The sequence below is a fragment of the Citrobacter sp. CFNIH10 genome (assembly GCF_002934585.1).
Lineage (GTDB): Bacteria > Pseudomonadota > Gammaproteobacteria > Enterobacterales > Enterobacteriaceae > Citrobacter_A > Citrobacter_A amalonaticus.
In genome coordinates this window covers 287,665-1,210,410 of record NZ_CP026216.1, presented here as the reverse complement: position 1 = coordinate 1,210,410, position 922,746 = coordinate 287,665, and the positions used below count along the sequence as shown (strand labels likewise).

868 protein-coding genes, 8 tRNA genes, 4 rRNA genes, 2 other RNA genes, 21 pseudogenes, 1 riboswitch and 1 other annotated feature (2 of these 905 cut by a window edge) are annotated in these 922,746 nt (G+C 52.8%); of the genes and pseudogenes, 493 read left to right on the top strand and 410 right to left on the bottom strand.

What is annotated here, in order from left to right; translation table 11 throughout:
• Positions 1 to 125: the start of an MFS transporter gene (locus tag C2U53_RS09295; RefSeq protein WP_042998651.1), read on the bottom strand. The gene continues 1,051 nt to the left of window position 1, outside the view; only the first 125 of its 1,176 coding nucleotides appear in the window; its start codon is at positions 123 to 125; its stop codon lies off the left edge, out of view.
• Positions 126 to 222: 97 nt separating this feature from the next.
• Between C2U53_RS09295 and C2U53_RS09290 the strand changes: the two genes are divergently transcribed.
• Positions 223 to 981, top strand: coding sequence for a MurR/RpiR family transcriptional regulator (locus tag C2U53_RS09290; RefSeq protein ID WP_042998650.1), 759 nt, complete (start codon positions 223 to 225; stop codon positions 979 to 981).
• Here C2U53_RS09290 and C2U53_RS09285 read toward each other — a convergent pair.
• The 3 genes and pseudogenes from C2U53_RS09285 to C2U53_RS30280 all read right to left on the bottom strand — a co-directional run.
• Positions 965 to 2,344 (bottom strand): glycoside hydrolase, encoded by a 1,380-nt coding sequence (locus C2U53_RS09285; protein ID WP_058587382.1) that lies wholly within the window; start codon positions 2,342 to 2,344, stop codon positions 965 to 967. The genes C2U53_RS09290 and C2U53_RS09285 overlap by 17 nt on opposite strands.
• A 12-nt stretch (positions 2,345 to 2,356) precedes the next feature.
• Positions 2,357 to 3,919 carry a PTS transporter subunit EIIC gene (locus C2U53_RS09280; RefSeq protein WP_042998648.1) on the bottom strand — a complete coding sequence of 521 codons (1,563 nt, stop codon included), beginning with the start codon at positions 3,917 to 3,919 and terminating at the stop codon, positions 2,357 to 2,359.
• Between the two features lie 286 nt (positions 3,920 to 4,205).
• Positions 4,206 to 4,422, bottom strand: a pseudogene (locus C2U53_RS30280) (Tn3 family transposase); the annotation flags it as partial.
• Between the two features lie 542 nt (positions 4,423 to 4,964).
• Here C2U53_RS30280 and C2U53_RS09270 point away from each other — a divergent pair.
• Complete coding sequence (locus tag C2U53_RS09270) at positions 4,965 to 6,131, top strand: hypothetical protein (RefSeq protein ID WP_042998647.1); 1,167 nt, start codon at positions 4,965 to 4,967, stop codon at positions 6,129 to 6,131.
• An 83-nt stretch (positions 6,132 to 6,214) separates the two neighbouring features.
• Entirely contained in the window at positions 6,215 to 6,553 is a 339-nt protein-coding gene (locus C2U53_RS09265; RefSeq protein ID WP_051642279.1) for a hypothetical protein, read from the top strand.
• Between the two features lie 168 nt (positions 6,554 to 6,721).
• Here the strand turns inward: C2U53_RS09265 and C2U53_RS09260 are convergent, their stop codons facing one another.
• Entirely contained in the window at positions 6,722 to 8,455 is a 1,734-nt protein-coding gene (locus tag C2U53_RS09260) for an AsmA family protein (RefSeq protein ID WP_104445831.1), read from the bottom strand.
• Between the two features lie 121 nt (positions 8,456 to 8,576).
• A complete protein-coding gene (xanP, locus tag C2U53_RS09255; protein ID WP_042998645.1) occupies positions 8,577 to 9,968 on the bottom strand; it encodes a xanthine/proton symporter XanP in 1,392 nt (463 codons plus the stop codon).
• A gap of 230 nt (positions 9,969 to 10,198) precedes the next feature.
• Here xanP and gltS point away from each other — a divergent pair, with 230 nt between their 5' ends.
• Positions 10,199 to 11,404 (top strand): sodium/glutamate symporter, encoded by a 1,206-nt coding sequence (gene gltS / locus C2U53_RS09250; RefSeq protein WP_042998644.1) that lies wholly within the window; start codon positions 10,199 to 10,201, stop codon positions 11,402 to 11,404.
• 51 nt (positions 11,405 to 11,455) lie between these two features.
• Here gltS and recG read toward each other — a convergent pair whose 3' ends face one another.
• The 5 genes from recG to gmk are packed head-to-tail and all read right to left on the bottom strand — an operon-like array spanning position 11,456 to position 17,318.
• Positions 11,456 to 13,537, bottom strand: coding sequence for an ATP-dependent DNA helicase RecG (recG, locus tag C2U53_RS09245; RefSeq protein WP_042998643.1), 2,082 nt, complete (start codon positions 13,535 to 13,537; stop codon positions 11,456 to 11,458).
• A gap of 3 nt (positions 13,538 to 13,540) precedes the next feature.
• Positions 13,541 to 14,230, bottom strand: a complete 690-nt coding sequence (gene trmH / locus C2U53_RS09240) for a tRNA (guanosine(18)-2'-O)-methyltransferase TrmH (RefSeq protein ID WP_042998642.1) — start codon at positions 14,228 to 14,230, stop codon at positions 13,541 to 13,543.
• Between the two features lie 4 nt (positions 14,231 to 14,234).
• Positions 14,235 to 16,346 carry a bifunctional GTP diphosphokinase/guanosine-3',5'-bis pyrophosphate 3'-pyrophosphohydrolase gene (gene spoT / locus C2U53_RS09235; RefSeq protein ID WP_044254385.1) on the bottom strand — a complete coding sequence of 704 codons (2,112 nt, stop codon included), beginning with the start codon at positions 16,344 to 16,346 and terminating at the stop codon, positions 14,235 to 14,237.
• A gap of 18 nt (positions 16,347 to 16,364) precedes the next feature.
• On the bottom strand, positions 16,365 to 16,640 hold the full coding sequence (gene rpoZ, locus C2U53_RS09230) for a DNA-directed RNA polymerase subunit omega (RefSeq protein ID WP_000135058.1): 276 nt from the start codon (positions 16,638 to 16,640) through the stop codon (positions 16,365 to 16,367).
• Between the two features lie 54 nt (positions 16,641 to 16,694).
• Positions 16,695 to 17,318: a guanylate kinase gene (gene gmk, locus C2U53_RS09225; protein WP_042998640.1), complete on the bottom strand. Its 624-nt coding sequence runs from the start codon at positions 17,316 to 17,318 to the stop codon at positions 16,695 to 16,697.
• A gap of 257 nt (positions 17,319 to 17,575) precedes the next feature.
• On the opposite strand from gmk, the gene ligB reads away from it, so the two are divergent.
• Positions 17,576 to 19,261: an NAD-dependent DNA ligase LigB gene (gene ligB / locus C2U53_RS09220; RefSeq protein WP_058587386.1), complete on the top strand. Its 1,686-nt coding sequence runs from the start codon at positions 17,576 to 17,578 to the stop codon at positions 19,259 to 19,261.
• On the opposite strand, the gene C2U53_RS09215 is transcribed toward ligB, so the two are convergent.
• From C2U53_RS09215 to C2U53_RS30275, 5 genes and pseudogenes are all read right to left on the bottom strand, one after another.
• The gene (locus C2U53_RS09215; RefSeq protein WP_042998638.1) at positions 19,258 to 19,875 is read right to left on the bottom strand and encodes a trimeric intracellular cation channel family protein; all 618 of its coding nucleotides are present in this window, start codon (positions 19,873 to 19,875) and stop codon (positions 19,258 to 19,260) included. The genes ligB and C2U53_RS09215 overlap by 4 nt on opposite strands.
• 563 nt (positions 19,876 to 20,438) lie before the next feature.
• Positions 20,439 to 20,915: pseudogene (locus tag C2U53_RS09210) on the bottom strand (IS3 family transposase); the annotation flags it as partial.
• 80 nt (positions 20,916 to 20,995) lie between these two features.
• The gene (gene ltrA / locus C2U53_RS09205; RefSeq protein WP_001189111.1) at positions 20,996 to 22,504 is read right to left on the bottom strand and encodes a group II intron reverse transcriptase/maturase; all 1,509 of its coding nucleotides are present in this window, start codon (positions 22,502 to 22,504) and stop codon (positions 20,996 to 20,998) included.
• Between the two features lie 672 nt (positions 22,505 to 23,176).
• Positions 23,177 to 23,856: pseudogene (locus C2U53_RS09195) on the bottom strand (IS3 family transposase); the annotation flags it as partial.
• A gap of 81 nt (positions 23,857 to 23,937) precedes the next feature.
• Positions 23,938 to 24,123: a hypothetical protein gene (locus tag C2U53_RS30275; protein WP_104445830.1), complete on the bottom strand. Its 186-nt coding sequence runs from the start codon at positions 24,121 to 24,123 to the stop codon at positions 23,938 to 23,940.
• Between the two features lie 104 nt (positions 24,124 to 24,227).
• Between C2U53_RS30275 and C2U53_RS09185 the strand changes: the two genes are divergently transcribed.
• Entirely contained in the window at positions 24,228 to 24,677 is a 450-nt protein-coding gene (locus C2U53_RS09185) for a hypothetical protein (RefSeq protein WP_104445829.1), read from the top strand.
• Between the two features lie 67 nt (positions 24,678 to 24,744).
• On the opposite strand, the gene C2U53_RS09180 is transcribed toward C2U53_RS09185, so the two are convergent.
• The 12 genes from C2U53_RS09180 to C2U53_RS09125 form a co-directional block, all read right to left on the bottom strand.
• Complete coding sequence (locus tag C2U53_RS09180) at positions 24,745 to 26,538, bottom strand: lytic transglycosylase domain-containing protein (protein WP_104445828.1); 1,794 nt, start codon at positions 26,536 to 26,538, stop codon at positions 24,745 to 24,747.
• Positions 26,535 to 26,717: a hypothetical protein gene (locus tag C2U53_RS09175; RefSeq protein ID WP_079938906.1), complete on the bottom strand. Its 183-nt coding sequence runs from the start codon at positions 26,715 to 26,717 to the stop codon at positions 26,535 to 26,537. The genes C2U53_RS09180 and C2U53_RS09175 overlap by 4 nt, the downstream gene beginning before the upstream one ends.
• Before the next feature lie 317 nt (positions 26,718 to 27,034).
• The gene (locus C2U53_RS09170) at positions 27,035 to 27,310 is read right to left on the bottom strand and encodes an HGGxSTG domain-containing protein (protein WP_200008102.1); all 276 of its coding nucleotides are present in this window, start codon (positions 27,308 to 27,310) and stop codon (positions 27,035 to 27,037) included.
• A gap of 69 nt (positions 27,311 to 27,379) precedes the next feature.
• A complete protein-coding gene (locus tag C2U53_RS09165; protein ID WP_104445827.1) occupies positions 27,380 to 27,679 on the bottom strand; it encodes a PerC family transcriptional regulator in 300 nt (99 codons plus the stop codon).
• A gap of 339 nt (positions 27,680 to 28,018) precedes the next feature.
• Positions 28,019 to 30,832 carry a TOPRIM and DUF927 domain-containing protein gene (locus C2U53_RS09160; protein WP_104445826.1) on the bottom strand — a complete coding sequence of 938 codons (2,814 nt, stop codon included), beginning with the start codon at positions 30,830 to 30,832 and terminating at the stop codon, positions 28,019 to 28,021.
• Positions 30,825 to 31,169 carry a hypothetical protein gene (locus tag C2U53_RS09155; RefSeq protein ID WP_104445825.1) on the bottom strand — a complete coding sequence of 115 codons (345 nt, stop codon included), beginning with the start codon at positions 31,167 to 31,169 and terminating at the stop codon, positions 30,825 to 30,827. The genes C2U53_RS09160 and C2U53_RS09155 overlap by 8 nt, the downstream gene beginning before the upstream one ends.
• 11 nt (positions 31,170 to 31,180) lie before the next feature.
• On the bottom strand, positions 31,181 to 31,783 hold the full coding sequence (locus C2U53_RS09150; RefSeq protein WP_104445824.1) for a hypothetical protein: 603 nt from the start codon (positions 31,781 to 31,783) through the stop codon (positions 31,181 to 31,183).
• Positions 31,783 to 32,394 (bottom strand): hypothetical protein, encoded by a 612-nt coding sequence (locus C2U53_RS09145; protein WP_104445823.1) that lies wholly within the window; start codon positions 32,392 to 32,394, stop codon positions 31,783 to 31,785. The genes C2U53_RS09150 and C2U53_RS09145 overlap by 1 nt, the downstream gene beginning before the upstream one ends.
• Positions 32,391 to 32,591 carry a hypothetical protein gene (locus C2U53_RS09140; RefSeq protein WP_061066844.1) on the bottom strand — a complete coding sequence of 67 codons (201 nt, stop codon included), beginning with the start codon at positions 32,589 to 32,591 and terminating at the stop codon, positions 32,391 to 32,393. The genes C2U53_RS09145 and C2U53_RS09140 overlap by 4 nt, the downstream gene beginning before the upstream one ends.
• Positions 32,588 to 32,788, bottom strand: a complete 201-nt coding sequence (locus C2U53_RS09135) for a hypothetical protein (RefSeq protein WP_061066843.1) — start codon at positions 32,786 to 32,788, stop codon at positions 32,588 to 32,590. The genes C2U53_RS09140 and C2U53_RS09135 overlap by 4 nt, the downstream gene beginning before the upstream one ends.
• On the bottom strand, positions 32,785 to 33,051 hold the full coding sequence (locus C2U53_RS09130; RefSeq protein ID WP_061066842.1) for a hypothetical protein: 267 nt from the start codon (positions 33,049 to 33,051) through the stop codon (positions 32,785 to 32,787). The genes C2U53_RS09135 and C2U53_RS09130 overlap by 4 nt, the downstream gene beginning before the upstream one ends.
• Entirely contained in the window at positions 33,048 to 33,263 is a 216-nt protein-coding gene (locus C2U53_RS09125; RefSeq protein ID WP_061068781.1) for a host cell division inhibitor Icd-like protein, read from the bottom strand. The genes C2U53_RS09130 and C2U53_RS09125 overlap by 4 nt, the downstream gene beginning before the upstream one ends.
• A 151-nt stretch (positions 33,264 to 33,414) precedes the next feature.
• Between C2U53_RS09125 and C2U53_RS09120 the strand changes: the two genes are divergently transcribed.
• The gene (locus C2U53_RS09120) at positions 33,415 to 33,597 is read left to right on the top strand and encodes a YlcI/YnfO family protein (RefSeq protein ID WP_071887300.1); all 183 of its coding nucleotides are present in this window, start codon (positions 33,415 to 33,417) and stop codon (positions 33,595 to 33,597) included.
• A gap of 427 nt (positions 33,598 to 34,024) precedes the next feature.
• Here C2U53_RS09120 and C2U53_RS09110 read toward each other — a convergent pair whose 3' ends face one another.
• The 7 genes from C2U53_RS09110 to C2U53_RS09080 form a co-directional block, all read right to left on the bottom strand.
• Positions 34,025 to 34,204: a DUF4222 domain-containing protein gene (locus C2U53_RS09110; RefSeq protein ID WP_061066841.1), complete on the bottom strand. Its 180-nt coding sequence runs from the start codon at positions 34,202 to 34,204 to the stop codon at positions 34,025 to 34,027.
• On the bottom strand, positions 34,197 to 35,039 hold the full coding sequence (locus C2U53_RS09105; RefSeq protein WP_061066840.1) for an antA/AntB antirepressor family protein: 843 nt from the start codon (positions 35,037 to 35,039) through the stop codon (positions 34,197 to 34,199). Before C2U53_RS09105 ends, C2U53_RS09110 begins: the two co-directional genes overlap by 8 nt.
• A gap of 13 nt (positions 35,040 to 35,052) precedes the next feature.
• Entirely contained in the window at positions 35,053 to 35,487 is a 435-nt protein-coding gene (locus C2U53_RS09100) for a hypothetical protein (protein ID WP_061066839.1), read from the bottom strand.
• On the bottom strand, positions 35,487 to 35,693 hold the full coding sequence (locus tag C2U53_RS09095) for an AlpA family transcriptional regulator (RefSeq protein WP_061066838.1): 207 nt from the start codon (positions 35,691 to 35,693) through the stop codon (positions 35,487 to 35,489). Before C2U53_RS09095 ends, C2U53_RS09100 begins: the two co-directional genes overlap by 1 nt.
• A gap of 87 nt (positions 35,694 to 35,780) precedes the next feature.
• Complete coding sequence (locus C2U53_RS09090; protein WP_061066837.1) at positions 35,781 to 36,746, bottom strand: hypothetical protein; 966 nt, start codon at positions 36,744 to 36,746, stop codon at positions 35,781 to 35,783.
• Positions 36,747 to 36,840: 94 nt separating this feature from the next.
• Positions 36,841 to 38,160, bottom strand: coding sequence for a site-specific integrase (locus tag C2U53_RS09085; RefSeq protein ID WP_172740567.1), 1,320 nt, complete (start codon positions 38,158 to 38,160; stop codon positions 36,841 to 36,843).
• Between the two features lie 130 nt (positions 38,161 to 38,290).
• A complete protein-coding gene (locus C2U53_RS09080; RefSeq protein ID WP_104445822.1) occupies positions 38,291 to 39,154 on the bottom strand; it encodes a YicC/YloC family endoribonuclease in 864 nt (287 codons plus the stop codon).
• A 124-nt stretch (positions 39,155 to 39,278) separates the two neighbouring features.
• Here C2U53_RS09080 and rph point away from each other — a divergent pair, with 124 nt between their 5' ends.
• Together rph and pyrE are read left to right on the top strand one after the other, a co-directional pair.
• Positions 39,279 to 39,995 (top strand): ribonuclease PH, encoded by a 717-nt coding sequence (gene rph / locus C2U53_RS09075; RefSeq protein WP_042998636.1) that lies wholly within the window; start codon positions 39,279 to 39,281, stop codon positions 39,993 to 39,995.
• 78 nt (positions 39,996 to 40,073) lie between these two features.
• A complete protein-coding gene (gene pyrE / locus C2U53_RS09070; RefSeq protein WP_042998635.1) occupies positions 40,074 to 40,715 on the top strand; it encodes an orotate phosphoribosyltransferase in 642 nt (213 codons plus the stop codon).
• A gap of 39 nt (positions 40,716 to 40,754) precedes the next feature.
• Here the strand turns inward: pyrE and slmA are convergent, their stop codons facing one another.
• The 3 genes from slmA to coaBC all read right to left on the bottom strand — a co-directional run bounded on the left by slmA (position 40,755) and on the right by coaBC (position 43,116).
• Positions 40,755 to 41,351: a nucleoid occlusion factor SlmA gene (gene slmA, locus C2U53_RS09065; protein WP_042998634.1), complete on the bottom strand. Its 597-nt coding sequence runs from the start codon at positions 41,349 to 41,351 to the stop codon at positions 40,755 to 40,757.
• Positions 41,352 to 41,459: 108 nt separating this feature from the next.
• Positions 41,460 to 41,918, bottom strand: coding sequence for a dUTP diphosphatase (gene dut / locus C2U53_RS09060; protein ID WP_042998633.1), 459 nt, complete (start codon positions 41,916 to 41,918; stop codon positions 41,460 to 41,462).
• Positions 41,896 to 43,116, bottom strand: a complete 1,221-nt coding sequence (coaBC, locus tag C2U53_RS09055) for a bifunctional phosphopantothenoylcysteine decarboxylase/phosphopantothenate--cysteine ligase CoaBC (RefSeq protein WP_104446880.1) — start codon at positions 43,114 to 43,116, stop codon at positions 41,896 to 41,898. Before coaBC ends, dut begins: the two co-directional genes overlap by 23 nt.
• A 173-nt stretch (positions 43,117 to 43,289) precedes the next feature.
• Between coaBC and radC the strand changes: the two genes are divergently transcribed.
• The 4 genes from radC to mutM all read left to right on the top strand — a co-directional run bounded on the left by radC (position 43,290) and on the right by mutM (position 45,554).
• On the top strand, positions 43,290 to 43,955 hold the full coding sequence (gene radC, locus C2U53_RS09050) for a DNA repair protein RadC (protein ID WP_042998631.1): 666 nt from the start codon (positions 43,290 to 43,292) through the stop codon (positions 43,953 to 43,955).
• Positions 43,956 to 44,221: 266 nt separating this feature from the next.
• On the top strand, positions 44,222 to 44,458 hold the full coding sequence (gene rpmB / locus C2U53_RS09045; protein WP_002436699.1) for a 50S ribosomal protein L28: 237 nt from the start codon (positions 44,222 to 44,224) through the stop codon (positions 44,456 to 44,458).
• Positions 44,459 to 44,478: 20 nt separating this feature from the next.
• Entirely contained in the window at positions 44,479 to 44,646 is a 168-nt protein-coding gene (gene rpmG / locus C2U53_RS09040; protein WP_003024094.1) for a 50S ribosomal protein L33, read from the top strand.
• Between the two features lie 98 nt (positions 44,647 to 44,744).
• On the top strand, positions 44,745 to 45,554 hold the full coding sequence (gene mutM / locus C2U53_RS09035) for a bifunctional DNA-formamidopyrimidine glycosylase/DNA-(apurinic or apyrimidinic site) lyase (protein WP_044328861.1): 810 nt from the start codon (positions 44,745 to 44,747) through the stop codon (positions 45,552 to 45,554).
• Between the two features lie 25 nt (positions 45,555 to 45,579).
• Here mutM and coaD read toward each other — a convergent pair whose 3' ends face one another.
• Both coaD and waaA read right to left on the bottom strand, forming a co-directional pair.
• On the bottom strand, positions 45,580 to 46,059 hold the full coding sequence (gene coaD / locus C2U53_RS09030) for a pantetheine-phosphate adenylyltransferase (protein WP_042998629.1): 480 nt from the start codon (positions 46,057 to 46,059) through the stop codon (positions 45,580 to 45,582).
• Positions 46,060 to 46,067: 8 nt separating this feature from the next.
• Entirely contained in the window at positions 46,068 to 47,345 is a 1,278-nt protein-coding gene (waaA, locus tag C2U53_RS09025; RefSeq protein WP_042998628.1) for a lipid IV(A) 3-deoxy-D-manno-octulosonic acid transferase, read from the bottom strand.
• A gap of 411 nt (positions 47,346 to 47,756) precedes the next feature.
• On the opposite strand from waaA, the gene rfaQ reads away from it, so the two are divergent.
• The 10 genes from rfaQ to C2U53_RS08975 all read left to right on the top strand — a co-directional run bounded on the left by rfaQ (position 47,757) and on the right by C2U53_RS08975 (position 57,780).
• Positions 47,757 to 48,827 (top strand): lipopolysaccharide core heptosyltransferase RfaQ, encoded by a 1,071-nt coding sequence (gene rfaQ / locus C2U53_RS09020; RefSeq protein WP_104445821.1) that lies wholly within the window; start codon positions 47,757 to 47,759, stop codon positions 48,825 to 48,827.
• Positions 48,824 to 49,948: a glycosyltransferase family 4 protein gene (locus tag C2U53_RS09015; protein ID WP_104445820.1), complete on the top strand. Its 1,125-nt coding sequence runs from the start codon at positions 48,824 to 48,826 to the stop codon at positions 49,946 to 49,948. The genes rfaQ and C2U53_RS09015 overlap by 4 nt, the downstream gene beginning before the upstream one ends.
• A complete protein-coding gene (gene rfaP / locus C2U53_RS09010; protein WP_104445819.1) occupies positions 49,941 to 50,738 on the top strand; it encodes a lipopolysaccharide core heptose(I) kinase RfaP in 798 nt (265 codons plus the stop codon). Before C2U53_RS09015 ends, rfaP begins: the two co-directional genes overlap by 8 nt.
• Positions 50,739 to 50,783: 45 nt before the next feature.
• On the top strand, positions 50,784 to 51,764 hold the full coding sequence (locus C2U53_RS09005) for a glycosyltransferase family 8 protein (RefSeq protein WP_042998625.1): 981 nt from the start codon (positions 50,784 to 50,786) through the stop codon (positions 51,762 to 51,764).
• Positions 51,765 to 51,783: 19 nt separating this feature from the next.
• The gene (gene waaB / locus C2U53_RS09000) at positions 51,784 to 52,863 is read left to right on the top strand and encodes a lipopolysaccharide 1,6-galactosyltransferase (protein WP_042998624.1); all 1,080 of its coding nucleotides are present in this window, start codon (positions 51,784 to 51,786) and stop codon (positions 52,861 to 52,863) included.
• Positions 52,864 to 52,868: 5 nt separating this feature from the next.
• A complete protein-coding gene (gene waaO, locus C2U53_RS08995; protein WP_042998623.1) occupies positions 52,869 to 53,882 on the top strand; it encodes a lipopolysaccharide 3-alpha-galactosyltransferase in 1,014 nt (337 codons plus the stop codon).
• A 20-nt stretch (positions 53,883 to 53,902) separates the two neighbouring features.
• Positions 53,903 to 54,919: a glycosyltransferase gene (locus C2U53_RS08990; RefSeq protein ID WP_044254353.1), complete on the top strand. Its 1,017-nt coding sequence runs from the start codon at positions 53,903 to 53,905 to the stop codon at positions 54,917 to 54,919.
• Positions 54,920 to 54,932: 13 nt separating this feature from the next.
• Positions 54,933 to 55,631, top strand: a complete 699-nt coding sequence (rfaY, locus tag C2U53_RS08985) for a lipopolysaccharide core heptose(II) kinase RfaY (protein WP_042998621.1) — start codon at positions 54,933 to 54,935, stop codon at positions 55,629 to 55,631.
• A gap of 180 nt (positions 55,632 to 55,811) precedes the next feature.
• On the top strand, positions 55,812 to 56,666 hold the full coding sequence (gene waaZ / locus C2U53_RS08980; RefSeq protein ID WP_042998620.1) for a 3-deoxy-D-manno-oct-2-ulosonate III transferase WaaZ: 855 nt from the start codon (positions 55,812 to 55,814) through the stop codon (positions 56,664 to 56,666).
• A gap of 37 nt (positions 56,667 to 56,703) precedes the next feature.
• Positions 56,704 to 57,780, top strand: a complete 1,077-nt coding sequence (locus C2U53_RS08975; protein ID WP_042998619.1) for a glycosyltransferase family 9 protein — start codon at positions 56,704 to 56,706, stop codon at positions 57,778 to 57,780.
• A gap of 26 nt (positions 57,781 to 57,806) precedes the next feature.
• On the opposite strand, the gene C2U53_RS08970 is transcribed toward C2U53_RS08975, so the two are convergent.
• Genes C2U53_RS08970 through rfaD form a run of 4 tightly spaced genes read right to left on the bottom strand, consistent with a single transcriptional unit; the run spans position 57,807 to position 62,046 of the window.
• Positions 57,807 to 59,078, bottom strand: a complete 1,272-nt coding sequence (locus C2U53_RS08970) for an O-antigen ligase (RefSeq protein WP_104445818.1) — start codon at positions 59,076 to 59,078, stop codon at positions 57,807 to 57,809.
• Between the two features lie 10 nt (positions 59,079 to 59,088).
• A complete protein-coding gene (gene rfaC, locus C2U53_RS08965; RefSeq protein WP_054177211.1) occupies positions 59,089 to 60,051 on the bottom strand; it encodes a lipopolysaccharide heptosyltransferase RfaC in 963 nt (320 codons plus the stop codon).
• Between the two features lie 3 nt (positions 60,052 to 60,054).
• The gene (rfaF, locus tag C2U53_RS08960) at positions 60,055 to 61,101 is read right to left on the bottom strand and encodes an ADP-heptose--LPS heptosyltransferase RfaF (RefSeq protein WP_104445817.1); all 1,047 of its coding nucleotides are present in this window, start codon (positions 61,099 to 61,101) and stop codon (positions 60,055 to 60,057) included.
• Between the two features lie 12 nt (positions 61,102 to 61,113).
• Positions 61,114 to 62,046, bottom strand: a complete 933-nt coding sequence (gene rfaD / locus C2U53_RS08955; RefSeq protein ID WP_042998615.1) for an ADP-glyceromanno-heptose 6-epimerase — start codon at positions 62,044 to 62,046, stop codon at positions 61,114 to 61,116.
• Positions 62,047 to 62,261: 215 nt separating this feature from the next.
• Between rfaD and kbl the strand changes: the two genes are divergently transcribed.
• The 3 genes from kbl (at position 62,262) to C2U53_RS08940 (ending at position 65,764) form a co-directional block, all read left to right on the top strand.
• Positions 62,262 to 63,458 carry a glycine C-acetyltransferase gene (gene kbl, locus C2U53_RS08950; RefSeq protein ID WP_042998614.1) on the top strand — a complete coding sequence of 399 codons (1,197 nt, stop codon included), beginning with the start codon at positions 62,262 to 62,264 and terminating at the stop codon, positions 63,456 to 63,458.
• A gap of 9 nt (positions 63,459 to 63,467) precedes the next feature.
• On the top strand, positions 63,468 to 64,493 hold the full coding sequence (gene tdh / locus C2U53_RS08945) for an L-threonine 3-dehydrogenase (protein WP_042998613.1): 1,026 nt from the start codon (positions 63,468 to 63,470) through the stop codon (positions 64,491 to 64,493).
• A gap of 236 nt (positions 64,494 to 64,729) precedes the next feature.
• Positions 64,730 to 65,764, top strand: coding sequence for a glycosyltransferase (locus C2U53_RS08940; RefSeq protein WP_104445816.1), 1,035 nt, complete (start codon positions 64,730 to 64,732; stop codon positions 65,762 to 65,764).
• Here the strand turns inward: C2U53_RS08940 and C2U53_RS08935 are convergent.
• From C2U53_RS08935 to gpmM, 3 genes are read right to left on the bottom strand one after another with little or no spacing between them, the layout of a single operon-like run.
• Positions 65,751 to 66,710 (bottom strand): divergent polysaccharide deacetylase family protein, encoded by a 960-nt coding sequence (locus tag C2U53_RS08935; RefSeq protein WP_042998611.1) that lies wholly within the window; start codon positions 66,708 to 66,710, stop codon positions 65,751 to 65,753. The genes C2U53_RS08940 and C2U53_RS08935 overlap by 14 nt on opposite strands.
• A gap of 3 nt (positions 66,711 to 66,713) precedes the next feature.
• A complete protein-coding gene (gene envC, locus C2U53_RS08930; RefSeq protein WP_104445815.1) occupies positions 66,714 to 67,997 on the bottom strand; it encodes a murein hydrolase activator EnvC in 1,284 nt (427 codons plus the stop codon).
• 9 nt (positions 67,998 to 68,006) lie between these two features.
• The gene (gene gpmM / locus C2U53_RS08925; protein ID WP_042998609.1) at positions 68,007 to 69,551 is read right to left on the bottom strand and encodes a 2,3-bisphosphoglycerate-independent phosphoglycerate mutase; all 1,545 of its coding nucleotides are present in this window, start codon (positions 69,549 to 69,551) and stop codon (positions 68,007 to 68,009) included.
• 247 nt (positions 69,552 to 69,798) lie between these two features.
• Between gpmM and C2U53_RS08920 the strand changes: the two genes are divergently transcribed.
• The 5 genes from C2U53_RS08920 to cysE all read left to right on the top strand — a co-directional run bounded on the left by C2U53_RS08920 (position 69,799) and on the right by cysE (position 72,964).
• Positions 69,799 to 70,230, top strand: a complete 432-nt coding sequence (locus C2U53_RS08920) for a rhodanese-like domain-containing protein (RefSeq protein WP_042998608.1) — start codon at positions 69,799 to 69,801, stop codon at positions 70,228 to 70,230.
• Between the two features lie 32 nt (positions 70,231 to 70,262).
• Positions 70,263 to 70,514, top strand: a complete 252-nt coding sequence (gene grxC / locus C2U53_RS08915) for a glutaredoxin 3 (protein ID WP_012908148.1) — start codon at positions 70,263 to 70,265, stop codon at positions 70,512 to 70,514.
• Positions 70,515 to 70,576: 62 nt separating this feature from the next.
• A complete protein-coding gene (secB, locus tag C2U53_RS08910) occupies positions 70,577 to 71,044 on the top strand; it encodes a protein-export chaperone SecB (protein ID WP_003024155.1) in 468 nt (155 codons plus the stop codon).
• Entirely contained in the window at positions 71,044 to 72,063 is a 1,020-nt protein-coding gene (gene gpsA, locus C2U53_RS08905; RefSeq protein WP_104445814.1) for an NAD(P)H-dependent glycerol-3-phosphate dehydrogenase, read from the top strand. Before secB ends, gpsA begins: the two co-directional genes overlap by 1 nt.
• Positions 72,064 to 72,142: 79 nt before the next feature.
• Complete coding sequence (cysE, locus tag C2U53_RS08900; RefSeq protein ID WP_042998606.1) at positions 72,143 to 72,964, top strand: serine O-acetyltransferase; 822 nt, start codon at positions 72,143 to 72,145, stop codon at positions 72,962 to 72,964.
• A 78-nt stretch (positions 72,965 to 73,042) separates the two neighbouring features.
• Here cysE and trmL read toward each other — a convergent pair whose 3' ends face one another.
• From trmL to C2U53_RS08875, 5 genes are all read right to left on the bottom strand, one after another.
• Entirely contained in the window at positions 73,043 to 73,519 is a 477-nt protein-coding gene (gene trmL, locus C2U53_RS08895; RefSeq protein ID WP_061069360.1) for a tRNA (uridine(34)/cytosine(34)/5-carboxymethylaminomethyluridine(34)-2'-O)-methyltransferase TrmL, read from the bottom strand.
• 39 nt (positions 73,520 to 73,558) lie between these two features.
• Positions 73,559 to 74,746: an FMN-dependent L-lactate dehydrogenase LldD gene (gene lldD / locus C2U53_RS08890; protein WP_104445813.1), complete on the bottom strand. Its 1,188-nt coding sequence runs from the start codon at positions 74,744 to 74,746 to the stop codon at positions 73,559 to 73,561.
• Positions 74,743 to 75,519: a transcriptional regulator LldR gene (gene lldR, locus C2U53_RS08885; protein ID WP_042998603.1), complete on the bottom strand. Its 777-nt coding sequence runs from the start codon at positions 75,517 to 75,519 to the stop codon at positions 74,743 to 74,745. The genes lldD and lldR overlap by 4 nt, the downstream gene beginning before the upstream one ends.
• The gene (lldP, locus tag C2U53_RS08880) at positions 75,516 to 77,171 is read right to left on the bottom strand and encodes an L-lactate permease (RefSeq protein ID WP_042998602.1); all 1,656 of its coding nucleotides are present in this window, start codon (positions 77,169 to 77,171) and stop codon (positions 75,516 to 75,518) included. Before lldP ends, lldR begins: the two co-directional genes overlap by 4 nt.
• 256 nt (positions 77,172 to 77,427) lie before the next feature.
• Complete coding sequence (locus C2U53_RS08875; RefSeq protein WP_042998601.1) at positions 77,428 to 77,790, bottom strand: YibL family ribosome-associated protein; 363 nt, start codon at positions 77,788 to 77,790, stop codon at positions 77,428 to 77,430.
• 287 nt (positions 77,791 to 78,077) lie between these two features.
• Between C2U53_RS08875 and C2U53_RS08870 the strand changes: the two genes are divergently transcribed.
• Positions 78,078 to 78,284 (top strand): hypothetical protein, encoded by a 207-nt coding sequence (locus tag C2U53_RS08870; protein WP_042998600.1) that lies wholly within the window; start codon positions 78,078 to 78,080, stop codon positions 78,282 to 78,284.
• 15 nt (positions 78,285 to 78,299) lie between these two features.
• Here C2U53_RS08870 and mtlR read toward each other — a convergent pair whose 3' ends face one another.
• From mtlR to mtlA, 3 genes are all read right to left on the bottom strand, one after another.
• A complete protein-coding gene (mtlR, locus tag C2U53_RS08865; RefSeq protein ID WP_090050298.1) occupies positions 78,300 to 78,887 on the bottom strand; it encodes a mannitol operon repressor MtlR in 588 nt (195 codons plus the stop codon).
• 2 nt (positions 78,888 to 78,889) lie between these two features.
• The gene (gene mtlD / locus C2U53_RS08860) at positions 78,890 to 80,035 is read right to left on the bottom strand and encodes a mannitol-1-phosphate 5-dehydrogenase (protein WP_042998598.1); all 1,146 of its coding nucleotides are present in this window, start codon (positions 80,033 to 80,035) and stop codon (positions 78,890 to 78,892) included.
• 136 nt (positions 80,036 to 80,171) lie between these two features.
• Positions 80,172 to 82,085 carry a PTS mannitol transporter subunit IICBA gene (gene mtlA, locus C2U53_RS08850; protein WP_042998597.1) on the bottom strand — a complete coding sequence of 638 codons (1,914 nt, stop codon included), beginning with the start codon at positions 82,083 to 82,085 and terminating at the stop codon, positions 80,172 to 80,174.
• 530 nt (positions 82,086 to 82,615) lie between these two features.
• Between mtlA and C2U53_RS08845 the strand changes: the two genes are divergently transcribed.
• The 7 genes from C2U53_RS08845 (at position 82,616) to aldB (ending at position 91,093) form a co-directional block, all read left to right on the top strand.
• Entirely contained in the window at positions 82,616 to 82,978 is a 363-nt protein-coding gene (locus tag C2U53_RS08845; protein WP_044254559.1) for a DUF3302 domain-containing protein, read from the top strand.
• A gap of 2 nt (positions 82,979 to 82,980) precedes the next feature.
• Positions 82,981 to 84,117 carry an HlyD family secretion protein gene (locus tag C2U53_RS08840; protein WP_044254327.1) on the top strand — a complete coding sequence of 379 codons (1,137 nt, stop codon included), beginning with the start codon at positions 82,981 to 82,983 and terminating at the stop codon, positions 84,115 to 84,117.
• 72 nt (positions 84,118 to 84,189) lie between these two features.
• On the top strand, positions 84,190 to 84,798 hold the full coding sequence (locus tag C2U53_RS08835) for a glutathione S-transferase (protein WP_104445811.1): 609 nt from the start codon (positions 84,190 to 84,192) through the stop codon (positions 84,796 to 84,798).
• Positions 84,799 to 84,896: 98 nt separating this feature from the next.
• Positions 84,897 to 86,288, top strand: a complete 1,392-nt coding sequence (selA, locus tag C2U53_RS08830; protein ID WP_042998594.1) for an L-seryl-tRNA(Sec) selenium transferase — start codon at positions 84,897 to 84,899, stop codon at positions 86,286 to 86,288.
• On the top strand, positions 86,285 to 88,132 hold the full coding sequence (gene selB / locus C2U53_RS08825) for a selenocysteine-specific translation elongation factor (protein WP_042998593.1): 1,848 nt from the start codon (positions 86,285 to 86,287) through the stop codon (positions 88,130 to 88,132). Before selA ends, selB begins: the two co-directional genes overlap by 4 nt.
• Positions 88,133 to 88,316: 184 nt before the next feature.
• Entirely contained in the window at positions 88,317 to 89,468 is a 1,152-nt protein-coding gene (gene yiaY / locus C2U53_RS08820) for an L-threonine dehydrogenase (RefSeq protein ID WP_104445810.1), read from the top strand.
• A 92-nt stretch (positions 89,469 to 89,560) separates the two neighbouring features.
• Entirely contained in the window at positions 89,561 to 91,093 is a 1,533-nt protein-coding gene (gene aldB, locus C2U53_RS08815; protein ID WP_042998591.1) for an aldehyde dehydrogenase AldB, read from the top strand.
• Positions 91,094 to 91,139: 46 nt separating this feature from the next.
• Here aldB and C2U53_RS08810 read toward each other — a convergent pair whose 3' ends face one another.
• The gene (locus C2U53_RS08810) at positions 91,140 to 91,454 is read right to left on the bottom strand and encodes a hypothetical protein (protein WP_042998590.1); all 315 of its coding nucleotides are present in this window, start codon (positions 91,452 to 91,454) and stop codon (positions 91,140 to 91,142) included.
• Positions 91,455 to 91,640: 186 nt separating this feature from the next.
• Here C2U53_RS08810 and C2U53_RS08805 point away from each other — a divergent pair, with 186 nt between their 5' ends.
• Positions 91,641 to 91,967, top strand: a complete 327-nt coding sequence (locus C2U53_RS08805; protein ID WP_042998589.1) for a DUF3302 domain-containing protein — start codon at positions 91,641 to 91,643, stop codon at positions 91,965 to 91,967.
• 2 nt (positions 91,968 to 91,969) lie between these two features.
• Complete coding sequence (locus C2U53_RS08800; RefSeq protein WP_042998588.1) at positions 91,970 to 93,106, top strand: HlyD family secretion protein; 1,137 nt, start codon at positions 91,970 to 91,972, stop codon at positions 93,104 to 93,106.
• Here C2U53_RS08800 and C2U53_RS08795 read toward each other — a convergent pair.
• Positions 93,103 to 94,077: a LysR family transcriptional regulator gene (locus C2U53_RS08795; protein ID WP_042998587.1), complete on the bottom strand. Its 975-nt coding sequence runs from the start codon at positions 94,075 to 94,077 to the stop codon at positions 93,103 to 93,105. The genes C2U53_RS08800 and C2U53_RS08795 overlap by 4 nt on opposite strands.
• A 122-nt stretch (positions 94,078 to 94,199) precedes the next feature.
• Between C2U53_RS08795 and C2U53_RS08790 the strand changes: the two genes are divergently transcribed.
• The 3 genes from C2U53_RS08790 (at position 94,200) to C2U53_RS08780 (ending at position 96,540) form a co-directional block, all read left to right on the top strand.
• Positions 94,200 to 94,940, top strand: coding sequence for a MipA/OmpV family protein (locus tag C2U53_RS08790; protein WP_042998586.1), 741 nt, complete (start codon positions 94,200 to 94,202; stop codon positions 94,938 to 94,940).
• A gap of 479 nt (positions 94,941 to 95,419) precedes the next feature.
• Positions 95,420 to 95,827, top strand: coding sequence for a helix-turn-helix domain-containing protein (locus C2U53_RS08785; protein ID WP_224267565.1), 408 nt, complete (start codon positions 95,420 to 95,422; stop codon positions 95,825 to 95,827).
• A 239-nt stretch (positions 95,828 to 96,066) separates the two neighbouring features.
• Positions 96,067 to 96,540, top strand: a complete 474-nt coding sequence (locus tag C2U53_RS08780) for a 4Fe-4S dicluster domain-containing protein (protein WP_042998585.1) — start codon at positions 96,067 to 96,069, stop codon at positions 96,538 to 96,540.
• Between the two features lie 34 nt (positions 96,541 to 96,574).
• Here the strand turns inward: C2U53_RS08780 and avtA are convergent, their stop codons facing one another.
• A complete protein-coding gene (gene avtA, locus C2U53_RS08775; protein WP_042998584.1) occupies positions 96,575 to 97,828 on the bottom strand; it encodes a valine--pyruvate transaminase in 1,254 nt (417 codons plus the stop codon).
• Between the two features lie 172 nt (positions 97,829 to 98,000).
• Positions 98,001 to 100,031 carry an alpha-amylase gene (gene malS / locus C2U53_RS08770; RefSeq protein ID WP_104445809.1) on the bottom strand — a complete coding sequence of 677 codons (2,031 nt, stop codon included), beginning with the start codon at positions 100,029 to 100,031 and terminating at the stop codon, positions 98,001 to 98,003.
• Positions 100,032 to 100,347: 316 nt separating this feature from the next.
• Between malS and C2U53_RS08760 the strand changes: the two genes are divergently transcribed.
• On the top strand, positions 100,348 to 101,172 hold the full coding sequence (locus C2U53_RS08760; RefSeq protein WP_042998582.1) for a protein bax: 825 nt from the start codon (positions 100,348 to 100,350) through the stop codon (positions 101,170 to 101,172).
• Positions 101,173 to 101,222: 50 nt separating this feature from the next.
• Here the strand turns inward: C2U53_RS08760 and xylR are convergent, their stop codons facing one another.
• From xylR to xylF, 4 genes are all read right to left on the bottom strand, one after another.
• Positions 101,223 to 102,401, bottom strand: coding sequence for a D-xylose utilization transcriptional activator XylR (gene xylR / locus C2U53_RS08755; protein ID WP_042998581.1), 1,179 nt, complete (start codon positions 102,399 to 102,401; stop codon positions 101,223 to 101,225).
• A gap of 83 nt (positions 102,402 to 102,484) precedes the next feature.
• Complete coding sequence (gene xylH / locus C2U53_RS08750) at positions 102,485 to 103,666, bottom strand: xylose ABC transporter permease XylH (protein WP_044328306.1); 1,182 nt, start codon at positions 103,664 to 103,666, stop codon at positions 102,485 to 102,487.
• Complete coding sequence (locus C2U53_RS08745) at positions 103,644 to 105,185, bottom strand: xylose ABC transporter ATP-binding protein (protein ID WP_044253780.1); 1,542 nt, start codon at positions 105,183 to 105,185, stop codon at positions 103,644 to 103,646. Before C2U53_RS08745 ends, xylH begins: the two co-directional genes overlap by 23 nt.
• 78 nt (positions 105,186 to 105,263) lie before the next feature.
• Positions 105,264 to 106,256 carry a D-xylose ABC transporter substrate-binding protein gene (xylF, locus tag C2U53_RS08740; protein ID WP_042998578.1) on the bottom strand — a complete coding sequence of 331 codons (993 nt, stop codon included), beginning with the start codon at positions 106,254 to 106,256 and terminating at the stop codon, positions 105,264 to 105,266.
• Positions 106,257 to 106,619: 363 nt separating this feature from the next.
• Here xylF and xylA point away from each other — a divergent pair, with 363 nt between their 5' ends.
• From xylA to yiaB, 3 genes are all read left to right on the top strand, one after another.
• Positions 106,620 to 107,942: a xylose isomerase gene (xylA, locus tag C2U53_RS08735; protein ID WP_042998577.1), complete on the top strand. Its 1,323-nt coding sequence runs from the start codon at positions 106,620 to 106,622 to the stop codon at positions 107,940 to 107,942.
• A 97-nt stretch (positions 107,943 to 108,039) separates the two neighbouring features.
• A complete protein-coding gene (xylB, locus tag C2U53_RS08730) occupies positions 108,040 to 109,494 on the top strand; it encodes a xylulokinase (RefSeq protein ID WP_104445808.1) in 1,455 nt (484 codons plus the stop codon).
• Between the two features lie 167 nt (positions 109,495 to 109,661).
• Positions 109,662 to 110,009, top strand: coding sequence for an inner membrane protein YiaB (gene yiaB, locus C2U53_RS08725; protein ID WP_042998575.1), 348 nt, complete (start codon positions 109,662 to 109,664; stop codon positions 110,007 to 110,009).
• Between the two features lie 130 nt (positions 110,010 to 110,139).
• Here the strand turns inward: yiaB and C2U53_RS08720 are convergent, their stop codons facing one another.
• A complete protein-coding gene (locus C2U53_RS08720) occupies positions 110,140 to 111,135 on the bottom strand; it encodes an acyltransferase (protein WP_104446879.1) in 996 nt (331 codons plus the stop codon).
• Positions 111,136 to 111,312: 177 nt separating this feature from the next.
• Here C2U53_RS08720 and C2U53_RS08715 point away from each other — a divergent pair, with 177 nt between their 5' ends.
• From C2U53_RS08715 to glyS, 3 genes are all read left to right on the top strand, one after another.
• A complete protein-coding gene (locus C2U53_RS08715; RefSeq protein WP_054176517.1) occupies positions 111,313 to 111,618 on the top strand; it encodes a YsaB family lipoprotein in 306 nt (101 codons plus the stop codon).
• Positions 111,619 to 111,714: 96 nt separating this feature from the next.
• Complete coding sequence (glyQ, locus tag C2U53_RS08710; RefSeq protein ID WP_042323214.1) at positions 111,715 to 112,626, top strand: glycine--tRNA ligase subunit alpha; 912 nt, start codon at positions 111,715 to 111,717, stop codon at positions 112,624 to 112,626.
• A 9-nt stretch (positions 112,627 to 112,635) separates the two neighbouring features.
• Complete coding sequence (gene glyS / locus C2U53_RS08705) at positions 112,636 to 114,705, top strand: glycine--tRNA ligase subunit beta (RefSeq protein WP_044253773.1); 2,070 nt, start codon at positions 112,636 to 112,638, stop codon at positions 114,703 to 114,705.
• Positions 114,706 to 114,783: 78 nt separating this feature from the next.
• Here glyS and cueP read toward each other — a convergent pair whose 3' ends face one another.
• The 4 genes from cueP to C2U53_RS08685 form a co-directional block, all read right to left on the bottom strand.
• Positions 114,784 to 115,323, bottom strand: coding sequence for a copper-binding periplasmic metallochaperone CueP (gene cueP, locus C2U53_RS08700; protein ID WP_104445807.1), 540 nt, complete (start codon positions 115,321 to 115,323; stop codon positions 114,784 to 114,786).
• 179 nt (positions 115,324 to 115,502) lie between these two features.
• Positions 115,503 to 115,715 carry an RNA chaperone/antiterminator CspA gene (gene cspA, locus C2U53_RS08695; protein ID WP_000014594.1) on the bottom strand — a complete coding sequence of 71 codons (213 nt, stop codon included), beginning with the start codon at positions 115,713 to 115,715 and terminating at the stop codon, positions 115,503 to 115,505.
• A gap of 272 nt (positions 115,716 to 115,987) precedes the next feature.
• Complete coding sequence (locus C2U53_RS08690) at positions 115,988 to 116,278, bottom strand: HTH-type transcriptional regulator (RefSeq protein ID WP_042998571.1); 291 nt, start codon at positions 116,276 to 116,278, stop codon at positions 115,988 to 115,990.
• A gap of 256 nt (positions 116,279 to 116,534) precedes the next feature.
• Positions 116,535 to 117,905 carry an MFS transporter gene (locus tag C2U53_RS08685; RefSeq protein ID WP_104445806.1) on the bottom strand — a complete coding sequence of 457 codons (1,371 nt, stop codon included), beginning with the start codon at positions 117,903 to 117,905 and terminating at the stop codon, positions 116,535 to 116,537.
• 443 nt (positions 117,906 to 118,348) lie between these two features.
• Between C2U53_RS08685 and C2U53_RS08680 the strand changes: the two genes are divergently transcribed.
• Positions 118,349 to 119,059 carry a DUF3053 domain-containing protein gene (locus tag C2U53_RS08680; RefSeq protein WP_042998569.1) on the top strand — a complete coding sequence of 237 codons (711 nt, stop codon included), beginning with the start codon at positions 118,349 to 118,351 and terminating at the stop codon, positions 119,057 to 119,059.
• Positions 119,060 to 119,101: 42 nt separating this feature from the next.
• Here C2U53_RS08680 and ghrB read toward each other — a convergent pair whose 3' ends face one another.
• From ghrB to C2U53_RS08650, 6 genes are all read right to left on the bottom strand, one after another.
• Positions 119,102 to 120,076 carry a glyoxylate/hydroxypyruvate reductase GhrB gene (gene ghrB, locus C2U53_RS08675; protein WP_042998568.1) on the bottom strand — a complete coding sequence of 325 codons (975 nt, stop codon included), beginning with the start codon at positions 120,074 to 120,076 and terminating at the stop codon, positions 119,102 to 119,104.
• 22 nt (positions 120,077 to 120,098) lie between these two features.
• Positions 120,099 to 121,379 carry an MFS transporter gene (locus tag C2U53_RS08670; protein ID WP_104445805.1) on the bottom strand — a complete coding sequence of 427 codons (1,281 nt, stop codon included), beginning with the start codon at positions 121,377 to 121,379 and terminating at the stop codon, positions 120,099 to 120,101.
• A gap of 67 nt (positions 121,380 to 121,446) precedes the next feature.
• Positions 121,447 to 122,385 carry a sugar kinase gene (locus C2U53_RS08665; RefSeq protein WP_042998566.1) on the bottom strand — a complete coding sequence of 313 codons (939 nt, stop codon included), beginning with the start codon at positions 122,383 to 122,385 and terminating at the stop codon, positions 121,447 to 121,449.
• Positions 122,386 to 122,388: 3 nt separating this feature from the next.
• Positions 122,389 to 123,138 (bottom strand): sugar phosphate isomerase/epimerase, encoded by a 750-nt coding sequence (locus tag C2U53_RS08660; RefSeq protein ID WP_104445804.1) that lies wholly within the window; start codon positions 123,136 to 123,138, stop codon positions 122,389 to 122,391.
• A gap of 100 nt (positions 123,139 to 123,238) precedes the next feature.
• Positions 123,239 to 124,255, bottom strand: a complete 1,017-nt coding sequence (locus C2U53_RS08655; protein WP_042998564.1) for a LacI family DNA-binding transcriptional regulator — start codon at positions 124,253 to 124,255, stop codon at positions 123,239 to 123,241.
• Between the two features lie 122 nt (positions 124,256 to 124,377).
• Positions 124,378 to 125,040, bottom strand: coding sequence for an OmpA family lipoprotein (locus tag C2U53_RS08650; protein WP_042998563.1), 663 nt, complete (start codon positions 125,038 to 125,040; stop codon positions 124,378 to 124,380).
• 154 nt (positions 125,041 to 125,194) lie between these two features.
• Here C2U53_RS08650 and C2U53_RS08645 point away from each other — a divergent pair, with 154 nt between their 5' ends.
• Positions 125,195 to 127,519 (top strand): molybdopterin guanine dinucleotide-containing S/N-oxide reductase, encoded by a 2,325-nt coding sequence (locus C2U53_RS08645; protein WP_104445803.1) that lies wholly within the window; start codon positions 125,195 to 125,197, stop codon positions 127,517 to 127,519.
• Here C2U53_RS08645 and C2U53_RS08640 read toward each other — a convergent pair.
• Together C2U53_RS08640 and tag are read right to left on the bottom strand one after the other, a co-directional pair.
• Positions 127,497 to 127,928, bottom strand: a complete 432-nt coding sequence (locus C2U53_RS08640; protein WP_042998562.1) for an N-acetyltransferase — start codon at positions 127,926 to 127,928, stop codon at positions 127,497 to 127,499. The genes C2U53_RS08645 and C2U53_RS08640 overlap by 23 nt on opposite strands.
• Complete coding sequence (tag, locus tag C2U53_RS08635) at positions 127,909 to 128,487, bottom strand: DNA-3-methyladenine glycosylase I (protein WP_104445802.1); 579 nt, start codon at positions 128,485 to 128,487, stop codon at positions 127,909 to 127,911. The genes C2U53_RS08640 and tag overlap by 20 nt, the downstream gene beginning before the upstream one ends.
• A 156-nt stretch (positions 128,488 to 128,643) precedes the next feature.
• Between tag and C2U53_RS08630 the strand changes: the two genes are divergently transcribed.
• The 10 genes from C2U53_RS08630 (at position 128,644) to dppF (ending at position 139,479) form a co-directional block, all read left to right on the top strand.
• Positions 128,644 to 129,345, top strand: coding sequence for an autotransporter outer membrane beta-barrel domain-containing protein (locus tag C2U53_RS08630; RefSeq protein WP_061069349.1), 702 nt, complete (start codon positions 128,644 to 128,646; stop codon positions 129,343 to 129,345).
• Between the two features lie 231 nt (positions 129,346 to 129,576).
• The gene (locus C2U53_RS08625; RefSeq protein WP_044253750.1) at positions 129,577 to 130,779 is read left to right on the top strand and encodes an MFS transporter; all 1,203 of its coding nucleotides are present in this window, start codon (positions 129,577 to 129,579) and stop codon (positions 130,777 to 130,779) included.
• Positions 130,780 to 131,041: 262 nt separating this feature from the next.
• Complete coding sequence (gene eptB, locus C2U53_RS08620) at positions 131,042 to 132,733, top strand: kdo(2)-lipid A phosphoethanolamine 7''-transferase (protein ID WP_044253746.1); 1,692 nt, start codon at positions 131,042 to 131,044, stop codon at positions 132,731 to 132,733.
• 91 nt (positions 132,734 to 132,824) lie between these two features.
• A tRNA-Pro gene (locus C2U53_RS08615) sits at positions 132,825 to 132,901 on the top strand.
• A 32-nt stretch (positions 132,902 to 132,933) separates the two neighbouring features.
• A non-coding RNA gene (locus C2U53_RS08610) (RtT sRNA) lies at positions 132,934 to 133,067 on the top strand.
• Between the two features lie 708 nt (positions 133,068 to 133,775).
• The gene (dppA, locus tag C2U53_RS08595) at positions 133,776 to 135,383 is read left to right on the top strand and encodes a dipeptide ABC transporter periplasmic-binding protein DppA (RefSeq protein WP_104445801.1); all 1,608 of its coding nucleotides are present in this window, start codon (positions 133,776 to 133,778) and stop codon (positions 135,381 to 135,383) included.
• Positions 135,384 to 135,543: 160 nt separating this feature from the next.
• Positions 135,544 to 136,563, top strand: a complete 1,020-nt coding sequence (dppB, locus tag C2U53_RS08585) for a dipeptide ABC transporter permease DppB (RefSeq protein ID WP_042998556.1) — start codon at positions 135,544 to 135,546, stop codon at positions 136,561 to 136,563.
• A gap of 9 nt (positions 136,564 to 136,572) precedes the next feature.
• Positions 136,573 to 137,475 (top strand): dipeptide ABC transporter permease DppC, encoded by a 903-nt coding sequence (gene dppC, locus C2U53_RS08580; RefSeq protein WP_042998555.1) that lies wholly within the window; start codon positions 136,573 to 136,575, stop codon positions 137,473 to 137,475.
• Positions 137,476 to 137,485: 10 nt separating this feature from the next.
• Positions 137,486 to 138,469, top strand: coding sequence for a dipeptide ABC transporter ATP-binding protein (dppD, locus tag C2U53_RS08575; protein ID WP_042998554.1), 984 nt, complete (start codon positions 137,486 to 137,488; stop codon positions 138,467 to 138,469).
• A complete protein-coding gene (gene dppF / locus C2U53_RS08570) occupies positions 138,466 to 139,479 on the top strand; it encodes a dipeptide ABC transporter ATP-binding subunit DppF (RefSeq protein WP_042998553.1) in 1,014 nt (337 codons plus the stop codon). Before dppD ends, dppF begins: the two co-directional genes overlap by 4 nt.
• 65 nt (positions 139,480 to 139,544) lie before the next feature.
• Here dppF and C2U53_RS08565 read toward each other — a convergent pair whose 3' ends face one another.
• Positions 139,545 to 140,843 (bottom strand): amino acid permease, encoded by a 1,299-nt coding sequence (locus C2U53_RS08565; RefSeq protein ID WP_042998552.1) that lies wholly within the window; start codon positions 140,841 to 140,843, stop codon positions 139,545 to 139,547.
• 510 nt (positions 140,844 to 141,353) lie between these two features.
• Here C2U53_RS08565 and C2U53_RS29885 point away from each other — a divergent pair.
• A pseudogene (locus C2U53_RS29885) lies at positions 141,354 to 141,422 on the top strand (type I toxin-antitoxin system toxin Ldr family protein); the annotation flags it as partial.
• Between the two features lie 81 nt (positions 141,423 to 141,503).
• Here the strand turns inward: C2U53_RS29885 and bcsG are convergent.
• Genes bcsG through bcsE form a run of 3 tightly spaced genes read right to left on the bottom strand, consistent with a single transcriptional unit; the run spans position 141,504 to position 144,927 of the window.
• Positions 141,504 to 143,183 (bottom strand): cellulose biosynthesis protein BcsG, encoded by a 1,680-nt coding sequence (bcsG, locus tag C2U53_RS08555; RefSeq protein WP_042998551.1) that lies wholly within the window; start codon positions 143,181 to 143,183, stop codon positions 141,504 to 141,506.
• Entirely contained in the window at positions 143,180 to 143,371 is a 192-nt protein-coding gene (gene bcsF / locus C2U53_RS08550) for a cellulose biosynthesis protein BcsF (RefSeq protein WP_104445799.1), read from the bottom strand. The genes bcsG and bcsF overlap by 4 nt, the downstream gene beginning before the upstream one ends.
• On the bottom strand, positions 143,368 to 144,927 hold the full coding sequence (bcsE, locus tag C2U53_RS08545) for a cellulose biosynthesis c-di-GMP-binding protein BcsE (protein ID WP_042998549.1): 1,560 nt from the start codon (positions 144,925 to 144,927) through the stop codon (positions 143,368 to 143,370). Before bcsE ends, bcsF begins: the two co-directional genes overlap by 4 nt.
• 288 nt (positions 144,928 to 145,215) lie before the next feature.
• Between bcsE and bcsR the strand changes: the two genes are divergently transcribed.
• The 9 genes from bcsR (at position 145,216) to C2U53_RS08495 (ending at position 161,005) form a co-directional block, all read left to right on the top strand.
• The gene (gene bcsR / locus C2U53_RS08540) at positions 145,216 to 145,404 is read left to right on the top strand and encodes a cellulose biosynthesis protein BcsR (protein WP_042323607.1); all 189 of its coding nucleotides are present in this window, start codon (positions 145,216 to 145,218) and stop codon (positions 145,402 to 145,404) included.
• 11 nt (positions 145,405 to 145,415) lie between these two features.
• Entirely contained in the window at positions 145,416 to 146,168 is a 753-nt protein-coding gene (gene bcsQ, locus C2U53_RS08535) for a cellulose biosynthesis protein BcsQ (protein ID WP_042998548.1), read from the top strand.
• Positions 146,165 to 148,786, top strand: coding sequence for a UDP-forming cellulose synthase catalytic subunit (gene bcsA / locus C2U53_RS08530; protein ID WP_042998547.1), 2,622 nt, complete (start codon positions 146,165 to 146,167; stop codon positions 148,784 to 148,786). The genes bcsQ and bcsA overlap by 4 nt, the downstream gene beginning before the upstream one ends.
• A 10-nt stretch (positions 148,787 to 148,796) precedes the next feature.
• A complete protein-coding gene (bcsB, locus tag C2U53_RS08525; RefSeq protein ID WP_042998546.1) occupies positions 148,797 to 151,154 on the top strand; it encodes a cellulose biosynthesis cyclic di-GMP-binding regulatory protein BcsB in 2,358 nt (785 codons plus the stop codon).
• Positions 151,155 to 151,160: 6 nt separating this feature from the next.
• Positions 151,161 to 152,267, top strand: coding sequence for a cellulose synthase complex periplasmic endoglucanase BcsZ (gene bcsZ / locus C2U53_RS08520; RefSeq protein WP_044267251.1), 1,107 nt, complete (start codon positions 151,161 to 151,163; stop codon positions 152,265 to 152,267).
• Positions 152,249 to 155,746: a cellulose synthase complex outer membrane protein BcsC gene (bcsC, locus tag C2U53_RS08515; RefSeq protein WP_104445798.1), complete on the top strand. Its 3,498-nt coding sequence runs from the start codon at positions 152,249 to 152,251 to the stop codon at positions 155,744 to 155,746. Before bcsZ ends, bcsC begins: the two co-directional genes overlap by 19 nt.
• Before the next feature lie 92 nt (positions 155,747 to 155,838).
• Complete coding sequence (gene hmsP, locus C2U53_RS08510; RefSeq protein WP_104445797.1) at positions 155,839 to 157,827, top strand: biofilm formation regulator HmsP; 1,989 nt, start codon at positions 155,839 to 155,841, stop codon at positions 157,825 to 157,827.
• Positions 157,828 to 158,002: 175 nt separating this feature from the next.
• Complete coding sequence (gene dctA, locus C2U53_RS08500; RefSeq protein WP_042323143.1) at positions 158,003 to 159,289, top strand: C4-dicarboxylate transporter DctC; 1,287 nt, start codon at positions 158,003 to 158,005, stop codon at positions 159,287 to 159,289.
• A gap of 222 nt (positions 159,290 to 159,511) precedes the next feature.
• Entirely contained in the window at positions 159,512 to 161,005 is a 1,494-nt protein-coding gene (locus tag C2U53_RS08495; protein WP_042998542.1) for a pitrilysin family protein, read from the top strand.
• Positions 161,006 to 161,100: 95 nt separating this feature from the next.
• Here the strand turns inward: C2U53_RS08495 and C2U53_RS08490 are convergent, their stop codons facing one another.
• Positions 161,101 to 162,030 (bottom strand): sugar kinase, encoded by a 930-nt coding sequence (locus tag C2U53_RS08490; RefSeq protein ID WP_044253719.1) that lies wholly within the window; start codon positions 162,028 to 162,030, stop codon positions 161,101 to 161,103.
• A 232-nt stretch (positions 162,031 to 162,262) separates the two neighbouring features.
• Here C2U53_RS08490 and pdeH point away from each other — a divergent pair, with 232 nt between their 5' ends.
• Both pdeH and C2U53_RS08480 read left to right on the top strand, forming a co-directional pair.
• Positions 162,263 to 163,030 carry a cyclic-guanylate-specific phosphodiesterase gene (pdeH, locus tag C2U53_RS08485; protein ID WP_042998540.1) on the top strand — a complete coding sequence of 256 codons (768 nt, stop codon included), beginning with the start codon at positions 162,263 to 162,265 and terminating at the stop codon, positions 163,028 to 163,030.
• A gap of 77 nt (positions 163,031 to 163,107) precedes the next feature.
• Positions 163,108 to 165,168 carry an AsmA family protein gene (locus tag C2U53_RS08480; protein ID WP_042998539.1) on the top strand — a complete coding sequence of 687 codons (2,061 nt, stop codon included), beginning with the start codon at positions 163,108 to 163,110 and terminating at the stop codon, positions 165,166 to 165,168.
• A 45-nt stretch (positions 165,169 to 165,213) separates the two neighbouring features.
• Here the strand turns inward: C2U53_RS08480 and C2U53_RS08475 are convergent, their stop codons facing one another.
• From C2U53_RS08475 to C2U53_RS08465, 3 genes are all read right to left on the bottom strand, one after another.
• The gene (locus tag C2U53_RS08475) at positions 165,214 to 166,536 is read right to left on the bottom strand and encodes an MFS transporter (protein WP_042998538.1); all 1,323 of its coding nucleotides are present in this window, start codon (positions 166,534 to 166,536) and stop codon (positions 165,214 to 165,216) included.
• Positions 166,537 to 166,889: 353 nt separating this feature from the next.
• Positions 166,890 to 167,918, bottom strand: a complete 1,029-nt coding sequence (gene yhjD, locus C2U53_RS08470) for an inner membrane protein YhjD (RefSeq protein WP_042998537.1) — start codon at positions 167,916 to 167,918, stop codon at positions 166,890 to 166,892.
• Positions 167,919 to 167,965: 47 nt separating this feature from the next.
• The gene (locus tag C2U53_RS08465; protein ID WP_042998536.1) at positions 167,966 to 168,865 is read right to left on the bottom strand and encodes a LysR family transcriptional regulator; all 900 of its coding nucleotides are present in this window, start codon (positions 168,863 to 168,865) and stop codon (positions 167,966 to 167,968) included.
• Between the two features lie 119 nt (positions 168,866 to 168,984).
• Here C2U53_RS08465 and C2U53_RS08460 point away from each other — a divergent pair, with 119 nt between their 5' ends.
• Both C2U53_RS08460 and C2U53_RS08455 read left to right on the top strand, forming a co-directional pair.
• Positions 168,985 to 169,743, top strand: a complete 759-nt coding sequence (locus tag C2U53_RS08460) for an SDR family NAD(P)-dependent oxidoreductase (RefSeq protein ID WP_044253710.1) — start codon at positions 168,985 to 168,987, stop codon at positions 169,741 to 169,743.
• 359 nt (positions 169,744 to 170,102) lie between these two features.
• Positions 170,103 to 170,702 (top strand): response regulator transcription factor, encoded by a 600-nt coding sequence (locus C2U53_RS08455; protein WP_104445796.1) that lies wholly within the window; start codon positions 170,103 to 170,105, stop codon positions 170,700 to 170,702.
• 15 nt (positions 170,703 to 170,717) lie between these two features.
• On the opposite strand, the gene C2U53_RS08450 is transcribed toward C2U53_RS08455, so the two are convergent.
• Entirely contained in the window at positions 170,718 to 171,266 is a 549-nt protein-coding gene (locus C2U53_RS08450) for a GNAT family N-acetyltransferase (protein WP_042998533.1), read from the bottom strand.
• Between the two features lie 153 nt (positions 171,267 to 171,419).
• Here C2U53_RS08450 and C2U53_RS08445 point away from each other — a divergent pair, with 153 nt between their 5' ends.
• Entirely contained in the window at positions 171,420 to 173,000 is a 1,581-nt protein-coding gene (locus C2U53_RS08445) for an STY4199 family HEPN domain-containing protein (RefSeq protein WP_042998532.1), read from the top strand.
• Positions 173,001 to 173,003: 3 nt separating this feature from the next.
• On the opposite strand, the gene C2U53_RS08440 is transcribed toward C2U53_RS08445, so the two are convergent.
• The 4 genes from C2U53_RS08440 to C2U53_RS08425 all read right to left on the bottom strand — a co-directional run bounded on the left by C2U53_RS08440 (position 173,004) and on the right by C2U53_RS08425 (position 177,621).
• Positions 173,004 to 174,653 (bottom strand): alpha,alpha-trehalase, encoded by a 1,650-nt coding sequence (locus C2U53_RS08440; protein ID WP_042998531.1) that lies wholly within the window; start codon positions 174,651 to 174,653, stop codon positions 173,004 to 173,006.
• Between the two features lie 285 nt (positions 174,654 to 174,938).
• On the bottom strand, positions 174,939 to 175,190 hold the full coding sequence (locus C2U53_RS08435; protein WP_044253705.1) for a hypothetical protein: 252 nt from the start codon (positions 175,188 to 175,190) through the stop codon (positions 174,939 to 174,941).
• Between the two features lie 164 nt (positions 175,191 to 175,354).
• Positions 175,355 to 176,707, bottom strand: a complete 1,353-nt coding sequence (gene gorA, locus C2U53_RS08430) for a glutathione-disulfide reductase (protein WP_042998529.1) — start codon at positions 176,705 to 176,707, stop codon at positions 175,355 to 175,357.
• 71 nt (positions 176,708 to 176,778) lie between these two features.
• Positions 176,779 to 177,621 carry a 23S rRNA (adenine(2030)-N(6))-methyltransferase RlmJ gene (locus tag C2U53_RS08425; RefSeq protein WP_042998528.1) on the bottom strand — a complete coding sequence of 281 codons (843 nt, stop codon included), beginning with the start codon at positions 177,619 to 177,621 and terminating at the stop codon, positions 176,779 to 176,781.
• 215 nt (positions 177,622 to 177,836) lie between these two features.
• On the opposite strand from C2U53_RS08425, the gene prlC reads away from it, so the two are divergent.
• Both prlC and rsmJ read left to right on the top strand, forming a co-directional pair.
• On the top strand, positions 177,837 to 179,879 hold the full coding sequence (gene prlC, locus C2U53_RS08420) for an oligopeptidase A (protein WP_044253702.1): 2,043 nt from the start codon (positions 177,837 to 177,839) through the stop codon (positions 179,877 to 179,879).
• Positions 179,880 to 179,886: 7 nt separating this feature from the next.
• Entirely contained in the window at positions 179,887 to 180,657 is a 771-nt protein-coding gene (rsmJ, locus tag C2U53_RS08415; RefSeq protein ID WP_044267262.1) for a 16S rRNA (guanine(1516)-N(2))-methyltransferase RsmJ, read from the top strand.
• A 77-nt stretch (positions 180,658 to 180,734) separates the two neighbouring features.
• Here rsmJ and dtpB read toward each other — a convergent pair whose 3' ends face one another.
• Both dtpB and uspA read right to left on the bottom strand, forming a co-directional pair.
• On the bottom strand, positions 180,735 to 182,207 hold the full coding sequence (gene dtpB, locus C2U53_RS08410) for a dipeptide/tripeptide permease DtpB (RefSeq protein ID WP_044267264.1): 1,473 nt from the start codon (positions 182,205 to 182,207) through the stop codon (positions 180,735 to 180,737).
• A gap of 264 nt (positions 182,208 to 182,471) precedes the next feature.
• Positions 182,472 to 182,906: a universal stress protein UspA gene (gene uspA, locus C2U53_RS08405; RefSeq protein ID WP_000323571.1), complete on the bottom strand. Its 435-nt coding sequence runs from the start codon at positions 182,904 to 182,906 to the stop codon at positions 182,472 to 182,474.
• 402 nt (positions 182,907 to 183,308) lie between these two features.
• Here uspA and uspB point away from each other — a divergent pair, with 402 nt between their 5' ends.
• The gene (gene uspB, locus C2U53_RS08400; protein ID WP_042998524.1) at positions 183,309 to 183,644 is read left to right on the top strand and encodes a universal stress protein UspB; all 336 of its coding nucleotides are present in this window, start codon (positions 183,309 to 183,311) and stop codon (positions 183,642 to 183,644) included.
• Positions 183,645 to 183,706: 62 nt separating this feature from the next.
• Here the strand turns inward: uspB and pitA are convergent, their stop codons facing one another.
• Positions 183,707 to 185,206: an inorganic phosphate transporter PitA gene (pitA, locus tag C2U53_RS08395; RefSeq protein WP_042998523.1), complete on the bottom strand. Its 1,500-nt coding sequence runs from the start codon at positions 185,204 to 185,206 to the stop codon at positions 183,707 to 183,709.
• Positions 185,207 to 185,436: 230 nt separating this feature from the next.
• Here pitA and C2U53_RS08390 point away from each other — a divergent pair, with 230 nt between their 5' ends.
• The 8 genes from C2U53_RS08390 to C2U53_RS08355 all read left to right on the top strand — a co-directional run bounded on the left by C2U53_RS08390 (position 185,437) and on the right by C2U53_RS08355 (position 196,759).
• Positions 185,437 to 186,639, top strand: coding sequence for an NAD(P)/FAD-dependent oxidoreductase (locus C2U53_RS08390; protein ID WP_104445795.1), 1,203 nt, complete (start codon positions 185,437 to 185,439; stop codon positions 186,637 to 186,639).
• Between the two features lie 142 nt (positions 186,640 to 186,781).
• Positions 186,782 to 187,624, top strand: coding sequence for a TnsA endonuclease N-terminal domain-containing protein (locus tag C2U53_RS08385; RefSeq protein WP_104445794.1), 843 nt, complete (start codon positions 186,782 to 186,784; stop codon positions 187,622 to 187,624).
• Complete coding sequence (locus tag C2U53_RS08380) at positions 187,611 to 189,734, top strand: transposase (RefSeq protein WP_000351433.1); 2,124 nt, start codon at positions 187,611 to 187,613, stop codon at positions 189,732 to 189,734. The genes C2U53_RS08385 and C2U53_RS08380 overlap by 14 nt, the downstream gene beginning before the upstream one ends.
• Positions 189,734 to 191,182, top strand: a complete 1,449-nt coding sequence (locus tag C2U53_RS08375) for an ATP-binding protein (protein WP_001049180.1) — start codon at positions 189,734 to 189,736, stop codon at positions 191,180 to 191,182. Before C2U53_RS08380 ends, C2U53_RS08375 begins: the two co-directional genes overlap by 1 nt.
• 40 nt (positions 191,183 to 191,222) lie before the next feature.
• Positions 191,223 to 192,779 carry a TnsD family Tn7-like transposition protein gene (locus C2U53_RS08370; protein ID WP_104445793.1) on the top strand — a complete coding sequence of 519 codons (1,557 nt, stop codon included), beginning with the start codon at positions 191,223 to 191,225 and terminating at the stop codon, positions 192,777 to 192,779.
• 11 nt (positions 192,780 to 192,790) lie between these two features.
• Positions 192,791 to 193,717, top strand: coding sequence for a hypothetical protein (locus C2U53_RS08365; RefSeq protein WP_000262423.1), 927 nt, complete (start codon positions 192,791 to 192,793; stop codon positions 193,715 to 193,717).
• 352 nt (positions 193,718 to 194,069) lie between these two features.
• Positions 194,070 to 194,369, top strand: coding sequence for a helix-turn-helix transcriptional regulator (locus C2U53_RS08360; protein ID WP_001097216.1), 300 nt, complete (start codon positions 194,070 to 194,072; stop codon positions 194,367 to 194,369).
• Positions 194,370 to 194,932: 563 nt separating this feature from the next.
• Positions 194,933 to 196,759, top strand: coding sequence for an AAA family ATPase (locus tag C2U53_RS08355; RefSeq protein WP_001239419.1), 1,827 nt, complete (start codon positions 194,933 to 194,935; stop codon positions 196,757 to 196,759).
• Positions 196,760 to 196,927: 168 nt separating this feature from the next.
• On the opposite strand, the gene C2U53_RS08350 is transcribed toward C2U53_RS08355, so the two are convergent.
• From C2U53_RS08350 to silR, 4 genes are all read right to left on the bottom strand, one after another.
• Positions 196,928 to 197,278, bottom strand: a complete 351-nt coding sequence (locus C2U53_RS08350) for a DUF305 domain-containing protein (RefSeq protein WP_000647571.1) — start codon at positions 197,276 to 197,278, stop codon at positions 196,928 to 196,930.
• A 147-nt stretch (positions 197,279 to 197,425) separates the two neighbouring features.
• On the bottom strand, positions 197,426 to 197,857 hold the full coding sequence (silE, locus tag C2U53_RS08345; RefSeq protein WP_000790485.1) for a silver-binding protein SilE: 432 nt from the start codon (positions 197,855 to 197,857) through the stop codon (positions 197,426 to 197,428).
• Between the two features lie 244 nt (positions 197,858 to 198,101).
• On the bottom strand, positions 198,102 to 199,583 hold the full coding sequence (gene silS, locus C2U53_RS08340; RefSeq protein ID WP_000555733.1) for a copper/silver sensor histidine kinase SilS: 1,482 nt from the start codon (positions 199,581 to 199,583) through the stop codon (positions 198,102 to 198,104).
• Positions 199,576 to 200,256 carry a copper/silver response regulator transcription factor SilR gene (gene silR, locus C2U53_RS08335; RefSeq protein WP_000697966.1) on the bottom strand — a complete coding sequence of 227 codons (681 nt, stop codon included), beginning with the start codon at positions 200,254 to 200,256 and terminating at the stop codon, positions 199,576 to 199,578. Before silR ends, silS begins: the two co-directional genes overlap by 8 nt.
• 189 nt (positions 200,257 to 200,445) lie before the next feature.
• Here silR and silC point away from each other — a divergent pair, with 189 nt between their 5' ends.
• From silC to C2U53_RS08300, 7 genes are all read left to right on the top strand, one after another.
• Positions 200,446 to 201,831: a Cu(+)/Ag(+) efflux RND transporter outer membrane channel SilC gene (silC, locus tag C2U53_RS08330; protein WP_001507116.1), complete on the top strand. Its 1,386-nt coding sequence runs from the start codon at positions 200,446 to 200,448 to the stop codon at positions 201,829 to 201,831.
• A 27-nt stretch (positions 201,832 to 201,858) separates the two neighbouring features.
• On the top strand, positions 201,859 to 202,212 hold the full coding sequence (locus C2U53_RS08325) for a Cu(+)/Ag(+) efflux RND transporter periplasmic metallochaperone SilF (protein WP_001246152.1): 354 nt from the start codon (positions 201,859 to 201,861) through the stop codon (positions 202,210 to 202,212).
• A 113-nt stretch (positions 202,213 to 202,325) separates the two neighbouring features.
• Positions 202,326 to 203,618: a Cu(+)/Ag(+) efflux RND transporter periplasmic adaptor subunit SilB gene (gene silB / locus C2U53_RS08320; RefSeq protein ID WP_001446341.1), complete on the top strand. Its 1,293-nt coding sequence runs from the start codon at positions 202,326 to 202,328 to the stop codon at positions 203,616 to 203,618.
• 10 nt (positions 203,619 to 203,628) lie between these two features.
• On the top strand, positions 203,629 to 206,775 hold the full coding sequence (gene silA / locus C2U53_RS08315; RefSeq protein WP_001759379.1) for a Cu(+)/Ag(+) efflux RND transporter permease subunit SilA: 3,147 nt from the start codon (positions 203,629 to 203,631) through the stop codon (positions 206,773 to 206,775).
• 85 nt (positions 206,776 to 206,860) lie between these two features.
• The gene (locus C2U53_RS08310; RefSeq protein ID WP_000720618.1) at positions 206,861 to 207,301 is read left to right on the top strand and encodes a DUF411 domain-containing protein; all 441 of its coding nucleotides are present in this window, start codon (positions 206,861 to 206,863) and stop codon (positions 207,299 to 207,301) included.
• A gap of 127 nt (positions 207,302 to 207,428) precedes the next feature.
• Entirely contained in the window at positions 207,429 to 209,888 is a 2,460-nt protein-coding gene (gene silP, locus C2U53_RS08305; RefSeq protein WP_032104740.1) for an Ag(+)-translocating P-type ATPase SilP, read from the top strand.
• A 40-nt stretch (positions 209,889 to 209,928) separates the two neighbouring features.
• A complete protein-coding gene (locus tag C2U53_RS08300) occupies positions 209,929 to 210,126 on the top strand; it encodes a DUF2933 domain-containing protein (RefSeq protein WP_000843494.1) in 198 nt (65 codons plus the stop codon).
• 33 nt (positions 210,127 to 210,159) lie between these two features.
• On the opposite strand, the gene C2U53_RS08295 is transcribed toward C2U53_RS08300, so the two are convergent.
• On the bottom strand, positions 210,160 to 210,897 hold the full coding sequence (locus C2U53_RS08295) for a peptidoglycan DD-metalloendopeptidase family protein (RefSeq protein WP_000287499.1): 738 nt from the start codon (positions 210,895 to 210,897) through the stop codon (positions 210,160 to 210,162).
• 274 nt (positions 210,898 to 211,171) lie between these two features.
• Complete coding sequence (locus tag C2U53_RS08290; RefSeq protein ID WP_001023231.1) at positions 211,172 to 211,621, bottom strand: hypothetical protein; 450 nt, start codon at positions 211,619 to 211,621, stop codon at positions 211,172 to 211,174.
• A gap of 234 nt (positions 211,622 to 211,855) precedes the next feature.
• Between C2U53_RS08290 and pcoA the strand changes: the two genes are divergently transcribed.
• From pcoA to pcoE, 7 genes are all read left to right on the top strand, one after another.
• Positions 211,856 to 213,673, top strand: coding sequence for a multicopper oxidase PcoA (pcoA, locus tag C2U53_RS08285; protein WP_104445792.1), 1,818 nt, complete (start codon positions 211,856 to 211,858; stop codon positions 213,671 to 213,673).
• Between the two features lie 5 nt (positions 213,674 to 213,678).
• Positions 213,679 to 214,569 (top strand): copper resistance outer membrane transporter PcoB, encoded by an 891-nt coding sequence (pcoB, locus tag C2U53_RS08280; RefSeq protein ID WP_072252507.1) that lies wholly within the window; start codon positions 213,679 to 213,681, stop codon positions 214,567 to 214,569.
• Positions 214,570 to 214,608: 39 nt separating this feature from the next.
• Positions 214,609 to 214,989 (top strand): copper resistance system metallochaperone PcoC, encoded by a 381-nt coding sequence (pcoC, locus tag C2U53_RS08275; RefSeq protein WP_000025662.1) that lies wholly within the window; start codon positions 214,609 to 214,611, stop codon positions 214,987 to 214,989.
• A 55-nt stretch (positions 214,990 to 215,044) separates the two neighbouring features.
• On the top strand, positions 215,045 to 215,923 hold the full coding sequence (gene pcoD / locus C2U53_RS08270; protein ID WP_229692861.1) for a copper resistance inner membrane protein PcoD: 879 nt from the start codon (positions 215,045 to 215,047) through the stop codon (positions 215,921 to 215,923).
• Positions 215,924 to 215,977: 54 nt separating this feature from the next.
• Positions 215,978 to 216,658: a copper response regulator transcription factor PcoR gene (pcoR, locus tag C2U53_RS08265; protein WP_001188930.1), complete on the top strand. Its 681-nt coding sequence runs from the start codon at positions 215,978 to 215,980 to the stop codon at positions 216,656 to 216,658.
• Entirely contained in the window at positions 216,655 to 218,055 is a 1,401-nt protein-coding gene (gene pcoS, locus C2U53_RS08260; protein ID WP_001211180.1) for a copper resistance membrane spanning protein PcoS, read from the top strand. Before pcoR ends, pcoS begins: the two co-directional genes overlap by 4 nt.
• A gap of 217 nt (positions 218,056 to 218,272) precedes the next feature.
• Complete coding sequence (gene pcoE, locus C2U53_RS08255) at positions 218,273 to 218,707, top strand: copper resistance system metallochaperone PcoE (protein ID WP_000723069.1); 435 nt, start codon at positions 218,273 to 218,275, stop codon at positions 218,705 to 218,707.
• A 424-nt stretch (positions 218,708 to 219,131) separates the two neighbouring features.
• Here pcoE and C2U53_RS08250 read toward each other — a convergent pair whose 3' ends face one another.
• The 3 genes from C2U53_RS08250 to C2U53_RS08240 are packed head-to-tail and all read right to left on the bottom strand — an operon-like array spanning position 219,132 to position 221,509.
• Entirely contained in the window at positions 219,132 to 220,724 is a 1,593-nt protein-coding gene (locus tag C2U53_RS08250) for an IS66 family transposase (protein WP_039264109.1), read from the bottom strand.
• A 30-nt stretch (positions 220,725 to 220,754) separates the two neighbouring features.
• Complete coding sequence (gene tnpB, locus C2U53_RS08245; RefSeq protein WP_021567584.1) at positions 220,755 to 221,105, bottom strand: IS66 family insertion sequence element accessory protein TnpB; 351 nt, start codon at positions 221,103 to 221,105, stop codon at positions 220,755 to 220,757.
• Positions 221,102 to 221,509, bottom strand: coding sequence for a transposase (locus C2U53_RS08240; RefSeq protein ID WP_021567585.1), 408 nt, complete (start codon positions 221,507 to 221,509; stop codon positions 221,102 to 221,104). The genes tnpB and C2U53_RS08240 overlap by 4 nt, the downstream gene beginning before the upstream one ends.
• 358 nt (positions 221,510 to 221,867) lie before the next feature.
• Here C2U53_RS08240 and C2U53_RS08235 point away from each other — a divergent pair, with 358 nt between their 5' ends.
• Genes C2U53_RS08235 through C2U53_RS08225 form a run of 3 tightly spaced genes read left to right on the top strand, consistent with a single transcriptional unit; the run spans position 221,868 to position 226,794 of the window.
• Complete coding sequence (locus C2U53_RS08235; RefSeq protein ID WP_042998521.1) at positions 221,868 to 222,935, top strand: HlyD family secretion protein; 1,068 nt, start codon at positions 221,868 to 221,870, stop codon at positions 222,933 to 222,935.
• Positions 222,932 to 225,670, top strand: a complete 2,739-nt coding sequence (gene rbbA / locus C2U53_RS08230) for a ribosome-associated ATPase/putative transporter RbbA (RefSeq protein ID WP_104445791.1) — start codon at positions 222,932 to 222,934, stop codon at positions 225,668 to 225,670. Before C2U53_RS08235 ends, rbbA begins: the two co-directional genes overlap by 4 nt.
• Entirely contained in the window at positions 225,670 to 226,794 is a 1,125-nt protein-coding gene (locus C2U53_RS08225; protein WP_044267268.1) for an ABC transporter permease, read from the top strand. Before rbbA ends, C2U53_RS08225 begins: the two co-directional genes overlap by 1 nt.
• Positions 226,795 to 226,887: 93 nt before the next feature.
• Here the strand turns inward: C2U53_RS08225 and nikR are convergent, their stop codons facing one another.
• From nikR to tssI (C2U53_RS08175), 10 genes are all read right to left on the bottom strand, one after another.
• Complete coding sequence (gene nikR, locus C2U53_RS08220; RefSeq protein WP_042323093.1) at positions 226,888 to 227,289, bottom strand: nickel-responsive transcriptional regulator NikR; 402 nt, start codon at positions 227,287 to 227,289, stop codon at positions 226,888 to 226,890.
• A gap of 12 nt (positions 227,290 to 227,301) precedes the next feature.
• A complete protein-coding gene (gene nikE, locus C2U53_RS08215) occupies positions 227,302 to 228,102 on the bottom strand; it encodes a nickel import ATP-binding protein NikE (RefSeq protein WP_044327557.1) in 801 nt (266 codons plus the stop codon).
• Positions 228,099 to 228,863 carry a nickel import ATP-binding protein NikD gene (nikD, locus tag C2U53_RS08210; protein WP_044267273.1) on the bottom strand — a complete coding sequence of 255 codons (765 nt, stop codon included), beginning with the start codon at positions 228,861 to 228,863 and terminating at the stop codon, positions 228,099 to 228,101. The genes nikE and nikD overlap by 4 nt, the downstream gene beginning before the upstream one ends.
• Complete coding sequence (nikC, locus tag C2U53_RS08205) at positions 228,863 to 229,696, bottom strand: nickel ABC transporter permease subunit NikC (RefSeq protein ID WP_042998516.1); 834 nt, start codon at positions 229,694 to 229,696, stop codon at positions 228,863 to 228,865. Before nikC ends, nikD begins: the two co-directional genes overlap by 1 nt.
• On the bottom strand, positions 229,693 to 230,637 hold the full coding sequence (nikB, locus tag C2U53_RS08200) for a nickel ABC transporter permease subunit NikB (protein ID WP_044253638.1): 945 nt from the start codon (positions 230,635 to 230,637) through the stop codon (positions 229,693 to 229,695). The genes nikC and nikB overlap by 4 nt, the downstream gene beginning before the upstream one ends.
• Positions 230,637 to 232,211 (bottom strand): nickel ABC transporter substrate-binding protein, encoded by a 1,575-nt coding sequence (gene nikA / locus C2U53_RS08195; RefSeq protein ID WP_044253634.1) that lies wholly within the window; start codon positions 232,209 to 232,211, stop codon positions 230,637 to 230,639. The genes nikB and nikA overlap by 1 nt, the downstream gene beginning before the upstream one ends.
• A gap of 415 nt (positions 232,212 to 232,626) precedes the next feature.
• Complete coding sequence (locus tag C2U53_RS08190; protein ID WP_042998513.1) at positions 232,627 to 232,911, bottom strand: type VI secretion system PAAR protein; 285 nt, start codon at positions 232,909 to 232,911, stop codon at positions 232,627 to 232,629.
• Positions 232,912 to 233,086: 175 nt separating this feature from the next.
• On the bottom strand, positions 233,087 to 233,641 hold the full coding sequence (locus C2U53_RS08185; protein ID WP_155273640.1) for a hypothetical protein: 555 nt from the start codon (positions 233,639 to 233,641) through the stop codon (positions 233,087 to 233,089).
• Positions 233,631 to 234,515, bottom strand: a complete 885-nt coding sequence (locus C2U53_RS08180) for a membrane protein (protein ID WP_044267282.1) — start codon at positions 234,513 to 234,515, stop codon at positions 233,631 to 233,633. Before C2U53_RS08180 ends, C2U53_RS08185 begins: the two co-directional genes overlap by 11 nt.
• Complete coding sequence (gene tssI, locus C2U53_RS08175) at positions 234,516 to 236,753, bottom strand: type VI secretion system tip protein TssI/VgrG (RefSeq protein ID WP_104445790.1); 2,238 nt, start codon at positions 236,751 to 236,753, stop codon at positions 234,516 to 234,518.
• Positions 236,754 to 237,000: 247 nt separating this feature from the next.
• Here tssI (C2U53_RS08175) and C2U53_RS08170 point away from each other — a divergent pair, with 247 nt between their 5' ends.
• Positions 237,001 to 237,162, top strand: a complete 162-nt coding sequence (locus C2U53_RS08170; protein WP_082195301.1) for a phenolic acid decarboxylase — start codon at positions 237,001 to 237,003, stop codon at positions 237,160 to 237,162.
• Here C2U53_RS08170 and acpT read toward each other — a convergent pair.
• The 20 genes from acpT to C2U53_RS08070 form a co-directional block, all read right to left on the bottom strand.
• Positions 237,159 to 237,743, bottom strand: coding sequence for a 4'-phosphopantetheinyl transferase AcpT (gene acpT / locus C2U53_RS08165; protein ID WP_061069332.1), 585 nt, complete (start codon positions 237,741 to 237,743; stop codon positions 237,159 to 237,161). The two genes, C2U53_RS08170 and acpT, sit on opposite strands and share 4 nt — an antisense overlap.
• Before the next feature lies 1 nt (position 237,744).
• The gene (locus C2U53_RS08160; protein ID WP_104445789.1) at positions 237,745 to 238,974 is read right to left on the bottom strand and encodes a beta-ketoacyl-ACP synthase; all 1,230 of its coding nucleotides are present in this window, start codon (positions 238,972 to 238,974) and stop codon (positions 237,745 to 237,747) included.
• Positions 238,971 to 239,639 carry a 3-ketoacyl-ACP reductase FabG2 gene (locus C2U53_RS08155; protein WP_246876151.1) on the bottom strand — a complete coding sequence of 223 codons (669 nt, stop codon included), beginning with the start codon at positions 239,637 to 239,639 and terminating at the stop codon, positions 238,971 to 238,973. The genes C2U53_RS08160 and C2U53_RS08155 overlap by 4 nt, the downstream gene beginning before the upstream one ends.
• Before the next feature lie 59 nt (positions 239,640 to 239,698).
• The gene (locus C2U53_RS08150; RefSeq protein WP_044263913.1) at positions 239,699 to 240,175 is read right to left on the bottom strand and encodes a 3-hydroxy-fatty acyl-ACP dehydratase; all 477 of its coding nucleotides are present in this window, start codon (positions 240,173 to 240,175) and stop codon (positions 239,699 to 239,701) included.
• On the bottom strand, positions 240,172 to 241,341 hold the full coding sequence (locus tag C2U53_RS08145; RefSeq protein WP_104445788.1) for a beta-ketoacyl-[acyl-carrier-protein] synthase family protein: 1,170 nt from the start codon (positions 241,339 to 241,341) through the stop codon (positions 240,172 to 240,174). The genes C2U53_RS08150 and C2U53_RS08145 overlap by 4 nt, the downstream gene beginning before the upstream one ends.
• 1 nt (position 241,342) lies before the next feature.
• Positions 241,343 to 241,999: a DUF3261 domain-containing protein gene (locus C2U53_RS08140; protein ID WP_371415064.1), complete on the bottom strand. Its 657-nt coding sequence runs from the start codon at positions 241,997 to 241,999 to the stop codon at positions 241,343 to 241,345.
• On the bottom strand, positions 241,999 to 244,317 hold the full coding sequence (locus C2U53_RS08135; protein WP_104445786.1) for an MMPL family transporter: 2,319 nt from the start codon (positions 244,315 to 244,317) through the stop codon (positions 241,999 to 242,001). The genes C2U53_RS08140 and C2U53_RS08135 overlap by 1 nt, the downstream gene beginning before the upstream one ends.
• A complete protein-coding gene (locus tag C2U53_RS08130) occupies positions 244,286 to 244,891 on the bottom strand; it encodes an outer membrane lipoprotein carrier protein LolA (RefSeq protein WP_044263906.1) in 606 nt (201 codons plus the stop codon). Before C2U53_RS08130 ends, C2U53_RS08135 begins: the two co-directional genes overlap by 32 nt.
• Positions 244,888 to 245,310: a thioesterase family protein gene (locus C2U53_RS08125; protein WP_042998503.1), complete on the bottom strand. Its 423-nt coding sequence runs from the start codon at positions 245,308 to 245,310 to the stop codon at positions 244,888 to 244,890. The genes C2U53_RS08130 and C2U53_RS08125 overlap by 4 nt, the downstream gene beginning before the upstream one ends.
• 3 nt (positions 245,311 to 245,313) lie before the next feature.
• Positions 245,314 to 247,005: a glycosyltransferase gene (locus tag C2U53_RS08120; protein WP_104445785.1), complete on the bottom strand. Its 1,692-nt coding sequence runs from the start codon at positions 247,003 to 247,005 to the stop codon at positions 245,314 to 245,316.
• Positions 246,996 to 247,349, bottom strand: a complete 354-nt coding sequence (locus C2U53_RS08115; RefSeq protein WP_044263902.1) for a beta-hydroxyacyl-ACP dehydratase — start codon at positions 247,347 to 247,349, stop codon at positions 246,996 to 246,998. The genes C2U53_RS08120 and C2U53_RS08115 overlap by 10 nt, the downstream gene beginning before the upstream one ends.
• A complete protein-coding gene (locus tag C2U53_RS08110; protein ID WP_104445784.1) occupies positions 247,336 to 248,697 on the bottom strand; it encodes an AMP-binding protein in 1,362 nt (453 codons plus the stop codon). The genes C2U53_RS08115 and C2U53_RS08110 overlap by 14 nt, the downstream gene beginning before the upstream one ends.
• On the bottom strand, positions 248,694 to 249,266 hold the full coding sequence (locus tag C2U53_RS08105) for a hypothetical protein (RefSeq protein WP_044263899.1): 573 nt from the start codon (positions 249,264 to 249,266) through the stop codon (positions 248,694 to 248,696). Before C2U53_RS08105 ends, C2U53_RS08110 begins: the two co-directional genes overlap by 4 nt.
• 6 nt (positions 249,267 to 249,272) lie before the next feature.
• Complete coding sequence (locus C2U53_RS08100; protein ID WP_104445783.1) at positions 249,273 to 249,524, bottom strand: acyl carrier protein; 252 nt, start codon at positions 249,522 to 249,524, stop codon at positions 249,273 to 249,275.
• A 12-nt stretch (positions 249,525 to 249,536) separates the two neighbouring features.
• On the bottom strand, positions 249,537 to 249,794 hold the full coding sequence (locus tag C2U53_RS08095) for a phosphopantetheine-binding protein (protein ID WP_042998497.1): 258 nt from the start codon (positions 249,792 to 249,794) through the stop codon (positions 249,537 to 249,539).
• Positions 249,775 to 250,608, bottom strand: a complete 834-nt coding sequence (locus tag C2U53_RS08090) for a 1-acyl-sn-glycerol-3-phosphate acyltransferase (protein WP_369700151.1) — start codon at positions 250,606 to 250,608, stop codon at positions 249,775 to 249,777. Before C2U53_RS08090 ends, C2U53_RS08095 begins: the two co-directional genes overlap by 20 nt.
• Positions 250,587 to 251,309, bottom strand: a complete 723-nt coding sequence (locus C2U53_RS08085) for a beta-ketoacyl synthase chain length factor (RefSeq protein ID WP_044327246.1) — start codon at positions 251,307 to 251,309, stop codon at positions 250,587 to 250,589. Before C2U53_RS08085 ends, C2U53_RS08090 begins: the two co-directional genes overlap by 22 nt.
• Before the next feature lie 54 nt (positions 251,310 to 251,363).
• Positions 251,364 to 252,425 carry a methyltransferase gene (locus C2U53_RS08080; protein WP_044253599.1) on the bottom strand — a complete coding sequence of 354 codons (1,062 nt, stop codon included), beginning with the start codon at positions 252,423 to 252,425 and terminating at the stop codon, positions 251,364 to 251,366.
• A gap of 68 nt (positions 252,426 to 252,493) precedes the next feature.
• On the bottom strand, positions 252,494 to 252,871 hold the full coding sequence (locus C2U53_RS08075) for a hypothetical protein (RefSeq protein WP_155985544.1): 378 nt from the start codon (positions 252,869 to 252,871) through the stop codon (positions 252,494 to 252,496).
• 369 nt (positions 252,872 to 253,240) lie between these two features.
• On the bottom strand, positions 253,241 to 254,290 hold the full coding sequence (locus tag C2U53_RS08070) for an AI-2E family transporter (protein ID WP_042998492.1): 1,050 nt from the start codon (positions 254,288 to 254,290) through the stop codon (positions 253,241 to 253,243).
• A gap of 97 nt (positions 254,291 to 254,387) precedes the next feature.
• Between C2U53_RS08070 and C2U53_RS08065 the strand changes: the two genes are divergently transcribed.
• Positions 254,388 to 255,638, top strand: coding sequence for an MFS transporter (locus C2U53_RS08065; protein ID WP_071888335.1), 1,251 nt, complete (start codon positions 254,388 to 254,390; stop codon positions 255,636 to 255,638).
• A gap of 3 nt (positions 255,639 to 255,641) precedes the next feature.
• On the opposite strand, the gene C2U53_RS08060 is transcribed toward C2U53_RS08065, so the two are convergent.
• Both C2U53_RS08060 and C2U53_RS08055 read right to left on the bottom strand, forming a co-directional pair.
• Entirely contained in the window at positions 255,642 to 256,199 is a 558-nt protein-coding gene (locus C2U53_RS08060) for a DcrB family lipoprotein (protein WP_042998490.1), read from the bottom strand.
• Positions 256,200 to 256,276: 77 nt separating this feature from the next.
• Entirely contained in the window at positions 256,277 to 256,942 is a 666-nt protein-coding gene (locus tag C2U53_RS08055; RefSeq protein WP_042998489.1) for a 7-cyano-7-deazaguanine/7-aminomethyl-7-deazaguanine transporter, read from the bottom strand.
• Between the two features lie 306 nt (positions 256,943 to 257,248).
• Between C2U53_RS08055 and tusA the strand changes: the two genes are divergently transcribed.
• Positions 257,249 to 257,494, top strand: a complete 246-nt coding sequence (tusA, locus tag C2U53_RS08045) for a sulfurtransferase TusA (protein ID WP_042998488.1) — start codon at positions 257,249 to 257,251, stop codon at positions 257,492 to 257,494.
• A 45-nt stretch (positions 257,495 to 257,539) separates the two neighbouring features.
• Here the strand turns inward: tusA and zntA are convergent, their stop codons facing one another.
• Positions 257,540 to 259,738, bottom strand: a complete 2,199-nt coding sequence (gene zntA / locus C2U53_RS08040; RefSeq protein WP_042998487.1) for a Zn(II)/Cd(II)/Pb(II) translocating P-type ATPase ZntA — start codon at positions 259,736 to 259,738, stop codon at positions 257,540 to 257,542.
• 76 nt (positions 259,739 to 259,814) lie between these two features.
• The gene (locus C2U53_RS08035) at positions 259,815 to 260,441 is read right to left on the bottom strand and encodes a lysoplasmalogenase (protein WP_044253586.1); all 627 of its coding nucleotides are present in this window, start codon (positions 260,439 to 260,441) and stop codon (positions 259,815 to 259,817) included.
• A gap of 141 nt (positions 260,442 to 260,582) precedes the next feature.
• On the opposite strand from C2U53_RS08035, the gene C2U53_RS08030 reads away from it, so the two are divergent.
• On the top strand, positions 260,583 to 260,942 hold the full coding sequence (locus tag C2U53_RS08030; protein ID WP_044263887.1) for a DUF2500 domain-containing protein: 360 nt from the start codon (positions 260,583 to 260,585) through the stop codon (positions 260,940 to 260,942).
• Between the two features lie 65 nt (positions 260,943 to 261,007).
• On the opposite strand, the gene C2U53_RS08025 is transcribed toward C2U53_RS08030, so the two are convergent.
• Together C2U53_RS08025 and rsmD are read right to left on the bottom strand one after the other, a co-directional pair.
• Positions 261,008 to 261,277, bottom strand: coding sequence for a DUF1145 family protein (locus C2U53_RS08025; RefSeq protein WP_042998484.1), 270 nt, complete (start codon positions 261,275 to 261,277; stop codon positions 261,008 to 261,010).
• On the bottom strand, positions 261,267 to 261,863 hold the full coding sequence (gene rsmD / locus C2U53_RS08020; protein WP_042998483.1) for a 16S rRNA (guanine(966)-N(2))-methyltransferase: 597 nt from the start codon (positions 261,861 to 261,863) through the stop codon (positions 261,267 to 261,269). Before rsmD ends, C2U53_RS08025 begins: the two co-directional genes overlap by 11 nt.
• Before the next feature lie 159 nt (positions 261,864 to 262,022).
• Between rsmD and ftsY the strand changes: the two genes are divergently transcribed.
• From ftsY to livJ, 6 genes are all read left to right on the top strand, one after another.
• A complete protein-coding gene (gene ftsY, locus C2U53_RS08015) occupies positions 262,023 to 263,510 on the top strand; it encodes a signal recognition particle-docking protein FtsY (protein WP_061069319.1) in 1,488 nt (495 codons plus the stop codon).
• Between the two features lie 2 nt (positions 263,511 to 263,512).
• Positions 263,513 to 264,181 (top strand): cell division ATP-binding protein FtsE, encoded by a 669-nt coding sequence (ftsE, locus tag C2U53_RS08010; RefSeq protein WP_042998481.1) that lies wholly within the window; start codon positions 263,513 to 263,515, stop codon positions 264,179 to 264,181.
• Positions 264,174 to 265,232 (top strand): permease-like cell division protein FtsX, encoded by a 1,059-nt coding sequence (ftsX, locus tag C2U53_RS08005; RefSeq protein WP_042998480.1) that lies wholly within the window; start codon positions 264,174 to 264,176, stop codon positions 265,230 to 265,232. The genes ftsE and ftsX overlap by 8 nt, the downstream gene beginning before the upstream one ends.
• Positions 265,233 to 265,485: 253 nt before the next feature.
• Positions 265,486 to 266,340, top strand: a complete 855-nt coding sequence (rpoH, locus tag C2U53_RS08000; protein ID WP_042998479.1) for an RNA polymerase sigma factor RpoH — start codon at positions 265,486 to 265,488, stop codon at positions 266,338 to 266,340.
• Between the two features lie 130 nt (positions 266,341 to 266,470).
• Positions 266,471 to 267,736 (top strand): 4-aminobutyrate--2-oxoglutarate transaminase, encoded by a 1,266-nt coding sequence (locus C2U53_RS07995; protein WP_104445782.1) that lies wholly within the window; start codon positions 266,471 to 266,473, stop codon positions 267,734 to 267,736.
• Between the two features lie 208 nt (positions 267,737 to 267,944).
• Positions 267,945 to 269,045, top strand: coding sequence for a branched chain amino acid ABC transporter substrate-binding protein LivJ (gene livJ, locus C2U53_RS07990; RefSeq protein ID WP_142764811.1), 1,101 nt, complete (start codon positions 267,945 to 267,947; stop codon positions 269,043 to 269,045).
• A 179-nt stretch (positions 269,046 to 269,224) separates the two neighbouring features.
• Here livJ and panM read toward each other — a convergent pair whose 3' ends face one another.
• The gene (gene panM / locus C2U53_RS07985; RefSeq protein WP_044253808.1) at positions 269,225 to 269,608 is read right to left on the bottom strand and encodes an aspartate 1-decarboxylase autocleavage activator PanM; all 384 of its coding nucleotides are present in this window, start codon (positions 269,606 to 269,608) and stop codon (positions 269,225 to 269,227) included.
• Between the two features lie 420 nt (positions 269,609 to 270,028).
• Here panM and livK point away from each other — a divergent pair, with 420 nt between their 5' ends.
• The 10 genes from livK to ugpQ all read left to right on the top strand — a co-directional run bounded on the left by livK (position 270,029) and on the right by ugpQ (position 280,098).
• Positions 270,029 to 271,138: a high-affinity branched-chain amino acid ABC transporter substrate-binding protein LivK gene (livK, locus tag C2U53_RS07980; RefSeq protein WP_104445781.1), complete on the top strand. Its 1,110-nt coding sequence runs from the start codon at positions 270,029 to 270,031 to the stop codon at positions 271,136 to 271,138.
• Between the two features lie 46 nt (positions 271,139 to 271,184).
• Entirely contained in the window at positions 271,185 to 272,111 is a 927-nt protein-coding gene (gene livH / locus C2U53_RS07975; RefSeq protein WP_042998474.1) for a high-affinity branched-chain amino acid ABC transporter permease LivH, read from the top strand.
• Positions 272,108 to 273,385, top strand: coding sequence for a branched chain amino acid ABC transporter permease LivM (livM, locus tag C2U53_RS07970; RefSeq protein ID WP_042998473.1), 1,278 nt, complete (start codon positions 272,108 to 272,110; stop codon positions 273,383 to 273,385). Before livH ends, livM begins: the two co-directional genes overlap by 4 nt.
• Positions 273,382 to 274,149 carry a high-affinity branched-chain amino acid ABC transporter ATP-binding protein LivG gene (gene livG, locus C2U53_RS07965; protein ID WP_042998472.1) on the top strand — a complete coding sequence of 256 codons (768 nt, stop codon included), beginning with the start codon at positions 273,382 to 273,384 and terminating at the stop codon, positions 274,147 to 274,149. Before livM ends, livG begins: the two co-directional genes overlap by 4 nt.
• 1 nt (position 274,150) lies before the next feature.
• Complete coding sequence (gene livF, locus C2U53_RS07960) at positions 274,151 to 274,864, top strand: high-affinity branched-chain amino acid ABC transporter ATP-binding protein LivF (RefSeq protein ID WP_044253570.1); 714 nt, start codon at positions 274,151 to 274,153, stop codon at positions 274,862 to 274,864.
• A 266-nt stretch (positions 274,865 to 275,130) separates the two neighbouring features.
• Positions 275,131 to 276,447 (top strand): sn-glycerol-3-phosphate ABC transporter substrate-binding protein UgpB, encoded by a 1,317-nt coding sequence (ugpB, locus tag C2U53_RS07955; protein ID WP_090050253.1) that lies wholly within the window; start codon positions 275,131 to 275,133, stop codon positions 276,445 to 276,447.
• A gap of 106 nt (positions 276,448 to 276,553) precedes the next feature.
• Entirely contained in the window at positions 276,554 to 277,441 is an 888-nt protein-coding gene (gene ugpA / locus C2U53_RS07950) for a sn-glycerol-3-phosphate ABC transporter permease UgpA (protein WP_044263874.1), read from the top strand.
• Positions 277,438 to 278,283 carry a sn-glycerol-3-phosphate ABC transporter permease UgpE gene (ugpE, locus tag C2U53_RS07945; protein ID WP_042998468.1) on the top strand — a complete coding sequence of 282 codons (846 nt, stop codon included), beginning with the start codon at positions 277,438 to 277,440 and terminating at the stop codon, positions 278,281 to 278,283. Before ugpA ends, ugpE begins: the two co-directional genes overlap by 4 nt.
• 1 nt (position 278,284) lies before the next feature.
• A complete protein-coding gene (locus C2U53_RS07940; RefSeq protein ID WP_090050255.1) occupies positions 278,285 to 279,355 on the top strand; it encodes a sn-glycerol-3-phosphate import ATP-binding protein UgpC in 1,071 nt (356 codons plus the stop codon).
• Positions 279,352 to 280,098: a glycerophosphodiester phosphodiesterase gene (ugpQ, locus tag C2U53_RS07935; protein ID WP_104445780.1), complete on the top strand. Its 747-nt coding sequence runs from the start codon at positions 279,352 to 279,354 to the stop codon at positions 280,096 to 280,098. Before C2U53_RS07940 ends, ugpQ begins: the two co-directional genes overlap by 4 nt.
• On the opposite strand, the gene C2U53_RS07930 is transcribed toward ugpQ, so the two are convergent.
• Complete coding sequence (locus C2U53_RS07930) at positions 280,082 to 280,459, bottom strand: DUF2756 family protein (protein WP_042998465.1); 378 nt, start codon at positions 280,457 to 280,459, stop codon at positions 280,082 to 280,084. The genes ugpQ and C2U53_RS07930 overlap by 17 nt on opposite strands.
• 119 nt (positions 280,460 to 280,578) lie before the next feature.
• Between C2U53_RS07930 and ggt the strand changes: the two genes are divergently transcribed.
• Positions 280,579 to 282,324, top strand: a complete 1,746-nt coding sequence (ggt, locus tag C2U53_RS07925) for a gamma-glutamyltransferase (protein ID WP_044327555.1) — start codon at positions 280,579 to 280,581, stop codon at positions 282,322 to 282,324.
• Between the two features lie 87 nt (positions 282,325 to 282,411).
• Here the strand turns inward: ggt and yhhY are convergent, their stop codons facing one another.
• Entirely contained in the window at positions 282,412 to 282,900 is a 489-nt protein-coding gene (gene yhhY / locus C2U53_RS07920) for an N-acetyltransferase (protein WP_042998463.1), read from the bottom strand.
• 460 nt (positions 282,901 to 283,360) lie between these two features.
• Between yhhY and C2U53_RS07915 the strand changes: the two genes are divergently transcribed.
• The 5 genes from C2U53_RS07915 (at position 283,361) to gntU (ending at position 288,314) form a co-directional block, all read left to right on the top strand.
• Complete coding sequence (locus C2U53_RS07915; protein ID WP_104445779.1) at positions 283,361 to 284,398, top strand: oxidoreductase; 1,038 nt, start codon at positions 283,361 to 283,363, stop codon at positions 284,396 to 284,398.
• A gap of 123 nt (positions 284,399 to 284,521) precedes the next feature.
• Positions 284,522 to 285,217: a pirin family protein gene (locus C2U53_RS07910; protein ID WP_043001767.1), complete on the top strand. Its 696-nt coding sequence runs from the start codon at positions 284,522 to 284,524 to the stop codon at positions 285,215 to 285,217.
• 90 nt (positions 285,218 to 285,307) lie between these two features.
• Complete coding sequence (gene gntR / locus C2U53_RS07905; RefSeq protein ID WP_042998462.1) at positions 285,308 to 286,303, top strand: gluconate operon transcriptional repressor GntR; 996 nt, start codon at positions 285,308 to 285,310, stop codon at positions 286,301 to 286,303.
• A 139-nt stretch (positions 286,304 to 286,442) separates the two neighbouring features.
• A complete protein-coding gene (gene gntK / locus C2U53_RS07900; RefSeq protein WP_042998461.1) occupies positions 286,443 to 286,970 on the top strand; it encodes a gluconokinase in 528 nt (175 codons plus the stop codon).
• A gap of 3 nt (positions 286,971 to 286,973) precedes the next feature.
• Positions 286,974 to 288,314, top strand: coding sequence for a gluconate transporter (gene gntU, locus C2U53_RS07895; RefSeq protein ID WP_044263856.1), 1,341 nt, complete (start codon positions 286,974 to 286,976; stop codon positions 288,312 to 288,314).
• A gap of 37 nt (positions 288,315 to 288,351) precedes the next feature.
• Here gntU and yhgN read toward each other — a convergent pair whose 3' ends face one another.
• Positions 288,352 to 288,945 (bottom strand): NAAT family transporter YhgN, encoded by a 594-nt coding sequence (gene yhgN / locus C2U53_RS07890; protein WP_042998459.1) that lies wholly within the window; start codon positions 288,943 to 288,945, stop codon positions 288,352 to 288,354.
• A 190-nt stretch (positions 288,946 to 289,135) separates the two neighbouring features.
• On the opposite strand from yhgN, the gene asd reads away from it, so the two are divergent.
• The 7 genes from asd (at position 289,136) to C2U53_RS07855 (ending at position 300,763) form a co-directional block, all read left to right on the top strand.
• Complete coding sequence (gene asd / locus C2U53_RS07885; protein WP_042998458.1) at positions 289,136 to 290,242, top strand: aspartate-semialdehyde dehydrogenase; 1,107 nt, start codon at positions 289,136 to 289,138, stop codon at positions 290,240 to 290,242.
• Between the two features lie 267 nt (positions 290,243 to 290,509).
• Positions 290,510 to 292,696, top strand: a complete 2,187-nt coding sequence (gene glgB, locus C2U53_RS07880) for a 1,4-alpha-glucan branching enzyme (RefSeq protein ID WP_042998457.1) — start codon at positions 290,510 to 290,512, stop codon at positions 292,694 to 292,696.
• Positions 292,693 to 294,666 carry a glycogen debranching protein GlgX gene (gene glgX / locus C2U53_RS07875; RefSeq protein WP_090050260.1) on the top strand — a complete coding sequence of 658 codons (1,974 nt, stop codon included), beginning with the start codon at positions 292,693 to 292,695 and terminating at the stop codon, positions 294,664 to 294,666. Before glgB ends, glgX begins: the two co-directional genes overlap by 4 nt.
• A 17-nt stretch (positions 294,667 to 294,683) precedes the next feature.
• Positions 294,684 to 295,976 carry a glucose-1-phosphate adenylyltransferase gene (glgC, locus tag C2U53_RS07870; protein WP_042998455.1) on the top strand — a complete coding sequence of 431 codons (1,293 nt, stop codon included), beginning with the start codon at positions 294,684 to 294,686 and terminating at the stop codon, positions 295,974 to 295,976.
• A 2-nt stretch (positions 295,977 to 295,978) separates the two neighbouring features.
• Entirely contained in the window at positions 295,979 to 297,412 is a 1,434-nt protein-coding gene (gene glgA / locus C2U53_RS07865; protein WP_042322968.1) for a glycogen synthase GlgA, read from the top strand.
• A gap of 19 nt (positions 297,413 to 297,431) precedes the next feature.
• On the top strand, positions 297,432 to 299,879 hold the full coding sequence (gene glgP, locus C2U53_RS07860) for a glycogen phosphorylase (RefSeq protein WP_104445778.1): 2,448 nt from the start codon (positions 297,432 to 297,434) through the stop codon (positions 299,877 to 299,879).
• A 128-nt stretch (positions 299,880 to 300,007) separates the two neighbouring features.
• The gene (locus tag C2U53_RS07855) at positions 300,008 to 300,763 is read left to right on the top strand and encodes an IclR family transcriptional regulator (RefSeq protein WP_042998453.1); all 756 of its coding nucleotides are present in this window, start codon (positions 300,008 to 300,010) and stop codon (positions 300,761 to 300,763) included.
• Between the two features lie 49 nt (positions 300,764 to 300,812).
• Here the strand turns inward: C2U53_RS07855 and C2U53_RS07850 are convergent, their stop codons facing one another.
• The 4 genes from C2U53_RS07850 to glpD all read right to left on the bottom strand — a co-directional run bounded on the left by C2U53_RS07850 (position 300,813) and on the right by glpD (position 306,734).
• Complete coding sequence (locus C2U53_RS07850) at positions 300,813 to 301,718, bottom strand: dihydrodipicolinate synthase family protein (RefSeq protein WP_090050301.1); 906 nt, start codon at positions 301,716 to 301,718, stop codon at positions 300,813 to 300,815.
• A 53-nt stretch (positions 301,719 to 301,771) separates the two neighbouring features.
• Complete coding sequence (gene ilvD, locus C2U53_RS07845) at positions 301,772 to 303,487, bottom strand: dihydroxy-acid dehydratase (RefSeq protein ID WP_104445777.1); 1,716 nt, start codon at positions 303,485 to 303,487, stop codon at positions 301,772 to 301,774.
• Complete coding sequence (locus C2U53_RS07840; protein ID WP_044253536.1) at positions 303,484 to 304,815, bottom strand: MFS transporter; 1,332 nt, start codon at positions 304,813 to 304,815, stop codon at positions 303,484 to 303,486. The genes ilvD and C2U53_RS07840 overlap by 4 nt, the downstream gene beginning before the upstream one ends.
• A 410-nt stretch (positions 304,816 to 305,225) precedes the next feature.
• On the bottom strand, positions 305,226 to 306,734 hold the full coding sequence (glpD, locus tag C2U53_RS07835; RefSeq protein ID WP_104445776.1) for a glycerol-3-phosphate dehydrogenase: 1,509 nt from the start codon (positions 306,732 to 306,734) through the stop codon (positions 305,226 to 305,228).
• A gap of 197 nt (positions 306,735 to 306,931) precedes the next feature.
• On the opposite strand from glpD, the gene glpE reads away from it, so the two are divergent.
• From glpE to C2U53_RS07820, 3 genes are all read left to right on the top strand, one after another.
• Positions 306,932 to 307,264, top strand: coding sequence for a thiosulfate sulfurtransferase GlpE (glpE, locus tag C2U53_RS07830; RefSeq protein WP_042998449.1), 333 nt, complete (start codon positions 306,932 to 306,934; stop codon positions 307,262 to 307,264).
• A 74-nt stretch (positions 307,265 to 307,338) separates the two neighbouring features.
• Positions 307,339 to 308,169 (top strand): rhomboid family intramembrane serine protease GlpG, encoded by an 831-nt coding sequence (gene glpG, locus C2U53_RS07825; RefSeq protein ID WP_042998448.1) that lies wholly within the window; start codon positions 307,339 to 307,341, stop codon positions 308,167 to 308,169.
• A gap of 15 nt (positions 308,170 to 308,184) precedes the next feature.
• Positions 308,185 to 308,943, top strand: coding sequence for a DeoR/GlpR family transcriptional regulator (locus tag C2U53_RS07820; protein ID WP_042998447.1), 759 nt, complete (start codon positions 308,185 to 308,187; stop codon positions 308,941 to 308,943).
• A gap of 46 nt (positions 308,944 to 308,989) precedes the next feature.
• Here C2U53_RS07820 and C2U53_RS07815 read toward each other — a convergent pair whose 3' ends face one another.
• The 6 genes from C2U53_RS07815 to C2U53_RS07790 form a co-directional block, all read right to left on the bottom strand.
• Positions 308,990 to 310,168: an acetyl-CoA C-acetyltransferase gene (locus C2U53_RS07815; protein ID WP_061069312.1), complete on the bottom strand. Its 1,179-nt coding sequence runs from the start codon at positions 310,166 to 310,168 to the stop codon at positions 308,990 to 308,992.
• Positions 310,165 to 310,824, bottom strand: a complete 660-nt coding sequence (locus C2U53_RS07810; RefSeq protein WP_061069311.1) for a 3-oxoacid CoA-transferase subunit B — start codon at positions 310,822 to 310,824, stop codon at positions 310,165 to 310,167. The genes C2U53_RS07815 and C2U53_RS07810 overlap by 4 nt, the downstream gene beginning before the upstream one ends.
• A complete protein-coding gene (gene atoD, locus C2U53_RS07805) occupies positions 310,824 to 311,480 on the bottom strand; it encodes an acetate CoA-transferase subunit alpha (protein ID WP_104445775.1) in 657 nt (218 codons plus the stop codon). The genes C2U53_RS07810 and atoD overlap by 1 nt, the downstream gene beginning before the upstream one ends.
• A gap of 89 nt (positions 311,481 to 311,569) precedes the next feature.
• Complete coding sequence (locus C2U53_RS07800) at positions 311,570 to 311,869, bottom strand: hypothetical protein (RefSeq protein ID WP_044263840.1); 300 nt, start codon at positions 311,867 to 311,869, stop codon at positions 311,570 to 311,572.
• On the bottom strand, positions 311,866 to 313,209 hold the full coding sequence (locus C2U53_RS07795) for an acyclic terpene utilization AtuA family protein (protein ID WP_044263838.1): 1,344 nt from the start codon (positions 313,207 to 313,209) through the stop codon (positions 311,866 to 311,868). Before C2U53_RS07795 ends, C2U53_RS07800 begins: the two co-directional genes overlap by 4 nt.
• 34 nt (positions 313,210 to 313,243) lie before the next feature.
• Positions 313,244 to 314,548, bottom strand: a complete 1,305-nt coding sequence (locus C2U53_RS07790) for a CitMHS family transporter (protein ID WP_042998441.1) — start codon at positions 314,546 to 314,548, stop codon at positions 313,244 to 313,246.
• 416 nt (positions 314,549 to 314,964) lie between these two features.
• On the opposite strand from C2U53_RS07790, the gene C2U53_RS07785 reads away from it, so the two are divergent.
• Complete coding sequence (locus C2U53_RS07785; protein ID WP_044263828.1) at positions 314,965 to 315,873, top strand: LysR family transcriptional regulator; 909 nt, start codon at positions 314,965 to 314,967, stop codon at positions 315,871 to 315,873.
• 27 nt (positions 315,874 to 315,900) lie between these two features.
• Here C2U53_RS07785 and malT read toward each other — a convergent pair.
• Positions 315,901 to 317,853, bottom strand: a pseudogene (gene malT / locus C2U53_RS07780) (HTH-type transcriptional regulator MalT); the annotation flags it as partial.
• Between the two features lie 2 nt (positions 317,854 to 317,855).
• Here malT and C2U53_RS07775 point away from each other — a divergent pair.
• Positions 317,856 to 319,049 (top strand): annotated as a pseudogene (locus tag C2U53_RS07775) (IS1182-like element ISKpn6 family transposase); the annotation flags it as partial.
• A gap of 249 nt (positions 319,050 to 319,298) precedes the next feature.
• On the opposite strand, the gene C2U53_RS07770 reads toward C2U53_RS07775, so the two are convergent.
• From C2U53_RS07770 to C2U53_RS07755, 3 genes and pseudogenes are all read right to left on the bottom strand, one after another.
• Complete coding sequence (locus C2U53_RS07770) at positions 319,299 to 320,180, bottom strand: carbapenem-hydrolyzing class A beta-lactamase KPC-2 (protein WP_004199234.1); 882 nt, start codon at positions 320,178 to 320,180, stop codon at positions 319,299 to 319,301.
• 386 nt (positions 320,181 to 320,566) lie between these two features.
• A pseudogene (locus C2U53_RS07760) lies at positions 320,567 to 320,665 on the bottom strand (AAA family ATPase); the annotation flags it as partial.
• Between the two features lie 39 nt (positions 320,666 to 320,704).
• Positions 320,705 to 321,409 carry an IS6-like element IS26 family transposase gene (locus C2U53_RS07755; RefSeq protein WP_001067855.1) on the bottom strand — a complete coding sequence of 235 codons (705 nt, stop codon included), beginning with the start codon at positions 321,407 to 321,409 and terminating at the stop codon, positions 320,705 to 320,707.
• Between the two features lie 121 nt (positions 321,410 to 321,530).
• Here C2U53_RS07755 and C2U53_RS07750 point away from each other — a divergent pair.
• The 3 genes and pseudogenes from C2U53_RS07750 to C2U53_RS07740 all read left to right on the top strand — a co-directional run.
• A pseudogene (locus C2U53_RS07750) lies at positions 321,531 to 321,851 on the top strand (PAS domain-containing protein); the annotation flags it as partial.
• Positions 321,838 to 321,993, top strand: a pseudogene (locus tag C2U53_RS07745) (helix-turn-helix domain-containing protein); the annotation flags it as partial. The pseudogenes C2U53_RS07750 and C2U53_RS07745, both read left to right, overlap by 14 nt.
• A 93-nt stretch (positions 321,994 to 322,086) precedes the next feature.
• On the top strand, positions 322,087 to 322,731 hold the full coding sequence (locus C2U53_RS07740; protein WP_012954666.1) for a quinolone resistance pentapeptide repeat protein QnrB19: 645 nt from the start codon (positions 322,087 to 322,089) through the stop codon (positions 322,729 to 322,731).
• Between the two features lie 489 nt (positions 322,732 to 323,220).
• Here C2U53_RS07740 and C2U53_RS07730 read toward each other — a convergent pair whose 3' ends face one another.
• The 6 genes and pseudogenes from C2U53_RS07730 to C2U53_RS07705 all read right to left on the bottom strand — a co-directional run bounded on the left by C2U53_RS07730 (position 323,221) and on the right by C2U53_RS07705 (position 328,078).
• Complete coding sequence (locus C2U53_RS07730) at positions 323,221 to 324,483, bottom strand: IS1380-like element ISEcp1 family transposase (RefSeq protein WP_000608644.1); 1,263 nt, start codon at positions 324,481 to 324,483, stop codon at positions 323,221 to 323,223.
• Positions 324,484 to 324,669: 186 nt separating this feature from the next.
• Positions 324,670 to 325,425, bottom strand: a pseudogene (locus tag C2U53_RS07725) (transcriptional regulator MalT); the annotation flags it as partial.
• 378 nt (positions 325,426 to 325,803) lie between these two features.
• On the bottom strand, positions 325,804 to 326,235 hold the full coding sequence (locus tag C2U53_RS07720) for a DUF1240 domain-containing protein (RefSeq protein ID WP_061069310.1): 432 nt from the start codon (positions 326,233 to 326,235) through the stop codon (positions 325,804 to 325,806).
• Between the two features lie 27 nt (positions 326,236 to 326,262).
• A complete protein-coding gene (locus C2U53_RS07715) occupies positions 326,263 to 326,694 on the bottom strand; it encodes a hypothetical protein (protein ID WP_061069309.1) in 432 nt (143 codons plus the stop codon).
• A gap of 9 nt (positions 326,695 to 326,703) precedes the next feature.
• Entirely contained in the window at positions 326,704 to 327,570 is an 867-nt protein-coding gene (locus tag C2U53_RS07710) for a hypothetical protein (protein WP_044253519.1), read from the bottom strand.
• Positions 327,571 to 327,598: 28 nt separating this feature from the next.
• A complete protein-coding gene (locus C2U53_RS07705) occupies positions 327,599 to 328,078 on the bottom strand; it encodes an Hcp family type VI secretion system effector (RefSeq protein ID WP_042998436.1) in 480 nt (159 codons plus the stop codon).
• Between the two features lie 376 nt (positions 328,079 to 328,454).
• Between C2U53_RS07705 and malP the strand changes: the two genes are divergently transcribed.
• Together malP and malQ are read left to right on the top strand one after the other, a co-directional pair.
• On the top strand, positions 328,455 to 330,848 hold the full coding sequence (malP, locus tag C2U53_RS07700) for a maltodextrin phosphorylase (RefSeq protein WP_042998435.1): 2,394 nt from the start codon (positions 328,455 to 328,457) through the stop codon (positions 330,846 to 330,848).
• Between the two features lie 9 nt (positions 330,849 to 330,857).
• Complete coding sequence (malQ, locus tag C2U53_RS07695; protein ID WP_104445774.1) at positions 330,858 to 332,945, top strand: 4-alpha-glucanotransferase; 2,088 nt, start codon at positions 330,858 to 330,860, stop codon at positions 332,943 to 332,945.
• 37 nt (positions 332,946 to 332,982) lie between these two features.
• Here the strand turns inward: malQ and gntT are convergent, their stop codons facing one another.
• From gntT to gntX, 3 genes are all read right to left on the bottom strand, one after another.
• Complete coding sequence (gene gntT / locus C2U53_RS07690) at positions 332,983 to 334,299, bottom strand: gluconate transporter (RefSeq protein WP_042998433.1); 1,317 nt, start codon at positions 334,297 to 334,299, stop codon at positions 332,983 to 332,985.
• 321 nt (positions 334,300 to 334,620) lie between these two features.
• Positions 334,621 to 335,196: a Fe-S biogenesis protein NfuA gene (gene nfuA, locus C2U53_RS07685; RefSeq protein WP_042998432.1), complete on the bottom strand. Its 576-nt coding sequence runs from the start codon at positions 335,194 to 335,196 to the stop codon at positions 334,621 to 334,623.
• A gap of 58 nt (positions 335,197 to 335,254) precedes the next feature.
• Positions 335,255 to 335,938: a DNA utilization protein GntX gene (gene gntX, locus C2U53_RS07680; protein ID WP_058587472.1), complete on the bottom strand. Its 684-nt coding sequence runs from the start codon at positions 335,936 to 335,938 to the stop codon at positions 335,255 to 335,257.
• A 37-nt stretch (positions 335,939 to 335,975) separates the two neighbouring features.
• Here gntX and bioH point away from each other — a divergent pair, with 37 nt between their 5' ends.
• Complete coding sequence (gene bioH / locus C2U53_RS07675; RefSeq protein WP_044263808.1) at positions 335,976 to 336,746, top strand: pimeloyl-ACP methyl ester esterase BioH; 771 nt, start codon at positions 335,976 to 335,978, stop codon at positions 336,744 to 336,746.
• 158 nt (positions 336,747 to 336,904) lie between these two features.
• Here the strand turns inward: bioH and feoC are convergent, their stop codons facing one another.
• The 5 genes from feoC to greB form a co-directional block, all read right to left on the bottom strand.
• A complete protein-coding gene (gene feoC, locus C2U53_RS07670; protein WP_104445773.1) occupies positions 336,905 to 337,141 on the bottom strand; it encodes a [Fe-S]-dependent transcriptional repressor FeoC in 237 nt (78 codons plus the stop codon).
• Between the two features lie 9 nt (positions 337,142 to 337,150).
• Positions 337,151 to 339,472: a Fe(2+) transporter permease subunit FeoB gene (gene feoB, locus C2U53_RS07665; protein ID WP_104445772.1), complete on the bottom strand. Its 2,322-nt coding sequence runs from the start codon at positions 339,470 to 339,472 to the stop codon at positions 337,151 to 337,153.
• Between the two features lie 18 nt (positions 339,473 to 339,490).
• The gene (gene feoA, locus C2U53_RS07660; RefSeq protein WP_042998427.1) at positions 339,491 to 339,718 is read right to left on the bottom strand and encodes a ferrous iron transporter A; all 228 of its coding nucleotides are present in this window, start codon (positions 339,716 to 339,718) and stop codon (positions 339,491 to 339,493) included.
• 374 nt (positions 339,719 to 340,092) lie between these two features.
• Positions 340,093 to 342,408, bottom strand: coding sequence for a Tex family protein (locus C2U53_RS07650; protein ID WP_104445771.1), 2,316 nt, complete (start codon positions 342,406 to 342,408; stop codon positions 340,093 to 340,095).
• A 98-nt stretch (positions 342,409 to 342,506) separates the two neighbouring features.
• Positions 342,507 to 342,980: a transcription elongation factor GreB gene (greB, locus tag C2U53_RS07645; protein ID WP_042998425.1), complete on the bottom strand. Its 474-nt coding sequence runs from the start codon at positions 342,978 to 342,980 to the stop codon at positions 342,507 to 342,509.
• 226 nt (positions 342,981 to 343,206) lie between these two features.
• On the opposite strand from greB, the gene ompR reads away from it, so the two are divergent.
• Positions 343,207 to 343,926: a two-component system response regulator OmpR gene (gene ompR / locus C2U53_RS07640; RefSeq protein ID WP_001157751.1), complete on the top strand. Its 720-nt coding sequence runs from the start codon at positions 343,207 to 343,209 to the stop codon at positions 343,924 to 343,926.
• Positions 343,923 to 345,275, top strand: a complete 1,353-nt coding sequence (envZ, locus tag C2U53_RS07635; protein ID WP_042998424.1) for a two-component system sensor histidine kinase EnvZ — start codon at positions 343,923 to 343,925, stop codon at positions 345,273 to 345,275. The genes ompR and envZ overlap by 4 nt, the downstream gene beginning before the upstream one ends.
• Positions 345,276 to 345,327: 52 nt before the next feature.
• Here envZ and pckA read toward each other — a convergent pair whose 3' ends face one another.
• The 5 genes from pckA to igaA all read right to left on the bottom strand — a co-directional run bounded on the left by pckA (position 345,328) and on the right by igaA (position 351,502).
• Positions 345,328 to 346,947, bottom strand: a complete 1,620-nt coding sequence (gene pckA, locus C2U53_RS07630; RefSeq protein ID WP_042998423.1) for a phosphoenolpyruvate carboxykinase (ATP) — start codon at positions 346,945 to 346,947, stop codon at positions 345,328 to 345,330.
• Between the two features lie 373 nt (positions 346,948 to 347,320).
• A complete protein-coding gene (gene hslO / locus C2U53_RS07625) occupies positions 347,321 to 348,199 on the bottom strand; it encodes an Hsp33 family molecular chaperone HslO (RefSeq protein ID WP_043001765.1) in 879 nt (292 codons plus the stop codon).
• A gap of 24 nt (positions 348,200 to 348,223) precedes the next feature.
• Positions 348,224 to 348,625 (bottom strand): ribosome-associated heat shock protein Hsp15, encoded by a 402-nt coding sequence (gene hslR, locus C2U53_RS07620; RefSeq protein ID WP_044253504.1) that lies wholly within the window; start codon positions 348,623 to 348,625, stop codon positions 348,224 to 348,226.
• 10 nt (positions 348,626 to 348,635) lie between these two features.
• A complete protein-coding gene (yrfG, locus tag C2U53_RS07615; RefSeq protein ID WP_042998421.1) occupies positions 348,636 to 349,304 on the bottom strand; it encodes a GMP/IMP nucleotidase in 669 nt (222 codons plus the stop codon).
• Between the two features lie 65 nt (positions 349,305 to 349,369).
• Positions 349,370 to 351,502: an intracellular growth attenuator protein IgaA gene (gene igaA, locus C2U53_RS07610; protein WP_042998420.1), complete on the bottom strand. Its 2,133-nt coding sequence runs from the start codon at positions 351,500 to 351,502 to the stop codon at positions 349,370 to 349,372.
• Between the two features lie 324 nt (positions 351,503 to 351,826).
• Here igaA and nudE point away from each other — a divergent pair, with 324 nt between their 5' ends.
• A complete protein-coding gene (nudE, locus tag C2U53_RS07605; protein WP_042998419.1) occupies positions 351,827 to 352,387 on the top strand; it encodes an ADP compounds hydrolase NudE in 561 nt (186 codons plus the stop codon).
• A 48-nt stretch (positions 352,388 to 352,435) separates the two neighbouring features.
• Here the strand turns inward: nudE and mrcA are convergent, their stop codons facing one another.
• The gene (gene mrcA, locus C2U53_RS07600; protein ID WP_042998418.1) at positions 352,436 to 354,988 is read right to left on the bottom strand and encodes a peptidoglycan glycosyltransferase/peptidoglycan DD-transpeptidase MrcA; all 2,553 of its coding nucleotides are present in this window, start codon (positions 354,986 to 354,988) and stop codon (positions 352,436 to 352,438) included.
• Between the two features lie 120 nt (positions 354,989 to 355,108).
• Here mrcA and C2U53_RS07595 point away from each other — a divergent pair, with 120 nt between their 5' ends.
• From C2U53_RS07595 to trpS, 12 genes are all read left to right on the top strand, one after another.
• Complete coding sequence (locus C2U53_RS07595) at positions 355,109 to 355,888, top strand: type II secretion system protein GspL (RefSeq protein ID WP_104445770.1); 780 nt, start codon at positions 355,109 to 355,111, stop codon at positions 355,886 to 355,888.
• Positions 355,888 to 356,427, top strand: coding sequence for a PilN domain-containing protein (locus C2U53_RS07590; RefSeq protein WP_042998416.1), 540 nt, complete (start codon positions 355,888 to 355,890; stop codon positions 356,425 to 356,427). Before C2U53_RS07595 ends, C2U53_RS07590 begins: the two co-directional genes overlap by 1 nt.
• Positions 356,411 to 356,869, top strand: a complete 459-nt coding sequence (locus tag C2U53_RS07585) for a DNA utilization protein HofO (RefSeq protein ID WP_104445769.1) — start codon at positions 356,411 to 356,413, stop codon at positions 356,867 to 356,869. Before C2U53_RS07590 ends, C2U53_RS07585 begins: the two co-directional genes overlap by 17 nt.
• Entirely contained in the window at positions 356,859 to 357,263 is a 405-nt protein-coding gene (locus C2U53_RS07580) for a HofP DNA utilization family protein (protein WP_044253488.1), read from the top strand. Before C2U53_RS07585 ends, C2U53_RS07580 begins: the two co-directional genes overlap by 11 nt.
• Positions 357,175 to 358,413: a DNA uptake porin HofQ gene (gene hofQ, locus C2U53_RS07575; RefSeq protein WP_104445768.1), complete on the top strand. Its 1,239-nt coding sequence runs from the start codon at positions 357,175 to 357,177 to the stop codon at positions 358,411 to 358,413. Before C2U53_RS07580 ends, hofQ begins: the two co-directional genes overlap by 89 nt.
• A gap of 306 nt (positions 358,414 to 358,719) precedes the next feature.
• Positions 358,720 to 359,241, top strand: coding sequence for a shikimate kinase AroK (gene aroK / locus C2U53_RS07565; protein ID WP_042322869.1), 522 nt, complete (start codon positions 358,720 to 358,722; stop codon positions 359,239 to 359,241).
• Between the two features lie 58 nt (positions 359,242 to 359,299).
• Positions 359,300 to 360,388 (top strand): 3-dehydroquinate synthase, encoded by a 1,089-nt coding sequence (gene aroB, locus C2U53_RS07560; protein WP_044253482.1) that lies wholly within the window; start codon positions 359,300 to 359,302, stop codon positions 360,386 to 360,388.
• A gap of 96 nt (positions 360,389 to 360,484) precedes the next feature.
• Positions 360,485 to 361,765: a cell division protein DamX gene (damX, locus tag C2U53_RS07555; RefSeq protein ID WP_042998411.1), complete on the top strand. Its 1,281-nt coding sequence runs from the start codon at positions 360,485 to 360,487 to the stop codon at positions 361,763 to 361,765.
• A gap of 66 nt (positions 361,766 to 361,831) precedes the next feature.
• On the top strand, positions 361,832 to 362,668 hold the full coding sequence (gene dam, locus C2U53_RS07550; protein ID WP_042998410.1) for an adenine-specific DNA-methyltransferase: 837 nt from the start codon (positions 361,832 to 361,834) through the stop codon (positions 362,666 to 362,668).
• 17 nt (positions 362,669 to 362,685) lie between these two features.
• Positions 362,686 to 363,363 carry a ribulose-phosphate 3-epimerase gene (rpe, locus tag C2U53_RS07545; protein ID WP_042998409.1) on the top strand — a complete coding sequence of 226 codons (678 nt, stop codon included), beginning with the start codon at positions 362,686 to 362,688 and terminating at the stop codon, positions 363,361 to 363,363.
• Complete coding sequence (gph, locus tag C2U53_RS07540) at positions 363,356 to 364,114, top strand: phosphoglycolate phosphatase (protein ID WP_104445767.1); 759 nt, start codon at positions 363,356 to 363,358, stop codon at positions 364,112 to 364,114. Before rpe ends, gph begins: the two co-directional genes overlap by 8 nt.
• A complete protein-coding gene (trpS, locus tag C2U53_RS07535; RefSeq protein WP_042998407.1) occupies positions 364,107 to 365,111 on the top strand; it encodes a tryptophan--tRNA ligase in 1,005 nt (334 codons plus the stop codon). Before gph ends, trpS begins: the two co-directional genes overlap by 8 nt.
• A 67-nt stretch (positions 365,112 to 365,178) precedes the next feature.
• Here trpS and C2U53_RS07530 read toward each other — a convergent pair whose 3' ends face one another.
• The 6 genes from C2U53_RS07530 to tsgA form a co-directional block, all read right to left on the bottom strand.
• Positions 365,179 to 365,346 (bottom strand): DUF4223 family protein, encoded by a 168-nt coding sequence (locus C2U53_RS07530; RefSeq protein ID WP_042998406.1) that lies wholly within the window; start codon positions 365,344 to 365,346, stop codon positions 365,179 to 365,181.
• 247 nt (positions 365,347 to 365,593) lie between these two features.
• The gene (gene cysG, locus C2U53_RS07525) at positions 365,594 to 366,967 is read right to left on the bottom strand and encodes a siroheme synthase CysG (protein WP_042998405.1); all 1,374 of its coding nucleotides are present in this window, start codon (positions 366,965 to 366,967) and stop codon (positions 365,594 to 365,596) included.
• Positions 366,968 to 366,978: 11 nt separating this feature from the next.
• Entirely contained in the window at positions 366,979 to 367,788 is an 810-nt protein-coding gene (gene nirC / locus C2U53_RS07520; RefSeq protein WP_042998404.1) for a nitrite transporter NirC, read from the bottom strand.
• A gap of 137 nt (positions 367,789 to 367,925) precedes the next feature.
• Entirely contained in the window at positions 367,926 to 368,252 is a 327-nt protein-coding gene (gene nirD / locus C2U53_RS07515) for a nitrite reductase small subunit NirD (RefSeq protein WP_042998403.1), read from the bottom strand.
• The gene (gene nirB / locus C2U53_RS07510; RefSeq protein ID WP_104445766.1) at positions 368,249 to 370,792 is read right to left on the bottom strand and encodes an NADPH-nitrite reductase large subunit; all 2,544 of its coding nucleotides are present in this window, start codon (positions 370,790 to 370,792) and stop codon (positions 368,249 to 368,251) included. The genes nirD and nirB overlap by 4 nt, the downstream gene beginning before the upstream one ends.
• A gap of 321 nt (positions 370,793 to 371,113) precedes the next feature.
• Positions 371,114 to 372,295, bottom strand: a complete 1,182-nt coding sequence (tsgA, locus tag C2U53_RS07505) for an MFS transporter TsgA (protein WP_044253471.1) — start codon at positions 372,293 to 372,295, stop codon at positions 371,114 to 371,116.
• A 265-nt stretch (positions 372,296 to 372,560) separates the two neighbouring features.
• Here tsgA and ppiA point away from each other — a divergent pair, with 265 nt between their 5' ends.
• From ppiA to C2U53_RS07470, 7 genes are all read left to right on the top strand, one after another.
• Positions 372,561 to 373,133, top strand: a complete 573-nt coding sequence (ppiA, locus tag C2U53_RS07500) for a peptidylprolyl isomerase A (protein ID WP_042998400.1) — start codon at positions 372,561 to 372,563, stop codon at positions 373,131 to 373,133.
• Between the two features lie 108 nt (positions 373,134 to 373,241).
• Positions 373,242 to 373,409: a YhfG family protein gene (locus C2U53_RS07495; protein ID WP_044263790.1), complete on the top strand. Its 168-nt coding sequence runs from the start codon at positions 373,242 to 373,244 to the stop codon at positions 373,407 to 373,409.
• A complete protein-coding gene (locus C2U53_RS07490; RefSeq protein WP_042998398.1) occupies positions 373,399 to 374,001 on the top strand; it encodes a putative adenosine monophosphate-protein transferase Fic in 603 nt (200 codons plus the stop codon). Before C2U53_RS07495 ends, C2U53_RS07490 begins: the two co-directional genes overlap by 11 nt.
• Before the next feature lie 31 nt (positions 374,002 to 374,032).
• The gene (gene pabA, locus C2U53_RS07485; protein ID WP_104445765.1) at positions 374,033 to 374,596 is read left to right on the top strand and encodes an aminodeoxychorismate synthase component 2; all 564 of its coding nucleotides are present in this window, start codon (positions 374,033 to 374,035) and stop codon (positions 374,594 to 374,596) included.
• A gap of 85 nt (positions 374,597 to 374,681) precedes the next feature.
• Positions 374,682 to 375,902, top strand: a complete 1,221-nt coding sequence (locus tag C2U53_RS07480) for an aspartate aminotransferase family protein (protein ID WP_104445764.1) — start codon at positions 374,682 to 374,684, stop codon at positions 375,900 to 375,902.
• Positions 375,903 to 376,130: 228 nt separating this feature from the next.
• The gene (locus C2U53_RS07475) at positions 376,131 to 376,886 is read left to right on the top strand and encodes a hypothetical protein (protein ID WP_210437021.1); all 756 of its coding nucleotides are present in this window, start codon (positions 376,131 to 376,133) and stop codon (positions 376,884 to 376,886) included.
• Positions 376,883 to 377,374 carry a hypothetical protein gene (locus C2U53_RS07470; protein WP_104445763.1) on the top strand — a complete coding sequence of 164 codons (492 nt, stop codon included), beginning with the start codon at positions 376,883 to 376,885 and terminating at the stop codon, positions 377,372 to 377,374. Before C2U53_RS07475 ends, C2U53_RS07470 begins: the two co-directional genes overlap by 4 nt.
• A gap of 42 nt (positions 377,375 to 377,416) precedes the next feature.
• Here C2U53_RS07470 and C2U53_RS07465 read toward each other — a convergent pair whose 3' ends face one another.
• Positions 377,417 to 379,504 (bottom strand): YccS/YhfK family putative transporter, encoded by a 2,088-nt coding sequence (locus C2U53_RS07465; protein WP_104445762.1) that lies wholly within the window; start codon positions 379,502 to 379,504, stop codon positions 377,417 to 377,419.
• A 51-nt stretch (positions 379,505 to 379,555) separates the two neighbouring features.
• Positions 379,556 to 380,188 carry a cAMP-activated global transcriptional regulator CRP gene (crp, locus tag C2U53_RS07460; RefSeq protein ID WP_000242758.1) on the bottom strand — a complete coding sequence of 211 codons (633 nt, stop codon included), beginning with the start codon at positions 380,186 to 380,188 and terminating at the stop codon, positions 379,556 to 379,558.
• A 307-nt stretch (positions 380,189 to 380,495) separates the two neighbouring features.
• Here crp and C2U53_RS07445 point away from each other — a divergent pair, with 307 nt between their 5' ends.
• Positions 380,496 to 380,900, top strand: coding sequence for an OsmC family protein (locus C2U53_RS07445; protein ID WP_042998393.1), 405 nt, complete (start codon positions 380,496 to 380,498; stop codon positions 380,898 to 380,900).
• A gap of 99 nt (positions 380,901 to 380,999) precedes the next feature.
• Here C2U53_RS07445 and C2U53_RS07440 read toward each other — a convergent pair whose 3' ends face one another.
• From C2U53_RS07440 to C2U53_RS07425, 4 genes are read right to left on the bottom strand one after another with little or no spacing between them, the layout of a single operon-like run.
• Positions 381,000 to 381,869: a phosphoribulokinase gene (locus tag C2U53_RS07440; RefSeq protein ID WP_042998392.1), complete on the bottom strand. Its 870-nt coding sequence runs from the start codon at positions 381,867 to 381,869 to the stop codon at positions 381,000 to 381,002.
• 54 nt (positions 381,870 to 381,923) lie between these two features.
• Positions 381,924 to 382,142, bottom strand: a complete 219-nt coding sequence (locus tag C2U53_RS07435) for a YheU family protein (RefSeq protein ID WP_042998391.1) — start codon at positions 382,140 to 382,142, stop codon at positions 381,924 to 381,926.
• 2 nt (positions 382,143 to 382,144) lie between these two features.
• Positions 382,145 to 383,161, bottom strand: a complete 1,017-nt coding sequence (locus tag C2U53_RS07430; RefSeq protein WP_080721655.1) for a hydrolase — start codon at positions 383,159 to 383,161, stop codon at positions 382,145 to 382,147.
• A gap of 5 nt (positions 383,162 to 383,166) precedes the next feature.
• A complete protein-coding gene (locus tag C2U53_RS07425) occupies positions 383,167 to 385,068 on the bottom strand; it encodes an ABC transporter ATP-binding protein (RefSeq protein ID WP_090050284.1) in 1,902 nt (633 codons plus the stop codon).
• A gap of 136 nt (positions 385,069 to 385,204) precedes the next feature.
• Between C2U53_RS07425 and kefG the strand changes: the two genes are divergently transcribed.
• The 4 genes from kefG (at position 385,205) to slyD (ending at position 388,462) form a co-directional block, all read left to right on the top strand.
• Positions 385,205 to 385,756, top strand: a complete 552-nt coding sequence (gene kefG, locus C2U53_RS07415; protein WP_042322810.1) for a glutathione-regulated potassium-efflux system ancillary protein KefG — start codon at positions 385,205 to 385,207, stop codon at positions 385,754 to 385,756.
• Complete coding sequence (gene kefB, locus C2U53_RS07410; RefSeq protein WP_044263783.1) at positions 385,756 to 387,561, top strand: glutathione-regulated potassium-efflux system protein KefB; 1,806 nt, start codon at positions 385,756 to 385,758, stop codon at positions 387,559 to 387,561. The genes kefG and kefB overlap by 1 nt, the downstream gene beginning before the upstream one ends.
• 9 nt (positions 387,562 to 387,570) lie before the next feature.
• Complete coding sequence (locus tag C2U53_RS07405) at positions 387,571 to 387,771, top strand: YheV family putative zinc ribbon protein (RefSeq protein WP_042998388.1); 201 nt, start codon at positions 387,571 to 387,573, stop codon at positions 387,769 to 387,771.
• A 94-nt stretch (positions 387,772 to 387,865) separates the two neighbouring features.
• Entirely contained in the window at positions 387,866 to 388,462 is a 597-nt protein-coding gene (gene slyD, locus C2U53_RS07400) for a peptidylprolyl isomerase (RefSeq protein WP_042322804.1), read from the top strand.
• A gap of 197 nt (positions 388,463 to 388,659) precedes the next feature.
• Here the strand turns inward: slyD and C2U53_RS07395 are convergent, their stop codons facing one another.
• Positions 388,660 to 388,878, bottom strand: coding sequence for a protein SlyX (locus C2U53_RS07395; RefSeq protein ID WP_042998387.1), 219 nt, complete (start codon positions 388,876 to 388,878; stop codon positions 388,660 to 388,662).
• 223 nt (positions 388,879 to 389,101) lie between these two features.
• Here C2U53_RS07395 and fkpA point away from each other — a divergent pair, with 223 nt between their 5' ends.
• The 11 genes from fkpA to bfr all read left to right on the top strand — a co-directional run bounded on the left by fkpA (position 389,102) and on the right by bfr (position 397,316).
• Positions 389,102 to 389,929: an FKBP-type peptidyl-prolyl cis-trans isomerase gene (fkpA, locus tag C2U53_RS07390; protein ID WP_104445761.1), complete on the top strand. Its 828-nt coding sequence runs from the start codon at positions 389,102 to 389,104 to the stop codon at positions 389,927 to 389,929.
• A 166-nt stretch (positions 389,930 to 390,095) separates the two neighbouring features.
• The gene (locus tag C2U53_RS07385; RefSeq protein WP_042286247.1) at positions 390,096 to 390,818 is read left to right on the top strand and encodes a transcriptional regulator; all 723 of its coding nucleotides are present in this window, start codon (positions 390,096 to 390,098) and stop codon (positions 390,816 to 390,818) included.
• Entirely contained in the window at positions 390,818 to 391,204 is a 387-nt protein-coding gene (gene tusD, locus C2U53_RS07380) for a sulfurtransferase complex subunit TusD (RefSeq protein WP_042998385.1), read from the top strand. Before C2U53_RS07385 ends, tusD begins: the two co-directional genes overlap by 1 nt.
• Positions 391,204 to 391,563: a sulfurtransferase complex subunit TusC gene (gene tusC / locus C2U53_RS07375; RefSeq protein ID WP_042998384.1), complete on the top strand. Its 360-nt coding sequence runs from the start codon at positions 391,204 to 391,206 to the stop codon at positions 391,561 to 391,563. The genes tusD and tusC overlap by 1 nt, the downstream gene beginning before the upstream one ends.
• 7 nt (positions 391,564 to 391,570) lie before the next feature.
• Positions 391,571 to 391,858 (top strand): sulfurtransferase complex subunit TusB, encoded by a 288-nt coding sequence (gene tusB / locus C2U53_RS07370; RefSeq protein WP_042998383.1) that lies wholly within the window; start codon positions 391,571 to 391,573, stop codon positions 391,856 to 391,858.
• A 125-nt stretch (positions 391,859 to 391,983) separates the two neighbouring features.
• The gene (gene rpsL, locus C2U53_RS07365; protein ID WP_000246815.1) at positions 391,984 to 392,358 is read left to right on the top strand and encodes a 30S ribosomal protein S12; all 375 of its coding nucleotides are present in this window, start codon (positions 391,984 to 391,986) and stop codon (positions 392,356 to 392,358) included.
• Between the two features lie 96 nt (positions 392,359 to 392,454).
• Positions 392,455 to 392,925, top strand: coding sequence for a 30S ribosomal protein S7 (gene rpsG / locus C2U53_RS07360; RefSeq protein WP_042998382.1), 471 nt, complete (start codon positions 392,455 to 392,457; stop codon positions 392,923 to 392,925).
• A 96-nt stretch (positions 392,926 to 393,021) separates the two neighbouring features.
• Entirely contained in the window at positions 393,022 to 395,136 is a 2,115-nt protein-coding gene (gene fusA, locus C2U53_RS07355) for an elongation factor G (RefSeq protein WP_042322790.1), read from the top strand.
• Positions 395,137 to 395,206: 70 nt separating this feature from the next.
• Positions 395,207 to 396,391, top strand: a complete 1,185-nt coding sequence (gene tuf, locus C2U53_RS07350) for an elongation factor Tu (protein WP_042998381.1) — start codon at positions 395,207 to 395,209, stop codon at positions 396,389 to 396,391.
• Between the two features lie 181 nt (positions 396,392 to 396,572).
• Complete coding sequence (gene bfd, locus C2U53_RS07340) at positions 396,573 to 396,767, top strand: bacterioferritin-associated ferredoxin (protein WP_104445760.1); 195 nt, start codon at positions 396,573 to 396,575, stop codon at positions 396,765 to 396,767.
• Positions 396,768 to 396,839: 72 nt separating this feature from the next.
• Positions 396,840 to 397,316, top strand: a complete 477-nt coding sequence (bfr, locus tag C2U53_RS07335) for a bacterioferritin (protein ID WP_042998380.1) — start codon at positions 396,840 to 396,842, stop codon at positions 397,314 to 397,316.
• Here the strand turns inward: bfr and C2U53_RS07330 are convergent.
• Entirely contained in the window at positions 397,300 to 397,782 is a 483-nt protein-coding gene (locus tag C2U53_RS07330; RefSeq protein ID WP_042998379.1) for an A24 family peptidase, read from the bottom strand. The two genes, bfr and C2U53_RS07330, sit on opposite strands and share 17 nt — an antisense overlap.
• 378 nt (positions 397,783 to 398,160) lie before the next feature.
• Here C2U53_RS07330 and rpsJ point away from each other — a divergent pair, with 378 nt between their 5' ends.
• The 31 genes from rpsJ to arfA all read left to right on the top strand — a co-directional run bounded on the left by rpsJ (position 398,161) and on the right by arfA (position 413,000).
• Positions 398,161 to 398,472 (top strand): 30S ribosomal protein S10, encoded by a 312-nt coding sequence (rpsJ, locus tag C2U53_RS07325; protein ID WP_001181005.1) that lies wholly within the window; start codon positions 398,161 to 398,163, stop codon positions 398,470 to 398,472.
• Between the two features lie 32 nt (positions 398,473 to 398,504).
• On the top strand, positions 398,505 to 399,134 hold the full coding sequence (rplC, locus tag C2U53_RS07320; RefSeq protein WP_042998378.1) for a 50S ribosomal protein L3: 630 nt from the start codon (positions 398,505 to 398,507) through the stop codon (positions 399,132 to 399,134).
• A 10-nt stretch (positions 399,135 to 399,144) separates the two neighbouring features.
• Positions 399,145 to 399,750, top strand: coding sequence for a 50S ribosomal protein L4 (rplD, locus tag C2U53_RS07315; RefSeq protein WP_000424395.1), 606 nt, complete (start codon positions 399,145 to 399,147; stop codon positions 399,748 to 399,750).
• Complete coding sequence (gene rplW / locus C2U53_RS07310; protein ID WP_000617546.1) at positions 399,747 to 400,049, top strand: 50S ribosomal protein L23; 303 nt, start codon at positions 399,747 to 399,749, stop codon at positions 400,047 to 400,049. The genes rplD and rplW overlap by 4 nt, the downstream gene beginning before the upstream one ends.
• Positions 400,050 to 400,066: 17 nt before the next feature.
• On the top strand, positions 400,067 to 400,888 hold the full coding sequence (rplB, locus tag C2U53_RS07305) for a 50S ribosomal protein L2 (protein WP_000301864.1): 822 nt from the start codon (positions 400,067 to 400,069) through the stop codon (positions 400,886 to 400,888).
• Positions 400,889 to 400,904: 16 nt separating this feature from the next.
• Positions 400,905 to 401,183 (top strand): 30S ribosomal protein S19, encoded by a 279-nt coding sequence (rpsS, locus tag C2U53_RS07300; RefSeq protein WP_001138117.1) that lies wholly within the window; start codon positions 400,905 to 400,907, stop codon positions 401,181 to 401,183.
• Positions 401,184 to 401,197: 14 nt separating this feature from the next.
• A complete protein-coding gene (gene rplV, locus C2U53_RS07295; protein WP_000447529.1) occupies positions 401,198 to 401,530 on the top strand; it encodes a 50S ribosomal protein L22 in 333 nt (110 codons plus the stop codon).
• Positions 401,531 to 401,547: 17 nt separating this feature from the next.
• On the top strand, positions 401,548 to 402,249 hold the full coding sequence (gene rpsC, locus C2U53_RS07290; RefSeq protein WP_000529945.1) for a 30S ribosomal protein S3: 702 nt from the start codon (positions 401,548 to 401,550) through the stop codon (positions 402,247 to 402,249).
• Between the two features lie 12 nt (positions 402,250 to 402,261).
• A complete protein-coding gene (gene rplP, locus C2U53_RS07285; RefSeq protein ID WP_000941208.1) occupies positions 402,262 to 402,672 on the top strand; it encodes a 50S ribosomal protein L16 in 411 nt (136 codons plus the stop codon).
• Entirely contained in the window at positions 402,672 to 402,863 is a 192-nt protein-coding gene (gene rpmC, locus C2U53_RS07280) for a 50S ribosomal protein L29 (RefSeq protein ID WP_000644742.1), read from the top strand. Before rplP ends, rpmC begins: the two co-directional genes overlap by 1 nt.
• The gene (gene rpsQ / locus C2U53_RS07275) at positions 402,863 to 403,117 is read left to right on the top strand and encodes a 30S ribosomal protein S17 (RefSeq protein WP_002438707.1); all 255 of its coding nucleotides are present in this window, start codon (positions 402,863 to 402,865) and stop codon (positions 403,115 to 403,117) included. The genes rpmC and rpsQ overlap by 1 nt, the downstream gene beginning before the upstream one ends.
• Positions 403,118 to 403,279: 162 nt before the next feature.
• Complete coding sequence (gene rplN / locus C2U53_RS07270; protein WP_000613954.1) at positions 403,280 to 403,651, top strand: 50S ribosomal protein L14; 372 nt, start codon at positions 403,280 to 403,282, stop codon at positions 403,649 to 403,651.
• A gap of 10 nt (positions 403,652 to 403,661) precedes the next feature.
• Positions 403,662 to 403,976, top strand: a complete 315-nt coding sequence (gene rplX, locus C2U53_RS07265) for a 50S ribosomal protein L24 (RefSeq protein ID WP_015962742.1) — start codon at positions 403,662 to 403,664, stop codon at positions 403,974 to 403,976.
• A gap of 14 nt (positions 403,977 to 403,990) precedes the next feature.
• The gene (rplE, locus tag C2U53_RS07260) at positions 403,991 to 404,530 is read left to right on the top strand and encodes a 50S ribosomal protein L5 (RefSeq protein ID WP_001096206.1); all 540 of its coding nucleotides are present in this window, start codon (positions 403,991 to 403,993) and stop codon (positions 404,528 to 404,530) included.
• Between the two features lie 14 nt (positions 404,531 to 404,544).
• Positions 404,545 to 404,850, top strand: a complete 306-nt coding sequence (rpsN, locus tag C2U53_RS07255; protein WP_001118929.1) for a 30S ribosomal protein S14 — start codon at positions 404,545 to 404,547, stop codon at positions 404,848 to 404,850.
• 33 nt (positions 404,851 to 404,883) lie between these two features.
• Entirely contained in the window at positions 404,884 to 405,276 is a 393-nt protein-coding gene (rpsH, locus tag C2U53_RS07250; RefSeq protein ID WP_000062611.1) for a 30S ribosomal protein S8, read from the top strand.
• A gap of 12 nt (positions 405,277 to 405,288) precedes the next feature.
• Entirely contained in the window at positions 405,289 to 405,822 is a 534-nt protein-coding gene (gene rplF, locus C2U53_RS07245; RefSeq protein WP_012135817.1) for a 50S ribosomal protein L6, read from the top strand.
• Between the two features lie 9 nt (positions 405,823 to 405,831).
• Complete coding sequence (gene rplR, locus C2U53_RS07240; protein ID WP_000358956.1) at positions 405,832 to 406,185, top strand: 50S ribosomal protein L18; 354 nt, start codon at positions 405,832 to 405,834, stop codon at positions 406,183 to 406,185.
• A gap of 14 nt (positions 406,186 to 406,199) precedes the next feature.
• Positions 406,200 to 406,703 (top strand): 30S ribosomal protein S5, encoded by a 504-nt coding sequence (gene rpsE / locus C2U53_RS07235; RefSeq protein WP_000940121.1) that lies wholly within the window; start codon positions 406,200 to 406,202, stop codon positions 406,701 to 406,703.
• A gap of 3 nt (positions 406,704 to 406,706) precedes the next feature.
• Complete coding sequence (gene rpmD / locus C2U53_RS07230) at positions 406,707 to 406,886, top strand: 50S ribosomal protein L30 (protein ID WP_001140434.1); 180 nt, start codon at positions 406,707 to 406,709, stop codon at positions 406,884 to 406,886.
• 3 nt (positions 406,887 to 406,889) lie between these two features.
• A complete protein-coding gene (gene rplO, locus C2U53_RS07225; RefSeq protein WP_001238917.1) occupies positions 406,890 to 407,324 on the top strand; it encodes a 50S ribosomal protein L15 in 435 nt (144 codons plus the stop codon).
• Positions 407,325 to 407,331: 7 nt separating this feature from the next.
• On the top strand, positions 407,332 to 408,663 hold the full coding sequence (gene secY / locus C2U53_RS07220; RefSeq protein ID WP_001118864.1) for a preprotein translocase subunit SecY: 1,332 nt from the start codon (positions 407,332 to 407,334) through the stop codon (positions 408,661 to 408,663).
• 31 nt (positions 408,664 to 408,694) lie between these two features.
• Entirely contained in the window at positions 408,695 to 408,811 is a 117-nt protein-coding gene (gene rpmJ / locus C2U53_RS07215) for a 50S ribosomal protein L36 (protein WP_000868187.1), read from the top strand.
• 146 nt (positions 408,812 to 408,957) lie between these two features.
• Positions 408,958 to 409,314 (top strand): 30S ribosomal protein S13, encoded by a 357-nt coding sequence (rpsM, locus tag C2U53_RS07210; protein WP_012908431.1) that lies wholly within the window; start codon positions 408,958 to 408,960, stop codon positions 409,312 to 409,314.
• 16 nt (positions 409,315 to 409,330) lie between these two features.
• Positions 409,331 to 409,720, top strand: coding sequence for a 30S ribosomal protein S11 (gene rpsK / locus C2U53_RS07205; RefSeq protein ID WP_001029684.1), 390 nt, complete (start codon positions 409,331 to 409,333; stop codon positions 409,718 to 409,720).
• A gap of 33 nt (positions 409,721 to 409,753) precedes the next feature.
• A complete protein-coding gene (gene rpsD / locus C2U53_RS07200) occupies positions 409,754 to 410,374 on the top strand; it encodes a 30S ribosomal protein S4 (RefSeq protein WP_000135226.1) in 621 nt (206 codons plus the stop codon).
• Between the two features lie 25 nt (positions 410,375 to 410,399).
• A complete protein-coding gene (gene rpoA, locus C2U53_RS07195; protein WP_001162094.1) occupies positions 410,400 to 411,389 on the top strand; it encodes a DNA-directed RNA polymerase subunit alpha in 990 nt (329 codons plus the stop codon).
• 40 nt (positions 411,390 to 411,429) lie between these two features.
• Entirely contained in the window at positions 411,430 to 411,816 is a 387-nt protein-coding gene (gene rplQ / locus C2U53_RS07190) for a 50S ribosomal protein L17 (RefSeq protein WP_001216372.1), read from the top strand.
• A gap of 105 nt (positions 411,817 to 411,921) precedes the next feature.
• Positions 411,922 to 412,290 (top strand): DUF1992 domain-containing protein, encoded by a 369-nt coding sequence (locus C2U53_RS07185; protein WP_090050942.1) that lies wholly within the window; start codon positions 411,922 to 411,924, stop codon positions 412,288 to 412,290.
• Positions 412,291 to 412,300: 10 nt separating this feature from the next.
• On the top strand, positions 412,301 to 412,726 hold the full coding sequence (zntR, locus tag C2U53_RS07180; protein WP_044257546.1) for a Zn(2+)-responsive transcriptional regulator: 426 nt from the start codon (positions 412,301 to 412,303) through the stop codon (positions 412,724 to 412,726).
• 55 nt (positions 412,727 to 412,781) lie between these two features.
• Positions 412,782 to 413,000, top strand: coding sequence for an alternative ribosome-rescue factor ArfA (arfA, locus tag C2U53_RS07175; protein ID WP_042998373.1), 219 nt, complete (start codon positions 412,782 to 412,784; stop codon positions 412,998 to 413,000).
• Here arfA and mscL read toward each other — a convergent pair.
• The 5 genes from mscL to def form a co-directional block, all read right to left on the bottom strand.
• Positions 412,997 to 413,407, bottom strand: coding sequence for a large-conductance mechanosensitive channel protein MscL (mscL, locus tag C2U53_RS07170; protein WP_042326268.1), 411 nt, complete (start codon positions 413,405 to 413,407; stop codon positions 412,997 to 412,999). The genes arfA and mscL overlap by 4 nt on opposite strands.
• Positions 413,408 to 413,548: 141 nt before the next feature.
• On the bottom strand, positions 413,549 to 414,925 hold the full coding sequence (gene trkA / locus C2U53_RS07165) for a Trk system potassium transporter TrkA (protein ID WP_042998372.1): 1,377 nt from the start codon (positions 414,923 to 414,925) through the stop codon (positions 413,549 to 413,551).
• A gap of 21 nt (positions 414,926 to 414,946) precedes the next feature.
• Entirely contained in the window at positions 414,947 to 416,236 is a 1,290-nt protein-coding gene (gene rsmB / locus C2U53_RS07160) for a 16S rRNA (cytosine(967)-C(5))-methyltransferase RsmB (protein ID WP_104446876.1), read from the bottom strand.
• A gap of 52 nt (positions 416,237 to 416,288) precedes the next feature.
• Positions 416,289 to 417,236: a methionyl-tRNA formyltransferase gene (gene fmt, locus C2U53_RS07155; RefSeq protein WP_104445759.1), complete on the bottom strand. Its 948-nt coding sequence runs from the start codon at positions 417,234 to 417,236 to the stop codon at positions 416,289 to 416,291.
• Positions 417,237 to 417,250: 14 nt separating this feature from the next.
• Entirely contained in the window at positions 417,251 to 417,760 is a 510-nt protein-coding gene (gene def, locus C2U53_RS07150) for a peptide deformylase (protein ID WP_042326273.1), read from the bottom strand.
• Between the two features lie 129 nt (positions 417,761 to 417,889).
• Here def and dprA point away from each other — a divergent pair, with 129 nt between their 5' ends.
• The 6 genes from dprA to C2U53_RS07120 are packed head-to-tail and all read left to right on the top strand — an operon-like array spanning position 417,890 to position 421,682.
• Positions 417,890 to 419,014, top strand: a complete 1,125-nt coding sequence (dprA, locus tag C2U53_RS07145; RefSeq protein WP_042998370.1) for a DNA-protecting protein DprA — start codon at positions 417,890 to 417,892, stop codon at positions 419,012 to 419,014.
• A complete protein-coding gene (gene smg / locus C2U53_RS07140; RefSeq protein ID WP_104445758.1) occupies positions 418,986 to 419,459 on the top strand; it encodes a DUF494 family protein Smg in 474 nt (157 codons plus the stop codon). Before dprA ends, smg begins: the two co-directional genes overlap by 29 nt.
• Before the next feature lie 26 nt (positions 419,460 to 419,485).
• A complete protein-coding gene (locus C2U53_RS07135) occupies positions 419,486 to 420,040 on the top strand; it encodes a type I DNA topoisomerase (RefSeq protein ID WP_042998369.1) in 555 nt (184 codons plus the stop codon).
• Complete coding sequence (gene tsaC / locus C2U53_RS07130; protein WP_042998368.1) at positions 420,033 to 420,605, top strand: L-threonylcarbamoyladenylate synthase type 1 TsaC; 573 nt, start codon at positions 420,033 to 420,035, stop codon at positions 420,603 to 420,605. Before C2U53_RS07135 ends, tsaC begins: the two co-directional genes overlap by 8 nt.
• A gap of 4 nt (positions 420,606 to 420,609) precedes the next feature.
• Positions 420,610 to 421,428, top strand: a complete 819-nt coding sequence (gene aroE, locus C2U53_RS07125; RefSeq protein WP_080343322.1) for a shikimate dehydrogenase — start codon at positions 420,610 to 420,612, stop codon at positions 421,426 to 421,428.
• A complete protein-coding gene (locus C2U53_RS07120) occupies positions 421,425 to 421,682 on the top strand; it encodes a DUF1488 domain-containing protein (protein WP_042998366.1) in 258 nt (85 codons plus the stop codon). Before aroE ends, C2U53_RS07120 begins: the two co-directional genes overlap by 4 nt.
• Here the strand turns inward: C2U53_RS07120 and C2U53_RS07115 are convergent.
• Complete coding sequence (locus C2U53_RS07115; RefSeq protein ID WP_042998365.1) at positions 421,658 to 422,212, bottom strand: gamma carbonic anhydrase family protein; 555 nt, start codon at positions 422,210 to 422,212, stop codon at positions 421,658 to 421,660. The two genes, C2U53_RS07120 and C2U53_RS07115, sit on opposite strands and share 25 nt — an antisense overlap.
• Positions 422,213 to 422,683: 471 nt before the next feature.
• Between C2U53_RS07115 and C2U53_RS07110 the strand changes: the two genes are divergently transcribed.
• From C2U53_RS07110 to rrf (C2U53_RS07080), 7 genes are all read left to right on the top strand, one after another.
• Positions 422,684 to 424,225: ribosomal RNA gene (locus C2U53_RS07110) — 16S ribosomal RNA — on the top strand.
• Positions 424,226 to 424,294: 69 nt separating this feature from the next.
• Positions 424,295 to 424,371: transfer RNA gene (locus C2U53_RS07105), tRNA-Ile, on the top strand.
• Between the two features lie 110 nt (positions 424,372 to 424,481).
• Positions 424,482 to 424,557 (top strand) — tRNA-Ala (locus C2U53_RS07100).
• Between the two features lie 180 nt (positions 424,558 to 424,737).
• A 23S ribosomal RNA gene (locus tag C2U53_RS07095) occupies positions 424,738 to 427,644 on the top strand.
• Positions 427,645 to 427,739: 95 nt separating this feature from the next.
• Positions 427,740 to 427,855: ribosomal RNA gene (gene rrf / locus C2U53_RS07090) — 5S ribosomal RNA — on the top strand.
• A gap of 14 nt (positions 427,856 to 427,869) precedes the next feature.
• Positions 427,870 to 427,945: transfer RNA gene (locus tag C2U53_RS07085), tRNA-Thr, on the top strand.
• A gap of 40 nt (positions 427,946 to 427,985) precedes the next feature.
• Positions 427,986 to 428,101, top strand: a 5S ribosomal RNA gene (gene rrf, locus C2U53_RS07080).
• Together the 16S, 23S and 5S rRNA genes with 3 tRNA genes alongside form the textbook arrangement of a ribosomal RNA operon.
• 106 nt (positions 428,102 to 428,207) lie before the next feature.
• Here rrf (C2U53_RS07080) and C2U53_RS07075 read toward each other — a convergent pair.
• From C2U53_RS07075 to C2U53_RS07040, 7 genes are all read right to left on the bottom strand, one after another.
• Complete coding sequence (locus C2U53_RS07075) at positions 428,208 to 428,966, bottom strand: amino acid ABC transporter ATP-binding protein (protein WP_042324914.1); 759 nt, start codon at positions 428,964 to 428,966, stop codon at positions 428,208 to 428,210.
• A 7-nt stretch (positions 428,967 to 428,973) separates the two neighbouring features.
• A complete protein-coding gene (locus C2U53_RS07070) occupies positions 428,974 to 430,077 on the bottom strand; it encodes an amino acid ABC transporter permease (protein WP_044263691.1) in 1,104 nt (367 codons plus the stop codon).
• A gap of 9 nt (positions 430,078 to 430,086) precedes the next feature.
• Positions 430,087 to 431,268, bottom strand: a complete 1,182-nt coding sequence (locus C2U53_RS07065; RefSeq protein WP_042998363.1) for an amino acid ABC transporter permease — start codon at positions 431,266 to 431,268, stop codon at positions 430,087 to 430,089.
• Between the two features lie 69 nt (positions 431,269 to 431,337).
• Positions 431,338 to 432,363 (bottom strand): amino acid ABC transporter substrate-binding protein, encoded by a 1,026-nt coding sequence (locus C2U53_RS07060; protein WP_104445757.1) that lies wholly within the window; start codon positions 432,361 to 432,363, stop codon positions 431,338 to 431,340.
• A gap of 425 nt (positions 432,364 to 432,788) precedes the next feature.
• Complete coding sequence (locus C2U53_RS07050; protein ID WP_000825639.1) at positions 432,789 to 433,010, bottom strand: membrane protein; 222 nt, start codon at positions 433,008 to 433,010, stop codon at positions 432,789 to 432,791.
• Between the two features lie 244 nt (positions 433,011 to 433,254).
• The gene (locus C2U53_RS07045; RefSeq protein WP_044263685.1) at positions 433,255 to 436,368 is read right to left on the bottom strand and encodes an efflux RND transporter permease subunit; all 3,114 of its coding nucleotides are present in this window, start codon (positions 436,366 to 436,368) and stop codon (positions 433,255 to 433,257) included.
• 11 nt (positions 436,369 to 436,379) lie between these two features.
• Positions 436,380 to 437,543, bottom strand: coding sequence for an efflux RND transporter periplasmic adaptor subunit (locus C2U53_RS07040; RefSeq protein ID WP_044263683.1), 1,164 nt, complete (start codon positions 437,541 to 437,543; stop codon positions 436,380 to 436,382).
• 412 nt (positions 437,544 to 437,955) lie between these two features.
• Between C2U53_RS07040 and envR the strand changes: the two genes are divergently transcribed.
• Positions 437,956 to 438,603, top strand: coding sequence for an acrEF/envCD operon transcriptional regulator (gene envR / locus C2U53_RS07035; protein WP_042998359.1), 648 nt, complete (start codon positions 437,956 to 437,958; stop codon positions 438,601 to 438,603).
• A gap of 27 nt (positions 438,604 to 438,630) precedes the next feature.
• Here the strand turns inward: envR and C2U53_RS07030 are convergent, their stop codons facing one another.
• The 8 genes from C2U53_RS07030 to C2U53_RS06995 form a co-directional block, all read right to left on the bottom strand.
• Positions 438,631 to 438,795 (bottom strand): DUF2556 family protein, encoded by a 165-nt coding sequence (locus C2U53_RS07030; RefSeq protein WP_042998358.1) that lies wholly within the window; start codon positions 438,793 to 438,795, stop codon positions 438,631 to 438,633.
• Between the two features lie 82 nt (positions 438,796 to 438,877).
• Positions 438,878 to 439,762, bottom strand: coding sequence for an adenine-specific DNA-methyltransferase (gene yhdJ, locus C2U53_RS07025; protein WP_104445756.1), 885 nt, complete (start codon positions 439,760 to 439,762; stop codon positions 438,878 to 438,880).
• Positions 439,763 to 439,847: 85 nt separating this feature from the next.
• The gene (gene fis / locus C2U53_RS07020) at positions 439,848 to 440,144 is read right to left on the bottom strand and encodes a DNA-binding transcriptional regulator Fis (RefSeq protein WP_000462905.1); all 297 of its coding nucleotides are present in this window, start codon (positions 440,142 to 440,144) and stop codon (positions 439,848 to 439,850) included.
• Between the two features lie 25 nt (positions 440,145 to 440,169).
• Entirely contained in the window at positions 440,170 to 441,135 is a 966-nt protein-coding gene (gene dusB, locus C2U53_RS07015) for a tRNA dihydrouridine synthase DusB (RefSeq protein WP_044327070.1), read from the bottom strand.
• A 327-nt stretch (positions 441,136 to 441,462) separates the two neighbouring features.
• Positions 441,463 to 442,203, bottom strand: a complete 741-nt coding sequence (locus C2U53_RS07010; protein WP_042998348.1) for a carbonic anhydrase — start codon at positions 442,201 to 442,203, stop codon at positions 441,463 to 441,465.
• A gap of 146 nt (positions 442,204 to 442,349) precedes the next feature.
• The gene (gene prmA, locus C2U53_RS07005; RefSeq protein WP_104445755.1) at positions 442,350 to 443,231 is read right to left on the bottom strand and encodes a 50S ribosomal protein L11 methyltransferase; all 882 of its coding nucleotides are present in this window, start codon (positions 443,229 to 443,231) and stop codon (positions 442,350 to 442,352) included.
• An 11-nt stretch (positions 443,232 to 443,242) separates the two neighbouring features.
• Entirely contained in the window at positions 443,243 to 444,694 is a 1,452-nt protein-coding gene (gene panF, locus C2U53_RS07000) for a sodium/pantothenate symporter (RefSeq protein WP_042998346.1), read from the bottom strand.
• Positions 444,684 to 444,926, bottom strand: coding sequence for a YhdT family protein (locus C2U53_RS06995; RefSeq protein WP_042998345.1), 243 nt, complete (start codon positions 444,924 to 444,926; stop codon positions 444,684 to 444,686). The genes panF and C2U53_RS06995 overlap by 11 nt, the downstream gene beginning before the upstream one ends.
• 579 nt (positions 444,927 to 445,505) lie before the next feature.
• Between C2U53_RS06995 and C2U53_RS06990 the strand changes: the two genes are divergently transcribed.
• Complete coding sequence (locus C2U53_RS06990) at positions 445,506 to 446,198, top strand: oligogalacturonate-specific porin KdgM family protein (RefSeq protein WP_172740565.1); 693 nt, start codon at positions 445,506 to 445,508, stop codon at positions 446,196 to 446,198.
• A 28-nt stretch (positions 446,199 to 446,226) separates the two neighbouring features.
• Positions 446,227 to 446,664, top strand: a complete 438-nt coding sequence (locus C2U53_RS06985) for a DoxX family protein (protein WP_044255997.1) — start codon at positions 446,227 to 446,229, stop codon at positions 446,662 to 446,664.
• A 92-nt stretch (positions 446,665 to 446,756) separates the two neighbouring features.
• On the opposite strand, the gene accC is transcribed toward C2U53_RS06985, so the two are convergent.
• The 5 genes from accC to C2U53_RS06955 form a co-directional block, all read right to left on the bottom strand.
• Positions 446,757 to 448,106, bottom strand: coding sequence for an acetyl-CoA carboxylase biotin carboxylase subunit (gene accC, locus C2U53_RS06980; protein WP_042998343.1), 1,350 nt, complete (start codon positions 448,104 to 448,106; stop codon positions 446,757 to 446,759).
• Positions 448,107 to 448,116: 10 nt separating this feature from the next.
• Positions 448,117 to 448,584 (bottom strand): acetyl-CoA carboxylase biotin carboxyl carrier protein, encoded by a 468-nt coding sequence (gene accB, locus C2U53_RS06975; RefSeq protein WP_042998342.1) that lies wholly within the window; start codon positions 448,582 to 448,584, stop codon positions 448,117 to 448,119.
• A 382-nt stretch (positions 448,585 to 448,966) separates the two neighbouring features.
• A complete protein-coding gene (gene msrQ, locus C2U53_RS06965) occupies positions 448,967 to 449,566 on the bottom strand; it encodes a protein-methionine-sulfoxide reductase heme-binding subunit MsrQ (protein ID WP_104445753.1) in 600 nt (199 codons plus the stop codon).
• On the bottom strand, positions 449,567 to 450,571 hold the full coding sequence (gene msrP, locus C2U53_RS06960; protein ID WP_042998340.1) for a protein-methionine-sulfoxide reductase catalytic subunit MsrP: 1,005 nt from the start codon (positions 450,569 to 450,571) through the stop codon (positions 449,567 to 449,569).
• A gap of 105 nt (positions 450,572 to 450,676) precedes the next feature.
• On the bottom strand, positions 450,677 to 451,651 hold the full coding sequence (locus C2U53_RS06955) for an MDR family oxidoreductase (RefSeq protein ID WP_061069298.1): 975 nt from the start codon (positions 451,649 to 451,651) through the stop codon (positions 450,677 to 450,679).
• Between the two features lie 206 nt (positions 451,652 to 451,857).
• Here C2U53_RS06955 and csrD point away from each other — a divergent pair, with 206 nt between their 5' ends.
• The 8 genes from csrD to tldD all read left to right on the top strand — a co-directional run bounded on the left by csrD (position 451,858) and on the right by tldD (position 464,192).
• A complete protein-coding gene (csrD, locus tag C2U53_RS06950; protein ID WP_104445752.1) occupies positions 451,858 to 453,798 on the top strand; it encodes an RNase E specificity factor CsrD in 1,941 nt (646 codons plus the stop codon).
• Positions 453,799 to 454,106: 308 nt separating this feature from the next.
• Positions 454,107 to 455,150 (top strand): rod shape-determining protein MreB, encoded by a 1,044-nt coding sequence (gene mreB, locus C2U53_RS06935; protein ID WP_000913396.1) that lies wholly within the window; start codon positions 454,107 to 454,109, stop codon positions 455,148 to 455,150.
• Between the two features lie 63 nt (positions 455,151 to 455,213).
• Positions 455,214 to 456,263, top strand: a complete 1,050-nt coding sequence (gene mreC / locus C2U53_RS06930; protein WP_104445751.1) for a rod shape-determining protein MreC — start codon at positions 455,214 to 455,216, stop codon at positions 456,261 to 456,263.
• A complete protein-coding gene (gene mreD, locus C2U53_RS06925; RefSeq protein WP_042998336.1) occupies positions 456,263 to 456,751 on the top strand; it encodes a rod shape-determining protein MreD in 489 nt (162 codons plus the stop codon). The genes mreC and mreD overlap by 1 nt, the downstream gene beginning before the upstream one ends.
• An 8-nt stretch (positions 456,752 to 456,759) precedes the next feature.
• A complete protein-coding gene (locus C2U53_RS06920) occupies positions 456,760 to 457,353 on the top strand; it encodes a nucleoside triphosphate pyrophosphatase (protein ID WP_044327102.1) in 594 nt (197 codons plus the stop codon).
• Positions 457,343 to 458,812 (top strand): ribonuclease G, encoded by a 1,470-nt coding sequence (rng, locus tag C2U53_RS06915; RefSeq protein ID WP_042998334.1) that lies wholly within the window; start codon positions 457,343 to 457,345, stop codon positions 458,810 to 458,812. Before C2U53_RS06920 ends, rng begins: the two co-directional genes overlap by 11 nt.
• A 56-nt stretch (positions 458,813 to 458,868) precedes the next feature.
• Positions 458,869 to 462,669, top strand: a complete 3,801-nt coding sequence (gene yhdP / locus C2U53_RS06910) for an AsmA2 domain-containing protein YhdP (RefSeq protein ID WP_104445750.1) — start codon at positions 458,869 to 458,871, stop codon at positions 462,667 to 462,669.
• Between the two features lie 77 nt (positions 462,670 to 462,746).
• On the top strand, positions 462,747 to 464,192 hold the full coding sequence (tldD, locus tag C2U53_RS06905) for a metalloprotease TldD (RefSeq protein ID WP_061069296.1): 1,446 nt from the start codon (positions 462,747 to 462,749) through the stop codon (positions 464,190 to 464,192).
• Positions 464,193 to 464,283: 91 nt separating this feature from the next.
• Here the strand turns inward: tldD and aaeR are convergent, their stop codons facing one another.
• A complete protein-coding gene (aaeR, locus tag C2U53_RS06900) occupies positions 464,284 to 465,213 on the bottom strand; it encodes an HTH-type transcriptional activator AaeR (protein ID WP_042998331.1) in 930 nt (309 codons plus the stop codon).
• A gap of 182 nt (positions 465,214 to 465,395) precedes the next feature.
• Between aaeR and aaeX the strand changes: the two genes are divergently transcribed.
• The 5 genes from aaeX to C2U53_RS06875 all read left to right on the top strand — a co-directional run bounded on the left by aaeX (position 465,396) and on the right by C2U53_RS06875 (position 470,353).
• The gene (gene aaeX / locus C2U53_RS06895; RefSeq protein WP_000051841.1) at positions 465,396 to 465,599 is read left to right on the top strand and encodes a p-hydroxybenzoic acid efflux pump operon protein AaeX; all 204 of its coding nucleotides are present in this window, start codon (positions 465,396 to 465,398) and stop codon (positions 465,597 to 465,599) included.
• Between the two features lie 7 nt (positions 465,600 to 465,606).
• Positions 465,607 to 466,539, top strand: coding sequence for a p-hydroxybenzoic acid efflux pump subunit AaeA (gene aaeA / locus C2U53_RS06890; RefSeq protein WP_042998330.1), 933 nt, complete (start codon positions 465,607 to 465,609; stop codon positions 466,537 to 466,539).
• A 5-nt stretch (positions 466,540 to 466,544) separates the two neighbouring features.
• Positions 466,545 to 468,512: a p-hydroxybenzoic acid efflux pump subunit AaeB gene (gene aaeB / locus C2U53_RS06885; RefSeq protein WP_044255975.1), complete on the top strand. Its 1,968-nt coding sequence runs from the start codon at positions 466,545 to 466,547 to the stop codon at positions 468,510 to 468,512.
• 90 nt (positions 468,513 to 468,602) lie between these two features.
• Positions 468,603 to 470,051, top strand: a complete 1,449-nt coding sequence (locus tag C2U53_RS06880; RefSeq protein ID WP_104445749.1) for an NAD-dependent succinate-semialdehyde dehydrogenase — start codon at positions 468,603 to 468,605, stop codon at positions 470,049 to 470,051.
• Positions 470,052 to 470,080: 29 nt separating this feature from the next.
• Positions 470,081 to 470,353 (top strand): barstar family protein, encoded by a 273-nt coding sequence (locus tag C2U53_RS06875; RefSeq protein ID WP_042324989.1) that lies wholly within the window; start codon positions 470,081 to 470,083, stop codon positions 470,351 to 470,353.
• A 57-nt stretch (positions 470,354 to 470,410) separates the two neighbouring features.
• Here C2U53_RS06875 and yhcN read toward each other — a convergent pair whose 3' ends face one another.
• Both yhcN and argR read right to left on the bottom strand, forming a co-directional pair.
• Positions 470,411 to 470,674 (bottom strand): peroxide/acid stress response protein YhcN, encoded by a 264-nt coding sequence (gene yhcN, locus C2U53_RS06870; RefSeq protein WP_042998327.1) that lies wholly within the window; start codon positions 470,672 to 470,674, stop codon positions 470,411 to 470,413.
• A 367-nt stretch (positions 470,675 to 471,041) separates the two neighbouring features.
• A complete protein-coding gene (argR, locus tag C2U53_RS06865; protein WP_042324992.1) occupies positions 471,042 to 471,512 on the bottom strand; it encodes a transcriptional regulator ArgR in 471 nt (156 codons plus the stop codon).
• A 414-nt stretch (positions 471,513 to 471,926) separates the two neighbouring features.
• Between argR and mdh the strand changes: the two genes are divergently transcribed.
• The gene (gene mdh / locus C2U53_RS06860; protein WP_042998326.1) at positions 471,927 to 472,865 is read left to right on the top strand and encodes a malate dehydrogenase; all 939 of its coding nucleotides are present in this window, start codon (positions 471,927 to 471,929) and stop codon (positions 472,863 to 472,865) included.
• Positions 472,866 to 472,934: 69 nt separating this feature from the next.
• Here the strand turns inward: mdh and degS are convergent, their stop codons facing one another.
• The 3 genes from degS to zapG form a co-directional block, all read right to left on the bottom strand.
• Positions 472,935 to 474,002, bottom strand: a complete 1,068-nt coding sequence (gene degS / locus C2U53_RS06855) for an outer membrane-stress sensor serine endopeptidase DegS (RefSeq protein WP_042998325.1) — start codon at positions 474,000 to 474,002, stop codon at positions 472,935 to 472,937.
• Positions 474,003 to 474,092: 90 nt separating this feature from the next.
• Entirely contained in the window at positions 474,093 to 475,460 is a 1,368-nt protein-coding gene (gene degQ / locus C2U53_RS06850; RefSeq protein WP_042998324.1) for a serine endoprotease DegQ, read from the bottom strand.
• A gap of 168 nt (positions 475,461 to 475,628) precedes the next feature.
• Complete coding sequence (zapG, locus tag C2U53_RS06845) at positions 475,629 to 476,027, bottom strand: Z-ring associated protein ZapG (RefSeq protein ID WP_043001761.1); 399 nt, start codon at positions 476,025 to 476,027, stop codon at positions 475,629 to 475,631.
• Between the two features lie 192 nt (positions 476,028 to 476,219).
• Here zapG and zapE point away from each other — a divergent pair, with 192 nt between their 5' ends.
• The 3 genes from zapE (at position 476,220) to rpsI (ending at position 478,415) form a co-directional block, all read left to right on the top strand.
• Complete coding sequence (zapE, locus tag C2U53_RS06840; protein ID WP_061069292.1) at positions 476,220 to 477,347, top strand: cell division protein ZapE; 1,128 nt, start codon at positions 476,220 to 476,222, stop codon at positions 477,345 to 477,347.
• Positions 477,348 to 477,578: 231 nt separating this feature from the next.
• Complete coding sequence (gene rplM, locus C2U53_RS06830; protein WP_042998322.1) at positions 477,579 to 478,007, top strand: 50S ribosomal protein L13; 429 nt, start codon at positions 477,579 to 477,581, stop codon at positions 478,005 to 478,007.
• 15 nt (positions 478,008 to 478,022) lie between these two features.
• Complete coding sequence (rpsI, locus tag C2U53_RS06825; RefSeq protein ID WP_000829818.1) at positions 478,023 to 478,415, top strand: 30S ribosomal protein S9; 393 nt, start codon at positions 478,023 to 478,025, stop codon at positions 478,413 to 478,415.
• On the opposite strand, the gene C2U53_RS06820 is transcribed toward rpsI, so the two are convergent.
• Positions 478,412 to 478,606, bottom strand: a complete 195-nt coding sequence (locus tag C2U53_RS06820; protein WP_099433685.1) for a hypothetical protein — start codon at positions 478,604 to 478,606, stop codon at positions 478,412 to 478,414. The genes rpsI and C2U53_RS06820 overlap by 4 nt on opposite strands.
• 113 nt (positions 478,607 to 478,719) lie before the next feature.
• Here C2U53_RS06820 and sspA point away from each other — a divergent pair, with 113 nt between their 5' ends.
• The 8 genes from sspA (at position 478,720) to nanQ (ending at position 485,472) form a co-directional block, all read left to right on the top strand.
• Positions 478,720 to 479,358 carry a stringent starvation protein SspA gene (gene sspA, locus C2U53_RS06810; RefSeq protein WP_042998321.1) on the top strand — a complete coding sequence of 213 codons (639 nt, stop codon included), beginning with the start codon at positions 478,720 to 478,722 and terminating at the stop codon, positions 479,356 to 479,358.
• 5 nt (positions 479,359 to 479,363) lie between these two features.
• Positions 479,364 to 479,864 (top strand): ClpXP protease specificity-enhancing factor, encoded by a 501-nt coding sequence (gene sspB / locus C2U53_RS06805; RefSeq protein ID WP_042998320.1) that lies wholly within the window; start codon positions 479,364 to 479,366, stop codon positions 479,862 to 479,864.
• A 111-nt stretch (positions 479,865 to 479,975) separates the two neighbouring features.
• Entirely contained in the window at positions 479,976 to 480,767 is a 792-nt protein-coding gene (gene nanR / locus C2U53_RS06800) for a transcriptional regulator NanR (RefSeq protein WP_080343284.1), read from the top strand.
• A gap of 133 nt (positions 480,768 to 480,900) precedes the next feature.
• Positions 480,901 to 481,794 (top strand): N-acetylneuraminate lyase, encoded by an 894-nt coding sequence (nanA, locus tag C2U53_RS06795; protein ID WP_042998319.1) that lies wholly within the window; start codon positions 480,901 to 480,903, stop codon positions 481,792 to 481,794.
• A gap of 115 nt (positions 481,795 to 481,909) precedes the next feature.
• Positions 481,910 to 483,400, top strand: coding sequence for an MFS transporter (locus tag C2U53_RS06790; protein WP_104445748.1), 1,491 nt, complete (start codon positions 481,910 to 481,912; stop codon positions 483,398 to 483,400).
• A gap of 47 nt (positions 483,401 to 483,447) precedes the next feature.
• Positions 483,448 to 484,137, top strand: coding sequence for an N-acetylmannosamine-6-phosphate 2-epimerase (locus tag C2U53_RS06785; RefSeq protein WP_061069290.1), 690 nt, complete (start codon positions 483,448 to 483,450; stop codon positions 484,135 to 484,137).
• Positions 484,134 to 485,018 (top strand): N-acetylmannosamine kinase, encoded by an 885-nt coding sequence (locus C2U53_RS06780; RefSeq protein WP_104445747.1) that lies wholly within the window; start codon positions 484,134 to 484,136, stop codon positions 485,016 to 485,018. Before C2U53_RS06785 ends, C2U53_RS06780 begins: the two co-directional genes overlap by 4 nt.
• The gene (gene nanQ / locus C2U53_RS06775; protein WP_099433682.1) at positions 485,005 to 485,472 is read left to right on the top strand and encodes an N-acetylneuraminate anomerase; all 468 of its coding nucleotides are present in this window, start codon (positions 485,005 to 485,007) and stop codon (positions 485,470 to 485,472) included. The genes C2U53_RS06780 and nanQ overlap by 14 nt, the downstream gene beginning before the upstream one ends.
• A 56-nt stretch (positions 485,473 to 485,528) precedes the next feature.
• On the opposite strand, the pseudogene C2U53_RS06770 reads toward nanQ, so the two are convergent.
• From C2U53_RS06770 to gltB, 3 genes and pseudogenes are all read right to left on the bottom strand, one after another.
• Positions 485,529 to 486,626 (bottom strand): annotated as a pseudogene (locus tag C2U53_RS06770) (YhcG family protein).
• A 213-nt stretch (positions 486,627 to 486,839) separates the two neighbouring features.
• Positions 486,840 to 488,258: a glutamate synthase subunit GltD gene (gltD, locus tag C2U53_RS06765; RefSeq protein WP_042998313.1), complete on the bottom strand. Its 1,419-nt coding sequence runs from the start codon at positions 488,256 to 488,258 to the stop codon at positions 486,840 to 486,842.
• Positions 488,259 to 488,270: 12 nt separating this feature from the next.
• Entirely contained in the window at positions 488,271 to 492,731 is a 4,461-nt protein-coding gene (gltB, locus tag C2U53_RS06760) for a glutamate synthase large subunit (protein ID WP_104445746.1), read from the bottom strand.
• 686 nt (positions 492,732 to 493,417) lie between these two features.
• On the opposite strand from gltB, the gene C2U53_RS06750 reads away from it, so the two are divergent.
• The 4 genes from C2U53_RS06750 (at position 493,418) to mtgA (ending at position 498,375) form a co-directional block, all read left to right on the top strand.
• A complete protein-coding gene (locus C2U53_RS06750) occupies positions 493,418 to 494,347 on the top strand; it encodes a TIGR01212 family radical SAM protein (RefSeq protein ID WP_104446875.1) in 930 nt (309 codons plus the stop codon).
• A 93-nt stretch (positions 494,348 to 494,440) separates the two neighbouring features.
• Positions 494,441 to 496,777 (top strand): aerobic respiration two-component sensor histidine kinase ArcB, encoded by a 2,337-nt coding sequence (gene arcB / locus C2U53_RS06745; protein ID WP_042998311.1) that lies wholly within the window; start codon positions 494,441 to 494,443, stop codon positions 496,775 to 496,777.
• A gap of 228 nt (positions 496,778 to 497,005) precedes the next feature.
• Entirely contained in the window at positions 497,006 to 497,659 is a 654-nt protein-coding gene (gene elbB / locus C2U53_RS06740) for an isoprenoid biosynthesis glyoxalase ElbB (RefSeq protein WP_042998310.1), read from the top strand.
• Entirely contained in the window at positions 497,656 to 498,375 is a 720-nt protein-coding gene (gene mtgA / locus C2U53_RS06735; protein WP_090050704.1) for a monofunctional biosynthetic peptidoglycan transglycosylase, read from the top strand. The genes elbB and mtgA overlap by 4 nt, the downstream gene beginning before the upstream one ends.
• Before the next feature lie 7 nt (positions 498,376 to 498,382).
• Here mtgA and yrbL read toward each other — a convergent pair whose 3' ends face one another.
• From yrbL to C2U53_RS06675, 12 genes are all read right to left on the bottom strand, one after another.
• Entirely contained in the window at positions 498,383 to 499,015 is a 633-nt protein-coding gene (gene yrbL / locus C2U53_RS06730) for a PhoP regulatory network protein YrbL (protein ID WP_042998308.1), read from the bottom strand.
• Between the two features lie 199 nt (positions 499,016 to 499,214).
• Positions 499,215 to 499,487, bottom strand: a complete 273-nt coding sequence (gene npr, locus C2U53_RS06725) for a PTS phosphocarrier protein NPr (protein ID WP_042998307.1) — start codon at positions 499,485 to 499,487, stop codon at positions 499,215 to 499,217.
• A complete protein-coding gene (rapZ, locus tag C2U53_RS06720) occupies positions 499,484 to 500,338 on the bottom strand; it encodes an RNase adapter RapZ (protein ID WP_012908509.1) in 855 nt (284 codons plus the stop codon). Before rapZ ends, npr begins: the two co-directional genes overlap by 4 nt.
• Before the next feature lie 33 nt (positions 500,339 to 500,371).
• On the bottom strand, positions 500,372 to 500,863 hold the full coding sequence (ptsN, locus tag C2U53_RS06715; RefSeq protein ID WP_042325036.1) for a PTS IIA-like nitrogen regulatory protein PtsN: 492 nt from the start codon (positions 500,861 to 500,863) through the stop codon (positions 500,372 to 500,374).
• A gap of 115 nt (positions 500,864 to 500,978) precedes the next feature.
• Positions 500,979 to 501,266 (bottom strand): ribosome hibernation promoting factor, encoded by a 288-nt coding sequence (gene hpf / locus C2U53_RS06710; RefSeq protein WP_003025078.1) that lies wholly within the window; start codon positions 501,264 to 501,266, stop codon positions 500,979 to 500,981.
• Between the two features lie 22 nt (positions 501,267 to 501,288).
• Positions 501,289 to 502,722: an RNA polymerase factor sigma-54 gene (rpoN, locus tag C2U53_RS06705; protein WP_042998306.1), complete on the bottom strand. Its 1,434-nt coding sequence runs from the start codon at positions 502,720 to 502,722 to the stop codon at positions 501,289 to 501,291.
• A 47-nt stretch (positions 502,723 to 502,769) separates the two neighbouring features.
• Positions 502,770 to 503,495, bottom strand: coding sequence for an LPS export ABC transporter ATP-binding protein (gene lptB / locus C2U53_RS06700; protein WP_044263650.1), 726 nt, complete (start codon positions 503,493 to 503,495; stop codon positions 502,770 to 502,772).
• Positions 503,496 to 503,501: 6 nt separating this feature from the next.
• A complete protein-coding gene (gene lptA / locus C2U53_RS06695; protein ID WP_042325045.1) occupies positions 503,502 to 504,056 on the bottom strand; it encodes a lipopolysaccharide ABC transporter substrate-binding protein LptA in 555 nt (184 codons plus the stop codon).
• On the bottom strand, positions 504,025 to 504,600 hold the full coding sequence (lptC, locus tag C2U53_RS06690) for an LPS export ABC transporter periplasmic protein LptC (RefSeq protein WP_044255950.1): 576 nt from the start codon (positions 504,598 to 504,600) through the stop codon (positions 504,025 to 504,027). Before lptC ends, lptA begins: the two co-directional genes overlap by 32 nt.
• Positions 504,597 to 505,163, bottom strand: a complete 567-nt coding sequence (kdsC, locus tag C2U53_RS06685) for a 3-deoxy-manno-octulosonate-8-phosphatase KdsC (protein ID WP_042998303.1) — start codon at positions 505,161 to 505,163, stop codon at positions 504,597 to 504,599. Before kdsC ends, lptC begins: the two co-directional genes overlap by 4 nt.
• A 20-nt stretch (positions 505,164 to 505,183) precedes the next feature.
• Entirely contained in the window at positions 505,184 to 506,170 is a 987-nt protein-coding gene (kdsD, locus tag C2U53_RS06680; protein WP_042998302.1) for an arabinose-5-phosphate isomerase KdsD, read from the bottom strand.
• A 14-nt stretch (positions 506,171 to 506,184) separates the two neighbouring features.
• Positions 506,185 to 507,162, bottom strand: a complete 978-nt coding sequence (locus tag C2U53_RS06675; RefSeq protein ID WP_104445745.1) for a calcium/sodium antiporter — start codon at positions 507,160 to 507,162, stop codon at positions 506,185 to 506,187.
• A 208-nt stretch (positions 507,163 to 507,370) separates the two neighbouring features.
• On the opposite strand from C2U53_RS06675, the gene mlaF reads away from it, so the two are divergent.
• The 7 genes from mlaF to murA all read left to right on the top strand — a co-directional run bounded on the left by mlaF (position 507,371) and on the right by murA (position 512,175).
• Positions 507,371 to 508,183 (top strand): phospholipid ABC transporter ATP-binding protein MlaF, encoded by an 813-nt coding sequence (gene mlaF / locus C2U53_RS06670; protein ID WP_042998300.1) that lies wholly within the window; start codon positions 507,371 to 507,373, stop codon positions 508,181 to 508,183.
• 7 nt (positions 508,184 to 508,190) lie between these two features.
• Positions 508,191 to 508,973 carry a lipid asymmetry maintenance ABC transporter permease subunit MlaE gene (mlaE, locus tag C2U53_RS06665; protein WP_042998299.1) on the top strand — a complete coding sequence of 261 codons (783 nt, stop codon included), beginning with the start codon at positions 508,191 to 508,193 and terminating at the stop codon, positions 508,971 to 508,973.
• A gap of 4 nt (positions 508,974 to 508,977) precedes the next feature.
• A complete protein-coding gene (gene mlaD, locus C2U53_RS06660) occupies positions 508,978 to 509,535 on the top strand; it encodes an outer membrane lipid asymmetry maintenance protein MlaD (RefSeq protein WP_043001758.1) in 558 nt (185 codons plus the stop codon).
• Between the two features lie 18 nt (positions 509,536 to 509,553).
• Complete coding sequence (gene mlaC, locus C2U53_RS06655; RefSeq protein WP_042998298.1) at positions 509,554 to 510,189, top strand: phospholipid-binding protein MlaC; 636 nt, start codon at positions 509,554 to 509,556, stop codon at positions 510,187 to 510,189.
• Entirely contained in the window at positions 510,189 to 510,485 is a 297-nt protein-coding gene (gene mlaB, locus C2U53_RS06650; protein WP_042998297.1) for a lipid asymmetry maintenance protein MlaB, read from the top strand. The genes mlaC and mlaB overlap by 1 nt, the downstream gene beginning before the upstream one ends.
• A 123-nt stretch (positions 510,486 to 510,608) precedes the next feature.
• Positions 510,609 to 510,863 carry a BolA family iron metabolism protein IbaG gene (gene ibaG, locus C2U53_RS06645; RefSeq protein WP_042325065.1) on the top strand — a complete coding sequence of 85 codons (255 nt, stop codon included), beginning with the start codon at positions 510,609 to 510,611 and terminating at the stop codon, positions 510,861 to 510,863.
• Positions 510,864 to 510,915: 52 nt separating this feature from the next.
• Complete coding sequence (murA, locus tag C2U53_RS06640) at positions 510,916 to 512,175, top strand: UDP-N-acetylglucosamine 1-carboxyvinyltransferase (RefSeq protein WP_042998296.1); 1,260 nt, start codon at positions 510,916 to 510,918, stop codon at positions 512,173 to 512,175.
• Positions 512,176 to 512,230: 55 nt separating this feature from the next.
• On the opposite strand, the gene sfsB is transcribed toward murA, so the two are convergent.
• Together sfsB and ispB are read right to left on the bottom strand one after the other, a co-directional pair.
• Positions 512,231 to 512,518 (bottom strand): DNA-binding transcriptional regulator SfsB, encoded by a 288-nt coding sequence (sfsB, locus tag C2U53_RS06635; protein WP_044263641.1) that lies wholly within the window; start codon positions 512,516 to 512,518, stop codon positions 512,231 to 512,233.
• 227 nt (positions 512,519 to 512,745) lie between these two features.
• The gene (gene ispB, locus C2U53_RS06630; protein ID WP_104445744.1) at positions 512,746 to 513,717 is read right to left on the bottom strand and encodes an octaprenyl diphosphate synthase; all 972 of its coding nucleotides are present in this window, start codon (positions 513,715 to 513,717) and stop codon (positions 512,746 to 512,748) included.
• A 258-nt stretch (positions 513,718 to 513,975) separates the two neighbouring features.
• On the opposite strand from ispB, the gene rplU reads away from it, so the two are divergent.
• From rplU to cgtA, 4 genes are all read left to right on the top strand, one after another.
• The gene (gene rplU / locus C2U53_RS06625; RefSeq protein WP_003025032.1) at positions 513,976 to 514,287 is read left to right on the top strand and encodes a 50S ribosomal protein L21; all 312 of its coding nucleotides are present in this window, start codon (positions 513,976 to 513,978) and stop codon (positions 514,285 to 514,287) included.
• A 19-nt stretch (positions 514,288 to 514,306) separates the two neighbouring features.
• Positions 514,307 to 514,564, top strand: a complete 258-nt coding sequence (gene rpmA, locus C2U53_RS06620; protein ID WP_003861831.1) for a 50S ribosomal protein L27 — start codon at positions 514,307 to 514,309, stop codon at positions 514,562 to 514,564.
• Between the two features lie 128 nt (positions 514,565 to 514,692).
• Entirely contained in the window at positions 514,693 to 515,658 is a 966-nt protein-coding gene (locus C2U53_RS06615) for a DMT family transporter (RefSeq protein ID WP_042998293.1), read from the top strand.
• A 15-nt stretch (positions 515,659 to 515,673) separates the two neighbouring features.
• Entirely contained in the window at positions 515,674 to 516,846 is a 1,173-nt protein-coding gene (cgtA, locus tag C2U53_RS06610) for an Obg family GTPase CgtA (RefSeq protein WP_042325080.1), read from the top strand.
• Between the two features lie 48 nt (positions 516,847 to 516,894).
• On the opposite strand, the gene dacB is transcribed toward cgtA, so the two are convergent.
• On the bottom strand, positions 516,895 to 518,328 hold the full coding sequence (dacB, locus tag C2U53_RS06605) for a serine-type D-Ala-D-Ala carboxypeptidase (RefSeq protein ID WP_044263639.1): 1,434 nt from the start codon (positions 518,326 to 518,328) through the stop codon (positions 516,895 to 516,897).
• A gap of 246 nt (positions 518,329 to 518,574) precedes the next feature.
• On the opposite strand from dacB, the gene greA reads away from it, so the two are divergent.
• A complete protein-coding gene (gene greA, locus C2U53_RS06600) occupies positions 518,575 to 519,051 on the top strand; it encodes a transcription elongation factor GreA (protein WP_042998290.1) in 477 nt (158 codons plus the stop codon).
• Positions 519,052 to 519,196: 145 nt separating this feature from the next.
• On the opposite strand, the gene yhbY is transcribed toward greA, so the two are convergent.
• Entirely contained in the window at positions 519,197 to 519,490 is a 294-nt protein-coding gene (gene yhbY / locus C2U53_RS06595; protein ID WP_041686369.1) for a ribosome assembly RNA-binding protein YhbY, read from the bottom strand.
• Positions 519,491 to 519,616: 126 nt separating this feature from the next.
• Here yhbY and rlmE point away from each other — a divergent pair, with 126 nt between their 5' ends.
• The 6 genes from rlmE (at position 519,617) to C2U53_RS06565 (ending at position 525,201) form a co-directional block, all read left to right on the top strand.
• Positions 519,617 to 520,246 carry a 23S rRNA (uridine(2552)-2'-O)-methyltransferase RlmE gene (rlmE, locus tag C2U53_RS06590; protein ID WP_042291855.1) on the top strand — a complete coding sequence of 210 codons (630 nt, stop codon included), beginning with the start codon at positions 519,617 to 519,619 and terminating at the stop codon, positions 520,244 to 520,246.
• A 99-nt stretch (positions 520,247 to 520,345) separates the two neighbouring features.
• Positions 520,346 to 522,277 carry an ATP-dependent zinc metalloprotease FtsH gene (gene ftsH / locus C2U53_RS06585; protein WP_044255934.1) on the top strand — a complete coding sequence of 644 codons (1,932 nt, stop codon included), beginning with the start codon at positions 520,346 to 520,348 and terminating at the stop codon, positions 522,275 to 522,277.
• Positions 522,278 to 522,365: 88 nt separating this feature from the next.
• Entirely contained in the window at positions 522,366 to 523,214 is an 849-nt protein-coding gene (gene folP / locus C2U53_RS06580) for a dihydropteroate synthase (RefSeq protein WP_042998288.1), read from the top strand.
• Entirely contained in the window at positions 523,207 to 524,544 is a 1,338-nt protein-coding gene (glmM, locus tag C2U53_RS06575) for a phosphoglucosamine mutase (RefSeq protein WP_042998287.1), read from the top strand. The genes folP and glmM overlap by 8 nt, the downstream gene beginning before the upstream one ends.
• A gap of 228 nt (positions 524,545 to 524,772) precedes the next feature.
• A complete protein-coding gene (gene secG, locus C2U53_RS06570; protein ID WP_042998286.1) occupies positions 524,773 to 525,105 on the top strand; it encodes a preprotein translocase subunit SecG in 333 nt (110 codons plus the stop codon).
• A gap of 9 nt (positions 525,106 to 525,114) precedes the next feature.
• Positions 525,115 to 525,201 (top strand) — tRNA-Leu (locus C2U53_RS06565).
• A gap of 310 nt (positions 525,202 to 525,511) precedes the next feature.
• Here C2U53_RS06565 and C2U53_RS06560 read toward each other — a convergent pair.
• Both C2U53_RS06560 and argG read right to left on the bottom strand, forming a co-directional pair.
• The gene (locus C2U53_RS06560) at positions 525,512 to 528,679 is read right to left on the bottom strand and encodes an autotransporter outer membrane beta-barrel domain-containing protein (protein WP_172740564.1); all 3,168 of its coding nucleotides are present in this window, start codon (positions 528,677 to 528,679) and stop codon (positions 525,512 to 525,514) included.
• Between the two features lie 385 nt (positions 528,680 to 529,064).
• Complete coding sequence (argG, locus tag C2U53_RS06555) at positions 529,065 to 530,408, bottom strand: argininosuccinate synthase (protein ID WP_044255923.1); 1,344 nt, start codon at positions 530,406 to 530,408, stop codon at positions 529,065 to 529,067.
• Between the two features lie 298 nt (positions 530,409 to 530,706).
• Between argG and C2U53_RS06550 the strand changes: the two genes are divergently transcribed.
• The 12 genes from C2U53_RS06550 to mtr all read left to right on the top strand — a co-directional run bounded on the left by C2U53_RS06550 (position 530,707) and on the right by mtr (position 544,467).
• Positions 530,707 to 530,783, top strand: a tRNA-Met gene (locus tag C2U53_RS06550).
• Positions 530,784 to 530,990: 207 nt separating this feature from the next.
• The gene (gene rimP, locus C2U53_RS06545; protein WP_043001756.1) at positions 530,991 to 531,443 is read left to right on the top strand and encodes a ribosome maturation factor RimP; all 453 of its coding nucleotides are present in this window, start codon (positions 530,991 to 530,993) and stop codon (positions 531,441 to 531,443) included.
• 27 nt (positions 531,444 to 531,470) lie between these two features.
• A complete protein-coding gene (gene nusA / locus C2U53_RS06540) occupies positions 531,471 to 532,958 on the top strand; it encodes a transcription termination factor NusA (RefSeq protein WP_042325113.1) in 1,488 nt (495 codons plus the stop codon).
• A gap of 24 nt (positions 532,959 to 532,982) precedes the next feature.
• Positions 532,983 to 535,673 (top strand): translation initiation factor IF-2, encoded by a 2,691-nt coding sequence (gene infB, locus C2U53_RS06535; RefSeq protein ID WP_042998284.1) that lies wholly within the window; start codon positions 532,983 to 532,985, stop codon positions 535,671 to 535,673.
• Between the two features lie 210 nt (positions 535,674 to 535,883).
• Positions 535,884 to 536,285 carry a 30S ribosome-binding factor RbfA gene (gene rbfA / locus C2U53_RS06530; protein ID WP_042998283.1) on the top strand — a complete coding sequence of 134 codons (402 nt, stop codon included), beginning with the start codon at positions 535,884 to 535,886 and terminating at the stop codon, positions 536,283 to 536,285.
• Positions 536,285 to 537,229 (top strand): tRNA pseudouridine(55) synthase TruB, encoded by a 945-nt coding sequence (gene truB / locus C2U53_RS06525; RefSeq protein ID WP_090050699.1) that lies wholly within the window; start codon positions 536,285 to 536,287, stop codon positions 537,227 to 537,229. The genes rbfA and truB overlap by 1 nt, the downstream gene beginning before the upstream one ends.
• Positions 537,230 to 537,378: 149 nt before the next feature.
• Positions 537,379 to 537,648: a 30S ribosomal protein S15 gene (rpsO, locus tag C2U53_RS06520; RefSeq protein ID WP_000059465.1), complete on the top strand. Its 270-nt coding sequence runs from the start codon at positions 537,379 to 537,381 to the stop codon at positions 537,646 to 537,648.
• Positions 537,649 to 537,893: 245 nt separating this feature from the next.
• Positions 537,894 to 540,029: a polyribonucleotide nucleotidyltransferase gene (pnp, locus tag C2U53_RS06510; RefSeq protein ID WP_042998281.1), complete on the top strand. Its 2,136-nt coding sequence runs from the start codon at positions 537,894 to 537,896 to the stop codon at positions 540,027 to 540,029.
• 109 nt (positions 540,030 to 540,138) lie between these two features.
• The gene (gene nlpI, locus C2U53_RS06505; RefSeq protein ID WP_042998280.1) at positions 540,139 to 541,023 is read left to right on the top strand and encodes a lipoprotein NlpI; all 885 of its coding nucleotides are present in this window, start codon (positions 540,139 to 540,141) and stop codon (positions 541,021 to 541,023) included.
• 105 nt (positions 541,024 to 541,128) lie between these two features.
• Entirely contained in the window at positions 541,129 to 541,209 is an 81-nt protein-coding gene (gene yrbN / locus C2U53_RS29880) for a protein YrbN (protein ID WP_010723222.1), read from the top strand.
• Positions 541,202 to 543,079 carry an ATP-dependent RNA helicase DeaD gene (deaD, locus tag C2U53_RS06500; RefSeq protein ID WP_042998279.1) on the top strand — a complete coding sequence of 626 codons (1,878 nt, stop codon included), beginning with the start codon at positions 541,202 to 541,204 and terminating at the stop codon, positions 543,077 to 543,079. The genes yrbN and deaD overlap by 8 nt, the downstream gene beginning before the upstream one ends.
• A 143-nt stretch (positions 543,080 to 543,222) precedes the next feature.
• A complete protein-coding gene (mtr, locus tag C2U53_RS06495) occupies positions 543,223 to 544,467 on the top strand; it encodes a tryptophan permease (RefSeq protein WP_042998278.1) in 1,245 nt (414 codons plus the stop codon).
• A gap of 85 nt (positions 544,468 to 544,552) precedes the next feature.
• Here mtr and C2U53_RS06490 read toward each other — a convergent pair whose 3' ends face one another.
• The 3 genes from C2U53_RS06490 to C2U53_RS06480 form a co-directional block, all read right to left on the bottom strand.
• Positions 544,553 to 545,560, bottom strand: a complete 1,008-nt coding sequence (locus tag C2U53_RS06490; protein ID WP_104445742.1) for a luciferase-like monooxygenase — start codon at positions 545,558 to 545,560, stop codon at positions 544,553 to 544,555.
• An 80-nt stretch (positions 545,561 to 545,640) separates the two neighbouring features.
• Positions 545,641 to 546,537 (bottom strand): U32 family peptidase, encoded by an 897-nt coding sequence (locus tag C2U53_RS06485; protein ID WP_054176899.1) that lies wholly within the window; start codon positions 546,535 to 546,537, stop codon positions 545,641 to 545,643.
• Positions 546,528 to 547,523, bottom strand: coding sequence for a peptidase U32 family protein (locus tag C2U53_RS06480; protein WP_104445741.1), 996 nt, complete (start codon positions 547,521 to 547,523; stop codon positions 546,528 to 546,530). The genes C2U53_RS06485 and C2U53_RS06480 overlap by 10 nt, the downstream gene beginning before the upstream one ends.
• 220 nt (positions 547,524 to 547,743) lie before the next feature.
• Here C2U53_RS06480 and C2U53_RS06475 point away from each other — a divergent pair, with 220 nt between their 5' ends.
• Together C2U53_RS06475 and C2U53_RS06470 are read left to right on the top strand one after the other, a co-directional pair.
• Positions 547,744 to 548,268 carry an SCP2 domain-containing protein gene (locus C2U53_RS06475; RefSeq protein ID WP_042998274.1) on the top strand — a complete coding sequence of 175 codons (525 nt, stop codon included), beginning with the start codon at positions 547,744 to 547,746 and terminating at the stop codon, positions 548,266 to 548,268.
• Complete coding sequence (locus tag C2U53_RS06470) at positions 548,262 to 548,765, top strand: GNAT family N-acetyltransferase (RefSeq protein ID WP_042998273.1); 504 nt, start codon at positions 548,262 to 548,264, stop codon at positions 548,763 to 548,765. Before C2U53_RS06475 ends, C2U53_RS06470 begins: the two co-directional genes overlap by 7 nt.
• Here C2U53_RS06470 and C2U53_RS06465 read toward each other — a convergent pair.
• Positions 548,752 to 549,054 (bottom strand): GIY-YIG nuclease family protein, encoded by a 303-nt coding sequence (locus C2U53_RS06465; RefSeq protein ID WP_099433674.1) that lies wholly within the window; start codon positions 549,052 to 549,054, stop codon positions 548,752 to 548,754. The two genes, C2U53_RS06470 and C2U53_RS06465, sit on opposite strands and share 14 nt — an antisense overlap.
• A gap of 52 nt (positions 549,055 to 549,106) precedes the next feature.
• On the opposite strand from C2U53_RS06465, the gene C2U53_RS06460 reads away from it, so the two are divergent.
• On the top strand, positions 549,107 to 549,550 hold the full coding sequence (locus tag C2U53_RS06460; protein ID WP_042998271.1) for a YhbP family protein: 444 nt from the start codon (positions 549,107 to 549,109) through the stop codon (positions 549,548 to 549,550).
• Here C2U53_RS06460 and yhbO read toward each other — a convergent pair.
• Complete coding sequence (gene yhbO, locus C2U53_RS06455) at positions 549,530 to 550,048, bottom strand: protein/nucleic acid deglycase (protein WP_104445740.1); 519 nt, start codon at positions 550,046 to 550,048, stop codon at positions 549,530 to 549,532. The genes C2U53_RS06460 and yhbO overlap by 21 nt on opposite strands.
• 128 nt (positions 550,049 to 550,176) lie before the next feature.
• Here yhbO and C2U53_RS06450 point away from each other — a divergent pair, with 128 nt between their 5' ends.
• Together C2U53_RS06450 and C2U53_RS06445 are read left to right on the top strand one after the other, a co-directional pair.
• Positions 550,177 to 550,818 carry an NAD(P)H-binding protein gene (locus C2U53_RS06450; RefSeq protein WP_044255906.1) on the top strand — a complete coding sequence of 214 codons (642 nt, stop codon included), beginning with the start codon at positions 550,177 to 550,179 and terminating at the stop codon, positions 550,816 to 550,818.
• A 69-nt stretch (positions 550,819 to 550,887) separates the two neighbouring features.
• Complete coding sequence (locus C2U53_RS06445) at positions 550,888 to 551,925, top strand: permease (RefSeq protein ID WP_104445739.1); 1,038 nt, start codon at positions 550,888 to 550,890, stop codon at positions 551,923 to 551,925.
• Positions 551,926 to 552,021: 96 nt separating this feature from the next.
• Here C2U53_RS06445 and dolP read toward each other — a convergent pair whose 3' ends face one another.
• From dolP to C2U53_RS06425, 4 genes are all read right to left on the bottom strand, one after another.
• A complete protein-coding gene (gene dolP, locus C2U53_RS06440) occupies positions 552,022 to 552,597 on the bottom strand; it encodes a division/outer membrane stress-associated lipid-binding lipoprotein (RefSeq protein WP_042998268.1) in 576 nt (191 codons plus the stop codon).
• A 9-nt stretch (positions 552,598 to 552,606) separates the two neighbouring features.
• A complete protein-coding gene (diaA, locus tag C2U53_RS06435) occupies positions 552,607 to 553,197 on the bottom strand; it encodes a DnaA initiator-associating protein DiaA (protein ID WP_023246631.1) in 591 nt (196 codons plus the stop codon).
• A gap of 165 nt (positions 553,198 to 553,362) precedes the next feature.
• A complete protein-coding gene (locus C2U53_RS06430; protein ID WP_061070621.1) occupies positions 553,363 to 553,758 on the bottom strand; it encodes a YraN family protein in 396 nt (131 codons plus the stop codon).
• The gene (locus C2U53_RS06425) at positions 553,716 to 555,770 is read right to left on the bottom strand and encodes a penicillin-binding protein activator (RefSeq protein ID WP_042998266.1); all 2,055 of its coding nucleotides are present in this window, start codon (positions 555,768 to 555,770) and stop codon (positions 553,716 to 553,718) included. Before C2U53_RS06425 ends, C2U53_RS06430 begins: the two co-directional genes overlap by 43 nt.
• Before the next feature lie 64 nt (positions 555,771 to 555,834).
• Between C2U53_RS06425 and rsmI the strand changes: the two genes are divergently transcribed.
• Positions 555,835 to 556,698 carry a 16S rRNA (cytidine(1402)-2'-O)-methyltransferase gene (gene rsmI / locus C2U53_RS06420; RefSeq protein ID WP_044263613.1) on the top strand — a complete coding sequence of 288 codons (864 nt, stop codon included), beginning with the start codon at positions 555,835 to 555,837 and terminating at the stop codon, positions 556,696 to 556,698.
• A gap of 49 nt (positions 556,699 to 556,747) precedes the next feature.
• Here the strand turns inward: rsmI and C2U53_RS06415 are convergent, their stop codons facing one another.
• The 12 genes from C2U53_RS06415 to kbaZ form a co-directional block, all read right to left on the bottom strand.
• Complete coding sequence (locus C2U53_RS06415; protein WP_054176903.1) at positions 556,748 to 557,467, bottom strand: galactosamine-6-phosphate isomerase; 720 nt, start codon at positions 557,465 to 557,467, stop codon at positions 556,748 to 556,750.
• A gap of 53 nt (positions 557,468 to 557,520) precedes the next feature.
• Positions 557,521 to 558,312: a PTS galactosamine transporter subunit IID gene (gene agaD, locus C2U53_RS06410; RefSeq protein WP_042998263.1), complete on the bottom strand. Its 792-nt coding sequence runs from the start codon at positions 558,310 to 558,312 to the stop codon at positions 557,521 to 557,523.
• On the bottom strand, positions 558,302 to 559,108 hold the full coding sequence (agaC, locus tag C2U53_RS06405; protein WP_042998262.1) for a PTS galactosamine transporter subunit IIC: 807 nt from the start codon (positions 559,106 to 559,108) through the stop codon (positions 558,302 to 558,304). The genes agaD and agaC overlap by 11 nt, the downstream gene beginning before the upstream one ends.
• A 54-nt stretch (positions 559,109 to 559,162) precedes the next feature.
• Entirely contained in the window at positions 559,163 to 559,639 is a 477-nt protein-coding gene (gene agaB, locus C2U53_RS06400) for a PTS galactosamine transporter subunit IIB (protein ID WP_042998261.1), read from the bottom strand.
• A gap of 188 nt (positions 559,640 to 559,827) precedes the next feature.
• Positions 559,828 to 560,703 carry a tagatose-bisphosphate aldolase subunit KbaY gene (gene kbaY / locus C2U53_RS06395; protein WP_104445738.1) on the bottom strand — a complete coding sequence of 292 codons (876 nt, stop codon included), beginning with the start codon at positions 560,701 to 560,703 and terminating at the stop codon, positions 559,828 to 559,830.
• A 12-nt stretch (positions 560,704 to 560,715) separates the two neighbouring features.
• The gene (locus C2U53_RS06390; RefSeq protein WP_104445737.1) at positions 560,716 to 561,870 is read right to left on the bottom strand and encodes an AgaS family sugar isomerase; all 1,155 of its coding nucleotides are present in this window, start codon (positions 561,868 to 561,870) and stop codon (positions 560,716 to 560,718) included.
• Positions 561,871 to 562,165: 295 nt separating this feature from the next.
• Positions 562,166 to 563,299 (bottom strand): N-acetylglucosamine-6-phosphate deacetylase, encoded by a 1,134-nt coding sequence (nagA, locus tag C2U53_RS06385; RefSeq protein WP_044267501.1) that lies wholly within the window; start codon positions 563,297 to 563,299, stop codon positions 562,166 to 562,168.
• Positions 563,296 to 563,730, bottom strand: coding sequence for a PTS galactosamine/N-acetylgalactosamine transporter subunit IIA (gene agaF, locus C2U53_RS06380; protein ID WP_042325173.1), 435 nt, complete (start codon positions 563,728 to 563,730; stop codon positions 563,296 to 563,298). Before agaF ends, nagA begins: the two co-directional genes overlap by 4 nt.
• Positions 563,731 to 563,746: 16 nt before the next feature.
• A complete protein-coding gene (agaE, locus tag C2U53_RS06375) occupies positions 563,747 to 564,625 on the bottom strand; it encodes a PTS N-acetylgalactosamine transporter subunit IID (protein ID WP_042998257.1) in 879 nt (292 codons plus the stop codon).
• Complete coding sequence (gene agaW / locus C2U53_RS06370) at positions 564,615 to 565,394, bottom strand: PTS N-acetylgalactosamine transporter subunit IIC (protein WP_042998256.1); 780 nt, start codon at positions 565,392 to 565,394, stop codon at positions 564,615 to 564,617. The genes agaE and agaW overlap by 11 nt, the downstream gene beginning before the upstream one ends.
• A 10-nt stretch (positions 565,395 to 565,404) precedes the next feature.
• Positions 565,405 to 565,878 (bottom strand): PTS N-acetylgalactosamine transporter subunit IIB, encoded by a 474-nt coding sequence (gene agaV / locus C2U53_RS06365; protein ID WP_042998255.1) that lies wholly within the window; start codon positions 565,876 to 565,878, stop codon positions 565,405 to 565,407.
• A 19-nt stretch (positions 565,879 to 565,897) separates the two neighbouring features.
• Positions 565,898 to 567,223, bottom strand: coding sequence for a tagatose-bisphosphate aldolase subunit KbaZ (gene kbaZ / locus C2U53_RS06360; protein ID WP_044255870.1), 1,326 nt, complete (start codon positions 567,221 to 567,223; stop codon positions 565,898 to 565,900).
• Between the two features lie 221 nt (positions 567,224 to 567,444).
• Here kbaZ and C2U53_RS06355 point away from each other — a divergent pair, with 221 nt between their 5' ends.
• Positions 567,445 to 568,260 carry a DeoR family transcriptional regulator gene (locus C2U53_RS06355; RefSeq protein WP_042998254.1) on the top strand — a complete coding sequence of 272 codons (816 nt, stop codon included), beginning with the start codon at positions 567,445 to 567,447 and terminating at the stop codon, positions 568,258 to 568,260.
• Between the two features lie 310 nt (positions 568,261 to 568,570).
• Positions 568,571 to 569,341 (top strand): transcriptional repressor AgaR, encoded by a 771-nt coding sequence (gene agaR / locus C2U53_RS06350; RefSeq protein WP_042998253.1) that lies wholly within the window; start codon positions 568,571 to 568,573, stop codon positions 569,339 to 569,341.
• 39 nt (positions 569,342 to 569,380) lie between these two features.
• Here agaR and C2U53_RS06345 read toward each other — a convergent pair whose 3' ends face one another.
• The 7 genes from C2U53_RS06345 to garD form a co-directional block, all read right to left on the bottom strand.
• A complete protein-coding gene (locus tag C2U53_RS06345) occupies positions 569,381 to 570,301 on the bottom strand; it encodes an ROK family protein (RefSeq protein ID WP_042998252.1) in 921 nt (306 codons plus the stop codon).
• Between the two features lie 18 nt (positions 570,302 to 570,319).
• On the bottom strand, positions 570,320 to 571,576 hold the full coding sequence (locus C2U53_RS06340) for a Gfo/Idh/MocA family protein (protein ID WP_104445736.1): 1,257 nt from the start codon (positions 571,574 to 571,576) through the stop codon (positions 570,320 to 570,322).
• 104 nt (positions 571,577 to 571,680) lie between these two features.
• Positions 571,681 to 572,793, bottom strand: coding sequence for an ABC transporter ATP-binding protein (locus C2U53_RS06335; RefSeq protein ID WP_042998250.1), 1,113 nt, complete (start codon positions 572,791 to 572,793; stop codon positions 571,681 to 571,683).
• Between the two features lie 11 nt (positions 572,794 to 572,804).
• Entirely contained in the window at positions 572,805 to 573,629 is an 825-nt protein-coding gene (locus C2U53_RS06330) for a carbohydrate ABC transporter permease (protein ID WP_080343276.1), read from the bottom strand.
• 10 nt (positions 573,630 to 573,639) lie between these two features.
• Positions 573,640 to 574,584, bottom strand: coding sequence for a carbohydrate ABC transporter permease (locus C2U53_RS06325; RefSeq protein WP_042998249.1), 945 nt, complete (start codon positions 574,582 to 574,584; stop codon positions 573,640 to 573,642).
• Between the two features lie 80 nt (positions 574,585 to 574,664).
• The gene (locus tag C2U53_RS06320) at positions 574,665 to 575,924 is read right to left on the bottom strand and encodes a sugar ABC transporter substrate-binding protein (RefSeq protein ID WP_042998248.1); all 1,260 of its coding nucleotides are present in this window, start codon (positions 575,922 to 575,924) and stop codon (positions 574,665 to 574,667) included.
• A gap of 355 nt (positions 575,925 to 576,279) precedes the next feature.
• Positions 576,280 to 577,851 carry a galactarate dehydratase gene (gene garD / locus C2U53_RS06315; RefSeq protein ID WP_042998247.1) on the bottom strand — a complete coding sequence of 524 codons (1,572 nt, stop codon included), beginning with the start codon at positions 577,849 to 577,851 and terminating at the stop codon, positions 576,280 to 576,282.
• A 382-nt stretch (positions 577,852 to 578,233) separates the two neighbouring features.
• Here garD and garP point away from each other — a divergent pair, with 382 nt between their 5' ends.
• The 13 genes from garP to C2U53_RS06250 all read left to right on the top strand — a co-directional run bounded on the left by garP (position 578,234) and on the right by C2U53_RS06250 (position 595,255).
• Entirely contained in the window at positions 578,234 to 579,568 is a 1,335-nt protein-coding gene (garP, locus tag C2U53_RS06310; protein WP_042998246.1) for a galactarate/glucarate/glycerate transporter GarP, read from the top strand.
• Between the two features lie 28 nt (positions 579,569 to 579,596).
• Entirely contained in the window at positions 579,597 to 580,367 is a 771-nt protein-coding gene (gene garL, locus C2U53_RS06305; protein ID WP_042998245.1) for a 2-dehydro-3-deoxyglucarate aldolase, read from the top strand.
• Between the two features lie 29 nt (positions 580,368 to 580,396).
• Positions 580,397 to 581,287, top strand: coding sequence for a 2-hydroxy-3-oxopropionate reductase (garR, locus tag C2U53_RS06300; protein WP_042325204.1), 891 nt, complete (start codon positions 580,397 to 580,399; stop codon positions 581,285 to 581,287).
• Between the two features lie 97 nt (positions 581,288 to 581,384).
• Positions 581,385 to 582,530: a glycerate 2-kinase gene (garK, locus tag C2U53_RS06295; RefSeq protein WP_042998244.1), complete on the top strand. Its 1,146-nt coding sequence runs from the start codon at positions 581,385 to 581,387 to the stop codon at positions 582,528 to 582,530.
• 32 nt (positions 582,531 to 582,562) lie between these two features.
• An RNA gene (gene rnpB / locus C2U53_RS06290) (RNase P RNA component class A) lies at positions 582,563 to 582,939 on the top strand.
• Positions 582,940 to 583,856: 917 nt separating this feature from the next.
• A complete protein-coding gene (gene tdcA / locus C2U53_RS06285; RefSeq protein WP_042998243.1) occupies positions 583,857 to 584,795 on the top strand; it encodes a transcriptional regulator TdcA in 939 nt (312 codons plus the stop codon).
• A gap of 99 nt (positions 584,796 to 584,894) precedes the next feature.
• Positions 584,895 to 585,884, top strand: coding sequence for a bifunctional threonine ammonia-lyase/L-serine ammonia-lyase TdcB (gene tdcB, locus C2U53_RS06280; protein ID WP_042998242.1), 990 nt, complete (start codon positions 584,895 to 584,897; stop codon positions 585,882 to 585,884).
• Positions 585,885 to 585,918: 34 nt separating this feature from the next.
• On the top strand, positions 585,919 to 587,250 hold the full coding sequence (tdcC, locus tag C2U53_RS06275; protein ID WP_042998241.1) for a threonine/serine transporter TdcC: 1,332 nt from the start codon (positions 585,919 to 585,921) through the stop codon (positions 587,248 to 587,250).
• A 31-nt stretch (positions 587,251 to 587,281) separates the two neighbouring features.
• Positions 587,282 to 588,490, top strand: a complete 1,209-nt coding sequence (gene tdcD, locus C2U53_RS06270; protein ID WP_104445735.1) for a propionate kinase — start codon at positions 587,282 to 587,284, stop codon at positions 588,488 to 588,490.
• 33 nt (positions 588,491 to 588,523) lie between these two features.
• Positions 588,524 to 590,818 (top strand): 2-ketobutyrate formate-lyase/pyruvate formate-lyase, encoded by a 2,295-nt coding sequence (gene tdcE, locus C2U53_RS06265; protein ID WP_042998239.1) that lies wholly within the window; start codon positions 588,524 to 588,526, stop codon positions 590,816 to 590,818.
• Between the two features lie 85 nt (positions 590,819 to 590,903).
• Positions 590,904 to 592,268 (top strand): L-serine ammonia-lyase, encoded by a 1,365-nt coding sequence (gene tdcG, locus C2U53_RS06260; RefSeq protein ID WP_104445734.1) that lies wholly within the window; start codon positions 590,904 to 590,906, stop codon positions 592,266 to 592,268.
• 320 nt (positions 592,269 to 592,588) lie between these two features.
• Entirely contained in the window at positions 592,589 to 593,920 is a 1,332-nt protein-coding gene (locus C2U53_RS06255) for an amino acid permease (protein WP_042998237.1), read from the top strand.
• Positions 593,921 to 593,941: 21 nt separating this feature from the next.
• Positions 593,942 to 595,255, top strand: a complete 1,314-nt coding sequence (locus C2U53_RS06250; protein ID WP_044255832.1) for a serine dehydratase subunit alpha family protein — start codon at positions 593,942 to 593,944, stop codon at positions 595,253 to 595,255.
• 92 nt (positions 595,256 to 595,347) lie between these two features.
• Here the strand turns inward: C2U53_RS06250 and C2U53_RS29875 are convergent, their stop codons facing one another.
• Both C2U53_RS29875 and C2U53_RS06245 read right to left on the bottom strand, forming a co-directional pair.
• Positions 595,348 to 595,509 carry a hypothetical protein gene (locus tag C2U53_RS29875; protein WP_172740563.1) on the bottom strand — a complete coding sequence of 54 codons (162 nt, stop codon included), beginning with the start codon at positions 595,507 to 595,509 and terminating at the stop codon, positions 595,348 to 595,350.
• A 19-nt stretch (positions 595,510 to 595,528) separates the two neighbouring features.
• Positions 595,529 to 596,230, bottom strand: a complete 702-nt coding sequence (locus C2U53_RS06245; protein WP_042998235.1) for a pirin family protein — start codon at positions 596,228 to 596,230, stop codon at positions 595,529 to 595,531.
• Positions 596,231 to 596,334: 104 nt separating this feature from the next.
• Here C2U53_RS06245 and yhaJ point away from each other — a divergent pair, with 104 nt between their 5' ends.
• Positions 596,335 to 597,231 carry a DNA-binding transcriptional regulator YhaJ gene (gene yhaJ, locus C2U53_RS06240; protein WP_044255829.1) on the top strand — a complete coding sequence of 299 codons (897 nt, stop codon included), beginning with the start codon at positions 596,335 to 596,337 and terminating at the stop codon, positions 597,229 to 597,231.
• A 50-nt stretch (positions 597,232 to 597,281) separates the two neighbouring features.
• Here yhaJ and C2U53_RS06235 read toward each other — a convergent pair whose 3' ends face one another.
• The 12 genes from C2U53_RS06235 to exuT form a co-directional block, all read right to left on the bottom strand.
• On the bottom strand, positions 597,282 to 597,641 hold the full coding sequence (locus C2U53_RS06235) for a DUF805 domain-containing protein (protein ID WP_044255826.1): 360 nt from the start codon (positions 597,639 to 597,641) through the stop codon (positions 597,282 to 597,284).
• A 223-nt stretch (positions 597,642 to 597,864) separates the two neighbouring features.
• Positions 597,865 to 598,230 carry a DUF805 domain-containing protein gene (locus C2U53_RS06230; protein WP_044255823.1) on the bottom strand — a complete coding sequence of 122 codons (366 nt, stop codon included), beginning with the start codon at positions 598,228 to 598,230 and terminating at the stop codon, positions 597,865 to 597,867.
• A 123-nt stretch (positions 598,231 to 598,353) separates the two neighbouring features.
• Complete coding sequence (locus C2U53_RS06225) at positions 598,354 to 599,343, bottom strand: glutathione S-transferase family protein (RefSeq protein WP_104445733.1); 990 nt, start codon at positions 599,341 to 599,343, stop codon at positions 598,354 to 598,356.
• Between the two features lie 68 nt (positions 599,344 to 599,411).
• Positions 599,412 to 599,804 (bottom strand): DoxX family protein, encoded by a 393-nt coding sequence (locus C2U53_RS06220; RefSeq protein ID WP_042998230.1) that lies wholly within the window; start codon positions 599,802 to 599,804, stop codon positions 599,412 to 599,414.
• Positions 599,805 to 600,078: 274 nt separating this feature from the next.
• Complete coding sequence (locus C2U53_RS06215) at positions 600,079 to 600,372, bottom strand: YqjK-like family protein (RefSeq protein ID WP_042998229.1); 294 nt, start codon at positions 600,370 to 600,372, stop codon at positions 600,079 to 600,081.
• Positions 600,362 to 600,766 (bottom strand): phage holin family protein, encoded by a 405-nt coding sequence (locus C2U53_RS06210; protein ID WP_104446874.1) that lies wholly within the window; start codon positions 600,764 to 600,766, stop codon positions 600,362 to 600,364. The genes C2U53_RS06215 and C2U53_RS06210 overlap by 11 nt, the downstream gene beginning before the upstream one ends.
• 2 nt (positions 600,767 to 600,768) lie before the next feature.
• The gene (locus C2U53_RS06205; protein WP_042998228.1) at positions 600,769 to 601,074 is read right to left on the bottom strand and encodes a YqjD family protein; all 306 of its coding nucleotides are present in this window, start codon (positions 601,072 to 601,074) and stop codon (positions 600,769 to 600,771) included.
• Positions 601,075 to 601,107: 33 nt separating this feature from the next.
• The gene (locus C2U53_RS06200; protein WP_042998227.1) at positions 601,108 to 601,476 is read right to left on the bottom strand and encodes a DUF1090 domain-containing protein; all 369 of its coding nucleotides are present in this window, start codon (positions 601,474 to 601,476) and stop codon (positions 601,108 to 601,110) included.
• Between the two features lie 148 nt (positions 601,477 to 601,624).
• Positions 601,625 to 602,008: an EnvZ/OmpR regulon moderator MzrA gene (mzrA, locus tag C2U53_RS06195; RefSeq protein WP_042998226.1), complete on the bottom strand. Its 384-nt coding sequence runs from the start codon at positions 602,006 to 602,008 to the stop codon at positions 601,625 to 601,627.
• A 3-nt stretch (positions 602,009 to 602,011) separates the two neighbouring features.
• Positions 602,012 to 602,674, bottom strand: a complete 663-nt coding sequence (yqjA, locus tag C2U53_RS06190) for a DedA family general envelope maintenance protein YqjA (RefSeq protein WP_042998225.1) — start codon at positions 602,672 to 602,674, stop codon at positions 602,012 to 602,014.
• Between the two features lie 552 nt (positions 602,675 to 603,226).
• On the bottom strand, positions 603,227 to 604,003 hold the full coding sequence (gene exuR / locus C2U53_RS06185; RefSeq protein WP_042998224.1) for a transcriptional regulator ExuR: 777 nt from the start codon (positions 604,001 to 604,003) through the stop codon (positions 603,227 to 603,229).
• A 137-nt stretch (positions 604,004 to 604,140) separates the two neighbouring features.
• A complete protein-coding gene (gene exuT, locus C2U53_RS06180; RefSeq protein ID WP_044265632.1) occupies positions 604,141 to 605,442 on the bottom strand; it encodes a hexuronate transporter ExuT in 1,302 nt (433 codons plus the stop codon).
• A 470-nt stretch (positions 605,443 to 605,912) separates the two neighbouring features.
• On the opposite strand from exuT, the gene uxaC reads away from it, so the two are divergent.
• The 3 genes from uxaC to C2U53_RS06165 all read left to right on the top strand — a co-directional run bounded on the left by uxaC (position 605,913) and on the right by C2U53_RS06165 (position 609,480).
• On the top strand, positions 605,913 to 607,325 hold the full coding sequence (uxaC, locus tag C2U53_RS06175) for a glucuronate isomerase (RefSeq protein ID WP_104445732.1): 1,413 nt from the start codon (positions 605,913 to 605,915) through the stop codon (positions 607,323 to 607,325).
• Between the two features lie 14 nt (positions 607,326 to 607,339).
• Positions 607,340 to 608,827, top strand: coding sequence for a UxaA family hydrolase (locus C2U53_RS06170; protein ID WP_044265554.1), 1,488 nt, complete (start codon positions 607,340 to 607,342; stop codon positions 608,825 to 608,827).
• Positions 608,828 to 608,925: 98 nt separating this feature from the next.
• Positions 608,926 to 609,480, top strand: a complete 555-nt coding sequence (locus C2U53_RS06165; protein ID WP_046487516.1) for a YgjV family protein — start codon at positions 608,926 to 608,928, stop codon at positions 609,478 to 609,480.
• Between the two features lie 16 nt (positions 609,481 to 609,496).
• Here the strand turns inward: C2U53_RS06165 and sstT are convergent, their stop codons facing one another.
• The 4 genes from sstT to C2U53_RS06145 form a co-directional block, all read right to left on the bottom strand.
• Positions 609,497 to 610,741, bottom strand: a complete 1,245-nt coding sequence (sstT, locus tag C2U53_RS06160) for a serine/threonine transporter SstT (protein WP_042998220.1) — start codon at positions 610,739 to 610,741, stop codon at positions 609,497 to 609,499.
• A 252-nt stretch (positions 610,742 to 610,993) separates the two neighbouring features.
• Positions 610,994 to 611,959: a TerC family protein gene (locus C2U53_RS06155; protein WP_042998219.1), complete on the bottom strand. Its 966-nt coding sequence runs from the start codon at positions 611,957 to 611,959 to the stop codon at positions 610,994 to 610,996.
• 271 nt (positions 611,960 to 612,230) lie between these two features.
• Positions 612,231 to 613,229: a Gfo/Idh/MocA family protein gene (locus C2U53_RS06150; protein WP_061070603.1), complete on the bottom strand. Its 999-nt coding sequence runs from the start codon at positions 613,227 to 613,229 to the stop codon at positions 612,231 to 612,233.
• A gap of 69 nt (positions 613,230 to 613,298) precedes the next feature.
• The gene (locus C2U53_RS06145) at positions 613,299 to 613,802 is read right to left on the bottom strand and encodes a M48 family metallopeptidase (RefSeq protein WP_044255814.1); all 504 of its coding nucleotides are present in this window, start codon (positions 613,800 to 613,802) and stop codon (positions 613,299 to 613,301) included.
• A gap of 83 nt (positions 613,803 to 613,885) precedes the next feature.
• On the opposite strand from C2U53_RS06145, the gene rlmG reads away from it, so the two are divergent.
• Positions 613,886 to 615,022, top strand: a complete 1,137-nt coding sequence (gene rlmG / locus C2U53_RS06140) for a 23S rRNA (guanine(1835)-N(2))-methyltransferase RlmG (protein WP_044255811.1) — start codon at positions 613,886 to 613,888, stop codon at positions 615,020 to 615,022.
• A gap of 45 nt (positions 615,023 to 615,067) precedes the next feature.
• Here rlmG and C2U53_RS06135 read toward each other — a convergent pair whose 3' ends face one another.
• Together C2U53_RS06135 and ygjG are read right to left on the bottom strand one after the other, a co-directional pair.
• Complete coding sequence (locus C2U53_RS06135) at positions 615,068 to 617,086, bottom strand: FAD-dependent oxidoreductase (protein WP_104445731.1); 2,019 nt, start codon at positions 617,084 to 617,086, stop codon at positions 615,068 to 615,070.
• Positions 617,087 to 617,262: 176 nt separating this feature from the next.
• Entirely contained in the window at positions 617,263 to 618,642 is a 1,380-nt protein-coding gene (gene ygjG / locus C2U53_RS06130; RefSeq protein ID WP_172740562.1) for a putrescine aminotransferase, read from the bottom strand.
• Positions 618,643 to 619,072: 430 nt separating this feature from the next.
• Here ygjG and C2U53_RS06125 point away from each other — a divergent pair, with 430 nt between their 5' ends.
• On the top strand, positions 619,073 to 620,593 hold the full coding sequence (locus C2U53_RS06125; RefSeq protein WP_104445730.1) for a PAS domain-containing methyl-accepting chemotaxis protein: 1,521 nt from the start codon (positions 619,073 to 619,075) through the stop codon (positions 620,591 to 620,593).
• 311 nt (positions 620,594 to 620,904) lie between these two features.
• Positions 620,905 to 622,470 (top strand): methyl-accepting chemotaxis protein, encoded by a 1,566-nt coding sequence (locus C2U53_RS06120; RefSeq protein WP_104445729.1) that lies wholly within the window; start codon positions 620,905 to 620,907, stop codon positions 622,468 to 622,470.
• On the opposite strand, the gene C2U53_RS06115 is transcribed toward C2U53_RS06120, so the two are convergent.
• Entirely contained in the window at positions 622,467 to 623,024 is a 558-nt protein-coding gene (locus C2U53_RS06115; protein WP_104445728.1) for a PadR family transcriptional regulator, read from the bottom strand. The two genes, C2U53_RS06120 and C2U53_RS06115, sit on opposite strands and share 4 nt — an antisense overlap.
• A gap of 228 nt (positions 623,025 to 623,252) precedes the next feature.
• On the opposite strand from C2U53_RS06115, the gene C2U53_RS06110 reads away from it, so the two are divergent.
• The 4 genes from C2U53_RS06110 to C2U53_RS06100 all read left to right on the top strand — a co-directional run bounded on the left by C2U53_RS06110 (position 623,253) and on the right by C2U53_RS06100 (position 626,887).
• Positions 623,253 to 624,017 carry a siderophore-interacting protein gene (locus tag C2U53_RS06110; RefSeq protein WP_090049163.1) on the top strand — a complete coding sequence of 255 codons (765 nt, stop codon included), beginning with the start codon at positions 623,253 to 623,255 and terminating at the stop codon, positions 624,015 to 624,017.
• 85 nt (positions 624,018 to 624,102) lie between these two features.
• Entirely contained in the window at positions 624,103 to 624,441 is a 339-nt protein-coding gene (locus tag C2U53_RS06105) for a DUF1889 family protein (protein WP_071888470.1), read from the top strand.
• Positions 624,442 to 624,736: 295 nt separating this feature from the next.
• A complete protein-coding gene (locus C2U53_RS29870) occupies positions 624,737 to 626,161 on the top strand; it encodes a hypothetical protein (protein ID WP_172740561.1) in 1,425 nt (474 codons plus the stop codon).
• 28 nt (positions 626,162 to 626,189) lie between these two features.
• Positions 626,190 to 626,887, top strand: a protein-coding gene (locus tag C2U53_RS06100; protein ID WP_223195251.1) for an IS1-like element IS1A family transposase whose coding sequence is annotated in 2 segments (ribosomal slippage) — positions 626,190 to 626,439 and positions 626,439 to 626,887 — 699 coding nt in all. Because the reading frame shifts where the segments join, the coding sequence is not laid out codon by codon here.
• Positions 626,888 to 626,901: 14 nt separating this feature from the next.
• Here the strand turns inward: C2U53_RS06100 and C2U53_RS06095 are convergent.
• Positions 626,902 to 627,534: pseudogene (locus C2U53_RS06095) on the bottom strand (LysR family transcriptional regulator); the annotation flags it as partial.
• A gap of 212 nt (positions 627,535 to 627,746) precedes the next feature.
• On the opposite strand from C2U53_RS06095, the gene ttdA reads away from it, so the two are divergent.
• The 10 genes from ttdA to ureG all read left to right on the top strand — a co-directional run bounded on the left by ttdA (position 627,747) and on the right by ureG (position 635,827).
• Positions 627,747 to 628,658 carry a L(+)-tartrate dehydratase subunit alpha gene (ttdA, locus tag C2U53_RS06090; RefSeq protein ID WP_104445727.1) on the top strand — a complete coding sequence of 304 codons (912 nt, stop codon included), beginning with the start codon at positions 627,747 to 627,749 and terminating at the stop codon, positions 628,656 to 628,658.
• Positions 628,655 to 629,260, top strand: a complete 606-nt coding sequence (ttdB, locus tag C2U53_RS06085; protein ID WP_042324302.1) for a L(+)-tartrate dehydratase subunit beta — start codon at positions 628,655 to 628,657, stop codon at positions 629,258 to 629,260. Before ttdA ends, ttdB begins: the two co-directional genes overlap by 4 nt.
• 48 nt (positions 629,261 to 629,308) lie before the next feature.
• The gene (locus C2U53_RS06080; RefSeq protein WP_042998189.1) at positions 629,309 to 630,772 is read left to right on the top strand and encodes an anion permease; all 1,464 of its coding nucleotides are present in this window, start codon (positions 629,309 to 629,311) and stop codon (positions 630,770 to 630,772) included.
• A 123-nt stretch (positions 630,773 to 630,895) separates the two neighbouring features.
• Positions 630,896 to 631,720, top strand: coding sequence for an urease accessory protein UreD (locus tag C2U53_RS06075; RefSeq protein WP_192926940.1), 825 nt, complete (start codon positions 630,896 to 630,898; stop codon positions 631,718 to 631,720).
• 9 nt (positions 631,721 to 631,729) lie between these two features.
• Positions 631,730 to 632,032: an urease subunit gamma gene (locus C2U53_RS06070; RefSeq protein WP_042998190.1), complete on the top strand. Its 303-nt coding sequence runs from the start codon at positions 631,730 to 631,732 to the stop codon at positions 632,030 to 632,032.
• A gap of 9 nt (positions 632,033 to 632,041) precedes the next feature.
• On the top strand, positions 632,042 to 632,362 hold the full coding sequence (locus tag C2U53_RS06065) for an urease subunit beta (RefSeq protein WP_044328096.1): 321 nt from the start codon (positions 632,042 to 632,044) through the stop codon (positions 632,360 to 632,362).
• Positions 632,355 to 634,058 (top strand): urease subunit alpha, encoded by a 1,704-nt coding sequence (ureC, locus tag C2U53_RS06060; RefSeq protein WP_042998192.1) that lies wholly within the window; start codon positions 632,355 to 632,357, stop codon positions 634,056 to 634,058. Before C2U53_RS06065 ends, ureC begins: the two co-directional genes overlap by 8 nt.
• 9 nt (positions 634,059 to 634,067) lie before the next feature.
• Positions 634,068 to 634,526, top strand: coding sequence for an urease accessory protein UreE (ureE, locus tag C2U53_RS06055; protein WP_042998193.1), 459 nt, complete (start codon positions 634,068 to 634,070; stop codon positions 634,524 to 634,526).
• Complete coding sequence (locus C2U53_RS06050; protein ID WP_104445726.1) at positions 634,526 to 635,200, top strand: urease accessory protein UreF; 675 nt, start codon at positions 634,526 to 634,528, stop codon at positions 635,198 to 635,200. The genes ureE and C2U53_RS06050 overlap by 1 nt, the downstream gene beginning before the upstream one ends.
• A gap of 9 nt (positions 635,201 to 635,209) precedes the next feature.
• Entirely contained in the window at positions 635,210 to 635,827 is a 618-nt protein-coding gene (gene ureG / locus C2U53_RS06045; RefSeq protein WP_044255783.1) for an urease accessory protein UreG, read from the top strand.
• A gap of 123 nt (positions 635,828 to 635,950) precedes the next feature.
• Here the strand turns inward: ureG and tsaD are convergent, their stop codons facing one another.
• A complete protein-coding gene (gene tsaD, locus C2U53_RS06040) occupies positions 635,951 to 636,964 on the bottom strand; it encodes a tRNA (adenosine(37)-N6)-threonylcarbamoyltransferase complex transferase subunit TsaD (protein WP_042998195.1) in 1,014 nt (337 codons plus the stop codon).
• A gap of 227 nt (positions 636,965 to 637,191) precedes the next feature.
• On the opposite strand from tsaD, the gene rpsU reads away from it, so the two are divergent.
• The 3 genes from rpsU to rpoD all read left to right on the top strand — a co-directional run bounded on the left by rpsU (position 637,192) and on the right by rpoD (position 641,463).
• The gene (gene rpsU, locus C2U53_RS06035) at positions 637,192 to 637,407 is read left to right on the top strand and encodes a 30S ribosomal protein S21 (RefSeq protein WP_001144069.1); all 216 of its coding nucleotides are present in this window, start codon (positions 637,192 to 637,194) and stop codon (positions 637,405 to 637,407) included.
• 232 nt (positions 637,408 to 637,639) lie between these two features.
• Positions 637,640 to 639,385: a DNA primase gene (gene dnaG, locus C2U53_RS06030; protein WP_044265580.1), complete on the top strand. Its 1,746-nt coding sequence runs from the start codon at positions 637,640 to 637,642 to the stop codon at positions 639,383 to 639,385.
• Between the two features lie 233 nt (positions 639,386 to 639,618).
• Positions 639,619 to 641,463, top strand: coding sequence for an RNA polymerase sigma factor RpoD (gene rpoD, locus C2U53_RS06025; RefSeq protein ID WP_042998197.1), 1,845 nt, complete (start codon positions 639,619 to 639,621; stop codon positions 641,461 to 641,463).
• Between the two features lie 47 nt (positions 641,464 to 641,510).
• Here rpoD and mug read toward each other — a convergent pair whose 3' ends face one another.
• Positions 641,511 to 642,017: a G/U mismatch-specific DNA glycosylase gene (mug, locus tag C2U53_RS06020; RefSeq protein WP_044265577.1), complete on the bottom strand. Its 507-nt coding sequence runs from the start codon at positions 642,015 to 642,017 to the stop codon at positions 641,511 to 641,513.
• A 125-nt stretch (positions 642,018 to 642,142) separates the two neighbouring features.
• On the opposite strand from mug, the gene C2U53_RS06015 reads away from it, so the two are divergent.
• Positions 642,143 to 642,218 (top strand) — tRNA-Ile (locus tag C2U53_RS06015).
• 161 nt (positions 642,219 to 642,379) lie between these two features.
• Here the strand turns inward: C2U53_RS06015 and C2U53_RS06010 are convergent.
• From C2U53_RS06010 to C2U53_RS29865, 6 genes and pseudogenes are all read right to left on the bottom strand, one after another.
• Complete coding sequence (locus C2U53_RS06010) at positions 642,380 to 642,721, bottom strand: TA system toxin CbtA family protein (protein WP_045268641.1); 342 nt, start codon at positions 642,719 to 642,721, stop codon at positions 642,380 to 642,382.
• Between the two features lie 20 nt (positions 642,722 to 642,741).
• The gene (locus C2U53_RS06005; protein WP_045268640.1) at positions 642,742 to 643,059 is read right to left on the bottom strand and encodes a type IV toxin-antitoxin system YeeU family antitoxin; all 318 of its coding nucleotides are present in this window, start codon (positions 643,057 to 643,059) and stop codon (positions 642,742 to 642,744) included.
• A gap of 19 nt (positions 643,060 to 643,078) precedes the next feature.
• Entirely contained in the window at positions 643,079 to 643,300 is a 222-nt protein-coding gene (locus tag C2U53_RS06000) for a DUF987 domain-containing protein (RefSeq protein ID WP_007893437.1), read from the bottom strand.
• An 8-nt stretch (positions 643,301 to 643,308) separates the two neighbouring features.
• Complete coding sequence (locus C2U53_RS05995) at positions 643,309 to 643,785, bottom strand: RadC family protein (protein ID WP_045268639.1); 477 nt, start codon at positions 643,783 to 643,785, stop codon at positions 643,309 to 643,311.
• 15 nt (positions 643,786 to 643,800) lie between these two features.
• A complete protein-coding gene (locus C2U53_RS05990) occupies positions 643,801 to 644,259 on the bottom strand; it encodes an antirestriction protein (protein WP_045268638.1) in 459 nt (152 codons plus the stop codon).
• Positions 644,260 to 644,360: 101 nt separating this feature from the next.
• Positions 644,361 to 644,545 (bottom strand): annotated as a pseudogene (locus C2U53_RS29865) (DUF905 family protein).
• Between the two features lie 388 nt (positions 644,546 to 644,933).
• Between C2U53_RS29865 and C2U53_RS05985 the strand changes: the two are divergent.
• Both C2U53_RS05985 and C2U53_RS05980 read left to right on the top strand, forming a co-directional pair.
• Positions 644,934 to 646,592: an ATP-dependent endonuclease gene (locus C2U53_RS05985; protein WP_045268637.1), complete on the top strand. Its 1,659-nt coding sequence runs from the start codon at positions 644,934 to 644,936 to the stop codon at positions 646,590 to 646,592.
• Positions 646,585 to 647,739 carry a UvrD-helicase domain-containing protein gene (locus C2U53_RS05980; RefSeq protein ID WP_045268636.1) on the top strand — a complete coding sequence of 385 codons (1,155 nt, stop codon included), beginning with the start codon at positions 646,585 to 646,587 and terminating at the stop codon, positions 647,737 to 647,739. Before C2U53_RS05985 ends, C2U53_RS05980 begins: the two co-directional genes overlap by 8 nt.
• A 218-nt stretch (positions 647,740 to 647,957) precedes the next feature.
• Here the strand turns inward: C2U53_RS05980 and ykfB are convergent, their stop codons facing one another.
• The 12 genes and pseudogenes from ykfB to mrkA all read right to left on the bottom strand — a co-directional run bounded on the left by ykfB (position 647,958) and on the right by mrkA (position 658,359).
• Positions 647,958 to 648,425 carry a protein YkfB gene (ykfB, locus tag C2U53_RS05975; protein ID WP_058673476.1) on the bottom strand — a complete coding sequence of 156 codons (468 nt, stop codon included), beginning with the start codon at positions 648,423 to 648,425 and terminating at the stop codon, positions 647,958 to 647,960.
• 22 nt (positions 648,426 to 648,447) lie between these two features.
• Positions 648,448 to 648,891 (bottom strand): YfjS/YafY family lipoprotein, encoded by a 444-nt coding sequence (locus tag C2U53_RS05970; protein WP_058673475.1) that lies wholly within the window; start codon positions 648,889 to 648,891, stop codon positions 648,448 to 648,450.
• Positions 648,891 to 649,127 (bottom strand): protein YpjK, encoded by a 237-nt coding sequence (gene ypjK / locus C2U53_RS05965; RefSeq protein ID WP_001115854.1) that lies wholly within the window; start codon positions 649,125 to 649,127, stop codon positions 648,891 to 648,893. The genes C2U53_RS05970 and ypjK overlap by 1 nt, the downstream gene beginning before the upstream one ends.
• A gap of 36 nt (positions 649,128 to 649,163) precedes the next feature.
• Positions 649,164 to 649,865, bottom strand: a pseudogene (locus C2U53_RS05960) (WYL domain-containing protein).
• 216 nt (positions 649,866 to 650,081) lie between these two features.
• Entirely contained in the window at positions 650,082 to 650,903 is an 822-nt protein-coding gene (locus C2U53_RS05955; protein ID WP_021574424.1) for a DUF932 domain-containing protein, read from the bottom strand.
• Positions 650,904 to 650,994: 91 nt separating this feature from the next.
• The gene (locus tag C2U53_RS05950; protein ID WP_001548935.1) at positions 650,995 to 651,858 is read right to left on the bottom strand and encodes a GTPase family protein; all 864 of its coding nucleotides are present in this window, start codon (positions 651,856 to 651,858) and stop codon (positions 650,995 to 650,997) included.
• A gap of 195 nt (positions 651,859 to 652,053) precedes the next feature.
• A protein-coding gene (locus tag C2U53_RS05945; protein WP_223566646.1) for an IS1-like element IS1B family transposase occupies positions 652,054 to 652,751 on the bottom strand; the annotation gives its coding sequence in 2 pieces (ribosomal slippage) (positions 652,054 to 652,502 and positions 652,502 to 652,751; 699 coding nt in all).
• Between the two features lie 69 nt (positions 652,752 to 652,820).
• Entirely contained in the window at positions 652,821 to 653,456 is a 636-nt protein-coding gene (gene mrkF, locus C2U53_RS05935; RefSeq protein ID WP_045270034.1) for a type 3 fimbria minor subunit MrkF, read from the bottom strand.
• A gap of 13 nt (positions 653,457 to 653,469) precedes the next feature.
• The gene (gene mrkD / locus C2U53_RS05930; RefSeq protein ID WP_045270033.1) at positions 653,470 to 654,465 is read right to left on the bottom strand and encodes a type 3 fimbria adhesin subunit MrkD; all 996 of its coding nucleotides are present in this window, start codon (positions 654,463 to 654,465) and stop codon (positions 653,470 to 653,472) included.
• Complete coding sequence (gene mrkC / locus C2U53_RS05925; RefSeq protein WP_045270032.1) at positions 654,456 to 656,942, bottom strand: type 3 fimbria usher protein MrkC; 2,487 nt, start codon at positions 656,940 to 656,942, stop codon at positions 654,456 to 654,458. The genes mrkD and mrkC overlap by 10 nt, the downstream gene beginning before the upstream one ends.
• Positions 656,943 to 656,953: 11 nt before the next feature.
• Entirely contained in the window at positions 656,954 to 657,655 is a 702-nt protein-coding gene (gene mrkB / locus C2U53_RS05920; RefSeq protein WP_000820818.1) for a type 3 fimbria chaperone MrkB, read from the bottom strand.
• A 95-nt stretch (positions 657,656 to 657,750) separates the two neighbouring features.
• Positions 657,751 to 658,359: a type 3 fimbria major subunit MrkA gene (gene mrkA, locus C2U53_RS05915; protein WP_002916128.1), complete on the bottom strand. Its 609-nt coding sequence runs from the start codon at positions 658,357 to 658,359 to the stop codon at positions 657,751 to 657,753.
• Positions 658,360 to 658,680: 321 nt separating this feature from the next.
• Between mrkA and C2U53_RS05910 the strand changes: the two genes are divergently transcribed.
• Positions 658,681 to 659,661, top strand: a complete 981-nt coding sequence (locus C2U53_RS05910; RefSeq protein WP_086550188.1) for an IS5-like element ISKpn26 family transposase — start codon at positions 658,681 to 658,683, stop codon at positions 659,659 to 659,661.
• Positions 659,643 to 659,897: a hypothetical protein gene (locus C2U53_RS30705; RefSeq protein ID WP_305955147.1), complete on the top strand. Its 255-nt coding sequence runs from the start codon at positions 659,643 to 659,645 to the stop codon at positions 659,895 to 659,897. The genes C2U53_RS05910 and C2U53_RS30705 overlap by 19 nt, the downstream gene beginning before the upstream one ends.
• On the opposite strand, the pseudogene C2U53_RS05905 reads toward C2U53_RS30705, so the two are convergent.
• Positions 659,799 to 660,044 (bottom strand): annotated as a pseudogene (locus C2U53_RS05905) (dihydrodipicolinate synthase family protein); the annotation flags it as partial. The gene C2U53_RS30705 and the pseudogene C2U53_RS05905 sit on opposite strands and share 99 nt — an antisense overlap.
• 20 nt (positions 660,045 to 660,064) lie before the next feature.
• Positions 660,065 to 660,760: a B3/4 domain-containing protein gene (locus tag C2U53_RS05900; protein WP_001581469.1), complete on the bottom strand. Its 696-nt coding sequence runs from the start codon at positions 660,758 to 660,760 to the stop codon at positions 660,065 to 660,067.
• Between the two features lie 43 nt (positions 660,761 to 660,803).
• Here C2U53_RS05900 and C2U53_RS05895 point away from each other — a divergent pair, with 43 nt between their 5' ends.
• The 6 genes from C2U53_RS05895 to C2U53_RS05865 all read left to right on the top strand — a co-directional run bounded on the left by C2U53_RS05895 (position 660,804) and on the right by C2U53_RS05865 (position 668,971).
• The gene (locus C2U53_RS05895; RefSeq protein WP_001581470.1) at positions 660,804 to 661,406 is read left to right on the top strand and encodes a helix-turn-helix domain-containing protein; all 603 of its coding nucleotides are present in this window, start codon (positions 660,804 to 660,806) and stop codon (positions 661,404 to 661,406) included.
• Between the two features lie 62 nt (positions 661,407 to 661,468).
• Positions 661,469 to 661,930 carry a GNAT family N-acetyltransferase gene (locus C2U53_RS05890; protein ID WP_019077728.1) on the top strand — a complete coding sequence of 154 codons (462 nt, stop codon included), beginning with the start codon at positions 661,469 to 661,471 and terminating at the stop codon, positions 661,928 to 661,930.
• A gap of 268 nt (positions 661,931 to 662,198) precedes the next feature.
• A complete protein-coding gene (locus C2U53_RS05885; RefSeq protein ID WP_045269866.1) occupies positions 662,199 to 663,908 on the top strand; it encodes a class I SAM-dependent DNA methyltransferase in 1,710 nt (569 codons plus the stop codon).
• Positions 663,898 to 665,142: a restriction endonuclease subunit S gene (locus C2U53_RS05880; RefSeq protein ID WP_104445725.1), complete on the top strand. Its 1,245-nt coding sequence runs from the start codon at positions 663,898 to 663,900 to the stop codon at positions 665,140 to 665,142. Before C2U53_RS05885 ends, C2U53_RS05880 begins: the two co-directional genes overlap by 11 nt.
• Positions 665,143 to 665,310: 168 nt before the next feature.
• Positions 665,311 to 668,442: a type I restriction endonuclease subunit R gene (locus tag C2U53_RS05870; RefSeq protein WP_045269868.1), complete on the top strand. Its 3,132-nt coding sequence runs from the start codon at positions 665,311 to 665,313 to the stop codon at positions 668,440 to 668,442.
• A 34-nt stretch (positions 668,443 to 668,476) separates the two neighbouring features.
• On the top strand, positions 668,477 to 668,971 hold the full coding sequence (locus C2U53_RS05865; protein ID WP_006809979.1) for a hypothetical protein: 495 nt from the start codon (positions 668,477 to 668,479) through the stop codon (positions 668,969 to 668,971).
• 72 nt (positions 668,972 to 669,043) lie between these two features.
• Here the strand turns inward: C2U53_RS05865 and C2U53_RS05860 are convergent, their stop codons facing one another.
• The 4 genes from C2U53_RS05860 to C2U53_RS05845 form a co-directional block, all read right to left on the bottom strand.
• A complete protein-coding gene (locus C2U53_RS05860) occupies positions 669,044 to 669,670 on the bottom strand; it encodes an inovirus Gp2 family protein (RefSeq protein ID WP_023294607.1) in 627 nt (208 codons plus the stop codon).
• 125 nt (positions 669,671 to 669,795) lie between these two features.
• Positions 669,796 to 671,220: a YfjI family protein gene (locus C2U53_RS05855; protein WP_000481743.1), complete on the bottom strand. Its 1,425-nt coding sequence runs from the start codon at positions 671,218 to 671,220 to the stop codon at positions 669,796 to 669,798.
• Between the two features lie 115 nt (positions 671,221 to 671,335).
• The gene (locus C2U53_RS05850; RefSeq protein ID WP_000982619.1) at positions 671,336 to 671,566 is read right to left on the bottom strand and encodes an AlpA family transcriptional regulator; all 231 of its coding nucleotides are present in this window, start codon (positions 671,564 to 671,566) and stop codon (positions 671,336 to 671,338) included.
• Positions 671,567 to 671,907: 341 nt separating this feature from the next.
• Positions 671,908 to 672,348: a hypothetical protein gene (locus C2U53_RS05845; protein ID WP_000459847.1), complete on the bottom strand. Its 441-nt coding sequence runs from the start codon at positions 672,346 to 672,348 to the stop codon at positions 671,908 to 671,910.
• A gap of 128 nt (positions 672,349 to 672,476) precedes the next feature.
• Between C2U53_RS05845 and C2U53_RS05840 the strand changes: the two genes are divergently transcribed.
• A complete protein-coding gene (locus C2U53_RS05840; RefSeq protein WP_001225594.1) occupies positions 672,477 to 672,632 on the top strand; it encodes a hypothetical protein in 156 nt (51 codons plus the stop codon).
• Here the strand turns inward: C2U53_RS05840 and C2U53_RS05835 are convergent.
• Both C2U53_RS05835 and C2U53_RS05830 read right to left on the bottom strand, forming a co-directional pair.
• Positions 672,629 to 673,243, bottom strand: coding sequence for a Fic family protein (locus C2U53_RS05835; RefSeq protein ID WP_000049639.1), 615 nt, complete (start codon positions 673,241 to 673,243; stop codon positions 672,629 to 672,631). The genes C2U53_RS05840 and C2U53_RS05835 overlap by 4 nt on opposite strands.
• Before the next feature lie 4 nt (positions 673,244 to 673,247).
• Positions 673,248 to 674,564 (bottom strand): site-specific integrase, encoded by a 1,317-nt coding sequence (locus C2U53_RS05830; protein WP_045269869.1) that lies wholly within the window; start codon positions 674,562 to 674,564, stop codon positions 673,248 to 673,250.
• A gap of 262 nt (positions 674,565 to 674,826) precedes the next feature.
• On the opposite strand from C2U53_RS05830, the gene C2U53_RS29860 reads away from it, so the two are divergent.
• Positions 674,827 to 675,141 carry a hypothetical protein gene (locus tag C2U53_RS29860; protein WP_125339409.1) on the top strand — a complete coding sequence of 105 codons (315 nt, stop codon included), beginning with the start codon at positions 674,827 to 674,829 and terminating at the stop codon, positions 675,139 to 675,141.
• On the opposite strand, the gene C2U53_RS05825 is transcribed toward C2U53_RS29860, so the two are convergent.
• Together C2U53_RS05825 and C2U53_RS05820 are read right to left on the bottom strand one after the other, a co-directional pair.
• A complete protein-coding gene (locus C2U53_RS05825; protein ID WP_054177285.1) occupies positions 675,113 to 676,234 on the bottom strand; it encodes a hypothetical protein in 1,122 nt (373 codons plus the stop codon). The genes C2U53_RS29860 and C2U53_RS05825 overlap by 29 nt on opposite strands.
• A gap of 46 nt (positions 676,235 to 676,280) precedes the next feature.
• Positions 676,281 to 677,588: an MFS transporter gene (locus C2U53_RS05820; RefSeq protein WP_104445723.1), complete on the bottom strand. Its 1,308-nt coding sequence runs from the start codon at positions 677,586 to 677,588 to the stop codon at positions 676,281 to 676,283.
• Between the two features lie 350 nt (positions 677,589 to 677,938).
• Between C2U53_RS05820 and C2U53_RS05815 the strand changes: the two genes are divergently transcribed.
• Positions 677,939 to 679,744 (top strand): glycoside hydrolase family 2 protein, encoded by a 1,806-nt coding sequence (locus tag C2U53_RS05815; protein WP_099433660.1) that lies wholly within the window; start codon positions 677,939 to 677,941, stop codon positions 679,742 to 679,744.
• A gap of 203 nt (positions 679,745 to 679,947) precedes the next feature.
• On the opposite strand, the gene C2U53_RS05810 is transcribed toward C2U53_RS05815, so the two are convergent.
• Positions 679,948 to 680,645 (bottom strand): IS1-like element IS1A family transposase gene (locus tag C2U53_RS05810; protein WP_223195251.1). Its coding sequence is split into 2 segments (ribosomal slippage): positions 679,948 to 680,396 and positions 680,396 to 680,645, totalling 699 coding nucleotides; the frame shifts between segments, so codons are not numbered across the junction.
• A 55-nt stretch (positions 680,646 to 680,700) separates the two neighbouring features.
• Between C2U53_RS05810 and C2U53_RS05800 the strand changes: the two are divergent.
• Positions 680,701 to 681,009, top strand: a pseudogene (locus tag C2U53_RS05800) (LysR substrate-binding domain-containing protein); the annotation flags it as partial.
• A gap of 32 nt (positions 681,010 to 681,041) precedes the next feature.
• On the opposite strand, the gene plsY reads toward C2U53_RS05800, so the two are convergent.
• Positions 681,042 to 681,659 (bottom strand): glycerol-3-phosphate 1-O-acyltransferase PlsY, encoded by a 618-nt coding sequence (gene plsY, locus C2U53_RS05795; protein WP_042998187.1) that lies wholly within the window; start codon positions 681,657 to 681,659, stop codon positions 681,042 to 681,044.
• Between the two features lie 106 nt (positions 681,660 to 681,765).
• On the opposite strand from plsY, the gene folB reads away from it, so the two are divergent.
• On the top strand, positions 681,766 to 682,131 hold the full coding sequence (folB, locus tag C2U53_RS05790; RefSeq protein ID WP_042998186.1) for a bifunctional dihydroneopterin aldolase/7,8-dihydroneopterin epimerase: 366 nt from the start codon (positions 681,766 to 681,768) through the stop codon (positions 682,129 to 682,131).
• A 150-nt stretch (positions 682,132 to 682,281) separates the two neighbouring features.
• Positions 682,282 to 683,103 (top strand): undecaprenyl-diphosphate phosphatase, encoded by an 822-nt coding sequence (gene bacA, locus C2U53_RS05785; protein ID WP_042998185.1) that lies wholly within the window; start codon positions 682,282 to 682,284, stop codon positions 683,101 to 683,103.
• A 47-nt stretch (positions 683,104 to 683,150) separates the two neighbouring features.
• On the opposite strand, the gene C2U53_RS05780 is transcribed toward bacA, so the two are convergent.
• Complete coding sequence (locus C2U53_RS05780) at positions 683,151 to 684,392, bottom strand: multifunctional CCA addition/repair protein (protein WP_044265588.1); 1,242 nt, start codon at positions 684,390 to 684,392, stop codon at positions 683,151 to 683,153.
• A gap of 65 nt (positions 684,393 to 684,457) precedes the next feature.
• A complete protein-coding gene (locus C2U53_RS05775; protein ID WP_042998183.1) occupies positions 684,458 to 685,078 on the bottom strand; it encodes a TIGR04211 family SH3 domain-containing protein in 621 nt (206 codons plus the stop codon).
• 241 nt (positions 685,079 to 685,319) lie between these two features.
• Between C2U53_RS05775 and C2U53_RS05770 the strand changes: the two genes are divergently transcribed.
• The 4 genes from C2U53_RS05770 to glgS all read left to right on the top strand — a co-directional run bounded on the left by C2U53_RS05770 (position 685,320) and on the right by glgS (position 691,409).
• The gene (locus C2U53_RS05770) at positions 685,320 to 686,621 is read left to right on the top strand and encodes an inorganic triphosphatase (RefSeq protein WP_104445721.1); all 1,302 of its coding nucleotides are present in this window, start codon (positions 685,320 to 685,322) and stop codon (positions 686,619 to 686,621) included.
• Positions 686,622 to 686,728: 107 nt separating this feature from the next.
• Positions 686,729 to 689,557 carry a bifunctional [glutamate--ammonia ligase]-adenylyl-L-tyrosine phosphorylase/[glutamate--ammonia-ligase] adenylyltransferase gene (glnE, locus tag C2U53_RS05765; RefSeq protein ID WP_104445720.1) on the top strand — a complete coding sequence of 943 codons (2,829 nt, stop codon included), beginning with the start codon at positions 686,729 to 686,731 and terminating at the stop codon, positions 689,555 to 689,557.
• Between the two features lie 47 nt (positions 689,558 to 689,604).
• On the top strand, positions 689,605 to 691,038 hold the full coding sequence (gene hldE, locus C2U53_RS05760; RefSeq protein WP_042998180.1) for a bifunctional D-glycero-beta-D-manno-heptose-7-phosphate kinase/D-glycero-beta-D-manno-heptose 1-phosphate adenylyltransferase HldE: 1,434 nt from the start codon (positions 689,605 to 689,607) through the stop codon (positions 691,036 to 691,038).
• Between the two features lie 164 nt (positions 691,039 to 691,202).
• Positions 691,203 to 691,409, top strand: a complete 207-nt coding sequence (gene glgS / locus C2U53_RS05755; protein ID WP_080343280.1) for a cell surface composition regulator GlgS — start codon at positions 691,203 to 691,205, stop codon at positions 691,407 to 691,409.
• A 33-nt stretch (positions 691,410 to 691,442) separates the two neighbouring features.
• Here glgS and ubiK read toward each other — a convergent pair whose 3' ends face one another.
• Positions 691,443 to 691,739, bottom strand: a complete 297-nt coding sequence (gene ubiK, locus C2U53_RS05750) for a ubiquinone biosynthesis accessory factor UbiK (protein ID WP_042324283.1) — start codon at positions 691,737 to 691,739, stop codon at positions 691,443 to 691,445.
• Between the two features lie 132 nt (positions 691,740 to 691,871).
• Positions 691,872 to 692,021, top strand: a riboswitch (FMN riboswitch).
• Between the two features lie 105 nt (positions 692,022 to 692,126).
• On the opposite strand from ubiK, the gene ribB reads away from it, so the two are divergent.
• The gene (gene ribB / locus C2U53_RS05745; protein WP_061076268.1) at positions 692,127 to 692,780 is read left to right on the top strand and encodes a 3,4-dihydroxy-2-butanone-4-phosphate synthase; all 654 of its coding nucleotides are present in this window, start codon (positions 692,127 to 692,129) and stop codon (positions 692,778 to 692,780) included.
• Between the two features lie 212 nt (positions 692,781 to 692,992).
• Complete coding sequence (locus tag C2U53_RS05740) at positions 692,993 to 693,169, top strand: hypothetical protein (RefSeq protein WP_042998176.1); 177 nt, start codon at positions 692,993 to 692,995, stop codon at positions 693,167 to 693,169.
• 19 nt (positions 693,170 to 693,188) lie between these two features.
• Here the strand turns inward: C2U53_RS05740 and zupT are convergent, their stop codons facing one another.
• Complete coding sequence (zupT, locus tag C2U53_RS05735; RefSeq protein WP_042998175.1) at positions 693,189 to 693,962, bottom strand: zinc transporter ZupT; 774 nt, start codon at positions 693,960 to 693,962, stop codon at positions 693,189 to 693,191.
• Between the two features lie 132 nt (positions 693,963 to 694,094).
• Between zupT and ygiD the strand changes: the two genes are divergently transcribed.
• Positions 694,095 to 694,883, top strand: coding sequence for a 4,5-DOPA dioxygenase extradiol (ygiD, locus tag C2U53_RS05730; protein WP_042998174.1), 789 nt, complete (start codon positions 694,095 to 694,097; stop codon positions 694,881 to 694,883).
• Positions 694,884 to 694,924: 41 nt separating this feature from the next.
• Here the strand turns inward: ygiD and C2U53_RS05725 are convergent, their stop codons facing one another.
• From C2U53_RS05725 to tolC, 3 genes are all read right to left on the bottom strand, one after another.
• Positions 694,925 to 696,085, bottom strand: coding sequence for a glutathionylspermidine synthase family protein (locus C2U53_RS05725; protein WP_042998173.1), 1,161 nt, complete (start codon positions 696,083 to 696,085; stop codon positions 694,925 to 694,927).
• A gap of 5 nt (positions 696,086 to 696,090) precedes the next feature.
• Positions 696,091 to 696,756, bottom strand: a complete 666-nt coding sequence (locus tag C2U53_RS05720; protein WP_042998172.1) for a DUF1190 family protein — start codon at positions 696,754 to 696,756, stop codon at positions 696,091 to 696,093.
• A gap of 149 nt (positions 696,757 to 696,905) precedes the next feature.
• The gene (gene tolC / locus C2U53_RS05710; protein ID WP_042998171.1) at positions 696,906 to 698,390 is read right to left on the bottom strand and encodes an outer membrane channel protein TolC; all 1,485 of its coding nucleotides are present in this window, start codon (positions 698,388 to 698,390) and stop codon (positions 696,906 to 696,908) included.
• A 204-nt stretch (positions 698,391 to 698,594) separates the two neighbouring features.
• On the opposite strand from tolC, the gene nudF reads away from it, so the two are divergent.
• The 6 genes from nudF (at position 698,595) to C2U53_RS05680 (ending at position 704,360) form a co-directional block, all read left to right on the top strand.
• Positions 698,595 to 699,227: an ADP-ribose diphosphatase gene (gene nudF / locus C2U53_RS05705; protein ID WP_042998170.1), complete on the top strand. Its 633-nt coding sequence runs from the start codon at positions 698,595 to 698,597 to the stop codon at positions 699,225 to 699,227.
• A complete protein-coding gene (locus C2U53_RS05700) occupies positions 699,224 to 699,646 on the top strand; it encodes a DUF1249 family protein (protein ID WP_042998169.1) in 423 nt (140 codons plus the stop codon). The genes nudF and C2U53_RS05700 overlap by 4 nt, the downstream gene beginning before the upstream one ends.
• A gap of 24 nt (positions 699,647 to 699,670) precedes the next feature.
• On the top strand, positions 699,671 to 700,498 hold the full coding sequence (gene cpdA, locus C2U53_RS05695) for a 3',5'-cyclic-AMP phosphodiesterase (protein ID WP_061070590.1): 828 nt from the start codon (positions 699,671 to 699,673) through the stop codon (positions 700,496 to 700,498).
• On the top strand, positions 700,498 to 701,079 hold the full coding sequence (gene yqiA, locus C2U53_RS05690; RefSeq protein ID WP_042998167.1) for an esterase YqiA: 582 nt from the start codon (positions 700,498 to 700,500) through the stop codon (positions 701,077 to 701,079). The genes cpdA and yqiA overlap by 1 nt, the downstream gene beginning before the upstream one ends.
• Before the next feature lie 27 nt (positions 701,080 to 701,106).
• Complete coding sequence (parE, locus tag C2U53_RS05685) at positions 701,107 to 702,999, top strand: DNA topoisomerase IV subunit B (protein ID WP_042998166.1); 1,893 nt, start codon at positions 701,107 to 701,109, stop codon at positions 702,997 to 702,999.
• Positions 703,000 to 703,175: 176 nt separating this feature from the next.
• Positions 703,176 to 704,360: a PLP-dependent aminotransferase family protein gene (locus C2U53_RS05680; protein ID WP_042998165.1), complete on the top strand. Its 1,185-nt coding sequence runs from the start codon at positions 703,176 to 703,178 to the stop codon at positions 704,358 to 704,360.
• Between the two features lie 54 nt (positions 704,361 to 704,414).
• Here the strand turns inward: C2U53_RS05680 and C2U53_RS05675 are convergent, their stop codons facing one another.
• The 4 genes from C2U53_RS05675 to qseB form a co-directional block, all read right to left on the bottom strand.
• Positions 704,415 to 704,729: a putative quinol monooxygenase gene (locus C2U53_RS05675; RefSeq protein WP_042998164.1), complete on the bottom strand. Its 315-nt coding sequence runs from the start codon at positions 704,727 to 704,729 to the stop codon at positions 704,415 to 704,417.
• Positions 704,730 to 704,759: 30 nt separating this feature from the next.
• On the bottom strand, positions 704,760 to 705,341 hold the full coding sequence (locus C2U53_RS05670) for an NAD(P)H-dependent oxidoreductase (RefSeq protein WP_044329019.1): 582 nt from the start codon (positions 705,339 to 705,341) through the stop codon (positions 704,760 to 704,762).
• Positions 705,342 to 705,447: 106 nt separating this feature from the next.
• A complete protein-coding gene (qseC, locus tag C2U53_RS05665) occupies positions 705,448 to 706,797 on the bottom strand; it encodes a quorum sensing histidine kinase QseC (protein WP_104445719.1) in 1,350 nt (449 codons plus the stop codon).
• The gene (gene qseB / locus C2U53_RS05660; protein WP_044255734.1) at positions 706,788 to 707,453 is read right to left on the bottom strand and encodes a quorum sensing response regulator transcription factor QseB; all 666 of its coding nucleotides are present in this window, start codon (positions 707,451 to 707,453) and stop codon (positions 706,788 to 706,790) included. Before qseB ends, qseC begins: the two co-directional genes overlap by 10 nt.
• A 151-nt stretch (positions 707,454 to 707,604) precedes the next feature.
• Between qseB and C2U53_RS05655 the strand changes: the two genes are divergently transcribed.
• From C2U53_RS05655 to C2U53_RS05635, 5 genes are all read left to right on the top strand, one after another.
• Positions 707,605 to 707,997 carry a YgiW/YdeI family stress tolerance OB fold protein gene (locus tag C2U53_RS05655; protein WP_042324346.1) on the top strand — a complete coding sequence of 131 codons (393 nt, stop codon included), beginning with the start codon at positions 707,605 to 707,607 and terminating at the stop codon, positions 707,995 to 707,997.
• A gap of 130 nt (positions 707,998 to 708,127) precedes the next feature.
• Positions 708,128 to 710,386: a DNA topoisomerase IV subunit A gene (gene parC / locus C2U53_RS05650; protein WP_104445718.1), complete on the top strand. Its 2,259-nt coding sequence runs from the start codon at positions 708,128 to 708,130 to the stop codon at positions 710,384 to 710,386.
• Between the two features lie 278 nt (positions 710,387 to 710,664).
• Complete coding sequence (gene plsC, locus C2U53_RS05645; RefSeq protein ID WP_042998159.1) at positions 710,665 to 711,402, top strand: 1-acylglycerol-3-phosphate O-acyltransferase; 738 nt, start codon at positions 710,665 to 710,667, stop codon at positions 711,400 to 711,402.
• Between the two features lie 122 nt (positions 711,403 to 711,524).
• A complete protein-coding gene (gene ftsP / locus C2U53_RS05640) occupies positions 711,525 to 712,937 on the top strand; it encodes a cell division protein FtsP (protein ID WP_042998158.1) in 1,413 nt (470 codons plus the stop codon).
• 109 nt (positions 712,938 to 713,046) lie between these two features.
• Positions 713,047 to 715,218 carry a YgiQ family radical SAM protein gene (locus C2U53_RS05635; RefSeq protein ID WP_044265606.1) on the top strand — a complete coding sequence of 724 codons (2,172 nt, stop codon included), beginning with the start codon at positions 713,047 to 713,049 and terminating at the stop codon, positions 715,216 to 715,218.
• A gap of 47 nt (positions 715,219 to 715,265) precedes the next feature.
• Here C2U53_RS05635 and dkgA read toward each other — a convergent pair whose 3' ends face one another.
• Both dkgA and yqhD read right to left on the bottom strand, forming a co-directional pair.
• A complete protein-coding gene (gene dkgA / locus C2U53_RS05630; protein ID WP_042998156.1) occupies positions 715,266 to 716,093 on the bottom strand; it encodes a 2,5-didehydrogluconate reductase DkgA in 828 nt (275 codons plus the stop codon).
• Between the two features lie 104 nt (positions 716,094 to 716,197).
• Positions 716,198 to 717,361: an alcohol dehydrogenase gene (yqhD, locus tag C2U53_RS05625; protein WP_042998155.1), complete on the bottom strand. Its 1,164-nt coding sequence runs from the start codon at positions 717,359 to 717,361 to the stop codon at positions 716,198 to 716,200.
• A 49-nt stretch (positions 717,362 to 717,410) separates the two neighbouring features.
• Between yqhD and C2U53_RS30570 the strand changes: the two genes are divergently transcribed.
• Positions 717,411 to 717,539, top strand: a complete 129-nt coding sequence (locus tag C2U53_RS30570) for a hypothetical protein (RefSeq protein ID WP_099433653.1) — start codon at positions 717,411 to 717,413, stop codon at positions 717,537 to 717,539.
• Between the two features lie 14 nt (positions 717,540 to 717,553).
• The gene (locus tag C2U53_RS05620; protein ID WP_042998154.1) at positions 717,554 to 718,453 is read left to right on the top strand and encodes an AraC family transcriptional regulator; all 900 of its coding nucleotides are present in this window, start codon (positions 717,554 to 717,556) and stop codon (positions 718,451 to 718,453) included.
• Between the two features lie 51 nt (positions 718,454 to 718,504).
• Here the strand turns inward: C2U53_RS05620 and yghB are convergent, their stop codons facing one another.
• A complete protein-coding gene (gene yghB / locus C2U53_RS05615; protein WP_042998153.1) occupies positions 718,505 to 719,164 on the bottom strand; it encodes a DedA family general envelope maintenance protein YghB in 660 nt (219 codons plus the stop codon).
• Between the two features lie 139 nt (positions 719,165 to 719,303).
• Complete coding sequence (metC, locus tag C2U53_RS05610; RefSeq protein ID WP_104445717.1) at positions 719,304 to 720,491, bottom strand: cystathionine beta-lyase; 1,188 nt, start codon at positions 720,489 to 720,491, stop codon at positions 719,304 to 719,306.
• A 249-nt stretch (positions 720,492 to 720,740) separates the two neighbouring features.
• On the opposite strand from metC, the gene exbB reads away from it, so the two are divergent.
• Complete coding sequence (exbB, locus tag C2U53_RS05600; RefSeq protein WP_042998151.1) at positions 720,741 to 721,475, top strand: tol-pal system-associated acyl-CoA thioesterase; 735 nt, start codon at positions 720,741 to 720,743, stop codon at positions 721,473 to 721,475.
• Between the two features lie 6 nt (positions 721,476 to 721,481).
• Positions 721,482 to 721,907: a TonB system transport protein ExbD gene (exbD, locus tag C2U53_RS05595; RefSeq protein WP_042324207.1), complete on the top strand. Its 426-nt coding sequence runs from the start codon at positions 721,482 to 721,484 to the stop codon at positions 721,905 to 721,907.
• Between the two features lie 63 nt (positions 721,908 to 721,970).
• On the opposite strand, the gene C2U53_RS05590 is transcribed toward exbD, so the two are convergent.
• Both C2U53_RS05590 and C2U53_RS05585 read right to left on the bottom strand, forming a co-directional pair.
• Entirely contained in the window at positions 721,971 to 722,402 is a 432-nt protein-coding gene (locus C2U53_RS05590) for a hypothetical protein (RefSeq protein ID WP_043001747.1), read from the bottom strand.
• The gene (locus C2U53_RS05585) at positions 722,402 to 722,809 is read right to left on the bottom strand and encodes a hypothetical protein (RefSeq protein WP_042998150.1); all 408 of its coding nucleotides are present in this window, start codon (positions 722,807 to 722,809) and stop codon (positions 722,402 to 722,404) included. Before C2U53_RS05585 ends, C2U53_RS05590 begins: the two co-directional genes overlap by 1 nt.
• Before the next feature lie 104 nt (positions 722,810 to 722,913).
• Here C2U53_RS05585 and C2U53_RS05580 point away from each other — a divergent pair, with 104 nt between their 5' ends.
• A complete protein-coding gene (locus C2U53_RS05580; protein ID WP_042998149.1) occupies positions 722,914 to 723,417 on the top strand; it encodes an ESA_00282 family adhesion-associated protein in 504 nt (167 codons plus the stop codon).
• Between the two features lie 71 nt (positions 723,418 to 723,488).
• A complete protein-coding gene (locus tag C2U53_RS05575) occupies positions 723,489 to 723,983 on the top strand; it encodes a TIGR00645 family protein (protein ID WP_042998148.1) in 495 nt (164 codons plus the stop codon).
• A gap of 43 nt (positions 723,984 to 724,026) precedes the next feature.
• Here C2U53_RS05575 and C2U53_RS05570 read toward each other — a convergent pair whose 3' ends face one another.
• Positions 724,027 to 725,067 (bottom strand): aldo/keto reductase, encoded by a 1,041-nt coding sequence (locus tag C2U53_RS05570; protein ID WP_042998147.1) that lies wholly within the window; start codon positions 725,065 to 725,067, stop codon positions 724,027 to 724,029.
• Positions 725,068 to 725,148: 81 nt separating this feature from the next.
• Between C2U53_RS05570 and yghX the strand changes: the two genes are divergently transcribed.
• From yghX to hybG, 11 genes are all read left to right on the top strand, one after another.
• Positions 725,149 to 726,033, top strand: a complete 885-nt coding sequence (yghX, locus tag C2U53_RS05565) for a YghX family hydrolase (protein WP_054177125.1) — start codon at positions 725,149 to 725,151, stop codon at positions 726,031 to 726,033.
• A gap of 194 nt (positions 726,034 to 726,227) precedes the next feature.
• Positions 726,228 to 727,868 (top strand): methyl-accepting chemotaxis protein, encoded by a 1,641-nt coding sequence (locus C2U53_RS05560; RefSeq protein ID WP_042998145.1) that lies wholly within the window; start codon positions 726,228 to 726,230, stop codon positions 727,866 to 727,868.
• An 84-nt stretch (positions 727,869 to 727,952) separates the two neighbouring features.
• Positions 727,953 to 728,240, top strand: a complete 288-nt coding sequence (locus C2U53_RS05555) for a DUF2623 family protein (RefSeq protein WP_090048994.1) — start codon at positions 727,953 to 727,955, stop codon at positions 728,238 to 728,240.
• A 189-nt stretch (positions 728,241 to 728,429) separates the two neighbouring features.
• Entirely contained in the window at positions 728,430 to 729,548 is a 1,119-nt protein-coding gene (gene hybO, locus C2U53_RS05550) for a hydrogenase 2 small subunit (protein ID WP_042998143.1), read from the top strand.
• Between the two features lie 2 nt (positions 729,549 to 729,550).
• A complete protein-coding gene (gene hybA, locus C2U53_RS05545; RefSeq protein WP_042998142.1) occupies positions 729,551 to 730,537 on the top strand; it encodes a hydrogenase 2 operon protein HybA in 987 nt (328 codons plus the stop codon).
• Positions 730,527 to 731,705, top strand: a complete 1,179-nt coding sequence (hybB, locus tag C2U53_RS05540; protein WP_042998141.1) for a Ni/Fe-hydrogenase cytochrome b subunit — start codon at positions 730,527 to 730,529, stop codon at positions 731,703 to 731,705. Before hybA ends, hybB begins: the two co-directional genes overlap by 11 nt.
• A complete protein-coding gene (gene hybC, locus C2U53_RS05535) occupies positions 731,702 to 733,405 on the top strand; it encodes a hydrogenase 2 large subunit (RefSeq protein ID WP_042998140.1) in 1,704 nt (567 codons plus the stop codon). The genes hybB and hybC overlap by 4 nt, the downstream gene beginning before the upstream one ends.
• Positions 733,405 to 733,899, top strand: coding sequence for a HyaD/HybD family hydrogenase maturation endopeptidase (locus C2U53_RS05530; RefSeq protein ID WP_042998139.1), 495 nt, complete (start codon positions 733,405 to 733,407; stop codon positions 733,897 to 733,899). The genes hybC and C2U53_RS05530 overlap by 1 nt, the downstream gene beginning before the upstream one ends.
• The gene (gene hybE / locus C2U53_RS05525) at positions 733,892 to 734,380 is read left to right on the top strand and encodes a hydrogenase-2 assembly chaperone (RefSeq protein ID WP_061070586.1); all 489 of its coding nucleotides are present in this window, start codon (positions 733,892 to 733,894) and stop codon (positions 734,378 to 734,380) included. The genes C2U53_RS05530 and hybE overlap by 8 nt, the downstream gene beginning before the upstream one ends.
• Positions 734,373 to 734,714: a hydrogenase maturation nickel metallochaperone HypA gene (gene hypA, locus C2U53_RS05520; protein ID WP_042324177.1), complete on the top strand. Its 342-nt coding sequence runs from the start codon at positions 734,373 to 734,375 to the stop codon at positions 734,712 to 734,714. The genes hybE and hypA overlap by 8 nt, the downstream gene beginning before the upstream one ends.
• Positions 734,715 to 734,744: 30 nt before the next feature.
• A complete protein-coding gene (gene hybG, locus C2U53_RS05515) occupies positions 734,745 to 734,993 on the top strand; it encodes a hydrogenase maturation factor HybG (RefSeq protein ID WP_042998137.1) in 249 nt (82 codons plus the stop codon).
• 40 nt (positions 734,994 to 735,033) lie between these two features.
• On the opposite strand, the gene yghU is transcribed toward hybG, so the two are convergent.
• Positions 735,034 to 735,900 (bottom strand): glutathione-dependent disulfide-bond oxidoreductase, encoded by an 867-nt coding sequence (yghU, locus tag C2U53_RS05510; protein ID WP_042998136.1) that lies wholly within the window; start codon positions 735,898 to 735,900, stop codon positions 735,034 to 735,036.
• Positions 735,901 to 736,095: 195 nt separating this feature from the next.
• On the opposite strand from yghU, the gene gss reads away from it, so the two are divergent.
• Positions 736,096 to 737,955, top strand: coding sequence for a bifunctional glutathionylspermidine amidase/synthase (gene gss / locus C2U53_RS05505; RefSeq protein ID WP_044255709.1), 1,860 nt, complete (start codon positions 736,096 to 736,098; stop codon positions 737,953 to 737,955).
• A 339-nt stretch (positions 737,956 to 738,294) separates the two neighbouring features.
• Here gss and C2U53_RS05500 read toward each other — a convergent pair whose 3' ends face one another.
• The 11 genes and pseudogenes from C2U53_RS05500 to C2U53_RS05445 form a co-directional block, all read right to left on the bottom strand.
• Complete coding sequence (locus C2U53_RS05500; RefSeq protein ID WP_104445716.1) at positions 738,295 to 738,759, bottom strand: adhesin; 465 nt, start codon at positions 738,757 to 738,759, stop codon at positions 738,295 to 738,297.
• A gap of 20 nt (positions 738,760 to 738,779) precedes the next feature.
• On the bottom strand, positions 738,780 to 739,547 hold the full coding sequence (locus C2U53_RS05495) for a peptidoglycan DD-metalloendopeptidase family protein (RefSeq protein ID WP_172740560.1): 768 nt from the start codon (positions 739,545 to 739,547) through the stop codon (positions 738,780 to 738,782).
• 260 nt (positions 739,548 to 739,807) lie between these two features.
• A pseudogene (locus C2U53_RS30270) lies at positions 739,808 to 740,236 on the bottom strand (ISAs1 family transposase); the annotation flags it as partial.
• A 119-nt stretch (positions 740,237 to 740,355) separates the two neighbouring features.
• Positions 740,356 to 741,465: a hypothetical protein gene (locus tag C2U53_RS05485; protein WP_099433649.1), complete on the bottom strand. Its 1,110-nt coding sequence runs from the start codon at positions 741,463 to 741,465 to the stop codon at positions 740,356 to 740,358.
• A 486-nt stretch (positions 741,466 to 741,951) separates the two neighbouring features.
• Complete coding sequence (locus C2U53_RS30090) at positions 741,952 to 743,055, bottom strand: PAAR domain-containing protein (RefSeq protein ID WP_210437020.1); 1,104 nt, start codon at positions 743,053 to 743,055, stop codon at positions 741,952 to 741,954.
• 35 nt (positions 743,056 to 743,090) lie between these two features.
• Positions 743,091 to 745,064, bottom strand: coding sequence for a type VI secretion system tip protein VgrG (locus tag C2U53_RS05475; RefSeq protein ID WP_104445715.1), 1,974 nt, complete (start codon positions 745,062 to 745,064; stop codon positions 743,091 to 743,093).
• Positions 745,065 to 745,080: 16 nt separating this feature from the next.
• Positions 745,081 to 745,365, bottom strand: coding sequence for a type VI secretion system PAAR protein (locus C2U53_RS05470; RefSeq protein WP_042998130.1), 285 nt, complete (start codon positions 745,363 to 745,365; stop codon positions 745,081 to 745,083).
• Positions 745,366 to 745,415: 50 nt separating this feature from the next.
• Positions 745,416 to 746,252 carry a hypothetical protein gene (locus C2U53_RS05465; protein ID WP_155985510.1) on the bottom strand — a complete coding sequence of 279 codons (837 nt, stop codon included), beginning with the start codon at positions 746,250 to 746,252 and terminating at the stop codon, positions 745,416 to 745,418.
• A gap of 93 nt (positions 746,253 to 746,345) precedes the next feature.
• Entirely contained in the window at positions 746,346 to 747,116 is a 771-nt protein-coding gene (locus C2U53_RS05460; protein WP_104445714.1) for a hypothetical protein, read from the bottom strand.
• A gap of 185 nt (positions 747,117 to 747,301) precedes the next feature.
• Positions 747,302 to 749,665 (bottom strand): type VI secretion system tip protein TssI/VgrG, encoded by a 2,364-nt coding sequence (gene tssI / locus C2U53_RS05455; RefSeq protein ID WP_104445713.1) that lies wholly within the window; start codon positions 749,663 to 749,665, stop codon positions 747,302 to 747,304.
• Positions 749,666 to 749,878: 213 nt separating this feature from the next.
• Positions 749,879 to 750,397, bottom strand: a complete 519-nt coding sequence (locus C2U53_RS05445; RefSeq protein ID WP_042998127.1) for an Hcp family type VI secretion system effector — start codon at positions 750,395 to 750,397, stop codon at positions 749,879 to 749,881.
• Between the two features lie 668 nt (positions 750,398 to 751,065).
• Between C2U53_RS05445 and tssB the strand changes: the two genes are divergently transcribed.
• From tssB to C2U53_RS05355, 17 genes and pseudogenes are all read left to right on the top strand, one after another.
• On the top strand, positions 751,066 to 751,572 hold the full coding sequence (gene tssB, locus C2U53_RS05435; RefSeq protein ID WP_042998125.1) for a type VI secretion system contractile sheath small subunit: 507 nt from the start codon (positions 751,066 to 751,068) through the stop codon (positions 751,570 to 751,572).
• Positions 751,573 to 751,591: 19 nt separating this feature from the next.
• Positions 751,592 to 753,076, top strand: a complete 1,485-nt coding sequence (tssC, locus tag C2U53_RS05430) for a type VI secretion system contractile sheath large subunit (protein ID WP_090049034.1) — start codon at positions 751,592 to 751,594, stop codon at positions 753,074 to 753,076.
• Between the two features lie 2 nt (positions 753,077 to 753,078).
• Positions 753,079 to 753,501, top strand: a complete 423-nt coding sequence (gene tssE / locus C2U53_RS05425) for a type VI secretion system baseplate subunit TssE (RefSeq protein ID WP_044263940.1) — start codon at positions 753,079 to 753,081, stop codon at positions 753,499 to 753,501.
• 5 nt (positions 753,502 to 753,506) lie between these two features.
• On the top strand, positions 753,507 to 755,339 hold the full coding sequence (gene tssF / locus C2U53_RS05420; protein ID WP_104445711.1) for a type VI secretion system baseplate subunit TssF: 1,833 nt from the start codon (positions 753,507 to 753,509) through the stop codon (positions 755,337 to 755,339).
• Positions 755,306 to 756,349 carry a type VI secretion system baseplate subunit TssG gene (tssG, locus tag C2U53_RS05415; RefSeq protein ID WP_099433644.1) on the top strand — a complete coding sequence of 348 codons (1,044 nt, stop codon included), beginning with the start codon at positions 755,306 to 755,308 and terminating at the stop codon, positions 756,347 to 756,349. Before tssF ends, tssG begins: the two co-directional genes overlap by 34 nt.
• A 16-nt stretch (positions 756,350 to 756,365) precedes the next feature.
• Entirely contained in the window at positions 756,366 to 757,652 is a 1,287-nt protein-coding gene (gene tagH / locus C2U53_RS05410; RefSeq protein ID WP_210437019.1) for a type VI secretion system-associated FHA domain protein TagH, read from the top strand.
• 23 nt (positions 757,653 to 757,675) lie between these two features.
• Positions 757,676 to 758,182 (top strand): type VI secretion system lipoprotein TssJ, encoded by a 507-nt coding sequence (tssJ, locus tag C2U53_RS05405; protein WP_090049169.1) that lies wholly within the window; start codon positions 757,676 to 757,678, stop codon positions 758,180 to 758,182.
• Between the two features lie 2 nt (positions 758,183 to 758,184).
• On the top strand, positions 758,185 to 759,528 hold the full coding sequence (gene tssK, locus C2U53_RS05400; protein ID WP_044263946.1) for a type VI secretion system baseplate subunit TssK: 1,344 nt from the start codon (positions 758,185 to 758,187) through the stop codon (positions 759,526 to 759,528).
• Positions 759,529 to 759,532: 4 nt separating this feature from the next.
• Positions 759,533 to 760,351 (top strand): DotU family type IV/VI secretion system protein, encoded by an 819-nt coding sequence (icmH, locus tag C2U53_RS05395; protein WP_371192194.1) that lies wholly within the window; start codon positions 759,533 to 759,535, stop codon positions 760,349 to 760,351.
• 10 nt (positions 760,352 to 760,361) lie between these two features.
• On the top strand, positions 760,362 to 763,052 hold the full coding sequence (tssH, locus tag C2U53_RS05390; protein ID WP_104445709.1) for a type VI secretion system ATPase TssH: 2,691 nt from the start codon (positions 760,362 to 760,364) through the stop codon (positions 763,050 to 763,052).
• Positions 763,049 to 763,792, top strand: a complete 744-nt coding sequence (vasI, locus tag C2U53_RS05385) for a type VI secretion system-associated protein VasI (protein ID WP_104445708.1) — start codon at positions 763,049 to 763,051, stop codon at positions 763,790 to 763,792. Before tssH ends, vasI begins: the two co-directional genes overlap by 4 nt.
• A pseudogene (gene tssA / locus C2U53_RS05380) lies at positions 763,734 to 765,223 on the top strand (type VI secretion system protein TssA). Before vasI ends, tssA begins: the two are co-directional and overlap by 59 nt.
• 75 nt (positions 765,224 to 765,298) lie before the next feature.
• Positions 765,299 to 768,760, top strand: coding sequence for a type VI secretion system membrane subunit TssM (gene tssM / locus C2U53_RS05375; RefSeq protein ID WP_104445706.1), 3,462 nt, complete (start codon positions 765,299 to 765,301; stop codon positions 768,758 to 768,760).
• A 10-nt stretch (positions 768,761 to 768,770) separates the two neighbouring features.
• Positions 768,771 to 770,109 (top strand): annotated as a pseudogene (locus tag C2U53_RS05370) (VasL domain-containing protein).
• A gap of 23 nt (positions 770,110 to 770,132) precedes the next feature.
• The gene (locus tag C2U53_RS05365) at positions 770,133 to 770,612 is read left to right on the top strand and encodes an Hcp family type VI secretion system effector (RefSeq protein ID WP_042998123.1); all 480 of its coding nucleotides are present in this window, start codon (positions 770,133 to 770,135) and stop codon (positions 770,610 to 770,612) included.
• A 31-nt stretch (positions 770,613 to 770,643) separates the two neighbouring features.
• Entirely contained in the window at positions 770,644 to 771,507 is an 864-nt protein-coding gene (locus C2U53_RS05360) for a glycoside hydrolase family 73 protein (RefSeq protein WP_042998122.1), read from the top strand.
• A 2-nt stretch (positions 771,508 to 771,509) separates the two neighbouring features.
• The gene (locus tag C2U53_RS05355) at positions 771,510 to 771,845 is read left to right on the top strand and encodes a hypothetical protein (RefSeq protein WP_072031692.1); all 336 of its coding nucleotides are present in this window, start codon (positions 771,510 to 771,512) and stop codon (positions 771,843 to 771,845) included.
• A 302-nt stretch (positions 771,846 to 772,147) separates the two neighbouring features.
• Here the strand turns inward: C2U53_RS05355 and C2U53_RS29855 are convergent, their stop codons facing one another.
• The 6 genes from C2U53_RS29855 to C2U53_RS05325 all read right to left on the bottom strand — a co-directional run bounded on the left by C2U53_RS29855 (position 772,148) and on the right by C2U53_RS05325 (position 785,429).
• Entirely contained in the window at positions 772,148 to 772,483 is a 336-nt protein-coding gene (locus C2U53_RS29855; RefSeq protein ID WP_172740559.1) for a hypothetical protein, read from the bottom strand.
• Between the two features lie 193 nt (positions 772,484 to 772,676).
• Positions 772,677 to 774,908 carry a hypothetical protein gene (locus C2U53_RS29850; RefSeq protein WP_042998119.1) on the bottom strand — a complete coding sequence of 744 codons (2,232 nt, stop codon included), beginning with the start codon at positions 774,906 to 774,908 and terminating at the stop codon, positions 772,677 to 772,679.
• Positions 774,905 to 779,599 (bottom strand): hypothetical protein, encoded by a 4,695-nt coding sequence (locus C2U53_RS05340; protein WP_104445705.1) that lies wholly within the window; start codon positions 779,597 to 779,599, stop codon positions 774,905 to 774,907. The genes C2U53_RS29850 and C2U53_RS05340 overlap by 4 nt, the downstream gene beginning before the upstream one ends.
• Positions 779,600 to 779,610: 11 nt before the next feature.
• Positions 779,611 to 781,809 (bottom strand): DEAD/DEAH box helicase, encoded by a 2,199-nt coding sequence (locus tag C2U53_RS05335; protein ID WP_104445704.1) that lies wholly within the window; start codon positions 781,807 to 781,809, stop codon positions 779,611 to 779,613.
• Complete coding sequence (locus tag C2U53_RS05330) at positions 781,806 to 783,122, bottom strand: ATP-binding protein (RefSeq protein WP_104445703.1); 1,317 nt, start codon at positions 783,120 to 783,122, stop codon at positions 781,806 to 781,808. Before C2U53_RS05330 ends, C2U53_RS05335 begins: the two co-directional genes overlap by 4 nt.
• 3 nt (positions 783,123 to 783,125) lie before the next feature.
• Positions 783,126 to 785,429 carry a TerB N-terminal domain-containing protein gene (locus tag C2U53_RS05325; protein ID WP_246876160.1) on the bottom strand — a complete coding sequence of 768 codons (2,304 nt, stop codon included), beginning with the start codon at positions 785,427 to 785,429 and terminating at the stop codon, positions 783,126 to 783,128.
• Between C2U53_RS05325 and C2U53_RS30265 the strand changes: the two genes are divergently transcribed.
• Positions 785,340 to 785,546, top strand: coding sequence for a hypothetical protein (locus C2U53_RS30265; protein WP_246876172.1), 207 nt, complete (start codon positions 785,340 to 785,342; stop codon positions 785,544 to 785,546). The two genes, C2U53_RS05325 and C2U53_RS30265, sit on opposite strands and share 90 nt — an antisense overlap.
• A 90-nt stretch (positions 785,547 to 785,636) precedes the next feature.
• On the opposite strand, the gene C2U53_RS05320 is transcribed toward C2U53_RS30265, so the two are convergent.
• The 3 genes from C2U53_RS05320 to C2U53_RS05310 form a co-directional block, all read right to left on the bottom strand.
• Positions 785,637 to 786,704 (bottom strand): nucleotidyl transferase AbiEii/AbiGii toxin family protein, encoded by a 1,068-nt coding sequence (locus tag C2U53_RS05320; protein ID WP_104445701.1) that lies wholly within the window; start codon positions 786,702 to 786,704, stop codon positions 785,637 to 785,639.
• Positions 786,704 to 787,321 (bottom strand): DUF6088 family protein, encoded by a 618-nt coding sequence (locus C2U53_RS05315; RefSeq protein ID WP_034940173.1) that lies wholly within the window; start codon positions 787,319 to 787,321, stop codon positions 786,704 to 786,706. The genes C2U53_RS05320 and C2U53_RS05315 overlap by 1 nt, the downstream gene beginning before the upstream one ends.
• 154 nt (positions 787,322 to 787,475) lie before the next feature.
• Positions 787,476 to 789,449 (bottom strand): ATP-dependent endonuclease, encoded by a 1,974-nt coding sequence (locus tag C2U53_RS05310; RefSeq protein WP_246876150.1) that lies wholly within the window; start codon positions 789,447 to 789,449, stop codon positions 787,476 to 787,478.
• 438 nt (positions 789,450 to 789,887) lie between these two features.
• Here C2U53_RS05310 and C2U53_RS05305 point away from each other — a divergent pair, with 438 nt between their 5' ends.
• The 3 genes from C2U53_RS05305 (at position 789,888) to C2U53_RS05280 (ending at position 792,332) form a co-directional block, all read left to right on the top strand.
• Positions 789,888 to 790,349, top strand: coding sequence for a hypothetical protein (locus C2U53_RS05305; protein WP_104445699.1), 462 nt, complete (start codon positions 789,888 to 789,890; stop codon positions 790,347 to 790,349).
• On the top strand, positions 790,346 to 790,567 hold the full coding sequence (locus C2U53_RS05300) for a helix-turn-helix transcriptional regulator (protein ID WP_104445698.1): 222 nt from the start codon (positions 790,346 to 790,348) through the stop codon (positions 790,565 to 790,567). Before C2U53_RS05305 ends, C2U53_RS05300 begins: the two co-directional genes overlap by 4 nt.
• 859 nt (positions 790,568 to 791,426) lie before the next feature.
• Positions 791,427 to 792,332, top strand: coding sequence for an integrase domain-containing protein (locus tag C2U53_RS05280; RefSeq protein WP_104445695.1), 906 nt, complete (start codon positions 791,427 to 791,429; stop codon positions 792,330 to 792,332).
• Between the two features lie 173 nt (positions 792,333 to 792,505).
• Here the strand turns inward: C2U53_RS05280 and C2U53_RS05275 are convergent, their stop codons facing one another.
• Positions 792,506 to 793,765 carry an integrase arm-type DNA-binding domain-containing protein gene (locus C2U53_RS05275; RefSeq protein WP_104445694.1) on the bottom strand — a complete coding sequence of 420 codons (1,260 nt, stop codon included), beginning with the start codon at positions 793,763 to 793,765 and terminating at the stop codon, positions 792,506 to 792,508.
• 530 nt (positions 793,766 to 794,295) lie between these two features.
• Between C2U53_RS05275 and C2U53_RS05270 the strand changes: the two genes are divergently transcribed.
• The gene (locus C2U53_RS05270; protein ID WP_016240318.1) at positions 794,296 to 794,499 is read left to right on the top strand and encodes an AlpA family transcriptional regulator; all 204 of its coding nucleotides are present in this window, start codon (positions 794,296 to 794,298) and stop codon (positions 794,497 to 794,499) included.
• Between the two features lie 949 nt (positions 794,500 to 795,448).
• On the opposite strand, the gene C2U53_RS05260 is transcribed toward C2U53_RS05270, so the two are convergent.
• The gene (locus C2U53_RS05260; protein ID WP_172740558.1) at positions 795,449 to 796,156 is read right to left on the bottom strand and encodes a hypothetical protein; all 708 of its coding nucleotides are present in this window, start codon (positions 796,154 to 796,156) and stop codon (positions 795,449 to 795,451) included.
• A 542-nt stretch (positions 796,157 to 796,698) separates the two neighbouring features.
• On the opposite strand from C2U53_RS05260, the gene C2U53_RS05255 reads away from it, so the two are divergent.
• From C2U53_RS05255 to C2U53_RS05245, 3 genes are read left to right on the top strand one after another with little or no spacing between them, the layout of a single operon-like run.
• Positions 796,699 to 796,959: a hypothetical protein gene (locus C2U53_RS05255; RefSeq protein ID WP_104445692.1), complete on the top strand. Its 261-nt coding sequence runs from the start codon at positions 796,699 to 796,701 to the stop codon at positions 796,957 to 796,959.
• Positions 796,946 to 797,317: a plasmid mobilization relaxosome protein MobC gene (mobC, locus tag C2U53_RS05250; protein ID WP_064168947.1), complete on the top strand. Its 372-nt coding sequence runs from the start codon at positions 796,946 to 796,948 to the stop codon at positions 797,315 to 797,317. Before C2U53_RS05255 ends, mobC begins: the two co-directional genes overlap by 14 nt.
• On the top strand, positions 797,314 to 798,792 hold the full coding sequence (locus C2U53_RS05245; RefSeq protein ID WP_049109143.1) for a relaxase/mobilization nuclease domain-containing protein: 1,479 nt from the start codon (positions 797,314 to 797,316) through the stop codon (positions 798,790 to 798,792). The genes mobC and C2U53_RS05245 overlap by 4 nt, the downstream gene beginning before the upstream one ends.
• Positions 798,793 to 798,832: 40 nt before the next feature.
• Here the strand turns inward: C2U53_RS05245 and C2U53_RS05240 are convergent, their stop codons facing one another.
• The 4 genes from C2U53_RS05240 to C2U53_RS05225 form a co-directional block, all read right to left on the bottom strand.
• Positions 798,833 to 799,156 carry a hypothetical protein gene (locus tag C2U53_RS05240; RefSeq protein ID WP_016240325.1) on the bottom strand — a complete coding sequence of 108 codons (324 nt, stop codon included), beginning with the start codon at positions 799,154 to 799,156 and terminating at the stop codon, positions 798,833 to 798,835.
• Positions 799,157 to 799,164: 8 nt separating this feature from the next.
• Positions 799,165 to 800,436: an integrase arm-type DNA-binding domain-containing protein gene (locus tag C2U53_RS05235; protein WP_016240326.1), complete on the bottom strand. Its 1,272-nt coding sequence runs from the start codon at positions 800,434 to 800,436 to the stop codon at positions 799,165 to 799,167.
• 182 nt (positions 800,437 to 800,618) lie between these two features.
• Positions 800,619 to 800,694, bottom strand: a tRNA-Phe gene (locus C2U53_RS05230).
• A 105-nt stretch (positions 800,695 to 800,799) separates the two neighbouring features.
• On the bottom strand, positions 800,800 to 801,507 hold the full coding sequence (locus C2U53_RS05225) for a DUF554 domain-containing protein (RefSeq protein ID WP_042998075.1): 708 nt from the start codon (positions 801,505 to 801,507) through the stop codon (positions 800,800 to 800,802).
• Positions 801,508 to 801,934: 427 nt separating this feature from the next.
• Here C2U53_RS05225 and C2U53_RS05220 point away from each other — a divergent pair, with 427 nt between their 5' ends.
• The gene (locus C2U53_RS05220) at positions 801,935 to 804,070 is read left to right on the top strand and encodes an ornithine decarboxylase (RefSeq protein WP_044255681.1); all 2,136 of its coding nucleotides are present in this window, start codon (positions 801,935 to 801,937) and stop codon (positions 804,068 to 804,070) included.
• A 95-nt stretch (positions 804,071 to 804,165) separates the two neighbouring features.
• Here the strand turns inward: C2U53_RS05220 and C2U53_RS05215 are convergent, their stop codons facing one another.
• The 4 genes from C2U53_RS05215 to mutY all read right to left on the bottom strand — a co-directional run bounded on the left by C2U53_RS05215 (position 804,166) and on the right by mutY (position 808,146).
• Entirely contained in the window at positions 804,166 to 805,422 is a 1,257-nt protein-coding gene (locus tag C2U53_RS05215) for a nucleoside permease (protein WP_044255678.1), read from the bottom strand.
• Positions 805,423 to 805,634: 212 nt separating this feature from the next.
• Complete coding sequence (gene mltC, locus C2U53_RS05210) at positions 805,635 to 806,717, bottom strand: membrane-bound lytic murein transglycosylase MltC (protein ID WP_054176411.1); 1,083 nt, start codon at positions 806,715 to 806,717, stop codon at positions 805,635 to 805,637.
• 73 nt (positions 806,718 to 806,790) lie between these two features.
• Positions 806,791 to 807,066 (bottom strand): oxidative damage protection protein, encoded by a 276-nt coding sequence (locus tag C2U53_RS05205; RefSeq protein ID WP_042998071.1) that lies wholly within the window; start codon positions 807,064 to 807,066, stop codon positions 806,791 to 806,793.
• Between the two features lie 27 nt (positions 807,067 to 807,093).
• Positions 807,094 to 808,146, bottom strand: coding sequence for an A/G-specific adenine glycosylase (gene mutY, locus C2U53_RS05200; protein ID WP_044255672.1), 1,053 nt, complete (start codon positions 808,144 to 808,146; stop codon positions 807,094 to 807,096).
• Between the two features lie 162 nt (positions 808,147 to 808,308).
• Here mutY and trmB point away from each other — a divergent pair, with 162 nt between their 5' ends.
• The 5 genes from trmB (at position 808,309) to C2U53_RS05170 (ending at position 812,503) form a co-directional block, all read left to right on the top strand.
• Positions 808,309 to 809,028 (top strand): tRNA (guanosine(46)-N7)-methyltransferase TrmB, encoded by a 720-nt coding sequence (gene trmB / locus C2U53_RS05190; protein ID WP_042998069.1) that lies wholly within the window; start codon positions 808,309 to 808,311, stop codon positions 809,026 to 809,028.
• A complete protein-coding gene (locus C2U53_RS05185) occupies positions 809,028 to 809,354 on the top strand; it encodes a YggL family protein (RefSeq protein ID WP_044255669.1) in 327 nt (108 codons plus the stop codon). Before trmB ends, C2U53_RS05185 begins: the two co-directional genes overlap by 1 nt.
• A 52-nt stretch (positions 809,355 to 809,406) precedes the next feature.
• Entirely contained in the window at positions 809,407 to 810,126 is a 720-nt protein-coding gene (locus C2U53_RS05180) for a DUF2884 domain-containing protein (protein ID WP_042998067.1), read from the top strand.
• A gap of 189 nt (positions 810,127 to 810,315) precedes the next feature.
• Entirely contained in the window at positions 810,316 to 811,362 is a 1,047-nt protein-coding gene (gene ansB / locus C2U53_RS05175) for an L-asparaginase 2 (protein WP_042998066.1), read from the top strand.
• A 133-nt stretch (positions 811,363 to 811,495) separates the two neighbouring features.
• Complete coding sequence (locus C2U53_RS05170) at positions 811,496 to 812,503, top strand: DUF1202 family protein (protein WP_042998065.1); 1,008 nt, start codon at positions 811,496 to 811,498, stop codon at positions 812,501 to 812,503.
• Positions 812,504 to 812,534: 31 nt separating this feature from the next.
• Here the strand turns inward: C2U53_RS05170 and hemW are convergent, their stop codons facing one another.
• The 5 genes from hemW to C2U53_RS05145 are packed head-to-tail and all read right to left on the bottom strand — an operon-like array spanning position 812,535 to position 815,841.
• A complete protein-coding gene (hemW, locus tag C2U53_RS05165; RefSeq protein ID WP_104445691.1) occupies positions 812,535 to 813,671 on the bottom strand; it encodes a radical SAM family heme chaperone HemW in 1,137 nt (378 codons plus the stop codon).
• Complete coding sequence (locus C2U53_RS05160) at positions 813,664 to 814,257, bottom strand: XTP/dITP diphosphatase (RefSeq protein WP_042998063.1); 594 nt, start codon at positions 814,255 to 814,257, stop codon at positions 813,664 to 813,666. Before C2U53_RS05160 ends, hemW begins: the two co-directional genes overlap by 8 nt.
• A 7-nt stretch (positions 814,258 to 814,264) precedes the next feature.
• A complete protein-coding gene (gene yggU / locus C2U53_RS05155) occupies positions 814,265 to 814,555 on the bottom strand; it encodes a DUF167 family protein YggU (RefSeq protein ID WP_042324106.1) in 291 nt (96 codons plus the stop codon).
• Positions 814,552 to 815,118 (bottom strand): YggT family protein, encoded by a 567-nt coding sequence (locus tag C2U53_RS05150; protein WP_042998061.1) that lies wholly within the window; start codon positions 815,116 to 815,118, stop codon positions 814,552 to 814,554. The genes yggU and C2U53_RS05150 overlap by 4 nt, the downstream gene beginning before the upstream one ends.
• A gap of 18 nt (positions 815,119 to 815,136) precedes the next feature.
• Positions 815,137 to 815,841, bottom strand: coding sequence for a YggS family pyridoxal phosphate-dependent enzyme (locus C2U53_RS05145; RefSeq protein WP_042998060.1), 705 nt, complete (start codon positions 815,839 to 815,841; stop codon positions 815,137 to 815,139).
• A gap of 17 nt (positions 815,842 to 815,858) precedes the next feature.
• Between C2U53_RS05145 and C2U53_RS05140 the strand changes: the two genes are divergently transcribed.
• On the top strand, positions 815,859 to 816,839 hold the full coding sequence (locus tag C2U53_RS05140) for a type IV pilus twitching motility protein PilT (RefSeq protein ID WP_104445690.1): 981 nt from the start codon (positions 815,859 to 815,861) through the stop codon (positions 816,837 to 816,839).
• A 13-nt stretch (positions 816,840 to 816,852) separates the two neighbouring features.
• On the opposite strand, the gene ruvX is transcribed toward C2U53_RS05140, so the two are convergent.
• The 8 genes from ruvX to metK all read right to left on the bottom strand — a co-directional run bounded on the left by ruvX (position 816,853) and on the right by metK (position 824,072).
• Positions 816,853 to 817,269 (bottom strand): Holliday junction resolvase RuvX, encoded by a 417-nt coding sequence (gene ruvX, locus C2U53_RS05135; RefSeq protein ID WP_042998058.1) that lies wholly within the window; start codon positions 817,267 to 817,269, stop codon positions 816,853 to 816,855.
• Positions 817,269 to 817,832, bottom strand: coding sequence for a YqgE/AlgH family protein (locus C2U53_RS05130; protein WP_042998057.1), 564 nt, complete (start codon positions 817,830 to 817,832; stop codon positions 817,269 to 817,271). The genes ruvX and C2U53_RS05130 overlap by 1 nt, the downstream gene beginning before the upstream one ends.
• A gap of 174 nt (positions 817,833 to 818,006) precedes the next feature.
• Complete coding sequence (gene gshB / locus C2U53_RS05125) at positions 818,007 to 818,954, bottom strand: glutathione synthase (RefSeq protein ID WP_104445689.1); 948 nt, start codon at positions 818,952 to 818,954, stop codon at positions 818,007 to 818,009.
• Between the two features lie 12 nt (positions 818,955 to 818,966).
• Complete coding sequence (gene rsmE, locus C2U53_RS05120) at positions 818,967 to 819,698, bottom strand: 16S rRNA (uracil(1498)-N(3))-methyltransferase (protein WP_042998055.1); 732 nt, start codon at positions 819,696 to 819,698, stop codon at positions 818,967 to 818,969.
• A gap of 79 nt (positions 819,699 to 819,777) precedes the next feature.
• A complete protein-coding gene (gene endA, locus C2U53_RS05115; RefSeq protein WP_044263980.1) occupies positions 819,778 to 820,485 on the bottom strand; it encodes a deoxyribonuclease I in 708 nt (235 codons plus the stop codon).
• Positions 820,486 to 820,576: 91 nt separating this feature from the next.
• On the bottom strand, positions 820,577 to 821,077 hold the full coding sequence (locus C2U53_RS05110) for a SprT family zinc-dependent metalloprotease (protein ID WP_044255652.1): 501 nt from the start codon (positions 821,075 to 821,077) through the stop codon (positions 820,577 to 820,579).
• Between the two features lie 78 nt (positions 821,078 to 821,155).
• Positions 821,156 to 822,550, bottom strand: a complete 1,395-nt coding sequence (gene galP / locus C2U53_RS05105; RefSeq protein ID WP_042324088.1) for a galactose/proton symporter — start codon at positions 822,548 to 822,550, stop codon at positions 821,156 to 821,158.
• 367 nt (positions 822,551 to 822,917) lie between these two features.
• Entirely contained in the window at positions 822,918 to 824,072 is a 1,155-nt protein-coding gene (gene metK / locus C2U53_RS05100; protein WP_042998052.1) for a methionine adenosyltransferase, read from the bottom strand.
• A gap of 417 nt (positions 824,073 to 824,489) precedes the next feature.
• Here metK and C2U53_RS30605 point away from each other — a divergent pair, with 417 nt between their 5' ends.
• The 4 genes from C2U53_RS30605 to speB all read left to right on the top strand — a co-directional run bounded on the left by C2U53_RS30605 (position 824,490) and on the right by speB (position 827,907).
• The gene (locus C2U53_RS30605; protein WP_269460499.1) at positions 824,490 to 824,633 is read left to right on the top strand and encodes a hypothetical protein; all 144 of its coding nucleotides are present in this window, start codon (positions 824,490 to 824,492) and stop codon (positions 824,631 to 824,633) included.
• A gap of 93 nt (positions 824,634 to 824,726) precedes the next feature.
• Positions 824,727 to 824,858 (top strand): acid stress response protein YqgB, encoded by a 132-nt coding sequence (yqgB, locus tag C2U53_RS05085; RefSeq protein ID WP_043001726.1) that lies wholly within the window; start codon positions 824,727 to 824,729, stop codon positions 824,856 to 824,858.
• Between the two features lie 8 nt (positions 824,859 to 824,866).
• Positions 824,867 to 826,843 carry a biosynthetic arginine decarboxylase gene (gene speA / locus C2U53_RS05080; RefSeq protein ID WP_042998051.1) on the top strand — a complete coding sequence of 659 codons (1,977 nt, stop codon included), beginning with the start codon at positions 824,867 to 824,869 and terminating at the stop codon, positions 826,841 to 826,843.
• Between the two features lie 143 nt (positions 826,844 to 826,986).
• Positions 826,987 to 827,907 carry an agmatinase gene (speB, locus tag C2U53_RS05075; protein WP_104445688.1) on the top strand — a complete coding sequence of 307 codons (921 nt, stop codon included), beginning with the start codon at positions 826,987 to 826,989 and terminating at the stop codon, positions 827,905 to 827,907.
• Between the two features lie 204 nt (positions 827,908 to 828,111).
• Here the strand turns inward: speB and C2U53_RS05065 are convergent, their stop codons facing one another.
• Positions 828,112 to 828,870: a M48 family metallopeptidase gene (locus C2U53_RS05065; RefSeq protein ID WP_042998049.1), complete on the bottom strand. Its 759-nt coding sequence runs from the start codon at positions 828,868 to 828,870 to the stop codon at positions 828,112 to 828,114.
• Between the two features lie 278 nt (positions 828,871 to 829,148).
• Between C2U53_RS05065 and tkt the strand changes: the two genes are divergently transcribed.
• The 10 genes from tkt (at position 829,149) to fbaA (ending at position 840,502) form a co-directional block, all read left to right on the top strand.
• The gene (gene tkt / locus C2U53_RS05060) at positions 829,149 to 831,140 is read left to right on the top strand and encodes a transketolase (protein ID WP_042998048.1); all 1,992 of its coding nucleotides are present in this window, start codon (positions 829,149 to 829,151) and stop codon (positions 831,138 to 831,140) included.
• Between the two features lie 318 nt (positions 831,141 to 831,458).
• The gene (cmtB, locus tag C2U53_RS05055; protein ID WP_042998047.1) at positions 831,459 to 831,902 is read left to right on the top strand and encodes a PTS mannitol transporter subunit IIA; all 444 of its coding nucleotides are present in this window, start codon (positions 831,459 to 831,461) and stop codon (positions 831,900 to 831,902) included.
• Positions 831,903 to 831,929: 27 nt separating this feature from the next.
• Complete coding sequence (locus C2U53_RS05050) at positions 831,930 to 833,309, top strand: PTS mannitol transporter subunit IICB (RefSeq protein WP_042998046.1); 1,380 nt, start codon at positions 831,930 to 831,932, stop codon at positions 833,307 to 833,309.
• A 23-nt stretch (positions 833,310 to 833,332) separates the two neighbouring features.
• Positions 833,333 to 834,610: a zinc-binding dehydrogenase gene (locus tag C2U53_RS05045; protein ID WP_104445687.1), complete on the top strand. Its 1,278-nt coding sequence runs from the start codon at positions 833,333 to 833,335 to the stop codon at positions 834,608 to 834,610.
• Complete coding sequence (glpX, locus tag C2U53_RS05040) at positions 834,607 to 835,578, top strand: class II fructose-bisphosphatase (protein WP_042998044.1); 972 nt, start codon at positions 834,607 to 834,609, stop codon at positions 835,576 to 835,578. Before C2U53_RS05045 ends, glpX begins: the two co-directional genes overlap by 4 nt.
• A gap of 15 nt (positions 835,579 to 835,593) precedes the next feature.
• Positions 835,594 to 836,103 (top strand): MltR family transcriptional regulator, encoded by a 510-nt coding sequence (locus C2U53_RS05035; RefSeq protein ID WP_042998043.1) that lies wholly within the window; start codon positions 835,594 to 835,596, stop codon positions 836,101 to 836,103.
• A complete protein-coding gene (locus tag C2U53_RS05030; RefSeq protein ID WP_042998042.1) occupies positions 836,100 to 836,810 on the top strand; it encodes a nucleoside/nucleotide kinase family protein in 711 nt (236 codons plus the stop codon). Before C2U53_RS05035 ends, C2U53_RS05030 begins: the two co-directional genes overlap by 4 nt.
• Before the next feature lie 287 nt (positions 836,811 to 837,097).
• Positions 837,098 to 838,117 (top strand): erythrose-4-phosphate dehydrogenase, encoded by a 1,020-nt coding sequence (gene epd / locus C2U53_RS05025; protein ID WP_042998041.1) that lies wholly within the window; start codon positions 837,098 to 837,100, stop codon positions 838,115 to 838,117.
• Between the two features lie 51 nt (positions 838,118 to 838,168).
• Positions 838,169 to 839,332, top strand: a complete 1,164-nt coding sequence (gene pgk / locus C2U53_RS05020) for a phosphoglycerate kinase (protein ID WP_042324055.1) — start codon at positions 838,169 to 838,171, stop codon at positions 839,330 to 839,332.
• A gap of 90 nt (positions 839,333 to 839,422) precedes the next feature.
• Entirely contained in the window at positions 839,423 to 840,502 is a 1,080-nt protein-coding gene (fbaA, locus tag C2U53_RS05015; protein WP_042998040.1) for a class II fructose-bisphosphate aldolase, read from the top strand.
• 96 nt (positions 840,503 to 840,598) lie between these two features.
• Here the strand turns inward: fbaA and C2U53_RS05010 are convergent, their stop codons facing one another.
• Positions 840,599 to 841,504 carry a carbamate kinase gene (locus C2U53_RS05010; RefSeq protein WP_042998039.1) on the bottom strand — a complete coding sequence of 302 codons (906 nt, stop codon included), beginning with the start codon at positions 841,502 to 841,504 and terminating at the stop codon, positions 840,599 to 840,601.
• Positions 841,505 to 841,839: 335 nt separating this feature from the next.
• Between C2U53_RS05010 and C2U53_RS05005 the strand changes: the two genes are divergently transcribed.
• From C2U53_RS05005 to C2U53_RS04970, 8 genes are all read left to right on the top strand, one after another.
• A complete protein-coding gene (locus C2U53_RS05005) occupies positions 841,840 to 843,063 on the top strand; it encodes an MFS transporter (protein WP_042998038.1) in 1,224 nt (407 codons plus the stop codon).
• A gap of 12 nt (positions 843,064 to 843,075) precedes the next feature.
• Positions 843,076 to 844,737, top strand: coding sequence for an acyl-CoA synthetase FdrA (locus C2U53_RS05000; protein WP_104445686.1), 1,662 nt, complete (start codon positions 843,076 to 843,078; stop codon positions 844,735 to 844,737).
• A 15-nt stretch (positions 844,738 to 844,752) separates the two neighbouring features.
• A complete protein-coding gene (locus C2U53_RS04995) occupies positions 844,753 to 846,015 on the top strand; it encodes a DUF1116 domain-containing protein (RefSeq protein WP_042998036.1) in 1,263 nt (420 codons plus the stop codon).
• Between the two features lie 100 nt (positions 846,016 to 846,115).
• Complete coding sequence (locus C2U53_RS04990; protein ID WP_042998035.1) at positions 846,116 to 846,892, top strand: DUF2877 domain-containing protein; 777 nt, start codon at positions 846,116 to 846,118, stop codon at positions 846,890 to 846,892.
• A 42-nt stretch (positions 846,893 to 846,934) separates the two neighbouring features.
• A complete protein-coding gene (gene allS / locus C2U53_RS04985) occupies positions 846,935 to 847,870 on the top strand; it encodes an HTH-type transcriptional activator AllS (RefSeq protein ID WP_042998034.1) in 936 nt (311 codons plus the stop codon).
• A 125-nt stretch (positions 847,871 to 847,995) separates the two neighbouring features.
• Positions 847,996 to 848,856, top strand: coding sequence for a small-conductance mechanosensitive channel MscS (locus C2U53_RS04980; RefSeq protein WP_042998033.1), 861 nt, complete (start codon positions 847,996 to 847,998; stop codon positions 848,854 to 848,856).
• Positions 848,857 to 849,000: 144 nt separating this feature from the next.
• Entirely contained in the window at positions 849,001 to 849,636 is a 636-nt protein-coding gene (gene argO / locus C2U53_RS04975; protein WP_090049175.1) for an arginine exporter ArgO, read from the top strand.
• Between the two features lie 116 nt (positions 849,637 to 849,752).
• Positions 849,753 to 850,496 carry an oxidative stress defense protein gene (locus C2U53_RS04970; protein WP_042998032.1) on the top strand — a complete coding sequence of 248 codons (744 nt, stop codon included), beginning with the start codon at positions 849,753 to 849,755 and terminating at the stop codon, positions 850,494 to 850,496.
• A gap of 50 nt (positions 850,497 to 850,546) precedes the next feature.
• Here the strand turns inward: C2U53_RS04970 and ettA are convergent, their stop codons facing one another.
• Positions 850,547 to 852,214, bottom strand: a complete 1,668-nt coding sequence (ettA, locus tag C2U53_RS04965) for an energy-dependent translational throttle protein EttA (RefSeq protein ID WP_044255637.1) — start codon at positions 852,212 to 852,214, stop codon at positions 850,547 to 850,549.
• Between the two features lie 337 nt (positions 852,215 to 852,551).
• Here ettA and sltY point away from each other — a divergent pair, with 337 nt between their 5' ends.
• A complete protein-coding gene (gene sltY, locus C2U53_RS04960) occupies positions 852,552 to 854,489 on the top strand; it encodes a murein transglycosylase (protein WP_104445685.1) in 1,938 nt (645 codons plus the stop codon).
• A gap of 57 nt (positions 854,490 to 854,546) precedes the next feature.
• The gene (trpR, locus tag C2U53_RS04955; protein WP_042998029.1) at positions 854,547 to 854,873 is read left to right on the top strand and encodes a trp operon repressor; all 327 of its coding nucleotides are present in this window, start codon (positions 854,547 to 854,549) and stop codon (positions 854,871 to 854,873) included.
• A 93-nt stretch (positions 854,874 to 854,966) separates the two neighbouring features.
• Here trpR and yjjX read toward each other — a convergent pair whose 3' ends face one another.
• On the bottom strand, positions 854,967 to 855,482 hold the full coding sequence (gene yjjX, locus C2U53_RS04950; protein ID WP_042998028.1) for an inosine/xanthosine triphosphatase: 516 nt from the start codon (positions 855,480 to 855,482) through the stop codon (positions 854,967 to 854,969).
• A gap of 49 nt (positions 855,483 to 855,531) precedes the next feature.
• Here yjjX and gpmB point away from each other — a divergent pair, with 49 nt between their 5' ends.
• On the top strand, positions 855,532 to 856,179 hold the full coding sequence (gene gpmB / locus C2U53_RS04945) for a 2,3-diphosphoglycerate-dependent phosphoglycerate mutase GpmB (RefSeq protein ID WP_042998027.1): 648 nt from the start codon (positions 855,532 to 855,534) through the stop codon (positions 856,177 to 856,179).
• Here the strand turns inward: gpmB and robA are convergent.
• A complete protein-coding gene (robA, locus tag C2U53_RS04940) occupies positions 856,176 to 857,045 on the bottom strand; it encodes an MDR efflux pump AcrAB transcriptional activator RobA (protein ID WP_044255635.1) in 870 nt (289 codons plus the stop codon). The two genes, gpmB and robA, sit on opposite strands and share 4 nt — an antisense overlap.
• Positions 857,046 to 857,256: 211 nt before the next feature.
• Between robA and creA the strand changes: the two genes are divergently transcribed.
• The 4 genes from creA to creD are packed head-to-tail and all read left to right on the top strand — an operon-like array spanning position 857,257 to position 861,282.
• Complete coding sequence (gene creA, locus C2U53_RS04935; protein ID WP_042998025.1) at positions 857,257 to 857,730, top strand: protein CreA; 474 nt, start codon at positions 857,257 to 857,259, stop codon at positions 857,728 to 857,730.
• A gap of 12 nt (positions 857,731 to 857,742) precedes the next feature.
• On the top strand, positions 857,743 to 858,432 hold the full coding sequence (gene creB / locus C2U53_RS04930; RefSeq protein WP_042998024.1) for a two-component system response regulator CreB: 690 nt from the start codon (positions 857,743 to 857,745) through the stop codon (positions 858,430 to 858,432).
• Positions 858,432 to 859,856: a two-component system sensor histidine kinase CreC gene (creC, locus tag C2U53_RS04925; protein ID WP_042998023.1), complete on the top strand. Its 1,425-nt coding sequence runs from the start codon at positions 858,432 to 858,434 to the stop codon at positions 859,854 to 859,856. The genes creB and creC overlap by 1 nt, the downstream gene beginning before the upstream one ends.
• 58 nt (positions 859,857 to 859,914) lie before the next feature.
• Positions 859,915 to 861,282 carry a cell envelope integrity protein CreD gene (gene creD, locus C2U53_RS04920; protein ID WP_042998022.1) on the top strand — a complete coding sequence of 456 codons (1,368 nt, stop codon included), beginning with the start codon at positions 859,915 to 859,917 and terminating at the stop codon, positions 861,280 to 861,282.
• A 66-nt stretch (positions 861,283 to 861,348) separates the two neighbouring features.
• Here the strand turns inward: creD and arcA are convergent, their stop codons facing one another.
• Positions 861,349 to 862,065: a two-component system response regulator ArcA gene (gene arcA, locus C2U53_RS04915; RefSeq protein ID WP_001194359.1), complete on the bottom strand. Its 717-nt coding sequence runs from the start codon at positions 862,063 to 862,065 to the stop codon at positions 861,349 to 861,351.
• Positions 862,066 to 862,160: 95 nt separating this feature from the next.
• Between arcA and yjjY the strand changes: the two genes are divergently transcribed.
• The 6 genes from yjjY (at position 862,161) to thrC (ending at position 868,549) form a co-directional block, all read left to right on the top strand.
• Complete coding sequence (gene yjjY, locus C2U53_RS04910) at positions 862,161 to 862,301, top strand: protein YjjY (RefSeq protein ID WP_042998021.1); 141 nt, start codon at positions 862,161 to 862,163, stop codon at positions 862,299 to 862,301.
• A gap of 397 nt (positions 862,302 to 862,698) precedes the next feature.
• The gene (locus tag C2U53_RS04905; RefSeq protein WP_042998020.1) at positions 862,699 to 863,385 is read left to right on the top strand and encodes a tRNA/rRNA methyltransferase; all 687 of its coding nucleotides are present in this window, start codon (positions 862,699 to 862,701) and stop codon (positions 863,383 to 863,385) included.
• A 336-nt stretch (positions 863,386 to 863,721) separates the two neighbouring features.
• The gene (thrL, locus tag C2U53_RS04900) at positions 863,722 to 863,787 is read left to right on the top strand and encodes a thr operon leader peptide (protein WP_001386572.1); all 66 of its coding nucleotides are present in this window, start codon (positions 863,722 to 863,724) and stop codon (positions 863,785 to 863,787) included.
• Positions 863,723 to 863,843 (top strand) — a sequence feature (Thr leader region). Its footprint overlaps the gene before it by 65 nt.
• A 25-nt stretch (positions 863,844 to 863,868) precedes the next feature.
• Positions 863,869 to 866,331, top strand: a complete 2,463-nt coding sequence (gene thrA / locus C2U53_RS04895; protein WP_042998019.1) for a bifunctional aspartate kinase/homoserine dehydrogenase I — start codon at positions 863,869 to 863,871, stop codon at positions 866,329 to 866,331.
• Position 866,332: 1 nt separating this feature from the next.
• Complete coding sequence (gene thrB, locus C2U53_RS04890; protein ID WP_042998018.1) at positions 866,333 to 867,262, top strand: homoserine kinase; 930 nt, start codon at positions 866,333 to 866,335, stop codon at positions 867,260 to 867,262.
• 3 nt (positions 867,263 to 867,265) lie between these two features.
• Positions 867,266 to 868,549 carry a threonine synthase gene (thrC, locus tag C2U53_RS04885; protein WP_042998017.1) on the top strand — a complete coding sequence of 428 codons (1,284 nt, stop codon included), beginning with the start codon at positions 867,266 to 867,268 and terminating at the stop codon, positions 868,547 to 868,549.
• A gap of 96 nt (positions 868,550 to 868,645) precedes the next feature.
• Here the strand turns inward: thrC and yaaA are convergent, their stop codons facing one another.
• Positions 868,646 to 869,419, bottom strand: a complete 774-nt coding sequence (yaaA, locus tag C2U53_RS04880; RefSeq protein WP_042998016.1) for a peroxide stress protein YaaA — start codon at positions 869,417 to 869,419, stop codon at positions 868,646 to 868,648.
• 69 nt (positions 869,420 to 869,488) lie between these two features.
• Positions 869,489 to 870,919, bottom strand: a complete 1,431-nt coding sequence (locus C2U53_RS04875) for a sodium:alanine symporter family protein (RefSeq protein WP_042998015.1) — start codon at positions 870,917 to 870,919, stop codon at positions 869,489 to 869,491.
• A 283-nt stretch (positions 870,920 to 871,202) separates the two neighbouring features.
• On the opposite strand from C2U53_RS04875, the gene tal reads away from it, so the two are divergent.
• The 3 genes from tal (at position 871,203) to C2U53_RS04860 (ending at position 874,281) form a co-directional block, all read left to right on the top strand.
• On the top strand, positions 871,203 to 872,156 hold the full coding sequence (gene tal / locus C2U53_RS04870) for a transaldolase (RefSeq protein WP_042998014.1): 954 nt from the start codon (positions 871,203 to 871,205) through the stop codon (positions 872,154 to 872,156).
• A 110-nt stretch (positions 872,157 to 872,266) separates the two neighbouring features.
• Positions 872,267 to 872,854 carry a molybdopterin adenylyltransferase gene (gene mog / locus C2U53_RS04865; RefSeq protein WP_099433614.1) on the top strand — a complete coding sequence of 196 codons (588 nt, stop codon included), beginning with the start codon at positions 872,267 to 872,269 and terminating at the stop codon, positions 872,852 to 872,854.
• A 119-nt stretch (positions 872,855 to 872,973) separates the two neighbouring features.
• Positions 872,974 to 874,281: an MFS transporter gene (locus C2U53_RS04860; RefSeq protein ID WP_044255624.1), complete on the top strand. Its 1,308-nt coding sequence runs from the start codon at positions 872,974 to 872,976 to the stop codon at positions 874,279 to 874,281.
• Positions 874,282 to 874,316: 35 nt separating this feature from the next.
• Here C2U53_RS04860 and satP read toward each other — a convergent pair whose 3' ends face one another.
• Positions 874,317 to 874,883, bottom strand: coding sequence for an acetate uptake transporter (satP, locus tag C2U53_RS04855; RefSeq protein ID WP_042998011.1), 567 nt, complete (start codon positions 874,881 to 874,883; stop codon positions 874,317 to 874,319).
• Positions 874,884 to 875,238: 355 nt separating this feature from the next.
• On the opposite strand from satP, the gene dnaK reads away from it, so the two are divergent.
• The 8 genes from dnaK (at position 875,239) to nhaR (ending at position 885,851) form a co-directional block, all read left to right on the top strand.
• Positions 875,239 to 877,155 (top strand): molecular chaperone DnaK, encoded by a 1,917-nt coding sequence (dnaK, locus tag C2U53_RS04850; RefSeq protein ID WP_042998010.1) that lies wholly within the window; start codon positions 875,239 to 875,241, stop codon positions 877,153 to 877,155.
• An 85-nt stretch (positions 877,156 to 877,240) separates the two neighbouring features.
• Positions 877,241 to 878,374, top strand: a complete 1,134-nt coding sequence (gene dnaJ / locus C2U53_RS04845; protein WP_042998009.1) for a molecular chaperone DnaJ — start codon at positions 877,241 to 877,243, stop codon at positions 878,372 to 878,374.
• Between the two features lie 352 nt (positions 878,375 to 878,726).
• Positions 878,727 to 879,491, top strand: a complete 765-nt coding sequence (locus C2U53_RS04835) for an outer membrane protein OmpK (protein WP_044267360.1) — start codon at positions 878,727 to 878,729, stop codon at positions 879,489 to 879,491.
• Positions 879,492 to 879,511: 20 nt separating this feature from the next.
• Entirely contained in the window at positions 879,512 to 881,005 is a 1,494-nt protein-coding gene (locus C2U53_RS04830; protein WP_104445683.1) for a sulfatase, read from the top strand.
• 96 nt (positions 881,006 to 881,101) lie between these two features.
• Complete coding sequence (locus C2U53_RS04825) at positions 881,102 to 882,301, top strand: anaerobic sulfatase maturase (RefSeq protein WP_104446872.1); 1,200 nt, start codon at positions 881,102 to 881,104, stop codon at positions 882,299 to 882,301.
• A gap of 24 nt (positions 882,302 to 882,325) precedes the next feature.
• Positions 882,326 to 883,588 (top strand): hypothetical protein, encoded by a 1,263-nt coding sequence (locus C2U53_RS04820; protein WP_042998006.1) that lies wholly within the window; start codon positions 882,326 to 882,328, stop codon positions 883,586 to 883,588.
• A gap of 132 nt (positions 883,589 to 883,720) precedes the next feature.
• Positions 883,721 to 884,887, top strand: coding sequence for a Na+/H+ antiporter NhaA (gene nhaA / locus C2U53_RS04815; protein ID WP_042998005.1), 1,167 nt, complete (start codon positions 883,721 to 883,723; stop codon positions 884,885 to 884,887).
• A gap of 64 nt (positions 884,888 to 884,951) precedes the next feature.
• Positions 884,952 to 885,851 carry a transcriptional activator NhaR gene (gene nhaR / locus C2U53_RS04810; protein WP_042998004.1) on the top strand — a complete coding sequence of 300 codons (900 nt, stop codon included), beginning with the start codon at positions 884,952 to 884,954 and terminating at the stop codon, positions 885,849 to 885,851.
• Between the two features lie 60 nt (positions 885,852 to 885,911).
• Here nhaR and rpsT read toward each other — a convergent pair whose 3' ends face one another.
• The gene (gene rpsT, locus C2U53_RS04805) at positions 885,912 to 886,175 is read right to left on the bottom strand and encodes a 30S ribosomal protein S20 (protein WP_104445682.1); all 264 of its coding nucleotides are present in this window, start codon (positions 886,173 to 886,175) and stop codon (positions 885,912 to 885,914) included.
• A 108-nt stretch (positions 886,176 to 886,283) separates the two neighbouring features.
• Between rpsT and C2U53_RS30260 the strand changes: the two are divergent.
• From C2U53_RS30260 to C2U53_RS04760, 9 genes and pseudogenes are all read left to right on the top strand, one after another.
• Positions 886,284 to 886,496 (top strand): annotated as a pseudogene (locus tag C2U53_RS30260) (DUF2575 domain-containing protein); the annotation flags it as partial.
• Positions 886,497 to 886,503: 7 nt separating this feature from the next.
• Positions 886,504 to 887,442, top strand: coding sequence for a bifunctional riboflavin kinase/FAD synthetase (gene ribF, locus C2U53_RS04795; RefSeq protein ID WP_104445681.1), 939 nt, complete (start codon positions 886,504 to 886,506; stop codon positions 887,440 to 887,442).
• A gap of 34 nt (positions 887,443 to 887,476) precedes the next feature.
• Complete coding sequence (ileS, locus tag C2U53_RS04790; RefSeq protein ID WP_043001723.1) at positions 887,477 to 890,293, top strand: isoleucine--tRNA ligase; 2,817 nt, start codon at positions 887,477 to 887,479, stop codon at positions 890,291 to 890,293.
• Positions 890,293 to 890,781 (top strand): signal peptidase II, encoded by a 489-nt coding sequence (lspA, locus tag C2U53_RS04785; protein WP_042998002.1) that lies wholly within the window; start codon positions 890,293 to 890,295, stop codon positions 890,779 to 890,781. Before ileS ends, lspA begins: the two co-directional genes overlap by 1 nt.
• Before the next feature lie 122 nt (positions 890,782 to 890,903).
• On the top strand, positions 890,904 to 891,353 hold the full coding sequence (gene fkpB, locus C2U53_RS04780; RefSeq protein ID WP_042998001.1) for an FKBP-type peptidyl-prolyl cis-trans isomerase: 450 nt from the start codon (positions 890,904 to 890,906) through the stop codon (positions 891,351 to 891,353).
• A 1-nt stretch (position 891,354) separates the two neighbouring features.
• Entirely contained in the window at positions 891,355 to 892,305 is a 951-nt protein-coding gene (gene ispH, locus C2U53_RS04775; RefSeq protein ID WP_042998000.1) for a 4-hydroxy-3-methylbut-2-enyl diphosphate reductase, read from the top strand.
• Between the two features lie 66 nt (positions 892,306 to 892,371).
• Positions 892,372 to 893,286, top strand: a complete 915-nt coding sequence (gene rihC, locus C2U53_RS04770; RefSeq protein ID WP_104445680.1) for a ribonucleoside hydrolase RihC — start codon at positions 892,372 to 892,374, stop codon at positions 893,284 to 893,286.
• Between the two features lie 98 nt (positions 893,287 to 893,384).
• Positions 893,385 to 893,948 (top strand): glucose-6-phosphate isomerase family protein, encoded by a 564-nt coding sequence (locus C2U53_RS04765; protein WP_058587615.1) that lies wholly within the window; start codon positions 893,385 to 893,387, stop codon positions 893,946 to 893,948.
• The gene (locus tag C2U53_RS04760; RefSeq protein ID WP_042997997.1) at positions 893,941 to 894,723 is read left to right on the top strand and encodes a glucose-6-phosphate isomerase family protein; all 783 of its coding nucleotides are present in this window, start codon (positions 893,941 to 893,943) and stop codon (positions 894,721 to 894,723) included. Before C2U53_RS04765 ends, C2U53_RS04760 begins: the two co-directional genes overlap by 8 nt.
• A gap of 40 nt (positions 894,724 to 894,763) precedes the next feature.
• Here the strand turns inward: C2U53_RS04760 and C2U53_RS04755 are convergent, their stop codons facing one another.
• From C2U53_RS04755 to C2U53_RS04735, 5 genes are read right to left on the bottom strand one after another with little or no spacing between them, the layout of a single operon-like run.
• Positions 894,764 to 895,582, bottom strand: a complete 819-nt coding sequence (locus C2U53_RS04755) for a PTS system mannose/fructose/sorbose family transporter subunit IID (protein ID WP_042997996.1) — start codon at positions 895,580 to 895,582, stop codon at positions 894,764 to 894,766.
• A complete protein-coding gene (locus tag C2U53_RS04750; RefSeq protein WP_042997995.1) occupies positions 895,582 to 896,382 on the bottom strand; it encodes a PTS sugar transporter subunit IIC in 801 nt (266 codons plus the stop codon). Before C2U53_RS04750 ends, C2U53_RS04755 begins: the two co-directional genes overlap by 1 nt.
• A 10-nt stretch (positions 896,383 to 896,392) precedes the next feature.
• The gene (locus tag C2U53_RS04745) at positions 896,393 to 896,887 is read right to left on the bottom strand and encodes a PTS sugar transporter subunit IIB (protein WP_042997994.1); all 495 of its coding nucleotides are present in this window, start codon (positions 896,885 to 896,887) and stop codon (positions 896,393 to 896,395) included.
• Between the two features lie 11 nt (positions 896,888 to 896,898).
• Positions 896,899 to 897,327: a PTS sugar transporter subunit IIA gene (locus C2U53_RS04740; RefSeq protein ID WP_042997993.1), complete on the bottom strand. Its 429-nt coding sequence runs from the start codon at positions 897,325 to 897,327 to the stop codon at positions 896,899 to 896,901.
• A gap of 4 nt (positions 897,328 to 897,331) precedes the next feature.
• Complete coding sequence (locus tag C2U53_RS04735) at positions 897,332 to 899,077, bottom strand: class I mannose-6-phosphate isomerase (protein ID WP_042997992.1); 1,746 nt, start codon at positions 899,075 to 899,077, stop codon at positions 897,332 to 897,334.
• Positions 899,078 to 899,264: 187 nt separating this feature from the next.
• Here C2U53_RS04735 and C2U53_RS04730 point away from each other — a divergent pair, with 187 nt between their 5' ends.
• The 5 genes from C2U53_RS04730 to caiF all read left to right on the top strand — a co-directional run bounded on the left by C2U53_RS04730 (position 899,265) and on the right by caiF (position 906,716).
• Positions 899,265 to 900,272 carry a LacI family DNA-binding transcriptional regulator gene (locus tag C2U53_RS04730; protein WP_044267378.1) on the top strand — a complete coding sequence of 336 codons (1,008 nt, stop codon included), beginning with the start codon at positions 899,265 to 899,267 and terminating at the stop codon, positions 900,270 to 900,272.
• Between the two features lie 133 nt (positions 900,273 to 900,405).
• Positions 900,406 to 901,227, top strand: coding sequence for a 4-hydroxy-tetrahydrodipicolinate reductase (dapB, locus tag C2U53_RS04725; protein WP_042997990.1), 822 nt, complete (start codon positions 900,406 to 900,408; stop codon positions 901,225 to 901,227).
• A 457-nt stretch (positions 901,228 to 901,684) separates the two neighbouring features.
• Positions 901,685 to 902,833 carry a glutamine-hydrolyzing carbamoyl-phosphate synthase small subunit gene (gene carA / locus C2U53_RS04720; RefSeq protein WP_044255590.1) on the top strand — a complete coding sequence of 383 codons (1,149 nt, stop codon included), beginning with the start codon at positions 901,685 to 901,687 and terminating at the stop codon, positions 902,831 to 902,833.
• 18 nt (positions 902,834 to 902,851) lie between these two features.
• Positions 902,852 to 906,076, top strand: coding sequence for a carbamoyl-phosphate synthase large subunit (carB, locus tag C2U53_RS04715; protein WP_044255587.1), 3,225 nt, complete (start codon positions 902,852 to 902,854; stop codon positions 906,074 to 906,076).
• A 250-nt stretch (positions 906,077 to 906,326) separates the two neighbouring features.
• Positions 906,327 to 906,716, top strand: coding sequence for a carnitine metabolism transcriptional regulator CaiF (gene caiF / locus C2U53_RS04710; RefSeq protein ID WP_042997987.1), 390 nt, complete (start codon positions 906,327 to 906,329; stop codon positions 906,714 to 906,716).
• Between the two features lie 44 nt (positions 906,717 to 906,760).
• On the opposite strand, the gene caiE is transcribed toward caiF, so the two are convergent.
• The 6 genes from caiE to caiT all read right to left on the bottom strand — a co-directional run bounded on the left by caiE (position 906,761) and on the right by caiT (position 913,855).
• Positions 906,761 to 907,357, bottom strand: a complete 597-nt coding sequence (gene caiE, locus C2U53_RS04705) for a carnitine operon protein CaiE (protein WP_042997986.1) — start codon at positions 907,355 to 907,357, stop codon at positions 906,761 to 906,763.
• Between the two features lie 49 nt (positions 907,358 to 907,406).
• Positions 907,407 to 908,192, bottom strand: a complete 786-nt coding sequence (gene caiD, locus C2U53_RS04700) for a crotonobetainyl-CoA hydratase (protein ID WP_104445679.1) — start codon at positions 908,190 to 908,192, stop codon at positions 907,407 to 907,409.
• A 52-nt stretch (positions 908,193 to 908,244) separates the two neighbouring features.
• Positions 908,245 to 909,798 carry a crotonobetaine/carnitine-CoA ligase gene (gene caiC / locus C2U53_RS04695; protein ID WP_104445678.1) on the bottom strand — a complete coding sequence of 518 codons (1,554 nt, stop codon included), beginning with the start codon at positions 909,796 to 909,798 and terminating at the stop codon, positions 908,245 to 908,247.
• Between the two features lie 62 nt (positions 909,799 to 909,860).
• Positions 909,861 to 911,078, bottom strand: a complete 1,218-nt coding sequence (gene caiB, locus C2U53_RS04690; RefSeq protein WP_044255581.1) for an L-carnitine CoA-transferase — start codon at positions 911,076 to 911,078, stop codon at positions 909,861 to 909,863.
• Positions 911,079 to 911,162: 84 nt separating this feature from the next.
• A complete protein-coding gene (gene caiA / locus C2U53_RS04685; RefSeq protein ID WP_042997982.1) occupies positions 911,163 to 912,305 on the bottom strand; it encodes a crotonobetainyl-CoA dehydrogenase in 1,143 nt (380 codons plus the stop codon).
• Between the two features lie 32 nt (positions 912,306 to 912,337).
• On the bottom strand, positions 912,338 to 913,855 hold the full coding sequence (gene caiT / locus C2U53_RS04680) for an L-carnitine/gamma-butyrobetaine antiporter (protein ID WP_042997981.1): 1,518 nt from the start codon (positions 913,853 to 913,855) through the stop codon (positions 912,338 to 912,340).
• A 478-nt stretch (positions 913,856 to 914,333) separates the two neighbouring features.
• On the opposite strand from caiT, the gene C2U53_RS04675 reads away from it, so the two are divergent.
• The 4 genes from C2U53_RS04675 to fixX are packed head-to-tail and all read left to right on the top strand — an operon-like array spanning position 914,334 to position 917,654.
• Positions 914,334 to 915,107: an electron transfer flavoprotein FixA gene (locus C2U53_RS04675; protein ID WP_061070535.1), complete on the top strand. Its 774-nt coding sequence runs from the start codon at positions 914,334 to 914,336 to the stop codon at positions 915,105 to 915,107.
• A gap of 12 nt (positions 915,108 to 915,119) precedes the next feature.
• Positions 915,120 to 916,061: an electron transfer flavoprotein subunit alpha/FixB family protein gene (locus C2U53_RS04670; RefSeq protein ID WP_044267383.1), complete on the top strand. Its 942-nt coding sequence runs from the start codon at positions 915,120 to 915,122 to the stop codon at positions 916,059 to 916,061.
• A gap of 22 nt (positions 916,062 to 916,083) precedes the next feature.
• Positions 916,084 to 917,370, top strand: a complete 1,287-nt coding sequence (locus C2U53_RS04665) for an FAD-dependent oxidoreductase (protein ID WP_042997978.1) — start codon at positions 916,084 to 916,086, stop codon at positions 917,368 to 917,370.
• Positions 917,367 to 917,654, top strand: a complete 288-nt coding sequence (gene fixX / locus C2U53_RS04660; RefSeq protein WP_042997977.1) for a ferredoxin-like protein FixX — start codon at positions 917,367 to 917,369, stop codon at positions 917,652 to 917,654. The genes C2U53_RS04665 and fixX overlap by 4 nt, the downstream gene beginning before the upstream one ends.
• Here fixX and C2U53_RS30700 read toward each other — a convergent pair.
• Positions 917,651 to 917,752: pseudogene (locus C2U53_RS30700) on the bottom strand (hypothetical protein); the annotation flags it as partial. The gene fixX and the pseudogene C2U53_RS30700 sit on opposite strands and share 4 nt — an antisense overlap.
• A 40-nt stretch (positions 917,753 to 917,792) precedes the next feature.
• Here C2U53_RS30700 and C2U53_RS04655 point away from each other — a divergent pair.
• The 5 genes from C2U53_RS04655 to folA all read left to right on the top strand — a co-directional run bounded on the left by C2U53_RS04655 (position 917,793) and on the right by folA (position 922,626).
• Positions 917,793 to 919,124, top strand: a complete 1,332-nt coding sequence (locus tag C2U53_RS04655) for an MFS transporter (protein WP_104446871.1) — start codon at positions 917,793 to 917,795, stop codon at positions 919,122 to 919,124.
• Between the two features lie 102 nt (positions 919,125 to 919,226).
• Entirely contained in the window at positions 919,227 to 919,460 is a 234-nt protein-coding gene (locus C2U53_RS04650) for a YgdI/YgdR family lipoprotein (RefSeq protein ID WP_042997976.1), read from the top strand.
• A 103-nt stretch (positions 919,461 to 919,563) separates the two neighbouring features.
• Positions 919,564 to 920,094 carry a glutathione-regulated potassium-efflux system oxidoreductase KefF gene (gene kefF / locus C2U53_RS04645; RefSeq protein WP_044255558.1) on the top strand — a complete coding sequence of 177 codons (531 nt, stop codon included), beginning with the start codon at positions 919,564 to 919,566 and terminating at the stop codon, positions 920,092 to 920,094.
• The gene (gene kefC, locus C2U53_RS04640; RefSeq protein WP_044255555.1) at positions 920,087 to 921,949 is read left to right on the top strand and encodes a glutathione-regulated potassium-efflux system protein KefC; all 1,863 of its coding nucleotides are present in this window, start codon (positions 920,087 to 920,089) and stop codon (positions 921,947 to 921,949) included. Before kefF ends, kefC begins: the two co-directional genes overlap by 8 nt.
• Positions 921,950 to 922,146: 197 nt before the next feature.
• Complete coding sequence (gene folA / locus C2U53_RS04635) at positions 922,147 to 922,626, top strand: type 3 dihydrofolate reductase (protein ID WP_042997972.1); 480 nt, start codon at positions 922,147 to 922,149, stop codon at positions 922,624 to 922,626.
• Positions 922,627 to 922,718: 92 nt separating this feature from the next.
• On the opposite strand, the gene apaH is transcribed toward folA, so the two are convergent.
• Positions 922,719 to 922,746, bottom strand: partial view of a bis(5'-nucleosyl)-tetraphosphatase (symmetrical) ApaH gene (apaH, locus tag C2U53_RS04630; protein ID WP_042997971.1) — the end only. The gene runs 821 nt beyond the window's last position; the window shows 28 of its 849 coding nt (coding positions 822-849); its start codon lies off the right edge, out of view; the stop codon is at positions 922,719 to 922,721.

The window sequence follows — 922,746 nt, the reverse complement described above, 5'->3', positions numbered from 1 at the left end:
AAAATAGACTGCGACCACGACAGATGGAAATACTGATAGAAAAAGATGATCAGCACGCTGTTAATGGCGGTTATATTGCCCCATAAGAAAAATATCATGGCGAGTAATGTCAGATTTTTATTCATTTCTTTTTTTAATATGAAATTGTGATGAAGTGACCTGTTGCACAGACCGTTTACTTTAAAAAATGATAAATTTATTCTGCACTCACAGGAGCAGAAAATGGAACTGGAAAATGTATTTCGTGATGTAAAATTAAGTAAGACAGAAGTTACCGTACTGCGCTTTATTCAGAATAATCCAGAACAATGCATTCGTGAGGGTATCCGCACCGTCGCGGAACACTGTTACAGCAATCCGTCATCGCTGGTCCGTCTGGCGAAAAAGCTCAAATTTAGCGGCTGGCTGGAGCTGGTGTATTTCATTAAATTTAATATCACAATGCCAAAACTTGATGTGACCAATGATATTAACTTTATGAATGTCCAGCCAACCGAAAACCTCGCGTTGCTATTAAATCGTCTGCAGCACGACCGTATTCTTATTCATGGCAGCGGTTTCTCACAACTGATTGCGCAATATATTTATAATAAATTCCTGGTGATTGGCGTGAATGCCAGCCTGGCACTTTGGCCGGACTACGAAATACTGGAACAAAAAACGGCTGCAAAATTCGATTCTATCTGGCTGGTGTCTAAATCTGGTCGCAGCAGTTCGGCATTAAATTGGGTCAAGGCGCTGGAAGGTAAAAATACCGACCTTGTCTGCTTTACCGGTGACTATCAAAGCCCCCTGGCCCAGGCGGCAAACACCGCCGTCATCATTCACGATCCGCAAAAGTTTGATGATGATATCTACTGGAGCAACCCTTTCTTTGGTTACTGCATCCTGGGATTCGAACATTTGCTGAAGCTCTGGTTTATGCAAAATCCGGGCGGGGCGCCACTCGACGCCCCGGGAACGATCATTTCCAGTCGCTAAACTGTGCTTCGTCGAGATACTCGCCAACCAACTTTTCGGCCAACGACCAGGAGCCAATCAGCGGATGCGCCATTAATGCGCGGATTGCCAGAAATTTATCTTTGCGCATGATGGCTTCCACTGCCAGACGCTCGTACTCTTTCACGCAGGAGATCATGTTTTTCTGCGCGTCCGGTACGTGGATCGGCGTCACCGGTTTCAACCCCTCTTTGCTCAGATCACAGCTGATCTCAATGACATCATCCGGGCGTAAGAAATCCAGCGTGCCATTGTTTTGCAGTGAGACAACGATGCGTTTGCTGGTGGCGCTGTTCACGGCTTCGAGAATATCCAGCGCCACCCCTGCGTAACCGCCGCTATCCGGTTCTTCAATAAACTGTTGCAGCGTTAGCGGCGTGCGGGTGTTGAATTTTTCCTGATGCGACTCACTCTGCATATAGCTATTTTCGCGGCGCAGATAGTGTTTCATCCAGATATCGAATGCGGCTTCCGGGTTTGCCTGCGCATCCACATTCCGCAGTTCCTCGCGCATTTCCTTGTTGATCCGCGCGATAGCTTCACCGCGCGTTTCCGGTGCATCCTGAATCGCTTTCAGCGCCACTTCGCGATAGTAGTAGTAATAGAGATATTCATTCAGCAATTGCTTGTCGCAAAGCTGAACCAGCACCGGTGAGAAGTACTGCATCGCCGTTTTGCTGTACAGCGCCGGGTTGCTCACCAGTTTGTCGGTGACGTCCTCACCTTTCACGGTGAAATGGGTAAACCACGAGAAGTGGTTCAGACCATAGCACTCCACTTTCAAATCCGCTTCGTCGCAGTTGAGGATGGCAGGCAGTTCGCGAATCAACTCTGAAGGGGCATCGCAAATGCCATAAACCCGACGTTTGAACCCGGATTTAATGATCGCCTCGGTAACCAGTCCGGAAGGGTTAGTAAAGTTGAACAGAATGGCATCGGGTGCGGCATGTTCTTCAATCAGACGGCAGTAATTAAGAATGGCGGGAATCGACCGCATCGCCATCGCAAAACCACCCGCCCCGGTGGTTTCCTGACCTAATGTGTTATGGTTGAGCGCGATACGTTCATCGCGCACACGGCTTTCATCGCCGCCGACGCGTAGCGTAGTGATGACATAATTGCTGTTCTTTAACGCGGATACCGGATCCGTCGTCAGGCTGAAACGAATATCAGGTCGAATCGTGGCAAAAACATAACGGGCGATTTCGCCGAAAATTTTCAGGTTCTCTTCTGCGTTATCGAGGAACACCACTTCCTGTAAACCAATACGATGCGCATTATAGGCCAGAGATTTCGCCAGGAACGCGGAACGAACGCCGCCCCCGCCTAATACGGTTAATTTCATAACAACTCCTGATTAATTATTTGCCAGCCAGTTATCTACCCGGGCTCGAACCTGTCCAACCCTCACACCGTAAATAACCTGAACTTCATTTTGATTACGCACTACGCCATTGGCGCCGGTACTTTTTAATAAGGCTTCATCAATTTTGTCAGGATGATGGAGCGCGACGCGTAATCGGGTAAAACAGTTATCAACAGAAATAATGTTCTCTTTGCCGCCTAAGCCTTTAATGATCTCATCGGTGACGGCCTGACCTGCTTTGGCCTTTTTATTGCGGTAATCTTCTTTACTGTAGAGTTTCACTTCGCCGTCATCTTCGCGCCCTGGTGTTTTCAGGTTCAGCCTGATGACCAGCGTACGGAAAATGACGTAGTACGCGGCGAATTGCCCGATACCGATTATAACGTATAGCGGCCAGCGGGTGAGGGCTGCCGGCAACGGCAGGTTATATATCAGAAACTCAATGAGTCCGGACGCGCCCCACGGACGAACCGTCAGCAGATCGCAAATTGCCTGAGAGGCGGCGGTCAGCGTGGCGTGAATCAGCCATAACAGCGGCGAAATAAATAAGAATGTAAATTCAATCGGTTCGGTAATTCCGGTGAGAATAGAGGTAATAATAGCGGGCAACAGAATCGCCTTCGCCATCATTTTCTTCTCCGGCGTGGCGGTGTGGTAAAACGCCAGCGCTGCACCGGAGAGACCAAAGATTGTCGTCATGCCCTGCTGGGAAAAGCGCAGTGCTTCGTTCATTACCGGGGTGAGATCCGGATGGCGCATGTAGGCCAGGAAGATGGCTTGCGTCCCGGAGACCACCTGTCCGTCAACGTTCAGAGTGCCGCCAATCTGGGTCAACTGGAAGGGAGACCAGACAAAGTGGTGCAGTCCTGTTGGGATCAGGAATTTTTCAAAGAAGCCGTACACGAAGACGCCTGCCACCCCGGCGTTTTTCATGAAACTGGTTAATGCCGCGATGCCGTGCGTGATGAAGGGCCAGAACCAGGTAAAGGCAATGGCGTAAAAAAGGATCACCGGTGTCATGGCGATTAAGGTCAGTTTTGCGCCGCCGTACATCGAGAGTGCGCCCGGCAACTCTATTTCAGAGACTTTATTATGGACCCAGGCAATGGTGCAGCCGAGAATAATCCCTAAAAAGATCCCCATATCAACAACGACAAAACCTAAAATTTGCGTTTGTCCGGTGCCATAATATTCGCCATTGACCTTTTCAGCGATGCCGTGAGTATATTCCAGCCAGGAGTGATTGGCGCCCAAAAACATAATAAAGCACATGACGGCAACCAGCGCGACTTCGGTTTTTTTATCTTTCGCCAGACCATAGCTGATGCCGACACAGAAAAGCAGTCCCAGGTTGCCAAATAATGGCCAGAAGGTATCACCGAGGAGTTGACCTATTTGATGTAAAAAGCTGGTTTCGGAAATAAGTGTCGGGTTAGTTAATATTGAACTTAATGCCAGGATTAAGCCAATAACAGGTAAGAACAAGACCGCCCCGATCATTGCTCTGGAGAATCTTTGCATATCCGCCAGAATACGTTGACGTATTACAGACATGGCTATTCCTTTATTTTATGTAGGGTGTTTGTAATTATTAAATAAGACTTCCAACGTAATTGTTATAACAACTCCCGGTGGGGATGAAAACCTGTTGCGGAAAATAGGCACAAATAGCCGATAAATGAATACCTGTTTCGCTTTCATAGGGGCAGCTTGGAGAACGAAACTTACCGTAAGCAGTTATATGTTTGTTTTTTCAGTATAATCAGCTGTCAGATTAATATGCTACTAGCCTAATGGCGACAAATGTGACAGCAGTTTTTCTTTGTTATTCAGTCTTTTATGCATTACAGGTTTCACCTTTATCCCAACCCGCCAGTACCTGCCAACGTGGTAGAGGAGTACGGAACCAGTCGAGCATAAACAGGATTCGCTCAATGCGGCCAACTTTTGCAAGTCCAGTTTGTTTGGGATTGCCGACAAGCTTTTTTTAGTATCAGGGATGCCATTACGGTTCCCTGCTTTGCCGAGGACGCCAGGTCTACTACTTCACTCCAGTGAATTTTCATCTCTTCCAGGTTCACACTGCTCAGGAATATCGCAACTGAGGCATAGGGCATTGATACACTTTCCCTCCGAGTTGATTTAGGGAATCGACGGAAGATCTGTTCACCGACCGGGTAAAAGAGCTGCTAGAACAGCTCGTTCAGAATCGATTGATTTTGGTTAAGTCGTGATTGTTGTATAATATCGGTAGACATAACTGCTTATATATTGAGGGATTAATGATGGCAGCGGCACTCATTTGTTTGGGTGATAAAACGAGTTAAGGAGAAATCATTTCTGTCACCGCGTCCCGGTTTGAGGTAAATAAAGCAATAGCCAGGATCGGCGACAAGCTATCATGCAGTATTTGTGATGGCTACTTTGAACTGATGGCTCAGAACTGGACCGAAGAAGGGCTAACTTATGTTGCCACGGGTGAGAGTATTGTGCCATTACCCAGACCATTACGTTTTCTGCTCTGCCACACAATACACCTGCCCAATGCGGAATACATTGACTTTTCACAATGCCCGTCATATTTATTAATGGATTAATTATGGCAATTTACCAACTCAGTACCCGTATTAATTCTAATGTCCCGGCTGATTCACTTCTGTATGACCTGCAAATTTACCGCATGGACACTGAAAGGAATAAACACCTTCTTGTGGATGTGCAAAAACAGCAGTTTCTCGGTAATTATGAAACACAGAAGCATATGACCAGAAATATAAATGAATCACTCTCGACTATTTATATTATGGAAATGAAGGTTTATCGAAAAACGATGTTACATACGCACTGTGTAACGCCTGTTCCGTTCACTAAGATGTATACATTGGAAGAATTCGCGTCAGGCAAAGCCTTGTCTTCAGTCAAGCGGGAGAACCCTTGTTATTTTGAATCAAAAGGAACCATGAAGCCTGAAGGTCAAGGGGGTGAAATAAAGCAAATTAAAATCACTATCCCAGAACGCCCATTTATTGCTAGAGAATATCCTATCGGAACTCCTCTGGATCCGTTTGAAAAAAACAAAATTGAAGCAGATATTCAGGATAGATTCTGCAATCTCTCTTATCCTTCTCAATTAGGGGCTAGTCTGTGTGGTCCTGCTACTTTTTTTTACTGTCTGCAAAAAGATCGCCCTGATGTTTATGCACAGGCTGCTCGTGAACTTTGGCGATATGGTAAAACCAGAATCGGTGACCTTAAGATAGAACCTGGTGAGGGATGCCGCCATCCTGCGGGTCAGTTTTATGACAATATCTCAGGACTTGACTGGATGACGCTTGCAGGCCTAAGGGATTCAGAAAATGCGATATTTAGTTTTGATACCCTTGATTCCCCTGTCGCCGGTGTTACCTTGTGGCATACACTAACAGACTGGTTTGAAAAAGCAGGCTATGAAAAAGTATTTAGTAATGTCGGCGTTTCTCAGGTAGGAGTCCAGGGAATCAATGCGTTAAATAAATATGTTGCACAGGGATATAAAGTAGTCACGCTTATTAATGATAGTTTGTTAAGAGACAGTTCTGCCGAGCATACCACATATCCGACTCACTGGATTGTCTGGAATGGCCCTGTGACTCAGGGGAATGACGGCTTTGTTAATTTAAGTCTATTCTCATGGGGTGAAGTGTCAGAGCAAATAAAATCACAGAAAGATCTATCATTCTTTATTCGTCGGTTCTTTGGAGGGGTGGTTTTTAAACCATTGAAATAATCATGTTATATTTTCGTTTTTTCATAATCATATGCCTGGTGTCTCTTTCAGGGTGCAGTATATTAAGTCCAAAGGCTGAATATATGCCGAATAAAAAAATATTACCAGAAGCCGAAGTAGGCAAACCATATCTTTATAAAATTAAAATCTTGGGCGGACGTGTTTTTGGTGGAGTACAAAGAAAAGCAGGTGTTATAGAACCTGATGATACAGGGATTTTTTTACGTAATTGTCGATTACCTGACTCAGTGATTACAGCTGATACAAGGGATACTAAGGATCATAACTGTATTGAAGTCTATGGCGTACCCACAAAAACGGGCGCTATAAAAATAAATATTAGCGGTGGAATATATGGAAGCATGATCGCTCCAGCTAGCTATTTCAGTAAAGATTATACGTTAAATATAGTGAAGCCCTGAAGCAGAAAGGAGCTTCTTAAAAGAGTTTGGTATGAACACTGAACTGCCCCATCAAGATATGAGAGGGTAAAAAACAATCTTGATATGCAATAATTTTTAATATCCAAACCGCCCCCTCAGAGACAGAACGCTCCCGGATAATGAATATCCGGGAGCGCTAAGGAGAGATTATGGCGTAACGGGCGCGGGGGAAACGGGGGCCGGTTCGGTCGACGTCACTTCACCCGCGGAGACGACTCCGGCCTGCATGGTTTGCGTGACCTGCTGTTTATTCGCATTCACGGCGTGCAATTGCCCATTCACTGTGGGCTTGAGCGGCGCGTCTGCCTGCACCGTTCCGCTGGCTGTCAGCTGAATATTACCGTCACCGGCGATCGGCAGTGCCGGCCAGCCCCATTGCTGTAGAACGTTCACCGGGACACCGCGGCCATTCAGGCTGATCTGTGTCTGGCGCGGCGGTAACTGTGACACGCTGGCGGTCGCTTCCAGAATCCCTCTTTCCGTAAAAGCGCTCAGTTCGCTGATATTTACCGTGCTGGCATTGGCGGCTAAAGACAAGGAGGGGCGGCGCACGTCAACGCGGTTGACGGTGGCGGCGGCGGCATTCAGGGTCGCGTTTCCGCTCCAGACGCCCCATTTCTGGTTCTGGACCAGCCCCAGATTCGCGCCATAACCATCCAGCGCGGTCAACTGCCACGGGAATGTCGGGTCGATATCAATCACCAGGTTGCGGCTGGCAGTAAATTTCTTCAGCGTCAGGCTGTTCAGCCATGTCGGCAGCGGTTGCATCCAGCGCTGTTTCCAGTTTTCCGGCAGGGTGTACTCGATGCCCGCGATGGCTGCGTCATCGAGGATAAGGGCTTTACCTTCCCGCAGCCAGTTGCCGGAAGTCCTGACCATTCCGCCTTCCCAGCGGGTAGTGAACTGGCGCAGCGCGATACCTTGCGGCGAAAACTCGGCATTCAGAATAGGGTCGAACAGATGTAACGAGCCAAAAATGAACTCGCTGGCATTCATCGACAATTTGCCTTCCTGCGTCTGCCAGTCGTCCTTGCTGAAGGTCAGATTGCGCAAACTAAGGTCAAGGTCAGTGACTGCCCAGTCTGGTCCCTGTAGACGCGCGTCAGTGACCTCAAGGCGATTAATCTGTAGCGATGGAATGCCGTTCAGCGGCGCGAAAAAGTCGGCCAGCGATTTATCGCTTTGCAGTCGGATGTCGTTCAGCCGCAGATTCTCCACCATCCAACTGCCATCAGCATGGCGTTTTGCCACACCGGTTAACGCACCGCGTGCGATATCTGCGCCGATGGTGCTTAATGTCACCTGTTCGTTATCGATACTGCCTTCAATCAGGACGTTGGCAGCAGGAACGTCATTTAATGTCAGAGAACCCGCGCTGAGCTGAATCTGCGCTTTGCTGCCGAGCACTTTACCGGCTTCGGGCAGCCAGGGAATGATGCCACCATTAACCCGCTGAGCGCTCAGATCCCACTCGCTGCCCGGGCTATTAAGCGCCATATCCTGCAACTGCAGGCGGTCAGACTGAAAGGGGAGCGGTGCCGTCTGAGGCGAAATATTAAGGGTACCGTTTTGCAGCAGGATCGTATCGACATGCCGTGGATGTGTCAGTTGGCGAGTACTCAGCCCAATATCGACCGCTTTTGCCACGAGCGTGGCTGGTTGACCGTCACGCCCAAAGGTGACGTTTTTCAGCAGGATATGTGAAGGAGAAGAAAAACGATGGTCCATCGCCTCAAAGGATAACTGATAGTCGCTGTGCTCAGATATCCAGGCACTGATGTGTTCTGCGCCCCAGCGCGTTTGCAGCAGGAAATAGAGGCCGAGAATCACCACCAGAAGGGCGATCAGCACATAGAGAATCAGCTTTCCAATAAATTTCATGGTCTTCCATCCTGCGAAGGGCACATAGTTGAGTTATGCACGATTTACGCGCAATCCTCAAGGCAGGAATCGTGAAAGAGTATGATAGCGACGGTGAATTTGAATCACCGTCGCATAGCCTTTACTGCTTTTCAGGCGGGAAAATCAGGTTCAGTACGATAGCGGTGATACCACCCGCAGCAATACCGGAAGAGAGCAGGTTTTTCACCCAGTCAGGCGCGAACTGGAGGATCAGCGGCTGCTGAGAGACGCCAAGACCAACAGCCAGTGACAGCGCAATAATCAGGATCGCGCGGCGGTTCAGGGGTTCGCGGGAAACAATCCGCACCCCAGACGCCGCGATAGTCCCGAACATAACCAGCGTCGCCCCGCCGAGTACAGGCTCAGGGATATGCTGCACAAAGCCGCTCACCGCCGGGAACAAACCGAGCACGATCAGCATCAGCGCAACCACAAAGCCAACGTAGCGGCTGGCCACGCCGGTTAACTGAATGACCCCGTTGTTCTGTCCGAAACAGGAGTTTGGGAAAGTGTTAAAGACCGCAGAGACGAAGGAGTTCAGGCCGTTTGCCAGCACACCGCCCTTCAGACGCTTCATGTACAGCGGGCCAGAGACAGGCTGTTCGGAAACGTCGGACGTTGCGGTGATATCGCCGATGGTTTCCAGCGAGGTAATCATAAACACCAGCATCAACGGCAGCAGCAGATTCCAGTCAATGCCCAGCCCGTAGTACAACGGCGTCGGCACCATGATCAGATCCTGGGAGGCTGGCGCGTTGTTTTCCGGCAGCATGCCCATAAACCATGCCAGCGCATAGCCCGCCGCCATAGCGATAACCAGTGAAGCCACGCGCAGGTACGGGTTACGCTGGCGGTTGAGCAGAATAATCAGCAGCAGCACAACGCCTGCCAGCATCAGATTCTTGGGCGCTCCAAACGTGTTGTCGCTCATCGCGGCATAACCACCACCGATGGACGTCAGCCCCACCTGAATCAGCGACAGACCGATAATCATCACCACTACGCCCGAGACCAGCGGGGTGATGATACGACGCGCGAGATGCAGAATCCGGGAGAGCACCATCTCCGTGCAACTGGCCAGCATCAGGGTGCCAAACAGCGCCGCCATCATCGTGGGGACGTCTGCACCGCCGGTTTTCAGTGCGGTACCGCCCATAATCAGCGGTGCCACGAAGTTAAAACTGGTGCCCTGAATCGATAACAACCCTGAACCCACCGGACCCCAGGCTTTAATCTGAATAATGGAGGCCACGCCAGAGGCGAACAGCGACATACTGATAATGTGTTGCGTATCCTGAGCCGGTAACCCCAGCGCCTGACAGATGAGCAGCGCCGGCGTAATGACCGCAACGAACATCGCCAACAGATGCTGACAGGCGGCAAACAGGGTTTGCGGAAGCGGCGGGCGATCTTCAAGACGATAAATCAGTTCGCTGTTTTGAGTCTGCGCAACCGGTTGCGCATTTTCCGACTCGAGGGTGTTAACAGACATCAATGATAATCCCGTGATGACAAAGCGGGCATTTTATCTGACCAGATGGTAAAAGCAAACGTTTGCGAGTGGGTATTCTTAATATTTAAAATGGATGAAATCACATTTTTATATAACTTTTCCCTCTTTTCTGCTTAAAATCCATGCCGAATTACTACTAAAAGCTAAAAATATCCGCAGGAATAAGACATCAGTGCGTAACTGATTCAGACGTACTCAAGGAGCTTTGTATGTTTCAACTCGATACCTTATCAACCCTCGTTGCCGCAACGCTGACGTTGCTACTGGGGCGTAAATTGGTTCAGTCAGTCTCCTTCCTCAAGAAATATACGATTCCTGAACCCGTTGCTGGTGGGTTGCTGGTCGCATTGGCCCTGTTAGTACTGAAAAAGAGCATGGGCTGGGAAGTGAATTTCGATATGACGTTGCGCGATCCGCTGATGCTGGCGTTTTTCGCCACCATCGGTTTAAACGCCAACATCGCCAGCTTACGGGCGGGCGGTCGCGTGGTGGGAATTTTCCTGATCGTCGTCGTGGGGTTGCTGCTGATGCAAAATGCCATCGGCATTGGGATGGCCAGCCTGCTGGGACTTGATCCACTGATGGGGTTGATTGCTGGTTCGATCACGTTGTCTGGCGGCCACGGTACTGGTGCCGCCTGGAGCAAGCTGTTTATCGAACGCTACGGCTTTGCTAACGCGACGGAAGTGGCGATGGCGTGCGCCACCTTTGGTCTGGTTCTTGGTGGGCTGATCGGCGGGCCTGTGGCACGTTATCTGGTCAAACACTCCACCACGCCGGACGGTATTCCGGACGATCTGGAAGTGCCTACCGCCTTTGAAAAGCCGGACGTCGGGCGCATGATCACCTCGCTGGTACTGATTGAAACCATTGCGCTTATCGCCATCTGTCTCACCGTGGGTAAGATCGTTGCGCAATTGCTGGCGGGGACAGTGTTTGAGCTGCCCACGTTTGTCTGCGTGTTGTTTGTCGGCGTGATTGTCAGTAACGGTCTGGCGCTGGTAGGTTTTTATCGCGTTTTTGAACGTGCAGTCTCTGTTCTCGGGAACGTCAGCCTGTCGCTGTTTCTGGCCATGGCGCTGATGAGCCTGAAGCTGTGGGAACTGGCTTCACTGGCGCTGCCGATGCTGGCAATCCTGGTGGTGCAGTCCATCTTTATGGCGCTGTACGCGATATTTGTCACCTGGCGAATGATGGGCAAAAACTACGATGCAGCTGTGCTGGCGGCGGGACACTGCGGCTTTGGTCTGGGGGCGACGCCAACCGCGATTGCCAATATGCAGGCGATTACCGAACGTTTTGGTCCATCCCATATGGCGTTTCTGGTGGTGCCGATGGTCGGCGCGTTTTTCATTGATATCGTCAACGCGCTGGTGATTAAGCTGTATTTACTGTTGCCTATTTTTGCGCAATAACGAGAAGGTGCGGTGGTGATGAACCACCGCGCTTTTGCATCGCCATTAGGATCAGGCGTTAGAATAGCGTTCTGTTTCAGGCATCCAGCGTTCGATTAACGCTTTTGCCTCTTGTGGGTAACGTTCATGAATATGACGAGCAATACGCTGAACTTCCGGAATAATGGCCTGATCTCGCAGTAAATCCGCCACTTTGAATTCGGCATTCCCCGTCTGCCGCGTACCCAGCAATTCACCGGGTCCGCGAATTTCGAGATCTTTTTGCGCAATCACAAAGCCATCGCTGCTGTCGCGTAACACCTGCAGGCGTTTCTGGGCCGTTTTCGATAACGGCGACTTGTAGAGTAGTACGCAGTGTGAGGCCACCGCGCCACGGCCGACGCGTCCACGTAGCTGGTGTAACTGTGCTAAACCGAGACGTTCCGGGTTTTCGATGATCATCAGACTGGCATTGGGGACATCCACACCGACTTCAATCACCGTGGTGGCGACAAGCAGGTGCAGTTCGCCCTGTTTAAACGCCGCCATCACCGCCTGTTTTTCGGCAGGCTTCATGCGCCCGTGGACCAGCCCGACGTTTAGTTCTGGTAACGCGAGTTTTAACTCTTCCCATGTGGCTTCAGCGGCCTGCGCTTCTAACAAATCAGATTCTTCAATCAGCGTACAGACCCAGTAGGCCTGGCGACCTTCCTGCGTACAGGCGTTGCGCACGCGGTCAATAATATCGCTGCGACGCGTATCCGGAATGGCAACCGTTGTGACGGGAGTGCGTCCGGGGGGCAGTTCGTCAATGACGGAGGTATCGAGATCTGCGTAGGCGGTCATCGCCAGCGTCCGAGGAATAGGCGTAGCGGTCATGATCAACTGATGCGGATGGAAACCCTGTTGCTGGCCTTTTTCCCACAGTGCGAGGCGCTGATGCACGCCAAAACGATGCTGCTCGTCGATGATGACCAGCGCAAGACCGTTGAACTGCACCTGTTCCTGAAAGATCGCGTGCGTTCCTACCACCATTTGTACCTGTCCGCTGGCAATCGCATCTTGTTGCGCCAGACGCGCTTTGCCTTTCTGCTTGCCCGCCAGCCAGCCGACTTCGACACCCAGTGGAGCAAACCAGTTACGGAAGTTGTTGGCATGCTGCTCCGCCAGTAACTCGGTCGGGGCCATCAGCGCGACCTGTTTTCCATGCGCAATCGCTCGCAGAGCGGCGAGTGCGGCGACCAGCGTTTTACCGGAGCCGACATCACCCTGCACCAGACGCATCATGGGGATATCGAGCGCCATATCGTGCTCGATTTCCGCTACCACGCGGGCTTGCGCGCCAGTCGGCTTAAAGGGCAGTGAGGCTAACAGTTGATTTTTCAGCGTGTCGTTGGCGCTCAGTGGTTGAGCATGAAAACGCTGTGCGCCTGCACGGAGCGCCAGCATACTCAGGTTATGCGCCAGCAACTCTTCCAGAATCAGACGACGTTGCGCCGGGTGCTGCCCGGTTTCGAGATCGCTTAACTGGAGCGTCGGCGGTGGGCGATGCAGCGTGCGAAGCGCTTCAGGCAGACTGAGCATGCCCTGCAGCAATTCCGGCGGTAAGAGTTCGGCAATGGCGCAGGTATCCAGCAGATCCAGCGCCTGATCGGTGAGCTTGCGCAGTGTTGCCTGTTTCACCCCTTCGGTAGTGGGATAAACCGGGGTGAGGGTTTCCTGCAATGCTGGTGTACTGAGATCGCCCTGGACACGGTATTCCGGGTGGATCATCTCTGCACCGTACTTCCCGCGCTTCGCTTCGCCATAAGCCAGTACGCGTCGTCCGGTGGCGAGGCTGTTTTTCATCGCCGCGTTGAAGTTGAAAAAGCGCATTGTCAGGATGCCGGTACCGTCGCTGATCTGACAGGTCATCATCCGGCGCCCCCCGAAAGTGATGTTACAGTTCAGCACTTCCCCTTCGACAGTGGCGTATACGCCGGGCAGCAGTTCGCCAATGGGATAGAGTTGGGTGCGGTCTTCATAACGCAGAGGGAGGTGTAACAGCAGATCCTGCACGGTGTGCAGACCAATTTTTGCCAGTTTGCTGCTCTGCGCTGCGCCAACGCCCGTTAGTGAACTGAGCGGGACAGCATCTAACAGGCGCCCACTCATGATTTACTTCGCCGCCTGCATGGTGGACCACCAGGCATCATCGGCTTCAATCGCACCTTGCTGATTGATATGCGGATAGGGCAGCCCTTTGCGTTTGGCGACTTTCGCCAGTACCGGATAGCCGCCTTCAAACAACAGGCGCTGCTGTTCGCCTTCCGGCAACATGCTGTTTTCGCGCAGATACATCCCGGCATTCTGCCGCTGGCGCTGCGCTTCATACAGAATCAGCGCTGAGGCAACGGAAACGTTAAGCGATTGAACCATGCCGATCATCGGGATGATGATATCCTGATCCGCCAGGTCCAGCGCTTCTTGGGTAATACCCGTTTTCTCCTGCCCCATCAGGATACAGGTCGGACGTGTGTAATCGATTTCGCGGAAATCGACGGCATTATCAGAGAGATGAGTTGCCAGAACCTGCATGCCCCGGCCTTTTAAATGCGTGACGGCATCGCCAATTGTGCGGTGGGTTTTCACCTGCACCCAACTGTTGCTGCCTGCCGCTGCTGAGGCCATGGTGCGCATACGACTGCCTGGCCAGACGGCGTGGACTTCGTGGACGCCGACGGCATCTGCAGTACGAATAATCGCAGAAACGTTATGAGGTTTGTGGACCTGCTCCATGCAAACGGTCAGGTCCGGCTGGCGCCTGGCGAGCATCTCACAAATACGTGCATAGCGCTGTAGGTTCATAAAACTAGTTTCGGTTACGGGTGACTTTTATCACGTCAGGCATCACGCGAATTTTGCGCATGATATTCGCCAGGTGAACACGGTCGCGCGCAGTAAGGCGAATAAAGGCGCTGTAGACGCGACCATCCTTCTCTTCAGTATTCAGGCTCTGAATATTAGAGGTGGTGGTGTTGATCGCCGCCGTCAGATTTGCCAGCGCACCCTGGTGGTTAAACATATCCACTTTGATCTCGGTGATGAATTCCTGCTCCGTCTCTTTGTCCCATTCCACCGCCATAAATTTTTCTGGCTCTTTCTGGTAACCACGGATGTTACGGCAGGATTCATGGTGAATGACCAGGCCTTTACCCGGACTGACGTGGGCAATGATCGGATCGCCCGGAATCGGACGACAGCACTTGGCAAAGGTAATCAGCACGCCATCTGCGCCTTTAATAGGCAAATGACCGTGGCCGGGCACAGCAGGTTGGATTGCGGAGGCATCGCCCTGCTGCAGGTTTTTCGCTACCACCACGCTCATGGCATTGCCGAGGCCGATTTCTGCCAGCAGATCGTCAAGCGTCGCAAGCTTCATCCGCTCAAGTTCACGCTGGATACTTTCTTGCGGGATTTCGGCCAGCTTACGACTGCCACCTAACGCATGGTTGAGCAGGCGACGTCCCAGACTGACAGAATCATCGCGCTTGAGGTTCTTCAGCAACTGGCGGATCTTGGCGCGGGCTTTTGAACTGACGACGAAGTTAAGCCATGCCGCGTTCGGACGAGCCCCCGGCGCGGTAATGATTTCGACCGTCTGACCGCTGGTCAGCGGCTGTGACAGCGGATAGGGCTGTCTGTCGACGCGTGCGCCGACGCAGGCATGACCGATATCGGTATGCACCGCATAAGCAAAGTCGACAGGAGTGGCACCGGCAGGCAGTTCGACAATGCGCCCTTCCGGTGTGAAAACGTAAATCTCATCCGGGAACAGATCGGATTTCACGCTCTCGATAAATTCAAACGAGCTACCTGCGCTTTGTTGCAGTTCCAGCAGGCTTTGCATCCAGCGCTGGGCACGAATCTGCGCGGTAGTACTGGTTTCGCCGTGCTCTTTATAAGCCCAGTGCGCCGCGACCCCCATTTCGGCCATCTGGTCCATATCCTCTGTACGGATCTGGACTTCAACCGGAACGCCGTGTGGACCGATCATCGACGTGTGCAAAGACTGATAGCCGTTCGCTTTTGGAATGGCGATGTAGTCTTTTACCCGTCCAGGACGCGGTTTATAGAGGCTGTGCATCTGGCCGAGCACGCGATAGCAGGTGTCGGCGTCATGGACGATTACGCGGAACGCATAGATATCCATGATCGAATGGAAACGCTGCTCTTTAAGCACCATCTTGCAATAGATGGAATAGAGGTGCTTTTCACGACCACTCACACGGCATGGAATTCCCGCTTCCTGCAGTCGCCCTTCGATTTCAGAGAGGATTTTTTGGATCATCTCTTTGCGGTTGCCGCGAGCGGCTTTAACCACCTCTTTAATCACGCGATAGCGATTCGGGTACAGCGCCTCAAAACCCAGCTCTTCAAGCTCGGTTTTAATGTGATGAATACCTAAACGGTGCGCCAGCGGGCTATAGATCTCGAGGGTTTCACGGGCGATGCGGCGACGTTTGTCCGGGCGTAATGAGCCCAGCGTGCGCATGTTGTGGGTACGGTCGGCGAGTTTGATGAGAATGACGCGGATATCCTGCACCATCGCCATAATCATCTTGCGAAAGTTTTCGGCCTGCGCCTCTTTCTTATCGCGAAACTTGAGTTTATCAAGCTTCGACACCCCCTCTACCAGTTCAGCAACGCTTTTACCAAACAGCTGCTCCATGTCCTGGTAGGTGGCGGGAGTATCTTCGATCACGTCATGCAGCAGCGCAGCCATCAGTGTTTCATAGTCGAGTTTCATCTCGGCCAGAATACAGGCTACGGCAACAGGGTGCGTGATATAAGGTTCACCGCTTGAACGTGTCTGGCCCTCGTGAGCGTCACGTGCAACGAGATACGCCTGCCGAAGACGTTTGATTTGGTCTTCCGGCAGGTAGTGTTGAATCAGTTGATTCAGGCTTTCAAACAGATACAAGGGCGACCCGCTTTGTGATTAACGACGACCTTCAGCAATGGCGGTTACGGCTTGTAATTCAGCGGCTTCCTGCTCTTGCTGTTCCTGGCGCTCACGGACGTCGAGGATCTGGTTGTTGATCAGACCTTCTTCGATTTCGCGCAGCGCGATTACGGTAGTTTTATCGTTTTCTTCCGGTACGAGCGGATCCTTTCCGCCTACCTGCATCTGACGAGCGCGACGCGCGGCGACCAGTACCAGGTCAAAACGGTTACCAATTTTCTCTACAGCGTCCTGAACAGTTACGCGTGCCATACTTAAAATGCTCCACAGGTGAAGAAATGACTGGGCATGATACTGAAAGTGGGTTCAGTCTGCCAACAGTTTGCTGATTAAAGCGTCATGACGCTGCTTTTGGCGGCTCATGCGCAGACGTTCGGCGCGAATAATGGTTTTCAGATCGCCCAGGGCGGTGTCGAAGTCATCATTCACAATAAGATAATCATATTCGGCGTAATGGCTCATTTCTGCAACAGCTTGCGCCATACGTTTCGCAATCACCTCTTCGCTATCCTGTCCACGACCCCGCAAACGGCGGTCCAGTTCCAGTTTAGACGGCGGCAAAATAAAGATACTGCGCGCATGCGGCATCTTCTTACGAATTTGTTGCGCGCCCTGCCAGTCGATATCGAGAAAGACATCTACCCCGGAAGCCAGCACTTGCTCAATGGCTTCACGCGAGGTGCCATAGTAATTGCCAAAAACTTCTGCGTGTTCCAGAAACGCGTCGTTGCCAATCATGGTTCTGAATTCGTCATGATCCACAAAGAAATAATGTTCGCCGTGAACTTCACCCGGGCGCGGAGCGCGCGTCGTGTGCGAAACAGAAACCTGGGTGTCATACAACGGTTGGGTTTTTAACAAAGCCTGAATCAGGCTGGACTTACCCGCGCCACTGGGGGCAGAAACAATATAAAGCGTGCCTTGAGCCATGAGTATCTTACGTATGTGATTATCGAAAATGAACCTACATACGGGCTTATTATACACGTCACCGCTACGCGACGTAGTCTTTGTCACACTTTTTACGCCAGATTATTGCTTTTTGCGCGCCTGTTTCCTGATTTACGCAACATTCTCTGCAAATGAGCGGAATCACTGGAAGCCTGAACGCAATCTACACTTTTGTCGCTCGGCGCTGCCCACACAACGCGCTATATCTGCCTGGAAACGTACAGCGGAGAGTGGCGATGAAAGTTGGGACAGCGATATTGATGGGGTTGTGGTTATGGCAGGCGCAGTCCTGGGCGGTATGTCCGGTATGGTCGTCTGCGAGGGCTCACGAAGAGATCTCTCGTTTGCAACAGCAAATTGCGCAGTGGGATGACGCCTACTGGAAAGAGGGAGTGAGTGTGGTCGAAGACGGCGTCTACGATCAACTGCATGCACGACTGCTTCAGTGGCAGCACTGTTTTGCTGACGACTCTCCGCCCAGCCAGGCGTTGCCTTCACCGGGTGGTACGGTCCCTCATCCCGTCGCCCATACCGGGGTACAAAAGCTGCCTGACAAGCGAGCTGTGCAGCAATGGATGCGCGGGCACAACGATTTGTGGGTACAGCCGAAGGTTGATGGTGTGGCGGTTACGCTGAAATATCAACATGGCAAACTGACGCAGGCGATCAGCCGTGGCGATGGTCTGAAGGGCGAAGACTGGACGCAAAAAGTACAGCTGATGCCAGCCGTGCCGCAAACCGTGGCGGGGGCGCTGACAAACAGCGTGTTACAGGGTGAGATCTTTCTGCGACGGGAAGGGCATATCCAGCAAAAAATGGGCGGGATGAATGCCCGTTCGAAGGTGGCGGGTCTGCTGATGCGCAAGACCAGCGTAAGCGACTTATCATCACTGGGGATTTTTATCTGGGCCTGGCCTGATGGCCCGCAGACAATGTCCGAAAGAGTCAACCAGTTGAGTGCAGCGGGTTTTACACTAGCGAAGGCATTCACGCTGCCAGTTGACAACGTTGAGGCCGTGGAGCGGGCGCGTACGCACTGGTGGACGTCCGCTTTACCCTTCGTTACCGATGGGGTCGTTGTGCGAATGGACAAGGAACCTGCGTCCCACCAGTGGTTACCAGGGCAAGGGAGTTGGCTGGTTGCCTGGAAATACCCACCCGTTGCGCAGGTGGCGGAGGTCACCGCGATTCAATTTATGGTCGGCAAAAGCGGAAAAATCGCCGTTGTAGCAACACTTGCCCCCGTCATGCTGGATGATAAACGGGTACAACGGGTGAATATCGGTTCTGTAAATCGCTGGAAAGAGTGGGATATCGCCCCTGGCGATCAAATCCTGGTGAGCCTTGCCGGACAGGGGATCCCACGTATTGACGATGTCGTCTGGCGGAGTTCAGACCGGGTTAAACCGATACCTCCTGATAATCGCTTCAATTCATTGACTTGCTTTTTTGCTTCCGCATCGTGTCAGGAACAGTTTATCTCCCGCCTGGTCTGGTTGGGCTCTGGCGCTGTTTTAAAGCTGGACGGTGTGGGTGAGGCGGGCTGGCGGGCGCTTCATCAGCAGCATCACTTTGAACATATCTTTTCATGGCTGGCTTTAACTCAGGAGCAGATTCAGCACACGCCGGGATTTGCGAAAGCAAAAGGTGAGCAGGTATGGCATCAGTTTAATTTGGTTAGAAAACAGCCTTTTATTCGCTGGATACAAGCGTTAGGCATCCCGTTACCACTGGTGGCGCTCAATGCCAGTGGCGATCGTTCATGGCGGCAGTTGTCAGGGCGAACTGAATTGTACTGGCAACAACTTCCGGCAGTCGGCCCGCGTCGCGCACGTCAGGTGATGACATGGCTGGACAACGCGGAGGTCAAACAGCTGAGCCACTGGTTGGCAGCTCAGCAGATTGAGAGCTTCATTCCTTAGTGGCTTTCGTGGTGGTAGTAAAACACCGGCAAACCCAGTTTAAGGCGCAGCGCCAGAAGCCGGGCGACAAAGCCAAACATCAGGGTTGAGATAACCACGATATCCTGACTGGAAACATAGTGTTGCAGGACGATATACAGCACGGCAGAGGCGAATGAAACCCCGGCGTACAGCTCTTTCTGGAAAACGAGCGGAATACGTTTACAGAACATATCGCGCAGCACTCCACCGAAGACGCCGGTGGTGACCGCTGCAACGACGGCAATGATCGGTCCATGCCCCATATCCAGGGCCACCTGAGCACCAATAATGGAAAAAACCACCAGGCCTAAGGCATCCAGTACCAGGAACACCTTGCGCAGGTAGGGCATGACGGGAGCCACAATAGTCGTCAGGACTGCCGCTGTGGCGACAATAATCACGTATTCGGGATGTTTAACCCAGCCCAGAGGATAGTGGCCGAGCAGAATATCGCGGACAGAGCCACCGCCGATGGCTGTTGCGGTGGCAATAATAATAACGCCGAATGTATCCATCCGACGACGACCCGCCGCCAGCGCGCCGGTCATGGCTTCGGCAGTGATTCCTATCAGGTACAAAACGTGTAACAGCATGACTCCCCCCAGTATTTTGGGGACAAAGAGTAACGATTTGTGCTCGTCGTCACGATTGAGATTTTCTAAGGTGAGTGATTTTTAATAACTTCAGGTAATGTGAAATCGTTATTCTTCTGCGGTGGTGCGTGGTATGAGGGTTTTTTTATCAATAAAATGAATGAGAAAAACTAAACTGAAGATGTCCACAATTTAGCGTGAGTCATGAAAAACGTAGCACCGCCATTGGCTGACGGGCTACGCGGAAAGACACCTTACTCGATGTTGGATCTGTTTATTGAGTAGATGGCTCCATGCCTTATGGTTACTAAGTTTTACGCTATGCATTTTTCCATTGTGTACACCCATGTGTACACGGCTTCTTAAGGTGCTATCTTTTTTTGCTTGTTTTTTAAACTACGAATGTTTCGTAGTCCCGCAGCTTCCTTTCCGTCATCCCAAGCCGGGATCCTAATCGGCATTCCTTAATGAGGCTGGTTATCAAGTCAAAGCGGACAAGGCATGGGATAAAGATATCTACAGCGTGTGAAATCAGTTGGGCGTAATGAATCGCCACGGATAATCTAGACACTTCCGAGCCGTTGATAATACTGGTTTTCATATTCTGTCGGTGACATCTGTTCGCTAGAACCATGCCGACGCTTACTGTTATAAAACATTTCGATGTAATCAAAAATATCGCTGCGGGCTTCTTCCCGCGTTCCGTAGATTTTTTTCTTTATCCGTTCACGTTTCAACAACTGGAAAAAGCTTTCTGCAACCGCATTATCATGGCAGTTACCGCGACGGCTCATGCTGCCCTCCAGGCCGTGTGATTTCAGGAACGACTGCCACTCATGGCTTGTGTACTGACTGCCCTGATCCGAATGAACCAGCACCTGTTTTTGGGGATTACGCCGCCATACAGCCATCAGCAGTGCGTTCAGGACAATGTCCTTTGTCATCCGGGATTGTATGGACCAGCCGATAATTTTGCGTGAGAACAGATCAACAACCACGGCAAGATACAGCCAGCCTTCGTGGGTCCTGAGTAGAGTAAGAGGCAGGGCGTAGTCGGACTATTTCCCTGCCTCTCCTCCCCGAACCGGACGTGCACCTTTCAGCGCATCCGGCTCTCCATTTAAATGCTGGCGAACGCCATTGCCACTTCTGTAAAGCGCGATGTATACGTGTTTCTGGTCTCCGTCCTCAGATAGGGATTACCTTCGGGTAGCCGCCAGCGGAACAGCTTCTTGCCTTGCCCCACCAACCGGTACAGTATTTCGCCGCTGAGCTTGCCGTGATTGGTTTTACCAAATAAAACCCACGTTTTGCTCTGACCCGGTTTCGGTGATTTACACCACCACCTCATCAGGGAAGCGATACCTGTACGGTATTTGCGGGCCAGCCAGTGAGCCAGCTTCCAGAACACGACACGGTCGATATAACTGAAGACTTTGGCCTTAAAATCAACGAACTGATAGAACATGGCCCAGCCTTTCAGTTTTCGGTTGAGTTGTTCAGCCATATCGACTTTGCTTTCACTGTAGTTGCCTGATAACAGTGCTGTCAGCGATGCGGCGAAGTTTCTGGCTTTCTCCTGCGGGATCGTTGAGACCACTCGCATCTCGCCATAACGACTGCGTTTGCGAATGATCCTGTGCCCCAGAAAGATAAAGCCGTCATTAACATGGGTGATTTTAGTCTTATCCATGTTCAGCCTGAGTTTCAGACTGCCTTCGAGCACACCCCGACACTCCTCCCTGATGGCTTCCGCCTGTGCTTTGGTGCCTTTGACGATGAGGACAAAATCATCGGCATAGCGGCAGTACGCCACCGCGGGTTTCCACTGCCAGTTTTCTCTGACCGCCGTACTTCGGCCCCGTTGGATACTGTTATTCCAGTACCACCGATCTTTTCTGGCTTTCCCGCTCAGGTAGCGCTCATGCAGGTATTGATCGAACTCATTCAGCATGATGTTCGATAATAGCGGCGATATAACACCGCCCTGTGGCACACCTTCACTGGCCGCCCGAAAGAGACCGACATCGATATGTCCCGCCTTGATGGTTTTCCACAGCAGAGTCATGAAACGTGCGTCACTGATCCTGCGGCGTACAGCCTTCATCAGCAGTCGATGATGTACGGTGTCGAAGTAACTGGACAGGTCGCCTTCAATCACCCAGCGTCCCCGGGTTTCACCGCAGTCTGTGAGCTGTAATTTCACCGTGCGGATCGCGTGGTGGACACTGCGCTCAGGCCGGAAGCCATATGAGAGCGTATGAAAATCACTCTCCCATATCGGCTCCATCGCCATCAGCATGGCCCGCTGAACAATACGATCCCGCAACGCGGGGATACCCAGTGGTCGCAGTTTGCCGTTGCTTTTAGGGATGTAAACCCGTCTGGCGGGCAAGGGCTGGTAGTGGCCTGAGAGTAATTCATCCCTGAGGATTTGCAGCTCAACAGCCAGTCTGGCCTGTAGCATTGTTTTGTTCACGCCATCAACGCCGGGGGTATGCGCCCCCTTTGATGAAAGCGTGATCCGCGCCGCTTCAGCCAGCCATTCTGGTTGTGTTATCAGACGCAGCAGCCGTTGAATCCGTAGGGACGGATCGGTGGCTGCCCATGTGGCAAGCTTGCGTTGCATTTCGCTGATTATCAAAGGTCTTCACCTCGTTAGGTCAGTTAATTCACGTCGCAAACACATTCAAACTGCTTCCCTTCGCCATGTAATGGGCTTTCCCCATCGCGGACTACTACGGAAGCTCCGCCAGCCAGCGCGTCATCGGAGCCATGCCCCCTTAACATCCGTCGCTGACCTTCCCCGGTTTACCTGCCTGGACTCAGGCATACTGAGGAGGCTGCCCGTCGCACTCTTTATCCTTGCTTGCCGCAAGTTGGCAGAAGTCAGCAACGCAAGCGTGATAGACGCTGCTGCCCCGGTGTTTCGCATACATGTCAAAACACCTTCGACCGGCAGTGCTTACGTATCACTGCCAGTTCCTCCTGCACGGCCTGTCAGATCACGTAGGCCGTGGTGACGTTTTCAACCCACAGAGGCGGATTAACGGGTTCATGTTCTTCAGCCTTTCAGTACTTAACCTTGAGGATCATCTCGGCTTAGTGATCTCGCCTCAATCCCCGTTGTCAGCGGGTTACATCACCCTGCGGGCATGCCGCAGGTCACTGCCGCTCAGGTTCTCCACCGTCACACCCGGTGGGATTGTTGGGTTTCTCATCGTGAGTTACCGGTTCAATATTCCAGACAGACTCGCGGTTCATTTAAGCATCCATGCCCGCCCTGAACTCCGGGCACACTGTAGGTTATGTCCGTTACCCAACTCTCATCCGGAGCATCCGGATTGAACTGTCGCTGGAGCCTGTTGGGCGACACGATACTGGCCTCGCCTTTACGTGCCCGCGGGCTCCGGTATCCGACCTGAGCCTTTATCCCGACACGTTTCATCAGTCGCCAGACTCTGTTCACTCCGCACTGTTGCCCGCTGTCCCGCAGATCCAAATGGATTTTGCGATAACCATAGACGCATCCCGATTCCAGCCAGAACTGTTTAATCTGCCCTGTCAGCCTCAGGTCTGCCTGATGGCGTTGTGAATGCGGCTGCTGAAGCCAGGCGTAAAAACCACTGGGATGAACATCCAGCACCCGACAGAGCAGGCGAACAGGCCAGCAACAGGTGTTGTCACGGATAAAGGCGTACCTCAGTCGGACAGCTTTGCGAAGTACGCCGCGGCTTTTTTTAATATGTCCCGTTCGTCGGTAACCCGCTTCAGCTCTTTCTGGAGACGGCGGATCTCGGCCTGAGCATCTGACTCTTCTTTATTAGTGGAAGAATCTGGACCGTACTTCTTTATCCAGGCGTAAAGGCTGTGGGTGGTGATATCGAGACGTGTTGCAACGCTGGCAACAGAATAACCGCGATCAACAACCTGTTTGACTGCTTCAATTTTAAACTCTTCGGGATAACGCTTACCGCTCATGGGCACCTCTCTTTAAGCCATCTTAAATGACTCTGAGGTGTCTGTTAAACCCGTGGCGATTCAAAATGATAAATAGCCATGTCACCGCCGTGGCGCTGGCTTCTTCCACTGGTAGGCTGGCGCTCTCATCATCTCCCTAAACCTGTTTCGTCGTATTGTATCGGCGTTAACCGTTCGTTCTATCTCCCGCTGATCTGCTGGAGTAAGCCGGTGTCCGTCATGCTCGAGTTTTGCTATAGCCAGCAATCCAATCTCTCGTGGCGTCATTATTTGTCCCCATACTGGCAGTTACCAGAGTAGTGTTGTTATCCCTATCTATTTTCTCTGCGTCAATAACGTTATGCTTCTGGGAAACATATCAAGGATATGAAATGAACAGATTATCAATCTTTGCTGTTTCCGTAATCGCTGGATTCAGCTTCTGTAAAAGTGCGGCTTCTGCTCCTACTGCGGATACCATCATGATGGCCTGTGCGGCTATTACAGCAAGTGCCCATGATAAGCTTGACGCAAATGTGGAAAGGATCGCGGGAAGCACTTTCGACGATAAAGTGATGGATGATTGCGAATGGCTGATAGAAGGGGCAAATGGCGACCCCAAATTAGCTTCACAGGGATATAAAAAAATAGTTAATCATTACGAGGACTGGGTAAATAAGAACATCTCTAGCCCGCTAACAACGGATACGCAAAGATTCATTTTTATCAATCTCTTGCATGGATATAAGCAAGCTATGTCTGAAGTGGTCCGCGCTGCTGGAGACTATAAATACCTACAGCAGCAAGCAGATGTCACAAAGAGTGGTATGGGAGCTCACTGAATAGAAAGTAATCTACTCTCATTATCAAGATGCCAAGATGACCTTGTGTGCTGCCCACCCTGCCTGACTATCTGTTAACAGAGCTTGAGAATGCCGCATTTGTTGACGCCCTTTGACTTTGTCGCTTAATACTCTCGTTAAGCGCATCAACTGTTTGCGGGTTGCTGTTAACGTTCACGGTGTTAATGTGAGTGCTGTTGGTGATTTGTTGCTGCCCACCGCTTGAAGCAAGTTGGTATGGCCTGCTGGCAGCCAGCTTGGTTTGCGTCGCGTAGTAGTTACTGTAGCTATCTGTGCCAATAGAGTTATTTGCATCGCTCAGACCCATTGCTGAACGAATTTTACCCGTGTAATCCCTGGTTTCTTTTGGTAATTTTGCTGGGTCACTTCCGTTGGCGATCCACTTGTCAACATTCCCCATCCCCCAGTTATAAGCCATTAAAGCGTTATCAAGGTTGCCGTCATATTTTTTTAAAAGCTTGCTCATGTAGATTTGCGCTGCTGCTCGTGATTTTTCAGGATCAAGTCGGTCGTCAACTTGGTCATCAACACGCAAGCCCATCTCTCTGCCCGTATCAGCCATAAACTGATACTCACCGACAGCACCTTTATGGCTATATAGTTTCGCTCCATCACTAGATTCTACCTTCCTGATGGCATCAAGTAGTGTTTCAGTAGCCCCGGGAATATCCCACTGAATATTATCCCCTATCACAGTTCCTGGCTTACGACCAAAATCAGTATCAAATCCAATAGCTCTTGCAGCATCACCGATATTTCGTTTTGTATAGCTTAATGATGATTCAGCACTGTCCTTAATATTATTCTGGTCGTTGTACAGGTATGTACCGTATGCCACCAGCCCTGCCAGCCAGGGCGGTACCACCCCGCCTGTAACTTTGCTTCCTACATAAGCCGCAGCTAAAAGCTTGAGGGCATTTTCAGCACCACCAACAGCCTCTGTAAAACGTTTAGCGGTCTTACCTGCGTCATCAAAGAAACCGATAATGTTGCCGTGGTTCTTCTCTATCCATGAGCCGAACGCCTTCATTCCGTTAACTACATCAGGAGCAAAGGCAATCGCTAAATCAGTTTTCAGCCGAGTGAACTGTGAATCAAGCTGGCCCAGCGTTACCATCAACTTCTCCTGCTCCTTGACTTGCTGAGCGGTAATGTTTGATTTCTTGGTCTCTGAGTCGACCAGTGATTTTAACTCACCAGACTTGATTTTGGCTGCGTCTGTCGGGTCGAATCCGGCAGCCGCCATCACCTGCATCAGGTTTTCCTGAGAGTGCGTTTTACCGTAACGAGTAAACTCGGATAGCGCTTTGTTCGGGTCGCCAAGCTTATTGATATTCAGTCCTGTGCGAGCGCCCAACACCATCAGGTTTTGCGCCGCGCCGGTTAGCCCACCAAAGATTGTCGGGTCTTTGATATTAGCTAGGGCCATACGGGCATTACCAGAAGCTCCGATGAACGCATCACCGTTCAATCCAGCTTGTTTAAAACCACGCTGGACACCAAACAATTTATTAACGTCGGACCCAAAGAACTTGGCCTGAGTGCTGGCGCGGACAATCTCGTTAGCTGTCGATGTGAATAACTGCTTGATACCGTAAAGACCTGCACCGATACCAAGAAAGCCAGCCGCCGCAGTGTAAGCGTTACGAAAAGATGAAACGGCAGTTTTGCCAAATTTATCAATCTCATCCTGCTGTTTTTTTAGCTCTTTCTGACGCTCCTTTTCAGCACGGGCTAGCTCTTTATTTAGCTTGCTGACTTCATCCGTTACTTTGCGCTTCCCGTGCAGAAATTCGTCTGTTTTGACTGTGACCTTGTAGGCTAGTTCTTGAATGATCATGCGGATACCTTCATTTTTGCGTGCATCGCCAGTGCGCTATCCACCAGCCCGCGAGCGATTTCATGAATAGAGGGCGCAACCCCGAGTCCTGACTGTTTGCGTTGTTGCTCCTGAATATTTCGAATGGCCTGCAACTGCGCATCACTGAGCAATACAGGCTTGACGCTTTGTTTAGACATTTACCACCTCCTGATATTTATACAGTTATTTTAGTTGCAATAAATGAAACGATCACCATATTTATTGCAATTAATGAAAGAGTAAATTCGATCATTACCAGAAGGGGAATTGATTAACAGATAAGGAAACAGTCGTGCTTAATGGAGAGACTGAAATTTTTGACGACTCAAATCACATTTATGCGCCAGCGTTGCTTCTGGCGCGGCTTCTGCGTCGTTCTGGTTCTGAATCCGTCAAGAACAGTACAAATTTTGCAGGTGTTCAGGTGCGAACCTGTCTGCGAACCGACCCCGCGAACCTTAGTGTAACCTTAGGGTTATTCTGTTTTGCTGGTGGTCTGACGCCGCTTTTCCTGCCAGCGGCGATAGCCTTCTAACTGCCTCGCTTTACCTTCCGGCGTTTTTGCTCCAGTGCTCATGCCCCCGTGTAATTTACAACGCCCGGATCCGTAGAGAGATGTCAGCTTGCACGGCGTTCCTTTTCGGGTTTTCGCTCCACAGGTCATGCCTCGGCATTCCTCCGGAAATGGCATTGTTCCAAATGGCGATTTAGCCCATTCCCGATAGCGCTTACGACGATGTTCATCAGCCATTTTTATCTCCGAATGTGAAGTTTTATCACCCTCTCATGAGGTAGGGGACGTAATCCCCTCCATGTGACGCTACCCACGCCCTTGTGAGCGCCCTTTACTGGCTGGAAGTCTGAAAGCATCTCCGTTCGGTTGAGCTATCCCCATGCGATGCTGTGTCTCTTTTGCGGCTTTGTGGAGATCGCCAAAGTCATCAACTTTGACCGGGGGTCGCTTTACCTTTTCGAGACACGCTTCACGGTGTCGCATTATCCATTCCCGATCGTCGTCGTCAGTGCATAGCTGCATAACTTCCATCCACCTTGCAGCCGCTCGACGGTAGAGTCCTTTTTCCTCCAGAGCCTCGGCTTTGCTATCACGCACTTCCGCCATCAATATATTTCCCTCAACGTTCACACTTAACTTTTTCGCATAATAAGCAGAAATAGTGTTGGTTCAGTTGGTTCAGTTGGTTCACTGCCCACCAGCCCGCGCCAGCACTGGGTTTTGCTGAACCAACATCGGCGATTTTGTGTTGGTTCAGCGGGGCTATCTGTTGGTTCACTCCCAGCCAGGAAGAATGTCTCGACCTGCTAGTGTTGGTTCAATCAGGTCATTTGTTGGTTCAGTGTTGGTTCAAAGTGAAAATAAAAAACCTTATAAAACAACGATCATTACAAATTGAACCAACTGAACCAACTGAACCAACACCTAAACTACGTATGTGAAAGATTATTCTTCTTGCTGGCTGTATTCCTCTGGCTGGTAACTCAGGACATACACGTTAAATTGCCGTCCCTGAATGCGTGGTGATTTCCTTTGGTACCCGCGCCCGCTGGTGGGCGGGTTGAGCATTCCTGAGTTTTTCAGGACTTCAGCAAACTGTTTAGCATTAAATCCCTTCGCGATTTCCTGCTCAAAGGCCGAGGGGAAAGTGTAGAAAATCATCGGGCTTTCCTCGTGTTCCCCTCTCTGTCGATACCCGGCAAGGTCTTTTATAGGCAGATCTGCAGGACTGTATGGGAATGGGGCGAACCGGCTCAGGCCATGCGCATTTAAAAACGCTTCTGTCTGCTCAATTATTTGCTGATGCTCTTTGTTACCTGTGCCGAACTCTCTTACCCATGCGTTGTAGCTGTGCTGTATCGCATCACGGCAGGTCTGAGCGTCCCACCCCGTAACTACCTCTCCCAACAATAAAGCGGCCTCCAGAATGGCAAAGCGAGCGCCTACACGGTGTACCTGTTCGCCATAGTCGGCAGGTATCAGACTGCGCCAGCGCTCCTCGCACTCACGGACAGTATCAATAGCTTGCTGCTGGTGGTCTGCCAGCCACTTGATCCACTCTCTCCCGGCTGCGCCGTGGTGGTGTTGATATGCGTCTTTCAGGGCGTCAGCATGCTGCTTGCCGTTCTGATGCTCATGAAAGCGCACCGCCTTACTCAACGGAATATTGAGCAAGCGAACCAGTTGGCCTGCTTTGGTTTTGCGTCCGGCGGTGGCGATGAAGGTCTCTAAATCCATCTCGCCTGTACTGATGGCAACAGTGCGCCAGCGTTTTAGATCCCGGTTCCCGCCGTCCTTAGCTCCCTGCAATTTACCCACGCCGTTAAACAGCGCATAGGCAGACTGTGACACGCTTATAGGGTCTGAACCCTGTCCAACTTCATCCAGTGGCATCAACCCGTCATTGTGGGCAGCGGCTTCGTTTGCCAGCCCCAGCGCTGTGCCGTACCACGTCAGGCGGAGTAAGTCTGGATTGCCGTATAAGCTGCTTGCCACGTTCGCCGTAGTGGTCTTGCCCGCGCTCGATTGCTCATAAAAGTGGATCCCGAATCCATCCGCGCCCACCAGCCCGATTAACGGGGCTGCGAGAGCTGCGCCGATACCGGTCATCATGGAATAGTTGCCGAAGGCCAGATGTGCCACTCCATCCCGCCAACTACCAGTAGTACCTTGCACGGTATAACCGGCAACGGCAGAGCTTCGCCCATTGAACAAAACGGGGTGCGCTGGCGTACCAATGATTTCCCCGTCGGGCATAATGTACGCCCCACATTGCCAGCCGGTAGCGTGAGCCACGCGCCACAAATCACGGGAACCGCTGCGCTGTAGCCAGTCAGCCAGAATAGCCCGTAGGCTGCTTTTGGTCGTGACGTTCACCCCTCCTGCTTTCAGGGTGCGCCAGCCTTCACGCTCACCAATATCGGCCAGGGGGATTGCTGCGGTAGTCGGGATATCTGCGCCAAAGGCCAGCCAGCGAATAATCAGGTACTGATCTTTGTCGTCTCGCCCGGTGCCGATAACTTCCAGCGGTGAGCACAACCAGCTTTCATTGTTGATAATCTCCCCGCTGTCTTTATCCACCTTTGGAGACACGTAGAAAACGCCATCATCCCGGCTTTCAATGCGGGGTTTTAATGTGTCTTTATCACCCGGTTCACTTACCGTGTTCTTACCGTCATCAGGTAAATCCATTGCCGTAATCTTGCCGTTGTCGGGACAATTTCTTGTTGTGATCTTGTTGTCCTGAGTTTCCACCTGCGGCTGATATGCAGATTCGTTAAAAGCTAATACAGACGCTTCCAGCCCGTTTTGCTGGTGGTAGTCATTCCAGTCGGCTTTATTGCTTGTCGGAGGCAGCGATACCGATCCTGTTACTGATAAGGCCGCTTTTTCTGCAGCCTCCCTCCCTGTATTGGGCTGACCGTCTTCGTGGTGGTCGTTATCTGCAGCGATAATGATTTCTGCGTCCGGGAGTTTCCGGCGCATCACTTCCGCTACGGGGAGTAGGTTGCCAGCGTCGATTGCTGCCACTGTCAGCGCGTCAGGTCGCATCAGGTGAACAGACAATGCCGTTGCCAGCCCTTCGGCAATTAAAACGCTCTGCGGCGATTCTGGTGCGTTTACGGCGTGATATGCACCGCGCTTTGCAGAACCGGTCAGGAGTCGCTTTTCTCCCTTTGGCGTAATGGTCTGTGCGGCAGTTACAAAGCCGGATTCGTCCACCAGCGGCAATAAGATTGACCCATCGGTAAGAATGGGGAGGGTGAATCCACTCAGCCCCTTAGCAATAAGGTACTCAGATTCGCCCTGCGCAGCATTCTGACGCATCCCATCAAACAGGCGGGTAAATGTTGCCCGGCGCTGCGTTGCGTCATTTTCTGCCCGCTGCTGGCGCTCCTGCTCGCGTCGTTGGCTCTCAGCCTCCAGTTGCTTTCGCCTCTGGCTGGCTTTCGCTTCGTCCTGTTCCTCTGTCCGGGAATCAATACCCAGCACGCCAGCGGCAAGCTTCGCCGCTTCTGTGGTATCGCAGTTGTTCACCTTCTTAATCAGGTCTAAGCCGTCGCCAGCACCGCACTGGTTGCAGATGTGAGCGCCGCGCCCGTTGTCGTCGAACCGGAAGCGATCCGTCCCGCCACATGCGGGACATCCTGCGTGGCGGTGAGGCGAGTCGGGAACATCGATATTCAGTCCAGCCAGCACATGAGGCCAGTTGTTCGCTGCGGCGCTGGTCACTTCACGAATAAGGTCGATATTACGCATTATTTCCCCCTACCGTTGCGCCCATGTCGGCAGTCATGCTTGTCCATGCGCTGATCCCGTCATCCGTAATTCCCTCAGCATCAACGCACCGGGACAGATACGCGATCCCGATACTTTCCCATTGTGCTGCCGGATAATGCTCTTTGAGTGCTTCCAGTGCGTAACCATCAACAAGGTCACGTATCCCTTTGATACCGCCGATAACCTCCACGCGAACAGACTCACCATTTGCGTCAATCATGAAATAATCACCGCCGTTGGTCGCTGTAATATGGTCATACAGTGCCGCCGCATACTGGTTAGCCAGCGCATTCAGTCGAAAGTTTTTAGTAATCACGCTCTCTCTCCTCAGTGCGCCACTGGCGTTTCAGGCCAGCCGTTTACTTCCAGATCGCTAATAAAGTGATCATGTAGCTCTGCCAGTACTTCACGCCCGAACGGCGTTAGCTCGCCCAGCTCAACATCCAGCATGGAACGATAGAAAATAATGATATTCTCTGTCCCTTGCTCAACACCGTAACGCTCGAGCATGGCTCCCTCAATGTTATTCGCCATCGCCAGACGCTCAGAGAACGGATAAACCACAATCCCGGCTGATTCATTGGAGTAAATCGCTACCTGTGACGTGGTGCCGTCAGCCTCTGCGACTGTGGTCGTGCCATTCTCCCGCTTCATTTCAGCGATAAACACGGCGGCAATCAGCCAGCGCCACATGGTGACGTTGTGCTGTGACGTATAATCGAACCAGCCAGCGTTACCACCTTCAGCCACAGCAAGATGGATGGCAAAACCCTCATCCAGTTTATCGTCATACTCGCCAGCATCCAGACGCGTTATAGCCTCCTCAAAACTGAGGAGGGTAGTATGCTCACACACTCCAGCATCACTCTGGGTCATGATGTTCACGCCATCCGGAGTGGCTTCTGCGCAATAGTTCATAGCCCTCTCCATCAGTGAATAGCCTGGCTATCAGGGAACGCGCCGGTGACTGCCATAGTGATAAAGGCATCCAAAAACCCGGTGATTTGTCTCATCCCATCATCAGACAGAATCAAACCGCCATCCTCAGGGGAGTTAGTCACCATTGTCCGATAGGCTTCCACGCTGGCAACCTTGCCCTCGTCGCCACCTAAAACCTGCAAAAGCTGCGTTTCGACCAGGCACATAAGCGCATTGCGGACATTCATCATTCTCAGTGGGATGGGGATCCCGCCCCCGGCATAGGTGTAATATTTATCCTCACCCGGTGTGATGCCTTCAGCCTCGCAACCGTTTTTTTCAAGTTCACGGATAAACATGCTTGCTACCAGCCAGCGCCACATAGCGATCTGCTGGTTCAGGTCAGGCTCAACCCAGCCGCTTTGGTTGGCATCATGTATTACATGCAGCGCCTGATAGGCATCAGCAGAGAGAGAATCATAAGTGCCGTTCTCGAACAGGTTGATGATGTATGAGTAGGTTTGCAGCGTACCGTTAATCATCACTCCATCAGGCGTGGCTTTTAACTCATTGGTCGCGGCTGGAACACTAACGCCAGCGCTTTTAATATTTGATTTGCTCATGCCGCAACTCCCATGTCGTTAATCTGTTTACGTTCGTAGATACGAATAATTTCTATGTCAGACCAGCCGTTACGCTTTGCTTCAGTCTCCATCTTTTCCACTGCCTGCTTCGGGCTGATTGCCTCGCCATACCATGTGACAGGCAACGGCAGCCCGGCACGGTCTAAGCAGTTGGATAACACGCGATACATATTCATTTTTTCGCCTCCTCCCGCTCTGCCATTTCTTCGATGAGCCACGCGGTTACATCACCATTCAGTCGCTTCAGCAACGCGGCAATCGTCGATATATCTCCTCCTGTAAGATGCCGAGGGCATTCTTCAATCAGGCGGCAAATGATTTCAGACTGATGCGCGCTCGCTGCTGCCTGCTCAAGAGTTATTTCGTGGCTCATGCTGTCACCTCGGTTTTCATCTGGCATTCTTCTGCTGCTGCGATTGTGTGTATCTCGAAGATCCAGGCCACCAGCTCATCCCGTGCGTCGCAGTGAGGTATTGCAGGAATAACCTCAGTCAGAACATGACAAAGTCCCGTCTTCACACGCAAAAGGCGGTTGCGTGAAATATTCTCGGAGGTGTTCGGAGTAGGGGCTTCCTCATTGCCGATAACAGATCTGATGCGGTCGCCGATTACCTTTGCTTGCTCGATTTGATTCATGCTGAAATCTCCAGAACATGAAGGCGGGCAGACAAAGAGAGAATGAAATGCGGTGCCAAGATGCGACGTGCCTCACGCTCAGTTTCAGCCTCAACAGACAGACGGCAAGGTTTCGCCTTTTTGTCGTGGTGGTTGATGGCGAGGAAACGCCAAGTGAATTTTTTAAGGGTGTAAGAATCCCGCCCTTGCGGGTGTGTGGTACGATTGCTCATAGCTACCTCGATACTATTACTATCGGTGGTGGTTAGAAGCCCGATTGGTGTTAGCGCACCCTCGGGCTTTGCCGTTTTTACAGATCGGTATTGAATTACCGCAAGTTGGTAGTTACCATCTGTATTGCCATTATAATACTGGTAACTACCAATGCAAGATGATAAGCAGAAAAAAGCGTTCGATCGCAAGGGGAGCACCATGAAGCACATTCGCTTTGAGGATGAACTACTTGAGCAAATCAACGCTGTTGCTGGACAAGGCAATTTCAGTTCTTGGGTTAAAGACTCATGCCGCGATAGGCTGCGGAAAGAAGGAATCAAACCTAAGGCTTGATTTTTTTCAGCAACATTGCAAAGGGTGGCCTTATGGCTGCCCTTTTTTATGGACTCCGAATACTCACCTTCTCGCGTAACGACCCCTAAAAAATCTTCTGGTGCGTGCGTACTGCTCGCAAAAGCCGATGTAACACGACCCATAACGGTAGCACGCCAGTTCACGCTACCAGTTAGCAGGAGGATTTTATTCCCCACAGTCAGCTTTTTTGAGGTGATTTTTTCTTGGTTTAAAATGTCATCATTTGTCGTCATCCCCCGTGCGTGGATGTCAGGTTTTGTGAGGTTCAGGCTAAGTTTTGCTAAGCCCTTAGCCATAACAATTGATAACAGGTAATCGTTCACGACCTTAGGTTTTATAAGGTTCTGAGGGTTAACATTTGTTAACAGGCCAGCCAGGGGGAATCCCTTGCTCTGGACGGTAGCCATCATTGCGCCACCTCCCGGAATTCCTTAGTAAAGCGTTCTAGTGGTTGTACGCATGGTGAATGATATCCGTCACGGTAGAACGTCACGCGATTGGATGTAACGCTTTCAACCGTCACCATAGCGCCGTGCGCGTCCTTAAAGCGCTGCTGCGGTCGTGGGATGCTGGTGGTCTTAGTCATGAGCAACCTCCTGATGCTTTGCCATCCAGCGCTGTGACAGGCGGGTTAATTCTGCTTTGCGCTGATCAAACTCCATGCCCATATCGATCAGCGTGATGTTGGTATTCTCAAGGTAAGCAAAGTGCTCAAGTTGCTCAGCGTTCATGCTGTCGCGTGGCTCACCCTCCACACCATTTGCCTGCGCCCATTGCTTAGCAGTCAGACCACCAAGAACAATGCGAGACAGCATGTTGCTCTCATTGGTGTAGTGATGGCGCTGTGTGGTTTTACCTTGCTCCATTCGTGCCAATTCAAGCGCTTCACACATAGCGGTGAAACGACCAGCCGCATTGATGCGGGCTTTAAGATGCTGGCGATACCGGGCGGCAATCTCCGGTACGCTGCGCTGTAGTTCTTCCTCACACTGGATGAAGTAACGTCGAACGGCTCGGCCCTGCTCGTTGCGCTCAACCATAGCCATCTCTTTTGCCATACCAAGAGAAAGCCCGGTATCTTTGCTACGCCGATCCCCTCCGCGTTTCGTTACCCAGCCGCCGTCGAGCTGGTTATTTTCTGCGCTTTGGTTCCCCAAAATGGGGGAATCAAACACCACGTAATCAACGCCCTGCTCGAAGCCGTAATCCTTGATACGGTCAGAAAGCCACGTTGAGTAGTCACGCCCCACTCCCAGCACTTTATGCAACGCCTTAGCGCTCACAATATTGGCTTCACGCCCGCCAATCAGACCTGAATTAACCGGCACAATAGCGGCAAAGTCGTTATTGATAATTACGCTCTGGCCTACGTTAGATTGTGGGGCGGCCTCCGAAGTGAATCGGCTTTTTTCGAGTTTCATATTTCAGACTCCGTTATGCGGCGGTAAATGCGTCCGGGTATAGGTTGAGAATGTCGGTTATTTCAGACTGAGTAAGCCCCTGATAACCACCCGTAACAGCATTGCTGTTAACCAACTGGATGACTCGCATCACGTCACCACGGCTTACAAGGCGGTAGCGTAGGTGTGAGCCAATGCCATCCGGGTTTTTCTCGTCGATACGCTCAAGCTGAATATCGAGGCGGCGTTCTATTTCAGATGCATAGTTGCGGCCAGACGAAAGACGGCAGTAGCGAAGAATATCGTTCTCTGTCCATCCCTCTACGCCAGTGCGCAGCATATAGACGCGGGCACGATGCTTTTTCGGCGTACGCTTCATCTGTTGAATAGAGTGGGCTGGTGGCGTAACATCGGATCCGCGAATATCTGAGTTAGCCGCCTGCTGTACTGGGCGGTTTTTCTTTTCCATTACGCCACCTTCCCGCGGCGTTCTGCCAGCCAATTATGAATCTCTACCGCGTCAAATGCGGTTACGTTGTCGGTGAGTTTTACTGGTCGTGGCAGCGTACCATTCTTAACCCAGCGGTCGATAGTTGGCATAGATACACCCAACATTTCCGGCAATCTATACCGGCGGATGTATCCAGTAGTAGGAATGGTTGATTGCTTTGTCATTTCCCCGTAACTCCTGTTGATAGCGGTTGTTACGGGTATTAAATGGCAATATCAGTGAGCAATGTTGCAAATTTAAAACGGTCAGTTTCAAATTTTGAAGTATTTTTCAATGGTTGCTGAGGCTGGCATTTTCATATTGTTAAATTTACCCTCCTTCTGCTGCCTTTCAAGAAATGCGCTTAGTATGCTGTGGCGCTTGTTAGCAGTCGCCTTCATGACGTCATCCCCCAATTCTGGTACACACCTGATTAACATCTCCAAGAACTCGCCAACCTTATTAGTGTTCACTTCTGGAACGCTTTTTTCTATCATCAATTCATTTGGTTGTGACTGGCGAACTCCTCCATTGATGAAATTTGGTATATCTTGCCCAATGTAGCTGTATATTTTTTCAATTTGACATCTGGTAATAAAAATATCTTTTACTGTGATAGTCGCAATTGGCTTAACATCTGCTTCGTTTAGCAATCCAGATGCGTAGAGATGCTCTGTTAAAGGTTGGGCCATAATCACATAATCATCATAATTATCGAGATTTAACGGAACGTCTGCCTCTTTAAAGGAAAGGTTAAAAGAGGTGAATGAAATTTCTTCATTATTTTTTAATGCGTTGAAGAATGAGTGAGGTAGGTGACTTAATGATAGCGCCCATAATCCGGAAAGATTCAAGATTGGTTTCTTTAGTCCGGGAATGTCCTTATTTTGATAAAGCCGTCTAACTCGCGCAGTCGCTGTCGGATTCATATCAAATTCAGCTTTTGGCATAAACAGGCTTAAAGGTGATTTGTTTGTGTACTTTGTCATCAGTTTAGGAGGGAATTTCTCCTCCCATTCATTTGATTCTTCCCAAGCGCCAAGTGTAAATAATGCTGCTTCAAAATCATGCAGGGCTAAACAAATTTCAATGGCGCCAACTTGAATAAAATGAATTAAATCATTTAGATGGCAGTTAAGCAGTTCTGCTGCCCTTGGCAGAGAACAAAATTCTAATGCAGGAATGTTGTTACGTTTCCATACATTCATATCATTTTGTTTATCGTTTTTCTTTGTCATCGCGTCACCTTTCACGCTATGCCTTAATGAGCGATTGAGTCAGACGGCAAGGCTTCCGCTTTTCGCCCCGTCGGGCTAGGCTCAATCTGTCCGCTTACTTCACTATTCTTATTGGTGTTACGTTGTAATCTTCACCGCTCTCCAGCGCCACCAGCAGATCGGCCCATTGTGCCAGCGCTGCTTTGCGTTCATCAAAATACTGGTGCCGGTTATAGATACCCTCTACGCCTTTGATACGGTGATTTAGACATCTTTCTGCGACTACCGGGTCAACTCCCAATGCCGCTAAATGTGTACGAGCTGTACGGCGGAAGTCATGAATGGTGAAGTTCGGCACGTCCGGCATTTCTGCGCGTACCTTTGCCAGCGCCACGGGCAGAGTGCTTTCCTGAATGTGTGGAATCATCCTGTTTTGCATCTTTCTGGCTGGCAATACCCATGCGCTGTTGCATGAGAACGTGTAAAGCTCTCTTAGCCATTCAACTGCTGGTGGTGCCAGCGGAATATCTATTGCGTCACCATTTTTGCTGCGTTCTTCTGGTAAGTGCCAAATGCCTTTGTCCAGGTCGAACTCTTCCCAGCGGGCGGCGCATAACTCCATTTTACGAACGCATAGGGCTAACAATAGTTTGAAAGTGATCTCATTCTGTCGACTGAATCCCTTTGCGGTGCGCATGGCCCTAAATAGCTGGATTAACTCATCACGGGTTAACCAGCGGTCACGGCTAACCTCCTTCCCACCAGCGTCCGAAACCTCAAATGCGGAACATGGGTTAATCTCCAGTGCGTGCCGTTTGATTCCGTAGTCGAATATGCGGCGTGTCCAGCGTAGAACGTCTGTCGCTATGGTCGGTGCTCCACGGTCAACAATAGCTTTAAGCATGTCATCAATGTGCCGTGGCTTTACGTCCTCCACCTTCATGCGTCCAATATGGGGATTAATATCCTTGTCGATCCGGCGGCGTAGTATGTCTGGATGCTTCCAGCGAGGCAGTATTTGGCGTTCAAAGTATTCGGCGGCAAGATCTGAAACGCGCATGGCGTTTTTTTCTGCTTCCATCTTCGCCAGGGCCTTGGCTTTCCGTTCCTGTTTTTCTCCTGCCACGTCATAACCAAGCGCAACGCGGGCGGCTAGTTCTTTGGCGGTCTCTCTGGCTTTAGATAGTGATAGCTCGGCATAGGAGCCAATAACCATAGCCCGTTGCTTACCAGAGAACTTATAGCGGAATCGCCAGCTTGGGGATTGGTCTACCTGTCGGTATCGGAGGTATAGACCGCCACCATCTGCGCGTCCTTCGAAGCGTTCTCCGGCTTTTATCCACGCACGGATCTGCATGTCTGTCAGTTTTGGCATTTTGCGAATATCCAAACTTTGAATAGAGGGTGTACCCAAAGTGATGTACACAAAACTCATTGGGTACACCGTTGGGTACACCTTAACTATGCGCTTTGTTGCGTCTTTATGATAGCCCATGATAACAAAAAAGCCCGGCTAAATGCGGGCTTTGCTGGTTTTGTGCGTCTTTGTGATAGCTCTTAAGTATTTACTCGATATTCTGGATCTGCTCGCGCATTTGCTCGATTAAAACTTTCAGTTCGATGGCGGAATTGGTCACTTCCGCATTAATGGATTTTGACGCCAGCGTATTCGATTCGCGATTGAATTCTTGCATCATGAAGTCCAGACGGCGGCCTACTGCCTCTTTTTTCTTCAGGATGTTGTAGGTTTCTTTAACGTGGGCGTCCAGGCGATCCAGTTCTTCTGCCACATCAATGCGCTGTGCCATCAGGACCAGTTCTTGTTCCAGACGGTTATTTTCCAGTTGGACCTGAGCGTCTTCAAGCTTAGCGACCAGACGCTCGCGCTGCCATTGTAGAATTTCTGGCATATGGGCGCGGACCTTAACAACTTCAGCGCTGACGCCTTCCAGACGTTGTTCGATCAGCGTTTTCAGTGCCTGACCTTCCGTTTCGCGGGCAACGATGAAATCGTCGAGCGTGCCGTCGAGTGCGGTCAGGATTTCTGCAGCAATGGCGTCCAGATCCTGCTCCTGTGCTGCCATAACACCGGGCCAGCGCAGGATATCGACCGGATTGATTTCCCCTTCATCACTCTGCATTTTGACCCAGTTAGCTGCATTCACGAGTTGTTTTGCGAGCTTTTCATTCAGGATGAGCTCGCCCTGCGCGCTGGCATCGGGTTCAAAGCGCAGCATGCATTCGACTTTACCGCGCTTCAGGCGCGTACGAATGCGTTCACGAACAACAGGCTCAAGGCTACGGAACTGTTCCGGCAGACGAAAGTAAGTTTCCAGATAACGCTGGTTTACCGAGCGCATTTCCCAGGTGGCGCTACCCCATTCACCCTTGATTTCACGCCGGGCGTAGGCGGTCATACTGCGGATCATAGACGTTCCTGTTTTTAAAGGAGAGATGGGAGGATTATAGCCATCCCGGCCTTGTCAGGATAGGAATAACCGCCGGAAGTCCGTATAATGCGCAGCCACATTCGTTTAAGCCGGAGATCTCAATATGCGTCCAGCAGGCCGTAGCGCTAATCAGGTGCGTCCCGTAACCCTGACCCGTAACTATACAAAACACGCTGAAGGCTCGGTGCTGGTCGAATTTGGAGATACCAAAGTGCTGTGCACGGCCTCAATTGAAGAAGGCGTACCGCGTTTTCTGAAAGGTCAGGGCCAGGGTTGGATCACCGCTGAATATGGCATGTTGCCGCGTGCAACGCATACCCGTAACGCGCGCGAAGCCGCAAAAGGCAAGCAGGGCGGCCGTACTATGGAAATTCAGCGTCTGATCGCCCGTGCGCTGCGCGCTGCAGTCGATCTCAAAACGTTGGGTGAATTTACTATCACCCTGGACTGCGATGTGATCCAGGCCGATGGCGGCACGCGTACCGCTTCCATTACCGGTGCCTGTGTGGCGCTGGCAGATGCGCTGAACAAACTGGTGGCCAGCGGTAAGCTGAAAACTAATCCGATGAAAGGGATGGTTGCTGCGGTATCCGTGGGGATCGTTAACGGCGAAGCGCTCTGCGATCTGGAGTACGTTGAAGACTCAGCGGCGGAAACCGATATGAACGTGGTGATGACCGAAGATGGACGAATCATTGAGGTGCAGGGGACGGCAGAAGGTGAGCCGTTCAGCCATGAAGAACTTCTCACCTTGCTGGCACTGGCCCGAGGGGGAATCGAATCCATTGTTGCGACGCAGAAGGCGGCGCTAGAGAATTGATTTTAAGGCGACCAATGAGTCGCCTTTTTTTTGTCCGTAGATTTTGTCAATGATGAAAGTGAAATGAGGAGCGAATCCATGAAACCCTATCAACGCCAGTTTATTGAGTTTGCGCTTAACAAACAGGTACTCAAGTTTGGCGAGTTCACGCTGAAATCCGGGCGCAAGAGCCCCTATTTCTTCAACGCCGGCCTGTTTAATACCGGGCGCGATCTGGCACTGTTAGGCCGTTTTTACGCTGAGGCATTAGTGGATTCTGGCATTGAATTTGATCTGCTTTTTGGCCCGGCTTACAAAGGCATTCCCATTGCGACGACCACGGCGGTCGCGCTGGCGGAACATCATGACAAAGACCTGCCGTACTGCTTTAACCGCAAAGAAGCCAAAGATCACGGAGAAGGTGGCAATCTGGTTGGCAGCGCATTACAAGGCCGCGTGATGCTGGTAGATGATGTGATCACCGCTGGTACGGCCATCCGGGAATCGATGGAAATCATCCAGGCCAATGGTGCAACGCTGGCTGGTGTGCTGATCTCTTTGGATCGTCAGGAACGCGGACGTGGCGAGATTTCTGCCATTCAGGAAGTCGAGCGCGATTATGGCTGTAAGGTGATTTCCATCATCACCCTGAAAGACCTGATTGCCTATCTGGAAGAGAAGCCGGAAATGGCAGAGCATCTGGCAGCGGTGCGGGCGTATCGGGAAGCGTTCGGCGTTTAACGTGAGTGGCCGGATAACGCGTGCGCTATCCGGCAAACATTACTGCAGTTGCGCGGCGAGCAGTGGCCAGCGGGCATCAAAATCATCCGTAGGACGGTATTTGAATTCGCTACGCACAAAGCGCGACAGCATACCTTCGCAGAAGGCGAGCAGTTGACTTGCCAGTAACGTTTCATCCGTCACGTACCCTTCACCTTCACGCATCCGCTTTTCCCGCAATACCTGGCGCAGTTGTGCTTCAATGCGTTCGAACAGTTGGTTGATACGTCCTTGCAGGCGATCTTGTTCAAACATCAACGCATGTCCAGTCAGGATGCGCGTCAGGCCAGGATTGCGTTCGCCGAAACCCAGAATCAATAACACAATCAGGCGCACACGCGCGTGAGTATCTTTTTCATCTTTCAAAATCAAATTGATACGGGTGATCAGGCTGTCTTCGATAAACTCAATCAGGCTATCGAACATGCGGGTCTTGCTGGGAAAGTGGCGATACAATGCCGCTTCGGAAACGCCGACAGAAGCCGCCAGTTTTGCTGTTGTGATGCGCTGGCTTCCATCACTGGATTCCAGCATCAGCGCCAGAGACTGAAGTATTTCTTCGCGACGATTCCTTTTCGCAGTTTGTTTTTCTGCCATGTTACAAAATACCCCTGAAAATAAGCACTTGCAGGCGAGCATCCACACTATGACCGCAAACCCAGGGCTTGCGGTGATGTTATGACGTTATCGGGATGCGTAACTTTCTTACTTACGACCGGAATGGCCGAAACCGCCTTCACCACGGTGGGTGGCATCAAACTCTTCCACCAGATTAAATTCGGCCTGCACGACTGGCACAAAGACCATCTGTGCGATACGTTCGCCCGGCTCAATGGTAAAACTGTCCTGACCACGGTTCCAGACGGATACCATTAGCTGCCCCTGATAGTCAGAATCAATCAACCCCACCAGGTTGCCCAGCACGATACCATGCTTATGGCCCAGACCCGAACGCGGCAGGATGACGGCAGCCAGAGACGGATCGGCGATGTGAATAGCCAGCCCGGTTGGCAGCAGCGTGGTTGCGCCCGGCGCCAGTTCTACGGCGTCATCGAGACAAGCCCGCAGGTCAAGTCCGGCGGAGCCGGAGGTGGCATACGTCGGCAGCGGGAATTGCTTGCCGACACGCGGGTCCAGAATCTTAACGTCGATTTTTTTCATCATAACGGGTCACGATCTCGTCGAGTAATAATTGGCCCAGGAGTGCTTTGCGCTCAAGCGGTAAGACTTTATCTCCATCCTGCCAGAAAAGGTGTAAAGCGTTGCTGTCGCTATTAAACCCTTGAGTTGAAAGCGAAACATCGTTTGCACAGATCAAATCAAGGTTTTTACGGATACGTTTTTGCCGGGCATATTCTTCCACATTATTCGTTTCCGCGGCAAACCCAACGACATAGGGGCGATGGTCTTTACGTGCGGCAACCCCGGCGATGATGTCTGGGTTCTTGACCATTTTTATTGTTAATTCATCACCTTGTGTTGCCTGTTTCTTAATTTTTTCCGGGGCGACAATCGCGGCGCGATAGTCTGCTACGGCAGCGCAGCCGATAAAAATATGTTGCTGTTGGACGGCGGATTGCACCGCCGCTTCCATTTCCAGAGCGGTCATCACATCAACACGCTGTACAAAAGGCGGCGTGGGTAATGATACCGGGCCGGCGACCAGCGTAACGTTCGCCCCGCGACGGGCTGCGGCGGCGGCGATGGCAAACCCCATTTTGCCGGAGCTGTGGTTGGAAATGTAGCGCACCGGATCGAGCGGTTCGCGCGTCGGGCCCGCGGTAATCATGATGTTAAGATGTTGCAGATCGTTGACAGGGGCGAAATGTGCCGCGGCCATATCGACAATCGTTAAAGGATCCAGCATACGGCCCGGCCCTACATCACCGCATGCCTGGCTGCCGCTGTCTGGTCCCCAGATGAGCAACCCACGAGAAGCCAGAACGCCCAGATTATGCTGCGTTGCCGCAGCCCGGTACATCTGCTGGTTCATTGCCGGTAAAACAGCAACGGGCGCAGGAGTAGCCAGACAAATCGTAGACACCAGATCGTTTGCCATGCCGGCTGCGACACGCGCGATAAGGTCTGCGGTGGCCGGGGCGAGAATCACCAGGTCGGCCCATTTTCCTAACTCAATATGGCCCATTGCGGCCTCTGCCGCGGGATCCAGCAGGCTGTCGGAAACGGGATACCCGGAAACCGCCTGTAAGCTGAGTGGGGTAATAAAGGCTTTAGCCGCCTCGGTCATTGCCACTCGGACATCAGCGCCGCGTTCGCGCAGACGACGCACCAGTTCAGGGGTTTTGTAGGCAGCAATGCCGCCGCTGACGCCGAGAACGATTTTTTTACCGGCCAGGCTCATCATGATCATTCCTGTTGGATTACACCAGAAGGCGGATATTTTATCACAATCCGTAAACTGTCGTGCGTTCACCCATGAATCACTTTGCGAGGCGCTACGCAGGAGTGGAAATTGTACGTCGATTCCCCCTCCGGCCCATGCCACCATGCGTGCTGGCATGAGGAGGTGTGGGGATGGAAACTGCTGAATATGTGCTGCCGAGGGAAAAACTGTTGGCGCTTGGGGTCGATACGCTGACGGATGACGAACTACTGGCGCTCTTCTTACGGACCGGAACGCCCGGGAAAGATGTCTTTGCGCTGGCAAAAGAGATCCTGGAACATTTTGGCTCTCTTTATAGCTTGTTGACGGCGGACTACTCTCAATTCAGCGCGGTGACAGGGATTGGCGTAGCAAAGTATGCGCAGCTTAAAGGCATCGCGGAACTGGCCAGGCGCTTTTATGAAGTGCAAATAAAAGGTACGAACCCATTACTCAGCCCGGTGTTAACACGGGATTTTTTGCAGAGCCAATTAGCGGGGGAGGCGCGGGAAGTTTTCATGGTGGTTTTTCTCGATTCTCAACACCATGTCATTAAACATAGCCGCCTTTTCTCTGGCACACTCACCCATGTTGAGATCCATCCGCGTGAAATTATTCGTGAAGCGATAAAAATCAATGCATCTGCGGTGATCCTTGCCCATAATCATCCGTCGGGGTGTGCAGAGCCGAGCAAAGCGGATAAACTTATCACCGAGCGTGTCGTAAAATGCTGTCAGTTCATGGATATCCGTGTGCTTGATCACCTTGTCATTGGACGCGGAGAGTACGTTTCGTTTGCGGAACGAGGTTGGATTTGACGCACTTTGCGCGATCCATCGGGATCTTTGTCTGTTCGGGACTTGAGCACATCGCTGACTCAGCGTATACTACGCCACCTTTGAGAATCTCGGGTTTGGCATTTGGGCCTGGCAATCGAGTGTTCACTTAGACACCCAATCATTCACGTTGCGTTAAGGCAGCTTGAAGGGTGAGGTGTAGAACCGCGATGACCGGGCTGTAAAGCCTGACGAGGCGCCGATACCCCATACGAAGCTCGAGCTAATTTGATTTTTGGAGAATAGACATGTCCCGAGTCTGCCAAGTTACTGGCAAGCGTCCGGTGACCGGTAACAACCGTTCCCACGCACTGAACGCGACTAAACGCCGTTTCCTGCCTAACCTGCACTCTCACCGTTTCTGGGTTGAGAGCGAAAAGCGTTTTGTCACCCTGCGTGTATCTGCTAAAGGTATGCGTGTAATTGATAAGAAAGGCATCGATACAGTTCTGTCTGAACTGCGTGCCCGTGGCGAAAAGTACTAAGTACTAAGAGGAAATAAATCATGGCTAAAGGTATTCGTGAGAAGATCAAGCTGGTTTCTTCTGCTGGTACTGGTCACTTCTATACCACCACGAAGAACAAACGTACTAAGCCGGAAAAACTGGAACTGAAAAAATTCGATCCAGTTGTCCGTCAGCACGTTCTCTACAAAGAAGCGAAAATTAAGTAAGTCTCGCTTTGCTGTAATGAAAAACCTCGCTTCGGCGGGGTTTTTTGTTTTCTGGCCATCCCCATATTAGTGAGACCTGATACACAGCCGGAGACGTTATGCCTGAATTACCTGAAGTCGAAACCAGCCGCCGCGGTATTGAACCGCATCTGGTCGGGGCAACCATTCTGCATGCCAATGTGCGTAATGGACGTCTGCGTTGGCCGGTATCAGAAGAGATCTACCGTCTGAGCGACAAACCGGTGCTCAGCGTTCAGCGCCGTGCGAAATACCTTCTGCTGGAGCTACCCGATGGCTGGATCATCATTCACCTGGGGATGTCAGGCAGTCTACGTATCCTTCCTGAAGAACTGCCGGCAGAAAAACATGACCATGTCGATTTAGTGATGAGTAACGGTAAAGTCCTGCGCTACACCGATCCCCGTCGCTTTGGTGCCTGGCTGTGGACGAAAGAACTGGAAGGGCACAACGTACTGGCGCATCTCGGTCCTGAACCGCTAAGCGATACTTTCAACGGCGAATACCTGCAACAGAAATGTGCGAAGAAGAAAACGGCGATTAAACCCTGGTTGATGGATAATAAGCTGGTCGTGGGGGTCGGAAATATCTACGCCAGTGAATCTCTGTTTGCTGCGGGTATTCATCCTGACCGTCTGGCGTCGTCATTGTCGCCGGCTGAATATGAACTGCTGGTGCGCGTGATTAAGGCCGTCCTGCTGCGTTCAATAGAACAGGGGGGAACGACGCTGAAAGATTTTCTGCAAAGCGATGGTAAACCGGGCTATTTTGCTCAAGAGTTGCAGGTCTATGGCCGTAAAGGTGAGCCATGCAGAGTGTGCGGAACGCCGATCGTAGCATCGAAACACGCGCAGCGTGCGACGTTCTATTGCCGTCAGTGCCAGAAGTAAGACGGGGCGTCCCGGATGCGGGGCGCTATTTGAGCTTTGCCAACAGCGCCTGATGAATATTCTCGGGCAGGAAGTGGGTGACATCACCCTGATGGCGGGCCACTTCTTTCACCAGTGACGATGAGATGAAGGACCACTCTTTAGAAGGCATCAGAAAGACGCTTTCCAGCTCTGGCATCAAATGCCGATTCATGTGGGCCAACTGCATTTCGTATTCAAAATCCGCGACGGCGCGCAATCCACGAATCAGGATGTTGGCCTGTTGCTCACGCGCAAAGTTGGCCATCAGATCGCTAAAACCTAGCACTTCAACGCCAGACAGATGGGCAGTGGCCTGCTGAGCCAGCGCGACACGTTCTTCAAGGCTGAACATCGGTTTTTTACCGGGACTTGCCGCAATCGCCAGAATGACATGATCAAACATCTGCGTAGCACGCGTGATGATATCGATATGGCCGTTCGTCAACGGATCAAAAGTACCTGGATAAATCGCCCGTTTTTGCATAACAGCCCTCAATGCGTTTTCGGTGGCAGATAAGGTTCCAGCAGCTGTAGCAGGCGCTGTAACGCCCCCTGGTTTTGATAGAGAACTTCAACTGCGTGACGACCATAGAAATTACGATAATCGGCATCGGTCAGTAAAGAGGAAACCTCTTTGGCAAGACTTGTGGCGTCCGTGACCGTAATCAAACCGCTGGCCTGCTCCAGACGGGCGCAAATATCTTTGAAATTGAAGGTATGGGGTCCCATTAGCACCGGAATTGCGTGTGCCGCGGCTTCCAGCGGGTTATGTCCGCCACGTTCAACCAGTGATCCTCCGACAAATGCCAGATCCGCAATTCCGTAAAGCAGCATCAGTTCACCCATCGTGTCACCTACGACGACCTGGGTACTGGCCGAGGGGACTTCGCCGGAGGAACGGGTGGTATAGCTTAGCCCGGCTTCACGCACGAGGTTAATCGCATCCGGGAAGCGTTCCGGATGACGCGGGACCAGAATCAACAGCAGGTTGGGGAACTGGTGTAACAATGCCTGATGCGCGGCGATGATAATACTCTCTTCACCATCATGAGTACTGGTTGCGATCCACACCGGGCGATGCGGCGCCCACTGGCGACGCAGCGTAACAGCTTTTGCGGCAAGCTGTGGCGTCACGGAAATATCGAACTTCAGACTGCCGGTGACGGTCACCTGATTGTTCTTCGCGCCCAGCGTCACAAAGCGCTGACCATCCTCTTCATTTTGCGCTGCAATTAGCGTAATACGACGAAGGATTCGGCGGATAAATTTCCCCAACTTCGCGTAACCGTCAGCGGAGCGGGCAGAAAGACGCGCATTGGCGATGACCAGTGGAATATGCCGTTTATGAAGCGCGGCAATCAGGTTCGGCCATAGCTCCGTTTCCATAATCAGCACCAGCTTAGGATCAACCTTGTTCAGAAAGCGACTCAGCGCATCGGGTAAATCGTAAGGCAGGTAGACGTGCTGAACATCGCTACCGAAGGCTGACTGGACACGCTCGGAGCCGGTTGGCGTCATCGTGGTGACCGTGATCGGTAGATCGGGGTAGCGATGTCGCAGGGCGCGAACCAAAGGAATGGCTGCCAGTGTTTCGCCGACAGAGACGGAATGGAGCATAATCCCGCCCGGTTTCAGGGGGCGACGGTAAAAACCGTAGCGTTCACCCCAGCGTTTACGGTAGGCCGGGGCCTTACGTCCGCGCACCCAAAGCCGTATCCAGATCAAAGGCTGAATAAGGTAGAGAAGGGCGGTGTAAAGCAATTCGAGCATAGTAAATAGCTGACTTATGGATGTGCTGGGGATTCTATGTATTTAGCCAGGGCTTTACCATTACTTTTCCTGTTTTTGACTTAAATAGCTTTAAGTCCGACTTATTCCGCCAGCCCGGCTCATCTTTTTTGAATTTTTATGCCATTTATTGATTTTTACTGCTATTGCCGTTGTTAACCGAGCCAATCGGTGACGAAAAAAACGATGCTCAGGTTAATATCGATTTGATTTAAAAAAGAAAAACACCCACTTTGCGGTTAATTTATTCGAGTCGGATCGCAGCGAAAGAAGTGATACACTAGCGCGTAAAAGTCAGTGCAATATCAGTGATCGGGTAGCTGTTGAGCCTGGGGCGGTAGCGTGCTGTTTTCTGCTTAACTTTATCGGACAATCACAACAAAAGAGTCGCGTGTGGAAAAGCCTTTTCGAAAAATTCTGGTCATCAAGATGCGTTTCCACGGGGATATGCTATTAACCACTCCCGTTATCAGTACGCTGAAGCAGAACTATCCTGACGTCAAAATCGATATGCTTCTTTACCAGGATACGATGCCTATTTTGTCGGAAAACCCCGAGATTAATACCCTTTATGGCATCAGTAATAAGGGAACAGGGGCGGCAGAGAAAATTAAAAATACGCTTTCGCTGATTAAGACCTTACGCAACAACCAATATGATCTGGTCATCAACCTGACCGATCAGTGGATCGTGGCGCTGATTGTCCGTTTTTTACACGCAAGAGTAAAAATATCCCAGGATTTCGCCAACCGGCAGTCTGCATTCTGGAAACAGAGTTTTACCCATCTCGTTCCCTATTCCGGCGAACACGTTGTCGAACGTACGCTGTCAGCACTCAAACCGCTGGGGCTGGAGCATATTGTTACTGAAACGACGATGAGCTATCGACCTGAACACTGGGAGAATATGCGTCGACAGTTGCGCCAGCTTGGCGTGACGCATCAGTATGTGGTGATTCAACCTACGGCAAGGCAGTTATTTAAGTGCTGGGATAATGACAAATTTTCCCGCGTCATTGATGCTCTTGAACGTCGTGGTTATCAGGTCGTGCTGACGTCCGGCCCTTCTGCTGACGATTTAGCCTGTGTGGAAGAGATTGCGCTGGGGTGCGAAACCAAACCGGTAACCGGGCTGGCAGGTAAAACCCGATTCCCGGAATTAGGCGCGCTGATTGATCATGCCGCCCTTTTTATTGGCGTTGATTCAGCCCCAGGGCATATCGCCGCGGCGGTCAAAACGCCGGTGATATGTCTATTTGGCGCGACAGACCATGTCTTCTGGCGCCCCTGGACTGACAATATTATTCAGTTCTGGGCAGGGGACTATCAGCCGATGCCTAAACGATCTGAACTGGACCGTAACAAAAAATATATGTCCGTTATTCCCGTTGAGGATGTGATTGCGGCAACGGAAAAACTGTTGCCGCAGAACGCGCAAATTATCGAAATGGATGCGCCAGTATGATCGTGGCTTTTTGTTTGTATAAGTATTTTCCGTTCGGCGGACTACAACGTGACTTTATGCGCATTGCGCAAACCGTCGCAGCCCGAGGTCATCAGGTCCGTATTTATACCCAATCGTGGGACGGAGAATGCCCGGATGCTTTTGAGCTCATTCGTGTACCGGTTAAATCGCGGACCAACCATGGGCGTAATGCGGAATATTATGCCTGGGTACAGGCGCATTTGCGTGAGCATCCCGTTGACAGGGTCGTAGGGTTTAACAAGATGCCAGGCCTGGATGTCTATTTTGCCGCGGATGTCTGTTATGCCGAAAAAGTTGAGCAAGAAAAAGGCTTTCTCTATCGTCTGACCTCCCGTTATCGCCATTATGCGGCGTTTGAACGGGCAACGTTTGAACAGGGTAAACCGACGCAGTTATTAATGCTGACGGATACGCAGATTGCTGATTTCCAGAAGCATTATCAAACCGAAGCGGAGCGTTTTCATATTCTCCCTCCGGGGATTTACCCGGACAGAAAATACAGTGCGCAAATCCCGAATGCCCGTGAAATCGTTCGCCAGAAGAACGGTATTTCGGAGCAGCAAAACTTACTGTTGCAGGTTGGCTCTGATTTTACCCGCAAAGGGGTGGATCGTTCGATTGAAGCACTTGCGTCACTTCCGGCGGCGCTGCGGCATAACACACTTTTGTATATTGTCGGTCAGGATAAGCCACGCAAATTTGAAGCGCTGGCAGAAAAACGCGGCGTGCGCAGTAATGTACATTTTTTCTCCGGACGCAATGATGTCTCGGAGTTGATGGCTGCCGCCGATTTGTTACTGCACCCGGCCTATCAGGAAGCGGCAGGTATTGTTCTGCTGGAGGCGATTACTGCTGGCTTGCCAGTGTTGACCACGGCCGTTTGCGGTTATGCGCATTATATTACGCAGGCTAACTGTGGCGATGTCATTGAAGAACCCTGGCGGCAGGACGCGTTGAACGACATTTTGCGTAAAGCGCTGACCCAGCCGTCATTGCGTGCTGCGTGGGCAGAAAACGCGCGGCATTATGCGGATACGCAAGATTTGTACAGTCTGCCGGAAAAGGCGGCGGACATTATTACAGGTGGTCTGGATGGTTGAATTGAAAGAACCGTTAGCCACATTATGGCGCGGGAAAGACGCGTTTGAGGAAGTCAAAACGCTGCAGGGTGAAGTCTTCAGGGAGCTGGAAACTCGTCGTACGCTGCGATTTGAACTGGCGGGGAAAAGCTATTTCCTTAAATGGCATCGGGGTACTTCTCTCAAGGAAATTGTCAAAAACCTTCTCTCGCTGCGGATGCCGGTTTTGGGCGCTGACAGAGAATGGAACGCTATTCATCGCCTCCAGGATTTAGGCGTGGATACGATGTATGGCGTTGGTTTCGGTGAGAAAGGGCTCAACCCTCTGACCAAAACGTCGTTCATTATTACCGAAGATCTCACGCCGACCATCAGTCTGGAAGACTATTGTGCGGATTGGGCAACGAATCCACCGGACGTCAACGTCAAGTGGATGATTATTGACCGTGTGGCCACGATGGTGCGCAAGATGCACGCAGGTGGAATCAATCACCGTGATTGCTATATCTGCCACTTCCTGCTGCATCTGCCTTTTTCAGGCAATAAAGAAGACTTAAAGATTTCGGTTATTGATCTACACAGGGCACAGATTCGTACGAAAGTTCCTCGCCGCTGGCGTGATAAAGACCTGATTGGCCTCTATTTTTCGTCGCTAAACATCGGGTTGACACAGCGGGATATCTGGCGGTTTATGCGGGTTTATTTTGATGTTTCGCTGAAAACGATTCTGCATTCAGAAACTGAGCTTCTCGGCCAGGCTGCAGAAAGAGCGGAAAAAATAAAAGTAAGAACAATTCGGAAAAAATTATAATTGATTTATGTTATAGTTTATCTCAATTAAGCAAGGTTTTCTAAATTGACTAATGTCAGCAAATTTGTCACAAAAAAAGAAGAACTATTCCCAAATAGTGAGGTATTAGAGAATACGCTTCATATCTCACTTTGTTTTGATCGTGGTTTCGTAATGCCTGCTGGGGTGGCAATATTTTCTATCATTGAAAATAATAAAAATATCAACTTACATTTTCATCTGTTAGTTTCTGATGTACCAGAAAACGATTTGGCATTATTCTATGAGTTAAACAGGCCAAATGTGTTAATCACCATTTATCATATAAATGGTGATTTTAATATAAACCCTGAAACGCTTGTTCTGGGTATTCCATTATCAACTTGTTTACGCTTTTTAATTCCAGAGGTTATTGATCAATCCATTACTAATGTGATGTATTTGGACTGTGATATAATTTGCTACGGTAGTTTAATTGAACTGGTTGACTATGATTTGCAAAATAATATTGCTGGAGTGATATCAGACTCTATAGAAATGCAAGCCCGTGTTGATAGTTTAGATTATGGCGTAAAATTTATTAAATATTTTAATGCTGGTGTTATGCTAGTTAACATTCATGAATGGCGAGTGAATAACATTACATACAAAGCATTGAATATGATCAATAGCGGTAAAGTATACAGATACGCAGACCAGGATGTTTTAAATATTTTACTTAATGGACGTCTACACTATCTAAATGCGAAGTTCAACAATAAAACAACGTTAAGCGTATATCATAATGTAGAAGATGAAAACATAGAAAATACCGTTATCATGCATTATGTGACACCAAATAAACCATGGTATCTTATTTTTAATGCCAGTAACTTCGGGCGATACTTCTCCCAATCGCCATGGCGGAATACTAAAAGATATCTCTCCCCATCGGCAAGTGAAATTAGAATAAAATCAAAATCGCTATGGCAGGATAGGAAATATGGCGAGGCAATAACTTATTACCTGCGTTATTTATTGATGAAAATATTTAACATAAAATTTTAGCCGGGACTGGACTATCTATATGAAAATCGCATTTATTGGCGAAGCTGTGTCCGGGTTTGGTGGAATGGAAACGGTCATCCGGGATGTTATCAACAATTTTCAGGCTGAACATTCTGCAATCCAGTGTGAGATGTTTTTCTTTTGCCGACATGACAAAATGGATAAGGCATGGTTAAGCGGTATTAACTACTCATGCTCTTTCTCCACTATCCGTCTGGGCTTTTTACGTCGGGCAAAGCATATCCATACGTTTAGCCACTGGCTAAAGAAAACAGAACCCGATGTGGTGATCTGTATTGATGTGCTGTCTTGCCTGTTCGCCAGTAAAGCGCGGAAGAAAGCAGGGCAGAATTTTACGATATTCTCCTGGCCACATTTTTCGCTGGATCATAAAAAACACGCCGAATGTGTTAGCTGGGCAGATTATCATCTGGCAATCAGTAGTGGTATCAAACACCAGATGATCGAACGGGGTATTGATCAAAAAAAAATTACCGTTGTTTATAATCCCGTTTCCAGAAAGTCAGAAATTATTCCGCAACCAGAAAAAGGCCAACCCGCGGTCTTTCTGTATGTCGGAAGGATGAAGTTTGAAGGGCAAAAAAGGATTAAGGATCTGCTGGATGGATTATCCCATGCGGAAGGCGAATGGCGGTTGCATGTGGTTGGTGACGGTTCAGATTTTGAAAAATGTCAGTCCTATGGACGAGAACTGGGGATTGATAATCGTATTACCTGGCATGGTTGGCAGGTCTCTCCCTGGGATGTGGTGCAAAACAAGATAAAGAACGTCACGGCACTGTTGCTGACATCATCATTCGAGGGCTTTCCGATGACTCTGTTGGAAGCCATGTCGTATGGCATTCCGTGCATTAGCTCTGACTGTATGTCTGGTCCACGGGATATGATCAAACCGGGCATCAATGGCGAATTGTATCCTCCGAAGGATCTCCAACAGTTTACTCATTTGCTCAATCAAATTCTCTCTGGTCAGATAAAGTATGATAGTCATCTGATTCCTGAGACGATAGATAACTTCTATAATGAAGTCTATTTTCAGCATTTAAGAAGTGCGATATTTTCCAAAATCAATAAGTGATCACTATGACTCAAACGTATTTTGAAGAAAAAGTCATTCAGCAGACTTTAGATTATAACTATGCAGAACATAGTGATGTTGATAGCTTTAATATTGCCTATGGCATTGACAAGAACTTCCTTTTTGGTTGCGGTGTGTCCATTGCGTCAATACTGATTGCTAACCCCGATACACCGTTTTCCTTTCATGTTTTTACTGACTCATTTAGCAATGAGGAACAGGCGAGATTTAATGCGTTGGCAAAGCAATACGCCACCCAAATCGTGGTATATCTCGTTGACTGCGAGCAGTTGAAATCATTACCAAGTACTAAAAACTGGTCATATGCAACGTACTTCCGGTTTATTATCGCCGACCACTTCGCGGGAAAAATGGACAGGGTACTGTATCTGGATGCAGATATTGCCTGTCAGGGAAGTGTACAAGAACTGATTGACCTCCAGTTTGCTGAACATGAAATTGCGGCCGTGGTAGCGGAGGGAGAGTCAGAGTGGTGGACGAAGCGCTCAGTCAGTCTGGCAACGCCGGGACTGGTTTCTGGCTACTTTAATGCCGGCTTTTTGCTGATTAATCTTCCTGTCTGGACCACTGAGGATATTTCCCGCAAGGCCATCGAGATGTTACGCGATCCGGATGTGGTACAGCGTATCACTCACCTGGATCAGGATGTACTGAATATGTTACTGGTCGGCAAGGCGCGTTTTATTGGCAAGAAGTTTAATACCCAATTCAGCATCAATTACGAATTAAAGCGTGATGTGGTTAACCCTGTGGATGAAAATACGGTGTTCATTCATTATATTGGGCCGACTAAGCCCTGGCATCAATGGGGCAACTACCCTATCGCGCAAAGCTTTTTGAATGCGAAAAAGTTATCACCCTGGTGTAATGTTGAATTGCTGAAACCTAACAACAGTCATCAGTTGCGTTATGCGGCGAAGCATATGTTCAACCAGAAGCAATATTTCTCTGGTCTGGTAGATTATGCACTTTACTTTAAAAGCAAAATTATTAAATAAAAATAATTATAGGTGACGCAGTGGACTCATTTCCTGAAATAGAGATAGCAGAATATAAAGTTTTTGATGAGCGCTATGATAATAATGGTAATACATTAAATATCTCTTATGGAATTGATGAGAACTATCTTGATGGTGTCGGGGTGTCTATTACCTCGGTATTAATTCATAATGATATAAATGTTGCTTTTCATATTATCTGCGACAACTATACACAAAGCTTCGTTGATAAGATTGAAGCGTTGGTGCAAGAACATAAGATAAAAGTTTCATTATATCTTATCAATGTCAAATGCCTTGAGGTATTGCCGAAAACACAGGTCTGGTCAAGAGCCATGTATTTTCGACTTTTCGCTTTTGATTATTTGCACCGTAAACTAGAAAAATTGCTGTATCTTGATGCTGATGTCATTTGCAAAGGCCCGCTGGATTATCTTCTGGACCTTGATCTCAATGATAACGTCGCTGCTGTGGTAAAAGACGTTGACTCAATACAGTCCAGGGTAAATGAAAGGCTACCCTCTTTTAATCTTCAGGGTCGATATTTCAACTCCGGTGTTGTCTTGATAAATCTCAGGCGATGGGCTGAGAACCAATTAACTGCCAGGGCGTTGTCTCTTTTGACAGACAGTGATGGAAGTGCAACCTTTTTTAAATATCCGGATCAGGATGTCCTGAATATACTGCTGCGCGATAAAGTTTATTTTTTACCTCGTGAATACAATACAATTTATACCATTAAAAGTGAATTAAGCGATAAGACGCATGAAAAATATTTAAATATAATCCATGCTGATACAAAGCTGATTCACTATACAGGGGCGACAAAACCCTGGCATGCCTGGGCAAATTATCCCTCCGCGATTTATTATACTAATGCATTTATTAAATCACCGTGGAAAGGGGTTCCTGCCAAAGATGCGCGAACGATGGTTGAGTATAAAAAAAGATATAAACATCTTTTGGTTCAAAAACATTATCTGCGTGGAGTAATTGCGGGTGTAGCGTACCTCTATCGTAAAATTTTAGCGAAATAATACCTTTATAATTATGATCACTGAAACAAAAATTAAAAACTATACCGTATTTGTAAAACAAGATGGCGAGAAATACATTGATATTTTCAATGATTTTTTAACGCATAATCTTAAAGTGTTAAGAGTCTTTCGTAGTATTGAGGATACCAAGGTCGTATTAATTGATACTGACCATGGAAAATATATCCTGAAAGTATTTCACCCTAAAGTAAAAAATACTGAGCGATTTTTTAAGTCGTTGGTTAAAGGGGATTACTACGAAAAGCTTTTTTACCAGACCGAACGCGTGCGGCAGGAAGGTTTTGACGCCTTAAATGACTTTTATTTGCTTGCTGAAGTGAAGACTCTTCGTTATGTGCATACTTACATCATGATCATTGAGTATATCGAGGGGGTTGAACTGGTAGACCTGCCTGTCATCTCCGATGATGTGAAAGAGAAGATAAAGCAATCCATTCAAGGGTTGCATCAGCATGGTATGGTCTCAGGTGATCCGCATAAAGGTAACTTCATATTACAAAATGATGAAATAAGAATAATCGATCTGTCCGGAAAAAGACCTTCCCGACAGAGAATGGCGAAAGATCGTATTGATTTAGAACGCCACTATGGTATTGAAAATAATAGAAAAGACTTGGGGTTTTATCTGCTGGTTTATAAGAAAAAATGGCGGAATTTCCTGCGCCGTCTGAAAGGTAAAAGTGTGCGCTAAGCTTCAATGTGATTATTTAGAATATTGCTTTTAGTCGTTCTAAATGCAAAAATGAGTTTGTATATTTTGTGAGCAAATCAGGTCGGTCTGGTTTGCTCATCCTCGCTAAAGATAAACCATGAACACTTTCCTCAAAGATTCATCGTGATTTAAGTTGCATGACAAACCTACAGGTTTCATATGAGTAATGTTAAGTTTATAACTCGAGCAGGTGTTCAGCAACTTATTGCCAACAGAACATCTGATAACGTGATCATTTTCTTATCGGGACCCACCTCCCGAGGGACACCGCTTTCTCTTTTGCAGAACAATGATGTCATTACTGTTAACGGCGCTGCGGAATACTTGCTCAGTAATAGTATTACTCCCTTCATTTATGTCTTAACAGATGCGCGTTTTTTGCTACAAAGACGTCACGATTTTTATAAATTTAGCCGGGCGAGTAAGTTTACTGTCGTCAATATGGATGTTTATGAAGCCGCTACTGAAGAAGATAAGAAATATATGCGGACTCATTGTTTGATTTTACGCGCATTTTATAAACGTGAAAAAGGCGGCTTTTTCAAGAAACTGAAGCTAGAAATGCTTTCAAAATGGAATAAGAATCTCTTGATTCGGGTGCCCATTTCTAAACGTAAAAGACTGGTGGGATTTAGTAAAGATATCAGTTTAGGTTACTGCTCATGCCATACAGTGGCGTATACGGCGATGCAGATAGCGTATTCATTAGGTTATGACAACACGATCTGTTCCGGATTAGATATCACCGGGAGCTGTGCGCGTTTTTATGATGAGAGTCGCAATCCAATGCCTTCTGAACTGAGCAAGGATTTAATCAAAATTCTGCCATTTTTCCAGTTCATGTGTGAGAGCGTTGATGACTTTAATATCTATAATCTGTCTGACGATACCGCAATAAGCTATGATATTATTCCCTATATTAAGGCAGCGGATGTCGCAGCGTTACCCTCCAGACAGCACATCAGGAACAATGCGCACGATCTTCACGATCGTGCCGATTCTTATGTAAGTTAGTATTAACCTCTTTTATATTTGTAGTGTGGTAACTCGCATGGGTTTAGGTGCTTTTCATAAGAAAAAAAGATTCTGCATTAATAAAATCAAGATTAATTTTTTGTCATTTTTCTTCACCAGGAAAAAGAATGCAAAAATTAATGCAGACAAGATTCAGACTTGCTTGCTAATCCATGATAACAACAAGTTAGGCGATTTAATTGTATTGAGTTCGCTGTATCGCGAACTGACTAATCGTGGTGTACAACTGTCAATATTAACCACGGAAACGGGGAAAGCGTTTCTTTCTGGTAATCGTCGCATACATCAGTTTTATATTAAAAAATCAAATGCAATCAGTGATGTACTGGCATTACGTAAATGTCTTTCCCGCGAATCTTTCGATATCGTACTTGATCCTTTTGAAACCATGCCTTCCTTTGGTCACAGCCTGTTGCTGTCGGGTGTCAGACGCGCTCATATCCTGGGTTTTGATAAGTGGTATAAACGTTACTACACCGTTTACCATCCGCATGATGAGAAGTTAACGGCGCACATGTGTACACGGGCCAGTGAAATACTGCGTTATTTTTATGGCGATGAACGTCATGAATTTGATGTGAGTTATGATTTACCGTTGCCAGAGTCGGTTGAAAAAGATGTTCTGAATTTTGTTGGCGACTCAAAAATAATTATTATCAATGCATTAGGGGCAAAGAAAATCTGCCGCCTGTCTGATGAGCAGATCGGTACGATTTATTCGCATCTCTGTAAACAGTATCCGGATTACCGAATTATTTTTACCGGCTTAGCCGAAGATATTCGCTCTATTGCGATACCGGGCATTGAATCACTGCCCTTTAAAGAATTCATTTATACGGTTGCACTGACAAAATTCAGTCAGTATGTCATCTCCGTGGATACTGCACTGGTCCATATTGCATCGGCATATGAAATTCCAACGCTCGCGCTTTATCCAAATGCGCGACAAACGACCTACCCCTCACACCTCATCTGGGCACCGAATAACTGCAATGCGTTACAGGTGGTCTCTCCGACGTATACGGTGAAGGATATTAGCCTGAAGGTGCTGACTGAATCGGTAGAGGGGTTGCTGTCAAAACACCAGAAGTGAGTGATAGCTCACTTCTGATCGTCAGGTTATTGTGACGCAATATCGCCGTGCTGTCGGTTTTTCTTGAGGAAAAGCATTAAAACGATCGCGGTTATTAAGATGATTGGTACGCTCCGAGACCAGAGAATAACATCACTCAGCCCGATTCCAATGGCGGCTAACGTTAATGCAAACAGTCCCAACGAACGGTGATAATAGACCGTAAAGAACAACGCGATATAGAAGAAAAGCGTCGACAGAACCCCGGCAATCCCTTTCAGTGAGGCGGCTTCGATGAGCTCATTGTGCAAATGGACATTCGAAAATTCGAGTGCGCCTTGCAGGTACTTATGTTCTTTCGCTAATTCCGTCATTTGCTGTGCCCGCGTATCGGCCGAGCGTGCCGCGAACGGCGCGTCTTTAAAGATATCAAAGCCAATCTCATACATCGCCAGCCGTGCGCCCAGAGAACTATTACTGTTGCCCTGACTGTAGCGATTCAAATCTGAAACACCTTCATGATAACGGTTATAAATCGGCTTACTGAATATGGCGATCAGGACAACCAGCGCAATCAAAAAGCCAATGACTGAAAAGAAGAGTTTTTTTGGCGACTTGATATACCCGGCAACCAACGACAGCGCACAGATCACCGGGAAGATCAACAGCGTGGAACGCGTCTGGGTAAGTGCCAGGGCATAGAATATCGCGATGGCATTCAATAAAAATAATATCGGGTGATTCCGCTGGGTGTAGAGAATCGATATTCCGCTGACAATCCCGACAAACATAATGGAGTAGGCGGCGCCCGTAGCCGTACCAATGCCGAAATCAAGACGAGCCATGCCAGTAGTGGATTTTATGTAATATGCATATCCCGCGATAAAAAATGACAGCGAATACAGGATATAAAGCGGTAACTCTTTCTTAATGCGAATTCTTGACGTCAGCGCCAGCAAAGTAAGAAAAGCGCCAAAGAGAAAGATTTTCGCCGTGTTCAAATAACTGTGATAGGTCGCGCGAAAGGGAGAATGATCAACCTTAAAGGCGGAATACCAGACGACGTCCAGCGCGCCGATGCTAAAAATAGCGAGCGGTAGCAACCAATACTGTACCGAATAGCTTTCAGGTTTACCGCGTAATAGCAGCGCCAACAGACCCAATATCGCCGTAACATTATATAACTTCATGCTTAGCGTATTATCAAACATTGCGACAATCAGCGTGATGGCACAGAGCAAATAAGTTGTTACTTCCAGTGCTGAAGACGTCTTCGTGGCGTAGTGACGCCAGGGACTGATAAGACTCAAGGTTGGCATTCAATTACCTTTATAATAATGATGATAGTTCGTCGCGGACTGAATCAGCGTTTAGCATTGCTAATTGATTTCCTGGCGCACGACACGCCACCTGGTTCTTCCCGTAACCACCAATGAGCCCTGGATCCGTAGGACCGTACAACGTGACATTAGGTCGATCGAGTGCGGCAGTCAGATGGCTTAACCCCGTATCGACTGAAACGACAAATTTTGCTCCCGCCAGCACGCGTGCGACGCCTTCTAGCGTCATTCGCGGTAATACCTCAACGTGAGCGAATCCCTCAGATAACCTCTTCGCCCGTGCTTCTTCATGAGGCGCGCCCCAGGGCAATTTAATGCTTATCCCACTGTCAGCTAACAGACCGATTAACGCTCGCCAGTTTGCCTCCGGCCAGTGCTTATCATCGCGCGTTGTGGCATGCAAAAAGACGGCATAGGGCTGTTCACCCGTACTTCCGAAGGTAAGGAAATGCTGCGCAATGGCATAATCGCCCTGCGACGCCGGTTTTTGATAGCCTAAACTTTTTGCAAACAGTTCGCGCGTACGCTCTACGGCATGCTGTTGTCTGGCAATATGATGGCGGCGATTATAGAACAGGCTGGCCAGCGGTTCACGCGCGGTTTGCCAGTCCATGCCGTGTTTTACCCCGTGCGCCAGACGTGTGACCAGCGCCGCGCTTTTCACCAGTCCCTGGGCGTCGATGATAGCGTCATAGTGCTCAGCCTGTACGGCATCGCGAAAGGCTTTGCGTTCTGCTTTAATCGGCGCGGAAAACCAGGCTTTACGCCAACGGCGAATCGCCACGGGGATGACACGGTTCATCGCGGCATGCCAGGACGGTATCTGCGCAAACCCTTCTTCAACCACCCAGTCAAACTGAATATCGGGGATGGCCTGTTGTGCATCCGTGAGTGCCGGCAGGGTATGTAGCACATCACCCATTGAGGACGTTTTGACGATCAGAACCCGCATTCGTCAGGCTTCCTCTTGTAGTAACAGACTGTTGAGTTCTTCCAGTACGCGCGCCGGCGTAATGTCGATCAGACTCTGATGATAGCCTTCGGCGGCATCGCCTTTGCGTACTTTGTGATAGCCCGTTATCAGGCGAATTACACGTGCTTTATGTGACAGAGGCGGGGTGAAATCCGGGCTACTTGGGCCATAGAGAGCGACCAGCGGGCGATTCAGCGCCGCGGCGACGTGCATCAGGCCGGAGTCGTTGGTGACAACGGCTTTACACGCGCCAATCAATATGACCGCCTGTTCGAGCTGTGTTTCGCCCGCCAGGTTACGACACCACGCCTGTTGTTCATCACTCAATGTCGCCAGAATTTCGTTTCCAGCCTCATGATCTTTCGCCGAGCCAAACAGCACTAGCTGATAGCCTTCATCGATGAGCTGTTTCGCCAGTTCCGCATAATGGTAGTGCGGCCAGCGTTTTGCCGGACCGAACTCCGCGCCGGGGCAAAAGCCAATCATCGGACGTTCGTCAGAAAGCGAAAACGCGCTGCAGGTTAACGACTTTTCACCTTCGCTCACCTGGAGTTGCGGCCACAATAGCGGCTGCGGCAGATCTTTCGCCGTGCGCATCACGCCTTTATCGTAGGCCAGCGCCACGTAACGCTCGACCATTAAGGGCCAGGCGGCTTTATCCAGTACGCGCGCATCGTTAAGCAGGCCGTAGCGCATTTCACCGCGCCAGCCCGTACGGTGAGGGATACCGGCAAAGAAAGGAACCAGCGCTGATTTAAACGAGTTGGGCAACACGTAAGCGCGATCATAGCGTTTTTCACGCAGACTGTGACCCAGTTTGCGGCGTTCGCCAAGTTCGAGTGCGCCGTGGCCGAGCGGCATTGGAATTGCCTCGTTGACTTCCGGCATCCGCGATAACAACGGACGGCACCATGCCGGTGCCATCACATCGATTATCGCCTGGGGATAGCGCGCCTTGAGCGTGCGATAGAGACTTTGCGACATCATCATGTCGCCTACCCAGGACGGGCCAATCACCAGAATCCTCATAGATTGCCTGCCTTACGCGTCGCGGTTCAGCCAGGTCATATATTCCGTAACGCCTTCGGCAACGGTCTTGAAGGGCTTATCGTAGCCCGCAGCGCGCAGGTTGGTCAGATCGGCCTGAGTAAATGCCTGGTAGCGACCTTTCAGTTTTTCCGGGAACGGAATGTACTCAAGTTCACTTTTCTTATGGTATGCCAGCGCGGCATCTGCCACCGCCTGGAAGGATTCTGCACGACCGGTACCCAGGTTAAAGATGCCGGACACGCCGTTCTCCCAGAACCACAGATTTACATCCGCCACGTCGCCGACGTACACGAAGTCACGCTTGAAGTTTTCGCTACCTTCAAACAGCTTCGGCGTTTCGCCGTTGTTGAGTTGCGTATTGAGATGGAAAGCCACGCTTGCCATGCTACCTTTATGGCCTTCGCGGGGTCCGTAGACGTTGAAGTAACGGAAGCCGACGATCTGTGAATTGGCTTCTGGCAGGATCTGACGCACATACTCGTCAAACAGGAATTTAGAGTAACCGTAAACGTTCAGCGGTTTCTCATATTCGCGGGATTCGATGAAGTCAGACGTGCGACCGCCATAGGTGGCAGCGGAAGAGGCATACAGGAACGGAATTTCGCGCTCCAGGCAGTAATGCAGCAGCTCTTTGGAGTACTGATAGTTGTTATCCATCATGTACTTGCCGTCCCACTCGGTGGTGGAAGAGCAGGCCCCTTCGTGGAAAATGGCTTCGATCTCGCCGAACTCTTCGCCCGCCATAATCTGGATTAAGAAATCTTCTTTATCCATATAGTCGGCAATGTTCAGATCCACCAGGTTAACAAACTTGGTGCCGTCTTTCAGGTTGTCCACCACCAGGATATCGGTGATACCTTTATCATTCAGGGACTTAACGATGTTGCTGCCGATAAAGCCCGCGCCGCCGGTAACGATGATCATAACTGTAACCTATGAATTATGGAGTCAGAGACAATCTCAGACACGAATACCTCTTATCATATCACTACATAGCGTTGGCTTCAGCCATTCACCGAATGGTCGTGTGGGTACGCGTGATTTATCCTGCATTTTAAAGAAGTGATAATGCGTCATCTCGTATCAGCGTCCAGGGTTAGGTAAGATGTGCTGAAATTTGCCCAGTCTGGAGAATCGCAATGCGTGGGGATTTTTACAAACAGTTAACCAACGATCTGCAAACCGCCCGTGCGGAAGGATTGTTTAAAGAAGAGCGCATTATTACGTCTGCTCAGCAGGCCGATATCACGGTGGCGGATGGTAGCCACGTCATTAACTTCTGTGCCAACAACTATCTGGGGCTGGCGAACCATCCAGAGCTGATTGCTGCGGCAAAAGCCGGTATGGATTCTCACGGATTCGGGATGGCGTCGGTGCGCTTTATCTGCGGCACCCAGGACAGCCATAAACAGCTTGAGCAAAAGCTGGCTGAATTCCTCGGCATGGAAGATGCCATTCTTTACTCCTCCTGCTTTGATGCCAACGGCGGCCTGTTCGAAACGCTGCTCGGCGCTGAAGATGCGATTATTTCCGATGCCCTGAACCATGCCTCTATCATTGACGGCGTGCGTCTGTGTAAAGCAAAGCGCTTCCGCTATGCCAACAACGATATGCAGGAACTGGAAGCGCGTCTGCAAGAAGCGCGCGACGCCGGGGCTCGTCATGTGCTGATTGCCACTGACGGCGTGTTCTCAATGGACGGCGTCATCGCCAACCTGAAGGGCGTATGCGATCTGGCTGACAAATACAACGCGCTGGTGATGGTCGATGACTCTCACGCGGTGGGGTTTGTCGGAGAGAACGGTCGTGGTTCCCATGAGTACTGCGACGTGATGGGCCGCGTAGATATCATCACCGGCACGCTGGGTAAAGCGCTTGGCGGCGCGTCTGGTGGCTATACCGCCGCGCGCAAAGAGGTGGTTGAATGGCTGCGTCAGCGCTCTCGCCCGTATCTGTTCTCTAACTCGCTGGCGCCGGCGATTGTCGCTGCCTCCATCAAAGTGCTGGAGATGGTTGAGTCTGGCGGTGAACTGCGCGATCGCCTGTGGGCTAACGCGCGTCAGTTCCGTGAGCAAATGTCTGCCGCCGGGTTTACCCTGGCGGGTGCCGATCACGCGATTATCCCGGTGATGCTGGGTGACGCGGTGATTGCACAAGATTTTGCCCGCGAGCTGCAAAAAGAGGGCATTTACGTCACAGGATTCTTCTATCCGGTTGTTCCGAAAGGCCAGGCGCGCATTCGTACTCAGATGTCTGCGGCGCATACCCCGGAACAAATCACCCGCGCGGTGGAAGCCTTCACCCGCATTGGTAAACAACTGGGCGTTATTGCCTGAGGATGTGAGATGAAAGCGTTATCCAAACTGAAAGCGGAAGAGGGCATCTGGATGACCGACGTTCCGGAACCGGAAGTCGGCCACAACGATCTGCTGATTAAAATCCGTAAAACAGCCATCTGCGGCACTGACGTTCACATCTATAACTGGGATGAATGGTCGCAAAAAACCATCCCGGTTCCTATGGTTGTCGGCCATGAGTACGTTGGCGAAGTGGTCGGTATCGGTCAGGAAGTGAAAGGCTTCAAAATCGGCGACCGCGTGTCTGGGGAAGGGCACATTACCTGCGGACACTGCCGTAACTGTCGTGGCGGACGCACGCACCTGTGCCGTAATACCACAGGTGTGGGCGTGAACCGTCCGGGCTGTTTCGCAGAATACCTGGTGATCCCGGCGTTCAACGCGTTCAAAATTCCGGACAATATCTCGGATGACCTGGCCTCCATCTTTGACCCGTTTGGCAATGCGGTGCATACGGCGTTGTCGTTCGATCTGGTCGGCGAAGACGTGCTGGTGTCGGGGGCTGGCCCTATCGGTATCATGGCGGCGGCGGTAGCGAAGCACGTGGGCGCACGCAACGTGGTGATCACCGACGTGAACGAATACCGTCTTGAACTGGCGCGTAAGATGGGTATCACCCGCGCAGTCAACGTGTCGAAAGAGAGCCTGAATGAGGTGATGGACGAACTGGGCATGACTGAAGGGTTTGATGTTGGCCTGGAGATGTCCGGTGCGCCGCCAGCATTCCGCGCGATGCTTGACACCATGAATCACGGTGGTCGGATTGCGATGCTGGGCATTCCTCCCTCAGACATGTCTATCGACTGGACGAAAGTGATCTTTAAGGGGCTGTTCATTAAAGGCATTTACGGCCGCGAGATGTTCGAAACCTGGTACAAGATGGCCGCGCTGATTCAGTCTGGTCTGGATCTGTCACCGATCATCACCCACCGCTTCTCGATTGATGAGTTCCAGAAAGGCTTTGACGCCATGCGTTCAGGCCAGTCCGGGAAAGTCATTCTCAGCTGGAATTAATCAGATAAGGCCGGAAAATCCGGCCTTATTTCCTGAGGAATATCTGGAAAGCTGTAAAGAATTGTCATTGTCATAAATAATTCGTAATTGCGTCGTAGTCTTATATTGCTGTTTACCTGATGCCCCTAAGCTGAAGTCTCCTGGAGCCTTTACAAATATTATTATCAGCCTTAATCGTTTCTTAATACAAAGGCTGTAAAAAGGCGGATAACTTCAAAGGCATTCGGTAATTTATTATGATGAAAAGTACAAACAGACTCAGTGTTATTATCCCGTTATATAATGCGGGTAATGATTTTAAAGCCTGCATGGAATCTCTCATCGCGCAAACATGGACTGCCCTGGAAATTATTATTGTCAATGACGGGTCAACGGATAATTCTGTTGATATAGCAAAGTATTACGCCGAAAACTATCCTCATGTACGACTGCTCCACCAGGCGAATGCCGGAGCATCGGTCGCCCGTAACCGCGGGATGGAGGTGGCGAGTGGTAAGTACATCGCATTTGTTGATGCCGATGACCTCGTCTATCCGCATATGTACGAAACGCTAATGACAATGGCGCTGGAGGACGATCTGGACGTCGCGCAGTGCAATGCCGACTGGAGCGAGCGGGATACCGGCGTGACCTGGCAATCTATTCCGACCGACCGGATCCGTTCAACCGGCGTACTCACCGGTCCTGACTGGCTGCGTATGGCGCTTTCATCCCGCCGCTGGACCCACGTGGTGTGGATGGGGGTTTATCGTCGGGATGTGATTGAAAAGAATAACATCCGCTTTATTCCCGGATTACATCATCAGGATATTGTGTGGACCACGGAATTTATGTTTAACGCGCTGCGTGCGCGTTATACGGAAGAATCCTTGTATAAATATTTCTTACATAATAATTCTGTCAGCCGACTGAAACGTCGGGGTAATAAAAATCTGAACTATCAGCGACATTACATTAAGATCACCCGCTTATTAGAGAAGCTGAATCGGAATTACGCAGACAGGATTACTATCTATCCTGAATTTCATCAACAAATAACGTATGAAGCATTGCGTGTTTGTCATTCCGTGCGCAAAGAACCCGATATTTTGACGCGTCAGCGAATGATTGCCGAGATTTTTACCTCGGGGATGTATAAACGTATGATAATGAACGTGCGCAGCGCCAAGGTCGCCTATCAGGCGTTACTGTGGTCAGTGAGATTGTACCAATGGCGCGACAAAACGCGTTCGCACCATCGTACTGCACGTAAAGCGCTTAACCTGGGTTAACGCTGTTATCGCGGGGCGATTTTCCCCAGCCTTGCCACTGATTCTGGAACCAGTTCACCAGCGTGCTCTGACTGATGCTTTCGCTTAACACGCTGAAGAATCGACTGGTATAGACCGGTTCTACAGGTTTCTTCGCTTTACACAACGCCACGCCGCGGAATGGATTTCGCGGAGCGTCGTTGGTTTTCGGCGGTGTCAAATTCGGCGTGGAGGTATCTACCTGCGGCTCATTGAGCAGGCTGCTCGGACGGACAAGGGTGATGTCGGCTGGCAGGTTATATACCATTTGCTGTAACACACGTACCGTCGACGGATGAGGGTGGCCTATCGCGATGGCAGAACCGTTGCGGCGTGCCAGATCAATCGCGCGGGTAAACTGGCGGCGAATGTCCGCGTCGTTTTGCGTGTCGTCGAGAAACACTTTCCGCTTAATCACCTTTACGCCGGTTCCGGATGCGGCACGCATCGCCTGACTGTTACCGATGGTCATACTGTCGAGAAAATAGAGATCGTAGCGTTCCAGCGCCTGCATCACTTTTTGCATACCAAACAGGCTGGAAGTCATTGCGCTGCCCATGTGGTTGTTGAGCCCCACCGCGTAAGGCACTTTGCCAACCGCCTCGCGAATGATCCGTTCAATTTCGTCGCTGCTCATCTCCGGACGTAGGGTGTCTTTCTCCAGCGGCTGTTTACTCAGCGGTGCCATCGGCAGATGGATCAGCACTTCATGACCGCTGTTATGCGCTTTGGTCGCCATTTCGCGCGCATGAGGCGCATTGGGTAGCACGGCGACGGAGATTTGAGAGGGCATCGCCAGCACCTGATTTTCGTAATGCGGGCGGTAGCCAAAATCGTCAATGACGATGGCGAGTTTGCCAGCAAAAACAGGGGAGGCGAATGCCAGCAGGCTGGCGAATGAAAGAACAGTACGACGAAACTGAGGCAAAACTTATCTTCCCAACCACGGTTGTGGATTGACGGCCTGACCCTGGCGACGAATTTCGAAATAGAGCGACGGTCGACCCTGACCCCCGCTGCTACCTACCAGCGCAATCGGCTGGCCGGCGCGAACCTGCGTACCGACACTGACCAGCGCACTCTGGTTGTAGCCATAAAGACTCATGTCGCCCTTGCCGTGTTCAACGACGACGACCAGTCCGTATCCCTGCAGCCAGTCCGCCAGAATGACGCGACCATCGGCAATGGCTTTCACTTCAGTGCCTTCAGACGCACCGATAACCATCCCCTTCCAACGTAGCTCACCTTGCAGTTGTTCGCCATAGCGATGCAGCGTGGGGCCGCGAACGGGCCAGAATGCCTGGCCGCGTGGCGAACCCAGACCGCCGGTGCGCGACATCAGCGATTTCTCACTGTCTGTGGGCTTGTACGTGGTGCCTTTGCGGGTGGCCTCTTTCTGGCGATTACGTACCGCTTCCGCCTCGCGTGCTTCTCGTTCGGCACGGGCTTTGGAGGCCGCCTCGGCACGGGCAATGCTGTTACGTAAACGGGATTCGTTGGCGCGCAGTTCACTGAGCTGTTGCTGGCCTTGCTGAATGGAGGATTCCAGCCCGGCGAGGGTTTTCTTACGTTCGTTACGCGCCTGTTCAAGCTTCGCCTGCTGGGCGCGCTGTTCATACAGCAGCGTCTGTTGCTGACTCTGCTTCTCTTCCAGTTCGGCACGCTGGGCGGCGACCTCTTCGCGAGTCTGCTTCAACTCGTTGATCGTCTCCTGGCGCGCCTGGTTCAGATAACCAAAGTAGGCCTGCAAACGCTGGCCGCGCTGGCTCTCTTCACCGCTGAGGATAAGCTGAATACCGGTGTGTTCACCCTGGCGAAACGCGGCATCCAACTGCGCGGCGAGGCTGCGCTCCTGGTTGGCTTTCTGCCGTTCCAGCTTCGCAATAGAGGCATTCATCTCATCGATTTGTTTGTTCAGCTGCGCAAGCGTGTTTTGCGTTTCACGTAACTGGCGTGCGGCGGCGGAGATGGCCTCTTCCTGCGCCTTCAGTTGCGCAAGCAGGCCAGAACGTTGTTGCTGTTGCTGACGAACAGCACGTTCTTTGGCGGCGATATCTGCCTGAATGGATTTAAGCTGATCGCGGTCATCCGCGTGGGCGGAAAAGGCGCACAACAATACGCCAGCGCTCACCACGCTGGCGTAAATCAAGGGCCTGACTGAAAACCGTCTTGGTTTCATGGCCCCATTTTCGCTATTTATCGTCTTTCCCCTCATGGGGAAGGATTATTCCACGATGAACAGCGGCTTACCAGTCATCTCTTGCGGGATTTCCATGCCCATCAGCGTCAACATGGTGGGGGCGATATCGGAAAGTTTGCCGCCTTCCACCGCTTTCACATTTTTGTTGCCGACATAAATCAGCGGAACCGGCAGGTTAGTGTGCGCGGTGTGCGCCTGACCGGTTGCCGGATCGCGCATTTGCTCGGCGTTGCCGTGGTCAGCGGTGATCAGCAGTTGACCGCCAACGGACTCAACCGCTTTTGCCACCTGCTCAACACAGTGGTCCAGCGCTTCAACCGCTTTAACCGCCGCTTCCATCACACCGGTATGACCGACCATGTCGCCGTTCGGGTAGTTACAGATGATGGTGTCGTATTTCCCGCTTTCGATAGCGGCTACCAGTTTTTCGGTCAGCTCTGCGGAGCTCATTTCCGGCTGCAGATCGTAGGTCGCCACTTGCGGTGAGTTGATCAGGATGCGGTCTTCACCGGTGAACGGTTCTTCAACGCCGCCGTTGAAGAAGAAGGTGACGTGGGCGTATTTTTCGGTTTCAGAGATACGCAGCTGCGTTTTGTCATTCTTCGCCATCCACTCGCCAAACGTGTTCGCCAGCGAGGCGGGCGGATAGGCAACGGCCGTTTTGATGTCGGCAGCGTATTCGGTCAGCATTACGAAGTTCAGGTTAACCACTTTCTTGCGCGCGAAGCCGTCGAAGTCGGTGTTAACAAAAGCACGGGTGATTTCACGCGCGCGGTCAGCACGGAAGTTCATGAAAATGAGCGCATCGCCGTCTTCCATCGCGGCATCGGCCTGGCCTGCGGCGCGGATCACGGTGGCTTTCACGAATTCATCGTTTTCATCGCGGGCATAGGCGGCCTGCAGACCTTCAACGGCGGTATTGGCCTGGAATTCACCCTGCGCCAGCGTCATCAGGTCATACGCTTTCTCCACGCGATCCCAACGGTTGTCGCGGTCCATCGCGTAGTAACGGCCAATGATGGAGGCGACGCGACCTTTGCCCAGCGCGGCAAATTTCTCTTCGAATTTTTTCAGCGAAGACTCTGCGCTGCGTGGCGGCGTATCGCGGCCATCGAGGAAAGCATGCAGATAGATTTTCTCTGCGCCACGCTCAGCGGCCAGTTCAACCATCGCCATGATGTGATCTTCGTGGCTATGGACGCCACCGGCAGAGAGCAGACCCATGATGTGCACGGCTTTACCGGCATTTTTCGCCTGGTCAACCGCGGCGGTCAGCGTTGGGTTGGCAAAGAAAGTGCGTTCTTTAATTTCAACGTCCAGACGGGTCAGGTCCTGATATACGATGCGGCCCGCACCCAGGTTAACGTGACCGACTTCGGAGTTACCCATCTGACGATCGGGCAGGCCCACTTCCAGACCGGAAGCATCGATCAGGGTATGCGGGCGTTTTGCCCACAGCGCATCCATTACCGGGGTTTTGGCATTAAAAATGGCGTTATCCTGGCTGTCTTCACGGTAGCCATAGCCATCCAGAATCACCAGTACCATAGGTTTTTTAGAAACCGACATTGCGAAACCTCACACTCAAGAGACAAAAATAATTGCGTAATTTTACTACAGCTGAATCGATAAAATAGCCTCAGAAGATCAAAGAATGGGGCAGGCTGGTTCACGGATGGTACGGATTTGCACTTTTTTTTCCGTAGTGCCCCGCAAAAATGCAATCCATTGCACGCGCTGGCTGTATTTGCGCCAACGCGCAGGTATACTCCTGTCCTGGTTTTTTTAATCACTGAGTCGGGAGTTGTTACCCCCCATGCAAGAAATTATGCAATTTGTTAGCCGCCATCCCATACTGAGTATCGCCTGGATTGCGTTACTGGTGGCGGTTTTGTTCACCACGTTTAAAGGCCTGACGTCGAAAGTTAAGGTCATCACTCGCGGCGAAGCCACGCGTCGTATCAACAAAGAAGACGCCGTTATCGTGGATTTACGTCAGCGTGACGATTTCCGCAAAGGCCATATCGCGGGTTCCATTAACCTGCTGCCGAGCGAAATCAAAGCGAACAACGTGGGCGAGCTGGAAAAACACAAAGACAAACCGGTTATCGTGGTCGATGGTTCCGGCATGCAGTGCCAGGAAGCGGCAAACGCGCTGATCAAAGCAGGCTTTGAGAACGTGTCTGTGCTGAAAGAAGGCGTTGCGGGCTGGAGCGGTGAGAATCTGCCGCTGGTTCGTGGGAAATAATTTTCCCGACGTAAACGAATTTGGAGATAAGTATGGCCAATATCGAGATCTACACTAAAGCAACCTGCCCGTTTTGCCATCGTGCGAAAGCGCTGCTGAACAGTAAGGGTGTGAGCTTCCAGGAACTGCCGATCGACGGCGATGCCGTGAAGCGTGAAGAGATGATCAAGCGCAGCGGTCGTACGACGGTTCCACAGATTTTTATTGATGCACAGCACATTGGCGGCTGTGATGACTTGTATGCGTTGGATGCGCGTGGTGGACTTGATCCCCTGCTGAGCTAACGCTGGGCCATGTTATTGGCATCAAGCGCTATTTAAGGACAACACTAAAGGGTTTTCTACACATGTCAGAACAAAACAACACCGAAATGGCTTTCCAGATCCAGCGTATTTACACCAAAGATGTCTCTTTCGAAGCGCCAAATGCGCCGCATGTTTTTCAGAAAGATTGGCAGCCAGAGGTTAAACTTGATCTGGATACAGCATCTACTCAACTGGCAGATGACGTATACGAAGTGGTGCTGCGTGTTACCGTAACGGCTTCCCTCGGTGAAGAAACGGCGTTCCTGTGCGAAGTTCAGCAAGGCGGTATCTTCTCTATCAGCGGAATCGAAGGCACCCAGATGGCGCATTGCCTGGGCGCATACTGCCCGAACATTCTGTTCCCGTATGCCCGCGAATGCATCACCAGCCTGGTTTCACGCGGTACGTTCCCGCAACTGAACCTTGCGCCGGTTAACTTTGATGCGCTGTTCATGAACTATTTACAGCAGCAGGCTGGCGAAGGTACTGAAGAACATCAGGATGCCTGATGAACCAAAGTAATGCTTCAATGACTGTGATCGGTGCCGGCTCGTACGGCACCGCTCTTGCCATCACCCTGGCAAGAAATGGCCACCAGGTTGTCCTGTGGGGCCACGATCCTAAACATATCGCGACCCTTGAGCACGATCGCTGCAATGTCGCGTTCCTCCCGGATGTGCCTTTCCCCGATACGTTACGCCTCGAAAGCGACTTAGCTACTGCGCTGGCGGCCAGCCGCGATATTCTGGTGGTCGTGCCAAGCCATGTCTTTGGCGAAGTATTGCGACAGATTAAGCCTCTGCTGCGTCCTGACGCGCGTCTGGTCTGGGCAACCAAAGGGCTGGAAGCAGAGACGGGACGCCTGTTGCAGGATGTTGCCCGTGAAGCGCTGGGCGATAAAATCCCGCTGGCAGTGATTTCCGGACCGACGTTCGCGAAAGAGCTGGCGGCAGGCATGCCGACGGCCATCTCCCTGGCCTCCACTGACGACACCTTTGCTGATGACTTACAGCAACTGCTGCACTGCGGTAAGAGTTTCCGTGTCTACAGCAACCCGGATTTTATCGGCGTTCAGTTGGGCGGCGCGGTGAAGAACACGATTGCGATCGGCGCAGGAATGTCTGACGGCATTGGTTTTGGCGCTAACGCCCGTACTGCGCTAATTACGCGTGGCTTGACAGAGATGTCGCGTCTGGGCGCGGCGCTGGGCGCCGATCCCCAGACCTTTATGGGAATGGCCGGGTTAGGCGATCTGGTGCTGACCTGTACCGACAACCAGTCGCGCAACCGCCGTTTTGGCATGATGCTCGGTCAGGGCATGGATGTACAAGGCGCGCAGGACAAGATTGGACAGGTGGTTGAAGGCTACCGCAATACAAAAGAAGTTCGCGAGTTGGCGCACCGTTTTGGTGTCGAAATGCCAATAACCGAGGAAATTTATCAAGTATTATATTGCGGAAAAAACGCGCGCGAGGCAGCATTGACGTTATTAGGTCGTGCACGCAAGGATGAGCGAAGCAGCCACTAGTCTCAAGGATCCGTTTTTAAAAAATGACCCGGCCCGCGAAGAACGGGCCGGTCGTTAGCCTCATTACCTGGAGCCCGCAATGCCGTGTGAAGAACTGGATATCGTCTGGAACAATATAAAAACCGAAGCCCGCGCTCTGGCAGACTGTGAGCCTATGCTGGCCAGTTTTTACCACGCAACGCTACTCAAGCATGAGAATCTGGGCAGTGCGCTAAGCTACATGCTGGCGAACAAACTGGCATCGCCCATTATGCCCGCCATTGCGATCCGTGAAGTGGTCGAAGAAGCGTACGCAGCAGACCCGGAAATGATCGCCTCAGCAGCCTGTGATATTCAGGCCGTCCGCACGCGTGACCCGGCGGTCGATAAATACTCCACTCCGCTTTTGTACCTGAAAGGTTTTCATGCCTTGCAGGCCTACCGTATTGGTCACTGGTTATGGAATGAAGGCCGCCGCGCGCTGGCAATCTTCCTGCAAAACCAGGTCTCCGTGACGTTCCAGGTGGATATTCACCCCGCGGCGAAGATTGGTCGTGGGATTATGCTCGATCATGCCACCGGCATTGTCGTCGGTGAGACGGCAGTGATCGAAGATGACGTGTCGATCCTGCAATCGGTCACCCTCGGCGGGACCGGTAAAACCAGTGGCGATCGTCATCCCAAAATTCGTGAAGGCGTGATGATTGGCGCGGGGGCGAAAATCCTCGGCAATATCGAAGTCGGACGTGGGGCAAAAATTGGCGCCGGTTCCGTGGTGTTACAACCCGTTCCGCCGCACACCACCGCCGCTGGCGTTCCGGCGCGCATTGTCGGTAAGCCAGACAGCGATAAGCCGTCAATGGATATGGATCAGCATTTCAACGGGATACACCATACGTTTGAGTACGGCGACGGTATTTGATCTCTTGCCCGGTGGCGCTGTGCTTACCGGGCCTACAAAACCGCAGGTCGGATAAGGCGACAGCCGCCATCCGACGATTCAAAGTGTGCGCAAGACTGCGCCAGGATATCCCAACTGGCGCCACGCCTCATACACCACCACCGACACGGCATTTGACAGGTTCATACTGCGGCTGTCCGGCATCATCGGAATACGTATTTTTTGTTCAGCGGGCAGGGCATCGAGAATGCTGGCTGGCAGACCGCGCGTCTCCGGACCAAACATCAGATAGTCGCCATCCTGATAGCTCACCGCGCTGTGTGCAGGCGTGCCCTTGGTCGTCAGCGCGAACATGCGCTGCGGTTTTTCAGCTTCGAGAAATGCAGCGTATTCATGATGGCGAACCACCGCAGTAAATTCATGATAATCCAGTCCCGCGCGGCGCAGGCGTTTGTCGTCCCAGGTAAAGCCCATCGGCTCAATAATATGCAGACGAAAGCCTGTGTTTGCGCACAGACGAATGATGTTGCCCGTGTTCGGCGGGATTTCTGGTTCAAATAAGACGATGTTGAGCATGCTGCCCCCTTAATTACGGGGGGCAGAATAACACTTTCATTACGCCGCATCACCTTGCGATAGCGGTGCCAGTGCGGCAGGGAGCTTGTTGATTTCCTGTACCAGGGAATCCTTGCTGATGTCGGTGATGGATTTCGCACCGGTCAGCGTCATGGCAACTTTCATCTCTTTTTCAATCAGGTTCAGCAAGTTTGCCACTCCCGCCTGACCTGCCGTCGCCAGCGCGTACAGATACGCACGGCCCAGCAAAACGGTATCTGCGCCCAGCGCGATCATTCGCACCACGTCCAGCCCGTTACGGATACCGCTGTCCGCGAGAATGGCGATATCGCCTTTCACCGCATCGGCAATGGCGGGCAGTGCGCGCGCGGAAGAGAGCACGCCGTCCAACTGACGGCCTCCGTGGTTAGAGACCACAATCCCATCAGCACCAAAGCGAACGGCGTCGCGGGCGTCTTCCGGATCGAGGATCCCTTTGATCACCATCGGACCATCCCAGAACTCCCGGATCCACTCAAGGTCCTTCCATGAAATTGACGGATCAAAGTTGTTTGCCAGCCAGCCGATGTAATCTTCCAGTCCGGTTGGCTTGCCGAGGTAAGCGGAGATATTGCCGAGATCGTGAGGACGACCGTTCAGACCGACGTCCCACGCCCACTGTGGATGAGTGACCGCCTGCCAGTAGCGACGCAGCGCGGCATTCGGGCCGCTCATCCCGGAGTGAGCGTCACGATAGCGTGCCCCCGGCGTCGGCATATCGACCGTAAAGACCAGCGTTGAGCAGCCCGCCGCTTTTGCGCGTTCCAGCGCATTACGCATGAATCCACGGTCGCGCAGAACATACAACTGGAACCACATCGGACGGTTAATAGTGGGCGCGACTTCTTCTATCGGGCACACGGAGACGGTGGAAAGGGTAAACGGGATCCCTTTCGTATCGGCTGCCGCTGCAGCCTGCACTTCGCCACGGCGGGCATACATGCCGCACAGCCCGACCGGCGCCAGCGCCACGGGCATCGACAGTTTTTCGTTAAACAGCGTGGTTTCCAGGCTCAAGTCAGACATGTTTTTCAGCACGCGCTGGCGTAGCGCCACGTCCGATAAGTCTTCCACGTTACGCCGCAGGGTATGTTCCGCATACGCACCGCCGTCGATGTAGTGAAACAGGAACGGGGGCAGAATGCGCTGGGCTGCGGCGCGATAATCGCTGGCGGCTGAAATAATCATGCTTTGTTCTCCCTGGGATTTTCATTGTGGTCGCCGGGCAGACGGGTAATGCGCGCCTGGCGGGCCTGGTCTTCATCAAATTGTTTAATGGTGGTATGGACGAAACTGAGGTGCGCCATCATCGCCTTACGCGCGCCGTCGGCGTCGCCCGCGAGAATGGCATCCAGTACGGCCTGATGTTGCTCCGTCAGCCGGGAAAAGACGGGCGGAACGAGATACATGCGCTGTCGGCTTTGTTTCACCGACGAATGCAGAACGTCGAAGAACCCGCGCATCGTTTGTAACAGCACCACGTTATGCGAGGCTTCGGCGATAGCCAGATGAAAACGAACGTCGGCCTGTGAGGCAAGATCCGGGTCTTCGCTGAGCGTGGCGTCAAAGCAGAGTTTGATTTTCTCTTTGTCGGCCGTGGTGGCGCGTATCGCCGCATGCCAGGCCGTACTGGCTTCGATGGCGTGTCGGGCTTCGAGAATATCGAAACTGTAATCCGGGTCGTCGGCCATCAGGGTTTTCAGCGGCTGAACGATGTTCTGTTCAGACCACTCTTCATGTTGCCAGCGGACAAACGTGCCGCCGCCGCGACGGCTGAGTAGCACGCCTTCGCTGACGAGCTTTGCCAGCGCTTCGCGCAGCGAGTTACGCGAGACGCCAAGCTGTACCGCCAGTTGGCGCTCGGCGGGCAATTTCATGCCCGCTTCCAGCTGTTGTTCTTCAATCAGCGCCCGCACACGAGAGGCAACCTCGTCCGACAGGCGTCTGGGCATCACGATCATGGAATCATCCAGGTTAAGACGTAAGCCTGAAGCGTGGTGATCACGCCCACCATGCAGGTGAAAATCAGGCTGTGTTTGACGGTAAAACGGAACAGATCCGACTCTTTGCCGACCAGTCCGACCGCCGCACAGGCGATGGCGATGGACTGCGGCGAAATCATTTTTCCGGTGACGCCACCAGTGGTATTGGCCGCCACCATCAGCACATCGGACACGCCGATTTGCTGTGCGGCAGTTGCCTGCAGGGCGGCAAACAGCGCGTTAGATGAGGTATCTGAACCGGTCAGGAATACCCCCAGCCAGCCGAGGAACGGCGAGAAGAAGGTAAAGGCGCTGCCCGTGTGCGCCAGCGCTAACGCCAGCGTCGAAGAGAGCCCGGAATAGTTGGAGATAAACGCAAAGGCCAGCACCATCCCGATGGAGTAGATCGGCAGCGCCAGTTCCTTCAGCGTGCTGCCGAAGGTCTGAATGGCGGCGGAAGGCTTCATCTTCAGCCAGACGATTGACAGCAGTGCGGCGAACAGGATGGCGGTGCCGGTCGCGGAGAACCAGTCAAATTTATACACTGCCGCGTAGGCGGTGGCTTCGTGAACCACGGGCGGCATGCGGGCAACCAGTTTGTCGAGGAACGGGACCGGGATGTTAATCACCCAGTCGTACAGCGCGCCGCCGGGAGCGAACAGGGCTTTAAACGGCGGCACGCTCCAGAGGGTTACGGTGGCCGTCAGGAACAGAAACGGCGACCAGGCGCGAACAACCTGTCCGGCGGTATAGTTCGTGCGTGCCAGCGTCTGATCAACTTGTGATGCGCCCATATCGCCAAAGCGGAAGATGCGAACCGGCTGCCAGCGTTTCAGGAACAGCGTCAGACAGACCAGCGAGACCAGCGAGGAGATGATGTCCGGCAATTCCGGGCCGATAAAGTTGGAGCTGAGGTACTGAGCAATAGCGAATGAACCACCCGCCACCATGACCGCAGGCCAGGTCTCTTTCACGCCGCGCCAGCCATCCATGATCGCCATGATCCAGAACAGTACGATAATTGTCAGGAACGGTAACTGACGACCCACCATCTGGCCGATTTCAAAGCTGTCCAGCCCAGTCACCTGGCCGGCGACCAGAATCGGGATCCCCATGGCACCAAACGCCACGGGCGCGGTATTGACGATCAGGCACAGTCCAGCGGCATACAGCGGGTTAAACCCGAGACCTACCAGCAGCGCGGCAGTGATGGCAACGGGGGCACCAAATCCCGCCGCCCCTTCGAGGAAGGCGCCAAATGAGAAGCCGACGATCAGCATTTGCAAACGCTGGTCAGGGGTAATCGACAGAATGGACGAGCGGATGATGTCGAACTGCCCGGTTTTCACCGAGATTTTGTAAACAAACACTGCGGCGATAATGATCCAGGCAATCGGCCATAGACCGTAGAAGAAACCGTACACCACCGAGGCCAGTGCGTGATCGACCGGCATTTTGTAGAAGAGCAGCGCCACGGCCAGCGCGATCACCACCGTCCACGAAGCGGCAACATAGCCTTTCAGCTTGAGCTTAATCAGCGCGAAAAAGAAAAACAGAATCGGGAGCGATGCGATCAGACTGGAAAGCCAGATGTTACCGGCCGGATCGTAGTTTTGTTGCCAGAGATTCATTGCAGGTCTCCTGAGGGCCACACGCACAATGCAGTGAGTCTGTGCTCATCTTTTCGTCACATTATGTGTAAAAGTGGTCCTGCCAATATTGTTGTGTAGGGATAATGACAACGAATGGTTAATCAAATGTTATTTATTGGCAACGGCAGTGTAGGCTTAAATTAATGAATTGTGAACCAGTGGTCGTAACTGAAGGGGATTGGTAGGGCCAATTAAGGGAGGACCGGACAGCGGACGTGCTGCCCGGTATAAAAAATCAAAACTCGGTCTTTGCGAAGCCAGTCATCTCTTGCAGGCCCATTTCGCGGCCTAAGGCGGTCATTGGATGAACCACCACCAGACCGCGCACGCTTTTCTTCAGCTTGCCCATATCGGCCTGCTCTTTTTTGCTGATCGCACGACGGTACGGCAGGTTCATCAGTTTCTGCGCCTCTTTGCTCAGTTTTTGACTGTGAACGTCACGCAGACGGGCGATTTCTGCTTCCAGTGTGGCTTTCTCTTTTTCCAGCTCAGCGTATTTATCGGCGGCTTCAACCAGGGACAGATCGGCCTGCTGGTGGCGGATAGCGTCGAGGCGATCGCTCAGACGTTTGATTTCGTTTTTTTCGACTTCTTTCATGGGATGGCTTCTGATAGAAATAAGGTGAATGGCCTATAGTATGCGCGCAGAGCGGGTTTATTCACAACTAATGGGATAATAATAATCAAATAACGCGAGTATTCATTTGCTAACTATTTTTCTAATGGACTGATTAATTAAACATTTTAGACAATAACAGGATCATGTAAGAGATAATTTGCCGCCAATGGATTAAGCACGTTTTCCTTAATGTCATGACGCGGGCGATCCTACACTAAAATTGACCGTTGCGCTTAAGCACGGCGGGACCGCATGGAGGAGATAACATGGCAAAAATAGGCGAGAATGTTCCGCTTCTGATTGATAAAGCTGTGGATTTTATGGCCTCAAGTCAGGCGTTTAAAGAGTATCTGAATAAAATGCCTGCGCGTGATGACGTTCCGAGCGAAGTGCCTGCAGAAAATGCGCAGATGTACCTGCAACGACTGAATTATTACCGGCGCCTGTATCAACCCGTGCAGGAAAAGGAGTAGCAGGCAGAGCGAGGCCTACTTCTGGAAGGCTTTTTTTAAGCTGATTTTAGAAATCAGCTCAGTCAGGGAGAGAACCATCGTCGAGCGCACCGCTTGCTGGTAGCGCTGGATTTGCATGGCGTACAAACTGGGGTCGGCGGCGTCAAACTGCGGCGGGGGTGGCAGCGCCAGTACGCAGTGCAGTTCACCGAACGGCCCGAGAATCTCATCATCCGTAAAGGCATACTCATTGCCGTCATGATTCATCTCTTCGCGCATCGCCATCAGCAGCTCTGCGTCTTCATATTCAGAACGACTGAGGACGCCCAGACCGTAGATCAGTTTCAGGCGCACAGACAGATCGCCCAGCGGTCCGTCGCCGTCGAGTAACGGTTCTACAGCGTACTTCACTGCGTAGTCATCTTTGCGAAACACCTGAAGCACCAGAATGTTTACCGCCTCGGTGAGTAACTCCACGGCGGTGATCAGGAAGCTCCGTACGGTTTTGCCAGCATTCAGACGCTCAAGCACACGATTTTCAAAGGCCTGGGTTTGTTCCATTATTGCCTGCATATCTGACAATCTATTAATCAGGCGCAGGGGCTCCTGCGCCAGTTCCAGCATCATTACTTTGCGTTATATGCGCTAACGGCCTCGGCAACGACATCGCTGTTGATATCCAGCCCGGAAATCTGGGCCAGCGCAGTCTGTGGGCCTTTCTCGGCGATCAGCGCGGCCAGCTCCTGCGCCTGCGGATCGTCTTCGCTACGGAAGTGCATCGCGGCAGCAATCCCTTTGACCAGGTTAGCGTGCGGCAAATGGTATTCCAGCGTACCCAGCAACGGTTTGATTAAACGGTCACCCGCGCTCAGTTTACGCAGCGGCTGGCGACCAACGCGCTCAACGTCATCTTTCAGATACGGGTTTTCAAAACGACCGAGGATTTTCTGAATGTATGCCGCATGCTTGTCGGCATCAAAACCGTAGCGTTTGATCAGCACCGCGCCGCTCTCTTCCATTGCCCCTTTGACCACTGCGCGGATTTTCTCGTCGAGAATCGCGTCGCGGATGGTCTGATGACCGGTCAATTTTCCGAGGTACGCGGTTATAGCATGCCCGGTGTTCAGCGTGAAGAGTTTACGTTCGACAAATGCCATCAGGTTATCAGTTAATTCCATTCCCGGGATGTTCGGCAGCTCGCCTTTGAACTGGGTCTGGTCAACGATCCACTCGCTGAAGGTTTCGACAGTCACTTCCAGCGGGTCGTGGGTCGCAGAGGCTGACGGCGGCACGATGCGGTCAACGGCGGAATCCACGAAGCCGACATGGGTGTCAACCCAGGCTTTGTCGTCTTCAGCCAGCGCGTTCAGCACATGACCTTTCAGTTGAGTGGTGCCTCGTACCATATTTTCACAGGCGATGATGTTCAGCGGGGTGGTGATCCCTTGCGCTTTGCGTTTGACCAGGCCTTTGGCGATGGCCGGAGCGATGCGCTCCAGCACGACCGGGCCAACGGCCGTGGTGACCAGGTCAACCTGGGCGATCAGCTCAACAACATCATCGCCAATGCTGCTTACCGCATTGACGCCAGTCACGGTATCCACCTGCTCATTTTCACCCACAACGTGAACCTGGTAGCTATGACGGGCATTCAGGGCGTCGAGCACGACCTGATTTACATCAGCGAATGTCAGTTGTATCCCCGCGTCCGCCAGCAGTTTGCCGATAAAGCCACGACCGATATTACCTGCGCCAAAATGTAATGCTTTCATAGTAGTAACCTTCATTAATGTTTTTACCCGAGAGGGCTGGGGTGAGGGGTTATCTGTTGCTCCCTCACCCAAACCCTCTCCACAAAGGAGAGGATTGGGTCGGCCCGATAAGCGCAGTGTCACCGGGCCTCGGGGTTTACTTACGACCTGCCAGCAGCGCCAGCACTTCATCAACGCTGGTGGTGTTAGCCAGGCGTTCGATGACGGATTCGTCATCCAGCGCGTTGGTCAGGCTGGTAATCACCTGAATGTGCTCGTTGTTGCGAGCGGCGATACCGATCACCAGACGGGCGATGTCGTCGTCTTCTTCACCGAAACGAACGCCTTGCGGATACTGGCAGAACACGACGCCGGTTTTCAGTACGCGGTCTTTCGCTTCAACGGTACCGTGCGGAACGGCGATAGACTCACCCAGATAGGTTGGGGTCAGTTTCTCACGTTCCAGCATCGCATCGACATATTCTGGCTCAACGTAACCGCCTTTCACCAGCTGCTCACCGGCGAAGCGAATCGCTTCTTCTTTGGTCGTTGCCGTACGTCCGAGGAAGATATTCTCCGCACCCAGTTTGAACAGGTTGTTATCCCCTTCGTCAAAGCTGTCTTTCAGGCTGTCGCGGACTTTGACTTCATTGTCAGTGTGGCGCTGAGCGGCAACCAGACGCTCGGTCAGGCTGGAGTACAGGCCGCTGTCGAGGAAGTTGGTCAGCGAAATATGCTGCGCCTGCGGAACCTGACGCATCGCACGTTCGGTGAGATCGCGGTGAGTGATGACCAGGTCAACATCCGGCGGCAGGTTGTTAATCGCGCTGTTGGTGACCGAGATCTGGCTCAGACCGGCATCCTGCACTTTCTTACGCAGTACGCCGGCGCCCATTGCGCTGGAACCCATACCGGCATCACAGGCAACGATGATTTTACGCACGTGGCTCAGGTCGTTGGTGACATCGCCAGCAGACAGCGGAGTACCGCCTTTGGATTCTGCTTTCATGTCATGCATACGGCGGGTCGCCGCTTCAATGTCATCGTCTTCTTTCACTTTGCTGGTTTTCAGCAGAATGGCAGAGACAACGAAGGAGACCGCCATCGCCGCACAGATTGCCGCGATGTTAGCGAAGTAGGCGCCTTTTGGCGTCATCGCCAGCACTGCCAGGATTGAACCCGGAGAAGCCGGAGAAACCAGACCGCCATTCAGGAGAGTCAGCGTAAACACACCCGTCATACCGCCGAGGATAACGGCGAGGATCAGACGCGGGTTCATCAGCACATACGGGAAGTAAATTTCGTGGATACCGCCCAGGAAGTGGATGATTGCCGCACCGCCTGCAGACTGTTTAGCGCTACCGCGACCAAAGAACATGTACGCCAGCAGAACACCCATCCCCGGACCCGGGTTGGCTTCAATCAGGAAGAAGATGGATTTACCCAACTCATGGGACTGCTGAATACCCAGCGGTGAGAAGATACCGTGGTTGATGGCGTTGTTCAGGAACAGGATTTTCGCCGGTTCAACGAAGATAGATGCCAGCGGCAACATGTCATGGACAACCATGAAGTTAACGCCTGCAGCCAACACTTTCGACAGAACTTCAACTGCTGGACCAATGCCGAGGAATGCCAGAATGGCGAGGATCATACCGATGATGCCAGCGGAGAAGTTATTCACCAGCATCTCAAAACCGGATTTGATCTTACCGTCTACCCAACCATCGAAATGTTTGATTGCCCAGCCGCCCAGAGGACCGGCGATCATTGCACCGAGGAACATCGGCATGTCTGCGCCGACGATCACGCCCATGGTGGTGATTGCGCCCACCACGCCGCCGCGTTCGCCACCCACCAGTCTACCGCCGGTATAACCGATCAGCAGCGGCAGGAGATAGGTGATCATTGGGCCAACCAGCTTCGCCAGCGTTTCGTTTGGCAACCACCCTGTCGGAATAAATAGTGCAGTGATAATACCCCACGCGATAAACGCGCCGATATTTGGCATCACCATATTGCTGAGGAATCGACCAAAGCTTTGCACCTTGATCTTAATATCGGATGACATAAAAACACCCCTTCTTATGTTTGCTATCGCGCAGGCTGGAAGCCCGAGGTTTTGTTAATGTAGCGGCAGAGGTAGCCGGACCCTGTAGATACTGCGAAATCTGGCACTGAATCGTTAAGCTGTCCAGTCAGCGACCTTTAATGTGATTTGCGTCACATAAATATAGGGGGTAGGGAGGTAATTGATGTGACATTAATCACAAAACAGCTGTGTAAAAAAACAACAAATCGTCGTTCTGAACCATTAATGGCATTAATTTGTGATGTAATTCACGTTTTATCTTTGGCTGTTTGTTGAATGTTTGTGATATGAATCACAATAAATATTCATCCAGATTTGTCCCGATGTGATCCTGGGCAGATTCCTCTCGTTGCCACCTGGCCTGATGTCATTAAATAACCATCTGGCGTGAAAAATAGTCTTTGGCGTGATGGCGAAAATGCATAACTCCCATTATGTTCAAATCATCAGCCAAATTGCATTCGGCTGCCTGCAATAAAAACTCAAATGGGCGTGAAGTCGAGGCGGATATGTTTCTAAATTATTTCGCGTTAGGTGTGCTGATTTTCGTCTTTCTGGTGATTTTTTACGGCGTTATTGCCATCCATGATATCCCCTATTTAATTGCGAAGAAACGCAACCACCCGCATGCCGATGCTATTCATACCGCAGGCTGGGTGAGTCTGTTTACGCTCCATGTGATCTGGCCGTTTTTGTGGATTTGGGCAACCCTCTACCAACCGGAACGCGGCTGGGGGATGCATAATCACATCACGTCGCCGGGACAAGATCCTGATCCTGAAATTGCCGCGTTATCTGCGCGTATTACACAACTCGAGAAAAAACTGGCCGAAGTTAACACGGCTGACAATACGACGTTTCCGGAGAGTTAATCATGGATCTGTTGATTGTATTAACCTACGTCGCGCTGGCGTGGGCAGTCTTCAAAATATTCCGCATACCGGTGAATCAATGGACGCTGGCGACGGCGGCATTAGGCGGTGTATTTCTGGTCAGCGGCCTGATCCTGTTAATGAACTATAACCATCCGTATACCTTTACTGCGCAAAAAGCCGTTATTTCCATTCCTGTTACGCCGCAGGTTACCGGAATTGTCAGCGAGGTGACGGATAAAAATAACCAACTGATTAAAAAGGGTGAAGTGCTATTTAAACTCGACCCGGTTCGCTATCAGGCGCGCGTGGACAGGTTACAGGCCGATCTGGTCACCGCCACGCATAATATCCAGACGCTGAAAGCCCAGCTCTCAGAAGCGCAGGCTAATACGACGCGGGTCTCTGCGGAGCGCGATCGGCTGTATAAAGATTATCAGCGTTACCTGAAGGGCAGCCAGGCGCGGGTGAACCCCTTCTCAGAAAGCGATATTGATAACGCCCGGCAAAATTATCTGGCGCAGGATGCGCTGGTGAAGGGTTCAGTGGCTGAGCAGGTGCAAATTCAAAGCCAGTTAGACAGCATGGTTAACGGCGAACAGTCGCAGATTGCCAGCCTGAGGGCGCAATTGGCAGAGGCGAAATACAACCTCGAACAGACCATTATTCGCGCGCCCAGCAACGGCTACGTCACCCAGGTGCTGATACGACCCGGTACCTACGCTGCCGCGCTACCGCTGCGTCCGGTGATGGTCTTTATCCCCGAACAAAAGCGGCAGATTGTCGCTCAGTTCCGGCAGAACTCGCTGCTTCGTCTTGAACCCGGCGACGACGCGGAGGTGGTATTTAACGCGCTTCCTGGGCAAGTTTTTCACGGTAAGTTGACCAGCATATTGCCTGTGGTGCCGGGCGGCTCGTATCAGGCTCAGGGAGCATTACAGTCCCTGACGGTGGTGCCCGGGACCGATGGCGTCCTGGCGACGATTGAACTGGACCCGAATGCCGATGTGGATGCGTTACCCGACGGCATCTACGCGCAAGTGGCAGTCTATTCCGACCATTTCGCCCATGTTTCGGTCATGCGTAAGGTGTTACTGCGCATGACCAGTTGGATGCACTACCTTTATTTGGATCATTGAGAACGCCGTCACCTGCCTTTTCCCGCTGCGTGAGCCATACTCATTGTTTTGTGTTGGCGAAAAGGACTGATCATGAAACTCATTGGTAGCTACACCAGCCCGTTTGTACGAAAAATTTCGATCCTGCTGTTGGAAAAAGGCATCACATTCGAATTTGTTAATGAACTGCCCTACAACGCGGAAAATGGCGTCGCGCAGTACAATCCGTTAGGAAAAGTACCGGCGCTGGTGACTGACGATGGGGAGTACTGGTTCGATTCGCCAATTATCGCCGAATACATTGAACTGCTGGATATTGCGCCAGCGATGCTGCCGCGTGAACCGCTGGCCTCGCTGAAAGTCCGTCAACTTGAGGCACTGGCCGATGGGATTATGGACGCCGGTCTGGTGTCGGTGCGCGAGCAGGCACGTCCCGCCGCGCAGCAATCGGAAACCGAACTGTTGCGCCAGCGCGAGAAAATTAACCGCAGTCTGGATGCGCTGGAAGGGTACCTGGTCGACGGGACGATTAAACCTGACACGGTTGATCTGGCGACCATCGCCATTGCCTGCGCGGTGGGCTATCTCAACTTCCGCCGCGTCTCACCGGGCTGGTGCGTGAGCCGACCTCACCTGGTCAAGCTGGTGGAGACGCTGTTTCAGCGCGAGAGTTTTGCCCGCACTGAACCCCCAAAGGCTTGATTCATATTCTGTCCGTCCAGGCAATCTCACGTTACAATCCCCTCTATGTCGATATCCCTCCCCGTTGTGGGGAGGGTCACCCACAGCCAGGCCTTTTCATGACGACCGAAACCCGTTCGCTCTATAGTCAGCTTCCCGCCATTGATCGCTTATTGCGTGAAAGTGAATTTCTTACCCTGCGTGAGACTCACGGGCATACCCGTGTCGTTGATCTGCTTCGTCAATTGCTTGATGAAGCAAGAGAGGTGATACGCGACACGCAGGCGTTGCCAGCGTGGTGTGAAGACTGGGCGCAGGAGGTGAACCTTCGGCTGGAAAAAGAGGCCCAGAGTGCGCTGCGCCCGGTGATTAACCTGACGGGCACGGTGTTACATACCAATCTGGGTCGCGCTTTACAGGCTGAAGAGGCCGTCGCGGCTGTCACGCAGGCCATGCGCTCGCCGGTGACGCTGGAATATGATCTGGACGGCGCGGGACGCGGGCATCGTGACCGCGCACTGGCGGAATTGCTGTGCCGTATCACCGGCGCGGAAGATGCCTGCATTGTGAATAACAACGCGGCGGCGGTACTGCTGATGCTGGCCGCCACCGCCGCCGGTAAAGAGGTGGTGGTATCACGCGGTGAGCTGGTGGAGATCGGCGGCGCGTTTCGCATCCCGGATGTGATGCGTCAGGCTGGGTGTACGCTACATGAAGTGGGAACCACTAACCGGACGCATGCCGATGACTATCGCCAGGCGGTAAATGAAAACACCGGCCTGCTGATGAAGGTACATACCAGTAATTACAGCATCGAAGGGTTTACCCACTCTGTTGATGAAACGGAGCTGGTCCAGATCGGCCAGGCGCTGGATATTCCTGTTGTGGCCGATCTTGGTAGTGGTTCGCTGGTCGATTTGAGCCAGTACGGCCTGCCGAAAGAGCCAATGCCGCAGCAGTTGATTGCCGCGGGTGTTAGCCTGGTGAGCTTCTCGGGCGACAAGCTATTGGGCGGTCCGCAGGCTGGGATCATCGTCGGTAAGAAAGTGATGATTGCGCAATTGCAGCGTCATCCGCTTAAACGTGCGTTGCGGGCGGATAAAATGACTCTTGCTGCGCTGGAAGCGACGTTGCGTCTGTATCTCCACCCGGAAGCGCTGGCCGAGAAACTGCCGACGCTGCGCCTGTTGACCCGACGTAAAGACGCGATTCAGTCTCAGGCGGAGCGGCTTCTGGCGCCGCTGGCCGCGCACTATGGTGCGGAGTTTGCGGTGAGCGTACAGCCCTGTCTGTCGCAAATCGGCAGTGGCTCTTTGCCGGTTGATCGGCTCCCCAGCGCGGCATTAACCTTTACACCGCACGACGGCCGCGGAAGCCGTCTTGAAGCCCTGGCGACCCGCTGGCGTGAGCTACCGGTTCCGGTTATCGGCCGGATTTACGAGGGCCGACTGTGGCTGGATTTACGCTGTCTTGAAGATGAGACCCGGTTTATGGAGATGTTGTTGAAATGATTATTGCGACCGCCGGACATGTCGACCACGGGAAAACGACGCTGCTGCAGGCCATTACCGGCGTGAATGCCGATCGCCTGCCGGAAGAGAAAAAGCGTGGCATGACCATCGACCTGGGCTATGCCTACTGGCCGCAGCCAGACGGGCGTGTGCTGGGCTTTATCGATGTTCCCGGTCACGAGAAGTTTCTCTCAAACATGCTGGCGGGCGTGGGCGGAATCGATCATGCGTTGCTGGTGGTAGCCTGTGACGATGGCGTGATGGCGCAAACGCGCGAACACCTGGCGATCCTGCAATTGACCGGGAATCCGACGCTGACGGTGGCGCTGACCAAAGCCGACCGTGTGGATGATACGCGGGTGCAGGAGGTCCAACAGCAGGTGGAGAATGTCCTGCGCGAGTATGGCTTTGCGCAGGCGACGCTATTTGTGACGGCCGCGAATGAAGGCCGCGGGATTGAGGCGTTACGCGAACATTTGCAGCAACTGCCCGCCCGCGAACACGCCATGAATCAGACGTTCAGACTGGCTATCGATCGTGCCTTTACTGTAAAAGGCGCCGGGCTGGTGGTGACCGGTACTGCGCTGAGCGGTGAAGTAAACGTTGGGGATACGCTGTGGCTGACCGGCGTGAACGCATCTGTGCGCGTGCGCGGACTTCACGCGCAAAACCAGGCGAGTGAGCATGCTCATGCCGGGCAGCGCATCGCGCTGAATATCGTCGGCGATGCTGAAAAGGAGCAGCTTAACCGGGGTGACTGGCTGCTTTCAGACGCCCCGCCTGAGCCGTTCACGCGGGTGATTGTCGCGCTGGAAAGCCACGTCCCGCTTACGCAGTGGCAGCCGCTACATATTCACCATGCGGCGAGTCATGTGACCGGGCGGGTATCGCTGCTGGAAGCTAACCTGGCGGAACTGGTGTTTGATACGCCCCTGCTGCTGGCCGATAACGACCGGCTTGTGCTGCGCGATATCTCCGCGCGCGCGACGCTGGCCGGGGCGCGGGTGGTTGCACTTAATCCGCCACGTCGCGGCAAACGTAAACCCGAGTATCTGCAATGGCTGGCGTCACTGGCGGCGGCGAAAGATGACGGTGCCGCGCTGGCGGTGCACCTGCAACGCGGGGCGGTCAATCTGCCCGATTTTGCGTGGGCGCGCCAGCTAAATGGCGACGGTATGCGTTCGCTCATTCACCAGCATGGATTTATTCAGGCAGGTTACAGCCTGCTGAATGCGGAAGTTGCCGCGCGCTGGCAGCGCAAAATCCTCGACACGCTGGCGACTTACCATGAACAACATCGCGATGAGCCTGGTCCGGGGCGCGAACGCCTGCGTCGTATGGCGCTGCCGATGGAAGATGAAGCGCTGGTGCTGTTGTTGATTGAACAAATGCGCGACAGCGGCGATATTCACAGCCACCATGGCTGGTTGCATCTGCCGGATCACAAGGCAGGGTTTACTGACGAACAGCAGGCTACCTGGCTTAAAGCCGCGCCGTTATTTGGTGACGAGCCCTGGTGGGTCCGCGATCTCGCGCGTGAAACCGCGACCGAGGAGCAGACCATGCGTCTGGTGTTGCGGCAGGCGGCGCAGCAGGGGATGATTACGGCGATCGTAAAAGATCGTTACTACCGTAACGATCGCATTGTGGCTTTCGCCAGCATGATCCGCGAACTGGATCAGGAGAAAGGCTCAACCTGCGCGGCGGATTTTCGCGATCGGTTGGGCGTAGGGCGAAAGCTGGCGATTCAGATACTGGAATATTTCGACCGGATTGGCTTTACGCGTCGTCGTGGAAATGATCACCTGTTACGCGATGCGTTATTATTTCCGGCAAAGGAATAATACAATTTATTAAAAATAAGAAAGAATTGACCTAATAAATAGGTCGAGACGAAAAGAGCCCATTAATTTGTAGCCTAATGTGCTCTTTTATTTTTTCATTAAATAAACACCGCTGTGATCATATTTTCTCCTGAGATTCGTTCGTATGCTGCAATCCCTTCAAGAACTATTAAGGATTGAGCATATGGCTGCTTCTACATTTTATATTCCTTCTGTGAATATAATTGGGGCTGATTCATTAAAAGATGCAATGAATGCTATGGTGGAATATGGCTTTCATCGGACGTTAATTGTCACCGACAGTGTGCTGACGAAATTAGGCATGGCGGGTGATATTCAAAAAGCATTGCAGAAACATGGTATTTTCAGCGTCATATTTGATGGTACACACCCTAATCCGACGACAATTAATGTCGCCGATGGCCTGAAAATCCTGAAAGAAAATGATTGCGACAGCGTTATTTCGCTGGGTGGCGGTTCCCCACATGATTGCGCCAAAGGGATTGCGCTGGTGGCCGCCAATGGCGGCGATATTCGCGATTATGAAGGCGTTGATCGCTCGGCAAAACCACAGTTGCCGATGATTGCGATTAACACCACGGCAGGAACCGCCTCTGAAATGACGCGTTTCTGCATCATCACTGACGTCGATCGCCACATCAAAATGGCGATTGTGGATAAACACGTCACGCCACTGCTCTCGGTAAATGACTCTTCGCTGATGATCGGCATGCCAAAATCGCTGACGGCGGCGACCGGCATGGACGCGCTGACCCATGCGATTGAAGCCTATGTTTCTGTGGCCGTTACGCCGATCACGGATGCCTGCGCCCTGAAAGCGATGACCATGATTTCTGATAATCTGGTCGTTGCCGTGGAATCGGGCGGCAATGTGCATGCGCGTGAAGCGATGGCCTATGCGCAGTTCCTGGCGGGGATGGCCTTCAATAATGCGTCATTAGGTTACGTCCACGCGATGGCGCACCAGTTAGGCGGTTTCTATGACCTGCCGCACGGTGTGTGTAATGCCGTCCTGCTGCCACACGTTCAGGTATTCAACAGCCAGGTGGCCGCAGCGCGTCTGCGTGATTGCGCGGCAGCTATGGGGGTTCAAGTTGCAGGGATGACCGACGCCGAAGGCGCAGAAGCCTGTATCGAGGCGATCCGCGCGCTGGCGCAGCAGGTGAATATCCCGGCGGGTCTGCGAGCCCTGGGCGTGAAAGAAGAAGATATTCCGGTGCTGGCGGCTAATGCGTTGAAAGATGCCTGCGGTCTGACTAACCCAATTCAGGCCACGCACGACGAGATTATGGCGATCTATCGTGCGGCGATGTAATTCGTGACCGCTATCGTAAACCTATAAGCGGCTGGCGAGAAAATCGCCAGCCCCGTCTACCCTTGTTATACACCTGGAGCAAGGAGACGATCATGACCAATAACCCTCCCCGTATTCAGCCCGGCGAGTACGGTTTTCCCCTGAAGTTAAAGGCCCGTTACGACAACTTTATCGGTGGTGACTGGGTTGCCCCGAGTGACGGCGAGTATTACCAGAACCTGACGCCCGTCACCGGGCAACTGTTATGCGAAGTGGCTTCTTCCGGTAAAAGGGACATTGACCTGGCGCTCGACGCGGCCCACAAGGTGAAAGACCAGTGGGCGCATACTTCTGTTCAGGATCGGGCGGCGATTCTGTTCAAGATTGCCGACCGTATGGAGCAGAACCTCGAACTGCTGGCGACGGCGGAAACCTGGGATAACGGTAAGCCGATCCGTGAAACCAGCGCGGCGGATGTCCCGCTGGCAATCGACCATTTCCGCTATTTCGCCTCCTGTATTCGCGCCCAGGAGGGCGGGATCAGTGAAGTGGATAGCGACACTGTAGCTTATCACTTCCACGAACCGCTCGGCGTGGTCGGACAAATTATCCCGTGGAATTTCCCCTTATTGATGGCGAGCTGGAAAATGGCGCCCGCGCTGGCGGCAGGAAACTGCGTAGTGCTTAAACCTGCCCGCCTGACGCCGCTGTCCGTTTTACTGCTGATGGAAGTGATTGGCGATCTCCTCCCGCCTGGCGTGGTGAACGTAGTGAACGGCGCGGGTGGAGAGATTGGCGAGTATCTGGCAACCTCGAAGCGTATTGCTAAAGTGGCATTCACCGGCTCGACGGAAGTCGGGCAGCAGATCATGCAATATGCCACGCAGAATATCATCCCGGTCACTCTGGAGCTGGGCGGGAAATCACCGAACATTTTCTTCGCCGACGTGATGGACGAAGAGGATGCATTTTTCGATAAGGCGCTGGAAGGTTTTGCGCTCTTTGCCTTTAACCAGGGTGAAGTGTGCACTTGTCCGAGCCGCGCGCTGGTGCAGGAATCCATCTACGAACGCTTTATGGAGCGCGCCATTCGCCGCGTAGAAAGCATCCGCAGCGGTAACCCGTTGGACAGCGTGACGCAAATGGGGGCACAGGTCTCTCATGGGCAGATGGAAACTATCCTGAATTACATTGATATCGGTAAGAAAGAAGGGGCGGATGTCCTGACCGGTGGGCGGCGTAAGCAGCTTGAAGGTGAACTGAAAGACGGCTATTACCTCGAGCCGACCATCCTGTCTGGTAAGAATAATATGCGCGTGTTCCAGGAGGAGATCTTTGGCCCGGTACTGGCGGTGACCACGTTCAAAACAATGGACGAGGCGCTGGAGCTAGCCAACGATACCCAGTACGGTCTCGGAGCGGGCGTCTGGAGCCGTAACGGTAACCTGGCGTATAAAATGGGACGCGGTATTCAGGCAGGACGCGTATGGACCAACTGCTACCATGCTTACCCGGCTCATGCGGCCTTTGGTGGCTACAAGCAGTCGGGGATTGGACGCGAAACCCACAAGATGATGCTGGAGCACTATCAGCAGACAAAATGTTTACTGGTGAGCTACTCCGATAAACCGCTGGGACTCTTTTAACTGACCGCGTTATGCCCGATGGCGCTTTGCTTATCGGGCATAACGATTAATCCAACACCTTTACCTGTAACGGACGGAAACGGCTGTAGACCCACAGTCCCAGGCAGGCAATCGACCCGATGAAAACGGTGAACAGTACGGTGATAAACACACCGCTGAACAGCGCGGCAGGAATCGCCATTACACCATGCACGGGTTGATCGTTCCATTTTACCAGGTCAAAGCCGAAGAGACTCAAAACGCCACAAATAAAACTGAAAGATATCATTGGGATACCAAGGCCAATAAGTAATAAACGGTAAATAGTGACCGCTTTGATGCGCTTAAGGCTGACGGTGGATGAGGTTTCCGCGTTGTTCATTTTTGTTCCCTTGTATTGATGTTTAAACATAATAAACTGCGATGTGCATAAAAAACAACATACTAAAAAATGGACTGTATATAAAAAACCATATGTCGATATATAAATATGAGAATTGCAGGGCATCTGGTCATTCCACTATCATTCTCGAACTCTTTTTTTTTGATTCTATTCTCTGGGAGGAATATGTTTCTCGATTATTTTGCGCTTGGGGTGCTGATTTTTGTATTCCTCGTCATTTTCTACGGAATTATTATTTTACATGATATTCCCTATTTAATTGCGAAAAAACGCAATCATCCTCATGCCGATGCTATTCATGTCGCGGGGTGGGTGAGTTTGTTTACATTACATGTTATCTGGCCTTTCTTGTGGATTTGGGCCACGCTCTATCGTCCGGAACGCGGGTGGGGAATGCAAAATACTGAATCTGGTGTTGTGCAACTCCAGGAGCGTATTGCCGGGCTGGAAAAACAACTGGCTGACCTGAAATCCTCTTCTGGCGAGTATTAATTATGGATTTACTGATTATCCTGACCTATGTGGCTTTCGCATGGGCGATTTTTAAGATCTTCAACATTCCCGTTAATAAATGGACCATACCGACGGCGGCGCTGGGGGGAATATTTATTGTCAGCGGTTTAATCTTATTAATGAATTACAACCACCCCTATACATTTAAAGCGCAAAAAGCGGTGGTGTCTATTCCCGTTGTTCCGCAGGTCACTGGCGTAGTGATTGAAGTGACGGATAAGAAAAATACGCTGATTAAAAAAGGTGAAGTGCTGTTCAGGCTTGATCCCACGCGCTATCAGGCCAGGGTGGATCGTCTGCTGGCGGATATTGTGACGGCGCAACATAAGCAGCATGCGCTGGGTGCCGAACTGGATGAAATGACCGCCAATACCCAGCAGGCAAAAGCCACGCGAGACAAGTTTGCGAAGGAGTATCAGCGTTATGCGCAGGGGAGTCAGGCGAAGGTGAATCCATTCTCTGAGCGCGACATTGACGTCGCACGGCAGAACTACCTGGCGCAGGAGGCTTCGGTTAAATCGTCAGCGGCGGAACAACAGCAGATTCAAAGCCAGTTAGACAGCCAGGTAATGGGTGAGCACTCCCAGATAGCCAGTCTGAAAGCGCAGTTGGCCGAGGCGGAATATAACCTGGAACAAACCATCGTTCGCGCGCCGAGTGACGGTTATGTAACCCAGGTGCTGATTCGCCCGGGAACCTATGCAGCCTCACTGCCTCTGCGCCCGGTGATGGTATTTATTCCTGCTCAGAAGCGACAAATTGTCGCGCAATTCCGCCAGAACTCGTTGCTGCGACTGGAGCCCGGCGATGACGCGGAAGTGGTATTCAATGCCTTACCGGGCAAGGTATTCAGCGGTAAGCTGGCTGCCATCAGTCCGGCAGTGCCTGGTGGGACATACCAGTCGACCGGGACGTTACAGTCGTTGAATACGGTACCGGGGGCGGAAGGTGTCATTGCCACGATCGAGTTGAACGATCATGCTGATTTACGTGCATTACCGGATGGAATTTATGCACAGGTCGCGGTCTACTCCGACCATTTCAGCCATGTCTCGGTCATGCGTAAGGTATTGTTGCGCATGACCAGTTGGGTACATTACCTTTATCTCGATCATTAATTGTCGATGATTGAATCTTGCTCGGGACGCAACAGTTGCGTCTGAGCAAGCTGGTTGCGGATTTCCCGTAACATCTCATCCAGTACATACTGAACTCGCCAGGGCTGATACTCCCGCTTGCGGAAGATCGCGACCAGGTCCAGCCACCACTCATGCTGTTCTGAAAAGCAAGGGACGAGCGTCCCGGCCTTCAGATCGTTTTTCACGCTTTCATTGGGTGCAAACACAATACCCAGATGGTTGCGCGCCAGTTCCAGCGCCGACAGGGTATTGTCACAAACGTAGTTCCCCGTCACGCGATAGTCGCGCATCTCTTTACTGCCGGCACTGTTGAAGCGCCAGATGTTGGCATCATCAATCATCATAGAATCGATCAGGATGCAGGAGTGATGCTCAAGGTCTTCAGGTCGGCTTAGCGGGTGCTTTTCAAGGTAAGTCTGGCTGGCAAAGGCCGTCACTGCATATTTGGTAATAAAACTGGCAACCAGTGATTCATCTTTCGGGTGGGCATAGGTAATTAACACGTCACAGTCGTCAGGAAACTCGACGCCTTCATAAAAGGCTTTTGGCTCAAGGTTGCTGGTTTTCAGCGACAAAGAGATGTCGCCAATGTCTTTAATTCTGGCGATAACCTGTTTCGATAAGTAAGCGATGATGCCTGTCGGCGCGTACACCGTTACTCGCCCTCGCTTTTCGTGTTTATAATCAGCAATGAAATGATTTAGCTGCGCGTTTCTGTCGAGCATATCATTAATGTAGGGCAGAAGCGCCGCACCAAAAGGGGTCAGCGTCAGTTGCCGGGTCGTCCGGTCAAAAACCTTAAGGCCGACTTTTGATTCAAAATCAGCAAGATATTTGCTGACGTTGGCCTGGGCGATGCCGAGAACAGTTGCGGCATGACTGATGTTTTCACTGGCGGCAATGACCGAGATGATCTTTAATTCCCGATGCTTGAGTTGTAATTTATTCATCACAGCAGCCCAATATATATAAGTTTTTATATATTACTATATAAATATGTGCCTTGCACCGACGAATTTGTAAGCATTATTATTTCGACGCTTTGTGGCTTATTTTAAATGGAACGTCGGGCATGTTAATTAAACGCAATATAGTGGCACTATTTGCTTTCTCCTTTATCGCCAGTGCATCTGCTTCGGAATTATCCATTGGCGCGGGTGCGATATATAATGAATCTCCTTATCGCGGGTATAATGAAAATACCCATGCTATTCCCCTCATTAGTTATGAAGGCGAATCATTCTATGTTCGGCAAACCACGCTGGGCTACATTTTGTCTAAAAGTGAACAAAATGAATTTAGTCTGACCGCTTCCTGGATGCCGTTGGAATTTGATCCTGGCGATAACGACGACCACGCCATGAAAAAGCTCGACAAGCGTGACAGTACGATAATGGCGGGCGCGGCCTGGTATCATCATGAAAATTGGGGCAGCGTGAAAGTTTCTGCGGCCGCAGATGTTCTGGATAACAGCAATGGCTGGATGGGAGAATTATCACTGTTCCGTAAAATTCCTGTCGGACAGCTTGCTTTGATCCCGTCTGCTGGCGTGCTTTACTACGATGAAAATTTCAACGACTACTATTACGGTGTGTCAGGCAGTGAATCCCGTCGCAGTGGTCTGGATCGCTATTCCGCACAGGACAGTTGGGTTCCTTACGTCAGCCTGACCGCAAAATACCCCGTCACTGACAACATTATTCTGATGGCGAGCGCGGCTTACAGCGTGCTGCCAGATGAAATCAAAGACAGCCCGATGATCGACCGTGATGACAGCTTTACTTTCATGTCAGGCGTGAGCTGGCGCTTCTAAAAGAATAAGAAGAATTGCCGGACAGCGGCCATTGTCCCGGCCTGGGATTGGGTCAATTCACAGGTCTGCCGCTGTTCGGCATATTTCTACCGCTCTTCAGTTAAGAGAACTACACTGTAATAATAATTGTCCCGGAACGCACTGTTGCCGGGAGTCACTTTCCCTCTCCATGACGCATTATTGATCCATGCAGCATATTAAGCTGTAATTTGTGATAAATATGCCCGTTTAACTTGTATTGTCGAATATTCACACTGAAATAGAATAACGCTCTACTAATTTGTTTTTAGAGATTATTTAACAGCGCCTGGATTGATCTTTTAGGTATTCAGTCTGCACTTTGCTTGCGGCGAGATTAAAATGAACGCTTCAGGTATCTATTGAAATTAACTCTATTTTTTTTAAACTTGCGTAAGACAATATCTACAAGGACTTACACATGTTTAGCTATCGATAGTTCAGTAAAACGTGAGTATGTAATGATGGAATACCAGTTACATGGATTTATGATAGGTCGGGAAATATTTTTTGATATCAGTGAGTCGAGAATTTTCAGGCTGCCGGTAAATAAAATGGACAGTGTTATTGCATTTGGTGGCGTATTTTTTAACCGCACAATGCTACGCTTGTTTGTTTATCTTTTACTGAACGCCAGGACCCATTATGTTTCAAAAGATGAGTTACTCGTCAACGTCTGGGAAAAAAATGAATTAAGTGCTTCCACACAGCGTTTGTCTACGATGGTTAAAAATCTCAACAACAAATTATATTTGCTGGGATTACCTCAGCATTCCATCGTTAGCGTAAAAGGAAGCGGATACATACTGGCACTGGATAATATTCAACCGCTCTACAGTGCGGTTGATGAGGCAGATTATCAAATATAGGTATCACTCAATCGGGTGCCAGCTTATTCCGCAGCGTGATGTCGCCTGCGGATTATTCCCCTGGACGTCAACGCCCAGGGTTTTTTTTATGCGTCAGGCAGAAATCCGGTCGTAAGTATAAGGCGAATCCCCTGAACGTTTCTGGCATTTGACAAAATTCGACCATTTCCCCTGTTTGATCAAGGCAGCCGCGCTATTCTCTCTGGCACTCTGTGGTTTTATGGCGGGGGGAGGGTGCAATGAACCGGTTTATCATGGCGGATGCGACTAAGTGTATTGGCTGTCGTACCTGTGAAGTCGCTTGCGTGGTCTCGCATCAGGAGAATCAGGACTGTGCCGCGGTGTCAGCAGAACACTTTGTCTCGCGCATCCGGGTTATTAAGGAAAATACCTTTACCACCGCCGTTGCCTGTCATCAGTGTGAAGACGCACCGTGCGCCAATGTTTGCCCGACACAGGCCATTCGTCGCGATCGTGGACACATTTTTGTTGAGCAGGTGCGCTGTATTGGTTGTAAAAGCTGCATGTTGGCGTGCCCGTTCGGCGCAATGAACGTTGTTGCACAAACCTCGCGCGTACAGGCGGTGAAATGCGATCTCTGTTGGCATCGTGATACGGGGCCAGCCTGCGTGGAGGCTTGCCCGACAGGGGCATTGAAGTGTGTGGATGCGGCGAGCGTGCAGCGCCAGCGTCTGCACGCTCAGCCTTTATAAGCGCATTACCCGGCCCGATCAGGCCGGGATGGCGTTACTGATTTTCCTTCCAGGCGCGCTCCACCTCTTCAGCCAGAATTTTCACCCCAGCTTCAATTTTCTCCGGATCGGGAACATAGTTCATGCGCATACACTGGTGCGTGTGCGGCCAGGGTTTATCGAGCCCCGGGAAGAAGTAATGTCCCGGCACCATCAGTACGCCGCGTGCTTTCAGACGCTGGTAGAGTAACTCGGTGGTGATCGGCAAATCCTGGAACCACAGCCAGAGGAAAATTGCCCCTTCTGGTTTGTGAATTAAGCAGCGATTTTCAGGTAAATAGCGGCGAATGATCGCAATGGTTTGCTGAACACGCTGAAAATAGAACGGTTTGATGACCGTTTCTGACAGTCGCATCAGGTCGTTACGCTTAATCATTTCGCACATCATGGCCGGCCCAATCCCGCCTGGCGCAAGGCTAATGATGCCGTTCATATTGGCGATGGCCGTGATGATTTTTTCATTGGCGATGATGATACCGCAGCGTGAGCCGGGCAGTCCCAGTTTGGAGAGACTCATGCACAGCACAATGTTGGGATTCCACAGCGGGCGCGCTTCGCTGAAAATAATGCTCGGGAACGGCACGCCATAGGCATTATCAATGACCAGTGGAATGTCGTGCTGGTTGGCAAGCGTATCGAGTTTTATCAGCTCTTCATCTGTGATGACGTTACCCGTCGGGTTAGTTGGCCGGGAGACGCAGATCATCCCGGTCTCTTCACCAATATGCAGATGTTCGAAATCTACGTGATACTTGAACTGACCCTCTGGCAGCAGCTCAATATTGGGACGCGCCGAGACGAACAGATCCTCTTCCAGCCCGGAATCCGCATAGCCGATATATTCCGGTGCGAGAGGGAACAATACCTTTTTGGTGGTCCCATCAGCGCGGCGGCCTGCAAAGAGGTTAAACAAGTAGAAAAACGCACTCTGACTGCCATTTGTTAGCGCAATATTCTGCGGTTCGATATCCCAACCCAGATTTTCACGGAGCAGCGAAGCAAGCGTGGTCAGCAGCTCGGTTTTCCCCTGTGGGCCGTCGTAATTGCAAAGCGCATCAGTGAGTTTGCCGTTTTCCAGCATCTCAGTCAGGAGCGTCTGGAAGTAATCCTGCATCGCCGGGATTTGTGCCGGATTACCGCCGCCCAGCATGATTGCGCCTGGGGTGCGTAAACCGTCGTTGAGGTCCTCCATCAGGCGGGTAATGCCTGAATGGCGGGTGAATTTGTCGCCGAAAAGTGAAAATGTCATAACGGATGGTCTGTCAAACGCTGAGTCGAAGTGAGTTACCTTAACGCTAGCACTGGCAGGGTGCAAATCGAGCTGAAACGGGTGCTTTGACGTTTTATGCTTATAATTTTCTTCAGTGTAGTGTTTTGTTTTGCTGCGTCTGAGGGGTTCTGACCTCAGACGCCGGTTTACGTTAACGCTGGCCTGCCCAGATGACCATCACCGAATCGTCGCCGTGCTGGCGAACGAAGCCGTATCCCTGTTTGAGTGAGAGCGTGGTTTGCCTGCCTGCGCCGATGGCCGGATGCCGGGCTCTGAACTGACCGAGGCGCTGCCAGTGGGTAACGTTGTCGGCCAATTTTCCGCTGACATCCTGCCAGTTCATCTCAGAGCGTGTACCCTGTAACGGATCAGAGCCTGTGGGACCGAAAGGTCGCGCGGACTCATCGCCATAGAATATTTGTACAGCGCCGGGCGCTAACAGTAGCAACTCAGCGGCTTTATCTCCGCCTTCACGGAACAGACGAGTATCATGCGAGGAGAGATAACTCAATACATTGAAACTCTGTAACTTTTCCGCCATCTGCTGCCAGACGAGCTCCATACCTGACAGGCAATCGACGGCTTTTGCGGCCTGCTCCTGATAGTCAAAGTTGATCATCGCGTCAAAACCGTGGCGATAGTAGTCGCTCTGCATTACGCCGTGACCCCAGGCTTCACCCGTCATCCAGAACGGCTTATCATCGAGCGCTTTGTCCGGATTCGCTTTTTTCCATTCAACCAGTGCCGCGCTGGCCTGCGTTTTTAACTGTTGCCAGGCCGGAAGTTCGACGTGTTTTGCCGTGTCGACGCGAAATCCATCGACACCGTAATCGCGCACCCACTGACTCAGCCAGTGGGTCAGGTAATCCCGGGGCGTGTAGCCCTCAATGGCTTTCGCGCGCGTGTTGGCTTTATGTTGATAAAACACCGGCAGACCAGATGGGGTCGTCGATTCGGTTTTCAGATCCGGCAGGAAAGCCAGCGACATTGTGAGATCGTCAAAGCCAGGATTGTCGTAATCGCCAATGTCAGTGCGGATCCACGCTTTCCCCCACCATTTTTCCCAGGCGGCCTTATCGCTAAAGTTGATGTAATCATTGAAGCTGTGCCAGCTCTGCCCGGCGGCAGGTTTCCAGTCTGTCCAGCGCTCACCGAGCGTTTTTTTCAGCTCATCGCCAGAAAGGTAGAGCGCGCCGAACTGATATTCCTGCATGTCTGCCAGCGTGGCGTAGCCGGTGTGGTTCATTACGACATCAAACAGAATGCGGATCCCGCGCCGGTGTGCGCCGTCAATCAGCGCACGCAGGTCGGCTTCGTTGCCCATGTTGGCATCAAGCGTGGTCCAGTCCTGCGTGTAATAACCGTGGTAGGCATAGTGCGGGAAATCGCCTTTCGTGCCGCCACCCACCCAGCCGTGGATCTGTTCGAACGGAGCGCTTATCCATAATGCATTCACGCCCAGTTGTTGCAGATAATCCAGTTTGTGAGTCAGACCGCGTAAATCGCCGCCATGAAACGTGCCGATTTCCTCCATGCTGTCCTTATGGCGACCATAACTCTGGTCATTGGACGGATCGCCGTTCTCGAAGCGGTCGGTGAGCACAAAATAGACCGTGGCGTTGTGCCAGTCGAACGGCGCTGGTGCGTCGGTCTCTGCCCGTTCCAGCAGTAACAGGCCATTGCTGGCAGGTGCGGGTTGCAGGGTTATCTGACCGTTTTTCACCGTGGCGGTCTGTCCGCTGTAAAAATCGCGTACCACGCTCCCTTCCGGGAAAGTCTGAGCGACCGCTAACGTCAGTGGCTTTCCATCCCACTTCGGACACTGGCGTGCCACATTGGCGGTAGGTTCGGCTTCGCGCGGCAGCGTAATCATTAACGTTGGCGTACCAGAACGGGTATCGATTTCCATCGTATAACGGCCATCTTTGAACAAACGCCATTGCGGCGGGGTCCCTTCGCACGGGATCAGCGACAGCATCTGATTGAGTTTTATCGTATTAGCCGGCTGCCAGCACTGTTGGTCAAAATTGAGCGTTAAGGAACGAGTACCCTTCGTCAATTCAGCGTGACTGGCAAACTTACCGGTTCCCTCCGCGGTAAAAGAGGGGAAGCCCTGAGACGTCCATGTTGCGGCGCTCGTGATGCCTGGCAGTAGCGCGAGGGCGATGGCAGCAAGTTTCATTGTGCGGTCCTTTTTGCGGCGATTTTAACCAGTTTGCCTGAGAACCCGCTGACGAAACTCATCCTTCAACTGCATTCAACCAGGATGAGGGGCGCGGATGAGTGATTTTGGGCAAAAAATAGCCTTAATTTGCGATAACCACCACAAATCGTTCGAATTAGTTCCTTGTGGGATAGTTTATGCGTGACATGGTTTCGGAATTGGCCTATTCATTAGGGTGCTCTTGATCGCTATTTTTGATATGATTTGAGATTCAACTCTCAAAATTGTGAAAAATATAAGGTGTTGGAATGATTCAATCCGACCAGGAGACCTAATGATATTGACTCCCATACGACGATATGGGGCAATGATTCTTATGTTACTCACCATCGTATTTTCGGGTGAGGTGCTGGCAAAGACGCACACAACAACATCGAGTCAAAAGTCCCACGTAACCAAGACAAGTAATAAACAGGTAAGCAGTAAACAAGAGTATTCTCGCAATAGTGCAAAGAGCAGTTCACTTCCTGATTTGCGAAAATACCCTTCCGGAACACCAAGGAAAAAAGCGTTTCTCCGGACGGTTATGCCTTATATTACCAGTCAAAATGCGGCGATTACTGCCGATCGTAACTGGCTGATCTCAAAGCAGTATCAGAATCGCTGGTCACCGACTGAGCGTAAACGCATGAAAGATATTGCGAAGCGCTACAAGGTGAAATGGTCGGGCAACACCCGGAGTATTCCGTGGAATACGTTGCTGGAGCGCGTAGACATCATCCCGACCAGTATGGTGGCGACGATGGCTGCGGCAGAAAGCGGTTGGGGTACTTCTAAGCTTGCGCGTAGCAATAACAACCTGTTCGGCATGAAATGTGCGAAAGGGAGTTGTAACAATGCGCCAGGTAAAGTGAAAGGTTACTCTCAGTTCGATTCCGTTAAAGAGTCGGTCAGCGCCTATGTAATTAACCTGAACACGCATCCGGCTTACGCCTCTTTCCGTAAATCACGCGCACAGTTGCGTAAAGCGGATCAGGAAGTAACGGCGACAGCGATGATTCATAAGCTGAAGGGTTATTCAACGAAAGGGCAGAGTTACAACAACTATCTGTTCGCGATGTATCAGGATAACCAGCGATTAATCGCAGCCCATATGTAATCCCCGAACGCCTTCTGCAAAGAAGGCGTTTTTGTTTCGGTCCCACCGCATCACATCAACACTTCACTGTTCAGATCGCGATATTCTTTCGGCGTCGTATCGTACTCCTTCTTAAAAACGGAATAGAAATACTGCAGCGAAGGATAGCCGCACATCTGCGAGATTTCGTTGATCGACAGCGTCGTGGAAATCAACAGGCTACGCGCTTTCTCCAGCTTTTCAGCGTGGATCACCGCATGAATGGTCTCTCCCACTTCTTCTTTAAATCGCTTCTCCAGATTGGAACGTGAAATCCCAACCGCATCCAGTACCTGATCCACCTTGATGCCTTTGCAGGCGTGGTTACGGATATAGTGCATCGCCTGAATAACGGCGGGATCGGAGAGGGAACGGTAGTCTGTCGAACGACGTTCAACGACGCGCACCGGAGGCACCAGGATGCGCTGGAGCGGCAGTTCCTCATCGGCCAGCAGGCGATGTAGCAGCTTTGCCGCCTGATAGCCCATTTGCCTCGCGCCCTGAGCCACCGAAGACAGCGCAACCCGTGACAGATAGCGGGTCAGTTCCTCATTATCAATGCCAATGACGCACAGCTTTTCGGGTACCGGAATATGCAGGTGTTCGCAGACCTGAAGAACATGGCGGGCGCGGGCGTCAGTGACCGCGATAATACCCGTCTGCGGCGGCAGGGTTTGCAGCCAGTCCGCCAGTCGATTTTGCGCGTGTTGCCAGAGTTCAGGCGCGGTTTCCAGTCCCTGATACACCACCCCCCGATACTTCTCCTCCGCCACCAACTGGCGGAAGGCATGCTCGCGTTCCGCCGCCCAGCGCTTTCCGCTGGAGGCCGGCAGGCCGTAGAAGGCAAAGCGGTTGACGCCTTTTTCTTTCAGGTGCAAAAAGGCGCTCTCAACGAGAGCATGGTTATCGGTGGCAATATAATGGACAGGAGGATAATTTTCCGCCAGATGATAGGAGCCTCCGACACCGATGATGGGCACATGGACGTCAACTAACAATCGTGCGATTTCATCGTCGTCATAGTCAGCAATCACGCCGTCACCTAACCACTCTTTGATGTTATCAATGCGGGCGCGGAAGTCCTCCTCAATGAAGATGTCCCATTCGGATTGCGAGGCTTGTAGATATTCACCGACCCCTTCCACCACCTGACGGTCGTAGGCTTTATTGGCATTAAATAACAGGGTAATACGGTGACGTTTATCAAACATGGTTCTGTCTCTGCTCACTCTTTCATAAACGACAATGCCGGACAGGAGTGACCGGCATAAAAATAGCCCTATTTTTCAGCAGCTCAGGCGCGGCGTTTTGTCGCTGAATCCATCCATACTGCCAGCAACAGAATCGCTCCCTTCACGATATACTGCCAGAACGTTGGGACATCCATCATACTCATTCCGTTATCCAGAGAAGCCATAATAAATGCACCCATCACTGCGCCGGCAACGCTGCCGACGCCACCCGCCAGGCTGGTTCCGCCGATGACGCAGGCGGCAATGGCGTCCAGTTCGGCGATGTTTCCCGCCGATGGCGACCCGGCACCGAGACGCGAACTGAGAATGAGCCCGGCAATCGCCACCATCAGACCATTGATGGCGAACACCGCCAGTTTGGTCCGCGCAACGTTAATGCCGGAAAGACGGGCGGCCTCCAGATTGCCCCCTATGGCATAAATACGTCGGCCAAATGCGGTTCGTGTCGCCATGAACATCCCGGCGAGCAGCAAAAATACCAGCAGCAGAACGGGCGTCGGCACACCGCGATAATCATTCAACAGCCAGATGGCGCCTAACACAATCACGGCAGTTAATGCCTGGCGGCCCACTACGCTGGTTGACGCCGGGGCATCAAGACCCAGGGACTGCCGGCGCATGCGCCCGCGCCACTGCCAGCCGATAAACGCCATCAAACCCATCGCGCCGAGGGTGAAGCCCAATCCATTGGATAAGTAGCTTTGCCCAATCTGCGACATGGCGGAGCTGGTCGGCGATACGGTTGTACCATTGGTGATGCCGATGAGGATACCGCGAAACGCCAGCATCCCGGCCAGAGTCACAATAAATGAGGGAACTTTGCGGTAAGCGACCCACCAGCCATTCCAGGCGCCGAGCAGCAATCCCAGCGCCAGCGTGACGATAATGGTGAACGGCAGCGGCCAACCCAGCCAGACGTCGCAGATAGCCGCGACGCCGCCCAGCAGTCCCATCATGGAACCGACGGAGAGATCGATTTCCGCTGAGATGATGACGAATACCATGCCGACCGCCAGGATCCCCGTAATCGCGGTCTGGCGGAGCAGGTTGGAGACGTTACGTGCGCTGAGATACGCACCGTCCGTTGTCCAGGTAAAGAACAGCATGATCACAATGATGGCCGCGATCATCACGAACACCTGTAGATTCAGCGATTTAATCCCAGGAAAAACGCCCGTCAGTGGGGCGGTGAGTTTAACGTCAGACGGATTGTTTTTCGACATGATGTTCGCTCCTCAAAGCGGCTTCCATCACCTGCTCTTGCGTCAGGTTATGATTGACCAGGTTGGCTTTCAGTTTTCCTTCATGCATCACCAGAATGCGGTCGCTGAGCCCCAGCACTTCGGGCAATTCAGACGAAATGACAATTACGGCGATACCCTGCTGAACGAGCTGGTTAATGAGCTTGTAGATTTCATATTTCGCGCCGATATCGATGCCCCGGGTAGGCTCATCAAGGATGAGAATTTGCGGGTTAAGCAACAGGCAGCGCGCCAGAATGGCTTTTTGTTGATTCCCACCGCTCAGACGTCCGATCGCCAGCTCAGGAGAAGACGTTTTGACTTTGAGACGTTGCAGGGATTCGAGGATGCATTTATATTCGGCGGCATCATCTAACTGGCTTACCTTGCCAGTGAACTGATCAAGCGCGGCGAGGGTAATGTTTTTCCCCACCGCCATGACCGGCACAATACCATCGCGTTTGCGGTCCTCCGGAACCATGGCGATCCCGTGGGCGATGGCCTGCTGGCAGTTGCGGATGTTAACGTACTGACCGTCAATCACCACCTCTCCTTCCCAGCGCCCGGGCCAGACGCCAAACAGACACTGAACAAGCTCCGTGCGTCCCGCGCCGACCAGACCAGCAATCCCCAGGATTTCGCCGCGCTTTAGTGAGAAGGAAACGTCATTCACGCGCCGGATATGGCGATTGACGGGATGCCAGGCTGTGAGGTGATCAACGCGTAAAATCTCTTCACCCGTGGTGTGAGGTTCGCTGGGGTAGAGTGCAGTGAGTTCGCGGCCAACCATCATGGTGATGATATCGTCTTCGCTCATGCCAGCCGCGTCGCGGGTGCCAATATGCTTGCCATCACGGATCACGCAGATCGTGTCGGAAATGGCTTTCACTTCGTTCAGCTTGTGTGAAATGTAGATGCAGGCGATATCGTGCTGTTGCAGATCGCGGATGATCTCCAGCAGCACCGTTGTTTCCTGTTCGGTGAGTGACGCTGTCGGCTCGTCCAGAATCAGCAGGCGCACTTGTTTATTCAGCGCTTTCGCAATTTCAACCAGCTGTTGCTGACCAAGGCCCAGTTCGCCCACCCGGGTATCGGGCGAAATTGCCAGACTGACCTGCCTGAGCAATTTTTGGCAGCGCAGGGTCATCATGTCGTAATCCAGCACGCCATGACGGCTTATTTCGCTACCGAGGAAAATATTCTCCAGCACGGTTAAGTGTTTAACCAGCGCTAACTCCTGATGGATGATGGCAATCCCTTTGCGCTCGGTATCACGAATATGGTTGGCCTGTAGCGTTTCTCCAGCAAATACAATTTCACCTTCGTAACTGCCATGGGGATAAATACCGCACAGTACTTTCATCAGCGTCGATTTACCTGAGCCATTCTCGCCGCATAATGAAATAATTTCACCGGCATTCAGTCTGAGGCTGACGTTATCAATCGCCTTGACGACACCGAAGGTTTTGGTGATGTTCTTCATTTCAAGTAGACAGGACATAGCGACTCCGCAGTAGCCAATGAGAGAACCGGGCGTAGTGGGAAATGCGCGCCCGCAGCCATCGCTGGGGCGCTGCGCTTACAGTTCGCTCTGCTTATGGAATCCGTCTTTAATCACGGTCTCATTGATGTTGTTTTTGTTAACGTCAATCGGCGTCAATAAGCGGGAGGGGACATCTTTCAGACCGTTGTTTAACGTAGCGTCGGCTTTAGGCTGCTGTCCGTTACCCAGTTCTACGGCGATTTCGGCGGCGGTATTGGCCAGCAGCGTAATCGGTTTATACACGGTCATTGTTTGTGTTCCTGCGACAATGCGCTTGATACCCGCAAGGTCGGCGTCCTGACCTGAAATCGCCACTTTTCCTGAAAGCCCTTGCGCACTGAGCGCCTGAACCGCACCGCCTGCCGTCGCGTCATTGGAGGCGACAACGGCGTCAATGTTGTTATTGTTCGCGGTTAAGGCGTTTTCCATAATTTTCAGCGCATTTTCCGGCAGCCAGCCGTCAACCCACTGATCGCCAACCACCTTTATTTTTCCGGAATCGATATACGGTTTTAAAACTTTCATCTGCCCGGCGCGGAAGAGTTTGGCATTATTATCGACCGGCGAGCCGCCCATCAGAAAATAATTTCCCTGAGGGACACGTTCAACTAATGCCTGGGCCTGTAATTCACCGACTTTTTCGTTATCAAATGAAATATAGAAATCGATGTCTGCGTCATTGATCATGCGGTCATAAGCTAAAACTTTAATACCTTCCTGTTTCGCCTCTTTAACCACGTTACTTAATACTTGTCCGTTATAAGGAATAATAACGAGGACATCCACGCCTCGGTTAATCATATTTTCAATCTGCGACATCTGGGTTTCTTCATTCCCGTTCGCGGACTGGACAAAGACTTTTGCGCCAAGCGATTCGGCTTTGCTGACGAAAATATCGCGATCTTTCTGCCAGCGTTCGAGGCGCAGGTCATCAATCGCCATGCCGATTTTAATTTCTTTGGCATGTCCCGCCACGCTGGTGAGCAAAAGGGAGGTGCAGACAGTGAGTAAGAGATTCTTCATCTTCATAATCGTGATGCCTTTCGTTAGAGGGAGCAACAATAAAAGTAACAATCACAGCATAAGACGTTGCAGAATTTAGCAATTCATACGGGGAAGACAATTACAGATTTTTATCTTGCGGTTACGAAATTTGGTTTATTTCCTGAATTATGACCAGGATCGTACTTTTTACGGTGAAGACTGAATGTTGCATTTATGCCAGCAGAGTACCCATTTTTTGCAAATGCATATTTTTATTTTGCGAGGTGGCGCACACTTGTGAATTCTCTCAATAGCAGTGTGAAATAACATAATTGAGCAACGGGAGGGGAGTGCTCAATATTACGACATGACCTATTCTCGTCGTATTTCCTGATTATGGAGTTCATTATGCAGGCATATTTTGACCAACTCGATCGCGTTCGTTATGAAGGCCCCCGTTCCACTAATCCGTTAGCATTCCGTCATTACAATCCTGATGAGATCGTATTGGGCAAACGGATGGAAGATCATCTGCGTTTTGCAGCCTGCTACTGGCATACCTTCTGCTGGAACGGGGCTGATATGTTTGGTGTCGGGGCGTTTAATCGTCCGTGGCAGCAACCGGGGGATGCGCTGGCGCTGGCAAAACGTAAAGCGGACGTCGCGTTTGAATTTTTCCACAAGCTGCACGTTCCGTTCTACTGCTTCCATGATGTCGATGTTTCGCCGGAAGGCGCGTCGCTGAAAGAGTACAAAAATAACTTCGCCGAAATGGTGGATGTGCTGGCAGAGAAACAAGAGCAGAGCGGCGTGAAACTGCTGTGGGGTACGGCAAATTGCTTCACCAACCCCCGTTATGGTGCCGGGGCGGCGACGAACCCGGATCCAGAAGTGTTCAGTTGGGCGGCCACCCAGGTGGTAACGGCGATGGACGCCACGCACAAACTGGGTGGTGAAAACTACGTGCTGTGGGGCGGTCGTGAAGGGTACGAAACCTTGCTGAATACCGACCTGCGTCAGGAGCGTGAGCAAATTGGCCGCTTCATGCAAATGGTGGTTGAGCACAAGCACAAAACGGGCTTCCAGGGCACGCTGCTGATTGAGCCGAAGCCGCAGGAACCGACCAAGCATCAGTATGATTACGACGCCTCGACCGTTTACGGCTTCCTCAAGCAGTTTGGTCTGGAAAAAGAGATCAAACTGAATATTGAGGCTAACCACGCGACGCTGGCAGGTCACTCGTTCCACCACGAAATCGCCACGGCGATTGCGCTGGGTCTGTTTGGCTCTGTCGATGCCAACCGGGGTGACGCGCAGCTGGGCTGGGATACCGACCAGTTCCCGAACAGCGTAGAAGAGAACGCGTTGGTGATGTACGAAATCCTCAAAGCGGGCGGTTTCACCACCGGTGGCCTGAACTTTGACGCCAAAGTGCGCCGTCAGAGTACGGATAAATACGATCTGTTCTATGGCCATATTGGCGCGATGGACACGATGGCGCTGTCGCTGAAAATTGCCGCGCGCATGATTGAGGATGGCGAGCTGGATAAGCGCGTCGCGAAACGTTATGCCGGCTGGAGTAGCGAACTGGGCCAGCAGATCCTGAAAGGACAGATGTCGTTAAGCGAACTGGCGCATTATGCTGAACAGCACAACCTGGCGCCGGTGCATCAGAGCGGTCATCAGGAACAGCTGGAAAACCTGGTGAATCATTACCTGTTCGATAAATAATCGATATCGCCGGGTGACGCAGCGTTTCCTGGTCGGTGATTTGACAAGCCCGGTGAGCGTTGTGGCACCGGGCATTTCAGTTTAAGGAACCCACTCTATGTATATTGGGATCGATCTTGGCACCTCGGGCGTGAAAGCGATTTTGCTCAATGAGCAAGGCGAGGTGGTCGCATCGCAAACGGAAAAACTCACCGTCTCTCGTCCTCATCCGCTCTGGTCGGAGCAAGATCCCGAACAGTGGTGGCTGGCGACCGACCGCGCCCTGAAGGCGTTGGGCAAGCAGCATTCGTTAAGTCAAGTGAAAGCGCTGGGGATTGCCGGGCAGATGCATGGCGCGACGTTGCTCGACAGCCAGCAACAGGTGCTGCGACCGGCCATTCTGTGGAATGACGGACGTTGTGGCGAGGAGTGTGCGTTGCTGGAGTCAATGGTACCGCAGTCGCGCGCCATCACGGGTAACCTGATGATGCCTGGATTCACGGCTCCGAAGCTGCTGTGGGTACAGCGCCACGAGCCAGCGGTGTTCCGGCAGGTGGCAAAGGTGCTGCTACCGAAAGACTATCTGCGTTTACGCATGACCGGTGAATTTGCCAGCGATATGTCTGACGCTGCGGGAACGATGTGGCTGGATGTGGAAAAACGTGACTGGAGTAACGTGATGCTGAATGCCTGCGGCCTGACCCGTGACCATATGCCCGCGTTATTCGAAGGGAGTGAGATTACCGGCAAATTGCTGCCTGATGTCGCAATGGCGTGGGATATGCCTGCGGTTTCTGTCGTTGCAGGCGGTGGCGACAATGCGGCGGGCGCAGTCGGCGTAGGGATGGTCAATGCCGATCAGGCCATGCTGTCACTGGGAACGTCCGGCGTCTATTTTGCCGTCAGTGACGGTTTCCTGAGCAAGCCCGAAAGCGCAGTACACAGCTTTTGCCATGCGTTGCCTGAGCGCTGGCATCTGATGTCGGTGATGCTAAGTGCAGCCTCCTGTCTGGACTGGGCGGCAACATTAACCGGTCTGAAGACGGTGCCGGCGCTGATTGATGCGGCGCAGCTGGCTGATGAGGCAGCCGACCCTGTCTGGTTCTTGCCGTATCTTTCAGGTGAACGTACGCCGCACAATAATCCGCAGGCGAAAGGCGTGTTCTTTGGTCTGACCCATCAGCATGGACCGGCTGAGCTGGCGCGCGCGGTGCTGGAAGGCGTGGGCTATGCGCTGGCCGACGGGATGGATGTGGTACATGCCTGTGGGGTGAAGCCGCAAAGCATCACGCTGATCGGCGGCGGTGCGCGCAGCGCGTACTGGCGGCAAATGCTGGCGGATATCAGCGGCCTGCAACTGGATTATCGCACCGGTGGTGATGTGGGGCCGGCACTGGGTGCCGCTCGTCTGGCGCAAATTGCGATGAATCCGGAGAAGCCATTAGCCGAGTTATTACCGCAACTTCCGCTTGAACAAACACACATGCCTGACAGGCAACGCCATAGCGTTTATCAACAGCGCCGGGAAACCTTCCGTCGTCTTTATCAGCAGCTACTTCCACTCATGTCTTGAGCCTGAATCCCTCCTGTTTTGCAGGAGGGATTAACCCAAAGCATATAAATAATTGATCAATAAATTAAATATATGGATTTATTCTGAAATTCCATTTTCTGTTCATTTTTCAGTGTTGTCTTTCATAGGTTATCCCTAATCTGCATCCGTTGGATAAGGAGATCCCAGTGAAAAGCTCAACGTTAATTTCCTGGTTGTTGCTCATCTCAGGCACATCGACTTACGTTATCGGCTTAGGGATGGCATGTCCCTTACTGAGCGGAAAAGGTTATTTCCTCGGTGTCCTGGTGACCGCAATGTTTGTCACATACGTTTATCTACGTGAGGAAAAACGCGACCAACTGGACGATAGCGTCGTTACCGTGTGCCAACTGGTCGCGCTTATCACGCTGGGGTTGTTTCTGGTCGGCATCCTCAACGCGCCGCTATCACTGAGTGGGCGGGGTCTCTATCCGGTGGCGCTCTTTATGGGTCTACTGGGTTTTGTACGCCTGATTCGTGCATCGGATCATTAAATAAAAAGGGGATCACTTTGCTGTGGGGTTTCCTGGCTTGCTATTTGTTACGGCGTCTGAGACGGCGCTCTCCCTGATAACGGTTTTAGCCTCTCTGAAATGCCCGGCGCCACGACCGGGCATTTCAACATCAACTGACCAGCCTGCGCGTATCGATGCGTTGTAACAGCATTGAAAGCAGTAAACTGGCCACGAGGGTCGCGCTGAAAATCCACAACATATCCAGCGGCGGCCAGCGTTTGATTTCCAGACCGCTGGTGCGCAAGGCATGAATAATGAGCGCATGAAAGCCATAAATGCCGAGTGAATGGCGTGAAATCAGCCCCAGCCCAGGGACCGTTTGCGTATTCAGCGTGTTTTTCACCAGCGTCAGTAGCGCGACTGCACAGATAAAGACCATGGGGCCGCAATAGAGATACCAGGTATCGGCAAAATTGCCGCGCCACTGTAGTTCATGCAACGTCCCACGAGAGATGACCCACACCGCCACCACGAAAAGCCCCGCGCTTAACCAGGAAAGCGCGCGTTTTTGTGTTTCCATCATGCCGATAGCGCGTCCCAGCATCCCGTACAAAATGTAGTAAAAGGTATCGCCGTTGATATACAAATTAATGGGGAGCCACTCGAATCCGCCGACTTTTTGCGACACGGTATTCGGATTGGCGAGAATGCCAATGACCACCATCAGCACCAGCAGCATTTTGCCACTCACGTTTTTCACCTCAATCAGCGGCGAGACCAGATAGATCACGGCGATCGCGAAGAAAAACCACAGATGATAGAACACCGGTTTTTGCAGCAGATTTTTTAAGGAGAGTTCGGCGTTAATCGAAGTAAATAATGTGATGTAGAGCAGGGCAACGGCGCTGTAGAACAGCAGGCACAGCGCGATGCGTAAAAAATGGCGTGGTTGTGCGCTGCGCTCGCCAAAAAAGAGGTAGCCCGAAACCATAAAAAATAGCGGCACGCTGACGCGTGAAGCCGAATTCAGTACGTTGGCAAGATCCCAGTTAACGGGACTGACACTCTGTGCATTGGTGATGTACCAGGTTGTGGTGTGAATCATGACCACCATCAGACAGGCGATCCCTCGCAGGTTATCAATCCAGAAAATTTTGGGCTGCATCAGTTCCTCTGTTTTCGTTTCAAAAATGGTCTGACTCACATTTTGTCAGCCTGTCCCGCTGGATTAATCTGAGTTTTTACACTAAAGGTTGTGATGGTCCGATGAGATTCGCAAAATGCGTCTGCCACACCGAACGTAATAATAATAAGACTGATCAGTAAATTAGGCGGTAATAAAATGATGATGAAATCTTTTTTTCCAGCAATGGTGATTCTGTTGCTGGCAGGATGTACACCCTCCCAGCCATCGCCGACACAAAAGGCGCAGAAAGTGAAAGTCAGCCCCACGCGCACGCTGGATATGGAAGCGCTGTGCAAAGATCAGGCTGCGCGACGCTATAATACCGGTACGCAGAAAATTGTTGTTACGGGCTTTGAACAATTTCAGGGAAGTTATGAGATGCGCGGCGCTACCTTCCGTAAAGAGAGTTTTGTCTGCTCTTTTGACGCGGATGGGCAGTTTTTACATCTTTCCATGCGTTAAGCCCTGCCTTTTTCCCGTTTCGTACTGTATATCTTGCAGTCAGCGGGTATACTGAACCCTTCCTTTTAAAACCACACGTATCCAGCACGAAATACTATGCAAAAGTTTGATACCAAGACCTTCCAGGGCCTGATCCTGACATTACAGGATTACTGGGCTCGTCAGGGCTGTACCATTGTTCAACCTTTGGACATGGAAGTGGGTGCAGGTACCTCGCACCCGATGACCAGCCTGCGTGCGTTGGGGCCAGAACCGATGGCAACCGCGTATGTGCAACCTTCTCGTCGTCCAACTGATGGACGCTATGGCGAAAACCCGAACCGTTTACAGCACTACTATCAGTTTCAGGTGGTGATTAAGCCCTCTCCGGACAACATCCAGGAGCTGTATCTCGGGTCGCTGAAAGAGCTGGGTATGGATCCAACCATCCACGACATTCGCTTCGTGGAAGATAACTGGGAAAACCCGACGCTGGGTGCCTGGGGTCTGGGCTGGGAAGTGTGGCTGAACGGGATGGAAGTGACACAGTTCACTTACTTCCAGCAGGTCGGCGGACTGGAATGTAAGCCGATCACCGGTGAAATCACTTATGGTCTGGAACGTCTGGCCATGTACATTCAGGGCGTAGACAGCGTTTACGACCTGGTCTGGAGCGACGGCCCGTTGGGTAAAACCACGTATGGCGACGTGTTCCATCAGAACGAAGTGGAGCAATCCACCTACAACTTCGAATACGCGGACGTGGACTTCCTGTTCACCTGCTTTGAGCAGTACGAGAAAGAAGCGCAGCAACTGCTGGCGCTGGAAACGCCGCTGCCGCTGCCTGCCTACGAGCGTATTCTGAAGGCCGCCCATAGCTTCAACCTGCTGGATGCGCGTAAAGCCATCTCCGTCACCGAACGCCAGCGCTATATTCTGCGTATTCGTACCCTGACTAAAGCAGTGGCAGAAGCTTACTACGCTTCCCGTGAAGCCCTCGGCTTCCCGATGTGCAATAAAGACAAATAAGAGGCGGCCATGTCTGAGAAAACTTTCCTGGTGGAAATCGGCACTGAAGAGCTGCCACCAAAAGCCCTGCGCAGCCTGGCGGAATCCTTTGCTGCGAACGTGACGGCGGAGCTGGATAACGCCGGCATCGCGCACGGCCATGTTGAATGGTTTGCGGCACCGCGTCGTCTGGCGCTGAAAATCGCTAATCTGGCGGAATCCCAGCCCGATCGCGAAGTTGAAAAACGCGGTCCGGCGATTGCCCAGGCATTTGATGCCGAAGGCAAACCGAGCAAAGCGGCAGAAGGCTGGGCTCGGGGGTGTGGTATTACCGTTGATCAGGCTGAGCGTCTGACCACCGATAAAGGCGAATGGCTGCTGTATCGTGCACACGTGAAAGGCGAAAGCGCCGAAGCGCTGTTGCCGAACATGATCGCTACATCGCTGGCGAAACTGCCGATCCCGAAACTGATGCGCTGGGGAGCAAGCGACGTGCATTTCGTACGTCCGGTTCATACCGTGACCCTGCTGCTGGGCGACAAAGTCATTCCGGCGACCATTCTGGGTATTCAGTCCGATCGCATTATTCGCGGCCATCGCTTTATGGGCGAGCCGGAGTTCACCATTGACAATGCTGACCAGTATCCGCAAATCCTGCTGGAGCGCGGTAAGGTCATTGCCGACTACGAACAGCGTAAAGCCAAAATCAAAGCGGATGCCGAAGACGCGGCGCGTACTATTGGCGGTAATGCCGATCTGAGCGACAGCCTGCTGGAAGAAGTGACCTCGCTGGTGGAATGGCCGGTGGTACTGACGGCGAAATTCGAAGAGAAATTCCTCGCGGTACCCTCTGAAGCGCTGGTGTATACCATGAAAGGTGACCAGAAGTACTTCCCGGTCTACGCCAACGACGGCAAACTGCTGCCGAACTTCATCTTCGTTGCGAACATCGAATCGAAAGATCCTCAGCAAATCATCTCCGGTAACGAGAAGGTGGTGCGCCCGCGTCTGGCGGATGCCGAGTTCTTCTTCAATACTGACCGTAAAAAACGACTGGAAGATCACCTGCCGCGTCTGCAAACCGTGCTGTTCCAACAGCAGCTGGGTACATTGCGCGACAAGACCGATCGTATTCAGGCGCTGGCGGGCTGGATTGCCGGTCAGATTGGCGCAGACGTTAACCATGCCACCCGTGCGGGCCTGCTGTCGAAATGTGACCTGATGACCAACATGGTCTTCGAATTCACCGATACCCAGGGCGTAATGGGCATGCACTATGCTCGCCACGATGGTGAAGCGGAAGATGTTGCCGTCGCTCTGAACGAACAGTATCAACCGCGCTTTGCCGGTGATGACCTGCCGTCTAACCCGATTGCCTGCGCACTGGCGATTGCGGATAAGATGGACACCCTGGCGGGAATCTTCGGTATCGGTCAGCACCCGAAAGGGGACAAAGACCCGTTTGCGCTGCGTCGAGCTGCGCTGGGCGTGCTGCGCATTATCGTTGAGAAGAACCTGAACCTCGATCTGCAAACGCTGACCGAGGAAGCGGTGCGTCTGTACGGTGATAAGCTGACCAACGCGAACGTTGTGGATGACGTGATCGACTTTATGCTCGGTCGCTTCCGGGCCTGGTACCAGGATGAAGGTTACACCGTGGATACCATCCAGGCGGTGCTGGCACGTCGTCCGACCCGTCCGGCTGATTTTGACGCGCGAATGAAGGCGGTCTCGCACTTCCGTACGCTGGAAGCGGCATCTGCGCTGGCGGCAGCCAACAAGCGTGTCTCTAACATCCTGGCGAAGTCTGATGAGACGCTGAACGAGCGTGTTAATGCCTCAACGTTGAAAGAGCCAGAAGAGATCGCGCTGGCGATGCAGGTTGTGGTACTGCGTGACAAGCTCGAACCGTACTTTGCCGAAGGCCGTTACCAGGACGCGCTGGTGGAACTGGCTGAACTGCGCGAGCCGGTCGATTTATTCTTCGAAAAAGTGATGGTGAACGTCGAGGATAAAGAGTTGCGTATCAACCGCCTCTCGATGCTGGAAAAACTGCGTGAGCTGTTCCTGCGTGTGGCGGATATTTCGCTGCTGCAATAAACATCGCGCAAGTCACCACCGCAGACAAACGCTGAAACCTGCCCTCGGGCAGGTTTTTTATGGACAGGACAGGAAGAATTACTGCAACTGCAATTCCGTCAGACAGGTCTGGCTGTCATCCTTCGTGGCAATGGCGTGTGATGCCGTTTTGCCGTTGTAGCTCACTTCTATTGTCCCTTCAATATTGCGCGGCAACCAGACGCCGATAAACCCGTTCTGATAGCTTTTGAGCGGTTTCTGAATCAGCACATTGCCTTTGTTATCCGTCACTTTAACGTTGAACGTCGTGTCCGGCATTTCACCCTGGCAGCCGGACAAACTGTGGTTAAAGCACGGGTGCGTCTGCTGCTGGTAAGGTGCAAACGAGAGATAGAATTTTTCGCCCAACGGCAGGGCATACATCTGCCCATCAGAAGCGAGTTTTAACTCGGTACTGGTGATGGAAGCCGAATACGGCAGCGGGCGGGATTGTGGCGTTTGATCGATGGTATCCACGATCTGCTCGACTGACTTACCGGCAAGACCATGTTCGGCAAGGAATGTGGCTTCTGGCGATGCAGCAAACGCGGTGCCGCTGGTGAGTAAACCTAGCGTGAAGAATAAGGGGAGTCTGGACATAGCGTCAATTCCATGTGAAAAACAGGGTTTTCACTATAAAGCTTACCCTTAGGGAAAGGTCAAAGGCTGGCCAGGTAAAGTAATGCAAAGAAGGGAAACAGGGATATCGAAAGGCGGGCAAGAGATAAAAAAAATCCCCGCCGTCTGGCAGGGATCTTGAATTCTGAGCTTATCTAAGCTTACAGGCTGGTTACGTTGCCAGCTGCCGGGCCTTTAGCGCCGCTTTCGATGGTGAAGGAAACTTTCTGACCTTCGTCCAGAGATTTGTAGCCATCGTTCTGGATAGCAGAGAAGTGTACGAACACGTCTTTAGAGCCATCGTCAGGAGTGATGAAGCCGAAGCCTTTGTCAGCGTTGAACCATTTTACGATACCAGTCATTTTACCGGACATAGTGTATTACCTTTTAAAAAATAAGTGTGCCTTTCGGCGATATGGCGTGCTCTACAGATTTTTTAAGCGTTAAGGAAATGCGCACTACGAGGGGTATCAACGATAACTCTTGAAGGGGACTGCCTTACTAAACTGCTTTAATGGTCTGTACGTCAAACCGTGGAACGCATTAACTCATGTAACGCCTGGGGATGCAACTGTTATTTTTCGCCCGATAGGTTAAGTGGTCAGAAAACGGTCCTGTATCAGGACCGTTCATCAATGATTGTCGATTACTCCATCAACTGCTTACTCAATGCCGGGTTAGCCTGTATCAGGCGCATCAGCTTCAATTCGGTACTGGAGGGTTTAACGCGTTTTGATTCCCACTCCTGTACCAGTGCAACCGTTACGCCTAACGCTCTGGCGAAATCATCCGTTTCCAGCCCGCTCCCCCGGCGTAATTGTTCAAATTCGCTAAAGGGACTTGGCTTATGCGTCAGGGTGATTTTTGATGTTTCTTCTTTAAAAACAATTTGTTCCAGGCTGCTCAGCAGCTCAAACATTGGATCTTTAGATTCCATTGAGAACTCCTTTAAATCACACAGCGAGATCGTGAATTTCATCGAAGCCAGTTAAGAATAGTCGTAAATGAGAAAGCGCGTTGGGCGTCACAGTTTAAGAGGGGGACAAGACTCGTTTCAGCGGCGAGAAGGCGGCGGATTTGTAGCTTGCTAACGATTTGATAACGGGCACTATATCCCGCGTGGTAATGTGAAATGTAAAGATTACGAAAATATGACTATTTCCTGGCAGGCGATTACCTGCCAGGAGGAAAAATCAGGCTTTTTGCGCGGCGTGAGTCGGTGATTCTGTCGGCGTTGATGCGCCAGAGAGCTGGCGTTTACCTGCCCAGTATTTCACCATCAAGGCAAAGGCAGACACTAACGCCGGAATGGCCAGGAATGTAAAGATGGTTTCGAACGCGAGTTGCGCCTGCATCAGGAAGGCGCCGCTAAACGCACCGAGGATGCCGCCGAAACGGCCCAGACCTAACATCCATGCCACACCAGTCGCGCGGCCCTGTGTGGGGTAAAAACCCGCCGCCAGCGCGGGCATGGACGATTGTGCGCCGTTCATGATTGTCCCGGCGATAAAGACCATCACCCCCATGAGCACCAGGCTGCTGGTGGAGAACCCAACCAGGCAGACAAACACCCCGGTCAACAACCAGCCGACCGCCACCACTTTGTTCGGGTTGAATTTGTCCATCAGCGCGCCCAGCACCAGGACGCCAATTCCGCCGCCCAACGGGAACAAGGCGGTAATGACGGACGCCTGGCTCAGCGTGGCCCCTGTTTCACGGATCAGCAGCGGCAGCCAACTGGTCAGCAGATAGAAGATCAGCAACCCCATAAAGTAGGTCAGGCACAGCATCACCGTGCCCAGTGCGTAACGCGGCGAGAAGATGACGCCCAGCGCCGATTTCTCTTTAATCTGGCCGGTTTCACGCAGGACAAAGTGCGTCGCTTCCGGTAGCGGGGCGATACGGCGCAGAATGGTGCCAATCTGCTGCTGTGATTTGTTCTTAACCACCAGATAACGGGCAGATTCCGGCAGTAAAACGATCAACACCACTGCCAGCGCCAGCGGCATCACGCCGCCGAGGATCAGTACGCTTTGCCAGCCGTAATGCGGGATCAGCCAGGCGGAGACAAACCCGCCCATCGACGAGCCAATCGGGAATCCGACGAACATCAGATTCACCAGCAGCGCGCGACGGCGTTCTGGCGCGTATTCACTCATCAGGGTCGCGGCATTGGGCATTGCCGCCCCCAGACCCAGACCAGTTAAAAAGCGCAATGCCGACAGTTGGTTCAGCGTGCTGGCAAAGGCGGTGAGCAGGCTGAAGCCGCCAAACACCAGAATCGACATAATCAGGACTTTTTTGCGACCGATGCGGTCAGCCATTGGACCCGCGGTGAGGGCTCCGACGGCAAGCCCCACCAGCGCGGCGCTCATGACCGGGCCGAGCGCGGATTTTTCAACGCCCCACTCCTGAACGAGATCGGAGGCGATGAAGCCGATAATCGCGGTATCGAATCCGTCCATCGCGACGGTCACAAAACACAGCACGAGAATCATCCACTGGTATTTTGAAAAGGGATGCTCGTTAATAAACGCTTGAATATCAGTCGTTTTGTTTGTCATGCGGTCATTCCTGCGAAAGCAACGCGGGGGACAGAGGGTGTTTTTATTTTCTCCACCGCAAGCGTTAGGATTAATTGTGCGATTATCGAACGTTTATTCGTTAATCGTTCAATTAATCAAAACATTGAAGCCCGTGTTCGGCAATCACCCCACCGAGGTTAACGTGCGATAATCGTACGAATTGCCCCTTCACTGGCCGACTTAATGCTGAAAAGCTATTAAAATCATAGAAATACTTCTTGTTAATGCCCTCAGGACAGAGGTGGTAAATGTGATGTGTTTAACAATAAAATAACAATTTGGTCATCGCTATTTCGCCAGACGAATTTCCGCCACAAGATTACGCGGAAGGGGTATCCTGCGAGCCTGACCTGGACTATCCTTGTAAGCCGTAAGGCACGCGTATTGCGCAGTGCGCATTTTTGGGTGAAAGGAGTATTAAAATGGCGACAGGTAAGTCCTGCTCTCGCTGGTTTGCGCCTCTTGCGGCGTTGTTAATGGTAGTTAGCCTGAGTGGGTGTTTTGATAAAGAAGGCGATCAGCGTAAAGCGTTTGTCGATTTTCTACAGAATACGGTGATGCGTAGCGGCGAGCGTCTACCCACCCTGACCGCCGATCAGAAAAAACAGTTCGGTCCGTTTGTTTCTGATTACGCGATTTTGTATGGCTACTCACAGCAGGTGAACCAGGCGATGGATTCCGCGTTGCGTCCGGTTGTTGATAGCGTTAATGCCATCCGTGTGCCACAGGATTATGTGACGCAACGTGGGCCGCTGCGTGACCTGAACGGTTCTCTCGGCGTATTGGGTCAGCAGTTGCAGAATGCGAAACTGCAGGCCGATGCGGCGCATGGCGCACTGAAACAGGCCGATGACCTGAAGCCGGTGTTTGACCAGGTGTATAAGAAAGTGGTGACGACGCCCGCAGACGCGTTGCAGCCGCTGATCCCGGCCGCGCAGATCTTCACTCAGCAACTGGTCCAGGTGGGTGATTTTGTCGCGCAGCAGGATACGCAGGTGAGTTTTGTGGCGAATGGTATTCAGTTCCCGACTTCGCAGCAGGCAAGTCAGTACAACGCATTGATTGGGCCGCTGGCCTCGCAGCATCAGGCATTTAACCAGGCCTGGACTGCGGCGGTTAACGCTATTCAGTGATGAAGCTGCCGGGCAGGCGATAGCGCCTCCCGGCTGTTTTTGTTACCCCGCAACCTGCGGGTTCACGCAGTTCTTCTCGACCTTTCCTTGCAGCGCATCAATCAGATTATCTACCGCGCAGGCCGCCATGTTATAGCGCGTTTCGTGGGTGGCTGAACCAATGTGTGGTACCGCCACAACGTTACTCAGCGACAACAACGGTGAATCAACCGGTAGTGGCTCTTGCTCAAACACATCCAGACCGGCAGCGTGTATTTCGCCCTGTTGCAGTGCGGCAATCAGCGCGTTTTCATCGACCACCGGACCACGTCCGGCATTAATGAAGATGGCAGAGGATTTCATTTTAGCGAACTGCTCTGCGCCAAACAGATGATGCGTCTCGTCGGTCAGCGGCAGGATCAGGCAGACAAAGTCTGATTCCTGCAACAGCGTATTGAGGTCACAGTAGCGAGCGTTGAAGCGCTCTTCCGCTTCCTGATGGTGGCGGCGGGCGTTGTAGAGAATCGGCATGTTGAAGCCGAAGTGGGCGCGCTGTGCCAGCGCAAGACCAATGCGTCCCATCCCGACAATCCCCAGCGTTTTGTGGTGCACATCAATACCAAACCAGTCAGGACCAATGCTGGAGGTCCATTCGCCGACCTTCACGCGCTCGGCCACTTCCACAACGCGGCGAGCGGTCGATAGCACCAGTGCCATGATCGTATCGGCAACGGTTTCCGTCAGCACGGTGGGCGTATGCATCAGCAGTACCTTACGTGCGTTCAGCGCATCCACATCGAAATTGTCATACCCCACGGAGATCGTTGAGGTTGCGCGGAGCGTCGGCATTTTCTCCAGCAGCGCGGTATCGACGGTTTGGCTGGAGCCCAGCAGACCTTCAGCACTGGCAAAGGCTTGCGCGTGTTGTTCAACCGTCTGCGGGCTCAGGTCCGGCACCTGGGTGACGGTGAAATGTTCTTCCAGGCGATGCAGTAAATCGTCAGGTAACGCTTTGTAGAGAATAATGGACGGCTTCATATGACTCTCCATGAGTGAAAGTTTACGCGTGGCGTGCGCCAATCGGGACGTGCTGATTATTAGCAGGCTTAACAATTAAAGTTAGCCATACTGAGGCGAAAAGCGCCACCCCCATAAAAATGTACGAGGCGGACGGGCTGCCGGTGGCGCCGTTGAGGTAACCGACAAACCACGAGCCGAGGAACGAGCCCAGCGCGCCCATACTGTTGATTAGCGCCATTGCGCCACCGGCAACGTTGCGCGGCAACATCTCCGGAATGATGGCGAAAAACGGGCCATACGGGGCGTACATCGCCGCACCGGCAATCACCAGCAGGGTATAAGAGGCCCAGAAGTTATTCGCGCCGACGGCCCAGGAACCGATAAAAGCGCACGCGGCAATCAGCAGCAGAGGCCAGACGAACAGCTTACGGTTCTGTAATTTATCCGAGGCCCAGGAGGCGATAATCATCGCCACGGTGGCTGCCAGATACGGGACAGAAGAGAGCCAGCCCACTTCGACCATTCCCAGATTCGCGCCGCCTTCGCGGATGATTGATGGCAGCCACAGCACGAAGCCGTAGACGCCAATACTCCAGGTGAAATATTGCATGCATAACAGGATCACATTACGGGAGCGGAACGCTTCGCCGTAGTTGCGTACAGCCTTAATCCCCTGCTGCTCTTGTTCGAGTTGCGTTTGCAACGCCGTTTTTTCTGACTCGGTCAGCCAACCGACCTGCGCCGGTTTGTCTTTCACCAGCACCCACCAGCAGAAGGCCCACAGAATGGCGGGAACCCCTTCGATGATGAACATCTCACGCCAGCCGAGCGCCTGGATCAGGTAACCAGACACCACTGACATCCACAGGACCGTCACCGGGTTACCGAGGATCAGGAAGGTGTTTGCTCGCGAACGCTCCGACTTCGTAAACCAGTTACTGATGTAAATCAGCATCGCTGGCATAACAGCGGCTTCCACTACCCCAAGAATAAAGCGAATAGCGGCCAGCGCCGGGATATTGCTGACCATCCCGGTCAGCGACGCGCAACCGCCCCATAAAATCAGGCAGACAAAAATCAGTTTGCGCACGCTCCGGCGTTCGGCATACACCGCGCCGGGGATCTGAAAGAAGAAATAGCCGAGGAAGAACAGGGCGCCGAGCAGGGATGAGATCCCTTTGGTGATGCCAAGGTCTTCGTTAATGCCCGCGGCGGACGCGAAGCTGAAGTTTGCACGGTCAAGATACGCCAGACTATACGTGATGAACACGATAGGCATGATGTACAACCAGCGTTTTGCTGCATTTGTTGAGTTTGCCATAATCAACCTCTGTTGTTTCTGCCGCCGCTGTCTGTAGGGTACAGGGGGCTGTTATCATTACGTAAGGTTATTCGCCTAACGTTTCACGTGTGGGTAAGCCTTCGCTGTCGCCCTGTACCTGAATGGCCAGTGCGCCAATTTTGTTGCCGCGTGTGACGGCCTGCGACAGCGTACGGCCTTCCAGTAGGGCGCTGATGACGCCGACGGCAAAGCCATCGCCGGCACCGACCGTATCGACCACGTTGTCCACTTTGACCGGGGCAACGCTGCCTTTTTCGCCGTCGGCGGTTTTATACCAGGCGCCGTCTGCGCCTGTTTTCAGCACCACGGCTTTCACGCCGTGACGGAGATAGAAATCCGCAATCCCTTCTGGTGTCTGTTGTCCGGTTAAAATCATCCCTTCCTTCAGGCCCGGTAATACCCAGTCGGCCTGGAATGCGAGACGATTCAGTTTCTCAACCATCTCGGCTTCACTTTTCCACAGCACCGGACGCAGGTTGGGGTCAAATGAGAGTGTCTTGCCCTGGGCTTTCATCGTGCGCGCCGTGTGCGCCAGCAGTTCATAGGAACTGGGGGAAAGTGCCGCAGCGACGCCGCTCAGATGCAGATGACGGGCACTGGAGAAATACGCGTCGTGGTAGTCCGCAACGGACAGATGGCTGGCGGCGGACCCTTTACGGAAATACTCCACAATGGGATCGGTTCCATTTTCAACTTTAGATTTTAACTGAAAGCCGGTTGCGTAGCGCTCATCCAGCGTGACTCCCTGCGCATCAATCCCCTCTTTTTTCAGTGAGTTGAGAACAAAGCGACCAAAGCTGTCGTTACCTACGCGGCTCACCCAGCCGACTTTCAGTCCCAGTCGTGCCAGGCCGGTGGCAACGTTCAGTTCGGCACCGGCAACACGCTTGATAAACTGCTCAACCTCGGCCAGATCGCCGGTCTGCGTTGCTACAAACATCGCCATCGCTTCGCCGATTGTGATGACATCCAGTGAATGCTTCATGCCTTACTCCTTACGTAACAAATCGACGTAGTGGCGGGTAACCGCCGTCAGATCGGCCCCTTCCAGCGGGAATTCAATGCCGCGCGGAACGTCGGTGGGCAACAACTTGAGCAGGTCGAGCCAGCGGGGCTCTGCCTGGTCCGGGGGAACGGCGCGATAGCTGTCGTGGTGCGCGGTGGCGGCTTTAACGTGAACATAACCCACTGACTTTGACAGTTGACGAGCGGCCTCTTCCGGCGAATCGCCTACCCATAGCCAGTTGCCCATATCAAACGTCAGGTGTACAGGCAGCGCATGTTGCTGACAGGCGGCGTTAAAACGTTGCATGGGGGCCAGTTGTCCGCAGGCGGTCTGGTCGTTCTCGACTACCAGCGCCATACCGCTGCTTTCCAGCCAGTCGCGCAGGGTGTCAAATTGTTCTGCGCGGACAAAATGGCCCAGCGAAACCTTCAACCATAGCGCGCGCAGCGTTTTCGCTTCCTGAAGCAGTGACGGCAGTTGTGGATTGAGGCGGCCATCGTCCATGAACAGCGGTTGTGGCGCGGAATAGCAGGCCAGCAGATCGAAGCATTCGATGGCTGACGCCAGTGTGGTCAGGGCGCTGAGCTCAGCATCAGTAAACAGTTCGCGGCGAATTTCGACGCCGTCTGCACCTGCACCGGCAATGATAGGCAGCATCGCGGTTTGTCCACCGGCAGCGCGGACAGTGTCGTGGCCATAGGCAGCGGTGACCACTATCAGTTTTCTTTGCATAGGAACTCCAGAACTCACGCTAATGTGATTACGCTAGATGGAACCGGTTCCAAAGAAAAGCATGATGTGTCGAAATTATGATCACCATCACGAAGGAAAATTAACGGGCAGTGGAGCCGCGAACGATCAGCTCGCCGGAGAAAACCTGTTCATGAATGGCGTCGCTGCCGCCTTCAATTCGACGAACCACTTGTTCGACAGCGGCATAACCAATCTGCCACGTGGGTTGTTTCAGGGTCGTGATCCCGACCCCTGCCAGTTCGGCCCATTCCAGCTCATCGAACCCCAACAGACCAATATCGCTGCCCCAGTTGAGGCCAATGCGCTTCAGTGAACGGGCGACCTGAAGGGTGAGCGCACCGTTAGCGGAAATCACTGCCTTGCGCATCCCGCGATGCTGCTGGTGGAACTGGCGTAAGGTGTTATCGAGTTGCGTATTCTCGGAAAGCGGAACTTCGGCGTTTTCGGCGACAACGCCCGGATAACGTGCCAGTGTTGCCCGAAAGGCGCTCAGACGTTCACGACGGGTATTGACCATCCCCAGCGGTTCGCTGAGAAACAGCAGTGCTTCAAAGCCTTGTTCAATCAGGTGTTCGGTGGCGGTGGTGGCGGCCTGAGTGTTGTCCAGCCCGACGACGTCGCAGGCGAAGTCAGGGATTTTGCGATCGATCAGTACCATCGGCAACGCGGACTGTTGCAGGCGATTCAACCCCTCTTCACGCATCCCCACGGCGTTGACCACAATACCTTCGACCTGATAACTGCGCAGCAGATCGAGATAGTGCAATTCCTGGTTCACCTCGTTATTGGTGTTACAGACCAGCGGCGTAAAGCCTTTCTCGCGACAGGCGGCCTCGATACCGCTTAACACGTGGACGGAATAGGGGTTGGTGATATCGGCAATGATCAGGCCAATCAAACGGGTGCGACCTCGTTTCAGGCCACGAGCCATCAGGCTGGGGCGATAGTCGAGATCGGCAATGGCTTTTTCAATACGCGCCAGCAGGGCATCGGAAAGCAGGTGTTTTTCGCCGTTGAGATAACGTGAAATGCTGGTTTTACCGGTTTTTGCCGCTTTCGCGACATCGCTGATGGTGGGGCGTGTTGATTTGCTCATCGCTGAATTCCTTGCTTTGGGTGAGCATACCTTAGCGCGAAAAGACCCGGCGACGCTACGCTTACCGGGCCTGTTGGTGGGTTTAAAGCCGGGGAAGGCAATGCCGCCACCCGGCACAACCGTTACTGAATCGGACTTAACGTAATTTCGACACGACGGTTCTGGGCTTTCCCTTCCGCCGTGCTGTTGCTGGCGATCGGATTTGCCGGACCCATGCCGCTGGTGCGGATGCGGTTGGCGGCAACGCCCTGGGTGATCAGTGCGCTGGCCACGCTGTCCGCACGCTGCTGTGACAGACGCATGTTCAGATCCTGGCCGCCGGTGCTGTCGGTATACCCGATCACATTGACGGCGGTTTTTTCGTATTCCTTCAGTACCATCGCCACGCCGGTCAACGTGTTGGCACCTGCCGGTTTCAGGGTCGCGCTGCTGCTATCAAAGGTGACGTTATTCGGCATATTCAAAATGATGTTATCGCCACTTCGCGTCACGCTTACGCCGGTTCCCTGCATTTTGTCGCGCAGTTTTGCTTCCTGGACGTCCATGTAATAACCGACGCCGCCGCCGAGCGCTGCCCCTGCCGCGGCACCAATCAGTGCGCCTTTACCGCGATCCTTCTTCGACGAGGAGAGAGCGCCGATACCCGCGCCCACCAGCGATCCAATGCCTGCGCCAATGCCAGATTTACCCGCTTCGCGTTCGCCGGTGTAAGGGTTGGTTGTGCAGCCAGAAACCGCCAGGGCGCCGCTCACGATAGCGGCAATGACTAAAACACGTTTCTTCATCTTAATTCCTTAATGACATTCTTATTTTTTGCCACAGCGACCGTGGCGGTTGATTATGACGTGTGTAGATGAAGAAAATTCCAGGGATCTCTCTGAAATTTGTAAGTAACATTGAACGCCGTAATACATCATCTCATCTGCAGGAGCGCCTGGCTTGACGACGCATTATTCGGTGTTAACCGCCGCCCATTGGGGGCCAATACTTGTCGAAACGGACGGAGAAACAGTGCTCTCCTCCCGGGGGGCGCTGCCCACTTCGCATCCCAATTCGCTGCAAAGCGCGGTTCGCGATCAGGTGCACAGTCAAAGCCGGGTACGCTATCCGATGGTACGAAAAGGGTTTCTGGCTTCGCCGGAACAACCGCAGGGTGTGCGCGGGCAGGATGAGTTTGTGCGTGTGAGCTGGGACGAGGCGCTGGCGTTGATTCATGCGCAGCATAAACGCATTCGCGATACGTATGGCCCCGCCTCCATTTTTGCCGGTTCTTACGGCTGGCGTTCCAACGGTGTTCTGCACAAGTCGGCGACGTTATTACAACGTTATATGGCGCTGGCGGGCGGCTATACCGGACATCTGGGCGACTATTCTACCGGCGCGGCGCAGGCCATCATGCCGTACGTGGTGGGCGGTAGCGAGGTTTACCAGCAGCAAAGCAGCTGGCCGGTGATTCTCGAACACAGCGAGGTGGTGGTGTTATGGAGTGCCAACCCGCTGAATACCCTGAAAATTGCCTGGAATGCGTCGGATGAACAGGGGATCCCTTACTTTGACGCGCTGCGCGAAAGCGGGAAACGGCTGATCTGCATTGATCCCATGCGATCGGAAACCGTTGATTTCTTTGGCGACAAAATGGAATGGATTGCGCCGCACATGGGGACTGACGTGGCGCTGATGCTTGGCATCGCGCATACGCTGGTAGAACATGGCTGGCATGACGAGGCGTTTCTTGCCCGCTGTACCACGGGCTATGAGGTCTTTTCAGACTATCTGTTGGGCGTGAGCGACGGTATTGCCAAAACGGCAGAGTGGGCGGACCCGATTTGCGGCGTTCCGGCGGCGAAAATCCGTGAACTGGCAGAATTGTTCCATAAAAATACCACTATGCTGATGGCCGGTTGGGGCATGCAACGCCAGCAGTTTGGCGAACAAAAGCACTGGATGATTGTCACCCTGTCCGCCATGCTGGGCCAGCCTGGCATACCTGGCGGTGGTTTTGGTCTTTCCTATCACTTTGCTAACGGGGGGAATCCGACCCGCCGTTCTGCGGTGCTGGCGTCAATGCAGGGCAGCCTGCAAGGCGGGACCGACGCGGTGGAGAAAATCCCGGTGGCGCGCATTGTGGAAGCGCTGGAAAACCCCGGCGCGCCGTATCAGCATAACGGGATGAACCGCCACTTCCCGGATATCCGCTTCATCTGGTGGGCGGGTGGGGCGAATTTTACCCATCACCAGGACACCAACCGACTGATTCGCGCCTGGCAAAAACCGGAGCTGGTGGTCATCTCGGAATGCTTCTGGACCGCTGCCGCGAAGCACGCTGATATTGTGTTGCCGGCAACCACTTCCTTTGAGCGTAACGATCTCACCATGACCGGGGATTACAGTAACCAGCATCTGGTGCCCATGAAGCAGGTCGTGCCGCCGCAGTACGAAGCGCGCAATGATTTCGATGTTTTTGCCGCGCTGAGCGAACGCTGGGAAGCGGGCGGTTATCAACGCTTTACCGAAGGGAAGAGCGAACTGGAATGGCTGGAGACGTTTTATACGATTGCCGGGCAGCGCGGGGCCAGCCAGCAGGTGACGCTGCCGCCGTTTGCCGAATTCTGGGAAGCGAATCAACTGATTGAAATGCCGGAAAATCCGGTCAATGCGCAGTTTATCCGCTTTGCGGATTTTCGTCGTGACCCGGACGCGCATCCGCTGAAAACCGACAGCGGTAAGATCGAGATTTACTCACAGCGAATTGCCGGTTACGGCTATGCGGATTGCCCCGGACACCCAATGTGGCTGGAACCGGATGAGTGGCACGGCAACGCCGAACCGGAGCAACTACAGATTGTGTCGGCGCACCCGGCGCATCGTCTGCACAGCCAGCTTAACTACAGTCACCTGCGTGAACGGTATGCGGTGGCAGATCGTGAGCCGGTGACGATTCACCCGCAGGATGCTCAGGCGCGCGGCATCCGTGACGGTGAAGTGGTACGCATCTGGAATCACCGTGGTCAGATCCTTGCAGGCGCCGTGGTCACTGACGGTATCAAACCTGGTGTTATCTGCATTCATGAAGGGGCATGGCCGGACCTTGACCCTGCCGCGGGAGGCATCTGTAAAAACGGCGCGGTGAATGTGCTGACCAAAGACCTGCCCAGTTCGCGTCTGGGGAACGGCTGCGCGGGCAATACCGCGCTGGCGTGGCTGGAGAAATACAGCGGGCCAGCGCTTACGCTTACGGCGTTTACTCCGCCCGCCAGCCCATAATCCAGGTGGGATGCTGGGTATCTTCCTGCCATGCGCTGTCTTCGATACGAAAGCCCAGCGCGTGGTAGAAATTCACCGCGTTCTGGTTTTTTTGGTATACCTCGAGGCTCAGCACGTCAAAACACTGCTGAACATGCTGTACCAGCGCTTTCCCTATCCCGCTACGTAACGCATCCGGGGCGACAAACAACGCCCCTAAAAAACGCCCGTCCATGACGCTCACAAACCCTTTCAGCGCCTCGTCTTCCTCCCAGACCCAGGTTCTGGCGGCGGGCAGGTAAACATCGCGCACCACTGCCTCGCTCTCATGCCAGTAGCGTTCTGCGATAAAAGGATGCGCATAGATGGTGCTTTCCAACCACAACGCCAGCAATGGCGTCATGTCAGCACTATGAAACTCGCGAATCATGTTTATCTCCTGGATGACAGAAACAGCCGGTGATGTGGTCATTGACCAGTCCGCAGGCCTGCATGAAGGAGTAGCAAATAGTGGTGCCGACGAACTTGAATCCCCGTTTTTTTAACGCTTTCGACAGGGCGTCGGAGGCGGGCGTGGAGGTCGGGATTTCGCCCAACGCGGCGGCGCGGGTGATTTGTGGCTGGTTATCCACGAATGACCAGACGAAGTCGGCAAACGGTTCGCCGTTATGCTCCATCGCCAGGTATGCCCGGGCATTGCCGATGATGGCCTGAATTTTCCCCCGATGGCGGATGATCCCGGCATCAAGCAGCAGTCTTTCCACATCGTCTTCCTGCATGGCTGCCACGCGGATGGGATCGAACTGGTGGAAGTTAGTGCGATAATTCTCGCGTTTCTTGAGGACGGTGATCCACGAAAGGCCGGCCTGCTGACCTTCCAGGCAGATCATTTCGAACAGTTTTTTACCGTCGTGCTCGGGTACGCCCCATTCGTTATCATGATAGGCAATATAAAGGGGGTCCTGACTGACCCAACCGCAACGTTCCATACTTCCCTCGCTCTTTGACTTGCCATAAAAATATCGTTCCGGGTGCCTTGACGCTCCCGCGAAAAAGACAATATTTAATACAGGGCTTTCGCCTGTCATCCTTAATTACAATGACAATAATATCGCCGATTTCGGCTCTCTTCTGGAGTCGCATTGATGATGATAAAAAAATGCAGTGGTCGCCGGGAAATTATTCTCCTGGCGAGCGTCGTAGTTTGTTCGCTTTACATCAACACAGCCCGTGCCTGGCAGCAAGAATATATCGTTGATAATACGCCTGGATATACGACTGAACGCTATACATGGGACAGCGATCACCAACCGCGCTATGACGACATTCTGGCGGAACGTATCCGGACGACACAAACTGTGCCGGGTCTGGCGGTGAATCTTGAGCAAGCTTCACCCACGGAGGCCACCAGCGGCATGAGTATGGGCTGGAATTTTCCCGTCTCTGGCGACATCACGACCGGACCGGTGGCGGCATTACATTACGATGGCACCACGCCCGCTATTTATAACGAATTTGGCGATAGCGTGGTCAGCCAGTCGCCCGACCCGTTATGGCATGCCAGCGTCAGTACGCTGGGCTGGCGGGTGAATTCGCAGTTTGGCGATCTGCGACCGTGGGCGCAAATCAGCTATAACCAGCAGTTTGGCGAAAATATCTGGAAGGCGCAGTCGGGACTCAGTCGAATGACGGCGACCACTCAGGACAACAACTGGATGGACGTGACGGTAGGCGCAGATATGCTGCTCAATCAGCACATGGCGGCTTATGCTGCGCTCTCGCAGGCGGAAAATACCGCCAACAGTACCGACTACCTCTACACGATGGGGGTAAGTGCCAGGTTTTAACCTGCAATTTACAATTTAAACGCAGTGATAACAGTGTTTGTGGCGATAGTAGGCACTAACTGACCGGGAAAAAATTCATTCAATGAATTTTTGTCTCGTCATTCATTCCGCATTCCAGGCATTTCATTCCGTTCTGATGGCACTTCATGCCGTTTTTTCCCTGCATAAAATGCATTTCGTTATGGTTGTTGGCAGAGAATTTATCCCTTTTGCTTATGCAGGAAGACTGCCATGAAAACCGCATCGTATCAGCGCACCCGTTGGTTGACCCTTATCGGTACCATCATTACGCAATTCGCCTTAGGTTCTGTGTATACCTGGAGCCTGTTTAATGGCGTGCTTTCAGAAAAACTGGGTGAACCCGTCAGCCAGGTGGCTTTTTCCTTCGGCCTGTTGAGCTTAGGTCTGGCGATCTCCTCTTCTGTCGCCGGGAAGTTACAGGAACGTTTTGGCGTGAAGCGCGTCACCATGGCGTCCGGTATTCTGCTCGGGCTGGGTTTCTTCCTGACCGCGCACTCCAGTAACCTGATGATGCTGTGGCTGAGCGCAGGCGTGCTGGTAGGCCTGGCCGATGGCGCGGGCTATCTGTTAACACTGTCCAACTGCGTGAAGTGGTTCCCGGAGCGTAAAGGGCTAATTTCTGCCTTTGCCATTGGTTCTTATGGTCTGGGAAGCCTGGGTTTCAAATTTATCGACAGCCAACTTCTGGCAACCGTTGGTCTGGAAAACACCTTTGTGATTTGGGGCGCGATTGTGCTGGTGATGATTGTCTTCGGCTCTACGCTAATGAAAGATGCGCCGAATCAGGAGGTCAAAACGCAAAATGGTGTTGTAGAAAACGACTACACCCTGGCACAATCTATGCGTAAACCGCAGTACTGGATGCTGGCGGTGATGTTCCTGACGGCGTGCATGAGCGGACTGTATGTGATTGGCGTGGCGAAAGATATCGCTCAGGGGCTGGCGCATATGGACGTGGCGTCGGCGGCCAATGCGGTGACGGTGATTTCTATTGCTAACCTCTCCGGCCGTCTGGTGCTGGGGATCCTGTCCGATAAAATTGCCCGTATCCGTGTGATCACCATTGGTCAGGTGGTGTCGCTGGTGGGGATGGCCGCTCTGCTGTTTGCGCCGCTGAATGCGCTGACTTTCTTTGCTGCCATTGCCTGCATCGCCTTTAACTTTGGCGGGACGATCACCGTCTTCCCGTCACTGGTCAGCGAGTTCTTCGGTCTGAACAATCTGGCGAAAAATTATGGTGTGATCTATCTCGGCTTTGGGATTGGCAGCATCTGCGGTTCGATTATCGCGTCGCTGTTCGGTGGGTTCTACGTGACCTTCTGTGTCATCTTCGCATTATTGATTCTCTCACTGGCGCTCTCCACCACCATTCGTCAGCCAAAACGCGAGGTGCTGGAAATGGCACACGCCTGATATCCCGTAAGATTTTCTACAGGCCAGCCGATGAGCTGGCCTTTTTTTGTTATATCTGCTGTGAATAGTCTGCTTTCAAACTTGATTTTTTGTAAATATCTCTTTCGATCACATTCTCTGTTGCCACTTTCTTTGCTGCTTGTGGTCTACTTAGCCGCGCGTGTCGATTTTACTATTTGACTACCTTCGCAATTTCACCTGCCCGGCGGATGTCGCCGTTGCGCAGGCTGTGTTAACCCCTCGATTTCCAGGGCTTGCTTGCATGAGATACATTACGTCGATGTCGCAGCAAAAGCTGAGTTTTTTGCTCGCGATCTATATCGGTCTGTTTATGAATGGCGCGGTTTACCTCCGTCGGTTTGACGGTTACGCGCAAGACTTTACCCTCTGGAATGGAATCTCCGCGGTGGTTGAACTGGCTGGCACTGTGCTGGCAACGTTCTTCTTTTTACGACTCCTGTCACTGATGGGCAGGACGGTGTGGCGTGTTCTGGCTTCGTTGCTGGTGCTGATTTCAGCGGGCGCAAGTTATTACATGACCTTTATGAACGTGATGATCGGTTACGGCATCGTTGCCTCGGTCATGACCACGGATATCGATCTCTCCAAAGAGGTGGTCGGCTGGACGTTTGTCCTCTGGCTGGTGGCGGTGAGTTTTCTCCCGCTGATCTTCATCTGGTTTAACCGCTCGACGGATACCTTCTGGCGTCAGCTCTGCACGCCAAAAGTGCGCTGGCGCAGCGCGCTGATTGTGCTGATGGCGGGGCTGCTAGTCTGGGTGCCAATTCGTCTTCTGGAGATGCATCAGAAGCGTGCCGATCGTATTGCCGGTGTCGATATGCCGAGTTACGGCGGCGTACTGGCGAACTCTTATCTGCCGTCAAACTGGCTGTCTGCACTGGGCCTGTATGCCTGGGCGCAGGTGGATGAATCATCGGATAACAAATCGCTCATCAACCCGGCGAAGAAATTCACCTATACCCCGACACAGAACCTGGATGACACTTACGTGATTTTCATTATTGGTGAAACTACACGCTGGGATCATATGGGAATGTTAGGCTATGAACGCGACACCACGCCGAAGCTTGCCAAAGAGAAGAACGTCGTGATGTATCGTGGTTATTCCTGCGATACCGCGACGAAACTGTCGCTGCGCTGTATGTTCGTTCGTCAGGGTGGGGCCGAAGACAACCCACAGCGTACGCTGAAAGAGCAAAACGTCTTTGCGGTGCTCAAGCAGTTAGGCTTTAGTTCCGATCTCTACGCGATGCAGAGTGAGATGTGGTTTTACAGCAACACGATGGCCGACAACATTGCCTATCGCGAACAAATTGCTGCTGAGCCACGTAACCGGGGTAAAGCCGTGGATGACATGCTGCTGGTCAATGAGGTTGATCGTTCGCTGCAGGAAAACCCGCAGGGTAAGCATCTGATTGTGCTGCACACTAAGGGCTCTCACTACAACTACACTCAGCGTTATCCGCGCGAGTTCGCTCAGTGGAAGCCGGAATGTTACGCTATCGATCGTAAGTGCCCAAAAGACCTGATGATTAATTCATACGATAACTCGATTACCTACGTCGATCATTTTATCGACACGGTGATTGATCAGGTACGCGATAAGAAAGCGATTGTGTTCTACGCTGCCGACCACGGTGAGTCAATCAATGAGCGCGAGCACCTGCACGGTACGCCACGTAAGATGGCACCACCGGAGCAGTTCCGCGTGCCGATGATGGTCTGGATGTCTGATAAATACCTGGAGAACCCGGCCAACGCCCAGGCGTTCGCGCACCTGAAGAAGGAAGCGGAAATGAAGGTGCCGCGCCGTCATGTTGAGCTGTATGACACCATCATGGGTTGTCTCGGTTATACCTCGCCGAATGGCGGAATTAATGAGAACAACAACTGGTGTCATATCCCTGACGGACAGAAAAACGTCGCGCAGTAAGCGGGCTGACGACTTTCTCGCCGATCAAAGGGCATTTTGATACTAAGGGATTGACGGGGGCGCACCTGCGCAGTAAGATGCGCCCCGCATTCGGTGATTGGCGCAGCCTGGTAGCGCACTTCGTTCGGGACGAAGGGGTCGGAGGTTCGAATCCTCTATCACCGACCAAATTTAAAACCCTGCTCAACGAGCAGGGTTTTTTGCATTCGAAGCCTGGGAGGATGAGAACCTCCGGGGGCAAGAGGTTCGACTCGAGCGGAGCGAGAGAACGTTGCGACAGCAACGGCCCGCAGGGCGAGCCACGACGTGGCGAGTTATCCTCTATCACCGACCAAATTCAAAACCCTGCTCAACGAGCAGGGTTTTTTGCTTTTGTAGGCCTGATAAGCGAAGCGCCATCAGGCATTCGGTGCGCACTGCCGGATGGCGGCATTCGCCTTATCCCGCCTACGAAATCGCATCATCAGGTAAATATCCATTCTTGCGGAACATCAACAAAAAAGTGCGCATCACTTCTCACTATTTGTTAACGGTTTTGTGACATATTCCATTGTCTTTTTTTATCTATGCATGAATCTTTTTTTGCGTTACTTATGGCTGGCGCTAGCATTTTCCGCTGTGCGTTTTAACGTTCGTGGGATTTATCGCTCAGATATGCAGCATTTCGTCAGAAATTTTTCATATTCTGCACGATTGTTAATCACCAAATGTTGCGAAATATTAAGGTGTTTATTCTGGTGTTCTGGGCGTAGCATAAATTTCTCTGCTGAAAATACCCGCCTGAAGTTTTTTTAATCTTTGTTTGCGAATTCTCACCGTTGTTGTAAATCATGGATACCTGTATTGACGTTTTCACATTCTGTTGACAGATTGTAGGGCATGAGGGGCATTTCATGGAGAATCCGCGCTGCTACTCAGTCGTTTATGTGAACGGAATCCCCACCTCTTAACGCCGACCCAGCCGGTTAAAAAACAAAAAAGGCCAGGCGGTGCAAACCCACTGCAAAGGGTAAAACAACAACATCACATTTGGAGCAGAAGAATGAGTATTTCCTTGAAGAAGTCAGGGATGCTGAAGCTTGGTCTGAGCCTTGTGACTATGACTGTCGCAGCAAGTGTACAAGCTAAAACTCTGGTTTATTGTTCAGAAGGTTCACCTGAAGGGTTCAACCCGCAGCTGTTTACCTCTGGCACAACCTATGACGCCAGCTCAGTACCTATCTATAACCGTCTGGTTGAATTCAAAACCGGCACCACGGAAGTTATTCCGGGCCTCGCTGAGAAGTGGGAAATCAGTGAAGACGGTAAAACCTACACCTTCCACCTGCGTCAGGGCGTGAAGTGGCAGGACAATAAAGAGTTCAAACCGACGCGTGATTTCAACGCCGATGACGTGGTGTTCTCTTTCGATCGTCAGAAAAACGCACAGAACCCGTACCACAAAGTCTCTGGCGGCAGCTATGAATACTTTGAAGGCATGGGCCTGCAAGACCTGATCAGTGAAGTGAAGAAAGTGGACGATAACACCGTTCAGTTCGTGCTGACGCGTCCTGAAGCGCCGTTCCTCGCTGACCTGGCGATGGACTTTGCCTCTATTCTTTCTAAAGAATATGCCGACAATATGATGAAAGCTGGCTCGCCGGAAAAAGTAGACCTGAACCCAATCGGTACCGGTCCGTTCCAGCTGCAGCAGTACCAGAAAGACTCCCGTATTCTCTACAAAGCGTTCGAAGGTTACTGGGGCACTAAGCCGCAGATCGATCGTCTGGTCTTCTCCATCACGCCTGACGCGTCCGTGCGTTACGCCAAACTGCAGAAGAACGAATGCCAGGTGATGCCATACCCGAACCCGGCTGACATCGCCCGCATGAAGCAGGATAAAAACATCAACCTGCTGGAGCAGGCGGGTCTGAACGTCGGCTATCTCTCTTTCAATACCGAGAAGAAACCGTTTGATGACGTCAAAGTGCGTCAGGCGCTGACCTACGCAGTGAACAAAGACGCGATCATCAAAGCCGTTTATCAGGGTGCTGGCGTTGCGGCGAAGAACCTGATCCCGCCAACCATGTGGGGCTATAACGACGACGTTAAAGACTACACCTACGATCCAGAGAAAGCGAAAGCCCTGCTGAAAGAAGCCGGTCAGGATAAAGGCTTTACCGTTGAACTGTGGGCAATGCCAGTACAGCGTCCGTACAACCCGAACGCTCGCCGTATGGCTGAGATGGTTCAGGCCGACTGGGCGAAGATTGGTGTTCAGGCCAAGATTGTGACCTACGAGTGGGGCGAGTATCTGAAACGCGCCAAAGCGGGTGAGCATCAGGCGGTAATGATGGGCTGGACCGGCGACAATGGGGATCCGGATAACTTCTTCGCGACCCTGTTCAGCTGCGCGGCGGCGAAAGACGGTTCCAACTACTCTCGCTGGTGCTACAAGCCGTTTGAAGATCTGATTCAACCGGCGCGTGCGACCGACGACCACAACAAGCGTATTGAACTCTACAAACAGGCTCAGGTCGTGATGCACGATCAGGCTCCGGCGCTGATCGTGGCTCACTCCACCGTGTACGAGCCAGTGCGTAAAGAAGTCAAAGGCTACGTGGTTGATCCATTAGGTAAACACCACTTCGAAAACGTCTCTATCGAATAATAAAAGCAACGCCAGGTAAGCGCTACACACCGTTAAGTCGGTACGTGTAGCGCCACCCGGCAGTAATGCTTTATCCCCTTCTCATTGAGGAGGGGATAAGATTTGTGAGCAATACAGACTCACGGTTCCAGGCCGTGCGTCATTAGAGAGAATCCGGGTTATGTTGCAGTTCATTCTCCGACGTTTGGGACTCGTCATCCCCACGTTTATCGGTATCACTCTTCTCACCTTTGCTTTTGTCCATATGATCCCCGGCGATCCGGTAATGATCATGGCAGGTGAGCGTGGTATCTCCCCTGAGCGTCATGCTCAACTGCTGGCTGAACTCGGTCTCGATAAGCCGATGTGGCAGCAGTACCTCCATTACATCTGGGGGGTTATGCATGGTGATTTAGGCATCTCGCTGAAAAGCCGTTTACCGGTGTGGGACGAGTTCGTGCCTCGCTTTAAAGCGACGCTGGAACTGGGTGTCTGCGCCATGATTTTCGCTACCGCCGTGGGGATTCCCGTGGGCGTGCTGGCCGCCGTTAAGCGCGGTTCCATTTTCGATCATACTGCTGTTGGCCTGGCGCTGACCGGTTATTCCATGCCGATCTTCTGGTGGGGCATGATGCTGATCATGCTGGTCTCCGTGCAGCTCAACCTGACCCCCGTCTCCGGGCGCGTGAGCGACATGGTGTTCCTTGATGACTCGAACCCGTTGACCGGTTTTATGCTGATCGACACCGCAATCTGGGGTGAAGAGGGCAATTTTATTGATGCTGTGGTGCATATGATCCTGCCCGCGATGGTGCTTGGCACCATCCCTCTGGCAGTGATTGTGCGAATGACTCGTTCATCGATGCTGGAAGTGCTGGGCGAAGATTACATCCGTACCGCGCGTGCCAAAGGGTTGACGCGTATGCGCGTCATCATCATTCACGCGTTGCGTAACGCCATGCTGCCGGTGGTGACCGTGATTGGTCTACAGGTGGGAACGCTGCTGGCGGGCGCCATTCTGACCGAAACCATTTTCTCGTGGCCTGGCCTTGGGCGCTGGCTGATTGATGCGCTGCAACGTCGCGATTATCCGGTTGTGCAGGGTGGGGTGTTACTGGTGGCGACGATGATTATTCTCGTCAACCTGCTGGTCGACCTGCTGTACGGCGTGGTGAACCCGCGTATTCGTCATAAGAAGTAAGGGGCCATCATGTCACAGGTTACTGAAAATAAAGTTATTGCTGCGCCGGTGCCGATGACGCCGATGCAGGAGTTCTGGCACTATTTTAAACGCAACAAGGGCGCTGTGGTGGGGCTGGTGTACGTCGCGATCATGATCCTGATTGCGGTATTCGCCAACTTCCTGGCGCCGTATAACCCGGCTGACCAGTTCCGCGATACCCTGCTGGCACCGCCGGCCTGGCAGGAAGGCGGCACGCTGGCGCATCTGCTGGGAACTGACGACGTGGGCCGCGATATCCTGTCGCGCCTGATGTATGGCGCGCGTCTGTCGCTGCTGGTGGGCTGCCTGGTGGTGGTACTGTCGCTGGTGATGGGCGTCGTGCTGGGCCTTGTGGCCGGGTACTTCGGCGGCATCGTTGATAACATCATTATGCGTATCGTCGATATCATGTTGGCGCTGCCGAGCCTGCTGCTCGCGCTGGTGCTGGTGGCGGTCTTCGGTCCCTCGATTGGTAACGCCGCGCTGGCACTGACGTTCGTGGCGCTGCCTCACTATGTGCGACTGACGCGCGCCGCTGTGCTGGTGGAGGTCAACCGCGACTACGTGACCGCTTCCCGCGTGGCGGGGGCCGGCGCGATGCGCCAGATGTTCATCAACATCTTCCCGAACTGCCTTGCGCCGCTGATCGTTCAGGCGTCGCTCGGTTTCTCTAACGCCATTCTCGATATGGCCGCGCTTGGCTTCCTGGGCATGGGTGCGCAACCGCCAACACCGGAGTGGGGCACCATGCTCGCTGATGTGTTGCAGTTCGCACAAAGCGCCTGGTGGGTCGTGACCTTCCCGGGTCTGGCGATCCTGCTGACGGTGCTGGCATTTAACCTGATGGGTGACGGTCTGCGTGACGCGCTCGATCCCAAACTGAAGCAGTAAGAGGTTCGAGATGGCGTTATTAAATGTAGATAAATTATCGGTGCATTTCGGCGATGTTGGTTCCGAATTTCGCGCCGTAGACCGCATCAGCTACAGTGTGAATCAGGGCGAAGTGGTTGGTATTGTCGGTGAGTCAGGCTCAGGAAAATCGGTCAGTTCGCTGGCGATTATGGGGCTGATTGATTATCCAGGCCGCGTGATGGCGGAAAATCTGCTGTTCAACGGCCAGGACCTGAAGCGTATTTCTGAGAAAGAGCGCCGTAATCTGGTTGGCGCCGAAGTGGCGATGATTTTCCAGGACCCGATGACCAGCCTGAATCCGTGCTACACCGTCGGTTTCCAGATTATGGAAGCGATCAAGGTGCATCAGGGCGGTAACAAGCAAACCCGTCGTCAGCGGGCGATTGACCTGCTGAACCAGGTGGGGATCCCCGATCCGGCCTCGCGTCTGGACGTGTATCCGCACCAGCTTTCTGGTGGGATGAGCCAGCGCGTGATGATCGCGATGGCAATTGCCTGTCGACCGAAGCTGTTGATTGCCGATGAACCGACGACGGCGCTGGACGTGACCATCCAGGCGCAAATCATCGAGCTGCTGCTGGAACTGCAGCAGAAAGAGAACATGGCGTTGGTGCTCATCACTCATGACCTGGCGCTGGTGGCGGAAGCCGCGCACAAAATCATTGTCATGTACGCCGGCCAGGTGGTGGAAACGGGGGCGGCGCACGATATTTTCCGCGCGCCGCGTCATCCTTACACCCAGGCGTTGCTGCGCGCGTTGCCGGAGTTTGCTCAGGATAAAGCGCGACTGGCCTCACTGCCTGGCGTGGTGCCGGGGAAATATGACCGCCCGTTGGGCTGTCTGCTGAACCCGCGTTGCCCCTATGCAACGGACAAATGCCGCAGTGAAGAACCTGAACTGGCCCTGCTGGATGGCGGTCGTCAGTCGAAATGTCATTACCCACTCGATGATGCCGGGAGGCCCACACTATGAGTACGCATGAGGCCACCTCGCAACAACCGCTGTTGCAGGCGATCGACCTGAAAAAACACTACCCGGTGAAGAAGGGAATTTTCTCCCCTGAACGTCTGGTGAAAGCGCTCGATGGGGTCTCTTTTACCCTTGAACGCGGCAAAACGCTGGCGGTAGTGGGCGAATCCGGCTGCGGGAAATCCACGCTTGGCCGTCTGCTGACGATGATTGAAACGCCGACCGGCGGTGAACTGTATTACCAGGGACAGGATCTGCTTAAGCACGATCCGCATGCGCAGAAACTGCGTCGGCAGAAAATCCAGATTGTGTTCCAGAACCCGTATGGTTCACTGAATCCGCGTAAGAAAGTGGGTCAGATTCTGGAAGAGCCGCTGCTGATCAACACTTCGCTGAGCAAAGAGCAGCGCCGTGAAAAAGCGCTGGCGATGATGGCGAAAGTGGGGCTGAAAACCGAGCATTACGATCGCTATCCGCACATGTTCTCCGGCGGTCAGCGCCAGCGTATCGCCATTGCCCGTGGGCTGATGCTCGATCCGGATGTGGTGATTGCCGATGAACCGGTCTCTGCGCTCGATGTTTCTGTCCGTGCGCAGGTGCTGAACCTGATGATGGATTTGCAGCAGGAACTGGGGCTGTCCTACGTCTTTATCTCCCACGACCTGTCGGTCGTCGAACACATTGCGGATGAAGTGATGGTAATGTACTTAGGCCGTTGTGTGGAGAAGGGGACGAAGGATCAGATCTTCAATAATCCGCGTCACCCGTATACCCAGGCACTGCTCTCCGCCACGCCGCGTCTGAATCCAGACGAACGCCGCGAGCGCATCAAACTGACCGGCGAGCTGCCCAGCCCGCTGAATCCGCCGCCGGGTTGCGCCTTCAACGCCCGCTGCCGTCGTCGCTTCGGCCCCTGCACCCAGTTGCAGCCGCAGTTGAAAGACTACGACGGTCAACTGGTCGCCTGTTTTGCGGTTGACCAGGATGAGAACCCGCAGAAGACAGCGATCTGACAAAAGTGCCTGATGGCGGCTTCGCCTTACCTGGCCTACGGTGATTTGTAGGCCAGGTAAGGCATTTACTCGATCAGCTTCAGTAGCGGCGACAAACAGAGCAAAACGCCGTACAGCAAAATCAGCCAGCTTTTCAGGCCGCGCAGTTTTTCCAACTGGCTGACTTTATAAATCAGGAAGAACGGAATCAGGCAGGAGACGATCCCGTACAGCGGGCTGCCGAGCTGGAAGAACACCAGCACGGAGACGCGGAACGAAACCCAAATCACCAGCGTGGTGACAATAAACGCGCAAATGCCCAGCGTAATGATGCGCGGAGGAATATTTCCGACGTTAACGATGCGCCCCAGTACATTCAAAATGATGCCCTTCATCGCCTCGTGGAACCCCAGGTAGATCCCAAAGAACGCCGTCAGCACCGCAAAGATATTCAGCACCGTCGAGGTGATGTGGATAATCGGGCCTGGAATAACCTGTGCGGCTAACGCCAGCGCCGAAATGTTTTGCTCAAAGGCGGAGACCGCCTCCTCGTGGGTGATGGAGAAGGTAAACGAGAAGGAGAAAAACAGGATCACCGCAATGAGTGTGATATAGCTGATACGGTGCGTGCGAATCGCCATGCGGGTTGCCAGGAGTCTATCCCCTTCACGTTTGCGATAGGCAATATTCATCGGATTAAGAACCTGAATGAAGACTGCCGAAAAGAAGCAGAACGGAATGGTGAGCAACACGTCGCGAAAGAACACCGAAGCTTGCGGGAAAGCGGTGATATTGCTCAGGTTCCAGTGTGGGATCATCGCCAGTCCAAACACCACGATGATACCGACTTTCACCACCACCATTGGGCCGGAGATTTTAAAAAGCAACTTCTCGCCGCCGGAGGCGATCGCCACCAGCGCCGCAAAAATTGCCACCTTGTAGATCAATGACTGCGAAAGGTCGGCGTCAGTCAGACCGAAGGTGCGAATGTACGACGCGCTGTCGAACACCACGGAAAGCGAGTAAATAAATATGCCGTGGATAATCATCAGGAAGTAGATCACGCCAAGAAAGACGCCCCAGTTTTTCCCCAGGTAATGGCTGATGACATCGGTATAGTCGTTACAGGTTTCGCTCTCGGAGAGCGTTTTCAGGTAGATATCCTGCACGATCCAGGTGGCCGGATAGGCAATCAAAGAGGCAGTAATAAAGACCCAGATGCCTTTTAACCCAATCTGCACCGGCATTAATACCGTTCCTGCGCCAATCGCCATGCCGATGCACAGCAACACCCAGCCAAAATCGTAGCGGGTAAATGGTAAACTCTGCGACGCCGGTTTGCCGGATACGCGGTGATCGGAAAGTGGTGATGTGTCGTGCTGCATGGAGTCCCCTGCCAAAAAGTGCCGTCACGGCTTGATGACCGCGAGGGGACGCAATTCTACAGAAGAGTGTAGGTCTCTGCCAGTTGGCTGATTGCGAGGCGTCGCGCAAAGCGAAAGCATGTTGGATGTCGGGCCTGGCGGGTTATCGTAGAATCGGCGGTAAGCCGGGGTTTCCCGGTGAGGCGCAGCGTTGCGGGGGCTTGATCCCTGGCGGCGTGAGTTGCTGGAAAGAGAAAACCCCCGCACGTTGTCTGGCATAAACCTGGCAACTAAACGGGGGCTTACCTTGAACCTCAACGACTCAAGGATAGCCGCGAACGGTTGCCATTGCAACACAGGCGGCGATATGGCGTTGACTCAGCCAGGCATGGCTTTCTGGCATGATTTATACCCGTCATACTTCAAGTTGCAGGTGCGTTAGCTGCGCTCGCTCACCCCAGTCACTTACCAGAGAAAGCTCCTGGGGATTCACTCCCTTGCCGCCTTCCTGCAACTCGAATTATTTAGGGTATAGCGGCTCCAGCCATTGCCGGTATCATTGCAGGTATGGTTGTGAACTGGCTACGTAGCAGGAAGTAATGCGCTGATGGGCGTCTGCCTGCCGCAGTGGCAACATGCGCTCGAACCAGGCCGCAAGGGCGATCCTTGCGGCCTTTTTCGTTATTGCGGATATGGCACCCAGTCGCCGCCATTCAGACGGACGTACGGTTTGTCCTGATACTGGATAACCACCGCGTTGGCGTTTTCCGAGACCACAGCCGTTTGTGGCAGGTTGCTGGTGAGTTTTGCCCAGTCCACGCTGTCTTCGGAGAAGATCTTACCGTCAAGCACGCGTACCACCAGATCAGAAATGGCCAGATAGCTACTTGGCTGATTAATGACGATCGGCGCACCCTGATGCGGCGCTTTCATGCCGAAGAATTTCACGCCAGCCGGGACGTTGGTGATCGAGGGGCTCGGAATATCACGCAGGCCAGAGACCTGCATTCTGTCGCCTTTCAGCGCGCCGCCGTGTTCCGGTACGACAACCACCATGACCTTACGACCCGATTTCTCCAGCTCGGTGAAGAACGCATCCAGTTCATCAAAGAATTTCTGTGCGCGCGCTTTGTAATCCGCCGTTTTACTGACGCCGGGATAGTGGTTACCGTCGTGGAGCGGCAGGGTGTTGTAGAAAGTGGCGCTACGGGAGTCCTTATCTTTTTCCGTGGTTTCCATCCAGCGCTGTAGCACGGCGGTGTCGTCATACACCGGGGAACCATCAAAGCCCAGCAGCGGCGCAGGTAAGCCTTTCTGATCCATCAGTTCAGCCTGCATGCCGCCATTTTCACGAACCTCTTTCAGGAAGCCGCCGAATTCGCCGTTATGGCCCATCATCAGATGCTGCGTAAAGCCCAGTTTTGACAGGTTATCAAACAGATAGCATTCATTACCTGCCGGTTGATACAGGTTCGTGTGCGAGGGCTGTCCGCAGCTGGCGCGTAGCAGACGAATCGCCGCCGGGCCGCTGTACGACGTGGCGGAATTGAAGTGTTTAAACTGGATATCAAAGTGCGACCACAGCGGGTGCGACATCAGCCCTGCGGCTTCAATATCGGACCAGGAGAGTGAGCAGATATTGATGACTAACAGTTCAAACGGCTGCGCATCGGCAGGGAGCGCTGATGGGAAAGGCGTTTTTCGCTTCGCTTCCGCATTGTAGAACGTATTCAACCATGCGTTGAGATTCGCCGAGGTCGGCGGTGCGGTTTGTGCCGGGATATCACCAACGACCGGTGCTCCTCCAGCGGTCGCGACCGTTTCAGCTGCCGTACCGCCCGTGGTGGTCACCGTGGTCGTCGGTTGACCCGCCGGCCACAAAGAAAAACTCGGACCCGCCAGCGTCAGGACGTTCAGCCAGATCAGAATCGCCACCACGAAGGCGGTAACCCGAATCCATTGTGACAAAAACAGCCACGCGACCAGCAGGACAAACATGGCGCCAATCATCTGCCAGTTGATAAAGCGCGTGGCAAGATCGAGTAAATAGTCCGTGCTAAAGCCTGCCACCTGCGAGCCCTGGCTCATAATACTTTCCGGGCCTGGCAGCCAGGTGTCGTGCCAGAACAGAGCAAAACCGATCGGAATGGCGACCCAGTGACGCATGCGATGCAGGCTGTAACGCGGAATCGGCATCAGCAGGAAGGCCATAAAGACCAGATTCAGCAGCGGGTGAAAATTCAGATAGCCCGCCCAGAGCAGGCCGAACTTGACCAGAAAATAGAAGTTCCAGCCAGAAAGACCGCGCCAGTATTGCCAGAGTGGTGAAGGCAGTGATGCGTTTTGTGTTTGTTGAGTCATTTTTTCGTTGCCCTGGAAATCACCGCGCGGCGCAATGTTCCGGCCGGTTTAACATAACGAGGTTTTGCAAATAACAGCCGGGTCGTATTGCTGATCCGGCGTAGTGAATGGCGCGCCAGATACCACAGCGGGAAGAAAATCAGTGCACAAACAACGATGATTTGCAGGATATCGCTGATAGTCATCATGATGAGTGCTCCGTTTCATCGTCCAGTAAGCGTAGCGGTTGCGGAATACGCCGCCACGTCTTGCCGTCATGCTCGGCATTGATGACGGGTTTCACGTTCTGGGTCAGCGGCAGCGGTTGTCCCCACTGTTCTGGCGCCAGTAAGCGCATCTGCACCAGCTCAGCGCTGATGAGATTATCTTCAAACCAGACCATGCGGTTAGAAAAGAGATCGCCGGTCGGGAGTGGGAAGATATGATTGAGCGCGGTATCGAGATCGTTGACGCGGCAAAACGACAAGAACAGCACCAGGCGGTTGCCGCCAATAGTGACGATATCGCCGGTACGGTGCGGGCGACACATCGTTAAGGCTTGTTCAACGCGGATACCCGGAACGGGCCGCAGCGCCACCATCACCCCTTTCCCGTCGGCAGGCAGCAGGGTGTTGCTCATCATGTTATTTACCGCTTCACAGAACACGTCCCATTTCTGGAAACCGCGCAGTTTCATCGGCTGGGTCATCGACAACAGCGTCGTGATATCTTCCGGCACGTAGCGACTAAATTGCTGACCCTGAACGCTTTCAATCAGCGTCAGACAGCGCGAGAGTGGCGCGTTCCACGGAATCACCATATTGGCACCGCAGCCTAATAGCAGGCGTTCGTCGGTGGCGCGCAGGCTGGCGATGTTTTCCCGCACAAGGATTTTCAGCGCGCTTCCGCGTTGGCGACGCAGAGTATGGATGCTCCGTGCCAGGGGCTCAATCTGGCTGTTTTGCTGAAGCGAAAAGATCAACGTTGCCGCCTGTGCGGTACGCGCCTCATTGAATAAAGCTTCATTATTATCGAATAATTTCCAGTGCTCGGAGAGTGGCGGCGCCCCTTCCAGCACGGCGACATTACTCAGGATCTGCTTTTCATCGCTACGGGGCTGGATTTCAGCCTCTTCTTTTTGCACCAGTTCCCACTGCCCTTCATGATGGCGGACGGTGAGTTGCTGACGAGCGCTAACCCCTTTTTCATTACACCAGAAGGCAATATCAAACAAATGCTGATCGCCCTGATAGCGCATACTGGCGAGGCCATAAAGCGAGCGATATTCCCCCATTAAAAGAGAGAATTGTTTATCGTTATTATTGCCGGGGTTAAGCACCACTACAGAACAGTGATGGAGACGCGTCCATTTATTCATTTTATCCAGCCACAGACGCAAACGTTCAGCTGGTATATTTTGCCAGCCGTTATTTGCGCAAATAAGAATGAATAAGTAATGCGTCGGGTCCACGGAACACAGCAAATCGCGGGTCATAAATTGTAGACCCTTTTCCGAATTTGGCATGGAAAATAACTGAATTTTTTCCGGACCGTGAGATTCATCTAATTTGAATATCTTCCCGGGATCGCTGCCCATGGAAATGCCCGCGACTTTTGCCGTCCCGGTCTGAAAGGCAATCGTTTGATTCGCCAGGCTGATAGCGTCTTCAACGCGATCGGTGTTAACCCACCAGACTCCGCCGGCTGGCATATGGCGTAGTTCATCCCATAATGATGAGATGCCAATTGAAAATACAGGGTCCACAGCGTTCCTCGGGTCGCTATTTTATCTGTTTATCAGTTTACTAGCGAAAGCTCAGAAATAAACCTAACATTGAAATTAAAACGTATCAGATTTAGCATGTGAATCGATTTGGCGAGCAAGAAGCCTTGTAACATCGGCCTTTCCGATTCCATGACGCGTATTTTCACGAAACAACAAGACAGAAAATGAGCAACATCTGGCCTTGCCGAATTTCGGTGAGAACGAAGCGGAATGCGAAAAGAAAAAATGTTTGAAGCATGGCGAGTCTATTCAAAGGGATAAAACAAAATGTCTGACAACGAACCCGGCACGCAAACTGATTCAACATTGGGCTATACCTTTCAAAACGACTTCCTGGCATTAAGCCAGGCTTTTTCATTGCCAGAATTTGATTACACTGATATTTCCCAGCGTGAACAGCTCGCCGCCGCGATTAAACGCTGGCCGCTGTTGGCTGAATTTGCGCAACAACAATAAGGAAGCCGTGGATGGCCATTCTGGGACTTCAGGGCATACGAGGCGGAGTGGGCACGACGTCGATCGCGGCTGCACTGGCCTGGTCATTGCAATTATTAGGGGAAAATGTCCTGGTTGTGGATACCAGCCCCGATAATTTGTTGCGCCTGTCATTCAACGTCGATTTCTCTCATCGCGACGGCTGGGCCAGAGCGATACTTGATGGTCGTGACTGGCAGGAAGGCGGGATGCGTTATACCTCGCAGCTTGATTTGCTGCCGTTTGGTCAACTGACGACGCAGGAGCGGGAATATCCTGACCGCTGGCTGGAACGACTGGGCGGCATCGCGGCGGGCATCCGTGCGCTGAAAGAGAGTGGGCGTTACTCATGGATTTTACTGGATCTGCCGCCGGGTTCCGCGCCGTTAACCCGACAACTGGTCAATGAGTGCGACCACACGCTGGCGATTGTCAAAGCCGACACCAACTGCCATGTCCGTTTGCATCAGCAATCGCTGCCGGCGGGCGCGCATATTTTAATTAACGACTTACGTGTTGGCAGCCAGTTGCAGGACGATCTCTACCAGGTCTGGCTACAGAGTCAGCGTCGTCTGCTGCCGATGGTGATTCACCGCGATGAAGCGATGGCTGAGTGCATGGCGGCCAAACAGCCGTTGGGGGAATACCGCAGTGACTCACTGGCCGCAGAAGAAGTGCTGACGCTGGCAAACTGGTGTTTATTACATTACGCAGGTCAAAAAACTCCTGTCGGGAGCGCATCATGAGTGTCCTGTCCCGGTGGTTGCTTATTCCGCCGGTGAGCGCCCGCTTAAGCGAGCGCTATCAGGGTTATCGTCGTCATGGCGCGTCGCCTTTCAGCGCGACGCTGGGTTGCCTGTGGGTGATTCTCGCATGGGTCTTCATCCCGCTGGAGCACCCGCGCTGGCAGCGTATCCGTGCCGAGCGTAAAGCGCTCTATCCTCATATCAACGCCGCGCGCCCGCGCCCGTTAGATCCTGCCCGTTATGCCATTCAGACCCTCTGGCTGATGGCGACCTCGCCGCGTCAGGAGACGACGCAGCCTCGCTGGCAAACCTTCTCCCGTCTGCAAGGCGTCAGAGGGCGTTATCACCAGTGGATGGATGCGCTACCGGGACGCGTGACGCAAAACACCACGCACCTGGATAAACAAAAAGAGCTTGGTCACCTGAGCTCTGGCGCGCGTCGCTTTATCATCGGGATTATTGTCACTTTTTCGTTGATTCTGGCGCTGATATGCGTGACCCAGCCGTTTAACCCGCTGGCGCAATTCATCTTCCTGATACTGCTGTGGGGCGTTGCGCTGATCGTGCGCCGCATGCCGGGGCGCTTCTCCGCGCTGATGCTGATTGTGCTGTCGCTGACGGTATCGTGCCGCTATATCTGGTGGCGCTATACCTCCACGCTGAACTGGGACGATCCGGTGAGTCTGGTCTGCGGGCTGATCCTGCTGTTTGCCGAAACCTATGCGTGGATTGTGCTGGTGCTGGGTTACTTCCAGGTCGTCTGGCCGCTGAACCGCCAGCCGGTGCCGCTGCCAAAAGATATGTCGCAGTGGCCGTCGGTCGATATCTTTGTGCCGACTTACAACGAAGATCTGCACGTAGTGAAGAACACCATTTACGCGTCGCTGGGTATCGACTGGCCGAAAGATAAGCTCAATATCTGGATCCTCGACGATGGCGGGCGTGAAGAGTTCCGCCAGTTCGCCCAGACCGTGGGGGTGAAATATATCGCCCGTACCACCCATGAGCACGCCAAAGCCGGGAACATTAACAACGCACTGAAATACGCCAAAGGCGAGTTCGTTTCGATCTTTGACTGCGACCACGTGCCGACGCGTTCGTTCCTGCAAATGACGATGGGCTGGTTCCTGAAAGACAAGAAGCTGGCGATGATGCAGACGCCGCACCACTTCTTCTCTCCGGACCCGTTTGAACGTAACCTCGGGCGTTTTCGCAAGACGCCAAACGAAGGCACGCTGTTTTACGGTCTGGTACAGGACGGTAATGACATGTGGGATGCCACCTTCTTCTGCGGTTCTTGTGCGGTGATTCGCCGTAAACCGCTCGATGAAATTGGTGGTATTGCCGTTGAGACGGTGACTGAGGATGCGCATACGTCGCTGCGTCTGCACCGTCGCGGTTATACCTCCGCGTACATGCGCATTCCGCAGGCGGCAGGGCTGGCGACCGAAAGCTTATCTGCTCACATCGGTCAGCGCATTCGCTGGGCGCGCGGGATGGTACAGATTTTCCGGCTCGATAACCCGTTGACCGGCAAAGGGCTGAAGTTCGCTCAGCGATTATGTTACGTCAATGCCATGTTCCACTTCCTGTCAGGTGTTCCACGGCTGATCTTCCTGACCGCTCCGCTGGCGTTCCTGCTACTGCATGCCTATATCATCTATGCGCCCGCGCTGATGATTGCGCTGTTCGTCCTGCCGCACATGGTTCACGCCAGCCTGACCAACTCGAAGATTCAGGGCAAGTACCGCCACTCCTTCTGGAGTGAGATCTACGAAACGGTGCTGGCCTGGTACATTGCGCCGCCGACGCTGGTGGCGCTGATTAACCCGCACAAAGGGAAGTTTAACGTCACTGCAAAGGGCGGACTGGTAGAAGAAGAGTATGTCGACTGGGTGATTTCCCGTCCGTACATCTACCTGGTACTGCTTAACCTGTTCGGTGTGGCGGTCGGCGTCTGGCGTTACTTCTACGGGCCGGAAAACGAAATGCTGACTGTTATCGTCAGCCTGGTGTGGGTGTTCTACAACCTGATTATCCTCGGCGGCGCGGTGGCGGTATCGGTTGAAAGTAAACAGGTTCGCCGCTCACACCGTGTTGAAATTTCTATGCCAGCGGCGATTGCCCGTGAGGACGGACATCTGTTCTCGTGCACCGTCCATGATTTCTCCGACGGCGGTCTGGGGATCAAGATCAACGGTCAGGCCCAGGTGCTGGAGGGGCAGAAGGTGAATTTACTGCTCAAACGCGGCCAGCAGGAATATGTCTTCCCGACACAGGTAGCGCGCGTTTGGGGTGAACAGGTGGGGCTGCAACTGATGCCGCTGACCACCAAACAGCATATCGATTTTGTGCAGTGTACGTTTGCCCGTGCTGATACATGGGCGCTCTGGCAGGACAGCTATCCGGAAGATAAGCCGCTGGAAAGCCTGTTGGATATTCTGAAGCTGGGTTTCCGTGGCTATCGCCATCTTGCGGAATTCTCCCCATCTTCCGTGAAAATAGTTTTCCGGTCTCTGACTTCTCTGGTTTCCTGGGTTGTGTCGTTCATTCCACGCCGTCCGGAGCAGGACGAGGTGGCGGTGCAACAGCCGGATCAGGTTATGGCTCAACAATGATGATAACGCGATGAAAAGAAAACTTTCCTGGATTTGTGCAGTGGCAATGGGGATGAGCGCAATCCCTTCATTCATGACGAATGCGACGCCGGCAACGCAACCATTGATAAACACTGAGCCAACCGTGGCCCCGGCGGCGGCCGCCCCTGCACAGGCAGATGAAAATCAGCCGGTGGGTCAGGTGATGCCGGGCGTTCAGGGAGCTGATGCGCCGATTGTGGCGCAGAATGGCCCATCCCGTGACGTGAAACTGACGTTTGCGCAGATCGCGCCGCCGCCGGGCAGCATGGTGCTGCGTGGCGTGAACCCTAATGGCAGTATTGAATTTGGCATGCGTAGCGATGAAGTGGTCTCCAGAGCCGTGCTGAATCTGGAGTACACCCCGTCGCCATCCCTGCTGCCGATACAGTCGCAGCTCAAGGTCTATCTGAACGATGAGCTGATGGGCGTGCTGCCGGTCACCCAGGAACAGTTGGGCAAAAAGACGCTGGCGCAAATGCCGATCAACCCATTGTTTATCACCGACTTTAACCGTGTGCGGCTGGAGTTTGTCGGCCACTATCAGCAGGTTTGTGAAAACCCGGCCAGCAGTACGCTGTGGCTGGACGTCGGTCGCAGCAGCATGCTGGACCTCACCTACCAGACGCTGGAAGTGCAAAACGATCTCTCGCACTTCCCGGTACCGTTCTTCGATCCACGCGACAACCGCGCGGTGACGCTGCCCATGGTCTTTGCCGGCTCGCCGGATCGTACCCTGCAACAGGCGGCGTCGATCGTATCGTCCTGGTTTGGTTCCCGGGCGGGCTGGCGAGGCCAGCACTTCCCGGTGCTGTACAACACGCTGCCGAATCGTAATGCGATCGTCTTTGCCACTAACGACAAGCGACCTGATTTCCTGCGTGAACATCCGCCGGTGAAAGCGCCGGTGATCGAAATGATCAGCCATCCGGATAACCCTTACGTGAAACTGCTGGTGGTGTTCGGTCGTGACGACAACGATCTGCTGCAGGCCGCGAAAGGGATCGCCCAGGGCAATATTCTCTTCCGCGGGAGCCGTGTGGAAGTCAACGAGGTGAAACCGCTGCTGGCGCGTAAACCGTACGATGCGCCAAACTGGGTGCGCACCGATCGCCCGGTCACCTTCGGTGAACTGAAAACCTATGAAGAGCAGTTGCAGTCCACCGGGATGGAACCTGCCGCGATCAACGTCTCGCTGAACCTGCCGCCGGATCTCTATCTGCTGCGCAGTACCGGTATTGATATGAATCTCAATTACCGTTACACCACGCCGCCGACCAAAGACAGTTCGCGCATGGATATCAGTCTGAACAACCAGTTCCTGCAAGCCTTTAGTCTGACCAGCAATGAGAAGAGCAATCGTCTGTTGCTGCGTCTGCCGGTGTTGCAAGGACTGCTGGACGGGAAAACGGATGTCGCCATTCCGGCGCTGAAGCTGGGCGCGATGAACCAGTTGCGGTTTGACTTCGAGTACATGAACCCGATGCCGGGCGGCTCGGTTGAAAACTGTATTACCTTCCAGCCGGTGCCGAATCATGTGGTGATTGGCGACGACTCCACCATCGACTTCTCGAAGTACTACCACTTCATAGCGATGCCGGATCTGCGCGCGTTTGCGAACGCGGGCTTCCCGTTCAGCCGCATGGCGGATCTGTCGGAAACCCTCACCGTGATGCCGAAAACGCCGAACGAAGCGCAGATGGAAACACTGCTCGACGCGACAGGCACTATTGGCGCGCAAACCGGCTTCCCGGCGATTAACCTGACTATCACCGATGACAGCAGCCAGATTCAGGGCAAAGATGCGGACATCCTGATTATCGGCTCGATCCCGGACAAACTGAAAGACGACAAGCGTATCGACCTGCTGGTTCAGGCGGCAGAAAGCTGGGTGAAAACCCCAATGCGCCAGACGACGTTCCCGAGCATCATGCCGGATGAAGCCGATCGCAAAGCGGATGCGCAGGCGACGGTAACGTCGAGTGGACCGATGGCAGCGGTCGTCGGCTTCCAGTCGCCGTTTCACGATCAGCGTAGCGTGGTGGCGCTGCTGGCGGATAGTCCGCGCGGCTATGAGTTGCTGAACCAGGCCATCAATGACAGCGGCAAACGGGCGGCGATGTTTGGTTCCGTCTCGGTGATCCGTGAATCTGGCGTGAGCAGTTTACGCGTCGGCGAGATCTACTATGTGGGTCACCTGCCGTGGTTTGAACGTCTGTGGTACGCGCTGGCTAACCATCCGGTGCTGTTAGCGGTGCTGGCGGCGATCAGTGTGGTATTACTGGCCTGGGTGCTGTGGCGTCTGCTGCGCATCATCAGTCGCCGCCGTCTCGATCCGGATCATGAGTGATAAATAATGAACGCGTTGCGAAGTGGGATAGTCATGGTGTTAATGCTGGCCGCGCTGAGTGTACAGGCGGCCTGTACCTGGCCTGAGTGGGATCACTTTAAAAAGGATTACATCAGTCAGGAAGGGCGGGTGATTGATCCCAGCGACGCACGCAAAATCACCACCTCGGAAGGGCAAAGCTATGCGATGTTCTTTGCCCTCGCCGCTAACGATCGCCAGGCTTTTGATACGCTGCTGGCATGGACAGAGAATAATCTGGCACAAGGTTCACTAAAAGATCATCTGCCCGCCTGGCTGTGGGGGCAGAAAGATCCCTCCACCTGGGCGGTGCTGGATAGCAACTCTGCTTCTGACGGTGATATCTGGATCGCGTGGTCGCTGCTGGAGGCGGGACGCTTGTGGAAAGAACCGCGCTATACCGAGATCGGCAAAGCCTTGTTGAAACGCATTGCCAGCGAAGAAGTGGTGACGGTGCCGGGGCTGGGCTCCATGCTGTTACCCGGCAAGATTGGTTTTGCCGACGCCAACACCTGGCGCTTTAATCCGAGCTATCTGCCACCGCAGCTGGCGCAGTATTTCACCCGTTTCGGTGCACCATGGTCCACTCTGCGTGAAACCAACCAGCGACTGCTGTCAGAAACGGCGCCGAAAGGTTTCTCACCGGACTGGGTTCGTTACGAGAAAAACAAAGGCTGGCAACTGAAGGCAGAGAAAACGCTGATCAGCAGTTACGACGCGATTCGCGTCTATCTGTGGGTGGGCATGATGCATGACGGCGACCCGCAGAAAGCACGGCTGCTGGCAAAATTCAAACCGATGGCAACCCTGACAACTAAAAACGGTCTCCCGCCGGAGAAAGTGGACGTCGCCAGCGGCAAAGCGCAGGGCAATGGCCCGGTAGGCTTTTCTGCGGCCTTACTGCCTTTCCTGCAAAACCGCGATGCACAAGCGGTGCAGCGACAGCGCGTAACAGACCATTTCCCCGGCAGCGATGCCTATTACAGCTACGTGCTAACCCTCTTCGGACAAGGGTGGGATCAGCATCGTTATCGCTTCACCGCCAAAGGTGAGTTACTACCTGACTGGGGCCAGGAATGCGCAAGTTCAAATTAAGTTTACTCGGGGTTTCACTCGGCATTGCCCTGATGCCCTTTGCCGACGCCGCGCCGTCGGCGCAACAGCAGTTGCTGGAGCAGGTGCGGCTGGGAGAAGCAACGCACCGTGAAGATCTGGTGCGCCAGTCGCTCTATCGCCTCGAACTGATGGACCCGAATAATCCTGACGTTATTGCCGCTCGCTTTCGTTACCTGCTGCGTCAGGGCGATAACGACGGCGCGCAGAAACAGCTTGATCGACTTTCTCAATTAGCGCCGGGTTCTAATGCCTATAAATCGTCGCAAACCACCATGCTGTTAGCGACGCCGGATGGGCGTCAGTCGTTACAGCAGGCGCGTCTACAGGCGACAACCGGGCATGCCGCAGAGGCGGTTGCCGCCTATGATAAGTTATTCAAGGGCAACCCGCCGGAAGGCGACCTGGAAGTGGAGTACTGGAGCGCGGTGGCAAAAATTCCGGCCCGCCGCAATCAGGCGATTAATCAGCTCAAGGCGATTAACGCCCGCAGTCCGGGCAATAACACATTGCAAAATACGCTGGCACAGCTGTTGTTTGATAACGATCGCCCGGCCGAAGGCTTTGTGGTTCTGGAGCAGATGGCGAAATCCAACACCGGGCGGAATGCCGCGTCCACGATCTGGTACACCCAGATCAAAGATCTGCCGGTCAGCGATGCCAGCGTAAAGGCGCTGCAAAAATACCTCACGGTATTCAGTGAGGGGGACAGCGTGGCTGCGGCACGCAGTAAGCTTAGCGAACAGCAAAAACAGCTTTCCGATCCGACATTCCGCGCGCGTGCGCAGGGGCTGGCGGCAGTCGACGCAGGCCAGGGCGGACGGGCGGTTTCAGAATTACAGCAGGCGGTGAGAGCCAACCAAAACGACAGCGAAGCCGTGGGTGCGCTGGGGCAGGCCTACTCTCAGCGAGGCGATCGCGCCAGCGCCGTTGCGCAGTTTAAGAAAGCGCTGGCGATGGATCCGCAGAGCGGGAGTCGCAGCAAGTGGGAAAGCCTGCTGAAAGTGAACAGTTACTGGCTGGCGATTCAGCAGGGTGATGCCGCGCTCAAAGCCAACAATATTGACCAGGCTGAACGTCTCTATCAACAGGCCAGAAACATCGACAATACCGACAGCTATGCGGTACTGGGGCTGGGCGATGCAGCAATGGCGCGGAAAGATTATCCGGCTGCCGAGCGCTATTACCAGCAGACGCTGCGCATGGACAGCGGTAATACCAATGCCGTACGCGGTCTGGCAAACCTCTATCGCGCGCAGTCGCCGGAGAAAGCCTCCGCGTTTATTGCCACGCTCTCTGCCAGCCAGCGTCGCAGCATTGATGATATTGAACGCGGACTGGAAAACGATCGTCTGGCGCAGCAGGCCGAAACGCTGGAGAACCAGGGCAACTGGGCACAGGCCGCGGAACTGCAACGCCGCCGACTGGCGCTGGATCCGGGGAGCGTCTGGATAACCTATCGTCTGTCACGCGATCTATGGCAGGCCGGGCAGCGTAGTCAGGCTGATGCGCAGATGAGCGCGCTGGCGCGTCAGAAACCCAACGATCCGGAACAGGTGTATGCGTATGGGCTGTACCTGTCCGGCAATGATCAGGATCGGGCGGCGTTGGCGCATATCAACAGCCTGCCGCGCAGTCAGTGGAACAGTAACATTCAGGAACTGGCCGATCGCCTGCAAAGCAACCAGGTGCTGGAAACGGCGAATCGTCTGCGCGACAGCGGCCGGGAAGCCGAGGCTGAAGCGCTGTTACGCCAACAGCCTGCCTCCACCCGTCTCGATTTAACGCTGGCCGACTGGGCGCAGCAGCGCGGGGAATACAATGCGGCGCGAGGTTCATACGACGCCGTGCTGGCGCGCGAACCGGATAACGTCGATGCGATGCTGGGGCTGACAGAAGTGTACATCGCCCAGGGCGACAAGCCTGCCGCGCGAGCGCAACTGGCAAAACTGCCCGCAACGCAGACGCCGTCAATCAACATGCAGCGGCGAATCGCACTGGCACAAATGCAGCTTGGCGATACCGCTGCGGCACAACAGACCTTCAATACGTTGATTCCGCAGGCCAAAGCGCAACCGCCATCAATGGAAAGCGCAATGGTGCTGCGTGACGCCGCGCATTTCCAGGCGCAGAGCGGCGAGCCGCAACAGGCGCTGGATACGTACAAAGATGCGATGGTGGCGTCCGGCATTACGCCAACGCGTCCGCAGGATAATGACACCTTTACCCGTCTGACCCGTAACGATGAAAAAGATGACTGGCTGAAGCGTGGCGTGCGCAGCGATGCGGCGGATTTGTATCGTCAACAGGATCTGAACGTCACGCTGGAGCATGACTACTGGGGATCGAGCGGTACCGGCGGCTATTCTGATCTAAAAGCGCATACCACTATGTTGCATGTGGATGCGCCGTATTCGGACGGTCGTATGTTCTTCCGTACCGATCTGGTCAACATGAATGCAGGTAGCTTCTCGACTGATGACAATGGTCGCTACAAGAATAACTGGGGCACCTGTACGCTGGAAGACTGTAGCGGCAGTCGCAGCCAGTCGGACACGGGGGCGAGCGTCGCTATTGGCTGGAAGAATGACACCTGGAGTTGGGATATCGGCACCACGCCGATGGGCTTCAACGTTGTCGATGTGGTCGGCGGCGTCAGTTACAGCAATGACATTGGGCCGTTGGGTTATACCCTGAACGCGCACCGCCGTCCAATTTCCAGTTCGCTGCTGGCCTTTGGCGGACAGAAAGATGCGCAGAGCCACAACGGCGACAGCAACGACGTCAACACCGGTAAAAAATGGGGTGGCGTTCGTGCCGATGGCGGCGGGATTAGCCTCAGCTACGACAAAGGTGAAGCCAACGGCGTCTGGGCTTCACTCGGCGCCGATCGGTTAACCGGGAAAAATGTCGAGGATAACTGGCGCGTCCGGTGGATGACGGGTTACTACTACAAGATCATCAACGAGAATAATCGCCGTGTCACTGTAGGTCTGAACAATATGATCTGGCACTACGACAAAGACCTGAGCGGTTATTCGCTGGGCCACGGTGGCTACTACAGTCCGCAGGAATACCTGTCCTTCGCGGTGCCGGTAATGTGGCGTCAGCGGACGGAAAACTGGTCCTGGGAACTGGGCGGTTCGGTTTCCTGGTCGCATTCGCGCACCAAAACCATGCCGCGTTATCCGTTGTTGAATCTGATTCCGTCGGATTACCACCAGGAAGCCATCGACCAAACTAACGGTGGTGGAAGCAGCCAGGGCTTTGGTTATACCGCGCGGGCGCTGATTGAGCGTCGAGTGACCTCGAACTGGTTTGTCGGGACCGCGGTGGATATTCAACAGGCAAAAGACTACGCGCCTAGCCATTTACTGCTGTATGTTCGTTATTCCGCCGCAGGCTGGCAGGGCGATATGGATTTACCGCCGCAGCCGCTGGTGCCTTACGCGGACTGGTAATCAGAAAAATCCTTTTCAGACACAGCCTCTCTCAATGCCGCCGCGATCGGGTATACTCGGGCGGCAATCTGGGATATCCGGGGGAGACAATATTGCGCGTCAGTCGCTCGTTAACAATTAAGCAGATGGCAATGGTGGCTGCCGTTGTCATGGTGTTTGTGTTTCTGTTTTGTACCGTTTTGCTGTTTCATCTGGTGCAGCAGAACCGCTACAACACGGCGACGCAACTGGAAAGTATTGCCCGTTCGGTACGTGAACCGCTGTCTGCCTCAATTTTAAAAGCCGATATTCCCGGAGCCGAAGCGATTCTTGCCAGTATCAAACCGGCGGGGGTGGTGCAACGGGCCGATGTGGTGCTACCGAATCAGTTTCAGGCGCTGCGCATGAGCTTTATCCCTGAACGGCCCGTTCCGGTCATGATAACCCGACTCTTCGAACTGCCGGTGCAGATCTCGCTGCCTGTCTATTCACTTGAACGTCCTGCAAATCCGCAACCGCTGGCATATCTGGTGCTCCAGGCCGACTCATTCCGCATGTATAAGTTTGTGATGAGCACGCTGTCTACGTTAGTGACCATTTACTTACTTTTATCCCTGATGCTAACAGTCGCCATTAGCTGGTGCGTGAATCGCCTGATTTTGCACCCGCTGCGCAAAATTGCCCGCGAGCTGAATAACATTCCGCAACAGGATTTGATTGGACATCAGCTGGCGTTGCCGCGTCTGCATCATGACGATGAGATTGGTCTGCTGGTGCGCAGCTACAACCTCAATCAACAACTGGTCCAGCGCCACAGCGAAGAGCAGACGGATAACGCGATGCGTTTTCCGGTCTCTGACCTGCCGAACAAAGCGTTCCTGATGGGGCTGCTCGAGCAGGTCGTGTCGCGTCAGCACACCACGGCGCTGATGATTGTCACCTGTGAAACGCTGCGCGATACGGCGGGCGTGCTGAAAGAGGCGCAGCGGGAAATTCTGCTGCTGACGCTGGTGGAGAAACTGAAATCGGTGCTGTCACCGAGAATGGTGCTCGCGCAGATCAGCGGTTACGATTTTGCCATTATCGCTCACGGCGTCAAAGAGCCGTGGCACGCGATCACATTATGTCAGCAAGTACTCACTATCATCAATGAGCGATTGCCGGTGCAGGGGATCCAACTTCGCCCAAGCTGCTGCATTGGCGTGGCGATGTATTACGGCGATCTCAGCGCCGAACAGCTCTATGGGCGCGCGGTATCCGCAGCGTTTACCGCCCGGCGCAAGGGCAAAAATCAGATTCAGTTCTTCGATCCTGAGCAGATGGCAATCGCCCAGAAACGGCTGACCGAGGAGAGCGATATTCTCACCGCGCTGGACAATCACCGCTTTGCCCTCTGGTTGCAGCCTCAGGTGGAGATGAGCAGCGGCAACGTGGTCAGCGCCGAAGCGTTGCTGCGTATGCAGCAGCCGGACGGGAGCTGGGAATTGCCGGAAGGGTTGATTGAGCGGATTGAGTCCTGCGGCCTGATGGTCACCGTGGGCCACTGGGTGTTGGAAGAGTCTTGTCGTCAGCTCGCAGCCTGGCAGGAACGGGGGATCACGCTGCCGCTGTCGGTCAATCTGTCAGCACTCCAGTTGATGCACCCGAATATGGTGTCAGACATGCTGGAACTGTTAAATCGTTATCGTATCCAGCCGGGTACGCTCATTCTGGAAGTGACGGAGAGTCGGCGGATCGACGACCCGCATGCCGCCGTGGCGATACTGCGTCCGTTGCGTAACGCCGGCGTGCGTATCGCGCTGGACGATTTTGGCATGGGCTACGCGGGGCTGCGCCAGCTCCAGCACATGAAATCCCTGCCCATCGACGTGCTGAAAATCGACAAAATGTTTGTCGATGGCCTGCCGGAAGATAACAGCATGGTCTCGGCGATTATCCTGCTGGCGCGCAGTCTGAATTTGCAGATGGTGGCGGAAGGCGTCGAGACCGAAGCGCAGCGTGAATGGCTGGCGCAGGCGGGGGTTGAAATCGCTCAGGGCTTCCTTTATGCCCGTGCGGTACCCGCTGAAACCTTCGAAGAACGTTATCTGAAGCACAATTGATGTGATTACAATACTTTAAAAAGGTCCGACTTGTGCGAGCCAGCTCAAGGTTTTTAACATTTTTGTTTCATTTATGATCCTGGTGCATTTCTGTGATGTTGTCTGGGTGTTATTTTAAGGCCGCAGGTTAACCAAAACCTTATAAGACCTGTGGTTTTTACTTCAAGGACACCCTATGAAAATCTCTCTGTTTAAAAGCCTCTACTTTCAGGTCCTGACAGCAATTGCCATTGGTATTCTCCTTGGCCATTACTACCCTGAATTAGGCGCACAAATGAAACCGCTTGGCGACGCGTTCGTTAAGCTGATCAAGATGGTCATCGCACCGGTTATCTTCTGTACTGTCGTGACTGGCATTGCAGGCATGGAAAGTATGAAAGCGGTGGGCCGTACAGGTGCAGTTGCGCTGCTTTACTTTGAGATTGTCAGTACGATTGCGCTGATCATTGGTCTCATCATCGTTAACGTGGTGCAGCCCGGTGCCGGGATGAACGTTGATCCGGCAACGCTGGATGCAAAAGCGGTAGCGATTTACGCCGAACAGGCAAAAGACCAGGGAATCGTAGGCTTCCTGATGGATATTATCCCGGGCAGCGTCATTGGCGCCTTTGCCAGCGGTAACATCTTGCAGGTTCTGCTGTTTGCGGTGATGTTTGGGTTTGCCCTGCATCGTCTGGGCAGCAAAGGCCAACTGATTTTCAACGTCATTGAAAGCTTCTCGCAGGTTATTTTCGGCATCATCAACATGATCATGCGTCTGGCGCCAATCGGGGCGTTCGGGGCGATGGCGTTTACCATCGGTAAATATGGCGTGGGTACGCTGGTGCAGTTGGGGCAACTGATTGTTTGCTTCTACATCACCTGTATCCTGTTTGTGGTTGTTGTGCTGGGTTCGATCGCCCGTGCAACAGGCTTCAGCATCTTTAAGTTTATCCGCTATATTCGTGAAGAACTGCTGATCGTGTTGGGAACGTCCTCTTCCGAGTCTGCGTTACCGCGTATGCTCGACAAGATGGAAAAGCTTGGCTGTCGCAAGTCGGTTGTGGGGCTGGTGATTCCCACCGGCTATTCGTTTAACCTTGATGGAACCTCGATATACCTGACGATGGCGGCGGTGTTTATCGCCCAGGCCACCAACAGTCATATGGATATCTTCCATCAGATTACGCTGCTGGTGGTACTGCTGCTCTCCTCGAAAGGGGCGGCGGGCGTGACCGGAAGTGGCTTTATCGTGCTGGCGGCCACTATCTCTGCGGTTGGCCATCTGCCGGTGGCCGGTCTGGCGCTTATCCTCGGTATCGACCGTTTCATGTCTGAAGCCCGTGCGCTGACCAACCTGGTCGGTAACGGCGTGGCAACGGTCGTGGTCGCGAAGTGGGTGAAGGAACTGGACCACAAGAAGCTTGATGATGTGCTGAATAATCGTGCACCTGAAGGCAAAACGCACGAAATATCCTCTTAATTTCGATACTTATGACCGCAGTCCCTTGTGGGGCTGCGGGCTCCTGCGCATAATTGACCCCTGGGCCCGAATCCTTCAACATGGAGGTATCGGGTTTATTTCACTTCTTCCGTGACATTTTCATGTTCTTGCGGTCTAACACGAAGTGTTTTTAACGTCATATTCAGACAAGCCTAACTGGGGTTGTCTTTTTATTACCAGGATTGTTGATCAGGGGTTTACATGCAGGGCACAAAAATTCGACTTTTAGCGGGCGGTTTGCTGATGATGGCCACTGCTGGCTATGTGCAGGCAGATGCGCTCCAGCCTGACCCAGCATGGCAACAGGGGACGCTGGCGAATGGTTTACAGTGGCAAGTGTTAGCCACCCCGCAGCGCCCCAGCGACCGTATCGAGGTCCGCCTGCAGGTAAATACCGGTTCGCTCGCCGAAAGTACTCAACAGAGCGGTTTCAGTCATCTTATTCCCCGTATTGCGTTAACCCAAAGTGGCGGCCTTGATGCCGCGCAGGCACGTTCACTGTGGCAGCAGGGTTTTGACCCTAAACGTCCGATGCCGCCCGTCACCGTCTCTTACGACTCCACACAGTACAATCTCAGCCTGCCCAATAACCGCAGCGACCTGCTGAAAGAGTCGCTGAACTATCTGGCGAACACGATGGGCAAACTGACGATCACCCCCGACGTCGTCAATCATGCGCTAAACACAGAAGACATGGTCACCACGCTGCCCGTCGATACGAAAGACGGCTGGTGGCGCTATCGTCTGAAAGGGTCGGCGCTGTTGGGTCACGATCCTGCCGAGCCGGTAAAAATGCCGGTGGACGCGGAGAAAGTGCATGAGTTCTACCAGAAGTGGTACACCCCAGACGCGATGACGCTGATTGTTGTCGGCAACGTTGATGCGCGGTCGGTGGCCGAGCAAATCAACAAAACCTTTGGTGAACTGAAAGGGAAACGTGAAACCCCTGCGCCGGTGCCGACGCTCTCGCCGTTGCGTGCGGAGGCGGTGAGCATTATGACCGACGCGGTGCGCCAGGATCGTCTCTCTGTCATGTGGGATACGCCGTGGCAGCCGATTCGCGAGTCTGCCGCGCTGTTGCGCTACTGGCGCGCGGATTTAGCGCGTGAGGCGCTGTTCTGGCACGTCCAGCAGGCGCTGAGTAAGAACAACGCGAAAGATATCGGCCTCGGCTTTGACTGCCGCGTGCTGTTCCTGCGCGCGCAGTGCGCAATCAACATCGAATCGCCAAACGACAAGATTTCCGCCAATCTGAGCACCGTGGCGCGTGAACTGGCGAAGGTACGTGATAACGGCCTGCCGGAAGAAGAGTTCAACGCCCTGGTGGCGCAAAAGAATCTGGAGCTGCAGAAACTGTTTGCGACCTACGCTCGTACCGATACCGATATTCTCATCAGTCAGCGTCTGCGCTCGCTGCAAAATCAGGTCGTAGATATCGCGCCTGAACAGTACCAGCGTTTGCGTCAGGACTTCCTGAACAGCCTGACCGTTGAGATGTTGAATCAGGATCTGCGTCAGCAGTTGTCGCAGGATATGGCGCTGATTCTGCTACAGCCGAAAGGCGAACCGGAATTCAACATGAAAGAGTTGCAGGCGACGTGGGATCAAATCATGGCGCCGGTGACTGCCGCGGCGACACCGGCAGAAACGGACGATGCGCATCCGGAAGTGACAGATATTCCGGCTGCACGGTAGGGGTGGATTGCCTGATGGTGCTGCGCTTATCCGGCCTGGAAGAACGCGTTTCCCGGGCCGGATAAGGCGTTTACGCCGCGCCTGCGGCGTTGGTCTTACTGCGGCATGGCGTCGCGTGGGATAATCGCCCCGCGATGCTGAATAACGGTGCTGGCGGTCAGGTGGCCTCGTTTGGCAGCGTTAACTGCATCGCCGCCGGTCAGGCGAACGGCCAGATATCCGGCGCTGAACGAGTCGCCAGCGGCGGTGGTATCGATCACTTTTTCTTTCGGCAGTTTCACCGCAGGAACGTCGATCGGTACGTTACCGTCGACAGACACCAGGCACGAATCCGCACCGCGTTTCACCACCACTTCCTGCACACCCGCGGCATGCGTCCGGGCGATCACCTCTTCAACCGGCTTCACGCCCCAGAGCAAATCTTCGTCGTCCAGCGTCAGGAAGGCAATATCAGTGCATTCCAGCATCTTCTGATACACCTGCCGGGTCTCTTCTTTGCTGGCCCACAGGCGCGGACGATAGTTGTTGTCGAAAATCACTTTCCCGCCGTTGGCGCGGCATTCTCGCAGCAGCGACAGCAGTTTGTCGCGGCTGGATGGGCTCAGGATCGCGAGGCTGATACCGCTCAGGTAGAGATAATCAAAGGTCGCCAGCTCTTCGCAGATAGCCGCTGACTGTTCGCTCTCCAGCCAGAATTTCGCTGCTGCTTCGTTGCGCCAGTAATAGAACGTCCGCTCACCGGTGCTGTCAGTCTCGATGTAGTAGAGGCCAGGCAGACGGTTTTCCATGCGCTGCGTCAGCGAGGTATCCACGTTTTCGCCTTGCCATGACTCGAGCATCTGCTGGCTGAAACTGTCCGTGCCCAGCGCCGTGACGTAGTGCACGGAGAGCGCCGCAGCATCAACCTGACGGGCAATGTAAACGGAGGTATTCAATGTGTCGCCACCGAATCCGCGCTGAACATCTGCGCCTTTCTGTGACAGCTCAATCATGCATTCGCCAATCACGGCAATCTTTTTGGACATAGTCGTGAACCTGCTTAAAAAAAGTTAGCGTTAGTGTGCGCTGTGGGTGTTAGGTGGTCAATCATATTAAAACAACGTTCCAAAATTTTTTTTGAGCCAGTCCGTATTCTGCATTGATTTTTACAAAACCGTTTTCGATTTTGCGCGAGGCTGAACATAAAGTTCTCCGTCCGAAGGCCGATAACCTTTGACGAGTCGGGGCAGTAACACACTTAATCACGGGACATCTGAGATGATAAACCAGGTTATCCAGCAGCGAAGCAATTCCGAGGCGAGCGTTGAAAGCTTGCAGGATCGGCGCTTTTGGCTGCAGTGCGAGCGTGCTTACACTTATCAGCCGATTTACCGGACCGACGGACGCCTGTTAGCCGTTGAGCTGTTGACGGTGGTGACGCATCCGGACAATCCAACCCAACGTATCGCGCCTGACCGTTATTTTGCCGGGGTGGCGGTGCGCCATCGCATTGATATCGTCAAAGAACAACTTCAGCTACTGGAGCAGAAGACCGACTTTTTCCAGCGTCATGAATTGCTGGCCTCTGTGAATGTCGATGGCCCGACGCTCCTCGCCATGCGCCAGCAACCCAACATGGTGCAGATGATTGAGCGGATGCCGTGGCTGCGTTTTGAGCTGGTCGAACATATCCATCTGCCAAAAGAATCCTCGTTTGCCAGCATGTGCGAATTTGGTCCGCTGTGGCTGGATGATTTCGGCACCGGGATGGCGAATTTCTCTGCGCTGAATGAAGTCCGTTATGACTACATTAAAGTCGCGCGCGAACTGTTCGTGATGCTTCGCCAGACGCCAGAGGGGCGCAATCTCTTCACCATGCTGCTGCAACTGATGAACCGCTATTGCCGCGGCGTGATCGTTGAAGGGGTGGAAACGCTGGAAGAGTGGCGCGACGTACAACGTTCTCCCGCCTTTGCCGCACAGGGCTATTTTCTGTCGCGCCCGGTCCCGTTCGCCTGCCTCGATGAGGTCATTCTGTCACTGTAAAAAACGGCAGTTTCCGCTAACTCCGTCTGGCTGGACTATCTTTAGGACAGGCAAGGAAAGACGTGAGGATGCTAACTATGACCAAAGCCGGAAAAATAACTGCAGTGATCACAGGGACTTTCTTGTTGTTGATCGTGGTCGTTATCGTGTTGATAGCGACATTTGACTGGAACCGCCTCAAACCGACCATCAACCAGAAAGTCTCTACCGAACTTAACCGACCGTTCGCTATTCGCGGTGATTTAGGCGTTGTCTGGGAACGCCAGAAGCAGGAGACCGGCTGGCGCAGTTGGGTGCCGTGGCCGCACGTACATGCTGAAGATATTATCCTCGGCAATCCCCCCGACATTCCTGAAGTGACGATGGTGCACCTTCCCCGCGTCGACGCGACGCTCGCCCCGCTGGCGCTGTTAAGCAAAACCGTCTGGCTGCCGTGGATCAAGCTGGTGAAACCCGATGCGCGGCTGATTCGCCTGTCCGAGAAAAACAATAACTGGACCTTCGACCTCGCGAATAGCGAAAACAAAGACCCGAATGCGCAGCCGTCTGACTGGTCCTTCCGGCTGGACACGATTCTCTTCGATCAGGGGCGGATCGCTATCGACGATAAGGTCAGTAAAGCTGATATTGAGATCCTGGTCGATCCGCTGGGTAAACCGTTGCCGTTCAGTGAAGTCACGGGAAATAAAGCGAAAGGCGATAACGCGAAGGTTGAAGACTACGTATTTGGTCTGAAGGCGCAGGGGCGATACAACGGCGAACCGCTCACCGGAACGGGAAAAATGGGCGGCATGCTGGCGCTGCGTAGCGAAGGGGCAGCGTTTCCGGTACAGGCCGATTTCCGTTCCGGCAATACCCGGGTGGCGCTGGTGGGCGTGGTTAAGGACCCAATGAAGATGGGCGGCGTCGATCTGCAACTGAAATTCTCCGGGGATTCCCTGGGTGAGCTGTACGATCTGACGGGAGTGCTGCTGCCGGATACGCCGCCGTTCGAAACGGACGGTCGGCTGGTGGCGAAAATCGATACCAACGCATCATCGGTGTTTGACTACCGGGGGTTCAATGGGCGGATCGGCGACAGCGATATTCACGGCTCGCTGACCTATACGACAGGGAAACCGCGTCCGAAGCTGGAAGGAGAGGTGGAATCGCGCCAGCTCAGGCTGGCGGATTTAGGACCGCTGATCGGCGTCGATTCCGGTAAAGGCACAGAAAAAGCGCAGCGTTCGGAACAGAAAAAGGGCGAGAAGAGCGTACAACCCGCGGACAAAGTACTGCCTTATGACCGCTTCGAAACGGACAAATGGAACGTGATGGATGCCGATGTGCGCTTTAAAGGGCGGCGTATTGAACATGGCAGCAGCCTGCCTGTCAGCGATCTCTCGACCCACATTCTTCTGCAGAATGCCGATCTGCGTCTGCAACCGTTGAAGTTTGGTCTGGCGGGCGGCAGCATCAATGCGAATATCCATCTGGAAGGGGATAAAAAGCCAATGCAGGGGCGTGCGGATATTCAGGCGCGGCGTTTAAAACTGAAAGAACTGATGCCGGACGTTGAACTGATGCAGAAAACGCTGGGGGAGATGAGCGGTGACGCCGAATTTCGCGGGACCGGGAATTCCGTGGCGGCGCTGCTGGGTAACAGCAACGGCAACCTGAAACTGCTGATGAACGACGGACTGATTAGCCGCAACCTGATGGAGATTGTCGGTCTGAACGTCGGGAACTTCATCGTCGGGCAGATCTTTGGCGATGACGAAGTGCGGGTTAACTGCGCGGCGGCGAATCTGGATATCGTAAACGGCGTGGCGCGCCCACAAATTTTCGCGTTCGACACTGAAAACGCGCTGATCAACGTCACCGGGACGGCGAGCTTTGCCTCCGAACAGCTGGATTTGACCATCGACCCGGAGAGCAAAGGCATCCGCATTATTACCTTGCGTTCGCCGTTGTATGTGCGCGGAACGTTTAAGAACCCTCAGGCGGGGGTAAAGGCCGGGCCGTTGATTGCGCGTGGCGCGGTAGCCGCGGCGCTGGCGACGTTAGTGACGCCTGCCGCCGCGCTGCTGGCGCTGATTTCACCGTCAGAAGGTGACGCCAACCAGTGCCGGACGATATTGTCGCAGTTGAAGAAGTGATGCGCAGTGCCGGGTAAGGCGTCGCCTCTACCCGGCATGTAAAGATTACAGCGACTGATGACGCGTTTCGTGAGTTAACAGCAGCGCGATCAGGGTTAATGCCGCCATCGATGCCAGGTAGGTTCCTACGGCGGCAAGACCATAATTGGACTGCAACCACGCGGCGATATACGGTGCGACGGATGCCCCGAGAATCGAAGAGACGTTATAGGAGAACGATGCGCCGGTGTAACGCACTTCCGTCGGGAACAGCTCAGGCAACAGTGCGCCCATCGGCCCGAACGTCAGCCCCATCAGGCTCAGCCCAAGCAGCAGGAAGGCGAAGACCAGCGCCGGATTGCCGGATCCCAGCAGCGGTTTAAAGGCGAACAGCGCGAACAGGATAATCATTGTGGTGATGATGACCATGCTCTTGCGGCGACCAAACGCGTCTGCGAGCAGACCGGCGACCGGCACCATCACGCCAAAGCCAATCACCGCCATCATCAGCATCCACAACACGTCGTTACGCGGCAGGCCCAGACCGACCGGCGCAGCGGCGGTACTGAACGTCATCGAATACACGGTCATGATATAGAACAGCGTATAGGTCGCCAGCATGATGAACGTGCCGAGGATGGTCACGCGAACGTGTTTAGTCAGCAACGTACCCAGCGGGATTTTCACCTGTTTTTTCGCGGCGGCCACTTTAGCGAAAACCGGCGTCTCATGCAGGGAAACGCGGACGTACAGGCCGATAATCACCAGCACCGCTGAGAAGATAAACGGAACACGCCAGCCCCAGCTCATGAACTGCTCATCCGTCAGCAGCCAGGAGAGCAGCAGGAAGGTGCCGTTAGCAAAGAAAAAGCCAATCGGTGCGCCCAACTGCGGGAACGAGCCATACAGCGCGCGCTTACGCGGCGGGGCGTTCTCTGTCGCCAGCAGCGCCGCGCCGCCCCATTCACCACCCAGTCCCAGGCCCTGCCCAAAACGAGCCAGCGCCAGCAGCAGCGGGGCGAAAATGCCAATGGTGGCATAGCCTGGCAGCAGGCCGATGATCACCGTTGAGATCCCCATTGTCAGCAAAGACGCCACCAGCGTCACTTTACGTCCTACCCGATCGCCAAAGTGGCCGAAGAGCGCGGAACCAATTGGACGCGCGACAAAGGCGATGGCAAACGTGGCGAGCGACTGTAGCGTTGCCGCTGTCGGGTCGCCCTGCGGGAAGAAGATGTGCGGGAAGACAATCACGGCGGCGGTCGCATAAATATAGAAGTCGAAGAACTCAATGGCGGTGCCAATGAGCGAGGCGACGACGACCTTATTGCGCGAATTGACCGGAGTATGTTCCTGTTCGTTATCGAGTGTGGTGGCGGTTGCTTGCATAGTATTTTCTTATTTTTTGGCGAACGAACGGCCATATTACGCACAGCAAAAGCGACATTTCAATCTGTAACAATCGCTCGATATGGTTAAAAATCAGGCAAAAAGCGGATAATGTTTGCGCCTGCGATTTCTCGTCCATGAAATGCTTCACATAATTTCAAAATGAGTGGATAAAACTGGTTTTTGGTTAAATAAAAGTTAAGGACTGGATTTATGTGCTAAATGAACGGAGCGAGGCGGAAGTAAGTGCCTGAACATATTGCCGGATGGCGACGTAAGACACTTATCTGGCCTGGGTAGCGGGTGAAGGGGAGGCCGGATAAGCACAGCGCCATCCGGCATAATACCGCGCATCAACGGTGCGTTTTGCCCGGCATGCGCGGGTCGTCTTTGTATTCGGCGGTTGCAATCCACGCCGCGCAGAACAGCGTCAGACGTGCGAAAAAGTAGAAGAACGCCATCAGTCCCAGTACGGAACCAAACGCCGCGCCGGAAGGGGATTTCACCAGCGCCGGCAACGTCCAGGTCATGATGATTTTAATGACTTCAAAGCCAATCGCCGCAATCAGCGTGCCGCGAATCAATGCCTTTTTACGTGGACGATGACGCGGCAGACGCCAGAAAATCCAGAAGAACAACAGGTAGTTGGCAAAAATGGAGATCGCCAGGCCAATCAACCGCCAGGTGGGCTTTAGCCACTCGATGCTGTCGAGATAGAGGGCGGAGATAATCATCTGTTGCGCCGAACCGGCGACGGAAGTGATCGACAGCGTCACAATCAGTGCAATCAACAGGCCAATCAGTGAGATGAAATCGCGCAGGTATTTGATCCAGATTTTTTCCTGATCCTGCGGCGTGCGCTCCCAGACGTCCCGCGACTGGGCGCGGATCGCCTCGCGCAGGTTGCCCATCCAGTTAATCCCGGAGTAGAGGGCGATCCCTAACCCGACCAGACCAACGGTGGTACGCTGCTGTACCGCCGTATTGATGGTGCTTTTCAGCGTAGCGGCAAGCGTCGGGTCGCTGACGTTCATCAGGATTTTATTGAAGATGTCCTGTAACAGCGTGGGATGCGAGGCAAGAATAAAGCCTGCGGCGGCAAACGACACCATCAGGATGGGGATCATCGACAAAAACGAGAAGTAGGTAATGGCCGCGCCGAACTGGTTCCCTAACCGATCGTTAAAGCGTTCAGCCGCGCGGAGCAGATGCGCAATCACCGGAATGCGCTGGATTTTTTCGACGGTGGTGGTCACCGTTTTCAGCGTCTCGCTGGCGGTGCTTTTCTTCTCGTGCTCGGCGTCCCCGGTCGTGTCGATTTTGCGTACCGGGTCGTGTTCAAGTTCCTGAGTGGGGCGTTTTACGTCGTTATCCTGCATCATCAGGTCAGGCGTCCTTTTTTTGTTAATTCTCTGGACAGTATAGCGTCTCAGTCCACGTAGTCCTTCATTACCCCGGTCAGCCACTCCATAAACAGGTGCACACGGCGTGAAAGATTACGCCGGTGTGGGTAAAGCAGCGATACCGGCATCGGCAAGGCGCGGTATTGCGGCAGCACCTCAACGAGCGTGCCATTGCGTAACGCCTCACGAACCCCGACGCGCGGAACCTGAATAATTCCCAGCCCAGCCAGACAGGCGGCGTGATAGGTTTCGGTGCTGTTAACCGTTAGCGTACCGCCGGTTTTTATCCACTGTGTCCCGCTGCTGGTGGCGATTTCAAAGCCTGGCGGTCGTGTTCCCAGATTTTGCGAGTAATGTACTACCGCATGGGAGGCGAGGTCTTCAAGGCTTTCCGGATAGCCAAAACGCGTCAGGTACTGTTGGCTGGCGCAGTTGATCACGGTAAGCTTGCCCAGCGGACGCGCGATCAGTCCCGAGTCTTTCAGCGTGCCGACGCGCACCACGCAGTCAAAACCTTCGCGGATCAAATCCACCAGTCGGTCACTGCTGCTGAGCTCCAGTTCAATCCCAGGGTACTGCTGCAAAAAGGCGGGCAGGCGGGGGATCACCAGATTTCGCGCGACGCCAACCGGCATATCGACTCGTAGCTTACCGCTGATGCTGGTGGGATCGTGCTGAAACAGACCGTCCAGTTCATCCAGATTGCTCAACAGATCTTTCGCCCGTTCGTAATAGACCATGCCGTCCTGCGTCAGTTGTACCCGCCGCGTGGTGCGGTGTAAAAGCTGGGTGCCAAGATGGTTTTCCAGCGCCTGAATCTGGCGCGATACGCTACCTTTCGGGAGTCCGAGCGTGTCGGCTGCGCGAGAAAAACTCTCCAGCTCTGCGACACGAATGAATAACTGCATTGCATGAATTTTATCCATCCTGTAGCCCTATTGTTGTTCCAGATGAAACAGTCATGCGCAATTAGCGACATTTATTGTTTTTCTATCACCTAATAAGCTTTACCTCAATCCACACAACAGCTGAAATGAGGTTTCTTATGACGCAACGTATCGCATTGGTGACCGGCGGGAGCCGCGGGCTGGGTAAAAATGCCGCGCTTAAGCTGGCGGACAAAGGAACGGATATTCTCTTTACTTACCACAGTCAACAGCAGGCGGCGCGGGATGTCGTCGCTGAAATTGAGCAAAAAGGCAGGAAAGCGGCGGCAATTCAATTGAATGTCGGTGATAGTGCCAGTTTTGCAGCTTTTGCCTCTGAGGTGAAAACGCAGTTGCAAACGCACTGGAACAGAGAGACGTTTGATTATTTAGTGAACAATGCCGGGATCGGGCTATACGCGCCGTATGCTGATACCTCAGAAGAGATGTTTGACGAACTGATGCGCATCCATTTTAAAGGTCCGTTTTTCCTGACGCAGCACCTGTTGCCGTTGATTAACGAGGGCGGACGTATTCTTAATGTTTCAACCGGGCTGGCGCGTTTTGCCCTGCCGGGGTATGCCGCCTACGCGTCAATGAAAGGGGCGATGGAAGTGCTGACGCGCTACCAGGCGAAAGAACTGGGTGCGCGTGGGATCTCGGTGAATGCCATTGCGCCCGGCGCCATTGAGACCGATTTTGGCGGTGGCCATCTGCGGGATAATAAAGAACTGAATGCGTATGTGGCTTCGCAGACGGCGCTGGGCCGCGCCGGTTTGCCCGATGATATTGGCGATGCGATTGCGGCGTTACTCAGCGACGAACTGGCATGGATGACGGCGCAGCGTATTGAAGTCTCGGGCGGGATGTTCCTGTAAGCTGAATTCAGCGAGCCTTTACGTGCGATGAATGATCATGAAATGCGAATTTTAATTCTGTAACATAATTTCGCGCAGGCGATAATTTCTTTTCTCCTGCGCGTTCGTTATTCTCACTGAGATTTAATTTTCAATTAAGATAATGGGGGGGTAAAATATAAGGAATTCCTTAAGTCATTGCCCGTTTTTTATCCCCGGATGTAATTCTCGTGTTTCAGCTGTAAAAAAATGTTTTTTTACTTCTCTCCCGACGTGATATCTGTAAAATGGCCCCCCGCCAAATGGCGAATGTTTATTTTACCCATCGGGTAATACCCTTCCCCTCCTTAATGTTATTATCGGAAACGGTGGAGAGAGTAATGCAAATCATCATGTTTGACAGGCAGTCAATATTTATTTATGGAATGAAAATCAGTTTACAGCAACGAATTCCAGGAGTGAGTATTCAGGGTGTCAGTCAGGCCGATGAACTCTGGTATAAACTGGAAGAAAACCCGGAAGCCCTGCTCATGCTGGATGGCGATCTTGACGGTGAGTTTTGCCGTTGGATCCTGCAAAAAACGGTGCAACAGTTCCCCCTCGTCAAAACTTTAATTATCGCGACGGACTGCGCGAAAAAAGGATTACAGGAACTGACGCAATATAATGTGCTCGCGATTATTTCCCGCGATTCTGAACCGGAAAAATTTGTACTGGCGATCAATAGCGTTGCGATGGGGATGATGTTTTTACCTGGCGAATGGCTAACGACTCCGGCTGCGGAATATCGTGATATTCATGCATTAAGCGCCCGGCAGAGGGAAATTTTGACGATGCTGGCATCAGGCGAGTCAAATAAGGAAATTGGCCGGGCGTTAAATATCAGTACCGGAACGGTGAAAGCGCATCTTGAATCACTCTACCGCCGACTGGATGTTAAAAATCGCACCCAGGCGGCGATGCTGTTGGTTCAGCCTTAATACCCTGCAGTGATATTACGACCGGGATCCTGCGGTCGTAATATATTCCTGTTTTAATAACCCCAGCAGCCAGTCATTCTGCCAGCGCTGTTGTAGCCAGTAACTCTCCCTGAGCGTCCCTTCCAGTATAAATCCCACTTTCTCCAGCACATGCCGGGAAGCCTGATTACCTTCAGTGACACAAGCGGTCAGACGGCGCAGACCGCCGGTGGTAAATGCGTAATCGCAAACGGCGCGTAGTGATTCTGTCCCGTATCCCTTTCCCTGCGCGCCGGGCGTCAACAAGAACCCGACCTCAGCACAGACTTCCCCTCGATGAATATAGCCCGTCACCCCGAGCGGCTTGTGGCTTTCGTTATCGCACAGGAGCAAACACAGCCAGTGAGAGTCTCCTGGACACCATGTCGGTAAGCGAGAATCGAACGCTTCCCGAATGTCGCGCTCACTTCGCGCGTCGGCCACATGACGCATCACGTCCGGATCCTGCTGCAGCGCGAGAAAAAAGGGCCAGTCGGCAGAGGTTATCGGGCGACAGGTCAGGCGGGCTGTTTTCAGTATGGGCACAGGGCTATCTCCTGGGATATTTCTCAATGTTCACGTAGCGGTCACTGTATTAATTATTGAACTTGTTATATCTATAAAAACTAATAATTAAAACAAAGAACTAAAGCAAAATTAATGGTCTCCGTATGGGGGCGCTTTTAGCGAAGGAAGAGAATGACGATTAGCGTTTTGACGACACGCACCACCTTTGAACACTGTCTGGGGATTATCCGCCAGGCCTCGGTGGAGATCCTGCTGATGCTGGGGGTGCATGCCTCTGACGGTAAAGATCCGCGATGGTTTCTGGAACACCTGGATCAGGCCCGGCTGAACTTGGGCGGCTGGAGCCAGGTCGCCCGGCGTTTGCATCTCAACGACGCGCAACTGAGCCAGTTCACGCTGCAACTGCGCCATCTCCAGCAGTGCGTACCGCAATATGACAGCGGGCAGGAGGTCAGTGAGAACCAACTGATTGCCGCCCTGCGCGTGGTCAGGTCGCTGGAATTGCTGCGCCATCATCAATCGTTACTCAATTTTAAAACGGACATTGAAGAGGCCGACCACAGTCAGCAAGTACGCGCAGAACGGCAGTTACGCACGATTGAGTTAACCCTGACTGCGCTTATCTCGCAGATGTGGCCGGATAAAACGCAGCTCAATAATTACCTCAAAGACAACTTTGGCGCGGATAAGCTCAGACGCTGGATTAAGCTGGGTGAACGCCAGGATCCGCTGAATGGGATGCGTTTTAGCGAGCTGGCGCTGATGATTGTCGATAAAAAGACCTTCACCCGCCACTATTCCGGCATCTTTAACGATGCGTCAGTGCTGAACCTGTTTGTTGAACCGCGCCTGACGCTGCGGGTGTTTCTCGATGACTGTCGCCAGGCACGAAACACGGTGCTGGCCGGGGAGCCGCTGTCTTCGGCACAGTTGACGTTACTCTCCTGCCAGTTTCAGCATATTGTCCGTCCTGTCCAGCGGGCCTATGAGCAAGGGCGCGCCCGCATTAATCCGGCGGCGTTAATGATTGTGGAAGAGGGGCAACTGGCGCAGTTTTGGGAGGAGGCGCGGAAAAAGGATCGTCAGGCGGGAGGCGATACCGAGGAAATTGGCGAATCCATTGAACCCCTGCGCAAGCGTTCGCTGCGCACGGCGGAAGAACGTGAACAACTGATCACTGGCGTGCTCTGGGGCGCGGTGGGGCTCATGGTGATCGCCATCCTGGGCGGTGGAGCGTGGTTAGTGAGTTCGCAACCGCCCGCGCCCGCGCCGAACATCAAGATCACCCAGGCAGAGCCCAAGCGCGAATTGCCTTCCGCACGCGAAATGGTGACACAGATGGGGATCACCTGGGATGTGTTTAACATGCGTGCGGCGATCGATCGCAATGACACCCGGGTCACCGCGCTTTTTTTGCAAGGCGGTATGAACTGGCAGGTCTCGTGGACCGAAACGGCGTTTGCCCGCAACAATACCGATGTCCTCGAGTTACTGTTGCGCTACCCCTCGCAGATGGATGAAAGCAAACCGTGTCGACGCTTTATCAATACGTTGGGTCACGCCATGTCCGGTGGTGCGCCGCTGACGGGCGAACACAAAGCTTATCTGAAGCGTTTCTGCACAGTGCCTGCGGTGATAGCGCGACAGCAGCATGATACCGGGCAGGCAGAGCGGCGTTTCCGCGCCGATCCCAGCGCGGATAACGAGAAATGGCTGAAGATTCAGCGCGCCATTTTTGACGTGATAGAGTAACCGTTATGGTTCTCCATACAGCCCAATCAGGCGCCGTGCGACGCCGTTGGTCCAGCCAAAGCCATCCTGCAACGGATATTCGCCGCCGCCCCCTTCGCGCGGGGTGCCGCTGGCGATATGGTATTTCTCAATAAGCTTATGATGTTGCTGATAAAACTGATTCACCGTCTGCAGCCAGCTATGGGCGATTTCGTCTCCCAGCGCATCATCGCCGTACATCTTAAAACCCTGAATTGCCATCCATTGTAGCGGCGCCCAACCGTTGGGTTTATCCCACTGTTCGCCGGTTTCGTACTCGGAGGCCATAATGCCGCCGGGCGTCAACAGGCGAGCACGCACGGTATCCCCCAGCCGATCGGCCTGTTCATGGGTCGCCATCCCGACGTAAAGCGGGACAATGCTGGCGGCAGAGAACAGCGCCATTTGCTCCCGCCGCCAGTCATAGTCGCGAAAGCAGCCATTTTCCTCATCCCACAGATAGCGGTTGACGGCAGCCCGTCGATTGCTCGCCTTCTGGCGGAACAGTGCCTCAACGTCACGTTCGCCTTTTAGCGCTGAAATATTGGCGATGGTGCTCTCCAGTTTGAACAGAAAGGCGTTGAGATCGATAGGGATAAACTGCGTGGTGCGAATGCTCGCCAGTCGTGTGGGGTCACGTAGCCAGCGGGAAGAATAATCCCAGCCCGATGCCGCACCGGCGCGCAGATCGCGGTACACCTCGTTCGGCGGACGACCAGAATGTTTGGCAGTTTCCACATCTTCCAGCCATGATTCATCGCGCGGCGTGTCGCGGTCATCCCAGTAGCGGTTGAGCAGTGAACCGTCCGGCATCCTGACGGCATGGCGATACGCCTGGTTGAGCACCAGCGACTCTGCGCCGTCCATCCAGAAGGCATACTCCATCTTCAGATGGTCGAGGTAGCGCCGTGCGCCGCGAACGCCGTCCTCTTCGAACAGTTCGACCATCAGCGCAAACACCGGCGGCTGCGAGCGGCTGAGGTAATAAGTACGGTTGCCGTTCGGAATATGGCCGTAGTTTTCAATCATCCACGCAAAGTTATCTGCCATACATTTCAGCAGGTCTTCGCGACCGCTTTCCGCCAGACCCAGCATGGTGAAATAGGAATCCCAGTAGTAGGTTTCGCTGAATCGACCACCTGGCACGATATAGGATTGCGGTAGCGCCAGCAGCGATGACCACGGAATATGATCCTGCGGCTCGCGGGTGAGTACCGGCCACAACTGGTCGATATGCTCTTTCAGCGAATTTTCCGGGTTGGAAACATACGCGCTGTCGAAGACTTCAGGCAGCCAGAAGTGATTTTCGACAAAGCGGCGTAAATCGAAATCCCGATGACGACGGACTTTGCGGTAGCGAATCAGAATATCGAGCGGATCCATTTTCGGCGCACAGTCAGGAAACGTTTTGCTGTCGGCAAAAATTTTCGAGGATTGTACATGCTCGAACAGTTCAAGATAGCGATCGGCTGGTGTCAGGGCGTCAGAGGCGGGGAGCCCCTCAATCATCTCAGGTTCCGGTTCTGCTTCAATCATCTCATCCAGTTTTAACTCGCACGGATCCGTTTCGTAGAAAAGATCGACGTCGATCGTGATTTCCTCTGACGGGGCGTGTTGCAGTTTCTGGTTGATCATAATGAGAAAGACCTCCGGATGGCGTCGTAAAGGATACGGGTGTTGCCCGGCTGTCTTTTAAGCGTAGACATTCGCTTCGGTGTGTGCGGTGCAAAGTGTGCGGCAGATCACGTTTACACAATCGCCGCAAACCGGGAAAAAAGCACAATACATTGATAATCGGTGATAATTTTTATTACGTGTCGACTGGCGAATCCCTATTTTCGGAACATTCGAATGAAACGAATTGTGAATATTGTCGGGACGTCGCCTGGATAAGGTTTCCCACCCCGCTGAATACGGGGATTACCATTTCTCATCACGCGCGTCACGACGCCCTTCGCGGCGGTTTTCACGTTTATCCTGGCGGCACTGGGAATTACTTTCATCGTTATTCCGGACACATTCCCGTTTTGTTTCACGACCGTCCTGACGGGCATCCTGGCGGATCTCACGGGCGTCCTGACGTTTTTCAGCCCGCGCGGTGGCATGCGCCGGGAGTGTCACAATCGGGAATAAAACGACGGCAATTAAAGCAGGAAGTAATGTCTTTCTCATCGGGTAAAACCTCTTAAAATAAATAGCATTAGATACTATTAGCGCGGCAAGTATTGCTGCGGATTTTAATTTATACCCGGGGGAAAGTCGTGTTATGAGGAGGAACTAAATTGTCCATTTTTAAATTGCAGAAAAAACCCCGTGAAATCACGGGGTCAGGAACATTAACGCATGGTCACAAACTCTTCCGCTGCCGTCGGGTGAATGGCCACGGTGTTGTCGAAGTCTTTCTTGGTGGCGCCCATTTTCAGCGCTACTGCAAAGCCCTGCAACATTTCGTCCATGCCAAAGCCGATACCGTGGATGCCGACGATTTTCTCTTCCGGGCCGACGCAGACTAACTTCATGCGGCACGGCTGACGGTGTGAGGTTACCGCGGTATACATTGCAGTAAACGAAGATTTATACACTTTCACCTGCGCATCGCCATACTGCTCGCGCGCCTGCGGTTCGGTCAGACCTACGGTGCCAATCGGCGGGTGGCTGAAGACCACGGTAGGAATATTGCTGTAGTCCAGATGCTCGTCCGGCTTGTTGTTAAACAGGCGCTCAGAAAGACGGCGACCTGCCGCAACAGCAACTGGCGTCAGCTCGACAGCGCCGGTGTTATCCCCGACCGCATAAATCCCGTCCACGCTGGTATTCTGGTATTTATCGACAACGATATACCCTTTGTCGTTGGTTTTTACCCCGGTCGCTGCCAGGTTGAAATTATCGGTTGCCGGTTCACGACCAATCGCCCAAATCAGGCAATCGACCGTTTCACTGCGACCGTCTTCCAGTTCAAGCGTCAGGCTACCGTCGGCGTTTTTCACGACCGCTTTCGGAATGGCGTGGGTGTGAAGCGTCGGGCCTTCGGCATTCATCACTTCCACCAGCGTTTCGGTAATCATCGGGTCAAAACTGCGCAGTGGCGCATGCTTACGCACGAACAGATGGGTTTTGGCACCCAGACCGTTAATCACGCCCGCCAGTTCAACGGCGATATAACCGGCACCGACAACCGCGACGCGCTCCGGCAGGGCCGGCAGTTCAAAGAAACCATCGGAGTCGATACCGTATTCCACGCCCGGAATATCCGGGTGGCTCGGACGACCACCCGTGGCGATGAGAATGTGATCGGCAGTAATTGTTTCACCGTTGACTTCAATGGTTTTGGCATCGACGAAGCGGGCAAAACCTTTGATCACATCAACGTTATTTTTACCCAGCACGTTGTCATACGAGGTGTGAATGCGGTCGATATAGGCAGTACGGCTGGCAATCAGCGTATCCCAGTTGAATTTATTGATCGTGGTGTCAAACCCGTAGTCCGGACCATACAGGTGGATCGCTTCACGGATCTGCGCAGCATGCCACATTACTTTTTTCGGGACGCACCCGACGTTAACGCAGGTGCCGCCCAGCGCTTTGGCTTCAATCAGCGCACACTTCTGGCCGTACATGGCTGCACGGTTAATCGAGGCGATACCGCCGCTGCCACCGCCGATGGCGATGTAGTCATAATGCTTGCTCATGCGTCTTTTCCTTACGTTCTGATTGCCGCGATTGTATACCTGAAATCAATAGTTTCCACCGATGGCTGCAATTACTCAGGCACGATCCAGTTTACTAAGGTATGCCCGGTACCCGCTGGCACCAGCTTGCTGTGCAGCCACGGTAGCACTGTGTTCATTTGTGCTTCCAGCTTCCACGGCGGGTTGACCACAATCATGCCGGAGGCGGTCATGCCGCGCTGGTCGCTGTCCGGGCGGACCGCCAGCTCAATTTGCAGGATTTTACGGATGCCGGTCGCTTCCAGATCGTGCACCATGCGCTTGATTTGCTGGCGTAACACGACCGGATACCACAGGGCATACGTCCCAGTGGCAAAACGTTTATAGCCTTCGCTAATCCCGGCGACAACGGCCTGGTAGTCCGATTTAATCTCGTAAGGCGGGTCGATGAGAATCAAACCACGACGAGAGACCGGCGGCAGCTTTGCCTTCAGTTGCTGATAGCCGTCGGCACGGGCTACGCGGGCACGTTCATCTTTCTGGAATTCACCTCGCAGCAGCGGGAAATCACTCGGATGCAGCTCCGTCATATGCAGGCTGTCCTGCTCGCGCAGCAGTTGACGCGCGATCAGCGGGGAGCCGGGGTAGTAACGCAGTTGCCCGCTACGGTTGAAGTGTTTGACCACGCCGATGTACGGCTCGAGTTCGGCTGGCAGATCGTCCTGCTGCCAGATGCGGGCGATACCTTCCAGGTACTCCCCGGTGCGTTCAGCATGCTCGCCGCTTAGCTGATAACGGCCCGCGCCTGCATGGGTGTCCAGATAGAGAAACGGCTTCTCTTTCTCTTTGAGCGACTCGATGATCAGGCTCTGAACCGTGTGTTTAAGGACGTCGGCGTGGTTGCCAGCGTGGAAGCTGTGGCGATAACTGAGCATGGGTAAACGTGTTCCAGGTTGTAAACGTAGGCCCGATTAGCGTCACGCTTTCGGGCGAATAAAAAGCCTATCGCCACAGTATACAGAAAACTCACCGCTGCCGCGAAAGCGCAACGCCTGGCATTGAAATCCTCTACACTTATCCCCATTCTACAGGGATATTGCACAGCGCCGGACGCGCGCGACATTCACCTTATTCTAACAGGACAGCGTTTATGACCAATCCTTTACTGACGCCTTTCGAGCTACCGCCTTTTTCCAACATTCAGCCGGAACATGTGGTCCCGGCGGTAACCAAAGCGCTGAACGACTGCCGTGAGAATGTGGAGCGCGTCGTAGCACAGGGCGCACCCTACAGCTGGGAAAATCTTTGCCAACCGTTGGCGGAAGTCGATGACGTCCTGGGGCGTATTTTTTCTCCGGTCAGCCATCTGAATTCAGTAAAAAACAGCCCGGAACTGCGCGAAGCCTACGAGCAAACCCTGCCGCTGCTATCGGAATACAGCACCTGGGTCGGTCAGCATGAAGGTTTATACAAGGCATACCGCGACCTGCGTGACGGCGATCATTACGCCACGCTGAACACCGCACAGAAAAAAGCCGTGGATAACGCGCTGCGTGATTTTGAGCTCTCCGGGATTGGCCTGCCGAAAGAAAAACAGCAGCGCTACGGTGAGATCGCCACCCGCCTGTCTGAACTGGGCAACCTGTACAGCAACAACGTCCTCGACGCCACCATGGGCTGGACGAAGCTGATTACTGATGAAGCAGAGCTGGCCGGGATGCCGGAAAGCGCGCTGGCGGCAGCAAAAGCACAGGCTGAAGCGAAAGAGCAGGAAGGCTATCTGCTGACGCTGGATATCCCGAGCTACCTGCCGGTGATGACTTACTGTGACAACGGGCAGCTTCGTGAAGAGATGTATCGTGCCTATGTGACCCGGGCGTCCGATCAAGGACCTAACGCCGGTAAATGGGACAATAGCCCGGTGATGGCGGAAATTCTCGCCCTGCGCCACGAGCTGGCGCAACTGCTGGGCTTTGAAAGCTATGCCTTTAAATCGCTCGCCACCAAAATGGCGGAAAACCCGCAGCAGGTGCTGGAGTTTTTAACCGATCTGGCAAAACGCGCGCGTCCGCAAGGCGAGAAAGAGCTGGCGCAACTGCGCGCCTTCGCGAAAACGGAGTTTGGCGTCGATGAGCTGAACCCGTGGGATATCGCGTACTACAGCGAAAAACAGAAGCAGCATCTCTACAGCATCAGTGATGAGCAATTACGTCCGTACTTCCCGGAAAACAAAGCCGTTAACGGCTTGTTTGAAGTGGTGAAACGTATTTATGGTATTACCGCAAAAGAGCGTAAGGATGTGGATGTCTGGCATCCGGACGTGCGTTTCTTTGAGCTGTATGACGAAAACAATGAACTGCGCGGCAGCTTCTATCTCGATCTCTATGCCCGTGAGCACAAACGCGGCGGGGCGTGGATGGATGACTGCGTCGGTCAGATGCGTAAATCCGACGGCTCACTGCAAAAACCGGTCGCTTACCTGACCTGTAACTTTAACCGCCCGGTGAATGGCAAACCGGCGCTGTTCACCCACGATGAAGTGATCACTCTGTTCCACGAATTTGGTCACGGCCTGCATCACATGCTGACCCGTATCGAGACCGCTGGCGTTTCCGGGATCAACGGCGTGCCGTGGGATGCGGTCGAGCTGCCGAGCCAGTTTATGGAAAACTGGTGCTGGGAACCGGACGCGCTGGCGTTTATCTCCGGCCATTACGAGACTGGCGAACCGCTGCCGAAGGAATTACTGGATAAAATGCTGGCGGCGAAGAACTACCAGGCGGCGCTGTTTATCCTGCGTCAGCTGGAGTTTGGTCTGTTTGACTTCCGTCTGCATGCGGAATTTGACCCGCAGCAAGGGGCGAAAATCCTCGAAACGCTGGCGGAAATCAAAAAACAGGTCGCCGTGGTGCCGGGGCCGTCTTGGGGGCGTTTCCCGCATGCATTCAGTCACATTTTCGCCGGTGGTTATGCGGCGGGGTATTACAGCTACCTGTGGGCTGATGTGCTGGCTGCGGATGCGTTCTCTCGCTTCGAAGAAGAAGGCATTTTCAATCGCGATACCGGCCAGTCATTCCTGGATAACATCCTGACGCGTGGCGGGTCTGAAGAGCCAATGGAACTGTTCAAACGTTTCCGTGGCCGCGAGCCGCAGCTCGACGCGATGCTTGAGCATTACGGAATTAAAGGCTAGTTCTTCAGTGAAAATTTGTTTACTGGATGAAACAGGCGCCGGAGACGGCGCCTTATCTGTTCTGGCCTCCCGCTGGGGACTGGAACACGACGAAGACAACCTGATGGCGCTGGTGCTGACACCGGAGCATCTGGAGTTGCGTAAGCGCGATGAACCGAAGCTCGGCGGTATTTTCGTGGATTTTGTCGGCGGGGCGATGGCCCATCGCCGCAAGTTCGGCGGCGGTCGCGGTGAAGCGGTGGCAAAAGCGGTGGGCGTTAAAGGCGACTATTTGCCAGATGTCGTCGATGCGACTGCGGGTCTGGGGCGTGATGCATTCGTTCTGGCCTCGGTCGGCTGTCATGTGCGGATGCTGGAGCGTAACCCGGTGGTGGCGGCGCTACTTGATGATGGTCTGGCGCGCGGCTATGCCGATGCGGAAATCGGCCCGTGGTTGCAGGCACGACTGCAGCTGATCCATGCCTCCAGCCTGACGGCGCTGACGGATATCACGCCGCGTCCGCAGGTGGTCTATCTCGACCCGATGTTTCCCCACAAACAGAAAAGTGCGCTGGTGAAAAAAGAGATGCGGGTCTTTCAGTCGCTGGTGGGCCCGGATCTGGACGCCGACGGCTTGCTGGAACCAGCACGTCAGCTCGCAACCAAACGCGTGGTGGTGAAACGCCCGGACTACGCGCCGCCGCTGGCGGATGTTGCTACGCCGAATGCGGTGGTGACCAAAGGGCACCGGTTTGATATTTATGCCGGCACGCCTCTGGCGGATGAACAGATCGCCTGATGGCGCTGCGCCTATCCGGGCTACGACGCGGTGTGGGTAGGCCGGATGAGGCGTGAGCCGCCATCCGGCAATCACGATTATTGCGCGGTATCCGGTGTATTAATCATCCGGTTCAGCCACGGCACCATCAGCGCCATCACGACGGTGACAGCCAGCGTCACCAGCCCGATTTTACTGAACACGCCGGTATAGATCGGCAATGTCTGCAGCGGATCGGTGATGTTCTCCGGAACGGCAGTAAAGGTCGCGACGTAACCCCCCAGCAGGAACGCAGCAGCCTGCGTCAGGAACCACATCCCAAGAATAAAGCCCATCAGATGCTGCGGAACCAATGCCGCGACCATCGCCAGCCCCAGCGCGCTAATCAGCAACTCGCCGAGGCTCTGGAACAGATAAACCAGTACGATAAACCACGGTGACGTCTGTCCCTGCGCATCGGCAAACCACATGCCTGCCGCTGCGGCGGTCAGAAAGCCCAGCGAGCACAGGAACATCCCGAGGGTAAACTTCATCGGCATCGTCAGGTCTTTGCCTTTGCTACCCAGACGCGTGTAGATCGCCGCCAGCACCGGGCTGGCAACCACCACCCAGAACGGGTTCAGTGCCTGAAAGCTCACCGGGTTAATAGTGAAACCGAGGATCTCATGGTGAACGTTATTGATGGCAAAGAAATTCAGTGATGTCGGCATCTGCGCATACAGAATGTAAAACAGTACCGCTTCGAGCATCAGGATAAACGCCACAAACATCTTGTTGCGCCCGGTTTTATCCAGTCTGAAAGCCTGACGGAAGAAGATAATGGTCACCGCAATCGACAGAACAATCAGCACCAGGTTGGCGATTTTCACGTTGTGCATCAGCCAGGCGCAGAGGAAGACCATCGCCACAGTGCCGATCAGGACATACAGCAGATTGCGGAAGCTCATCGGCAGATGGTCTGGCTCGGAACCGATATCTTTCACCATACCGCGGCAGGCGAAATAGACCAGCAGCGCGACAATCAGCCCCGCTCCGCACAGGTTATAGGTGACGGCATAACCAAACTTATCTGCGATCACCGGCGCCAGCGACAGCGACAGCAGCGAACCGATGTTTATCGACATGTAGAACAGTGTGAATGCGCCATCCAGACGTGGATCTTTTGGCGGATAGCATTTGGAGAGCAGGCTTGCCGGGTTCGCTTTAAACAGACCGTTGCCGACGGCAATCGTCCCAAGCGCGATAAAAATAAGGTCCGGTTTGAGCAGCGACATTCCCGTCATGAAGTAACCAAGCGCCAGCACAACCGCGCCCAGCACCAGCGTACGTTTGGTGCCGAGCAGGTGGTCGCCAACGTACCCCCCAATCGAGATCAGACCGTAGACCAGTGCGGCAAAGGCACCGAAGGTGATAAACGCCTGCTCTTGTGAGAATCCCAGTTGCTTAACAAAGAAAACCGCCAGGATACCCTGAACGCCGTAATAGCCAAATCGTTCCCATAACTCGACAAAAAAGATCATGAAGAACGGGCGGGGTTGCTGCAGCAAACCCGTTGGTGCAGATGTATTCATATTGCTTCGCCTTTCAATGCCATCCCGAAAAGTATGAACGCGTAATACGAAACGCGCCGAAAAAGTCTGACTCTGTTATAGACTGCGGCCATTAGCCGGTAGCGTAGAGTATTATACAGATTGATTCCGTTCTAATCAGTTGATCACACTAATTATGATTGGAGGGGTGGGAGGTTGTACTGATCGTTAGTGGAGAGGACAGAAACAAAAACGCCCGCAAAGGCGGGCGCTCTGACATGACCGGATAACCCGGTTAGCGATGTTTTATTCTTCTTCGTCGCGTAGCGGAACAATCAGCATATCGACGTGAACAGTGTTGATCAGCTGGCGCGCGGAGGACATCAGTTTGCTCCAGAAGTCCTGGTGATGACCGCAAACGACCAGGTCCATGTCGTATTTCTTGATGGCGTCAACCAGCACCTGACCCAGATCGCCGCTGCCGCTCAGGGTTTCGGTAATCGGATAGCCTGCGTTGGTGGACAGTTCGGTCAGTGCGTGGTGAGTTTCTTCAGAAATGCGTTTTTGCATGTCGCCCAGATTGACGTCGATCAGGCCGGTATACAGGTCAGAGTAGTTCACATCAACGTGGATAAGGGAAACTTTTGCGTTGTACGGCCGTGCCATAGAGACGGCTTTTTCTACCAGAACTTTGCTTTCCGGAGAAAGATCAACCGCGATGAGAATATGTTTGTAAGCCATAGTATTACTCCTTCCATAAAGTTGTCGATGACCAGCCAGCTAGCGATTTTTCTACCTTGCGTCACTCGCGTCCTGCGAACTGTGCGATATGTCTACGCGGGGCTAGCTCAGCCGCGATGAAGTGAATTGTAGAGACTATCCTTACAGTATAGCGACCTGGATAATCCGTCAATCCGCCTTGCTTACCAAATAGTTAAACAAAATATTTAGATAATTGCATTGATAGTGATTAACCTTCTGGCAAAAAAATTAACTGATCTCCTACACTATTTAGAGAGCCGCTCTGATGATAAGCTCAAAACGAGCGGTTTTTAGTCGTACTTTTTCATTGACTGTCTGGCAAGTTTCGGGGAGCGGTAGTCCCGGAGCGGAGCTCCGTGGGCGGGTCGCCGGGGAGGTCGTATGATAAGCACCGTTGCATTATTCTGGGCATTATGTGTTGTTTGCATTGTGAATATGGCGCGCTATTTCTCGTCGCTACGCGCGCTGCTCGTGGTACTTCGTGGTTGCGATCCTTTGCTCTATCAGTATGTTGATGGGGGCGGCTTTTTCACCTCGCACGGCCAACCCAATAAGCAGGTACGCCTGGTGTGGTATATCTACGCCCAGCGCTACCGCGATCATCATGATGATGAGTTTATCCGCCGCTGTGAGCGGGTACGTCGTCAGTTCATTCTGACCAGCGCGCTATGTGGGCTCGTGGTGGTCAGTCTTATTGCCCTGTTGATTTGGCACTGAGCAAAAAAAAGCGGGCCAGTTTCCTGACCCGCTTGCTACGGTAATTTCTTTTCTCTTTGCGCTTAAATCAGCTTCAGCGAGATCCAGTACAGGGTACCAGACAGCAGAATCGCTGCGGGTAATGTGAACACCCATGCCATCAGAATGCTGGTCACCGTTTTACGTTGCAGACCGCCACCGTCGACAACCATCGTCCCCGCGACGGAGGAAGAGAGTACGTGGGTGGTGGACACCGGCATCCCGGTGTAGCTGGCCAGACCGATAGAGACAGCTGCCGTCATTTGCGCAGACATCCCCTGAGCATAGGTCATGCCTTTTTTACCAATCTTCTCACCGATGGTGGTCGCCACGCGGCGCCAGCCGATCATGGTACCAATACCCAGCGCCAGCGCGACCGCCATGATGATCCAGATTGGCGCATACTCAATGGTGCTCAGCATATCGGTTTTCAGTTTCTTCAGCAGACGCTGGTCGTCAGCGCTCACGCCCGGCAGTTTCGTCACTTTATCGGTCGTGTCGGAAATGCACAGCATGATGCGACGCAGTTGGCCGCGCTGCTCAACGCTCAGCTTGTCATAGCTTTCCACATTGTTCGACAACATCGCCTTCGCGCGATCCAGCGCGTTAAGGGTGTTTGCCGGATGGCAGTGGAATTCTGCCGGCTGCGTTGCGGCCGGTTCCGGAGACGGAATCAACTGATCGACACCCGTCACCTGTTTCAGCAGATCAGGATGCTGCTGGAAGTAGATTTCGACGTTGTTGATGGCATCACGGGTACGGGTGATTTCATAACCCGAAGCATTCATATTTACCACGAAGCCCGCCGGCGCCACACCAATCAGAACCAGCATGACCAGACCAATGCCTTTCTGACCGTCGTTCGCGCCATGCGAGAAGGCCACGCCGATAGCAGAAAGAATCAGGGCGATACGGGTCCAGAACGGCGGCTTTTTCTTGCCGTCTTTCTTTTCACGTTCCGCTGGCGTGAGGTGAATACGGGCGCGTTTTTTAGTCCCGCTCCAGTAGCGACGCAGAAGGAAAATCAGGCCGCCTGCAACCACCAGGCCAACGATGGGCGAGACGATCAGCGAGGCAAAAATACCGATGACTTTCGGGATGTTGAGTGCGTCCACCACTGACGTGCCGGTCATCAGGGCATTGGTTAAACCGATGCCGATAATCGCGCCGATCAGCGTGTGGGAACTGGAGGCGGGTAACCCAAAGTACCAGGTACCCAGGTTCCAGATGATCGCGGCGAGCAGCATGGAGAACACCATCGCAAGTCCATGCGAAGATCCCATGTTGAGCAGGAGATCGGTCGGTAACATATGCACGATGGCATAGGCTACGCTGAGACCGCCCAGCAGCACACCAAAGAAGTTGAACACCGCAGCCATGACCACCGCAAGTTGCGAACGCATCGCACGGGTGTAGATCACGGTTGCGACTGCGTTGGCTGTATCATGGAAGCCGTTGATTGCTTCGTAGAACAGCACAAAAGCCAGAGCAAGCAATAATAAAAGCCCGGTATGTAAATCCAGGCCAGCAAACAAATGTAGCATAGGACGTTACGCCATCTTGAGGACATGAACGCGGCGCATTATCAGTGACTTTAGCGGCGCGGGCAAAGTGAAATATAGACTTTTTTTGATTTAACGTCTGAATACAATAGTGCCCATAAAGAATTATCTTATATATTTCATATAAATACTTCTTCCTAAGGATTTTGTCGCTGGTGCGACCACTGAGATAACTTTACAATTCACGCCCTGAATTCAGAGAGGAACGTAAAGTGGAAAGGTTTGATGCCATTATTATAGGCGCTGGCGCGGCAGGTATGTTCTGTGCAGCACAGGCAGGACAGGCCGGCAGTCGGGTGCTGCTTATTGATAATGGAAAGAAGCCTGGCCGTAAGATCCTCATGTCCGGTGGGGGTCGCTGCAACTTTACCAACCTTTATGTTGAGCCAGCGGCTTATTTAAGCCAAAACCCGCATTTTTGCAAATCTGCGCTGGCGCGCTATACCCAGTGGGATTTTATCGATCTCGTCAGTAAGCACGGCATCGCCTGGCATGAAAAAACGCTCGGGCAACTTTTTTGCGATGACTCCGCGCAGCAAATCGTCGATATGCTGGTGGCGGAATGTGAAAAAGGCAATGTAACCCTGCGTTTACGCAGTGAAGTGCTGAGCGTTGCGCAGGATGACGACGGTTTTACGCTGGCGCTGAACGAGGCGACTGTCGGTGCGAAAAAGCTGGTGATTGCCTCCGGCGGACTGTCGATGCCCGGTCTGGGCGCGTCACCGTTTGGCTATAAAATTGCCGAACAGTTTGGTCTGAACGTTTTGCCAACCCGCGCCGGGCTGGTGCCGTTTACCCTGCACAAACCGCTGCTGGAGCAGCTTCAGGTGCTGTCTGGCGTTTCCGTTCCGTCGGTCATCACCGCGCAGGACGGTACCGTCTTTCGTGAAAATCTGCTCTTTACCCATCGCGGCCTTTCTGGTCCTGCGGTTTTACAAATTTCCAGCTTCTGGCAGCCAGGCGAATTTGTCAGCATTAATTTACTGCCAGATGTCAGTCTGAATGACGTCCTGAACGAACAGCGCAGCGCCCATCCGAATCAAAGCCTGAAGAATACGCTGGCGATGCTGCTGCCGAAGCGTCTGGTCGAGTGCCTGCAACAGCTCGGGCAGATCCCTGACGTCTCGCTCAAACAGCTCAACGTGCGCGACCAGCAGACGCTGATCGACACGTTGACCGACTGGCGCGTACAGCCGAACGGCACTGAAGGCTATCGCACGGCAGAAGTGACGCTTGGCGGGGTAGACACCCACGAACTGTCGTCACGTACCATGGAAGCGCGCAAGGTGCCGGGTCTTTACTTTATTGGCGAAGTGATGGACGTCACCGGCTGGCTGGGCGGTTATAACTTCCAGTGGGCGTGGTCCAGCGCCTGGGCATGTGCACAGGATCTTGCCGGTGTCCGAGGACAATAAAGTTGTACACAAAGCACTAAAGTTGTAACCATTCTCAAAAAACGACGCTAATGTTGTATACTTACTGAATGTGTAGTTATAGGGTTGGAGACTATAAAATGCACATATAGGTACGTATCAATGTCGTTTTTAGGGTACGATCATGGCTAGGAGTAGGCGTCTCAAATCCTATTTGGATTATGAAAATGCGCTAGGTGACGGCATAGGAGTGGGCTATGGCCAAAGTTATCAGCCCTGGCTTAGAGCTCAGGACGTTAAATCCCGTGGAAACCGTTCGATAGTCTTTGGCCTTAAGACGTTTCGAAACCATCATCTCCTTTCTTCTGTCGAAAGTAACTTTTTCTATCTGGCTGAGTTTAATGACTCGGTGATTGATATCCGGGAACAATTCCCACTCTTTCCTCTCCGGCTTACCCAACAAATAGCAAATCATCTACATTTTCAACATCCTATGGTGAGGGGAGTAAGAGGAGTACCTGTCGAAGTTCTGAATGTTATGACAACCGATTTTTTACTGACCTTGAGAACTCCTGAAGGCGGACTTCGATACAAAGCTATAGCAGTAAAACATAACGAGAGCATACCTGAACGCGAAGCCCAAAAACTTGAAATAGAGAGGATGTTTTGGCAGTTGATTGATGTTGAGTTTCAAATTTATGTTGGCTCGGAACTCAATAACGTCGTCGGTAAAAACATTTGCTGGGCTACTTCTGTATTAAGAGATGGTTCTGAATTTTATGATAAATATCCTCTTGATAAAATCCTATGGAAGCTTAAACCAGATGTTTATCCCATAGTAGGACTACGTGCAATGATTTCATCAATCTTTGGGGTAGATGCACAAGAAGCGATGATGTTATTGCAGGCAATGATTGGATTAAAAATGATAAATGTTGATTTATCATATCCAATACTCGAAACCGGTCTGATAAAGATAATTTCCAATGACCACTATATAGGACTGAACGCAAATGGATATTATTAGGAATTCAGTCTGGCTCTCTCAAGGCACTGATTTGCTTGCAGAGGGACTTTACCGTGTTTTGGATTTTGACAGAAAGGTCGATTTGTTAATTTTGTTTAAAATAAAATCAGAAAGAACGGGTAAGCCAATCCCTTTCTCATTTTCAATGTTTAAATATTATATTGAATCAAATAGCATAACTTGTAAAGATTATATATATCCTTCATATATGTTAGTAGATGAGAAAGAAATAACAGATAAAGACAGAGGAAGGCGAGATGAAAATTACAATATCATTAAAGATCTTGTAGATGACAGAATGTTTCTGTTCGACTATGCATTACATAAAAAGTCGCACCTTTTAATGGATTACTCCAGAAATAAAAAAATATCACAATATACTATCAGAACGCTTCTGGCGTTGTATTGGCGACATGGGCAGGATATTTATGCATTGCTACCCGCATTCTCGAACTGTGGCGCCGCTGGGAAAAGTAGAATCAAACATGAAATTAAACTTGGGAATTCCAAAAAAAACAGAGCATTACCTAATGAACGATCACGTGTTTTCATTCTTAATGAAAGAGATATAAATAATATTAGAAAATCTCTCATTACGTATCATTATAAAGTTAACGGAGATACGATAAAGAAAACATTAGAGAGACATATTGATTTGTATTTTAGGGATGAAATTAAAACAGCAAACCTAGAAAATAGAGCTCCATATGTTCCTTCTTTAAAACAATTTTCATACTGGAATAAAAAACTCTTCACTAAAGATTTCTCGATAAATAAGAAGAACACGAAAAAAGAAATAGACCTCAAAATGCGGGCGCTTTTAGGTAGTGTGGCTAATACAACTGTTTTGCCGGGTGATGTTTTCGAAATAGACTCAACTGTCGCTGATGTACATCTTATTTCGAGTTTAAACAGACGAAAAGTCATTGGGCGTCCTACTATTTATACAGTGGTGGATCGTGCAACAAGAATGATTGTTGGCCTTCATGTTTCTTTATACCATGCTTCATGGCGAGCCGCCCGACAAGCGTTAGCAAATTGCTTTATGCCAAAAAAAGAATATTGTAGATTATTTGGAATCTCTATTACTGATGATGATTGGCCTTGTTCTCACATTCCATTAACATTGATGTGTGACAACGGGGAGATGATTGGTCTTAAACCTCAGGAAGAGATGACCCCCCTGACAAAGCTTGAGTTTGCGCCAGTCGGTAGAGGCGACAGAAAAAGCATTGTTGAACGCTGTTTCGGCATTCTGAATGATGAGGTTATTCATAGGCTTATTGGAACAACACGAAGGGGAAAGATTGTTAAAGGAGAGCCAACACCGCAATCCAGGGCTTGTTTAACGATTCAGGAGGTCACGTCTTTACTGATTCGGGAGATACTTGCACATAATCAGAGAACGTATGAGGAACTGGCTTATATCAATCCCTTACTGATTGAAAATGATCTCGTAATATCACCAAAAAATAGTTGGATGATAAGCTTAAAGCACGGGAGATTCAGCGCAAGAGCCGTTGGGGCCGACGAAGTGATCGCACGATTGTTAATCCCTGTGAACGCTAACATTACCGCCGGTGGGATTCAGTACAATAATCTTTTTTATGAATGTGATCCTGAAATTGCATCAGGTGTCAGAGTATTTGGAAGAACCACTTGTGAAGCAAGAATAGATGACAATTGCGTAGATTATATATATGTAAGATTTGACAAAAATAGCATTTTCAAAAAACATTACCTACTTAAGAAAAGAGATGTATTTAAAGGGAAAGCTCATCTTGATACAGATGTAATGGCTGATTGGGTAGATACTCAAAAAGAAATTAATTTATTTACTCTGGATTCGCTCAGCAATATCAATAATAAAGATGAATTTAACAGGAAAGGTAACGAAAGATTAAATGAAATATACGAATCTCGCCGGGTACATGGTAAAGATATTAAAAAGAACAGGAAAAATGAACTTGATTCATTAGGGCGAACTCATGTTGCTAATGGAAGATCTGAACCCCTACTTCCTTCATCCAGTAATGTTCTGCTTTTGCCTGGCCGGGAGGAGAAACAAAGATGGTTAAAAGGTAAGAAGAAGACTGAGGACGCAGAATAATGAACCTTATACGGCGCGTTTCAGCGATATATAAAGAACAGGAGTTACCTGAGTATCGTGGCAATCCCTTAATTGAAGCACTTCCTGAAGCGCTTACGGAAGATGAAGTACTTCTGGAAATGAGTTATTTCCCCGAAATTGACGAAAAAATCCGCTGGACTGCCCCGGCGAATGTTAGAGAGCAGTATGTCGAACGTATAAAGAAATTCCGTTGCCCTCAAACCAATCTTATCCAGGCTTATAAGATGATCTTACGGGCACTTAGGGAAAGCTATGCAGCTCGTAATCCTTTAAAAAGCGGAACAATTCAATATCTTCATTACTATGGAAATGAGCGTCCTGATATTGAGCCAGAAAGTGGATATTTTAAATCCCAGGCTGAAACTATTACGATAGTTGGAATGAGTGGTTCTGGAAAAACTACCATGATTGAGCAAGTCATGGATCATTTCCCTCAGATTATAGAACACAGCAGCTATAAAGGAGTTTTTCCCGGCTTCAGTAAGCAAATTGTATGGGTAAAGATTAATTGTCCATACAATTCAAGTGTGAGAGACCTTTGTGAAGAGATTTTACAAAAATTAGATGATGCAATTGGTATTGAACGAACTACACCTGAGATTAGAAATGGTGCTCTGGCTCGCCAGATTGCACAAAGAATTAAATCATCATTTTTGGGTATCCTTGTTATTGATGAAATGCAGAGGCTTAAATTTTCAAGAACCGGGGGTGAGAGTAAGTTGATTGATTTTTTACATGAAATTGTAGATTCCATGGGGGTATCTATGGTTTTTTGTGGAAATCATCCTTTTGACGAGACGCTGACAAAGAAAATGAGAATTGCCAGGCGGGCAGAGTCTGGTGGTTACATGAAAATTAAGAATGTTAGATACGATTCACAAGACTGGCAATCGTTTATTCATTATTTATGGCCATTACAATGGACAAATGTTGAAACTCCATTAAATGATGAGTTAAACGAAAAATTATTCATTTTATCTAAAGGCAATATTGGATTGGCTCAGATGATTTATCGGGGGGCACAATTAAAGGTTATCGGTAGCGGCAATGAAATCATCACTGGCGCAGTCTTGTCGGCCTCTGTACCGGTACTCGTGAGTCATACGGAGGAATATAAGGATACTCCACTCCCAGGGGCCGCGACTGAAGATGAGGAAGCTAAATGGCTCTCTGCATCTAATGAGGGTGATGCTTCGGCTAAAATCATGGCAGAGAAGTCCCTAAAGTCTTTGATCCCTGGGGATATAGACAGGCCACAGCACAAGGAATTCGTAGGAAAAATAGACGAGGTTTTGCGCAATTTCGACGAGAAAATACTGTCTCTTGACCACGATCTTGTTATCAACAGAACAGCTGAAAAGAAAAATACCTACGATGCTCTTCAGCGTTGCGGGCTTATAAATATAGATCCACTTAATAAATTGTAATGAGGTAACAGTTCGTAACGGTCAAAGAGAGGTGTGGGAAATGAGAATGTTGCCTGTTTTGCCTGATGAATCCTTGTTCAGCCGGTTTTGTCGGACAACTACCGTGTACGGTATGTCCCCATCTTCTCTGTTAACGATCATTTTCAACAAACCTGATATGAACGTCCATCCAATTCTCAATTCAGGATTAAAGGCTATTTCTCTTCATACATCCGAAAGTGCAGATCAGCTCTGGCATGAACAGACTTTACTCCCTCTTTTTGCCTGGGCACTACCAATCAGTCGTAATGAAATTATGGATTTCAACACGACCCCTGCCAGGCTTAATCGATTGTGCCGCCTTAGTAATTTTTCACTAGGGCAGCGCACACTATTGAAGTTTTGCCCGGTTTGCGCTCGTGAAGATACTTTTCATTATGGTGTTACTTATTGGCATCTGGCGCATCAGCTTCATGGGGTTACAACCTGCCATCGGCATCCGGTAGCGCTTGAAAGCATCCATGTCCCTTCTTCACCGCACATACGTATTGGACTGATGCCTCCTGTTTCGTATACAGAACAACTTAGCAATGAGATAGACTTCGATTTTGCTAAGTTTTGTTATGAGTCCCTAAATATAATCAGAAGAAAAGATATTACACACCCCAATTACATGGATGTACTTAAAAAGTTGAATTTATTATCATTGGATGGAAATTTAAAGAAAAATGTATTCTACGCACATGTTTATGCTAAGTGCCAGTTATTTGGGGAGGGTTCATCGGGAATTATACCAACATCCCTAACTGATTATCATTACTGGGAGCCTATACTCAAAGACAAATGTTGTCAGCATCCCACAAAGCATCTTTTGCTTTGTTATTGTTTGTTAAATACTTGCTGGCCAACGTATGCAGGAAGTCGTACTAATAAAAAGAAAGAAATCTTTAAAAGTCATAAGAAATACAGTTTTCATATAGTTGAAAATAATACTAGTGTTAGCAACCTTGGGAAGGAATTTAGTCGCAGCAGATGTTACATTAAAACACTTATTTATAAAAAATACCTGAGGGCGTTTAAGCGAAACACAAAAATTAATATATTCACTGAATTGCTTATCAAGTCTATGGCTGTAAGGGGGTTTAGTCTGGCATCCATAGCTGAGAAAAACTCATTATCGGAAGGAGCTGTATCCTCTGTAATTTCATCTTGTTACGGTTTATGCTCATGGCGTAAAAAATGTAAAAAAGATTCTTTAAGACGGCGTCATAAGCAGAAAATATTAAGATTTATACATAATCAATCCGTTTCTATAACACGAAAGTTAGTCAAAGAAAGTTGTTATGCAAGTTTCTATTGGCTAAATAAACATGAATGTGACTGGCTTAATTCCTGTCTTCCTAAAACAATACGATGCTATAAAAATAAAAGAGTAGACTGGAGCGAGAGAGATATTATCTCATTATCATTAATAAATGATGTTTTATCTCAGGGGCAGTACTCGATGTCACTTACAAGTCTAGATGCTTTACTGGGAGGGCATGGCTGGCTTTTGAAATACAGAGATAAACTACCAATGACAATGATACTTCTCAGAAAAATGGAACTAATTAAATAAGAGGGAGTTATATGGTTTACGAAAATGAATTGTGGCACAGTTTTCTTCTGCGTTCACAGATAATGTATAACTTATCCAATTGCAGGAACATAATATCAAAGCATGGCGCACTAAGGTACGATGCCTTTCCTCGTTTCGAACTGATTGATATGTACAAATTGCATAGCTTGCAGGATATATATGACATTCTTGCCACTAGAAATGGTTATATACTAACTTCCAATATAGTGTCGTTATCTTCTGGTGTTTACGGGTATTTTAACGCTGTTGAAGATGCCTGTCGGAAAAATTTTCACATAACTAATTCATATCCATTGGTAAACATCTCAAACATTCGTTACTGTCACAAATGTATTGTTGAAGATATACACTCTAAAGGCATTGGTTATCTGCGTCATAGATGGTTGTTTGAATCTAAATGTGCAGTTCATAGTACCAGTTTATATGAGGTTTGTTTTGATAACTATTTGAATGCAGTGAAAGGACTTAGTGACTTAATTATAAGTGGAATAAATCCTCATGGTTATTGTTCCCTTGTGGTTGACGTTTCAAACCCTTTCAAAAATCCAGTGTATATATTACCATGTGCACGTAATAAAATTTTAAAATGGATTTCGGACAATAAAAATATGCTGATTTACTTTCTCTTTGATCTCTTCAAATGTAAGTCGCATTCAAGTTTATCTAAGGTTATCGAAGTCAAGATAATGCATGATAGATATATTTCTGCGGTGTTCAAGATGTTAAGTGAAGTTAATTTTTGTAATTTCAACTCATTTATTTCTGATATTTTTGAGGACGTAAGTTATGCCTCTATCGGACTTGATGATTATTCTGTTAATGTGCATTTTCTCAGGCTAAGGGCTGCAGATTGTAAATTTTGCCAGTTGAATGGTAAATATTTTTGCTCACTTTACAATGTAAAACTTCTTCGCTAATTTCACTTCATTTATAAAATACTAAGAAAGCTAGTTAGATAAGGTTTTATATTTTGACTGGGGCAGGAATAAATTATCACTCATAGAGTTTCCCTGGGGGTTACCACCTGTGTATGATGCCGGTTAGCAACAACGTCTAAAAGACCTGCGATCACGTGGGTCCCTCTCCAGCAAAGGGGCAAGGGGTGCTATATAACGGTGTACTGCTTACCCAATACGGCCTTGTATTTGAAAGATGCCGCATCTTGGCAAGATTCGTATTACAGCCTATAGTCTGTTAATGAGCATTACAGCCTATATGCTGTAAATCCCTGCGTTATGCTTGTTAACCCGTCGATACGGAAGGTCACTTATGAACACTCAATACGCTTTGAAGACTTTGAATCAGTTACGTCCTGTTTTAATCGGCTTTCGCAAAGCCAATGGACTGACGCAAAAAGATGTTTCTGAACGTTTGGGTATAACACAGCAAACTTATGCCCGACTAGAGGCCAACCCTGCAAGTGCGGGTTTTGAGCGTTTGTTTAGGGTGTTCAGCGTCCTTGGAGTGGAGATCGTACTTTCATCCAGGGAACCATTGTCAGATGCAAAGCCCGAATACGGAGCTATGCACAATTATTCTTCACTTCCAGCCAGGCGGGAGAAATGGTGACGCCTGGCGCTTCCCGGTCTAATTTTTCTTCAACAAGATTAACCCCTTAGCGGCCTGAAGTATCAGGTTGCGATAGAGCCTTTCATTTCTTCTGTTATGTTAAATACACCATTTTGAGCTATTTCGCTCGGCCTTAAATTATCTCTTCATTCTTCAGTGAAAATTTTATGTCGATCACGTTATCGATGAATTTAGGAAATAATCCGTAAATGAAAATCTATCTTCTTTTAAATTCATCAGTGTCAGTAGCAAATATTACGCATAAAAGAATGGTTATTATTATCATTTAAATTATAAAGCTCATGAGTCAATTCCAAAAAATATAATAAGCATTGAAATCATTACCCGTGATTCTGGAGTTTTAACTTTGCCATGTAACCAACCACAAGTTAGTTTCCGGTGTTTTGAGGGGCAGTAAAGTTCTGAAAGCGCGACCAGATCATAATCCCGAAATGTCGTTAAGATATTCTGAATAACGGTTATCCCTGCTTGTTGGCAGGCATTTGAAAATATATTTTGTGTTCAGGTTGCAGCAAAACGCTTTCTTACACACAGGACTTCATATGCGGCTCAGAAAATTAAAACTGAAAAACTTCAGAGGCTACAGAAACTCTACTGAAATCATTATTGATGAAAGCATGACGGGTATTGTCGGTCGTAATGACTTTGGGAAATCAACGCTTCTGGAAGCGCTGGCTATTTTTTTTGAAACAGAAGGAATGAAGGCTGACAAGAATGACATGAACTGTTTCAGCCTAAGAGAAGGGGACGGCCGTTTTGAAATAGCCTGTGAATTTGATGACCTGCCCGATTTTATCATGATCGACGACAGGGTGCAGACCACGCTCGCCTCAGAACATCTGCTGAATGAGGACGGCAATTTTGAAATCGTCAAAACGTTTAAAGCAACGACCTCAGGAAAACCGGAGCAGACCTGCATCCGCTGCATCCACCCGGATGAGGAGCCCCTGAGAAATTTACTGGGCATGAAAATTTCTGAGCTCAAGGCGGTGGGAAAAGAAGTTGAAAAAAATGTGGCGGATAAACGCACTGCATCGTTATGGCGTCAGGCCATCAGGGAAGCCGCAGCCCCCTATACCTGTTCGGAAATTATGCTGGATGTCGATAAAGAGTTCGGAACCGACACAAAATCATTATGGGGTAAGATCCTCGATTTGCTGCCCACGTATGCGATTTTCAAAGCCGACAGGGAAAGCAGCGACGGGGATTCCGAAGCTAAAAACCCCTTACAGCAGGCCGTAAAAGACGCTCAGGCTGCGCTGCAGGACAAAATTACAGCGCTGGAAAATGAGATTCAGGACAGCGTCCTGGATGTCGCACAGAGAACGCTGGATAAATTACGTGAAATGGCCCCCGAACTCGCCAGTGAACTGACTCCACGATTTAAGGAGAAACCCAAGTGGACCTTCAATTTCACCCTGGACGGGGAAAATGGCATCCCCATCAATAAGCGCGGCAGCGGGATAAGGAGGCTTATCCTGTTGAATTTTTTTCGGGCTGAGGCTGAAAAGAATGTCGCGGGGACGCCCAGAAATGTGATTTATGCCATAGAGGAGCCTGAAACGTCACAGCATCCGAACTATCAGATGATGCTGATGAAAGCGTTACTGGCACTGGCAGGCCAGCCGCACCGTCAGATTATCGTCACCACCCATGTCCCGGCGCTGGCCGGATTAATCCCTGTCGAAGGCGTACGTTATGTTACCCGAAATGAGGCGGGTGAACCCGTAGTAAAAATGCCGGATGACGCAGTGCTGAAGGAAGCCACTGAAAGCCTGGGGGTGCTGCCAGAGACCGGTATGGAAAGGGCGCAGGGGATTGTTCTGGTAGAGGGAAAGTCGGATGTTACTTTCCTGAGGCATGCGGCCAGTTCATTAAAACAGTCAGGTGCGCTGCCAGCCTCTCTGGAGGACGTGAAAATAGTGCCAGTCCTCATAGGAGGGTGTGGTAGCGTCAAACACTGGGTTACATTGAATCTGGCCAAAGATCTGGGGCTTCCCTGGTGCGTATTTCTGGACTCCGATATTGGGGGAGACCCTGCACAGGTTCTGTCCATCCAGAAGCGTAAAAAAGAAGTAGAGGAGGCCGGTAAGGTATTTTTCGCTACGCGCAAACGTGAGATAGAAAACTATCTGTGCCCGGATCTTATCGAGGAAATTACTGGTGTAGCCGTCACGTTTACGGACACCTGTGACGCTAAAAAAATAATCGGCCGGGCTGTGGGAATGAAACCCGATAATGTACTAGATAAATTCTGGCCTCAGATGACATCAGAAAGAATCATCTCAAGATCAACCTATCATGACGGAACGCAGGAGAGAAGCGAGCTGGTTGAGATCCTGAGCGACATTGTATCCATGACGAGATAATGTATTAAATAAGCATCTCAGGTGCATATATTCCGGTCCTCAACAAAGGACCGGAGTACAGAGTAGTAAAAACCCGCAATTAATCGGGTTTGAATTATATAAAGATTAACCGACTCCCGCGCCCAGGAACGATGTAAAATCACGCTTGTCGTGACATTTCTACAATGTTTACTTTTGACTATCAAGCCATTTATTCATCTGCTCAATTTCACCTTTTTGAGCTTTAATGATGTCCTGCGCGAGCTTTCTCATTTTCGGATCTTTTCCGTATTTGAGCTCGGTCTCAGCCATTGCTATTGCCCCTTCATGGTGCGCTACCATGCCTTTCGCAAAAGCCTTGTCGGGATCGGACTCATTTACGGCAGCCATCATTTTGTCATGCATGTCTTTCATGCCAGCCATATATTCCTGTGACGAAGCCGAGGTAGACATATCAGTCATTTTCATTTCTGAATGTTCTGCTGAAATCGCTGGCAGGGATAACATTAATACTGCAAATAAAGTGTTTCTGGCTTTCATAAAAAATATCCTTTTAGCGTTGATGCCCGTTAACTGTAGCAGAATCTGATAAAAATGCCCCCTGTAGGGGGCAAAGATGTTGCCATATATCCGGTTACGGAAAAATCTATCAAGGAAATAAGGACAGCACAGATACTTCCCTCGCCGTCAGCCTGCACTGAGCATGCGACGATGCGCTTCGGCCATGGCCTGATGTGGGCCAGACTGACCGTTATTCATAAATTCATGGGCAACTGCAGCTCTTTCATGCTCATTCATTGCCGCTAATGACTTCGACGGCCCGGTAGGGGAAACGGTCTGACTTCCCATCATCCTCTGATGACTTTCCACCATTTTCTGGTGCGCATCCGCCGACCCGTTCGTCATGGTTTCATGAGCAATAATGGCCTGTTCATGCTGGTCCATACCGGCCATACGAGGTGCAGTCCCCTGGATCCCGACAGGAGCCGCAGCAGACTGCATCTGGTGAGCAGGTGCCTGTGCATTGTTGACCCGCTCATGGATATTCACGGTTTCAGTGGCCCAGGCCGAAGAAATTAAGCCAAAGCCCAGCAAGGATGCTAATACGATATTTTTCATGATAACTCTCCATTTCTTAATTAGTGATGTCCGGGGGAGTACAACCGGTGTTTTCAGTTCCATAACTGAAACAGGTTCGGAAGTGTTTATTTCTCCGGGAGGGGACTGGATATTCATTTCCTGGCGTCCACTGACGCCGGATATTGATAAAGCAATCCAGCCTTCCTGATAAGTTGCACTAATTATATCGAATGGCTTCTGTTTGCTGCATGACAGGCTAATGACATCTTTGTCATTTAAATCTTTATTCCCAGCACTGGGTGTCCGGAATCATTTTCTCCAGTCTGGGCACGGATAAGATAAAACGCGTTGAGTGTACGTCCGATTCCACCTGCACTCTTCCGTGATGTGCTTCCACGATTGACTTCACAATCGCAAGGCCGATGCCGCTGCCTTCTCCTTTTCGTTGTCTGGACGGATCCACCCGATAAAAACGGTCAAACAACCTTGATAAATGCTCTTCAGGGATTGGTTTCCCCGGATTTTCAATCACAAGGTCAAAAAAGCTCTCCTGCTCTCTTATTGAGACGGTGATTGCCTGTCCCTCTGGGGTATAACGCAGGGCGTTGGATAACAGATTATTGATCGCTCTTCTGAACATTTGTGGATCTCCCTCAACCAGGCAGGGCATCCCGTTAAATTTGAGCATAATATTGCGTTCTTCGGCCCAGGCTTCGAAAAACTCGAAGACTTTCATGACTTCTGCTCTGAGGTCAAACCGAACCCTGTCAGGTATCAGCTGATTATTGTCCGCCTGTGCCAGGAACAGCATGTCGCTGACCATTTTGGTCATCCGGTTATACTCTTCAAGGCTGGAATAGAGGACATCCTCAAGTTCCTTCTGCGTTCGATCCTGACTCAGAGCGATTTCAGTCTGCGTCACCAGATTGGTGATGGGTGTTCTGATCTCGTGCGCGATATCGGCAGAGAAATTGGCCTGGCGGGTAAAAACATCCTCAATCTTTCCAATCATATGATTGAACGAGATAACCAGCTGCTCCAGCTCAATGGGAACGCGTGTCGGTTCCAGCCGCGCATCAAGATTCTCGGAGGTGATGTTTTTAATGGCATTGCTGACATTACGAAGGGGCAGGTGCCCCTGACGGACAGCAATGCGAATGATCAGAACAATCAGCAGGCTTATCACGACGGCAATCGCAATCAGATTTTTTTTCAGCGCATCGAGGTAATGGAGATGGAAATTAATGGAGAGGCCAGTCAGCATGACATAGTTCTGCTGTTTGCCCTGAAATGTCGCCTGGCCAGAGGAGGCGATAATCCGGTACGTTTCCATCTTCATTCCGGACCCGGTATCCATCGCTCTCGCAGTATCCTCCACCGTCCAGAGAAAGACATCCCGTGCGCGGCTGTGCTCGCTAAAATCGGCTGAATTCACGGCCGGGCGTAGTGCTGCCCCCTGCGCAGAGCTGTACAGCACCTCACCCCGGGGATTGAGGAGCAAAAGGGCAACGTTGCGGTAGCTGGCGATCGATTCCTTTATTTTGCTTACTTTTTTTTCATCCGGATCTGCCGGGGACTGGAGTATACGGCTCAGTGTGGTGCTGATTTGTTGCAGATCGCTGACATCCTGCTCGGCAAAATGCTTTTCAACAGAATGCAGCATAAACCAGGTGAAGGCGATAAACGCCAGTATTGTGGACAGGCTGATAAAAAAGGTCAGCCGCAGAGCGAGTGAGAAAGGTCGTCTGGACGGTTTGCTATGCATCCGGGATCTCCAGCATGTAGCCCACGCCCCGCACTGTCTGGATCAGTTTTGTCCCGTAATCGTTGTCTATTTTAGCGCGGAGTCGCTTTACTGCGACATCAATCGCGTTAGTGTCGCTGTCAAAATTCATGTCCCAGACCTGAGAGGCAATCAGGGAGCGGGGAAGAACTTCTCCCTGATGGCGAATGAAGAATTCCAGCAAGCTGAACTCTTTACTGGTGAGCACAATGCGGTTCCCGGCGCGGCTGACTTTTCTGGATACGAGATCAACCGAGAGGTCAGCCACTTTAAGCTGGCTTTCCGTGATCATCGTGTTTCCCCGCCTGAGGAGGGTTCTTACCCGGGCGAGCAGTTCAGCAAACGCAAAGGGCTTCACCAGATAATCGTCCGCACCCAGCTCAAGTCCTTTGACCCTGTGTTCAATCGTGCCAAGGGCCGTCAGCAGTAATACCGGCATCCCCTTTCCGGCACTGCGCAGCATACGGATGATATCCCAGCCGTTTACATCAGGCAGCATGATATCCAGGATGGCTAAATCATACTCGGCTGTCATGGCAAGATGATATCCGGTCAGACCATTATCAGCGTGATCCACGACGAACCCCGCCTCTGTCAGCCCCTTGCTGAGATATTCACCTGTTTTAATTTCGTCTTCAACGATTAATATTTTCATCATGCTCCCCGGCTGGCTGCTAATGTCATTTTATTGCGCCCACGATCGTTATCAACGGATTACAGCAAAAATGACAACATTGTCATTATCCTGTCACCCGGCAAACAGAGAGCGTTCGGTAAAGTATCCCTATCAATACTCTGGACTTCGTTTGAACCATTTACCAGGTCTGCCTGTACGAGAAGCGTTATGTTCAAATTAAAATTACTCAGCATCAGTACCATATTCATCCTGGCTGGTTGTGTTTCTCTGGCACCTGAATATCAGCGTCCGCCAGCTCCGGTTCCCCAGCAGTTTTCATTGTCTAAAAACAGTCTGACGCCTGCGGTAAACAGCTATCAGGATACGGGCTGGCGAAACTTTTTTGTCGATCCCCAGGTCAGCAGGCTGATCGGTGAAGCCCTGAATAATAACCGTGATTTGAGAATGGCTGCCCTGAAGGTTGAAGAGGCCCGGGCCCAGTTCAACGTCACGGATGCAGATCGTTATCCCCAACTGAATGCCTCATCCGGGATCACATACAACGGTGGTCTGAAAGGTGACAAGCCGACCACACAGGAGTACGACGCGGGTCTGGAGCTCAGCTATGAGCTCGATTTTTTTGGCAAACTTAAGAACATGAGTGAGGCTGATCGCCAGAACTACTTTGCCAGCGAAGAAGCCCGTCGTGCCGTACACATCCTGCTGGTCTCCAACGTTTCACAGAGCTATTTCAGCCAGCAACTGGCGTACGAACAACTCCGTATTGCGCGGGAAACGCTGAAAAATTATGAACAGTCTTATGCATTCGTTGAGCAACAACTGGTGACCGGGAGTACGAACGTTCTGGCGCTTGAACAAGCCAGGGGGCAAATCGAAAGTACCCGCGCCGAAATAGCCAAACGAGAAGGCGATCTGGCTCAGGCAAACAATGCCCTGCAACTGGTGCTGGGAACGTACCGCGCAGTTCCGTCAGAAAAAGGGATTAAAGGTGGGGAGATCGCACCAGTAAAATTGCCACCAAATCTGTCGTCACAAATATTGCTGCAGCGTCCGGATATTATGGAAGCGGAATACCAGTTGAAAGCGGCTGATGCCAATATTGGCGCAGCGCGAGCGGCTTTTTTCCCGTCCATTACCCTGACCAGTGGTCTCTCCTCAAGCAGTACGGAGCTGTCCAGCCTCTTTACGTCAGGAAGTGGAATGTGGAATTTTATTCCTAAAATTGAAATTCCTATATTTAATGCTGGCAGGAACAAAGCCAATCTGAAGCTGGCTGAAATTCGCCAGCAACAGTCCGTGGTTAATTACGAACAAAAAATTCAGTCAGCCTTTAAGGATGTTTCCGACACGCTTGCGCTGCGCGACAGCCTTAGCCAGCAACTTGAGTCACAGCAGCGTTATCTTGATTCACTTCAGATAACTCTACAGCGTGCCAGAGGATTGTATGCAAGTGGTGCTGTCAGTTACATCGAAGTGCTGGATGCAGAACGTTCCCTCTTCGCGACGCAGCAAACCATTCTCGATCTTACCTATTCCCGACAGGTTAACGAAATTAATCTGTTTACCGCGCTGGGTGGCGGTTGGGTAGAGTAAATTTATTCAATTAATCAGGAAATTAAAATGCGTAATTCACTTAAAGCCGTTTTATTTGGTGCCTTCTCTGTCATGTTTTCTGCCGGTCTTCATGCTGAAACACATCAGCATGGCGATATGAATGCTGCCAGTGATGCTTCGGTACAGCAGGTTATCAAGGGCACCGGTATCGTTAAAGACATTGATATGAATAGTAAAAAGATTACCATTTCGCACGAAGCAATCCCGGCGGTGGGCTGGCCTGCAATGACCATGCGCTTCACTTTTGTTAATGCAGACGACGCTATCAATGCCCTGAAAACCGGCAACCATGTCGATTTCTCGTTTATTCAGCAGGGCAATATCTCCTTACTCAAAAGCATTAACGTTACGCAATCCTGATTAACAGTCCGGAGCGAATACATCCAGTGCGCCTGAACATTCATTATGGGATTACTGTGAATGAATAATCGTGCGCATATGCCAGGTGTTTTGATTTTTCAGCGAGAAATTGTATGGCTTCTTTAAAGATAAAATATGCTGCAATAATTATCAGCAGCCTCATAGCAGGGGGGCTGATATCGGTTACTGCCTGGCAGTATTTAAACTCATCACAAAAAACAGTACCAGCAGAACAAAAGGCACCGGAGAAAAAGGTACTTTTCTGGTATGACCCTATGAAACCGGATACCAAATTTGATAAACCCGGAAAATCGCCTTTTATGGATATGGACCTTGTGCCGAAATATGCTGATGAAAGTGGCGATAAAAGCAGTGGCGGGATCCGTATCGATCCAACTCAGGTTCAGAATCTGGGATTAAAAACGCAAAAAGTCACGCGAGGAATGCTGAATTATTCTCAGACAATCCCGGCTAATGTCAGTTACAACGAATATCAGTTTGTCATTGTGCAGGCGCGTTCTGACGGTTTCGTCGAAAAAGTGTATCCCCTGACGATTGGCGATCATGTGAAGAAAGGCACTCCGCTTATCGATATCACCATTCCTGAATGGGTTGAGGCACAAAGTGAGTTTCTGCTGTTATCCGGTACAGGCGGTACGCCAACCCAGATAAAAGGGGTTCTGGAGCGACTTCGTCTGGCTGGTATGCCGGAAGAGGATATTCAAAGGCTGCGTTCAACCCGCACAATCCAGACCCGTTTTACCATTAAAGCACCTATTGATGGTGTCATTACTGCATTTGACCTGCGCACCGGCATGAATATTTCCAAAGATAAGGTGGTGGCTCAGATTCAGGGGATGGACCCGGTCTGGATCAGCGCTGCAGTGCCAGAATCTATCGCCTATCTGCTGAAAGATACGTCGCAGTTTGAAATTTCGGTACCGGCTTATCCGGATAAAACATTCCATGTCGAAAAATGGAACATTCTTCCCAGCGTGGATCAGACAACCCGCACGCTTCAGGTCCGCCTCCAGGTTACTAACAAGGATGAGTTTCTCAAGCCGGGCATGAATGCCTATCTCAAACTGAATACCCAAAGTCAGGAGATGCTGCTGATACCAAGCCAGGCCGTTATCGATACCGGCAAAGAACAGCGCGTGATTACTGTTGATGATGAAGGCAAGTTTGTGCCGAAACAGATCCACGTTCTGCATGAATCACAGCAACAGTCCGGCATTGGCTCCGGTCTTAATGAAGGCGATACCGTGGTGGTCAGTGGCCTGTTCCTCATTGACTCCGAAGCCAATATTACGGGCGCGCTGGAACGTATGCGCCACCCTGAAAAAACAGAAAACAGTATGCCAGCAATGTCTGAGCAGCCTGTAAATATGCATTCAGGGCACTGAGGAGACGACGATGATTGAATGGATTATCCGGCGCTCTGTCGCCAACCGTTTCCTGGTCATGATGGGCGCACTGTTTCTCAGCATCTGGGGCACATGGACGATAATTAACACGCCGGTCGATGCGCTGCCTGACCTGTCAGATGTGCAGGTCATTATTAAAACCAGCTATCCCGGACAGGCTCCGCAGATTGTAGAAAACCAGGTCACCTATCCGCTTACCACCACCATGCTGTCCGTACCTGGCGCAAAAACCGTGCGTGGCTTTTCACAGTTCGGTGATTCGTATGTGTATGTCATTTTTGAAGACGGGACCGATCTGTACTGGGCCCGTTCGCGCGTGCTGGAATACCTGAATCAGGTTCAGGGCAAACTGCCTGCGGGTGTGAGCTCTGAAATCGGTCCGGACGCCACGGGAGTGGGCTGGATATTTGAATATGCCCTGGTCGATCGCAGCGGAAAACACGACCTTTCAGAACTGCGTTCTTTGCAGGACTGGTTTCTGAAATTTGAACTGAAGACCATCCCGAACGTGGCTGAGGTAGCCTCGGTTGGTGGCGTGGTGAAGCAGTACCAGATTCAGGTCAATCCGGTAAAACTGTCCCAGTATGGGATCAGCCTGCCCGAAGTGAAACAGGCTCTTGAATCGTCTAACCAGGAGGCCGGTGGTTCATCCGTTGAAATGGCCGAAGCGGAGTATATGGTCCGTGCCAGCGGTTATCTTCAGAGCATTGATGATTTTAATAACATCGTCCTGAAAACAGGTGAGAACGGCGTGCCGGTTTATCTGCGGGATGTTGCCCGCGTGCAGACCGGGCCCGAAATGAGGCGTGGTATTGCCGAGCTGAACGGCCAGGGAGAAGTCGCTGGCGGCGTGGTGATCCTGCGGTCGGGTAAAAATGCGCGCGACGTTATCACGGCAGTGAGGGATAAACTGGAGACGCTGAAGGCCAGCCTGCCGGAAGGCGTTGAAATCGTGACCACCTACGATCGCAGCCAGTTAATCGACCGGGCGATTGATAACCTCAGTTCCAAACTTCTGGAAGAGTTTATCGTGGTGGCCATCGTCTGTGCTCTGTTCCTGTGGCACGTACGTTCTGCCCTGGTGGCGATTATCTCTCTGCCGCTTGGCCTGTGTATCGCCTTTATCGTCATGCACTTCCAGGGACTGAACGCCAATATCATGTCGCTGGGAGGGATAGCGATTGCCGTCGGTGCGATGGTGGATGCCGCCATTGTGATGATTGAAAATGCGCACAAACGGCTTGAGGAGTGGGATCATCAGCATCCGGGTGAGCAGATTGACAACGCCACCCGCTGGAAGGTGATTACCGACGCCTCCGTGGAAGTGGGACCCGCGTTGTTCATTAGCCTGCTGATCATCACCCTGTCCTTTATTCCTATCTTTACCCTGGAAGGGCAGGAAGGTCGTCTGTTTGGCCCGCTGGCATTCACGAAAACGTACTCCATGGCGGGAGCGGCCGCACTGGCCATCATCGTCATTCCTATTCTGATGGGATTCTGGATCCGGGGGAAAATTCCTGCAGAGACCAGTAACCCCCTGAACCGGGTGCTGATCAAAGCGTATCATCCTTTGCTGCTGCGGGTCCTCCACTGGCCAAAAACAACCCTGCTGGTTGCGGCCTTGTCCATTTTCACGGTTATCTGGCCACTGAGTCAGGTGGGCGGTGAATTTCTGCCGAAGATTAACGAGGGCGATCTGCTGTATATGCCGTCGACCTTGCCTGGCGTCTCTCCGGCAGAAGCTGCAGCGCTCCTGCAGACAACAGACAAGTTAATCAAAAGCGTTCCTGAAGTGGCTTCTGTATTTGGCAAGACCGGTAAAGCAGAGACCGCAACGGATTCCGCGCCGCTCGAAATGGTGGAAACCACGATCCAGCTCAAACCTGAGGATCAGTGGCGTCCCGGCATGACAATTGACAAGATTATTGATGAACTCGACAGGACAGTCCGTTTACCGGGTCTGGCAAACCTCTGGGTGCCGCCTATCCGTAACCGTATTGATATGCTCTCAACCGGGATCAAAAGCCCGATAGGTATCAAAGTGTCCGGGACTGTTCTGTCCGATATCGACGCGACGGCGCAGAGTATCGAGGCGGTAGCCAAAACCGTGCCTGGCGTGGTGTCTGTCCTGGCTGAGCGACTTGAGGGCGGGCGCTACATCGATATCGATATCAACCGGGAGAAAGCCTCCCGCTACGGGATGACGGTAGGTGATGTCCAGCTGTTCGTCTCTTCAGCAATCGGAGGTGCTATGGTGGGTGAGACAGTTGAAGGGGTGGCCCGGTACCCTATTAACATTCGCTACCCGCAGGATTACCGGAACAGTCCGCAGGCGCTGAAACAGATGCCGATCCTGACCCCGATGAAGCAGCAGATCACGCTGGGCGATGTCGCGGATATTAACGTCGTTTCTGGACCAACCATGCTGAAAACCGAAAATGCCCGGCCAGCCAGCTGGATTTATGTTGATGCCCGCGGCAGGGACATGGTGTCGGTGGTTAACGACATTAAGACGGCCATCAGCGAGAAAGTGAAACTGAGACCGGGAACCAGTGTGGCATTCTCCGGACAGTTTGAACTGCTTGAGCATGCCAACAAGAAACTGAAGCTGATGGTGCCGATGACGGTGATGATCATTTTCATCCTGTTGTATCTGGCATTCCGCCGGGTTGACGAAGCCCTGCTGATCCTGATGAGCCTGCCGTTCGCCCTGGTTGGCGGAATATGGTTCCTGTACTGGCAGGGCTTCCATATGTCAGTGGCGACCGGAACCGGGTTTATCGCCCTGGCCGGGGTGGCAGCAGAGTTTGGCGTGGTCATGCTGATGTATCTGCGTCATGCCATTGAAGTGCACCCGGAATTGTCCCGTAAAGAGACGTTCACACCGGAAGGTCTTGATGAAGCCCTTTATCATGGTGCCGTGCTGCGTGTCCGGCCGAAAGCCATGACCGTGGCGGTGATCATCGCGGGTCTGCTGCCGATACTCTGGGGAACCGGCGCAGGTTCAGAAGTCATGAGCCGTATTGCGGCCCCCATGATTGGCGGGATGATCACAGCTCCGCTGCTGTCCCTGTTCATTATTCCTGCCGCCTATAAACTCATCTGGCTGCGCAGACATAAAAAGAGCGTGTCATAACCCTGAAAGGACACCCCTGCGGGTGTCCTTTTGCATAAATTCACCCTGACGTCAGGGTTTACATCGATAACATACAGAGGTGAGTATGAAAAAAATAATTTTAATGGCCCTGGCTTTTGGCCTTTCACTTCCGGCAATGGCAGGTGAAAAAGTAATAGACATGTACAAGTCTGAAAACTGTGGTTGCTGTTCCCTGTGGGGCAAGGCGATGGAAAAGGACGGGTTTGAGGTACGGACCCACGTCATGAATGATCAGGCTCTGTCAGCCCTGAAAGAAAAATATGCTGTTCCTGCTGAGCTGAGAAGCTGTCATACCGCAGTTACTGGTAATTTGATCATTGAAGGTCATGTGCCTGCCACAACGATACATAAGGCAATGCAGTCTGGTTCAGGGATTTATGGCCTTGCCACCCCCGGTATGCCTGCGGGAAGCCCGGGAATGGAGATGGGGGCCCGTAAAGAGGCTTACGATGTTATCGCATTCTCTCCGGAGGGCAGTAAAAAGATCTTCCAGCGAATCGAATAGTCAGCGGAACGGCTGATAACGGGACGCCGGTAGCAGGCACTCCTGTGCCGGCGACATTCGTGGTAATCGCATCCATGACATAACCTGAATACAGAAGACGCTTCAGGTTTGCATAAGGAGAGTTACTGTGAAAAATGACAATGCAGTGCAACACAACAACCAGACTGCCTCTGAACAGACATTATCCCCGGACGAGAGTCACGTATTGCATAAGGTGAGAGATCCCGTGTGCGGGATGACAATCATGCCCGATAAGGCGCACAGCAGCATTCGATACCAGGAGCATCAGCTTTATTTCTGCTCCGCCAGCTGTGAGAGCAAATTTAAAGCTCATCCCGATCATTATCTTACAGAAGATGCCAGTGAACATTCCCATCACCACCATCACCACCATCACCACCATCACCACGAGGTCATCCCTGATCAGATAAAACAGCCTCACCACCAGGCGGAGAACGATATTTCTGAAGGTGTGTGGACATGCCCGATGCACCCGGAGATACGCCGTCGTGGTCCAGGAAGCTGTCCTGTCTGTGGAATGGCACTGGAACCACTCGTAGCCACGGCATCCACGGGGCCAAGCGATGAACTTCGCGACATGACAAGACGCTTCTGGCTGGGGTTGTTGCTGGCGTTTCCGGTTCTGATACTCGAAATGGGATCTCATCTGTTTCCCGCCTTGAGAAATATAGTATCGCCACAGTACAACACATGGCTGCAGCTGCTTCTGGCCTCTCCTGTCGTGTTGTGGTGTGGCTGGCCATTTTTCGCCCGGGCCGGGATGTCGTTACGTAACCGTTCCCTGAATATGTTTACCCTTGTTGCTATGGGGACCGGCGTAGCCTGGGTTTACAGCGTCATTGCAACTGTCTTCCCCTCCTGGTTTCCTGCATCGTTCAGAAACATGGATGGCCTGGTGGCCGTTTATTTTGAAGCCGCGGCAGTAATTACGGTGCTTGTACTGCTGGGACAGGTTCTTGAGCTGCGGGCACGGGAACAAACCTCAGGTGCCATTACTGCGCTTCTGAACCTTGCCCCCAAAACCGCCAGGCGGCTGGACCATGACGGTCATGAAACGGATATTAATGCGGAAGATGTCCTGCCTGGCGATAAGCTCCGCATCAGACCTGGGGAGAGTATTCCGGTCGACGGTATCGTGGTCGAAGGCACAACAACCGTTGATGAATCGATGGTGACCGGGGAGTCTATGCCGGTTACCAAAACGGAGGGTGCCCCTGTCATTGGGGGGACGATTAATCAGACAGGTAGTCTTATCATCCGTGCAGAGAAAGTCGGAGATGAAACGATGCTCTCACGAATTGTTCAGATGGTCGCTGATGCACAGCGTTCGCGAGCCCCCATCCAGAGAATGGCTGACAGCGTTTCAGGCTGGTTTGTTCCTCTGGTGATACTTATCGCGGTTGTTGCTTTCGTGATCTGGTCTGTCTGGGGGCCCGAGCCCAGGATGGCGCACGGTCTGATTGCGGCTGTGTCGGTCCTGATTATTGCCTGTCCCTGCGCGCTGGGGCTGGCCACGCCGATGTCGATAATGGTGGGGGTGGGCAAAGGAGCCCAGGCCGGGGTGTTAATCAAAAATGCCGAAGCCCTTGAGCGTCTTGAAAAAGTGGACACGCTGGTTGTCGACAAAACAGGCACGCTCACGGAAGGTTCGCCTACGGTGACAGGAATTATCAGTCTCAGTCCGGGTGGGGAAGCCTCTCTTTTGCGTGTAACGGCCGCAGTGGAAAAAGGCTCGCAGCATCCGCTGGGTATGGCAGTCGTCAGAGCAGCACAGGAAAAGGGGATCGCAATACCCGCAGTCACTCATTTCGATGCGCCGTCGGGTAAAGGTGTCACAGGCGATGTCGAAGGTCAACGGATTGTTATTGGTAATGAACTGGTTATGCAGGAAAACAGTATCGTTGTTGATAATCAAAAGGCCGTTGCGGATACGTTGCGGATGGAAGGCGCTACCGTTATCTATGTGGCCACGGACGGGGACCTTGCAGGCCTGATAGCTATTTCGGATCCCGTGAAAGCAACCACGCCGGATGCACTTAAAGCGTTGCGTCAGGCGGGGATCCGCATCGTTATGCTCACCGGGGATAACCAGCTTACCGCTGAAGCAGTCGCACGGAAACTGGGAATAGATGAGGTTGAAGCCGGGATTCTGCCGGATGGCAAAAAAGCAGTGATAACCCGACTGAAAGCGTCTGGCCATGTGGTTGCGATGGCCGGAGACGGTGTGAATGATGCCCCGGCGCTGGCAGCGGCTGATGTGGGAATAGCCATGGGAACGGGTACAGATGTGGCAATTGAAAGTGCCGGAGTCACCCTTCTCAAAGGCGACCTGATGATACTGAACAGGGCCCGTCATCTGTCAGAGATCACCATGAAAAATATCCGACAGAATCTGTTTTTTGCATTTATCTACAACGCACTTGGTGTGCCGGTGGCTGCAGGCCTGCTTTATCCTGTGTATGGAATACTGCTGTCGCCAGTTATTGCGGCGGCGGCCATGGCTCTTTCTTCCGTCAGCGTCATTGTGAATGCGTTGCGTCTGAAAAGTGTCAGGCTCGGGAAATAACACTGAGTGAAGGGTCTGTTATGAACAGAAGGAGTCCAGTATGAAAAGTACCACCTATGCGCTTATTGCTGTCGCCGCGATCGCGGCATTTGCCCTCCTGCGAGAACACTGGTCACATGTGGCAGGTTACTGGCCATATCTGTTATTGCTGGTCTGCCCGCTAATGCATCTTTTCCACGGCCACGGAGGGCATGGGGATCACCAACATCACGGAAGTGAAAACGATAAAAAAAATTAATCCGGCAAACGGGGCCGCGTCGCGGTCCCGTTATCAGTCCAGGTATCGTTCGTAGTCTCTGGCATGCGCAAAGGCATGCTGTTCGAGTTTGTTATCAGCGGGTGCCGATGCCCGGAACGCCAGTGAATTAACAGGATTGTTATTGATGACCAGCTCGTAATGTAAATGAGGACCGGATGAACGTCCGCTGTTACCGGATAACGCAATAGCACCTCCCCGGGTAACTCTGGCCCCTTTAGTAACGAGTATTTTATTGAGGTGGAGATAGCGAGTTTTAACACCGGCTTTTCCCGTTACTTCAACAAAATATCCCATGGTACTGTTGTATTCGGCCCGGGTGATTTTTCCGTCGATGACGCTGACTATTTTCGTGTTCATGGGCATGGAATAATCAATGCCATTATGGGGACTCACTTTTCCCGATACCGGGTTAAGTCTTGCAGGATTGAAAGGTGAACTGAGTCTTGCTGTGGCTGGTAACGGATAATCGAGACTGCCTTTCCCGGAAGTATCGGAAAGATTATAGAACTTTTTGTCTGATATACGATACGCCGTGTAATTAAATGAGCCGGACGTAAATTTATAAGCCACTACACGTGATTTTCCCGCTTTCTTTTGCAGTACGAGTTTTAATGATTCATTTTTTTTCAAATGCCGAAGATTAAAGCGGGAAGGCAAAGAGCGCTGAAGGATAGCGATCTCGTTCGATTCCAGCCCCGAGCGGGTGGCTGAAAGGTAAGCATTTTCTTTTACGACATCGGTAGAATACATTTACTGGAATTCGCCGTTAGCATGAACACTGCGGCGTATGCTAGGGGTTTTCAGGAGGCGTGTCATCTGCCAGTTAATCGGGAGCACCGTTGATGGTCGTCATTTTTGTAACATATCTTGTTTCCCGTTTGCTCCTGAAGATCTGGGAACTGTATGACCAGCCTGACGGTGATGATTAACGGGACTGAAACAGGTTACGGCAGAGCAATATGGGGCTCATGTCCTGCTACGTAACCCGTCAGTAAAGCCCTGCTAAGCACTAACCCGCCTGCAGTTACCTGGAGGAATACAGGCCGCGAAGCTTTCTTGCCTGTGTCTGATGAGCTTCCGCACCGGCATTATTGACCTGCTCATGCACGAGGGCGGCTTTCTCTCCGGCATTCAGTTCGTTAAAAGAAGAAGAGGAGGTCTTTGAATTTGCACCACTGTCGGACAGCATTTTTTTATGTTCCTCAATCATTTTCTGATGTGCATAGGACGCGCTGTTGTTCATAAATGAATGAGCAACAATGGCCCTTTCATGTTCATTCATTTCAGAGAATGAGGGCGTGTTGTTTTTATTAACCCTGTCCGGTAAGTTTTCATGCGTCGAGGAATTCACATGACTGACGGCTGAGGCATTATTAACAAATCGATGTGCTTCATGGGCAATATCACTGGACTGAGCAAAAGCTGCCCCACAAAATAAAGCTGTAAACGCAGTGGCCGTGATTAATATATTCATGTGTAATTACCTTCTGAGGTACATAAAAGATGTCCTTATGATCATATATAAAAATAATCAACCTGTGGGGAAGATGACGTAAATGTAATACAGCTATGTACATTACACGATTGTAATGAATTTGTTTCTTAAGGTGTGCTAGATTCATTTCATTGTAAGTGGATGAACCAGTAATTTAATTTAAATCGGTTCTCGAATTCTGTCAGTAACCATACTTTAAATAAGGGAATGCGCATGCTGTTGAAAACGTCTCGACGAACTTTCCTGAAGGGGTTAACCCTCTCTGGCGTAGCCGGAAGTCTTGGCGTATGGAGTTTCAATGCGCGTTCCAGTCTGAGCCTGCCAGTTGCCGGATCCCTGCAGGGTACTCAGTTTGACCTGACCATTGGTGAAACGGCCGTCAATATCACGGGCAGTGAGCGTCAGGCCAAAACAATCAATGGAGGCCTGCCGGGGCCCGTTCTTCGCTGGAAAGAAGGTGACACCATTACCCTGAAGGTCAAAAACCGTCTTAATGAACAGACGTCCATTCACTGGCACGGCATTATTCTTCCGGCCAATATGGATGGTGTTCCGGGGCTGAGTTTTATGGGCATAGAGCCTGATGATACCTACGTTTACACCTTTAAGGTTAAGCAGAACGGGACTTACTGGTACCACAGCCATTCCGGTCTGCAGGAACAGGAGGGGGTATACGGTGCCATTATCATCGATGCCAGGGAGCCAGAACCGTTTGCTTACGATCGTGAGCATGTGGTCATGTTGTCTGACTGGACCGATGAAAATCCTCACAGCCTGCTGAAAAAATTAAAAAAACAGTCGGATTACTACAATTTCAATAAACCAACCGTTGGCTCTTTTTTCCGCGACGTGAATACCAGGGGGCTGTCAGCCACCATTGCCGATCGGAAAATGTGGGCTGAAATGAAAATGAATCCGACTGACCTCGCGGATGTCAGTGGCTACACCTACACCTATCTCATGAACGGGCAGGCCCCGCTGAAAAACTGGACCGGACTGTTCCGTCCCGGTGAAAAGATACGCTTACGGTTTATCAACGGCTCGGCAATGACCTATTTCGATATCCGTATCCCCGGGCTGAAAATGACGGTCGTGGCTGCAGATGGCCAGTATGTAAACCCGGTTACCGTTGACGAATTCAGGATTGCCGTTGCCGAAACCTATGATGTCATTGTGGAGCCTCAGGGTGAGGCCTATACCATCTTCGCACAATCCATGGACAGGACCGGTTACGCTCGAGGGACACTGGCCACGAGAGAGGGGTTAAGTGCTGCCGTTCCCCCCCTCGATCCTCGTCCTCTGTTGACCATGGAAGATATGGGTATGGGGGGAATGGGACATGATATGGCAAGAATGGACCACAGCCAGATGGGAGGCATGGATAACAGCGGAGAGATGATGTCTATGGACGGTGCTGACCTTCCGGATAGCGGGACATCCTCCGCGCCCATGGATCACAGCAGCATGGCCGGTATGGATCATTCCCGGATGGCCGGAATGCCGGGTATGCAAAGTCATCCTGCGTCAGAAACGGATAACCCACTGGTTGATATGCAGGCGATGAGCGTCTCTCCGAAATTAAATGATCCGGGTATTGGTCTTCGAAATAACGGAAGAAAGGTTCTCACGTACGCGGATTTGAAAAGCCGCTTTGAGGATCCTGACGGACGTGAACCTGGCCGTACCATAGAACTGCATTTAACCGGCCACATGGAAAAGTTTGCCTGGTCATTTAACGGAATCAAGTTTTCAGATGCCGCACCGGTGCTGCTGAAATACGGTGAGCGGCTCAGGATCACGCTGATCAACGATACCATGATGACTCACCCCATTCACCTGCATGGTATGTGGAGCGATCTGGAAGATGAAAACGGTAATTTCATGGTTCGTAAACACACAATAGATGTTCCCCCTGGTACAAAACGCAGTTACAGAGTGACAGCAGATGCGCTTGGCCGCTGGGCGTATCACTGCCATTTGCTCTATCACATGGAAATGGGAATGTTTCGTGAAGTCCGGGTGGAGGAATGATGCGAATGAAGAGAAATTTGAAGGCCATACCTGTTCTGGTCGCCTGTTTGTTTACCTCACAGCTTTCTATTGCGGCGGGCTCCGTCTCTGCAGATCCCCACGCCGGGCACGACATGTCTGCCATGCAGATGCCAGCAGATGAGAATTTCACTGAGATGACGTCAATGGAGCCCATTGTAACTGAGAGCAGAACGCCAATTCCGCCTGTTACCGATGCCGACCGGAAGGCTGCATTCGGCAATTTACAGGGGCATGCGATTCACGACAGTGCGATTAATTATCTGGTTCTGCTGGATCAACTGGAATGGCAACGGTCGGATAACACCAACAATTTCAGCTGGAGTGTTAACAGCTGGATTGGAGGCGACACAGATCGGATTTGGCTAAAGAGTGAAGGTGAACGAAGCAATGGGGAAACGGAGGCGGCTGAAGCGCAGTTACTCTGGGGACATGCGGTTGGCCCATGGTGGGATTTGGTTGCGGGTGTCAGGCAGGATTTCAGACCTGCTTCTGCCCGGACCTGGGCTGCTGTCGGTTTTCAGGGGCTGGCACTCTATAATTTTGAGTCTGAAATTACGGGTTTTGTCAGTAATGGCGGAAAAGCAGCCCTTCGTCTGGGAGGAGAATACGACGTTTTACTGACTAACCGGCTCATACTCCAGCCATCCTATGAGGTGAATTTCTACAGTCAGGATGATGAATCGCGGGGTCGCGGCAGGGGACTGACTGACACAGAGCTGGGGCTCCGGCTGCGCTATGAAATACGCCGTGAGTTTGCACCCTATATAGGCGTTTCCTGGAATCAACTTTACGGGAAAACATCCGATATGGCGAAAAGAGAAGGTGAGAAAGACCATCAGGTAGTATTCCTGGCGGGAGCCAGAATCTGGTTTTAACGCACTGATATAAAACACTCAACTAAACAGGTAAATAAAATGTCGATTTTAAATAAAGCCATTCTTACAGGTGGCCTCGTTATGGGCGTTGCTTTCTCTGCTATGGCCCATCCGGAATTAAAAAGCTCTGTGCCACAGGCTGATTCAGCCGTAGCGGCCCCGGAAAAGATTCAGCTTAATTTCTCGGAAAATCTGACCGTGAAATTCTCAGGTGCAAAATTAACGATGACGGGTATGAAAGGCATGTCATCACATTCTCCGATGCCGGTCGCGGCAAAAGTGGCGCCAGGCGCTGACCCTAAATCGATGGTCATTATTCCGCGAGAGCCTTTACCCGCTGGCACTTATCGTGTTGACTGGCGCGCGGTTTCTTCAGATACGCACCCTATTACCGGTAATTACACCTTTACAGTGAAGTAATATTATGAACGACCTGATTATGATTGTTATTCGTTTTCTTCTTTATCTGGATTTGATGGTAATATTTGGATTGCCATTTTTTCAGATATATGGAATAAGCGGTGTCAGACATGAAACCTATAACCTGACTAATTTCAGGTCGTTTATAACCTTTGCTGTTGTTACAGGCATCATTCTTACTGGCATTAATATGCTCCTGGTATCTAATGCCATGAGTGGAGTAACTGACCTCAGAGAATTATCCATCCATGTTATCGAGATGGTGATAGAAGAAACTGATGTGGGTATTAGCTGGATTGTCAGGCTCTGTGCCCTGTTTACCACACTCGGTGCTTTGTTCCTTTACACTAATAAGAGAGTATTGTCCTGCCTGCTGATGACGATGAGTGGGGGCGTGGCGCTGGCTACACTTGCCTGGGGAGGACACGCCGTTATGCATGACGGTCTGCATTACTATCTCCATTTACTGAGCGATCTGACCCATCTCGGCGCTGCAGGTGCCTGGACAGGTGCTCTGGTTGCATTTGCTATCCTGCTGATGCGCAGAAACGAGCATAATGCACAGAGCGTCATTGTGATATCTGACTCCCTGGCAAAATTTGCCACGGCAGGAACGGTGATTGTTGTAGCCCTGATCCTGAGTGCGCTGGTCAACTATCTGTATATTGCTGAGGGTAACTTAACTCCCTTATTCAACAGTTCCTGGGGGAGGATATTGCTTGCCAAGACGGCTCTGTTTGTTCTGATGCTTCTTCTGGCTGCAGCAAACCGGTTTCACCTGGGTCCCCGGCTTGAAGTTATGGTCAGGGAAGGGAATTATGATCGCAGCGTTGCCCTGATGCGAAACAGCATCCTGACAGAATTCGTTGTTGCGATTATCATTCTGGGCGCCGTAGCGTGGCTCGGAATGCTTGCTCCGTCTCAGGTCAGCTAGGGGACAGCCAAAGCTCATGCGTGAGATTTTTACTTTCATATCAGCGAGTTGACCATGCAGCGTATTTTAATCGTTGAAGACGAACAAAAAACAGGTCGTTACCTGCAGCAGGGACTGGTTGAGGAAGGCTATCAGGCCGATCTCTTTAATAATGGCCGCGATGGTCTCGGGGCCGCGTCGAAGGGACAGTATGATTTGATAATACTGGACGTGATGCTGCCTTTCCTCGACGGGTGGCAAATCATCAGCGCACTGAGGGAGTCCGGGCACGAAGAACCGGTCCTGTTTTTAACCGCAAAGGACAACGTGCGGGACAAAGTGAAAGGACTGGAGCTTGGCGCAGATGACTACCTGATTAAGCCCTTTGATTTTACGGAGCTGGTTGCACGTGTAAGAACCCTACTGCGCCGGGCACGCTCGCAGGCCGCAACAGTCTGCACCATCGCCGATATGACCGTTGATATGGTGCGCCGGACCGTGATCCGTTCGGGGAAGAAGATCCATCTCACCGGTAAAGAATACGTTCTGCTTGAGTTGCTGCTGCAACGCACCGGAGAAGTGTTACCCAGGAGTCTTATCTCGTCCCTGGTCTGGAACATGAATTTTGACAGTGATACGAATGTGATTGATGTCGCCGTGAGACGTCTGAGAAGTAAAATTGATGATGACTTTGAGCCAAAACTGATCCATACCGTTCGCGGTGCCGGATATGTCCTGGAGATCAGAGAAGAGTGAGGTTCAAAATTTCCCTGACCACACGCCTGAGCCTGATTTTTTCTGCGGTGATGCTTACGGTATGGTGGTTATCAAGTTTTATCCTGATTAGCACCCTTAATGGCTATTTCGATAATCAGGACCGCGATTTTCTGACAGGTAAACTTCAGCTCACCGAAGAGTTTCTTAAAACAGAGACGTTCAGGAACAAAACGGATATTAAGTCATTATCAGAAAAAATAAACGATGCGATGGTGGGGCACAATGGCTTATTCATTTCTATAAAAAACATGGAAAATGAAAAAATTGTTGAACTCTATGCCAAAAATTCTGTTGTTCCAGCGGTCCTGCTTAATAAGTCGGGTGATATTCTCGACTATATGATCCAGACGGAAGAAAATAACACCGTGTACCGCAGTATCTCGCGGCGGGTTGCCGTGACGCCGGAACAGGGTAAAAGCAAACATGTCATCATTACGGTTGCCACGGATACTGGGTATCACACCCTGTTTATGGACAAACTCAGTACCTGGCTGTTCTGGTTCAATATCGGTCTGGTCTTTATTTCTGTTTTTCTGGGCTGGCTGACCACACGTATTGGTCTGAAACCGCTACGGGAAATGACCAGTCTGGCTTCCTCCATGACCGTACACAGCCTGGATCAGCGTCTAAATCCCGATCTGGCTCCGCCGGAAATCTCTGAGACCATGCAGGAGTTCAATAATATGTTTGATCGCCTGGAGGGGGCATTCCGGAAACTGTCAGATTTCTCGTCTGACATCGCGCATGAGCTGCGCACACCAGTCAGTAATCTGATGATGCAGACGCAGTTTGCACTGGCTAAGGAAAGGGATGTTTCGCATTACCGCGAAATTTTATTCGCTAACCTGGAAGAACTGAAAAGGTTGTCACGAATGACCAGTGACATGCTTTTTCTGGCACGTTCAGAGCATGGTCTGCTGCGGCTGGATAAACATGATGTGGATCTGGCAGCCGAACTGAATGAATTACGTGAGTTGTTCGAGCCCCTGGCAGACGAAACAGGAAAGACAATCACGGTTGAAGGAGAGGGCGTTGTTGCCGGAGACAGCGATATGCTCCGACGTGCTTTCAGTAACCTGCTTTCCAATGCAATCAAGTATTCTCCCGATAACACCTGTACAGCGATACACCTTGAGCGTGACAGTGACTGTGTGAACGTGATGATTACGAATACGATGTCCGGCCAGGTTCCCGCTAATCTGGAACGTTTGTTTGACCGGTTCTATCGCGCAGACTCATCAAGGTTCTACAACACGGAAGGCGCGGGGCTGGGATTATCAATTACAAGGTCGATCATTCATGCTCACGGCGGCGAGCTGTCAGCAGAACAGCAGGGGCGTGAAATTGTGTTCAAAGTGCGCCTGTTAATGGATTAATCCCGTTGTTCAGGAGAAACCTGGAAGGTGACAAAATTGTCATCATTCAGTCACGCGATAAACAGAGGCGGTTTTTTATAATTATTCATAAATCAGGAGCAGCGTGATAACACAATCACCTGGTTCCTGGAGTGATGATTAACCCGCCCTGAGATCAACTGCTTTCTCTGTTATAAGCCATTGATTGTTTGGGTATGTAAACACCGGAGACCCAACCATGAAAAAGATTCTCGTATCATTTGTTGCCATTATGGCTGCCGCTTCATCTGCCATGGCTGCAGAGACAATGAACATGCATGACCAGGTAAATAATGCACAGGCACCTGCCCACCAGATGCAGTCATCTGCTGAAAAAAGTGCAATTCAGGGAGACAGCATGACAATGATGGATATGAGCAGTCACGATCAGGCCGCAATGTCCCATGACATGATGCAAAACAGCAATTCTGCTGCCCACCAGGACATGGCTGAAATGCATAAAAAAATGATGAAAGCTAAACCCGGAGCTACCAACGAAACAGCAAAGTCATTTTCTGAAATGAGCGAGCATGAGAAGGCCGCAGCTGTACATGAGAAGGCGAATAATGGTCAGTCTTCCGTTGTTCACCAGCAGCAGGCTGATAAGCATCGCAGTCAGATCACCCAGAATTAACCCGCAGCTCCACTTGTTAGACCCTCATTTGACGCCGAAGTCACTGGCTTACGCTCCCGTCCGGGAGCGTTTTTTTTTCCCATATATCAAACTTTAACTCTGAAGAGGTGGAAGTATCTGACCAACACTGTCACGTAACGCCAGATAACTACAAAAACACCTTTTTCCTCCTGTAAATTGCAGTTCCTGCAAGAACATCAAGGCATAATGTTGGAACAGCGTGTGATACACACTTAGCATCATGTTTTGTATGTGTTTTTTTTAAAACTTTACAACTTTAAAGTCTTTTTCAGGTTAAAGGATACAACTTTAATGTCTCTACACAGCCGGGGAGTAAGTCATTCACCCTGTATATCATTACCAACCATAAGCGAATAGACATCACCCATAATGAGTAAGCGTTAAGTGAGCGCCGTATTGACGGCTATTTATTGGTGAGATCTACGTTCCATGGCAGCAGTTCGGCCACTTTGTTGATGGGCCACTCCGGCAATACGCTCAGGATATGGCGAAGGTAACCCTCTGGATCGATACCGTTCAGCCTGCACGTTCCGATCAGACCATACAGCAGGGCACCACGTTCACCACCATGATCACTGCCGAAGAAGATGTAGTTTTTCTTGCCCAGACAGACCGCTCGTAGCGCGCGCTCAGCAGCGTTATTATCCGGCTCTGCCAGACCATCATCGCAGTAGTAACACAGGGCATCCCACTGGTTCAGTGCATAAGCGAACGCCTCGCCTAACCGGGATTTTTTCGACAGAGTGGCTCTTTTCTCCACCAACCAGTCATGCAGGGATATCAGCAACGGTTTACTTCGGGACCGTCTGGCGGCCAGCCGCTGAGATGCCGGAAGGCCGCGTATTTCCTCTTCTATCGCGTATAACTCACTGATGCGCTTCAGAGCCTCCTCTGCTGTGGCCGTCCGGGTGCTGATATAGACGTCATGGATTTTGCGCCGCGCATGAGCCCAGCATGCCGCTTCTGTCAACGGGCCACCTTCACGCTCTGCGCTGAACAACCTGTCGTACCCTGCGAAGGCATCTGCCTGCAGCACGCCATGATAGTGCCGAAGATGTTGCTGAGGGTGTTTCCCCTGTCGGTCCGGTGAGAAGGCGAACCATGCCGCTGGCGGATCTGATGAACCCGCGCTTCTGTTATCACGGACATATGTCCAGATACGCCCGGTTTTCGTCTTCTTTCTGCCCGGCGCCAGCACGGGCACCGGAGTGTCATCCGTATGCAGTTTGCGGCAGTCCATCACGTAGTGGTAGAGGGCTTCATCCAGCGGGGCCATTAACCGGCAGCACGCATCCACCCAGTTGGAGAGCAGCGCACGACTCAGATCCACACCCTGACGGGCAAAGATTTCGCACTGGCGATACAGCGGCAGGTGTTCACAGTATTTGGCCGTTAACACGCGGGCCAGCAGACCCGGCCCGGCGATGCCCCGGTCGATAGGACGTGAGGGCGCTGGCGCTTCAACGACGCAGTCGCATCGGGTACAGGCCTTTTTCACTCTGACCGTGCGGATCACTTTCAGGGCGCTGGAGACCAGCTCCAGTTGCTCCGCGCTGACTTCGCTGAGATAGGCCATATCACTACCGCAACCAGGACAGCTGGTTTCAGCTGGCTCCAGTCTGTTTATTTCGCGGGGAAGATGTTCCGGTAACGGGCGACGATGACGGGACTGGCGCAACTGACGCGGAACCTGCTGATCATTGTCCCGGCCGTTGTAACGATCGCTTTGCTGCTCCTGCTGTTTCAGCAGGGCTTCGGCTTCTTCGACCTGCCGGCGTAGCTTTTCTGAACGGGTACCGAACAGCATTCGGCGCAGTTTTTCTATCTGAGCCCGCAGATATTCTATTTCACGCTCTTCGTTCTCTATTTTCTCTTCTGCGCGGGCCAGCGCCGAACGCAGGAACGACTCAGTCTCAGCAACGAGACTGAGCTGGCTGTCTTTCTGGCGAAGCGCGTCTTCCAGCGCAGCGATACGGGCGAGATAGTCCTGACTCATGACCCCATTTATAATGCGGTCATGCGCTTTTTACAACATCGTCAGTGAGTTAAGGCGTGCAGTTTTAGGTTGCCGCCAGTCCAGCTTATCGAGGAGCATGGCGAGTTGTGAGCGGGTGATGGCGATTTTGCCGTCGCGTACAGCAGGCCAGACGAACTGTCCCTCTTCCAGACGTTTGGTAAACAGACACAGACCGTCAGCATCAGCCCAGAGGATCCTCACGGTGTCACCTTTACGACCACGGAAGATAAACAGGTGGCCGGAGAACGGATTGTCATCAAGAACATGCTGGACCAGTTCGCCCAGACCATTGAAGGACTTACGCATATCGGTGACCCCGGCAACCAGCCAGATACGAGTGCCTGACGGTAAGGGTATCATCGGCTCCTCCCGGTCAGCTCGCGGATCAGCGTTTTCAGAAGTGCAGGTGATAAATCCCCGGACAGACGCAGGCTGGCACCGCCGACAGTCACCTCGCATGTCATGGCCTCGCGGCAGGCTGGAGCGGCGGGTTCATAGTGCGGCTCAGCATGGTGTGACAGGGCCATATCAGGCAGGACAACGGGGATAACAGAGTCTTGCTCTCTGATTGACCGTTGTATTTCATCGGGCAGAAGATGTCTGTAACGCTGGCGCCAGGTAAACAGCAGATTGTCATTAATTCCATTATCCCGCGCCAACCGGGCAACACAGGCTCCAGGCTGATATGACTTTTCGACGAGAGCCAGCTTAAAGTCCATTGAGTAGGACGCCCGCGCCCTGCGGGGCTGAAGAGTGTTTGACATTGATAGAGTCCATTAACGTTAATAAGAGGACTCTATCATCGTCAATCGTTAGTAATCGCAACAGGCGGCAGTGGCTTGACGCTTACCATAATGATGCTAGTATTCCATTGATACTAGCTATGAGTATGCGTGTTTCATTTACGGCCAGGAACGCTGATGATGACAACATTACTACCCGTTTTTCGCACTTCTCTGTCATTCACTTTCCTTCACGGCGAGCGCAGTCATGACGTCTGTACGCCGCCCGGCTACTCTCACTTTTTCCTTCTCATCCCGGAGGGAAGATACCGCTGAACGCCCGTTCAGTGGGGTTTTGTGACACGCATTGTTTTCTAACAGGGATTATGGCGGGTCGATTATGGACAACATTAAACGTCATCTGACGTGGTGGGTTGTGGGCGCACTGGTGGTGATCGCTGCTGGCGTGTGGTGGGGTCTACGGCCCGCAGGCGTACCGGACGGTTTTGCTGCCAGCAACGGCAGAATCGAGGCGACGGAAGTGGACATTGCCACCAAAATCGCCGGACGTATTGATACCATCCTCGTGACTGAGGGGCAGTTCGTTCGCCAGGGCGAAGTGCTGGCGAAGATGGATACCCGCGTGTTGCAGGAGCAACGGCTGGAAGCCATCGCACAAATCAAAGAGGCCGAAAGCGCCGTGGCGGCTGCACGGGCGCTGCTCGAACAGCGGCAAAGCGAAACCCGCGCTGCCCAGTCGGTAGTGAAACAGCGTGAAGCCGAGCTGGATTCCGTCTCCAAACGTCACGTCCGTTCCCGCTCGCTCTCCCAGCGTGGCGCGGTCTCGGCGCAACAACTGGATGACGATCGTGCCGCCGCGGAAAGCGCACGCGCGGCGCTGGAGTCGGCAAAGGCGCAGGTCTCTGCGACGAAAGCAGCGATTGAAGCTGCGCGCACCAGCATTATCCAGGCGCAAACCCGCGTCGACGCCGCGCAGGCGACTGAACGGCGGATTGTCGCGGATATCGAAGACAGCGAGCTTAAAGCCCCGCGTGATGGCCGGGTTCAGTACCGCGTGGCGGAGCCGGGAGAAGTACTGGCGGCGGGCGGTCGGGTGCTGAATATGGTCGATCTCAGCGATGTTTACATGACATTCTTTCTGCCCACCGAACAAGCAGGTCTGCTGAAAATTGGCGGTGAAGCCCGTCTGGTGCTTGATGCCGCGCCGGACCTGCGTATTCCCGCCACGATCAGTTTTGTCGCCAGCGTCGCGCAGTTCACGCCGAAAACCGTTGAAACCAGCGATGAGCGCCTGAAGCTGATGTTTCGCGTCAAGGCGCGGATCCCCCCTGAATTACTCCAGCAGCATCTGGAATATGTCAAAACCGGCTTGCCAGGCATGGCGTGGGTGAGACTGAACGAACAGCTTCCCTGGCCTGACTCGCTGGCGGTGAGGTTGCCGCAATGACCGCTCTGGCGCTGGTTCCCGTTCCTCCCGTGGCGCACCTTGACGGCGTGAGTCAGCATTACGGGACCACGGTGGCGCTGAATAACATCACGCTGGATATCCCCGCGCGCTGCATGGTGGGGTTGATCGGCCCCGACGGCGTGGGGAAATCAAGCCTGCTGTCGCTCATTTCCGGTGCCCGGGTGATTGAGCAAGGCAACGTCATGGTGTTGGGCGGCGATATGCGCGATCCGAAACACCGTCGTGACGTCTGCCCGCGTATTGCGTGGATGCCGCAGGGCCTGGGAAAAAACCTGTATCACACGTTGTCGGTGTATGAGAACGTCGACTTCTTCGCCCGTTTGTTCGGTCATGACAAAGCCGAGCGCGAAGCGCGGATTACGGAGTTACTGAACAGCACCGGTCTGGCGCCGTTTCGCGATCGTCCCGCGGGGAAACTCTCGGGCGGGATGAAACAGAAGTTGGGTCTGTGCTGTGCGCTGATCCATGACCCGGAATTATTGATACTGGATGAACCGACCACCGGCGTTGATCCCCTGTCTCGCGCCCAGTTCTGGGATCTGATAGAGAATATTCGTCAGCGGCAGACCAACATGAGTGTGCTGGTGGCGACGGCGTATATGGAAGAGGCCGAGCGTTTCGACTGGCTGGTGGCGATGAACGCAGGCGAGGTGCTGGCGACCGGCAGCGCGCAGGAACTCCGCGATAAAACCGCCAGCGCGACGCTGGAGCAGGCGTTTATCGCCCTGTTACCGCAGGCGCAGCGGCAGGCGTATCAGCCGGTGGTGATTCCGCCGTATCACGCAGAGCAGGAAGAGATCGCCATTGAGGCAAAAGACCTGACCATGCGCTTTGGCAATTTTGTCGCCGTCGATCACGTCAACTTCCGCATCCCGCGTGGGGAGATTTTTGGCTTCCTCGGTTCCAACGGCTGCGGTAAATCGACCACCATGAAGATGCTGACCGGGCTGCTGCCTGCCAGTGAAGGGGAGGCCTGGCTGTTCGGTCAACCGGTCGATCCGAAGGATATCGACACCCGCCGCCGGGTGGGCTACATGTCGCAGGCGTTTTCGCTGTACAGCGAGCTGACCGTTCGACAGAACCTTGAACTCCACGCCCGGTTGTTTCACATCCCGGAAGCGGAAATCCCCCGACGCGTTCAGGAGATGAGCGAACGTTTTATGCTGGCGGAGGTTGAGGATTCGTTGCCCGAGTCGCTCCCGCTAGGCATTCGACAGCGGCTGTCGCTGGCAGTGGCGGTGATCCATCGCCCGGAAATGTTGATCCTCGACGAACCGACCTCCGGCGTTGACCCGGTGGCGAGGGACATGTTCTGGCAATTGATGGTCGATTTGTCGCGTCAGGACAAAGTGACCATTTTTATCTCCACTCACTTTATGAACGAAGCTGAGCGCTGTGACCGTATGTCGTTAATGCATGCCGGAAAAGTGCTCGCCAGCGGTACGCCGCAGGAACTGGTTGAGCGGCGCGGGGCTGCAAGCCTTGAAGAGGCGTTTATCTCCTGGCTCCAGGAGGCTGCGGGCCCGGCGCCTGAAACCTCTGTGCCGGTGGACACAAAGCATGAAGAGGCGAAACCACCGCGTCAGGGATTCAGCCTGCGGCGATTGTTCAGCTACAGTCGTCGCGAAGCGCTGGAACTGAGGCGCGATCCGGTGCGTTCGACGCTGGCGCTGCTGGGCACGGTGATCCTGATGCTGATCATGGGTTACGGCATCAGCATGGACGTCGAAAACCTGCGTTTTGCCGTGCTCGATCGCGATCAAACCGTCAGCAGCCAGGCCTGGTCATTGAATCTGGCAGGCTCACGCTACTTCATTGAACAACCGCCGTTGACCAGCTATGACGATCTCGACCGGCGGATGCGTTCCGGCGAGGTGGCAGTAGCCATCGAAATCCCACCTAACTTTGGTCGTGACATTGCGCGCGGGACGCCGGTGGAGATTGGCGTCTGGGTGGATGGCGCCATGCCCAGCCGTGCCGAGACGGTAAAAGGCTACGTGCAGGCGATGCACCAGAGCTGGCTACAGGACGTGGCGAGCCGCCAGCCGATGCCAGTAGGGCAGAGTGGACTCATGACCATTGAAACACGCTATCGCTACAACCCGGATGTGAAAAGTCTGCCAGCGATTGTTCCGGCGGTCATTCCGCTGTTGCTGATGATGATCCCGTCGATGCTGAGCGCACTGAGCGTGGTGCGGGAAAAAGAACTGGGGTCGATCATCAATCTGTATGTCACGCCCACCACCCGCAGTGAATTTTTGCTCGGTAAACAGTTGCCGTATATCGCGCTGGGGATGCTGAACTTCCTGCTGCTGTGCGCCCTGTCGGTGTTTGTGTTTGGCGTACCGCACAAGGGCAGTTTCCTCACGCTCAGCCTGGCCGCGCTATTGTATGTCACCATCGCCACGGGAATGGGGCTGCTGATCTCCACGTTCATGAAGAGTCAGATTGCGGCGATTTTTGGCACGTCCATCATTACCCTGATCCCGGCGACGCAGTTCTCCGGGATGATCGATCCGGTGGCGTCGCTGGAAGGACCGGGACGGTGGATCGGCGAGATCTATCCAACCAGCCATTTCCTGACGATCGCCCGGGGCACATTCTCGAAAGCATTAGATCTCACCGATCTCTGGCCGCTGTTTGTACCGCTGCTGATCGCCATTCCGGTGGTGATGGGGCTGAGCGTGCTGTTGCTGAAAAAACAGGAGGGGTGATGCGCCGACTACGCAATATTTATAATTTAGGCATCAAGGAGTTGCGCAGTCTGTTGGGCGATAAGGCGATGCTGACGCTGATCGTGTTTGCCTTTACCGTCTCGGTGTACTCCTCCGCGACCGTGCTGCCGGGGTCGCTGCATCTCGCGCCGATTGCCATTGCCGATATGGACCAGTCTCAACTCTCGAACCGTATCGTCAACAGCTTCTACCGTCCGTGGTTTTTACCGCCGGAGATGATCACCGCCGATGAGATGGATGCCGGGCTGGATGCGGGTCGCTATACCTTTGCGGTCAATATTCCGCCTAACTTTCAACGGGACGTGCTGGCCGGAAGGCAACCCGATATTCAGGTGAATGTTGACGCCACGCGCATGAGCCAGGCGTTCACTGGTAACAGCTACATCCAGAATATCATCAGCGGCGAAGTGAACAGTTTTGTCGCGCGTTATCGCGATAACAGTGAACCGCTGGTTTCGCTGGAGACCCGAATGCGCTTCAACCCGAACCTTGAACCGGCGTGGTTTGGCGGGGTGATGGCGATCATCAATAACATCACCATGCTGGCGATTGTGCTAACCGGTTCGGCGCTGATACGCGAACGTGAACACGGTACGGTGGAACACCTGCTGGTGATGCCGATCACCCCGTTTGAGATCATGATGGCGAAAGTCTGGTCAATGGGACTGGTGGTGCTGGTGGTCTCGGGGCTGTCGCTGATGTTGATGGTGAAAGGGGCGCTCGGCGTGCCAATTGAAGGGTCCATTCCGCTGTTCATGTTGGGTGTGGCGCTGAGTCTGTTCGCCACCACGTCGATCGGCATTTTTATGGGTACGCTGGCGCGCTCCATGCCGCAACTGGGGCTGTTGATGATTCTGGTGCTTTTGCCTCTGCAAATGCTTTCCGGCGGCTCCACGCCGCGCGAAAGCATGCCGCAGGCGGTGCAGGACATCATGCTGACGATGCCAACGACGCATTTTGTCAGTCTTGCGCAGGCCATACTCTATCGCGGCGCCGGGTTCAGCATTGTCTGGCCGCAGTTTCTGACGCTTCTCGCCATTGGTGCGGCGTTCTTCCTGATCGCATTGCTGCGGTTCAGAAAGACGATTGGCACGATGGCGTAATCAGATGCCGGATGGCGACGATGTCTTATCCGGCCTACGGGAGTGCAAAGGCAGGCCGGGCAAGCGCAGCGCCCCCGGCGGCATCGTTGAGGCTTACTCTTCCTTCGGCAAACACTGCAAATGGCCGTGGCGCACGCCGCGCTGGGCGATAACATCATCGGCAAAATGTTGAACATCGCCCATGTCGCCTTTCAGGACGGCAATCTCCAGACAGTCGTCATGGTTGATATGCACATGCAGTGTGGCGACGGACAAATCATGGTGATGGTGCTGCGTGGAGACAATGCGACTGGCTAAATCACGCTTCTCATGTTCATACACGTAGGAGAGCACCGCAAAGCCCTGGGTGCCGTGCTCTTGCGTGGTTTCCTGCGCCAGCGCGCCGCGCAGAATGTCACGAATGGCTTCGGAGCGGTTGTTGTAACCACGGCGCTGGCTCAGGCTATCCAGCGTTTCCAGTAAATCGTCATCAAGCGTGATGGTGACTCGTTGCATCAGATATCAACCTTACGAAATGGCGCGACGGCGCACGGGATATGCGGGGAGTACCGCCTTTTGTAGCACACGACCGGCCTCGGAGGAAAAGGTTAATGCCTCACCCACAGTCTGTGTCTCAACGATCTGCCCGTCCTCCATCACCATCACACGATGGCAAAATCGTTCCACCAGCCGCAGATCGTGGGTGATAAACAGGCAGGCGGTACCAAACTGCTGCTGTATTTTTTTGAGCAGACGAATGACGCCTGCCTGCAACACCAGATCGAGATTCGACACCGCTTCATCGAGAATCAACAGTTTCGGCTCTACCACCAGTGCGCGGGCCAGACAGACGCGCTGGAGCTGACCGCCGCTGAGCTGTGGCGGACGTTTATCCAGCAGGTTTTCCTCCAGATCGACGGCGCGAAGCATCTCGCGTACCCGCGCCAGCTGTTCGGCTTTGGACAACGAGAGTAAATGACGCATCGGCTCACGCAGGATCTCACAGACGGTTTTACGCGGATTCACTGCGCTAATGGAATCCTGAAAGACCATCTGGATATCGCGGCGAAACGCTTTTTGTTTAGCCCGGTTCAGTTTTGCCAGCGGTTCACCGCGCCAGCTTACGCTTCCCTGACTGGGCGATTCCAGACCGACCAGCAGACGCGCTAACGTGCTTTTTCCGCAGCCGCTGCGCCCTAACAGGGCAACGGTTTCGCCGCTTTTCAGATGCAAAGAGACCGCTTTCAGCACCTGCTGATGCTGATGTTTTCCGCCCAGGCTGGCGTGGGCGTACTGATGAGAAAGGTCTGTGACGCTGAGTAAAGTCATGAGGCTAACTCCATACCGTACAGGGCGAGATGTGCCGACACCAGACCGCGGGTGATGGCGTGTTGGGGTGCCCTGAACAGGGTTTCCACGTCACCCTGTTCGACGATGTTTCCGTTATCCATCACTGCCACATCGTCGGCCAGTCGCGCGACCACACCCATATCGTGAGTCACCAACAGCATGCCCGGTGCTCGGCTCTGCATAATGCTCTCCAGCAGATCGAGGATGCGCGCCTGTGCCACCACATCCAGATCGGTGGTCGGCTCATCGGCGATGATAAACGGCGCATCGGACAGTACCGCCATCGCGATCATCATGCGTTGTAGCATGCCGCCGCTCATCTCGAACGGGTAGAGCTTCAGCACGCGATCGGCCTGCTCCAGGCCCACGGCTTGCAGGGCGTTGACGAGCGTGGCGTCATCTGCCGGTTTACCCAACGCCTGACAGGTTTCCCGTGCGTGGGTCGCCATCGTATGCAGGGGATTAAACGCGCTGCGCGGATTTTGCATAATGGTGGCAATTTTGAACCCACGCAGGGATCGAGGCGACACCGGTTTGCCGTCAGCGAGCAGCGTTCCGTTTGTCTGGCGCACACCAGCGGGCAAAATCCCAAGCGCCGCCGCGCAGGTCAATGATTTACCGCTACCGCTGCCACCCACCAGCGCCAGCACACGTCCGCGTTTGAGCGTTAACGACACACCGTGCACCAGCGGGCGATCGGCCACTAAAGCGATGTTTTGCAGTTCAATGTGCTGTGGCATCAGTGGGCATGCTCCGTGATCAGATGAGGATCCAGGTGATCGCGCAGGGCGTCACCCACCATGTTGAAGGCCATCACGGTGATAAACAGCGCCAGCCCCGGCCAGAACATTTGCAGCGGCTGAGTCCAGATATACTGGCGGGCGTCGTTAATCATCACCCCCCATTCCGCCGTCGGTGCTGTCACGCCAAGGCCGAGGAAAGACATCCCGGCAACGTGCAGCATCATATGTCCAATATCCAGCGTGGCCAGCACCAGCAAAGACGGGATCACCGCCCCGGCCAGATGGTCGATGAATACCCGGACATGACCTGCGCCGGAAAGCCGTGATGCGAGAACAAACTCGCGCTGACGCAGAGAGATGACCAGGCTGCGCACCATCCGCGCATACCACGCCCAGTGTGACAGGGCGATGGCGATAATCACGTTGGTGAGTCCCGTGCCCAACACGCCGACCATGAAGAACGACAGAATGGAGGTCGGGAAGGTCATAAACATATCGGCGACGCGCATGGTGGCTTGATCGACACGACCACCCAGCAGTCCAGCGCTGCCGCCAACAATCAGTCCCAGCGCCAGCACGAGCAGCAGACAGGCCATCACCGAACCCAGCGACACGCGGGTCGCCGCCAGCAGGCGAGAGAAAATGTCGCGTCCCAGATGGTCCGTACCCAGCCAGTGCTGGCTGTCCGGGGCCAACAGGCGCGAGGGTAAATCGATCGCTTGCGGATCATACGGCAGCCACCACTGGCTGGTCAGCGCAATCACCGCCAGCAGGGCGATGACAATCATGGCCAGACGAACCGACCAGCGTGAAGAGAGGAAAAAGTTCACGAGTGCGCTCCTTCATGACGACGAATGCGTGGGTCCAGCGCGGCGTTCAGCAGATCAACAATCAGGTTACAGACCACGAAGACCACCACCATCATCAGCGTAAAGCACTGAATCACCGGGTAGTCGCGGTTAAATATCGCCGACACGGCATAGCGGCCGACGCCCGGCCAGGCAAAGATGTTCTCGATAATCATCGTCCCGCCAATCAGTTCGCCGATGTGCATCCCGACCGCGGTGACGACCGGCAGCGACGCATTACGCAAAATATGGCGGCGCTCGGTTTGTTTGTCGTTCAACCCGCGCAAACGCGCCCAGGTGACGTGACGCTGCCCGGCGACTTCTAACATGCTGGCGCGCAGGAGTCGGGCGTTGATCGCCAGGGACATAAAGGCGATCGACACCGCGGGTAAAATAAGATGCTGCCAGCCGCCGTAGCCCATTGCGGGCAGCCATTGCAGCCAGACCGAAAAGAACATCACTAACAGGAAGGCGAGCCAGAAGTTCGGCATCGACACGCCGAGGAAGGCAATCAGTCGCACGACGAAATCCGGCAGACGGTCGCGGTGACGCGCCGCCCAGATACCGAGCGGCACGGAAGTCAGCAGGATCAGCACCAGCGCCGCGCCCGCCAGCTCCAGCGTCGCGGGCAGGAAATTCAGCATGTCATCCAGCACCGGGCGCTGGGTGGCGAACGAGATGCCAAAATCCAGATGCAGCGCCTTCCACAGCCAGGTGCCGTACTGCACGACAAGCGGCTGATCAAGGCCCAGCATCACGCGGGTTGAGGCCACCATTTCCGGCGTCGGCGGCAGGTTCGATAAGCGCAGATAGTCGAGCGCCGGGTCGCCGGTGCCCAGGCGCAGCATCAGAAAGATAATCACCGAGGCGGCGAAAATCATCGGAATCAGCAGCAGAATGCGCCGCAGTACATAACGCAACATCAGGGTTTCACCGGTTTAATCTGTTCAAACGGGATTTCAGAGGCGATAGGCGCATACGGAATTGTGCCCAGTTCAGGTCTGGCGACCACCATCATCGAGACATAGCTGATGGGCAGATAGACCGCGTCGTTGTGCAGACGGGTCAGGATGTCTTTGTACAGCGCCTGACGCTGGGTGTCGTCGGTGGTTTCCAGTACTTCACCAATCTCTTTATCAATTAACGCTTTGTCAGCTAACCCCTGCTGAGCCTGGTAATCCGCATGTGACGGCACGCGCATCGAACTCATAAAGGCGTGCGGATCGTACGGCGCGCCCCAGGTGCGGTTGAAGATCATTCCGAAGCGTCCGTCGCGCTGGCGGGCATAAATACTGCTCTCTTCTTCGCCAATAAGTGCAACATCAACGCCAATCTGGCGCATATCGGCCTGAATAATTTCCGCCATCGATTTGCTCAGCGCGTCGGTGCCAATGAATGACAGCTCAATGCGCAGCGGTTGGCCGTTCTTCTCACGAATGTCTTTGCCGGCGGGTAGCGTCCAGCCGGCTTTTTCAAGCAGATCTTTCGCCTGCTGCGGGTCGTACTGACGTGGCTTCAGGCCAACGTTGGCATAAGGAACGGTAGGTGCAAACAGCGTGTCGGCGACCTGCTGCGTGCCGTACAGCGCATTGTCGATCAATGATTTCTTGTTCACCGCATAGTTCAGCGCTTCACGTACCGCCAGCTCATTGGTCGGTGCTTTTGCTGAGTTGAGTGCCAGCATTACCGTTTCAATCGGCTGAGAAAGCTGGGTGCGGTAGTTCGGGTTCTGACTGAAGCGGGCGAAGGTATCGAGCGGCAACAACCCTTCGTTACCGTATAACAGGTCGATGTCGCCTGTTTCAAACGCGACAGCGCGGGTCGTCGGATCCGGGATCACTTTGACGGTAATTTTTTGAATCTGTGGTTTTTCACCCCAGTAGCGATCGTTGCGTACCAGCACATCGTACTGATTGAGCTTCGACGCTTTCAGTACCCACGGCCCCGTGCCAATCGGCGCTTTAATACCGCGCATCGTTTCGTTGTCTTTAAATTGCGACGGCGCGATAAACCGGAACGGGCGCGGCAGCGCCAGCTCTTGCAGGAACGGGTAATAGGCACTTTTCAGGGTGATTTGGAGCTGGTTTTTGTCGAGCGCTTTCACGTCGACGATCTGATTGACCAGTTCCAGCCAGGCGTGACGCTGGCGGTTATCGAGCACCACGCGGAAGTTTTCCGCCGCCGCATGGGCGTCGAACGCTTCACCATTTGAGAAGGTCACATCATCACGCAGGGTGAATGTCCAGGTTTTGCCATCCGCTGAGTGGGTCCAGCTTTTTGCCAGCCACGGAATGACCGAACCATCGGCCTGATACTTTACCAGCGGCTCATAGACCATGCTCTGGGCGAACATTTGGTTAGGGGTATACAGATGAGGGTTAAGCGGCCCAACGTTGACCGGCCAGGCGGTCGTAATTTCATCAGTGGCAGCGGCGTGCGTAAGGAATGACGCACAGGCCAGCAGCGCAAAAAGTGTGCGGCGTAGTCTGGACAAAATGGTGATCCCGAATGATGTAGAGGTACGACTTTATGAGTATGACGATTCTAAAGAATCATCATACTTTTGACGTGTTCTGGATCAAGAGAAGAGCGGTCAAACACGCGAATTATACGAAAATCGTATGTTTGATGCGGATTATTCTCTGCTTGGCAGCCAAAGCATGAAAGGTATTGCAGAGTTGCTTTCGCCATGAACAGTGGCAGCCGGAGTGACAACGGGTTATTTTCCATAAACGAATCAGGATTGCTTTATTACTCATCATGGAAACTGAACCAGGGAATCCCCATCCAAAACAAAGGAGAAGTGGCACTGCTAAAGAGTGTACCCCGCGACAGACGTGGCCATTAACGGCAGTCCGTCGATTTCAATAGTGAAGCGTAGCCCCTTTAATGACATGATATCTCCTTACCTATCAGCCGATGTTAACCGTACCGCCACCGATAACCACCCCGCCGCAGTCCACTGCATCGCCCGTTCTGGCAGCAGGCAGGCCGTCGATAAATACCGTCCCGGAACCACCCGCTATCTTGCGCGGATGGGGGGGATGCTTCGGTTTATCGTGAGGGGTGAGGGGGTCACCCATGCGCGCGGCAGGTAACCCGTCGATAGATACGGTGGGGGAGCCTGCGATAATGACGGTTTCGTGATAACCGTCATGCCGGGTGCCTTTGTCGTTGAGTCGAGCTGCGATAGGCATATAACTTCCTTGATTTATTTGTCATTTATATTTGGAGAACTGAATTCGCTGTAAAATGCCAGAGCAAAAAAATATCCGTGCCGAATATCCAGTCAATTGGATCCCGCATAGTACAAAAACACCTCGCCACTCAATAGATATTTATTTAAACAACCCCAAAAAGGAAGTTTAAAAATCAATTGTGAAGTATCAAAAACTCTCTCAACTCATTCGATATATTATTACGCTCTAAATAATTTTTTTTATCTTCTTCAGATAAACTCATCCAAAAAGGAGACCAGTAAACATCCCACCATAACTCCATCCCTCCTTGCAGACTACCTAATGTTCCAAAATCCTCATCAGGGAAAACAATATCTGGTGCTGGTGGTTCGAATTTATTACTCCAAAGTTTTTTAATTAAATCATCACTATTGGTGATAATATCCATTACCATTTGATTAAACTCTTTGAATTTATAATAATGAAGTGTTTTCCCTTTGTAAGACATATGTCCTTTTATTTGCTCTGTTTGTCCATAGAAGCATGAAGTAATTATATTCTCTATTTTTGGCAATTCATTATATTTAATCATAAATCTTGTCGAGTATGCATATATATTTTCATTTTCCAGAGATAATAATAATGGATATGAGTTATTACGTTCTGGTAAAATGGAAAAAGATGAACGTGGATATTTTTTTTGGATACCACGTTTCATTTTAAATAAATCTAACATATTAATTTTCATCAATATAATCCGCAACCCAGTCTGCGCCATAATATCCAGCAGATCCAAATATTATACCGCCAACAAGTCCTGTTAGAAAAGCACCGGGGCCTGTTTCTATACCTACAGCCGCACCTGCAACGGATCCTATTTTGGCCCCTGCAACGAACCCACCCCAGCCTCCTGCCTGCCGCATAACTTCGGCACTTATAGGCTTTATACTTCCCGTTTCAACTGACTTTTCTGTGGCTTGTTCTAGATCATAAGCAGTAAATGCTATACCCACGACCTGGACAACTCGTCCAACTTTTGAGAAGTTTTTGACAAGATTAAGCGCTTCAGGAGTGAAAATTGCTTTAGCGGGTATTTTTTCACCTTTAACTAAGATTTCCTTATCTATATCTCGTACATAAGCCGAAATTTTATCTATGCGTTTTGCCAAATGTGGATTGTTAGTCTTGTATTCGTCAAGTGCTTTTAGAATTTCATCCGTCGTCACTAATTCAGCACCCGATGTTAACGCCTTATCAATATCAATATATATTGCTTCACCATCAAATCGAGGAGAACCATCTGGAAAAATGGAGCTTGTTGAAACATATGGCGATTTATTATTGCCCATGACATGTTCAGCAATGCCGGTAGGTGAATTATAATCCTTTGGAAGTAAACCATACCGTTCAGGATCTGTCTCGGAAAGCAATCGGAGTGGAGATAAATTCATTTTAGACAGATAAGGATTAGATTGAGAGGCATATATTTTCCTCACTAAAAAACCATCTTTGCCAGGCTCATCAACAATAATAAAGAAAAATGCCCGAGCAGGCATCAATGGACCATTTACATCGTACGTTGAATTTGAAGTTTCATTAGTTAAAGTTGATTGCTCAGACATTTACCATTTCTCCAGCGCATCAATACCTAGCCAAACGGTAAGTTTGGCTGATTCGTTAGTGAAGACTCTTTTACATAGCCCTTGCACATCAGTGAAACCTTTAAATATTTGTCCATCTTCACTACATATAAAATAAGGAACATTAACCATGGGTTTCCCCTTGTCCCCAAGTACCCGAAATTGCTCATCAAAGAGTCCCTGTGGCACACCCGGTTGCAGTATCCCCACCGGCGTCCCCGGACTTCCGCCGCCGTTCAGGTTTATCTCCGGCCCCACGATATCCACGCCACCCGCCTGAATAACGATAAACGACCCGCCAGCCTTCAGGCTGATGCTGCCGCTGCTTTCCAGCACGATATCGCCTTCCACCTTTATTCCCAGCGCGCCTGCCACTTTCCGCGCCAGGTCGCCTTTTACTTCCAGACTGTGTTTCCCTTCGACCAGACTGATATGGTTCCCCGTCGTGCTGTGCTCCTGCTTCCCTTTCACCGTCACCCTGCGGTCATTTGTTACATACAGGCCGTCGTCGTGGCTGATGTTCACCGTCCGGTCGTTCTTCACTTTCAGCGTCTGGTCATTGCCCACCGTGATGCGCCGGTCATTCGCCACCGCAGTTTTCTGGTCATGGCCACCTTCCTTTTTACTGCCCACCTTCACCGTTTGCCCCACAACCACCGTCTCCGTATGGTTGTTGTTCACCGTGGTGGTGCGGTCATGAAGTACTTCCGTGTCCATGTTCTTCTGTGCATGGATATACACCTGCTCCTTTCCGGTGGCGTCGTCGAACTTTAGCTCGTTAAAGCCGCTGCCTTTATAGGTTTTCGAGCGGATGGTCATCTGGGTTTTCGTGCCCGGCAGACTGCCCGGTGAGCGGTTGTCCTGGTGGTAGGTGCGTCCCATGATGATGGGCTGGTCTGGGTCGCCGTTGAGGAAGTCCACAATCACCTCCTGGCCCACACGCGGAATGGCGAGATTACCGAACCCGGCTCCGGCCCAGGCCTGCGATACCCGTACCCAGCAGGAGCTGTCCTCATTCCCCGGACAGTAACGGTCCCAGTGAAAACGAATCCGCACCCGGCCGTGTTCATCGCAGAAGATTTCCTCGCCCGCCGGTCCGGTGACAAGGGCGCTCTGGGGGCCGTCCACAGAGGGTTTTGCCGGAGGCTGCATACGCCATGTCCTGTCAGCAGGGATGGCGGCAAAGTGGTTTTCCAGCGTGGTGCCCTGTCCTTCGCTGCCGTGCAGGGCCTGGGGCTGGCTGCCGGTCAGCATGCTGTTCACCACCTGCCACTCCCGGTTCAGAGTGTCTGACGGATGTCCCGTCAGCCGGAAGCGTTTCCCCGGGCGCAGTACCGGCGAGTGACTGATGCAGGTCGCCGTCTCCGTATCATGCCGCCAGCCCTCAATCTGGTAGCGGGCAAAGGCCTGTCCGTGGGATTCGTCCTTAAAGCGACCGGGATAATCGAAGATTTCATACTGCGTGCGCTGGCCGTTGAGGTTTTCGGCGGCACGGCTGTACCAGCCCGGCCAGGCGGGTGTTTTAAAGGTGTAGTCCTGAGTCTCGACGGAGGAGGGACCGGTCCGTGCCCGGTAACGAAAGCTGCTGATGCAGGCTGTGGAGACTTCCGTGGCGGTGTTAGGGTTGAAGGGGATTTCCCCCAGAGTCGATACCCCGGCCACATCATCACACAGTACCAGCTTCTGCTCCGGACCTTCCGGGGGCGTCCAGTCAAAGTAAAAGATACCTTCTTCCGCCCACAGACGGGTCAGAAAATCCAGGTCGGTTTCGCCATACTGAACGCAGAACTCGCGTGCCGGGTGCGGTTCATAAAACACCGGTGTCCACTCCGTCACACCATTTTCATTCAATAAGGTGGAGGAGATGGTCCGGATATCCTGCTGCTGGAAGATGCGAAAGTTCTGGCGCAGGCCGCAGCGCCAGAGGGGAGGGACAATGGTGAGGTGATAACACATCTGCCAGTGGTTGTTTTCGCCGGATGACACTTCATTCACGATGCCGCTGACATAACGCTGTGCCACTGCACCCTGCCAGATAATGAGTACAGCGTTCTTTTCGAGAAAATCGGTGGCGACGAGGTCGGGCAGGCCGCTGGCGATATCCACGTCAAGCACAAAGGGGGTGGAGTGGCGCTGGTAAAGGCTGAAGCTCACCACGGCAGTGGTCATCTCCGGCAGGCCGTCGATTTTCAGCGTAAAGCGCAGTCCATGCTGTGACATGAGTACTCTCCCTGATTTACCTTATCAGCCAACATTTTTAAATACTGAAATTATGAAGCGGTGCCTGTTTCGTTGTAGACATCGTGTCTTTATCGGATATTCAAACGTTTCTACTGTGAAACAGTAAAAAACCATAGCGTCTTGAGAGATGAAACGATGTGAGAGGGCTAGCGTATAGCCTCAATTCGGAAAACATTCAGGGAATATTTGTTAAAGGAATATTGGTGAGAAAACATTATTAAAATAGATGATTAATATCAGGCGGTGTGCTGAACCGGCGTATCTCACGGCAGTGATTAACGAGTTAGCAAGGATCAATTTTATGCGGGGTTGCGGCGCCAACAATGACAGTGTAATTGACTGCGCCGCGAGCGAGATTCTGGCGTACTTCCACGAGAACTTAGGTTAAACCGTTTCCAGCCACTGCACCGCGTCTGCGTTCAGAGTAAAGGGCGTGGGAGTGCAGACGGCCAGGCTCAGGTTATCGAGCTGGCAATGGCTCAGCGAAAGCCCGGAGTCAAAGGTGCTGTCGACGCTGACGATCTGCCACGCGCTGCCGCCGCGTTGTTTCACGATTGCCTCTTTTTGCGTCCAGATGCGCCAGAAGGCGGCGAGCTGCCGATCCGGATGTTCCGCTTCCACTTCGGCATGTTCGCCGAGGCTGAAGACCGCATTTGCCAGCGAGCGCCAGTTGGCGCGTGGGCGGATGATTTCGAGATCGCAACCCACTTCGCCTTCGTCGCTCAGCAGCAGGGCGATATCGTCACCGCTATGGCTCAGGTTGAACCACAGCGACGTCTCGGGTGAAAACGCGGGTTTCCCCTGTTCGCCGTAAACAATCTCCGGCAGCGGCGAGAGGGTGTGGGAAAGCAGAACGCGACCGGCCAGCCAGCGTGCGCGTCGCGGACCCTGCGGCGCCAGATCGGTTAACGCAGACGGCAAGGCGCCTGCGCTGAGTGTCGAAACTTTTCCCAGTACGATCCGATACATGTCAGGACCAACGTTTAATGATGATGGACGTATTGATGCCGCCAAACGCAAAGTTGTTGCTCTGTAAGAATTCACAATCAATCTTGCGGGCTTCACCCATGATGTAATCCAGCGCGCCGCAGTTGGCGTCGGGCTGTTTTAAGTTTAGCGTAGGCGCAAACCAGCCTTCACGCATCATTTGCAGACTCATCCAGGCTTCCAGCGCGCCACAGGCACCAAGGGTATGCCCAAAATAACTTTTCAGCGAGGAGATTGGCACATTATCGCCATAAATTGCGGCAGTCGCCTGACTTTCCGCAATATCGCCACGATCCGTCGCCGTGCCGTGTGCGGAAATATAGCCGATATCCAGCGCGTTTAATCCTGCCATTTTCAGCGACTGTTCCATGCAAATTTGCATGGTTTCCCGTTGTGGCTGGGTGATATGTGCGGCGTCGCAGTTGGTGGCAAACCCGATGATTTCACCGTAAATCGTCGCGCCGCGTGCTTTGGCGTGTTCCAGTTCTTCAAGGATCAACGTCCCGGCGCCTTCGCCAATCACCAGCCCATCGCGCTGTTCATCGAACGGCGACGGCGTGGTTTTCGGTCGATCGTTGCGCTGACTGGTGGCGAACAGCGTATCAAACACCGCCGCTTCCGACGGGCACAACTCTTCCGCGCCGCCTGCTACCATCACGGTTTGATAACCGTGGCGAATCGCTTCCCATGCATAGCCAATCGCCTGGCTGCCGGACGTGCAGGCGCTGGAGGTGGGGATCACGCGTCCGCGCAGGCCGAAAAACAGCCCGGTATTGACGGCGGTGGTGTGCGGCATCATCTGCACATAGGTGGTGCCGGTAATGTTATTGGTGTGCTTTTCGGTCAGCATGGTGGCAAATTCGCTCACCGGGCCAGTACTGCCGGTGGATGAGCCATACGCAATACCCGTTTCTCCGTTGGTGAGCACGTCGTCGCCAATCAGTCCAGCCTGTTCGAGCGCCAGTTCGGTGGCGCGGGTAGACATCAACGACACTCGACCCATCGCACGGATGCGCTTACGGGTGTAATGCTCCGGCAGCGTGAAATCATCGATCGGCGCGCCCAGCAGGGTATGTAGCCCGTCATAAACCTGCCACTCCGGCATTTTGCGCACGGCGTTTTCATAGGCCCGCAGTCGGGCGGAAACATCCTGCCAGTTTTCCCCAAAGGCGGTGACGCCGCCCATGCCCGTTATCACCACGCGACGTGTCATAACATCCCTCCATTGATGGAAATCACCTGACGGGTGACGTAGCTCGCCACATCCGACATCAAATAGCTGGCAAGCCCGGCGACTTCGTCCGCCTGACCCATGCGTTTCATTGGGATCATCGCCATCGCTTCCTTCAGCGCGGCCTCTTCCATTTCGATCATTCCGGTGTCGATCAGCCCCGGCGCGATGCAGTTGACGGTTATTTTGCGTTTCGCAAGTTCAATCGCCAGCGCTTTGGTGGCGCCGATAATCCCGGCTTTGGCGGCGCTATAGTTTACCTGCCCACGATTGCCCATTACGCCGGACACCGACGACAGGGTGATAATCCGACCGCCCTGGCGCGCGCCGATCATTGGCATGATGCACGGCTGAATGACGTTATAAAAACTGTCGAGGTTAGTGTGGATCACCGTGTCCCAGTCACTGTCGCTGAGTGCCGGGAAGGCGGCATCGCGGGCAATGCCTGCATTGCTGACTACGCCGTACCATGCGCCATGCGCCTCGATATCCTGTTCCAGTACTTCGCGGCACTGCTCGCGGTTCGCCACGTCGAAACTGAGCAGACGCCCTGCGCCACCGACGGCGAGAATGGCATCCAGCGTCTCCTGCGCGCCCTGTGCATCACGATGGTAGTGGACGCCGACCACAAAGCCGTCCGCTGCCAACTAGCGGGCGATTGCGCGACCGATGCCTTTGCTGGCGCCGGTAACTAAAACTGAACGACTCATGCGGACGCTCCTTGTTGAAATAGAGAATGAAGTTCTTCTGCCGATGGCTGGAAGGTATTAACGCGGCCTGTCGCCAGTGTCTCTTCGTCGGCGGTAATCGCGCATTCGAAGCTGCCGAAACGGTCGTCCTGCATCAGCAACTTAACGGTAATGGATACGGTTTTGCCTGCGGGCAGAACGCCGGCTGTGCAAATCAGTTCGCGCGCGCCGAGCACCATCCCGAGTGAGATCGCTCCCTGACCCTGCTGATGGCGGTGCCAGCCGGACCAGACGCCGACGGTCTGCGCCATCAGTTCCAGTGCGAACCAGCCGGGTAAATTGCCTTGCGGATCAAGGAACGGTGCGAGAACGCCGCCGCTCGCCACTGTGACGCAACAAATAGCGGTGTCTTCGCCCACGCGAACCACCTCTTCGAGTAGCAGCATGGGCGCGTCGTGCGGCAGGTATTCGCCGGGTGATAAATAGTGGCTCATGACATTCTCCCGAGCAGAATACTGGTGTTATTGCCGCCAAAGGCGAACGAATTCGACAAGATAAACGGGCGTTCAAGCGGCTGAGGTTGCTCGATGATGCCGCAGGGCGGCAGCGCCGGATCGCGCGGCGACAGGCTAAAGTCCTGTACTGGCAGAGGCAGGTCATGCTGCAAAATCAGCATGCTGAGCGCCGCTTCGGTAATCCCTGCCGCGCCCAGCGTGTGGCCAGTCAGGTGTTTGGTCGAGCTGCACGGGACGCGCTCGCCAAACAGCGCGTTGACCACCCTGGATTCGATCTGGTCGTTCAGCGGCGTGGCGGTGCCATGCAGATTGATGTAACCCACCTGTTCGGGGGTGAGACCGGCATTGTCCAGCGCCTGCTGGATGGCGCGAATGGCCCCAACGCCCTCCGGGTGCGGTGCCGAAATATGGTGCGCGTCGCTGGATTCCCCTACGCCAAGCAGCGCGATGGGCTGTGGCTCGCGGGTCAACAGCATCAGCGCCGCGCCTTCGCCAATAGTAATACCGCTTCGGTCGCGGGCAAACGGCAGACAGCGCGTCGGCGAGAGCGATTCGAGACTGTGGAAGCCGTTGATCGGCATCCGGCTCAGGGTATCTGCGCCGCCGACGATGGCGACGTCCACGAGATCGGATTCAATTAAGCGGCGTCCGCTGATGATAGCGCGAGCGCTGGAGGAGCAGGCGGTGGAGAGGGTGAATGCCGGACCGTCCAGCTTCAGCCAGTGGCTGAGAAAGCGCGACGGGTCGCCCAGTTCCTGCTGCGCGTACTGCCAGTGATGGCTCTCTTCGCCGTTCAGCGTCAGGTTAACGTGTGTGTCGCCTTCATCCAGACCGGACGTGCTGGTGCCGAGCACCACCGCAACCCGATCGCGACCGTAGCGCGCAATGGCCTCATCCACCTGCAGCTGGATCTGCCTGAGCGCCGCCAGCAGCAGCTGATTGTTGCGCGAACGGTGGGCGCTAAAGTCGTCTGGAATGGCGGGCAGTTCGCCGTCCACGCCAGCAAGTACCGCGTGCGGATGCCCCTGTAACCAGCCGGTGCGCGGGCGCATGCCGGGTGCAACGCCATGCGTCAGGTTGGCGGCTATTTCATCGGTATCGTTGCCCAAGGCGTTAATCATGCCCACCGCAGAAATGTAAATCATATCAGTCACCCAGATATTGAATGGTGATGTGGTATTTAAAGACATGCTGTTCGATGCTGATCGGCTCGCGCTTGCCTTTGCGGTTCAGGTAGGTGATTTCGGTCACCAGCGTGCCGCGAGCATTACGCAGTTCACGCCTGTCGCCGCTGTCCGTCAACGTCCAGCCTTTCGGCAACTGCGGCTGCCAGGTGCTAATCGGCCAGTGGCTGAGCATGACGTCAGCCAGCACCTGACTGGCGGGCGGCAATTGTGGAACCACGATGGACTGCTCGGTGTGCAACCCTTTGTCATCGTAAGTGACGAGGAACAGACGAATACCCACCGACGACAGCCCCGCCAGCGTGATTTTTTTATCATCGGCATTCAGCATCACCAGCAGCGACTGGGTTTTGCCGTTAAAGCGGCCGGTGAGCAACTGCTGAGCGTTCACTGCCGGAGTGATACCCGGCGCAGGCAGTGTCACCCGCGTACCTGGCTCCAGCCACGCCTGCGGGCGGCCTTGCTGATCTTTTGGCGAGTGGCTGCAGCCGGTGAGTAACAGCGCAAAGAGGCCCAGCGCTAACTGCGCGATGGCGCTACGCTTATTGGGGCTACGCCAACCTGTTGACCCGCCAGGCCGGATAAGGCGTAGCCGCCATCCGGTAAAAAGATGTTTAATCATTTTCGTTTTTTCTCTCTTTTCGTCGGCATCGCCAGAGGGGAAAGCAGGAACGCGGTAAAAATGCCGCTGACCAGCACAATGCCAAAACTGCTGATCGCCTGGGTGGCGCTAAAGACCAGCATGCCGAGCGTCAGCAGAGTGGTCATCATCGCCAGCGTGATAGCCAGCAGGGAAGTGAGCGGCGTCCCACGCGGATTACTGAAAAACAGCGTGTAGTTAATGCCGATCCCCAGCACCAGTACCAGCGCCAACAGCGAGAACAGATTGACCGCATGCCCGCTCAATGCCAGCACCGCCAGACCGCAGCCCAAAGAGAGCACCGACGGCACGAGGCTGACCAATCCTCTGCGCCAGCCCAACCGCGCGATCGCGCCGCAGGCAATTACCGCCAGCGCGATAAACAATAAACCGGTCAGTACGTTGCGATACAGTGCAAACAGGTTGTCAAAGGTGCTTTTGCGATCGACCCACGCGACACCGGGATATTTCTCGCTAAGCGCGTTGAGCGCAGCGCTCTGGGTCACGCCTTCCACGGGCACCAGTACACCGCTTTCGCCGTGAGGCAGGCTCAACCACAACAGTCGCCAACCTTCGCTGGCCGGGCTGGCAAGCCAGGCGTCAACGGTTACCGGCATAGGGGTTAGATCGGGATTGACCGTCGTCAGCCCGGCGTTGTTCAGGGCCTGAATGACCGTGGGTGCAGCGTTTTTCAGCAAGGCGAGATCCTGCTGCTGACGAGCCAGTGAATTCAACGGGAGCGTGCGATAGCCGTTGAGCAGTCCCTCTTTTTTCGCCTGCGCCAGCGCGGGGACAAAGGCTTCCAGCCGTTCTAGCGTCTGCTGGGCGGAGTCGCCGTACACCACAAACCACTTCTGATCGACACTCTGTCCGGTCAGCGTAGTAATGGTTTTTTCCTGCGCCAGAATGTGCTGCGGCAGCGCCTGCAACTGGGAGATATCATCATCCACGCGTAGGGTCGCCAGACCAGCCAGTGAGAAAAGCGCGAGTGCCACCGGCAAACCGACGGAAAGCGTTTTATTGCGTCGCCAGGCGGCAAGCCAGCGCAGCATCAGCACCATCGCCGGAACCGGACGCACCGGTAGCCCGCGACACAGCCACGGATGCCAGAAAATCACCGTCAGGCACGAGGCGCTCAGTCCTGCCGCCGCAAATACCGCCATCTGGCGAATGCCGGGGAAGGGGGCGAGCATCATAATCAGGTAGGCCGCGACGGTGGTCAGCAGCGCCAGCAGCAGGGCATTTCGCACTTTTGCCAGACTTTGCCAGGGCGAGGTTTCCGCGCCATGCACCATCCGTTCGGTCAGGTAATACAACGTGTAGTCGGCGGAGATGCCGATGATGCTCATGCTCATCACCAGCGTCATCAGATGCAGTTCACCGAAGAACAGCAGCGTGACGACGGTTCCCGCCAGCGCGCCAATGCCAATTGACAGCAGACACAGCAGCAGCGGGCGCAGCGAGCGGAATACCGCGACAATCAGCAGCAGCACGCCCAGCACTGTCGCCACGCCAAGCGTGGAGACATCCTGTTTTGCCTGTTGGCTGGCGTAATCGCTGTAGAATACCGTGCCACGCGACAGTAGCTGCGCCTGGGGATAGCGCGCTTTCAGCGCCTCTGCAAGCGCGCTGAGCGTGGTCACCAGATGATGCGTCTGTTGCATATCGAACGACGAACCGGCCAGTTCGCCATGCAGCAGATACCAGTAATTTCCCTCGCGGTCCTGCGCCACCAGCCAGCCGTCCATCAGCCGCAGACGCTGACCATTTTCGGCCATCGCTAACTGTGAGCCGCGCATCAGCATTAGCGGGTCGTTTTGCAGCTCTTTACCGCTGACGCCGGAAAACGCGGAATAGAGCTGAGACAGGATCCATTGCGCCTGCGCGTCGCCGCCGTTTTGTAGGCGGGTGCGAGTTTGCGGGTCGATCAAACCGTTGCGGTGCTGCCAAAAGAACTCGCCCCACGCCTGTTGGCTGTTGGCATCCATTGGGCCTTTTACCTCAGCCAGCGCCTGTGATTGTTGCAGCATCGCCAGCCAGTTACGGGCGATTGTCGGGTCCGCCTTTTTACCGGGACTGACCAACCAGACCAGCTGGCGGTCAAGACGCTGCATAAAGCCGTCATTCAGGGCTGGCGGAATCGCTCCCAGCGCCTGTTTTGGCAGCATCGCCAGCACGCTGCTGTTGAGCCGCGCCTGAGGCAGCAACATCAGCAACACGCCCAGCATCATGATGCAGGCGATTCCCCATAACAGCGCGGGGCGTTTACTGGGCGGCAAAGCGTTGGCGTTCGTCATCAGTCAGTTGCGCAGGCGTCAGTTGGTGTTGGGAAAGCACGATATCCGTGCGGTCGCCCTGTTTGTCGTTTAGCTCAATACGTTCCAGATAGGTTTTTCCGGCCAGGTCGATGGTGGCAAAGATCTTATCCAGTGGCGTGGTGACAGGCGTCAGGCGTAGCGTCCAGCGGCCCTCTCCGCGATCTGCAAACTCCACGCGGAAGTTTTGCTCCAGCACTTTGCGGTCGGCCTGAAACAGCCCGCGCAGCAGGTGGTTAAACTGGAACATCTGCGGGTTGTTATCGGCGGTGATAGTCTGCGGCGGCTGACCGTTGATGGCCTGCACCATTCGCGTATCGTCCAGCAGCAATTGCATCGGGAACGGACGGGTTTGATCCCACAAAAGCCCCTGGTCGCGGGCGATCAACATTGTTCCTGCGGATCGCAGCGGCTGCGGCAGATCTTTTATCGTCCGGGTTTGATCGAAATGCGCGCGGATCACCGGCTGTTCGGTAAAGCGCTGTTGCAGTTCATCCAGTGTCAGGGCGCTGACGAACGGGCTGACGAGCAGTGCCAGCAGCGGCAGAAACCTCATGGCGTCACCCCCATTCGTTCAAACAGAATGTCCGGGCAGACGAAGCACATTTCGCGGCTTTTCTCTTCCACCGCGACCTGAATGGTGTAGCCCGTCGTCGCGCGTTTCCCGCTTTCAGCATCGAAGATTTCATAGCCAATGCGCAGGCGGTTTTCGAACTCTTCCAGACGCGCCCGCACGCGAATGCGCTGCTCAAAGGTCAGCGGATGGCGGTATTTCACGCGGGTATCCACCACGGGCCACAGGTAGCCGGAGGCTTTCATCTGGCGATAGCCATAGTCGAACTGGTTAAGCAGCGCTTCGCGGGCAATTTCGAAGTAGCGGAAGTAGTTGCCGTGCCACGCCACGCCCATCATGTCGACGTCATGAAACGGAATGGTCAGCTCGACTTCAGCCGTAAAGCGGGGATCGTTCAGCACCCTTTACTCCTTGTTTTTGGGTTCCGGCAATTGCCAGAAATCGAAAAAGTTAAACCAGTCGAGCGGCGACTGTAACGCGTAATGTTCAAGACGTTCGGTATAGCGGTCGATGGTCTGCTGTAGCGCCTGCTGGCGTTCGGCGCGCGGCAAGACCAGCGGATCGGCGAACGGCTCGCAGTGAATGCACAGCTTCTCCTGCTGACGCAGGGCAAAGAGGAGATCCACCGGGCAGCGCAAAATCGAGGCGAGGATAAATGGCCCCTGCGGGAACGGGGCGGCTTGCCCCATGAAACGACTCCAGCAGACGCGCCATTCGCCGCCACGTTGGGGATTTACCGCAATGCGATCGCCGACAATAGCAATCCATTCCCCGCGCTCCAGCTTCTCTTTGAGCGCAATGGCGGTGTCCGGGCCGATGCCGGTCACTGGGATCAGGTTGAGTCCGGCCTGCGGGGCCATCTCTTCCATAATCTGCTTAAAACGCCGGGCATTATCGCTGAACACCAGCGCGTTGATGGTTTTGCTGCCCTGCAACTGCGCCAGCGCGCGACAGGCTTCAACATCGCCCAGGTGCGAGGCCAGCAGCAGCTTGCCGCGAGGATCGCTCACATTCAGCGCTGCTTCAGCCCCTGGCGCAAACACCACGTCGCGACCAAAATGCAGTTCACCGCGCCAACTGGCGATTTTATCGAGCATCGCGTTACCAAAACGCAGGAAGTGTTGGTAGCTGGTGAGGTTAGCCGGCACCGGTCTCTGCCGCGCGGCCAATTGCTCACGCACGCGGGCGATCCAGTTCTGTGAGGCCCGGCGAGCGGTGGACGCCGTCAGCCAGTAAACACCGACCACCGGATACAGCAGCAAGGTGAACGCCTTTCGTCCCAGCAGCCGCCAGACCAGCAGCATCAGGCGCATTCCCCACAGCCCTTTCACCTCCTGCTGGCGCGCCCAGTGCGGCGACGTTCGACGCAGCAGCAGTGACGGGATGCGCGGCAACATGCCGAAGAACAGGCGCGTATGCATCAGCGAAATGCGACAGTTATCTTTGAAAGCATCGAAGTGCGACAGCCCGTCCGGCGGATAGGTCACGCGAGTCGGGACAAAATAGCTGGGGGTGCCCTGCCACCAGAGACGCACCATCACTTCGGTGTCAAAATCCATTCGCTTACCGAGCGTTACCCGCTGCGCCAGCTGGCGCGTGGGGGCGACAGGGTAGACGCGAAAGCCGCACATACTGTCTTTCAGTTGCAGGGAAAGGGTTTCAATCCATACCCAGACATGGGTTATCCAGCGCCCGTACAGACGCGAACGGGGAATGGAATCATCATAAATCGGCTGTCCGGAGATCAGCGCGGCGGGATGGGCCTGCGCCAGTTCCAGCAGTTTTGGAATGTCTTCAATGGCATGTTGACCGTCGGCATCGACCTGGACGGCATGGGTAAATCCGGCCTCTGCCGCCGCCTCTAATCCGCGGATCACCGCCGCGCCTTTTCCGGCATTTTCCGCCAGACGGATTAAGGTCAGACCGGAGGTGTCCTCGGCGAGTCTGTCCAGTTCCTGCTGCGTGGCGGCATCGCTGCCGTCGTCCACCACAATACACGGCAGATTAAACGGCTGCAGGCGTGTCAGGACACGCGGCATCATGGCGCCGTGGTTATAGCAGGGGATCAGCACGCAGGGGGAAAAGGTTAACGACATAGCCGGATCTTCCCGCTGCTGGCGGTATGGCGCGCGTCGCCATCGTGGCGTTGATAGCTGAACGTCAGGATCTGACGCGCTTCCTGCCAGCTCAGCGTTAGCGTGACGGTGTTTTCCGGCAGCAGTGGTGCCTGGAACTTCACGTTCTGAATGCTGTGAAAACGCCAGCCGGGAGCGAGCAGAGTGGTGGCATAGTGCATCACCCAGTCAATCTGTGCGACGCCCGGCAGCAGCGGCTGCACGGCAAAATGGCCGCTAAACCAAAAAAGAGAAGGATCGAGATGCAAGACGATCTCGACCTGTTGGGGCTGTGCCTGATGGCGCTCAATTTCATGGGGTATCATGAAACAACTCCTGTAATTGCGCATAGACACGCTTATTCATACTGTTGACCGGGATTTCGTCGATCACCCGCCAGTAACGCGGTACGGCGACCGGCTCGAGCCACGGTAGCAGTGCTCGCCGCCACGTCAGCTCCTGGGTTTTTCCACCGCTGTTCTGCCAGCGATGGCGCGCCTCGTCATCCAGTACCAGCAGTACGCCCACGCCCTGGCGACCGCCACGGGTGATCGGCAGGGCGGCGACCTCGCGGATGCCCTTTAGTTCCAGCAGGCGTTGTTCGACTTCGCTGAGCGAAATACGCTTCTCTTCAATTTTAACGACCCGTCCACGGCGTCCCATCAGGCGGAACTGACCGTTTGGCTCAAACTGCAGGATATCGTCAAGCAGCAGACCGTTAGCGTCGGCAATCAGCGGAGAAAAGACGCGAAATGCGGCATCTTCTGCGGTAAATGACACGCCTGGGAAGGGCAGCCAGGTGACATTCTCCTGCTGGCGATAGCGCCAGGCCAGAATACCGGTTTCGGTGCTGCCGTAGATTTCATCCGGCCAGACGTTCAGCCAGGCGGCGGTTTGCGTGACGTCCTGCCACGGTAGCATGCCGCCAGCCGACAAAATCATTGCCACCGGCGGTGCGGGAAGCTGGTGGTCGAGACGTTTTAAAAACGCCGGGCTGCTGATAAACACATAGCGATGTTCGTGACCCAACGCAGCCAGTTGCTCCGCGTAGTAGAGCATGGATGCATGCAGCGGCAGACCGAGCGCCATTGGCAGGAAAATACGAAACGTCAGACCGTACAGATGCTGCGGCACGACGGAGGCTACCACTCTGCACCCCGCCAGGCGGTCGGCAAAGCGCGCCGCCAGCAGTTCGGCTTCATGGTCCAGACGGGCAATGGGTTTGACGATGCGCTTCGGTTGCCCCGTCGAGCCGGAGGTAAACAGCTCGACATATGCATCGTGGCGCAGGGGCGGGAAGAGGCACGCTTCATCGCTGAGCGTCATTGCTGAGCTAACCACCCACAGCGGCCCCTGCCAGCCGAGCGTTTTATCGCTCAGTACGCCATCAAACAACGCCCGCTGTTCGTCGAGCAAAGAGACGCGGTTATGCCCCGGGATCACGGGTGTTTTCCCCGCATGCAGGGTCGCCAGCAGCGCGACAATAAACAGATAGCTGTTTTCAAAACAGAGCGCCCAGCGATCGCCTTTTTGCTGTTGCAGGCGTGTCATCAACTCCGCGACATCGTGGCGCAAGTGACCGAGCGTCCAGTGGCGTTCATCCTGCCAGGCGACAGGCGTGTTCGCTGGACGGGGGGAGGTGAGCCATTCGGCAAGCGTCAGGGTCTGTTTCATTGCAAGTCTCGATTCATCATCCAATGGCGTACCAGCCATTCGCTGCCCATCAGTAACCCCATCAGCAGGTAGGCAATCATGCCATTCCATGCGGTCCACATTGCCATATCGCCGTGGAGGGCGGTAAACAACGCCACGCCGCCGTTGAAGATAAAAAAGGCGCACCAGATCTGCGTCACCCGGCGGGTGTAACGCACCGCCACAGCCGGGAGTTGGGGATCGCGCAGTCGCGCCAGTCGTTCAACGATGGGCATCGATGACCAGAGCGAACCGCCAAAAACGGCAAGCATGACGGCATTCACCACAACCGGATAAAACAGCAGAAGCTGATGGGTTTTAAGCAGGTAGCTGGCGACGCACAGGGTGATACCCACTGCGGCCACCACCTGGGTGACGACGCGCAGCGGACCCGCCTGTCGCCGGGTCTGGCGAAAGCGTAAGAACAGCAATAGTGCCATCAGCGGCAGTAACCACTGCAGGCTGTGGTGCGCCAGGCCAAACCAAATCAGGAAAGGCCAGGCAAGCAGCAGAACGCCTGTCAGCACAGGCAACGCGCGAACGCCCGACACGGCGAATCAGGCTTCTTTAAGCAGGCGTTCTACCGCGTCAACGACATCCTGCACGGTGCGTACGGCTTTGAACTCTTCCGGTTTGATCTTCTTACCGGTTTTCTTTTGCAGATGGACGATCATGTCGACGGCGTCGATGCTGTCCAGCTCAAGATCGTCGTACAGACGCGCTTCAGGTTTGATCTCCTGCGGGTCTATCTCAAACAGCTTAACCAGCAGCGCAGAGACTTCGTTATAAATGGCGTATTGATCGGTCATAACGGACTCTCCTCAGGCACGTTGCGCATTAATGAACGATGCCAGCGTGGCGACGGAGAAGAAGTGCTGGCGCATCTCTTCACTTTCCGCAGACAGCACCACGCCGTACTGATTTTTTACCGCCAGTCCCAGTTCCAGGGCATCAATCGAGTCCAGCCCCAGGCCGTCGCCAAACAGCGCCGCCTCGGTGTCAATGTCGTCTGTTGACAGTTCGTCCAGATTCAATGTTGTTATGATGAGATTTTTAATTTCAAGATAAAGCGCTTGCATCATTAATTCCTGAGAGAGGTAACGTACCTGGTTGTAATTGAAGCAAAAGATGCCGGTTTAGCTGTCTTGCCGCCAGCGCCGGTTCTTGTAAATTTGCGTCGTAAAAGTGGTCGATCTTTACCCGCTCGCGTACCTCGACGGTAAACAGCGGTTTTACGGGCGGCACCTGATACCATTTGCTTTCTTTATCCAGCATGCGCTGGCTGCAATGGATGGTCACCACGCGAATATCGCTGCCGCAGCGCACGGCGATATTCGCCGCGCCGCGTTGCAGCGTCATGGTCTCGCCGGGGCGAGTGCGGGTGCCTTCGGGGAAAATTAAAATCGTATCGCCCTGCGCCAGGCGTTGCTGACTGGCCGGTAACAGGGCGTCGGCTTGGCTGTTCACCAGATAATCCGCAGCACGCACTACGCCGCTGAGGAACGGGTTCTTCAGCAGCGCGCTCTTCACCAGACAGTCTGTTTCGGGCATCACCGACGCCAGCAGGACATAATCGATCAGGGTGGGGTGATTGGCGACCACCAGACATCCGCGTTCCTGACGCAAAATATCCACCCCGTTCATCTGATAATCCAGCACGCCCAGCACTCGGGTTACCGTTAAAAAGAGACGGAAGCTGGCGGCAATGCTGCGTCGGGCAATGCGGCGACGCCGGGCATTGTCCCATACGAACACTAATAAAACGTTAAACCAGACGACCGAAAGCAGCAGCCCGCCGAGTCCGAAGAGGGCGAAGCAGAAGCCGGTCATGGCGATTCGCCAGAGTCGGTTCAGCGTGGAGATAACCCCTTTCATGACCGACTCCAGTGCCAGTTCACTCGCTCACCCGGAAGGGAGAACGAGCGGGCATTCTGCAAATAGTGCTGTAAAAACAACAGGCTTTGCGGGAGTGGCGTTTCAGCGCCAGCCTGAGCCGGTTCACTCTGACACACCCAGTCGTTACCTGCTTCGCAGACCAGCGCGGTAGCGTACGGCCAGGTTGGCATATTTTCCGGAAGGCGCGGGTGGTAAAACTCGGGAAGAAAACCGTCGAAATCGACCATCAGCACGCGCTGATAACCCGCCTGTAGCAGGCAGATGACTTCACATAGCCCCTGCTGGAAGGTATCGCGCCCGGCGGAAAGTGATGACGAGACGATAGGGTGCTTAGCCGCGATAGTCAGGTTGCCCACCGCTGAATTGTGTACCGACAGGGCAAAATCGGTCGGCGAGAGCGCCTGTTCTGTCGCCAGTGCGTGCAGAATCCGGTAGTTACGTTCGAGCTCTCCGTGGCGACTGGTGTATAGCACCGCATCAATATCGTGGCGACGCAACATCGCCAGTCCGCACTCGACGGCCAGTTTACTGCCGGAGCTTAGACGACGGGAGGTCATCATCGGCAGTTCACGCAGTTTGCCTTGTGCCGCCGACGGATCGATGGCGTGCGGATGCCGTGACCATTGCAGCCACTGTATCAATTCGCTCAGACCTGGCGCCATCGCCCGCCAGTCGGTAATGTTTAGTGAGAATTTCATCAACGCGCGTCCGCGGTAAACCGGTGATTCCAGTAGCGTTCAGATGCTACTTTGTTATTTTTTCTTTTGACATATCAATAAGGTATGTCCAACGCCTAAGTTGTCGTGGCGTTCGTCCACCTGGAACCCTGCCTTGTCCAGATAGCCATAAAATTTCTCTGCGCTGTAGAAACGGCTGTTGCCGTTCGCCATGCAGGTAAAATAAAGCGAAGACGCATTCAAACTGAATGAGGCGGCTTCAAAACGCTGCGCATCCCAGAACAGCTCCATAATGCACAGTCTTGCGCCGGGTTTCATCACACGGGCAACCTTGCTGAGCATGGCGACAATTTGCTCCGGTGAAAAACAGTCAAGAAATTGACTCATCCACCAGATATCGGCCTCAGTGGGTAAAGGCGTATCGCCAAGCATATCCACCGCATGAAAACCGATGCGATCGGATAATCCTGCATTTTCGATATTTTCGCGGGCAAGTGCAATTTGTTGTGGCAAATCTAATAACGTTATCGCGATATTTTCGTCGAATTGACTACAGCGTATTGCCCATTTTCCCGTATTTCCGCCTACATCGTACAGGGTTGCAGGACAACTGGCGAATACATGCGGTAATGCGGCGTCAAACGCCCCATCAGAATAGTAATGATCGAAGGCGAACCAACTTTCACGCGCGGACGGTGGTAATTGCGACAATGCCGGATAAATAGTTGGCCAGTCGCCAAACACTTTTAACCCGGACGGTTTTCCTTCTTTCAGAGCATTCTCTAAAAAGAACAATCCCTGATAACAGACGTCGTGGGTGAAATCCATATTCACGCGAGTCATCGTGTCATGCAAAAGGAAATGTCCGATTTTCGCCAGATAATAGCGTCCCGCTTTATGGGTGATGATGCGTCCGCTTAATCCCATATCCAGCAAGACACCGACTGCATATTCGTTAACGTGACTGTTTTCGGTGATCTCTTCCAGTGTTGCACCCTGTTTTCCCTGGCGGTCAAGATACGCCAGCACATCAGCATTTCGCAGGCAAAGTGCGGTTTGAAACAGCATGGGGGCGAAGGCGATACGCTGCGCTTCCGTGATCGCATCCAGTGCGCTGAGGGAGTCCTGTTCGTACATAGCGAGTACAACCTGTTAAAAGACAAAAAGAGGTTATCGGGCCGCAAACGACCCGACTTTAGGAGATATTACAGACCCGCACCCGCAGACAGGTTCAACTGAATATCTTTATCCAGGTTACGGACCCAACGGTTGTAGTTTTTATGAATTTTACCGCCAGAAGCCTGCAGGTTGAAGCTGCTGTCGTATTTGATATCGTAGCTGGAGGCGGTGTAGGTAATACGCACTTCTGCAACGTGGTCGCGAGACTGCTGACGCGCTTTGATCACGCCCGGGCCCACTTCCGTCATGATCCATTTACGCTGAACGCCTGCTTTCAGGATCGCGTTTTTCACCTGATCCTGAGTATGGCCTGCGGTCACCGAAGAGTGCACCTGATCGATGGGGGCAGTACGCGCACAACCTGCCAGCGCACCGACAACGGCAATCGCCGCAAACCACTTAATGTATTGTTTCATGAAAACTCCCTATCAAAATTACTATTTATATTAACGTTGAATGCATTTCTGAATTGCGTTTTAGTTACAATGATACCGACTATTTTTAATGTTAACTTTGACGGGACACCGTGAAAATTCTGAAATTAATTCATGCAGGCTGAAGACGTTTATCTTCCGGATTATCATGGTATTAGTTAATTTTCACTTAAATTAAATTGTCGATACCATTTAATTTGAATTAAATGCACTGCGGAAAAACCTGGAACTCATTTCGCGAAGGAAACCGCGCTTATTGAAACATCCAGGTAACAAAAGCGCGCCTTATAATACTTTCACCGGTAAGGGAATAAAACTACCCTGGTTGGTAGGGCGGGTTTATCCCGGTAATCGATTTTTCGGTCGCCCAGGGCCCAGTAATATTGCCAGTTTGCTGCCGCCCGTTGTGGTCTCCATCCAGATTTTACAGACGCTGGTCAGGGGAACGGAGAGCAACATCCCCACCGGGCCGAGCAACCAGCCCCAGATCAGTAAAGAAAGGAACACCACCAGCGTCGACATGCCCAGGCGATGCCCCATCATGCGCGGTTCAACCATGTTGCCCAATACCATATGGACTATCAGGAACAGAGCACCCACCAGCACACACTCATAAACGCCGTTGAAAAGCAGCGCCTGAACCATCGGTGGAACGGCGGAAATCACCGAGCCAATATTGGGTACATAGTTCAGCAGGAACGCTAGCACTCCCCACATCAGGGCAAACTGAATGTTCAACAGTTCCAGCCCCAACCAGACAATGACCCCGGTCCACAGGCTGAGCAGCGTTTTTAACGCCAGATAGTGAGAGACCCCCTTCAGCGCCCTGTGCAGTCCGGCGATGTGGATTTGCGGATTGTGCAGTGCAAAACGCATTTTGTAGGGCACATGGCGGACCTCAAACAACATAAAGACAACCGTCATCACCAACAACACCACGCTGGCCATCGCCCCCGAGAGGCCGGTCATCAGCGTGGTGGTGAAGGTGACTATTTTCTCCGAATCCATGCGTTGCAACATGCGCTCTGGCGACATATGCAGATTCAGAAATGGCATCATATCTTGCAGATACAAAAGCTTACGTGTCAGCTCCTTGTTGTATTTCGGCAGCATGGCAATAAATTCATTCACCGAGGCCGCCAGCACGCCAATCAGCGCGGTGAGCACGAACAGCATCACGACCACCACAATGGTGATCGCCACCGGGCGTTTCACTCCCCGCCGGATAAACCAGGTGACCAGTGGATTGAGGACAATGGCGAAAAAGAGCGCCAGTAATAGTTGCACAATGATATCTGCGGCGGCGTGGATCCCGGCGAGAATGACGACCAGCGAGGCCAGTTTGAGCAGAATATGTAGACCGGCTTTGTCGGGTTGAGGGGTTGTCATGTTTACATCCTTTTTTGATTTTCATTAAGTGTAGCGGCTCGCTGGCTGCCGATATTCCTAATCTGGCTGCTGATTTTCCCGGCGTGGCGTGGTAGAAATGAAACATTGTTGTAAAAACGTGGTGATCCCCATGCCCGAACCCGTCGCTGAACCGGCGCTTACTGGATTGCGCCTCAATCTGCGCATTGTTTCTGTTGTGATGTTCAACTGTGCCAGCTACCTGACCATCGGCCTGCCGCTCGCGGTTTTGCCTGGCTATGTGCATGATGTTATGGGGTTTAGCGCCTTCTGGGCGGGGCTGGTCATCAGCCTGCAATACTTCGCGACTTTGCTCAGTCGCCCTCATGCCGGACGCTATGCTGATCTGCTCGGGCCAAAAAAGATTGTGGTTTTTGGCCTGTGCGGCTGTTTTCTCAGCGGGGCGGGCTATTTTCTGGCAGGAAGCGCCAGTAGCTGGCCGGTTGTCAGTTTGCTGCTGCTGTGTCTGGGCCGCGTGATTCTGGGGATTGGACAGAGTTTCGCCGGGACCGGCTCGACGCTATGGGGTGTTGGCGTGGTGGGCTCGTTGCACATCGGGCGGGTGATTTCCTGGAACGGTATTGTGACTTACGGGGCGATGGCGGTCGGCGCGCCGCTCGGCGTGCTGTTTTACCGTTGGGGCGGACTACAGGGATTAGCGCTGATTATCATGGGTATCGCGCTGCTGGCCATTTTGTTAGCGATTCCGCGCCCTGCGGTGAAAGCGAGCAAAGGGAAGCCTTTGCCGTTTCGCGCGGTGCTTGGACGCGTCTGGCTATACGGAATGGCCCTGGCGCTGGCCTCGGCGGGTTTCGGGGTGATAGCCACCTTTATCACGCTGTTCTATGACGCCAAAGGCTGGGATGGCGCGGCATTCGCGCTCACCCTGTTTAGCTGTGCGTTTGTCGGAACGCGTTTGCTGTTTCCCAACGGCATCAATCGCCTGGGCGGTCTGAATGTGGCGATGATCTGCTTTAGCGTCGAGATAGTCGGACTGCTGCTGGTGGGAGTGGCGATGATGCCGTGGATGGCAAAAATCGGTGTGCTGCTGACAGGAATGGGTTTTTCGCTGGTCTTCCCGGCGCTTGGCGTGGTGGCGGTCAAAGCGGTGCCGCAGCAGAATCAGGGCTCGGCGCTGGCGACGTATACGGTGTTTATGGATCTGTCGCTGGGGGTGACGGGACCGTTGGCTGGGCTGGTGATGACCTGGGCTGGCGTGCCGGTCATTTACCTGGCGGCGGCAGGGCTGGTGGCGGTTGCGTTGCTGCTAACCTGGCGGTTAAAAAAACGGCCTCTGCAGGAATCGCCAGAGGCCGTCTCGTCGTCCTGATGGTTACTGAATAACCAGCGTATTGATGATGTTTTCAGCGGCCGTCTGCGCTTTCTGCTGGTCGTCCGCTGGCAGCGTAATTTGCAGAGTCAGCAGTTGGTTATCGACTTTTCCCAGCACCACAGAAGAGTAAGCGGTCTGGCCTTTCGCCGAGATGATGCTGTCTAACTGTTGCAGCGTGTGACCTTTCAGCTCGATGGATTTGTTGGTCACCACCTGCAACTGCGGGTCACGGCTGCGCTGCTGATCTTCAAGGCGTTTTGCCAGCACAGACAGCTCTTCGTTGGTGTTATCACCGACGATGACAATCACCGCTTTCTGGCCGGTCGCGTCAGAGTAGACGTGCATATTGTTGGCCTGCGTACCCAGCTTGCCACTCTGGTCCGTCATATCTGCCGGCAGTGAGAAACTCAGTTTGCCATCCAGCAGAGAAATCGGCTGACCGGTTGCGTTGCTTTCTGCCGCCGTGCCTTCTGCCGGCGCTTTTGTATCACTATTATCACAGGCCGCCAGCCCCATAACCAGCAGGCCAATACCGACATATTTAACCAGATTACGCATTGACTTCTTCCTTTCGATAAACGGCCATAACGGCGCATCCGTTCATCTTATCACAACCCGGAAAAGGAACCTTTAGCTCAACTTGTCTGCATCGCCGGGATTTCAGATTTATCTGCCAGTTTTTTCAGCAACATATTCAGCAATACGCCATACATCGGCAGGAAGAACAGGATGCTGATCAGCACTTTGAAACAGTAATCGACGATGGCGATTTCCATCCAGTGCTCGGCCATGAAGGCATCCGGACTGCGCCAGAAGGCAATGAAGAAAAAGGCAAGGGTATCGCTGACGTTGCCAAACAGCGTCGAGGCGGTCGGAGCCATCCACCAGCGGCGGTTCTGTCGCAGGCGGTTAAAGACATGTACATCGAGAATTTGTCCCAGTGCATAGGCCATAAAGCTGGCGACTGCGATACGGGCGACAAACAGATTGAAGTGCATCAGTGCCCCGAATCCCTGCCAGGAGCCCATATAGAACAGCGACGAAATCACATAAGAGATCAGCAACGCTGGCATCATCACCGCAAAGATAATTCGACGGGCCAATGGCGCGCCAAAAATGCGCACGGTCAGATCGGTAGCGAGGAAAATAAACGGAAAGCTAAACGCGCCCCAGGTGGTATGGAAACCAAAAATGGAGACCGGGAGCTGGACCAGATAGTTACTGGAGGTGATCACCAGCAGATGGAATAGCGATAGCCAGAACAACGCTTTTACGCGCTGCGATTGTGTGAACGGAGCCATATTGTACCTTTTTAATTGATGATTGGGGTGAGGGAACCCAATTCGTGCCAGATGCTATTTTACTTGCCATTTTGCTCTCGGGCAGTGCTCGCGCTCCTCACGTACGACGTGTACGCTCCGGGCGCTGTGCGCTGACCTTAAACAAACTGATGGCGCCTATAACGCGTCTTCCTTTTTTCAGGCCGCCGCATAATACTGCTTTGCGGTGGCATTGCAATGGCTATTTTTCACGCAATCGTTAACCTGATTGGCTTACTTCCGAACTGAGCGTAAACTACAGCCGTTTTTTTAGTGAATGAGACCACGATGAGCGATCTGTTTTCCTCTCCCGACCATACCCTTGATGCCCAGGGGCTCCGCTGCCCGGAACCGGTGATGATGGTGCGTAAAACCGTACGCAACATGCGGACCGGCGAAACGCTGCTGATTGTGGCGGACGACCCGGCGACCACCCGCGACATTCCCGGCTTCTGTACGTTTATGGAGCATGAGCTGGTGGCAAAAGAGACTGACTCTCTGCCGTACCGCTATCTGGTGCGTAAAGGCCAGTAATCTTGTTATGCCGGATAAGCGTTAGCGCCATCCGGCAAAAAAACGTTATCCTTTACGTAACAATCTGAGCGCATTGGCGGTAACCAGCACCGTTGCCCCGGTATCCGCCAGCACCGCCAGCCACAGACCGGTCATTCCGAGCAGCGTGGTGACAAGAAATATCCCCTTCAGTCCCAGCGCAATGGTGATGTTCTGACGGATATTGGCGTGGGTCGCGCGCGCCAGTTGGATCATCTGCACCAGCCCCGTGAGGCGGTTATGCGTCAGTGCGGCATCTGCCGTTTCCAGCGCCACATCGGTGCCGCTACCCATCGCGATCCCGATAGCGGCGGCCTTCATCGCCGGCGCATCGTTAATGCCATCCCCCACCATTGCCAGCGGCGACTGTTGATTGAGCGTGGTGACCGCCTTCACTTTATCTTCCGGTAGCAGCCCGGCGTTAAACGTCAGACCCAGCTCGCCAGCAATGGCGGCTGCCGCGCGCGGGTTATCGCCAGTCAGGATCACACCATTCACGCCCAGCGCGTTCAGTTCGCGGATGGCGGTGCGAGCATCGTTGCGTAGCGTATCCTGCAGGGCGATGACGCCGATCACGGTCTCATTGCGCAGGACCAGAACGACCGTCTGCCCGGCGCTTTCAAGCTGATTAATCTCTCCGGCAAAGGCGTCGGCAGGACGTTTCCCGGCAGCGCAAATCAGAACGCTTTCGCCATTCACCTGCGCTTCAATCCCTGACCCTACCAGCGCCCGTTGCCCTTCGGCGGACGGGATCGTCAGCCCTGCGGTTTGTGCTTCGCGCACAATGGCCTGCGCCAGTGGATGCGTTGCGCCTTGCTCGACAGCCGCTGCCAGCGCCAGCAGTTCAGACTCACTGACGCCGGTGGCCGGATGAATTGCCGTGACGCGCGGTTTCCCGACGGTCAACGTCCCGGTTTTATCAAAGGCGACCTGGGTGATACGGCCCAACTGTTCCAGCGCCGCGCCGCCTTTAATCAATGCCCCGCGACGAGCTGCTGCCGCCAGTCCAGAAGTGATGGCTGCCGGTGTGGAGATGACCAGCGCACACGGACAGCCGATCAGCAGCAGCGTTAACCCTTTATAAATCCACTCCTGCCAGGATCCCGCGAACAGCAGCGGTGGGACGAGCGTCACCAGCAGGGCGATGGCCATAATCGCCGGCGTATAAATTCGGCTGAAGCGGTCGATAAAACGCTCGATTGGCGCACGACGCTCCTCGGCCTCTTCGATTAACTTCAGAATGCGGTCAATCGCGCTGGCACCCGGTTCAGAGAGCACTTCCAGCGTGACGAGACGGTCCACGCTGGTCGCCCCCGCCGGGACTTTTTCACCAGTGGCGCGTTCCACCGGGATCGATTCTCCCGTCAACGCACTCTCATCAAAACTGGCAAAACCAGAGACCAGTTTACCGTCGGCAGGGAGACGTCCCCCGGCAGCGACTTCAATGATGTCGCCCGGTTGCAGCGTGTTGATCGCCACCTCTTCGCGTACGCCGTCGCGCAGACGTGTCGCGGTTTCCGGTTTCAGCGCCATCAGCGCGCTGACCCCTTTGCGGGCGCGACTGGCGGCCCAGCCTTCGAGGCGTTCGCCAATCAGGAACAGCAGCAATACCATCGCCGCTTCTGCTGTGGCACCGATGAACAGCGCCCCGATAGCCGCGACGCTCATCAGCGTTTCAATGGCAAACCAACTGCCGGTTTTTATCAGCCGTAGCGCCTGGCGGGCGATCGGGAACAGGCCGACCAGCGTCGTGGCGATAAATGCCAGTTGGCCGAACGGATGGTTGAACTGCTCCAGCCCCCAACTGAGCGCCATCATGACGAGAAGCGTGAGCAGCGGCAGGTTCTCTTTAAAGCGGGATTCAGGCGTTTCTTCCTTCGCCTGTTCATCGCGTAGGGTGTAACCCGCTTTTTGCACCGCATGCTCGATTTGCTGGCGTAGATCGCCGTTGCTGTCGACGACCAGTTTCTCGGTGGCAAACAGCACCTGAACCTGGTTGACGCCGCTGACCTGGCGCACCGCGTTTTCTACTTTGCGGGCGCAGGCGGCGCAGTCCATCCCGGATACTTTCCAGCTATAGCGGGTGCCTTTTACCGTTTCAACAATAGGTTCAGGGGCTGAGCATGCGCCTTCGCAGCAGCAGTCATCGGGCTTCTGCGGCGTGGGAGCTGGCTTGAAAGATGAAAATTGTGGGGCTTTTTTGCCATTGTGAGCAGGTATCGACATGGCATCCTCCGGTTGATGATAATTTTCTCATTAACCGGAGGATACACTCTGGAGTCGACTCCAGAGTCAAGCGTTATTAGAGATAAAGCGAGCGGACGATCAGGAAGTGCCCGGCAAAGTAGCAGGCGGCGGCGATAGCGTTGTCCGCGCGAAAACGACAGCGGTAATGACTGCCCAGCCAGACGATGTTGCCAATGAACAGCAGCGACGCGCCCAAAAACGCCGACAGCGCAGGTGCGGTGGGGCGGAAAAACCACAGCTCACCGGCTAACCAGACCATCACCAGCGTCATGGCGATAAAGGTACACACCGGCCAGCGCAGTTCTTCAAGGCGTGTCCAGATCACCGCAATCAGCAGCGCGCCCAGCACCATCAGCACCAGCGGTAGCGGCCAGAAGAAAGAGAGCGTCATCTGGCTGGCAAAATAGATGGTGTACAACAGGTGCGAGAGGAAAAAGGCGCCAATCGCATAGAGCAGTCGCTGACGCGGCAATAATGTTAGCGCATCGCCAACCAGTGAGGCGCAAAGACCGGCCAGCACCAGATAGCTCACGGCGTTGAACATCGGCGCCTGCCAGGCCAGTAACAGCAGGAGTAATAAGGTGACGGGTTTAAAGACCCAGCGTTGCCAGGCGGGTCCACGGTAGGAGGCATCCACAAATAACCATGCGGAAAGGCAGACAGCGATAAACGACCAAAGCATCATAGTTCCTTGAATTCGTTATTTTTTCGTAAGCGGTATGCTCACAACCCTGATGTTCAGTGTAGAGGCCGCGACCGCCTGATGACAACACCATAACGGGCAGGGTATGCTTATTTCCGCATTTTCTGATGGGTTATCAATATGAGTAAGCCGCCACTTTTCTTCATTATTATCATTGTGTTAATTATCGTTGCCGCCTCATTCCGCTTTATGCAGCAGCGGCGGGAAAAAGCCGATAACGATGTGGCACCGCTTCGTCAGGCGCAAATGGTGGTCAGCAATAAACGTGAAAAGCCCATCAACGACCGACGTTCCCGACAGCAGCAGGTCACGCCAGCGGGAACCAGTATGCGCTATGAGGTGAGCTTTAAACCACAGAACGGCGGGCTGGAAAAGACCTTCCGCCTGGAGGCGCGTCAGTATCATGCGCTGACGGTGGGGGATAAAGGGACGCTAAGCTACAAAGGGTCGCGCTTCGTCGAGTTTGTTGCTCAGCCATAAGACGGGAAACCGCTCACCTGGGTAAGCCGGATAAGCGAAGCGCTATCCGGCACCTTCATGCCGTATTACTTTTTAACGTTAAACTTCTTCTGCCAGACCAGCAGCTCAAACACGCCAAACAGGAAAATACGGACTTTCTCGCCGGTGGTCATTTGCGGTCCGTCTTTGGGCAGGGTGGACTTCAGTAGCGCCAGCTGCATGCCGTGCATCAGTACCATAAACACGAGGGCGACGTTAACGAAGATGTTGAGCGGTCGCGGGAAGGGTTGCACCAGGTTTAACAATAAGAATGCCCACACGCCGAGCATCAGTAGTCGACCAAGATTAATCAGCATCGCTTTCTCCTTGTGCTTCGCGTTGATACAAACGGTACGCGACCTGCCCGGCGATTTTTTCCCGGTACAATGACCAGTTCGTCGGCACGGGCGGCAGACCGTTTTCCACTTCGCTTTCCACGTAAATCCAGGCAACATCCGCCAGCCAGCCGTGAGTTTCCAGCAGGTTTAAAGTTTCTTCCAGTAACCCTTTACGAAACGGCGGATCGACAAATACCACGTTATGCGGCGTGCCTGACTGCGTCAGGAATGTCAGGGTATTCGTGTTAACGACTTTTGCATTCCCTGCTTTCAGCGTAGCCAGGTTCTTTTGTAACTGCTGAGAGACTGCGCGATCCCTCTCCAGCAGCGTGGCGCCAGCGGCATAGCGTGATAGTGCTTCCAGCCCCAGTGCGCCGCTTCCGGCAAAACAGTCCAGACATTGGGCTTCTACTATCACCGGTGCCAGCCAGTTAAACAGCGTTTCACGCACGCGATCCGTTGTCGGACGGAGACCAGGGCTATCGGGGACCGGGAGTTTGCGGCCGCGCCATTGTCCGCCAATAATGCGGATTTGGCCGCTACCTGAGTGATTCGTTTTTTTCATTTCTGTTGCTCAAACCGCCGCGTGCAGATGATTCCAGGCGGTGATGTGGATTAAGTAAAGTGATAGACTATTTCATCATTTTTTTTAGCGTCTATACACAAAATCATTCAGGATGCCTCAAAGCGGCAAGAGAATGAGTCCCCAGGAGCGTAATCGCAGATGGCAAAACAGAAAAAACGTGGCTTCTTTTCCTGGCTGGGCTTTGGTGAAAAAGAGCAGGAACAAGAACAAAAAACCGAAGATCAGCAGGGTGTTGAAGCGCAATTACCGTCCGACGAACCCGTTGAAACGGCGGCTGACGTAGAAGCGCAAGCGCCGCTTCACAGCAAAGAAGAGGCTGAAGCCTTTGCTGAGGAAGTGGTTGAGGTGACGGAACAGGTTCAGGAAATCGAAACCATCCAGTCAGTAGAACCCGCTGTCGCGAAAGAGCATGTTGACGCGCAGGTTGAGCCGCAGATTGCCGTTGCGCACGAAGAGCTGCCGTTGCCGGAAGAGGTGAAAGCCGAAGAGGAAACCTCCGCCGAAGAGTGGCAGGCCGAAGCGGAAACCGTTGAGATTGTTGAAGCGGTAGAAGAAGAGGCGCAAAACGAACCGGAACTGACCGACGAAGAGTTGGAAGCACAAGCGCTGGCGGCGGAAGCGGCGGAAGACGCGCAAATGATCGTTCCGCTGGCGGAAAAAGACGCGCCGGTCGAAGAGATGATTCAGGAACAGGAAAAACCGACCAAAGAAGGTTTTTTCGCGCGTCTGAAACGCAGCTTACTGAAAACCAAAGAAAACCTCGGTTCCGGATTTATCAGTCTGTTCCGTGGTAAAAAAATCGACGATGATCTGTTTGAAGAGCTGGAAGAACAACTGCTGATTGCCGATGTGGGCGTGGAAACCACGCGCAAAATCATCGCCAATCTGACGGAAGGCGCCAGCCGCAAACAGCTTAAAGATGCTGAAGCGCTGTACGGACTGCTGAAAGACGAGATGGGCGAGATTCTGGCGAAAGTCGATGAACCGCTGAACGTTGAAGGTAAAACGCCGTTTGTTATTCTGATGGTCGGCGTGAATGGGGTGGGGAAAACCACCACCATCGGTAAGCTGGCGCGCCAGTTTGAACAGCAAGGGAAATCCGTGATGCTGGCGGCGGGCGATACGTTCCGCGCCGCAGCGGTCGAACAGTTGCAGGTCTGGGGTCAGCGTAACAATATTCCGGTGATTGCCCAGCATACCGGCGCGGATTCCGCTTCCGTTATCTTCGACGCCATTCAGGCCGCGAAGGCGCGTCACATTGATGTGCTGATTGCCGATACCGCAGGTCGTCTGCAAAACAAATCGCACCTGATGGAAGAACTGAAAAAAATCGTTCGCGTGATGAAGAAACTGGACGAAGACGCGCCGCATGAAGTTATGCTGACGCTTGATGCCAGCACCGGGCAGAATGCGATAAGCCAGGCCAAACTGTTCCATGAAGCGGTGGGCCTGACCGGTATTACCCTGACCAAGCTGGACGGTACGGCGAAAGGTGGGGTGATCTTCTCGGTGGCCGATCAGTTTGGCATCCCTATCCGCTATATTGGTGTGGGCGAACGTATCGAGGATTTACGTCCGTTTAAGGCGGACGATTTTATAGAGGCACTTTTTGCCCGAGAGGATTAACAATGATTCGCTTTGAACATGTCAGCAAGGCCTATCTCGGTGGGAGACAAGCGCTGCAAGGGGTCACATTCCATATGCAGCCGGGCGAGATGGCGTTTCTGACCGGCCACTCCGGCGCGGGGAAAAGTACCCTGCTGAAGCTTATCTGTGGGATTGAGCGGCCCAGCGCCGGGAAAATCCTCTTCAGTGGGCATGACATCACGCGACTGAAAAACCGTGAAGTGCCGTTTTTGCGTCGTCAGATCGGCATGATTTTCCAGGATCACCACCTGTTGATGGACCGAACGGTATTCGACAATGTGGCGATCCCGCTGATTATCGCCGGTGCCAGCGGGGATGATATTCGTCGTCGCGTATCGGCGGCGCTGGACAAGGTTGGACTGCTGGACAAAGCGAAAAACTTCCCGATTCAGCTCTCCGGGGGGGAACAGCAGCGTGTCGGGATCGCCCGTGCGGTGGTGAACAAGCCAGCGGTACTGCTGGCGGATGAACCGACCGGTAACCTGGATGACGCGCTGTCGGAAGGGATTCTGCGTCTGTTCGAAGAGTTTAACCGCGTCGGGGTGACGGTGCTGATGGCGACGCACGACATCGGGCTCATTTCCCGTCGGTCGTACCGTATGCTTACCCTGAGTGATGGCCATTTGCATGGAGGCGAAGCCCGTGAATAAGCGCGACGCTATCAATCAAATCAAACAGTTCGGCGGACGGCTGGACCGTTTTCGTCGTTCCGGCGGCTCCTCCGGTGACGGTGGACGTAACGCGCCGAAGCGGGCGAAACCGTCGCCAAAGCCGAACTCACGTAAAACCAACGTCTTTAACGAGCAGGTGCGCTATGCGTTCCAGGGCGCGTTACAGGATCTGAAAAGCAAACCGCTGGCGACGTTTCTGACGGTGATGGTGATTGCCATCTCCCTGACTCTGCCGAGCGTCTGCTACATGGTCTACAAAAACGTTAACCAGGCAGCGACGCAGTATTACCCGTCTCCGCAGATCACCGTTTATCTGCAAAAAACGCTGGATGATGATGCGGCGGCAGGCGTCGTCGCCCAGTTGCAGGCTGAGCAGGGTGTGGAGAAGGTGAATTACCTTTCTCGTGAAGATGCCCTCGGCGAATTCCGCAACTGGTCCGGTTTCGGCGGCGCGCTGGATATGCTGGAAGAGAATCCCTTGCCTGCGGTGGCGGTGGTGATCCCGAAACTCGACTTCCAGAGCACCGATTCGCTGAATACGCTGCGCGACCGCGTCTCTCGTATTAACGGGATTGATGAAGTGCGGATGGACGACAGCTGGTTTGCCCGTCTGGCGGCGCTGACCGGTCTGGTCGGGCGAGTGTCGGCGATGATTGGTGTGCTGATGGTTGCCGCCGTCTTCCTCGTCATTGGTAACAGCGTGCGGCTGAGCATCTTTGCCCGTCGCGATACGATTAACGTGCAAAAACTGATTGGTGCGACGGATGGATTTATCCTGCGTCCGTTCTTGTACGGCGGCGCATTGCTCGGTTTTTCTGGCGCATTTCTTTCACTGATTTTGTCAGAAATTTTGGTGTTACGACTGTCGTCGGCGGTCACGGAAGTGGCGCAAGTTTTCGGAACGAAGTTTGATCTCAATGGCTTATCGTTCGATGAGTGCCTGTTACTGCTGCTGGTTTGCTCGATGATCGGCTGGGTGGCGGCGTGGCTCGCGACGGTTCAACATTTACGTCACTTTACTCCTGATTAAAAAAACCGTGATATAATCTTTCCCTGCAATGGGTTTCCGTTCGCAGGGAAAGAGTTCCTGTTGTCTCTTCCCCACTTTTCATCTTCATGTCACAATTTGTGCGTAATTTATACACAACGTTGCATTGAACTTGTGGATAAAATCACGGTCTGATAAAAGAGTGAATGCTAATCTCGTTGCTCATTAACGCTGGCACGGTTGTTGCTGATATCTATCGCTGTGGTGCCAGACGATAAAAATTGAGAGGATTTGAATGACCAAAGAAATGCAAAATTTAGCTTTAGCCCCTGTTGGTAACCTGGAGTCTTACATCCGGGCTGCGAACGCGTGGCCGATGTTGTCGGCTGACGAGGAACGGGCACTGGCTGAAAAGCTGCATTACCAGGGCGATCTGGAAGCAGCTAAGACGCTGATCCTGTCTCACCTGCGCTTTGTTGTTCATGTTGCTCGTAACTATGCGGGCTATGGCCTGCCGCAGGCGGATCTCATTCAGGAAGGGAATATCGGCCTGATGAAAGCCGTGCGCCGTTTCAACCCGGAAGTGGGTGTACGCCTGGTTTCCTTCGCCGTGCACTGGATTAAAGCTGAGATCCACGAATATGTCCTGCGTAACTGGCGTATCGTGAAAGTGGCGACCACTAAAGCACAGCGTAAGCTGTTCTTTAATCTGCGTAAAACCAAGCAGCGTCTGGGCTGGTTTAATCAGGATGAAGTGGAAATGGTGGCGCGTGAGCTGGGTGTTTCCAGTAAAGACGTCCGCGAGATGGAATCTCGTATGGCGGCGCAGGACATGACGTTTGATATGTCCCCGGACGATGAGTCCGACAGCCAGCCGATGGCGCCCGTCCTGTATCTGCAGGATAAAACCTCTAACTTTGCCGACGGCATTGAAGAGGATAACTGGGAAGATCAGGCTGCCAACAAACTGACCCATGCGATGGAAGGTCTCGACGAGCGTAGCCAGGATATTATCCGCGCCCGCTGGCTGGACGAAGATAACAAATCTACGCTGCAGGAACTGGCCGATCGCTACGGTGTTTCCGCAGAGCGTGTGCGTCAGCTTGAAAAGAACGCCATGAAAAAACTTCGCGCCGCTATCGAAGCGTAACTCCCGCGAAGTCCCCGCTAAAACCCTGGATAACTGTCCGGGGTTTTTGTTTTTTTAGCGCCTGATCTGGCGAATTCCTCCCCCCTGGCAAACACTTACCGATGGGTTGTGCGCATCTTAGGGGAAGAAAATGAAGAATAACGAACTGAATGAACGGCGTTTGCAGGCGACGCCGCGCGGGATCGGCGTGATGTGTGGCTTTTACGCTGAGAGGGCGGAAAACGCAACATTGTGGGATGTGGAAGGCCGTGAGGTGATCGATTTTGCCGCTGGTATTGCAGTGCTGAATACCGGGCATCGTCACCCAAAAATCATCGCCGCCATCGAAAAACAGCTCCAGTCTTTTACTCATACCGCTTACCAGATTGTTCCCTACGAAAGCTATGTCAGACTGGCGGAACGTATCAATAAACGTGTGCCGATTGACGGGCCGGTGAAGACGGCATTCTTCTCCACCGGGGCAGAAGCGGTGGAAAACGCAGTGAAGATTGCCCGCGCATATACCAAACGACCCGGGCTCATTACCTTTGGCGGCGCTTTCCACGGGCGGACTTTCATGACGATGGCGCTGACCGGTAAAGTGGCACCTTACAAAATCGGTTTTGGCCCGTTCCCTGGTTCGGTTTATCACGCTCAGTACCCTAATGCGTTACACGGTGTGAGCACCGTCGATGCGCTGCAAAGTCTGGAGCGCATTTTTAAAGCTGATATCGCGCCAGATCAGGTTGCCGCCATCATCCTTGAACCGGTTCAGGGTGAAGGAGGCTTTAATATTGCGCCAACGGCGTTCATGCAGGCGCTGCGGGCGTTGTGCGATACCCACGGTATCTTGTTGATCGCCGATGAGGTGCAAACCGGCTTTGCCCGTACCGGCAAACTGTTTGCGATGGAGCATCATGGCGTACAGCCTGATCTGATGACGATGGCGAAAAGCCTGGCAGGCGGTATGCCGCTCTCTGCGGTCGCTGGCCGTTCCGAAGTGATGGATGCCCCTGCGCCTGGTGGTCTGGGGGGAACGTATGCCGGTAACCCGCTGGCGGTTGCTGCGGCACACGCGGTGCTGGATGTGATTGATGAAGAACAGCTCTGCGCCCGCGCCGCTACATTGGGCACGACGCTGGTCGAGGCGTTGAACCAGGCAAAAGCGGACTGCCCGTTTATTGCCGATATTCGCGCGCAGGGGTCGATGGTGGCGGTAGAATTCAACGATCCGCATAGCGGAAAACCTTCCCCGGAATTCACGCGGCAGGTGCAGGATCGCGCCTTGCAGGAAGGACTTCTGCTACTGAGTTGCGGCGTGTATGGCAACGTCATCCGTTTTCTTTATCCGCTCACCATCACTGACGCGCAATTTCGTCAGGCGCTCGGCATTATCACCCACTCGCTGACACGATAAACCTGTGCCGTCCATTACCGGGCGGCACGACTCTATGTCGTTCACTTATTATTTGAATATGAAATTAGCTATTCCAAAACTATAAAAATGGGGTATGTTTTAGCAGAGTGTGCTGAAAATGCGCGAGCTGCACACCTATAATCGAAATAAAGCGCTACACAACAACATCACAATAGTCGTAATAACCATAAGAATGGGGAAGGTCAGGATGAATATGAAGGGTAAAGCGTTACTGGCAGGATGTATCGCGTTGGCATTCAGCACAATGGCTCAGGCCGATATTAAAGTCGCTGTTGTCGGTGCGATGTCCGGTCCAGTAGCCCAGTACGGCGACCAGGAGTTTACTGGCGCAGAACAAGCGGTTGCAGACATTAATGCCAAAGGCGGAATCAAAGGCGAAAAACTGCAGATCGTAAAATATGATGATGCCTGTGACCCGAAACAAGCGGTCGCAGTCGCCAACAAAGTGATTAATGACGGCATCAAATACGTTATCGGCCACCTGTGTTCCTCTTCCACTCAGCCCGCGTCTGACATCTACGAAGACGAAGGCATTCTGATGATCACCCCGGCGGCAACGGCACCGGAGCTGACCTCTCGCGGCTACAAGCTGGTGCTGCGCACCACGGGCCTGGACTCAGACCAGGGCCCGACCGCCGCGAAATACATTCTGGAAAAAGTGAAGCCGCAGCGCATCGCGATCGTTCACGACAAACAACAGTACGGTGAAGGTCTGGCGCGTGCCGTGCAGGAAAATCTGAAGAAGGGCAACGCTAACGTGGTGTTCTTTGACGGTATCACCGCCGGTGAGAAAGACTTCTCCACGCTGGTGGCGCGTCTGAAGAAAGAGAATATCGACTTCGTTTACTACGGCGGTTATCACCCGGAAATGGGGCAGATCCTGCGTCAGGCACGTGCTGCGGGTCTGAAAACGCAGTTCATGGGTCCTGAAGGGGTAGCCAACGTTTCCCTGTCTAACATCGCCGGTGAATCGGCCGAAGGTCTGCTGGTGACCAAACCGAAGAACTACGACCAGGTACCTGCGAACAAACCTATCGTTGATGCGATCAAGGCGAAAAAACAAGATCCGAGCGGGGCGTTCGTGTGGACCACCTACGCCGCGCTGCAATCTTTACAGGCGGGCCTGAACCAGTCAGCCGATCCGGCTGAAATCGCCACCTGGCTGAAAGCGAACTCCGTGGATACCGTCATGGGACCGCTGTCGTGGGATGAGAAGGGTGACTTGAAAGGCTTTGAATTCGGCGTCTTCGACTGGCATGCCAACGGCACGGCGACCGACGCGAAGTAATTTCCACGGCGCCTTTGCGCATTGCAGGTGCATTGGCTGTGTTATTCAACCCCGGTCACTTACGTCGGTAAGCTTCCGGGGATGTCATCCCTTGCCGCCTTCCTGCAACACGAAATTCTTGGGAAAAGGCAGCAGAGAATATAGCCAGCCGGGTAAGGCGAAGCCGCCACCCGGCTTTTTTAACGTTTTTCCCAGCCGTTTTGCTGTGCGGTGAAGCCCAGTACCTGCATAAACGCCGCCATGACGCCCCGGTCTTCCACGCCGACATCCGCCATCCACCAGGAGGAGACGTTCGGATTATCATGGATCACTTCTTCCACCAGATATTTTCCCACCCCCCGACGCCGCGTGACGTCACGGATGCGCAGCGAATCCAGCGCGCCCTGAGTGCCGCTCAGGGTGACCCTTACGGCGCCTAACAACCGCTCATTAAATCGTGCCGCGTAGATCCGGTGCGTTTCATCTACGCTTAAAGAGGCGGCGGAATACTCCGGCCAGATTTTGCCCAGGTCGATCAGATCCTGATCGCTAAAGTGTTCTAAACGAATGATGGTCAGCTTCATCGACAGCATGTCCAAATCACAAAAGAGAGTGCAAGTGTACCGAAATAATTCAACCGGACGCTTTCTCTTTTTTAAATCATTTGGCAGGTGATTAATTTTATGACGGTCAGAACCTCAGTTCGAAACATCAGAGAATGAAAAACAGGCAGGATAATACCCTGGAAGGTAGTGTTTTATTCGGCTCATTGTCCCGTTATTTTATGCTGACAAGTGTGCTTTTTTTTGTTTATCTATGGTGAAAAGCAGAATATTATCTGTTCTTAATAGACTGAAAAATAGAGGTTTTACGCTGTATTTGCGGAAAATACTGCGCTAAACCATTAATCAGACTGGTAAAAATAGTGTAGTGCAAAAAAAGCACAGTCTGCTTTTTAACCATATAAATAGAAAATAAGTACATCACGAATGGGGATTCAGTAAATGAAACGGAATGCGAAAACGGTCATCGCAGGGGTGATTGCACTGGCGATGTCACAGGCGGCAATGGCAGAGGATATTAACGTTGCTGTTGTCGGCGCGATGTCGGGTCCAGTGGCGCAGTGGGGCGACATGGAATTTAACGGCGCGCGTCAGGCCATCAAAGACATCAACGCCAAAGGCGGCATCAACGGCAACAAGCTGGTCGCTGTGGAATATGACGACGCCTGCGATCCAAAACAGGCCGTGGCGGTGGCGAACAAAATCGTCAACGACGGTATTCAGTATGTGATTGGTCACCTCTGCTCCTCTTCGACTCAGCCTGCGTCGGATATTTACGAAGATGAAGGCATTCTGATGATCTCGCCTGGTGCGACCAACCCGGAACTGACGCAGCGCGGCTACGCGCACATCATGCGTACCGCCGGACTGGACTCTTCTCAGGGACCGACCGCAGCAAAATACATTCTTGAGAGCGTAAAACCGCAGCGCATCGCCATCATTCACGACAAACAACAGTACGGTGAAGGCCTGGCGCGCTCTGTTCAGGATGCGCTGAAAGCGGCAAACGCCAATATCGTCTTCTTTGATGGCATCACCGCAGGTGAGAAAGATTTCTCCGCGCTGCTTGCGCGCCTGAAAAAAGAGAACATCGACTTTGTGTACTACGGCGGCTACTACCCGGAAATGGGGCAGATGCTGCGCCAGGCGCGCTCCGTCGGGCTGAAAACCATGTTCATGGGGCCGGAAGGCGTGGGCAATGCATCGCTGTCGAATATCGCCGGTGAAGCAGCTGAAGGCATGCTGGTCACCATGCCAAAACGCTATGACCAGGATCCGGCCAACAAAGCGATTGTTGATGCGCTGAAAGCCGATAAAAAAGATCCGACTGGTCCGTATGTGTGGATCACCTACGCTGCTGTGCAGTCACTGGCAACGGCAATGGACCGTTCTGGCAGCAAAGCGCCGCTGGATCTGGTGAAAGATTTAAAAGCAAACGGTGCTGATACCGTCATTGGGCCGCTGAAATGGGATGAAAAAGGCGATCTAAAGGGATTTGAATTTGGTGTCTTCCAGTGGCACGCCGATGGGTCATCCACGGCAGCCAAATAATTATCCCACCGCCCGTTCACGCGGGCGGAAATAGAAAGGTTTTTTTATGTCCGAGCAGTTCCTGTACTTTTTGCAGCAGATGTTTAACGGCGTCACGCTGGGAAGCACCTATGCGCTGATCGCCATCGGTTACACCATGGTGTACGGCATTATCGGCATGATCAACTTCGCCCACGGCGAGGTATACATGATCAGTAGCTATGTCTCTTTTATGATTATCGCGGCACTCATGATGATGGGGATCGATACCAGTTGGTTGCTGGTGGCGGCCGGATTCATTGGGGCGATTATCATTGCCAGCGCCTACGGCTGGAGCATTGAGCGGGTGGCGTATCGGCCCGTCCGGAATTCCAAACGTCTGATTGCGCTGATCTCCGCGATTGGGATGTCTATCTTCCTGCAAAACTACGTCAGCCTGACGGAAGGTTCACGTGACGTGGCGCTGCCCAGCCTGTTCAACGGGCAATGGGTCGTGGGGGCCAGCGAAAACTTCTCCGCATCGATCACCACCATGCAACTGGTCATCTGGGTTGTGACCTTCCTGGCGATGCTGGCACTGACCATTTTTATTCGTTACTCCCGCATGGGACGTGCCTGCCGTGCTTGTGCGGAAGACCTGAAAATGGCCAGCCTGCTCGGGATTAACACGGACCGCGTGATTGCGTTGACCTTTGTGATTGGCGCAGCGATGGCGGCAGTGGCCGGCGTGCTGCTCGGGCAATTCTACGGGGTGATCAACCCCTATATCGGCTTTATGGCCGGGATGAAAGCCTTTACCGCAGCGGTGCTTGGCGGGATCGGCAGCATTCCAGGCGCGATGATCGGCGGCCTGATTCTGGGCGTCGCGGAAGCGCTTTCTTCTGCTTATCTGAGTACGGAATACAAAGACGTGGTGTCGTTCGCCCTGTTGATTCTGGTACTGCTGGTGATGCCGACCGGGATTCTGGGCCGTCCGGAGGTAGAGAAAGTATGAAACCGATGCATTTTGCGATGGCGCTGCTCTCTGCCGCGATGTTCTTCGTGCTGGCGGGCGTCTTTATGGGCGTTCAACTGGAACTGGATGGCACCAAACTGGTGGTGGACACCGCTGCCGACATCCGCTGGCAGTGGGTGTTTATCGGCACTGCCGTGGTCTTTTTCTTCCAGATGCTGCGTCCGGTATTCCAGAAGAGCCTGAAAAGCGTCTCCGGGCCGAAGTTTATTTTGCCAGCGATTGATGGCTCAACCGTAAAGCAGAAGCTGTTCCTGATTGCGCTGCTGGTGATTGCCGTGGCGTGGCCGTTTATGGTCTCGCGCGGCACGGTGGATATCGCCACGCTGACCATGATTTATATCATTCTCGGCCTGGGGCTGAACGTTGTCGTCGGGCTTTCCGGCCTGTTGGTATTAGGCTACGGCGGTTTCTACGCAATTGGCGCGTACACTTTTGCGCTGCTGAACCACTATTACGGTCTCGGCTTCTGGACCTGCCTGCCGCTGGCGGGACTGGTCGCAGCGGCGGCGGGTTTCCTGCTGGGCTTCCCGGTGCTGCGTCTGCGTGGCGACTACCTGGCAATCGTCACCCTGGGATTTGGTGAGATCGTCCGTATTCTGCTGCTCAACAATACTGAAATCACTGGCGGTCCGAACGGCATCAGCCAGATCCCGAAACCGACGCTGTTCGGTCTCGAGTTCAGCCGCAGCGCACGTGAAGGCGGCTGGGATACCTTCAGCAACTTCTTCAATGTGAAATACGATCCGTCCGATCGCGTGATTTTCCTCTATCTGGTCGCGCTGCTGCTGGTGGTGCTGAGCCTGTTTGTGATTAACCGTCTGCTGCGCATGCCGCTGGGACGAGCGTGGGAAGCGCTGCGTGAAGATGAGATCGCCTGTCGCTCTCTGGGTCTGAGCCCCACGCGCATCAAACTGACCGCCTTTACCATCAGCGCCGCGTTTGCCGGTTTCGCCGGTACGCTGTTTGCGGCGCGTCAGGGGTTTGTCAGCCCTGAATCGTTCACCTTTGCCGAATCGGCGTTTGTGCTGGCGATCGTAGTGCTCGGCGGGATGGGGTCGCAGTTTGCGGTAATCCTCGCAGCCATTCTGTTGGTGGTGTCGCGTGAACTGATGCGTGATTTCAACGAATACAGCATGTTAATGCTGGGTGGTTTGATGGTACTGATGATGATCTGGCGTCCGCAGGGCTTGCTGCCGATGACCCGTCCACAGTTGAAACTGAAAAACGGGGAAGCGAAAGGAGAGCAGGCATGAGTCAGCCATTATTATCGGTTAACGGCCTGATGATGCGCTTCGGCGGTCTGCTGGCGGTGAACAACGTTGAACTGGAGCTGCATCCGCAAGAAATTGTGTCGCTGATTGGGCCGAACGGCGCCGGTAAAACCACGGTGTTTAACTGCCTGACCGGTTTTTATAAGCCGACGGGTGGCACCATTAAGCTTCGCGATCAGCACCTTGAAGGGCTGCCGGGGCAACAAATTGCCCGGATGGGCGTGGTGCGAACTTTCCAGCACGTGCGTCTGTTTCGCGAAATGACGGTGATTGAAAACCTGCTGGTGGCACAGCATCAGCAACTGAAAACAGGCGTGTTTTCCGGTCTGCTGAAAACCCCGGCGTTTCGTCGGGCGCAGAGCGAAGCGCTGGATCGCGCGGCCACCTGGCTTGAGCGTATCGGGCTGCTGGAGCATGCGAACCGTCAGGCCAGTAACCTGGCTTATGGCGACCAGCGCCGTCTGGAGATCGCCCGCTGTATGGTGACGCAGCCAGAAATTTTGATGCTGGATGAACCGGCTGCGGGTCTTAACCCGAAAGAGACCAAAGAGCTGGACGAGCTGATTGCCGAACTGCGCAACCATCACAACACCACCATTCTGCTGATTGAACACGATATGAAGTTGGTAATGGGGATTTCCGACCGTATTTACGTGGTGAACCAGGGCACGCCGCTGGCGAACGGGACGCCGGAACAGATTCGAAATAACCCGGACGTGATCCGTGCATACCTTGGTGAGGCATAAGATGGAAAAAGTCATGTTGTCCTTTGACAAAGTCAGTGCCCACTACGGCAAAATTCAGGCGCTGCACGAGGTGAGCCTGCACATCAATCAGGGAGAAATTGTGACCTTGATTGGTGCCAACGGCGCGGGAAAAACCACGCTGCTTGGCACGCTGTGTGGCGATCCGCGTGCGACCAGCGGTCGGATTGTGTTTGATGACAAAGACATTACCGACTGGCAAACGGCGAAAATCATGCGTGAAGCGGTGGCGATCGTTCCGGAAGGGCGTCGCGTGTTTTCCCGCATGACGGTGGAAGAGAATCTGGCGATGGGCGGTTTTTTTGCCGAGCGCGATCAGTTTCAGGCACGCATCAAGTGGGTATACGAATTGTTCCCGCGTCTGCATGAGCGTCGTATTCAGCGTGCGGGCACCATGTCCGGCGGTGAACAGCAGATGTTGGCGATTGGTCGTGCGCTGATGAGTGAACCGCGCCTGCTGCTGCTTGATGAGCCATCTCTGGGGCTGGCGCCGATTATCATCCAGCAGATCTTCGACACTATCGAACAACTGCGCGAGCAGGGAATGACCATCTTCCTCGTTGAGCAGAACGCTAATCAGGCGCTGAAGCTGGCCGATCGTGGCTACGTGCTGGAGAACGGTCATGTCGTTCTCGAAGACACCGGCGACGCATTGCTGGCAAACGAAGCGGTACGCAGCGCGTATTTAGGCGGTTAAGCGGTTTGTGATGCCTGATGGCGGCGCATGGCGTCTTATCCGGCCTACACGACATTCGATATTTACACCTGATGCAGGCCGGGTAAGGCGAAGCCGCCACCCGGCTTTTTTGTTTTCTTGCCACTGAAACGTCATTCATCTGAAGCCTGGCTGTCACCGCTTCGTCATCTGACGGTTATCTTTCTGTCATTCGCGCATGTCATGTTACCTCGCGAGCATAAAACGCGTGATTTCGCGCATCCGGCACAATAAGAGAGATGATGACAATGACATCGTTACGACACACAGCTTTGGGTCTGGCGGTTGGTCTGGCTTTTGCGACAAACGCAATGGCCGTTACCACCATTCCGTTCTGGCATTCCATGGAAGGGGAGTTGGGTAAAGAAGTTGACTCCCTGGCGCAACGTTTCAACGACACCCACCCGGATTACAAGATTGTGCCGGTGTACAAAGGTAACTACGAGCAGAGCCTGAGCGCCGGTATCGCCGCGTTCCGTACCGGAAATGCACCGGCCCTGCTGCAGGTTTATGAAGTCGGCACCGCGACGATGATGGCCTCAAAAGCGATTAAACCGGTTTACGAAGTGTTCAAGGATGCGGGCATCAACTTCGACGAGTCACAGTTTGTTCCGACCGTTTCCGGTTACTACACCGATTCGAAATCCGGGCATCTGTTGTCTCAGCCATTTAACAGCTCTACGCCGGTGCTGTACTACAACAAAGACGCCTTCAAAAAAGCGGGCTTAGATCCGGAGCAGCCGCCGAAAACCTGGCAGGATCTGGCGGATTACACCGCGAAGCTGAAAGCCGCAGGGATGAAGTGTGGCTACGCCAGCGGCTGGCAGGGTTGGATCCAGATTGAAAACTTCAGCGCCTGGCACGGCCTGCCGGTGGCGACCAAAAACAACGGCTTCGACGGCACCGATGCGGTACTGGAGTTCAACAAGCCGGAGCAGGTGAAGCATATCGCGCTGCTTGCCGATCTGAACAAGAAGGGTGACTTCAGCTACTTCGGACGTAAAGACGAATCCACCGAGAAGTTCTACAACGGTGACTGCGCCATTACCACCGCCTCGTCCGGTTCGCTTGCAGATATCCGTCATTACGCCAAATTCAACTATGGCGTAGGCATGATGCCTTACGATGCGGACGCCAAAGGCGCACCGCAGAACGCCATCATCGGCGGCGCGAGCCTGTGGGTAATGCAGGGCAAAGACAGCGACACCTACAAAGGCGTGGCCGAGTTCCTCGACTTCCTGGCAAAACCGGAAAATGCGGCCGAATGGCATCAGAAAACCGGTTATCTGCCGATCACCAAAGCGGCTTATGACCTGACTCGTGAGCAGGGCTTCTATGACAAGAATCCCGGGGCAGACATTGCGACCCGTCAGATGCTGAACAAACCGCCGTTGCCGTTCACCAAAGGGCTGCGACTGGGCAATATGCCGCAGATTCGCACCATCGTTGATGAAGAACTGGAAAGCGTGTGGACCGGCAAAAAAACGCCACAGCAGGCGCTGGACTCTGCGGTAGAACGTGGTAATCAGTTGCTGCGCCGCTTTGAGCAGTCGACCAAATCGTAATCTGTGACTTGCCCGGTGGCGCGTAGCGATCCGGATCTAAAACGAACTACATGCAGGCCGGGTAAGGTGTAGCCGCCACCCGGCATTGTTCAGGAATCAAATCTCAATGTCATCATCCCGTCCGGTGTTTCGCTCGCGTTGGCTGCCTTATTTGCTGGTTGCGCCACAGCTGGCGATCACCGTTATTTTCTTTATCTGGCCTGCGGGCGAAGCGCTGTGGTACTCGCTACAAAGCGTCGATCCGTTTGGGCTTTCCAGTCAGTTCGTGGGACTGGATAATTTCGTCACGCTGTTTCATGACCGCTACTATCTCGACGCTTTCTGGACGACGATCAAATTCAGCGCGCTGGTGACCTTCAGCGGCCTGCTGGTATCGTTGTTCTTCGCAGCGCTGGTGGATTACGTCGTGCGCGGCAGTCGTCTGTATCAGACGCTGATGCTACTGCCCTATGCCGTGGCGCCTGCGGTAGCCGCCGTGCTGTGGATTTTCCTGTTTAACCCAGGACGTGGGCTAATTACCTACTTCCTTGAGCAGTTTGGTTATGACTGGAACCATGCACAGAACAGCGGGCAGGCGATGTTCCTGGTAGTTTTTGCCTCCGTCTGGAAGCAGATTAGTTACAACTTCCTTTTCTTCTTTGCCGCGTTGCAATCGATCCCACGTTCGCTGGTTGAAGCCGCCGCGATCGATGGCGCAGGGCCTGTTCGTCGCTTTTTCAGGCTGGCGTTACCGCTGATCGCGCCGGTGAGTTTCTTCCTGCTGGTGGTCAATCTGGTCTACGCCTTCTTCGATACGTTCCCGGTGATCGATGCCGCGACCGCAGGCGGCCCGGTTCAGGCTACTACGACGCTGATTTATAAGATCTATCGTGAAGGGTTTGCTGGGCTGGATCTCTCTGCGTCCGCCGCGCAGTCGGTGGTACTGATGTTCCTCGTCATCATTCTGACGGTGGTGCAGTTCCGCTATGTGGAAAGTAAGGTGCGTTACCAATGATTGAGAACCGTCGCGGGCTGACAATATTCAGCCACACCATGCTGATTCTGGGGATTGTCGTAATTTTGTTCCCGCTGTACGTCGCGTTTGTCGCGGCGACGCTGGACAACAACGCGGTGTTTGAAACGCCGATGACGCTTATCCCTGGTACGCATCTGCTGGAAAACATGAAAAACATCTGGGCCAACGGCGTCGGTGTGAACAGCGCGCCGTTCTGGCTGATGATGCTCAACAGCTTCATCATGGCGTTTGGCATTACGGTGGGGAAAATCGCGGTCTCGATGCTTTCTGCCTTTGCTATCGTCTGGTTTCGTTTTCCGCTGCGTAACCTGTTCTTCTGGATGATTTTTATCACCCTGATGCTGCCGGTCGAAGTGCGTATTTTCCCGACGGTGGAAGTGATTGCCAATTTGAATATGCTCGACAGTTACGCAGGATTGACGCTACCGCTGATGGCATCGGCGACCGCCACTTTTCTGTTCCGCCAGTTCTTTATGACCCTGCCGGATGAGCTGATCGAAGCGGCGCGCATTGATGGCGCTTCGCCGATGAGATTTTTCTGCGACATCGTGCTGCCGTTGTCGAAAACCAATCTGGCGGCGCTGTTCGTCATCACCTTTATCTACGGCTGGAACCAGTATCTGTGGCCGTTGCTGATTATTACCGACGTCAATCTGGGGACTGCCGTGGCGGGGATCAAAGGCATGATTGCCACTGGCGAAGGTACCACCTTGTGGAATCAGGTGATGGCGGCAATGCTGCTCACCCTTATCCCACCCGTAGTCATTGTTTTAGCCATGCAGCGCGCGTTTGTCCGCGGCCTGGTCGATAGTGAGAAATAAGATGGCAGGTTTAAAATTACAGGCAGTAACCAAAAGCTGGGATGGCAAAACCCAGGTGATTCAACCGCTGACGCTGGACGTGGCGGACGGTGAGTTCATTGTGATGGTCGGCCCGTCCGGCTGCGGGAAATCAACGCTTCTGCGGATGGTGGCCGGGCTGGAGCACGTCACCAGCGGCGATATCTGGATTGACCGTCAGCGCGTGACTGAAATGGAGCCGAAAGACAGGGGCATCGCGATGGTCTTCCAGAACTATGCGCTCTACCCGCACATGAGCGTGGAAGAGAACATGGCGTGGGGGCTGAAAATCCGTGGGATGGGCAAGGGACACATCGAACAGCGGGTGAAAGAAGCGGCGCGTATTCTCGAACTGGACGGTCTGCTCAAACGTCGTCCGCGCGAACTCTCCGGCGGTCAGCGCCAGCGTGTGGCGATGGGGCGTGCCATTGTGCGCGACCCTGCGGTTTTCCTGTTTGATGAGCCGCTGTCGAACCTCGATGCCAAACTGCGCGTGCAGATGCGTCTGGAGCTTCAGCACCTGCACCGTCGTCTGAAAACTACCTCGCTATACGTGACCCACGATCAGGTCGAAGCGATGACGCTCGCCCAGCGCGTGATGGTGATGAATAAAGGTATTGCCGAGCAGATTGGCACGCCGGTAGAGGTCTATGAAAAACCGGCCAGCCGCTTTGTGGCGAGCTTTATCGGCAGCCCGGCGATGAACCTGCTGGAAGGACGTATCAGCCATGCGGGTATGCACTTCGAACTGGAAAGCGGCATGGCGCTGCCCATCAATTGGTACTATCGTGGCTACGCCGGGCGAAAAATGACGCTGGGTATCCGCCCGGAACATATTACGCTAAGCTCCCAGGCGGAGGGCGGTGTGCCGCTGGTGATGGACACGTTGGAGATGTTGGGCGCCGATAATCTGGCGCACGGTCGCTGGGGCGATCAGAAACTGGTGGTGCGTCTGGCCCATCAGGAACGCCCAAAGGCAGGCAGCACGCTGTGGCTGCATCTGCCGGAAAATCATTTGCACCTTTTTGATGGTGAAACAGGAAAACGTGTATGAGTAACTGGCCGTATCCCCGCATCGTCGCCCATCGCGGCGGCGGTAAACTGGCACCGGAAAATACGCTGGCGGCGATCGACGTCGGCGCGCATTACGGGCACTCCATGATCGAGTTCGACGCGAAGCTGTCGAAGGACGGGGAAATTTTCCTGCTGCACGACGATAACCTTGAGCGCACCAGCAACGGCTGGGGCGTGGCGGGAGAGCTCAACTGGCAGGATTTGCTGCGGGTGGATGCCGGTGGCTGGTACAGCGGCGAGTTTAAAGGCGAACCGCTGCCGTTGCTCTCGCAGGTGGTCGCGCGTTGTCGCCAGCATGGCCTGATGGCCAATATCGAAATTAAACCGACTACCGGAACCGGACCGCTGACGGGGAAAGTGATTGCTCTCGCTGCGCGTGAGCTGTGGCAGGGGATGACTGCGCCGCTGCTGTCGTCATTTGAAATTGATGCGCTGGAAGCGGCGCAGGCCGCCGTACCAGAGCTGCCGCGAGGGTTGTTACTTGACGAGTGGCGTGATGACTGGCGCGAACTGACCACTCGCCTGGCGTGCGTGTCGATTCACCTGAATCACAAGCTACTGGATGAAGCGCGGGTCAGACAGCTTAAAGCGGCGGGATTACATATTCTGGTCTACACCGTCAACAAACCCCAGCGTGCGGCTGAACTGCTACGCTGGGGCGTGGACTGCATCTGTACGGATGCGATTGACGTGATTGGCCCGGACTTTACTGCTGCGGATTAAGCATATCGCCATTCTGCCGCGGCGGTAGCATGTGCTGCTGGCCGCTCTCCAGACGCGTACCGCCGCTCAACATGCCGCCGTTGGTATTGGGCAACGGCTGCTCGCGTACCTGACCCTGCTGGATCCGCTGCTGATTGTTGTTCATCTGCGTTTGCAGATTTTGCTGCTGAAGCTGCGTCTGCGTTTTTAACTGCTGATTCAGCATTCCTTTCTGCTGGATCTGCTGCGTCTGCATCTGCGTCTGCATCCGTTGCTGGCTGGGGATCTGATAGCCCGGCTGGTTCGGATTGTTCAGCGTGTTAATCGGCTGTGCGAGACAGGCAAACGGCAGTAGCGCTGTCAAAATTACGTATCGTTTCATCATCATTCCTCCACTGAGGTCTCTCTTAAGTTTACCCCTTTCCCGGCGAAACGAGGATCATTTCAGAGTTATGCACCAGGCTTAGTGGGGGGCTGACCCCACATCTTTGGAGAATAACGATGACGAAACCGACGTTTTTACGCCGGGTAGCCCTTGCTGCTCTGCTCTCAGGAAGCTGTTTCAGTGTGCTCGCCGTCCCCCCTCCACCCCCTCCGGTGTCGTATGGGGTGGAAGAGGATGTGTTCCATCCCGTTCGCGCCAGGCAGGGGATGGTGGCCTCGGTAGATGCCATGGCCACAAAGGTTGGGGTGGATATTCTCAAACAGGGCGGGAACGCCGTGGATGCTGCGGTCGCCGTAGGGTATGCGCTGGCGGTCACGCATCCGCAGGCCGGGAATCTGGGCGGCGGCGGTTTTATGTTGCTGCGTACTAAAGACGGTAAGACCACGGCGATCGATTTTCGCGAAATGGCGCCCGCTAACGCCACGCGCGATATGTTCCTTGACGACCAGGGCAATCCGGACAGTAAAAAATCGCTGACCTCCCATCTGGCGTCCGGCACGCCGGGCACCGTGGCCGGGTTCTCTCTGGCGCTGGAAAAATATGGCACCCTGCCGCTCAACAAGGTGGTGCGTCCGGCGATCAAACTGGCGGAAGAGGGCTTTGTGGTTAACGATGCGCTGGCGGACGATCTAAAAACCTACGGCAGTGAAGTCATTCCGAATCACGAAAACAGCAAAGCCATTTTCTGGAAGGACGGTGAGCCGCTGAAAAAGGGCGACAAACTGGTACAAAAAAATCTGGCGAAAAGCCTGGAGTTGATTGCGGAAAAGGGGCCGGATGCTTTTTATAAAGGGGAGATTGCCGACCAGATTGCGCAGGAGATGCAGAAAAATGGCGGGCTGATGACCAAAGAGGATTTGGCGGGCTATAAAGCGGTAGAGCGCACGCCAATTAGCGGTGACTATCGCGGATATCAGGTCTTCTCGATGCCACCGCCGTCCTCTGGCGGGATCCACATCGTGCAAATCCTGAATATCCTTGAAAACTTCGACATGAAACAATACGGCTTCGGCAGTGCGGACGCCATGCAGGTGATGGCGGAAGCGGAGAAACAGGCCTACGCCGATCGTTCGGAATACCTGGGCGACCCGGATTTTGTGAAGGTGCCGTGGCAGGCGCTGACCAACAAAGATTACGCCAAATCGATTGCCGAACGGATCGATATCAACAAGGCGAAACCCTCCAGCGAAATTCGCCCTGGCAAACTGGCGCCCTACGAGAGTAACCAGACCACTCACTTCTCGGTGGTGGATAAAGACGGTAACGCCGTGGCGGTCACTTATACCCTCAACACCACCTTCGGGACCGGCATTGTGGCGGGGAATACCGGCATTCTGCTGAATAACGAGATGGATGACTTCTCAGCTAAGCCGGGCGTGCCAAATGTCTATGGTCTGGTGGGAGGCGATGCCAACGCCGTTGGGCCGAAGAAACGTCCGCTGTCGTCAATGTCGCCCACCATCGTGGTGAAAGACGGTAAAACCTGGCTGGTTACGGGCAGTCCGGGTGGGAGCCGGATTATCACGACTGTGCTGCAAATGGTGGTCAACAGCATCGATTTCGGGATGAATGTGGCGGAAGCGACCAACGCGCCGCGTTTCCATCATCAGTGGCTGCCGGATGAGCTGCGTGTGGAGAAAGGCTTTAGCCCGGATACCCTCAAACTACTTGAGCAAAAAGGGCAGAAGGTTGCGCTGAAAGAGGCGATGGGTAGCACACAGAGCATTATGGTAGGGCCGGACGGTGCGCTGTATGGCGCATCAGACCCACGCACTGTGGACGATTTAACGGCGGGGTATTGATTTTGTTGCCGGGTGGCGGCTTCGCCTTACCCGGCCTACGTTTGTGCAGCTGTAGGCCCGGTAAGCGTAGCGCCACCGGGCAATTTGTCACTTCATCCGCGCCATAAAATAGGCATCGACGTACTCGCCGTTACGCAGGCCGTACTTCTTGCCGGTGCCTTCAATTTCAAAACCATATTTTTTATACACGGCTATGGCGGGGGCGTTATCGACAAACACCGTTAATTCGATGCGCTCAACGCGCAGCCAGTTGTCGCACATGTCGATCATGGTCCGCATTAATGCGCTGGCGACACCGCGGTTTTGCCATTGCGCGTCAACACAAATACCGAAATCGGCGACGTGACTCCTGCGTGGACGCTGAACGACGGCAATGCACAAATGTCCAACCACGCGATCGTCAATGCAGGCCACAAGTTGTTTGATGCCGGGCTGTTCGGCGAGTCGCGCCTGCCACATCTCACTGGATGGATGAGGAACCTGTAGCGTGTTGTGATACACCTCCGGCTGGGCATGGATCTGACGAATCGCGTCGTAATCTTTGGTTTCAGCATGGCGTATCACTATCTCACTCATTCCCGATCTCCTTTAGGGGTTATTGAGTCTTTACAGTCGCTGAGATTAAAAATGTCGTCAACTGCATTTTTTTGAAGAAATCGCTGGACAACTGCGAATGAGAATGATTATTATTGCTTTGCGTTCAGGAAGACCCTTGCGGAGAACCTGAAAGCACGACATTGCTCACATTGCTTCCAGTATTATTTTAGCCAGCCGGGTGCTGGCTTTTTTTTGGTTTTTTTCAGCCAGGCTGACTTGTTATTTTGTCCCGGGGAAGTGCCCGAGCTCCTCACGTACATTAAGTACGCTCCGGCTGCTGTGCGCAGGCCGTGAATAATCTGCCTGCGCCACTCACGCCCGAGGCGCGAGCAATCCGTTTCCAGGTGCGCCAGCGCGTCCTCAGGAGAGGTTCCGCATTTAGTCTCTCTGTGCTTTGCGCTATGGTGTATGCATCATTTTTTCCAAAAAGGACGCCACCATGACGTTACATTGCGCATTTATCGGGTTCGGCAAGAGTGCGACTCGCTACCATCTCCCGTATGTCCTTCACCGTAAAGATACCTGGCATGTGGCCCATATCTTTCGCCGTCGTGCGAAGCCGGAAGAGCAGGCGCCGATTTACTCACACATCCACTTCACCAGCGATCTCAATGAAATTTTCGATGATCCGCAGGTCAAGCTGGTTATCATCTGTACCCACGCCGACAGCCACTTTGACTACGCGAAACGGGCGCTGGAGGCCGGGAAGAACGTGCTGGTTGAGAAACCCTTCACCCCGACAATGATTGAAGCGAAGATGCTGTTTGAACTGGCGCAGAGCAAAGGGTTGACGGTGACGCCGTATCAAAACCGTCGCTTTGACTCCTGTTTCCTGACTGCCAAAAAGGCGATTGAAAGCGGTAAGCTGGGTAAGATTGCGGAACTGGAAAGCCACTTTGATTACTACCGCCCGGTCGCGGAAACCCAACCTGGTTTACCGCAGGATGGCGCGTTTTATGGCCTGGGCGTACACACGATGGATCAGGTTATCTCGCTGTTCGGTCGTCCGGACCACGTGGCGTACGATATCCGCAGCCTGCGCAATAAGGCCAATCCGGACGACACCTTTGAAGCGCAACTGTTTTACGGCGATGTAAAGGCCATCGTCAAAACCAGCCATCTGGTGAAAATCGACTATCCGAAGTTTATCGTGCATGGCACCAAGGGGTCGTTTATCAAATACGGTATTGACCAGCAGGAAACCAGCCTGAAGGCCAACATCATGCCGGGTGAGCCAGGCTTTGCGGCGGACGATTCCGTTGGCGTGCTGGAGTACGTTAACGACGAAGGGGTGACGGTGAAAGAAGAGATCAAACCGGAAACGGGCGACTACGGGCGTGTCTATGATGCGCTGTATGACACTCTCACCACGGGCGCGCCAAATTACGTCAAGGAATCTGACGTTCTGACCAACCTTGAACTCCTCGAACGGGCATTCGAACAGGCTTCACCGGCCACGATTACCCTTGCCCGATAAGCCAGACTGACTCCTCTGTACTTGTTCATAATTTTTGAACAGAGGAGTCAATTTTCACCCTCTATGATTGATGATGGATTCGGTCCACACTTACTCCATCGAAAACATCTGGGGGTGAACACAATGATCTACTTACGCAAAGCAAACGACCGTGGCCACGCGAATCATGGCTGGCTGGATTCCTGGCATACGTTCTCTTTTGCTGACTACTACGATCCCAACTTTATGGGCTTCTCGGCACTGCGCGTGATTAACGACGACGTGATTGACGCCGGTCAGGGTTTCGGTACCCACCCGCATAAAGACATGGAAATTCTGACCTACGTGCTGGAAGGCGCAGTAGAACACCAGGACAGCATGGGCAATAAAGAGCAGGTGCCGGCAGGTGAATTCCAGATTATGAGCGCGGGGACCGGGATCCGGCACTCTGAGTACAACCCGAGCAAAACGGATCGTCTGCGTCTGTATCAGATCTGGATCATTCCGGAAAAAACCGGCATCACGCCGCGTTACGAGCAGCGCCGCTTCGACGCCACACAGGGTAAACAACTGGTGTTGTCACCGGACGCTCGCGACGGCTCGTTGAAAGTGTACCAGGATATGGAACTGTATCGCTGGGCGCTGGTGAAAGGTGAGCAGTCAGTACACCAGATTGCTGCTGAACGTCGCGTCTGGATCCAGGTGGTAAAAGGCGAGGTGAGCATTAACGGCACGAAAGCCACCACCAGCGACGGTCTGGCGATTTGGGATGAGCAGGCGCTGTCAATTCATGCTGACAGCGATAGTGAAATCCTGCTGTTTGATCTGCCGCCTGTATAAATAATTACGCAACCTTCCCTTTAAACGGGGAAGGTTGTGCTTTGTCCGTGATAAACTGAGCAAATCTCTCACTTACGATTTCTCAGGACGATGAAGAAGAAAAGACCCGTACTTCAGGATGTAGCTGACCGTGTTGGTGTGACCAAAATGACGGTCAGCCGTTTTTTGCGTAATCCGGAGCAAGTCTCCGTTGCATTGCGGGGCAAGATCGCTGCTGCACTTGATGAACTGGGTTATATTCCCAATCGCGCACCTGATATCCTCTCCAACGCCACTAGTCGGGCCATTGGCGTACTGCTGCCGTCGTTAACCAACCAGGTTTTTGCCGAAGTTTTACGCGGTATTGAGACCGTGACGGATGCGCATGGTTATCAAACCATGCTGGCGCACTACGGTTATAAGCCGGAGATGGAACAGGAGCGTCTGGAGTCGATGCTCTCCTGGAACATCGATGGTCTGATCCTGACTGAACGTACCCACACGCCGCGCACGTTGAAAATGATCGAAGTGGCGGGGATTCCGGTGGTTGAACTGATGGACAGTCAGTCGCCCTGCCTCGATATCGCCGTCGGTTTTGACAACTTTGAAGCCGCGCGTCAAATGACCGCCGCGATTATTGCACGCGGGCATCGTCATATCGCCTATCTGGGGGCACGTCTTGACGAACGTACTATCATCAAACAGAAGGGTTACGAACAGGCGATGCTGGATGCCGGTCTGTTGCCCTACAGTGTGATGGTTGAGCAGTCTTCTTCTTACTCTTCGGGGATTGAGCTTATCCGTCAGGCGCGTCGTGAATACCCGCAACTGGACGGTATTTTCTGCACTAACGATGACCTGGCGGTGGGCGCGGCCTTTGAATGCCAGCGTTTAGGGTTGAGGATCCCGGATGACATGGCGATCGCTGGTTTTCACGGCCATGATATCGGTCAGGTGATGGAACCGCGTCTGGCCAGCGTGCTGACGCCGCGTGAGCGTATGGGCAGCATTGGCGCAGAGCGTCTACTGGCGCGTATTCGTGGGGAGAGCGTCACGCCAAAAATGTTAGATTTAGGTTTCACCTTGTCACCGGGTGGATCTATTTAACCCGACAAATTTGAAGTAGCTCACACTTATTCACTTCTCGCACGTTTGGATATTGCTTCTGTTTTAGTCAGGTTGGACAATGTTACCGATAACAGTTACCCGTAACAATTCCTGATCCTTGTACTGTGGGGGCACCACTTTGAGCACGACTAATCATGATCACCACATTTACGTTCTGATGGGCGTATCGGGCAGCGGTAAATCCGCTGTCGCCAGCGAAGTGGCGCATCAACTGCATGCCGCGTTTCTTGATGGCGATTTTCTCCATCCGCGTCGCAACATTGAGAAAATGGCCTCCGGTGAGCCGCTCAATGATGACGACCGTAAGCCGTGGTTGCAGGCGCTGAATGACGCCGCGTTTGCGATGCAGCGTACCAATAAGGTTTCGCTGATCGTCTGTTCCGCACTGAAAAAACATTACCGTGATCTGCTGCGTGACGGTAACCCGAACCTTTCTTTCATCTACCTGAAAGGCGATTTCGACGTGATCGAAAGCCGTCTGAAGGCGCGTAAAGGCCATTTCTTCAAAACCCAGATGCTGGTGACGCAGTTTGAAACCCTGCAAGAACCGGGTGCAGACGAAAGCGACGTACTGGTGGTGGATATCGATCAGCCACTGGAAGGTGTTGTTGCCAGCACCATCGAGGTCATTAATAAAAGGCAGTAAGTTTTGAGTACATTAACGCTTGTTTTAACAGCAGTAGGCTCCGTTCTGCTGCTGTTGTTTTTAGTGATGAAGGCGCGTATGCACGCCTTCGTTGCTTTGATGGTGGTGTCTATTGGTGCAGGTCTCTTTTCCGGTATGCCGCTCGATAAAATCGCGGCGACAATGGAAAAAGGGATGGGAGGTACGCTGGGCTTCCTGGCGATTGTGGTCGCTTTGGGGGCCATGTTTGGCAAGATTTTGCATGAAACGGGCGCAGTCGATCAGATTGCGGTCAAAATGCTGAAATCCTTCGGCCACAGTCGCGCGCATTATGCGATTGGGCTGGCGGGACTGATTTGCGCGCTGCCGCTGTTCTTTGAAGTGGCCATTGTTCTGCTGATAAGCGTCGCGTTCTCGATGGCGCGTCATACCGGTACAAACCTGGTGAAGTTGGTGATCCCGCTGTTTGCGGGCGTGGCGGCGGCCGCCGCATTTCTGCTGCCGGGGCCTGCGCCGATGCTGCTCGCTTCTCAGATGCACGCCGACTTTGGCTGGATGATTCTGATTGGTCTGTGTGCCGCCATTCCAGGGATGATTATTGCCGGGCCACTGTGGGGCAACTTTATCAGCCGCTACGTTGAGCTGAATATTCCAGACGATATTACCGAACCGCATCTGGGCGAGGGCAAAATGCCGTCCTTTGGCTTCAGTCTGTCGCTGATCCTGTTGCCGCTGGTGCTGGTGGGACTGAAAACCATCGCCGCACGTTTTGTGCCGGTCGGTTCTACGGCTTACCAGTGGTTTGAATTTGTCGGTCACCCGTTCACCGCGATTCTGGTGGCTTGTCTGGTGGCGATTTACGGCCTGGCGATGCGTCAGGGGATGCCGAAAGATAAGGTCATGGAGATTTGCGGTCACGCGCTGCAACCGGCGGGTATCATCCTGTTGGTGATTGGTGCTGGCGGTGTCTTCAAGCAGGTGCTGGTGGATTCTGGCGTGGGGCCGGCGCTGGGTGAAGCGCTGACCGGGATGGGCTTGCCGATTGCCATTACCTGCTTCGTGCTGGCGGCAGCGGTGCGTATCATTCAGGGCTCCGCGACCGTAGCCTGCTTAACGGCGGTGGGACTGGTGATGCCAGTAATTGAACAACTGAATTTCTCCGGGGCGCAGATGGCGGCACTGTCTATCTGTATCGCGGGGGGGTCGATCGTCGTCAGCCACGTGAACGATGCCGGTTTCTGGCTGTTCGGGAAATTCACCGGTGCGACAGAAGCACAAACGCTGAAGACCTGGACAATGATGGAAACCATCCTCGGCACCGTGGGTGCGATGGTGGGTATGGTGGCGTTTTCACTGCTCAGTTGAAAAAAGGTAGGCCGGGCAATCGCCCGGCCCTATTGTTTTATCCCTTCATCCACATCCGGATACCGTCCAGGAACATCTGGGTCGCCATCATCACCAGAATCAATCCCATCAGGCGTTCCAGCGCATTTACCCCTTTCTCACCCAGCAGACGCAGAAACAGCGACGACTGCAGCAGAATCACAAACGTACCGCCCCAGGCCAGCAGCAAGGCAATCACCAGATGCCCCATTTGATTCGGATATTGATGCGATAACAACATCAGCGTGGCCAGAATCGTTGGGCCGGCAACTAACGGGATCGCCAGCGGGACAATAAAGGGCTCTTCGCCTGCCGGAAGGCCTGCGCTGTTTCCGGTGGCACTGGGGAAGATCATCTTGATGGCAATCAGGAACAGAATAATGCCCCCGGATATTGAAACCGTTTCGGCTCGCAAATTCAGGAATGCGAGAATTTTCTCGCCCGCGAAAAGGAAAATCAGCATCAGTAACAGCGCAATGAACAGCTCGCGCACCATGATTGCCCGACGCCGCTTCGGTTCGGTATGTTTCAGTACGGACATGAAAATGGGCAAATTACCGAGCGGATCCATAATCAGGATCAATAAAACGGCTGCAGAAATGATTTCATTCATAACTCAAATTCCCTGATAATTGCCTCGGACTTTCTGCTCGCTTAAGCAGCGGGATAAGTCGCATTTCTGATGGCATCGCTATCATTGATTAAATTCACTTGCGACTTTGGCTGCTTTTTGTATGGTGAAGGATGAGCCAGTAGGACACTGGTCAGCATACACAGCACACATCTTTGCAGGAAAAAACGCTATGAAAAATGTTGGTTTTATCGGCTGGCGCGGTATGGTCGGCTCTGTTCTCATGCAACGCATGGTTGAAGAGCGCGACTTCGACGCCATTCGCCCTGTTTTCTTTTCAACTTCCCAGCTTGGGCAGGCCGCGCCGACGTTCGGCGGTACCTCGACCGGCACACTTCAGGACGCTTTCGATCTGGACGCGCTGAAAGCGCTCGATATCATTGTGACCTGTCAGGGCGGCGATTATACCAACGAAATCTATCCAAAGCTTCGTGAAAGCGGATGGCAGGGTTACTGGATTGACGCGGCCTCTTCGCTGCGCATGAAAGATGACGCTATCATTATCCTTGACCCGGTTAACCAGGATGTCATCACCCGGGGTCTGAACAACGGGATTAAAACCTTCGTCGGCGGTAACTGTACCGTTAGCCTGATGCTGATGTCGTTGGGCGGTCTGTTTGCCCATGACCTGGTGGACTGGGTGTCGGTCGCGACCTACCAGGCGGCCTCCGGCGGCGGCGCGCGTCATATGCGCGAACTGCTCAACCAGATGGGCCAGTTGCATAACTACGTCGCTGATGAACTGGCAACGCCTTCCTCCGCTATTCTCGATATCGAACGCAAAGTTACCCAACTGACTCGTAGCGGCGAACTGCCGGTAGATAACTTTGGCGTCCCGCTGGCAGGTAGCCTGATTCCGTGGATCGACAAACAGCTTGATAACGGCCAGAGCCGCGAAGAGTGGAAAGGCCAGGCGGAAACTAACAAAATCCTTGATACCTCATCCGTCATTCCGGTCGATGGCCTGTGCGTGCGCGTTGGCGCGCTGCGTTGCCACAGCCAGGCGTTCACCATCAAACTGAAAAAAGACGTTTCCATTCCGACTGTGGAAGAACTGCTGGCGGCTCACAATCCGTGGGCGAAAGTGGTGCCAAACGATCGGGATATCACCATGCGTGAGTTAACCCCAGCGGCCGTTACCGGCACGTTGACCACGCCAGTTGGCCGTCTGCGTAAGCTGAACATGGGACCGGAGTTCCTGTCAGCCTTTACGGTAGGCGACCAGTTGCTCTGGGGGGCTGCAGAGCCGTTGCGACGTATGTTGCGCCATCTGGCGTAATCGCGTTGGTTTACAAGGGGTGCTGAGTCACCCCTTTTTATGCGTAAAAAAGGAGTAAACGCAAATGTATAGTCTTTATGCAGGAGTTAATGAAAGTGTTGGCTATTCTTTAAGGGTGTCCTGATCTCAGTATCAGGGCTTAACCTGAAGGTAGGACGGGGCAGAGAGGATGCACAATTGTGCTGCACCGTTCAGGTCAAAAAAAGTGTCGCTGACTGATGTCGAAAATCAGTTGGAGGAGTGACACCAAAAAACAGGATGAAAACCATGTCCGATCGTATCGATAGAGACGTGATTAATGCGCTAATCGCAGGCCATTTTGCGGATCCTTTTTCCGTACTCGGTATGCACCAGACCTCAGCCGGACTCGAAGTCCGCGCGCTTTTACCTGACGCCACTGAAGTGTGGGTGATCGAACCTAAAACCGGGCGCAAAGTCGGCAAACTGGACTGCCTCGACTCACGCGGTTTTTTCAGCGGTGTATTACCTCGCCGTAAAAATCCTTTTCGTTACCAGCTCGCTGTTGTCTGGCACGGCCAGCAAAATCTGATTGATGATCCCTACCGTTTTGGTCCTCTTATTCAGGATATGGATGCCTGGCTGCTGTCGGAAGGCACCCATTTGCGTCCGTATGAAACGCTGGGGGCGCATGCGGACACCATGGATGGCGTCACGGGGACGCGTTTCTCCGTCTGGGCGCCGAATGCGCGCCGCGTTTCCGTAGTCGGACAATTTAACTTCTGGGATGGTCGCCGTCACCCGATGCGTCTGCGCAAAGAAAGCGGCATCTGGGAACTGTTTATCCCCGGCGCACAGCATGGTCAGCTCTACAAATATGAGATGATCGACGCCAACGGTAATCTGCGGGTGAAAGCCGACCCTTACGCCTTTGAAGCACAGATGCGTCCGGAAACGGCCTCGCTCATTTGCGGTCTGCCCGAAAAAGTGGAACAGACCGAGGCGCGCAAAAAAGCGAACCAGTTTGACGCGCCAATCTCCATCTATGAAGTCCATCTGGGTTCATGGCGTCGCCATACCGACAACAACTTCTGGCTGAGCTATCGCGAGCTGGCTGACCAGCTCATCCCGTACGTGAAATGGATGGGCTTTACCCATCTCGAACTGCTGCCGGTGAATGAGCATCCGTTTGACGGCAGTTGGGGTTATCAGCCAACGGGACTTTATGCGCCAACGCGTCGTTTTGGCACGCGCGATGATTTCCGTTATTTCGTGAACGCCGCGCATCAGGCGGGCTTGAACGTCATCCTTGACTGGGTGCCGGGCCACTTTCCGTCGGATGATTTTGCTCTCGCGGAGTTCGATGGCACCAAACTGTACGAGCATAGCGACCCGCGCGAAGGGTATCACCAGGACTGGAACACGCTGATCTACAACTACGGTCGTCGTGAAGTCAGTAACTATCTGGTAGGCAACGCCCTGTACTGGATTGAACGCTTTGGTATTGACGCCCTGCGCGTGGATGCCGTGGCGTCGATGATTTATCGCGATTACAGTCGCAAAGAGGGCGAGTGGATCCCGAATGAATTCGGCGGCCGCGAAAACCTGGAAGCGATTGAGTTTTTACGCAATACCAACCGCATTCTTGGTGAGCAGGTGCCGGGGGCGGTGAGCATGGCGGAAGAGTCGACGGATTTCGCGGGCGTCTCCCGACCGCAGGATATGGGCGGTCTGGGTTTCTGGTACAAGTGGAACCTTGGCTGGATGCACGACACCCTTGATTACATGAAGCTGGATCCGGTTTATCGTCAATATCATCACGATAAGCTGACCTTCGGCATGCTCTACAACTATACCGAAAACTTCGTTCTGCCGTTGTCGCATGACGAAGTGGTCCACGGTAAGAAATCGATTCTCGACCGCATGCCGGGCGACGCGTGGCAGAAATTTGCCAACCTGCGCGCTTACTATGGCTGGATGTGGGCCTTCCCGGGTAAAAAACTGCTGTTTATGGGCAACGAATTCGCTCAGGGGCGCGAGTGGAACCATGACGCCAGCCTTGACTGGCATTTGCTGGAAGGCGGCGACAACTGGCACCACGGTGTGCAGCGTCTGGTGCGCGACCTCAACCTGACCTATCGTCACCACAAAGCGTTACATGAGCTCGACTTTGACCCTTACGGCTTCGAATGGCTGGTTGTCGATGATAAAGAACGTTCAGTACTGATTTTTGTCCGTCGCGATAAGGTCGGGAACGAAATTATCGTCGCCAGCAACTTCACGCCGGTGCCGCGTCACGATTACCGCTTTGGCGTCAATCAGCCGGGTAAATGGCGCGAAATTCTCAATACTGACTCGATGCACTACCACGGCAGCAATGCCGGGAACGGCGGGGCGGTCCATACCGATGAGATTTCCAGCCACGGACGCCCGCAATCCCTGAGTCTGACGCTGCCGCCGCTGTCGACAATCTGGCTGGTTCGGGAGGCGGAATGACGCAACTGGTTGCCGGTAACGCCACACCGCATGGCGCAACGTATGACGGACATGGCGTGAATTTCACGCTCTTTTCCGCCCATGCCGAGCGCGTTGAGCTGTGTGTGTTTGACGCGTCGGGCAATGAGCAGCGCTACGACCTGCCAGCGCGCACCGGAGATGTCTGGCACGGCTATCTGGCCGACGCCCGTCCCGGTCTGCGTTATGGCTACCGCGTGCATGGGCCGTGGCAGCCAGCGCAGGGTCACTGGTTTAATCCGGCTAAGCTGCTGATTGATCCCTGCGCGCGTCGCGTAGAGGGCGACCTGAAAGATGACCCGCTGATGCATGCGGGTTATGACCAGCCGGATCATCGCGATAACGTCGCCATTGCGCCGAAGTGCGTGGTGACCGTCGATCGCTATGACTGGGAAGACGATGCCCCGCCGCGCACGCCGTGGGGCAATACCGTCATCTATGAGGCACATGTCAAAGGTTTAACCTACCTGCATCCGCAAATCCCGGCAGAGATTCGCGGCACGTACCACGCGCTTGGTCATCCGGTGATGATCGATTATCTGAAGCATTTGGGGATTACCGCGCTGGAATTGTTGCCCGTGGCGCATTTCGCCAGTGAACCGCGTTTACAACGGCTGGGGTTGTCGAACTATTGGGGCTACAACCCCGTCGCGCTGTTTGCACTGCATCCAGCCTATGCCTGCTCGCCAGAGACGGCACTGGATGAATTTCGCGATGCTGTTAAGGCGCTGCACAAAGCCGGCATTGAGGTCATTCTCGACATTGTACTCAACCACAGCGCTGAGCTGGATCGGGACGGGCCGCTCATCTCCCTGCGCGGAATCGACAACCGTAGCTATTATTGGATCAGAGAGGATGGTGATTATCACAACTGGACCGGTTGCGGTAACACGCTCAATCTCAGCCATCCTTGCGTGGTGGAGTATGCCCTTGAATGCCTGCGTTACTGGGTTGAAACCTGCCATGTCGATGGTTTTCGTTTTGATCTGGCATCGGTGATGGGGCGTACGCCGGCGTTTAGCCAGGATGCACCATTGTTTACCGCCATCAAACAGTGCCCGGTGCTGTCCGGCGTTAAGCTTATCGCTGAACCCTGGGATATCGGGGCCGGTGGGTATCAGGTGGGGAATTTCCCTGCGCCGTTCGCGGAGTGGAACGATCATTTTCGCGATGCGTCACGCCGCTTCTGGCTACAGCGCAATGTGTCGCTCGGCGAGTTTGCCGGGCGTTTTGCGGCCTCCAGCGACGTGTTTAAGCGCGATGGACGCAAACCTTCCGCTTCCGTCAATCTGGTCACCGCGCATGACGGTTTTACGCTCAGAGACTGCGTTTGTTTCAATCAGAAACACAATGAGGCAAACGGAGAGGAAAATCGGGACGGAACCGACAATAACCATAGCAATAATCATGGTAAAGAAGGATTAGGCGGCACTCTGGAGGTCGTCGAACGTCGCCGCGACAGCATTCATGCGTTGCTGACGACGCTTTTACTTTCTCAGGGAACGCCCATGTTGCTGGCCGGTGATGAACACGGACACAGTCAGCATGGCAACAACAACGCCTATTGCCAGGACAATGCGTTGACCTGGCTGGACTGGTCGCAGGCGAGCGGGGGATTAATCGATTTTACCGCCGCATTAATCAAACTGCGCCAGCAAATCCCGGCGCTGGTGGGAGACTACTGGTGGGAAGAGGGAGATGGCAACGTGCGCTGGCTTAATCGCTACGCGCAACCACTGAGTGCGGATGAATGGCAAAACGGGCCAATGCAGATGCAAATCCTGCTGTCGGATCGTTTTCTTATTGCCATCAATGCTGCGCTTGATACTGCTGAAATTGTTTTACCTGAAGGGGAATGGCGCGCTGTTCCCCCGTTTGCCGGAGAGGATAATCCGGTAATTACGGCTGTCTGGCCGGGACCTGCGCACGGACTGTGTGTGTTCCAGAGATGATCAAAAAGGAGTTAGTCATGGTGAGTTTAGAGAAGAATGATCGTTTAATGTTGGCGCGCCAGTTGCCGTTGAAATCGGTTGCCCTGATTCTGGCGGGCGGACGTGGCACTCGTCTGAAAGATTTAACCAACAAACGTGCAAAACCGGCCGTTCACTTTGGTGGTAAGTTTCGCATTATTGATTTTGCGTTATCCAACTGTCTTAACTCCGGGATCCGCCGTATTGGCGTCATCACGCAATATCAATCTCACACTCTGGTACAGCATATTCAGCGTGGTTGGTCGTTCTTCAGCGAGGAGATGAATGAATTTGTCGATTTGCTGCCTGCTCAACAAAGAATGCAGGGCGAAAACTGGTATCGCGGCACGGCGGATGCGGTGACGCAGAACCTGGATATCATCCGTCGCTATAAGGCGGAATATGTGGTGATCCTGGCGGGTGACCATATCTATAAGCAAGATTACTCCCGCATGCTGATCGACCACGTCGAGAAAGGCGCGCGCTGCACCGTGGCCTGTATGCCGGTGCCGATCGAAGAGGCCAGCGCGTTCGGCGTAATGGCGGTCGATGAAAACGATAAGATTATTGAGTTCGTTGAAAAACCGGCGAACCCACCCGCCATGCCAGGCGATGCCACGAAATCGCTCGCCAGCATGGGGATCTACATTTTTGATGCTGATTACCTTTATGAGTTGCTGGAAAAGGATGACAGCGACGAAGGTTCAAGCCATGACTTCGGCAAAGATATTATTCCGACAGTCACCAAAGCTGGCATGGCTTATGCACATCCTTTCCCGTTGTCCTGCGTTCAGTCGGATCCTGAGTCCGAGCCGTACTGGCGTGACGTCGGAACGCTGGAAGCGTACTGGAAAGCAAACCTCGATCTGGCATCCGTGACCCCGGAACTGGATATGTACGATCAGAACTGGCCGATTCGCACCCACATGGAATCGCTACCGCCGGCGAAATTTGTGCAGGACCGCTCGGGAAGCCACGGCATGACGCTGAACTCACTGGTTTCGGGCGGCTGTATTATTTCCGGTTCCGTCGTAGTGCAGTCCGTTCTGTTCCCGCGCGTGCGGGTGAATTCATTCTGTAATATTGATTCGGCAGTGTTGCTACCCGAAGTCTGGGTAGGACGCTCATGCCGCCTGCGTCGCTGCATTATCGATCGTGCCTGCGTTATCCCTGAAGGCATGGTGATTGGCGAAAATGCGGAAGAAGATGCCCGTCGCTTCTACCGTTCCGAGGAAGGCATTGTGCTGGTGACGCGCGAAATGTTGCGCAAACTGCAGGTCAAACAGGAGTGAGAATGCAGGTTTTACATGTATGTTCGGAGATGTTTCCCCTGTTGAAAACAGGTGGTCTGGCAGATGTGATTGGCGCGTTGCCGGCGGCGCAAATCGCGGATGGTGTTGATGCCCGCGTTTTGCTGCCCGCGTTTCCCGACATTCGTCGGGGCATCACGGATGCGCAAGTAGTCAGCCGTCGCGACACATTCGCGGGCAGGATTAGTCTGCTGTTTGGTCATTACAACGGTGTGGGGATTTACCTGATTGATGCCCCGCATCTTTACGATCGTCCGGGGAGTCCGTATCACGATACGAACCTGTTTGCCTACACCGATAACGTACTGCGTTTTGCGCTGCTGGGATGGGTAGGATGTGAAATGGCCTGTGGGCTTGATCCATTCTGGCGCCCGGACGTGGTGCATGCGCACGACTGGCATGCTGGCCTGGCGCCTGCGTATCTGGCCGCGCGCGGACGTCCGGCGAAATCGGTGTTTACCGTGCACAACCTGGCGTATCAGGGCATGTTTTATGCACAGCATATGAATGACATCCAACTGCCATGGTCGTTCTTTAACATGCATGGGCTGGAGTTTAACGGTCAGATTTCATTCCTGAAGGCCGGTCTGTACTACGCCGACCACATCACGGCGGTCAGCCCGACCTATGCGCGGGAGATCACCGAGCCGCAGTTTGCCTACGGTATGGAAGGGTTGCTGCAACAGCGCCATCGTGAAGGGCGGCTTTCTGGCGTTCTGAACGGGGTGGATGAGAAAATCTGGAGTCCAGAGACGGATCTCTTGCTGGCGTCGCGCTATACGCGGGATTCGCTGGAAGAGAAGGCGGAAAACAAACGCCAGTTGCAGATAGCAATGGGACTCAAGGTCAATGACAAGGTTCCGCTGTTTGCCGTCGTCAGTCGCCTGACCAGCCAGAAGGGGCTGGACCTGGTGCTGGAGGCGTTGCCGGGCCTGCTGGAGCAGGGCGGACAACTCGCACTGCTGGGGGCGGGCGATCCGGTGTTGCAGGAAGGTTTCCTTGCCGCCGCTGCCGAATATCCCGGTCAGGTCGGTGTGCAGATTGGCTATCACGAAGCGTTTTCGCACCGCATCATGGGCGGCGCGGACGTCATTCTGGTACCGAGCCGCTTTGAACCGTGCGGCTTAACGCAACTCTACGGGCTGAAGTACGGTACGTTGCCGCTGGTACGGCGTACCGGTGGACTGGCAGATACGGTGTCCGACAGCTCGCTGGAAAACCTTGCCGATGGCATCGCCAGCGGGTTTGTGTTTGAGGACAGCAACGCCTGGTCCCTGCTACGGGCTATCCGGCGCGCTTTCGTGCTGTGGTCTCGACCTTCGCTCTGGCGGTTTGTGCAACGGCAAGCGATGGCGATGGATTTTAGCTGGCAAGTCGCGGCGAAGTCATACCGCGAGCTTTACTATCGCTTGAAATAGATATTCAGGAATCATCATTATGAATGCTCCATTTACCTATGCATCGCCGACGCTGAGCGTAGAAGCGCTTAAGCACTCTATCGCTTACAAGCTGATGTTCACGATTGGTAAAGACCCGGTTATTGCCAATAAGCATGAATGGCTGAACGCGACGCTGTTTGCGGTGCGCGATCGTCTTGTGGAGCGCTGGCTGCGTTCTAACCGAGCCCAACTGTCCCAGGAAACCCGCCAGGTTTATTACCTGTCGATGGAGTTCCTGATTGGACGTACCCTTTCCAATACGCTGTTATCGTTGGGGATTTATGACGATGTCCAGGGCGCGCTGGAAGCGATGGGATTAGATCTTGAAGAACTCATCGATGAAGAAAACGACCCGGGTCTCGGTAACGGCGGTCTCGGGCGGCTGGCTGCCTGTTTCCTGGATTCGCTGGCAACCTTAGGGCTGCCGGGGCGTGGCTATGGTATCCGCTACGACTACGGGATGTTCAAGCAGAACATCGTCGATGGGCGACAGAAAGAGTCTCCTGATTACTGGCTGGAATATGGTAACCCGTGGGAATTCAAACGCCATAACACGCGGTACAAAGTTCGCTTTGGCGGACGTATTCAGCAGGAAGGCAAGAAAACACGCTGGCTTGAAACCGAAGAGATCCTCGCGGTCGCCTACGACCAGATTATCCCCGGTTATGACACTGACGCCACCAACACGCTGCGTCTGTGGAATGCGCAGGCCAGTAGCGAAATTAACCTCGGTAAATTCAACCAGGGCGATTACTTCGCCGCTGTGGAAGATAAAAACCACTCCGAGAACGTGTCGCGCGTGCTGTATCCGGATGACTCCACCTATTCCGGACGCGAACTGCGTCTGCGTCAGGAGTATTTCCTGGTTTCGGCAACGGTGCAGGATATCCTGAGCCGTCACTATCAGTTGCACAAAACCTACGACAACCTCGCGGATAAGATTGCCATTCACCTGAATGACACGCACCCGGTGCTGTCGATCCCGGAGCTGATGCGTCTGCTGATTGATGAACATCAGTTCACCTGGGACGACGCGTTTGAAGTGTGTTGCCAGGTTTTTTCCTACACCAACCACACGCTGATGAGCGAAGCACTGGAAACCTGGCCGGTGGATATGCTGGGCAAAATCCTGCCGCGCCATCTGCAGATCATCTTTGAAATTAACGACTACTTCCTGAAAACGTTGCAGGAGCAGTATCCGAACGATACCGGTCTGCTGGGACGCGCGTCGATCATTGACGAGTCCAACGGTCGCCGCGTACGTATGGCGTGGCTGGCGGTGGTGGTGAGTCATAAGGTGAATGGCGTTTCCGAATTGCACTCTAACCTGATGGTGCAGTCGCTGTTCGCGGATTTTGCGACCATTTTCCCGACCCGTTTTTGCAACGTGACGAATGGTGTGACGCCGCGCCGCTGGTTGGCGTTGGCAAACCCGTCGCTTTCCGGCGTTCTGGACGAGAACATTGGCCGTACATGGCGTACCGATCTGAGCCAACTGCATGAACTTGAACAGCACTGTGATTTCCCGCTGGTCAATCATGCGGTGCGTCAGGCGAAGCTGGAAAACAAAAAGCGGCTGGCAAACTATATCGCGCAGCAACTCAACGTGGTGGTGAATCCGAAATCGCTGTTTGATGTCCAGATCAAGCGCATTCATGAGTACAAGCGTCAGTTAATGAATGTGCTGCACGTGATTACGCGCTACAACCGAATCAAGGCTAATCCTGATGCGCAGTGGGTGCCGCGGGTGAATATTTTTGCCGGTAAGGCCGCATCGGCCTATTACATGGCGAAGCACATCATTCACCTGATTAATGACGTCGCGAAAGTCATCAATAACGATCCGCAGATTGGCGATAAGCTGAAAGTGGTGTTTATCCCCAACTACAGCGTGAGCCTGGCACAGCTGATCATTCCGGCGGCAGATCTGTCTGAGCAGATTTCGCTGGCGGGGACCGAAGCCTCCGGCACCAGCAACATGAAGTTCGCACTCAACGGCGCGTTGACTATTGGTACGCTGGACGGGGCGAACGTGGAGATGCTGGAACACGTTGGCGAAGAGAACATCTTTATCTTTGGTAACACGGCAGAAGAGGTCGAAGAACTGCGCAGGCAGGGCTATAAACCGCGTGAATATTACGATAAAGATGAGGAACTGCATCAGGTGCTGACCCAAATCGGCAGCGGCATGTTCAGCCCGGAAGAGCCTGGGCGTTATCGTGATCTGGTGGATTCGCTGATCAACTTCGGCGATCACTATCAGGTACTGGCGGACTACCGCAGCTATGTCGATTGTCAGGACAAGGTGGACGACCTGTACGGACGTCCGGAAGAGTGGACCGCCAAAGCGATGCTCAATATCGCCAACATGGGCTACTTCTCCTCTGACAGAACCATCCAGGAGTATGCTGACCACATCTGGCATATTGATCCGGTACGGTTGTAAGTCGTCATGTTAAAAAAGGAGCCTTCGGGCTCCTTTTTTGTGCGCGGTGATTGCGCATTGATATGGAATAATAACCGTCTGCTGGTGTATAGTGTCCGAGGAATTAATTATAATTAATTGATAAGTATATGAAAAAAATCACAACATCGATTCCTGCCCTCGACAAAATTATGCGCGTCTTCGCTTATCTGATGGAATGCGATGGCGCGACGTTCACGCAAATTCATCAAAATTCAGGAATCGCAAAAAGCAGTACCTCTTCTTTACTGACGGGCATGGTTGCGCATGGCTTATTGCGTCAGGAAAAAGACAAATATTATCTTGGGTTACGGCTCTACGAATTAGGGAATAAAGCCGCTGAACAGTACGATATTAAAAAAATCGCGCTGCCCGTACTGGAAGAAATTCGTAATGCGACGGGTTTAACCTGTCATCTTGGCGTACTTGAAGGCGACTCTCCTATTTATCTTCTCAAGCTGGAAAGCCCACAGGCAATTGTGATCCGTAGTTGGGAGGGCAAGCGTCTTTCGCTGCACAGTTCTGGTCTGGGGAAAGTGCTGATTGCCTGGCTTAATTCGGAAGAGCTGGATGAGTTGCTGCCGCCCGATCAGGTTCTGACGCGCTATACCGAAACGACGATTACCGATGTGGATATCCTCAAGCAGGAATTAGCCGGGATCCGTCAGCGCGGTTGGGGCTATGATAACGAAGAAGATTCTTTAGGCGTCCGTTGTATCGCGGTGCCCATATTTAATGCCGAAGGGAAGGTGGTGGCGGCCTTGAGTGTGTCAGGCGTCGCGTTCCAGATCCCGGATGATAAACGAGAAACGCTTGCCATGCAGATGATGGATGCCAGTCGTCGCCTGTCGTCGATGTTGCGCTAGTCTTTTCGCTGCTAAATGAAAAGGCGGGCGCTAAGCCCGCTGATGAGAGTTACAACCCGGCGCGCTGTAGAACCTTTTTCAGGCTGGTGATATGTGCCTCATTTGCCGGTTGCACTGGCGGCATGACCTCAACCGAGATATCAATGCCACTGAGTTGAATGGCTTTTTTGATAATCCCGAAGAAAGGCGTATCCAGACTGTAAATAGTTGATAACGCAGACAGTCGACGTTGCAGGCGAAACAAGGTCTCATATTCTTTTTCGCGCCAGGCACGATAAATTCCACAGGTTAACTGCGGAGCAAAGTTAGCAGTTGCAGGGATCCCGCCATTTCCTCCCAGGATCAACGTGTCCATCATATATTCATCGTAACCAGAGAAAATAACAAAATCAGGGCGAATCGGTCGTACGGTATTGATGATTTCGCGAATATGGCTAATGTTATCCACGGTATCTTTAATGCCAATGATATTGGGAATGTCATGTGCCAACCGGGTAATTAAATCAATGCTGAGATCCTGGCCGGTAAGCGCCGGAAAGTTATAGAGAATAACCGGCGTGTTGATACTTTCGGCGACAGTTTTGAAATGGTGATAAATATACTCATCGGTCAGTCGTGCATAATAAGGATTGAGGACCAGTACGGCATCGACTTCCAGACTGTCAGCATGCCGACCGTAATCAATGACGTCTTGCGTGCTGGTACTGCTGATCCCTAACAACACCGGAATTCGATGATTGATATGTTGAACGCAAAACTCAGCGGCTTCCAGACGCTGCTCTTTTGTCATATGGCAGAACTCACCGCCGCTGCCAAGTAATAATACGCCATTAACCTCGTTCGCAATAAGATGGTCAAGTAATGTCGCCATCCCTTTCTTATCTAATTTCCCCTGGGCATTAACAATGGTCGGAACAGGCGGAAAGACACCGTTGAATTTTTCAGTTTGCATAATGATTTTATCCTTAAAAGCAGGTGGGCTGGCGATAATGCCGCCCACCAGGGACGTTATTTAATCCAGGCTCCCGCCATTAATGAGGTTGCGTTGGTCGTAAATTGCTTAAAGACGCCGCGTCGATTTGAATAATCCGGTTTTGTCCAGTTTGTCCGACGGCGTTCAAGACAGTGTTGAATTTCTTCTTCTGTTTTGTACTCACCGTGAATACCCACAATGTTGAGCTTGCGCCCCTGGACGTCCATTTCGATGAGGTCGCCGTCTTCGACAAGCGCAATGGGACCGCCATCGGCGGCTTCCGGTGAAACATGGCCGACGCAAGGGCCGCTGGTTGCGCCGGAGAAACGACCATCGGTAATCAGGGCGACTTTGCCATCAAGACGTTTGTCGTAAACAATCGCGTCTGTGGTCATGAGCATCTCCGGTGCTCCCGAACCTTTAGCCCCTTCATAACGGATAAAAATGACATCACCCGGTTCGATGTGGTTATGAATAATGGCTTGTTGGGCATCCTCTTCCGAATTGAAAACGCGCGCAGGGCCGGTATGGTGGTGCATCTCTGGCGCGCAGGCGGCATATTTAATGACTGCGCCTTCTGGTGCGATATTGCCTTTTAACACGGCAATCGACCCTTTCTTGGTGGCGTTTTCCGGCTTACGAATCACCTCTTCCGGGCTGACCCGATAATTACTCAGATAACCGTGGTTGCGGGTAAAGAAACCGGACTGATGGAGCATTTCCAGGTTTTCCCCCAGCGTCCGGCCAGTCACCGTCAGGACATCCAGATCCAGATAGTCGCGAAGATACCATTGCACCATCGGCACGCCGCCCGCGAACCACATCATTTCAGTCACATACTGACCGCTGGGTTGAATGTTGGTGAGGTAAGGGATCTCATTGTTTATCTGGTCAAACAACTCAGGTTTCAGTTCCCAACCCAGTTCATGGGCTATCGCCGGGAGATGGATCATGGCGTTGGTGCTGCCACCGATGGCGGCATGGACCTTAATGGCGTTTTCAAAGGCGGCAGGCGTGAGGATTTTATGCGTCGTGATATTTTTCTCTGCCAGGTATAACGCCTGATGACCGGCGTTTCGCGCGATGCGGCGAATTTCCGCCAATGTCGAGGGCAGCAATGCGCTTCCCGGTAAGGCAAGACCGAGCGCTTCAGACATGCACTGCATCGTGCTGGCGGTGCCCATAAACTGGCACGCGCCTGCTGTCGGGCAACCGCACTGCTGCATGGCTTCCACCTGCTGGATGCCTATCTCGCCTTTCTTGAGTTTGGCGGTAATACCACCGAGATCGGACGTGCTCATATTCGGTGCCGGACGCATTGAGCCGCCGGGGATATGCAGCATCGGTAGATTCAGGCGCGCAGCGGCGATCAGATGCGCCGGGATCGATTTATCACAACTGGAGATCAAGATACCGGCATCGTATGGTACGACGGAAGCATGAATTTCGACCATGTTCGCGATAGCCTCACGGGAGGCTAAGATATAGTTCATCCCGTCATGACCCTGACCCCAGCCATCACAAATATCGGTCACGTGGTGACGAACGGCACGACCGCCGCTTTCGTGAATGCCTAAGACGGCTTCATCGCCCAGATGATTAAGATGAAAGCTACCGGGATGACTTTCGCCATAGCAGTCATCCACCAGAACCTGCAGTTTATTGACATCTTCTTTGGTGTAATTCATCCCCAGACGCAGGGCGTCCAGTTGTGACCACAGGTCACGGGCGTGTTGGCATTTCTGACTCATTTGGCGATTCCTTCTTGTTTGAGCGACGTCTCAGGCGCCGATGCATGATGAGGGTTGCTACTGCCTGCAGGACGGGCAGTAACCGAAGGTAAACTGAACAGCAGCGCGACGGCGATGAGGAGTGCGGCAACCAGCACCGTCATCCCTGCGGTTTGTGAGAATGTGACGGTTAACAGGCCCACCAGATAAGGACCAATAAAACCGCCAATGTTACCTAATGCGTTGATGGTGCCGCGTACGCCGCCCAGCACGTTGGGAGAGAAGAGTAATGGCGGTAATGTCCAGAACGGTCCCGCATAGGCCTGCAGGAAGAAGCCGCAGATGACCATCATGCCGTACGCCAGCCAGATGTTATCTTTCAACAGCAGGGAGAGTGCGAGACAGGCGGCAAAGCCCAGCAACGGAATTGCCGTATAGAGGCGGCGATTCATGGTTTTGTCGCACCATTTGGCAATGTAGTACTGACCGACGATGCACAAAATGTACGGTGCCGCAGTCAGTAAGCCGACGATAGTCATTCCGCTGCCGGTCAGGTGTTTAATCAGGTTTGGCATCCAGAGGGCGAAGCCGTAGAAACCAACCTGCACGAAGAAATAGATACCGATCAGTTTCCATAAGTTAATGCTGCTCAGAACATTGCGAATGCTGCTTGTCTCACCGGCGATCGTCAGTGCGCGATCGGCCTGCAGTTTCTGTTCGATCCAGGCGCGCTCTTTAGGATCCAGCCATTTGGCCTGATGAGGATGGTCAGAAACCAAAGGCAGCCAGACGAACAGCAGGCCGAGAGAAAGTAAGCCTTCGATGATGAACATTTCTCGCCAGCCATAGGTTTCGATCAGCCAGCCGGAAAGCGGCCCGGTGATGATTGAGGCCACGGCAAGGTTCATCTGGAAATAGGCAATCGCTCTTGCGCGTTCTTCATTAGGGAACCAGTGACCGATCAGCGCCAGAATAGCGGGATAGACCGCACCCTCAGCGACGCCAAGGACAAAGCGGATAATCAGTAATTGGGTTGGAGTCTGGACAAAGCCTGTCAGCAGCGCGAACCCGCCCCATGCGACGATGGTCCAGGCGATTAATTTCTTGGCACTGTATCGTTCCGCAATTTGACCGCCGGGAATTTGCAAAAAGATATAACCAATAAAGAAAATACCGGCGACCAGACCGGCAAACGAGGCGGTCATCCCCAGGTCTTCGTCCATTCCTCCCGCAATCCCAATTGCGATGTTCGTCCTGTCCATGTAAGCCACGATATAAACGAGGATGGTGGCTGGAATGATGTGCAGCCAGCGCCCTCGCGTAGTTGGTTTATCGAGTTCAATGCTCATTAGCGCATCCCTTAATAGTAGAGGTAGTTTGTTCTGTATATAGAACTATTGTTCTGTATGCAGATACTATGAGGGGATAAATTTTGAGCGTCAATTCCATATTCTCAGCAAGGTTATATTTTGTGATTTGCTTCATATCCTGCTGCAACACTCACCGGAAAGTGTTCTGGCACGAAAAAAAAGAGGGTTGAAAACAAAGGGGAATGGCTGACAGGCTGATTCTGGTTACCGATTTTCGCCGGATACAGAACGCACACGCGAACAGGCAACGTATTCCATACGGGGAATGGCGGTGTTTTTTGAGGATTTCAGGGGCGGGGAAGTAAGTGTTTCGTTACCGCAGTGCGCGTTGTGTTGTAGAGGGAAACATAAAAACGCCCGATAGCGTGTCGCTATCGGGCGTGAGGAGATTACGATGCCAGTGAAAGCTGATGTTTCGCGACGTACTCTGCCAGCCACTGGGTCATGCGAGACTGCTGTTCGGCGTTGAGCCACATCCCTTCTTTGGTACGACGCCACAGCGCATCGTCTGCACGGCGAACCCATTCGTGGTCTACCAGATATTTCAGCTCTGCTTCGTAGAACTCATGGCCGAAATCTTCGCCTAAATCCGCGACAGAGGTGGCTTCGCCGAGGATCCACTCTGTGTTGCTTCCGTAGGTGCGTGAGTAATGGCGCGCCAGCGATTCGGTCAGGAACGGATAACGACGGCGCAGTCTCGCCGCGTAGTCTTCGCGATCGCCACCGATTTCACCGCCTGGCAGCACGCAGTCTTTGGTCCATGCCGGGCCAATGCCCTGATAGTACGACGACAGTTTCTCCATCGCGTGCTCGGCGAGCTTACGGTAGGTGGTCAGTTTACCGCCGAAGACAGAAAGCAGCGGCGCTTTGCCATTTTCATCATGAATATCCAGCGTGTAATCGCGGGTGATGGCCTGTGGTGAATCCGACTCGTCGTCGCACAGCGGGCGCACACCGGAATAGGTCCAGACGATATCATCACGACCAAGCTGTTTCTTAAAGTGCGCGTTGTACACTTTCAGCAGGTAATTGATTTCGCTTTCGTCGATTTTCACCGCTTTTGGATCGCCTTTGTACTCGACGTCGGTGGTACCAATGATGGAGAACTCATCCATCCACGGAATAACAAACACAATACGCTTATCTTCGTTTTGCAGAATGTAAGCCTGCTTCTGGGTATGGACGCGCGGCACCACGATGTGGCTGCCTTTGATCAGGCGAATGCCGTATGGCGAAGGCAGGTGCATCCCTTCGTCAAAAAATTCTTTCACCCATGGGCCAGTGGCGTTAACCAGTCCACGCGCCTGCCAGGTGAATTTTTTACCCGTGTCGATATCTTCGGCTTCGACGATCCACAGACCGTTTTCGCGACGCGCCGAGGTTGCCCGGGTGCGGGTTAACACTTCCCCACCTTTACGCACCACCATTTGCGCATTGGCAAGTACCAGGCGCGCATCGTCAACCCAACAGTCAGAATATTCGAAACCGCGCACGATTTCGGGTTTAAGCACCGATTCTGCGCCAAAACGCAAACCGGCAGAACCCGGTAAGCTGGTGCGTTTACCTAAATGATCGTACATAAACAGACCAATACGGATCATCCATGCCGGACGCAGGTGCGGGCGATGCGGCAAACGAAAGCGCATTGGGAAGGCGATATGCGGGGCCATTTTCAGCAGCACTTCGCGTTCAGCCAGTGCTTCGCTCACCAGTCGGAATTCGTAGTGTTCCAGGTAGCGCAAGCCACCGTGAATCAGTTTAGAACTGGCGGAAGAGGTGGCGCACGCAAGATCTTGCGCTTCCAGCATCAGCACGGATAAACCGCGTCCAGCGGCATCTGCCGCGATACCGGCACCGTTGATGCCTCCCCCTATCACAATCAGATCTTTGGTTTCCATGCTGCCCTCGTGCGCTTTCGTTATGGCTCATAAATGTTCGTTATCGAGCATAATAGCAAAGAAACGCTCCATTGGTAACATCGAATAAACAATTTACAGTGATACATATAACATTATGGCGTTTCACTCCCATGGGGACGTACACTAACGGATAAAATGCCGAAAACGTTTCACCTGCACGATAAAGAAGAGAATGTATGGATCAGTTTGAATGTATTAATGTTGAAGAAGCGCACCAGAAGCTGCATCAGGGCGCGGCGGTACTGGTGGATATCCGCGATCCACAAAGTTATGCGATGGGGCATGCTCCCCAGGCATTTCACCTGACGAACGACACGCTGGGCTCGTTTATGCGCGATCACGATTTCGATACGGCGGTTTTGGTCATGTGCTACCACGGCAACAGCAGCAAAGGCGCGGCGCAATATTTGCTTCAGCAAGGCTATGACGCGGTCTACAGCGTAGACGGCGGATTTGACGCCTGGCATCGCCATTTCCCTGCCGAAGTGGCATACGGTTCGTCTTCATAGCCAACAAAGATGCAGCTTGAAATTAGAAGGGTATATATACTGTCCTCTTTTGTATGGATTAAGCGACAGCAACCATGTTGATGATTACCTCTTTTGCTAACCCCCGCGTGGCGCAGGCCTTTGTTGATTACATGGCGACGCAGGGCGTTATCCTGACCATTCAACAACATCATCAAAGCGATGTCTGGCTGGCGGATGAAACGCAGGCCGAACGTGTGCATGCTGAGCTGGCGCGTTTTATGGAGAACCCTGGCGATCCGCGCTATCTCGCGGCCAGCTGGCAGTCCGGTCATACTGGCAGTGGACTGCGTTATCGCCGCTTCCCGTTTATTGCCACACTGCGTGAGCGTGCCGGCCCGGTCACCTGGCTGATTATGGCGGCCTGCATTCTGGTATTTATCGTCATGAATATCGTTGGCGATCAAACCGTAATGGTGTGGCTGGCCTGGCCGTTTGACCCATCATTACAGTTTGACGTCTGGCGCTACTTCACTCACGCCTTCATGCACTTTTCGCTGATGCATATCCTCTTCAACCTGCTGTGGTGGTGGTATCTTGGCGGTGCGGTTGAAAAACGTTTAGGCAGCGGCAAACTGATAGTGATTACGGTCATCAGCGCCCTACTGAGCGGATATGTACAGCATAAGTTTAGCGGCCCGTGGTTCGGCGGGCTTTCCGGCGTCGTTTATGCGCTGATGGGTTACGTCTGGCTGCGTGGCGAGCGCGATCCGCAAAGCGGAATCTACCTGCAGCGCGGGCTGATTATTTTCGCGCTGATTTGGATCGTCGCCGGATGGTTTGATTTGTTTGGGATGTCGATGGCCAATGGCGCACATATCGCCGGGCTGGCAGTTGGGTTGGCAATGGCGTTCGCGGATACGTTAAATGCGCGAAAACGAACATAGTTCCAGGGAATAACAATGAAACAAACACAACGACATGATGCAATCATTGAGCTGGTAAAAAAACAGGGATACGTCAGTACTGAAGAGCTGGTGGAGCATTTCTCCGTTAGCCCACAAACGATTCGCCGGGATCTCAATGACCTGGCCGAACAAAACATGATTCTGCGTCATCACGGTGGCGCGGCGCTACCGTCCAGTTCCGTCAACACACCGTGGCACGATCGTAAAGCCACGCAGACGGCGGAAAAAGAGCGTATTGCGCGTAAAGTTGCCTCGCAGATCCCTAACGGTTCAACGCTGTTTATTGATATCGGGACCACGCCCGAGGCCGTGGCGTACGCGCTACTCGACCACAGCAATTTACGTATTGTGACCAACAACCTCAACGTGGCGAACACGCTGATGGTAAAAGAGGATTTTCGCATAATTCTCGCGGGTGGTGAACTTCGCAGCCGGGACGGCGGTATTATTGGCGAAGCGACGCTCGACTTTATTTCTCAGTTCCGCCTGGATTTCGGCATTCTGGGGATCAGCGGCATCGACAGTGACGGCTCGCTGCTGGAATTCGACTATCACGAGGTGCGTACCAAGCGCGCAATTATTGAGAATTCCCGCCACGTCATACTGGTGACGGATCATTCGAAGTTTGGCCGTAATGCGATGGTGAATATGGGCAGTATCAGTCTGGTGGATGCGGTATATACCGATGCTCTGCCCCCAGCAGGGGTAATGAAGGTGATCACCGATAACCATATTCAACTGGAACTGTGTTAAAGGTACTGCATGTCCCCGGTGTGCCGGGGACATGCAGACGACACGCTTACAGACGTTCAACAATCACGGCGATCCCCTGACCACCGCCGATACACAGCGTTGCCAGCCCGGTGGTTTTATTGCGCTGCTGCAACGCGTGAACCAGCGTTACCAGAATCCGTGCGCCGCTTGCGCCAATTGGATGCCCCAGCGCGATCGCGCCGCCATTGACGTTCACTTTCTCTTCCGGGAAATTGAGTTCGCGAGCAACCGCCAGATACTGTGCGGCAAAGGCTTCGTTGGCTTCGATTAAATCCAGATCGCTGACGGTCATTTTGGCTTTTTCCAGCGCCCTTTTTGTCGCTGGAATTGGCCCAAGTCCCATCATACTGGCATCCACCCCAGCCGAAGCCCAGCTCTTCAGGCGCGCCAACGGCGTAATCCCATGCGCACGCGCAGCGCGTTCTGACATCAGGACCAGCGTCGCCGCCGCATCATTGATGCCGGAGGCATTGCCTGCAGTGACTGTCCCCGTACTTTCAAAGGCCGGACGCAGTTTCGCCAGCGAACTGGCATCGGTCTCCGGACGTGGAAACTCATCGGTATCAAACAGGCAGACCTCTTTTTTACGCTTCAGGGGCACCGGTACGATTTCCTGTCTGAAATAACCGGCGTTAATCGCGGCTATCGCTTTTTGCTGCGATGCCAGCGCTACCTGGTCCTGCTCTTCACGGCTTAAATGATAGCGCCTGGCAATGTTTTCTGCTGTGACCCCCATGTGGTAATCATTGAAGGCGCACCAGAGACCGTCGTGGATCATCACGTCTGTCAGCTCACCGTTGCCCATACGGTATCCCTGGCGCGCACGGGCCAGCAGGTAGGGGGCGGCGCTCATGTTTTCCATCCCGCCGACAATACAGGTCTGATTATCACCACTCAGAATGGACTGCGCGCCTAGCACAACGGTTTCCAGGCCAGAACCGCAGACTTTATTGACCGTGAATGACGGAACGCTCTCCGCCAGGCCTGCGTGATGCGTCACCTGGTGAGCCGGGTTTTGCCCTAATCCGGCCTGCAACACGTTGCCGAGGATCACTTCGTTAATGTTAATATCTGACGGAAGGTCCAGCAGGTTTGCCCGGACACAGGTCGCGCCCAGCATTACCGCCGGGACGTCAGCCAGGCTGCCAGCAAATTTACCGATAGGGGTGCGTTTCGCACTCACAATCACAATCGAGTCGTTCATGCCAGAGTCCCCGCAGGCTGCAATGTTTTCAGGTGTGCACAAAGATGGAAGTTCGCTTCCGTGCGCGCACGAAGTTCATCAAGCGTGATGGTGTCGCTGATTTCATCAAGGATCATTTCGCCGTTCACAAAGCTAAATACGGCGAGTTCGGTGATGACTTTGCTGACCTTGCCGACCGCCGTTAAGGGATAACTGCACTGATGTAACAGCTTCGGTTCGCCATTTTTTGCACAGTGCTCCATCGCAATAATGACTTTTTTCGCTCCTGCCACGAGGTCCATCGCCCCGCCCATACCGGGCACCATTTTGCCCGGAACCATCCAGTTAGCGAGGTTTCCGCGTTCATCGACCTGCAAACCGCCGAGCACGCAGACATCAACATGTCCCCCGCGAATAAGGGCGAAAGAGAAGCAACTGTCGAACATCGCCGCACCAGGGATCATGCCACAAGGCTGACCGCCTGCATTGACGAGGCTGGCATTCACCTCGTCCAGCGGGCCGAGGCCAAGAAAACCATTTTCTGACTGCAACGTGACCTGAATATCCTCGGCCAGGTAGTTCGCGACCTGCGTTGGCAGGCCAATGCCCAGATTGACGACGTCGCCATCGTGTAATTCCTGTGCCACGCGGCGCGCAATACGTTCTTTTGCATTCATCACTGGGCCTCCACGAACAGATAATCCACCAGCGCACCAGGGGTGATGACGTGTACGGGAGGAATGCTTCCCAGCGCGCCGATGTCGCGGGTTTCAGCCACAACCACATCGGCGGCCAGCGCCATTACCGGGTTGAAGTTTCGGGCGGTCAGGTCATAGGTGAGATTGCCTGCCTCATCGGCATGACTGGCGAGAAGAATGGCGAGATCGGCGCGCAGAGGTTGCTCCAGCAGCCATTTCTCACCGTTGACCCGTAGCGTTTGTTTATTTTCTTCCACCACCGTGCCCAGCCCGGTTTGCGTGAGGAATCCCCCCAGTCCGGCGCCGCCAGCGCGGATTTGCTCGGCGAGCGTCCCTTGCGGTACTAACTGAACATCGAGCTCACCGGAAATCATCTTCTTACCGGTTTCCGGGTTGGTACCAATATGAGAGGCGATCACTTTTTTGACCTGGCCATTAGAAATCAGCGGACCAATGCCTTTATCAACAAAAGCGGTGTCATTGCCGATGAGCGTCAACGCTTTTACACCGGAGCGCATAATTTCAGCCACCAGATATTCCGGCGTTCCGACGCCCATAAAGCCGCCAAACATAATGCTCATGCCGTCATGTAATAGTTCGCGGAATTTTTCCGCCGTTATTCTTTTGTTTTGCATAATTGTGTACTTGCTGTTTTGAAGACAAGGATTCCCCGGCGGAGTAATGAAACCCCGCCGAAGATGGAGATCTTCGTGTCCGAAAAGAATTAAATGGGCATATCCAGCAACGCGGAGCTCAGCCCTTTGCCGTGCATATCCAGCGCCAGCGAGCGAGTAACGCCACCTCCCAGCGCTTTATGCATCACGAAATTTAGTGCGCCGAGTTCCGGTAATTCATAGCGAATCACCTCGCCCTGTACAATATCGCCAAACCAGACTTTGACTCTTTCGGCGGTGACATGTTCTGCCAGCGTTGAATAATCTTCCGGACGCCAGGCAATTAATGAAATATTGGAAATATTCCCTTTATCTCCGGTGCGGGAATGCGCTATTTCACGTAATTTCATAATTTATTCTCCAGTACGGTAATATGGTGTTGGACGCATTGACGCGGAATGAGGGTGGAGTCCATGGCCAGTATTTCTTTTACCGATTTCATGACACCGCCACCGCCCGCAGGGCCGTTGGTATAAAGTGTTTCCACTTCGTTGCCGACGGTAACCGCCTGCGCACGAGTGGCGCAGCGGGCAGCAACACGAGCGCGAACTTCATAGGGCTCGCTGTACTGACCGCGCGTTTCACCATGCATCGCATTGACACCAATGAGGTCGTAACGTGCTTCCTGCGCGTTAAAGTGACAAATCGCGAAGCGCTCACGCACGATGTCGAGAGCGAGACGTCCACGATTTACCGCACCTGGGCCGGCGTAGGATATTTCGCCTTCACCGATAAAACCATCCTGATAACCGACAGAAACCTTCAGCGTTTCGGTACGTGGCGCACCCGTCGCGCCGGTAACCCGCACCTCATCCGGGCCGCATTGGCTAAAACGCACATGGCTGAAGTCAGCGACCACGTCAGGAGTGAGATAACGATCCGGCCGGTGGATCTCGTACAGTAGTTGCTCTTTGCAGGTATCTTCAGTGATCAGTCCGCCAGACCCGGCCACTTTGGTTATGGTGGCGCTGCCATCTTCACTGACCTCAGCCAGTGGGAAACCGAGGTGTGCCAGATGAGGAACATCCTTCACCCCCGGATCGGCGTAATATCCGCCGGTGATTTGCCCGGCGCACTCCAGAAGATGACCGATACAGGTCCCCATGCCCAGGTGATGCCAGTCATCAGCGGCCCAGTTGAACTTATGCATCATCGGTGCAAGAAAAAGCGACGGGTCGGCGACCCGTCCGGCAATCACCACATCTGCATCGGACTCAAGTGCTTCCAGTAACCCCGCCGCGCCTAAATATGCGTTTGCGGAAAGTAAGGTTTTTTCAAAGCGAGAGATGGGAACACAGGCTTCGTCCAGCGTCAGGTCCATCGACTGTATGAGCGACAACACGTCATCACCCGTGACCACAGCGACTTTAAGGCCATGTAAACCCAGTTCCTGGGCAATCTTCAACACCGCTTTTCCGGCGGCGAGCGGGTTGGCGGAACCCATGTTAGAGATGATCCGCACACGTTTGGCGTGACAGGTCGGTAACACCGCGCGCATCCGCGCTTCGAGCAGTTCGTTATAGCCTTTGTTCGGATCCTGCTGCTTCTGTTTTTGTCCAATGGCGATGGTGCGCTCTGCCAGACATTCAAACACCAGGTAATCCAGTTCCCCTTTTTCGGCCAGTTCAACCGCAGGCTCAATGCGGTCACCTGCGTAGCCTGCTCCGGAACCAATTCGAATGGTTTTCATTTTATTTCCTTAATTCTTAACAAGAAATGTGCTGTTAAATCGGGAAGACGCCGGTGAGGGCCGCAGCAAAGGTCATAATGACGCTAGCTGCCCACAGGACCGGGATGGAGAATTTTTGGTGATCCGCGAGGTCGACACCGGCAAGACTGACCAACAGGAAGGTCGCGGGAGTCAGTGGACTGACCGGGAAGCCGGTGGTCATCTGACCGAGCACCGATGCCTGAGCAACCTGAATGGCAGGGATACCCATAATGTCCACGGTATGCGCGACGACAGGCATAATGCCGAAGTAGTAAGAGTCTGGATCGAAAATCAACGACAACGGCATCGAGATCAAACCGACGATGAACGGAATATGGGATGCCAGTGCCGCAGGCATAAACTCTACCGCCGCATGAGACATGGCTTTCAGCATGCCAGCACCACCCATGATCCCGGTAAATGCCCCCGCCGCGAACAGGATACTGGCCATCATCAGCGCCGCTTTTGCGTGGGCATTGATCCGTTCTTTCTGCATTTCAACATTCGGATAGTTGATCATCAACGCCAGTGTCAGGGCGATCATGAAGGCAACGGTGGGGGAGATGCGGGTGAACACCATTGTGCCGATCACGGCAATAACCAGCGCGATATTTACCCAGAAAAGATGTGGACGACGCAGGACTTTTTCCTGCTCGGTCAGTTCCTTATGATGCGAAAAATCACCTGCGGCCGCAGCAAAGTGGGCGGCGCCAAGGCGTTTCTCTTCGCGTTTACCCCAGTACCAACCCATGATGACCATAAAGGTCAGGCCCGCGAGCTGTGCTGGAATTAACGGAATAAAGAGGTCATGGGTGGTGACGTTCAATGCGGCCGAGGCGCGAATCATCGGCCCGGTCCAGGGTAAAAAGTTGACCCCGGCGCTGAGCGCAACAATACCAAGTAAGATCCGTTTGTCCATACCGAGGCGATTGAACAGCGGCAGCATGGTGGGGACAGTGATTAAGAAGGTCACCGCGCCATTACCGTCAAGGTGGGCGATGAGTGCCAGAAGGCCCGTACCAATGATGATTTTAACCGGGTTGGTCCCTACGAATCGCAATATACCGCGTACGATAGGGTCAAACATCCCGGCATCCGTCACAACGCCAAAAAAAGCGATCGCAAAGACGAACATCGCCGCCATCGGGGCCAGTTTTGTGATGCCTTCGACCACATATTTTGCGGTATCTGTTCCGCAACCTGCAGCCAGCGCGCCAATCACCGGAATAACGATCAGGGCAACCAGAGGCGACATCCTTTTGGACATGATAAAAAATAATAAGGTGGCTATAGTAAGCACACCTATTAGCGCCAGCATGAGTTTCTCCTTAATATTTTTATAAACTTATATGCTTCGAATGTATAAAAGTAAATGCAATGTTAATTGTGTGTAGAGGGATATATGTTTTATCAGTGCATTAGTTTTTATCACAGTGCGCCGGATGGTACTAATTTGTAAATCCAATGAAGTCATTTGTTGTAAGGGTTAATGCGACTATTTGAGATAAAAATAATGCTATAGCTAATTTGCTTAAATATAGAAATCACTTTGTAAACATAGGGTTGTTATGTATGTTGAGTGTATTTTTCTTAATAATCTTTAGTGGCGATAGGGCAGTACGTAGAAATTAAATTGCGGTTAATGTGGGGTGGGTCATAAAAAGAAATTAACTGCCTTTTATTCATTTTAAAAATCGATAAGATAATTAATGATTTCGATGGCAGGAGCAGGAAATGAATCTTTCGATTAAACAACTCAGGGCATTTTTAATATTAAGCGAGGCTGATAGTTTTACTCAGGCGGCCCGGCGGTTTAACCTTTCTCAGCCCGCGTTTAGTACCCTGATTGCATCACTGGAAGAGGAGATTGGCTACCGGCTATTCGACAGAGATACGCGGCGCGTGTTGCTGAATGCGGATGGCATTCATTTTCTCGATCTGGCGCGCAAGATTGTGCAGAGCCATGATGATGCCGTGGGCGAAATCAAAGACCGGGTAGCGGGTAGTAATAACGATATTACTCTTGCGGTGTTGCCTTCGCTGGCAGTGGAATGGCTACCTGAAATACTGGTGAAATACAGTAAGAGGGTGCCGCAAAGTAATGTGAAACTGATCGACACCCAGTGGGATCGCTGTCTGAAGGCATTACTTGATGGTCAGGCGGACATGGCATTAACCGCCGGGCAACCCTCGTTGACCACGTTCGATTCAACGTTATTGTTCTCGGATAAATTTTATCTGCTCTGTCATCGCGAACATCCACTGGCACAACAATCTTCGGTATCGCTCAGTCAGGTTTGCGATTATCCCTTTATTGGTTTCAGTGTCGGCACCAGCATTCGGCAGTACACCGATAAGCTCTGCGAAAATCTGGCCATGAGCTTTAATTATCAACTGGAAGTGCGCCAACTCACCACGATGATGGGCCTGATTGCCGCCAACTACGGGATCAGCATTACGACTGGATTAACGCTGTTCCAGTTCAACCATAAAGATATCGTGATTTTACCGTTTGAAGATTTAGCACTGGAGCGGGCAATCTATCTGGTGACGCCGAAGGGGCGACATCTCGCGCCTGGCGTCGCGTCGTTTGCGGAATTCATTACCTGCCAGGCGCACCAGTTCGCGTCAGAACATATGTGATGTAAACACCCGCGAAAGACCGTCTTGCTACACCCCATAACCCATCATTTTCAGCAGCCGCTGCGCGTGTTGGACCGCATCCTGACGGTGCGCCACGCCCAGTTTTTGATACAAATTACGGATATGCGTCTTGATGGTGGTCGCCGCTACCGCCAGTTCGCCAGCGATTTGCTCGTTGCTGTAGCCGGAGTAGATAAGCCCCAGCACCTGCCATTCGCGCTGCGTCAGCGGACTGGTGCGGATTAGCTCTGGTACTTCCGGGTGGTTCAGCAGGCGCTCAACAAAGCTTTCGTCAAAGTGGGCGAACTTGTGGCGGTGATGCTGGTTGATCTCACGCAGAATGCGCTGCGCGCGGTGTTGGTCCAGTTCCGGCAGCGTATTCAGTTGAATAAGCTGGCGTAGTTGCTGCGCCATCGACTCGCCTTCAATCACGAAATGGCTGATGAATCCGGTGCGATTGGCTAATTGCAGGGCATCAAGCAGCACGCGCTGCGCGTCATTTTTGCGCCCGGCCTGCCAGTAAAGTTGGTTGAGCAGCAGCAGGTTACGGTTAAGATCGCTCATCAGGCGCAGACTGCGCGCATTTTCATTCAGCTCTTCGAGTACGATTTCTGCGGGTTCAAATTCGCCCAGCAGAATTTGCGCTCTGGCGATATTACGCCACTGGCCTTGCAGGAAGTGGTTATTGGCAAACTCCGGTTTCGGCGTCTGGCGCAGCCAGTTGGCGGCCGACTTTTTATCGCCGACCATTTGCCAGTAGATCACCCGAACTTTATCGGCGTTTGAGATCCAGTCGCTATGGTAGTGACCGTTGCCCAGCAGATTCTCCAGGCGGTTGAGATGGCTGCGGGCATTGTCCAGATCGCCACGGGCCAACGAGCACTGCACCAACAGCGCCAGACACTGTAATTGTTGCTGCGGCTGAAAGGCGGAAAGCACTTCGATACCGCTGCGCGCAGAGGCTTCCGCTTCATCCAGTCGCGCCCACGCCCACAGCAGTTGGGCACGAATGCGCACCAGAAATTCGTGCATGGGCAACTGTTCCAGATGCTGATCTTTAATCAACTGGAACGCTTTCTCCTGGGTTTCCCAGGCGGCCTGCAAGAATCCCTGGGCAAAGAGGATTTCACTCTGCTGGATCAAACTCCAGAGCGCGTAGTGCCAGACATCATGATGACGCGCCATCTGTTCGGTCTGCTGCATCAGCGTTAAGGAGCGAGAGAGGTCGCCTTTACAGTGCAGCACTTCGCCGTGCACCGAGGTTGCAACAATACGGCTGTAATACAAGGCGATGGGCAACTCATCCAGCGCCAGTTTCGCCAGGCGTTCAGCCTCATCGGGATTGCCGTCGTTGATCGCCACCTGAGCGCGGAGCGCGTTAAACTCGGCATGCAGCGTGCTGTCCATCACGCCCTGAATCTCTTGTTCGGCACGGGCCAGCAGGGTGTTTACTTCGCTGTAGCGATGCTGGCTCTGCATCAGCCAGGCCTGTAACAACACCAGACGCGGGTTTTCCAGCAGGCTTTCCCACGGCAGCGCTTTTAGTGACTCTTCCAGCAGCGCCAGTTCGCTGTGGTTAAACAATCCCCACGCGTGGTTAAGCAAAATATCGCGCAGCATATGCGCATCGCCGGCCGCCAGCGCATGGTGGATGGCTTCGCTGGGGAAACCCTGCGCCATCCAGCTTTCCGCTGCGGCGCGATGGATATCAGGTAACTCGGTCGCCAGTTCCCACTGGCAGCGCTGGCGCAGGAAACTGCCAAACAGCGGGTGATAACTGAACCATTCGCCGGAGTCATCCATCCGTTGCAGGAAAAGCCCTTGCCGCTCGATCTCTTCCAGCCGCATCTGACCATTTTCTTCGCCGGTTACACGTACAATCAGCGCATCGTTCATTGACCGTAAAACTGCACTTTTCAGCAGGAAAAGGCGGGTGCTGACATCGACGCTGTCCAGCACTTCATCGACCAGATAATCTGAAAAGCGCATTCCACGCCCGGTATGCCGGCGGTGGTCCGGGCAATCAGCCGTTTCATCCGGCGATGATGGTCAAAGTGCTGATCTATGGTTACGCGAGCGGCGTCTTCTCTTCGCGCAAACTAGCCAGGAAGCTGTACGAGGATGTCGCGTTGCGTGTGCTGGCCGCTGGAAACTTCCCGGCCCACCGCACGCTGAGTGACTTCCGTGCCCTACACCTGACCGAGCTTGAGAATTTGTTCGTTCAGGTGGTGCAACTGGCGCGCGAATGTGGGCTGGTGAAGCTTGGCACGATCGCGGTCGACGGCACCAAGGTAAAAGCCAACGCCAGCCGCCACAAGGCGATGAGCTATAAGCGCATGAAGCCGGCCGAGGACGAATTGCATTGCGAGATCAAGGCGCTGCTTGATCGCGCCAAGGCTACCGACGACCAGGAGCGTAACGAGCCGGAGCTGGACATTCCTGCCGAGATTTCTCGCCGCGAGAAGCGCCTGGAGGCGATCCAGGCGGCAAAGGCGCGCCTGGAAGCGCGCCAGCGTGAAGCGGACCAGGCCCGGGGGCGCAGCGAAGACGATGGCCGCCGGCCTCGCCATCCGGATGGCTCGGACAAGGGCGGTGGCTCGTACAAACGCGAGTTTGGTGTGCCGGATGACCGTGATCAGGAAAGCTTCACCGATCCGGACAGCCGGATCATGAAACACGCCGGTGGTGGCTCCGAGCAGAGCTACAACGGGTACACAGCGGTCGATGCCGAGCACCAGATCATCGTGGCGGCGGAGTTGACCAACTGCGCCGCGGACAGTCAGGCGCTGCTGGGCATGCTGGCAGCAGTTCAGGCCAACACCGGAGAAATGCCGGCCCAGACGCTGGCGGATGCGGGATTCCGTAGTGAGGCTGTTCTGGCAAAGGTCGCCGATCACCACGGCGATGTCATCGTTGCCCTCGGCCGCGAGGGACGTGAAGATGCCAAGGTCAATGCCAAGACCCATCCGCATACGGCGGCGATTGCGGCGAAATTGAAAACGGAGCAAGGCGATGCAGCTTACCGCCGGCGCAAGTCGATCGTGGAGGCTCCGAATGGTTGGATCAAGGCGGTGATGGGATTGCGTCAGTTCAGCATGAGGGGCCTGGACAAGGTGCAAGCCGAGTGGAAGCTCGTCTGCATGGCGCTAAATCTGAGGCGAATGGCGTATCTGTGAGGGCGAAGGTTAAATGGGGCGGCTCAAATGCACCCCAGTCGTCATAACACGCCGCGCGCCGCAAGATTGGTATCCTTGGCGCCGACGCCTTGCCAATTGCAGAGAGCGCCGCCGCCATCGTCAGTGCTCTACAGAAAACCGGTCACACGGCTCTGCCGCGCAGACTCCTAGCCTAAATGTGACAGTGGTTGGTAATCCATGCCGCCCGCAAGGGCGGCGGTGGTGGGCCAATAGATGATTTTCAGAGCCTTACTGCCCGTTGACGCCCAATCCCTCGAGCGCGAGTCTAGCCGCAGCGGCGATGACGGCCTCGCTGTGCTTGTCATCCTTGTTAGGCGCCCGGGTGTAGACGGCCAACACAATAGGTGCGCGCCCAGTGGGCCAGACGACGGCATAGTCATTTGCCGTGCCATACACTCCGCAGGTTCCGGTTTTGTCTCCGACTGCCCAGTCTGCCGGCACCGCCGCGCGGATGCGGTGGTTGCCGGTCGTGTTTCCCTTTAGCCAATCAACAAACTGCTGCCGCTGCGGCGCAGCCAGTGCAGAGCCCAGTGTCAGTTTTTGTAAGCTTTCCGTCACGGCGCGCGGCGATGAGGTATCGCGCGCATCGCCTGGGATGGCGGAGTTCAGCTCCAGCTCCCAGCGGTCCAGACGGAACGTGGTATCGCCGATAGAGCGCATGAAGGCCGTCAGCCCGGCCGGGCCGCCCAACTCCTTCAGCAACAAATTGGCGGCGGCGTTATCACTGTATTGCACGGCGGCCGCGGACAGCTCCGCCACCGTCATGCCTGTTGTCAGATATTTTTCCGAGATGGGTGACCACGGAACCAGCGCATTTTTGCCGTAACGGATGGGTGTGTCCAGCAAGCCGGCCTGCTGCTGGCTGCGAGCCAGCACAGCGGCAGCAAGAAAGCCCTTGAATGAGCTGCACAGTGGGAAGCGCTCCTCAGCGCGGTAACTTACAGTTGCGCCTGAGCCGGTATCCATCGCGTACACACCGATGGAGCCGCCAAAGTCCTGTTCGAGTTTAGCGAATGGTTCCGCGACGAGGTTGGTCAGCGCGGTGGCAGAAAAGCCAGCCAGCGGCCATGAGAGACAAGACAGCAGAACTAGACGGCGATACAGTGACATCAACGATATTCCTTGTTTGAAGGTGGAGCTAGGTGTAGCGGCCGGATGTAATCAGGCCGCTACAGCTGGGATTATCACCGAGCGGCAAGCCGCTCCCTCTCCAGAGGCTGTAACGGCTGTAACTGCCCCGGATGGGCACACATCGGGTTGGTAAGTCCCTGGCACCACAACGTCCAGCGCTATTGAAAAACGAATCAGGTCGGCGTTCATGGGTCGGCCACCTCGCCTGACCTCGGCATCCACGTTACGGACGGCCTCAGGAAGTCCTGGCCAAGCCCCGACTATTGGGGCGCGAAGATAGCACCGAGGGTACGCCGGTGTCAACACCAACTGAAAACTGACCCACTTTACCCCTGAATCACCAAAGTAATACTGACCCACCTGGATCATTCGGGTTTGGAATTTTTCCTGACCACTCCCGCCTTCCTCTTGTCCTTCAAGCGGTAGCTTTCGCCGCTCAGGGTCAGGATATGGCACTGTTGCAAAGTTAGCGATGAGGCAGCCTTTTGTCTTATTCAAAGGCCTTACATTTCAAAAACTCTGCTTACCAGGCGCATTTCGCCCAGGGGATCACCATAATAAAATGCTGAGGCCTGGCCTTTGCGTAGTGCACGCATCACCTCAATACCTTTGATGGTGGCGTAAGCCGTCTTCATGGATTTAAATCCCAGCGTGGCGCCGATTATCCGTTTCAGTTTGCCATGATCGCATTCAATCACGTTGTTCCGGTACTTAATCTGTCGGTGTTCAACGTCAGACGGGCACCGGCCTTCGCGTTTGAGCAGAGCAAGCGCGCGACCATAGGCGGGCGCTTTATCCGTGTTGATGAATCGCGGGATCTGCCACTTCTTCACGTTGTTGAGGATTTTACCCAGAAACCGGTATGCAGCTTTGCTGTTACGACGGGAGGAGAGATAAAAATCGACAGTGCGGCCCCGGCTGTCGACGGCCCGGTACAGATACGCCCAGCGGCCATTGACCTTCACGTAGGTTTCATCCATGTGCCACGGGCAAAGATCGGAAGGGTTACGCCAGTACCAGCGCAGCCGTTTTTCCATTTCAGGCGCATAACGCTGAACCCAGCGGTAAATCGTGGAGTGATCGACATTCACTCCGCGTTCAGCCAGCATCTCCTGCAGCTCACGGTAACTGATGCCGTATTTGCAGTACCAGCGTACGGCCCACAGAATGATGTCACGCTGAAAATGCCGGCCTTTGAATGGGTTCATGTGCAGCTCCATCAGCAAAAGGGGATGATAAGTTTATCACCACCGACTATTTGCAACAGTGCCAGAAATTGGGCTTAATGCCGAAAACAATAAAATAAAACAGCCAACCCTTGAGGTTCTTATGCGCCAGAATTTACCAGTGACGGGTCGAAACTTAGAACTCCCAAAAGATGCCAATATTCTTTCGACTACCTCCCCTCAAAGCCATATCACGTACGTTAATCCTGACTTCATTAAAATCAGTGGTTTCACTGAGGAAGAACTATTAGGCCAGCCTCACAACATCGTAAGACACCCAGATATGCCGCCTGCTGCATTTGAGCATATGTGGAGTACATTAAAATCTGGCCGCTCATGGATGGGGCTAGTAAAAAATCGCTGTAAAAATGGCGACCACTATTGGGTAAGTGCTTATGTAACGCCAATAGCTAACGCTGGATCTGCGTGAATTCCAGCAGCAGCAAGAGAAAGACTTTCTACAAACCAGCTTACAGCAGGCTAAATTTAACCAGAAAAAAGCCGCTGAATTACTGGGTCTGACTTATCATCAGCTACGTGCCTTGCTGAAGAAACACCAGATCTAATACGCATTTGCAGGTGTCATACTGGCGGGTTTGACGCATAACGTCATAAGGTTTACCATGGCGTCATTACTGTATAAAAACACAGGCATAGATATGACTCTGGCATTAGTTGGCGAAAAAATTGACAGAAATCGCTTCACCGGTGAGAAAGTTGAAAATAGTACATTTTTTAACTGCGATTTTTCAGGTGCCGACCTGAGCGGCACTGAATTTATCGGCTGCCAGTTCTATGATCGCGAAAGTCAGAAAGGGTGCAATTTTAGTCGCGCAATGCTGAAAGATGCCATTTTCAAAAGCTGTGATTTATCAATGGCAGATTTCCGCAACGTCAGTGCCTTGGGCATTGAAATTCGCCACTGCCGCGCACAAGGCGCAGATTTCCGCGGTGCAAGCTTTATGAATATGATCACCACGCGCACCTGGTTTTGCAGCGCATATATCACTAATACTAATCTAAGCTACGCCAATTTTTCGAAAGTCGTGTTGGAAAAGTGTGAGCTGTGGGAAAACCGCTGGATGGGGACTCAGGTACTGGGTGCGACGTTCAGTGGTTCAGATCTCTCCGGCGGCGAGTTTTCGACTTTCGACTGGCGAGCAGCAAACTTCACACATTGCGATCTGACCAATTCGGAGTTAGGTGACTTAGATATTCGGGGTGTTGATTTACAAGGCGTTAAGTTAGACAGCTACCAGGCATCGTTGCTCATGGAGCGGCTTGGCATCGCTGTGATTGGTTAGTTCAGCGTTTACACCGGGAGATGCGTTTGACGATTTACTTTTAACCAGTACGACTCCTGGCAAGCATTGTGAAACGTTTTCTCCAGTGGACGAATATCCTGACCTACCGCATCAACGACATGCCATCTAATGCTGCATTCTGGACAGGAATTTGATGAATATCTAACCAATTCATTTTCGCGAGAACAACGAATAACCACTCCCGAATCATGAAGCCATGTCTTATTTATAATCTCAACTTCAGCCATGTCATCCCGTTTACTGACATCCTCAATACAAATACCTAAATTCCACGTGTGTTTTTTATTAGCTTCAAAAATCACTATTTCACGAAGAATTTAGACTGCTTCTCACACATTGTAACATTATTTACAACCACCTTTCAATCATTTTTGATAAATCATTGATTTCATCTTTGCTGCAATGATACTTAATAAACTCTGCAAGTTATCCACAGAGCAACACTCAATTTTATTGATGATATTCTTATTATACCAGACATTTTTCATACACTCCCTTGTACGGATAGTTTTCCGACAACTTCATGATTACATATCTTGCGGTTTTGATTATTTTTGCTGCAAGAAATACATACTTCAAACGAAAGGTCTTTATTTGCTGTCTGTATTCTGAAGAGTCCAAGGAATCAAACTTGAACAACAAAAATAGGTTATATGAAAGCATCATCATTTGAAACACGGCTTCATTCGCCCAAAATGACTTTAGCAAGAGATGACCCACCGCCATGTCGTATTTGGCTTCTTTGATATAGTTTTCAGCATTACCACGCTTTTCATAGTATATAACTACTTTTTCAGAAAGCAAGGTAGTATTTGTTACAAAGAAAAAGTAGTCGTATTCGGAACCTTCTAAAAGTGATAATTGTGCTCTTTCTTTTTCTGGTTTCAGTACGCGAGATACGACAAATCTTCTGTCTTTTTCCCATTTAACTAATTTTGTATACAGTTCTGTAGTTTCTCTACCTTCTTCTCCTTTAACGAATACAATTGATGAATTCGTTGCTTGTGAGGTGAGTGTAGAATAACTTTTGGCTTTAATTAAATATTTGCATCCAAGAGATTCTATCGTTTCGATAATTTTTTCATCAAAGTAGCCACTATCCATTCGAAATAAAATTTCTAAATCGTCTGATTTGATGTTAGCAACAATTTCTTTGATCATTTCCGCAGCACCGTTTGCAGTGTAAGTATTGCCACTTCTTACAAATCCGGTAACATATGCTTTTAATTCGTCGCAAAATGCAAATTGGATATTGTAGCATCGGTTTCCCAGTTTCTTAGGATTATATCCTTTTGACGCACCTTCTTGATGACCTTCTACGTTAATTACACTACTATCAATATCAATCGTAATGGATGTCAATTTACTTTTAGTGAGCAGTTTTTTAAAGACTTTAAAATTAATGTCTCTAAACATTTGGGTTGTCTTGAAGTTGAAGTTTCCTAGAAACCGTGACACTGTTTCAGGTTCTTTTACGGAAATATCAAACTCGTTGACGAGGGGATCATTTTGAAGTAGCTTTAGACGTTCTAACTTATCAATGCCAATGAAGTGACCGCAGAGCATGGTCTTTATATGATTCATCTTGATTTTATTTGTTGAGTCATTATCAAATACGAGGTCATTTTCAATAAAATCAAAAATCCCATTGCTTTTTGCATTCTCAAGGAGCAGAAAAAGACCTGCATTTGATGTTAGATTCTTAGCTTTGAAATCAATTTTATTAATCATAATTAGAACCCCTTTTTACTACTTTTCTTACTATTATTTTACCATATATCGAGTCATAAAAGCTGATAATTTAACATATTTTTGAGCACTTTTCTTTCACCCAATGGGTGAAAGCTGAATTTCGAAGGAATGCATATTTATCAAGGCTTTGATTATGCTTTTTGAAGTACTGACGTAGAATCTAGGTGAAAGATGGCTGGCGTTAATTCCCGCCAGACGGCGTGCAGACTGATGCGCAGAGTGGTTGTTTTGCCGCGCAGAGAGGGCGATGAGCTGTAATGCGGTCGCCCAGCCTGCCACATCGTCACACATCCGGCTGCTTTCGGCGGCTTCGATGGGGGAGGATAAGCGGCGGTCAAAAAACTGTTTGGCTTCCTGATGATTAAAGGCTAGTTGCTGACTGCCTATCTCCAGAAGCTGGTCGCGCACGCGCAGGTTGGCAATCCCCAACTGCGGTAAATTACGCGACAGTACCACCAGCGTGAGATTTTCAGGCTGATGACGCAGGAAGAAGCGCATGGACTCATGAATCACCGGATTAGTGATCAGATGGTAATCGTCGATGACCAGATACAGCGGGCGATGCCATTCCGCCAGCTCAATAAAGAGCTGCGCAAAAAGCGAAGTCAGACTGACATACTGCCGTTTTTGCACCATCACTTCGCTGGTGGTGCAATGACCGTTAGTGGCCTGCTGTACCGCGGCAATCAGATAGCTGGCAAAACGCTCCTGCTGGTTGTCGCCCTCATCCAGTGAGTACCAGCCGAGTTCACTTTTCCCGGCGGCCCATTGTGAAATGAGCGTAGTCTTCCCATAACCTGCAGGACTTGTGATCAGGGCCAGCCTGAAATTGTTCGCGCCGGAAAGTTTAGCCAACAGGCGCTCACGTACCACTGTATGGTCGAGACGAACCGGACGACTTAGTTTAGACGGAATCAACATAGTTAACACTTCACTGTGGAAAATGGGGGACTGCGATTTTTTTTGCGCTTCGTAATTAATAGATATAAGGTCGGCCAGATTAGGAACTTTTGCAAGGTATGTCCGGTAATGAACCGCCTTAATTTGCACTACATCACAAATTTATCTGATGGATAACCTCTACTGGATACGGTTGGCGGAGGGGATGCCGGGGTATTTACTTTTACTGAAGAGTCCTGACACTTTGTATAGGCTTACGATCCTCTCTGTGACAGGCGAAATTGTAACTTACCGTGATAAAATTTTTACCGACAAAGGGTAATCAAAAGGTGAGGATGTTATCGATATAAAAAAAGGTAATCTTATTCTCGTTATTATTAGCAGTTTCTATGACTGCTCCTACCAGAAACTACGATTATCAACAAGGGTTTCGCAAAGCTTAACATCAATCACATGATAATCATGAAGGTTGTCCTGTGGGCAGGAGTGGTAGGAAAGTGCCAGCAACAGAAATGGCACAATAAAGTTAGCAATAAAACCGATAATAAAGAATAAGGTGATAGCGGCGAGAACCCATCCTTCAAAAGGATCGGGAAGTGCCTTGTATTGCAAATCATCGGTAAATAAAACACGAACCATAGCAATCACAACATACATGACCAGAGGTATAGCTCCTATAAGTGCACAAGTTTGATTATAAGAAATAACGTCTCCCATCCTCATTAAAGATAAAAAATCCGTCATAACCAATCCAAAGAATAAGAAATCCAAAAAGCCAAAACAAAAAATAATAAAAAAAATAATTATGATTTGGAGTCGTAATTTTCGCATGCCTGTTTGCCTGTACATAAATGAGAGTTAAAAAAAACTACGATTATCAACAAGGGTTTCGCAAAGCTTAACATCAGTCACATGATAATCATGAAGGTTGTCCTGTGGGCAGGAGTGATATGACGATACCAGAAATAAAAGCAGGACAATAAAGTTTGCAATAAAGCCGATAGCAAAAAAGAGCGCGCCAGTGCCCAGCACCCAGACTTCAAAAGGATCAGGAAGGGCTTTGTATTGCAAATCATTGCTGAATAAAACCCGTACCATAGCAAAGGTTGTATACAACATTAACGGTATTCCACTTATTAGTAAGCACGTATGGTGATATGTGATTACATCACCCATTCTTATCAATGATAAAAAATCGGTCATAACAAAACCAAATATTTGTAAATCAAGAATGCCAAGGAGAAATATAATCAGCAAAAAATACATTAGCCGCATAAATAATTTCTTCATAAGTCCTCCTTAAAATGAGTCAAAGTAGGGAGAGTCGAATCCATAATCGTAATTTTTATGATGATGTATATAATCACGAAGCTTTTCTTTTAACGCATTTGATAGCCCCAATTTGTCATCAATTATGTTAAGTCCAATGTTGAGACCTATTCCTATGGCAACTATGAATCCAATTGCAACAATTATTGGTGCACTAATTAAAGTCAAAACTCCCGCGACCACCCCAATCACAACCCCCGACACTACCGCTTTAGCCATGTCCATTGAAATATCGACCAGAAAATCCACCATCTGATAATCTGATTTAAAAATCAATTCGATGGCTCGCCAGGCCAGAGAAAAATAGAGGCAATATCTGACACCACTGCTGATACTGTTGTAAAGCCCACGTTTACCGATGGCCATTTCCAGTATTTGCGGATGCCTGGCACCGTAGCGGGTCCCGTTAAGAATACGGCGTAACGCAGGGTATCCCGTAATTTTTATATAGGCTTTGCCGCCCACGTTGTACTCGATCGCTTTAATTTTTAATACAGTAAAGTTAAAAACCAATTCGTTAGCCGGGTTGTAATATGTTGTGAGCTTAGACAGACTGCGAAAGGCATCCAGTCCATCTTTCATATTCCCCGGCGCTGCGCGGTACGAAAAAAACTGATCAATTCCTCCCATTAAGTCATCCACGACTTGCTGTGCTTCTTCTATCGTCAACAGGAGGATATGGTGGTGTTGTGTGATGAATGATCCATCCATAAAAGCCATATCGCGCTGCACAGGGTTCATTGAACTCCAGTGGATGTCTGCTGAGCCGCGCAGCGGATCGCCATCGGGATGACGTGAAGTGTTCTCGTACAACGAAGAAGAGGGACGATGACGCATGCTATTTCCTTATATATGTTATTCAGACTCAGAAGAGCCGGTCGCTCCAAAAGCTAAAGGCGCTGGTGCTCGCCATACAGTGTTCCCAACTGATGGACTCATACGTAAAACAAACACGTTCCTGTGCTTCGTTTCCATGTTCAATAATATTATGTGGCACAATTATTTTGATGTTAGAAATATGAGCTTTGAATAGTTTAATTTTATAGTAGATCTCCTGTTGACCTCCTGGATTAACGCGATACAGGTCGAGTTCACACTCAAGTGTTTCGTTATCGTTGATGGCTTTGCTGAGTAACGGCGACGAACGGTCAACGGGCTTAATTATTTGCAATTCATGATGACAAACATTTTGTTGCCGTGATGTTTCATGTTCAAGTGCGTAAATCATTATCTGATCAATATGACGGGTTTGAGATTTATTACCTATTGAACTCCGGGAGCCGCACTGCGCTGATATATCTCCCTGAATCTCTCCTGTCAGCGTGAGCCAGGATAAATGGGACATATTATTTCCTTTTAATTTATTAGTGGTGATAATATATTAAAATACAATAAAATTAGTGTGCGCTTGTATTATTGTCATTTCAACTGGTTTTGTTTTTATATGGACTTGAAACCAGAGAGATTCTTCATATCCGCGTTATATCATTTCTTCCCTGATTCTGTGATTAGAGCCAGGTAAAATATAAAAATGGTTTAAAATAAGTGTATGACTGGGATCTGAACAGTCGGGTGCGGTACGCGAGAGTGGCACCGATCACACTTTTACGCTCATCCCCACTACTCCTCCCCGCCTAATCAAGAGTGGGATGAGGAAGGTCAACATTGAGCCTGGCAAACTAGCGATAACGTTGTTTTTTACCAAAGGACCCGGAATTCCTATGTCACAGCCAACCTTCAATCAAGAGCAATTTCAGGCAGCCCTGACACGTCAGTGGCAGCGTTTCGGTTTACTGTCAGCTCACGAGATGACGTCCCGTCAATGGTGGCACGCCGTCAGCGGCGCGCTGGCGGAACTTCTCAGTGCCCAACCTGTGGCGAAACCGGCGAAAAATCAGCGCCATGTGAACTACATCTCGATGGAGTTCCTGATTGGTCGTCTGACGGGGAATAATCTGCTTAACCTGGGCTGGTATCAGGCGGTGAGCGATGCGCTGAAAGCGTACGACGTCCAGCTGACCGATTTGCTGGAAGAAGAGATCGACCCGGCGCTGGGCAACGGAGGATTAGGGCGTCTTGCCGCCTGCTTCCTGGACTCAATGGCGACCGTGGGTCAATCTGCCACCGGTTATGGTCTGAACTATCAGTACGGCCTGTTCCGTCAATCCTTTGCCGACGGCCAGCAAATGGAAGCGCCGGATGACTGGCATCGCGGCAGCTATCCGTGGTTCCGTCATAACGAGCAGCTTGATGTGCAGGTGGGTATTGGCGGTAAGGTGACAAAAGGCGGTCACTGGGAACCCGACTTTGTGATTACCGGGCAGGCGTGGGATCTGCCGGTGCTGGGCTACCGTAACGGCGTGGCGCAACCGCTGCGTCTGTGGCAGGCCACTCACGCTCATCCGTTTAACCTGACCAAATTTAATGACGGTGATTTTCTGCGTGCGGAACAGCAGGGGATTGACGCCGATAAACTGACCAAAGTGCTTTACCCGAACGATAACCACACGGCGGGTAAGAAGCTGCGTCTGATGCAGCAATACTTCCAGTGCGCCTGTTCAGTGGCAGACATTCTGCGTCGTCATCATCTGGCTGGCCGCAAACTGCATGAGCTGGCGGATTACGAAGTCATTCAACTGAACGATACCCATCCGACCATTGCGATTCCGGAACTGCTGCGCGTGCTGCTTGACGAGCATCAGATGAGCTGGGACGACGCCTGGGCGATCACCAGCAAAACCTTCGCTTATACCAACCATACCCTGATGCCAGAAGCGCTGGAGTGCTGGGATGAGAAGCTGGTGAAAGCGCTGCTGCCGCGTCATATGCAGATCATCAAAGAGATTAACGATCGCTTTAAGACGCTGGTCGATAAAACCTGGCCTGGCGACAAGCAGGTTTGGGCAAAGCTGGCGGTGGTTCACGACAAACAGGTGCGCATGGCGAACATGTGCGTCGTCAGCGGCTTTGCGGTCAACGGCGTTGCCGCACTGCACTCCGATCTGGTGGTGAAAGATCTGTTCCCGGAATATCACCAACTGTGGCCGAACAAGTTCCATAACGTGACCAACGGCATCACGCCGCGTCGCTGGATCAAACAGTGCAACCCGGAACTGGCTGCGCTGTTTGATAAAACGCTGAAGAAAGAGTGGGCGAACGATCTCGATCAGTTGATCAATCTTGAGAAGTACGCTGATGATGCTAAATTCCGCAAGACCTGGCGTGATATCAAGCAGGCCAATAAGGTACGTCTGGCTGAGTTTGTGAAAGTTCGTACTGGGATTGAGATTAACCCGCAGGCGATTTTCGATATTCAGATTAAGCGTCTGCACGAATACAAACGTCAGCACCTGAACCTGCTGCATATCCTGGCGTTGTATAAAGAGATTCGCGAAAACCCGCAGGCCGATCGCGTTCCGCGCGTCTTCCTGTTCGGCGCGAAGTCGGCTCCGGGTTACTACCTGGCGAAAAACATCATCTTTGCCATTAACAAGGTGGCGGAAACCATTAATAACGACCCGAACGTCGGCGACAAACTGAAAGTGGTGTTCCTGCCGGATTACTGCGTGTCAGCGGCAGAAATGCTGATTCCGGCGGCGGATATCTCCGAGCAGATCTCCACAGCGGGGAAAGAAGCTTCTGGCACCGGCAACATGAAGCTGGCGCTCAACGGCGCACTGACGGTCGGCACGCTGGACGGCGCGAACGTAGAAATCGCCGAGAAAGTGGGTGATGAGAATATTTTTATCTTTGGGCATACCGTGGAACAGGTGAAGGCGCTGAAAGCCAAAGGCTACGATCCGCTGAAATGGCGCAAAAAGGATAAAGTGCTCGATGCCGTGCTGAAAGAGCTGGAGAGCGGTAAGTTCAGCGCCGGCGATAAGCATGCCTTTGATCAGATGCTGCACAGCATAGGCAAACAGGGTGGCGATCCGTATCTGGTGATGGCGGACTTTGCGGCCTACGTTGAGGCGCAGAAACAGGTGGATGTGTTGTATCGTGACCAGGAGGCCTGGACGCGTGCGGCGATCCTGAACTCTGCACGCTGCGGTATGTTCAGCTCGGATCGCTCCATTCGCGATTATCAGACCCGAATCTGGCAGGCGAAACGCTAAGGAAGCGCGATGGATAGCAAACGTCTGGATAATGCCGCGCTGGCGGCGGGGATCAGTCCCAATTATATCAATGCCCACGGCAAGCCGCAGTCAATTGGTGCCGAAACCAAGCGACGTTTGTTGGATGCTATGCACCGTACCGCTGCCGCCGCAAAGGTAGCGGTGACGGCGGTGCCGAATGTGATGGTCTACACCGCAGGCAAAAAGATGTCGCTGGCGGTAGAGGGACACGGTGAATTCAACTGGCTGTTGACCACCGAAGAGGGTGTGCAGTTTAAGGGGCACGCCACCGGCGGGAAATCCTTTACTCTGCCGACAAAGCTGCCGCTGGGTTATCACACGTTGACCCTGACGCAGGATGAACAGCGACACCATTGCCGCATCATCGTGGCGCCAAAACGCTGCTACGAGCCGCAGGCGCTGCTGACCGGGCAGAAACTCTGGGGTGCCTGCGTACAGCTCTATACGCTGCGTTCAGAGCACAACTGGGGAATCGGTGATTTCGGCGATCTGAAGTTAATGCTGGTGGATGTGGCAAAACGCGGGGGGGCGTTTATCGGCCTCAATCCGATCCACGCGCTCTATCCGGCAAACCCGGAGAGCGCCAGCCCGTACAGCCCGTCTTCACGTCGCTGGCTGAACGTCATTTACATTGATGTGAACGCTGTCGATGATTTTCGCCTGAGTCAAGAAGCGCAGGCCTGGTGGCAGATGCCCGATACGCAGAAAATACTGCAACAGGCGCGGGATGCCCAATGGGTGGATTACTCGGCAGTCACCACGCTGAAGATGACCGCGCTGCGCATGGCATGGAAAGGGTTTGCCACGCGCGACGATGAACAGATGGCGGCATTCCGGGCGTTCGTGGCTCAGGAAGGCGACAGCCTGTACTGGCAGGCGGCGTTTGATGCGCTGCATGCCTGGCAGGTGAAAGAGGATGAACTGCGCTGGGGTTGGCCTGCCTGGCCGGAAGCGTATCAGTCTGTTGATTCGCCGGAGGTGGAAAAATTCTGTCACGAACATCGTGATGAAGTGGATTTTTATCTCTGGTTACAGTGGCTGGCGTACATTCAGTTTGCCGCCTGCTGGGAAACCAGTCAGGGCTTTAAGATGCCAATTGGCCTGTATCGCGATCTGGCGGTGGGCGTGGCGGAAGGTGGGGCGGAAACCTGGTGCGATCGCGAGCTGTATTGCCTGAAAGCCTCTGTTGGCGCGCCGCCGGATATCCTCGGTCCGCTTGGACAGAACTGGGGCCTGCCGCCGATGGATCCGCATATCATTACGGCGCGTGCCTACGAGCCGTTTATCGAACTCCTGCGGGCGAATATGCAAAACTGCGGCGCGCTGCGCATCGATCATGTCATGTCGATGCTGCGGTTGTGGTGGATCCCCTACGGTGAAACCGCCGACCACGGCGCCTATGTTCACTATCCGGTCGACGACCTGTTGTCGATTCTGGCGCTGGAAAGTCAGCGTCATCATTGCATGGTGATTGGTGAAGACCTGGGTACCGTTCCGGTGGAGATTGTTGGCAAACTGCGAACCAGCGGCGTGTACTCTTACAAAGTGCTCTATTTCGAGAACGACCATGAGAAGAACTACCGTGCGCCGAAAGCGTATCCGGAACAATCAATGGCTGTCGCGACGACGCATGATCTTCCTACGCTCAAAGGTTATTGGGACAGCGGTGATTTGACGCTGGGCAAAGCGCTGGGACTGTATCCTGATGAAGTGGTGCTGCGCGGACTGTATCAGGACCGTGAGCGGGCGAAACAAGGGCTATTAGATGCGCTGCACAAGTACGGTTGCCTGCCAAAACGTGCCGGGCGTAAGGCTTCGCTGATGGCGATGACGCCGATGCTCAATCGGGGGATGCAGCGTTATATCGCCGACAGTAACAGTGCGTTATTAGGGTTGCAGCCGGAAGACTGGCTGGATATGGCGGAACCGGTCAACATTCCGGGGACCAGTTCAGAGTACAAAAACTGGCGTCGTAAGCTCTCCGTGACTCTTGAAGCGATGTTTGCCGATGAACGGGTGAACAAGCTGATTAAGGATCTGGATAAACGGCGAAAAGCGGCAGCGAAGAAGACGTGAAAAAAAGAACCCGCCAACTGGCGGGTTCTTTTTAGCGTTAAACCACCGTTCCCAGCAGCAGACAGCCAATCAGTCCGCAGACAGAGATAATGGTTTCCAGCATCGACCAGGACTTGATAGTCTCGCCGATGGTCAGGTTAAAGTACTCTTTGAACAGCCAGAAGCCAGGGTCGTTTACGTGAGAGAAGATAACGCTACCGGAACCGACAGCGATAACCATCAGCTCAGGGCTGACGCCGGTGGTTGCGATCAGCGGTGCGACAATTCCACCCGCCGTAATTGCGGCAACGGTAGCAGAACCCAGCGCGATACGCAGAACGGCGGCGATAGACCATGCCATCAGCAGCGGAGAGATATTGGTTTCGTGCATCATGGACGCAATGTATTTGTCCACGCCGCTGTCGACCAGCACCTGCTTGAACGCACCGCCACCGCCGATGATCAACAGCATCATTGCGATAATTTTGATGGAAGAGGTCAGCGTATCGTTAATCTGATCCATTGAACGGCCACGGTTCAGACCGAAGGTGAACAGGGCGATCAGGACTGCAATCAGGGTTGCCATCACCGGGTCACCAAAGAACTCGGCAACAGGCAGGAACGCATGGCCTTTCGGCAGGATCATCTCTGCAATAGCGCGCATTGCCATCAGTACCACCGGAACCAATGAGGTCCAGACGCTGACGCCAAAGCTCGGCATCTCTTCTTCCGTGAAGGTTTTCGCGCTGTACAGACCTTCCGGGATCGGCTTATCGATGCCTTTCAGGCAGCGAGCGAAGACCGGACCCGCCAGAATGACGGTCGGGATTGCCAGGATCGTACCAAACAGCAGGGTTTTACCCATGTCGGCATGGAAAATGGTCGCGATAGCGGTCGGGCCTGGGTGCGGCGGCAGGAAGCCGTGCGTGACGGAGAGCGCCGCAGCCATCGGAACACCGACATACAGCAGCGGGATGTTAGCCGCGGCGGCAATAGTGAACACCAGCGGCAACATCAGCACAAAGCCCACTTCGTAGAACAGGGCAAAACCGACGGTGAAACCGGTTAATACCACGGCCCACTGAATGTGTTTCTTACCAAATTTCGCAATAAGCGTGGTGGCGATACGTTGCGCACCCCCGCAGTCTGCCAGCATTTTGCCGAGCATGGCACCAAAGCCCATAATCAGGGCAAGACTTCCCAGGGTGCCGCCGACACCCGCTTTGATGGAGCCAATGACTTTATCGAGCGGCATTCCTTGCATCAATCCAACCGCAAGCGCCACCAGGACGAGAGCGATGAAACCGTTCATTTTGAAGCGGATCATCAGGAGTAATAACAAAATTACACCGATAGCAACGATGACTAATGGCATGATTTACCTGGCCTTTCAATTTGTTATGGGTAACGTCAATGTTTTGACGACAAACTACGTTTGTCCCAACCGGGAACAGAGACGTAACGGCACCTCGACGGATTACCCTTAAAACTATCTAGTTTAGTCGGATGTGATGTGTGTGTTTGGTGCCCATATGAATGATACGGGTAACATAGGGTGATTGAGAATCACCCCGGCAGGCAAAATTTAAATTATGCGAGGCAGGTCAAATTATCGAAGAGGATATTGCTGAAGTCGCAAAGAGGGGCGCTATGCCCGATAAGCGTTAGCGCCATCGGGCATACGCGAGCAGCGAACTTAGTAGTAGGAGTGTTCGCCGCGCTGGTGTTCGGTCAGGTCGCGAACGCCTTTCAGTTCCGGGAACTCGTTCAGCAGCTGCTTCTCGATCCCTTCTTTCAGGGTCACATCGACCATGGAGCAGCCGTTACAGCCGCCACCAAACTGCAGAATGGCGTAGCCTTCGTCGGTGATCTCCATCAGAGAGACACGACCACCGTGGCCGGCAAGCTGCGGGTTGATTTGCGACTGGAGCATATATTCCACGCGTTCCATCAGCGGCGCATCGTCAGCCACTTTACGCATTTTCGCGTTCGGCGCTTTTAGCGTCAGTTGGGAACCCAGTTGATCGGTCACGAAATCGATCTCAGCGTCTTCCAGATAGGGCGCGCTCAGCTCATCAACATAAGCGGTCAGCAGGTCAAATTTCAGGGCGGTGTCGGTTGCTTCCACGGCGTCCGGCGGACAATAAGAAACGCCACATTCAGCGTTAGGCGTACCGGGATTAATCACAAATACACGGATTTGTGTCCCTTCTTCCTGATTTGCCAGCAGTTTGGCAAAGTGCGCTTGTGCAGCATCGGAAATACGGATCATAGTAATGGCCTAATAGTTGACTATTTTAGTTGGTTATAATACGCCCATCATCGAGGCTCTACAAGGTTCGACACAGGCACCATACCTGGACAGTCGCCGCGCCGTTGCGTAAAAGCAGCTGTGCGATCTCCGCGACGGTACTCCCGGTCGTGATGACATCATCCACAACAACCATATGGAGTCCCTTCACCGGCAATTCAAGGCGAAAGGCATTTTTCAGGTTGCGCTTGCGCAATCTGGCACTGAGATGGTGCTGAGTGGCGGTAGGGCGAATGCGCGTAACGCTTCGACAGTCCCAGGGACAACGCAGCCAGCGAGACAGCGACTGGCACAACAGATCGCTCTGATTAAACCCCCTGCGCCAGTGGCGGCGCTGCCATAGAGGAACGCTAATCAGCCTGTCCGGCAGGGTCAGCCCGGTCTGACGACGCGCCTGCAATACCTCCAGCAGCAAAACGCGCGACAGCGCGGGGGCGATGTCGCTGCGCCGGGAAAACTTAAGTTGATGAATGAGCGTGCTGAGCGGCGGGGCATAATCGCTGACGGTAATCAGTCGCTGCCAGGGCGGCGGTTTTTGCAGGCAGCGCCCGCAGGCCATTGTGGGATGCGCGGAGGGGAGTCCACATCGTGGACAGAGCGAGACGTGCCGACGCGCAGCGCGTTCGCAGACAGAACAGATCCCCCAACGACTCAGCGCCAGCGGCATTCGGCATAGCCAGCATAATCCCGGTACTGTTAGCATAGATTCATCCTTGTTGGCGAAAAGAGAACAGTAACTGATGAATGACATCTGGTGGCAGACCCGTGGAGAGGGAAATTGTCATCTTGTGCTGCTGCACGGATGGGGACTTAACGCCGAAGTGTGGCATTGCATTAGCGAGGAACTGAGCTCGCATTTTACGCTGCATCTGGTCGATTTACCGGGCTTTGGCCGCAGCCAGGGTTTTGGGGCCATGACGCTTGAGGAAATGGCGGAGCGCGTCCTGGAACTGGCGCCAGAGAGCGCTATCTGGCTCGGCTGGAGTCTTGGCGGGTTAGTGGCGAGCCAGGTGGCATTAACTCATCCCGAGCGCGTTCAGGCGCTGGTGACGGTGGCGTCATCGCCCTGTTTCAGCGCACGTGAAAATTGGCCGGGGATTAAGCCGGAAGTCCTGGCGGGGTTCCAGCAGCAACTGAGTGAAGACTTCCAGCGGACGGTAGAGCGCTTTCTGGCATTGCAAACGATGGGAACGGAAACGGCGCGTCAGGATGCACGCGCATTGAAAAAGACCGTGCTGGCGCTGCCGATGCCGCCGGTAGATGTGCTTAACGGAGGGCTGGAGATCCTGAAAACGGTTGATCTGCGCGAGTCACTGACATCGTTAACGGTACCGTTCCTGCGTTTGTACGGCTATCTTGACGGGTTGGTTCCCCGCAAGGTGGTGCCACTGCTTGATGCACTATGGCCAGCGAGCGAATCGTTTATCTTTGCCAGGGCAGCGCATGCCCCGTTTATTTCGCATCCTGATGAATTCTGTCAGACGCTGGTGGCGCTAAAGCAAAGACTGTAACGCGAAGAAAAATGCCCGGAAAGTGTCTTACTTACCGGGCCGGAGATTAATGGTTCCGCGCGATGCCGCATAATCTCGTCATCAGGAACGACGGTAACCACCAGTGGCAACGACGCACCATACAAACGCCGTGCTGCTTGCGGACTCTCCGTAATACCTTAACGCAGCGCCCACCATTCACGCAGGCAGGCTTTGCCTTCCGGGCAACTTTTGCAGCTTCCGGAGAGACAGCCGTCAGGTTCTTCCTGAATCCGCATAGCTTTACCCATCATTTCCAGTTGACTGAGCATGGCGTCGATCATCGGCTGCGGCGTTTGCAATGTATGGCTGATTTGCGCTGCCTCCATGCGCCCCCGCAAGGCCAATAAATCGCGAACCTGAATGAGCGAAACCATCGTGACACCTTAGTGACAATCGCCGGTGGTTGTACTGGCGCAGCAATCGCTGGCTTTTTTCCGCGTGGCCAGCAGATTGACATCCACCCGGCTACGCGCCCGGCGCAGCAGTCCCAGTACCACAACGTTAAACAGGATCACGGCCAGGATACAAACCAGACTGTAGCGCGGATGCTCACTGTAGCTGGCGACCTGGTAGAACAGGGTTGACAGCGAGTAGGCGATGTTCAGCCCCCAGAGAATGGAGAAGCCCATCCAGCCGCGGCTCGATTCACGGGCAATTGCCCCCATTACCGAGATGCAGGGAACGTACAGCAGGACGAAAATCAGGTAGCTGTAGGCTGCCGCCGCGCTGCCAAATTTCGCATCCATGACGCCCATTGCGCCAGTCGCCATTTCTCCGTCGCCTTTGCTGGCTTCAATAGGGTTCGCCAGTACGCTCAGGCTGAAAGTGTCTTTCAGGCTCTGCCAGGTTTCATCCAGCGCGCTCAGCAGCTCATCGCCAAGATTAAATTCAGCCGGATTAAATTCCTCATCCTGAATGTTTTCTGCGGTATAGAGCGTATTGAGTGTACCGACTACCACTTCTTTCGCCATCGCACCCGTGAACAACCCAACCGTTGCCTGCCAGTTGTCTTCATGAACACCAATCGGTTTAAAGATGGGAGTGATGACGCGACTGACGGAGGCCAGCGCCGAATCGTTGATATTATCGACAATCTTGCCGCTGAGTGAAAAGCTGTTAAACGCGCTCAGGAAGATGCTGACAATGACGATCACTTTACCGGCGCGCAGCACAAACCCTTTCAGGCGCTGCCAGGTCTGGATAATCAGGCTCTTGATATGCGGGACGTGATAAACCGGAAGCTCCATAACAAACGGAGACGCTTCGCCACGCATGATGGTGTGTTTGAGCATCAGGCCAGTCAGTACCGCCATCACAATGCCCAGCACATACAGGGAGAACACCGCCAGCGCGCCGTTCTGCCCGAAGAAGGCCGCCGCAAACACGGCGAAAATCGCCAGTCGTGCCCCACAGGACATGAACGGTGCCATCATGATAGTCATCAGGCGCTCACGTGGTGCATCCAGGGTGCGGGCCCCCATCACCGATGGCACGTTGCAGCCAAAGCCGACAATCAGCGGGACGAATGATTTGCCCGGCAGTCCCAGCGCCTGCATCAGACGGTCCATCACAAACGCTGCGCGCGCCATGTAACCGGAGTCTTCGAGGAACGAGAGGAACAGGTACATCATGCCGATCTGCGGAACCAGCGGCAGAACGGTGTTAATCCCACCGCCCAGCCCTTGGGCGAGGAAAATGGTCAGCCAGTCCGGGAAGTGAAGGGTATAACCGATCCACTGGATACCGTGAATAAAAATCGCCACAGAGCCAGCATCAAAAATCGGGGCCAGCGCGCCGCCAATGTTAATGGCAAGCAGGAACATCAGGTACATCACAAACAGGAAGATCGGCAGACCGAGAAAACGGTTGAGGATGATTTTATCCACCGCCGTTGTAAAGCGGCTGGGCTCTGCTGTTAAAGTGTTGCTCACCACGTCGCAGATCGCCGCAATGCACTGGTAACGCGCATCGGCGATATGCAGTGCCGGGTCGTCCATCTCGTCGCTCAGATGCGCCAGCGAAATATCCAGTTGCGCAGCAGCGTCACCGGCGTATGCCCGGCTGTAGATATCCCCTTCCAGCATTTGCAGGCCGAGCCAGCGGCGCTGTTGTACCGGCATTTCTTTAGCCATGGCGCTTGCCAGTTTATCGGCCTCACGCAGCAGCGGCTGGGCGTAATGCACCAGTTCAACGTTTTCGTTCTTGCTGTGGCGGTCAATCGCCAGCTTCAGCGCTTCGATACCGCGTCCACGGGTAGAAACCAGCGGGACGACCGGGCAGCCAAGGCGGGTTGAAAGGGCATCGATATCAATGCGGATTTTCTGTTTTTCCGCAATGTCGAGCATGTTGAGTGCAACAATGCAGGGAATGCCCAGCTCAAGCAGTTGCAGCGTCAGATAGAGGTTACGCTCAAGATTTGAGGCATCTACCACGTTAATTAACAGGTCGGCGTCGCCGCTCAGAATGTAGTGGCAGGCAATCTGCTCATCCAGAGAGGTTTGCGAAGAGATGGTAGTGAGCGAATACGTGCCGGGCAGATCGACCAGCGTGACCTGATGATCCGTGGTCGTGAATTGCCCCTCTTTACGTTCCACGGTGACCCCAGCCCAGTTGCCTACGCGCTGGCGCGCACCGGTCAGTTGGTTAAACAGGGTTGTCTTGCCGGAATTTGGATTACCAATTAAGCCAATGGTTAATTTTTTCATCGTTATAGACTCACTGTATTAACAGGAAACCGCTTCCACTTCTAATAATGCCAGGTCTTTTTTACGCAATACCAGGCTAACGCGACGCGTTTCAATATGGACAGGATCGCCTAAGGGGGCGACGCGCACCACGTTAAATGAGGAACCCGGGAGCATGCCGAGGGAAAGCAGTTTCTGACGGTATGCAGGACTTATTTCTCGGGAAAAACCAGTGATTTTCCACGCAGTATCTGGAGCAAATTGCATAAGAACCTACTTGTTTCTCGCTAACTGGATGTTTACCTCATGGGGCAAAGGGGCGCGGCATGAGACCAGATGATTAGCCAACGAAGGAAAGAGTAAATAATCAACAATGCAATGATAATGAGAATGGTTTTTATCTTCAACCGATTAAATGTGACGGAATGTAGGTTTGAATAATAATCTGCGTCATTTTTGATATGGCTCAAAAATAATAACCAGCAGGTGAAATGATTTGAATTCTTAATAAATTAACGTTGTTAATGTTTAATTAAGGTTTCATCTGTTAATGGCGTGATAAATATAACGCGATGGAGAAGGTGGATGCGGTAAAGGGCCGGACAGGGCGGTTCCGCCGCCATCCGGCACTCGATCTAAACTTAACGTTTTTTACCCATTGCTGCCGCCAGCGCATCCATCATCGCGCTGTTACCGGCGGGCTGCGCTTCACGAGTACGTGGTTTTGCCGCTTTCGCTGCCGGACGATCATTGCCGCCGCCGCGACGGGCATTGGTTTCACCCGGCTGTTCGTCCAGACGCATCGTCAGGGCAATACGCTTACGTTGCAGGTCAACTTCCAGTACTTTCACCTTCACGATGTCGCCCGCTTTCACCACGGTGTGGGGATCGTCAACAAACTTGTTCGACAGCGATGAGATGTGAACCAGTCCATCCTGGTGAACGCCGATATCCACAAACGCACCAAAGTTGGTGACGTTGGTGACGGCACCCTCGAGAACCATCCCCGGCTGCAAATCGTTCATGGTTTCAACGCCATCGGCAAACTGCGCGGTTTTGAATTCCGGACGCGGATCGCGACCCGGTTTCTCCAGCTCTTTGATGATGTCACTGACGGTCGGGACACCGAACTTGTCGTCGATGAAATCGACGGCTTTCAGATTGCGCAGTTCGCTGCTGTTGCCCATCAGATCTTTCAGCGCCTGTTGGGTTGCCGCCAGAATACGTTCCACGACCGGATAGGCTTCCGGGTGAACGGTGGAAGCATCCAGCGGGTTATCACCGTGGTTAATACGCAGGAAGCCTGCGCACTGTTCGAAGGCTTTCGGTCCCAGTCGGCTGACTTTCAGCAGTTGCTGACGATTCTGGAACTGCCCGTTCTCGTCGCGCCAGGCCACGATATTCTGCGCCATCATTCGGGTCAGACCGGCTACACGGGTTAACAGCGGAACCGATGCCGTATTCAAATCAACGCCGACGGCGTTCACACAGTCTTCCACTACCGCGTCCAGCTTACGGGCTAACTGTGTCTGGCTGACGTCATGCTGATACTGACCGACGCCGATCGATTTCGGATCGATTTTCACCAGCTCAGCGAGCGGATCCTGCAGACGGCGCGCAATAGAGACCGCGCCGCGCAGCGAGACGTCGAGATCCGGGAACTCCTGGGCTGCCAGTTCTGACGCGGAATAGACTGACGCCCCGGCTTCGCTGACGATCACTTTCTGCGCCGTCACTTTCGGGAACTGTTTCTGTACATCGAGGAAGAAGCGTTCGGTTTCACGCGAGGCGGTGCCGTTACCAATCGCCACCAGTTCCACATTGTACTTTTCACACAGCGCAGCCATTACCATGGCGGCTTTCGCCGCCTGACCGGTGTGAGGATAGATGGTATCGGTGGCGACCAGCTTACCAGTGCCATCCACCACGGCGACTTTAACCCCGGTACGCAGACCCGGATCGAGGCCCATAGTGGCACGCAGACCCGCTGGTGCCGCCATCAACAGGTCGTGCAGGTTGCGGGCGAATACGTTGATTGCTTCGTCCTCCGCGCGCTCGCGGACAGTCCCCATCAGCTCGGTCTCGAGGTGCATAAGCACCTTGATACGCCACGTCCAGCTCACCACGCCTTTGCGCCAGCTGTCTGCCGGTGCGTTGTTCAGACGCAGGCCGAGGTGATCCATAATGATCTGCTCGCAGTAGCTCTCTTTCGGCGGCTCATCGAACTGCGGATCGGCATTCAGCGAAAGCTGCAACACGCCTTCATTACGACCGCGGAACATTGCCAGCGCACGGTGAGAAGGCACGGAGGCGATCGGCTCGTGATGATCGAAATAGTCGCGGAATTTTGCGCCTTCCTCTTCTTTGCCGCTGACTACGCTGGCAACCAGATGGGCATTTTTCCACAGATAGTCACGTACCTTCGCCAGCAGCGCGGCGTCTTCGGCAAAGCGTTCCATCAGGATATAGCGTGCGCCATCAAGCGCGGCTTTGCTGTCGGCAACCCCTTTCTCTGCATCGATATATTTTGCCGCTTCGGTGTCCGGATCGTGTGACGGGTCGTTCCACAACAGGTCGGCCAGCGGTTCCAGACCGGCTTCAATCGCTATCTGTCCACGGGTGCGGCGTTTGGGTTTATACGGGAGGTAAAGATCTTCGAGTTCGGTCTTACTTAACGTGCCGTTGATGGCAGTCGCCAGATCATCGGTCAGTTTGCCTTGCTCGGAAATGGACTTGAGAATGGCCTGACGGCGCTCTTCCAGTTCGCGCAAATAGCCCAGTCGGGTCTCCAGATTACGCAGTTGCGTATCATCCAGGCCGCCGGTGATTTCCTTACGGTAACGTGCGATAAACGGCACGGTGTTCCCTTCGTCAAGCAGGCGAACGGCAGCGGTGACCTGGTCGGCCCGGGCCTGAATTTCACCCGCAATAATGCGGCAGAAAGAATCATTCATCATGGATTGGCTTCATCTACTGAGTAAAAAATCAGGGAACAGTTATACGGATTGATGGGCAAAAACGCCAGCCATAGCGCGGGGCTTCGGATTGTTCCTGCTCATTTTACGTATTCGATCGCATTCACGTACCAGCTTGCTTCCCCACCAGGCGTGTTGACCACCGCGAGATCGCCGACCTCTTTTTTCAGCAGCGCGCGCGCCATCGGCGAGTCGATGGAGATATAATCTTTGCGGCCAAAAATTTCATCGTAGCCGACAATCCGAAAGCGACGGGTATCGCCATCGTCATTCTCAATTTCTACCCATGCGCCGAAAAACACTTTGCCTTCCTGCTGCGGGGAGTAATCGACGATCTTCAAATTCTCCATGCATTTAGTCAGGTAACGGACGCGTCGGTCGATCTCACGCAGGCGCTTTTTATTATACTGGTAGTCGGCATTCTCACTGCGGTCACCCAGACTCGCCGCCCAGGTCACCTTTTTTGTGACTTCCGGGCGTTCTTCACGCCAGAGGTAATTAAGCTCACTTTTGAGTTTTTCGTACCCTTCCCGGGTGATCAGAGGCGTTTTCATCTTATTGATTACCTTTAAGTCTGTGACGAAGCGCACAATTCGTATTACGTCACCCTGATAACAGAATAAATAATGTGCTGCGCGTTTCATTGTATACTTAAGCTGCTGTTAAATATGCTTTGTAACAATTTAGCCTGGAATTCATACCAGAATTCGCTGGTGACGAACGTAAGCTTTTTTAAGAATACATACCTTCAATTGTTGCGAACCTTTGGGAGTACAAACAATGCAAGAGAACTATAAAATTCTGGTGGTCGATGACGACATGCGCCTGCGCGCGCTGCTGGAGCGTTATCTGACCGAACAGGGCTTCCAGGTTCGAAGCGTCGCTAACGCCGAGCAAATGGATCGCCTGCTAACCCGCGAATCTTTCCACCTTATGGTACTGGATCTGATGCTGCCGGGTGAAGATGGCCTGTCTATTTGCCGCCGTCTGCGCAGCCAGAGTAACCCGATGCCGATCATCATGGTCACGGCGAAAGGGGAAGAAGTTGACCGTATTGTCGGGCTGGAAATCGGCGCCGATGACTATATCCCGAAACCGTTTAACCCACGCGAACTGCTGGCGCGTATTCGGGCGGTGCTGCGTCGTCAGGCGAACGAACTGCCGGGTGCGCCTTCTCAGGAAGAGGCGGTCATCGCTTTTGGTAAGTTCAAATTAAACCTGGGCACTCGCGAAATGTTCCGTGAAGACGAGCCGATGCCGCTCACTAGTGGTGAATTTGCGGTACTGAAAGCGCTGGTGAGCCACCCGCGCGAGCCGCTGTCCCGTGACAAACTGATGAACCTGGCGCGTGGTCGTGAGTATTCCGCAATGGAGCGTTCCATCGACGTACAGATTTCTCGTTTGCGCCGCATGGTGGAAGAAGATCCCGCTCATCCGCGTTATATCCAGACCGTGTGGGGCCTGGGTTACGTTTTTGTACCGGACGGTTCTAAAGCATGAGGCGAATGCGCTTCTCGCCACGAAGTTCATTCGCCCGCACGCTGCTGCTCATCGTCACCCTGCTGTTTGTCAGTCTGGTGACGACCTATCTGGTGGTGCTGAACTTTGCGATTCTGCCGAGTCTCCAGCAGTTTAATAAGGTCCTGGCCTACGAAGTGCGTATGCTGATGACCGATAAACTGCAACTGGAGGACGGCACGCAACTGGTGGTGCCTCCCGCTTTTCGCCGGGAAATTTACCGTGAGCTGGGGATTTCTCTTTATTCCAACGAAGCCGCCGAAGAGGCTGGACTGCGTTGGGCGCAACACTATGAATTTTTAAGCCATCAGATGGCGCAGCAGCTGGGCGGGCCGACGGAAGTGCGCGTTGAGGTCAACAAAAGCTCGCCGGTTGTCTGGCTGAAAACCTGGCTGTCCCCCAATATCTGGGTGCGCGTTCCGTTAACGGAAATTCATCAGGGCGATTTCTCCCCGCTGTTTCGCTATACGCTGGCCATCATGTTGTTGGCGATAGGAGGGGCGTGGCTGTTTATTCGTATACAAAACCGACCCCTTGTGGATCTCGAACATGCCGCGCTGCAGGTAGGGAAAGGCATTATTCCACCGCCGCTGCGTGAGTACGGCGCCTCTGAGGTCCGCTCGGTGACCCGCGCCTTCAACCATATGGCAGCCGGGGTGAAGCAGCTCGCGGATGACCGAACGCTGCTGATGGCGGGGGTCAGTCACGATCTCCGCACCCCGCTGACGCGTATTCGTCTGGCGACAGAGATGATGGGCGAGCAGGATGGTTATCTGGCGGAGTCCATCAATAAAGATATCGAAGAGTGCAACGCGATCATTGAACAGTTCATCGACTACCTGCGCACCGGGCAGGAGATGCCGATGGAGATGGCCGATCTCAACGCCGTGCTGGGCGAAGTGGTGGCGGCAGAAAGTGGCTATGAGCGCGAAATTGAGACGGCGCTTCAGCCGGGTAGCATTCAGGTGAAGATGCACCCGCTGTCTATCAAGCGTGCAGTCGCCAACATGGTGGTGAACGCTGCGCGTTATGGCAACGGATGGATCAAAGTCAGCAGCGGGACTGAACCGCATCGTGCCTGGTTCCAGGTGGAAGATGATGGCCCCGGCATTAAGCCTGAGCAGCGTAAACACCTGTTCCAGCCGTTTGTCCGTGGCGACAGTGCGCGTAGCACCAGCGGAACCGGTCTGGGACTGGCGATTGTGCAGCGTATCGTGGACAACCATAACGGGCTGCTGGAGATCGGCACCAGCGAGCGGGGCGGGCTCTCTATCCGCGCCTGGCTACCGGTTCCTGTGGTCCGCGTCCAGGGGACGACTAAAGAGGCGTAAAAAAAGGGAGGCGAAATGCCTCCCTTGTTATTTTTACTTTATCCGGACTGACTTACAGCTTCGGCCCGGCACTGACCAATGCTTCGCCTGCTGGCGTATCGGTGTATTTCTCGAAGTTCTCGATGAACAGTTTCGCCAGCGCAGTGGCTTTTTCCTGCCACTGTTCCGGAGACCCGTAGGTATTACGCGGGTCGAGAATACGGGTATCCACGCCTGGAAGTTCGGTCGGGATCGCCAGATCAAACATCGGCAGGTTGAAGGTTTCTGCATCGTCCAGAGAACCGTTCAGGATGGCGTCGATAATGGCGCGGGTATCTTTGATGGAGATACGTTTGCCCGTACCGTTCCAGCCAGTGTTGACCAGGTATGCCTGCGCACCTGAGGCCTGCATGCGTTTCACCAGCACTTCAGCATACTGCGTCGGATGCAGCGACAGGAATGCCGCGCCGAAGCAGGCGGAGAAGGTTGGCGTCGGCTCGGTGACACCGCGTTCCGTACCCGCCAGTTTAGCCGTGAAGCCAGACAGGAAGTGGTACTGCGTCTGGTTGGCGGTCAGGCGAGAAACCGGTGGCAGCACGCCAAAAGCATCAGCGGTCAGGAAGATCACCTTCGTGGCATGGCCGGCTTTGGAAACCGGTTTAACGATATTTTCGATGTGGTAGATAGGATAGGAAACGCGGGTATTCTCGGTTTTCGAGCCGTCGTCAAAATCGATAGTCCCATCGTCGCGCACGGTGACGTTTTCTAACAGCGCATCACGGCGGATAGCGTTGTAGATTTCCGGTTCCGCTTCTTTCGACAGCTTGATCGTTTTTGCGTAGCAACCGCCTTCAAAGTTGAACACGCCATCGTCATCCCAGCCGTGCTCGTCATCGCCGATCAGACGGCGTTTCGGGTCGGTGGAGAGGGTGGTTTTCCCGGTGCCGGAAAGACCGAAGAACACCGCAACGTCGCCTTTCTCGCCCACGTTGGCGGAACAGTGCATGGAGGCAATGCCTTTCAGCGGCAGCAGATAGTTCATCACCGAGAACATACCTTTCTTCATTTCGCCGCCGTACCAGGTACCACCAATCAGCTGGATACGTTCGGTCAGGTTGAAGGCGACAAAGTTTTCGGAGTTCAGACCCTGCTCTTTCCACTGTGGGTTTGTGCACTTCGCGCCGTTCATCACGATAAAGTCAGGCTCAAAGCCTTCCAGTTCGTCATCGCTTGGGCGGATGAACATGTTCTTCACGAAATGCGCCTGCCACGCCACTTCGGTAATGAAGCGGACAGAGAGACGAGTATCGGCGTTTGCGCCACAGAAAGCATCAACGATAAACAGACGTTTACCGGAAAGTTGTTTAGTGACTAATCCTTTCAGGTGCTGCCAGGTTTCCTGGGACAGCGGTTTGTTGTCGTTCTTGCCTTTTCCTTTGTCGGACCACCACAGCGTGTCACGCGTGGTGTCATCACGAACAATGTACTTATCCTTCGGCGAACGTCCGGTGAAAATACCGGTATCAACTGCAACGGCACCCAGGTTCGTCAACACACCACGCTCATAACCTTCCAGGCTTGGGTCTAGCTCTTCCTGATAAAGGGTTTCATAGCTGGGGTTGTAGACGATATCCTGAACGTCGCTGATACCATAAGCCTTGAGATCTTGCGGGGTTAATCGTTTCACGCGCATATCACTGCTCCTTAGCCAATATGTATTACCTGGAATAGTAAGGTTTTTTTGGGGGTGTTAACCGCGACAAGGCTCATAGATTTACTTATCTGGACAAAATCACGATTGACTGAAAACGCTGTGACTCCAGTCACGAAGCGGGGCTTATTATGGCAGGAATGACTTTTTAGTTGTGGAAAATGTTCCTAAAAGGTTAAGGATTAGTATTTTTCACGGGAATGTTGTGAGTGTAATCGCATTCATGCGGGAAATTAACAAACCACTTACATACAAAATATCGATTCACCACGAAAGAAAATTTTAGCAAAAAGTGCGGAATTTAGTGCGGACGGTCGGAGACGCATCGCGTCATCCGACCGGTTCAGGATATCGATCAGTGAACCTGCGGATCGGCAGGGGAGGCGTTATTACGGATCTCGGCAATATCCATGGCATTGAACAGGTAGTGGCTCCCGCAATAGTCGCAATGCATATCGATTTCGCCTTCTTCCGCCAGAATGCTATCCACCTCTTCGTCCGGCAGCGTTTTCAGTGCGCCAGCACAGCGTTCGCGCGAGCAGGTGCATTTGAACTCAACGTCCTGCGGATCGTAAAGGGTGACCTCTTCTTCGTGATACAGACGCCACAGCACTTCATTGGCTGGCAGGGTCAGTAGCTCTTCCGCCTTGATAGTTTCGGTCAGCGTGGCCAGATGGTTGAAGTCATCCGCTTGCGCATCCTGGGCTGGCATCACCTGCAACAGCATTCCGCCGGCAGCGGCTTTCCCGTCAACATCACCGGTACGAATGAACAGACGGGTTGGCAATTGCTCAGAACGCAGGAAGTAATCTTCCAGACATGCCGCCAGCGTATCGCCTTCCAGACCGACAACGCCCTGATAACGCTCGCCTTCTTCCGGGGTAATGGTAATGACCAGATAACCATTACCGACCAGCGTTTTCAGGTCAGCATCTTCCGGGATCTCGCCCTGGACGCGCGCCACACCACGCATCTGCTGATTGTTGTTGCCGTTGATCACCGCCAGGCTCAGCGGACCATCACCCTGGAGCTGAACGGTGATATCACCGGCGAACTTCAGCGTCGCCGTGAGCAGACTGGTGGCAACCAGTAACTCAGCGAGAACGGTTTTCACTGGCTGCGGATAAGTATGGTTTTCGAGGATCTGTTGCAGGGTTTCCGATACGGTTACCAGTTCGCCGCGCACGGCAAAATTTTCAAACAGATAGCGGTGTAATTGGTCATGTTGCGGCATAATCATCTCTCTAGCGGGCGACAGTTATTCACTGTCGCCGTGTTTAAATCGTAACAGGTCACGGCGTTCTTTTTTGTCCGGTCGCCTGTCCGGGTGCGGCATGGTCAGAGCGTTAAGCTTACGCGCCAGCGCCATTTTTTCGCGTTTCTCTATGCTTTCCGTTGTCTCTTCGTACAGAGTGACGGCTTCGCTGGCCGGACGACGCTGCTCGGTGATCGCCTTGATCACCACCGTTCGCTCGTCGTTGCCCTGACGCAGCGTTAGCGTGGCGTTCAGTTCGACGATCTTGCTTGGCTTACTGCGCTGTCCGTTATAGTGAACTTTCCCGCCGTCCACCATTTCGCGGGCCAGTGCGCGGGTTTTATAAAACCGCGCAGCCCAAAGCCATTTATCCAGTCTGACCTCAACCGAGGGCTTCTCTTTCATGGCGTCTCCTTCACATCAGTGAGGGGATCAGTCGGCGGTAGTCATTCAATGACGGATGGCGCGCATACTGTTTTTCCGCAACGCCAGAGTCGGGGTTAGTCACGCCGAGGCAATAACGAATACCAAACTTCGCCGCCGCATCGAGAATAGGTTCGCTATCGTCGATAAACAGCGTTTTCTCTGCACTCATTCCCGTTTCTTCCGCCACGGCGCGCCATAACCGCTGATCCTCTTTGGGATATCCAAATGTGTGGGTAGAAAGTAATAAATCAAGGTGTGAGGCCAGACCGGTATGCTCCAGCTTCACGGCCAGATTATGCGGATGCGCATTGGTCAGCAAAATCCGCCGTTTACCGCAGGCTTTGAGCGCGTCTAAAAAGGGGATTGTATCGTCACGTAACACCGCTCGCGGCCCCATTGCGGTAGTCATCGCGCAGATATCCAGACCCAGACGGTCGCTCCAGTAATCAAGACAGTACCAGTTTAGCGTATGCTGCACGGCATGATATTCCTGGCGGATGCGTTCCTGCGCCTCTTGTGGCGAGATCCCGTTCTGCGCGCCGTAGGTCTCAGGCACCAGCTTTTGCCAGAAGTAGTTATCAAACGCCAGGTCGAGCAGCGTGCCGTCCATGTCTAACAGAACGGTATCCACGTTCTGCCAGGCAATATCAATATGCATGGGAACTCTCCAGAAGAAAACGCGATGCGGCACAGGGTAGCACACCCGGTGCCGCAGACATGTTATCAGATGAGGCTTTCCGGAGCGCTGATGAGCTTCGGATTCAGACAGCTTTCATAGTACTGTTGAATCTCCATCATGCGGGTGCGATGACGCTGGTAGCGGCGGAATGCCTGTACGCCATTATAGAGTGTGCAGGCTAACATCGTCAGCATCAGCAGCGTGGTGCCGAGGTAACGCCACAAACCAGAACGATCAGGGATGCGGTGCAGGGCGATATGCTGCGTGCCATTGGCGTCAGTATAGATATTGGTGACAATCCCTTCGGCGCTAAACGGCGTGTTCATCAGCATTTGTGCCAGTCGCTGGAAGGCGCTCCACTGTTCCTGCGCCGGGTAATCGTACAGCGATACGGTCGGCCAGGGCTGATCGACCAGATCGCTGCCTTCATCGCTGACAATCAGGAATCCGCCAGGAGCGGGGCTGTTCAGCGATTGGGCGGCGCGGGCGGTCTCGCGGGTAATAAAGGGCGCCGTGGAGGTGGTAACCAGATTGTCGAGCGATTCGGCGCTGACGGGACGCAGCAGAACGTTAACACCATCCAGTTTGCCCGCGTTGGCCCGTTTCACCAGCGCGCTCCAGTCTTTACTGTTCCCCAGGTTAACCAGCGCATTTTTGAGGCGTACGCACTCGTCTTCTGCCGCGCACAACTCGGCGGTTTTCAGGACGATATCGCCAAAATCATCCAGCAGCACCATGCCCGATTTCTGAATGGCGGAGCGCAAGGCCGCGCTGACGCGAGAGTCATCTTCCGGTTTGGGGTGCAACTGGCGGTTAACGGCCTGCGAGAGCGCAGTGGCTTTGTTCACTAGATCGGATTCCGGCAACGGTAGCGCAGGGGCGTCATTCCAGATGATTTGCGAGCAGTCAAACGGCATAAACGGTGAACTGGTTTGTGCGCTCCAGGTGCCCTGCGCATGAATATTACACATGCCGGTCCCGCGAAGATTTAACGTGTCGCCGACGCGCACGCCGGACTGTTCAAGCTGTTTTACGCTGGTCGCTTCGATGGTTTGTGCACCTTTCATCCACGACAGCGTGAACTTAATCGGCATATCGAGCGGGATCCAGAATAACAGCATCATCAGCACCAGCAGTGAGCCACCGGCGATGATCGTGCTGCGTACCCAGTGCTGCAACGGGAAGTTTTTAACCTCGTCATGCAGGGATAAAAACCGTCCCTGACGCACGACGTGGCGATCGAGATAAATATCAATATCTGTTTGCTGGCCGAGATCTTGCGCAATGTAAGGCTGCCAGTGGCTTGGATACACCAGGTCGATAATCCCCAGCGAGATATTGTTGATCTGCTCCTGGTCATTTTCGCCAAACAGTCCCCAGCGGCGCGGCGTTCCCCGCAGGCAGTGAATTTCGCGTAGTGCGGATTTCGATGGCGGCGCGAATAAGCCCCACAATCCTGCCGCCAGCAACAGCACGGCTCCGCCCACCATCCACGGCACAAAGACGTCCGGCGTAACCAGACAGAAAAAGAACAGCAGGAAGGCGGCGACAATTAACAGCGCTTCGCGGAAACCGGCCGGGCGGCTGAGCGCATATTCTTCATGCGTCTCCTGACGAATGTTCAGCAACTCAATTTGTTCGCTCTCTTCGCCGCGAATCGACGCCTGTGTGGATGTGGTCGGTTGCAGCGCGTAACCACGCGCCTCCTGCATATACTCTTGCAGAGAATGACCATTTAGCGAGATCACCAGCGGCAGCGTATCGGTGTGGATCAGCTCAACGCTGTTTTCATCATTAATGTACTGTTCCCAAAAGGGAGGCAGATGGACTTCGACGGAATCGAGGTAGTAGCGCCACTTATTCGGATCGTCCGTCGTGATGCCGTAGCGGGTGATTGAGTGGGTCAGAATGATGACGTTATTGCTTTCAGCATTCAGCGTCAGGGAAACAGGGGCTGCGCTGGCACCCGTCGGACCGGGTACCTGCTGGATTTGACTCAGGCTATCAAGATAATTTTCAACGGCGCTGCGTTCTTCAGGCGTGAGTTTGCGCGTTGCTGCCTCTGAGAATGCATTTGTCCACGGCAGCTTACGCCGTCTGGCACGAACGTTAAGTCGCCACCAGGCCAGCAATGCGCAGACCAGCAACGCCGCTAAAAAAATCAGAATGGTGCTCATGCTTTCCCCATCTTACTTAATCTGTCAGGTGTGGTCAGTCGCACCCTGTCACAATGAACGTGATCCCGTGGTTGGCTATCGGCAAGCATGGAGTTGAACTTGAGCATTTTTCAGCGCATCCCAGTGAATGCTGATGATAGCAAAACCTGCAAAAGCGGAATATCAGCAAATTCCTGGACCTATTTCAACCTATTGACTTTTAATTTGAAATAGGAATTATATTTTTATTAGGTTACATAAATGTAAATAACTGGCAATTCGCATTGCCGAAACCGTGTTGCGTATCGCACAATAACGACTGATTTCACGGCATAGATTCTCACGATGAGCAAATCATTACAAAAACCCACCATTCTGAACGTCGAAACTGTCGCGCAGTCGCGGCTATTTAGCGTTGAAAGCGTGGACCTCGAATTCAGCAACGGCGTGCGTCGTGTCTATGAACGGATGCGTCCCTCGACCCGTGAAGCGGTAATGATTGTTCCGATCGTTGACGATCACCTGATTCTGATTCGTGAATACGCGGTGGGAACGGAGTCCTATGAGCTGGGCTTTTCCAAAGGGTTGATCGACCCGGGTGAAAGCGTGTTTGAAGCGGCGAACCGGGAACTGAAAGAAGAGGTCGGGTTTGGGGCAAACGATCTGACTTTTTTAAAAAAACTCAGCATGGCGCCGTCTTACTTTTCCAGCAAGATGAATATCGTGGTGGCGGAAGACCTTTTTCCCGAGTCACTGGAAGGCGATGAACCCGAACCGTTGCCGCAGGTGCGCTGGCCGCTGGCGCATCTGATGGATCTGCTGGAAGACCCCGACTTTACCGAAGCACGAAACGTGAGCGCGTTGTTTCTTGTACGCGAATGGCTGAAAGGGCAGGGACGGCTGTAAACGAGCACCCTGAAGGAATGAAAAAAGGCGCCGCAGCGCCTTTTTTATTTAGAACAGTTCGTGTGTCTCACCACCGTCAGTGATGGTCGTTCCCACCTCATGCACCGCCTGCTGTGTCGGCTGCGTGCCTTCGATGAAATATTCTGCCCGACTGTTACCGCCGTTTGCCAGTTGTCCGGTGCTGCGATCGATATTGACCGTGATGATGCCTGGTGGCGGCGTCAGCGGCTCCTCAGGAACCCCTTCCAGCACCACTTTCATGTAAGCATCCCACGCGGGTTGCGCACTTTTCGCACCGCCTTCGTAGCCAGAGATTTGATCTTTGATCGCGCCAGAGGCGGTGGTGCGCCCCAGGTCACGGCGGTGATCGTCAAATCCAATCCATACGGAGGTGACTACCCCTGGACCGTAGCCGGAGAACCAGGCGTCTTTCGAGCTGTTGGTGGTCCCGGTTTTACCGCCGATATCGTGGCGATTCAGATCACGACCTGCACGCCAGCCGGTACCCATCCAGCCGGGTTCGCCGAAAATGTTGGTATTCAGCGCGCTCTTGATCAGGAAAGCCAGCGGCGTGTTGATCACGTGCGGTGCGTACTCTTGCGCCCCGGTCTGCGCCACTAACGCCTGATTTGCCTGCTCCAGTTTGGGCATTGGCACGGCGGCGTTCTGCTGCTCGCCAGAGATGGAGACATCTTCGACGTTGCTGTTTTCCAGAACGTTGGATTTCTGGGTATCACCGTAAATCACCGGAATATCACACTCCGGGCAGGCGATTTTCGGCTTCGCTTCGAAAATTACGCCGTTCTGGTCCGTTTCGATCTTGCTGATGAAATAGGGATCGACCAGGAAGCCGCCGTTCGACATGACGGCATAACCACGCGCCACCTGTAGCGGGGTAAATGACGCGGAGCCCAGCGCCAGGGATTCGGTACGCACAATGTTTTGTGCCGGGAAGCCGAAACGCTGCAGATATTCCGCCGCGTAGTCCACGCCCATGGCCCGCATGGCGCGTACCATTACCACGTTTTTCGATTCGCCCAGCCCCTGACGTAAACGAATCGGGCCTGCGTACTGCGGTGGTGAGTTTTTCGGACGCCAGTCGGAACCGGCGCCAGCATCCCAGCGAGAAATTGGCACGTCGTTCAGCATACTCGCCAGCGTCAGACCTTTGTCCATCGCGGCAGTGTAGAGGAACGGCTTAATGTTAGAACCGACCTGACGCAGCGCCTGAGTGGCACGGTTGAACTTGCTCTGGTTAAAGTCAAAACCGCCGACCAGCGCCAGCACGGCGCCGTTTTTCGGATTGATTGAGACCAGCGCGGAGTTCACATCCGGAACCTGCGCCAGCCACCAGGCTTCGCCCATCTTCCGCACCCAGATCTGCTGACCGGTCTGCACCGCGTCAGTGACCTTACGCGGCGTCGGGCCTTGCTGAGTATCCGAACGATAAGGACGCGCCCAACGAATGCCTTCCATCCGCAGCGAGACCGAAGTGCCGTCTGCCAGAGTCGCCGTCGCTTCCTGCGGGTTTGCACTGGTGATCACCGCTGGCAGCAACGGCCCGTAAGTTGGCAGCGCTTTCAGCGTATCGGTGATTTTCTTACTGTCCCATGCGGTTTCACCCACTTTCCACAGCACGTTGGCCGGACCGCGATAGCCGTGGCGCATGTCATAGTCCAGCACATTATTACGTACCGCCTGTTGCGCGGCCTGCTGCACCTTACGGGTGATCGTGGTGTAAATGCGGTAACCGTCTTCATAGGCGTTTTCGCCATAACGGTTGTACATCTCCTGACGCACCATTTCTGACAGGTACGGGGCGGAGAAGGCGATTTCCGGCGCATGATAGTTGGCGTCGATCGGCTCATTCCGCGCCTGATCGTACTGTGCCTGAGTGATGTACCCTTCGCTCAGCATGCGCGACAGCACCACGTTACGACGTGCGGTCGCGCGGTCCATCGAATAAAGCGGGTTAAAGGTAGAAGGCGCTTTCGGCAGGCCGGCAATTACCGCGATCTCACCCAGATCCAACTGGTCGACTGATTTACCGAAATAGACCTGCGCCGCCGCCCCGACGCCATAAGCGCGGTAACCGAGGTAGATCTTGTTCAGATAGAGTTCGAGGATCTCATCTTTACTCAGCAATTGCTCAATGCGGATCGCCAGGAACACTTCCTTAATCTTACGCATCAACGTGCGTTCAGGACTGAGGAAGAAATTTCTTGCGAGCTGCTGCGTGATGGTACTCGCCCCTTGCGAGGCGTGACCGGAGAACAGCGCTACGCTTGCCGCACGGAAAATCCCCACCGGGTCAACGCCGTGGTGCTCATAGAAACGACTGTCTTCTGTGGCGATAAAGGCTTTGACCATTTCCGGCGGGATCTGATTGAGCGTCACCGGAATACGACGTTTTTCACCATATTGCGCAATGAGCTCGCCATCTGCGCTGTAAACCTGCATCGGGATCTGCAAACGCACATCTTTAAGCGTCGCGACGTCAGGTAACTGTGGCTCAATATAGCGATAGAGGCCATAAATCGAGCCTGCTCCCAGCAGGATGCAACATACTGCAAGGATCAATAAATACTTTACGAACTTCACCGGAGATTTCCCATTTAGTTTCATTTGGGCAGTTTATAAACAACCGCGCGGTAGTATAAAGGCAAGCCAGACGCATTGATATACCCGTGAGAGCGACGGGTGATAAGGAGATCATCAGCAATGGCTTTCAGATTCTGGCAAGTCGGCCTGCACATTCAGCCACACGAAGCCCTGGCGGTTGCCGTCGTTCGCGGCGCGTCAGGTTGGTATCTACAGCGCTGGTGGCGTCTGCCGCTGGCACAACACACAATCAGCGACGGACATTTCCACGACGCCGAACAACTTGTGGCGGTGTTACAACCGTGGAGTCGCGAGCTGCCGCAACGCCACCATATACACCTCTCTTTTCCTGCGAGTCGGACGCGGCAAAAGCGCTTTCCCCGCCCTTCAATGTCGCTTCGCGAGCGTGAACAAACGGTCTGGTTGACCGGTTCGATGGCGCGTGAACTGGATATGGAGTCGGCAGCTCTGCGCTTTGACTATAGCGAAGATGCGCTCGCCCCGGCCTATACGGTCACCGCCGCGCAGGACAAAGAGATTTCGGCTCTGTTAACGCTGGCGAAAACACTCGGTGTAAACGTCACGGCGATCACCCCAGATGCCTGCGCATTGCAGCGTCTGCTGCCTTTTCTTTCCCCGGAACAAACCTGCCTGGTGTGGCGCGATGACACGCAGTGGCTGTGGGCGACGCGCAACGCATGGGGGCGCAAATCGCGGGCAGAGATAGCTCATCTTCACGACCTGGCAGCCGGACTCTCCCTCAGAAGCGAAGAGGTGGCGCTCTGCGCAGACGAGGGGTTTGACCCCTGGCGGGCGGTTTCAATTCGTCAGCCTCCCGTACCCAGGGAAGGTCATGCATTCGCCGTTGCGCTTGGACTGGCGCTGGGAGAAATGCGTTGATGCATCCTCCCGTCAATTTTTTGCCCTGGCGGCAACAGCGGCGTAATGCCTGTCTGCGTATGTGGGGTGGGCTATTCGGCGCATCAGCGGCGATCGTGCTGGCACTAACGCTGATCGGATATCTCGCCCGCGCCACGAGCGGGCAGGCAAATGGGGTGTTGTTGCAGGCGGAGCAACAACTTGCCACGGCGCTTACGACAGTGAAACCCCGGCTTGAGGCGCGCCAGCGTCAGGCGCAGCAGGTCATTCAACGAGACAGATTGCGCGAGCAGACCCGCCGCTGGCAGCCCGCGCTGGAAAGTCTTGCGTTGAGTGTGCCGGCACAGGCCTGGCTAACCAGTATGGACTACCAGCAGAGCTCACTGGAACTCAGTGGAAAAGCGCTCACCTTTTCTGCGCTCAGCGCACTGGAAGCCGCCCTGCGCGACTCGCCGATGTTTGAGATAAACCATACCGGCGCCACCCTGCAGGATGCGCAGGGATACTGGCAGTTCCAGTACCGTGTGATATGGAGAGAAGCGCATGATCGCCCTCTTTGACACCTGGTGCGCTTTTTCGCCGCGTACCCGCATTGTCTGCTGGGTAAGTTGGGTGGCTGCGTTAAGTACGATCGCGTTGTCTTTTCTGTTCTTCCCGGGAATGCGTGATGAGGGTGCGCTTAGCCAGCAACGGGTGGCCAACCGCCAGCTCAGTTCAACGTTGTATCACCTCTCTGGCGCGCAGGCAGAGGCACAGCTTTCATCGGCATCGCAAACGCCGGTGTTTTCACCGCTCACGCTTCAGGTGCCGAATATGCAGCTACTGTACTGGCGTCCATCGGCGCAGGGCGGAGAACTTGCGGTGAAGGCGCCTTGGAAGGCGATGGTGTCATTGTTCGGATACCTGGCGGCGCGAGGCATGTCCGTGAGTGCATTTTCGCTGAAAGCAGAAAACGACGAGCGAGTGTTAACGCTCAGGCTGGAGTCTCTCCATGAAGGGTAAGAACGCGGTGTTGGTGGCTCTTTCATTGTTGATGCTGACCGGCATGCGCGATCCGTTCCGCCAGCCTGAAGATCATTGCCATGGTGCCGAGCTGGCGCAATGGCAATACCAGGGGATGGTGAGCAGGGGAGAGCGAAATATTGGACTGCTTCAGGACGGGCAGCATCACTGGCGGCGTGTCGAGCAACATGAGGTTCTGGATAATGGCTGGACTATCGTGCAACTCACGGCACAGACGCTGACAGTGAGCACAGGTAAAGAGTGTGACCCGCCCCAGTGGCAGTGGCAACGACAAGGAGAGGGTAATGAAGCAATGGATACTGGTGGTGTTGATCGCCATCCTGCAGCCGGTTCAGGCCGGAAAAAACCAGAACGTGACGCTGGTGGTGGATGACGTGCCCGTCACGCAGGTTCTTCAGGCACTGGCTGAACAGGAGCGAAAAAACCTCGTGATATCGCCGGATGTCAGCGGCGTGGTGTCGTTGCATCTGACGGATGTCCCGTGGAAACAGGCGCTCCAGACGGTAGTGAAAAGCGCTGGACTGGTGTTACGTCAGGAAGGGGCGATTTTACATGTGCATTCCGAGAGCTGGCAGAGCGAAGAGGCGGCGCGACAGGAGGCGGAGGTCGCAAGACGCCAGGCGAACTTACCGCTGGAGAATCGGCATATTGCCCTGCATTACGCCGATGCCACTGAACTGGCGAAAGCGGGGGATAAACTGCTGAGTGCCAAAGGTAGCCTCACGGTAGATAAGCGTACCAATCGACTGCTGGTCAGGGATAACTCGCCGACGCTGGCGCTGGTGGAACAGTGGGTGGCACAAATGGATCTCCCGATAGAACAGGTCGAACTGGCGGCGCATATCGTCACCATTAATGAAAAAAGTCTGCGTGAACTGGGGGTGAAATGGACACTGGCAGAGGCCGAGAAGGCCGGTGCGGTGTGGCAAGTGACAACGATAGCCAGCGATCTCTCGGTCGCGAATGCGACCACCCGCGTCGGGTTCAATATTGGTCGTATTAATGGGCGGTTGCTGGATCTGGAGCTGTCTGCACTGGAGCAACAGCAGCAGCTCGATATTATCGCCAGTCCGCGACTGCTGGCTTCTCACCTACAGCCTGCCAGCATCAAGCAAGGGAGCGAGATCCCCTATCAGGTTTCCAGCGGCGAAAGCGGTGCGACGTCGGTGGAATTTAAAGAGGCCGTGCTAGGGATGGAAGTCACCCCAACGGTTTTACCGAAGGGGCGGATCCGCCTGAAGCTACGTATCAGTCAGAACATGCCGGGGCAGATGCTGCAACAAGCGGATGGCGAGGTACTGGCCATCGATAAGCAGGAAATTGAAACGCAGGTCGAGGTGAAAAGTGGAGAGACGCTGGCGCTGGGCGGCATTTTTTCAAACAAGAGTAAAACCGGGAAGGACAGTATTCCGCTGTTAGGTGATATTCCCTGGTTTGGACAACTCTTTCGCCACGATGGGAAAGAAAACGAACGTCGTGAGCTGGTGGTATTTATTACGCCCAGATTGGTCTCGACAGAATGATTTATGCATGAAACACCGTTGTTTTTGCACTTAACTCGTTTCAGGGATTTGACGTGCGCAGCTATTTAGCATACAAGGAGTACCGATTTGAGAGTCGGTACTTCTCATCGCCGTCCGGCAATGCCGACTCGGGTTGTCTACAATCTGGTTTGATGATTTATTCAGTTGCCAAACCTGCTTGAGTATTGAGATAATTTTCAGTCTGACTCTCGCAATATCTTATGAGGTTTCAGTTCATGTCCTGCTGCGCTCAGTGTCTGCGACGCGGGTTTATCATTAACGAATAGTCTTAGTAGTACCGAAAAAATGGCAGAGAAACGCAATATCTTTCTGGTTGGGCCTATGGGTGCCGGAAAAAGCACTATTGGGCGCCAGTTAGCTCAACAACTCAATATGGAATTTTACGATTCTGATCAAGAGATTGAGAAACGAACCGGAGCTGATGTGGGCTGGGTCTTCGACGTAGAAGGTGAAGACGGCTTCCGCGATCGTGAAGAGAAAGTCATCAACGAATTGACGGAAAAACAGGGTATTGTGCTGGCTACCGGTGGTGGCTCTGTAAAATCGCGTGAAACCCGTAATCGTCTTTCCGCGCGTGGCGTCGTGGTCTATCTCGAAACGACCATCGAAAAACAACTTGCGCGTACGCAGCGCGATAAAAAACGTCCGCTGTTGCAGGTAGAAGCGCCGCCTCGTGAAGTTCTGGAAGCGTTGGCCGACGAACGCAATCCGCTGTATGAAGAGATTGCCGACGTAACCATTCGTACCGATGATCAGAGCGCCAAAGTCGTTGCAAACCAGATTATTCATATGCTGGAAAGCAACTGATTCTGGCTTAATACACACTCGGTAAGCGGGTATAAGTCATTAAGGTGGATGTCGCGTCATGGAGAGGATTACCGTCACTCTCGGGGAACGTAGTTACCCTATCACCATCGCGGCTGGTTTGTTTAACGAACCAGCTTCATTCTTACCGCTGAAATCGGGCGATCAGGTTATGTTGGTCACCAACGAAACCCTGGCTCCCCTTTATCTTGATAAGATTAGCAGCGTACTTGAACAAGCGGGTGTGAACGTTGATAGCGTCATCCTGCCTGACGGCGAGCAGTACAAAAGCCTGACGGTGCTGGATACGGTATTCACCGCCTTGCTGCAAAAACCGCATGGTCGTGATACGACGCTGGTCGCACTGGGCGGCGGCGTCATTGGCGACCTGACCGGTTTTGCCGCTGCCAGCTATCAGCGCGGTGTACGCTTCATCCAGGTCCCGACGACACTTTTGTCGCAGGTTGACTCCTCCGTTGGCGGTAAAACCGCCGTAAACCATCCCCTCGGCAAAAACATGATCGGCGCGTTTTACCAGCCGGCCTCCGTGGTGGTGGATCTCGACTGTCTGAAAACGCTCCCTGCCCGTGAACTGGCATCCGGTCTGGCGGAAGTGATCAAGTACGGCATTATCCTGGATGGCGAATTCTTTAGCTGGCTGGAGGAGAATCTGGATGCGCTACTGCGTCTGGACGGACCGGCAATGGCCTGGTGTATTCGTCGTTGTTGTGAGCTGAAAGCCGAAGTTGTTGCCGCAGACGAGCGCGAAACCGGCTTACGTGCTTTACTGAATCTGGGGCACACGTACGGTCATGCCATTGAAGCTGAAATGGGTTATGGCAATTGGTTACATGGTGAAGCGGTCGCAGCAGGTATGGTAATGGCTGCGCGGACGTCGGAACGTCTGGGGCAGTTTGCGCCAGAAGATACGCAGCGCATCATCACGTTACTTAAACGTGCCGGCTTGCCGGTCCACGGACCGCGCGAGATGTCCGCGCAGGCTTACCTGCCGCACATGTTGCGTGATAAAAAAGTGTTGGCGGGAGAAATGCGCTTAGTCCTTCCGCTGGCGATAGGGAAAAGTGAAGTACGCGGCGGCGTGTCGCACGAGGTGGTTCTTAACGCTATTGCTGATTGCCAGCAGGCGTAACAACAAGAAAGGCGGACTGATACGGCTCACGTATCGGCCATTTAGATTCAGGTTAGTTGCAACGTCGTAAGCATTAGCCTTTGAGTGGGGTGTTAAATGGATGAATTCAAACCAGAAGACGAGCTGAAACCCGATCCCAGCGATCGTCGTACTGGTCGTTCTCGTCAATCTTCAGAACGCGGAGAACCGCAGATCAACTTTGATGATGTTGATCTGGACGCTGACGATCGCCGTCCTGCACGCGGGCGTAAAGAACGCCTTGATGAGCAAGAGAGGGAAGAGGATTACGAATCCGATGATGAAGAGTTCGTGGATGAAGAACGCGTCGAGCGTCGTCCGCGTAAGCGTAAAAAAGCCGCCGGTAAACCTGCTTCTCGTCAGTACATGATGATGGGCGTGGGCGTGCTGGTCCTGCTGCTGCTGATCATCGGTATTGGCTCCGCGCTGAAAGCGCCTTCCACCCCGTCTTCAAGTGAACAAACGGCGTCTGGCGAGAAGAATATCGATCTCACCGGCAATGCCGCTGACCAGGCAAACGGCGCCCAACCCGCTCCGGGAAGCACTTCCGCTGAACAGACTGCGGGTAACACGCAGCAGGATGTTTCTTTGCCACCAATCTCCTCCACGCCAACGCAGGGTCAAACGCCTGTGACCACAGAAGGTCAACAGCGTGTAGAAGTGCAGGGCGATCTGAATAATGCACTGACGCAACCGCAGGGTCAGGAACAGCTAAATAATGTGGCGGTAAACTCTACGCTGCCAACAGAACCGGCGACCGTTGCGCCCGTGCGTAATGGTACTGCGTCAAGCCAGACGGCGACGGCACCCGCCGCCAGCGCCCAGCGACCTGAACGTAAACAGGCTGTGATCGAGCCGAAGAAACCGCAGACCACCGCGAAAACGACGTCCGCAGCACCGAAACCGGCGGCTCAGCCTAAACGGACTGAACCCGCAGCGCCTACGGCCACGACGACGCCAAAAGCGACGGTCAGCACCGCACCGGCACAGACAGCAGCGCCCGCGCAAACGCCAGCACCTGCTCAGACCGCGCCAGCGGCAACGGCAGGTAGCGCATCTGGCGCTAAAAGCGCCGGTAACGTCGGATCGCTGAAGTCCGCACCGTCCAGTCATTACACCCTGCAGCTCAGCAGCTCTTCAAACTACGACAACCTGAATGGTTGGGCGAAGAAAGAGAATCTGAAAAACTATGTGGTGTATCAGACGACGCGTAACGGCCAACCGTGGTATGTTCTGGTGTCTGGCGTGTATGCCTCGAAAGAAGATGCGAAACGCGCGGTTTCCACGCTGCCAGCCGATGTGCAGGCAAAAAATCCGTGGGCCAAACCGTTGCATCAGGTACAGGCCGATCTGAAATAATGTTAAAGCGCAGGATGCTGTCGGAGCTTTCTCCACAGCCGGAGAAGGTGTAATTAGTTAGTCAGCATGAAAAAAAATCGCGCTTTTCTGAAGTGGGCAGGGGGTAAATATCCCCTGCTTGACGACATCAAACGGCATTTACCGCAGGGCGAATGCCTGGTCGAACCCTTTGTGGGTGCAGGGTCGGTGTTTCTTAACACCGACTTTTCTCGTTATATTCTTGCCGATATCAATAGCGACCTCATCAGTCTCTATAAGATCGTGAAGACCCGTACCGACGAGTACGTGAAGGCTTCCCGTGAACTGTTTAACCCGGAAACCAATCAGGCTGAGCTCTACTATCAGTTCCGTGAAGAGTTCAACGCCAGCCAGGATCCTTTCCGTCGTGCGGTTCTGTTCCTGTATCTGAACCGATATGGTTACAACGGCCTGTGCCGGTATAATCTGCGCGGTGAGTTTAACGTGCCGTTTGGACGTTACAAAAAGCCTTACTTCCCGGAAGCTGAGTTGTATCACTTTGCGGAAAAAGCGCAGAATGCGGAATTCCACTGCCTCTCATATGATGAGTGTATGGAGCAAGCGGATGCGAACTCGGTTGTCTATTGCGATCCGCCCTACGCCCCGCTGTCAGCAACGGCGAATTTCACCGCGTATCATACCAATAGCTTCAGCCCGAAAGAGCAGGCCCATCTGGCTAAAATGGCCGAAAAGCTGGTCAGTAAGCAGATCCCGGTGTTAATTTCGAACCATGACACGCCGGATACCCGCGAATGGTATAAAGCGGCGGAACATTTTCAGGTCAAAGTGCGACGCAGTATAAGCAGCAACGGCGGCACACGTAAAAAGGTGGACGAACTGCTGGCTCTGTACAAACCAGGAGTCGTTTCACCCGCGAATAAATAATTCTCAAGGAGAAGCGGATGAAACAGTATTTGATTGCCCCCTCAATCCTGTCGGCTGATTTTGCTCGCCTGGGTGAGGACACCGCGAAAGCTCTGGCTGCCGGTGGTGACGTCGTGCATTTTGACGTCATGGACAACCACTATGTACCGAATCTGACCATGGGTCCGATGGTACTGAAATCCCTGCGTAAATATGGCATTACGGCTCCCATCGATGTGCATCTGATGGTGAAACCTGTCGATCGAATCATCCCGGATTTCGCAGCCGCGGGCGCCAGCATCATTACCTTTCATCCGGAAGCCTCCGAACACGTTGACCGATCGCTGCAACTGATTAAAGAGCACGGCTGTAAAGCCGGGCTGGTCTTCAATCCGGCGACACCATTAAGCTATCTGGACTATGTAATGGACAAGCTGGATGTGATCCTGTTGATGTCCGTTAACCCAGGCTTTGGCGGTCAATCTTTCATTCCGCAAACGCTGGACAAACTGCGAGAAGTCCGTCGTCGCATTGACGAGTCGGGTTACGACATTCGCCTCGAAGTGGATGGCGGCGTGAAGGTGAGTAACATAGCTGAAATCGCCGCCGCAGGAGCCGATATGTTTGTCGCCGGTTCCGCCGTCTTCGATCAGCCAGACTACAAAAAAGTCATTGATGACATGCGCAGCGAACTGGCGAAGGTAAGTCATGGATAAATTGCAGGATATTCGGGGCGTTGCCTTTGACCTCGACGGAACGCTGGTGGACAGCGCGCCGGGATTGAGCGCCGCAGTGGACATGGCGCTGTATGCGCTGGAGCTGCCGGTTGCCGGTGAAGAGCGCGTCATTACCTGGATTGGTAATGGTGCTGATGTATTGATGGAGCGGGCGTTAACCTGGTCTCGTCAGGAGCGCGCCACACTTCGTAAGACGATGGGCAAGCCGCCGGTCGATGAAGATATTCCCGCCGAGGAGCAGGTCCGTATACTGCGTAAGCTATTTGACCGCTACTACGGAGATGTCGCAGAAGAAGGGACGTTTCTGTTCCCTGATGTCGCCGACGCGCTGGGCGCACTGCACGCCAAAGGACTGCCGCTCGGTCTGGTGACCAACAAGCCGACGCCGTTTGTTGCGCCATTGCTCGACGCGCTGGATATCAGTAAATATTTCAGCGTCGTTATTGGCGGTGACGACGTCCAGAACAAAAAACCGCATCCGGATCCGCTGCTGCTGGTGGCAAGTAAGCTCGGCATTGCGCCAGAGCAATTGCTCTTCGTGGGGGATTCGCGTAATGATATTCAGGCGGCAAAAGCCGCTGGCTGCCCGTCCGTTGGCCTCACCTATGGTTACAACTATGGTGAACCCATCGCGCTGAGCCAGCCAGACGTCATGTATGACCGCATTAATGAACTACTGCCCGCTCTCGGGCTTCCGCATAGCGAAAATCAGGAATCGAAAAATGACTAAGCCCATCGTTTTTAGTGGCGCACAGCCCTCAGGTGAATTGACCATTGGTAACTACATGGGTGCACTGCGTCAGTGGGTGAACATGCAGGATGATTACCATTGCATCTATTGTATCGTTGACCAGCATGCTATCACCGTTCGTCAGGATGCCCAGCAACTGCGTAAAGCGACGCTGGATACGCTGGCGCTCTACCTCGCGTGTGGTATCGATCCTGAGAAAAGCACCATTTTCGTTCAGTCTCATGTGCCTGAACATGCGCAACTGAGCTGGGCGCTGAACTGCTACACCTACTTTGGCGAACTGAGCCGTATGACCCAGTTCAAAGATAAGTCAGCGCGCTACGCTGAGAACATCAACGCTGGTCTGTTTGACTACCCGGTACTGATGGCAGCAGATATCCTGCTGTATCAGACCAACCTGGTGCCGGTGGGCGAAGACCAGAAACAGCACCTGGAACTGAGCCGCGATATCGCTCAGCGTTTCAACGCGCTGTATGGCGACATCTTCAAAGTTCCTGAGCCGTTTATTCCTAAATCAGGCGCCCGCGTGATGTCTCTGTTGGAGCCGACGAAAAAGATGTCCAAGTCGGACGACAACCGCAACAACGTGATTGGCCTGCTGGAAGATCCGAAATCCGTGGTCAAGAAGATTAAACGCGCGGTAACGGATTCCGAAGAGCCGCCGGTGGTGCGCTACGATGTGCAGAACAAGGCGGGCGTCTCTAACCTGCTGGATATTCTCTCCGCCGTGACCGGACAGAGTATTCCGGAACTGGAAAAACAGTTTGAAGGCAAGATGTATGGTCACCTGAAAGGCGAAGTCGCCGATGCGGTATCCGGCATGCTGACCGAGTTGCAGGAGCGTTATTATCGTTACCGTAACGACGAAGCCTTCCTGCAACAGGTGATGAAAGACGGCGCGGAAAAAGCGGGCGCGCGTGCATCAGCTACGCTGAAAGCGGTTTATGAAGCGATTGGTTTTGTTGCCAGGCCGTAACGGGTACGCGAAATGAAAAAACCGGGAGATTCCCGGTTTTTTTGTATCGGCGCAATGATCAGCGAGATTATTCTGCGGTCGGGCCGCAGCCGCCAATCATCTTAGAAATAGAAATGGCAGGGTGCAGAAGATAGTCATAAGAGCAGGTCTTATTACGGTTTTCGATGTGACCTGTACAAGCTGTCAGGGTTGCCAGTGCCGCACCTAAGAGTGCCATTTTGATAAATGTGTTCATTTACATTCCCTATGTAAAAAATATAATTTTTTAACCATCAATTGAATTAGTGAATCTTCATTCGCTAACCGGGGTCGACGATAACGTAATCTATTTTTCGCGTCAGTAAGGGAATAGGCATGCGGGAGGGGTGGAAGGGGTAATCATTTTAAAATTAATGAGTTAATATAATGTCCGGATCTGGAGCTTGTATTTTAGGGCCAAAAAAATAAGGCCAGACGATGCTGACCTTACCGACAATTAAGGCTTAGTGATTAGAGAACCAGTTTAGTTTTTCACGTAATCCCACCACGCGCCCCACAATGATTAGCGCCGGGCTTGCAACCTGTGTTGCCAGTTCGCCGAGATTATTCAGTTCACCTTTGACTACCCGCTGTTTCACCGAGGTGCCGTTTTCAACCAGTGCGACCGGCATATCGGCCTGCATGCCAAATTCGATCAGTTTTTGCTGGATAGTGGCCGCCTGATTTAGCCCCATGTAAAACACCAACGTCTGTTTTTCTGCCGCCAGGTTTTCCCAGTCCAGTTCGCCGCCGGTCTTCAGGTGCCCGGTAACCAGACGTACGCTCTGGGCGTAGTCACGGTGTGTCAGCGGAATGCCGGAGTAGGCGGAACAGCCGGATGCCGCGGTTATTCCCGGCACCACGGAAAACGGAATACCGGCATGGCACAGTGTTTCCAGCTCCTCACCACCACGACCAAAGATAAACGGGTCACCGCCTTTCAGACGGACGACACGTTTGCCCTGTTGCGCTTCACGCAGCAGGATTTGGTTAATTTCCTCCTGCGGCACGCAGTGATAACCCGCGCGTTTACCGACAAACACACGGTCGGCGTCGCGACGCACCAGGTTCATGATGTCGTCAGACACCAGACGGTCATAGACCACCACATCGGCCTGCTGGATCTGCTGCAACCCTTTTAGCGTCAGAAGTCCGGCATCGCCAGGGCCTGCACCCACCAGCACCACTTCACCGCGATGATCCAACGGCTCGCTGAGCATCTGCTCGGTGGTTTCTTCTACCGCTTTATGGTCGGCATTCGCCAGCGACTGTGCCAGCCTGTCGTTTACAAACAGCTTTTCCCAGAAGCGGCGACGTTCACCCATCGTGGCAAACTGTTTTTTCACCCGGGAACGAAGTTGCCCGGCATAATGTGCAACCTGACCCAAATGTTGAGGTAAAACGGATTCCAGTTTTTCACGCAGCAGACGGGCCAGCACCGGTGAGGTGCCGCCGGAAGAGACCGCCACCATTAGCGGTGAACGGTCGATAATCGATGGCATGATGAAACTGGCGGCTTTCGGCGCATCCACGACGTTACAGAAGATACGGCGGGATTCTGCAGCATCGCTCACGCGCTGATTCACCGCATCATCATCGGTCGCGGCAATCGCCAGCCAGCACGGGTCGAGAAGGGCTTCATCAAACGGTCCTTCCACCAGCGTCAACATGTTTTCATTTGCCCATACGGTGAACTGCGGAATAAACGCCAGCGCATTAACCGTTAAACGAGCGCCTGCTTCCAGCAGTAACCGTGCTTTGCGTTCTGCGACATCACCACCGCCGACAATCAGACAGTCGCGGTCGCGTAGTTGACAAAATATAGGCAAATGATCCACGACATTACCCCTTAATTATTGGCTGTAGCCTCAGTTTGGTTGATTTTTGCCGGAGCAGGTCGCTCCGATTTTGGCGTAGCATACCAATAACCTAACCCCATGAACACGACACCGGACAAAGTATTGCCGAGTGTTACCCACAGCAGGTTATGACCAATCCCCGCCAGGGTATAGGCTTCGCTGTGGTGTCCGAACCAGGAGAGGGCGAACAGCGTCATGTTGGCAACTGAGTGTTCATAGCCGGACGCGATAAATGCCAGCAGACACCACCAGATAGCGATAAATTTCGCAGCGCCTTCAGTACGGATCGCCATCCAGATTGCCAGACAAACCAACCAGTTACACAGCGCGCCTTTGAAGAACAGTACCGTTGCCGGCGCCGTGGTTTTCGCCAGCGCGACCGAGTGTACGATGCTGGTATCGACCGGTAGCAGGCTACCGCCACCCCAGCTGTACAGCAGTGCGACGAACACGGAACCCACCAGGTTACCCAACCAGGTCTGCGGCAAAATCGCCCACATCTGCCCCTGGCTGATGGTGCCCGCTTTGACGCCAAGCGTCAGGAACATCGTGTGACCGGTAAACAGTTCGGAACCAGCAATAATGACCAGCGTTAAGGCAATCCCAAAGGTCGCACCCATCACCAGCGGACGCACGGACGGATCGAGTAAGTTACCGAGAGTGAAAATCAGGATGATACCGAGGCCAACGTAAGCCCCTGCCATCGCTGAACTGACCCAGAAGCCGAGCGGGTTATTTGCCGACAGGCGTGCGATGCGCGCAGCGTTAGCCGCACATTTGTTAATTGTATCTGTGAACATGACTGTGATTACCCATAAAAAATGAAATAAATACGTAACCGTAGGCCGGATAGGCCTTTATGCCGCCATCAGACCTATGAAAAAAACAGGACTGCCAATACGTTAAAAAGGGAGGCGTTGCGCCTCCCTAAAATTCATTAACTGCGCAACTGCACAATGCCGTCTTTTACCCGCGCGTCGTAGTGCGCCACGGAATGACGTTCATCCTCCATGCACAGGCCGTCGCTCAGGCGAAAGCGTTGTTTTTTCAACGGGCTGGCGACCCACAATTCGCCCTGATGTTCCGCAATCAATCCGCGAGACAGCACGCTGGATTCAAAGAACGGGTCGATGTTGCTGATCGCAAACACCTGGTCGTTGTGATACGGACGAAAAATAGCGACCTGTTCCTCACCTAACAACGCGCAGACGCCGGTTGCGGGCAGGATGTCATCAATGTGGCAGATGTTTGTCCACTGGCTCATGCGTTTTCCTCCACCAGAGTGACCGGGATGCGTTCATACGTCGTAGCCGGACGATGCTGTTCACGTTCAGGCACTACCTGGACGTTCGGATCGCGTTTATCGCTGTTGATAAAGTGTCTGAAACGCGTCTGGGCAGATGGCGTGTTGACGGTTTCCGTCCACTCGCAGACTACGGCTTCGCGCAGACGGGCCATCTCTTCTTCCAGATGTTCGTTCAGACCCAGTTTGTCGTCGATGATGACGGAACGCAGATACTCAATGCCGCCTTCCAGGTTGTCTAACCACGGGGCGGTACGGGTCAGTTTGTCCGCCGTACGGATGTAGAACATCATGAAACGGTCGAGATATTTGAGCAGCGTTTCACGATCGATATCCGCTGCCAGCAGATCCGCATGACGCGGTTTCATCCCGCCATTACCGCAGACGTACAGGTTCCAGCCTTTCTCGGTAGCGATGATACCGACGTCTTTGCCCTGGGCTTCGGCACATTCACGGGTACAGCCGGAAACGCCGAACTTCATCTTGTGCGGGGTGCGAATGCCTTTGTAGCGGTTTTCCAGCTCAACGCCGAAGCCCACGCTGTCACCCACGCCATAACGGCACCAGGTGCTGCCCACACAGGTTTTCGCCATGCGCAGCGCTTTGGCGTAGGCATGGCCGGTTTCGAAGCCAGCTTCAATCAGTTGGCGCCAGATTTCCGGCAGGTCGTCTTTTTGCGCGCCGAACAGGCCGATACGCTGAGAACCGGTGATTTTGGTGTACAGATTAAATTCACGGGCGATACGACCTACGGCAACCAGACCTTCCGGCGTGATTTCACCGCCGGCAGAGCGTGGGATCACAGAGTAGGTCCCGTCTTTCTGGATGTTCGCCAGGAAGTTGTCGTTAGTATCCTGCAGTGGGGTGTGCTGCGGTTTCAGAATGTACTCATTCCAGCAGGAAGCCAGCAAAGAGCCCACGGTCGGTTTACACACTTCGCAGCCATAACCTTTACCGTGTTTTGCCAGCAGCTCCTCGAAGGTTTTGATGCCTTCCACTCGAATCAGGTGGAACAGTTCCTGGCGCGAGTAAGCAAAGTGCTCGCACAGGTTGTTGTTCACTTCGATACCCTGTTTCGCCAGTTCGGCGTTCAGCACCTGGGTAACCAGTGGGATACAGCCGCCGCAGCCGGTACCGGCTTTGGTTTCGGCTTTCAGCGCGGCAACGGTGTGGCAGCCTTTGTTGATGGCGGCGACCAGCATCCCTTTGGTGACGTCGAAACAGGAGCAAATCTGCGCGCTGTCCGGCAGTTTATCCACGCCAATAGACGGTTTACCACTGCCGGCATGGGCCGGCAGGATCAGCGAGTCCGGGTTTTCCGGCAGTTCGATGGCATTCAGTACCAGTTGCAGCAGGTTGCCGTAATCGCTGGTATCTCCCACCAGCACAGCGCCGAGCAGGGTTTTGTTATCCTGGCTTACGATAAGGCGTTTGTAGACTTCTTTGCTTTCGTCGAGGTAAACGTAACTACGGGCACCCGGCGTGCGGCCATGTGCGTCGCCAATACCGCCTACGTCAACGCCCAGCAGTTTCAGCTTGGCGCTTAAATCTGCGCCTTCGAAGGCGTTTTCGTTATCGAGAATATGGTCAACGGCGACCTGCGCCATTTTGTAGCCCGGCGCGACCAGACCGTATACCCGGTTGTTCCAACTGGCACATTCACCGATGGCGTAGATATCCGGGTCGGACGTCTGGCAGGCATCGTTGATCACGATCCCGCCGCGTGGCGCAACCTCCAGACCACACTGGGTCGCCAGTTTGTCGCGTGGGCGAATACCGGTCGAGAAGACGATGAAGTCCACTTCCAGCTCGCTACCGTCGGCAAAACGCATCGTTTTACGGGCTTCAGTGCCTTGCTGGACGATCTCCTGGGTGTTTTTGCTGGTGTGCACGCGCACGCCCATGCTTTCAATCTTGCGACGCAACTGTTCGCCGCCCATAGGGTCAAGCTGCTCAGCCATCAGCATCGGGGCGAATTCAATCACGTGAGTTTCCACGCCGAGGTTTTTCAGCGCGCCTGCCGCTTCCAGACCTAACAGACCGCCGCCGACGACCGCACCACGCTTGCTGCGACGAGCACAGGATTCAATCGCGTTGAGGTCTTCAATGGTGCGATAAACGAAGCAGTCCTGGGTTTCGGAACCTTTAATCGGCGGGATCCACGGATAAGAACCGGTCGCCATAATCAGCTTGTCGTAGTAAACCGTACGGCCCGCACTGGAGTGAATCACTTTTTCCTGGCGGTTGATGGTAATCGCACGTTCGCCGACCAGCACGTTAACGCCGTGCTTCTCGTAAAATCCTTCGCGAACCAGAGACAGTTCTTCGGCGGTGTGGTGTGAAAAGTAGGATGACAGGTGCACACGGTCGTATGCCTTGCGGGGTTCTTCGCAGAAAACAGTAATATCAAAATTGGCAGCGTCGGATTTATCAAGAAGGTCCTCAATAAAGCGATGGCCGACCATACCATTACCGATAATAGCGAGTCTGACTTTGCTCATTTTTGCCTCGATTTCTTTTCTATTACTGCCTACCTTAACGATTCAGCACCCCCACTTATTGATGCAAATCAAATTCACCTTTATATACCTCTTAAGGAGTATATTGCTGATTTGACAGCATTTTCTTAAGTTGTGGAAATATCAGACTTTTCGCGATTGTACAAATAACGTACAAAATGAGGGGGTTTTTAGCAGAAGAGGGCTACCACTAAAGATTGGCTGCCTTACATCCTTCGAGGAAGGGAAGAGAAACGAGAAAAGGCCGGATGGCGGTAGCGTTTTATCCGGCCTATAAAGAGGATCGCCATCCGGCAAATCACGTTACTGTGCTGTCGGGGCCTCATGCTGACGATGACGGGTCACAAAACCGAGGATAAAGCACATCACGAAGACGATAGCGTACAGGCCATTCGCGGTGAGCAAGGCCGCCTGAGGACCGCTGTGCGCCACGATAGGACCGGTGACGACAAACGTCAGCATGGTGCCGATGGTGCCGCAGGTCAGGACGAAGTTAACCAGTTTTGGCGAGGCTACGCGGGTTTGCTGCGAACCCAGGGTGATGATAGTGGTATAGATGGCGCTGGAGAAAAAGCCGAGAGCCAGAATAAACCACGGCATATGTTCAGGCGTCCCGGTGATGAACAGGTACATCAGCACGGTGGCCAGTGCCGCCAGTACAGTCAGAATGCGCTGCAAATCAAAGAAACGCAGAATGAAGCTGAATGCCCACATCCCAAACATGTATGACATCCAGAAGTTGCTGACCAGCGTACCGGCATCGTTCAGGCTCATCCCCAACCCTTTCGCGTACTCGGGTACCCAGGAGATAAAGCCCAACTGACCGAGGATGTAACACAGCGCAGCGACAGACAGAAACAGGACGCCAATGCCCCATTTCTCTTTCACGATGGGTGTATCGCTTTGCGGCGCGTGTTTGCCCAGCGGCGGGAATTCACAACCAAAGGTCAGAAGAAAAATAGCGACATAGACCAGACCGATGCAGGCGTACACCCAGTACCATTCGATGCTGCGCGCCAACAGGAACGCGGCGACCATCGGGAAAACCATCCCAGCCATGCTGAAGAAGGAGTCGGTAAACAACAGACGGGAGCCGCGCTGACGGCCTTCATACATCTGCGTAATCAGGAACGTACCAATGGACATGGTGATCCCGCTGACCAACCCCAGCACAAACATTGCGGCAGAGAATAAAGCCAGACTGTGGCTGAACATCAGACCGGCAACGGCCAGTACCATCAGGATAAAGCCAAAGCGCAGTTGCGTTTTCAGCGGAACAATTTCCATCAGCCAGGCATTAAGGAAAATGGAGATCAAGATACCGGCGTTCAGGAATGTGAAAGTGTTACTCATACTGGAAACTGGCAGCTGGAAATACTCTGCGATGTTTCCCATCACCATCCCGGTGACAATAACCAACGCACCGGTGAGGGCGTAGGAGAGAAAGCTAATCCATGTGAGCTTGATACGATTGCTGTTAGTCATGACTGGCCTGTAAATGGAAGTAAAGCGCATTGACGGCGCCGGGAACGGGCGGATTTTAGGCTTTTTAGTGATGCATTTAAACTTTTATCGGAAATTACAGGATCTGTTACATTTTTAAAGGTGACGTAAGTCACAATAATTAATGCTTTGATGAAGTTACATATGTTTCAGGTACGTAAAATTAGGTAAAGGGATGGCCTTGTCCCTGAAGGCTCTTTAGAATCAAACCACTGGCTTTTGTTACCGCTCTCCTAAAGGAAATCTCATGCTCAAATCGACCCTGGCGGCTGTTGCAGCTGTTTTCGCCCTTTCTGCTCTCTCTCCCGCAGCGCTGGCAGCAAAAGGGGATCCGCACGTTTTGCTGACGACCTCTGCAGGTAATATTGAACTGGAACTGAATAGCCAGAAAGCGCCTGTTTCAGTGCAAAACTTTGTCGATTATGTGAACAATGGTTTCTATAACAACACCACGTTTCACCGTGTAATTCCCGGCTTTATGGTCCAGGGCGGTGGCTTCACCGAGCAGATGCAGCAGAAGAAACCTAATCCCCCGATTAAAAACGAAGCCGATAATGGCTTGCGTAACACGCGCGGCACCATCGCGATGGCGCGTACTGCTGATAAAGACAGCGCGACCAGCCAGTTCTTTATCAACGTGGCCGATAATGCCTTCCTCGATCACGGCCAGCGTGATTTCGGCTATGCCGTATTTGGTAAAGTTGTGAAAGGGATGGAGGTGGCCGATAAGATTTCCCAGGTGCCGACCCATGATGTCGGCCCTTACCAGAATGTGCCGTCAAAACCAGTGGTTATCCTCTCCGCCAAAGTTCTGCCGTAATCCTTTCCCGCGCGGGCATTGCAGGCCCGCGTTGCTTTATCTTCCCTGCGTAACCGCGTTTTGCTGCTTATACTTGTGGCAAACACGGATCAATCAGGGAGGCGTAAAGTGAAAAAACTCACCGACAGGCAAAAATCCCGGCTCTGGGAACAGCAGCGCAACGTGAATTTCCAGGCCAGCCGCCGTCTTGAGGGCGTCGAAAGTCCGTTAGTCACGCTTAATCCCGCAGAGGCGCTGGCGCGTCTGGAAGAACTCCGGAGGCACTATGAGCGATAAAATCGGCGACGACCGCGATCCGTATCTTTACCCCGGACTGAATGTGATGCGTAACCGTCTGGGGATCCACCAGGTTGCACGTCTGGAACAGGCCGCTTATGAACTGACTGCACTACGAGCGGCGACTATCGAACTGGGCCCGGCGAAGCGCGGCTTGCCTCATCTGTGCGCGATTCATCGGCAGCTTTACCAGGACGTCTTTGACTGGGCGGGTCATCTGCGTGAAGTGGATATCTATCAGGGTGATACCCGTTTCTGCCATTTCGCGTACATCGAAAAAGAGGGAAATGCCCTGATGCAGGATCTGGAAGAAGAGGGCTACCTGATGGGGCTGCCAAAAGAGAAGTTCGTCAGTCGCCTTGCACATTATTACTGTGAGATCAACGTGCTACATCCGTTTCGTCTTGGCAGCGGCATGGCGCAGCGGATTTTCTTCGAACAGCTGGCTATTCATGCGGGGTATCTTCTTCACTGGGCAGATGTGCCGGTGGCGGAGTGGCGTCGGGCGAATCAGGAAGGGGCGATGGGCGACCTTAGCGCATTGCAGGCGATATTTCGTAAAGGGGTAAGCGAAGCCGAGGAAACTGAGTAGAATAGCGCGGTTTTCCTCGACCGGAGCCGCCATGATCCTGCTTATCGATAACTACGATTCTTTCACCTGGAACCTCTACCAGTATTTTTGTGAGCTGGGCGCTGACGTGCAGGTTAAGCGCAATGATGAATTGACGCTGTCGCAGATCGATGCGCTACAGCCGCAAAAAATCGTCATTTCGCCCGGTCCCTGCACCCCGGATGATGCGGGAATTTCGCTGGAGGTGATTCGCCACTATGCCGGACGTTTGCCGATACTGGGTGTCTGCCTGGGGCATCAGGCGATGGCGCAGGCTTTTGGCGCAACGATCGTACGCGCCGAAAAAGTGATGCACGGAAAAACGTCGCCCATCCACCATACGGGACAGGGCGTGTTTCAGGGGTTAACTAACCCGCTTACCGTCACCCGCTATCACTCGCTCATCATCGACCCCACCACACTGCCAGACTGCTTTGAGGTGACCGCCTGGAGCGAAACACAGGAAATTATGGGGATTCGCCATACGATGTGGGATCTGGAAGGGGTGCAGTTCCACCCGGAGAGTATTCTCAGCGAGCAGGGACATCAATTGCTGGCAAATTTCCTCAATCGGTGATTTGTGGTTGCTATCGTGTGATTTTTTATGCATATTTTGTGATTATATTTTCACATTCATTTTTGCATAACTGGATGGGCACGAGATGGCAACTGAACAAACGGCAGTAACCCGGGCAACTTTCGATGAAGTCATTCTGCCGATTTATGCACCGGCGGAATTTATTCCGGTAAAAGGCAAAGGCAGCCGGATCTGGGATCAGCAGGGCAAAGACTATGTTGATTTCGCGGGCGGAATTGCGGTGACCGCGCTGGGGCATTGCCATCCTGTACTGGTCGATGCGTTAAAAGCGCAGGGCGAAACGCTCTGGCATACCAGTAACGTCTTCACCAACGAACCCGCGCTGCGTCTGGGACGAAAAATAATCGATGCCACCTTTGCTGAGCGCGTGCTGTTTATGAACTCGGGAACAGAAGCCAACGAAACGGCGTTCAAGCTGGCGCGTCATTACGCCTGCGTGCGCCATAGCCCGTTCAAAACCAAAATCATTGCCTTTCATAACGCGTTCCACGGTCGCTCGTTGTTTACCGTCACGGTGGGTGGTCAGCCGAAGTATTCCGATGGCTTTGGGCCGAAACCGGCGGATATCATCCATGTACCGTTTAACGATCTCCATGCGGTGAAAGCGGTGATGGATGACCATACCTGCGCGGTGGTGGTTGAGCCGGTACAGGGAGAAGGTGGCGTTCTGGCCGCGACGCCGGAGTTCCTGCAAGGGCTGCGCGAGCTCTGCGACGAGCACCAGGCATTGCTGGTGTTTGATGAAGTACAAAGCGGAATGGGGCGTACCGGCGATCTGTTTGCCTATATGCACTATGGCGTGACGCCGGATATCCTCACCAGCGCGAAAGCGCTGGGCGGCGGCTTCCCGGTGAGCGCGGTATTGACGACGCAGGAAATCGCCTCGGCGTTTCATGTCGGCTCTCATGGTTCGACCTACGGCGGTAACCCGCTGGCCTGCGCGGTGGCGGAAGCCGCGTTCGACATCATCAACACGCCAGAGGTTCTGGGAGGCGTGAGTGCAAAACGCCAGAGATTCGTTCAACATCTGCAGCAGATTGATGAGCAGTACCACGTGTTCAGCGATATTCGCGGTATGGGGCTGCTGATTGGGGCCGAGCTGAAATCACAATACAAAGGGCGTGCGCGTGATTTCCTCTATGCGGCAGCCGACGCGGGTGTGATGGTGTTGAATGCCGGTCCAGATGTGATGCGCTTTGCCCCATCGCTGGTGGTGGAAGAGGCGGATATCGACGAAGGGATGCAGCGTTTTGCACAGGCTGTCGCGAAGGTTGCCAGGGCTTAATTGATCGTTCTCATAAAGACTCAGGGTTATAAATCACCCTGGGTTTATTATTTCAAAATTAGTGAGGTTATTTTAACGGATGTTGTTAATAGATTTCATATTCATTTGGTTTTTATAAATCTGTAAATCATATATATAATATATGGCATTTAAAGATAACTTATTGTTTAGGTAGAGTGTTATTTTTGAACGATAATAATGTATGGGCGATGGAAGGAGGATAATTACATGGTGAAGGGAATGACTTCAGGAATAACGTCAGGAATGACGAAGAAAATGGATAGCAGCGTGCTTGAGCAAAGAATAACAAGAAGAGTGAGGCTTATATTTTATGGTGGTTCAAAGAGTCCGAGGGATAATTCTGCGTTTGAATTTGCGGCTAAAAACATTAAAAAGGATTATGAGAGAGCGTATCCTCATAATATTGTCATTGCTATATTTGTTGATGCAGCAAAAACAGTAGTTGATAAGATTAATGAACAAAAGACAGGAAAAATAGAGTCACTTGATTTACTTTTTCACGGAACCGAAAGAGGACTCTATATGTATAAGGGCGCATCGCTTGATCCTAAAGGTGGCTTTTCAGGTGAAGATATCGAAGATAACGATTTAAATGCAAGTTTGTACGCTGGTCGTATTCGAAAATGGCTGGGCGATGACAAAGGTGATGAGGCAAGAGCAGTTAACGATATTGACTTTACTAAATTCAGTCCAGAAGGCGCTATTATTGAAATTCATGGATGTAAATCAGGTAATGATACCGATCCGTTGACCGATAGTATTACTAAAAACCTTTCCGAAGAACTGGCAAATGGATATGTTATCGGTCATACAACTAAGGCTAATCCAAATATTAATAGTGGCAAGAAAACGTCCAGAGAACAACAGGATTATCGTCATGGGCAAAGAGCTATATGGAAAGATGGTAAGGTAATAAAAATAACAGATAAAAAAGGAATGTTAACCTTGAAGGATTTCGTATGACAAGATTATTTTCCTTTTTTATCCTGCTCCTGAGTGGTTGCGATTCGTCTGCGGAAAAAATAGGGATTTATACTGTAGATATGGAGTATGCCTGTGAGTGTACGAGCTATAGAATATTTAAAGCAACTGTTTTGAAGGATGCTAACAAAGCATCAGAGCCTAATGATATATTCAGAGTTAATGAGGATATCAGCAGAGCTTATAAAACTGTTTTGACAAGGAATGATAGGTTTTTATTATCGAGTACACATTCATTGTCTGGAGTAGAGGTTTCGCTTATTTTTCATAACAAGGATTTACAGACAGCATTCGAAAAAACGGAACCCTACTATGGTAAATGCTATATCTATTATTTTGAAGGCAGGTTTAATAATGACAGATTGAAATTTGATGAGGATGGCGATCAATCAAATGAATTTGTTGTTGATAATTATAAGTTTATACTTCAATCGACTGATTGTATAAAACATGTATATGGCAATAGTTGATGATTAGAACGATGCAGCTAAATGCGGGCATGACGAAAATTATTAACTCTTACTATCCCGTAACCGGCGGCTGAGCCAGATCCCATGGTGCGGCCGCTGACGCCATGCGACAGACGAGATAGTGTGCATTGTGTTCAGGTGCCCCAGCACGCGTTGCAGATGCTGTTCCAGCGTGCTTAAGGGGCCGTGGGTGAGCGCTTCAGGCGCTTCCAGAATATTCACATCCCCCGAACTGCCCGGCCCGTCGTACTCCAGCCGCTGCTGACAGCGTTGGATGGCAATTTCGCACGATTGCAGATATCGCTGCGCCAGTTCCGGCGTCAGCATCGTATGCTCACGCGCCAGCGTGGTCATGGCATTGATATGTTCGACGATAAACTGACTGTGCGTCACCCACAGCTTCATGTCCGCCAGGTAGTGCGTGTTAAAGCCTGGCTCCTGCATCGCCTGATTCAGTGAGTTAAACAGCGTGTTGTGCGCCTGATTGACGCGCATACGCTGATAAGCCAGCGGTGTGGCCTGCGGATCGTCACTCAGAATCAGACGAATCGCTTCCTGATCGGCCTCCAGCGCATCATGTGCGTTTTTACGCAACAGTCCGCTCTGCCATTGTGGCCATAACCAAACGGTGCCGCCAAACGCAATCAGGCAGCCTATCACCGTGTCGACAAATCGCGGAATGATGAACTGTTCGCCGTCCAGCGTCAGGAGTTGCAGGGTGTACACCGCCGTGACGGTAAATCCCACGGTCGCCCAGCCGTAGTTTTTGCGGATGGTCAGATAGCTGACCAGGGTGATCACCAGCATCAGCGCCAGCGTATATCCTTCAGGAATATGAAAGTGCAGTGTTACGCCTGCGATAATCAGCCCCACCAGCGTTCCCGCCGAACGGTGCAGAATACGCACGCGGGTGGCGCCGTAACCGTTTTGCGTCACAAACAGCACCGTCATCAGGATCCAGTAAGGCTTCGGCAGATGCAGCGCGGTTCCCATCAGACTGGCGATGCTGAGCATGACGCTGATCCGCCCGGCGCTGCGGAGTGCCGGAGATTTCAGCGAGAGGTAGTTTTTCAACGCCGGCAGCAGCGGTAGCCGACGCTGCTTATCGGCCATCAGATCGCGGGCGTACAATGGTCGCTGGGTGCGCAGTACGCGGGCGATACGGCTGAAGTGCCAGTAACAGAACTGCCCGACGGGGTTATCCGGATGCTGATGAGCAATTTTTTCCAGCGCGCCAATCTGCTTTTGCATGGTGAACCGCGTCGGCAGCCGGTGATACAGAATGTCATCCGCCAGTACGCGCAGGCGAGCGGCGACCGTTTGCGCCGTCCAGCGTATCACCTGCTCCGCGTGACTGCGCTCGACCAGCTTTTGCACCTCTTCCGGTTGATGCAAACTGACGGAGATATGTTCCTGCAGATCCAGCGCTTCCTGAAAGGCGCGCAGCATCCGCTTATAGTCATTATTGTGATGCGCCGACAGCATGTGCATCTGCTGATAGCACTGGGTGATGAGGTCGACGGCCTTCTGCTGGCGCACCAGAAGCGGCGGCAGGGCTTTTTCCGGGTCGGTATGCTGGGTCAGCATGCTGTATTTCGCTTCGCAGTAATCCGCCAGTTCCCGGTACAGCAGGCTCAGCGACTCGCGCAGCGGCTGTTCGCGCCAGAGCCAGAACCAGAACCAGTTAAACAAGCCATACCACAGCGTGCCCAGCGCGTAGATCAGCAGCGGTTCCCAGACCGGCATATTTCCCGCGAGGCTCAGTGTGAAAATCGCCGCGATCAGCGAGGCCGGAAGCAAACGCGCGTGAAGGGAGCTCAATTCAGCGGTGACGCCGAGCGTGAGCGTCAGGCCGGTCAGGATCAGGGGTAACGGCACCGCTTGCGTCAGCAGCAGCTGCATGATCAGGCTACAGCCGGCAAACAGCGATGCACCGATAATCAGACGTTTGAAAAAGCGTTTGTGCGGAGTATCAAGCCCGGCAATGTTGCAGCAGGCGGGAACGAGAGAGAAGAGCAGGCCCAGATGTAACTGCCCGATGATCAGTCCGACGGCCACGGGCAAACAGAGCACCAGCGTTTGACGTAGTGCATAATTGATTTCTGGGTGATAAATCAGTCTGCGCCACATTGGCAAAACAAAAATGACGCGCTAGCGGGTAGCGCGTCATTTCCGATGAGATTAACGAGTGCCGTAAACGACGATCGTTTTACCGTGAGCGGAGATCAGGTTCTGATCTTCCAGCATCTTCAGAATACGACCAACGGTTTCGCGAGAGCAGCCAACGATCTGGCCAATCTCCTGGCGAGTGATTTTGATCTGCATGCCGTCCGGGTGAGTCATCGCATCAGGTTGTTTCGCCAGATTCAGCAGAGTCTGGGCGATACGACCGGTCACGTCGAGGAAGGCCAGGTTACCGACTTTCTCTGAAGTGACTTGCAGACGGCGAGCCATTTGGGAAGAGAGGCGCATCAGAATATCCGGGTTCACCTGGATCAACTGACGGAATTTCTTGTAAGAAATTTCAGCCACTTCACACGCTGTTTTCGCCCGAACCCATGCGCTACGTTCCTGGCCTTCTTCAAACAGGCCCAGTTCGCCAATAAAATCACCCTGATTCAGATAAGAAAGGATCATTTCTTTCCCTTCCTCATCCTTAATCAACACTGCCACTGAGCCCTTAACGATGTAGTACAACGTTTCTGCTTTTTCACCCTGGTGAATCAGCGTGCTCTTGGACGGGTACTTATGAATGTGGCAATGAGACAAGAACCATTCAAGTGTCGGGTCTGTTTGCGGTTTGCCAAGCACCATGCGCGATTATCCTCTGTTATAAGCTGTCTCCAGAGCCAAAAAATGCCGCTGTCTCTGGGGTTGCAAAAATGTGCTTCCCGCGTCCTGGGAAGAGGCTGTCAAAAACTCACTGCAGCCTTTAATGTGAAGTCCTCTGCATACATGCAGTACATCAATGTATTACTGTAGCATCCTGACTGTTTTAGCATAGCTTTAGCCGTGTGTCTCCTGGTGTCTCGCTTCAGCATGACGGAGGTCGCCTTCCGTTGCGAGAATTGTTATGTACGCGTAATCTGTCAGGAAAATTGACGCACTGGAGTTAAAAAATATGCAAGCGCGTGTTAAATGGGTTGAGGGGTTAACCTTCCTTGGTGAGTCGGCTTCCGGACACCAGATTTTGATGGACGGTAACTCTGGTGATAAAGCGCCGAGCCCGATGGAAATGGTGTTGATGGCAGCGGGCGGTTGCAGCGCCATTGACGTGGTTTCTATCCTGCAAAAAGGCCGTCAGGATGTGACGAACTGCGAAGTGAAACTGACGTCAGAACGTCGCGAAGAGGCGCCACGCCTGTTCACCCACATCAATCTGCACTTTATTGTCACCGGTAACGATCTGAAAGATGCCGCCGTTTCGCGTGCGGTCGACCTGTCAGCGGAGAAGTACTGCTCTGTGGCGCTGATGCTGGGAAAAGCGGTCAACATTACCCATTCATATGAAGTGATTGCGGCGTAATTTTTCCTGTCGCCGGATGGCGGCTAGCGCCTGGTCCGGCCTACAGATCCCTGATTTGTAGGCTCGATAAGCGTAGCGCCATCGCGCACTTCCCATCGTTTATTCGATCTTCTTGCCTTCCATCAGTCGCTGCACCAGCGGCAACATGATGAGTTCCATTGCCAGCCCCATTTTGCCGCCAGGTACCACCAATGTATTGATGTGGGAAATGAATGACCCCTGCAGCATCGCCAGCAACCAGGGGAAATCGATTCCTTCCAGATTACGGAAATGAATCACGACAAAGCTCTCATCCAGTGATGGAATGCCTTTGGCCGCGAATGGGTTCGAGGTGTCGACGGTGGGAACGCGCTGGAAGTTAATATGGGTGCGGGAGAACTGCGGCGTGATGTAGTTGATATAGTCGTCCATCGAACGCACCACCGAATCCATCACCGCCTCACGAGAATGGCCTCGTTCGCTGGTGTCGCGGATAAGCTTCTGGATCCACTCCAGGTTAACGATGGGGACCACGCCGACCAGGAGATCAACATGTCTTGCGACCTCATGCTGGGGCGTGACGACGCCGCCGTGCAGGCCTTCATAGAACAATACGTCGGTGGGTTCCGGCAGGGGTTGCCACGGGGTAAACGTCCCCGGTACCTGATTCCATGGCACGGCTTCATCATAGGTATGCAGATATTTACGCGACTGGCCTTTGCCCGTCTGACCGTACTCAATAAACGTCTGCTCCAGTAGACCGAAGTCATTGGCGTCGGGCCCAAAATAGCTGATGTGGCGTCCGGCGTCGCGTGCTTTGCGGATCGCCATATCCATTTCCGGACGGGTATAGCGGTGAAAACTGTCGCCTTCCACCTCGGCTGCGCGCAGGTTGAGCTGCGCAAAAATTTTACGGAACGCGAGGCTGGTGGTGGTGGTCCCCGCGCCGCTGGATCCTGTTACCGCAATCACCGGATGTTTGGCAGACATGTTAACTCCATCAATAAATTGATTTTTTATTATAGTCGGCCGATAGCGTGCGGGTTATTCGCGAAATTGCTTGCGCGGCATGATATTGACGGTTTCGTGCAACTCAGACCACACCAGCACCGCTTCGCCACACTGTAACTGGCGTTTGACGTCGGCGACTTTTTGTTCAAGGGTACGTTCATGTTCACCATAATCGGTACCTTCGCGCAACACAAAGCTTTCGATCAGATTGTCCAGCGTCTCGGGGGAAAGGTCCTGCCAGGGGATTTGCATGATTAGGCCTCCAGATACGGTGTCAGCCAGTCAGGGATGCGCGATTCCAGCCACATTTCTGGCCGACGTAGCGTCCCGCCAATAAATCCAACGTGCCCGCCATGTTCGGTTAACTGATATTCCACCTGCGGCGGTAAATCTTCTGCTTTGGGGATCACATGATGATCCATAAACGGGTCGTCTTTCGCGTGAATGATCAGCGTCGGAATGGCGATGTCGCTGAGCAAGGGCATGGCACTGCACTGACGATAGTAGTCGATAGCATCGGCGAAGCCGTGAATTTTGGCAGTGATCAGATCGTCAAACTCACGGATCCGGCGCAGGGACTTCAACTGCGCCAGGCTCACCGGCAGCGAGCCTGGATAAGCCGCCAGCTTGCGCGATGCGTTAGCTTTCAGCAGGTTGAGCAGATAGCGCTGATAAATACGGGAAAAGCCTTTATCCATATGATAGCTGCAGGCTTCCAGTACAAAGGGAGCCGAGACAATGACCGCCGCATCAAGCGGGATGTTTTTCCCTTCTTTAGCCAGCAGGCATGCCAACATATTTCCGCCGAGCGAATAGCCTACGGCGGCCGTCGGCGCGTGGCCAAATTCCCGCTGCAACCAGCCTAAGAACCAGGTTCCGTCTTCGGTTTCACCGGAGTGATAAATACGGTTCAGGCGATTCGGTTCGCCGCTGCAACCGCGAAAGTGCATCACCACGCCAAGCCAGCCACGATTCTTTGCCGCTTCAATCAGGCCATGTGCGTACGGACTGTTCAGGCTGCCTTCCAGACCATGAAAGACCACCAGGCGCGGCTTGTGCTTCGCCTGATGCGGATCTTCACTCCATGCCAGATCGACAAAGTCGCCGTCGGGCAATTCCAGACGCTGCCAGTGGGCGTCGAAATTCACCTTTCGGCGGATCAAACGCGGCAACATGGTCTGTAGATGGCAGTTACTGATACCGCGCATCGGGCGAAATTCGTCACTGCTGCCATTTGGCATCTCTGGGTCGTGAAGGATTACGTGTGTCATCACCGTTACTCGCTCAGCATCTGCTCAAGCTGTTCCTGGGCGTCCAGCCAGGCCAGTTCGCACGCTTCCAGCCCGGCTTTGGCGCTGGCCTGCTGTTGCAGACATTCCGTCAGCTCGGCTTTGCGGCTCTGGTCGTAAAGTTCGCTGTCACCCAGCTTCTCTTCTGCCTGCGCCAGCTGTGCGTTCAGCTTCTCCATCTCTTTTTCCAGACGGGCGATCTCTTTACGCAGCGGCTGGGTTTGCGTCCGCAGTTCAGCTTCCCGACGCTTCTGATCTTTACGCGCTTGCGCGCTGTTGATGTTCTCTTTTGGCGTCTCGTCGGACTGGCTTTCCTGCTTCTGCACATCGCTCAGCCACTGCTGATAATCTTCCAGATCGCCATCGAACGGCTCGACCTTGCGGTCATGCACCAGATACAGGTCGTCGGTTGTGGAGCGCAGCAAATGGCGGTCGTGCGATACGACCACCAGCGCGCCTTCAAATTCAATCAGCGCTTCGGTTAATGCCTGGCGCATGTCGAGATCAAGGTGGTTAGTCGGTTCATCGAGCAGCAGCAGGTTCGGACGCTGCCAGACGATCAGCGCCAGCACCAGTCGCGCTTTTTCACCGCCGGAGAAACGACGCGTCTCTTCGCTGACTTTATCGCCCTGAAAGCCGAAGCCACCCAGGTAATCGCGTAGTTTCTGTTCCAGTTCTTGTGGCGCCAGTCGCACCAGATGCTGCAACGGCGACTCATCCGCGCGCAAATACTCAAGTTGATGCTGGGCGAAATACCCGAGCTTAATGCCTTTTGCCAGGCCAATTTCACCGCTCACCGGCGCGAGTTCGCCCGCCAACAGTTTAATGAGCGTGGATTTACCCGCACCGTTACGTCCCAGCAAACCAATACGCGATCCTGGCACCAGGTTCAGTTTGATTGAATCCAGAATGATGCGTTCGCCGTAACCGGCGCTCACTTTCTCCATCTTCAAGAGCGGATTCGGCAGGCTTTCCGGCGCGCGGAAGCTGAAATGGAACGGGTTATCGACATGCGCCGGGGCAATCAGCTCCATGCGTTCCAGCATCTTAATACGGCTCTGTGCCTGTTTTGCTTTCGTGGCTTTGGCGCGGAAGCGATCGATATAGCTTTGCAGATGCGCCACGCGCTCCTGCTGGCTTTCATACATCGCCTGTTGCTGGGCCAGACGCGTGGCACGCTGGATTTCAAACGCGCTGTAGTTGCCGGTGTACTCGAACATCGTTTGCTGTTCGATATGAATGATTTTATCCACAACCGGATCGAGGAAATCACGGTCGTGAGAGATCAGAATCAGAGTGCCCTGATAGCTCTTTAGCCATTTTTCCAGCCAGATAACCGCATCCAGATCGAGGTGGTTGGTTGGTTCATCGAGCAGGAGGAGATCGGAGCGACAAATCAGCGCCTGAGCCAGGTTGAGACGCATACGCCAGCCGCCGGAAAAGTCGCTGACTGGACGTTCCAGTTGTTCATTAGAGAAACCGAGACCATGCAACAGGCTGGCTGCACGGGAGCGTACGGTCCAGGCGTCGATGGCATCCAGCTTGCCGTGGACGGTGGCAATGGCGTGTCCGTCGTTACGTTCGTTAGCGTCATGCAACTGGGCTTCCAGTTGACGATATTCGCGGTCACCGTCAATAACATATTCCAGCGCGGGCTGGGGCAGAGCTGGTGTTTCCTGATTCACCCACGCCAGCTGCCAGCTACCGGGAAAGCTAAAACCGCCGGCATCTGCGCTGATTTCATTTTTCAGCAATGCCAGCAGGGTAGATTTCCCGCAGCCGTTCTTACCCACCAGGCCCACTTTCTGGCCCGGATTGATGGTGGCAGTGGCATTGTCCAGTAAGACGCGCACGCCGCGACGAATTTGTAACGAGGAGAAAACAATCATAAGGCGCCGTATGTTCAGACTATGTTAATTTATCATTATGATAATGTTAGGTGTGGGCCATTTTCCGCACCGGGCCGCAATGGTAGCCCAAAACGACGACGATACACAAAAACAGAAATAAACCGGGAGGGGGATGATGTCTCAGCCAGCAAAGGTCTTGCTGCTGTATGCCCATCCGGAATCTCAGGACTCGGTGGCTAACCGGGTACTGCTTAAGCCGGCCACGCAGCTCAGCAACGTTACGGTGCACGATCTCTACGCGCACTATCCTGATTTTTTTATCGATATCCCGCATGAGCAGGCGCTACTGCGTGAGCATGACGTGATCGTGTTTCAGCATCCGCTGTACACCTATAGCTGTCCGGCGTTGCTGAAAGAGTGGCTGGACCGCGTATTGAGCCGTGGCTTTGCCAGCGGCCCCGGGGGAAATCAGTTAGCGGGAAAGTACTGGCGGAGCGTGATAACAACCGGGGAACCGGAGAGCGCCTATCGCTATGACGCGCTGAATCGCTATCCGATGAGCGATGTACTACGGCCATTCGAACTGACGGCAGGGATGTGCCGGATGCACTGGTTGAGTCCCATTATTATCTACTGGGCCAGACGACAAAGCGCGCAGGAGCTGGAAAGCCATGCAAAAGCGTATGGCGACTGGCTTGCTCATCCCGTTCCTGTGGGAGGCCGCTGATGGAAGGTTCCGATTTAATGCTGGCAGGAGTGCTGTTTCTCTTCGCGGCGGTGGCTGCGGTGCCTTTGGCATCGCGGCTGGGGATTGGCGCGGTATTGGGCTATTTGCTTGCGGGGATTGCTATTGGTCCGTGGGGGCTGGGGTTCATCAGCGACGTAGATGAGATTCTCCACTTCTCTGAACTCGGCGTCGTGTTTCTGATGTTTATTATTGGGCTGGAGCTGAACCCGTCGAAGCTCTGGCAGCTTCGGCGTTCTATCTTTGGCGTGGGTGCGGCGCAGGTTCTGCTGAGTGCGGCGCTGTTGGCCGGACTGCTAATGTTGACCGATTTCTCGTGGCCTGCGGCGGTCGTCGGCGGGATAGGCCTGGCAATGTCTTCCACTGCGATGGCACTACAACTGATGCGCGAAAAAGGGATGAATCGCAGCGAATCCGGGCAGTTGGGCTTTTCGGTTTTGCTGTTCCAGGATCTGGCGGTGATCCCGGCGCTCGCGCTGGTACCGCTGTTAGCCGGTTCGGCTGATGAAGACTTTGACTGGATGAAGATCGGTATGAAGGTGCTGGCGTTTGCTGGCATGCTGATTGGTGGACGCTATCTGCTGCGTCCGGTGTTCCGGTTTATTGCCGCCTCCGGCGTGCGTGAAGTGTTTACCGCCGCCACGCTGCTGCTGGTGCTGGGATCGGCATTGTTTATGGATGCGCTGGGGCTGTCGATGGCGCTCGGCACGTTTATCGCCGGGGTGCTGTTAGCGGAAAGCGAATATCGGCATGAGCTGGAAACCGCGATCGATCCGTTTAAAGGACTGCTGCTGGGTCTCTTCTTTATTTCTGTCGGGATGTCACTCAATCTGGGCGTGCTGTATACCCATCTGCTGTGGGTTGTGGCAAGCGTGGTGGTGTTGGTGGCGGTCAAAACGTTGGTGCTTTATCTGCTGGCGCGACTGTACGGCCTGCGCAGTTCTGAAAGAATGCAGTTTGCGGGCGTGTTGAGCCAGGGCGGAGAATTCGCTTTTGTGCTGTTCTCAACCGCGTCGTCGCAGCGGTTGTTTCAGGGCGATCAGATGGCGCTTTTGCTGGTGACCGTCACGTTGTCGATGATGACCACGCCGATGCTGATGAAGCTTATCGATAAATGGCTGTCCCGTCAGCTTAACGGCCCGGATGAAGAAGATGAAATGCCGTGGGTTGAGGATGATAAGCCGCAGGTCATCGTAGTGGGCTTTGGTCGTTTTGGTCAGGTTATCGGCCGTTTGCTGATGGCGAATAAAATGCGCATTACCGTGCTGGAGCGGGACATCAGCGCGGTGAACCTGATGCGTAAATATGGCTATAAGGTCTATTACGGCGATGCGACGCAGGTGGATCTGCTACGTTCCGCGGGCGCAGAGGCGGCGGAATCTATCGTCATTACCTGTAATGAACCGGAAGATACGATGAAGCTGGTGGCGATCTGTCAGCAGCATTTCCCGCATTTGCATATTCTTGCGCGAGCGCGCGGACGTGTTGAAGCGCATGAGTTATTACAGGCAGGGGTATCACAGTTTTCCCGTGAGACCTTTTCCAGTGCGCTGGAACTGGGACGCAAAACGCTGGTGTCGTTGGGGATGCATCCCCATCAGGCGCAGCGGGCGCAACTGCATTTCCGCCGGCTGGATATGCGGATGCTGAGGGAGCTCATCCCAATGCATGCTGATACGGTACAAATCTCTCGCGCCAGAGAAGCCAGACGCGAGCTGGAGGAGATTTTCCAGCGCGAGATGCAACAAGAACGACGCCAACTGGATGGCTGGGATGAATTCGAATAGAGGATAAGTATGGCAATCCGTAAACGTTTTATTGCAGGGGCGAAATGCCCTTCCTGCCAGGCGCAGGATTCTCTGGCGATGTGGCGCGAGAATAATATCGATATTGTTGAATGCGTTAAGTGCGGACATCAGATGCGGGAAGCGGATAAAGAAGTCCGCGATCACGTTCGCAAAGAAGAGCAAGTGATTGGGATCTTTCATCCAGACTAGCGATATGGCCCGAGATTTTTTAAGCTAAAGGGTACACAGGTGCAGATTTCCGCTACAATCTGCGCCAGCAATTTTCCCACGCTCAGGAGATATCATGAAAGTAGCAAAAGACCTGGTGGTCAGCCTGGCCTATCAGGTACGTACAGAAGACGGTGTGTTGGTTGATGAGTCTCCGGTGAGTGCACCGCTGGACTACCTGCATGGTCACGGTTCCCTGATCTCTGGCCTGGAAACAGCGCTGGAAGGTCACGATGTTGGCGACAAATTCGATGTTGCAGTAGGCGCGAACGACGCTTACGGCCAGTATGATGAAAACCTGGTGCAGCGCGTTCCTAAAGACGTCTTCATGGGCGTTGACGAACTGCAGGTTGGCATGCGTTTCCTGGCGGAAACTGACCAGGGTCCGGTACCGGTTGAAATTACCGAAGTGGAAGACGACCACGTTGTGGTTGACGGCAACCACATGCTGGCGGGTCAGAATCTGAAATTCAACGTTGAAGTTGTGGCGATCCGCGAAGCGACCGAAGAAGAACTGGCTCACGGCCACGTTCACGGTGCGCACGGTCACGACCATGACCACGATCACGACGGCTGCTGCGGCGGTCACGGCCATGATCACGGTCACGAGCACGGCGGCGAAGGCTGCTGCGGTGGCGGCGGTAAAGGCAACGGCGGCTGCGGTTGCCACTAATACCCGTCGTCTTTCAAACCACCGCAGCGTTGGCTGCGCTTTCGAACCCCGGTCACATAGTTTTCTATGCTCCCGGGGCTTGCTCAAGCTTGCCGCCTTGCGGTGACTCGAAATCCTTTGGGTATTTATGAGACCGTCCGATAAGTGTTGGTGCCATCGGATACAAGAAAGCGGGTTTAACCCGCTTTTTTTACGTCTCAATAATGAGGCGGTGGCGTCTCTTCGGCCTGGGAGGCGATGTGGGAAGGCTGGCTCGCTTTGAGCTTTTCCGTCAGCAGTCGCAGATGATCGCGCAATTTGGCCATTTCCATCTCGTGAGCGGTTACCGTTACGTTGAGCTCTTCAATGGTGATTTCCTGAAAAGCCAGCCGACTTTCCAGCTCGGCCAGCCGGGTTTCCATCGTTGTGTCCTGCATGATTCACCTCATCGATTGTCTCTGGTCGCGGCGGATTCTACTTAACTTTGTCTGAATACACAGCCCTGATTCAGTCTTATCGAAACTAATTTAAACAAAAAGAGTCTCAAAAGTAGCGAGAATCAGGCATGTCCGTATGTTGATTTGTTCAACAACGCTTTATAGTACGCTTCTCATAGTAAAGTTAACCATGGGGTGAGATGCCCCGGCCCTGGAGATATGGATGAAATCACTGTTTAAAGTCACTTTGCTGGCGACCACGATGGCCGTTACTCTGCACGCCCCGATCACCTTCGCAGCGGACGCCGCAAAACCGGCCGCCGCCGCTGCTGACAGCAAAGCTGCGTTCAAAAATGACGACCAGAAATCGGCTTACGCACTGGGTGCATCGCTGGGTCGCTATATGGAAAACTCCCTGAAAGAACAGGAAAAACTGGGCATCAAACTGGACAAAGACCAGCTGATCGCCGGTGTGCAGGATGCGTTTGCTAATAAGAGCAAACTGTCTGACCAGGAAATCGAGCAGACTCTGCAGGCTTTTGAAGCACGTGTGAAAGCTTCCGCCCAGGCGAAGATGGAAAAAGACGCGGCTGACAACGAAGCCAAAGGTAAAGAGTTCCGCACCAAGTTTGCGAAAGAGAAAGATGTGAAGACCTCTTCGACTGGACTGCTCTACAAAGTTGAGAAAGCCGGTACAGGCGAAGCGCCGAAAGACAGCGACACGGTGGTGGTGAACTACAAAGGTACGCTGATCGACGGTAAAGAGTTTGATAACTCCTACACCCGTGGCGAACCGCTCTCTTTCCGTCTGGACGGTGTGATCCCTGGCTGGACTGAAGGTCTGAAGAACATTAAGAAAGGTGGGAAGATTAAGATGGTCATCCCACCAGAACTGGCTTACGGTAAAACCGGCGTTCCGGGGATCCCGGCTAACTCCACGCTGGTATTCGACGTAGAACTGTTGGACATCAAGCCAGCACCGAAGGCGGATGCCAAGCCAGAAGCAGCAGCTGAAGCTGATGCAAAAGCAGCAGATGCCGCTAAAAAATAAAAACTGAGAACCGCCGCCGAACAGAGCGGCGGTTTTTTTTGTGCAGGCCGGATATAATTAATAGTGGAAAGTGGAACCACCACTGTATTAATTTAATCATCCAAAAAATTAATGAGCCTGCCCTGAAAACATAACGACAGGCTCCTGAAAAGGAGTGTTTTTTTTCATGTCCAGGTCGCTTTTAACCAACGAAACCAGTGAGCTTGATTTACTGGATCAACGTCCTTTCGATCAAACCGACTTTGATATTCTGAAATCCTACGAAGCGGTGGTGGACGGGTTAGCGATGCTCATTGGTTCCCACTGTGAAATCGTTTTGCACTCTTTGCAGGATTTGAAATGTTCCGCCATTCGCATTGCCAACGGCGAACATACGGGACGAAAAATCGGTTCGCCGATTACTGACCTTGCGTTACGGATGCTGCACGATATGACCGGTGCAGATAGCAGCGTCTCCAAATGCTACTTTACCCGTGCGAAAAGCGGCGTTCTGATGAAGTCAGTGACGATTGCCATTCGCAATCGCGAGCATCGTGTGATTGGTCTGCTGTGCATCAACATGAACCTTGATGTCCCGTTTTCGCAGATCATGAATACCTTTATTCCCCCGGAGACCCCGGAAGTGGGATCGTCTGTAAACTTCGCCTCTTCCGTGGAAGATCTGGTGACGCAGACGCTGGAGTTCACCATTGAAGAGGTGAACGCCGATCGTAATGTCTCCAATAATGCCAAGAACCGCCAGATCGTCCTGAATCTGTATGAGAAGGGTATCTTCGATATTAAGGATGCCATCAATCAGGTCGCCGATCGTCTGAACATCTCCAAGCACACCGTGTACCTCTATATTCGCCAGTTCAAGAGCGGCGACTTTCAGGGGCAAGATAAGTAATGCGTTTTGCCATTGTGGTTACCGGTCCGGCGTATGGTACCCAGCAGGCGAGCAGCGCATTGCAGTTTGCTCAGGCTTTGCTTGAAGAAGGCCATACGTTAAGCAGCGTCTTTTTCTATCGGGAAGGGGTGTATAACGCCAACCAGTTGACCTCTCCGGCCAGTGATGAATTTGATCTGGTCCGGGCATGGCAACAGATGAATACACAGCATGGCGTTGAGCTGAACATTTGTGTGGCGGCGGCGCTGCGCCGCGGTGTGGTAGATGAAACTGAAGCGGGCCGACTGGGACTGGCGTCCGCCAATCTGCAGCCGGGTTTTACCCTCAGCGGACTGGGCGCGTTGGCACAAGCCTCATTGACCTGCGATCGCGTGGTACAGTTTTGATGAAACGTATTGCCTTTGTCTTTTCCACCGTGCCGCACGGTAGTGCTTCTGGCCGTGAAGGGCTGGACGCGCTGTTGGCGACGTCGGCGTTAACAGAAGAGATCGGCGTCTTCTTTATAGGTGATGGCGTCTTTCAGATCCTGCAGGAACAAAAGCCGGATGTGATTCTGGCCCGCAACTATATTGCGACCTTCAAACTGCTGGGATTGTACGATATCGAACAGTGCTGGTTATGCGCCGCCTCGCTGCGCGAGCGTGGACTCGAAGAAGGGGCCAGTTTTGTCGTTGAGACGACGCCGCTGGAACCAGACGCGCTGCGTCGTGAACTGGGCAACTACGATGTCATCCTGAGATTCTGAGGTTTTCATGCTGCATACTTTACACCGCTCCGCGTGGCACTCTGATTTCTCTGCAATCCTGCGCCTGCTTGCAGAAGGGGATGAACTTTTGTTGCTCCAGGATGGCGTTACCGCCGCAGTCGAAGGCTGTCGCTTCCTTGAAAGCCTGCAAAACACCCCCATAACGGTATATGCACTGAAAGAAGACATTGACGCTCGGGGTTTGGGTGGTCAAATTTCAGACAGTGTCGTCAGGGTTGACTATACTGACTTCGTCAGACTTACGGTTAAGCACGCCAGCCAGATGGCCTGGTGATTGTGTGATCGTTGTATATTTCTTGACACCTTTTCGACACCGCCCTAAAATTCGGCGTCCTCATATTGTATGAGGTCGTTTTATTACGTGTTTACGAAGCAAAAGCTAAAACCAGGAGCTATTTAATGGCAACAGTTAACCAGCTGGTACGCAAACCACGCGCTCGCAAAGTTGCAAAAAGCAACGTGCCTGCGCTGGAAGCATGCCCGCAAAAACGTGGTGTATGTACTCGTGTATATACTACCACTCCTAAAAAACCGAACTCCGCACTGCGTAAAGTATGCCGTGTTCGTCTGACTAACGGTTTCGAAGTGACTTCCTACATCGGTGGTGAAGGTCACAACCTGCAGGAGCACTCCGTGATCCTGATCCGTGGCGGTCGTGTTAAAGACCTCCCGGGTGTTCGTTACCACACCGTACGCGGTGCGCTTGACTGCTCCGGCGTTAAAGACCGTAAGCAAGCTCGCTCCAAGTATGGCGTGAAGCGTCCTAAGGCTTAATGGTTCTCCGTTAAGTAAGGCCAAACGTTTTAACTTAAATGTCAAACTAAACTCGTAGAGTTTTGGACAATCCTGAATTAACAACGGAGTATTTCCATGCCACGTCGTCGCGTCATTGGTCAGCGTAAAATTCTGCCGGATCCGAAGTTCGGATCAGAACTGCTGGCTAAATTTGTAAATATCCTGATGGTAGATGGTAAAAAATCTACTGCCGAAACAATCGTATACAGCGCGCTGGAGACCCTGGCTCAGCGTTCTGGTAAATCTGAACTGGAAGCTTTCGAAGTAGCTCTCGAAAACGTGCGCCCGACTGTCGAAGTTAAGTCTCGCCGCGTTGGTGGTTCTACTTATCAGGTACCAGTTGAAGTCCGTCCGGTTCGTCGTAATGCCCTGGCAATGCGTTGGATCGTTGAAGCTGCTCGTAAACGCGGTGATAAATCCATGGCTCTGCGCCTGGCGAACGAACTTTCCGATGCTGCAGAAAACAAAGGTACTGCAGTTAAGAAACGTGAAGACGTTCACCGTATGGCCGAAGCCAACAAGGCGTTCGCACACTACCGTTGGTAATCCCTTCGGAGTTTTAGTCACCAGGCGGGCGCTTCCAGTAAGCAGCCCGCTTTGGGCTACTTAAATTGAACGCCTAAAAGATAAACGAGGAATCAAATGGCTCGTACAACACCCATCGCACGCTACCGTAACATCGGTATCAGTGCGCACATCGACGCCGGTAAAACCACTACTACCGAACGTATTCTGTTCTACACCGGTGTAAACCATAAAATCGGTGAAGTTCATGACGGCGCAGCCACCATGGACTGGATGGAGCAGGAGCAGGAACGTGGTATTACTATCACTTCCGCAGCGACTACTGCATTCTGGTCTGGTATGGCTAAGCAGTATGAACCGCATCGCGTAAACATCATCGACACCCCGGGGCACGTTGACTTCACTATCGAAGTAGAACGTTCCATGCGTGTTCTTGATGGTGCGGTAATGGTTTACTGCGCAGTTGGTGGTGTTCAGCCGCAGTCTGAAACCGTATGGCGTCAGGCAAACAAATATAAAGTTCCACGCATTGCGTTCGTTAACAAAATGGACCGTATGGGTGCGAACTTCCTGAAAGTTGTTGGTCAGATCAAAACCCGTCTGGGCGCGAACCCTGTTCCGCTGCAGCTGGCGATTGGCGCTGAAGAAGCGTTCACCGGTGTTGTTGACCTGGTGAAAATGAAAGCCATCAACTGGAACGAAGCAGATGCAGGCGTTACCTTCACTTACGAAGATATCCCGGCTGACATGCAGGAACTGGCTGAAGAATGGCACCAGAACCTGATCGAGTCCGCAGCGGAAGCTTCTGAAGAGCTGATGGAGAAATACCTGGGTGGTGAAGAACTGACTGAAGAAGAGATCAAAAAAGCTCTGCGTCAGCGCGTTCTGAACAACGAAATCATCCTGGTAACCTGTGGTTCTGCATTTAAGAACAAGGGTGTTCAGGCGATGCTGGATGCGGTAATTGATTACCTGCCATCCCCGGTTGACGTACCTGCGATCAACGGTATCCTGGACGACGGTAAAGACACGCCTGCTGAGCGTCACGCAAGCGACGAAGAGCCTTTCTCTGCACTGGCATTCAAAATCGCTACTGACCCGTTCGTGGGTAACCTGACCTTCTTCCGTGTGTACTCCGGTGTGGTTAACTCTGGTGATACCGTACTGAACTCCGTGAAAGCTGCACGTGAGCGTTTTGGTCGTATCGTTCAGATGCACGCTAACAAACGTGAAGAGATCAAAGAAGTTCGCGCGGGCGACATCGCTGCTGCGATCGGTCTGAAAGACGTAACCACTGGTGACACCCTGTGTGACCCGGATGCGCCGATCATTCTGGAGCGTATGGAATTCCCTGAGCCGGTAATCTCCATCGCCGTAGAACCGAAAACCAAAGCTGACCAGGAAAAAATGGGTCTGGCTCTGGGCCGTCTGGCTAAAGAAGACCCGTCATTCCGCGTATGGACTGACGAAGAATCTAACCAGACCATTATCGCCGGTATGGGTGAACTGCACCTCGACATCATCGTTGACCGTATGAAGCGTGAATTCAACGTTGAAGCGAACGTCGGTAAACCTCAGGTTGCTTACCGCGAAGCGATTCGTGCGAAAGTTACCGATATCGAAGGTAAACACGCCAAGCAGTCTGGTGGTCGCGGTCAGTATGGTCATGTTGTTATCGACATGTACCCGCTGGAGCCGGGTTCTAACCCGAAAGGCTACGAGTTCATCAACGACATTAAAGGTGGTGTAATCCCTGGCGAATACATCCCTGCCGTTGATAAAGGTATCCAGGAGCAGCTGAAAGCCGGTCCGCTGGCAGGTTACCCGGTTGTTGATATGGGTGTTCGTCTGCACTTCGGTTCTTACCATGACGTTGACTCCTCTGAACTGGCGTTTAAACTGGCTGCGTCTATTGCCTTTAAAGAAGGCTTTAAGAAAGCTAAACCAGTTCTGCTTGAGCCAATCATGAAGGTTGAGGTAGAAACGCCGGAAGAAAACACCGGTGATGTTATCGGTGACTTGAGCCGTCGTCGCGGTATGCTGCGCGGTCAGGAATCCGAAGTCACTGGCGTTAAGATCCACGCTGAAGTTCCGCTGTCTGAAATGTTCGGATATGCAACTCAGCTGCGTTCTCTGACCAAAGGTCGCGCATCATACACTATGGAATTCCTGAAGTATGATGATGCACCGAACAACGTTGCTCAGGCCGTAATCGAAGCCCGTGGTAAATAATCCACAGGATTAAAACCTAAGTCCCGTGCTCTCTCCACAAGGGGAGAGCGCTATAGTAAGGAATATAGCCGTGTCTAAAGAAAAATTTGAACGTACAAAACCGCACGTTAACGTCGGCACCATCGGCCACGTTGACCACGGTAAAACTACCCTGACTGCTGCAATCACTACCGTACTGGCTAAAACCTACGGCGGTGCTGCTCGTGCATTCGACCAGATCGATAACGCGCCGGAAGAAAAAGCTCGTGGTATCACCATCAACACTTCTCACGTTGAATATGACACCCCGACTCGCCACTACGCACACGTAGACTGCCCGGGCCACGCCGACTATGTTAAAAACATGATCACCGGTGCTGCGCAGATGGACGGCGCGATCCTGGTTGTTGCTGCGACTGACGGCCCGATGCCGCAGACTCGTGAGCACATCCTGCTGGGTCGTCAGGTAGGCGTTCCGTACATCATCGTGTTCCTGAACAAATGCGACATGGTTGATGACGAAGAGCTGCTGGAACTGGTAGAAATGGAAGTTCGTGAACTTCTGTCTCAGTACGATTTCCCGGGCGACGACACCCCGATCGTTCGTGGTTCTGCTCTGAAAGCGCTGGAAGGCGACGCAGAGTGGGAAGCGAAAATCATCGAACTGGCTGGCTTCCTGGATTCTTACATCCCGGAACCAGAGCGTGCGATTGACAAGCCGTTCCTGCTGCCGATCGAAGACGTATTCTCCATCTCCGGTCGTGGTACCGTTGTTACCGGTCGTGTAGAACGCGGTATCATCAAAGTGGGCGAAGAAGTTGAAATCGTTGGTATCAAAGAGACTGCGAAGTCTACCTGTACTGGCGTTGAAATGTTCCGCAAACTGCTGGACGAAGGCCGTGCGGGTGAGAACGTTGGTGTTCTGCTGCGTGGTATCAAACGTGAAGAAATCGAACGTGGTCAGGTACTGGCTAAGCCGGGTTCCATCAAGCCGCACACCAAATTCGAATCTGAAGTGTACATCCTGTCCAAAGACGAAGGCGGCCGTCATACTCCGTTCTTCAAAGGCTACCGTCCGCAGTTCTACTTCCGTACAACTGACGTGACTGGCACCATCGAACTGCCGGAAGGCGTTGAGATGGTAATGCCGGGCGACAACATCAAAATGGTTGTTACCCTGATCCACCCGATCGCGATGGACGACGGTCTGCGTTTCGCAATCCGTGAAGGCGGCCGTACTGTAGGTGCGGGCGTTGTTGCTAAAGTAATGAGCTAATAATTACTCATTAGTTCTGCACTTAAAAAGGGCGCTTCGGCGCCCTTTTTGCTGCCCGTTATTTGTCTTGTCACATTTCTTCGCAATTATAACTCCGCTCCCGTTACGTAGAGATAATTGTGCTATTGTAATTATAACTATTCTCATTTACACTTTGCGCAGAAATTGAACGGGAGCGATCATGTACGTTTGTTTGTGTAATGGTGTAAGTGATAAAAATATTCGCCAGGCGGTACGTCAGTTTCATCCTCAATCCTTCCAGCAGTTACGCAAGTTTATTCCTGTGGGAAATCAATGCGGTAAATGCGTTCGTGCGGCACGCGAAGTCATGCAGGATGAATTAATGCAAATGCCAGAATTTAAAGAGATCGCCTGAGTCACACTCTTTTTTTTGACATCCCTGTAGCCCCATCTATGCTCTGGAGAGTGGAAGCGGAGGGACAATAAAATGAAAGGTGATGTTAAAATCATAAATTATCTCAATAAACTATTGGGAAATGAGCTTGTCGCGATCAACCAGTATTTTCTCCATGCACGTATGTTCAAAAATTGGGGCCTGACTCGCCTCAATGAGATCGAGTACCATGAATCCATCGATGAAATGAAACACGCGGATAAATATATTGAGCGTATTTTGTTTCTGGAGGGGATCCCGAACCTACAGGATCTCGGCAAATTGGGGATTGGCGAAGATGTCGAAGAGATGCTGCAGTCCGATCTTCGGTTAGAGCTCGAAGGGGCGAAAAACTTACGTGAAGCTATCGCCTATGCCGATACCGTTCATGATTATGTCAGCCGGGATATGATGATCGAAATCCTTGCGGATGAAGAAGGACATATCGACTGGCTGGAGACAGAACTGGATCTCATCTCGAAAATTGGCCTGCAAAATTATCTGCAGTCGCAAATCAAAGTGACCAGCTAATCGCCCCTGAGGTGAGACGACAATATCCGGTGATGAAACCCGCAGCTGCCAGAAATGGCCCAAAAGGCAGCGGGTTTTTTAATGCCGATTTTCCATGCACTATCCCCACAACCACGATACCGAAACACCCCAGTAGCGCCGCCCAAAAGACTAATGAAGGCAAAAACATCCACCCATGCCAGGCACCTAGTGCGGCAAGGAATTTCACATCACCATAGCCGAGTCCTTCTCGCTTACGAAGCAGCCAATAACTCCAGTAGATAAAGGCAAAGCTGGCGTAACCCGCGACGGCGCCCCATACGGCATCGGCAAGTTGTGTCGGGATGATGCACAGGTGAAAGATGAATCCACCCCACAGCAACGGGCAGGTAAACCGGTCCGGCAGTCGTCTGCTGCGCATATCGCAGAAACTCAGAGTCAAAGACAATGCGGTATACAGCAGCAGAAAGGGTAGGGCAGCAGACATCGTGTCATCCTCCATCAACCATGGCGTTACTTTAAAGAAGGTTGATAAGGGAGCAAGGCGCTATTATGGGTATTGCGGGATGCTTTCCAGTAAATCTGCTGCGTTTCTTTCACAACATACAATCCCGGAACCCTGTTCGCATTACGCGCGAAGTGTTTAATATCTACGCGGCACTTGCTTCAGACTGATATTTGCGTATAATGCGCGGGCTTGTCTTAATTGACGGCAGGTTCGATCTGAACCTCGGATAGCCGATTTGGCTGTCTAACAATGCTCCCAATCGGGGAGCTACGTAAGAACGGTTACACTCTCCCATCAATCGTAATGGGTCTGAGGAGTAATCATTTTCGTTTATAAAATAATTGGAGCTCTGGTCTCATGCAGAACCAAAGAATCCGTATCCGCCTTAAAGCGTTTGATCATCGTCTGATCGATCAATCAACCGCGGAAATCGTCGAGACTGCTAAGCGCACTGGTGCGCAAGTCCGTGGTCCGATCCCGCTGCCGACCCGCAAAGAGCGTTTCACCGTTCTGATCTCTCCGCACGTCAACAAAGACGCGCGTGATCAGTACGAGATTCGTACTCACAAGCGTCTGGTTGACATCGTTGAGCCAACTGAAAAAACCGTTGATGCTCTGATGCGTCTGGACCTGGCTGCCGGTGTAGACGTGCAGATCAGCCTGGGTTAATCAGGTCATCGAGCGATTGAGAGGTTGATACAATGATTGGTTTAGTCGGTAAAAAAGTGGGTATGACCCGCATCTTCACTGAAGATGGCGTATCTATCCCAGTAACCGTAATCGAAGTTGAAGCAAACCGCGTTACTCAGGTTAAAGATCTGGCTAGCGATGGCTATCGTGCTATTCAGGTTACCACGGGTGCTAAAAAAGCTAACCGTGTAACCAAGCCGGAAGCTGGTCACTTTGCTAAAGCTGGCGTAGAAGCTGGCCGCGGCCTGTGGGAGTTCCGTCTGGCAGATGGTGAAGAATTCACTGTTGGTCAGAGCATTAGCGTTGAACTGTTTGCTGACGTTAAAAAAGTTGACGTAACCGGTACCTCTAAAGGTAAAGGTTTCGCAGGTACCGTTAAGCGCTGGAACTTCCGTACCCAGGACGCGACTCACGGTAACTCCTTGTCTCACCGCGTTCCGGGTTCTATCGGTCAGAACCAGACTCCGGGCAAAGTGTTCAAAGGCAAGAAAATGGCAGGCCAGATGGGTAACGAGCGTGTAACCGTTCAGAGCCTTGACGTAGTACGCGTTGACGCTGAGCGCAACCTGCTGCTGGTTAAAGGTGGTGTTCCGGGTGCGACCGGTTGCGACCTGATCGTTAAACCAGCTGTGAAGGCGTAAGGGGATAGCAATGGAATTAGTATTGAAAGACGCGCAGAGCGCGCTGACTGTTTCCGAAACTACCTTCGGTCGTGATTTCAACGAAGCGCTGGTTCACCAGGTTGTTGTTGCTTATGCAGCTGGTGCTCGTCAGGGTACTCGTGCTCAGAAGACTCGTGCTGAAGTAACTGGTTCAGGCAAAAAACCGTGGCGCCAGAAAGGTACCGGCCGTGCGCGTTCAGGTTCTATCAAGAGCCCGATCTGGCGTTCCGGTGGCGTAACCTTCGCTGCTCGTCCGCAGGACCACAGTCAAAAAGTAAACAAAAAGATGTACCGCGGCGCGCTGAAAAGCATTCTGTCCGAACTGGTACGTCAGGATCGTCTGATCGTTGTCGAGAAGTTCTCTGTAGAAGCGCCTAAAACTAAGCTGCTGGCACAGAAACTGAAAGACATGGCTCTGGAAGATGTGCTGATCATCACCGGTGAGCTGGACGAAAACCTGTTCCTGGCTGCGCGCAACCTGCACAAGGTTGACGTACGCGATGCAACTGGTATCGACCCGGTTAGCCTGATCGCCTTCGACAAAGTCGTAATGACTGCTGATGCTGTTAAGCAAGTTGAGGAGATGCTGGCATGATTCGTGAAGAACGTCTGCTGAAGGTGCTGCGTGCACCGCACGTTTCTGAAAAAGCGTCTACTGCGATGGAAAAAACTAACACCATCGTTCTCAAAGTTGCTAAAGACGCGACCAAAGCAGAGATCAAAGCTGCTGTGCAGAAACTGTTTGAAGTCGAAGTCGAAGTCGTTAACACCCTGGTTGTTAAAGGGAAAGTTAAACGTCACGGACAGCGTATCGGTCGTCGTAGCGACTGGAAAAAAGCTTACGTCACCCTGAAGGAAGGCCAGAATCTGGACTTCGTTGGCGGCGCTGAGTAAGTCGGAGGAGTAATACAATGGCAGTTGTTAAATGTAAACCGACATCTCCGGGTCGTCGCCACGTAGTTAAAGTGGTTAACCCTGAGCTGCACAAGGGCAAACCTTTTGCTCCGTTGCTGGAAAAAAACAGCAAATCCGGTGGTCGTAACAACAATGGCCGTATCACCACCCGTCATATCGGTGGTGGCCACAAGCAGGCATACCGTATTGTTGACTTCAAACGCAACAAAGATGGTATTCCGGCAGTTGTTGAACGTCTTGAGTACGATCCGAACCGTTCCGCGAACATCGCGCTGGTTCTGTACAAAGACGGTGAGCGCCGTTACATCCTGGCCCCTAAAGGCCTGAAAGCGGGCGACCAGATCCAATCTGGCGTTGATGCTGCAATCAAACCAGGCAACACCCTGCCGATGCGCAATATCCCGGTTGGTTCTACCGTTCATAACGTAGAAATGAAACCAGGTAAAGGCGGTCAGCTGGCACGTTCCGCTGGTACTTACGTTCAGATCGTTGCTCGTGATGGTGCTTATGTCACCCTGCGTCTGCGTTCTGGTGAAATGCGTAAAGTCGAAGCAGACTGCCGTGCAACTCTGGGCGAAGTTGGCAATGCTGAGCATATGCTGCGCGTTCTGGGTAAAGCAGGTGCTGCACGCTGGCGTGGTGTTCGTCCGACCGTTCGCGGTACCGCGATGAACCCAGTCGACCACCCACATGGTGGTGGTGAAGGTCGTAACTTTGGTAAGCACCCGGTAACTCCGTGGGGCGTTCAGACCAAAGGTAAGAAGACCCGCAGCAACAAGCGTACTGATAAATTCATCGTACGTCGCCGTAGCAAATAATTTTAGAGGATAAGCCATGCCACGTTCTCTCAAGAAAGGTCCTTTTATTGACCTGCACTTGCTGAAGAAGGTAGAGAAAGCGGTGGAAAGCGGAGACAAGAAGCCCCTGCGCACTTGGTCCCGTCGTTCAACGATCTTTCCTAACATGATCGGTTTGACCATCGCTGTCCATAATGGTCGTCAGCACGTTCCAGTATTTGTAACCGATGAAATGGTCGGTCACAAACTGGGTGAATTCGCACCGACTCGTACTTATCGCGGCCATGCTGCTGATAAAAAAGCGAAGAAGAAATAAGGTAGGAGGAAGAGATGGAAACTATCGCTAAACATCGCCATGCTCGTTCTTCTGCTCAGAAGGTTCGCCTTGTTGCTGACCTGATTCGCGGTAAGAAAGTGTCGCAGGCTCTGGATATTCTGACCTACACCAACAAGAAAGCGGCTGTACTGGTCAAGAAGGTACTGGAATCTGCCATTGCTAACGCTGAACACAACGATGGCGCTGACATTGACGATCTGAAAGTTACGAAAATTTTCGTAGACGAAGGCCCGAGCATGAAGCGCATTATGCCGCGTGCAAAAGGTCGTGCAGATCGCATCCTGAAGCGCACCAGCCACATCACTGTGGTTGTGTCCGATCGCTGAGACTCTGGAGACTAGCAATGGGTCAGAAAGTACATCCTAATGGTATTCGCCTGGGTATTGTAAAACCATGGAACTCTACCTGGTTTGCGAACACCAAAGAATTCGCTGACAACCTGGACAGCGATTTTAAAGTACGTCAGTACCTGACTAAGGAACTGGCTAAAGCGTCCGTATCTCGTATCGTTATCGAGCGTCCGGCTAAGAGCATCCGTGTGACTATTCACACTGCTCGCCCGGGTATCGTTATCGGTAAGAAAGGTGAAGACGTAGAAAAACTGCGTAAGGTCGTAGCGGATATCGCTGGCGTTCCTGCACAGATCAATATCGCCGAAGTTCGTAAACCTGAACTGGACGCAAAACTGGTTGCTGACAGCATCACTTCTCAGCTGGAACGTCGTGTTATGTTCCGTCGTGCGATGAAGCGTGCTGTACAGAACGCAATGCGTCTGGGCGCTAAAGGGATCAAAGTTGAAGTTAGCGGCCGTCTGGGCGGCGCGGAAATCGCACGTACCGAATGGTACCGCGAAGGTCGCGTACCGCTGCACACTCTGCGTGCTGACATCGACTACAACACCTCTGAAGCGCACACCACTTACGGTGTAATCGGCGTTAAGGTATGGATCTTCAAAGGCGAGATCCTGGGTGGTATGGCTGCTGTTGAACAACCGGAAAAACCGGCTGCTCAACCTAAAAAGCAGCAGCGTAAAGGCCGTAAATAAGGAGCGTCGCTGATGTTACAACCAAAGCGTACAAAATTCCGTAAAATGCACAAAGGCCGTAACCGCGGTCTGGCTGCTGGCGCGGATGTTAGCTTCGGCAGCTTCGGTCTGAAAGCTGTTGGCCGTGGTCGTCTGACTGCCCGTCAGATCGAAGCAGCACGTCGTGCTATGACCCGTGCAGTTAAGCGTCAAGGTAAGATCTGGATCCGTGTATTCCCGGACAAACCGATCACTGAAAAGCCGCTGGCAGTGCGTATGGGTAAAGGTAAAGGTAACGTGGAGTATTGGGTTGCCTTGATTCAGCCGGGTAAAGTCCTGTATGAAATGGACGGCGTACCGGAAGAGCTGGCCCGTGAAGCATTCAAGCTGGCAGCAGCGAAACTGCCGATTAAAACCACCTTTGTAACTAAGACGGTGATGTAATGAAAGCAAAAGAGCTGCGTGAGAAGAGTGTTGAAGAGCTGAACACCGAGCTGCTGAACCTGCTGCGTGAGCAGTTCAACCTGCGTATGCAGGCTGCAAGTGGCCAGCTGCAACAGTCTCACCTGTTGAAGCAAGTGCGTCGTGATGTCGCACGCGTTAAGACTTTACTGACTGAGAAGGCGGGTGCGTAATGACCGATAAAATCCGTACTCTGCAAGGTCGCGTTGTTAGCGACAAAATGGAGAAATCCATTGTTGTTGCTATCGAACGTTTTGTGAAACACCCGATCTACGGTAAATTCATTAAGCGTACGACCAAACTGCACGTACATGACGAGAACAACGAATGCGGTATCGGCGACAAGGTTGAAATCCGTGAATGCCGTCCGCTGTCCAAGACTAAGTCCTGGACGCTGGTTCGCGTTGTAGAGAAAGCGGTTCTGTAATACAGTACGCGTTCTCAACGAATAAACGGCTCAGCGATGGGCCGTTTATTTTTTCTACCCATATCCTGAGAGCGGTGTTATAATGCCGCGCCCTCGATATGGGGCTTTTTTAACGACCTGATTTCGGGTCTCAGTAGTAGTTGACATTAGCGGAGCACTAAAATGATCCAAGAACAGACTATGCTGAACGTCGCCGACAACTCCGGTGCACGTCGCGTAATGTGTATCAAGGTTCTGGGTGGCTCGCACCGTCGCTACGCAGGCGTAGGCGACATCATCAAGATCACCATCAAAGAAGCAATTCCGCGTGGTAAGGTCAAAAAAGGTGATGTGCTGAAGGCGGTAGTGGTGCGCACCAAGAAGGGTGTTCGTCGCCCGGACGGTTCTGTCATTCGCTTCGATGGTAATGCATGCGTTATTTTAAACAATAACAGCGAGCAGCCTATCGGTACGCGTATTTTTGGGCCGGTAACTCGTGAACTTCGCAACGAGAAGTTCATGAAAATTATCTCTCTGGCACCAGAAGTACTCTAAGGAGCGAATCATGGCAGCGAAAATCCGTCGTGATGACGAAGTTATCGTGTTAACCGGTAAAGATAAAGGTAAACGCGGTAAAGTTAAGAATGTCCTGTCTTCCGGCAAGGTCATCGTTGAAGGTATCAACCTGGTTAAGAAACACCAGAAGCCGGTTCCGGCTCTGAACCAACCAGGCGGCATTGTAGAGAAAGAAGCAGCTATTCAGATCTCTAACATTGCAATCTTCAATGCGGCAACCGGCAAGGCTGACCGTGTAGGCTTTAGATTCGAAGACGGCAAAAAAGTCCGTTTCTTCAAGTCTAACAGCGAAACTATCAAGTAATTTGGAGTAGTACGATGGCGAAACTGCATGATTACTACAAAGACGAAGTAGTTAATAAACTCATGACTGAGTTTAACTACAATTCTGTCATGCAAGTCCCTCGGGTCGAGAAGATCACCCTGAACATGGGTGTTGGTGAAGCGATTGCTGACAAGAAACTGCTGGATAATGCAGCAGCTGATCTGACAGCAATCTCCGGTCAAAAGCCGTTGATCACCAAAGCACGCAAATCTGTTGCAGGCTTCAAAATCCGTCAGGGCTATCCGATCGGCTGTAAAGTAACTCTGCGTGGCGAACGCATGTGGGAGTTCTTTGAGCGCCTGATCACTATTGCTGTACCGCGTATCCGTGACTTCCGTGGCTTGTCCGCTAAGTCATTCGACGGTCGTGGTAACTACAGCATGGGTGTCCGTGAGCAGATCATCTTCCCAGAAATCGACTACGATAAAGTCGACCGCGTTCGTGGTTTGGATATTACCATTACCACTACTGCGAAATCTGACGAAGAAGGCCGTGCTCTGCTGGCTGCCTTTGACTTCCCGTTCCGCAAGTAAGGTAGGGTTACTGAATGGCTAAGCAATCAATGAAAGCACGCGAAGTAAAACGCGTAGCTTTAGCTGATAAATACTTCGCGAAACGCGCTGAACTGAAAGCGATCATCTCTGATGTGAACGCTTCCGACGAAGATCGTTGGAACGCTGTTCTTAAGCTGCAGTCTCTGCCGCGTGATTCCAGCCCGTCTCGTCAGCGTAACCGCTGCCGTCAAACAGGTCGTCCACATGGTTATGTGGGCAAGTTCGGGTTGAGCCGTATCAAGCTACGTGAAGCCGCTATGCGCGGTGAAGTACCAGGCTTGAAAAAGGCTAGCTGGTAATTGTCACCAATTGAATCACGGGAGTAAAGACAGATGAGCATGCAAGATCCGATCGCGGATATGCTGACCCGTATCCGTAACGGTCAGGCCGCGAACAAAGCTGCGGTCACCATGCCTTCCTCCAAGCTGAAAGTGGCAATTGCCAACGTGCTGAAGGAAGAAGGTTTTATTGAAGATTTTAAAGTTGAAGGCGACACCAAGCCGGAACTGGAACTGACTCTTAAGTATTTCCAGGGTAAAGCTGTTGTAGAAAGCATTCAGCGTGTCAGTCGCCCAGGTCTGCGCATCTATAAACGTAAAGATGAGCTGCCGAAAGTTATGGCGGGTCTGGGTATCGCGGTTGTTTCTACCTCTAAAGGTGTTATGACTGATCGTGCAGCGCGCCAGGCTGGTCTTGGTGGCGAAATTATCTGCTACGTAGCCTAATCGGAGGAAAAAATGTCTCGTGTTGCTAAAGCACCGGTCGTTGTTCCTGCCGGCGTTGATGTAAAAATCAACGGTCAGGTTATTACGATCAAAGGTAAAAACGGCGAGCTGACTCGTACTCTCAACGATGCTGTTGAAGTTAAACATGCAGATAATGCACTGACCTTCGGTCCGCGTGATGGTTACGTAGACGGTTGGGCTCAGGCTGGTACCGCGCGTGCCCTGCTGAACTCAATGGTTATCGGTGTTACCGAAGGCTTCACTAAGAAGCTGCAGCTGGTTGGTGTAGGTTATCGTGCAGCGGTTAAAGGGAACGTAGTAAACCTGTCATTAGGTTTCTCACACCCGGTTGACCATCAGCTGCCGGCAGGGATTACTGCAGAATGTCCGACTCAAACTGAAATCGTGCTGAAAGGCGCTGATAAGCAGGTAATCGGCCAGGTTGCAGCAGATCTGCGTGCCTACCGTCGTCCTGAGCCTTACAAAGGCAAGGGTGTTCGTTACGCCGACGAAGTCGTGCGTACCAAAGAGGCTAAGAAGAAGTAAGGTAACACTATGGATAAGAAATCTGCTCGTATCCGTCGTGCGACCCGCGCACGCCGCAAGCTCAAAGAGCTGGGCGCAACTCGCCTGGTGGTACATCGTACCCCGCGTCATATTTACGCACAGGTAATTGCACCGAACGGTTCTGAAGTTCTGGTAGCTGCTTCTACTGTAGAAAAAGCTATCGCTGAACAACTGAAGTACACCGGTAACAAAGACGCGGCTGCAGCTGTGGGTAAAGCTGTCGCTGAACGCGCTCTGGAAAAAGGCATCAAAGATGTGTCCTTTGACCGTTCCGGGTTCCAATATCATGGTCGTGTCCAGGCACTGGCAGATGCTGCCCGTGAAGCTGGCCTTCAGTTCTAAGGTAGAGGTGTAAGATGGCTCACATCGAAAAACAAGCTGGCGAACTGCAGGAAAAGCTGATCGCGGTAAACCGCGTATCTAAAACCGTAAAAGGTGGTCGTATTTTCTCCTTCACAGCTCTGACTGTAGTAGGCGATGGTAACGGTCGCGTTGGTTTTGGTTACGGTAAAGCGCGTGAAGTTCCAGCAGCGATCCAGAAAGCGATGGAAAAAGCCCGTCGCAATATGATTAACGTCGCGCTGAACAACGGCACCCTGCAACACCCGGTTAAAGGTGTTCACACGGGTTCTCGTGTATTCATGCAGCCAGCTTCCGAAGGTACCGGTATCATCGCCGGTGGTGCAATGCGCGCCGTTCTGGAAGTTGCTGGAGTTCATAACGTTCTGGCTAAAGCATATGGTTCCACCAACCCGATCAACGTGGTTCGTGCAACTATTGATGGCCTGGAAAATATGAATTCTCCAGAAATGGTCGCTGCCAAGCGTGGTAAATCCGTTGAAGAAATTCTGGGGAAATAAACCATGGCAAAGACTATTAAAATTACTCAAACCCGCAGTGCAATCGGTCGTCTGCCGAAACACAAGGCAACGCTGCTTGGCCTGGGTCTGCGTCGTATTGGTCACACCGTAGAGCGCGAGGATACTCCTGCTGTTCGTGGTATGGTCAACGCGGTTTCCTTCATGGTTAAAGTTGAGGAGTAAGAGATGCGTTTAAATACTCTGTCTCCGGCCGAAGGCTCCAAAAAGGCGGGTAAACGCCTGGGTCGTGGTATCGGTTCTGGCCTCGGTAAAACCGGTGGTCGTGGTCACAAAGGTCAGAAGTCTCGTTCTGGCGGTGGCGTACGTCGCGGTTTCGAGGGTGGTCAGATGCCTCTGTACCGTCGTCTGCCGAAATTCGGCTTCACTTCTCGCAAAGCAGCGATTACAGCCGAAGTTCGTCTGTCTGACCTGGCGAAAGTGGAAGGCGGTGTTGTAGACCTGAACACGCTGAAAGCGGCTAACATTATCGGTATCCAGATCGAGTTCGCGAAAGTGATCCTGGCTGGTGAAGTCACTACTCCGGTAACTGTTCGTGGTCTGCGTGTTACTAAAGGCGCTCGTGCTGCTATCGAAGCTGCTGGCGGTAAAATCGAGGAATAAGTAGCAGATGGCTAAACAACCGGGATTAGATTTTCAAAGTGCCAAAGGTGGCTTAGGCGAGCTGAAACGCAGACTGCTGTTTGTTATCGGTGCGCTTATCGTGTTCCGTATTGGCTCTTTCATTCCGATCCCTGGTATTGATGCCGCTGTACTTGCCAAACTGCTTGAGCAACAGCGAGGCACCATCATTGAAATGTTTAACATGTTCTCTGGTGGTGCTCTCAGCCGTGCTTCTATCTTTGCCCTGGGTATTATGCCGTATATTTCGGCATCAATTATTATCCAGCTGCTGACGGTGGTTCACCCAACGCTGGCAGAAATCAAGAAAGAAGGGGAGTCTGGTCGTCGTAAGATCAGCCAGTACACCCGCTACGGTACTCTGGTGTTGGCCATATTCCAGTCGATCGGTATTGCTACCGGTCTGCCGAATATGCCTGGTATGCAAGGTCTGGTGATGAATCCAGGCTTTGCATTCTACTTCACCGCTGTTGTCAGTCTGGTCACAGGGACGATGTTCCTGATGTGGTTGGGCGAACAGATTACTGAACGTGGTATCGGTAACGGTATCTCGATCATTATCTTCGCCGGTATTGTCGCGGGCCTCCCGCCAGCCATTGCCCATACTATCGAGCAAGCGCGTCAAGGCGACCTGCACTTCCTCGTGTTGCTGTTGGTTGCAGTATTAGTATTTGCAGTGACGTTCTTTGTTGTATTTGTTGAGCGTGGTCAACGCCGCATTGTGGTAAACTACGCTAAACGTCAGCAAGGTCGTCGTGTCTATGCTGCACAGAGCACACATTTACCGCTGAAAGTGAATATGGCGGGGGTAATCCCGGCAATCTTCGCTTCCAGTATTATTCTGTTCCCGGCAACCATCGCGTCATGGTTCGGGGGCGGTACTGGTTGGAACTGGCTGACAACAATTTCGCTGTATTTGCAGCCTGGGCAACCGCTTTATGTGTTACTCTATGCGTCTGCAATCATCTTCTTCTGTTTCTTCTACACGGCGTTGGTCTTCAACCCGCGTGAAACAGCAGATAACCTGAAGAAGTCCGGTGCATTTGTACCAGGAATTCGTCCGGGAGAGCAAACGGCGAAGTATATCGATAAAGTAATGACCCGCCTGACTTTGGTCGGTGCGCTCTACATTACCTTTATCTGCCTGATCCCGGAGTTCATGCGTGATGCAATGAAAGTACCGTTCTACTTCGGTGGGACCTCACTGCTTATCGTTGTTGTCGTGATTATGGACTTTATGGCTCAAGTGCAAACTCTGATGATGTCTAGTCAGTACGAGTCTGCATTGAAGAAGGCGAACCTGAAAGGCTACGGCCGATAATTGGTCGCCCGAGAAGTTACGGAGAGTAAAAATGAAAGTTCGTGCTTCCGTCAAGAAATTATGCCGTAACTGCAAAATCGTTAAGCGTGATGGTGTCATCCGTGTGATTTGCAGTGCCGAGCCGAAGCATAAACAGCGCCAAGGCTGATTTATTCGCATATTTTTCTTGCAAAGTTGGGTTGAGCTGGCTAGATTAGCCAGCCAATCTTTTGTATGTCTGTACGTTTCCATTTGAGTATCCTGAAAACGGGCTTTTCAGCATGGTGCGTACATATTAAATAGTAGGAGTGCATAGTGGCCCGTATAGCAGGCATTAACATTCCTGATCAAAAACATGCTGTGATCGCGTTAACGTCGATCTACGGCATCGGTAAGACCCGTTCTAAAGCCATCCTGGCTGCAGCGGGTATCGCTGAAAATGTTAAGATCAGTGAGCTGTCTGAAGGACAAATCGACACGCTGCGTGACGAAGTTGCCAAATTTGTCGTTGAAGGTGATCTGCGCCGTGAAATCAGCATGAGCATCAAGCGCCTGATGGATCTTGGTTGCTATCGCGGTTTGCGTCATCGTCGTGGTCTGCCAGTGCGCGGTCAGCGTACTAAGACCAACGCACGTACCCGTAAGGGTCCGCGCAAACCGATCAAGAAATAATCGGGGTGATTGAATAATGGCAAAGGCACCAATTCGTGCACGTAAACGTGTAAGAAAACAAGTCTCTGACGGCGTGGCTCATATCCATGCTTCTTTCAACAACACCATCGTGACTATCACTGATCGTCAGGGTAACGCGCTGGGTTGGGCAACAGCCGGTGGTTCCGGTTTCCGTGGTTCTCGCAAATCTACTCCGTTCGCAGCTCAGGTTGCAGCAGAGCGTTGCGCTGACGCCGTAAAAGAATACGGCATCAAGAATCTGGAAGTTATGGTTAAAGGTCCGGGTCCAGGCCGCGAATCTACTATTCGTGCTCTGAACGCCGCTGGTTTCCGCATCACTAATATTACTGATGTGACTCCGATCCCTCATAACGGTTGTCGTCCGCCGAAAAAACGTCGCGTATAACGCTTCGTTTTCCAGGTTAGTTGGAGATAGAAAATGGCAAGATATTTGGGTCCTAAGCTCAAGCTGAGCCGTCGTGAGGGCACCGACTTATTCCTTAAGTCTGGCGTTCGCGCGATCGATACCAAGTGTAAAATTGAACAAGCTCCTGGCCAGCACGGTGCGCGTAAACCGCGTCTGTCTGACTATGGTGTGCAGTTGCGTGAAAAGCAAAAAGTTCGCCGTATCTACGGTGTGCTGGAGCGTCAGTTCCGTAACTACTACAAAGAAGCAGCACGTCTGAAAGGCAACACCGGTGAAAACCTGTTGGCTCTGCTGGAAGGTCGTCTGGACAACGTTGTATACCGTATGGGCTTCGGCGCCACTCGTGCAGAAGCACGTCAGCTGGTTAGCCATAAAGCGATTATGGTAAACGGTCGTGTTGTTAACATCGCTTCTTATCAGGTTAGTCCGAATGACGTTGTTAGCATTCGTGAGAAAGCGAAGAAGCAGTCTCGCGTGAAAGCCGCTCTGGAGCTGGCTGAGCAGCGTGAAAAGCCAACCTGGCTGGAAGTTGATGCTGGCAAGATGGAAGGTACGTACAAGCGTAAGCCTGAGCGTTCTGATCTGTCTGCGGACATTAACGAACACCTGATCGTCGAGCTTTACTCCAAGTAAAGCTTAGTACCAAAGAGAGGACACAATGCAGGGTTCTGTGACAGAGTTTCTAAAACCGCGCCTGGTAGATATCGAGCAAGTGAGTTCGACGCACGCCAAGGTGACCCTTGAGCCTTTAGAGCGTGGCTTCGGCCATACTCTGGGTAACGCACTGCGCCGTATTCTGCTCTCATCGATGCCGGGTTGCGCGGTGACCGAGGTTGAGATTGATGGTGTACTACATGAGTACAGCACCAAAGAAGGCGTTCAGGAAGATATCCTGGAAATCCTGCTCAACCTGAAAGGGCTGGCGGTGAGAGTTCAGGGTAAAGATGAAGTTATTCTTACCTTGAATAAATCTGGCATTGGCCCTGTGACTGCAGCCGACATTACCCATGACGGGGATGTCGAAATCGTCAAGCCGCAGCACGTGATCTGCCACCTGACCGATGAGAACGCGTCTATTAGCATGCGTATCAAAGTTCAGCGCGGTCGTGGTTATGTGCCGGCTTCTACCCGAATTCATTCGGAAGAAGATGAGCGCCCAATCGGCCGTCTGCTGGTCGACGCATGCTACAGCCCTGTAGAGCGTATTGCCTACAATGTTGAAGCAGCGCGTGTAGAACAGCGTACCGACCTGGACAAGCTGGTCATCGAAATGGAAACCAACGGCACAATCGATCCTGAAGAGGCGATTCGTCGTGCGGCGACCATTCTGGCAGAACAACTGGAAGCTTTCGTTGATTTACGTGATGTACGTCAGCCGGAAGTGAAAGAAGAGAAACCAGAATTCGATCCGATCCTGCTGCGCCCTGTTGACGATCTGGAATTGACTGTCCGCTCTGCTAACTGCCTTAAAGCAGAAGCTATCCACTATATCGGTGATCTGGTACAGCGTACTGAGGTTGAGCTTCTTAAGACGCCTAACCTTGGTAAAAAATCTCTTACTGAGATTAAAGACGTGCTGGCTTCCCGTGGACTGTCTCTGGGCATGCGCCTGGAAAACTGGCCACCGGCAAGCATCGCTGACGAGTAACCGGATCACAGGTTAAGGTTTTACTGAGAAGGATAAGGTCATGCGCCATCGTAAGAGTGGTCGTCAACTGAACCGCAACAGCAGCCATCGCCAGGCTATGTTCCGCAACATGGCAGGTTCACTGGTTCGTCATGAAATCATCAAGACGACCCTGCCTAAAGCGAAAGAGCTGCGTCGCGTAGTTGAGCCGCTGATTACTCTTGCCAAGACTGATAGCGTAGCTAATCGTCGTCTGGCATTCGCCCGCACTCGTGATAACGAGATCGTGGCAAAACTGTTTAACGAGCTGGGCCCGCGTTTCGCGAGCCGCGCTGGTGGTTACACTCGCATTCTGAAGTGTGGCTTCCGTGCAGGCGACAATGCGCCGATGGCATACATCGAGCTGGTTGATCGCTCTGAGTCGAAAGCAGAAGCTGCTGCAGAGTAATCTGTAGTAACGTAAAAAAACCCGCCTCGGCGGGTTTTTTTATATCCGCAGCACCCCCACTTATCTACAATATCTGTACTCTTTTTGTTCATACCTGGAGTCATTATGTGGTTACTGGACCAGTGGGCAGAGCGTCATATCATCGATGCACAAAGAAAAGGTGAGTTTGAAGATCTTCGCGGCGCTGGCCAACCGTTGGTGCTGGATGATGATTCACATGTGCCTGATGAGCTACGTGCCGGTTATCGCTTACTGAAGAACGCAGGCTGTCTCCCACCCGAACTGGAGCAGCGGAAAGAAGCCATCCAGTTGTTGGATCTGCTGCAAGGCCTGCGGCAGGATGATCCGCAGTATCAGGAAGTGAGTCGGCGTTTGTCACTGCTGGAACTGAAGCTGCGGCAGTCCGGTCTGAGCACGGAATTTTTACGCGGTGAGTATGCTGATAAGTTGCTGCATAAAATTAACGATAATTAATGGAGTGGACATGTATCGCATTGGTGAGTTAGCAAAGCTGGCGGAAGTGACCCCTGATACGATCCGCTACTATGAAAAGCAGCAGATGATGGAGCATGAGGTGCGCACAGAAGGGGGTTTCCGGTTATATACGGAAAAGGATCTTCAACGGCTTAAATTCATCCGCTATGCCCGACAGCTTGGCTTTACCCTTGAGTCGATCCGTGAATTGTTATCGATCCGTATCGATCCTGAACATCATACCTGTCAGGAATCCAAAGGGATCGTGCAGGACAGGCTGAAAGAAGTTGAAGCTCGTATTGCCGAACTGCAAAGCATGCAGCGTTCATTGCAGCGTTTGAACGATGCCTGCTGTGGCACTGCGCATAGCAGTGTGTACTGCTCAATTCTGGAAGCTCTTGAACAAGGAGCCAGTGGAGTGGCGTCGGGCTGTTGATTTATCAGACAGGTGGGACTACACTCCCGCCGTTAAACTACAAACTGGAGTTATTATGAGTCGTTATCAGCATACGAAAGGGCAGATAAAGGACAATGCCATTGAGGCATTATTACATGACCCGCTATTCAGACAGCGTGTTGAAAAGAATAAGAAAGGGAAAGGGAGTTATTTACGTAAAGGCAAACACGGTAACCGGGGTAACTGGGAGGCCAGTGGCAAGAAAGTGAATCACTTTTTTACCACTGGCCTTCTGCTTTCTGCGGTCTGTTAAGAACGATTATTCTGTTCTTTCAGCAGGTCGCGGATCTCAGTAAGCAAGACTTCTTCTTTCGTCGGTGCAGGTGCAGCCGCCGGCTCTTCTTTCTTACGATTGAGTTTGTTAATGAGCTTAATTGCCATGAAAATAGCAAAGGCGACAATCACAAAGTCGAAGATATTCTGAATAAACACGCCATAATGCATCACAACGGCCGGGATATCTCCCTGCGCATCACGCAATGTGACGGCAAACTGTTTAAAATCGATCCCACCAATTAACAAACCCAGCGGCGGCATAATGATATCGGCAACCAGTGACGATACAATTTTACCGAACGCCGCACCGATAATGACACCCACTGCCAAATCGACAACATTCCCGCGCATCGCGAATTCGCGAAACTCTTTAATAATGCTCATTATATTCTCCCTATGCAGCTGACGTTAATAAGTTTAACAAATGTTAAGGCATTTGCCATTTAAGTATTGAGATTAAGATTATGAATTAAGCCTTGATAAATCAGGGGATTAAAAAGGGTGCAAACAATGCACCCTTCAATGTTAAAGGAAGAAAGGACTTGGCTGGAATAAGCGTTCGACGTCGGTAATAAACTTTTTATCCGTCAGGAACATAATGACGTGATCGCCTTGTTCGATGCGTAAGTTGTCATTAGCAATCATCACATCGTTACCACGCACGACAGCACCAATAATCGTGCCTGGCGGCAGTTTGATTTCGTCGATGACTCGGCCGACAACGCGTGAGGTGCTTTCATCGCCGTGAGCGACAGCTTCAATCGCTTCTGCGACGCCACGGCGTAATGAAGAGACGCCAACAATGTCCGCTTTTCGCACATGGCTAAGGAGAGCCGAGATGGTTGCTTGCTGGGGAGAGATCGCGATATCGATCACGCTACCCTGAACAAGATCGACATAAGCGCGGCGTTGAATCAACACCATCACCTTTTTCGCCCCCATGCGCTTAGCCAACATCGCTGACATGATGTTAGCTTCATCGTCGTTGGTAACGGCAATAAACAGATCGACCTGATCGATATGCTCTTCGGCCAGCAATTCTTGATCAGAGGCGTCGCCAAAAAAGACGATCGTATTCTGAAGTTTTTCGGCCAGCTCGGCAGCGCGCTGTTGATCGCGTTCGATCAATTTCACGCTGTAATCTTTTTCCAGACGATGCGCCAGACCTGCCCCGATGTTACCGCCGCCAACCAGCATGATGCGTTTGTAAGGCTTTTCGAGGCGTTGCAGTTCGCTCATCACCGCACGAATGTGCTGGGAAGCGGCAATAAAGAAGACTTCGTCGCCCGCTTCGACAATGGTGGAGCCCTGTGGGCGGATCGGTCTGTCGTGACGGAAAATCGCCGCAACGCGGGTATCGATATGCGGCATATGCTCCCGCATCGTTGAGAGCGCATTCCCGATCAGTGGGCCACCGTAATAGGCTTTTACGACGGCAAGGCTCACTTTGCCTTCTGCGAAATTGACGACCTGTAATGCGCCTGGATATTCGATCAGGCGGTAAATGCTGTCGATGACCAGTTGTTCGGGCGCGATCAGGTGATCGATAGGTACGGCTTCTGAGTGGAACAGCTTGTCCGCATCACGGACATAATCGGGAGAGCGGATACGGGCGATTCGGTTCGGCGTATTAAACAGCGAATAAGCCACCTGGCAGGCAACCATGTTCGTTTCATCAGAACTGGTCACGGCAACCAGCATATCCGCATCATCCGCCCCGGCTTCACGCAGCACGCGTGGGTGCGAGCCGTGTCCCTGAACGACACGCAGATCGAACTTATCCTGCAGGCTGCGCAGGCGTTCACCGTTGGTATCCACTACGGTAATGTCGTTGTTCTCGCCGACCAGGTTCTCTGCCAGCGTTCCACCCACCTGTCCTGCGCCCAGAATGATTATTTTCATCAGTCGTGACCCGTTATCCCATCACTTTTTGATTAGCTTAGCGTAAAAGAAGCCATCACCGTCTTCTGCACCCGGCAGATTTTGAAGACCCGGCATTTCGGGTGTGCCTGTCTCGCTCAGCATGGCATCCGTCGTACGCTGTAAGAAGGCGTGAACCTGCTGACTGTTCTCTTCCGGCAAAACGGAACAGGTGGCATAGACCAGCGTGCCGCCGGATTTCAGATGCGGCCAGACGGCATCAAGAATTTCAGCCTGTAGCTTTGCCAGTTCGGTAATATCACGATCGCGGCGAAGCCATTTGATATCCGGGTGACGACGGATAACTCCGGTTGCAGAGCAGGGGGCATCTAACAGGATACGATCAAACTGCTGCTCGCCGCACCATTGTGCAGGGAAACGCCCATCACCCTGCTTAACCGTCGCTTTCATCCCAAGACGTTTCAGGTTGTCATAAACGCGGGAGAGTCGTTGTTCATCCACATCAACTGCCAGCACGTTTGCTTCGGGAGCCGCTTCGAGGATGTGGGTGGTTTTACCGCCTGGTGCTGCACACAGATCTAAAATGTGTTCGCCGTTTTGCGGAGCAAGGAAGGCCACGCACCCCTGAGCAGAGGCGTCCTGAACGGTGACCCATCCTTCATCGAACCCAGGAAGCGTATGGACCGGTGCTGCTGTTTCCAGACGGATGGCATCGGGATAGTCGGGATGAGTGAAACCTTTCATCCCGGCGTTTTCGAGCAATGCCAGCCAGCTGTCGCGCGTATGGTGTATGCGATTCACACGTAGCCACATCGGGGGGCGCTGATTGTTGGCATCAATAATCGCTTCCCATTGGGTGGGGTACGCCTTTTGCAGGCGTTTAAGTAGCCAGCCAGGGTGCAGAAAACGCGCGTCGCTGCTGGCGAATTCCGCGAGCAGTACTTTTTGTTGACGCTGGAACTGACGCAGAACACCGTTTATTAGCCCCTTAAGCTGCGGGCGCTTTATCGCTACGGCACCTTCGACCGTTTCCGCCAGCGCTGCATGTGGAGGAATTCGGGTATGCAGTAATTGATAGAATCCCACCATGATCAGGTAATGCACGGTGCGCTGTTTTCCCGTCATTGGGCGGGACATCAGTTTGTTGATCAACCAGTCGAGTTGCGACAGCGTACGCAGAACCCCAAAACAGAGTTCCTGTAGCAGCGCTTTGTCTTTATCGGAGACTTTTTGTTGTAGCGGCGGCAGGACATTGCTCAGTGAATGCCCTTGCTCGACGACCTGTTCAACGGCCTGCGCCGCCATACTGCGTAAGTTAAGTTTCTTATTCATAACCGCAAAAATAAAAAGGCCCGGTAACACCGGGCGTTATCAGAAGTGACCGTCAGACCAGACGGTTGCCAGGAATGAACCATTCCCGACGTGAATTCAGAAGATCCTGGGCGCTCATCGCTTTTTTTCCGGCGGGTTGCAATGAGAGCAGGTTCAGGACTCCGTTGCCGGTCGCGACCTGAATGCCTTGTTTCGTGGCGTCAAGGATGGTTCCCGGTTCTGCCAGCGTCGGCGTCTCTATCACGGATGCCTGCCAGACTTTTACCGGCTGGCCATCAATTTCCAGCCAGCTCATTGGCCAGGGATTGAATGCGCGAATGCAACGTTCCAGTTGTGTCGCAGAAAGCGACCAGTCGATGCGCGCTTCTTCTTTACTGAGCTTTTCTGCGTGAGTGACTAGCGATTCATCTTGCACTTGCGGATTTGCACGACCCTCAGCTAACTGCTTCAGCGTTTCAATCAGCCCTTGCGGGCCAAGATCCGCCAGCTTGTCGTACAGCGTTCCGCTGGTATCTTCAGCGGTGATGGGGCAGGCGAGCTTATAGAGCATATCGCCCGTATCGAGACCCACGTCCATCTGCATAATGGTGACGCCCGTTTCTGTATCGCCCGCCCAGAGTGAACGTTGAATCGGTGCCGCACCACGCCAGCGGGGCAGCAGGGAGCCGTGGACGTTAATGCAGCCGAGACGCGGCATATCCAGCACGGCTTTCGGCAGAATCAGACCATACGCGACGACGACCATAACATCTGCGTTCAGATCAGAAACCAGGTGCTGGTTTTCCTGCGGGCGCAAGGAAACGGGTTGGAAAACCGGTATGCCTTTTTCCTCTGCCAGCACTTTTACCGGGCTCGGCATCAGTTTTTTTCCCCGACCTGCCGGGCGATCGGGCTGGGTAAATACCCCGACGACGTGATGTTCAGAAGACAACAGCGCGTCAAGATGACGCGCTGCAAAGTCAGGTGTACCCGCAAAAATAATACGTAGTGAGTCTGACACGGTGATTCTTGTCCTTAAGCTCGTGCGTTCAGGCGGTCGAGTTTCTCAACTTTCTGACGAATACGTTGCTGCTTCAGCGGTGACAAATAATCGATAAACAGTTTACCGACCAGGTGATCCATCTCGTGCTGAATACAGATAGCCAGCAGGCCGTCGGCTTCCAGTTCAAACGGTTTACCCTCGCGATCGAGCGCGCGAACTTTCACTTTCTCAGCACGCGGCACTAAAGCACGCTGTTCCGGAATAGACAGACAACCTTCTTCAATACCGGTCTCGCCTTCTTTTTCCAGCAGTTCCGGGTTAATTAACACCAGGCGTTCGTCACGATTTTCCGACACGTCAATGACGATAATCCGCTGATGAATATCAACCTGCGTTGCTGCGAGGCCAATACCTTCTTCCGCGTACATCGTCTCAAACATATCATCGACGATACGCTGAATTTCTGCATTCACTTCTTCTACCGGCTTTGCGACTTTGCGAAGGCGCTCGTCCGGAATATGTAACACTTGCAAAACTGACATAGTTATCCAGAGTTGTGTTCAGGAGTTGGAAAGATTATTACCTCTATTCTAGACAAATCCCCCTCTGATTGACAGCATCAGTGACCAATCGCAAAGATTGCTAAGACTGCTTGTGGCAGGGGGATAAGGATGACCCGTACCGAAATTTGGCTACGTTTAATGGCTGTGAATGAGTTGTTCGGCGATGAGATGGTGCGCGTCGCTCACGGACTGATATCACAGCCGGCTATTGATATCGCCGCATTGCGGCGTGCCGGCCTTTCCCCTTCCCAGGCAACGCGCTTTTTGACCTTTCCGGAAAAAGAACTGGAAAGAACCCTTCGCTGGCTTGAGTTGCCGCACCATCACTTATTACTGGCAGACAGTGAAGATTATCCTGCACAGCTTCGCGCCATTGAAGATTATCCCGGTGCGGTTTTTGTCGTTGGCTCCCCGCGATGTCTCCATGATTTTCAACTCGCCGTCGTGGGAAGCCGAACGCCGTCCTGGTATGGCGAACGATGGGGGCAGATGTTTTGTGAGAAACTGGCCAGTTGGGATATCACCATTACCAGCGGTCTGGCGCGAGGTATTGATGGCATCGCCCATCGGGCGGCGATCCAGGCAAAGGGGAAAAGCATTGCCGTATTAGGCAACGGCCTGCAATCCGTCTATCCCCGCCGACATGCCGGGATGGCCGATGCGTTGCTGGAAACGGGAGGCGCGCTGGTGTCCGAATTTCCGTTAATGATGGCCCCTTTACCGCGCAACTTTCCCCGCCGGAACCGTATCATTAGCGGTCTGAGTAAAGGGGTTCTGGTGGTTGAGGCGGCATTACGCAGTGGCTCGTTGGTCACCGCGCGCTGTGCGTTAGAGCAAGGACGAGAGGTGTTCGCTATCCCTGGCCCCCTCGGCAGCCCCGGAAGCGAAGGGCCACACTGGCTGGTGAAGCAGGGTGCCACCCTTGTGACGGCCCCAGAGGAAATCATGGAAAATTTGCAGTACGGCTTGCATTGGCTGCCAGATGAGCCTGAAAAATCACTTTATTCATCAGATCAGGAAGGCGCAGCATTGCCATTTCCCGAGCTCCTGGCTAACGTAGGAGATGAGGTAACACCTGTTGACGTCGTCGCTGAACGTGCCGGCCAACCTGTGCCAGAGGTAGTGGCTCAGCTACTCGAACTGGAGTTAGCAGGATGGATCGCAGTTGTACCCGGCGGCTATGTCCGATTGAGGAGGGCATGCCATGTTCGACGTACTAATGTATTTGTTTGAGACATATATCCACAATGAAGCTGAATTACGTGTGGATCAGGACAAACTTGAACGGGATCTTACCGACGCTGGTTTTGATCGTGAAGACATCTACAACGCGCTCCTGTGGCTGGAAAAGCTTGCTGACTACCAGGAAGGTCTTGCCGAGCCGATGCAGCTCGCCTCCGATCCTCTCTCTGTGCGTATTTATATCCCAGAAGAGTGTGACCGACTGGATGCCAGTTGCCGGGGATTCCTGTTATTCCTTGAGCAGATTCAGGTGCTAAACCTCGAAACGCGAGAAATGGTGATTGAACGTGTGCTCGCGCTGGATACCGCAGAATTCGACCTGGAAGACCTGAAGTGGGTCATCCTGATGGTTTTGTTCAATATTCCAGGTTGTGAAAATGCATATCAGCAAATGGAAGAATTACTCTTTGAAGTGAATGAAGGTATGCTGCATTAATCAACCTTAATTCAGCATGAGTTGTTATGGCTAAATCAGCACTGTTTTCGGTGCGTAAAAATGAGCCCTGTCCGCAGTGCGGGGCTGAACTGGTGATTCGCTCCGGGAAACACGGTCCGTTTCTTGGTTGCTCGCACTATCCGGAATGTGACTATATCCGTCCGTTGAAATCCTCAGCGGACGGACATATCGTCAAAGTTCTGGAGGGGAAACATTGCCCTGACTGCGGCGGCGAACTGGTGTTGCGCCAGGGGCGTTTTGGTATGTTTATCGGCTGCAGCAACTATCCAGAATGTGAGCATACTGAGCTCATTGATAAACCCGATGAAACCGCTATTACCTGCCCTCAATGCCAGACGGGCCATCTGGTCCAGCGGCGTTCCCGTTATGGCAAAACTTTCCACTCCTGCGATCGCTATCCGGAGTGCCAGTTTGTCATTAACTTCAAACCGATAGCCGGAGAGTGTCCTGAGTGCCACTATCCGCTACTCATCGAAAAGAAAACCGCGCAGGGTGTGAAGCACTTTTGCGCCAGTAAACAATGTGGAAAGCCGGTTTCGGCGGAACAAACAAGTGAATAATAACCTGCCAACAGACCCTATCGCTGACGCAATAGAGGTACTGAATAAAGAGAATGTCATCGCCTATCCAACAGAAGCCGTCTTTGGCGTCGGGTGCGATCCCGATAGCGAAGTGGCCGTAAATCGTCTGTTGGCCTTGAAACAGCGTCCGATGGATAAAGGGTTAATTTTGATCGCCGCCAGTTTTGAGCAGCTCAAGCCGTATATTGACGACAGTATGTTGACCGATGCCCAGCGTGATGCCGTGTTTGCTCGTTGGCCTGGTCCGGTGACCTTTGTTTTCCCTGCGCCAGCGACGACGCCTCGTTGGTTGACGGGACGCTTTGATTCATTGGCGGTGCGCGTGACGGATCATCCGCTGGTGGTCGCCTTGTGCCAGGCTTATGGCAAACCGTTGGTTTCAACCAGCGCCAACCTGAGTGGATTACCCCCTTGCCGTACGGTTGAGGAAGTTCGCACACAGTTTGGTACAGACTTCCCGGTGGTGTCAGGAGAAACCGGAGGTCGATTGAATCCTTCGGAAATCCGTGATGCCCTGACGGGCGAGTTGTTTCGACAGGGGTAAGATGATGGAAACCTATGCTGTTTTTGGTAATCCAATCGCGCACAGCAAATCGCCGTTTATTCATCAGCAATTTGCGCAGCAGCTGCAGATTGCGCATCCGTATGGCCGTGTGCTGGCGCCTGTTAATGATTTCATCAACACACTGAACGCGTTCTTTGCCGACGGCGGTAAAGGAGTGAACGTCACAGTGCCATTTAAAGAAGAAGCATTTGCCCGCGCCGATGAACTCACCGAGCGTGCAGCCCTGGCCGGTGCGGTGAATACGATCAAGCGGCTCGAAGATGGTCGGTTGCTGGGTGACAACACCGACGGCATCGGTCTGCTAAGTGACCTCGAACGTCTGTCATTTATCCAGCCGGGGCAACGTATCCTGCTGATTGGCGCGGGTGGCGCTTCGCGTGGTGTATTGTTACCGCTGCTTTCTCTGGATTGTGGGGTGACGATTGTTAACCGGACGGCATCCCGTGCGGAAGAACTGGCACAGGTTTTTGCACATACAGGTAGCGTGCAGGCGCTGGGTATGGATGAGCTGGAAGGACATGAGTTTGATCTGATCATTAATGCCACCTCCAGCGGCATCAGCGGTGAGATCCCGGCGATCCCGGCATCGCTCATTCGTTCGTCCGTATGTTGTTATGACATGTTCTACCAAAAGGGCAATACGCCGTTTCTCTCCTGGTGTGAACGCCAGGGCGCGAAACGTTATGCCGATGGCCTGGGGATGCTGGTGGGACAAGCAGCTCATGCCGTTCTGCTCTGGCACGGCGTGTTGCCGGAAATTGAGCCAGTGATTGCGCGTCTCAAGCAGGAGTTATCCGCATGAATCAGGCCATCCAGTTTCCAGACCGGGAAGAGTGGGACGCGCAGAAAAAAGCGGTTTGCTTTCCCGCGCTGGTTAATGGCATGCAGTTAATGTGCGCTATTAAGGGAGAAACGCTGGCGAATCGCTTTGGTGGTGAAACGACGGAACAATGGTTAGCTCACTTTTGCGAACATCGCTGGGATCTGGAAGAAGAAGCGGAAGCACTGATCCAGTCCCAGCAAGAAGACGATCATGGCTGGGTTTGGTTACCCTGAGCGAGATACTCGTCTTTCCATTTCACATAATTTCTGGCGGAGTATTGTAGACCCGCTTTCTCCTCCTCTGTTAGCGGCCGGATCTGTTTGACCGGGCTCCCCAAATAGAGATAGCCGCTCTCCAGGCGTTTGTTTTGCGGTACCAGGCTTCCCGCCCCAATCATTACGTCGTCTTCAATCACCGCGCCATCCAGCAGAATCGATCCCATACCGACCAGGACCCGGTTGCCAATGATGCAGCCGTGCAACATCACTTTATGCCCGACCGTCACATCTTCTCCTACAATGAGCGGGTTGCCATCCGGGTTGGAGGCGGATTTGTGCGTGACATGCAACACGCTGCCATCCTGAATATTCGTACGCGCCCCGATCGCAACGTAATTTACATCGCCACGGATCGCAACAAGCGGCCAGATCCCCACATCGTCCGCCAGGCGAACGTCACCAATGATCACACTGCTGCTGTCGAGCATCACCCGTTGGCCAATCTGTGGAAAAAGATCCTTATAAGGACGTAATACGTCAGACATGTTTACCTCAAGGAAAGAGAACAGTAATGATGACTTTGGTTGCATTTCTGGCCTTGCGCAAGTGCTTTAGCTATCAAAAATTCGCCAAATTGCGCATGAATGGAGCGAAAGGGATGAAAAAGCAGCGAACGGAAAAAAAGATCTAAAAAAGGCTTGTGCAAAAAAATGGGATCCCTATAATGCGCCTCCGTTGAGACGACAAAGTGGAACGCTTCACAAGATGGTCGTCACAGCGAAGAGAAAAATCCTGAAAATCAGGGTTGACTCTGAAAGAGGAAAGCGTAATATACGCCACCTCGCGACAGAGCGCTAAAGCGCGTCGCAACTGCTCTTTAACAATTTATCAGACAATCTGTGTGGGCACTCAGAGTGACATGGATTCTTAACGTCGCAAGACAAAAAATGAATACCAAGTCTCAAAGAGTGAACACGTAATTCATTACGACGTTTAATTCTAGGAGCATCAAACTTAAATTGAAGAGTTTGATCATGGCTCAGATTGAACGCTGGCGGCAGGCCTAACACATGCAAGTCGAACGGTAACAGGAAGCAGCTTGCTGCTTTGCTGACGAGTGGCGGACGGGTGAGTAATGTCTGGGAAACTGCCCGATGGAGGGGGATAACTACTGGAAACGGTAGCTAATACCGCATAATGTCGCAAGACCAAAGAGGGGGACCTTCGGGCCTCTTGCCATCGGATGTGCCCAGATGGGATTAGCTTGTTGGTGAGGTAACGGCTCACCAAGGCGACGATCCCTAGCTGGTCTGAGAGGATGACCAGCCACACTGGAACTGAGACACGGTCCAGACTCCTACGGGAGGCAGCAGTGGGGAATATTGCACAATGGGCGCAAGCCTGATGCAGCCATGCCGCGTGTATGAAGAAGGCCTTCGGGTTGTAAAGTACTTTCAGCGGGGAGGAAGGGGTTAAGGTTAATAACCTTAGCCATTGACGTTACCCGCAGAAGAAGCACCGGCTAACTCCGTGCCAGCAGCCGCGGTAATACGGAGGGTGCAAGCGTTAATCGGAATTACTGGGCGTAAAGCGCACGCAGGCGGTCTGTCAAGTCGGATGTGAAATCCCCGGGCTCAACCTGGGAACTGCATTCGAAACTGGCAGGCTTGAGTCTCGTAGAGGGGGGTAGAATTCCAGGTGTAGCGGTGAAATGCGTAGAGATCTGGAGGAATACCGGTGGCGAAGGCGGCCCCCTGGACGAAGACTGACGCTCAGGTGCGAAAGCGTGGGGAGCAAACAGGATTAGATACCCTGGTAGTCCACGCCGTAAACGATGTCTATTTGGAGGTTGTGCCCTTGAGGCGTGGCTTCCGGAGCTAACGCGTTAAATAGACCGCCTGGGGAGTACGGCCGCAAGGTTAAAACTCAAATGAATTGACGGGGGCCCGCACAAGCGGTGGAGCATGTGGTTTAATTCGATGCAACGCGAAGAACCTTACCTGGTCTTGACATCCACAGAACTTTCCAGAGATGGATAGGTGCCTTCGGGAACTGTGAGACAGGTGCTGCATGGCTGTCGTCAGCTCGTGTTGTGAAATGTTGGGTTAAGTCCCGCAACGAGCGCAACCCTTATCCTTTGTTGCCAGCGGTCCGGCCGGGAACTCAAAGGAGACTGCCAGTGATAAACTGGAGGAAGGTGGGGATGACGTCAAGTCATCATGGCCCTTACGACCAGGGCTACACACGTGCTACAATGGCATATACAAAGAGAAGCGACCTCGCGAGAGCAAGCGGACCTCATAAAGTATGTCGTAGTCCGGATTGGAGTCTGCAACTCGACTCCATGAAGTCGGAATCGCTAGTAATCGTGGATCAGAATGCCACGGTGAATACGTTCCCGGGCCTTGTACACACCGCCCGTCACACCATGGGAGTGGGTTGCAAAAGAAGTAGGTAGCTTAACCTTCGGGAGGGCGCTTACCACTTTGTGATTCATGACTGGGGTGAAGTCGTAACAAGGTAACCGTAGGGGAACCTGCGGTTGGATCACCTCCTTACCTTAAAGAACCTGCCTTTGTAGTGCCCACACAGATTGTCTGATGAAAAACGAGCAGTAAAACCTCTACAGGCTTGTAGCTCAGGTGGTTAGAGCGCACCCCTGATAAGGGTGAGGTCGGTGGTTCAAGTCCACTCAGGCCTACCAAATTCGCTCCCGTGCTTTGTTGTGGCAAAGCTCACATACTTTACGTATGCTTCGCTTCACCACGCCGCGCCCGGAAACGAATTGGGGATGAGGTTTTAACTACACTGTATGGGGCTATAGCTCAGCTGGGAGAGCGCCTGCTTTGCACGCAGGAGGTCTGCGGTTCGATCCCGCATAGCTCCACCATACTGTAGAACGTAATCAAGAAAACTTCAGAGTGTACCTGAAAGGGTGCGCTGCGAAGTTTTGCTCTTTAAAAATCTGGATCAAGCTGAAAATTGAAACGACACACATGTTATGTGTGTTCGAGTCTCTCAAATTTTCGCAACACGATGATGAATCGAAAGAAACATCTTCGGGTTGTGAGGTTAAGCGACTAAGCGTACACGGTGGATGCCCTGGCAGTCAGAGGCGATGAAGGACGTGCTAATCTGCGAAAAGCGTCGGTAAGGTGATATGAACCGTTATAACCGGCGATGTCCGAATGGGGAAACCCAGTGCAATTCGTTGCACTATCGTTAACTGAATCCATAGGTTAACGAGGCGAACCGGGGGAACTGAAACATCTAAGTACCCCGAGGAAAAGAAATCAACCGAGATTCCCCCAGTAGCGGCGAGCGAACGGGGAGCAGCCCAGAGCCTGAATCAGCATGTGTGGTAGTGGAACGGTCTGGAAAGGCCGGCGATACAGGGTGACAGCCCCGTACACAAAATTGCACATGTTGTGAGCTCGATGAGTAGGGCGGGACACGTGGTATCCTGTCTGAATATGGGGGGACCATCCTCCAAGGCTAAATACTCCTGACTGACCGATAGTGAACCAGTACCGTGAGGGAAAGGCGAAAAGAACCCCGGCGAGGGGAGTGAAAAAGAACCTGAAACCGTGTACGTACAAGCAGTGGGAGCCTCTTTAATGGGGTGACTGCGTACCTTTTGTATAATGGGTCAGCGACTTATATTCTGTAGCAAGGTTAACCGAATAGGGGAGCCGAAGGGAAACCGAGTCTTAACTGGGCGTTAAGTTGCAGGGTATAGACCCGAAACCCGGTGATCTAGCCATGGGCAGGTTGAAGGTTGGGTAACACTAACTGGAGGACCGAACCGACTAATGTTGAAAAATTAGCGGATGACTTGTGGCTGGGGGTGAAAGGCCAATCAAACCGGGAGATAGCTGGTTCTCCCCGAAAGCTATTTAGGTAGCGCCTCGTGAATTCATCTCCGGGGGTAGAGCACTGTTTCGGCTAGGGGGCCATCCCGGCTTACCAACCCGATGCAAACTGCGAATACCGGAGAATGTTATCACGGGAGACACACGGCGGGTGCTAACGTCCGTCGTGAAGAGGGAAACAACCCAGACCGCCAGCTAAGGTCCCAAAGTCATGGTTAAGTGGGAAACGATGTGGGAAGGCTCAGACAGCCAGGATGTTGGCTTAGAAGCAGCCATCATTTAAAGAAAGCGTAATAGCTCACTGGTCGAGTCGGCCTGCGCGGAAGATGTAACGGGGCTAAACCATGCACCGAAGCTGCGGCAGCGACACTAAGTGTTGTTGGGTAGGGGAGCGTTCTGTAAGCCTGCGAAGGTGTGCTGTGAGGCATGCTGGAGGTATCAGAAGTGCGAATGCTGACATAAGTAACGATAAAGCGGGTGAAAAGCCCGCTCGCCGGAAGACCAAGGGTTCCTGTCCAACGTTAATCGGGGCAGGGTGAGTCGACCCCTAAGGCGAGGCCGAAAGGCGTAGTCGATGGGAAACAGGTTAATATTCCTGTACCAGGTGTTACTGCGAAGGGGGGACGGAGAAGGCTATGTTGGCCGGGCGACGGTTGTCCCGGTTTAAGCGTGTAGGTGTGTGTTCCAGGTAAATCCGGTTCACTTTAACACTGAGGCGTGATGACGAGGCACTACGGTGCTGAAGCAACAAATGCCCTGCTTCCAGGAAAAGCCTCTAAGCATCAGGTAACATCAGATCGTACCCCAAACCGACACAGGTGGTCAGGTAGAGAATACCAAGGCGCTTGAGAGAACTCGGGTGAAGGAACTAGGCAAAATGGTGCCGTAACTTCGGGAGAAGGCACGCTGATATGTAGGTGAAGCGATTTACTCGTGGAGCTGAAATCAGTCGAAGATACCAGCTGGCTGCAACTGTTTATTAAAAACACAGCACTGTGCAAACACGAAAGTGGACGTATACGGTGTGACGCCTGCCCGGTGCCGGAAGGTTAATTGATGGGGTTATCCGTAAGGAGAAGCTCTTGATCGAAGCCCCGGTAAACGGCGGCCGTAACTATAACGGTCCTAAGGTAGCGAAATTCCTTGTCGGGTAAGTTCCGACCTGCACGAATGGCGTAATGATGGCCAGGCTGTCTCCACCCGAGACTCAGTGAAATTGAACTCGCTGTGAAGATGCAGTGTACCCGCGGCAAGACGGAAAGACCCCGTGAACCTTTACTATAGCTTGACACTGAACACTGGTCCTTGATGTGTAGGATAGGTGGGAGGCTTTGAAGCGCGGACGCCAGTTCGTGTGGAGCCGCCCTTGAAATACCACCCTTTAATGGCTGGTGTTCTAACGTAGGCCCGTAATCCGGGTTGCGGACAGTGTCTGGTGGGTAGTTTGACTGGGGCGGTCTCCTCCTAAAGAGTAACGGAGGAGCACGAAGGTTAGCTAATCCTGGTCGGACATCAGGAGGTTAGTGCAAAGGCATAAGCTAGCTTGACTGCGAGCGTGACGGCGCGAGCAGGTGCGAAAGCAGGTCTTAGTGATCCGGTGGTTCTGAATGGAAGGGCCATCGCTCAACGGATAAAAGGTACTCCGGGGATAACAGGCTGATACCGCCCAAGAGTTCATATCGACGGCGGTGTTTGGCACCTCGATGTCGGCTCATCACATCCTGGGGCTGAAGTAGGTCCCAAGGGTATGGCTGTTCGCCATTTAAAGTGGTACGCGAGCTGGGTTTAGAACGTCGTGAGACAGTTCGGTCCCTATCTGCCGTGGGCGCTGGAGAATTGAGGGGGGCTGCTCCTAGTACGAGAGGACCGGAGTGGACGCATCACTGGTGTTCGGGTTGTCATGCCAATGGCACTGCCCGGTAGCTAAATGCGGAAGAGATAAGTGCTGAAAGCATCTAAGCACGAAACTTGCCCCGAGATGAGTTCTCCCTGACCCTTTAAGGGTCCTGAAGGAACGTTGAAGACGACGACGTTGATAGGCCGGGTGTGTAAGCGCAGCGATGCGTTGAGCTAACCGGTACTAATGAACCGTGAGGCTTAACCTTACAACGCCGAAGCTGTTTTGGCGGAATTGAGAGAATTTTCAGCTTAGATTCAGATTATGTCACTGCGTGAAAACGGGGTGATAAAACAGAATTTGCCTGGCGGCTGTAGCGCGGTGGTCCCACCTGACCCCATGCCGAACTCAGAAGTGAAACGCCGTAGCGCCGATGGTAGTGTGGGGTCTCCCCATGCGAGAGTAGGGAACTGCCAGGCATCAAATTTAGCGTGCTGATATGGCTCAGTTGGTAGAGCGCACCCTTGGTAAGGGTGAGGTCCCCAGTTCGACTCTGGGTATCAGCACCACTTAATTAGGTTAAAGTTCGGCACAGTGGAAAAGAATTTGTCTGGCGGCTGTAGCGCGGTGGTCCCACCTGACCCCATGCCGAACTCAGAAGTGAAACGCCGTAGCGCCGATGGTAGTGTGGGGTCTCCCCATGCGAGAGTAGGGAACTGCCAGACATCAAACAAGTGAGAAGGCCATCCGAAAGGATGGCCTTTTTGCGTTTATACGCCGAAAAAACGGTAGGCCGGGTAAGGTGAAGCCGTCACCCGGCAGAGCAAACGACTAATGAATCACCTGAGACAGGAATGCTCGAGTACGTTCTGATTTAGGATGTGCAAAAAACTCATCCGGCGGGGCCTGCTCAACAATTTCCCCACGATCCATGAAGATCACCCTGTCAGCCACCGTTCTGGCAAATCCCATCTCATGCGTGACGCAAAGCATTGTCATTCCTGATTGCGCCAGGCCAATCATCGTATCCAGCACCTCTTTCACCATTTCGGGATCCAGCGCCGACGTGGGCTCATCAAAGAGCATAATTTTGGGTTTCATACATAGCGAGCGGGCAATGGCCACGCGTTGTTGCTGTCCTCCGGAGATCTGCCCTGGAAATTTATGTGCGTGCTCTGCAATACGCACACGTTCCAGGTAGTGCATCCCCAGCGCTTCGGCTTCTTTTACCGGCATCTTACGCACCCAAATCGGTGCCAGCGTACAGTTTTGCAAAACCGTCAGATGAGGAAAGAGATTGAAGTGCTGGAATACCATGCCGACTTCCTGTCGGACTCGCTCGATGTTGCGGATGTCTTCATTCAACTCAATGCCATCGACAATAATTCGTCCCTGTTGATGTTCTTCCAGATGGTTAATACAGCGGATGGTGGTTGATTTTCCCGAACCTGAAGGCCCACATAACACAATGCGTTCCCCCTGTTTAACGCGCAGGTTGATATCCTTAAGGACATGAAACTGTCCGTACCACTTATTGACGTTTTCCAGCGTAATCATCGCGTCGGCAGGTTGTATTAATAGTTGGCTCATAGAATCCTCAGTGCGGTGTACGCCCGGTGTTAAAGCGCTTTTCCAGATGCTGGCTATAGCGCGACATGCTGAAACAAAAAATCCAGTAAATCAGAGCAGCGAAGACATAGCCTTCTGTCGACATACCCAGCCAGGCAGGGTCAACTGTCGCTTGCTGCACGCTGCTGAACAGATCGAACAAACCGATGATGATGACCAGACTGGTATCCTTAAACAGGGCAATAATGGTGTTCACCAGTCCGGGAATCACCAGCTTCAGGGCTTGGGGAAGAATGACCAGCCCTTGGGTTTTCCAGTAGCCCAACGCCAGCGATTCTGCTGCTTCGTATTGCCCTTTCGGTAATGCCTGCAGCCCCCCACGAACCACTTCCGCGACGTAGGCCGACTGGAAGAGGATCACGCCAACCAGCGCCCGGATAAGCTTATCGATGCTGGTTCCTTCTGACAGAAACAGCGGCAGCATGACCGAAGACATAAACAGGACGGTGATCAGCGGGACGCCACGCCAGAACTCGATAAAAATGACGGATAAGATCCGCACGACGGGCATGTGGGAGCGACGTCCCAGTGCCAACAAAATTCCTAATGGCAGTGCCCCCGCGATCCCGACGGATGCGATGATTAAGGTCAGCGTCAGCCCACCCCATTGGCGTGTTTCAACGCGATCCAGACCAAGAAATCCGCCATACAACAGGAACCAGACAGTGATCGGGTAGATCACGGCCCAGACGACGATATAACGCCCGCGACCCGGCAACGCTTTCCAGAACATCGGCACAATGGAAGCCAACCCAATGATCAACGCCAGGTTGATACGCCAACGCTGATCATGTGGGTACAATCCATACATGAATTGTCCAAATCGTTCATGAATAAACACCCAGCAGGCGCCCGCTTTGGTACAGTCAGCACGCGTGGAGCCCACCCAGTTGGCCTGCAGGAACGCCCAGTTCAGCAAAGGGGGAATTAACTCCCACATCAGCCACAGACAGAACAGCGTCAGCAGGCTGTTTGACCAACTAGAAAAGAGGTTCTTCCGTACCCATACGATCGAACGACCAGGGCCGTTACTGGCCGGGCGCATGGGATGAGACAGCAGTGCTTTTGTCATCATGATTCCTTAGCGCTCAATGAGGGCGATTCGCCGGTTATAGATGTTCATCAGCAGCGAGATGCTCAGGCTGATGATCAGGTACACCGACATCGTGATGGCGATCGTTTCGATGGCCTGTCCGGTCTGATTAAGTACCGTACCGGCGAACAGCGATACCATGTCGGGATAGCCAATGGCGGCGGCCAGCGATGAGTTTTTCACAATATTCAGATACTGGCTGGTCAGCGGTGGAATAATGACGCGAAGTGCCTGAGGAATGATGACCTGGCGAAGGGTCACAGTATTAGGTAACCCGAGAGAACGGGCGGCTTCATGTTGACCGTAGGGAACGGCCTGAATGCCTGCACGAATGATTTCGGCAATAAACGCCGAGGTATATACCGATAACGCCAGCGTCAGGGCTGCCAGTTCAGGAATGAGCACCATTCCGCCACGGAAGTTGAAGCCGCGTAGTTGTGGGATATCCCAGTGCAGCGCCGCGCCAAAAAGCCAATGCGCGATGAGCGGCAGCAGCACAATCAGGCTTAATGCAGTAGGCCAGGTTCTGCGAAGTTGTCCCGTTTTCATCTGATGCATTTTATTGAAGCGGAACAGACCCACGGACAGCGCAATGGCAATCACTGCCGAGAGCACGAAAGCGAGTACGCCTTCCCCTAACTGCGGAGACGGGATATAGAGTCCCCGATTACTCAGAAAGACCATATCCAGCGCGCTTGCGGCCTGACGGGGGCCGGGCAAATTGCGCAGAACCGCGAAGTACCAAAAAAAGATTTGCAGCAGAGGCGGGATATTACGAAAGGTCTCAATATAAATCGTCGAGAGTTTACGCAGTAACCAGTTATCTGAAAGGCGCGCCAGCCCGAGAAAGAAGCCGATAAATGACGCAAAGACAATACACAGCGCGGAAACCAGCAGCGTGTTAAGCAAACCCACCACAAAAACACGTCCGTACGTGTCACCCTGCTGATAGTCGATTAAGTGCTGGACGATGCCAAACCCAGCGCTACGGTCGAGAAAGGCAAAGCCCGAGGTAATGCCGCGACTGCTTAGATTATTAATCGTGTTATGAATGAGATAGATAGCAACTGCAACGACCGCAAGAATGGCGAGGATCTGGAACAGCCAGGCGCGGACCGCAGGGTTTGAAAAGGAGAGCGACCCTTTTACATTTGAGCGGCGATGGAACATAAGAAAGCCTCGGTAACCATAACTCTGAACTGAGCGCCGCTAGTGCGGCGCCCGTTACATCACAACGACTTAACGCACCGGCGGTGCGTATTGAATGCCGCCGTTATTCCAGAGATTGTTCTGTCCACGTTTGATCTTCAGTGGGCTTTCCGAGCCGACGTTGCGTTCAAAGATCTCCGCATAGTTACCCACCTGCTTGATGATGTTGTAAGCCCATTTATTGTCGAGCTTCAGATCTTTGCCGTAGTCGCCTTCTTTGCCCAGCAGGTGCGCCATATCTGGTGTTGCAGGGTTCGCCGCTTTCTCATCGACATTCTTCGATGTCACGCCCATCTCTTCGGCATTCAACATGGCAAACAGCGTCCAACGCACAATAGAGAACCATTCGTCATCACCGCGACGAACAACTGGCCCCAGCGGCTCTTTCGAGATCACCTCTGGCAGTACAAGCCATTCCGCCGGGTTGCTGAGTTTGATGCGCAGGGCATACAGTTGGGACTGGTCAGAGGCGAGAGTATCGCAACGTCCGGATTCCAGCGCTTTTGCCGACTCATCTGAGCGGTCAAAAGTCACCGGGGTGTATTTCATGTTGTTGGCTTTGAAATAATCCGCCACGTTCAGTTCCGTATCTGTTCCCGCCTGAATACAAACGGTGGCACCATCTAACTCTTTCGCGCTTTTCAGACCCGCTTTGTTGTGGGTCAGGAAACCAATGCCATCGTAATAGGTAACGCCAGTGAAGGACATGCCCATTCCTGCATCACGTGAGGAGGTCCAGGTCGTATTACGGGAGAGAAGATCGACTTCGCCAGACTGTAATGCGGTGAAGCGTTCTTTTGCGGTGAGAGGGGTATATTTTACTTTTGTATCATCTCCCAGGACGGCGGCGGCAACGCCACGGCAAACATCCACATCTATCCCGGAGAATTTCCCGTCCGCGTCAGCGTAAGAAAAACCGGGAAGACCGTCACTGATACCGCATTGTACGAACCCTTTCTTTTTTATAGCATCCAGCGTGGTTCCCGCATGTGCCTGATTGGCAACCGCAAGCAGCACACCGGCCGCAGCCAGTGTGGCTATCATCATCTTTTTCATAATGCATCCTGTGTGGCAAAGAAATTATTGTTATAGAGAGACGTTCTGCAACGTCTTTAACCTGTCTGTGGCATTGGCCATACTCTTCTAAGCAAAGGTAATGCCAGGTTTTGCGCGTGAATATCCGACGCAATAAGCAGAGTGTAGACAGGAAAAAATAAAAGCAGCGCCCTGAAATGGTGCGAAATTGAAACGTAAGCCACATTTTGGAGCAAAATATTTAAAATAATGCTCGCAAAATGAAATAACGATTTCAGGCGTGAATATCGAGAGCGTGAGTATTGAAAGATAAATGCGAAAAGAGAAAGGGGTGGACGTTATTGATTATTAAAATGTATTAGAACACGTATTTTTCAACACATTGAATGATATGAAAAACCGTATTCTTAGGCTAAGAGCGCGGCAAGTACCGCGCTCTGAGAATGTTATTTTGACAGTGCGATGATCCCCATCGTCAGGCCTGCAACCGCTGCGGCCCCGCCAGCAATGGCGCCTGCGGTTTCCCAGTTATCCTGAGTCGTCCCTTTCATACAGGTGTTGGTATGAACAAGACGTCCTTGATCATCATAAACCGGAACGCAGGGGGAATCGTGTGCACAGCCCGCCAGCAATGCAGTGAGCAATGCTACTGGAATTAATCTTTTCATGGTGTTACCTCAAAAATAAGCGTTCCGCTAAATGCAGCAACAGGGAATGCTGCTTTGCGAATACGAAATGAATTTTACCACCGCTTAAAAAAAGATTGGCATATGGAATAATCTCAATTCATGTGAATTGTAAAAATAATGAAGGAGTGAATTTAGTATTCCGCAGTGCAAATGACTATCTGTTTAATAAATAAAGAAAGATACCTGAAGGAAAAAGGCGTCCGTAGACGCCTTAATTTACACATTAACGCTGGGATTTGTTAAACCGGCCTCTGACGACCACAAAAAACACCGGGACAAAGAAGATAGCCAGCAGCGTTGCTGTCAGCATCCCTCCCATCACACCGGTTCCGACTGCATGCTGGGCGCCACTCCCTGCCCCGCGACTGATGACCAGCGGCATTACGCCGAGGATGAAGGCGAGTGAGGTCATCAGAATAGGGCGCAGGCGCATGCGCGCAGCCTCAAGCGTTGCCTCGATCAGGCCACGACCTTCTTTCTCCATCAGATCCTTGGCAAATTCCACGATCAGAATGGCGTTTTTCGCGGAAAGCCCAATCGTGGTTAACAGTCCGACCTGAAAATAGACGTCGTTATTTAGCCCACGCAGGGAAGCGGCCAAAAGGGCACCCACCACGCCGAGCGGGACTACCAGCATCACCGAGAACGGAATGGACCAGCTTTCATACAGCGCGGCAAGACAGAGGAACACGACGATCAGCGAGATAGCATACAGTGCCGGCGCCTGATTGCCGGACAAACGTTCCTGATATGACATCCCCGTCCAGTCATGACCAATACCATTAGGCAGTTTTGACGCAAGACTTTCCATCATGGCCATCGCTTCACCAGTGCTTCGACCGGGGGCCGCCTCACCCAACAACTCCATCGATGGCATACCGTTGAAGCGTTCCAGGCGCGGAGAACCATACACCCAGCGGGCTGAGCTGAAGGCTGAAAAAGGGACCATCTCGCCGTTAGCACTACGAACGTACAGATTATTGATATCTTCTGGCAGCATACGGAATTTCGCATCTGCCTGAACATACACTTTCTTTACTCGTCCGCGGTCAATGAAGTCGTTAACATAGCTGCCGCCTAACGACGCAGAGATGGTTTCGTTAATGTCTGACAGCGCAATGCCAAGCGCCTGTGCTTTTTCCTGGTCGACATCCAGCTTGAACTGAGGGGTATCCTCCAGGCCGTTAGGTCGAACACGGACCAGCAGATCGGAATGCTGAGCCACCATACCCATTAACTGATTACGTGCTGATGTTAGCGCTGTGTGCCCCAACCCCCCCTGGTCAAGCAGTTCAAAATCGAAACCCGTCGCGGTGCCCAGTTCAATTATCGCCGGCATGTTGAAGGGGAAGACCAGTCCATCCTGGATCTGGCTGAACGCGCGAGTTGCACGCGCAATTACCGCTTCAACGCTGTTTTCCTTGCCGCTACGCTCATCCCAGGGCTTCAGGCTGATGAAGGCCAGACCCGCGTTCTGCGCCTGGCCGCTAAAGCTAAAACCGTTGACCGTAAACACGCTTTCAACGTTCGCTTTTTCGTGAGTCAGGTAGTAATGGGTGACCTGATCCAATACATTTTGGGTTCGTTCCTGGGTTGAACCTGCGGGTAGCTGAACCATCGTCATGAATACGCCCTGATCTTCATCAGGCAGGAAGGAAGTGGGGAGACGGAAAAACAGTACCCCCATTCCGACAACAATCAGGATGTAAAGGAGCAGGTAGCGTCCGGTTTTGCGCACAATGCCGCTGACACTGTTGGTGTAGTGGTTAACGCTGAGATCAAATTTGGCATTAAACCAGCCGAAAAATCCGCCTTTCTTCTCGTGGTGTTCGGCGGACGCTGGTTTTAGCAGCGTTGCGCAAAGTGCCGGCGTCAGGATCAATGCTACCAGAACCGAAAGCGCCATTGCCGACACAATCGTGATGGAAAACTGGCGATAAATAGCCCCGGTGGAGCCGCCGAAAAAGGCCATCGGGATGAAGACAGCAGACAGCACCATCGCGATCCCAACCAGCGCCCCCTGGATCTGCGACATGGATTTCTCGGTTGCCTCTTTGGGCGGCAACTTTTCTTCCATCATCACACGTTCAACGTTTTCCACTACCACAATGGCGTCATCGACCAGCAGGCCGATCGCCAGCACCATCCCAAACATCGTCAGGGTGTTGATCGAGTAGCCAAACGCCGATAGCACGGCAAAGGTACCCAATAGCACAACGGGAACCGCAATCGTCGGAATGAGCGTTGCGCGGATATTCTGTAAAAACAGATACATCACGAGGAAGACCAGGACGATCGCTTCGAACAGTGTTTTTACCACTTCGTGAATGGAGATCTTCACAAACGGCGTGGTGTCATACGGGTAAACCACTTTCATCCCTTGCGGGAAGAAGGGTTGCAGCTCAACGAGTTTGGTTTTAATCGCTTTGGCGGTATCCAGAGCGTTGGCCCCGGTCGCCAGTTTGATCCCCAGACCCGCAGCCGGTTTACCGTTAATTCGGGCGACAACGTTATAGTTTTCTCCCCCCAGCTCGATACGAGCGACATCTTTAAGGCGAACGACAGAGCCATCGCTGTTTACCCGTAATGTGACTTTGCCGAATTCCTCAGGATCTTTCAGTCGCGTCTGCGCAATGATAGAGGCGTTCAGTTGCTGCCCCGGTAGAGCAGGCGTTCCGCCCAACTGACCTGCTGCGATCTGGTCGTTCTGTATTTTTAGTTGATTGATCACATCGACCGGCGTGAGCTGGTACTTGTTCAGCCGATTCGCATCCAGCCAGATACGCATCGCGTACTGTGCGCCAAACAGCTGGACGTCACCTACACCGTTCAGGCGGCTGATCGTATCTTTTACGTTTGAGGCGACGTAATCGGAGATATCGTCCTGGGTCGTTTGCGGATCGTCAGAGACAAACCCCGCCACCAACAAGAAACTGCTGCTCGACTTTTCTACGCTAATCCCTTGCTGTTGAACTTCCTGAGGCAGCAATGGCGTCGCCAGCTGCAGTTTGTTCTGTACCTGCACCTGGGCAATATCCGGGTCGGTTCCGGACTGAAAGGTTAACGTAATGGTCACGCTACCCGCAGAGTCGCTGGTGGAGGACATATACATCAGGTTATCGATACCGTTCATATTCTGTTCGATAACCTGAGTCACCGTATCCTGCACCGTTTGCGCATCTGCCCCTGGATAGTTCGCGGAAATGGCTACCGCTGGTGGCGCGATAGTTGGGTATTGCGCAACGGGCAGTTGCATAATCGCCAGAGCGCCCGCCAGCATCAGTATGATGGCCAGAACCCAGGCAAAAATAGGACGCCTGATAAAGAAATTTGCCATGTTCGGTTACCTTATTGCGCCGCTTTTGCCGCAGGAGTATTGGCATCCGTGGTAGCTTTCACTTTCGTGCCGGGATGGGCTTTTTGTAATCCGCTGACAATCACCTGATCGCCTGGATGTAGGCCTTCGCTAATCAGCCATTTGTCGCCGATAGCCTGCGAAGCGACAACGGCGCGTGGCTCAACCAGACTCTGGTCATTGACGACCAGTACCGTCGCATCGCCACGAGGCGTACGCGTTACGCCCTGCTGGGGGATCAAAATAGCGTTGGGCTGAACGCCTTCGTCAATGCGAGCGCGAACAAACATCCCCGGCAGCAGAGCGTGCTGTGGGTTAGGGAAGACGGCGCGAAGGGTGATGGAGCCTGTGCTTTCGTCCACCGTGACATCCGAAAACTGCAATGTCCCTTTCAGGGGATACGCCGTACCATTTTCCATCACCAACTGGACGCTGCTGCTGGCGCTGTCTTTATGCAGGCTGCCCTGTTCAACGGACTGCTTCAGTCGCATAAAGTCGCTGCTGGACTGTGTGACATCGACATAGATGGGATCGAGTTGCTGCACGGTAGCCAGTGCTGTTGCCTGGCCATTAGTGACCAGCGCACCTTCCGTCACGCTGGATTTGCCAATACGACCATCGATCGGCGAGGTGACTTTGGTGTAAGCAAGATTGATACGTGCGCTCTCCACTGCGGCTCGTGCGGCAATGACTGCCGCATCGGCCTGACGCGCATCTGCAATCGCCTGGTCGTATTCCTGTTGGCTAATGTATTTTGTCCCTACCAGCGGAACATAGCGCTTAACCGTCAGGTGTGCGATGGCGGCGGCAGCTTCACTTTTCGCCAGTTCCCCTTTCGCGCTATCGTAATCTGCCTGATAAGTGGCAGGATCGATCTGATACAGTGACTGCCCGGCCTGAACATCGCTGCCCTCAGTGAAGTTTCTTTTGAGAACAATACCACTGACCTGTGGACGAACTTCTGCAATGCGGAATGCCGAGGTGCGTCCTGGCAGTTCGGTGGTTACTGCTAATGGCGCGGCGGTAACCACATGAACGGTCACCTGCGGTTCGGTTGCCTGAGCGTGCTTATCTCCCTGATCGTTACAACCGGCAAGTAACGCAGCAGAGATGAGGATAAATGAGGGCAGGAGTGAAAACCTGGCATGTTTCGTCATTACTGTTCCTTAAAAACCAATAGCTCGTTATTTACCGGATAACGGTAAGGCGATAACGTGCACGAAGAAATAATAGTTGGCTATCCTACAAATTATTAGCGTGCGATGTAAGCGATAGTTATTTTATGGCCGGGTCTACGGCACGTAAAAACAAAAAAGTGATGGCTTTGTCTTTTCATTTTGTTTTTCTTTGTCATGCCTTGTTGTTGGCTAATATATTTGGAAATGTACATTTGTTGTATGAATGTTTTTGTTGGTTTTTATTTGTGGGGGTTATTTGATTGAATGTTTTGTGCTGAGGCTATTCGCTTTTGTTTCATCTCGGAACGGATGAGGTGATACAGTTCTTTTTGAACGGCAATTGTGAATTGCCATATTTCTGTTTTTTATCCTGCTCCTGAAACGATAACTTATGGCTAAAAGAACAAAAGCCGAAGCGTTAAAAACGCGACAACATTTGATTGAGACTGCAATCATCCAGTTTGCCACGCGAGGCGTTGGCAACACGACGCTTAACGACATTGCCGACGCGGCCCAGGTCACGCGGGGGGCTATCTACTGGCATTTTGACAACAAAACGCAACTCTTCAATGAACTCTGGCAACAGCAACCGCCATTACGTGATCTTATTCAGGACCGGTTAGCTTTGCATGACTGCGATAATCCCTTGCAGCGGTTGCGCGAAAAGTTAATTGCCGGATTGCAATATATCGCGGAAATTCCCCGGCAGCAGGCCTTGCTGCAAATTTTATATCATAAATGTGAATTTCATGAGGGGATGATATCAGAACAGGAAATACGCGAGAAAATTGGGTTTAGCCAGAGGGGACTACGCGACGCGTTGCAGGCGAGTATGACGGAAGGTTTAATTTCCAGAACCCTGGATTTAGACGTTGTGTTAATTATTATTCACGGTAGTTTTAGCGGGATCGTGAAAAACTGGTTGATGAATTCTACCCGCTACGATCTTTATCAGCAGGCACCGGCGCTGGTGGATAATGTATTAAGGATGTTAATTCCTGATGGATATGTCATGCAATTAACATCGGAAACCCTATAATCATTTCTCCTGTCTATCAATCACACGCTATTGTAATTCGGTACAGTTGACCAGCTTGAGCGGATTGACAGAATCCATGTTGCGGCATTTATCGACTTCTGTGGTGATCAATTCAATCCACTGGATCAGTAACGCATCAAAAAGGAACACGGAGACCGCAAAAACAACCAGCCACCAATACTTACGAATCATTGCCAAATCCTGTGTATTCATGCCCAAGCGTGCAGGAAATATACACGAAAAATGCGTCCTGAAAAGCAGGCTTACAATGCTTTTACTTTGCTGTCATCTTCACCACATCTGACGCCGTTCGACTCTTTTTCGACAGGTTTTTCGTCTTTCTCTTTTTGATTTTCGTCAGCTCTTCCTGGGAGTAGTGTGAGCTGATGTTCAGCCGTCTGAGCCCCATCTTCACATACTCATTATTGACCTCAATACCGATGAATTTACGTCCCGATTCCACGGCCACAGCACCTGTCGTAAAGCTGCCGGCGAAGGGATCCAGCACCGTATCGCCAGGATTGGAGGAGGCTAAAACGATCCGTTTTAGCAGGGCGATAGGTTTTTGCGTCGGATGGTTTTCATATTCATCCATCAAATAACGCACGCGGGGAAATTCCCAGACGTTGCCCGGAACTTTTTGCGTGTTGTAAGGCTGTGGTGGGTTTTTACGGTAGTCAATCAGCGCTCTTTTCGCACCGGTTTTGGTCTCAATCAGAATAGCGTCACTGTTGAAAGTGTACTGTCGGGCATCTTTGACCATCATCAGGATCGGTTCGTACATTGAGCCAAAGAATTTCTTCGCCTGCACGCCTGAACTGTCATAAGACCAGACAATCCGGCTTTTGATGGTAAACAGCGTTCTGCATTTGAGATCGATATGCGGCATGTTTTCGGTGCTGTTCATGATGTACATCGTGCCCTGTTTTTTCAGCACCCGATGACACTCCTCAATGCACGCGAACAGCCAGCCCAGGAAGATGTCTTCGTCCCAGGACTCGACCATCCCGTCAAAATCCTTTCCGATATTGTAAGGCGGGTCGGCAAAGATTAAATCGACGCTTTCAGCGGGAAGTTTCTTAAGTTCTGTCAGCGCATCTCCGTGGATGATCGACGCGGATTCATCACCAAAGTAGTGTGGCTCACATCGTGAGTTCATATCGGCTCCACAAAAGAGGCGTATAAAAAAGGCGCTTCCCCATGCCGAGTAGCGCCTTTTTAAACAAGCAATTAGCTAATCGAGATTAGTTCATGCCGTATTTTTTCAATTTTTTACGCAGCGTACCACGGTTGATGCCCATCATCAGGGCAGCACGGGTCTGGTTACCACGGGTGTATTGCATCACCATGTCCAACAGGGGCTGTTCTACTTCAGCCAGTACCAGCTCATAGAGGTCATTAACATCCTGACCGTTCAGTTGAGCAAAATAGTTCTTCAGTGCCTGTTTAACCGAGTCACGCAGGGGTTTTTGGGTTACCTGATCCTGAGAGTTAACGGTAGAAACGGTCAGTACGTCAGAATTTACGCGTTGTTCGAACATAGTTCTGTCAGCTCTTTATTTCTGTTTACGCAAAATTTTCGAAGTATGCCTCCAACGCCTCCAGCTGTTCGCTGGCATCCTCAATGGCGTTGAATGTGCGCCGAAACTGGTCATTTGGAGCGTGCTCCTGGAGATACCAGGAGACGTGTTTACGCGCGATTCGGTACCCTTTTGCCTGGCCATAAAAGTCATGCAGTTCCCGAACATGCGCACAAAGCAAGCGCTTAACCTCTGCCAGAGGCAGGGGGGATAGCAACTCCCCAGTGTCCAGATAATGCTGGATTTCCCGAAAGATCCAGGGTCTTCCCTGAGCTGCGCGGCCTATCATCAGGGCATCAGCCCCCGTATAGTCAAGCACAGCTCTGGCTTTAAGCGGGTCAGTAATGTCACCATTCGCGATAATCGGAATGGAAACTTTCTGCTTAACTGCCCGAATACTGTCGTACTCAGCGTCTCCATTGAACAAACAGGCGCGGGTGCGTCCATGAATGGTCAGAGCCTGAATGCCACAGTCTTCAGCCAGTTGGGCAATCTCTACGCAGTTACGGTGTTCCGGAGCCCAGCCGGTGCGAATCTTCAGGGTCACAGGAACGTCCACTGCATTAACCACCCCGGTTAGTATCGACTTCACTAAATCCGGGTACTGCAAGAGGGCTGAACCTGCGAGCTTGCGATTCACTTTTTTAGCCGGACACCCCATATTGATATCAATAATCTGGGCGCCGCTTTCCACGTTAATCCGTGCGGCATCGGCCATCTCAACAGGGTCGCTACCGGCAATTTGCACCGTGCGAATTCCTGGCTCATCAACGTGCACCATCCGTAAACGGGATTTGTCGCTTTCCCAAACCTGCGGGTTAGACGACATCATCTCGGATACGGTCAATCCGGCTCCCATCTCATAACACAGCGTCCGAAAAGGTCTGTCAGTGATGCCAGCCATGGGCGCTGCGATCAGGCGATTTCTAAGCTGGTATTGTCCGATGCGCATGAGTTAAGAAATGACCATACTGTGACTGCAAGGCGGCGTATATTACGCATTTTTTGCACGAGATGAAAGGCCAAACTTTGACCAATCCTCTGCGGTGGATCAAAGAATCGCCGTTAACGTCAACGCCATAAAATAATTAGCCATACAAATCATTGCATTACAAAAGCGTGACGAAATTCTGTACGCTTATAATTTTGCGTAACTTCTCATTTTTTCTTCGAATCTGCGCGGGCTTGCAAGATAATCTGCTGAATTAATCAGCAGATTATCTTGAGTTAATGTGACATCGCTCTCATTTCAGCAGATGATTGCGCAACGCATCGGTCATCACTCGACCACGACACGACCGTTCAGCGGTTGGGGCGGACGATTATTGTCATGATGCATCGTATGGCTGAATTTTTCTAACTGCGCGGCGGACAGCGTCAGAGGGTGCTTCATGACAATCCAGGTTACCCCTTCAGAGCAGGGCGGTGTGGTCAGTGAACCGCTGAAACGCCAAAAGCGTTTGTTTTTCGGCAGCAGGGCATTCAGATCCATTTGTGAGGTGACGTTAGCGTCCTGCCCGGTTTGTTCAGGCATAGTCGCCCACAGTTTATCCAGCTCAGTGTTTGCCGCCCCTTTATCAAACATGACCGCGACAACGGCGATAGCACCATTTGCGTCTTTGTGCACAAGATGCATTTCCATCGCGTAATGCTTACCGTGAACCGTATTTTCGCTTGGGGCATGAAAGTGGAATTGCTGCAATGTAAACGGAGTCCCGTCAATCGTGATGGTATCAGCCGTTGCGCTCTTTAACGCGGCCTGGATTGTGTGACCGTTGTTAATGAGAGTAATGGGGCCCTCAGTGTAGTGGGTTTTCAGGGGCTTCAGGTGGGCATTTGCCGACTGGTCGATGTTTATTGGGGACTGATTCATCCCGGTCTGACAGGTTTTATACTCTTCACTGAGTGCGCCCCAGTGTTCCGGGGATCCTTCACCCTCATAGCTCCAGTGTGACGCCATTGCGGTGGATGACATGATGCTTAACGCGAGAAGAGTTGCCTTGCTCAAAAAAGGGTTCATGAAATTCTTCCAATGAATAAAATAGATTTTTATATTTGCAACTTCAATGAGTTACGAGCCTATTTTACCGTATGAGAGGAAGAGGAAGGAGCGGGCGAAATGCTGAAAAACGTGGCCGGTAGTACGGCCACGCGCGGGAGACAGGGTTACTTCTTACGGCCCGTGATTCGACACCACTCTTCTTTCTCCACCACCGGATCGAGAGCGAAGAGATCGGCATAAGCTTCACAAACACTTTCCGCCTGGCTGGCAAGGATACCGGAAAGGCCCAGCAGACCGCCTGTAACGGGCAGGACGCTGATTAACGGTGCCAGCTCGCGTAATGGGCCTGCCAGAATGTTGGCGACCACTACGTCGGCTTTCATGGCGTCTGGCTGATCCTGTGGCAGGTAGAGTTCAAGACGTTCTGATACGCCATTACGCTGGGCGTTATCACGGCTGGCCTGAATCGCCTGCGGATCAATATCGATACCGATCGCTTTTGCGGCGCCCAGTTTCAGTGCGGCAATTGCGAGGATGCCGGAACCGCAACCAAAGTCGATAACGGTCTTACCGGTTAAATCGAGACTGTCGAGCCACTGCAGGCACAGTGAGGTGGTGGGATGAGTGCCGGTACCAAACGCCAGACCGGGGTCGAGCATTACGTTGACGGCATTTTCATCCGGCACGTCGCGCCAGCTTGGGCAGATCCACAGGCGTTCGCCAAAACGCATGGGGTGGAAGTTATCCATCCACTCGCGTTCCCAGTCCTTATCTTCCAGTTGTTCAATTTTATGCGCGAACCCGACGCCCAGCAGCGGATGGTGTTCCAGGATGGCGACGACTTCTTTCATGTCGGTTTCGGCATCAAACAGACCGATAACGTCGGTGTCGCCCCACAGGCGTGTTTCGCCCGGCAATGGCTCAAAAACCGGCGTGTCGTTCGTGTCCTGGAAGGTGATGGAAACGGAACCCGCTTCCATCAGGGCATCGCTCAATGCTTCCGCGTTAGCGCCCGTCGTGTTCAGTTTTAATTGGATCCATGGCATGGCAAAACTCTTTATTTATCAGTAGTCAATACAGCGGCTTGCGGGGCAGGAGAACCGAAACGGTTTCCGACCAGGAAAGCCAGCAAACTTAGCAGCAACGAGGGCACAATCGGATGGAAGCCCAGGTACTGAACGTTAAAGGTGGCGAGAATCGCATACAGCACGCCGCCGACAATCATCGCACTCAGCGCTCCGGTCGCATTCGCGCGCTCCCAGTAAAGGCCAAGCACCAGCGGCCACAAGAACACGGCTTCCAGACCGCCAAACGCCAGCAGATTCAGCCAGATGATCATCTCTGGCGGTTTCCAGGCGGCAAGTAAGAGCAGCGCGCCTAAGATGAGGGTGATCATCGCCGATATTCGTTTCAACCGCGTCTCGTTCTGCAACTGTTCCGGGCGAATATTAAGATAGAGATCTTTAATGATCGTAGCGGAACTTTGCAGCAACTGGGCGTTGATCGTCGACATAATGGCCGCCATTGGCGCGGCAAGGAAGATCCCGGCGGCGAAAGGCGGCAGCACTTTGACCATCAGCGTGGGGATCACCAGATCCGGCACCGTCAGGTCAGGGATAACCGCACGACCCAGCGCGCCGGCAAGATGCATACCAAACATCAGGATCGCCACCACGATGGTACCGATGATTATCCCGCGGTGTACCGCTTTGCTGTCTTTGTAGGAGATGCAGCGCACCGCCGTATGCGGCAGACCGATCACACCAAAACAGACCAGTACCCAGAATGAGGTCATAAAGGTCGGAGACAGAATGTCATCGGCGCCCTGCGGTGAAACCAGTTTTGGGTCGATGGTGTTTAAGGTCTCTACGGCATGGCTCAGGCCACCGGCCGCATGCACGATACCGACCAGCAGCACGATGGTGCCAATCAGCATCACCAGTCCCTGCATTGTGTCGTTAAGTACGCTGGCACGAAAGCCGCCGAACGCGGTATACAGCGCGATACTGATACCGAAAATCAGCAGGCCTGTTTCATAGGGAATACCCGCCGCCGTTTCCAGCAGGCGTGCGCCGCCGATGAACTGCACGGTCATGGCACCGACAAACGCCACGAGCAGGCTGAGGCTCGCCAGCCACACCAGCAGGCGACTCTGGTAGCGGGCAAACAGCATGTCGTTGAGGGTGACGGCATTATAGCGACGGGCAAGGATGGCGAATTTCTTGCCGAGTATCCCCAGCGAAAGCCAGACGGCGGGAAGCTGAATCATCGCCAGCAACACCCATCCCAGTCCGTATTTATAGGCCGCACCAGGTCCACCAATAAATGAGCTGGCGCTGATGTATGTCGCGGTCAGGGTCATCGCCAGGACGATCCCCCCCATGGAACGGCTACCCAGAAAATATTCATTCAGGAAGGTGCCGGTCTGCCGTTTACGCATGGCATAAACAGAAAGACCGAACACAACAACCAGATAGGCAACCAGCGGCAGAATGACTTCAAGCTGCATCGTCATCCTCCAGGGGAATGTCACGATAGATAAATTTCACCATGGCCCAGCACAGCAAAATGAAGATCAGCGGTGTTAACAGGCAAGCCATTTCAAACCAGTGCGGCAACCCGGTTATGCCCGGCGTCACCCCTGGAATGTAAGCTGCGGCGAGCCAGGCAGCCAGATAGAGAAGGGTCAGCCATAGCGCCCAACGCGCTTCTTTATTGGCCTGAACAAAACGTTTGTCCATTTTTTGTCCCTTGTTGAAAAAGAAAGCGGGGATTGTACCTTAAGCCGCTGGTCAGGGGGGAGAGAAAGGTGGCGGCTGAAGAACGATCTTGCCCCTGTGGGGTGAGGAGACAAAATAATCACGATCAATTAATCAAAACGAACTGTTCTGAAAATCAACGTATTCTATTTTTATTTTTCTATTTTTGTTTTAGATAATAATATTGATTACTCTCGTTTTTATTGGGCAAAGTACCTAAATTAGATAGCTCCTCCGTTATTAATTAATAATAAGGCGACTAACGGTATGTTGTTAATTAATGACGTAATAAGCTGTGACGACTATATAAAGTCGATGAATGCGCTGTTTTTTCTCAATGGCTATTTATATGGATGTTTTCTTATGCCTCTTATTTTGCTCGCCAGATCTCATATTTTATTAATGACTGCAATTTACAGGGTGATATAACAATAATATTCTTAACCGGCGCTGAACCTGTTATCGGGTTTTCTGAGTAGCGAGATTCTCAGTGGCAATGCCTTTTCTTAATTCTGTCAGAGACGGAAAGGTCTTTTTTTGCGTTCATACATGGACTTTAATATGAAATTAAATAAGAGAATGACTATTAGTGCGGTGGCAATACTGGTTAGCTGCAATGTCCTGGCCGCTGAATCTGTTATCGATTTACGTCACGACTACTTCGATGATGGAAAAATTAATAAAGATCGTATCTATTTTGCGCATCGGTTTGATAACCAATTCGGTTTCTCTGTCGAGACCCGTTATAAATCAAGTGGTGACGATGCAAATGAGCCTTTTAATGAATTAGATAATAACGGTAGTGAAGCCACTATCAGCTATCGCTTTATCCTTAATCCCAAAATGTATTTGATCCCTGCTTTTAATATTGATAGTAATTCGGGTAATACCATCTATAAACCTAACCTGTTACTCGGGACCATACTGGATAACGGTTTTTATCTGAACCTGCGCTATCGTTATGATTACACTTTGCAGGATAATGAAGACCTGAATAATAAAGCAACTGGGCGTTATGACGCGTGGCTTGGCTATAAGACCGGTGACTGGAAGTTTGAATACAACTTTGTTTACTTACATGCCAATACCGATATTTATAATGAAAGTCACGCTGACTATGAGCATGACATGAAGGTCGCCTACTCTGTCACCAAAAACTGGGCACCTTATATTGAGATTGGCAATGTCTCCGTTAACAGACTGCAAGACGACAGGCAAACACGTTTCCGGATAGGTTTCCAGTATACCTATTAAAGCAAGGGATGAAATGGAGTTGCACAGAATGTTAAAACAATGGAATGAAGTATTTCATCGATATACTAATAACCCGGATGCGGCAAAATTAATACTGCGAGTAGTCTTTGGTGGGCTTATGCTTTTTCATGGCGTAGCGAAAGCGAAACACGGACTTGGCGCAGTCGTGTTCCTGCTGGAATCTCACCATTTGCCGGCTTTTATCGCGTGGGGATCGTTCATCGGCGAAATCGTCGCGCCGTTAATGCTGATTCTCGGCGTCATGACACGTTATGCGGCGGCAATTTTTACCTTCACAATGCTGTTTGCGACATATCTGGTGATGGACGGGAAAGTATTGGCTCTGACGCCTCAGGGATCATGGGCCCTGGAGTTACAGGCTATATATCTGTGTGGTGGGTTTTGTATGCTCTTTCTGGGTGGTGGAAAATATTCCGTAATGTCTGAATTTTCTTCTCGCCGGTAAAAAGAGAAGGCCCGAAAATTCGGGCCTTAGAAGAAGATAAATCGGTGTAAAAAAATGGGCTCTTCCGAGCCCATTTTGCTGTGCACCGAGAATTACTTCTCAGTGAGGCCGAGCTTTTTCTCCAGATAGTGGATGTTAGTACCACCTTGCTGGAAGTGCTCGTCGTTCATGATGCGCGTCTGCAGATCAACGTTGGTTTTAATACCGTCGATGATCAGTTCCTGCAGCGCGTTTTTCATGCGGGCAATCGCCACATCACGGGTTTCGCCGTAGCAGATAAGCTTGCCGATCATGGAGTCATAGTATGGCGGTACGGTGTAACCGGCATAGATATGCGACTCCCAGCGCACGCCAAAACCGCCTGGCGCGTGGAAGCGGGTGATTTTACCCGGGCTCGGCAGGAAGGTGTTCGGGTCTTCAGCATTGATACGGCATTCCACCGCGTGGCCTTTGACCTGCACCTCTTCTTGCTTGATCGACAGCGGCTGGCCAGCAGCAATGCGCAACTGTTCTTTGATCAGGTCAACACCGGTGATCATTTCGGTAACCGGGTGTTCAACCTGAATACGGGTGTTCATTTCAATGAAGTAGAACTCGCCGTTTTCGAACAGGAATTCAAAGGTGCCCGCGCCGCGATAGCCGATATCCACACAGGCTTTCGCGCAACGCTCGCCAATGAAGCGACGCAGTTCCGGGGTAATACCCGGTGCCGGTGCTTCTTCGACGACTTTCTGGTGACGACGCTGCATAGAGCAGTCACGTTCCGCCAGATAAATCGCGTTACCCTGACCGTCTGCCAGCACCTGAATTTCGATGTGGCGTGGGTTCTCAAGGTATTTCTCCATATAAACCATGTCGTTGCTGAAAGCCGCTTTCGCTTCCGCTTTGGTCATGGAGATGGATTGCGCCAGTTCGGCATCGCCGCGTACTACGCGCATACCGCGACCGCCGCCGCCGCCGGACGCCTTGATGATAACCGGATAGCCGATGCGTTTTGCATGGGCACGGTTCGCATCCATATCGTCGGTCAGCGGGCCGTCAGAACCCGGTACGGTCGGGACGCCAGCTTTCTTCATCGCGGTGATCGCCGATACTTTGTCACCCATCAGACGGATGGTGTCCGCTTTCGGGCCGATGAAGATAAAGCCAGAGCGTTCAACCTGCTCAGCAAAGTTGGCGTTCTCAGAGAGGAAGCCATAACCCGGGTGAATCGCTACCGCGCCAGTGATTTCAGCGGCGCTGATGATAGCCGGGATGTTCAGATAGCTTTTTACGGACGGAGCCGGACCAATACAAACCGTCTCATCCGCCAGCAATACGTGTTTTAAATCGCGATCCGCGCTTGAGTGCACAGCGACAGTCTTGATACCCAGTTCTTTACAGGCACGAAGAATTCGCAATGCAATCTCGCCGCGGTTGGCGATAACAATTTTATCCAGCATGTTCGCCTCGTTACTCGATGACGACCAGCGGCTCGTCAAATTCTACCGGTTGACCACTTTCGACCAGGATAGCTTTCACTGTACCTGATTTGTCCGCTTCGATCTGGTTCATCATTTTCATGGCTTCAACGATGCACAGGGTATCGCCTACATTGACTTTCTGACCCACTTCGATGAACGCTTTAGCGTCCGGGCTCGGGGTGCGGTAGAAAGTACCAACCATTGGGGAACGTACGATGTGACCACTGATTTCTGCTGCGGCGGCTGCCGGCGCTTCTGCTGCCGGAGCAACTGCGTTAGACAGAGCCGGTTGCTGCTGCATCATTGGTGCAGCGTAGGCTTGTTGCATCACCGGGAAGCTACCTGCTGGCGCTGCGCGGCTGATGCGTACAGACTCTTCGCCTTCAGAAATTTCCAGTTCGGAGATGCCTGATTCTTCAACCAGCTCGATCAGTTTTTTAATCTTACGAATATCCATGAGTGGGTTCCGTACTCTTTGTTTAGTGTGATTGTGACAGGCATTAAGCGCTGTCTGTAAAGCGTGAGTCCCGATGGCAAAACGGCTTGCGCCTGCCAGGACGCCGGTATATTCCGCCTCAACGATTCATGTGAGACTTGTCGGTTAACATGCAGCGATTTGCTGCAATCCTCCGGCAAAAAACAAAATATACCTTCAATGCTCGATTGTCACCTTTTCAGCGGTCTAAAAACGCTGTCCAGGGAGCCAAGGTCGCACATTATAATGATTTCGTAGCAATTGGCAGCTAAATACTGGTCTTATCAGGGAAGATAATCAACCGCTAACACACAAATAACATCCGAGTCTCTGCATTTTGTAACCGACTGCACAGTTCGCCGAACTAGCGCCACCACTGGCGGAACTTCTTGTAACGGCAGGCCAAAAGCAGCAGTGCGAGCAGAGCATAAATGATGGGTTGAGGTGACAAAATCTTCACCGACCACAGATAATGTATCGGCGCGAGGATCGCCACCAGATAGACGAAGTTGTGCAAAAATTGCCAGCGCTTACCCAAGTTTCGTTGTGCTGCCTGTGTTGATGTTAGCGTCAGCGCGAGCAGGATGAGCCAACTGATGATCCCAAGCGTTAAATACGGGCGCGTAATCAGTTCTCGTCCCAACAATCCGAGATTATGGATACCTAACTCCAGCAGCGCGTAACTGGTCAGATGCAGCGTAGCCCAGGCGAAACACCATAACCCCAGCAGACGACGGGTGCGTATCAATAATGGCTGTTTAGCGTAGCGTGCGAGCGGCGTGACCAGCAAGGCAGCGAGCAAAAATTTCAGAGCTGTCCTACCGGTAAAGTGCTGGATGTCCTTTACCGGATCGGCGCTGAGCCCGCCGTTGTTAATGGCCCAGAACAGCCAGAGAAATGGTAGCAATCCCGCCAGATGAAGCGCCACTTTCAGCCAGGTAATCTGCTTTGCACTCAGCCGCACTTAGAAATTCTCCCTCAAGTTCAGGCCGCGATACAGCGAGGCCACTTCATCGGCATAGCCGTTAAACAGTAGGGTGGGTTGCCGTTGGACATCCAGAATCCCGCCTGCGCCGATAAATCGTTCCGTTGCCTGCGACCAGCGCGGGTGATCAACATGCGGATTCACATTAGCGTAAAAACCGTACTCATCGGCAGCGGCAAGATTCCAGGTGGTGGGTGGCCGCTCGCGGGTCAGTTTAATGCTGACGATCGATTTAATGCCTTTAAAGCCATATTTCCACGGCACTGTCAGGCGTACAGGCGCGCCGTTTTGCGGCGGTAACGCTTTACCGTATACGCCAACGGTCAGCAGCGTCAGGGGATGCATCGCCTCATCCAGGCGCAATCCTTCGACATAGGGATATTTCAATCCACCGCCAATGAAGCGATCTTTTTGTCCCGGCATGTCGTCCGGCGCATAAAGCGTCTCGAACGCGACATATTTTGCATTGCTGGTGGGTTCGACGAGCGCCAGCAGCTTATGTAAAGGAAAGCCAATCCACGGCACCACCATCGACCAGGCTTCAACACAGCGCATCCGGTAAATCCTCTCCTCTAAAGGAAAGCGTGTGGTGAGCGCATCGTGATCCAGGGTTAATGGTTTAGCCACTTCACCACTGATTTTCAACGTCCAGGGATCGGTTTTCATGCTGCCCGCATTGGCGGCAGGATCGGCCTTATCCAGACCAAACTCGTAGAAGTTGTTGTAGCCAGTGACTTTATCTTCTGGCGTTAAAGGCAGCGTGTTTTGCCATGCGGCGGGTTTGCTGAATTCCAGCGGTTTGCCGGCGGGCGCGGGTGGACGATCGTTGCCTTTGAACCAGCTCAACAGATCCGCCTGCGCGGATATCGGCAGCGACAGCGTGGCAGCCCCGATCCCCAGCGCTTTCAGCACCTGGCGGCGATGCATAAAGAAAGCCGATTCGGCAGTGACATCGGCTTCTTTGAGTGGACGTAATTTCTTCATAACAGACTCCAGGCGTACATATAATGCGTAGTTACTATGGCAGGGAGTCTGTCAGTGCGCAGCGAAATTTCGTTAATTAAGTGTAAATTTCTACGGCGTTTGTGTTTACTTCACTTTAACCAGCGTACGGCCTTGTACCTGGTTATTAATGATGGCATCGGCGAACTTCGGCGCCTCAGCCAGCGAAATTTCCGTTGCTGCCTGTGCATAGAATGATTCCGGTAAGTCATTCACCAGACGCTGCCAGGCCTGAGCACGGCGCGCCGGTGGTGTCATCACAGAATCCACCCCTTGCAGACGAACGTTGCGCAAAATAAACGGCATCACTGTCGTTGGCAGGGCAAAACCGCCCGCCAGACCACAGGCGGCGACACAGCCCCCGTAGTTCATTTGCGCAAGCACTTTCGCCAGCACTTTATCACCCACGGTATCAATTGCCCCGGCCCACAGTTGTTTTTCCAGTGGACGGGATTCGGCGAACTCATCACGACCCAGAATACGGCTTGCGCCCAACTGGCGGAGATAATCATGGGTGCTTTCACGTCCGGACACCGCAACAACCTGATAGCCCAGTTTATGCAGCAGCGCGACCGCGGTACTGCCGACACCGCCGCTGGCGCCGGTGACCACGATTTCACCGTCTTGCGGACGAATGCCCGCCTCTTCAAGCGCCATCACGCACAGCATGGCAGTAAACCCGGCAGTGCCGATCACCATCGCTTTACGGCTGTCCAGCCCTTTTGGCAGCGCAACCAGCCAGTCCGCTTTCACGCGTGCCTGTTCTGCCAGGCCACCCCAATGATTTTCGCCAACGCCCCAACCGGTCAGCAACACGTCCTGCCCCGCATGAAAACGAGGATCTTCGCTGGTCCGAACGGTGCCAGCGAAATCAATGCCAGGAATCATCGGAAAGTTGCGGATGATTTTTCCTTTTCCGGTGATGGCGAGCGCATCTTTATAGTTCAGACTGGACCAGTGGACATCCACTGTGACATCGCCTTCCGGCAGCCGACTTTCTTCAAGAGTCTGCACGGAAGCAAGGGTTTTACCGTCCTGCTGTTCTAAGATCAAAGCCTGCATAACCTGTCCTCAATTCTGCATGGTGGATTGGAAAATGACGTCTGAAGACTATACTCGCTAATTGAAACGTGAATCCGATGCAACGCAATAAATTGCCAGATACACCTGATTTGGTAGTATGCACTCACTCTTTGCGCAACCGGACGAATTTTGCGTTTGGTTAAGCAGTTTCGTGTCGCAATTCAACCGTCGGAGTTAACTCAAGGATGCGATTAACGACGAAATTCTCAGCTTTTGTCACGCTGCTCACCGGGTTAACGATCTTTGTCACCCTGATCGGCTGCTCGCTGAGCTTTTACAACGCCATCCAGTACAAGATGGCCCATCGTGTCCAGGCGGTGGCGACAGCCATTGACACGCATCTTGTTTCACGCGATTTCAAACAGTTAACATCGCAAATTGACGAACTGATGGTGTCTGCCGACGTCGTACGCGTCGATCTGCTGCAGGGTGAAAAGGTCATTTATAGCCAAACCCGTAACAGTAGCTATCGCCCGGTTGGCACCAGTAATCTCTTTCGCGAGCTCTCGGTTCCGCTGATGAAGCACCCGGGAATGACGATGGATCTGGTCTATCAGGATCCGATGGGCAACTATTTTCATTCACTGATGACGACGGCACCGCTCACGCTGGCCATTGGTTTTATTGTACTGATGCTGTTTCTGTCGGTACGTTGGCTACAGCGTCAACTTTCCGGTCAGGAACTGCTGGAGATGCGTTCGACGCGAATTTTGAATGGAGAACGGGGAGCCAGTGTACGGGGTACGGTCTATGAATGGCCGGCGCGCACCAGTAGCGCGCTGGATATGCTGTTGTCCGAAATCCAGAGCGCCCAGGAGCAGCGGAGCCGTCTCGATACGCTGATTCGCTCTTACGCCGCGCAGGACACCAAAACCGGCCTCAGCAATCGGCTCTTTTTTGACAACCAACTGGCGACGTTGCTGGACGATCAGGAGAAGATCGGCGCGCATGGCGTGGTGATGATGATTCGCCTGCCGGACTTTAACCTGTTGCGCGACAGTTGGGGGCGTAACCTCGCCGAAGAAGAACTGTTTAGTCTGATCAATTTATTGTCCACTTTTATGATGCGTTTTCCGGGGTCGCTACTGGCGCGCTACCATCGCAGCGACTTTGCCGTTTTACTGCCGCACCGCACTTTGAAAGAGGCGGAAAGCGTAGCCGGACAACTTTTAAAAGCAGTCGATGCACTTCCGACTAATAAAATGCTCGATCGTGACGATATGGTACATATCGGCATTTGCGCCTGGCGTAGCGGGCAGTCGACGGAACAGGTGATGGAACATGCAGAGGCGGCGACCCGCAATGCTGTGTTGCAGGGCGGAAATAGCTGGACGGTGTATGACGACTCGTTGCCGGAAAAAGGGCGTGGCAACGTGCGCTGGCGAACGCTGATTGAGCAGATGCTCAGCCGCGGCGGCCCGCGAATTTATCAGAAACCGGCCGTCACCCGGGACGGACATGTGCATCATCGGGAACTGATGTGCCGCATCTTTGATGGTAATGAAGAGGTCAGCACGGCGGAATACATGCCGATGGTGTTACAGTTCGGTTTATCAGAAGAGTATGACCGCTTACAAATAAGCCGCGTCATCCCGCTGCTAAACTACTGGCCGGAAGAGAATCTGGCGATGCAGGTGACGGTAGAGTCGCTGATTCGTCCACGTTTTCAGCGTTGGTTACGCGATACCTTGATGCAGTGTGAAAAATCGCAACGAAAACGCATAATTATTGAACTTGCGGAGGCGGATGTAGGTCAACACATCAGCCGGTTGCAGCCCGTTATCCGCTTAGTGAATGCATTAGGCGTTCGGGTTGCCGTCACGCAGGCGGGCTTAACGCTGGTGAGTACCAGCTGGATTAAGGAACTCAATGTGGAATTGATCAAGCTCCATCCGAGTCTGGTCAGGAACATTGAGAAGCGAACGGAAAACCAGTTGCTGGTTCAAAGCCTGGTGGAGGCGTGCTCAGGCACCAGCACCCAGGTTTACGCAACGGGTGTACGTTCGCGCGGTGAGTGGCAGACGCTGACAGCGCGTGGTGTTTCCGGTGGACAGGGGGATTTTTTTGCTGCCTCCCAGCCGCTGGATACCAATGTGAAAAAATATTCTCAAAGATACTCGGTTTAACCTGCCGTTTGTTCAGTTTTCACGTAGAATAACGCGCGCTGTGCCTTCATGGGGGTGTGCTTGTCTGCTCGCCATTTTGTAACAGCACATATGCAGGTGAATGACCTTAAACCGGTTGCAAATGAGGGCGAGGATTGCTGCTGAAGTACTCAGCCCTGAGGGACTCAGGTAGAGATTTGTAACAAAGGAAACGAACTGCACTAATTTTCACCGTAGCAGATGATTTTTGCGCCTTGTCGCTGCTGCGTGTGGTTGGTAAAGTAAGCGGATTTTGTTTTCCGCCCCAGCTTTCAGGATTATCCCTTAGTATGTTGAAAAAATTTCGTGGCATGTTTTCCAATGACTTGTCCATTGACCTGGGTACCGCGAATACCCTCATTTATGTAAAAGGACAAGGCATCGTATTGAATGAGCCTTCCGTTGTGGCCATTCGTCAGGATCGTGCCGGTTCACCGAAAAGCGTGGCTGCAGTAGGTCATGATGCGAAGCAGATGCTGGGTCGTACGCCGGGCAACATTGCTGCTATTCGCCCAATGAAAGACGGCGTTATTGCCGATTTCTTCGTGACTGAAAAAATGCTCCAGCACTTCATCAAGCAAGTGCACAGCAACAGCTTTATGCGTCCAAGCCCGCGAGTGCTGGTGTGCGTACCGGTTGGTGCCACTCAGGTTGAGCGTCGTGCTATTCGTGAATCCGCACAGGGCGCTGGCGCCCGCGAAGTCTTCCTGATTGAAGAGCCGATGGCGGCGGCAATCGGTGCGGGTCTGCCCGTTTCTGAGGCAACCGGCTCGATGGTTGTGGACATCGGTGGCGGTACGACGGAAGTCGCCGTTATCTCCCTGAACGGTGTGGTCTATTCTTCTTCTGTTCGTATCGGCGGCGATCGCTTCGATGAAGCCATCATTAATTATGTGCGCCGTAACTACGGTTCTCTGATCGGTGAAGCCACCGCAGAGCGTATCAAGCATGAAATTGGTTCTGCCTATCCGGGCGACGAAGTGCGCGAAATCGAAGTGCGCGGTCGTAACCTGGCAGAAGGTGTTCCTCGCGGCTTCACCCTGAACTCTAACGAGATTCTGGAAGCCCTGCAGGAGCCGCTGACCGGTATCGTTAGCGCGGTGATGGTTGCACTGGAACAGTGCCCGCCGGAACTGGCGTCTGATATCTCCGAGCGCGGAATGGTGCTCACTGGTGGTGGCGCGCTGTTGCGTAACCTTGATCGTCTGTTAATGGAAGAAACCGGTATTCCAGTTGTTGTCGCTGAAGACCCGCTGACCTGTGTGGCGCGTGGCGGCGGCAAAGCGCTGGAAATGATCGACATGCACGGCGGCGACCTGTTCAGCGAAGAGTAATCGGGTGCCGGCAGGAGAGCATTATGCTGTCCTGCCGACTCTGATACGAGAATACGCAAACTTATGAAGCCAATTTTTAGCCGTGGCCCCTCGCTACAGATTCGCCTTATTCTGGCGGTGTTGGTGGCGCTCGGCGTTATTATTGCCGACAGCCGCCTGGGTACGTTCAGTCAGATCCGTACCTACATGGATACCGCCGTCAGTCCTTTCTACTTTATTTCCAATGGTCCCCGTGAACTGCTTGATGGCGTCTCGCAAACGCTCGCCTCACGCGACCAGCTTGAGCTTGAAAACCGGGCGCTGCGTCAGGAACTGCTGCTGAAAAACAGTGAACTGTTGATGCTGGGGCAGTACAAACAGGAGAACGCGCGCCTGCGCGAGCTGCTGGGTTCGCCGCTGCGTCAGGATGAACAAAAGATGGTGACGCAGGTCATCTCCACGGTTAACGATCCCTACAGCGACCAGGTGGTTATCGACAAAGGCAGCGTGAACGGCGTTTACGAAGGCCAACCGGTAATCAGCGACAAAGGCGTTGTCGGTCAGGTCGTCGCGGTGGCGAAGCTGACCAGCCGCGTCCTGCTGATTTGTGATGCCACGCATGCCTTACCCATTCAGGTGTTGCGCAACGACATCCGGGTGATCGCGGCCGGTAACGGCTGCACCGACGATCTGCAACTCGAACACCTGCCAGCCAATACCGATATTCGCGTTGGCGATGTGCTGGTTACGTCTGGTCTGGGCGGTCGTTTCCCGGAAGGCTATCCGGTTGGCGTGGTCTCTTCCGTTAAGCTGGATACTCAACGTGCTTACACCGTGATTCAGGCGCGTCCTACTGCGGGCTTACAGCGTCTGCGCTATCTGCTGTTGCTGTGGGGGGCCGACCGTAACGGCGCCAACCCGATGACGCCGGAAGATGTGCATCGCGTGGCGAATGAACGTCTGATGCAGATGATGCCGCAAGTGTTGCCGTCTCCGGACATGATGGGGCCGCCGTCGCCCGTGCCTGCGCCAGCAACCGGTATCACGTCATCACCTGCCGCTCCGCCAGCGGGTGCGACGCCGCCTCCAGCGGGTGCGACGCCGCCTCCAGCGCGTGCGCCGGGAGGCCAGTAGTGGCAAGCTATCGTAGCCAGGGTCGCTGGGTTATCTGGCTCTCGTTCTTTATCGCTCTGTTATTGCAAGTGATGCCCTGGCCGGATGAGATCATTGTCTTTCGGCCAAACTGGGTGCTGCTTATTTTACTCTACTGGATCCTCGCCCTGCCGCATCGCGTCAATGTGGGCACAGGTTTCGTGATGGGTGCCATACTGGATCTCATTAGTGGTTCCACGCTTGGCGTGCGGGCATTGTCGATGAGCATCATCGCTTACCTGGTTGCGCTGAAATTTCAGCTCTTTCGCAATCTGGCGCTCTGGCAGCAGGCACTGGTGGTGATGTTGCTTTCGCTGGTGGTGGATATTATTGTTTTCTGGTCAGAGTTTTTAGTGATCAACGTCTCTTTCAGACCTGAAGTGTTCTGGAGTAGTGTAGTCAACGGAGTGCTCTGGCCGTGGCTTTTCTTGCTGATGCGTAAAGTCCGCCAGCAATTTGCAGTGCAATAAAGGTTTCTATGACATCTCTATACTTAGCTTCCGGTTCGCCGCGTCGTCAGGAACTGCTCACGCAGTTAGGCGTTTCTTTCGAACGTATTGTTACGGGAATCGAAGAAACGCGTGGCGAGGGGGAAAGCGCACAGCAATATGTGTCGCGTCTGGCGCGGGAAAAAGCCCAGGCCGGCGTGGCGCAGACGCCGCGCGATCTCCCTGTTCTGGGGGCGGATACCATCGTTATCCTCAACGGAGAAGTGTTAGAGAAGCCACGTGACGCACACCATGCGGCGCTGATGTTGCGCAAATTGTCCGGGCAAACGCATCAGGTGATGACGGCCGTTGCGCTGGCGGATAGCCAGTATGTGCTTGACTGCCTGGTGATGACCGAGGTGACGTTCAGAGCGTTGACGGATGCGGATATCGCTGACTATATCGCCAGCGGTGAACCGATGGATAAAGCAGGTGCATACGGTATTCAGGGGCGGGGTGGCTGTTTTGTCAGGAAGATAAATGGCAGCTATCACGCCGTAGTCGGCTTACCGCTGGTTGAAACGTATGAGTTGCTGAGCAATTTTAACTCACTGCGTGAGAAAAGGGATACACATGACGGCTGAATTGTTGGTAAACGTAACGCCATCGGAAACACGCGTGGCGTACATTGATGGCGGTATTCTGCAAGAAATTCATATTGAGCGCGAAGCGCGACGCGGGATCGTAGGCAATATCTACAAAGGTCGGGTCAGTCGCGTACTTCCGGGTATGCAGGCGGCTTTTGTAGATATTGGGCTGGATAAAGCCGCGTTTCTTCACGCTTCCGACATTATGCCGCACACCGAATGCGTGGCGGGTGAAGAGCAGAAGCAGTTTACTGTTCGCGATATTTCGGAGCTGGTGCGTCAGGGGCAAGATCTGATGGTGCAGGTGGTGAAAGATCCGTTGGGCACCAAAGGCGCGCGTCTGACCACCGACATCACTTTACCGTCTCGTTATCTGGTCTTTATGCCCGGCGCCTCGCACGTGGGTGTGTCTCAGCGTATCGAAAGTGAAGCCGAGCGTGAGCGCCTGAAGAAAGTGGTCGCTGAGTACTGTGACGAGCAGGGGGGATTTATCATCCGCACTGCGGCAGAAGGCGTTTGTGAAGACGATCTGGCGTCAGACGCCGCGTACCTCAAGCGCGTCTGGACCAAAGTGATGGAGCGCAAAAAGCGCCCGCAGACGCGTTACCAGATGTATGGCGAGCTGGCGCTGGCGCAGCGTGTACTGCGTGATTTTGCTGATGCACAGTTAGACCGCATTCGCGTGGATTCCCGTCTGACCTATGAAGCCCTGCTGGAGTTTACAGCGGAATACATCCCGGAAATGACCAGCAAGCTGGAGCATTACAGCGGACGCCAGCCGATTTTCGATCTCTTTGACGTTGAGAATGAAATCCAGCGAGCGCTGGAGCGCAAAGTGGAACTGAAATCCGGCGGCTATCTGATTATCGATCAAACTGAAGCGATGACCACCGTCGACATTAATACCGGCGCGTTTGTCGGCCATCGTAATCTTGATGACACCATCTTCAACACTAATATTGAAGCGACCCAGGCGATTGCCCGTCAGCTGCGACTGCGTAATCTCGGCGGTATCATTATTATCGATTTTATCGACATGAATAATGAGGATCACCGTCGCCGGGTTCTGCATTCGCTTGAGCAGGCACTGAGTAAAGATCGGGTGAAAACCAGCATTAACGGTTTTTCGCAGTTGGGTCTGGTGGAGATGACGCGCAAGCGCACGCGTGAGAGTGTGGAGCATGTGTTGTGCAACGAATGTCCGACCTGTCACGGACGCGGCACGGTGAAGACGGTGGAAACTGTCTGCTATGAGATCATGCGTGAGATCGTTCGCGTGCACCACGCCTACGACTCCGACCGCTTCCTGGTCTATGCTTCTCCGGCAGTGGCGGAAACCCTGAAAGGGGAAGAGTCGCACGCGCTGGCGGAAGTTGAGATTTTTGTCGGCAAACAGGTGAAAGTACAAATTGAACCGCTCTATAACCAGGAGCAGTTTGACGTCGTAATGATGTAAACCGATACGGTGCCGCGTGACGGGCGGCGCATTTTCAGGCAGACAAGGAGAGACGCGTGAGGCGATTGCCGGGGATATTATTGCTCACTGGAGCCGCGCTCGTCGTTGTCGTAGCGCTGTTGGTCAGTGGTTTGCGCCTGGCATTACCGCATCTCGACAGTTGGCGTCCGACGATCCTCAGCAAAATTGAGTCTGCGACGGGGCTGCCGGTCAAGGCCAGCCAGATCTCCGCCAACTGGCAAAATTTTGGACCCACTCTCGAAGCACGTGATATCCGCGCGGAACTGAAAGACGGCGGAGAATTTTCGGTAAAACGCGTTACCCTGGCGCTGGATGTCTGGCAAAGTTTGCTGCACATGCGCTGGCAATTTCGCGATCTCACCTTCTGGCAACTGAATTTCCGTACCAACACGCCGATTGAACGCAGCGAAAGCGGTGACGGTCTGGAAGCCAGCCGAATCAACGATCTTTTCCTGCGCCAGTTCGATCACTTCGATCTCCGCGACAGTCAAATCAGCTTTCTGACGCTATCCGGTCAGCGCGCCGAACTGGCGATTCCGCAACTGACCTGGGTTAATGGTAAAAACCGCCACCGCGCGGAAGGACAAGTCAGCCTCTCCAGTCTGACCGGTCAGCACGGCGTCATGCAGGTGCGCATGGATCTGCGTGATGATGAAGGGTTGCTGAATAATGGTCGGGTCTGGTTGCAGGCCGACGATATCGACGTGAAGCCGTGGCTGGGAAAATGGATGCAGGATAACGTGGCGCTGGAGACCGCGCGCTTTAGCCTCGAAGGTTGGATGACCATCAGCAAAGGTGAGATCGCCGGTGGCGATGTCTGGCTGAAACAGGGGGGCGCGAGCTGGAAAGGCGGCAATAACCTCCATACGCTCTCTGTCGACAATCTGACGGCGCATATCAGTCATGAACAGCCGGGCTGGCAGTTTTCTATTCCCGATACTCGCATCACAATGGACGGCAAGGCCTGGCCGCGCGGTGCGCTACAGCTCGCCTGGATCCCCGAGCAGGAAGTCGGTGGCGCAGACGGAAAACGCAGTGACGAACTGCGCATCCGCGCCAGCCATCTGGAGTTGACCGGGCTTGAGGGGCTACGCCCGATGGTGTCGAAGCTTTCGCCCGAGCTGGGTGACATCTGGCTTGCCACCCAACCGAGCGGAAATATCGATACCCTGGCGCTGGATATCCCGCTTCAGGCCACGGAAAAGACGCGTTTTCAGGCCTCATGGCGCGATCTGGCGTGGAAACAGTGGAAGCTGTTGCCAGGGGCAGAGCACTTCTCCGGAACGCTCTCCGGGAGTGTGGAAAATGGCGCGCTGACCGCGTCGATGAAACAGGCCAAAATGCCCTACGAAACGGTCTTCCGTGCGCCATTAGAAATTGAAGACGGCGTTGCCACGCTGAACTGGCTAAAGAATGACAACGGTTTTCAGCTGGACGGACGTAATATTGATGTGAAAGCGAAAGCGGTCCATGCGCGTGGCGGCTTCCGCTATCTACAGCCGACAGGCGATGACCCCTGGCTGGGGATTCTGGCGGGTATCAGCACTGATGACGGCTCTCAGGCCTGGCGTTACTTCCCGGAAAATCTGATGGGCAAGGCGCTGGTGGACTATCTCAGCGGTGCGATTCAGGGTGGAGAAGCGGAAAACGCGACGCTGGTGTATGGCGGTAATCCGTATTTGTTCCCGTACAAGCACAACGAAGGCCAGTTTGAAGTGCTGGTCCCATTACGCAATGCGAAATTTGCCTTTCAGCCGGACTGGCCTGCGCTGACCGACCTGAATATCGAGCTGGATTTCCTGAATGACGGCCTGTGGATGAAAACCGATGGCGTCAATTTAGGCGGCGTGAAGGCCACGAACCTGACGGCGGTCATCCCGGACTACGCCAAAGAGAAGTTGCTGATTGATGCTGATATTCAGGGGCCAGGCAAGGCGGTAGGTCCGTATTTTGACGACACGCCGTTGAAGGATTCGCTGGGTGCCACGCTTGAGCAACTGCAGATCGACGGCGATGTGAATGCTCGCTTACATCTGGATATCCCGCTGGACGGCGAATTAGTTACCGCAAAAGGCGATGTGTCGCTGCGCGATAATAGCCTGTTTATCAAACCGCTCGACAGCACCCTGAAAAACCTCAGCGGCAAATTCAGCTTTACCAACGGCAACCTGAAAAGCGAGCCGATGACGGCGAACTGGTTTAATCAGCCAGTGAACGTTGATTTCACCACCACGGAAGGGACGAAAGCCTATCAGGTTGCGGTGAATCTTAACGGTAACTGGCAGCCCGCTCGTACTGGCGTTCTGCCATCACAAATTAATGACGCGCTCAGCGGCAGTCTGACGTGGGACGGTAAAGTGGGTATCGACCTGCCGTATCATTCCGGCACGACCTACAACGTTGAGCTGAACGGCGATCTCAGGAATGTGAGCAGTCACTTACCTTCTCCGCTGGATAAAAGCGCGGGTGAGGCATTACCCGTTAAAATTAAAGCAACGGGCGACCTGCGCAGCTTTACGCTGACCGGTAGCGCCGGACAGGAAAATCATTTTAACAGCCGCTGGCTGTTAAATCAGAAGCTGACGCTGGATCGCGCGATCTGGACGGCGGAAAGCCGGACGCCGCCGCCTTTGCCTGAACGCGAAGGCATTGAGCTGAATCTGCCCGCGATGGATGGCGCACAATGGCTGGCCCTGTTCCAGAAAGGTGCGGCGGACAACGTTGGTGCCAACGCGAACTTCCCGCAACACATTACGCTGCGCACGCCAGCGTTAACGCTGGGCGGACAACAGTGGAACAACCTGAGCCTCGTGTCTGAACCGGCATCGAATGGCACTAAAGTCGAGGCGCAGGGGCGTGAGATCAACGCAACGCTGGCAATGCGCAATAACGCACCGTGGCTGGCAAATATCAAATACCTCTATTACAACCCCACCGTGGCCAAAACGGATAACAGCGACACGCCGGCATCGGCATTTGCATCCGTAGAACGCGTTAGTTTCCGTGGCTGGCCTGACGTCCAGTTACGCTGTGAAGAGTGCTGGATGTGGGGACAGAAATACGGACGCATCGATGCGGATGTGGCCATTCAGGGTGACACTCTGAACCTGAGTAACGGTCTGCTGGACACCGGTTTCACCAGGCTGACGGCGGACGGACAGTGGGTTAACACCCCTGGCAGCGAGCGTACCTCTTTAAAAGGAAAACTGCGGGGTAACAAAATTGACGCCGCGGCAGGGTTCTTTGGCGTCTCTACACCGATTCGCAACGCGTCGTTCAACGTGGATTACGATCTGCACTGGCGCAATCCGCCGTGGAAGCCGGAGGAAGCCTCGCTGAACGGCATTATCCGCACCCGTCTGGGTAAAGGGGAGATCACCGAGCTAAGCACCGGGCACGCGGGACAGTTGCTGCGCTTGCTGAGCTTTGACGCGCTGCTGCGTAAACTACGCTTCGATTTTAGCGATACCTTCAATGAAGGTTTTTACTTCGACTCCATTCGCAGCACTGCCTGGATCAAAGACGGCATATTGCATACGGACGACACGCTGGTAGACGGGCTGGAAGCGGATATCGCCATGAAAGGGTCGGTCAACCTGGTGCGCCGCGAGCTGGATATTGAAGCGGTGGTGGCACCGGAAATCTCCGCCACGGTGGGGGTAGCCGCCGCGTTTGCGGTGAACCCGATCGTTGGTGCGGCAGTCTTTGCCGCCAGTAAAGTGCTAGGACCGCTATGGAGTAAAGTCTCGATTCTGCGCTATCGGATCACCGGTCCGGTCGACAAACCACAAATCAACGAAGTCCTGCGCCAGCCGCGGAAAGAAAATTCGCAATGATTTGACGGGGGCAAGGAATTGCCCCACTCTCAGTACATAGATCCTCTATCTGCAGTCATTAACGAGTAGCAATAACGATGAGTCTGAACCTGGTAAGTGAACAATTGCTAGCGGCGAACGGCCTGAAACATCAGGATCTGTTTGCCATTCTGGGCCAACTGGCCGAACGTCGTCTTGATTACGGCGATCTCTATTTTCAGTCGAGCTATCACGAATCCTGGGTTTTAGAAGACCGCATCATTAAAGATGGTTCTTACAATATCGATCAGGGCGTTGGTGTTCGCGCAGTGAGCGGTGAAAAAACCGGGTTTGCCTATGCTGACCAGATCAGTCTGCAGGCGCTGGAACAGAGTGCGCGCGCCGCGCGTACCATCGTGCGTGACAATGGCGACGGGAAAGTGAAGACCCTCGGTGCCGTTGAGTATCCTGCGCTGTACACCTCTGTCGATCCGCTGCAAAGCATGAGCCGTGAAGAGAAGCTCGATATCCTGCGCCGCGTCGATAAAGTTGCCCGTGAAGCGGATAAACGCGTGCAGGAAGTGTCGGCCAGCCTGACCGGCGTGTATGAATTGATCCTCGTTGCCGCTACTGACGGGACGCTGGCCGCCGATGTGCGTCCGCTGGTGCGCCTGTCGGTCAGCGTACAGGTGGAAGAAGACGGTAAACGTGAGCGCGGCGCCAGCGGTGGCGGTGGGCGTTTTGGCTACGATTATTTCCTCGCCGATCTGGATGGCGACGTCCGCGCCGACGCGTGGGCGAAAGAGGCCGTGCGCATGGCGCTGGTGAACCTGTCTGCGGTCGCCGCACCTGCCGGGACGCTGCCCGTTGTGTTGGGGGCTGGCTGGCCTGGCGTACTGCTGCACGAAGCGGTGGGACATGGCCTGGAAGGGGACTTTAACCGTCGCGGCACATCGGTATTCAGCGGTCATATGGGCGAACTGGTCGCCTCTGAACTGTGCACCGTGGTGGACGATGGAACGATGGCGGATCGCCGGGGGTCGGTGGCCATTGACGACGAAGGCACGCCGGGTCAATACAATGTATTGATCGAAAACGGCATTTTGAAAGGTTACATGCAGGACAAACTGAATGCGCGGCTGATGGGCGTTGCGCCGACCGGAAACGGTCGCCGCGAGTCTTACGCGCATCTGCCGATGCCGCGTATGACCAACACCTATATGCTGCCGGGTAAATCCACGCCGCAGGAGATCATTGAGTCCGTAGAGTACGGGATCTATGCGCCAAACTTTGGCGGCGGTCAGGTGGATATCACCTCCGGTAAGTTCGTCTTCTCTACCTCAGAGGCGTATCTGATTGAGAACGGCAAAGTGACGAAGCCGGTGAAAGGGGCCACGTTGATTGGTTCGGGTATCGAAGCGATGCAGCAGATTTCGATGGTCGGTAACGACCTGAAGCTGGATAACGGCGTCGGCGTCTGTGGCAAAGAAGGCCAGAGCCTGCCGGTGGGTGTGGGTCAACCGACGCTGAAAGTGGATAACCTGACGGTCGGCGGCACCGCCTGACTGTCAGTTGCCGGATAGTGGTTTACGCCTGTCCGGTCAACAACTGATGCTCCCATAGGCCCGGTAAGCGGCAGCGCCACCGGGCAATTTCTCACTTTTCTTTTCCCCGACCATACATTCCCTGAAAAATCTGTGCCACGTCGACGAAATAGTCGGTCAAATAGTTAATCACTACCTGTACTTTCAGCGGCAGTTTGTCTTTTTCGGTATACAGTGCATAGACCGGACGCGGATCGGACTGGTAGCGCGGCAGTAAGATCTCAAGTTCGCCCCGGTTGATCTCATTGATCACCCACATCAGCGGGACGTAGGCAACCCCTGCGCCGGCGGTCAGCCAGCGGCTGAGGGTCATTGGATCGTTGGTCACAAAGCGTCCCTGTGGGATCAGTCGCGTGGAGATCCCTTCCGGGGCGATCAGCTCAAACTCATTATCCGGACGCACGCTGTATTCCAGCCAGGAGTGGTTGGTGAGATCGGCCGGTTTTTCCGGTGTCCCATACTGTGCGAGATAGCGTTTCGCCGCGCATAACACCATCGGCATTGCGCCCAGGCGACGGGAAAACAGGCTTGAATCCTGGAGGGCACCCACGCGGATAACCACATCCAGACCGTCGGCAATCAGGTCGGGGGCCGGAATACCGGTGACCAGATTGACCGTCAGGCCAGGGTGCTCTTTGAGCATTTTAGCGGTGATCCCCGCGAGGACATTTTGTGCCATGGTTGAAGAACAACCAATGCGCAGCGTACCAATCGGCGTGTTGTTAAAGGCATAAAGCTGCTCGTGAACATCCTGCACTTCATGCAGCATACGCCGACAGCCCTGATAATAAATTTTCCCGGCTTCAGTCAAGCCAATGCTACGCGTGCTGCGGTTCAGCAGCTTGACCTGCAGCTCATCTTCCAGTTTTGCCACCGTCTGGCTGATCGACGAAACACTCATTTGTAGCTGTCTGGCGGCGGCGGTGAAGGAACCAAATTCCACCACTTTCGCGAACACCGACATGCGCTTTAATCGTTCCATTATTCACTCTGGCTTAAAAGTGATTTAGATCACATATTATAGATAACAGCATAACAGTTACGGTAATATATTATTATTCAAATAAAGGCTATGTCGCTCTCGCCTGGCTTTCCTTGCCCTTCTCCGCGTCGACATTTGCTGAAAACTGTATCGCCTGCACTCTCTACAATATCAAGGTCAATATGAGTCTGTTTCCCGTTATCGTGGTGTTTGGTCTGTCCTTCCCACCGATATTCTTTGAATTGCTTCTGTCACTGGCGATTTTCTGGCTGGTGCGCCGGGTGCTTGTGCCTACGGGCATCTATGATTTTGTCTGGCATCCGGCTCTGTTTAATACTGCGCTGTATTGCTGTCTCTTTTACTTGATATCGCGCCTGTTCGTTTGAGGTTGAAGTGAAAACACTAACAAGAAAAATCTCCCGTACGGCCATTACCCTCGTACTGGTCATCCTGGCGTTCATCGCTATTTTTCGCGCCTGGGTCTATTACACTGAATCACCGTGGACGCGTGATGCCCGATTCAGCGCAGACGTGGTTGCCATCGCGCCGGACGTTGCCGGGCTCATCACTGCCGTTAAGGTGCATGATAATCAACTGGTGAAGAAAGATCAGGTGCTGTTCACCATCGATCAACCGCGCTACCAAAAAGCGCTGGAAGAGGCCGAAGCCGACGTCGCCTATTATCAGGTGCTGGCGCAAGAGAAACGCCAGGAAGCCGGACGTCGTAACCGTCTTGGCGTCCAGGCGATGTCCCGTGAAGAGATTGATCAGGCCAATAACGTTCTGCAAACCGTATTACATCAGCTTGCTAAAGCGCAAGCGACTCGCGACCTCGCCAGGTTAGATCTCGAACGTACCGTTATTCGCGCGCCTGCGGATGGTTGGGTAACTAACCTGAACGTCTATACCGGTGAGTTTATTACCCGAGGCTCTACCGCCGTGGCGCTGGTGAAACAGAACTCCTTCTATGTGCTGGCCTATATGGAAGAGACCAAGCTGGAGGGCGTCCGTCCGGGCTATCGCGCAGAAATTACCCCGTTGGGTAGCAATAAGGTATTAAAAGGGCGAGTCGATAGCATCGCGGCAGGGGTCACCAATGCCAGCAGTACCCGCGACGATAAAGGCATGGCGACGATCGATTCCAATCTGGAATGGGTACGCCTGGCGCAGCGCGTTCCGGTGCGTATCCAGCTTGACGATCAGCAGGAAAATCTGTGGCCTGCCGGCACCACGGCGACTGTCGTGATCACCGGCAAGCAGGATCGTGACGAAAATAATGATTCGTTCTTCCGTAAAATGGCGCACCGTCTGCGCGAATTTGGTTAATCGCGATGGGCATTTTTTCCATCGCCAACCAGCACATTCGCTTTGCGGTCAAACTGGCATGTGCGATTGTCCTGGCGCTGTTTGTTGGCTTTCACTTTCAGCTTGAAACACCACGCTGGGCGGTGCTGACGGCGGCGATTGTCGCGGCGGGTCCGGCCTTTGCCGCCGGCGGCGAACCGTATTCTGGCGCGATTCGTTATCGCGGGATGTTGCGCATTGTCGGCACCTTTATTGGTTGTATTGCGGCACTGGTGATCATCATTGCGATGATCCGCGCACCTTTGCTGATGATTCTGGTGTGCTGTATCTGGGCGGGGTTTTGTACGTGGATCTCTTCGCTGGTGCGCGTTGAGAACTCCTATGCATGGGGGTTATCGGGCTACACCGCGCTGATTATTGTCATCACTATTCAAACCGAACCGCTGCTTACGCCGCAGTTTGCTGTAGAACGCTGTAGCGAGATTGTCATCGGGATTGTCTGCGCCATTATCGCAGATCTGCTCTTTTCTCCACGATCGATCAAGCAAGAGGTCGATCGTGAGCTGGATAGCCTGCTGGTGGCGCAGTACCAACTGATGCAGTTGTGCATTAAACATGGCGATAGCGAAGAAGTGGACAAAGCCTGGGGCGATCTGGTACGTCGGGCCACGGCGCTGGAAGGAATGCGCAGCAACCTGAACATGGAATCCTCCCGCTGGGCGCGGGCGAATCGCCGCCTGAAGGCGATCAATACCCTGTCGCTGACCATGATTACGCAATCTTGCGAAACCTATCTGATCCAGAACACGCGTCCTGAGCTGATCACCGATACCTTCCGCGAGTTTTTCGCCATGCCGGTTGAAACCGCGCAGGATGTGCATAAGCAGCTTAAGCGCCTGCGCCGGGTGATTGCCTGGACCGGTGAGCGTGAAACGCCCGTCACGCTGTATACCTGGGCTGGGGCGGCAACGCGCTATCTGCTGCTGAAGCGTGGCGTGATCAGCAATACCAAAATCAGCGCCACGGAAGAGGAGGTGTTGCAGGGAGAACCGGTGGTGAAAGTCGAGTCCGCGGAACGTCACCATGCCATGGTGAACTTCTGGCGCACCACGCTCTCTTGTGTGCTGGGAACGCTGTTCTGGCTGTGGACAGGCTGGACTTCCGGTAACGGCGCAATGGTGATGATTGCGGTGGTGACTTCGCTGGCGATGCGTCTGCCGAACCCACGCATGGTCGCTATCGACTTTATCTACGGTACGCTTGCCGCGCTGCCGTTGGGGGCGCTCTATTTTCTGGTGATCCTCCCCAATACCCAACAGAGCATGCTGTTGCTTTGTCTGAGCCTCGCGGTGCTGGGATTCTTTTTGGGGATCGAAGTACAGAAGCGGCGTCTGGGGTCGATGGGCGCGCTGGCCAGTACCATTAACATTATCGTGTTGGATAACCCGATGACCTTCCACTTCAGCCAGTTCCTGGACAGTGCGTTAGGGCAGATTGTGGGCTGCGTACTGGCCTTTCTGGTCATTGTGATTGTGCGCGATAATTCTCGCGATCGTACGGGTCGTGTGCTGCTCAACCAGTTTGTTTCTGCGGCGGTGTCAGCGATGACCACCAACGTGGTACGACGCAAAGAGAACCATCTTCCCGCGCTTTATCAGCAGCTGTTTCTGTTGATGAATAAATTCCCGGGGGATTTGCCGAAGTTCCGTCTGGCGCTGACCATGATCATTGCGCACCAGCGTCTGCGGGATGCGCCGATTCCGGTCAACGACGATCTCTCCGCGTTCCACCAGCAGTTGCGTCGTACGGCGGATCATGTCATTTCAGCCGTGAATGACGACAAGCGTCGACGCTATTTTGGTCAGCTACTGGATGAGCTGGACGTGTATCAGGAAAAGCTGCGAGTCTGGGAAGCGCCCCCGCAGGTCACTGAACCGGTGAAACGACTGACCGGTATGTTGCACAAGTACCAGCATGCGCTAACCGACAGCTAACCCTCAGAAACCGATGCCAAAAGCGTCGGTTTTTTTATGGCTATACTTATTCGATGTGCGCAATGCAGGACATCAGAAGGAGAAAACACCATGCAAACGCTTCAGGACAACGAACTTTTTCAGACGGGATATCTGGTTGATGGGCAGTGGAAAACGCTTGATACCACCTTTGATGTGCTCAATCCGGCGACTGGCGACACGATCGCGAAGGTGGCGAAAGCAGGAAAACAGCAGACCGAGGAGGCGATTGCCGCGGCCAGTAAGGCATTTCCTGCCTGGCGGGCAAAAACGGCAAAAGAGCGCTCGGCAATTCTGTACCGTTGGTATGAATTGATCATCGAAAACAAAAGCTGGCTGGGACGGTTGATGACCACCGAACAGGGGAAACCGCTGAAAGAAGCCGAGGGTGAGGTCGAATACGCTGCCAGCTTTATCCAATGGTTTGCCGAGCAGGCGAAGCGTGCCAATGGCGAAATTATCCCGCCGATCAAACCCGGCTCTCGCATTCTGGCGACACGCGAACCGATTGGCGTCGTGGCAGCCATTACGCCGTGGAATTTCCCGATGGCGATGCTGACCCGTAAGCTCGGCCCGGCGCTGGCGGCGGGCTGTACCGGGGTGATAAAACCGGCCAATAACACGCCGCTGAGTGCCTTTGCGTTGCTCACGCTGGCGAAGAAAGCGGGGGTCCCTGATGGCGTACTCAACGCCGTAGCGGGCAATACGCCGGAAATCAGCGATGCCATCATGGCAAGTCATGCGGTGCGCAAAATTTCGTTCACCGGTTCAACGGCTGTCGGTAAAACGCTGGTACGTAATGCCGCGGAAACCATGAAAAAAGTGTCGATGGAACTCGGTGGCAATGCTCCCTATATCGTGTTTGACGATGCGGACATCGATGCGGCGGTAAAAGGCGCTATTGCCAATAAGTTCCGTAATGCCGGGCAGGTTTGTGTCAGCGTGAACCGCTTTTATATCCAGGAGAGTGTCTACGACGAATTCACCCGCAAACTGACCGATGCGGTTCAGGCATTGCAGGTGGGGAATGGCCTGGATGACGGCGTCGTCGTCGGGCCGCTGATCGAACCGTCTGCGGTCGATAAAGTGCGTGAGCATGTGGAAGATGCCGTTGCGAAAGGAGCCAAAGTGCTGGCGGGCGGGAAAGCGCACGCACTCGGCAGTAACTTTTGGCAACCAACGGTATTGGGTGAATGTCGTGACGACATGAAGCTGGCGAGCGAAGAGACGTTTGGACCGGTTGCCGCTTGCTTCCGTTTTACCCGAGAAGAAGAGGTAATCGAGCGCGCGAACAACACGCCGTTTGGCCTGGCCGCTTACTTCTATACGCAAAACCTACAACGGGTGTTCCGTGTCTCTCAGGCTATTGAGAGCGGTATGATCGGGATAAACGAATGTGCGGTTTCCACCGAGTTGGGACCGTTTGGCGGGGTGAAAGAGTCAGGGCTGGGACGTGAAGGATCGGTTCTGGGGTTAGACGAATTTCTGGAAGTGAAAACCCTGCATATTGGCGGCCTGTAGTCAGACCGATATCGGGAAGGTGGCGATAGATGAATATCTATACATTTGATTTTGATGAAATTGAGGATCAGGACGACTTTTATCGTGAGTTTGCGCGAATGTTTGGCCTGGCCAAAGAGAAAGTAAGCGATCTCGACTCTCTGTGGGACATCATCATGAGTGAAGCGCTGCCGTTACCGCTGGAGATCGAGTTTGTACATCTACCCGAGAAATCACGCCGGCGTTATGGCGCACTGATTTTGTTGTTTGATGAAGCAGAAGAAGAGCTGGAAGGTCAGTTGCGTTTTAATGTTCGTCATTGAGAGATAAAAAAGCCCCCGACAGTCGGGGGCAAGGTCGTCGGACTAGACGACGAGGGTTTATTTGTACAATTCGGCAGTGGCATGCCAGGTGTCACCGCTACGGGCTTCGGTGATCTGATACGCTGATGCGCCTTTTTCCTGGGCTTTCTTGTTCAGCATTTCATGCATGTCCATTGGGCTGGAGCCGATTGCACTTACGGAGACAGAGCCAATCGCTTCGCGATTTTGTGCTTGTTCTGCGTTGATAGAATCTGCGGCGAATGCGCCAAATGAAAGAACAGAGAGAACGCTTAACGCAGCAACAGTTGTTTTGATTTTCATGATAAGTACCTCGTCGAATTTATTATTGGGGGTCTTCGTTTCGTGACCCTCATCACAAAATCAAGTATACACTAATAACGTGATAAATTAATACCACGCTAATGGTTTCAGCGATGCGTAAGTAATGAAAATTTATTTTTTTATGCCTGTCTGGAATTAAAAAATGATGGTTTTTTGTTTATATCTAATAAAATCATATGGATATGAAATTTTGCGATTTGTGCGGTTTTGCATGGGCATATTCACTGCTTGAATGATTTTGGGCAGATAAACGCACTATTTGCTAAATAACAGGCAGATAAAATAACGGGAAGTGAACGTTAAAGCAGGGTTTTACCCCGCCGCCTCAGACGACGGGGTGAGAGGGTCAGAGCTCTTGTTCGAACAGCTCCAGAATGGCTTCGTAAAGATCTTTTACCGTAAAGCCATTAGCCGGGGTGGTAAAGATGGTGTCATCCCCGGCGATGGTGCCCAGAATGCCTTCAGCTTTACCCAGCGAGTCCAGCAGGCGGGCGATCAACTGCGCCGCGCCAGGACTTGTGTGGATCACCACCACTGCATCGTTAAAATCGATATCAAGAACCAGGTTTTTCAGTGGGCTGGAGGTGGTGGGTACGCCCAGTTCAGCCGGGAGGCAGTACACCATCTCCATTTTCGCATTGCGGGTACGGACTGCCCCAAACTTTGTCAGCATGCGTGACACTTTGGACTGGTTGATGTTATCAAAGCCTTGATCCTGCAATGCGAGGACAATTTCGCCCTGAGAGCTGAATTTTTCTTCTTTAAGTAGCGCTTTAAACGCTTTAACTAATTCTTCTTGCTTAGCTGAGCTTCGCATAAGTCACCCGTAGTATGAGAGTGGAAACAACATTATTATGCATACAGATGAATTTTTATGCAAATAGTCTGCCCAAGTGAAGGCTGAAATAATGTTATGAAAGAGCGGAATTTTATCAAATATTGTTATCAAGAAACATGCCTGTGTCACGCCTCGCAAATAAGCTTAAAAGTAAATTAATTGTTATCAAATTGATGTTGTTTTGGGCTGGTAGTAGGGTATATTGTCACCACCTGTTGGAAAGTTGCTCTACTGCACAGACAGCTTCGGATTACGTCAATTAAATGCATAAAAGCTAAATTCGCGTGACAACACAGAATTGAATACGGGTGATTGTATTCATCGAATTTGTGGTTTAACGTCGCCGCCGCGGAGCAACAAACACTAGTTTATCAATATAATAAGGAGTTTAGGATGAAAGTCGCAGTCCTCGGCGCTGCCGGCGGTATCGGCCAGGCGCTTGCACTACTGTTAAAAACCCAACTGCCTTCAGGTTCAGAACTCTCCCTGTACGACATCGCTCCAGTGACTCCCGGTGTGGCTGTAGATCTTAGCCATATCCCAACTGCTGTGAAAATCAAAGGCTTCTCCGGTGAAGACGCGACCCCTGCACTGCACGGTGCGGACGTGGTGCTGATCTCCGCAGGTGTAGCGCGTAAACCGGGTATGGATCGTTCCGACCTGTTTAACGTCAATGCGGGCATCGTGAAGAACCTGGTACAGCAGATCGCGACGACCTGTCCGAAAGCCTGCATCGGTATCATCACCAACCCGGTGAACACCACCGTCGCTATTGCAGCAGAAGTACTGAAAAAAGCGGGCGTTTACGACAAAAATAAACTGTTTGGCGTAACTACGCTGGATATCATCCGCTCCAACACCTTTGTGGCGGAACTGAAAGGTAAACTGCCGACTGAAGTTGAAGTTCCGGTTATCGGCGGACACTCTGGCGTGACCATTCTGCCACTGCTGTCGCAGATCCCTGGCGTGAGCTTCACTGACCAGGAAGTCGCTGACCTGACCAAGCGTATTCAGAACGCAGGTACCGAAGTGGTTGAAGCGAAGGCGGGTGGCGGATCGGCAACCCTGTCTATGGGCCAGGCGGCCGCTCGTTTCGGTCTTTCTTTGGTGCGCGCGCTGCAGGGCGAAAAAGGCGTTGTAGAATGTGCCTACGTTGAAGGTGACGGCCAGTACGCACGTTTCTTCTCGCAGCCGCTGCTGCTGGGTAAAAACGGCGTCGAAGAGCGTCAGTCTATCGGCAAACTGAGCGCATTCGAGCAGAATGCGCTGGAAGGTATGCTGGATACCCTGAAGAAAGATATTCAACTGGGTGAAGAGTTCGTTAACAAGTAAGCGAACCGCGAAGCCATAAAAAAACCGGAGCAATATGTCTCCGGTTTTTTATTGCCTGATTGCCGATAACTAATTGGTTGCCGGGTATTCCTGAATAGTGACCTGTAGCGTCAGCTTCTTATCATCACGCATGACAATCACCGGAATGACCGAACCTGGTCGAATCTCTGCTACCTGGTCCATGGTTTCCAGTGCGGAGACCGCCGGTCTGCTGTTCACGGAGATAATCAGATCGTTAACCTGAATACCGGCCTGCGCCGCCGGGCCATCCGGCGCCACTTCGTTCACGACGATCCCCTGGATTTGGTCCATACCGCCGCCCTGCGTGTGCAGTGGGGCAATTTCACGACCACCAATCCCAATGTAGCCACGGATAACACGGCCATCGCGGATCAGCTTATCCATAATTTTGGTTGCCAGCTGGAACGGAATGGCAAAGCCAATCCCTTCCGGCGTTTCGCCGTCGTTGCTTTTATCAAACGACAGGGTGTTGATACCCATGAGCTCACCCAGCGAGTTCACCAGTGCCCCACCAGAGTTACCGTGGTTGATCGAGGCATCCGTTTGCAGGAAGTTCTGTCGTCCGGTTGGGTTCAGGCCGATACGCCCCGTGGCGCTGATAATGCCCTGGGTGATGGTTTGTCCGAGATTATAAGGGTTGCCGATCGCCAGGACTACGTCACCGATATGCGGTGAACGTCCGGCGTTGATCGGAATCGTCGGCAGACCGCCAGTGGCGTTGATTTTCAGTACCGCCAGGTCGGTCAGCGTATCGGAGCCAACCAGCAGCGCTTCAAACACACGTCCATCCTGCAAGGCGACGATGATTTGATCGGCATCGTTGATCACATGCTTGTTGGTAATGATGTAGCCGCGCTGATCCATGATTACACCTGAACCCAGGGTGCGGATTTCCAACTGATTATGCGCGGTGCTGTTCATACTGCGGTTATAGACGTTGACCACAGCGGGGGCCGCACGACGTACCGCAGAGTTATAGCTGGCGGGCGTCTCGTCGGCACTGTCATATTGCGGTGCAGAAAGCGTGTTGATTTTGCGTAGCGAAGGCATGGCGGCCAGAAGAATGGCGCCAACAATCAAACCAATTGCAACCGAACGTAAGAGCTTCACTAACATGATGGAGGCGTCATTAATAAAGGGAACGGCAGCAGCATATCACGAGTTAACCGGACATCACACGCGAGGCTGATGCCCGGTCATCTGGATTTAACGCAGGAGCAGATAAATGCTCTCGTTACCGCGGACGATTTGTAGCGCAATAATGGACGGTTTGGCTTCCAGCACTTTGCGCATCTCGGCGATAGAATTCACGCGGTCACGGTTGACCCCGATGATCACATCATCCTTCTGCAAACCAGCCTGCGCGGCGGGACTGCTCTTTTCAACGCTGTCAATTTTGATACCTTTGCTGCCGTCTTTGAGCTGACCATCGCTCAGCGTCGCGCCCTGTAACGCCGGGGCAATCATCTCCGCGCTGGCAGATGACGAGGTGCTGGTATCAAGCGTCACTTCCACTTCCAGCGGTTTGCCGTTACGCAACAGGCCCAGCTTCACTTTAGTACCGGGTTCTGTGGTGGCAATCCGGGAGCGCAGCTCAGCAAAACTATTGAGCGGTTTGCCGTTGAGACTGGTAATCACATCGCCGGACTTAATGCCCGCTTTGGCTGAACCGGAGTTTGGCAGTACTTCGCTGACAAAGGCACCGCGCTGCACATCTATCTTGAATGCTTTGGCGATGTCGGCGGACATTTCGGTCCCTTTAATCCCCAACAGGCCCCGCTTGATTTCACCAAACTGAATCAGCTGCTGCGCCAGGATGCGGGCCATATTGCTGGGGATGGCAAAACCAATCCCGACGCTGCCGCCGCCAGGCGCAAGAATAGCGGTGTTAATACCGATCAGCTCGCCGTTCAGGTTAAGCAGCGCGCCGCCGGAGTTCCCGCGGTTGATTGAAGCATCGGTTTGAATAAAGTTCTCCAGACCTTCCAGGTTCAACCCACTGCGTCCCAGCGCGGAGACGATACCGGAGGTGGCGGTTTGCCCCAGACCAAACGGGTTACCGACCGCCACAGCAAAATCACCAACGCGCAGTTTATCCGAGTCGGCGATGGCGATTTGCGTCAGCTTGCTGGCGTTTTGAATTTGCAGCAGGGCGATGTCGCTTTGATCGTCGCTGCCAATCAGTTTGGCCTCGAATTCACGCCCGTCATTCAACTGAACGCTGATTTTCTGCGCCTGATTAATCACATGATTGTTGGTCAGAACATAGCCTTTTGCGGCATCGATAATGACCCCGGAACCCAGTCCTTCAAACGGCTGTGCCTGCTGATCGGGCAGATCATCGCCAAAGAATTTTTTAAACTCTTCCGGGACTTTCTGCGTTTGAGTGGCGGTGCCTTCAACCTTCACGCTAACGACGGCAGGCAGCACTTTTTCGAGCATCGGGGCAAGACTGGGAAGCGCGGGCTGGCCGGGAACCTGGCCTGGGATCGACGCAATGGCCTGAAACGGCGCCGAGAGAGTTAACCCGACACTTAACGCTAATGCACTCAACAGCTGGGTTTGTATTTTCATTGATCCTGCTCTCGTACCTTGAGTAAAGGGAAAGACGATTCAAAACAGTTTGATGTTATTGAATTTTCAGTCTGCTAACAATGCGGATAATGATTAAATGATAGTCGGGACGGGAGAGAAGAGGTGGGCGCAATCGCTGCGCCCAGGAAAAATATTATCGCTGTGCAGTCAGTCGCGCTTTGCGCCACTACGCAGCAGGCCGGATGCGCCTTCGGAGTAGTCACGCGGCATTTGTACCGGAGCCTGGTCGTTGCCGGCTTCAGATTCAGCCAGACGGTTACGGAACGGGTTAGATTCCGCAGACAGTTCCGGCAGCAGGCTGCTGGAGCTTTTCGCCATGTGCTGATACAGCTGACGGTAATCGTGAGCCATGGTGTCCAGCAACTCGGCGCTGCGGGCAAAATGGCTGACCAGTTCTTCGCGGTACTCTTCCAGCTCAGCTTTATTCTTTTCCAGTTCGTACTGCAACGCCTGTTGCTGGCGTAATTTCCGGTTACCAAAACGCATGGCTACAGCACCGACGATGATGCCGACGACTAACCCAATTAGCGCATATTCCCAGGTCATGAACATCTCCCGTTGTCTTTTGTTTCCGTAGGGTGTTGGCTTTAGGCTCCATGCCTGCGCCTGATACTGCCACTATAACCGCTAATCCCACAGAAGTGGAATCCCGTCTTTATATCGCGTAGTGTAGAACGGCCTTTTTTTCGTCAACCGTGAACGACGGCACACCGATTTTCAAGGAATAACAATAACATCATGCAGAGCTTTACCCCCACATCGCGTTACCTGAAAGCCATTAACGAAGGCACTCACCAACCCGACGACGTGCAGAGAGAAGCGGTCAATCGCCTGGAGATCATTTACCAGGCGTTAACGGCGAACCCCCCTGCGGTTCCCGACGCAAAAGGGTTTATGGCCCGCGTGGGCAAACTGCTGGGGAAAAAGGAAGAGGTACACAGCGCGCCGGTGCGAGGCTTATATATGTGGGGGGGCGTTGGTCGGGGGAAAACCTGGCTGATGGATCTGTTCTACCACAGCCTGCCTGGCGTTCGTAAGCAGCGTCTGCACTTCCATCGCTTCATGCTGCGCGTGCATGAGGAGTTAACCGCGTTGCAGGGACAAACCGATCCGCTCGACATCGTGGCCGACCGTTTTAAGGCAGAAACAGATGTGCTGTGCTTTGATGAGTTTTTTGTGTCTGATATTACCGATGCCATGCTGCTCGGCGGCCTGATGAAGGCGCTGTTTGCGCGCGGTATTACGCTGGTGGCAACTTCGAATATTCCGCCAGATGAGCTGTACCGTAACGGGTTACAGCGTACGCGTTTTCTTCCCGCCATCGATGCGATTAAGCAGCATTGCGACATCATGAACGTAGACGCAGGCGTGGATTATCGACTGCGGACGTTGACCCAGGCGCATTTGTGGCTCTCACCACTGAATAATGAAACGCAGCAGCAGATGGATAACCTCTGGCTGGCGCTGGCTGGCACCAAACGTGAACAGCAGGGACCGGTTCTGGAGATTAATCATCGTCCATTGCCGACGCTGGGCATGGAAAACCAGACGCTGGCGGTCTCATTTCATACGCTGTGCATTGATGCCCGCAGCCAGCACGACTATATTGCGCTGTCACGCCTCTACCATACGGTTATGCTGTTTGACGTGCCGGTGATGACACCGTTAATGGAAAGCGAAGCGCGTCGTTTTATTGCGCTGGTGGATGAATTTTACGAACGCCACGTCAAGCTGGTGGTAAGCGCCGCTGTGCCTTTATATGAGGTGTATCAGGGGGAGCGACTGAAGTTCGAATTCCAGCGCTGTCTGTCGCGTTTGCAGGAGATGCAGAGCGAGGAATATCTCAAGCAAGAACACATGCCCTGATCGCGGCCAATAAACTGTTGTGCAAATCACAGAAAGGGGTCGATCTTTGACCCCGACTTCTCTATAATCTTGCGACCCCACGTTACAAGAAAGTTTTTTTCCCAAAACTTTTTGTGTGCTGGCATTGGCTATTCGAAGGGGTAGGTTTGCCGGACTTTGTCGTGTGAACCTCAACTGACATAACGTTTGGGTGTTCACCAACGTGTAACTTATTTATTGGGTAAGCTTTTAATGAAAACTTTTACAGCTAAACCAGAAACCGTAAAACGCGACTGGTACGTTGTTGACGCGACCGGTAAAACTCTGGGCCGTCTGGCTACTGAACTGGCTATTCGCCTGCGCGGTAAGCATAAAGCGGAATACACTCCGCACGTAGATACCGGTGATTACATCATCGTTCTGAACGCTGACAAAGTTGCTGTAACCGGCAACAAGCGTACTGACAAAGTGTACTATCACCACACCGGTCACATCGGTGGTATCAAAGAAGCGACCTTTGAAGAGATGATTGCTCGCCGTCCTGAGCGTGTGATTGAAATCGCGGTTAAAGGCATGCTGCCAAAAGGCCCGCTGGGTCGTGCTATGTTCCGTAAACTGAAAGTTTACGCTGGCAACGAGCACAACCACGCGGCACAGCAACCGCAAGTTCTTGACATCTAATCGGGATTATAGGCAATGGCTGAAAATCAATACTACGGCACTGGTCGCCGCAAAAGTTCCGCAGCTCGCGTTTTCATCAAACCGGGCAACGGCAAAATCGTTATCAACCAACGTTCTCTGGAACAGTACTTCGGTCGTGAAACTGCCCGCATGGTAGTTCGTCAGCCGCTGGAACTGGTCGACATGGTTGAGAAACTGGATCTGTACATCACTGTTAAAGGTGGTGGTATCTCTGGTCAGGCTGGTGCGATCCGTCACGGTATCACCCGCGCTCTGATGGAGTACGACGAGTCCCTGCGTTCCGAACTGCGTAAAGCAGGCTTCGTTACTCGTGATGCTCGTCAGGTTGAACGTAAGAAAGTCGGCCTGCGTAAAGCACGTCGTCGTCCGCAGTTCTCCAAACGTTAATTGTTTTCTGCCTTTGGCAGATTACGGTTGGCGAAAAAACCCGCTTCGGCGGGTTTTTTTATGGATAAATCTGGCGTAATCCTCTGACAAAACCCTCTTTTTCCCCATTTCCAGAATCGACTCACCACAAAGGTCACAAAATCTGGTAAACTATCATCCAATTTTCTGCCCAAATATCGGGTATTGCTCATTTTTTGTTTGCTTTTTGAACGATGATGACTTTTCCGACGTGGGTGACATCACTTCTGACTGGCCATGCGATGGCTGGTAGCAGTAAAAATTCTGAATATACCTGGAGGTTTTCATGGCTGTCGCTGCCAACAAACGTTCGGTAATGACGCTGTTTTCTGGTCCTACTGACATCTATAGCCATCAGGTCCGCATTGTGCTGGCTGAGAAAGGTGTAAGTTTCGAGATCGAGCACGTGGAAAAGGACAATCCACCTCAGGATCTGATTGACCTCAACCCGAATCAGAGCGTCCCGACACTGGTAGATCGTGAGCTGACCCTGTGGGAATCTCGCATCATTATGGAATACCTGGATGAGCGTTTCCCGCATCCGCCATTAATGCCGGTTTACCCGGTAGCACGTGGCGAAAGCCGCCTGTACATGCACCGTATCGAAAAAGACTGGTATACGCTGATGAACGTCATCGTTAACGGGTCTGCTTCAGAAGCTGACGTTGCTCGCAAACAACTGCGTGAAGAACTGCAGGCGATTGCACCGGTATTCGGTCAGAAACCGTATTTCCTGAGCGATGAATTCAGCCTGGTGGATTGCTACCTGGCGCCGCTGTTGTGGCGTCTGCCGCAGCTGGGTATTGAGTTCAGCGGTGCGGGCGCGAAAGAGCTGAAGGGTTACATGACCCGCGTCTTTGAGCGTGATTCTTTCCTGGCGTCCTTAACCGAAGCTGAACGCGAAATGCGTCTTGGCCGGGGTTAATACTGATGGATTTGTCACAGCTAACACCGCGCCGTCCGTATCTGCTGCGTGCATTTTATGAGTGGTTGCTGGACAACCAGCTCACGCCGCACCTGGTGGTGGATGTGACGTTGCCGGGTGTGCATGTTCCGATGGAATATGCCCGCGACGGGCAGATTGTCCTGAACATTGCACCGCGCGCGGTGGGGAATCTGGAACTGGCTAACGATGAGGTGCGTTTTAATGCGCGTTTCGGCGGCGTTCCGCGTCAGGTTTCTGTGCCGTTAGCGGCGGTGCTGGCTATTTATGCGCGTGAAAACGGTGCCGGAACGATGTTTGAACCGGAAGCGGCCTATGACGAAGATGTTGCCAGTCTTAATGATGATGACGCGACTTCTGGCGCAGAGAGCGAAACCGTTATGTCAGTCATTGATGGTGATAAACCGGATCATGACGATGACAACAATCCGGATGACGATCCGCCGCCGCCGCGTGGTGGGCGACCGGCATTACGTGTTGTTAAATAGATGAAAACAGGCCCCGCTGGGCCTGTTTTTGATCGCACCGACCGTGGTTTCACCCTCCTTCCGATCCTGTGTTACGATGAGCCTGCTGTTGTTTGTCACCGTGACTCGCAAATAGGTCTTATGAACGCATTCGATTCTCAAGCAGAAGATTCTCCAGCCACTATTGGGCGTAGCCTTCGCCGTCGTCCGCTGGCGCGAAAAAAGCTGTCGGAAATGGTCGAGGAAGAGTTAGAGCAGATGATCCGTCGCCGTGAGTTCGGCGAGGGGGAACAGTTGCCGTCCGAACGGGAACTGATGGCCTTTTTCAACGTCGGTCGTCCCTCTGTGCGTGAGGCACTGGCCGCGCTGAAGCGTAAAGGCCTGGTGCAAATCAACAACGGCGAACGTGCCCGTGTTTCCCGTCCTTCGGCGGATACCATCATTGGTGAGCTGTCCGGAATGGCAAAAGATTTCCTCGCACATCCTGGCGGCATTGCCCACTTTGAGCAGTTGCGCCTGTTCTTTGAGTCCAGTCTCGTGCGTTATGCAGCGGAGAATGCCACAGAAGAACAGATCGATCTGCTGGCAAAAGCGCTGGAGATCAACAGCCAGTCGCTGGATGACAATACGCTGTTCATCCGTTCAGATGTCGATTTTCATCGCGTGCTGGCGGAGATCCCCGGCAATCCGATCTTTATGGCGATCCACGTTGCGCTGCTGGACTGGCTGATCGCCGCTCGCCCGACCGTGCCGGATCGCGAGCTCTTCGAGCATAATAATGTAAGTTATCAGCAGCATATCGCTATCGTTGATGCGATTCGCCGACGCGATCCAGATGAGGCCGATCGCGCACTGCAATCTCATCTCAACAGCGTTTCCGCCACCTGGCACGCCCTCGGTCAACATTCAAAAATGCGTAAGTGATCGCGATCCTGACGATCGTTTAGTGAAGCAGATCGCACTATAAGCGTTCTGTATTGTATTGCTGCTTATTTGATCTGGTATAACAGGTATAAAGGTATGCAGTTAGATAACACTAATCATGACAGAGGTCGTTATGGCAAAAGATTTACGAGGCGTAATGCCAGCGTTGTTAACCCCTTTCGATAACCAACAGCAACTGGATATTGAAAGCCTGCGCCGGCTGGTGCGTTTTAACATCGCTCAGGGGATCGATGGGCTGTACGTGGGCGGTTCCACCGGCGAAGCCTTTGTACAGAGCTGTGCGGAAAGGGAGCAGGTGCTGGAAGCCGTCGCGGAAGAGGCGAAGGGCAAAGTCACGCTGATCGCTCACGTTGGAACGGTCAGCACCCATGAGAGCCAGCAGCTCGCCCGTGCCGCGCATCGTTACGGCTTTGACGCGGTCTCTGCGGTGACGCCGTTCTACTATCCGTTCAGCTTTGAAGAGCACTGCGATCATTACCGGGCCATTATTGATTCGGCGGATGGTTTGCCGATGGTGGTCTATAACATTCCGGCGTTGAGCGGCGTGAAGTTAACGCTGGATCAGATCAACACGTTGGTCACCCTGCCGGGCGTTGGTGCACTGAAGCAAACATCGGGCGATCTGTTCCAGATGGAGCAGATCCGTCGCGAGCATCCGGATCTGGTGCTTTATAACGGTTATGACGAAATTTTCGCTTCAGGCCTGCTGGCCGGAGCGGACGGCGGTATCGGCAGCACTTACAACATCATGGGCTGGCGATATCTGGGAATTGTGAAAGCGCTCAAAGAAGGAGATATCCGGACTGCGCAAAAACTGCAAACAGAGTGCAATAAGGTTATCGATCTCCTCATTAAGGCTGGCGTGTTCCGTGGGCTGAAAACGGTTCTGCACTATATGGACGTGGTTTCTGTACCGCTGGGCCGTAAGCCGTTTGCCCCCGTGGATGAAAAATATCTGCCGGAACTGAAGGCGTTGGCGCAGCAGTTAATGGCAGAGAAGGCGTAACCGCGTAACGTAGTGCCGGGGGCGCTGCGCTTACCCGGCCGACAAAAAAGCATCGAGTGCCGGATAAGGCAGAGTCGTCATCCGGCACAACAACAAAAATCGTCGGGAGAGTAAAATGAGTACTTCTACCCAAAGCATCCCGTGGTATCGCCATCTCAACCGGGCGCAATGGCGGGCATTCTCCGCCGCATGGTTGGGATATTTGCTGGATGGTTTTGATTTTGTGTTGATAGCCCTTGTGCTGACGGAAGTACAAGGAGAGTTCGGGCTGACGACGGTTCAGGCGGCGAGCCTGATTTCGGCAGCCTTTATTTCCCGCTGGTTTGGCGGGTTAATGCTGGGCGCGATGGGTGACCGGTATGGGCGTCGTCTGGCGATGGTCACCAGTATTATTCTGTTCTCAATGGGAACGCTGGCCTGTGGTTTTGCGCCGGGTTACACCACTATGTTTATCGCCCGACTGGTGATTGGCATGGGGATGGCGGGCGAATACGGTTCCAGTGCGACCTATGTTATTGAAAGCTGGCCAAAACATCTGCGTAATAAGGCCAGTGGTTTTCTGATCTCGGGCTTCTCCGTTGGTGCCGTGGTTGCGGCTCAGGTCTACAGCCTGGTGGTGCCGGTCTGGGGCTGGCGCGCGCTGTTCTTCATTGGCATTCTGCCGATTATTTTTGCCCTCTGGCTGCGCAAAAACATACCGGAAGCAGAGGACTGGAAAGAGAAGCATGAAGGCAAAGCGCCGGTACGCACGATGGTCGATATTCTCTATCGGGGTGAGCATCGCGTCGTCAACATTCTGATGACGATAGCGGCGGCGATCGCACTGTGGTTCTGTTTTGCCGGGGACCTGCAAAATGCGGCGATTGTCGCGGTACTGGGTTTGCTGTGCGCGGTGATCTTTATCAGCTTCATGGTACAAAGTAGCGGCAAGCGCTGGCCGACGGGCGTGATGCTCATGATTGTTGTCCTGTTTGCTTTCCTCTACTCGTGGCCGATTCAGGCGCTGTTGCCCACCTATCTGAAAACGGAACTGGCATACGATCCTTCCACCGTGGCGCGCGTACTCTTCTTTAGCGGCTTTGGTGCTGCGGTCGGCTGTTGCGTCGGCGGCTTCCTTGGTGACTGGCTGGGGACCCGCAAAGCTTATGTTTACAGTCTGTTGGCCTCACAACTGCTGATCATTCCGGTGTTTGCCATTGGCGGTACCAATGTCTGGGTACTTGGTTTACTTCTGTTTTTCCAGCAGATGCTGGGGCAAGGGATCTCCGGAATCTTACCGAAACTGATTGGCGGTTATTTCGATACCGATCAGCGTGCGGCGGGTCTGGGTTTCACCTATAACGTCGGGGCGCTCGGCGGGGCGCTGGCACCGATTCTGGGGGCGCTGATTGCCCAACGACTGGATCTGGGCACCGCGTTGGGATCGCTCTCTTTCAGCCTGACCTTTGTGGTGATTCTACTGATTGGTCTGGATATGCCATCCCGCGTCCAGCGCTGGCTGCGACCGGAGGCGCTGCGTACCCATGACGCCATTGACGGTAAGCCGTTCAGCGGCGCTATCCCGTTCGGCGGCGATAAAAGCCCCTTAGTCAAAAGCAAAAGTTAATCCACTTGCCCGGTCCTGCACCGGGCAATACACGTAAGGGAAGAAGTATGTCGTTACTTGCACAACTGGATAAAAGCATTGCCGCGCGTGGTGGTTTGATTGTCTCCTGTCAGCCGGTTCCCGGCAGCCCACTGGATAAACCCGAGATTGTGGCGGCGATGGCGCTGGCGGCAGAGCAGGCTGGGGCCGTCGCGTTACGTATTGAAGGGATTGAGAATCTGAATGCGACGCGTGCCGTGGTTTCCGTACCGATAATCGGTATTCTCAAACGCGATCTCGCGGATTCTCCAGTGCGCATCACCGCGTTTCTGGAGGATGTCGATGCGCTGGCGCAGGCTGGCGCGGACATTATCGCGATTGATGGCACCGACCGCGTGCGTCCGGTGCCGGTTGCGGTGCTACTGGCGCGTATCCATCACCACCAGTTGCTGGCAATGGCCGATTGCTCTTCACAGGAGGACGGCCTGGCCTGTCAGGCGCTCGGTGCAGACATTATTGGCACCACGCTTTCGGGTTACACCACCGCAGAAACCCCTGATGAACCGGATCTGGCGCTAGTGAAATCGCTGAGTGAAGCCGGGTGCCGGGTGATTGCTGAAGGCCGCTACAATACCCCGGCGCAGGCCGGTGAAGCAATGCGTCACGGCGCCTGGGCAGTGACGGTCGGATCTGCGATTACCCGGCTGGAGCACATCTGTGAATGGTATAACACAGCGTTGAAAAGGGCGGTGCTATGACGACGCTGGCCATTGATATTGGCGGTACGAAACTCGCCGCCGCGCTGGTGGAGGATGATTTGCAGATTCTCGAACGTCGTGAGCTGCCCACCCCTGCCAGTAAAACGTCTCCGGCACTACGCGACGCGCTGAAAACACTGGTGCAACCGTTGCAGTCGCAAGCGCATCGGGTGGCGATAGCCTCGACGGGGATTATCCGCGAAGGCCACCTGTTGGCGATAAATCCCTCTAATTTGGGCGGGTTGCTTCACTTTCCGCTGGTGCAGACGTTAGAAGCCCTCACCGGCTTACCAACGCTGGCGATCAACGATGCACAGGCTGCCGCATGGGCGGAATATCATGCAATTGCCGATGAAACGCGGGATATGGTGTTTATCACCGTTTCAACCGGCGTCGGCGGCGGTGTGGTCAGCGACGGTCAGCTAGTCACCGGTACCGGTGGTTTGGCCGGACACTTGGGTCATACCCTCGCGGACCCTAATGGGCCGGTGTGCGGCTGTGGACGAGTGGGATGCGTCGAGGCTATCGCGTCGGGACGCGGTATTGCTGCCGCAGCGCAAGGCTCGCTTGCCGGATGCGATGCGAAAACCATTTTTGCCCGCGCGGCAGAAGGGGATGAACAGGCCCGCCGACTGGTCGCTGACTCCGCACAGGTGCTGGCACGGCTGATTGCCGATACGAAAGCGGTCACCGATTGTCAGCGGGTGGTTGTCGGCGGCAGCGTTGGGCTGGCGCAGGGGTATCTGTCGCAGGTCCGCGCCTGTCTCGAACGGATGCCTTCGGTTTATCACGTAGAATTAAGCCCGGCACACTACCGCCACGACGCGGGACTGCTGGGCGCGGCATTGTTAGCGAAAGGGGAGAAAGATGATATTAGGTGAAGTTCGTTCGTTGTCTGCTGCCGGTTTACATCCCGTGCTGGAAGAGGCGCTGACGCTGGCGTTGACCGCCAGACCGCAGGAGCAATCCCCTGGTCGCGTTGAGCTACGCGGGGACGATATCTTTATGAACGTAATGCAGTTTGCCACGCAATCGGCCTCAGAGAAAAAGGCCGAACTGCACGAGCAATACATCGATATCCAGCTACTGCTGGCGGGAGAGGAACGCATTCATTTCGGCGTGGCGGATTCTGCGCGGCAATGTGAAGAGGTACATGTTGAGGAGGATTATCAGCTTTGTCGCGAGATAGCGGGTAGTCAGACCATTACCCTACAGCCAGGCATGTTCGCGGTGTTTATGCCCGGAGAGCCGCACAAACCGGGGTGTAGCGTGGAAGAACCGAAAGAGATTAAGAAAGTTGTCGTCAAGGTTCGCGCCAGCCTGTTAGTCGCATGAAAATGCCGGATGGTTTTTACCATCCGGTCTTACGCTTTACACATCCATCCCGTTCATTATTTTGTCAATGATGTTTCTGGGGATACCGCTTGCTGCGCTGTCAGTGCCAATTGCGAACGAATGAGTTCATCTGCCAGTAATTTTTCGTCAGGCAATTGCACTTTATATTCACTTGCCATCACGGTATTCGGTAAACCGTTCAGCGCGTAGTGCGCTTCTCCAGCCCCTTTTCCCGCACACAGGATTAACCCTACTGGCGGATTTTCCCCCGGCATTGTCCAGTGCTCTTTGGCGTAGTTAAGGTACATGTTCATTTGTCCTGCATCGGCATAGCTGAATTTGCCCACTTTCAGGTCAACAACTAACAGACAACGCAAGCGGCGATGGAAGAAAAGCAGGTCGACGCGAAACCAGCTATCGCCAATGCGTAACCGGCGCTGTCGGCTGACAAACACAAAATCGTCCCCGAGTTCAAGCATAAACTCCATCAGATGGTTAATCAGTGCTTCTTCCAGATCGGATTCAGAATACTCATCTTTCAGATCGAGGAATTCGAGAATAAAGGGATCGCGTATTGCGTGTTCTGGTAAGACTTCGGGCACGGTGGGAGCAGCCTGTTGCAGCAACGCGGGTTTATCATGAGACAGCAGCGTACGTTCGTAAAACTGAGACGCGATTTGCCGAGCGAGTTGTCGTACTGACCAACCGTTGCGTAATGTTTCTTTCTCGTAAAAGGTGCGGGCATCGGGGTTTTTAACTGACAGGAGACGGACATAGGCTGACCAGGGCAGCGGGAATATCCTGGCGAGTTGTTTGAGATTTAAAGATTCGCCAGACAGTGTCTGGTGAATTTCAATATGCTGAAAATAAAGGTAAAAAGCTCTAATTTGCCGCAGGTTGCCGGTTGAGAAACCACGCTTATAGCGCCGGGTTAAATCTATGGACAGTTGCTCAATCAGTTGAGCACCCTAAGCTGCCCGCGTTTCACCGCCCTGCTCAAACTGGACAATACGTCGACCTATTTCCCAGTACGTCGCCGTCATGATCGCGTTGATATTGCGGACGGTCTCTGTCCTGGCAGTATCCAGCAGATGGATTATGCCGTTGTGGATTTGCTGATAATCGCCGGCGGGCTGTGCCGATGTTGTTGCCATCATATTATCCCTGACATGATAGTTACGGATTGAAAATATCTCGCTATCAGTACATTTAAAGGGATATACGGTCAATTCTACTCAGCCCATTACATTCATTTACGGCGAAATTTGCGAGCCGCTTTCGAAGAATGAAGGTGGGATATAGCGAAAAGAAAGGGTGACTCCCCATCCCTGAGCGAGAACTCAGAGCAGGGGAGTCAGAAAGGTTTACTACACTTCCAGCCAGTTCATGATCCCGTCAGCCGCTTTGCGGCCTTCGGCAATGGCGGTCACCACCAGATCCGAACCACGCACAATGTCACCGCCGGCGAAGATTTTCGGATTGCTGGTCTGGAAGGCGTTATCGCTGCCTTCCGGCGCGATAATACGGCCCTGAGAATCCAGTTCGACGCTGTGTTTTGCCAGCCACTCCATGTTATGGGGGCGGAAGCCAAACGCCATCACAACGGCATCCGCCGGAACCACATGTTCGGAACCGGGGACGATTTCCGCACGACGGCGGCCTTTCGCATCCGGCGCACCCATTTCGGTACGTGCCATTTTCACGCCGCTGACTTTACCATTCGCATTGATTTCAATACCCAGCGGCTGCACGTTGAACTGGAACTCCACACCTTCTTCACGCGCGTTTTTCACTTCGCGTCGGGAACCCGGCATGTTTTCTTCGTCACGGCGATAGGCACAGGTGACATGCGTTGCGCCCTGACGAACGGAGGTCCGCACGCAGTCCATGGCGGTATCGCCACCGCCCAGCACCACCACGCGTTTACCTTCCATATTGACGTACGGTTCGTCGGTGGTTTCACCAAAGCCCATGATCTGCTTCGTATTGGCGATCAGGAACGGCAGGGCATCGAATACGCCATCGGCGTCTTCGTTTTCCAGCCCGCCACGCATGGACTGATAGGTGCCGACGCCGAGGAATACCGCATCGTACTCTTGCAGCAGGTCGTCGAGCTGTACGTCACGTCCCACTTCCACATTCAGTTTGAACTCGATTCCCATGCCAGTGAAAATTTCACGGCGGCGAGTCATCACCTCTTTTTCCAGCTTGAAGGCCGGAATGCCAAAGGTCAGCAGGCCGCCAATCTCTGGATGACGGTCAAACACCACGGCCTTCACGCCATTGCGGGTCAACACGTCGGCACAAGCCAGCCCGGCTGGACCGGCACCGATGATCGCAACCCGCTTGTCAGTCTGGCGAACGCCGGTCATATCCGGACGCCAGCCCATTTCGAACGCTTTATCATTGATATAACGCTCGATGTTGCCGATGGTGACGGCACCGAACTCGTCGTTCAGGGTACAAGAACCTTCACACAAACGGTCCTGCGGGCACACGCGACCGCACACTTCCGGCAGCGTGTTGGTCTGGTGAGACAGTTCCGCAGCTTCAAAAATGCGTCCTTCATTGGCGAGCTTCAGCCAGTTCGGAATGTAGTTATGAACCGGGCATTTCCACTCACAGTACGGGTTACCGCAGGAAAGACAACGATCCGCCTGTGCTTTTGCCTGACCTTCTGAAAACGGTTCGTAGATTTCGATAAACTCGATTTTGCGGATCTTCAGCGGCTTCTTCGGCGGATCAACGCGCTGCAGGTCGATAAATTGGTATACGTTCTGACTCATTGCTGCTACCCCTTACTGCGCCTGCACACGCAGCTCTGCTGCGCTACGACTACGGTGACCCAACAGTGCTTTCACATCACTGGACTTCGGTTTAACCAGCGCGAATTTGTTAGCGAAGGCTGACCAGTTAGCCAGAATCTCTTCCCCGCGCTGAGAACCGGTATGCTGCACGTGTTCGGTGATCAGGCCACGCAGATGCTCTTCGTGGATAGCCAGTTCGTCAACGCCCAGCACTTCGACCAGTTCCGGGTTTACACGTTTACGGAACTCACCATCTTCATCCAGCACGTAGGCAAACCCGCCCGTCATACCCGCGCCGAAGTTCACTCCGGTTTTGCCGAGGATACAGACGATTCCGCCGGTCATGTATTCGCACCCGTTGTCGCCAATCCCTTCCACCACGGTGATCGCACCGGAGTTACGCACCCCGAAACGCTCACCCGCACGCCCTGCGGCATACAGACGACCCCCGGTCGCGCCATACAGGCAGGTGTTGCCAATGATGCTCGCTTCATGACTGCGGAAAGCGGAACCGACCGGAGGACGCACCGCCAGCAGACCACCCGCCATGCCTTTGCCGACATAGTCGTTAGCATCGCCGGTCAGGTACAGCTCCACGCCGCCCGCGTTCCAGACACCGAAGCTCTGGCCTGCGGTACCGCTGAAGTGCGCTTTAATTGGGTCAGAGGCCAGCCCCTGATCGCCATGGGTCTGAGCAATATATCCCGAGAGCGACGCGCCAACAGAACGATCGGTGTTACGAATATCGAACCAGAAGGTTTTGCTCTGGCGCTCATCAACATACGGTTTCGCCTGTTGCAGCAACTGTGCGTTCAGTACACCGTTATCAAACGGCGGGTTGTTCTCGGTGCAGTACAACGCTTTGCCGGGATGCGGCTCCGCGGTTTCCAGCAGCCGGGACAGCGCCAGTTTCTGCTGTTTGGCGGTAAACCCGTCCAGTTCTTTCAGCAGGTCGGTACGGCCAATCAGATCCACCAGACGCGTCACGCCAAGCTGCGCCATCAGTTCGCGCGTTTCGCGAGCGATAAACTCAAAGTAGTTGGTTACTTTGAACGGCAGACCGTGATAATGGTTCTTGCGCAGTTTGTCGTCCTGGGTTGCCACACCGGTTGCACAGTTGTTGAGATGGCAAATACGCAGGTATTTACAGCCCAGCGCCACCATCGGGCCGGTACCGAAGCCGAAGCTTTCTGCACCGAGGATCGCCGCTTTGATGATATCCACGCCGGTTTTCAGACCGCCATCGACCTGCAAACGGATCTTATGACGCAGGCCGTTGGCGACCAGCGCCTGCTGAGTTTCCACCAGCCCCAGTTCCCACGGACAGCCTGCGTATTTTACTGAAGAGAGCGGACTTGCGCCCGTACCGCCGTCATAACCGGCGATAGTGATGAGATCCGCGTAGGCTTTCGCCACGCCGGTCGCGATGGTACCGACGCCCGGTTCAGACACCAACTTCACGGAGATCATCGCCTTCGGGTTCACCTGCTTCAGATCGAAAATCAGCTGCGCTAAATCCTCGATAGAGTAGATATCGTGGTGCGGCGGCGGGGAGATCAGCGTCACGCCCGGTACCGAGTAGCGCAGTTTGGCGATGTACGGGGTCACTTTATCACCCGGTAGCTGACCACCTTCTCCCGGTTTCGCACCCTGGGCGACTTTAATCTGAATCACGTCGGCGTTAACCAGGTACGCCGGGGTGACACCGAAGCGACCAGAGGCCACCTGCTTAATGCGTGACACTTTATTGGTGCCGTAGCGCGCCGGGTCTTCGCCGCCTTCGCCGGAGTTGGAATTACCGCCGATGCTGTTCATCGCTTCAGCCAGTGCTTCATGTGCCTCCGGGCTTAGTGCGCCGATCGACATTGCCGCGGTATCAAAACGTTTGAACAGTTCGCTCGCCGGTTCGACTTCCTCGATGCTGATCGCGTTGTCGCCTGGATTAATTGCCAGCAGATCGCGCAGTGTCGTCGCGGGACGCTCGTTGACCAGCTTTGCGTATTCCTGATAGTCGCTGTATTCCCCGCTCTGAACCGCCTGTTGCAGGGTTCGTACCACGTCCGGGTTGTAGGCGTGGTATTCGCCGCCATGCACATACTTCAGCAGGCCGCCCTGTGAAATAGGTTTACGTGCCAGCCATGCGCGTTTGGACAGGTTCAGCAGATCCTGCTGGAAGTCTGCAAAGCCCGCGCCGCCGATGCGACTGACCACGCCCTGGAAGCAGAGATTCACGACATCATCATGCAGGCCCACCGCTTCAAACAGTTTGGAGCAGCGGTAGGAGGCGATGGTCGAGATGCCCATTTTGGACATGATTTTGTATAGCCCTTTATTGATGCCGTTACGGTAGTTCAGCATCACGGTACGGTAGTTTTTGGCGATCGCCTGAGTGTCGATCAGACGGCCCAGCGTCTCATACGCGAGGTATGGGTAAATGGCCGTCGCGCCAAAGCCCAGCAGCACGGCGAAGTGATGCGGATCGCGAGCGCTTGCGGTTTCGACAATGATGTTGGCGTCGCAGCGCAGGTTCTGCTCAACCAGGCGCGTTTGTACTGCGCCGACGGCCATCGGCGCCGGTACCGGCAGGCGATTTTTGCCGATATTACGGTCTGTCAGTACCAACAGAACGGTGCCGCTGCGGACCATTTGCTCGGCGGTATCGCACAGCGCTTTGACTGTCTCTTCCAGCGTGGTTTGCGTCGCATCGAAGGTGATATCGAGCCGGTCGGCGCGATAATGTTCTTCTTTCATCGTAGTGAGCTGCTGGAAATCAGAGTACAGCAGAATTGGTGATTTAAAGCTCAGACGGTGCGCCTGGCCTTCCGCTTCGCAGAAGACGTTCATCTCGCGACCGATGCTGGTCGCCAGCGACATGACATGCGCTTCACGCAGCGGATCGATAGGTGGGTTCGTCACCTGGGCAAACTGCTGGCGGAAGTAGTCGTAAATGATGCGCGGCTGGCTGGAAAGCACGGCAAACGGGGTATCGTCACCCATTGAACCGACCGCTTCCTGACCGTTTTCGCCGAGCACGCGGAGAACGGAATCCAGTTCTTCGGCGCTGTAATTAAACTGTTTCTGGTAGCTGGCGAGCGTATCGTCGTCCAGTTCACGCTGGCCCACCTGATCGTCTGCCAGATCTTCAAACGGCACCAGGCGGCGGACGTTTTTCTCCATCCACTCTTTATACGGATGGCGGCTTTTCAGGTCGTCGTCCGTTTCGGCGGAGTGCAGAATGCAACCGCTGCGGGTGTCGATAACCATCAGTTCGCCGGGGCCGACACGGCCCTTTTCGACCACTTCGTCAGGCTGGTAGTCCCAGATCCCGACTTCAGATGCGCAGGTGATCAGCTTGTCTTTGGTGATGACATAGCGCGCCGGACGCAGACCGTTACGGTCGAGGTTACAGGCGGCGAAACGCCCGTCGGACATAACGATACCGGCCGGACCGTCCCACGGCTCCATATGCATGGAGTTAAAGTCAAAGAAGGCGCGCAGATCCGGATCCATATCCGGGTTGTTCTGCCAGGCTGGCGGCACCAGCAGACGCATGGCGCGGATGATGTCCATCCCGCCCGCCAGCAGCAGTTCCAGCATATTATCCATGGAACTGGAGTCGGAGCCGGTTTCGTTAACGAACGGCGCGGCGTCGTGCAGATCCGGTATCAGCGGGGTCTGGAATTTATAGGTACGGGCGCGAGCCCACTGGCGGTTACCGGTAATAGTGTTGATTTCGCCGTTGTGCGCCAGATAGCGGAACGGCTGCGCCAGCGGCCAGCGCGGCACGGTGTTGGTGGAAAAACGCTGATGGAACAGGCAAATGGCCGATTCCAGACGCAAGTCCGCGAGGTCCAGGTAGAAGCGCGGCAGATCCGCCGGCATACACAGACCTTTATAGATGTTGACCAGGTTTGACAGGCTACAGACGTAGAAGTCTTTGTCTTCCTGTAGTCGTTTTTCAATACGGCGACGGGCGATGAACAGACGACGTTCCATATCGCGCGGACGCCAGCCCGCAGGGGCATTCACAAAAATTTGTTCAATACGCGGCAGGGAGGAGAGGGCGATTTCACCCAGTACACCTTCGTTGGTTGGTACATCACGCCAGCCAACAATCGACAGAGTTTCCTGCTGAAGCTCTTCTTCGACAATACGGCGAGAGGCGGCGGCCAGTTCAGGGTCTTTGTTCAGGAAGATCATGCCAACCGCGTAGTTTTTGGCTAAACGCCAGCCGTGCTCTTGCGCAACGATGCGGAAAAAGCGGTCAGGTTTTTGCAGCAGCAGACCACAACCATCGCCGGTTTTACCATCAGCGAGGATTGCGCCACGGTGCTGCATTCGGGCCAGTGCGTGTATGGCGGTACGCACTACCTTGTGGCTAGGTTCGCCTTCTATGTGGGCGATCAGGCCGAAACCACAGTTATCCTTCTCAAGGGATTTATCGTACAACATATCAGTGAACCTCCCCAGGCTCTGCGAGACCCCCTTCCGATACCGTTTGCGCACGGGCACACCAAGAGCATGGCGACGGGGTTTGCGTGTCATACGCGTACCTCGCATTCGCCCTCTTTATCCATTTCGCTTAGGTCAAACAAGTTTGAGGACTTGCTGTCAGAGGGAATCTCAATTACTGCATAAATATGATGAGCACACCGCTCATCCAGAAAGCTTCCAGCGGATTTCCACGTTATCGGGAATCCACACACAGGTCAAATGGCAATCTTATTTCTCTAATAATGTGCTATAGAGCATTTATCTTCATGAAAATATTGAAAATAATATCATTTTGACATTGAATTAACGTACTGGAAACGAGGCGAGGAGTGTGATCTGTCTCACTGTCATAACCGCTTGTTAGCTCATGTCTCCGCTTTATTCGTCGTCAGATGTGGTGTTTTGTGCTGGTTTGTTGCGATATGGCATTTCATGATACTGTTTTTGCGCAATCGACGTCAGAAGATAAAAAAAATGACCGGAGATAAGGAAAAGTAATTGGCTGGGTTGTGAATGAAATATCGTTTATTTTGACTGGATATGCAATTGATAAAAGCCTGCCGGGGCGATTGATCCAGGTCATCGCCGACAAGGGCTAAAAATGGCAGGCTTTGGCCTCTTTTCAAGGCGCGGTCTATCAGATTATGCAGTTACAGAAATTAGTCAATATGTTTGGTGGGGATCTTTCTCGGCGTTATGGGCAAAAGGTTCATAAACTGACGCTCCACGGCGGATTTAGCTGCCCAAATCGCGATGGCACCATCGGACGCGGCGGCTGCACTTTCTGTAATGTTGCCTCTTTTGCGGATGAAGCGCAGCAGCATCATTCGATCGCCGAACAACTCGCGCACCAGGCGCATCTGGTTAATCGTGCGAAACGCTATCTGGCCTATTTCCAGGCCTATACCAGTACCTTTGCTGAAGTGCAGGTGTTGCGCTCGATGTATCAGCAGGCGGTCAGTCAGGCCAGTATTGTCGGGCTGTGCGTGGGAACGCGTCCCGACTGCGTACCGGAGGCGGTTCTCGATCTGCTCTGTGAGTATAAAGACCAGGGCTATGAAGTGTGGCTGGAGCTGGGGCTGCAGACCGCGCATGACAAAACGCTGCACCGTATTAATCGTGGTCACGATTTTGCCTGTTATCAGCGCACGACCCGCCTTGCCCGTGAGCGCGGCCTGAAAGTTTGTTCGCACCTTATTGTCGGCCTGCCGGGAGAACGGCAAGCGGAATGCCTGCAAACGCTTGAGCGAGTAGTGGAGACGGGAGTGGATGGCATCAAACTGCATCCGCTGCACATCGTGAAGGGCAGCATTATGGCCAGAGCGTGGGAAGCAGGGCGTCTGAACGGGATTGAACTGGATGACTACACGCGAACCGCAGGCGAGATGATCCGTCATACCCCGCCGGAGGTGATTTATCATCGTATTTCCGCCAGCGCGCGCCGTCCCACGCTGCTGGCACCGTTGTGGTGCGAAAACCGCTGGACCGGGATGGTCGAGCTGGATCGTTATCTGAATACGCATGGCGTGCAGGGTTCTGCGATCGGACGGGCATGGATTCCGCCTGACGCCTGAACTATGACGGGCATTCGCATTTCTTGCACATTCTTCAACGTCTTGCCCAGAATTGAGTATTATTGTGCCAGGTTGTCGTAAAGGAAATCCCTGATGAAGCAAATTCGTATGCTGGCGCAGTACTATGTGGACCTGATGATGAAATTGGGTCTGGTGCGCTTTTCGCTGTTGTTGGCGTTAGCGCTCGTTGTGCTGGCAATTGTGGTGCAGATGGCGGTCACCATGGTGCTACATGGTCGGGTCGAACAGATCGATGTCATCCGCTCCATTTTCTTTGGTTTGTTAATCACCCCATGGGCGGTCTATTTTTTGTCGGTGGTGGTGGAGCAACTGGAAGAATCCCGTCAGCGGTTATCCCGACTGGTGCAAAAGCTGGAAGAGATGCGTGAGCGCGACCTCAAGCTCAACGTCCAACTGAAAGATAATATTTCGCAGCTGAATCAGGAGATTGCTGACCGCGAAAAGGCAGAGGCGGAACGCCAGTCCACGTTTGAGCAGCTCAAAGTTGAGATCAAAGAGCGCGAAGAGGCGCAGATCCAACTTGAACAGCAATCCTCTTTTTTACGTTCTTTTCTGGATGCCTCGCCGGATTTGGTTTTTTATCGCAACGAAGATAAAGAGTTTTCCGGCTGTAACCGGGCGATGGAGTTGCTCACCGGCAAAAGCGAAAAACAACTGGTTCATTTAAAGCCTGCTGATGTGTACTCGCCGGAAGCCGCCGAAAAAGTCATTGAGACCGACGAAAAAGTTTTCCGCCATAATGTGTCGCTGACCTATGAGCAATGGCTTGATTATCCCGACGGGCGCAAAGCCTGTTTTGAAATCCGCAAAGTGCCTTATTACGATCGCGTTGGTAAACGTCATGGCCTGATGGGTTTTGGTCGCGATATTACCGAGCGCAAGCGCTATCAGGATGCGCTTGAGCGCGCCAGCCGCGATAAAACCACCTTTATTTCCACCATTAGCCACGAGCTGCGCACACCGCTGAACGGAATTGTCGGTCTGAGTCGTATTCTGCTGGACACTGAGCTGACGGCCGAACAGGAAAAATACCTGAAAACGATCCATGTCTCCGCCGTGACGTTGGGGAACATCTTCAACGATATCATTGATATGGATAAGATGGAGCGGCGTAAGGTTCAACTGGATAACCAGCCAGTGGATTTCACCAGCTTCATGGCCGATCTGGAGAACCTCTCCGGCCTGCAGGCGCAGCAGAAAGGGCTGCGTTTTGTGCTCGACCCGACCTTGCCGCTGCCGCATAAAGTGGTGACTGACGGCACGCGTCTGCGGCAGATCCTGTGGAACCTGATCAGCAACGCGGTGAAATTTACCCAGCAGGGCCAGGTGACCGTGCGCGTACGTTACGATGCCGGCAGTACTCTGCACTTTGAAGTGGAAGATTCCGGCATCGGCATTCCGCAGGATGAGCAGGACAAAATCTTCGCCATGTATTATCAGGTGAAAGACAGTCACGGCGGAAAACCAGCGACCGGTACAGGCATCGGTCTGGCGGTCTCGCGTCGTCTGGCGAAAAACATGGGTGGAGATATCACCGTGGCAAGTCAGCCAGGTAAAGGCTCTATCTTTACTCTGACCGTCCATGCGCCAGCGGTGGCAGAAGAAGTTGAAGATGCGTTTGAGGATGACGATTTGCCGCTACCGGCGTTAAATGTCCTGCTGGTGGAAGATATCGAACTGAACGTCATTGTGGCGCGCTCGGTGCTGGAAAAACTCGGCAATAGCGTGGATGTCGCGATGACCGGGAAAGCGGCGCTGGAGATGTTCACGCCGGGCGAATACGACCTGGTGTTGCTGGATATTCAGTTGCCGGATATGACGGGCCTCGATATTTCACGCGAACTGACCCAGCGTTATGCGCGTGAAGATCTGCCGCCGCTGGTGGCGCTGACGGCAAACGTCCTGAAAGATAAAAAAGAGTATCTGGATGCCGGTATGGATGACGTGCTGAGCAAGCCGCTGTCGGTACCGGCGTTAACCGCCATGATTAAGAAGTACTGGGATACCCAAGATGAGGAGGAGTGCACGGTGAAATCTGAAGAGAGCAGTAAATCGCAAGCGCTATTAGATATTCCGATGCTGGAACAGTACATAGAGCTGGTGGGGCCGAAACTAATTACCGATGGCCTGGCGGTGTTCGAGAAGATGATGCCAGGTTATTTAAGCGTTCTGGAATCCAATCTGACCGCGCGTGACAAAAAAGGCGTGGTTGAAGAAGGGCATAAAATTAAAGGGGCGGCGGGTTCTGTTGGCCTTCGTCATCTGCAACAGCTGGGGCAGCAGATCCAGTCACCCGATCTTCCGGCATGGGAAGATAACGTGGGGGAATGGATTGAAGAGATGAAACAGGAGTGGCAACACGACGTTGCGGTATTAAAGGCCTGGGTGGCAAACGCTGGAAAAAAATGACCCCGGCTTGACCGGGGTGCGCGAATACTGCGCCAACACCAGGGAAATCATGGCTGCGCCGTAAGTTATAATTGTGATTTAAAAGGCGCAGCGCGTAAATTCGGGCCGCACGCAGTTAAGATAGCAAATCTTAAATGCTTTGTTACATGAATCAGTTAAATGTGTGAAGCGTAGCATTTTAATCACAATTATTAATGTGCTGCAGATAGTGGTGAAAAGGACATTTGAATGAAAAAAATTGGCGTAGTTCTCAGTGGATGCGGTGTGTATGACGGTGCTGAAATTCATGAAACCGTACTGACGTTGCTGTCCATTGCCCGCAGCGGCGCGCAGGCCGTCTGCTTTGCGCCCGACAAAGCGCAGGCCGATGTGATTAATCATCTGACGGGCGAACCGATGGCGGAAACCCGTAATGTACTGATTGAAGCGGCCCGTATTACACGCGGCAACATTCGTCCGCTTTCTCAGGCAGTCTCAGCCGATCTGGATGCGCTGATTGTTCCTGGTGGTTTTGGCGCGGCCAAAAATTTGAGCAACTTTGCCAGTCAGGGCAGTGAATGCCGGGTTGATCCGGATTTAGCCGGGCTCGCTCTGGCGATGCATCAGTCGGGCAAGCCGCTGGGTTTTATGTGCATCGCCCCGGCGATGCTGCCGAAAATCTTCGACTTTCCGCTACGTCTGACAATCGGGACCGATATTGATACAGCGGAAGTGCTGGAAGAGATGGGGGCGGAGCATGTGCCGTGCCCGGTCGATGATATCGTCGTTGATGAAGATAATAAAATCGTCACCACACCGGCCTACATGTTGGCGCAGGACATCGCTCAGGCGGCAATGGGGATCGAAAAACTGGTATCACGCGTGCTGGTCCTGGCGGAATGAAAAAAGGAGTTTTCGCCTTTCTGAGGCGAGTGATATTGCGCGTCGTGATTATCCTCGCCGTTTTCTGGGGCGGTGGCATTGCGCTGTTTAGCGTGGTGCCTGTGCCTTTTTCAGCGGTAATGGTTGAGCGGCAGATCGGTGCCTGGCTACAGGGTGACTTTGGCTATGTTGCTCATTCCGACTGGGTGAGTATGGATGAAATCTCTCCGTGGATGGGACTCGCGGTGATTGCCGCAGAAGACCAGACCTTCCCGGACCACTGGGGTTTTGACGTTGCTGCCATCGAAAAAGCGCTGTCACATAACGAACGTAATGAAAACCGCATTCGCGGCGCGTCAACATTGTCACAGCAAACGGTTAAAAATCTCTTTCTCTGGGATGGGCGTAGCTGGTTGCGGAAAGGGCTGGAAGCCGGACTTACCGTCGGTGTAGAGACGGTCTGGAGCAAGAAGCGGATCCTGACGGTTTACCTGAATATCGCGGAATTTGGTGATGGCGTATTTGGCGTCGAAGCCGCCGCACAGCGCTATTTTGGCAAACCGGCCAGCCGATTGACTCAGTCAGAAGCGGCGCTGCTTGCCGCTGTATTACCCAATCCTCTGCGCTTTAAGGTCGCAGCACCTTCAGGCTATGTGCGTAGCCGTCAGGCGTGGATACTGCGTCAAATGCGTCAGTTGGGTGGGGAGTCGTTTATGACCCGCCACCACCTGCATTAAATCTGCATTACGCCTCGCGCGAAGAGAGTGACAATCCGCTGCGTTCTTTCGGATGGACGTCTTTTTCCAGCGCGACGGCCAGTACCGGTTGGGCGATAAAACGCTGCCACAGTCTTTCCTGCTTACGATGGCAGAACCATTTTGACCAGGTCGCCAGCGGGATCAACGTCCCTTCGCCAATATTATCGCAAACCACCGGCACCACTTCCGATTCGCTGATACGGTGACAAAGAATGTTCTGTGGTTTCAGCGTCATGGTGACGATATGGTTGTCACGCAGGTAGCGTTTTAGCGTCTTCAGCAGCTGACGCAGCACGGCAAAGTCGTCTTCGTAACGACATTGTTTGGCAAATTCGGTGAGAGTGATGGACGGCTTGCCGTCGTAATCGGCAATCACATCGTAAACGTAACCCGTTCCGCAGTCGGTCTCGACCGTGCCGTAATAGCGTGGGATACCGCTCCAGTCTTTCAGGTAGCGAGAGAGGTGAGCATAGTACTTCAGTTCACGCTGTGTCTCTTTGTCGCCGCCGTGTCCACTGTTGTAAACGATCTTAATACAACGTTGGGCATCATCCGGATGCGCATAACACTTACGATGTCGTCCGGTGCCCAGGGGAGTTTCTGCTGATAAACGAATCATGAGTGATATCCTGGAAATATTTACTGACAATAATCCAGTATGAACACTCAGGTTAAATGAAACCTAAACGACTTGTCTTAAGGTTTTCTTAAGGTAATTCTTAAGTTAAAAAGCGCACGAATTGTACAGTTTAGGGGGCAAAAACGAAAAAAAACGCCTGGTGGCGTTTTCTGTGAAGGTATCCGCGGAACGAGAAAACTCAGTCTTCGTCGAATCCCGAATTGAAAAGAGCGATGACGGCCGCCAGCGCTTCAACCTCTTGCGGACCGGAGGCTTCAACTTCAATCTGTCGGCCTTTGGCGGAGTCCAGCATCAGTAATGCGATGACGCTGTTGGCTTCCGCTTCGGTGCCTTCATCATTTCGTAGCAGGACTTCCGCGTCAAATCCCTGCATTAATTCAAAGAGCTTCATTGCTGGCCGGGCATGCATGCCCAGCTTGTTCGTGATTTCAACAGTTTGCTTCACGGTCATGTTTTGCGTTTTTCCAGCGTACGATGGCGTGACTGTACGTTTTTACCGCGTGAGCGGAAGTAGTCTGCCAGCTGTTCTGCAATATACACCGAACGGTGTTTCCCGCCGGTACAACCGATAGCAACGGTCAGATAGCTACGGTTGTTGGTCTCCAGCATGGGTAACCATAGCTCAAGATAGCTGCGAGTCTGGTAGATAAAATTGTGTACTTCTGTGTGTCTGTCGAGGAAGGCGGCGACGGGCTTGTCGAGACCGGTCATTGGACGCAGTTTCGGATCCCAGTGCGGGTTTGGCAGAAAGCGGACGTCGAAAACGTAATCGGCATCGATGGGGATCCCGTGCTTAAAGCCGAAGGACTCAAACACCATCGTCAGTTCACGCTCACGTTTACCCAACAGGCGGGTCCGCAGCATTTCAGCCAGTTCATGCACCGACATTTCTGAGGTGTCGACGATCAGGTCGGCGCGAGAACGCAGCGGTTCCAGCAGGTCACTTTCCTGATCAATGGCGCTTTCCAGCGACAGGTTCTTGCTGGAGAGAGGGTGCAAACGACGCGTATCGCTGTAGCGACGAATCAACGTGTTGCGATCGGCATCGAGGAACAGCAACTGCGGCGAGAACGCCTCGGGCAGGTTGTTCATCGCCTGCTCAAAAATTTCCGGCGACTCTGGCATATTGCGTACGTCAATGCTGACGGCAGCCGAAATCTGGCGTTCGGCAAGCGTGCGAGCCAGATCGGGTAACAATACGACGGGAAGGTTATCCACGCAGTAAAAGCCCATATCTTCCAGCGCGCGCAGGGCGACAGATTTACCTGACCCTGAACGACCGCTGACGATCATCAGTACCATGTACTGTTTCTCCTCACCAGGGAAAAAGGGGAGTTACGCTTCATCCTGACCGCCTTCGGTGTCAGTGATGATTTGATACAACTCTTCATCGCTCTGTGCGGCGCGCAGTCGACGGCAGATGGTTTTATCCGCCAGACGCTTAGCCACCAGCGATAGTGTATGCAGGTGCGTTTTGGTTTGATCCGCAGGCACCAGCAGGGCAAAAAGCAGATCAACAGGTTGATTATCAATCGCATCGAAGGCGATGGGCGTTTCCAGTTGCACAAACACGCCGACGGCGCGCAGGGTATCTTCTTCCAGCTTACCGTGCGGGATGGCGATCCCATTGCCGATGCCGGTACTGCCCATTTTTTCGCGCGTCAGGATCGCTTCAAAAACGACCTGCGGCGGTAGACTGAGCTGTTTTGCAGCCAGTTCACTGATGATTTCCAGCGCGCGTTTTTTGCTCTGGCAGTGAACGGCACTGCGCGTACATTCCTGGTTAAGTACACTACTCAGTTGTAGAGTCGTATCGTTATTTATCATAATTTCACCTAAGAATCCGTCCCACAACAGCGGAACGGATTCGGAGCGCTAACTGTACAAATGGCCTGTTGTTCTGCACAACAGGCCGTCCTGCACCCGCTAACTGCCCGAACAATTAGTGTTGTTTCAATTTATCTTTGTGTTTGGTGAGCTGTCTTGCCAGCTTGTCAATCAGGCCATCAATGGCCGCATACATATCCTGACCTTCCGCGCTGGCGTGAATTTCGCCACCGTTTACATGCAGTGTTGCATCCGAGATGTGGGTAACCTTTTCCACTTTCAACACAATATAGACCTGATTGATCCTGTCAAAATACTGTTCGAGTTTGGCGAACTTGGTATTCACAAAGTCACGCAGGGCTTCTGTGATCTCGACGTTGTTTCCAGTGATGTTGAGCTGCATAGTGTCTTCCTTATCGGTTGGGTCAAACCAGTTGTTTGCGCTGGTTTGACGGCGGAATGGATAAAGACTCTCGGTACTTCGCAACGGTGCGGCGCGCCACCATGATGCCTTGTTCCGACAGCATCGATGTTAGCTTGCTGTCGCTCAAAGGCTTCGCGGGGTTTTCCGCCGCAATCAACTTCTTCACCAGTGCGCGGATCGCCGTGGAGGACGCTTCGCCACCCCCCTCGGTATTCACATGGCTGGAGAAAAAATACTTCAGTTCAAAAATGCCGCGTGGACTGTGCAGATACTTCTGCGTCGTCACACGAGAAATGGTCGATTCGTGCATCTCGACGGCCTGGGCGATGTCAGCCAGCACCATCGGTTTCATAAATTCTTCGCCTTGCTCAAAGAAGGCTTGCTGCTGCTCAACGATGCAACGGCTGACGCGCAGCAGGGTATCATTGCGGCTTTCCAGACTCTTAATCAACCACTTCGCATCCTGCAAATTACTGCGGATGTACTGGCTGTCGGCGTCATTACGCCCACCGTTGCACATGGCGGCGTAGTGCTGATTGATCTGCAAGCGGGGAATGCTGTCACCGTTGAGCTCAACCGTCCAGTGACCGTTATGCTTGCGTACCAGCACATCCGGGATCACGTATTCCGGTTCGCCGGTCTGGATCGACTGTCCGGGTCGGGGATCGAGTGACTGAATCAGATTGACCGCCTCTTTGAGCACCTCTTCTTTGAGACGTGTGACGCGCATCAGAGTACGGAAGTCGTGGTTCGCCAGCAGATCGAGATGATCGCTGATGATCAACCGGGCTTCTTCAAGGAAGGGGGTCGCTTTGTCGAATTGCGAGAGCTGGATCAGTAAGCAATCGCGCAGATCTTTTGCCGCCACGCCTACGGGATCAAACCGCTGAATACGTTTGAGTACGGCTTCGACTTCATCAAGGCCGACCTCATCATTGCCCATGCTGTCGAGGATGTCGTCCAGCGAAACGGTGAGATAACCGGTATCGTCAACGGCATCTACAATCGACGTGGCGATTGCGCGGTCGGTATCGGAGAACGGGGTGAGTTCCACCTGCCACATCAGGTAATCCTGTAGGGTCTGCGTGGTTTCACCCTGGTAAACGGGGAGCTCATCGTCAATGTAGTCGCCGCTGGTGCCCGACGGCGTACCGGCGGTGTAGATTTCATCCCAGCTGGCGTCAAGCGGCAACTCTTCCGGCATCTCTTTTTGTTCGAGAGCGTCGGCGGTATCCAGCGTTTCGCTGTCCTGAGTTTCGCGGGTATCAACTTCGTCGTGAAGATCGGTTTGTTCCAGCAACGGATTGCTTTCCAGCGCTTGCTGGAGTTCCTGCTGCAGTTCCAGCGTGGACAACTGCAACAGACGAATCGCCTGTTGTAGCTGCGGCGTCATCGCCAGTTGTTGGCTCAGCCTGAGTTGCAAACCTTGCTTCATGTTCAGAGTCGTTTTCTCCCGCTATGACGTCGCAAACTTCTACCCTATCAGAGTCTGAAGTCTTCCCCAAGGTATACGCGCTTCACGTGTTCGTCCTGCAGGATTTCTGTCGGCGTGCCGTGCGCGATCAGGTGTCCCTGGCTCACGATATAGGCGCGTTCACACACGGCCAGCGTTTCGCGGACGTTATGGTCGGTAATCAACACGCCGAGACCGCTGTCACGCAGATGCTCAATAATGCGTTTGATATCGATAACGGAGATGGGGTCAACGCCGGCAAAGGGTTCATCCAGCAGGATAAATTTCGGGTTGGCGGCGAGGGCACGGGCGATTTCCACACGGCGACGTTCCCCGCCGGAGAGTGACTGACCCATGTTGTCGCGCAGATGCTCAATGTGGAACTCTTCCATCAGCTCGTTAGCGCGGTCTTCACGCTGTTCGCTGGTGAGATCGTCACGAATTTGTAGTACGGCCATCAGGTTATCGTACACGCTCAGGCGGCGAAAAATCGACGCTTCCTGCGGCAGATAGCCAATTCCGCGGCGCGCGCGGGCGTGCAACGGCAGCAGACTGATGTCTTCATCATCAATAATGATGTTACCGGCATCGCGCGGCACAATGCCGACGACCATGTAGAAGGTGGTGGTTTTACCCGCACCGTTCGGCCCAAGCAGACCGACAATCTCGCCCGAGTTGACGGTCAGGCTGACATCTTCCACGACGCGGCGGCCCTTGTAGGCCTTCGCCAGATTCTTTGCAGTTAATGTTGCCATAACGAATTAGTTACTCTTTTTCTGAGCCGGAGCCTGGTTTTTGTTTTTGTCCTGCAACTGCGACGGAACCAGAACGGTGGTCACACGCTTGCCTTTCTCACTGAAGGCCTGCATTTTCTGCTCTTTCACCAGATAGGTAATTTTGTCACCGGTGATGTTGCTGTCGAGCTGTTCCAGATACGCATTGCCGGTGAGCACGACAAAATCTTTCGCCAGTTCATAATGCATTTTCGACGCATGGCCTTTTACCGGCTTACCGTTGTCCTGCATTTGATAGAACGTGGCCGGGTTGCCGAAGCCATCAATGACCTCTTTACCCTCTTCACCGCCAGGGCGGGTAACGACCACTTTATCGGCGTTAATTTTGATAGTGCCCTGGGTCACAATGACATTACCGGTGAAGGTCACGACGTTGCCCTGCATATCCAGAGACTGCTGGTCCGATTCGATGTGGATCGGCTGTTCGGTATCGCCCGTGACGGCGAACGCCGGAATGCTGGCGGCCAGAAGTGAGCTGGCAAGCACAAGATTAAGGCTGAGTTTGTTTGTTTTGAATTTCATAGGAGGTTCTAACCTTTTCAATCAGCTCGGCGTTCTTGTTGCGTAAGTTGCCGCGCATTTTCAGTCCGCTGGAGTTAAATGTTGTTCCGTATAACGTGACGAGGTCTTCAGAGGTAACATCCTGCGTCACCAGATTGATCTGCGCGTTATCGGTGGTAATTCTGCGAAGTTGAGCGTCAGGCACCAGCGCGTTGACTTCAACGTGACCATAAAGATACAGCATTCGATCCTCGGTTAGCTTGGCTTTATCAGCCTTGATTGACCACGTCGGGATCTTGTCCTTATCAAACGTCGTTAATACGGGTTGTGTGAACCACGAAACGGCCTGATCGGAATAATATTCAACATGTTGGGCGATCAAACGATAGCTCAGCGCACCTTCCGGACTGTAGACAACGGTATCCGTATGCTCGCTCTTATAGGTCGGATCGCTCGTATTCACCACCACCTGCGCCGTGTCGTCTTTATCGGCCAGGTTAATCCCAATCAGCACCAGCACGGCCAATGACAGTAGAATGATAACCCAACGTCTGGCTTTACTCATATCGATTGCCCTTTGGCCTCATCAAGCTTACCCTGCGCCAGTAATAATAAATCACAGACTTCTCGTACCGCGCCGCGTCCGCCCGCGATTTTCGTGACATAATCCGCGCGCGGAAGCAGTAACGGATGCGCATCCGCAACGGCAATGCTCAGGCCAATTTTTTCCATCACCGGCCAGTCAATCAGATCGTCACCGACGTAGGCCACATTTTCCGGCGCAATCGCCAGTTTTGCCAACAGATCGTGAAAGGCGACCAGCTTGTCCGACTGCCCCTGATACAGGTGCGTGATCCCCAGTGTGGCACACCGATCTTCTACTAGTTTAGCCTTTCGTCCGGTAATGATGGCGACGTCGATATCAGACGTCAGCGCACAACGGATCCCGTAACCGTCACGGACGTTGAAAGCCTTCAGCTCTTCACCGTTGTTGCCCATATAAATCAGGCCATCCGACAGCACGCCATCGACATCAAGAATCAGCAGACGGATATTCTCTGCTTTGGCGATGACGTCTGCGCTGACGGGTCCATAACAGGTCGCAAGCGACGCACCTGCTTTGCTCATTTCATTTTATCCTTGAATTTCTACACAACGCCTGCACGCAGGAGATCATGCATATGTAACACACCGAGTAACTGGTCGCCATCGGCAACCATTACGGAGGTGATATGACGAGACTGCATTAAGTTCAGGGCATCGACCGCCAGTATTCCTGGACGCACGCGAATGCCCCCTGGCGTCATCACGTCGGCGATACCGAGCTGGCGCACATCAACGCCCATATCAAAGACGCGACGTAAATCACCGTCGGTGAAGATACCGTCGATCTTCATCGCATCATCGCAAATCACGGTCATCCCGAGGTTCTTGCGGGTTATCTCCAGCAGCGCATCGCGCAGGCTGGCTTCTTTGGTGACATGCGGGATTTCATCACCCGTATGCATAATATCGTTCACGCGCAACAGCAGTTTACGCCCTAGCGCACCGCCCGGATGCGACAGAGCAAAATCCTCAGCGGTAAAGCCGCGCGCCTTTAATAACGCCACCGCCAGCGCATCGCCCATCACTAATGTAGCGGTGGTGCTGCTTGTCGGGGCCAGTCCAAGCGGACAGGCTTCTTGCGGTACTTTAACACACAGATGGACATCCGCAGCACGCGCCATGCTGCTTTCTGGTCGCCCGGTGATGCAGATAAGCTGAACCTGCAGTCGCTTAAGAACTGGAATCAGGGCCGCGATCTCGCTGGATTCCCCGGAGTTGGAGATGGCAATCACTACATCCTGCGAGGTCACCATTCCCAGATCGCCGTGGGCGGCTTCGCCCGGATGAACGAAGAAGGAAGAGGTTCCGGTGCTGGCAAAGGTCGCGGCCATTTTGCGGCCAATATGCCCCGATTTCCCCATGCCCATCACCACCACTTTGCCGGTGCAGTTGAACATTTTCTCACAGGCGAGAGTGAAATCCTGGTTGATGTACTGATCGAGCTCCGCCAGGCCTTCACGTTCAATCGCCAGAACTTCTTTGCCGGCTTGCTGAAAGTCAAAACCCGGTTGTAACGCTAAGTGCGACATATGTCTGTTTCCAGTTATCCAACGAGAAGTGGCGATAGCCAATACAGCATCGCCAGCCATACGATAAAACCGCCGGTCAGCAGCACACCCGCGCCGCGACCGGACTGGCGGGGACGCCGCCAGCAAAGTAATGCAAAGACGATGCTCACCAGCAGCATCACGCTGTAGTCACGGCTGAACGCCAGCGGATTGACGTCACCCGGCGTAATCAGAGCAGGAAGGCCGAGAACAATGGTGAGGTTAAAAATGTTCGCGCCGATGATATTGCCCACCGCGATATCGTTCTCACCTTTGCGCACGCCCGCGATAGCGGTTGCCAGTTCAGGCAGGCTGGTGCCAATTGCGATCACCGTCAGGCCAATCGTCAGTTCGCTCATCGCGAAGAAATTGGCAATCACAGTGGCGTTATCCACCACCATTCGGGTCGCCATCGGCATGATAATCAGCGCAATGCCCAGCCATAAAAACGCCACCGGTAATCCGCCTTCACGCGGCAACTCGGCAACCTGTTCGCGGGTGAGGCTGTCATTGCCCTGACGCTCAGCGAGACGGGCGATTTTAACAATGAACAGCAGCCATAACACGGCTAACAGTAAAAGAAAGATACCATCGCTGCGGCTGAGTTGTCCGTCATACAGTACGGATCCGGCCACCACGCTAACCAGCAACATTAGCGGTAATTCGCGACGCAGAACATCGGAATGCACGGTAAAAGGGTGGATCAGCGCGGCAAGCCCGAGGATCAACAAAATGTTAGTAATGTTAGAGCCGAGCGCGGTGCCGACGGCTAAATCTAACTGCCCGTGCAGAGAGGCGGCGACAGAAACAATAATTTCAGGCAGAGATGTGCCTATACTGACTACCGTCATACCGATAATCAGCGGCGGGATCCCAAAGGTTCGACATAAGATTGACGCGGCAAAAACCAGGCGGTCGGCGCCGTAGACGACCAATAATAAACCAATAATTAACAGCGCCGTTGCTAAAAGCATCTAAAGTCCTTTCTTCAGGTATACTCGCCGGTCCACCGGGATCGTCTGGAAACCGTAACGAAGTCTTAATTTTGACTTTATGCAGCTAAAAAGTAAAACAAATGCCAGCTTTAGCTAACCAGCACGGGTAATATTCTGTAAATATGTTGGGTTCATGGCTGAATTCCACGCCATGCTGAGATCAACAAGCAACACGAAGGATGAATCAATGGGGCAGTCTGTGGCGAATTTAGTCGATATGCGCGATGTCAGCTTTACGCGCGGCGACCGCTGCATTTTCGATAACATCTCTCTGACCGTACCGCGTGGCAAGGTAACCGCGATCATGGGGCCATCGGGCATCGGTAAAACGACGCTCTTGCGTCTGATCGGCGGACAAATTGTGCCAGACAAGGGGGAGATCTTGTTTGATGGCGAGAACATTCCTGAGATGTCTCGCTCGCGCCTCTACACGGTACGCAAACGGATGAGTATGCTGTTTCAGTCCGGGGCGCTGTTCACCGACATGAACGTGTTTGATAACGTGGCCTATCCGCTACGCGAACATACCACGCTTCCCCCGCCGTTACTGAAGAGCACGGTGATGATGAAACTGGAAGCTGTCGGTCTGCGCGGCGCGGCAAAACTGATGCCCTCTGAACTGTCCGGTGGGATGGCGCGCCGGGCGGCGTTAGCACGCGCCATTGCGCTGGAGCCGGATCTCATCATGTTTGATGAACCGTTTGTCGGACAGGATCCGATCACCATGGGCGTGCTGGTCAAACTGATTTCTGAATTAAACAATGCGCTGGGCGTGACCTGCGTCGTGGTCTCTCACGATGTGCCGGAAGTCCTGAGCATTGCCGATCACGCCTATATTATGGCGGACAAAAAGATTGTGGCCCACGGCAGCGCGCAGGCGTTGCAAGAGAATGACGACCCGCGTGTGCGTCAGTTCCTGGATGGCATTGCAGACGGGCCGGTCCCGTTCCGCTATCCTGCGGGCGATTATCACTCTGATTTACTCGGAACAGGGAGTTAAGCCACTCATGCTGTTAAATGCACTGGCGACGCTGGGACACAAGGGGATTAAAACTCTCAGAACGTTCGGGCGCGCCGGGTTAATGTTGTTCAATGCGCTGGTCGGCAAACCGGAATTTCGTAAGCACGCGCCGTTGCTGGTGCGCCAGCTTTATAATGTGGGCGTCCTGTCGATGCTGATCATTATTGTTTCTGGCGTGTTTATCGGCATGGTGCTGGGGCTGCAGGGCTATCTGGTACTTACCACCTATAGCGCGGAAACCAGTCTGGGGATGTTAGTGGCACTGTCGCTGCTGCGTGAACTCGGTCCGGTTGTCGCCGCGTTGTTATTTGCGGGGCGTGCGGGCTCTGCACTCACCGCTGAAATTGGCCTGATGCGCGCGACCGAGCAGCTTTCCAGTATGGAAATGATGGCTGTCGATCCCCTGCGCCGGGTGATCTCTCCGCGATTCTGGGCGGGCGTGATTTCGCTGCCGATGTTGACGATTTTGTTTGTGGCCGTCGGGATCTGGGGCGGTTCTCTGGTCGGCGTAAGCTGGAAGGGGATTGATGCTGGCTTCTTCTGGTCTGCGATGCAGAGTGCCGTCGACTGGCGTCTGGATCTGGTCAACTGTTTGATTAAAAGCGTGGTGTTCGCCATTACGGTAACCTGGATTGCATTATTCAATGGGTATGATGCGATTCCGACCTCGGCGGGAATCAGCCGGGCAACCACACGCACCGTTGTGCACTCGTCGCTGGCCGTTCTGGGTCTGGACTTTGTACTGACCGCATTGATGTTTGGGAATTGAGTTCATGCAAACGAAAAAAAATGAAATTTGGGTGGGGATCTTCTTATTAGCCGCATTGCTGGCCGCACTGTTTATCTGCCTGAAGGCGGCTAATGTGACCTCTATGCGCACAGAACCGACCTACACGATTTACGCGACATTCGATAATATCGGCGGCCTGAAAGTGCGCTCGCCGGTGCGTATCGGTGGTGTGGTGGTGGGGCGCGTGGCGGATATCTCTCTGGATCCGAAGACCTATTTACCGCGCGTGACGCTGGACATCGAAGAGCGCTATAACCACATCCCTGATACCAGTTCGCTGAGCATCCGGACGTCCGGTCTGCTGGGGGAACAGTATCTGGCGCTGAACGTCGGTTTTGAAGATCCTGAGCTGGGAACGTCTATCCTCAAAGATGGCGGCACAATCCAGGACACCAAATCCGCGATGGTGCTGGAAGATATGATTGGTCAGTTCCTTTACAACAGCAACAGTAAAGGCGATGACAATAAGAATTCTGGCGATGCGTCGGCGCCGACCGAAGGCCATAATGAAGCCACTGGGCCTGCGGGCACAACGAATTAATCTCAGGAGAATCGAATTATGCTTAAGCGTTTAATGATGGTGGCTCTGCTGGTGATTGCACCGCTGAGCACCGCCATTGCAGCCGATCAGACCAACCCTTACAAGTTGATGAATGAAGCGGCGCAGAAAACCTTCGACCGCCTGAAAAACGAACAGCCGAAAATCCGTTCTAATCCGGACTATCTGCGTGACGTGGTTGACCAGGAACTGCTGCCGTATGTGCAGGTGAAATATGCTGGCGCGCTGGTGTTGGGGCGTTACTACAAAGAAGCCACTCCGGCTCAGCGTGAAGCCTACTTCGCCGCGTTTCGTGAATACCTGAAACAGGCCTACGGCCAGGCGCTGGCGATGTATCACGGTCAGACGTATCAGATTGCTCCGGAACAACCGTTGGGTGATGCGAGCATCGTTCCGATCCGTGTAACCATCCTCGATCCCAACGGCCGTCCTCCGGTGCGTCTGGACTTCCAGTGGCGTAAAAACACTCAGACGGGTCACTGGCAGGCCTATGACATGATCGCCGAAGGCGTCAGCATGATCACTACCAAACAGAACGAGTGGAGCGATCTGCTGCGTACTAAAGGGATCGATGGACTGACGGCGCAACTGAAATCTATCGCGCAGCAAAAAATCACGCTGGAAGAGAAGAAGTAATGACTCAGTCACTCAACTGGACGCGTGACGGTGACAAGCTGGCGCTGGTGGGAGAACTGGACCAGGATGTGCTTAATCCTTTGTGGGATGCGCGCATTGAAGCAATGACCGGTGTCACCTGCATCGACCTCAGTCAGGTTTCCCGAGTGGATACGGGGGGACTGGCGCTGCTGGTCCATCTCATCAGTCTGGCGAAACAGCAGGGCAACAACGTGTCGTTGTCGGGGGTGAATGACAAAGTCTTTACCCTGGCGGAACTCTATAATCTGCCTGCTGACGTGCTTCCGCGTCAGTAATATCAGTACGTTATTATCTACAGCCTCGCTGGATTGACCCGCGAGGCTTTTTGCTTATTTATGACAGCGCAACTTTGCTCTAAGATGTTGGGCTGTATTCACAATCTGACGAATGAAGAGCCCATGGAAAATAATGAAATTCAGAGCGTGCTGATGAACGCACTCTCCCTCCAGGAAGTCCACGTCTCTGGCGATGGCAGTCACTTTCAGGTTATTGCCGTGGGTGAGATGTTTGACGGCATGAGCCGGGTGAAGAAGCAGCAGTCGGTCTATGCGCCGCTGATGGAGTACATTGCGGACAATCGCATTCATGCCCTGTCGATCAAAGCGTATACCCCCGCAGAATGGGCGCGCGATCGCAAACTTAACGGTTTTTGAGTTACGGGTGTCACACCGGTAACGACGATGAATTTTAACTGAGAACAACATCATGGATAAATTTCGTGTACAAGGGCCAACCCGGCTCGAGGGCGAAGTCACAATTTCTGGCGCGAAAAACGCCGCTCTGCCGATCCTTTTTGCGGCGTTGCTGGCGGAAGAGCCGGTAGAGATCCAGAACGTCCCGAAACTGAAGGACGTTGATACCTCGATGAAACTGCTAAGTCAGCTTGGCGCCAAAGTGGAACGCAATGGCTCCGTGCACATCGATGCCCGCGACGTTAATGTTTTCTGCGCACCGTATGACCTGGTAAAAACCATGCGCGCATCAATTTGGGCGCTGGGACCGTTGGTGGCCCGTTTTGGTCAGGGCCAGGTTTCTCTGCCTGGCGGTTGCACGATCGGCGCACGTCCGGTTGACCTGCATATCACCGGTCTGGAGCAACTGGGCGCCACGATCACGCTGGAAGAAGGCTATGTGAAAGCCTCCGTGGATGGCCGTCTAAAAGGCGCGCATATCGTCATGGATAAAGTCAGCGTTGGCGCAACGGTCACCATCATGTGTGCCGCCACGCTGGCGGAAGGCACCACCATCATTGAAAACGCCGCACGTGAACCAGAAATTGTCGACACGGCCAACTTCCTGATTGCGCTGGGAGCGAAAATTTCCGGCCAGGGTACCGATCGTATCACCATCGAAGGCGTAGAACGTCTGGGCGGTGGTGTCTATCGCGTATTGCCGGACCGTATCGAAACCGGGACTTTCCTGGTCGCAGCGGCAATTTCTCGCGGCAAAATCCTCTGTCGTAACGCGCAGCCGGATACGCTGGACGCGGTACTGGCGAAACTGCGCGATGCCGGCGCGGATATCGACGTGGGTGAAGACTGGATTAGCCTCGACATGCACGGTAAACGTCCGAAAGCTGTCAACGTGCGCACTGCACCGCACCCGGCATTCCCGACGGACATGCAGGCCCAGTTCACGCTGCTGAACCTGGTAGCGGAAGGGACCGGATTCATCACGGAAACCGTGTTTGAAAACCGCTTTATGCACGTGCCTGAGCTGAGCCGTATGGGCGCTCATGCAGAAATCGAAAGCAATACCGTGATTTGTCACGGTGTGGATAAGCTCTCCGGTGCGCAGGTGATGGCGACGGATCTGCGTGCGTCGGCTAGTCTGGTGCTTGCGGGATGTATTGCAGAAGGGACGACGGTCGTGGATCGTATTTATCATATCGATCGCGGATACGAACGTATCGAAGATAAACTGCGCGCCCTGGGTGCCAATATCGAGCGCGTGAAAGCCGAATAAGCGTCAATGAAATCAGTAGCCCCGTTGCCAATGGCTGGGGCTACTGCTTTGTGCCTTACTCTACATCCTGCTTGTCACGACGTGTCGCCCGCATCATGCGCGTTCTGTCGATAAACGCATGAGTTTTTGCGTCATGGTATCGTGAAGGCCAGATCACCCAGGGATCCGTTCCGAGCGCTTTCGCAATGATCAGCTCGCCTTTCGGCCATGGTCGGGTTAAGGCGTTTGCCAGCGTGGAGGAACTTAATCCGTTTCTGCGTGACTCGGCAGCCATTGATGTCCCTCTTTTACGTAATCCAGCAATGATATCTGCCGGATGCCAGTCAATGAGTTTGCTCTCCATTTATCCCCTCGTTTATGGTCATTCATCGTTGATTTGCACCATCAATTTGCAGAAGACACTATACTCCCAGAGAATTGTTGTTCTAATATGTTCAAGTAAAGAGTTTGAATATTCAGAATTTATTAAGAGTTATTGCTTTGCTTGCAGCGGAATAGGGATATTCGGTGGGTTTTATTAGATCTTTTATGAATCATCCCGCGCAGAGTGGCGGGATGATTCCATCGTTATTAGCGATCGCGCTGGACGGCGATATGCGCCAGGCCGATCAACGCTTCGCGCCATTGGGAATCCGGCAGCACCTGCAGCGCGGCGATGGCTTTGTCAGCCTCTTCTTCCGCACGCTGACGTGTCCATTCCAGTGAGCCGCAGGCGTTCATCGCTTCCAGCACGGGCTCCAGAAGATGTCGGCCATTGCCTTGCTCGATCGCATGGCGAATCATTTGTGCCTGCTCTGGCGTACCGTTACGCATCGCATGCAGCAGCGGTAACGTCGGTTTGCCTTCGTTCAGGTCATCACCGACATTTTTACCGAGCTGTTCGCCGTCGGCGTTATAGTCCAGCAGATCGTCAATCAACTGGAATGCAGTGCCCAGATAGCGACCATAGTCCTGCAGTCCTTTTTCCTCGGCGTCACTACAGCCCGCGAGGAGACCGGAACACTGCGCCGCCGCTTCAAACAGACGCGCTGTTTTACTGTAGATCACCCGCATATAGCTGTCTTCCGTAATATCCGGGTCGTTAACGTTCATTAACTGCAGGACTTCACCTTCAGCAATGACGTTTACGGCTTCAGACATCACCTCCAGCACTTTCAGCGAGCCGAGGCTGGTCATCATCTGGAAAGCTCGGGTATAGATAAAATCGCCAACCAGCACGCTGGCGGCATTACCAAACGCGGCGTTCGCAGTGGCTTTACCCCGGCGCATATCGGATTCATCCACCACATCGTCATGAAGCAGGGTGGCGGTGTGGATAAATTCGATCAATGCCGCGATCGTGACATGGGCATTTCCCTGATAGCCAACGGCGCGCGCCGCGAGGACGGCAATCATCGGGCGAATGCGTTTACCGCCACCGCTCACAATGTAATAGCCTAACTGATTGATCAGTTGGACGTCGGAATTAAGCTGTTCAAGGATTGTCGCATTGACACCCGCCATATCTTGCGCGGTTAACTCGTTGATTTTTTCTAAATTCATCGCAAAAGCCGGGCTTTTCGCCCCGTTTACCTCATCATGCGGCAAGGTAACTTAGGGTTTAGGGTTAGAAATATATGCTGATTGTACTGAAAAAACGCCGCAGATAAACGTTACCGTACACGTTGTGTTTTTTTTCTTCATGTATTGACTGTAGCACTTGTCAAAGGCTCACGTTTTGCGTAATATTCGCGCCCTATTGTGAATATTTATAGCGCACTCTGAATCATTGAAAAGGTGTGCGCGGAAGCGGAGTTTTTTATGTACGCGGTTTTCCAAAGTGGTGGTAAACAACACCGAGTAAGCGAAGGTCAGACCGTTCGCCTGGAAAAGCTGGACATCGCAACTGGCGAATCTGTTGAATTCGCTGAAGTTCTGATGATCGCAAACGGTGAAGAAGTCAAAATCGGCGTTCCTTTCGTTGATGGCGGCGTTATCAAAGCTGAAGTTGTTGCTCACGGTCGTGGCGAGAAAGTTAAAATCGTTAAGTTTCGTCGTCGTAAACACTATCGTAAGCAGCAGGGCCATCGTCAGTGGTTCACTGATGTGAAAATTACTGGCATCAGCGCCTAAGACCTGAGGAGAGATTTAAATGGCACATAAAAAGGCTGGCGGCTCAACTCGTAACGGTCGCGATTCAGAAGCTAAACGCCTGGGCGTTAAGCGTTTCGGTGGCGAATCCGTTCTGGCGGGTAGCATCATCGTTCGTCAACGTGGTACCAAGTTCCACGCTGGCACTAACGTAGGTTGCGGTCGTGACCACACTCTGTTTGCTAAAGCAGACGGTAAAGTGAAATTTGAAGTTAAAGGCCCGAACAACCGTAAATACATCAGCATCGTTGCTGAGTAAGTTTTTCGTGGTCCGGTAACGGATAAAAGCCCCGCACCCTGTTGCGGGGCTTTTTACATTCGACGACCGGTAAATATGCTCGTGAAACCGCTTTGCACCGGATAACGAGCCCTTGCAGGGAAACGGGCATGAAGCAGCAGGCTGGCATTGGTATTCTTTTGGCGCTCACAACGGCGGTATGTTGGGGGGCTTTGCCAATTGCTATGAAGCAGGTGCTGGAGGTGATGGAGCCTCCTACCATCGTTTTTTACCGTTTTTTAATCGCCAGTATTGGCCTCGGGGCGATTCTGGCCGCGAAGCGTAAGCTTCCGCCGCTGCGAATTTTTCGCAAAGCGCGCTGGCTGGTTCTGCTGGCAATTGCTACCGGTGGGCTCTTTGGCAACTTCATCCTGTTCAGCTCTTCCCTGCAGTATTTAAGCCCAACGGCTTCGCAGGTGATCGGCCAACTGTCGCCAGTGGGCATGATGGTCGCGAGCGTATTTATCCTTAAAGAGAAAATGCGCGGTACGCAGATTGTCGGCGCGATAATGCTGTTGTGCGGACTGGTGATGTTCTTCAACACCAGTCTGATCGAAATTTTTACCAGGCTGACCGATTACACCTGGGGCGTCATTTTTGGCGTCGGTGCGGCTACGGTCTGGGTAAGCTATGGTGTCGCACAAAAGGTGTTATTGCGGCGTCTGGCATCACCGCAGATTCTGTTTTTACTGTACACTTTATGTACGATAGCGCTATTGCCGCTGGCGAAGCCCGGTGTGATAGCCCAGCTCAGTGACTGGCAGCTTGCCTGTTTAATTTTCTGTGGGCTGAATACACTGGTAGGATATGGCGCCCTGGCGGAAGCGATGGCGCGTTGGCAGGCAGCGCAGGTGAGCGCATTAATCACGCTCACCCCGCTGTTTACGCTGTTATTTTCAGATCTTTTATCTATGGCCTGGCCCGATTTCTTCGCCAGACCGATGTTAAACCTTCTCGGTTATCTCGGTGCGTTTGTCGTGGTTGCGGGCGCGATGTACTCCGCCATTGGTCATCGTATTTGGGGCGGATTACGTAAGCATGAATCGGTGGTATCGCAGCCCCGCTCAGGCGAATGATTTACGGAGAGTAAAATGAAGTTTGTTGATGAAGCAACGATTCTGGTCGTTGCAGGCGATGGCGGCAATGGTTGCGTAAGCTTCCGCCGTGAGAAATACATCCCGAAAGGCGGCCCGGACGGCGGCGATGGCGGTGATGGTGGCGACGTCTGGATGGAAGCCGACGAAAACCTGAACACCCTGATCGATTACCGTTTTGAGAAATCTTTCCGCGCAGAACGAGGCCAGAATGGCGCCAGCCGTGACTGTACCGGTAAACGCGGGAAAGATGTCACGATTAAAGTGCCGGTAGGTACGCGTGTGATCGATCAGGGCACGGGCGAAACCATGGGCGACATGACTAAGCACGGTCAGCGTCTGATGGTCGCAAAAGGCGGCTGGCACGGTCTGGGTAACACCCGTTTCAAATCTTCCGTCAACCGTACGCCACGTCAGAAAACGATGGGGACGCCGGGTGACAAGCGTGATCTGCTGCTGGAGCTGATGCTGCTGGCGGATGTGGGCATGCTGGGGATGCCAAATGCCGGTAAATCGACTTTTATCCGTGCGGTCTCTGCGGCGAAGCCTAAAGTGGCGGATTATCCGTTTACCACGCTGGTGCCGAGCCTCGGTGTTGTCCGTATGGATAACGAGAAAAGCTTCGTGGTGGCGGACATTCCGGGGCTGATTGAAGGCGCTGCGGAAGGTGCCGGTCTGGGCATCCGCTTCCTGAAACACCTTGAGCGTTGCCGCGTACTACTGCATCTCATCGACATCGATCCTATCGACGGTTCCGATCCGGTTGAGAATGCGCGCATCATCATCGGCGAGCTGGAAAAATACAGTCAGGATCTGGCAGCTAAACCGCGCTGGTTAGTGTTCAACAAGATCGATTTGCTGGACAAAGCCGAAGCGGAAGAGAAAGCCAAAGCTATCGCCCAGGCGCTGGGCTGGGAAGATAAATACTATCTGATCTCTGCCGCCAGCCAACTGGGCGTGAAAGATCTCTGCTGGGATGTGATGACCTTTATTATCGAGAACCCGATTACTCAGGCGGAAGAAGCTAAGCAGCCAGAGAAAGTCGAGTTCATGTGGGATGATTATCATCGCCAGCAAATCGCTGAAGTGGAAGAAGAAGCGGAAGACGACTGGGATGACGACTGGGACGAAGACGACGAAGAAGGCGTCGAGTTCATCTATAAGCGTTAATCTCAGGAAAACCCCGGACATGTTGCCGGGGTTTTTGTTTTTGCGGACTCAGTTATTCTGATAGATATCTTTGTACAATCGGCTTTCAAAGCGAACCAGAGGAATGCGGCGGTTACGTTGATCGGCAGGTTCTACCGCATAACCCGACAGATATTGTACAAACGCCATCCGTTGCCCGCTGGCGGTGGTAATAAAGCCCGCCAGGTTGTACACCCCCTGCAATGATCCCGTTTTCGCTGAGACCTTACCATCGACACCCGCCTGATGCAGACCCGCACGGTACTGCAGAGAGCCGTCATAGCCCGCCAGCGGCAGCATTGAGATGAAATTCAGCTCGTTGTCATGCTGCGCGATGTATTGCAGAACCTGCATCATGGTGGCAGGGGCGATCAGGTTATGGCGCGACAGGCCGGAGCCATCGGCAATAATCGTGTTGCCAATATCGACTCCGGCTTGTTGACGCAGGATCTGCCGCACAGCATCGGAGCCCGCACGCCACGTTCCCGGTACATTAAACCGTGCGTGACCAATCATTCGGAAGACGGTGTCGGCAATCATGTTGTCCGACTTTTTCAGCATAATCTTAAGCAGATCGTGCAGCGGCGCAGACTGCTTACTGGCCACAATGGTGCCTGGCTCATTGACCTGTGTCTGGCGTAATAAGGTTCCGCTGTAGGTGATACCGGCCTGTTTGAGTTCATCTTTCAGGATCGCCCCGGCATAGCTGGCGCCGTCCTGAATGGCAAATGCCAGCGGCAGAGGGTCGGCACGCTGCGGCAGACACCCGGTCAATGTGAAGCGGTTTAAATCGCCCGGAACCACGTCCAGTTCACAATATTGCGCCTCCGCAGAGCCGCGCGGGAGGGTGCGAACCTGGCTGAACATGGTGACCGGGTAGTAAGACGCTACGCGAATATAGGCCAAATCGTTCGCTTTTTGCGCGCTGTAGAGCGAAATCGAGAAGCAGTTTCGATCGACAATGGCGGCCGCAGGCGGCGCGCTGAAGCACTGGGTCATGTCGTTCCAGGGCCATCCCGGTGCTTTATCGTGACTGGCAAAAACAGAGGTATCAATCAGGACGTTTCCGGTGATTTGCGTGACGCCTGCTTTTTTCAGGTTCGCCACCATATTCCGAATATCCTGCCTTTTTAGCGTCGGATCGGCACCAAATCGCGCCACTAAATCACCTTTGAGAACGCCCGCATCAACGCTGCCTTTGGTCTCCAGCGTGGTCGTAAAGCGGAAGTCAGGGCCAAGCTGAATTAAGGCCGCCAGCGCGGTAATCACTTTCTGCGTACTGGCAGGAAGTGCCATTTGCTGACTGTGATAATCAATTGCGGGAGTCGGGGCGCCGACCTTCTGGACCATGAGGGCAAGGTTAGCTCCGGCAGGGAGCTGGTTGATGTACTCGTCAACGTTCGCGGCCTGGACGCTGAACGCTACACTGGTGGTCAATCCGATGATAAATCTGGAAAATCGCATAATCTCGCGCTAACAACCTGGAAACAAGCCGACATACTACGGCGCAATGCCCTGGAAAGTAAACGATGACCCATAGGGAACTCCAGGGTAAAATGAGTATCAAATTAAGAATTGTAGCTGACCTGGACCTTGCGTCCGGGTCGGTATTTTTTTGCTTCTGGTCCGGGTATGACGCCATACCGGGGCAGGCTTAACAGCCGGGGCATAGCAATCGCCCCCTACAGGAATGTTCAAGAGGTATAACAAATGCAAGCGATTCCGATGACCTTACGTGGTGCAGAAAAATTACGCGAAGAGCTGGATTTTCTGAAATCTGTGCGCCGCCCTGAAATTATCGCCTCTATTGCCGAAGCGCGTGAGCATGGCGATCTGAAAGAGAATGCGGAATATCATGCGGCGCGTGAACAGCAGGGGTTCTGTGAAGGTCGTATCAAAGACATCGAAGCGAAGTTGTCGAATGCTCAGGTCATCGATGTCACCAAAATGCCGAATAACGGTCGCGTTGTCTTTGGCGCGACGGTCACCGTTCTGAACCTTGATAATGACGAAGAGCAGACCTGGCGTATCGTGGGCGATGACGAAGCGGACTTCAAACAGAACCTGATTTCCGTCAATTCGCCGATTGCACGCGGCCTGATTGGCAAAGAACAGGATGACGTCGTGGTGATCAAAACGCCAGGCGGCGAAGTCGAATATGAAATCACTAAGGTAGAATACCTGTAAGTGCTCAAGATGTTGATGTATTGTAAAGAAAGGAAAAAGGCCGCATAGCGGCCTTTTATCAACGAAGAGAGCGTGGCATTTTGCTCTCCTGCTTGCGGGAAATCCCTCGTTTTACACAGGTTTTGTGTTCGACTTTAGGATATTCTTAGCGTGGCAGCGAGATTTTGCGTTCTTTACTCGGGCGATAAAGCACCAGCATTTTACCGATGACCTGTACATTACAGGCGCCGGTTTCGCGCACGATAGCGTCCACGATCAAGGTTTTTGTTTCGCGATCTTCAGACGCGACTTTCACCTTGATGAGTTCATGGTGCTCTAACGCTTGTTCAATCTCGGCCAGTACCCCTTCGGTCAAACCATTATTGCCAAGCATAACGACCGGCTTGAGCGGATGTGCCAGACCTTTCAGGTGCTGTTTTTGTTTAGTACTCAGATTCATCGTATATTTTTGCTTACGTTGGGATTGAAAACGGGTCATTCTACCGCCATCTCCCATATATCGCCAAATAGTGCGTGGAAATTTACGCCGTATGGCAACGATGTTCTGCCCCGATGGGAAAGTTAAATGACAGGTAAGAAGCGTTCTGCCAGCTCGAGTCGCTGGCTTCAGGAACACTTTAGCGATAAATATGTTCAAGAGGCACAGAAAAAGGGGTTGCGTTCCCGTGCCTGGTTTAAACTTGATGAAATACAGCAAAGTGACAAACTTTTTAAGCCGGGGATGACGGTAGTCGATCTCGGTGCTGCGCCAGGAGGCTGGTCACAGTATGTGGTCTCGCAGATTGGCGGCAAAGGCCGTATCATCGCTTGTGATCTTTTACCTATGGATCCTATCGTTGGTGTGGACTTTCTTCAGGGCGACTTTCGTGATGAACTTGTCATGAAAGCGCTGCTGGAACGCGTGGGTGACAGTAAAGTCCAGGTTGTCATGTCAGATATGGCACCAAACATGAGCGGAACACCAGCGGTGGATATCCCCCGTGCCATGTATCTGGTGGAACTGGCGTTAGAAATGTGTCGTGATGTGCTAGCGCCGGGTGGCAGTTTTGTAGTGAAGGTGTTCCAGGGCGAAGGTTTCGATGAGTACCTAAGGGAAATTCGCTCCCTGTTTACGAAGGTGAAAGTTCGTAAACCGGACTCTTCTCGCGCACGTTCGCGTGAAGTGTATATTGTAGCGACCGGGCGTAAACCATAACTGGTCGATTTCAGACGAAAGTTTGAAAGACGCTGGATATAGAGTATCCTGACGCTGTTTTTAACACAGTTGTAATAAGAGGTTAATCCCTTGAGTGACATGGCGAAAAACCTAATACTCTGGCTGGTCATTGCCGTTGTGCTGATGTCAGTATTCCAGAGCTTTGGGCCCAGCGAGTCTAATGGCCGTAAGGTGGATTACTCTACCTTCCTGCAAGAGGTCAACAACGACCAGGTTCGTGAAGCACGTATCAACGGACGTGAGATCAACGTTACCAAGAAAGATAGTAACCGTTACACGACCTACATTCCGGTAAGCGATCCGAAGCTGCTTGATAACCTGCTGACTAAGAACGTCAAGGTTGTGGGTGAACCACCAGAAGAACCGAGCCTGTTGGCTTCCATCTTCATTTCCTGGTTCCCAATGCTGCTGTTGATCGGCGTCTGGATCTTCTTTATGCGTCAGATGCAGGGCGGCGGTGGCAAAGGTGCCATGTCGTTCGGTAAGAGCAAAGCGCGCATGCTGACGGAAGATCAGATCAAAACCACGTTTGCCGACGTCGCAGGTTGTGACGAAGCGAAAGAAGAGGTAGCGGAACTGGTTGAATACCTGCGCGAGCCGAGCCGCTTCCAGAAACTGGGCGGTAAAATCCCGAAAGGCGTCCTGATGGTCGGTCCTCCGGGTACCGGTAAAACCTTGCTGGCGAAAGCCATTGCAGGTGAAGCGAAGGTTCCATTCTTTACGATTTCAGGTTCTGACTTCGTGGAAATGTTCGTCGGTGTTGGTGCATCTCGTGTGCGTGACATGTTCGAACAGGCCAAGAAAGCAGCACCGTGCATTATCTTCATCGATGAAATCGATGCCGTAGGTCGCCAGCGTGGCGCAGGTCTGGGTGGCGGTCACGATGAACGTGAACAGACTCTGAACCAGATGCTGGTTGAGATGGATGGTTTCGAAGGTAACGAAGGCATCATCGTTATTGCAGCCACTAACCGGCCGGACGTTCTTGACCCAGCACTGCTGCGTCCTGGCCGTTTCGACCGTCAGGTTGTGGTCGGCTTGCCGGATGTGCGTGGTCGTGAACAAATCCTGAAAGTACATATGCGTCGCGTACCGCTGGCGCCGGATATCGACGCGGCAATCATTGCCCGTGGTACGCCGGGCTTCTCCGGTGCGGACCTGGCGAACCTGGTGAACGAAGCGGCGCTGTTTGCTGCTCGTGGCAACAAGCGCGTCGTGTCGATGGTTGAGTTCGAGAAAGCGAAAGACAAAATCATGATGGGTGCGGAACGTCGCTCCATGGTGATGACGGAAGCGCAGAAAGAATCAACCGCGTACCACGAAGCAGGCCATGCGATTATCGGTCGCCTGGTACCGGAACACGATCCGGTGCATAAAGTGACGATTATCCCGCGCGGTCGTGCGCTGGGTGTGACCTTCTTCCTGCCTGAAGGCGACGCGATCAGCGCCAGCCGCCAGAAGCTGGAAAGTCAGATCTCCACGCTGTACGGCGGTCGTCTGGCAGAAGAGATCATCTACGGTGTTGAACATGTTTCTACCGGTGCGTCGAACGACATTAAAGTGGCCACTAACCTGGCGCGTAACATGGTGACCCAGTGGGGCTTCTCCGACAAACTCGGTCCGCTGTTGTATGCGGAAGAAGAGGGCGAAGTATTCCTCGGTCGTAGCGTTGCAAAAGCGAAACATATGTCCGATGAAACCGCGCGTATCATCGACCAGGAAGTGAAAGCACTGATTGAGCGTAACTACAATCGTGCACGCCAGCTCCTGAATGACAACATGGACATCCTGCACGCCATGAAAGATGCGCTCATGAAATATGAGACCATCGATGCGCCGCAGATTGATGACCTGATGGCTCGCCGCGATGTTCGCCCGCCAGCTGGCTGGGAAGAACCGGGCTCTAACAATTCTGACAACAATGGCACGCCTCGTGCGCCGCGCCCGGTTGATGAACCGCGCACGCCGAACCCAGGTAATACCATGTCAGAGCAGTTAGGCGACAAATAAGTTACCGTTGTTGATGACTGCGTTTAATTGAAAACCCTGGGGCTTGCTCCGGGGTTTTTTCTTATCAATTTATACCAGGGATAACACCATGAAACTCTATGCCCAGGGCACTTCACTGGATCTCAGCCATCCTCATGTGATGGGGATCCTTAACGTCACGCCAGACTCTTTCTCGGATGGTGGAACGCACAACACGCTGATTGAGGCAGTGAAACATGCCAATCTGATGATTAATGCCGGGGCGACTATCATTGATGTCGGCGGTGAGTCTACGCGCCCCGGTGCGGCGGATGTGAGTGTGGAAGAGGAACTGGCGCGTGTTATCCCGGTGGTTGAGGCGATTGCCCAACGTTTTGAAGTCTGGATTTCTGTTGATACCTCAAAGCCTGAAGTGATCCGCGAATCGGCAAGAGTCGGTGCTCACATCATTAACGATATTCGCTCGCTCTCTGAACCCGGCGCGCTGGAGGCGGCGGCAGAAACCGGTTTACCGGTTTGTCTGATGCATATGCAGGGACAGCCGAAGACCATGCAGGAAGCGCCCAAATATGAGGACGTGTTTGCGGAGGTAAATCGCTACTTTATTGAGCAAATAGCACGTTGTGAAAGGGCAGGCATCGCAAAAGAGAAATTGTTGCTCGACCCGGGATTCGGTTTCGGTAAAAATCTCTCCCATAACTATACATTACTGGCGCGACTGGCTGAATTTCACCATTTTAACCTGCCGCTGCTGGTGGGAATGTCACGTAAATCGATGGTGGGCCAACTGCTCAATGTGGGCCCATCAGAGCGTCTGAGCGGTAGCCTTGCCTGTGCGGTCATTGCTGCTATGCAGGGGGCGCAGATCATTCGTGTCCATGACGTCAAAGAAACCGTAGAAGCGATGCGTGTGGTGGAAGCCACATTGTCCGCAAAGGAAAACAAACGCTATGAGTAACCGTAAATATTTTGGCACTGATGGGATCCGGGGCCGTGTGGGCGATGCGCCGATTACGCCTGATTTTGTACTGAAGTTGGGCTGGGCGGCCGGTAAAGTCCTGGCGCGCCACGGCTCGCGTAAAATCATCATCGGCAAAGATACCCGTATTTCCGGTTACATGCTGGAGTCAGCACTTGAAGCGGGTCTGGCGGCAGCAGGGTTGTCCGCCTCGTTTACGGGCCCAATGCCGACGCCTGCAGTTGCTTACCTGACGCGTACTTTCCGCGCCGAAGCCGGGATTGTGATCTCCGCATCGCATAACCCGTTCTATGACAACGGTATTAAATTCTTCTCCATCGACGGTACCAAACTACCCGACGCCGTCGAAGAAGCCATTGAAGCGGAGATGGAAAAAGAGATCACCTGTGTGGACTCCGCTGAGCTCGGTAAAGCCAGCCGCATCGTTGATGCAGCAGGGCGCTACATTGAATTTTGCAAAGGCACCTTTCCGAACGAGTTAAGCCTGAACGAACTTAAAATTGTGGTGGATTGCGCTAACGGGGCAACCTACCACATTGCGCCTAACGTGCTGCGTGAACTGGGTGCGAAAGTGATTACCATTGGCTGTGAGCCCAATGGCGTGAATATTAACGAAGAAGTCGGTGCCACCGATGTGCGTGCCTTGCAGGCCCGCGTGCTCGCGGAAAAAGCCGATCTGGGTATCGCGCTGGATGGCGACGGTGACCGCGTGATCATGGTTGACCATGAAGGCAATAAAGTCGATGGCGATCAGATCATGTATATCATCGCCCGTGAAGCCCTGCGTCAGGGACAACTGCGCGGTGGCGCGGTCGGGACGCTGATGAGCAATATGGGGCTGGAACTGGCGCTCAAGCAACTCGGCATTCCGTTTACCCGTGCGAAAGTCGGTGACCGCTACGTGCTGGAAAAAATGCAGGAAAAAGGCTGGCGTATCGGGGCGGAAAACTCTGGTCACGTCATTCTGCTGGATAAAACCACCACCGGTGACGGCATTGTTGCCGGTTTGCAGGTAGTAGCGGCGATGGTGCGTAACCACATGAGCCTTCACGATCTCTGCAGCGGCATGAAAATGTTCCCGCAGATCCTGGTAAATGTGCGTTACACCGCCGGTAGCGGCGATCCGCTGGAAAATGATACGGTGAAAGCCGTGACTGCGGACGTAGAATCTGCGCTGGGAAGTCGTGGACGTGTATTGCTGCGTAAATCGGGCACTGAGCCGTTAATCCGCGTGATGGTTGAAGGCGAAGATGAAGCCCAGGTGACCGAGTTTGCCCATCGCATTGCGGATGCGGTTAAAGCGGTGTAATACAGACTTAACTGCATAAAAAGGCGGCATTTGCTGCCTTTTTATTAAAGGGAAACCCGGCTTTTGCTGTTTTTTTCCGCAGTTGATACAATGCACTAAAATTGCCCTTGCGAAGGTCATTCGCTTTGGTTAGTATTCACACCCGCTTCAGTGGGAAACAGTAAAATATCCCGCTTTATTGGTTAGAAGCAATTGGTATGCGGCAACTCCGCAAGGAACAGGTTGATTATGTACGAAGCTCTTTTGGTAGTTTTCCTTATTGTGGCAATTGCCCTTGTGGGCTTGATCATGCTGCAGCAAGGTAAAGGCGCTGATATGGGAGCCTCCTTCGGAGCAGGCGCTTCCGCTACGCTGTTTGGTTCAAGTGGTTCTGGTAACTTCATGACCCGTATGACGGCTGTGCTGGCGACGTTGTTCTTTATCATCAGTCTGGTGCTGGGCAATATCAACAGCAACAAAACCAATAAAGGAAGTGAGTGGGAAAATCTGAGCGCGCCGGCGAAAACTGAACAGCCTCAGCCAACTGCTCCGGCTAAGCCGACCAGCGATATCCCACAGTAAGATTTCTGTGCCGAGGTGGTGGAATTGGTAGACACGCTACCTTGAGGTGGTAGTGCCCAATAGGGCTTACGGGTTCAAGTCCCGTCCTCGGTACCAATATTCAAGCAATGGACGTCAATAGACGTCCATTGTCGTATCTGAAGCCTGCGTAATGCTGATGTCCTTCCTCATTTTTACCCGCTCCTTTGATAACCCAGAATGCATCCACGGCGATCTTACTGCTGGCTGGCGCATCAGGATGCAGATAAAAAGAACCCGGGACTAGCCCGGGCAGATATTGTCGATTAGGTTGGAGTTATTTGATAACCGTACCCTGAAAAGTCAGTCAGGAGAACATCGATACGGCTTCTCTGTGCGGACTGAGACTGTTTCCAGAATACGGTCGCTTCAGTGCGTTATCATCGACTCAAAAATGGTACTTAATACCGATATTTGCCGAGGTATCACTGTAGCTCTTCGTTCCAACCTGATGTGCAAGGTTTGTCCAGAGAGTGAGGGTGTCCGTCACCTGACCCTCAAGACCCAGTTTCACTTCCCCGACATTGCGACTTCCTGCTTGTTCAACCCTGACGTTGTCCAGCGTGGCATTGACATTCCGGGTGTTGTGCAGCCAATTGACCTCACCGTAAACGGTAAACTGCTTACCCCTGGTTTGCGCATTCAGCGTGTCGTACGAAAGATTCAGACCAAGACGTGTTTGGGTGCCGGCGCTACCGTCAACTCGCGTACCGTTCACTTCCTGATGAGGATCGGCTTTAATGCCACTCCAGATGACCTGTGCCTGCGGGGTGATGAAAAGCGAGCCATTAGCGCTCTGGTGCAGCGGTTGACGATAGCCACTCTCCAGTGAACCGCTCAGACCACTGATGTTATAACTTTCGCTCGCCACTCCATCGCCATTCACCGATGCGCGAAACGCACTGTATTGCAACCAGCTATCGATATACAGGCCGTTGCGGGACTCTGAATTTTGATACCAGGTGGCGTAAGTGCCCACGCTGTAGCCATGGAGGCTATTTTTGGCGTCATAATGTGTTTTTGTGGATTGCGTATTCCCGCGGCTGTAGCCATAACCCGCCATGATGCCTACACCGAGTCTATCCTGTTCGCTGAATTGACCACTCCACAGTTCACCGCCTCCCTGAATGACATAGCTGTTTCCGCGCATCTGCAACTGACCGCTGCCGTCTTGTGATTTACTACGGAACGCCTGTTGCCGTAACCATATGCTGGAATCTTGTGCCCGACCTTCACGATCTTTCAGGGTATGGCTGAAAAGACGATTTGCCGCTGCCATGTTGGCGAGATAGGCCCCGGCTTCAGGGCGATAAATTTGCGGTTTCTGCTCGGTTTCCGCAGCGGGCGATGGAGGTGCAACTGGCGTGTCATTGCCCGGTATTTCTGGTGATTCTGGTTCTTCAGGATCGTTGACCGGTATTTCCGGTTCCACAGGGTCCTCTGGCTCTGGTTCTGGAGCCAGTGCAGAGCGCAAATACCAGTCACCCTCATCCTGATGCAGGAAATATTCGTATGCCCCGGCCAGAGCGCGATTTTCAAGCGTAAACAGGCCATCTGATTGCCCGCCCACGCTTATCACTTCTATACCATTTACCGTTGTGGTGCCGGACCCATGGAAATTGTTTACATACAGTCTGGTGGTTCCGGCAGTATCACCTGTCACGACCAGTTTGTCGGTTGCTGAGCTATCATCGCCCAGCGCAGTATTCATGATTAACGTACCGCCACCCAGATAATTTCCGACAGTAATGGTTTTGAAGACGCCGTTCTCCCCAGGTGGAGTAAATGCCACTGTGCCTGTATTCGTCAGGCTCGTAATATCGGAATCCCCTGTCACATTCCAGCGGCTGGTCTCATCCAGCGCCATACTGTACCCGCGAACAATACGACCGGTCATTGTTGATGAACCATTCAGGGCGATATTCAGCGCCGTGGCATTAGCAGAACGCGAAACCGCATCACCAAAAATGTGCGAATTGTCGTTGGCAGCGACGTTCACCACACCGGACTGGTACGCGCCGTTGTCTTCGACACTGATCGCTGTACCAGCCTCTCCGCCGCTACGTCCCGTCAGCGTCGAGCGGGTTAAATCAAGATTAAGGTCGGTATTAATCGTTCGCACTGCGTAGCCATCCCGGGTTTCAATATGGCTATCAACCATCGGTAACGCGCTGCTGGAGCTTATTGTCTGGTAGCCGACCAGCAAACCATGACTATTATTACCTGTCATGTTTATGCTGTTCTGATTGAATCTGATATCCGGGCTTCCGCCGAGAAACATCCCCGTCGAGTTATTGCCTGAAACTTGTGCTGTCAGGCTGTCAATATGGGCTGTGGCCTCATAAATATACGCACCAACACTGACGGCCGTAGAGTTATCACCTCTAAGCGTGAGTCGAATATCATTCAGGTAGGTTTTAGACCGGGTATTTTCCACACCGATACTGTCTTTACCATTCATGGTAATATCGATGTCTGTGGCGGTCAGGATTGTTGTCTGGGGTAAACCACTCCCCCTCTGGGCAGCGATAATCCCGGTTGAGCGGTATCCGTGAGATGTGATATCGATGTTATCCAGTGTCAACTCTGTATTATCTATGACTTGCGCCCCTACGCCGGAGTAACCAAACGTCTCAATGGAAGAATTGGAGAGTGAAGAGGCAACATTTGCAGTTGCATCAATATAAAGTCCATGTGATCCCAGACCGCGTGTGACAATAGTGAGATTGTTCATCGCTGCGGAGACATTTCCGTGAGTGACAGTCACGGCATTTGACTGATAACCTCTTGTTTCAATCGAGAGGTTATTTAATGTGGCTCTGGTTGCAAGATCGCTCGGGGCCAGAGCATTCGAGACGGTAATGGCTGCCGGATTCGGCGGTAATGATGAGCTTGAATCATCCCCGTTATCCAGAACAGTAATCCGACTGTTCTCAATATTCAGCGTGGCGCCGCCGGTGACCTTAATTCCTGTATCATCTAAACCGTAGCTATCTCCACGAATGGTGATATCAGAATCATTGTTTATATCCAGGTGCGAGCCGGTGCCAGTAACCTTCACGCCTCGCCCAGTGGAGACTGTACTGTTGCTGATAACCGCAGATGCACCATTACTTACTTCGCCAAGATAGGCATAACTCCATAGTGATGTATTGGCAATATTTAATAGACTTCCAGCATCCTGAGCCAAAAAAAGCCGATCGTGATAAGAGCCTGACTGTGTGGTTGAAGTCAGACTGGCTGTCGAATTCGACAATCGAATTTCCCCACCGCCATATGCTCTCAAAAGCGTATATGTCGCACCATAAAGCGTACGGTCAGCATAAATCTCCACGTTGTTACCGCTGATGATACCTCCGGTGCGGTAAGCGTCCAGAACAACAGTGGAGGCGGTATTCGTATATTGTCCACCTGGCGTTAAGGTTATTGTCTGGTTCGCGCCAGCCATAACGGTACCATCGTTGACCGCGATAGCCTTCCACGGTGCTAACGCCATCATGATCGTTATAGTAAGCATTTTTATTTTCAGACAATTATTTTCATTATAACTATACATAAGCAACATCCTTTTGCTTCTTCATTAACAATTGATTCAGATAATTACCAAATTGGTTTAATCTTCATCGTTTATGAAAAGAATATCGAGGATGACTTTTTGAGTGCAAATATAAAAATCCGAAAATCAGCGTTGAAGAACAATTTTCATTAGTTACGAGGTGAATGAAATACAGGATAAATAAATAAAAATTCGCTCAATTGGGAATAGAATAATATTATTATCAATAATCCCAGGAGTGCTTTTTTGCTGTTACATTCTGATGTGTAGAAATCCTCTACTATATCCAGCAGATATCATTAATAAGTTATGCTCCATGGGATTGCACTTATCTGGCATAGATAAAAAAGGCCGCTTTCGCGGCCTTCATTTAATAATCAAATCGTTACTTCGCTTTGTTTTCCAGGTTTTCAACCTGGGGCAAACCAGTAGCCGAAGAGGCAGAAAGCAGCCCTGACTGTGCATAGCCGAACAGCTTCTCCCGGGTATCGGTGATGTCCAGGTTACGCATGGTCAACTGCCCAATACGATCGTCCGGTGAGAACACGGAGTCACCTTTCTCCATTGTCAGACGCTCTGGCTTGTAGGTCAGGTTGTCGGACACAGTATTGAGGATCGAATAGTCGTTTCCGCGACGCAGTTCCAGCGTCACTTCACCGGTAATCTGGCTGGCGACCCAACGCTGCAGACTATCACGCAACATCAGCGCCTGAGAGTCGAACCAACGACCCTGATAGAGCAGGCGACCTAACTGACGGCCGTGGGCGTGGTACTGCTCAATGGTGTCTTCGTTGTGGATACCAGTCAGCAGACGCTCATAGGCGATATGCAGCAGCGCCATCCCAGGGGCTTCGTAAATACCGCGGCTTTTGGCTTCAATAATACGGTTTTCAATCTGGTCACTCATTCCCAGTCCGTGACGCCCGCCGATGCGGTTCGCTTCCAGCATCATTTCCACATCGTCACTGAAGGTCTTACCATTCAGCGCGACCGGATGACCCTGTTCGAAGCGAATGGTGACTTCTTCCGCGGCGATCTTCACGTTCTCATCCCAGAACTTCACACCCATGATTGGGTTGACGATCTTAACGCTTGAGTTCAGAAACTCGAGATCTTTGGCTTCGTGCGTCGCGCCGAGCATGTTGGAGTCCGTGGAGTAGGCCTTTTCGACGGACATTTTGTAGTCGAAACCGCAGGCGATCATAAACTCAGACATCTCATGACGACCGCCCAGTTCATCGATAAAGTCCGTATCCAGCCACGGTTTGTAGATCTGTAGTTCAGCGTTGGTCAGCAGGCCATAGCGATAGAAACGCTCGATGTCGTTTCCTTTATAGGTACTGCCGTCGCCCCAGATATTGACGCCGTCTTCTTTCATCGCTGCAACCAGCATAGTGCCGGTGACTGCACGACCCAGCGGCGTAGTATTGAAATAGGTGAGCCCGCCAGTGGTGTTATGGAATGCCCCACACTGAATCGCGGCGATACCTTCAGCAACCAGTTGTTTACGGCAGTCGATCAGTCGAGCGTTCTCTGCACCGTATTCCATTGCACGACGAGGGATCTCATCATAGTCCTCCTCGTCTGGCTGACCCAGGTTCGCAGTATATGCATATGGGACAGCCCCTTTTTGTCGCATCCACAGCAGTGCCGCGCTGGTGTCCAGGCCGCCGGAAAAAGCGATACCAATACGTTGACCTACCGGAAGATGCTTGAGAATCGTCGTCATAAAATAAAACCCTGCTTGATAGACTGATGGTGAGATCGGCTTTCTGCTCTCAGTGCATGTTTATGCAAAATAAATGAGTTTTCATTTAATCATCTTTTTACGGAGACAGGAAGAGTTTCGTGTTTATTTCCGTAAATTACGCTGATGACGGCATGTCAGGTTATGTCGTTAACAAGGTTGACACAATGGGGGGGTAATCAATATAATACGCGCAGATTTTACGTCCCGTCCTCGGTACCAAATCCCAGCAGTATTTGCATCTTTTACCCAAAACGAGTAAAATTTGCCACGTTTCAGGCGCGGGGTGGAGCAGCCTGGTAGCTCGTCGGGCTCATAACCCGAAGGTCGTCGGTTCAAATCCGGCCCCCGCAACCACTTTCCCTTAGAGTTCTTTTTCAAATATACTGTGAAGACCATGGCCTTCGTAGCTGGATTTGAAAAAAATTCTTTCGGAAGGTTCTCCAGACCGCAGTTGCGGTTATAGGGTTCAGTTATCTAAAGCCCCGATTTATCGGGGTTTTTTGTTATCTGACTACAGAATAACTGGGCTTTAGGCCCTTTTTTTATGTCTTGGGGGTGGGCTTGTCCACATTAGAGCAAAAATTAACAGAGATGATTACAGCGCCAGTTGAGGCCTTAGGTTACGAACTGGTCGGCATCGAATTTATTCGCGGTCGCACATCCACACTGCGCATCTATATTGATAGTGAAGATGGCATCAATGTTGATGATTGTGCTGATGTGAGCCACCAGGTGAGCGCAGTTCTGGACGTTGAAGATCCTATTACTGTGGCTTACAACCTGGAAGTCTCCTCACCGGGTCTCGACCGCCCAATGTTCACTGCTGAACACTATGTGCGTTTCCTGGGTGAAGAAGTTTCGCTGGTACTCCGCATGGCGGTACAGAACCGCCGTAAATGGCAGGGCGTTATCAAAGCGGTAGATGGTGAAATGATCACCGTCACAGTCGAAGGAAAAGATGAAGTGTTCGCGCTGAGTAATATCCAGAAGGCGAACCTGGTTCCCCACTTTTAACAGTCTGGATGAGGTGAAAAGCCCGCGATGAACAAAGAAATTTTGGCTGTTGTTGAAGCCGTATCCAATGAAAAGGCGCTGCCACGCGAGAAAATTTTTGAAGCGTTGGAAAGTGCGCTGGCTACAGCGACAAAGAAAAAATATGAACAAGAGATTGATGTTCGCGTAGAAATCGATCGTAAAAGCGGTGATTTTGACACTTTCCGTCGTTGGGTGATTGTTGAAGAAGTGACCCAGCCGACGAAAGAAATCACGCTGGAAGCCGCACGTTTTGAAGACGAAAGCCTGAACCTGGGCGATTACGTTGAAGATCAGATTGAATCTGTGACCTTTGACCGTATCACTACCCAGACCGCAAAACAGGTTATCGTACAGAAGGTTCGTGAAGCTGAACGCGCGATGGTTGTTGATCAGTTCCGTGAACACGAAGGTGAAATCATCACCGGCGTGGTGAAGAAAGTGAACCGCGATAATATCTCTTTGGATCTGGGCAGCAATGCTGAAGCGGTGATCCTGCGCGAAGACATGCTGCCGCGTGAAAACTTCCGCCCTGGCGACCGTATTCGTGGCGTTCTTTACTCTGTTCGCCCGGAAGCACGCGGCGCGCAACTGTTCGTGACCCGTTCCAAGCCGGAAATGCTGATTGAACTGTTCCGCATTGAAGTGCCGGAAATTGGCGAAGAAGTGATTGAAATTAAGGCCGCAGCTCGCGATCCGGGTTCCCGTGCGAAAATCGCGGTGAAAACCAACGACAAGCGTATCGACCCGGTCGGCGCGTGTGTTGGTATGCGTGGCGCACGCGTACAGGCGGTTTCGACCGAGCTGGGCGGCGAGCGCATCGATATCGTCCTGTGGGATGATAACCCGGCGCAGTTCGTGATTAACGCTATGGCACCGGCTGACGTTGCGTCTATCGTGGTGGATGAAGATAAACACACCATGGATATCGCCGTTGAAGCCGGTAACCTGGCGCAAGCAATTGGACGTAATGGTCAGAACGTCCGCCTGGCTTCGCAATTAAGCGGTTGGGAACTCAACGTGATGACCGTTGATGACCTCCAGGCTAAACATCAGGCTGAAGCACATGCCGCGATCGATACCTTCACCAAATATCTCGATATTGATGAAGAGTTCGCCACTGTTCTGGTTGAAGAAGGGTTTGCCACTCTGGAAGAACTGGCCTACGTGCCAATGAAAGAACTGCTGGAAATCGATGGCCTTGATGAGCCGACCGTTGAAGCACTGCGCGAGCGTGCTAAAAACGCACTGACCACTCTGGCACTGGCCCAGGAAGAAAGCCTCGGTGATAACAAGCCGGCTGACGATCTGCTGAATCTGGAAGGATTAGATCGCGATATGGCCTTCAAACTGGCTGCCCGTGGTGTTTGTACGCTGGAAGATCTCGCCGAACAGGGCATTGATGATCTGGCTGATATCGAAGGGTTGACCGACGAAAAAGCCGGTGAGCTGATTATGGCTGCCCGTAATATTTGCTGGTTCGGCGACGAAGCGTAATAAACTGTAGCAGGAAGGAACAGCATGACAGATGTAACCGTAAAAACGCTGGCCGCAGAGATACAGACCTCCGTGGATCGCCTGGTACAGCAATTTGCTGATGCCGGTATCCCGAAGTCTGCTGATGACTCTGTGTCCGCACAAGAAAAACAGACTTTACTGGCGCACCTGAACCGTGAAAATGGTTCTGGCCCGGATAAGCTGACGCTGCAGCGTAAAACGCGTAGCACCCTGAACATTCCAGGTACCGGTGGAAAAAGCAAATCGGTACAAATCGAAGTCCGCAAGAAGCGCACCTTTGTGAAACGTGATCCGCAAGAGGCCGAACGCCTTGCCGCGGAAGAGCAAGCGCAGCGTGAAGCGGAAGAGCAGGCCCGTCGTGAGGCAGAAGAAATGGCCAAACGCGAGGCGCAACAAAAAGCTGACCGTGAGGCCGCAGAACAAGCTAAGCGTGACGCCGCTGATAAAGCGAAACGCGAAGCTGCGGAAAAAGACAAAGTGAGCAATCAACAGACTGACGATATGACCAAAACCGCCCAGGCCGAGAAAGCCCGCCGTGAGAATGAAGCTGCAGAGCTGAAGCGTAAAGCGGAAGAAGAAGCACGCCGCAAGCTTGAAGAAGAAGCGCGCCGCGTAGCGGAAGAAGCTCGCCGTATGGCGGAAGAGAACGCAGGCGTGTGGGCTGAGCAGGAAAAAGTGGAAGAAGATAAGAGCGATTATCATGTCACCACTTCTCAGCACGCTCGCCAGGCCGAAGACGAAAACGATCGTGAAGTGGAAGGCGGTCGTGGCCGTGGCCGCAACACGAAAGCGGCGCGTCCGGCGAAGAAAGGCAACAAACACGCTGAATCCAAAGCCGACCGTGAAGAAGCGCGTGCCGCGGTTCGCGGTGGTAAAGGCGGCAAACAGCGTAAAGGTTCCGCACTGCAGCAGGGCTTCCAGAAGCCAGCGCAGGCTGTTAACCGTGACGTTGTGATTGGCGAAACCATCACCGTTGGCGATCTGGCGAACAAGATGGCGGTTAAAGGCTCTCAGGTCATCAAAGCGATGATGAAGCTGGGTGCAATGGCGACCATCAACCAGGTGATCGACCAGGAAACCGCACAGCTGGTTGCCGAGGAAATGGGCCACAAAGTTATCCTGCGTCGTGAGAACGAGCTGGAAGAAGCCGTAATGAGCGACCGTGATACGGGTGCTGCGGCTGAACCGCGCGCACCGGTGGTGACCATCATGGGTCACGTTGACCACGGTAAAACGTCTCTGCTGGACTACATTCGTTCAACGAAAGTGGCCTCTGGCGAAGCGGGCGGTATTACCCAGCACATCGGTGCTTACCACGTTGAAACCGACAACGGTATGATCACCTTCTTGGACACCCCGGGCCACGCCGCGTTTACCTCCATGCGTGCTCGTGGTGCACAGGCAACGGATATCGTGGTTCTGGTTGTTGCAGCAGACGACGGCGTGATGCCGCAGACCATCGAAGCTATCCAGCACGCGAAAGCGGCGGGTGTGCCGGTTGTGGTTGCAGTAAACAAAATCGATAAGCCGGAAGCCGATCCGGATCGCGTTAAAAACGAACTGTCCCAGTACGGCATTCTGCCGGAAGAGTGGGGCGGTGAGAGCCAGTTCGTCCACGTTTCTGCAAAAGCAGGTACTGGTATCGACGAACTGCTGGATGCGATCCTGCTGCAGGCCGAAGTTCTCGAACTGAAAGCGGTCCGTAAAGGGATGGCGAGCGGTGCGGTTATCGAATCCTTCCTGGATAAAGGTCGTGGTCCGGTTGCTACCGTACTGGTGCGCGAAGGTACGCTGCATAAAGGCGATATCGTACTGTGCGGCTTCGAATACGGTCGCGTTCGTGCGATGCGTAACGAACTGGGTCAGGAAGTTCTGGAAGCAGGTCCGTCCATTCCGGTGGAAATCCTGGGTCTGTCCGGTGTTCCGGCAGCCGGTGACGAAGTGACCGTGGTACGTGACGAGAAGAAAGCACGTGAAGTTGCACTGTATCGTCAGGGCAAATTCCGTGAAGTGAAACTGGCACGTCAGCAGAAATCTAAACTCGAGAACATGTTCGCCAACATGACCGAAGGCGAAGTTCACGAAGTGAACATCGTGCTGAAGGCCGACGTTCAGGGTTCTGTGGAAGCGATCTCCGACTCCTTGCTGAAACTGTCTACCGACGAAGTGAAAGTGAAGATCATCGGTTCTGGTGTCGGTGGTATCACCGAAACCGACGCAACCCTGGCCGCAGCGTCCAACGCGATTCTGGTTGGCTTCAACGTTCGTGCGGATGCCTCTGCGCGTAAAGTGATTGAATCCGAAAGCCTGGATCTGCGCTACTACTCCGTCATCTATAACCTGATCGATGAAGTGAAAGCGGCGATGAGCGGTATGCTGTCGCCGGAACTGAAACAGCAGATCATCGGTCTGGCTGAAGTTCGTGATGTGTTCAAATCACCGAAATTTGGTGCCATCGCGGGCTGTATGGTTACCGAAGGGACGATCAAACGTCACAACCCAATCCGCGTCCTGCGTGACAACGTGGTTATCTACGAAGGCGAGCTGGAATCCCTGCGCCGCTTCAAAGATGACGTTAACGAAGTCCGTAACGGTATGGAATGTGGTATCGGCGTGAAGAACTACAACGACGTTCGCGTTGGCGATATGATCGAAGTGTTCGAGATCATCGAGATTCAACGTACCATCGCATAATCTTCGTCGTCTTTTGGGCCGCCACTGCGTTGGCTACGAGCGTTCACCCCGGTCACATAGTTATATGCTCCGGGGATTCACGCCCTTGTTGCCTTGTTGCAACCCAAAATACTTAGAAGATGGTTTTGCGTAGGCCGGGGAAGCGAAGCGCCACCCGGCAATAATTTTTAAAAGGGGCTTAGGGCCCCTTTTTTGTCTGGAGAATTTATTATGGCGAAAGAATTTGGTCGCCCGCAGCGCGTGGGACAGGAGATGCAAAAAGAGATCGCAATCATCCTGCAGCGCGAAATTAAAGACCCGCGTCTGGGCATGATGACCACCGTTTCCGGTGTCGAAATGTCTCGCGATCTGGCGTATGCCAAAGTGTATGTCACCTTCCTGAATGACAAAGATGAAGACGCTATCAAGGCAGGCATCAAAGCGTTACAGGAAGCGTCCGGCTTCATCCGTAGCCTACTGGGTAAAGCGATGCGACTGCGTATCGTGCCGGAACTGACCTTCTTCTACGATAATTCGCTGGTGGAAGGGATGCGCATGTCCAACCTGGTGACCAACGTGGTTAAACATGACGAAGAACGTCGTGTAAACCCGGACGACAGCAAGGAGGACTAATGAGTCGTCCTCGTCGTCGTGGTCGCGACATTCACGGTGTCCTGCTGCTGGATAAGCCGCAGGGCATGTCCAGCAATGATGTACTGCAAAAAGTTAAACGCATTTATAACGCCAATCGCGCCGGGCATACCGGGGCGCTGGATCCGTTAGCGACCGGCATGCTGCCGATTTGCCTCGGGGAAGCGACCAAGTTTTCGCAGTATCTGCTGGATTCTGACAAGCGTTATCGGGTGATTGCCCGTCTGGGACAGCGTACAGACACGTCCGATGCCGATGGGCAAATCGTACAGGAGCGCCCGGTCGCCTTCACCCCCGAGCAACTGGCGGCCGCGCTGGACACGTTCCGCGGTGATATCGAGCAGGTGCCATCGATGTATTCGGCGCTGAAGTATCAGGGTAAAAAACTGTACGAATACGCGCGTCAGGGCATTGAAGTGCCGCGTGAAGCCCGACCGATTACCGTTTACGAGCTGTTGTTTATCCGTCATGAAGGGGATGAACTGGAGCTGGAAGTGCACTGTTCGAAAGGCACTTATATTCGTACTATTATTGACGATCTGGGTGAGAAGCTGGGATGTGGCGCGCATGTGATCTTCCTGCGTCGTCTGACGGTCAGCAAATATCCAGTGGATCGTATGGTCACGCTGGAGCGTCTGCGTGAAATGGTCGAACAGGCGGAGCAACAGGGGATCCCGGCAGCACAGTTGCTTGATCCGCTGTTGATGCCGATGGACAGTCCGGCATCGGACTACCCTGTCGTTAATTTGCCGCTAACCTCATCGGTTTACTTCAAAAACGGTAACCCGGTTCGCACGAACGGCGCCCCGCAGGAAGGGTTAGTCCGTGTCACGGAAGGTGATGACGGTAAATTTATCGGTATGGGCGAGATCGACGACGAAGGTCGCGTGGCGCCTCGCCGATTAGTGGTGGAGTATCCGGCGTAGCACGGGTTCGTCTTGCGATAAGAAGGCGCTACGAGTAGAATACTGCCGCTTAACGTCGCGTGAATTTTTTAACAGTTCACCTGGCGTACACTGGGAACGCTGAATTAGAGATCGGCGTCCTTTCATACTTAATACTTTGGAGTTTTAAAATGTCTCTAAGTACTGAAGCTACAGCTAAAATCGTTTCTGAGTTTGGTCGTGATGCAAACGACACCGGTTCTACCGATGTTCAGGTTGCACTGTTGACTGCACAGATTAACCACCTGCAGGGCCACTTTGCAGAGCACAAAAAAGATCACCACAGCCGTCGTGGTCTGCTGCGCATGGTTTCTCAGCGTCGTAAACTGCTCGACTACCTGAAACGTAAAGATGTTGCACGCTACACCGCGCTGATCGAGCGTCTGGGTCTGCGTCGCTAATTCTTGCGAGTTTCGTAAAAGGGGGCCTTCATGGCCCCTTTTTTCAAGCAGATGGCAGCAATTCACTGGAAACTATTGTATTGTTGCTATGAATGATCTTCCGTTGCAGAGGTTCGCGCGGCTAATGAGAGGCTTTACCCAATTTCGTATGGGTTAGGGTTGTCATTAGTCGCGAGGATGCGCAGAAGATCGGGTATTAACGGCGATTCAGTCTGTGTCGCCAAAAAATTGGAAAGGATATTATTTTGCTTAATCCGATCGTTCGTAAATTCCAGTACGGTCAGCATACCGTTACGCTGGAAACCGGCATGATGGCCCGTCAGGCCACTGCCGCTGTTATGGTTAGCATGGATGACACGGCGGTATTCGTGACCGTTGTCGGCCAGAAAAAAGCGAAGCCGGGTCAGGACTTCTTCCCGCTGACCGTTAACTATCAGGAGCGTACCTACGCTGCTGGCCGCATCCCAGGTAGCTTCTTCCGTCGTGAAGGCCGTCCAAGCGAAGGCGAAACTCTGATCGCGCGTCTGATTGACCGCCCGGTTCGTCCGCTGTTCCCGGAAGGTTTCGTGAACGAAGTTCAGGTTATCGCAACCGTCGTTTCCGTTAACCCGCAGGTTAACCCGGATATCGTCGCGATGATCGGTGCCTCTGCTGCACTGTCTCTGTCTGGTATTCCGTTCAACGGCCCAATCGGTGCGGCACGTGTGGGTTATATCAATGACCAGTACGTACTGAACCCGACTCAGGACGAGCTGAAAGAGAGCAAACTGGATCTGGTCGTTGCCGGTACGGAAGCCGCCGTACTGATGGTTGAATCCGAAGCAGAACTGCTGAGCGAAGACCAGATGCTGGGTGCTGTCGTGTTTGGTCACGAACAGCAGCAGGTGGTTATCAAAGAAATCAACGAACTGGTGAAAGAAGCCGGTAAACCACGTTGGGACTGGCAGCCGGAAGCGGTGAACGAAGCGCTGAACGCGCGCGTTGCAGCCCTGGCAGAATCTCGCCTGAGCGACGCTTACCGTATCACCGACAAACAAGAGCGTTATGCTCAGGTTGACGTGATCAAGTCTGAAACCATCGCAACGCTGGTTGCAGAAGATGAGTCCCTGGACGCTAACGAACTGGGTGAAATCCTGCACGCAATCGAGAAAAACGTGGTGCGTAGCCGTGTACTGGCCGGCGAACCGCGTATTGATGGCCGCGAAAAAGACATGATCCGTGGTCTGGACGTGCGTACTGGCGTACTGCCACGTACCCACGGTTCCGCACTGTTCACCCGTGGCGAAACTCAGGCGCTGGTTACCGCAACCCTGGGTACCACCCGTGATGCGCAGAGCCTCGACGAACTGATGGGCGAGCGTACTGACAACTTCCTGTTCCACTACAACTTCCCTCCGTACTGCGTCGGCGAAACCGGCATGGTCGGTTCTCCGAAGCGTCGTGAAATTGGTCACGGTCGTCTGGCGAAGCGCGGCGTGCTGGCAGTGATGCCGGATCTGGATAAATTCCCGTACACCGTGCGTGTGGTTTCTGAAATCACCGAATCCAACGGTTCTTCTTCCATGGCTTCCGTGTGTGGTGCCTCTCTGGCGCTGATGGACGCAGGCGTGCCGATCAAAGCGGCCGTTGCGGGTATCGCGATGGGTCTGGTGAAAGAAGGCGACAACTACGTTGTTCTGTCTGACATCCTGGGCGACGAAGATCACCTGGGCGATATGGACTTCAAAGTTGCGGGCTCCCGCGACGGTATCTCTGCGCTGCAGATGGATATCAAAATTGAAGGTATCACCAAAGAGATCATGCAGGTTGCTCTGAACCAGGCTAAAGGTGCGCGTCTGCATATCCTGGGCGTGATGGAACAGGCGATTAACGCGCCACGCGGCGACATTTCTCAGTTTGCACCGCGTATCCACACCATTAAGATCAGCCCGGACAAAATCAAAGATGTGATCGGTAAAGGCGGTTCTGTGATCCGTGCGCTGACCGAAGAGACTGGCACCACCATCGAAATCGAAGATGACGGTACCGTGAAAATCGCAGCAACCGACGGTGAAAAAGCGAAATACGCAATTCGCCGTATCGAAGAGATCACCGCAGAAATCGAAGTAGGCCGTATCTACAACGGTAAAGTGACCCGTATCGTCGACTTTGGTGCGTTCGTTGCCATCGGCGGCGGTAAAGAAGGTCTGGTACACATCTCGCAGATCGCAGATAAGCGCGTTGAGAAAGTGACCGATTACCTGCAGATGGGCCAGGAAGTACCGGTTAAAGTTCTGGAAGTTGACCGCCAGGGCCGTGTACGTCTGAGCATTAAAGAAGCAACTGAACAATCTCAGCCTGCAGCCGCACCGGAAGCTCCGGTAAGCGAACAGGGCGAGTAAGGTTGCCATTTGCCCTCCGCCGTTGCGGAGGGCTTTTAACCTGGCAGGACGCCTTGTTAGCAACCGGGGAACAGGACGTTCAATTAATCGTTGTCTTCGGGAGTGGGAAATGAAGCCTTTTTTGCGCTGGTGTTTCGTGGCAACAGCACTCACGCTGGCTGGATGCAGTAACTCCACCTGGCGTAAGAGTGAAGTCCTCGCAGTACCATTGCAACCGACTTTGCAGCAGGAAGTGATTCTGGCACGCATGGAACAAATTCTTGCCAGTCGGGCTTTAACCGATGACGAACGCGCACAGCTTTTATATGAGCGCGGAGTGTTGTATGATAGTCTCGGTCTGAGGGCATTGGCGCGAAATGATTTTTCACAAGCGCTGGCAATCCGACCTGATATGCCTGAAGTATTCAATTACTTAGGCATTTATTTAACGCAGGCAGGCAATTTTGATGCTGCCTATGAAGCGTTTGATTCTGTACTTGAGCTTGATCCAACTTACAACTACGCGCACTTAAATCGCGGTATCGCATTGTATTACGGCGGTCGCGACAAGTTAGCGCAAGATGATCTGCTGGCGTTTTATCAAGACGATCCCAATGATCCTTTCCGCAGCCTGTGGCTTTATCTCGCCGAGCAGAAGCTCGATGAGAAGCAGGCAAAAGTCGCGCTGAAACAGCGCTTCGAGAAATCGGATAAAGAACAATGGGGATGGAACATTGTCGAGTTCTACCTGGGCAACATTAGCGAAGCAACGCTGATGGATAGGCTCAAGGCGGACGCAACGGATAACACCTCGCTCGCTGAGCATCTCAGTGAAACCAACTTCTATTTAGGTAAGTACTACCTAAGTCTGGGGGATTTGGACAACGCTACGGCATTGTTCAAACTGGCGGTGGCTAACAACGTTCATAACTTTGTTGAGCACCGATATGCATTGTTGGAATTATCGCTCCTGGGCCAGGACCAAGATGACCTGGCAGAATCGGACCAGCAATAGCTGACGTACACATCAGCCCGTAATCTTTTTGATTGCCATCACCTTCGCGGGTGAGGGCGTTGTTGTTCGTTAATACACCTACTTTGAGCCGGTTCACACTTTTCAATGAAAATTGCAGATCAATTTCATGATGAGTTATGTAGACTGGCCGCCATTAATTTTGAGGCACACGTACTACATGGCTGAATTCGAAACCACTTTTGCAGATCTGGGCCTGAAGGCTCCTATCCTTGAAGCCCTTAACGATCTGGGTTACGAAAAACCATCTCCAATCCAGGCAGAGTGCATTCCGCATCTGCTGGGCGGTCGCGATGTTCTGGGTATGGCCCAGACCGGTAGCGGCAAAACGGCAGCGTTCTCTTTACCGCTGCTCAACAATCTTGATCCTGAGCTGAAGGCACCTCAGATTCTGGTGCTGGCCCCGACCCGCGAACTGGCGGTTCAGGTAGCCGAAGCGATGACGGATTTCTCTAAACACATGCGCGGCGTGAACGTGGTTGCCCTGTACGGCGGCCAGCGTTATGACGTGCAGTTACGCGCCCTGCGTCAAGGGCCGCAGATCGTCGTCGGTACGCCGGGTCGTCTGCTTGATCACTTAAAACGCGGTACCCTGGATCTGTCTCGTCTGAGCGGTCTGGTACTGGACGAAGCCGATGAAATGCTGCGTATGGGCTTCATCGAAGACGTTGAAACCATCATGGCGCAGATCCCGGAAGGTCATCAGACCGCTCTGTTCTCTGCCACCATGCCGGAAGCGATTCGTCGCATTACCCGCCGCTTCATGAAAGAGCCGCAGGAAGTGCGCATTCAGTCCAGCGTCACTACCCGTCCGGACATCAGCCAGAGTTACTGGACTGTCTGGGGCATGCGTAAAAACGAAGCGCTGGTGCGTTTCCTGGAAGCGGAAGATTTTGATGCGGCGATTATCTTCGTTCGTACCAAAAACGCGACTCTGGAAGTGGCTGAAGCGCTGGAGCGTAGCGGCTATAACAGCGCCGCGCTGAACGGCGACATGAACCAGGCGCTGCGTGAGCAGACCCTGGAACGTCTGAAAGACGGTCGTCTGGATATCCTGATTGCAACCGACGTTGCGGCCCGTGGCCTGGACGTTGAGCGTATCAGCCTGGTCGTAAACTACGATATCCCAATGGATTCCGAGTCTTACGTTCACCGTATCGGTCGTACCGGTCGTGCGGGTCGTGCAGGCCGTGCGCTGCTGTTCGTTGAGAACCGCGAGCGTCGTCTGCTGCGTAACATTGAACGCACGATGAAGCTGACCATTCCGGAAGTTGAACTGCCGAACGCTGAACTGTTGGGCAAACGTCGTCTGGAAAAATTTGCGGCTAAAGTACAGCAGCAGCTGGAAAGCAGCGATCTGGATCAGTACCGTGCGCTGTTGGCGAAACTGCAGCCGACGGCCGAAGACGAAGAGCTGGATATCGAAACTCTGGCTGCCGCTCTGCTTAAGATGGCGCAGGGCGAACGTCCGCTGATTCTGCCGCCAGATGCGCCGATGCGTCCGAAGCGTGAGTTCCGCGACCGTGACGATCGTGGTCCGCGTGACCGTAACGATCGTGGCCCGCGTGGCGACCGTGAAGACCGTCCGCGTCGTGAACGTCGTGACGTTGGCGATATGCAGCTGTACCGCATTGAAGTGGGCCGTGATGATGGCGTTGAAGTTCGTCATATCGTTGGCGCGATTGCAAACGAAGGCGACATCAGCAGCCGTTACATTGGTAACATCAAGCTGTTCGCTTCGCACTCCACCATCGAACTGCCGAAAGGTATGCCGGGTGAAGTCCTGCAGCACTTTACGCGCACTCGCATCCTGAACAAGCCGATGAACATGCAGCTGCTGGGCGATGCACAGCCGCACACTGAACGCCGTGGCGGTGGTCGTAGCTTTGGTGGCGAGCGTCGTGAAGGCGGTCGCGGTTTCGGCGGTGAGCGTCGTGAAGGTGGTCGTGGTGATGGGCGTCGTTTCAGCGGCGAACGTCGCGAAGGTAGCCGTGCACCACGTCGTGAAGAAGGCTCCAGCCGTCGTCGTGACGCGTAAACATCTTGCTTACTGACGTAAAGTAATAGATACAGCCCCGGTAAAACTATCGGGGCTTTTTTTATTTCATTCGTACTATTGTACTGGTACAGTGCAACACATTAAAATGCCGTCACAACATTATTCGCTGGAGAAATCGCTAAATGGCAACACTAACCACCACCCAGACATCACCTTCGCTGCTCGGCGGCGTGGTGATCATCGGCGGCACCATTATCGGCGCAGGGATGTTCTCTCTGCCGGTGGTCATGTCCGGGGCGTGGTTTTTCTGGTCAATGGCGGCGCTGGTCTTTACCTGGTTCTGCATGCTGCATTCCGGTTTGATGATCCTCGAAGCCAACCTCAACTATCGTATCGGTTCAAGCTTCGACACCATCACCAAAGATCTGCTGGGCAAAGGCTGGAACGTCGTCAACGGTATTTCTATTGCCTTCGTGCTCTATATCCTGACCTACGCCTATATTTCGGCGAGCGGTTCGATTTTGCACCATACCTTCAGCGAAATGTCGCTGAATGTGCCTGCGCGTGCGGCAGGGTTTGGCTTTGCCCTGTTGGTGGCGTTTGTGGTGTGGTTGAGCACCAAAGCGGTGAGTCGCATGACGGCGATCGTGCTGGGTGCGAAAGTCATTACTTTTTTCCTGACCTTCGGCAGTCTACTCGGGCACGTCACGCCGACCACGCTGTTTAACGTCTCGGAAAGTCACGCCTCTTATACGCCGTACCTGTTGATGACGCTGCCATTCTGTCTGGCGTCCTTTGGTTACCACGGTAACGTCCCGAGCCTGATGAAATACTACGGCAAAGATCCGCGCACTATTGTGAAGTGCCTGGTCTACGGTACGCTGCTGGCGCTGGTGCTCTACTCCGTCTGGTTGCTGGGAACGATGGGAAACATTCCGCGTCCAGAGTTTATCGGTATCGCGCAGAAGGGCGGCAATATTGATGTGTTGGTTCAGGCGCTAAGCGGCGTGCTGAACAGTCGCAGTCTGGACCTGTTGCTGGTGGTGTTCTCCAACTTTGCGGTGGCGAGTTCATTCCTCGGCGTGACGCTGGGACTGTTTGACTATCTGGCGGATCTGTTTGGTTTCGATGATTCGGCGCTGGGGCGCTTCAAAACGGCGCTGCTTACCTTTGTGCCGCCAATCGCCGGTGGGTTGCTGTGGCCGAACGGTTTCCTGTATGCCATTGGTTATGCAGGACTGGCGGCGACCATCTGGGCCGCGATTGTACCGGCGTTGCTGGCACGTAAATCGCGTCAGCGCTTTGGTAGCCCGAAATTCCGTGTCTGGGGTGGTAAGCCGATGATTGTCCTGATTCTGGTTTTTGGTGTCGGTAACGCGCTGGTACATATCCTGTCGAGCTTTAATTTATTGCCTGTGTACCAGTAAGTCTTTTGTGCCGGATGGCGGCTACACCTTATCCGGCCTACGCGATCTCGTAGGCCAGGTAAGTGGAAGCGCCACCGGGCAAAAACTACCCCACCAACTCTTCTTTCACATCCATCGCCAGATCAAACGAGTGCAGACGCGCCTGATGGTCAAAAATCTGCCCGTTAACCATGATCTCGTCCGCCTGGGTTTCACGCAGAATAGACTCCAGTCCGTGGCGTACTTTCGTTTTATCACCCACCAGCGACATGCTCAGCGCCTGTTGCACACCATACTGTTCTGACGGCGACCAGAACTGATCCATATTTTGAATCGGCGCCGGGAGTTGGCCCGTTTCGCCACGCCGCAACTTGACGAAAGCCTGCTGCATCGAGGTGAAAAGATACTCTGCATCACGGTTACTGTCGGCGGCAATGATGTTGATGCACACCATTGCATACGGTTTTTCCAGCCGCGCGGATGGCCGGAACTGCGTGCGGTACAGATGCAGCGCCTGGAACAGCATATCCGGTGCGAAGTGGGAGGCAAAAGCGAACGGCAGGCCAAGCTGTGCGGCTAACTGCGCGCTATAGAGGCTTGAACCTAACAGCCAGACCGGGATCTTCTCGCCGTAGCCAGGCACCGGGCGCACCTGCGGATTTGGATCGCGTGCGTCAAACCAGTCCACCAGCTCAGCGACGTCGCGAGGGAAGTTATCGATATCGCCGCCCATATGGCGACGCAGGGCTCGCATTGTCGGCTGGTCGCTGCCCGGCGCGCGGCCCAGGCCGAGATCAATGCGTCCCGGATAGAGCGTATTCAACGTACCGAACTGCTCGGCAATGACCAGCGGTGAGTGATTGGGAAGCATGACGCCGCCGGAACCGAGGTGCAAAGTCTGGGTATTCGCGGCCAGATAGCCAATCAGCACGGAGGTTGCCGCGCTGGCGATCCCGGTCATATTGTGGTGTTCCGCCAGCCAGTAGCGGTGGTAGCCTCGTTTTTCCGCGAGGCGGGCGAGATCCAGCGAGTGCGAGAACGCCTCTTTTGCTGAAGATCCGTCAGGAATCGGTGCCAGATCCAGCACCGAGAAAGGAATGGTTTTGTCAGTCATAACGGCTCACTTTGTTACCAGTTAATCTTTTCATACTGCATTAAAGATTAGTTAATGTTGTTAACAAAGTGAGCTATTTATCAGGGCTGCAGTTCGAGACCCGCCAGCCGTTTCCAGTAGCCATTGCAATCGCTGTGCGCGGTAAGCGGCAACGGCGCGTGCCCCGTTTCGTTGGCGCGGAAGGCGTCAAGCATCGCGAATGTCTCGGTTCCCAGCGGTGACAGACGCACAATATCCACCAGTCCCTGCATTGACGTCAATTCGTTCCCCAGATTGTAGATATAGCCGCTCATGGTCTGAATGCCATTGAGGACGAACACCTGTTGATTCTCCTGGGAGAGCACGTCGCGGCCATTCGGGTACTTGATGCAGCAGGTTTCGCATTCATCTTTCGGCCGGTCTTCCGAACGAGCGGTAAAACAGCGAGCGGAGTAAGCCAGCGGCAGATGCCCGTAGCTCAGGACTTCCACTTCAAACTGCTGGCGAATCCCCAGTTCATCACACTGATTGAGCAGGTTCACCAGCCAGTCGCGGGACAGTTCTACCGGCATGCACCAGCGCACCATTCCGTGTTTGAGCAGCAGGCGCAGCGTGACCGCGTTGTAGCAGTTCAGCGCGTGTCCGGCGACAAACGGGAGTTTGCGGTCGGCGCACATATTCACCACGCCAAGATCGCTGGCCTCCAGCAAAAAGTCGCCGTTTTCGACATAACGCTTCAGCTCATTCAGCTCAGAAGAGGCTTGTACCAGCGCCAGCGTTGAAAGTACCACCTGCTTACCGCTACCGGCGAGCGACTTCGCCATATCCAGCCAGTCGCCGACTTTCGTGGCGCGGCGTTTGCTGCACACCGCTTCACCGAGATAGATAACATCCGCGCTGCTGGCAGCGGCCTGCTGATAAAAGTCTTCCAGCGTCTCTTTCGGCCAGTAGTAAAGCACCGGCCCTAAGGAATATTTCATTGCTTTTCTCACTGCCATTTACGGTGATACGCGCCAAGCGTCGTCTGAGTGCCTTCGGACATCGCGCCGAGCGTCTCCATCCAGGCTGCTTGCGGCGTATAGTTTTGCGGGTCGGCCACACAGCGGTCGATCGCCTGACGCCACACTTTCGCGACCAGGCTGACATAGGCCGGGCTGCGCTGACGGCCTTCGATTTTCACCGAGGCAATATTCGCCGCCAGTAGTTCCGGCAGCAATTCCAGCGTGTTCAGGCTGGTTGGTTCTTCCAGTGCGTGGTAACGCTCACCGTCAACCAGGTAACGCCCTTTACACAGCGTCGGATAACCGGCGTTTTCCCCATCCTGATAGCGGTCGATCAACACTTCATTCAGACGAGATTCCAGCCCCTGTGGCGTCTGCTGCCAGCGTACAAAGCGGGCAGGGGAACAGGCGCCTACCGTATTAGGAGATTCACCGGTTAACCAGGACGAGAGATAACAGCGACCTTCCGCCATAATGCATAGACTGCCGAAAGCAAAAACTTCCAGCGGCACCGGCGTCACGCGGGCAAGCTGTTTCACCTGATGAATCGAGAGCACGCGTGGCAGGACGACGCGGGCAACGTCAAAATTGCGATGATAAAAGTTGATCGCTTCTTCATTTGTTGCCGAAGCCTGAACAGAGACATGGCGCTCAATATGCGGATAACGAACTGCGGCATACTCAAGCATCGCGAGATCGGCAAGGATCAGCGCATCCGCACCCAGTTGCGCGGCCATATCCACCGCGCGCTGCCAGCGGGCATAACCATCTGGATGCGCAAAGGTGTTAATGGCGATGTGCAATTTGCGGCGGTGTTGATGGACAAAACTCACCGCTTCCTGCAATTTCTTCTCGGTAAAGTTAAGGCCGGCGAAGTGGCGGGCGTTGGTATCATCTTTAAGCCCGATATAAACAGCATCAGCGCCGTTTTCGATGGCCGCCTTAAGCGCCGGGAGATTTCCGGCAGGGCAGAGCAGCTCCATAATTTATCCTGAAGATTGCGCCGCCTGGGACGCATAATTGTTAACGAACAAGGATTTTAGTTAACCTTGCTGCGACAATTTTTGATTTAAGGCAGTTAAAGTCGTATTGATATCAGTAATAAAGAGGTAGAGATTTCGTACGCAATTGTTGATTTACGCCGCTATGTCGTTTATCTGATATGGCAAAATAGCAGGATAATTGAAACAGGGAGTAAAGCTCGTGTTAGATAAGCTGCGTTCACGCTTAGTACATTTCGGTCCGTCTCTGATGAGTGTGCCAGTTAAACTGACGCCCTTTGCACTGCAACGCCAGGTTCTGCAACAGGTCCTGAGCTGGCAGTTTCGCCAGGCCCTGGCAGACGGTGAACTGGAATTCCTGGAAGGCCGTTGGTTAAGCATTACGGTTCGCGATATCGGCCTGAAGTGGTATACCTCGGTCGAGAATGACAAACTGATCGTCTGCGAGGATGCGCAAGCCGACGTGAGTTTTAGCGCTGATGCCAGCGATCTGTTGATGATCGCCGCACGTAAGCAGGATCCGGATACGCTCTTCTTCCAGCGCCGTCTGGTGATCGAAGGGGATACGGAGTTAGGGTTGTATGTGAAAAACCTGATGGATGCCATTGACCTGGAGCAGATGCCCAAAGCGTTGCGTGTTATGCTGCTGCAACTGGCGGATTTTGTTGAGGCGGGCATGAAATACTCGCCAGAAACCAAACAAACATCGGTAGGTGAACCATGCTGATTCGAGTAGAAATTCCCATTGACGCCCCCGGCATTGATGCCCTGCTGCGTCGTTCATTCGAAAGCGATGCGGAAGCGAAACTGGTTCACGACCTACGTGAAGATGGTTTTCTGACGCTCGGTCTGGTCGCCACCGACGATGAAGGTCAGGTGGTGGGTTATGTGGCATTCAGCCCCGTCGACGTGCAGGGCGAAGATCTGCAGTGGGTTGGTATGGCACCGCTGGCGGTAGACGAAAACTATCGTGGACAAGGTCTGGCCCGCCAACTGGTTTATGAAGGACTGGATTCACTCAATGAATTTGGCTATGCCGCCGTGGTCACCCTGGGCGATCCGGCACTGTACAGCCGTTTTGGTTTCGAACTGGCCGCCCACCACGATCTGCATTGCCGCTGGCCAGGCACGGAAAGTGCGTTCCAGGTGCATCGCTTAGCGGATGATGCATTAAGCGGCGTCACGGGACTGGTCGAGTATCACGATCACTTTAATCGTTTTTAAGCGTCGGGGTTTGCAGATCATGCAGTAATGCTGCAAACCCTTCGCCTTCTGCGACAAGTCGCTCTTTCTGCCGCTTGGTGAGGCGTTTGACCCGGTATTCTGCGCGTAGCGCCAGTGAACGGTCGCCAACCGGCGCGGAAAATGCCAGCGTCAGTTCCCCTTTCCCCCGTAGCGCTTTCGCGCCTTTACCACATTGATGCTGCTGGTAGCGGCGTGCCACGTCGGTCGTGATCCCGGTATACAGGGCATTGTCGGCGGTGCGGATCAGATAAAGATACCAGGGTGTCATCGTGGCCTTCGGCGTGTTACGTTTCTGTCATCCAGTATAAAAGAGAACCGAGATGGAAACACTCACTGCGATCAGTCGTTGGCTGGCTAAACAACACGTTGTGACCTGGTGCGTGCATCGCGACGGGGAATTGTGGTGCGCGAATGCGTTTTATATTTATGACGTAAAAAAGGTCGCTTTTTATCTGCTGACGGAGGAGAAAACGCGTCATGTGCAGATGTCTGGTTCGCGAGCGCCCGTTGCCGGAACGGTAAATGGCCAACCGAAAACGGTCGCATTGATTCGCGGCGTGCAGTTTAAAGGCGAGATTCGTCAACTGACCGGGGAAGAAAGCGACGCGGCACGACAGGCCTATCTTCGCCGCTTCCCGGTTGCCAGAATGCTGTCCGCGCCGGTATGGGAAATCCGCGTGGATGAACTCAAGTTCACCGACAACACCCTGGGTTTTGGCAAAAAATTAGTGTGGTTACGTCAGTCAGGCACCGAGAATGCGTAAGGCTTCGCGATTGAACGCCGGCAGATCGTCAGGGGTTCGACTGGTCACCAGTTGGTCTTTATCAACCACCACTTCCTGATCGTAAAATTCTGCACCGGCGTTTTTCACGTCGATAATGATCGGTTTAACGGCGGTCAGTTTACGCCCGCGAATCACATCGGCGCTGATCAGCAACTGTGGTCCGTGACAGATGGCGAAGACCGGTTTACCCGTGTTCACGAAATCGCGCGTAAAGGTGACGAAACGGTCATCACCGCGAAGGTAATCCGGTGAATGGCCGCCAGGTAACAGCAATGCATCGAAATCGGCCGGACGCACTTCATCAATCGCTTTATCAATCGTGACGCTGGCTTCGCCTTTTTTCCCTTTTACGGTTTTACCTACCTGTTTTTCAATCGTAATAACCTCATGCCCGGCCTGACGAAACTCTGCTGCGGGTGAGGTGAATTCTGAGTCCTCAAACTCGTCAGTGATTAAAACGGCAATCTTCTTACTCATGCTTCCTCCGCTGGATCTGCATTGGATAAGGCAATTTTTCCCTGATGATGGATAATTACCTTGTGAACTACTAAGCCTGGTCGATAGGGCTGAGGGTGCAAGGCGGACAATTCTGGAAAGGAGCGAGGATGAGTCAGGTACTGATTACCGGGGCGACCGGGTTGGTTGGCGGACATTTACTGCGGATGTTGCTTAATGAACCGAAGATCCATTCCATTGCCGCGCCAACGCGACGTCCGCTGGCGGATATGCCTGGCGTCTATAATCCCCACGATCCGCAACTGACCGATGCGCTGGCGCAGGTCACCGATCCTGTCGATATTGTTTTTTGCTGCCTGGGCACGACCCGCCGTGAAGCGGGCAGTAAAGAGGCGTTTATCCATGCCGACTATACGCTGGTGGTCGACACCGCGTTGACCGGTCTCCGCCTGGGGGCGCAGCATATGCTGGTGGTGAGTTCGATGGGGGCCAATGCCCATTCGCCGTTTTTCTATAACCGCGTAAAAGGGGAAATGGAGGAGGCGCTGATTGCGCAAGATTGGCCAACGCTGACGATTGCGCGTCCGTCGATGCTGCTCGGCGATCGGTCAAAGCAGCGGATGAACGAAACCCTGTTTGCACCGTTGTTCCGGTTGCTGCCGGGCAACTGGAAATCGATTGAGGCGCGGGACGTGGCGCGCGCGATGCTGGCGGAAGCGCTTGCGCCTGAACATGACGGGGTAACAATTCTGACATCGTCTCAACTGCGGGAAAAGGCGGCGTCAATATAGCATTTCCAAACATTTCCCAAAGGCGTAGTATTCACCGGCAAAATTATCTAACACTCCCTGGGGAATGCTATGGCTGGTCAGTCTTCGTCTCAGGCGGCAACACCGTTTCAATGGTGGAAACCCGCTCTTTTCTTTCTCGTCGTCATTGTTGGTCTCTGGTATGTGAAATGGCAGCCTTACTACGGTAAAGCCTTCACCGCCGCAGAAACACACAGTATCGGAAAATCTATTCTGGCGCAGGCCGATGCGAACCCCTGGCAGGCAGCCTGGGACTATGCGATGGTCTATTTCATTGCGGTCTGGAAGGCAGCGGTATTGGGGGTGATCCTCGGCTCGCTGATTCAGGTTCTGATCCCGCGTGACTGGCTGTTACGCACGCTTGGACAGGCACGTTTTCGCGGCACGCTGTTCGGTACGCTTTTCTCTCTGCCCGGCATGATGTGTACCTGTTGTGCTGCACCGGTGGCGGCGGGGATGCGTCGCCAGCAGGTTTCGATGGGCGGTGCGCTGGCATTCTGGATGGGGAATCCATTGTTAAACCCGGCGACGCTGGTGTTTATGGGCTTTGTCCTCGGCTGGCATTTCGCGGCGATCCGTCTGGTCGCTGGACTGGCGATGGTGCTGGTAGTGGCGACGCTGGTACAAAAATGGGTGAAAGAGCCTCCGCAGACTGAATTGCCGGTGGAAATCACGCAGCCGGACGAGCAGGGCGGGTTCTTTGTTCGCTGGGGTAAAGCGCTATGGATGCTGTTCTGGAGCACCATCCCGGTCTATATTCTGGCAGTGTTGGTACTGGGTGCGGCGCGCGTCTGGCTGTTCCCTCATGCCGATGGCGCTATTGATAACAGCCTGCTGTGGGTGATTGCGCTGGCGGTAGCCGGTTGTCTGTTTGTGATCCCAACTGCCGCAGAAATCCCGATTGTGCAGACCATGATGCTGGCAGGAATGGGAACTGCACCTGCGCTGGCACTGCTGATGACATTACCCGCCGTCAGCCTGCCGTCGCTGATTATGCTACGTAAAGCGTTTCCGGCAAAAGCGCTGTGGCTGACCGGTGCGCTGGTGGCGATTTCGGGTGTGATGGTGGGATGTATTGCGTTGATATAAAACAGGAATGCCGGGGGCGCTTCGCTTTCCCGGCCTACGGTCGTACATTCTGTAGGCCGGATAAGGCGCTTACGCCGTCATCCGGCACACAACGACTTACTTGATAAACGTAAACGCCGTGGTGACGCGCTTCACGCCGCTGACCCGGCTGGCGATATCCGCCGCGGCTTTGGCTTCACGTTCGGTCACCAGGCCTAACAGGAACACTTCACCGTTTTCGGTTGTCACCTTCACGTTGGAAGATTTAACCTGGTCGCTGGTCAATAACTGAGAGCGTACTTTGGTGGTGATCCAGGTGTCGTTTGAGGCGGTGCCCATACCAATCGGCTCACCCTGACGGATCTCGTTATAGACTTCGGTGGTACCATCGACGCCCATTGCAATCTGTTTGGCGCGTGAGGAGAGCTCGCTATTCGGCGACTGGCCGACCAGCAACACTTTACCTTGATAAGCCGTCACGTTAATTCGCGTTTCTTTCTTGATCTGTGCATCTTTCGACAGCGCACTGTTGACGCGCAGTTCCAGGGTTCCATCGTCCACCTGAGTGCCTACGCTACGTGGATCTGTTGCTGCTTTGGTACCAACGGCGGCGGTTCCGACAACAGCGGCGGCCACACAGCCTTGCAACAGTAGAGCAGAAATAAGGACTGCGATTGGCGATAAAGCCTTCATGTGTACTCCTTAATCATCCTGGTGGGGGAAAAGCGTGTTATCGATCAGATCGCACAGGCAGTTTACCGTCAGCATATGCATTTCCTGAATGCGTGCGCTGTGATGCGAAGGGATGCGGATCTCAACATCCTGTGGCCCTAACAGTCCAGCCAGTTCACCCCCGTCATATCCGGTCAATGCCACAATCGTCATGTCTCGCGTGACCGCTGCTTCCACGGCCTTCACGATATCGCGGCTGTTACCGCGCGTCGAGATGGCCAGTAAGACATCACCCGCATGACCCAACGCCCGAACCTGTTTTGCATACACTTCGTCATGCAGGCGGTCGTTGGCAATCGCTGTTAAGACCACATTATCCGTATTTAGTGCAATCGCAGGTAAACTAGGACGTTCTGTTTCAAAACGGTTGATCATGCTGGCAGCAAAATGCTGTGCGTTGGCAGCGGATGTCCCATTACCACAACAGAGAATTTTGTTGCCATTGAGCAGTGAATGAACCAGCGTCATGGCGGCACGAGAGATAGCATCCGGGAGGGCTTCTGCCGCGGCAATTTGCGTTTGAATGCTTTCGGTAAAGCAGACTTTGATTCTGTCTAACACGCTAATCCTTAAGAGCTAATCCATCAGGCTATTTTATTTGCCATTTGGACCTGGGCGGTGCTCCCACTCTTCACGTACGACATGTACGCGCCGGTGGTTCCGCGCTGTCCGTGTCCAAACTGGCTGCAACAATATATGCCCAATGGGTCTGCTCTGAATCTTCAATTATGAGCAGTCGGTAAAGGCATTTCTCAACCACTCAACGTCATTTCCGGTGAAGGCTAACACATCGAACCGGCAATCCACAGTATCAAAACTCCCATTGTGGCACGCGAGCCACAAACGGGCGGCCTGTAATACTTTGCGTTGCTTGCTGTGCGTCACACTGGCAGCGGCGCCACCGAATGCCGCAGAGCGTCGGTAGCGGACCTCAATAAAGACGGTTGTCTTGCCATCACGCATAATCAGATCAATTTCGCCGCCGCGTTCACGCACGTTGGCGGCGATGAAATGCAGTCCCTTGCGCTCAAGCCAGCGACGCGCGGTGGTTTCCCACGCGTCACCAGTCTGCTTGCTCGTTAACTGGCGGGGACGATCTGCCCTTGCTGGTACTGGAGCCATGATAACTTCCTGTTAATCACACAGTCCTGACTGGCGGTCAGCGCGCCGGTATTCCCGTTAATTTCAAAGCCCTGCACCTGACGCATCTGGGAGAAATGGTTGGCCAGCGACCAGGCATCGACGCCCATTGCATACATGCGCGCCAGCGAATAGTCGTTATGCACGGCACCGAGTGCCTGCTGCATCAGCGACGGGTTCGCGCCTGCCAGCATTGGGATCTCGCTGTACTGCAGGCCATCCATTTCCAGACGGAAGTCTGGGCCGGCATTCCCTTGCGCGCTACGTGAGCTGGCGTACAGCGTTGCACCGCTCTGGCTACCGTTGCGCATGGCGATCATCGGCTTGATGAAGGCTATCTCATTCGGGGTTGCCAGAATATAGACGGCGTCCACGCGACCTCCGTTACCGCTGATTTGCGCATCCGTTGGTGGGGCCGGGATGGTTAAATTGCCAATAGTGACGCCAGGTTGAGACGGCGTGCTCGCGGCAACAGGGCTACCGGTTAAGGCAATGCCGGAACCGCCGTTAACGCCCATACGCAGCTCCGCCGTTGAGCCAAATTTCTGCTGCAGCACCGTACCGCCTCCCAGATTTTGCCACTCCTGGGCAAAGGCGTTAGCAACACGATCGCCAAGCGCGCTACGCGGGATAAGTAGCAGCGGTGACTGTTTACCCTGTTCATGAATATGGCGCGCGGCATCACGCGCTTCATCTTCCGGTGAGAGAGCGAAGTAACAGATGTTTGCCCGACTCTGTACCGATTCCGGCTGGTTAAGCGCCAGTACGTTCAGCGGGGTGTTGCTTTTGACCAGTTCGTCGACATTGTTTTTCAGCAGCGGACCGACCACGATGCTCGCGCCATCCTGCTGAACCTGCGCCAGGATCTGATCGAGCGGTTGGGCGCTGGTATCATAAATTTTCAGTTCTGCGGAAGGATTTGCCGCCGCGCTTGCGGTGGCTGGCTGCGCCGGCGTAGCCTGCGGCGCGCTGACCGGAGCAGGTTGATCGGCCTGCTGTTCGTCGGTCAAATCACTCACTGACGCCTGAGAAGGGCTGGCGACGCCATCTGTCAGCTGCGGCTGCGGGTCTGCTGGCGTTGTGGCCGCAACCGGAGTCGGTTGCGCGGTGGGCTGCGTATCGACCGGTTGCGTACCGAGATTTTTGGCGGCTTCAAAGCCTTGTTGAATGGTGCGACCAAACACCGCAGCCTGACCATTTAGCGGCAGCAACAGGGCGATTTTGCTAGTGGACGCGGGCTTAAAGCTCTGTACGTTAACCAGTTGGGTTGGCAGCATTTTTGCGCCTGGATTCTGCGGATAGCGTTTTTGCCAGTCGGCAATACCTGCTTTCATCATGTCCGGATCGCTGCGGTTATCAAACCAGACGCGTTGCAGATCCAGCCAGCCCTGCAATACGTTTTCATCGGCATTGATCACCAGAGCCTGGGCCTGCTCTGGCGTCATTGACGACAGCGCCTGCCAGGTGGCGTCGATGTTTTTCTGCTTATCCTTCTCGCTAAGCAGCGGTTCCTGAGCAATCAAGGCGCGCAGCAGTGAGAGTGACGGACGGCCCTGGCTGGCGTCAATCTGCGCCTGCCAGTAACGAGCCTGTTGATTTTGCTCAAAATCAGACGGGGTAAGCTTTTCCAGCAGCGACTGCGCGCCGGTAAAATCTTTCTGTGCCAGTTTGATTTCAACGGCTAACAGCGACTGTTCCCGGCGCTGGGAATCATTCAGATCCTGCGGCAACTGATTAAACAGTTCGATAGCCTGCTGGCTTTTGCCTTCTTTCAGCAGTGCACGAATGGCGAGTAATTGCCAGTTGGTCTTGCTATCATTTGCGCTTTGCTGCATCTGTTGCAGATAAAAGCCGGAATCAGCTTGCGCTGTGCCCTGCATATGGGCAGTGCTCTGATCGGGCGCCTGGGTGCCACAGCCGACGAAAATCAGGGCTGCCAGAACGATGGGCAGACAGCGCGCGGCTTTTAAACGAGAGAATGTTAAGGGTACCATACTGTATCCAGTGATATTTTTTATACGCAATGCTCAATATTAAATCGGCAATACGGACGACACAATGACACAACACGAATCGGCGGAGAATTCTCGCGGCCAACTCTTTATTGTACCTACTCCAATCGGGAATTTGTCTGATATTACCCAGCGTGCGCTCGAAGTGTTACAAGCCGTTGATTTAATTGCCGCGGAAGATACTCGTCATACCGGATTATTATTGCAGCATTTTGCGATTAATGCCCGACTGTTCGCCCTTCACGATCATAACGAACAGCAAAAAGCAGAAACGCTGGTAGCGAAGTTGAAAGAGGGGCAAAACATCGCGCTGGTTTCTGATGCCGGGACGCCGCTGATCAACGATCCGGGTTATCACCTGGTGCGTACCTGTCGTGAGCAAGGCATCCGTGTGGTGCCGTTGCCGGGTCCCTGTGCGGCGATTGCCGCGTTAAGCGCGGCGGGGTTGCCGTCCGACCGCTTCTGCTATGAAGGTTTTTTACCAGCGAAATCAAAGGGACGCCGTGACGCGCTGAAAGCTATTGAAACCGAACCGCGTACGCTGATTTTCTATGAATCCACCCATCGCCTGTTAGACAGTCTGGAAGATATGGTCGCAGTCTGGGGCGAATCCCGTTATGTGGTGCTGGCGCGCGAGCTGACCAAAACCTGGGAGACGATCCACGGCGCACCGGTAGGTGAACTGCTGGCGTGGGTGAAAGAAGATGAGAACCGGCGCAAAGGCGAGATGGTGCTGATTGTGGAGGGGCACAAGGCGCAGGAAGATGACCTGCCCGCCGATGCTTTGCGCACTCTCGCACTCTTACAGGCCGAGCTGCCACTAAAAAAAGCGGCAGCGCTGACGGCAGAAATCCACGGCGTGAAGAAGAACGCGCTGTATAAGTACGCGCTGGAGCAGCAGGGGGAGTAAATTCAGCAGACACGCTGCAAAGTTGTAGCGTGTCTGCTGAGATGAGTGGCTACCGATCAGAATAACGCGAGCCATCCAGTAAGCATGTCGTATTGTCATGCAGCCACAAAAACGAGGCCGGAACAGCCGTCGTCACGGTAGCGGTCAGGTATTTTTCGACAGCGGCCTGCTTGCCATCCCCGGCAATCAGCAGCAAAATTTCTTTTGCATTGAGGATCTCCTTCAGTCCCAGCGTGATACCGTGTGTCACCGGACGACCGGCCGTTTTCAGCATGTCATGATGGCGCGTTTGGTCATCAAGCCTGCTGATATGGCAACACGGCTCCAGCGCGGTTCCCGGCTCGTTCAGCCCCAGATGACCATTTTTGCCGATACCCAGTACGCATAAATCAAGGCCACCCCGATGGGCAATCAAATCCGTCACGCGTTCGCACTCTTTCTCATCGATATTTTCCGACTGAAAGCCGATCAACTGTTCCGGGCGCAGGCCAAGCGGTTGCACGATGTGCTGTTGCAGGAACGATTCACAGGTACCCGGTGTGTGTAAGGGAATCCCCACCCATTCATCGAGCTTCACGAAGGTCACGTTTCGGATATCAACTTGATTCTTTTGTATTTTCTCGACAAAGAAACGATAGGTCAGTTCAGGTGTGGCACCGGTCGCCAGGCAAATCGTCGCGTCAGGTTTGTCCTGTATAACCTGAATCAATCGTTCGCTGGCGCGATCGCTGAGCGCATCGTAGTGGTCGCAGTACTGTATGCATTGCATTGGTCAGTCATCCTTTTGACGAGGGGCGCACGTACTGTCGCGCCCCGTTCAGTTTACAAAATGCCGAGTGCGGAAGAGACGATAGAAAGCACGAAGGTGACACCGATTAGCAATACCGGATGTGCTTTTTTCACCCGCAGCAGGTAGTACATCAACAGCGTGTAGCCCATGGGTAAAATGTTCGGGAAGACCTTATCAAAGAAGTCCTTTTGTAGTGCCACATTGTGCGTGCTGTCGATGGCAAAAGAGGTCACGACATTAATATGGACGTAAGACGCGATCAGACCGCCAATCACCGTGATCCCGAGGATGGTTGCCGAGCGGGCGATCATCTGCGAGTTTTCCCTCACCTTATCAATGGCTTTTACCCCAACCGAATAGCCGACGTGAGTCCAGCCGACGCGCAGGAAAAAGATCATCAGATAAACGGCGAAGAACAGAATCGGCCCCAGCAAATTGCCCTGGCTGGCGAAAGAGGAGCAGATCCCCGCCATGATCGGCAGCAAAGTGAACCAGAAAATGGCATCACCAATCCCGGCAATAGGGCCAAACAGCGCCACTTTCAGGCCTTTAATGGTGTCGCGGTTTTCTCCTTTCTCTTCCATGGAGATAAGCAGCCCCATCAGAAAACCGACGAGGTTTGGGTGGGTATTGATAAATTCCAGATGATCTTTCATGGCCGCACTCAGGCCCGGCTTATCATCTTTATAGATTTTTTTCAGAATCGGCAGCATCGCCCAGGTAAAGCCGCCCGCCTGCATCCTTTCATAGTTAAAGCTCGCCTGCAGAAGCGAAGAGCGGAAGCCAAGACGGGTAATGTCTTTTTTACTGATTTCAGATCCCATTGCTGTAATCCTCTTCATCATCATTTTTATGGGCGGCAGGCTGGGGTTGCGCCTGCTGTTTAGCTTTGGCATTGAAAAACTCGTACACGGCGAAGCCCGCGCCGAGGACAGCGACCGGGAGAAGGTTGTTGACCTGGATGTAGCAGACAAAAAGGAAGCCGGCGATCAGATAAGGAATGTACTGTGCTTTGAACATCACGCGCAGCAGCAGACCAAAACCAACGGCAGGCAGAATACCGCCCGCGACTTCAAAACCATGAGTAAGCCAGGCGGGCATGGCTTTCACCAGCGCCTGCATGGCACCCTGCGCCAGATAGGTACACAGAAACGCGATAATCGCGTAAGAGCAGGCGACAATCAGCGTCGTTAGCCAGTTCAGACGGGAAAATGCGCGGGTGTTGGCTTCTTTTGCGCAGTTGTCGGCTCTGGACATAAACAGGGAAAAAGCGGAATAGAAGAACAGAATCACATATTGCATCAGCAGACTGAACGGCAGGCCAAGGCCGATGGCGGTTTTGGCATCCACGCCGGTAGACCAGGCGATCACCGTGGTCATCAATCCTGCCATGATGGGGTTTGGCGGTTGTACGCCGCCGGCGGGCGTCAAACCAGCAAAAGCCAGTTCGGTCAGACCGCCGGTGATCAAACCAATATGAATGTCGCCAAGAATGGCGCCAGTGAGCGTACAGACAATAATTGGTCTGAATAAAAACAAGGCTTCCAGCCAAAAATCGATTCCCAGAAAGAAGACTAGTGCCGCGAGGGATATCCCTTGTAAAAGCGTTATTTCATTCATTGTAAACACCTCATATAAATAAGTCCCTTTACTATGAAAACGTTGGCTTGTTATTTACTCCGGGATCGCTTCTTTTTGATCGCCAGGGACATCCTGAATAAAAATGTTTACGCCATGTTTCTTAATGAACTGCAGATCATTAAGGTCCTGCTCATTGACATAAACTTTACTGCTGATCTGCTTTTTGCCTTCTGAGAAGTGCATATTGCCGACGTTCACGTCGTTAAGCGTGATACCACCTTCGAGCAGCTTTCTGACTGTTTGCGGGGTGCGGCAAATCAGGAAGATCTTCTGATGCGGCGCTGCTTTACCGATGACATTGATAGTTTTTTCTATAGAGAAGAAGCGGATACCGAAACCGTAGGTTTCTGCGGTGATGCTCATTAATTTCTGCTGAATCTCATCCTGAGCGACATCATCATCCACGACGACCAGCAGATTGGCACCGATCGTTGATGTCCAGGTGACACCCACCTGACCATGCACCAGTCGGTTATCAATACGCGTTAACAGGATATTTGGACTGCTCATATTTAAATCCTCACCATAAAATAATTGAATGACTGAACTTGTTGAAATATATTATTCTTACCGTATCGCATTCATTAATTAATTCAGCGTGATGTAATCTCGTTATTCTCCTCCGCTATTTGGCCAGAAAGCGCTACCTGATATTAATCAGATAGCGCTTTTGTGTAGTGATGATAAAGCCGACTCGCTTACGATAACTCGTGGTCGACTAAAAGTTTATTGGCCGATCCACAGACATTGATTTTACTTCTCACGACTTCTTTCATTGCATCCATACCGACGCGCATGTAGTAGCGCGGATCGTTGCCCTGTGGGTTGTCGGCAAACCACGCTTTCACGGCATCGGCAAAGGCAATTTTCAGTTCAGTGGCGACGTTAACCTTACAGACGCCCAGTTCTATCGTGCGGCGCACGTACTCGTCAGGCACATCGCTCGCGCCATGTAGCACCAGCGGAATATCCACCACTTCACGAATTTCAGCCAGACGCTGGAAATCGATTTTCGGCTTTTTGGTGTACAGGCCGTGCGCGGTACCGATGGCGACGGCAAGGCTGTCGACGCCGGTCAGCTCAACAAAGCGTTTGGCCTCCTGCGGATCGGTCAGAAAGGCGCTTTCTGCGTCAACGATCATGTCATCTTCGACGCCACCCAGTCGCCCCAGCTCCGCTTCGACGCTGCAATCGCGGGCGTGGCAGAAATCCACCACCGATTTCACCAGCTTCACGTTTTCTTCAAACGGAAAATGGCTACCGTCGATCATGGCGCTGCGCACTCCGGCGTTCACTTTATGGCGAATGTCGTCCAGCGATTCATGATGATCGAGATGCAGCGCCAGCGGCATGCCGTAGGTGGTGGAGTAGGCGGTGCACAGCGCGTAAAGCTCTTCCAGCGCGATATGTTTAAAGGTGCCAGGCGTACCGGCGAGGATCACCGGTGATTGCATTTCGCTACACACTTCGAGGATCGCCTGGATCGTCTCGGCATTATGGATGTTGAAGGCCGGAACGGCGTAGCCTTTTGCCTGGGCATCCTGCAAGAGATACTTCGTGGAAATGATACTCATGATCGGATCCTCTTAAGCCTGCCACGGGTGAATAACGACGCCCTGCACCACGCGGTTGACCGTACCGCTGCGGGAAGGGGTATCCGGCGTATTACCGACTGCAATGGACTGGGTGAGCGCAAAGACCTGGGCATACATCAGGTAGCAGAACGCCAGTTCGGTATCGATGAAATGACGCGCAGACGGCAGCAAAATGTGCGGGCCGGCTTCGATAATGGAATCGCTTTCGGCTGCAATGGCAACAACGCGCATGGCCTGATCATCGCGACGCAGCTCTGCCAGCAGATCGAGATCGTACTGCCGGGTGTAAGGGTGGCTGGAGATATACACCACGATCAGCGTTTCGTTATCCACCAGTGATTTCGGTCCATGACGGAAACCGGTTGGAGAATCGTAAAATGCCGCCAGCTTACCGGCGGTCAGTTCCAGGACTTTCAGGGCCGATTCACGCGCGGCACCCTGCAATCCGCCGCTGCCGAGGTAGACGATCCGTTTCCAGTTTTCATTGCCAAACACGCCGTGGCTGAAATCACCTAGTGAGGACAGGATCGTCTGGCAGCGATCCGCGACGTCGCGGAAGGTCTGGCTGTTGATGAGTTTTGGTGCGAACACCGCCAGACAACTGGCCATCATGGTAGTAATACTGCTGGTCATCGCAAAACCGCGATCGTGTGTTTCTGCCGGCATCAGCAGAGCAAAAGCGTTATCGCTTGCCACCGCGTTCTGGTACAGGCTGCCCGCTTCATTGCAGGTGATCGAAAGGTGATAGCACTCAGGGACGAACTGGTTTGCCAGTTCCACTGCGGCGACGCTTTCCGGGCTGTTGCCGGAACGGGCAAACGAGACCAGCAGCAGCGGATGTGCCGGATTCAGATAATCCATCGGATTGGTGACCAGATCGGTGGTCGGAACGGCGCTGATGTTTTGCCCCGTGTGGCTGGCAAGCCAGGGAGAGATGATCTCGCCAATGAATGCCGAGGTACCTGCCCCGGTCAGCACAATCCGCAGATCGTCTTTACGCAGTAGTGGCGCAAGAAAGTTGTCGATCGTGGTACGTATCGCGTCAATGTTCGTCAGCGATCGGATCCAACTGGCAGGCTGCTGGCGGATCTCTTCTTCAGTCCAGGTTCCGGTGGTTGCCGCTGCAGGGGTATAGGTTTCTGGCATATCGTAAGTCCTTAGTCTTGTGAATTCCACATCAGACGCTGGCAAAATGTCGCTATCTTTCGTTTAGTTTCACTTGTTCACATGATCGATTGATTAAAATCTATAGGAAAGAAATCGAAAGTTCAATGATGCGAAATGAAATAAAACGAAAAGTGTGATCGATTGTACGGAGAGCGTTTTTATCTTATTGATCTGTAATAATTCTCTCTGAAAGTTCTGAGGTGAGGGTTTTCTTAAGCGAAAGGAAAAGAAAGGCCTTACGATTCATGATCGAAGGCCCTGGAGAAAAAAAGGGTCAAAGGGGGAGGCGCTGACCCTGAATCCAGATCTGTTGTAAATGCAGTCCGCCATTGAGAGCGATCATGTTGGCACGTTTGCCCACGGCTAACGATCCTAAGTGGCTGTCGATCCCCAGCAGTTGCGCTGGATGGAGCGAGGCCATATGGATCGCCTCCTCAGGGGCAATTCCTGTCAGTTCAACCATATTGCGCACTGCCGCATCTACCGACAACGTACTGCCTGCCAGGCTACCCGATGCGGTTCGCACGATTCCGCCGTGCATGTCGACCTTTTCACCGCACAGCGTGTAGTTTCCGTCGGGCATACCGGCGGCCTGCATCGCATCGGTGATCAGCACCAGCCTCTCTTTGGCACAGCAGCAACAGAGCTTCATGGCGGCCGGATGGACGTGGTGCCCGTCGGCGATGAGCTCCAGCCACGCGCGTGGATCGGTGAGTCCTGCGCCAACCATTCCTGGTTCACGGTGATGGAGTCCGGTCATACCGTTGTAGCAGTGCACAAGTCCGCTCGCGCCTGCGTCAAAGGCGGCTTGGGTTTGCGCCCAACTTGCCGCGCTATGCCCCAGCATCACCCGTATACCCTGTTGCCTGAGATGGTGAATCGCCTGCAAGGCGCCCGGTTTTTCCGGTGCCAGCGCCACCACCCGCAGGGTCTGTCGTGACATGGCGACCAGCTCATCAAGTTCCGTGAGGTCCAGCTCGCGAAACAGCTCCGGGGGATGGGCACCTTTATTCTGCGGCGTGAAGTAGGGCCCTTCCAGATAACTTCCGAGCACCTGGGCGCCAGGCCCGCCGGAATAACAGCGTTGAGCGATGCGCTCCAGCGCGCGGTGAATCGTCTTCAGCGGCGCGGTGACGGTGGTGGGGAGCCAACTGGCAACCCCTTCACGTGCTTTGTGCATCGCCAGCTTGTCCAGTGCGTCCGGTTCATCGTCCATCACATCGACCCCCGCGCCACCGTGGACGTGGGTGTCAATATAAGCGGGACACAGTAGCTCGGCGTCGCGCACGGTGATGCCCGGAGCAATCGGCTCGATGGCCGTGATGATGCCTTCTTCAACGCGCAACTGATGATCGTCCAGCCAGCCCTGCTCGGTGAGCAGGCGTCTGGCACGCAAAACCTGCGTCATATTCCTTCCTCGATGGGGTGCTCCTCGCGACAACGCCCCAGCTCATCGACCAGGCTGGTCAGGCCGCGATGCCCGCACTCCAGCGCCTGCACACGAAATGCTTCGCTGCTGAGTCCTTCGCGATCCAGCACCATCTCCAGCAGCAATTGCAGGTTGGTGCCAGTGATCACTTCCCGGCCTGGTTTCAGCATCGCCAGCGTAGAGGCGACGCGAAACGGCGTGCCGCCAAGCAGGTCGGTCAGGAAAACGATATCTTCCTCGCCGTCCAGTTGTTCAATCGCCTGCTCAAGCTGCGAGGTGAGCAGCGCAGTGGTGGAGGTTTCCGGAAAGTCGATGGCGATAAACTGCGACTGCTCGCCGAGGATCTGTTTCATCGCTTTTTCCATACCGCTGGCAAACCCACCGTGCCCCGTCAAAATAATACCTAACATCGAAGACCTCTTTGCTTTACAGGAAGTGACAGAACTTGCCGACGACGCCCAGTATCACGGTGATACCGATGAGGCGCAGCGGACTCCAGCCACGACGGACTAACCAGAACATCGTCAGGGTATAGACCAGCGGTAAAAAAGCGGGCATCAGTTTGTCGATCACGTCTGCCTGGAGCTTAACGACCGCATCACCCGCCTTGATTTCGAGCGTGGTATTCAGACGCACATAGGTCGCCACGAGTGCGCCAATGACCGTCATCCCGACGATAGATGCCGCGTGGCCCACTTTCTTCGTATTGGCCTTGATGAGCGGAATGGCGGCGACCCCCATACGATAAGCATAGTGCGCCAGGCCAAAACGCAGACCCAGATGGACCACGTTAAATAACACAATAAAGACCACTGCGCCGAGGATGGAACCCTGCAAGGCCAGACTGGCCCCAATGCCGCCGCAAATAGGCAACAGCGTCAGCCAGAACATCGCATCGCCAATCCCGCCAAGCGGCGCGCCAACGGCAATTTTGGTGCTCTGAATGCTGTTAACGTCCTGTTTTGAGCGCTCCATCGCCAGAATGATGCCAATGACAAACGTCACCAGGAAGGGGTGGGTATTGAAGAAACCCATGTGGCCTTTCATGGCGCGCGCCAGATCGCGTTTATTGGTGTGGATCTTTTTCAGCGCAGGCAGCAGCCCGTACAGCCACCCGGAAGCCTGCATACGTTCGTAGTTAAACGACGCCTGCAACAGCATGGAACGCCAGGCCACCCGGTTGATATCTTTTTTGGTCAGCTCTGCGCCAATACTCTGATCTTCATAGATGTTTTCGTTTACGCCGGAAAGTAGCGTTTCGTCGCTGTCGGAAACAGTCGGAAGCGTTTGTTGATTAGATGCCATCTTCGAATTCCTCTTTCTGGGCCGCAGATTGCGTCGGTTCTGGAGATTTACGCAGCAGGTCGATCAGCGCCATGGCCAGTGCCGCAGCGGCGATCGCCAGTACCGGCAGTTTGAGCCAGGCGGCTCCCACGAAGCCGATGATAAAGTAAGGGATATAGACGTTTTTCATCATGATTTTCAGCAGTACGGCAAAGCCGATGGCTGGCATGATGCCGCCTGCGACGCCGAGACCGTCAATCAGCCGTTCCGGCAGAACATCAATGGCCGTTTTCGCGTGCTCTGCACCGAAGTAAATCGGCAGAAACGCACACAGAAAATAGAAAATCCCCAGTGCCAGTAACGCCAGATAGTTGACCCGTTCAATACCGGCGGTGTCGGCATTCGCCGCCATGCGATCGCAGCGGGACATCACCCCGGACATCACGGAGAACAGGAACGTAATCCCCATCTGCACCGCCACGGCAAACGGCACGGCGACGCCCACGGCGACATCCGGTTTCACCCCAGTTGTAATGGCGAACGTCGTACCCACGATAGTGCCGATAATGACGTTTGGCGGTTGCGCGCCTGCCAGCGGTGCGAGTCCCATCCACACCAGTTCTAGCGTACCGCCGGTTAAAATACCGGTATGCAGATCGCCCAGAATCAGGCCGACCAGCGGCCCAAGCACCACCGGGCGGTGCATGTGTGTTAATCCGTTGAACATATCCAGGCCGGCAATAAAGGCGAGGATACCTAATGCAAAAGCCTGTAACAGACTAATTTCCATGGTGAAGGCCTCAGATGAGTTTAAAGAGATCCTGCGCAGGTTCTGTCGGAACGCCCTGAACAAAGCATTCCACCCCGGCGGCTTTCAGGCCGTTAAACGCCGCAATATCGGTCGAGTCGACAGAGACCGTTTTGGCAATCTGTTGTTTGCCATTGGCGTAGTGCATATTGCCGACGTTGATGCGTGTAACAGGCACCCCACCTTCGACCAGTTTGAGGAAATCGGTGGGGGATTTACAGACCAGCAAAATCTTCTGCCGGTCGGCGGCGCGGTGAATGTTGTCGATCACTTTTTGCAGCGACCAGAAGCGCACGGCGATCCCTTCTGCCAGCACCATCTCCATCAGGTTCTGTTGCACAGTGTCTTCTGCCACCTCATCGTTGGCGACCAGGACCAGATTTGCCCCCGCAAATCCGACCCACTGCACCCCGACCTGACCATGAATGAGTCTTTCGTCGATACGGCTGAGTACAATATTTGGCATAGCGTGTTCCTCTTTTTTGTTATCCGTTTTGGGACGTTACGCCCTGGCAGGCGGCATGGTACTGCTGCAGTATGTCCTGAATATGGTTGATGATGAGTTCTCGCGGTGTGGCATTGAGATCTCCCTCGCGCACTTTCACGTACTGCAAAGGTAAATACTGGCTAATGAGCGGCAGGGGAATCGGCTCATCCGCCAGATTGCGCACCAGTCGTTCAAACGCCTCATCAATCTGGCTGTCTGGCCAGTAGTAACGAACACGATCGGAATAGCTGTAGCCCCGCGCCAGACGGCGGGTATTGCCATCGCCGTGGTAGTGGCTCTGCCAGTATTCCGGACGATCGAGCATGACGCTCTCAAGGACATGACGCAGGTCGGAACAGGCTTTTGCCGGGAGTAACTCTTCTTCAATGGCGGCCAGCGAGAACAGCGCTTCGCGCAGGGCGAAGGTCAGGGCCGGGCCGACTTTCAGGATGGCAAAGTGATCTTTCACTAACTGGCGCAGCGACTGCGGCGTCTGGTAGTCCGTGGAGTGCGCCTCAAAAACCAGCGTGTCATACGCTTCCACCATCTTGCTTAACGCGACGGCTTTTTGTGGCTGATAATCAATGATGTGGGTATGGTCGAACTCAACGCCGGGTTGTACCACCAGCGCGATGATACGAGGCCAGATGGCATTGAGTCCCTGCTTTTCAAAGGCGTGACGATGGGCTTCCAGTGTCGCTCGTGCGGCCTCAGGCGTGGTGACAGCCAGTTCGGTGAGCGTCTCATGGGCTCCGCCCGGTACCGGCACTTCAGTGCCAATCACATAAACCAGATCAGACTCGCCAAAATGAGCAATGCAGGTCTCTTCGGCAATCTTCGCCAGGCGCGCGGCACGTTCCGCGACGATGGCATCGGTCAATGGCACGGGATCGCCCTGGCAGGACATGCTGCAATCAAGGTGGATTTTTTTGAATCCGGCGGCGACATAGCTTCTGATCAGTTCGTCGGCATTGGTCATTGCCGGTTCTGCGGCCAGGTTTTGCCAACGATTAGGGCCGAGGTGGTCGCCCCCCAGAATCAGTTGCTCCTGAGGGAAATTAAGTGAGTCTGCCAATTGGCAGACAAAATGGCGAAAATCGGCTGGGGTCATGCCCGTGTAACCGCCAAACTGGTCAACCTGATTTGAGGTTGCTTCAATCAGCAGCGGCGAGTGATTTGCCTGTGCGTAACGTATTGCGGATTCCAGCACCAACGGATGCGCGGAACAAACGGCGTAAATTCCGTTTGTCTTACCTCGTTTATGCTGTTCCACCATATCAGTCAGATGTTTCACTTTCCTCTCCAGGTCAGATAACTGCGACATACAATCTTTCGTTTTGTTTCACTTGATACTGCATCATGGTCTTATAAAAATAAAACGAAAGATAATAGTTTTCCGATCTGTTTCACAAAAGAAACATAATGAAAGCATTTAGCGGGGTTTTTCGCCCCTCAGGTCGACTTTTTTCGGCTTGCATTCCGATAAAAGAAAGGCGTTAATAGGCGAAACGAAATGAAACGAAAGAATTAGCCAAAGGATTTCTTATGAGCAATACCGATGCTTCTGGAGACAAGCGGGTGTCAGGCACCAGCGAAAGGCGTGAGCAAATTATCCAGCGGTTGCGGCAGCAAGGAAGCGTACAGGTGAACGATCTTTCGGGATTGTTTGGCGTTTCCACGGTGACGATCCGCAACGATCTGGCGTTCCTGGAAAAGCAGGGGATCGCCGTTCGCGCCTATGGCGGCGCATTGATTTGCGACAGTAATACGCCTGGTGCGGAGCCTTCCGTCGAAGATAAAAGCTCACTGAACACGGCGGTGAAACGCAGTATCGCCAAAGCGGCTGTGGAGTTGATCAAACCGGGTCACCGCGTGATCCTGGACTCCGGTACCACGACCTATGAGATTGCGCGCCTGATGCGTCAGCATAGCGACGTGATTGCAATGACCAACGGGATGAACGTCGCCAATGCCTTACTGGAAGCAGACGGCGTGGAATTGTTGATGACCGGTGGTCATCTGCGCCGTCAGTCGCAGTCGTTTTATGGCGACCAGGCCGAGCAGTCGTTGCAGAATTATCACTTCGATATGCTGTTTCTGGGCGTCGATGCCATTGATTTAGAGCGAGGCGTCAGTACTCATAACGAAGACGAAGCCCGGCTAAATCGCCGGATGTGTGAAGTGGCGGAACGGATTATCGTGGTCACTGACTCCAGTAAATTTAACCGCTCGAGCCTGCATAAAATTATTGATACCCAACGTATTCACACCATCATCGTCGATGAAGGCATCCCGGAAGAGAGCCTGAAGGAGTTTCATCGCAGTGGCGTTGAGGTCATTATCGTCCAGGCGGCGTCGTGAAAATCACAAAAATGTGATGTCCTTCAATTAAGCAAAAAGAAAAATGTCAGCGGGTTTTTGCCGAACCCGCTTTCGTTTTTTCACTGATTTTTCGTCTCCTTCTCCCGCTCACCTGTCCTGCACGCTTTTCGATCTTTCGCATTTTTCATTTTCGGTTTAGATAAAACGAAAGAAAAACAGGCTTTTTTGCCAAAATCCGCGCTGCGGACGTGTTCACAAATTCGCCTTAAGTCTTCTGATTTAATATATTAAAAAGAAAACGAAAGCGATAAATCGCTAAAACATAACAATATGCAATGGAGCAAAAGCAATGCTGGATAACTTAAGACGTCGCGAGCAAATCATCGATCTGTTATGCGATCAAGGTAGTGTTCGTGTCGAACCCCTGAGCGTGCATTTCGGCGTCTCAAGCGTCACTATCCGCAATGACTTACGTTATCTCGAGCAGAAAGGCTGCGTCATGCGTTCTTATGGCGGCGCCGTATTAAATCAACACTTTGCCCTCGATCGCCCCTTACAGGATAAAGACCGGCTGAACCGCGATGTGAAATCGCGGATTGCCGAAAAAGCGGCCAGTTTTGTCAAAGATGGCGACACGTTGATTCTCGATTCTGGCTCGACCACCACGCTTATTCCTCCGTTGCTTAAAAGTCGTCGCGATCTGGTGGTGATGACCAATGCGCTGAACATTGCCTGGGAACTCGCCAATTTTGAACGGGTGGATGTCATGATATTAGGGGGAAATGTCAGGCAAAGCGTTTACTCGCTGTATGGTCCTTCAGCGGAACATCAGCTCAGACAGTATCGGTTTGATAAGCTCTTTTTGGGCGTTGATGGATTTTGTCTGGAAGCCGGGATCACCACGCCGCATCCAGGGGAAGCGCACCTTAACCAGGTGATGTGTCAGGTAGCGCAAGAGGTTACGGTCGTCGCGGATTCCAGCAAGTTCGGCCGCAAAAGTTTTTGCATGATCAGTGAAATCAGCGGTATTGACCGGGTGATTACCGACAGTGGTATTCCGGAGCATTATCATCAGGCGCTCAGCCAGATGGGGGTGGATGTCGTTATCGTGGATGAATAAGAGAGAACGCCGGCAAAAGCGTGTTTTGCCGGCGATCGCTTAGTGCATCAGTGCATCCTGTTCGACCAGCAGCAGGGCGGCACCGCGTACGCCGCTGGATGCGCCATGCACGGCCGGGAAGACATTCGCGGGGGCGAGCCCCGGGAAGAGATAGCGCGACATGGCGCCGGGCAGTAAGGTGTAAATTTCCTCAATGTTAGAGACGCCGCCGCCCAGAACAAAGGCGTCGACATCCAGAATGAGCTGCAACTGCGCCAGCGTACAGCCCAGCATATCAATCCACGCCTCAACCGTGGCGACGGCGCTGGCGTTGCCATGACGGTAATTTTCCAGCAGCGTCTCCATTTTGAGCTGTTCCCCGCTAAAGTGCTTATGCAGCCAGAGTAAACCGGGGCCGGACTGGTAGCGCTCCAGACAGCCCTGTAAGCCGCAGCCGCACGTGATCTCCGGCAGGTTATAACGGCGCATAAAGGTGGCGGGCAGCGGTAAATGCCCAAACTCGCTGGCCATCCGGTTGCGCCCACGATAGAGCTGCCCGTCGATCACCAGTCCTCCGCCCATGCCGGTGCCAATAATGGCGCCAAAGATTCGCGAGAACTGACGGGCCTGCTGGGTATGCGCCTCCGACAGCGCGAAGCAGCAGCAGTCATTGTCCAGGGCCACCGAGCGGTTGAGTCGGTGCGCCAGATCGTCCATCACCTGCCGTCCGGTCAGACAGGGGACGTTCGACGACAGCAGCTTTCCGGTATGTCTGTCCATCAATCCAGGCATGCCAATGCCGATTTTGCCCTGCATTCCCGTAGCCCAGTCGGCGGTATCGATGAGCGAGGTAAAGGTCGAGAGAAAGAGTTCGTAATCCTGAACCGGCGTGGCTACGCGCTTGCGCCAGCAAACCTGCATTTCCTTATCAAAGGCGACAATTTCAGTTTTTGTGCCGCCAATATCAACACCGTAAAACATGCCACATCTCCTCGAATTTCACAGTGTAACCAGACAGTTTTCCTTGCGAGCGCGCTCTGCGGCAAAGACCATTAAGTGACTTTCCAGCGATTCATCCGGGCCGGAGAGAATCATACTTTGATCGCCCGCCATCACGGCGTGAATAAAGCGATCCATCAGATAGTAATCCCCGCCGCCGTGGCCTCCCATCTGGGTCTGCGTGCCTGCGGCGATCTCGTCGATCGTGTAGAGCGTCTCGCTGTCCGTCAGAAAATCAAACACCCGGATCTGCTCGCCATCGCCCTCGAGATAGCCTTTCGTACCGAAAAGACGCGTCTTTCGATCTTCCATACGGGTAAAGGCGGTCATGGTGAACGTCACGGTTTGCTGATGCGCGAAACGCAAGTTGACCACCTGATGATCCACTACGTCGTTATCACAGCGATAAACGCAGCGGCCATACGGACCTTCGCGCAGCGCCTGACGGACATTTTCCTCGGTGGGATCCGCCGTCAGCACGCGACGGAAATGTGGCGTGCATTTGTGATCCTCGCCGAGATAAATTTTGCAGGCTGACCAGGGGCAGCTCGCCTCAACCTGGCAATCCAGGCAGCGGTCGGCGGCACCCTCCGGCTGGTTCTCCTTTACGAAATGACTCAGGTTGCCAAATGAGGTCACAGCCTGACAGCGATCGCCCATGATGTAGCGGATCCAGTCCATATCGTGGCAGGATTTCTGTAACAGCATAAACGACGATTCCGCTTCGTTACGCCAGTTGCCGCGAACGAAAGAGTGCGCCTGGTGCCAGTAACCCACCGGCTCAAGATGCTGCATGCTGACGATATCGCCAATCACCCCGCTGTCGAGCAGGGACTTGAGTTTTTGCGTATAGCGGGTGTAGCGCAGAACGTGGGCGACACCCAATAAGACGTTGTTGCGCTTCACCGCAGCGATGATGGTGCGGCACTCTTCCGGCGTGGGAGCGATCGGTTTTTCCAGCAAAATATGATAGCCGAGGTCGGCAAACGCGACGGCAGGCTCTTTGTGCATCGTATCCTGAGTACAAATCAGTACGACATCTGCCATTCGTGGGCGGGCCGCCGCCTCTTTCCAGTCGCGAAAGATGTTTTCCTGCTCAATTTGATGCTGAGCGACAAACTGTTGGCGATACGCCTCTCTGGGGTCCGCCACGCCGACCACCTGCATGCGGTCCGGATGTTCAAGCGCGTAGCGAGAATAGATTTCGCCGCGCGCGCCTGCGCCCACCACTAACACGGTCACTTTCTTTGCACACATATAAGCCTCTCATTTTGCCCTTGCCTGCGTTCGCGTTGTTCTGCGCGGCGGGGCATTAAAAAAACAAACTGGATTGCTTGCACCTGATGATGACGTTCGCGACTTCAGGCACTGGCTAAATTTTCTTCATTCTGCTTATCGAATAAAAAGGCGGCTTCAAGATTGAATTTCACCCTGATCGATTCGCCGGGCAGCGGACTCCAGTCCGGTGACGAATTGACTCGCAGGATCATTTGCTGTGCACCGATATCGAAATGCAGCAGATCTTCATTGCCCATTCTTTCCACGTTGGTGATCCGGGCGTCGAAAGCCGCAGGATCGTTGTGCTGCGCCAACTGAATCGCCTCCGGACGAATGCCAAACCAGACGCTGTCGTGCGGATAATCCGTCAGTTGGGAGATCAGTCGTGCGGTTAAGGGCAAGGTCAGCGCGTCATTCAGACGCAGTCCGTGCGTGTGCGGGTCGAGCCCCAGAAGATGGATATTCATTGCCGGGTTACCAATGAAACCCGCCACGAATTTATTCTTTGGCTGATGGTAGATATTGCCCGGCGTGTCGACCTGCATGATCCGTCCACCGTTGAGTACGCAAATGCGGTCACCCATGGTCATCGCTTCAATCTGATCGTGTGTGACATACACCATTGTCGCGTTCACGCCTTCGTGACGCAGTTGGCGGTGAAGTTCCGTCAGGCGCACGCGCATTGACACGCGCAGTTTGGCGTCGAGATTGGACAACGGCTCATCAAACAAAAACACCTCAGGCTTACGCACAATGGCTCTGCCGACGGCAACGCGCTGGCACTGACCCCCTGAAAGTTGACCCGGTTTTTTGTCGAGTAGCGTTTCGATTTCCAGTTTGCGCGCGGCTTCCCGCACGCGAACATCTATCTCCTGCTTGTCCATTTTGCCCTGCAGGCTGAAGGCCATATTTTTGTAGATCGTCATGTGGGGATAGAGGGCGTAGTTTTGAAAAACCATCGCCACGCCACGTTCTTTTGGCAGCAAGTCGTTAACGCACCGTTCGCCAATGGAAATATGACCATGAGTAATATCTTCCAGACCGGCGATCATGCGCAGTAACGTTGATTTGGCGCAGCCGGATGGCCCGACAAAAACCATAAATTCGCCATCGTGAATTTCAAGGTCAACGCCATGAATCGCCTGAAAGCCATTCGGATATATTTTGCCTACTGACTGTAATTGAATGCCTGACATAATAATGCCCCTTATCCTTTAATTCCGGCACCGGCGATGCCACGAATGAAATAGCGCTGGAAGAAAATATAAAGTAATAACATGGGGATAATCGCGAGCAACGCTCCCGCCATGAGCATGGGATACTCCACCCCGGCGCGACCGGAGAGCGAGGCCAGACCCACCGGCAGCGTCATTTTGTCCATTGAGGTATTGACGATGAGCGGCCACATTAAGTTATTCCAGCTCCACAACCCGTTAATAATGACGCAGGCGATAAGTCCCGGTTTAATCAGCGGCAGCATGATTTTGAAAAAGATCGTTAAATGGTTATAACCATCCATAATGGCCGCTTCTTCCAGCTCTTTCGGTACGGAAAGAAAAAACTGGCGCAATAAAAAGGCGCTATAAATACTGAATAATCCCGGCAGCACCAGGCCTGGAATGGAGTTCAGCAGACCTATTTTCTCGATCGTTAAAAACTGCGGGATCAAAAAGATCTGTCCGGGAACCATCAGAATCGAAATGCAGAGCATAAAGAGGAGATCGCGCCCTTTAAAACGCAGGCGGGAGAAACCATACGCCGCCATCGCGGCAATCAGCGTCTGTAAGATGACGATAACCAGCGTGGAAACGATCGAGTTAAAATAAAAGCTACCAAACGGCATCTCATGCAAGATTTTATCGTACGCCTGAAACCCCGGATTGGCGGGCAGCAGGATCGGCGGAAAGGCAATACTTTCCGCCTGGGTTTTAAACGAGGTGATGATCATCCAGAGAAAGGGAACCACCGTGACCAGCGTCGCCAGGATCATCAGGCCATAAATCAGCCATTTTTCACGTTTTGTCATGAACATAGTGGTTGCCTTACTGTGCTTTAAGCCGTTTGCCTATCCATATCTGCAGCAGGGTCAGTACCATCGTGATAACGAAAATCACCACGGCAATCGCGGAGGCGTAGCCTTTTTCATGGTAGATAAAGGCGTATTTATAAAAGAGATAAGCGATGGTCATGGTCTGATCGTCCACCATGGAAGAACTGCCAAACAGCAGATACACCACATCGAATATTTGCAGCGTTTCGATAAACGAGATCACCAGAACGAAGAACAGCGTCGGGATCATTAGCGGCAGGGTAATTGACCAGAAGCCGCGCAGTTTACTGATGCCATCCAGAGACATGGCTTCATAAATCTGTTTCGGGATCCCCTGCAAGCCGGCGAGCAGAATGATCATCTTCAGAGCGATAGCCGACCAGATAATAACCAGTGAGGCGCTCAGACGGACAATATCCGGATCGGATAACCAACCAATGGCGGGAATATCGAAATAAGCCAGGATCTGATTGAGTAAACCGAAATTACGGTTCATCAACCACTGCCAGACCATCGCAATGGCGGCAGGCATCGTAACGGCCGGAAGAAATAACAGCGTACGGAACAGCCACTGACCGCGAATCGCCTGGTTTAAACCAATCGCCAGCAGTAAAGACAGGACCGTGATCACCGGCACACAAATAAAAACATAGGCCAGCGTATTCACTATCGCCGAACGGAATTCATCATCGCTGAATAAATTAATGTAATTATCCAGATTGATTGTCGTCCAGATCTGAAACTCGCCCAGATCGGTAAAACTGTAAAATACGTTCTGGAAGAACGGCGTAAAGTAAAAAATAACTAATCCTGCCAACAGCGGCAGAATCATTATCCACCCCCAGAAACGTTCTTCTTTTTCCAGTCGGGTCAGGGAATTTTTATTGGGTTCCCTGGCCGATAACGGCGGGGATGCCGCTTCATCTGAATAGCTCATACAGACTCCGGGATGCTCACTTTACAAACAATAAATGAGTTAACGCAAGAGAGGTGAGAGGGAGCAAGGCTCCCTCACGATTATTTCTGCATTTCACGCTCAACGCGTTTGGCGACACCCGGCATAACCTGTTGCGGATCATTTCCCATCCAGACTTTTTTCAGCCCGTCGTTGAGAATGCTATTCCATTTCGCGGTATTTGAACCGGCGGTGGGATATTTATGAGAAAACGCCAGTGAATCGATATAGGCGGAAACATCAACATCCTTAAAGCCTTCCGCCCATGCTTTGGCGACTTTCTGATTGGCCGGAATCACCACTTTGCCCGCTGCCAGCGTTTGCTGCGCATGTTCTGAGCTCATGAATTCAATGAATTTCCAGGCGGCCTCTTTATGCTGGCTTTTGGCAGACATGGCGAATGCCAGGCTATGAGAGACGCCAGCCTGTTCTGCCATTTTGGGCATCGGAACGACGCCGACATGATCGTTAATCAGTTCGTTTTGCGAGAACGGCAGCGCCCACCACGAGCCCGCGTAGATCATCGCCACCCGATTGGACTGGAAGACATCGGCGGCTTTCATTTCGCCTGGCGGCTGGAGCAATCCTGCCTTCAGCATTCCCTGAACGTCGCGATACATGGCAATCGCGTTGTCGCTGGCAACGTCCGTTTTACCCTCAGGCAGGACAATCTGAGTGCCGGCCTGCAGCAGCAGGTTAAAGTAGCTGTCCTGACCGCTGCCGAGATCCATCGCCAACGGATAAGAATGCTGATCCAGCTTTTTACGTAACTGTTCTGATTTCTGTTTTAAATCGTCCCACGTCCAGTTTTTATCGGGATAGGTTACGCCAGCCTGATCAAACATTTTTTTGTTATACCACACGGCAATCGCGTCGATATCCCGTGGAATAGCGTATTGTTGAGACTGGTACTGATAAGCATCGACAGAGCTTTTCACGAAATCATCAAGATGTGGTGATGATGTGTCTTTTAAATAAGGAGTCAGTGGTTCCAGCATGCCGTTTTTAACGTACTGCTGAAAATTCGGCATATTCATCCAGAATACATCCGGCGCCACATTTCCCCCGACCGCTGAACTGAGTTTTATGAAATATTGGTCATAGGGCGTTAGTTCAATTTCAACTTTTACACCGGGGTTATTTTTTTCAAATTCATTAACCAGTTGCTGTTCGCCGGGAAGTTGATTTCGATCCCATAGCGTGTAGCGTAATTTAACGGGTTTTTCTGTCGTCTGGCCTTCAGCACTGGCGGCAACCGGTGCGGCCAGTAAACAGGAAAAAAAGCATGCCAGGGCGACATTATTTTTATTCAAGGTATACATAACTTCCCTCTTTATTCGGGTCAGAATGTCGGTGAGGTAAATTACAGAAGCCATTGAATCTTGTGTTTAACAAAGGGGAAAGTCAAAGGGGAAAAATGAGCGAATTATCGCATTAAAACACCCCGGCTTTTCGGTAGGTTTCTCTTTTATCAAAACGAAAAGAGAGCGAAAAGGGAGGCCTCAGGCATTGTTCTTTCTTTCAACGGGTTAGGATTTTTCTACCGACGAAAAGCGAAAAAGGGCGGGTGAAAAATTAACCTTCAAAACTGCGAGCATTATCACCTTATCTTTCACGGACAGGAAAGAAAAACGGGGATTATTCCCCGTTTTCTCGGTTGCTTTCGTTTCGAAAATATCAGGTCACTGGTGCCGGGTTAAAGACGGCCAACTGATTGTGCAATCCCCATTGATCGGAGAAGGTTTTCTTACGGCCACTGGCGACATCAAGAATAAATTCGAACAGCTTCTGACCGACTTCCTCAATGGTCTCTTCACCCGTGGCGATGGTGCCTGCATTGATATCCATCAAATCGTACCAACGCTTTGCCAGTTCGGTACGGGTCGCCATCTTAATCACCGGCACGGCCATCAGGCCATAGGGGGTACCGCGACCCGTGGTGAACACCTGGACGGTGATCCCGGACGCGACCTGCTGCGTGCCGCAGACAAAATCGCTGGCGGGCGTTGCGGCATAAATCAGACCGCGTTTGGTCGGGCGCTGGCCTGGGGAGAGCACTTCGACAATCGCGCTTTTACCGGATTTCGCAATGGAGCCCAGCGCTTTTTCCACCACATTCGCCAGCCCCCCTTTTTTGTTACCCGGAGAGGGGTTAGCGCTGCGATCGGTTTTCCCCATATCGAGATAGTTGTCGTACCAGGCCATCTCTTCCAGTAGACGTTTACCCACCGCTTCGTTGATGGTGCGCGGCGTCAACAGATGGATCGCATCACGCACTTCGGTGACTTCGGAAAACATTACCGTAGCGCCGCAGCGTACCAGCAGGTCAGAGGCGTAGCCCACTGCCGGGTTTGCCGTCACGCCGGAAAACGCATCGCTGCCGCCGCACTGCATGCCGACAACCAGTTCAGAGGCCGGGCAGGTTTCGCGCTGGCGCAGATTCAGTTTAACCAGATGGCGCTCAGCGACCTGCAGGATATCATCGACCATGGAACGGAAGCCCACATGCTTTTCGTCCTGAAGGCTGACGATGCTGGCGCTGTCGACCGGAATACTTTGCACATCGTCAGTACCTTCCAGTAAACGTTCCGGCTGCAGTTTTTCACAGCCCAGGCCAATGACCATCACTTCGCCGCCAAAGTTTGGGTTCAGCGAGATGTTATGGATGGTGCGGATCGGCACCACGGCTGCCGGCGCGTTAATTGCCACGCCGCAACCGTACAGGTGGTTAAGTCCGACCACACCATCGACGTTCGGGTATTTAGGCAGCAGATCGCGCTCAATGATTTTGACGACATAATCCACCACACCCGCCACACAGTGCACGCTGGTGGTGATGCCGAGCAGATTCTTGGTGCCTACGCTGCCATCGGCGTTGCGGTAGCCTTCAAAGGTATAGCCTTCCAGCGGCGGCAGCGGTTCCGGAACTTTGGTCGCCAGTGGCAGCGTGTTCAACGGCGGCGCTGTCGGTAGCTCAACCATGGATTCATCAATCCAGCTTCCGCGCGGAATGTCGCGCACGGCGTAGCCGATCACTTCACCGTAACGTATGATTTCACCATGAACCGGAATATCCACCAGCGCGACTTTATGTCCCTGTGGAATATGTTCAATCAGCTCCAGTCCATCCGGGAATCGCGTCCCGGCTTTCAAACCATTGTCATTAACAATGATCGCCACATTATCTGTTTCGTGGACCTTTATATAAAATGCGCTCGGCGATTCTTGTCTGATGTCGATGTTGGCCATTGTCCAGTATTCTCCAACCGGGGTGATAATAATATAGAAAGATTCTGCGAATCTGATTATTAAAATAAGGAAGACCTGTCGTGAAATAAGGATGTCAGGAGTTCAAAAATAAGAATGTGATCCAGATCACTCGTTATGGTGAAAGCCCGGCTATCAGGGGCGGTAAAGCGTAAATATGTGCATCAGCGCCCAGCGTTATGTGCATTTGCTCAAGATATTATTTGTAATTAGCATCGTTAATGAGCATCTGCACAATGCGTAATGCTCTCTGCCTGATTATACTGAATCACGAAATGAGTATCTGTATTTATTAATAAGTGATAGCGTCTGTCATCAATAAATAATAATAAATGTGTCTGCTTAAGTGCCTGAGGTAAATAAAATGATCCTGGATACCGTTGTAGAAAAAAAGAAAGGTACGCATACCCGCTATTTAATTCTGCTGATAATTTTTATTGTTACAGCGGTTAACTACGCGGACCGGGCGACGCTATCCATTGCCGGTACCGAAGTCGCCAAAGAGTTGCAGCTGAGTGCTGTGTCAATGGGCTACATCTTCTCTGCCTTTGGCTGGGCATACCTGCTGATGCAAATCCCCGGCGGCTGGCTGCTCGATAAGTTTGGTTCGAAAAAAGTGTACACCTGGAGCCTGTTTTTCTGGTCGCTGTTCACTTTCCTGCAAGGCTTCGTGGATATGTTCCCGCTGGCCTGGGCCGGGGTTTCCATGTTCTTTATGCGCTTTATGTTGGGTTTCTCGGAAGCGCCTTCGTTCCCGGCAAACGCCCGTATTGTTGCGGCCTGGTTCCCGACCAAAGAGCGTGGAACCGCGTCGGCAATCTTTAACTCTGCTCAGTATTTTTCACTGGCACTGTTCTCGCCGCTGCTGGGCTGGTTGACCTTTGCCTGGGGCTGGGAGCACGTCTTCACTGTGATGGGCGTGATTGGGTTTGTCCTGACGGCGCTGTGGGTCAAACTGATTCATAACCCCACCGATCACCCGCAGATGTCCGCAGAAGAGTTGAAGTTCATCTCTGAAAACGGTGCGGTCGTGGATATGGACCACAAAAAACCGGGCAGCGCCGTGGCAAGTGGTCCAAAACTGCATTACATCAAGCAGTTATTGACCAACCGTATGATGCTTGGCGTGTTCTTTGGACAGTATTTCATCAACACGATCACCTGGTTCTTCCTGACCTGGTTCCCGATTTATCTGGTTCAGGAAAAAGGAATGTCGATCCTGAAAGTGGGTCTGGTGGCTTCGATTCCGGCGCTGTGTGGTTTCGCTGGCGGCGTACTGGGCGGCGTGTTCTCGGACTATCTGATTAAGCGCGGTTTTTCTATCACCGTTGCGCGTAAGCTGCCAATTGTGCTGGGAATGCTGCTGGCTTCCACCATCATTTTGTGCAACTACACCGACAACACCGCGCTGGTGGTGACGCTGATGGCGCTGGCCTTCTTTGGTAAAGGATTTGGCGCACTGGGCTGGCCGGTGATTTCGGACACCGCGCCGAAAGAGATTGTGGGCCTGTGTGGCGGGGTATTTAACGTCTTTGGCAACGTGGCATCTATCGTAACGCCACTGGTTATCGGTTACCTGGTAAGTGAACTGCATTCCTTCAACGCCGCGCTGGTATTCGTTGGCTGTTCCGCGCTGATGGCAATGGTGTGTTACCTGTTTATTGTCGGTGACATTAAACGTATGGAACTGCAGAAATAATTAACGGTTAAGTGACAAGGTAAAAGTGATGAATAACGACATCTTCCCGAACAAGTTCAAAGCAGCGCTGGCTGCGCATCAGATTCAGATTGGTTGCTGGTCAGCGCTGGCAAGCCCCATCAGTACCGAAGTCTTAGGACTGGCGGGCTTCGACTGGCTGGTGTTGGATGGCGAGCATGCGCCAAATGATGTCTCCACCTTTATTCCACAACTGATGGCGTTGAAAGGCAGTTCCAGCGCGCCAGTGGTGCGTGTACCGACCAATGAGCCGGTGATTATTAAACGTCTGCTGGATATCGGTTTTTACAACTTTCTGATTCCGTTTGTTGAAACAGAAGAAGAGGCAGTGAACGCCGTTGCGTCGACGCGCTATCCGCCTGAAGGGATCCGTGGCGTGTCCGTATCGCATCGCGCCAACATGTTTGGCACCGTCCCGGATTACTTCGCGCAGTCCAACAAAAACATCACCATCATTGTGCAGATTGAGAGCCAGCAGGGCGTGGATAACGTCGATGCTATCGCCGCCACCGAAGGTGTCGACGGTATTTTCGTTGGTCCAAGCGATCTGGCTGCGGCGTTAGGCCACCTCGGCAATGCGTCTCATCCTGAGGTGCAGAAAGCCATTCAGCACATCTTTGCCCGGGCGAAAGCGCACGGCAAACCGAGCGGCATTCTGGCACCGGTTGATGCCGACGCCCGTCGCTATCTGGAATGGGGGGCCACGTTTGTTGCTGTCGGCAGCGACCTGGGCGTGTTCCGTTCCGCCACGCAGAAACTGGCTGATTCCTTTAAGAAATAACCACCACCGAAACAAGAGAGATAATTGATATGACGATGAAAGTTGGTTTTATTGGCCTGGGTATCATGGGTAAACCAATGAGTAAAAACCTCCTGAAAGCAGGTTACTCGCTGGTGGTTTCTGACCGTAATCCTGAAGCGATCGCTGACGTTATCGCGGCAGGTGCAGAAACCGCGTCTAACGCCAAAGCGATTGCTGAGCAGTGTGATGTGATCATCACCATGCTGCCAAACTCTCCGCATGTGAAAGAGGTTGCGCTGGGCGAAGGCGGCATTATCGAAGGGGCGAAACCGGGGACGGTGCTGATCGATATGAGCTCCATCGCGCCGCTGGCGAGCCGTGAGATCAGCGACGCGCTGAAAGCTAAGGGCATCGATATGCTGGACGCGCCGGTGAGCGGCGGTGAGCCGAAGGCGATCGACGGCACGTTGTCGGTGATGGTTGGCGGCGACAAAGCGATTTTCGATAAATACTACGATCTGCTGAAAGCGATGGCGGGGTCTGTTGTTCATACCGGTGATATCGGGGCGGGGAACGTCACCAAACTGGCGAACCAGGTGATTGTGGCGCTGAACATTGCCGCGATGTCTGAAGCGCTGACCCTGGCAACCAAAGCCGGCGTAAACCCGGATCTGGTTTATCAGGCGATCCGTGGTGGTCTGGCAGGCAGCACCGTCCTGGATGCGAAAGCGCCGATGGTGATGGATCGTAACTTCAAGCCGGGTTTCCGTATCGATCTGCACATTAAAGATCTGGCAAACGCGCTGGATACGTCTCACGGTGTTGGTGCTCAGCTTCCGCTGACCGCGGCTGTTATGGAGATGATGCAGGCGCTGCGTGCTGATGGCCTGGGAACCGCCGACCACAGTGCTCTGGCATGCTATTACGAAAAACTGGCGAAAGTGGAAGTCACTCGCTAATGACCTTGCGCCCGGATGGCGTATCGCGATCCGGGCCTGGATTGTAGGCCGGATAAGTAAAGCGCCATCCGGCGTTGTGCAGTAACAGGCGATCATCATGAAAATCGTAATTGCCCCAGACTCTTATAAAGAAAGCCTTTCTGCTACTGAGGTAGCGCAGGCGATAGAAAAAGGATTTCGGGAAATTTTCCCCGATGCGCAGTATGTTTCCGTTCCGGTCGCCGATGGGGGTGAGGGGACGGTTGAAGCCATGATTGCCGCCACACACGGTTCTGCACATTCCGCTCTGGTGACCGGACCGCTGGGTGAAAAAGTGAATGCCAACTGGGGCATGTCAGGTGATGGAAAGACCGCGTTTATTGAAATGGCGGCCGCCAGCGGACTGGCGCTGGTCCCCCCCGAAAAACGTAACCCCCTGATTACCACTTCGCGCGGCACCGGGGAGCTTATTTTGCAGGCGCTGGACAGTGGGGCGAGCAATATTATTATCGGCATTGGCGGGAGCGCGACCAATGACGGCGGTGCCGGGATGGTTCAGGCGCTGGGCGCGAAGCTGTGTGATGCCAACGGAACTGAAATTGGCTACGGCGGCGGTAGTCTGAACACTCTCAATACCATTGATGTGTCTGGTCTGGATCCGCGCATTAAACATTGTGCTATTCGCGTTGCTTGTGATGTGACCAATCCGCTGGTGGGCGAACAGGGAGCTTCTCGGATCTTTGGCCCGCAAAAAGGGGCGACGGAACCGCTGATCCTCGAACTGGACCGCAATCTGGCTCACTACGCGGATATTATTAAAAAATCACTGGGTGTGGATGTGAAAAACGTCCCAGGCGCAGGTGCGGCGGGCGGCATGGGGGCAGCGCTGATGGCATTCCTCGGCGCGGAGTTGAAAAGCGGGATTGAGATCGTCACCCAGGCGCTTAATCTGGAAGAGCATATTCACGACTGTACGCTGGTTGTTACCGGTGAAGGGCGCATCGACAGCCAGAGCATTCACGGCAAAGTGCCGGTGGGTGTGGCTAACGTGGCGAAGAAATACCACAAGCCGGTGATTGGCATTGCGGGCAGTCTGACGCGGGATGTCGGCGTGGTGCATCAATATGGTATCGATGCTGTATTCAGCGTATTGACCAGTATTGGCACGCTGGAAGAGGCCTTTCGCGGCGCATTTGACAACATTTACCGTGCGTCGCGAAACATTGCGGCGACGCTGGCGGTGGGAATGCGCAGTGCAGGGTGACAAGGGCGTGCAAACCCTCTATACTGCGCGCCGAAGCTGACCAGACAGTCGCCGCTTCGTCGTCGTCCCTTTCGGGGGAGACAGGCGGAGGGGAGGAAAGTCCGGGCTCCATAGGGCAGGGTGCCAGGTAACGCCTGGGGGGGAAACCCACGACCAGTGCAACAGAGAGCAAACCGCCGATGGCCCACGCAAGTGGGATCAGGTAAGGGTGAAAGGGTGCGGTAAGAGCGCACCGCGCGGCTGGTAACAGTCCGTGGCACGGTAAACTCCACCCGGAGCAAGGCCAAATAGGGGTTCATAAGGTACGGCCCGTACTGAACCCGGGTAGGCTGCTTGAGCCAGTGAGCGATTGCTGGCCTAGATGAATGACTGTCCACGACAGAACCCGGCTTATCGGTCAGCTTCACCACTTTAAGAACCCCGCCACCAGGCGGGGTTTTGCTTTGTAGATAATGTAGATGAATGACTGTCCACGACGCTACACCTGAAAGAAAGCGGCTTATCGGTCAGCTTCACCACTTTCATGTAGAAACCCGCTTCGGCGGGTTTTTGCTTTGCAGATGATGTAGACGATGACTGTCCACGACGCTATACCTGGAAGAAAGCGGCTTACCGGTCATGACGCTTCGCTTATCAGGCCTGTGAACGGTGAAGGGGAACGGGGACCTGTAGGGCGGATAAGATACGTCGCATCGCCATCCGGCAGCGTTCTGGAACCTGCGGCTATTAAGAAATTTCTTGTTATGTGACAGCCAACACAAAACGCTACTTTCTATGAATATCTCGATAGAAACAAAAAGCAATCGATCGACTTCACAAAATTACGCGCTACAAAAACAGAGAAACTCAGTGTTAATATATTGTTGTGAATGATAATTGTTTGTGTGTATATATTTAATTATTGATAAATTCAATGTTTATTTATAAACAAACAGGGCTAAAAAATGTGATGTATAACATTATTTAATCCAATTTATGTTTTAAACATAATTAAATTTGAGGGATTGCGCATTAAATTTAATGAACAAATTGACCATTAACTGCACGATAATTGCTTGAAATATCGTCATTCCTCATTTTTAGATATGAGGGGAAAATAACGCGTGTTATCGCCATAAAATATTGTTATCCCCCCCTATTTTTTTGACAAAAATCAGACTAAAGTGACATGATGTTTATATAACTAATTGAATGCAAAAGGTTTATTTATTTACAAATAACCACTTGAAATATAGGTGAAGGCAATTTGTGAGTGGTCGCACATATCCTGCTTCATGTAATTTGTTACACTTCACGCCGTCAACAAGGTTATTAACGCAGGTCGATATGAATACGTTTGCTCTCCCAAAAACACAGCAGTTGGTGGTCTTTCAGGAAGTAATCAGAAGCGGTTCTATCGGTTCTGCGGCAAAAGAGTTAGGGTTAACTCAGCCAGCTGTTAGTAAAATTATTAACGATATTGAAGCTTATTTTGGCGTTGAGTTGGTGGTTCGCAAAAATACCGGCGTCACCTTAACTCAGGCAGGGCAGGTTTTACTCTCATGGTCCGAATCCATCACCCGTGAGATGAAGAACATGGTGAATGAGATGAACAGCATGACCGACAACACGGTGGTTGATATCTCATTCGGGTTTCCTTCGCTGATTGGCTTTACCTTTATGTCCGATATGATCCAGAAGTTCAAAGAGGTCTACCCAAAATCACAGGTCTCCATGTATGAGGCGCAACTCTCCTCATTCCTGCCGGCGATCCGCGACGGGCGACTGGACTTTGCGATTGGTACGCTCAGTGATGAAATGAAATTGCAGGATCTGCACGTCGAACCGCTTTTTGAGTCGGAGTTCGTGCTGGTGGCGAATAAGTCCCGAACATGCACCGGCACCACCACACTGGAATCGTTGCAGAACGAACAGTGGGTGTTGCCACAAACGAATATGGGCTACTACAGCGAACTCCTCACCACCCTGCAAAGAAATGGCATTAGCATCGAAAACATCGTTAAAACCGACTCCGTTGTGACCATTTACAATCTTGTTCTCAATGCTAATTTTCTGACAGTGATTCCGTGCGATATGGTCGCACCCTTTGGTTCGAACCAATTTATTACTCTCCCTGTGGAAGAATCGTTACCCATTGCTCGCTATGCCGCAATATGGTCAAAAAACTATCGTATTAAAAAAGCCGCATCGGTTTTGGTTGAATTAGCCAAAGAGTATTCATCTTATAAAGGTTGCAGACGAAAGCAATTAATTGAAATTAACTAACCGATTAAATTTAATTTAATCCTCAATTCATACCATCGTTCTTAATATCAGACGTTGGTTACGGCTATCTATTACTTTACTATCAGGTAAGAGGTTACAATGCACATTACTTACGATCTCCCGGTTGCCATTGAAGATATCCTCGAAGCAAAAAAACGACTGGCGGGGAAAATATATAAAACAGGCATGCCTCGCTCAAACTATTTTAGTGAGCGCTGCAAAGGGGAAATATTCCTTAAGTTTGAAAACATGCAGCGTACCGGCTCATTTAAAATTCGTGGCGCATTTAACAAACTCAGTTCATTGACGGATGCGGAAAAACGTAAAGGCGTTGTCGCTTGTTCAGCGGGTAACCACGCTCAAGGGGTTTCTCTCTCCTGCGCGATGCTGGGTATTGATGGCAAAGTGGTGATGCCGAAGGGGGCGCCGAAATCGAAAGTGGCCGCCACCTGTGACTACTCGGCGGAAGTAGTGCTGCACGGCGATAACTTCAACGACACTATCGCCAAAGTCAGTGAGATTGTCGAAATGGAAGGGCGTATTTTTATCCCGCCTTATGACGATCCGAAAGTGATTGCCGGCCAGGGCACTATCGGTCTGGAAATTATGGAAGACCTGTATGACGTCGATAACGTGATTGTTCCTATCGGCGGTGGCGGTTTAATCGCCGGTATTGCTATTGCCATTAAATCTATTAATCCGACCATTAAAGTAATTGGTGTGCAGTCTGAAAACGTACACGGCATGGCGGCGTCTTATCAGGCTGGAGAAATAACCACGCACCGAACGACCGGCACCCTGGCGGATGGTTGTGATGTTTCCCGCCCGGGTAAATTAACTTACGAAATTGTGCGTGAATTAGTGGATGACATTGTCCTGGTCAGCGAAGACGAAATTCGTAACAGCATGATTGCTTTAATTCAACGCAACAAAGTGGTGACAGAAGGTGCTGGTGCACTGGCATGTGCTGCTTTATTAAGCGGGAAATTAGATGCCTATATCCAGAACAGAAAAACGGTCAGCATTATTTCTGGCGGCAATATCGATCTTTCTCGTGTATCGCAAATTACGGGTTTAGCAGACGCGTAAATCCGGCTATTAATCTCTTCGTTGAGGATAGGATATGAGTACTTCTGACAGCATTGTATCCAGCCAGACAAAACAGTCGTCCTGGCGTAAATCAGACACCACCTGGACACTGGGTTTATTTGGTACAGCCATCGGCGCCGGGGTGTTGTTCTTCCCCATCCGCGCAGGATTTGGCGGCTTAATCCCCATTCTTTTGATGTTGGTACTGGCGTACCCCATCGCTTTTTATTGCCACCGTGCGCTGGCACGTCTGTGTCTGTCCGGGTCAAACCCGTCCGGCAACATCACGGAAACGGTTGAAGAGCACTTTGGTAAGACGGGCGGCGTGGTCATCACGTTCCTCTATTTCTTCGCGATTTGTCCGCTGTTGTGGATTTATGGCGTCACCATTACCAACACGTTCATGACGTTCTGGGAAAACCAGTTACAGTTGCCGGCGCTGAACCGTGGTTTTGTGGCGCTGTTCCTGCTGTTGCTGATGGCGTTCGTTATCTGGTTTGGTAAGGATCTGATGGTTAAAGTGATGAGCTACCTGGTATGGCCGTTCATTGCCAGCCTGGTGCTGATCTCGCTGTCGCTGATCCCTTACTGGAACTCTGCGGTGATCGACCAGGTCGATATCAGTAATATCGCCTTAACCGGTCACGATGGCATTCTGGTCACCGTGTGGCTGGGGATTTCCATCATGGTGTTCTCGTTCAACTTCTCGCCGATCGTTTCGTCTTTCGTGGTCTCTAAACGTGAAGAATATGAGAAAGATTTTGGCCGTGAATACACCGAGCAGAAATGTTCTCAGATCATCTCTCGCGCCAGCATGCTGATGGTCGCTGTGGTTATGTTCTTCGCCTTTAGCTGCCTGTTCACGCTCTCTCCGGCAAACATGGCAGATGCGAAAGCACAGAACATTCCGGTACTGTCTTATCTGGCAAACCACTTCGCTTCCCTGTCCGGAACGAAGTCGACTTTCGCCATCGTGCTGGAATATGGCGCCTCGATTATTGCGCTGGTTGCCATCTTCAAATCCTTCTTCGGTCACTACCTGGGCACGCTGGAAGGGCTGAATGGTCTGGTGCTGAAGTTCGGTTACAAAGGCGATAAAACGAAGGTTTCCTCCGGCAAACTCAACACCATCAGCATGATCTTCATCATGGGGTCCACCTGGATTGTGGCTTACGCCAACCCGAACATTCTGGACCTGATTGAAGCGATGGGTGCGCCGATTATTGCCTCACTGCTGTGCCTGCTGCCGATGTATGCCATTCGTAAGGCACCGTCACTGGCGAAATATCGCGGTCGTCTGGATAACGTGTTTGTCACCGTCATCGGTCTGCTGACCATTCTGAACATCGTGTACAAACTGTTTTAATCCTTAAGCTCAGGATGAGCGGAGTAGTGAAATGAATGAGTTTCCGATAGTTCTGGTTATTAATTGTGGATCGTCTTCAATTAAGTTTTCAGTACTGGATGCAAATAACTGCGACGTATTAATGGCAGGCATTGCGGATGGTATTAACTCGGAAAATGCGTTCTTATCGGTAAATGGAGGTGAGCCAGTGACGCTGGCTCACCACAGCTACGAAGGCGCATTAAAGGCGATTGCGTTTGAACTGGAAAAACGTAATTTAAATGACAGCGTGGCCTTAATTGGCCACCGTATTGCCCACGGCGGAAATATTTTTACCGAGTCAGCAATTATTACTGATGAGGTCATTGACAATATTCGCCGTGTTTCACCACTGGCACCATTACATAATTACGCCAATCTGAGCGGGATTGAATCCGCACAGCATCTGTTCCCCGGCGTCACGCAGGTGGCGGTGTTTGATACCAGCTTCCATCAGACCATGGCACCAGAAGCTTACCTGTATGGCCTGCCGTGGAAGTATTTCGAAGAGCTGGGCGTGCGGCGTTACGGCTTCCACGGAACGTCGCACCGCTATGTTTCTCAACGCGCGCATGAACTGCTTGCGCTGTCTGAACAGGACTCCGGCCTGGTGATTGCCCACCTCGGCAACGGTGCGTCAATTTGTGCCGTCCGTAATGGTCACAGCGTCGACACGTCAATGGGGATGACGCCGCTGGAAGGGCTGATGATGGGCACGCGTAGCGGCGACGTGGACTTCGGCGCGATGGCGTGGGTCGCCAGTGAAACCCAACAGACTCTGAGCGATCTGGAGCGGGTAGTGAACAAAGAGTCCGGTCTGCTCGGGATTTCTGGCCTGTCGTCCGACTTAAGGGTGCTGGAAAAAGCCTGGCATGAAGGACACGAGCGCGCACAGCTGGCAATTAAAACCTTTGTTCACCGCATTGCCCGTCATATTGCCGGACATGCCGCTTCGTTACACCGTCTGGACGGCATTATTTTCACTGGCGGTATTGGTGAGAACTCGGTATTAATTCGTCGTCTGGTGGTTGAGCATCTGACGGTATTGGGAGTGAATATCGACAGCGACCGAAATAACCTGCCGAATTCTCATGGCGAGCGCATTATTTCCCCCTCAGATGCCCGGGTTATTTGCGCCGTAATACCGACGAACGAAGAAAAAATGATTGCGCTCGATGCGATTCAATTAGGCCGCATTAACGCAGCCGTGGAATACGCCTAATTTATTTGTTGTTCTGTAGAGAGATTATTTTTCATGAAGGTAGATATCGATACCAGCGATATGCTGTATGCCGAAGCATGGCTTGGCTTTAAAGGTACGGACTGGAAAGAAGAAATTAATGTCCGTGATTTTATTCAGCACAACTATACGCCTTATGAAGGGGATGAATCCTTCCTTGCTGATGCAACGCCTGCCACTACGGCATTGTGGGAAAAGGTGATGGCGGGCATTCGTATCGAAAACGCGACCCATGCGCCGGTCGATTTCGATACCAATATTGCGACCACGATTACTGCGCACGATGCGGGTTACATTGAGCAGGAACTGGAGAAGATTGTCGGCCTGCAAACGGATAAACCGCTGAAACGTGCGCTGCATCCGTTTGGCGGCGTCAACATGATCAAAAGTTCGTTCGATGCTTATGGTCGTGAGATGGATCCGAACTTCGAGTACCTGTTCACCGAACTGCGTAAAACCCACAACCAGGGCGTTTTTGACGTCTATTCTCCGGACATGCTGCGCTGCCGTAAATCCGGTGTGTTGACCGGTTTGCCGGACGGTTATGGTCGTGGGCGCATTATCGGTGATTATCGTCGCGTGGCGCTGTACGGCATCCGCTATCTGGTGCGTGAGCGTGAGCTGCAGTTCGCCGATCTCCAGTCAAATCTGGAGTGGGGACAGAATCTGGAAGCCACGATTCGCCTGCGTGAAGAGCTGGCGGAGCACCGTCGCGCGTTGCTGCAAATGCAGGAGATGGCGGCGAAATATGGCTGTGATATCTCTCGCCCGGCGCGTAATGCGCAGGAGGCGGTACAGTGGGTCTACTTTGCCTATCTGGCGGCGGTGAAATCGCAAAACGGCGGCGCGATGTCGCTGGGCCGCACCGCATCGTTCCTCGATATCTATATTGAGCGCGATTTCAATGCCGGTATCCTGACAGAGCAACAGGCGCAGGAGTTGATCGACCACTTCATCATGAAGATCCGGATGGTGCGTTTCCTGCGTACGCCGGAGTTTGACACGCTGTTCTCCGGCGATCCGATCTGGGCGACCGAAGTGATCGGCGGGATGGGGCTGGATGGTCGCACGCTGGTGACCAAAAACTCCTTCCGCTATCTGCATACGCTGCACACGATGGGGCCGGCACCGGAGCCAAACCTCACCGTGCTGTGGTCAGAAGCGTTGCCAGTCGCGTTTAAAAAGTATGCCGCACAGGTCTCTATCGTCACCTCGTCACTGCAATATGAAAACGACGATCTGATGCGGACCGACTTTAACAGCGACGACTATGCGATCGCCTGCTGCGTGAGTCCGATGGTTATCGGTAAGCAGATGCAGTTCTTCGGGGCGCGCGCCAATCTTGCCAAAACGCTGCTGTACGCAATCAACGGTGGGGTGGATGAGAAGCTGAAAATCCAGGTGGGGCCGAAAACCGCGCCGTTGCTGGACGACGTGCTGGACTACGACACGGTGATGGACAGTCTGGACCACTTTATGGACTGGCTGGCGGTGCAGTACATCAGCGCACTGAACATCATCCATTACATGCACGATAAGTACAGTTACGAAGCGTCGCTGATGGCGCTGCACGATCGTGACGTCTATCGCACGATGGCGTGCGGGATTGCCGGACTGTCGGTAGCGGCGGATTCGCTCTCTGCAATTAAGTACGCGACGGTGAAACCGGTTCGCGACCATAACGGGCTGGCGGTCGATTTCGTGATTGAAGGGGAATATCCACAGTACGGCAATAACGATGAGCGCGTGGATAGCATTGCCTGCGATCTGGTTGAACGCTTTATGAAGAAAATTAAAGTGTTGCCGACCTACCGGAACGCGGTACCGACGCAGTCGATTCTGACTATTACCTCCAACGTGGTGTACGGACAGAAAACCGGCAATACCCCGGATGGACGCCGCGCGGGAACGCCATTTGCGCCGGGCGCTAACCCGATGCACGGGCGTGACCGTAAAGGCGCTGTCGCCTCGCTGACTTCCGTGGCGAAACTGCCGTTCACTTACGCGAAGGACGGGATTTCGTACACTTTCTCGATTGTGCCTGCGGCACTCGGCAAAGAGGATCCGGTGCGAAAAACCAACCTGGTCGGGCTGCTGGATGGTTACTTCCATCATGAAGCGCACGTGGAAGGCGGTCAGCACCTGAACGTTAACGTAATGAACAAGGAGATGTTACTGGATGCCATTGAACATCCGGAAAACTATCCGAACCTGACGATCCGCGTCTCCGGCTACGCTGTGCGCTTCAACGCGCTCACCCGTGAGCAGCAGCAGGACGTCATTTCGCGTACTTTCACCCAGGCGATGTAACGTTATCGGGGCGGTCTGCGGGTCGCCCCGATTCACTATGCGTATGAAAACCTGGTCTCCACTGAACGAGTCCGAGGGTGTAGAAATGATTAGCGCATTCGATATTTTCAAACCTGGCATTGGTCCTTCCAGCTCTCATACCGTAGGGCCGATGAATGCAGGAAAACGGTTTATCGATCAACTGGTCAGCAGTGGAAGCTTATCGCGCACGACGCGCATGTCGGTTGATCTGTATGGTTCACTGTCGCTGACCGGAAAAGGCCACGCGACCGATACCGCCATTATGATGGGGCTGGCCGGAAACTCGCCGCAAAGCGTCAACATTGACGCCATCCCCGCGTTTATTGACGAGGTGACCCGTACTGGCCGCTTGCCGGTTGCTGAAGGTATACATGTCGTCGATTTCCCGGTTACCGATAGCATTGTTTTTCATGGTGAAACGCTGCCAAGGCACGAGAACGGAATGCGGATCACCGCCTGGGAAAACCAGGAAACGCTGCTGTGTAAAACCTATTACTCGATTGGCGGCGGGTTTATCGTGGATGAAGAGCGCTTTGGTCAGGCGCATGACGTGGAAGCGCCGGTCCCTTATGATTTTCATTCCGCCAGCGAACTGCTGAAACTGTGCGAACGCAACGGCCTTTCAGTCTCCGGGCTGATGATGCAAAACGAACTGGCGCTGCGCAGCAAGGTGGAAATTGATGCCGGATTTGCTCAGATCTGGGAAGTGATGCACGCTGGCATAGAACGCGGGATGAATACCGAAGGCGTCTTACCCGGCCCGCTGAATGTACCGCGCCGCGCGGTGGCGTTACGTCGTCTGCTGGTCTCCAGTGACAGTCTCTCCAGCGACCCGATGAACGTCATCGACTGGATCAACATGTTTGCTCTCGCGGTCAGTGAGGAGAACGCGGCGGGCGGACGCGTGGTGACCGCGCCCACCAACGGGGCATGCGGCATTATTCCAGCCGTTCTGGCCTATTACGATAAATTCCGTCGTCCGGTGAATGCCAATTCCATTGCCCGCTATCTGCTGGCGGCTGGGGCCATTGGGGCACTGTACAAAATGAATGCGTCAATTTCCGGGGCGGAAGTTGGCTGTCAGGGGGAGATCGGCGTGGCCAGTTCCATGGCGGCGGCGGGGTTGACCGAACTGCTGGGCGGTAGCCCGGCGCAGGTTTGCATCGCGGCGGAAATTGCCATGGAGCACAACCTCGGCTTAACCTGCGACCCGGTTGCCGGGCAGGTGCAGATCCCGTGTATTGAGCGCAATGCGATCAACGCAGTCAAGGCGGTCAACGCCGCACGTATGGCGCTGCGCCGCACCTCCGAACCGCGTGTCTCGCTGGATAAAGTCATCGAAACGATGTACGAGACGGGTAAGGACATGAACGATAAGTACCGCGAAACATCACGCGGTGGTTTAGCGATCAAAGTGGTGTGCAGTTAGCGAACGCCAGAAAGCTTGCCCGATAAACCTGCGTCATCGGGCATTTTATCCATTGTCAGCCATCTAAAAGCACACGTCGGTGTGCTTTTTTGTTGTGATCTTCTTCAAATTTAGAAAAAAATGACACGTAATTCTTTTTAAGTAGGAAAATTTTCTTAACCAATAGAAAATATCAGGGTTATTTTGTGACGTTTTTCTCTGCGCCTGAGCGTATCCTTTTTTTCATTCTAATGACTCGCCTGCAAACCCCGTACCGCGTATCGCCTTGATGCGGCACGACAAAAATTAAAAATATACCCTACATAATGAGCGAGAATTTTATGGAAACGGCAACGAACAACAGCGTAGTGCTCGACGCCAGCGCCCCGGCGCGCCGGGCGGGAATGACGGAAAGCGAATGGCGGGAAGCGATTAAATTCGACAGCATCGACACCGGCTGGGTCATTATGAGTATCGGGATGGCGATTGGCGCGGGGATTGTTTTTCTCCCGGTGCAGGTCGGTTTGATGGGGCTGTGGGTCTTTTTGCTCTCATCGGTCATCGGTTATCCCGCCATGTATCTGTTCCAGCGTCTGTTTATTAACACGCTGGCGGAATCCCCGGAGTGCAAAGATTATCCCAGCGTCATCAGTGGGTATCTGGGGAAAAACTGGGGCATCCTGTTAGGCGCACTGTATTTTGTGATGCTGGTTATCTGGATGTTTGTCTATTCCACCGCAATCACCAACGACAGCGCCTCCTATTTGCATACTTTTGGTGTGACAGAGGGACTGTTATCCGATAACCCGTTCTATGGTCTGGTGCTGATTTGCATCCTGGTCGCCATCTCCTCACGCGGCGAAAAGCTGCTGTTCAAAATTTCTACCGGCATGGTGCTGACCAAACTGCTGGTCGTGGCGGCACTGGGCGTATCGATGGTTGGGATGTGGCACTTATACAACATTGGCGCGCTGCCGCCGATGGCGCTGTTGGTGAAGAATGCGATTATCACGCTGCCGTTTACCCTGACCTCAATCCTGTTTATCCAGACCCTGAGCCCGATGGTGATTTCCTACCGTTCCCGTGAGAAATCCGTTGAGGTGGCGCGTCATAAAGCGCTACGTGCCATGAATATTGCCTTCGGCATTTTGTTTGTCACCGTGTTCTTCTATGCCGTCTCCTTTACGCTGGCAATGGGACACGACGAAGCGGTTAAAGCCTATGAGCAGAATATCTCCGCGTTGGCGATTGCTGCACAGTTCATCAGCGGCGCGGGCGCCGGTTGGGTGAAAGTTGTGAGTGTCATCCTGAATATTTTCGCCGTGATGACCGCGTTCTTTGGCGTCTATCTCGGCTTTCGCGAAGCCACGCAGGGGATTGCGATGAACATTCTGCGCCGCAAACTGCCGGCTGAGAAGATCAATGAAACGCTGGTACAGCGCGGCATCATGGTGTTTGCCATTTTACTGGCCTGGAGCGCTATTGTGCTTAACGCACCGGTTCTGAGCTTTACGTCGATTTGTAGCCCTATTTTCGGCATGGTGGGATGTTTGATCCCCGCCTGGCTGGTCTACAAAGTACCTGCATTGCACAAATACAAAGGGGTGTCGCTGTATCTGATTATCGTCACCGGTTTGCTGCTGTGCGTATCTCCGTTCCTGGCTTTTTCCTGATTTATCCTGAAGGTTGTTGTTATGTCTGAGACTATAAAAAATCCGTTGTGGCAGCGTTTCATCCGCGCAGTACAGGAAGAGGTGAAACCTGCGCTGGGCTGTACGGAACCGGTTTCTCTGGCGCTGGCGGCCGCGGTTGCGGCCTCTGAACTGCATGGCGCGGTGGAGCGAATCGATGCCTGGGTCTCGCCCAATCTAATGAAAAACGGACTGGGGGTGACGGTGCCGGGAACCGGTATGGTTGGGCTGCCCATCGCTGCCGCGCTGGGAGCACTGGGCGGGAATGCGAATGCCGGACTGGAGGTGCTGAAGGATGCCTCCGCGCAAGCCATTGCCGATGCGAAGGCGATGCTGAAAGCGGGCAAGGTGTCGGTGATGTTGCAGCAACCCTGTGATGACATCCTGTTTTCTCGCGCGAAGGTCTATAGCCATGACGGCTGGGCGTGCGTCACCATTGTTGGCGGTCATACTCACATTGTGCGGATCGAAACCGATACCGGCGTGAAGTTTACTCAGCAAGCGAACGCGGACGATGAGGCGCAGGAATCGCCGCTCTCGGTACTTTCTGAGACCACGCTGGAAGAGATTCTGGCATTTGTGAATACCGTACCGTTCGACGCTATTCGTTTTATTCTCGACGCCGCCCGACTCAACGGCGCGCTGTCACAAGAGGGGCTGCGCGCAACCTGGGGGCTGCATATCGGTGCGACGCTGCAAAAGCAGTGCGCACGCGGTCTGCTGGCAAACGATCTTTCGACGGCGATCCTTATCCGAACCAGCGCGGCGTCGGATGCGCGTATGGGCGGCGCGACGCTGCCTGCCATGAGTAACTCCGGCTCCGGCAATCAGGGGATCACCGCTACGGTACCGGTGATGGTGGTGGCCGAGCACTTTGGCGCCGATGAGGAGAAACTGGCGCGTGCGCTGATGCTTTCCCATCTGAGTGCGATCTACATACACCATCAGCTCCCGCGTCTGTCGGCGCTGTGTGCCGCGACGACCGCCGCGATGGGGGCAGCGGCAGGGATGGCCTGGCTGGTGGACGAAGGGCGCTACAGCACGATCTCGATGGCGATCAGCAGCATGATTGGCGATGTCAGCGGAATGATTTGCGATGGGGCATCTAACAGTTGCGCGATGAAGGTCTCCACCAGTGCTTCTGCGGCGTGGAAGGCGGTGCTGATGGCGTTGGACGATACGGCGGTTACGGGTAACGAAGGGATTGTGGCGCACGACGTGGAACAGTCTATTGCCAACCTGTGCGCGTTGGCGTGTCATTCCATGCAGCAAACGGACAAACAGATTATCGAGATCATGGCCCATAAAGCGCATTAAGTGAAGGGCTGACTGCCTGAAGGCGCGACGCTATCCGGCCTACGAATATGTAGGCCGGATAATGCGCTTGCGCAGTCATCCGGCAATGAGGTTCAGGCGGCAGCTTCTTCCTCGGACAGACGAACTTCGGCGTCTGCGACAATCGCTTCCAGCTCGGTCAGCATCGCCTCGTAGTCAAACGCACGGGGCGCGGTGTTGGTTTCTGTCGTTGCCACTTTCCCTGTCGGGGCCTGTTTTTTTGCTTTCTTACTCATACACCACTCCGGTTACCGATTACACCGGCAAATCTATCAGCAAAGCGCGTAACGGCGTATCGGCAACGAGCGTTATGTTAGCTTCGTCACGAATAAAGGCTCCGTCGCCACAGGTCAGCGCTTCACGCGCTTCATCGTGGGTGACGGCGTGAAAGGTGCCATGAATGGACTGCAAATAAGCGCGCGGGCCATGAAGCTGAAAACTCAGCGACTCGCCCTGATCCAGCTCAATATGGTGTACCCACGCCTGCTGGCGCAGCTGTAGACTGCCGTTCTCACCATCGGGTGAGGCGATCAGTTGCTGTTTAACTTTCGTCAGTTTTGTCTTCTGCACCAGAGCATTCTCGCGCTCAGGACAGGCGTCGAGCCACAATTGCATACGCGTAAGCGGTTTGTCTTTGCTGATATTATGTTCGCTGTAGCTGATACCCGGCTGCGCCGCGAGCAGCAACGCTTCACCCGCCTGGGCCTGCACGTGGTTGCCTTCACTGTCACGATACTCTGCAACGCCTTCAAGAATCAGATTGAGCACGTCCACCTTTGGCCAGGTGCGCGGCTGGAAGGACGCGCCGGGTGCCAGTACTTCCTGATTGAGCACGCGCAGCGATGCGTAGCCCAGCAGTTTCGGGTCGAAATAGTGTCCAAAGGAGAAGGTATAACGGGCCTGCAGCCAGCCGTAGTCTGCTTGTCCGCATTGTTTGGCTGTTCGGGTAGTAATCATAGTTCTTGACCTCTCTTTACTTCCTTTTATGTTAAGGGGCTGGACGCTGCATTGTTAGCCAGATATTCTGCCCGGTATGTTCAAATTTCCTGAATGAGAACGATATGGCCAAAGAAAGGGCATTAACGCTTGAGGCATTACGCGTAATGGACGCGATAGATCGCCGCGGTAGCTTCGCCGCAGCGGCGGATGAACTGGGGCGCGTGCCGTCAGCGCTTAGCTACACCATGCAGAAGCTGGAAGAAGAGCTGGATGTGGTGTTGTTTGACCGCTCCGGACATCGAACAAAATTCACTAACGTTGGGCGCATGCTGCTGGAAAGAGGGCGTGTGCTGCTGGAGGCGGCAGATAAGCTCACCACAGACGCTGAGGCGCTGGCGCGAGGGTGGGAGACGCATCTGACTATTGTGACCGAGGCGCTGGTGCCGACCCCGGCCTTCTTCCCGCTGATCGACAAACTGGCTGTTAAAGCCAATACGCAGCTTTCAGTGATCACCGAGGTGCTGGCGGGGGCGTGGGAACGCCTGGAACAGGGCCGGGCGGATATTGTGGTGGCACCGGACATGCACTTTCGTTCATCGTCAGAAATTAACTCCCGCAAGCTGTATACCCTGATGAACGTTTATGTTGCCGCGCCGGATCACCCGATTCATCAGGAGCCGGAACCGCTGTCGGAAGTGACGCGGGTGAAGTATCGCGGCGTAGCGGTCGCGGATACCGCGCGTGAACGTCCGGTATTAACCGTGCAACTGCTGGATAAGCAAGCGCGCCTTACCGTCAGCACCATCGAAGATAAGCGTCAGGCGTTACTGGCAGGATTAGGGGTGGCGACGATGCCGTATCCGCTGGTGGAACAGGATATTGCAGAAGGACGGCTGCGCGTGGTCAGCCCGGAATCGACCAGCGAGATTGACATCATTATGGCCTGGCGGCGAGACAGTATGGGAGAAGCAAAGGCCTGGTGCCTCCGTGAAATACCCAAACTCTTTATGAAAAAATAACGCGTTGCGGATGACTGATATCGGGGCAAAAAGATTGCCCCGAAAAAGGATTAATTAATCTCGTTTTGCTTAGGATCGGCACCAAAACGGTTAGCACCGGCAGTACCGTTCTGACACAGGAATACAATAATAACGATTGTTCCGATAATCGGAATCAGGCTGAGCAGCAACCACCAGCCGGAGCGCTCGGTATCGTGTAAACGACGGATCGCCACCGCAATGCTCGGCAGCAGAATGCCAAGGCTATAAATAATTGAGATATAGGGTGTTTCCATGCCGATTACAGCCTGAATAACATTCAGGACTGCACAGATGATCATGTTGATTAACGCAAACATCCAGTACTCTTTTCGACGTGCGCGACCGCTGAAACCGGTATAATTTTTTATTACACTCAAATACCAATTCATATAACATCCTTATTAATTAAAAGAGGGCAAAATATAGCATGGTATTTTATGAAGGTCATTTGCATTCTAATTAATTAAGAAAATCTCAGGAAAAATATATCTATTATTAATAGTTTTAAGAAATATGTTTTGAATCTGAATCAGTATCCGGGCGCTAACCAGAACAACAGGTTAGCGTAAATAAAAGGATCAAGGCAGCGGGTAACGCTGCCTTTTCACTTTCTCAGGGGAGAGATTTTGGATCAGGTCCGAAGCGGTTTTCGCCGGGCGTGCCGTCCTGACAGTTAAAAATGAGGATCACCAGCCAGCCGATGACGGGGATCAGTAACAACAACAGCCACCAGGCCGATCGATCGGTGTCGTGCAGACGTCGAAACTGAACTGCCCACCAGGGTAAAAAGACGAGAATTCCGTAAATTGTTGTCAGAATGCCTTCTCCTCCTGCACGCTGCCAGCCCAAGAGTTTATCCAGTACGCCGAGAACGAATGTCAGAATGACGTTGACCAGAATAAACATCCAGTACTCTTTCCGCCGGGCGCGTCCGCCAAAGCCGATATAATTTCTTAAAACCTTTAAGTACCAATCCATTTTTACCTCAATCGTGTGTCAATCACTTGTTTTTAAAGCAATCAAAGAAAGAATAGTTGCGAATGATGAGAGGGTAAATATTTGAAGGGTAAATTGAGCAGGCACCCTGAAGGGTGCCTGGGTTCACTTGGCGAAACGGCTGTCACGCCCGTGTGGTTCTTTGAGGTCTTGCCACGGGCCAATGGAGATAATGCCTGTCGGGTTAATCGTCTTATGGCTGCGAAAATAGTGGTGGCGAATATGGTCAAAATTGACCGTTTCCGCGATGCCTGGCATCTGATAAATATCGCGCAGGAAACCATACAGATTGAGATAGTCGCTGATGCGATGCTTGTCGCATTTGAAATGCGTGACATACACCGGATCAAAGCGGATGAGTGTTGTCCACAGGCGAATATCAGCCTCTGTAAGCCGATTACCTGTCAGATAGCGATGCTGACCGAGGATCTGCTCCAGCCGCGCCAGCGCGGTAAAGACGTTTTCTACCGCGTCATCATAGGCTTGCTGACTGGTAGCGAAGCCCGCTTTATAGACGCCATTGTTAACGTTGTCATAAATCCAGCCGTTCAGTTCGTCGATCTTGTTGCGCAGTTCTGGGGGATAGTAGTCCCCGGCTTTTGCCCCTTGCGCATCGAACGCCGTATTGAACATGCGAATGATTTCAGCAGATTCATTACTGACAATCGTATGGTTCTTTTTATCCCACAAAACAGGCACGGTGACGCGGCCGCTGTAATGGGGATCGGCGTGCAGGTAAAGCTGGTACAGAAATTCGTGCTGATATAAGGTATCGCCTGTGGCCGCCGGAAAATCATCGTCAAAGGTCCAGCCGTTTTCCAGCATCAGTGGATTTACGACCGAGACGGAGATAAACGGCTCCAGACCCTTGAGCTTACGCAGGATTAACGTACGGTGCGCCCACGGACAGGCGAGAGAAACATACAGGTGATAGCGGTCTTTTTCTGCCGCAAAACCGCCTTCGCCGGAAGGACCCGGCGCGCCATCCGCCGTGAGCCAGTTGCGGAATGCCGATACCGAACGTTGAAATTTGCCCCTGGTGGATTTGGTATCATACCAGGTATCATGCCAGACGCCGTCGATCAGTTGTCCCATGTTTTTTCCCTCAGATAGCAAAAACGAGGAGAAAATCCCCTCGTTCTTTTTCATTCATTATAGAGCGCTTACCACTTTTTGTTCAGTACACGGTCGAGACTGAATGCGCCCGGACCGGTGATGCCGAGCAGCAGGAAGCCGCCAGCGATGGTCAGGTTTTTCATGAACATCAGTGAGTTCACGCCTTCCGCAAAGTTGCTGTGGAAGATAAACGCGGTCAGCAGTGTAAAGCCTGCGGTAAACAGCGCGGTGGTACGGGTCAGGAAACCGAACAGAATCGCCAGACCGCCGCCGAACTCAAGCAAAATGGTCAGTGGCAGCAGGAATCCCGGAACGCCCATCGCTTCCATATACTGTTGGGTACCTGCGTAACCGGTGATTTTTCCCCAACCTGCGGTAATAAACAGGATTGGCATCAGAATACGCGCTACCAGTACACCAACATCTTCTAATTTTTTCATTCTTCTCTCCAGGAACTACACAGACTGCTGAGTTTGTTTTTTGGGTGCAATTTCGCGGCGTTCCGCGTCATTGCTGTCGATGGAGAGAATCATAAGCGTGAAGAATGAGAATTGTTAGCAAGGAAAACTGTCAATATTTTTCAAAAAATTTGATTTTGTAGTGGGGTGATATTGTGGATGGGTAAGCGAAGCGCTCCTGGTACCGTTGCCGGATGGCGGCTACGCCTTATCCGGCCTACCTATTGAATGTGAGAGTCGGATAAGCGAAGCACCCTCAGGCAACGGTTGAGCGCAGCGTCTTTTTAGCCAGTCGCCAGACGCTCCACACGCCAAACCCGCGCTTTGCCCAACGCACGAGCAGGTTAGGGTGGCGAATCGTCCAGACGGCCATCACACTGCTGCCGACCAGCGCCCAGGAGCGCAAACTCAGTAGGGTGTTCCAGCCACGATCGTAAGCGCCCGTGGCTTCCAGCCAGTCACGACGACTGGCTGAAAGATCCAGCCGTTGCTGTTGGATCTCACGAAGCAGTCGGGCCTTACGTTGTTCACGTTCGACTTTACCGCTCACGGCTCTCCTCCTCGAGCAATTGCCGGTCATTTGCCAGTTCATGGCGCGTATGGCGTAACAATGTGGAGCGCCGCGCTTTTCGCAGCGTCCATATCGCGCCAATCAGCGCCAGTGCCAGCAGCACGACCGTGGTGGCAATCATCGCATTGAGCCGATACTGCGGGTCAACGGCCCAGATGACTAACACCATCAGGCTCATCAAACCAAATGCAGCGAAGAGCATGGTGAGTCCCAACATCAGCAGAAGCTGAAAAAGGTTCGCCTTTTCTTCTTCAAGCTCGACGACGGCCAGACGTAACCGCGTTTCCACCATCTCAACGAGAAGAGTGACAATCCGCTGCCCGATACCCAGAACGCTTTTCCCGGGCCCTTGCGCGTGATGAGGATCCGCCATCATTAACGACGCGTCAGCAGAACGCCCAGCACGACGCCCACGGCCGCACCAATCCCGACGCCGGTCCACGGATTTTCGCGCACATAGTCGTCAGCACGCGCAGCGGCTTCACGAGTCTGTTTAGCAATGGCATCACCCGTTTCACCGAGGCGATAGCGGCTCTCTTTTAGCGCGCGCTCGGCTTTGCTGCGGATCTTACTCAACTCTTCTTTCGATTTATCACCAGAGGAGTTCAGCACCTCTTCCAGCGTATCGGCCAGGGATTTCAACTCAGCGCGCAGATGTTCCGATGTGTTTTCTTTCGACATAGTTTTCTCCAGGTGAGTAAGTGGTACTGATACTTAGTAGTCGCGAGCTTCGAGCTCTTTCAGTTCCGCTCGCGCTTCAGCCAGTTTACGCTCGCGTTTGGCAATTTTGTCCGCATCGCCTTTTTGCTTTGCTTCGGCGAGGTCGCGCTGACGTTCGGCGATCTCTTCTTTCTGCTCAGCAATTTTTTCCTGATGATCGGCACGCAGCTTGCTGTCAGTACAGTGGGCCCTGACTTCGCTGAGCGCTTTTTTTAGCCCATTGATGCGATTCTGGTTATTGTGCTTCTCGGCGTAGCTGATCTCCCGTTGAATATCCTGCTCTTTTTGCTGGCAAAGCGTGTTAGCGTAGCTGCCAGCACTGAGAGCGAAAAGGGAGATAGCGAAAGCGATGCGGTATTTCATTCTTGAACCTTCCATTGTGACTCGTCCCCATGAATTCAGGAACGATGATCCAGTGATAAAGCGACAGGGTGACCCCATCGCCTCATTAATCATAGACATTAATCGCAGAAATCACCAAAGTGGGTGATATGATTCGGATTCCTGGAGATTACCCTACCCGATGTGGCGTATCGCGTAAACGTGACAACCACTGGACGGCCTGATTGTTATCATCCTGCTGGGCAATGATGTAGCCGCGCGGCAGCGTTTTGTCGAGCACCGCTTTGGCGGCGGCACTCTGGGCGCTGGAATCGAAAGTGATGAGCAGAGTGTCGTTCTTTGGTGTAATGCTTTTAAAACGAATGCCGTTAGCGTCGAGGTGATGCCAGATCGAGAAGCCGTCCGGCATGCTGGCCCCCTGGTGGACGGCGCGGATCGCCAGCGTGGATTCTTGCTGACGAACCGTTGACCAGACCAACAGCATGGCGCTCAACGTCAGCAGAAACGCGGTGCTCCAGGCCAGTTGTTTAAGGGTTATACGCGGTTTCAGCATCCCTTACCCTCGATTCCCGTATTTCTTTTTCCACAGGACGACCAGTGAACCGCCCAGGCCAAAAACCAGTAGCACGACGGGTAACAGCATCAGGCATGACATCAGTTGATCTTCATACTTCAGAAACACCGGCGTTTTCCCCAGCAGATAACCCAGGCTGGTTAAAATCAGCACCCACAGCAAGCCACTCATCCAGTTGAAAAATTGAAAGCGGGCATTATTCAGGCCGGATAAGCCAGCGATGGTCGGCAGCAAGGTACGAACAAACGCGATAAAACGACCAATCAGCAGGGCGGAAAGACCATGCTTATGGAATAAATGGTGAGCGCGTTGATGATAGTGGGCCGGCAGGTGCGATAACCAGTTTTGTACGATGCGGGTGTTGCCCAGCCATCGGCCCTGAATATAGCTGAGCCAGCAACCGAGGCTTGCGGCTGCGGTCAGCAACAGAATGGTTTGCGGAAAGCCCATGGCGCCTTTGGCAATCAGAACACCCACTAACACCAACAAACTGTCGCCAGGTAAAAAGGCGGCTGGCAGCAACCCGTTCTCCAGAAACAGAATCATAAATAAAACAAAATACAGCATGCCAATCATGGAAGGATTGGCCAGTGTTTCAAAATCCTGCGCCCAGAGGGCATGCAGTAATTGAGTCAAAAGTTCCATTCAGTATTCCAGGTCGAATTGGTTAACGTCACGCCGGGTTAAACAGTTTGCTACGCCGCATCATTGTTAGTGTTTTACATGGTGTGCGGACGGCGCAAAGCCGCGGCCTGAACTATTCCCTGTTAAAAGTTATGAAGTAAGCAAGCACTGACAAACATAAATTCGAATTGCATCTAATTGTAACAAAGGTCAACGTAGTCCGTTATAGAAATTACACGTCCTTGAAATGTGATTTTGCTGATCGCAGGAGAGGGTGGCGAGAGGATTTACACAGGCTGACACTTTATACCTTTCGCTTACTGACAGGCGCAAAGCCGCGGCCTGAACTATTCCCTGTTAAAAGTTATGAAGTAAGCAAGCACTGACAAACATAAATTCGAATTGCATCTAATTGTAACAAAGGTCAACGTAGTCCGTTATAGAAATTACACGTCCTTGAAATGTGATTTTGCTGATCGCAGGAGAGGGTGGCGAGAGGATTTACACAGGCTGACACTTTATACCTTTCGCTTACTGACAGGCGCAACGGCGCGCCTGTCGAATCAAGAACGTTTATTTTGTCGCGTTAGCCGCCGTATCGAGATGAACGACCGGATTTTCGGCAAACAGATAACGGTCGGCATTAAATTCAAAATCGTCGCTGGTTTCATTGAACAGCATGATTTTTGTGTTCTCGAGATGCTGCCACATCGCCAGTTTTGCCGCATGCGGGTCTTTGCGGATCAGTGCCTTCAGGATTTGATCGTGGTCGTCGCACCAGTTATCGACGGTACGCGCATCAATATGTTCGTGCAGTTTCTTCCAGTACGGGTTGTGACTGCGCTGAGTCCACATTTTTTCCACGATAGCGGCCAGTGCGGAGTTCTGCGTGGCTAACGCGACCTGAATGTGGAATTGCAGGTCCCATTCGGAGTCGCGGAAACATTTTTCGTTGCGCGCCTGTTCCTGGATCGTCATCAGTTTCATGATGTCCTGCTTGGTGACCTGGGTGGCGGCAAACTCTGCAATATTGCTTTCGATAAGCTGACGCGCCTGGAGTAATTCAAAAGGACCGTAGTTGGCAAACTCCAGCGACTCGTCGGTGACCTGCTGGTGGCGCGGTTGGTTGGAAATCACATGAATCCCGGACCCCTTACGGACCTCAACATACCCTTCGACTTCCAGCATGATGATGGCTTCACGAACCACGGTACGGCTGACATTTTTTTCATCGGCAATAAAACGCTCTGCAGGCAATTTATCACCCACCAGGTAAACGCCCTGTTCGATGCGCTCTTTTAAATCAGCAGCAAGTTGTTGATACAAACGTCGTGGTTCGGTGATTTCCATATGCACTCCAGGCATGATACGGCAGACTGTATTTGTTATACCACTTTCGCGAGTTTGGCTCTATACGCAGAAACGAAAAAGCCGCCTGCGGGTGCCAGCAGGCGGCTGAGATTGCTTATGCGTTATCCGTCGGCAGGCTAACTTTGCGCTGCCGGTTCATCAAACTGCGGGCCAGAATCAACTTCACTGGCCGGTTTGTTTTGCAGCACGGTCCAGATAACCAGCGCGCCCAACAGGTCGAACACGGCCAGTACTGCGAACAGCGGGCTGAAGCCAATGGTGTCTGCCAGCGCACCGACCACCAGGGCGAACAGCGTACTCGCCAGCCAGGCAGACATCCCGGTCAGACCGTTCGCCGTGGCCACTTCGTTACGACCAAAGACATCAGAAGAGAGTGTAATCAGCGCACCGGACAGGGCCTGGTGAGCAAAACCACCAATACACAGCAGCATAATGGCGATGTACGGGCTGGTGAACAGACCGATCATCCCTGGGCCAATCATCAGCACAGCACCCAGCGTAACGACCATTTTTCGCGAGACAATCAGGTTGACGCCAAACCAGCGCTGGAACAGCGGCGGCAGGTAACCCCCCACGATGCAACCGAGGTCAGCAAACAGCATCGGCATCCAGGCGAACATTGCAATTTCTTTCAGGTTAAAGCCATAGACTTTGAACATGAACAGCGGGATCCAGGCGTTAAACGTCCCCCAGGCCGGTTCTGCCAGAAAACGCGGCAGGGCGATACCCCAGAACTGGCGGTTACGCAGGATCTGCACGAATGACATTTTCTTTTTGGTGCTGTTTTTGTGCTGCGCTTCCTGGCCATTAATAATGTAGTCGCGCTCTTCGTCCGTCAGTTTTTTCTGGTCACGCGGATGCTTATAGAAGATAAGCCAGGACATGGCCCAGATGAAGCTCAGGGCACCAGAGATAATGAACGCCATCTGCCAGCTGTGCATCACGATCGCCCAGACAACCAACGGCGGGGCAATCATCGCACCGATAGAGGAGCCGACGTTAAAGTAGCCGACCGCAATGGAGCGTTCTTTCGCCGGGAACCATTCGGAACTGGCTTTCAGCCCCGCCGGGATCATCGCGGCTTCTGCCGCACCGACCGCGCCGCGCGCCAGCGCCAGGCCCCCCCAGCTTCCTGCCAATGCGGTTGCGCCACAGAAAACGGCCCATAACACAGCAAACATTGCATAGCCTATTTTGGTGCCCAGTATATCCAGCACATAGCCGGCAACAGGTTGCATGACAGTGTAAGCAGCAGAATAGGCTGCGATGATATAGGAGTACTGTTGGGTGGAGATGTGCAACTCTTCCATCAGAGTTGGCGCAGCTGCCGCCACAGTGTTACGCGTCAGGTAACCCAGCACGGTGCCAAGCGTCACCAGCGCAATCATGTACCAACGTAACCCTTTAATTTTACGCATGTAAAACCTCATCGTTTTGTTATTTCCGCAAAGATCGCGGTCATCTTCCTGCCTGTGGCAGAGGATGCTGTTTACGACGGGGTAACCAAAAAAAGCCGGTACGCCCGAACGTTGCCATAAATAAATTTTGCTAATTCGGTTTCCGTACCGGTCAATCCGATGATGAATCATCGGTAACTATGCATTCCGTCGGCTTATGTATCGCGACGGCAGAAAGATAACTTGTCATACAACTTTAAAAGGTGAGTGCCATCACAAAAGTATGAATCTTAGCGTGGTTATTATTTCGATTAGGCGATGCCAGAGCTGGCGCGGCTTGAGGCGATGTTTACCACTTCGAGGGTAAACAATTTGTCGGCATTTATTGATCTACCTCACGAAAATATCTACAGGCTATGGAAATTGGTGTGATAACTTTGTCAGCATCGCTACATAAGCAATCAGACGCACTCGTTGAGAGGAAGACGATAATGACCCCGTTTATGACAGAAGATTTTCTACTTGATACTGAATTTGCCCGCCGTCTGTATCATGATTATGCGAAAGACCAGCCTATCTTCGATTACCATTGCCATCTGCCGCCACAGCAAATCGCCGAAGACTACCGGTTCAAGAATCTGTATGACATCTGGCTGAAAGGCGACCATTACAAATGGCGCGCGATGCGCACTAACGGTGTCGCTGAGCGCCTGTGTACCGGCGACGCTTCCGACCGCGAGAAGTTTGACGCGTGGGCGGCGACGGTTCCGCATACGATCGGCAACCCGTTATACCACTGGACGCACCTTGAACTGCGTCGCCCATTCGGCGTGACAGGTAAGCTGCTTTCTCCGTCGACGGCGGACGAAATCTGGAATCAGTGCAACGAACTGCTGGCGCAGGATGAATTCTCCGCACGCGGCATCATGCAGCAGATGAACGTGAAAATGGTCGGCACGACTGACGATCCGATCGATTCGCTGGAGCATCACGCAACGGTCGCAAAAGACAGCAGCTTCTCCGTGAAAGTTTTGCCAAGCTGGCGTCCGGATAAAGCCTTCAATATTGAGCAGGCGACCTTCAACGATTACATGGCAAAACTGGGTGAAGTGTCGGACACCGATATTCGCCGCTTTACCGATCTGCAAAGCGCGCTGACCAAACGTCTGGATCATTTTGCGGCGCACGGCTGCAAAGTTTCCGACCACGCGCTGGATGTGGTGCTGTTCGCAGAGTCCAGCGACGCTGAACTGGATAGCATTCTGGTACGTCGCCTGGCAGGCGAGACGCTGAACGAACATGAAGTGGCGCAGTTCAAAACGGCTGTGCTGGTGTTCCTGGGGGCGGAATATGCGCGTCGCGGTTGGGTACAGCAATACCATATTGGCGCCCTGCGCAATAACAACCTGCGCCAGTTCAAACTGCTGGGGCCGGATGTGGGCTTTGACTCCATCAACGACCGTCCGATGGCGGAAGAGTTATCAAAACTGCTCAGCAAACAGAATGAAGAAAACCTGTTGCCGAAAACCATTCTCTATTGCCTGAACCCGCGCGATAACGAGGTGCTGGGCACCATGATCGGCAACTTCCAGGGGGAAGGGATGCCGGGCAAAATGCAGTTCGGTTCCGGCTGGTGGTTCAACGATCAGAAAGACGGCATGGAACGTCAGATGACGCAACTGGCGCAATTGGGTCTGTTAAGCCGCTTTGTCGGCATGCTGACCGACAGCCGCAGCTTCCTGTCTTATACCCGTCACGAATACTTCCGTCGCATTCTCTGCCAGATGATTGGCCGCTGGGTGCAGGCCGGTGAAGCCCCGGCAGATAGTCAACTGCTGGGCGAGATGGTGAAAAACATTTGCTTTAACAATGCGCGTGATTACTTCGCCATTGAACTGAACTAAGGTCCGGGGTTGATATGCAATACATCAAAATCCATGTGCAGGATAACGTTGCGGTCGCGCTGGCTGATTTGGCGCAGGGAACGGAAGTCACTGTGGACAACCACACCGTAACGCTTCGCCAGGATATTGCTCGCGGACATAAATTTGCGCTGAGTGACATCAGGAAAGGGGCGTACGTAATTAAGTATGGTCAGCCTATCGGCCATGCTTTGACGGACATTGCGGCGGGTGAACATATTCACGCCCACAATACTCGCACCAATCTGAGCGATTTGGATGAGTATCGCTATCAACCCGATTTTCAGGATCTTCCTGCGCAACCGGCGGACCGCGACGTGCAGATTTATCGTCGCGCTAATGGGGACGTCGGGGTACGAAACGAACTCTGGATCCTGCCAACCGTTGGCTGCGTCAACGGGATTGCGCGCCAGATCCAGAGCCGTTTTCTGAAAGAGACGAATGATGCAGAGGGCACTGACGGTGTCTTCCTGTTCAGCCACACCTACGGCTGCTCGCAGCTTGGCGACGATCACATCAACACCCGCACCATGCTGCAAAACATGGTCCGTCATCCGAACGCCGGCGCGGTGCTGGTGATTGGCCTGGGATGTGAAAACAACCAGGTCGATGCCTTCCGCGAAACGCTGGGCGACTTCAATCCTGAGCGTGTGCACTTTATGATTTGTCAGCATCAGGACGATGAAGTGGAGGCGGGACTTGAGCATCTTCATCAGCTTTATGACGTGATGCGCCACGACAAACGCGAGCCGGGGAAACTGAGCGAGCTGAAGTTTGGTCTGGAGTGTGGTGGTTCAGACGGGCTTTCCGGGATTACCGCGAACCCGATGCTTGGTCGCTTCTCTGACTACATGATTGCCAACGGCGGCACCACCGTACTGACCGAAGTGCCGGAGATGTTCGGGGCGGAGCAATTGCTGATGAGTCACTGTCGCGACGAAGAAACGTTCGGCAAACTGGTCACCATGGTCAATGACTTCAAGCAGTATTTTATCGCCCACAATCAGCCGATTTACGAAAACCCTTCGCCGGGTAACAAAGCCGGTGGGATCACTACGCTGGAAGACAAGTCGTTGGGCTGCACGCAGAAAGCGGGTTCCAGTCAGGTGGTTGATGTGCTGCGCTACGGCGAGCGTTTGAAAACCCACGGTCTGAATCTGCTGAGCGCGCCGGGTAATGATGCGGTTGCCACCAGTGCGCTGGCGGGTGCCGGTTGTCACATGGTGTTGTTCAGCACCGGTCGCGGTACTCCTTACGGCGGATTTGTGCCGACGGTGAAAATTGCCACCAACAGCGAACTGGCGGCGAAGAAAAAGCACTGGATCGACTTTGATGCGGGCCAGTTGATCCACGGCAAAGCGATGCCGCAACTGCTGAATGAGTTCATTGATACCATCGTCGATTTCGCCAACGGTAAGCAGACCTGCAACGAACGCAATGATTTCCGCGAACTGGCTATCTTTAAAAGCGGCGTAACGTTGTAAAAAGTGCCGAATGACGGCAAAACGCCTTATCAGGCCTACGCTGGCAGGCCTGATAAGCGCAGCGCCATCAGGCATTGTTAATGGAGTTGATGTCGTTTATGACCGCGTATTGGCTGGCTCAGGGCGTCGGTGTGCTCGCGTTTCTGATTGGCATTACGACGTTTTTCAACCGCGATGAGCGCCGCTTCCGACTCCAGCTTGCCGTCTATAGCGCCACGATAGGCGTACACTTCTTTCTGATGGGCGCCTGGCCCGCCGGGATGAGCGCGGAACTCAATACCGTGCGTACTCTGGTGTCGATGCGCACCCGCAAACTGTGGGTGATGGCGCTGTTCATTATCCTCACCCTGGTGCTAGGGCTGGCGAAACTACAGCATGCGATGGAAATTCTGCCCATCATCGGCACGCTCGCCAGTACCTGGGCGCTGTTCCGCTGTAAAGGATTAACGGTGCGCTGCGTGATGTGGTGTGCGACTGCCTGTTGGGTGGTACACAACTTCTGGCTGGGATCGATCGGCGGAACGCTGATTGAAGGCAGTTTTCTGGTGATGAACGGGCTGAACATTATTCGTTTCTGGCGTATGAAACGCCGGGGAATCGATCCATTCAAAATTGAGAAAAGCGTACAGGAAGAGACCCCTTCCGCCAGATGACGGAAGGGTTTAAGGCTTAGCTACGCAGCGCGTTATTCGCCAGACGTTCGTCTTCAGCCTGGCAGGCTGCCGCGGTAAACAGGACGTCAGTGGAGGAGTTCAGCGCCGTCTCACAGGAATCCTGCAGCACGCCGATGATAAAGCCGACAGCAACCACCTGCATGGCGATATCGTTCGGGATACCAAACATATTACAGGCCAGCGGGATCAGCAGCAGCGAGCCACCTGCAACACCGGATGCGCCGCAGGCGCACAGTGAGGCGACCACGCTCAACAGCAGCGCGGTGGGCAGATCCACCGGAACGCCCAGCGTATGCACCGCTGCCAGCGTTAACACCGTAATGGTGATCGCCGCGCCCGCCATATTGATGGTGGCGCCCAGCGGAATAGAAACGGAATAGGTATCGCGATCCAGATTCAGTTTTTCACACAGCGCCATATTCACCGGAATATTCGCTGCTGAACTGCGGGTGAAGAAAGCATAAACGCCGCTTTCACGCAGGCAGGCAAAAACCAGCGGATACGGATTGCGACGAATTTTCCAGAATACCAGCAGTGGGTTGATCACCAGCGCGACCAGCGCCATACAGCCGACCAGCACAACCAGCAGTTGCGCGTAGCCCCACAGCGTGGAGAAGCCGGTGGTGGCGAGGGTCGATGCGACAAGACCAAAAATACCAATCGGGGCAAAGCGGATCACCAGTTTCACCATAAAGGTCACGGCGTTCGACATATCATTGACCAGATTTTTGGTGGTGTCGTTGCCGTGACGCAGGGCAAAACCAAGGCCGACCGCCCACACCAGGATGCCGATATAGTTGGCATTCAGCAGCGCATCAATAGGGTTAGAGACCATGCTCATCAGCAGGCCACGCAGTACTTCTACAATGCCTGACGGTGGCACGATATCATGCGAACTGGTGACCAGATGCAACGTTGAAGGGAAGGCGAAGCTGAAGACTACCGCGGCGAGCGCCGCAGAAAACGTCCCCAACAGATAGAGAAACAGAATCGGGCGAATGCTGGTTTTTTGCCCGTGCTGATGGTTGGCGATCGACGCCATCACCAGCATCAGAACCAGAATCGGGGCGACGGCTTTTAACGCACCGACGAACAATGTGCCGAGCAAGCCAACGGCAATGGCTGCCGGTTTTGAAATCCATGCCAGTATGATCCCCAGTACGAGACCGACCAAAATTTGTTTAACCAGGCTTCCTTGAGCCAAACGCTGTAGCAGCCCCGATGAACGTTGCGTAGTCATTTCTTGATCCTTACAGTGTGTTGTTGCTCATCCTTCGCGCGTTCTATGGACGCCGCTTTCCGGATGTAACAAAGTGTTTGCCTGGTTGAGTATAAGGAAAGATAACGCTTCGGGAAGCGAAATATGCTGGATTTCATGCTGCGGTCATGTTTTGTAACTTGGTGTTAACAGTATTGTGACATGTTCTACAAAAAGCAGAGGCCAGATTATCTATTGGCCGGGGACGCGCTAGCGTCGCCCGGCACGACAGAATTACGCCTGTTGTTTCTTATCATGCTGGTAGTTGACCCAGGCGTTGATCAGTAACGTCACGACCAGGATGCCAAATACCACGCCGAGCGAAATCGCAATCGGGATATGGTAGAAGTCGACGATCAGCATCTTTATACCGATAAACACCAGGATCACCGCCAGACCGTATTTCAGCATAGAGAACCGCTCTGCAACTCCCGACAGCAGGAAGTACATGGCACGCAGGCCCAGGATCGCGAACAGGTTCGAGGTCAGAACGATGAACGGGTCAGTCGTAACAGCAAAAATAGCCGGAATACTGTCGACCGCAAAAATAACGTCGCTCAGTTCCACCAGGATCAGCACCAGCAGTAGCGGCGTGGCATACAGCAGACCCTTTTTACGCACGAAGAAATGTTCGTTCTCGATAGTATCCGTCATGCGCAGATGTCCGCGCAGCCAGCGCACCAGAGGCTTATCGCCAATGCCGGCGTCATCTTCTTTCGCCAGCGCCATTTTTACCCCGGTAAACAGCAGGAAAGCGCCAAACACGTACAGCATCCATTCGAACTGCGTAATCAGCCAGGTACCAGCAAAAATCATTATCGTACGTAGCACGATGGCACCCAGCACGCCGTAGACCAGTACCCGACGTTGCAGGGCAGGCGGCACCGAGAAGTAGCTGAACAACATCAGCCAGACAAAGACGTTATCGACGGCGAGGGATTTTTCGATCAGATAACCCGTGAGGAACGCCAGCGCCTGCGGATCGGCGACGGCGCGGCCTTCGGTTTGTACCAGGTACCACCAGAATGCAGCGTTAAACAGTAGCGAGAGCGTGACCCAGACCAGGGACCAGGCAGCCGCTTGCTTCATGGTCATCGTATGTACGCCACGACGCCCCTGCAAAAAGAGGTCGATAGCCAGCATGATCACCACAACAACAGCGAATCCGCCCCATAACAACGGTGTGCCGACAGTATTCATCATCATTCCTTACACATAAAAAAAACGGCCAACGTCGGAAGACGTCAGCCGCTGCTTTTTATGCATAGACCTCGCCTTCCGGCAAGGTCTCACTTACAACAAAAAAAGAATGCGTTAGCGCATTCCTTTGTCGTTGCCCGGTGACCGGATGTGGTTTTTCACACATCGTAATGACGATCGACCGACAATGAAGTTACTCCCCTTTGCAGGTAACAAAATATGACAGGCCATGCATTCCGTCAATGGCCTGTAACATCTGTTTTACAATGTTTTACGCAGTCGCTGCGCGGCTGACATCGTCTGCCGGGAAGGTGACGCCGGTCTGGCGACGAATCTCGGTTAACAATTTTGCCGTGATGCGACTGTTGGACAATCCAGGGTGATTCACTTCATTGGCGTCCACCAGTGCTGCAAACGCCTGTGCCTCATACAGCATAGTATTGATGTGCTGCGGTTGGGTAAGATCCTGGGTTTTCCCGCCGCGCGGAACAAAACAAACCTTCTGGCATTCGGAGATTTTTTCGATCACCAGCGATCCGGCTTCGCCCTGAATTTCACTGTCGACAACGGAATCACTCACTTTGGAATGCTGGAGGGTGACGCTGAAATCACCGTAGTCCATCACCACCACGCCGTGGGCATCGACACCGCTCTCCAGCAGACTGGCAGAGGCCTGTACGCTGTGCGGTTCGCCCCATAGCGCCACAGCGGAAGCCAGGCAGTAGAAGCCAATGTCCATGATCGAGCCATTGGAGAAGGCCGGGTTAAAGGTGTTCGGGTTTTCGCCGTCAAGATAGCGCTGATAGCGCGACGAGTACTGACAGTAATTGAGGAACGCTTTGCGCATTTTACCGACTTTCGGCAGCGATTGTTGTAACAGCAGGAAGTTAGGCAGACTGGCGGTTTTAAACGCTTCGTAAAGCACCACTTGATTTTCCCGCGCACAGGCGATGGCGGCTTCGACTTCGGCCAGATTCGACGCCAGTGGCTTCTCACAGATCACATGCTTTTTATGGCTCAGAAACAGTTGGGTCTGGGGAAAGTGCAGCGAGTTCGGGCTGGCAATGTACACGGCGTCAATCGCCTCGCTTTGCGCCATCGCATCCAGCGAGGTAAACAGATGCTCGACGAGGTAATCATTGGCGAAGGTTTGCGCCTGTTCGAGGCTGCGGGAATAGACTGCGGTTAACTTATATTTGCCGGTCTCATGGGCGGCATCCACAAACTGGCGGGTGATCCAGTTTGTGCCAATCACTGCGAAACGTATCATAAATGCCTTCAGGCTCCATAAAGGGATTCTGTCGTCAATTTAGCACGCCTTTATGACAAAGCCAGTGCGCTACTGCGCAGTTTCCTTTAACGACAACTGCGTCAACCAGAGGCGGGTATCAAATTCCAGCTGGTGATAGTGCGGTTCCATGTGACAGCAAAGCTGATAAAACGCCTTGTTGTGCTCCTTTTCCTTCAGATGCGCCAGTTCGTGGACGACGATCATTCGCAAAAAGGGTTCCGGCGCGTTGCGAAACACGGTGGCGACGCGGATCTCGGCTTTCGCTTTCAGCTTGCCGCCTTGTACGCGAGAGACCGCTGTGTGCAGGCCGAGCGCATTCTTCAGCACGTGGATCTTATTGTCATACATCACTTTGTTGATCGGCGGGGCGTTACGCAGAAATTGATTTTTCAGATCCTGGGTGTATTGCCAGAGCGCTTTATCCGTCGCGAAATCATGCGTTCCCGGATAGCGCTTTTCCAGCACCGCGCCCAGCCGTTGCTCGGCAATCAGCGTGCGCACCTGAGAAAGCAGGTGCTCCGGGTAGCCCTGGAGGTAAGTTAATTGGCTCATCGTCACCCATGCAAATCATAAAAAGTGTATACTCACGCACCCTTTTACGGGATACGCCGAAATTTTACCATTCAGGAGGGCCGATGAGCCACACAGACAACGGTTTCCGTTCACTGACACTAAAACGTTTCCCGGAAACGGACGACGTTAACCCACTGTTGGCGTGGGAAGCGGCCGATGATTATCTGCTGCAACAGGTGGACGATACGGAGATTCGCGGCCCGGTGCTGATCCTGAATGATACCTTCGGTGCGCTGAGCTGTGCGCTGGCGGAGCAGTCGCCGTACAGCATTGGTGATTCGTATTTAAGCGAACTGGCAACGCGGGAAAACCTGCGCCATAACGACCTCGCGGAGTCCAGCGTCAAGTTTCTCGACAGCACGGCAGAGTACCCGCAGGCGCCGGACGTGGTGCTGATCAAAGTGCCGAAAACGCTGGCACTGCTTGAGCAACAGCTGCGCGCGCTGCGAAAAGTGGTGACCCCGCAAACCCGTATCATTGCTGGCGCGAAGGCGCGGGATATCCATAACTCCACGCTGGAGCTGTTTGAGAAAGTGCTCGGTCCAACGACTACCACGCTGGCGTGGAAAAAGGCGCGTCTCATCAATTGCACCTTCAGCGAGCCGGCTCTGGCTGATGCGCCGGAAACGCTGAGCTGGAAACTGGAAGGCACCGACTGGACCATCCATAACCATGCCAACGTCTTCTCCCGCACCGGGCTGGATATTGGCGCACGTTTCTTTATGCAGCACCTGCCAGAGAATCTGGAAGGGGAGATTGTCGATCTCGGCTGTGGCAACGGGGTAATTGGTCTGACGCTGCTGGAAAAAAATCCGCAGGCGAGCGTGGTGTTTGTCGATGAATCCCCAATGGCGGTGGCGTCCAGCCGTCTGAATGTGGAAACTAACCTGCCTGAAGCCATCGATCGCTGTGAGTTTATGATTAACAACGCGCTGTCCGGGGTTGAGCCTTTTCGCTTTAACGCCGTACTGTGCAACCCGCCGTTCCATCAGAAGCATGCACTGACGGATAACATTGCCTGGGAAATGTTCCACCACGCCCGTCGCTGCCTGAAGATCAACGGCGAGCTGTATATCGTCGCCAACCGTCACCTCGACTATTTCCACAAGCTGAAGAAGATCTTCGGCAACTGCGCCACCGTTGCGACCAACAATAAGTTTGTGGTGCTCAAAGCGGTGAAAGTCGGCCGCCGTCGCTAAGCGAACTGCCCATGCCCGGCACGCACAATGTGACCGGGCAATGAATTAAATTCCCAGCGCCAGACGGGTGCCCTGGGCAATGGCCCGGCGGGCATCCAGTTCCATCGCTACATCACAGCCGCCGATTAAGTGCACCGTCTTTCCCGCCGCATGCAGCGGTTCTGCCAGCTCACGTCGCGGCTCTTGACCCGCACAAATAATGACGTTATCGACTTCCAGCGTCTGCGCTTCACCACCGATCAACACGTGCAGACCGGTGTCGTCGATCTTCTGATAGCTGACTGCCGGGATCATCTTCACACCGCGTGAAAGCAACGTGGTGCGATGGATCCAACCGGTGGTTTTTCCCAGCCCCTCGCCGGGTTTGCTGGCCTTACGCTGGAGCATCACAATCTGACGCGGGCTGCGAGCCAGATGCGGGCCTTCCGGACGTAATCCGCCGGCCTGTTGCAGGCTGGTGTCGATACCCCATTCCACACAGAAATCGGCAATGTTCTGGCTGGTGGGTTCGCCGGGCTGACTCAGGTACATTGCGGTATCAAAGCCGATCCCGCCGCAGCCAACGATCGCCACCCGATTCCCCACCGGGGTTTTGTCACGCAGGACATCGAGGTAGGTTAAAACCTTCGGATGATCGATGCCGTCGATCGGCGGCCTGCGCGGCTCGATCCCGCTGGCGAGGATCACCTCATCGAATGCCTGCAGATCGTCTGCTGCAACATAATGATTGAGTTTCAGGGTGACGCCGGTGACGTCAATCATCCGACGGTAATAGCGGAGCGTTTCATAAAACTCCTCTTTACCGGGGATCTGTTTGGCAATATTAAACTGCCCGCCGATCTCGCCCAGCGCATCAAAGAGGGTGACATGATGACCGCGTGCCGCCGCATTGATAGCAAAGGCAAGACCCGCCGGGCCCGCGCCGACGACAGCCAGATTTTTTATTGTGGAAGCCGGAACAACAGGCATTTTGGTTTCATGGCAGGCGCGGGGATTCACCAGGCACGACGTGATTTTGCCGACGAAGATCTGATCCAGGCACGCCTGATTACAGCCGATGCAGGTGTTAATTTCATCGGCACGCCCCGATTGCGCTTTCGTCAGCAGTTCGGCATCCGCGAGAAACGGGCGCGCCATCGACACCATATCGGCATCACCACGCGCCAGAATTTCATCGGCAACCTGCGGATCGTTAATCCGGTTAGTGGTGACCAGTGGCAGTGAAACGTGTCCTTTCAGCTTACGCGTTACCCAACTGAAGGCGCCGCGCGGTACCGGCGTGGCGATAGTGGGAATGCGCGCTTCATGCCAGCCAATTCCGGTGTTGATGAGCGTTGCGCCTGCGGCTTCAATGGCCTGCGCCAGTTGCACTGTTTCTGCAAAAGTGCCGCCTTTTTCCACCAGATCAAGCATCGACAGGCGGTAGATAATAATAAAGTCGTTCCCCACCCGCTGACGCACCGCACGTACCACTTCAATGGCAAAGCGCATACGATTGGTATAATCACCGCCCCATTCATCGTCGCGCTGATTGGTGCGCAGGGCGAGAAACTCGTTAATCAGGTACCCTTCCGAGCCCATGACCTCCACGCCGTCGTAACCCGCCTCCCGTGCCAGTTGGGCACAGTGCGCGAAGTCTTCTATCAGTTGCAGAATTTCTTCGTGGCTCAATGCGTGCGGGGTAAACCGGTTGATGGGTGCCTGAATTGCGGAAGGGGCCACCAGTTGTGGTTGATAGCTGTAGCGCCCGGTATGCAGGATCTGTAGCGCTATTTTCCCGCCTTCACGATGAACCGCATCGGTGATGATGCGGTGATGCGGTACCTCACGGGCGTCATTGAGCGTCGCGCCGCCTTCCATCGTGACGCCAGACGACGCGGGGGCGATGCCACCCGTGACAATCAGTGCGACGCCGTGCCGGGTTCGCTCGGCATAGAAAGCGGCCAGGCGTTCCGCGCCATCAGGATACTCTTCAAGTCCCGTGTGCATTGAACCCATCAGCACGCGGTTTTTAAGCCGAGTAAAACCAAGATCAAGCGGGGCGAACAGCGACGGATAGCGCATAAGATTGTCCAGTATGTAAAATTATTGTTATGTGGTCGGATGAGTGTCTAATTTAGTCGTCGGCAGGGAAAAGGGAAAAGGGGAATGCGATGATTGTGATGGGATTCAAAAAATGCCCCCGGGCAGGGGGCATTTGTTCACAGGCCAGAATGGTGTTTCATCACCCGGCAAGCTGTTTACACCTCTTCTATGCTCACCCGCAGCGCCGCCAGCGCTTTACGCGTGGCTTTCAGCACTTGCTCACACTGCTCAATGGTCAGCGTTAACGGCGGTTCGATGCGGATCGTTTTCGAGTTGTTGAGCGTTCCGGCAACCAGGACCCGCTGGCGGAACATCTCGCTGGCGAAATTGTAGCCGGTTTCATTGTCGACAAACTCGATTGCCATCAGCATCCCTTTCCCGCGGGCGTCCTGCACCAGGTCAGGGAACTCTCGCGCCAGTTGGCGAAAACCGTCCAGCAGGATATCGCCTTTCTGTTCCGCTTGTGCCGGTAAGTTCTGCTCCAGCAGCACATTGATGGTGGCCAGCGCGGCCGCACAGGCCAGCGGATTGCCACCGAAGGTGGTGGTGTGCAGGAAGGGGTTATCAAACAGTACCGAGAAGACCTCTTCGGTGGCGATCGTCGCGCCAATCGGCATCACGCCGCCGCCCAGCGCTTTTGCCAGGCAGAGAATGTCGGGCTGCACGTTCTCATGCTCGCAGGCAAACATCTTGCCGGTACGCCCCATGCCGGTCTGGACTTCATCAAGGATCATCAGCGCGCCAAATTCGTCGCAGAGTTTACGTACGGCGGTGAGATAACCCTGCGGTGGCAGGATCACGCCGCCTTCACCCTGGATAGGCTCCAGAATCACCGCAGCCACATCATCTCCGGTTTTTTTGCACTCGCTGAGCGCGGTACGCATGGCCTCAATATTGCCGAACGGCACATGACGGAAGCCCGGCAGCAGCGGCATAAACGGCTTGCGGAACGTCGATTTGGCGGTGGCGGACAGCGCGCCCAACGACTTACCGTGAAACGCGCCGCTGGTGGCGATAAAGGTAAATTTGCCGCGTGGTGATTGATACGCCTTCGCCAGTTTCAGCGCCGCTTCGACCGATTCGGTACCACTGTTGCTAAAGAAGCTGTATTTGAGTTTTCCGGGCGCCAGGGCAGCAAGGGTTTTTGCCAGCATGGCCCGCAGTGGGTCAAGCAGTTCCTGACTATGCAGAGGTTGTTTCGCGAGTTGATTCTGTACGGCGGAAACCACAACTGGATTACGGTGCCCCACGTTGAAAATTCCAAAACCTCCCAGGCAGTCGACAAACTCCTGTCCCTGGGTGTCGACAAGCGTGTTCAGACTTCCCGCTTGCCACTCTACGGCTCCGTAATCCCCGCCGGCGGTAACAGATTTGCGATACTCTAAAAATCCCGGATTGACATGTTCTTTGAAGTAATCAATCACCTCTCGGTTAAGTGCTTTCATCTCCTCATGATCAAGCGTTCGCTTCTCAATGAGATTCAGTGCGTGCGCACTACAGGCCAAAGCCGATGCGCTGGAAGGTAACCTGTTCAAAATATGCTCCCGGAAATCGCGTATCACATGATACCGATTTAAGTATTGCAGGGATTGCGCCATCCCGGTGGCGCTGATGAAAATCGGGATAAACACCAGGGAGAACTGTTATTGCGCAACATTTAATCTCATTTGTTAACAATTGCTGGGTTTTTGTGCAAAATGAAGACCGTGCGAGCGCGGCGTCAGAAGGGGCGATTGCGCAGAAATAGTGCAAATTTTGCGCGATAACAGTGCGCGACCCACAGTGTGATTTTATAGTTTCAACGTGAAAGTATTTTAAATCAATCAATTAGAATTCGTACAAAATATGAGGTTTAATCGCAAATTGCGATCTAAATCAAATTTAACATCTAAAGATAAATCTGTTAGCGCCGAAATAACATCTGACAAGAAGTTAACAACCAGATAACTTGCACAGGACGCGACTATGTCTTCTCAGCTCTACGTTACCCAGCAAAATACACCGCTGGATGACGATACGACCCTCATGTCGACAACCGATCTCCACAGCTACATCACGCACGCCAACGATACGTTCGTCAATATTAGCGGTTACTCACTCAATGAATTGCTGGCGCAACCGCACAATCTGGTGCGTCACCCGGACATGCCGAAAGCAGCCTTTGCTGACATGTGGTACACCCTGCAGCAGGGTGAGCCCTGGAGCGGCATCGTCAAGAATCGCCGTAAAAATGGCGATCACTACTGGGTTCGGGCGAACGCGGTACCGATGGTGCGCGAGGGGAACGTGACGGGGTACATGTCAATTCGCACCCGCGCGACGGATGCGGAGATCGCCACGGTTGAGCCGCTTTACAAGGCGCTCAATGAAGGTCGTTGTCGACGCCGGATCCACAAAGGACTGGTTGTGCGTAAAGGATGGCTCGGGAAACTACCGGCAATGCCGGTGCGTTGGCGGGTCCGCAGCGTGATGGCGCTGATCTACGTGGTATTGGCGGCGGTGCTACACCTGTCTGGTGCGCCATGGCTTGCACAACTGATGTGTGTGCTGGTGATGCTACTGGGTACAGCGGCGTTTGAGTGGCAGATTGTTCGTCCGATTGAGAATGTCGCGAAGCAGGCGCTGAAGGTGGCGACCGGTGAGCGAAACAGCGTGGCGCATCTGAATCGCAGTGATGAACTGGGGTTGACGCTACGCGCTGTCGGGCAACTTGGTCTGATGTGTCGCTGGCTAATTCACGACGTTTCAAGCCAGGTGTCGAGCGTCAGAAACGGCAGCGAAGCCTTAGCGAAAGGCAACGACGATCTGAATAAGCATACGCGTCAGACGGTCGATAACGTCCAGCAGACGGTGACCACCATGAATCAAATGGCGGCGTCGGTAAAACAAAACTCAGAAACCGCATCCGCCGCCGATAAGCTGTCGATTGCCGCCAGTAGCGCGGCGGCACAGGGCGGTGAAGCGATGGACACCGTGATTAAAACCATGGATGACATCGCCAACAGCACGCAGCGCATTGGCACCATCACCACGCTGATTAACGACATCGCTTTCCAGACCAATATTCTGGCGTTGAACGCCGCAGTTGAAGCGGCCAGGGCGGGTGAGCAAGGCAAAGGGTTTGCCGTCGTGGCGGGTGAAGTGCGCCATCTGGCCAGCCGCAGCGCCAGCGCGGCGAATGATATTCGTAAGCTGATCGATGCCAGTGCGGATAAAGTGCAGTCGGGTTCTCAGCAGGTCCACGCTGCGGGACGTACGATGGATGATATTGTCTCTCAGGTACAAAACGTCACTCAGTTGATTGCGCAGATCAGCCATTCAACGCTTGAACAGTCCGACGGATTGACCAGTCTGACGCGTGCGGTAGGCGAACTTAACGACATCACGCAGAAGAACGCCGAGTTGGTTGAAGAGAGCGCGCAGGTGTCCGCCATGGTTAAACACCGTGCCAGCCGTCTGGCGGATGCCGTGACGGTGTTGCACTAATCCTTTCTTTTATCCGCATCAACGCTTACCGGTAATGGTAAGCGTCATTGTAATAATAATGTTAATAACATATTAAATATTACCACCTACGGGTGGTTTTTTTATTTTATTCGTATCTTTTCATTTCTGTCTTTGGGCTATTTGGACATCATAAAAAATCGTTTATATAACGATCGGTCTGCCTTTATTCATCGTCAAAAACTATTTGCCGGCAGTTATTGATAATAAAAAGCGATCAATATCATAAAGTTAGTGAGTTTGTTACCGATAAATGAATCTGTCTGAAGAAAAACTATCTCCAGGGAGAATATATGTTTTTACGTAACATGAAGATCCGCTCAAAATTATTTATCGCGTTTGGATTGTTTATTGTACTGATGATGGTGAGTTCAGGCCTTTCATTATTTAGCCTGGACCGCGCCAACAGCGGTATGCAAAACATCATTACCAATGACTATCCCATCACGGTAAAAGCCAACAAGCTCATCGATCATTTTCAGGATTTTGTCAGCACGCAGCAGTTGATGCTGATGGACGAAGAGGGGCGGTGGACCCAGACGTCCCAGAAAAAGCTCGACACCATTAGCCAGCAGATTACGGTGTTGCTGGATGAACTGGACGCTGCGCCGCTAAATGCCGAATCGAAAAAGGTCATCTCCGGGATCCGTGATGTGCGCGAGCAATATCTCGCCTCCCGATTCCGCATTTTGCAGGCACTGCAAAACCATAACCGACAGGCGGCAATGCAGGAGATGATGACCACGACGGTCAATGTACAGCAGGCCTATAAAGAGAAAGTTCAGGCACTGATCGCCATTGAAGATACGCAGATGTTGCATGCTGGCGCGCAGGTGGAAAGCGACTTTACCGCGAACCGGGCGTTGCTTATCGCGCTGGCGCTCATCGGTATTGCCGCGGGTTGTATGATGGGTTGGTATATCGTGCGTTCCATCACCCGGCCACTGAATGAAGCGGTGCAGTTTGCCGAAGCGATTGCCGAGGGCGACCTGACCCGCAATATCCTCACCACGCAGAAAGATGAGACCGGCGAACTGCTGCATGCGCTGATGGTAATGAAAACTCGCCTGCTGGAGATCGTCCAGGAAGTCCAGGACGGGTCGGAGAATATCTCCAGCGCGGCAGCGCAGATCGTCGCCGGGAACCAGGATTTGGCTGCACGTACCGAAGAACAGGCGAGCTCCGTTGAGCAGACCGCCGCGTCAATGGAGCAGATCACCGCCACGGTAAAAAACACGGCCGAACATACCGGAGAAGCGACGAAGCTCTCTGCGGGGGCGGCGACCGTTGTGAAGAACAATGGCGAGATGATGAATCAGGTAACGCAAAAAATGCGGGTGATTAATGAAACATCTAACCGCATGTCGGACATCATCAACCTGATTGACTCCATTGCATTCCAGACCAATATTCTGGCGCTTAATGCGGCTGTTGAAGCCGCGCGAGCCGGTGAGCATGGCCGTGGGTTTGCCGTGGTGGCAGGGGAAGTACGCCAGTTGGCGCAAAAGAGCGCATCTTCTGCCAGCGAGATCCGCCATCTGATTGAGGATTCCACCGGTCAGACCCAGGAAGGGATGCAACTGGTCGAGAAGGCTAACGGCCTGATAAACGGCATGGTCAACAACGTCGAGGAGATGGATGTGATCCTGCGGGAGATCGGCCAGGCCAGTCGTGAGCAAACCGAGGGGATTTCGCAGATCAACAGCGCGATTGGCCTGATTGACGCCACCACCCAGCAGAACTCCTGTCTGGTCGAGGAGTCCGTTGCGGCAGCGGCGTCACTGAATGAGCAGGCGTTACACTTAAAAGAGATGGTGAAAGTGTTCCGTGTTCGTGACGGCGACGCCTTGCCTGCTTAATCAAGCTGAGTGATTTCCAGCGCCGCACGGTCGATCACGCCAATGATCTTTTTTACCTGTGCGTCGCTGATGTCACCCTGATTCACTCTCAGATCCAGCACTGCCTTGAAGTTTTCCAGCGCTCGTTTCATCTGCGGATTCTTACGCAGTTCAAAGCCGACATTGCGTGCGTTGACGCGTTCCTGAATGTGGCCGAGATGTTCACGATTCTCTTCCAGCCATTGTGCGCCGGTGTCAGTGAGAGTGATTTTTTTACGCCCGCCATCCTCTTCGCTAACCGCAATAAAGGCCTGATCCTGGAGGAAATCCAGCGTTGGGTAGATCACGCCAGGACTCGGCGTATAGTTGCCTTGCGTCAGATTCTCGATAGCTTTGATTAGCTCATAACCGTGGCTGGCTTCGCGGGAGAGAATATCCAGAATCACCAGACGCAGCTCCCCATGGCCAAAAAAGCGCTGACGCCGTCCACCACCGCCACCTCTACCGTGACGATGTTCGCAACCGCCGTGATGATGCCCTTCGCCTTTACAGCAACCTTCATGATGATGTCGCATGATAACCTCCTTTTGTTTAGATATATCTAATTTATATCTAAAATGAAGATTTTGACAAGAGCAGTGTTGAAAATTTTACTAATACTATGAATTTAAATGATAAATATGTAAAGGCAGTAACACTGCAGATGCTATCAAAAAATGACTTGCAATTCTGGCTATTAACAATCATTATCATTTGAAAACTGTATTTAGATATATCTGATTATCACACGAAGGTCAAAAATGATGGATAAAACTTCACGTTACCCTCAGCGCGTGCGCAATGAACTGCGCTTTCGCGAACTTACCGTTTTGCGCGTAGAACGCATCGGGACGGGTTTTCAGCGTATTGTCCTCGGTGGCGATGCGCTGGAAGGCTTTAACTCGCGCGGCTTTGACGACCATAGCAAGGTGTTTTTCCCGCAACCCGGCAGCCGGTTTGTTCCGCCAACCGTAACGGAGGAAGGGATTGTCTGGGGCGAAGGCGTGCGTCCGGCTTCTCGCGATTACACACCGTTGTACGATGAAGCCCGTCATGAGCTGGCGCTGGATTTCTTTATTCACGACGGCGGTGTGGCGAGCCGTTGGGCTATGAAAGCGCGCGAAGGCGATACGCTAACCATCGGCGGACCACGTGGTTCGCTGGTAGTGCCGGAAGACTACGCTTACCAGCTCTATGTTTGTGATGAGTCCGGTATGCCAGCGTTGCGGCGTCGTCTTGAGGCGCTGAATCGCTTACCGGTAAAACCGACGGTGACCGCGCTGGTGAGCGTCGCCGATCCGGCATATCAGGATTACCTCGCGCATCTGGGCGATTTTTCCATTGAATGGCTGGGACACGATGAGCAGGCGGTTGCCGCACGACTGGCGCAGATTGACGTGCCGACAGAAGATTATTTCATCTGGATCACCGGGGAAGGGAAGGTGGTGAAAAATCTTAGCCAACGCTTTGAGCAGGAACCGTTTGATCAGCAGTTAGTCCGTGTGGCGGCGTACTGGCACAACAAGTAAAGTGAGCGCCGTCGGGACAATGAAATTTAATGATTTCTTTGAGGCTGAAATCGGTTTAAGGTCATAGAGTAGTCTTGTGTTTTACATGGTAAATTTTAAGGATAAAAGTATGCCTGCAGTCATTGATAAAGCATTAGATTTCATCAACGGTATGAATACCTCGGCCTCATCTCCAGAACCTATGGATGAAAGCACGGCGAAAGGAATTTTGAAATATTTGAAAGAGCTGGGCTGCCCGGCAAGTGCGTCGGATATCGTTGCGCGTGGTGAGCGGGAGGGGTGGAACCCTGGATTTACGCAAAAACTGGTTAAGTGGGCTGAGAAGTTTGAAGCCGGTGAACGGGTTTTGATCAGAGACCCTGAATATTTTTCATTGTACATGCGTGAGCAGCTTCAGGAACTGGTCGAAGTTGAGCGCGCGTGAAGCCAACAACCTGCCTTGATGCTCTTGCCAGCCAGGGAAGAGCATCCCTTTCGGTTACCGTTGGTGGCAGAATAGTGTTTCACATTGATAGTTTCGGTAAGTAGTTTCTCTTGCGGCATTTGTCGTTAACGTTATCATGACAGAAATAAAACTAACAACATAAAACGATTAATTTTATAAGCTTTTTGGACCTGTTTTTTACTATTTTTCTTATTGGTGTTATCTTTATACTCTATTATAATAAATTATTTTAAACGATACACTTTTGTATTAATAACATTGATGAGATTTATGTATGTATGCATTGACCCCTCTGCGTCTACTGGAAGTAAACTCATCTTTAATATGGCACTGGCCGTATTTGCAAAATGTAATTAATATGATGAAACGAGACGGTTTTAATGGTCTTGTTATTCATCAGCAAGATTTATTCGCGTTATTGACTTCTCCATCTGACTATTGTCAAAATGGAAAAGAAAATTTGATATGTGAACAGCAGGAGAAACTGCTATACCTCCAAAGGTTATGCCGTATCTGTAACGGAAATGGCATACGAATCTGGTTACAGGGCGAGGCATTTCCATCTGGGGGAAAACTTCAGGAAAAATTTCCGGAATATGCATTAATTGAAAATACCCATGCAGATGAAGCTTTCTGGAAAAAATTCTATCAATTAAAAATCGCTGAATCTTTAAGTCAGCTGCCTGCTATAGATGGTGTTATTGTCACTCTTCCTAAACATCTTCCTTATCGGGCCAATTGGTCATCGACACTTCCTTATCTTTATCAAATACTACGTAGTCTTGGGAAAAAACTAGTGTTGCGAGACTATATGGATGATGAGTCTGCATCATGGCAGCTTCTTAATGCATTGCAGGTGCTTCCCGGAGATGTACGTGTTTCGCTGAAAGCGGTTCCTGACGGCTATCGTCCCGGATTTGCCACGAATCCACTTCTGATGCAACTGGAAGACAAAATCAAATGGATTGAATTTGATTTATGGGGTCTGGAATATGGCTGGACGCTGCTACCCTGTTATTTACTGGAGGAGATCAAGGGGCGCCTCAGTTGGGTTGAAAATATGTCAGGCGATCGCCTGGAGGCGGTCTCTGGTCGCTTAAGCTGGGAGTGGATATCCAATAGTTCTCTTATCAATTCGGTCAACTCGATAAATTTACACGGTCTGGCAATGTTTGGCCGTGAAGTGGGGATGTCAGAAAAGCAGGCATTTCACTGCTGGCTTACCGATATGCTTGAGCACAAAGTCGATAACGCTGAGCTGGATGCATTCCATCAACTCTATATCAGCAGCCATGAGTGGATGACAAAAACCCCTTACATACTGGGGCATGTTTTGCATCATTACAGTCAGGTGCCAAAGACATATCAGCAGGCCGTCAAACTTTTACAACTTCATTCCCGGCGTTCAGATGATTTTTCTCTTTCAACACTTTTTCCACCAGACGATCCCGACACCGGGCTTGAACAATATCAACTGATGTTACTGGAAAAACAGCGCGCCCTTTTTCTGGCACAAAATACACGTAGTCAACTCCATTTTCTTTTACAGCAGACCCCTCTTCCTGACGGTAAAAGGGAGTTATTCAAACGTGTCTGGGATAGAGTGCCATGGTATACCGATTTATTTTCTGACGTTGCGAAGGGCGTTGCGATGAAACTCATCCTGGAACGCGGTGATGCTGCCAACTTACTGATTTAGTGTATGATGGTGTTTTTGAGGTGCTCCAGTGGCTTCTGTTTCTATCAGCTGTCCCTCCTGTTCAGCTACTGACGGGGTGGTGCGTAACGGCAAAAGCACTGCCGGACATCAGCGCTATCTCTGCTCTCACTGCCGTAAAACATGGCAACTGCAGTTCACTTACACCGCTTCTCAACCCGGTACGCACCAGAAAATCATTGATATGGCCATGAATGGCGTTGGATGCCGGGCAACCGCCCGCATTATGGGCGTTGGCCTCAACACGATTTTACGTCACTTAAAAAACTCAGGCCGCAGTCGGTAACCTCGCGCATACAGCCGGGCAGTGATGTGATTGTCTGCGCTGAAATGGACGAACAGTGGGGCTACGTCGGTGCTAAATCACGTCAGCGCTGGCTGTTTTACGCGTATGACAGGATACGGAGGACGGTTGTGGCGCACGTATTCGGTGAACGCACTATGGCGACGCTGGGGCGTCTTATGAGCCTGCTGTCACCCTTTGACGTGGTGATATGGATGACGGATGGCTGGCCGCTGTATGAATCCCGCCTGAAGGGAAAGCTGCACGTAATCAGCAAGCGATATACGCAGCGAATTGAGCGGCATAACCTGAATCTGAGGCAGCACCTGGCACGGCTGGGACGGAAGTCGCTGTCGTTCTCAAAATCGGTGGAGCTGCATGACAAGGTCATCGGGCATTATCTGAACATAAAACACTATCAGTAAGTTGGAGTCATTACCCCATTTCCCAGTTCCCATATTCCGTGCGTCATGTCACGCTCTTTTGTCACCAGGCAATCATGGTGACTTAATTCCTGCAAGGTTTTGGGTTCAGGATATTTTTGTAAATATTCTGGGGAGGCACACAATATTCTTTTATTCTTTGTTAACAAATGCGCAATATAATAATCCGGGATCTCATCGTTAATACGAATATCGAGATCGATATTATCCTGAACCAAATCAATTTGCCGATCGAAGAGTTCAAAATGGACCTGTAACTCAGGATAATTGCGCATCAATTCGGTAATCGCAGGTGCAATATGACTGCGGCCAAATCCGAAGCTACAGCCAATACGAATCATCCCTTCCGGGCGCGTTTTGATTTGCGTCACATCATCAATCAGGCGCTGATATTGCGTCAGGATCACCAGTGCCTGTTCATAACAACGCTGACCGCTTTCCGTCAGCGCCACCCCGCGCGCCGAGCGGTTAAGCAGCGTAGTGCCGAGCGTAGTTTCCAGAATCTGGATCCGCTTCGTCACAAAGGCAGGCGTTTGTCCGAGGGCGCATGCTGCGGCGCTAAAACTGCCCGTATGGACGATTTCCACCAGCACCTGAAGGTCTTTGGCTAAGGGCCAGTTTTTGAGCATTTTTCGGGGTGTCCATGATAATTGATACCTGAAGTGTAATTCGCAATCTAAGGTTAATCTCTGCCTTTGCTCAATTTTCATCATCTTTCTTCAGCATCATTCACGAACTGTTAATTGCATATACACAGTGGCAAATAATATAAAACCACACATTCAATGGTAGTTTGTGAGGGAGAATTTATTTCCAGACAAATAAAAGAACTGGAGTTGACATGATGAGCAATAAAAATAATCAAAATGCGGTTAATACGCTGACGGAAATAGTCGCCAATTTTACCGCCATGATTTCCACGCGCATGCCCGACGATGTGGTGGACAAATTAAAACAGCTACGGGATGCCGAAACCTCAAAGATGGGGCAAATCATCTACCACACGATGTTCGACAACATGCAGAAGGCTATCGTTCTTAACCGTCCGGCTTGCCAGGACACCGGTGAGATCATGTTCTTCGTGAAGGTTGGCTCCCGTTTCCCGCTATTGGGTGAGTTGCAAAGCATTCTCAAGCAAGCGGTGGAAGACGCCACGGTGAAAGCGCCGCTGCGCCACAACGCGGTAGAAATTTTTGACGAAGTGAATACCGGTAAAAACACCGGTAGCGGCGTACCGTGGGTGACATGGGACATTGTCCCTGATGGCGAAGACGCGGAAATTGAAGTTTACATGGCCGGCGGCGGCTGCACGTTGCCGGGGCGCTCCAAAGTGCTGATGCCTTCCGAAGGCTACGAAGGCGTGGTGAAGTTCGTCTTTGAAAACATCTCGACGCTGGCCGTCAACGCCTGCCCGCCGGTGCTGGTCGGTGTGGGGATCGCCACCTCCGTTGAAACCGCCGCCGTGCTGTCTCGTAAAGCGGTACTGCGTCCGATCGGCACCCGCCATCCGAACCCCAAAGCGGCAGAGCTTGAATTGCGTCTGGAAGAAGGGTTGAACCGGCTGGGCATTGGCCCGCAGGGGCTCACCGGCAACAGTTCGGTGATGGGCGTGCATATTGAATCCGCCGCGCGTCACCCGTCGACCATTGGCGTCGCTGTCTCTACCGGCTGCTGGGCGCACCGTCGCGGTACGCTGCTGGTCCATTCTGACCTCTCCTTCGAAAACCTGTCTCACACCCGGAGCGCGTTATGAAAAAGATCCTCACAACCCCGATCAAAGCCGAAGACCTGGAAGACATCCGCGTTGGCGATGTGATCTATCTGACCGGTACGCTGGTGACCTGCCGCGACGTCTGCCACCGCCGCCTGATCGAACTAAAGCGCCCGATCCCCTACGACCTCAACGGTAAAGCGATTTTCCATGCCGGACCGATCGTGCGTAAGAACGGTGAAAAATGGGAGATGGTCTCCGTCGGCCCCACCACCAGCATGCGCATGGAAGCCTTTGAAAAAGAGTTCATTGAGCAGACGGGTGTCAAACTGGTGGTGGGTAAAGGCGGCATGGGGCCGCTAACGGAAGAAGGTTGCCAGAAGTTCAAGGCGCTACACGTGATCTTCCCGGCAGGCTGCGCGGTGCTGGCAGCCACTCAAGTGGAAGAGATCGAAGAAGTGCACTGGATGGAGCTCGGTATGCCGGAATCGCTGTGGGTTTGCCGGGTGAAAGAGTTCGGTCCGCTGATTGTCTCTATCGACACCCACGGCAACAACCTGATCGCCGAAAACAAAAAACAGTTCGCCGAACGTCGCGGTCCCATCGTCGACGAAATCTGCGAACACGTGCATTACATCAAATAACCCTTCCGGAGAGGCCTCGGCCTCTCCCTCTTTCGCAGGGATACGACAATGGCACCTTTATCTGGTTGGTGGCGATATCTGGCTCCGCTGGTGGTCATCGCCATTATTGCTGTTTTGCCCGTCCCCACCGGTCTTGAGAGCCACACCTGGCTCTACTTTGCGGTCTTTACCGGGGTTATCGTGGGACTCATTCTGGAACCGGTACCCGGCGCAGTCGTGGCGATGATTGGGATATCAATTATCGCGGTTCTCTCGCCGTGGCTTTTGTTCAGCCCCGAACAACTCGCCCAGGACGGATTCAAATTTACGTCCAAAGCGCTCTCGTGGGCAGTTTCTGGTTTTTCTAACTCGGTGATCTGGTTGATTTTCGCCGCCTTCATGTTTGGCACCGGCTATGAAAAAACCGGCCTCGGTCGGCGTATCGCGCTGATGCTGGTGAAAAAAATGGGGCACCGCACGCTGTTTCTCGGCTACGCGGTGATGTTCTCCGAGCTGATTCTTGCTCCCGTTACACCGTCTAACTCCGCACGCGGCGCAGGGATCATCTACCCGATTATCCGCAACCTGCCGCCGCTCTATAACTCAAAACCCAACGATCCCAGCGCCCGTTCCATTGGTTCTTATATTATGTGGATGGGGATCACCGCCGACTGCGTGACCAGCGCCATTTTCCTGACGGCGATGGCACCGAACCTGCTGCTGATTGGTCTGATGAAGACCGCGTCCCATACGGCGCTGAGCTGGGGCGACTGGTTCTTAGGCATGCTGCCGCTGAGCATTCTGCTGGTTCTGTTGGTGCCGTGGCTCGCCTATGTGCTATATCCGCCCGTGCTGAAGTCGGGCGATCAGGTGCCACGCTGGGCGGAATCGGAACTCAAAGAGATGGGGCCGCTCTGCTCGCGTGAGAAAAAGATGCTGGTGCTGATGGTAGGCGCCCTGGTGCTGTGGATCTTCGGAGGGGACTACATCGATGCCGCGATGGTCGGTTACAGCGTCGTTGCCCTGATGCTGGTGCTGCGCATCATCTCCTGGGATGACATCGTCAGTAATAAATCGGCGTGGAACGTCTTCTTCTGGTTGGCCTCACTTATCACTCTCGCAACCGGACTGAACAACACCGGCTTTATCACCTGGTTTGGCAAACTGCTGGCGAGCGGATTGAGCGGCTACTCACCGGTGATGGTGATGATCGCGCTGATCGTGGTGTTCTGGCTGTTGCGTTACTTCTTTGCCAGCGCCACGGCGTATACGTCCGCGCTGGCACCGATGATGATCGCCGCCGCGCTGGCGATGCCGGAAATTCCCTTACCGGTCTTCTGCCTGATGGTCGGTGCGGCTATTGGTCTGGGCAGCATTCTCACTCCGTATGCGACCGGACCAAGCCCTATCTACTATGGCAGCGGTTATCTGCCGACCGTGGATTACTGGCGGCTGGGGGCAATTTTCGGCCTGATTTTCCTGGTGCTGCTGCTGGCGACCGGGCTTATCTGGATGCCTCTCGTTTTGCTTTAACCCCGTTGGGGCGGCAGGGCTGTCGCCCCTTTTTTCCATAAGCGTCTCATATGACCGTTTTCCCGCCGCGCTGAGGCATACTTTTTGCTATGCAAACACCCTCACGCTGAGAAGGGAAACGCTCTGGAAACCCTTGCGCACAAGACACCGACACGGGGCTGGCAGGCCGAACTCGACCTGCGGTTTAGCCATACCGCGCACAAAACGGTGCTCACCCATGCACGCCACGTCGGTCCCCTGACGGTTCAACGGCCATTTTATCCGCAAGACGATGTTTGCCACCTCTATTTACTCCACCCGCCCGGCGGAATTGTCGGCGGTGATGAGCTGCACATTTCCGTCACGCTGGACGAAAACAGTCACGTATTAATCACCATGCCCGGCGCGGGTAAGTTTTATCGTAGCGCAGGCCCACAGGCGTGCCTGCATCAGACGTTCACACTGGCCCCAAACGCGACGCTGGAATGGCTGCCGCAGGATACGATCCTGTTCCCCGGCGCTAACGCCAGCCTCCGCTCCGTATTTCATCTCACCGCTGAAAGCCGCCTGCTGGGCTGGGATCTGCTCTGCCTCGGGCGACCGGTTATGCAAGAAACGTTCAGCCACGGCACGCTGCATAACCGTCTGGAGATCTGGCGCGACGGGCAGCCGCTGCTCATTGAACGCCTGACGCTGAGGGATGGGGATCTCTCGGCCATCGCCAGCCAGCCGTGGTGCGGTACCCTGCTCTGCTATCCGGCTACGGAACAGATGCTCGACGGTGCGCGGGAACGTCTTGCTCCGCTCGGTGATTATGCCGGGGCAACGCTCGTCGACTCACTGCTGACGGTTCGTTTTCTGGCTGACGACAACCTGATTGTTCAGCGCGTCATGCGCGAAATCTGGCAGTTTTTACGCCCGCTGTTAACCCAAAAACCACCGCACCTGCCGCGCATCTGGCAAACCTGAGAGACGCTTATGGAACTGACCCCCAGAGAAAAAGACAAACTGTTGCTCTTTACCGCCGCACTGGTCGCAGAACGCCGACTGGCGCGGGGTCTGAAACTGAACTACCCGGAATCGGTGGCGCTCATCAGCGCATTCATCATGGAAGGCGCGCGCGACGGTAAAAGCGTCGCCTCGTTGATGGAAGATGGCCGCCACGTTCTGAACCGTGAGCAGGTGATGGAAGGCGTTCCGGAAATGATCCCGGACATCCAGGTGGAAGCGACCTTTCCGGACGGTTCGAAGCTGGTCACCGTTCACAGCCCGATCGTCTAAGGAGAACCCATGATTCCAGGCGAATACCGGATCGCAGCGGGAAACATTGCGATCAACGCAGGGCGCGAAACGCGCACGATCGTGATAGAAAACCATGGCGATCGCCCTATTCAGGTGGGATCGCACTACCACTTTTACGAGGTCAACCCGGCGCTCCGCTTTTCCCGCGAATCCGCGCTGGGTTTTCGGCTGAATATTCCGGCGGGAACGGCGGTACGTTTTGAACCGGGCCAAAAGCGAGAAGTCGAACTGGTTCGAGTGGCGGGCGCACAGCGTATTGTTGGCTTTCGCGGCGACGTCATGGGTGCGCTGGAGGTGAAGCATGGCTGAGATTTCCCGGCAGGCTTACGCCGACATGTTCGGCCCGACCACCGGCGATAAAGTGCGTCTGGCGGACACGGATCTGTGGATCGAAGTGGAAAACGACCTCACCACCTATGGCGAAGAGGTGAAATTCGGCGGCGGCAAAGTGATCCGCGATGGTATGGGCCAAGGACAGATGCCGTCTCAGGAATGCGTGGACCTGGTAATCACCAACGCGCTGATCGTCGATCACTGGGGGATCATCAAAGCGGATATCGGCATTAAAGACGGCAGGATCTTTGCCATCGGCAAAGCCGGGAATCCGGATATTCAGCCTGACGTAACGATCCCGATCGGCGTCGCCACCGAAGCGATCGCCGGTGAAGGCAAGATCGTGACCGCAGGCGGCGTGGATACCCATATTCACTGGATCTGCCCGCAACAGGCGGAAGAGGCGCTGGTCTCCGGCGTGACGACAATGATTGGCGGCGGTACCGGACCGGCAGCTGGCACCAACGCCACCACCTGTACGCCGGGGCCGTGGTACATCGCCCGGATGCTACAGGCGGCGGATACGCTGCCCGTCAATATCGGTCTGCTGGGCAAAGGCAATGGCTCCCACCCCGATGCACTGCGCGAGCAGGTTGCCGCCGGTGCCATCGGCCTGAAAATTCACGAAGACTGGGGCGCGACGCCTGCGGCTATCGACTGCGCGCTAACCGTGGCCGATGAGATGGACATTCAGGTGGCGCTGCACAGCGATACTCTGAACGAGTCAGGCTTTGTCGAAGATACGCTGGCGGCGATTGGCGATCGTACCATCCACACCTTTCACACCGAAGGGGCCGGCGGCGGGCATGCGCCAGATATCATCACCGCCTGCGCGCATCCGAATATCCTGCCCTCCTCCACTAACCCGACGCTGCCCTATACCGTCAATACCATTGATGAACACCTCGACATGCTGATGGTTTGCCACCACCTCGATCCGGATATTGCCGAAGACGTGGCCTTTGCCGAATCAAGGATCCGTCGGGAGACCATCGCCGCCGAAGATGTGTTACACGATATTGGCGCGTTTTCTCTGACCTCATCGGATTCACAGGCGATGGGGCGCGTGGGAGAAGTGATCCTGCGCACCTGGCAGGTGGCGCACCGGATGAAGGTTCAGCGCGGTCCGTTGGCCGAGGAGACGGGGGAGAACGATAATCTGCGCGTGAAGCGCTATATCGCCAAGTACACCATTAACCCGGCACTGACCCACGGTATCGCTCACGAAGTCGGCTCCATTGAAGCCGGAAAGCTGGCGGATCTGGTGCTCTGGTCACCGGCCTTTTTCGGCGTGAAGCCTGCAACGATCGTGAAAGGCGGCATGATCGCCTGCGCACCAATGGGGGACATCAATGCTTCCATCCCCACGCCGCAACCGGTGCATTACCGCATGATGTTTGGCGCGCTCGGCGCGGCGCGTCATCATTCCCGGTTGACTTTTCTGTCGCAGGCGGCGGTAGAAAACGGTGTCGCACAGCAGCTCAATTTGCAAAGCCAAACCGCCGTGGTGAAAGGCTGCCGGACGGTGAAAAAAGCCGACATGATCCACAACAGCCTGCAACCGACTATCACCGTGGATGCCCAGACCTACGAGGTCCGCATCGACGGCGAACTCATTACCAGCGACCCCGCTGACGTTCTGCCGATGGCGCAACGTTACTTTTTATTTTGAGGAGCCGAGATGCTGTTATTGACGCAACGCGTTGACACCCCAGCGCACATCACCGCCACGCTGACGCTGCCGATTGATATCCGCGTGAAGAGCCGGGCGAAAGTACAGCTCAATGACGGGCGTGAGGCGGGGCTGATGCTGCCCCGAGGCTTGCTGCTGCGCGGCGGTGATTGCCTGAGCACTGAAGATGGCACGGAGGTGGTAGAAATTATCGCTGCCAGCGAAGCGGTATCGGTGGTGCGTTGCACCGATCCGTTCCTGCTTGCGAAAGCCTGCTACCACCTCGGCAACCGTCACGTCCCATTGCAAATTTTGCCGGACGAACTGCGCTATCACCACGATCACGTTCTGGACACCATGCTGCGCCAGTTCAGGTTAGAGGTGACCTTTGCCCATCTGCCGTTTGAACCCGAGGCCGGGGCGTATGCCGGTGAATCCCACGGCCATCACCACAGCCATGCGCACTGATGCGTGACGCACAACAGCAGTTGCGTTTGCTGCAACTCGCCAGCAGCAGCCTGCCGGTGGGCTCGTTTACCTGGTCCCAGGGGCTGGAGTGGGCGGTTGAAACTGGCTGGGTGGACAGCGTGGACACCTTCGAATGCTGGCAAACCCGACAGATGGAAAATAACGTTTTCACCGTCGACCTGCCGCTGTTTGCCCGTCTGTATCACGCCTGTGAGCAGGATGATATTGACGCCGCACGCCGCTGGACCGCGTATCTGCTGGCCTGCAGGGAAACCCGCGAGCTGCGGGAAGAAGAACGTAGCCGGGGTGTCGCGTTCACCCGACTGGTGGTCGACTGGCAGCCAGAGTGCCCGCAGCAATGGCGCGCACGTTTTGCCGACAGTCAGCTCTGCGGTATGGCCTGGCTCGGCGTGCAGTGGCGCATTCCGCTGCGTGACCTGGCGTTAACGCTCGGCTACAGCTGGATCGAGAGCGCCGTGATGGCCGGCGTCAAGCTGGTGCCGTTTGGCCAACAGGCCGCGCAACGGCTGATTATTTCACTTTGCGCGCAATACGCCAAAGGCATGGCGCAAGCGCTGGCGTGTCCGGACGACCGTCTGGGTTCCGCCACGCCGCTGGCGGCCATCGCCTCTGCACGCCATGAAACCCAATATTGCCGTTTATTTCGCTCCTGAGGAGAGACAATGAGTGAGTACAAACATCCCCTACGCGTTGGCGTAGGCGGCCCGGTCGGTTCCGGTAAAACCGCCCTGCTGGAAGCGTTATGCAAAGCAATGCGCGATCGCTGGCAACTGGCGGTGGTCACCAACGATATCTACACCAAAGAGGATCAGCGGATTCTCACCGAAGCGGGCGCACTGGCGCCGGAACGTATTGTCGGTGTAGAAACCGGCGGCTGTCCGCACACCGCCATCCGCGAAGACGCCTCGATGAATCTGGCTGCGGTGGAAGCATTAAGCGAAAAATTTGGCAATCTGGATTTGATTTTTGTCGAGAGCGGCGGCGACAACCTGAGTGCTACCTTCAGCCCGGAGCTGGCGGATCTGACGATCTATGTGATCGACGTCGCCGAAGGGGAAAAGATCCCGCGCAAGGGCGGACCAGGGATCACCAAATCGGATTTCCTGGTGATCAACAAAACCGATCTCGCCCCCTATGTCGGCGCGTCGCTGGAGGTGATGGAGCGCGATACGTTGCGCATGCGCGGCGAGCGCCCGTGGACATTTACCAATTTGAAATCGGGTGACGGTCTGGCGACGATTATTGCGTTTCTGGAAGACAGAGGAATGTTGCGGATGTAGTGCGGTGTATTGCTGAGTGGCGGCTTCGCCTGACCCGGCCTGCGGTCTTGTCGATCCGGTAAATGCAGAGAATAGATTCGTAGGCCCGGTAAGCGTAGCGCCACCGGGCAGGACAAACCCTACTTAAGCTGCTGGCAGTTCCGCCAACGGCCAGCGTGGACGCACGGTCACGCCGAGATCCGCCGTGGCGCCCGCTTTAAAGCGCACCATACCGGCATAGGCAATCATCGCCCCGTTATCGGTGCAAAATTCCGGACGGGCATAAAACACCTCACCACGACGTTTTTGCATCATCTCCGCCAGCTTCGCGCGCAGCGTGCGGTTGGCGCTGACGCCGCCTGCCATCACCAGACGCTTAAAGCCGGTCTGATCCAGCGCACGTTTACACTTGATCATCAGCGTATCCACCACCGCGTCTTCAAACGCCCGGGCGATATCGGCACGGGTTTGATCATCGCCGCCGTTATTGCGGATAGTATTTGCCGCAAAGGTTTTCAGCCCGGAGAAGCTGAAATCCAGCCCCGGGCGATCGGTCATGGGCCGTGGGAAAACAAAACGTCCAGCGGTGCCCTGCGACGCCATTTTCGACAGCATCGGACCACCTGGATAGTCAAGCCCCAGCAGTTTGGCGGTTTTATCGAACGCTTCACCGGCGGCATCATCAATCGACTCACCCAGCAGTTCATACTGTCCGACACCAGTCACGCTGATAAGCTGGGTATGTCCCCCCGACACCAACAGCGCCACGAAGGGGAATTCCGGCGGGTTATCTTCCAGCATTGGCGCCAGCAGATGTCCTTCCATGTGGTGTACGGGGATAGCGGGCACATTCCACGCAAACGCCAGAGAACGACCAACGGTTGCACCGACCAGCAGCGCGCCAACCAGACCCGGTCCTGCGGTATACGCCACCGCATCAATCTCTTTTGCACTCAGTCCCGCCTCTTTCAGCGCCGCCTGGATCAACGGCACCGTTTTGCGGACATGATCGCGGGAGGCCAGTTCAGGCACGACCCCGCCGTAGTCAGCATGTAATTTCACCTGACTATACAATTGGTTGGCTAACAGACCTTTTTCGTCGTCGTAAATGGCGATGCCGGTTTCATCGCAGGATGTTTCAATTCCCAGTACACGCATGACTTGTTTCTACCTCACTTTATTACCGCGCAGTGTAGGTCGAATGCGGGGAGATGTATACCCTCACTCCCGATTTCGTGTATACTCTCCCCCCTTATAAAAGTCCCTTTCAAAATCGCATCGGTGCTTTACAAAGCAGCAGCAATTGCAGTAAAATTCCGCACCATTTTGAAATAAGCTGGCGCTGATGCCAGCGGCAAACCGAATTTATTAAAGGTGAGAGTTACATGCCGGTAATTAAAGTACGTGAAAACGAGCCGTTCGACGTAGCACTGCGTCGCTTCAAGCGTTCCTGCGAGAAAGCAGGCGTTCTGGCGGAAGTTCGTCGTCGTGAGTTCTATGAAAAACCGACTACCGAACGTAAACGCGCTAAAGCTTCTGCTGTGAAACGTCACGCGAAGAAACTGGCTCGCGAAAACGCACGCCGCACTCGTCTGTACTAATCTCTGTCGGGGGCTGAGGCTCTCGATTCAGACCGAGTTGTAGTTGTAAGGCCGTGCTTCCGAAAGGAATGCGCGGCTTATTTTCGTTTATATACGTCATCATTCAAGCTGCCTCTGCGCTCGCTCACCCCAGTCACGTACTGATGTATGTTCCTGAGGATTCGCTCTTTTGCCGCCTTGATGCAACCTGAATGATTTTGTGTATATGAGTCATAAAAAATAAACGGGGCATATGGCTGGACGAATCCCACGCGTATTTATCAATGACCTGCTGGCACGAACCGACATCGTCGATCTCATCGACGCGCGGGTAAAGCTGAAAAAGCAGGGCAAGAATTATCATGCGTGCTGTCCGTTCCATAACGAAAAAACCCCCTCTTTCACCGTAAACGGTGAAAAACAGTTTTATCACTGCTTCGGATGCGGTGCGCACGGCAACGTCATCGACTTCCTGATGAACTACGACAAGCTCGAGTTCGTGGAAACCGTCGAAGAACTGGCGGCCATGCATAATCTTGACGTCCCGTTTGAAGCAGGCACAGGTCCCAGCCAGATAGAGCGCCATCAACGGCAAAGCCTTTATCAACTGATGGATGGCCTGAACACGTTTTATCAGCAATCTCTGATGCAACCCGCCGCTACCCCTGCGCGCCAGTATCTGGAAAAGCGAGGACTCAGTAGTGAAGTGATCGCGCGTTTTGCTATTGGCTTTGCGCCCCCCGGTTGGGACAACGTCCTGAAACGATTTGGCGGCAATAGCGAAAATCGCCAGTCACTGGTGGATGCGGGCATGTTGGTCACCAACGATCAGGGACGCAGTTACGATCGCTTCCGCGAACGGGTGATGTTCCCCATCCGCGACAAGCGTGGTCGGGTGATAGGTTTTGGTGGTCGTGTGCTGGGTGATGCCCTGCCTAAGTACCTTAACTCCCCGGAAACCGATATTTTCCATAAGGGTCGCCAGCTGTATGGCCTTTATGAAGCGCAGCAGGATAACGCCGATCCGCAACGTCTGTTAGTAGTGGAAGGCTATATGGATGTGGTGGCGCTGGCGCAGTATGGCATTAACTATGCCGTAGCTTCGCTGGGTACTTCAACCACCGCCGATCATATCCAGCTCCTGTTCCGCGCCACGAATAACGTCATATGCTGTTATGACGGTGACCGGGCAGGACGAGACGCCGCCTGGCGCGCGCTGGAAACCGCTTTGCCGTACATGACAGATGGTCGTCAGCTACGCTTTATGTTTTTACCTGATGGCGAAGACCCCGATACGCTGGTGCGGAAAGAGGGGAAAGAGGCATTCGAAGCCCGGATGGAGCAGGCCCTGCCGCTCTCCGCGTTTTTGTTTAATAGCCTGCTGCCACAGGTGGACCTGAGCACTCCAGACGGGCGTGCGCAGTTGAGTACGCTGGCGCTGCCGCTCATCACACAGGTACCGGGTGAAACGCTGCGCATTTATCTGCGCCAGGAATTGGGAAACAAGCTTGGCATTCTGGATGACAGCCAACTTGAACGATTGATGCCAAAATTGTCTGAAAGTGGGGCTTCCCGACCCGCTCCGCAGCTAAAACGCACGACCATGCGTATACTGATAGGACTGTTGGTGCAAAATCCGGAACTGGCGCCGCTGGTGCCGCCGTTAAGCGGTCTGGATCAGAATAAACTGCCCGGACTTGGTTTATTTGCCGAACTGGTCAACACGTGTTTGTCCCAGCCCGGCCTGACTACCGGACAGCTTTTAGAACACTATCGTGGCACAAATGATGCGGCCACCCTTGAAAAACTGTCGATGTGGGACGATATAGCAGATAAGGATATTGCTGAAAAAACCTTCACCGACTCACTCAACCATATGTTTGATTCGATGCTTGAGCTGCGCCAGGAAGAGCTAATTGCCCGCGAGCGCACACACGGTTTAAGCAACGAAGAACGCCGGGAACTCTGGACATTGAACCAGGAACTGGCGAAGAAATAACTGAAGCAGACAAAATCATTCGAGTTGTATCAAGGCAGCAAGAGAACGCCGCTAGCGCAGAGACAACTTGAAGGGTGAACTATTTAACGGCTTAAGTGCCGAATAGCGATCGGGAAGCCCCCGACAGCCGCACTGAGAGGCAGCGGCACAAATATAAGTACGCCCTCGCTTTAAATGTTGGCAGCAACGGCTTGCTGACGCTAATCAAACGAATTAAGTGTGGATACCGTCTTATGGAGCAAAACCCGCAGTCACAGCTGAAGCTTCTTGTCACCCGTGGTAAGGAGCAAGGCTATCTGACCTATGCCGAGGTCAATGACCATCTGCCGGAAGATATCGTCGATTCAGATCAGATTGAAGATATCATCCAAATGATCAACGACATGGGTATTCAGGTGATGGAAGAAGCACCGGATGCCGATGATCTGCTACTTGCTGAAAACACCACCAGTACCGACGAAGACGCGGAAGAAGCGGCCGCGCAAGTTCTGTCCAGCGTAGAGTCAGAAATCGGTCGTACCACTGACCCGGTTCGCATGTACATGCGTGAAATGGGTACCGTTGAACTGTTGACCCGCGAAGGCGAAATCGATATTGCGAAACGCATCGAAGACGGGATCAACCAGGTTCAGTGCTCCGTTGCCGAATATCCAGAAGCCATTACCTATCTGCTTGAGCAGTACGATCGTGTTGAGGCTGAAGAAGCCCGTCTGTCCGATCTGATCACTGGTTTTGTCGATCCGAACGCGGAAGAAGATTTGGCGCCGACCGCCACTCACGTCGGCTCTGAGTTGTCTCAGGAAGACCTGGATGACGACGAGGACGAAGACGAGGAAGAAGACGACGACAGCAGCGATGACGACAACAGCATCGACCCTGAGCTGGCGCGCGAGAAGTTCGGTGAACTGCGTACGCAGTACGAAGTCACGCGTGACACCATCAAAGCGAAAGGTCGTAGCCACGCCGATGCTCAGGCTGAGATCCTGAAGCTGTCTGAAGTGTTCAAACAGTTCCGTCTGGTGCCGAAGCAGTTCGACTACCTGGTGAACAGCATGCGCGTCATGATGGACAGGGTTCGTACCCAGGAACGTCTGATCATGAAGCTCTGCGTTGAGCAGTGCAAAATGCCGAAGAAGAACTTCATCACCCTGTTCACCGGCAACGAAACCAGTGAAACCTGGTTCAACGCGGCTATCGCGATGAACAAACCGTGGTCCGAAAAACTGCACGATGTGGCTGATGACGTTCACCGTGGCCTGCAGAAGCTGCAACAGATTGAAGAAGAGACCGGCCTGACTATCGAGCAGGTCAAAGACATCAACCGTCGTATGTCCATCGGCGAAGCGAAAGCGCGTCGTGCGAAGAAAGAGATGGTTGAAGCCAACTTACGTCTGGTTATCTCTATCGCCAAGAAATACACCAACCGTGGTCTGCAGTTCCTGGATCTGATTCAGGAAGGCAACATCGGTCTGATGAAAGCGGTCGATAAGTTCGAATACCGTCGTGGTTACAAGTTCTCCACCTACGCAACCTGGTGGATCCGTCAGGCGATCACCCGCTCTATCGCGGATCAGGCGCGCACCATCCGTATTCCGGTGCATATGATTGAGACAATCAACAAACTCAACCGTATCTCTCGCCAGATGCTGCAAGAGATGGGTCGCGAGCCGACGCCGGAAGAGCTGGCCGAGCGCATGCTGATGCCGGAAGACAAGATCCGTAAAGTGCTGAAGATCGCTAAAGAGCCGATCTCCATGGAAACCCCGATCGGTGACGATGAAGATTCGCATCTGGGTGATTTCATCGAGGATACTACCCTCGAGCTGCCGCTGGATTCTGCGACCACTGAAAGCCTGCGTGCAGCAACACACGACGTACTGGCCGGTTTGACCGCGCGTGAAGCGAAAGTCCTGCGTATGCGTTTCGGTATCGATATGAACACCGACCACACGCTGGAAGAAGTAGGTAAACAGTTCGACGTGACCCGCGAACGTATCCGTCAGATCGAAGCGAAGGCACTGCGTAAACTGCGTCACCCGAGCCGTTCTGAAGTCCTGCGTAGCTTCCTGGACGATTAAATCCCGTCACATAAACTGCAAACGCCACCTTCCCGGTGGCGTTTTTTTTACATTCCGCGCACGATCAGCGCCTCATCCAGTTCCCTGAAGGCTTCCACCAGTTTATCCAGGGTAATACGGCTCAGTCCGCTGGTATTCGGCAACACCCACACCTGCGTTGCGCCAATCGTTATGCTCTGCTTTCCCCACTCTACGCCGCGCTGGCTGAAGCCTTGTTCAAACGCCTGCTTACCTAATATCGCCAGGGCATGCGGTTGATAATCTTCAATTTTGGCAATCAGTTGACGCCCACCATCATGCAGTTCTTTACGCGAAACCTCATTAGCCTGCACCGTCGGTCTGTCGACCAGTTTGGTCACACCACAGCGAAAATCCAGCAAGTGTTCTGCTTCTTTCGGTTTGAGTTGGCGATCGGTAAAACCGGCCTGATGAATCACTTTCCAGAAACGATTTGCCGGATGCGCAAACGGAAACCCCGTCCCGGCAGAAGAGAGCCCCGGATTGATGCCGCAGAACACGACCCGCAGCCCCGGCGCTAAAATATCTTTTACCATGAATACCTCACAACGATACGTCATGAGAAAAGTATAACGGATTGAAAATACGTTGTTTAATAAAACAGCATACGTACGGTTATGGCTGGATTGCGCGCAGGAGTTACTTTATAATTCACCGCCACGGCCCCTTAGCTCAGTGGTTAGAGCAGGCGACTCATAATCGCTTGGTCGTTGGTTCAAACCCAACAGGGGCCACCAGATAAAACAAGGAGTTAGATGAGAAATCGTCTAACTCCTTTTTCTTTGGATGCAATTTGGGTCAGGTAATGGGTCAGGTAAGGAATTGCTACCCTGCCCTCTTCATCTCGCTGCCAGCATCCCCGGATAGTGATGAAAGCCAGTAGCACTGCCTGTAATATTCACCGTACCAAATTTTTACGGCTTTGCCGCAACAAGCCAGTTGCCTGCCGTGCTCGCAGAATGTCTACAGCCCGGAGATAAGGGGATTGTTCCTGCCAGCTAAACCCCTTCCTGTCGATACGCACCAGTTCGTATTTTTCCACCAGAAAATTCACGGCATCAGCCAGCGAGATCCCGGCATCGATATGTTCCTGTATAACACGTTCCTTACTGAACGGTGTGTCGTTGAGGGTGAGACCATAGTGCTGTTCCAGCAGGCGTGTCAGTAACATTTTCCAGATAGCCACGGGTGACAGGCAGGGCTTCACCACCCGCAGAGTTGTTGCAGGTAAAGTTTTCATGTTTGCTCTCGTGAAGGTAATTAACGCTGAGTGGGGTAAATGGCGATGTATACGTAGCCGCAACTGCCAAGGGTGTCGGCTTCACAGGTAAAACCGTTGTGGTACAGGGTGACGCAGTGGGCATGTTGGGGGCTGAGTTCACCGGTGGTCAGCATCGATTCCATCTGGCGGATAAAGTGCTGGAATGTGTCATCCAGCTTCAGGCATTCGACGTCACTGAACATACCGGTGATGCTGGCCCGGTCAGCCAGGTAGTGCAGTCGGTTGCCCTCCTGTACCAGACGGGCTCCCAGGCGCGGCGTGATATTCCGCTGCAGGCCCCAGATGATGTGGGTCATGGCGGCTCTCCTTTTATTGTCAGTTCAGGGTGATGCTCATCAGGCAGGTATAGGGCCCGTTACGGTCCTGGCGGCGTTCGGCGTATACCGCGAGGACTCCGGTGATATCCGGAACGTCCCTGCCGGTGTAATGACAGACGCTACCGTGCCACTGATATTTTCCACTGCAGTAGCGAAAGATTCGGGACTCAGGATGCTGGCGGTATATCGTCATTGCCCGGCGTTTACTGATAATTTTCATGTCATACCTCACAGCAGACCGTGTTCTGCGAACGAATAGATTTGCCTGCCGCCGACAATCAGGTGGTCAGGAACGCGGATATCCACCAACTGAAGCACCTGCACCAGTCGCTGCGTGAGGGTTTTATCAGCCAGGCTGGGTGTCGTCTCGCCGGAAGGATGGTTATGCGCCAGTATTACTGCTGCGGCATTGAAGTGCAGAGCACGTTTGACCACTTCCCGGGGATGCACCTCAGTACGGTTAATCGTGCCGGTGAAGAGCGTTTCATGGGCAATCAACTGATTCTGGTTGTCCAGATACAACGCCCGGAACTCTTCCCGCTCAAGTGCGGCCATATGCAGTCTCAGCCATTCACGGACAGCGTGTGAGGAGGTGAAGGCCACCCCGGGTTCATGCAGGTGCCGGTCCAGCGCCCTGAGCGCCCGCTGAATGAGACGCCGGTCCTGTGGCGTCATCTCGCCGGGTAAAAAGGAAAGCTGTTTCATTCGTTGCTCCTTCGGTCAGTCGATGATGCGCAGAATGGCGTGGGCTTCAGGATGCTGCAGGGCATAGTCCCGCAGACGGTAATAGTGCTCCGTCATGGCATCGCATTCGGTACGGCAGGCGTGATGGCTATATTCAATCAGGCAGACAGCAATACCTGCGGCTTCCGCACTCATTTGTGCATCGTTACCGTTCATGCCGTTGAACAGATGCCACTTATCGTCACCTTCAGGCTCTGGGGCCATAAATGCGCCACCGTTACTCAGGGTGCAGAATGACCAGATACCGCCACTGTAGGTCGCACAGAAACGCTCCATCCAGGCAAAAATACGGGGCTCCAGGGTTATCCACTGTGGGATAGTGCCAAAATGCTGAGGCCAGAAATCGATGCGCTGTTCATCGGGAACTGGCGTGACGGTCAGTTCAAATTCGGGTTGGTTAGCGGGTGCGAGATCGTACTGCGTCTGTGTTGTCATGGGTATGTCTCCGTCAATAAAAACGCCAGCGGCGATGGCTGGCGTATGGGGATATAAAGTGTGTTCGGGGAGGTGAAATGTTGCGGGTAAATGCTTCGCGGTCAGCGGGTGGAGTTGCCTGTACGGATGCCAGAGGTGCGGATGTAGCGGTTAAGACCTTCACCAGCATCGGGTTCAAAGTTCCATGCCAGACAACTATCAGATCTTCGGTATCAGTATCTATCAGGCAGATGTGACCGCCTTGGTCGTCTTTAATGTTAAAGTCGGTGATACTGGCAGGAATCAGTAGCCATGCTGCGCAATTAGCTGATACCTACTGTGGTATATCAGCAAGCGATTAGGGAAACGGCTTCAAACTTTCAGCATTGTTCATTACTACTCCTCTGAAAAATAATAAAAAAGCGGCAGAATCGTGAGATTCTGCCGCTAATCGGGTCTATTCAGAGGAATGATATATACCTGAAAACTTTTATAATGCTGATAGACCGTTCTATGCCAAATAGCAGACTTTAAGTTGTCCAAGAACAGCTCTCATATCTTGGCCTATTGATGTAGACCACCCCTTCAGTGCCTGCAGGATTTAAGGGGACAACGAGCCTGCATGTGGACACAGGTATATCGGTGAGTTAATGTCTTTAAGGGGTATCATTTGACAGTATCTTGAGGGAATTAGAGTGCGGGTTAAATCGATTAAGCTTACCAATTTCAAGAAATTCAAAGATGAACATTTTGAATTCAACGATGACGTAAATATCTTTGTAGGTGATAACAACGCCGGTAAAAGTACTATTCTGGAAGCCCTGGAAATCGTACTGAATTACAGCTATCGGGGCCGCCCCTTCAACAGCGAGTTTACGCCAGACATTTTTAATAAGGATGCAGTGCAGCTTTTTTTGGCTTCTGATAAATCGGCCACGCACTTACCTGTCTTGGCAATAGAGGCATTCATTGAGGGGGTTCCTGAATACCGGGGTACAAATAATTTCCTTAAAGCCGATGCTCAAGGGATCACGGTGCTGGTGCGCTTTGATGACACACTCAAGGACGTTTACGCCGACCACTTACTGACAAACCCACACATTACGAGTATCCCGATCGAATTCTACAAGCTGGAATGGCTGGATTTCGGATGGAATCCTGTTAAAGCCGTAGCGAAGAAATTCAGGGCGTTATACATCGACCCAACTCGTATCCACCCCACTCTGGGTAAGAATCAGTACATCTCTACCATACTTAATACCGCTTTAAAGAAAGAGGAACTGGTTAAGCTGACCCTCAATTATCGTGAGAATCAGCAGGTTTTTAACAACTCAGGTGAGGTCAGGACAGTCAACACCGGTCTGGATACGGACCACTTGATCACAGAAAAAAAGCTGTCCATTGCCGCAAGCACTTTACCAGCGGGATCTATTCAGACCAGCCTTCAACTTGAAGTAGATGATGTCCCTTTCCAGTTCATTGGCAAGGGTGAGCAGAGTAATGTGCAGATCAAGCTCGCGATTCAGAACAAGTCGAAGGATATCGATTTGGTGATGATGGAGGAGCCCGAAAATCACCTTTCTCACACTAACCTCAATAAGCTGGTTCACTACATTGAAAATCAGCGGGGAGACAAACAACTCTTCCTTACCACTCACAGCTCGTATGTGCTCAACAAGCTGAGCATTGATAAAATCTGCTTGGTTCAGTCGGGATACAAACGTCTGCATAAGCTTGCCCCTGCAGTGGTCAAAACCTTAAAGCGCTTACCGGGCTATGACACATTGCGCGTGGCACTGTCGCACAAAGTCATCCTTGTCGAGGGACCGTCAGACGAGTTAGTACTCAAGAAGATTTACCACCGCAAGCATAACCGCCTGCCCGAGCAGGATGGTATTGATATCATCGTCGTGCGCGGAGTCGGGTTTGATACGTTCATCTCCGTAGGTATGGAAATTGGTACTCGGATTAACGTCCTCAGAGATAACGATGGCGACTATGATGAAAACGTCGTGAAAGTGCGTGCCGATTATGCGGCCTATCCCAATATCAAACTTATCTCCTCTGCCAAAAATGAGGAGTTTTCGCTTGAACCCGCGATGATATATGCCAATGCAACCGACTTGGTTACGCTGGACGCTTTCGCCAAAGTGGTGTTATCGACACAGACGTTTAACCTCTACGATAAAGTAGTCGACTTAGATAAGCGACGCGACTTTCTGATCGACTGGTTTCGAAGCGTCCAGGGAAACGGTAAGGGCGCTCGCAAGGTCGACTCAGCTATCAAGCTGTTCGATGGCACTCTGAATTTCAGGTATCCACCTTTCCTCGATGAGGTGTTCGACTTTGCCTAATGAATTCTGGATTGCCGGTGCAGGATCAGGAAAAACCCAAAAAGTCATTGAGGATGCCATTGAAGTCATAAAGGCGGGCGGACGCGTATTGGTCGTCACCTACACCATGAACAACCAGGCAGAGCTCCGTTCTCGCTTTGTGGAATTGTACGGCAAACACAGCGATGATTTTGTTGTGAAAGGCCTGTTTTCATTTTACCTAGAAGACTTAGTAAGACCATATCAAACGGCCATGTTTCCAGAGCGAATCACTTCTACAATGTTCACCGAGCATAACCCTCACCTGATACCTGGTACGAGGAAATGGCATCCCAAAAGAGGGGAAAAAATTAATGGGGCGCTGAATCCTCTTCATTATCTGACGCCGTGCAAAACCAAAGCTTACACTGGGCTGCTGGCGAAGCTGGCAACAAGAATCTCCGCTTCAACAAAGAATGCCCCCGCTAGCAGATTGAAAGAGATTTATCAGAGGATCTTTTTTGATGAGGTTCAGGATTTGGTTGGATGGGATTTTGACGTTATCAAAGCACTCAGTAAGGCAATGCATAACTCTATTTGCTGTGTAGGCGATTTTCGTCAAACTATTTACACGACCACGTTCGGCCACAAGGCACCGGAAACACCTGAGCAAAAGATTCAATACTTCAAAGACCTCAATTTTAGTCCGTTCTCGCTGGCGAAGAATCGCAGATGTATCCAGGAAATCTGCGATCTCGCGGATACCATTCATCCCGGTATTTATGAACAAACGCAATCAGAGGTGGGAGAAGTTCCTGCTGAGATGGCCCATCACTGCGGTTGTTTTCTCATAAAACCATCTCAGGTGAACGATTATCTCGATATATTCAAACCTCAAGTTTTGCGATGGTCATCGCCCATGGGAAAAGGCTATTTGCCACCAGGTCTCACCTGTCACACCTTCGGCTCCTGTAAAGGTCTCGGTTTCGACCGCGTACTAATTATTTCACCGGAGAAACATCTCAAGTATCTGGGTGGTGACCTTGGCGTGTTCGATAAAGATAAAACGGAGGAATCTAGAAACAAGCTGTACGTGGCCATTACCCGAGCCCGTTACAGCCTAGCGTTTGTCGTTGAGGAAGAGCATCTTACAAATATAAAGCTGCCGCATTGGGTTAGACCTCTGTAAGTCGATGCTAACGTCTAACCATTTAACTTCCGCTTCACGCTCAATGTAGGCCTTATTGATCTTGATTTATGTCCGATCCGTGCTGTTAGTTTAACGGGTCAAAGCTCATTCTTATAATGTAAAGAATACCGGTCGGGACATTTTCGGGCTCCTGATAAAAGAAAACCCCGGCAGCCTGCTGGCTGTCGGGGGGGGATTTGCTGAGGAAGGAACAGCTATCAGTCGTTACTGCAGTCTCCGGGAGTGGGTAGAACTTTCTCTGCGTTCTTCAGGTCCACAGTGAAAGTCCCCGCTTTACGGTCATTGACGTAAACGTCAAACTGCCCGGCCTCAGAGATATTGCTGATGAAGTCAAACCAGGCGTTATCGCCGTTACGCCAGCCCAGGCTGGACGGAATAATGTACTGCTGGTGATCCATCACTACGGTGATAGTGGTGCCGTCATCGTGCGAACTGACCATCTTGTCATCGGCAAGGGTAAGAAAAACTGAATGCTGATAAAAACCATTCTGGTCCGGGTTCCCTGTGCAGTTGATGGTAAACGTCTTCCCGCTGGCTTCGGTCACACTGTATTCCGTATTGCCCTGACCGTAACCCTGCTGCCAGAACCCCGGGATCGCAGAGGCATTAAAGCTCGCGAGCAGTACACCCGCCAGCATAAATCGACTTAGTGAACGTATTGTCATTCCTGTCTCCTTTGTCGTTGTTTTATTCCTGGTTCTCAGGGTTTGAGGGTATCAGCAGTCGCCCCATCAGTTTGCCGTCATGGGCGTACTCAAAGTATCTTTCTTTGGTATACGGGTCCGTCACCTCCTGGTATTCCAGTTTGATGTTATCGGCAATACACAGCGCATTCATCAGTGGCTGGACGGTTTTTTCCTGCATATCCACGAGGTAGTAGTAACTGCCACCCTCGCAGCCATCGGGCGACTGGCGGGTACGTAAAACCTGCAAGGTGGGACCGGATACGTAGTCAACCTGTGACCATTCTTCGCTGACATCATCCTGGTGGCTAACCACATCACTGAAACGCGGTGGGGTGAGATCCTTAAATTTGCTGATGGCCTTCAGGCCATCACTTCTGTCATCGCAGGCGCTTAGCAACAGCGTGGTGGCAACCAGCGCCAGCAGAGGCAGTGTTTTACGTTTCATTATTTTTTTCCTGAAATGAGACGAACCACTTTGGCAAAGACATAAATGCCCACGAAAATACCCACCGGCACGCCGACGAACGGTGTCAGCGCGACACTGGCGGCCCCTGCTGCACCTCCGCCCGTCAAGAGTGCAGCAACCGTCGCAAGGGTCAGGGCCGTGAGGCTGTCGGACACCCCGGTTTTGTTCAGAATGATGACGATGACAACAATGGCAATAATGGCAATGAATGGCATAGGCTCTCCCTGCGGATGAGTTGAGATAGACCTGCACTATTCCGGTGGGCTGTCGGCCGGAATAAACGCAAGCAGTGACTGCTGGATAAAGCGAAAATGGGGTAAGGCCTGAATAAACACCGGGTCTTCAACCAGACTGCACAGACTGTCGTTGCGGCGAAAAGTCTCTTGCAAGGGCTGAACCAGATGGATTTCATCCAGGGTGAATACGGCGATATGTCCGTCGTGCTCTGCCACCAGATACCAGGCCTGCTGGTGGATGAGTAACCGACAGGGAGCCAGCCGCTCACAGCGCTGCCCCTAGGCAATTAGCGTCACCCGCCTGCGCCCGGTAATGGCCTGAATCAGTCGCCAGAAAGACAATGCGCCTGATGGCGAAGGAGCCGGACTGGCGGGTGCGATTACGCAGGGAGACTCATCGTACATCAGCAGTGCGTTTACCAGACGACGGTCAAAGCCAGGGAAAAGACCGGCCATCCCGCTGCGGTGGGCAAAGATAAGCACGTCGGGCACCATCTGCGTCTCACTGCCCGCAGTGCGTAAGCGGCAATATCCGGACTGATACTCCAGGTCCAGATACATCAGCCGCTCACGAAAATCACGCCGCAGCGTGCGCACCGACACACCAAACTCAGCGGCAAGCTTACGCACACTCAGCGTTTCCCCTGCCACCAGACGGCTGATTATCAGTGACAGCCTGACAGCCAGCCGGTCATGGCGGCGTTCTGCCTGTGTCATGAGACGTTCTCCGTGAAAGTTAACTGACTGAAAATGATGTGATTACTTTAAAGAGGGGGTCGGACAGGGTATGGACACCACAGAAACTATTTTTCATTTCTGCAAAAGCCAGAGGCAGCGGGGGTTACAGGCCTTCCCTCGGTGAGTGAGGACCGTCAGCACGGTGCGATGCGGACAGGTGGTGTCCGATATTAACAAAGCAGCAACATTAAACGGTCACTGCAGTTGCGTGAGCAGGGCTTCCGCCATCACCCACAGTGCCCGGTTAAGTTTCACGTCCCCGTCGATACCGCGAACGGCACGGGTATGTGACCGTCCTCCTTTGGCATTACGGCCACTGAGCCCGCCCTTAATCAGGTTCTCCTGAATACGCTGGTACGTGGTCCACAGGTCATTGCTCTCATCCTGCCAGCGGCGAGGGGAGAGGATCTGCGATTCAGTCACCGGCTGGTGGTCTTCACCAAAGCGGTATGTGAGGGCGGCTTTTGCCAGTGCCTGCTGTGCCGGGGGTGGCAACAGCAACGACTGCATGGCATCCCGTTTCTCCTCCACCCGGTCAAAAATCCCCAGCACCTCATACGCGCCTTCAATCACCTGACTCACCACGTCCCCCTTGTGTGGCACCCGCACCTCGCCAAACGACTCACCGCAGACGAGCCCGTTCTGACAAACCGCACGAAATAAACCCGGCAACATCTGGTACGAACTGGTGCCATCATGGGAGTTGAGCAGGATAATTTCTGGTACCTGTTTACCGGTAATCTGCCCCTCCCGACGAAGGCGTAGCATGTGTTTTGTGTGCTCGCGTCGACCCGGGTCGCGTACCCGGGTCTGACAGGCAAAGAACGGCTGGAAGCCTTCGCGCTGCAGGCTGTCCAGCAGGGATATGGTGGGTATATAGGTATAACGCTCACTACGGGATGCGTGTTTGTCCTCACTGAATACACTGGGCACCACGCGAAACAGCTCTTCGCGGGTTAACGGGCGGTCGCGACGGATAAGATTTGCTGCGCCAAAGCGCGAAGCCAGACGGGTCATAAGCAGACTCCTCATAACGGGAAAACAAATAAAAGGGATCCCCGTCGCATCTGCGACAGGGGCAGGGAAGTAACAGGGATGGGTTAAATACTCAGAAGAAGAAATCCCAGACGGCGCGGGCCACTGACACCACCGTGGTGCGCACGGCCTGAATGACAGCCCGTACCGGGGCGGGTATCAGGGGAAAGGCACTGATGCTATCGAGTACGGCCCCGACGGTTTCACCAAAATCGCTACGAGCCTGTTCCCGGACTACCGTCGTGCGAAAGGAAGACTGGAGTTGCGACACCACCGGGCTGGTGGCCTCACGTGGCAGGCACTTAATCATTCGCTCGGCCATCACCCGCAGTCCCCACTGAAGACGGACCGACACGGCACACACCGGATGTACGGGCTGGAACAGCTCATGCAGCAGACAGATTTTACGGCTGATATTCTGCTTCTGCGCCGTGGACAACGGTCCCCCACCGCTGGTGGGTTCGGCCTTATCCGACTGGCTGATAACAAACAGCACCTTATGCCGGTATACCTCTCCAATCACCTGATGATAAAAATGTTCATCCACCGCCAGCGCCCGGTCATCGGCCTTAATCAGCCACAGAACCAGGTCGAGCCGGGGGAGTTGTTCGCGGTACATCGCAGCATACTCGGTATCGCGAGCACCACTTTCGCCCACGCCGGGCAGGTCCACCAGCGTCATATAGCGGTCGCCGACTTGCAGGCGAAAGCGCAGTGGCTCACGGGTACATGCAGCCACATCGCTGACCGGTGATATATCTCCGGCAAACAGGGCATTGCACAGACTGCTCTTCCCAACACCGGTTTTACCCATAATGCCGATCACTGGCTCGTAGCGGGTTAACTGATTTATCTGCTGCAATATACGTTCAGACACCCACTGTGGCAGACCAGCGAGCGATTGCTGAAACGGCTTCAATCCTTCAGAATTGTTCATTACTACTCCTCTGAAAAATAATACAAAAACGGCAGAATCGTGAGATTCCACCGTTAATCTGGTATGTTCAGAGTGATGATATATATCTGAAAATTATTAACTTGATCTACTTTTTGTCTTTTTTACGTGATGAAACAGCCTGCTGCCAAGCATGCTTCATTTTCTGAATAAAGAAATATTGGTAATGACTCCAACTTATTGATAGTGTTTTATGTTCAGATGATGCCCGATGACTTTGTCATGCAGCTCCACCGATTTTGAGAACGACAGCGACTTCCGTCCCAGCCGTGCCAGGTGCTGCCTCAGATTCAGGTTATGCCGCTCAATTCGCTGAGTGTAACGCTTGCTGATTACGTGCAGCTTTCCCTTCAGGCGGGATTCATACAGCGGCCAGCCATCCGTCATCCATATCACCACGTCAAAGGGTGACAGCAGGCTCATAAGACGCCCCAGCGTCGCCATAGTGCGTTCACCGAATACGTGCGCAACAACCGTCTTCCGGAGCCTGTCATACGCGTAAAACAGCCAGCGCTGGCGCGATTTAGCCCCGACGTATCCCCACTGTTCGTCCATTTCCGCGCAGACGATGACGTCACTGCCCGGCTGTATGCGCGAGGTTACCGACTGCGGCCTGAGTTTTTTAAATGGCGGAAAATCGTGTTGAGGCCAACGCCCATAATGCGGGCGGTTGCCCGGCATCCAACGCCATTCATGGCCATATCAATGATTTTCTGGTGCGTACCGGGTTGAGAAGCGGTGTAAGTGAACTGCAGTTGCCATGTTTTACGGCAGTGAGAGCAGAGATAGCGCTGATGTCCGGCAGTGCTTTTGCCGTTACGCACCACCCCGTCAGTAGCTGAACAGGAGGGACAGCTGATAGAAACAGAAGCCACTGGAGCACCTCAAAAACACCATCATACACTAAATCAGTAAGTTGGCACCATTACCCTTTTTAACGTCACTTAATTATAAACTAATTCCCACGTTGCCCAGCTGGTAATTGGCCCGCTGGTGGCGCTTTTCGGCGTCGGCGAAACGTAGCCCACATAATAGGTGAACAGACCGCCGCTGACCGCGCTTTCCTGCAAATGCACCTGATTTTGCTGCGGGTCCGCAGGGACAATTTTATTACTCTTATCCAGCGTATTATTATCATTGGTCGACAGCGCCAGATAAATATTCTGCGCTCCGTCTGGCAAGGTATTGGCCAGATAGCCCGCGTTCTCATTGCCGACCGCCGTCAGTAAAAAACCGTCGACCCAGCGAACGCTGACCCGCCGCACCTCGTCCTGCGAGGCGGCGCCGCCGTCATGACGCAGCTGGCAGTTTGACAGCGCCAGGGTAAAAGGCTGCGGCTTCATAAACGCGCCGGCCCCGCGATCGTGCACTTCCGCCAGGCTGACCGGCGCCAGCCAGACGTTGCCGCTGCCGGCATGCTGGCCGCCATTGAGCGCGACGCTGCAGGAAATATCCGTCACCCGCCCGGCAAAATCGCCCCGTCCGCGATCATAATTGGTCTCGAAACCCCACGCCGAGGGGGCAGCGAGGCTGCCGCAGAGCAGCAGCCACGCGATAGTATGTTTCGGCAATCCCTTCATTCCCCCTCCCGTATTAATCGTACGTCAGGTTAAAGATCATATGCGACTCCACCTCGCCGGTGCTGGTCGTCGGGCCATACTGATAAAAGCGCGCGTGCAGCGGGATGGTGATGTAGCGGGTCTCCTGATTATTCAAGCGGCCAACGGTATATTTCTTATTAAACTGCAGCGGGGATCCATCCTTCAGCACCTGGATGCCGACGCCTTTCGCCATCCCGCTGCCGGCCTTTTCATTCAGCAAGGCGCCCATAGTGGCGGTGGTACTGGTCGCCAGGGTGCCGGAAAAAGAGGTGCTGATGTTGGCGTATCCCGTTTCACTCAGGCCGCCGCTGCACTGCAGATCGATATTAAAATCCTTCCCGCCCGCGGTGGTGCCCACCCCTTTCAGGTCAGTGCGTCTGATGGCGCCCACATCAACATTCATATTTTTCCCGCTCAGTACCGAACAGGAGGGCAAGACCACGGTGATCGCATTGGCGCTCAGATAGGTTTCGAGGATCGGGTTGCCGCCGCTCTCCCAGTCATAGGAGGTGTATTTTCCCGCCGCGAGGGTGCCGCTGCCGGTGGTTGCCGCGGTTTTGATAATCTCCAGCGTAAAACGTGACCCTTCAAGGGAATAGTTGGTGGTGTTATACACCCGGGACGAATAGACGTCGGGATAGACGATATTCACCGTCGCGCCGCCGCGGCTGAAACGCATACCAATCCCCGGCACGTTGGTGGAATAAATTTTATTCCCAAGATCGGTGGCCCCTGGCGAGACGATCTTCGCCGCGAAGCGGTTGGTGCCGGAGGTACAGCGATAGCTCGCCCCGCCCGGGGCGCTCATCGTCCAGTCGCGGGTGAGGATCACCGAGCCCACCGGCAGATCCGGGGGCACCACCACCCTGCCCACCACCATGTCCAGCATCACCGTTGGCCAAGAGAGACGCGTACAGACGGCCCAGGACGAGGTGGTGCCCAGCGCCATTAAGACGATAAAAAGCGTCAGTAATTTCCTCAGCGACATACGCTATCCTTTGTTGTTTGCTGTCCCAGATCCACCGAACACTGCCCGCCGCTCCACTTCACAATCGCGCGTTTGGCGTTCGCATCGCTGATGAACATCATGCTGCCCTGACCGACGACGCCGATCTCCTTGCCGTCGGGGGAGAAAATACTCGCCGCGAACGGCAGCGGCTCATGGTTCGCCTGGCGCGCCTGCAGGGTGAGGTTGTTCTGCACCGTGGTGCCGAACGCCACCTTAACCACGCTGCCTTCCCACGGCACAACCTGCGCCACGGTGCGATCGAAGGCCACATCGTCATGGCTGCCTTTCGGGTCGATCTCGACGGCGTTGATCCGGTACGGGCGCAGATACGGCAGGATGGCGTAACCGTTGCTGTCCACGCGGGTGCCCGGCGATCCCGGGAGCATGGCGCCGGCCGCGTCTTTGGCTTCAATCAGCGCCATCGTCGAGCCGCTTTCCGGCGAGAGCACCACGCCGCCGCTGTGGGCGATCATCGTCCCGCTGGCGCCAATGCCGCTCTGACGATACCCTTCGCCCTGGCTGTAGCTGCCGTTGAGGGTGGTCCATGGCGTACGGTAACTGCCGTTGAGCGCCACATCGTGCTGACCGCCGGTGGCGGTGGTGGTCGACACGCCGTAGTTAAGGTTGTTTTCACTGTCCAGCGAACCGTTGATGCCAATCTGCGAGCTGGCAAAGCGCGAGTTGTTGAACGAGGTGTTCGACGTCAGGTTGGCGGTGCGGTTATCGCCAAACCACAGCGGGTAGCTGAAGTTGAGTGAAATGCGATCGTCGCGGCGATGGCCGGAGCTGTCCGGGGTATAGACGCGCTGGGCGCTCGCCGACCAGGAGAGACGACCAAACGAATTGTTGTAGCTGACCTGATACTGCTTCTCGGTCCCGGAGCGGTTCCAGTAATCGGAAATACGACCGCTGAGATAAAACCCGCCCCAGCCGTCCGGCAGGTTCTGGTTCACCGTGAAGGTCATGCCGTTTTTTTGCCGCCACAGCGTATAGTTGCTGCGGCTGTTTTTTTCCTGATCGACGGCGTACAGCGCATCGTTGAGGTTGTAATAACCTTTCGTCGAGTAGCGATACGCCGCCAGCACGATGCTGGTCTGGGTATCGGTGAACATGCGGTTAAAGGTGGCGCGATAGCTCTTCCCCGAGTCATCATGGGTATCGCTCTTCAGCCGCGAATGGGTGACGTCAAAAGAGAGCGCGCCGATCCCGGTGTTCATCCCGGTGCCCACCAGGAAGGCCTGATAGTCGTCAAAGCCGGTGACCCCGGTGTAGCCGGTCAGCAGGTTATTGATCCCGTGCTGCCAGGTCGCCTGATAGAGCATCGGCTTGTTGCGTAGCCCGCTGTCGTCCACTTTACCGGCGGAGAGCGCGTAGCGGGTCATGCCCGGACGCAGCAGCTGAGCAACGGAGGCGTAAGGCACGCTGAACACTTCCACCGAGCCATCCGCCTCTTTTACCGAGACTTCAAGATCGCTGCCATAGCCGGATGGATAGACATCCTGCAGGGTAAACGGCCCCGGCGGAACCGTGGTCTGATAGATAATGTTGCTGCCCTGACGCACGGTGACGAGGGCGTTGCTCTGCGCCACGCCGCGAATTTCCGGGGCATAGGAGCGCATGCCGTCCGGGAACATATTGTCATCAGTGGCGAGGTTGACCCCACGCAGACCGATGGTGTCGAAAAATTCGCCATTGGTAAAAATCTGACCACCGCTGACGAGGGAGTTGATCTGCGGGATCGGCCGCTGGAGATAGGTCTGGTTGCTGTTCCAGTGCGCTTTGCCCTGCTGCTGCTGCCAGTTCAGATTACCGATATGCTTCAGCAGCCAGCCGTCCCACGACAGACCGGCGTTGACGCCAAGGTAGGCGCTGCTGTTATCCGACCCGCCGACCGAAGAGGTGTGGCTGTTCCAGGCGTTGGCCATCCAGCCAAGATTAAGCGCGGTAATGCCTTTGTCCCAGAACTCCGGGCTGACATAGTTTTTCAGGCGTTGATCTTCATAGATCTGCGGTACCGAAATGTTCAACCGCAGGGAGGACTGGACCAGGTTGTCTTTGACGTTTTCTTCGTTGCGCCAGGATTTGAGGCTACCGCAGTAGCCCTCCTGCTCGCTCAGCTGCGGATTGAGCTTTTCCGCCGCGATGCCATATTGGGCCAGCATCGCTTTGGTGTAGCAGACGCCCAGCCGACCATCTTTATCGCGCGCGATGCGTAAATCGTAGCGCCCTTTCCACTCGTCGTTGGTGTAGACGTCAAGGGAGTAAGTGCCTTCGGTAATCGCGCTGGTCGAAAAGCGCGACAGATCGACCTTTTCGCGACTGCCGACAATAAAGCCGTCGTTAAACTGATATACCGTTCCCGGGTTTTCCTGTCCGCTGGAAAATGGCGGAAAGCAGCACAGCGCGATGGCGATCGCGGTGCTTAATCTTCCCGGGCAGAATGACCTCTGCTTCATTAGCTTTTCCCTTATTTAACGGCCACTTTCACTGCGACATCGGCGCCATAGTCATTAATGTTGTTAACGGTCAGGGTTTCGCCGCGGTTGACGGCGGAGGAGAGCGCCACCGTCTGGCTGGACTGCGGCGCCAGCATCACGGTTTTGCTGTTCAGGGCTTTACCGCCGTCGCGGGAAATACGGCTGACGGTAATGTAGAACGGCGTCGGGTTGTTGATGGCGAGACTACTGCCGCTGGCGGTCAGGGTCAGCTTCTCGGCCGCCGCATCGCGGTTGCCCAGTCCGGCAGGACGATAAATAAATTTAAAGCGCGAACGGATCGCCAGCTGCAGCACGTTCTGGCCTTCATTTTTCTGATTGGCCACCACCGGCGGAATTTCCAGCAGATTCAGCCACCACAGCGTCTCTTTATCTTTCGCCAGACCGGCGCTGCTGCCGAGCTTAATACGCAGCGTCTGGCCGCTCTTGGCGTCAACGCGCGAAATCGGCGGGGTGATAATAAACGGGGTGGTAATGGTATCCGGTGTGGCATCGGCATCGCCGTTATCCAGCCAGGCCTGCGCCAGCGCCGGACGGTCGGCGTTATTTGAAAGCTGTACCGTTATTTCTTTTTCATTTCCTGGATAAATAAAGCGGGTACCGTTAACAATAATATTGTTGGCATGGGCCGCAAAACTAAAAATGAAACAGAAAAAAAGGGCAATACGCTTCATGCTGACCTCAGAATAAAAATACAAGCGGCGGACATTGCCGCTTTATTATTGTTATTAACTGCCCCATCGCGGGGCAGTTTTATTTTCTGACGGAATTACTGGTAAGTAATTTCGTAAGTCGCGTAGCTGTTAACCACACCGGTGGTTACCGTGGTCGGCGCGCTGGTGGCGTAGCCTACGTAGTAGGTGAAACGCGCGCCATCAGCGACAGCGGAAGCGTCGCCTTTCGCTTTCGGCTGAGTGCTGTCACCCGGGATGATTTTGTTGGTCAGCGCGGTAGCGTTGTCAGTAGACAGCACCAGCTGGATGTTCTGAGCACCGGAAGCTTCGGTGTTCGCCAGGTAGCCCTGTTGTTTGCTGGTTGCGCCAGCCAGCAGGTTACCGCCGGTCCAGTTCACGCCCAGTTTGCTTACGTCATCCTGTTTAGTGCCATCAGCCGCCTGGCAGTTAGAGACGTCAATGGTGAAAGATTTCGGTTTCAGGTAAGTATCCGCTGCTGCCGCTTTAACTTCAGTCAGGGTTACCGGAGACAGGTAAACGTTCGCATCGCTGCCCTGGCCGTTAACGGAAACAGTACAGGATACATCGGTAACTTTACCGAAGAAATTAACCTGGCCGCCGCCAACAGTGGTATCAGCTGCATGGGCAGCAGTCATGCCAAAAAACGCGGTTGCCATTGCTGCAGAGAGAAGAACCTTTTTCATTGCTATTTCCTTGTCAGAGTGAATTACGAATCCATGAGCACACTGTGAATTCGCATAGAACCATAAACATCAGGCGATGCTGATTTATGCCACTGCTAATAGAATCTTCGACTGACCGGGATCCGCAATATTTAAGGCGTCAGGTAACGAACCTAAAAATATAAGTTCGCTGGTGCTATCGGCGTCAAAGAATGCTATTTATTCGCCGACAAATATACATTTTTTCGGTGATGCTTCCAACCTAATGATTTAGGGAAGGTGCGAACAAGTTCCTGATATGAGATCATCATATTCATCCGGAGCGCATCCCAGAGGGACATCATGAGCCATCAACTCACCTTCGCCGATAGTGAATTCAGCACTAAGCGCCGTCAGACCCGAAAAGAGATTTTCCTCTCCCGCATGGAGCAGATTCTGCCATGGCAGAATATGACCGCTGTCATCGAGCCGTTTTATCCCAAGGCGGGCAATGGCCGACGGCCCTATCCGCTGGAGACCATGCTGCGTATTCACTGCATGCAGCATTGGTACAACCTGAGCGACGGTGCCATGGAAGATGCCCTGTACGAAATCGCCTCCATGCGCCTGTTTGCCCGATTATCCCTGGATAGCGCCCTGCCGGATCGCACCACCATCATGAATTTCCGCCACCTGCTCGAGCAGCATCAACTGGCCCGTCAATTGTTCAAGACCATCAATCGCTGGCTGGCCGAAGCAGGCGTCATGATGACCCAAGGCACTTTGGTGGATGCCACCATCATTGAGGCACCCAGCTCTACCAAGAACAAAGAGCAGCAACGCGATCCGGAGATGCATCAGACCAAGAAAGGCAATCAGTGGCACTTTGGCATGAAGGCCCACATTGGTGTCGATGCCAAGAGTGGCCTGACCCACAGCCTGGTCACCACCGCGGCCAACGAGCATGACCTCAATCAGCTGGGTAATCTGCTTCATGGAGAGGAGCAATTTGTCTCAGCCGATGCCGGCTACCAAGGAGCGCCACAGCGCGAGGAGCTGGCCGAGGTGGATGTGGACTGGCTGATCGCCGGGCGTCCCGGCAGGGTAAAAACCTTGAAGCAGCATCCGCGCAAGAACAAAACGGCCATCAACATCGAATACATGAAAGCCAGCATCCGTGCCAGGGTGGAGCACCCGTTTCGCATCATCAAGCGGCAGTTCGGCTTCGTGAAAGCCAGATACAAGGGGCTGCTGAAAAACGATAACCAACTGGCGATGTTATTCACCCTGGCCAACCTGTTTCGGGTGGACCAAATGATACGTCAGTGGGAGAGATCTCAGTAAAAACCGGAAATAACGCCAGAAATGGTGGAAAAAATAGCCTAAATAGGCTGATTCGATGTGTTTGCGGGAAAAAAATCGGCCCAGATCCGCGAAATTTTAATCAGCGAGTCAGCTTGGGAAGAAATGACCTACTTATTCGCACCTTCCCTGACTGCCCCCACACACACCATAACAGGGATATCCCCAGCAACCTGTTTTGCCAGAGTCGCGACACGTTTGCGCTGCTCCGGGGTTAGATAGGCGTAGCTACCGGTAGACCCCAGAATACCCATTGAATCCACCCGTGCCGTCGTAAGGCGGGCCAAAATATTATTGAATCCCTTTTCATCGACGCCGTTGGCGGTAACAGGGGTCATTGGGAAAGCAGACAAGCCGGTGAACATGGTGTTTCTCCTCAATGGTATTACGGTTGTTGCTCTTCAATGAGAGTTACGTCAACCCGCAGACCTGGCATCATTGCTTCGAGGCCATCGGTCAGCATCTTCCCGGCTTCGTGAAGTTTTTCCAGTGGCATTTGCGGCAGACTCTCCAGAATAAACCACATGTGCTGTGCTTCCACATCTAAGCGGGTTCTGACTCCTTGTCGCCAGTTCCAGCGACGGCAGGTCACACCGGCATCATCACGCCAGATAACTTCACCTTGCGAAGGATATTCAACGGCGATTTCACCCTCTTTTACCGTATCAAACGGCTCAGTGCCTGTTGCCACAACGAGGCGTGGTAGCCCCTGATAGGCAGCAATGTTCTCGCCCCCCACCGGCACGGCGTAGCGAAGGCTAACGGCATTATAGAGATCAACGATGGGGTCAAGTGCTGGCATCGCGCCGTCACGTAATACACGCTTACGTAACGCATCAGCTGAACAAGGGGTGCGTTTAGGCTTAGCGCCAAACGTCTGAAAAATCTCAGCCCATGCAGCTAAATGCGATTCTGCCCACTCAGGCTCACCGACAAGAACCGCTTCACAAGCTTCTCTCAGCGCTGTTTCACCAATATCAGGGTTCAGCACCGGCGCAGCGTTTACATAGATACTGAGTGCCCGGAAACCGGGTGCAATACGATAAATTTCAGGGGCAATTGACGGAGATACTGTTAACACGGAATAATCCTGTAATGACCAATTTAAATCATGATAATGACCAATGACTAAAAAAGTCAATTTAATGACCGATGCTGGTTCGATTGCCAGCACAGTAAATGAAGCTGTATCTCAGCGGATTAAGCTGTATCGCAAACAAAAAAAAATCTCCCTTGATGAACTCTCCCGCCGGGCGGGCGTCAGCAAGGGTGCACTGGTTGAAATTGAGGGGTGCCGGGCAAATCCCAGTATTGCTCTGTTGTGCCGCCTGGCCGTCGCGATGGGGGTTTCGGTGGCAGACTTTGTGGATGTCAGTTCGAAACCAACGGTGCATCTCATCGCTGAAGAGGAAATCCCCGAATTATGGCAAGGCGAAAAAGGCGGACGAGCCAGACTGCTTGCAGGATCAGGTGGCCCTGATATGACCGAGATGTGGATGTGGGAAATGCAACCGGGGGAAAAGTTTGCTTCCCCCGGCCACACAGATGGAACGCTTGAATTGTTTTACGTCCAGGAAGGCACACTCACACTGGGTGTACAAGATCACCTGTATCAAGTGAACACCAACTGTTCGGCAACCGCGAGAACAGACGTTGCGCATTGCTATGAAAACCGAGGAGCGAGCCCATTGGTGTTCATCATGACGGTACATGAGAAATCATCCTGAGAGTTACCCAACATACCGTTCGGTCCTGTCTCGTCACATATTCGTTTACAAGGAGTTAATCAGTGGATAACCCGCATCTCAGTTTTACTAAAGACCTGTTTACGGTCACAACCGATCCCGCCTTTTTTGAGCTGGAAGCCATTCATGATTACCTTTCGCAATCGTCCTGGGCTCCTGGTATTGATATAGAAACGGTCAGTGTATCTATCCAGAACAGCCTTTGTTTTGGCCTACTGGATGGCACAAGACAGATCGGTTTCGCCCGTCTGGTGACAGACTTTGCCACTTTTGGTTATTTGTGCGACGTCTACGTGCTGAACGACTATCAGAAAAGTGGCCTCGGTCGTTGGTTGATTGAATGCTGTCACGCCCATCCATTGATGTCACGCCTGCGACGGATAATGCTGGTCACTGACAGCGCCCCTTGGCTATACCAGAAAATGGGGTATCTCCCGTTGAACCGACCAGACTTTGTCTGGCAGATCAACCGACCAGACATGTATCGTAAAACCGAAGGTAAATGAAGACTGTTTGGAGAGTAATATAGACTGTCAATCCGTAGGGCTGAGCATCTGCTGCGGAATAATTTGGCATATTCGCGAGACAACGTTGAGACGTCTGCTTGAGGCCCGGAACTTAATGTCAACTTAGCCATAGCCCATCTTCCACTTCTTTGCGCTATCTCGTTTATGAACCTAGTCATTCCGGGTATCATTTTGCGATTAGCATTCCAAAACCAAATTTAAGATAGGCATGTTAGCACTATCGCTGCGATCGCCCCTGAGGATTTTCATGAACAACGCCGAACAACAGTTCCTGAACGAGCTGGATAACAAATTCTGGAAAGCCGCCGACAAGCTACGCGCCAACATGGATGCCGCCAACTACAAGCACGTGGTGCTGGGGCTTATCTTCCTCAAGTATGTGTCCGATGCCTTCGAGGCGCGTCAGCAGGAGCTAATCACCTTGTTCCGCGATGTCGGCAACCCGGACAACATCTATGCCATGTCGCGCGACGGTTACGACTCTGATGAAGAGTACGCACAGGCGATTGTGGATGAACTGGAGGTGGAAGATTACTACACCGAAAAGAACATCTTCTGGGTGCCGAAAGCCGCACGCTGGGATACGCTGAAAACGAAAGCGATTCTGCCGACCGGTACGGTGCTGTGGGTGGATGAAACCACCGGACAGGATGTGAAGCTGCGCTCCGTCTCCTGGCTGGTGGACAACGCGCTGGATGAAATCGAAAAAACCAACCCGAAACTGAAAGGCATTCTGAACCGCATTAGCCAGTACCAGTTGGGCAACGAGGTACTGACCGGGCTGATTAACACCTTCTCTGATGCCAACTTCAGCAACCCGGAATATAACGGTGAGAAACTGAGCTTAAAGAGCAAAGATATTCTCGGCCACGTATACGAATATTTCCTCGGTCAGTTCGCGCTGGCGGAAGGTAAGCAGGGCGGCCAGTATTACACGCCAAAAAGTATCGTCACCCTGATTGTTGAAATGCTGCAACCGTATAACGGGCGCGTGTATGACCCGGCGATGGGTTCCGGCGGGTTCTTTGTTTCCAGCGACCGTTTTATCGAAGAGCACGCGGGCGAGAAGCAGTACAACGCCGCCGAGCAGAAGCGCAATATCTCCGTTTACGGCCAAGAGTCCAACCCGACCACCTGGAAGCTGGCGGCGATGAATATGGCGATCCGGGGTATCGACTTTAACTTCGGCAGCAAAAACGCCGATACCCTGCTGGACGACCAGCACCCGGATCTGCGTGCCGACTTCGTGATGGCAAACCCGCCGTTCAACATGAAGGAGTGGTGGAACGCGAAGCTGGAAAACGACGTGCGCTGGAAATATGGTACGCCGCCGCAGGGCAACGCCAACTTTGCGTGGATGCAGCACATGATCCACCACCTCGCGCCAAAAGGTTCGATGGCTCTGCTGCTGGCGAACGGCTCAATGAGTTCCAACACCAACAATGAAGGCGAAATCCGCCGCAACCTGATTGAAGCGGATCTGGTGGAATGTATGGTGGCGCTGCCAGGGCAACTGTTTACCAACACCCAAATCCCGGCCTGCATCTGGTTTCTGACCAAAGATAAATCTGGTGGCAACGGCAAAGCACACCGTAAAGGTGAAGTACTGTTTATAGACGCGCGCCAGATTGGTTATATGAAAGATCGCGTGTTGCGTGATTTTAGCCGTGAAGATATCGCCAAAATTGCCGAGACCTTCCATGCATGGCAATCGGATAAAGACTACGAAGACGAAGCCGGATTCTGCTTCTCGGCAACGCTGGAAGATATTCAGAAAAACGGCTTTGTATTAACCCCTGGGCGCTATGTCGGTGCGGCCGAGCAAGATGAAGATGATGAACCGTTTGCCGAGAAGATGGCACGACTGACGGCGCAGCTAAAAGATCAGCTCGAAGAGAGTGCGAAGCTGGAAGCACAGATTAAGGCGAATCTGGGAGGGCTGGGTTATGGATTTTGATGAATATAGTTTTGCAGATTTATTGTCCAATATTGTTGACAATAGAGGGAAAACTTGTCCTGTAGAAGATAAAGGTTTCCCATTAATAGCGACAAATTGCATCAAGGATGACTCATTATATCCTGTTTTCGAGAAAGTTAGATTTGTATCAGATGACACATATAAAAATTGGTTTCGAGGTCACCCAAATGCTGGAGACATAATTTTTGTATGTAAAGGTTCTCCTGGCCGTGTTGCATGGGTGAAAGAACCTGTTTCCTTTTGCATTGCCCAAGATATGGTCGCAATACGTGCAGATCAAAGATTAGTTGATCCTATGTTTTTATTTTCATTGCTTCGTTCTGAGCAAGTGATTAATAAAATAAATAACATGCATGTTGGTACTTTAATCCCTCATTTTAAAAAAGGTGATTTCAAAAACCTCTATCTTTCAATACCTAGAAATCTTAAAATTCAGAGGGCCATTGGTTTGTTTTATTTCTCTCTTAGTGAAAAAATTGAGAAGAATAAAGAAATCAACCAAACCCTCGAACAAATGGCACAAGCCTTGTTCAAAAGTTGGTTTGTTAATTTTGAACCCGTAAAGGCCAAAATGGCAGTGCTGGAAGCGGGCGGTTCGCAGGAAGACGCAACGCTTGCCGCAATGACCGCCATTTCCGGGAAAAATGCGGATGCGCTAGCGGTTTTTGAGCGTGAACATCCTGAGCAGTATGCCGAATTAAAAGCCACAGCAGAGCTGTTTCCGTTGGCGATGCAGGACAGTGAGTTGGGGGAAATTCCGGAAGGGTGGACTCTATCTGAAATTGGAGCGCAAATCGATATTGCTGGTGGGGCAACGCCATCAACTAAAACACCTGATTTTTGGGATAATGGAGATATTCACTGGACTACACCTAAAGATTTATCCAACGTTAAAGACAAAATTTTACTGCATACAGAAAGAAAAATAACAAAAGCAGGATTGGGCAAAATTTCCTCTGGTTTACTACCTGTTAATACCGTGTTGATGTCATCACGTGCACCTGTGGGATACCTGGCAATTGCAAAAGTCCCTGTGGCGATTAATCAGGGATATATTGCCATGAAGTGTAATAAAGAGTTAAGCCCTGAATTCGTGTTACAGTGGTGTTCTGCAAACATGCCAGAAATTATATCTCGCGCAAGTGGTACCACCTTTGCTGAAATTAGTAAGAAAAATTTCAATCACAATTCCTCTTGTGAAGCCGCCACTTGAGCTTGTTAAAAATTATACCAAGCAAGTAAGTGCAATCTACTCGTTGATTGAAAATACTATGCGGGAAAATAATAGCCTAACCGAACTCCGCGACACCCTTCTCCCCAAACTTCTCTCGGGTGAAATTACCCTGCCGGAAGCAGAACAAATAATCAGCGAGGAAGCCTGATGCTAAGCGAAGACGATTTAGAACAGCAATGCCTGCAATGGTTTGCTGAACAGGGCTGGGACGTGCTGCACGGGCCGGATATCGCACCGGATGGCGATAACCCGCTGCGTGCCTCATTTCATGATGTGTTTCTGCGCCCGGTAATGCTGGAGCAGCTGCAAACCATCAATCCCCATCTCCCTGTTTCCGTGCTGGAGGAGGTGATACTGCGTATCGCCCATGCGCACAGCCCGGATCTGGTCGTCAGCAATAAAGTCTTTCATCACCTGCTGCTCAATGGCGTACCCGTTGAATATAAGCATGAAGACAAGGTAATTCACGATAACGCGCTGTTAATGGATTTCAACCATCCAGACAACAACCGCTTTATGGTGGTGAACCAGGTCGCCATTCAGGGAATAAAGCAGGTTCGTCGTCCGGATATCATTGGCTATATCAACGGTCTGCCGGTGGCGGTGATTGAGCTGAAAAGCCCCATTGATGCTAACGCCGATATCTGGGCGGCGTTTAACCAGTTACAGACCTATAAAAACGAATTGAGCGATCTGTTTATCTGTAACGAAGCGCTGGTGGTGAGCGATGGGCAGAATGCGCGCATTGGCTCTCTCACGGCGGATGAAGAGCGCTTCCTGCCGTGGAAAACGGTGGCGAACGAAAATGACAAACCGCAGTTTGACTGGCAGCTTAAAACCGTCGTGCAGGGCTTTTTTAACCGTGAATTATTGCTCGATTATATCCGCTATTTTGCCCTGTTTGAGAATGACGGCAAACGGCTGATTAAGAAGATTGCCGCCTATCACCAGTTCCATGCAGTGCGTGAAGCGGTGACGGCGACGATTGTGGCCTCGACCGGTAAACACCTGCCGTTGCACAGTAATATTCAGCCCGGTAGTAAAAAAGCGGGGGTCGTCTGGCATACCCAGGGTTCCGGCAAAAGTATCTCTATGTGCTGCTATGCCGGGAAACTGCTGCAACAGGCGGAGATGAACAACCCGACCATTGTGGTGGTGACGGATCGCAACGATCTCGACGGCCAGTTATACGCCACCTTCTGCCAGGCACAGGATTTGCTGAAGCAGACGCCACTACAGGCCAACGATCGAGATGAATTGCGCGAGTTGCTTAATGCCCGTGAATCCGGCGGCATCATCTTTACCACCGTGCAGAAGTTTGCGCCGCTGGACGGTGAGCAGAGCCATCCGGCACTCAATCAGCGCAGCAACATCGTGGTGATTTCGGATGAAGCGCACCGTAGCCAGTATGGCCTGAGCGCCACGCTGGACAGACAAACGGGTGTCTATAAATACGGCTACGCAAAACATATGCGCGACGCGCTGCCGAATGCGTCGTTTATGGGCTTTACCGGCACGCCGATTGCCTCGGAAGATAAAGATACCCGTGCCGTGTTCGGTGATTATGTCTCTATCTACGACATTCAGGATGCGGTCGATGACGGCGCAACGGTGCCGATCTACTACGAATCCCGGCTGGCAAAACTCGACCTGAACCATGAAGAGCTGGAAACGCTCTCTGATCAGGTCGATGAACTGGTAGAAGACGAAGAAACGGGCCAGCAAGAAAAAACCAAAGGTGACTGGAGCCGTCTGGAAAAGCTGGTCGGTTCAGAGCCACGTATTCAGCAGGTCGCCGCCGATCTGGTTCAGCATTTTGAAACACGTAACACTGCCATGAACGGCAAGGCGATGGTTGTCGCCATGAGCCGCGAGATCTGCGTGAAACTGTACGATGCCATCGTGGCGATACGCCATGAATGGCACAGTGAAGACGTTGAACAAGGGGCGATCAAAGTCATCATGACCGGATCGGCGTCAGATAAAGATCACCTGCAATCGCATATTTACAACAAACAGACCAAAAAACGCCTGGAAGCCCGCTTTAAAGATCTGAACGATCCGCTGAAACTGGTGATTGTGCGGGATATGTGGCTGACCGGGTTTGATGCCCCATGCTGTCACACCATGTATATCGACAAACCGATGCGCGGCCATAATTTGATGCAGGCGATTGCCCGCGTTAACCGTGTGTTCCGGGATAAACCCGGCGGGCTGGTGGTGGATTATATCGGCATTGCCAACGAGCTGAAGCAGGCGCTGAAAACCTATACCGATTCAAAAGGCAAAGGACAGACAACGGTCGATGCCAGGGAAGCCTTTGCGATTCTGCTGGAAAAAATGGATGTCATTCATGGGATGTTTGCCCGTTCGGCGGGTAAGCCGGGATTTGATTACACGGGCTTCTCCCGCGATCCGCTGGCCTTCTTGCGTGATGCCGTGAACTACATTCTGGGACTGGATGACGGTAAAAAACGTTACCTCGATGTCTCGCTGGCGATGAGCAAAGCCTGGTCACTATGTAACACGCTGGATGAGGCCGAACCCTTACAGGAGGAATTCGCGTTTCTTTCGGCGGTCAGGGTGGGGCTTATCAAACTCGATCCGAAGGCCAAATTTAGCCAGTCCGAAAAAAACTCGCTGCTGAGCAAGATCCTCGATAACGCGGTTGTCGCGACCGGGGTTGAGGATGTCTTCGCACTCGCCGGGCTGGATAAACCGAACATAGGTTTGCTGTCCGATGAGTTTTTGGAAGAAGTGCGGGAAATGCCGCAGCGTAATCTGGCAGTGGAACTGCTGGAAAAACTGCTCAATGACGGGATTCATGCACGTTCCGGTAATAACGTAGTGCAGCAGAAGAAATATTCTGACCGCCTGAAAGCCGTACTGCTCAAATACAATAACCGCGCCATTGAGACCGCGCAGGTGATTGAAGAGCTGATCCAGATGGCGAAAGCGTTCCAGGAGGCGATAGCGCGTGATGATGCGTTAGGGCTGACCCCGGATGAAATCGCCTTCTATGATGCGCTGGCTGAAAATGAAAGTGCAGTGCGTGAACTGGGCGATGATACGCTGAGAAAGCTGGCCATCGAAGTGACATTGAAATTGCGGCAGTCCACCACCGTGGACTGGCAGGTGCGTGAAAGCGTGCGTGCCCGATTGCGTATTCTGGTGCGCCAGACGCTGCGTAAGTATAAGTATCCGCCGGACAAAACGCCGGGCGCCGTGGAACTGATTTTGAAGCAGGCAGAAGTGGTGTCGAACAGCTGGACAGTCTAAAACGTTCATCGATTATCTTGACGGAGGTGGTTCAATGTCGGTTACTGTAACAGTTGAAAAAGTAGGGGCGGCATTTGCATTGATCAAATGCCACCATAGGCCTGAAGCAGAATATGAATTTACTGGTGAGTTTCTCGGGCTTTCACACGAGCTGAAGTTTGCAGGGAAGAATTTACGAGAACTGAGAGAAACTGGCTGTTCTATTTATGGAATTTATCAGGATGAATACGGCATGACCTTACTTCCTGATCATCCCGGCATTAAACTGGCCGAAATACTAGCGGTATCAAATATAGGACTGAATAAATTTTCGGTTTACATGGGATGTCGCGAGCAAGAGATAGTTGAATTGTTGAACGGTTCAGTTTCACTGACGAAAGCTATGGCACTCCGGTTATCGCATGTAGTCGGTGGAAGTTGGTCGAAGTGGATGTTAATTCAAGAGCAGTTTGAATTACAGTTGGCACAACGAGAGATTAAAGAATTAATGATTTTGACTAATATCGGGGATGAGGTCGTTGGATTATAGTAAAACAACCATCTTTAACTGATGGGTTTGGCCTTTCCATCCATAAGAAAGGCCATCGTTGTAAAAAATAAATTACCCGCGACTGCAGCCGAAATTACGGTCCCCATCACCGACTATTTTAGTTCTTACTTTGGTCATGTAATCCACTCTATTCATCAAATCGCTATAAGTCTGCTCAAAGTTGTCCCTTTTACGATTGAGAAGGTATTTGCCATTTGGCGGGTAATTAACTAACTTCCCCGAGCTATCTATCGGGATGCCAAGCGCACTGTACCAAGCTGTTGTTATCATTGTTCTTATCGTATTACGGTTTAAATCGTAATCACCTACATGATAATAAGCATCCTGATTGAAGCACAGTATCAAATGGTAATGCCGCTTTCCATTTTTGGTATATTCTCGGACCCATGCGTAACGTAAGGTTGAATGTCGGGTATCAGGCCAGTCTTTCCGTTGAGTTTTAATATGCTTATCGTGTTCAAGCTTTGCTTTTAACGCACTGGTAAAGCGAGATATAGCAGCAGAGTCAACCCTAGGTTGAAAGAATGGGTTATCTATTTCTTCTGTATCAATTGGGTCATGCAGATCAACACGAAGAATCATTGAGTTAGGATGTTCATTGAGGGAGTCTTCAATAACCTGTTTGATTCTATCCCGATATAGGGATATGTGTGATCCGAATTCACTATCGTATGTCATATAGCATCCTGTTTGATGATATTGGAGTAAGTGATGGATTTAATATATATTACCTATCATGACAACAAACCATTAACTGAACTGGGCTAATTATTCATTTTTGCTCTTGAATTAAAAACAATTAATCAGAATGAAGTTGAGGAGTTCAAGCCAGCGATAGCTATTAATGTGGTTTTCCCCTTTTTTCCTACAAGGATTTTATTTTGAGAGAATAATGTACTGAGTAATTCATTTGCTTTACTACGATTCCTGAATTTATTAGGACCATATTGGAGTATGGTGTTTTTCGTAATAAAAGGTTTACAATAACGAATGCAATAGTTTTTTATCCAGCAGTAAAGCTCATCTGTTTCCGCAACATCTAAAGAAAACTTTTCTTTTTTGGAGAACAAACGGATGTATTCTTCAATATACCAGGCCATTATATCCACTGCTGCTTTTACAGCGGCAATAGATATATCGCCCTCATCACCACTGAAGTAATGTAGTAAGGCAGCAAGCCTCGCCATATTCTCCGCCATTTTAGATGCATAATCCTTAAAATCAGACAGGAAGCCAAGCAACCCCATTTCTGACTCGACTTTGTTATAAAATTCGAGCCAGTGTTTTTCTGCTTCGGGAGAGAAACGCAGACACTGACGCTCATTTTCCTCATTTCTCGCAATGCTCTCATTAACAATGTCTATCAGTCGTTGATGAAATACCGGCAGATGCTCATTTGAGACAACCGGACTGGTAATTTGCCTGTTGCCCTGTGTTGAACCCGGTTGACATATCAAACATCGGGCGAAGAATCCGATCCCTTTCGCGGCATCGCCTTTTCGTTCCAGATACCCTTTTTTAAACACATCAGGCTGAATCATCAACCCCAGCGTCATTCTGGCATCTTTGATTAATTTATCTGGCTCGCTTTTTCTTTCCACGGGAAACATTGCGCCATCCCACATTTTATTGATGAACGGCAGTTCATTCAGCGCATAGCCGTCAAAAATAGTGCCAGCTTCATCAGACATAAGTCCTATGGACCGCCAGCGTCCACAGAGAGAGTCTTTTATCGCCGCAGGTGTGGCATCGTTGTATATCTGCCTTAACCGGACCGGTGCTTTTGGAGACGCAGCCAGTAACACTTTCAGCCGTTCATTCGTTGTGGAGTGATCTTTATTACGGCGAATATCGGATTTCAATTTTGACATCAGTGCTTTCTTTTCAATATTAAAAACCGTTTCTTCATTCCTCCAGACAATTAGGTCCTGGGTATATTTTTTAGACCATTCTTCTTCCAGTTGATACATTGGCTTCATCAGTAGTTTGTCCACAGTGCTTTTGCGCTCACCAGAATCAGCCAGTGTCAGTAAAAAAAGCGATACAGGGCTGCGCAGATTATTCAATCTGCACACATCAATCCGGTTCTGGCAGGCAAGCGAAATTACTCCCAATACCGATGCAGCAATCAAAGCTTGGGGAGCCTGGGTCTGCTGCTCCGCTTCATATACAGCATTTCTGATGATCTGCGGGAACACATGCACAGGGAAAGGACGACCGTTAAACATATAACACCTCTAATACAATTCACGTTAAAAATTCCCGCACAATTTGCTATTCCGCTATTAATAGCGGAAGTAGCAGGGTTAACGCGGGTCACTCAGAAAATGATCTCCCTTGAAACTAACGTTCATTGATCCAATAGAGCAGATCACTTAATAGCCATCCGCAGGATTTCAGGCCAATAGGCTTACGTAGCGGAAACTTACCAACCTGTTCCAGTTTCCACGCGGTAGAGCGGGAAATTGAAGTAATATATTGCCGTTCTTTTTCTCGTACTAATCGATCGCAAGTCTCACCATAATCTCTTAATACTTTTATACGTTGTTCATTTGTTAACTTGAAAGGCATCATTTGAGTTTCCTTGTTGATAGCGTGAAATTATAATGGTCGAGCCAAGATACGTGCGCAACATTCACGATTCTCATTAAGGAAAAGAGAACTTAAAACAAAATAAAAAACTTTACTATCAACAGGTTATGCCATGCATGCATTTTCCCTTATTAAGGGGTGCTATGATATGACTGAGATAAATTGCACACAGCAAACCATATATCACAGAAATAATATGTGAAAGATTCATGCTGGAGAAGAGCTGAAGGATGATTGCTGAAACGACTTTCAATAAATTCAAGAACCTTGTATTACCTGAGAATTACAAGCGTACTGATAAGTAACTCTCAGATTTAAAGAGATTACTGTTTAGCATCCATTTTTTTGAATTCTGTACACCAAGACTCAACAGTCTTTAATTGGAAGGAGTAAACAATATCATGTGACCTTGCTATGGAATCGAATTTTTTAATTAAATCCTTTGCAACAAACTTATCCATTCCATAGTGAGCTTTAATGAGAAGATAAATTGCATTTACTGTTGCCTTTCCTGCTCTTGGGACAGAGCTTTTAACTTTTGATGTCGCGCCATTATTTGACAACCCTTTTTTCAACTCATTATTTTCACTTCTAAGCATTTCAATATCTTTGATGAAATTTCCTCTATCAACAAGGAAGTTTTCCATATCTTTATGATACTTTTTTATGTCATCTAAAAGATTACTGTTTTCGCTTTTTAAAGCATTATTTATCCTCAGTAGTTCCTCAAAATTTTCTCGTGTCAAATCAGACTTATCAAACATTTTTTATCCTTTTAAAATCAACAAACATCTTGCAACCAAAAAAAATTACGATAAGCAATGTGAATTTAACTGGACCAAACTATCGTCAAACACCTACAATACTAGCAGCAGCCATCAGGAAATTTTTCATGAGAAAACATACATCATCTCAAGTAACTAAAGCAAAAATCCTCCGTGCCGTTGCCAGTTCAACTGCAATCGAAACGGGTGTTTCTATCCCAAAAATTGAGCAGCAACTGAAACAAAATCAGGCACAGGCGAAAGCCGTTGGCCTCGCCCGCTAGTCTGGCAAGATATCGCTCATCAGCTGCATCATAGGGCTGTAGTTCCCTGAGACACCTGCCTGTATTGCCTTGAAGTAAAACACCTTGTGCTCATCCCACAGGCTGTAGTCCAATAAGCCCTTCCCCGCCAGTACCGACAACACATCGCAAAGCAATCTCGACAGACGCCCGTTACCTTCTCTGAATGGGTGGATCAAAATAAATTCCACATGACATTCAGCCAGATAACGAACCAGCTCCGGACGAGCCAGGGATTTCAGTTCACCAGACCGAGAAAGAAACTGCTTCTCGAAACCATCAAGCAGCAGCGGAATCCTGTCGGCAGCCGCAAACTGAAAGCCGTCCTTAGTCAGGTTAGCGTTACGTAGCCTCCCTGCCCAATCGTACACATTCCCTAGCCACTGGCGATGCCACCTGCTGACGTGCTCAAAAGCCAGCGCCTCAGGCGGCTGGCCCTCAATAAATAGCTGCTCATACAACATCAGCAGCAAGCCAGACTCCAGCGCCTCCATTTCCTGCTCATCAATGATCCCCAGCTTATTGGCAAGCACTAGGTCGTTTGAGCCTGGCTGATATCGCTCTTCTGCTGAATTAAGCTCATATTTTGACAAGCCCTTACCTCCGCCCAAACAGGTTCACAACGTTGTTTTCATGCTGCCGCTGATAGTTATTAACCCGGTCTTCCCAGATCTCAAGCGCCCTACGCTTTTCAGGCAGGTAATCATAACGATCATAGTGTTTCGAGCTAACGTCGTTCAAAGCGTGATTTTGAATACGGTCACGGATCTCTTTGCTGATCCCCGCCTCCCCCATCAGCGTTTTACAGGTACGGCGTAAATCTCGCGCCGTGAAAACTTTAAACTCAGGATTAAAGGCCCGAAAATACATGATGGAACGCGCCAGACTATCCGTGCGCACTGGGCGCTCACCGTTCGTTGATAACGGAAAAATATAGGGACTGTTACTTTCCTTAGTCAGCTCTTTAACTGAGGCTAATTCCTGTAGTGCCGATTCAGTCAGCGGGATCAGGTGCTCACGCTTGTTTTTCGATACATCGGCTATGACCAGCAACGTCTTCTGTTGCCAATCAATAGCACTCCACTGGCTGGCAATCATTTCAAACGGGCGCTGTCCACCAGCATAGACACAGAAGCGGATAAGATGCTGCATCAGCGGCCCAACATTAGTGGCCTGTGCGAACTGCTCCATGACAAAACGCAGTTCTTCCAGCGTTAACCATGTATCACCCACTTTCTCCGCCGAGGACTGCTTCGGTATGGCCGATACCGGATTTACTTCAAGACCAAACGTAATACCCACGCTGGTATTCATCGGATCGTTATCGGCTTTCAGGCCGTAGTTAAATGCCGCCATCAGGTAGGAACGAATGCGGTTTGCATGGACTACCGCATCACGCTGGATAATGCCTGAGAGGATGGTTTTGACCTGAAGAGGTGTTACATCTTTCGCTTTAGTTTCGCGAGGGATAACCGTGTAACACTCTTTTTCAAGGCGCTTCAGAACATCAGCCCAGGTCCGCTTATTGTCGAGCTTCATCTTGTTAACGTAGCCATGCACCAGCTCCTCAAACGATCCTTGAGAGCGATGGATCTGCATAATGTGCTGCTCGGCCAGGCGTTGTTGCTCAAGTTCTTGCTGGGGTTCTTTCCCTTCAACAAGCCAGGCACCATACTTTTTCGCAAGCTCGTTGGCCGTCACCAGTTTCATCTCAGGCCAGATGCCCAACTGGATGAACTTCTCTTTCTTCCCTTTCTCAACGTAGTAACGGAAATAAAAAACTTTGCTGCCTGAAGGCTGAACCTTAACGCCAAGCCTGCCAGTACCACGTTGAGCGCTGTTGCTCCATACGTAGTACGCCGTGCTTTTTGTCTTCAATCCACGTATAGCAGTCTCGGTAAGATTAGCGGCCATGAGTTTACCTTTCTAAGGATAAGCGTTACCTGACCCGATGCCCATTTCGGGTCAGGTAACGGGTCAGGTAAGGATAGTACAATGGGGAAATGAGAGAACCAATCAGAAACAAAAATAATTTCATAACTAATTGATTATAGGCAATTAAAAATACAAACAGAGACAATCCCGAACAATTAAAAACATGCCAATTTTATGACTCATAATCGCTTGGTCGCTGGTTCAAGTCCAGCAGGGGCCACCAGACAAAACAAGGAGTTAGATGAGAAATCGTCTGACTCCTTTTTCGTTTTACAAAAATAGAGTTGGGAAAGGCGAGACCTACGGTATTAAACGCGAAATTTTGAAAATGCTCGCCAACAGCAACTTTAGCAATATCCGAAAGCGATGGTTGGGCCTGAATCGCCGCCCAGAACGACTTTCCGTTGCTGGGGCGACATTAGTGAGAAACAGCCCTGCGCATGGGTATTTTGCCCTATCCTCATCAACAGACGAACGGATGCTGGGTTATTTAACACTTTTCTATATCCAGATATTCAGCAGACATATTAAACGATCTTACCAACCTGATATTTAAAGTAACCAATTCCAATGGTTTTTCTGAAACGCCATGGCTGCCACTCTGGCCATAAAACGTCGGCAATCATCGCGATAGCAATCCATCGGAACCAGGTCGCGAAGGTATTACTTAACCCCTGTGGTTCTTTATAGCCTTTAACCCAACCATCGTATCCCCGTTCACCAACAAGTGTGTCAGGGAAGCCGCCATCCGCATTCTGGATATCGAGAAGTTTGACCAACATATTACGTAGCCAGTATTCAATTTCATCCTGACGATGGGGACAGCGCGAATACCCATGCGCCAGAATATCGATAATATCAACATCAATACAGCTACTGCGTATTGCCACGGGTTGTTCCAGACAACGACTCATCGACTGGTTGAAATGAGGAATTGTCTCGTCAAGCGCATAAAAAATATGCAGGTTATGCGTTGCACCACAAAGTGCGAACAGCAATGCTTCCTGACTGAATTGCTGTCCTGGCCCCCAGAATCCGGAGTAGGGCTCGCTCTGCTGGTTGTGCCAACCGATCATATCCTGCAAGCGCTGGCTTGCAGGCCCCTCCGGGTGACGCTGCTTTTCGAGAAGCAGGAAACTGCCAAGGTTAACGATATTGTTTCCTTCAAGCCACGGATCGCGCATATCGCGCTGGCCTAACCATGCCCGGAAAACCAGGGGATCGAGAAAGGGCGCTAAAAAGGGCAGTTCAAGCCTGTCTAACTGTTCCAGAACCTCCAATGCCCCCATACAATAATTTGTTGCATGGAAACGCATATACTGACGTGTTTCTTCGATATCCGGGCGTTTCCATGTTTCATCCCACTGCATACCCGGTAGAAGGAAATAACCATCATCCTGTTGGTGACTTAAAATCCAGTCAGCCAGTAATTCCTTTTCCTCTATATTATCCCCTAATAATGCGCGGGCCATAGTTCCATCATAGGTTCCTGATAATAACATTTGCGGCCATTTTTCTGGCTGATGATAATCGCTGACACGCAATACGCCAGGCGTCATCCCGGCGACGCTCATGCTATTGAGCCAGTTAATACTGTTCTCTTTAGCCTGCAGAATACGTTCTTGTAAAAGACAGTCTGTTAATTTCATAAAATAACCTGTATTCAGGATTAATCGTTGTTCTGAAGGTTGATAATTATTTAAATTTTGCTGCCGACATTGTCGGTGTTAAAACATGCATAATGACAAAACCTAACAGATAAGCAAAACCACCCATCAGGAATATTGACCAATAACTCCCTGTCGCCTGCAAAATATGCCCGGTAGCTTGTGCAAAGAGTATTGAACCTATTGAGCCAATCAGGCAACCAATACCGACAACAGCGCCAACGGCTTCTTTCGGGAACATATCAGAAACACTGGTATAGAGATTGACTGACCATCCCTGATGGGCGGCAACCGCAATACCAATTAAAATAACGGCGACCCACAAATTAGACGCGGTAGAGACCAGCAAGATTGGCAATACACAAATAGCGCACAGCAGTAGTGTTAATTTACGTGCGTTGTTGACGGCTATTCCATGGTTGATCAACCATGCAGGCAAGTATCCACCGGCGAGTCCGCCAATGGTCGCCAGTATATTGATCAGAACCAATGGTGTCGCCATGTGCGCCATATCAATACCGCGACTGTCGTGTAACCATTTAGGCAACCAGAACAGGAAGAACCAGAAAATCGGGTCGGTCAGGAATTTGCACATCGCAAATGCCCAGGTCTGGCGATACTTTAATAACCCAATCCAGCTCACTTTGCATGCTGCTGGTGTGGGTTCAGACATTTCATCCTGATGGATCCACTCCAGTTCCTCCTTATTCACTTTTTTTGCTTTTTCTGGTTTTCCGTATAAGCACAGCCAGAAAACAATCCATATAAAACCGACTGCGCCGGTCACTACAAAAGCTTCACGCCAGCCCCACTGTAATGCAATCCATGGAATAATAATGGGGGCGAAAATATTCCCGACGTTTGAACCGGAGTTGAAAATACCGGTCGCAAAAGCGCGCTCTCTCCTGGGGAACCATTCAGCAGCAACCTTTACCGCTGACGGAAAGTTAGCGCTTTCGCCAACGCCCAGAAAAATCCTTGCATAAATAAACCCTGTAACAGTACTCACTGCACCATGAGCCATGGCGGCCAGGCTCCATATTGCCAGAGCAACGGGCAATATAAGGCGAGCGCCATACAGATCGACAATTCTGCCGCAGATTAATAAACCCACGGCATAGGCTGCCTGGAAGGCAGTGACAATATTGCCATATTCGATTTCTGTCCAGCCGATATCTTTTTGTAGCATGGGGGCTAACAACCCCAGGATAGAGCGATCAAGGTTATTAATAGTGACCGAGAAAAAAAGCAATGCGCAAATTGTCCATCGGTATCGACTTCTGTTTAATTGAGGCTTTGTTGCTTGTTCGCTAATACTGTGTTGTAGCTGGCTCATCTTATTACCTCTCCATGTCTGTGCTCTACAGAATATGAATCTTTCTCGCCGCTACAGTGTAAGTATCTTTAGACCGGGACAGGCAATACTCAAAAAGGAAACTGAGATCTTAACGTTCATTCGGTTTTTATTTGCAAGCAAAGTCACCTTTTTAGCTGGCTAATGTGATGAGGAACACTTCAGCACGAAAGGGAATGTGAGGTTAATCACGATTAAATTTGATGTTTTTTGAGCTACATCACAATTGCTATTTATTCAATATCTGCACACCTTCGAATGTTTTCTTCTTTGATCTGGCGGTCGTTCAGATCCGCTATTCTCCCCCCAACTTTTCTTCACGAGGAATGGCGATGTTAGAAAAATCTGACCTGGCAGATAATGCGGTCGAATGTCTGCATAACGAACACTACGATCGCGCTTATAATGTGCAAAATCTTAACTATCGCACACTCATCTTTAGCGGTGGGCGTCAACGGGAAAGCCTGGCGGGTGACTGGCACTTCACTCTTGATCTGCATGATACGGGGTTAAGGCAAAAATGGTTCTTGATGCAAAAGCAGGATGCTGAAACGCGTAAGGATCCTTACGATTATGATCCCTATTCTGGTCAGACGGTTCCTGTACCCAGCTGCTGGCAAATGTTGAAGGATAAATGGTTTTATTATGAAGGCAGCGCATGGTATACCCGTGAAATCGAGTATGCGAAGCGGGATCCGGATGAGCGTGTATTTCTACGGATAGGTGCAGCGAATTACGATTGCAAAATATTTCTTAACCATGAGTTTATCGGTAACCACTATGGTGGTTCGACGCCTTTCTCTGCTGAGTTAAGCGCAAACTTAAAAGCCGGAAACAACGTATTAATGATCTGTGTGAATAACACCCGGACAACGGACCGCCTTCCATTACGAAATAATGACTGGTTTAACTATGGGGGTATTTATCGTGAGATAGAGCTTATCCGAACACCGCGAAGCTATATTCACGATCTGTTTATCTATCTTGTTCCGGATGGCAACTATAACAGGATTGCTGCGCGCGTCGCGGTTGACGGGCCTGCGGCTGACGTTACCCTTATGATCCCTGAACTTGGGATTAATCAGATATTGCCTGTCGTTGACGGTCAGGCTGAAGTTATTTTATCCGTAAGTCCAGAGTTATGGTCACCCGAAAATCCTAAACGCTATAAAGTCAGGGCTATGCTTGGGCGCGACAGTGTCGAAGATGATGTCGGATTTCGCCAGATTGAGGTGGTGGGTACCGATATTCGGCTGAATGGAAAATCCATTTATCTGCGCGGTGTGAACTGCCATGAAGATGATTTATTCATGGGGAAAGTCACCAGTGAGGATGATATTCGCCAGCGCTTTCGTGATGCGAAGGCACTGAACTGCAACTATATGCGGCTGGCGCATTATCCTCATCATGAACTGGCGGCACGCATTGCGGATGAAGAAGGAATCATGCTGTGGGAAGAAATTCCCAACTATTGGGCAGTCGATTTTACGAATCTGTCGACACAGCGGGATGCGCATAACCAGCTGATGGAACTTATTCTGCGTGATCGTAACCGTGCCAGCGTCATTATCTGGTCCGTTGGCAATGAGAATGCGGATACGGATGAACGTTTAAGCTTCATGACATCGTTAGTGAATGCGGCACGTGATGCTGATCCCAGTCGTCTTATTTCGGCAGCCTGCCTCGTCAACCACGCAAAAATGAAGATTGAAGACAGGCTGACAGAATACCTCGATATCATCGGGTTAAATGAATACTACGGATGGTATGAAGAGAATTTTGATGACTTAATTGTGCTTGGAAAGAACTCATCACCCACAAAACCCGTGGTCATCACCGAAACCGGCGCGGAAGGCGTTCTCAGCGAAGACGCCCCTAAAACCGGTCCCTTCTCTGAGCAATATATGGCCGATGTTTATCGTAAACAAACCGAATATCTGCCAAAACTCACTTACGTTCGTGGCTTTACCCCATGGCTGCTGTATGACTATCGAACAGAGCGTCGACAAAACCCCTGGCAGCAAGGGTTCAACTGTAAAGGCCTGATTACCGCAGATAAGAAAACACGCAAAGCCGCGTTTTATGTTCTGCGGGATTTTTATGAAAATCTCAATAAAGCCGGGTCGTCATCTGACTAATCATGCTGGAGACTATCCGCCAGGGATAACAACCTGGCGGGATCAAAGAGCATTGCCAGATAATGAGGTTGCTGTTGCTCTTCCTTATCCAGCCATTCGCCGAGACGGTTTGCCAGCTGGCGAAGGCTGTGTATTTGCTTATCGAGTTCAAAGTCAGAAACGCCACGACGATTGCCATAGCGTTCCAGGGTAATGACTCCAACTTACTGATAGTGTTTTATGTTCAGATAATGCCCGATGACCTTGTCATGCAGCTCCACCGATTTTGAGAACGACAGCGACTTCCGTCCCAGCCGTGCCAGGTGCTGCCTCAGATTCAGGTTATGCCGCTCAATTCGCTGCGTATATCGCTTGCTGATTACGTGCAGCTTTCCCTTCAGGCGGGATTCATACAGCGGCCAGCCATCCGTCATCCATATCACCACGTCAAAGGGTGACAGCAGGCTCATAAGACGCCCCAGCGTCGCCATAGTGCGTTCACCGAATACGTGCGCCACAACCGTCCTCCGTATCCTGTCATACGCGTAAAACAGCCAGCGCTGACGTGATTTAGCACCGACGTAGCCCCACTGTTCGTCCATTTCAGCGCAGACAATCACATCACTGCCCGGCTGTATGCGCGAGGTTACCGACTGCGGCCTGAGTTTTTTAAGTGACGTAAAATCGTGTTGAGGCCAACGCCCATAATGCGGGCGGTTGCCCGGCATCCAACGCCATTCATGGCCATATCAATGATTTTCTGGTGCGTACCGGGTTGAGAAGCGGTGTAAGTGAACTGCAGTTGCCATGTTTTACGGCAGTGAGAGCAGAGATAGCGCTGATGTCCGGCAGTGCTTTTGCCGTTACGCACCACCCCGTCAGTAGCTGAACAGGAGGGACAGCTGATAGAAACAGAAGCCACTGGAGCACCTCAAAAACACCATCATACACTAAATCAGTAAGTTGGCAGCATCACCGGAAATGGCACGACGAAAAAATCGGTCAAAGTGAGCGGGCATCTCTCTTCCAACAGCGGTGAAGTCGTTCTGCAATGGGCGCTGGAAGGCAAAGGCATCATGTTGCGTTCAGAGTGGGATGTGCAGCCGTTTCTGGTAAGCGGCAAACTGGTGCGAGTGTTGCCGGAATATGCGCAGAGCGCCAACATCTGGGCGGTATATCAGGAACCACTGTACCGCAGCGTGAAGCTCAGAGTCTGTGTGGAGTTTCTGGCAGCATGGTGCCAGCAGCGCTTAGGCAAGCCGGACGAGGGCTATCAGGTGCTGTAGGCCGGGCTGGACAACGCCATTTCCGGCCAACTTCACTCGGGATCTTTCTCGCGTCTCTTGCGCAGTTTGGTCCAGATTTTCGTTTCCTGGCGGCGCCACAGGCGCTGGATGTTGTCATGATGGCGCAGCAAAATCAGGCACGACAGCATGGAGACCGGGAAGGTGAACTGCGGTTTGAACCACCAGACATAGAACGGGGCAATCAGCGCGCTGACGATCGCTCCCAGCGATGAATAGCCGCTTAACAGAACGGTGAGCAACCAGGTGCCCGCCATTACGCCGGTGAGATCCCAACCGATAGGCGCGATAGCGCCAAAGGCTGTTGCCACGCCTTTTCCTCCTTTGAAGCCAAAGAAGACTGGCCAGATATGCCCCAGACAGGCGGCGATGGCGATAAGACCCAACCAGAACGGGCTAACGCCCAGCGCATACGCGCCCCAGACGGGCAACATCCCTTTCAGGACGTCGAAAATCAGGACCGCTGCGGCTGCTCCCTTGCCACCGATTCGTAACACATTGGTCGCGCCAGGGTTGCCGGAGCCGCTGCTACGCGGATCGGGCAAGCCAGCAATGCGGCAGACCAGAATGGCACTGGAAATGGAGCCGCAGAGGTACGCGAAGAGGATCATTCCAGGCGCGATTGCACTCATAAGCTGTTCCGTTTTGAAAATGTCGTGTAAAACGCTACTTCTGTGGATAATACGCATATTTCGCCGGAAGTGGTATCCGGGTTAGCCAAAAAGCAGGCAGGTCGTGATGGATATTGTATTTATAGAGCAACTTTCGGTAATCACCACTATTGGTGTTTACGACTGGGAACAGACGATTGAACAGAAGCTGGTGTTCGATATCGAAATGGCATGGGATAACCGAAAATCAGCAAAAAGTGACGATGTCGCCGATTGCCTGAGCTATGCGGATATCGCCGAGACGATTGTTAATCATGTAGAAGGCGGGCGTTTCGCGCTGGTGGAGCGCGTTGCCGAAGAGGTGGCCGAACTGCTGCTGACGCGCTTTAATTCGCCGTGGGTGCGCATCAAACTCAGTAAGCCCGGCGCGGTGGCGCGCGCGGCCAATGTGGGCGTAATCATTGAGCGTAGCAATAATCTGAAAGAAAAATAATTATCTTCATATTTGTTAAACCAAACGGATATAAAAGAGTCCTATACCCGTCATACTTCAGGTTGCATGTGCGTTGGCTGCACGCAAATTATTGAGGGTATGAAGCTGGATCATTTTGCGCTGTAAATTTTTCTACTTAGGGGTTTATTGATGAGCGATATGCACTCGCTGCTGATTGCGGCAATTTTGGGTGTGGTCGAAGGATTGACGGAGTTTTTGCCCGTTTCCAGCACCGGACACATGATCATTGTGGGCCACTTGTTGGGATTTGAGGGTGATACGGCAAAGACGTTTGAAGTGGTGATCCAGTTGGGGTCCATTCTCGCGGTAGTGGTGATGTTCTGGCGGCGTCTGTTTGGCCTGATCGGTATTCACTTTGGTCGTCCGTTGCAGCGTGAAGGGGAAAGTAAAGGCCGTTTAACGCTGATCCACATTCTGTTGGGGATGATCCCGGCGGTGGTGTTGGGACTGGTCTTCCACGATACGATCAAATCGCTGTTTAACCCGGTTAATGTGATGTATGCGCTGGTGGTGGGCGGTTTACTGTTGATCGCTGCAGAGTGTCTGAAACCGAAAGAACCGCGCGCACCGGGTCTGGACGACATGACTTACCGTCAGGCATTCATGATTGGCTGCTTCCAGTGCCTGGCGTTGTGGCCGGGTTTCTCCCGTTCCGGGGCGACCATTTCCGGCGGGATGCTGATGGGTGTGAGCCGTTATGCCGCGTCTGAATTTTCGTTCCTGCTGGCCGTACCGATGATGATGGGGGCCACCGCATTGGATCTCTACAAAAGCTGGTCGTTTCTGACGGCGGCTGATATCCCCATGTTTGCCGTCGGTTTTGTCACCGCCTTCGTAGTTGCATTGGTTGCCATCAAAACCTTCCTGCAATTGATTAAGCGGATCTCCTTCATACCGTTCGCGATCTATCGTTTTATCGTCGCCGCGGCGGTCTACGTGGTGTTTTTCTGACCGACCTCTCATGCCGGATGAGCGCAGCGCCATCCGGCATTCACACCTTAATTGACCGCCTTCGGGAAGCGAGTCTCTTTCCAGCGGGCAAGCGCCGCAATCCGGCGTCGGGTCAACTCCTCGCGAATCTCAATACCTTTAAATCCGGCCTCGACAACGTCTTTGGTGGGCACCGATTGCGCCACTTTCCATGCTTCCCGCAGCAAACGCCCCTGCGGATAATCCGCGGCTTCAAATCCCGTCCGTCCGCGCACGTCAGCTTCGCTGGTGAGCGCAATTTGCTCCACGCGTTGCGGTTTGCGCCAGGCATCGATTGAATCAAACAGTTTCACGATGGTTTTAGGTTGCAGTATCGGGAAGGTATGGATGAGATCGTGGAACTCCGCCACCAGTTTGGCTAAATCACGGATTTCATTCGGGACGCGCAGGCGCTGGCATAACTGTTCGACCAGTCTGACGCCCGCCGGGCCGTGCCCGTGGTGACGCGGCCAGAGCTCCGGCGGAGTCAGGCCTTTGCCGAGGTCATGACACAGCGTGGCAAAACGCACGTCAACTTCCGGACTGAGCAGCGCCGCCATCGACAACGTCATCAGGGTATGAATCCCGGTATCGATTTCCGGATGCCACTTCGCCGGAGCAGGGACGCCAAACAGCGCATCAACCTCCGGGAACAACACGCGTAGCGCGCCACAGTCGCGTAAGACCTGGAAATAGACCTGCGGGTTACGCGTGGTTAACGCGTTCTCGGTCTCTTTCCACACGCGCTCTGCCGTCAGGTGTTCCAGTTCACCGGCGTGCGTCATTTCGCGCATCAGGGCCATGGTTTCGTCAGCAATGCGGAAGCTCAGATGCGCATAGCGGGCGGCAAAACGCGCCACCCGCAGGACGCGAAGCGGATCTTCATTAAAGGCTGGTGAAACATGGCGCAGCAGGCGTTGCTCCAGATCGCGCCGACCGTGATAGGGATCGACGATCTCACCGTCACCATCTTGCGCCAGGGCATTAATGGTCAGGTCACGGCGCTGGAGATCGTCTTCCAGCGTGACGTCCGGCGCGGCATAACAGGTGAATCCGGTATAGCCCGAGCCAGACTTACGCTCGGTACGCGCCAGGGCATACTCTTCGTGGGTTTGCGGATGGAGAAAAACAGGAAAATCGCGACCAACCTGCTGGTAGCCCGCGTCGAGCATTTGTTGCGGCGTGGCGCCAACCACCACCCAATCTTTATCTTTAACCGGTAGCCCTAACAGCGTATCCCGAACCGCACCACCGACCAGATAAATCTTCACGCCACACCACCTCTCCAGGGAAATACAATCCCTTAATCATATGACAGTGTGGCGGAGAAGGCGATTTAGTTCATCCAGCGGTCTTTGCGTTTTCGGCTTGGGATCATGTGCGGCAGGATCAAACCGAGCAGCAGGCCAAGTCCCAGCACGCCGCCGCCATACATAAACCACTGCATGATGATGGTGCGTTGCTTATCATCAAGCTGCAAATTCGCGGCGCTGACCTTCTTCTGCGCCACAATCAGCTCGTTCTTCAGCTTCTGATTCTCTTCTTTCAGCCCATTGATCACGCTGTCGCTCTGCGACACTTTCTGCTGCATGTCAGCCGTGCGTTGATTCCAGGTGGTGTCAATATTGTTGAGCTTATCGGTCAGCGTTTTGACCTGATTTTCCAGATCCGGCACGCGGGTGCGCAGGCTGGGCGTGCTGTTCAGCTCTTTCATCGGGATCCAGGCCGTCCGCCCGGTGCTGTCTTTAACCTGCGCGTAGTTCGTGTTGGCGTCAGTTTGTAACAGTGTGACTTCTTCGCCCGCGTTGACCGTGCCAACGAGGCGATAATTATCCCCCGGACCACTGCGGACCCAGGTGTTCAGTTCATCAGAGACATAGCGCTTTTCTTCGGCGTGAGACACGGCAGTAGCGCTAAGTGCGAGTAACATAAATCCAATCAGGCGTAATTTTGGCATCAGGCTGTCGTTATTGTCATAGAAAGTGGAACGATAGTAGTGGTATCAGTGTCTCTACGCAAAGCATTCAACATCAATCGGAATCATCTGTGTCCGGTTTACCGCTACTTCAAAACTTTTACGCCCGTCAAATTGCTCGTTGCATGGCAATTTGGCGCAAAATACTATCTACTGACAAAAAAGATCACCGTAAGTTCGTCGTGATTCTCTCTTATGTGACATAACCGGTAAGTACAAGGCCATGGCTCAGGAAATTGAATTAAAATTTATCGTTAATCACGACGCCGTGAACGCGCTGCGTGACCATCTGAATACGCTCGGAGGCGAGCATCATGCACCCAGCCCGTTGTTGAATATTTACTACGAGACCGAGGATAAGTGGTTGCGTGGTCACGATATGGGGCTGCGTATTCGTGGGGAGAAAGGTCGCTATGAGATGACCCTAAAAATTGCCGGACGAGTGACCGGCGGTTTACACCAGCGACCGGAATACAATGTTCCCCTGAATGAGCCCACGCTGGATTTAACGCAATTTCCGCCGGAGGTGTGGCCCAACGGTGAGCTGCCTGCCGATCTCCTCTCCTGCGTGCAGCCGCTGTTCAGCACCGATTTTGAACGTGAAAAATGGCTGTTGACCGTGGATGGCAGCCAGATTGAAATCGCCCTCGATTTAGGCGAAGTGAAAGCAGGTGAACTGGCGGAGCCGATTTGCGAGCTGGAGCTTGAACTGCTGAGCGGCGACACCCGGGCGGTTCTGAAGCTGGCGAATCAGCTGGTGAACCAGGCGGGTCTGCGCCAGGGCAGCCTGAGTAAAGCGGCGCGTGGATATCATCTGGCGCAGGGGAATCCTCCACGCGAGATCAAACCGACTGCGGTGCTGAAAGCACCCGCGAAAGCCAGCGTGGAACACGGGCTGGAAGCCGCTCTGGAGCTGGCGCTGGCACAATGGCAGTACCACGAAGAACTCTGGGTTCGCGACAATAAGGCCGCGAAGGCGCATGTGCTGGCCGCGATGGGCCTGGTGCGTCACACCCTGATGCTGTTTGGCGGCATCGTTCCGCGTAAAGCGAGCGCTCACTTACGTGATCTGCTCACCCAGTCGGAAGCGACCATCGCTTCTGCGGTTTCTGCCGTGACGGCGGTGTATACCACCCAAACGGCGATGGCGAAACTGGCGCTGACTGAGTGGCTGGTGACCAAAGCCTGGCAGCCGTTTCTGGATGCAAAGGCGCAGGCCAAAATGGCGGATTCTTTCAAGCGCTTCGCCGATATCCATCTTTCGCGTACCGCCGCTGAGCTGAAAAGCGTTTTTGGACAACCGCTGGGTGACCAGTATCACGATCAGTTGCCGCGTTTACGCCGCGATATCGACACCGTTTTACTGCTGGCGGGGTATTACGATACGCCGGTGGTTCAGGCCTGGCTGGAGAACTGGCAAGGGCTGTATCACGCTATTGCCAACGGCCAACACATTGAAATTGAACATTTCCGCAATGAGGCGAACAACCAGCAACCGTTCTGGTTGCACAGCGGGAAACGATAACCGGAGTGCCTGATGGCGCTGCGCTTATCAGGCCTACGGATCGACATGTTTTGTAGACCGGATAAGGCGTAATGCCCACATCCGGCAACGTTACAAGGAACCTTTTAATGAAGCCGCTTTCGTCACCGTTACAGCAGTACTGGCAAACCATTGCAGAGCAGTTACCTGAATCCGTATCTGGCGTACAAGCGAAGTCAGTACTTACATTCAGTGATTTTGTGCGGGACAGCATCATTGCGCATCCTCGCTGGCTGACGGAACTGGAAAGCGCGCCGCCGCAGGCCGATGAATGGCAACAGTACGGCGAATGGTTACAGGCGGCGCTGGCAACGGTGAACGATGAAGCGGCGCTGATGCATGAGCTGCGTCTGTTTCGCCGCCGCGTGATGGTGCGCATTGCCTGGGCGCAGGCGCTGTCGCTGGTGGACGATACCGACATTCTGCAACAGTTAAGCCATCTGGCCGAAACGCTGATCGTCAGCGCACGCGACTGGCTGTACGACGCCTGCTGTCGGGAATGGGGAACGCCGTGCAGTCAGGACGGTATCCCACAGCCGCTGCTGATTTTGGGCATGGGCAAACTGGGCGGCGGTGAGCTGAATTTTTCTTCGGACATCGATCTGATCTTTGCCTGGCCTCAGCACGGCTCTACCCAGGGGGGACGCCGCGAACTCGATAACGCGCAGTTTTTTACACGCATGGGACAGCGGCTGATCAAGGTTCTGGATCAGCCTACCCAGGATGGTTTTGTCTATCGGGTGGACATGCGACTGCGTCCGTTTGGCGACAGCGGCCCGCTGGTGCTGAGTTTTGCGGCGCTGGAAGATTATTACCAGGAGCAAGGGCGCGACTGGGAGCGCTACGCGATGGTCAAGGCGCGGATCATGGGCGATACCGACGGTCGTTATGTCGATGAACTGTGCGCCATGCTGCGCCCATTCGTCTTCCGCCGTTATATCGACTTCAGTGTGATCCAGTCGTTGCGCAATATGAAGGGGATGATTGCGCGTGAAGTTCGTCGCCGGGGGCTGAAAGATAACATCAAGCTCGGCGCGGGCGGCATTCGCGAAATCGAATTTATTGTGCAGGTATTTCAGTTGATTCGCGGCGGGCGTGAGCCGTCGCTGCAATCGCGTTCACTGCTGCCGACGTTAAGCGCGATCGCCGCACTGCATTTGCTGCCGGAAAACGATGCCGAACAGTTGCGACTGGCCTACCTCTTCCTGCGTCGACTGGAAAACCTGCTGCAAAGCATTAACGATGAACAGACGCAGACGCTGCCGGGCGATGAACTTAACCGGGCGCGACTGGCCTGGGGAATGAATGCGGATAACTGGTCGCAGCTGATGGAAACGATGGAAGGGCACATGGCGAACGTTCGGCGCGTGTTTAACGAGCTGATAGGCGATGACGAAACTGACACGCAGGAAGATGCGCTCTCGGAACAGTGGCGCGAACTGTGGCAGGATGCCTTGCAGGAAGATGACACGCCGCCGGTGCTGTCGCATCTTACGGATGACGATCGCCTGCGCGTGCTGGCGTTGATTGCCGATTTCCGTAAAGAACTGGATAAACGCACGATAGGCCCGCGCGGTCGCCAGGTGCTCGACCACCTGATGCCGCACCTGCTGAGTGATGTCTGCACGCGCCAGGACGCGTCTCTCCCGCTGTCGCGCATTACGCCGCTGCTGGTGGGGATTGTCACCCGCACCACCTATCTGGAGCTGCTGAGTGAATTCCCCGGCGCACTGAAACATCTGATTTCGCTCTGCGCAGCGTCGCCGATGGTCGCCAGTCAGTTGGCGCGCTATCCGCTGCTGCTCGATGAACTGCTCGATCCGAATACGCTCTATCAGCCGACGGCGACCGACGCGTATCGTGATGAGTTACGTCAGTATTTACTGCGCGTCCCGGAAGATGATGAAGAACAACAGCTGGAAGCTCTGCGGCAGTTCAAGCAAACGCAACTGCTGCGTATTGCCGCCGCGGATATTGCCGGTACGCTGCCGGTGATGAAAGTCAGCGACCACCTGACCTGGCTGGCGGAGGCGATGATTGACGCCGTTGTGCAACAAGCGTGGCTGCAAATGGTGGCGCGCTACGGCCAGCCGACGCATCTTGCCGAGCGGGAAGGGCGCGGTTTTGCGGTGGTGGGCTACGGCAAGCTGGGCGGTTGGGAATTGGGCTACAGCTCCGATCTCGATTTGATCTTCCTGCATGACTGCCCCGTTGACGTGATGACCGACGGTGAACGGGAAATTGACGGGCGGCAGTTCTATCTGCGGCTGGCGCAGCGCATTATGCATCTGTTCAGCACCCGCACCTCCTCGGGCATCCTGTATGAAGTGGATGCCCGGTTGCGTCCGTCAGGGGCGGCGGGGATGCTGGTGACTTCCACAGAGTCCTTTGCGGATTATCAGAAAAATGAGGCCTGGACGTGGGAGCATCAGGCGCTGGTGCGCGCACGAGTGGTTTACGGCGACCCGCAACTGACCTCGCAGTTTGATTCGGTGCGTCGCGATATTATGACGCAGCCTCGCGATGGTAAAACGTTGCAGAACGAGGTGCGCGAAATGCGTGAAAAAATGCGCGCGCATCTGGGCAATAAACATCGCGATCGCTTTGATATTAAAGCTGATGAAGGCGGTATTACGGATATCGAATTTATCACGCAATATCTGGTGCTACGTTATGCCCATGACAAACCCAAACTGACCCGCTGGTCGGATAATGTGCGCATTCTGGAACTGTTAGCGCAAAACGACATTATGGACGAGCAGGAGGCGATGGCGTTGACCCACGCCTACACCACGCTGCGCGATGAGTTACATCACCTTGCCTTACAGGAGCTGCCAGGCCATGTGGTGCAAACGTGTTTTGAGGCGGAACGTACGCTGGTGCGGGCAAGCTGGCAGAAGTGGCTGGTTGAAGAATGAAGTGTGCTATTATCGCGCGCAAATTTTGAATCTCTCAGGAGACAGGAATGAAAGTAACGCTGCCAGAGTTTGAACGTGCAGGAGTCTTGGTTGTCGGTGATGTGATGCTGGATCGCTACTGGTACGGGCCCACCAGCCGTATTTCACCTGAAGCGCCGGTACCGGTGGTGAAAGTCGATACCATCGAAGAACGTCCGGGCGGTGCGGCGAACGTGGCGATGAACATTGCCTCTCTGGGAGCAAATTCGCGCCTGGTCGGGCTGACCGGTATTGACGATGCCGCGCGCGCGCTCAGCAAAACGCTGGCGGACGTGAACGTGAAATGCGACTTTGTTTCTGTTCCGACCCATCCTACTATCACCAAACTGCGCGTGCTTTCACGCAACCAGCAACTGATTCGTCTCGACTTCGAAGAAGGTTTTGAAGGTGTGGATCCGCAGCCGCTGCATGAGCGTATCAACCAGGCGCTGAGCTCGATTGGGGCGCTGGTGCTGTCTGACTATGCGAAAGGCGCGCTGGCCAGCGTTCAGCAGATGATCGCGCTGGCGCGTAAAGCCGGAGTGCCGGTGCTGATCGATCCGAAAGGGACTGATTTTGCCCGCTATCGCGGCGCGACGCTACTGACGCCAAACCTCTCTGAGTTCGAAGCGGTGGCAGGAAAATGCAAAAGCGAAGAAGAAATTGTTGAACGTGGCATGAAGCTGATTGCCGATTTCGAGCTTTCCGCGCTACTGGTCACCCGCTCTGAGCAAGGGATGACGCTGCTGCAGCCGGGCAAGGCCCCGCTGCATATGCCGACGCAGGCGCAGGAAGTGTATGACGTGACCGGTGCGGGTGACACGGTTATTGGTGTGCTGGCGGCGACGCTGGCTGCCGGTAATTCGCTGGAAGAAGCCTGCTTCTTTGCCAATGCGGCGGCGGGTGTGGTGGTCGGTAAGCTGGGGACCTCCACTGTGTCGCCTATTGAACTGGAAAACGCGGTACGCGGCCGTGCGGAAACCGGCTTTGGCGTGATGACAGAAGACGAGCTGAAGCAGGCCGTTGCCAGTGCCCGTAAGCGTGGTGAGAAAGTCGTCATGACCAACGGGGTGTTTGACATTCTGCACGCCGGTCACGTCTCCTATCTCGCAAACGCACGTAAGCTGGGCGATCGCTTAATTGTCGCGGTCAACAGCGATGCATCGACGAAACGGCTGAAAGGGGAAACGCGCCCGGTGAATCCGCTCGAACAGCGGATGATCGTGCTGGCCGCGCTGGAAGCCGTTGACTGGGTGGTCTCCTTTGAAGAAGATACGCCGCAGCGCCTGATTGCAGGCGTATTACCGGATCTGTTGGTGAAAGGTGGTGACTATAAGCCAGAAGAGATTGCCGGTAGTGAAGAGGTGTGGGCCAACGGCGGCGAAGTGCTGGTGCTCAACTTTGAAGACGGTTGCTCCACCACCAATATCATCAAAAAAATTCAGAAAGACAGCGATAAATAACCACTGGCGGTGATGTCTGGAAATCGGGCATCACCCGTGTTCCCAAAGTGTGACATCAGGCAACTGATTTGCGCACAATATGTACAAACCTGCTACGCCTCCCGGTAAATACTGGTATCAGAAAAAAGCATATGACCTTAACAGAGATTCACCGACTGGAGGATATGCTAATGAACAACAGTGTTTATTCGATGAACAATTTCGATTTCCTGGCGCGGAGCTTTGCCAGAATGCAGGCTGAAGGTCGCCCTGTTGATATCCAGGCGGTTACCGGCAATATGGATGAAGAGCACCGCAGCTGGTTTTGCAAACGCTACGCGCACTACTGCCAGCAGGCAATGAACGCCAGAAAGTTAGAAGTGGAACATTGATATGTCAACGGGCCTTGCGGCCCGTTGCTGTTTTTACGCTTGCGGTTCTACTGGTGGGATGGCGGGCGCAGGTTTGACTTCTTCAGTGGCCTGACGCGCTTCCAGCTCGCTCAAACGTTGCTCCAGCAGCGCCAGCTTTTCACGGGTGCGTAGCAGTACCTGGGTCTGAACATCAAACTCTTCGCGGCTCACCAGATCGAGACGCGTCAGCTGAGATTGCAGCGTTTGACGGATTTTCTTCTCGACATCTTCCCCGAACTCCCGGATCCCTTTCGGCATCGACTCGTGAACCTGGCGAGCGATCTGCTCAATTTTTTTCGGGTCAATCATAGTGGTTTCCCTGAACTGGTAAGTGTTAACGCTCATTGTAGTGCGATCTGCGTAAGGCATAAACCAGAATTGTGTGATGTTAATGCGGGTAAAGGCGTTGATGAAGGTAATCAATAGGGTTATAGTTAATCCGCTTATTCTCAGGGCGGGGCGAAATTCCCCACCGGCGGTAAATCAACTCAGGTTGAAAGCCCGCGAGCGCTTTGGGTGCAAACCTAAAGGTCAGCAGATCCGGTGTAATTCCGGGGCCGACGGTTAGAGTCCGGATGGGAGAGAGTAACGATCCAGTCGGGCATGGACCCGCTCACGTTATTTTTTTGCCGCTTGTCGGTACTCCTAAGACTGCCCTGATTCTGGTAACCATAATTTTAGTGAGGTTTTTTTACCATGAATCAGACGCTACTTTCCTCTTTTGGTACGCCTTTTGAACGTGTCGAACACGCTCTGTCTGCGCTGCGCGAAGGCCGCGGTGTGATGGTGCTGGATGACGAAGATCGTGAAAACGAAGGCGATATGATTTTCCCGGCAGAAACCATGACCGTTGAGCAGATGGCGCTGACCATCCGTCACGGTAGCGGTATTGTTTGCCTGTGCATCACCGAAGATCGTCGTAAACAACTCGATCTACCGATGATGGTGGAAAATAACACCAGCGCTTATGGCACCGGTTTTACCGTGACCATTGAGGCTGCGACAGGGGTCACGACCGGTGTTTCTGCTGCCGATCGCGTAACCACCGTTCGCGCGGCAATTGCCGATGGCGCAAAACCTTCCGATCTGAACCGTCCGGGACACGTTTTCCCATTGCGCGCTCAACCGGGCGGCGTATTAACCCGCGGTGGCCACACCGAAGCGACCATCGATCTGGTGACGCTGGCGGGCTTCAAACCGGCGGGTGTCCTGTGTGAACTGACCAATGATGATGGCAGCATGGCGCGTGCGCCGGAGTGCATCGACTTTGCAGGCAAACACAATATGGCTGTTGTGACGATCGAAGACCTGGTGGCTTACCGTCAGGCGCACGAACGTAAAGCCAGCTAACTCTGCCTTGCCGGATAGTGGTGCAAGCACCTTATCCGGCAAATTTCGCTTTTTCAAACATCCTGTCGGTTAATAAACATCCAATCTTTTTCTCTATGATCGAAATCATCTTTTCGATTTCATACTATGCCAGTATATAATCCTACCTACTTATAGGTATGTTAAATTTTAACGCTAAATATCTGTTAATGTTAAATTTTAAGGGTAAAAGGATGTTTATTGCCTGGTACTGGATTGTATTAATTGTTCTGGTGGTCGTGGGATATGTTTGCCACATGAAACGCTACTGTAAGGCGTTTCGGCAGGATCGTGATGCGCTAATGGAAATCCGCAATAAATTACTTCGTCGTGATGATGAAGAACGCGTCATGACTAAAGAGCAGGAATAACCGCTTCCTGCCCTCTCTGTTACCCGATCCCCATCGTCTGAAGTATGACCAGACTCAGCCCCATCACCGACATTCCGCACAGAACGCCATAGCTAGGATTGTTGTTGGGATCGATCTCTTTTGCCAGCGGCATCAGTTCATCCACCGACAGCGCAACCATAATGCCGGCGACTGCGGCCATAATCGCCGCCATGACGACAGGTGACACCAGGCTGCCAAGAATTAACCACGCCAGCACGCCGCCCAATATTTCCGCCATTCCGGAAATGCCCGCCCAGAAAATCGCGGTTCGTTTAGAACCGGTGGCCGCATAGACCGGCCCGGCGACTGCCAGACCTTCCGGAATATTATGCAGGGCAACCGCCAGCGCGACGCCGAATCCTAACTCCAGGTTACTGCTGGCGGTGACGTAGGTGGCAATTCCTTCCGGGAAGTTGTGCAGACTGATCCCCAGCGTCAGCAGGATGGCGGTACGTTTAATCGAGCCAGGAATCGGCTGCGTTCTTTTTTGCATCAGATCCTGCGGGTGGGCATGTGGAAGCAGACGATCCAAACCAAAATAACCCAGCAGGCCGATGATAAACATGCCGTAGCCCAGAACTGGCGGCATTCCCTTTGTACCCAGCGCGGCGGGCAGCATCTCCATCAAAGAGATCAGCAGCATGATCCCGGCGGCAAATCCGAGCGAAAACGCCAGCAGGCGATTAGAGGGCTTTTGCCCCAGTACGCCAAGAAACGCGCCAATGAACGTGGCGGCCCCCGCCAGTAAGGTCAGAATTAAAGGTACTGACATCAATGACTCCTTATACATCTCGCTGACCTTCAAAATAACTGATGATCATCATCATGGTTATCAGAGTTCTTCATTCATCGAAAGAGGGTATTGTAAGACCATCAAAATGACTCCCTGAGTAAGGATATCATCATGTCTTCAATTCGTATGCCAGCATTGTTTTTGGGACACGGCAGTCCGATGAACGTTCTGGAAGATAACCTGTATACCCGCGCCTGGCAGCAGCTTGGGGAGACACTGCCGCGTCCGAAAGCGATTGTGGTGGTGTCTGCCCACTGGTACACCCGAGGTACCGGCGTCACCGCGATGGAAGCGCCTAAGACCATTCATGATTTCGGCGGTTTCCCGCAGGCGTTGTACGACACGCATTACCCGGCGCCCGGCTCACCTGAACTGGCGCAGCACCTGGTTGATTTGCTTGCACCGGTGCCGGTTGCGCTCGACAAAGAAGCCTGGGGCTTTGACCACGGTTCCTGGGGTGTGCTGATAAAGATGTACCCGAATGCCGATATCCCGATGGTGCAGTTGAGCATTGATAGCACCAAACCGGCGGCCTGGCATTTTGAAATCGGGCGTAAACTGGCGGCGCTGCGTGATGAAGGCATCATGCTGGTGGCCAGCGGCAACGTAGTGCATAACCTGCGCACGGCGCGCTGGCACGGCGATAATAACCCGTATCCGTGGGCGACATCGTTCAATGATTTTGTCAAAGCGAACCTGAGCTGGCAGGGACCGGTTGAGCAGCATCCGTTGGTCAATTATCTCGATCATGAAGGCGGCTCACTGTCGAACCCGACACCGGATCACTATCTGCCGCTGCTGTATGTGCTGGGCGCATGGGATGGTAAAGAACCGATGACGATCCCGGTTGATGGTATCGAGATGGGCAGCCTGAGTATGCTGTCGGTACAGGTGGGATGATTAATGCCGGGTAAGGCGGAGTCGCCACCCGGCGTTCTCAATTACTCGACAAAAATATGCGGGTAGAAGCGGGACAGATCCTGAGTGATCAGCGCTCTGTCTTCGCGAATACCGATCCCGGCAGGCTGATCGTTGATCAACCAGCTACCGATCAGCATATAACTGTCGCCAAATTTCGGCAGTTGATGAAACTGCTGTACGATCATGCCTTCTTCACCGTACGGTCCTTCCACTGCTTCGATTGTTTTACCGTTCTCGATAATGGAGACGTTTGCGCCTTCACGCGAGAAGATCGGTTTCACGACGAATTTTTCCATCTGCGGATAATCGTCTTCGGCGAAATAAGCGGGAAGCAGGTTCGGATGGTTCGGGAACATTTCCCACAGCAGCGGCAACAGCGCCTTGTTGGAGATAATGCTTTTCCAGGCCGGCTCCAGCCAGCGCACGCCAGCGTCTTCCAGCTTAGTGGAAAACATCTCGCGCAGCATAAACTCCCACGGATAGAGTTTGAACAGGTTGGCTATCACCTGATCCTGTAAATCCGTGAACTGACCTTTTTCACCCAGCCCAATATCTTCAATATAGAGGAATTCAGTGGCGATCTCCGCTTCCGCTGCACAATCCTGCAGATACTGAATGGTGCCGCGATCTTCAACCGTATCACGACAGCAGGTCAGATGCAGAAGCTGGAAGCCGTACTGCTCACGCAGCTCGGCGAAGCGCTCGATGAGCTTTTCCTGCAGGCTGTTAAACTGGTCGCTGCCTTCCGGCAGATTGCCCGCATTGATCTGATCTTCAAGCCAGATCCACTGGAAAAACGCCGCTTCGTACAGCGAGGTCGGAGTATCGGCGTTGTTCTCCAGCAGCTTCGGTTCGCCAGAGCCATCCCACGCCAGATCAAGACGCGAGTAGAGCGACGGCTGGTTTGTCTGCCAGGACTGACGAACAAAGCCCCAGGTGTGCTTAGGAATACGGAATTTGGTCATTAGTTCGTCGCTGGCGATCACTTTCTCGACCACCTTGAGACACATCTGGTGCAGCTCAGCGGTCACATCTTCCAGCTTTTCAACCTGGGCCAGCGTGAGTTTGTAATAGGCATCTTCACACCAGTACGGTTCGCCGTACATGGTGTGAAAATTAAAACCGTATTCCGTGGCTTTATCGCGCCAGTCCGGGCGTTCGGTAATACTGACTCTTTCCATGCGTATCAGCCACCCATTGAACGCGTGGAGGTGCCGCTTGCGCTACGCTGCATGGCGCTCTGTTTGGCTACAGATTCACCGAAGCCGCCGCGCGTTACGGTAGAGGTGGTTGCCGGTTTCGGCGCCATGGCGGTTTTAGGAACCGTCATCGTACGACCAGGCTGTGCGGCGCCGTAGTTTTTACCACCCGCATCGGTGTATTTACCGTAAGCCGGGCTGGCCGGGTTTTTCGAGCTGAACAGCGGTTGCTGCGCAAAGCCCGCGCCGCCGCCCATCATGCGGCCCATCATATAACCCGCCATCAGCGGCATCCAGAAACTGCCGCTGGACTGCTGTGCCTGCGCTTCTGGCGCCATGCCTGCCTGAGCAGGGGCTTGCTGACACTGGCCTTCACCGAACTCAGCGATACAATCTTCGCGAGTGGCATATTTTGGCGCGGTACGTTCCGCTTCTTTCAGCGCATTGTTGTATGTGGTGGTACATTCTGCACTTTTACCCGGATTGGCTGCCGAGCAGTCATCCGCATTCTGATACAGCGATACGGTTTCATCGCTTTTCTCACAGCCCGCCAGCATAAACACAGCGGTAACGGCTAACGCCACAGGCGTCAGATGGCGTGCGCTCCAGCTTTTGCGGAACGAGGCGTGATGGATGGATTTTGTCCGTTTCATTTTCGTCTTTCCTGGACCCAGTGGTTATTACTGCTCAGGATAGAGGATGAGTGGTTGAAAATGAAGCGAGAAGAGGCGGGAATGCGGAACAATGGCGGGATCTTTACGTTGCCTTACGTTCAGACGGGGCCGCAGCCCCGTCATCGCGTTTAATTACGGAACGGATTTTTACCGTTGCTGCTGGAAGAACGTACCGACGCCGGTTGCGTGGCGGGCGCTGTCGCGTTGGCGGCATAGCCGTCAGCGTTCGCGTCCATCTGCGGGGTTTCCGGCGCGACGTGTTCCGGCGAGGTGGAGATCGGTTTGCCCAACGTGTTGTTCAGCGCCACCAGATCCTGCTCGTTCAACGTACCCAGCGCTGACTTGATATTCAGCTGGTTGATCAGGTAGTTATAACGCGCATTCGCCAGTTGCTGCTTGGCGTTGTACAGCGTGGTGGTCGCATCCAATACATCAACGATAGTACGTGTACCCACGGAGTAGCCTGCTTCCATCGCGTCTAATGAGCTCTGGGCGGAAACCACCGCTTGTTTGTACGCGTTAATGCTGCTGATTGACGCATTGATATTGTTGAAGGAAGAACGTACGGTCTGCACTACGCTACGGTGGGCACTTTCCAGTTGCTCACTGGCGCCAACAAAGTTGTATTGCGCCTGTTTCACCTGCGAGTTCACCATCCCGCCCTGATAAATCGGCAGCGAGAAGCTCAGGCCGACTTTGTTCTGGCCCATGTTGCTGTCGTCATACTGGGAGCCTACCGCGCTGCCGCGGGTTTTCGAACCACTGTAGGAGGTATCAGATACGCCGGTAGAGGCAGTTAAGTCCAGCGTTGGCAGGTGACCATCCTGCGCCTGGCGAATCTGCTCACGTGCCAGATCCTGGCTCAGACGCGCCTGCAACAACGTCAAGTTGCGGTTTTCGGCTTCTTTCAGCAGGGCGTTCACCGCCTGCGGCTTGTCGGTTTTGAAGCTGTCAACGTTCAGCGATGCCAGCTCCGGGTAGTAGTTGCCGGTAACCTGACGCAGTTCTTCAACCGCATTGTCGAGATCGTTACGGGCGGTCACTTCGTTGGCCAGCACGGTATCGTATTGCGAACGGGCGTTTTGCACGTCAGTGATGGCCACCAGACCCACGTTGAAACGCTGGGTGGTTTGATCCAACTGACGATAAATCGCCTCTTTCTGCGCCTGGGTGTAAGAGAGAACGTCAATGGCGTTCAGCACTTTAAAATAGGCGCTCGCGGTGTTGAGGATCAGCGTCTGCTGGTCCGTCTGGAAAGTCACGTCCTGAATACCCGCCGATTTTTCCTGCAGGGTCAGCGCACGCCATTTCGACATATCGAAAAGGGTCTGCGTTAATTGCAAGGACGCGCTGGTGGCATTTGAGTTCACGCCGTTAGCATCGCGGTAGCCGTTGCTGTAGGTGTAATCGGCACCTAAGCCCAGTTGAGGCAGTAAAGGACTACGTGCTTCGTTGATTTTTTCGAATGCAGCATCGCGATCGGCGGCGGATTTACGCAATTCCGGGTTGCTCAGGCGTGCTTGCTGATAAACTTGCATCAGGTTCTCTGCCTGGCTCAGTGTGCTGAACCCCGACAGGCTCAGGCCGATAAGGATGGGGAGCAATTTCTTCATTTGCATTCCTTGTTGTGAAGCAGTATTTAGCGCTGATCAAATTTTAAAAATAATTGCTGATTCTAGCAGAATCCGCCACCGCAAAAAGTTGGCGTTCTGTGCCATCAGGCGTTAATTTGCACCAATTTACCACAAGGTCGATGAAACGGCAGTCAAACGCCCTTGAAATTCACATTTAAATCACTATTGGTACAGGACGGCACAATGCGCAAATCAGGCAACTCGCCAGTAACTTTCGCCAAAAACGATGTAGAAATTATTGCACGAGAAACGCTATATCGCGGTTTTTTTTCGCTGGATCTTTATCGCTTTCGCCACCGTTTGTTCAACGGTGAAATGAGCCAGGAAGTGCGTAGAGAAATTTTTGAGCGCGGCCATGCGGCAGTCTTGCTACCCTTTGACCCTGAGCGGGATGAAGTGGTGTTAGTTGAGCAGGTGCGCATCGCGGCCTATGACACCAGTGAAACGCCGTGGCTACTGGAAATGGTGGCCGGGATGATCGAAGAGGGTGAAAGCGTTGAGGATGTGGCCCGCCGTGAAGCGATGGAAGAGGCTGGCATTGAGGTAAAACGGACGAAACCGGTGCTCAGTTTTCTGGCAAGCCCTGGCGGCACCAGTGAGCGCTCGTCAATTATGGTGGGTGAAGTGGACGCCACGACCGCAAACGGGATTCACGGTCTGGCTGATGAAAACGAAGACATTCGGGTTCATGTGGTAAGCCGGGAGCAGGCTTACCGTTGGGTAGAAGAGGGGAAAATTGATAACGCGGCTTCGGTCATCGCCCTGCAATGGCTGCAACTGCACTATAAAGAGCTAATAAACGAGTGGAAAAAATGAAGCGCTATACACCTGACTTCCCTGAAATGATGCGTCTTTGCGAAACGAACTTTTCGCAACTGCGACGTCTGCTGCCGCGTAATGATGCGCCTGGCGAAACGGTGAGTTACCAGGTGGGCAACGCACAATATCGGATTACGATCGTTGAATCGACCCGATACACCACGCTGGTGACCATCGAGCAGACGGCGCCGACCATCACCTACTGGAGCCTGCCGTCACTGACTGTACGGCTCTACCATGACGCAATGGTCGCCGAAGTGTGTTCAAGTCAGCAGATCTTTCGCTTCAAAGCACGGTATGATTATCCAAATAAAAAGTTGCATCAACGCGACGAAAAGCATCAAATTAATCAGTTTCTGGCCGATTGGCTGCGATACTGCTTAGCACATGGAGCGATGGCGATTCCGGTTTACTAGCGTCGTGAAACCTAAGGACACCATTTGGAAAGCCTGTTAAACCTTTCTCTGGCTGGTGAGGCCAGGGTCAGGATCTTACAAATTACTGATACTCACCTGTTTGCCGAAAAGCACGAAACGCTATTGGGCGTAAACACCTGGGAAAGCTACCAGGCCGTGTTGGATGCCATTCATGCCGAGGGGCAGGAATACGATCTGATCGTGGCGACAGGTGATTTAGCTCAGGATCAAACCTCTGCGGCTTATCAGCATTTTGCTGAAGGCATCGCAAGCTTTCGTGCGCCTTGCGTTTGGTTGCCCGGTAATCATGACTTCCAGCCTGCGATGTATAGCGCATTACAAGAGGCGGGGATCTCCCCTGCAAAATGCGTCATGGTTGGCGAGCAGTGGCAAATTCTGCTGCTGGACAGTCAGGTCTTCGGCGTACCTCACGGTGAACTGAGCGAATTTCAGCTCGAGTGGCTGGAGCGTAAACTTGCTGCGGCCCCTGAGCGTCACACTCTGTTGCTTCTGCATCATCACCCCATGCCTGCGGGATGCAGTTGGCTGGATCAACACAGCCTGCGTAACGCGGCGGAACTGGACAACGTGCTGGTGAACTATCCGCGCGTGAAATATCTGCTTTGCGGGCATATTCATCAGGAACTGGATCTCGACTGGAATGGCCGCCGTCTGCTGGCGACGCCCTCCACCTGCGTTCAGTTCAAACCCCATTGTGCGAACTTTACCCTTGATAGCATCGGCCCTGGCTGGCGTACGCTGGAGCTGTTTGCCGACGGTACGTTGAAAACAGACGTCTGTCGTTTGCAAGGGACTGAGTTCCGACCTGATACCGCTTCTGAAGGCTACTGATGTCTACGCTTCTCTACCTGCACGGCTTCAATAGCTCGCCCCGTTCGGCGAAGGCCTGCCTGCTGAAAAACTGGCTGCACGAACACTATCCTCATGTCGAGATGGTTGTGCCGCAGCTGCCGCCGTATCCGGCCGATGCCGCAGAGATGCTGGAGTCTATCGTACTGGAGCATGGCGGCGAGGCGCTGGGCGTGGTGGGATCATCATTAGGCGGTTATTACGCCACCTGGCTGTCACAGTGCTTTATGCTGCCCGCGGTTGTCGTCAACCCGGCTGTCCGGCCATTTGAACTGTTGACTGACTACCTCGGTCAGAACGAGAACCCCTACACGGGGCAGCAATATGTGCTAGAGTCACGCCATATTTACGATCTTAAAGTCATGCAGATCGACCCGCTGGAAGCGTCGGATTTAATCTGGCTGCTGCAACAGACGGGAGATGAAGTGCTGGACTACCGCCAGGCAGTGGCGTATTACGCCTCATGCCGCCAGACTGTTATTGAAGGTGGAAACCATGCATTCACGGGCTTCGAAGATTATTTCAACCCGATTGTCGATTTCCTTGGACTGCACAGTTGCTGACAATCATTTCGAATTGCTATTAAAACCATGACGCAAACTTATAACGCTGATGCCATTGAGGTACTCACTGGGCTTGAGCCGGTACGCCGTCGCCCAGGGATGTATACCGATACGACCCGCCCTAACCATCTTGGGCAGGAAGTGATTGATAACAGTGTCGATGAAGCACTGGCGGGCCACGCGAAACGCGTGGATGTGATTTTACATGCCGATCAATCTCTGGAAGTTATCGACGACGGTCGCGGCATGCCCGTGGACATTCACCCGGAAGAGGGCGTTCCGGCGGTTGAACTGATCCTCTGTCGGCTGCACGCGGGCGGCAAGTTCTCGAACAAGAACTATCAGTTCTCCGGCGGCCTGCACGGCGTAGGGATCTCCGTGGTCAACGCCCTGTCGAAGCGCGTGGAAGTGAACGTGCGTCGTGATGGTCAGGTGTATAACATTGCGTTTGAGAACGGCGACAAGGTTCAGGATTTGCAGGTTGTTGGCACCTGCGGCAAGCGTAATACCGGCACCAGCGTCCATTTCTGGCCTGACGAAACCTTTTTCGACAGCCCGCGTTTTTCTGTCTCGCGCTTAACGCACGTGCTGAAAGCCAAAGCTGTGCTGTGCCCTGGCGTTGAAATCACCTTTAAAGATGAAGTTAATAACAGCGAACAGCGCTGGTGCTATCAGGATGGCCTGAACGATTATCTGCGCGAAGCGGTAAACGGCCTGCCGACGCTGCCGGAAAAACCGTTCATCGGCAATTTTTCCGGTGACACGGAAACGGTCGACTGGGCGCTGCTGTGGTTGCCGGAAGGCGGCGAACTGCTGACCGAAAGCTACGTGAACCTGATCCCGACCATGCAGGGCGGGACGCACGTCAATGGTCTGCGTCAGGGGCTGCTCGACGCGATGCGTGAGTTCTGCGAATACCGCAACATTCTGCCGCGCGGCGTGAAGCTCTCAGCGGAAGATATCTGGGATCGCTGCGCCTACGTGCTGTCGGTGAAAATGCAGGATCCACAGTTTGCCGGACAGACCAAAGAACGTTTGTCGTCGCGTCAGTGTGCAGCGTTCGTCTCTGGTGTGGTGAAAGATGCCTTCAGCCTGTGGCTGAACCAGAACGTCCAGTCAGCCGAGCAGTTAGCGGAGATGGTGATCTCCAGCGCTCAGCGCCGACTGCGCGCGGCGAAAAAAGTGGTGCGTAAAAAGCTGACCAGCGGTCCGGCGCTGCCGGGAAAACTGGCGGACTGTACCGCGCAGGATCTGAATCGTACCGAACTGTTCCTGGTGGAAGGGGACTCGGCGGGCGGCTCCGCCAAGCAGGCGCGCGATCGTGAATATCAGGCGATCATGCCGCTGAAGGGTAAGATCCTGAACACCTGGGAAGTCTCTTCTGATGAAGTACTGGCCTCACAGGAAGTGCACGATATTTCTGTCGCGATCGGCATCGATCCGGACAGCGACGATCTGAGCCAGTTACGTTACGGTAAGATCTGTATCCTGGCGGATGCGGACTCCGATGGTCTGCACATCGCCACGCTACTGTGCGCGCTGTTTGTGAAGCATTTCCGCACGCTGGTGAAACATGGACACGTCTACGTCGCGCTACCGCCGTTGTACCGAATTGACCTCGGCAAAGAGGTTTATTACGCGCTGACGGAAGAAGAGAAAGCGGGCGTACTGGAACAGTTGAAGCGCAAGAAAGGCAAGCCAAACGTACAGCGCTTTAAAGGACTGGGTGAAATGAACCCGATGCAGTTGCGTGAAACCACGCTGGATCCCAACACGCGTCGTCTGGTCCAGCTCGTCATTGATGATGAGGACGATCAGCGCACTAACGCCATGATGGATATGCTGCTGGCGAAGAAACGCTCTGAAGATCGCCGTAACTGGTTGCAGGAAAAAGGCGACCTCGCAGATATCGACGGGTAATTATACGTTTCATTGTTAATAAAAAGGGTAAGCCATGATGGCTTACCCTTTTGCTTTCAGGATATCTGATTGATCTTGCCAGAGAGGTCTATTAGGCTCAATCGAGGCGAGAACGCGGATTGACGTTATGGCACTGACCGGGGATGGACGCCAAAAATACATAATAAGGAAACAGGATGAACAACACACATCTGTCTAAGAGCGTCGACGCCCTTAAACCCTCCGCTATAAGGGAATTACTCAAACATAGCAAAATGCCTGGCGTGATATCGCTGGGCGGCGGTATTCCCAGCCCGGAACTGTTTGATAATACAGGGCTGGAAATGGCCACGCGTAACATGATGGAAAACCAGTTTCTGGATGCGTTCCAGTACGGTCTGAGTGAAGGTTTTCCGCCTCTGCGGGAAGCGATCGCTCAGTTGTGTCAGAAACGAGGCATTCAGGCCGCGTCCGACGCCATTCTGGTGACCAATGGGTCCCAGCAGTCGCTGGATATTCTGGTGAGAACGCTGATCAATCCGGGCGACAAAGTGGTCGTCGAACGTCCGACCTATCTTGCCGCCTTGCAGGTGCTGCAACTGTCTCAGGCGGATATTCTGTCTGTTGGTACCGATAAAGACGGCATGATCGTAGACGATCTGGAAGTTTTGCTGCAGAACAACACGATCAAGTTTGTGTACATCGTGCCGACGTTCGGTAACCCCGGTGGCGTGGTTCTTAGTGATTCCCGTCGTCAGAAGTTGGTTCAACTGGCGAAACAGCATGACTTTGCCATCATCGAAGACGATCCCTACGGTGAAATCAATTTCACCGGCGAGACCTATAAAACGCTGTTCCAGCATGCCCGAGAGAGCGGATGCCCTGAGCAGGTGATTTATACCTCGACTTTTTCCAAGATTCTGGCTCCAGGCCTGCGTGTGGGTTGGGTGGTACTGCCGGAATGGATCAGACAAAAAGCGACCATCGTTAAACAGGCGACCGATCTGCATACCAGCGCGCATTCGCAGGCAATGGCCGCCAGCTATTTGACGTTAGGCCGTCTGGACGATCAAATTCAGCTCATTCGTCAGGCGTACCGTGAGAAGTGCTATTTGCTGGCGGACGCGATTCGCAGCGAACTGGGCGAGCATATCTCATTCCATATGCCGCAGGGTGGGATGTTCCTGTGGGGGACGTTCCGTGATGATTTTGATACCACGGCATGGCTTTCCCGCACACTGCAGGAAAAAGTGGTATTCGTGCCGGGAGAGTTCTTCTTCTGTGATAAGCCGGACAAACGGACGCTACGGATGTCTTTTGCGACGCCAACGGCGGATGAGCTTGAAGAAGCGGTACGGAGATTGAAAAAAGCGTTGCCCTGAGGTCGCTGTTGCCGGGTCTGACGCTGATGGCTGACCCGGCGCAACGCGGTATGTTTAAATACCGGATTCCAGAATACGAATATTCATCTCCAGCACATCGCCCTTAACGGCTTCGCTGTAGGCTTTCATATGCGGGGTTTGCAGGTGCGCTTCAAGATGCGCGATGCTTTCCCACTGCTCAATCATCACGATTGAATCAGGCGCCATGGTCTGAAAACTCACGTTTGCCGCATGATCTACCATCGGCGCGTAGCCGTGGCAGCCTTCTTCTTTCAGTACGGTTGGAACAATTTTCGCAAACTGATCGAGGACGGCCTGACGGTGATGTTGTCCCGGACGGGTGCGGATTTCAGCAATAACTGTAAGCATGGTTAACTCCTTCTAATTCCAGGTTACCAGTTAACCAAAAATCGCCTGCAGATGCTCGCGATATTCTGCAACAGAACGTGGTACATCCGGCATTTTAATGACGTCATTGGTAATAAAGGTCGGCAGCGCTTCCATTCCAAGGAATTGATTCGCCTTATGGAACGGCAGATAAACGCCATCAACGCCCACGCCGTGGAAAAACTGATCTTTATCGGTGAAGGCTTCCATCGGTGCGTTCCAGGTCAGAGAAAGCATGTATTTTTTCCCCTGAATCAGACCGCCGGAGCCGTATTTCTTCGAAGCATCTGAGCGGGTACGACCATCGCTGGCATACAGTGTGCCGTGGCCTTCGGTGAACACGTCATCAATGTATTTTTTCACGGTCCACGGCGCACCCATCCACCAGCCTGGCATTTGCCAGATAACCACGTCCGCCCAGACGAAGTTCTGCACTTCTTCTTTCACGTCGTAATCGCTGTCAGCGCGGACGATTTTGACGCTATGCCCGAGGTCGCGCAGAGTGCCGTCGGCGACTTCCGTCAGGGTGTCGTTCAATTGGCCGTTGGAGTGTGCGAATTTTTTCGCGCCGTTGATAATCAGGATGTTGCTCATTATTAATCCTCTGAAATGCGTTTGAGGCTAATTTTACGTCAACAGCCGGTAGGGTGAAATTAGCAAAATGTGCAAAGTCTTTTGCATCTGGCGCAATAATCGACGATTACCACTTCACTATCGCGATAAAACCCCCGTCTGGCGCATTGTCAAACGACACTGTCATTGTGTGTAAGGCGGCAATGCGACGGACAATCGACAGGCCCAGCCCGCTGCCGGTAACCTGCTGTCCGGGCGGACGATAAAAGCGTTCGCCAATGTGAGGCAGGACTTCTGCCGTGACGCCGAGGCCGTTGTCTCTGACCGTAAACTGCCGGGCGTCAAGCGTGACATCCACCTCGCTACCTTTGGGGCTGTAGCGGATGGCGTTATCCAGCAGATTGCGCACCAGCAAACTGAGCAGTAGCGGTTGCCCGGTGTGCGTCACATTATGAGCGTTGATCTGCAAACGCACATCAATCTGCGCCTGCTGAGCGGGTTGCCAGATGTCCATTACCGCAGACTGAAGCACTTCCTCAAGAGAGAGCGTGGCGACGTCCTGCAGGTTATCCAGCGAGTCGAGACGGGAAAGCGTCAGCAACTGGTCGACCAGACGCGTGGCACGATCGATGCCCGTATGGAGTTGCATCAGCGCTTTCTCGCGTGCCTGCGGATCATCATCAGAAAGCTGCGCCACCTCCGTCTGGACTTTTAGCGCCGTTAACGGACTACGCAGTTCGTGGGCGGCGTCTGAGGTAAAGCGCCGTTCGCGCACCATCATCTTATGGGTACGGGTAAAAAGCTGGTTGAGCGATTCGACCAGCGGGCGCACTTCACTCGGGACGCCGTGTGAGCTGAGCGGCTCGCTGGATTCCGGATCGCGCAGACGCAACGCCTGCGCCAGCTTTTTAAGCGGCATGAGCTCCCGATGCAGCAGCATAATCAACAGCAGCAGCATCAGCGGCAGGGCGATAAGCCAGGGAACCAGTTGCGCCGTCACAATCGCCAGCGCCATATCTTCACGGTATTCCCACTCCTGACCGACCACGATGCGGTACTTACCATCGGAGGAAGTCAGCCAGATAAAACGCCATTTATCGTCATCGCCATTTAACTTGCCGTCATCAAAGCCTTCCCGGCGGTAGCTATAGGGGATGTTCTGACCATTATCGCCGTCGTGCAGCACCATCTTACCGTCCGTGGTGTAGACGGCAAAGGTCAGCGCATCATCATCAACATGACCGTGCTTGAATTTCTTTGGCGTATGCGCCATCCGTTCGGTGGCGTGCAGTTCATTGATATCGAGCGTAACCAGGCGTTTGGCGAAGAGCATCAACTGGGTATCAAACAGTTCATCAACGTTATCCGTTGTTTTTTTCCAGGCGACAAAACTCGATGCCGCCCAGGTAATGGCTGACAGAATCAGAAAAATGAGGGTAAGCCTGACGCGCAGGCTGAGTCGCTGGGTCACGATGATACCTCGCCAAGCGTATAGCCGATGCCGTGAACGGTGCGAATGAAATTGCTGCCCAGCTTGCGTCGCAGATGGTGGACGTGCACTTCAACGGCATTGCTGGTGACCTCTTCGTCCCAGTTATACAGCTTCTCTTCAATGAGCTTGCGCGGCAGCACGCGACCTTTATTACGCATCAGTAATTCCAGAAGTGCGAACTCTTTTGGCTTGAGTATCAATGGCTCACCCGCCAGCGTCGCGACCCGATCGCCGGGACGTAAGCTCACCCGCCCGTGGCGTAATTCACTGCTGGCCTGACCGCTGGCGCGACGCATCAGAGCCTCCAGTCTGGCGGCGACTTCTATCAGTGCAAAGGGCTTACACAGATAATCATCGGCTCCGAGTCGAAGGCCTTCCACACGCTCGGCCAGCGCATCGCGCGCGGTGAGGATCAGCACCGGCTCGCGCTTTCCCTGTTCGCGCCAGTCGCGCAGAATATCGCGCCCGTCCATTCCCGGCAGCGTGAGATCGAGGATCACCGCGTCGTAAGGCGCGCTGTAGAGCGCTTCTTTTCCCTGACGACCTTCGGTAAACCAGTCGACGCTAAAGCCCATTTTACTCAGCCCGGTTTTAATGCCGTCACCAATCAACGCATCATCTTCAACCAGTAAAATTCGCATATTTTCATCCCTGCACCCGCTGTGATAAAGGCAAGTAAACCGCGATGTTGCACGTGATGTACAGCAAAAAAGAGACTTTTTTTGCCTTAAGAACTTGTTAAGGATTACCGTATTTAATGGATGTGAAATGACATCAAAGGGAGAAATGATCATGAAAAAACTGGCTGCAATTGTTGCCGTCATGGCGCTCTGCTCCGCACCGGTTCTGGCCGCGCAGCAGGGTGGTTTTTCTGGCCCGTCCGCGACGCAAACGCAGAGCGGCGGCTTCCAGGGGCCTAACGGTAGTAGCACGACGGTAGAAAGTGCGAAATCCTTGCGTGATGACACCTGGGTGACGCTGCGCGGCAACATCGTTGAACGTATTTCCGATGACCTCTATCTGTTTAAAGATGCGACAGGCACCATCAATGTCGATATCGACCACAAACGCTGGAATGGCGTGACGGTTACCCCGCAGGATACCGTTGAAATTCAGGGTGAAGTGGATAAAGACTGGAATTCCGTTGAAATTGACGTGAAGCAAATCAGTAAAGTCAGCAAATAATCCCTGTCAGGGCCGCGTTCGCGGCCCTTTTCTTTGTGACTCAACGCGTCAGATAAGGTAGTATCTGCGGCAATATTGCCTGAAAAGATACCGGGTATCAGGCGGGCTTACAGTTGAGGAATCACGATTAATGAGCGATATGGCAGAGCGCCTTGCGCTGCATGAATTCACGGAAAACGCCTATCTGAATTACTCCATGTACGTCATCATGGACAGGGCGTTGCCGTTTATTGGTGATGGTCTGAAACCCGTTCAGCGCCGCATCGTCTATGCGATGTCAGAGCTGGGGCTGAATGCCAGCGCCAAATTTAAAAAATCCGCCCGTACCGTCGGCGACGTGTTGGGTAAATATCACCCGCACGGAAACAGCGCCTGCTATGAGGCCATGGTGCTGATGGCGCAGCCGTTCTCTTACCGTTATCCGCTGGTTGATGGCCAGGGGAACTGGGGGGCGCCGGACGATCCGAAATCCTTCGCGGCGATGCGTTATACCGAATCCCGCCTGTCCAGATACGCCGAACTGCTGCTGAGTGAACTCGGCCAGGGAACCGCTGACTGGGTGCCAAACTTCGACGGAACAATGCAGGAGCCGAAAATGCTGCCTGCGCGTCTGCCGAACATCCTGCTTAACGGTACAACCGGTATCGCGGTCGGCATGGCGACCGATATTCCGCCGCACAACCTGCGTGAAGTGGCAAAAGCCGCGATCACCCTGATTGAGCAGCCGAAAACCACGCTGGACGAGGTGCTGGACATTGTCCACGGCCCGGACTACCCGACCGAAGCGGAAATCATTACCCCGCGCGCCGAGATTCGTAAAATTTATGAAAACGGGCGCGGCTCTGTGCGCATGCGCGCGGTGTGGAAGAAAGAAGACGGCGCGGTGGTAATTACCGCGCTGCCGCACCAGGTTTCCGGCGCGCGCGTGCTGGAGCAAATCGCCGCCCAGATGCGCAATAAAAAGCTGCCGATGGTAGACGATTTGCGCGATGAGTCAGACCACGAAAACCCGACCCGTCTGGTGGTGGTGCCGCGTTCCAATCGCGTGGACATGGAACAGGTGATGAACCACCTGTTTGCCACCACCGATCTGGAAAAGAGCTATCGCATTAACCTTAATATGATCGGTCTTGACGGGCGTCCGGCGGTGAAAAACCTGCTGGAGATCCTCACCGAATGGCTGGCGTTCCGTCGCGATACCGTGCGTCGTCGCCTGAACTATCGCCTCGAGAAAGTCCTCAAACGCCTGCATATCCTGGAAGGTTTGCTGGTGGCGTTTCTCAATATTGACGAAGTCATTGAGATCATCCGTACGGAAGATGAGCCGAAACCCGCGCTGATGTCGCGTTTTGGTATTACCGAAACGCAGGCCGAAGCGATCCTCGAACTGAAATTGCGTCATCTCGCCAAACTGGAAGAGATGAAGATTCGCGGTGAGCAGGATGAACTGGCGAAAGAACGCGATCAGCTACAGGCGATCCTCGCGTCTGAACGCAAAATGAATACCCTGCTGAAGAAAGAGCTGCAGGCCGATGCCGACGCCTATGGTGACGATCGTCGTTCACCGCTTCGCGAGCGCGAAGAAGCGAAAGCAATGAGCGAACACGACATGTTGCCGTCTGAGCCTGTGACGATCGTGTTGTCGCAGATGGGCTGGGTGCGTAGCGCCAAAGGTCATGACATCGACGCACAGGGACTGAACTACAAAGCGGGCGACAGCTTTAAATCCGCTGTGAAAGGGAAGAGCAACCAGCCAGTGGTGTTTATCGATACCACCGGACGTAGTTATGCCATTGATCCGATCACGCTGCCGTCGGCGCGCGGTCAGGGCGAACCGTTGACCGGCAAACTGACGCTGCCGCCAGGCGCGACCGTTGAGCACATGCTGATGGAAGGCGATGAGCAGAAACTGCTGATGGCATCCGATGCGGGTTACGGTTTTGTCTGTACGTTCAACGATCTGGTGGCGCGCAACCGTGCCGGTAAGACACTCATCACGCTGCCGGAAAACGCCCGCGTGATGCCGCCGGTGGTGATTGAAGATGAAACGGATATGCTGCTGGCGATAACGACGGCCGGACGTATGCTGATGTTCCCGGTCAGCGATCTGCCGCAGTTGTCGAAAGGCAAAGGGAATAAGATCATCAACATTCCGTCTGCGGATGCGGCGCGTGGTGACGATGCGCTGGCGCTACTGTATGTTCTGCCGCCGCAAAGTACGCTGACGATTCACGTCGGGAAACGCAAAATCAAGCTGCGCCCTGAGGAATTGCAGAAAGTGACCGGCGAGCGCGGCCGTCGCGGGACGTTGATGCGCGGTTTGCAACGCATCGATCGCATCGACATTGATTCGCCGCGTCGTGCCAGCAGTGGCGACAGCGAAGAGTAAAATGCTGTTAAACGCCTGAAGGCATAAGTAGGCCTGATAAGAGGCAACGCGCCGCCATCAGGCAACACTATCGTGCCGGATGGCGGCGTTAATACCTTATCCGGCCTGCGGTTGTAACGATACCGCCAGGCCGGATGACAGTAAAATTTCCCGTAAAACCGTTGTTTATTCGTGAGTCGCGATTAACAATACAGTTTTCCAGAGAGCCACATTAACAATACCCTAACCTGATAGCAGGTGACGTAGAATCCCGGGCTCTTAGGCCTTCAGAGGTTGTTATGCTATTTATTTTTCGACTTATTATTACCGTTATCTATTCCATTCTGGTTTGTGTTTTCGGTTCTCTTTACTGCCTGCTCAGCCCGCGTAACCCAAAACACGTCGCGACCTTCGGGCATATGTTTGGTCGCCTGGCGCCGCTGTTCGGCCTGAAGGTAGAGTGCCGTAAACCCGCGGATGCGGAAAGCTACGGCAACGCTATCTATATCGCTAACCATCAGAATAACTACGATATGGTGACCGCCGCGAATATCGTGCAGCCGCCCACCGTGACCGTCGGGAAGAAGAGCCTGTTGTGGATCCCGTTTTTTGGTCAGCTTTACTGGCTGACAGGGAACCTGCTGATCGACCGTAATAACCGCGCAAAAGCGCACGGCACGATTGCTGAAGTGGTGAATCATTTTAAAAAGCGTCGTATCTCCATCTGGATGTTTCCGGAAGGCACCCGCAGCCGGGGTCGTGGCCTGCTGCCGTTTAAAACCGGGGCGTTTCATGCCGCGATTGCGGCTGGCGTCCCGATTATTCCGGTGTGCGTTTCCAATACCTCGAATAAAATTAATCTGAATCGCCTGAAGAATGGTCTGGTGATTGTGGAGATGCTGCCGCCGGTGGATATCAGTCAGTATGGCAAAGATCAGGTTCGTGAACTGGCCGCGCACTGCCGCTCGTTGATGGAACAAAAGATCGCTGAACTGGATAAAGAAGTCGCCGAGCGCGAAGCCGCCGGAAAAGTGTGATTCAGCGATAAATGCTTACTCATTCGTGCTGCAAGCCAACGCGCATGCAGCCTGGAGTATGACGAGTTTTTGCAGGAAACGAGTTCCTGCCCGTAATTTAGCCAGTTTTACATGGAGCTTATATGTCACTCAGTCGGCGTCAGTTCATTCAGGCATCGGGGATCGCGCTGTGCGCAGGTGCCGTTCCGCTGAGGGCCCATGCTGCCGGTCAGCAACAGCCGCTGCCCGTTCCGCCGCTACTGGAGTCCCGCCGGGGCCAGCCGCTGTTTATGACGCTGCAGCGTTCGCACTGGTCCTTTACCCAGGGCACGCGAGCGCCGGTCTGGGGGATTAACGGGCGTTATCTCGGGCCGACGATCCGCGTCTGGAAAGGGGATGACGTTAAGCTGATCTACAGTAACCGTCTGGCAGAAAACGTCTCGATGACTATCGCCGGTCTTCAGGTGCCGGGTCCGCTGATGGGCGGTCCGGCGCGCATGATGTCGCCAAACGCGGACTGGGCGCCGGTACTGCCCATCCGTCAGAATGCCGCCACGCTGTGGTACCACGCCAATACGCCGAACCGTACCGCGCAGCAGGTTTATAATGGCCTGGCCGGGATGTGGCTGGTTGAAGATGAGGTCAGTAAATCGCTGCCGATCCCCAACCATTACGGTGTCGATGACTTCCCGATTATTATTCAGGACAAGCGGCTGGATAACTTCGGCACGCCGGAATACAGCGAGCCTGGCAGCGGCGGTTTTGTCGGCGATACGCTGTTGGTCAACGGCGTCCAAAGCCCTTACGTGGAAGTGTCCCGTGGCTGGGTGCGTCTGCGTTTGCTGAATGCCTCTAACTCCCGTCGTTATCAGTTGCAGATGAGCGACGGTCGCGCGCTGCATGTTATCTCCGGCGACCAGGGCTTTTTGCCGGCACCGGTGTCGGTAAAACAGTTGTCGCTGGCACCCGGCGAGCGCCGCGAAATTCTGGTTGATATGACCAATGGCGATGAAGTGTCGATTACCTGCGGTGAGGCAGCGAGCATTGTCGACCGGATCCGGGGGTTCTTTGAACCGTCGAGCATTCTGGTGTCCACGCTGGTGTTAACGCTGCGCCCAACCGGTCTGTTGCCACTGGTGACCGACAGCCTGCCGATGCGTCTGCTGCCGACCGAGATCATGAGCGGTACGCCAATTCGCAGTCGCGACATCAGTCTGGGCGACGATCCAGGCATCAACGGCCAGTTATGGGACGTCAACCGCATTGATATCACTGCGCAGCAGGGTTCCTGGGAGCGCTGGACGGTGCGGGCCGATATGCCGCAGTCATTCCATATTGAAGGGGTGTCGTTCCTCGTGCGTAACGTCAACGGCGCGATGCCATTCCCGGAAGATCGTGGCTGGAAAGATACCGTCTGGGTGGATGGGCAGGTAGAGCTGCTGGTTTACTACGGACAGCCGTCCTGGGCGCATTTCCCGTTTTACTTCCACAGCCAGACGCTGGAAATGGCGGACCGTGGTTCAATCGGTCAGATTCTGGTGAATCCGGCGGCGTAATCCTCCTCTCTCTCGCGACGATGCGAGAGAGATTATCCTTCGATTTCTCATTCGTTCCGGCATATAATCGCCGGCCTTTGATTATTTTTTTACCATTTTTGGAAGCACTATGAGCGCAATATCCCTGATCCAGCCAGACAGAGATCTCTTCTCCTGGCCTCAGTACTGGGCGGCCTGTTTTGGTCCCGCTCCTTTTTTGCCGATGTCACGCGACGAAATGGATCAACTTGGCTGGGATAGCTGCGACATTATTCTGGTAACCGGCGACGCCTATGTCGATCACCCGAGTTTTGGTATGGCGATTTGTGGTCGAATGCTGGAAGCACAGGGCTTCCGTGTCGGCATCATTGCGCAGCCGGACTGGAACAGCAAAGACGACTTTATGCGTCTGGGCAAACCGAACCTGTTCTTTGGCGTAACCGCTGGCAACATGGACTCGATGATCAACCGCTACACTGCCGATCGCCGCCTGCGCCATGACGATGCCTACACGCCGGATAACGTCGCGGGCAAGCGCCCGGACCGCGCCACGCTGGTCTATACCCAGCGCTGTAAAGAGGCGTGGAAAGATGTGCCGGTGATCCTCGGTGGTATTGAAGCGAGCCTGCGTCGTACCGCGCATTACGATTACTGGTCTGATACTGTGCGCCGTTCCGTGCTGGTGGATTCTAAAGCCGATATGCTGATGTTTGGCAACGGCGAGCGTCCGCTGGTGGAAGTGGCGCACCGACTGGCGATGGGTGAAACCATCGATCAGATCCGCGATGTGCGTAACACGGCGATTATGGTGAAAGAAGCGCTGCCTGGCTGGAGCGGTGTCGATTCCACGCGTCTGGATACGCCGGGGAAAATCGATCCGATCCCGCATCCGTATGGTGAAGATTTGCCGTGCGCCGACAACAAACCGGTTTCCCCGAAAAAGCAGGAAGCGAAAGCCATTACCGTGCAGCCCGCGCGTCCGAAACCGTGGGAAAAAACCTACGTTCTGCTGCCGTCCTTTGAAAAAGTGAAGGGCGACAAAGTGCTGTATGCGCACGCTTCGCGGATCCTGCACCATGAAACCAACCCAGGCTGTGCGCGTGCGCTGATGCAAAAGCATGGCGATCGCTACATCTGGATCAACCCGCCAGCGATCCCACTCTCTACTGAAGAGATGGACAGCGTTTTTGCCCTGCCATATAAGCGCGTGCCACACCCGGCATACGGCAACAGCCGCATCCCGGCCTACGAGATGATCCGTTTCTCGATCAACATCATGCGCGGCTGTTTCGGTGGTTGCTCGTTCTGTTCGATCACCGAACACGAAGGACGCATTATTCAGAGCCGTTCTGAAGATTCAATCATCAATGAGATTGAAGCGATCCGCGATACCGTGCCGGGTTTTACCGGCGTGATCTCCGATCTCGGCGGACCGACGGCCAACATGTATATGCTGCGCTGTAAGTCACCGCGCGCAGAACAGACCTGTCGTCGTCTGTCGTGTGTTTATCCGGATATCTGTCCGCATATGGATACCAACCACGAGCCGACGATTAACCTCTATCGCCGCGCGCGCGATCTGAAAGGCATCAAGAAGATCCTGATCGCCTCCGGCGTGCGTTACGACATCGCAGTGGAAGATCCGCGCTATATCAAAGAGCTGGCGAGCCACCACGTCGGCGGTTATCTGAAGATTGCGCCGGAACATACCGAAGAAGGGCCGTTGTCGAAGATGATGAAGCCGGGTATGGGCAGCTATGACCGCTTCAAACAACTGTTCGATCTCTACTCGAAGCAGGCCGGGAAAGAGCAGTATCTGATCCCGTACTTCATCTCCGCGCATCCGGGAACGCGTGACGAGGATATGGTGAATCTGGCGCTGTGGTTGAAGAAACATCGCTTCCGTCTCGATCAGGTGCAGAACTTCTATCCGTCGCCGCTGGCCAACTCGACCACCATGTATTACACCGGCAAAAACCCGCTGGGTAAGATTGGCTATAAGAGTGAAGATGTGGTGGTGCCGAAGGGAGATAAGCAGCGTCGTCTGCATAAAGCGCTGCTGCGTTACCACGATCCGGCTAACTGGCCGATGATCCGTCAGGCGCTGGAAGAGATGGGGAAAAAGCATCTGATTGGCGGACGCCGTGAGTGCCTGGTACCGGCGCCAACGCTGGAAGAGATGCGCGAAGCGCGCCGTCAGAACCGTAACACCCGTCCGGCGCTGACCAAACACACGCCGGTGGCGCATCAGCGTCAGACGCCAGCCGCCAATAAAAAGCGTACCAAAGTCGCCGGGCGATAATGGGGTTGCCCGGTGGTAAACACCGGGCTTATTAAAAGAGAAGGGAATTAGCCGCCGAACTGATCCGGATCGGGCCCCAGGCGCTTGCCCTGATCGAGCTTCGCAATCTCACCAAGTTCGTCTTTGTCGAGTCGGAAATCCCAGACGTCGAAGTTCTCGGCGATACGCGATGGCGTGACGGATTTCGGGATCACGACCAGACCGTTATCCAGATGCCAGCGAATGACAATCTGCGCCGGTGTTTTACCGTATTTATCCGCCAGATCACGAATGATTTTTTGATCGAAAACGCCTTCGCCGCCCTGTGCCAGCGGACTCCAGGATTCCGTCTGGATTTTGTGCGTCGCATTCCACGCGTGTAGCTGGCGCTGTTGCATCAGCGGATGCAGTTCGATCTGGTTAATCACCGGCGTAACGCCCGTTTCGTCAATCAGGCGCTGGAGGTGGTTGACCTGGAAATTACACACACCGATGCTCTTAATCAGCCCCTCTTTTTGCAGATCGATCATGCCTTGCCAGGCGGAAACATAGTGATCGATTGCCGGAACCGGCCAGTGCATCAGATACAGGTCGAGATAATCTAACTGGAGTTTTTCCAGACTCTCCATCAACGCGTCGCGGGGGCGTTTCTGATCGTCATTCCATAGCTTGGTGGTGATGAACAACTCATCGCGGGGGAGACCTGCGCTGGCTAACGCTTTGCCGACGCCGTCTTCATTTTTGTAGGCGGCGGCGGTATCTATGGACCGATAGCCGACTTCCAGTGCTTTATGAATGGCGGAGACGACCTCGTCGTTACCGGCTTTCCATACGCCTAACCCCAGTTGGGGCATTACATTGCCATCCTGAAGCTTAATTACGGTTTGGTTTGCCATTTTTCCTCCTTCATGTGCTCATCACCGGAGGGGGACTCCGGTGATGTAAGGTGACTTAAGTCTGGACGAAATGCCCAAAAACGAAAGTCAGAGGTGAAAAAAGCTTAGCGCGCTGCCTCGTAAATGCGGCGGCTGACATCCAGGGTAATGTCTTTATGCTCACCCAGTTGCGTCATGCCGTGCTCTTCCAGTTTCGCCAGCAGAGCCGGGATTGAACTGCCGTCAAGGCCATAGCCAGACAGGCGAGTCGGGACGCCCAGTTGCTCGAAGAAATTACGGGTGGCTGCAATCGCGGCATCAATACGCTCATCTTCAGAACCGTCGGTGATGTTCCACACGCGCTCTGCATATTGCAGCAGTTTTTCGCGTTTGGTATCGCGTTTTTCATTCCACAGTGCGGGCAGAACGACCGCCAGCGTCTGAGCGTGATCCAGACCGTGCATCGCTGTTAGTTCATGGCCCAACATATGAGTTGCCCAGTCCTGCGGCACGCCTGCGCCAATCAGACCGTTCAGCGCCTGGGTGGCTGCCCACATAACGTTCGCACGTACATCGTAGTTTTCCGGGTCTTTTAGCGCTTTCGGGCCATCTTCCACCAGCGTCAGCAGAATGCCCTCCGCGAAGCGATCCTGAATTTTGGCATCAACCGGATATGTGACGTACTGTTCAACGGTATGCACAAACGCATCAACCACACCGTTCGCCACCTGACGTGGCGGAAGGGTGTAGGTATAAACCGGATCCAGTACCGCAAAGACCGGCTGCACATGGGCAGAATGGAAGGCCTGTTTGTCGCCGGTGGTTTTACGCGAGATAACCGCGCCTTTGTTGGATTCAGAACCGGTCGCCGGCAGCGTCAGCACAGAACCCATCGGGATTGCGCTTTTGATATCGCTACCGCTGGTTTGCAGGATATGCCACGGGTCAACGCCATCCGCATAGTGGGCGGCAGCAGCGATGAATTTGGTGCCATCAAGAACAGAACCCCCGCCGACGGCCAGCAGGAAGGTAATGTTCTCTTCACGGGCGATGTTGACTGCGTTCATCAGCGTTTCATACGACGGGTTAGGCTCAATGCCGCCAAATTCGCGCACGTCCAGGCCTTTCAGCGCCTCCTGGACCTGCGCCAGTACGCCCGTCTTTTTCACGCTGCCGCCGCCGTAGGTGATCAGCACGCGTGCGTCTTGTGGGATTTGTGCGCGCAGTTCAGCGATTGCGCCTTTACCAAACAGAATGCGGGTCGGGGTATGCAGATTAAAGTTATTCATTGCTCGTTCCCTTATGTGGGTAAAAAAAGAGGGCAGGAGGGTCTGCCGGATGGAGAACATTGTGGTCGTGCGCGGCTATCCTCTCAATGCTCATTTCTGCCAATGTCTTGCCCATTTCTCCAGGGCGCTGGAGAAAAGCGATAAATTTGCGCACAATCAAGGCGTCGTCATCCGTTGAGAAAATAACCCGTTATGAACCGCGAAGAGATCTGTTTACTGCTGACAGATAAAGTTAAGCAGTTGAAAAACAATGAACATAAGCTCAATGAGCTGCTGCCGGACATCCGTCTGCTGTACGGTACTGAACCGGGTTTACGGACACCCGTGATGTACGACCCCGGCATCATATTTCTCTTTTCCGGTCATAAAATCGGTTACATCAATGAGCGGGTTTTCCGTTATGACGCCAATGAATACCTGCTGCTGACCGTACCTTTACCCTTCGAATGTGAAACCTATGCGACTCCGGACGTACCGCTCGCCGGATTTCGCATCAATGTCGATATCCTGCAATTGCAGGAACTGCTGATGGACATTGGCGAAGACGAACACTTTCAGCCGTCGATGGCGGCAAGTGGGATCAACTCCGCCACGCTCTCAGAAGAGATCCTCTGCGCGGCGGAACGTCTGCTCGACGTCATGGAGCGACCGCTGGACGCACGGATCCTCGGTAAACAGATTATCCGTGAAATCCTCTATCACGTTCTGACCGGGCCACGCGGCGGCGCGCTGCTGGCGCTGGTGAGTCGCCAGACCCATTTCAGCCTGATTAGCCGTGTGCTCAAACGCATTGAAAATAAGTACACCGAAAACCTCAACGTCGAGCAACTGGCGGCCGAAGCCAATATGAGCGTTTCTGCGTTCCATCATAATTTTAAGTCAGTGACCAGCACATCGCCGTTGCAGTATCTGAAAACCTATCGGTTACATAAAGCGCGGATGATGATAATTCACGACGGCATGAAGGCCAGCGCGGCGGCAATGCGGGTGGGTTATGAAAGCGCGTCGCAGTTTAGTCGTGAATTTAAGCGCTATTTCGGGGTGACGCCGGGGGAAGATGCGGCGCGGATCCGCACTATGCAGGGGAGTTAACGTTATTGTGAGTCAGCCGGATGAACGACGTGTCATCCGGCTGGATTCAGGTCAGGCGCTGCAGTATTTCTTCTTAATCACTACCACCACCGTGCCGATCAACCCCGCCGCCAGCAGAAAAATGGGCAGGATCATCAGGAAGGTCATGACCTGATCTTCATGGCGCTTCACAAACGGGATCATGCTAAGTGCGTAGCCAAAGCTGGTGACCACGCCGACCCACAGCAGCCCGCTCAGCCAGTTGAAAAACTGGAAGCGACGGTTAGAGAGCCCGGAAATCCCCGCCATGGTTGGCAGTAGTGTGCGCACGAACGCCAGAAAACGGCCTGCCAACAGCGCCAGCAGACCGTGACGGTCAAACATGCAGGTCGCGCGCTGGTGGTATTTCGCCGGAAGTTGCGCCAGCCAGCCTTTTACCGTTCGCGTATTGCCCAGCCAGCGTCCCTGAATGTAACTGAGCCAACAGCCGAGGCTGGCCGCTGTCGTCAGGATCAGCAGGGTAGGAACAAAGCTCATGACGCCTTGCGCGACCAATGCGCCTGCTAAGAGCAGCAGACTATCGCCGGGCAAAAATGAGGCCGGTAACAGGCCATTCTCTAAAAACAGCGTGGCAAACATCACAAAGTAGACGACGCTAACAACATGTGGGTCCGCCAGCGCGGCAAAATCATGTTGCCAGAGCGCAGCGATAATATCTTGAATGACAGCCATGGACTTTCCTGTGGAACAGCGTTTACGCCTTAATAATCCTATTGTACTCCTGAACGGACCCGGATGACTTGATCCCGGGCGCAACAAATGCAGACAATTTCGTTCGACGTGTCTGCATAGATGTCCATTGGCGTCAATTTTACACGAGGCGGGAAAATCCGGCGGCTAAATCTGCAATCAGATCGTCAACATTCTCTAAACCAATGTGGAGACGAATCAGTGTGCCGCTGAAATCCACACCCCCTTCCGGGCGAATTTCTGCAATCTGTTCAGGCTGATTGGCCAGAATCAGCGACTCAAAACCGCCCCATGAATAGGCCATGCTGAAGAGGCTGAAGTGATCCAGATAAGCGGACAGCTCGTCATTATTGAGCTTTTTATTCAGCACAAACGAGAACAAGCCGCTGCTCCCCGTAAAGTCACGTTTCCAGAATTCGTGTCCTTTACTGCCTGGTAACGCCGGATGATTGACCCGCGCGACCTGCGGATGGGCTGCCAGCCATTCGGCAATTTTCAGACTGCTTTCATGATGCTGGCGCAGACGCACGCCCAGGGTGCGCATCCCGCGGCTGGTCATATAGGCCGTATCGGCATCGACCATTTGTCCCATCAAATAGGCATTCTCGCGCAGTTGATCCCAACAGCGGGCGTTCGAAACGGCGGTGCCGACCATGGCATCCGAGTGACCAATCAGGTACTTGGTCCCGGCCTGAATCGAAATATCAACGCCGAAGTCGAGGGCTTTAAACAATATGCCCGCCGCCCAGGTGTTATCGATCATAATGATGGCGTCCGGCACAACGCGTCTGACAGCGGCGACAATTGCCGGGACGTCGTGGACTTCCATGGTCACGGAACCCGGAGACTCGAGGAAAACGACTTTGGTGTTGGGCTGAAGATGCTTAACTATGTCAGCGCCAATCAGCGGATCGAACCAGCCAGTGGTCACACCCAGTTTGCCGAGGATTTTGGTGCAGAAATCCTGGCTCGGCTCATAGGCCGTATTGGTCATCAGCACGTGATCGCCCTGTTCGACAAAAGCCAGAATCGTATTGGCGACGGCCGCCGCGCCGCAGGGGAAGAGCGCACAGCCGGCGCCGCCTTCGAGTTCACACATCGCTTCCTGCAGCGAGAAATGGGTTAATGTGCCGCGGCGCCCGTAAAAAAGTTCGCCGTTGGCGCGGTTGCGGGTGGCGTGCTTTTTGGCTTCGACCGTTTCAAAAACCAGCGAAGAAGCGCGCTGAATCACACTATTCACTGAGCCCAGCGTGTATTTTTTACTGCGCCCTGCGCCGACCAGTCGGGTGTCCAGTTGTTTATCTGCCATGTTGGGTTTCCTGTTTTTATACGTCTGGACGTCTAAACTATCACGAATGGAAAAATGCGCATCCCCAGGAACGGGATAAAGCACAATATTTTATCAAAATCGCCTCCCGTGACGTTTTACTGCGTAAGCGCAAGGAAAAGAAACCAAAGGTGCGGCACTATGTAAATAGTAATGAGAACGACTATCAATTCGACGTCGTTTTGATATTATTACGCTCAGAATTTGTGATTTGCGTCCTGGAGATACAGAGTGGGTAATAATTTGATGCAGACGGATCTTTCCGTCTGGGGTATGTATCAGCACGCCGATATCGTGGTTAAGTGCGTGATGATTGGTCTGATTCTGGCGTCAGTGGTCACCTGGGCTATCTTCTTCAGTAAGAGCGTTGAGTTCTTCTCCCTGAAGCGTCGGCTTAAACGCGAACAGCAGCTGTTGGCGGACGCCCGCTCTCTGGATCAGGCAAGCGATATCGCAGCAAACTTTGGCGCCAAAAGCTTAAGCACCCAATTGCTCAATGAAGCGCAGAACGAACTGGAACTGTCTCAGGGCAGTGAAGACAACGAAGGCATTAAAGAGCGTACCGGTTTTCGTCTGGAGCGTCGCGTTGCGGCAGCGGGACGTCAGATGGGGCGCGGAAATGGCTACCTGGCGACCATCGGGGCGATTTCGCCATTTGTCGGTCTCTTCGGTACGGTCTGGGGTATCATGAACAGTTTCATCGGGATTGCACAAACGCAGACCACTAACCTCGCCGTCGTCGCCCCCGGTATTGCAGAAGCACTGCTGGCGACAGCCATCGGTCTGGTTGCGGCCATTCCTGCGGTGGTTATCTATAACATCTTTGCCCGTCAGATTGGCGGTCTTAAAGCGATGCTGGGCGATGTAGCGGCACAGGTGCTGTTACTGCAAAGCCGCGACCTGGATCTGGATGCAAGCGCATCTGCCCGTCCGGTGCGTACCGCGCAGAAATTACGTGTAGGGTAATGTTTCATGGCAATGCGTCTTAATGAAAATCTGGACGATAACGGTGAAATGCATGAAATCAACGTGACGCCGTTTATCGACGTTATGCTGGTACTGCTGATCATCTTTATGGTGGCTGCGCCGCTGGCGACAGTGGATGTGAAGGTCAATCTGCCCGCGTCCTCCAGTACGCCGCAACCGCGTCCGGAAAAACCGGTTTATCTGTCGGTCAAAGCGGACAACAGCATGTTCATTGGTAACGATCCGGTGACGGACGAGACCATGGTGGCAGAACTGAACGCGCTGACCGAAGGGAAGAAAGACACCACGATCTTCTTCCGTGCGGATAAAACCGTCGACTATGAAACCCTGATGAAGGTGATGGACACGTTGCATCAGGCTGGTTATCTGAAGATCGGTCTGGTCGGCGAAGAAGTCGCGAAAGCGAAATAATCGTTGTCGCCATGGGCACAATGAAAGAAAGGCCGGGTACGGCGTTATCGCTACCCGGCTTTTTTATTGCCCATCGCGCCGGGTTTGCACCTGACGTTCATTGAGCGCAACGGTAGTGATGGTAATCGTGCGGGTGTTTCCTTCGGCCAGTTTGCGCGTCAGTCGCAGCGTGGCGGTCTCACGAGCCAGCAAATGCTGCCAGGTGCTCTCCAGTCGCGCCATGATTTTGTCACCCAGCGCCGGGTTCTGTTTGATAATGGCGTTGATCGCCGCGCCATAAATCTCTTCCTTCACCTGAAGCGCGTATATTTCCCGCCGGTTTTGCCATTTCAGACGAACCAGCGCCGCAGGAATAGAAGTCACTTCTTGCGCCACGCTTTCGAGGACCGCATTTTTATTGGCGATGAGTGCGGCAAGATTCTGCTTTAAGATAAATTGATCGCTTTTATTCTCATCTAAAGCCAAATAGACATTGTTATCTTCAACATCTTTAATCATTGTTCGTCGTCCAGAGAATAGAAAAGGGGTGAGTCTTTCTCCCGGGTAATTAAGTTAAGCCAAATTTCGTTGCCGTTTTCATTTATATGCGTGGTCATTTCAGTGATTATTTTACTTAAGGTCTGGGCATCGATATCGCCTTCAGCCTGTAACGCATTAATAACCCGAGCGAAAGTCTCAATTTTCGCTACCCGCTCAAGACGTTCTTTAAAATGACGGTCACGTTCTTCGAGTAGGATATTTTTAGATTGCCCGGTGGCGGTTGTGCTAATTAAGATATCGGCCTCATAATCACTGAGGGTTGTTTTTCCCTGAGTAAAATTATCATTATTTTCTACTGTTTCTTCCGTCTGACCTGACGCTGACAGATGAAAACGCGGTGGGACAAGGTGCTCAGGCAGCATGTCACAATATCCTTTAATATCAAATGTATAGTTATTTTTATTTGGCAGGTCGCGTTGACAATAACATGGGGTAATTTTAGAATCAAAAAAAATGGAGTCATTCTATGAACAGTATTTTTTATTCTGTCATTACCTTGCTATTGTTGACCGGCGGCGTGCTTTTATTAATGCGCGAGTTTAATAAACCGCGCAACGCTGAAGAACTGCCCTCTGAGACTCAATCAATACCGCTGACTAAAGAAGAGGGGGAGGACCATTTCTCCGCGCTGATGAATGCTATTACACCGGTATGGTACTGGCGCGTCAATCACGAATATATTGATTTCCTTCACGCAACAATAAAACGCATGACGATGGCGCAATTGAATGACACGCCAGGACTGTTTGACGCCCAGCGACGCTGCAGCGATCTCAATTCAGCGGTGTATAAATACTACGACACGATAAAAAAACGCTGTCTCAACGGCGAAAAAGTTCCCCATTCCGATCTCGATGTGCTGAACTTACGCCAGTGCTTCCGGGAGTTTAGCGTCGAGGCGTATCCATCGCTGGTGGCGCTGGTGTGGCCCGAGTATCAGCGCCCGTGGATCAATCCCGACGAAGTTTAAGGAGGATGTTGATCTGATGTTGCGCAATTGGGATATACTGTCGCCCGGTTTTTGCAACATCACAGGAATTTATGGAACGCTTTCTCGAAAACGTTATGTATGCGTCTCGCTGGCTGCTGGCCCCGGTCTACTTTGGTTTGTCGCTGGCGTTGGTTGCGCTGGCGCTAAAATTCTTTCAGGAAATTTTTCATGTTCTGCCCAATGTCTTTTCGATGGCAGAAGCTGACCTGATTCTGGTGCTGCTGTCCCTGGTGGATATGACGCTGGTCGGGGGACTGCTGGTAATGGTGATGTTTTCCGGCTATGAGAATTTCGTCTCGCAACTCGATATCGCTGAGGGACGGGAAAAACTGAACTGGCTGGGGAAGATGGATGCGACCTCACTGAAAAACAAAGTTGCGGCCTCGATTGTTGCTATCTCTTCCATTCATCTGTTGCGTGTATTTATGGATGCGAAAAACGTGCCGGATAACAAGCTGATGTGGTACGTCATTATCCATCTCACTTTCGTCTTGTCGGCGTTTTTGATGGGCTGCCTCGACCGGTTAAACCGCCATAAGCACTGACAGCACAGGCCGGGCAGCCCTTAACGCTACCCGGCGCTGAACGTTACTTATCGGACGATGCCTGCCAGAGGTTCAGTTGGCCGTCAGCGACATGCTTATCAATCTGCGTCAATTCTTCTGTGGTGAACGACAAATTTTTCAACGCCTGAACGTTTTCTTCCAGTTGCTCCGGGCGGCTTGCGCCAATCAGCACGGAAGTGACGCGATCGTCTTTCAGCAGCCAGCTAAGCGCCATTTGCGCCATTGACTGACCGCGCTGTTGCGCCATCTTATTAAGCAGACGCAGACTGCTGAGGTTAGCTTCCGTCAGCATATTCTCAGTCAGACCGCGCACTTTCTTCCCTTCGCGCTGCATACGTGAACCGTCCGGAATGCCGTTCAAATACTTCCCGGTGAGCAATCCCTGCGCCAGTGGCGTAAAGGCGATGCAGCCCACGCCATTGGCTTTCAGCGTATCCAGCAAACCGCTTTTATCCACCCAGCGGTTCAGCAGGTTATAAGAGGGCTGATGGATCAGCAGCGGGATCTTCCATTCGCGCAAAAGCTCAGCCATTTTTTGTGTCCGCTCCGGCGAGTATGACGAAATACCAACATACAGCGCTTTCCCACTTTGCACAGCGTGTGCCAGCGCAGACGCCGTCTCTTCCATCGGCGTGTTTTCGTCCACGCGATGAGAATAGAAAATATCGACGTAATCCAGGCCCATCCGTTTCAGGCTCTGATCGAGACTGGCGAGCAGGTATTTACGCGAGCCGCCGGAACCATAAGGACCTGGCCACATGTCGTAACCGGCTTTGGTCGAAATAATCAGTTCATCACGATACTGGGCAAAGTCTTCGCGCAGCAGACGCCCGAAATTTTCTTCGGCGCTGCCCGGAGGCGGCCCATAGTTATTGGCTAAATCAAAGTGAGTAATGCCTAAATCAAAGGCTTTTCGCAACAGTGCGCGCTGCGAGTCGAGGGCTTGTACGTGACCGAAGTTGTGCCACAGACCGAGCGATAGCGCAGGCAGTTGGAGGCCGCTGTTACCGCAGTAGCGGTACTGCATATTCTCATAGCGGTCAGGGGAGGCGTTCCAGGACATGATGTCTCCTTTCTTGTGATGAATTTTCGAAACAGCGTTTTCATTCTATGCTTATAGAATCACAAATCCCGGAGATATGCGATGACGCGTCTGACAGCCAAAGATTTTCCGCAAGAATTACTCGATTATTATGACTACTACGCCCACGGGAAAATCTCAAAACGGGAGTTCCTCAATCTTGCGGCAAAGTACGCCGTTGGCGGGGTGACGGCGCTGGCGCTCTTCAATATGCTCAAGCCCAACTACGCGCTGGCGGAACAGGTGAAATTTACCGATCCCGATATATTGCCTGAATATATTCATTATCCGTCACCAAACGGTCATGGCAGCGTGCGCGGGTATCTGGTGAAACCGGTCAACACAACGGGCAAGGTCTCCGCCGTGGTGGTGGTGCATGAGAACCGGGGGCTGAATCCTTATATTGAAGATGTTGCAAGGCGGGTAGCAAAAGCGGGCTACATTGCGCTGGCGCCCGACGGTTTAAGCTCGGTAGGTGGCTATCCAGGAAACGATGAAGAAGGGAAGGTCTTGCAGCAGAAAGTGGATCCGACAAAGCTGATGAATGACTTTTTCGCTGCCGTCGAGTTTATGAAGCAACACCCGGACGCCAGCGGGAAAGTGGGGATCACCGGATTTTGTTACGGCGGTGGCGTCTCAAATGCCGCTGCCGTGGCCTATCCTGAACTGGCGTGTGCGGTGCCGTTTTATGGTCGCCAGCCTGCCGCTGCGGATGTGCCGAAGATAAAAGCGCCGATCCTGCTGCACTACGCGGCGCTGGATAAAAATATCAATGAAGGCTGGCCCGCCTATGAAGCCGCGCTGAAGGCCAACAATAAGGTCTATGAAGCCTGGATCTATCCCGGTGTAAACCACGGATTTCATAATGATTCCACACCGCGATATGACGAGGCTGCCGCCGAATTAGCATGGAAACGAACGTTGGGATGGTTTGATAAATATTTATGATAAAAAAAAGGAAAATAAACGATTGATTAATACTGCTGGCATTTTTCATTATCTTTTATATGTATACAGCGACCAAGGATATTGTTTGCGAGAGTAAAAAAACTAAAAGTAAGTATATATTCTTCACTCTTTGCCGATAACGAAGGTGAGTCTCGCCAGATGGCGAATCCCTTTAATATGGCAAGGATATATCTATGCGACTTTTGCAAAACTTCACCATTCGTCTTGTCATGCTGACAATACTGGGCGTCTTTTGTCTTCTCTGGTCAGGAGTGGGATTATATAGCGTTCACGCGCTGTCAAAAGTGTCAGAAGGCAACGAAGTCGATCGCCATCTTGTTCGCCAGATGACGGTGCTCAGCCAGGGCAACGATCAATATTTCCGCTTTGTTACCCGCCTCAGTCGTGCGATGGAGTTGAAAGCCAGTGGCGGCACGCCGGATTTCGCTCCCGTGCAGCAGGCGCTGGATAACATGAGCAAAAAGTTGCAGGAAATGAAAACGCTCTCGCCAGGGCCGATGGATCCTGAGGTTGCCGCTGCGGTGCTGGCGAGCTGGCAGGATCTGCTCGATAAAGGCGTCACGCCGCAAATGCAACTGGCGCAGCAGGGCACGCAGAGTGCATGGAGTGAGCAGGCGAATAATGTGACGCCTGCGTTGAGCCGGGCGTTTGGTGCCAGTGCAGAACGCTTTAATAAGGCCGCAGGTGTGATGCTCGATCAAACCCGCGTCATGGTAGATGGCAAAACGTCGATCATCCGTACCCTAATCATTGGCGCGGTGATCCTGGGCATTGCAATTCTCTTCTTCACCGATCGCTATCTGGTGACCATGCTGGTGAAACCGCTGGCGCGGATCCGCCAACAGTTTCGCCAGATTGCTCAGGGCGATCTCAGTCAGCCGATTGACGATATTGGCCGCAACTGCGTCGGCCAATTAGTGCCTTTATTACGGGCGATGCAGGACAGTCTGCGCGACGCCGTGAATACTATCCGTTCTGGCAGCGATAATATCTGGCGCGGCGCCACTGAAATCTCCAGCGGCAACAACGATCTTTCATCGCGAACGGAAGAGCAGGCTGCGGCGCTGGAAGAGACGGCTGCCAGCATGGAGCAGCTCACCGCAACGGTGAAACTGAATGCGGATAACGCCCGTCAGGCAAGTCTTCTGGCTGATGCGGCATCACGCACGGCAGGAAAAGGCGGTTCACTGGTGTCCGAAGTGGTCGAGACCATGGACGGAATTTCCGCCAGCTCGAAGCAGATTGCGGAAATTACGACCGTCATCAATAGCATTGCCTTCCAGACCAACATTCTTGCATTGAACGCTGCGGTCGAAGCGGCGCGTGCGGGTGAGCAAGGGCGTGGATTTGCCGTCGTCGCAGGTGAAGTGCGTAATCTGGCAAGCCGCAGTGCAAACGCGGCAAAAGAGATTGAAACACTGATTGCCGAATCCGTGCGCCGCGTCGACCACGGCGCGACGCTGGTGAAGGATACCGGCTCAACGATGGAGGCGCTCCTGCGTGGCGTGACGGAAGTGAACACCATCATGAAACAAATTGCCTCGGCGTCTGAAGAACAGAGCAAAGGGATTTCGCAGGTGGGCGTTGCGATTACTCAGATGGATGGCGTTACGCAGCAAAACGCCGCGCTGGTGGAGCAGGTTTCCGCCGCGGCTGCGGCGCTGGAGAGACAAACGGAAGATTTACAACGTTCTGTGCAACAGTTCCGGTTATCGCAAAATGACGCCCCCAGTCTCCCCGGAAAAGGTGCCGCTCCCGCCGGGCAGCGACGCCCGACTCCCACAGCGGCAGGTGATGAATGGGTGGCATTTTAAGGCCCAGTAAAAAGTCGCTGAACCCTCTGGCCTTTGCTTAAAATATCGCTATATAATTTATTGTATAGCGATTGAGGAGAGGTCATGAATAATCATTTTGGCAAGGGTCTGATGGCCGGATTAAACGCCACGCAGGCTGACAACGCCCGAAACGTAGCGAAATTTTGTTCGGATTATAAACGTGGCTTCGTACTAGGATTCTCGCATCGCATGTTTGAAAAAACCGGCGACAGGCAACTCAGCGCCTGGGAAGCGGGGATCCTGACGCGTCGCTATGGGTTAGATAAAGAAATGGTGATGGATTTCTTTCGGGAAAATCAGTCCAGCATCACGATTCGTTTTTTTATGGCCGGCTATCGACTCGAAGGTTGATCCAAAGGGGGTATTATCTTGCTTTAATTAATTACACTACCGGCTATTCCCTTCGTTTTAGTATCCCCTCGCAGTATCATAGACTACATAACCATAACAAAAGTGTGGTAAATGGCGCACCGATCGCAGTTACGGTTTTGCGATTGATGCAAAATAAGAGCCAGGTCTTCGTAACGGAATAACTATAAAATGACTGGAGATAACACTCTCATCAATTCCCATGGCGTCAACCGCCGTGATTTCATGAAGCTTTGTGCAGCACTCGCCGCCACAATGGGGCTCAGCAGCAAAGCCGCCGCCGAAATGGCTGAGTCGGTATCCCGTCCGCAGCGCCCTCCGGTTGTCTGGATTGGTGCTCAGGAATGCACGGGCTGTACCGAATCCCTGCTTCGCGCGACCCACCCTACGGTAGAAAACCTTGTCCTGGAGACCATCTCTCTGGAATACCATGAGGTGCTTTCCGCCGCCTTCGGCCACCAGGTTGAAGAGAACAAACACAATGCGCTCGAGAAATACAAAGGGCAGTATGTGTTGGTCGTTGATGGTTCCATCCCGCTAAAAGATAACGGTATTTACTGCATGGTTGCCGGTGAGCCCATTGTGGATCATATCCGCAAAGCGGCAGAAGGCGCGGCGGCAATTATCGCTATCGGTTCCTGCGCTGCATGGGGCGGCGTCGCCGCTGCTGGCGTGAACCCGACCGGTGCGGTTGGCCTGCAGGAAGTTCTGCCGGGTAAAACCATCATCAACATTCCGGGCTGTCCGCCGAACCCGCATAACTTCCTGGCGACCGTCGCCCATATCATCACCTGGGGCAAGCCGCCGAAGCTGGATGCGAAAAACCGTCCGACCTTCGCCTATGGCCGCCTGATTCACGAGCACTGCGAACGTCGTCCGCACTTCGATGCGGGTCGCTTTGCGAAAGAGTTCGGCGATGAAGGTCACCGCGAAGGCTGGTGCCTCTACCACCTCGGCTGTAAAGGGCCTGAGACCTGGGGCAACTGCTCCACACTGCAATTCTGCGACGTTGGCGGCGTCTGGCCGGTGGCGATTGGTCACCCATGCTACGGCTGCAACGAAGAAGGCGTTGGTTTCCATAAGGGCATTCACCAACTTGCTCACGTGGAAAATCAGACACCTCGTTCCGAAAAACCTGATGTGAACATGAAAGAGGGCGGCAACATTTCTGCCGGCGCTATTGGGTTGCTTGGCGGCGTTGTCGGTCTGGTAGCCGGCGTCAGCGTGATGGCGGTACGTGAACTGGGGCGTCAGCAAAAGAAAGATAACGCTGACTCACGGGGAGAATAACCGTGAACAGACGTAACTTTATCAAAGCAGCCTCCGGCGGGGCGTTGCTGTTAGGCGCTGCGCCGTCTATCAGCCACGCGGCTGCAGAAAATCGCCCGCCCATCCCCGGTTCTCTGGGTATGTTGTATGACTCGACGCTGTGCGTGGGCTGTCAGGCCTGTGTGACCAAGTGTCAGGATATCAACTTCCCGGCGCGTAACCCGGAAGGGGAGCAGACCTGGTCGAACAACGACAAACTGTCGCCGTACACCAATAACATCATTCAGGTGTGGCGTAGCGGTACAGGCGTGAATAAAGATCAGGAAGAGAACGGCTATGCATACATCAAGAAACAGTGTATGCACTGCGTCGATCCCAACTGCGTTTCCGTCTGCCCGGTTTCCGCACTGAAAAAAGATCCGAAAACCGGCATCGTTCATTACAACAAAGACGTTTGTACCGGCTGCCGTTACTGCATGGTTGCCTGTCCGTACAACGTGCCGAAGTATGACTACAACAACCCGTTTGGTGCGCTTCACAAATGTGAATTGTGTAACCAGAAAGGCGTTGAGCGTCTCGATAAGGGCGGCTTGCCGGGCTGTGTTGAGGTTTGTCCTGCCGGTGCGGTCATTTTTGGTACCCGTGAAGAGTTGATGGCCGAGGCGCAAAAGCGTCTGGCGCTGAAGCCTGGCAGCGAATACCACTATCCGCGTCAAACCCTGAAAACGGGCGATACCTACGTGCATACTGTGCCGAAGTACTATCCACATCTTTACGGTGAAAAAGAGGGCGGTGGGACTCAGGTGCTGGTACTGACCGGGGTGCCTTACGAGAATCTGGATCTGCCGAAGCTGGATGAGATTTCAACCGGCGCGCGTTCCGAACATGTTCAACACACCCTGTATAAAGGCATGATGCTACCACTGGCCGTGCTGGCGGGCTTGACCGTGCTGGTTCGTCGTAATACCAAAAACGACCATCACGACGGAGGAGACGATCATGAGTCATGATCCTAAACCGCTGGGCGGCAAAATTATCAGCAAACCGGTCATCATCTTCGGGCCGTTAATCATCCTCTGTATGCTCCTGATCGTGAAGCGTCTGGTATTTGGATTGGGGTCTGTCTCCGATCTGAACGGCGGTTTCCCATGGGGCGTCTGGATTGCCTTTGACCTGTTAATCGGCACCGGCTTTGCCTGTGGCGGTTGGGCGCTGGCATGGGCGGTGTATGTCTTCAACCGGGGACAATACCATCCGCTGGTGCGTCCGGCGCTGCTGGCGAGTCTGTTTGGTTATTCTCTGGGTGGCTTGTCGATTACCATTGATGTGGGTCGTTACTGGAACCTGCCGTACTTCTACATTCCGGGTCACTTCAACGTGAACTCGGTGTTGTTCGAGACGGCGGTCTGTATGACCATCTACATTGGGGTGATGGCGCTGGAATTTGCCCCTGCGTTGTTTGAACGTCTGGGCTGGAAGGTGTCGCTGAAACGCCTGAATAAGCTGATGTTCTTCATCATCGCTCTCGGAGCGCTGTTGCCGACCATGCACCAGTCCTCAATGGGCTCGCTGATGATCTCGGCAGGCTACAAGGTGCATCCGCTGTGGCAAAGCTATGAAATGCTGCCGCTGTTCTCGGTATTGACCGCCTTTATTATGGGCTTCTCGATCGTCATCTTCGAAGGCTCTCTGGTTCAGGCTGGCCTGAGAGGAAAAGGCCCGGATGAGAAGAACCTGTTCATCAAGTTGACGAACACCATCAGCGTGATGTTGGCGATTTTTGTCGTGCTGCGCTTTGGTGAGCTGGTTTACCGGGGCAAGCTGTCGTATGCCTTTGCAGGCGATTTCTACTCAGCAATGTTCTGGCTTGAAGTCGTGCTGATGGTCTTCCCGCTGGTCGTCCTGCGCGTTGCTAAATGGCGTAATGATTCACGCATGTTGTACCTGTCTGCGCTCAGCGCGCTGCTGGGTTGCGCGACATGGCGTCTGTCCTATTCGCTGGTGGCATTTAATCCAGGCGGCGGTTACCACTACTTCCCAACCTGGGAAGAACTGTTGATTTCTATTGGTTTTGTGGCTATTGAGATTTGCGCTTACATCGTACTCATTCGTCTACTGCCGATACTTCCTCCTTTAAAACAAAACGATCACAATCGTCATGAGGCGAGCAAAGCATGAGCCAGAGAATTACTATTGATCCCGTAACCCGTATTGAGGGGCACTTACGTATCGATTGCGAAATCGAAAACGGCGTTGTATCAAAAGCATGGGCCTCCGGTACCATGTGGCGCGGCATGGAAGAGATCGTGAAAAATCGCGATCCGCGTGATGCGTGGATGATTGTGCAACGTATTTGCGGCGTTTGTACGACTACGCACGCGATCTCCTCGGTTCGTGCGGCAGAAAGCGCGCTGAACATTGACGTTCCGGTTAACGCACAATACATCCGTAACATCATTCTTTCAGCGCATACCACTCATGACCATATCGTTCACTTCTATCAGCTTTCGGCGCTGGACTGGGTGGATATTACCTCGGCGCTGAAAGCCGATCCGGCAAAAGCGTCAGCGATGCTGAACGGCGTGTCGACCTGGCATCTGAACAGCGCGGAAGAGTTCACGAAAGTTCAGAACAAGATCAAAGACCTGGTCGCCAGCGGCCAGTTGGGGATTTTCGCCAACGGTTACTGGGGACATCCGGCGATGAAACTGCCGCCGGAAGTGAACCTGATTGCGGTAGCTCACTATCTGCAGGCGCTGGAATGCCAGCGTGATGCTAACCGCGTGGTGGCACTGCTGGGCGGTAAAACGCCGCACATCCAGAACCTGGCGGTGGGTGGCGTTGCCAACCCGATCAACCTCGACGGTCTGGGCGTACTGAACCTGGAACGCCTGATGTACATCAAGTCCTTCATCGACAAGCTGAGCGACTTTGTTGAACAGGTGTACAAGGTCGATACTGCGGTTATCGCCGCGTTCTATCCAGAATGGCTGGAGCGCGGTAAGGGGGCGGTTAACTATCTGGCTGCACCGGAATTCCCGACCGACGGTAAAAACGGCAGCTTCCTGTTCCCTGGCGGTTATATTGAGAATGCCGATCTGGCGAGCTATCGTCCGATCTCCTCTCACTCCGACGAGTACCTGATCAAAGGGATCCAGGAGAGCGCCAAACATGCCTGGTATAAAGACGAAGCTCCGCAGGCACCGTGGGAAGGGACGACCATTCCGGAATATAACGGCTGGTCGGATGATGGCAAATATTCATGGGTGAAATCTCCGACCTTCTACGGTAAAACCGTCGAAGTGGGGCCGCTGGCGAATATGCTGGTTAAACTGGCGTCCGGACGTGAGGCCACGAAAGCGAAACTGAATGAAATCATCGCGATTTATCAGAAGCTGACGGGCAAAACGCTGGAAGTGGCGCAGTTGCACTCTACGCTGGGGCGTATTATTGGTCGTACCGTTCACTGCTGTGAACTACAGGGTATCCTGCAGAATCAGTACAGCGCGCTGATTGCCAATATCGGCAAAGGTGACCACACCACGTTCGTGAAACCGAATATTCCGGCGACAGGCGAATTTAAAGGTGTGGGCTTCCTTGAGGCACCGCGCGGGATGCTTTCTCACTGGATGGTGATTAAAGACGGTATCATCAGTAACTATCAGGCGGTTGTACCGTCAACCTGGAACTCCGGCCCGCGTAACTTCAACGATGACGTCGGTCCGTACGAACAGTCGCTGGTAGGTACGCCGATTGCCGATCCGGAAAAACCGCTTGAAGTAGTACGTACTATTCACTCCTTCGATCCTTGTATGGCGTGTGCGGTACACGTTGTTGACGCTGACGGGAACGAAGTTGTCTCTGTGAAGGTTCTGTAATGCGGATTTTAGTCTTAGGGGTCGGCAATATTTTGCTGACCGATGAAGCCATCGGCGTTCGTATCGTTGAAGCCTTAGAGCAGCGATATGAATTGCCGGATTTCGTTGAAATCCTCGATGGCGGTACGGCGGGTATGGAGTTGCTCGGCGACATGGCGAACCGGGATCATCTGATCATCGCGGACGCCATTGTCTCGAGAAAAAACACCCCGGGTACGATCATGGTCCTGCGGGATGATGAAGTGCCGGCGCTGTTTACCAACAAAATCTCCCCGCATCAATTGGGCCTGGCCGACGTTCTGTCGGCCCTTCGCTTTACCGGCGAGTTTCCGAAAAAACTGACGCTGATTGGCGTCATTCCGGAATCGCTGGAGCCGAATATTGGTTTAACGCCAACAGTTGAAGCGATGATTGAACCTGCGCTTGCGCAGGTTCTGGCTGCGCTGCGTGAGTCGGGCGTTGAAGCGATCCCTCGGGAGGCGACGCATGTCTGAGGAGATTTCCGGGTTCCAGGCTGCTCCGAAAGCACAGGTTCAGGCTGCGTTTGAAGCGATTGCGCAGCGTTCAATGCACGATCTGTCCTTTCTACATCCTGATATGCCAGTGTATGTCTCTGACTTTACATTGTTTGAAGGGCAGTGGACGGGATGTGTGATTACGCCGTGGATGCTGAGCGCGCTGATTTTCCCCGGACCAGACCAGCTCTGGCCAGTGCGTAAAGTCAGTGAAAAGCTTGGGTTGCGTCTGCCGTATGGCACGATGACATTCACGGTGGGCGAACTGGATGGTGTATCGCAATACCTCTCCTGCTCGCTGATGTCACCGCTCAATCACAGTATGTCGTCTGAAGAGGGCGTACGTCTGGCTGATGACTGCGCGCGCATGCTGTTGTCGCTGCCGGTCAGCGATCCGGATGCGCCGCAGACAAGCCGTCGCGCGCTGCTGTTCGGGCGTCGGGGTTTGCAGAATGCATGAGCTGTCTCTTTGCCAGAGTGCGGTTGAAATCATTCAACAGCAGGCTGAACAGCATGGCGTAAAGCGCGTCACCGGCGTGTGGCTGGAGATTGGCGCGCTGTCCTGTGTTGAAGAGAGCGCGGTACGTTTTAGTTTTGATATTGTCTGCCAGGGGACGGTGGCGCAAGGCTGTGAATTGCACATCGATTACAAACCGGCGCAGGCATGGTGCTGGGATTGCAGTCAGGCGGTTGAAATCACCCAACACGATGCGCAATGTCCGCGTTGTCATGGCGACCGACTGCGTGTTGATACCGGCGATTCGCTGAAAGTGAAAAGTATTGAAGTTGAATAACCCATGATGTGACATGGGGCGGAGTCAGACATGTGTATAGGCGTTCCAGGCCAGGTTCTGGCCGTCGGTGAAGATATTCACCAGCTTGCGCAGGTGGAAGTGTGCGGCATCAAGCGTGATGTGAATATTGCGCTGATTTGTGAAGGCAGTCCTGCGGAACTGGTCGGGCAGTGGGTGTTAGTGCATGTGGGGTTTGCGATGAGCATCATCGATGAAGAAGAAGCCAAAGCCACGCTGGATGCACTACGCCGTATGGAGTACGACGTCACCAGCGCATAAGAGTGAATGCCGGATAGGTTCTGTCCGGCATTTTTTAGCGTTAATTCTGGCGCTTATCTTCGGTATTGGTCTCGAAATCGCTGGCATCATGACGTTCATGAAGCTGCTCATTCAACGGTCCGTTGGTCCGGTTCACGATTCGCCCGCGTTTAACTGCCGGACGTTCCGCTATCTCTTTTGCCCAACGCTGCACATTTTTATAGTTGCCCGCATCAAGGAATTCTGCCGCATCGTACACATTGCCCAGCACCACGTTGCCAAACCACGGCCAGATAGCCATATCGGCAATGGTGTACTCATCGCCTGCCACGTAAGCGTTATTCGCCAGCTGTTTATCCAGCACGTCCAGCAGGCGTTTGGCTTCCATTGTAAAGCGGTTGATCGCGTACTCAATCTTCACCGGCGCGTAGTGGTAGAAATGACCGAAACCACCGCCGAGGAAGGGCGCTGCACCCTGCAGCCAGAACAGCCAGTTCAATGTCTCTGTACGTTTTGCTAAATCCTGTGGCAGGAAATAACCATATTTTTCTGCCAGATACAGCAGGATCGAGCCCGACTCAAACACACGCACCGGTGGATTTTGCGAATGATCGCGCAATGCCGGGATCTTCGAGTTGGGATTCACCTCCACAAAGCCGCTGGAGAACTGATCCCCTTCGCCAATGCGAATCAGCCAGGCATCATATTCCGCACCGCTCACTCCCTGTGCCAGCAGTTCTTCCAGCATGATGGTGACTTTCTGGCCGTTCGGCGTACCCAGCGAATAGAGCTGAAGCGGATGTTTACCGACCGGCAGCGTTTTGTCGTGCGTCGGACCGGAGACAGGACGGTTGATGTTGGCGAACGCACCGCCATTGGATTTTTCCCACGTCCAGACTTTCGCGGGCTGATAAGTGTTATCTGACATGTTGATCTGCCTTCTGAGTGGTTGTGTTGAAGCAGTGTAGCAGGTCGCCATCCGTACCTTTAACAGATCGGCACATTTACACCTGTCTATTTTTCGTTGTTGCGCACGCACCCGCTGCGTTGAGGTGTATGATGGTCGGCGGTGTAGGGCAGGCAAGCAGAAGCTGCCCAGCTGTATAGTTTTGAGGTAAGGTGCATGAGCAAAGGAACGACCAGTCAGGATGCCCCGTTCGGGACATTATTGGGCTATGCCCCCGGTGGTGTAGCGATCTACTCTTCAGATTACAGCTCCCTCGACCCGCGGGACTATGACGATGACGCCGCGTTTCGCAGCTACATCGACAACGAATACATGGGCCACAAATGGCAGTGCGTCGAATTCGCGCGTCGTTTCCTCTTCCTGAATTATGGTGCGGTGTTCACCGATGTCGGCATGGCGTGGGAGATTTTCTCGTTGCGTTTCCTGCGCGAAGTGGTGAACGACAACATTCTGCCGCTACAGGCGTTTCCTAACGGGTCGCCTCGCGCACCGGTCGCCGGGGCGCTGCTGATCTGGCAGAAAGGCGGAGAATTTAAAGACACCGGCCATGTCGCGATTATCACTCAATTGCTGGATAACAAAATCCGCATTGCCGAGCAGAACGTCATTCACACGCCGCTTCCTCCCGGACAGCAGTGGACGCGTGAGCTGGAGATGGTGGTGGAAAATGGCTGCTATACCCTGAAAGACACCTTTGACGACACTACTATTCTGGGCTGGATGATCCAGACCGACGATACCCGGCACAGCCTGCCACAGCCGGAGATCGCCAATGATTCGCTGAAGATTGGCGCGGCAAGACTGGAAGAAAACGGCCAGTTTGACGGTAAATGGCTGGATGAACAGGATCCGCTGCAAAAAGCCTATGTGACAGCGAACGGTCACGTGATCAATCAGGATCCGTATCAGTATTTCACGATGACCGAGAGTGCCGAACAGGAGTTGATCAAAGCGACCAACGAGCTGCATCTGATGTATCTGCACGCTACAGACAAGGTGCTGAAAGACGACAATCTGCTGGCGCTGTTCGACATTCCCAAAATCCTCTGGCCGCGTTTGCGCCTCTCCTGGCAGCGCCGTCGCCACCATATGATCACCGGTCGTATGGATTTCTGTATGGATGAGCGCGGGTTGAAAGTGTACGAATACAACGCCGATTCCGCGTCGTGCCATACCGAAGCGGGGCTGATCCTCGAACGCTGGGCGGAGCAGGGCTATACCGGTAAAGGACATAACCCGGCGGAAGGCCTGATCAATGAGCTGGCGGGGGCCTGGAAACACAGCCACGCACGTCCATTCGTGCACATCATGCAGGATAAGGATATTGAGGAGAACTATCATGCCCAGTTTATGCAGCAGGCGCTGCATCAGGCCGGGTTTGAAAGTAAGATCCTGCGTGGGCTGGATGAACTGCGCTGGGACGATGCCGGACAACTCATTGACGGTGACGGACGCCTGGTGAACTGCGTCTGGAAAACCTGGGCATGGGAAACGGCGATTGAGCAGGTGCGTGAAGTCAGCGAAACCGAGTATGCCGCCGTGCCGATTCGTACCGGACATACTCATCAGGATGTGCGGTTGATCGATGTGCTACTGCGCCCGGAAGTGCTGGTCTTTGAGCCGCTGTGGACGGTGATCCCGGGTAACAAAGCGATCCTGCCGATCCTGTGGCAACTTTTCCCGCACCACCGCTATCTGCTGGATACCGATTTTGTCGTCAATGATGAACTGGCGCAAACCGGTTATGCGGTGAAACCGATTGCGGGTCGCTGTGGCAGCAATATCGACCTGGTCAGCCATCAGGAAGAACTGCTGGACAAAACCAGCGGGAAATTTGCTGCACAGAAGAACATTTATCAGCAATTATGGTGTCTGCCAAACGTTGCCGGTAAGTATATTCAGGTGTGCACTTTTACCGTTGGCGGCAACTACGGCGGCACCTGCCTGCGTGGCGACGAATCGCTGGTTATTAAGAAAGAGAGCGACATTGAACCGTTGATTGTGGTGAAGGGGTGAGCTCTCAGCAGGATACGGTTATAGCCGGAGCATGTTTCTAAAGCCGAAAGCTGACCGATGCAGTCGATGTGTAAAAATCCGTAATCTCCCAGGGATTACGGATTTTTTTGCTTCTCAACCTGGTTCTCAGTACTGTCGATTTGCGGTTGTTGTGGCACACTAATTTTGTCATCTGAATAATACTTTCCTAACCTTTGGTTTTTCAAAAACCATAATCTGCTCTCTTTATTATCCAGAAGGTATTTGGTCATAGACGATGTTTAGTTATTAAGTTGGGTAGTGGAATTGTAATGACGCAGTAGGCTGTTTAATGTGAAAGAGAATGCTTAACGCACTCTTCTAAATACCACAGTATCCAGACAGATCAAATTTCTTCTCACTGTTTCTTGCCCTGATGGTGATGCTTAATTTGACATCGTTACCTTCTTCTTTCATATTTGATTTTTGTAATGAAGATTGTATCGTCGTAATCGAAATATCATTGTTTTTGAAAATAGATGTGGTTTTATCTGATTGTATCCGCTTTAATGTTAACATTTTGCCATTCAGTTTTATAATGGCAGAGTATGTACAGGCTCCACTACCCACAGGACAAATATCACCTTCTACATAATCAAACAATTCTTCCGAAGTATTATTACTTTGGGTTAGCGTGCAAACGGGATGTCCTAAATCAGCAATCTCATTAACTTTAAAACTGTCTGTGAATAAAGCGTCTGAATGCAAATTACTACGTTCTGCAGCAATGCAAAAAAGAACGCTCGATGACATCAAAGCGGCCAGAAATACTATGCTTTTTAACATGTTGAAAAATTCCTTGAGTATCAGGTTCTGGGAAGATTGGTTTTCCACATATTAAGATATGGAGCCGGATCTGTTACATCAGCACGTCTTTTAAAACTTCCTCCACCTGAAAGGCTAGCTGTTGATGATCCATTGGTATAGACTTCCAGATGCAACATGGATGAACCACTTCCCAGTGTTCCTACCTTAGCAATAACTTGTCCCTTTTTTACAGATGCACCACCAGTGTATGAGCCACTAGCTATTTCACCATAGCGAAGGAGTAGGTTGCCATGTCTTATTTCGACAGCATAAGTGCCAGAGTAAAAATAATATGGACCACGGACTAAAATACCATCAGCAACGGCATGAATAGGCGTTCCTGGCGGGAATATCAAATCACAACCCGCATGTTTACGAGTGCCTCCACTGCGTGGCGCACCAAATTGACGTCCTCCGTTTGTCCATGACTTAAGTGGGAGTTTCGTGAAGGGAAAGCAGAAACTCTCATCTGAACCTGCAATCACAACTTTGGATGACTCAGGAATCGTAAGATTGGAATCTGTAGAAGAAACCAATGGAGTGATAGCAGATGAATCCTGGATTCCCAGTTGCAACCAGGTTCGTGGCCCCACGATGCCATCATCTTCTACTTCACTACGCTGCTGGAATATTTTCACGGCATTATATGTATTTTTTCCAAAGGAACCGTCCTCAACAAGCTTTGGGAAGGCCCCGTTTTTATTAAGTAATTGTTGTAACTTTAATACATCCTTACCTTTCGTAAACATCCACAGTGTTGCGATCATATATCCTTATTTGAAATTGTATATTATTGGCATAGCAAAAAAATAATATCTAATGCCACTCTCAAGACAATCTATAATATCTATCGCATCATCTATGATGAAATATTTCAATTGCCATCATTAAACCAGGAGCCTATCCATCCATGTAAATGGCATGAAATAAAAACACTCTCTTTTAATATATTTAACCGTCTTATCTTTTAAATCTCACTTCTTGAAATGAGACAAGTAAAATTATCCTGTAGAACATCAGGGCAAGATTACGAAACCCCATCCCCCTCGAGGACTGTAACCAGATACCCTCTGTCCATCGCCACTTTTCTCATCTTGTGCCGCAGTCCCGCCTTGAACATCATTTCTTGCCGAAGAATATTTACTGCAATATGTCTTGTCCGCGAAAATAGTTCATTAGCACGCCCTCTTCTTATTCGATAGCCATCTTCATTCATTGCTGTATCCAGACTCCAGTGCAAACAATTCTCGATTGACTAATGTTCCCAGATAGATCTCGAAACTTCCTCTGCTGTTAAATTTGCTGAATTTATGTAATAGTGCGTCTGCATCTGAGACTCTTTATCCTGAGATGCCATTTCCTTACGAAAAGAAACTGCAATGCATAATTTCTTCAGCTTTTTATATTCAAAGATAAAATCAATAAACTCTTCAGGAACATCACTTACAATATGTAAGCAAGTTTATTCTCTTCAGCGGCTGTGACAGAACCGTGTTATGCTTGCATACAGGTACGCTACCAGTGTGAAAGCAAAATTTTATTTGATTAACTTATTGGAACTATTGAGTGATTATGTCAATGCTCAATATAAAACTGATCTTCATACTCTAAGTCGTAGTTATTAAGTGAATTTAAAATAATATCTATTGCTCGTTTTCCCGCAGCCCAGGAACCGAAATTTTGTTTTTGTAGTGCAAATGATCCAATTATATAAAACCAACTTCCCTGAATTTTTCCGCAAAAAACAACTGACATGCCTTCCTCATTTCTTGCATTCTTTGCTTTTAACTCACCAGTCCATAATTCCTCAATGTTTTTATTGAAGATATCCTTGCGTTCTCTTAATGAAATCTCATCAATTTCAAGGTGATTGTTTTCTTTTAGTTGGCTGACAATTAGTTTACAAACCTGTTCTTTATTAATTGTCGCATCATGGTATAAAAAATAGCCATCAATAAAGCCATAAATGTTACTTTCTTCTTTTAAAGATAACGAATAGTAGCTCATCTTTTCATTATTATATCGTTCTGAATATTGCCATGAGGCAGGGTAATAAAAAGAATAGTTTGCAGGTACATCCAGATTTATGCTCTTTAGTTCTTCTGCTAAATGCCATTTTGAGTCATTAATTAAAGTGAAGAATTTCACACAATGAAAGAGATCCTCAGCCAGCGATTCATAATCCTTCCAGTTACAACATGCTTTTACCATTATCACATTGGCTCTGTTGTTTTCAAAATCATAATTTTTAAATACTCTTATTCTTGATGTGATGGTTTCGTTATCGATATCTTTTTTTGTTAAAAAATCAGCATATCGGCCACTAACGCTATAATAATATTTACAGTAAAGAATTTCTTCATCTAAAAGGCCTAATATATGTTCTCCCCAGTCACTGGCATCGATATCATTATTTATATGCTCATAGACCACATCAACTTCTGTAAAGGGGAATTTTGCTCCAGAAATGGTCTGATAGCAACCAATAGCATAAAGGTTATTGGTTCCTGCGATTAGCTCAGGTTTAATTCTGACCGGTTTTACATCTAGTGGGAGTAATATCTTGTAATATAAACTTGTTACTTGTGAGGATGTATAACGGCATCGCCAAAAATGCTCGTTTTGGTGCTCAATACTATATGTTACTGATTCTGGGAAGTTTTTGAACTTATCATTTTTTTTCATAATAATATTTCTGAGCTGTCGTGGTTATATTTATAAAACTTGATGTGCAGAATGAATAAGGATTTAAAATTAGTCATTGCTTAAATGTTGCTATGTGTAGTGGTTGTCAATTATGGTATATACATAAGATACATGAAACACGCATATACATAAAAAAAGACAAATATAAGCTTAAGGAATCTTGATATATTAAATTGATTGGATAAATACCATTTTATTGGTTGTGTGTCGATGTGGGTACTATTATTTTTTATATGAAATGCAGCTAATCGTTTAACTCCACCATCTATCATTGAAAAAATAGTATAGTAAAAAAAAGCATAAATACCAAGTAGGTGTATTATTTTTAATGATGTTATATTTCGAACGTGATGAAATATAATATATACTGAAAGGAGATATAGGGCAATACCTAAAAAAAATCTAAATACAAGATTGTTGTATAATGGAAAGACAGATTCTGATATACGAATAATTTTACTCATATTATCCCCCAATAATAATAGTAGATGCACCTGATAGTACTATACCAGATTTGGAAGAGGTAAACCCAAGTCGCTCTTGAATAGGGACGCTAGTAAATGGTCCAAGCTGGATATCAATATCGCCCCCCAATCCTAATATAAATGCTATTTTCCCTGACAATTGAACTTTTACCATTATATTGTCAAAATCCACCCATGCCCCTCCTCCCAATCCTAAACCTGCCGACCCAGCAGTTCCATCAACAGAACCTTTCAATTTAAAATATTTTGAGTCTATAGCACCTGAAAGCTGCCCTTTTGCAACAGCTGCCTCTGCTCCAAGTTCAAAGGCGGCACCAACTCTTGCTTCGTCAAGATCGTGTGTTAAATTATAGTTGCCTTTTCCTTCTGCTAACCCGATTGTACCTTCAGCTTTTGCCTCCACATAGTCACCAGATCCTGCTTTTCCTGAACTGAGGCCTACATTCCCGGAAATACCCTCTAACTTTGCATCAACCGAGCTGGAATGTGCATTTTCATTTGCAACTGTCCCTGCCTTCATTTCAGCCTTGCCAACAGTACCTCCGAGACTAATGTTCGTCCCACTGCCTCCAATCGGATGATTTAGTTGAAAATCTATAATGCCTGCTTTTAGGTCACTCGTATCATATTGACCATCACCATCACCATCACCATCACCATCACCATCACCATCACCATCACCATCACCATCACCATCACTGTCCTCATCCGTTAGAGCTGACACTGCGTATCCAGTATATAATTTAAACTCACCTGAACCATTTGGATTTTTTACCGAGCCATCTTCATTTGTATTTTTAGCTATTGTCGCATAATGATATTCAGGTGGTTTTGGTCCTTTTGTAGGAGGTAATGATTTTTTACCGCAAATAACCTTGTCCCCCTTTCTGGCGGCAGGCACTCCATTTATTGTAACTGTTTTAGAACCTTCACTGATTACACCGGGCCCATGCTCTTTACAAACAAAAGTATCCCCCATCCGGGCAGCCGGAAAACCTCCTGTTGAGACATTATTACTACCTGATGTTATTGGGCCATCATGTCCGGCTGTATCTGCCGTTTGTCTTGCAGCATCCTTACCCATATCGCATTCTCTTTTATGGCGATTAACTACTTTACTTATGGATTTAACTTCAACATACCACCCGTCAATACCTGCTCCTCACTACCATCCGCTGTTAGTTTTTTGGTATTGACATGGTATGCATCTTCAGCAGCATTCTTAATTATTTTCCCACTAATGGTAATTTCACCATTTTTCAGTAAGGTGATTTTCGAATCCCCGCAAATAAACTCGATCATCTCTTCTGAAGAAACACTGATGGTTTTTTTTACCTTTATTGTTTGCTTCCCTTCATGAAGAGTAATCTCTTGATCCCCTTTATCTATATCGGTTGTTTTATTTCCCTCAGTAATTTCGGTGATCTGATTATTGACGACTGTTGTTTTCTGATCATTCGCCACTGTCACCGTCTGATCATGGCCGCCTTCCTTTTTGCTGCCCACCTTCACCGTCTGCCCCACAACCACCGTCTCCGTATGGTTGTTGTTCACCGTGGTGGTGCGGTCATGAAGTACTTCCGTGTCCATGTTCTTCTGTGCATGGATATACACCTGTTCATTGCCCGTCGCATCCTCAAAGCGCAGCTCGTTAAAGCCGCTGCCTTTATAGGTTTTCGAGCGTATCGTCATCTGCGTCTTCGTGCCCGGCAGACTGCCCGGTGAGCGGTTGTCCTGGTGGTAGGTGCGTCCCATGATGATGGGCTGGTCTGGGTCGCCGTTGAGGAAATCCACAATCACCTCCTGGCCCACGCGCGGTATTGCCAGGTTACCAAACCCTGTTCCGGCCCACGCCTGCGACACCCTTACCCAGCACGAGCTGTCCTCATTCCCCGGACAGTAACGGTCCCAGTGAAAACGCACCCGCACCCGGCCATGTTCATCACAGAAGATTTCTTCTCCCTCCGGGCCGGTGACAATGGCGCTCTGGGGGCCGTCCACGGCGGGTTTTGCCGGAGGCTGCATACGCCATGTCCGGTCCGCCGGGATGGCACCGAAGTGGTTTTCCAGCGTGGTGCCCTGTCCTTCGCTGCCGTGCAGGGCCTGGGGCTGGCTGCCGGTCAGCATGCTGTTCACCACCTGCCACTCCCGGTTCAGCGTGTCTGACGGATGTCCCGTCAGCCGGAAGCGTTTCCCCGGGCGCAGTACCGGCGAGTGACTGATACAGGTCGCCGTCTCCGTATCATGCCGCCAGCCCTCAATCTGGTAGCGGGCAAAGGCCTGTCCGTGGTATTCGTCCTTAAAGCGACCGGGATAATCGAAGATTTCATACTGCGTGCGCTGGCCGTTGAGGTTTTCGGCGGCACGGCTGTACCAGCCCGGCCAGGCGGGTGTTTTAAAGGTGTAGTCCTGAGTCTCGACGGAGGAGGGACCGGTCCGTGCCCGGTAACGAAAGCTGCTGATGCAGGCTGTGGAGACTTCCGTGGCGGTGTTAGGGTTGAAGGGTATCTCGCCCAGTGTGGATACCCCGGCCACATCATCACACAGTACCAGCTTCTGCTCCGGACCTTCCGGGGGCGTCCAGTCAAAGTAAAAGATACCTTCTTCCGCCCACAGACGGGTCAGAAAATCCAGGTCGGTTTCGCCATACTGAACGCAGAACTCGCGTGCCGGGTGCGGTTCATAAAACACCGGCGTCCACGCTGTGACGCCGTTTTCAGTGAGAAGGGTGGAGGAGATGGTCCGGATATCCTGCTGCTGGAAGATGCGAAAGTTCTGACGCAGACCGCAGCGCCAGAGGGGAGGGACGATGGTGAGGTGATAACACGTCTGCCAGTGGTTGTTTTCGCCGGATGACATCTCATTGATGATGCCGCTGACATAACGCTGTGCCACTGCACCCTGCCAGATAGTGAGCACGGCGTTCTTTTCGAGAAAATCGGTGGCGACGAGGTCGGGAAGGCCGCTGGTGATATCCACTTTTAGCTGGAAAGGTGTTGAGTAATGTTGAGAAAGTTGAAAACTGACCACCGGGGTGGTCATCTCTGGCAGGCCGTCGATTTTCAGCGTAAAGCGCAGTCCATGCTGTGACATGATATCTCCTTATATATCAGCCGATATTAACCGTACCACTGCCGATAACCACCCCGCCGCAGTCCACCGCATCACCTGTTCTGGCTGCGGGCAGGCCGTCGATAAATACCGTCCCGGAACCCCCCGCTATTTTTCGTGGATGGGGCGGATGCTCCGGTTTATCGTGCGGAGTTAGTGGGTCATCCATGCGTGCGGCAGGTAACCCGTCGATGAATACTGTGGGAGAACCTGCGATAATGACGGTTTCGTGATAACCGTCGTGCCGGGTGCCTTTGTCGTTAAATCGGGCGGCTAGGGACATGTTAAGTTTCGTCCTGCTTATTAATAATCAGTATGTTCACTTCTTAATAATCATTTGATAATGGGTAATAACTTATTACCATCAATATCAACAAAAACTTGTTCTGATCTTACTTTAAACTCATGTTGAGGAAGGCTGCTATTATCTTCATTATACAGACTCATGAGATCATAAAAGTCATTTTCAATGAAAGGTATGTTATGATTAATATCAATGCAAAAATTTCGTGGTATTAGATAATTCTTGTCATGATTAAAAACACACTCATGCCTCCATTCTAAAACATTAAACATTAAATTATTAATTCTCTGACGAGAGAACCACTGAGCATCAACAAAAGGATACTCAAGTGTTCCAATACTATATGTCCGGTGTCCTGATGGGAAGGTATATAATTTATTATCTAAATACATACTCATAGAGTAGATTTCTCCAGGCCTAATCTCTACCCAGTCGCCAGAGTAGGGGCTATCATCATAGCCATGACAAAAACCTCCCATGTACTCCAGTCTTGTACTGTTCGTCACAATCATAAGATCTTGTCTACAAGATGAAGAAAAGCCTTCTTTCGAATTTTCATTGAAAAGGTTGAGGAAAATGCTATGAATGAAATAAGATTTATTGCTTCTATTTTCCAGCCGAGTATTAATCTTAAGTTTTCCATTTGTTTTTTTGTCTACTGATAGAACCACAAACATATTTTTTTTAAATTGTAGATTTCTATTTTCCATATCATTAAATAAATAACCCGGGAACAAAAAAGTATACTTTTCATTGTTTATCAATGGGTGAAATTGTGCCTTTTCTCCCAAAACATTAAAACCATGCTTATCTTTATATTTAAAGCCATATTCATATTTTTTTGTGACAACAGGAAAGTCAGCCATGCAATAGCTTGAAGTTAAAATAAAACTGAGAAATATAAATCTTACCATAAAATTAATCATAATGTACTCTATTATATAGGCTTGCTTCTTTTTCTAAAGTGATGGTGGTGGAGTGTCATCCTGAATGATTATCAACTCTTTTTTCATGTCGTTCTCTACAGCTTTAGATATCTCAGATAATGTATTATTATCTAATGATATTTCAAAATATCTTTCTATATTATAAGCGCTTCGAAAAACATTTTTACTATGCATATTAACCATTTGGCTTGCTGCTATTTTATGGGATTCACCTGAAAGAAAAGCTTCCTCCCCACTGGCATTTAAATCACCAGTGCCCATCCCACCGTTTACTCCATCTTTTCCTGTCTTGACAAAATGTGACATTTCATGACACAAAGTTGCAACTTGAGAATTAACACCAGTGACATCTAGATTTAAAAATTTTTGCGCGATAAAGATACTATAATCCCTGTCCACATTTCCGTTTACTCTTGCCGTAAAGTTTCCACAAATTGTGTTATTCAGATAATAGCATGTCATCTTGCCATTATTATCGGCCCTAATCATTTTATCATGGATGGCTCTAAGTCGTCGTAATCCATCCTGCATTACAATTAACGCAGTTGTGCCATCATATATCTCTTTATCTACTTCTGTACCAAATATCTTTTTAAATTCATCAGCATCTTTACTATTTTTATTTTTCTCACATTCGCTGAGTGACTTATCTCGCAACTCCAGAATAACTCCCGTAGCTCTATGTGCTGTTAGGGCAATACGCTCAAAGCTATTGCTAACCTCAATCCTTGCGACGCACATTCCGACAGCGCTTTGGCGTGATGAATTACCTTTTTTTGCCATTTGTTTATTATGAATCCGTGCTAATTAAAAATTAATTTTATATTTGCATGCAGCTGAATACTGCATATAAATATCACATTTATCATTGTTGTTGAGATGTTGTTTATGGATGAGAATATACTTCAGACAAGTAATTTTATAAGGTTGCTTGATCTTCAGTTATCTCTTGTGCTCTGTCATAATTATTACACATGTACTCCTCCTTCAATCATATCAATATGTTGATGTAACAATCTGACTTTTATCGTTTGCTCGCCGTTAGTAATAAATATTTCTGTATATCCATCTTTATCTGTTTCTCCTCGTGTTTGCTTACCATCCTCATAAAAGGCGATATAGCGAGTTTCTGAATATGGCATTCCCGCATCATCTGTAAAATAAAACTGAAGGTAATATTTTTGGGGATCGTCGCCTTCATCACCTGAGTCATTACCACCTTCGGAACCACCAGAGGCTCCACTATCCTTTCCGTCTTCAGTATCTCCCTCTTCTTTATCTTCCGCCAGCGCCTCCAGCACACCCGGCAGCAGCGTCCCCACAGGCGTCCCCGGACTTCCGCCGCCGTTCAGGTTTATTTTCGGCCCGACAATATCCACACCACCTGAATGAATAACGATAAACGACCCGCCAGCCTTCAGGCTGATGCTGCCGCTGCTTTCCAGCACGATATCGCCTTCCACCTTTATTCCCAGCGCACCTGCCACTTTCCGCGCCAGGTCGCCTTTTACTTCCAGACTGTGTTTCCCTTCGACCAGACTGATATGGTTCCCCGTCGTGCTGTGCTCCTGCTTCCCTTTCACCGTCACCCTGCGGTCATTTGTTACATACAGGCCGTCGTCGTGGCTGATGTTCACCGTCCGGTCGTTCTTCACTTTCAGCGTCTGGTCATTGCCCACCGTGATGCGCCGGTCATTCGCCACCGCAGTTTTCTGGTCATGGCCACCTTCCTTTTTACTGCCCACCTTCACCGTTTGCCCCACAACCACCGTCTCCGTATGGTTGTTGTTCACCGTGGTGGTGCGGTCATGAAGTACTTCCGTGTCCATGTTCTTCTGTGCATGGATATACACCTGCTCCTTTCCGGTGGCGTCGTCGAACTTTAGCTCGTTAAAGCCGCTGCCTTTATAGGTTTTCGAGCGGATGGTCATCTGGGTTTTCGTGCCCGGCAGACTGCCCGGTGAGCGGTTGTCCTGGTGGTAGGTGCGTCCCATGATGATGGGCTGGTCTGGGTCGCCGTTGAGGAAATCCACAATCACCTCCTGGCCCACGCGCGGTATTGCCAGGTTACCAAACCCTGTTCCGGCCCACGCCTGCGACACCCTTACCCAGCACGAGCTGTCCTCATTCCCCGGACAGTAACGGTCCCAGTGAAAACGCACCCGCACCCGGCCATGTTCATCACAGAAGATTTCTTCTCCCTCCGGGCCGGTGACAATGGCGCTCTGGGGGCCGTCCACGGCGGGTTTTGCCGGAGGCTGCATACGCCATGTCCGGTCCGCCGGGATGGCACCGAAGTGGTTTTCCAGCGTGGTGCCCTGTCCTTCGCTGCCGTGCAGGGCCTGGGGCTGGCTGCCGGTCAGCATGCTGTTCACCACCTGCCACTCCCGGTTCAGCGTGTCTGACGGATGTCCCGTCAGCCGGAAGCGTTTCCCCGGGCGCAGTACCGGCGAGTGACTGATACAGGTCGCCGTCTCCGTATCATGCCGCCAGCCCTCAATCTGGTAGCGGGCAAAGGCCTGTCCGTGGTATTCGTCCTTAAAGCGACCGGGATAATCGAAGATTTCATACTGCGTGCGCTGGCCGTTGAGGTTTTCGGCGGCACGGCTGTACCAGCCCGGCCAGGCGGGTGTTTTAAAGGTGTAGTCCTGAGTCTCGACGGAGGAGGGACCGGTCCGTGCCCGGTAACGAAAGCTGCTGATGCAGGCTGTGGAGACTTCCGTGGCGGTGTTAGGGTTGAAGGGTATCTCGCCCAGTGTGGATACCCCGGCCACATCATCACACAGTACCAGCTTCTGCTCCGGACCTTCCGGGGGCGTCCAGTCAAAGTAAAAGATACCTTCTTCCGCCCACAGACGGGTCAGAAAATCCAGGTCGGTTTCGCCATACTGAACGCAGAACTCGCGTGCCGGGTGCGGTTCATAAAACACCGGCGTCCACGCTGTGACGCCGTTTTCAGTGAGAAGGGTGGAGGAGATGGTCCGGATATCCTGCTGCTGGAAGATGCGAAAGTTCTGACGCAGACCGCAGCGCCAGAGGGGAGGGACGATGGTGAGGTGATAACACATCTGCCAGTGGTTGTTTTCGCCGGATGACACTTCATTCACGATGCCGCTGACATAGCGCTGTGCCACTGCACCCTGCCAGATAGTGAGCACGGCGTTCTTTTCCAGAAAATCGGTGGCGACGAGGTCGGGAAGGCCGCTGGCGATATCCACGTCAAGCACAAAGGGGGTGGAGTGGCGCTGGTAAAGGCTGAAGCTCACCACGGCAGTGGTCATCTCCGGCAGGCCGTCGATTTTCAGTGTAAAGCGTAGTCCTTTTAATGACATATAACCTCCCTGATTGTGACAGGAAAAAGACAGCCTGAGGTTCAGCGGCTGTGACAGTACAGCGTTACGCTCGCGTTCAGGCACGCTACCGCCGAAGTCTCCGGCGTCCGCCATCTCCCGTGAAAACGTAACTCCTTACTGACAGCCTTTCTGTATGCGGCGTAATACAAAAACAGCACCCGACCCGTATGGGGCAGATGCTGTTGACTTAACTTATGCTTCCAGCGGTGCGCGCCAGTCATCTGCACCAGAAGTGCCCGACTTAACGTGTTCCCACTCGATTTTGCGGTAGGCCAGGGAGACTTTTACCAGTTGGGTGAATTCGCGCTTTTCACCGTCCTGGCAGTGTGGCATGTGGCAATCAATATCCACGATAGTGGAATCGGTCAGGCGGGTAGTGAAGAAGTGCTCCTGCTTACCCTCAACAGAGGTACGCCACCAGTGCAATTCGGTGGTAGGCAACATTTCTCCTGAAGCCAGCGCGTTATAGAGCAACGGAACGGCTTTGTTCAGCGCGACGGTAAAAATGAACGGCTTATGGGCGCGCTGGCCGGAAGGCTGGCCTGACTGCGGGTCAGTCGGCACGGTAACGTTATGACTGAATTCCTGAACCAGCATTTCGTCTTCGTGACCCTGAACGTAAATATTACCGACGGAAGGGGCAGTGAATGCGCCTGCGGTGATGTTTCCCTGGGTCTGGCCTGTCATTGAAATGTAACAGGGTGTAGGCATTTGTAAACTCCTTGTGGTTTTGTTCAACTACTACTTACGATGGCCTGTCATTAATCCCTGACAGGTCGATAGCAATACGGCCTATTATCGTGACCGCTGAATTTGTCTGTAATCAGTTTTCCTGTGAATAAATAGCAAGAGCCAGAAAATGAGTCTCTTTAATTCCATCTATGCAAATTAAATATGTATTTAATTTTAGTTATATAATTTTGCGACTTGCATGGCGTGCGTAATAAATTAATCATGAATAATATTATATTCATTGCCTGTTAAATTCTGTTTTTGAGTTTATCTTAATTAGCGCTCCTTCAATCATCCATCAGCAATCCTTTAATTAACATTGGGTTGAATGTTTTTGCGGTAAAACATAGTCATTCATTATATGTTGTCTTTATGTGTTTGCTGCTTTTGTTTATTATAACTTGTTGTTTTACTGGGATTCTATGGGTTTATTTTTTAGTGTGATATCCGCTGGTTTTCTGCAGAATACCTCTCTTTTGTTCGAAGAAAAAGTGCTTTTCAAATTTTTTTCTGAGCGTAAAATAAAAATCAAGCAGGGTCTTCAAATCTATTTTACCGCCACCAGAACGGCATTGTTAGTATATTTCTATTGCGGTACCGAACATGCTGAGTTCATGGCACGAACGATAACTTGATGGACTATTATTATGAGCAGCAGAAAGAGTGACAGTGGCGGCAGTATTGCGCCTAAAGAACGCGTAAATATCAAATTTCAGCCAAAAACAGGAAATCAGACCGCCGAAGTGGAACTGCCACTTAATTTGCTGGTCACGGGCAACCTGACGGGAGGCGCTGACGAGACTCCCCTTGATGAGCGTCAACCGGTTGCTATCAGTCGTAATACTTTTAACGCCGTACTTGAGCAGGCGGGTATTGGGCGCGATTTCTCGGTTCCTTCTGCTCTCAGTGAGACGCCTGACGCAAGCATGAATATCAACCTGAAGGTGAAATCACTGGCCGATCTCTCACCAGACAATATTGCCGCCCAGGTGCCGGAGATGCGCAAAATGTTGGAACTGCGTGAAGCACTGGTTGCGCTTAGGGGGCCGATGGGAAACATCCCGGCTTTCCGTGCGCAGCTAAAAGCATTGCTTGATGACGAAACGAGCCGTGAGCAACTGATTGCGGAACTGGGCATCGCAGGTCGGAAATAACTTGTACAAGGATTTCAGTATGTCAGACATTACATTACCGGAAGTATCCGTTTCCACTGCGCCGGCTGCCGCGTCCGGTCTCCTGGATGAAATCATGGCGCAGACCCGGTTCAAACCGGAATCAGAAAGCTACGATATTGCCCGTCAGGGGGTAACCGCTTTTATCACTGCGCTGTTGCAGGGGGATGATGAAGCTGAATCTGTCGATATCCTCGCGGTTAACGGCATGATTGCCGATATTGATGCGCGTATGGGACGCCAGATGGATCTCATTCTCCATGCCCCGGAGTTTCAGGAGCTGGAGTCATTCCTGCGCTCACTGAAGCTACTGGTTGACCATGCCGATCCGCGTGAAAACATAAAAATTCATATCATGCACGCCACCAAAGAGGAGCTGCTGGATGACTTTGAATTTGCCCCAGAAATCACTCAGTCAGGATTTTACCGGCATGTTTATTCCAGCGGTTTCGGACAGTTTGGTGGAGAACCTGTCGCCGCCGTAATTGGTAACTACACTTTCGATAACACCACCGCAGATATGAAGCTGCTGAAATATATCAGCGCGGTTAGCGCAATGGCTCACAGTCCATTCCTGTCTTCAGTTTCTCCGGAGTTTTTTGGGTTGGATTCGTTTACCGAACTTCCCGGCATTAAAGACGTCGCCGCCATTTTCGAAGGACCCGCTTACACAAAATGGCGTTCACTGCGTGAATCAGAAGATGCCCGCAATCTGGGCCTGACGGCACCACGCTTCCTGCTGCGTCACCCTTATGCACCTGATGAAAATCCGGTGAAAAGTTTTAACTATCATGAAGATGTCAGCAAAAATCACGAGCATTATCTGTGGGGAAACACGGCATTTCTTCTGGCGGCCAATATGGCTGAAAGTTTCATGTCAACCCGCTGGTGCCCGAATATTGTCGGTCCGCAAAGTGGCGGCGCGGTCAAAGACCTGCCTGTGCATTTATATGAGGCAATGGGCCAGCTACAGGCCAAAGTTCCGACAGAAATTCTCATTACCGACAGGCGAGAATATGAGCTGGCAGAGCAGGGTTTTATCACCCTGACGATGCGTAAAGGCTCTGATAACGCAGCTTTCTTTTCTGCCAATTCGGTGCAAAAACCGAAAGTTTTCCCGAATACGCCAGAAGGCAAAGAGGCTGAAACCAACTACAAACTGGGTACGCAGCTCCCTTACCTTTTTATTATCAACAGGCTGGCACATTACATCAAAGTGCTGCAACGCGAACAGCTTGGCTCATGGAAAGAAAGGGGAGATCTGGAGCGTGAACTGAATACCTGGATCCGCCAGTATGTTGCCGACCAGGAAAACCCACCTTCTGAAGTCCGCAGTCGTAAGCCATTACGCCAGGCGAAGATTGAAGTCTCCGATGTGGAAGGCGAGCCAGGCTGGTATCAGGTTGCCCTGAGCGTCCGTCCTCATTTCAAGTATATGGGGGCATCGTTTGAATTGTCCTTAGTCGGACGTCTGGACAGGGAGTGATCATGATTACGGAACGGGTGTCCGGGGGGAGTCTGTTTGAGCGCATAGGAGAGGCGACCAAACCGTCCTCACGCCAGCGTCCAAAGGCGGCGCTGTTGCATTCTGTACGCGATAACCTGCGCAATATCCTTAACACTCGTTCTGATAGCTGCTATGGCTCACCGGAACTGGGGATCGCTGATTTTAATGATGAATCCCCTGATCGCCAGAACATCCGGGAATGGATTGTTCAGGCTATCCAGAATTGTATTCTGCGTTACGAACCCCGTATATCTGATGTGGCAGTGACTGCTGCCACAGAGGATAGTCATGCGCCACTGGAACTGCGTTTCCATATTGTGGCATATCTGCATTTCAGCGACAGGCAGGATGTCCTGGAGTTTGACGTTATGCTGGAAAACCGTCAGCACTGGTGCGTGGAGTAAACCTAATGGCCTTTGAAGAACGTTTCTACCGCGAAGAACTGGATTATCTGCGTCAGTTGGGCAAACTTCTTGGTCGTGAAAAACCCCATCTTGCCCGTTTTCTGGCAGAGAAAGAGGGTGATCCAGATGTGGAACGCCTGATGGAGGCATTTGCTTTCCTTTCCGGTGGCTTGCGACAGAAACTTGAGGATGAGTTTCCGGAGTTTACGCACAGCCTGATTAATATGCTGTGGCCCAATTATTTGCGTCCTGTGCCGTCAATGGCCGTGGTTGAATATAACCCCGTTGCGACACAGTTTTCTGCGCCTGTTCAGGTTTGTCGTGATGAACTGATTTGCTCAGGCCCGGTTCGTGTGACGTCATCAGGACGTAAGATCCTGGCCGAGGATGATATTACTCCTTCTTCTGTCTGTCATTTTACCCTGGCGCGTGATGTCTGGCTGCAACCGTTACATATTTGCGATGTACGTAACACCAGCACCCTGAAAAAAGGGTCCATTGACATTGAATTTTTCACGGAAGGTAGCGTTTCTCCCGACACACTGGATCTGAACAAGCTCACTTTCTGGCTGGGAAACGAAGATGATTACACCCGACAGCAGCTCTATTTATGGTTCAGTGAGCGGGTAATGGATGCGGAACTGGTTGCCGGAGAGTATTGCGTGTCATTGCCGGAAATGTGGCTGAAGTCAGCCGGTTTCGAACGCGAGGATGCACTTCTACCGTGGCCGAAAAACGTCCATAGCGGCTACCGCGTGCTTCAGGAGTATTTTTGCTACCCGGAGAGCTTTTTCTTCTTTCATTTGCAGGGGGCCAGATCGCTACCAGCAGATTTCCCAGTCGGCGCGTTTACACTGCGTTTGCATTTTAATATGCCATTACCAATGGATATCAAGCTTCGCAAAGATTCACTGCGCCTTTACTGTACGCCGGTTGTGAATCTGTTCGCCCACCATTCTGAGCCTGTCAGGCCGGACGACAGTTCACCACAATATGCGTTAAGGGCCAGTCAGCAGAACCCGGAACATTATGATATTTTTCAGGTGAAGTTGGTTTCCAGCAAAGTCTCCGCATCGGATAAAATGGCTGACCCTGAGGAAACCATATATATCTGGCCCGAATTCGAAGGGTTTCAGCATCAGATTGAGTACAGTCGGCAGCGTGAAGTTGTTTACTGGCACCACCGTACTAAAACCTCACTGTTTCATTATGGTCTGGATCATTCTATTGCCTTCGTGCACGCGGATGGCAGTCAGCCGGACCCTTCCCGACTGAATGGCGAAGTTTTTACCGCCTCGCTGGTGTGTACCAACCGGATGTTGCCCGCCTCGCTGCATACTGGTGATATCAGTGTCCCTGTAAATAAAAATCCGGCGGTGGCTTCTTTTAGCAACGTCACGCGTCCAACTCGTCCGCTTTATCCGGTGACGGATGGCGATATGCACTGGTCACTGATCTCCTGCATGAACCTGAATTACCTTTCGTTGCTGGACAGAGAGGCGTTGATCCAGGTGCTGCGCACATTCGATTTGCCAGGGGTTCATCATCCACAGCAAGCCCGGCTTTCTTCTCAAAAGTTGGATGCCATCGAAAAAATGGAGTCTCGTCCGGTTGACCGTCTGTTTAAAGGGGTACCGGTTCGGGGCCTGTCTACCACACTTTGGATTAACCCCGCCCCTTTTATCTGTGAAGGTGAGATCTATCTGTTGGGCACCGTGCTGTCATGCTTTTTTGCGTTATACGCCAGCATTAACTCATTTCACTGCCTCAAAATCATTAACACGGAAAGTCAGGAGTCCTGGGAATGGCAACACACCGGCCAGCACGCCCTGATGTAAGGGAAATGTCACCTCTCCCGGATGTACGTGGGGTGAATTTTTTTGTCCTCATGGAATCGCTTTACCGCCGGTATGGCGGTGCAGACCGTGAGCCCTCATTGCGTACTGAACCAGAGCAGGAAGTGGTATTGTTTAAATCCGATGCCAGTATTGCTTTTCCGGGCAGTGACCTGAGCACGCTTGATCGTAGCGACTCCGGTCAGTTTACCCTGACGACAAAATTTCTCGGGTTTTCAGGCAGTCAATCGCCGTTGCCTGGCTACTATCTGGACCGGATGGCGCGCGAATCCGCGCAGAATGAAGAGGGACTGAAGGCATTCCTCGATCTGTTTAGCCATCGCTGGACGCAGTTTGCTTACCATGCCTGGCGTAAGTACCGCTATTACATCTGTTTTCGTAACGGAGGAACCGATTCGTTCTCACAACGGATGTATGCGCTGGTCGGATTGGGAAACCCGAGCGTGCGTGACAGGCTCGCGATCAACCACAGCAAGATGCTGGCTTATGCCGGGATACTGGCCACTCCCGGTCGCTCGCCGGACGTGGTGAGCAACCTGGTCAGCCATTGCTTTGATTTGGCGGATGTCAGCATTGAAAACTGGCAGTTGCGTAAGGTGGCGGTGGACCCCGCACAGCAGAACCGGCTGGGCGTGCGCAATCCCAAACGTAAAACTGCCGGGTATGTGCCGGGGCGCTCGGTGATTGGCGTTAATTTTACCCTCGGCGCCAGAGTGCCGGATCGCAGCGGAAAATTTCTGCTGCGGATCGGTAATCTCACAATGGCACGCTACCTCTCCTTTTTACCGGAAGGTGAAAACCATCAGGCACTGATCATGTTTGTCTCCTTTTTGCTGCGCGATCAATTTGCATGGGATCTCCAGCTCTCGCTTGCACCGGATCAGGCGAAGGGAATGCGACTGGGCGACCGCTCCCGATCCTGTATCGGACGCACGGCGTTTATCGGTCTGCCGAAGGCACCGCCATCCGTCACTCTCCACATCAGGGATTAATTTTATGGAACCGCATATGACTGAGGAAAAAACGCAGTCGCGCGCACTGTCACTGACACTACAGGTGATGAACGGCAATGAGCTGGAGAGCGGACGCGCTGCAAAATGTTTGTTTACTGCTGACGGCGGGGTTATTGGCAGCGCATCTGCATGCCACTGGCCGTTACAGGACCGGGCAGGCTCTGTGGCCGATCGTGCCTGCCAGGTGGTGCAACATGATGGCGTATTTTGCCTGCGTAGCCTGGCGTCTGGACTCATGATTAACCTTGCTCCTGTGTCTACGGGGGCCGGACTGGTACGTCTGAGACAAGGGGATGAAATCGTTCTGGGGGCGCTGGCTCTGAAGGTATTTATCCATGAAGGAAAGCTGGTCAGTTACGGTGAGCAGATGGTGGCGCCTGAAACCATTGTTACCAACCGCGACCACCTGTCGGACCCGCTGCTGACGACGGACGGCCAGCCCGCATATCCGGGAATGCCCCGGATGCACCAGCTTGCCGATACTGTCGTCAACAGCTTTTCAGCCGATCCGCTCCAGGCTCTCCAGGCGGAAAGCCTGACGGTGGTGGGCGACACGCTTCCCGGGATTGTGCCTGTCCGATCTTCTGCGCCCGAAAGAGATGGGGCGATCGACAAACCGTTTATGGATCTGCCGCCAGTCTATCCCGATCCCCAGACCCGTCATGGCGATGTCGCCTCCCCGGTGGATACAGCCCAGCTTCATCTTGCCGTCACCCCGCTGTTACGTGGACTGGGTAGCTCGCTTTCTGTACGTAATTCACAGGATGCGGATGATTTTCTTGAGGAGGCGGGTCGGACGTTGCAGGCGGCCATCAGGGGTTTACTCGATCTACAACAGCGTCGCAACAGCCTTTCCGATAAACATTTGCGCCCGCTGGAGGATAACCCGTTACGCCTGAACATGGATTACACCGCCGCCCTCGATGTGATGTTTGCGGAGGGTAAAAGCCCGGTGCATCTGGCGGCGCCTGCCGCAGTTGGCGAGAGCCTGCGTAATGTCCGGCACCATGAAGAAGCAAACCGCGCAGCGATTGTCGAATCGCTGCGCGTATTACTGGATGCTTTCTCGCCACAGAGCTTGATGCGTCGTTTTGTACAGTATCGCCGCAGTCATGAACTGCGCCAGCCACTGGACGATGCTGGCGCCTGGCAGATGTACAGCCACTATTACGACGAGCTGGCGTCCGATCGTCAGCAGGGTTTTGAGATGCTGTTTAATGAGGTTTATGCCCAGGTGTATGACCGGGTATTACGTGAGAAACAGCGGGAGCCGGAAGCATGACAGGACGCTTTTTTCGTACCTGGATGGTGATGGTGCTTTTCAGTCTCACCCTGACAGGCTGCGAAACGGTGAAAAAGCTCGGCCAGGTGATTAAGAATCCGGACATTCAGGTTGGAAAGCCTGCGGAGCAACCCTCAGAAGTGACAGTCACGCTGTTGACCGAGCCTGACACCAATACCAATGCGGATGGTGAGGCTGCGGCAGTCGACGTACAGCTGATTTATATGAGCGATGACTCAAAATTACAGGCTGCTGATTATGACACGGTGGCCAGTACACCGTTGCCGGATGTGTTGGGCAAGAACTATATCGACCACCAGGATTTTAACCTGCTACCGGACACCCTAAAAACACTGCCGCCAGTGAAGATGGATGAAAAGACGCAGTTTATTGGTGTTGTAGCTTATTTCTCCGATGACCAGGCTACCGAGTGGAAACAAATCGAACCGGTAGAAGGTACCGGCCACAGCTACCGCCTGCTGGTACATGTACGACAGGGAAGTATTGAAATGAAAAAAGAGGACGACTGACGATGGCGAACATGAAAAATAAAGTGATCTGGCAGGAGGGATTGTTTGCCCTGCCGCAGCACTTCCAGCAACAGCAGCGCAATCAGGAATATTTGCTGAACCAGCGTATTAGTGCACAGGCTGATTTTGCCTGGGGATTCACCTCGCTGTCGATCAATACCGAGTTGCTTGCCCAGGGAAAACTCATGCTGAACAATGCGGCGGGTTGTATGCCGGATGGTACAGTGTTCAACATTCCGGAGCAGGATCAGCTCCCCGAACCGTATCAACCGCGCGATCTTTCCCGGTCCGGAAGCCAGGACATCTATCTGGCATTGCCCGTTATCAGTGATATCACCTGTGAAATTGAAGGCCGCCAAAGTGCCGGGCAGGGAACGGAACGTTACCGTCTGGCCCGCGCCGATGTCCGTGATTTACACTCCGATGATGGCGACGTGCAACAAATTGTTCTGGGGCAACTGGCGGCGAAAATCGTCAGCGGCGCGGACGATCTCAGTGCGATGGTCACGTTGCCGCTGTGTCGCATTCTCAGCCAGCAGGCCAATGGTGCGCTGGTGCTGGATGAAAGCTTTATCCCGACCTGCCAGGCTATCCGCGTTAGCCCGGAACTGAGCGGGTTTGCCGGTGATGTGCAGGGGCTTATCAGCAACCGCGCCAGCGAACTGGCAAAGCGTATTGGTTCCCCGGAGCAGAGCGGTATCGCGGATGTGGCTGAGTTTATGATGCTGCAGATGCTTAACCGCAATCAGATGCATTTCACCCACCGCTCACACCTGCATACCCTGCATCCGGAAGCGTTTTATCTGGATCTTGTCCGGCTATTGGGTGAGCTGATGACCTTTACAGAAGACAATCGGCTGCCCTGTTCGGTGGAAGTTTACAACCACCGCGATCTGACGCATTCATTTAATACAGTGATCCCGGAACTGCGCCGGGCGCTCAATACCGTGTTGATGCCACGCGCTCAGAATCTGCCGCTCGTCTTCTCCGACGGGTTTTATGTCGCCACGGTCAATGATCCTACACTGTTACGCTCCGGAACTTTCATTCTGGCGGTACGCGCGCGGATGCCGCACAGCCAGCTTATTCATCAGTTTACCCAGCAGTCAAAAATCGCGGCTACCAACAAAATCCGCGATATGGTCAGCGTCCAGGTGCCGGGTGTTCCACTGACGCCCCGCACCGCAGCCCCGCGCCAGTTACCGTATCACGACGGTTTTGTTTATTTCGAGCTGGATAAAGGCGCTGCCGCCTGGCAGGACGTTGTGAAAGCCGGAGCGCTGGCGCTGCATATCTCCGGTACTTTTCCGGATCTGGGTATCCAGCTGTGGGCGATAAGGAGCTAAGAACATGAGCGAGCAGTTCCTCCCGTCGGACGCCATGAATGACCGCCAGGCTACAGGGAATACACAGGATAAGAAGAGTGCTGTGGTACACGATGTGGGTGAAGACCTCTCCAGCCGCCAGTATCGACTCCCCCTGCGCGGAAACAGTCTCAACCCGATGATTGACGCCGCCACGCCACTGCTGGGGATGGTCATGCGCGTGGATGGGATGAACAGTCAGAGCATGCCGGAACACCTTTTTGCGCAGGTCGTGACGGACGTTCAGGCTGTGGAGCAACTGCTTCAGGAGCAGGGCTACGAACCGGGTGTGATTGTCTCGTTTCGCTATGTTCTTTGCACCTTTATCGATGAAGCAGCATTGGGTAACGGCTGGTCAAACAAAAATGAATGGATCAAACAGTCGTTGCTGGTCCATTTTCACAATGAAGCGTGGGGAGGGGAGAAGATTTTTATTCTGCTCGAACGCCTGATACGTGAACCGAAGCGTTATCAGGATCTGCTTGAGTTTATATTTCTTTGCTTTTCGCTGGGATTTCGCGGGCGCTACAAAGTGGCCGTCCAGGATCAAGGGGAATTTGATCAGATCTACCGCCGCCTGCACCACGTCCTGCATACCCTGCGCGGCGATGCACCGTTTCCGCTACTGCATCAGGATAAGAAAACACAGGGCGGGCGCTATCAACTGATAAAGCGGCTGACCATTAAACATATCTTCGTTGGCGGTATTGTCGTGCTGGCACTGTTTTATCTGTTCTGGATGCTGCGACTGGACAGTCAGACGCAGGATATTTTGCATCAACTGAACCGGCTGCTTGCCAGGTAAGGATACACATATGATCCAGATTAATCTGGCCTCTCTGGTTAAGCATCTGAATGCGTTTTCCCGGCAGGCACTTGAGGCCGCCGCGGCAGAATGTATGAGTCAGCAGGCAACGGAAATTACCGTGGCACATGTACTGTTGCAGATGCTGGCGATGGTACGCAGCGATATAAGAGTGATTGCTGAACAGGCGGAGATTGACGCGAGTGAACTTCGCCGGGCGTTAATAGTGGAAAGTTACGCGACTTCGCGAACAACGGAGAGCTACCCGGCGTTTTCGCCGATGCTGGTTGAGTGGCTGAAAGAAGGTTGGTTGCTGGCATCAGCCGAGATGCAGCACAGTGAACTGCGCGGTGGCGTGCTCCTTCTGGCCTTGCTGCATTCCCCTTTGCGCTATGTGCCGCCTGCTGCCGCCCGCTTGCTGACCGGTATTAATCGCGATCGTCTGCAACAGGATTTTGCTCAGTGGACGTGGGAGTCGGCGGAAACGGCGATACAGAGTACGGACGGGCAGGTTGTCAGCGTGTTGGCAGAGACGGGGGACAGTTTGCTTGCGCGCTACGCGAAGAATATGACGGAGGATGCCCGTCATGGTCGGCTCGATCCTGTGCTATGCCGCGACCATGAAATTGATCTGATGATCGACATTCTCTGCCGCCGGCGCAAGAACAACCCGGTGGTTGTGGGCGAAGCGGGCGTCGGTAAAAGCGCGCTGATTGAAGGGTTGGCGTTGCGCATTGTTGCAGGCCAGGTACCGGATAAGCTGAAAAACACCGACATTATGACACTGGATCTCGGCGCATTGCAGGCCGGAGCATCAGTGAAAGGCGAGTTTGAGAAGCGCTTTAAAGGGCTGATGGCGGAAGTGATTTCCTCGCCAGCACCCGTCATATTATTTATTGATGAAGCACATACTCTGATTGGCGCGGGCAACCAGCAAGGAGGGCTTGATATCTCTAACCTGCTCAAACCGGCGCTGGCGCGTGGCGAACTGAAAACGATCGCCGCCACTACCTGGAGCGAGTACAAAAAATATTTTGAGAAAGATGCTGCCCTGTCGCGCCGTTTTCAGCTTGTGAAGGTCAGTGAACCTACGGCGGCGGAAGCGACTGTTATTCTGCGCGGCCTGTCAGCGGTGTATGAGCAGTCTCACGGCGTGCTGATCGATGATGAAGCCTTACAGGCGGCAGCCAGTTTAAGCGAGCGCTACCTTTCCGGACGTCAGTTACCTGATAAAGCTATCGATGTGTTGGATACCGCCTGCGCCCGTGTGGCGATTAACCTCTCATCGCCGCCAAAGAAAATATCTGCCCTCGCCACCCAATGCCATCAGTACGAAGCGGAAATCCGCCAGCTTGAGCGGGAAATTCGTATTGGATTACATACTGATACCGCCCGGCTGGATGAAGTTCATGTTCGACATGATGATGCACAGAATGAGTTGAAGGCGCTGGAAGAGGCCTGGCGTCAACAACAGACACGGGTGCAGGCTATTATCGCGCTGCGCCAGCAATTATTGGCCACACTGGAAACCGATGGCAATGCATCCCTCACTGATAAGGCTAATGAAGCGGAAACGCTATCTCTCGCAGAACGGCTGGCCCAACTGACCGCCGAACTGGACGACCTGCATAACGCGCAGTTACTGGTTTCCCCGCACGTCGATAAAAAACAGATCGCCTCCGTGATTGCCGAATGGACCGGCGTGCCGCTTAACCGCCTGTCACAGAGTGAAATGTCAGTTATCACCGATTTGCCGTTGTGGTTGGGCGACACAATTAAAGGTCAGGATCTGGCCATTAAGCACCTGCATAAACATCTTCTCACCGCACGCGCCGATTTGCGTCGTCCGGGACGCCCACTCGGCGCATTTCTGCTGGCGGGTCCCAGCGGCGTGGGTAAAACCGAAACCGTATTGCAATTGGCTGAACTGCTTTACGGTGGTCGCCAGTACCTGACGACCATCAATATGTCTGAGTTCCAGGAAAAACACACCGTTTCGCGCCTGATTGGTTCCCCGCCGGGCTATGTCGGCTATGGTGAAGGCGGTGTGCTGACCGAAGCCATCCGTCAGAAACCGTATTCCGTGGTGCTGCTGGATGAAGTGGAAAAAGCCCATCCGGACGTGCTCAACCTGTTTTACCAGGCATTCGACAAGGGCGAAATGGCAGATGGCGAAGGCCGGTTGATTGACTGTAAAAATATCGTCTTTTTCCTCACCTCCAACCTCGGTTACCAGGTGATTGTCGAACATGCCGACAACCCGGAAATTATGCAGGAAGCGCTGTACCCGGTGCTGGCAGACTTCTTCAAACCGGCGTTACTGGCGAGGATGGAAGTGGTGCCATACCTGCCGTTATCAAAAGAGACGCTCGCCATCATTATCGCCGGAAAGCTTGCCCGTCTGGACAATATACTGCGCAGCCGCTTTAGCGCGGACATCATGATTGAACCGGAAGTCACTGATGAAATCATGAGACGCGTGACCCGCGCTGAAAATGGCGCGAGGATGCTGGAGTCCGTGATTGACGGCGAAATGCTGCCGCCACTCTCATTATTGTTATTGCAGAAAATGGCCTCAAACACATCCATTGCCAGCATTCGGTTGTCGGTGTCAGAAGGGAGATTCATGGCAGATGTGCAGGATGTTCCATCCGCCGATGAGCCCGTGTTGGCGCAGGAAACGGATGGCATCACTTTATGAGTGGGATGCGCGTTACACGCCAGTTCTGGCTGTTAGCGGTCGGCCTGCTGACAGGACTGTTTGCCGGATTCGTACCCGCAGAAACACCCTCTGCATCTGGCATCGTGCAGGGTACAGCTGCGGCTATATCAGATGACGAGCAGGCGACGCTACAGGCAATGCAGGCCTGTCGTCGTGAATCAGCAGCCCTGGAACGTCTTGACTGTTATGACAATTTGCTCGCCCCTCTGTCACCGGCGGGGTTTAACGGTGCGCTGGTCAGGGCCAGTTTTGTGGGGGAAGCCTGGACTCGCGCCACGGAGCAGGAAAAACGCCGTCAGGATAAGAGTACGGAACTGCTGGTAACGCGGACGCCAGGAGAACGTCCGATGGTGGTGATCACCACGCCAGCTATTGGTCATGTTCCGCCGCGCCCGGTGCTGATGTTGAGTTGTGTGGACAATATTACCCGAATGCAGGTGGCGCTGATCAAAGCGATGGATACACATGATATCGCCGTCAGCCTGAGTGCCGATGACAAAACATTCCACAGCCGCTGGTTTGTGCGTGAAAACGGCACGCTTCTGGAATCCAGCCGGGGATTATCCGGCATCGACGAGATTAAACAGCTGTTTGGCGCGAAGACGCTGACTATTGATACCGGTCCGGAGAGCGCTGCCGGAAAACTCACCTTTAATATCAATGGACTGGCGCAGGCTATCGCCCCGCTGCGTGAAGCCTGTCATTGGGCGGGAGAATAAGAAATGGCAATGGATCTGCGTGACCCGAATGTCTGGATTTCGCACCTGCTGGAAACACTACCGGAAGAAAAACTGAGCGGCGCTCTGAAAGATGACTCTCCTGAGTGGGAGTATATTGACGGAGAAATCGTCAAACTCGGTTCGCTGGCGCACGGTCAGCTTGATATTGCGGAAATACAGCGTCGGGGACTGGTGCTTCTGGCCTCAGAGTGTAAAGATTTTCGTCTGCTGGCGCATTTGTTGCGTACTCTGCAACATGCAGGCAACCTGCCGCTGGCCCTGCGCCTGCTGGCGCTGTACGTAGAGCATTACTGGGCAGTGACTGCGCCGCGCATGTCGCACAAAAAACGTTTTGCAGCACAGGTCATAAAACGTTTTGACGCAGGTATACCCGGTTTTGTAGGAAAAGCGACCACAGCACAGCGCGACGCGGTGTTGGGTGAACTGGCGACACTGGCGCAAAGCTGGCGGATGCAGGATGTTCCAGAACTGGCACTGGCGACGGATGATCTGCTCGTACTTTTTCAGCGCGCATTCCATGATGCCGGGCCTGCGTTATCTTCCTCTCAGGGAATGTCTGACAACGTACCGCAGGATGTCGCTATACCTGCACGCGATCTCCCGCAGACTATCACCACTGTGCCTGCTGTTCCGGCTCCGCAGGTGACTGTCGACAGTCACGACGATACTGCTTGGCGCGACACGTTGCTGAAGGTCGCCGCTATCCTTTGCGAACGCAATCCGGACTCGCCGCTGGGCTACCGTCTGCGTCGGCATGCGCTATGGCAAACCATTACCAGCACGCCTCCGGCCGAGAGTGATGGTCGTACCCCGCTGGCGGCGGTTTCTGCTGACATGGCTGCAGAGTATCAGTCCCGGTTAACCTGCGTGGATCTGGCGCTGTGGCAGCAGGTGGAGCAGAGCCTGCTGCTGGCTCCGTACTGGCTGGACGGGCATTACCTTTCCGCACAGATAGCACAGCGTCTCGGGTACAGGCAGGCAGAAGAGGCCATCCGAGAGGAAGCTGGCTTTTTTCTTGCGCGTCTTCCGGCGCTTGCCGATCTGCTGTTCAACGACCGCACACCATTTATCAGCGAGCAGACAAAACGGTGGCTGACCTCATCAACATCCCATAGTCAGGCCGTACCAGTACTGCAATCCACAGAGGAAATGCAAGCTGCCAGGGCATGTTTTACCGAGCAAGGGCTGGAGGCTGCACTGCAGTACCTGGAGACATTGCCAGAAGGCGATCCCCGCGATCAGTTCCACCGCCTGTACCAGGGCGCTCAGCTAATGGAAGAGGCCGGAATGGTAAAACTTGCACAGCAACAGTACCGGATGCTGTCCGAAGAAGGCTTGCGAATGGTGGTGGCAGACTGGGAGCCCTCACTCTTCACACAGCTTAAGCAGAAGTTCACGGCAGAACAGTAAGAAACAACAGGAGTTTTTGTGAGATTACCGACCCCCCGACTCTTCAGCGGAATGAAATCTGTTTTGCGACCGGCGATGCCAAAATTTAAGGTCTCCGCGTTATGGCTATTGGTGCTGGCATGGATCTTTCTGCTGGTATGGATCTGGTGGAAAGGCCCGTCATGGTCATTGTATGACGAACATTGGCTCAAACCGCTGGCAAACCGCTGGCTGGCGACAGCGGCGTGGGGGATTGTCGCCCTGGGGTGGCTGACTGTCCGGGTGATGAAGCGTCTGCAGCAGCTTGAGAAACAGCAAAAGTTGCAGCGCGAGGAAGCGCAGGACCCGCTCAGTGTGGAGTTGAATATTCAACAGCGCTACCTCGACAGGTGGCTGCTGCGTTTACAGCGTCATCTCGACAACCGCCGTTACCTGTGGCAATTGCCGTGGTATATGGTTATCGGTCCTGCCGGGAGCGGCAAAACCACCCTGTTACGGGAAGGTTTCCCATCCGATATCATTTATACACCGGAAGCGGTACGCGGTGCAGAGCAACGCGTATATCTGACGCCACATGTCGGCAAACAGGCGGTGATTTTTGACATTGACGGCGCACTCTGTGAACAACCTGATGCGGATATTCTGCATCGCCGCTTATGGGAACATCTACTGGGATGGCTGGTGGAAAAACGTGCCCGCCAACCGCTGAACGGGATCATTCTCACCCTCGATTTACCCGACCTGTTGACGGCCGACAAACGCCGCCGCGAACATCTGTTGCAGACGCTGCGTAGCCGTTTGCAGGATATACGTCAGTATCTTCACTGCCAGTTACCGGTTTACGTGGTGCTGACCCGGCTGGACTTATTGTACGGTTTTGCAGCCCTGTTTCAGTCGCTGAACAAAAAAGATCGCGATACCATCCTCGGGGCTACGTTTACTCTCAGCGCCCATGAAAGTGAAGACTGGCGTACCGAACTGAACGCTTTCTGGCAGGACTGGTGCGAACGGATGAACCAGTCCATGCCCGATCTGATGTTGGCGCAGAGCCATATGCGCAGTTCATTGTTCAGTTTTATTCGCCAGATGCAGGGAAGCAGGGAGTCTCTGGTGACCCTGCTTGATGGTCTTCTGGACGGTGAAAATATGGACGTGATGCTGCGTGGCGTGTATCTGACGTCATCACTGCAACGCGGTCAGATGGATGACATCTTTACACAGTCTGCCGCCCGGCAATACCGGCTCGGCAGTAATCCGCTAAGTGCCTGGCCACTGGTGGATACCGTACCTTACTTTACCCGCAATCTGTTTCCCCAGGTACTTCTGTCGGAGCCGAACCTGGCTGGCGAAAGCCGCGCCTGGCTGGTAAGCAGCCGTAGACGTCTTACCGTCTTTTCTGCCGCGGGTGGAGCGTTGGCGCTATTGCTCATCATCGGCTGGCACCATTATTACGATGTTAACTACGCCTCCGGTATCCAGGTACTGAAACAAGCTCAGGCCTTTATGGCGATCAGGCCACCCCAGGGGATGGATGACTACGGTGATCTACAATTGCCATTACTCAATCCGGTACGCGATGCGACGTTGGCCTACGGCGACTGGGACGATCGCAGTCGACTGGCCGATATGGGGTTGTACCAGGGAAGGCGTGTCGGGCCGTATGTGGAGCAAACCTATCTGCAACTACTGGAGCAGCGTTATCTGCCCGCCTTGTTCAACGGTCTGGTGAAAGAAATGGATGCTGCCCCACCGGAGAGCGAAGAAAAACTCGCCGTGCTGCGAGTGATGAGAATGCTGGAGGACAAAAGCGGACGTAATAATGACGTAGTGAAGCAATACATGGCGAAGCGCTGGAGTGATAAGTTCCACGGCCAGCGCGATACCCAAGTGCAATTGATGTCTCATCTCGACTATGCGCTGAAACATACCGACTGGCATGCTGAACGTGCTGCGGGTGATGGGGACGCGATCGGTCGTTGGGCACCGTATGACAAACCGGTGGTGTCAGCACAGAAAGAGTTAAGCAAACTGCCCGTTTACCAGCGGGTCTACCAGAGCCTTAAAACCCGGGCGTTGGGAGTACTGCCCGCCGATTTGAACCTGCGCGATCAGGTTGGCCCAACATTCGAACAGGTATTTGTTTCCTCAGATGACAACAAGCTGGTTGTCCCGCAGTTTCTTACCCGCTATGGGCTCCAGAGTTATTTTGTGAAGCAGCGTGATGAACTGGTGGAACTGACGGCAATGGATTCCTGGGTACTGAATATTATTCACAGTGTTAAATACAGTGACGCAGACCGTGCTGAAATCCAGCGCCAGTTAACCGAACAGTATATTAGTGACTACACCGCCACCTGGCGGTCAGGGATGGATAACCTTAACGTACGCGATTATGAATCCATTGCGCAGTTAACCGCCGCGCTGGAGCAGATTATCAGCGGCGACCAGCCTCTACAACGAGCGTTGACGGCGTTGCGGGATAATACACAGCCGACCGTTCTTTCCGAAAAGCTATCTGATAAAGAACGCGCAGAAGCATTGGGAGAGCCGGATTATCGTCTGCTGACCCGTCTCGGTCATGAGTTTGCGCCGGAAAACAGCACGCTGGCGGTTCAGAATAATAAAGAAAATACCCTGCAAGCGGTCTATCAGCAGTTAACGGAATTGCACCGCTATCTGCTGGCTATCCAGAACGCACCGGTACCCGGTAAATCGGCACTCAAAGCCGTTCAGTTACGCCTTGACCAGAACAGCAGCGACCCTATTTTTGCGACCCGGCAGATGGCGAAAACTCTGCCTGCGCCGCTTAACCGCTGGGTGGGAAAACTGGCAGATCAGGCCTGGCATGTGGTGATGGTAGAAGCGGTTCACTATATGGAAATTGACTGGCGCGACAACGTGGTAAAACCGTTTAACGAACAACTGGCAAATAGTTATCCATTTAATCCTCGTTCTTCGCAGGATGTGTCTCTGGATGCATTTGAGCGCTTCTTTAAACCGGATGGCGTGCTGGATACTTTCTGGCAGCAAAACCTGAAACTGTTCATTGAAAATGACCTGAGCCGTGACGGGGGCGACGGTGTCATTATCCGTGAGGATGTCATCCGGCAACTGGATACCGCACAGAAAATCCGCGACATCTTCTTCAGTAAACAGAATGGCCTGGGAACGCAGTTTGCGGTGGAGACCGTTTCGCTTTCCGGCAACAAACGCCGTAGCGTGTTGAACCTCGACGGTCAGTTAGTGGACTACAGCCAGGGTCGTAACTACACCGCGCATCTGGTCTGGCCGAACAACATGCGCGAAGGCAATGAAAGCAAGCTGACGCTGGTGGGTACCAGCGGTGGCGCACCGCGCAGTATCAGTTTCAACGGGCCGTGGGCGCAGTTCCGCCTGTTCGGAGCCGGACAGCTAACCGGCGTGGAAGAGGGAACATTCAGCGTGCGCTTTAACGTTGACGGTGGCGCGATGGTCTACCGGATACACGCTGACACTGAAGACAACCCATTCAGCGGCGGGCTGTTCAGCCAGTTCCGGCTGCCGGATACGCTGTACTGAGGACTCAGGGATGAGCAACAACGTACTTATACAGACTATCGTGACCGGCAGTGACCCACGTAACCTGCCGGAATTTATCGCGATTCGCGAGGAAATCAACAAGGCCAGCCATCCGTCGCAACCGGAGCTGAACTGGAGGTTGGTGGAATCGTTGGCACTGGCTATTTTCAAAACCAACGGAGTGGATCTACACACTGCGACATACTATACGCTGGCACGCACGCACCCGCACGCAGGGGCTGGTGGGTTTCTGCGAAGGAACCGAATTGCTGGCGGCGATGATTACGCATGAATGGGATAAATTTTGGCCGCAGGGCGGTTCTGCACGGACAGAGATGCTGGACTGGTTCAATACCCGTACCGGGAATATTCTGCGCCAGCAGATATCTTTTGCGGAAAACGATCTGCCGCTGCTGCATCGTACTGAACGTGCTTTACAGATGATCAGTGACAAGCTCCAGCAGGTGGAGCTGAAGCGCCAGCCGCGTGTGGATAACCTATTATATTTTATTCAAAATACAAGAAAGCGCCTTGAGCCCCTGCCCAAAAGTAGTGTTGATACTTCCTCTCAGTCGATGGTCAGAACGCTGGTCTATGCGCCAGAAAGTACTCTTTCCGCCACGGCAGAGTCTGTGCCGCCAATCCCCGAGTTGCCAGAAATGCGGGTGATAGTGCGTGGTATGTCGGATAACGCTGGCAACGCAAAGACAAACAATCTGCTGAAAGGTTTCGTATCCGGTGTTGCCTTTACTGCTGTTATTTCGATCGCACTCTGGTGGTGGCTGGTACATCCCCTGCAACGTCAACTCGTGCAAGTTCGTGATACCGCTCAGGGAGCAGCCAGCATCTGGTTGGTCTCCCCTGAACTGGACAGTTATGGAGAGCGCCTGCAACAACTTCCCGAAACGTCGCCGCTGCAACTGCTGGAAACTGGAATGCAGATGATGCGAACGGCGGAGAGTCACTGGCCGGAGAGCCTGCAACAGCAGCAGGCAACCGCACAGTGGAACGATATTCTGAAAAACCGTGCGCAGAACAGTCCACAGCTACGGGGCTGGTTGCAGACCCGCCAGGATTTACACGCCTTTGCTGACCTGGTGATGCAGCGCGAGAAAGAAGGGCTGACTCTTTCTTATATAAAGAACGTCATCTGGCAGGCTGAGCGGGGGCTGGGTCAGGAGGCACCGCTGGAGTCAATGTTGACGCAGTACCAGGACGCCCGCGCGCAGGGACAGAATGCTGAGGCCCAGGAAAAACAGATTAATGAACGGCTGGACGGTGTGTTAAGCCGCTGGCTGCTATTGAAAAACGGCGAAATGCCGGAAAAGAAAACTAAACCCGAAAAATAGCAACGGAATAAAAGGAGTTTATCATGGCAAATCCGGTTTATCTGACACTGAACGGCGACCTTCAGGGACTGATCTCAGCAGGCTGCTCTTCCCAGGCTTCTATTGGCAATAAGGCACAGATTGCGCATACGGATCAGATTATGGTGTTAGGTTTATCCCACGGGCTTACCCGCGCACAGAACGTGAATCATCAGACGCTGGTGATCCATAAGCCGGTGGATAAATGTTCCCCGTTACTGACTAAAGCCATTAGTGAAAACGAATGTTTGACCTGTGACTTTGAGTATTATCGTACCAACCGTTTTGGCATTAACGAGCTGTATTATAAGGTGAAACTGATTAACGCCCGCATCGCCAACATTAAGCATGTTGTACCGCATACAATCAATAACAGCCAGGGGCAACCGGAAGAGTCGGTGTCGCTGACCTATGAAAGTATCACTCAGGAACACTGTATTGCCGGAACCAGCGCCTACAGCCTGTGGGAAGAGCGACTTTTTTAGGGTGAATCATTGAAAATGTAAAGGAGGTCGTATGAAATTAAGGATCAACGGAGCGGTGGGGGTTAATCAGCCAAATAATATCGGTGATGTCATAAAAATTCAGATGCTACTGAATAGAGCTATTCGTGACGATAAGATTGAATCGCTGAAAGAAGACGGTTTATGGGGGCCTAAGACATTTTCCAGGTTAGTTTACTTTCAGACAAACTTCGTTCATTTGCCTCACGCTGATGCCATCGTTAACCTGCATGGTCCAACCTTCAGAAGGTTAAATCAGGCGAATGCTATGGCTCATCATAGTGCTTCAACTCATCAGAAGCAGGCCGCAATACTACCGGATAGCAATCAGCTTCATCAATTAGCACAGCGAGCAACATTGCCCTTACCGGCAATTAAATCTGAATGGATTAACAGGGCATTACCGGCGGCCATTAATGTTAAACGTAACTGGGGAGTTCCGATAGCGGTGACTATTGCTCAAGGCGCGTTTGAATCAGGCTGGGGGCGTAAGGCTAAAGGCGGAGCATATTTTGGTGTGAAAGGAACATCTCCGGAAGGTAAGTCAATAACATTTACAACGCATGAAAATTATGATGGGCAATCAGTAAAGATTAAGGACAGTTTTCGCTCTTACGATTCTTTAGAGCAATCAGCTGATGATTATGGTCGATTCCTGAGTGTTAACAAGCGTTATGCAACTGCATTTTCATATCCGAATGATCCTGAGAAATTTATACATGAGGTTGCTAAAGCCGGGTATGCCACAAATCCTGATTATGAAAAGCATATAGTTAATATTATTAGGACTACCGGGATAAAAGATTATGATACTGTATGGGGTGGAGTATCCATGTGTTATATTAATCCACTACATTACTTTAGTTTGTTGGACTGAAAATGAGAAAATCTATATTTATAACATTGCTTGGCTGTATGGTTTTAACTGCAAAAGCATTTTCAGTCGAGCTACCACCAATTGTGCAACTGGTCAAGAATACTCTTGAAGAGAAAAAGCTTCTTGTATCTCCGGAATGTACGGATTACCTTTATATACCAGATAATGAACCTGGTGTGGATGTAGTCAATGTCGTTGAAAAACACGGTGGAAGTTGCCCTGGCGATCCACAAACACAACCTAGGTTATTCAGTGTCTCTGTGGATAAAACAACACATAAGATGGAATCAGATATTAATGACCCAGAGGAGGGTGTTTTCTCACCGCTTCAGCAATAATGATCGATCTTTGGGTAAAATCTTAATGTCTGCGGTAATGGTGAATTATAAGAATGATGATTCAGTTGGAATTATAGGTCTGATTTTTTAAAAGTGCTTAGGCCGCTGTTCAAAGTATCCGGTTAGTAGGGGGGGTATTCCTGACTGAGAATATTAGTGTTATTTACCCATATAATACTAATATCTTCTGTTTACAGCTAAGTCAGATATTCCCTTAGGTTTTAATTTCCAGGAATAATTAGAAATATGATGATCCTAAACTGAACGTTGATAGCTCATGGTGAAAATTAAGAGAAAACCAATTAAAGAGCATCGATGCCTTTAAAAAGAGCAAGTATCTGCAAAAATGGCGAGAGATCCAGCACATCAATAATGTGTTGCACCGACCAGAAATCGACCGTAGTCCTGAAAGCAAAAACCCGCCTTTTGGGCGGGTTCTTTAGAATAGTGGTGCCCGGACTCGGACTAACGCCGCAGGCGTTGAACAGCGCGCTTGTCGCGCTGGCCCCGAAGGGGTGAGCCGCTTGCGGCGAATAATCGAACGGAGTTCGATGAAGAGTCCGGTTCGCTAAAAGCAAAAACACGCCTTTTGGGCGGGTTCTCTGAATAAGTGGTGCCGGACTCGGAATCATATCCACGATTAACGTGCTGTTTGTTATTGGTTTTGTTGGTATTTCTTGTAAATAGCGCCCCCACGAAGGCCCCCATAAAAAATCGCTTTAGTTTTGTGATGGTTATCACGAAAAATCGTTATTTTGCGAATAGGAACCTCGTTATATGTGGAGTCAGGTCCACATATAACGTGTTCTAAAAACACTGACTTACTTTCCGTTAGTTCTCCACCATCAGCCGGGCAAGCTTGGCAAAAATCGAACTTTTGCTGCTTTCGCCGCTCCTGAGCATATCCAGGGTGAAGCTATTGAGATAAACGCCAGTTAACGGGTGGCTAAATACATCTACGGCTTTGCCCTGGGCATCCCATATCAGCAGATTTTCCACCAGGTTAGGCCGTGCAATAGCAGGATTTGTAGGCTGAGCATCACTCACCAGAACAAACACCCCGTTTTCATGCGGTTGCAAGTAAATATGGTGATGCCTCATCTTTTGCTCTTTGGTCAGCGAGTCGTATTTCGAACGGCCTGGTGATATCAGATAGGGCAGTACGTTTTGATTCGGTTTTGCTGAGCGGGTGATGGTGTACCCGTTAAATTTATCCCCTCTACGCTCCGTCAGCGCTTTTTCTTGCTCCTGATAATCGAATGAATCGACGATATTAAGTTGTGCTGGGCCAATCAGACGCGGTACGCGCGCGCTGTTGTATGTAGTCAGCAGGACGTCTGCGGCGTGGTCGTAGAGATAGAAGCTTTTGTCGAATAATTTCTTTAATCGTCCCAGAGAGGGATGATCAACAGAGAGATATTCTAATTCACCTTCAGCGATCCCAGTATCAACTACCCTAAGTTGGCCGTGCTCTATTTTTAGTTCAACATACCCAAGCAGAGAGAGATTGCTTTTCGTTTTGCGTACCGCATAGGCGGTATAATGCCCGTCCGCCAGGTCTGGCAGTGGAATATGATGCTGATTGAGTAAGCTCTCTTTGAACCATAATTCAGTTTTCGTTCGGCGTACCTTACTGTTTAGTAACGTGACTGCTGACTTGAGACGGCCGTGAGGCTTCGTAAGAACGATTTCGTATTGAGTTGGGTTGCTTGCCAATTGTTCATTAATAAAATCAATCGCATCCAGCAATTTTCGATCAATATTCATACCTTGTAAGACTACGGGCAGAGGTTGCTGGTTTATCCACCCTTGCAAACGATCCAGTTTAAGCTGGGTATAAGTATCCCACGTGAGTTCTGGTCGTCTTCGGGCGTCGGCAAAGGCAGCATAGAAATCATTGTACTCAACAGATTCATTATCTTGCTGGCGGATGCTGTTGCTCCGCTCTTCATCTACCGCATTGAGTACCAGAATAGATGTATTGGCAGGCAGCTCAGAAAAGCCGGTTTGCTGAGAATGTTTAAGCGACGCCAGAGGCCAGAGTTGATACCCGGGGAACTGGTTGGCTAATGTGTCAAAGAAATAAGCTTCTTGCGTGGCGCTGAATTCGACGCCGTTATTAACCACCAACAGCGTATTAGCCAGCTGTTGATCGAGGTCGGTAGCGAACTGATTGACCTCGTGGGTGGCCTGAAATGGGATCGGCTGATGCGGGATCTCTAGTTCACTGAGCCGCTCGCAGGCAGCATTCATGACCACGTTATAGGTATAGGCCTGGCATCCACCATAGCCGCTGCGCTCACGAAAAAAGTCCAGTTTGCTATCCCGGGCATCGAGTTTGCGCCGGGCTTTGAGCCGACGATTATCGATGTTAAACCACACGCTGGTATCGTCCAGAGAGAGGTGCAATTCATTCTCCGGTTCGACCAGAAATTTTCGTTTGTGCAGGGTAAAGGCGAGTTCGTTATATTCTGATGCATAAATGTCGAGTTCGAATGCCTCCATCACTCCAGTGCCGCTTTTCTGCGTGACGGGCTGACTCAGGCGAGCGTTGAGATAGAACGTAGAGTTGAAGTAGGTTGGCGGTACCGAAAAGCGCTCGCTGGCTTGTTCCAGCATTACTATTTTCAAATGCAGACTGAACAATCCCTGAATCAGGCGAGACAAATCATAATTTTCAGCGGTGAGTCGCTGGCAAAGCGTTTCAATGCGTTCTGCCAAAGTCTGATGCGCTGGGCTGTTCGGTGCAGCAGCAGGCGCCAGGAAGAAAAAGACGTGCTCGTAAGTAGGTAAAAAATGTAGCTCATATTTTACGTCCTGCCTGGCATCCAGTCCAAGTTTCTGCCGCACATAGGATTTTACCTCCTGATGAATACGCGCATAGTAATTAGCGGATTTTTCTTTTCGCTCTTTAGTAAAGCGCTGAACCATAAAGTCTATCGTATAGATATTAGATACCGGAACCAATAGACGTTGGATGGTCGTCAGCTGATCTTCTTCAAGCTTGATCAAATTGGTGCGGGCAATCGGGGCGTCTGACAGCTCATTCAGATTAGGGATCATGAGACTTTTCCTTTAGTCGGCAACTTTTCTACACCCAGCAGGGTTAGTAACATTGGGTTAATGTCCAATGTCATGCGCAGTTTCGAGTTTTCCTGAGCTCGTCCGCTCTCTCGATTTTTGGGCTGATAATACTGGTAGTCGGTTTGCAACAGGTTGAGGTAGTGAATCGTGTGATCCACGTTATCCTGCCACATCAGATTATTGGGGTTCTGGCTGTAGGCGACGTTCAGATAGACAAATCGAATGCGTTCGTAACGGCCTGCCAGCGCCGCCTGAAGCTGTTTCTGCCCCTCTGTATCTGCCTTTTGGCTGGTGATATTGCGGATCTGGCGAATCTTGTTGTTGCTTTTCTCAAGCGTTTCTTCTGCCCGCGTCAAATCGTCCAGCTGCGTCGCCCAGCGCTTAACGTCGATGCAGAGCAGGTCGTCACCCACTTCAATAAAGCGGTCAAAAAACTCATAGACTAACGGCGCAAGGCGCTCGAACACCTGCTGGTCGGTAAGAGGGGTCACACCATAACGTTTCAGCACCTTATCAAAAAGATATTCACCGACATTGCCTTTGAGCAACGGAACTAGCCTTGGGTTGGGTACCCATTTTTTGAATGCCGTTTCCTGGATGTTGTCACATTCACGAATCAAATCGCCGACCAGGTTGCCGGGGGTGAAATCGACATCGTTTCTATACTGCGGAAAGAGGGTGAGCTCTGGCCGGTACTCTCTTGCGCCGCCAGCGAAATCCGACAGGGCGGAATAATCACTGTGGACAAGTCCATCCGGGCCGCGTTTGTGGCAAAGTAAAATAGTTTGGTTGCCCTGATGGCGGTCGATAAACAGGGCGTGGTGGATAGATTGCATTTGCCGATTGGCGGCATACAAGGAATTAGCCTGAAGTTTTTCCAGCCAGCGCAGGGGATCGGTAAAGGAGTCAGGATCGCGGAATAAATTACACAATTCGAGATATTCAAGGTTGCCGGCGCGTACCTGATTTATCCAGTCGGTTTTCAGGACTCGCTTATGAACAGCATCGATGCGGCGACCATTTTCTACGATAGCCTGTTCAAACGCATGCCGCTGTTCTGCATCACTAAATGACTGGCTCTGACTCAGCTTTTCGCACTCCTCCATGAGGCGGTGGTTAAGCAAGGACATGCTTTCTGATACGACCTCGTTACCGCTATCTTCACTGAGAGCGGCGAACTGGAATGCAACATTACGGAACACATCGCGGGGTAAAAAGATTTCTGTTTTTAATAGAGTGTCGCGACGCTCGACTCGCCCTACGGCCTGCACGACGACTTTGAATAAGCTCATATCATGTTCGGCCATTAACAGGCGATAGTTTTCTCCGTGGGCGAAATTAACGTTGAAATCGGCCAGCTTGTGGACGGTAATATCGTCATCGGCGTAGTGTTTAAGCACGGTAACGTAGTTAGGTAATGTATTGAGGTTGCCGCTGTTGTCCTTTACTTCGCTGTAAAACGAGGAGTTGATGAGCACTAAGCGCTCAAAATCGACATCCAGACGTGGTGTATTGATATCATTAATATCGCCGTCATGGTATTTAACAAAGTAGTTGAGGCCGGTGCCCGCACTTTTGTAGCTGCTCATAAATACCAGTACGGTATTGCTGTTTTGGAGATAGGTTTCTTGCCTGATATCTTCGACATTAGCCAGTGGTGAATCGAAAAAGACCAAATGGACTGTGTGACGCCCTTTGAATGGGGTAAAGGTCAGGATCTGGTCATGTTTCTTATCGTTATCCGTTTTTTCATCGCACCGGGAGTGCATACCGTACTGCTGACGCCAGGCTGATTGATGAGTGCGCCAGGCGCTGATAAAGGCTCGCTTAAACGTCCCTGAAAGTGACAAAATCAGGCTGTTTTTACCCTCGTAGGCGGCAAGCAGTAACGCTTCCAGTTCCCGCTGGCACTGACGCCGTTTATAGGTATTTTTCAGGTCGTATTCCAGCGGTTTCTTCAGCGCGTTGAAAAAGTTGTCATACGTCCTGCGATAGATTTCACAATTTTGGTAGATATCGGTCAATTTTAACTGTTTATCATCGAACACCCTGAAGTCGACGTTGCGGATACTGGCCCTCAACCCGCGTAATGCCTTAAGCGTATCGATATCTGCCTTTTCGCGTTCAACGACTCGGTAACCAAGGTCGCGGCTATAGCGCGCCAGGAAGCGACGATTGAAGTTACCGTTTTTGGTGTGGCTAAAACCGCTGGTGGCGCTAAGCCCAATTACTTTATTGTGCGTGCCGGTTAATAAACGCAGCAGCATGGCTTCGGGCAACTCTTGTACCAGATCCATTTCGAACGCCAGAATAATTGTGCGCTCGGCTCCCCTGTTCACGTAATTGAGTTCAGCTATAGGCGTCATCGTGAATACGGTTTTGGGTTGCAGATAAGTGTAGAAATGATCAATCAACAAGTTTTCATCTGTGGTGCGATCGAAGATGTGGCGCACCACTCCGGCTACATTATTGGCTGCGTCAACAAATTGGCCCAAAGGTGTATTCTGGCTACTGGAATTATCCTGGCCACCATTTTTTACCCAGCGCTTAAAGTGTCGGTTGGTGATATCAGAACAGGCGGCGAGGATGACGGAGACCAACTGGAACAGATCGTGCAGGGTGGGATTGGTATCGCTGGCATCATTTTCGACTTCGTAATACAGCTCGGTGCGCGTTATGTCGCCTTCGCTGTTGCGCATACGAATGCGTTTCAGCCCCTCTTCATTAACGTACATTTTGGGGTTAAAGCTGAACACATTCCGGGTGATGGAAATGATGCGTTCGGCGGCGTCGCCGTTGACTTCGAATGCTCCTAACTGGTCGCGAAACATCTCCAGGATCGATCCCAGCGTTGTACCGGGGGATAGTTCGCACTTTTCCGCCAGTAAATTGCGCAGAGTAGTGATGAATTTGACCATCTCTTGCTCAAAGGCCGTTTGCGCTTCTTTGGGCTTGTTTCGGCGCTCTAAGCTGAGTACCGCGTTGTGAATACGTCCTGCGACGGAAATAACGTGCGCCAGGTTATTTTCCTGTGTGATTAGCTTTACATGGCATGTTTCTTCAAGGCGGGTGTAGGCTTCATGTAGTTCATCAATGATCACCGTAAAGCGAATATTTTTCTGGCGAAAAGGACAATCTGGATTGCGTCTGAAGTGTTCGTCGCGAAGATAGGCAACTTGCCCGGTATGACCGGCTGCCGCAACGGTGCTGATCTGAGGATCTTTGGGGCTCAGCTTGCCGCCAAGGAGCAAGTCAAAACTTACGGGCTCAAAATTCACACCTTCGCCTCGTTTACGAGGTGTCAGGCGATAAGTTGATGTATCGAATTTTTTGGTGGTCATTAACAGTACCGATGGGCGGTACTGACACACTTCGAAAGGCAATACCTGCTTGATAAGCTCGAAGTAGACTTCGTGTACGCTCATTTTTGACGCAGGTTTTCCCTGCATCGCGTTAAGCTCTCGCTTTCTGCGAGCAAGCAGTCCGCGGCGAATATATTCTTGAATCGACGTTTCACCATTACCCCGTTCAAATAATGACTTGCAGGCCGATACTATGGTGTTGCGAAGACTATGACGGTAGTTCTTTAGCTGGTCTTTGATTATCTCTATATCAAGATCCGTATGCTGACTATTAAATGTTGCCAGTTGTTCTTCACAACGATCAATCTGCGAAACCAGGTGATTAAGTGAACGCATAGCAACACTGATAAGGGAGTTGTTATTGGCATTTTTATACCAACGGGTATAGCGCTCGCGGTTTTTCAGGCCAGAGGCCCAGTCCATAAAATCAAGGTCGGCAATATCATTACGGGAGAGAACACAAATGAACTCGCCACTAGCGGCCAGAATTTTCTCTTTCTGGCTGCTGTCCAGGTCGATTTGTGATTTTTGCGGCGACATGAATAACAGGTTGGTAAAACCGCCTTCGGGAAACAGGTAATTTGGCTGCTGGGTTTTGGCGAAACGTTCCAGATATTCAACATACCCTTGAATCACGCCATAGCTTTTGCCGAACCCCGTGCCGTCGGAACTGAAAATAACCTCAGCGCCATCACGTTCATGCACGTGGTAAAGTTGAGAGACTTGGGCGCGACAGGCGTTAATCTCTTTAATCAGCGCTATGTCAGGAATTTGCCTGGAGATGAGATCTTGCAGATTATTATTGATAGTTTTCTCTCCAACACGCTCACACTTACGGTAACTATTGATAGCTATTTGGTCGCTTTCGATCAGAATCTTTTCCACCTGCATGGGGGCAAGATGCAAGGCTGTCGCGATTTCATTGATAGTATTGGACAGTGGTTCGTGTGGATTGCTAATCGTGAAGTGGTTTAGTGCTGCCGCAACGGTATCTGGATGCAATGCTTTTCTGAGGGTGGGAAAGGTGAGGCTGTAATCGTATAGCGCCAAATCATTGCTTATCAGGCAGCGAAACGGTTGTTTAGTGGGATCGCCACCAGGACGGCTGGCAAATCCCAAGATTTTTGCCTGTTCGAGGCGATAAAGCAATGCTGCGGCATCGCGGTCAGGTGAGTCAAATGCATCGTGGAGCTGCTGGCTAAATGGCATTGTGGCATTCAGCCGGTTATGGCTGACCAGCGCGGAAAAGTGCTGACGCACCAAGGTTAGCAGCTTACAATCTTCCTCTATAGTCCAGCTTTTTCTCATTCTTCTTCCCCTTAATATAAATGCCCCTGCAACCACTCCGTCACGCGTTCAACATTAAAAGCACGTAACCCATACTCCTGCGTCAGCAACGTCTCCGGTAAATACTCATCATATTTTTCGAGGCACTTTTCAGCGATGCTTTCGGCAAGACGGGATTCGGAGGGCAAACCGTCCTGAAGTGCGCTGGCTAACGTCTGCTTAACTTCCGCTACCGTGGTTTTTTCCACTTCAACCACACCAGCAAATGAGCCCGCCTTGAAACCGCGCTGGATAAGCAATGCTGATAGCGTGTTTACGGTTTGATCGCCCAGCCAGGGAAGAATGTAGACATGCTGCCCCTGCTGAATAAAACATTCCGAAGCCAGTTTATTGTTGCGAAAACAGTGCAGCCCTTCATCAAACAGGTTTCTGGCCGTGGTATCGGCAAAATCGGCTTTGCGATCGCCAACGGTGATACGGTAGTCGCCTTCCCGATAAATGGTGAGCATTTCCTGGCGGACAACATCATGAATGGACATTCCTTGTCCGCCAAATAACGGCGGCTGCCCACCCTTTGTCGCCTCGACATAGATGACTTTTTTATCACTATCGATATCGGTGACCTTCCAGCGTCGACCGCCGAAAATAATGTGTTGGTCAGGCATCAGGGGGGAATCAACGGGGATAGAGCCCAGTGTTTTGCTCCCTGCTACAATACGAAACTCTTCCGGCGTGCTGAACACGGCATAGAAGGTGTATTGATTTACCTGACGTTCGCCCTCAATGCCCAGAACCAGTTCGCCGCTTGATAGCTGGGTCAGAAACTGGTGCTCCCCCATATGCTTCAATAACGTTTTGAAGTCATCGATTCTGACTTTCTGAAATGGCCCTTGCTGGCATAGCTGTGACCAGATCTGATCGGCACGTACCCCTCCCCACTGCGCCACGATCGCCAGAATCTGATGGAACAGGGTGGAATAGTGCATCTGCCGGGTATCAGCTGGCTCAAACCATTTGCTGCCGATAAGTAAGCGGATCATGGCCAGCGACTGAACGAGCTGAAGCCTGAGCTGGTCGACAATGCCTGATGTTGGCGTCAGTTCATGTTCGGCAATCAGCATTCTCAATACGGCAGGCGAGTCGCGCCGACCAGAACGCCCCATTCTCTGGCGCAGGCTGGCTACGGAATGGGGGGCGGTAACCTGCACGACGGAGCTGACTTTACCGATGTCGATGCCAAGCTCTAACGTCATCGTACAGATGGCGGTGGTAGGTAAGTTGCCTTGTTGAAGCCGCTGTTCCAACGTTTCACGCAGATCTCTGGACAGCGAGCCGTGATGGGGGAAGAACTCATTGGGAACGATGCTCGCTTCACTCAGATCGCTAAGCGTAGCGGCAATGCTTTCGGTCCGTTTGCGGCTATTAGCGAACACCAGATGGGAGTCACCGCGACAGAGGCGAAAGATATCATGACAGATTTGCGTCTCTGCAGACGGCGGCGGTTGTTGGCCCGAGGTGGTTAGCGGTTCCAGATAACCTTTCACCTGCACTTTTAGCGTGGCGTGAGTCTGACTGTCGGTAATAATGTCACAGGGCAGACGTTGATTTGGCCGCAGAGACAACGGTACTCGCTCCAGTTCCCCCAGCGTTGCGCTGAGTGCGACTCGGGGGACTGGATTGTCGATTCTTCCGAGCAGGTGATCGATTCGATTTAACAGAGAGAGAAGCTGCATACCCCGCTCAGAACCGATGAAAGCATGGAATTCATCAATGGCGATATACGCCAGTGGCGCGAAAGCCAGTTTTAACCATCCCGCATTGCGGATCAGCATCGCTTCCAGCGACTCCGGGGTGATAAGCAGAATACCGGCAGGGTGTTTCTTCGCTTTCAGCTTTTTGCTCTGTGCAACGTCGCCATGCCAGGGGGTGACGGGCATCTCCAGCGCATCGCCGAGGCTTTCCAGCCGTCGATACTGATCGTTAATCAGGGCCTTAAGCGGGCTGATGTATAAAATGCCAAAACCGCCCTGAATATCCGCAATAGCAGAACAGGCGGGCAGGAAAAACGCTTCTGTTTTACCCGCGGCAGTTGCGGCGCTGATCAGGACATCCCGATCGCCCGCTAATATCGGTGGAACGGCTTTTTTTTGCAGTTCCCGGAGATCTGCCCATCCCTGCCGATATATCCACTTCTGTATGCGTGGATCCAGCCGCTGGTATTCGTTCATCATAATCGGAAATCAGCCAGACCGTCCTTGTCAGTATCTTCTGCCGACGTTATTTCATCCATATCGCTGGGTTTTTCTTCCGCGATCGCAACACCGGCAATTAACTGCGACCACTGAATGGACGGGTTTTGTTCCAGCACGGCCAGCATATCCAGGAAGGCTTTAATCGTGTTTCGTGGCGTACGGAAATAGGCATCGCCAATAGTGTTGCTACAGTGGCGTAAAAATGCCGTCAGCGCATCATCAGGAACCAGATAGTTATCCGCATCGCCGCCGGAATAAACGTGACGTAGGTTTTTCAACAGAATATAGAGCTCTTCCGGCGTTAAGCTGGCTAAGTGCAGGGAAGGGGACGAATAATCAATCACCCCAGCCCGCTGGGCGAAGCTGTTTTCTGCCAGCCGTGACTGGAGTGCTTCGTAGCTGTATAGCCCCTTGCGTGGATCGAACAGGAACTCTGGCGTACCGCCGAGTAAAAAGCCGATATATTCAGCCGTCCCTTGCAGACAGTCATTCAGAATACGCAGTATTTGTTCATAGTTGGCAACCCGGGCCTGAGTATTACTGAGCTTATACAGATTGACCATCTCATCCAGATTCACCAACAGACCCGCGTATCCGGCCTGACGGACAAACAGGCTCATCAGCTTTAACGAGTCGTAGAAAGAGGCATCAGAAATAATGGTACGCACACCCAGATCGTTACGGGCGTCGGTTTTCGTGGTGTATTCACCTCTCAGCCAGCGAATGGCATTTGATTTTAATGTCTCATTGTCCTGCTCGTGGCCCTGCCAGTAACATTCAATGACTTTGGCGAAATCGTAACCGCCAACCATATCAGACAGGTCAGCGAGCTTTTGATGAATAATTGTCGGAACCGGCACATTTGTACTTTCTGCTTCTTTTCTGGCTTCCGTGATAAAGCGCTCAACCACGCTTAATAATGCGTTTCCGTCCGGCTTATTTCGCGTAGACAGATTTTTCATTAGCTCGGAATAGAGGTTACGCGCCTGTCCACCCGTCGCGTGGATGCGTCTGTCCGGGGATAAATCGGCACTGATTGTGACCAGCTTTTTCTCTAGTGCAATTGAGCGCACAACGCTTAAAAAGAATGTCTTACCTGAGCCGTATTCCCCGATAATCAGCCGGAATCCTGCACCGCCATCCGCGATACGTTCAATATCCTGATACAGCGCTTTTATCTCGTTGACCCGGCCAACCTGAATATGCTGAATACCAATCTTAGGCGTCACGCCTGACTTCAGTGACTGAATAATAGCGTCTCTTTCTTTGAGACGAATACGAATGCCAGACATAAATTATCCTTTAAGTTCTTGTGCAATTTCCAGGTCAACGTAAATATCATCGTCATCATCAAGCACCGGGGCGTCAACCTGTTCGAAAGACCAGTCATTAATTGCTTCAATCGCGCCGTTTAGCATCAAATTAAATTGCTGGCATAGCTCAGCGACTTCGTTTCGCGCCCAGCGCTCTTTTTCCAGCAAACGTTGGTAAAGCTGGTGATGTGCTTCATCAAGACCTGTGCCAGCGTGTGGTGGGATCTCCGCCGGGGATTCATCTGCGGGTTCATCTTCGGTGAAGATGGTGTTCAGTAACTGGCGTACGTCCGTGGTATCAGACTCATGACGGGCAAGGATCCGTTCATCAAGAGAAAACGTGCCGCTCGTCGCTGATGGGGTTTGTAACGTAGCCGTCGGCGTTGTTTCTGCGGTTGACAGACAGTGGATATCGCTGGTGACGGTACTGCTGTCCAGGCCGAGGCTGGTATAGATTTTTTCCAGTTGCTTAATTTCCGCCGGATCGATTTTTCCATCTGCGCAGGCGACGCTGATAATAACGTTGCTAATAGCGGATTTTTCTTTATCGCTGAGTTGTTCAATTTTAGCTTTCAGGCCTGCCTGATTTGCAGGCGTATTGAGCCTCCAGGTGAGGTAGGCGTGCAGCGAACGTTTTTCTGTTGGCGACAACGTATCATTGTGATCAATGGTTTTTTCCAGCGTGGCCTGTTCAGCAACATCCACACGCTTGTCCATTTGTGCAATCATGGCGCCCAACCGAAGCGCCACGGAGACTGACGTAAATTCCGCCGACGGTACGTAGAATTCCGCATGTCCTTCGGGAAACAAAACAACGTGTCCTTCTGGTTCTGACCGGACAAGGTGATAGCGCATATCCGGCGCAATGCCATAGCCTGCTCGGCGGGCGAAATTTTGCATCAACTCGGCTTCTTTCTTATTGATCTTATCCGGTACAGGCATACCCAGTCTGGCCCAGAAATCAGCCACTGTCGCCAGTCCTGAATGTTCACGGATTTTCTCATCTGCCCAGCGTTTGAATTCAGCAAACAGGTGTTCTGCGTCTTCGGTCAGTATTTCATCGGGAAGCAGCATGATGGCGGCGACGTCACTTGCTGAGGCATCCTTTTTACCGAGATAGCGACTGTAGGCATCCAGCGCGTTGATACAGGATTCTGCAACAGGAATTAATTTCTGAACTGGCGCTTTTAAAACACTGGGATCGGGAAGGTCCATCTGTTTTTTTACCTGAAGTTCCCGAAGCGTACCACTGGCGGGGGTATAGCTTAAATACAACCGTGTTTTATTGGGTTTGACGACAATACCGTCACCGTATTTTTGGGTATAGCGCTGTTTGAATAACGCGGAAAATTCAGAATGACATCGACGGGCAGGCGTGCGCAGGGTGTAATCAGGAAAATAGTGTATCCATGCCAGTGCCAGATCGGCACAAACAGGTTGTCCTTTATCGACCACCGTTGCCAGATTCAGTCTGAACAGTAATGAACCCCTCGATGAGAAATATTCGTTTTCGGTATATATAGAAAGCAGCTTCGGTCTGAGAATGATCATCATTTCCAGCAACTGTGTTGCATAATGCCGGAAGGAGCCGTTTGCCTGAAATACGGTTCTCAGGCGCGATATCTCTTCGAATAATGCTTTGAATTCATCGTCAGAAATGGCTTCTTGTGTGCCATCCGCCAGTACGCGGCGTTCAAGACCGTAAAAATAGATAAAAACATAACCAACAGGGCAGCTTGCATCGCTACGATCGCTTGCCAGCCAGTCAAGATAGGCGCCACGGCAGCGAGGGGAGAGTGTGGCAAAGCTGGGCCAGTATCCCAGCGATTCATCATAATAATGCCGTGAAATGGGCTCGATGGGGAAAGCGTCGTTAACCAGCGAAGCGTCGGAACCATCGTTATAAAGATAGCCATATTCCCCTGATGAATGTGTTTTTAATCGTCCGCCGAAATAAAAATGACCGTGATTAATGACGACGTTTTGAATGGTGATGCTTTCTCCCGGTTTGACCCATCGTGCTGGCGTAGTATTGCGCCGGGCGGCGCTTTCTCGCGATGGCTGGCGGCTGGTGCTGTATTCGACCGCCTGTCCATTAACAAAGCTAAAGGTTGCCAGTTCGTCATCATCGGATGCCTGAGAATGCATATTTGTCACGCTGTTGGCTGGCTTATTGGGATATTTGTGTTGAGATGAATGATTTATTTTGGCGATGATTTTGCTGTTTATATTGAGGGGAGGCGACTTTTTCTTTTTGGAAAACAGAAGCCAGATAACCGCCAGCATAATAACAAATATCCAGAAGCCCATTCCGTGCCCTTAATCGCTGATAATGCTTCCCGGCATTGTTCTACGAGCGGCAAAGGCGGTAAGCATAAAACTGGAAGAGAGATCGTAAAATGATACCGCGAATGGGCTGGAGTACAAGCATAAAAACCCTGTTATTCAAAAGGATTATGCCATATGGTTGAGGGAGCAATTGGCAGGGCCAGGTTATACCTGTGAATCACACATAAAACGATTGATTTCATCTTGTGCATGACGAAGACGATCGGCAATGTCAGCAAATCTGTCAGGCTCACTAAAGAACATTCCCCCTTCCACTGCCGTTTGATGATCCCCGGCGATCGCGGCGAACCGTTCAGCATCGTCAGGCAACAGTTGCAAGTTTCCGACAATCACCTGAGTAAAATCCACACCCGGTACAGACCAGCGACGTTGCTTCATCTCGACCACATTGCGCATGGCTTCTAGCGTTTCATAGGGGCTGGCAAAATGATTACTCAGCAGACAATCCACATCATACCAATGGCGTGCCAGTCGGGCCGAATTTGGCGCTTTGGTTTGCGTGCAGAACTGGTGCAGCGCCGTCAGCTTTTCCCAAAGAATATAACCGGTGTCATAAGCGTTTACGGTCGCGGCGGGTAACAGAAGTGCATCCATTCCAGCAATCCCGGACAGATAGCTCACAACAGGCATCTGATCGGTTGGCTTGCCACGATTTCGTCCGCCAAATTCCAACAGAATATGATCGCGCTGATAGGCCATACTGTCTTCTTTCACCCGTGGGAAATAGATATCGACTTTTTCGCCACCGCTGTCGGGTTCCATTTTTGCTTCAAGGCCCGGAATTTCATAAGCCTGAAAGCGTTGGTTTAACCGTTCTGCCAGCGCGTTTGTCCATTCTGTTAAGCGCTCTTGCTGCTGCTCTCTGAACCGGCGATTCTGGCTGTTATTTAGCGTGCTTTGCTCCCACGCCTGCTGTTCTTCCTCTTCTGAGTGACCTGCCAGATCGGCCCAGTGAACAGAAAGATCGATATCTTCAGAAAAACGCTCAATCACGTTCCAGCATTTGCTTAACGCTGTTCCACCTTTAAACGCGACAGATAAATCTCCCAGCAGATCCTCATTAAAAAGCAGCCGAAGGATCTCCGTTACCCAGAGATCCTTTTCCAGAAAGCTGGCTCCCAGCCCGGAGGGATGCTGCTGCGCCGCGTAAGAGAGGATTTCCTGAAGCTCACGGCGTTGCGATGCGCTCCGGTAGTAATCAAAAATGTCCATCAGAGCGCCTTTTGCAACGTTATCAGCTGTGAGCGCCATGCGTGAAGCGCAGGCTCATTCATTAACTTTCCGGCAATCTGTCGGGCTTTAGCGGGCGGGATGCTCAGCCGATGAAAAGCATTCTTCAGCGTTTCCGGCGGGGTATATTCCTGCTCCAGACTCAGCAAACCGCGCATTAGCTCTCCTTCAGGCCGGTTCAGCCAACGTAATCGGCTTGCTGATTTATGCTGGATCCGTACCAACTCATTACCGACACGGAACTCTCGCGTAGGGCCGTTTGACCAGTAGATGCGTTTAACCGGCGCCTGCGTTTGTAGCCCTAACCGGTAAGCGGCTTCCAGTCCCTGAAGGGTGATTTTGTAACCGCGCTCTTTTGCCCATGCTGCGGCAACGGCATTGGCGCTGGCGACAACGTTTACGGATGGCAGATTTTTCAATGGTTTTGGCCGGGAGTAAAAACCGCGTTCAACCCGGACCAGCAGGCCTTCTTTGACCAGACGACTCATTGCCTGTTGTACTGACGCACGACTTCCCAGCGAGTAAAATCCGCTGATGGAAAAGGGGATGCCCCGCTTCATGCGGTGAACCCGCTGGCGGGCCAGAGCGGCAACAGACATTGATTCTCCTGTACTGACGTTTAATACCAATGTAATTTTATTTTAGACCATATCTATCAAGGTATACAAGCATATTGATGTCAGCAAAAACATGTCTACATTAGTATAATTAATGACAGAGTCGCTATGAAGAACGACCCTGTCGGTTTCTGTATCAGACCTCAGCGTTTAGTGGTTCCGCATTGCGTCTGAATCTGGGATCCTCTTGTTTACCGTGCTGCTCTGCCCAGCTAATAACCTGCTCCAGCAATTGTTGCATGTAGTGACTGGTATCTCTGACTGTTTCAAAAGGGGAGTGCTGTTCGGAAGAAATAAGTGCGGTCAATAAATCCTGAACACCAGTAGCCAGGCCTTCGTCCTGAGTGATTTGCAGATAAGCATTTAGTGGCTTATCTTTCGACGCTTCGTCTCCATCCAGAAAACGTTCAAAATCAGGCACACTGACGCGGTGGCGAACCGTAAGTCCTTCACTTCTGGCCTGTCGGATGGCATTTTTGATTTTTTCGTTTTCTGTCCACATACCATTTCTATTTCCTTTTGAGTTCAGCGGAGAATCGGCGTCATGCACCAGACTGAAATCAATTTTGAAATGCGTAAGTACTTTTATCAGCGGCACCAGTATGGCTTTTCCCCGAGCGCGGATGATAGCAACCTGATCCATTAGCGCATGATTGCGTTCTATGATGGACGCCATAAATGCAGCATGTTCCGTATCGCCTTCAACCAGTACAGGGTGTGAACCAAAAAAGACCTCAGAAAAGCTGGGATCGATATGCTGTAACGCTTGAAGCCTTTGTTTATCATCGCCTTCAAATTCAATCAGATCTGAGCGATAGGTTCTCGGCGTTACCGGGGACTGGTCATCATCTCTTTCCCGGTCTAAACGCACAATAGTGGTGTGGTCTTCAAACGGATTGATAAAATAAGGCGAATGGGTAGTCAGAATGACCTGCCAGTCCGGGTTTTTTGCCAGTTGGTATAAATGACGCTGAGCTGCTCGGGCAGCCATAGGGTGTAAAGCATTTTCTGGTTCATCGATTAATAGCAGGTAGCCGGGAAAGGCAGGATCTTCCGGGCTGTCCGGGATTGGTGCGCCACTGTCGTGGGCATCCAGTAACGCTTTGGCCTGTGCTAAATACTCTGCCAGCTGTTCCGGATCATCTTTTTTGGTGGGTTTCGCTACTTTTTTCGAAAGCTCGGTAATATCTTTTTCAAGGCGTTTGCGATAGTCGCCGCGTACCTCTTTATCGCGATTAAGCTCATTATGGACCTGAAGCATTGCCCAGAATAACGCTCTGCGAGCCCCTGTTCCCTGCTGAACCAAATCGGTATCAGCTCTTCCATCCGAAATTCTTAAACTCGAACCATTTTTAATAAGTTCGTCAACTTTTGGAACAAGCGGTGCCGCACACACGTTAAGGCTAACATCCAGTCGGGGAAAAATACTTTTGAATCCCGTCGAGATCTTACCCGCAATACCATTGAAATGTTCCTGATGCTGCTCGCTGAGAGCATTCATACTGGAGGAAACACTCTCAATCGCTTTTGCCAGATCGGATTTTGGATTACTCCGGGCTTTTTCCAGTTCTGTGAACAGAGGTGACAGAGCAAGTTTAAGTAACAGTTCTTCTGTTTTCGCTGCATCTTCAAGTGAACCAATCCGTAGCGGTCTGGGAAGCCGGGAACCAAATACCGGATCGGCACCGCCTGCTTTGCCATCCTCCGCCCAGCAGCCCTGTCCATCGTCTCCGTTCGGATCCCAGGTAGTACGGACTTTCTGAAAATCAGGTGCGCACCATTGCCAGCGGCTTTTTACAACAAGAAGTCCATCTCTTTCCTGTTTCCATTTTTCATCAACGTTGCCAATGCCTCGAGGAATATGTACTTCGAGAAGTACTTCAGAAGGCTGATCCGGTTGAGCGTGTTGGTGTCGATCATGCGCGGGATCAAATGGCACGCTTCCTTTGGCTAACTCATAGGCTCTGAGAACAGTAGACTTACCGGCATTGTTTTTTCCTACCAGACAAACAATATTATCAAGCGCAATATCGATACCTTCATTTCCTATACATCCAATGTTGCGGATGGTCATACGAAGCAGCTTCGAACGGTTTTCTACAGACATCATTTACTCCGGGATTATTAACATGCAAAGGCGGTTTATGTTAATAACGAATTGAGAAGCATAATTTGATGCCACGCTAATTTATTGATAATTATCTATTTTGAGATGGCCGTACAATTTAAAGACAGTTTTTTCTATTTGCGATCTGTCTTCCATAACCTCGCTTGCTGTTAACCGCTAATCGCGGTATCTTTTATCCGTACCTGCAAATTCAGGTGCCGGGCTTGACCTCCTGAAAACTGTTACAGGCGACATACGACGCGCCCGCGTCTTTTTTTATGTCGTGCGCACGGCTACACCTCTATGGCGGGCCGGGCGGGGGCGTCGCAAGACGCGCCGGTTCCCTGTAACGCCGGTAAGGTCAACCCCGTCCGGTTCTGCCACCCGTGAGATTGACCTCTCCGGTGGCGGAAATATAAAACGTTACAGGAGGCTGCCACTATGGCTACGATCCCCACTCAAACACACCCGTTACTTTCCGTTCCCTTCAACGCCGCCACGGATTTCACCGTACTGGCCAGCCACTGCGAAAACTTCGCCGACACCCTCATTGAAAGCGATGATCCGGCGCTACGGCTGGCGCTTTACGGACGGCTTGCCGCCTGTCTTGCGCTGCTGCGTCCCACGCTGAACGAGCCCATTCCGCCCCACTTGATAGAAAGCCTGACCACCGATACCCTTCCCGCCAGCTCCACCTGCTTTGAACCCGGTTCCGAATTACTTTGTGACTACTCACTCACGCTGGCGCAGCTTCTGACGGGGCGGGCGTTACTGCCGAAAATGGAACAGACGCTGACAGGATTATTGTGTGAGCTGGTCTGGTGCTTTGCCGCTGAACTTAAGGCTCCGCGCTGGATACGTACCACCGATGGCGTGAAGTTTATCGAGGAGGTGACAGCATGATGCAGCAGGACTGGCACTCCGCCGACATTATCGCCGGGCTGAGAAAACGGGGCACTTCGCTGGCGGCGCTGTCTCGTCAGTCGGGGCTGGCATCCTCAACTCTGGCAAATGCGCTTACCCGCCACTGGCCCAAAGGTGAAAGGTTGATTGCGGATGCGCTGGGTGTTGCGCCAGAGCAAATCTGGCCTTCCCGCTACCGCAAGCCTGAATATCGCTAAAGCAAAACAGACTCTCCCGATCTTCTGCCTGCATGTGCAGGCGGAAGGTCGGGAGAAGACAAGCGAAGCGCGGCAGACTGTCATTCATAAAATCGCGAAAAAATCCACAAGCAACTCAATTTCCAGAAAAAAGGTTTCCCCTTTTCATTCGTGCCAACCGGGTGTAATCTCCCTCCTGCTCCATGCTGTCGTCGATAGCGCCCAATGCTTCATGACCTGAAAGAAGCGCCTGTTCCATCAGGAATGGTTGATCCCTTTACCGGTGCAGACCTCTGCAAACACCGGGTCGCAGAACATCGCGGCGGAGGCTAAGAGTCATACACACTACGTCCTTTCACTGCGCCAGTTCATTGGCTATGTTTCTACTCGCGGAAGTCTGACGATTTCCCGGCTCATCTTTACCTGCTGCCACATCAGCGTCCTTAACCTTAACGGGCTGCGGCCTGCATTGCCGCAAGGCTTTGCTGCCGCGTGGCCGTAAAACTGCACCAGAATGTGCCCTCTAAGAGCACGATACCTGACCGGGCGTCACTTGAGTCCCGCAACGCGGGCGCAAGTGACGCCGTTCCACCACGCCGACGCAAGCCACGGAAAATCTGGCCTGCGCCCTCAATCCCCCACACTGACACGCCGTTTTCAGGCCGCTGTCGGTTCAGAAAAGGAGAAAAAGATCGATACCGAGGGGGGCATGACGCCCCGGAGAATTTCCTGCTCACGCAGGCAGCCTGTACCGCGTACAGTCTGAAACTCCCTACACCTCAACAACCTGCCACTCCGGCGTGAAGGTATCGTTCTGGCACAGCCACAAAGCATACGCCGGGGCCAGATTGTGCTTTTCATCAAGCGGCAAGGGGTAGCTATGGGTAAATTAGGTGGTGAAATGAAGGCGCTGGCTAAAAAAGCGGGCGGCAGTTTTAAAACGGTGGATGATCGCATTCATATTGTGCAGCGGTTCAGCCGCCATTTACGCTCGCTGAATATCCAGATCCAGCGGGTGGAGCAGATCAAGGTTCGCCATATCGAATGCTATATTCAGGCGCGTCTGGCGCAGGAGATCGGTAAACGGACGCTACAAAATGAAATGGCCGCGCTGCGTGGCGTGCTGCAACAGGCTGGACGTAAGCAGGTGGCAAAGCATGAGCGGCTGACCAATAAATCACTAGGGCTGGCTGGCGCATCCCGTAACGGCACCAACCGGGCCATCACGCAGGAGTATTACAATAAGGTATTGGAAGCCGTCCGTGACAAAGACGCAGGGCTGGCGGCGACGCTGGAACTGGCGCGACTGATGGGGCTACGCTCGCAGGAAGCGGTACAGTGCTGTCAGTCATTAAAAACGTGGAAACAGGCGCTGGAGCGCGGCGAAACCCGGCTGACGGTGGTATTTGGCACCAAAGGTAATCGTCCGCGTGAAACCATTATTCAGGATACTGGTGCAGTGAAAAAAGCGCTGGAAAACGCCCTGGCTGTTGCAGAAGAACGTAACGGCAGGCTGATTGACCGGCCCAGCCTACAGCAAGCGATGAATTACTGGCGCAAAGAGATAGCGAAGGCCGGGCTGACAGGGATTTATACCCCGCATTCATTGCGCTACGCGTGGACGCAGGATGCGCTCCGTCACTATCTGGCGCAGGGATTCAGTCACAGGGAAGCGCTGGCGCTGACCTCAATGGATTTGGGCCACGGCGACGGGCGCGGACGGTATGTGGCGCAGGTTTACGGGCGGCGGGAAGAGGGGGGATTTCCTGTTCTGGTGCAATCATGAAAAGCAAAAGGCCGAAGGGTAAAGGAACGTTAAGGGTAACAGCGCCAGACCGGAAAAGGCCAAAGGGCTGAAAGGGCTAAATTGGCGCAGAACGGTGTTTATCCGGGTGAACTGGCGCAAATAAAAAAGCAGATCCGCTGAGATCTGCTTTCCTGTGTGATTCGCTGAATAGCTCAGGCCACCTGAACCTGCCTGTCATACCGATATGGCGCAACAAACTTTTGCCGACAGGCGTCGAGATAGTCCGACCACCACTGCATCATCTGCGTGCGCTCGTCGAGGTGCTCCGCCTTGTGGATATACGCGGCGCGCACGTTGTTACGCTCCTGATGGCTCATCTGCCGTTCTACGGCATCTTTCGACCAGCGTCCGGACTCAATCAGCGCACTACAGGCCATTGTGCGAAAGCCGTGACCGCACACGTCCACCTTCGTGTCATAGCCCATCACCCGCAGCGCCTTGTTGATGGTGTTTTCGCTCATTGGCTTGCGCGGATCGTGATCGCCGGGAAACAACAACTCGCTGTTACCGGATAATAGTTTTTGCTGTTTCAGCACCGTGACCGCCTGTTTTGACAGCGGCACCAGATGCGGCGTTTTCATCTTCGCGCCACGTTCTGAATAGCGCACACCGGGGATCGGCTCACGCTCGGCGGGGATAGTCCACATTGCGCCATCCAGATCGATCTCCGCCCAACGGGCAAAGCGCAGCTCGCTGGAGCGAATAAAGATCAGCAGGTTAAGCTGCACTGCCAGACGGGTTAATAGCCTGCCGGAATAGCTCTCGAAGCGTTCCAGTAACTCCGGCATTTTCTCCAGCGGCAGGGCGGGGTAGTGATTTTTCGGCGGCGGCGCGATGGCGCCGGTAAGATCGTTCGCCGGATTGCTGGCGATCAGGCTCTCCTGTACCGCGTAGCGCATAATGGCAGTGGTGCGCTGTTGGATCCGCGCAGCGGTCTCCAGATTGCCTTTTCTCTCCGCCACCCGCAGCGGGATCAGCAGATCGGCGGTTTTCAGGTCGGCAACGGGGATCCTGCCAATCAGCGGGAAAACGTGCAGTTCCAGCGAGCGCAGTGCTTTGGCGGCGTGTGCCTCAGTCCAGCGGATATTGCCTGCCACCCATTTACGGGCGATTTCTTCAAAGGTATTACCGCTTTTCTTTGCCTGCTTCTCCTGCTGCTTTTTCACCCCCGGATCATCGCCCGCGCTGAGTACGGCGCGAGCTTCTTCGCGCAGCTTACGCGCATTCGCCAGCGTAACGGTCGGGTAAGCGCCAAACGCCAGCTTCTTCTCCTTGCCACCAAAGCGGTACTTGAGGTGCCAGAGTTTAGAGCCGTTGGGTTTTATCAGCAGGTAAAGACCCTGCGCATCGCTGAGTTTGTAAGGTTTATCGAGCGGCTTTGCATTGCGGATAGCGGTATCGGTGAGTGGCATCGCGGGGGCTCCAGAGTTTATCGAACCAACAGGCCCCCAATTAAGCCCCCAAAAACTCTGGATGTCAAAAAACCTGACGGAACTTTTCAGTACCATCAGGTTTATTTAACTTACTGATTTTCTAACGTTTCAGGACGTATAGAGACGCCATGAAACTAAATTTTGGTGCCCGGACTCGGAATCGAACATGTATACAATCCTATGTTTTATCGAATAAAAATAAGTATGTAGTGTTTTTTACCAACGTATATTTACCAACAAATCATAGGTGTTGTCAATTTAAATCAATAAGTTACGTTATTATTCGTTAGTAGACATCAGTAAACATCGGTTTTTAGATGGTGTAAACATCGTGTTGTCAAATAAAAAAGCACTTTTTGCTAAAAATGATAACTAATTGTTTTTAATTAAGTTATCTTCTTTTATCTCCGTTTCCACTCTAAAAGCCATGAAAATGCCAAAAATAGGTGTTGATCGTCATAAGCGATATTCGAATAATACATTCCATCAAATAACAAAAGGAAAAATATATGAAAGAAAAAACAAAACTAATCCGTATCTCTGAGGTAATCGATCGCACAGGATTTTGCAGAGCTTGGATTTATCGACTGATTAAAAATAATAGTTTCCCGGCTCCCGTAAAAACAGGTGAACGATCTATCGCATTTATTGAAAGTGAAATCGATGCGTGGATTGATGAAAAGATTTTTTATTCACGTAATCAGGCTGCGTAAAAACACTCTCACTTACTATTTGTTATCTTGAATATGATTACACTATTTATAGTGTAAAACGTCTAAAATCGCATACAGAGCGTTTTAAGGCTATATATGGAAAATATTGAATACTTCGAGTAAAGGCCGGATAAAATCCAGCCTTTTTTGTTTTCTTTTATCTAATTGATCATGATGTTTAAAATATTTTTCATTCTATATTGACAGGTAATATATAGAGATCTATAAAGAATAAAGATACAAAAAAAGCCAGATATTAAATCTGACTTTTTAAGGACTAAAAAAGTTTTCGCTGACTTTTTTAAGTCTTGTAATCAGTTATACGAGAACGTGATTACAAATATAAATAAAGTATTATCTAATCAACTTATATTTGTCAAATCTAAATCCCAACTTTTTACAAGTCTTTTAAATACCATTTCCAGAACCCTTTTTAATCCTCAAAAGCAATAACGTTAAAACCTGCTGTATCAGGTATAAGAATGAAGGTTCCTCAAGTGATTGGCGGTTCTTATGTTATTGTGGCAGTGCCGGGTGATACGTAGCTGCCAACCTGAATCGCAATACCTAAAGTTTTTTAGAACATTAGTATAGCTTCTTTAGTAAAACGAGAAGTGTTTTAAAATAACAATGGTATTGTTTGCGTGGGTCGTGGGGGAAGTATCAGAATGGAAACGTTCTGAATATTTTCAAGACGCAATGAGCATCTTCTATCTTTCCATTTTTGGCGTGGGGGGTAGGGGGGGAATGCTTAAAGAAAAACTAAGTTTTCCTGACGGAAAACTACTACGACTGAAAGTCGCCATCTAAAACCCCAGAACCTAAGCTGATAAAATTCTAGTACTACTAGTACAAAAAATAAATAAAAATGGAATGGAAAACTAGAGCGGGAAATATAAAATAGTAAGGTGCCATTTTATCAGGCACCAATAAATATAAACTAAAGATATTATTTTTTTCTTGCTGTTCTTATATACCCATCCTTGTCATAAATCTTTAATCCTTCAGTATCTATTATATAATAAGAACCGAACTTATCATTGTTCTTTTTATATTTATTATCAAGTTTTGTTATTTTATAGGTCCCACTACTACCATCACCATTTAATCGTTTTAAAAAATATCCTTGTGATGTTTTTGTTATTGTAAATGTTGCATCCAAAAATTCAGGCGAACCAACGTCGTCATACCATGAGCCTATAACAATATCTTTATCGCTTTTATCTGATACTGATTCAGGTAATTGCATACTTTTAAAGCAAACTGCCATTCGTTGTATATCACCTTTACTTATTAGAGCACCGCTGACCATATCAATATTATTTTTTAACATGAAGTTAATCAGATCTGGCTGACAAAATTTAACTTCCCATGCTTTAGTTATTGCTAAGTTTTGCAATTTAGCTGTTTTATCATGAGCAGCATTTGGCACGCTCAAAAGATTTTTTTCAGAGGTATCAAAATCCATTCTATACGCATTTAATGGTTTTTCAGTTGTTCGATATGATTTAATATAGTTTATTGCTCCCTTTTCGGAAGTCGTCGATACTTTTTTACCGTATTCATCTAAACCATGATTAATATTATCAGCCCATGCTATAGATTGTGTGGATAATGTAAATAAAATGGCTAAGGTAAATTTATTTATTTTCATCATAGATCCTTTAAGGTATTGATGTTTATAAAATAGCATATTGGAGTTTTTATTGAAATCTTTAATTCGGCAATTGGTTTGTTGTTTTTATGTTATTGATTTTATTGTTGTTTGTAATGCATGGACGCCAGCAAAAGCAGAAAAACAAGTTTTCTACTTTTCTGTCGCCGCCGATCAAAAGCAGCGGCATTTTTTACGCAAAGCTACCTATTACGCACAGCTACCAATAGACAGTATATTATTTACCCTATCTTTTATTTGCTTTTTATTCGGCGTGAAGTGTATTTATTTATGTAGCCGCTATTGACTAGATCTTATTATCGGTTATTTATTTAAATATAAGTTGAGTTCAGCTTTATTTTTAGCTTTTCGGAAACTGAGGCAAGGTGTAATCCCGTAGCCGGTATTATACCCCAATCTTCGATTGGCCCTATCTCGCTTTGCTCGTAGGGTTGAAAAATATCTACCCTTCCGCCTATTCCCCTTATCAAAGGGGAGGCGGTAAAATCCGGTAGTTTTTATAAATATATATAGGAGTGTTTAAAATGAATGAGAATGATATAGATCAGTCCTTGCTAGAACTATTAGCAAGATATTTTTATTATATAGACCCAAATGAAGAAAATACAGCATTTCTTGAAGCAAATAAAGATGAACAAGATTTATGTTATTTTGTAGCTTATCGCTATATTAAAGAAAATAAAACTCAAGATCTTATTGAAGCTTTGAAAGATCAAAAAGATGAAGATTATATCAAAGCAATGAAAGATTATGTTTATGGAGGTGGTAAATATGGATACAGATAGAAAAAGAGGCCGCAAGGGTTTAAATCACGCAGAACGTAGAGATATATCTATACAGTTTAGAGTAAACAAAGCAGAGTTTGACTATTTAAAAGAACTTGTGGAAGCCTCCGGCCTTGAAAGAGGCCATTACATTAGAAAAGAGATTTTAAACTCTGAACCTATTGTTAAAAGAAAAATGCCGGATTTTGAACAATCCTTGTTTAAGGAAATACAGCATCAAGGTAATAATATAAATCAGATTGCTAAAAAACTAAATACCAACGAAGACTTTAAACAATCTGTAGCCGCAGAAGCTAACTTTGCTATAAAGCAACTTATGAAAAGAATATTAAAGGCTTGTGAGGTTTATACTGTATGAAAGGAAACGTAGCTAAAACAGGGAGATCATTTAAAAATAGAGTTGAGTATATATTAAAAGATGATCACGATTTCATATGTAGCAACATGGCAAGTGATTATAATAATGTTAGTGATTTAACTGATGAGTTTAAAACTGTAAGCAGCTTTAGACAAGATATAAAAAAACCTGTTTTTCATGCGTTTTTATCTCTTCCAAAAAATGAACATTTAACAGATGAACAATGGCAGGAGATAGCAAAAGACTATTTGAAAGAAATGAATATTGATATAGAAAAGCATCAATATATTTGTGTGCGTCATAACGATACAGATAAAGAACATATCCATATTGTAGCCAATAGGATTGGTTTAGACGGTTCCGTATGGCATGGTCAGCACTCAGCATTTAACACAATAGCAGCTTGTGAACGTTTGGAGATAAAGCACGGCTTAACCATTACACAAAGTCTCAAAGGGCAAAAATCAGAGGTATCAGCACCAACCAAGAACGAGATCGAGCAAGCCCTACGCAAAGGTGAGAAACCAGCTCGTATCGTTCTACAGAACGCATTACAGGCGGCTATGGTAGGAAAACCAGACCTTGAGACATTCATAGACAGACTGCAGGCTGTTGGCATCGATCCGGCCTTCAACGTTGCAAGCACTGGCAACGTCGCCGGAGTGTCGTTTGGTATCAAAAATAATGAAAAAAATATTTATTTTAAAGGCTCACAGTTAGGTAAAAAATACAGTTGGAACACTATTAAAGGCAAGGTGAAATATGACAAAAATAGAGATGATGAACTCATTAGAAGATTCGCAGCAAGAAAAACAGATGACGAAAATAGTATTGGACGATCACCTATTGAACCAAATATCAATGACGGTAGAACCATTATCAGAAACGATGATGATATTATCGGAGTCGGTCAGTACAGCATTAAACCAGACACAACAGACACTTACGAGGGTAAACAACTCGTTAGAAGCAACCACAACAGCTTTAAACTCAGCGAAAAATATAATAGACCAACAGGCCCAAAAGTTAGAAGAACAACACAAAAAGCTGCACAAGTACTCAACAGAGTTAAAAAACAATACAATAAAGAACCAATCAAAACTTATAATCAAGGTGGCTTCAATAGTAGGAGTTCTAAACTTAGCAGCGGTTCTATCAGTAGGATACTTGATCATGCAGAAACAGCCACAACAGCCACGAATAACTTTAGACTCAAAGGCCGTCGCAGTTTCAATAGTAGAGCAACTAAGATCGAAGAGATAAGAGAAAGGTTAAATATTAGAAAACCTGTTATTCAGCCCAAAAATAAAGAAAAAGTGATTAAAGAAGAAATAAAGAAAAAACCATTATATATGTTTGATTATGAAAATAGATTTAAATCCAAATTGAAATCAAACTTAAAAAAAGAAACATTAAAACTACAACAGCAGGAAGCAGAACAGAGTGTCAAATATCCAACCTTTAAACCAAAATAAAAGAGGCTTGAAACCTCTTTTATTTTTTAGTATTAAATTGTTATATATCTACATGCTTAAAACAAAAAGAACAGCGTTTAATGGTCGTTAGTCCTGTAAGTTCTTTAGCTTTGTTATAAGCAGACTCCTCTGATACAGAACATATTTTTTGATACTGGCCTGTTGTAAATCCAGTTTTTTCTTTATCTGACACTAAAGGATTTATAGCGAAACAGTTCACATGGTGGAGGCATGTGCTATTTATGTCAGATTTACTTGCCGTACCTTTGGCTTTCTCTAACAGGTTAACAACGTATCCTTCTGGATTATCGTTTAACCACTTTTTGTACGCATCTTCATTGTTATTGAAAATCACAGTATCCATAAATCCCCCTATAACATTTTAGCGAAGTCAAACGGCATAATATGTCTTTCTTTGTTTGCGTCCAAATAATCAGCCCACCATTGTATCATCAAACGACGCTGCGTAATATGTTTTGCTTTATGAGTATAAGCAGCACGAACATTGTTTTGCTCTTTATGACTCATTTGTCTTTCAATTGCGTCTTCAGTCCATATACCTGACTCAACAAGAGAACTACAGGCCATTGTGCGGAAACCATGCCCACAAATTTGAGTTTGAGTGTCATAGCCCATAAGTCGCAATGCTTTATTAACGGTATTCTCGCTCATAGGTTTACGATAATCATGACAACCGATAAATATCAAACCCTCACCATTGCTAATATCATAGCTAATATCTTTTAGCTCTTTTAATATTTCAATGGCCTGATGACTTAACGGTACATAATGAGGTATGCGCATTTTAGATCCTCTTTCAGAAAATCTAACGTTCTCGATCTCGTCTCTTTCTGGCGGAATAACCCATAAGGCATTTTTAAAATCTATTTCAGGCCAGCGAGCGAAGCGTAGTTCACTCGACCGAATGAAAACTAATAAAGTGAGTTTTAAAGCTAATACAGTGAGCCTACGGCCTTTATACGCATCTATACGACTTAAAAGATCAGGTATCTGCTCAAGTTCAAGCGCTGGATAATGCGTTCTTTTAGGTGTGATTAACGTGCCGCCAAGTTCATTAGCGGGATTATGGGTAATCATATCTTCTTGGACAGCATAACGCATAATAGCGGTAATACGCTGTTTTAAACGTGAAGCGGTTTCGTGTTGGCCCTTGCCCTCAATTTTACGCAGAGGTAGCAACAGATCGCGCGTAGTCAACTTGGTAATATCTTTTGAGCCGATAGCAGGGAAAAGATGATTAATAAGACTGTTTAAAATACGCTCACTATGCTGAGGTATCCACCGCTCACTAACAGACATTTTTTTGTGCCAATCACGAGCTACGGCTTCAAACGTAAAATCTCCTCGCTCTTCGGCCTTTACAGCTTTTTTCTGTTGAAGTGGGTCGATACCACTGGCTAACAGAGATTTCATCGCTAAGAGGCTTGTACGAGCTTCTGAGAGCGAAACAGAAGGGTAGGTGCCAATTGAGAAGACTTTTTGCTTACCATCATAGCGATAAGCCGCTTGCCAATACTTCGAGCCGTTAGGATGAACGAGCAGATACAGCCCTTTGCCATCAGAAATTTTAGTTGGCTTGTCGGAAGGCTTGGCGTTTTTTACAGCAATATCAGTTAAGCGCATAACAAGCCTCCTGTGCAAATGTTGGTAAAAATCCCATCGAACTGAGATTACCAACATTTTTACCAACAAATAGAGGGAGCTGCCAGTAGATTTTAACGGACAGTAGTAGACAACTGGAAGGGGATAACTTGTTGACTTTATAAAGCAAAACGGACGTCAGTAGACGTCCGTTTCTAAATGAGTGGTGCCCGGACTCGGAATCGAACCAAGGACACGGGGATTTTCAATCCCCTGCTCTACCGACTGAGCTATCCGGGCAACGGGGCGCATTAAAACCGATCCGCCTCGTTTCGTCAACGAAATTTCTTCAATTCAACGCAGACTGCACAATCTATCACCACTTTGCTGTTATTGCACGCATTCTCAAGCGAAATACGCGGTCCAGGCGGCGGAAAGCGGCATGGCGAGGAGCAGCGCCGGGAGCATATTGACCACGGCAAACATCTTAATCCCGCAGATGCGTAAACCAGTGGCGACCAGCAATAATCCCCCGACCGAACTGAAATCGGCCATCATTGCGGGGGTGGTGAGCGGCAATATCAGCGCCGCGCAGGTTGCCAGTGAAAACTGGATGAGCAGCATCGGAGCCGCGATAGCCGACACGGCGATACCCAGAGAGCAGGCGAAGATCATGGCGGTAAAGAAATCGAGGAAGGATTTAGCAATCAGGATGCTCGGATCACCGGTCATTCCTTCGCGCATAGCCCCAAAAATCCCCGTCCCGCTGGCGCAGAAAAGGACAATGATGGCGACATAATTCTGGATAAACGATTCATGGGGCTGCTTTTTACCCGACCGCATAAAGAGTGTCTGCGCTTTGGCGACGGCGGTGTTGATCCCCTTTTCCAGATAACAAAACTCACCAATTAGCGCGCCGACCAGCGTTGCCAGCACCATAACCGGAAGATTGGCGCATTTGACCACCAGTAAGATACCAATGCCAAGTGACGCGAGACCGAAAATAGAGGTCATGGAGACACGAATCCGTTCCGGCAAACGTTGGCTAAGAAGGGCGCCAATAACACCACCCACCAAAACGGCGCTGGCGTTAATAAAAGGTCCAATTACCACGTAAGCTCCTGCTCATTATGTTGTCAAAGTGCATTATTATGACCTGGTTCTCATTTACAGTGTTGTTTAACCGCAACAAGTGTGCATAAGAATTAAATCTTGCCCCTCCTGGTTAAAGGTGCCATGATTGCGCGAATTTTCTCCAGTCTGTTCGGGGCCGCATGGGATGAACGCAACACCTTCACATCGCCTTTCGCATCGCCGGTTAGCGCGATGGCTGCCCCTTCTCGTTATTCCTTCCCTTTTACTCACCATGCGGTGAGGGCAACGTATGCTCACTGCAAGACAACAGTAAAATCAGAAACGGTCTGCTTTTACTGATGTCTGGCGGTCGGAGCTGGTGACCAGTTTGACCTAAACATCTCGTGGGGCAGGGCAATGAGCCTTGTCCGGGACTCTTATTCTCCCGAAACGGGTTTTTGCGCTTATGAAATCAATGAACATTGCCGCCAGTAGTGAACTGGTTTCTCGTTTATCTACTCATCGCGGCGTTGTGGCGCTGGACAGTACCGACTTTACCGATGTCGCTGCCGTCGTCATGACCGTTACCGATAGCCGTAGCGGCATTCTTGCGTTACTCAAACGCACGGGCTTTCATCTGCCGGTCTTTATTCTCACCGAAGAGAACATAGCTCTACCCGCAGGCGCGACCGCCGTTATTCGCGGTACTGCGCAGGAGTGGCTGGAGCTGGAATCTGCCGCCAGCCTGTATGAGGAAGACCTTCTGCCGCCGTTTTACGACACGCTGACGCAGTATGTGGAAATGAAAAACAGCACGTTCGCCTGTCCGGGACATCAGCACGGCGCATTCTTTAAAAAGCACCCAGCCGGGCGTCATTTCTATGACTTCTTTGGTGAAAATGTTTTTCGTGCCGACATGTGCAATGCCGACGTGAAATTGGGGGATTTGCTGATTCACGAGGGGTCAGCCAAAGATGCGCAAAAGTTTGCCGCCAAAGTCTTCCACGCCGATAAAACCTATTTTGTCCTGAACGGCACGTCAGCGGCGAATAAAGTGGTCACCAATGCGCTGCTGACGCGGGGCGATCTGGTGCTGTTCGATCGCAACAACCACAAATCGAATCACCACGGTGCGCTGATTCAGGCGGGGGCGACTCCGGTATATCTGGAGGCTGCTCGTAACCCGTTTGGTTTTATCGGCGGGATCGATGAACACTGCTTTGATGAAGCGTATCTGCGCGAACAGATCCGCGACATAGCCGCAGAAAAGGCAGAGTTGCCGCGTCCCTTCAGGCTGGCAATCATCCAGTTGGGAACCTACGACGGCACGATCTACAATGCCCGTCAGGTGATCGACAAAATCGGTCATCTTTGTGACTACATTCTGTTTGACTCTGCCTGGGTCGGCTATGAGCAGTTTATCCCGATGATGGCCGACGGCTCGCCGCTGCTGCTGGAGCTGAATGAAAACGATCCGGGTATTTTCGTCACCCAGTCGGTGCATAAACAGCAGGCCGGGTTCTCACAGACCTCGCAGATCCACAAGAAAGATAATCACATTCGTGGCCAGGCGCGTTTCTGTCCGCATAAGCGGCTGAACAATGCGTTCATGCTGCACGCTTCAACCAGTCCGTTCTACCCGCTGTTTGCCGCGCTGGATGTCAATGCCAAAATCCACGAAGGGGAGAGTGGTCGACGTCTGTGGGCAGAGTGCGTGACGCTGGGGATTGAGGCGCGTAAGGCTATCCTGACCCATTGTAAGCTGCTTGTGCCGTTCATTCCGCCGGTTGTGGAGGGTAAGGCGTGGCAGTCGTATCCCACCGAGGTGATTGCCCGCGAGCGGCGTTTCTTCAGCTTTGCGCCGGGCGCGAAATGGCACGGCTTCGAAGGGTATGCCGACGATCAGTATTTTGTCGATCCGTGCAAGCTGCTGCTCACCACGCCGGGTATTGATGCGCAGACCGGACGTTATACTGATTTTGGTATTCCGGCCACCATTCTGGCCCATTACCTGCGTGAAAACGGTATTGTGCCGGAGAAGTGCGATCTCAACTCGATTCTGTTCCTGCTGACGCCCGCCGAGAGTCCGGAAAAAATGGCGCATTTAACGGCGATGCTGGCACAGTTTGAACAGCATATCGAAGACGACACGCCGCTTGCACAGGTGCTTCCGACTATCTTCAATAAATATCCGGTGCGCTATCGCGACTACACCCTGCGCGAACTGTGTCAGGAGATGCACGATCTGTATGTCAGTTTTGACGTGAAGGATCTGCAAAAAGCGATGTTCCGTCAGGAGAGTTTCCCGACGGTGGCGCTGAACCCACAGGATGCCCACAGCGCCTTTATTCGTGGTGATGTTGAACTGGTGCGCATTCGTGATGCCGAAGGCCGTATCGCGGCGGAAGGGGCGCTGCCGTATCCTCCGGGCGTGCTGTGCGTAGTGCCGGGCGAAGTCTGGGGCGGTGCGGTACAGCGTTATTTCCTGGCGCTGGAAGAGGGGGTGAATATGCTGCCTGGGTTCTCGCCGGAGTTGCAGGGCGTTTATAGTGAAACCGATGCCGATGGCATTAAACGGTTATACGGGTATGTGTTGAAGTAATCGAAAGAGAATGCCGGATGGCGCTTGCGCTTATCCGGCCAGGTGTATCGGAGTAGGCCGGATAAGACGCGAAAGCGTCTTATCCGACAGAGAGATTAATGTGCGACGGTCTGCGTGCCGGTCGGGACGCGAACGTGCTTGTACTTAAACAGCGCCACGAAGGCAAAGGCCAGAACCAGTGAGTAGCCGGCAAAAATCAGCCACACGGTCTGCCAGTCGGTAATGCCGTTCAGGGTGTAATGCTCTACCACTTTCCCGCTTACCACGCCGCCGAGGATACAGCCGAAGCCGTTGGTCATCATCAGGAACATGCCCTGCGCACTGGCGCGGATTTCCGGACGAACTTCTTTCTCAACGAACACCGAACCGGAGATGTTGAAGAAGTCGAAGGCGCAGCCGTAAACAATCATCGACAGAACCAGCAGCACGGTACCAAACGGGCTCGGGTCGCCGTAGGCGAACAGGCCGAAGCGCAACATCCACGCCACGATACTGATCAGCATGACGTTCTTGATCCCGTAACGGCTGAGGAAGAACGGAATGGTCAGGATGAACAGGGTTTCGGAGATCTGCGAGATCGACATCATCACCGACGCGTGCTCAACGATAAAGCTTCCGGAGAACAGCGGGTTGTTGTCGAAGCTGTGCAGGAAGGTGTTCCCGAACATGTTGGTAATTTGCAGTTCTGCGCCGAGCATCATTGAGAAGATGAAGAAGATAGCCATACGCTTGTTTTTAAACAGCGCGAAGGCATCCAGACCCAGCATAGAAGTCCAGCTTTGATTCTTCTGCTGATTCGCCACCGGAATGTGCGGCAGGGTCAACGTAAACAGCACCAGCATCACAGAGAGCGCCGCGCCAATATACAGCTGCATATGGCTCAGTTCGAAACCGGAGAAGCTCACGGCCCACATGGCGGCGATGAAACCGATGGTGCCCCAGATACGAATCGGCGGGAAGTCAGTAACGATGTCCATGCCTGCGTTCTGCAAGCGGTAATAGGAAATGGTGTTGATAAGCCCAAGCGTTGGCATATATGCCAGTGAGTTAAGCAGGATCACAAAGAACATCGCACCCGGCGTCGTGACTTCAGCGGCGATGAACAGCGTCACTGCACCCACCACGTGACAGATGGCGTAAACCCACTTTGCACTGAGCCATTTGTCCGCCACGATCCCCAACAGGGTCGGCATCAGAACCGCCGCGATCCCCAGCGAGCTATAGACAGCACCAATAGAAGCACCGTCAAATTTGAGGGTGACAAACATATAGGAGCCGAGGGTGGTCAGCCAACTTCCCCACAGGCAGAACTGCAGAAAGGAGAGTATTTTCAGCTGCAGCTTAAGATTCATGTTAATTTCCTCACACAGGAAGGCGGATGAATGTTTCGTTTGGCACAAATGCCGTGACTGTATGATGTGATTCTATCAACGACGATGGGTGATTTTTTGTTACCTGTGACAAATAATTGCAAAACAATACCTTTTTGCAATGCGAAAAAGTGACTTTTGTCACGTTTTGGGTCGCCCGCTCGCCGTTTTACCGGGAGCGGGGAAGAGAAGCATCAGTTCCGCCGATAGGTTTTTTGCGCGGAATTGACTTTATACAGATAACGGCGCGATTCAGAAGAGGGGTGACGCGTGGTTAACGTCTGGTACACATCCCCTGGCGTCATGCTGTTGATGATATTCGCGGCCTGCACTTTATCACTGGAGAAGACGCGCAGTACGCTGCCCGCCCCGCCATTGTAAGCGGTGATCACCGCATAGCGTCGTGACGTTGGGTTATCGATGCCGCCCAGATAGACATTGTTGAGCATCGCCAGATAGGCGGTGCCGGTATCAATGTTGCTGGCTGGATCGAACAGTTCACTGCGACTCGGGACACCGGAGCGGCCCTGGGAACGATAAACGTCTTTCCCGGCGGTATGCTGAACCACCTGCATCAGCCCCAGCGCATCGGAACGGCTTACTGCGTATGGGTTGAAGGATGACTCCGTCTGCATAATCGCCAGAATCAGCGACTCATCAATGCCATATTTATGGGATGCCTTGCGCACCATGCCGAGGTATTTATGCGCACGTTTATCCAGGTGATTCGGCACCAGGTTAATTGTCACGCTGAAAATCATGCGGATCCCGTTGCTGCGGCTTTTCATCCGCGTTTGCAGCAGGTAATCGGCGAATTTCGTCGCCCGGCCTTCCCAGCGGATCGGCTGACCTGTGTTATCGAGCACCTGGCCGTACAGGAACGGCTCTCTGGAGATCTGAATGTCATCGACATCAGAGTAGAGGTCGACGGAGGTGGGATCATCACCCATCAGCAAGGTTTTAATGATGGCGCGACGCAAATGTGCCGCAGGTTCAGTCCCGGCGATGGTCTCAACGGTAATGGTCCCGTCGTCAAAGTTAATATGGCTGCGGGTCTGGTACTGATCGGTGTACTTCACGTAGTCCTTTGGACCGGCGATCAGCACTTCTTGATAGCCCCACAGATTTTCAATGTTGTGGGCAAACTGCCCCATCAGAATGTCAAAACCGTTGGTATCCTTGATCCAGGCTTCATTATAAGAATCGCCTTTTTTGGTCGAACTGGAACAGGATATAAGCAACGGCGCAATAACGGCAAGCGCGAGAAATTTTTTCATCATTCCGGGAGTGCGTGTTGTGTTTGTCGTTGTGCGGTGTTGCCGGACAGTGTTGAGCCATCCGGCAACGTGCTTATTTTTTATCTTCCGGCGTATAACCTTCGATATGCACGTCTTTGCCTTCAAACAGGAAGTTGATCATCTCCTGTTCCAGCAGCTTGCGATGCTCGACGTTCATCATATTGAGTTTCTTTTCATTGATAAGCATAGTCTGCTTGTGCTGCCATTGCGCCCACGCTTCTTTTGAAATCTCGTTATAAATGCGTTTTCCCAGTTCGCCCGGGTACAGCTGGAAATCCTGTCCTTCTGCTTCACGCTGCAGGAAAGTGCAAAAAATCGTTCTGCTCATAACTTATCCTCTTCATCGTCCGGTGCGTTAAACGGGGGCACCGGTACGTAACTGCTGTAATAAACGCTCCACCGGAGCCGCCAGGCCAACAGATGGCGGTTGCGCTAAGTTATACCAGAGCGCGTTGCCTTCAGCCATGCATGAACCGCATGAAGACACAGTAAGCCACATAGGCACAATATCCAGATGGAAATGGCTGAAGGTATGGCGAAACGCGTTAAGTTGGGTCAAATTATCAGCGTTCACATGTCGTTGCGCCAGCCATTCCCGTAATTCCTCTTCACTGGCAAACTGTGGGAAACAGAATAACCCACCCCACAATCCGCTTGGCGGGCGTTGAGCCAGTAAGACCTCGTCCTGATGTTGCAGCAGCAGAAAATAGCCTGTCCGCTCAGGCAGCGTCTGTTTCGGTTTCTTGCCAGGGTAAAGTGACCAGCTGTCATTCGCACAGGCGACACAACTGTTCTGCAACGGGCACAGCGAGCATTTCGGTTTTGAGCGCGTACACACCATCGCGCCTAAATCCATCATCGCCTGGTTAAAACGCTCCACACCTTTCACCGGGGTAACGTGCTCGCTCAGATCCCAGAGTTTTTTCTCAACCTCTTTTTTACCCGGCCAGCCGCTAACAGCATAGCAGCGCGCCAGCACACGTTTAACGTTGCCGTCAAGAATCGGAAAAGGTTGACCCAACGAGAGTGACAGCACGGCGCCGGCGGTTGAACGCCCGACGCCGGGGAGCGCCGCCACGTCTTCAAAGGTTTCAGGGAATACGCCGTTATGCAGCGTGGCTACCTGTTGCGCCGCCTTGTGCAGATTGCGAGCCCGGGCGTAGTAACCGAGCCCCGTCCACAGGTGAAGCACTTCGTCCAGCGGCGCGTTGGCGAGATCGGTCACCGTCGGGAAATGGGCCATAAACCGTTCAAAGTAAGGAATGACCGTCGTCACCTGGGTCTGTTGCAGCATCACTTCTGAGAGCCATACTTTGTAAGGCGTCTTATCAATTTGCCAGGGCAGGGTTTTTCGCCCGTATTTATCGTACCAGTCCAGAACCTGGGCTGAAAATTGAGACGCTTGCATGGTCACCGAATTCATTATTGTTGGGGGCAAGATTGCAGCACAGAGGCAACAGGGTGTAAACCGGAACTTTCCGCAGCGTGAGCGCTTCCTTTACTTGCATCCGGCAACTAACTTTGGATAATGCCCGTTTTCAGACCTTAATCACAAGCAGACTTAACTTTTATGAAAAACGACGTCATCTCACCGGAATTTGATGAAAACGGCCGTCCACTGCGCCGGATTCGTAGTTTTGTTCGTCGCCAGGGGCGGCTGACTAAAGGGCAGGAGCACGCGCTGGAAAACTACTGGCCGGTGATGGGCGTTGAATTCAGCGAAGAGCCGGTGGATTTCGCGACGTTGTTTGGCCGTGAAGCGCCGGTTACGCTGGAGATTGGCTTCGGTATGGGCGCCTCACTGGTGGCAATGGCGAAAGCGCGTCCGGAGCAAAATTTCCTCGGTATTGAAGTTCACTCGCCTGGTGTGGGCGCATGTCTGGCGTCGGCCCATGACGAGGGCGTTGAGAACCTGCGTGTGATGTGCCATGACGCAGTCGAAGTGCTGCATAAAATGATTCCTGACAATTCTTTAACGATGGTTCAGCTCTTTTTCCCTGACCCGTGGCACAAAGCACGTCATAATAAACGCCGTATCGTTCAGGTACCGTTTGCCGAGCTGGTCAAAAGCAAACTGAAGCTGGGCGGCGTGTTCCACATGGCGACTGACTGGGAAGCCTATGCCGAGCACATGCTTGAAGTGATGTCCTCCATTGACGGATATAAAAACCTGTCAGAGAGTCACGATTACGTACCGCGCCCACCATCGCGCCCGGTAACCAAATTTGAACAACGTGGCCATCGTCTTGGTCATGGCGTATGGGACTTAATGTTCGAGAGGGTGAAATAATGGCAAAGAACCGTAGCCGTCGTCTGCGTAAAAAAATGCATATCGACGAATTCCAGGAATTAGGATTTTCGGTAGCATGGCGTTTCCCGGAAGGTACATCTGAAGAGCAGGTTGATAAAACCGTTGATGACTTTATCAATGACGTTATTGAACCGAACAAACTGGCTTTTGACGGCAGCGGTTATCTGGCCTGGGAAGGTCTGATCTGCATGCAGGAAATCGGCAAATGCACTGAAGAACATCAGTCGATTGTGCGTAAGTGGCTGGAAGAACACAAACTTGAAGAAGTGCGTACCAGCGAACTTTTCGACGTTTGGTGGGACTAACTACGCATACGGGGCCAGCATTTGCTGGCCCGATTTGTCTTGAGGGAAAGTTATGATGCGCAAAACGCTGCTGGCGGCAGCCCTTTCTGTAACGGCGATGACCGCTCATGCAGACTACCAGTGCAGCGTCACGCCGCGTGACGATGTGATTCTGAGCCCGCAAACGGTGCAGGTGAAGGGTGAAAACGGCAACCTGGTGATCACGCCGGACGGCAATGTGATGTACAACGGTAAGCAGTACACGCTGAGCGCCGCACAGCGCGAGCAGGCGAAAGATTACCAGGCCGAACTGCGCAGCGCGCTGCCGTGGATTGATGAAGGTGCCAGAAACCGTGTCGAAAAAGGGCGCGTGGCGCTGGATAAAATTATCGCCAAAGAAGTGGGCGAGAGCAGTAACATGCGGGGGCGTCTGACGAAACTAGATGCCCAGTTGAAAGAGCAGATGAACCGGATTATCGAGCATCGTACCGACGGTCTGACCTTCCACTATAAAGCTATCGATCAGGTGCGTGCCGACGGTCAGCAACTGGTGAATCAGGCGATGGGCGGCATTTTGCAGGACAGCATCAACGAGATGGGGGCGAAAGCCGTTCTGAAAGGCGGTGGAAATCCACTGCAGGGCGTGCTGGGCAGTCTCGGCGGATTACAATCCGCGATCCAGACCGAATGGAAGAATCAGGAAAAAGATTTCCAGCAGTTCGGTAAAGATGTCTGCAGCCGCGTGGTGACGCTGGAAGATAACCGCAAGGCGCTGGTCAGCACGCTTAAATAAACTTTTCATATAAAACAATGGCACAGATCGCCTCTGTGCCATTTTCTTTTGCCTTTCCGCTTCGTTTTGATATCCACCTCTAAATTTAACAATCTGATAGATACATTTGTCTGGTTAATTGGATGAAATCACATTATTCAGCTCTGGCATTGGGATAATGCGGCAAATTCACGTAACTGGAGAAATAACATGGAGTTTTTCAGGAAAACGGCACTGGCAGCACTGGTAATGGGTTTCAGCGGTGCAGCACTCGCCTTACCGAACGTTACCATTTTAGCGACCGGCGGGACGATTGCCGGTGGCGGTGACTCCGCAACCAAATCTAACTATACGGCGGGCAAAGTTGGCGTAGAGAATCTGGTCAAAGCCGTTCCTCAACTTAAGGATATCGCTAACGTTAAGGGTGAGCAGGTTGTCAATATCGGTTCGCAGGATATGAACGACGACGTCTGGTTAACCCTGGCGAAAAAGATCAATAACGAGTGTGACAGCACCGACGGCTTCGTGATTACCCACGGTACTGACACCATGGAAGAGACCGCTTACTTCCTCGATCTGACCGTGAAATGCAACAAGCCGGTAGTGCTGGTTGGCGCAATGCGTCCGTCTACCGGAATGAGCGCGGACGGTCCGTTCAACCTCTATAACGCGGTAGTGACAGCGGCGGATAAAGCCTCTGCCAACCGTGGCGTGCTGGTCGTGATGAATGACACCGTGCTTGACGGGCGCGACGTGACCAAAACCAACACCACCGATGTGGCGACCTTCAAATCCGTTAACTACGGACCGCTGGGCTACATTCATAACGGTAAAATCGACTACCAGCGTACGCCTGCGCGTAAGCACACCACCTCCACGCCGTTCGACGTTTCTAAGCTGAATGAACTGCCGAAGGTCGGTATCGTCTATAACTACGCGAATGCTTCCGATCTGCCGGCAAAAGCGCTGGTGGATGCCGGTTATGATGGGATTGTGAGCGCTGGTGTGGGTAACGGCAACCTGTACAAAACGGTCTTCGATACGCTGGCAACCGCAGCGCATAAAGGAACTGTTGTAGTGCGTTCTTCCCGCGTACCGACTGGTTCAACCACGCAGGATGCTGAAATCGATGATGCGAAGTACGGTTTCGTTGCCTCTGGTTCTCTGAACCCACAGAAGGCACGCGTACTGCTGCAACTGGCGCTGACTCAGACTAAAGATCCGAAACAGATCCAGACGATGTTTAATCAGTATTAATCGCTGATGCCCCAGTCAAGCGGCTGGGGCAGTTTTCTGAAATATCTCTCTGACCAGTGAATCATTAATCTGCTAACGATCATTTTAATTATGATGGTGGCGGTTAGCATTATTCTGGACGGGAGGTCCGCAAATGTTTCGACAATGGATAGCAGGTGCGGCGTTTTTTACGCTGGTTTCAGGTTATAGCTGGGCGGAAGTCGCTCAACCTGGCGATTGCGTCTTGAAAGATGCGTTTAGTAAGCAGTATCACGGCGTGCTTAAACTGAATTCTGTCACCTTAAAAAATCTTGATTCCACTGGTAATCAGGCCACCTGGTCTGCGGAGGGCGACGTCTCTTCCAGTGATGATCTTTATACCGGCATCGGTATGGCTGCGGATTATTACTTTGTGGAACGTACCTGGATAAAAGATCGACCGGTTAAATTTTCCGCGATGTTAACCAGTACAGGGACACCTGCTTCCGGCTGGAGGGTGAATTTCTATTCCTTTCAAGCGGCAGCCAGCAATGAAGGGCGGGTTATTACTGATATTAAAACCAACGATAAATATCTCATCGTAAACGGAGATGATTTTAACTACCGATTCAGCCAAATTGATGCTTCATATATCGCGCAGAAAAAGTCGATCGCCCACCTCGAAGAACAAATAAAAACGCTGGATAAACAAATAGCTGTTGCTCAACAAAAGGCCGATGACTATTGGGGTAAAGCGTCTGATGGTAAAACACTGACCCGGGAAGAGGCATTCCACAAGATGTTTAAAGCGCGCGATGACTTTGTCAAAGCGAACGACAGCAGTGCGTTTGCCGAGAAATATGCAAAAGAAGTGTATCAGCCAGCGTTAGACGCATGTCATAAAAAGAGTGACAATTGTTATGAAACGCCCATTCAGCAAAAGAGAGATTTCGATATACAAGAGCAAAGACGGCAGGTCTTTCTGAAATCGCAAGAACTCAGCCGAAAAGCGCTAGCTGACTGGATCGCGTATGAAAAAGGACAGTATCCGCTGAACATAGCTGCCTCTAAACTTCGTATGCAGCAGACGGATCTGCATATCAAGATTGACGATATCAATGAAGGCTATGATCGCTGGAAAAAAGAGACCGATGAATTACGACGCCACGGAGTTCTCCGGTAATGGGAGGGATGCGCCACCGGCGCATCCAGAATCATTCGGGGAGAAACAGCTCAAGCAGCGAATTTAAAAACAGTTTTCCGTGCCGGGTGATCTGCCAGTGCGTAGCGGATTCGGTCAGATACCCCTGGGCTATGGCGTCATCGATCTGCTGACGAATTACCTCTTCACTCAGTCCCGTATACTGCGTAAATTCAGCGCGGGGGGCGGCTTCCAGCAGACGGAATCGGTTCATGAAAAATTCAAACGGTTTATCGACCTGCTCCACATCGCGCTGATTTTCCAGATAACGTCCCTGCATATAGCCACGCGGATGGCGCGTTTTGGTGGTGCGCAGAATGCGGCCATCGGGGAACGTGACTTTACCGTGTGCGCCGCAGCCGATGCCGAGATAATCGCCAAAGCGCCAGTAATTCAGGTTGTGCTGACACTGGTAGCCCGGTCTGGCATAGGCTGAGGTTTCATACTGCTGATAACCTGCGGCGGTTAACAACTGGTGGCCCTGTTCGAAGATGTCCCACAGTGCATCATCGTCCGGTAACACCGGCGGGCGGGAACCAAACAGCGTATTCGGTTCAATCGTCAGTTGATACCACGAGAGATGCGGCGGATTCAGCGCAATTGCCTGGCGCAGGTCATCCAGGGCGTCGTCCAGTGACTGGTCCGGCAGGCCGTGCATTAAATCGAGATTAAAGCTGCGCAGGCCTAAACCGTTGGCGAGATTCGCCGCGCGGCAGGCCTCCTGCGGGCCGTGAATGCGTCCCAGACGCTTCAGTTTTGCTTCGCTAAAGCTCTGCACGCCGATAGAAATACGGTTTACCCCGGCATGCTGATAATCGACAAAGCGATCGGCTTCGACCGTACCCGGATTCGCTTCCATCGTAATTTCCGCATCCGCTGACAGATTCAGGCGCGCACGCACGCCATCGAGCAGCGTTTGCATCGCCGGGCCGGAAAGCAGGCTCGGCGTACCGCCACCGATGAAAATCGTCTTCACTTCGCGGCCCTGCGCATACGTGACGTCCGCGTCGAGATCGCTCAGCAGATGCTGGACGTAATCATCGTGCGGGACTTCACCTTTTAATGCATGCGAGTTGAAATCGCAGTACGGGCATTTCTGCACGCACCACGGGATGTGAATGTAAAGACTCAGCGGCGGCAACTTAACCATTACGTAAGGCTTCCAGCAGTAGCTTCAGCGCCTGTCCACGGTGGGAAATCGCGCTTTTCTCTTCACGCGTCAGTTCGGCAGCGGTTTTACCTGCCGAAGGCACGAAGAAGATTGGGTCATAGCCAAAGCCGCCGTTGCCTGATGCCGTACGCGCAATCACGCCCGGCCAACTGCCGTGACACACCAGCGGTGTAGGATCGTCAGCATGACGCAGATAGACCAGCACGCAGTGGAAGCGCGCCTGACGCTGTTCGTCCGGCACATCCTTCAGGGTATGCAGCAGCTTTTCCAGGTTCTGTTGATCGCTCGCGTCTTCACCGGCATAGCGCGCGGAGTAGATGCCCGGCGCGCCGCCCAGCACGTCAACAGCCAGACCGGAGTCGTCGGCAATCGCCGGTAAACCGGTGATTTGTGCGGCATGGCGCGCTTTCAGGATCGCGTTTTCAATAAAGGTTAGCCCGGTCTCTTCGGCAGAATCGACGCCGAGATCCGTTTGCGCTACCACATCAAGCCCGAAATCGCTGAGCAGCGACGCGAGCTCACGCACTTTACCGGCATTGCCGGTTGCGAGGACTACTTTTTGCATAGGATACCTAATCAGTTAATGCCGCGACTTCTGGCGGGATCTGTTGCGGATGAATGATTTTAACCTGTTTATGGCGGCCAAGTTCGCCCTTTTCAATGACAACCTGGCTCTTTGCCACCCGGAACTGCTTACCGAGAAACTTCACCAGATGACTGTTCGCCTGGCCATCCACCGGCGGGGCGGTAATGGCGACTTTCAGTTCGTCGCCATGTAAACCGACAATGCTGTCGCGGCTGGCTTTCGGCTGAATATAGAGCCGTAAAACCAGTCCTTCATCGCAGCGGGTTACGGCACTCATAGCGCCATCCATAGCCCCGGCAGCAGCATATTACCGGTTGCCTGCAGAACCTCGCCAATCCCCATGTTGATCACGTACAACAGCAGGACGAGAATCATTGGCGAGAAATCGATGCCGCCCATACCCGGGAGAATGCGACGAATCGGGCGCAGCAGCGGATCGGCCAGTTGAATCAGCACATACTCAATCGGGCTACGGCCCTGGCTTACCCAGCTCATGATAGCCATCACCAGCAGCACCCAGAAGATCAACAGGCCGATGGTTTTGAGCACGATCAGCACAGCGGCGATCCAGACGATCGGCAGGAACGTCACCACTTTAAATAGCACTATCGCTTTGATAAAGCTGAGGATAAACGCAACCAGCAGCGATGCGCTGTCGACCGGTCCCATCGGGGGAATAATGCGGCGCAGCGGCCCAATAATCGGTTGCGTCACTTTCACCACAAACTGGGAGAAAGGGTTATAAAAGTCACAGCGAGCCCATTGCATCCACACGCGCAATAACAGCACCATGGTGTACAGCTCAATTACCGTTGAGAGCAAGAAGGTCAACGTATTCATGGCGTTCCTCAGATTTCCTTAATTTTTTGTGTAATCACGTGCACCAAAAATGGCGGTGCCGATACGTACCATCGTGCTACCCGCCGCAATGGCGGCTTCCATATCATCCGACATACCCAGCGACAGGGTATCGACGTCAGGATAGCGCGTCTTCAGCCCGGCAAATGCTACAGCCATTTGGCGGGCAACTTCAAACTGCCTTACATAATCTGACTCAGGGGCAGGGATCGCCATCAGACCGCGCAGACGAAGATTCGGTAATTCGACGACCTCAGCGGCAAGTGCGTCCAGTTCCTCCAGTGGAATGCCGGACTTGCTGTTTTCATCGCTGATATTGATTTGAATCAGCACGTTCAGCGGTTCCAGTTCTGTCGGACGCTGTTCGTTCAGCCGGGTAGCAATGCGCAGGCGGTCGAGGGTATGGCACCAGTCAAAGTGCTCGGCCACAAGACGGCTTTTGTTGGACTGTAACGGGCCGATAAAGTGCCATTGCAGGCCGGCAATGCCTTTCTCGCGAAAGTGGCGAATTTTCTCCACCCCTTCCTGCACGTAATTTTCACCAAAGGCTAACTGACCAGCGGCGAGGGCTTCTTCGATGGCACTCGCAGGTTTGGTTTTACTCACTGCAAGTAACGTAACTTCTTCTGAAGCGCGCCCGCAACGCGATGCGGCGGCTGAGATTTTGTCCCGGACCTGTGCCAGGTTATGCGCGATATCGTTCATTTTCCGAGGATCTGTCTATGAATATGGAAGAAATTGTGGCCCTTAGTGTAAAGCATAACGTCTCGGATCTACACCTAAGCAATGCGTGGCCTGCGCGCTGGCGAAAACGGGGACGCATGGAGCGTGCACCCTTTACCACAACCGACATTACCGGACAGCTGGCGGACTGGCTGGATGAGGGGCAACAGGCGGCGTTACGACAAAATGGGCAACTGGATTTCGCGGTTTCGCTCGCGGATAACCAGCGCCTGCGGGCCAGCGCCTTTCACCAGCGGCAGGGGACGTCGCTGGCGCTACGGTTGCTGCCGACGCAGTGCCCGACGCTGGAAACGCTGGGGACGCCTTCTGTGCTGCCCGAACTGCTCCGCAGCGAGAATGGTTTGATTCTGGTGACAGGGGCGACAGGCAGCGGAAAATCAACTACCCTGGCGGCGATGGTCACGTGGCTGAATCAGCATATCGATGGACATATTCTGACGCTGGAAGATCCCATCGAGTATATCTACACCAGCCAGCGCTGCCTGATTCAGCAGCGTGAAGCAGGACTGCACTGCGCCTCATTTGCCACCGGATTACGCGCGGCGCTGCGTGAAGATCCGGATGTGATTCTGCTGGGAGAGCTACGCGACAGCGAGACCATTCGTCTGGCGCTAACGGCGGCGGAAACGGGGCATCTGGTGCTGGCGACGCTGCATACGCGCGGTGCCGCGCAGGCGATCGAGCGACTGATTGATTCTTTTCCGGCGCAGGAAAAAGACCCGGTGCGCAGCCAACTGGCAGGCAGTCTGCGCGCCGTACTGTCGCAGAAACTGGAACCCGACAAGCAGGAGGGGCGCTTTGCGCTGTATGAACTGCTGATCAACACGCCGGCAGCGGGGAATTTAATTCGGGAAGGGAAGTCCCATCAGTTACCCCATGTCATTCAGACCGGGCAGCAGATGGGGATGATGACCTTTGCCCAGAGCCTGCAACAGCGACAGGCACAAGGACGGCTTTAAGCAACGTATGGGATCAGTAGCCCTGCTCGAAGTAACTTTCGAGAATGATAACGGCGGAGGCGGAATCGATCTTACCTTTATTCAGCGCGCGATAGCCGCCCTGCTCAAACAGGCCGGAGCGTGCCTCGACGGTGCTGAGTCGCTCATCGTGTAAGGTGACCGTAACGCCGAAACGCCCGTGAATGCGGTTGGCGAACTTGCGCGCGCGCGCAGTGAGCGGTTGCTCGGTGCCGTCCATATTCAGCGGTAGGCCAACGATGATCTCATCCGGTTGCCACTCTTTGAGCAGGCGTTCGATCAGGTTCCAGTCCGGCGTACCGTCCTGCGCTTTAATCGCGGGCAGGGCGCGCGCTGTGCCGGTTACCCGCTGACCAATCGCCACGCCGATACTTTTGGTGCCAAAATCAAAGGCCAGTAATGTTTCACTCATCAGGCATGCCCCGCCACGCCGGGCATCGTCAGGATGTCGATACCGATCAGTCGGGCGGCTTCACGCCAGCGATCGGCAATCGGTGTTTTAAACAGGATATTGAGATCGGCAGGGGCAGTCAGCCAGGCGTTGTCCAGCAGCTCTTGTTCAAGCTGGCCTTTCTCCCAGGAGGAGTAACCGAGCGCGACCAGCACATCGGCAGGTTGCTCATTCGTGCCTAAGGTTTCAAGCACGTCGCGAGACGTGGTGATGACGGTGTTATCCGAGATGCGGATACTGGAGGCAAAACGCGACGGCGGCGTGTGCAGGATAAACCCGCGATCTTCCGCTAACGGGCCGCCAAGCATCACTGCTTTATCCAGACGGATCGCCGGATCGCGCGGTTCTGGCGCGATTTTTAGTTTTTCCAGAATCCCTTCAATCTGGAGATTTTCCAGAGGCTTATTCACAATAATCCCCATTGCGCCATCTTCGTTATGTTCGCAAATGTACACCACTGAACGGCGGAAAATCGGATCCTGGAGAGCAGGCATGGCAATAAGAAAGTGATGCTGTAAATTCATTGTCAGAGGTTCTGTTTCCTGGTTCAAAAAAGCAACAGGGGTCAGTATGTGGGTAAAGCGCACGGATGTCACTACTGTAGGCCGGATAAGACGCCTGTGTCGCCCTCCGGCATCGGTGTCTTAATGCCTGATGGCGCTACGCTTATCAGGCCTACAGCACTGGTTCATGGCTGATTATTTTTGCAAACGTGCTTCGATGGCGTCCATCAGCATCCCGGTGATGGAGATCGGGAATTCGGCTTCAATCTCGCGGATACAGGTCGGGCTGGTGACGTTAATCTCGGTCAGACGATCGCCAATGATATCCAGACCGACAAAAATCAGTCCTTTGGCTTTCAGTGTCGGCCCGATACGGCGCGCGATTTCCCAGTCGCTCTCGGTTAACGGACGTGGTTCACCGCGACCGCCTGCGGCCAGGTTGCCACGGGTCTCGCCGCCCTGCGGAATGCGCGCCAGGCAGTACGGAACCGGTTCTCCATCAACGACCAGCACGCGTTTGTCGCCATCTTTAATGGCTGGCAAATAGTTCTGCGCCATGCAGTAGCGGGTACCATGTTCGGTCAGGGTTTCCGCAATCACGCCGAGGTTCGGATCGCCTTCTTTAACACGGAAGATCGACGCGCCGCCCATGCCGTCAAGCGGCTTGAGAATAATATCGCTGTGCTTCTGCCAGAACGCCTTCAGTTGCGCTTTGCTGCGAGTGACCAGTGTTTCCGGCGTCAGGTCAGAGAACCAGGCGGTGAACAGCTTTTCGTTACAGTCACGCAGGCTCTGCGGCTTGTTGACGATCAGCGTCCCTTTTTCTTCCGCGCGTTCCAGAATATAGGTGGCGTAGATGAACTCGGTATCAAACGGCGGATCTTTACGCATCAGAATGACGTCGAGGGCGTCCAGCGGCAGATCCTGCTCGCCGGTAAACTCATACCATTTATCATAGTTCTGCTCGACGCTCAGGGTACGCGTGCGGGCGCGGGCTTCACCGTTAATCAGATAAAGATCGGCCATCTCCATATAATGAAGTTCGTAACCACGACGTTGCGCTTCCAGCAGCATAGCAAAGCTGGAATCTTTCTTGATATTGATGCTTGCGATGGGGTCCATCACGATGCCGAGCTTGATCATTATTCTTCTCCGTTAGCCCAGATCGCCAAATCGCACCTGAAGCGCGGTAATGGCGGTGAGCGCAGTTGTCTCAGTACGCAGAACGCGAGGTCCTAACAGAATATCAGTAAACTGATAGCGTGCGGTCATGGCAATTTCCTCTGCTGACAGCCCACCTTCCGGGCCAATCAGCAAACGAACGCGCTCAACCGGAAGCGGCAATGTGTTGATACTGTCGCTGGCGCGGGGATGGAGGTTCAGTTTCAACCCCTCGTCCTGTTCTGCACACCAGGCTTCCAGATCCATCGCCGGGCGAATTTCCGGCACCCGATTACGACCACACTGTTCGCAGGCGGCAATGGCGATTTTCTGCCACTGCTGGAGCTTCTTGTTCAGACGTTCATTGTCCAGTTTAACGCCGCAGCGTTCAGAAAAAAGTGGCGTAATGAGGCTTACACCCAGTTCGATCGATTTCTGAATGGTGAACTCCATCTTCTCGCCGCGCGACATGACCTGGCCAAGATGGATGTGCAGCGGCGATTCACGATCGTCAATCTCGCCATGTAGCACCTTTACGTCGACGCTTTTTTTGCTGGCGCGGGTGATTTCAGCGGCGAAAACCTGATTGCTGCCATCAAACAGCTGCAGTTCCTGACCTGGCCCCATCCGCAAAACGCGTCCGATATGGTTGGCAGCATCTTCGCACAGGGAAATCTGGCTGCCGGCGGTGATGGGTTCTGGGTGATAAATGCGGGGAATGCGCATAGTTATAAATCCGCGTCATCTCCCCACGCAGGCTCGCCGCGCGGGGTAAGGGGTTAATCAAATATCCCGCTAGTGTAGGTTAGCTCTTTTGCGCCTGGCAAGCGCGTTGCACGTAAGGGTTATGGTTTCCCTGAATCTTCGCGATCCGTTCGTCGCGCTCACACTCCCAGTCGGTAACTGGATACAGCCTGTTCCAGGCATTGAAAAGCTGGGTTTGCTGGCGGGATAGCGTCAGGTTGTACTGGTCGCGCATATAAAAGTAGGTCCGCGCAATCGCACCGCGCGCGCGCGCGGGTGGTTCGGCGATCTTTTCTTTGAAATCGACTTTCATGGCGCACTGCCCATATTGACCTTCGCCGCCGTTCCACTGGCTGTACATGAAGTTACCGCGATCGCCATTCACCTCACCGACGGCGGGTTGCAGGTTATGCATGTCGCTTTCCATTTTGCGATAGACCGGATCTTTGGCGCAGTTTTTCCGTCCGCCTTCCTGCCAGCATTGGCGTTGGTGGCCAAACTGCCATGCCGGAACGACGTGTTCCCATTCGATTCGGCTGGCGCGATTCTCGTTCTTTCGCACTTTGTAGCCGCAGGAGTTGAGATCGACGACCCCCTTCTTGCCCTGCCAGTTGATTTTACATCCGCAATAGAAGTCGCCAGGGACATCGGCGTTAACCTTGACGCCTGCGGTCTTTGCCTGTGAGAAACTGTTAATGCCAGCGGCCAACGTCTGGCCCGAAAGGGCTACCGTAAAAAAGGCGGTAGCCAAAAAAAGAGGACGGTACATCATGAACTCCGTATCAAAGCGAGCCCGCAACGTAACGAAAGTTGATGTGTGATGCAATCAGTCAGATCAGGAAAGTTCCTGATAGTTCTGGTTATTTAAGCGGCACTAAGGGTTCGCCGCAGTGGACGCAGCGGTAGGTGGCTTCGCCGCGCACCACGCGATTATGGCGGCGGATGGTCAGTTGATGCTCCTGACACCGGCAGCGGTATGGGAAAGTGTTGCGGCGTATCGATTGCAGTTCGAACTGATGCGTGCGGCGTGCGGGGACACCGAGCACGCTTTCCATCATCCACTTCCACTCTTTACCGTGCGGCGCAACCCGACCAAATCGCTTCCACACCAGTAAATGCGCCAGTTCGTGCGGCACCACTTCGTTGATAAACGCTTCGACGTTTTCCATCAGCAGCACCGGATTTAGGCGAATTTCGTAACTTTCCAGCCAGGCGGTGCCGGCAGAGGTGCCACGTTGTTGATACACCAACGTGGGTTCGGGATAGCTGCAGCCGAGCTTCAGGTTAGCCTGAGCGAGGTTATCGCGCAGACTACGCATGACGGCTTGCTGGACAGCAATAGGGAGACGGGCGGTTTTCATAACGGCAGAGAATAGTGCGACAGGGATGGGACTGCAAGAGGAAGGCGTCCTCCCGTGGGGGAGGACGCAAAGGGCAGATTAATCGTGTGCGCCGATTTCGCGCAGTTTACGACCTTTCATCAGGTTACGTTCAATGTGCTCCAGCGAGACGTGTTTGGTTTCCGGCACCAGCCACAGCGTCAGCAGGATAAACAGCACATTCAGACCAGCGTAAACCCAGAAGGTATTCGCATTACCGAGGTTTTGCAGCATGGTCAGGAACGTCGCGCCGACGATCATGTTGGCAATCCAGTTGGTTGCCGTCGAGCAGGTGATACCAAAATCACGGCCCTTCAGCGGCTGGATTTCAGAACACAGCACCCAAATCAGCGGACCGGCGCTCATCGCAAAACCAATGATGAACATCAGCAGCATCGCGATAGCGAAGTACTGCGCGGACGGGGAGTGGATGCCAACATGCATCATCGTTCCGAGGATCCCCATTCCGGCCGCCATCACCAGGAAACCCAGCGTCAGTGTCGGTTTACGACCCCAGCGGTCAACCAGACCGATAGCGATGAAGGTGGCCAGCACGTTGGTCAGACCGACAATCACGGTGCCCCACATCTGCTCTGAGGTGTTGGTATAACCCGCCATTTCAAAGATTTTTGGCGCGTAGTACATGATAACGTTCATTCCGGTGAATTGCTGCATCACCTGCAACAGCACGCCAAGGAACACTGCGCGACGGAAGTTGCTGTTCTCTTTGAACAACGCCCAACCGCTCTGTTTCACCTGTAGGCTTTCGCGGATTTCATCCAGCTCGCGTTTGGCTTCTGCGCTGGTATCACGCAGGCGTAGCAATACGCGTTCAGCATCGACAAAGCGCCGTTTTGCTGCAAACCAGCGCGGGCTGTCCGGCAGGAAGAAGACGCCGATCAGCAACAGAATCGCCGGGATGATAATCACGCCCAGCATCCAGCGCCATGCGCCGCTGTAGCTGAAGGCGGTATCCGACAGATAGGCGCCGAGGATCCCGATGGTGATCATCAACTGGTACATGGAGATCATACTGCCGCGAATTTTTTCCGGGGCGATCTCAGACAGGTACAGCGGGGCGGTGTACGAGGCCACGCCGACGGCCAGACCCAGCAGGACGCGGGAAAGGATCAGCACTTCAACGTTCGGCGCTGCCGCGGAGAACAGCGAACCGGCGACAAACAGGATCGCGCCGATCATCAGGCTTTTCTTGCGCCCGAGTTTGAAAGAGAGCCAGCCGCTGCCGACCGCACCGACTGCTGCACCGAACATCATGGAGCTGACGACCCACTCCTGAGTGTGTGCGGAGATCTGGAATTCATCGGTGATAAACGGTAATGCGCCAGCAATAACGCCGATATCCAGGCCAAAAAGTAATCCTGCCAGGGCTGCAAGGAAGCAGACAAAAAATGTCATCGCCTTATTGGAACGCCCCTGTTTTTTATTGTCAGGCATTATGCCCTCCGTTTGGGTTATCAGTTTTGTTGATAATTAGGGTAGGTGAGTACACCGCAAAAATATGTGATTGTTATCACGTAAGTGTAATCGGTTACACTACCCGTTTATCGTCATTTACATTAATAAGTTGAAAATTATAGATTAATTAAACTGAGGTGTATCACGTTTGCGTAGATTTAAGACTTAGCTGAAATAAAATGTAACAGCAGAGAAAGCCAGAACATGCAAAGTGATTATTCTGAAACGAGTACTTTCACCCCATGGTGTAAGCGGTTTCAATTAATGGCGTGCGGAGGAATTTCTGGCGGGGCGTAAAGAAAAAAGGCCAGCGCGAGGCTGGCCTTACGTCATGGATGTCGGTCGCTTACTTCAGACCGGCAGCGTCGCGCAGCAGAGCGGCTTTGTCGGTTTTTTCCCACGGGAAATGTTCGCGACCAAAGTGACCGTACGCAGCGGTCTCTTTGTAGATCGGGTGCAGCAGATCCAGCATCTGAATCAGACCGTACGGACGCAGATCGAAGAACTCGCGAACCAGCAGCGTCAACTGCTCAGCAGACACTTTCTCGGTACCGAAGGTTTCCACCATGATGGAAGTCGGTTCAGCCACGCCGATCGCGTAGGAAACCTGAATTTCACAACGGTCAGCCAGGCCTGCGGCAACGATGTTTTTCGCGACATAACGTCCTGCGTAAGCTGCAGAACGGTCCACTTTCGATGGATCTTTACCGGAGAATGCGCCGCCACCGTGACGCGCCATGCCGCCGTAGGTATCAACGATGATCTTACGACCGGTCAGACCGCAGTCACCCATTGGGCCGCCGATAACAAAACGGCCGGTCGGGTTGATGAAGAATTTGGTGGCAGAGTTCAGCCATTCGGTCGGCAGAACCGGCTTGATGATCTCTTCCATCACCGCTTCTTTCAGCGTCGTCTGATCGATCTCTTCCGCATGCTGGGTGGAGAGCACCACGGCGTCGATGCCGACAATTTTGCCGTCGTCGTACTGGAAGGTCACCTGGCTTTTCGCATCCGGGCGCAGCCACGGCAGGGTACCATTTTTACGCACTTCAGCCTGACGCTGCACCAGACGGTGCGCGTAGGTGATCGGCGCAGGCATCAGCACGTCGGTTTCGTTGGTGGCATAGCCAAACATCAGGCCCTGGTCGCCAGCACCCTGTTCCAGCGGATCGGCACGGTCAACGCCCTGGTTGATATCCGGAGACTGTTTACCAATGGCGCTCAGGACAGCACACGAGTTGGCATCAAAGCCCATGTCGGAATGCACATAGCCAATCTCGCGCACGGTATTACGTGTGATCTCTTCGATATCGACCCATGCGCTGGTGGTGATTTCACCGCCAACTAAAACCATGCCGGTTTTCACGTAGGTCTCACACGCGACGCGCGCTTTCGGATCCTGTTCCAGGATAGCATCGAGCACGGCATCAGAGATTTGGTCTGCGATTTTGTCAGGATGCCCTTCTGATACGGACTCGGACGTAAAAAGGTGTTTTGCCATGTTTTATTTCACCTAAGGAGAATTTGGTTAGCTCAAACTGTTGTGCGGAAAAGCCAAAGCAGAAGATTCTACCAAGGCCTGCAGGTTAGTGACACTGGCAGTCTGAGTGTTAATCGGTATGGATGGATTAACATCTGGATGGCTATTTTAGGTCACTTCTTCACCCGATTTCCACTGTTTTTTGAATCAGCTCTCACTATGTTGAAAACATGAGGGGAAATTTTTACAAACACTGCTGACAATCTGCGCATTTATGTTTTGCTTTTTCATTCTGTTGTCGGTATAAAACGCGGCGCGCGGCTCATACAAAAAGCACACGACGTTTTCTTCGTGTCGCCACTTCCAGCCGGGTTAAAACGTTAGCTTTGGCTTGTGGGTGCGTTCCTGATGGAGCGACCATGGAGGTGATAAGAGATAATGAACCGTTGTATTTTGCTGAATCTGTCGCACCGTTCTGGTGTGCGTATGTCCTCCACAATTTGCATCTCTGCTTTGCATACCTGCCGATGTTATACCCATCTCGGCGCTTCTCAGGACTCCAGAGCCGGTAACTGGCACTAAGGACTGAACAAGGGCGCTCTTGTGGAAACAAGAGTTTTCTCGTGGTTTCGCCGAACCGTCATACGTAAGTTCGGTTACGTGTTTTACAATGATATGAAAAAGAAACCGGTCGCGCAGGCGGAGTACCAGCACTTTCTGCTGGAAAATCCGACTGTTTATGGGTTGTTATCGCCTCTTCGGATTGCGATAGTAGTCAACTGTTTTACACTTGTTAATAAAATTTGAGGTTCGCTATGTCTGACGACATGTCTTTGGGTTCGCCTTCGTCAGCAGGCGAACAGGGTGTACTACGCTCCATGCAGGAGGTTGCAATGAGCTCCCAGGAAGCCAGCAAGATGCTGCGTACTTACAATATTGCCTGGTGGGGCAATAACTACTATGACGTCAATGAGTTGGGTCACATTAGCGTGTGCCCGGACCCTGACGTCCCCGAAGCGCGCGTCGATCTCGCTAAGCTGGTGAAAGCACGTGAAGCGCAAGGGCAACGCCTGCCGGCGCTGTTTTGCTTCCCGCAGATCCTGCAACACCGCCTGCGCTCTATTAACGCGGCGTTCAAACGCGCGCGTGAGTCGTACGGTTATAACGGTGACTATTTCCTGGTTTACCCCATCAAGGTTAACCAGCATCGTCGCGTCATCGAATCCTTAATCCATTCTGGCGAACCGCTGGGTCTGGAAGCCGGTTCAAAAGCGGAACTGATGGCCGTTCTGGCGCATGCCGGGATGACCCGTTCGGTAATTGTGTGTAACGGCTATAAAGACCGTGAGTACATTCGCCTGGCGCTGATTGGCGAGAAGATGGGCCATAAAGTCTATCTGGTCATCGAGAAGATGTCGGAAATCGCCATTGTGCTGGATGAAGCCGAACGTCTGAATGTCATTCCGCGTCTTGGCGTGCGTGCGCGTCTGGCTTCGCAGGGGTCTGGCAAATGGCAGTCCTCCGGCGGCGAAAAATCCAAATTTGGCCTAGCGGCTACGCAGGTTCTGCAACTGGTGGAAACGCTGCGTGAAGCCGGGCGTCTCGATAGTTTGCAACTGCTGCATTTCCACCTTGGTTCGCAGATGGCGAATATCCGTGATATCGCCACCGGTGTGCGTGAGTCTGCCCGTTTCTATGTTGAGCTGCATAAGCTCGGCGTCAACATTCAGTGCTTCGATGTGGGCGGCGGCTTGGGTGTTGACTACGAAGGAACCCGCTCGCAGTCTGACTGCTCGGTGAATTACGGCCTGAATGAGTACGCCAACAACATTATCTGGGCGATTGGCGATGCCTGTGAAGAAAATGGCCTGCCGCATCCGACGGTGATCACCGAGTCCGGTCGTGCGGTGACCGCGCACCACACGGTGCTGGTGTCCAACATCATCGGCGTTGAGCGTAACGAATATACCGTGCCTGTTGCTCCGGCTGACGACGCGCCGCGCGCGCTGCAAAGCATGTGGGAAACCTGGCAGGAGATGCACGAGCCGGGTACCCGTCGCTCGCTGCGCGAATGGCTGCACGACAGCCAGATGGATTTGCACGATATCCACATCGGATACTCCTCCGGCACTTTTAGCCTGCAGGAACGTGCGTGGGCGGAACAGCTTTATCTGAGCATGTGTCACGAAGTGCAGAAACAGCTGGATCCGCAAAACCGCGCGCATCGTCCGATCATTGATGAACTGCAAGAGCGTATGGCGGACAAAATGTACGTCAACTTCTCGCTGTTCCAGTCAATGCCGGATGCGTGGGGGATCGATCAGCTGTTCCCGGTCCTGCCGCTGGAAGGGCTGGATCAGGTACCTGAACGTCGTGCGGTTCTGTTGGACATCACTTGTGATTCCGACGGCGCTATCGATCACTACATCGACGGCGATGGCATTGCGACCACCATGCCGATGCCAGAGTACGATCCGGATAACCCGCCGATGCTCGGTTTCTTTATGGTCGGCGCATATCAGGAGATCCTCGGCAACATGCACAACCTGTTTGGCGATACCGAAGCGGTGGACGTGTTTGTCTTCCCGGACGGTAGTGTAGAAGTTGAGCTGTCGGATGAAGGGGATACCGTGGCGGACATGCTGCAATATGTGCAGTTGGATCCGAAAACGCTGCTGACACACTTCCGCGATCAGGTGAAACAAACCGGCCTGGACGATGCGCTGCAGCAGCAGTTCCTCGAAGAGTTCGAAGCGGGTCTGTACGGCTATACGTATCTTGAAGATGAATAATGGCTGATGCCCGGGCGACTTGAACCTGGGCAATTAAGCAGCGATAATTTACTCAATTACTGTGTTTACGAATCAAACCCTTTCTCGTCGGGCCTAACGACGCGGGAGGGTTTTTTTATATTGACGAATATGAGGTTTTTGCCATGAGCACCTTAGGTCATCAGTACGATAAATCCCTGGTTTCTAACGCCTTTGGCTTCCTGCGTCTGCCGCTGAATTTCCAGCCGTATGACAGCGATGCCGACTGGGTGATCACTGGCGTGCCGTTTGACATGGCGACGTCTGGTCGCGCGGGTGGGCGTCACGGCCCGGCGGCGATCCGTCAGGTGTCAACGAATCTGGCGTGGGAACACAACCGCTTCCCGTGGAATTTCGATATGCGTGAGCGCCTGAACGTGGTGGACTGCGGCGATCTGGTTTACGCCTTTGGCGATGCGCGTGAAATGAGTGAAAAACTGCAGGCGCATGCAGAGAAACTGCTGGCTGCCGGTAAGCGTATGCTCTCTTTTGGCGGCGACCACTTTGTGACGCTGCCGCTGCTGCGCGCGCACGCGAAACACTTTGGCAAAATGGCGCTGGTTCATTTCGATGCCCACACCGACACCTATGCGAATGGCTGTGAGTTCGACCATGGCACCATGTTCTACACTGCGCCGAACGAAGGGTTGATCGATCCGAATCACTCCGTGCAGATCGGCATTCGTACAGAATTCGACAAAGACAACGGCTTTACCGTGCTGGACGCCTGCCAGGTGAACGATCGCGGCGTTGATGACATCATCGCTCAGGTGAAACAGATTGTCGGCGACATGCCGGTCTATCTGACCTTTGATATCGACTGCCTGGATCCGGCATTCGCGCCGGGGACCGGTACGCCAGTGATTGGCGGTCTGACTTCCGATCGCGCCATCAAGCTGGTGCGCGGCCTGAAAGATCTGAACATCGTAGGGATGGACGTGGTGGAAGTGGCGCCGGCTTACGATCAGTCAGAAATCACCGCCCTGGCGGCGGCAACGCTGGCGCTGGAGATGCTGTACATTCAGGCAGCGAAGAAAGGCGAGTAACGGGTTTCGGGCTATTTTACTCGCCATTTTGAACCCGGGCAGTGCTCGCCATCCTCACGTACTCCGTGTACGCTCCGGTGGCTGTGCGCTGTCCAGGCTCAAACTGGCTTCGCCAATAACGCCCGATCACCGGACTAAATTTGTAGTTCTGTAGTTCTGTAGGCCGGATAAGGCGCTTACGCCATCATCCGGCACGCTTGAATGTTACTTAATCCCGTCTGCTTTCATACGATCGCGAATATGTTGCGCACGTTCTGCGGAGGCCGGGTGATCGTCAAACATTGAGCTTTGACGACCTTCTTCCAGTTTCGCCAGTTTTTCGAAGCTGGTGGCAAGACCCGCCGGGCTGATACCGCGTTTGCGCAACAAATCGTACGAGTAGTCGTCCGCTTCCGCTTCCTGACGCTGGGAGAACTGCGAGTTCACCAGTTTTTCCCCCAGATCGCCGAGCTGTGATTGCGACAGGCTGCCGACGATCCCACCCGCTGAGGCTGCGGCTGCACGAACGGCGTTAGTGCCCAGCGCCACCTGCATACCTTTCTTCACGTGGCCGAGCGCAACGTGACCCATTTCATGGCCAATCACAGCTTCGACTTCGTTGTCCGTCATCATGTCCATCAGGCCGCTATAGACACGAATACAGCCGTTCGCCATCGCGAAGGCATTCACGTCTTTCGCCATGTAGACCTTGTAGTTGACCGCTTGTCCGTTGATGTTATCGCCGAGCGCCGTGGCGATTTTGTTCAGGCGCTTCGCGTACTCGCTGCCGGCTGGCGCGATAGTCGCTTTACCATCCATTTCCGTACAGGCCTGGTTGCTTAACGCGATAACCTGCGTGTCGCTCAGACTGTAGGCCTGAAAAGCCTCGGCCCCTGAGGAGAGCAGTCCATTGGAATTCATATTCTGGCAGCCGGTCAACACCGTCGCCATGCCCATAGCAAGCAGTAACGCGCGAATCTTCATGTTTTTTCTTCCACACGAAATGAGGATTGTTCTAAAAGTGCGCGATTTACAGATGAATCCGCGCTCTCGCTAAGTATAAAGAAAAGAACAACAAGCGGGCGAGCAGATTGCGCAACATGCGAGTGTGATCCGGAGATTTCTGAAGCGGCAAAAGGATGCTCCATGTACATGACACGCGGCTTGGGTTACATTGTTGGCACTTTTTTCCGGCGTAGCCCAAAACGCGCTGTCGTCAAGTCGTTGCGGGTATGGCCTTCATCATCCGATCTGGAGTCAAAATGTCCTCACGTAAAGAGCTTGCCAATGCTATTCGTGCGCTGAGCATGGACGCAGTACAGAAAGCCAAATCCGGTCATCCGGGTGCCCCGATGGGTATGGCTGACATTGCCGAAGTCCTGTGGCGTGATTTCCTGAACCACAACCCGAGCAACCCGTCCTGGGCCGATCGTGACCGTTTCGTACTGTCTAACGGCCACGGCTCCATGTTGATTTACAGCCTGCTGCACCTCACCGGTTACGATCTGCCGATGTCTGAGCTGCAGAACTTCCGTCAGCTGCATTCCAAAACTCCGGGCCACCCGGAAGTGGGTTACACCGCCGGTGTGGAAACCACTACCGGTCCGCTGGGTCAGGGTATTGCGAACGCGGTCGGTATGGCTATCGCTGAAAAAACACTGGCTGCACAGTTTAACCGTCCGGGCCATGACATCGTTGACCACTACACCTATGCGTTCATGGGCGACGGCTGCATGATGGAAGGTATCTCTCACGAGGTATGCTCTCTGGCCGGTACGCTGAAGCTGGGCAAACTGGTTGCGTTCTACGATGACAACGGTATCTCTATCGACGGTCACGTTGAAGGCTGGTTCACTGACGACACCGCTAAACGTTTTGAAGCCTATGGCTGGCACGTTGTGCGCGGCGTAGATGGTCACGATGCTGACGCGATCAAACGTGCAGTCGAAGAAGCACGTGCCGTCACTGACAAACCGTCCCTGCTGATGTGCAAAACCATCATCGGTTTCGGTTCCCCGAACAAAGCGGGTACCCACGACTCCCACGGCGCGCCGCTGGGCGACGCAGAAATCGCACTGACCCGCGAACAGTTGGGCTGGAAATACGCGCCGTTCGAAATCCCGTCTGAAATCTACGCTCAGTGGGATGCGAAAGAAGCCGGTCAGGCGAAAGAGTCTGCCTGGAACGAGAAATTTGCCGCCTACGCGAAAGCCTTCCCGCAGGAAGCAGCTGAGTTCACCCGTCGTATGAAAGGTGAAATGCCGTCTGATTTCGACGCAAAAGCGAACGAGTTTATTGCTAAGCTGCAGGCTAATCCGGCGAAAATCGCCAGCCGTAAAGCGTCTCAGAATGCGATCGAAGCGTTTGGTCCGTTGCTGCCAGAATTCCTCGGCGGCTCTGCTGACCTGGCGCCGTCTAACCTGACGCTGTGGTCGGGTTCTAAAGCGATCAATGAAGATGCTGCCGGTAACTATATCCATTACGGCGTACGCGAATTCGGTATGACCGCGATTGCCAACGGTATCTCCCTGCACGGTGGTTTCCTGCCGTACACCTCCACCTTCCTGATGTTCGTGGAATATGCCCGTAACGCGGTACGCATGGCTGCGCTGATGAAACAGCGTCAGGTGATGGTTTACACCCACGACTCCATCGGTCTGGGCGAAGATGGCCCGACTCACCAGCCGGTAGAGCAGGTGGCTTCTCTGCGCGTCACGCCGAACATGAGCACCTGGCGTCCATGTGACCAGGTTGAATCCGCCGTGGCGTGGAAGTACGGCGTTGAGCGTCAGGACGGCCCGACCGCGCTGATCCTCTCCCGTCAGAACCTGGCACAGCAGGAACGTACTGAAGAGCAACTGGCGAACATCGCGCGCGGTGGCTACGTATTGAAAGATTGTGCAGGCCAGCCTGAGCTTATCTTCATCGCGACCGGTTCTGAAGTTGAGCTGGCGGTTGCCGCATGGGACAAACTGACCGCAGAAGGCGTGAAAGCGCGCGTGGTCTCCATGCCATCTACTGACGCGTTCGACAAGCAGGATGCTGCTTACCGTGAATCCGTACTGCCGAAAGCGGTTACCGCTCGCGTGGCAGTGGAAGCCGGTATCGCTGACTACTGGTTCAAGTACGTGGGTCTGAACGGCGCGATCGTCGGGATGACCACCTTCGGTGAATCTGCTCCGGCAGAGCTGCTGTTCGAAGAGTTCGGCTTCACCGTCGACAACGTTGTCGCGAAAGCAAAAGCACTGCTGTAATCATCATTACAACAGTCTCTAACGGGTCGCTTCGGCGGCCCGTTATCATCTGGGACGGTATTTATTTTCACTCAGGCAAGGGGTTATTGTCGATCCGCTTCACAAAACTGACATTTTGTGTATTACCAAAATTGTAATGTGAGTCACATAATTGCTCTTGCTGTTTTTATTTTTATTTGTAATTGGTTGTTTTTTAATGATTTAAATTATTCCCCCTTTTCCCTGTCTCTGTTTTCCCCTCGATTGCTTTCATTTTGCCGCACGCGTATTTTGTTTTTAGCGAGACGCTGTACCCTAAAAATAAAATAAGGACAATTTATGCGGTTGATTGACTATTTTCCTGAAGCTTCTATTTCAATAAAAGCGGTGGCAAAGAACTGGCAGGAAGCTATTGATTTTTCCATGGCATCGTTGCTGGCAAATCATTATGTGAATGCCAATTATATCCAGGCTATAAAAGATTCGACGATCAACAATGGTCCTTATTATATTCTGGCTCCCGGTGTGGCGATGCCTCATGCTCGTCCGGAATGCGGCGCGCTAAAAACAGGCATGTCATTAACGCTACTTAAACAGGAAGTACAATTTGCCGACGATGACGAACCCGTAAAATTACTTATTGGGTTATCAGCGGCAAATGCCGATTCACATATCGGCGCTATCCAGGCTTTAAGCGAACTATTATGTGAAGAGGAAAACCTCGCAGCATTATTTGCTGCTAAATCAGAAAAACAGCTGGCGGATATTATCGCCCGCGCATAATCATTTTCTCCTCGACAGGATATTATCATGGAACACAAGTCTGCTCGTGCAAAGGTCCAGGCTTTTGGGGGATTTTTGACTGCAATGGTCATCCCTAATATCGGTGCTTTTATTGCCTGGGGTTTTATTACTGCATTATTTATTCCGACAGGGTGGATGCCCAATGAGCATTTCGCCAAAATAGTCGGTCCGATGATTACCTATTTATTACCCGTTATGATTGGCTCCACCGGTGGACATCTGGTGGGTGGGAAGCGCGGGGCGGTGATGGGGGGGATCGGTACCATCGGCGTGATTATTGGCGCAGATATCCCGATGTTCCTCGGTTCCATGATTATGGGGCCACTGGGTGGTCTGGTGATTAAATACATTGACCGACTGCTGGACCAGCGTATTCCCGCAGGCTTTGAGATGGTGATTAATAACTTCTCATTAGGCATTGCCGGAATGATGTTGTGCCTGCTGGGGTTTGAAGTCATTGGCCCGGCGGTCCTCATTGCCAATAACTTTGTGAAAGAGTGTATTGAATCACTGGTACATGCAGGTTATCTACCGCTGCTTTCACTAATTAATGAACCCGCGAAAATCCTCTTTCTGAATAATGCCATCGATCAGGGGGTCTATTATCCGCTGGGAATGCAGCAAGCCTCGGAGACAGGAAAATCCATCTTTTTCATGGTGGCCTCAAACCCTGGCCCCGGTTTAGGTTTACTGCTGGCGTTTACCTTCTTTGGTAAAGGGATGGCGAAGAAATCTGCACCCGGCGCCATGATTATCCATTTTCTGGGCGGCATTCACGAACTCTACTTCCCGTACGTGCTGATGAAGCCACTGACCCTGGTGGGCATGATTGCCGGGGGAATGAGCGGAACATGGGTGTTTAACCTGTTAGGCGGTGGCCTGGTTGCGGGTCCGAGCCCAGGGTCGATTTTCGCTTACCTGGCATTGACGCCAAAAGGCTCTTTCCTTGCCACGATTGCGGGCGTCACGGCGGGAACCGTGGTGACCTTTATCATCACCTCATTGATCCTGAAAATGGAAAGAAATGGTCTGGCCGAGAGTGAAGAGACGTTCAGTGATTCCGCCAAAGCTGTTAAAGCCATGAAGCAGGAAGGCAGTTTTTCATATCGCCATGTCAAACGTATCGCCTTTGTGTGTGATGCGGGAATGGGGTCCAGTGCGATGGGGGCAACGACGTTTCGTAAGCGCCTGGAAAAAGCCGGGTTGTCTATCGATGTCAAACATTACGCCATCGAAAATGTCCCTGACGATGCCGATATTATCGTGACGCACGCCAGTCTTGAGGGCCGCGTTAAACGAGTCAGTCATAAGCCTCTGGTGTTGATTAAAAATTATATTGGCGACCCGCTGCTTGACGATTTATTTAATCACTTAACGTCGAATTAGCATTTCTGGTTCCTGGAGTTAATATGAAAACGAAAGTGGCTGCAATATATGGCAAACAGGATGTGCGTATCCGTGAGTTTGAATTACCTGAAATTACGGATAATGAACTGTTAGTCAGTGTGATTTCCGACAGCGTATGCTTATCCACCTGGAAGGCTGCGACATTAGCCAGTGAACATAAACGTGTTCCTGATGATCTGGAAAATCATCCGGTGATTACCGGTCACGAATGTGCCGGGATCATTGTTGAAGTAGGTAAAAACCTAACCGGGAAATATAAAAAAGGGCAACGTTTTGTTTTACAACCCGCAATGGGATTGCCCAGCGGTTATTCCGCAGGATACAGCTACGAATATTTCGGTGGTAATGCCACGTATATGATTATCCCTGAAATTGCGATAAATCTGGGTTGCGTATTGCCATACCACGGTTCTTATTTTGCGGCTGCCTCGCTGGCGGAACCGATGTGTTGCATCATTGGTGCCTATAAAGCGAATTATCATACGACGCCTTATGTGTATAAGCACCGAATGGGGATTAAGCCCGGCGGCAATATTGCGCTTTTAGCCTGCGCCGGGCCAATGGGGATCGGTGCGATTGATTATGCTATTAACGGCGGGATCCAACCGGCACGCGTGGTGGTGGTGGATATTGATGAAACGCGTCTGGAGCAGGCTAAAAAACTCCTGCCGGTCGAACTGGCCGCATGCAAGGGAATCGCACTCACCTATGTGAATTCGTCCGGTATGGCCGACCCCGCGACGCAACTGCGCGAATTAACGGGCGGCGCCGGGTTCGATGACGTTTTTGTCTATGCCGCCGTGCCAGCCGTCGTGGAGATGGCTGACGATCTTCTGGCAGAAGATGGCTGTCTGAACTTCTTTGCCGGTCCGACGGATAGCCGTTTCAAGGTGCCGTTTAATTTCTACAACGTGCATTACAATAGCACTCACGTAGTCGGAACCTCTGGCGGTTCCACTGAGGACATGAAAGAGGCGATTGCACTGAGTGCGACGGGCCAGCTTCAGCCATCGTTTATGGTGACCCATATTGGTGGTCTCGATGCGGTGCCCGATACCGTTCTGAATTTGCCGGATATTCCAGGTGGCAAGAAGCTTATCTATAACGGTGTGACGATGCCGCTGACGGCAATTGCTGATTTCGCTGAGAAAGGCAAAACCGATCCGTTATTCAGAGAACTGGCGCGTCTTGTGGAGGAGACACACGGAATCTGGAATGAGAAAGCAGAAAAGTATCTGCTGGCGCAGTTTGGCGTGGATATCGGGGAGGCGGCGGCATGAAGTCGTTGGCATGGCCGCTGTTTCGCATCACAGAGCAGGCAGCGCTGGCTGCCTGGCCGCAAACCGGCTGCGGCGATAAGAACAAAATAGATGGACTGGCAGTGAGTGCGATGCGCACGGCCTTGAATGACATCGCTATTCGCGGGCGTATCGTCATTGGTGAGGGCGAGATTGATCACGCGCCGATGCTGTGGATTGGCGAAGAGGTTGGCAGCGGCAGCGGGCCAGAGGTTGATATCGCGGTCGATCCTATTGAAGGCACCCGGATGGTTGCGATGGGGCAGAGCAATGCGCTGGCGGTGATGGCGTTTGCGCCGCGGGGAAGCTTGTTACATGCCCCTGATATGTACATGAAAAAGCTGGTTGTTAACCGGCAGGCGAAAGGGGTGATTAACCTGGCGCGGCCCCTGGCGGATAATCTGCGTCAGGTGGCGAAAGCGCTGGGCAAACCGCTGGATCGACTGCGCATGGCCACGCTGGATAAACCGCGGCTTCAGCCAGCCATTGCCGAAGCCACGCAGTTGGGGGTGAAAGTCTTTGCCCTGCCTGATGGTGATGTGGCCGCCAGTGTTCTGGCCTGTTTGCAGGATAACCCTTATGACCTGATGTATACCATTGGCGGTGCGCCAGAAGGCGTGATTTCCGCCTGCGCGGTGAAAGCGTTGGGGGGGGATATGCAGGCCGAGCTGATCGATTTTTGTGAAGCGAAAGGCGACACCGCGGAGCATCGTGTTATCTCTGCCCAGGAGCGCCAGCGCTGCGCGGAAATGGGCGTCGAGGTCAATCGGATCTATACGCTCGACGAACTGGTAGCGGGACATGACGTCCTCTTCAGCGCGACCGGAGTGACCGGCGGCGATCTTGTGAATGGGATCCAACAGGTTGCAAAGGGGGTGCGTACGCAAACTTTACTGATCGGCGGCGCGGATCGAACGTGTAATATAATAGACTCTCTGCATTCATGGTGATTGATCGGGAAACAAATGACGACGCTGACAGAAGACGATGTGCTGGAGCAACTGGATGCTCAAAATAACTTACTTTCGTTTATGACGACGGCACATTCCATTTTGCTACAGGGCATTAAGCGCTTTCTGCCGTCGCTATTTGTCGATAACGATGAAGAGATTGTGGAATATGCAGTGAAGCCGTTACTTGCCCAGAGTGGGCCGCTTGATGATATTGACGTTGCGCTGCGCCTGATTTATGCGCTGGGAAAAATGGATAAATGGCTTTATGCCGATATTACGCATTTTTCGCAGTTTTATCAGTACGTCAGCGAACGGGATGAGATCCCGGGATTTGCCGACGACATCACCTGGGATTTTATCAGCAACGTCAACAGTATTACCCGAAATACGACCTTATATAGCGCGCTGGAGTCGATGAAATTTGCCGACTTTGCGGCGTGGTCTGAGGTGCGTTTTTCCGGAATGGTCAAGACGGCAATGACGCTGGCGGTAACGTCAATTTTAAAGGAACTAACACCGTGAAAATCGGACTGATGGTTAACGGGTTGCGGGTTGAAGCCCATTATCATGATGATGAGATAGAGAACGTTCATAAGCCGTTATTACAGCGACTGGCAAACGTCCATTCCGCGAACGCCAGACGACGCACCGTTGTGTTTCTGAGTGCGCCGCCCGGGACCGGAAAATCCACACTGACCACGTTCTGGGAGTGGCTTTCTCGTCAGGAGCCCTCTTTGCCGGCGATCCAGACGCTCCCGATGGATGGTTTCCATCATTACAATGACTGGCTGGACACGCACCATCTGCGTGCGTACAAAGGGGCACCAGAGACGTTTGACGTTGAAAAACTGGCGCAGAATCTGCGACAGATTAGAGAAGGCGAAGGGACCTGGCCGCAATATGATCGGCAAAAGCACGATCCGGTCGAAGACGCGATTGTCGTAAGCGCGCCAATTGTCATTGTGGAAGGGAACTGGCTGCTGCGGGATGACGAGAGATGGCGGGCGCTGGCGGCGTTCTGCGATTTTTCCCTGTTTATTCGCGCGCCAGCGGAGGCCCTGCGTGCGCGACTGGTGGGGCGCAAGCTGGCTGGAGGATTATCGCCAGCCGATGCCGAGGCGTTTTACGAACGCACAGACGGACCGAATGTTGAGCGAGTGCTGCGCGAAAGTCGTCCTGCCAGTCTGCTACTGGAGATGAATGCCACTGGGGAATACCGTCTTGCCTGATGATAAATTATTCCAGCTAAGACGTGATGATTATTACGCCTTACTGGAATAATTACCCCCGTTTGCAGCGGGTAAAATGTGATGCAGGTCATATAGCTGGCTTAATCGTCTGGACAATCGTTCCTTTTATTCCCCGTTTCGCTTATTCTAGCTGAAGCGTTTCAGTCGATTAAATGTTCGACAAATAATCAATCAGGCGCAGTTTGCGACAGGTAAGGTTCCCCTGAACGATGCGCTGGATTACTCTGTCAGCCACATCTGAATCGGGATAGCCTTGCAGGAGATCTATGACCGTACGCGTAGCGATTAATGGCTTCGGTCGCATCGGACGTAATGTGGTTCGTGCTTTATATGAATCCGGACGTCGGGCGGAAATCACCGTGGTGGCAATCAATGAACTGGCGGATGCTTCAGGCATGGCGCATTTGTTGAAATATGACACCAGCCATGGACGTTTTGCATGGGACGTTCGCCAGGAGCGCGAGCAGCTCATAGTTGGCGACGACGCGATTCGCATTCTGCATGAGTCTTCGCTTGAGGCGCTTCCGTGGCGCGAGCTCGGCGTTGATATCGTGCTGGACTGTACGGGCGTCTACGGGAACCGCGAACACGGCGAGGCGCATATCGCCGCTGGCGCGAAGAAAGTGCTCTTTTCACATCCTGGCAGCAACGATCTCGACGCCACAGTGGTATTTGGCGTCAATCAGGATCAACTGCGCGCGGACCACCGCATCGTCTCCAATGCTTCGTGTACCACGAATTGTATTATTCCCATTATCAAATTATTGGATGATGCCTATGGCATAGAGTCCGGTACGGTGACGACCATTCACTCCGCGATGCACGACCAGCAGGTGATTGATGCGTACCATTCTGACCTGCGTCGGACGCGCGCGGCGAGTCAGTCGATCATTCCGGTCGATACCAAACTGGCGGCAGGTATCACCCGAATTTTCCCGCAGTTTAACGATCGTTTTGAAGCGATTGCGGTGCGGGTACCGACGATAAACGTCACGGCAATCGACTTAAGCGTTACGGTGATGAAGCCCGTAAAAGCCAATGAAGTCAACCAGTTGCTGCAAAAAGCGGCACAAGGTGCATTTCATGATATAGTTGACTATACGGAATTACCGTTGGTCTCCGTCGATTTTAATCACGACCCGCATAGCGCCATTGTTGATGGTACACAAACGCGGGTCAGTGGCGCGCACCTTATTAAGACACTGGTCTGGTGTGACAATGAATGGGGCTTTGCTAACAGAATGCTCGACACCACGTTAGCGATGGCTGCAAAAGGTTTCAGGTAGGGCGCAAGGGCGTCTGCAAAACTTTATCAAGAATCAACGAGAGGATTCACCATGTCTGTAATCAAGATGACCGATTTGGATCTTGCTGGTAAACGTGTTTTTATCCGTGCGGATCTGAACGTACCAGTTAAAGAAGGGAAAGTGACCAGCGATGCGCGTATCCGTGCTTCTCTGCCGACCATCGAACTGGCCCTGAAACAAGGCGCTAAAGTGATGGTGACTTCCCACCTGGGTCGTCCTACCGAAGGCGAGTACAACGAAGAATTCTCTCTGCTGCCGGTTGTTAATTACCTGAAAGACAAACTGTCTAACCCGGTTCGCCTGGTAAAAGATTACCTCGACGGCGTTGAAGTCGCTGCCGGTGAGCTGGTGGTGCTGGAAAACGTTCGCTTCAACAAAGGCGAGAAGAAAGACGACGAAGCGCTGTCCAAAAAATACGCTGCGCTGTGTGATGTGTTCGTGATGGACGCATTTGGTACGGCTCACCGTGCACAGGCTTCCACTCACGGTATCGGCAAATTTGCTGACGTCGCATGTGCCGGTCCGCTGCTGGCTGCAGAACTGGATGCGCTGGGTAAAGCGCTGAAAGAGCCGGCTCGTCCGATGGTCGCTATCGTGGGCGGTTCTAAAGTTTCCACCAAACTGACCGTTCTGGATTCCCTGTCCAAAATCGCTGATCAGCTGATCGTTGGCGGCGGCATCGCGAACACCTTCGTTGCCGCTCAGGGCCACAATGTGGGCAAATCCCTGTACGAAGCAGATCTGGTTGACGAAGCCAAACGTCTGCTGACCACGTGCGATATCCCGGTTCCGACTGACGTTCGCGTCGCGACCGAGTTCTCTGAAAGCGCTGCCGCCACGCTGAAATCCGTCAACGACGTGAAAGAAGACGAGCAGATCCTGGATATCGGCGACGCTTCTGCACAGCAGCTGGCTGAAATCCTGAAGAATGCAAAAACCATTCTGTGGAACGGCCCGGTTGGCGTGTTTGAATTCCCGAACTTCCGTAAAGGAACTGAAATCGTAGCTAACGCAATTGCTGACAGCGACGCGTTCTCTATTGCAGGCGGCGGTGACACGCTGGCGGCTATCGACCTGTTCGGTATTGCTGACAAAATCTCCTACATCTCCACTGGCGGCGGCGCATTCCTCGAATTCGTGGAAGGTAAAGTTCTGCCTGCAGTAGCGATGCTCGAAGAGCGCGCTAAGAAGTAAGACACTCATGGGCAGGGAAACCTGCCCAATTTTCAGCGCGCTTAAGTGGCACGCACCCCTTTCCAAGGCCGAAGATACAGGACTCGTAACATGTCTAAAATTTTTGATTTCGTAAAACCTGGCGTTATCACCGGTGATGACGTACAGAAAGTTTTCCAGGTAGCAAAAGAAAACAACTTCGCTCTGCCAGCAGTTAACTGCGTCGGTACCGACTCTATCAACGCCGTTCTGGAAACCGCTGCAAAAGTTAAAGCGCCGGTTATCGTACAGTTCTCCAACGGTGGCGCTGCGTTCATCGCGGGTAAAGGCGTGAAAACTGACGTTCCTCAGGGTGCGGCAATCCTGGGCGCGATCTCTGGTGCGCACCACGTACATCAGATGGCTGAGCACTACGGTGTTCCGGTTATCCTGCACACTGACCACTGCGCGAAGAAACTGCTGCCGTGGATCGACGGTCTGCTGGACGCAGGTGAAAAACACTTCGCGGCGACCGGTAAACCGCTGTTCTCTTCTCACATGATCGACCTGTCTGAAGAGTCACTGGAAGAGAATATCGAAATCTGCTCCAAATACCTGGCGCGCATGTCCAAAATGGGCATGACCCTGGAAATCGAACTGGGTTGCACCGGTGGTGAAGAAGATGGTGTGGATAACAGCCACATGGACGCTTCTGCCCTGTACACCCAGCCGGAAGACGTGGATTACGCGTACACCGAGCTGAGCAAAATCAGCCCGCGTTTCACTATCGCGGCTTCTTTCGGTAACGTACACGGCGTCTACAAGCCGGGTAACGTGGTTCTGACCCCGACCATCCTGCGCGACTCTCAGGACTATGTTTCTAAGAAACACAACCTGCCGCACAACAGCCTGAACTTCGTCTTCCACGGTGGTTCCGGTTCTACCGCTCAGGAAATCAAAGACTCCGTAAGCTACGGTGTAGTCAAAATGAACATCGATACCGATACCCAATGGGCGACCTGGGAAGGTGTTCTGAACTACTACAAAGCGAATGAAGCGTATCTGCAGGGTCAGCTGGGCAACCCGAAAGGCGAAGATCAACCGAACAAGAAATACTACGATCCGCGCGTATGGCTGCGTGCTGGCCAGACTTCCATGATCACGCGTCTGGAACAGGCTTTCAAAGAACTGAACGCAATTGACGTTCTGTAATCTGGTCCGCTGATTGTAAAAAGGCTTCCTTCGGGAAGCCTTTTTTGCGTGGTTGCCGGAGAATCTCGCCATCCGACAATGCCAGACGGCAGGGGGTTACTGCGTCACGCAGGTACCTTTCTCGCCTGTGAGTATCTGCGGTGCATCTTTCAGCGCGCCAATAAACGCCGAACGCCCGGTTTGCTTAACAAACTGGATCACCGCCGCCGCTTTTGGTCCCATTGCGCCATCCGGTGCCGCAAACGGCGCCAACTCTTCGGTTGTGACATGTCGTAACGCGCGCGCCTGTGGAGTACCCCAGTGTTCATAGACGGCATCGGCATCGGTCAGGATCAGCAGATGATCGGCGTTGATGGTATTCGCCAACACCGCAGCTGTCAGATCTTTGTCGATCACCGCTTCAGTTCCCACGTATCCGTTACCCTGAGCCACCACCGGAACGCCGCCACCGCCACAGCAAATCACCGTATGCCCTGCTTCCATCAGCATCTGGATGGCCTCGCCGTCGAGGATGTTTTGCGGTATCGGTGAGGGAACGACCCGTCGAATGTATTGTCCATCCGCCTTCATCGTCCAGCCATAGCGTTGTTCCAGTTCAGCTTGTTGATCCGGTTGATAGACGGGCCCTATGTACTTACCCGGAGCGGCAAACGCCTCATCCTGCGGGTCTACTTCTACCCGTGTCATCAGCGTGGTCACGGGGCAACCCCCCGTATTTTGCGTCAGCGCCTGGGCGATGGCGGCGCCAATCATTCCCTGGCTTTCAGCCACCAGTATATCCAGCGGCCAGGCGGGTGATTCCGTGTAGGCCGCGTTCTGCAACGCCAGCAACCCGACCTGAGGCCCGTTTCCGTGAACAATCACCAGTTGATAATCGCGAGCCAGCGTCGCTACCCGTTGCGCAAAAACCTGAATGCTGCGTTGTTGGTTTTCCGCACTCAATATCTCTCCGCGCTGTAATAATGCATTCCCACCCAGTGCAATGACCAGTTTCTTTTTCATTATGACCTCAATGTGCAAAATATCTCGTGGTCAAAATAACGTTCCGGTTTTTTTATAATGTGACTTATTCGACAGCTTATTGACTGATAAAAATAACGCGTTAATTAGGATTATTTTTAATTACTTTGTTTAAAATATTTAAAAAATGATTGTTAGACTTTTTTTAATAATGTTGCGGTCAGTTCCCAGGAATTTATAACAATGGATTTTGTGTGACTTTGCTCAAACGAAATGATGTCGCGTCCCGATATGGTGAGCAGAGTTAAAACATCAAGCCTCATCAATCGTCAGATAATATGAGGTGTTCAACGGTAAATATTACCGGGAGATTGCTTATGTCTGAATCATGTGAAGTGACTGAGGTCACGAAGAAAAAAGGAATACCGGCCTGGTGGGTGACCATTTTCCTGTTCTGGCTGGGGTGGATTTTCATGTACGCCGACCGGACGGTATTGAACCCGGTGATGGGCGAGCTGGAAAAAGAGTTTGGCCTAAGTGGAACGCAATTAGGCATTCTTAATTCTGTGTTTTATTTTTCTTATGCGTTATTACAGGTCCCGGCCGGAATACTGGGTGATAAAATCGGTAAGAAAAAAGTGCTGGTGCCTGGGTTTATTCTCTTTGGCGTTTTCACGGCCGTTACCGGTTGGGCAAAAAGTTGGTACACGCTGCTGTTTGCCCGCGTTGTCACGGGCGCGGGAGAAGGGACCTATTACGGTCCACAGTACGGCCTTTCTTCCGAGCAAATCCCTAAAAAATATCGCTCGCTCGGCAGCGCAATCATCAATAGCGGCATGGCCTTCGGTATTGCGCTGGGACTGATGACCTCAAGCTGGCTGGTGTACGATCAGGGCCATTCATGGCGGATGCCGTTCTACGCGATGGCGGTTCCTTCAGTACTGGTGGGGATTGCGATCTGGCTGTTTGTGAAAGAAAAGAAACGCACTGTAGATACCGACGGACAGCCGGTAAAAAAAGGCAAATTCAGCGATCTTCTGAAAAACCGCAACCTCGTTCTGACCTATATCATGGTGTTCTGTAGCCTGTTTGGTTTCTTCGTTATTCTGACCTGGCTTCCCTATTATCTGCAAAATGAACGTGGTATTGCCGGTAGCGAAACTGGATTTATCTCTTCGCTGGTCGCCTGGATTTCAATCCCCGGCGCGCTGTTATTCTCCAGCCTGTCTGACAAATTAGGTAAGCGCAAACCGTTAATTATGTTCCTCGTCCCGGTGGCGATCATCAGCATGCTGTCCATTGTCTGGATGCCAAACATGACTGGCGTGATTGTCGCCCTGTGTATTTACGGTCTCGTCGGCAAACTGGCACTGGATCCCGTGCTGGTTGCGCTGGTTGCCGATAGCGTTGATGAAAATAATTACAGCACCGCGTTTGGCTTATTTAATTTTATCGGCATGAGCTCTTCTATTCTTGCTCCCATTATTGCTGGCGCGGCGCGCGATATAACGGGCAGCCTGGCATCCAGTTTTTATGTGTCAGCCATTCTGTTAGCGATTGGATTGGTTGCGATGCTGTTTTTGAAAGAAAAACGTACATAAGAGGTAGCGGTAATGATTTACGCCTTTATTAAAAAGGGAAGCTTTCAGGACTCCGTCAGCCTGATGATCATTTCCCGGAAATTAAGTGAGCGACCGGAAGTTGACCAGGTTTCCGTCATGATGGGAACGCCAGCGAATAAAGCGATGCTGGATTCTACGGGCTTCTGGCATGACGATTTTGTCGAGGCCACACCGAACGATATTTGTGTGGCGGTACGAACGCATGACGAGCAACCGGAGATCCTCGAATTAATCCGCGAACAGCTGGAAAAAGAGTTAAGCGCAATTGCCAGCGCCTCGGGCGGTTCACAGCAACTGCTGAAAGCGCGTCGCTGGGAGAGCGCGTGCCAGAAATTACCGCAGGCTAATCTGCTGCTGGTTTCGGTTGCCGGGGAGTATGCGGCCTCCGTAGCGAAAGAGGGGCTGTTGGCCGGTAAAAACGTGATGATGTTTTCCGATAACGTACCGCTTGAGCAGGAAGTTGAGCTGAAAACGTTGGCTCGCGAAAAAGGGCTGATTGTGATGGGGCCGGACTGCGGGACAGCGATGATTGCCGGTAGCCCACTGGCATTCGCGAACGTGTTGCCCGACGGTGGAATTGGTGTAATCGGGGCGTCCGGAACGGGCATTCAGGAGGTCACCTCTCAGATTGCGCTGCACCAACAGGGGATCAGCCATGCCATCGGTTTGGGGGGACGCGATCTGAGTGTGGAAGTGGGAGGCATCAGTGCGTTAACGGCGTTGGAGATGCTGGCTGCTGATGATGCCACGCGGGTGATCGCGTTTGTCTCTAAACCGCCGTCGCCGCAGGTCAGAACCCGCATTATCAATGCGATGCAAAAGGTCGGTAAACCGGTGGTCGCGCTCTTTCTCGGGAATAAACCGGAACAACGCTGTGAGGGGAATGTCTGGCTGGCGAATTCGCTCTCAGATGCCGCCCAACTGGCCGTGTTGCTGATGCGAGTGGCTCAGCAGCGCCTGATTCAACCCGAGGTGGCTGGCAAAGGCATTTATGGGCTGTATGCCGGCGGGACGCTCGCGGCTGAAGCGGCGATGTTGCTTTCGGCCGGGCTGGGTGTGCCAGTGAGTGAAAGCCACGCTGCTGGCGTCATGCTCGACGCGCAGGGCCATCGCATTGTCGATCTGGGAGATGACAGCTACACGTTGGGCAGACCACACCCGATGATTGACCCGACAACTCGCAGCATTGAAATCGAAAAGCTGGCAGCGATGCCGGACGTGGGCGTGCTGCTGCTGGATGTGGTGCTGGGCTATGGCGCCTGTGCTGATCCGGCGGGCGCCGTTGTTGAGGCTGTCGAGCAGGTTCGCGCAACGCGAAACGCGCCGCTGGTCACCATCGCCACCCTCACCGGAACCGATGCCGACCCACAGGGACGCAGTGGACAAACCGACATTCTGCGTGATGCAGGCATCGCCGTGGTGGAAACCCTGGAAGAGGCCGTGTTGCTCGCCATCAGCCTGACACATCATCAGGACTCTCGCCCATCCGTTGAACCTAACCCCTTGCTGGATGGCGTACAGGTGATCAATGCCGGACTGCGCAGCTTCGCGCTGGATCTGCAAAGCAGCGGCACGCCGGTTGTGCATTATCAGTGGGCGCCGATTGCCGGTGGCAATGCGCGTCTCGCCAGTTTACTCAAGCAGTTACATTAATTCAGAGGTACCGATATGTATTCATCAATTGCACAGGCCAACGACGCCATTATTGAACGCATCAAAGCCGCCCGCCCACATTGGGTTGCTGTCCGTCCTGCGAAAGAGGCGGTGGTTGAATTGTCCTCCGGGCGTAAATTGCTGCACGCCGGCCCGCCGATTGCCTGGGAAGAGATGACGGGGCCTATGCGCGGTGCCTGTATCGGCGCATCGCTGTTTGAGGGGTGGGCGGCCAGTGAAGAGGAAGCTGTCAGTCTCCTGAATCAGGGCGAAGTGGAATTTATCCCGTGCCACCATGTTGGCGCCGTCGGCCCGATGGGCGGCATCACCTCTGCAAACATGCCAGTGCTGGTCGTACGTGACGTGGTGCATGGCAATCAGTCCTGTTGCAACCTGAACGAAGGGATCGGCAAAGTCATGCGTTTCGGCGCCTACGGTGAGGATGTGCAGACGCGTCTGCGCTGGATGCGCGATACGCTGGCACCGGTGTTACAGGAGGCCTTGTCGCGCATGGAGAACGGCGTGGATCTGACGGCGATGATGGCTCAGGCGATTACGATGGGGGACGAATTCCATCAGCGTAATATCGCGGCCTCGTCGTTACTGCTGCGCACGCTATCCCCTGTGATCGCCGGTCTTGATCGTCCGAAAGCCGAAATCATTGAGGTGCTGCAGTTCCTGAGCGTGACCGATCAGTTCTTCCTTAACCTGGCGATGGCCTACAGCAAAGCGGTGATGGATGCGGCGGCAGTGATTAAAGCCGGTTCGGTGGTGACCGCAATGACGCGCAACGGACGTGAGTTCGGGATTCGCGTCAGCGGCACCGGCGACCGTTGGTTTACCGCGCCAGTGAATACGCCGCAGGGCTTGTTTTTTACCGGCTACAGTCAGGCTGACGCTAACCCGGATATCGGTGATAGCGCCATTACCGAGACGCTGGGCATTGGTGGCGCAGCCATGATTGCTGCACCTGGCGTGACGCGTTTCGTCGGTGCGGGCGGTATGGGGGCCGCGCTGGAAACCTCTGAGGAGATGGCGGAAATCTACCTCGCCAACAACCCTTTGTTCCAGATCCCGTCCTGGGATTTCAAAGGGGCGTGTCTGGGGCTGGATATCCGTCGTGTCGTGGAAACGGGGATTACGCCGCTGATCAACACCGGTATCGCTCACCGCGAAGCCGGAATCGGCCAGGTTGGTGCGGGGACCGTACGTGCACCGCTGCTGTGCTTTGAAAAAGCGTTGGAAGCGCTGGCGGAAGAGCATCACATCACGGCGTAACAGAAATGCCCGGTGGCGCTAACGCTCACCGGGCCTACGGATCGGTGTCACTCGTGGGCCGGATAAGGTGGCGCCGCGATCCGGCATTTCGGAGTAACCTATGTTCATTCTCAATGCCCTGGCCTGCGCCGGGCTTTATCGACTTCCAGAGGGTGAATGGACGCTGCACAGTCGCTTCTCACAGGCGATCAATTTCAGCCATGCTAACGGCGAATTACTGACGTTATACCGCTACGGTAAAGGCATGGGGCCGACCGGCGTGCTGTTGAGTCGTGCACAGTTCTCCCGCCTGACGACGGTTTCACGCTTGTGCAAAACCGGGGATCTGCTGACCGGGCAGGGGGTGACCCTTCGCCCTCAGCGTCAGCTCAGGCTGCAACTGACTCCTTCTGCTATCGCACTGCTCGACCTGTCTTCCTGTGTTCAGCAAACCGGTCTGGGAGGCGCGCTCAACCAGCCACTCAATACCGTGGCGTGTTATCCGCAGATCGTCGCCGGGCTGGAGCGTTGGGCGAATGGTGCCGTGCCAGACTGGCGCTGGCTGATTGGACGAGGTCCCGGACTCACGCCCAGCGGTGATGATATGCTTACGGGAATGCTGGCGGTCTTTATTGCAGCCGGGATACCGGTTCACCTTTTTTTACCCCCGGCGGATCAACTTGCGCAACTGACAACTTCGGTAAGCTGTAGCTATCTTAATAGTGCCAGAGTGGGCGAATTTTCGACGCCGGTGTTGGGGGTGATGCGCAGCTTGCAAACCGGGCGTGACGCAGGCCACGCACTGCGTCGTCTGCTCACGGTGGGGCACACCTCCGGCGCTGACATGGTGTTAGGGATTGCGCTGGCGCAACGCTGGTTGCTGATGGCTGATGGCTGATGGCTGATGGCTGATGGCTGATGGCTGATTCAAGGGGAAAGCATGCTCGATCAGGAAACAATACGTACATTTATTCGGGTAGCTGAGACGGAGAGTTTTTCCCGTGCGGCCAGCTCACTGCATAAAACGCCTGCGGCAATCAGTTACCGCATCAAAACGCTGGAAGAGCAGGTGGGTACGCAGCTCTTTTTACGAACCACGCGTTCCGTCAGCCTGACGTTGGCGGGACAGCATCTGCTCGAACATTGTCGCCAGTGGCTTAACTGGCTGGACGCCATGCCTGATGAGTTGCAGCAGATTAATGCGGGCGTTGAGCGTCAGGTTAATATTGTTATCAATAATTTGCTCTATCAGCCGCAGACGACCGCTGATTTACTGACGTGGCTGCATCAACAATTTCCCTTCACCCGTTTCCAGATCTCCCGCCAGGTCTATATGGGCGTGTGGGATTCGCTGCTGTATGACGACTATCAACTGGCGATTGGCGTGACCGGTTCCGAATCGTTGTCAAACAACATTTCACTGCTGCCACTGGGGGACATTAGCTGGCAGTTTGTGGTCGCGCAGAATCACCCGTTGGCCAGCCATCCGGCAACGGTGTTATCGGACGACATGCTGCGTCGCTACCCCGCCATCAATATTGAAGATACGTCGCGCACGCTCACCCGTCGCGTGGCCTGGCTGCTGAGCGGACAAAAGGAGATTAAGGTTCCGGATCTCAGCACCAAGCTGGCCTGTCACTTAAGTGGCCTGGGCGTCGGTTTTTTACCGGAACGTCTGTGTCGCCCTTACGTAGAATCCGGCGCACTGGTGGCTCGTTCGGTGGTGAATCCTCGCCAGCCGTCACCGCTTTCTATCGCCTGGAAGAATGCCGGAAGTGGAAAAGTGGTCAGCGAAATTGCCGCAATTTTTAAACAAAAACATGGGCTGGTGGGGGGATTTTTGCGGATGGTGGATCGTCCTGCAGAACGGCAATAGCCGTGATATCCAGAATTGAAACATAACGAAAATGGCATATTCACCCATTATTGTTTACCTTTAACGGGGTGTTTTCGTGAGATTGATCTCATTTGCTCTGATTTGTTATGACCAAGGAATATGTAATGGAAGATTTGAATGTTGTCGACAGCATCAACGGTGCGGGGAGCTGGCTGGTCCGCAACCAGGAATTGCTGTTGAGCTATGCCGTCAACATCGTGGCGGCAGTGGCCATTGTGATTGTCGGGATGATCGTGGCGCGTCTGGTGTCGAATACGGTTAACCGCCTGATGGTGGCGCGGCATATCGATGCTACCGTGGCAGACTTTCTTTCCGCGCTGGTGCGCTACGGAATTATTGCCTTCACGCTGATTGCCGCACTGGGTCGGGTAGGGGTACAGACGGCGTCGGTGATTGCGGTGCTCGGTGCCGCCGGTTTAGCGGTCGGTCTGGCGTTGCAGGGATCGTTGTCTAACCTTGCCGCAGGCGTTCTGCTGGTCATGTTCCGTCCGTTCCGTGCGGGTGAGTATGTGGATCTGGGCGGCGTTGCCGGGACGGTGCTGAATGTGCAGATTTTCTCCACCACCATGCGCACCGTGGACGGTAAAATTGTCGTCATCCCGAACGGTAAAATCATTGCCGGCAATATCATCAACTTTTCCCGTGAGCCGGTACGCCGTAATGAATTTATTATCAGCGTCGCTTACGACTCTGATATCGATAAGGTGAAACAGATCCTCACCGGGATTATCGAATCAGACGATCGCATTCTGAAAGATCGCGAAATGACGGTTCGTCTGAATGAGTTGGGCGCGTCGTCGATTAACTTTGTGGTGCGCGTCTGGAGCAACAGCGGCGATCTGCAAAACGTGTACTGGGACGTACTGGAGCGGATTAAGCGTGAATTTGATGCCGCTGGAATCAGCTTCCCGTATCCGCAGATGGACGTGAATTTCAAACGCGTGAAAGAAGTCACGGCAGAATAATGCTATGCCGGATGCGCATCGCAGCATCCGGCAAAATCCCCTCTTCATTAATTTCCCTAATCTACGATTAATATTATCCATTTCCGCTAATAATCATCCCGCGCTATAGTCTGCGCTATAGAGACAACACTCAGGATGATTACCGTGATATCGTATTATTTTCAAGGACTTGCGCTTGGCGCAGCCATGATACTTCCGCTCGGCCCACAGAATGCGTTTGTGATGAATCAGGGAATACGTCGCCAGTATCACATCATGATTGCGCTCCTGTGCGCCATCAGCGATCTGTTGCTGATTTGCGCCGGGATTTTTGGCGGTAGCGCATTACTGATGCAGTCGCCGTGGTTGTTGGCGCTGGTCACCTGGGGCGGAGTGGGTTTTTTGCTGTGGTACGGTTTTGGCGCTTTAAAGACGGCAATGAGTAGCAATCTGGAACTGGCCAGCGCGGAAGTGATGAAGCAGGGACGCTGGAAGATCATCGCCACCATGCTGGCGGTGACATGGCTGAATCCGCACGTCTACCTGGATACATTCGTGGTGCTGGGCAGTCTGGGCGGACAACTGGATGTCGAACCCAAACGCTGGTTCGCGCTCGGCACCGTCAGTGCCTCCTTCCTGTGGTTCTTCGGCCTGGCGCTGCTGGCGGCGTGGCTCGCGCCGCGACTGCGTACCGCAAAAGCGCAGCGGATTATCAATACGCTGGTGGGGCTGGTGATGTGGTTCATCGCTTTTCAACTGGCAAAAGAAGGCGTTGCGCATGTTCACGCCTTGTTCAATTAAGAGCCAGTCCATTAGCGCTCTAAGCGTTGTCTGATGGACAACACACTATTTCGCGCTAAGCTTGCCTGCATGCGCCCTGAAATTTGGGGCAACTCACGTAACATGGAGGAGCGACAGTGAAGTTCAAAGTGATGGCCCTGGCGGCATTAGTGGGATTCAGTGCAATGTCGGTGCAGGCAGGCGAATTGCCTGACGGACCGCACATCGTGACTTCCGGGACGGCAAGCGTGGACGCTGCACCTGATATTGCCACGCTGGCAATCGAGGTTAATGTTGCGGCGAAAGACGCCGCGACGGCGAAGAAACAGGCTGATGAGCGCGTTGCGCAATACCTTTCTTTCCTTGAGCAAAATCAGATCGCGAAAAAAGACATTAGTTCGGCGAACCTGCGCACCCAACCGGATTACGATTATCAGAACGGCAAAAGCGTTCTGAAAGGGTATCGTGCGGTGCGTACTGTCGAAGTGACGCTGCGTCAGTTAGATAAACTCAACCCACTGCTGGACGGCGCGCTGAAAGCGGGGCTGAACGAAATTCGTTCCGTTTCGTTGGGTGTGGCGCAACCGGATGCTTATAAAGACAAAGCGCGTAAAGCGGCGATTGATGATGCAATTCACCAGGCGCAGGAACTGGCGGCCGGTTTTAACAGCAAACTGGGTCCGGTTTACAGCGTGCGCTACCATGTCTCGAACTATCAGCCAAGCCCGATGGTGCGGATGATGAAAGCGGACGCGGCACCGGTGTCAGCGCAGGAAACGTACGAGCAGGCGGCGATTCAGTTTGATGATCAGGTCGATGTGGTGTTCCAGTTGGAACCTGCGGCGGGTCAACAATCTGCGGCAACCGCCAAAGCGCAATAACCTTCCAGGCCGGATGAGGCATGTGCGCCACCATCCGGCAATTTTGTTGATTACTTCGCGATACGTTTGTACTTGATACGCTTTGGCTCCAGCGCGTCAGCGCCCAGCGTGCGTTTCTTGTACTCTTCGTATTCGGTGAAGTTACCTTCGAAGAACTCCACTTTCCCTTCATCCTGGTAGTCCAGAATGTGGGTGGCGATACGGTCAAGGAACCAACGGTCGTGCGAGATAACCATTGCGCAACCCGGGAACTCCAGCAGGGCGTTTTCCAGCGCGCGCAGGGTTTCGATATCCAGGTCGTTGGTCGGTTCATCGAGCAGAAGAACGTTACCGCCAACCTGCAGCAGCTTCGCCAGATGCAGACGACCGCGCTCACCACCGGACAGCTCGCCGACGCGTTTGCCCTGGTCGGTGCCTTTGAAGTTAAAGCGGCCAACATAGGCGCGACTTGGCATTTCGGTGTTGCCGATCTTCATGATATCCAGCCCACCGGACACTTCTTCCCACACGGTTTTGCTGTTATCCATGGCGTCACGGAACTGATCGACGGAGGCCAGCTTAACGGTTTCACCCAGCGTGATGGTGCCGCTGTCTGGCTGTTCCTGACCGGACATCATACGGAACAGGGTGGATTTACCCGCGCCGTTCGGACCGATGATGCCGACGATGGCGCCTTTCGGTACGGAGAAGCTCAGATCGTCAATCAGCACGCGGTCGCCGTAGGATTTACGCAGGTGGCTGACTTCAATGACTTTATCGCCCAGACGCGGTCCTGGTGGAATAAACAGTTCGTTGGTTTCGTTACGTTTCTGGTATTCTGTGCTGTTCAGCTCTTCAAAGCGTGCCAGACGGGCTTTACCCTTAGACTGACGGCCTTTCGCGCCCTGACGAACCCACTCCAGTTCTTTCTCGATAGATTTACGGCGTGCCGCTTCCTGAGAGGCTTCCTGCGCCAGACGCTGATCTTTCTGCTCCAGCCAGGAAGAGTAGTTACCTTCCCACGGAATACCTTCGCCGCGGTCAAGTTCAAGGATCCAGCCTGCGACGTTGTCGAGGAAGTAACGGTCGTGGGTAATCGCCACTACGGTGCCTTCGAAGTCGTGCAGGAAGCGTTCCAGCCAGGCCACGGATTCCGCATCCAGGTGGTTGGTCGGTTCGTCAAGCAGCAGCATGTCAGGTTTTTCTAACAGCAGACGGCACAGTGCGACACGGCGACGTTCACCCCCGGAGAGGGTCGCGATTTTGGCGTCCCAGTCTGGCAGACGCAGGGCGTCGGCCGCACGCTCCAGTTGCACGTTCAGGTTATGACCGTCGTGCGCCTGAATGATCTCTTCGAACTTGCCCTGTTGCGCGGCCAGTTTATCGAAGTCGGCATCTGGCTCTGCGTATTTCGCATAAACCTCATCCAGACCTTTCAGTGCGTTGACCACTTCCGCCACTGCTTCTTCAACAGACTCGCGTACGGTGTGTTCAGGATTAAGCTGAGGTTCCTGCGGCAAGTAACCAATTTTGATGCCGGGCTGCGGGCGGGCTTCGCCTTCAATATCTGTATCAATGCCCGCCATGATGCGCAGCAGGGTGGACTTACCGGCACCGTTAAGGCCCAGTACGCCGATTTTTGCGCCAGGGAAGAAGCTCAGCGAGATGTTTTTAAGAATATGACGTTTCGGCGGAACGACTTTGCCGACACGATGCATGGTATAAACGAATTGGGCCACGTTGGACTCGCCTCTGTATTTATCGTGATGAATATACCCGTCATACTTCAAGCTGCATGTGCGTTTGCTGCACTCGTTCACCCCAGTCACTTACTTATGTAAGTGACTGGGGAGTTCACTCCCTTGCCGCCTTCCTGCAACTCGAATTATTTAGGGTATAGATGTATTCAAAGGCGAAGTGTAGCCTTTTTCCCCTCTCAATCCCAGCCAGCAGATCTCACTCGCAGTAAAAGTAAAAAAGTGTCCGCGACGTGGCGTAAATGCCAATGACTGGTTAGCATGAAATCATTAGGCGGCATGAGGCTGCAGCGACGTATCATATTTAGAGGAAGAGCTTGTGGACAAAGCCCAACGATTTACCTGGCGTCTTATTGCCGCCGGTGTGTGCCTGCTGACGTTAAGTCAGGCAGCGCGAGCCGATTCACTGGACGAGCAGCGTAACCGTTACGCACAGATTAAGCAGGCCTGGGATAACCGACAGATGGATGTCGTGGAGCAGATGATGTCGGGCCTGAAGAATTACCCCCTGTATCCCTATCTGGAATATCGGCAAATCACCGATGATCTGATGAATCAGCCGACCGTCACGGTGACCAACTTTGTACGTGCCAACCCAACCCTGCCGCCAGCGCGTACGCTGGAATCGCGTTTCGTTAACGAACTGGCGCGGCGTGAAGACTGGCGCGGATTATTAGCGTTTAGCCCGGAGAAGCCGAGAACCACCGAGGCGCAGTGCAATTACTATTACGCGAAGTGGAATACCGGGCAAACGGAAGAAGCCTGGCAGGGGGCGAAAGAGCTGTGGTTGACCGGTAAAAGCCAACCTAATGCCTGTGACAAACTGTTCAGCGTCTGGCGCGCGTCTGGCACCCAGGATCCGCTCTCTTACCTGGAGCGCATTCGCCTGGCGATGAAAGCGGGCAACACTGGACTGGTGACGGTACTGGCCGGGCAGATGCCGGCGGAGTACCAGACTATCGCGTCAGCGATTATCTCACTGGCGAACAACCCGAACAGCGTCCTGACCTTTGCGCGCACCACCGGCGCGACCGATTTCACTCGTCAGATGGCCGCTGTGGCCTTTGCCAGCGTCGCTCGTCAGGATGCGGAAAACGCGCGTCTGATGATTCCGTCACTGGTACAGGCGCAGCAGTTGAATGAGGATCAAACCCAGGAGCTGCGCGATATCGTCGCCTGGCGATTGATGGGTAACGACGTCACCGACGAGCAGGCGAAATGGCGAGACGACGCGATTATGCGCTCGCAGTCCACCACGCTGGTGGAGCGTCGGGTGCGCATGGCGCTCGGGACTGGCGATCGTCGTGGCCTGAACACCTGGCTGGCGCGTCTGCCGATGGAGGCGAAGGAAAAGGACGAATGGCGATACTGGCAGGCCGATTTGCTGCTGGAACGAGGACGTGAAGCGGAAGCAAAAGAGATCCTGCATGCGCTGATGCAACAGCGCGGTTTCTACCCGATGGTGGCAGCGCAGCGTCTGGGAGAAGAGTACGTTCTGAAAATTGATAAAGCGCCTGGCGATGTGAATAACGCGCTGACTCAGGGAGCGGAAATGGCCCGCGTTCGCGAACTGATGTACTGGAATATGGATAACACCGCCCGCAGCGAATGGGCGAACCTGGTCACCAGCCGGACGAAGACGGAGCAGGCGCAGCTGGCGCGTTATGCCTTCAACAATCAGTGGTGGGATCTGAGCGTGCAGGCGACGATCGCCGGTAAACTCTGGGATCATCTGGAGGAGCGCTTCCCGCTGGCGTATCAGGATCTCTTTACCCGCTATACCCGTGGCAAAGATATTCCGCAAAGCTATGCGATGGCGATCGCGCGTCAGGAGAGCGCCTGGAATCCGAAGGTGAAATCGCCGGTCGGCGCCAGCGGGCTGATGCAGATTATGCCAGGCACCGCGACGCACACGGTGAAGATGTTCTCTATTCCGGGTTACAGCAGTCAGAATCAGTTACTGGATCCGGAAACCAATATCAATATCGGCACCAGCTACCTGCAGTACGTCTATCAGCAGTTTGGCAATAATCGGATCTTCTCGTCAGCAGCTTACAATGCCGGACCAGGGCGCGTGCGCACCTGGCTTGGCAACAGCGCGGGACGGATCGACGCCGTGGCGTTTGTCGAGAGTATTCCCTTCTCGGAAACGCGTGGCTATGTGAAGAACGTGCTGGCCTACGACGCTTACTATCGCTATTTCATGGGGCAGAAAGACACCCTGATGAGCGATTCTGAGTGGCAGAGACGTTATTAATCCGGTGGGTTATGTTATGATTTGTACTCGTGTATGAGTACAACAGGGCGGCATAACATGACCCAGCATTCCCCTTATTCATCGGCGATGGCCGAACAACGTAATCAGGAGTGGCTTCGTTTTGTGGAGTTGCTCCGCCAGTCTTATGCAGAGGATCTGCACTTACCGCTGTTGCAACTGATGCTGACCCCGGATGAGCGCGAAGCGCTGGGGACGCGTGTACGCATTATCGAAGAGTTATTACGTGGCGAAATGAGCCAGCGCGAGCTTAAAAACGAGCTGGGCGCGGGGATTGCGACGATCACCCGCGGCTCTAACAGCCTGAAATCGGCGCCCGTCGAACTGCGGCAGTGGCTGGAAACCATATTGTTGAAAAACGCCTGAAAAGTGATTTCGTAGGCCTGATAAGCGTAGCGCCATCAGGCTTGCAACCGCACTATCGCCGGATGACAATTTCGTCTTATCCGGCTTACGAACTCAACGATAAATCGCGTTATGAAACGGGCTGAGCGCCAGAATCACGGCCTGGTGGTAAACGCTGGCGCGCGTCAGTTTCCCGGCGGTAAACACGCCAATCGCCCCTTCTTTTCGGCCAATCTTATCAATACCTGTGTAGTGTGACATTACCGGACCCAGCGCTTCACCCTCGCGCACTTTTTCAAGGATCACCGCAGGCAGCGGCAGCGTCGCAGAACGCGCTTCGCCACGCTGGGTGGCGTTTTCGACAACCACCCAACTGAAGGTCGCATCTTCATCAATACCCGCTTCGATGGCTACCCAGAAGTCGGCATCGGGGCGCGCACGACGGGCGTTTTCGACCCGATTCCGTGCGCCAGCACGCGTTTCAGGACTTCCGAAGGGTTGTTCCGGTACGCCGCTATCGACGTCCACAGACTCAATATGGCAGGATCCTTCACCGAAGATCTCGTTAAATGCCTGCAGAATTGCCTGAATTTTGGCGGGATTGGTGGTTGCTGAGACAACATGGTGCATAATTAAGCTCGATTTTATAAAAACTCTTTGCAGTATACGGAAAAATAGCATGTTACAGGTATACCTTGTTCGCCACGGTGAAACGCAGTGGAACGCCGAGCGACGCATTCAAGGCCAGTCCGACAGTCCGCTGACCGCTAAAGGTGAGCAACAAGCTATGCAGGTAGGTGACCGCGCGAAAAGTCTCGGCATCACCCACGTCATTAGTAGCGATTTGGGACGTACCCGCCGCACCGCTGAAATCATCGCCCAGACCTGTGGCTGTGATATCACCTTAGATGCTCGCCTGCGCGAGCTGCACATGGGCGTGCTGGAAAAACGTCATATTGATACCCTGACTGAAGAAGAAGAGAACTGGCGTCGTCAGTTAGTCAACGGCACCGTCGACGGACGTATTCCCGAAGGGGAGTCGATGCAGGAGTTAAGCGATCGCGTTCATGGCGCGCTCGCTGCGTGCCTGGATTTGCCGCAGGGGAGTCGTCCGCTGTTGGTCAGTCATGGCATTGCGCTGGGCTGTCTGGTCAGTACGATTCTGGGACTTCCTGCCTACGCTGAACGCCGCTTACGCCTGCGTAACTGCTCGATTTCGCGGGTAGATTATCAGGAAAGCCTGTGGCTGGCGCCGGGATGGGTGGTCGAAACGGCAGGGGACATCTCGCATCTGGACGCCCCTGCGTTGGATGAGCTACAGCGCTAACGGCGAATCGGAATCAGGAATTCGCAGCGCAGGTTAATGGGGCGGTCACCGGCTTTGGCATCTTCAGCCGGGTAGTACCGCTCGATATCCTGGCCCTTGCGGCGCGTCAGGTTCAGGAGCGGCATGCAGGTACCATAGACCGTCAGGATGAACTCCTGAACGCCCGTTCCCAGCCCTTCGTAAGTAAACATCACATACTCGCCGCCCTGCAACAGCACCGGCTGTGCCGACTGTACGTAGCCGTTGGCCTGATCCTGCGGCAGCGCGGTGGTGTAGAACACTTCCTGCTCGTCATCTTTTTCATGGCTGGGATGCGTTTCGTTCAGGCCATAGAGTACAGGCGGAATGGTTGGCGCGTGGCCGAGGAAATCGTGCCAGAACTGATAGCGCATTTCGTGGCGGAAATCGGAAATTTGCTCCAGCGAACAGGAGTAACTCTGGGTGACACCCAGCAGTTGCATATCTTCCAGAGTGACAAATTTATGCTCAGGCATGGCAAATTCGCCCAGACGCAGAGGCGGACGAATACCGAATGCGCTCCATTCCGGTGAACGACGATACAGTGCAGGCGTCTGGGAAAACTGTTTCTTAAAGGCGCGGGTGAACGTTTGTTGAGAGTCGAAGCGGTACTGCAGGGCAATATCCAGAATCGGGCGAGCCGTCAGGCGAAGCGCAACGGCAGATTTCGATAAGCGGCGTGCGCGGATATACGCGCCAATCGCATGACCCGTCACGTCCTTAAACATTCTCTGCAGATGCCACTTGGAATAACCCGCTTTTGCCGCCACATTGTCAAGCGACAGCGGCTGATCCAGATGACCTTCCAGCCAGATTAATAGGTCGCGAATAATGCCGGCCTGATCCATAAAATATCCTCATCCTTTCAACTACAAACACCTGACATCAGATTATTGGATAATAGCATTTTTTGTTGTTTTAGCATTCAGTGTTTTTTTTGCGCATTAATGCTTTTTTTGAATCTAATAAAACGTGATTATTGTAATCCTGTGATCTGTAAACAGTTTCTTTTACAATGCTGAATAATTGCGCAGCGTCATTTTAAAGAATGGTAACAATATGAAATACAAGAGTTTAGTTCTGTCCACTCTGTTGCTTATGCTGGCGCCGCTGGCATCTGCTGAGCAGATCGGTTCCGTCGATACGGTGTTTAAGATCTTTGGGCCGGATCATAAAATCGTCGTGGAGGCGTTTGACGACCCCGATGTTAAAAACGTGACCTGCTACGTCAGCCGTGCCAAAACCGGTGGCATTAAAGGCGGGTTGGGGCTGGCGGAAGATACTTCTGATGCCGCCATCTCCTGCCAGCAGGTAGGACCGGTAGAACTGAGCGACAGAATCAAGAACGGTAAAGCGCAGGGCGAAGTGGTCTTTAAGAAACGCACTTCGTTGGTCTTCAAATCATTACAGGTCGTGCGCTTCTATGATGCCAAACGCAACGCGCTGGCTTATCTGGCCTATTCCGACAAGGTGGTCGATGGGTCGCCGAAAAATGCCATTAGCGCGGTACCTATCATGCCGTGGCGCGAATAACAGGGAAGCATTATGCAGCAGGTGTCGGTCTGGCTGGTGGAAGATGAGCAGGGTATCGCGGATACCCTGATTTATATGCTCCAGCAGGAAGGGTTTAGCGTGGAAGCCTTTGAGCGCGGGTTGCCCGCGCTGGAGAAAGCACGTCATCAGTGTCCGGATGTAGCGATTCTCGATGTCGGGTTGCCGGATATCAGCGGTTTTGAGCTGTGCCGGCGATTGCTTGAGTACCATCCGGCGTTACCAATCCTCTTTCTGACGGCGCGCAGCGATGAGGTGGATCGCTTGCTGGGTCTGGAAATCGGTGCCGACGATTACGTCGCCAAACCGTTTTCACCGCGGGAAGTCTGCGCCAGAGTCCGCACGCTGCTACGTCGGGTGAAGAAGTTTTCCACGCCGTCGCCTGTTGTCAAAACCGGCCATTTTGAGCTGAATGAACCGGCGGCTGAAGTGGCCTGGTTTGGTACGCCCCTGTCACTCACGCGCTATGAATTTTTGCTGCTGAAAACGCTGCTGTTATCTCCAGGGCGTGTCTATTCGCGCCAGCAACTGATGGATATCGTCTGGGCCGATGCGCAGGATACATACGACCGGACGGTCGATACGCACATCAAAACGCTGCGCGCCAAACTGCGCGCGATCAACCCGACGCTTTCGCCGATCAACACGCATCGTGGGATGGGCTACAGCCTGAGGAGCCTCTGATGCGCATTGGCATGCGTTTGCTGTTGGGCTATTTCCTGATTGTCGCTGTTGCTGCGTGGTTTGTTCTTTCTATTTTTGTACAGGAGATTAAACCTGGCGTACGGCGCGCAACGGAAGGGACGCTGATCGATACTGCCACGCTGCTGGCGGCGCTGGCGCGTGACGATCTCCTGTCGGGTAACCCGGCGCATGGCCAACTGGCGCAGGCGTTTACGCAACTGCATAACCGTCCTTTTCGCGCCAACATCAGCGGAATCAATAAAGTCCGCAATGAGTACCATGTTTACATGACGGATGCGCAGGGCAAAGTGGTGTTTGATTCCGTCAATAAAGCGGTCGGGCAGGATTACTCTCGCTGGAACGATGTCTGGCTAACGCTGCGTGGACAGTATGGCGCGCGCAGTACGCCGCAGGATCCCGCCGATCCGGAAAGCTCGGTCATGTATGTTGCTGCGCCGGTTGTCGACAACGGAAAGATCATCGGCGTGCTCAGCGTGGGAAAACCCAATGCCGCGATGGCACCGGTGATTAAACGCAGCGAGCGCCGGATCCTTTGGGCCAGCGCGATTCTGCTTGGCATTGCGCTGGTGATTGGCGCCGGGATGGTCTGGTGGATAAACCGTTCGATTGCCCGCCTGACGCGCTATGCGGATTCCGTGACCGAAAACCAGCCGATGCCGCTGCCTGAACTGGGCAGCAGTGAGTTGCGCAAACTGGCGCAGGCGCTGGAGAGTATGCGTCTGAAGCTGGAAGGCAAAAATTACATTGAACAGTACGTATACGCGCTCACCCACGAGCTAAAGAGTCCGTTGGCGGCCATTCGCGGCGCGGCGGAAATTCTGCGGGAAAATCCGCCTCCGGACATTGTTAAGCGCTTTACCGACAATATTCTCAGCCAAAATGCGCGAATGCAGGCGCTGGTTGAAACCTTGCTGCGCCAGGCGCGACTGGAAAACCGTCAGGATATTGCCCTCTCCCCGGTTGCGGTCGATGCACTGTTTGCGCAAATCAGCGACGCGCGCACGATTCAACTGGCGACGAAGGCGATATCGCTGGAGATTGTCCCCTCGGCGTTAAGCGTCTCTGCGGAGCCGGCGCTGCTGGAACAGGCGTTGGGCAACTTGCTGGACAATGCCATTGATTTCACCCCGGCAGGCGGAGCGATCACCCTCAGCGCACAAGCGCATGCAGAGACGGTGACGCTGACGGTGACCGATACGGGTACAGGCATTCCTGATTTTGCCTTACCGCGGATATTTGACCGCTTTTACTCACTGCCGCGTGAGAATGGCCTCAAAAGCAGCGGTCTTGGACTGGCGTTCGTTCGCGAAGTGGCGCGACTGCTGAAGGGGAGTGCAGAATTACGTAACCGCCCAGAAGGCGGCGTCGAGGCCACGCTCACACTTCACCGTCACTTCACATAACTTCAAATTCCCCCCACATAGCGTGCGTACTCTGCGGGTATTGCATAAGGAGAACGCTATGTTGAAATCCCCCCTGTTCTGGAAAATCGTCACCTTAGGTGGCGCGATTGTGTTGCTGCTGATCCCCCTGATGATGGTCCGGCAGATTATTGTGGAACGTGCTGATTATCGTGATGCGGTGGAGGATGCGATTCGGCAGAGTACCAGCGGACCGCAAAAAATGGTCGGCCCGCTCATTGCCGTACCTGTGACCGAGTTATACACCGTGCTGGAAAACGAGAAAGAGGTGCAGCACAGGCGCAGTTTTATCCACTTCTGGCTGCCGGAGTCGTTGATGGTGGAGGGGAACCAGAACGTCGAACCGCGAAAAGTGGGCATCTACGAAGGGCAGGTCTGGCATACCGATGTTACCTTGAAAGCGGAGTTTGATGTTGCACGACTGAGTGAACTGAACCGGCCCAACATAACCCTTGGGAAACCGTTTATCGTGGTTGGCGTGGGTGATGCGCGAGGGATTGGCGTGGTGAAAGCACCGAAGGTGAATGGAATGGCGCTTGCTGTCGAACCGGGGACGGGGCTAACAGACCGCGGAGAAGGGCTCCACATTCCGCTTCCGGATGCGCAATGGGCGATGCGCGATGTGAACCTGGCGATGTCACTCAATTTAAGCGGAACCGGCGCTTTCTCGGTGGTTCCGGTAGGACGTAGCAGCCAAATGACGCTCACCAGCAACTGGCCGCATCCCAACTTTCTCGGCGATTTTCTACCCGACAAGCGCGAAATCAGCGAGTCAGGGTTTCAGGCACAGTGGCAAAGCAGTTGGTTTGCCACTAACCTGGGCGATCGGTTTGTGGATGCGCGAAAAGACGGGTGGTATAACCTGCCGTCGTTTAGCGTCGCGGTTGCCACTCCTGCCGATCAGTATCAACTGACGGATCGGGCGACGAAATATGCCATTTTGCTGATTACACTGACATTTATGGCTTTCTTTGTGTTCGAAACGTTGACGGGTAAAAAATTACACCCGATGCAGTATCTGCTGGTGGGGCTGTCGTTGGTGATGTTTTATTTGCTGTTGCTGGCGCTCTCAGAACATATTGGTTTCACCCTGGCATGGATTGTCGCAAGCCTGGTGGGCGCGCTGATGAACGGGGTTTATCTCCAGGCAGTGCTACAGGGCTGGCGTAGCAGCGTGGTTTTCACTCTGGCATTGTTAGCGCTGGATGGTGTGATGTGGGTACTGTTGCGCTCGGAAGACAGCGCGCTGCTGTTGGGGACGAGTGTGCTGCTGTTGGCGCTGGGGAGCGTGATGTTCCTGACGCGGCATCTTGACTGGTATGCATTCTCGCGTGCGAAACCGACACCAACACCAACGGCGCCGAAACCGTCCGCACCCGTGGACGATGCGCTACGCGTGTGGAAGTAAATTCAGCAAAAAGCAGATAAGAAAAACGGCGCATTGAGCGCCGTTTTTTTGACGGTGGTAACCCGATTAATCCTGCAGATCGCCACAAAAACGGTAACCTTCACCGTGAATAGTCGCGATAATTTCCGGCGTATCCGGCGTGGATTCGAAATGCTTACGAATGCGGCGGATGGTCACGTCAACGGTACGGTCATGGGGTTTCAGCTCACGACCAGTCATTTTCTTCAGCAGCTCAGCACGGGACTGGATCTTGCCTGGGTTCTCGCAGAAGTGAAGCATGGCACGGAACTCACTGCGCGGCAGTTTGTACTGTTCGCCATCAGGCCCGATCAGAGAACGGCTGTTGATGTCCAGTTCCCAACCGTTGAACTTGTAGCTTTCAACGCTACGACGTTCTTCGCTGACGGTACCCAGGTTCATGGTACGAGACAGAAGGTTGCGGGCACGGATAGTCAGTTCGCGCGGGTTAAACGGCTTGGTGATGTAATCGTCTGCACCGATTTCGAGGCCGAGGATTTTATCGACTTCGTTATCGCGGCCAGTCAGGAACATCAGCGCAACGTTAGCCTGCTCGCGCAGTTCACGCGCCAGCAGAAGACCGTTTTTGCCTGGCAAGTTGATATCCATGATCACCAGGTTGATGTCATATTCAGAGAGGATTTGATGCATTTCCGCGCCATCAGTCGCTTCGAATACATCATAGCCTTCCGCTTCGAAAATACTTTTTAACGTGTTGCGTGTTACCAACTCGTCTTCAACGATAAGAATGTGCGGGGTCTGCATGTTTGCTACCTAAATTGCCAACTAAATCGAAACAGGAAGTACAAAAGTCCCTGACCTGCCTGATGCATGTCGCAAATTAACATGATCGGCGTAACATGACTAAAGTACGTAATTGCGTTCTTGATGCACTTTCCATCAACGTCAACAACATCATTAGCTTGGTCGTGGGTAGTTTCCCTCTGGACCCGACAGTGTCAAAAACGGCTGTCATCCTAACCATTTTAACAGCAACATAACAGGCTAAGACGTACCGGACACCCAATAAAACTACGCTTCGTTGACATATATCAAGTTCAATTGTAGCACGTTAACAGTTTGATGAAATCATCGTATCTAAATGCTAGCTTTCATCACAAAATTGCAATAATCCAACTAGTTGCACAGGATAACTAATTAACACGGCGAATCCTATGAATGAGATTCATTTTAAATCAAATTATCTCTGATAAACAGAAGGATATACTGTTTCTGTTAACATAAAAAACATTAGTAAAGTAAGGAAACAGTTTAGCGCCTTTTATGAAAGGTGAAACGGTTTTCCACTGATTTTGGTTAAAATTTTGTAAATTCGCTCCGCGTAATATCTTGACATAGTTCACACAATTGCCCGCGGACAGGCATAAAGAGTAAAAAATGCGCATTACTATTATCCTCGTCGCTCCCGCCAGAGCGGAAAACATTGGTGCCGCGGCTCGCGCCATGAAAACCATGGGATTCACTCAGTTGCGTATCGTTGACAGTCAGGCGCATCTTGAACCCGCCACGCGCTGGGTGGCGCATGGCTCCAGCGATATTATTGATAATATTACTGTTTTTCCGACGCTTGCGGACGCGCTTGTCGATGTTGATTTTACCGTCGCCACCACGGCGCGCAGTCGAGCAAAATTTCACTACTACGCGACGCCGGCGGAACTGGTTCCGCTGCTGGAAGAAAAATCGGCCTGGATGAATCACGCCGCGCTGGTTTTTGGTCGTGAAGATTCCGGACTGACCAACGATGAACTGGCACTGGCGGATGTTCTGACCGGCGTGCCAATGGTTGCAGATTATCCTTCATTGAATCTGGGGCAGGCGGTGATGGTTTACTGCTATCAATTAACAAATTTAATGCAACAACCTGCTAAAGAAGTCGATTCATCTGATGAATTTCAGTTACAGGCATTACGCTCACGCATCATGAGCCTGTTGGCCACTCTGGAGGTTGCAGATGACAGCAAACTGGTCGACTGGCTGCAACAGCGTCTGGGGCAATTAGGGCAGCGAGACACGGCAATGTTGCACCGCCTGGTCCATGATATCGAAAAAAAAGTCACAAAATAATAATTTTACTTTAGTTATATTTATGGTGATAACTGCTGATTTCAAGAGGGGTTTTCTTGCGGGTTTGGTTGAAAATAAACCTTTCGCCAGCAGCTCATGAACAAGTTTCGTCAGGTGAGTAAATCAAATATTTATTGACTTAGCTCACCATATACTTTAACCAATATAGACATACAGCACAGACAGATTACCCGTCATACTTCGAGTTGCATCTGCGTTGGCGACTTTTGTTCACCCCAGTCACATCGTTTTCTATGCGCCAGGGGCTTCACGCAATTGCCGCCTTCCTGCAAGACGAATTATTTAGGGTAAATAATGACAGAGTACACAACATCCATGAAACGCATCAGCACCACCATTACCACAACCATCACCATTACCACAGGTAACGGTGCGGGCTGACGCGTACAGGAAACACAGAAAAAAGCCCGCACCTGAACAGTGCGGGCTTTTTTTTCGACCAAAGGTAACGAGGTAACAACCATGCGAGTGTTGAAGTTCGGCGGTACATCAGTGGCAAATGCAGAACGTTTTCTGCGGGTTGCCGATATTCTGGAAAGCAATGCCAGGCAGGGGCAGGTAGCGACCGTTCTTTCTGCCCCCGCTAAAATTACCAACCATCTGGTGGCGATGATTGAAAAAACCATCGGAGGTCAGGACGCATTACCCAATATCAGTGATGCCGAACGTATTTTTGCCGAACTTCTGACCGGACTCGCCGACGCCCAGCCGGGCTTTCCGCTGGCGCAGTTGAAAGTGTTTGTTGAGCAGGAATTTGCCCAAATCAAACATGTGCTGCATGGGATCAGCTTGCTAGGACAGTGTCCGGACAGCATTAACGCTGCGCTCATCTGCCGTGGCGAAAAGATGTCGATCGCCATCATGGCGGGGTTACTGGAAGCCCGCGGCCACCACGTTACCGTTATTGACCCGGTCGAAAAACTGCTGGCGGTGGGGCACTACCTCGAATCTACCGTCGATATCGCCGAATCGACTCGCCGCATCGCCGCCGGGCGTATACCCGCCGATCACATGGTGCTGATGGCCGGGTTCACCGCCGGTAATGAGAAGGGTGAACTGGTGGTGCTGGGGCGCAATGGCTCCGATTACTCCGCAGCGGTTCTGGCGGCCTGCTTACGCGCCGACTGTTGCGAGATCTGGACAGATGTCGACGGTGTATATACCTGTGACCCGCGCCAGGTACCTGACGCCAGGTTGCTGAAATCGATGTCTTATCAGGAAGCGATGGAGCTCTCCTATTTCGGCGCAAAAGTGCTTCACCCTCGTACCATTACCCCCATCGCGCAGTTCCAGATCCCTTGCCTCATCAAAAATACCGGTAACCCGCAGGCGGCAGGCACGCTGATCGGCGCCAGCCGCGATGAAGACGATCTGCCAGTGAAGGGGATTTCCAACCTTAATAATATGGCGATGTTCAACGTCTCCGGTCCTGGCATGAAAGGGATGGTGGGGATGGCGGCGCGCGTGTTTGCGGTGATGTCCCGTGCAGGCATTTCCGTGGTACTGATTACCCAGTCATCCTCTGAGTACAGCATCAGCTTCTGCGTGCCGCAGGCCGACTGCGCCCGCGCGCAGCGTGCCTTGCAGGATGAATTCTATCTCGAACTGAAAGAGGGCGTGCTGGAACCGCTGGCGGTCACTGAACGACTGGCGATTATCTCCGTCGTTGGGGATGGCATGCGTACACTGCGGGGTATTTCGGCGAAATTCTTTGCCGCACTGGCGCGCGCGAATATCAATATCGTGGCTATCGCGCAGGGCTCTTCCGAGCGTTCCATTTCGGTCGTGGTCAATAACGACGATGCCACGACGGGCGTACGCGTCACCCATCAGATGCTGTTCAATACCGATCAGGTAATTGAAGTGTTTGTCATTGGCGTTGGCGGGGTAGGCGGCGCGTTACTGGAGCAGCTTAAGCGCCAGCAAACCTGGCTGAAGAAAAAACATATCGATCTGCGCGTGTGCGGCGTGGCGAACTCGAGAGCGCTGTTGACCCATGTGCATGGCCTGAATCTGGAAAACTGGCAGGCTGAACTGGCTGAAGCGAAAGAGCCGTTCAATCTTGGTCGCTTAATCCGTCTGGTGAAGGAATATCACCTGCTGAACCCGGTGATTGTGGATTGTACATCCAGTCAGGCGGTGGCCGATCAATACGCGGACTTCCTGCGTGAAGGATTCCATGTGGTCACGCCGAACAAAAAGGCGAATACCTCGTCAATGGATTACTACCATCAGCTGCGCTTCGCTGCCGCGAAGTCACGGCGCAAATTCCTCTATGACACTAACGTGGGTGCCGGTCTGCCGGTGATCGAAAACCTGCAAAACCTGTTGAATGCGGGCGATGAATTGCTGAAGTTCTCCGGCATCCTGTCCGGTTCGCTGTCATTTATTTTCGGTAAGCTCGACGAGGGTATGAGTCTCTCTGAAGCGACTCGTATCGCGCGTGAAATGGGGTACACCGAACCCGATCCGCGTGACGATCTTTCGGGGATGGACGTGGCGCGTAAGCTGCTGATCCTCGCCCGTGAAACCGGGCGCGAGCTGGAACTGTCAGACATCGTCATTGAACCGGTGCTGCCGAAAGCGTTTGATGATTCAGGCGACGTTGAGGCGTTTATGGCGAATCTGCCGCAGCTTGACGATGCCTTTGCCGCTCGGGTGGCAAAAGCCCGTGATGAGGGCAAAGTATTGCGCTATGTTGGCAACATCGAAGAAGACGGCGTCTGTCGGGTGAAGATTTCTGAAGTGGACGGTAACGATCCGTTGTACAAAGTGAAAAACGGCGAAAACGCGCTGGCGTTCTACAGCCACTACTATCAGCCGCTGCCGCTGGTTCTGCGCGGTTATGGCGCGGGTAACGACGTCACGGCGGCAGGGGTGTTTGCTGACCTGCTGCGTACTCTCTCATGGAAGCTAGGAGTCTAACATGGTTAAAGTTTATGCCCCGGCTTCCAGTGCCAATATGAGCGTTGGATTTGATGTGCTTGGGGCGGCGGTGACGCCCGTTGATGGCTCACTGCTGGGCGACGTGGTGTCGGTTGAGGCGGCGGACAGTTTCAGCCTGAATAATCTGGGCCGCTTTGCCGACAAGCTACCGCCAGAACCGCGAGAAAATATTGTTTACCAGTGCTGGGAGCGTTTTTGTCAGGAACTGGGTAAGCAAATTCCGGTGGCGATGACCCTGGAAAAGAATATGCCGATCGGCTCCGGATTAGGTTCCAGCGCCTGCTCGGTGGTGGCGGCACTGGTCGCGATGAATGAGTACTGTGGCAAGCCGCTCAATGACACGCGTCTGCTGGCAATAATGGGCGAGCTGGAAGGGCGTATCTCCGGCAGCATTCACTACGATAACGTCGCGCCATGTTTTCTCGGTGGTATGCAGTTGATGATTGAAGAAAACGGCATTATCAGCCAGCAGGTGCCAGGCTTTGATGAGTGGCTGTGGGTACTGGCCTATCCTGGCATTAAAGTCTCCACGGCAGAAGCGCGGGCGATCCTGCCTGCGCAGTATCGTCGCCAGGATTGCATTGCCCACGGGCGTCACCTGGCCGGGTTTATTCACGCCTGCTATTCCCGTCAGCCTGGGCTTGCGGCGAAACTGATGAAGGATGTGATTGCCGAACCGTATCGCGAACGTCTGTTGCCTGGTTTTGCTCAGGCGCGTCAGGCCGTCGCGGAAATTGGCGCGCTGGCCAGCGGTATTTCCGGTTCAGGGCCGACGTTGTTTGCGCTCTGCGATAAAACGGAGACCGCGCAGCGTGTGGCGGACTGGCTGGGTAGTCACTACCTGCAAAATCAGGAAGGCTTTGTTCATATTTGCCGGCTGGACACGGCGGGCGCACGAGTACTGGGATAATTGATGAAACTCTACAATCTTAAAGATCACAACGAACAGGTTAGTTTTGCACAGGCCGTCACGCAGGGGCTGGGCAAGAATCAGGGGCTGTTTTTCCCGCACGATCTGCCGGAATTCAACCTGACAGAAGTGGATGAGATGCTGAACCAGGACTTCGTCAGCCGTAGCACAAAGATCCTCTCGGCGTTCATCGGCGATGAAATCCCGCAGGAGATCCTCGAAGAACGTGTGCGCGCAGCCTTTGCTTTCCCGGCGCCGGTTGCTCAGGTGGAAGGGGATGTCGGCTGTCTGGAGCTGTTCCATGGCCCGACGCTGGCGTTTAAAGATTTCGGTGGTCGTTTTATGGCGCAGATGTTAACCCACATCAGCGGCGATAAACCGGTGACCATTCTGACGGCAACCTCTGGTGATACCGGCGCGGCCGTGGCGCATGCGTTTTATGGTCTGCCGAACGTGCGCGTGGTGATCCTCTATCCGAACGGTAAAATCAGTCCGTTGCAGGAAAAACTGTTCTGCACGCTGGGCGGTAACATTGAAACTGTCGCCATCGATGGTGATTTTGATGCCTGCCAGGCGCTGGTCAAACAGGCGTTTGATGATGAAGAACTGAAAGTGGCGCTGGGGTTGAACTCGGCGAACTCCATCAACATCAGCCGCCTGCTGGCACAGATTTGCTACTACTTTGAAGCCGTTGCCCAATTGCCGCAGGAGGCGCGGAATCAGCTGGTGGTTTCTGTTCCAAGCGGTAACTTTGGCGACCTGACGGCGGGCCTGCTGGCGAAATCTCTCGGCCTGCCGGTGAAGCGTTTTATCGCAGCCACCAACGTTAACGACACAGTGCCACGCTTCCTGCAGGACGGGCAGTGGGCGCCAAAAGCGACCCAGGCGACGTTGTCTAACGCGATGGATGTGAGTCAGCCGAACAACTGGCCGCGCGTTGAGGAGTTGTTCCGCCGTAAAATCTGGCGTCTGAATGAGCTGGGTTATGCGGCTGTAGATGATGAAACCACACAGGAAACGATGCGCGAACTGAAAGCGAAGGGCTACACTTCTGAGCCTCATGCCGCCGTGGCCTACCGCGCCCTGCGTGATCAGCTCAATCCGGGCGAGTACGGTCTGTTCCTCGGCACTGCGCACCCGGCGAAGTTTAAAGAGAGCGTGGAAGCGATCCTCAATGAAACGCTGGATCTGCCGAAAGAACTGGCAGAACGTGCGGATCTACCGCTGCTTTCGCAACATCTGCCGGCGGATTTTGCCGCCCTGCGTAAGCTGATGATGACGCGCTAAACCGTCTGCCCGGTGGCGCTATCGCTTACCGGGCCTGTCAGGCGGTGGAGATGAGAAAGCCGGATAAGGCGTAGCCGCTATCCGGCGAAATGCGCATTACTGCTCGTGACGCTTAAACACCAGTTCGCCGTTGCCAGACGCGGCGTCATCAAAGAAGTAACCCTCGCTGTTAAAGCCGGTGAGCTGTTCAGGCTCCGTCAGGCGGTTTTCAATGATGTAGCGGCTCATCAGGCCGCGCGCCTTTTTGGCGTAGAAACTGATGACTTTGAACTTACCGTTTTTCTCGTCGAGGAAGACAGGTTTAATCAGCTCGGCATTCAGTTTCTTCGGTTTCACGGCGCGGAAGTATTCATCCGATGCCAGGTTAATCACCACCTGGTCGCCCTGTGCGGCGAGCGCTTCATTAAGCTTATCCGTGATGATATCGCCCCAGAACTGATACAGATCCTTCCCTTTGGCGTTCTCCAGACGGATACCCATTTCCAGACGATAAGGTTGCATCAGATCCAGCGGGCGCAGCACGCCATATAAACCTGAGAGCATACGCAAATGCTGCTGGGCAAAATCGAAATCGGCTTCACTGAAGTTTTCGGCCTGTAGTCCGGTATAGACATCGCCTTTGAAAGCCAGAATGGCCTGACGCGCGTTTTCTGGCGTGAAGTCCGGCTGCCAGTCATGAAAACGGGTGGCGTTTAGATCGGCGAGTTTGTCGCTGATGTTCATCAGCTTGCCGATTTGCGGGGCTGAAAGTTTACGCGCCACATGAATCAGTTGCTGCGAGTGATCCAGTAATTCAGGTAGCGTATGGCGCGTTGTTGCCAGCGGGCTCTGGTAGTCGAGTGTTTTTGCAGGTGAAATCAGAATCAGCATATCCAGTCCTTGCAGGAAATTTACTGCGACTGTAGCAAAAAACACGACTGAGTTGATCGATAGTTGCGATTAGTCTCGCGGTATGTCATCCCAGGCATCTGGTGCCAGTTGCTGTCCGATGTCCGGGTAACGCAGTGGATCAAAGACCGGGCGAACGCCGAGTTTACGCTGACGCAAGTAGTCGCTGGCCAGGGTACGCACCACCGGAGAGAGCAACAATATTGCCGTCAGGTTAGTGATCGCCATGCAGGCCATGATGATATCCGCCAGTTGCCACAGCAGCGGGAAGCTAAGCAAGGTGCCGACCACGACGGTTGAACAGGAGGTAATGCGTAAAGCCCAGATGAAGCGCTTATTGTCCAGCTTCAGAAAGTACAGATTGTTTTCCGCATAGATGTAGTTAACCACAATAGAGCTGAAGGCAAACAGAATCACAATGACTGCGACGAATGCCGCGCCCCACTCTCCGACCAGTGTATTCATCGCTTTCTGCACCAGTTGGATCCCTTCCATCGGCGCATAGGTGGCGTCGTTACCGGCCAGTAAAACCAACATTGCCGTTGCGCTACAGACGATCAGCGTATCGATAAAAATGCCGATCATCTGCACGATCCCCTGTGCCGCAGGGTGCGGCGGCCAGGATGCTGCTGCGGCAGCAGCGTTAGGCGTTGAGCCCATTCCGGCTTCATTGGAGAACATACTGCGTTGAAAACCGCTGGTGATCGCCTGACTCAGCGTATACCCCGCCACGCCGCCCGCCGCTTCTTGCCAGCCAAATGCGCTTTTGACGATAGAAATGATGATGTCCGGCAGTTGGTCGATGTTGATCAGACAAACCACCAGGCTGGTGACCACCCACATCAACGCCATCACAGGGACAAACCATTGCATCATCCGCGCCACGCCTTTGATCCCGCGGACGATAACCAACAGGGCGGCAATCGCCATGACAATACCGGTGGCAACCGGAGGGAAATCAAACGCGAATTTGAGAGCACGGGATACGGAGTTGGCCTGCACACTGTTGAACACCAGGCCGTAGGCGATCAGCAAAAAGATGGCGAATAACACGCCCATCCAGCGCATGCCTAAACCACGTGCCATATACCAGGCGGGGCCACCGCGAAACTGACCGTGGCGATCGCGTTCTTTGTAGAGTTGTGCGAGGGCACATTCAGCAAATGAGGTCGCCATCCCAATGATGGCGGCGATCCACATCCAGAACACCGCACCTGGTCCACCTGCGGTAATGGCCAGCGCCACACCCGCCAGGTTACCACTACCGATACGGGCGGCAAGGCCGGTGCAGAGTGACTGAAAAGAGGTTAATCCTCCCGGCTGCGGGTTAATGCTGTTTTTCAGACTTCTGCCAACCTGGCGGATATAGCGAAACTGGACGAAGCCTGTGCGCCAGGTAAACCAACACCCTGCTCCGAAGAGCAGGTAGATCATTACCGATCCCCAGAGCACATCATTAATGAACGTGAAAAAATCAGGCATTAACATCCCTCTTGTTGCTGCCGGTACGCTGTAACAACCCTGTGTAAGCGTTACCAATTGTCGAATAGTATATACGCTGCCGGACAATTGATAGCGGCCGAGTAGTATACATGAGGTTGTGTACCGGAATGGCGCGTCACATCAAGCCCGGACCAGAAATTGTCCGCAGATGCCCTCATGGGGATAAGCGCATTGTCTGCGGTTGCGCTGTCACAACGTCGTGTTATCATCAGGGCAGACCGGTTACATCCCCCTAACAAGCTGTTTAAAGAGAAACACTATCATGACGGACAAATTGACCTCCCTTCGTCAGTTCACCACCGTGGTGGCCGACACCGGAGACATCGCGGCAATGAAGCTGTATCAGCCGCAGGATGCCACAACCAACCCTTCTCTCATTCTTAACGCAGCGCAGATCCCGGAATACCGTAAGCTGATTGATGACGCCGTGACGTGGGCTAAGCAGCAGAGCAATGACCGCGCGCAGCAGATTGTTGACGCTACCGACAAACTGGCCGTAAACATCGGTCTGGAGATCCTGAAACTGGTCCCGGGTCGTATCTCCACGGAAGTGGATGCTCGCCTGTCTTATGACACCGATGCCTCTATCGCCAAAGCGAAACGCATCATCAAGCTGTATAACGACGCAGGCATCAGTAACGATCGCATTCTGATCAAACTGGCTTCAACCTGGCAGGGCATCCGCGCTGCTGAGCAGCTGGAAAAAGAAGGCATCAACTGTAACCTGACGCTGCTGTTCTCCTTTGCGCAGGCGCGAGCTTGTGCTGAAGCGGGCGTATTCCTGATCTCTCCGTTCGTGGGCCGTATTCTTGACTGGTATAAATCCAATACCGACAAGAAAGAGTATGCGCCGGCGGAAGATCCGGGCGTGGTTTCCGTAACGGAGATCTACGAATACTACAAACAGCACGGCTATGAGACCGTAGTGATGGGCGCAAGCTTCCGTAACATCGGTGAAATTCTTGAGCTGGCGGGCTGCGATCGCCTGACCATCGCACCGGCGCTGCTGAAAGAGCTGGCGGAAAGCGAAGGGGCTATCGAGCGTAAACTGTCCTTCTCTGGCGAAGTGAAAGCGCGTCCGGAACGCATCACCGAGTCTGAGTTCCTGTGGCAGCACAACCAGGATCCCATGGCGGTAGACAAGCTGGCGGACGGTATCCGTAAGTTTGCTGTTGACCAGGAAAAACTGGAAAAAATGATCGGCGACCTGCTGTAATCATTGATGCGTGACCGGTACGCCGGTCACGCTACCTCCTCTCAACCCTGTCTGTCCTTCCCTTCGCAGTGTATCATTCTGTTTAACGAGACTGTTTAAATGGAATAATCATGAACACCTTACGTATTGGCTTAGTTTCCATTTCTGACCGCGCCTCCAGCGGTGTCTATCAGGATAAAGGTATTCCGGCGCTGGAAGAGTGGCTATCGACGGCGCTGACCACCCCTTTTGAGGTGCAGACACGCTTGATTCCTGACGAGCAGGCCATCATCGAACAAACGCTGTGTGAGCTGGTGGACGAGATGAGTTGCCATCTGGTGCTGACCACCGGCGGCACCGGTCCTGCGCGTCGTGATGTGACGCCGGATGCGACCCTCGCGGTTGCCGATCGCCAGATGCCTGGTTTTGGCGAACAGATGCGGCAGATTAGCCTGCACTTTGTACCGACGGCGATCCTGTCGCGCCAGGTCGGGGTGATTCGCAAGCAGGCGTTAATCCTCAATTTACCGGGCCAGCCGAAATCCATTAAAGAGACTCTGGAAGGCGTGAAGGATGCCGAAGGGAATGTCGTTGTGGCGGGTATCTTCGCAAGTGTACCGTATTGTATACAGCTTCTCGATGGGCCGTATGTGGAAACCGCGCCGAAAATCGTAGCATCTTTTCGCCCGAAAAGCGCAAGACGTGAAATAAACGCCTGAAATTAGCCTTTTCGTAAGATAAGCGGCGGTGAAAGTGGCGTGTTGATTTGTTTACGATATAGTAAGTTTTACTTTACATGTATCATTGATAACAACGCTCCACTGACTTATGGTTCGCTATGTCACAACATACACGCCCCCTCAATCGCCAGGATTACAAAACGCTGACGCTGGCCGCCCTTGGCGGCGCGCTTGAGTTTTATGATTTTATTATCTTCGTCTTTTTCGCTGCAGTGGTAGGGGAGTTGTTTTTCCCCGCTGATATTCCCGAATGGCTACGTCAGGTTCAAACCTTTGGCATCTTCGCTGCCGGATATCTGGCGCGTCCGTTAGGCGGCATCATCATGGCGCACTTTGGCGATCTGGTCGGGCGCAAAAAGATGTTCACCCTGAGCATTTTGTTGATGGCGGTTCCCACGCTGGCGATTGGTCTGCTGCCAACGTACGCCTCTATGGGAATTATTGCGCCGCTATTGTTGCTGCTGATGCGTATTTTGCAGGGGGCGGCGATTGGCGGTGAAGTTCCGGGTGCATGGGTGTTTGTGGCCGAGCACGTTCCCGAACGTCGTATCGGCATTGCCTGCGGAACGCTAACGGCGGGTCTGACGGTGGGGATCCTGCTGGGTTCCGTAGTAGCCACTCAGGTGAATACCCTTTTAACGCAACAGGCCGTGCATGACTATGGCTGGCGAATTCCGTTCTTGTTGGGTGGGATTTTTGGGCTGGTGGCGATGTATTTACGCCGTTGGTTACAGGAAACGCCGATCTTTCTGGAGATGCAGCAGCGTAAGACGCTGGCGCAGGAACTGCCGGTGAAGTCGGTCGTCGTGAAACATCAGAAGGCAGTGGTGATCTCCATGCTTCTGACCTGGCTGCTCTCCGCAGGGATCGTGGTGGTGATTTTAATGTCGCCAGTCTGGCTGCAAAAGCAGTACGGACTAGCCCCAGCCCTGACGTTGCAGGCAAACAGCGTGGCGACCATTATGCTTTGCATGGGTTGCCTGTTGGCGGGCTTTATTGTCGACCGCGTTGGCGCCAGCAAAACCTTTATTGTTGGCAGCCTGTTATTGGCTTGTTCGAGCGGGTTGTTCTACCACCTGGCGGGCACACATCCGCAATATCTGTTCCTGCTTTATGGGCTGGTGGGGCTGTGTGTGGGAGTGGTGGGCGCTGTGCCATACGTGATGGTGCGCGCGTTTCCTGCGGAAGTCCGCTTTACCGGCATTTCATTTTCCTACAATGTTTCTTATGCCATTTTCGGTGGGCTGACGCCGATTGTCGTCACATTGCTGATGAGCGTCTCGCCGATGGCTCCAGGCTGGTATGTGCTGGCGTTGTCGCTGGTGGGATTGGGACTGGGAATTTGGTTGCGACAGGACATGTATTATCGCGATACGGAAATGCAGGCTGAGCTACAACAGCCGTAATAATGATCCCCCCTTAGCGGGGGGATACTGATGAATCAGTGTTTTTCACCAATCGGCAGAATGGTACGGCCAAACTGTTCGTTCAGCACTTCGCCCATCGCCAGGTAAATGGCGCTGGCGCCACACACTAAGCCAACCCAGCCGGCAAAGTGGATCACGGCTTCGTTACCCGCGATGTTACCCACAGCCAACAGAGCGAACAGAACCGTCAGGCTCAGGAACACGAACTGCAACATGCGTGCGCCCGTCAGCGTACCGAAGAACATAAACAGTGTGAATACGCCCCACAGGCCCAGGTAGGCGCCAAGGAACTGGGCATTCGGCGCTTCTGTCAGACCCATTTTCGGCATCAGCAGGATCGCGACCAGCGTAAGCCAGAACGAGCCGTAAGAGGTGAAAGCGGTCAAACCGAAGGTATTCCCTTTTTTGTATTCCAGCAGGCCAGCAAAAATTTGCGCGATACCGCCGTAGAAAATTCCCATCGCGAGAATAATACCGTCAAGAGCGAAGAAACCCGCGTTATGCAGGTTAAGCAGAATGGTGGTCATGCCGAAGCCCATCAGGCCCAGCGGTGCCGGGTTAGCCAACTTAGTGTTGCCCATAAATCCTCAAGATCATCATTAATTGAATGGTGAAATAGTTATCCCCGCTAAAACATGACGCCGTTCGGGGCGCGGCATAATAATCAGGAGAGAAGGGGCTGTCTATGATCTCATCGGGGGAAAAGAGTGAATTTCTGCCGTGATCGCCATCACACATCATCCAGGCGATTTATTTCAACAAAAGCAAAAATTTTTTTCATTCCCCCCTTGATGAAGTGGGTTACGACCCCACTTAGTAGTCAACCGCAGTGGTGAGTCTGAAAAAAAACGAATCAGGGTAGTTGAAACCGCACGTTTCGCCCTTATTACAGACTCACAACCACATGTTGACCGAATTTTTAGTGGAGACGTTTAGATGGGTAAAATTATTGGTATCGACCTGGGTACTACCAACTCTTGTGTAGCGATTATGGACGGCACTACTGCACGTGTGCTGGAGAACGCCGAGGGCGATCGCACCACGCCTTCTATCATTGCTTATACCCAGGATGGTGAAACTCTGGTTGGTCAGCCGGCTAAACGTCAGGCAGTGACAAACCCGCAAAACACCCTGTTTGCGATTAAACGCCTGATTGGCCGCCGCTTCCAGGACGAAGAAGTTCAACGTGATGTTTCCATCATGCCGTACAAAATCATTGGCGCCGACAACGGCGACGCATGGCTGGATGTGAAAGGTCAGAAAATGGCACCGCCGCAGATCTCGGCTGAAGTGTTGAAGAAAATGAAGAAAACGGCTGAAGATTACCTGGGTGAACCGGTAACGGAAGCGGTTATCACTGTACCTGCTTACTTTAACGATGCTCAGCGTCAGGCAACCAAAGACGCCGGTCGTATCGCAGGTCTGGAAGTGAAACGTATCATCAACGAACCGACTGCCGCTGCGCTGGCATACGGTCTGGATAAAGAAGTCGGTAACCGTACTATCGCGGTTTACGACCTCGGTGGTGGTACTTTCGATATCTCTATTATCGAAATCGACGAAGTTGACGGCGAAAAAACCTTCGAAGTTCTGGCAACCAACGGTGATACCCACCTGGGTGGTGAAGACTTCGACAGCCGTATGATCAACTATCTGGTTGAAGAATTTAAGAAAGATCAGGGCATTGACCTGCGTAACGATCCGCTGGCCATGCAGCGCCTGAAAGAAGCGGCAGAAAAAGCGAAAATTGAGCTTTCTTCTGCGCAGCAGACCGACGTGAACCTGCCGTACATCACTGCAGATGCCACCGGTCCGAAACACATGAATATCAAAGTGACTCGCGCGAAACTGGAAAGCCTGGTCGAAGATCTGGTGAACCGTTCCATCGAGCCGCTGAAAGTCGCTCTGCAGGACGCTGGCCTGTCCGTATCTGATATCAACGACGTTATCCTCGTGGGTGGTCAGACGCGTATGCCAATGGTGCAGAAGAAAGTGGCTGAGTTCTTTGGTAAAGAACCGCGTAAAGACGTGAACCCGGACGAAGCCGTGGCGATCGGTGCTGCCGTTCAGGGTGGTGTATTGACCGGTGATGTGAAAGACGTACTGCTGCTGGACGTTACCCCGCTGTCTCTGGGTATCGAAACCATGGGTGGTGTGATGACGGCGCTAATCTCCAAAAACACCACTATCCCGACCAAGCACAGCCAGGTGTTCTCTACTGCGGAAGACAACCAGTCTGCGGTAACCATCCATGTGCTGCAGGGTGAACGTAAACGTGCGTCTGATAACAAATCTCTGGGTCAGTTCAACCTGGATGGGATCAACCCGGCACCGCGCGGCATGCCGCAGATCGAAGTGACCTTCGATATCGATGCTGACGGTATCCTGCACGTTTCCGCGAAAGACAAAAACAGCGGTAAAGAGCAGAAGATCACCATCAAGGCGTCTTCTGGCCTGAATGAAGAAGAAATTCAGAAAATGGTTCGCGAAGCGGAAGCGAACGCCGAGTCTGACCGTAAGTTCGAAGAGCTGGTTCAGACCCGCAACCAGGGTGACCATCTGTTGCACAGCACTCGCAAGCAGGTTGAGGAAGCCGGCGAACAACTGCCAGCTGACGACAAAACCGCTATCGAGTCTGCACTGAGCGCACTGGAAACGGCGCTGAAAGGTGAAGACAAAGCGGCTATCGAAGCGAAGATGCAGGAGCTGGCGCAGGTTTCCCAGAAACTGATGGAAATCGCTCAACAGCAGCACGCACAGCAGCAGGCAGGTTCCGCTGACGCTTCCACAAACAACGCGAAAGATGATGATGTTGTCGACGCTGAGTTTGAAGAAGTGAAAGACAAAAAATAATCGCCCTTTGAACGGGTAATTACTGGCACGGGCGAAGAGGTTTCCTCTCCGCCCGTGCACGCATGTTAAGGGCAGATAAAAAGAGATGGCTAAGCAAGACTATTACGAGATTTTAGGCGTTTCCAAATCAGCGGAAGAGCGTGAAATCAAAAAGGCCTACAAGCGCCTGGCCATGAAATTTCACCCAGACCGTAATCAGGGTGATAAAGAGGCCGAAGCCAAGTTTAAAGAGATCAAAGAAGCGTATGAAGTCCTGACCGACTCGCAAAAACGCGCCGCTTACGACCAGTACGGACATGCTGCGTTTGAGCAAGGCGGTATGGGTGGCGGCGGTGGTTTTGGCGGCGGCGCTGACTTCAGCGATATCTTTGGTGACGTTTTTGGCGATATCTTTGGCGGTGGTCGGGGTCGTCAACGTGCTGCGCGTGGGGCCGATTTACGTTACAACATGGATCTCACCCTGGAAGAAGCCGTACGTGGCGTGACCAAAGAGATCCGCATTCCGACGCTGGAAGAGTGTGATGTTTGCCACGGCAGTGGCGCGAAAGCGGGGACTCAGCCGCAGACCTGTCCGACCTGTCATGGTTCCGGTCAGGTGCAGATGCGCCAGGGGTTCTTCGCGGTTCAGCAAACCTGTCCGCACTGTCAGGGACGCGGTACGCTGATCAAAGATCCGTGCAACAAGTGCCACGGCCATGGTCGCGTCGAGAAGAGCAAAACGCTGTCGGTTAAAATCCCGGCTGGCGTGGATACCGGCGACCGCATTCGTCTTTCAGGCGAAGGTGAAGCTGGCGAGCACGGCGCACCGGCAGGGGACCTGTACGTTCAGGTTCAGGTGAAACAGCACCCGATCTTCGAACGTGAAGGTAACAACCTGTACTGTGAAGTGCCAATTAACTTTGCGATGGCTGCACTTGGCGGTGAGATTGAAGTTCCGACGCTGGATGGCCGCGTGAAGCTGAAAGTGCCCAGCGAAACGCAGACCGGAAAACTGTTCCGCATGCGTGGCAAAGGCGTGAAGTCAGTCCGTGGTGGCGCGCAGGGCGATTTGTTGTGCCGCGTCGTGGTCGAAACACCGGTCGGTCTGAACGAGAAGCAGAAACAACTGCTGAAAGACCTGCAGGAAAGCTTTGGCGGCCCAACCGGCGAAAATAACAGCCCGCGCTCCAAGAGTTTCTTTGACGGTGTGAAAAAGTTCTTTGACGATTTGACCCGCTAATCACTGGCTAACGACGTTCTCATTGAGTAAAAACCGGTATTCCCTGTGAGGGGATACCGGTTTTTTATTATCTGGACCCCACTGTTTGTTTATAAAAATGAATGTGATTTTTATAACAAGCTGAATAAACAGGTATACGGCACCAGAATAAAATAATAGATGAGTCTTTATTAAAAGTGATGGACTTAGTATCTCTAAAACAACATTTTTTGACACCTTGTTTTTGGCAGGCTTTAACATCTTCTGATGTGAGATTTACATCACTCTTCTTCGATTCTGTTCAGTTAGTATTTGTCGCCGTAGTAAAGGGGTTTTACTGCGGAATAAAATATAGCTATGAGGAATAGATTAAATGCCTCGGATAAAAAACGTATTATTAACCAGTCTGGTGCTGGCTGCGCCTTCTCTTTTTAGCCACTGCGCGCAGGCGCTGGAATATAAAAATGCGTTCGGTTCAATTAATGCGGGTTATGCTGACTGGAATAGCGGGTTTGTCAATGTTCATCGTGGCGAAGTCTGGAAAGCGACAGCAGATTTCGGTATCAATTTTAAAGAGGCTGAGTTTTATTCATTTTATGAAAGCAATGTCTTAAATCACTCTGTTGCCGGGCGTAACCATACGGTATCAGCCATGACCCATGTCCGCCTGTTTGATTCCAACTATACCTTCTTCGGCAAACTTTATGGTCAGTGGGAAAACACCTGGGGCGATGACCTTGATATGTTTTATGGCCTGGGCTATCTCGGCTGGACAGGTAATTGGGGGTTCTTTAAACCGTATATTGGATTACATAATCAATCTGGCGATTATGTTTCGCAGAAATACGGGCAAACCAGTGGCTGGAACGGTTATGTGCTGGGATGGACTGCGGCCTATAATTTTACGCTTCTTGAGGAGAAATTCGTTCTCTCAAACTGGAATGAAATTGAATTCGATCGCAATAACGCTTACGCGGAACAGCAATATGGTGACTATGGCATTAATGGCGGTCTGACGCTGGCATGGAAATTCTATCCCTGCTGGAAGGCGACGGTCACCTGGCGTTATTTCGAAAATAAATTAGGTTACGACGGTTTCGGTGACCAGATGATTTATATGGTCGGATATGAATTTTAATAAAAGGCAAAGGAGTTGAAATGAAAAGAACAATCGTTGCCAGTATGATTGGTCTGGCGTTATGTGCCGGAAGCACATTGCAAACCGTGCAGGCGGCGTTGGATAAACGGCCTAATCTGGTCATTATTATGGCTGATGATCTGGGCTATGGTGATTTGGCCACTTATGGACATCAAATCGTAAAAACTCCTAATATCGACAAACTGGCGCAGGACGGGGTGAAATTCACCGACTACTATGCGCCCGCTCCGTTGTGTTCTCCTTCTCGGGCCGGGTTATTAACCGGACGAATGCCATTTCGCACCGGGATCCGCTCCTGGATCCCGGAAGGAAAAAATGTCGCACTGGGCCGTAACGAACTGACGATTGCCAACCTGTTAAAGCAGCAGGGTTATGACACGGCGATGATGGGGAAATTACACCTCAATGCGGGAGGTGAGCGTACCGATCAGCCGCAGGCAAAAGATATGGGCTTTGACTACAGTCTGGTGAATGCGGCGGGGTTCGTGACAGATTCCACGTTAGATAATGCAAAAGAACGACCGCGTAACGGCATGGTGTATCCGACCGGATTTTTGCGTAATGGCAAACCCATTGGTCGAGCGGAAACTTACAGCGGTGAACTGGTCAGTTCAGAAGCGGTTAACTGGCTGGATAACAAAAAAGATGATAATCCGTTTTTCTTGTATGTCGCCTTTACGGAGGTCCACAGCCCGTTGGCTTCTCCGAAAAAATACCTCGATATGTATTCGCAGTATATGAGCGCTTATCAGAAACAGCATCCGGAGGAGTTCTACGGTGACTGGGCGGATAAACCCTGGCGCGGCACGGGAGAATATTACGCGAACATCAGTTACCTGGATGCCCAGGTCGGTAAAGTGCTGGATAAGATAAAAGCAATGGGTGAAGAAGAGAACACCATTGTGATTTTTACCAGCGATAACGGCCCGGTGACGCGTGAGGCGCGTAAAATATATGAACTGAATCTCGCGGGTGAGACGGATGGGTTACGTGGCCGTAAAGATAACCTGTGGGAAGGTGGGATTCGTGTTCCGGCAATCATTAAGTATGGCAATCATCTTCCACAGGGAATGGTCACGGATACACCGGCTTACGGTCTTGACTGGCTGCCGACGCTGGCAAGCATGATGAATTTTAAACTGCCAACCGATCGTACTTATGACGGGCAATCCCTGGCTCCCGTACTGGCGCATAAAACCTTAAAACGCGAAAAACCGATGATCTTTGGTATTGATATGCCGTTACAGGATGATCCGACCGATGAATGGGCGATTCGGGATGGCGACTGGAAAATGATCATCGATCGTGAAAATAAACCCAAGTATCTCTATAACCTGAAAAAGGATCGTTCCGAGACGCTTAATCAGTTGGGTAAACAGCCTGAAATCGAAAAAAGAATGTATGGCGAATTCCTGAAATATAAACAGAACATTGATAATGATTCTTTAATGAAGGCTCGCGGTGATAAACCGACACCGGTTACCTGGAGTTAATGGACGAATAATAAGAACAGTAAGTATGCCACATAGGGCGCTGCCCGCCTGATTCAGTACATCGTGCTGAATCAGGTCCTTTTATTAATGGGTCTGGTGATGCAAAGAAAAAGCTGTCAGGTCATGGTGAAACCAACAGGATCGGTCTGCAATCTGGACTGTAAATACTGTTTTTATCTGGAGAAAGAGAAGCTCTATCCCGATAGAAAAAGTCATTACAGAATGTCAGATGAGATGCTTGAATTATTCGTCAAACAGCATATCGCCGCACAGGATGTGGATGACGTTATTTTTGCGTGGCAGGGAGGAGAGCCTACGCTGATGGGGATTGCGTTTTATCGGCGGGCCGTTGAACTCCAGCAGCGTTATGCGGCCGGAAAAACAATCATTAATACCTTTCAGACGAACGGCATTTTGATCGACGATGCATGGGCGCGTTTTTTCAGGCAACAGGATTTTCTGGTCGGCATCTCTATTGATGGTGATGCTGCATTGCATGATGAATGGCGGGTGACGCGTGCCGACAAATCGACGCATGCTAACGTTGTCCGGGCGCTTCAATGTCTGGTGCGCCATGATGTTGAATTTAATACGCTCACGGTGGTGAACGGCACGAATATGCACCATCCACTCCTGGTCTATCAGTTTCTGAAAAGTATCGGGAGTCGCTATATGCAGTTTATTCCACTGGTCGAACGAAGGTCTGCCAGTAATAATTCGATGCTGGCGACGCCTGCGGATAAGCAAGCCGCAGTGATGCCATGGTCTGTTGAATCCCTGGTATTTGGCCAGTTTCTTAATGCCATTTTTGATGTCTGGCTCCGTCAGGATATTGGCGATATCGGTATACAGTTATTTGAGCAGACGCTGGCGGCCTGGTGTGGGTTGCCGCCGCAGGTATGCGTATTTTCTCCAACGTGTGGCAGTGCTTTTGCAATGGAAATGAACGGTGATGTCTATAACTGCGATCACTTTGTTTATCCGCAGTACGCGTTGGGAAATATTAAGAACACGACACTGCGTGCGATGAATAACAGTGAGCAAAATATGCGGTTTGGCGATGAGAAGCGTCGAACCATGGCGCAGGAGTGCCATTCCTGTCCGTGGCAGTTTGCCTGTCACGGCGGCTGTCCTAAGCACCGCTTTTTGCCGACCGACTTCGGCTCTTTTGCACAAAACTACCTGTGCGCGGGCTACCAGGCCTTTTTTGCCCACACCGCACCCGCAATGAAATCAATGAAAGCGCTCTATGAAAAAGGTATTTCACCTTCAGAGATAAAATCGTTATTCGCTTGAAGGCGATATTCGCAGGGAGTGAATATGTTTTCACGTATTAATGTCGATGCATGCAAAACGTCAGGCTGTAAAAACCTCGGCGTGTTGAATAGCCCTGACTATTCGGTGCAGGGGAAATATGTCCTGTGTCGTGCGTGTGGATTTTTGTTCCCTCTGATTTCTGAACGTTCACTGAACCTTTTTCGCCAATCGGCTAATCAGCTATGGTCAGGTCTGATTAAAGTTTGCCCGGGCTGTGGAGGGGCCACATTAAAGAAATATGGCTTTTCCGCACAGGGAGCGCCGCGGCTCTATTGTCTCCAGTGCCATAAAACTTTTATTTCTCCCGTTGGGGATAAAACCGATCCTCGCCAGGAAGCGCTCGCCAGGCTTATTCAAGAAGGACACTCGCTGGCAGATATTCGTACCTCGTTAACGCTCGATAGCACGGGCCTGAACCGGCTATTACAAAAATTATCCCGCCAGTCGAATCAGGTGGAACGTGCGTATATTTTCCAAAAATTGGATTTAATCATGAGTACCCGTGCTTTTCGGGTAAAGTTTAACGGCGGCGACGGCTGTTTGTATGTTCTGGTTACGGCAGAGGAGAACAGTGGCAGGGTGATTGCCGTCACCACGAATTATTCAACGCTGCCTGTAGAAGACGAATACCGGTACACATCTTATTATGAAGAGCGCCTCGCACCCGGCACATTAACGCATCTCGTCCAGCGTAAAGAGCTGATCATCATGCGCCGCAATATCTTATTCGATGTGGACTATGGCCCCGCGTCGCTGCATAAAAACGATCTAGGGATGTTGGTCAAACCGGTTCTGCCTGCTTACCGACATTTTGAGTTAGTGAAAGCGTTGACGGATGAACGTTCCCTCAACGTTCAACATTACATAGAACAGGAATGTTTTATCTTTGGTGGATGCCTGATGGCGAATTTGCAGCATGTTCAGCAAGGCCGTTGCCATATTTCCTTTGTGAGAGAAAGAGGGTGTTCACCGCGGCAAAACGATATTCCGTACCGAATGTTTCAGAGTGGCGGTATTCGTAACAATGTCTGGCGCACCTTTTCTACCCGGGATTATGCACTGGCGATATGTAATCTCACCGGTACTAAAAAAACGAGCATGTTGCGCTATGCCACGCTTGCTGGCGCAACGGCGTTCATTCAATACATCAATAATCATCCGTTTCTACCGCAGCTTAATCGTATGTCCCCAGCCAATGTCACCGCCACGCTGGACTACCTCCGCTACACCTTCAATCGTCTGTGCAACGAACAGTACGATCGCTGATTCCGTCATACTTCATGACACAATTCACTCGAAAAAACCGATCGTTTAACCATATATAATCTAATTTTAACGATGAGTTGTGAGGAGTATGATAGTAATTACGAAGTATTCACCTTATAGAGAGAATAAAAAGTGAAACATCTGCATCGTTTCTTCAGCAGTGATGCCTCTGGGGGCATCATTCTTATCATCGCCGCCGCACTGGCCATGCTGATGGCCAACATGGGTGTAACCAGTGGATGGTACCACGCCTTTCTCGAGACGCCTGTCCAACTGCGCGTTGGTGCGCTTGAGATCAATAAAAACATGCTGTTATGGATCAATGACGCCCTGATGGCGGTGTTTTTCCTGTTGATTGGCCTTGAGGTTAAGCGTGAGCTGATGCAGGGCTCACTGGCGAGTCTGCGTCAGGCGGCTTTCCCGGTGATTGCTGCCATCGGCGGAATGATTGTCCCGGCGCTGCTGTACCTGGCCTTTAACTATGCCGATCCGATCACTCGCGAAGGCTGGGCGATCCCGGCCGCCACGGATATTGCGTTTGCGCTGGGCGTTCTGGCGCTGCTCGGCAGTCGGGTGCCGTTGGCGCTGAAAATTTTCCTGATGGCGCTGGCGATCATCGACGATCTCGGCGCGATAGTCATTATTGCTCTGTTTTATACCAACGATCTGTCGATGGTTTCGCTGGGCGTTGCGGCGTTTGCCATAGCATTGCTGGCGATTCTGAATCTGTGCGGCGTCCGGCGCACGGGGGTGTACATCCTCATTGGCGCAATACTGTGGACCGCGGTGCTGAAATCCGGCGTCCATGCGACGCTGGCAGGGGTGATCGTCGGCTTTTTCATTCCATTGAAAGAGAAACACGGGCGTTCCCCGGCAAAGCGTCTGGAACATGTTCTGCATCCGTGGGTGGCGTATCTGATCCTGCCGCTGTTTGCTTTTGCCAATGCGGGCGTTTCATTGCAGGGCGTGACGATGGACGGACTGACGTCCATTCTGCCGCTCGGCATTATTGCGGGCCTGCTGGTAGGTAAGCCGCTGGGGATCAGCCTGTTCTGTTGGTTGGCGCTGCGTCTGAAGCTGGCGCAACTGCCGGAAGGAACCTCATTCCCGCAAATCATGGCGGTCGGCATCCTGTGCGGCATTGGTTTTACGATGTCGATCTTTATCGCCAGCCTGGCCTTTGGCAGCGTGGATCCGGAGCTGATTAACTGGGCGAAGCTGGGGATCCTGATTGGCTCCTTGCTGTCGGCGGTGATTGGCTACAGCTTGCTGCGCGCACGTTTACGCCCGTCAGTCTGATTGGGCGAGTTAGCAGGGGAGCCTCGTTCGGCTCCCTCTTTGTGATATTTATCAGAGAGAGTGTATGTCCCACATTAATTACAACCATCTCTATTACTTTTGGCACGTCTATAAGGAGGGGTCCGTGGTCGGTGCGGCGGAAGCGCTTTATTTAACGCCGCAAACTATCACCGGACAGATTAAAGCGCTTGAGGAACGCCTGCAGGGCAAACTCTTCAAGCGTAAGGGGCGCGGTCTGGAGCCCAGCGAGCTCGGCGAGCTGGTTTTTCGCTATGCGGATAAAATGTTTACTCTCAGCCAGGAGATGCTGGATATCGTGAACTACCGCAAAGAGTCCAATCTGTTATTTGATGTGGGGGTGGCGGATGCGCTGTCGAAGCGATTGGTCAGCAACGTACTGGATGCCGCCGTCGTTGAAGGGGAACAGATCCACCTGCGCTGTTTTGAATCAACCCACGAAATGCTGCTGGAACAGCTCAGCCAGCATAAGCTGGATATGATTATCTCGGATTGCCCGATTGACTCGACGCAACAGGAAGGGCTGTTTTCGGTGAAGATTGGTGAGTGTAGCGTGAGCTTCTGGTGTACCCAGCCGTTACCGGAAAAATCCTTCCCGGCCTGTCTGGAAGAGCGACGTTTGCTGATCCCCGGCCGGCGTTCGATGTTAGGACGCAAGTTGCTGAACTGGATTAATTCCCAGGGGCTGAAGGTCGAGATTCTGGGAGAGTTCGATGACGCCGCATTGATGAAAGCCTTTGGCGCAACGCACAACGCGATTTTCGTGGCCCCGACGCTCTATGCGCATGACTTTTACGCAGACGATTCGGTGGTCGAAATTGGTCGCGTGGAGAATGTGATGGAGGAATACCATGCCATCTTTGCTGAGAGGATGATTCAGCATCCGGCGGTACAGCGTATCTGTAATACGAACTATTCGGCGTTATTTACGCCCCAGAACAAATAGTCCAGACATAAAAAAACCCGCTTGCGCGGGTTTTTTCACAAAGCAACAATCAACAGGCGATTAAGCCAGTTTGTTGATCTGTGCAGTCAGGTTAGCTTTATGACGTGCAGCTTTGTTTTTGTGGATCAGACCTTTAGCAGCCTGACGGTCCACGATTGGTTGCATTTCGTTAAATGCTTTCAGTGCAGTAGCTTTGTCGTCAGCTTCGATAGCTGCGTATACTTTCTTGATGAAAGTACGCATCATAGAGCGACGGCTTGCGTTGTGCTTACGAGCCTTTTCAGACTGAACGGCGCGCTTCTTAGCTGATTTGATATTAGCCAAGGTCCAACTCCCAAATGTGTTCTATATGGACAATTCAAAGGCCGAGGAATATGCCCTTTTAGCCTTCTTTTGTCAATGGATTTGTGCAAATAAGCGCCGTTAATCTAGCGGCACTCGTTACGTAGTGATGGCGCAGGATTCTACCAGCTTGCGGTCTGTGAATACAGCTTTTCAGCGATAAAAATTGAATTGCTTTGTCAGTTTGTGGTCGGTATTTGCCTCAGGGTAATGAAATCCATCTGCTTTCTGTTTCGCCACATCAATCGCCGGTTAACCTTGACCGCCGTACAAGGTATACTTTGGCGATTTTCACTGTTTTGAGCCAGACATGAAGCTGATACGCGGCATACATAATCTCAGTCAGGCCCCACACGGGTGTGTGCTGACTATTGGTAATTTCGACGGCGTGCATCGTGGTCATCGTGCGCTGCTGCAAGGTTTGCAGGAAGAAGGGCGCAGGCGTGGCTTACCGGTGATGGTGATGATTTTTGAGCCGCAGCCGCTCGAACTGTTTGCGACAGACAAAGCCCCTGCGCGGCTGACCCGCCTGCGTGAAAAATTGCGTTATCTCGCGCAATGCGGCGTCGATTACGTGCTGTGCGTGCGCTTTGACCGCCGTTTCGCCGCCCTGACGGCACAGACCTTTATCAGCGAACTGCTGGTGAATCGTCTTGGGGTGCAATTTCTCGCGGTGGGGGATGATTTCCGCTTTGGCGCTGGTCGCGAAGGCGATTTCTTGTTATTACAGAAGGCGGGTGTGGAATATGGTTTCGATATTACCAGCACCCAAACCTTCTGCGAAGGCGGCGTGCGTATCAGCAGTACCGCCGTGCGTCAGGCGCTGGCACAGGACAACCTGGCCCTCGCCGAAAGCCTGTTGGGCCATCCGTTTACCATTTCAGGCCGTGTTGTACACGGTGATGAACTCGGGCGCACCATTGGTTTCCCGACGGCAAACTTACCGCTGCGTCGTCAGGTTTCCCCGGTAAAAGGGGTCTATGCGGTAGAAGTGATGGGGCTTGGCGAGAAGCCATTGCCCGGCGTGGCGAACATCGGGACCCGTCCGACGGTTTCGGGCGTGCGCCAGCAACTGGAAGTGCATCTGCTGGATGTTGCAATGGACCTCTATGGTCGCCATATAGATGTAGTGCTGCGTAAAAAAATACGCAATGAACAGCGATTTGCTTCGCTGGTTGAACTCAAAGCGCAGATTGCGCGAGATGAATTAACTGCCCGTGATTTTTTTGGGCTATCAAAACCGGCTTAAAGGCCTGGGTAATCAATACGGAACCGAGAATCTGATGAGTGACTATAAATCAACCCTGAATTTGCCGGAAACAGGGTTCCCGATGCGCGGCGATCTCGCCAAGCGTGAACCGGGAATGCTGGCGCGTTGGACTGATGATGACCTGTACGGCATCATTCGTGCGGCCAAAAAAGGCAAAAAAACCTTCATTCTGCATGATGGCCCTCCTTATGCGAATGGCAGCATTCATATTGGTCACTCGGTTAACAAGATTCTGAAAGACATTATCGTGAAGTCCAAAGGACTCGCGGGATATGACTCGCCTTACGTTCCGGGTTGGGACTGTCACGGTCTGCCGATCGAACTGAAAGTGGAGCAGGAATTCGGCAAGCCGGGCGAAAAATTCACCGCGGCGGAGTTCCGTGCGAAGTGCCGTGAGTACGCTGCAACTCAGGTTGATGGGCAACGTAAAGACTTTATCCGTCTGGGCGTGCTCGGCGACTGGTCGCATCCGTATCTGACGATGGACTTCAAAACGGAAGCCAACATCATCCGCGCGCTGGGCAAAATCATCGGTAATGGTCATCTGCATAAAGGCGCGAAACCGGTGCACTGGTGCGTAGACTGCCGTTCTGCGCTGGCAGAAGCGGAAGTGGAATACTACGACAAAACCTCTCCGTCGATCGACGTGGCCTTTGTTGCTGCGGATCAGGACGCGGTGAAGGCAAAATTTGGCGTGGCGAATGTCAACGGGCCAATCTCGTTGGTCATCTGGACCACCACACCGTGGACGCTGCCGGCAAACCGCGCGATTTCCGTGGCGCCGGACTTTGACTACGCGCTGGTACAAATCGACGGTCAGGCGGTGATCCTGGCAAAAGATCTGGTTGAAAGCGTGATGCAGCGCATTGGCGCGACAGACTATACCGTTCTCGCCACCGTAAAAGGGGCGGAGCTTGAACTGCTGCGCTTTACCCATCCGTTTATGGGCTTCGACGTTCCGGCGATCCTCGGCGATCACGTGACGCTGGATGCCGGTACTGGCGCGGTACATACCGCGCCAGGCCATGGTCCGGATGACTATGTCATCGGCCAGAAATACGGTCTGGAAGTTGCTAACCCGGTAGGTCCGGACGGCGCTTATCTGCCGGGTACTTATCCGACACTGGACGGTGTGAACGTCTTTAAAGCGAACGATATTGTGGTTGCGCTGCTGACCGAAAAAGGCGCGCTGCTGCACGTTGAGAAAATGCAGCACAGCTATCCGTGCTGCTGGCGTCACAAATCACCTATCATCTTCCGTGCAACCCCGCAGTGGTTCATCAGCATGGATCAGAAAGGTCTGCGCGAGCAGTCTCTGAAAGAGATCAAAGGCGTGCAGTGGATCCCGGACTGGGGTCAGGCGCGTATCGAATCGATGGTAGCGAACCGTCCTGACTGGTGTATTTCTCGTCAGCGTACCTGGGGCGTGCCGATGTCTCTGTTCGTTCACAAGGACACTGAAGAGCTGCACCCGCGCGCCATCGAACTGATGGAAGAAGTGGCAAAACGCGTTGAAGTTGACGGTATTCAGGCCTGGTGGGATCTCGACCCGAAAGACATTCTGGGTGACGAAGCCGATCAGTACGTGAAAGTGCCGGATACCCTGGACGTCTGGTTTGACTCTGGTTCAACGCACTCCTCCGTCGTGGATGTCCGCCCGGAGTTCGCCGGTCATGCTGCGGATATGTATCTGGAAGGCTCCGACCAGCATCGTGGCTGGTTCATGTCGTCTCTGATGATCTCTACCGCGATGAAAGGCAAAGCGCCGTATCGCCAGGTACTGACGCACGGTTTTACCGTCGATGGTCAGGGCCGCAAGATGTCCAAGTCTATCGGTAACACCGTTTCGCCGCAGGATGTGATGAACAAACTGGGCGCTGACATTCTGCGTCTGTGGGTGGCATCAACCGACTACACTGGTGAAATGGCGGTATCGGATGAGATCCTCAAACGTGCTGCCGACAGCTATCGCCGTATCCGTAACACCGCGCGCTTCCTGCTGGCGAACCTGAACGGGTTTGATCCGGCTAAAGACATGGTGAAACCGGAAGAGATGGTGGTACTGGACAGATGGGCGGTGGGCTGCGCGAAAGCGGCGCAGGAAGATATTCTGAAAGCGTACGAAGCCTACGATTTCCACGAAGTGGTACAGCGCCTGATGCGTTTCTGCTCCGTCGAAATGGGGTCGTTCTATCTCGACATCATCAAAGACCGTCAGTACACCGCGAAAGCGGAAAGCCGGGCGCGTCGCAGCTGTCAGACCGCGCTGTACCATATCGCGGAAGCGCTGGTACGCTGGATGGCGCCGATCATGTCCTTCACCGCAGATGAAATCTGGGGCTACCTGCCGGGTTCTCGTGAGCAGTATGTCTTCACCGGTGAGTGGTACGAAGGCTTGTTTGGTCTGGCGGACAGCGAAGCGATGAACGATAGCTTCTGGGACGAGCTGCTGAAAGTGCGTGGCGAAGTGAACAAAGTGATCGAACAGGCGCGTGCGGATAAGAAAGTGGGCGGTTCTCTGGAAGCGGCAGTCACCCTGTACGCCGAACCTGAACTGGCTGCGAAGCTGACCGCACTGGGCGATGAATTACGATTTGTCCTGTTGACCTCCGGGGCGAAAGTCGCTGACTATGCCGGGGCTCCTGCAGATGCGCAGCAGAGCGAACTGCTCAAAGGGCTGAAAATCGCCCTGAGTAAAGCCGAAGGTGATAAGTGCCCGCGTTGCTGGCATTACACGACGGATGTCGGCAAGGTAGCGGAACACGCAGAAATTTGCGGACGCTGTGTCAGCAACATCGCCGGTGATGGCGAAAAACGTAAGTTTGCCTGATGAGTAAGCCTCTTTGTTCAACAGGGCTACGCTGGCTGTGGCTGGTGGTAGTCGTGCTGATTATCGATTTGGGCAGCAAGTACCTGATCCTCCAGAATTTTGCTCTGGGGGATACGGTGCCGCTGTTCCCGTCGCTTAATCTGCATTATGCGCGTAACTATGGTGCGGCATTTAGCTTCCTCGCCGATAGCGGCGGCTGGCAGCGCTGGTTCTTTGCCGGTATCGCGATCGGTATCTGTGTCATTCTGGCGGTGATGATGTATCGCTCCAGCGCGACGCAAAAGCTGAATAATATCGCGTATGCGCTAATCATTGGCGGCGCGCTGGGGAACCTGTTCGACCGCCTGTGGCATGGTTTCGTGGTCGATATGATCGATTTCTACGTCGGGGACTGGCATTTTGCTACGTTTAACCTCGCCGATAGTGCGATCTGTATCGGCGCCGCAATGATTGTCCTGGAAGGATTCCTGCCGAAAAAGCAGGCGTAATACAGTGCCGGATGGTGGCGTAATCGCCTTATCCGGCCTATAAAATAGCGCGATCCTTGTAGGCCCGATAAGTGCAAGTGCCATCGGGCTAACTGGTGAGTCACAACAAGTGAGCAACCTGCATGTCTAAATCAGTACAGAGTAACAGTGCGGTGCTGGTGCACTTCACCTTAAAACTCGATGATGGCTCCACCGCAGAGTCAACCCGTAATAACGGCAAGCCCGCGCTTTTTCGCCTGGGGGATGGCTCTCTGTCTGAAGGACTGGAGCAACATCTTCTCGGACTGAAAGACGGCGATAAAACCACTTTTTCCCTGGAGCCGGATGCCGCGTTTGGCATCACGACGCCTGACCTGATTCAGTATTTCTCGCGCCGCGAATTTATGGACGCCGGCGAACCTGAAATCGGGGCTATTATGCTCTTTACCGCAATGGACGGCAGTGAGATGCCTGGTGTGATCCGCGAAATCAACGGTGACTCCATCACCGTCGATTTTAACCATCCGCTGGCCGGGCATACCGTTCATTTTGATATTGAAGTGCTGGAAGTCGATCCGGCACTGGAGGCGTAACATGCAGATCCTGTTGGCCAACCCGCGCGGTTTTTGCGCTGGTGTAGACCGCGCTATCAGCATTGTTGAAAACGCGCTGGCCATCTACGGCGCGCCGATTTACGTTCGTCATGAAGTGGTACATAACCGCTACGTGGTCGACAGCCTGCGCGAACGCGGGGCGATTTTCATCGAGCAGATCAGCGAAGTGCCAGACGGCGCGATCCTGATCTTCTCCGCGCACGGCGTCTCTCAGGCGGTGCGCAACGAAGCGAAAGGCCGTGACCTCACTGTCTTTGATGCGACCTGTCCGCTGGTAACCAAAGTGCATATGGAAGTGGCGCGCGCCAGTCGTCGTGGCGAAGAGTCGATCCTGATTGGTCACGCCGGACACCCTGAAGTGGAAGGCACAATGGGGCAGTACAGCAACCCGGCAGGGGGCATGTACCTGGTGGAATCGCCGGAAGATGTTTTTTCGCTCAAGGTGAAAAACGAAGGCAAGCTCTCCTTTATGACCCAGACCACGCTCTCCGTGGACGATACCTCAGACGTGATTGACGCACTGCGTCAGCGCTTCCCGAAAATCGTCGGACCGCGTAAAGATGACATTTGCTACGCCACTACCAACCGTCAGGAAGCGGTGCGCGCGCTGGCGGAGCAGGCGGATGTTGTGCTGGTGGTGGGCTCAAAAAACTCATCGAACTCCAACCGTCTGGCTGAACTGGCGCAGCGGATGGGGAAAGCGGCATTTCTGATTGACGATGCGACCGATATCCAGGAAGCCTGGGTGAAAGAGGCGAAATGCGTGGGCGTGACTGCAGGCGCGTCAGCGCCGGATATTCTGGTGCAAAACGTGATTGCCCGCCTGCAGGAACTCGGCGGCGGCGAAGCGGTTCCGCTGGAAGGCCGCGAAGAGAATATTGTCTTCGAAGTGCCAAAAGAGCTGCGTGTGGATGTTCGTGAAGTAGAATGATTTAGTTCACGCTAATCTGTGCGAAGATGCCGGGTCTGATACCCGGTATTTTTTTATGGAGGAGTCATGCGTCTGCCCATTATTCTCGACACCGATCCGGGCATTGATGATGCTGCGGCGATTGCTGCTGCGCTGTTTGCCCCTCAGCTCGATCTGCAACTGATGACCACGGTCGCCGGTAATGTTTCCGTGGAAAAGACCACCCGCAACGCCCTGCAACTGCTGCATTTCTGGAATGCCGACATTCCCCTCGCCCAGGGGGCCGCCACGCCGCTGTTACGTCCGCTACGCGATGCCGCCTATGTTCACGGCGAATCCGGCATGGAAGGCTATGATTTTGTCGAGCATGACCGACAACCGCTGGCGAAACCGGCGTTTATCGCCCTTCGTGACGCGCTGATCAGCGCCCCGGAGCCGATCACGCTGGTGGCGATTGGTCCGCTGACGAATATTGCGCTGCTGCTGATGCACTATCCGGAGTGCACCTTCAACATCCGCCGTCTGGTGATCATGGGCGGTTCTGCCGGACGGGGAAATTTCACCCCTAACGCTGAATTCAATATCGCCGTCGATCCGGAAGCCGCAGCGCGCGTATTCGAAAGTGGCATTGAGATTGTGATGTGTGGGCTGGATGTCACAAACCAGGCGATGTTGACGCCGGATTATCTGGCTTCGCTGCCCACCCTCAATCGCACTGGAAAGATGTTACATGCCTTGTTCAGCCACTATCGCAGCGGGACAATGCGCACCGGCGTGCGAATGCACGATCTCTGCGCGATTGCCTGGCTGGTGCGTCCGGATCTGTTTACCGTCAAGCCGTGCTTTGTCGCGGTTGAAACCCGGGGGGATTATACCGCCGGGACGACCGTGGTGGATATTGAAGGGCGGATGAACAGACCAGCAAACGTGCAGGTCGCTCTGGAAATTAATGTTGCAGCGTTCCAGCAGTGGGTGGCAGAAGTTCTGGCACTGGCACCGTAAGGAGTGTGATGCGCACCGCACTCTGTGGACGGAACTGGTAGGTTAATCGATTAATCTGCTAATCTGATTCTGTTGTTCTCCTCGGGCCGGAGACACATATGAATCTTACTTTTATCCAGCCACCGCAGGTGGAATGGGCGAGCGGCGCATTGGCAAAAGGGCCGCTGTTACGTAAATCAACCCGCATTCAGGATCTCATTGAGGTTTTTGCCGATGAGCCTGCCCGGCAACAGTTGGCGGGCGAACACGTGGTGTATGACGTTGAGATGCTGGCGACTTCTTCGGCGGAAGGCGAACTCTATACGGGCGTGACGCATCTTTATCCCGGACATGTCGGCGGTGAATACTTTATGACCCGCGGTCATTTCCATGCGCGCCGTGAACAGGGCGAAGTCTATTTTGGCCTGCGCGGAAAGGGACTTTTGCTGCTGCAAAATGAGCACGGGCAGGCGCGACTGGAAAACGTTTTCGCCGGATCCATTCATATCATCCCAGGTTTTACCGCACACCGCTTAATCAACACCGGAAATGAGGTGCTCTCCGCGCTTGCAGTCTGGCCTGCTATCGCCGGACATGATTATGCGGCGCTGGCGAAGGGCTTCACCCTCAGGGTCTTTGAGGAAAACCAGCAGATTCTGGTAAGGGAGGTGCAGAATGGTTGACTCTGCCTCTCTTTATGGTCTGGATATGACCGTGCATCGTCATCCGCTTGGGTTCAGTTATGGGGATGACGTGACCGGGCCTATGCCGGAAATTCGCCGACTCGATCAGATTCGTGCTTCGCTGCGTGATCCGCAGTGTGAGGGACCGGAAGAGGTATACGCTATCGCGATGGACGTGGCGCGTCTGCAGGATCGCGAGGAGCTAAAAAAACGCATGCTGTTGTTCGGTGTGGTGACCTATGCCGCGGGTCGGTTGGGTGAAGAACCGATTCGTAGTCAGGGACATGTGCATCGTGTGAGTCAGCACAGCGGGTGGTCTCCGCCAGAGTTGTATGAGATCTGGCAGGGGAAAGCGATCATCTACATGCAGGAATATGTTGGGGACGATCCTGGTCGCTGCTTTGCGGTGATCGCAGGACCCGGTGAAAAAGTGCTGGTGCCGCCCGGTTGGGGACATGCGACGATATCCGCCGATCCGAATGAGCCGTTAACCTTTGGCGCGTGGTGCGATCGGGAATATGGTTTTGAATATGAGGCTGTGCGGGCGCATAAAGGGCTGGCGTGGTATCCGTTATTACAGGGTGACCACGTCATCTGGCAGCACAACCCGCGCTATATTGCCGGGCGATTGCAGGCCGTCACGCCTCGTCAGTATACGGAGTTTTCACTGACTTCAGCGCCAATCTATCAGCAATTTATATCCGACCCGGGGCGCTTTCAGTTTATCTCTCGCCCGGATAAATGCGCAGGGCTGTGGCAGAACTTCCATCCATGAAAAACCGGGGCATTGCCCCGGTAGTTCCGTCTTTTCGCGATTAACCTGCAAACAGACCTGTTGCGACGCCAAGCGCGGCCAGTATCAGCAGTAAAACCATCGCTTTTACCGGTGAGACACCGCGTTTTGCCATCAGATACCAGGTACCGAGAACGACGACCAGCGGCAGCAATTGCGGGAAAATGCCATCCAGCATCTGCTGAACATGGATATTCACACCATCTTTGGTAATAAACTCCATCCCGGTTCCAAGCTTCACGTAGCTGGCTGCGACGCCCCCCATAACGAAAACGCCTAACAGCGATAAGGCTTCGCGCAGACGAGTGGACTTGCTGCTCACCAGTATTTCTACCGAGCCGGAGCCCATTTTGTAGCCTTTCAGAAACAAGAACCATGAGCCGGGAATGATGATCGCAAGCCAGGCGACGGTATAAAACAAGGGACCGAGGATATTGCCGCCTGCCGCCAGCGCCATGCCGATACTGAGCAGGATGGGGATCAACATCCCAGGGATCATGGAATCACCGATCCCGGCAATGGGACCCATTAAACCCACCTTAAGGGTGTTGATCGTCTCTCCGTCGATCGGCTCCCCGTTCGCTTTTTTCTCTTCCAGCCCCAGCGCCATTCCATTCACAATGGCGCCAATCTGGGGTTCGGTATTGTAGAACGAGGCGTGTCGACGCAACATTTCGGTTCGTTGTGCGGCATCGGGATAGAGCTTTTTCGCCACCGGCAACATGCTCAGACAAAATCCAAAAGATTCCAGACGTTCAAAACTCATCGACGATAAGTTATGCATCATCCAGGCCCGCCAGCAGCGGCGAAGATCTTTACGGGTCAGCGTACGTTCTTCCATCAGAATTCATCCTCATCATCGCGGGTAACCGACGTCGCGTTTGCAGCCTGCGGCGGTTCCGGCTTGTAGTTATAGTGGATCAGCGCCAACAGTGAACCGACGATCACCAGCGCGACCATGTTGAGTTTTAAAAAGACGATGCAGACGAAACCGACGAGGAAGTAGATCAACATGGTGTAATTTTTGATGATCTGCTTGAGCAGAATTGCAATCCCGACGGCGGGCAGAATGCCGCCCAGTACGTTCATTGTCGACAACACCATCTTCGGCAGGCTGTCCATAAAACCGCTGATGTACTGTGCGCCAAAGTAAACCGCAATAAAGGTGGGCACAAAACGCAGGACAAAGTTTGTCACCTGAGGCCAGATGGCGCTGTTCAGGTAAATTCCCCGCTCATCGCCCCGATCCAGTGCCGCATCGGCACGATGGTTCCAGAAAGAGTTCAGTACCATCATCGCATTAAATAAGATGGTCCCGGCAATCCCGATGGTAGCGGCTAAGGCGACCGCGACCTCCGGGCCTTTGCCTGAGAGGATCCCCAATGCAATGGCCGGGTAAGCCACAAAGTTGAGATCGGCAGGCATTGAGCCGCCGGGCGTGACCATCGCGATATATACTGCCTGAACCGCAACGCCAATCATGATCCCGGTTTTCATGTCACCGAGAATAATCCCGACCAACGTGCCGGAAATCAGCGGTCGAGTGATTAAATACCAGCCGCCCGTCAGTCCCAACAGCCAGGGGCTGCTGAGGGCGCCGAGATAACACAGAATGCCAATCAACATCGCTTCGATAATCATCGTCCGCTCCTTATTTCAGCTTCTGGCGCGCATCCTGCCAGCTGTAGCAACTGGCATCCGGCACCAGCCGGAATTCAACCTGATGCCCGCGCTGCGTCAGCCAGTCAAAGGCGGCGATCTCCTGTGCATTGACTGATTGATTAGGGCCAATTGTCGTGGTGTCGGCGCGCGCACTCATTGGACCGACGTTAATTTTGCCGTTGGCGTTGTGCAGACTGATACCCGCTTCTTCGATGCGCATCAGCGTGACCGGCGATTTGCCAATCACGAAATAACGTTTCTCACTGGCGATGACTTTGGGCAGTTTCTCAATCGCGGTGGCGGTATCAAACAACCAGACTTTGGTGTCCTGCACGGCGCCTTTCATCACCGAGGAGAGCAGGGGATCGGCCGCGACGGCATCGTCAATGGCGACAATGCCATCGCAGGGCAGCTCTTTGGCCCAACGTGTGACGAGCTGCCCATGAATAACGCGGTCATCGATACGGACAAAAGAAATACTCATAGCGGTTTCCTTTAAAAATCATCTGACTGCACGGAAAAAACCGGGGCAGCCTTCGTCAACGTGGGGGCAGTTAACGCCAGCAGGGTATCGGCTGCGGCATGGACATCCATGAATGGAAGCACTTCCTCGCTTAACAGCAGCATCGGCAGATTCACTCCTGCCACAACGGCGATGGGAGGCAACGTTTGTGGTGAAAAAGCATGCTGGCAGGCGACGTTCCACGGCGTGCCACTTTGCATATCGCAGAGCACCAGTACTCCGTCAGCGTGTTGTCCCGCCTGTGCCAGTACTTCGCTAAAGCGCGTTTTAAACCCTTCGATACCGGCCTGTTCGCTTAGTGTCACGGCGTAAACATGCGGTAATTCGCCGTAAACCATGCGTCCGCTGGTAAGAAGCGCTTCCGCCAGAGGACCGTGACTGGCAACAATAATGTGGATCATCGGCTTATCCTCTTACCCAGGCTTTGATCGTCGCCAGAGGCTGGTCAACGCTGTCGCCTGAAGGTGAAATTCGGTATTCCCCAACGGCTGCCGGGATGATAAAGGTCTCTGCATAGTGAACGATGAAGGGAGCAAATGCGCCGCTCGGACTATCGACCACGGCTTGCGCACCTTCGACCAGGTTCAGAACGTTCACACCACCCTGAGTATGGTGTGTCACTGGGGCAGTAAACCAGTGACGGCGGGTTTCGATAAACTCACGTTCGTGCATCCCGGTTCTTTCTTCCCGCCAGCCGTCCCCTTCAGCGATGGGCTCAATACGGTTGATCAGATTGTCTTGAACCCATTGTGTATCGCGCTGCCAGTCAATGACTTGTTGACCGTGGTCAAGATGGACAGGACGCGGCAATCCGTCCAGACCCAGACGCCCCCAGTCCCACAGTTTGAAGGTGAAAATATACGGCGTGGCACTGATCTCCAGGACCATTGTCCCGGCGCCTGAGCAATGGACGGTTCCGGCAGGGATGAGAAAATGATCGTGCTTACGGGCAGGGAATTGATTGACAAACCGCTCGTCATCAAATGCTTTCTCGCCTCGTCCCGCCGCGCGTAAATCGTCCAGCATCTCGCCTGGTACGATCCCGGTTTTTGTGCCCAGGTAGACCACCGCATCTGGCTCTGCTTCAAGGATGTAGTAACTCTCATCCTGGGTATAGTGCATACCAAATTGCTGTTGGATGTATTCAGTAACCGGATGAACCTGGAAGCTCAGGTTCTGACCGCCAATGGTATCGAGAAAGTCAAAACGAATCGGAAATTCCGCGCCAAAACGAGCATGAACTTTCTCGCCAAGCAGGGCGCGGGGATACGTCAGCACCAGGTCCTGAGAGGGGATCTCGATCCGCACATGACCAAAACGCAGTAACAGGCTGTTTTCCTCGGGCACGCAATCAAAACACCACGCGTAGTTGGGCGCTGAGGGATCGAGATCGAATTGTTGTTTCATCCACTGCCCGCCCCAGACGCCAGGGTCAAAGAAGGGGGCGACGCGAAACGGTTGCGTGGTGGTTTGTTGCAACCCGGCGCGTAGCGCTTCGCCGCTGACCATTGCGGGCGCGCCTGCGACCGTCGTATCCAGCAAATAATCAGCGCGTTTGAGCAGCGGCGTTTTGTGCCGGTCAAAGACCCGCCATTCAATAAAAAAGGCGCGTTTATAGCGACGAAGAATATCTTCATTCTGGTTTTTTGCGCCCCAGTTACCGAGACCGTCATGACGCATACGCTGTTGAATTTCCCAGCGCGGCAGATCGGCATACACCAACACATCGCCGGGATGCGCCAGCGCCGCGCCTGGCCCATATACCACCACGAGACCTTCGGGGATGGCTTCAATCTGTTGACGCATCCGGTTGAGCTTGTCGGGATCAAAAAACTCATCAAGATGGTGACAGGAGAGAACGCCAAAGACGCGGTCATCGGTCAGATTACGCGCCAACAACGCATGCAGCGCCTGCTCATCCCGTCGCGCGGATTCAACATTAATCACTACGGTGGCGTTTAGCGCGGCGAAGAGGTGTTGCTCCAGCTCATCCAGTCGCACGCCCGGATAACAATCGATAATCAGTACGGTTTTAGGCGATTCAGAAACCCGGCTGCGAAGTACCGAATGGACCGACGCCCAGCCTTGCCAGGCCTCGTCGTCATAGCCCTGAACATAAACCTCAGGGAATTTATTATAGGTTGTACGCATTTTCTCTCTCCGTGTTGGCTAATTAAAGATTAATCGATTAACCTTATTTTCATAGGGTGGTTAACGCGATTAACCCGCCATAATCAGAAACCAGGGCGGTAAAAAGCTCATCAGCGTGATGAGAATCACACGTACTGGCACATTAGTGAGGTTATTCGATTAACCTTTGCGAGAAACAGGAGAAGTCATGACAACCATTACCCTGGCGCAGGTTGCGGAACGCGCTGGCGTCTCCACGGCGACCGTGTCGATGGTACTGCGTAATCGGGGGCGTATTTCACAGGCAACGCGTGAACGCGTACTTAAAGCGCTGGATGATTCTGGCTATGTCTATAACCAGACCGCAGCGAATTTGCGTAATCGCAGCAGCAATCAGGTCGGGCTCTTGTTGCATGATATTACTAACCCATTTTATGGCGAGATGACGGCGGGGCTCAGTCATGAAATGGAGCGGCACGATCTGCTGTTGTTTCTGGCGAACAGCGAAGAGTCCGGCGAGCGCCAGCAAAAGTTTGTTGATTCCCTGATGCGCAATAACGCCTGCGGTATGGTGCTCTGCGCGGCGCGGGAAACACCGACCTCGTTCTTTGAAGCGCTTAAACGGCGTAATATTCCCGCTATCATGGTGGTTCGCCCGCTTAGCGATCCGGACTTTGATTTTGTCGGCACCGATAATTTTCTCGGGACGCAAATGGCAACGACCCATTTAGTTAAACTGGGGCACAAAAATATCGCCTTCATCGGCGGCAGCCCGAATTCAGGGAGCCGGGCGCAGCGCATTGGCGGATTTACCAGCACACTACTGGAATATGGCATTTCACCGAATCCGCAGTGGATCGTTGCCACTCAGGCCAGCCAGATTGATGGCGCGAAAGTGGCGGAGTCTCTGCTGATGCAACATCCACAAATTACCGCCGCGGTGTGTTATCAGGATATTGTGGCGTTGGGGGTAATGCAGGCGCTACGTAAAATGGGGCGTGAACCCGGGCGCGACTTTGCATTAGTCGGGTTCGATGATATTACCGAAGCGGCGTTGGTTCAGCCTGCGCTGACCACCGTGTCGGTCGCGGCAAAAGAGATTGGTCGTAAGGCGGGAGAGTTACTTTACAGTCGTATTCAGGGGAACGATGAGCCGGCGAAACGCATTATTCTGCCTCCGGCACTGGTGGTCAGAGAATCATGTGGTTTTCGCTGATCGTCATGTCTTTTACTGATATCTCTCGCTGTTTATCATTAAATTCTAATTATCGACGTTTTTGGCTAGCGGCATGACGACGTGCTGGTTAATCTGAAAACGATTTACATCATTTTAACGTAAGAGAATAACTATGCATGATGCACAGGTCCGTGTCGCGATAGCGGGCGCGGGTGGCCGTATGGGCCGCCAGTTAATTCAGGCAGCGCTGCAGATGGATGGCGTTGCGCTTGGTGCGGCGCTTGAGCGCGAGGGATCGTCACTGCTGGGCAGCGATGCCGGAGAACTGGCGGGTGTCGGGAAAACCGGCGTTACCGTGCAAAGTCGCCTTGAGGCAGTAAAAGATGATTTCGATGTGTTCATCGATTTTACCCGTCCGGAAGGCACGCTGAATCATCTGGCGTTTTGTCGTCAGCATGGCAAAGGGATGGTCATTGGCACCACCGGTTTTGACGATGCGGGAAAACAGGCGATTCGCGATGCCGCGCAGGACATTGGCATTGTCTTCGCGGCGAACTTTAGCGTCGGTGTCAACGTGATGCTTAAGCTGCTGGAAAAGGCGGCGAAGGTGATGGGCGACTATACCGACATTGAAATCATTGAAGCTCACCACCGCCATAAAGTTGACGCGCCGTCAGGCACCGCGCTGGCGATGGGGGAGGCGATTGCCCATGCGCTGGATAAAGATCTAAAAGAATGCGCCGTCTACAGTCGCGAAGGCTACACCGGCGAACGCGTGCCGGGAACAATTGGCTTTGCCACCGTCCGCGCCGGGGACATTGTGGGCGAACATACCGCCATGTTTGCCGATATCGGCGAACGTGTCGAAATCACCCACAAAGCGTCCAGCCGTATGACTTTTGCCAATGGTGCGGTGAGATCGGCACTTTGGGTTAGTGCAAAGAAAAATGGTCTTTTTGATATGCGAGATGTCCTTGATCTCAACAATTTATAGTTAATTATTACCTTTCGTGATGTGGTTATTGTAATCTCAATGCATTGATTACAGGGGGCAATATTTTTATTGCCCTTTTATTTTACCTGTTACAGATTGCTTTCATTACAAATGGCGTAAAAATCTATCTTTTCTCTCTTTTTTACGTTGCCTGAATGTAAATTTTGACCAAGTGGTCCACTTTTTCGAAGCCTGAGACTATTTTCTACGCATAATTGTTCACGCAAGCGTTTTCCTGCCAGGGTTAGCTGATCTTTTTGCCTGTTAAATCCGTTGATTTCATCCTGAGTCGCAAAAGAATATAAAAAATACCGCCTTTAAGTTGACTTTTGCCTGCCTTATCTCCAGAATGCCGCCGTTTGCCAGAAATCCACGGGTAAGCAAATTTGCATTGATTCATGCTATGCGAATGCATTAATATGCAAATAAAGTGAGTGAATATTCTCTGGAGGGTGTTTTGATTAAGTCAGCGCTATTGGTTCTGGAAGACGGAACCCAGTTTCACGGTCGGGCCATAGGGGCAACAGGTTCGGCGGTTGGGGAAGTCGTTTTCAATACTTCAATGACCGGTTATCAAGAAATCCTCACTGATCCTTCCTATTCCCGCCAAATCGTTACTCTTACTTATCCCCATATCGGTAATGTCGGCACCAATGCCGCCGATGAAGAATCCTCCCAGGTCCATGCGCAAGGCCTTGTCATTCGTGACCTGCCGCTGATTGCGAGCAACTTCCGCAATACCGAAGACCTCTCTTCTTACCTGAAACGCCATAACATTGTGGCGATTGCCGATATCGATACCCGTAAGCTGACGCGTCTGCTGCGCGAGAAAGGGGCGCAAAATGGTTGCATTATCGCGGGCGATAACCCGGATGCGGCGCTGGCGCTGGAAAAAGCGAAAGCCTTCCCGGGCCTGAACGGCATGGATCTTGCCAAAGAAGTGACCACCACGGAATCTTACAGCTGGACCCAGGGGAGCTGGACGCTGGCGGGCGACCTGCCGGAAGCAAAGAAAGAAGACGAACTGCCGTTCCATGTTGTCGCCTATGACTTTGGCGCCAAGCGCAACATTCTGCGCATGCTGGTGGACAGAGGCTGCCGCCTGACGGTTGTCCCGGCAAAAACGTCGGCAGAAGATGTGCTGAAGATGAATCCGGACGGGATCTTCCTGTCGAACGGCCCTGGTGACCCGGCGCCATGCGATTACGCTATCGACGCAATTCAGAAATTCCTCGAGACCGATATTCCGGTGTTTGGCATTTGCTTAGGCCATCAGCTGCTGGCGCTGGCGAGTGGGGCAAAAACCGTGAAGATGAAATTCGGTCACCACGGTGGTAACCATCCGGTCAAAGATATCGACAACAATACGGTGATGATTACGGCCCAGAACCACGGCTTTGCGGTGGATGAAGCGTCCATGCCGGCCAATCTGCGTGTGACCCACAAGTCGCTGTTCGATGGCACCCTGCAAGGGATTCATCGCACCGACAAACCGGCATTCAGCTTCCAGGGCCACCCGGAAGCGAGCCCGGGTCCTCACGATGCCGCGCCATTGTTCGACCACTTTATCGAGTTAATTGAGCTTTACCGTCAGTCCGCGAAATAATCAGGAGTTAAGAGAGCCATGCCAAAACGTACAGACATAAAAAGTATCCTGATTCTGGGCGCGGGTCCGATTGTTATCGGTCAGGCGTGTGAGTTTGACTACTCCGGCGCGCAGGCGTGTAAAGCGCTGCGTGAAGAGGGGTACCGCGTCATTCTGGTGAACTCCAACCCCGCGACCATCATGACCGACCCGGAAATGGCCGATGCGACCTACATCGAGCCGATTCACTGGGAAGTCGTGCGCAAGATTATTGAGAAAGAGCGCCCGGACGCGGTGCTGCCGACCATGGGCGGTCAGACGGCGCTGAACTGTGCGCTGGAACTGGAGCGCCAGGGCGTGCTGGCCGAATTCGGTGTGACCATGATTGGTGCGACCGCCGATGCGATTGATAAAGCCGAAGACCGTCGTCGCTTCGATATCGCGATGAAGAAAATCGGTCTCGACACCGCGCGTTCGGGCATTGCCCATACGATGGAAGAGGCGCTGGCGGTAGCGGCTGACGTCGGCTATCCGTGCATCATCCGCCCGTCCTTTACCATGGGCGGCACCGGCGGCGGTATCGCCTACAACCGCGAAGAGTTTGAAGAAATTTGTACTCGCGGTCTGGATCTCTCCCCAACCAACGAGCTGCTGATTGATGAATCGCTGATTGGCTGGAAAGAGTACGAGATGGAAGTGGTGCGTGATAAAAACGACAACTGCATCATCGTCTGCTCTATTGAGAACTTCGACGCCATGGGCATTCACACCGGTGACTCCATCACTGTGGCTCCGGCCCAGACGCTGACCGACAAAGAATATCAAATCATGCGTAACGCCTCGATGGCGGTACTGCGTGAAATCGGCGTAGAAACCGGCGGTTCAAACGTGCAGTTCGCGGTGAACCCGAAAAACGGTCGCCTGATTGTGATCGAAATGAACCCGCGCGTATCCCGTTCCTCCGCGCTGGCGTCAAAAGCCACCGGCTTCCCGATTGCGAAAGTGGCGGCGAAACTGGCGGTGGGTTACACCCTTGATGAGCTGATGAATGACATCACTGGCGGTCGTACCCCGGCATCGTTCGAACCGTCCATCGACTACGTGGTCACTAAAATCCCACGCTTTAACTTCGAAAAATTCGTTGGTGCTAACGACCGTCTGACGACCCAGATGAAATCGGTCGGCGAAGTGATGGCGATTGGCCGCAGCCAGCAGGAATCTCTGCAAAAAGCGCTGCGCGGTCTGGAAGTGGGCGCCACCGGCTTTGACCCGAAAGTGAGCCTGGATGACCCGGAAGCGCTGACGAAAATCCGCCGCGAACTGAAAGACGCGGGCGCTGAGCGTATCTGGTATATCGCCGATGCCTTCCGTGCGGGCCTCTCCGTTGACGGCGTGTTCAACCTGACCAACATTGACCGCTGGTTCCTGGTTCAAATTGAAGAGCTGGTGCGTCTGGAAGAGAAAGTGGCAGAGCTGGGCATTAACGGCCTGACTCCAGACTTCCTGCGCCAGCTGAAACGCAAAGGCTTCGCCGATGCGCGTCTGGCTAAACTGGCCGGTGTCCGTGAAGCGGAAGTTCGCAAACTGCGCGACCAGTACAATCTGCACCCGGTCTACAAGCGTGTGGACACCTGCGCGGCAGAATTCGCCACCGATACCGCCTACATGTACTCCACGTATGAAGATGAGTGCGAGGCGAACCCGTCCGTTGACCGCGACAAAATCATGGTGCTTGGCGGCGGTCCAAACCGTATCGGCCAGGGGATCGAATTTGACTACTGCTGCGTACATGCCTCTCTGGCGCTGCGCGAAGACGGTTACGAAACCATCATGGTCAACTGTAACCCGGAAACGGTCTCTACTGACTATGACACTTCCGACCGCCTCTACTTTGAGCCGGTCACGCTGGAAGATGTGCTGGAAATCGTGCGCATTGAGAAGCCGAAGGGCGTGATCGTGCAGTACGGCGGCCAGACTCCGCTGAAACTGGCGCGTGCGCTGGAAGCAGCAGGCGTACCGGTTATTGGTACCAGCCCGGACGCAATTGACCGCGCAGAAGACCGTGAGCGTTTCCAGCATGCGGTGGACCGTCTGAAGCTGAAACAACCGGCCAACGCCACCGTGACAGCCATCGAACAGGCTGTCGAAAAAGCGAAAGAGATTGGCTATCCGCTGGTGGTGCGTCCGTCCTACGTGCTGGGCGGCCGGGCGATGGAAATTGTCTACGACGAAGCTGATCTGCGCCGCTACTTCCAGACCGCCGTTAGCGTTTCCAACGACGCGCCGGTTCTGCTCGACCGCTTCCTGGATGACGCGGTTGAAGTGGACGTTGACGCCATCTGCGACGGTGAAATGGTGCTGATTGGCGGCATCATGGAACACATCGAACAAGCGGGCGTCCACTCGGGTGACTCTGCCTGTTCTCTGCCGGCCTACACGCTGAGCCAGGAAATTCAGGATGTGATGCGCCAGCAGGTACAGAAACTGGCCTTCGAACTGCAGGTTCGCGGTCTGATGAACGTCCAGTTTGCAGTGAAAGATAACGAAGTCTACCTGATTGAAGTGAATCCACGTGCGGCGCGTACCGTACCGTTCGTCTCTAAAGCGACCGGCGTACCGCTGGCGAAAGTGGCGGCGCGTGTGATGGCCGGTAAATCGCTGACCGAACAGGGCGTGACCAAAGAAATTATCCCGCCGTACTACTCGGTGAAAGAAGTGGTGCTGCCGTTCAACAAATTCCCGGGCGTCGACCCGCTGTTAGGGCCAGAAATGCGCTCCACCGGGGAAGTGATGGGCGTGGGGCGTACCTTTGCGGAAGCGTTCGCCAAGGCGCAACTGGGCAGCAGTTCTACCATGAAAAAACAGGGCCGAGCGCTGCTCTCCGTACGTGAAGGCGACAAAGAGCGCGTGGTTGACCTGGCGGCGAAACTGCTGAAGCAGGGCTTTGAACTGGACGCCACCCACGGTACCGCGATTGTGCTGGGTGAAGCCGGTATCAACCCACGTCTGGTGAACAAGGTGCATGAAGGTCGTCCGCACATTCAGGACCGTATCAAGAATGGCGAATACACCTACATCATCAACACCACCGCAGGGCGTCGCGCCATTGAAGACTCCAGGGTGATTCGCCGTAGCGCACTACAGTACAAAGTGCACTACGACACCACGCTGAACGGCGGCTTTGCCACCGCGATGGCGCTGAATGCCGATGCAACAGAGAAAGTCATCTCCGTTCAGGAAATGCACGCGCAAATTAAAAAATAAGCGGCGGCATCATTTGCCCCGGTTTTAAAAACGGCTCCGGAAACGGAGCCGTTTTTTTATGCACTCAGTTCATTCCTGGAGATATATTGCGCAACAGGACAAATTTCATTGTAACAAGCAAGATTTGGCTCACACTAATGCGCCGCTAAGTTGCTTACTATCATTGAATCCCACAATTTAAATAGGGTCTTGTTTTGTATTTTTACGGACAGGGCATAACAAGATTTTTAATTTGTGAAATGGTGTGCTTATGTGTGAAAAATATGTTGAAAAGCCGCTTTATCTGTTAATTGCCGATTGGGTGATGGCAGAAAAGCGTTGGGTAAGTGCGAAAGAGATCGCGAAGCACTTTAATATGGATCACTGCAAAGCGATCAATACCGTCTCTTATATTCTCGCTGAGGTCGGGGAGATTAATTGCGAGACTAAGACTATCCCTAATCAACTGGAAGGTCGTGGATGTCAGTGTCAGCGCCTGGTCAGAGTGACGCATATTGATCCACAGCTGTATGCCCGCCTTGGGCATAGCGCGCAGGTGAAGATGGTCAGCAAATCGCCGCGGATGTCGGCGGTGCCGCCATCAGAACTAAACCGCGAGCAAAAATGGCAGATGATGTTGTCAAAAAGTATGCGTCGATAAGTTCGGTTTTGCCGGATGGTGCCTTGCGCCGCCATCCGGCATGATTACATGGCCGATTTAGGCTTCACCTCCGTTGTGCCCTTCAGGCGCGGCCGGTTTGCTTCAACCGCCGTTAATGGCGACGTTTCCCGTAGCGATGCCCGACAGCGTACGGCGAGATCCTGATATTCCTTCGTATTCAGCCGCTTCCAGTGCAGTTCCTGTTCGCTGACCTCACGCATAACGCGGGCTGGCGTGCCGACCAGCAACTGTCGTGCGGCGCCAGTAAATCCGGCTTTGACGAAACTCATGGCGGCGACAATGCTTTCGTCGCCGATCACCGCACCGTCCATGATCACGCTGTTCATGCCGACCAGTGCGTCCCGGCCTATCACGCAACCGTGCAGGATAGCACCGTGTCCGATGTGCCCATTCTCGCGTACCACCGTGTCCGTATCGCAGTAGCCATGCATAATGCAGCCATCCTGAAGGTTGGATCCCGCTTCAAGGATTAAGCGGCCATAGTCCCCGCGCAGTGAGGCGAGCGGGCCGACGTATACGCCAGCCCCTACGATGACATCGCCAATCAGTACTGCGCTGGGATGCACATACGCCTCGGGATGAACCACGGGAATTAAGCCTTCAAAGGCGTAAAAACTCATCGGCATTCCTCAATTGTTTTTTGCCGGATAAGCGCAGCACCATAAGGCATTAGCGTCCTTTCCAGACCGGATCGCGTTTTCCAGCAAACGCCTGCGGCCCTTCGAGCGCATCTTCGGAGTGCAGTACGGACGGATAGTGTTTCAGCACGCCGCTACGGATGAAACGATAAGCCTCTTCCACCGGCATTTCACTGGTTGTGCGGTAAATCTCTTTCAGCGCGGCGATGGCCAGTGGTGCGCTGTTCACCAGCTGTTGTGCCAGTTCACGCGCGCTGTCCATCAGTTCCTGCTGGCTGACCACGCGATTGACGATCCCCCAGCGCTGCGCTTCATCTGCATCCATGCGTCTGCCGGTCATGATCATTTCATTGACGATGGCCGGGGGCAGTATTTTCGGCAGACGCAGGACGCCGCCGCTGTCCGGTACGATGCCGAGTTTGGCTTCAGGGAGGGCAAAGCTGGCGTTATCGGCACAGACAATAAAGTCTGCGGCCAGCGCCAGTTCAAAGCCACCGCCGAATGCATAGCCATTGACGGCAGCGATCACCGGTTTGTCGAGATTGAAGATTTCAGTCAGGCCAGCGAATCCGCCAGGGCCAAAATCGGCGTCTGGTGCTTCACCTTCCGCCGCGGCTTTTAAATCCCAACCGGCGGAAAAAAACTTCTCGCCTGCGCCGGTGACAATCGCCACGCGCAGTTCGGGATCGTCACGAAAATTAAGAAAAACCTCACCCATCTGGAAACTGGTTTTGGCATCGATCGCATTTGCTTTTGGTCGATCCAATATAATTTCCAGAATCGATCCGTTGCGGGTTAAATGTAAAGATTCACTCATGGTTCATCTCCAAAAATAGGATGTCTGGCAGGGGTTATTCCTGCCTGTAGGGTTATTTCAGGTTTTTTTTGATTATTTTTCCTGAACAATTTCGCGGCAGGTCGGTTCTAATCTCCATAATTGAAGGGACTTTAAATTTCGCCATATTTTTTTCGCAGAAGCTGAAAAACTCTTCTTCACTGAGCGTTTCACCCTCGTTGAGAACTACAAAGGCTTTTATCGCTTCGTCACGAATTGAATCGTTAATTCCAATAACGACGATGTCCTGAATTTTGGGGTGTGCCGAAATAATATTTTCCAGCTCCACGCAGGAGACGTTTTCTCCCCCTCGTTTAATCATGTTGCAGCGGCGATCGACAAAATAGAAAAAACCGTCTTCGTCGCGATAGCCGGAATCACCGGTATGCAGCCAGCCGTTCGGCTCGAGCGCTTTGGCGGTGGCATCCGGCCTGCCGTAGTACTCTTTGAAAATCGTTTTACCCGGCACGCCCTTAATACAGATTTCCCCAATTTCACCGGCGGGCAGCGCACGGTTTTGCTCATCGCGAATTTCTGCTTCGTAACAAAAACCGGGGCGTCCAATAGAGGGCCAGCGTCGCTTATCACCGGGGCGATCGCCGATGATGCCGACAATGGTTTCCGTCATGCCGTAAGAGGTCAGCAGACGCACACCGAAGCGTTCAACAAATGCATCTTTTTCCTGCACTGACAGGTTGAGGTAATACATCACTTCCCGTAAACAGTGCTCTCTGTCCAGCGGTGATACGGGTTGAACCATCAGCGTTCTGATCATCATCGGGATGCATTCCGTGACGGTCGCGCGGTATTTACGCACTTGTCCCCAGAAAGCGCGGGCGCTGTATTTCTCTATCAGCACAAAGGTTGCGCCCGCCGAGAAGGCGGCCATGGCGGCAGTGCACTGACAGTCGATATGAAACGCAGGCATGACCGTCAGGTAAACATCGTCATCACGCAGGGCGCATTGCCACGACGAGTAGTAGCCGGCAAAACGCAGGTTGTAATGGGTGATCACCACGCCTTTAGGGCGGGAAGTGGTGCCGGAGGTAAACAGGATCTCGGCCATGTCGTCCGTGGACAACGGTGGGGTATAGCGCAATGTCGTCGGCTGCTGATCCTTCAGCGTCGTGAAATGGCTTACGCCATCAGCGATCGGCAACGCCTCACCAATCAGGCAGATATGGCTAAGCGGCGTCGTCTTTGCCTGTTGGATCTGCCGATACATCGGATAAAAAGCGGCGCTGGTTACCAGCAACTGAACGTCACTGTTTTGCAGGATCCACGCGCTTTCTTCACGCAGCAGACGGGCATTGATCGGCACCATGACCGCGCCAATTTTCGCCAGCCCGAACCAGCAAAAGAAAAACTCCGGGCAGTTATCCAGATGCAGGGCGACCTTATCACCTTTGCGAATGCCCAACGAGTGGAAAAGGTTTGCTGTCCGATTGATTTCCTCGTTAAGCGAGGCGTAGCTGTACTGGCGCACGTCCCCTTCGCTGGATTCGCAAATCAGCGCTGTTTTACTGCCATAAACTTCGGCCAGATCGTCCCACATCTGGCGTAAGTGTTGTCCGCCAACGATATCCATTGCACTCCTGTCCATTTTCACAGGCGTTGTGCTAACCGGGCGAGCCGGTCAGCATTTCGCATTTAGTTCTCAACTTTGGCCAGACCCTTACTGACCAGTTCCTTAATGTCTGCGTCGTTGTAACCGATATTTTTCAGAATGGCGGCAGTGTCCATGCCGTGCGACGGCATGCCGCGCCAGATTTTCCCCGGATTGTTTTTGAATTTCGGCATGACGTTTGGCCCTTTGCAGGTGCGGCCATCCATCGTTTGCCACTGGGTAATGGATTCGCGGGCAACGTACTGCGGATTGCCTTCCAGCTCCGGAATGGTCAGCACTTTGGCGCAGGCGATATTCAGCTCGGCGAAACGCGCCTGCACTTCCTCGATGGTGTGTGCGGCCAGCCACGCATCCAGTTTTTCTTCGACCAGCGGTCCGTACGGGCACTCGACGCGGTGAATCAGTTGTGTTCCTTCCGGCACTTCCGGCGTACCGAGAATGTGCGCCAGACCGATGTCTTTAAAGCATTCGGTGACCTGGGTAATCCCGACCAGCTCCATCACGATGTAACCGTCGGCGCATTTATACAGCCCGCAACCGGCGTAATAGGGGTCTTTACCTTTGGTCATGCGCGGGCAAATTTCACCGCCGTTGAAGTAATCCATCATGAAGTACTGACCCATGCGCAGCATCACTTCGTACATCGCCACATCGATACTTTCGCCTTTGCCGGTTTCCCGCACCTTATGCAGTGCCGCCAGCGCGGCCGTGGTGGCCGTCATGCCGGAGAAGTAGTCGGCGGTGTAGGGGAACGCGGGCATCGGCTGATCAACGTCGCCGTTTTGGATCAGGTAACCGCTGAAGGCCTGAGCGATGGTGTTATAGGCCGGAAGGTTGGTGTACTCCTCGGTACCGTACTGACCGAAGCCGGACAGGTGAGCGATAACCAGTTTCGGGTTATGTTGCCACAGAACCTCATCGGTAATCCCACGACGGGCAAACGCCGGACCTTTACTGGCTTCAATGAAGATATCGGTGGTTTCCATCAGTTTCAGAAACGCTTCCCGACCTTCATCTTTAAAAATATTCAGCGAGAGCGCGTGCAAATTACGCCGCGACAGCTGCGGATAGTTTGGCTGAACACGGATGGTATCGGCCCAGGCGACGTTCTCAATCCAGATAACTTCAGCGCCCCACTCGGCAAACATCTGACCGGCGAACGGCCCGGCGATTTCGATCCCGGAGAAGACAACCCGCAGCCCGGCAAGCGGCCCAAAAGCAGGCATTGGTAGACGATCCATAAAATGCTCCTGATAAATTTGTAGGCCTGATAAGACGCAAAGCATTGGCCCGGTAAGCACAGCGCCACCGGGCATGTCGCTGTCTTAACGGTATTGTTTCAGCACGGCACGACCGAGCGTCAGGATCTGCATTTCGTCAGAGCCGCCGGATACGCGGTCAACGCGCAGGTCACGCCAGAAGCGGGTGATGCGGTGGTTACCCGCAATCCCAACACCACCGAGAACCTGCATGGAGGTGTCCACGACTTCAAACGCCGCGTTGGCGCAGAAGTATTTACACATCGCCGCATCACCCGAGGTGATGGTACCGTTGTCGGCTTTCCATGCCGCTTCTAACAGCATGTTTTTCATGGAGTTTAATTTGATCGCCATATGGGCGAACTTCTCCTGGATCAACTGGAAACGACCGATCGTTTCGCCAAACTGCACGCGCTGGTTGGCGTAGCGCGCCGCATCTTCAAAGGCGCACATTGCTGTACCGTAGTTGGTGAGGGCTACCAGGAAACGTTCGTGGTCGAACTCTTCTTTTACGCGGTTAAAGCCGTTACCTTCCCGACCGAACATGTCTTTTTCGTCCAGCTCGACATCGTCAAAGTTGATTTCACAGCAGCTGTCCATGCGCAGACCCAACTTCTCAAGTTTGTTGACCTTGATGCCGGGTTTACTCATGTCGACAAACCATTCGGTATAGACAGGTTTATCCGGGGAAGCGCCGTCTCTTGCCATCACCACGATATAAGGGGTGTAGGCGCTACTGGTGATAAAACACTTACTACCATTAAGATAAACCTTACCATTTTTGCGGGTATAAGTGGTTTTCAGACTACCAACATCCGATCCCGCTCCCGGTTCGGTGATGGCGGAGTTCCACATTTGTTTCCCGGTTCCCTGGAACGCCATGATTTTATCGATCTGCTCCTGGGTGCCTTCGCGCAGGAAGGTATTAAACCCGCCCGGCAGCTGATACAGCACGTACGTAGGCGCACCGAGGCGTCCCAGTTCCATCCAGACGGCAGCCACGGTGACGAATCCGGCTTCCAGGCCGCCATGTTCTTCCGGGATCAGCAGGCTATCGATGCCCATGTCCGCCAGCGCTTTCACGAAACGCTCCGGATACACGCTGTCGCGATCGCATTCGGCAAAATAGGCTTCCCAGTTCTCACTGGCCATCAGTTCACGAATACCGGCGACAAACAGTTCCTGCTCATCATTGAAATTGAAATCCATCTTCTAACCTCTATGTCATGGGGTAATTAGGTTTATTTATCTTTCCAGTGCACTTTGGCGTCTTTGATAAAGGAGAGCGTCACCATAATGTTGACGAAGAACAGCGGGCAGCCCCCGGCGATAATCGCGGTTTGTATTGGCTTCAGGCCGCCGAGTGCCAGCAGCACGATGCCAATCACGCCGACCAGCACTGACCAGCCGATACGCACCAGTAACGGCGGCTCTTCGCCATCGCGCACTTCACGGCAGGTTGACATTGCCAGGGTGTAAGAGCAGGCGTTGATCAGCGTAACGGTGGCAATAAAGCAGAGAATAAAGAATCCCCACATCGTGGCGGTGCTGAGCGGCAGGGCGGCCCAGGTTTCGATAATCGCGCGCGGCACGCCGTGATCGGCAATCAGTTGCGGGATGTTGATGATGTTTTTATCCATCAACAGCAGAGTGTTACTGCCCAGTACCGTCCACAGGATCCAGGTGGAGGCGGTCAGGCCCAGCACCATGCCAAAGCACAGTTCACGCACGGTACGACCGCGAGAGATACGCGCCAGGAAGATGCTCATCTGAATGGCGTAAATCACCCACCACGCCCAGTAGAAGACCGTCCAGCCCTGTGGGAAACCGCCTTTGGCGATCGGGTCGGTGTAGAACAGCATGCGCGGCAGATACATCAGCAGCGTCCCGACGGAGTCGGTGAAGTAGTTCATAATGAAGCTGGCGCCGCTGACGATGAACACCCAGCCGAGCATCAGGAAGCTCAGATAGCTGCGCACGTCACTGGCGATCCTGACCCCTTTTTGCAGGCCGCAGGCCACGCAAATGGCGTTAAGAATGATCCAGCAGGTAATGATGATCGCATCCAGTTGCAGCGTGTGCGGGATACCAAACAGGTACTGCATACATTCGGTGACCAGCGGCGTCGCCAGCCCAAGGCTGGTGCCCATCGCGAAGATCAGTGCGACCAGATAGAAGTTATCAATGATGGTGCCTAACAGACCTTTGGCGTGTTTTTCGCCGACCAGCGGCACCAGCGTGGAGCTGGGACGAATGACGTCCATCTTGCGCACAAAGAAGAAGTAGGCGAAGGCCACGGAGAGGAAGCTATAAGTCGCCCACGGCAGCGGTCCCCAGTGAAACAGGCTGTAAGCGAGGCCAATCTCTTTCGCTCCGGTGGAGTTAGGTTCCAGGCCAAACGGCGGCGTGGAGATGTAGTAGTAAATCTCTATCGATCCCCAGAACAGCACGGCGGCAGAGGTACAGGAGGCGAACATCATGAAGATCCAGCTGGCGGTGCTGAACTCCGGTTTCTCGTCACCTAATTTCTTTTTCGCGTAGGGACCAAACACCAGCCAGAACCAGCCGATGAGCATAATGACCATATACCACTCAAATGCCCATCCCCAGACATTGGTGACATAACTAAAGACGGCATTAATAACGACATTTGCGGCATCGAGATCGCGTACCGTTAGCCAGCAAAGTATTCCGACGATTATTAGCGGCGGGAAAAAAACCTTTGGCTCAATTCCAGACTTTCTCTTTTCATTTTTCATGAGTGAATTCCAGGTTGAAAACGAAATTTATTTAGCGTTCCCGTTTGTTTTATTTTTGTTTATTTTTATTAAATATTTGTTGATACCCGTTTAACCTCAGGACGCGTTGGCGAGTAACTCATAATGGGTATTCGTTTTGCGGCATTCTGTAATCTTCGTCACACTTTTTGTTTGGGGTGTTTTGGTGCGAACAGCCTTTGAAAATGTATATTTATCATTGTGTTATACTCTAATTTGTTGGGTTTTTCACCGTTTGGCGTTCAATATTGGTGATCTGCCAGGCAATATTGAAAATATTTCTTTTGGACGCCGGATTTCAATATTGGTGAGGTGCTTAACAATATTGAAAGTTGCGAATATCAGTGTGTGACATTTTCAATATTGGTGATTATGGTTTTATTTCCGAATTAAAGAGCGTGATATCTGTATTTAACACCGCCGATATATATACGTTTCCTTCATGATTTCTGGAGATGCAATGAAGATAATTACTTGCTACAAGTGCGTACCTGATGAACAGGATATTGTCGTCAATCACGCAGATGGTTCATTAGATTTCAGCAAAGCAGATGGCAAAATCAGCCAGTACGACCTGAATGCGATTGAAGCGGCCTGCCAACTGAAACAGCAGACCAGCGACGCGCAGGTGATCGCCCTGAGCGTGGGCGGCAAGGCGTTAACCAACGCGAAAGGGCGTAAGGATGTCCTCTCCCGCGGCCCGGACGAACTGGTGGTCGTCATTGACGATCGGTTCGAGCAGGCATTGCCACAGCAAACCGCCGCAGCGCTGGCTGCTGCCGCGCAAAAGTCGGGTTTTGATCTGATTCTCTGCGGCGATGGTTCCTCCGATCTCTACGCCCAGCAGGTCAGCCTGCTGGTAGGCGAAACGCTGAACATTCCCGCCATCAACGGCGTGAGCAAGATCCTCTCACTGACGGAAAGTACGCTGACCGTTGAACGTGAACTGGAAGATGAAATTGAAACGCTGAGCATTCCGCTGCCGGCGGTCGTGGCCGTTTCCACCGATATTAACTCTCCACAAATACCATCGATGAAAGCCATTCTGGGGGCGGCGAAAAAACCGGTTCAGGTCTGGTCAGCGGCGGACATTGGCTTTAGCGCCGGGGACGCCTGGTCCACGCAAACGGTGGCCGCACCGAAACAACGTGAGCGCCAGCGCATTGTGATTGAAGGCGATGGTGAAGAACAGATCGCTGCGTTTGCCGATAGTCTGCGCAAAATCATTAATTAAGAAGGGGATGTTATGAGCAAGTTTTCCAGCGTCTGGGTATTCAGCGATACCGCGTCTCGCCTGCCGGAACTGATGAGCGGCGCGCAGATTTTAGGTGAACAGATTAACGCATTTGTGCAAAGCGCCGATGAGGCAACCACGGCCATTCAGTTGGGCGCACATCACGTCTGGCAACTGAGCGGCAAGCCGGACGATCGTATGGTGGAAGATTATGCGGACGTGATGGCACAGACCGTTCGTCAACAGGGTGATTCTGGCCTGTTGCTGCTGCCCAACACCCGTCGCGGCAAACTGCTGGCGGCAAAACTGGGCTATCGCCTTGCCGCAGCGGTTTCTAATGATGCCAGCACCGTGACGCAGCAGGATGGCCGGGCGACGGTCAAACACATGGTGTATGGCGGCCTGGCGATGGGCGAAGAGACGCTCTCCACGCCGTTTGCGGTACTGACACTCAGCAGCGGCACTTTTGAGGCGCAACAGCCTGATGCGACCCGCAGCGGCGAGACGCACAGCGTAGCCTGGCAGGCGCCGGGAATTACCGTCACGCGCACTGCCACGCAGCCACGTCAGAGTAACAGCGTTGATCTCGATAAAGCCCGGCTGGTGGTCAGCGTGGGACGCGGTATCGGCAGCAAAGAGAATATCTCACTGGCGCAAGCGCTGTGTCAGGCCATTGGCGCGGAGCTGGCCTGCTCGCGTCCGGTCGCCGAAAACGAGAAGTGGATGGAGCATGAGCGCTATGTCGGGATCTCGAATCTGATGCTCAAGCCGGAATTGTACCTGGCGGTGGGGATCTCCGGGCAGATCCAGCACATGGTGGGGGCAAACGGCGCGCAGACTATTTTTGCCATCAACAAAGACAAAAATGCGCCGATATTTCAGTACGCGGATTACGGCATTGTCGGCGATGCGCTGAAAATCCTGCCCGCGCTGACGACCGCACTGGCACGCTAAACCATTCAGGCAGGGAGTACGTATGTCCGAAGATATCTTTGATGCCATCATCGTGGGCGCGGGGCTTGCCGGTTCCGTCGCGGCCCTGGTGCTCGCCCGCGAAGGGGCCCAGGTGTTGGTTATCGAGCGCGGAAATTCCGCTGGCGCGAAGAATGTCACCGGTGGGCGCATCTATGCTCACAGTCTGGAGCGCATTCTTCCAGGCTTTGCTCAGCAGGCCCCTGTTGAACGAGTCATTACCCATGAAAAGCTCGCCTTTATGACCGATAACGGGGCGATGACCGTGGACTATCTCAACGGTGAAAAGGCTGGCCCGTCGCAGGTCTCTTATTCGGTGTTGCGCAGTAAATTTGACGCCTGGCTGATGGAGCAGGCGGAAGAGGCGGGCGCGCAGTTGATCACCGGGATCCGCGTGGATAACGTCGTGCAGCGCGATGGCAAAGTCGTTGGTGTAGAAGCGGACGGCGACATCATCGAATCGAAAGTGGTGATCCTAGCCGATGGCGTCAACTCCCTGCTGGCGGAAAAACTGGGAATGGCAAAACGCGTTGAGGCCTCGCACGTGGCGGTCGGCGTGAAAGAGCTGATCGAACTGCCGAAATCGGTGATTGAAGATCGCTTCCAGTTGCAGGGTAACGAAGGGGCGGCCTGTCTGTTCGCGGGATCGCCCACGGATGGCCTGATGGGCGGTGGCTTCCTGTATACCAACGAAAACACCCTGTCACTGGGGCTGGTATGCGGGCTTCATCATCTGAAAGAGGCGAAAAAATCGGTCCCGCAAATGCTGGAAGATTTCAAACAGCATCCGGCCGTTGCCCCGCTGATCGCGGGTGGCAAGCTGGTGGAGTACGCGGCACACGTGGTGCCGGAAGCAGGGATGAACATGCAGCCTGAGCTGGTGGGCGACGGCGTGCTGATTGCGGGCGACGCGGCGGGTATGTGTATGAATCTCGGCTTCACGATTCGCGGGATGGATCTCGCGGTGGCAGCAGGTGAAGCGGCGGCGAAAACGGTGCTTTCCGCCATGCAAAACAACGACTTTAGCCGTCAGGGGCTGGCGGAATATCGCCAGCATCTCGACAACGGTCCGATGCGCGATATGCGTATGTACCAGCGGTTGCCGGCGTTCCTCGATAACCCGCGCATGTTCACCCGCTACCCGGAAATGGTTGTTGGTATCGCCCGTGACCTCTTTACCGTCGATGGTAGTGCGCCGGTGCCGATGCGTAAGACGATCCTGCGCCATGCGAAGAAAGTGGGCTTCATCAACCTGATGAAGGATGGCATTAAAGGAGTGACCGTATTATGACTTCTCCCGTCAACGTAGACGTCAAGCTGGGCGTCAACAAATTCAATGTCGATGAAGAGCATCCGCACATCATCATGAAAACTGCGCCGGATAAGCAGGTGCTGGAAGTGTTGATCAAAGCCTGTCCGGCCGGGTTATACAAAAAGCAGGATGACGGCAGCGTGCGCTTTGATTATGCCGGATGCCTGGAGTGCGGAACGTGTCGAATTCTCGGACTTGATACGGCGCTGGAAAAATGGGAGTACCCACGCGGCACCTTCGGCGTGGAGTTTCGTTACGGTTAATGAGTACAGGTATACGCTCCACTGCCGGATGGCGGCGAAAACGCCTTATCCGGCCTACGGGGATAAGTAGGCCTGATAAGCGCAGCGCCATCAGGCAGTTAAGCACTAATGCCGAATGTCGGCAAACAGGACATTGCCATGCAACAGCCCAGGAACTTTGATGACATCCAGTTCTCCTCTATTCACCGCAGGATCATGCTGTGGGGAAGCGGTGGACCGTTTCTGGACGGTTATGTGCTGGTGATGATTGGCGTCGCGCTAGAACAGCTCACGCCTGCGCTGAAGCTGGATGCTGAGTGGATTGGCCTGTTGGGCGCGGGGACGCTGGCCGGGCTGTTTGTCGGCACCTCTTTGTTTGGCTATATCTCGGACAAAGTGGGGCGGCGCAAAATGTTTCTTATCGATATCATCGCTATTGGGGTGATATCGTTGGCCACTATGTTTGTCTCATCTCCGGTTGAACTGCTGGTGATGCGGGTGCTGATTGGCGTGGTGATTGGTGCGGATTATCCCATTGCCACCTCGATGATCACCGAATTTTCCAGTACCCGCCAACGTGCCTTCTCTATAAGCTTTATTGCGGCGATGTGGTACGTCGGCGCGACCTGCGCCGATCTGGTTGGTTACTGGCTCTATGACGTCGAGGGCGGCTGGCGCTGGATGCTGGGCAGCGCGGCGATCCCTTGCCTGTTGATCCTGATTGGTCGCTTCGATCTGCCCGAGTCTCCGCGCTGGCTGTTGCGTAAAGGCCGGGTCAAAGAGTGTGAAGCGATGATGATCAAGCTGTTCGGTGAGCCGGTTGCGTTCGATGAAGACACAGCGCAGGAGACGCGCTTTTTACAATTGTTTAATCGTCGCCACTTCCCGTTTGTGCTGTTTGTCGCCGCGATCTGGACCTGTCAGGTGATCCCGATGTTTGCCATTTACACCTTTGGTCCGCAGATCGTCGGCCTGTTGGGACTGGGGGCCGGGAAGAGCGCAGCGCTGGGGAATGTGGTGATCAGCCTGTTCTTTATGCTGGGTTGTATTCCGCCAATGTTCTGGCTGAACAGCGCGGGGCGGAGGCCGCTGCTGATTGGCAGCTTCGTGATGATGACGCTGGCGTTGGCGGTGCTGGGGCTGATCCCGGAAATGGGGATCTGGCTGGTGGTAACGGCATTCGCAGTGTACGCCTTTTTCTCCGGCGGACCGGGGAATTTGCAATGGCTCTATCCCAATGAACTGTTCCCGACCGACATTCGCGCCTCCGCAGTGGGGGTTATCATGTCGTTGAGTCGTATCGGTACCATCCTCTCGACCTGGGCGCTGCCTATTTTCATTACTAAATATGGTATTAGTCAGGTGATGCTGATGGGGGCGGGGATCTCGTTGGTCGGGTTGCTGGTCTCCATTGCCTTCGCGCCAGAAACGCGCGGTCTGACGCTTGCCCAGACCAGTACGATGACGATTCGCAGGAAACCGTTGTGTTAAGGTGAGTCTTCAGAGTGTTCTGTATTTCCCCTCAACCTCAGTCAGTGCGTCTACAGTTAATGGGTATATCACTGAAAATGACTGAAAAGCAGGGAGAACACCATGCAAAAGAAACTATTAATCGCTTCCCTTTTCACCGCAGCAACCGTCTTTACTCTCGCAGGCTGCTCCTCGAACCAGGCTGTGCGTACGACCGATGGCCGAACCATTGTCACCGACGGTAAACCGCAGGTAGACGATGACACGGGCCTGGTCTCCTACAAAAATGCCGAAACGGGTCAGACGGAGCAAATTAACCGCGATCAGGTGAAAAATATGAGCGAGCTGGATAACTAGTTCAATTTTCCCCATTCATCCGCTCAATAATATTCACTATTAGCCTGTTGGTTTACTGACTACACTCTCTTATAAAACAGAGTGGTAAAATAACAGGCTAATCATGATTCTTATCATTTATGCGCATCCTTATCCGCAGCATTCGCATGCGAATAAACGGATGCTTGAGCAGGCAAGGACGCTGGAAGGCGTCGAAGTTCGTTCTCTCTATGAACTCTACCCTGATTTCAATATCGATATCGCTGCGGAACAAGAGGCGCTTTCTCGCGCTGACCTGATCGTCTGGCAGCATCCCATGCAATGGTACAGCGTTCCCCCCCTACTCAAACTGTGGATGGATAAAGTGCTTTCCCACGGCTGGGCCTATGGTCACGGCGGGACCGCGCTGCGCGGTAAGCAAGTCATGTGGGCGGTGACTACTGGCGGCGGCGATAATCACTTCGATATCGGCTCGCATCCGGGGTTTGACGTACTCTCACAGCCGCTCCAGGCGACAGCCATCTACTGCGGGCTCAACTGGCTTGCGCCGTTTGCAATGCACTGTACGTTTATTTGCGACGACGAAACGCTGCAGGCGCAGGCGCGTCATTACAAGCAACGACTGATGGCATGGCAGGAGGCGCACAATGGATAGCCATACGCTCATACAGGCGCTGATTTATCTTGGGTCGGCGGCGCTCATCGTGCCGATTGCCGTCCGGTTGGGCTTAGGCTCGGTGCTGGGTTATCTCATTGCGGGGTGCATCATCGGCCCTTGGGGGTTACGTCTGGTGACCGATGCCGAATCTATTCTGCACTTTGCTGAAATCGGCGTGGTGCTGATGCTGTTTGTCATTGGCCTGGAGCTTGATCCCCAGCGGCTATGGAAACTGCGCGCTTCAGTGTTTGGCGGCGGCGCGCTACAGATGGTGGTCTGCGGCGGCCTGATTGGTCTGTTTTGTATGTTCCTCGGTCTGCGCTGGCAGGTGGCGGAACTGATTGGTATGACGCTGGCGCTCTCCTCCACGGCGATAGCTATGCAGGCGATGAATGAGCGCAACCTGACCGTTTCGCAGATGGGACGCAGCGCCTTTGCTGTGCTGCTGTTCCAGGACATCGCGGCGATTCCGCTGGTGGCAATGATTCCGCTACTGGCGACCAGCGGGGCGTCAACCACGCTTGGCGCATTCGCGCTGTCAGCACTGAAAGTGGCTGGTGCGTTAGTCCTGGTGGTACTGCTGGGGCGCTATGTGACCCGCCCGGCGCTGCGTTTCGTTGCGCGTTCTGGCCTGCGCGAAGTCTTCAGCGCCGTGGCGCTGTTTCTGGTCTTTGGCTTCGGGCTGTTGCTTGAAGAAGTTGGGCTGTCGATGGCGATGGGGGCGTTCCTGGCTGGCGTATTGCTGGCAAGCTCTGAGTATCGCCACGCGCTGGAAAGCGACATCGAGCCGTTTAAGGGGCTGCTGCTGGGGCTGTTTTTCATCGGTGTCGGCATGTCTATCGACTTCGGGACGCTTATCGATAATCCGCTCCGTATCATCATTCTGCTGGTCGGTTTCCTGGTGATTAAAACCGGGATGCTATGGCTGATTGCCCGTCCTTTACAGGTGCCGAATAAGCAGCGCCGCTGGTTTGCGGTACTCCTCGGACAGGGCAGTGAGTTCGCGTTTGTGGTCTTTGGCGCGGCGCAGATGGCGAACGTGCTCGATCCACAATGGGCGAAGGCGCTGACGCTGGCGGTGGCACTGTCGATGGCCGCGACGCCGATTTTCCTGGTCATCCTTACGCGAATGGAGAAATCCGCTTCCGGTGAAGAGCGGGAAGCCGATGAAATTGATGAAGAACAGCCGCGGGTGATTATTGCCGGATTTGGCCGCTTCGGGCAGATCACCGGTCGTTTACTGCTCTCCAGCGGTGTGAAGATGGTCGTTCTCGATCACGATCCGGACCACATCGAGACGCTGCGTAAATTTGGCATGAAGGTGTTCTACGGTGATGCGACGCGGATGGACCTGCTGGAGTCCGCCGGGGCGGCGAAAGCGGAAGTGCTGATCAACGCCATTGACGATCCGCAAACCAACCTGGAGCTGACGGAGATGGTAAAAGACCATTTCCCGAACCTGCAAATTATTGCCCGGGCACGCGATGTCGATCATTACATTCGTTTGCGCCAGGCGGGCGTCGAGCAACCGGAACGTGAAACGTTTGAAGGCGCGCTTAAAACCGGGCGTCTGGCGCTGGAAAGTCTTGGGCTTGGCCGCTATGAAGCGCGTGAACGCGCGGACCTGTTCCGTCGCTTTAATACGCAAATGGTAGAAGAGATGGCGAAAGGTGAGGATGATGCCACCTCCCGTGCGGCAGTCTATAAACGGACCAGCGCGATGCTGAGCGAAATCATCACCGAGGATCGCGAACATCTGTCGTTGATTCAGCGTCATGGCTGGCAGGGGACTGAGGAAGGCAAACACACGGGAGACGTTGCCGATGAGCCAGAAGTTAAACCGTCAACCTAAGTCAAAAATGTGATGTACTGCAAACTTTACTGTTAACTAATTGTTTTTGAACTACTGTAATGCCGGGAGTCCACTGACAAGTCGTGGACTCGCCAGCAGATCGGAAAATTTTCGTGCTCTTCTTCTGTTCGTTAGTCGACGAAAGATTGCTCTTTCCGTATAGTGGCGACAATTTTTTTTGCTCCGGGAAATATTCAATGATCAGTCTGATTGCTGCGTTAGCGGTAGATCGCGTTATTGGCATGGAAAACGCCATGCCGTGGAATCTGCCTGCGGATCTCGCCTGGTTTAAACGTAATACGTTAAATAAACCTGTCGTTATGGGACGCCATACCTGGGAATCCATCGGCCGACCGTTGCCGGGACGTAAGAACATCGTCATCAGCAGCCAGCCGGGTACTGACGATCGCGTGCAGTGGGTGAAATCGGTTGATGAAGCGATTACCGCCTGTGGTGATGCGCCAGAAATTATGGTGATTGGCGGTGGTCGTGTGTACGAGCAGTTCCTGCCCAAAGCGCAGAAACTGTATCTGACGCACATTGATGCGGAAGTGGAAGGGGATACGCATTTCCCGGACTACGAGCCGGACGACTGGGAATCGGTGTTCAGCGAGTTTCACGACGCTGACGGGCAGAATTCACACAGCTATTGCTTCGAAATTCTGGAACGTCGCTAAGCGATGAGTGCCGGATGGCGACGCTTAGCGTCTTATCCGGCCTACGAGATGGTTTGTAGGCCGGATAAGCGTAGCGCCATCAGGCAAACAGATCAGGCGTTAACGGCTTCGCCTTCATTC

Bases quoted from the DNA above. Each gene is read 5' to 3' on its own strand.
- C2U53_RS09290 (WP_042998650.1), top strand. From the start codon at position 223: ATGGAACTGGAAAATGTATTTCGTGATGTAAAATTAAGTAAGACAGAA.
- C2U53_RS09285 (WP_058587382.1), bottom strand. From the start codon at position 2,344: ATGAAATTAACCGTATTAGGCGGGGGCGGCGTTCGTTCCGCGTTCCTG.
- C2U53_RS09280 (WP_042998648.1), bottom strand. From the start codon at position 3,919: ATGTCTGTAATACGTCAACGTATTCTGGCGGATATGCAAAGATTCTCC.
- C2U53_RS09270 (WP_042998647.1), top strand. From the start codon at position 4,965: ATGGCAATTTACCAACTCAGTACCCGTATTAATTCTAATGTCCCGGCT.
- C2U53_RS09265 (WP_051642279.1), top strand. From the start codon at position 6,215: ATGCCGAATAAAAAAATATTACCAGAAGCCGAAGTAGGCAAACCATAT.
- C2U53_RS09260 (WP_104445831.1), bottom strand. From the start codon at position 8,455: ATGAAATTTATTGGAAAGCTGATTCTCTATGTGCTGATCGCCCTTCTG.
- xanP (WP_042998645.1), bottom strand. From the start codon at position 9,968: ATGTCTGTTAACACCCTCGAGTCGGAAAATGCGCAACCGGTTGCGCAG.
- gltS (WP_042998644.1), top strand. From the start codon at position 10,199: ATGTTTCAACTCGATACCTTATCAACCCTCGTTGCCGCAACGCTGACG.
- recG (WP_042998643.1), bottom strand. From the start codon at position 13,537: ATGAGTGGGCGCCTGTTAGATGCTGTCCCGCTCAGTTCACTAACGGGC.
- trmH (WP_042998642.1), bottom strand. From the start codon at position 14,230: ATGAACCTACAGCGCTATGCACGTATTTGTGAGATGCTCGCCAGGCGC.
- rpoZ (WP_000135058.1), bottom strand. From the start codon at position 16,640: ATGGCACGCGTAACTGTTCAGGACGCTGTAGAGAAAATTGGTAACCGT.
- gmk (WP_042998640.1), bottom strand. From the start codon at position 17,318: ATGGCTCAAGGCACGCTTTATATTGTTTCTGCCCCCAGTGGCGCGGGT.
- ligB (WP_058587386.1), top strand. From the start codon at position 17,576: ATGAAAGTTGGGACAGCGATATTGATGGGGTTGTGGTTATGGCAGGCG.
- C2U53_RS09215 (WP_042998638.1), bottom strand. From the start codon at position 19,875: ATGCTGTTACACGTTTTGTACCTGATAGGAATCACTGCCGAAGCCATG.
- ltrA (WP_001189111.1), bottom strand. From the start codon at position 22,504: ATGCAACGCAAGCTTGCCACATGGGCAGCCACCGATCCGTCCCTACGG.
- C2U53_RS30275 (WP_104445830.1), bottom strand. From the start codon at position 24,123: ATGACGCCACGAGAGATTGGATTGCTGGCTATAGCAAAACTCGAGCAT.
- C2U53_RS09185 (WP_104445829.1), top strand. From the start codon at position 24,228: ATGAACAGATTATCAATCTTTGCTGTTTCCGTAATCGCTGGATTCAGC.
- C2U53_RS09180 (WP_104445828.1), bottom strand. From the start codon at position 26,538: ATGATCATTCAAGAACTAGCCTACAAGGTCACAGTCAAAACAGACGAA.
- C2U53_RS09175 (WP_079938906.1), bottom strand. From the start codon at position 26,717: ATGTCTAAACAAAGCGTCAAGCCTGTATTGCTCAGTGATGCGCAGTTG.
- C2U53_RS09170 (WP_200008102.1), bottom strand. From the start codon at position 27,310: ATGGCTGATGAACATCGTCGTAAGCGCTATCGGGAATGGGCTAAATCG.
- C2U53_RS09165 (WP_104445827.1), bottom strand. From the start codon at position 27,679: ATGGCGGAAGTGCGTGATAGCAAAGCCGAGGCTCTGGAGGAAAAAGGA.
- C2U53_RS09160 (WP_104445826.1), bottom strand. From the start codon at position 30,832: ATGCGTAATATCGACCTTATTCGTGAAGTGACCAGCGCCGCAGCGAAC.
- C2U53_RS09150 (WP_104445824.1), bottom strand. From the start codon at position 31,783: ATGGAGAGGGCTATGAACTATTGCGCAGAAGCCACTCCGGATGGCGTG.
- C2U53_RS09145 (WP_104445823.1), bottom strand. From the start codon at position 32,394: ATGAGCAAATCAAATATTAAAAGCGCTGGCGTTAGTGTTCCAGCCGCG.
- C2U53_RS09140 (WP_061066844.1), bottom strand. From the start codon at position 32,591: ATGAATATGTATCGCGTGTTATCCAACTGCTTAGACCGTGCCGGGCTG.
- C2U53_RS09135 (WP_061066843.1), bottom strand. From the start codon at position 32,788: ATGAGCCACGAAATAACTCTTGAGCAGGCAGCAGCGAGCGCGCATCAG.
- C2U53_RS09130 (WP_061066842.1), bottom strand. From the start codon at position 33,051: ATGAATCAAATCGAGCAAGCAAAGGTAATCGGCGACCGCATCAGATCT.
- C2U53_RS09125 (WP_061068781.1), bottom strand. From the start codon at position 33,263: ATGAGCAATCGTACCACACACCCGCAAGGGCGGGATTCTTACACCCTT.
- C2U53_RS09120 (WP_071887300.1), top strand. From the start codon at position 33,415: ATGCAAGATGATAAGCAGAAAAAAGCGTTCGATCGCAAGGGGAGCACC.
- C2U53_RS09110 (WP_061066841.1), bottom strand. From the start codon at position 34,204: ATGACTAAGACCACCAGCATCCCACGACCGCAGCAGCGCTTTAAGGAC.
- C2U53_RS09105 (WP_061066840.1), bottom strand. From the start codon at position 35,039: ATGAAACTCGAAAAAAGCCGATTCACTTCGGAGGCCGCCCCACAATCT.
- C2U53_RS09100 (WP_061066839.1), bottom strand. From the start codon at position 35,487: ATGGAAAAGAAAAACCGCCCAGTACAGCAGGCGGCTAACTCAGATATT.
- C2U53_RS09095 (WP_061066838.1), bottom strand. From the start codon at position 35,693: ATGACAAAGCAATCAACCATTCCTACTACTGGATACATCCGCCGGTAT.
- C2U53_RS09090 (WP_061066837.1), bottom strand. From the start codon at position 36,746: ATGACAAAGAAAAACGATAAACAAAATGATATGAATGTATGGAAACGT.
- C2U53_RS09085 (WP_172740567.1), bottom strand. From the start codon at position 38,160: ATGAGTTTTGTGTACATCACTTTGGGTACACCCTCTATTCAAAGTTTG.
- C2U53_RS09080 (WP_104445822.1), bottom strand. From the start codon at position 39,154: ATGATCCGCAGTATGACCGCCTACGCCCGGCGTGAAATCAAGGGTGAA.
- rph (WP_042998636.1), top strand. From the start codon at position 39,279: ATGCGTCCAGCAGGCCGTAGCGCTAATCAGGTGCGTCCCGTAACCCTG.
- pyrE (WP_042998635.1), top strand. From the start codon at position 40,074: ATGAAACCCTATCAACGCCAGTTTATTGAGTTTGCGCTTAACAAACAG.
- slmA (WP_042998634.1), bottom strand. From the start codon at position 41,351: ATGGCAGAAAAACAAACTGCGAAAAGGAATCGTCGCGAAGAAATACTT.
- dut (WP_042998633.1), bottom strand. From the start codon at position 41,918: ATGATGAAAAAAATCGACGTTAAGATTCTGGACCCGCGTGTCGGCAAG.
- coaBC (WP_104446880.1), bottom strand. From the start codon at position 43,116: ATGAGCCTGGCCGGTAAAAAAATCGTTCTCGGCGTCAGCGGCGGCATT.
- radC (WP_042998631.1), top strand. From the start codon at position 43,290: ATGGAAACTGCTGAATATGTGCTGCCGAGGGAAAAACTGTTGGCGCTT.
- rpmB (WP_002436699.1), top strand. From the start codon at position 44,222: ATGTCCCGAGTCTGCCAAGTTACTGGCAAGCGTCCGGTGACCGGTAAC.
- rpmG (WP_003024094.1), top strand. From the start codon at position 44,479: ATGGCTAAAGGTATTCGTGAGAAGATCAAGCTGGTTTCTTCTGCTGGT.
- mutM (WP_044328861.1), top strand. From the start codon at position 44,745: ATGCCTGAATTACCTGAAGTCGAAACCAGCCGCCGCGGTATTGAACCG.
- coaD (WP_042998629.1), bottom strand. From the start codon at position 46,059: ATGCAAAAACGGGCGATTTATCCAGGTACTTTTGATCCGTTGACGAAC.
- waaA (WP_042998628.1), bottom strand. From the start codon at position 47,345: ATGCTCGAATTGCTTTACACCGCCCTTCTCTACCTTATTCAGCCTTTG.
- C2U53_RS09015 (WP_104445820.1), top strand. From the start codon at position 48,824: ATGATCGTGGCTTTTTGTTTGTATAAGTATTTTCCGTTCGGCGGACTA.
- rfaP (WP_104445819.1), top strand. From the start codon at position 49,941: ATGGTTGAATTGAAAGAACCGTTAGCCACATTATGGCGCGGGAAAGAC.
- waaB (WP_042998624.1), top strand. From the start codon at position 51,784: ATGAAAATCGCATTTATTGGCGAAGCTGTGTCCGGGTTTGGTGGAATG.
- waaO (WP_042998623.1), top strand. From the start codon at position 52,869: ATGACTCAAACGTATTTTGAAGAAAAAGTCATTCAGCAGACTTTAGAT.
- rfaY (WP_042998621.1), top strand. From the start codon at position 54,933: ATGATCACTGAAACAAAAATTAAAAACTATACCGTATTTGTAAAACAA.
- waaZ (WP_042998620.1), top strand. From the start codon at position 55,812: ATGAGTAATGTTAAGTTTATAACTCGAGCAGGTGTTCAGCAACTTATT.
- C2U53_RS08975 (WP_042998619.1), top strand. From the start codon at position 56,704: ATGGGTTTAGGTGCTTTTCATAAGAAAAAAAGATTCTGCATTAATAAA.
- C2U53_RS08970 (WP_104445818.1), bottom strand. From the start codon at position 59,078: ATGCCAACCTTGAGTCTTATCAGTCCCTGGCGTCACTACGCCACGAAG.
- rfaC (WP_054177211.1), bottom strand. From the start codon at position 60,051: ATGCGGGTTCTGATCGTCAAAACGTCCTCAATGGGTGATGTGCTACAT.
- rfaF (WP_104445817.1), bottom strand. From the start codon at position 61,101: ATGAGGATTCTGGTGATTGGCCCGTCCTGGGTAGGCGACATGATGATG.
- rfaD (WP_042998615.1), bottom strand. From the start codon at position 62,046: ATGATCATCGTTACCGGCGGCGCGGGCTTTATCGGCAGCAACATCGTT.
- kbl (WP_042998614.1), top strand. From the start codon at position 62,262: ATGCGTGGGGATTTTTACAAACAGTTAACCAACGATCTGCAAACCGCC.
- tdh (WP_042998613.1), top strand. From the start codon at position 63,468: ATGAAAGCGTTATCCAAACTGAAAGCGGAAGAGGGCATCTGGATGACC.
- C2U53_RS08940 (WP_104445816.1), top strand. From the start codon at position 64,730: ATGATGAAAAGTACAAACAGACTCAGTGTTATTATCCCGTTATATAAT.
- envC (WP_104445815.1), bottom strand. From the start codon at position 67,997: ATGAGGGGAAAGACGATAAATAGCGAAAATGGGGCCATGAAACCAAGA.
- gpmM (WP_042998609.1), bottom strand. From the start codon at position 69,551: ATGTCGGTTTCTAAAAAACCTATGGTACTGGTGATTCTGGATGGCTAT.
- C2U53_RS08920 (WP_042998608.1), top strand. From the start codon at position 69,799: ATGCAAGAAATTATGCAATTTGTTAGCCGCCATCCCATACTGAGTATC.
- grxC (WP_012908148.1), top strand. From the start codon at position 70,263: ATGGCCAATATCGAGATCTACACTAAAGCAACCTGCCCGTTTTGCCAT.
- secB (WP_003024155.1), top strand. From the start codon at position 70,577: ATGTCAGAACAAAACAACACCGAAATGGCTTTCCAGATCCAGCGTATT.
- gpsA (WP_104445814.1), top strand. From the start codon at position 71,044: ATGAACCAAAGTAATGCTTCAATGACTGTGATCGGTGCCGGCTCGTAC.
- cysE (WP_042998606.1), top strand. From the start codon at position 72,143: ATGCCGTGTGAAGAACTGGATATCGTCTGGAACAATATAAAAACCGAA.
- trmL (WP_061069360.1), bottom strand. From the start codon at position 73,519: ATGCTCAACATCGTCTTATTTGAACCAGAAATCCCGCCGAACACGGGC.
- lldD (WP_104445813.1), bottom strand. From the start codon at position 74,746: ATGATTATTTCAGCCGCCAGCGATTATCGCGCCGCAGCCCAGCGCATT.
- lldR (WP_042998603.1), bottom strand. From the start codon at position 75,519: ATGATCGTGATGCCCAGACGCCTGTCGGACGAGGTTGCCTCTCGTGTG.
- lldP (WP_042998602.1), bottom strand. From the start codon at position 77,171: ATGAATCTCTGGCAACAAAACTACGATCCGGCCGGTAACATCTGGCTT.
- C2U53_RS08875 (WP_042998601.1), bottom strand. From the start codon at position 77,790: ATGAAAGAAGTCGAAAAAAACGAAATCAAACGTCTGAGCGATCGCCTC.
- C2U53_RS08870 (WP_042998600.1), top strand. From the start codon at position 78,078: ATGGCAAAAATAGGCGAGAATGTTCCGCTTCTGATTGATAAAGCTGTG.
- mtlR (WP_090050298.1), bottom strand. From the start codon at position 78,887: ATGCTGGAACTGGCGCAGGAGCCCCTGCGCCTGATTAATAGATTGTCA.
- mtlD (WP_042998598.1), bottom strand. From the start codon at position 80,035: ATGAAAGCATTACATTTTGGCGCAGGTAATATCGGTCGTGGCTTTATC.
- mtlA (WP_042998597.1), bottom strand. From the start codon at position 82,085: ATGTCATCCGATATTAAGATCAAGGTGCAAAGCTTTGGTCGATTCCTC.
- C2U53_RS08845 (WP_044254559.1), top strand. From the start codon at position 82,616: ATGTTTCTAAATTATTTCGCGTTAGGTGTGCTGATTTTCGTCTTTCTG.
- C2U53_RS08840 (WP_044254327.1), top strand. From the start codon at position 82,981: ATGGATCTGTTGATTGTATTAACCTACGTCGCGCTGGCGTGGGCAGTC.
- C2U53_RS08835 (WP_104445811.1), top strand. From the start codon at position 84,190: ATGAAACTCATTGGTAGCTACACCAGCCCGTTTGTACGAAAAATTTCG.
- selA (WP_042998594.1), top strand. From the start codon at position 84,897: ATGACGACCGAAACCCGTTCGCTCTATAGTCAGCTTCCCGCCATTGAT.
- selB (WP_042998593.1), top strand. From the start codon at position 86,285: ATGATTATTGCGACCGCCGGACATGTCGACCACGGGAAAACGACGCTG.
- yiaY (WP_104445810.1), top strand. From the start codon at position 88,317: ATGGCTGCTTCTACATTTTATATTCCTTCTGTGAATATAATTGGGGCT.
- aldB (WP_042998591.1), top strand. From the start codon at position 89,561: ATGACCAATAACCCTCCCCGTATTCAGCCCGGCGAGTACGGTTTTCCC.
- C2U53_RS08810 (WP_042998590.1), bottom strand. From the start codon at position 91,454: ATGAACAACGCGGAAACCTCATCCACCGTCAGCCTTAAGCGCATCAAA.
- C2U53_RS08805 (WP_042998589.1), top strand. From the start codon at position 91,641: ATGTTTCTCGATTATTTTGCGCTTGGGGTGCTGATTTTTGTATTCCTC.
- C2U53_RS08800 (WP_042998588.1), top strand. From the start codon at position 91,970: ATGGATTTACTGATTATCCTGACCTATGTGGCTTTCGCATGGGCGATT.
- C2U53_RS08795 (WP_042998587.1), bottom strand. From the start codon at position 94,077: ATGAATAAATTACAACTCAAGCATCGGGAATTAAAGATCATCTCGGTC.
- C2U53_RS08790 (WP_042998586.1), top strand. From the start codon at position 94,200: ATGTTAATTAAACGCAATATAGTGGCACTATTTGCTTTCTCCTTTATC.
- C2U53_RS08785 (WP_224267565.1), top strand. From the start codon at position 95,420: ATGATGGAATACCAGTTACATGGATTTATGATAGGTCGGGAAATATTT.
- C2U53_RS08780 (WP_042998585.1), top strand. From the start codon at position 96,067: ATGAACCGGTTTATCATGGCGGATGCGACTAAGTGTATTGGCTGTCGT.
- avtA (WP_042998584.1), bottom strand. From the start codon at position 97,828: ATGACATTTTCACTTTTCGGCGACAAATTCACCCGCCATTCAGGCATT.
- malS (WP_104445809.1), bottom strand. From the start codon at position 100,031: ATGAAACTTGCTGCCATCGCCCTCGCGCTACTGCCAGGCATCACGAGC.
- C2U53_RS08760 (WP_042998582.1), top strand. From the start codon at position 100,348: ATGATATTGACTCCCATACGACGATATGGGGCAATGATTCTTATGTTA.
- xylR (WP_042998581.1), bottom strand. From the start codon at position 102,401: ATGTTTGATAAACGTCACCGTATTACCCTGTTATTTAATGCCAATAAA.
- xylH (WP_044328306.1), bottom strand. From the start codon at position 103,666: ATGTCGAAAAACAATCCGTCTGACGTTAAACTCACCGCCCCACTGACG.
- C2U53_RS08745 (WP_044253780.1), bottom strand. From the start codon at position 105,185: ATGTCCTGTCTACTTGAAATGAAGAACATCACCAAAACCTTCGGTGTC.
- xylF (WP_042998578.1), bottom strand. From the start codon at position 106,256: ATGAAGATGAAGAATCTCTTACTCACTGTCTGCACCTCCCTTTTGCTC.
- xylA (WP_042998577.1), top strand. From the start codon at position 106,620: ATGCAGGCATATTTTGACCAACTCGATCGCGTTCGTTATGAAGGCCCC.
- xylB (WP_104445808.1), top strand. From the start codon at position 108,040: ATGTATATTGGGATCGATCTTGGCACCTCGGGCGTGAAAGCGATTTTG.
- C2U53_RS08720 (WP_104446879.1), bottom strand. From the start codon at position 111,135: ATGCAGCCCAAAATTTTCTGGATTGATAACCTGCGAGGGATCGCCTGT.
- C2U53_RS08715 (WP_054176517.1), top strand. From the start codon at position 111,313: ATGATGATGAAATCTTTTTTTCCAGCAATGGTGATTCTGTTGCTGGCA.
- glyQ (WP_042323214.1), top strand. From the start codon at position 111,715: ATGCAAAAGTTTGATACCAAGACCTTCCAGGGCCTGATCCTGACATTA.
- glyS (WP_044253773.1), top strand. From the start codon at position 112,636: ATGTCTGAGAAAACTTTCCTGGTGGAAATCGGCACTGAAGAGCTGCCA.
- cueP (WP_104445807.1), bottom strand. From the start codon at position 115,323: ATGTCCAGACTCCCCTTATTCTTCACGCTAGGTTTACTCACCAGCGGC.
- cspA (WP_000014594.1), bottom strand. From the start codon at position 115,715: ATGTCCGGTAAAATGACTGGTATCGTAAAATGGTTCAACGCTGACAAA.
- C2U53_RS08690 (WP_042998571.1), bottom strand. From the start codon at position 116,278: ATGGAATCTAAAGATCCAATGTTTGAGCTGCTGAGCAGCCTGGAACAA.
- C2U53_RS08685 (WP_104445806.1), bottom strand. From the start codon at position 117,905: ATGACAAACAAAACGACTGATATTCAAGCGTTTATTAACGAGCATCCC.
- C2U53_RS08680 (WP_042998569.1), top strand. From the start codon at position 118,349: ATGGCGACAGGTAAGTCCTGCTCTCGCTGGTTTGCGCCTCTTGCGGCG.
- ghrB (WP_042998568.1), bottom strand. From the start codon at position 120,076: ATGAAGCCGTCCATTATTCTCTACAAAGCGTTACCTGACGATTTACTG.
- C2U53_RS08670 (WP_104445805.1), bottom strand. From the start codon at position 121,379: ATGGCAAACTCAACAAATGCAGCAAAACGCTGGTTGTACATCATGCCT.
- C2U53_RS08665 (WP_042998566.1), bottom strand. From the start codon at position 122,385: ATGAAGCATTCACTGGATGTCATCACAATCGGCGAAGCGATGGCGATG.
- C2U53_RS08660 (WP_104445804.1), bottom strand. From the start codon at position 123,138: ATGCAAAGAAAACTGATAGTGGTCACCGCTGCCTATGGCCACGACACT.
- C2U53_RS08655 (WP_042998564.1), bottom strand. From the start codon at position 124,255: ATGAGCAAATCAACACGCCCCACCATCAGCGATGTCGCGAAAGCGGCA.
- C2U53_RS08650 (WP_042998563.1), bottom strand. From the start codon at position 125,040: ATGAAGAAACGTGTTTTAGTCATTGCCGCTATCGTGAGCGGCGCCCTG.
- C2U53_RS08640 (WP_042998562.1), bottom strand. From the start codon at position 127,928: ATGATTCGCGAGTTTCATAGTGCTGACATGACGCCATTGCTGGCGTTG.
- tag (WP_104445802.1), bottom strand. From the start codon at position 128,487: ATGGAACGTTGCGGTTGGGTCAGTCAGGACCCCCTTTATATTGCCTAT.
- C2U53_RS08630 (WP_061069349.1), top strand. From the start codon at position 128,644: ATGATGATAAAAAAATGCAGTGGTCGCCGGGAAATTATTCTCCTGGCG.
- C2U53_RS08625 (WP_044253750.1), top strand. From the start codon at position 129,577: ATGAAAACCGCATCGTATCAGCGCACCCGTTGGTTGACCCTTATCGGT.
- eptB (WP_044253746.1), top strand. From the start codon at position 131,042: ATGAGATACATTACGTCGATGTCGCAGCAAAAGCTGAGTTTTTTGCTC.
- dppA (WP_104445801.1), top strand. From the start codon at position 133,776: ATGAGTATTTCCTTGAAGAAGTCAGGGATGCTGAAGCTTGGTCTGAGC.
- dppB (WP_042998556.1), top strand. From the start codon at position 135,544: ATGTTGCAGTTCATTCTCCGACGTTTGGGACTCGTCATCCCCACGTTT.
- dppC (WP_042998555.1), top strand. From the start codon at position 136,573: ATGTCACAGGTTACTGAAAATAAAGTTATTGCTGCGCCGGTGCCGATG.
- dppD (WP_042998554.1), top strand. From the start codon at position 137,486: ATGGCGTTATTAAATGTAGATAAATTATCGGTGCATTTCGGCGATGTT.
- dppF (WP_042998553.1), top strand. From the start codon at position 138,466: ATGAGTACGCATGAGGCCACCTCGCAACAACCGCTGTTGCAGGCGATC.
- C2U53_RS08565 (WP_042998552.1), bottom strand. From the start codon at position 140,843: ATGCAGCACGACACATCACCACTTTCCGATCACCGCGTATCCGGCAAA.
- bcsG (WP_042998551.1), bottom strand. From the start codon at position 143,183: ATGACTCAACAAACACAAAACGCATCACTGCCTTCACCACTCTGGCAA.
- bcsF (WP_104445799.1), bottom strand. From the start codon at position 143,371: ATGATGACTATCAGCGATATCCTGCAAATCATCGTTGTTTGTGCACTG.
- bcsR (WP_042323607.1), top strand. From the start codon at position 145,216: ATGTCTGACAACGAACCCGGCACGCAAACTGATTCAACATTGGGCTAT.
- bcsQ (WP_042998548.1), top strand. From the start codon at position 145,416: ATGGCCATTCTGGGACTTCAGGGCATACGAGGCGGAGTGGGCACGACG.
- bcsA (WP_042998547.1), top strand. From the start codon at position 146,165: ATGAGTGTCCTGTCCCGGTGGTTGCTTATTCCGCCGGTGAGCGCCCGC.
- bcsB (WP_042998546.1), top strand. From the start codon at position 148,797: ATGAAAAGAAAACTTTCCTGGATTTGTGCAGTGGCAATGGGGATGAGC.
- bcsZ (WP_044267251.1), top strand. From the start codon at position 151,161: ATGAACGCGTTGCGAAGTGGGATAGTCATGGTGTTAATGCTGGCCGCG.
- bcsC (WP_104445798.1), top strand. From the start codon at position 152,249: ATGCGCAAGTTCAAATTAAGTTTACTCGGGGTTTCACTCGGCATTGCC.
- dctA (WP_042323143.1), top strand. From the start codon at position 158,003: ATGAAAATCTCTCTGTTTAAAAGCCTCTACTTTCAGGTCCTGACAGCA.
- C2U53_RS08495 (WP_042998542.1), top strand. From the start codon at position 159,512: ATGCAGGGCACAAAAATTCGACTTTTAGCGGGCGGTTTGCTGATGATG.
- C2U53_RS08490 (WP_044253719.1), bottom strand. From the start codon at position 162,030: ATGTCCAAAAAGATTGCCGTGATTGGCGAATGCATGATTGAGCTGTCA.
- pdeH (WP_042998540.1), top strand. From the start codon at position 162,263: ATGATAAACCAGGTTATCCAGCAGCGAAGCAATTCCGAGGCGAGCGTT.
- C2U53_RS08480 (WP_042998539.1), top strand. From the start codon at position 163,108: ATGACCAAAGCCGGAAAAATAACTGCAGTGATCACAGGGACTTTCTTG.
- C2U53_RS08475 (WP_042998538.1), bottom strand. From the start codon at position 166,536: ATGCAAGCAACCGCCACCACACTCGATAACGAACAGGAACATACTCCG.
- yhjD (WP_042998537.1), bottom strand. From the start codon at position 167,918: ATGATGCAGGATAACGACGTAAAACGCCCCACTCAGGAACTTGAACAC.
- C2U53_RS08465 (WP_042998536.1), bottom strand. From the start codon at position 168,865: ATGGATAAAATTCATGCAATGCAGTTATTCATTCGTGTCGCAGAGCTG.
- C2U53_RS08460 (WP_044253710.1), top strand. From the start codon at position 168,985: ATGACGCAACGTATCGCATTGGTGACCGGCGGGAGCCGCGGGCTGGGT.
- C2U53_RS08455 (WP_104445796.1), top strand. From the start codon at position 170,103: ATGCAAATCATCATGTTTGACAGGCAGTCAATATTTATTTATGGAATG.
- C2U53_RS08445 (WP_042998532.1), top strand. From the start codon at position 171,420: ATGACGATTAGCGTTTTGACGACACGCACCACCTTTGAACACTGTCTG.
- C2U53_RS08440 (WP_042998531.1), bottom strand. From the start codon at position 174,653: ATGATCAACCAGAAACTGCAACACGCCCCGTCAGAGGAAATCACGATC.
- C2U53_RS08435 (WP_044253705.1), bottom strand. From the start codon at position 175,190: ATGAGAAAGACATTACTTCCTGCTTTAATTGCCGTCGTTTTATTCCCG.
- gorA (WP_042998529.1), bottom strand. From the start codon at position 176,707: ATGAGCAAGCATTATGACTACATCGCCATCGGCGGTGGCAGCGGCGGT.
- C2U53_RS08425 (WP_042998528.1), bottom strand. From the start codon at position 177,621: ATGCTCAGTTATCGCCACAGCTTCCACGCTGGCAACCACGCCGACGTC.
- prlC (WP_044253702.1), top strand. From the start codon at position 177,837: ATGACCAATCCTTTACTGACGCCTTTCGAGCTACCGCCTTTTTCCAAC.
- dtpB (WP_044267264.1), bottom strand. From the start codon at position 182,207: ATGAATACATCTGCACCAACGGGTTTGCTGCAGCAACCCCGCCCGTTC.
- uspA (WP_000323571.1), bottom strand. From the start codon at position 182,906: ATGGCTTACAAACATATTCTCATCGCGGTTGATCTTTCTCCGGAAAGC.
- uspB (WP_042998524.1), top strand. From the start codon at position 183,309: ATGATAAGCACCGTTGCATTATTCTGGGCATTATGTGTTGTTTGCATT.
- pitA (WP_042998523.1), bottom strand. From the start codon at position 185,206: ATGCTACATTTGTTTGCTGGCCTGGATTTACATACCGGGCTTTTATTA.
- C2U53_RS08385 (WP_104445794.1), top strand. From the start codon at position 186,782: ATGGCTAGGAGTAGGCGTCTCAAATCCTATTTGGATTATGAAAATGCG.
- C2U53_RS08380 (WP_000351433.1), top strand. From the start codon at position 187,611: ATGGATATTATTAGGAATTCAGTCTGGCTCTCTCAAGGCACTGATTTG.
- C2U53_RS08375 (WP_001049180.1), top strand. From the start codon at position 189,734: ATGAACCTTATACGGCGCGTTTCAGCGATATATAAAGAACAGGAGTTA.
- C2U53_RS08370 (WP_104445793.1), top strand. From the start codon at position 191,223: ATGAGAATGTTGCCTGTTTTGCCTGATGAATCCTTGTTCAGCCGGTTT.
- C2U53_RS08365 (WP_000262423.1), top strand. From the start codon at position 192,791: ATGGTTTACGAAAATGAATTGTGGCACAGTTTTCTTCTGCGTTCACAG.
- C2U53_RS08360 (WP_001097216.1), top strand. From the start codon at position 194,070: ATGAACACTCAATACGCTTTGAAGACTTTGAATCAGTTACGTCCTGTT.
- C2U53_RS08355 (WP_001239419.1), top strand. From the start codon at position 194,933: ATGCGGCTCAGAAAATTAAAACTGAAAAACTTCAGAGGCTACAGAAAC.
- C2U53_RS08350 (WP_000647571.1), bottom strand. From the start codon at position 197,278: ATGAAAGCCAGAAACACTTTATTTGCAGTATTAATGTTATCCCTGCCA.
- silE (WP_000790485.1), bottom strand. From the start codon at position 197,857: ATGAAAAATATCGTATTAGCATCCTTGCTGGGCTTTGGCTTAATTTCT.
- silS (WP_000555733.1), bottom strand. From the start codon at position 199,583: ATGCATAGCAAACCGTCCAGACGACCTTTCTCACTCGCTCTGCGGCTG.
- silR (WP_000697966.1), bottom strand. From the start codon at position 200,256: ATGAAAATATTAATCGTTGAAGACGAAATTAAAACAGGTGAATATCTC.
- silC (WP_001507116.1), top strand. From the start codon at position 200,446: ATGTTCAAATTAAAATTACTCAGCATCAGTACCATATTCATCCTGGCT.
- C2U53_RS08325 (WP_001246152.1), top strand. From the start codon at position 201,859: ATGCGTAATTCACTTAAAGCCGTTTTATTTGGTGCCTTCTCTGTCATG.
- silB (WP_001446341.1), top strand. From the start codon at position 202,326: ATGGCTTCTTTAAAGATAAAATATGCTGCAATAATTATCAGCAGCCTC.
- silA (WP_001759379.1), top strand. From the start codon at position 203,629: ATGATTGAATGGATTATCCGGCGCTCTGTCGCCAACCGTTTCCTGGTC.
- C2U53_RS08310 (WP_000720618.1), top strand. From the start codon at position 206,861: ATGAAAAAAATAATTTTAATGGCCCTGGCTTTTGGCCTTTCACTTCCG.
- C2U53_RS08300 (WP_000843494.1), top strand. From the start codon at position 209,929: ATGAAAAGTACCACCTATGCGCTTATTGCTGTCGCCGCGATCGCGGCA.
- C2U53_RS08295 (WP_000287499.1), bottom strand. From the start codon at position 210,897: ATGTATTCTACCGATGTCGTAAAAGAAAATGCTTACCTTTCAGCCACC.
- C2U53_RS08290 (WP_001023231.1), bottom strand. From the start codon at position 211,621: ATGAATATATTAATCACGGCCACTGCGTTTACAGCTTTATTTTGTGGG.
- pcoA (WP_104445792.1), top strand. From the start codon at position 211,856: ATGCTGTTGAAAACGTCTCGACGAACTTTCCTGAAGGGGTTAACCCTC.
- pcoB (WP_072252507.1), top strand. From the start codon at position 213,679: ATGAAGAGAAATTTGAAGGCCATACCTGTTCTGGTCGCCTGTTTGTTT.
- pcoC (WP_000025662.1), top strand. From the start codon at position 214,609: ATGTCGATTTTAAATAAAGCCATTCTTACAGGTGGCCTCGTTATGGGC.
- pcoD (WP_229692861.1), top strand. From the start codon at position 215,045: ATGGTAATATTTGGATTGCCATTTTTTCAGATATATGGAATAAGCGGT.
- pcoR (WP_001188930.1), top strand. From the start codon at position 215,978: ATGCAGCGTATTTTAATCGTTGAAGACGAACAAAAAACAGGTCGTTAC.
- pcoE (WP_000723069.1), top strand. From the start codon at position 218,273: ATGAAAAAGATTCTCGTATCATTTGTTGCCATTATGGCTGCCGCTTCA.
- C2U53_RS08250 (WP_039264109.1), bottom strand. From the start codon at position 220,724: ATGAGTCAGGACTATCTCGCCCGTATCGCTGCGCTGGAAGACGCGCTT.
- tnpB (WP_021567584.1), bottom strand. From the start codon at position 221,105: ATGATACCCTTACCGTCAGGCACTCGTATCTGGCTGGTTGCCGGGGTC.
- C2U53_RS08240 (WP_021567585.1), bottom strand. From the start codon at position 221,509: ATGTCAAACACTCTTCAGCCCCGCAGGGCGCGGGCGTCCTACTCAATG.
- C2U53_RS08235 (WP_042998521.1), top strand. From the start codon at position 221,868: ATGGACAACATTAAACGTCATCTGACGTGGTGGGTTGTGGGCGCACTG.
- rbbA (WP_104445791.1), top strand. From the start codon at position 222,932: ATGACCGCTCTGGCGCTGGTTCCCGTTCCTCCCGTGGCGCACCTTGAC.
- C2U53_RS08225 (WP_044267268.1), top strand. From the start codon at position 225,670: ATGCGCCGACTACGCAATATTTATAATTTAGGCATCAAGGAGTTGCGC.
- nikR (WP_042323093.1), bottom strand. From the start codon at position 227,289: ATGCAACGAGTCACCATCACGCTTGATGACGATTTACTGGAAACGCTG.
- nikE (WP_044327557.1), bottom strand. From the start codon at position 228,102: ATGACTTTACTCAGCGTCACAGACCTTTCTCATCAGTACGCCCACGCC.
- nikD (WP_044267273.1), bottom strand. From the start codon at position 228,863: ATGCCACAGCACATTGAACTGCAAAACATCGCTTTAGTGGCCGATCGC.
- nikB (WP_044253638.1), bottom strand. From the start codon at position 230,637: ATGTTGCGTTATGTACTGCGGCGCATTCTGCTGCTGATTCCGATGATT.
- C2U53_RS08190 (WP_042998513.1), bottom strand. From the start codon at position 232,911: ATGCCTATCGCAGCTCGACTCAACGACAAAGGCACCCGGCATGACGGT.
- C2U53_RS08185 (WP_155273640.1), bottom strand. From the start codon at position 233,641: ATGAAAATTAATATGTTAGATTTATTTAAAATGAAACGTGGTATCCAA.
- C2U53_RS08180 (WP_044267282.1), bottom strand. From the start codon at position 234,515: ATGTCTGAGCAATCAACTTTAACTAATGAAACTTCAAATTCAACGTAC.
- tssI (WP_104445790.1), bottom strand. From the start codon at position 236,753: ATGTCACAGCATGGACTGCGCTTTACGCTGAAAATCGACGGCCTGCCG.
- C2U53_RS08170 (WP_082195301.1), top strand. From the start codon at position 237,001: ATGATTAATATCAGGCGGTGTGCTGAACCGGCGTATCTCACGGCAGTG.
- acpT (WP_061069332.1), bottom strand. From the start codon at position 237,743: ATGTATCGGATCGTACTGGGAAAAGTTTCGACACTCAGCGCAGGCGCC.
- C2U53_RS08160 (WP_104445789.1), bottom strand. From the start codon at position 238,974: ATGACACGTCGCGTGGTGATAACGGGCATGGGCGGCGTCACCGCCTTT.
- C2U53_RS08150 (WP_044263913.1), bottom strand. From the start codon at position 240,175: ATGAGCCACTATTTATCACCCGGCGAATACCTGCCGCACGACGCGCCC.
- C2U53_RS08145 (WP_104445788.1), bottom strand. From the start codon at position 241,341: ATGATTTACATTTCTGCGGTGGGCATGATTAACGCCTTGGGCAACGAT.
- C2U53_RS08135 (WP_104445786.1), bottom strand. From the start codon at position 244,317: ATGACGAACGCCAACGCTTTGCCGCCCAGTAAACGCCCCGCGCTGTTA.
- C2U53_RS08130 (WP_044263906.1), bottom strand. From the start codon at position 244,891: ATGAGGTTTCTGCCGCTGCTGGCACTGCTCGTCAGCCCGTTCGTCAGC.
- C2U53_RS08120 (WP_104445785.1), bottom strand. From the start codon at position 247,005: ATGTCGTTAACCTTTTCCCCCTGCGTGCTGATCCCCTGCTATAACCAC.
- C2U53_RS08115 (WP_044263902.1), bottom strand. From the start codon at position 247,349: ATGATACCCCATGAAATTGAGCGCCATCAGGCACAGCCCCAACAGGTC.
- C2U53_RS08110 (WP_104445784.1), bottom strand. From the start codon at position 248,697: ATGAAACAGACCCTGACGCTTGCCGAATGGCTCACCTCCCCCCGTCCA.
- C2U53_RS08100 (WP_104445783.1), bottom strand. From the start codon at position 249,524: ATGACCGATCAATACGCCATTTATAACGAAGTCTCTGCGCTGCTGGTT.
- C2U53_RS08095 (WP_042998497.1), bottom strand. From the start codon at position 249,794: ATGCAAGCGCTTTATCTTGAAATTAAAAATCTCATCATAACAACATTG.
- C2U53_RS08085 (WP_044327246.1), bottom strand. From the start codon at position 251,309: ATGAAATTCTCACTAAACATTACCGACTGGCGGGCGATGGCGCCAGGT.
- C2U53_RS08080 (WP_044253599.1), bottom strand. From the start codon at position 252,425: ATGTACGAACAGGACTCCCTCAGCGCACTGGATGCGATCACGGAAGCG.
- C2U53_RS08070 (WP_042998492.1), bottom strand. From the start codon at position 254,290: ATGACAACCCCTCAACCCGACAAAGCCGGTCTACATATTCTGCTCAAA.
- C2U53_RS08065 (WP_071888335.1), top strand. From the start codon at position 254,388: ATGAAACATTGTTGTAAAAACGTGGTGATCCCCATGCCCGAACCCGTC.
- C2U53_RS08060 (WP_042998490.1), bottom strand. From the start codon at position 256,199: ATGCGTAATCTGGTTAAATATGTCGGTATTGGCCTGCTGGTTATGGGG.
- C2U53_RS08055 (WP_042998489.1), bottom strand. From the start codon at position 256,942: ATGGCTCCGTTCACACAATCGCAGCGCGTAAAAGCGTTGTTCTGGCTA.
- tusA (WP_042998488.1), top strand. From the start codon at position 257,249: ATGAGCGATCTGTTTTCCTCTCCCGACCATACCCTTGATGCCCAGGGG.
- zntA (WP_042998487.1), bottom strand. From the start codon at position 259,738: ATGTCGATACCTGCTCACAATGGCAAAAAAGCCCCACAATTTTCATCT.
- C2U53_RS08035 (WP_044253586.1), bottom strand. From the start codon at position 260,441: ATGCTTTGGTCGTTTATCGCTGTCTGCCTTTCCGCATGGTTATTTGTG.
- C2U53_RS08030 (WP_044263887.1), top strand. From the start codon at position 260,583: ATGAGTAAGCCGCCACTTTTCTTCATTATTATCATTGTGTTAATTATC.
- C2U53_RS08025 (WP_042998484.1), bottom strand. From the start codon at position 261,277: ATGCTGATTAATCTTGGTCGACTACTGATGCTCGGCGTGTGGGCATTC.
- rsmD (WP_042998483.1), bottom strand. From the start codon at position 261,863: ATGAAAAAAACGAATCACTCAGGTAGCGGCCAAATCCGCATTATTGGC.
- ftsY (WP_061069319.1), top strand. From the start codon at position 262,023: ATGGCAAAACAGAAAAAACGTGGCTTCTTTTCCTGGCTGGGCTTTGGT.
- ftsE (WP_042998481.1), top strand. From the start codon at position 263,513: ATGATTCGCTTTGAACATGTCAGCAAGGCCTATCTCGGTGGGAGACAA.
- rpoH (WP_042998479.1), top strand. From the start codon at position 265,486: ATGACCAAAGAAATGCAAAATTTAGCTTTAGCCCCTGTTGGTAACCTG.
- C2U53_RS07995 (WP_104445782.1), top strand. From the start codon at position 266,471: ATGAAGAATAACGAACTGAATGAACGGCGTTTGCAGGCGACGCCGCGC.
- livJ (WP_142764811.1), top strand. From the start codon at position 267,945: ATGAATATGAAGGGTAAAGCGTTACTGGCAGGATGTATCGCGTTGGCA.
- panM (WP_044253808.1), bottom strand. From the start codon at position 269,608: ATGAAGCTGACCATCATTCGTTTAGAACACTTTAGCGATCAGGATCTG.
- livK (WP_104445781.1), top strand. From the start codon at position 270,029: ATGAAACGGAATGCGAAAACGGTCATCGCAGGGGTGATTGCACTGGCG.
- livH (WP_042998474.1), top strand. From the start codon at position 271,185: ATGTCCGAGCAGTTCCTGTACTTTTTGCAGCAGATGTTTAACGGCGTC.
- livM (WP_042998473.1), top strand. From the start codon at position 272,108: ATGAAACCGATGCATTTTGCGATGGCGCTGCTCTCTGCCGCGATGTTC.
- livG (WP_042998472.1), top strand. From the start codon at position 273,382: ATGAGTCAGCCATTATTATCGGTTAACGGCCTGATGATGCGCTTCGGC.
- livF (WP_044253570.1), top strand. From the start codon at position 274,151: ATGGAAAAAGTCATGTTGTCCTTTGACAAAGTCAGTGCCCACTACGGC.
- ugpB (WP_090050253.1), top strand. From the start codon at position 275,131: ATGACATCGTTACGACACACAGCTTTGGGTCTGGCGGTTGGTCTGGCT.
- ugpA (WP_044263874.1), top strand. From the start codon at position 276,554: ATGTCATCATCCCGTCCGGTGTTTCGCTCGCGTTGGCTGCCTTATTTG.
- ugpE (WP_042998468.1), top strand. From the start codon at position 277,438: ATGATTGAGAACCGTCGCGGGCTGACAATATTCAGCCACACCATGCTG.
- C2U53_RS07940 (WP_090050255.1), top strand. From the start codon at position 278,285: ATGGCAGGTTTAAAATTACAGGCAGTAACCAAAAGCTGGGATGGCAAA.
- ugpQ (WP_104445780.1), top strand. From the start codon at position 279,352: ATGAGTAACTGGCCGTATCCCCGCATCGTCGCCCATCGCGGCGGCGGT.
- C2U53_RS07930 (WP_042998465.1), bottom strand. From the start codon at position 280,459: ATGAAACGATACGTAATTTTGACAGCGCTACTGCCGTTTGCCTGTCTC.
- ggt (WP_044327555.1), top strand. From the start codon at position 280,579: ATGACGAAACCGACGTTTTTACGCCGGGTAGCCCTTGCTGCTCTGCTC.
- yhhY (WP_042998463.1), bottom strand. From the start codon at position 282,900: ATGAGTGAGATAGTGATACGCCATGCTGAAACCAAAGATTACGACGCG.
- C2U53_RS07915 (WP_104445779.1), top strand. From the start codon at position 283,361: ATGACGTTACATTGCGCATTTATCGGGTTCGGCAAGAGTGCGACTCGC.
- C2U53_RS07910 (WP_043001767.1), top strand. From the start codon at position 284,522: ATGATCTACTTACGCAAAGCAAACGACCGTGGCCACGCGAATCATGGC.
- gntR (WP_042998462.1), top strand. From the start codon at position 285,308: ATGAAGAAGAAAAGACCCGTACTTCAGGATGTAGCTGACCGTGTTGGT.
- yhgN (WP_042998459.1), bottom strand. From the start codon at position 288,945: ATGAATGAAATCATTTCTGCAGCCGTTTTATTGATCCTGATTATGGAT.
- asd (WP_042998458.1), top strand. From the start codon at position 289,136: ATGAAAAATGTTGGTTTTATCGGCTGGCGCGGTATGGTCGGCTCTGTT.
- glgB (WP_042998457.1), top strand. From the start codon at position 290,510: ATGTCCGATCGTATCGATAGAGACGTGATTAATGCGCTAATCGCAGGC.
- glgX (WP_090050260.1), top strand. From the start codon at position 292,693: ATGACGCAACTGGTTGCCGGTAACGCCACACCGCATGGCGCAACGTAT.
- glgC (WP_042998455.1), top strand. From the start codon at position 294,684: ATGGTGAGTTTAGAGAAGAATGATCGTTTAATGTTGGCGCGCCAGTTG.
- glgA (WP_042322968.1), top strand. From the start codon at position 295,979: ATGCAGGTTTTACATGTATGTTCGGAGATGTTTCCCCTGTTGAAAACA.
- glgP (WP_104445778.1), top strand. From the start codon at position 297,432: ATGAATGCTCCATTTACCTATGCATCGCCGACGCTGAGCGTAGAAGCG.
- C2U53_RS07855 (WP_042998453.1), top strand. From the start codon at position 300,008: ATGAAAAAAATCACAACATCGATTCCTGCCCTCGACAAAATTATGCGC.
- ilvD (WP_104445777.1), bottom strand. From the start codon at position 303,487: ATGAGTCAGAAATGCCAACACGCCCGTGACCTGTGGTCACAACTGGAC.
- C2U53_RS07840 (WP_044253536.1), bottom strand. From the start codon at position 304,815: ATGAGCATTGAACTCGATAAACCAACTACGCGAGGGCGCTGGCTGCAC.
- glpD (WP_104445776.1), bottom strand. From the start codon at position 306,734: ATGGAAACCAAAGATCTGATTGTGATAGGGGGAGGCATCAACGGTGCC.
- glpE (WP_042998449.1), top strand. From the start codon at position 306,932: ATGGATCAGTTTGAATGTATTAATGTTGAAGAAGCGCACCAGAAGCTG.
- glpG (WP_042998448.1), top strand. From the start codon at position 307,339: ATGTTGATGATTACCTCTTTTGCTAACCCCCGCGTGGCGCAGGCCTTT.
- C2U53_RS07820 (WP_042998447.1), top strand. From the start codon at position 308,185: ATGAAACAAACACAACGACATGATGCAATCATTGAGCTGGTAAAAAAA.
- C2U53_RS07815 (WP_061069312.1), bottom strand. From the start codon at position 310,168: ATGAACGACTCGATTGTGATTGTGAGTGCGAAACGCACCCCTATCGGT.
- C2U53_RS07810 (WP_061069311.1), bottom strand. From the start codon at position 310,824: ATGAATGCAAAAGAACGTATTGCGCGCCGCGTGGCACAGGAATTACAC.
- atoD (WP_104445775.1), bottom strand. From the start codon at position 311,480: ATGCAAAACAAAAGAATAACGGCGGAAAAATTCCGCGAACTATTACAT.
- C2U53_RS07800 (WP_044263840.1), bottom strand. From the start codon at position 311,869: ATGAAATTACGTGAAATAGCGCATTCCCGCACCGGAGATAAAGGGAAT.
- C2U53_RS07795 (WP_044263838.1), bottom strand. From the start codon at position 313,209: ATGAAAACCATTCGAATTGGTTCCGGAGCAGGCTACGCAGGTGACCGC.
- C2U53_RS07790 (WP_042998441.1), bottom strand. From the start codon at position 314,548: ATGCTGGCGCTAATAGGTGTGCTTACTATAGCCACCTTATTATTTTTT.
- C2U53_RS07785 (WP_044263828.1), top strand. From the start codon at position 314,965: ATGAATCTTTCGATTAAACAACTCAGGGCATTTTTAATATTAAGCGAG.
- C2U53_RS07770 (WP_004199234.1), bottom strand. From the start codon at position 320,180: ATGTCACTGTATCGCCGTCTAGTTCTGCTGTCTTGTCTCTCATGGCCG.
- C2U53_RS07755 (WP_001067855.1), bottom strand. From the start codon at position 321,409: ATGAACCCATTCAAAGGCCGGCATTTTCAGCGTGACATCATTCTGTGG.
- C2U53_RS07740 (WP_012954666.1), top strand. From the start codon at position 322,087: ATGACTCTGGCATTAGTTGGCGAAAAAATTGACAGAAATCGCTTCACC.
- C2U53_RS07730 (WP_000608644.1), bottom strand. From the start codon at position 324,483: ATGATTAATAAAATTGATTTCAAAGCTAAGAATCTAACATCAAATGCA.
- C2U53_RS07720 (WP_061069310.1), bottom strand. From the start codon at position 326,235: ATGCGAAAATTACGACTCCAAATCATAATTATTTTTTTTATTATTTTT.
- C2U53_RS07715 (WP_061069309.1), bottom strand. From the start codon at position 326,694: ATGAAGAAATTATTTATGCGGCTAATGTATTTTTTGCTGATTATATTT.
- C2U53_RS07710 (WP_044253519.1), bottom strand. From the start codon at position 327,570: ATGCGTCATCGTCCCTCTTCTTCGTTGTACGAGAACACTTCACGTCAT.
- C2U53_RS07705 (WP_042998436.1), bottom strand. From the start codon at position 328,078: ATGTCCCATTTATCCTGGCTCACGCTGACAGGAGAGATTCAGGGAGAT.
- malP (WP_042998435.1), top strand. From the start codon at position 328,455: ATGTCACAGCCAACCTTCAATCAAGAGCAATTTCAGGCAGCCCTGACA.
- malQ (WP_104445774.1), top strand. From the start codon at position 330,858: ATGGATAGCAAACGTCTGGATAATGCCGCGCTGGCGGCGGGGATCAGT.
- gntT (WP_042998433.1), bottom strand. From the start codon at position 334,299: ATGCCATTAGTCATCGTTGCTATCGGTGTAATTTTGTTATTACTCCTG.
- nfuA (WP_042998432.1), bottom strand. From the start codon at position 335,196: ATGATCCGTATTTCCGATGCTGCACAAGCGCACTTTGCCAAACTGCTG.
- gntX (WP_058587472.1), bottom strand. From the start codon at position 335,938: ATGCTAACAGTACCGGGATTATGCTGGCTATGCCGAATGCCGCTGGCG.
- bioH (WP_044263808.1), top strand. From the start codon at position 335,976: ATGAATGACATCTGGTGGCAGACCCGTGGAGAGGGAAATTGTCATCTT.
- feoC (WP_104445773.1), bottom strand. From the start codon at position 337,141: ATGGTTTCGCTCATTCAGGTTCGCGATTTATTGGCCTTGCGGGGGCGC.
- feoB (WP_104445772.1), bottom strand. From the start codon at position 339,472: ATGAAAAAATTAACCATTGGCTTAATTGGTAATCCAAATTCCGGCAAG.
- feoA (WP_042998427.1), bottom strand. From the start codon at position 339,718: ATGCAATTTGCTCCAGATACTGCGTGGAAAATCACTGGTTTTTCCCGA.
- C2U53_RS07650 (WP_104445771.1), bottom strand. From the start codon at position 342,408: ATGATGAATGATTCTTTCTGCCGCATTATTGCGGGTGAAATTCAGGCC.
- greB (WP_042998425.1), bottom strand. From the start codon at position 342,980: ATGAAAACGCCTCTGATCACCCGGGAAGGGTACGAAAAACTCAAAAGT.
- ompR (WP_001157751.1), top strand. From the start codon at position 343,207: ATGCAAGAGAACTATAAAATTCTGGTGGTCGATGACGACATGCGCCTG.
- envZ (WP_042998424.1), top strand. From the start codon at position 343,923: ATGAGGCGAATGCGCTTCTCGCCACGAAGTTCATTCGCCCGCACGCTG.
- pckA (WP_042998423.1), bottom strand. From the start codon at position 346,947: ATGCGCGTGAAACGATTAACCCCGCAAGATCTCAAGGCTTATGGTATC.
- hslO (WP_043001765.1), bottom strand. From the start codon at position 348,199: ATGCCGCAACATGACCAATTACACCGCTATCTGTTTGAAAATTTTGCC.
- hslR (WP_044253504.1), bottom strand. From the start codon at position 348,625: ATGAAAGAGAAGCCCTCGGTTGAGGTCAGACTGGATAAATGGCTTTGG.
- yrfG (WP_042998421.1), bottom strand. From the start codon at position 349,304: ATGCATATTGATATTGCCTGGCAGAACGTGGATACCGTTCTGTTAGAC.
- igaA (WP_042998420.1), bottom strand. From the start codon at position 351,502: ATGAGCACCATTCTGATTTTTTTAGCGGCGTTGCTGGTCTGCGCATTG.
- nudE (WP_042998419.1), top strand. From the start codon at position 351,827: ATGAGCAAATCATTACAAAAACCCACCATTCTGAACGTCGAAACTGTC.
- C2U53_RS07595 (WP_104445770.1), top strand. From the start codon at position 355,109: ATGGCTTTCAGATTCTGGCAAGTCGGCCTGCACATTCAGCCACACGAA.
- C2U53_RS07590 (WP_042998416.1), top strand. From the start codon at position 355,888: ATGCATCCTCCCGTCAATTTTTTGCCCTGGCGGCAACAGCGGCGTAAT.
- C2U53_RS07585 (WP_104445769.1), top strand. From the start codon at position 356,411: ATGATCGCCCTCTTTGACACCTGGTGCGCTTTTTCGCCGCGTACCCGC.
- C2U53_RS07580 (WP_044253488.1), top strand. From the start codon at position 356,859: ATGAAGGGTAAGAACGCGGTGTTGGTGGCTCTTTCATTGTTGATGCTG.
- hofQ (WP_104445768.1), top strand. From the start codon at position 357,175: ATGAAGCAATGGATACTGGTGGTGTTGATCGCCATCCTGCAGCCGGTT.
- aroK (WP_042322869.1), top strand. From the start codon at position 358,720: ATGGCAGAGAAACGCAATATCTTTCTGGTTGGGCCTATGGGTGCCGGA.
- aroB (WP_044253482.1), top strand. From the start codon at position 359,300: ATGGAGAGGATTACCGTCACTCTCGGGGAACGTAGTTACCCTATCACC.
- damX (WP_042998411.1), top strand. From the start codon at position 360,485: ATGGATGAATTCAAACCAGAAGACGAGCTGAAACCCGATCCCAGCGAT.
- dam (WP_042998410.1), top strand. From the start codon at position 361,832: ATGAAAAAAAATCGCGCTTTTCTGAAGTGGGCAGGGGGTAAATATCCC.
- rpe (WP_042998409.1), top strand. From the start codon at position 362,686: ATGAAACAGTATTTGATTGCCCCCTCAATCCTGTCGGCTGATTTTGCT.
- gph (WP_104445767.1), top strand. From the start codon at position 363,356: ATGGATAAATTGCAGGATATTCGGGGCGTTGCCTTTGACCTCGACGGA.
- trpS (WP_042998407.1), top strand. From the start codon at position 364,107: ATGACTAAGCCCATCGTTTTTAGTGGCGCACAGCCCTCAGGTGAATTG.
- C2U53_RS07530 (WP_042998406.1), bottom strand. From the start codon at position 365,346: ATGAACACATTTATCAAAATGGCACTCTTAGGTGCGGCACTGGCAACC.
- nirC (WP_042998404.1), bottom strand. From the start codon at position 367,788: ATGTTCACAGATACAATTAACAAATGTGCGGCTAACGCTGCGCGCATC.
- nirD (WP_042998403.1), bottom strand. From the start codon at position 368,252: ATGAGCCAGTGGACAAACATCTGCCACATTGATGACATCCTGCCCGCA.
- nirB (WP_104445766.1), bottom strand. From the start codon at position 370,792: ATGAGCAAAGTCAGACTCGCTATTATCGGTAATGGTATGGTCGGCCAT.
- tsgA (WP_044253471.1), bottom strand. From the start codon at position 372,295: ATGACTAACAGCAATCGTATCAAGCTCACATGGATTAGCTTTCTCTCC.
- ppiA (WP_042998400.1), top strand. From the start codon at position 372,561: ATGCTCAAATCGACCCTGGCGGCTGTTGCAGCTGTTTTCGCCCTTTCT.
- C2U53_RS07490 (WP_042998398.1), top strand. From the start codon at position 373,399: ATGAGCGATAAAATCGGCGACGACCGCGATCCGTATCTTTACCCCGGA.
- pabA (WP_104445765.1), top strand. From the start codon at position 374,033: ATGATCCTGCTTATCGATAACTACGATTCTTTCACCTGGAACCTCTAC.
- C2U53_RS07480 (WP_104445764.1), top strand. From the start codon at position 374,682: ATGGCAACTGAACAAACGGCAGTAACCCGGGCAACTTTCGATGAAGTC.
- C2U53_RS07475 (WP_210437021.1), top strand. From the start codon at position 376,131: ATGGTGAAGGGAATGACTTCAGGAATAACGTCAGGAATGACGAAGAAA.
- C2U53_RS07470 (WP_104445763.1), top strand. From the start codon at position 376,883: ATGACAAGATTATTTTCCTTTTTTATCCTGCTCCTGAGTGGTTGCGAT.
- C2U53_RS07465 (WP_104445762.1), bottom strand. From the start codon at position 379,504: ATGTGGCGCAGACTGATTTATCACCCAGAAATCAATTATGCACTACGT.
- crp (WP_000242758.1), bottom strand. From the start codon at position 380,188: ATGGTGCTTGGCAAACCGCAAACAGACCCGACACTTGAATGGTTCTTG.
- C2U53_RS07445 (WP_042998393.1), top strand. From the start codon at position 380,496: ATGCAAGCGCGTGTTAAATGGGTTGAGGGGTTAACCTTCCTTGGTGAG.
- C2U53_RS07440 (WP_042998392.1), bottom strand. From the start codon at position 381,869: ATGTCTGCCAAACATCCGGTGATTGCGGTAACAGGATCCAGCGGCGCG.
- C2U53_RS07435 (WP_042998391.1), bottom strand. From the start codon at position 382,142: ATGCAAATCCCCTGGCAGGACCTTTCCCCCGAGACGCTGGACAATCTG.
- C2U53_RS07430 (WP_080721655.1), bottom strand. From the start codon at position 383,161: ATGACACACGTAATCCTTCACGACCCAGAGATGCCAAATGGCAGCAGT.
- C2U53_RS07425 (WP_090050284.1), bottom strand. From the start codon at position 385,068: ATGATTGTTTTCTCCTCGTTACAAATTCGTCGCGGCGTGCGCGTCTTA.
- kefG (WP_042322810.1), top strand. From the start codon at position 385,205: ATGTCTCAGCCAGCAAAGGTCTTGCTGCTGTATGCCCATCCGGAATCT.
- kefB (WP_044263783.1), top strand. From the start codon at position 385,756: ATGGAAGGTTCCGATTTAATGCTGGCAGGAGTGCTGTTTCTCTTCGCG.
- C2U53_RS07405 (WP_042998388.1), top strand. From the start codon at position 387,571: ATGGCAATCCGTAAACGTTTTATTGCAGGGGCGAAATGCCCTTCCTGC.
- slyD (WP_042322804.1), top strand. From the start codon at position 387,866: ATGAAAGTAGCAAAAGACCTGGTGGTCAGCCTGGCCTATCAGGTACGT.
- C2U53_RS07395 (WP_042998387.1), bottom strand. From the start codon at position 388,878: ATGCAGGACACAACGATGGAAACCCGGCTGGCCGAGCTGGAAAGTCGG.
- fkpA (WP_104445761.1), top strand. From the start codon at position 389,102: ATGAAATCACTGTTTAAAGTCACTTTGCTGGCGACCACGATGGCCGTT.
- C2U53_RS07385 (WP_042286247.1), top strand. From the start codon at position 390,096: ATGTCCAGGTCGCTTTTAACCAACGAAACCAGTGAGCTTGATTTACTG.
- tusD (WP_042998385.1), top strand. From the start codon at position 390,818: ATGCGTTTTGCCATTGTGGTTACCGGTCCGGCGTATGGTACCCAGCAG.
- tusC (WP_042998384.1), top strand. From the start codon at position 391,204: ATGAAACGTATTGCCTTTGTCTTTTCCACCGTGCCGCACGGTAGTGCT.
- tusB (WP_042998383.1), top strand. From the start codon at position 391,571: ATGCTGCATACTTTACACCGCTCCGCGTGGCACTCTGATTTCTCTGCA.
- rpsL (WP_000246815.1), top strand. From the start codon at position 391,984: ATGGCAACAGTTAACCAGCTGGTACGCAAACCACGCGCTCGCAAAGTT.
- rpsG (WP_042998382.1), top strand. From the start codon at position 392,455: ATGCCACGTCGTCGCGTCATTGGTCAGCGTAAAATTCTGCCGGATCCG.
- fusA (WP_042322790.1), top strand. From the start codon at position 393,022: ATGGCTCGTACAACACCCATCGCACGCTACCGTAACATCGGTATCAGT.
- bfd (WP_104445760.1), top strand. From the start codon at position 396,573: ATGTACGTTTGTTTGTGTAATGGTGTAAGTGATAAAAATATTCGCCAG.
- bfr (WP_042998380.1), top strand. From the start codon at position 396,840: ATGAAAGGTGATGTTAAAATCATAAATTATCTCAATAAACTATTGGGA.
- C2U53_RS07330 (WP_042998379.1), bottom strand. From the start codon at position 397,782: ATGTCTGCTGCCCTACCCTTTCTGCTGCTGTATACCGCATTGTCTTTG.
- rpsJ (WP_001181005.1), top strand. From the start codon at position 398,161: ATGCAGAACCAAAGAATCCGTATCCGCCTTAAAGCGTTTGATCATCGT.
- rplC (WP_042998378.1), top strand. From the start codon at position 398,505: ATGATTGGTTTAGTCGGTAAAAAAGTGGGTATGACCCGCATCTTCACT.
- rplD (WP_000424395.1), top strand. From the start codon at position 399,145: ATGGAATTAGTATTGAAAGACGCGCAGAGCGCGCTGACTGTTTCCGAA.
- rplW (WP_000617546.1), top strand. From the start codon at position 399,747: ATGATTCGTGAAGAACGTCTGCTGAAGGTGCTGCGTGCACCGCACGTT.
- rplB (WP_000301864.1), top strand. From the start codon at position 400,067: ATGGCAGTTGTTAAATGTAAACCGACATCTCCGGGTCGTCGCCACGTA.
- rpsS (WP_001138117.1), top strand. From the start codon at position 400,905: ATGCCACGTTCTCTCAAGAAAGGTCCTTTTATTGACCTGCACTTGCTG.
- rplV (WP_000447529.1), top strand. From the start codon at position 401,198: ATGGAAACTATCGCTAAACATCGCCATGCTCGTTCTTCTGCTCAGAAG.
- rpsC (WP_000529945.1), top strand. From the start codon at position 401,548: ATGGGTCAGAAAGTACATCCTAATGGTATTCGCCTGGGTATTGTAAAA.
- rplP (WP_000941208.1), top strand. From the start codon at position 402,262: ATGTTACAACCAAAGCGTACAAAATTCCGTAAAATGCACAAAGGCCGT.
- rpmC (WP_000644742.1), top strand. From the start codon at position 402,672: ATGAAAGCAAAAGAGCTGCGTGAGAAGAGTGTTGAAGAGCTGAACACC.
- rpsQ (WP_002438707.1), top strand. From the start codon at position 402,863: ATGACCGATAAAATCCGTACTCTGCAAGGTCGCGTTGTTAGCGACAAA.
- rplN (WP_000613954.1), top strand. From the start codon at position 403,280: ATGATCCAAGAACAGACTATGCTGAACGTCGCCGACAACTCCGGTGCA.
- rplX (WP_015962742.1), top strand. From the start codon at position 403,662: ATGGCAGCGAAAATCCGTCGTGATGACGAAGTTATCGTGTTAACCGGT.
- rplE (WP_001096206.1), top strand. From the start codon at position 403,991: ATGGCGAAACTGCATGATTACTACAAAGACGAAGTAGTTAATAAACTC.
- rpsN (WP_001118929.1), top strand. From the start codon at position 404,545: ATGGCTAAGCAATCAATGAAAGCACGCGAAGTAAAACGCGTAGCTTTA.
- rpsH (WP_000062611.1), top strand. From the start codon at position 404,884: ATGAGCATGCAAGATCCGATCGCGGATATGCTGACCCGTATCCGTAAC.
- rplF (WP_012135817.1), top strand. From the start codon at position 405,289: ATGTCTCGTGTTGCTAAAGCACCGGTCGTTGTTCCTGCCGGCGTTGAT.
- rplR (WP_000358956.1), top strand. From the start codon at position 405,832: ATGGATAAGAAATCTGCTCGTATCCGTCGTGCGACCCGCGCACGCCGC.
- rpsE (WP_000940121.1), top strand. From the start codon at position 406,200: ATGGCTCACATCGAAAAACAAGCTGGCGAACTGCAGGAAAAGCTGATC.
- rpmD (WP_001140434.1), top strand. From the start codon at position 406,707: ATGGCAAAGACTATTAAAATTACTCAAACCCGCAGTGCAATCGGTCGT.
- rplO (WP_001238917.1), top strand. From the start codon at position 406,890: ATGCGTTTAAATACTCTGTCTCCGGCCGAAGGCTCCAAAAAGGCGGGT.
- secY (WP_001118864.1), top strand. From the start codon at position 407,332: ATGGCTAAACAACCGGGATTAGATTTTCAAAGTGCCAAAGGTGGCTTA.
- rpmJ (WP_000868187.1), top strand. From the start codon at position 408,695: ATGAAAGTTCGTGCTTCCGTCAAGAAATTATGCCGTAACTGCAAAATC.
- rpsK (WP_001029684.1), top strand. From the start codon at position 409,331: ATGGCAAAGGCACCAATTCGTGCACGTAAACGTGTAAGAAAACAAGTC.
- rpsD (WP_000135226.1), top strand. From the start codon at position 409,754: ATGGCAAGATATTTGGGTCCTAAGCTCAAGCTGAGCCGTCGTGAGGGC.
- rpoA (WP_001162094.1), top strand. From the start codon at position 410,400: ATGCAGGGTTCTGTGACAGAGTTTCTAAAACCGCGCCTGGTAGATATC.
- rplQ (WP_001216372.1), top strand. From the start codon at position 411,430: ATGCGCCATCGTAAGAGTGGTCGTCAACTGAACCGCAACAGCAGCCAT.
- C2U53_RS07185 (WP_090050942.1), top strand. From the start codon at position 411,922: ATGTGGTTACTGGACCAGTGGGCAGAGCGTCATATCATCGATGCACAA.
- zntR (WP_044257546.1), top strand. From the start codon at position 412,301: ATGTATCGCATTGGTGAGTTAGCAAAGCTGGCGGAAGTGACCCCTGAT.
- arfA (WP_042998373.1), top strand. From the start codon at position 412,782: ATGAGTCGTTATCAGCATACGAAAGGGCAGATAAAGGACAATGCCATT.
- mscL (WP_042326268.1), bottom strand. From the start codon at position 413,407: ATGAGCATTATTAAAGAGTTTCGCGAATTCGCGATGCGCGGGAATGTT.
- trkA (WP_042998372.1), bottom strand. From the start codon at position 414,925: ATGAAAATAATCATTCTGGGCGCAGGACAGGTGGGTGGAACGCTGGCA.
- rsmB (WP_104446876.1), bottom strand. From the start codon at position 416,236: ATGAATAAGAAACTTAACTTACGCAGTATGGCGGCGCAGGCCGTTGAA.
- def (WP_042326273.1), bottom strand. From the start codon at position 417,760: ATGTCAGTTTTGCAAGTGTTACATATTCCGGACGAGCGCCTTCGCAAA.
- dprA (WP_042998370.1), top strand. From the start codon at position 417,890: ATGACCCGTACCGAAATTTGGCTACGTTTAATGGCTGTGAATGAGTTG.
- smg (WP_104445758.1), top strand. From the start codon at position 418,986: ATGTTCGACGTACTAATGTATTTGTTTGAGACATATATCCACAATGAA.
- C2U53_RS07135 (WP_042998369.1), top strand. From the start codon at position 419,486: ATGGCTAAATCAGCACTGTTTTCGGTGCGTAAAAATGAGCCCTGTCCG.
- aroE (WP_080343322.1), top strand. From the start codon at position 420,610: ATGGAAACCTATGCTGTTTTTGGTAATCCAATCGCGCACAGCAAATCG.
- C2U53_RS07120 (WP_042998366.1), top strand. From the start codon at position 421,425: ATGAATCAGGCCATCCAGTTTCCAGACCGGGAAGAGTGGGACGCGCAG.
- C2U53_RS07115 (WP_042998365.1), bottom strand. From the start codon at position 422,212: ATGTCTGACGTATTACGTCCTTATAAGGATCTTTTTCCACAGATTGGC.
- C2U53_RS07075 (WP_042324914.1), bottom strand. From the start codon at position 428,966: ATGAGCCAACTATTAATACAACCTGCCGACGCGATGATTACGCTGGAA.
- C2U53_RS07070 (WP_044263691.1), bottom strand. From the start codon at position 430,077: ATGACAAAAGCACTGCTGTCTCATCCCATGCGCCCGGCCAGTAACGGC.
- C2U53_RS07065 (WP_042998363.1), bottom strand. From the start codon at position 431,268: ATGTTCCATCGCCGCTCAAATGTAAAAGGGTCGCTCTCCTTTTCAAAC.
- C2U53_RS07060 (WP_104445757.1), bottom strand. From the start codon at position 432,363: ATGAAAAAGATGATGATAGCCACACTGGCTGCGGCCGGTGTGCTGCTT.
- C2U53_RS07050 (WP_000825639.1), bottom strand. From the start codon at position 433,010: ATGAAAAGATTAATTCCAGTAGCATTGCTCACTGCATTGCTGGCGGGC.
- C2U53_RS07045 (WP_044263685.1), bottom strand. From the start codon at position 436,368: ATGGCAAATTTCTTTATCAGGCGTCCTATTTTTGCCTGGGTTCTGGCC.
- C2U53_RS07040 (WP_044263683.1), bottom strand. From the start codon at position 437,543: ATGACGAAACATGCCAGGTTTTCACTCCTGCCCTCATTTATCCTCATC.
- envR (WP_042998359.1), top strand. From the start codon at position 437,956: ATGGCTAAAAGAACAAAAGCCGAAGCGTTAAAAACGCGACAACATTTG.
- C2U53_RS07030 (WP_042998358.1), bottom strand. From the start codon at position 438,795: ATGATTCGTAAGTATTGGTGGCTGGTTGTTTTTGCGGTCTCCGTGTTC.
- yhdJ (WP_104445756.1), bottom strand. From the start codon at position 439,762: ATGAACTCACGATGTGAGCCACACTACTTTGGTGATGAATCCGCGTCG.
- fis (WP_000462905.1), bottom strand. From the start codon at position 440,144: ATGTTCGAACAACGCGTAAATTCTGACGTACTGACCGTTTCTACCGTT.
- dusB (WP_044327070.1), bottom strand. From the start codon at position 441,135: ATGCGCATCGGACAATACCAGCTTAGAAATCGCCTGATCGCAGCGCCC.
- C2U53_RS07010 (WP_042998348.1), bottom strand. From the start codon at position 442,203: ATGAACCCTTTTTTGAGCAAGGCAACTCTTCTCGCGTTAAGCATCATG.
- prmA (WP_104445755.1), bottom strand. From the start codon at position 443,231: ATGCCATGGATCCAATTAAAACTGAACACGACGGGCGCTAACGCGGAA.
- panF (WP_042998346.1), bottom strand. From the start codon at position 444,694: ATGCAGCTTGAAGTCATTCTGCCGCTGGTTGCCTATCTGGTTGTTGTG.
- C2U53_RS06995 (WP_042998345.1), bottom strand. From the start codon at position 444,926: ATGGACAAACGTTTTGTTCAGGCCAATAAAGAAGCGCGTTGGGCGCTA.
- C2U53_RS06990 (WP_172740565.1), top strand. From the start codon at position 445,506: ATGAAATTAAATAAGAGAATGACTATTAGTGCGGTGGCAATACTGGTT.
- C2U53_RS06985 (WP_044255997.1), top strand. From the start codon at position 446,227: ATGTTAAAACAATGGAATGAAGTATTTCATCGATATACTAATAACCCG.
- accC (WP_042998343.1), bottom strand. From the start codon at position 448,106: ATGCTGGATAAAATTGTTATCGCCAACCGCGGCGAGATTGCATTGCGA.
- accB (WP_042998342.1), bottom strand. From the start codon at position 448,584: ATGGATATTCGTAAGATTAAAAAACTGATCGAGCTGGTTGAAGAATCA.
- msrP (WP_042998340.1), bottom strand. From the start codon at position 450,571: ATGAAGAAATTACGTCCACTCAAAGAAGCCGATGTCACTGCCGAATCG.
- C2U53_RS06955 (WP_061069298.1), bottom strand. From the start codon at position 451,651: ATGCAGGCTTTGATCTTAGAACAGCAGGACGGTAAAACCCTTGCTTCC.
- csrD (WP_104445752.1), top strand. From the start codon at position 451,858: ATGCGATTAACGACGAAATTCTCAGCTTTTGTCACGCTGCTCACCGGG.
- mreB (WP_000913396.1), top strand. From the start codon at position 454,107: ATGTTGAAAAAATTTCGTGGCATGTTTTCCAATGACTTGTCCATTGAC.
- mreC (WP_104445751.1), top strand. From the start codon at position 455,214: ATGAAGCCAATTTTTAGCCGTGGCCCCTCGCTACAGATTCGCCTTATT.
- C2U53_RS06920 (WP_044327102.1), top strand. From the start codon at position 456,760: ATGACATCTCTATACTTAGCTTCCGGTTCGCCGCGTCGTCAGGAACTG.
- rng (WP_042998334.1), top strand. From the start codon at position 457,343: ATGACGGCTGAATTGTTGGTAAACGTAACGCCATCGGAAACACGCGTG.
- tldD (WP_061069296.1), top strand. From the start codon at position 462,747: ATGAGTCTGAACCTGGTAAGTGAACAATTGCTAGCGGCGAACGGCCTG.
- aaeR (WP_042998331.1), bottom strand. From the start codon at position 465,213: ATGGAACGATTAAAGCGCATGTCGGTGTTCGCGAAAGTGGTGGAATTT.
- aaeX (WP_000051841.1), top strand. From the start codon at position 465,396: ATGAGTCTGTTTCCCGTTATCGTGGTGTTTGGTCTGTCCTTCCCACCG.
- aaeB (WP_044255975.1), top strand. From the start codon at position 466,545: ATGGGCATTTTTTCCATCGCCAACCAGCACATTCGCTTTGCGGTCAAA.
- C2U53_RS06880 (WP_104445749.1), top strand. From the start codon at position 468,603: ATGCAAACGCTTCAGGACAACGAACTTTTTCAGACGGGATATCTGGTT.
- C2U53_RS06875 (WP_042324989.1), top strand. From the start codon at position 470,081: ATGAATATCTATACATTTGATTTTGATGAAATTGAGGATCAGGACGAC.
- yhcN (WP_042998327.1), bottom strand. From the start codon at position 470,674: ATGAAAATCAAAACAACTGTTGCTGCGTTAAGCGTTCTCTCTGTTCTT.
- argR (WP_042324992.1), bottom strand. From the start codon at position 471,512: ATGCGAAGCTCAGCTAAGCAAGAAGAATTAGTTAAAGCGTTTAAAGCG.
- mdh (WP_042998326.1), top strand. From the start codon at position 471,927: ATGAAAGTCGCAGTCCTCGGCGCTGCCGGCGGTATCGGCCAGGCGCTT.
- degS (WP_042998325.1), bottom strand. From the start codon at position 474,002: ATGTTAGTGAAGCTCTTACGTTCGGTTGCAATTGGTTTGATTGTTGGC.
- degQ (WP_042998324.1), bottom strand. From the start codon at position 475,460: ATGAAAATACAAACCCAGCTGTTGAGTGCATTAGCGTTAAGTGTCGGG.
- zapG (WP_043001761.1), bottom strand. From the start codon at position 476,027: ATGACCTGGGAATATGCGCTAATTGGGTTAGTCGTCGGCATCATCGTC.
- zapE (WP_061069292.1), top strand. From the start codon at position 476,220: ATGCAGAGCTTTACCCCCACATCGCGTTACCTGAAAGCCATTAACGAA.
- rplM (WP_042998322.1), top strand. From the start codon at position 477,579: ATGAAAACTTTTACAGCTAAACCAGAAACCGTAAAACGCGACTGGTAC.
- rpsI (WP_000829818.1), top strand. From the start codon at position 478,023: ATGGCTGAAAATCAATACTACGGCACTGGTCGCCGCAAAAGTTCCGCA.
- C2U53_RS06820 (WP_099433685.1), bottom strand. From the start codon at position 478,606: ATGAGCAATACCCGATATTTGGGCAGAAAATTGGATGATAGTTTACCA.
- sspA (WP_042998321.1), top strand. From the start codon at position 478,720: ATGGCTGTCGCTGCCAACAAACGTTCGGTAATGACGCTGTTTTCTGGT.
- sspB (WP_042998320.1), top strand. From the start codon at position 479,364: ATGGATTTGTCACAGCTAACACCGCGCCGTCCGTATCTGCTGCGTGCA.
- nanA (WP_042998319.1), top strand. From the start codon at position 480,901: ATGGCAAAAGATTTACGAGGCGTAATGCCAGCGTTGTTAACCCCTTTC.
- C2U53_RS06790 (WP_104445748.1), top strand. From the start codon at position 481,910: ATGAGTACTTCTACCCAAAGCATCCCGTGGTATCGCCATCTCAACCGG.
- C2U53_RS06785 (WP_061069290.1), top strand. From the start codon at position 483,448: ATGTCGTTACTTGCACAACTGGATAAAAGCATTGCCGCGCGTGGTGGT.
- C2U53_RS06780 (WP_104445747.1), top strand. From the start codon at position 484,134: ATGACGACGCTGGCCATTGATATTGGCGGTACGAAACTCGCCGCCGCG.
- nanQ (WP_099433682.1), top strand. From the start codon at position 485,005: ATGATATTAGGTGAAGTTCGTTCGTTGTCTGCTGCCGGTTTACATCCC.
- gltD (WP_042998313.1), bottom strand. From the start codon at position 488,258: ATGAGTCAGAACGTATACCAATTTATCGACCTGCAGCGCGTTGATCCG.
- gltB (WP_104445746.1), bottom strand. From the start codon at position 492,731: ATGTTGTACGATAAATCCCTTGAGAAGGATAACTGTGGTTTCGGCCTG.
- C2U53_RS06750 (WP_104446875.1), top strand. From the start codon at position 493,418: ATGCAGTTACAGAAATTAGTCAATATGTTTGGTGGGGATCTTTCTCGG.
- arcB (WP_042998311.1), top strand. From the start codon at position 494,441: ATGAAGCAAATTCGTATGCTGGCGCAGTACTATGTGGACCTGATGATG.
- elbB (WP_042998310.1), top strand. From the start codon at position 497,006: ATGAAAAAAATTGGCGTAGTTCTCAGTGGATGCGGTGTGTATGACGGT.
- mtgA (WP_090050704.1), top strand. From the start codon at position 497,656: ATGAAAAAAGGAGTTTTCGCCTTTCTGAGGCGAGTGATATTGCGCGTC.
- yrbL (WP_042998308.1), bottom strand. From the start codon at position 499,015: ATGATTCGTTTATCAGCAGAAACTCCCCTGGGCACCGGACGACATCGT.
- npr (WP_042998307.1), bottom strand. From the start codon at position 499,487: ATGACCGTGAAGCAAACTGTTGAAATCACGAACAAGCTGGGCATGCAT.
- rapZ (WP_012908509.1), bottom strand. From the start codon at position 500,338: ATGGTACTGATGATCGTCAGCGGTCGTTCAGGGTCAGGTAAATCTGTC.
- ptsN (WP_042325036.1), bottom strand. From the start codon at position 500,863: ATGATAAATAACGATACGACTCTACAACTGAGTAGTGTACTTAACCAG.
- hpf (WP_003025078.1), bottom strand. From the start codon at position 501,266: ATGCAGCTCAACATCACTGGAAACAACGTCGAGATCACAGAAGCCCTG.
- rpoN (WP_042998306.1), bottom strand. From the start codon at position 502,722: ATGAAGCAAGGTTTGCAACTCAGGCTGAGCCAACAACTGGCGATGACG.
- lptB (WP_044263650.1), bottom strand. From the start codon at position 503,495: ATGGCAACATTAACTGCAAAGAATCTGGCGAAGGCCTACAAGGGCCGC.
- lptA (WP_042325045.1), bottom strand. From the start codon at position 504,056: ATGAAATTCAAAACAAACAAACTCAGCCTTAATCTTGTGCTTGCCAGC.
- lptC (WP_044255950.1), bottom strand. From the start codon at position 504,600: ATGAGTAAAGCCAGACGTTGGGTTATCATTCTACTGTCATTGGCCGTG.
- kdsC (WP_042998303.1), bottom strand. From the start codon at position 505,163: ATGAGCAAAGCAGGTGCGTCGCTTGCGACCTGTTATGGACCCGTCAGC.
- kdsD (WP_042998302.1), bottom strand. From the start codon at position 506,170: ATGTCGCACTTAGCGTTACAACCGGGTTTTGACTTTCAGCAAGCCGGC.
- C2U53_RS06675 (WP_104445745.1), bottom strand. From the start codon at position 507,162: ATGCTTTTAGCAACGGCGCTGTTAATTATTGGTTTATTATTGGTCGTC.
- mlaF (WP_042998300.1), top strand. From the start codon at position 507,371: ATGGGGCAGTCTGTGGCGAATTTAGTCGATATGCGCGATGTCAGCTTT.
- mlaE (WP_042998299.1), top strand. From the start codon at position 508,191: ATGCTGTTAAATGCACTGGCGACGCTGGGACACAAGGGGATTAAAACT.
- mlaD (WP_043001758.1), top strand. From the start codon at position 508,978: ATGCAAACGAAAAAAAATGAAATTTGGGTGGGGATCTTCTTATTAGCC.
- mlaC (WP_042998298.1), top strand. From the start codon at position 509,554: ATGCTTAAGCGTTTAATGATGGTGGCTCTGCTGGTGATTGCACCGCTG.
- mlaB (WP_042998297.1), top strand. From the start codon at position 510,189: ATGACTCAGTCACTCAACTGGACGCGTGACGGTGACAAGCTGGCGCTG.
- ibaG (WP_042325065.1), top strand. From the start codon at position 510,609: ATGGAAAATAATGAAATTCAGAGCGTGCTGATGAACGCACTCTCCCTC.
- murA (WP_042998296.1), top strand. From the start codon at position 510,916: ATGGATAAATTTCGTGTACAAGGGCCAACCCGGCTCGAGGGCGAAGTC.
- sfsB (WP_044263641.1), bottom strand. From the start codon at position 512,518: ATGGAGAGCAAACTCATTGACTGGCATCCGGCAGATATCATTGCTGGA.
- ispB (WP_104445744.1), bottom strand. From the start codon at position 513,717: ATGAATTTAGAAAAAATCAACGAGTTAACCGCGCAAGATATGGCGGGT.
- rplU (WP_003025032.1), top strand. From the start codon at position 513,976: ATGTACGCGGTTTTCCAAAGTGGTGGTAAACAACACCGAGTAAGCGAA.
- rpmA (WP_003861831.1), top strand. From the start codon at position 514,307: ATGGCACATAAAAAGGCTGGCGGCTCAACTCGTAACGGTCGCGATTCA.
- C2U53_RS06615 (WP_042998293.1), top strand. From the start codon at position 514,693: ATGAAGCAGCAGGCTGGCATTGGTATTCTTTTGGCGCTCACAACGGCG.
- cgtA (WP_042325080.1), top strand. From the start codon at position 515,674: ATGAAGTTTGTTGATGAAGCAACGATTCTGGTCGTTGCAGGCGATGGC.
- dacB (WP_044263639.1), bottom strand. From the start codon at position 518,328: ATGCGATTTTCCAGATTTATCATCGGATTGACCACCAGTGTAGCGTTC.
- greA (WP_042998290.1), top strand. From the start codon at position 518,575: ATGCAAGCGATTCCGATGACCTTACGTGGTGCAGAAAAATTACGCGAA.
- yhbY (WP_041686369.1), bottom strand. From the start codon at position 519,490: ATGAATCTGAGTACTAAACAAAAACAGCACCTGAAAGGTCTGGCACAT.
- rlmE (WP_042291855.1), top strand. From the start codon at position 519,617: ATGACAGGTAAGAAGCGTTCTGCCAGCTCGAGTCGCTGGCTTCAGGAA.
- ftsH (WP_044255934.1), top strand. From the start codon at position 520,346: ATGGCGAAAAACCTAATACTCTGGCTGGTCATTGCCGTTGTGCTGATG.
- folP (WP_042998288.1), top strand. From the start codon at position 522,366: ATGAAACTCTATGCCCAGGGCACTTCACTGGATCTCAGCCATCCTCAT.
- glmM (WP_042998287.1), top strand. From the start codon at position 523,207: ATGAGTAACCGTAAATATTTTGGCACTGATGGGATCCGGGGCCGTGTG.
- secG (WP_042998286.1), top strand. From the start codon at position 524,773: ATGTACGAAGCTCTTTTGGTAGTTTTCCTTATTGTGGCAATTGCCCTT.
- C2U53_RS06560 (WP_172740564.1), bottom strand. From the start codon at position 528,679: ATGTATAGTTATAATGAAAATAATTGTCTGAAAATAAAAATGCTTACT.
- argG (WP_044255923.1), bottom strand. From the start codon at position 530,408: ATGACGACGATTCTCAAGCATCTTCCGGTAGGTCAACGTATTGGTATC.
- nusA (WP_042325113.1), top strand. From the start codon at position 531,471: ATGAACAAAGAAATTTTGGCTGTTGTTGAAGCCGTATCCAATGAAAAG.
- infB (WP_042998284.1), top strand. From the start codon at position 532,983: ATGACAGATGTAACCGTAAAAACGCTGGCCGCAGAGATACAGACCTCC.
- rbfA (WP_042998283.1), top strand. From the start codon at position 535,884: ATGGCGAAAGAATTTGGTCGCCCGCAGCGCGTGGGACAGGAGATGCAA.
- truB (WP_090050699.1), top strand. From the start codon at position 536,285: ATGAGTCGTCCTCGTCGTCGTGGTCGCGACATTCACGGTGTCCTGCTG.
- rpsO (WP_000059465.1), top strand. From the start codon at position 537,379: ATGTCTCTAAGTACTGAAGCTACAGCTAAAATCGTTTCTGAGTTTGGT.
- nlpI (WP_042998280.1), top strand. From the start codon at position 540,139: ATGAAGCCTTTTTTGCGCTGGTGTTTCGTGGCAACAGCACTCACGCTG.
- yrbN (WP_010723222.1), top strand. From the start codon at position 541,129: ATGAAAATTGCAGATCAATTTCATGATGAGTTATGTAGACTGGCCGCC.
- deaD (WP_042998279.1), top strand. From the start codon at position 541,202: ATGGCTGAATTCGAAACCACTTTTGCAGATCTGGGCCTGAAGGCTCCT.
- mtr (WP_042998278.1), top strand. From the start codon at position 543,223: ATGGCAACACTAACCACCACCCAGACATCACCTTCGCTGCTCGGCGGC.
- C2U53_RS06490 (WP_104445742.1), bottom strand. From the start codon at position 545,560: ATGACTGACAAAACCATTCCTTTCTCGGTGCTGGATCTGGCACCGATT.
- C2U53_RS06485 (WP_054176899.1), bottom strand. From the start codon at position 546,537: ATGGCAGTGAGAAAAGCAATGAAATATTCCTTAGGGCCGGTGCTTTAC.
- C2U53_RS06480 (WP_104445741.1), bottom strand. From the start codon at position 547,523: ATGGAGCTGCTCTGCCCTGCCGGAAATCTCCCGGCGCTTAAGGCGGCC.
- C2U53_RS06470 (WP_042998273.1), top strand. From the start codon at position 548,262: ATGCTGATTCGAGTAGAAATTCCCATTGACGCCCCCGGCATTGATGCC.
- C2U53_RS06465 (WP_099433674.1), bottom strand. From the start codon at position 549,054: ATGACACCCTGGTATCTTTATCTGATCCGCACCGCCGACAATGCCCTG.
- C2U53_RS06460 (WP_042998271.1), top strand. From the start codon at position 549,107: ATGGAAACACTCACTGCGATCAGTCGTTGGCTGGCTAAACAACACGTT.
- yhbO (WP_104445740.1), bottom strand. From the start codon at position 550,048: ATGAGTAAGAAGATTGCCGTTTTAATCACTGACGAGTTTGAGGACTCA.
- C2U53_RS06450 (WP_044255906.1), top strand. From the start codon at position 550,177: ATGAGTCAGGTACTGATTACCGGGGCGACCGGGTTGGTTGGCGGACAT.
- C2U53_RS06445 (WP_104445739.1), top strand. From the start codon at position 550,888: ATGGCTGGTCAGTCTTCGTCTCAGGCGGCAACACCGTTTCAATGGTGG.
- dolP (WP_042998268.1), bottom strand. From the start codon at position 552,597: ATGAAGGCTTTATCGCCAATCGCAGTCCTTATTTCTGCTCTACTGTTG.
- C2U53_RS06430 (WP_061070621.1), bottom strand. From the start codon at position 553,758: ATGGCTCCAGTACCAGCAAGGGCAGATCGTCCCCGCCAGTTAACGAGC.
- C2U53_RS06425 (WP_042998266.1), bottom strand. From the start codon at position 555,770: ATGGTACCCTTAACATTCTCTCGTTTAAAAGCCGCGCGCTGTCTGCCC.
- rsmI (WP_044263613.1), top strand. From the start codon at position 555,835: ATGACACAACACGAATCGGCGGAGAATTCTCGCGGCCAACTCTTTATT.
- C2U53_RS06415 (WP_054176903.1), bottom strand. From the start codon at position 557,467: ATGCAATGCATACAGTACTGCGACCACTACGATGCGCTCAGCGATCGC.
- agaD (WP_042998263.1), bottom strand. From the start codon at position 558,312: ATGGGATCTGAAATCAGTAAAAAAGACATTACCCGTCTTGGCTTCCGC.
- agaC (WP_042998262.1), bottom strand. From the start codon at position 559,108: ATGAATGAAATAACGCTTTTACAAGGGATATCCCTCGCGGCACTAGTC.
- agaB (WP_042998261.1), bottom strand. From the start codon at position 559,639: ATGAGCAGTCCAAATATCCTGTTAACGCGTATTGATAACCGACTGGTG.
- kbaY (WP_104445738.1), bottom strand. From the start codon at position 560,703: ATGAGTATCATTTCCACGAAGTATCTCTTGCAGGATGCCCAGGCAAAA.
- C2U53_RS06390 (WP_104445737.1), bottom strand. From the start codon at position 561,870: ATGCCAGAAACCTATACCCCTGCAGCGGCAACCACCGGAACCTGGACT.
- nagA (WP_044267501.1), bottom strand. From the start codon at position 563,299: ATGACGCAGGTTTTGCGTGCCAGACGCCTGCTCACCGAGCAGGGCTGG.
- agaF (WP_042325173.1), bottom strand. From the start codon at position 563,730: ATGTTAGGTATTATTTTGACGGGGCACGGTGGGTTTGCCAGCGGTATG.
- agaE (WP_042998257.1), bottom strand. From the start codon at position 564,625: ATGGCATCTAATCAACAAACGCTTCCGACTGTTTCCGACAGCGACGAA.
- agaW (WP_042998256.1), bottom strand. From the start codon at position 565,394: ATGGAAATTAGTCTGTTACAGGCTTTTGCATTAGGTATCCTCGCCTTT.
- agaV (WP_042998255.1), bottom strand. From the start codon at position 565,878: ATGCCAAATATTGTACTCAGCCGTATCGACGAAAGACTCATTCATGGT.
- kbaZ (WP_044255870.1), bottom strand. From the start codon at position 567,223: ATGTCGCAGTTATCTGACCTGGAGAGGAAAGTGAAACATCTGACTGAT.
- C2U53_RS06355 (WP_042998254.1), top strand. From the start codon at position 567,445: ATGAGCAATACCGATGCTTCTGGAGACAAGCGGGTGTCAGGCACCAGC.
- agaR (WP_042998253.1), top strand. From the start codon at position 568,571: ATGCTGGATAACTTAAGACGTCGCGAGCAAATCATCGATCTGTTATGC.
- C2U53_RS06345 (WP_042998252.1), bottom strand. From the start codon at position 570,301: ATGTTTTACGGTGTTGATATTGGCGGCACAAAAACTGAAATTGTCGCC.
- C2U53_RS06340 (WP_104445736.1), bottom strand. From the start codon at position 571,576: ATGTGTGCAAAGAAAGTGACCGTGTTAGTGGTGGGCGCAGGCGCGCGC.
- C2U53_RS06335 (WP_042998250.1), bottom strand. From the start codon at position 572,793: ATGTCAGGCATTCAATTACAGTCAGTAGGCAAAATATATCCGAATGGC.
- C2U53_RS06330 (WP_080343276.1), bottom strand. From the start codon at position 573,629: ATGTTCATGACAAAACGTGAAAAATGGCTGATTTATGGCCTGATGATC.
- C2U53_RS06325 (WP_042998249.1), bottom strand. From the start codon at position 574,584: ATGAGCTATTCAGATGAAGCGGCATCCCCGCCGTTATCGGCCAGGGAA.
- C2U53_RS06320 (WP_042998248.1), bottom strand. From the start codon at position 575,924: ATGTATACCTTGAATAAAAATAATGTCGCCCTGGCATGCTTTTTTTCC.
- garD (WP_042998247.1), bottom strand. From the start codon at position 577,851: ATGGCCAACATCGACATCAGACAAGAATCGCCGAGCGCATTTTATATA.
- garP (WP_042998246.1), top strand. From the start codon at position 578,234: ATGATCCTGGATACCGTTGTAGAAAAAAAGAAAGGTACGCATACCCGC.
- garL (WP_042998245.1), top strand. From the start codon at position 579,597: ATGAATAACGACATCTTCCCGAACAAGTTCAAAGCAGCGCTGGCTGCG.
- garR (WP_042325204.1), top strand. From the start codon at position 580,397: ATGACGATGAAAGTTGGTTTTATTGGCCTGGGTATCATGGGTAAACCA.
- garK (WP_042998244.1), top strand. From the start codon at position 581,385: ATGAAAATCGTAATTGCCCCAGACTCTTATAAAGAAAGCCTTTCTGCT.
- tdcA (WP_042998243.1), top strand. From the start codon at position 583,857: ATGAATACGTTTGCTCTCCCAAAAACACAGCAGTTGGTGGTCTTTCAG.
- tdcB (WP_042998242.1), top strand. From the start codon at position 584,895: ATGCACATTACTTACGATCTCCCGGTTGCCATTGAAGATATCCTCGAA.
- tdcC (WP_042998241.1), top strand. From the start codon at position 585,919: ATGAGTACTTCTGACAGCATTGTATCCAGCCAGACAAAACAGTCGTCC.
- tdcD (WP_104445735.1), top strand. From the start codon at position 587,282: ATGAATGAGTTTCCGATAGTTCTGGTTATTAATTGTGGATCGTCTTCA.
- tdcE (WP_042998239.1), top strand. From the start codon at position 588,524: ATGAAGGTAGATATCGATACCAGCGATATGCTGTATGCCGAAGCATGG.
- tdcG (WP_104445734.1), top strand. From the start codon at position 590,904: ATGATTAGCGCATTCGATATTTTCAAACCTGGCATTGGTCCTTCCAGC.
- C2U53_RS06255 (WP_042998237.1), top strand. From the start codon at position 592,589: ATGGAAACGGCAACGAACAACAGCGTAGTGCTCGACGCCAGCGCCCCG.
- C2U53_RS06250 (WP_044255832.1), top strand. From the start codon at position 593,942: ATGTCTGAGACTATAAAAAATCCGTTGTGGCAGCGTTTCATCCGCGCA.
- C2U53_RS29875 (WP_172740563.1), bottom strand. From the start codon at position 595,509: ATGAGTAAGAAAGCAAAAAAACAGGCCCCGACAGGGAAAGTGGCAACG.
- C2U53_RS06245 (WP_042998235.1), bottom strand. From the start codon at position 596,230: ATGATTACTACCCGAACAGCCAAACAATGCGGACAAGCAGACTACGGC.
- yhaJ (WP_044255829.1), top strand. From the start codon at position 596,335: ATGGCCAAAGAAAGGGCATTAACGCTTGAGGCATTACGCGTAATGGAC.
- C2U53_RS06235 (WP_044255826.1), bottom strand. From the start codon at position 597,641: ATGAATTGGTATTTGAGTGTAATAAAAAATTATACCGGTTTCAGCGGT.
- C2U53_RS06230 (WP_044255823.1), bottom strand. From the start codon at position 598,230: ATGGATTGGTACTTAAAGGTTTTAAGAAATTATATCGGCTTTGGCGGA.
- C2U53_RS06225 (WP_104445733.1), bottom strand. From the start codon at position 599,343: ATGGGACAACTGATCGACGGCGTCTGGCATGATACCTGGTATGATACC.
- C2U53_RS06220 (WP_042998230.1), bottom strand. From the start codon at position 599,804: ATGAAAAAATTAGAAGATGTTGGTGTACTGGTAGCGCGTATTCTGATG.
- C2U53_RS06210 (WP_104446874.1), bottom strand. From the start codon at position 600,766: ATGGCGGATCCTCATCACGCGCAAGGGCCCGGGAAAAGCGTTCTGGGT.
- C2U53_RS06205 (WP_042998228.1), bottom strand. From the start codon at position 601,074: ATGTCGAAAGAAAACACATCGGAACATCTGCGCGCTGAGTTGAAATCC.
- C2U53_RS06200 (WP_042998227.1), bottom strand. From the start codon at position 601,476: ATGAAATACCGCATCGCTTTCGCTATCTCCCTTTTCGCTCTCAGTGCT.
- mzrA (WP_042998226.1), bottom strand. From the start codon at position 602,008: ATGCTGAAACCGCGTATAACCCTTAAACAACTGGCCTGGAGCACCGCG.
- yqjA (WP_042998225.1), bottom strand. From the start codon at position 602,674: ATGGAACTTTTGACTCAATTACTGCATGCCCTCTGGGCGCAGGATTTT.
- exuR (WP_042998224.1), bottom strand. From the start codon at position 604,003: ATGGAAATCACCGAACCACGACGTTTGTATCAACAACTTGCTGCTGAT.
- exuT (WP_044265632.1), bottom strand. From the start codon at position 605,442: ATGCGTAAAATTAAAGGGTTACGTTGGTACATGATTGCGCTGGTGACG.
- uxaC (WP_104445732.1), top strand. From the start codon at position 605,913: ATGACCCCGTTTATGACAGAAGATTTTCTACTTGATACTGAATTTGCC.
- C2U53_RS06170 (WP_044265554.1), top strand. From the start codon at position 607,340: ATGCAATACATCAAAATCCATGTGCAGGATAACGTTGCGGTCGCGCTG.
- C2U53_RS06165 (WP_046487516.1), top strand. From the start codon at position 608,926: ATGACCGCGTATTGGCTGGCTCAGGGCGTCGGTGTGCTCGCGTTTCTG.
- sstT (WP_042998220.1), bottom strand. From the start codon at position 610,741: ATGACTACGCAACGTTCATCGGGGCTGCTACAGCGTTTGGCTCAAGGA.
- C2U53_RS06155 (WP_042998219.1), bottom strand. From the start codon at position 611,959: ATGAATACTGTCGGCACACCGTTGTTATGGGGCGGATTCGCTGTTGTT.
- C2U53_RS06150 (WP_061070603.1), bottom strand. From the start codon at position 613,229: ATGATACGTTTCGCAGTGATTGGCACAAACTGGATCACCCGCCAGTTT.
- C2U53_RS06145 (WP_044255814.1), bottom strand. From the start codon at position 613,802: ATGAGCCAATTAACTTACCTCCAGGGCTACCCGGAGCACCTGCTTTCT.
- rlmG (WP_044255811.1), top strand. From the start codon at position 613,886: ATGAGCCACACAGACAACGGTTTCCGTTCACTGACACTAAAACGTTTC.
- C2U53_RS06135 (WP_104445731.1), bottom strand. From the start codon at position 617,086: ATGCGCTATCCGTCGCTGTTCGCCCCGCTTGATCTTGGTTTTACTCGG.
- C2U53_RS06125 (WP_104445730.1), top strand. From the start codon at position 619,073: ATGTCTTCTCAGCTCTACGTTACCCAGCAAAATACACCGCTGGATGAC.
- C2U53_RS06120 (WP_104445729.1), top strand. From the start codon at position 620,905: ATGTTTTTACGTAACATGAAGATCCGCTCAAAATTATTTATCGCGTTT.
- C2U53_RS06115 (WP_104445728.1), bottom strand. From the start codon at position 623,024: ATGCGACATCATCATGAAGGTTGCTGTAAAGGCGAAGGGCATCATCAC.
- C2U53_RS06110 (WP_090049163.1), top strand. From the start codon at position 623,253: ATGGATAAAACTTCACGTTACCCTCAGCGCGTGCGCAATGAACTGCGC.
- C2U53_RS06105 (WP_071888470.1), top strand. From the start codon at position 624,103: ATGGTAAATTTTAAGGATAAAAGTATGCCTGCAGTCATTGATAAAGCA.
- C2U53_RS29870 (WP_172740561.1), top strand. From the start codon at position 624,737: ATGTATGCATTGACCCCTCTGCGTCTACTGGAAGTAAACTCATCTTTA.
- ttdA (WP_104445727.1), top strand. From the start codon at position 627,747: ATGATGAGCAATAAAAATAATCAAAATGCGGTTAATACGCTGACGGAA.
- ttdB (WP_042324302.1), top strand. From the start codon at position 628,655: ATGAAAAAGATCCTCACAACCCCGATCAAAGCCGAAGACCTGGAAGAC.
- C2U53_RS06080 (WP_042998189.1), top strand. From the start codon at position 629,309: ATGGCACCTTTATCTGGTTGGTGGCGATATCTGGCTCCGCTGGTGGTC.
- C2U53_RS06070 (WP_042998190.1), top strand. From the start codon at position 631,730: ATGGAACTGACCCCCAGAGAAAAAGACAAACTGTTGCTCTTTACCGCC.
- C2U53_RS06065 (WP_044328096.1), top strand. From the start codon at position 632,042: ATGATTCCAGGCGAATACCGGATCGCAGCGGGAAACATTGCGATCAAC.
- ureC (WP_042998192.1), top strand. From the start codon at position 632,355: ATGGCTGAGATTTCCCGGCAGGCTTACGCCGACATGTTCGGCCCGACC.
- ureE (WP_042998193.1), top strand. From the start codon at position 634,068: ATGCTGTTATTGACGCAACGCGTTGACACCCCAGCGCACATCACCGCC.
- C2U53_RS06050 (WP_104445726.1), top strand. From the start codon at position 634,526: ATGCGTGACGCACAACAGCAGTTGCGTTTGCTGCAACTCGCCAGCAGC.
- ureG (WP_044255783.1), top strand. From the start codon at position 635,210: ATGAGTGAGTACAAACATCCCCTACGCGTTGGCGTAGGCGGCCCGGTC.
- tsaD (WP_042998195.1), bottom strand. From the start codon at position 636,964: ATGCGTGTACTGGGAATTGAAACATCCTGCGATGAAACCGGCATCGCC.
- rpsU (WP_001144069.1), top strand. From the start codon at position 637,192: ATGCCGGTAATTAAAGTACGTGAAAACGAGCCGTTCGACGTAGCACTG.
- dnaG (WP_044265580.1), top strand. From the start codon at position 637,640: ATGGCTGGACGAATCCCACGCGTATTTATCAATGACCTGCTGGCACGA.
- rpoD (WP_042998197.1), top strand. From the start codon at position 639,619: ATGGAGCAAAACCCGCAGTCACAGCTGAAGCTTCTTGTCACCCGTGGT.
- mug (WP_044265577.1), bottom strand. From the start codon at position 642,017: ATGGTAAAAGATATTTTAGCGCCGGGGCTGCGGGTCGTGTTCTGCGGC.
- C2U53_RS06010 (WP_045268641.1), bottom strand. From the start codon at position 642,721: ATGAAAACTTTACCTGCAACAACTCTGCGGGTGGTGAAGCCCTGCCTG.
- C2U53_RS06005 (WP_045268640.1), bottom strand. From the start codon at position 643,059: ATGACCCACATCATCTGGGGCCTGCAGCGGAATATCACGCCGCGCCTG.
- C2U53_RS06000 (WP_007893437.1), bottom strand. From the start codon at position 643,300: ATGAAAATTATCAGTAAACGCCGGGCAATGACGATATACCGCCAGCAT.
- C2U53_RS05995 (WP_045268639.1), bottom strand. From the start codon at position 643,785: ATGAAACAGCTTTCCTTTTTACCCGGCGAGATGACGCCACAGGACCGG.
- C2U53_RS05990 (WP_045268638.1), bottom strand. From the start codon at position 644,259: ATGACAACACAGACGCAGTACGATCTCGCACCCGCTAACCAACCCGAA.
- ykfB (WP_058673476.1), bottom strand. From the start codon at position 648,425: ATGACAATACGTTCACTAAGTCGATTTATGCTGGCGGGTGTACTGCTC.
- C2U53_RS05970 (WP_058673475.1), bottom strand. From the start codon at position 648,891: ATGAAACGTAAAACACTGCCTCTGCTGGCGCTGGTTGCCACCACGCTG.
- ypjK (WP_001115854.1), bottom strand. From the start codon at position 649,127: ATGCCATTCATTGCCATTATTGCCATTGTTGTCATCGTCATCATTCTG.
- C2U53_RS05955 (WP_021574424.1), bottom strand. From the start codon at position 650,903: ATGACCCGTCTGGCTTCGCGCTTTGGCGCAGCAAATCTTATCCGTCGC.
- C2U53_RS05950 (WP_001548935.1), bottom strand. From the start codon at position 651,858: ATGAACAATTCTGAAGGATTGAAGCCGTTTCAGCAATCGCTCGCTGGT.
- mrkF (WP_045270034.1), bottom strand. From the start codon at position 653,456: ATGAAGGGATTGCCGAAACATACTATCGCGTGGCTGCTGCTCTGCGGC.
- mrkD (WP_045270033.1), bottom strand. From the start codon at position 654,465: ATGTCGCTGAGGAAATTACTGACGCTTTTTATCGTCTTAATGGCGCTG.
- mrkC (WP_045270032.1), bottom strand. From the start codon at position 656,942: ATGAAGCAGAGGTCATTCTGCCCGGGAAGATTAAGCACCGCGATCGCC.
- mrkB (WP_000820818.1), bottom strand. From the start codon at position 657,655: ATGAAGCGTATTGCCCTTTTTTTCTGTTTCATTTTTAGTTTTGCGGCC.
- mrkA (WP_002916128.1), bottom strand. From the start codon at position 658,359: ATGAAAAAGGTTCTTCTCTCTGCAGCAATGGCAACCGCGTTTTTTGGC.
- C2U53_RS05910 (WP_086550188.1), top strand. From the start codon at position 658,681: ATGAGCCATCAACTCACCTTCGCCGATAGTGAATTCAGCACTAAGCGC.
- C2U53_RS05895 (WP_001581470.1), top strand. From the start codon at position 660,804: ATGACTAAAAAAGTCAATTTAATGACCGATGCTGGTTCGATTGCCAGC.
- C2U53_RS05885 (WP_045269866.1), top strand. From the start codon at position 662,199: ATGAACAACGCCGAACAACAGTTCCTGAACGAGCTGGATAACAAATTC.
- C2U53_RS05880 (WP_104445725.1), top strand. From the start codon at position 663,898: ATGGATTTTGATGAATATAGTTTTGCAGATTTATTGTCCAATATTGTT.
- C2U53_RS05870 (WP_045269868.1), top strand. From the start codon at position 665,311: ATGCTAAGCGAAGACGATTTAGAACAGCAATGCCTGCAATGGTTTGCT.
- C2U53_RS05865 (WP_006809979.1), top strand. From the start codon at position 668,477: ATGTCGGTTACTGTAACAGTTGAAAAAGTAGGGGCGGCATTTGCATTG.
- C2U53_RS05860 (WP_023294607.1), bottom strand. From the start codon at position 669,670: ATGACATACGATAGTGAATTCGGATCACACATATCCCTATATCGGGAT.
- C2U53_RS05855 (WP_000481743.1), bottom strand. From the start codon at position 671,220: ATGTTTAACGGTCGTCCTTTCCCTGTGCATGTGTTCCCGCAGATCATC.
- C2U53_RS05850 (WP_000982619.1), bottom strand. From the start codon at position 671,566: ATGATGCCTTTCAAGTTAACAAATGAACAACGTATAAAAGTATTAAGA.
- C2U53_RS05845 (WP_000459847.1), bottom strand. From the start codon at position 672,348: ATGTTTGATAAGTCTGATTTGACACGAGAAAATTTTGAGGAACTACTG.
- C2U53_RS05840 (WP_001225594.1), top strand. From the start codon at position 672,477: ATGAGAAAACATACATCATCTCAAGTAACTAAAGCAAAAATCCTCCGT.
- C2U53_RS05830 (WP_045269869.1), bottom strand. From the start codon at position 674,564: ATGGCCGCTAATCTTACCGAGACTGCTATACGTGGATTGAAGACAAAA.
- C2U53_RS29860 (WP_125339409.1), top strand. From the start codon at position 674,827: ATGAGAAATCGTCTGACTCCTTTTTCGTTTTACAAAAATAGAGTTGGG.
- C2U53_RS05825 (WP_054177285.1), bottom strand. From the start codon at position 676,234: ATGAAATTAACAGACTGTCTTTTACAAGAACGTATTCTGCAGGCTAAA.
- C2U53_RS05820 (WP_104445723.1), bottom strand. From the start codon at position 677,588: ATGAGCCAGCTACAACACAGTATTAGCGAACAAGCAACAAAGCCTCAA.
- C2U53_RS05815 (WP_099433660.1), top strand. From the start codon at position 677,939: ATGTTAGAAAAATCTGACCTGGCAGATAATGCGGTCGAATGTCTGCAT.
- plsY (WP_042998187.1), bottom strand. From the start codon at position 681,659: ATGAGTGCAATCGCGCCTGGAATGATCCTCTTCGCGTACCTCTGCGGC.
- folB (WP_042998186.1), top strand. From the start codon at position 681,766: ATGGATATTGTATTTATAGAGCAACTTTCGGTAATCACCACTATTGGT.
- bacA (WP_042998185.1), top strand. From the start codon at position 682,282: ATGAGCGATATGCACTCGCTGCTGATTGCGGCAATTTTGGGTGTGGTC.
- C2U53_RS05775 (WP_042998183.1), bottom strand. From the start codon at position 685,078: ATGCCAAAATTACGCCTGATTGGATTTATGTTACTCGCACTTAGCGCT.
- C2U53_RS05770 (WP_104445721.1), top strand. From the start codon at position 685,320: ATGGCTCAGGAAATTGAATTAAAATTTATCGTTAATCACGACGCCGTG.
- glnE (WP_104445720.1), top strand. From the start codon at position 686,729: ATGAAGCCGCTTTCGTCACCGTTACAGCAGTACTGGCAAACCATTGCA.
- hldE (WP_042998180.1), top strand. From the start codon at position 689,605: ATGAAAGTAACGCTGCCAGAGTTTGAACGTGCAGGAGTCTTGGTTGTC.
- glgS (WP_080343280.1), top strand. From the start codon at position 691,203: ATGCTAATGAACAACAGTGTTTATTCGATGAACAATTTCGATTTCCTG.
- ubiK (WP_042324283.1), bottom strand. From the start codon at position 691,739: ATGATTGACCCGAAAAAAATTGAGCAGATCGCTCGCCAGGTTCACGAG.
- ribB (WP_061076268.1), top strand. From the start codon at position 692,127: ATGAATCAGACGCTACTTTCCTCTTTTGGTACGCCTTTTGAACGTGTC.
- C2U53_RS05740 (WP_042998176.1), top strand. From the start codon at position 692,993: ATGTTTATTGCCTGGTACTGGATTGTATTAATTGTTCTGGTGGTCGTG.
- zupT (WP_042998175.1), bottom strand. From the start codon at position 693,962: ATGTCAGTACCTTTAATTCTGACCTTACTGGCGGGGGCCGCCACGTTC.
- ygiD (WP_042998174.1), top strand. From the start codon at position 694,095: ATGTCTTCAATTCGTATGCCAGCATTGTTTTTGGGACACGGCAGTCCG.
- C2U53_RS05725 (WP_042998173.1), bottom strand. From the start codon at position 696,085: ATGGAAAGAGTCAGTATTACCGAACGCCCGGACTGGCGCGATAAAGCC.
- C2U53_RS05720 (WP_042998172.1), bottom strand. From the start codon at position 696,756: ATGAAACGGACAAAATCCATCCATCACGCCTCGTTCCGCAAAAGCTGG.
- tolC (WP_042998171.1), bottom strand. From the start codon at position 698,390: ATGAAGAAATTGCTCCCCATCCTTATCGGCCTGAGCCTGTCGGGGTTC.
- nudF (WP_042998170.1), top strand. From the start codon at position 698,595: ATGCGCAAATCAGGCAACTCGCCAGTAACTTTCGCCAAAAACGATGTA.
- C2U53_RS05700 (WP_042998169.1), top strand. From the start codon at position 699,224: ATGAAGCGCTATACACCTGACTTCCCTGAAATGATGCGTCTTTGCGAA.
- yqiA (WP_042998167.1), top strand. From the start codon at position 700,498: ATGTCTACGCTTCTCTACCTGCACGGCTTCAATAGCTCGCCCCGTTCG.
- parE (WP_042998166.1), top strand. From the start codon at position 701,107: ATGACGCAAACTTATAACGCTGATGCCATTGAGGTACTCACTGGGCTT.
- C2U53_RS05680 (WP_042998165.1), top strand. From the start codon at position 703,176: ATGAACAACACACATCTGTCTAAGAGCGTCGACGCCCTTAAACCCTCC.
- C2U53_RS05675 (WP_042998164.1), bottom strand. From the start codon at position 704,729: ATGCTTACAGTTATTGCTGAAATCCGCACCCGTCCGGGACAACATCAC.
- C2U53_RS05670 (WP_044329019.1), bottom strand. From the start codon at position 705,341: ATGAGCAACATCCTGATTATCAACGGCGCGAAAAAATTCGCACACTCC.
- qseB (WP_044255734.1), bottom strand. From the start codon at position 707,453: ATGCGAATTTTACTGGTTGAAGATGATGCGTTGATTGGTGACGGCATT.
- C2U53_RS05655 (WP_042324346.1), top strand. From the start codon at position 707,605: ATGAAAAAACTGGCTGCAATTGTTGCCGTCATGGCGCTCTGCTCCGCA.
- parC (WP_104445718.1), top strand. From the start codon at position 708,128: ATGAGCGATATGGCAGAGCGCCTTGCGCTGCATGAATTCACGGAAAAC.
- plsC (WP_042998159.1), top strand. From the start codon at position 710,665: ATGCTATTTATTTTTCGACTTATTATTACCGTTATCTATTCCATTCTG.
- ftsP (WP_042998158.1), top strand. From the start codon at position 711,525: ATGTCACTCAGTCGGCGTCAGTTCATTCAGGCATCGGGGATCGCGCTG.
- C2U53_RS05635 (WP_044265606.1), top strand. From the start codon at position 713,047: ATGAGCGCAATATCCCTGATCCAGCCAGACAGAGATCTCTTCTCCTGG.
- dkgA (WP_042998156.1), bottom strand. From the start codon at position 716,093: ATGGCAAACCAAACCGTAATTAAGCTTCAGGATGGCAATGTAATGCCC.
- yqhD (WP_042998155.1), bottom strand. From the start codon at position 717,361: ATGAATAACTTTAATCTGCATACCCCGACCCGCATTCTGTTTGGTAAA.
- C2U53_RS30570 (WP_099433653.1), top strand. From the start codon at position 717,411: ATGGAGAACATTGTGGTCGTGCGCGGCTATCCTCTCAATGCTCATTTC.
- C2U53_RS05620 (WP_042998154.1), top strand. From the start codon at position 717,554: ATGAACCGCGAAGAGATCTGTTTACTGCTGACAGATAAAGTTAAGCAG.
- yghB (WP_042998153.1), bottom strand. From the start codon at position 719,164: ATGGCTGTCATTCAAGATATTATCGCTGCGCTCTGGCAACATGATTTT.
- metC (WP_104445717.1), bottom strand. From the start codon at position 720,491: ATGGCAGATAAACAACTGGACACCCGACTGGTCGGCGCAGGGCGCAGT.
- exbD (WP_042324207.1), top strand. From the start codon at position 721,482: ATGGCAATGCGTCTTAATGAAAATCTGGACGATAACGGTGAAATGCAT.
- C2U53_RS05585 (WP_042998150.1), bottom strand. From the start codon at position 722,809: ATGCTGCCTGAGCACCTTGTCCCACCGCGTTTTCATCTGTCAGCGTCA.
- C2U53_RS05580 (WP_042998149.1), top strand. From the start codon at position 722,914: ATGAACAGTATTTTTTATTCTGTCATTACCTTGCTATTGTTGACCGGC.
- C2U53_RS05575 (WP_042998148.1), top strand. From the start codon at position 723,489: ATGGAACGCTTTCTCGAAAACGTTATGTATGCGTCTCGCTGGCTGCTG.
- C2U53_RS05570 (WP_042998147.1), bottom strand. From the start codon at position 725,067: ATGTCCTGGAACGCCTCCCCTGACCGCTATGAGAATATGCAGTACCGC.
- yghX (WP_054177125.1), top strand. From the start codon at position 725,149: ATGACGCGTCTGACAGCCAAAGATTTTCCGCAAGAATTACTCGATTAT.
- C2U53_RS05560 (WP_042998145.1), top strand. From the start codon at position 726,228: ATGCGACTTTTGCAAAACTTCACCATTCGTCTTGTCATGCTGACAATA.
- C2U53_RS05555 (WP_090048994.1), top strand. From the start codon at position 727,953: ATGAATAATCATTTTGGCAAGGGTCTGATGGCCGGATTAAACGCCACG.
- hybO (WP_042998143.1), top strand. From the start codon at position 728,430: ATGACTGGAGATAACACTCTCATCAATTCCCATGGCGTCAACCGCCGT.
- hybB (WP_042998141.1), top strand. From the start codon at position 730,527: ATGAGTCATGATCCTAAACCGCTGGGCGGCAAAATTATCAGCAAACCG.
- hybC (WP_042998140.1), top strand. From the start codon at position 731,702: ATGAGCCAGAGAATTACTATTGATCCCGTAACCCGTATTGAGGGGCAC.
- C2U53_RS05530 (WP_042998139.1), top strand. From the start codon at position 733,405: ATGCGGATTTTAGTCTTAGGGGTCGGCAATATTTTGCTGACCGATGAA.
- hybE (WP_061070586.1), top strand. From the start codon at position 733,892: ATGTCTGAGGAGATTTCCGGGTTCCAGGCTGCTCCGAAAGCACAGGTT.
- hypA (WP_042324177.1), top strand. From the start codon at position 734,373: ATGCATGAGCTGTCTCTTTGCCAGAGTGCGGTTGAAATCATTCAACAG.
- hybG (WP_042998137.1), top strand. From the start codon at position 734,745: ATGTGTATAGGCGTTCCAGGCCAGGTTCTGGCCGTCGGTGAAGATATT.
- yghU (WP_042998136.1), bottom strand. From the start codon at position 735,900: ATGTCAGATAACACTTATCAGCCCGCGAAAGTCTGGACGTGGGAAAAA.
- gss (WP_044255709.1), top strand. From the start codon at position 736,096: ATGAGCAAAGGAACGACCAGTCAGGATGCCCCGTTCGGGACATTATTG.
- C2U53_RS05500 (WP_104445716.1), bottom strand. From the start codon at position 738,759: ATGTTAAAAAGCATAGTATTTCTGGCCGCTTTGATGTCATCGAGCGTT.
- C2U53_RS05495 (WP_172740560.1), bottom strand. From the start codon at position 739,547: ATGATCGCAACACTGTGGATGTTTACGAAAGGTAAGGATGTATTAAAG.
- C2U53_RS05485 (WP_099433649.1), bottom strand. From the start codon at position 741,465: ATGAAAAAAAATGATAAGTTCAAAAACTTCCCAGAATCAGTAACATAT.
- C2U53_RS30090 (WP_210437020.1), bottom strand. From the start codon at position 743,055: ATGGGTAAGGATGCTGCAAGACAAACGGCAGATACAGCCGGACATGAT.
- C2U53_RS05475 (WP_104445715.1), bottom strand. From the start codon at position 745,064: ATGTCACAGCATGGACTGCGCTTTACGCTGAAAATCGACGGCCTGCCA.
- C2U53_RS05470 (WP_042998130.1), bottom strand. From the start codon at position 745,365: ATGTCCCTAGCCGCCCGATTTAACGACAAAGGCACCCGGCACGACGGT.
- C2U53_RS05465 (WP_155985510.1), bottom strand. From the start codon at position 746,252: ATGGCTGACTTTCCTGTTGTCACAAAAAAATATGAATATGGCTTTAAA.
- C2U53_RS05460 (WP_104445714.1), bottom strand. From the start codon at position 747,116: ATGGCAAAAAAAGGTAATTCATCACGCCAAAGCGCTGTCGGAATGTGC.
- tssI (WP_104445713.1), bottom strand. From the start codon at position 749,665: ATGTCATTAAAAGGACTACGCTTTACACTGAAAATCGACGGCCTGCCG.
- C2U53_RS05445 (WP_042998127.1), bottom strand. From the start codon at position 750,397: ATGCCTACACCCTGTTACATTTCAATGACAGGCCAGACCCAGGGAAAC.
- tssB (WP_042998125.1), top strand. From the start codon at position 751,066: ATGAGCAGCAGAAAGAGTGACAGTGGCGGCAGTATTGCGCCTAAAGAA.
- tssC (WP_090049034.1), top strand. From the start codon at position 751,592: ATGTCAGACATTACATTACCGGAAGTATCCGTTTCCACTGCGCCGGCT.
- tssE (WP_044263940.1), top strand. From the start codon at position 753,079: ATGATTACGGAACGGGTGTCCGGGGGGAGTCTGTTTGAGCGCATAGGA.
- tssF (WP_104445711.1), top strand. From the start codon at position 753,507: ATGGCCTTTGAAGAACGTTTCTACCGCGAAGAACTGGATTATCTGCGT.
- tssG (WP_099433644.1), top strand. From the start codon at position 755,306: ATGGCAACACACCGGCCAGCACGCCCTGATGTAAGGGAAATGTCACCT.
- tagH (WP_210437019.1), top strand. From the start codon at position 756,366: ATGACTGAGGAAAAAACGCAGTCGCGCGCACTGTCACTGACACTACAG.
- tssJ (WP_090049169.1), top strand. From the start codon at position 757,676: ATGGTGATGGTGCTTTTCAGTCTCACCCTGACAGGCTGCGAAACGGTG.
- tssK (WP_044263946.1), top strand. From the start codon at position 758,185: ATGGCGAACATGAAAAATAAAGTGATCTGGCAGGAGGGATTGTTTGCC.
- icmH (WP_371192194.1), top strand. From the start codon at position 759,533: ATGAGCGAGCAGTTCCTCCCGTCGGACGCCATGAATGACCGCCAGGCT.
- tssH (WP_104445709.1), top strand. From the start codon at position 760,362: ATGATCCAGATTAATCTGGCCTCTCTGGTTAAGCATCTGAATGCGTTT.
- vasI (WP_104445708.1), top strand. From the start codon at position 763,049: ATGAGTGGGATGCGCGTTACACGCCAGTTCTGGCTGTTAGCGGTCGGC.
- tssM (WP_104445706.1), top strand. From the start codon at position 765,299: ATGCCAAAATTTAAGGTCTCCGCGTTATGGCTATTGGTGCTGGCATGG.
- C2U53_RS05365 (WP_042998123.1), top strand. From the start codon at position 770,133: ATGGCAAATCCGGTTTATCTGACACTGAACGGCGACCTTCAGGGACTG.
- C2U53_RS05360 (WP_042998122.1), top strand. From the start codon at position 770,644: ATGAAATTAAGGATCAACGGAGCGGTGGGGGTTAATCAGCCAAATAAT.
- C2U53_RS05355 (WP_072031692.1), top strand. From the start codon at position 771,510: ATGAGAAAATCTATATTTATAACATTGCTTGGCTGTATGGTTTTAACT.
- C2U53_RS29850 (WP_042998119.1), bottom strand. From the start codon at position 774,908: ATGATCCCTAATCTGAATGAGCTGTCAGACGCCCCGATTGCCCGCACC.
- C2U53_RS05340 (WP_104445705.1), bottom strand. From the start codon at position 779,599: ATGAGAAAAAGCTGGACTATAGAGGAAGATTGTAAGCTGCTAACCTTG.
- C2U53_RS05335 (WP_104445704.1), bottom strand. From the start codon at position 781,809: ATGATGAACGAATACCAGCGGCTGGATCCACGCATACAGAAGTGGATA.
- C2U53_RS05330 (WP_104445703.1), bottom strand. From the start codon at position 783,122: ATGTCTGGCATTCGTATTCGTCTCAAAGAAAGAGACGCTATTATTCAG.
- C2U53_RS30265 (WP_246876172.1), top strand. From the start codon at position 785,340: ATGATTTATTTTGGCGATGATTTTGCTGTTTATATTGAGGGGAGGCGA.
- C2U53_RS05325 (WP_246876160.1), bottom strand. From the start codon at position 785,429: ATGCTGGCGGTTATCTGGCTTCTGTTTTCCAAAAAGAAAAAGTCGCCT.
- C2U53_RS05320 (WP_104445701.1), bottom strand. From the start codon at position 786,704: ATGGACATTTTTGATTACTACCGGAGCGCATCGCAACGCCGTGAGCTT.
- C2U53_RS05315 (WP_034940173.1), bottom strand. From the start codon at position 787,321: ATGTCTGTTGCCGCTCTGGCCCGCCAGCGGGTTCACCGCATGAAGCGG.
- C2U53_RS05310 (WP_246876150.1), bottom strand. From the start codon at position 789,449: ATGATGTCTGTAGAAAACCGTTCGAAGCTGCTTCGTATGACCATCCGC.
- C2U53_RS05305 (WP_104445699.1), top strand. From the start codon at position 789,888: ATGGCTACGATCCCCACTCAAACACACCCGTTACTTTCCGTTCCCTTC.
- C2U53_RS05300 (WP_104445698.1), top strand. From the start codon at position 790,346: ATGATGCAGCAGGACTGGCACTCCGCCGACATTATCGCCGGGCTGAGA.
- C2U53_RS05280 (WP_104445695.1), top strand. From the start codon at position 791,427: ATGGGTAAATTAGGTGGTGAAATGAAGGCGCTGGCTAAAAAAGCGGGC.
- C2U53_RS05275 (WP_104445694.1), bottom strand. From the start codon at position 793,765: ATGCCACTCACCGATACCGCTATCCGCAATGCAAAGCCGCTCGATAAA.
- C2U53_RS05270 (WP_016240318.1), top strand. From the start codon at position 794,296: ATGAAAGAAAAAACAAAACTAATCCGTATCTCTGAGGTAATCGATCGC.
- C2U53_RS05260 (WP_172740558.1), bottom strand. From the start codon at position 796,156: ATGATGAAAATAAATAAATTTACCTTAGCCATTTTATTTACATTATCC.
- C2U53_RS05255 (WP_104445692.1), top strand. From the start codon at position 796,699: ATGAATGAGAATGATATAGATCAGTCCTTGCTAGAACTATTAGCAAGA.
- mobC (WP_064168947.1), top strand. From the start codon at position 796,946: ATGGATACAGATAGAAAAAGAGGCCGCAAGGGTTTAAATCACGCAGAA.
- C2U53_RS05245 (WP_049109143.1), top strand. From the start codon at position 797,314: ATGAAAGGAAACGTAGCTAAAACAGGGAGATCATTTAAAAATAGAGTT.
- C2U53_RS05240 (WP_016240325.1), bottom strand. From the start codon at position 799,156: ATGGATACTGTGATTTTCAATAACAATGAAGATGCGTACAAAAAGTGG.
- C2U53_RS05235 (WP_016240326.1), bottom strand. From the start codon at position 800,436: ATGCGCTTAACTGATATTGCTGTAAAAAACGCCAAGCCTTCCGACAAG.
- C2U53_RS05220 (WP_044255681.1), top strand. From the start codon at position 801,935: ATGAAATCAATGAACATTGCCGCCAGTAGTGAACTGGTTTCTCGTTTA.
- C2U53_RS05215 (WP_044255678.1), bottom strand. From the start codon at position 805,422: ATGAATCTTAAGCTGCAGCTGAAAATACTCTCCTTTCTGCAGTTCTGC.
- mltC (WP_054176411.1), bottom strand. From the start codon at position 806,717: ATGAAAAAATTTCTCGCGCTTGCCGTTATTGCGCCGTTGCTTATATCC.
- C2U53_RS05205 (WP_042998071.1), bottom strand. From the start codon at position 807,066: ATGAGCAGAACGATTTTTTGCACTTTCCTGCAGCGTGAAGCAGAAGGA.
- mutY (WP_044255672.1), bottom strand. From the start codon at position 808,146: ATGCAAGCGTCTCAATTTTCAGCCCAGGTTCTGGACTGGTACGATAAA.
- trmB (WP_042998069.1), top strand. From the start codon at position 808,309: ATGAAAAACGACGTCATCTCACCGGAATTTGATGAAAACGGCCGTCCA.
- C2U53_RS05185 (WP_044255669.1), top strand. From the start codon at position 809,028: ATGGCAAAGAACCGTAGCCGTCGTCTGCGTAAAAAAATGCATATCGAC.
- C2U53_RS05180 (WP_042998067.1), top strand. From the start codon at position 809,407: ATGATGCGCAAAACGCTGCTGGCGGCAGCCCTTTCTGTAACGGCGATG.
- ansB (WP_042998066.1), top strand. From the start codon at position 810,316: ATGGAGTTTTTCAGGAAAACGGCACTGGCAGCACTGGTAATGGGTTTC.
- C2U53_RS05170 (WP_042998065.1), top strand. From the start codon at position 811,496: ATGTTTCGACAATGGATAGCAGGTGCGGCGTTTTTTACGCTGGTTTCA.
- hemW (WP_104445691.1), bottom strand. From the start codon at position 813,671: ATGGTTAAGTTGCCGCCGCTGAGTCTTTACATTCACATCCCGTGGTGC.
- C2U53_RS05160 (WP_042998063.1), bottom strand. From the start codon at position 814,257: ATGCAAAAAGTAGTCCTCGCAACCGGCAATGCCGGTAAAGTGCGTGAG.
- yggU (WP_042324106.1), bottom strand. From the start codon at position 814,555: ATGAGTGCCGTAACCCGCTGCGATGAAGGACTGGTTTTACGGCTCTAT.
- C2U53_RS05150 (WP_042998061.1), bottom strand. From the start codon at position 815,118: ATGAATACGTTGACCTTCTTGCTCTCAACGGTAATTGAGCTGTACACC.
- C2U53_RS05145 (WP_042998060.1), bottom strand. From the start codon at position 815,841: ATGAACGATATCGCGCATAACCTGGCACAGGTCCGGGACAAAATCTCA.
- C2U53_RS05140 (WP_104445690.1), top strand. From the start codon at position 815,859: ATGAATATGGAAGAAATTGTGGCCCTTAGTGTAAAGCATAACGTCTCG.
- ruvX (WP_042998058.1), bottom strand. From the start codon at position 817,269: ATGAGTGAAACATTACTGGCCTTTGATTTTGGCACCAAAAGTATCGGC.
- C2U53_RS05130 (WP_042998057.1), bottom strand. From the start codon at position 817,832: ATGAATTTACAGCATCACTTTCTTATTGCCATGCCTGCTCTCCAGGAT.
- gshB (WP_104445689.1), bottom strand. From the start codon at position 818,954: ATGATCAAGCTCGGCATCGTGATGGACCCCATCGCAAGCATCAATATC.
- rsmE (WP_042998055.1), bottom strand. From the start codon at position 819,698: ATGCGCATTCCCCGCATTTATCACCCAGAACCCATCACCGCCGGCAGC.
- endA (WP_044263980.1), bottom strand. From the start codon at position 820,485: ATGTACCGTCCTCTTTTTTTGGCTACCGCCTTTTTTACGGTAGCCCTT.
- C2U53_RS05110 (WP_044255652.1), bottom strand. From the start codon at position 821,077: ATGAAAACCGCCCGTCTCCCTATTGCTGTCCAGCAAGCCGTCATGCGT.
- galP (WP_042324088.1), bottom strand. From the start codon at position 822,550: ATGCCTGACAATAAAAAACAGGGGCGTTCCAATAAGGCGATGACATTT.
- metK (WP_042998052.1), bottom strand. From the start codon at position 824,072: ATGGCAAAACACCTTTTTACGTCCGAGTCCGTATCAGAAGGGCATCCT.
- C2U53_RS30605 (WP_269460499.1), top strand. From the start codon at position 824,490: ATGAACCGTTGTATTTTGCTGAATCTGTCGCACCGTTCTGGTGTGCGT.
- yqgB (WP_043001726.1), top strand. From the start codon at position 824,727: ATGAAAAAGAAACCGGTCGCGCAGGCGGAGTACCAGCACTTTCTGCTG.
- speA (WP_042998051.1), top strand. From the start codon at position 824,867: ATGTCTGACGACATGTCTTTGGGTTCGCCTTCGTCAGCAGGCGAACAG.
- speB (WP_104445688.1), top strand. From the start codon at position 826,987: ATGAGCACCTTAGGTCATCAGTACGATAAATCCCTGGTTTCTAACGCC.
- C2U53_RS05065 (WP_042998049.1), bottom strand. From the start codon at position 828,870: ATGAAGATTCGCGCGTTACTGCTTGCTATGGGCATGGCGACGGTGTTG.
- tkt (WP_042998048.1), top strand. From the start codon at position 829,149: ATGTCCTCACGTAAAGAGCTTGCCAATGCTATTCGTGCGCTGAGCATG.
- cmtB (WP_042998047.1), top strand. From the start codon at position 831,459: ATGCGGTTGATTGACTATTTTCCTGAAGCTTCTATTTCAATAAAAGCG.
- C2U53_RS05050 (WP_042998046.1), top strand. From the start codon at position 831,930: ATGGAACACAAGTCTGCTCGTGCAAAGGTCCAGGCTTTTGGGGGATTT.
- C2U53_RS05045 (WP_104445687.1), top strand. From the start codon at position 833,333: ATGAAAACGAAAGTGGCTGCAATATATGGCAAACAGGATGTGCGTATC.
- glpX (WP_042998044.1), top strand. From the start codon at position 834,607: ATGAAGTCGTTGGCATGGCCGCTGTTTCGCATCACAGAGCAGGCAGCG.
- C2U53_RS05035 (WP_042998043.1), top strand. From the start codon at position 835,594: ATGACGACGCTGACAGAAGACGATGTGCTGGAGCAACTGGATGCTCAA.
- epd (WP_042998041.1), top strand. From the start codon at position 837,098: ATGACCGTACGCGTAGCGATTAATGGCTTCGGTCGCATCGGACGTAAT.
- pgk (WP_042324055.1), top strand. From the start codon at position 838,169: ATGTCTGTAATCAAGATGACCGATTTGGATCTTGCTGGTAAACGTGTT.
- fbaA (WP_042998040.1), top strand. From the start codon at position 839,423: ATGTCTAAAATTTTTGATTTCGTAAAACCTGGCGTTATCACCGGTGAT.
- C2U53_RS05010 (WP_042998039.1), bottom strand. From the start codon at position 841,504: ATGAAAAAGAAACTGGTCATTGCACTGGGTGGGAATGCATTATTACAG.
- C2U53_RS05005 (WP_042998038.1), top strand. From the start codon at position 841,840: ATGTCTGAATCATGTGAAGTGACTGAGGTCACGAAGAAAAAAGGAATA.
- C2U53_RS05000 (WP_104445686.1), top strand. From the start codon at position 843,076: ATGATTTACGCCTTTATTAAAAAGGGAAGCTTTCAGGACTCCGTCAGC.
- C2U53_RS04995 (WP_042998036.1), top strand. From the start codon at position 844,753: ATGTATTCATCAATTGCACAGGCCAACGACGCCATTATTGAACGCATC.
- C2U53_RS04990 (WP_042998035.1), top strand. From the start codon at position 846,116: ATGTTCATTCTCAATGCCCTGGCCTGCGCCGGGCTTTATCGACTTCCA.
- allS (WP_042998034.1), top strand. From the start codon at position 846,935: ATGCTCGATCAGGAAACAATACGTACATTTATTCGGGTAGCTGAGACG.
- C2U53_RS04980 (WP_042998033.1), top strand. From the start codon at position 847,996: ATGGAAGATTTGAATGTTGTCGACAGCATCAACGGTGCGGGGAGCTGG.
- trpR (WP_042998029.1), top strand. From the start codon at position 854,547: ATGACCCAGCATTCCCCTTATTCATCGGCGATGGCCGAACAACGTAAT.
- yjjX (WP_042998028.1), bottom strand. From the start codon at position 855,482: ATGCACCATGTTGTCTCAGCAACCACCAATCCCGCCAAAATTCAGGCA.
- gpmB (WP_042998027.1), top strand. From the start codon at position 855,532: ATGTTACAGGTATACCTTGTTCGCCACGGTGAAACGCAGTGGAACGCC.
- robA (WP_044255635.1), bottom strand. From the start codon at position 857,045: ATGGATCAGGCCGGCATTATTCGCGACCTATTAATCTGGCTGGAAGGT.
- creA (WP_042998025.1), top strand. From the start codon at position 857,257: ATGAAATACAAGAGTTTAGTTCTGTCCACTCTGTTGCTTATGCTGGCG.
- creB (WP_042998024.1), top strand. From the start codon at position 857,743: ATGCAGCAGGTGTCGGTCTGGCTGGTGGAAGATGAGCAGGGTATCGCG.
- creC (WP_042998023.1), top strand. From the start codon at position 858,432: ATGCGCATTGGCATGCGTTTGCTGTTGGGCTATTTCCTGATTGTCGCT.
- creD (WP_042998022.1), top strand. From the start codon at position 859,915: ATGTTGAAATCCCCCCTGTTCTGGAAAATCGTCACCTTAGGTGGCGCG.
- arcA (WP_001194359.1), bottom strand. From the start codon at position 862,065: ATGCAGACCCCGCACATTCTTATCGTTGAAGACGAGTTGGTAACACGC.
- yjjY (WP_042998021.1), top strand. From the start codon at position 862,161: ATGACTAAAGTACGTAATTGCGTTCTTGATGCACTTTCCATCAACGTC.
- C2U53_RS04905 (WP_042998020.1), top strand. From the start codon at position 862,699: ATGCGCATTACTATTATCCTCGTCGCTCCCGCCAGAGCGGAAAACATT.
- thrA (WP_042998019.1), top strand. From the start codon at position 863,869: ATGCGAGTGTTGAAGTTCGGCGGTACATCAGTGGCAAATGCAGAACGT.
- thrB (WP_042998018.1), top strand. From the start codon at position 866,333: ATGGTTAAAGTTTATGCCCCGGCTTCCAGTGCCAATATGAGCGTTGGA.
- thrC (WP_042998017.1), top strand. From the start codon at position 867,266: ATGAAACTCTACAATCTTAAAGATCACAACGAACAGGTTAGTTTTGCA.
- yaaA (WP_042998016.1), bottom strand. From the start codon at position 869,419: ATGCTGATTCTGATTTCACCTGCAAAAACACTCGACTACCAGAGCCCG.
- C2U53_RS04875 (WP_042998015.1), bottom strand. From the start codon at position 870,919: ATGCCTGATTTTTTCACGTTCATTAATGATGTGCTCTGGGGATCGGTA.
- tal (WP_042998014.1), top strand. From the start codon at position 871,203: ATGACGGACAAATTGACCTCCCTTCGTCAGTTCACCACCGTGGTGGCC.
- mog (WP_099433614.1), top strand. From the start codon at position 872,267: ATGAACACCTTACGTATTGGCTTAGTTTCCATTTCTGACCGCGCCTCC.
- C2U53_RS04860 (WP_044255624.1), top strand. From the start codon at position 872,974: ATGTCACAACATACACGCCCCCTCAATCGCCAGGATTACAAAACGCTG.
- satP (WP_042998011.1), bottom strand. From the start codon at position 874,883: ATGGGCAACACTAAGTTGGCTAACCCGGCACCGCTGGGCCTGATGGGC.
- dnaK (WP_042998010.1), top strand. From the start codon at position 875,239: ATGGGTAAAATTATTGGTATCGACCTGGGTACTACCAACTCTTGTGTA.
- dnaJ (WP_042998009.1), top strand. From the start codon at position 877,241: ATGGCTAAGCAAGACTATTACGAGATTTTAGGCGTTTCCAAATCAGCG.
- C2U53_RS04835 (WP_044267360.1), top strand. From the start codon at position 878,727: ATGCCTCGGATAAAAAACGTATTATTAACCAGTCTGGTGCTGGCTGCG.
- C2U53_RS04830 (WP_104445683.1), top strand. From the start codon at position 879,512: ATGAAAAGAACAATCGTTGCCAGTATGATTGGTCTGGCGTTATGTGCC.
- C2U53_RS04820 (WP_042998006.1), top strand. From the start codon at position 882,326: ATGTTTTCACGTATTAATGTCGATGCATGCAAAACGTCAGGCTGTAAA.
- nhaR (WP_042998004.1), top strand. From the start codon at position 884,952: ATGTCCCACATTAATTACAACCATCTCTATTACTTTTGGCACGTCTAT.
- ribF (WP_104445681.1), top strand. From the start codon at position 886,504: ATGAAGCTGATACGCGGCATACATAATCTCAGTCAGGCCCCACACGGG.
- ileS (WP_043001723.1), top strand. From the start codon at position 887,477: ATGAGTGACTATAAATCAACCCTGAATTTGCCGGAAACAGGGTTCCCG.
- lspA (WP_042998002.1), top strand. From the start codon at position 890,293: ATGAGTAAGCCTCTTTGTTCAACAGGGCTACGCTGGCTGTGGCTGGTG.
- fkpB (WP_042998001.1), top strand. From the start codon at position 890,904: ATGTCTAAATCAGTACAGAGTAACAGTGCGGTGCTGGTGCACTTCACC.
- ispH (WP_042998000.1), top strand. From the start codon at position 891,355: ATGCAGATCCTGTTGGCCAACCCGCGCGGTTTTTGCGCTGGTGTAGAC.
- rihC (WP_104445680.1), top strand. From the start codon at position 892,372: ATGCGTCTGCCCATTATTCTCGACACCGATCCGGGCATTGATGATGCT.
- C2U53_RS04765 (WP_058587615.1), top strand. From the start codon at position 893,385: ATGAATCTTACTTTTATCCAGCCACCGCAGGTGGAATGGGCGAGCGGC.
- C2U53_RS04760 (WP_042997997.1), top strand. From the start codon at position 893,941: ATGGTTGACTCTGCCTCTCTTTATGGTCTGGATATGACCGTGCATCGT.
- C2U53_RS04755 (WP_042997996.1), bottom strand. From the start codon at position 895,582: ATGGAAGAACGTACGCTGACCCGTAAAGATCTTCGCCGCTGCTGGCGG.
- C2U53_RS04750 (WP_042997995.1), bottom strand. From the start codon at position 896,382: ATGATTATCGAAGCGATGTTGATTGGCATTCTGTGTTATCTCGGCGCC.
- C2U53_RS04745 (WP_042997994.1), bottom strand. From the start codon at position 896,887: ATGAGTATTTCTTTTGTCCGTATCGATGACCGCGTTATTCATGGGCAG.
- C2U53_RS04740 (WP_042997993.1), bottom strand. From the start codon at position 897,327: ATGATCCACATTATTGTTGCCAGTCACGGTCCTCTGGCGGAAGCGCTT.
- C2U53_RS04735 (WP_042997992.1), bottom strand. From the start codon at position 899,077: ATGCGTACAACCTATAATAAATTCCCTGAGGTTTATGTTCAGGGCTAT.
- C2U53_RS04730 (WP_044267378.1), top strand. From the start codon at position 899,265: ATGACAACCATTACCCTGGCGCAGGTTGCGGAACGCGCTGGCGTCTCC.
- dapB (WP_042997990.1), top strand. From the start codon at position 900,406: ATGCATGATGCACAGGTCCGTGTCGCGATAGCGGGCGCGGGTGGCCGT.
- carB (WP_044255587.1), top strand. From the start codon at position 902,852: ATGCCAAAACGTACAGACATAAAAAGTATCCTGATTCTGGGCGCGGGT.
- caiF (WP_042997987.1), top strand. From the start codon at position 906,327: ATGTGTGAAAAATATGTTGAAAAGCCGCTTTATCTGTTAATTGCCGAT.
- caiE (WP_042997986.1), bottom strand. From the start codon at position 907,357: ATGAGTTTTTACGCCTTTGAAGGCTTAATTCCCGTGGTTCATCCCGAG.
- caiD (WP_104445679.1), bottom strand. From the start codon at position 908,192: ATGAGTGAATCTTTACATTTAACCCGCAACGGATCGATTCTGGAAATT.
- caiC (WP_104445678.1), bottom strand. From the start codon at position 909,798: ATGGATATCGTTGGCGGACAACACTTACGCCAGATGTGGGACGATCTG.
- caiB (WP_044255581.1), bottom strand. From the start codon at position 911,078: ATGGATCGTCTACCAATGCCTGCTTTTGGGCCGCTTGCCGGGCTGCGG.
- caiA (WP_042997982.1), bottom strand. From the start codon at position 912,305: ATGGATTTCAATTTCAATGATGAGCAGGAACTGTTTGTCGCCGGTATT.
- caiT (WP_042997981.1), bottom strand. From the start codon at position 913,855: ATGAAAAATGAAAAGAGAAAGTCTGGAATTGAGCCAAAGGTTTTTTTC.
- C2U53_RS04675 (WP_061070535.1), top strand. From the start codon at position 914,334: ATGAAGATAATTACTTGCTACAAGTGCGTACCTGATGAACAGGATATT.
- C2U53_RS04670 (WP_044267383.1), top strand. From the start codon at position 915,120: ATGAGCAAGTTTTCCAGCGTCTGGGTATTCAGCGATACCGCGTCTCGC.
- C2U53_RS04665 (WP_042997978.1), top strand. From the start codon at position 916,084: ATGTCCGAAGATATCTTTGATGCCATCATCGTGGGCGCGGGGCTTGCC.
- fixX (WP_042997977.1), top strand. From the start codon at position 917,367: ATGACTTCTCCCGTCAACGTAGACGTCAAGCTGGGCGTCAACAAATTC.
- C2U53_RS04655 (WP_104446871.1), top strand. From the start codon at position 917,793: ATGCAACAGCCCAGGAACTTTGATGACATCCAGTTCTCCTCTATTCAC.
- C2U53_RS04650 (WP_042997976.1), top strand. From the start codon at position 919,227: ATGCAAAAGAAACTATTAATCGCTTCCCTTTTCACCGCAGCAACCGTC.
- kefF (WP_044255558.1), top strand. From the start codon at position 919,564: ATGATTCTTATCATTTATGCGCATCCTTATCCGCAGCATTCGCATGCG.
- kefC (WP_044255555.1), top strand. From the start codon at position 920,087: ATGGATAGCCATACGCTCATACAGGCGCTGATTTATCTTGGGTCGGCG.
- folA (WP_042997972.1), top strand. From the start codon at position 922,147: ATGATCAGTCTGATTGCTGCGTTAGCGGTAGATCGCGTTATTGGCATG.